This is a genomic window from Citrobacter sp. RHBSTW-00524 (genome assembly GCF_013747755.1).
Classification (GTDB): Bacteria; Pseudomonadota; Gammaproteobacteria; order Enterobacterales; family Enterobacteriaceae; genus Citrobacter; species Citrobacter braakii.
This window is the reverse complement of the sequence record NZ_CP056421.1, coordinates 4,600,554-5,251,041: the sequence shown is the minus strand read 5'-3', so window position 1 is coordinate 5,251,041 and position 650,488 is coordinate 4,600,554. Positions and strand designations below refer to the sequence as shown.

Here is a 650,488-nt window from a genome sequence, read left to right as displayed (position 1 = left end):
GGCGGACTCCACTCGAACAAAAGTCGATAAATGACAAAGGCTGAAACATTCATGATTGTTGACGCACATCGACAAGACCCTATGCAAAGGGTGACGTGCGAATTGCTATCTGCAATTTTTACCCGATCAGGATCCATTGAAACGATCAGGACCGCGGATCATAGCGTAAACTGAGAAAGAGATCTTCTGTTTCTCACAGATTCTTCCCGATTTATCCACAGGATGATCCAGAATCGGCTAAGTGTAAACGATCCTGGAGAAGTGCTGCAGGTTTTAGCGCGCATATTGAAAAAATTAATGAGTAAAGATGCTTTACTGCTTAAACGATCTAATAAAGATCCCGAGCGATCCTTGCGCTTTATCCGCCAGCCCGTATAATTCTTACCCCCAGCGAGTAACGGTCGCCTTACGGCGTCAACGCTGCCTGTTTTATACGCGAAACCATGCGGAAAAAAGCGGGAAATAAGGAAAGAGAATTGACTCCGGAGTGTACAATTATTACAATCCGGCCTCTTTAATCACCCACACTGTGGCGTAAGTCGTTCGAAATTCGTTCGGGTATACGCAAAAGTCAGTGAATTTATTCAAGTTTAGGTAGAAATCGCCATGAAACGCACTTTTCAACCGTCTGTACTGAAGCGCAACCGTTCTCACGGCTTCCGTGCTCGTATGGCTAATAAAAATGGTCGTCAGGTTCTGGCACGTCGTCGTGCTAAAGGCCGTTCTCGTCTGACCGTTTCTAAGTAATAAAAGCTAGCCCCTGAGTGGTTAAGCTCGCATTTCCCAGGGAGTTACGTTTGTTAACTCCCACTCATTTCACATTCGTCTTCCAGCAGCCACAACGGGCTGGCACGCCGCAAATCACCATCCTCGGCCGCCTGAATTCGCTGGGGCATCCCCGTATCGGTCTTACCGTCGCCAAGAAAAACGTTAAACGCGCGCATGAACGCAATCGGATTAAACGTCTGACACGTGAAAGCTTTCGTTTACGTCAGCACGAACTTCCAGCAATGGATTTCGTGGTGGTGGCGAAAAAAGGGGTTGCTGACCTCGATAACCGTGCTCTCTCGGAAGCGTTGGAAAAATTATGGCGTCGCCATTGTCGCCTGGCTCGCGGGTCCTGATAGCCCTTATTCGGGTCTATCAACGCCTGATCAGTCCGCTGCTTGGGCCGCATTGCCGTTTCACTCCAACCTGTTCGAGCTACGGAATTGAGGCATTGCGCAGGTTTGGAGTGATAAAAGGCAGTTGGTTGACGGTGAAACGCGTATTAAAATGCCACCCTTTACACCCTGGTGGTGACGATCCCGTCCCGCCCGGACCATTTGATACCAGAGAACACTAACGATGGATTCGCAACGCAATCTTTTAGTCATCGCTTTGCTGTTCGTGTCTTTCATGATCTGGCAAGCCTGGGAGCAGGATAAAAACCCGCAACCTCAGGCCCAACAGACCACGCAGACAACGACCACCGCAGCGGGTAGCGCCGCAGACCAGGGCGTACCGGCCAGTGGCCAGGGGAAACTGATTACGGTTAAAACTGACGTGCTTGATCTGACCATCAACACCCGTGGTGGTGATGTGGAACAGGCTTCACTGCCAGCTTACCCGAAAGAACTCGGTTCTACCGAACCGTTCCAGTTACTGGAAACCACGCCACAGTTCATCTACCAGGCACAGAGTGGCCTGACAGGTCGTGACGGCCCGGATAACCCGGCTAACGGCCCGCGTCCGCTGTACAACGTCGAAAAAGACGCGTTTGTACTGGCTGACGGTCAGAACGAACTGCAGATCCCGATGACCTATACTGACGCAGCGGGTAACACATTCACTAAAACGTTTGTACTCAAGCGCGGTGAATATGCTGTCAACGTTAACTACAGCGTGCAGAACGCCGGCGAAAAACCGCTGGAAGTCTCCACCTTTGGTCAGCTGAAGCAATCCATCAATCTGCCATCTCATCGCGACACTGGTAGCAGCAACTTTGCGCTGCACACCTTCCGTGGCGCGGCGTACTCCACGCCGGATGAGAAGTATGAGAAATACAAATTCGACACCATTGCTGAAAACGAAAACCTGAACGTCAATGCTAAAGACGGCTGGGTCGCAATGCTGCAACAGTATTTCGCAACGGCATGGGTTCCGCGTAACGACGGCACCAACAACTTCTATACCGCTAACCTGGGTAACGGCATTGCCGCTATCGGCTATAAATCACAGCCGGTACTGGTTCAGCCTGGCCAGACTGGCGCGATGACCAGCACCCTGTGGGTCGGCCCGGAAATTCAGGATAAAATGGCGGCAGTTGCACCGCACCTGGATCTGACCGTGGATTACGGCTGGTTGTGGTTCATCTCTCAGCCGCTGTTCAAACTGCTGAAGTGGATCCATAGCTTCCTGGGTAACTGGGGCTTCTCCATCATCGTTATCACCTTTATCGTTCGTGGCATCATGTACCCGCTGACCAAAGCGCAGTACACCTCCATGGCGAAGATGCGTATGCTGCAGCCGAAGATTCAGGCTATGCGTGAGCGTCTGGGCGATGACAAACAGCGTCAGAGCCAGGAAATGATGGCCCTGTACAAAGCTGAGAAGGTTAACCCGCTGGGCGGCTGCTTCCCGCTGATCATCCAGATGCCAATCTTCCTGGCGTTGTACTACATGCTGATGGGCTCCATTGAACTGCGTCATGCGCCGTTCGCTCTGTGGATCCATGACCTGTCTGCACAGGACCCGTACTACATCCTGCCGATCCTGATGGGCGTGACGATGTTCTTCATTCAGAAGATGTCTCCGACCACCGTGACCGACCCGATGCAGCAGAAGATCATGACCTTTATGCCGGTCATCTTCACCGTGTTCTTCCTGTGGTTCCCGTCAGGTCTGGTGCTGTACTATATCGTCAGCAACCTGGTAACCATTATTCAGCAGCAGCTGATTTACCGTGGTCTGGAGAAACGTGGCCTGCATAGCCGCGAGAAGAAAAACTCCTGATACTAGTCGCAGGGGCGTTGGCTGAATTTGCTTGCCGCCTTCCTGCACTTGAATTATTTCGAGTATTCACGGTAAAGTTAATGCCAGAGAAGGCGGTCATTAGACCGCCTTTTTTACATTTACAAGAGAGCTATCATGAACCATAACGACACCATCGTCGCTCAGGCCACCCCACCGGGACGTGGTGGCGTGGGTATCCTGCGCATCTCCGGCCTGAAGGCGCGCGAGGTTGCAGAAACCGTACTGGGGAAACTACCAAAACCGCGCTATGCCGACTATCTGCCGTTTAAAGACGCGGATGGCAGCACGCTGGATCAAGGAATTGCCCTGTGGTTCCCCGGTCCGAACTCCTTTACCGGTGAAGATGTTTTAGAGCTTCAGGGCCACGGCGGTCCGGTGATTCTCGATCTGCTGCTTAAACGTATTCTGATCATTCCCGGGCTGCGCATTGCCAGACCGGGTGAATTCTCCGAGCGTGCGTTTCTCAATGATAAGCTTGATCTGGCCCAGGCAGAGGCAATTGCCGACCTGATCGATGCCAGCTCAGAGCAAGCCGCTCGCTCGGCGCTGAACTCGTTGCAGGGCGCATTTTCTGCACGGGTAAATCATCTTGTGGAAGCGCTCACTCACCTGCGCATCTACGTGGAAGCGGCGATCGACTTTCCGGATGAAGAAATCGACTTCCTGTCTGATGGCAAGATTGAAGCGCAGCTCAACAACGTTATCAGCGATCTCGATGCTGTTCGTGCCGAAGCGCGTCAGGGCAGCCTGCTGCGCGAAGGGATGAAGGTGGTCATTGCCGGTCGCCCAAATGCCGGAAAATCAAGCCTACTGAACGCGCTGGCAGGTCGTGAGGCGGCCATTGTGACCGACATTGCGGGTACGACTCGCGACGTACTGCGTGAGCATATTCATATCGACGGTATGCCGCTGCACATCATCGACACTGCCGGTCTGCGCGATGCCAGCGATGAAGTTGAACGCATTGGTATCGAACGCGCGTGGCAGGAAATTGAACAGGCCGACCGCGTTCTGTTTATGGTTGATGGCACCACCACCGACGCCGTGGACCCGGCTGACATCTGGCCAGACTTTATTGCCCGTCTGCCAGCCAAACTGCCGATTACCGTGGTGCGTAACAAAGCGGATATTACCGGTGAGACGCTGGGTCTTAGCGAAGTAAATGGCCACTCACTGGTTCGCCTATCCGCGCGTACCGGTGAAGGCGTTGACGTGCTGCGTAACCATCTCAAACAGAGCATGGGCTTTGAAACCAATATGGAAGGCGGCTTCCTGGCGCGCCGTCGTCACCTGCAGGCGCTGGCAGAAGCGGCGGAGCATCTCGAGCAGGGTAAAGCCCAACTGCTCGGAGCATGGGCCGGAGAATTGCTGGCAGAGGAACTACGTCTGGCGCAGCAGAACCTCAGTGAGATCACCGGGGAATTTACCTCCGACGATCTGCTGGGAAGGATTTTCTCCAGCTTCTGTATTGGCAAATAACGTTCTGTTGCCCGGTGGTGCGATGCCTACCGGGCCTACAGTACCCGTAAGTCGGATAAAGCAAAGCGGCTATCCGGCTACAAGTAATTTCCCATATGGAAATCACTGTTGTCCAAATGGCAACTCGTGCAGTTGACTCTCTGCCCGTATGCTTAGCGCCACATTCCTCATGAGGTCGCTATGACACGCTTTCTAATCTGCAGTTTCGCCCTGGTGTTACTCTATCCCGCGGGTATTGATATGTATCTGGTGGGGCTGCCCCGTATTGCTGCCGATTTACAGGCCAGCGAGGCGCAACTGCATATCGCGTTTTCGGTTTATCTGGCGGGAATGGCGACGGCGATGCTGTTTGCCGGGAAAATTGCCGACCAGTCAGGACGCAAACCCGTCGCTATTGTCGGCGCCCTCATCTTTATTTTCGCCTCTGCGCTGTGTTCATTCGCCGAAAGCGGTACGCCGTTTCTCACAGGCCGCTTTATTCAGGGCGTAGGCGCAGGCTGCTGCTATGTGGTGGCTTTCGCCATCCTGCGCGATACGCTCGATGATCGCCGCCGGGCGAAGGTACTGTCGCTGTTGAACGGTATCACCTGTATCGTGCCGGTACTGGCACCGGTGATGGGGCATCTGATTATGCTCAAATACCCGTGGCAGAGCCTGTTCTACACGATGATCGGTATGGGGGTGGCCGTTTGCCTGCTGTCAGTGTTTATCCTGCGAGAATCGCGCCCAGCGACGCTCCCGGCATCTGCAGAGAAGAACCACCTATCTGAATCGCTGGTGAACCGTTTTTTCTTAAGCCGCCTGGCCATCACCACTCTCAGCGTGTCGGTGATCCTGACCTTCGTGAATACTTCGCCGGTGCTGTTGATGGAAGTAATGGGCTTTGACCGTGGTGAGTACGCCACCACGATGGCCATGACCGCAGGCATCAGTATGGCGGTCTCGTTCTCTACGCCATTCGCCCTGAGCGTGTTTAAACCTCGCGTTCTGATGCTGACCTCACAAGTGCTGTTTCTGTCTGCCGGCGTGGTGTTAACCCTTGCCAGTACGCACATGGTGACGCTGTTTGGGCTGACCTTAATCTGTGCCGGGTTCTCGGTCGGCTTCGGTGTCGCGATGAGCCAGGCGCTGGGACCTTTCTCGCTGCGTGCGGGCGTTGCCAGCTCGGCGTTAGGTATTGCGCAGGTTTGCGGTTCCTCGCTGTGGATATGGCTGGCGGCGGTGCTCGGTCTTGATGCGCTGAATATGCTGATCGGGATTCTGATTGGCTGTAGCATAGTGAGTATCATGCTGATTATCACAGTTGCACCTAACCGGTCCACGCCAACTCATGAAGAAATCCCTCAGCAGTCTCGATCTTAATTTATTGCTCTGCCTGCAGCTGTTGATGCAGGAACGCAGTGTTACCAAAACTGCCAAACGGATGAACGTCACGCCGTCGGCGGTCAGCAAGTCGCTGTCGAAACTGCGGGCCTGGTTTGACGATCCACTGTTTGTAAACACCCCGCTGGGGCTAACGCCCACACCGCTGATGGTCAGCATGGAACAGAATCTGGCAGAGTGGATGCAGATGAGCAACCAGTTGCTGGATAAGCCACACCATGAAGCGCCGCGCGGGCTGAAGTTTGATCTGGTGGCCGAAACGCCGCTGGTGATGATCATGTTTAACGCGCTCTCCCGACAGATCTATCAGCGTTATCCCCAGGCGACGATCAAAATACGCAACTGGGACTATGATTCGCTGGATGCAATTATTCGCGGCGAGGTGGATATCGGCTTTACTGGCCGGGAAAGCCATCCGCGTTCGCGTGAACTGTTGAGTTTGCTGCCGTTGTCGATCGACCATGAAGTGCTGTTTTCCGATCTCCCCTGCGTCTGGCTACGTGAAGATCATCCGGCATTGCAGGAAGAGTGGAATCTGGACACATTTCTGCGCTATCCGCACATCAGCATTAGCTGGGAGCAAAGCGATACCTGGGCGCTGGATGAAGTCCTGCAAGAGATGGGGCGCGCGCGCAATATTGCGTTATGTCTGCCCGGTTTTGAGCAGTCGCTGTTTATGGCCGCCCAGCCGGATCACGCGCTAATAGCCACAGCTCCGGTTTATTGCCAGCGTTATAACCAACTCCACCAGCTTCCGCTCGTGGCGCGTCCTATGCCTTTTGATGCCGCGCAGCTGGAAAAAATGCGCGTACCGTTCACCCTTCTTTGGCACAAACGTAACAGTCATAATCCTAAGATCGTCTGGTTGAAAGACACCATCAAGGCGCTTTATCGCGATATGTCCTGACGTTGCACCGCCACTTTGTTGCTAAATCGACTATTCTGGCAACAGAAATGTAAATATCGCGTAATGTATTCTATTTCAGCTTACTTTTTGAGCAGCAAAGCCTGCCTGGATGTCGCGTAAATGTTACTCTGGTAATTATCACGGACCATTAATCACGGAGCGAAAAATGGCGACACATTTTGCCAGAGGGATTCTTACGGAGGGACACCTGGTTTCAGCTCGCCTCCCTTCTCCATGTCATATCGAAGCAAGAGATCTCCCCGCTCATCGCCGAACACGTTTCCTGGCTTCCCGCAGTTTACTCGCTGAACTGATGTTTATGCTTTACGGCACCAGTACGCTGCCCGAGATTGTTACTCAGGCCAAAGGTAAGCCCATTTTTCGCGATAAGAACCTGCCGGGATTTTCGATTTCTTATGCCGGGAATATCGTTGGCGTTGCGCTAACAACTGAAGGAACGTGCGGGCTGGATATGGAACTGCAGCGAGCTACCCGCAGCTTTCACCATCCGCATTCAACGGAAACATGGCGCTTCTCCAGCAACGAAAATCTGTGGATCAATAACCAAAACGACCCCAACGAAGCACGCGCGCAGCTCATTACGTTGCGCCAGAGCGTACTCAAACTCACCGGTGATGTAAGCAATGATGATCCGCACGAACTCCAGCTTTTACCCGGCGCAGGACGTCTGAAATGTGCCCATGTTGCGCAGGTTGAAGCCATTTGCGATGCGGAAGATGTTCTGGTGTGGTCGGTTGCAGTTACGCCAACCATTGAAAAACTCAAGGTTTGGGAGTTTGATGGTAAACAGGACTGGAAAAGTTTGCCTGATATCCAGACCCGCGCCAATGAGCCTACGGGTCGTCTGATCCGGTTCTCTCAATTATGCGCAGCGAAGAGCCATACGCTTTGATTTAACCTTTATGATGAAACAGGAGTCACCATGTCAGAAACATTGAATGTTGTTACGTTACTGGGAAGTCTACGCAAAGGTTCGTTTAATGGAATGGTTGCCCGTACGCTGCCCAAGATTGCTCCAGCAGGAATGGAAGTCAACGCGTTGCCATCAATTGGTGATATCCCACTGTACGATGCCGACCTCCAGCAGGAAGAAGGTTTTCCGGCAAGCGTAGAAGCGCTGGCAGAGCAAATCAGGAAGGCTGACGGTGTCGTCATCGTGACACCGGAATATAACTATTCCGTGCCTGGCGGACTGAAGAACGCCATCGACTGGCTGTCCCGCCTGCCGGATCAGCCATTATCGGGTAAGCCGGTGCTGATCCAGACCAGCTCCATGGGCGCCATTGGCGGCGCGCGCTGCCAGTATCATCTGCGTCAGATCCTGGTGTTCCTCGACGCCATGGTAATGAATAAGCCGGAATTTATGGGCGGCGTGATTCAGAACAAAGTGGACCCGCAGACAGGTGAAGTGATCGACCAAAGTACGCTGGACCATCTAACCGGCCAGCTGACCGCATTTGGCGACTACATCCAGCGTGTGAAAGCCTAAAAGAAAAAGCCCGCTGGCTGCAATGCCTGGCGGGCCGCATCCGGTTATCAAATTTGCCTGATGGCGCTGCGCTTATCAGGTCTACACGCCTCGCGCAGCACCGTCTCAGCAGCAATTAATGCGCGTCGATAAACACAATCTTCAACACAAACAGCAGTGCGACAACGATGACGCACGGGCTGAGATCGCGGAAACGTCCGGTACCGATTTTCATCACACAGTAGGAAATAAAGCCCAGCGCGATACCTTCGGTAATCGAGAAACTAAACGGCATCATCACGGCGGTAATAAACGCCGGAACGGCTTCAGTCAGGTCATCCCACTTCACGCGTGACAGGCTTGATGTCATCAGGACGCCAACGTAAATCAGCGCACCAGCGGCCGCATATCCCGGTACCATTCCCGCCAGCGGCGACAGGAAGATAACCAGCAGGAACAACAGGCCAACAACTACCGCGGTCAGGCCAGTACGTCCACCGACAGAAACCCCGGAAGAAGACTCGATATACGCGGTAACGGAAGAAGTACCGATAAACGCACCAGCAACCGATGACACGCTATCCACATACAGCGCCTGCTTCATACGCGGAAACTTACCCTTCGCATCCGCCAGACCGGCTTTATCCGTGACGCCAATTAGCGTACCGGAGGAGTCGAACAGGTTGACCAGCATGAACGAGAAAATTACGCCCGCAAGACCAATGTTAAACGAACCAGCCAGATCAACATGCCCGATAACGGACATTACGCTCGGCGGCGCGGATACGATCCCGTTGTAATGGACATCGCCCAGCATCCAACCCAGCAGCGTGGTCACAATGATAGAGATCAGTACCGCCGCATGGATGTTACGTGAAGCCAGAATCGCGATGATAAAGAAACCCAGAATACCGAGCAGTACGCTGTGGGACGTCAGGTTGCCAATAGACACCAGGGTGTCTTGGTTGGCGACGATAACACCAGCGTTTTTCAGCCCCATCATGCCGATGAACAGACCAATACCGCTGGTGATCCCCACGCGCAAGCTAACCGGGATGTTGGCAATCATCCAGTAACGTACGCGGAAAATCGTCAGTAGCAGCAGACCTACCGCGCCCCAGAAGATTGCGCCCATACCGATCTGCCATGACAGGCCCATCGCGCCAACGACCACGAAGGCGAAGAACGCATTCAGACCCATAGCAGGCGCAAGTGCGACCGGCAGGTTGGCAAACAGGCCCATCAGGATGCTACCAAATGCAGCAATCAGGCAGGTGGTCACAAAGACGGCGCTGGTATCCATGCCAGCCACGCCAAGAATTTGCGGGTTAACAAAAACGATATACACCATCGTCAGGAAGGTGGTTAAACCGGCGATCACTTCGGTCCGTGCCGTCGTGCCATGTTCGCGCAGTTTGAACACGCGTTCCAGCATCCCCTGGCCAGAAGCCTGGGTTGTGTGTTGTTGACTCATTATCAATTTCCGAACAAGGAGGGAAAATTCGTCGCTATCCTATACCAAAATGCGACAATAGGGTTGGGTTATGAGCAACTTTTTTCATTGATTTTGCTTATACGGCAACGATTGCGTCGCCCAATAATGCATTACGAAAACGTTAAACTTGTTAAAACGGAAATGACATGTCCCAGATAGAAGCCGTATTTTTTGACTGTGACGGTACCCTTGTCGACAGTGAAGTGATTTGTTCTCGCGCGTATGTCAGCATGTTCCAGGCGTTCGGCATTACGCTCGATCTTGAAGAAACTTTTAAACGCTTCAAGGGGGTAAAGCTGTACGAGATCATCGACATTATCAACGAAGAGCACGGTGTCGAACTGGCAAAAGCCGAATTAGAACCGGTTTACCGCGCAGAGGTCGCACGTCTGTTCGATACGGAACTGGAGGTGATTGCCGGAGCCAATGCGCTGCTGGACAGCATGACCGTCCCTATGTGCGTGGTATCTAACGGTCCGGTCAGCAAAATGCAGCACTCGCTGGGTAAGCTGGGTATGTTGCACCATTTCCCTGATTTACTGTTCAGCGGCTACGATATTCAACGCTGGAAACCCGATCCGGCCCTGATGTTCCATGCGGCGAAAGCGATGGACGTTAACGTTGAGAACTGCATTCTGGTTGATGACTCCAGCGCAGGTGCGCAGGCGGGGATTGCTGCAGGGATGGAAGTGTTTTACTTCTGCGCCGATCCGCATAACAAACCAATCGATCATCCAAAAGTGACGACGTTTACCGATCTGGCGCAGTTGCCAGCGTTATGGAAGGCGCGGGGTTGGAATATTACGCGATAACTGAAAGGCCGGATGGCGCTAACGCTGATCCGGCCTGCATGTCTCGTAGAGCGGGTAAGCGTTAGCGCCACCCGCCACAAATATCACTCTTTCGGATCTTTGCCCGCCAGCAGCTTATCCAGCTCATCACCGCCCACGTGACGGAAGTCTTGTCCCTTCACGAAGTAGAAGATGTATTCGCAGATATTCTGGCAACGGTCACCGATACGCTCGATGGAGCGCGCGCAGAACAGCGCGGTCAGCACGCTTGGAATGGTACGCGGATCTTCCATCATGTAGGTCATCAGCTGACGCACGATACCTTCATACTCCTGGTCGACTTTCTTATCTTCGCGATAAATACGTACCGCTTCGTCAAGATCCATACGCGCAAACGCATCCAGCACGTCATGCAGCATTTGTACGGTGTGGCGACCCAGTGATTCCAGGCTTACCAGCAGCGGCTGATGCTGTTGAGAAAATTTCTCCAGCGCGGTGCGGCAAATTTTATCCGCAACGTCGCCAATACGTTCCAGCTCAGCGATCGTTTTGATAATCGCCATCACCAGACGCAAGTCACTGGCGGTCGGCTGACGCTTGGCAATGATACGCACGCAGGCCTCGTCGATCGCCACTTCCATCATATTGACGTTCTTATCGCCCTCAATGACGCGCTTCGCCAGCTCACTGTCCTGATTGTGCATGGCGGTAATCGCATCAGAAAGCTGCTGCTCGACCATGCCGCCCATGGTCATCACCTGGGTACGGATGCTTTCCAGCTCTGCATTGAACTGGCCGGAAATGTGTTTATTAAGGTTAAGATTATCCACAACAAGCTCCTGAATCAGCCGTAACGACCGGTGATGTAGTCTTCAGTTTGTTTCTTCGCGGGCTTGGTGAACAGATCGTCCGTGTTACTGAACTCAATCAACTCGCCCAGGTACATAAATGCCGTGTGATCGGAACAACGCGCAGCCTGCTGCATGTTGTGGGTAACGATAACGACGGTGTAATCCTCTTTCAACTCAGTGATCAGCTCTTCGATACGCCCGGTAGAAATAGGGTCGAGCGCTGAACACGGCTCATCAAGCAGAAGCACTTCCGGGCGAATGGCGATCCCACGCGCAATACACAGACGCTGCTGCTGACCACCGGAGAGAGAGTACCCGCTCTGGTGTAATTTATCTTTGGTTTCGTTCCACAGCGCGGCCTTGGTCAATGCCCACTGCACACGCTCGTCCATATCCGCACGAGAGAGTTTCTCAAACAGACGCACGCCAAAAGCGATGTTGTCGTAGATGGACATCGGGAACGGCGTCGGCTTCTGGAATACCATGCCCACTTTGGCACGCAGCAGAGCGATATCCTGAGTGTTGGTGAGAATATTGTCGCCATCCAGCAGGATTTCGCCTTCCGCACGCTGTTCCGGGTACAGTTCAAACATTTTATTGAACGTACGCAGCAACGTCGATTTACCACAGCCTGACGGCCCGATAAACGCCGTTACCTGGTTTTTGGCAATATCCAGGTTGATGTTCTTCAGGGCATGGAACTTGCCATAGTAGAAGTTCAAATCACGAACCTGAATCTTACCCGGGGCAGTATCAACCATACTCATTTCTATCTTTTCCTCATCATGCCTGATGGCGCGCAGCTTTCAGGCCTACAAATGTCTTCAATCGTAGGCCGGATAAGGCGTTTACGCCGCCATCCGGCACTTCGTCTTAACCGTGTTTCTTCTTCGCGAAAATGACGCGCGCCAGAATGTTCAGCAGCAGTACGCACAGGGTAATAATCAGTACCCCGGCCCAGGCCAGTTGCTGCCACTCAGCAAACGGGCTCATCGCAAACTTAAAGATAGTGACCGGCAGGTTGGCGATAGGCTGCATCATGTCAGTGCTCCAGAACTGATTGGAGAGCGACGTAAACAGCAGCGGAGCCGTTTCACCTGCGATACGTGCAATAGCCAGTAAAACGCCTGTAATGATGCCTGAGACAGAGGCCTTCAGGGTGATCGCAGAAATCATCTTCCATTTCGGCGTACCCAGCGCATAGGCGGCTTCACGCAGGCTATCCGGTACCAGCTTGAGCATGTTCTCCGTGGTACGAATAACAATGGGCACCTGCAGCAGCGCCAGCGCGATAACGCCCGCCCAGCCGGAGAAGTGCTCCATTTTTGCTACCACGATGGTGTAAACGAACAGACCGACCACGATTGATGGCGCAGAAAGCAGGATGTCGTTGATAAAGCGGATCACCTCAGCCAGCCAGGACTTACGTCCGTACTCTGCCAGGTAGATGCCCGCCATAATACCAAGCGGTGTACCAAACACGGTCGCCCACAGAATTAACAGTCCGCTACCGGCCAGGGCATTCGCCAGACCACCACCAGCCGTATTCGGCGGAGGTGTCATTTCGGTGAACAGCGCCAGTGACATACCGTCAATACCGCGGGTGATCGTGGACATCAGGATCCAGATAAGCCAGAACAGACCGAATGCCATGGTCGCCATAGAGAGCGTCAGCGCGATGCGGTTCTTCAGACGACGACGCGCCTGCATTTTACGGCGGGATTCCGCAAGCGCAGCGGTGTTTTGCATTTCAAGCGTAGCCATTAGCGTGCCCCCTCGTTCTTCGCAAGGCGCATGATCATGAACTTAGACGCCGCCAGCACGATGAAGGTAATCACAAACAGAATCAGGCCCAGTTCCATCAACGCGGCAACGTGCAGTCCTGATTCCGCTTCGGCAAATTCATTCGCCAGCGCAGAAGTAATACTGTTGCCCGGCATGTACAGCGAGGCACTATCGAGCTGGTAGGTGTTACCGATGATGAACGTCACCGCCATGGTTTCACCCAGCGCGCGGCCCAGACCGAGCATCACGCCGCCGATCACGCCGTTTTTGGTGAACGGCAGGACGATGCGCCAGATAACTTCCCAGGTAGTACAACCGATGCCGTAGGCTGACTCTTTCATCAGCACCGGCGTTTGTTCGAACACATCGCGCATAACCGCCGCAATGTACGGGATGATCATGATGGCGAGGATCACGCCAGCGGCCAGAATACCGATACCAAATGCCGGACCCGCAAACAGCGCGCCAACAAACGGAATGTTGGAAAGGATGTTCCCGACCGGCTCCTGGAAGTAAGTCGCAAACAGCGGGGCAAAGATAAACAGGCCCCACATGCCGTACACGATACTCGGAATTGCCGCCAGCAATTCAATAGCGATACCCAGCGGGCGACGCAGCCAGCCAGGAGCAAGTTCAGTCAGGAATAAGGCTATGCCAAAACTCACCGGAACGGCGATCAGCAGTGCGATAAGCGAGGTGACCAGCGTACCGTAAATCGGTACTAATGCACCGTAGATATCGTTTGGCGCATCCCATTCTTTAGTCCACAGAAAGGAGAAGCCAAATTTCTGAATGCTTGGCCAGGAGGAGATAACCAGAGAGACAATAATGCCACCCAACATCAATAGCACAATCAGCGCAGCCAGTTTTACCAGCGCGCTGAATATCATGTCACCTTTTTTACCCGGTGGGTTCAAAGCAGGCTTGGTTGCAGCCATAAATCACTCTTTAAGTTTGGGCCAGGAAGCACGCATTTTATCGTGCTTCCCGGCTAACGTAATGCCATACCCTAAATAATTCGAGTTGCAGCAAGGCGGCAAGCTTGTGAATACCCAGTCACATAGATTCACTATGTGACTGGGGTGAACAAGCACAGCCAACACAACTGCGGCTCGAAGTATGACGGGTATTTAGTACAGCGCTTTACCGTTGCTGTCCTTCACGTTGGTCTTCCATGCAGCACGAATCTGCTCAACCACGCTGTCCGGCAGGCTGGCGTAATCCAGGTCATTAGCCTGTTTGCCGCCATTTTTGTACGCCCAATCGAAGAACTTCAGCACTTCAGCGCCCTGCTCAGGTTTCTTCTGCTCTTTATGCACCAGGATGAAGGTGGTGGAAGTGATCGGCCACGCATCGTCACCTTTCTGGTTAGTCAGATCCTGAGCGAAGGTTTTGCTCCAGTCAGCGCCTTTTGCAGCGTTGGCAAAGTTTTCTTCGGTCGGACTTACCGGTTTGCCATCAGCAGAGACCAGCTTGGTGTACGCCAGGTTGTTCTGCTTAGCGTAAGCGTACTCAACGTAGCCGATAGAACCCGGCAGACGCTGTACGAACGCAGCGATACCGTCGTTACCTTTACCGCCCAGACCGGTCGGCCAGTTAACTGTAGAGCCGGAACCAATTTTAGATTTCCACTCTTCGTTCACTTTCGCCAGGTAGCTGGTGAAAACGAAGGAAGTACCGGAACCGTCAGCACGACGCACAACGGCGATATTCTGAGAAGGCAGCTTCAGACCCGGGTTCAGTTTGGTGATGGCTTCATCATCCCACTTCTTAATTTTACCGAGGTAGATGTCGCCCAGCGTTTTACCGTCCAGCACCAGTTCGCCGGATTTCAGGCCAGGGATGTTCACCGCCAGCACCACACCACCGATAACAGTCGGGAACTGGAACAGGCCTTCTTGCGCCAGTTTCTCGTCAGACAACGGTGCGTCAGAGGCGCCGAAATCAACGGTATTGGCCGTAATTTGTTTTACACCACCGGAGGAGCCGATACCCTGGTAGTTTACTTTGCTACCGGTCTCTTTCTGATAGGTATCTGCCCATTTGGCATACACTGGCGCAGGGAAGGTTGCACCTGCACCTGTCAGGCTCGCTGCTGCAAACGCAGAAAACGCGCTCATGGATAAGGTCGCGGCGACAACAGTTGCGACAGTGGTACGCATAACTTTCATAATGTCTCCTGCACGGTTTTCGTAAATCGTTGTTTGAGTTGCTACTGTGAGCAAAATAGGACAAACAGGTGACAGTTAAATGTACGAAATATGACAGTTTTATGACAATGAAAAACTCGGGAAGTTTTTTATCTAAAAATACATTTAAAACAGAATGTTAATCACCATCATGACAATAACATTTCGCTGAAATTTTCTTTTTATGGCACTGAAAACAGTAGTTGAAGATGACGGTTTGTCACATAAAGCAGGCGGGATAATTGATTAAAAACAGAACAAGCTAAAAAAATGCCCCGCTTGCAGCAGGGCATTTTCAGTTCAGTTAAGTGCGGATTACTCTACGGTAACCGACTTTGCCAGGTTACGCGGCTGGTCCACGTCGGTGCCTTTAATCAGCGCCACGTGATACGCCAGCAGTTGCAACGGAACGGTGTAGAAGATCGGTGCAATCACCTCTTCCACATGCGGCATCTCAATGATGTGCATGTTTTCGCTGCTGGTAAAGCCAGCATCCTGGTCCGCAAAGACATACAACTGACCGCCACGAGCGCGAACTTCTTCAATGTTGGATTTCAGTTTTTCCAACAGTTCGTTGTTCGGCGCAACTACGATAACCGGCATATCGGCATCAATCAGCGCCAGCGGACCGTGTTTCAGTTCGCCTGCAGCATATGCTTCAGCGTGAATATAAGAGATCTCTTTCAGCTTCAGCGCGCCTTCCAGCGCAATCGGGTACTGATCGCCACGCCCCAGGAACAGCGCATGGTGTTTGTCTGAGAAACCTTCCGCCAGAGCGGCAATGCGTTTGTCCTGAGACAGCATCTGCTCAATACGGCTCGGCAGTGCCTGCAGACCGTGAACGATCTCCTGCTCAATAGACGCATCCAGGCCTTTCAGACGAGACAGTTTCGCCACCAGCATCAGCAGAACGGTCAGTTGGGTAGTAAATGCTTTCGTGGAGGCCACACCGATTTCGGTACCGGCATTGGTCATCATCGCCAGGTCGGATTCGCGCACCAGAGAAGATCCCGGTACGTTACAAATAGCCAGCGAGCCCAGATAGCCCAGCTCTTTAGATAAGCGCAGACCCGCCAGGGTATCCGCCGTTTCACCGGACTGGGAAAGGGTAATCATCAGACTGTTACGACGCACGGCGGATTTGCGATAGCGGAACTCGGAAGCGATTTCGACATCACAAGGAATACTAGCCAGCGATTCAAACCAGTAGCGGGACACCATACCGGAGTTGTAGGACGTACCGCAGGCGATAATCTGGATATGCTCAACCTGAGACAGCAACTCGTTGGCACGTGAACCCAGCTCGCTTAAATCCACTTCACCGTGACTAATGCGCCCGGTCAGCGTATTTTTAATTGCGTTCGGCTGTTCGTAGATCTCTTTCTGCATGTAGTGGCGATAAATACCTTTTTCGCCCGCGTCATACTGCAGATTCGATTCGATATCCTGACGCTTCACTTGTGCGCCAGACTTGTCGAAAATAGAGACAGAACGACGGGTCACTTCTGCGATGTCACCTTCTTCCAGGAAGATAAAGCGACGGGTTACCGGCAGCAACGCCAGCTGATCGGAAGCGATAAAGTTTTCCCCCATCCCCAGACCAATCACCAGCGGGCTACCTGAACGGGCCGCCAGCAGAGTTTCCGGGTTACGGGTATCCATGATCACCGTGCCATAGGCACCGCGCAACTGTGGAATAGTACGCAGTACGGCTTCACGCAGCGTACCACCCTGTTCCAGTTCCCAATGCACCAGGTGAGCAATCACTTCGGTGTCGGTTTCAGAAACAAAGGTGTAACCACGGGTTTTCAGTAGTTCACGCAGAGGTTCATGGTTTTCAATGATGCCGTTATGCACAACAACAATGTGTTCAGAAACATGGGGATGCGCGTTCACTTCTGAAGGTTCACCGTGTGTCGCCCAACGGGTATGAGCGATACCTGTACCACCATGCAGCGGATGTTCTTCCGCAGCAGCAGTCAGCATCTGCACTTTACCCAGACGACGCAGACGGGTCATGTTGCCTTCAGCATCGACAACGGCCAGACCAGCAGAGTCATAACCACGATATTCCAGACGACGTAAACCTTCGAGAAGGATTTCAGCTACATCACGCTGCGCGATAGCGCCAACAATTCCACACATATTTTTTGATTCCGAATTTAGGCATTTGCCTGTCGTTGTCGCTGACCTGTATTTGCCCTTTCCGGGCGCCCCGAGCCTTGTAGAGAGTGGGGTTATTTTTATGGTACTGCTTGTTGAGCGGAGGATTATGTTATCCCCTCATCTCTTGTCTGCCTGATGGCGCTTACGCTTATCAGGCCTACAGAACGTCACCGCACGTAGGCCGCCATCCGGCAAAAATCACTTACTTCTTCTTCACCGGACGCTGCCAGCCCTGTTTATGGACCTGAGGTACACGGCTTAATACCAGTTCGTTATCGGCGACATTACGCGTTACGGTAGTGCCAGCAGCGATGGTGGCACCTTTACCCACGGTGACAGGCGCCACCAACTGAGTATCAGAACCCACAAACACATCATCACCAATAATGGTTTTAAACTTATTGGCACCATCGTAGTTGCAGGTAATCGTACCCGCGCCGATATTCACATTATCGCCAATTTCCGCATCGCCCAGATAGGTCAGATGACCAGCTTTAGAACCTTTACCCAGACGCGCTTTTTTCATTTCGACGAAGTTACCCACGTGCGCGCCTTCCTGCAGCTCAGCACCCGGGCGCAGACGCGCGAATGGACCGATGGTGCAAGCGGCTTCCATATGGGCATCTTCCACCACACTGTATGGGCTAAGCTCACAACCTTCACCAATCACGCTGTTTTTGATGATACAGCCAGCACCAATCTTGACGCGATCCCCAACGGTTACGTTACCTTCAATGATAACGTTAGTATCAATTTCAACATCGCGCCCGTGAATAAGCGTACCGCGAAGATCAAAACGTGCAGGATCGCGCAGCATCACGCCCGCCAGCAGCAGTTTCTCTGCTTGCTCGGACTGATAAACACGCTCCAGACGGGATAACTGAAGACGGTTATTCACCCCTTCCGTTTCGCTAATACGTGCTGGATGTACCGCAGCAATTTCGCGTCCTTCCTGATACGCCATCGCAATGATATCGGTGATGTAGTATTCACCCTGCGCATTATTATTGGTGAGTTTGGACAGCCAGCGCTTCATATCAGCGCCATTGGCAATCAGAATACCGGTGTTGATTTCCTGGATTTGGCGCTGCTCGTCAGTTGCATCTTTATGCTCGACGATACCGGTGACGTTACCGTTCTCACGCGTAATACGCCCATAGCCGGATGGATCATCCAGTTTTACCGTTAACAGGCCGATGCCGCCCTGCGGTTTAGCATCACGCAGGCTACGTAAGGTATCGGTAGAGATCAGCGGCACATCGCCATAGAGCATTAAAATGTCTTCGTCATCACCAAAGAATGGCGCTGCCTGCTGCATTGCATGGCCGGTCCCCAACTGCTCTGCCTGCAGAATCCAGTTTAGATTGCCATCTTTCAGCGTCTGCTTAAGCAAATCACCACCGTGCCCGTAGACCAGATGTACGTGAGTCGCACCTAATTCATTAGCGGCATCAATGACATGCTGAACCATCGGCTTTCCTGCGAGGGTATGCAGCACTTTAGGGAGATCGGAATACATACGCGTGCCTTTGCCTGCGGCAAGGATCACGACGCTCATAGCATTATTCAACATACACGTCCTGACTGTAATTTGAGAACGAATTTATACCGTTTCACATTGAAAATACTACATTTTTTTCATCGTGAAATGGACCGAAGATAAAACGTTCAATCGGGGAAATTTCCCCTCTGATAACTCTCTATTTTCGTCTATTTCGGCGTCTTTTGTCTCCCAAAAACCAGGAGGCTGCTCTTATTAAAGCCTAGGTTAATGTTTTTGCTATTTTTTTACTGCATGAATAAAGAGTTACAAAAGAAAAGTATAATTTTATTAATGTGATTCAGCGAGAAGCAGAAAAAACAGACAGGGAAAATAGAGTTTTAAAAGGGAAGAGGACAAACGATAAAGCGGAGGAGTGGGATTTAATAACAGCTGGCGCGTGCTGATAACCGTATAAAGCATCGCGCCACAGAGCAGGTCGGGAAGACTAAACTTCCATGCTGCTGAAAAGGGCGATGATTTTATTAATCAGTTTCATGTTGGTATCCTGTTTTTATCTGAGTTAATTATGTGACACACATCACACAAAAAAGAGTCTACGCCTCATTTTTTAACCGATCAATATTTTTGTGACACAAATCACAAAATAATAAAACAGCTTTTTAGTTCCACTTTCACTGAAACAAAACCATAAAAAAAAGCCAGCCTGGCAACCAGACTGGCTTTTGTGCTTTTCAAGCCGGTGTTACATCGCTTTTTTGGTCAACTCGATAACGCGCAGTTTCGCGATCGCTTTGGCCAGTTCCGCAGATGCCTGAGCGTAATCCACGTCACCATGAGAGCTCTTAATGTGCTCTTCAGCCTTACGCTTCGCTTCCAGGGCTCTCGCTTCATCGAGATCCTGTCCGCGAATCGCGGTATCAGCCAGAACGGTCACGCTGCCAGGCTGCACTTCGAGAATGCCGCCAGACAGATAGATAAACTCTTCATGACCGAACTGTTTAACGATGCGGATCATACCAGGCTTAATGGCGGTGAGCAGCGGTGCGTGACCCGGGAAAATACCCAGTTCACCTTCACTACCCGTTACCTGGATTTTTTCGACCAGACCAGAGAACATTTGCTGCTCTGCGCTGACGACGTCCAGGTGGTAAGTCATTGCCATATCACCCTCCGATTAAGGCGTTAAAGTTTTTTGGCTTTTTCCACGGCTTCGTCGATAGAACCAACCATGTAGAACGCCTGCTCTGGCAGGTGATCGTATTCGCCTTCCATGATGCCTTTAAAGCCACGGATGGTGTCTTTCAGGGATACGTATTTACCTGGAGAACCGGTGAATACTTCCGCAACGAAGAACGGCTGGGACAGGAAGCGCTGAATTTTACGTGCGCGTGCTACCACCAGCTTGTCTTCTTCAGACAGTTCATCCATACCCAGGATGGCGATGATGTCTTTCAGTTCCTGATAACGCTGCAGCAGAGACTGTACGCCACGCGCGGTGTCGTAGTGTTCCTGACCAACAACCAGCGGATCCAGCTGACGGCTGGTGGAGTCCAGCGGGTCAACTGCCGGGTAGATACCCAGAGAGGCGATCTGACGGCTCAGTACCACGGTTGCATCTAAGTGAGCAAAGGTGGTTGCTGGGGATGGGTCAGTCAAGTCATCCGCAGGTACGTATACCGCCTGAACGGAGGTGATAGAACCGGTTTTGGTAGAGGTGATACGTTCCTGAAGAACACCCATCTCTTCCGCCAGGGTCGGCTGGTAGCCTACCGCTGATGGCATACGACCCAGCAGTGCGGATACTTCTGTACCGGCCAGGGTGTAACGATAGATGTTATCAACGAACAGCAGAACGTCACGACCTTCGTCACGGAACTTCTCTGCCATGGTCAGACCGGTCAGAGCAACGCGCAGACGGTTTCCCGGCGGCTCGTTCATCTGGCCATATACCAAGGATACTTTGTCCAGAACGTTGGAGTCAGTCATTTCGTGGTAGAAGTCGTTACCCTCACGAGTACGTTCACCCACGCCCGCAAACACGGAGTAACCGGAGTGTTCGATCGCGATGTTACGGATCAGCTCCATCATGTTTACGGTTTTACCTACACCCGCACCACCGAACAGACCAACTTTACCGCCCTTAGCGAACGGACACATCAGGTCGATAACTTTGATGCCGGTTTCCAGCAGTTCCTGAGAGCTGGACAGCTCTTCATAGGAAGGTGCCGCGCGGTGGATAGCCCAACGCTCTTCTTCACCGATATCGCCTTTCATGTCGATCGGGTGACCCAGGACGTTCATGATACGACCCAGAGTTGCTTTACCTACCGGGACTTCGATCGGGTGCTCGAGATCTTTGACTTCCAGACCACGACGCAGACCGTCGGAAGAACCCATGGCGATGGTACGTACGATACCGCCGCCGAGCTGCTGCTGAACTTCCAGCACCAGGCTCTCTTTACCATTCATAACCTCAAGAGCATCGTACACGCGCGGTACGGCATCCTGAGGGAATTCGACGTCAACCACGGCGCCGATTACCTGGACAATTTTTCCAGTAGCCATCTTGAATCCTCTACGAATTAACCTGGTTATACCGCGGATGCACCACCGACGATTTCGGTGAGTTCCTGAGTAATGCTGGCCTGACGAGCTTTGTTGTATACCAACTGCAGCTCTTTAATCAGGCTGCCGCCATTGTCGGTCGCGGCTTTCATCGCCACCATACGTGCGGCCTGCTCGCTGGCCAGGTTTTCTACCACGCCCTGATAAACCTGAGACTCGACATAACGACGCAGCAGGGTATCCAGCAGCGCTTTCGGGTCTGGCTCATACAGGTAATCCCAAGATTTACGCTTCAATTCATCATCATCTGATGCCGGCAGAGGCAGCAGTTGGGTGATGGTTGGCGTCTGAGACATGGTGTTAATAAATTTGTTGCTGACAACGTACAGTCTGTCCAGACGACCTTCATCGTAGGCCTGCAGCATCACTTTAACCGGACCGATCAGTTCGGACAGGGAAGGGTTATCCCCCATACCGGTTACCTGAGCAATCACATTACCGCCAACGGAGTTAAAGAAAGACACGCCCTTAGAGCCGATCATTGCGATATCGCACTGAACGCCTTTATCGGACCATGCTTTCATATCCGCCAGCAGCTTTTTGAACAGGTTAATGTTCAAGCCACCGCACAGACCACGGTCGGTCGACACCACCAGGTAGCCCACGCGCTTAACGTCGCGTTCTTCCAGGTAAGGGTGCTTATATTCCAGATTACCATTCGCAAGGTGACCAATCACTTTGCGCATGGTCTCTGCATAAGGACGGCTGGCCGCCATGCGATCCTGCGATTTACGCATTTTGGAAGCGGCGACCATCTCCATCGCTTTAGTGATCTTCTGCGTGTTCTGGACGCTTGCGATCTTACTACGTATCTCTTTTGCGCCGGCCATGAGCTTCTCCTCAATGCCTTGCGGTCCGCCCTAAAGCAGACCGCCAGACGTTACCAGGACTGGGTTGCCTTGAAGGAATCGAGGATAGCTTTCAGCTTGCCTTCGATTTCATCGTTATAGCCACCGGACTGGTTGATCTCTTGCATCAGCGGAGCGTGGTCACGGTCAACGTAAGCCAGCAGAGCGGCTTCGAAGCTACCGATTTTCGCCAGCTCCACATCTTCGAGGTAACCGCGTTCAGCCGCAAACAGCACCACACCCTGCTGTGCTACAGACATTGGGGCATACTGTTTCTGCTTCAGCAGTTCAGTTACTTTCTGACCGTGGCTCAGCTGCTTACGAGTAGCTTCATCCAGGTCGGAAGCGAACTGAGAAAACGCTGCCAGTTCACGATACTGCGCCAGTGCGGTACGAATACCACCGGACAGTTTCTTGATGATCTTGGTCTGCGCTGCACCACCTACACGAGATACGGAGATACCCGGGTTAACTGCCGGACGAATACCGGAGTTGAACAGGTTGGTTTCCAGGAAGATCTGACCATCTGTAATGGAAATTACGTTGGTCGGAACGAACGCAGAAACGTCACCCGCCTGGGTTTCGATAATCGGCAGAGCGGTCAGGGAGCCGGTTTTACCTTTAACTTCACCATTGGTGAACTTCTCAACGTATTCCGCGTTTACGCGGGATGCGCGCTCCAGCAGACGGGAGTGGAGGTAAAATACGTCGCCCGGGAATGCTTCACGTCCTGGTGGACGACGGAGCAGCAGGGAAACCTGACGGTAAGCAACAGCCTGTTTAGACAGGTCATCGTAAACGATCAGCGCGTCTTCACCGCGGTCACGGAAGTATTCGCCCATTGCGCAACCGGCATATGGCGCCAGGTATTGCAGAGCAGCAGATTCAGACGCGGTCGCCACAACAACGATGGTGTTGGACAGTGCGCCGTGTTCTTCCAGTTTACGAACCACGTTAGAAATGGTGGACGCTTTCTGGCCGATAGCCACGTACACACATTTGATACCGGAATCACGCTGGTTGATGATGGCGTCGATTGCCATCGCGGTTTTACCTGTCTGACGGTCACCGATGATCAGCTCACGCTGGCCACGACCGATTGGGATCATGGCATCAACAGATTTATAACCTGTCTGTACTGGCTGGTCGACGGACTGACGTTCGATTACGCCTGGTGCGATAACTTCGATTGGTGAGAAGCCATCGTTATCAACCGGACCTTTACCGTCAATTGGGGAACCCAGAGTGTTCACCACACGACCCAGCAGGCCACGGCCAACCGGAACTTCCAGAATACGACCCGTACACTTAACCTTCATGCCTTCGGCGAGGTCAGCGTATGGACCCATCACAACGGCACCTACGGAGTCGCGCTCCAGGTTCAGTGCGATAGCGTAACGGTTACCCGGCAGGGAAATCATCTCACCCTGCATACAATCGGCCAGGCCGTGAATGCGGATAACACCGTCACTTACAGAAACAATAGTACCTTCGTTGTGAGCTTCGCTCACAACATTGAACTGAGCAATGCGCTGCTTGATCAGTTCGCTGATTTCGGTGGAATTCAGTTGCATGCTCCAGTCCCCTTAAGACTGCAAGACGTCTGCAAGGCGCTCAAGACGGCCGCGTACGCTGCCATCAATGACCATATCACCCGCTCGGATGATTACGCCTGCCATTACAGACTTATCGATTTTGCAATTCAGCTTAACTTTGCGTGACAGACGTTTTTCCATCGCTGCACTAATCTTCGTAAGCTGTTCATCACTCAGTGCATTGGCAGAAGTGACTTCTACCTCAGAGATAGCCTCACTGGCTGCACGCAGATGAATAAACTGCTCAAGAACATCCGGGAGCGCATTCAGACGGTTATTTTCAGCCATTACCCTAATCAGGTTTTGGCCGCTTTCGTCCAGCTGCTCACCGCACACGGCGATAAACGACTCAGCGAGCGTTTCCGGCGCCAGCGCGCCAGAGAGAAGCTCTGCCATTTGTTCGTTTTTCGTCACCTCAGCGGCAAACGTCAGCATATCCTGCCAACGGTCAACGCTTTGGTGCTCAACGGCAAAGTCAAAAGCTGCTTTGGCGTAGGGGCGAGCTACCGTAATAAATTCAGACATCAGCCCCTCCCTCCTTACAGTTCAGCGACAAGTTTGTCCACGATGTCGCTATTAGCAGCTTCATCCACGGAACGTTCGATGATCTTCTCGGCGCCAGCAACAGCCAGGATAGCAACTTGCTTACGCAGCTCTTCGCGAGCACGTTTACGCTCGGCGTCAATTTCCGCCTGCGCCTGTGCCACGATTTTAGTACGTTCCTGCTCTGCTTCAGTTTTAGCTTCGTCCAGGATCTGAGCACGGCGTTTGTTCGCCTGCTCGATGATTACCTGAGCTTCCGCCTTCGCTTTTTTCAGCTGGTCGGTCGCGCTGGCCTTTGCAAGGTCAAGATCCTTATGTGCTCGTTCTGCAGAAGCAAGGCCGTCAGCAATTTCTTTTTGACGTTTTTCGATGGCAGCCATTAAAGGCGGCCATACGTACTTCATGCAGAACAGAACGAACAGGACAAACGCGATGGCCTGGCCGAGGATTGTTGCGTTAAGATTCACAGCACAATGCCTCTATCTAGTTAACGTTCTGATATTGCTCTTAATTCAAGCAACGCTTACTACGCGACAGCAAACATCACGTACAGACCCAGACCTACAGCGATCATTGGGATTGCATCCACCAGACCCATAACGATAAAGAACTGAGTACGCAGCAGAGGAATCAGATCCGGTTGACGCGCTGCGCCTTCCAGGAATTTACCCCCGAGGATGCCGATACCGATCGCAGCACCGATTGCCGCCAGACCCATCATCACAGCGGCAGCAATGTACAGCAGATCCATATTCAGGTTTTCCATGACAGTCTCCAGTTTGTTTCAGTTAAAACGTAGTAGTGTTGGTAAATTAATGCTCTTCAGATGCCATCGACAGATAGACAATCGTCAGAACCATAAATATGAAGGCTTGCAGCGTGATGATCAGTATGTGGAAAATGGCCCATGGCACATTCAGGATCCACTGTGACCACCACGGCAACAGACCAGCAATCAGAATGAAAATCAGCTCACCGGCATACATGTTGCCGAACAGTCGCAGACCAAGAGAAATTGGTTTGGACAGCAGGCTTACCCCTTCAAGGATTAAGTTGACAGGGATGAACGCCCAGTGATTGAACGGCTGCAGCGTCAACTCTTTCGCGAAGCCGCCGATGCCTTTCATTTTGATGCTGTAGAACAGAATGAGGATAAATACGCCCAGAGCCATCGACAGGGTGATGTTCACGTCAGCAGACGGAACCACACGCAGAGCCGGCAGGCCAAAGATATGCTCACCGATGTACGGCAGCAGGTCGATAGGCAGTAAATCCATCAAGTTCATCAGGAATACCCAGACGAAAATCGTCAGGGCCAGCGGAGCAATCAGCTTGCTTTTGCCATGGTACATGTCTTTCACGCTACCATGCACAAAGCCGATTACCAGCTCAATCGCGGTCTGAAATTTACCTGGTACGCCGCTGGTCGCCTTTTTAGCTACGCTACGGAACATAAGCAGGAACAACAGACCCAGAACCACCGAGAAGAAAATGGAGTCAATATTGAGCGTCCAGAAGGTGGCTGGGGGGTTGTGCGGATCCACCAGCGAGAATGTACGTAGGTCCAACTGAAGGTTATTCAGATGGTGTCCTATGTAATCCTGCGGCGTCATATTTTCTGAAGCCATGATGCCTTTACCCTTTGTTGTTAATTACAGCCGGCGCCAGTATCTGAACCACCAGCACCAAAACCCACGTAACGATCAGCGGCATGAATACCGCTTTCAAAACAGCCAACGCCACCACCAGCAAAACCAGCATAGCTAACACCTTGAAGGCTTCGCCGAAGGCGAACGTCCAGGCTACTCGGCCTTTAGCTGGTGTATGCGCCTGGTGACGCCAGGCAAATATCATAAACAACACATTAGGCAGTAACACTGCCAATCCACCGCACAATGCGGAGATGCCCCAGAAAGGGTCTTTGAGGCTAAACAGCAATCCACTTGCTATTACCGCCAGAAACTGTGTGAGCAAAAGCTTACGAGCAACGTTTCGACTCAAGAGCGACATAGACATCACGTTTTTACTCCTGCTCCCTTCGAGGTATGCCGCGTGTCGTATAAAACGTTCTTTATGGCTTAGAGTCAAGCATCAAAAAGCGGTCAAATTATACGGTGCGCCTTCGTGATTTCAAACAATAAGTAGCTAAAAAGTGAATAAATGTTTAAATATTTTTCGCTACCCCACATTTATCACTTTTAAGCAAACTGTGAACGATCATGCAAAACTGCAAATGCCGCGTAAATACTGGCGGCAAAGCGTGCACCAGATCACATATTGAACATATTCACCTTCGCATAATTTATTTACGTGGCAAATGATGCCTTTTCATCTTTTTGATATTTAAGCGTAAAAATAGCCACTATTTCAAAAACAACAGCTAACAACAAAAAAACCACACATTGACATTTATAATAAAAAATTAACACAACGGGTGGTTCTTACGTTCTATTTTTAGCAGACTGATATTTTCACAGCTGACTTGTTTCGCTTTTAACAAAAAACGGTACGTTATAGTTATGATGCAAAACCGTAAGGCGCTAGTGAATTGTAACGACATTTAACCACACTATTCCCTATGACTTTTAACACCTGAATAGCCGTTTTTTTTCTATTTTTTTTGATAAAAATTAAATTTTGTTTGGCTTAATAACCACCAGATGACGTTCACCATCCAGTTGCGGAACGCGTAATTTTTCGACCAACTCGACGCTGAATTCTGCAGGCAACGAAGCAATTTCGTCTTCTGGCAACTGCCCTTTTAGCGCATAAAAACGCCCATCCAGGCCAGGCAAATGATGGCACCAACTCACCATATCAGTAAGTGACGCGAACGCACGGCTAATGACCCCATCGAACGGCGGCTCTGAAGGGAATTCTTCAACGCGACTTTGCACAGGAGTGATGTTAGTAAGCGCAAGCTCATGCTGCACCTGACGCAAGAAACGGACGCGTTTTCCCAGACTATCCAGCAGTGTGAAATGCGCTTCTGGGCGCACGATAGAGAGAGGAATACCCGGCAGGCCCGGTCCCGTACCCACGTCAATAAAACGCTCCCCCTTCAGATACGGCGCGACGACAATACTGTCCAGAATATGGCGCACCAGCATTTCGTTGGGATCCCGTACCGACGTCAAGTTGTACGCTTTGTTCCATTTGTGCAGCATATCGACATACGCAATCAGCTGATTTTTCTGGTGATCGGTAAGAGAAATACCAGCATCAGCCAGCAGACGAGAGAGTTTGTTGAGCACGGTCGTTACCTGTTCATAATCAATTTCCCGATGCGCTATAGCTTATCGGGACTACAAATTTGTAGGGCGGGCAGGCGAAGCGCCCGCCGCCAAAATAGTGTTATCAAGCGCTGCGGCGCAGCATACCTTGTTTCTTCAGCCATACCAGCAGAATGGAAATGGCGGCAGGCGTTACGCCAGAAATACGCGATGCCTGGCCGATCGATACCGGTTTGTGATCGTTCAGCTTGGCGATAACTTCATTCGACAAGCCTGAGACCTGACGATAATCCAGCGTTGCAGGCAACAGGGTGTTCTCATTACGCTGTTGTCTTTCGATTTCTTCCTGCTGACGGGCGATATACCCTTCGTATTTAACCTGAATCTCAACCTGTTCCGCGGCCTGAGCATCGTCGAGCGCTGGTGCGAACGCAGATAAAGAGGTCAACTGAGCATAGGTCATATCCGGGCGGCGCAGGAGATCTTCACCGCTGGCTTCACGTGACAAAGGCGTAGCCAGGTGAGCATTCACTTCTGCTGCAGATTCCGCTAACGGATTTACCCAGGTTGATTTAAGACGCTGACGTTCCTGTTCGATACGCTCCAGCTTCTCGTTGAAACGAGCCCAGCGCTCGTCGTCCACCAGACCCAGTTCACGACCAATTTCGGTCAGACGCAGGTCGGCGTTATCTTCGCGCAGCATCAAACGGTATTCTGCGCGTGAGGTGAACATACGGTACGGTTCTTTGGTGCCAAGCGTACACAGATCGTCCACCAGTACACCAAGATAAGCCTGATCGCGACGCGGTGCCCAGCCGTCTTTCTCAGCAGACAAACGTGCGGCGTTCAGACCCGCCAACATCCCTTGCGCGGCAGCTTCTTCGTAACCGGTAGTACCGTTAATCTGGCCCGCAAAGAACAGACCCTGGATGAATTTGCTTTCCAGAGTGGGTTTCAGGTCGCGCGGATCGAAGAAATCATACTCAATCGCGTAGCCAGGACGGACGATTCTGGCATTTTCCATTCCCTGCATGGAGCGGACAATTTGCATCTGCACATCGAACGGCAAGCTGGTGGAGATACCATTCGGATAAATTTCGTTAGACGTCAGTCCTTCCGGTTCGAGGAAGATCTGATGCTGATTACGATCGGCAAAGCGCATCACTTTGTCTTCGATCGACGGGCAGTAGCGCGGACCGATACCTTCGATCACGCCTGCGTACATCGGGCTACGATCGAGGTTATTGCGGATCACGTCATGGGTTCTCTCATTGGTATGCGTGATGTAACACGGCATCTGACGCGGATGTTGAGAAGCATCGCCCAGGAATGAGAAGACCGGCATCGGGTTATCGCTGTTTTGCTGGCCGAGCACGCTGAAATCAATAGTGCGTGCATCGATACGCGGCGGCGTACCGGTTTTCAGGCGGCTGACGCGCAAAGGCAGTTCACGCAGACGGCGTGACAGCGGGATAGACGGCGGATCGCCAGCACGGCCGCCGCTGTAGTTGTCCAGACCAATATGAATTTTGCCGTCAAGAAAAGTCCCTACGGTTAATACAACCGCTTTGGCACGGAACTTCAGTCCCATTTGGGTCACTGCACCCACAACACGATCGTTTTCAACAATCAGATCTTCAACCGCCTGTTGGAAGATCATCAGATTGGGTTGATTCTCGAGTGCGGTGCGTACAGCCTGGCGATAGAGCACACGGTCGGCCTGAGCTCGGGTAGCACGAACGGCTGGCCCTTTGCTGGCGTTTAGTATCCTAAACTGGATACCTGCATGGTCGATCGCTTTTGCCATCAACCCACCAAGCGCATCCACTTCTTTTACCAGGTGTCCCTTCCCAATACCGCCGATCGCCGGGTTGCAGCTCATCTGTCCCAGAGTGTCGATATTGTGTGTCAAAAGCAGAGTCTGTTGACCCATTCGCGCCGCGGCCATTGCGGCCTCGGTGCCTGCATGACCCCCGCCAATGATGATGACGTCAAAAGGATCCTGATAAAACATGGTAATTGCCTCGCATAACGCGGTGTGAAAGTGGATTGAAGCCCGGGCCGTGGATTCTACTCAACTTTAGTCGATCGAGAAAGCCCTGGGATCCTGGGTATTAAAAAGAAGATCTTTTTATTTAGAGATCTGTTTTATTGTGATCTCTTATTAGGATCGCAACTTTCTGTGGATAAGGGCGATCCTTTGAATAAGATCAACAGGTTGTTGAGGATCATTAGCTGTGAATGATCGGTGATCCTGGCCCGTATAAGCTGGGAGCAGAATGAAGGGTTATACACAACTCAAAAACTGAACAACGGTTGTTCTTGGGATAACTACCGGTTGATCCAAGCTTTTAACCAGAGTTATCCACATAAAAAAGTACGATCTTTACAAATCTCTGAGCAATGGATGCCAGGATCCCAGCCAAATTTCAGCCGGATCTTCCGGAATTTCATGTTCCAGTACGTTGATCCTGAGCGTTTCGCCGATCTGTTTTGCCCCGCAGGCTTTCAGTTCGGCTTCCAGCTTGTCGATTGCGCCGCAAAAGGTGTCATATTCACGACTGCCGATCCCGATTGCACCAAAGTGCACTTGTGAAAGGTCCGGTTTTTGCTCGCATAAGGCATCATATAAAGGCTGCAGGTTGTCAGGAATGTCTCCCGCACCGTGCGTGGAGCTAATAATCAGCCAGATCCCATCAGTCGGGACCTCTTCAAGCATTGGCCCATGCAGTATTTCGTTGGAAAAACCCGCGTCGTCCAGTTTTTCAGCCAGATGCTCTGCTACATATTCCGCACTGCCAAGCGTGCTGCCGCTGATAAGAGTGATTTCTGCCATGATCGCCCACCTTTATAAAGAGGGCGTATTGTACGCTGTGAGCGAGCTGGGATCTACCTGTGGAAAAATAGGGGATTAAAAAAAAGCGATCATGGCTTGATGGTACGCATGATCGGGTTTTGCAGGACGATCAGGGTCTCCGTGGACTGAATTTCGTCAATTGTTTGGATCTTGTTGATAAGTACCTGCTGTAACGCGTCGATCGACTTGCACATCACCTTTATAAAGATGCTGTAGTGCCCGGTGGTGTAATACGCTTCGGTCACCTCATCGAGGCTTTCCAGTCTGGCCAACGCTGACGGATAGTCTTTCGCACTTTTCAGGATGATGCCGATAAAGCAGCCGACGTCATAGCCCAACTGTTTGGGACTAACATCAATCCGTGCGCCGGTAATAATCCCGGCCTGCTTCATCTTCTCTACGCGAACGTGAATTGTCCCCGGGCTAACGCCGAACTGTTTGGCTAATTCGGCATAGGCCGTTCGGGCATTTTCCATCAGGGCGTCAAGAATGCCGCGGTCCAGATTGTCGATCTGATAATTTTCCATAGGTTTTTCTTATGTAGATTAATGATTCCCTCTATTTTAGACGTTAATTTTAACGAATCAAAATCGAAGACGGCTTTTTGTTTGTTGATTATTGAATATTACCTACATTCTGTTGCTTAATCATAGGCAACAGGACACAGGAGTACACATAATGAAAACCGCTTACATTGCCAAACAACGTCAAATTAGCTTCGTAAAATCTCATTTTTCTCGTCAGCTGGAAGAGCGTTTAGGTCTGATCGAAGTTCAGGCTCCGATCCTCAGTCGCGTAGGAGATGGCACGCAAGATAACTTGTCGGGCTGTGAAAAAGCGGTGCAGGTGAAGGTTAAAGCATTGCCAGACGCTCAATTCGAAGTGGTTCATTCACTGGCGAAGTGGAAGCGTCAAACATTAGGACAACACGACTTTAGCGCAGGCGAAGGGCTGTACACGCATATGAAGGCCCTGCGTCCTGATGAAGATCGCCTTTCCCCGCTGCACTCAGTGTATGTTGACCAGTGGGACTGGGAGCGCGTGATGGGCGACGGCGAGCGTCAATTCTCCACTCTGAAAAGCACGGTAGAGGCTATCTGGGCGGGAATTAAGGCTACCGAAGCTGCGGTGAGCAAAGAGTTTGGTCTGGCACCGTTCCTGCCAGAGCAGATCCACTTTGTTCATAGCCAGGAACTGTTATCTCGTTATCCGGGTCTTGACGCAAAAGGTCGTGAACGTGCGATCGCTAAAGAGCTGGGCGCGGTATTCCTGGTGGGGATCGGCGGCAAGCTCAGCGACGGTCACCGCCATGATGTACGTGCGCCGGATTATGATGACTGGAGTTGAGCGTCCGAGCTGGGTCACGCCGGTCTGAACGGTGATATTCTGGTCTGGAACCCGGTACTGGAAGATGCGTTTGAGCTGTCTTCTATGGGGATCCGTGTGGATGCTGACGCTCTGAAACATCAGCTGTCTCTGACCGGAGATGAAGATCGTCTGAGTCTGGAATGGCACCAGGCGCTGCTGCGCGGTGAAATGCCACAGACGATTGGTGGAGGAATTGGGCAGTCGCGTCTGACCATGCTGTTGCTGCAATTACCACACATTGGTCAGGTTCAGTGTGGCGTATGGCCGGCACAGGTACGTGAAAGCGTCGCCTCTCTGTTGTAAGAATTAACGCCGCCAGCGTCTGAGCAGGCGGCTTCGCATCCCGGTATCAAAGCGCCAGATATGATCGAAAATGCGCATGATGCCGGGTTTACCATGTGCTGACATCGCCACCGCGTGAAAACGGTGCTGGTGCACCCGCTGTAATTCCCCCACTTTGCTGACAACCTCATCGGGCAATCGCTGAGCGATAAAATCTGAGATCACCACCGCATCAGCATCAAACCATTCCCGACCCTGCATGCGCTCAGTAATGGCGCGAAAACAGCTGGCAATATCGGTACCGCCGCGAAAGCGCTGACTTAAAAAACGGATCGCCTGTTCGATGCCCTCCGGGCCGGATAGCTCATAGCGCACTACTTCTGTTGAAAACAGCATGATGAAACAACGTCGGTTATCGGCAAGGGCGACGCGCATTAGCGCCAGGCAAAAGGCTTTCGCACACTGCTCATTAAACCCACCCATCGATCCCGAAGTATCAACGCAGACGATAAAAGGTCCGCGCGGTTGCTCGTCAAAATCCTGATGCACCACGGGGCGTTCCGTGACTTTCTCACGCCATGCTTCGCCGTGCAGGCGATAGGTCAACAGCTGCTTTTCCACCAGTCGTCGGTAGAACTCGTATTCCAGTTCGGTAATGCCCAGAGTAGCCAGTTCCGGCGGCAGCAGGCGCAGGATATCGTCGCTTTGCTGGATGCCATCTACTTGCTCCGGGACGGTTGCCGGTTCGCGCACCAGGGTGCGGAAGGTTTCCATTGGCGCATCTTTACGCGGTACGGATTTCGCTTCTCTGGAACGGCCTAACTGCTCAGCCAGACGCTGGAGTTCAGGTTGTTGCGTCAGGAATTCGCCATATTTCACCATCAACTGATAATCACCGCGCTTGATTTGACCTGCGCTCATATCCCACAACCGGCCTGCGGCGTTGTCATTTTCTGCCAGTACGGGTTCCAGTTGCCCGCTAAGGGTCATCCGTTCCTGTACTTCACTGAGCAAATGCTCGCGCTCTTCTTCCAGCAGTTGCTGATTCAGCGTTGTGGTTTGCACCACCAGGCTCAGGCGCCAGCGCTGGAGAAAAAGCGTATGTAGGGCAGGCGTAAACGCGCTGTTGTCATTGACCAACTGCTGCGCTTGTCCGGCCCATGGCGAATGGAGGTGGTGCAATAGCGACAATATTTGCGGTAGCTGGACGATAAACTGCGCATGAGAGAGGAGCTGGCTTTGTTGATAGCATATAACCTCTTCCGCTAACTCCGGCGGTACATGGGTATCTTTGAGGCGGCTACGCAAAGATTCACGCCAGCGGGGAATATCGTCAGTGATCGCTTTTTTAAGGCGAGGGAATTTGTTAAAAAATACCACCATCTTTGGAGAAGCCAGCAGTGCGACGATCATCTCTTCGATCATCGCTTCTTCACTGACTGCCAGCATGATGTTGAGCGTATCAAGGGTCAGCATTGTTGCGCCTGGCGGATTTGCGCCCCGACATCCTGCAGGCTGGCCTCAATGCGGCCTAACCAGTCGCTATGAATAAACAGACATTTTTGCTGCTCGCTAAATGCGCTGTGCTGCTGATGCCACTCGTTATCGAGCGCTTCAAGCTCCTGTTTTATTTCAGCGGGCATACTCTCTTGTGATGTACCGGGCAATGCCAGGCGAGAGCCTTGTAAGCTGACGTCGCGTACAACCAGGTGCTGCGCGCTATCCACTTCCATGTTCAGCGTCTGGGCAAAACCGATGCCGTTTAATTTTCCGCGGATCTCACCGCCTTTGGTTAACCACAGTTCCAGCGCGCTACGTTCGAAAGCAATATGGATTACTTCCATATCATGCAGCTTTAAGGGCTTTTGCAGTAGTAATGTCACGACGGAAGACGTGGCCTCCGGCGGTAAATCATAATGAGGACGACGGCTGAACATGCCGCCCTGACGGATCACGGTGAATGCTGTTTTATCGCTTTGCTGCTGCTGGAGCTGAATGCGGCGCTGTACAATACTGGCCAGACGGGTCAGCATGGCTTGCTGTTGCCATGCGTGTCCGGTCATCAATACTTCCAGCTGCTGCTGCATTAGATTCAGGCTTTGTGCGTCGTACCACAGGCAATCTTTCAGCAGGATCAGGTCGATGGGAACTACCGCATCACGTCCGCTAAAGAAGGCGCTGGCCTGGAGCAAGCGAATGGCTTTTTTCCAGCGACGATCGGACACGTAGGGGGCATTCGGTAGCGTGTCCAACTGCTGGCGCAGCATGAAAATAAGCTCAAACACGCGATCGGGAAGCGTGATGGCGCCAATGTTCTTTTGCCACTGGTAATACTCTTCATCCGTTACCTGTAACGATGCCGGGACCGGATTGTCGCTTTCATCCTGCTGACTTAACAGCATCGAGCGGAAGTTGGCCTTGTCCTGGACTTTATCCAGCCACAGACGAATCAGCATACGGTCGTACAGCGCTTCCAGGCTGCTGTCTGTTTCAGGCAGTTCGTTGGAGGCTGCCACCAGCAGGCGCATCGGGATTTTCTCTTCATGCGCGCCGTTGCGGAAGTGGCGTTCGTTGATGGCGGTCAGCAGGGTGTTAAGAATCGCCGGTCCCGCCTTCCAGATTTCATCGAGAAAGACGATTTCAGCTTCAGGGAGATAGCCTGCCGTTAAGCGTTCATAGCGACCTTCGTCTTTTAACGCCTGAATGGACAGCGGGCCGAAAACCTCTTCCGGCGTAGAGAAGCGCGTCATCAGATATTCGAAGGCGCGAGCATTTTGAAAGGCAAATTTCAGTCTGCGGGCAATTAAGCTTTTCGCGATCCCGGGAGGACCTAATAAGAAAACGCTCTCGCCGCTAAGTGCAGCCAGCAGACACAGACGAATGGCGTGGCTACGTTCATAAAGTCCCTTTTCCAGCGCATTGCTCAGACGGGAAATTCTTTCCGCTAATAAATGTGGGTGAGCCATAATGAAGTGGCGTCCTTTCGCCAAATGTACTGCATAAACAGCGAGTATAGATGCTTCACACCAGTGCAGTAATAGACTGAAGGTGCGCTTATTTTTCTTTGAGCCAGATTAATCTGGTCTCATTTAGGGGTACGATTTTGCGATTAATCGTGCATACTGTGCGCCTTTTTGTGGGCCAAGGGACGACGCACACATTTCTTATATATACACCAAATCAATCAAGCTGCACCAAGGCGGCAATGGAGTTTTCTTCTGGGATGGGGGGAATAACGAATGCAGCCCACGCGGAGGTGGCTTGAAAGATGATGTGTATAAACGAAAGACGAGTCTATGAGCACTGATAATAAACAATCATTGTCTGCGATTACCCTTGCGGCCATTGGGGTTGTCTACGGTGATATTGGTACCAGCCCACTTTATACGCTTCGTGAATGTTTGTCCGGCCAGTTTGGTTTTGGCGTTGAACGTGATGCCGTATTTGGCTTTCTCTCGCTGATTTTCTGGCTGCTGATCTTTGTTGTCTCCATTAAATACCTGACGTTTGTCATGCGCGCGGATAACGCCGGAGAAGGCGGGATCCTGACGCTGATGTCATTGGCCGGGCGTAATACTTCAGCACGAACAACCTCCATGCTGGTGATTATGGGGTTGATTGGCGGCAGCTTCTTCTATGGAGAAGTGGTGATAACGCCTGCTATCTCGGTGATGTCGGCGATTGAAGGTCTGGAGATCATTGCTCCGCAACTGGATACCTGGATTGTTCCGCTCTCGATAATCGTACTGACCCTGCTGTTTTTGATTCAAAAACACGGTACCGGCATGGTCGGTAAGCTGTTTGCGCCGATTATGCTGTTGTGGTTCCTGACGCTGGCGGTGTTAGGCGTGCGCAGTATTATTGGCAATCCGGAAGTGCTGCAGGCGCTCAATCCATATTGGGCGGTGCATTTCTTCCTCGAATTCAAAACGTTGTCCTTTATTGCGCTGGGTGCGGTGGTGTTGTCGATTACCGGTGTTGAAGCGCTGTATGCGGATATGGGCCACTTCGGTAAGTTGCCGATTCGCCTGGCATGGTTCTCCGTGGTATTGCCTTCGCTGGTACTGAACTATTTTGGTCAGGGGGCGTTGCTGTTAAAGCATCCTGAAGCGATTAAAAACCCGTTCTTCCTGCTGGCACCGGACTGGGCGTTGATACCGCTCCTGATCCTCGCCGCGCTGGCAACGGTTATCGCTTCACAGGCGGTTATCTCCGGCGTCTTCTCACTGACGCGTCAGGCCGTGCGTCTGGGGTATTTATCGCCGATGCGTATCATCCATACCTCGGAAATGGAGTCGGGCCAGATCTACATTCCTTTCGTTAACTGGATGCTCTATTTTGCAGTGGTTATTGTGATTGTGAGCTTTGAACACTCCAGCAATCTGGCTGCGGCGTACGGGATTGCGGTGACGGGGACAATGGTGCTGACCTCAATTCTGTCGACCACCGTGGCGCGCAAAAACTGGCACTGGAATAAATACTTCGTCTTCCTGATCCTGGTGGCGTTCTTGTGCGTCGATGTTCCGCTGTTCTCCGCGAACCTCGATAAACTGATTTCCGGCGGTTGGCTGCCTCTGACGCTGGGTCTGGTGATGTTCACCATCATGACCACCTGGAAAAGCGAGCGTTTCCGTCTGCTGCGTCGCATGCATGAGCACGGCAACTCTCTGGAGGCGATGATTGCCTCTCTGGAGAAATCACCACCGGTACGCGTGCCGGGAACGGCGGTGTACATGTCTCGTGCATTGAACGTCATCCCGTTTGCGCTACTGCATAACCTCAAACATAACAAGGTTCTGCATGAACGCGTTATTCTGCTGACGCTGCGCACGGAAGATGCGCCATATGTTCACAATGTGCGTAGGGTGCAGATTGAGCAGTTATCGCCCACCTTCTGGCGCGTGGTGGCCAGCTACGGTTGGCGCGAAACGCCGAACGTTGAAGAAGTGTTCCATCGCTGCGGTCTGGAAGGCTTAAGCTGTCGGATGATGGAAACCTCGTTCTTCATGTCGCACGAGTCGTTGATTGTTGGCAAACGACCATGGTATCTGCGTCTGCGCGGTAAGCTGTATCTGCTACTACAACGCAATGCGCTGCGCGCCCCGGACCAGTTTGAAATCCCACCGAACCGGGTTATTGAGCTCGGTACTCAGGTCGAGATTTAATCTCATCGACGCCCTCTTTCATCGCGAAAGGGGGCGTTTTGTTTTGTCCCTCCCAGTTTTCATTTCATCGAATGATAATCCTTGCGAAACGTTTCGATGGCGATCACATTTTCGTAACTTCGCGGTGGTTTTATCTCCACTCTTCGCTCTACACTTATCTTCAGCGAAACGTTTCGCTAGTGGGGAAAGAAAATGAAGAAAGGCACGGTACTCAACTCTGAAATTTCATCGGTGATCTCCCGTCTGGGGCATACCGATACGCTGGTGGTGTGTGATGCAGGTTTACCCATCCCGAATAGCACAACGCGTATCGATATGGCATTAACCCAGGGCGTACCTTCTTTTATGCAGGTACTGGATGTGGTGACACGTGAAATGCAGGTCGAGGCGGCCATTCTCGCGACGGAAATTAAACAACATAATCCGCAACTCCACGAAACGTTGCTCAGCCACATTGAGCAACTGCAACAACACCAGGGAAACACCATAGAAATTCGTTACACCACGCATGAACAATTCAAAAAACAAACCGCAGACAGTCAGGCGGTAATTCGCAGCGGAGAGTGTTCTCCGTATGCGAATATCATTCTCTGTGCTGGCGTCACGTTCTGAGGCCATCATGAACGCATTACTGCAACTCAAAGGGATCGATAAAGCGTTCCCGGGCGTAAAAGCGCTATCCGGCGCCGCGCTGAATGTCTACCCAGGCCGCGTAATGGCGCTGGTGGGCGAAAACGGCGCGGGCAAATCCACCATGATGAAAGTGCTGACCGGGATCTATACCCGTGATGCCGGTTCTTTATTGTGGTTGGGAAAAGAGACCACCTTTAACGGCCCTAAATCCTCCCAGGAAGCCGGAATCGGTATCATCCACCAGGAGCTGAATTTGATCCCGCAACTCACTATCGCCGAGAACATTTTTCTTGGCCGTGAGTTCGTTAATCGCTTTGGCAAAATTGACTGGAAGAAGATGTACGCCGAAGCCGATCTGCTGCTTGCCAAACTGAATCTGCGCTTTAAAAGCGACAGACTGGTCGGTGAACTGTCGATTGGCGATCAGCAGATGGTTGAAATTGCCAAAGTGCTGAGCTTTGAATCGAAGGTCATCATTATGGATGAACCGACGGATGCGCTCACCGATACCGAAACCGAATCCCTGTTCCGCGTCATTCGCGAACTGAAATCTCAGGGACGCGGCATTGTCTATATTTCTCACCGCATGAAAGAGATCTTCGAGATTTGTGACGACGTGACCGTTTTTCGCGACGGGCAGTTTATTGCCGAGCGTGAAGTCGCCTCGCTGACCGAAGACTCGCTGATTGAAATGATGGTGGGACGTAAGCTGGAAGATCAATACCCGCGCCTGGAAAAAGCGCCGGGTGATATTCGCCTGAAGGTCGATAACCTGTGCGGCCCTGGCGTAAACGATGTTTCATTCACGCTACGTAAAGGCGAGATCCTTGGCGTATCGGGGCTGATGGGTGCCGGACGTACCGAGCTGATGAAAGTGTTGTACGGCGCATTGCCGCGCACCAGCGGTTACGTCACGCTTGATGGCCATGAAGTGGTCACCCGTTCGCCGCAGGATGGGTTGGCTAACGGCATCGTCTATATTTCTGAAGACCGTAAACGCGATGGTTTAGTGCTGGGCATGTCGGTGAAAGAGAACATGTCACTAACCGCGCTGCGTTATTTCAGTCGCGCTGGTGGAAGCCTTAAACATAAAGACGAGCAGCAGGCGGTAGGTGATTTTATTCGTCTGTTCAATGTTAAAACGCCATCGATGGAACAGGCTATCGGCCTGCTTTCTGGCGGTAATCAGCAGAAAGTGGCGATTGCGCGCGGTCTGATGACCCGACCAAAAGTCCTGATCCTCGATGAACCAACGCGCGGCGTTGACGTTGGGGCTAAGAAAGAAATCTATCAGCTTATCAACCAGTTTAAGGCCGATGGGCTGAGCATCATTCTGGTCTCCTCTGAGATGCCAGAAGTATTGGGCATGAGCGATCGAATTATCGTTATGCATGAAGGGCATCTCGGCGGTGAGTTCACTCGCGAGCAGGCCACTCAGGAAGTATTAATGGCTGCCGCTGTGGGCAAGCTTAATCGCGTGAATCAGGAGTAAAAAAGATGACTACCCAGGCTGTTTCTGGTCGCCGTTATTTCACTAAAGCATGGCTTCTGGAGCAAAAGTCGCTTATCGCTCTGTTAGTGCTGATCGCGATTGTTTCCACCATGAGCCCTAACTTTTTTACCGTTAATAACCTGTTCAACATCCTCCAGCAAACGTCGGTGAACGCCATCATGGCCGTTGGCATGACGCTGGTTATCCTGACGTCGGGGATCGATCTGTCTGTCGGTTCTTTGCTGGCGCTTACCGGTGCGGTTGCGGCTTCCATTGTAGGGATTGAAGTCAATGCGCTGGTGGCTGTCGCTGCGGCCCTGGCGCTCGGTGCTGCTATTGGCGCGGTAACCGGGGTGATTGTCGCGAAAGGCCGGGTACAGGCGTTTATCGCGACCCTGGTGATGATGCTGCTGCTGCGTGGTGTGACCATGGTATACACCAACGGCAGTCCGGTTAATACCGGGTTTACTGACAATGCCGATCTGTTTGGCTGGTTTGGTATTGGTCGTCCGTTAGGCGTCCCTACGCCTGTGTGGATTATGGGGATTGTCTTCCTCGCGGCGTGGTACATGCTGCACCACACTCGTCTGGGTCGTTATATCTATGCGCTGGGCGGTAACGAAGCGGCAACGCGCCTGTCCGGTATCAGCGTAAGTAAAATCAAAATTATCGTTTATTCCCTGTGTGGTCTGCTGGCATCGCTGGCGGGCATCATTGAAGTAGCGCGCCTCTCCTCTGCGCAACCGACGGCAGGTACTGGCTATGAGCTGGATGCTATCGCCGCGGTGGTGTTAGGTGGTACCAGCCTGGCGGGCGGTAAAGGACGTATTGTTGGGACGCTGATCGGCGCATTGATTCTTGGTTTCCTCAATAATGGTTTGAATTTGTTAGGTGTATCCTCCTATTACCAGATGATCGTCAAAGCGGTGGTGATTTTGCTGGCGGTACTGGTAGACAACAAAAAGCAGTAACAACGATTACAGGACATCTTAAATATGAACATGAAAAAACTGGCTACCCTGGTTTCTGCTGTTGCGCTGAGCGCCACCGTGAGCGCGAATGCGATGGCGAAAGATACCATTGCGCTGGTGGTCTCCACCCTCAACAACCCGTTCTTTGTTTCTTTGAAGGATGGGGCGCAAAAAGAGGCCGATAAGCTGGGCTACAACCTGGTGATTCTGGACTCACAGAACAACCCGGCGAAAGAGCTGGCTAACGTTCAGGATTTAACGGTTCGTGGAACTAAAATTCTGCTGATTAACCCGACGGACTCCGATGCTGTTGGTAACGCTGTGAAGATGGCTAACCAGGCGAAAATTCCGGTTATCACCCTTGACCGCGTTGCGTCCAAAGGCGAAGTAGTAAGCCATATTGCATCTGATAACGTGCTGGGCGGTAAGATTGCGGGCGATTACATCGCGAAGAAAGCGGGTGAAGGCGCGAAAGTTATCGAACTGCAGGGTATTGCCGGTACTTCAGCGGCGCGTGAGCGTGGCGAAGGTTTCCAGCAGGCTGTTGCGGCACACAAATTTAACGTACTGGCCAGCCAGCCGGCCGACTTCGACCGCACCAAAGGTCTGAACGTCATGCAGAACCTGCTTACCGCGCATCCTGACGTGCAGGCCGTATTTGCCCAGAACGATGAAATGGCGTTGGGTGCGCTGCGCGCACTGCAAACTGCGGGTAAATCTGATGTGATGGTGGTTGGATTTGACGGTACTCCAGATGGCGAAAAAGCAGTAAATGATGGCAAACTGGCTGCGACCATTGCTCAGCTGCCGGATCAGATCGGCGCGAAAGGCGTTGAGACTGCGGATAAAGTCCTGAAAGGCGAGAAGGTTCAGGCTAAATATCCGGTTGACCTGAAGCTGGTCATCAAGCAGTAATACCGATTCAGGTCGCTCGCGGCCTGATGGAGACATAAAGACGCCATCCCCGTATCGGGTTTTGGGGATGAAAGCGTAAAAAGAAAAGCAGGGCACGCGCCACCCTAATCCGGTGGCGCACTTTGACTTGGAACACCAAATATGAAAACCGCAGGCAACCTCGTTGTTCTTGGCAGTATCAATGCCGATCACATCCTCAACCTTAACTCTTTCCCGACACCTGGTGAAACCGTAACCGGTAACCATTATCAGGTCGCATTTGGTGGTAAAGGCGCGAATCAGGCTGTTGCTGCGGGGCGTAGTGGCGCGAATATCGCATTTATTGCCTGTACGGGTGATGATGATATTGGCGAAAGTGTTCGTAAACAGTTAGCCAAAGATAATATCGATATTGCGCCGATTAGCGTAATTTCGGGGGAATCGACCGGTGTGGCTTTGATTTTTGTGAATGGTGAAGGTGAGAACGTCATCGGCATTCATGCTGGTGCGAACGCGGCACTTTCGCCTGCGCTGGTGGAAGCTCAGCATGAGCGTATTGCCCAGGCGTCTGCCTTACTGATGCAGTTAGAGTCACCGATCGAAAGCGTACTGGCTGCGGCAAAGATTGCACATCAAAATAAGACCACGGTAGCCCTTAACCCGGCCCCGGCACGTGAACTTTCTGACGAACTGCTGGCGCTGGTGGATATTATTACCCCGAATGAAACCGAGGCTGAAAAGCTCACGGGGATCCGGGTTGAAAACGATGAAGACGCGGCCAAAGCTGCGCAGGCATTGCACGCGAAGGGGATCCATACTGTACTGATTACCTTAGGCAGTCGCGGGGTGTGGGCCAGCGTAAATGGTGAAGGTCAGCGTGTGCCTGGGTTTAAAGTGGACGCTGTTGATACCATCGCCGCTGGGGATACCTTTAACGGCGCGTTAATTACAGCGTTACTGGAAGAGACTCCGCTGCCTGAAGCTATCCGATTTGCACATGCCGCTGCGGCGATTGCGGTCACCCGTAAGGGCGCACAGCCTTCCGTTCCATGGCGCGAAGAAATAGAAGCGTTTTTAAGTCAACAGAGGTAACGCTTGGCTACAATGAAGGACGTCGCCCGCCTGGCGGGGGTTTCCACGTCGACGGTTTCTCACGTCATTAATAAAGATCGCTTTGTCAGTGAGTCTGTCACTGACAAAGTTGAAGCGGCGATTAAAGAGCTTAACTACGCGCCCTCAGCGCTGGCGCGTAGTCTCAAGTTAAACCAGACCCACACTATTGGCATGTTAATCACTGCCAGTACCAACCCCTTTTATTCTGAGCTGGTGCGCGGCGTTGAACGTAGTTGTTTTGAACGCGGCTACAGCCTGGTGCTGTGCAACACTGAAGGTGATGAACAGCGCATGAACCGTAATCTGGAAACGTTAATGCAAAAACGGGTGGACGGCTTGCTGCTGCTCTGCACGGAAACACATCAACCTTCCAGGGAGATCATGCAACGCTATCCTTCTATACCGACCGTCATGATGGACTGGTCGCCTTTTGATGGTGAAAGCGATCTGATCCAGGATAACTCCCTGTTGGGCGGGGATTTAGCCACTCAACATCTTATCGAAAAAGGTTTTACGCGCATTGCCTGCATCACCGGGCCGCTGGATAAAACCCCGGCGCGTTTACGTCTGGAAGGATATCGGGCGGCAATGAAGCGGGCGGGGCTGCCGGTCCCGGAAGGTTACGAGATTACCGGTGACTTTGAGTTCGGCGGCGGCTTTGAAGCTATGCAAACGTTGCTGTCGCATAAACAGCGACCGCAGGCCGTTTTTACCGGCAATGATGCCATGGCGGTTGGCGCGTATCAGGCTCTGTACCAATCGGGATTGCGCATTCCGCAGGATATGGCGGTGGTGGGTTATGATGATATCGAGCTGGCGCGCTATATGACGCCGCCGCTGACGACCATCCATCAACCAAAAGATGAACTGGGCGAACTGGCCATCGATGTATTAATCCACCGGATGGCGCAGCCCGCATTACAGCAACAGCGCCTGCAACTTACTCCTGTTTTGATGGAGCGGGGGTCGGTTTAGGATTATGTCGCTCTTTAATCAGGTTACGTCCATCTTTTGCTTTTAGCAGCATGAACATCAGCGCAGACACTACCGTGATAGCGCCCATCGTCATAAAGGTGTAGTGGAACTGTTCGACCGTATTGGTTCCTTCCATACCTTCATAGATACGCAGAACGGCAGCGCTGATGGCGACCCCTAAACTGATTGATAACTGCTGAGTAACGGCCAGCACACTGTTGCCGCTGCTGGCGTTTTCATCGGTCAGGTCCGCCAGAGTGATGGTATTCATGGAGGTAAACTGGGTGGACATCGCCATACCCAAAATGAACAACGGCAGGATCAACATCCAGACCGGCATGGCGGGAGATTGCAATGCGAACTGCGCAATCATCAGGCCGATAAATACCGTAACACCCACCAGTGTGGTTCTGTAGCCGAGCCGGCGCAGCACCTGCGTCACCATTGATTTTGCCAGTATTGATCCCAGCGCCGTTGGCGCCATCATGCAACCGGCTATCAGCGCCGGGTATCCAAAGCCTACCTGCAACATCAGCGGCATTAAGAAGGGCACGCACCCTGTACCCAGACGAGTGGCAAGGTTTCCGACGATCCCGACGGAAAAAGTTCGGGTCTTAAATATAGGAAGCGATATTAGCGGCGTTGGGTGACGACGCGCGTGGCGAATGTAGGCGAGCAGTAACAGAATGCTGGCAAGAATAATGCTGAGCGCTATCCAGGTCTCGACAAGCTTCTCACCGAACAGCTCTACCCCGCTGGAAAACAACACCAGGCTCAAACCAAACAGAAAGAAACCGGTCATATCAAAACCGCGGCGCGGCGTGGTGAAGTTCGGCATATATTTACGGGCATAGAAGATACCGGCAACCCCAATTGGAATATTAATCAGGAAGATCCAGTGCCAACTGGCCCACGTGACCAGTACACCGCCCAATACTGGACCTAAAATCGGCCCCACAAGTCCAGGCATGGTTACGAAGTTAAGCACGGGAAGCAGTTCGCTGCGGGGGTAAGCACGTAATAATGCCAGACGGGCAACGGGCATCATCATGGCGCCGCCAATGCCCTGAATGACGCGGAAAATCACCAGTTCGCTTAGGGAGCTGGACAGCGCACAGGCCAGCGAACCCAGCGTAAACAGGCTCACAGCTATCATAAAGACGCGCCGGGTACCGAACCTGTCTGCCAGCCATCCACTCACCGGGATCAGCATCGCGACCGTCAGGGTGTAACTGATAATGGCTGACTGCATGGCGAGCGGAGAGCGGTTAAGGCTGTGTGCTATTGCGGGTAAGGCGGTATTGAGGATCGTGGCGTCTAGTGCCTGCATAAAAAAGGCCATGGCTGCTATCCACGGTAGCCCGGCCATACTGCGTGATTTCTTTTCTGACATATTATTTATCCGGTAGCACGTTCGGTGCTATCAGCAATGCCTGACAGGCAGCGAAGGCGCGATCGCCATCGCTCTCATCTATTGCGTCGACAATGGCCTGGTGTAAATCCAGCTTGACCACGTCGTTATAGGTAATAGAGGTAAAGTAGGTCTGGTAAACGGAATGGAAGAGTGACGCGAAGGAGATAAGGAACGGGTTCGCACTCATTTCATAGATGTGTTCATGCCAGGCGATATCAACCTCAATCCAACGCTCGCGTCTGAAGTTTCTTTTCAGCTCGACCATTTCTTCCATCAGCGTGTTGAGATGCGCTTTCTGTTCTGCCGTACCTATAGTCGCCGCCAGTAAACACGCCTGAGGCTCCAGGCTGATACGCATCACCAGAAAATGTTTAATGACCTGAGAGAAATTATCTTCTGTCATCCACCAGGTGAGCAGCTCCTGGTCGAGGAAGTTCCAGTTTGCCTGCGGCATGACGCGTGTACCAATACGCGGGCGCGGTAATACCATACCTTTTGCCGTTAACGTCTTTACCGCTTCTCTTACCGCGGTACGACTTACGCCAAACTGATCGCCCAGCTCTATTTCGCCAGGCAATATAGCGCCCGGTGCGTATTCACCTTTTAATATTCGCTGAGCCAGCTTTTCGGCCAGAACGTAGGACAGGTTTTTCTGTGCGGCTAGCTGTTGGGCATTTAACGGCATGAATGGTTTTCCTTACTTTATTTCCTATTCATTAGTATGCCACCTGGAAGTGTTATTGCGGCTGCAAAAACGGCAATTTGCTTATTTTATGGCATGTTAATGGTGGTTTTGCTGAAAAAACACGCACTCGGAAAGTTATTTTAAATTTCCCCTTGTCAGCCTGAAATAACTCCCTATAATGCGCCTCCACTGACACGGAACAACGGATTACAAACCGCCGGGTCAGCGGAGAAAAGCGAAAATAAACGCTTGACTCTGTAGCGGGATGGCGTAATATGCACACCCCGCGCCGCTGAGAAAAAGCGAAGCGGCACTGCTCTTTAACAATTTATCAGACAATCTGTGTGGGCACTCGAAGATACGGATTCTTAACGTCGCAAGACGAAAAATGAATACCAAGTCTCTGAGTGAACACGTAATTCATTACGAAGTTTAATTCACGAGCATCAAACTTAAATTGAAGAGTTTGATCATGGCTCAGATTGAACGCTGGCGGCAGGCCTAACACATGCAAGTCGAACGGTAGCACAGAGGAGCTTGCTCCTTGGGTGACGAGTGGCGGACGGGTGAGTAATGTCTGGGAAACTGCCCGATGGAGGGGGATAACTACTGGAAACGGTAGCTAATACCGCATAACGTCGCAAGACCAAAGAGGGGGACCTTCGGGCCTCTTGCCATCGGATGTGCCCAGATGGGATTAGCTAGTAGGTGGGGTAACGGCTCACCTAGGCGACGATCCCTAGCTGGTCTGAGAGGATGACCAGCCACACTGGAACTGAGACACGGTCCAGACTCCTACGGGAGGCAGCAGTGGGGAATATTGCACAATGGGCGCAAGCCTGATGCAGCCATGCCGCGTGTATGAAGAAGGCCTTCGGGTTGTAAAGTACTTTCAGCGAGGAGGAAGGTGTTGTGGTTAATAACCGCAGCAATTGACGTTACTCGCAGAAGAAGCACCGGCTAACTCCGTGCCAGCAGCCGCGGTAATACGGAGGGTGCAAGCGTTAATCGGAATTACTGGGCGTAAAGCGCACGCAGGCGGTCTGTCAAGTCGGATGTGAAATCCCCGGGCTCAACCTGGGAACTGCATCCGAAACTGGCAGGCTAGAGTCTTGTAGAGGGGGGTAGAATTCCAGGTGTAGCGGTGAAATGCGTAGAGATCTGGAGGAATACCGGTGGCGAAGGCGGCCCCCTGGACAAAGACTGACGCTCAGGTGCGAAAGCGTGGGGAGCAAACAGGATTAGATACCCTGGTAGTCCACGCCGTAAACGATGTCGACTTGGAGGTTGTGCCCTTGAGGCGTGGCTTCCGGAGCTAACGCGTTAAGTCGACCGCCTGGGGAGTACGGCCGCAAGGTTAAAACTCAAATGAATTGACGGGGGCCCGCACAAGCGGTGGAGCATGTGGTTTAATTCGATGCAACGCGAAGAACCTTACCTACTCTTGACATCCAGAGAACTTAGCAGAGATGCTTTGGTGCCTTCGGGAACTCTGAGACAGGTGCTGCATGGCTGTCGTCAGCTCGTGTTGTGAAATGTTGGGTTAAGTCCCGCAACGAGCGCAACCCTTATCCTTTGTTGCCAGCGGTTCGGCCGGGAACTCAAAGGAGACTGCCAGTGATAAACTGGAGGAAGGTGGGGATGACGTCAAGTCATCATGGCCCTTACGAGTAGGGCTACACACGTGCTACAATGGCATATACAAAGAGAAGCGACCTCGCGAGAGCAAGCGGACCTCATAAAGTATGTCGTAGTCCGGATTGGAGTCTGCAACTCGACTCCATGAAGTCGGAATCGCTAGTAATCGTGGATCAGAATGCCACGGTGAATACGTTCCCGGGCCTTGTACACACCGCCCGTCACACCATGGGAGTGGGTTGCAAAAGAAGTAGGTAGCTTAACCTTCGGGAGGGCGCTTACCACTTTGTGATTCATGACTGGGGTGAAGTCGTAACAAGGTAACCGTAGGGGAACCTGCGGTTGGATCACCTCCTTACCTTAAAGAACCGACCTTTGTAGTGCTCACACAGATTGTCTGATGAAAAGTAAATAGCAAGGCGTCTTGCGATTGAGACTTCAGTGTCCCCTTCGTCTAGAGGCCCAGGACACCGCCCTTTCACGGCGGTAACAGGGGTTCGAATCCCCTAGGGGACGCCACTTGCTGGTATGTGTGAGTGAAAGTCGCCGACCGAAGTATCTCAAAACAGACTTTCGAGTCTCGTTTGAGATATTTGCTCTTTAAAAATCTGGATCAAGCTGAAAATTGAAACGACACACTGTTTCATTTCTCCGTAAACAAGAAATGAAAAGCGGTGTGTCCGAGTCTCTCAAATTTTCGCAACACTGAAATGTTTTACGAAACATCTTCGGGTTGTGAGGTTAAGCGACTAAGCGTACACGGTGGATGCCCTGGCAGTCAGAGGCGATGAAGGACGTGCTAATCTGCGATAAGCGTCGGTAAGGTGATATGAACCGTTATAACCGGCGATTTCCGAATGGGGAAACCCAGTGTGATTCGTCACACTATCATTACGTGAATACATAGCGTAATGAAGCGAACCGGGGGAACTGAAACATCTAAGTACCCCGAGGAAAAGAAATCAACCGAGATTCCCCCAGTAGCGGCGAGCGAACGGGGAGCAGCCCAGAGTCTGAATCAGCATGTGTGGTAGTGGAACGGTCTGGAAAGTCCGACGGTACAGGGTGATAGTCCCGTACACAAAAGTGCATGTGTTGTGAACTCGAAGAGTAGGGCGGGACACGTGGTATCCTGTCTGAATATGGGGGGACCATCCTCCAAGGCTAAATACTCCTGACTGACCGATAGTGAACCAGTACCGTGAGGGAAAGGCGAAAAGAACCCCGGCGAGGGGAGTGAAAAAGAACCTGAAACCGTGTACGTACAAGCAGTGGGAGCCTCTTTATGGGGTGACTGCGTACCTTTTGTATAATGGGTCAGCGACTTATATTCTGTAGCAAGGTTAACCGAATAGGGGAGCCGAAGGGAAACCGAGTCTTAACTGGGCGTTAAGTTGCAGGGTATAGACCCGAAACCCGGTGATCTAGCCATGGGCAGGTTGAAGGTTGGGTAACACTAACTGGAGGACCGAACCGACTAATGTTGAAAAATTAGCGGATGACTTGTGGCTGGGGGTGAAAGGCCAATCAAACCGGGAGATAGCTGGTTCTCCCCGAAAGCTATTTAGGTAGCGCCTCGTGAACTCATCTTCGGGGGTAGAGCACTGTTTCGGCTAGGGGGTCATCCCGACTTACCAACCCGATGCAAACTGCGAATACCGAAGAATGTTATCACGGGAGACACACGGCGGGTGCTAACGTCCGTCGTGAAGAGGGAAACAACCCAGACCGCCAGCTAAGGTCCCAAAGTCATGGTTAAGTGGGAAACGATGTGGGAAGGCACAGACAGCCAGGATGTTGGCTTAGAAGCAGCCATCATTTAAAGAAAGCGTAATAGCTCACTGGTCGAGTCGGCCTGCGCGGAAGATGTAACGGGGCTAAACCATGCACCGAAGCTGCGGCAGCGACACTATGTGTTGTTGGGTAGGGGAGCGTTCTGTAAGCCGTTGAAGGTGTGCTGTGAGGCATGCTGGAGGTATCAGAAGTGCGAATGCTGACATAAGTAACGATAATGCGGGTGAAAAACCCGCACGCCGGAAGACCAAGGGTTCCTGTCCAACGTTAATCGGGGCAGGGTGAGTCGACCCCTAAGGCGAGGCCGAAAGGCGTAGTCGATGGGAAACAGGTTAATATTCCTGTACTTGGTGTTACTGCGAAGGGGGGACGGAGAAGGCTATGTTAGCCGGGCGACGGTTGTCCCGGTTTAAGCATGTAGGCGGAGATTCCAGGTAAATCCGGAGTCTTGCTAACGCTGAGGTGTGATGACGAGGCACTACGGTGCTGAAGTAACAAATGCCCTGCTTCCAGGAAAAGCCTCTAAGCATCAGGTAACACGAAATCGTACCCCAAACCGACACAGGTGGTCAGGTAGAGAATACCAAGGCGCTTGAGAGAACTCGGGTGAAGGAACTAGGCAAAATGGTGCCGTAACTTCGGGAGAAGGCACGCTGATATGTAGGTGAAGTGATTTACTCATGGAGCTGAAATCAGTCGAAGATACCAGCTGGCTGCAACTGTTTATTAAAAACACAGCACTGTGCAAACACGAAAGTGGACGTATACGGTGTGACGCCTGCCCGGTGCCGGAAGGTTAATTGATGGGGTTATCCGTAAGGAGAAGCTCTTGATCGAAGCCCCGGTAAACGGCGGCCGTAACTATAACGGTCCTAAGGTAGCGAAATTCCTTGTCGGGTAAGTTCCGACCTGCACGAATGGCGTAATGATGGCCAGGCTGTCTCCACCCGAGACTCAGTGAAATTGAACTCGCTGTGAAGATGCAGTGTACCCGCGGCAAGACGGAAAGACCCCGTGAACCTTTACTATAGCTTGACACTGAACACTGGTCCTTGATGTGTAGGATAGGTGGGAGGCTTTGAAGTGTGGACGCCAGTCTGCATGGAGCCAACCTTGAAATACCACCCTTTAATGGCTGGTGTTCTAACGTAGACCCGTGATCCGGGTTGCGGACAGTGTCTGGTGGGTAGTTTGACTGGGGCGGTCTCCTCCTAAAGAGTAACGGAGGAGCACGAAGGTTAGCTAATCCTGGTCGGACATCAGGAGGTTAGTGCAAAGGCATAAGCTAGCTTGACTGCGAGAGTGACGGCTCGAGCAGGTGCGAAAGCAGGTCTTAGTGATCCGGTGGTTCTGAATGGAAGGGCCATCGCTCAACGGATAAAAGGTACTCCGGGGATAACAGGCTGATACCGCCCAAGAGTTCATATCGACGGCGGTGTTTGGCACCTCGATGTCGGCTCATCACATCCTGGGGCTGAAGTAGGTCCCAAGGGTATGGCTGTTCGCCATTTAAAGTGGTACGCGAGCTGGGTTTAGAACGTCGTGAGACAGTTCGGTCCCTATCTGCCGTGGGCGCTGGAGAATTGAGGGGGGCTGCTCCTAGTACGAGAGGACCGGAGTGGACGCATCACTGGTGTTCGGGTTGTCATGCCAATGGCATTGCCCGGTAGCTAAATGCGGAAGAGATAAGTGCTGAAAGCATCTAAGCACGAAACTTGCCCCGAGATGAGTTCTCCCTGACCCTTTAAGGGTCCTGAAGGAACGTTGAAGACGACGACGTTGATAGGTCGGGTGTGTAAGCGTAGCGATACGTTGAGCTAACCGATACTAATGAACCGTGAGGCTTAACCTTACAACGCCGAAGGTGTTTTGGCGAAAGAGACATCGAAATTCAGCTTGATTACAGATTACATCGACAGACCTGAGAGGTGTGTTGATAAACAGAATTTGTCTGGCGGCTGTAGCGCGGTGGTCCCACCTGACCCCATGCCGAACTCAGAAGTGAAACGCCGTAGCGCCGATGGTAGTGTGGGGTCTCCCCATGCGAGAGTAGGGAACTGCCAGGCATCAAATTGCAGTAAACCGGGATGAATAATCCGGGTAGTGACAAAGAAATTCGGTGGAGCGGTAGTTCAGTTGGTTAGAATACCTGCCTGTCACGCAGGGGGTCGCGGGTTCGAGTCCCGTCCGTTCCGCCACTTATTAGAAAATTAAGCCTGCTACCAAGCAGGCTTAATGATAAGAAAATTTAGGGGCGTAGCTCAGTTGGTAGAGCACCGGTCTCCAAAACCGGGTGTCGCGAGTTCGAGTCTCTCCGCCCCTGCCAGAAATAATCCTTAGCATTTTTGCTAAGGATTTTTTTTATCTGCAATTTGAATTGTGCCTTCCTGCTGTTTTACTCCCGGCATCCTTGCCTATATTTTCTTTAATTTTCCAGAATATTCGTTCTTAGCAGATCGCAAATTAGTCCATTTTTATCGCTGTTTTGCAGCCAAACTGCATATAAAGGACGTGAAAGCGTTGTACTGTCGGTAACCGTATGGAGATCGCTTTTGGTTTTGGCCCAGTTGACGGGAAGCCAGCTAAAGCCCTTAATCACTGAAAGTTGCTGCCTGGCCAATTCTGCCGAACTGGTGGTGAGTACCGGCACTTCATCTCCCGCTATTAGTCCCGCTTCGTGTTGTTGAAAATCGGGTCCCCATTCCAGGCGTAAATAATTCAGCTCATCTTTGGTTTGCGAAGGAGAACTGCAATAGAGCGCCAGTGTGAAATATCCCAACAGTTGGCTGCTAAATTCGTCCATTTTGGGTGTTTCGGTAGTAATCAGTAGATCAAGCTGTCGTTCATGAAGCTGTTTTACTAACGATTGGCGTTGAGCGATCCTCGCTTCAAACTGCAGGCTGGATTGTGGCTCCTGAGATTGATACAAACGCTTCAACCAGTCATTAAGCATGCACTCCCAGAGAGATGCGCTGGCACCGATAGAAAACTCGTTATGCCGCGAGGTATTCGCGACTTCCTTACGTGCTGCCTGCCACGTATTCATCAACGTTTCGGCGTAAGGCAATAATTTTTCACCTGCAGCGGTTAAACGGATATTGTTTCTGTGTCGGGTGAACAGGTTTACACCCAATTGATTTTCCAGTTGTCTGATCCGGAAACTAACCGCTGATTGGGTCAGGTAGAGCGCTTCAGCAGCCCTGCCAAAGTGGCGTGTCCGGCTAACTTCCAGGAAAGTTTTTAACAATTCCGTATCCACAACTCGCTCCATAAAATTATTTGTCGTTATGATTTAAATCTTTTGTTTGACGCTCTGTCAAGCGTAACTAATACTCCGCGCCATAAATAGCTCGGCCAAAGAATTAGGAGCGTGCAGGATGGCGGAAAGCTTTACGACGACTAATCGATATTTCGATAATAAATATTATCCCCGCGGATTCTCCCGTCATGGTGATTTCACCATTAAAGAAGCACAACTGCTTGAGCGTCACGGTTATGCTTTCAACGAGCTGGATCTGGGCAAGCGTGAGCCGGTAACTGAAGAAGAAAAACTGTTTGTTGCGGTATGCCGTGGTGAACGTGAGCCGGTTACCGAAGCTGAACGTGTGTGGTCTAAATACATGACGCGTATTAAGCGTCCAAAACGCTTCCACACCTTATCGGGTGGGAAACCTCAGGTGGAAGGCGCAGAAGACTACACCGAATCTGATGATTAATAAAAAAAGGGCGAAAGCCCTTTTTTTATGTCAGTAGTTTCTGCAGATGAATGAGTAACCTGTCTATCGCTCGGTACCCAACGGCCTCCTGTAAATGCTGGCGAGAGATGTGATCACATTGTTCGATATCCGCAATCGTTCGAGCGACCTTAATCAGGCGTAGCCAGGCGCGGATAGACAATCCGAGATGCGCGAGCGTTTCTTCAAGCCACTGTGCATCGTCGCTACGCAGTAGGCAGTATTTATGGATATCCTGACTGTCCAGATGTGCGTTTAACTTATTTTGCCGCTGATACTGACGCTCTCGCGCTGCCATAACACGTTGCTTCACCGTTGCGCTATTTTCCCCTTTCATCGCGCTCTGGCTGAGTATACCGGGCGGCGGTAAGGGAATTTCGAGGGAGAGGTCGAAGCGGTCAAGAAATGGACCTGACAATCGATTTAGGTAGCGCAGCGTCTGTTCTGGGGTACAGCGGTTATGGTTCCCCTGATAATGGCCCGTCGGGCTTGGATTCATCGCAGCTATGAGTTGAAAGCGTGCGGGATAGGTTATTTTTGCTCTGGTGCGAGATAGATGGATCTGCCCGGACTCGATGGGTTCGCGCAGTGCATCCAGCGTGCGCCGCTCAAACTCGGGTAGTTCATCCAGAAACAGTATGCCGTTGTGCGCTAAAGAGATCTCTCCTGGCGCAGGAATAGAGCCTCCACCGACCATGGCGGTTAATGAAGCACTGTGATGTGGCGAGCGAAAAGGGCGTTGCTTCCACTGTTTTTGTATCGTGTCGGAATGGATCAGACTGAGTATCGCGGCACTTTCCAGCGCTTCATCGTTGCTAAGTGGAGGGAGCAGCCCTCTGAGTCGACTGGCTAGCATAGTCTTTCCCGTACCCGGCGGGCCGATGAGCAAGAGATTGTGGCCGCCTGCTGCGGTAAGCTCCAGCCCGCGTTTACCCTGTTCCTGGCCGATAACATCGCTCAGATCATCAGCTAATGCGTTAGGCGTAAAATCTGCGGATGATGGCCTGTCTAAATCATGCTTACCTTCGAGAAATGCGCATACGGTCTGCAGGTGATCGGCGATCAGGCACCCTTCGCCGTGTATCAGTCCAACTTCAGCGGCATTCTCTTTTGCGACAATAATTCGCCTGCCTGCACGAATGGCCTCGGTTGCGCTTGATATCGCGCCGGGAACGCCGCGTAGCGCGCCTGTAAGCGCTAATTCACCTACCAGCTCGTAGGTGTCGAGATTGTGGGGTGTAAGCTGCTCAGAAGCGGCCAGAAGCGCAACAGCGATAGGTAAATCATATCGCCCCCCTTCTTTCGGGAGATCGGCCGGAGCGAGGTTTATAGTTATCTTCTTTGCCGGGAATTCATAACCGCTATTAATAATCGCACTGCGTACCCGATCGCGAGCCTCTTTCACCGTCGTTTCGGGCAGCCCCACCATGGTTAAACCAGGCAGGCCGTTGCTGATATGTACCTCGATGGTAATGGCTGGCGCATTCACGCCTAGCGCGGCGCGTGTGTGAACAATCGATAGTGACATAATTCCTCCTGATAAAAGTATTATGTCGCAATACATCGCGGCAAGATTTCATATAATTGCGGTTTTTAGATGCTGATTCCCGTATTTTTGCGCAACGTATAACTGCTTGCATTAAGCCTGGAATGACGCCCGCAAATGCTTTTGAATGGTGTTTGTATTGGGGATCGGGTTACCGAGGATCGCCTGAAGCGTGAAATATTTTCATTTTTGATTTTTTTGTATAAAAAACAACGGTATTTATCTAAACCGTTAACGACGTCAGAAAAACGAATAAAAAAATATCTTGTGTCATTTGCAAATTCTATGGTAACTCTTTAGGTATTCCTTCGAACAAGATGCAAGAAAATACAAAAATGACAGCCCTTCTACGAGTGATTAGCCTGGTCGTGATTAGCGTGGTGGTGATTATTATCCCACCGTGCGGGGCTGCACTTGGACGAGGAAAGGCTTAGAAAACAAGCCTTAACGAACTAAGACCCCCGCACCGAAAGGTCCGGGGGTTTTTTTTGACCTTAAAAACATACACGAGGAGCAGAAAGTGAACGGTAGCATAAAATTCTGTTTCTCTAGATTTACGGCGGGGATGTAACTATGAATGGGGCACAGTGGGTGGTACATGCGTTGCGTGCACAAGGGGTTCAAACCGTCTTTGGTTATCCTGGTGGCGCAATTATGCCGGTTTACGATGCGTTGTATGACGGCGGCGTAGAGCACCTGTTGTGCCGACACGAGCAGGGTGCGGCAATGGCGGCGATTGGCTATGCCCGTGCGACCGGTAAAACCGGCGTTTGTATCGCTACCTCCGGCCCTGGCGCAACCAACCTGATCACGGGCCTTGCCGATGCGCTGTTAGATTCTGTTCCAGTGGTGGCGATCACCGGTCAGGTGGCATCACCTTTCATCGGAACGGATGCGTTCCAGGAAGTGGACGTGCTGGGGATGTCTCTGTCCTGCACCAAACACAGCTTCCTGGTACAGTCACTCGAAGAGTTGCCGCGTATCATGGCTGAGGCTTTCGCCGTGGCGAATTCCGGTCGTCCGGGTCCGGTTCTGGTTGATATCCCGAAAGACATCCAATTAGCCAGCGGTACGCTGGAGCCATATTTTACGACCGTCGAAAACGTAGAGACGTTTCCGCACGCTGACGTTGAGCAGGCACGTAATATGCTGGCGCAGGCACAAAAACCCATCCTGTACGTAGGTGGTGGCGTAGGTATGGCGCAGGCGGTCCCGGCCCTGCGTGAATTTATCGCGGTAACCCAAATGCCGGTCGCCTGCACGCTGAAAGGTCTGGGCGCAGTAGATGCTGACTACCCGTACTATTTGGGCATGTTGGGAATGCACGGTACTAAAGCCGCGAATTTCGCGGTGCAAGAGTGCGATTTACTGATTGCGGTTGGCGCACGTTTTGATGACCGGGTGACTGGCAAGCTGAATACCTTTGCACCGAACGCCAGCGTAATCCACATGGATATCGACCCAGCGGAAATGAACAAACTGCGCCAGGCACACGTGGCGCTGCAGGGGGATTTAAATTCTCTTCTGCCAGCATTACAGCAATTGATGAAGATTGACGAATGGCGTCAGCACAGCGCTGAACTGCGCGCAGAACATACCTGGCGCTACGACCATCCGGGGGAAGCTATCTATGCGCCACTGTTGTTAAAGCAGTTATCCGATCGCAAACCTGCGGATAGCGTAGTGACAACGGATGTTGGCCAGCATCAGATGTGGTCGGCACAGCATATGACCTACACTCGCCCTGAAAACTTCATCACGTCGAGCGGTCTGGGGACGATGGGCTTTGGCCTGCCAGCAGCGGTTGGCGCGCAGGTTGCTCGCCCGAATGATACGGTAATCTGTATCTCCGGTGACGGTTCCTTCATGATGAATGTACAGGAATTGGGCACCGTAAAACGCAAGCAGTTGCCGCTGAAGATAGTTTTACTCGACAACCAGCGGTTAGGCATGGTGCGACAATGGCAGCAGCTGTTTTTCCAGGAACGTTATAGCGAAACCACCCTTACCGATAACCCCGATTTCCTCATGTTGGCCAGAGCCTTCGGCATTCCTGGTCAACACATCACCCGTAAAGACCAGGTTGAAGCGGCACTCGACACCATGCTGAATAGCGAGGGGCCATACTTGCTTCATGTCTCAATCGACGAACTTGAGAATGTCTGGCCTCTGGTGCCACCTGGCGCCAGTAACTCAGAAATGCTGGAGAAATTATCATGATGCAACATCAGGTCGCTGTTGAGGCTCGTTTCAATCCGGAAACGTTAGAACGTGTTTTACGCGTGGTACGCCATCGTGGTTTTCAGGTGTGCTCCATGAATATGGAAGCCGCCAGCGATGCGCAGAATATAAATATCGAATTGACCGTTGCCAGCCCCCGGTCGGTCGACTTACTGTTTAGTCAGTTAAGTAAACTGGTAGATGTTGCACATGTTGCTATCTGCCAGAGCACAACCACATCACAACAAATCCGCGCCTGAGCGCAAAAGGAAGAAAAATGACGACGAAAAAAGCTGATTACATTTGGTCTAATGGCGAGATGATTCGTTGGGAAGACGCGAAGGTCCACGTGATGTCCCACGCGCTGCACTACGGTACTTCTGTATTTGAAGGGATCCGTTGCTACGATTCTCACAAAGGGCCGGTAGTGTTCCGTCATCGCGAACATATGCAGCGTCTGCGTGATTCAGCCAAGATCTATCGTTTTCCCGTTTCTCAGAGCGTTGATGAGCTGATGGAGGCTTGCCGTGAGGTGATTCGTAAAAACAACCTGACCAGCGCCTATATCCGTCCGCTGGTGTTTGTTGGTGACGTAGGGATGGGCGTTAACCCGCCTGCGGGATACACCACTGATGTGATAATCGCCGCGTTCCCATGGGGGGCTTACCTCGGTGCTGAAGCGCTGGAGCAGGGGATCGACGCGATGGTTTCTTCCTGGAACCGCGTTGCGCCGAACACGATTCCTACCGCTGCTAAAGCAGGTGGTAACTATCTGTCTTCGCTGCTGGTGGGTAGTGAAGCGCGTCGTCATGGCTACCAGGAAGGCATTGCGCTGGATGTGAATGGCTACATCTCCGAAGGCGCGGGCGAAAACCTGTTTGAAGTAAAAGACGGCATTCTGTTTACCCCGCCATTTACCTCTTCCGCGCTGCCGGGTATCACCCGTGACGCGATCATTAAGCTGGCGAAAGATCTCGATATCGAAGTGCGTGAGCAGGTGCTGTCTCGTGAATCGCTGTACCTGGCCGACGAAGTGTTCATGTCCGGTACCGCGGCCGAAATCACCCCAGTACGCAGCGTCGATGGTATTCAGGTGGGCGAAGGCCGCTGCGGTCCGGTCACCAAACGCATCCAGCAGGCCTTCTTTGGCCTCTTCACCGGTGAAACGGAAGATAAATACGGCTGGTTGGATTCAGTAAACCAATAACAAAATTAATATTTCCCCAAAATAGTTCACGTTGCAGGAAGACGGCAACGCAGCGAGTCCCCTAGAGCTTACTTTAGTAGGTGGCTGGGGGGAGCGAGGCTGCCAACGCACCTGCGGCGTGAAATATGCAGGGGAAAGACAGACGGGAGTTAATCAAGCATGCCTAAGTATCGTTCTGCTACCACCACCCACGGCCGCAATATGGCGGGTGCCCGCGCACTGTGGCGCGCCACCGGGATGACCGATGATGACTTCGGTAAACCGATTATCGCTGTGGTGAACTCCTTTACCCAGTTTGTGCCGGGCCACGTCCACCTGCGCGATCTCGGTAAGCTGGTTGCCGAACAAATCGAAGCCTCAGGCGGCGTGGCGAAAGAGTTCAACACCATTGCCGTGGATGATGGTATCGCCATGGGTCATGGCGGCATGCTTTATTCACTGCCGTCGCGTGAGCTGATCGCCGATTCAGTGGAATATATGGTTAACGCCCACTGCGCCGATGCGATGGTCTGCATCTCTAACTGCGATAAAATCACCCCCGGGATGTTAATGGCCTCTCTGCGGCTGAATATTCCGGTGATCTTTGTTTCCGGCGGCCCAATGGAAGCCGGGAAAACCAAGCTCTCTGACCAAATCATCAAGCTTGATCTGGTTGATGCGATGATTCAGGGCGCAGACCCGAAAGTCTCCGACTCGCAGAGCGAGCAGGTTGAACGTTCGGCCTGTCCGACCTGCGGCTCGTGCTCCGGGATGTTCACCGCCAACTCGATGAACTGTCTGACCGAAGCGCTGGGTCTGTCGCAGCCGGGTAACGGTTCGCTGTTGGCGACTCATGCCGACCGTAAAGAGCTGTTCCTCAACGCAGGTAAACGCATAGTCGAGTTGACCAAACGCTACTACGAGCAGGATGACGCTTCAGCCCTGCCGCGCAACATTGCCAGCAAGGCGGCGTTTGAGAACGCCATGACGCTGGATATCGCGATGGGCGGCTCCACCAACACCGTTCTGCACCTGCTGGCGGCCGCGCAGGAAGCGGAAATCGACTTCACCATGAGTGATATTGATAAGTTGTCCCGCAAAGTCCCGCAGCTGTGTAAAGTTGCGCCGAGTACGCAGAAATACCATATGGAAGACGTGCACCGCGCGGGCGGCGTACTGGGCATTTTAGGCGAGCTGGATCGCGCCGGTCTACTGAACCGCGACGTGAAAAACGTGCTGGGACTGACTCTGCCTCAAACGCTCGATAGTTATGACGTTATGCTGACCAAAGACGACGCGGTGAAAAAAATGTTCCGCGCAGGTCCGGCTGGCATCCGTACCACCCAGGCGTTCTCGCAGGATTGTCGTTGGGACACCCTGGATGATGACCGCGCAGAAGGTTGCATTCGCTCGTTGGAACATGCTTACAGCAAAGACGGCGGCCTGGCAGTCCTGTACGGTAACTTCGCGGAAAACGGCTGTATCGTAAAAACTGCTGGTGTGGATGACAGCATCCTGAAATTCACCGGCCCGGCAAAAGTGTATGAAAGCCAAGACGATGCGGTTGAAGCTATCCTCGGCGGTAAAGTGGTTGCCGGCGACGTGGTGGTGATTCGCTACGAAGGGCCGAAGGGCGGGCCAGGCATGCAGGAAATGCTCTACCCAACCACCTTCCTGAAATCGATGGGTCTCGGTAAGGCCTGCGCGCTGATTACCGACGGTCGTTTCTCTGGCGGTACTTCGGGGCTTTCCATTGGTCACGTTTCTCCTGAAGCGGCCAGCGGCGGTAATATCGCAATTATCGAAGATGGCGACATGATTGCTATCGATATCCCGAATCGTGGCATTCAACTGCAACTGAGCGATGCGGAAATCGCTGCGCGCCGTGAAGCGCAAGAAGCTCGTGGTGACAAAGCCTGGACGCCAAAAGATCGTCAGCGTCAGGTCTCCTTTGCGCTGCGCGCTTACGCCAGCCTGGCAACCAGCGCCGACAAAGGTGCGGTGCGCGATAAGTCGAAACTAGGGGGATAATGACCATGGCGGATTCTCAACCCCTCTCCGGCGCTCCAGAAGGCGCCGAGTATCTCAGAGCAGTGCTGCGTGCGCCGGTATACGAAGCGGCGCAGGTCACACCGCTACAAAAAATGGAAAAACTCTCTTCGCGCCTCGATAACGTGATTCTGGTGAAGCGCGAAGACCGTCAACCCGTTCACAGCTTCAAGCTGCGCGGTGCTTATGCCATGATGGCCGGTCTGACCGAAGAGCAAAAAGCGCATGGCGTAATCACCGCATCGGCGGGTAATCATGCTCAGGGGGTAGCTTTCTCTTCTGCGCGATTAGGCGTGAAGGCGCTGATTGTCATGCCTACGGCTACCGCCGATATCAAAGTCGATGCCGTTCGCGGTTTCGGTGGTGAAGTACTGCTACACGGCGCGAATTTTGATGAAGCCAAAGCCAAAGCGATTGAGCTGTCGCAGCAGCAGGGTTTTACCTGGGTTCCTCCGTTCGACCATCCGATGGTGATTGCCGGGCAGGGCACGCTGGCACTGGAGTTATTGCAGCAGGATGCCCACCTTGATCGTGTATTCGTGCCGGTGGGCGGTGGCGGATTAGCGGCAGGCGTGGCGGTGCTGATCAAACAGCTGATGCCGCAGATCAAAGTGATTGCCGTTGAAGCTGAAGACTCAGCCTGCCTGAAAGCGGCGCTGGATGCCGGTCAACCGGTCGATCTTCCGCGTGTTGGCCTCTTTGCTGAAGGCGTGGCGGTGAAACGTATCGGCGACGAAACCTTCCGTTTGTGCCAGGAGTATCTCGACGACATCATCACTGTCGATAGCGACGCTATCTGCGCGGCAATGAAAGATCTGTTCGAGGATGTGCGCGCGGTGGCGGAACCATCCGGTGCGCTGGCGCTGGCGGGGATGAAAAAGTACATTGCCCAGCACAACATTCGTGGCGAACGTCTGGCGCATATCCTTTCCGGCGCTAACGTTAACTTCCATGGCCTACGTTATGTTTCCGAACGTTGCGAGCTGGGCGAACAGCGCGAAGCGTTGCTGGCCGTAACTATTCCGGAAGAAAAGGGCAGCTTCCTGAAGTTTTGCCAGCTGTTGGGAGGACGCTCGGTTACCGAGTTTAACTACCGATTTGCTGATGCGAAAGACGCCTGTATTTTTGTTGGCGTCCGTCTGAGCCGTGGGCTGGAAGAGCGTAAGGAAATCCTCCAGTTGCTTAATGAGGGCGGCTACAGCGTAGTGGATTTGTCCGACGACGAAATGGCGAAGCTGCACGTGCGCTACATGGTCGGTGGGCGCCCGTCGAAACCCTTGCAGGAGCGGCTGTACAGCTTCGAATTCCCGGAATCTCCGGGGGCGTTGCTCAAATTCCTGCATACCCTGGGGACGCACTGGAATATTTCATTGTTCCACTATCGTAGCCACGGAACCGATTATGGTCGCGTACTGGCGGCGTTTGAGTTGGGTGAGCACGAGCCTGATTTCGAAACGCGACTGAACGAACTGGGTTATGACTGTCACGATGAAACGCATAACCCGGCGTTCAGGTTCTTCCTGGCGGGTTAGCGGCAGCCATTAAAAAAGGGTTCATGTAAAAACATGAACCCTTTTTGCAACTGTATCAGCAGATTACAGCGTGATGACTTCGAATTCGACTTCGGTGTTTACATCCGCATCGTAATCCACTTCGTCGAGACCAAAACCGAACAGATTCAGGAATTCCTGCTTATATCCTGCATAGTCCGTTTTTTGCGCCAGGTTTTCGGTGGTGATCAGCGGCCACAGATCGCGGCATGCCTGCTGAATGTCTTCACGCAGTTCCCAGTCATCCATACGGATACGCTGGTTGTCATCAAGCGCCACTTTATCGCCGTACAGGCTGGTGGTCATCAGACGGTTGATCTGCTCGATGCAGCCTTCATGAATGCCCTGTTCTTTCATCAGCTTGAAGACCATGGAGATGTACAGCGGCATCACCGGAATCGCAGAAGAGGCCTGCGTGATAACGGATTTCAGTACAGCAACGTTAGCGGAACCGTTCAGCGGAGCCAGTTGATTACGCAGCGCGCCTGCCGCGCGGTCGAGATCTTCTTTTGCTTTGCCCAGCGCGCCGTGCCAGTAGATTGGCCAGGTCAGGTCAGTACCGATGTAGGAGTAGGCAACGGTTTTCACGCCGTCAGCCAGCACGCCTGCTTCGCTCAGCGCGCCCATCCACAGTTCCCAGTCTTCGCCGCCCATAACGGTGACGGTGTTCTGAACTTCTTCTTCGGTTGCCGGCTCAATGCTGGCGGTTATGATCTGATCTTTGTTGGTATCGATCGCTTTAGAGGTATAAACCTCACCGATTGGCTTCAGCGCAGAACGGACGATTTCACCGGTTTTCGGCATTTTACGTACCGGAGATGCCAGTGAGTAAACCACCAGGTCAATCTGACCCAGGTCTTCTTTGATCAGTTTGATAACTTCGTCGCGACACTCGTCGGAGAACGCGTCGCCGTTGATGCTTTTGGAATACAGACCTTCGCGTTTTGCGGCCTCATCGAAGGCTGCAGAGTTATACCAGCCCGCGGAACCTGGCTTGGTTTCCGTGCCTGGTTTTTCGAAAAATACGCCGATAGTGGCGGCTCCGCTGCCAAACGCGGCGGAAATTCTGGAAGCAAGGCCGTAACCGGTGGAAGCACCGATGACCAGCACGCGGGAAGGGCCGTTAGCGATTTTCCCGTTTTTCTTCACATAATCGATCTGTTTTTCCACATTGACTTTGCAGCCAGTCGGATGGGTCGTTGTACAGATGAATCCACGAATTTTTGGTTTGATTATCATAATGATGGCTAATTAAGTTTGTATTTTCGCTGTCAAGTGCGCAATGACACCGTCTGTTCTGGCTTGCTAAACGTGATGGTTAACAAGCCCCCCACATCTATTATGGCACGGGACATTATACAGAAAAGGAGCGCCAATACTGAATCTACCACTGATTTTAGGCCTGACGCTGGTGCTACTCGGCGGATTTGCGCTCCAGAACAATCTTCCAGAACGCGTCGATCAGCGGCTCATGCAGCCGTTTTTTCGGCGCGCAAACGCCCAGCTCGAACGGTGTTTTTTCGTCGCTGCGTTCTAAAATCATCACGCGATTACGTACCGGCTCCGGGCTGTTTTCCAGCACCACTTCCGGCAGCAACGCCACGCCGCAGCCCAGCGCCACCATCGAGACCATCGCTTCGTGCCCCCCGACCGTGGCGTAAATCGATGGGTTGCTGATTTTGTGACGGCGGAACCACAGTTCGATGCGGCGGCGTACCGGCCCCTGGTCGGCCATGATAAACGGCACCGTCGACCAGTCCGGCTTATCGACCGAAACTTGGTTTCGCACCGGGCAAGGCAATGCTGGTGCGATCAACACTACCGTTAAATTCTCCAGCATCGAGAATGCTACTGCGCCGGGCAGCGTCTCCGGCTTACCTGCTATTGCCAGATCGGCCTCTCCGGTGACCACTTTGTCCATTGCGTCAGCGGCATCGCCGGTGGTGAGCTTAATTTCAACCGAGGGGTGCTCGGCGCGAAAGCGGTCGAGAATTGGCGGCAGGTGGCTGTAGGCGGCGGTAACCGAGCAGAAGATATGCAGCTCGCCCGACAACGACGGTCCCTGCTGATCGAGGGTGTGGCGCAATTGTTGATACTGCAACAGCGTCTGCTGGGCAAATACTCGCAGCTCTTCGCCTGCTTCGGTCAGCGTGACCGTACGGTTATCGCGCACAAACAGCGCCTGGCCGAGATCTTCTTCCAGCCGTTGGATCTGGCGTGAGAGTGTGGAGGGGCTGACGTGCATCGCCCGCGCACTGCGGCCAAAGTGGCGGCTTTCCGCCAGATGCAGGAACATTTTCAGATCGCGTAAATCCACGGACGAGCCTCCGATTTTCTACGTTGCAGATATTGCAATGTGATGTTGTGAATATATCAATTTCCGCAATAAATTTCCTGTTGTAATGTGGGTTCATTCTCGCTGAAACGCGAACCGAACAATAAGACAGTACAACATCACGAGGTATCACCATGGCTAACTACTTTAATACACTGAACCTGCGTCAGCAGCTGGCGCAGCTGGGCAAATGTCGCTTTATGGGTCGCGACGAATTCGCCGATGGCGCAAGCTACCTTCAGGGTAAAAAAGTGGTCATCGTCGGGTGCGGTGCTCAGGGGCTTAACCAAGGCCTGAACATGCGCGACTCCGGTCTGGATATCTCCTACGCCCTGCGTAAAGAAGCGATTGCTGAGAAGCGCGCTTCCTGGCGCAAAGCGACCGAAAATGGCTTCAAAGTAGGTACCTACGAAGAGCTGATCCCGCAGGCAGATCTGGTGGTTAACCTGACCCCGGACAAACAGCACTCCGACGTTGTACGTTCCGTACAGCCGCTGATGAAAGACGGCGCGGCGCTGGGCTACTCCCACGGTTTCAACATCGTCGAAGTGGGCGAGCAGATCCGTAAAGATATCACTGTGGTGATGGTTGCGCCGAAGTGTCCGGGTACCGAAGTGCGTGAAGAGTACAAACGTGGTTTTGGTGTTCCAACCCTGATCGCCGTTCACCCGGAAAACGATCCGAAAGGCGAAGGCATGGCGATTGCCAAAGCATGGGCTGCGGCCACTGGCGGTCACCGTGCAGGCGTGCTGGAATCGTCCTTCGTTGCGGAAGTGAAATCTGACCTGATGGGCGAGCAGACAATCCTGTGCGGTATGCTGCAGGCTGGCTCTCTGCTGTGCTTCGACAAGCTGGTGGAAGAGGGTACTGACCCGGCTTACGCCGAAAAACTGATTCAGTTCGGCTGGGAAACCATCACCGAAGCGCTGAAGCAGGGCGGTATCACCCTGATGATGGATCGTCTGTCTAACCCAGCGAAACTGCGTGCTTATGCGCTGTCCGAACAGCTGAAAGAGATCATGGCGCCGCTGTTCCAGAAACACATGGATGACATCATCTCCGGCGAATTCTCTTCAGGCATGATGGCTGACTGGGCCAACGACGATAAGAAACTGCTGACCTGGCGTGAAGAGACCGGCAAAACCGCGTTCGAAACCGCGCCGCAGTTTGAAGGTAAAATTGGCGAGCAGGAGTACTTCGATAAAGGCGTGCTGATGATCGCGATGGTGAAGGCTGGCGTTGAGCTGGCGTTTGAAACCATGGTGGATTCCGGCATCATCGAAGAGTCTGCTTACTACGAATCACTGCACGAACTGCCGCTGATCGCGAACACCATCGCCCGTAAGCGTCTGTACGAAATGAACGTAGTCATTTCCGATACCGCAGAATACGGTAACTACCTGTTCTCTTACGCGTGTGTACCGCTGCTGAAAGAGTTCATGACCACCCTGCAAACCGGAGATCTGGGCAAAGCCATTGCCGAAGGTGCGGTAGACAACGCGCAGCTGCGCGACGTGAACGATGCTATTCGTGGCCATGCTATCGAGAAAGTTGGCCAGAAACTGCGTGGCTATATGACTGATATGAAACGTATTGCTGTAGCTGGCTAAGAGGCTGCCATTCGGCAAAAAAAGCCCGGTGTTTGAACACACCGGGCTTTCTATTAGTTACGGTACAGCACTTTAATGATGTGGTAACCGAACTGAGTGTGCAGTGGGCCGGTTGGCTCCAGCACCGGGCAGGAGAACACCACTTTATCAAACGCCGGAACCATCTGGCCCTGACGGAATTCGCCTAAATCGCCGCCGCGTTTGCCCGACGGGCAGATAGAGTGTTTCTTCGCCAGTTTACCAAAATCGGCGCCATTTTTGATTTGTTCCAGAAGATCGAGAGCCAGTTTCTCTTCTTTAACAAGGATATGCACTGCTGATGCTGTTTTTGCCATGGTATGTGCTCTGAGTTGAGTGATAAATCAGGGCGCAATAGTAGCATGTAATCCATGGTCTTCGACGATGGGCTATGACCGATCCCCCTGGCGTCACTTTCTGCTACAATCCACATCCCCGTGTTTACAGATTGAGCAATCCTCTATGCGTTTGAACCCCGGACAACAACAAGCCGTCGAATTCGTCACCGGACCTTGCCTGGTGCTGGCGGGAGCGGGTTCCGGTAAGACGCGTGTTATCACTAACAAAATCGCACATCTGATCCGTGAATGTGGCTATCAGGCACGACATATTGCGGCAGTAACCTTTACCAATAAGGCTGCGCGCGAGATGAAAGAGCGTGTGGCGCAAACGTTGGGTCGTAAAGAAGCGCGCGGGTTGATGATCTCTACTTTCCACACTCTGGGACTGGATGTCATTAAGCGTGAATACGCCGCGCTAGGGATGAAGTCGAACTTCTCGTTATTTGATGATACTGACCAGGTGGCCCTGCTTAAGGAATTGACCGAAGGGCTAATTGAAGACGATAAACTTATCCTTCAACAGTTGATTTCAACGATCTCTAACTGGAAAAACGATCTGATGACCCCAGCGCAGGCGGCAGCCAGTGCAAAGGGTGAACGCGATCGTATTTTTGCCCACTGCTATGGTCTGTATGACGCGCATATGAAGGCGTGTAACGTCCTCGATTTTGACGATCTGATCCTGCTCCCCACGCTGCTGTTGCAGCGCAATGAAGAAGTACGTGAGCGTTGGCAAAACCGAATCCGCTACCTGCTGGTGGATGAATATCAGGATACCAACACCAGCCAGTACGAGTTGGTGAAGTTGCTGGTGGGGAAACGCGCGCGCTTTACCGTCGTGGGTGATGACGATCAGTCGATCTACTCCTGGCGCGGTGCACGTCCGCAGAACCTGGTACTGTTAAGCAAAGATTTTCCGGCGCTGCAGGTGGTGAAGCTGGAGCAAAACTATCGTTCATCAGGGCGTATCCTGAAGGCGGCGAACATCCTTATTGCTAACAACCCACACGTCTTTGAAAAACGGCTCTTTTCTGAGCTGGGCTACGGCGCTGAGCTGAAGGTTTTGAGTGCGAATAATGAAGAGCACGAAGCGGAACGCGTGACCGGGGAACTGATTGCCCATCACTTTGTGAACAAGACGCAGTATAAAGACTACGCCATCCTGTACCGCGGTAATCATCAGTCGCGAGTGTTCGAAAAGTTTCTGATGCAGAACCGCATCCCATACAAAATTTCCGGCGGGACGTCGTTCTTCTCGCGTCCGGAGATTAAAGATCTGCTGGCCTATCTGCGCGTGCTCAGCAACCCGGATGATGACAGTGCATTTTTGCGCATCGTAAATACGCCAAAGCGTGAAATCGGTCCGGCCACGCTGCAAAAGCTGGGGGAATGGGCGATGACGCGTAATAAAAGCCTGTTTACCGCTAGCTTTGATATGGGACTTAGCCAGACGCTAACCGGGCGCGGATATGATTCTCTGACCCGCTTTACGCACTGGCTGGGTGAAATTCAACGTCTGGCGGAGCGCGAGCCGGTTGCCGCCGTACGCGATCTGATCCACGGCATTGATTACGAATCCTGGCTGTATGAAACCTCGCCGAGCCCGAAAGCGGCCGAAATGCGTATGAAAAACGTCAACACGCTGTTCAGCTGGATGACGGAGATGCTGGAAGGTAGTGAGCTGGAAGAGCCAATGACCCTGACTCAGGTCGTTACCCGCTTTACCCTGCGCGACATGATGGAGCGCGGAGAGAGCGAAGAAGAGTTGGATCAGGTGCAGTTGATGACGCTGCATGCTTCAAAAGGACTGGAGTTCCCGTACGTATTTATGGTGGGAATGGAAGAAGGATTTTTGCCGCACCAGAGCAGCATCGATGAAGATAACATCGACGAAGAGCGTCGTCTGGCTTACGTCGGAATTACACGTGCGCAGAAAGAACTTATCTTCACGTTGTGTAAAGAGCGCCGTCAGTACGGTGAACTGGTACGACCTGAACCGAGCCGTTTCCTGTTGGAACTACCACAAGATGACGTTATCTGGGAACAGGAGCGTAAAGTGGTGAGTGCCGAGGAGCGGATGCAAAAAGGGCAGGCCAGCATTGCTAACATTCGGGCAATGATGGCGAAAGCCAAAGAGAAATAGGTATTTTGTAGGCCGGATAAGCGTAAGCGCTATCCGGCAGCCAGCATCTAATGCACTTCCAGCGGCCAGTGGACATAGCTTTGCCACTGTATTTCCTGATCGATTAACTCTGTACCTAATGGATGATGTTCCAGCCAGCCTTCCGGTAGCGTTAACGTCAGATTCTCATCCTGAGCTTGCAGGGTGATATGTGGCACTAAATCGTCGCGACGGCGAGCGGCGAAGATGATCGCCAGGCGTAGCAAACGGCAAAGGTGCTCTGCGATGCGTGGTGGCACAGCGTTTTGCTGGTGGAGTGAAGAGAGATCGACCGGATTAGTTTGGTTGAGCAACAGCGTGGCTAACAGTTTCTTCTGCGCGGGAGTAAAGCCCGGGAGATCGAGATTACGTACCAGCCAGGCGGCATGCAGTGGCGCCTGCTTATACTCTACGCTCAGTCCTATTTCATGCAACTGACAGGCACTTTGCAGCAGTTCACGACTAATGGCTTCAAGATGCCACTCATCTTTCACCTGTTCGAGTAAATGTACAGCCAATTGCGTGACACGATTCGCCTGATCGGTGTCGACCATAAATCGACGCTGAATATTACGCAGCGTACGGCTGCGAATGTCCTGATCAACCGGCAAGTGCAGCATGCCGTAGACCAGACCTTCGCGTAGTGCGCCGCCGGCCAGAGTCATGCATTGAATATTCAGTTCGGTGAAAATGGCGATCAGAATGGCCAGTCCGCTGGGAAAAACCAGTGCGCGTTCCAGCGTTAACCCTTCTATTTCCAGCTCTTCCAGACGACCACAATGAATGGCGCGCTGTTTAAGCTGCTGAAGCTTGGCCAACGTAATGCGCTCATCCATGCCTTGCGCCATCATTATTTCCTGTAACGCCTGGACGGTACCAGAGGCACCAACGCAAACTTTCCAGCCATGAAAACGCAGTTTGTCGGCGACCGGGCGCAGAACTTCGCGAGCCGCTTTCTCTGCTTCGTCAAAGTTTTCCTGTGCCAGATTACGATTGGTGAAATATCTTTCGAGCCAGGTGACGCAGCCCATTGACAGGCTGAACAGAGAGGTGGTTTGCGCGCCGGAGCCGGTAACCAGTTCAGTGCTGGCTCCGCCAATATCAACGACCAGACGCTGATCGGCGCCGCCGGTGGTGTGGGCAACACCTTGATAAATCAGCCGCGCTTCTTCTTCGCCGCTGATGACCTGGACAGGACAGCCGAGGATCTCTTGCGCTTTGGCGATAAACTCATCGGCGTTTACCGCGATGCGTAATGTTGCCGTGGCGACCACGCGGATTTGTGGCTGAGGGATATCCTGCAGGCGTTCAGCAAACAGGCGCAGACATTGCCAGCCGCGCTCCATAGCTTCAGCGGAAAGAACGTTGTCGCTGTTGAGGCCAGCGGCCAGACGCACCTTGCGTTTAATACGCGTGAGCGTCTGAATGCTTCCCGCCACCTCGCGTACAACCAGCATATGAAAACTATTCGAGCCTAAATCAATTGCGGCGTACAGCGAAGTGGTTGTGAGCATATCTTACGTTAACCTGAACGACGACGATTACGCGGAGCACCACCGGTACGGCGTGGGCCATTGCCTGTGCGCGGACGCGTTAAGCGTAACGGCTTCGGCAGATCGGTCATCAGCGCATCCGGGTTGTACTTGCTTACCGGGATCGAGTGACCGATATAGGTCTCGATTGCTGGTAAATTCAGCGCGTATTCTTCACAGGCCAGGCTGATAGAGTGACCGCTTGCTCCGGCGCGACCGGTACGACCGATACGGTGAACGTAATCTTCACAGTCATCCGGCAGGTCATAGTTAAATACGTGCGTTACGGCTGGGATATGCAGACCACGCGCGGCGACATCCGTCGCAACGAGAATGTCGAGATCGCCACGGGTGAACTCATCAAGGATACGCAGACGTTTTTTCTGCGCCACGTCACCGGTCAACAGACCGACGCGATGACCGTCAGCGGCAAGACTACCCCAGATATCTTCACAACGATGCTTGGTGTTAGCAAAGACGATGGCGCGATCTGGCCACTCTTCTTCAATCAGCGTTTGCAGTAAACGCATTTTCTCTTCGTTGGAAGGATAGAAGAGCTCTTCTTTAATACGGTGACCTGTCTTTTGTTCCGGTTCGACTTCAACGTACTCGGCGTTATTCATCTGTTCGAACGCCAGTTCGCGAACGCGGTAAGAGAGGGTTGCAGAAAACAGCATGTTCAGACGTTGGGTGGTTGGCGGCATACGACGGAACAGCCAACGGATATCTTTGATAAAACCCAGATCGTACATACGATCGGCTTCATCCAGCACCACGACCTGAATCGCGCCCAGGTTAATGTGGTTCTGTTTTGCATAGTCGATGAGACGACCGGTCGTGCCGATAAGAATATCGACGCCGCTTTCCAGCACTTTCAGCTGTTTGTCATAACCGTCGCCGCCATAAGCCAGGCCTAATTTCAAACCGGTGGTCTGTGCCAGCGGCTCGGCGTCAGCGTGGATCTGCACGGCTAACTCACGCGTTGGTGCCATAATTAACGCACGCGGTTGGTTCACCTTGCGATCGGCAATCGCGGGATGAGAGAGAAGATAATGAAACGTTGACGTCAGGAACGCCATCGTTTTTCCGGTACCGGTTTGCGCCTGCCCTGCAACATCACGACCTGCCAGCGTTAGCGGCAGCGCGAGGGCCTGAATGGGCGTGCAGTTATGAAAGCCTTTATTTTCAAGGGCTTCTATCACCTTTTGGTGCAGGGCGAAGTCGGAAAACTTCTGTTCTGTTAAATGTGTTTTGCTCATAGTGTGGTAGAATATCAGCTTACTATTGCTTTACGAAAGCGTATCCGGTGAAATAAAGTCAACCTTTAGTTGGTTAATGCTACATCAACACGTCGTTGATTAAGAGTACACCAACGCACCAGGCTTATTCCTGTGGAGTTAATATGAGCGATAAAATTATTCACCTGACTGACGACAGTTTTGACACGGATGTACTCAAAGCGGACGGAGCTATCCTCGTTGATTTCTGGGCAGAGTGGTGCGGTCCGTGCAAAATGATCGCTCCAATTCTGGATGAAATCGCTGACGAATATCAGGGCAAATTGACGGTTGCTAAACTGAACATTGACCAAAACCCAGGCACCGCGCCGAAGTATGGTATCCGTGGCATCCCGACCCTGCTGCTGTTTAAAAACGGCGAAGTTGCGGCGACTAAAGTCGGCGCACTATCCAAAGGTCAGTTGAAAGAATTCCTCGACGCTAATTTAGCGTAAGGAAGTCTCATGATCGGGCGACCATACTTCGAAATGATTCGGATGACTGGACGCCCGACTTGAGTCGTGCTAAGTTAGTGTTGACTTCGTATTAAACATACCTTATTAAGTTTGAATCTAGTTATATCCAATACTTCCCGTTGTTTCTCGCGCGAGAAGTGGACAGATTCCTGGCTTGTCACTCAATCCGTCTTGTCGTTTCAGTTCTGCGTACTTTCCTGTGACCAGACAGCGAACAGACATGAGTTGATGGCCGTAAACAGGCATGGATGACCCTGCCATACCATTCACAACATTAAGTTCGAGATTTACCCCAAGTTTAAGAACTCACACCATTATGAATCTTACCGAATTAAAGAATACGCCGGTTTCTGAGCTGATCACTCTCGGCGAAAATATGGGCCTTGAAAACCTGGCTCGTATGCGCAAGCAGGACATTATTTTTGCCATCCTGAAGCAGCACGCAAAGAGTGGCGAAGATATCTTTGGTGACGGTGTGCTGGAGATATTGCAGGATGGATTTGGTTTCCTCCGCTCTGCAGACAGCTCCTACCTCGCCGGTCCTGATGACATCTACGTTTCTCCCAGCCAAATCCGCCGTTTCAACCTCCGCACTGGTGATACCATCTCTGGTAAGATTCGCCCGCCGAAAGAAGGTGAACGCTACTTTGCGCTGTTGAAAGTTAACGAAGTTAACTACGACAAACCAGAAAACGCCCGTAACAAAATCCTCTTTGAGAACTTAACACCGCTGCACGCAAACTCTCGTCTGCGTATGGAACGTGGTAACGGTTCTACTGAAGACTTAACGGCGCGTGTACTGGATCTGGCATCACCGATCGGTCGTGGCCAACGTGGTCTGATTGTTGCTCCGCCGAAAGCAGGTAAAACCATGCTGCTGCAGAACATCGCGCAGAGCATTGCTTACAACCATCCGGACTGCGTGCTGATGGTGCTGCTGATTGACGAACGTCCGGAAGAAGTTACCGAGATGCAGCGTCTGGTGAAAGGTGAAGTGGTTGCGTCTACCTTTGACGAACCAGCCTCCCGCCACGTTCAGGTTGCGGAAATGGTTATCGAGAAGGCGAAACGTCTGGTTGAACACAAGAAAGACGTTATCATTCTGCTCGATTCCATCACCCGTCTGGCGCGTGCTTACAACACCGTGGTTCCGGCTTCCGGTAAAGTTCTGACCGGTGGTGTTGATGCCAACGCCTTGCATCGTCCGAAGCGTTTCTTCGGTGCGGCGCGTAACGTGGAAGAGGGCGGTAGCCTGACCATCATCGCGACTGCGCTGATCGATACCGGCTCTAAAATGGATGAAGTTATCTACGAAGAGTTTAAAGGTACCGGCAACATGGAACTGCATCTCTCTCGTAAGATTGCTGAAAAACGCGTCTTCCCGGCTATCGACTACAACCGTTCCGGTACCCGTAAAGAAGAGCTGCTCACCACCCAGGAAGAGCTGCAGAAAATGTGGATCCTGCGCAAAATCATCCATCCGATGGGTGAGATTGATGCCATGGAATTCCTCATTAACAAGCTGGCGATGACCAAGACTAACGACGACTTCTTCGATATGATGAAGCGTTCGTAATTCAGGTCTCATCCGAAAACGCCACGTTTTTACGTGGCGTTTTGCTTTTGTGGCTGTAATCTTAACGACACAATAACGATAATACGGTATGACATACCGCATGGCGAAGAAGGGTTGAAATTCGTATTTTGTGGTTGCTAATCATATAGAACCACCTGATATTGAGTCGGGTTTCTCTTCTGAATAATTGGCTGGGTGGTTATACTTCGTGTATTGATATTCTCTGAGAGCATGTATAGTGAATTTATTGACAGCAAGTACTGATCTCATCAGTATTTTTTTATTCACAACGCTGTTTCTTTTCTTTGCCCGCAAGGTCGCGAAAAAGATTGGATTGGTGGATAAACCCAACTTCCGCAAACGTCATCAGGGACTGATTCCGCTGGTTGGAGGGATTTCGGTTTACGCAGGCATTTGCTTTACGTTTCTTATCGCCGATTACTATATCCCGCATGCTACTCTCTACCTGGGTTGTGCTGGTGTACTGGTGTTTATCGGTGCCCTGGACGATCGTTTTGATATCAGTGTAAAAATCCGCGCAACCATCCAGGCCCTTATCGGCATCATTATGATGACGGTGGGTAAACTCTATCTGCTAAGCCTTGGCTATATTTTCGGCCCTTGGGAGATGGTGCTCGGTCCTTTTGGATATTTCCTTACCCTGTTTGCCGTCTGGGCGGCAATAAACGCCTTCAATATGGTGGATGGGATTGATGGTCTGTTGGGTGGATTATCTAGCGTGTCATTCGCCGCTATGGGGCTTATCCTGTGGTTCGACGGGCAAACAAGCCTGGCCATCTGGTGTTTTGCCATGATCGCCGCCATTCTGCCTTACATCCTGCTGAATCTGGGTATTCTCGGACGCCGCTATAAAGTTTTTATGGGGGATGCGGGCAGTACGCTGATTGGCTTTACGGTGATTTGGATCCTGCTGGAGACTACCCAGGGGCCAACGCATCCTATCAGCCCGGTCACCGCTTTGTGGATTATTGCCATTCCGTTAATGGATATGGTGGCAATTATGTATCGTCGCTTACGTAAGGGCATGAGCCCTTTCTCCCCGGATCGCCAACATATTCACCATTTAATCATGCGCGCCGGATTTACCTCCCGACAGGCTTTTGTCCTGATTACCCTGGCTGCAGCTATTCTGGCATCTATTGGCGTGCTGGCTGAATATTCTCGCATTGTCCCGGAGTGGGTGATGTTGGTGTTTTTTTTACTGGCGTTTGTCTTGTACGACATCTGTATTAAACGGGCCTGGAAGGTAGCGAGATTTATCAAACGTTTGAAGCGCAAGTTGCGTAGAAACCGTGAAAGTAAACCAGACTTAACCAAATAAATTGAGGGTACGATGAGACAACCATTACCGGGGGAAGATGCCGTGAGCGCTGAAAATGAACTGGATATCCGTGGGTTGTTTCGTACCTTGTGGTCAGGGAAGGTGTGGATCGTCGGTATGGCTCTCGCCTTCGCGATAGCGGCCCTCGCCTATACGTTTTTTGCGCGTCAGGAGTGGAGTGCCACGGCGATTACTGACAGGCCAACGGTCAATATGTTGGGTGGCTTTTACTCTCAACAACAGTTTTTACGCAACCTGGATATTAAGGCCAGTCTCGCGTCCACGGACCAACCGTCAGTAATGGATGAGGCCTATAAAGAATTCATTATGCAGCTTGCCTCCTGGGATACACGCCGAGAATTCTGGCAGCAGACTGATTACTATAAGCAGCGTATGGTCGGTAATAGCAAAGCCGATGCGGCGATGCTGGATGAACTGATCAATAACATTCAGTTTTTGCCTGGCGATACGCTGCGTAATACCAATGACAGCGTGAAGCTGATTGCCGAGACGGCTCCTGATGCCAACAATTTGCTGCGCCAGTACGTCGCGTTTGCCAGCCAACGCGCGGCACGTCATCTGAACGATGAGTTAAAAGGCGCATGGGCCGCACGCACTGTGCAGATGAAAGCGCAGGTCAAACGTCAGGAAGAAGTGGCAAAATCCATTTTCTCTCGCCGCGTCCACAGCATTGAACAAGCGCTTAAGATTGCCGAACAGCATAATATTTCGCGTACTTCCACTGATGTTCCAGCTGATGAATTGCCGGATTCAGAATTGTTCTTACTCGGACGCCCTATGTTGCAGGCGCGACTTGAGAATCTGCAGTCAATTGGTCCGGATTTCGATCTGGACTATTTCCAGAACAGGGCAATGCTGAACACCCTGAACGTTGGACCAACTTTAGATCCGCGTTTTCAGACCTATCGTTATTTGAGAACGCCGGAAGAGCCGGTAAAACGTGACAGCCCTCGTCGCGCCTTCCTGATGATTATGTGGGGTATCGTTGGGGCTCTGATCGGTGCTGGTGTCGCGTTAACCCGTCGCCATACGATTTAGCAATGCCGTTGCAGTGAGGGGCTGGGCTCTCACTGCCAATCCGAAGAGAATCGATGTGAAAGTACTGACTGTATTTGGTACGCGACCGGAGGCCATTAAGATGGCTCCTCTGGTTCATGCGCTGGAAAAAGATCCTGATTTTGAGGCGAAAGTTTGCGTTACGGCGCAGCATCGGGAGATGCTCGATCAGGTGTTGAATCTTTTTTCCATTGTACCTGACTACGATCTCAATATTATGCAGCCAGGTCAGGGACTAACAGAAATAACCTGCCGCATCCTGGAAGGGTTAAAGCCTATTTTGGCTGAATTCAAACCCGATGTGGTGTTGGTTCATGGTGATACCACAACCACGATTTCTACCAGTCTGGCCGCGTTCTATCAGCGCATCCCGGTGGGGCATGTAGAGGCAGGTTTACGTACAGGCGATCTCTATTCACCATGGCCGGAAGAGGCTAATCGTACGCTGACCGGGCGTCTGGCAATGTATCATTTTGCCCCAACAGAAAATTCGCGCCAAAATCTGTTACGAGAAGCTATCCCTGATGATCGTATTTTCGTCACGGGTAATACGGTTATTGACGCGTTGATCTGGGTTCGTGATCGCGTACTGGCGAGCGATGCATTGCGTGCTGAACTGGCAGAACGTTATCCTTTCCTGAGCTCTGATAAAAAGATGATACTGGTGACCGGTCATCGTCGGGAAAGCTTCGGTCGCGGTTTTGAGCAAATCTGTCACGCCCTGGCGGAAATAGCCGCGTCTAACCAAAATGTGCAGATTGTCTATCCGGTACACCTGAACCCTAACGTCAGTGAGCCGGTCAATCGCATCCTGGGTCACGTTGAAAACGTGGTGTTGATTGAACCGCAGGACTACCTGCCATTCGTATGGCTGATGAATCACGCCTGGCTGATCCTTACTGATTCCGGCGGGATTCAGGAAGAAGCGCCGTCTCTGGGGAAACCTGTGCTGGTAATGCGTGAAACAACGGAGCGCCCGGAAGCTATTACCGCAGGGACTGTACGCCTGGTAGGTACAGACCCACTGCGGATTGTTGAAGAAGTCACGCGTTTGCTGCATGACGACAATGAATATCAGATCATGAGCCGCGCCCATAATCCGTATGGAGACGGGCTGGCATGTGACCGCATTTTAGATGCATTAAAAAATAATCGGATATCGCTATGAGTTTTACGACCATTTCTGTCATTGGGCTGGGTTATATCGGACTGCCAACGGCGGCTGCCTTTGCTTCCCGTCAAAAACACGTAATTGGCGTAGATATAAATCAACATGCGGTGGATACCATTAATCGCGGTGAAATTCACATCGTTGAGCCCGATCTGGGTGCGGTGGTGAAAACGGCGGTCGAAAATGGGTTTTTACGTGCGAGCGCGACACCCGTAGATGCTGATGCGTATCTGATTGCGGTGCCTACCCCGTTCAAGGGAGATCATGAACCCGATATGGTCTACGTAGAAGCCGCGGCGAAATCTATTGCGCCAGTTTTGAAAAAAGGCGCATTGGTGATTCTGGAATCCACTTCACCTGTCGGGGCAACTGAACAGATGGCCGCATGGCTTGCAGAAATGCGGGCTGACCTGACTTTCCCGCAGCAGGTCGGTGAACAGGCGGACGTTAACATTGCTTATTGCCCAGAGCGCGTACTGCCTGGTCAGGTAATGGTCGAACTGATTAAAAACGATCGGGTGATTGGAGGAATGACCTCCGTCTGTTCCGCGCGCGCCAGCGAGCTGTACAACATCTTTCTCGAAGGCGAATGTGTGGTAACCAACGCCCGCACCGCAGAAATGTGTAAGCTGACGGAAAATAGCTTTCGCGATGTCAATATCGCCTTCGCCAATGAACTGTCGCTGATTTGCGCCGATCAGGGGATCAACGTCTGGGAACTGATTCGGCTGGCAAACCGCCATCCACGCGTGAATATTTTGCAGCCCGGCCCTGGCGTAGGTGGACACTGTATCGCGGTCGATCCGTGGTTTATCGTGGCGCAGAACCCGCAGCAGGCGAAATTGATCCGCATCGCGCGCGAGGTAAATGATGGTAAACCGCATTGGGTGGTCGATCGGGTGAAGGCTGCCGTAGCCGACTGTCTGGCGGATACCAACAAACGGGCTAGCGAAGTAAAAATTGCCTGTTTTGGTCTGGCATTCAAACCCAATATTGACGATTTGCGTGAAAGCCCGGCGATGGGAATTGCGCAGAATATTGCGCAATGGCACAAAGGCGAAATGCTGGTGGTGGAACCGAACATCCATCAACTGCCGAAAAAACTGGATGGTATTTGCCAACTGGCGACGCTGGACGATGCTCTGGCACGTGCTGATGTGTTGGTCATGTTGGTTGACCATAATGAATTTAAAGGCATCAAAGGCGATGCGGTTCAACAGCAGTACATCGTTGATACCAAAGGGGTCTGGCGCTAATGAAACGAATTCTGGTTACCGGTGGAGCGGGATTTATCGGCTCGGCGGTTGTGCGACATATCATTCATGATACCGAGGATGCGGTGGTTGTGGTCGATAAGCTGACCTACGCCGGAAACCTGATGTCGCTGGAGCCGGTTGCGCAGAATTCCCGTTTTGCCTTTGAGAAAGTGGATATTTGCGATCGGGCATCGCTCGACAGGGTGTTTCAACAATATCAGCCGGACTGCGTGATGCATCTGGCTGCAGAAAGCCATGTCGATCGTTCAATTGATGGTCCGGCCGCCTTTATCGAAACCAACATTGTGGGAACCTACACGCTGTTGGAAGCAGCGCGCGCTTACTGGAGTACATTAGCCAGTGAGGAAAAATTGGCGTTTCGTTTCCACCATATCTCGACTGACGAGGTGTATGGCGATCTCCATTCCACAGATGATTTCTTCACCGAAACCACGCCGTATGCGCCGAGCAGCCCTTATTCCGCGTCGAAAGCCAGCAGCGATCATCTGGTTCGCGCCTGGCTGCGTACCTACGGTCTGCCAACGCTGATTACCAACTGTTCCAATAACTATGGTCCGTACCATTTCCCGGAAAAACTGATTCCGCTGATGATCCTCAACGCACTGGCGGGCAAACCGTTGCCGGTATATGGCAATGGTCAACAGATCCGTGACTGGTTGTATGTAGAAGATCACGCCAGGGCGCTCTATTGCGTGGCGACGACGGGCACGGTTGGGGAAACCTATAATATTGGTGGCCATAACGAGCGTAAAAACCTGGATGTTGTCGAAACGGTTTGCAGCCTGTTGGAAGAGCTGGCTCCGCATAAACCGCAGGGCATCGCACAGTACCGCGACTTGATCGCTTTTGTGGACGATCGCCCAGGCCATGATTTGCGTTACGCCATTGACGCTTCAAAAATTGCGTGTGAACTCGGGTGGATGCCGCAGGAAACGTTTGAAAGTGGAATGCGCAAAACCGTGCAGTGGTATCTGGATAATCAGGCATGGTGGAAACCCGTGCAGGATGGCAGTTACCAGGGCGAACGTTTAGGTCTGAAGGGCTAACAGCCTGGTTTTGCGGAGGAGACAACGCATGAAAGGTATCATTCTGGCGGGTGGCTCAGGTACTCGCCTGTATCCCATTACGCGGGGCGTATCGAAGCAACTATTGCCCATTTACGATAAGCCGATGATTTACTACCCGCTATCGGTACTGATGCTGGCGGGAATTCGCGAAATCCTGATTATCACCACTCCGGAAGATAAAGGCTATTTCCAGCGTTTGCTGGGCGATGGATCTGAGTTCGGCATTGAACTGCACTATGCTGAGCAACCGAGCCCGGATGGATTAGCGCAGGCTTTTATTATCGGTGAAACGTTTCTTAACGGTGAACCATCGTGCCTGGTGTTAGGGGACAACATCTTCTTTGGTCAAGGATTCAGTCCAAAACTGCGTCATGTGGCCGCCAGAACGCAAGGTGCGACGGTGTTTGGCTATCAGGTCATGGACCCTGAACGTTTTGGTGTTGTTGAGTTTGATGACAATTTTCGCGCAGTCTCTCTGGAAGAGAAGCCGAAAGCGCCGAAATCTAATTGGGCGGTGACAGGGCTCTATTTTTATGACAGCAAAGTGGTGGAATACGCGAAACGCGTGAAACCTTCTGAGCGTGGGGAGCTGGAGATTACGTCTATCAACCAGATGTATCTTGATGACGGACATCTGACGGTTGAATTGCTTGGGCGTGGCTTTGCCTGGCTGGATACCGGTACGCATGACAGTTTGATCGAAGCGAGCACTTTTGTGCAGACGGTGGAGAAACGCCAGGGCTTTAAAATAGCCTGTCTGGAAGAAATCGCCTGGCGTAACGGTTGGCTGGATGACGAAGGCGTGAAGCGTGCCGCCAGTTCACTGGCCAAAACGGGTTATGGTCAATACCTGCTGGAGCTGCTCCGTGCTCGTCCGCGCCAGTATTGAGCCGCTTAGCTGGGAAAATACGTTCTTTGGCGTGAATAGCGCCATTGTCCGTTTTGACCAACGCGCGCCGGTTCTAACTGCGGATGCGTTGCTGCCCTGGTCGCGTGTACAAGCAAAAATACTTGCCGCAAATAGCCATGAATTAGATGCTCTGCAGCATTTGGGTTTCTCACTGGTAGAAGGTGAAGTCGATTTTGTACTGCCGGTAACGTGTGCCAGCGGCGACCCCGGTGCGCAGGTCGCGCAACCTACGGATATCCCGGTATTACGCCATCTGGCAGGACAGGCATTTGCGCAAAGCCGTTTTCGCGCCCCGTGGTATGCCGAAGATGCCAGCGCGCGTTTCTACGCACAGTGGATTGAAAACGCGGTGCTGGGGACGTTTGATCATCAATGCCTCATTTTTCGTAAACCGACTGGTGAGATTCGTGGCTATGTCTCGCTGCGTGAACTGAATGCGACCGAGGCGAGAATTGGCCTGCTGGCCGGGCGTGGTGCGGGTGCAGAACTGATGCAGGCCGCGCTTTGTTGGGCACAGGCCCGCGGTAAAACAACATTGCGCGTGGCGACCCAAATGGGTAACACCGCCGCGCTTAAACGTTATATACACAGTGGTGCGAATGTGGAAAGCACCGCGTATTGGTTATACAGGTGACACGATGATTACATTTAATGCACCGCCGGTGGTGGGAACTGAACTCGATTACATGCAGTCTGCGATGAATAGCGGCAAACTGTGTGGTGACGGTGGCTTTACCCGTCGCTGTCAGCAGTGGCTGGAGCAGCATTTTGGCAGCGAGAAAGTGCTGCTGACGCCTTCCTGCACCGCATCGCTTGAGATGGCGGCATTGTTGCTGGACATCCAGCCTGGCGATGAAGTCATTATGCCGAGCTACACGTTTGTCTCTACGGCCAATGCCTTCGTGTTGCGCGGCGCGAAAATCGTCTTTGTTGATATCCGCCCGGATACCATGAACATTGACGAAACGCTGATTGAAGCGGCGATCACCGATAAAACCCGCGCTATTGTGCCGGTACATTACGCGGGCGTGGCCTGCGAAATGGATACCATCATGGGGCTGGCCACTAAACATAACCTGTATGTGGTGGAAGATGCTGCCCAGGGCGTCATGTCGACCTACAAGGGGCGTGCGCTTGGTACGATTGGTCACATCGGCTGCTTTAGCTTCCATGAGACCAAAAACTATACCGCAGGCGGGGAAGGTGGAGCGACGCTGATTAATGATAAAAAATTAGTCGAGCGTGCAGAAATCATCCGTGAAAAAGGGACTAACCGTAGTCAGTTTTTCCGCGGCCAGGTAGACAAGTATACCTGGCGTGATATCGGTTCCAGCTATTTGATGTCCGATCTGCAGGCGGCTTATCTGTGGGCGCAGTTGGAAGCGGCTGATCGTATTAACCAGCAGCGTCTGGCTCTGTGGCAAAAGTATTACGATGCTCTGGAACCGCTGGCGCGTGCCGGGCGTATTGAGCTGCCTTCGATACCGGAGGGTTGCGTACAGAATGCCCATATGTTTTACATCAAACTGCGCGATATCGACGATCGCACGGCGTTGATTAACTTCCTGAAAGAAGCTGAAATTATGGCGGTGTTCCACTATATCCCGCTGCATGATTGCCCGGCTGGCGATAAATTCGGCATGTTTGCCGGTGTTGATCGTTACACCACCAAAGAGAGCGAACGCCTGCTGCGTTTACCGCTGTTCTACAATCTGTCGCCGGTGAACCAGCGAACAGTCATTACGACCTTACTCAACTACTTCGCCTGATATGTCGCTTGCAAAAGCGTCCTTATGGACGGCGGCCAGTACGCTGGTAAAAATTGGTGCAGGTTTGCTGGTTGTGAAGTTGCTGGCGGTGTCGTTTGGACCGGCAGGCGTGGGGCTGGCGGGTAACTTCCGCCAGATGGTCACTGTGCTTGGCGTGTTGGCGGGGGCCGGCATTTTCAATGGCGTCACGAAATACGTTGCGCAGCATCATGACGATCCGGCCCGGCTCCGTAAGGTGGTCGGTACCTCTTCCGCGATGGTGCTGGGATTCTCTACGCTGATGGCGGTGATTTTTTTGCTGGCGGCCGCACCTATCAGTCAGGGATTATTTGGTCATACTCATTATCAGGGGCTGGTTCGACTGGTTGCGCTGGTGCAGATGGGCATTGCCTGGGCGAACCTGCTGCTGGCGCTGATGAAGGGCTTCCGCGATGCGGCGGGTAACGCGCTGTCGTTGATTGTGGGGAGCCTGGTGGGCGTAGCGGCTTATTATGGCTGTTATCGCCTGGGAGGGTATGAAGGCGCCTTGCTGGGCCTGGCGCTGGTACCTGCGCTGGTCGTTATCCCTGCCGCTATAATGCTGATTAAGCGTGGGACTATCCCCCTGCATTACCTGAAACCTTCATGGGATAACGGTCTGGCAGGGCAGTTAAGCAAGTTTACGCTGATGGCGCTGATTACCTCCGTAACGCTGCCAGTGGCATACGTGATGATGCGAAACCTGTTGGCGGCGCAGTACAGCTGGGATGATGTGGGGATCTGGCAGGGGGTGAGCAGTATCTCCGATGCTTATCTGCAATTCATCACCGCCTCATTCAGCGTTTACTTGCTGCCGACGTTGTCGCGTTTGACTGAAAAGCGCGACATTACACGCGAAGTGATCAAGTCGTTGAAATTCGTGCTGCTGGCGGTTGCTGCCGCAAGCTTTACCGTCTGGCTACTGCGCGATTTTGCTATCTGGCTGCTTTTCTCCGCTAAATTCACCGCCATGCGCGACCTGTTCGCCTGGCAACTGGTCGGTGATGTGCTGAAAGTCGGCGCCTATGTTTTCGGTTATCTGGTGATCGCGAAAGCGTCGCTGCGGTTTTATATCTTGGCAGAAATTAGCCAGTTCATGTTATTGACGGCGTTTGCCCATTGGCTGATCCCTGCACATGGTGCGCTGGGCGCGGCACAGGCTTACATGGCAACGTACATTGTCTATTTCTCTCTTTGTTGTGGCGTGTTTTTACTCTGGCGTAGGCGGGTATGACTGTACTGATTCACGTTCTGGGATCGGATATCCCTCACCATAACCAAACCGTGCTGCGGTTTTTCAACGACTCGCTGGCCGCGACGAGCGAGCACGCGCGCACGTTTATGGTTGCAGGTCAGGATGCCGGATTCAGTGAGAACTGCCCGGCGTTATCGCTAAGCTTCTATGGTGGGAAAAAGGCGCTGGCTGAAGCTGTTATCGCGAAAGCAAAAGCGGATCGCCAACAGCGTTTTTTCTTCCACGGTCAGTTCAACACCAGCCTGTGGTTAGCGCTGCTGAGCGGGGGAATTAAACCGGAGCAGTTTTACTGGCATATCTGGGGCGCGGATTTATATGAAGTCTCCAGTGGACTGAAATTTCGCCTGTTTTACCCCATTCGCCGTATGGCGCAGAACCGCGTGGGCTGCGTATTTGCCACGCGGGGTGATTTGAGCTATTTCGCCGAACAGCATCCGCGCGTGCGTGGCGAGTTGCTCTATTTCCCAACGCGGATGGATCCCTCGCTCAATAATATGAGCAACGCGTGTCAGCGCAGCGGCAAGATGACGGTGCTGGTTGGCAACTCTGGCGATCGCAGCAATGAGCATATTGCCGCGCTACGCGCCGTCCATCAGCAGTTCGGCGACACGGTGAATGTGATTGTACCGATGGGGTACCCCGCCAATAATGCGGCTTATATCGACGAGGTTCGTCAGGCCGGCCTGGCATTGTTTAGCGCTGAGAATCTGCAAATTTTAAGTGAAAAGCTGGAATTTGATGCCTATCTGACATTATTACGTCAGTGTGATTTGGGTTACTTTATTTTTGCCCGTCAGCAGGGGATCGGTACCCTGTGTTTACTGATTCAGGCCGGTATCCCGTGCGTGCTCAACCGTGAAAATCCCTTCTGGCAGGATATGGTGGAACAGAATCTCCCGGTGTTATTTACCACTGATGAGATTAATGAAGGCGTCGTACGCGAAGCGCAGCGCCAGTTGGCATCGGTAGATAAAAATACAATCACCTTCTTTAGCCCGAATTATCTGCAGCCGTGGCACAACGCGCTGCGTATTGCTTCAGGAGAAACCGTATGAGCCTGATGCAATTTAGCGGTCTGCTGGTGGTATGGCTGCTCTCCACCTTGTTTATCGCCACGCTGACCTGGTTTGAATTCCGCCGCGTGCGTTTTAACTTCAATGTTTTCTTCTCACTGCTGTTTTTGCTGACGTTCTTCTTCGGGTTCCCGTTGACCAGCATACTGGTGTTCCGTTTTGATGTGGCAGTGGCTCCGCCGGAGATCCTGCTGCAGGCCTTGCTGTCAGCCGCCTGTTTCTATGCCGTCTACTACGTGACGTATAAAACACGCCTTCGCAAGCGAGTCGAGGATAAGCCACGCAGGCCGCTATTTACCATCAATCGCGTTGAAGCGCATTTGACCTGGGTTATCCTGATGGCGATTGCATTGGTGAGCGTGGGCGTCTTCTTTATGCACAACGGATTCCTGCTGTTCAGACTGCAATCCTACAGCCAAATCTTTTCCAGTGAAGTCTCTGGCGTCGCTCTGAAGCGTTTCTTCTACTTCTTCATTCCGGCAATGCTGGTGGTCTATTTCCTGCGTCAGGACAGCAAAGCGTGGTTATTCTTCCTGGTGAGTACCGTCGCGTTTGGTTTGCTGACCTATATGATTGTTGGCGGGACGCGCGCCAATATCATCATTGCGTTTGCCATCTTCTTGTTTATCGGCATCATTCGCGGCTGGATTTCGCTGTGGATGCTGGCCGCCGCGGGCGTGCTGGGTATCGTCGGGATGTTCTGGCTGGCGCTGAAGCGTTATGGGATGAACGTTAGCGGCGACGAGGCGTTTTATACTTTCCTGTACCTCACGCGGGACACCTTCTCGCCGTGGGAGAATCTGGCGCTGTTGCTGCAAAATTACCACAATATTGAGTTTCAGGGGCTGGCGCCGATTGTCCGTGACTTCTACGTCTTTATCCCTTCCTGGCTTTGGCCTGGGCGGCCGAGTATTGTCCTCAACTCAGCGAACTACTTTACCTGGGAAGTGTTGAACAACCACTCAGGTCTGGCGATTTCGCCGACGTTAATTGGTTCACTGGTGGTGATGGGCGGGACGCTGTTTATCCCGTTAGGCGCGATTGTCGTTGGACTCATCATCAAGTGGTTTGACTGGCTGTATGAGTTAGGCAACCGCGAAACCAATCGCTACAAGGCGGCGATTCTGCACAGTTTCTGTTTTGGCGCTATTTTCAATATGATCGTGTTGGCACGTGAAGGGCTGGATTCGTTTGTCTCGCGAGTGGTCTTTTTCCTCGTGATTTTCGGCATGTGTCTGCTGGTGGCAAAACTGCTGTTTTGGCTATTCGATAGTGCGGGACTCATCCATAAACGAATCAAATCGCTGCCCCGGACACAGATTGAAGGATCGTAATGACAGATAACACAACTGCGCCACTCTACTCGCTGCGCGGGCTACAATTGATTGGCTGGCGCGATATGCAGCATGCGCTAAATTACCTGTTTGCCGAGGGGCATCTCAGGCCTGGAACGCTGGTGGCAATCAACGCCGAGAAGATGCTGACGGCAGAAGATAACCCTGAAGTGCGGGATCTGATCAACGCCGCTGAGTTCAAATATGCGGATGGGATTAGCGTGGTGCGCTCAGTGCGCAAAAAATTCCCGCAGGCGCAGGTTTCACGCGTGGCAGGGGCTGATCTTTGGGAAGCACTTATGGCGCGAGCCGGGCAGGAAGGAACGCCTGTCTTCCTGATTGGTGGCAAGCCTGAAGTTCTGGCGCAAACGGAAGCCAAACTGCGTGCCCAGTGGCGCGTGAACATTGTAGGCAGTCAGGACGGTTATTTTACCCCGGACCAGCGGCAGGCGTTGTTTGAACGTATCCACGCCAGCGGTGCGCAGATTGTGACGGTGGCGATGGGCTCGCCGAAACAAGAGATCTTTATGCGTGACTGCCGGAAGATTCACCCTGAAGCGCTGTATATGGGCGTGGGTGGTACCTACGACGTCTTTACCGGTCACGTTAAGCGTGCGCCGCGAATCTGGCAGAGTCTGGGGCTGGAGTGGCTGTATCGCTTATTGTCGCAGCCAAGCCGTATCACTCGTCAACTTCGCTTATTACGCTATCTCCGCTGGCACTATACCGGCAACCTCTGACGCCCTCCCTCCTTTGATAAGTAGCGTGGTCTGCTAATTACGCTACTTATTCACAACATAATCGCTGCTTTCTCGCACAATCTATTTATTTTTTGAATGCTTTAATTGCCATTTAAGCGATTTTAGGAAACCATTCGCAACAATCATTGCAGTGCCGTGGTGTTTTTGACGCCAACCGTTAAGCGGTCGGTGCCGTATGGCCTGTTATGGCATAACAAGATGTACCCATAACGAGAACCGGTAATACCGGACAGTATGCAAACACAACAAGAGGATTTATGGCCGAGAACAAACCTGAGCTACAGCGTGGGCTGGAGGCTCGTCACATCGAATTAATTGCCCTTGGGGGGACAATTGGCGTCGGGCTATTTATGGGGGCCGCCAGTACCCTGAAATGGGCGGGACCTTCGGTTCTGCTGGCATACATCGTCGCCGGGCTGTTCGTCTTTTTCATTATGCGTTCTATGGGGGAGATGTTATTCCTCGAGCCGGTTGCCGGTTCATTTGCTGTTTACGCCCATCGTTACATGAGCCCCTTCTTTGGTTATCTCACCGCCTGGTCATACTGGTTTATGTGGATGGCGGTGGGGATATCAGAGATTACCGCCATCGGGGTGTACGTCCAGTTCTGGTTCCCGGAAATGGCACAATGGATACCCGCACTGATTGCTGTCGGACTGGTTGCGTTGGCAAATCTCGCCGCGGTTCGCCTGTATGGTGAAATTGAGTTCTGGTTTGCCATGATTAAAGTGACCACCATCATTGTGATGATCGTCATTGGATTAGGGGTGATTTTCTTCGGTTTTGGCAATGGCGGTCAGGCGATCGGCTTTGGCAACCTGACTGAGCATGGCGGCTTCTTTGCTGGTGGTTGGAAGGGCTTCCTGACGGCATTGTGTATTGTCGTGGCTTCTTACCAGGGTGTGGAGCTGATCGGCATTACTGCGGGTGAAGCGAAGAATCCGCAGGTCACGCTGCGTAGTGCAGTAGGGAAAGTGCTGTGGCGTATTCTGATTTTCTACGTCGGTGCGATTTTTGTTATCGTCACTATTTTCCCGTGGAATGAGATTGGCAGTAACGGTAGCCCGTTTGTTTTGACCTTTGCCAAGATTGGTATTACCGCCGCGGCAGGGATTATTAACTTTGTGGTCCTGACGGCGGCGCTGTCGGGCTGTAACAGTGGGATGTACAGTTGTGGGCGTATGCTTTACGCGCTGGCAAAGAATCGCCAGTTACCTGCCGCCGTTGGAAAAGTTTCTCGCCAGGGCGTGCCGGTTGCCGGCGTGGCTATTTCTATCGCGATCCTGCTGGTTGGTTCGTGCCTGAACTACATCATTCCCAACCCGCAGCGTGTGTTCGTTTATGTCTATAGCGCCAGCGTGCTGCCGGGGATGGTGCCGTGGTTTGTGATCCTGATAAGCCAGATACGTTTCCGTCAGGCGCATAAAGCGGCGATCGCCAGTCATCCTTTCCGCTCGATTCTGTTCCCGTGGGCGAACTATTTGACGATGGCGTTCCTGATTTGCGTATTAATCGGCATGTACTTTAATGAAGATACCCGAATGTCGCTGTTTGTTGGCATTATCTTCTTACTGGCCGTGACGCTCATTTATAAGGTTTTTGGCCTGAATCGTCATGGCACAGCCCAAAAATTGCAGGAATAAGCGACAAAACGCACAAACCATGACCAAACGATAATTTATTTTAAAAAAGCACTAGACAGCAGACCGAGACCTCCGTAATATCCAGCCCCGCAACGGCGCTAAGCGCCCGTAGCTCAGCTGGATAGAGCGCTGCCCTCCGGAGGCAGAGGTCTCAGGTTCGAATCCTGTCGGGCGCACCATTTAGCAAGGTGCCGGAGCTGCGGTGGTTTTAATACCGCGTAAAAGATTTGCAGTGGTGGCTATAGCTCAGTTGGTAGAGCCCTGGATTGTGATTCCAGTTGTCGTGGGTTCGAATCCCATTAGCCACCCCATTAATTTAAAGTTGTGAAATGCGAAGGTGGCGGAATTGGTAGACGCGCTAGCTTCAGGTGTTAGTGTCCTTAGGATGTGGGGGTTCGAGTCCCCCCCCTCGCACCACGACTTAAAGAATTGAACTAAAAATTCAAAAAGCAGTAAAACGGCGAGTAGCGCAGCTTGGTAGCGCAACTGGTTTGGGACCAGTGGGTCGGAGGTTCGAATCCTCTCTCGCCGACCAATTTTGAACCCCGCTTCGGCGGGGTTTTTTGTTTTCTGATTTTCCCTTCTCAGCCTTTATTTCCCCGAATTTCCTGATGTCTTAAAAAGTCCGGTTCCATTGTTTTTGCAGTGCAATCGTGGCATGCCTTGTGCAATAATACACGGGTAGATGCTCATTCCATCTCTTATGTTCGCCATCTGGCCTCATAAACTCAGGAATGATGCAGAGCCGTTTACGGTGCTTATCGTCCACAGACAGATGTCGCTCTGGCCTCATCAAACACCATGGACATAACGTTGAGTGAAGCACCCATTTATGTTGTCATACAGACCTGTTTAGCGCCTGCTCCAAAAGAGCGGGCGTTTTTTTATGCATATACACCTCATCCTTCAAGTCGCCTCGAAGCATCTCGAATGATTTGGTGTATATGAAATAACGGTAGGCCCGGTAAGCGAAGCGTCACCGGGCAAGAGGGAATTACTGCGGGGGATTGTTGTTCTGCAGCGTCAACATCAGGCCATCACGACGCATGGTGGCGGCTTCTTCCGGCTGATGCAGTCTGTCCAGCGCGTCAGCAAGCCAGGCGTAGTCATAGGCATCTGGACGCTGTTTGAGAGCGGCACGGAAGGCGAACGTGGCTTCCTGCCATTCGCCGTGCTTCATTAGCGACTGGCCCAGCGTGCTCCACAGTAATGGGCGATCGCCGACGGCTTTAATCTGCTGGCGCAACACTTTTTCTATCTGTTCCGGGTTGTTGGTTTTCAGACGCGGGATCGGCAGCACCAGGCGGTCGTCATACTGGCGTTTAAGACCATCAATGATGACCTGCTGCGCCGTATCGTGATCGTCACACTCAATCAGATGTTCAGCCATTGCTACCTGCAGGGCAACTTGGTGACGGGTTTTACGGTTCTGGTTTTTCCACCATGCACGTAGCCCCTCGCTGCCCTGATCGGCGCGAACCTGATCCATCAGACCAACCCATGCCTGCTGTTCCAGCATCGCGCGGTGCTCGTCATCACCCACGTGCGCTTTTGCCATGGATGGAATGATATCCAGTAACGAACTCCATGCACCGGTACGAATGTAGGCCTGTTCAGCCAGACGCAGCACTTCCGGATGACGTGGCGTCACTTCCAGCAGTTTATCTACGCTGTGGCGTGCGGCGTGATTTTCATTACGTGCCAGCTGCAGGCGAACGCGAGTGATTTCTACCGGGATCGTATCATTTCCGGCCAGTTCGGCAGCACGCTCAAGGTGTTGGTTGGCACGAGCTTCGTCACCGCGCTGTTGAGCAGCTTCTGCCGCCAGCAGGTAATTCACTACCGGCTGTTCTGCATGATCGGCGTTTTTCGACATCAGCTTTTCAACCTGCTGATAATCGCCTTCTGCCAGCTTGAGCAGCGCCTGCTCGGTCTGCTTACGGGCGCGACGACGCTTCCGACCGACAAACCATCCGCGGGTATGCGCGCCAGTGCGGAAAATTCGGCGCAGCAGCCATTCAATCGCAAACAGGACGACCATTGCGACGATCAGAATGATCACCAGACCCGTCACGCTGGTTTCGATATTGTAATTATCCGTCTGGATCAGTACGTAGCCCTGATGACCGGCAATCATTGGACCGACAACGATCCCGGCGATCAACAGCACAAAGAGCAATAATACTTTTAGCATCATTATTCTCCTTGCGGCGCAGTTGCCGGAGTTTCAGCTGAAGGCGCAGGAGTTGCTGCAACCGGCGCTGTGGCAGGCTGTGCCAGTAAATTACGTACGCGGGTCTGCATGAGCTTGTCGAGAAGCGCCTGGCTCTGCAGCGTTTCCGGTACGTCCATGCTGATGCTTTGTTGGCTCAGTTGGTCTACCTCTTCAAGGAAAGCTTTGGTGGCTGCATCGTCGGTGTCGTAGTAGGCGCGCACCCAGGTGGAGACGTTTTCCAGCGCCTGGCGATATGTTTCCTCCTGATGACGCGGCACGGCCTGGGCGGCCACTAACAGGCGAGAACGGATATTTTCACGTAAGTAAACGTCCTGGTTCGGTGCCAGCAGCGGGACGGCGGTTTCATCACGACGGCGAACGGTGATAAAGCTGTCCATAAAGTTCTGCCAGCTTTTTTGCAGATTGACGCGCCATTCGCTGATCGAGCTGGAAAGCTCGCTGCTGTCGGAATCCATCGGCGAATCGTCGGTGTCGTTGTCGGCCAGACGCAGGTTATCAATCTGGTTAGAGAGCTGATTCACTTTCAGGATAATGCCGTCATAGTCGACCTGAGTCACCGCAGAGAGGCTCGCGATATCGTCGGTAATCGCGCGACGGGCGGTAATCAGGCTTGGGTCATTCATATCCGCCAGGCTGGCGTCAGCGCTTTTCAGCAGCGCCGCGGCGGTAGTAACGTCCTGATCGCTCCATAATTTGCGACCGGCCAGTTTCACCAGAAAATCAGCCTGCGCCAGCAGCCATGTCCCGGCATCGCTGCCGGAGATAGTGGCGACTTTTTGCTGGACTTCGTCAAGCTGTTTGACCAGCGCGGCCTGCTGGCGAGCGGCTTCATCCAGCTGCGTTGCCTGCTGCTTAATAATGCCTTCCAGCTCAGCTTTTTGGCTTTCTTGCGCTTTTTGCAACGCCGTAAGCTGGTTCGCCAGCGCATCGCTGGTTGCTGTCTGCGTTGTTGCCTGCTGTTTCCCCCAACCGTACAGCCCAACGCCTGCAGCCAGCGCAATAGCAATCGCCACTGCGCTCAGAATCAGCGCCGTGCTGTTCTTACTCTTTTTTTCAGTATTGACTGGCTGTGACGTGGTTTCCACGGCCTCCCTGGTCTCTTCAACCACGGCGGAGGATTTTTCTTGTTCCGTCATTATGGCATCCCATTATGAGAGTTATTGTAATGCGCGTAGTAGCGCATCGTTGTCGGCGTTATCAGCGACCTTAATATCTTGCCAGCCCAGTTCCCGGGCGAGGTGCGCCAGACGCTCACTGACGACCAGCAGCCGACAGCGTAGTAACCAGTGCTCACGATACCACTGCGGAATGAGCGACCAGAGCTGTTGTAGCATCTCTCCGCTGGTGACAACCACCGTGGTCACACCACGAGATTGCCAGCGCATCGCTTCTTCTGCACCATCGTAATATTTTGCACTGCGTTGATAACATTCACAAAAATCGACATCAGCTCCGCGTGCTGTCAGGGTTTCACCTATCAGCTCACGGCCACCATTGCCGCGTAATATCAGCGCGCGTTTTCCCGCAATATTTTGTAATTCAGGTAATTGTAGCAAGACTTCGCTAATTTCCCGATCCAGAGGGTAGTGAATATTGAAACCGCTAACGGTATGCAGCGCCAGCGCCGTTGTGCGACCAATGGCAAAATAACGCGGAAGGGAGGGCCAGCTTTTCCCTTGTTGCTGAAGTTCGGCATCTGCAAAGGTGACGGCGTGTTGCGAGAGGGCGAAGACCAGATCGTTTTCCGTCAGCGCCGACAGTCGGGAAGCAAGCGTTGCCAGCTCCCGACCGGGCGAAAACTCGATGAGCGGAAAGCTCCAGGCCACCTGCCCCAGTGTGCGCAGACGGCTCACTAACTCTTCCCCTGCGGGAGACGGGCGGGTGACCAGAATACTCATGCGGGGGCTTCTCCGTTGTAAACTTCAGCCAGAATGGTGCGCGCACCGTTCTCCAGCAGCTCTTCAGCCAGAGAGATGCCCATCTGTTCAGCTTCCTGCGCGGCGCCGCGACGTTCTCCGCATACCATCTGCGAACCGTCAGGCGCGCCGACCAGCGCCCGCAGCCAAATCTCACCGTTAATGAGTTCTGCATAACTGCCGATAGGGACCTGACATCCCCCTTCCAGGCGGGTATTCATGGCGCGTTCGGCTTTGACGCGCAGCGCCGTCTCTTCATGGTTGAGCGGCGCTAACAGCGCCTGAGTGCGCATATCATCCAGTCGACATTCTATGCCAACTGCGCCTTGCCCGACAGCGGGTAGGGAGACTTCCGGCGGCAGAGCGGTGCGGACTCGCGACTCAAGACCTAAACGTTTTAATCCGGCGACCGCCAGAATAATGGCGTCATAATCGCCGTTATCCAGTTTGCTCAGACGCGTACCTACGTTACCGCGCAGCGAACGGATGACGAGATCCGGGCGACGCTTTGCCAACTGGCACTGGCGACGCAAACTGGATGTCCCGACGATACTGCCTGCCGGGAGTTCATCCAGCGTGTTGTACTTATTTGAGACGAAAGCATCACGCGGATCCTCTCGCTCGCAAATGGTGACCAGTCCAAGACCGTCAGGGAACTCAACCGGCACATCCTTCATGGAATGCACGGCGATATCGGCGCGTTTTTCCAGCAGCGCGACTTCCAGCTCTTTAACAAACAACCCTTTCCCCCCGACTTTCGCCAGCGGGGTATCAAGGATCACATCGCCACGGGTTACCATCGGAACCAGTTCCACGATCAGACCGGGGTGGTTTGCCATTAAGGCGTCTTTGACATAATGTGCCTGCCAGAGCGCAAGGGGGCTTTGGCGTGTGGCAATTCTCAAAACATTGTCTAACATGCTTGTTACCGTCATTATCAATCATTGACCATCCTAACATCCTTATCAAAGGGATGTCAGCGTTACGCTCAAACGTGAGTGAGAGGAAAAGGCGCTGCATCATCACTGGCAGTGAATAATGACGAGAAACCTCCCGACCGTATGAAGGAACTTACACGTAACGAACGGTGCTACACTTGTATGTAGCGCATCTTTCTTTACGGTCAATGAGCAAGGTGTTAAATTGATCACGTTTTAGACCATTTTTTCGGCTGTACAGCATAAAAAAATATGGGCGAAAAAACAGGTAACGGTTATTTTTGACATACGGTTTATCCGAATTGATGACGATTATTGTGAGCGCTTGTGCCGCAGCAATCGACAACATGACGGATAGCAACATCAGGCGATACGTCTTGTACCTCTATATTGAGACTCTGAAACAGAGACTGGATGCCATAAATCAACTGCGTGTGGATCGCGCGCTTGCTGCCATGGGACCTGCCTTCCAGCAGGTATACAGTCTGCTGCCGACATTATTGCACTACCACCATCCGCTGATGCCGGGTTACCTTGATGGTAACGTTCCCAAAGGCATATGCCTTTACACGCCTGATGAAACCCAACGCCACTACCTGAACGAACTGGAACTGTACCGCGGTATGTCACCGCAGGATCCTCCCAAGGGCGAACTGCCTATCACCGGCGTTTACTCAATGGGCAGCACCTCTTCGGTAGGGCAAAGCTGTTCCTCTGACCTTGATATTTGGGTCTGCCATCAATCCTGGCTGGATAGCGAAGAGCGCCAGCTGCTGCAGCGTAAATGTAGCCTGCTGGAAAGCTGGGCCGCCTCGCTGGGCGTGGAAGTCAGCTTCTTCCTGATTGATGAAAACCGTTTCCGCCACAATGAAAGCGGCAGTTTGGGTGGTGAAGACTGTGGCTCGACGCAGCATATCCTGTTGCTTGATGAATTCTATCGCACCGCTGTGCGTCTCGCGGGTAAACGTATTCTGTGGAATATGGTGCCGGGCGACGAAGAAGAGCATTACGACGATTACGTCATGACGCTTTACGCACAGGGGGTGTTAACGCCAAACGAATGGCTGGATCTCGGCGGACTCAGTTCGCTCTCCGCCGAAGAGTACTTTGGCGCCAGCCTCTGGCAGCTGTACAAGAGTATCGACTCCCCGTACAAAGCGGTATTGAAAACGCTGCTGCTGGAAGCTTATTCCTGGGAATACCCCAATCCACGCCTGTTGGCGAAAGATATCAAACAGCGCCTGCACGATGGCGAGATCGTCTCTTTTGGTCTCGACCCTTACTGCATGATGCTGGAGCGCGTTACCGAGTACCTCACGGCGATCGAAGACCCGACTCGTCTGGATTTAGTGCGTCGATGTTTCTACTTAAAAGTGTGTGAGAAACTGAGCCGCGAGCGCGCCTGCGTGGGCTGGCGTCGTGAAGTATTAAGTCAGTTAGTGAAAGAGTGGGGCTGGGATGACGCCCGTCTGACCATGCTGGATAACCGCGCTAACTGGAAGATTGACCAGGTACGCGAAGCGCATAACGAACTGCTCGATGCGATGATGCAGAGCTATCGTAACCTGATCCGTTTTGCCCGCCGAAATAACCTCAGCGTGAGCGCCAGCCCGCAGGATATCGGCGTGCTGACCCGTAAGCTGTATGCCGCGTTTGAAGCATTACCAGGTAAAGTAACGCTGGTGAACCCGCAGATATCTCCGGATCTCTCGGAACCGAATCTGACCTTTATCCATGTGCCGCCGGGCCGTGCCAACCGTTCGGGTTGGTATCTCTATAACCGCGCGCCTAACATGGACTCGATCATCAGCCATCAGCCGCTGGAATATAACCGCTACCTCAATAAACTGGTGGCGTGGGCCTGGTTCAACGGCCTGCTGACCTCGCGTACGCATTTATTTATTAAGGGCAACGGCATTGTTGATTTGCCGAAGCTGCAAGAAATGGTCGCCGACGTGTCGCACCACTTCCCGCTGCGACTGCCAGCGCCAACGCCGAAAGCGCTCTATAGCCCGTGCGAGATTCGCCACCTGGCGATTATCGTTAACCTTGAATATGACCCGACGGCAGCATTTCGCAATCAGGTGGTACATTTTGATTTCCGTAAGCTGGACGTCTTCAGCTTTGGTGAAGAACAAAATTGCCTGGTGGGTAGCGTCGACCTGCTGTACCGCAACTCGTGGAATGAAGTGCGTACGCTGCACTTCAACGGTGAGCAGGCGATGATTGAAGCGTTAAAAACGATTCTGGGCAAAATGCACCAGGATGCCGCGCCGCCGGATAGCGTCGAGGTTTTCTGCTATAGCCAGCATCTGCGCGGTTTAATTCGCACCCGCGTGCAGCAACTGGTGTCTGAGTGCATCGAGTTGCGCCTCTCCAGCACCCGTCAGGAAACCGGACGCTTCAAAGCGCTGCGCGTTTCTGGTCAGACGTGGGGTCTGTTCTTCGAGCGCCTGAACGTCTCGGTACAGAAGCTGGAAAACGCGATTGAATTTTATGGCGCGATTTCACATAACAAACTGCACGGGCTTTCCGTTCAGGTTGAGACCAATCATGTGAAACTCCCGTCAGTGGTTGACGGTTTTGCCAGCGAAGGGATCATTCAGTTCTTTTTCGAAGAAACGGGTGATGAGCAGGGCTTTAATATCTACATTCTGGATGAGAGTAATCGGGCTGAGGTGTATCACCACTGCGAAGGTAGCAAAGAGGAGCTGGTACGCGATGTCAGCCGTTTCTACTCGTCGTCGCACGATCGCTTTACCTACGGCTCCAGCTTCATCAACTTTAACCTGCCGCAGTTCTATCAGATTGTGAAAACCGATGGGCGCGCGCAGGTGATCCCGTTCCGTACCCAGCCGATTAGCGCCGTGCCGCCCGTCAGTCAGGAAAACGACACTCCGCTGTTGCAGCAGTATTTCTCGTGAGCATGATGCCGGATAAGCGAAGCGTATCCGGCAATAAAACTTAACGGAAGCTCACCTCTTCACCCGCCTGCTGTGTCGCCGCCTGTTCTAGCAGATCCCAGAACGTTTCGCCGCTACGATCGCAGATCCACTCGTCGTCTTTCAGGTCAAAGTGGTAGCCGCCCTGTTTGGTCGCCAGCCACACCTGATGCAGCGGCTCCTGACGGTTAATAATAATTTTGCTGCCGTTTTCGAAGCTGATGGTCAGCACGCCGCCGTTGATCTCACAATCGATATCGCTGTCGCCGTCCCAGTCGTCCAGACGCTCTTCAATGGTCATCCACAGGGTGTCAGCAAGGCGATGAAATTCACTGTCGTTCATTTTCTTATCCTGTTTTTCGTGATGACGGCAGTATAACCTGAAACAAAACGCGTTGCAGATTACAGGCTAACTCTTGCTTTTACGCCTTCTCCTGCGATGATAGAAAATAGAAAGCATGAACTTTACAGGCAATCGATAATGAAAAACGTGTTAAAGCCACTCGCTGTCATTTTTACTCTGTTCAGCCTGACGGGCTGTGGGCTAAAAGGCCCGCTCTATTTCCCGCCAGCAGATAAAACCGCGCCGCCTCCGACCAAGAGCGTTCAGCCGCAATCACAATCCACCACGCCAGAGAAAAACGATCGTGGGATTAGTGACGGGCCTTCTCAGGTGAATTACTGACGGCAGGAATAGATGTATATTTCTGTACCCGCGTGAACGGAGTGAATGATGCAATTCTCTAAAATGCATGGCCTTGGCAACGATTTTATGGTCGTCGACGCGGTAACGCAGAATGTCTTTTTCTCACCAGAGCTGATCCGCCGCTTGTCCGACAGGCATCTCGGCGTTGGATTTGATCAACTGCTGGTGGTTGAACCTCCGTATGATCCGGAGCTGGATTTCCACTACCGTATTTTTAATGCCGACGGTAGTGAAGTGTCACAGTGTGGCAATGGCGCCCGCTGTTTTGCCCGCTTTGTTCGCCTGAAAGGGCTGACCAATAAGCGTGATATTCGCGTCAGTACCGCTAATGGTCGTATGGTATTAACCGTAACCGACGACGAGCTGGTACGGGTGAATATGGGTGAACCCAATTTTGAACCCGCGCAGGTTCCGTTTCGCGCCAACAAAGCAGAGAAGACCTATATTATGCGCGTGTCTGAACAGACAGTATTGTGCGGCGTGGTTTCAATGGGGAACCCGCACTGCGTAATTCAGGTTGATGATGTTGATACGGCCACGGTAGAAACGTTGGGGCCGGTTCTGGAAAGTCACGAACGCTTTCCTGAACGCGCCAATATCGGATTTATGCAGGTGGTAAAGCGCGAGCATATCCGGCTGCGCGTCTATGAGCGCGGCGCGGGTGAAACGCAGGCCTGCGGCAGCGGTGCGTGCGCCGCTGTTGCGGTTGGTATCCAGCAGGGCCTGCTGGCAGAAGAAGTGAGGGTGGAATTACCGGGCGGTCGACTTGATATCGCCTGGAAAGGTCCGGGTCATCCGCTGTATATGACTGGCCCGGCGGCACATGTCTACGACGGATTTATTCACTTATGAAGCAACCAGGGGAAGAACTACAGGAAACGCTCATGGAGCTGGACGACCGGGCGGTCGTCGATTACCTGCAACGTAATCCTGAGTTTTTTATCCGTAATGCCCAGGCTGTTGAAGCGATGCGTGTTCCGCACCCGGTGCGGGGCACGGTCTCTTTAGTGGAATGGCATATGGCGCGGGCACGTAATCATATTAACGTGCTGGAAGAGAATATGGCGTTGTTGATGGAACAAGCCAACGCCAATGAAAGCCTGTTCTATCGTCTGTTAAATCTGCAAGCCCGGCTAGTATCGGCCAGCAGTCTTGACGACATGCTGATGCGATTTCATCGCTGGGCGCGTGAGTTAGGGCTGGCTGGGGCGACGGTTCGTCTGTTCCCGGATCGCTGGCGACTTGGTGCGCCATCAAAATTCACTCATCTGGCATTAAGCCGTCAGGCTTTTGAACCGCTGCGTATTCAGCGTCTGGGCCAGTCACTACACTATCTTGGACCGCTCAATGGCCCGGAACTTCTGGTCATGATGCCCGAGGCGAAAGCGATAGGCTCGGTGGCGATGTCGATGTTGGGGCAAGATGGATCCCTGGGCGTGATGCTGTTCAGCAGTCGCGACGTTAATCATTACCAGCAGGGGCAAGGTACGCAATTACTGCAGGAAATCTCGCTGATGTTGCCGGAGCTGCTGGAGCGCTGGATTGAACGCGTATGACCGATTCACCCCTTTCTCAGGATGTGGCGCGCTTTTTACGCTATCTGGGCGTTGAGCGCCAGCTTAGCCCGATCACATTGCTGAATTATCAGCGTCAGCTTGATGCCATCATTGCGTTAGCCGGAGAGACCGGTCTGCAAAGCTGGCAACAATGTGACGCTTCGATGGTACGCAGTTTTGCCGTGCGCAGCCGTCGTAAAGGGCTGGGGCCGGCGAGCCTGGCGCTGCGTCTCTCCGCATTGCGCAGTTTCTTTGACTGGCTGGTTAATCAGGGCGAGCTGAAAGCCAATCCCGCAAAAAGTGTTTCCGCGCCGAAAGCACCGCGTCATCTACCTAAAAATATCGATGTCGACGACGTTAATCGTCTGCTGGATATCGACCTCAACGATCCCCTCGCCGTGCGCGATCGGGCAATGTTAGAAGTGATGTACGGCGCAGGGCTGCGTTTGTCTGAACTGGTTGGGCTGGATATTAAACATCTCGATCTCGACACCGGCGAAGTATGGGTGATGGGGAAGGGCAGTAAAGAACGTCGCCTGCCAATTGGCCGCAATGCAGTGGCGTGGATTGAGCACTGGCTGGACCTGCGGGGGCTATTTGGCAGCGATGACGATGCGTTATTCCTGTCAAAACTGGGCAAACGCATTTCTGCGCGTAATGTGCAAAAACGCTTTGCGGAATGGGGGATCAAACAGGGGCTGAACAGCCACGTACATCCCCACAAATTGCGCCACTCTTTTGCGACGCATATGCTGGAGTCGAGCGGCGATCTGCGCGGGGTACAGGAGTTATTGGGGCATGCTAATCTCTCCACTACCCAAATCTATACCCATCTTGATTTTCAACACCTGGCTTCAGTGTACGATGCGGCGCATCCGCGCGCCAAACGGGGGAAATAATGCGTTTTTACCGGCCTTTGGGGCGCATTTCTGCGCTCACCTTTGACCTTGATGACACCCTTTACGATAACCGTCCCGTTATCACACGCACCGAGCAGGAAGCGCTCGCGTTTGTACAGAATTACCATCCGGCGTTGAATTCGCTGCAAAATAGCGACCTACAGCGCTTACGTCAGGCCGTTCGCGACGCTGAGCCGGAAATCTACCACGACGTTACCCAATGGCGTCACCGCGCCGTAGAGCGCGCTATGCTGGAGGCGGGATTGTCAGAAGCAGAAGCCAGAATGGGGGCAAATGCGGCGATGATGAATTTCGCCAAATGGCGTAGCCGCATTGACGTCCCGCAGGCGACGCATGACACGCTGAAGGCGCTGGCCCGCAAATGGCCGCTGGTGGCGATCACCAACGGTAACGCACAGCCAGAACTGTTCGGCCTGGGAGATTACTTTGAGTTTGTGCTGCGCGCCGGTCCCGACGGGCGATCAAAACCGTTCAGCGACATGTACGCGCTGGCGGCAGATAAACTGAAAATGCCTGTGGCTGAGATTCTGCATGTGGGCGATGACCTGACGACAGACGTGGCGGGGGCCATCCGTTGCGGTATGCAGGCCTGCTGGATCAAACCGGAAAATGCCGACCTGATGCAAACCGCAGACAGCCGTTTGCTGCCGCATATCGAAATTTCACAGTTGGCATCTCTGACCTCGCTGATATAATCACCAGCAGAACTCTGTATATATACCCAGCTTTTTGGCGGATGGCGCTACGCTTATCCGCCTTACCTACTTTTACGCGGCGGTGCCAATGGACGTTTCTTACCTGCTCGACAGCCTTAATGATAAACAGCGTGAAGCGGTGGCCGCGCCACGCAGCAACATGCTGGTTTTGGCCGGCGCGGGGAGTGGTAAAACTCGCGTGCTGGTGCACCGTATCGCCTGGTTACTGACGGTAGAGAACAACTCGCCATACTCCATTATGGCGGTGACCTTTACCAACAAAGCAGCGGCGGAAATGCGCCACCGTATTGGCCAGATCATGGGAACCAGCCAGGGCGGTATGTGGGTGGGTACATTCCACGGTCTGGCGCACCGTCTGCTGCGCGCGCACCATATGGATGCGAACCTGCCGCAGGATTTCCAGATCCTCGACAGCGAAGACCAATTGCGTTTGCTCAAGCGTTTGATCAAGGCGATGAATCTTGATGAGAAGCAGTGGCCGCCGCGTCAGGCGATGTGGTTTATCAATAGCCAGAAAGACGAAGGACTGCGCCCGCACCATCTGCAGAGCTATGGCAACCCGGTTGAGCAAACCTGGCAAAAGGTGTATCAGGCCTATCAGGAAGCGTGTGACCGCGCGGGGCTGGTGGATTTTGCCGAGCTGTTGCTGCGCGCCCATGAACTGTGGCTCAACAAGCCGCATATCCTGCAGCACTACCGCGAACGCTTTACCAATATTCTGGTGGACGAATTCCAGGATACCAACAACATTCAGTACGCCTGGATCCGCCTGCTGGCGGGCGATACCGGCAAAGTGATGATCGTTGGCGATGATGACCAGTCGATCTACGGCTGGCGCGGGGCGCAGGTGGAAAACATCCAGCGCTTCCTCACGGATTTCCCGGGCGCAGAAACCATTCGCCTGGAGCAGAACTACCGCTCGACCAACAACATCCTCAGCGCGGCCAACGCCCTGATTGAAAACAACAACGGGCGTTTGGGTAAAAAGCTGTGGACCGATGGCATCGACGGCGAACCAATCTCACTGTACTGCGCGTTCAACGAACTCGATGAAGCGCGTTTTGTGGTCAATCGTATCAAAACCTGGCAGGACAACGGCGGTGCGCTGGAACAGTGCGCCATTCTGTATCGCAGCAACGCCCAGTCGCGCGTGCTGGAAGAGGCGTTGTTACAAGCCAGCATGCCGTACCGTATCTATGGTGGGATGCGCTTCTTTGAACGCCAGGAAATCAAAGATGCGCTCTCCTACCTGCGCCTTATCGCTAACCGTAATGACGACGCTGCATTCGAACGTGTGGTGAATACGCCAACCCGCGGGATTGGCGATCGTACATTAGATGTCGTGCGTCAGACCTCCCGTGACCGCCAGCTTACGTTGTGGCAGGCCTGTCGTGAGCTGTTGCAGGAAAAAGCCCTCGCGGGTCGTGCCGCCAGCGCCTTACAGCGTTTTATGGAGCTGATCGATGCGCTGGCGCAGGAGACCGCCGATATGCCGCTGCACGTGCAGACTGACCGGGTGATTAAAGACTCCGGCCTGCGCATGATGTACGAACAGGAAAAAGGCGAGAAGGGTCAGACGCGTATCGAAAACTTAGACGAACTGGTGACGGCAACGCGCCAGTTCAGCTACAACGAAGAAGACGAAGACTTAATGCCGCTACAGGCGTTCCTGTCTCACGCCGCGCTGGAAGCAGGCGAAGGGCAGGCGGATACCTGGCAGGATGCGGTACAACTGATGACGCTGCACTCGGCGAAAGGTCTGGAGTTCCCCCAGGTATTTATCGTGGGTATGGAAGAAGGCATGTTCCCCAGCCAGATGTCGCTGGACGAAGGTGGGCGCCTCGAAGAAGAGCGCCGCCTGGCTTACGTAGGCGTGACCCGCGCGATGCAAAAGCTGACGCTGACCTACGCCGAAACGCGTCGTCTGTACGGCAAAGAGGTTTACCACCGTCCGTCGCGCTTTATCGGCGAACTGCCGGAAGCGTGCGTTGAAGAGGTTCGCCTGCGCGCCACGGTTAGCCGCCCGGTGAGCCATCAGCGGATGGGCACGCCAATGGCGGAAAATGATACCGGCTACAAGCTCGGCCAGCGCGTGCGCCACGCTAAGTTTGGTGAGGGCACCATCGTCAATCTGGAAGGAAGCGGTGAGCACAGTCGTTTGCAGGTCGCGTTCCAGGGGCAAGGGATCAAATGGCTGGTGGCGGCCTACGCCAGACTGGAAACGGTTTGATCAGTTTGGTTTTGCCGGATGGCGACGCTGGCGCGTCTTATCCGGCCTACAGACCGGGTAACATTTTGATTTCCAGGCCGGACAAGGCGAAGCCGCCATCCCGCTATCTGTCGGTTAATATTCTGAAATCATAGATAAATAATTCCCCTCTGCTAACCTTTTTGTATAAGGGGAAATTATTACTTTTTCGCCATCTGTTGCGTGTTGACGTCAAAATTTTGCTGGCGTAACATGCGCGCACGATTACGCTAAGAGGACATTCGCCTTGGACACACCCAGTAGATACTGGCTCATTATCCTGTCATCCAGGATCAACTCCTAAGGCTATCTCTTTTTGCTGATAGCCTTCGCGGTTGTCAGCGACCTTCTGTTTTTTCCCGTCGCGCTGAGTCAGGCTGTTTAATGGTCTGAAACCCAATTTGTTTCTGTGTGCCCTCCGAACTGTCCGATAATTTTTTGCATTGGGAGTCCCGGTCATGCTGAGCGCATTTCAACTGGAAAACAATCGTTTAACTCGCCTTGAGGCAGACGAAATCGAGCACCTGGCCAGTTCGGTTTGGGTCGATTTAGTCGAGCCGGATGACGAAGAACGAAACCGTGTGCAAAAGGACTTGGGCCAGAATCTGGCTACGCGCCCTGAACTGGAAGACATCGAAGCATCTGCGCGTTTTTTTGAAGACGAAGACGGTTTGCACATTCACTCCTTCTTCTTCTATGAAGATGCCGACGATCACGCGGGTAACTCAACCGTCGCATTTACCATTCGCGAAGGTCGCCTGTTTACTCTGCGCGAGCGCGAGCTGCCGGCATTCCGCCTGTACCGCATGCGTGCGCGTAATCAGGCGATGGTGGATGGCAATGCCTACGAGCTGCTGCTCGACCTGTTTGAAACTAAAATTGAACAGTTGGCGGATGAGATCGAAAACATCTACAGCGACCTGGAAAAACTCAGCCGTGTGATCATGGAAGGGCGTCAGGGTGATGAATATGACGAAGCGCTTTCGACGCTGGCGGAACTGGAAGATATTGGCTGGAAGGTCCGCCTGTGTCTGATGGATACCCAGCGCGCACTGAACTTCCTGGTGCGTAAAGCGCGTTTGCCGGGGAGTCAGCTGGAACAGGCGCGTGAGATTCTGCGCGATATCGAATCCCTGCTGCCGCACAACGAATCACTGTTCCAGAAGGTTAACTTCCTGATGCAGGCGGCGATGGGCTTTATCAATATCGAGCAGAACCGCATCATCAAGATCTTCTCGGTGGTCTCTGTGGTGTTCCTGCCGCCGACGCTGGTGGCTTCCAGCTACGGGATGAACTTTGAGTTCATGCCGGAACTGCACTGGAGCTTCGGTTACCCAGGGGCGATTGTCTTTATGATGCTCGCGGGTCTGGCGCCGTATCTGTACTTTAAGCGCAAGAACTGGTTGTAATGGCTGTGCCGGATGGCGGTTACGCCTTATCCGGCACTTCTTCAGCTCCGACGTACCCGTCGTTGCGTATAAATCGCATCCATCACGAAAACTGCCAGCGCCACCCAGATAAACGCAAACGTGACCATTTTATCCGCTCCCGGAACTTCACCGTAGAAAGTGACGGCCAGCAGGAACATTAGCGTGGGTCCGATATACTGGAAGAAACCCAGCGTGGACAGACGCAGGCGGGTCGCCGCGCCGGTAAAGCACAGCAGCGGAATGGTGGTCACGACACCTGCAGCAATCAGCAGCAGATTGAGTGACATGGGGTTTTGACCCATATGGCTGGTTGGGCTGTCCGCGATGCCAAACAGATAGATAGCCGCAACAGGTAAAAGCCACAGGGTTTCGATCAGCATGCCGGTTTGTGCTTCGACGGCAATCTTCTTGCGTACCAGACCATAGAAAGCAAAGCTGAACGCCAGGCCCAACGCGATGATTGGCAGCGATCCGAAGGTCCACAGCTGTACCAGTACGCCGCAGGCGGCTAACAGTACCGCCAGCCACTGCATGCGACGAAAGCGCTCGCCGAGGAAAAGCATTCCCAGCACAATATTCACCAGCGGGTTAATAAAATAGCCCAGGCTGGCTTCCAGCATATGATGATTATTGACCGCCCAAATGAACAGCAGCCAGTTTCCACCGATGAGCACTGCAGAGAGCGCCAGCAGGAAGATCTTCTTTGGCGTTTGTAGCAGCGTTTTGATGCCCGACCACTGGCGGCTGATGCTCATCAGTACCACCATAAAGAAAAATGACCAGATGACGCGGTGCGTCAGGATCTCATCCGCCGGGACATAGTAAATCAGCTTGAAGTAGGCAGGAGCGATACCCCAAATAAAATAAGCAGCAAGAGCGAGTAACACGCCCTGCCGCGTTTGTTTAGCATCCATCGGGAAAACTCATTTCAGAAATGTAACAGCAGTTTACCTTTTTTTGGGCACTTACCCCACCATATAAGTAGCGGTTGCGCTGGCAATATAAAGCTGTTCTTCGTTATGCAGTTCCACGCGCGCAACGGCGACTTTATTCCCCGCCCGCAGCAGGCTGCTGGTAGCGGTAAAGCGATTTCCTCTCCCCGGGCGCAGGTAATCAACGCGCAAATCGATTGTTCCCATGCGCGACATTCGCTGACGCAGTTCGTCCTCGCTGATCGTCTCATGGCGGGTCAGCGTACTGCCAACGCACACCAGCCCGGCGGCAACGTCCAGCGCCGACGCGATCACGCCGCCATGCAGAATGCTTTGCGCCCAGTTGCCGACCATCATCGGTTGATTATTAAAGGCTAATTGAGCAAATTCTTTCTCATAGCGTTCAAGCTCCAGACCCAGCGCCCGGTTAAACGGCATATGATAGACAAACATTTCACCCACTAACTTCAGCGCTTCCTCAGCAGTAAGTACGGCAGACATACGATCCCTACATCTCAATGGTTAATGAAATGTTGATATTATGCTTATTATTTGTTGTTTTCTACTTTAGGACGGGATAACTAACGAGGAACTCGCTAAGTATGTAGAATACTTGCCAGATAATTATACAATTCATCAATATTTTGGTTCAGGAGAACATTACCGATGCGGGCGATTCTGGGATGGTTACTACCAGCAGTCATGCTGCCGTTGACCGCGTATGCGCAGGAAGCGACAGTGAAAGAGATTCATGATGCACCGGCGGTTCGCGGCAGTATTATCGCCAACATGCTGCAGGAGCATGACAACCCTTTCACGCTTTATCCTTATGAGACCAACTATCTCATCTACACCAATACCAGCGACATGAACAAAGAGGCGATCAGCAGCTATAGCTGGTCCGAAAATGCGCGCAAAGATGAGGTTAAGTTTCAGCTAAGCCTGGCGTTTCCGCTCTGGCGCGGAATATTAGGCCCGAACTCGGTACTCGGCGGTTCCTATACCCAGAAGTCCTGGTGGCAGCTTTCGAACAGTGAAGAGTCTGCGCCGTTTCGCGAAACCAACTATGAACCGCAATTGTTCCTCGGTTTCGCCACCGACTATCGCTTTGCCGGTTGGACGCTCCGCGATGTCGAAATGGGCTATAACCATGACTCCAATGGTCGATCCGACCCCACCTCACGTAGCTGGAACCGCCTTTACACCCGGCTGATGGCTGAAAACGGTAACTGGCTGGTGGAAGTTAAGCCGTGGTACGTTATCGGCAGCACTGACGATAACCCTGATATCACCAAATATATGGGCTACTATCAGTTGAAAATGGGTTATCACCTGGGTGACGCGGTGATCAGTGTGAAAGGCCAGTACAACTGGAATACCGGCTATGGCGGCGCAGAGCTGGGGGCCAGTTATCCCATTACCAAGCATGTGCGTCTTTATACCCAGGTCTACAGCGGCTACGGCGAATCACTGATTGACTACAACTTCAATCAGACCCGTGTTGGCGTGGGTGTAATGCTTAACGATATCTTCTGACAGGTATTGAGAGTATTTTAATCATTGCAGTTTCTCTCTCAGGCGCTGAAAATAGCGCCTGTTTTTATTTCAGGCTAATGGGGTTAATGTGGCGCAGGCGGAAGTGTTGAATCTGGAAATGGGCGCTAAACAGGTTTTGCAGGAAACCTTTGGCTACCAACAGTTTCGCCCTGGTCAGGAAGAAATCATTGATACCGTGATCGCTGGTCGCGACTGCCTGGTCGTTATGCCGACCGGTGGCGGAAAATCCCTGTGCTATCAAATTCCCGCATTATTGCTTAACGGCCTCACCGTTGTTGTTTCTCCGCTGATTTCTCTGATGAAAGATCAGGTCGATCAACTGCTTGCCAACGGCGTGGCGGCCGCGTGTCTGAACTCCACCCAAAGTCGTGAGCAGCAGCTTGAGGTGATGGCAGGCTGTCGTAGCGGGCAGATTCGCTTACTGTACATTGCGCCCGAACGCCTGATGCTGGATAACTTCCTTGAAAATCTGGCGCACTGGAACCCGGTGCTGCTGGCGGTTGATGAAGCGCACTGTATTTCGCAGTGGGGGCATGATTTCCGCCCGGAATACGCCGCGCTGGGGCAGTTGCGTCAGCGTTTCCCAACTCTGCCGTTTGTCGCGCTGACCGCGACCGCGGACGAGACAACCCGGCTGGATATTGTGCGTCTGCTGGGGCTCAACGACCCGTTAATTCAGATCAGCAGCTTTGATCGCCCGAATATTCGCTACATGTTGATGGAGAAGTTTAAGCCGCTCGATCAACTGATGCGCTACGTGCAAGAGCAGCGCGGTAAGTCCGGTATTATCTACTGTAACAGTCGCGCTAAAGTAGAAGACACCGCCGCGCGTCTGCAAAGCCGAGGCATTAGCGCCGGGGCTTATCATGCCGGGCTGGAAAACGCTGTACGTGCAGAAGTGCAGGAGAAATTCCAGCGTGATGACCTGCAAATCGTCGTAGCGACCGTGGCGTTTGGCATGGGAATCAACAAACCCAACGTACGCTTCGTGGTGCATTTCGATATTCCGCGCAACATCGAGTCCTATTATCAGGAAACCGGCCGCGCCGGGCGTGACGGCCTGCCTGCGGAAGCAATGCTGTTTTACGATCCGGCTGATATGGCATGGCTGCGCCGTTGCCTCGAAGAGAAACCCGCCGGGCAACTGCTGGATATCGAACGGCATAAGCTCAATGCGATGGGGGCGTTTGCCGAGGCGCAAACCTGTCGTCGTCTGGTGCTGTTGAACTATTTTGGCGAGGGGCGTCAGGAGCCGTGTGGTAACTGCGACATCTGTCTCGACCCGCCAAAACAGTACGACGGACTCATGGATGCGCGCAAAGCGCTGTCGACTATCTACCGTGTTAATCAACGCTTTGGTATGGGTTATGTCGTGGAGGTTCTGCGCGGAGCGAATAACCAGCGAATTCGCGAGCTGGCCCATGACAAGCTGCCTGTCTATGGCATTGGTCGTGAGCAAAGCCACGAACATTGGGTAAGCGTTATCCGCCAGCTTATTCATCTTGGGCTGGTGACGCAGAATATTGCTCATCACTCCGCGTTACAGCTAACCGAAGCCGCGCGTCCGGTACTGCGTGGTGATGTTGCGCTACAGCTTGCGGTACCGCGAATTGTGGCGCTGAAACCGCGAGCGATGCAGAAATCCTTCGGTGGCAATTACGATCGCAAACTGTTCGCCAAATTGCGGAAGCTGCGTAAAGCCATTGCTGATGAAGAGAATATCCCGCCGTATGTGGTGTTCAACGACGCCACGCTGATTGAAATGGCTGAGCAGATGCCGGTTTCACCGAGCGAAATGCTGAGCGTTAATGGCGTGGGGATGCGTAAACTTGAGCGTTTTGGCAAAGAGTTTATGGCGCTTATTCGCGCGCACGTTGATGGTGACGACGAAGAGTAGTCAGCCAGGCAAAAAAGTGCCAGGATGGTGACTCACTGAACTATTTCCCCCGCGAGTCATTTTTATGTTAACGCTATTTTTCACCGTTGCGTTGGTGCATATCGTTGCGCTGATGAGCCCTGGTCCCGACTTTTTCTTTGTTTCTCAAACAGCGGTTAGCCGTTCGCGCAAAGAAGCTATGATGGGCGTGCTGGGTATTACCTGTGGCGTCATGGTCTGGGCTGGCGTAGCGCTGCTCGGCCTACATCTGATTATCGAAAAAATGGCCTGGCTGCACACCATTATTATGGTGGGCGGGGGGCTGTATCTGTGCTGGATGGGTTATCAGATGCTACGTGGTGCATTTAAAAAACAGGATGTTGCGACTCCCACTCCGCAAGTTGAGCTGGCGCAGAGCGGACGCAGCTTTTTGAAGGGGCTGCTGACCAACCTGGCGAACCCTAAAGCCATTATCTATTTTGGCTCCGTGTTTTCATTGTTCGTTGGCGATAACGTGGGAACGGGCGCACGCTGGGGGATCTTTGCCTTGATCATCGTGGAAACGTTGGCGTGGTTTACCGTAGTCGCCAGCCTGTTTGCACTGCCGAAAATGCGTCGTGGCTATCAGCGTCTGGCGAAGTGGATTGATGGTTTTGCCGGTGCGCTGTTTGCGGGCTTCGGTATCCACCTGATTATTTCGCGTTAAGTTCCTTCCGGGCCGGATAAGCGCAAGCGCCTCCGGCGCCTTCATCAGGCATGCCGTGCCGAGGCTAACAAGGCGCCTATCAGCATAAACAGCGAGCCAAACACTTTGTTTAACGCTTTCATTTGCTTTGGCCCTTTAATCCAGCCAGCAATGCGCGTGGCCAGCGTCGCGTAACCGATCATCACAATGATATCGACCACGATGGTCGTGACGCCAAGCACCACATACTGCATTAACTGCGGTTCCTGTGGCAGGATAAACTGCGGGAACAGGGCGGCAAGGAAAACAATGCTCTTGGGGTTGGTCAGATTAACAAAGACTGCGCGTTTGAACAGGCGGCTGCGCGATTGCGTATTCGCCATGGTGTTCAGATCGATAGCACCCGCCGCCCGCCATTGCTGAATACCCAGCCAAATCAGATAGGCCGCCCCCGCCCATTTCAGCACCTCAAATGCGATCACCGAACGTGAAAATAGCGTTCCCAGTCCTACACCAACCAGAACGATATGAATGCCAAGCCCGGTCTGTAAACCAGCGATCGACGCGCTGGCGCCGCGATAACCGTGACTGATGGCGGTGGTCATGGTGTTGATTGCGCCAGAGCCTGGAGACAAGCTCAAAATAATAGAGGTCAACAGGTAGGCGAACCACCATTCAAAGGTCATGAGAAACTCCCGGATTGTCTATTTTTATGCCACAATACGCTACTGCCGTTAGGTTGTGTCAGCGACGGCGAAAAAAACGATTTTACTTGGTCAGCGAGGCTGGATACCCGATGTTTCAGCAGCAAAAAGACTGGGAAACAAGAGAAAACGCGTTTGCTGCTTTTTCCATGGGGCCACTGACAGATTTCTGGCGTCAGCGGGAAGAAGCGGAATTTACGGGCGTGGATGATATCCCCGTCCATTTTGTGCGTTTTCACGCAGAAAAAAACGATCGCGTCATCGTCGTCTGTCCTGGACGCATTGAAAGCTACGTGAAATACGCTGAACTGGCGTATGACCTGTTTCATTCTGGTTTTGACGTCCTCATTATCGATCACCGTGGCCAGGGGCGTTCTGGGCGTATGCTTTCGGACCCGCATCGCGGTCATGTCGATAACTTTAATGACTATGTCGACGATTTAACCGCCTTCTGGCAGCAGGAAGTGCTACCCGGTCCGTGGAGAAAGCGCTATATACTGGCGCATTCAATGGGCGGAGCGATAGCCACGTTATTCTTGCAGCGCCACCCGAATCAGTGTGATGCCATCGCGCTTTGCGCGCCGATGTTTGGTATTGTGATGCGCTTTCCCGACTGGATGGTACGCCACATTCTGGACTGGGCTGAAGGGCATCCGCGGATCCGCGAAGGTTATGCGATGGGGACCGGGCGCTGGCGGGCGCTGCCATTCGGTATGAATGCGTTAACCCATAGTCGACAGCGCTATCGGCGCAATCTACGCTTCTATGCGGATGAGCCGCGGCTGCGCGTTGGCGGCCCCACCTACCACTGGGTACGTGAAGGTATTCTGGCAGGCGAACAGGTTCTGGCTGGAGCAGGAGACGACGCGACGCCGACGCTGCTGATTCAGGCCGAAGAAGAGCGTGTGGTAGATAACCGCATGCACGATCGTTTTTGTGAACTCCGCGCCGCAGCGGGCCATCCCGTAGAAGGGGGGCAGCCGCTGGTCATCAAAGGCGCGTACCATGAGATCCTTTTTGAAAAGGACGCAATGCGCTCAGTCGCGCTTAACGCTATTGTCGAATTTTTCGACAAGCATAACTCATCCAGCGGAACCCGCTTTGCCTAGAGGTTGAATTTTCTTATGTATCAGGTTGTTGCGTCTGATTTAGACGGTACGCTGCTTTCTCCCGACCATACTCTGTCCCCTTATGCCAAAGAGACGCTGAAGTTATTGACCGCTCGTGGCGTTAACTTCGTGTTTGCGACTGGCCGTCATCATGTTGATGTGGGGCAAATTCGCGATAACCTCGGCATTAAAACCTACATGATCACGTCCAACGGCGCGCGGGTGCATGATTCTGACGGGAATCTGGTGTTTTCGCATAACCTGGATCGCGACATTGCCAGCGACCTGTTTGGCGTAGTGAATGCAAACCCGGACATCGTGACCAACGTTTATCGTGATGATGAGTGGTTTATGAACCGCCATCGCCCGGACGAAATGCGCTTCTTCAAAGAAGCAGTGTTTAACTATTCACTGTTTGAACCTGCGCTACTGGAGCCGGAAGGCGTGAGTAAGGTGTTTTTCACCACTGATTCTCACGAAAGGCTGCTGCCGCTGGAGCAGGCGATTAACGCCCGCTGGGGCGACCGCGTCAACGTCAGTTTCTCTACGCTTACCTGCCTGGAAGTCATGGCTGGCGGCGTATCGAAAGGCCATGCGCTGGAAGCGGTGGCGAAAGCTATGGGCTATAGCCTGAAAGATTGTATCGCTTTTGGCGACGGGATGAACGACGCGGAAATGCTCTCCATGGCGGGCAAAGGCTGCATTATGGGCAATGCTCACCAGCGCCTGAAGGATCTGCATCCGGAACTGGAAGTCATTGGTCTTAATGCCGACGATGCCGTGCCGCATTATCTGCGTGAGCTGTTTTTGCAGTAATGTTTTTGTTCGTTAGTTGACCAGATGTCAACTTAAAACTTCGCTACAATGGGCGTACCTTTTGTTAAGAGACATCCATTGTGGCGTTACTCATCATTACCACAATTCTGTGGGCCTTTTCCTTTAGCCTGTTTGGCGAGTACCTTGCCGGTCATGTCGATAGCTATTTTGCGGTGCTGGTGCGCGTTGGGCTGGCGGCGCTGGTGTTCCTGCCATTTTTACGTACCCGTGGGCATAGCGTAAAAACCATCGCGCTGTATATGCTGGTGGGCGCCATGCAGCTTGGCATTATGTATATGCTGAGTTTTCACGCCTATCTGTACCTGACGGTTTCAGAACTGCTGCTCTTTACCGTGCTGACGCCGCTCTACATTACGCTGATTTATGACCTGATGAGCGGACGTCGTCTGCGCTGGAGCTACGCCTTCAGTGCGTTGCTGGCGGTGATTGGTGCGGGGATCATTCGTTACGATCAGGTGACCAGCCACTTCTGGACCGGCCTGCTGCTGGTGCAGTTGTCCAATATCAGCTTTGCCATTGGCATGGTGGGCTACAAGCGTCTGATGGAAACGCGGCCAATGCCGCAGCACAACGCCTTTGCCTGGTTTTACATGGGGGCCTTTATGGTGGCGGTCGTGGCCTGGTTCATGCTGGGGAATGCGCAGAAAATGCCTGCAACCACGCTACAGTGGGGAATTCTGGTCTTTCTTGGCGTGGCAGCGTCCGGCATTGGTTACTTTATGTGGAACTACGGCGCGACCCAGGTGGATGCGGGGACGCTGGGCATCATGAACAATATGCATGTGCCGGCCGGGCTGCTGGTTAACCTGGCTATCTGGCATCAACAGCCTCACTGGCCAAGCTTCATCATTGGTGCGGCTGTGATAGTGGCTTCACTGTGGGTACATCGAAAGTGGGTCGTTCCGCACTCCGTACAAACGGCAGGTGATCGCAGGCGTGATTCCGCGCTGAGCGAATAAACGCTTCCGTGACCGGCTGTCGCTGCTCGCCATCGCGCACGGCGGCGTATAGCCGGCTCCACAATCCATCGCCCAGGGTTTTGGTCACCACCAGACCCTGGCGTTCAAAACTCTCCACCACCCAGTGCGGTAAAGCTGCAATACCCATTCTGGCTGCAACCATCTGAATCAGCAGCAGGGTGTTATCCACGCTCTTCAGCGACGGACTAACGCCCGCAGGCTGCAAGAAATGCCGCCAGACATCCAGTCGACTCCGTTGCACCGGGTAAATAAGCAGCGTCTCACTGGCTAAATCCTCCGGCGTGATCTGCGTCTTGCTGGCCAGCGGATGGTCCGGCGCCAGTACCAGGCGGACTTCAAAATCGAACATCGGCGAGTAGTGCAGTCCGCTACGCGGCAGAATGTCGGATGTCAGCACTAGATCCAGCTCATCCTGTTGTAGCGCTGGTTGCGGATCGAACGTCACGCCGGATTTAAAGTCCATCTCCACCTGCGGCCAGTTGGCACGAAAATTCTCCAGCGCGGGCGTCAGCCATTGAATACAGCTATGGCATTCAATAGCGATCCGCAGCCGGGTTTGCTGCGGTTCGTTGCAGGCCTGCAGCGCACGACCAATTTGCGGCAACACCTGATTTGCTAACTGCAGCAAAATTTCGCCTTGAGGCGTAAAGCGCAGAGGCTGGCTTTTACGGATAAAAAGTCGAAAGCCAAGGCGCTGTTCCAGATCGCTGAATTGGTGAGAGAGGGCGGATTGGGTCTGATGCAACGTCGCCGCTGCGGCCGCCAGCGAACCACTATTCCGCAACGCCTGGAGCGTTTTCAGGTGTTTAATCTCGATCATGAAAGTCCTTCACTTCGGCATGAACAAATTGCGCTTGAGGAATATACAGTAACTGTCAATTATGGATGTGTAAACATCTGGATGGCTAAAATCCTTCGTCTTTTAAATTTATGGTGCGTTGGCTGTGTTTTTCCACCCCGGTCACTTACTTCAGTAAGCTCCTGGGATGAATAAACTTGCCACCTTCCCTAAATTAAAAATCAATAGGATTTACATATAATTAGAGGAAGAAAAATGACAATACTTAATCACACCCTCGGTTTCCCTCGCGTTGGCCTGCGTCGCGAGCTGAAAAAAGCGCAAGAAAGCTACTGGGCGGGAAATTCTTCCCGTGAAGATTTGCTAACCGTTGGCCGCGAGCTGCGTGCCCGTCACTGGGATCAGCAGAAGCAGGCGGGCGTTGACCTGCTGCCAGTGGGCGATTTTGCCTGGTACGATCACGTGCTGACCACCAGCCTGCTGCTCGGCAACGTTCCGGCTCGTCATCAAAATAAAGACGGCTCGGTCGATATCGATACCTTATTCCGCATTGGCCGTGGCCGCGCACCAACCGGGGAGCCCGCGGCGGCGGCAGAAATGACCAAATGGTTTAACACCAACTATCACTACATGGTGCCAGAGTTCACTAAAGGTCAGCAGTTCAAACTGACCTGGACCCAACTGCTGGATGAAGTGGATGAAGCGTTGGCGCTCGGTCACAAGGTGAAACCTGTGCTGCTGGGACCGGTAACTTACCTGTGGCTGGGGAAAGTGAAGGGCGAACAGTTTGACCGCCTGAGCCTGTTGAACGATATTCTGCCGGTTTACCAGCAGGTGCTGGCTGAGCTGGCGAAACGCGGTATTGATTGGGTGCAGATTGATGAACCGGCTCTGGTGCTGGAGCTGCCTCAGGTTTGGCTGAACGCCTTCAAACCGGCGTATGACGCGCTGACGGGTCAGGTGAAGCTGCTGCTGACCACCTACTTCGAAGGCGTAACGCCAAACCTGGATACCATTACCGCGCTGCCGGTGCAGGGGCTGCACGTTGACTTCGTGCACGGTAAAGATGATGTGGCCGAGCTGCACAAGCGTCTGCCTGCCGACTGGTTGCTGTCAGCGGGGCTGGTGAACGGTCGCAACGTCTGGCGTGCCGATCTCAGCGAAAAATACGCGCAAATTAAAGATATCGTCGGGAAACGTGACCTGTGGGTAGCTTCTTCCTGCTCCTTGCTGCACAGCCCAATCGATCTCAGCGTGGAAACCCGCCTTGATGCAGAAGTGAAGAGCTGGTTTGCCTTCGCCCTACAAAAATGCGGCGAGCTGGCGCTGCTGCGTGATGCGTTGAACAGCGGTGATACGGCGGCAATTGTGGCGTGGAGCGCACCGATCCAGGCTCGTCGTCACTCTACCCGCGTACACAACACCGCAGTGGAAAAACGTCTGGCGGCGATCACCGCCCAGGACAGCCAACGTGCCAACGCTTACCCGGTACGCGCCGAAGCGCAGCGTGCCCGCTTTAATCTGCCGGCATGGCCGACCACCACTATCGGCTCATTCCCGCAAACCACGGAAATTCGCGGCCTGCGTCTGGACTTCAAAAAGGGCAACCTGGATGCAAGTAACTACCGCACCGGTATCGCGGAACATATCAAACAGGCGATCGTTGAACAGGAACGTCTGGGGCTCGACGTGCTGGTGCACGGTGAAGCCGAACGTAACGACATGGTGGAATATTTTGGCGAGCACCTGGACGGATTCGTCTTTACCCAGAATGGTTGGGTGCAGAGCTACGGCTCTCGCTGCGTGAAGCCGCCGGTGGTTATTGGCGATGTCAGCCGCCCGGAAGCGATTACCGTGGAGTGGGCGAAGTATGCCCAGTCGCTGACCGACAAACCGGTAAAAGGCATGTTGACCGGTCCGGTGACCATTCTCTGCTGGTCATTCCCGCGTGAAGACGTGACGCGTGAAACCATCGCTAAGCAGATTGCGCTGGCGCTGCGTGATGAGGTAGCGGATCTGGAAGCGGCGGGTATTGGCATCATCCAGATTGACGAACCGGCACTGCGCGAAGGTCTGCCACTGCGCCGCAGCGACTGGGCGGCGTATCTGGAGTGGGGCGTGGAAGCCTTCCGCATTAACGCGGCGGTGGCGAAGGATGAAACCCAGATCCACACCCACATGTGTTACTGCGAGTTCAACGACATCATGGACTCCATTGCGGCGCTGGACGCGGACGTGATCACCATTGAGACTTCACGCTCTGATATGGAGCTGCTGGAATCGTTTGAAGAGTTCGACTATCCGAACGAAATCGGGCCGGGCGTATACGATATTCACTCGCCGAACGTCCCGAGCGTGGAGTGGATTGAAGCCCTGCTGAAGAAAGCCGAGCAGCGTATTCCGGCCGAGCGTCTGTGGGTCAACCCGGACTGCGGCCTGAAAACGCGCGGTTGGCCGGAAACCCGCGCCGCGCTGGCGAACATGGTCAAAGCTGCGCAGAACCTGCGTCAGGCGTAATTCAGAGCCGGTGGCCGGGAAGCGCAAGCGCTTACCCGGCTTACAGGAAATAGCAAGAGTTGTAGGCCCGGTAAGGTGTAGTCGCCGCCGGGCAATTAACGTTTATTTCTTCCCGCCGTATTGTGTGAACCACTCCAGCATTCTCAGCCAGCCATCTTTTGCGGACTCTTCGTGATAGCTCGGACGATAATCGGCGTTAAACGCATGTCCGGCATCGGGATAGACCACGATTTCCGCTTTTGCATTGGCGGCGCGCAGCGCCTGACGCATTGTTTCAACGGTATCTTGCGGAATACTGGTGTCCTGGCCGCCATAAAGTCCCAGAACGGGGGCGTTAAGATCGGTTGCGATATCAACAGGATGTTTCGGCGAGTTGAGAGTTTTATCGCCCACCAGTTTGCCATACCACGCTACCGCCGCTTTTAACTGCGGATTATGAGCTGCATACAGCCAGGTGATGCGTCCACCCCAGCAAAATCCGGTGATCATCAACTGGTGGGCATCTCCTCCGTTACGAGAAGCCCAACTGGCGACGTGATCCAGATCGGCCAATACCTGAGAGTCAGGCACTTTGGCGACAAGGCTGCTGAGCAACGTGGGGATATCGGCAAAGTCATTGGGATCGCCTTCACGAAAATAGAGCTCTGGTGCGATAGCCAGATACCCTTCCAGAGCCAGACGGCGGCAAACGTCACGAATGTGTTCATGAATGCCAAAAATCTCCTGCACGACAATGACCACAGGCAGCGGGCCATCGGACTGTTTTGGTCGTGCGTGATACGCTGGCATATCATCGCCTTGTGAAGGTATGGACGTTACACCGGCGATAATGGCGTTATCCGGAGTGTGAACCGTGGTAGACGTCGGTGGAGATACAGCAGGTGCAAAGCCAGATTGTCGTGTTGTCATGGTATTCTCCGTACCCTTAAATATTCAGCCAAAAAGCGCATTGTTAACTATAGACACATGCAACGAACCACATTGCCTTAAACGGTCTATCTTTTGTGCAGGGCTTCCTTACATCGCATCATTTATGTGATTCAAGTCACTATTTTATGGTAATGGAATGCAATTGATTTACATCATAGTGATGACTGTCACGAAAATATGTTCATGCCTTCGGTAAAGTGTGTTTTTGCTTCTTCTGACAAAACCGATTCACAGAGGAGTTTTTATGTCTAAGTCTGATGTTTTTCATCTCGGCCTCACTAAGAACGATTTACAAGGGGCTCAGCTCGCTATCGTCCCTGGCGACCCGGAGCGTGTGGAAAAGATCGCCGCGCTGATGGATAAGCCGGTTAAGCTGGCATCTCATCGCGAGTTCACTACCTGGCGTGCTGAGCTGGATGGTAAAGCCGTGATCGTGTGCTCTACCGGTATCGGCGGTCCGTCAACCTCTATTGCCGTAGAAGAACTGGCACAGCTGGGCATTCGTACCTTCCTGCGTATCGGTACGACTGGCGCCATCCAGCCACATATCAATGTAGGTGATGTACTGGTCACCACAGCATCTGTCCGTCTGGACGGTGCAAGCCTGCACTTCGCGCCAATGGAATTCCCGGCTGTCGCGGACTTCGAGTGCACCACCGCGCTGGTGGAAGCGGCGAAATCTATCGGCGCCACCACCCACGTAGGCGTTACCGCGTCTTCTGATACCTTCTATCCGGGCCAGGAGCGTTATGACACCTTCTCTGGTCGCGTAGTGAGCCGTTTCAAAGGCTCAATGGAAGAGTGGCAGTCTATGGGCGTCATGAACTACGAAATGGAATCTGCTACGCTGCTCACCATGTGCGCAAGCCAGGGTCTGCGTGCCGGTATGGTCGCGGGTGTTATTGTGAACCGTACTCAGCAAGAGATCCCTAATGCGGAAACGATGAAACAAACAGAAAGCCACGCGGTGAAAATCGTGGTGGAAGCTGCGCGTCGTTTACTGTAATTCTCCCGTCTATTCAAAAAGGCCGACGCGTTCGGCCTTTTTATTTTGCGTAGTGCCTCGCAGGAAATTCCTTTTAAACTGGACGTTTATACAGCACAATTCTATTTTGTGCGGGTAAGTCGTTGCTGTAAGGGGGCGTTGTGGATATTTCAATTATGATGAGTGCCGTGCTGGCGTTAGCCGCAGGGCTGCTGGTGGGGTGGCTAGCAACAAAAGCGCACGCCGATCGGATCCGTGCTGACCTCATCGAAGAACGACGCGAACTGGATATTGCGCTAAGCGCCACCCGCCAGCAGCTCTCACAGGAAGCCCACTGGCGCGATGAGTGCGAACTACTCAATAACGAATTGCGCAGTCTGCACAGCATCAATACCTCTCTGGAAGCCGATCTTCGTGAAGTCACTACCCGACTGGAAGCGACGCAGCAGCATGCGGAAGATAAAATCCGCCAGATGATCAACAGCGAACAGCGTCTAAGCGAACAGTTTGAAAATCTGGCGAACCGTATTTTCGAGCACAGCAACCGTCGTGTAGATGAGCAAAATCGCCAAAGCCTGAACAGTCTGCTTACACCGCTTCGCGAACAACTGGACGGTTTTCGACGCCAGGTTCAGGATAGCTTTGGTAAAGAGGCGCAAGAACGCCATACTCTGGCGCACGAAATTCGTAATCTGCAGCAACTGAACGCGCAGATGGCGCAGGAAGCGGTAAACCTGACGCGGGCATTAAAAGGCGATAACAAAACGCAGGGCAACTGGGGCGAGGTCGTACTCACGCGGGTGCTTGAGGCTTCCGGTCTGCGCGAAGGCTATGAATACGAAACCCAGGTCAGCATTGAGAACGACGCCCGTTCGCGGATGCAGCCAGATGTCATCGTCCGGTTACCGCAGGGCAAAGATGTGGTGATCGACGCGAAAATGACGCTGGTCGCCTATGAACGCTATTTTAATGCTGAAGATGAATACACCCGCGAGAGCGCGTTGCAGGAGCACATCGCCTCGGTACGAAACCATATCCGTCTGCTGGGGCGCAAAGACTATCAGCAGCTTCCTGGGCTGCGCACACTTGACTATGTGCTGATGTTTATCCCCGTTGAGCCTGCTTTTTTACTGGCGCTCGATAGACAGCCCGAACTGATTACTGAAGCACTTAAAAATAACATTATGCTGGTTAGCCCTACCACGTTGTTGGTGGCATTGCGCACGATTGCCAACTTGTGGCGCTACGAGCATCAGAGTCGTAATGCGCAACAGATTGCCGATCGGGCCAGCAAACTTTATGACAAGATGCGGTTGTTTGTGGATGATATGTCGGCAATTGGCCAAAGCCTGGATAAAGCTCAGGATAACTACCGACAGGCGATGAAAAAACTCTCTTCAGGCCGTGGAAACGTCCTGTCACAGGCAGAAGCGTTTCGCAGTTTAGGCGTGGAAATTAAGCGCGAGATTAATCCTGAACTGGCTGAAGAAGCCACTACGCAGGATGAAGAGTACCGCTTGCGTTCGGTCCCTGAGACGCAGCAGGATGAAGCTTACCCTGATGATGAAGCGGTAAACCAGCAATCAAACTAGTCCGTTTGGGGTAGTTGAACCGGGCAGAAGGGTAGGGCAAATTGGCCCAATCTGTTACACTTCTTGAACATTTTTTGGATGAGCAGGCACTGAGATGGTGGATAATTCACAAGAAACGACGCACTTTGGCTTTCAGACCGTCGCTAAAGAGCAGAAAGCTGACATGGTGGCCCACGTTTTTCATTCTGTGGCGTCTAAATATGACGTTATGAATGACTTAATGTCATTTGGCATTCATCGTTTGTGGAAGCGCTTCACCATTGACTGCAGTGGCGTGCGCCGCGGGCAAACCGTTCTCGATTTGGCGGGCGGTACGGGCGATCTGACGGCGAAATTCTCTCGCATGGTTGGCGAAACTGGCAAAGTTGTGCTGGCGGATATCAACGACTCAATGCTCAAAATGGGTCGCGAAAAGCTGCGTAATATCGGCGTCGTGGGTAACGTTGAGTACGTTCAGGCGAATGCGGAAGCATTACCTTTCCCAGACAACACGTTTGACTGCATCACCATCTCTTTCGGTCTGCGCAACGTAACGGATAAAGACAAAGCATTACGATCTATGTATCGCGTGTTGAAGCCGGGCGGACGTCTACTGGTGCTGGAGTTCTCCAAGCCGATTATCGAACCGCTGAGCAAAGCCTACGACGCATACTCTTTCCACGTTTTGCCGCGCATTGGTTCTATGGTGGCAAGCGATGCAGACAGTTATCGCTATTTGGCGGAGTCCATCCGCATGCATCCCGATCAGGACACCTTAAAAGCAATGATGCAAGATGCCGGGTTCGAAAGCGTTGATTACTACAACCTGACGGCAGGTGTCGTTGCGCTGCATCGTGGTTACAAGTTCTGACAGGAGATTGGGGATGCCTTTAAAACCCTTAGTGACCGCCGGCGTTGAAAATTTGCTTAACACCTTTCTGTATCGTTCTCCTGCGCTCAAGTCAGCCAGAACGCGTTTACAGGGCAAAGTGCTGCGTGTTGAGCTCAAAGGATTTTCAACACCGTTAGTGCTGGTGTTTAGTGAGCGCCAGGTCGATGTGCTGGGGGCATGGGAAGGCGAAGCCGATTGCACCGTAATCACACATGCCAGCGTGTTACCGAAATTACGCGACCGGCAGCAACTCACCACGCTTATCCGCAGTGGTGAGCTGGAGGTTCAGGGCGATATCCAGGTGGTACAGAATTTTGTCGCGTTGGCCGATCTGGCGGAGTTTGATCCCGCAGAACTGTTAGCACCCTATACCGGCGATATCGTTGCGGAAGGGGTCAGCAAAGTTTTGCGTGGTGGAGCGAAGTTCCTGTGCCACAACATTCAACGCCAGCAGCGCTATGTTGCCGAAGCGATCACCGAAGAGTGGCGTATGGCTCCAGGTCCGCTTGAGGTTGCATGGTTTGCAGAAGAAACGGCAGCCGTTGAGCGTGCGGTCGAATCTCTGGCCAAACGGCTGGAAAAACTGGAGGCCAAATGACGCCAGGTGAAGTACGGCGCCTTTATTTCATCATTCGCACTTTTTTAAGCTACGGTCTTGATGAACTCATCCCCAAAATGCGTATCACGCTGCCACTCCGGCTGTGGCGTTACACGCTGTTCTGGATGCCCAACCGACATAAAGACAAACCGCTGGGAGAACGGCTGAGACTGGCTTTACAGGAGCTCGGCCCGGTGTGGATTAAGTTCGGGCAAATGCTCTCTACCCGCCGTGATCTTTTCCCGCCACACATCGCCGATCAGCTAGCGTTATTGCAGGATCGGGTAGCCCCATTCGATGGGCAAAGAGCGAAAGAACAAATCGAAGAGGCGATGGGTGGGCTGCCCGTCGAGGAATGGTTTGATGATTTTGAGATCACACCGCTGGCATCCGCGTCTATTGCTCAGGTTCACACCGCGCGACTGAAATCGAATGGGAAAGAGGTGGTGATCAAAGTTATCCGCCCGGACATACTGCCGGTAATTAAAGCGGATTTGAAACTGATCTACCGCCTTGCTCGCTGGGTACCTCGCCTGATGCCAGACGGCCGCCGCCTGCGACCAACAGAAGTGGTCCGTGAATATGAAAAAACGTTGATTGATGAGCTGAATCTGCTGCGCGAGTCGGCGAACGCGATTCAGCTGCGACGTAATTTTGAAGACAGCCCAATGCTGTACATCCCGGAAGTGTACTCTGACTATTGCAGTCAGAACATGATGGTGATGGAGCGCATTTACGGTATTCCCGTTTCAGATGTCACCTCGCTTGAGAAGAACGGCACCAATATGAAGCTGCTGGCTGAACGCGGTGTTCAGGTCTTCTTTACTCAGGTATTCCGCGACAGCTTTTTCCATGCGGATATGCACCCTGGGAACATTTTCGTGAGTTATGAGCATCCCGAAAACCCGAAATACATTGGTATTGATTGTGGGATTGTGGGTTCTTTAAACAAAGAAGATAAGCGTTATCTGGCTGAAAACTTCATCGCGTTTTTTAACCGCGACTACCGCAAAGTTGCTGAACTGCATGTGGATTCTGGCTGGGTTCCGCCGGATACCAACGTAGAAGAGTTTGAATTTGCCATTCGTACCGTGTGCGAGCCGATTTTCGAAAAACCGCTGGCGGAGATTTCCTTTGGTCATGTGCTGTTAAATCTGTTCAACACAGCGCGCCGATTCAATATGGAAGTTCAGCCTCAACTGGTATTGCTACAGAAGACGCTGCTGTACGTTGAAGGTGTCGGACGTCAGCTCTATCCGCAGTTAGATTTGTGGAAAACGGCCAAGCCTTTCCTCGAATCCTGGATCAAAGATCAGGTCGGTATTCCGGCGCTTGTTAGAGCATTTAAAGAAAAAGCACCGTTCTGGGTCGAAAAAATGCCAGAAATACCTGAACTGGTGTATGACAGTTTGCGCCAGGGCAAATATTTACAGCACAGTGTTGATAAGATTGCCCGCGAGCTTCACGCGAATCATGTACGTCAGGGACAATCCCGTTATTTATTGGGCATTGGTGCAACATTGTTGCTCAGTGGAACATTCCTGCTGGTAAGCCGTCCTGAGTGGGGGCTTATGCCGGGCTGGTTAATGGCCGGCGGCGTCTTAGCCTGGTTGATCGGCTGGCGCAAAATGCGCTGAATTTTTCATCGCCCTAGGCAGGTCGTGTAACGTATACTACGGCCTTATTAATTCATCATCTATGACAGAGGAACATGTATGGGTGGTATCAGTATTTGGCAGTTGTTGATCATTGCCGTCATCGTTGTACTGCTATTTGGCACCAAGAAACTCGGCTCCATCGGTTCCGATCTTGGCGCGTCGATTAAAGGCTTCAAAAAAGCAATGGGTGATGATGAGCCAAAGCAAGATAAAACCAGCCAGGACGCTGATTTTACTGCTAAATCCATTACCGATAAGCAGGGCGAAGTGAAAAAAGAAGACGCCAAAAGCCAAGATAAAGAGCAGGTATAATCCGTGTTTGATATCGGTTTTAGCGAACTGTTATTGGTGTTCGTGATCGGCCTCATCGTCCTGGGGCCGCAACGTTTACCTGTAGCGGTAAAAACGGTTGCTGGCTGGGTTCGTGCTTTGCGTTCCCTGGCAACTACTGTTCAGAATGAACTGACCCAGGAGCTTAAGCTTCAGGAGTTTCAGGACAGCCTGAAGAAAGTAGAGAAAGCGAGCCTGACAAATCTGACCCCGGAGTTGAAAGCCTCAATGGATGAGCTGCGTGAAGCGGCAGAGTCGATGAAGCGTTCTTACAGTGTGCACGATCCTGAGAAAGAGAGCGATGAAGCGCACACTATCCATAATCCGGTGGTGAAAGAAGCTGAAGCGCAGCGAGAAGGGGTCACCCCTGCTGCCGCTGAAAACCAGGCCAGTTCGCCGGAGCAAAAACCGGAATCCACGGGTGCTAAAACGCCAGAGCCAACGGAAAACACTTCCGCTACGTTAATGGATGCAGAAAAGAAAGCTGTCGCACCTGTTGCCGAATCCTCCCCCTCGTCGAGTGATAAACCGTAAACATGGCTGTAGAAGATACCCAACCGCTCATCACGCATCTTATTGAGCTGCGTAAGCGACTCCTGAACTGCATCATTGCGGTAATCGTGATCTTTTTGGCGTTGGTTTACTTTGCCAACGACATTTACCATATGGTCGCGGCGCCGTTGATTAAACAGATGCCGCAGGGTGCAACGATGATCGCCACCGATGTGGCTTCGCCGTTCTTTACCCCAATCAAGTTGACCTTCATGGTATCGCTGATCCTGTCAGCGCCAGTGATCCTCTACCAGGTGTGGGCATTTATTGCGCCAGCGTTGTATAAACATGAACGCCGTCTGGTTGTTCCGCTGCTGGTCTCCAGTTCGTTGTTGTTCTACATCGGCATGGCATTCGCCTATTTTGTTGTCTTCCCGTTAGCGTTTGGTTTTCTGGCCAACACGGCTCCGCAAGGCGTGCAGGTATCAACGGACATTGCCAGCTATCTCAGCTTTGTAATGGCGCTATTTATGGCTTTCGGTGTCTCTTTTGAGGTGCCTGTCGCCATCGTGCTGCTATGCTGGATGGGCATTACGACGCCAGATGATTTACGCAAAAAGCGTCCTTATGTTGTGGTGGGTGCCTTTGTCGTCGGGATGCTACTGACTCCGCCAGATGTCTTCTCGCAAACGTTGTTGGCGATACCGATGTACTGCCTGTTCGAGGTGGGTGTTTTCTTCTCTCGTTTCTATGTCGGTAAGCGACGTACGAGAGATGAGGACAACGAGGCTGAAGAAGCAAAAGAAGCCGAAGCCACCGAGAAAACTGAAGAATAAATTCAACCGCCCGTCAGGGCGGTTGTCATATGGGAGGAAGCATGTTTGATATTGGCGTTAATTTAACCAGTTCACAATTTGCGAAAGACCGGGATGAGGTCGTGGCGCGCGCCTTTGCTGCGGGCGTAAACGGTATGCTTCTGACCGGAACAAACCTTCACGAAAGCCAGCAGGCGTTAAAGCTGGCGCAGCATTATCCGCAGTGCTGGTCCACGGCTGGCGTGCACCCGCATGACAGCAGCCAATGGCAATCCTCAACGGAAGACGAGATCATCGCGCTGGCAAACCAATCGAAGGTAGTCGCTATTGGTGAGTGCGGTCTGGATTTCAATCGCAATTTCTCCACGCCGCAGGAGCAGGAACGTGCTTTTGAAGCGCAACTGCGCATTGCTGCTGAACTGCAGATGCCGATTTTCATGCATTGTCGGGATGCGCATGAGCGTTTTCTGACGTTGCTGGAGCCGTGGCTGGACAGCCTCCCAGGCGCGGTGCTGCACTGTTTCACCGGTTCGCGCCAGGAGATGCAGGACTGCGTGGACCGAGGGCTTTATATCGGTATCACCGGGTGGGTCTGTGATGAACGCCGGGGGATGGAACTGCGGGAGCTGCTGCCGTTTATTCCGGTGGAAAGACTGCTGATAGAAACCGATGCACCTTATCTACTCCCTCGCGACTTAACGCCTAAACCGACGTCACGTCGCAATGAACCGGCGCACCTGCCGCATATTCTTGAGCGAATTGCTCACTGGCGTGGGGAAGATCTTCAATGGCTGTCAGCAACCATTGATGCCAACGTCAGAACGCTGTTCGAAGTGACCTTCTAAACGGCTTATATCTTTCGAAAACCGGTATTTTTCACGCTCTGCTTAATCTCTTTATTCAAGAGGTTAAGCAGCAGCATGGAACGCGCTTCGCCATCCGGTTCGGTGAAGATCGCTTTCAGTCCCTCAAACGCCCCTTCAGTAATAATCACGCTGTCCCCTGGCTGAGGGGTTTGCGGGTCAACAATACCTTCAGGCTTGTAGATAGAAAGCTGGTGAATAACGGGGGATGGGACGGTCGCAGGCGTCGCTCCAAAACGAACGAAATGGCTGACACCACGTGTGGCGTTGATCGTGGTGGTGTGGATCACTTCCGGGTCGAACTCGACAAACATGTAATTAGGGAATAGTGGTTCACTGACTGTGGTACGTTTACCACGCACCATTTTTTCCAGGGTGATCATAGGCGTCAGGCAGTTCACCGCCTGTCTTTCCAGGTGTTCCTGGGCTCGCTGAAGTTGCCCACGTTTGCAGTACAGTAAATACCAGGATTGCATAATAACTCTTATCCGCTTGTTCTGAGCGCTAGCATAGCAAAAGCCATGAGTTAAGTTAATTATACCCACCTCAAAGCAGGCTGAAACCCAACGGGTATATACTCCCAGGGCTTATATGTATCGCCAGAGTTCACGCTAATTTAACAAAAATACAGCATCACAATGATGAACGCCGTATAATGAAGCGCTTACGAAGAGGCCACAATGGACGCCATGAAATATCACGATTTACGCGACTTCCTGACGCTGCTTGAACAGCAGGGCGAGCTCAAACGCATTTCGCTTGAGGTGGATCCCCACCTGGAAATTACTGAAATTGCCGATCGCACTCTGCGTGCTGGCGGGCCTGCGTTACTGTTTGAGAATCCTAAAGGCTATTCCATGCCGGTGCTGTGTAACCTGTTCGGCACACCGAAGCGTGTTGCGATGGGGATGGGGCAGGAAGATGTCTCGGCACTACGGGAAGTCGGTAAACTGTTGGCGTTTTTGAAAGAGCCGGAGCCACCGAAAGGATTCCGCGATCTGTTTGATAAGCTGCCGCAGTTTAAGCAGGTGCTGAACATGCCGACTAAGCGGTTGCGCGGTGCGCCTTGTCAGCAAAAAATCTACTCCGGTGATGACGTCGATTTAAACCGTATTCCGATTATGACCTGTTGGCCGGAAGATGCCGCACCGCTGATTACCTGGGGGCTAACCGTAACGCGTGGCCCACATAAAGAGCGGCAGAATCTGGGTATTTATCGCCAGCAGCTGATTGGCAAAAACAAGCTCATTATGCGCTGGCTGTCCCACCGCGGCGGCGCACTCGATTACCAGGAGTGGTGTGCGGCGCATCCTGGCGAACGCTTCCCGGTTTCGGTGGCGTTGGGGGCAGATCCTGCGACCATTCTGGGGGCCGTGACGCCCGTCCCTGATACATTATCCGAGTACGCATTTGCCGGGCTGTTACGTGGCACCAAGACCGAAGTGGTCAAATGTATTTCCAACGATCTGGAAGTGCCCGCCAGTGCTGAAATCGTGCTGGAAGGGTATATCGAACCGGGTGAGCTGGCCCCGGAAGGACCGTATGGCGATCATACGGGCTACTACAACGAAGTAGATAGCTTTCCGGTCTTTACCGTCACGCACATTACCCAGCGTGAAGAGGCGATTTATCACTCTACTTATACCGGACGTCCGCCTGATGAGCCCGCGGTACTTGGCGTGGCGCTGAACGAAGTTTTCGTTCCTATTCTGCAAAAGCAGTTCCCGGAAATCGTCGATTTTTACCTGCCTCCGGAAGGCTGTTCATATCGTCTGGCCGTGGTGACGATGAAAAAACAGTACGCTGGTCATGCCAAACGCGTCATGATGGGTGTTTGGTCGTTTTTGCGCCAGTTTATGTACACCAAATTTGTTATTGTCTGCGATGATGATGTCAATGCACGCGACTGGAATGATGTGATTTGGGCAATTACTACCCGTATGGACCCGGCTCGGGATACGGTACTGGTAGAGAATACGCCAATTGATTACCTGGACTTTGCCTCGCCGGTTTCCGGCCTGGGTTCAAAAATGGGGCTGGATGCCACAAATAAATGGCCGGGCGAAACCCAACGCGAATGGGGACGCCCGATTAAAAAAGATCCTGAAGTAACTGCGCGTATTGACGCAATTTGGGATGAACTGGCCATCTTTAATGACGGCAAAAGCGCCTGAGGCGCGATCGTTTTGCCTATTGATCCGACAGAGAGAGCGCATGACAACCTTAAGCTGTAAAGTGACCTCGGTAGAAGCTATCACTGATACCGTATATCGCGTTCGTTTAGTGCCAGACGCGGCGTTTTCCTTTCGTGCTGGCCAGTATTTAATGGTCGTGATGGACGAAAGGGATAAGCGTCCGTTCTCCATGGCATCCACGCCGGACGAGCAAGGATTCATTGAGCTGCACGTTGGCGCCTCTGAGCTAAATCTTTATGCCATGGCTGTGATGGACCGCATTCTGAAAGACCGGGAAATCAAGGTCGACATTCCGCATGGCGAAGCCTGGCTGCGTGATGAAGACGAGCGCCCGCTGATCCTGATTGCCGGTGGTACAGGGTTCTCTTACGTGCGTTCCATTCTGCTTACTGCGCTGGCGCGTAATCCAAACCGCGATATCACCATTTACTGGGGGGGGCGTGAAGAGAAGCATCTCTATGATCTCTCCGAACTGGAAGCGTTGTCTGTTAATCACCCGAATCTGCGCGTTGAGCCAGTGGTGGAACAGCCAGAAGACGGCTGGCGTGGTCGTACGGGAACCGTGTTAACGGCGGTATTGCAGGATTACGGTACCCTGGCGGAGCACGATATCTACATTGCCGGTCGTTTTGAAATGGCCAAAATCGCGCGCGATCTGTTCTGTAATGAACGCAGTGCGCGTGAAGATCGCCTGTTTGGCGACGCTTTCGCGTTCATTTAAGCGCTGTGCGCCGGAGCCCTTCCGGCGCATCCATCAATCATCTGTCTTCCAACTAGCAGGGCGCAGGCCCGGCGTCATTGCCTCTCTTTCTCATCATAATTATTTTTTAGTAAACATAATATGTCCGTCACTCAAACATAAATTGAGTTTTTGTGACAGCTCTCCATGTGTTTAGTAAACAAAATAGGCAAGCTAAACCGCATCACATTGTGAGATGCAAATGAGGAAAAACCATGAGGCTCGGACTGGATATCGGCGGGACTAAAATCGAAGCGGTGGTGATTGATAACGCGGGTGAAATTGTTTACCACGAACGATGTGCGACACCAAAGCAGCGTTACGGTGATTTTTTCCAGGCCGTGACGGAGATGATAGCCAGGGCTATGCAGGCCATTAATCAGCCTTTATCGGTTGGCGTCGGGGTGCCAGGTGCGGTGGATAGCGAAGGTTTGATTAAGAATTCCAACATTCTGGTGCTGAATCAGCAGGCCTTTGCGCAAGATCTCGAGCGTGCATTAGGAATGCCAGTGCCCGTTACCAATGATGCCAACTGCTTTACCCTGTCAGAAGCGATGGACGGTAGTGGGCGTGGGCATAGCGTGGTATTTGGCGTGATCCTCGGTACCGGATGCGGCGGTGGTCTGTGCATCGAGAACCGGTTGATCTCCGGCCCTAACGCCTGTGCCGGAGAGTGGGGGCATAATGCCTTGCCGCGCTACCACGGATCTCGGGACGGGGCTGAAGTGACATGCTATTGCGGACAGTTGAACTGTATTGAGAGCTTTATTTCCGGTAGTGGCCTGGAGCGTCAGTATATGAATCACACCGCGCAACATATGGGGGTGCCACAAATTATGCAACGGGTAGCATCGGGTGATGCAGACGCCTGTTTGTTGTGGGAACGCTATTGCGATCAACTGGCTCGCGCGCTGGCGAGTGTGGTGAATATGCTCGATCCCGATGTTATCGTGCTGGGGGGCGGGGTATCCAATATCGATTTACTGTACTCAGGCTTACAGGCGCGAGTGGCGCAGTACGTGTTTGGTAAACAGTGTCGCACACCGATCGTTCAGGCCCGCCACGGCGACAGCAGCGGCGTACGCGGCGCAGCCTGGCTGGGGGCGCAACAAGCCACAGTAAATCCATGAGAGTGAAATGACGAAACCTGTACGTATCAGAGACATTGCCGATGCTTGTGGCGTCTCGGTTGGCGCTGTTTCCCGCGCGCTAAAAGGGCAACCGGGGCTGCGGGAAGAGACCCGACAGCGCATTATTTCAGTGGCGCAGCAACAGGGTTATGATTTTTCTCGCCTGCGCGCAGACAAAATCAAACGTGTCCTGTTTTTACTGCATCGCCAGCACAATATCAGCCGGGCTTTACCGTTTTACTCTCAACTGCTGCTGGGGATAGAAGATCTGTGTCGCGAAAAGGGGGTTGCGCTAAGCTTTCTCTCTATAGGTCCAGGCGATGCAGTGAGTGAGCAGGTGATGCTGCACCAGCCTGATGCGCTGATCTGCGCGGGATTTTTTGAACCTGAGTTGCTTGGGCTGCTACAACAGATGAAATTGCCGCTGGTGCTGGTTGATCTCTGGGCGCCAGGACTGCCTTGCGTGAATCCTGACAATACCCTGGGCGGCTATCTGGCCACGCAACATCTGATTGCGCAAGGCCGCAGCCGCATTGCTTTTCTTGCCAGTACGCTCGCGCACTACAGCATCCGTCAGCGTGAAAAGGGCTACCGTCAGGCATTGTATGAAGCCCGTTTGCTAATGCCGCCAGAGTATGACGTCGTTGCGCCGCCGCTGCTGGATACCGAGCAATCTCTGGTGGATGCGGTTAATGAGCTACTCAGACTGCCAGAGCCGCCCGATGCCATTTTTGCCTATAACGACGCGGCAGCGATGGTTGTTCAGCAGGTGTGTGCTCAGCAGGGTATACGTATCCCGGAAGATCTTGCGCTGGTGGGATTTGATGATATCGATGCTGCGGCCTGGTCACATCCGCCGCTGACTACCGTTGCGGTTGATAAAAAACAGCTGGGGCGTGAAGCGCTGCGTTTACTGCTGGAAGAAAATCAGGAAGAGAATCTGCTGCTGCCGGTGCAGTTAGTGGTGCGTGGTAGTTCAGGGAAATAAAAAACCCGCCCCTGACAGGCGGGAAGAACGGCAACTAAACCTTTCCCCGTCATAATTCACACTGCCTCTTTGTGGGCTGCCTGCGCTCACCCCGGTCACATAGTTATCTATGCTCCCGGGGATTAGCGCGAATTATTTGGGAATTTATCTTTGATTAAACTCGCTCAAATACCGTTGCGATACCCTGACCTAACCCGATACACATCGTCGCCAGACCAAACTGCACGTCTTTGCGTTCCATCAGGTTGAGCAGGGTGGTGCTGATACGCGCCCCAGAACAGCCCAGCGGGTGACCCAAGGCGATCGCCCCGCCGTTGAGGTTGATCTTCTCATCGATCTGCTCCATCAGCCCCAGATCTTTAATACACGGCAGGATCTGAGCGGCAAAGGCTTCGTTCATCTCAAACAAGCCGATGTCGCTGGTGGAGAGCCCCGCTTTTTTCAGCGCCAGCTTTGAGGCCGGAACCGGGCCGTAACCCATGATTGACGGATCGCAGCCGACAACAGCCATCGAACGAATACGGGCACGCGGCGTCAGACCCAGTTGACGGGCGCGGCTTTCGCTCATTACCAGCATCGCCGCTGCGCCGTCGGAGAGCGCAGAAGAGGTACCGGCAGTCACCGTTCCGTTCACCGGATCGAACGCCGGGCGCAGGGTGGAGAGCGCTTCAACGGTCGTTTCCGGACGGATAACCTCATCGTAGTTAAACTGCTTCAGCACGCCGTCGGCATCATGACCGCCGGTCGGGATGATTTCGTTTTTAAAAGCGCCAGACTGTGTTGCAGCCCAGGCGCGAGCGTGTGAACGTGCGGCGAAAGCGTCCTGCATTTCACGGCTGATGCCGTGCATGCGGGAGAGCATTTCCGCGGTCAGGCCCATCATCCCTGCGGCTTTCGCCACGTTGCGGCTCATACCCGGGTGGAAATCAACGCCGTGGCTCATTGGCACATGGCCCATATGCTCAACGCCGCCAATCAGGCACGCCTGAGCATCACCAGTCATGATCATGCGTGCCGCATCGTGCAGCGCCTGCATGGACGAACCGCACAGGCGATTGACCGTGACGGCCGGAACGGAGTGCGGAACTTCCGCTAGCAGCGCGGCATTACGGGCGATATTGAAACCCTGCTCCAGCGTTTGTTGCACACAGCCCCAGTAAATGTCATCAAGCGCGGTTGGCTCCAGCGCCGGATTACGCGCCAGCAGGCTACGCATTAAATGTGCAGAGAGATCTTCTGCCCGCACGTTCCGAAACGCGCCCCCTTTCGAACGGCCCATCGGGGTACGGATCGCATCAACAATTACAACCTGTTCCATTGTGACTCCTTAAGCCGTTTTCAGGCTGCCAACCGGGCGGGCTGGCTCAACCTGGGGATAATACGGTTCGTTATGGCGCGCTTTATCACGCAGACCGACCGGAACTTCATACAGCGGACCAAGGTGCTGATACTGCTGAGCCATATCGAGATACTTCGCGCTGCCGAGCGTATCCAGCCAGCGGAACGCACCGCCATGGAACGGAGGGAAGCCCAGACCGTATACCAGCGCCATATCGGCTTCTGCCGGGCTGGCGATAATGCCTTCTTCCAGGCAACGCACTACTTCGTTGACCATAGGGATCATCATGCGGGCGATAATCTCTTCATCGCTGAAGTCGCGTTTCGGCTGGCTGACCTCTGCCAGCAGATCGTCAACGGTGGCATCTTCTTCTTTCTTCGGCTTGCCCTTGTTGTCTTCTTTATAACGCCAGAATCCGAGACCGTTTTTCTGCCCGAAACGGTTAGCATCAAACAGGGCGTCTATCGCATCGCGATAATCTTTCTGCATACGCTGAGGGAAGCCTGCGGACATCACCGCCTGCGCGTGGTGCGCGGTATCAATACCTACCACGTCCAGCAGATAAGCCGGGCCCATCGGCCAACCAAACTGTTTTTCCATCACTTTGTCGACTTTGCGGAAATCCGCCCCGTCGCGCAGTAGCTGACTGAAACCGGCAAAATAGGGGAACAGCACGCGGTTAACGAAGAAACCAGGGCAGTCATTAACCACAATCGGCGTTTTGCCCATCTGGCTTGCCCAGGCGACAACCTTAGCGATGGTTTCATCCGAGCTTTTCTCGCCGCGAATGATCTCAACCAGCGGCATACGGTGCACCGGGTTAAAGAAGTGCATCCCACAGAAGTTTTCCGGACGCTTAAGCGCGCTGACCAGTTCGTTGATTGGGATGGTGGAAGTATTCGAAGCCAGTACGGTGTCCGGGCGAACCTGATCTTCGGTTTCCGCCAGTACCGCTTTTTTCACTTTTGGGTTTTCTACGACCGCTTCAACTACCACGTCCACGCGTTCGAAACCGCTATAGTCGAGGGTGGGATGAATGGTGGAAATAACGCCCGCCATTTTCAGACCGTCAATTTTGCCGCGCTCAAGCTGTTTGTTCAGTAGCTTGGCCGCTTCGGTCATGCCCAGCGTTAATGATTTGTCGTTGATATCTTTCATGACAACCGGCACGCCTTTCCAGGCCGACTGGTAAGCGATGCCGCCGCCCATAATGCCTGCGCCCAGCACTGCCGCTTGCTTTGGCGCTTCAACATTTTTGGTGAGCTTTTTGGCTTTGGCTTTCACGAACTGATCGTTAAGGAAAATTCCAACCAGTGCGCGGGCTTCATTGGTGTGCGCCAGTGGAACAAAGCTTTTATTTTCCAGATTCAGCGCTTCTTCACGACCAAAACGGGCCGCTGCTTCAATGGTTTTTACCGCGGTAATCGGTGCGGGATAATGCTTACCTGCCGTCTGCGCCACCATACCTTTGGCGATGGTAAAGCTCATTGCCGCTTCAATTTTGCTGAGTTTCAACGGCTCCAGCTTCGGCTGACGTTTGGCTTTCCAGTCGAGGTCGCCGTTAATCGCCTGACGTAATACCGCGATCGCGCCATCAAGCAGTTTGTCTTGCTTCACTACGCCATCGACCAGACCGATTTTTAGCGCCTGCTCAGCACCCACATCTTTACCCGCAGCAATAATTTCCAGCGCGCTGTCCGCACCCAGCATACGTGGCATACGCACGGAGCCGCCAAAGCCTGGCATAATGCCCAGCTTGGTTTCCGGCAGGCCGATGCGCAGGTCCGGCGTAGCCAGACGATAATCGGTCGCCAGGACACACTCACAGCCGCCGCCCAGCGCATAGCCGTTAACTGCTGAGAGAGTCGGAACAGGCAGATCTTCCAGGCGATTAAAGACGCTGTTGGCAAAATGCAGCCACTGGCTCAGTTGCTCTTCAGGCACGAGGAACAGTGAAAGGAATTCGGTGATGTCGGCACCAACAATAAAGGCTGCTTTGTTAGAACGCAGCAGCAGCCCTTTTAAATTCGGTTGTTTTTCCAGCACGTCAAGCGCATGGCCCAGGCTGGCAACGGTGGCCGTGTCGAGTTTATTGACTGAACCTGGGGCATCGAACACCAGTTCGGCGATGCCATCTTCCAGCCAGTCGAGGTACAGGGTGTCGCCTTTGTAAAGCATGTCAGTCTCCTGAATCCGCAAGGTGATCTGGTCATACCAGATGAATCGAAGTGTGTGTTTTATGTTAATAAAATGCAAATGAATGATTAAAGAAATGACGATTTGATCACGCTCGGCAGAAATCACGCACTCACAAAACGATGTGCTAAGATGCGGACACTTGAGGTCAAAAAAACAGAAGGATAGAAAATGGAATCACTGGCCGCACTCTATAAAAATCATATCGTTACCCTACAAGAACGGACGCGCGACGCGCTGGAGCGCTTCAAGCTGGATGCGTTACTTATTCACTCAGGAGAACTTGTTAACGTCTTTCTCGACGATCATCCCTACCCGTTTAAGGTCAATCCGCAATTCAAAGCCTGGGTGCCTGTAACGCAGGTTCCTAACTGCTGGTTGCTGGTGGATGGCGTGAATAAGCCGAAACTGTGGTTCTACCTGCCGGTCGATTACTGGCACAACGTTGAGCCGCTGCCGACCTCCTTCTGGACGGAAGAAATTGAGATCATCGCGCTGCCAAAAGCTGATGGTATCGGTAGCCAACTGCCTGCTGCTCGCGGCAATATCGGTTACATTGGTCCGGTTCCGGAACGCGCGCTGCAGCTGGACATCGCGGCCAGCAATATCAACCCGAAAGGGGTTATCGACTACTTACATTATTATCGTGCTTACAAAACAGATTACGAACTGGCCTGTATGCGCGAAGCACAGAAAATGGCGGTGAATGGACACCGTGCCGCGGAAGAAGCGTTCCGTTCCGGGATGAGCGAGTTTGACATCAACCTCGCTTACCTGACTGCTACCGGTCATCGCGACACCGACGTACCGTACAGCAACATCGTGGCGCTTAACGAACATGCTTCGGTTCTGCATTACACCAGGCTGGATCATCAGGCTCCGTCTGAAATCCGCAGTTTCCTGCTGGACGCCGGTGCGGAGTACAACGGCTACGCAGCAGACCTGACGCGTACGTGGTCGGCGAAAAGCGACAACGACTATGCGCATCTGGTGAAGGATGTGAATGACGAGCAACTGGCGCTGATTGCCACTATGAAAGCGGGCACCAGCTACGTGGATTATCACATTCAATTCCATCAGCGCATCGCGAAGCTGCTGCGTAAGCATCAAATCATCACCGATATGAGTGAAGAGGCGATGGTGGAAAACGATCTTACCGGGCCGTTTATGCCGCATGGCATTGGTCACCCGCTGGGCCTGCAGGTACACGATGTCGCTGGCTTTATGCAAGATGACAGCGGTACGCATCTGGCCGCGCCGTCGAAGTATCCTTACCTGCGTTGCACCCGCGTTCTGCAACCGGGCATGGTCCTGACCATCGAACCGGGCATCTACTTCATTGAATCGCTGCTGGCGCCGTGGCGTGAAGGGCAGTTCAGCAAACACTTCAACTGGCAGAAAATTGAAGCCCTGAAACCGTTCGGCGGTATTCGAATTGAAGATAACGTGGTGGTCCACGAGAACAATATCGAAAACATGACACGGGATTTAAAACTGGCGTAATGGACAGTTGGTTAATCCCTGCGGCGCCGGTTTGCGTCGTTGAAGAGATCAAAAAAAGCCGCTTCATTACGCTGCTCGCCCATACGGACGGCGTAGAAGCGGCGAAAGCGTTTGTTGAGTCAGTCAAAATGGAACACCCGGACGCCCGCCACCATTGTGTGGCGTGGGTGGCGGGCGCGCCCAATGACTCGCAGCAGCTGGGATTTTCAGACGATGGCGAACCGGCTGGTACGGCAGGCAAACCGATGCTCGCGCAGCTGATGGGGAGTGGCATCGGTGAGATTACCGCGGTGGTGGTGCGCTACTACGGCGGTATCCTTCTGGGTACGGGTGGGCTAGTGAAAGCCTACGGTGGCGGCGTGAATCAGGCGTTGCGTCAGTTAACGACGCAGCGCAAGACGCCATTAACCGAATATACTTTGCAGTGTGAGTACGGTCAGCTGGCAGGCATTGAAGCTTTGCTGGGGCAGTTTGACGGTAAAGTTGTTGCCAGTGATTACCAGGCTTTTGTTCGGCTCAGGGTGGCGCTTCCTTATGCCAAAGTGGATGAATTTTCGGCAAAGCTGGCGGATTTTAGTCGTGGTTCATTGCAATTGTTAGCGATTGAAGAATAATCCCCACCTCATTTTAAAGAACTAAGGAAGCGGCAGAGATGCATTTTCGCGCCATCACCCGAATCGTTGGACTACTGGTCATCTTATTCTCGGGGACAATGATTATCCCCGGACTGGTAGCGCTCATCTACCGCGATGGGGCAGGGCGTGCGTTTACCCAAACTTTCTTCGTTGCTCTGGCGATCGGCTCCATGCTGTGGTGGCCAAACCGTAAAGAGAAGGGCGAGCTGAAATCGCGCGAAGGGTTTCTGATTGTCGTTTTGTTCTGGACCGTGCTGGGTAGCGTGGGTGCGCTACCGTTCATCTTTGCGGAAAGCCCTAACCTCACGATAACCGACGCTTTTTTTGAATCCTTCTCCGGATTAACCACCACGGGGGCGACAACGCTGGTGGGGCTGGATTCATTGCCACACGCTATCCTCTTTTATCGACAGATGCTGCAATGGTTCGGCGGGATGGGGATCATCGTGCTGGCGGTGGCTATTCTGCCTATTCTTGGCGTCGGTGGGATGCAGCTCTACCGGGCAGAAATGCCGGGCCCGCTGAAAGATAACAAAATGCGTCCGCGCATTGCCGAAACGGCGAAAACGCTGTGGCTTATCTATGTATTACTGACGGTGGCGTGTGCGCTGGCGCTATGGTTTGCCGGGATGCCCGCGTTTGACGCTATTGGGCACAGCTTTGCTACGATAGCCATCGGCGGCTTTTCCACACACGATGCCAGCGTGGGGTATTTCGACAGTCCCACGATTAACACCATTATTGCTATCTTCTTGCTGATCTCCGGTTGTAACTATGGTCTGCACTTCTCTTTACTCAGCGGTCGCAGCCTGAAGGTCTACTGGCGCGATCCAGAATTCCGCATGTTCATTGGGGTGCAGCTGACGCTGGTGGCTGTCTGTACGCTGGTGCTGTGGATACACAATACCTACGGTTCGGCACTCACGACCATCAACCAGGCTTTTTTTCAGGTGGTATCGATGGCGACGACCGCCGGATTTACTACGGACAGTATTGCCCGCTGGCCGCTGTTCCTGCCGGTGCTGTTGCTATGTTCTGCTTTTATTGGCGGCTGTGCCGGGTCGACGGGCGGTGGCTTGAAGGTGATTCGAATCCTGTTGCTGTTTAAGCAGGGTAACCGCGAATTGAAACGACTGGTCCACCCGAATGCGGTTTACAGTATCAAGCTGGGTAACCGTGCTTTGCCGGAGCGAATCCTTGAAGCTGTTTGGGGATTCTTCTCTGCCTATGCGCTGGTCTTTATTATCAGTATGCTGGCGATTATTGCGACCGGTGTTGATGACTTCTCCGCGTTTGCCTCTGTTGTGGCGACGCTGAATAACCTGGGGCCAGGGCTGGGGGTTGTTGCCGACAACTTTGCCAGTATGAACCCCGTGGCGAAGTGGATCCTGATTGCCAATATGCTGTTTGGTCGTCTGGAGGTCTTTACCCTGCTGGTACTCTTTACCCCTACTTTCTGGCGTGAATAATGGAGTAACACGTGAAAACACTGATTCTTTTTTCTTCCCGGGACGGACAAACGCGTGAAATCGCCGAGTATCTGGCTTCTGAACTCAAAGAGCTGGGCGTTTGGGCGGATGTCGTTAATTTGCATCGTACCGCGGAGCCTGACTGGCAAAATTATGACAGCGTGGTGATTGGCGCCTCGATTCGCTATGGTCATTACCATGCAGCTTTTCAGGAGTTTGTGAAAAAGCATGCCACACGGCTGAACGCGATGCCGAGTGCCTTCTACTCCGTAAACCTGGTTGCCCGTAAACCGGAGAAACGCACGCCGCAAACTAACAGTTATGCGCGTAAGTTCCTGATGAGTTCGCCGTGGCGGCCTGATCGCAGTGCGGTTATTGCTGGCGCTTTGCTGTATCCACGCTATCGCTGGTATGACCGCGTTATGATCCAACTGATAATGAAGATGTCAGGCGGTGAAACAGATACCAATAAAGAAGTGGTGTATACCGATTGGGAACAGGTCGCGGATTTCGCGCGGGAAATCGCCCAATTAACCCACAAAACGTTGTCAAAATAAGCACAAAGAATAAAAAATACGCACTCGGAAGATTATTTTAAATTTCCCCTTGTCAGCCTGAAATAACTCCCTATAATGCGCCTCCACTGACACGGAACAACGGATTACACGCCGCCGGGTCAGCGGAGAAAAGCAAAAATAAATGCTTGACTCTGAATGAGGAAAACGTAATATACGGGACCTCGCGACAGAGCGCTAAAGCGCGTCGCAACTGCTCTTTAACAATTTATCAGACAATCTGTGTGGGCACTCGAAGATACGGATTCTTAACGTCGCAAGACGAAAAATGAATACCAAGTCTCTGAGTGAACACGTAATTCATTACGAAGTTTAATTCACGAGCATCAAACTTAAATTGAAGAGTTTGATCATGGCTCAGATTGAACGCTGGCGGCAGGCCTAACACATGCAAGTCGAACGGTAGCACAGAGGAGCTTGCTCCTTGGGTGACGAGTGGCGGACGGGTGAGTAATGTCTGGGAAACTGCCCGATGGAGGGGGATAACTACTGGAAACGGTAGCTAATACCGCATAACGTCGCAAGACCAAAGAGGGGGACCTTCGGGCCTCTTGCCATCGGATGTGCCCAGATGGGATTAGCTAGTAGGTGGGGTAACGGCTCACCTAGGCGACGATCCCTAGCTGGTCTGAGAGGATGACCAGCCACACTGGAACTGAGACACGGTCCAGACTCCTACGGGAGGCAGCAGTGGGGAATATTGCACAATGGGCGCAAGCCTGATGCAGCCATGCCGCGTGTATGAAGAAGGCCTTCGGGTTGTAAAGTACTTTCAGCGAGGAGGAAGGTGTTGTGGTTAATAACCGCAGCAATTGACGTTACTCGCAGAAGAAGCACCGGCTAACTCCGTGCCAGCAGCCGCGGTAATACGGAGGGTGCAAGCGTTAATCGGAATTACTGGGCGTAAAGCGCACGCAGGCGGTCTGTCAAGTCGGATGTGAAATCCCCGGGCTCAACCTGGGAACTGCATCCGAAACTGGCAGGCTAGAGTCTTGTAGAGGGGGGTAGAATTCCAGGTGTAGCGGTGAAATGCGTAGAGATCTGGAGGAATACCGGTGGCGAAGGCGGCCCCCTGGACAAAGACTGACGCTCAGGTGCGAAAGCGTGGGGAGCAAACAGGATTAGATACCCTGGTAGTCCACGCCGTAAACGATGTCGACTTGGAGGTTGTGCCCTTGAGGCGTGGCTTCCGGAGCTAACGCGTTAAGTCGACCGCCTGGGGAGTACGGCCGCAAGGTTAAAACTCAAATGAATTGACGGGGGCCCGCACAAGCGGTGGAGCATGTGGTTTAATTCGATGCAACGCGAAGAACCTTACCTACTCTTGACATCCAGAGAACTTAGCAGAGATGCTTTGGTGCCTTCGGGAACTCTGAGACAGGTGCTGCATGGCTGTCGTCAGCTCGTGTTGTGAAATGTTGGGTTAAGTCCCGCAACGAGCGCAACCCTTATCCTTTGTTGCCAGCGGTCCGGCCGGGAACTCAAAGGAGACTGCCAGTGATAAACTGGAGGAAGGTGGGGATGACGTCAAGTCATCATGGCCCTTACGAGTAGGGCTACACACGTGCTACAATGGCATATACAAAGAGAAGCGACCTCGCGAGAGCAAGCGGACCTCATAAAGTATGTCGTAGTCCGGATTGGAGTCTGCAACTCGACTCCATGAAGTCGGAATCGCTAGTAATCGTGGATCAGAATGCCACGGTGAATACGTTCCCGGGCCTTGTACACACCGCCCGTCACACCATGGGAGTGGGTTGCAAAAGAAGTAGGTAGCTTAACCTTCGGGAGGGCGCTTACCACTTTGTGATTCATGACTGGGGTGAAGTCGTAACAAGGTAACCGTAGGGGAACCTGCGGTTGGATCACCTCCTTACCTTAAAGAACCGACCTTTGTAGTGCTCACACAGATTGTCTGATGAAAATTAGCAGTAAGAAAATCTCTGCAGGCTTGTAGCTCAGGTGGTTAGAGCGCACCCCTGATAAGGGTGAGGTCGGTGGTTCAAGTCCACTCAGGCCTACCAAATTCGCCTCCGTGCTGTGTTACGGCGATGCTCGCATACTTCAGTATGCTTCGCACCACCGCGCCTTGCCCGGAAACGAATTAGGGTACAGAGATTAGCATTTACGATGGGGTTATAGCTCAGCTGGGAGAGCGCCTGCCTTGCACGCAGGAGGTCTGCGGTTCGATCCCGCATAGCTCCACCATCCTTTACTGCAAAAAAACAAGAAAACTTCAGAGTGTACCTGAAAAGGTTCACTGCGAAGTTTTGCTCTTTAAAAATCTGGATCAAGCTGAAAATTGAAACGACACACTGTTTCATTTCTCCGTAAACAAGAAATGAAAAGCGGTGTGTCCGAGTCTCTCAAATTTTCGCAACACTGAAGTGTTTTACGAAACATCTTCGGGTTGTGAGGTTAAGCGACTAAGCGTACACGGTGGATGCCCTGGCAGTCAGAGGCGATGAAGGACGTGCTAATCTGCGATAAGCGTCGGTAAGGTGATATGAACCGTTATAACCGGCGATTTCCGAATGGGGAAACCCAGTGTGATTCGTCACACTATCATTACGTGAATACATAGCGTAATGAAGCGAACCGGGGGAACTGAAACATCTAAGTACCCCGAGGAAAAGAAATCAACCGAGATTCCCCCAGTAGCGGCGAGCGAACGGGGAGCAGCCCAGAGTCTGAATCAGCATGTGTGGTAGTGGAACGGTCTGGAAAGTCCGACGGTACAGGGTGATAGTCCCGTACACAAAAGTGCATGTGTTGTGAACTCGAAGAGTAGGGCGGGACACGTGGTATCCTGTCTGAATATGGGGGGACCATCCTCCAAGGCTAAATACTCCTGACTGACCGATAGTGAACCAGTACCGTGAGGGAAAGGCGAAAAGAACCCCGGCGAGGGGAGTGAAAAAGAACCTGAAACCGTGTACGTACAAGCAGTGGGAGCCTCTTTATGGGGTGACTGCGTACCTTTTGTATAATGGGTCAGCGACTTATATTCTGTAGCAAGGTTAACCGAATAGGGGAGCCGAAGGGAAACCGAGTCTTAACTGGGCGTTAAGTTGCAGGGTATAGACCCGAAACCCGGTGATCTAGCCATGGGCAGGTTGAAGGTTGGGTAACACTAACTGGAGGACCGAACCGACTAATGTTGAAAAATTAGCGGATGACTTGTGGCTGGGGGTGAAAGGCCAATCAAACCGGGAGATAGCTGGTTCTCCCCGAAAGCTATTTAGGTAGCGCCTCGTGAACTCATCTTCGGGGGTAGAGCACTGTTTCGGCTAGGGGGTCATCCCGACTTACCAACCCGATGCAAACTGCGAATACCGAAGAATGTTATCACGGGAGACACACGGCGGGTGCTAACGTCCGTCGTGAAGAGGGAAACAACCCAGACCGCCAGCTAAGGTCCCAAAGTCATGGTTAAGTGGGAAACGATGTGGGAAGGCACAGACAGCCAGGATGTTGGCTTAGAAGCAGCCATCATTTAAAGAAAGCGTAATAGCTCACTGGTCGAGTCGGCCTGCGCGGAAGATGTAACGGGGCTAAACCATGCACCGAAGCTGCGGCAGCGACACTATGTGTTGTTGGGTAGGGGAGCGTTCTGTAAGCCGTTGAAGGTGTGCTGTGAGGCATGCTGGAGGTATCAGAAGTGCGAATGCTGACATAAGTAACGATAATGCGGGTGAAAAACCCGCACGCCGGAAGACCAAGGGTTCCTGTCCAACGTTAATCGGGGCAGGGTGAGTCGACCCCTAAGGCGAGGCCGAAAGGCGTAGTCGATGGGAAACAGGTTAATATTCCTGTACTTGGTGTTACTGCGAAGGGGGGACGGAGAAGGCTATGTTAGCCGGGCGACGGTTGTCCCGGTTTAAGCATGTAGGCGGAGATTCCAGGTAAATCCGGAGTCTTGCTAACGCTGAGGTGTGATGACGAGGCACTACGGTGCTGAAGTAACAAATGCCCTGCTTCCAGGAAAAGCCTCTAAGCATCAGGTAACACGAAATCGTACCCCAAACCGACACAGGTGGTCAGGTAGAGAATACCAAGGCGCTTGAGAGAACTCGGGTGAAGGAACTAGGCAAAATGGTGCCGTAACTTCGGGAGAAGGCACGCTGATATGTAGGTGAAGTGATTTACTCATGGAGCTGAAATCAGTCGAAGATACCAGCTGGCTGCAACTGTTTATTAAAAACACAGCACTGTGCAAACACGAAAGTGGACGTATACGGTGTGACGCCTGCCCGGTGCCGGAAGGTTAATTGATGGGGTTATCCGTAAGGAGAAGCTCTTGATCGAAGCCCCGGTAAACGGCGGCCGTAACTATAACGGTCCTAAGGTAGCGAAATTCCTTGTCGGGTAAGTTCCGACCTGCACGAATGGCGTAATGATGGCCAGGCTGTCTCCACCCGAGACTCAGTGAAATTGAACTCGCTGTGAAGATGCAGTGTACCCGCGGCAAGACGGAAAGACCCCGTGAACCTTTACTATAGCTTGACACTGAACACTGGTCCTTGATGTGTAGGATAGGTGGGAGGCTTTGAAGTGTGGACGCCAGTCTGCATGGAGCCAACCTTGAAATACCACCCTTTAATGGCTGGTGTTCTAACGTAGACCCGTGATCCGGGTTGCGGACAGTGTCTGGTGGGTAGTTTGACTGGGGCGGTCTCCTCCTAAAGAGTAACGGAGGAGCACGAAGGTTAGCTAATCCTGGTCGGACATCAGGAGGTTAGTGCAAAGGCATAAGCTAGCTTGACTGCGAGAGTGACGGCTCGAGCAGGTGCGAAAGCAGGTCTTAGTGATCCGGTGGTTCTGAATGGAAGGGCCATCGCTCAACGGATAAAAGGTACTCCGGGGATAACAGGCTGATACCGCCCAAGAGTTCATATCGACGGCGGTGTTTGGCACCTCGATGTCGGCTCATCACATCCTGGGGCTGAAGTAGGTCCCAAGGGTATGGCTGTTCGCCATTTAAAGTGGTACGCGAGCTGGGTTTAGAACGTCGTGAGACAGTTCGGTCCCTATCTGCCGTGGGCGCTGGAGAATTGAGGGGGGCTGCTCCTAGTACGAGAGGACCGGAGTGGACGCATCACTGGTGTTCGGGTTGTCATGCCAATGGCATTGCCCGGTAGCTAAATGCGGAAGAGATAAGTGCTGAAAGCATCTAAGCACGAAACTTGCCCCGAGATGAGTTCTCCCTGACCCTTTAAGGGTCCTGAAGGAACGTTGAAGACGACGACGTTGATAGGTCGGGTGTGTAAGCGTAGCGATACGTTGAGCTAACCGATACTAATGAACCGTGAGGCTTAACCTTACAACGCCGAAGGTGTTTTGGCGAAAGAGACATCGAAATTCAGCTTGATTACAGATTACATCGACAGACCTGAGAGGTGTGTTGATAAACAGAATTTGTCTGGCGGCTGTAGCGCGGTGGTCCCACCTGACCCCATGCCGAACTCAGAAGTGAAACGCCGTAGCGCCGATGGTAGTGTGGGGTCTCCCCATGCGAGAGTAGGGAACTGCCAGGCATCAAATAAGTGAAGAAGCCCATCCTGCCGGATGGGCTTTTTTGCGTCTGCAGGGAGTGAAAACTGCCGGAGGTGGCCTCCCGCCTTATCCGGCCTACAAAGGCGTATCACGACACAGCAGCTATCTTCTTATCCATTGCGTAACAAAATCGGCAACTTGCTGTATATCGTTGATATCTAACAATGGAACATCCACCGCAAGCGGAATATCACTGGCAACCGCGATAACATAGTTGTCTAACGCCAGGTCCTCTGGACTGTGCCCGCAACCGTCGCGAAAAAGAACGATCTTAGCAACAGGTTCATGCTTAAAGCCCTCAACCAACACCATATCCAGTGTAGAATCATCCATCCTGCTTACCAGGTACGCTAAATCCAGTTCGGGCTCTTCAGGGGTCTCTACCATTAATGCCCAGCGCTGCTGGCTGGCGACCAGGGTTTGTGCTGCACCGGCTTTGCGTAGCTCATAGCTATCTTTGCCGGGCTTATCAACATCCATATTGTGATGAGTATGCTTAATCAATCCGGGACGAATGCCTCTGGCACGTAGCTCCGGGATCAATTTTTTAAGCAGCGTAGTTTTTCCCGTTCCGCTCCATGCTGCTATAGCGAGTAATGGGATCATGATTTATCCTGCCATTTTGCAAGTTCTTCAGGGGTGTTCACGTTCACGAACGCATCTTTATGATCGCTGAAATCGACAGCATGACCGCCAGCCTGGCGCATAAAGACCATGACGCGTCTTTCACCGGACTGAAGATAATCCTGTAGCAAGGGTTGCATGGTGCGGTGCATTAGCGCAATGGTCGGATGATCTCTTTCGCCATCATGCACCCAGACAACCGGTGCAGCTTTGCGCTGCTCCTTCAAACGTTTGACCAGATCGTGAGGAATATAGGGCATATCGCACGGGCAGAACAGAAACCACTCCCCCGCTTGCTGCAGGAATACCGATAGCATCCCGGCCAGTGGGCCAGGGAAATCGGCCAATGAATCAGGGATAACTTTCAGGCCGCTTTGTTGGTAAATATCCCGGTGGCGATTGGCATTAACCACCACGGTTTCGACCTGTAAAGCGAGGGTATCGGCCACATGCCGCCAAAGAGGTTTACCATCCAGCTCAAGCAGACCTTTATCGGTTCCGCCCATCCGTCTGGCCTTACCGCCTGCCAGCACAACCCCTGTTATTGCACTATCCAGAATCACTGATATCGCCTCTTTTAATGTGGGATTGACCCTGCTAACGTATCTGTATTGAGCCTAAGGAGCACAACCATGAAATGTAAACGTCTGAATGAAGTTATTGAACTCCTCCAGCCGGCCTGGCAGAAGGAACCCGATCTTAACCTGATGCAATTTTTACAGAAACTGGCGCAAGAGTCAGGTTTTGACGGCGAACTGGCGGATTTAACTGATGACATTCTGATCTATCACCTGAAAATGCGTGACTCGGCGAAAGACGCCGTCATCCCAGGTATTCAGAAAGATTATGAAGAAGATTTTAAAACCGCACTACTCCGCGCACGTGGCGTAATTAAAGAGTAAAAGCTTGTAATCGCCACCACCGAAAGCGCTGCGAAATGATATCCTGAATCATTCGTAGTATTTTCCGGATGATGGGATGAACGACAACGCTTTTAATTTCCAGACGCTACACCCGGATACCATCATGGATGCACTGTTTGAGCAGGGGATCCGGGTGGACTCCGGGCTTACCCCGCTTAACAGCTATGAAAACCGTGTCTATCAATTCCAGGACGAAGACCGTCGACGCTTTGTCGTTAAGTTTTATCGCCCTGAACGTTGGTCTGTCGAGCAGATCCAGGAAGAGCACCAGTTTGCTCTGGAACTGGTAAGCGATGAAGTCCCGGTAGCTGCACCGCTGGTACTAAGCGGCCAAACGCTGTTAAGCCATCAGGGTTTCCATTATGCGATCTTCCCCAGCGTCGGCGGGCGGCAGTTTGAGGCCGACAATATCGATCAGATGGAGGCGGTGGGGCGCTATCTGGGGCGTATGCATCAGACCGGATGCAAGCATACTTTTGCCTTTCGCCCGACGATTGGCCTTGAAGAATACCTGACTGAGCCGCGTAAGCTTTTTGAACACGCACAGTTGATCCCATCAGGGCAAAAAGCGGCTTTTCTGAAGGCAACGGATGCGCTTATCGCGGTCGTTACCGAACGCTGGCATGCACGTTTTACCACGTTACGTCTGCACGGTGATTGTCATGCCGGTAATATTCTGTGGCGCGATGGTCCGATGTTTGTCGATTTAGATGATGCCCGCAATGGCCCGGCTGTTCAGGATTTATGGATGCTCCTCAATGGTGATAAAGCTGAACAACGCATGCAGCTTGAAACCATTATCGAGGCTTATGAAGAGTTTAGTGAGTTCGACACCTCTGAAATCGGACTGATAGAACCTTTACGCGCTATGCGTTTAGTTTATTATCTTGCCTGGCTAATTCGACGTTGGGCTGACCCTGCGTTTCCAAAAAACTTCCCGTGGTTAACCGGGGAAGATTACTGGCATCGTCAGACCGCGACCTTTATTGAGCAGGCAAAAATTCTGCAAGAGCCCCCCTTACAATTAACGCCAATGTATTAATCGGAGAAATTTGAACATGAAAAAATTATGGCTGGCGCTGGCTGGTATGGTTTTAGCTTTTAGCGCATCTGCAGCGCAGTTCCAGGATGGCAAACAATACATCACTCTGGAAAAGCCTGTTGCGGGTGAACCGCAAGTGTTGGAGTTCTTCTCCTTCTACTGCCCGCACTGCTATCAGTTTGAAGAAGTTCTTCACGTATCTGATAACGTGAAGAAAAAACTGCCGGAAGGCACCAAGATGACTAAGTACCACGTCGAGTTTCTGGGGCCGTTGGGCAAAGATCTGACGCAAGCTTGGGCCGTTGCTATGGCGCTGGGCGTTGAAGATCAAGTAACCGTTCCGTTGTTTGAAGGTGTTCAGAAAACCCAGACCGTTCAGTCTGTAGCTGATATCCGTAAAGTGTTTGTCGACGCGGGTATTAAGGGTGAAGACTATGATGCGGCATGGAACAGCTTCGTGGTGAAATCACTCGTGGCGCAGCAGGAAAAAGCGGCGGCTGATTTACAGCTGCAGGGCGTTCCGGCAATGTTCGTGAATGGCAAATATCAGGTAAATCCGCAGGGCATGGATACCAGCAGCATGGATATCTTTGTACAACAGTATGCGGATACCGTGAAGTATCTGGTTGGTCAGAAGTAAAAGCAAAAGCCGGTCACTTGTGCTGACCGGCTTTTTTATTTGAGGCTTTAATCGCGTCCAGCTGCGCATCTTTCTCACTCCACAGCGTATTAAGCCATAGCTGAAACCGACGCTTGAATCCCTTATCGTTCACGTAATCACCGTGCAACTCTTCATGAATTGGCTCGAGATTCACCCGCACGACAATACGCGTTAGCTTACCGCTCAGCATATCGTAGAACGGTCGGCTGCTATTTTCCGGATAGCACAACGTGACGTTCAACATTTTATCGAACTGTGACCCCAGTACGTTCAATGCCATCGCAATACCGGCCGCCTTTGGAGGGAGCAAGTTTTGATAAGGAGAGCGGGTTTGCTCACATTTCTCTTTGGTAAAACGTGAACCTTCGACAAAATTCACAATAGTTGTCGGGTGTACGCGAAACTTCTCGCAGGAACGACGCGTTGTTTCGACATCTTTACCGCGCCGTTCTGGATGACGGAGCAGGTAGCCTCGCGAATAGCGTTTCATAAACGGCATATCCAGCGCCCAGCAGGCCAGGCCAATAAAGGGCACCCAGGCCAGTTGTTGCTTGAGGAAATATTTATTCATGGGGATGTGCTTACGGAACAGAACGCAAAGCACAACGATGTCAGCCCAGCTGTAATGGTTACAAATGAGCAGATACCAGTTTTTCTTGCTAAGACCTTCCAGTCCCTCGACATCCCACTTCAGTCGCGGATTGAGGTGTAGCAGTAGCGCCAGACCTTCACACCAGCAGTACATCATGAAATTACAGAAGACAGAAACCTTGCGCCAGACAACGGGAACGGGCAAAAGGAGTTTTACAACTCCGGCAAGGATGATCGGCACAGAACAAAAAATCGTGACCAATATGGTCAATACGATACTCAGCAACAGCGTTATCGCAGCGAGTATTCTCGTCATAATTAAATTATTCAAAAGGTTAGCCATAGATAGTGCGCTAAAGAGGCGCAAGGGGCTGATTTTATCAGAAAACGAACCAAATGATGGATCTTCCCTGAATAGAAAAAAAGGGAATATCTATCCACATCAGAATATAAGCTGTATAAATGGAATAAAATGCTACGTATTTATTTAAGCGTCTGAAATATATGTATAAATAAAATGATGTGTTAATTTTATTGCTATATTTAAAGAGCTGAAAATTATTTATTCACAAAGTTATCCACAGTCTTCTTTGCGAGCAAAGCAGAAGATCTACAAAAGTTTTTCGACAAATGCGGCGAAAAACTCATGTTTTCATCCTGTCTGTGGCATCCTTTACCCATAATCTGATAAACAGGCACGGACATTATGGTTCAGATCCCAGAAAACCCACTTATCCTTGTAGATGGCTCCTCTTACCTGTATCGCGCATACCATGCGTTCCCGCCGCTGACTAACAGTGCAGGAGAACCTACTGGCGCGATGTATGGTGTCCTCAACATGCTGCGTAGCTTGATTCTGCAATATCAGCCGACCCATGCTGCGGTGGTATTCGACGCTAAGGGTAAAACCTTCCGTGATGAGTTATTCGAACACTACAAGTCACACCGCCCACCCATGCCGGACGATCTGCGTGCGCAGATTGAGCCTCTGCATGCGATGGTAAAAGCGATGGGGTTGCCACTGCTGGCCGTTTCGGGCGTGGAAGCAGACGATGTGATCGGTACGCTGGCGCGGGAAGCAGAGAAGGCGGGTCGTCCGGTGTTGATTAGTACCGGTGATAAAGATATGGCTCAGTTGGTGACACCGAATATCACCCTGATCAACACCATGACCAATACGATCCTCGGCCCGGATGAAGTGGTGAATAAATATGGTGTTCCACCAGAACTGATCATCGATTTCCTGGCGCTGATGGGGGATTCCTCAGATAACATCCCAGGCGTTCCTGGCGTAGGTGAAAAAACCGCGCAGGCTCTGCTGCAGGGGCTGGGGGGGCTGGATACCCTCTATGCTGAATCAGACAAAATCGCGGGGCTGACTTTCCGTGGTGCGAAAACTATGGCGGGCAAACTTGAGCAGAATAAAGAGGTAGCGTACCTCTCTTATCAATTAGCTACCATCAAAACGGATGTTGAACTGGAGTTGACCTGCGAGCAGTTGGAAGTACGTCAGCCGGCAGCGGATGAACTACTTGGCCTGTTTAAACAGTATGAATTCAAGCGTTGGGTTACTGACGTTGAAGCGGGTAAATGGCTACAGGCGAAAGGAACGAAGCCGGCGGCAAAACCACAGGAAACTATCGCTGTCGATGAAACGCCTGAGGGGCCGGCCACGGTTCTCTCGTATGATAACTATGTGACAATTCTGGATGAAGCGACGCTGGAAGAGTGGATTGCGAAGCTGAAAAAAGCGCCTGTCTTTGCCTTCGATACTGAAACTGACAGCCTGGACAACATCTCTGCGAATCTGGTTGGCCTGTCTTTTGCCATTGAACCGGGTGTGGCTGCATATGTTCCTGTTGCCCACGATTACCTGGACGCCCCCGATCAGATCGCTCGCGACCGCGCGCTGGCATTGCTGAAGCCGCTGCTGGAAGATGAGAACGCGCATAAAGTCGGGCAAAACCTGAAGTACGATCGCGGTATCCTGGCGAACTATGGCATTGAACTGCGTGGCATCACCTATGACACCATGCTCGAATCCTACATTCTTAACAGCGTCGCTGGCCGACACGATATGGACAGCCTGTCGGACCGCTGGCTGAAACATAAAACCATCACCTTTGAAGAGATCGCCGGAAAGGGCAAAAACCAGCTGACCTTTAACCAGATAGCGCTGGAAGAAGCCGGACGTTACGCTGCGGAAGACGCCGACGTTACGCTACAGCTCCATCTCAAAATGTGGCCAGAATTGCAGCAGCATAAAGGACCGCTGAACGTCTTTGAAAATATCGATATGCCGCTGGTTCCTGTTTTGTCTCGCGTTGAGCGCAACGGTGTAAAAATCGATCCGGCTGTTCTGCACAAACATTCAGAAGAGCTGACGCTGCGTTTGAACGAGCTGGAGCAAAAAGCGCACGAGATCGCCGGAGAAGCGTTTAACCTCTCTTCCACCAAGCAACTGCAAACTATCCTGTTTGAAAAGCAGGGTATTAAGCCGCTGAAGAAAACCCCTGGCGGCGCGCCATCAACGTCGGAAGAGGTACTGGAAGAGCTCGCGCTCGATTACCCATTGCCGAAAGTGATCCTGGAATATCGCGGCTTAGCAAAACTGAAGTCGACCTATACGGATAAGCTTCCGTTGATGATTAACAAGAAAACCGGGCGCGTTCACACCTCCTATCACCAGGCGGTGACCGCTACCGGGCGCTTGTCATCCACGGATCCAAACCTGCAGAACATCCCGGTACGTAATGACGAAGGTCGTCGTATTCGTCAGGCGTTTATTGCGCCAGAAGACTACGTGATTGTCTCCGCAGACTACTCACAGATTGAGCTGCGTATCATGGCGCATCTCTCGCGTGATAAAGGTCTGCTTACCGCATTTGCCGAAGGGAAAGATATTCACCGCGCAACGGCGGCGGAAGTCTTTGGCTTACCGCTGGATTCCGTGACTGGTGAACAACGCCGCAGCGCGAAAGCCATCAACTTCGGTTTGATCTACGGGATGAGTGCCTTTGGTTTGGCGCGCCAGTTGAATATTCCGCGTAAAGAAGCACAGAAGTACATGGACCTCTACTTCGAACGCTACCCTGGCGTGCTGGAATATATGGAACGCACCCGTGCACAGGCAAAAGAGCAAGGTTATGTCGAAACGCTGGAAGGGCGTCGTCTCTATTTACCGGATATTAAATCCAGTAATGGCGCTCGTCGCGCTGGTGCAGAGCGCGCGGCAATTAACGCCCCGATGCAGGGTACTGCCGCAGACATTATCAAACGAGCCATGATTGCGGTGGACGGATGGCTGCAAACCGAGCAACCACGTGTGCGCATGATCATGCAGGTACACGATGAACTGGTGTTTGAAGTGCATAAAGATGACCTCGAAAGCGTCTCTAAAAAGATCCATCAACTGATGGAAAACGAGACCCAGATTGATGTGCCGTTGCTGGTGGAAGTCGGTAGTGGCGAAAACTGGGATCAGGCGCACTAAGGGTTTACTGAATAACGCCCCTTTTTCGTAACTAAGCAACATAAGATAGAACTTTTTGTGATGTCCATTAGAATTCCCTATGTAAGGAATGAAAAAAAATTACAAAAAGTGCTTTCTGAGCTGCTCAAAAAAGAGTAAAGTTATTCACGTAGGGTACAGAGGTAAGATGTTCTATCTTTCAGACCTTTTACTTCACGTAATCGGATTTGGCTGAATATTTTAGCCGCCCCAGTCAGTAATGACTGGGGCGTTTTTTATTGTGCGAAAGAAAAGTTTCGTACAGGCTGTAGGCCGGATAAGACGCGCAGCGGCGCTATCCGGCATATCGGTGGGTTATTCCCCGTCCTGCATCTCTTCAATCGGCGCCAGTTCACTAAACCAGCTATCCAGCTTCTGCCGAAGTTTGTCCACGCCCAGTTTTTTCAGTGATGAAAATGCTTCTACCTGTACATCACCGTTAAATGCCAGTACGGCTTCACGTACCATATTCAACTGGGCTTTGCGCGCACCGCTGGCCAGCTTGTCTGCTTTAGTCAGCAGTACCAGAACCTGAACGTTGCTCTCAACCGCCCACAGGATCATCTGCTGGTCGAGGTCTTTTAGCGGGTGACGAATATCCATCAGTACCACCAGACCTTGCAGGCTCTGACGTTTTTCCAGATATTCAGCCAGCGCGCGCTGCCATTTGCGCTTCATCTCTTCCGGAACTTCGGCATAACCGTATCCTGGCAAATCGACCAGGCGTTTGCCGTCAACGACTTCAAACAAGTTGATGAGCTGAGTACGACCCGGCGTTTTAGATGTACGCGCCAGACTCTTTTGATTCGTCAGGGTATTTAGCGCACTGGATTTGCCTGCGTTGGAACGGCCAGCAAAAGCCACTTCGATACCGGTATCGGAAGGTAAGTGGCGAATATCAGGCGCACTCATCACAAAGTGCGTCTGTTGATAATTCAAGTTAGTCAAAGCAGTCCTCTCCATCAATCAGGGCTTTGCAGCGATTATACCTGAACCCCAGCAAAAGGCTGGTTTTTCGACGCGTAGGCTATGTAAGTAAAAACCTCGCACTTTGTGAGACATTGCCGATAGTTTCTATACGAGATGACAGAGTAAAAAATGACGTAACTAAAATAAATCATATAGTTAAGATAAGGCACTATTCTTAAAGTCCGAAATTGTTACCCAGGTTACTTGTACGTTTAAACCAAAGCGGTAAAGTAGCGCCCATAGCGAGGAAGCTGACAGGATAGTCGACTCAGGATGAGGGTCAGGAGCGCCAGGAGGCGAAGACACAGGATTGTCAGGGAGACAAACGTCTGGAGACGTTAGTAAAAGGAAATGGAAACAACACGGAATGTTTCAGGCTAAGGGAAAAACAGGGTGTGTTGATAGCCAACAGGGATTGTAGAGCCCGTAAGGGTTGAGAGTCAGGAAAAAAGGCGACAGATTACTCTGTCGCCTTTTTTCTTTATTTCTGCTAGATTCCGGCGCAATTATATACTGAATAAAACAGCCAAAGACGAATCATGATGAAACCAACTTCTACACCACGCGGTAAAGGTCCTGCAAAAGCGCGTCGTAAAACACGCGAAGAAATTAATCAGGAAGCTCGCGACCGTAAGCGCCAGAAAAAACACCGTGGTCATGCGGCGGGTAGCCGTGCGTCAGGTAGCGAAGGCGCATCTGGTGGCGGAAACCAAAATAAGCAAAAAGATCCTCGTATTGGCAGCAAAAACCCCATTCCATTGGGCGTGACCGAAAAAGTCACCAAACAGCACAAACCGAAGAGTGAGAAACCTATGCTTTCACCACAGGCTGAGTTGGATTTACTGGAAACGGATGAGCGCCTGGATGCGCTGCTGGAGCGTCTTGAAGCAGGAGAAACCCTGAGTGCGGAAGATCAGACCTGGGTTGATGCCAAGCTGGACCGCATCGATGAGCTGATGCAAAAGCTGGGTCTTTCTTACGATGACGAGGAAGAAGAGGAAGAGGAAGAAAAGCAGGAAGACATGATGCGTCTGCTGAAAGGCGGCAACTAACGGTTTTACACCGTGGGTCTTCCCGTCCTGCTTATAACCCTTCCGGTTATATGTTATCTGGTGTGGTTATTCGTTAAACTACAGCGGTTGTCGCGGCGACAGAAGTGGCTGCGCAACCGGCTTATCACCCGCACTGGGGTTAAGCCGGTACGCCGTACCCGCCAGAGACGCCATCGGAAGGAGTGAGCATGTCAGAGCAGTTAATAGACTGGGACCTGGCCCTGATCCAGAAATATAACTATTCCGGGCCACGATATACCTCGTACCCGACCGCGCTGGAGTTTTCTGAAGACTACGGCACAGAAGCATTTCTAAAGGCCGTGGCGCGTTATCCTGAGCGTCCGCTCTCGCTGTACGTTCACATCCCGTTCTGCCACAAACTGTGCTACTTCTGTGGCTGCAACAAGATTGTGACTCGCCAGCAGCATAAAGCAGATCAATATCTCGATGCCCTGGAACAAGAAATTATCCATCGCGCACCGCTGTTCGCCGGACGCCATGTCAGCCAGCTGCACTGGGGCGGCGGCACGCCAACGTATCTGAATAAAGCGCAAATCAGCCGTTTGATGTCACTGCTGCGTGGCAATTTCAACTTTAACGACGATGCCGAAATCTCGATCGAAGTGGATCCGCGTGAAATCGAGCTGGATGTCCTTGATCATTTACGCGCTGAAGGTTTTAACCGTTTGAGCATGGGAGTGCAGGACTTCAACAAAGAAGTTCAGCGCCTGGTGAACCGTGAGCAGGATGAAGAGTTTATCTTTAAGCTGCTGAATCATGCGCGGGAGATTGGCTTTACCTCAACGAATATCGATCTGATTTATGGCCTGCCAAAACAGACGCCAGAGAGCTTCGCCTTTACCCTGAAACGCGTGGCTGAGCTGAATCCAGACCGTCTGAGCGTCTTTAACTACGCGCACCTGCCGACGCTGTTTGCTGCCCAGCGCAAGATTAAAGATGCCGACCTGCCCAGCGCGCAGCAGAAGCTGGATATCCTGCAGGAGACCATCTCTTCACTGACCGAAACTGGCTATCAGTTCATTGGCATGGATCACTTTGCCCGCCCGGATGACGAACTGGCCATTGCTCAACGCGAGGGCGTTTTGCATCGCAATTTCCAGGGCTATACCACCCAGGGGGATACCGATCTGCTGGGGATGGGCGTATCGGCCATCAGTATGATTGGCGACAACTACGCGCAGAATCAGAAAGAGCTGAAGCACTATTACCAGCAGGTAGACGAGCAGGGGAATGCGCTGTGGCGCGGAATTGCCCTGACCCGCGACGACTGCATTCGTCGGGATGTTATTAAGCTCCTGATCTGCAATTTCCGCCTCGACTATGCCGCCGTGGAACAACAATGGGATCTGAACTTCGCTGACTATTTTGCCGAAGACCTGAAACTGCTGGCACCGCTGGCGAAAGATGGGCTGGTGGATGTGGATGAGAAGGGGATTCAGGTTACGCCGAAGGGGCGTCTGCTGATTCGTAATATTTGCATGTGCTTCGATGCATATCTGCGCCAGAAAGCGCGTTTGCAGCAGTTCTCGCGCGTTATTTAGCCGGGTTGCCCGGTGGCGCTTCGCTTACCGGGCCTACGAAATCTCAATACGTAGGTCGGGTAAGCGAAGCGCCACCCGACAAACCCGCTAGCTGAACAGCCCAACCAGCGCCGCACACAACACGGCGGCAACCGCAGTTTGTGGCGTATGGCTTTCAACCGCACCGCTCGATAGCAGATTTATCATTGATTCCAGCATGATGACTTCCCCCCGTTTGCCGGGCACGATCATACTTAACTCATCGGAACAGTAAAGCGCAAAATAGCAGCAATTTGCGCTCAATTATCAATCTTTACACAGTGACCGATCGTCACTCCATTCCGAGTTCTTTTAACTTACGCGTCAAGGTATTACGGCCCCAACCGAGCAGCCGTGCGGCTTCCTGTTTGTGCCCCTGGGTATGACGTAGCGCGGTGGTCAGCAGCGTGCGCTCCATCTCCGGTTGAGCCTCTGAAAGCAGGTTTTGATGACCGGAACGTAATGCCCGATCCGCCCACTGTGCCAACAGGGTTGCCCAGCTGTCTGGCTGCATATGGGACGGTGCGTCAGGCACGGTGGTTTCAAACAGTTCGGTCGGTAAGTCCTGAATGAGTACTTCCTGTCCGGCGGCCATTACGGTTAACCAGCGACAGGTATTCTCAAGCTGACGCACGTTTCCCGGCCATGACAGACGGGTGAGCGCCGCCTCTGTTTCAGTGTGTAATTGCTTGGCTTCTACTCCCAGTTCGCGGGCGGCCTCCTGCAGGAAATGACGCGCCAGGCGTGGGATATCTTCCCGACGTTCGCGCAGTGGCGGCAGATGTACCCGGATGACGTTCAGGCGATGGAATAAGTCCTCACGGAATTTGCCTTCCTGCACCCGCAGTTCCAGGTTCTGGTGCGTGGCGGCGATAATACGTACGTCCACCTTCACAGGCGCATAACCGCCAACGCGGTAAAACTGTCCATCGGCTAATACGCGCAATAAACGTGTCTGCACGTCCAGCGGCATATCGCCAATTTCATCGAGGAACAGCGTGCCGCCGTCTGCCTGTTCAAAGCGCCCCTGACGAATCGTATTCGCCCCGGTAAACGCCCCTTTTTCATGGCCAAACAGCTCAGACTCGATCAAATCTTTCGGAATAGCAGCCATGTTCAGCGCGATAAACGGTGCTTTGACGCGCGGACTATGACGGTGCAACGCATGGGCGACCAGCTCTTTACCGGTCCCGGACTCTCCGTTAATCAATACGCTGATTGAAGAACGGGACAGGCGACCAATAATGCGAAAGACGTCTTGCATTGCCGGTGCTTCGCCGATGATGTCGGTTGTTGGGCCGTTGATTTGAATATTACGCGGCTGCTGCTGTTCCTGATAATGGCTGATGGCGCGTTCGACCAGCGCCACGGCTTCATCAATATCAAAAGGTTTGGGCAGATAATCAAACGCCCCTTGCTGGTAGGCGCTGACGGCAGCATCCAGATCGGAGTGTGCGGTCATTATGATGACCGGAAGCATCGGATGCCGCTGTTTGATCTGTTTTAACAGCGTCAGGCCGTCCATGCCCGGCATACGGATATCCGACAGCAGTACGTCCGGCGTTTTGCTGGCCAGCGCGTCCAGTACCTCTTTACCACTCTCAAATGTAGTGCAGCTTAGTCCTGCCCCTGCGAGCGCACGTTCAAGCACCCAACGGATGGAACTATCGTCATCAACTACCCAGACTATTCCTCGTTGCATAAACGTCACCTTTATTTCCTGATAGGCAGGTAAACCGAGAACTCGGTATGACCCGGCCAACTGGTAAATTCAATTTTGCCGGAATGTTGATCAATCAAATTACGGGCGATGGATAATCCAAGGCCGGTACCGCCTTCGCGACCGCTGACCATTGGGTAGAACAGCGTGTCCTGCAAATGCGAGGGAATTCCCGGGCCGTTATCCTCAACATCAATCCGCGCCGCCAGACGATAACGCATACCGTGCAGCGTGAGCTGAAACGCGGTGCGGGTACGCAGAATAATCTCGCCGCCTTCCGGTCCCAGCGCCTGCAAAGCATTGCGCACGATGTTCAGCAAAACCTGCTCGATCTGGTCTGGGTCGTGCAGTAATTCAGGCAGACTCGGGTCGTAATCACGAATCAGCGTGACGTTTTCCGGCAGCTCCATCGAGACCAGCGCCACCACGCGCTCCGCCACTTTGTGAATACTTTCTGTGACGTGCATTCCCGGCTGTTGTGGTCCCAGCAGACGGTCGACCAGATTACGCAGGCGGTCGGCCTGCTCAATAATGACTTTGGTATATTCGGTCAGCGCCGGGTCCGGAAGCGCTTTACTGAGCAGTTGCGCCGCGCCGCGTAATCCACCCAGCGGGTTTTTAATTTCGTGCGCCAGGCCGCGCACCAGATCGCGGGCAGCGATCTGCTGGGCGTGCTGGAGCTGTTCCTGGCTCAGACGGCGCTGGTTATCCATTGGCGCCATCTCCAGCAGGATAAGGCCATCAGGCAGCCTCTGAGCGGTCACAGAGAGGATATGTGAGTGGCTATCTATCACCAGCGTCACTTCGTTATCCGTAAAGCCCTGGCCTGCTTCCAGGCTCTCTCGCATCAGCCCGATGTTTAAGGAGAAATAACTCAACAGATCGGGAAGTGGGGTACCAAACAGTTTGCGGGAGCTTTGGGCGAGCAACTGTTGTGCCGCTGGGTTGGCGTAATGTACCGCCAGCTCATCGTCGACGAGTAAGATGCTGTTGATTAAAGAATTGAGGATCTGCCCAGCATCGGGCAGCGTGCCGGTTGCCATTCAGCAGTCTCCTGAAAAGTGTTGCACCAATTTAGTGCATTATAGCTTTTTACATCAAAAAAGCGCGAGGAAGCAGGTTGTTAGTGGAGAAAAAAGCCCATCCTGGGATGGGCTAAAAGTTCCACGGCAACTTAAAGACTCTATATTTTTCTTGCTACAGCCGCGTGGGTCGCAACAAGAAATCTACGGAGTATTGGTACTAATTAAACGCTGTAGTACAGCTCAAACTCTACCGGGTGCGGAGTCATGCGCACGCGGTCATCTTCTTCGCGACGCAGCGTAATGTACGCATCGATCGCTTCATTGGTGAACACGCCGCCTGCAGTCAGGAACTCACGGTCCAGATCCAGTTCTTTCAGTGCTTCTTCCAGAGAACCAGCAACCTGTGGGATCTCTTTCGCTTCTTCCGGCGGCAGGTCGTACAGGTTTTTGTCCATGGCTTCGCCTGGGTGGATCTTGTTCTTAATACCGTCAAGACCCGCCATCAGCAGTGCTGCGAAGCACAGGTACGGGTTAGCAGCCGGGTCCGGGAAACGCACTTCGATACGACGCGCTTTCGGAGAAGCCACTACCGGAATACGGATCGAAGCAGAACGGTTACGGGCAGAGTAAGCCAGCATTACCGGCGCTTCGTAGCCTGGGACCAGACGCTTGTAAGAGTTGGTGGTTGGGTTAGCCAGGGCGTTGATCGCTTTAGCGTGTTTGATTACGCCGCCGATGTAGAACAGCGCCTGCTCAGACAGACCCGCATATTTGTCGCCAGAGAACAGGTTTACGCCGTTCTTGGACAGAGACATGTGGCAGTGCATACCGGAACCGTTATCGCCAAACATAGGTTTTGGCATAAAGGTCGCGGTTTTACCGAAACGGTGAGCGACGTTGTGAACCACATATTTGTAGATCTGAATTTCGTCCGCTTTTTTGGTCATGGTGTTAAAGCGGGTCGCGATTTCGTTCTGACCTGCGGTCGCCACTTCGTGGTGATGCGCTTCAACAACCAGGCCCATTTCTTCCATGATCAGACACATGGTAGAACGGATGTCCTGAGAAGAATCTACCGGAGGAACCGGGAAGTAACCGCCTTTCACGCCAGGACGGTGACCTTTGTTACCACCTTCGTATTTGGTGGAGGAGTTCCATGCGCCTTCGATATCATCGATAGCCACGTGGGAACCGGAAATGGACGCGCCGAAACGGATGTCGTCAAACAGGAAGAACTCTGGCTCAGGCCCGAACAGAACGGTGTCTGCAATGCCGGTAGAACGCAGATACTCTTCAGCGCGTTTAGCGATGGAGCGCGGGTCGCGGTCGTAGCCCTGCAGCGTACCTGGTTCCAGGATATCGCAACGGATGATCAGGGTGGACTCTTCATAGAACGGGTCGATAAGTGCAGTAGACGCATCTGGCATCAGAACCATGTCTGATTCGTTAATGCCTTTCCAGCCACCGATTGAGGAGCCGTCAAACATTTTGCCTTCTTCAAAGAATTCGGCATTTACCTGATGAGCAGGAATAGTGACGTGCTGTTCTTTACCTTTGGTATCAGTGAAGCGTAAATCAACAAACTTCACTTCGTGTTCGTTCAGCATCGTCAAAACGTGTTCAGCGGACATACTTACTCTCCCGGATTGGTCATGGTCGTCGTGGTAACGAAGTCTTCAATTCTGCAAAAAATTGGCCGTGTCGCCGTAAAAAATATAAAGCGAAATCTGTGCCAACTTTTAAATTGCCCCTAAAAGGCGTTATCATGCGCACTATCGTGCAAAGGGGCTGCACCATGAAGGTTGTATTGCACCATTATAGTGCTTTAATGTGAACATTAAGCACCATATTGGTGCAAAGCATGTCAGATTACCCCTTTTAACGCTCCGTGAATGTGATCACAAAGAAACTCTGCAATACTTGTTTGCGGAGGATGTTTGTGATCCTGTTTTGTACTGCGATTAATCCGTGTACAATAACGCGCTATTTCTAAAATGCCTGAGGCAAAGTTGTGATCGAAAATTTGCGTAACATCGCCATCATCGCGCACGTAGACCATGGTAAAACGACCCTGGTAGACAAGCTGCTCCAACAATCCGGTACGTTCGATGCACGTGCTGAAACCCAAGAGCGCGTGATGGACTCCAACGATTTGGAGAAAGAGCGTGGGATTACCATCCTCGCTAAAAACACCGCTATCAAATGGAATGACTACCGTATCAACATCGTTGATACCCCAGGGCACGCCGACTTCGGTGGTGAAGTTGAACGTGTAATGTCCATGGTCGACTCCGTGCTGCTGGTGGTGGATGCAATGGATGGTCCGATGCCGCAGACGCGCTTCGTGACCAAAAAAGCCTTTGCCCATGGCCTGAAGCCAATTGTTGTTATCAACAAAGTTGACCGCCCTGGCGCGCGTCCTGACTGGGTTGTTGATCAGGTATTTGACCTGTTCGTTAACCTCGACGCTACCGACGAGCAGCTGGACTTCCCGATCGTTTACGCTTCCGCGCTGAACGGTATCGCAGGTCTGGATCACGAAGATATGGCTGAAGACATGACTCCGCTGTATCAGACCATCGTTGATCGTGTTCCGGCTCCAAGCGTAGACCTTGATGGCCCGCTGCAGATGCAAATCTCTCAGCTGGACTACAACAACTACGTTGGCGTAATCGGCATCGGCCGTATCAAACGCGGTAAAGTTAAACCGAACCAGCAGATCACTATCATTGATAGCGAAGGCAAAACCCGTAACGGTAAAGTCGGTAAAGTTCTGACCCATCTGGGTCTGGAACGTATCGAGAGTGATATTGCCGAAGCGGGCGATATCATCGCGATCACCGGTCTGGGCGAACTGAACATCTCCGACACCATCTGCGACCCGCAGAACGTCGAAGCGCTGCCGGCTCTGTCCGTTGATGAACCGACCGTAACCATGTTCTTCTGCGTAAACACCTCCCCGTTCTGTGGTAAAGAAGGTAAATATGTTACCTCTCGTCAGATCCTTGACCGCCTGAACAAAGAGCTGGTGCACAACGTTGCGCTGCGCGTCGAAGAAACCGAAGATGCGGATGCGTTCCGTGTATCCGGTCGTGGTGAGCTTCACCTGTCTGTTCTGATCGAGAACATGCGTCGTGAAGGTTTCGAAATGGCGGTTTCCCGTCCGAAAGTAATCTTCCGCGAAATCGACGGCCGTAAACAAGAGCCGTTCGAAAACGTAACGCTGGACGTAGAAGAGCAGCATCAGGGTTCTGTCATGCAGGCTCTGGGTGAGCGTAAAGGCGACCTGAAAAACATGAATCCAGATGGCAAAGGCCGCGTACGTCTTGACTACGTGATCCCAAGCCGTGGTCTGATCGGCTTCCGTTCAGAATTCATGACCATGACCTCCGGTACCGGTCTGCTGTACTCCACCTTCAGCCACTACGACGATGTTCGTGCGGGTGATGTGGGTCAGCGTCAGAACGGCGTACTGATCTCCAATGGCCAGGGTAAAGCAGTTGCGTTCGCACTGTTCAGCCTGCAGGACCGCGGTAAGCTGTTCCTGGGTCACGGTGCTGAAGTTTACGAAGGCCAGATCATCGGTATTCACAGCCGCTCTAACGACCTGACTGTAAACTGCCTGACCGGTAAGAAACTGACCAACATGCGTGCGTCCGGTACTGACGAAGCAACGGTTCTGGTTCCGCCGGTTAAGATGACTCTGGAGCAGGCTCTGGAATTCATCGATGACGACGAACTGGTAGAAGTTACCCCAACCTCTATCCGTATCCGTAAGCGTCACCTGACTGAAAACGACCGTCGCCGTGCAATGCGTGGCGCGAAAGAAGAGTAATTAACGCTCTTTCTCAGGTAAGCATAAAAAAGCCGCTGATTTCAGCGGCTTTTTTTATCTAAAAGATCAGGTTGTTTCCTGCTCTGCAATGACTAGCTCAATATTTTCTAAATCAAGCAATTGCTTGAATGAATTTGGTGGTTGGGAATCGGTAAAAAATGCCCGAATTTTGCGCATATTACCGATGGATACAGCGGCTGAGGCGGTAAACTTAGTATGATCAGCAACTAACAGCGTATTACGTGCATGCTTAATCATCGTTTTGGCGACAAGCGCTTCGTTAACGTCAAATTCCAATAGTGTGCCGTCTTCCTCAATGGCACCAATGCTGGTAATTAAATAGTCGGCTCTGAATCCTTCAATAAAGTTCACTGCTCCTGGACCAACAATACCGCCATTATGAGCACGTAACGTTCCACCGGGCACCATGACCTCAAGATCTTGATTCTTATATAAGATCTGCGCAACACGAAGACTGTTAGTAATTATGCGTAGGTCTCGGCGGTTCAGCAAAGCTCGTGCGACGGCTTCTACCGTAGTACCAATGGTAATAAAAACCGTGCAGCGTTCAGGAAGATAATCAGCAACAGCCTCCGCTATCGCTTCTTTTTCCTGAATGAGGGACAACTCTCGCTGTTCGAAGGCGGTATTCATGATGCTGGATACACGTCCGGCTCCACCATGGTGTCGGGTGATCAGACCCTGTTCACTCAACTTACGAATATCTCGGCGCACGGTTTGTGTGGAAACATCCAGCAATTGTGCGAGCTCTTCAATATTCATATAGCCGCGTTCTGAAATGTAATGAACAAGTTGATCGTGACGCGGATTACCGGTGACTTCAATGATGCTCATGAATACTCCTGGACCTCTTCCCCGTAATTGTCGGCTATTTTACGCATAAAGTGACAAAAATGATTCGGTTTGCGCACGATTAGGAATTCCGGCTCGTCCGCCTGCCTGAGTGCATTTCATCGCCGCCACAGCACTTGCGAAACGGATAGCTTGATCAGTAGACATTTTCTCTGCGAGAGCTGCCGCCATAGCACCGTGGAAAACATCGCCTGCCCCAGTTGTATCCACAACATTGACAGAAAATGCAGTTTGTTGGCACGTTTGCCCATTTTCAATCCATAGTGATCCTTCACTACCAAGCGTAACGTACACTTTACCATTGGTATGCTTAGAGGCCAGTTTAAGTGCCAGTTGTGCATCATTCTGCCCGGTCATTCTCTTCAGACCTGGGGTTGAAAAAACTGCATGGTCGGCAAGTGCTACCAATGGGGTTATGTCTTGTGGAGTCATATCGGCATCCAGCAGTGTTGGGACACCTGCGGCACGTGCCAGCTCGAAGGATTTCAACGTCCCTTCATGCCAACGTACATCGGCCAGAACGATGTCATATCGAGAAAAATCAATCGACTCCAACCACTGAGCATCTGTACCAAGATCTGGGCTTGGATAGTTCACGATGATGCGTTCTCCGTGCTGATCGACCAATATTGCGGACTGAGATGAACGGGAATTCGGGTATTGCCGACAAAACTCGGTATTAACCCCCCAGACCTGAAGTTCGTTAAGCAAAGTATTCCCGCAACTGTCATCGCCTACGCGACCTATAAAATCAACGTCAATACCGAGCCGGGCAATGGCGACAGCCGCTGTTGCGGCTGGGCCGCCACCTGTTTCAAGGTATTGATTAGATTGATATTTACCCCCGCCATTGGGCAGGTCGTTTAAAGAATAAATACGGTCCTGAACGGTGATTCCAATACAAGCAATTCTGGTCATATTTGTTTATTCCTGTGTGATCTTGTCTCTTTTGTTCATTTTAATGACATAAATGATCAAATTAGTGACATGTGTCTTGTTTTTAGTCATAAATTACAAATATGCTCAAAAACAGACGAAAACGAATTTTTAATTGTAATTATTTTGTCAACCTGAGACAGGAGAGCATTCATGACAACCGTTGCATTTTTGGGCTTGGGCCAGATGGGCAGCCCAATGGCTAATAATCTATTGCAAAAGGGACATGCTTTGCGTGTGTTCGACGTAAACCAACAGGCAGTCAATGAATTAGTACAAAAAGGTGCGACTGCTGCTCAAACCCCTGCGGAAGCCGCTAAAGATGCTGAATTCATTATCACTATGCTGCCAAATGGCGACATCGTTCGGCAAGTTCTGCTGGGTAAAGATGGCGTCAGCGAAGGCCTGTCCCCCAATGCATTGGTTATTGACATGTCCACGATTCATCCATTGCAGACCGATGCATTGATTCATGAGATGAAAGAGAAAGGCATCAGCATGATGGATGCCCCCGTGGGCAGAACGTCAGTTAACGCGATTGACGGCACGCTGCTGATTCTTGCTGGTGGAACGCCTGAACAGGTTGAACGCGCTCGCCCTGTGCTGATGTGTATGGGAAATGAACTGGTGGAAGCTGGCGGTCCCGGTATGGGGATCCGTGTAAAGCTCATCAATAACTATATGAGTATTGCGCTGAACGCCTTGTCAGCGGAAGCCGCTGTACTTTGCGAATCATTGGGTTTGAGCCTTGATGTGGCCATTAAGGTCATGAGCGGTACTGCCGCAGGTAAGGGGCACTTTACGACAACCTGGCCTGGCAAGGTACTTAAAGGAGATCTTTCTCCGGCATTCATGGTGGACCTCGCGTTGAAAGACCTGCGTATTGCCGTCGATGTCGCTAGTCAGACCGGTGCGCCGCTCAATATGGGCATTGCAGCAGAAACCTATTACACCCGTGCCAGCGAGAACGGTCGAGGCCGTCAGGACTGGAGTGCGTTGTTATCTCAGGTTCGTCAGCAGGCTGGCCGACCAGATTCACTATAAATTTTAAACAGTTACAGGAGTTATTATGTCTTCCCACAATACCCCATACACTCTGAAAGATATTTCTCGCCCTGGCGGTGGATTTGCCATGCTGGCCGTTGATCAGCGTGAAGCAATGCGCCTGATGTTTGCAGCGTCTGGATATCCTAAACCGGTTGCCGACAGCGTATTGACTGATTTTAAAGTTGCAGCAACACAAATTCTGTCTCCCTACGCTTCAGCGGTTCTGGCAGATAAACAATTTTGTCTCGATCAGATTGTCTCTCAAGGTGCAGTCGCTGATTCATGTGGACTGATTGTGGCGGCTGACCATTTTGTTCCGGGTAATGGTATTCCAGTTGATAGTGTCGAAATTGATAGAGCGATTGATCCGCATAAAGCCCGCGAAATGGGTGCGAAAGCCATGAAGTTGTTGGTGCTGTGGCGTGAAGATGAACCTGCAGAAGAACGTTTGGCTATGGTGGCTGAGTTTGTTCAACGCTGCCGTAGCGCAGGGTTGGTCAGCATCATTGAGCCGGTTGTCCGACCTCCTCGTCGTGGTTGGGAATTTGACCGGGAAAGCGCCATCGTTGCCGCAGCGGCTGAACTCGGCTGCACCGATGCTGACCTCTATAAAGCTGAAATGCCATTAGGCGGCAAAGGTGATGAACAGACCCTACTTGCTGCGTGTCAAAAGTTGCATGAACAAATGAAAATGCCGTGGGTCATTCTCTCTTCTGGTGTTGATGCGGATATTTTTGGCCGCGCGGTCCGTATCGCCATGAAGGGGGGAGCTTCCGGATTCCTGGCAGGGCGTGCCGTTTGGGCATCGGTTGTTGGTGCTCAAGATCCGCAAACAATGTTGCGTGATGTGTCGGTTCCACGCTTACAACGCCTGGCAGAAATCGTCGATGAAGGGATTTCTCAGCGTTAATCACCCATTTTAACGAATCTGGAGAAGAACCATGGATAAGATTACCCAAGTTCTATTTTCTGATATTGGGAAGGTGACCACCCAATATGTTGAGCTGCCGCACCAGGAACTTAAACCGCAAGAAGTCCGCATTGCTCCGGTGTTTTACGGAATATGTGGCTCTGATCTGCATGTACTGAAGGGAGGGCACCCATTTGCAAAACCTCCGGTTGTGCCTGGACATGAAATTGCGGCACGCGTAACTGAAGTGGGCAGTGAAGTAACGAATGTTAAGCTGGGCGATCATGTCGTAGTCGACCCAATAATGGCCTGCATGGAGTGCCGTGCTTGTAAAGCGGGCCGCTTTAATCTGTGTGAGCCGCCACAGGTTGCTGGCTTTCGGGCGCCGGGTTTTGCCCGCTCGCAGCACATTGTACCTGCACGAAACTGCCATGTTGCACCTGCTTCGTTACCACTAAAAGCACTGGCTTTCGCTGAGCCCGCAGCCTGCGCACGTCATTGCGTGAGCCGTATGCCGAAAGCGTCATTGGAAAGTGTACTAGTGATTGGTGCAGGGACAATTGGCTTATCCATCGTTCAAGCATTGCGCATCATGGGCGCGGGAAAGATCACCGTCATCGAACCTGATGCCGCTAAGCGCGCGTTGTCGTTAAAGCTAGGTGCCACGGAAGTCTGGGCTCCGGGGGAATTGGATGCACAGGTCCGTTTTACGGGGGCAATTGATGTTGTTGCTGCCCAGACCACGCTGAATGATGCATTTACCCACGTTTATGCTGGCGGAACGGTAGTGTGCATGGGGGTACCGAGTGGCCCACGTGAAATTCCTCTTCCGATGATGCAGCGCTTCGAACGCGATTTGTTGAATTCCGGCATGTATATCCCAGAAGACTTCGATGCCGTGATTGAATGGCTTGCGGATGGGCGGTTTGACACGAGCGAACTGGTGACCGATCTCTTCCCTGTCGAAGATGCGGATAAGGCGTTTGAACGTGCGCAGCAAAATGACTCTATAAAAGTCATGCTGCAATTTGCTGAGGTTTGATGCTGTAACCCTCTGTCTGGCGCTGCTTAAGGGTAGCGCCATCCTACAACAATGAAAAAGGATGCTGCGATGAGTCACATCACCAGTCCTACACCTTACTCGATCGGTCGTCCCCAGGACGTGATTGATATTGTTAATAAACATTCAGCAGTAAACACCAGTGTCGGCGTCATTTTTATCGCTCTTGGCGGCATTCTAATTGATGCCTATCAGGCGGCGATGGTGGGGTTTGGTAATAAATATATTGCATTGCAATTTGGTATTTCGCCGGGGCTAGCGGCGACGGTTAACGCCTCTGTTTTAGTTGCCGCTCTGATTGGTGGATTGCTGGCGAACCGTGTGATTAACCGCTTTGGTCAAAAGCGTGCATTTATCATCGGAATGGGCCTGTGCACAATAGGTGCCGCAGCTGTCGCGATAGCCCCGAACATCTGGTGGGTGCTGGTGTGTCGCGTAATCATGGGATTTGGCTTGGGTATTGATTTCCCGCTGGCAACAAATGCGGTGGCAGAACTACGCGGCTCAACATCTAAGAAAACCGGTTCATCGGTTAATCTCTGGCAAATGGCCTGGTATGTATCAACTACGGTCGTCTATCTTGTGCTGCTTCCACTGCTGTTGTCGGGTATCGCAGAAGAGCAATTATGGCGCTATGGTATTTTCATTGGTGCTATTTTTGCCATCATTATCATGATCCTACGCTATTTCTTCATTGGCGAATCCGCAATGTGGGCCGCACGAGTCGGACGTTATGATAAAGCCTGCGATATTCTGGCTAAACGCTATGGTGTTCATGCTCGCGTTGCTGCCAAGTCAAAAAGCGATGATATTTCTTCTGAAAAAACAGAAAGTAAGTTTCATGGCGGGTATGGGATTTTATTTAACTCACGTTATCGCAAACGTACCATTCTCGGCTGCGTTGTGGCGACGATGCAAGCCTGGCAATACAACGCCGTGGGCGTTTATTTACCGCTGACTTTGGCGGGAATACTGAGCGGTGGATTAACCGGGGCACTTAGCGGTTCTGCGGTAGTGAATGCCCTGTGTGGCATTACAGGTGGATTGATTGGTTCACTTATCCTCCAGCGTTTGGGAACTCGCCTTCAGTCGATGTATGGTTTCGCCGTCGTAACGGTTGCATTACTGGCTTTAGGTGCATTAGCAACCACCAACCCATGGCTTTCTTTAGGTTTGTTGGGCGCGATCATTTTCTTCCATTCAGCGGGCCCGGGCGGCCTGGGAATGACCATTGCCACACTTTCTTATCCGCCATCTATTCGCCCGACAGGCGTAGGATTTGCTCGTGCAATTATGCGTACTGGGGCGATTGCCGGACTTATTTTCTGGCCAATGTTGTGGGGTGCATTAAAGACAGAAGCGTTCTATTGGCTGGCAATTGTTCCTTTTCTCGGCTTCTTGACATGCGTGTTGATTAAGTGGGAACCACTTGGTGCAAACGTTGACGCTGAAGACGCTGAGGTACTGGCTGAGCTGGATAAATAACAAGCAAGCGCGTCGCAACATGTCGACGCGCTTTTTCGTATATCCGCCGCTTTTTTAGTGATTTTATTGCGCAGATTTCTCGCCGACCCGGAGAGGAAAATTATGGCTGAAATAGAACATGTACCAGGGAAAGAGCTATCCGGCAAAGCCATGAGACGCGTTGTCATGGGCAGTTTCGCTGGCGCGTTGATGGAATGGTACGATTTTTTTATTTTCGGAACGGCAGCAGGGCTAGTCTTTGCTCCCCTGTTTTTCCCTGATAGCGATCCTTTTATTGGTTTAATCGCCGCATTCGCGACCTTTGGTGTGGGTTTTCTATCACGTCCGCTAGGGGGCATTGTTTTTGGCCATTTTGGCGATAAAGTCGGTCGCAAAATAACGTTGATTTGGACGTTAGCGATAGTTGGTTCCTCAACGTTTTTAATCGGCTTCATACCAACATACAAGGACATTGGTATCTGGGCCCCGATTATATTGATGGTTCTTCGTCTGGTGCAGGGGTTCGGTCTGGGTGGGGAATATGGCGGGGCTGCATTGATGACTATTGAATCTGCGCCTGAGGCGAAGCGCGGGTTTTTAGGTTCGCTCCCACAAACGGCAGCCTCGGTTGGGATTATGCTGGCGACAGGGGTGTTTGCATTATGCAATCACTTCCTGACCCAGGAAGAGTTTCTGGCCTGGGGATGGCGTATCCCTTTTTGGCTCTCTGCCATCATGTTAATTGTTGGGATGTTCATACGATTACATACTGAAGAAACACTGGATTTTAAAAAACAAAAAACGGCTGTCTCACAGGAACAATCAGCACCACCGTTGATTGAACTTTTCCGTAAGCATCCACGTAACATTCTGTTGGCGCTAGGGGCCAGGCTGGCGGAGAGCGTTTCGTCGAACATCATTAATGCCTTTGGTATTGTCTATATTTCCAGCCAGTTGGCATTATCAAGGGATATTCCACTCAACGGCATGCTAATCGCCTCAGCAATTGGCATTGTATGTTGTCCATTAATTGGTTGGATCTCTGACCGCGTTGGGCAACGGAAGATGTATTTATTTGGCGCTGGTTTTTGCATCCTTTTTGCATTCCCATTCTTCCTGCTGCTGGATACGAAAAGCACACTTATCATCTGGTGCTGCATGATTCTTGGCTATAACCTGGGGCCAACGATGATGTTTGCAGTACAGCCCACCTTATTTACTCGTATGTTCGGAACACGAGTGCGTTATACGGGTCTTTCATTTGCCTATCAGTTCTCCGCAATTCTGGGTGGGTTAAGCCCGCTAATTGCCTCCAGCTTGTTGGCGCTGGGAGGCGGGAAACCGTGGTATGTAGCACTGTTTCTGTTTGTTATCTCAATACTTTCATTCATTTGCGTCTGGCTTATTGAGCCACATTCAGACAATAAAAATGACGCTAATAACATTTAACTTCTTACCGAAATATCAGAGAGCAATAACATGAACAATGAATTGAATACTGAGCATTATCAAGCATTACAGCGTGCTTTTGATGCCGCCTGGCCGGGACCGATCGGTCAACCTATTTTGCTGGAAAAAGGACATTTACGTCTGCAAGTTTTTCCGCGTGATGGTGCCAGAATCACCTCGCTACAGGCATTTGGTTTTGAAGTGTTACGTCAATGGGAGCCACAGCGTAAAGCATTTCAGTATGGCTGCTTTCCTATGGTTCCTTGGGCAGGCCGCCTTGGCGATGCAACGTTGACAGTGGGGGAGAAACAGTACGTATTACCTGCTAACAAACCGCCTCATGCTCTACATGGTATGGCCTGTTATTCATCATGGGAAATTGTCGAACATAAAGCGGATACCTTGAAACTGCGCATGACACTGGGCGCTCCATGGCCATGGCAAGGAGAGGTCCTGCAAACGCTGACCATTGAAGACGATGCGCTAATTCTACGCTTAGAAATTCATACTTTGTCTGAAACATTCCCTGCATCAGCTGGATGGCACCCTTGGTTTGCAAAACGACTCGACCAGCAGAATGAACAAGAACAATTACAGGTACTTTTTGATGCTGATTGGCAGGAAGAGGCTGGAAACAATGAGCTACCAACCGGTAAAAAAATCCCTCCACAATCAGGTCCGTGGGATGACTGCTTTGGTTTTAATAACGGTCTCAATGTCAGATTACAGTGGCCTGGTAAGCTGAGTATGACAATGACATCGAGTGCGCAAAGTCTGGTTGTCTTTGATAAACAGCCCGATGCAACTTGTGCCAATCCGCTTACTCAGGCGCCAAATGCGATAAATAGGACACCGCAGTTTGTCAGTGCAGGTCTTCCGTTGGTGATTGAGTCACGCTGGCAATTTGCACAGGAATTCTGATGGCTTAGCCAATAATCCCAACAGGGACGCATAGTCAAACCTCTCCTTTCCCGCTACAGTTATTCATCCACGGCGAATAAGGAGAAGGGCATGCTCTATATCTTTGATTTAGGTAATGTGATTGTCGATATCGACTTCAACCGCGTGTTGGGCACATGGAGCGATCTGAGCCGTGTACCGCTGGCCTCGCTGAAGCAAAGTTTCACCATGGGGGAGGCTTTTCACCAGCATGAGCGAGGTGAAATAACGGATGAAGCCTTTGCCGAGGCGCTATGTCATGACATGGCGCTGCCGCTAAGTTACGAGCAGTTCTCTCACGGCTGGCAGGCCGTTTTTGTGGCATTGCGCCCTGAAGTCATCGACATCATGCATAAGCTGCGTGAGCAGGGGCATCGGGTGGTCGTCTTGTCGAATACTAACCGTCTGCACACAACATTTTGGCCGGATGAATATCCTGAAATTCGTCAGGCTGCTGACCATATTTATCTTTCCCAGGATCTGGGCATGCGAAAACCGGAAGCGCGGATTTACCAGCATGTCCTGCAGTCTGAAGGTTTTTCTGCGGACGATGCGGTCTTTTTTGACGACAACGCCGATAATATTGAAGGAGCTAACCGGTTAGGGATTACCAGTATCCAGGTCGTCGATAAAACGACCATTCCTGACTATTTCGCGAAGTTGTTATGTTAAAAAATGTTCAGCAACAAGCCAGGCACCATACGCGTCCTGTACGGGCCTGGCTGAAGCTACTATGGCAGCGGATTGATGAGGACAACATGACGACGCTGGCAGGGAATCTTGCCTACGTTTCACTGCTCTCATTAGTGCCGCTTATTGCCGTTGTGTTTGCTCTTTTCGCCGCATTTCCGATGTTTTCCGACGTCAGTGCCCAGCTACGTCATTTTATTTTCGCAAACTTTATCCCGGCGACGGGAGACGTCATCCAGCGTTATATCGAACAGTTTGTCGCCAACTCGAACAAAATGACGGCCGTTGGGGCATGTGGGCTGATTGTCACGGCGTTATTGCTGATGTATGCCATTGATAATGCTCTGAATACTATCTGGCGCAGTAAGCGCACTCGTCCCAAAGTTTACTCTTTCGCCGTCTACTGGATGATTTTAACGCTGGGGCCGCTGCTGGCGGGGGCTAGTCTGGCGATCAGCTCTTATTTGTTGTCATTGCGCTGGGCCAGCGATCTCAACTCGGTGATTGATGACGTCTTGCGTATTTTCCCTCTGGTGCTTTCCTGGCTCTCGTTCTGGCTGCTTTACAGCATTGTGCCAACTACGCGTGTGCCCAATCGTGATGCTGTTATTGGCGCCTTTGTGGCCGCCGTGTTGTTCGAGGCCGGAAAGAAAGGATTTGCACTCTACATCACGATGTTCCCGTCGTATCAGCTCATTTACGGTGTCCTGGCGGTGATCCCCATTTTATTTGTCTGGGTATACTGGACGTGGTGTATCGTCTTGCTTGGCGCGGAAATAACTGTCACTCTCGGGGAATACCGCAAACTTAAACAAGCCGCAGAACAAGAAGAAGCAGATCAACCATGATTGCACTAATTCAGCGCGTAACCCGTGCCAGCGTCACCGTGGAGGGCGAGGTGACGGGTGAAATTGGCCCAGGACTTTTGGTCTTGTTAGGTGTCGAAAGGGATGATGACGAACAGAAAGCGAACCGTCTGTGCGAGCGCGTACTCGGCTATCGAATCTTTAGCGATGCCGAAGGAAAAATGAACCTCAACGTGCAGCAATCAGGTGGCAGTGTGCTGGTGGTTTCACAGTTCACGCTGGCGGCAGATACCGAACGTGGTATGCGCCCAGGGTTTTCGAAAGGCGCTTCGCCCGAGCGGGCAGAAGCGCTGTATGAATACTTTGTTGAGCGTTGCCGCCAACAGGAAATGAATACGCAAACCGGTCGATTCGCTGCGGATATGCAGGTTTCACTGGTTAATGATGGCCCCGTGACGTTCTGGTTACAAGTATGAACCAGCTACCGGTGTGGCCGCGGGCAACAAGAGAGAATACGACTATGTATCACCTTCGAGTACCGCAAACAGAAGAAGAGTTGGAGCGTTACTACCAGTTTCGCTGGGAGATGTTGCGTAAACCGTTGCACCAGCCCAAAGGCTCCGAACGGGATGCCTGGGACGCGATGGCGCATCACCAGATGGTGGTGGACGAAGAGGGAAATCTGGTCGCGGTCGGGCGTCTGTATATCAATGCGGATAACGAAGCCTCAATACGCTTTATGGCCGTTGACCCCTCTGTGCAGGAGAAAGGGTTGGGCACGCTGATGGCGATGACCCTGGAGTCTGTGGCGCGTCAGGAAGGGGTAAAACGCGTAACCTGTAGCGCCCGTGAAGATGCGGTCGAATTTTTCGCCAAACTGGGGTTTGTGAGTCAGGGCGAAATTACCACGCCGCAAACCACGCCGGTGCGCCATTTTTTGATGATTAAACCCATCGCAACGCTGGACGACATTCTCCATCGCGGGGACTGGTGCGGACAGCTACAGCAAGCCTGGTACGAACATATTCCATTGAGTGAGAAAATGGGCGTGCGCATTCAGCAGTACACCGGGCAGAAATTTATTACGACGATGCCAGAGACTGGCAATCAGAACCCGCACCATACGCTGTTTGCCGGAAGCCTGTTTTCACTGGCGACGTTAACGGGCTGGGGGCTTATCTGGCTGATGCTGCGCGAGCGCCATCTGGGGGGGACGATAATCCTCGCCGACGCGCATATCCGATACAGCAGGCCAATTACCGGGAAACCTACCGCTATTGCCGATCTGGGCTCGCTGAGCGGTGACCTGGACCGTCTGGCAAGAGGCCGCAAGGCGCGCGTTCAGATGCAGGTCGGGGTGTTTGGCGATGACACGCCGGGCGTCGTGTTTGAAGGTACCTACATTGTGCTACCCGCGAAACCGTTTGGCGCATATGAAGAGGGCGGGAATGAGGAAGAGTAGGTCAGAGGGGATCCTCTTTACTCGATGAATGCGTCTGCCGGAAGGTTAAAGCGTTCTGCGAGCATTTTAATATGACTTACAGTCAGTGCTCTGCGACCATTCAAGATGTTGCTGACATTGGATTTTGAACCAAGTTCGTTGGCAAGATCTGCTGCTTTGAGACCATATTGATCCATGAGCGTACGCAGTAACGTAACGCCATGAGGAGTATGTTCCAGTTGTTGGTTGAGGGCACTGAACTCAGGCGCATGTTTTTCGTAGTCGCGGATCCGAGCTGAAAGCAGCTCAAACAACGGGTTTTCCAGGTCGTCACGATCAACCAGAAACTCCACCAAAGCGAGTGCTTTTCGGTACTCTGTCTCATTTTGTTCTTTGCCTAACAGGGGGATTTTTTTCACTGCATCGGTAAAGGTATCGATCATCAATTTTACACTGGCTGTGTCTATCTGATGGCTTTCATGCGTTCTCATTCTTTGTGACCCCGATAGTATGTGGTTAGTCTGTCATACTCGGCATGGTGAACGATATGCTTCACAAATACCTTTTGCAGTTTGAAATCAATATAGGCAATAAGTCTCAAGCAGTTACCTGAAACATTAATCACCCACCATTTATTTCTGTATTTAAAATTATCCAGTGAAGGTATGTACTGCTTCATCTCTTCAGGAGTGTGGAACATTTTTTTCTCTAAAATATTCAGCAAATCAACGAGTGCTGCCATGTGGTTTGGAAAACGGAGTATTGCCTCGTTGAAAGGTTTTCGGCTGATAACATGCATGGTGTAGTTCCATTACAAGGTTTTCAACCTGAAAACAAAATAACGCAAGGCAATTAAGTTTTCAAGATGAAAACAAAAGATTAATCAAGCATGTCTTCCTGCTATAGGATTAACGACGCGCCAGGCCACATCTCGCATAACATTTCGTGCCGCCTGGCTCACTCCTGCCAACTGGAAAAATCCGTGGATAACGCCAAGATAGCGTTGGCAGGTGCACTCCACGCCCTGCTCCTGGAACCGTTGATACAGGGCCTCGCCCTCATCGCGCAGTGGGTCGAATTCGGCTGTAATGATGTGCGTGGGCGGCAGACCGTTGAAGTCTTCACGCCAGACAGGGCTGGCTTCAGGATGCCGCAGGTCGGTTTGCGGCAAATACATCTCGTAGCCCGAAAGCAACGTGTCACGCGTGATAATGTAATCCTGCCCATTTCGGTCGTAGCTCTCAAACCTGGCGGTCGCGTCCAGCATCGGGTAAATCAGCATTAGCTGCGCAGGTTGCCATTGATTGGCAGCTTTCAGGCGCAGTGCAGTGATCAGCGCCAGATGCCCGCCCGCACTGTCGCCAGCAAGCGTAATCCTGCCGCGATCGACACCCAGTTTCTGGGCATACTTCCAGATAATATTGGCTCCCGTTTCAGCGTCGTTATGTGCAGCCGGGAAAGTATGCTCTGGTGCAAGGCGATACTGCACCGCAATGACCCGACAGCCGCTGTACCAGGCGAGCTGCCTTAGCTGGTTATCATGCGTCGCGAATCCACCACTAACAAAGCAGCCACCGTGATAATAGATAACGCAGGGTAGATTTTCCGTGGCGTCCCGCGGCGAAACAACGCGAAATGTCATTGCATCGAGTTCAATATCTTCAACCTGTACGCGGGTTTCAGTTTCTCCTGCCAGTACCGTGCTGGCAATGTAGCCTGCTCTCCGTTCATCAATATTTTGCTCGCGCGAAGAAGGGCGTCCCGCTGCGATAAATGCCTCAACCAGCTGTGCAATCCCGCTTTCCAGTGCCATTTATTATTTTCCTTATCTGTATGGATATACAGTTTTATAACCTGGATAACCACGAATGAAAATGGGAAAAGTGGCGGGGTATACGATTCTGGAAAGCGGCTCGCAGATTAAATACCGTCATTGGTTTCTGCGGTTTGAATTCTGTATTGTGAGGAAAATGCGCTATACGCCATTGACGTATAGATGATTTTTATTAGTATAGTCCAATGGCGTACTAAAAATGCTATTCATAGAAACGGAAATCTTCACTGAAGACGTCAAAAAATTACTGGATGATGATGAATACCGTAGATTACAGATATTCCTTGCGATTCAGCCCGATTGTGGCGATCTAATACAAGAAACGGGGGGCCTGAGAAAGGTTCGCTGGAGAGCGCGAGGGAAAGGAAAACGTGGTGGTGTGAGGATTATCTATTTTCATCAAATCAGGGAATCACAAATTCGATTGTTGCTGATTTATCAGAAAGGGATTAAGGATGATCTGACTCCGCAAGAAAAAGTACTGCTGCGTATGTTGAATGAGAGGTGGTAAATGGATAAGGCACTATTTGAGCGACTAACTCAAAGTATGGTTCAGATGAATGAGATCGCTGAAGGAACACGGCAACCTTCCCGTACCTTTCATATTGATGCCATGAAAATAAAGGAAATCCGCCTGTCTTCAGGATTATCACAGACTCGTTTCGCAGATTTGATATCGGTAAGCGTGGATACGTTGCGCAATTGGGAGCAGGGGCGTCGTTCACCGACTGGTCCAGCAAAAGCGTTGTTACGTGCTATTGCCAATGATCCAAAACATGTCATTCAGGCGCTAAGATAATCCCCGGCAGTCTGGGTCACTTGCCGGGGGAAGATCTTAAAACTTACTCCCCTTCACCCGGGAACAGGAACGGGTTGATGGAGCTGCGGGCAAAGCCCTCTTGCTCCATGTGTGCGTCCAGCATCAGTGAAGCGAGATCGTCGGCTACGGCCTCGACTTTCGGGTCTTTTTCCTGATAGAGAATCTTCAGGTATGTCCCGCAATCGCCGCAGCTTTCAGCTTTAATTGCCGCCTGTTCGTTATCCAGCGACCAGTAGTTCAAATCACGGCTCTGCTCGCAGTTGCTGCACTTCACGCGCACCACGTGCCACTCGGTTTCGCACAGGTTGCAGTGCAAATAGCGCAGCCCCTGAGTGGTACCGATTTGCACCATGCTGGAGACCGGCATTGAACCACACACCGGGCAGTACTGACGCTGTTCGCCGTATTCCGCACGGGCTTTGCCGGGGATCAGGCTCGCCATCTGCGCCCAGTAGAGCGACAGGGCAGCCCAAATGAACGGTGCTTTGTCGCTGCTGACGGAGGCGAAATCGGAGGCAAACAGCGCGCTGGCCATCAGTTCCAGCTCCTGCTCCGAGGCTTTTTCAAGATTCTCGATTACGGCCAGCGCAGGGCCGCTCATTTCCGGCTTCAGCTCAGCAATTAGCGATTGCAGCAGTTTTTGCCAGTGCTTGTCGCGTGGCAGAACGTGGATATCCAGTGGCGGTTTGCCCTGATCGTTCGCTTCTTTGATGCGAGCGGTCAGATCCATCTGCAGCGGATGGTCGTACAACACCACTTCCTGCGCGTGAGCGATCAGCGCGGCAAAACGCAGGTAATCACCCAGCGGGTTGTTCTCGGCCAGCTCGCGCAGACGTTCAGCGCGGCGGTTATACAAATTTTTGAGTCTGGGGAATAATAACGGCGGAATCATATCCGCCGTGCGTTTCTCGCTCTTCTCCAGCTCATCTTGCGGGATTATGCGAATACTCATTCAGATGACTTTTCCTGTTTCTGGCGGACTTCACGGTACCAGCGCGGGTGATGTTTCTTCGCCCATGAGCTGGTAACCCATCCTTCCACCATCGCGGTAATGGTGCCTTTCACCCAAAGGGCGGCGTAAATGTGCACCATGATAACCACAATTAACGCTACTGCGGCAAATGAATGCAGCATTAACGCGAATCGGATCACCGGGATTGAGAAAGCAGGCGCAAAATACGGACGCCAGATGACCACTCCGCTCACCAGCAACAGGACCAGGAAGATAATCGCCGCCCAGAATACGCATTTCTGGCCGAAGTTATAACGTCCCGTGTCACCTACTTCCTCGTTGACGACAATCTTACGAATATTCTTCGCCCAAAAGATATCATCCCGATTGATTAGATTGTGGTGCCAGTAACGGAAAAACATGATGATAAACGAGGCAAACATGATCACGCCGACAAACGGGTGCACAATTCGCGCCAGTTGCGGCGTGCCCATGATGTGCATCAGCCAGTTAAAAGACGGGAAGAGAAAACCCATCCCGCTCACTGCTGCCAGAATGAAGCAGAAGGCGGTGATCCAGTGGTTGATGCGTTCCGGCGCCGTGTAGCGCACGATGGTGTCACGTCGTTTCATTTGCGCACCTCGTCTTTTTCTTCATGCAGATTGTCTTCTTCCTCTTCCGCACGGTTCGGGCCTACGCCGACGTAGTGGAAGATACTGGCCGCAAATGTCGCTGCAAAGCCGACGGCTGCGAGAGGTTTCCAGATGCCTTTCCAGAACTTCACGGTGGCGCTGATTTCCGGGTTCTCCGGCAGACCGTGGTACAGATTCGGCTTGTCCGCATGGTGCAATACGTACATCACGTGCGTACCGCCAACGCCTGCCGGATCGTACAGACCCGCGTTTTCGTAACCACGCGTTTTCAGCTCCGCCACGCGCTCACCGGCCAGCGTTTTCATCGACTCTTTGGTGCCGAAATGAATAGCGCCGGTTGGACACGTTTTCACGCAGGCTGGTTCTTGTCCGACCACTACACGGTCAACGCACAGCGTACATTTGTAAACGCGGTTGTCTTCCGGGTTGAGGCGCGGCACGTCGAACGGGCAGCCCGCGATACAGTAGCCACAGCCGATGCACTGCTCGGACTGGAAGTCGACGATACCGTTGGCATACTGAATGATTGCTCCTTCGGCCGGACACGCCTTCAGGCAGCCCGGATCGGCGCAGTGCATACAGCCATCCTTGCGGATTAGCCACTCCAGTTTGTCGTTTTGTTCCACTTCCGAGAAGCGCATTACCGTCCAGGATTTAGCGGTCAAATCAGCCGGGTTGTCGTACACCCCAACGTTGTTGCCCACTTCATCACGGATGTCGTTCCATTCTGAACACGCCACCTGACACGCTTTACAGCCGATACAGGTGGTGACGTCGATAAGCTTCGCCACCTCTTCCTGATGGTCCCGCGCCTGAGGCGCGGGGGTGAAACCGTTAGTGGCGGAACGACGAATGATGTCTTGCGATTGATAAGCCATAGGTCGTCTCCGTTACACCTTTTCCACGTTCACGAGGAAGGACTTAAATTCCGGCGTCTGCGTGTTCGCATCACCGACGAATGGCGTTAACGTGTTAGCGATAAAGCCTTTTTTCGCCACACCTTCGTAGCCCCAGTGAATCGGGATTCCGATAGTGTCGATATCCTGACCGTTGGCCTTCAACGTGCGAATACGTTTAGTCACCACCGCTTTGGCTTTAATGTAGCCACGGTTAGAGGAGACTTTGACGGTATCGCCATGAGAGATACCGAGCTTATTCGCCAGCTTCTCGCCAATTTCCACAAACTGCTCCGGCTGGGCGATAGCGTTAAGCAGCGCATGCTTAGTCCAGTAGTGGAAGTGCTCGGTCAGACGGTAGGTCGTACCGACGTACGGGAACTTATCCGCTTTACCCAGTGCTTCCGCGTCACCTTTAAAGATACGTGCGGCAGGGTTAGAGATAACGTTCGGGTGCAGCGGGTTAGTCCCCAGCGGCGTTTCAAACGGCTCGTAGTGTTCCGGGAACGGACCTTCTGCCATCTTATCGATAGCAAACAGGCGTCCCATCCCTTCCGGCTGCATGATGAACGGCCCAACGTTGCTGCCCGGCGCGGCGGCACTGTAGTCTGGAATATCCATCCCGCTCCATTTCGCCCCGTCCCATTTCAGGATCTGACGTTTTGGATCCCACGGATTCCCCTGCGGGTCTGCGGAGGCGCGGTTATACAGAATGCGGCGGTTGAGCGGCCACGCCCATGCCCAGCCCAGCGTATTGCCAAGGCCTGACGGATCGGCGTTATCGCGACGTGCCATCTGGTTGCCTTCCGGCGTCCAGCTACCGGCAAAAATCCAGCAGCCGCTGGAGGTGGTACCGTCGTCACGCAGTTGGGCGAACGAGCTAAGCTGTTGGCCTTTCTTGACGATAACGGCACCGGTGGCCGGGTCGATAATGTCGGCCAGGGCTTTACCGTTGCTCTCCATCGCCACTTCTTCCGAAGCCGGTTCGTGTGGTGTGGAGTAGTTCCAGGTCATGCTCAGCACCTGTTCCGGGTTCGCGCCACCCTGTTCGGCATACATCTTGCGCAGACGCAGGAAGATACCGGCGAGGATTTCACCATCGGTAACGGCAATCCCTGGGGCATCCGCACCTTTCCAGTGCCACTGCAGCCAGCGACCGGAGTTGACGATAGAACCGTTCTCTTCGGCGAAGCAGGTGGACGGCAGACGGAAGACTTCGGTCTGGATTTTCGACGGGTCAACATCGTTCGACTCACCGTGGTTCTGCCAGAAGGTGGAGGTCTCTGTGTTGAGCGGGTCGATGGTGACCAGGAACTTCAGTTTGGACAGTGAAGCCACTACCTTGTTTTTATTCGGGAATGATGCGACCGGGTTAAAGCCCTGGCAGATATAGCCATTCACTTTGCCCTGGTTCATCATCTCGAAGTACTGCAGGACGTCGTACCCTTTATCCCACTTCGGCAGCCAGTCGAAGCCCCAGCTGTTTTCCGCTGTCGCTTTATCGCCAAAGAACGCTTTCATCATCGAAACGAAGAATTTCGGGTAGTTGCCCCAGTAGTTCACCTGGCCTTCCAGCAACGGTTTTGGCGTGTTGGCGGCAAGGTAAGTTTGCAGGTCAGTTTGTTTCTCGCTTGGCAGCGTCATGTAGCCCGGCAGGCTTTGTGACAGCAGACCTAAGTCGGTCAGACCCTGAATGTTAGAGTGTCCGCGCAGGGCGTTAACGCCGCCGCCTGCCATCCCCATATTGCCCAGCAGCAACTGGATCATCGCCATGGTGCGGATGTTCTGCGCACCAACGGAGTGTTGCGTCCAGCCCAGTGCGTACAGGAACGACGCGGTTTTATCTGGGCGGCTTGTTTCTGCGATGTACTCACAGACCTTCAGGAAGTCGGCCTTTGGCGTACCGCAGATATTTTCTACGACGTCCGGCGTGTAGCGGGAGACGTGCTGTTTCAGCAGGTTCCATACGCAGCGCGGGTGTTGCAGGGTGACATCGCGTTTGGCGAAGCCTTTTTCATCCAGTTCGTAGTTCCAACTGGTTTTGTCATACTTGCGTTTGTCCGCGTCGTAGCCGGTAAACAGGCCATCTTCGAAACCGTAATCCTCACGCACGATCAGGCTGGCGTTGGTATAGGCTTCAGTGTATTCGCGGTTGAATTTTTCGTTGTTCAGCAGGTACAGCAAAACGCCTGACAGGAAAGCAATGTCAGTACCGGAACGAATCGGAGCATAGAAATCAGCCACCGCCGCGGTTCGCGTAAAGCGCGGATCGATAACAATCAGTTTCGCGCCGTTGTGAATTTTGGCTTCCATCGCCCAGCGGAACCCGACCGGGTGAGCTTCAGCGGCGTTACCGCCCATCACCACAACGAGGTTGGCGTTTTTAATGTCGACCCAGTGGTTGGTCATCGCACCGCGACCAAATGTTGGAGCAAGACTTGCTACCGTTGGTCCGTGTCAGACGCGTGCCTGGTTGTCGACCGCGAGCATACCAAGCGCGCGGGAGAATTTTTGTGTTAAATAGCCGGTTTCGTTACTGGAAGCGGAAGCACACAGCATCCCGGTGGAAAGCCAGCGGTTAACGGTTACGCCTTCGGCGTTTTGTGCAACGTAGTTAGCGTCGCGGTCTTCTTTCATCAGCTTAGCGATGCGGTCAAATGCCTCATCCCAGCTAATCTGTTGCCACTTATCAGAGCCAGGTGCGCGGTATTCCGGGAATTTAAGGCGGCTTTCAGAGTGGATGAAGTCCACAAGTCCTGCCCCTTTCGGGCACAGTGCGCCACGGTTCACCGGGTGATCCGGGTCCCCTTCGATATGGAAGATGGATGCTTTGGCGTTTTTTGCTCCGTCACCGAGACTGTACATTAACAGTCCACAGCCAACGGAACAGTAAGTGCAGGTGTTACGGGTTTCGCGGGTGCGCAGCAATTTATATTGCCGTGTTTCCGCTAGCGCTACGCCGGGTGCAAAGCCCAGTGCCGCTGCCGTGGTGCCTGCCATACCGCCAGCGCAGATCTTAAAGAACTGCCTTCTGCTGACCTGCATGGTTCGCTCCTTGTTTCGACATTGTCACGTTCCCTTCGTTTTCCTATAACGCGAACGCGAGGGAAGTGGTTGTTATTTTTCTTTGCGGACGGGACCGCAAAGGTCCAGAATTGGGTGAATTTCCCTCCGTCCAGGAGGGGTTTGTAAAGAATACCACAATGTTGGTATGCGTGTTCCAATACGGTTAAAAGAAAGTGAATAAGATTATTCAAGAAAACATCAAGAATGTGACATCTCCGACAGGATCTCGTCAGTTGACCCTCTGGAAGCGCGAGGACTTGCAACATCCTCAGCCAGATGAGGTAGCTGAAGAAGTGCCTGTGGCACTGGTATACAACGGGATTTCACACGTGGTGATGATGGCATCCCCGAAAGATCTTGAGCACTTCGCGATGGGTTTTTCACTTTCTGAAGGCATTATTGAGTCCTCGCAAGATATTTACGGGATGGACGTGGTGCCTTCCTGCAACGGATTAGAAGTGCAGGTTGAGCTGTCCAGCCGGCGCTTTATGGGGCTGAAAGAGCATCGTCGCGCGCTGGCCGGTCGGACTGGCTGCGGTGTTTGTGGCGTGGAGCAACTTAATGATATTGGCAAACCGGTCCAGCCGCTGCCGTTTACCCAGACATTCAATCTGGCGCATCTCGATAACGCCTTAAGGCATCTCCCTGATTTCCAGCCTGTTGGGCAACTGACAGGCTGCACGCACGCGGCTGCCTGGGTACAGCCGTCAGGTCATCTGGCGGGCGGGCATGAAGATGTTGGACGTCATGTTGCGCTGGATAAACTGCTGGGACGACGTGCGATCGAAGGGGAAACCTGGCAGCAGGGCGCGGTATTAGTCTCCAGCCGCGCCAGCTACGAGATGGTGCAGAAGTCGGCAATGTGCGGCGTGGAAATCCTGTTTGCTGTTTCTGCGGCGACAACGCTCGCTGTTGAAGTTGCCGAACGCTGTAACCTGACGCTGGTGGGTTTTTGCAAACCGGGCCGGGCGACGATTTATACACATCCCGAGCGTCTGATAACTGAGTAACCAGTATTCAATTAATTTGAATAAGACTGGCAAATCCTTCCGCTTTTAGTTGTGCGATGAGATGGCTATTATTTATCACATCAAGGCACGGTGCCTTAATCAAACAACTAAGTTAAAGGGTTTATATCATGAAAAGCATCAAAACTTTTGTCGCAGTTATCGCTCTGGCTACTTCTTTCGGTTCTTTCGCTGCTCAGACAGTTACCGCAACTGGTTCTACACTGGAAAGCGCTGAAGCAAAAATTGCCGCTCAGGCTGAACGTGCAGGTGCCAGCGATTATAAAATCACTCAGGCATACACCGGCAACCGCGTGCACATGACCGCTGAACTGCTGAAATAAAATACCTCAGTACTGTCGAAAGAGCGCCCTTGAGGCGCTTTTTTCATTTCCGGTATTCACTGCCTGAGCAATCCGATAAACGCGTTATAGTCTTTCAATCCCGCAATAGTTTCTGCCGGATGGCTGCTCAGCACGCTGGATAAATAACTGAAGATTTTTAGCTCATGCCGCGCCTCGGCGGCGGCACAGGCGATTAGGACATGGCTGACCGGTTCGTTATTCACCAGAATAGGGTGTGCGAGGGTAATAAAGAAACCACGAAAGCGGCGCTCCTGTTCGCTCCAGCAATGAGGAATCGCCAGGCGATTCACGATCAGGTTTTCACCTTCATGCTCCCGGGCGCAAATGCGCAGCGCTTCGTCCTCGGTGATATGGCTCTGTGCCACAAGCTGGCCGCAGATCCGGCCGATGATACTCTGCCAGCTTTCGGCCTTCATATTGGCGTAATGGAAGCTGCCCGGCTGTAAAAAGAAACGTTCGGGCTGCTGGCGGATAAAGGCCGTCGCGAGGAAGTGTTTAATCTGCTCGGTACCCGCAGAGGTGATGATATTCTTGATGGTTAAGGTATTTTTTATAGATTCATCAAGTAAATAGTGACTATTGTTGATGATTAACAGTGGGGTGATTTCTTCACTGATGGCGCTGACTTCACTCGTATTTCGCGCAATGATCACCCGACAATTCAGAACATCTCGCTCAATAGCCTGTTGGTTGATGGTGGCGATAGCATTCTGGTCGGATAACAAAATGACCGGCTGGCGCTCGTTTTGATGGCGTTCCAGTGCGCAGGCGAAGTAAAGCCCTATGAGGTCGCTATCGAACAATGGGATATCCAGTTTTTCACGCAACAGGGCAATAAAACGCAGACTCAAATCGAAGGCGGCAGGCCAGGTCGACTTCAGGTTGTGCATACTGCTCTGGCGATGTTCCGGTACCCAAACCGGGGCAGAGACGCATCTCAGCAGGTGGCCGGTAATATTATCAACCAGTTGGGTATCGATAACGTGCAACGCAGCGATGCCGGGAACGCTTTTTAATAACAAGGTCACCGCATCGGCAGAGATTGTCATTGCCTGCCGTTGTCTGATTTCCAGAAGGCCGATCAGTGTTCTGAAGGCGTTCTCGCCCAGGTAGACTCCTCCTTGTTCCACCGCGTTTTTCAGTGATACATACCGACACTCCGGCCATGACCCGGAGAGCTGGTTACGCAGGGCATAGACGGCCAGCACCAGACTTGCCAGGTACTCTCCCGAGATGAGCGGGAATTCATTAAGTTTTTCACATGCTGCATTGAGCCTGTCGATGTTGTCTCGGGTAATACCCGGCAGTGGAATTAAGAGGGGATCTTTTTTAAGCAGATTCGCCAACAGGATAATGCGCTTTTCTTCCGGTTCATCAATGAAATGACCGACGCCCGGGCGGCTGGCAAGACAAAAGGCCCGCTCATAGCGCTGCTTCAACCGTGGGAGACGATCGGCCACCCAGGTTTCAGGTAAATTGAGCGCCGAAGCCAGCTGTACACGCGGTGTAAAGGTATTGAGCAGAAGAAAGGCCAGCAACCGGTCATCATTATCATGGCGTTGCAGAAGCTGAAAATAACCGCGTCTGTCGACAATTTCCAACTGATAGCCCGCACTGCCACCGGGCTGAATGCGGGCCTTACCGCTGAGGGTAAAATTGAGGTAGTCAATATCGCGCAGGATGGTTCTGCCTGAAACGCCAGTTTGCCGCGCCAGGTCGCCCAGCAAACACGGCTGCTGTTCAAGAAGATCCACCAATTTTAACTGGCGTTCCGAAAGCATTAACTCTCCCGGCGAAAGTCAGTAAGCGCGCGGACCTTTTCGGTCGACAGCGAGGTGAGCAGTTCGCGCACCAGCCTAAACAGCGCGTCGTAATCCGATGCAGAAATCATGCCGCTGTTGGCGTGGAGATAGCGCGTCGGCAGGCATAGCGCCGCCACCGGACGACCGCCGCCCATAACGTTATAGCGTCCACCGTCCGTCGCCCCGGTTTTCATGGTGCAAAACTGCAATGACGCACCGCTGTTTTCTGCACACGCTTTTAATGTGGCAACCAACTGCTGATTAGGGAAATAGCGCTTATCGAACAGCATCAACCCTGGGCCCTCGCCAAGCTTGAGTGGGTATTTAATGCTGTCGATTCCGGGCACATCGCCCGCAACCGCAGTATCCAGCACGATAACCACATCGGGCTTGATATGCTCCGCTGAGGTTTGCGCCCCGCGTAGACCCACTTCTTCTTCCACGCTGCCCACGCCGTACAGGGTAATTTCAGGGTTATTCACGGTTTGTAAAAGCTCGGCCATCAGGGCGCAGCCGACGCGATTATCCAGCGCTTTGCCGACGATCTTATCTTCGCCCCAGCGAGCGAAATTGGCTTCCGGGCTAACGAAATCACCGATCGCAATTCCGCGGTTTTCTACTTCTTCGCGGCTGTTGGCACCAATATCGATGAACATTTCGTCAAATGTCAGAGGTTGCTGTTTCTGCTTTTCCGTTAAGGCGTGCGGTGCTACGGAGCCGATTATGCCAGGGATTTTAACGCCCTTGCGGGTACGGATGGCGACCCGGTGGTTCAGCATCGACTGGCTCCACCAACCGCCAATGGTGGTGAAGCGCAAAAAGCCGCTTTCGTCGATATGCGTGACCATAAAGCCCACTTCATCCATGTGACCGACGATGGCAACCTTCGGCCCACGGTTGCCCTTGCGTGCGACAAAGCTGCCGAGGCCGTCAAAAGTGATTTCATCGACGCTGGAATCCAGCGCATTAATGAGAAGAGTGCGAACTTCCTGCTCATCACCGCTGACGGCGCTGGCTTCGCATAACTGCTGAAGTAACTCAATGTTCATGGGCAAGCTCCTGCTGTGCGGCTTTACGTTTCAGCCACAATCCTTTCAGGATGATAATTAACGAAATGTTCAGCGCCAGACCGATAGCCAGCACCAGGTAAAATGCCCCCACCGGAGACATCAGGCCAATCAGCGGATCAAAGATACCTAAACCCGGCGCGAGACGTTTGATTCCAAAGGCGATGACCAGCATGCCGGTAATACCACCGGAGAGTGTATTGGCGGTAATCATCGGCAGCGGCGCGGCCAGCGCATAGGGGATTGCCGGTTCGGTGGCGACGGTGGCACCCACCACAATCGCACTGCTGGCGGCGGCCTTCTCCTGCTGGGTAAACAGTTTCGGCGCTAAATAGGTAGCGATACCTGCCGCGACGGGCGGCATCAGCGCCACCACGCCGACGATGGCGTACCAGTCATAGATATGTTTTTCCAGCAGTGAGAAGCAGAAGAACCAGGCCGTTTTATTGATTGGCCCGCCCATATCAAATGCCAGCATTGCGCCAACGAGGAAGGCTGCGCCCATTTTCATTGATGGCGGAATGGTGTTCAGGAAGTGCAGCAGCCCCCCCATGATGTCGGACATCACCGGGCCGATGACGTAATAAGTCAGTACGCCAAACACCAGCAAAGTGACAAACGGGATCAGCATGGAGCCGAGCAGCGGCTGCAACGCTTTGCCGAGCCGAACCTTGCGAAACCAAAGCACAAAGTAGCCAATTGCCAGCCCGAGTACGACCGCGCCGAGAAACCCCGCGCCGGACTGGGTGCCGAGAAGACCTTTATCGTTCGCCAGGTAACACACCAGAAACGCCGGGGCAAAAGCGGGCTTATCGGCAATCGACCACGCGATGTATGCACCCATAATGGGGATCATAAAGGTGAAGCCCAGATAGCCGATGGATTCAACAACCCAGGTGAACGACGGCGCACCTTTCGACATATCGGCATAGGGCAAACCGAACTGCACCAGCATATTAGCGATGGCGACCAGAATTCCGCCGCCAATAACAAACGGCAGCGCGGCGGAAACGCCAGCCATCAGGTGGCTCATCACGCTACCGTGCTGGACCTCCTGTTTTCCCAGCTTCACGCTGCTATCAGTGGCAAAAAGTTGTGAGTGAGTCGGTAACTGCGTAAAAATCAGGTCGATATTTTTCAGCGCCTGGGAAATGGCTATTTCATAGACTTTTTTCCCGGCGAAACGCGCCCGGTCTTCACCGCTCAGGCCGCGACCTGTAGCCAGAATAACGTAATCGGCAGCGGCAATTTCTTCACTGGTCAGTCGGTTTTCGACGCCGCTTGAGCCCTGGGTTTCGACTTTAATCGTATGGCCGAGCGAGCGCGCTTTTTGCTCCAGCGCTTCTGCCACCATATAAGTGTGGGCGATACCCGCCGGACAGTTGGTAATCGCCACTAAACGCAAGGATGACTCCATAGCCGCTTCCTTATGAGGTTAAGGTCTGATTGAGCAGGGCGAGCACCTGGTTGGTGTCGCCTTGCTTCAGTTGGTTGATGAAATCTTGATGGATAATTTTGCGGCACAGGGTGCCGATAATTTTGACCTGATCGTCCTCGCCCGTTTGTGGCACGCCGAGGCAGATCCAGCAGTTAACGTCCTCGCCGTCGCTGGCTTTCCAGTCCACTTTTTCTGATTTGCGCGCGAACAAGACGAAGGGGCGTGTGATACAGACGCTTTTACCGTGTGGGACGGCAATGCCCGAACCAAAGCCGGTGGAATGCAGCTTTTCGCGTATCAGCAGCGTTTGCAGGAAGGCGCTGCGGTCAGAGACGTAGCCATTTTGAAGCGCCATATTCGCCAGTTGCTTGAGGATGGCATAAACGCTATTCCCCTGAATATTCAGGTCAATGCAGTTAGCTGTAAGGGCTGTCATGATGGGACTCCGTTAAAAACTGTTTGATTTGATTTTAACGGTGAGATGGTGAAGAGATGAGCAGCAATATGTCAGCGGGAAGTGACAATTTGAGGCAGAGTTAGCGCCTGGTTTTGTGGGGTAAAACACATAACGCTACAGGTGATTACCCTGATGAATATTTCGCCAGGGTAATTATATTCTTAGTGTATGCCCACCATTCGTAACAGCGCGGTTACCACTGCGGCGGCAACGATCACCACGATCAGCGGCATCTTACGCCAGGCGAGAAATACCGCAAAAGCCACGCCGAGTACGCGCGCCATTCCGGCAAAGTGTTCGCCCTCGTAAAAGGTGGTCGCCAGCGCAACGGAGAACAGTAATACCGTTGCGGCGTCGGAAAGCAGCGCCTGCGAGCGTTCTGAGAACGCTAAACGGCTTCCAAGCTTGGCTCCCCCTAAACGCATTAAATATGTTCCCAGAGATAACATGGCGATACCGACGATAAACAGCGTCATGTTGCCCATTATTTTTTCCTCGTCAGTAAGCCAAAGAGTGAGAGCAAAACCGGTAAACCGACCGGCGCAAAGGGAATGGCGGCAAGCGACAACGTGGCACCGCTACAGGCACGAATCAGCGTAGTGCGGTTTTTGAATGCCGGGACGACCAGAGCCAGCAGAATGGCAGGGAAGACGGCATCCAGACCGATGGTTTCCGGGGCAGGGAGCAGTTTGCCGACGCCTGCGCCGATCAGGGTGCCAACAGGCCAGAAAATTGCGACGCCCAGACCGCACAGCCAGTAGGCGGCTTTACGTTGCTCAGGCGTTTTTTGCGACAGGCCAAAGACCACGCTTTCGTCGTTCATAATATGACAGCCGAGGAAACTGGCAGCCCGGGTGCCTACCAGATCGCGCACGGTGACGCCGAACGGCACATGTCGGGCGTTAACCAGTAAACCGGCAGCCGCAGCCGCCAGTGGATTACCACCGCTGGCGATAATGCCGATAAACATAAACTCGGACGCGCCCGCCAGCACAGTAATAGAGAGTACAAACGGTACCCACAGCGGGAAGCCGTAGGCCATCGCCAGCGAGCCGTATGACATGCCGACTACACCGACGGCCAGACAGACTAAAAATATTGCTTTTATCGTGTCGCCTTTGAGACTGGAAAAATAATGTTTCATACCGTTTTAGCCATATCGAACGAGTTTCCATTATAATGAACGCGACCAATTGGCTTTACAAGTCGAACAATTCGTTCGATATAAAAAACATGGAGTCGTGAATGACCCAGCCCATCAGTATGATCGCGAAAAGTCTGGTGCGTGAACGTCAGCGCACTGGTTTGTCGCTGGCGGAGATTGCCCGTCGCGCGGGGATTGCAAAATCGACACTCTCGCAATTGGAAGCGGGCAATGGAAATCCTAGCCTGGAAACGCTCTGGTCGCTGTGTGTGGCGTTAGATATTCCCTTTGCGCGCTTGCTGGAACCGCAGGAGCAAAAAACGCAGGTGATTCGCCGCGGCGAAGGGACAAAAGTCGTGGCTGAGCAGGCCCACTATCAGGCCATTTTACTGGCCGCCTGCCCACCGGGTGCGCGGCGGGATATCTATCTGCTGCTGACGCAGCCGGGCGCGGATCGTATTTCACAACCGCATCCACCGGGATCGGTTGAACATATTATCGTAACGCAGGGTAAGGCGATGGTGGGATTGACGGAAGCGCCGGAGGAGTTAGGTGAGGGCGATTATATTTGTTACCCCGCCGATCAAGCGCATATCTTTAAAGCACTGGAGCCTGACACTCAGGCGATTCTGGTTTCTGAGCAGAGTTAATTGAACGCTTATTAAATAAAGGCGCGGCGATTGTCGTTCGCGCCTTTATTATTTTTAATTATATTTTATTGTTATTCATATAAAATTGTTTTTATTATTTTTCGTTAATTTCAGCACTATTGTTATATCCCTCACATTCTTAATTATATCTACGTTACACATAATAAAATCAGTATGATAATAAATATTAACCTGCACTGGTGCCACGTTTTAATGTTCTGAATTTATTTCAGTCTTCGGTATCGTATTACCTATAAAAATATTTTTTGGATTTGCATGTTGCGCGTCTTCCGGTCGGAAGACGTTGGACGATCTTTATTTCAAGGAAAGCAAATAATGAAGAAATCGACGTTAGCTTTAGCAATAGGTCTATTATTAGTGGCAAATAATGGCTTTGCTAAAACGCAAAAAATGACTCTGGAACAGCGGCTCGAACAGCTGGAGGCTCGGCTGGAAGCTGCGGAAAACCGCGCGGCAAAAGCGGAAAATCAGGTGCAGCAATTGCAGGTACAGCAGGCTGCGGAGATCCAGGAAATTAAAGTTGCTCAGGGAAATACGCCAGTCAACGGCACTACGCCCGCGCAAGAGACCAAAAAGAACGCCACCACCCCTAACCTGGTGCTCTCCGGCTATGGCGATCTGAAAATCTACGGCGACGTGGAATTCAACATGGATGCGGAAAGCAACAAAGGCGTGCTGGCGGCAACCAATTCGAATGTGGGCGACCCAACCAATGAACGCTGGGATCTGAACGGACGTATCCTGCTGGGCTTTGACGGTATGCGTAAGCTGGATAACGGCTATTTCGCCGGTTTTTCAGCGCAACCGCTGGCTGACATGACGGGTTCGGTCAATCTTGATGACGCCGCTTTCTTCTTCGGTCAGGAAAATGACTGGAAAGTAAAAGTCGGTCGTTTCGAAGCTTACGATATGTTCCCGCTGAATCAGGATACCTTTGTTGAGCATTCAGGGCATACCGCCAACGATTTGTATGATGACGGTAGCGGCTACATTTACATGATGAAAGAAGGTCGTGGCCGTTCTGATTCCGGCGGCAGCTTCCTGATGAGCAAACAGCTCGATAACTGGTATTTCGAGTTAAATACCCTGCTGGAAGATGGTACCTCGCTTTATCAGGATAGCCGCTATCATGGTCGTGAAATGTCGCAGGAGAAAAACGTGGCTTATCTGCGCCCGGTCGTCGCCTGGACACCGGTGGATGCGCTGACGATTTCTGCGGCCATGGAATCGAACGTTATCAATAACGCCTATGGATATACCGATGCTCAGGGCAACTTTGTCGATCAGTCCGATCGTACCGGTTACGGTATGACGATGACCTGGAACGGTCTGAAAGCCGATCCGGAAAATGGCCTGGTGTTTAACCTGAATACCGCTTATCTCGATGCGGATAACGAAAAAGATTTTACGGCGGCGGCCAACGTTCTGTGGAAGCGCTTTGAACTGGGCTATATCTATGCTCATAACAAGATCGACGAATTTAACGGTCTGATCGATCACGATGATAATGACTGGTTCTACAATGAGGGCACTTACGATATTCATACCATTCATGCGTCTTATTTAATTCCGAACGTGATGGATATGCAGAACTTTAATATTTATCTCGGCGCTTATTATTCGATGATTAACAGCGATAACAGCAATCCGGAGAATTATACCGACGACGACGACCGTTACGGTGCGCGTCTCCGTTTCAAATACTTCTTCTGATTTTCCGTTCTCAGGCGCCTGGATTCAGGCGCTTTTTTCTTAGAGCCTGGTCATCAGGCTTTTATTTCCCCACCCAGTTATTTTTGATTTTGAACTTGTCGGCGCGGTTGTAGCTACACGAGTAGTTAAATGCCGTCCCGTCTTCCAGTTTGGTGACGCCCGGAGACTTTCAGCATCGGTATGCCTGAGCAGGTGCCGGGTTGTGGGGAAAAGGCGTGGATGACAAAACGAACGCAATGCTGCTGACGGGAGAAAAAGGTTTCCTCCCCCGTCAGGGGAGGAAACAGAGAGGTTAAGGCAGATAAAACACTTCTTTTAGCTCAGCGCTGACCGGACTGTTGTCCGGGTTTGCCGGCATTACATCACGCATATGCTTCCACCAACGCTGGCAAACATCGGTGCTGGCAACGGCGTTCCAGCGATCTTCTGACTCAATCTCGACGGTGGCGAACAGCAGGTTGCGTTCCTGGTCGAGATAAATCGCGTAGTGATGGGCACCGTGCTCTTTCAGCACCGCTTCCAGTTCTGGCCAGATGGGATTGTGCCGACGTTGATACTCAACGTGCGCGTCGGCATTCACCTGCATCACAAAGGCCTTGCGGATCATAACGCCTCCAGATACAGCTCGCGGACCTCATCGCGGCTGGCAGTGCGCGGGTTACACGGCGCGCATGGATCGGCCAACGCTTTATCCAGCCAGCCTTCAATATCCTCTTTCGTCACGCCAAGGGAACTAAAACCAGCCGGGATACCTACACGCTTGCTCAGGGCACGAATCGCGGTGATGGCCTCCATGCTTGCCGCTTCGTCGCTCATCCCGCGGGTGTCCACTCCCATCGCCTGCGCCACTCGGGCAAAACGCGCCACGGCGTTAGGGCGGTTAAAGTTTTCGATAATCGGCAGCAGAATGGCATTGCAGACGCCGTGCGGCAGATTGTGGGTCGCGCCTGGCTGGTGTGCCAGCGCATGCACCAGACCCAGACCTGCGCTGTTGAATGCCATACCCGCCAGATACTGACCAAACGCCATTTGCTCACGGGCCTCGAGGTTATGACCATCGTCGACCGCTTTCGGTAGCCACAGGTTGATCAGGCGAATTGCTTCCAGGGCGTTGGCGTCGGTGAGCGGATGCGCGCCAACGGAAACATAGGCTTCCACCGCGTGAGTCAGGGCGTCCATGCCGGTTGCGGCGGTAACGGAGGCTGGGATTTCCAGCATCACGCTGGCGTCATCCACGGCGATATCCGGGATGATGTTCGGGTCGATGATCACTTCTTTGACCTTGCGGGCAGAGTCGATAATGACCGCGTTGCTGGTCATCTCTGCTGCTGTACCAGCAGTGGTATTGATGGCAACCAGCGGCACGCCCGCATTTTTCACTTTGCCCACGCCGGAGTAAGCGATAGAAGGGCCAGGGTTGGCGGTCAGGATCTTCACCGCTTTGGCGGTATCGATCGGGCTGCCTCCGCCGAAGGCGATAATATAGTCACATTCTGCCCCCTGATATGCCGTAAAACCTTTCTGTACCAGCTCTTCTGTCGGATTCGGGAACACCTCATCAAACAGGTGGTAAGACATTTGATGTTCATCCAGTGCGGCAAAGAGGCTATCCAGCAGGCCCAGCTTCACCAGTTGACCATCGGTGACGATCAGCGCTTTGCCCCATTGTTTATTCGCCACGAGATTCACCATATCGGCAATCGCGCCGGCGCCATGCAGGCTAATTTTTGGCAGTGCCAACATAAAGCTCATCACTATTCTCCTTAAAAAAAATCCCTGGTGCCCGATGGCATTACGCTTATCGGGCCGACGGTGAAACGTGCATCGTCATGTAGGCCGGATAAAGCGAAGCCGCATCCGGCGTTGAGTTGGCAGGTATCAGTACAGCTCTACGGCGCTTGCCAGCGGAGTCACGCCAAAGCGTTTAGCCAGTGCTACCAGCTCTTCACGCGTGATGGTCTGCTTCATACCTCCCATCGAATAGATTTTGACTAAAACTTCGGCGGATTTTTCTGCGGTATCTATCAAGCCAAATGCTTCGTCGAGGGAGGGGCCGCTGCCAAACACGCCGTGGAACGGCCACAGTACCAGCGAGTGTTTCTGCATTTCCTCGGCGGTTGCCTGGCCGATTTCATCCGTACCCGGCACCATCCACGGCAGAATGCCGACGCCATCCGGGAACACCACCAGACACTCGGTGCTGCCTTCCCACAGTTTGCGGGTAATCAGCGGGGTATTGTTTTCCAGCACGTAGGTCAGGGCGATCAGGTTGGTAGCATGGCAGTGCATGATCACGCGGTCTTTGCCGTTCGTCGCTTTAATACGCTCGCAATGGGAGAGGAAGTGAGCCGGCAACTCAGAGGTTGGCACCGCTTCGTGGGTCAGGCCCCAAAGGATGTGGTAGCCCGCGCCGTCGCTGTCTACTTTCACCACGCCCAAATTTGCCGCGGGATCGAGCTGAACGTTACGGAAAAATTTACCGGAACCGGTGACGATAAACGGCGTGTTAGCCAGCAAAGGCATTGGCTGACTTAGCGCGATATAGCGCGGTTTTTCGTGGAAATCGGCGCTAAATGGCGCAATATCAGCCTCATCCAGACGCAGCGTCAGATTGCCGCCGTTACGTTCGTCCCAGCCTTTCAGCCACGCGTCGGAAGTGGCTTTGATCATCCCCTGGACGAACCAGGAATTAGTCATGTTTTGCATATTCGGTGATCCTGTTGATTGCCCGATCGTTATCGGGTCTTACGTAAGCCGGATAAGTGAAGATCCATCCGGCTTCGTGTTTCATTCATTGCCGGATAGCGACGTGGGCGTCTTATCCGGCCTGTAAGCCTGGTGTCACGGTTAGCTACGTTTGCTCAAAATCTCTTTCTCATAGGCGCGCACGCTGTCCAGCCACTGGCTTCCTGCTGGCGTGTCGTGACGCTGGCAATACATCTCCCAGACGGCCTGCCACGGCAGCGATTTTTGCTCTTCCAGCAGGGCCAGACGAGCGGTGTAGTCGCCGCTGGCTTCAAGCTGACGCAGTTGCTCGGTCGGTTCTAACAGCGCGCGCAGCAGGGCTTTTTTCATATTGCGGGTGCCGATAACCCACGCGGCGATGCGGTTAATAGAGGCGTCGAAGAAGTCGAGGCCGATGTGTACGCGGTCGAACAGGTTGTGGCGGACGATCTCGCTGGCAATCGCCTGCGTTTCATCATCCAGCAGCACCACGTGATCGCTGTCCCAGCGCACCGGACGGCTGACGTGCAGCAGCAGACGCGGTACGTACAGCATGGCGGCGGAGATTTTGTCGGAAATCACTTCAGTCGGATGGAAGTGACCCGCATCCAGGCACAGCGCGGTTTGACGGCTGGTGGCGTAACCCATATAGAACTCGTTGGAGCCCACGGTGTAGCTTTCGGCGCCGATGCCAAACAGCTTGCTCTCGACGGCGTCGATATGGTGCGCCGGGTCGAGTTTTTCGCTGATCACTTCATCCAGTGCTTCAAGCAGACGTTGGCGCGGCGCTAACCGGTCAACGGTGATGTCTTTCATGCCATCCGGGATCCAGATATTCATCACCGACGGCGTACCCAACTGCTCGCCAAAATACGCTGAGACGCGACGGCTGGCTTTGCAGTGGTCAATCCAAAACTGGCGAATGGTGTCATCGGCGTGGGCCAGCGTGAAGCCGTCGGCGCTCAGCGGGTGAGAGAAGCAGGAGGGGTTGAAATCCAGCCCTAACTGGTTTGCTTTCGCCCACTCGACCCAGTTTTTAAAATGTTCAGGTTTGATTTGGTCGCGGGCAACCGGCGTATCGGACTCCAGATAGATCGCGTGCAAATTCAGACGTTTTGGACCTGGGATCAGGCTCAGCGCCTGCTCCAGATCGGCGCGCAGTTCGGTGGCGTTACGCGCTTTGCCCGGATAGTTGCCGGTGGCCTGAATACCGCCTGTGAGCGAGCCTTCCGGATTCTCGAAACCGGCGACATCATCGCCCTGCCAGCAGTGCATGGAGACCGGCAGACGATCGAGCTGGCGTAAGGCCGCCTCGACATCAATGCCTACCGCGGCGAAACGCAGTTTTGCCAGTTCCCAGGCTTGTTCAAGTTGAGTGGTCATGCGCAAAGCTCCTTTGTCTGTCGTAGTGATGGAAACTGCGCCTGGTAGCGGGCAATTTCACTTTCAGGATTTGGAATGAAGGTGGTCAGGTCGTAGTTGGCACGCACCACCTGACGGAAATCATCGACGTTGTTAAGCTCGTCCAGCGTCATCAACTGGATGCCAATATTGCCGAGCGTGGAGGCCTCAATCGGCCCGGACATCACGCGAATACCGCAGGCATCCGCGCATAGCTGGTTCAGTAGGGCGTTCTGGCAGCCGCCGCCAACGATGTGCAGTTGGCTAAATGCTGCACCACGCAGTTGTGCCAGCTCTTGCAGAATGTCAGCGTATAGCAATGCCAGGCTGTCGAAGATACAGCGCGCCAGTTCGGCGTTTTGCTGGGGAACGGGTTGACCCGATTCACGGCAGGCCGCCTGAATTTCCGCGCTCATATCGTCGGGGTTGATAAAGCGATCGTCGTTCGGGTTTATCAGGAATTGGCAGGCCGGCAGCGCTTGCGTTTGGGCAATAAGCGTTGGCAGGTCGGTAATCTGGCGCTCTTTTAAAACGCGCTGGAGCAGCCACAGTCCCATGATGTTTTTCAGGACGCGGTAGCGCCCTTCCGCGCCCCCTTCGTTGGTGATGTTCGCCGCCAGCGCCGCATCGTTGGTATACGGCGTTCTGCTCTCAAAGCCCATCAGCGACCAGGTACCGGAAGAGAGATACGCACTATTTTTATCGGCCAGCGGTGAAGCGATGACCGCGCTGGCGGTGTCGTGACTGGCGACGGCCACAACCGGAATTTGGTTTTTCTGCGGGCAAATCCAGTGACCAATGACGTTCCCCGGATGCGTCGGGCGACCAAACCAGGCTTTGTCTGCCCCGGTCCACGCCAGCAGCGTGTCATCCCAGTCGTCGGTGTTGATATTGACTAACTGGGTGGTGGTGGCGTTGGTGTATTCCCAGTTCAATTTGCCGGTCAGGCGAAAGCTGAAGTAGTCGGGGATCAGCAGAGCATGTGCCACCTGCGCAAGCAGTTCTGGCTGCTGTTCAACCAGCGCACGTAGCTGATACAAGGTGTTAAACGGCAGAAACTGAATGCCGCTACGGCGGTAGATTTCACCTTTACCTGGCTGCGCCATCGCCTGTGACATAATGCCGGTCGTGCGGCTGTCACGGTAAGAGACCGGCAGACCAACACGTTGGCCGGCGTTATCGATCAATACGTAATCCACGCCCCAGGTATCAATGCCAATGCTGTCTATCCGAATGCCTTCATCACAGACTTTTTTCAGGCCAAGGCGAATGTCGTTTTCCAGGCTGTCGATGTCCCAGGTGTCAAAACCGTCCGTTTTTTGCAGACAGTTAACGAAGCGGTGGATTTCACGCAGCGTCAGGGTGCGGTGTTTACTGTCGTAACGTGCGAGCATTACGCGCCCACTGGATGCGCCGAGATCGACAGCGACACAATGGCGAAAAGTCATGGCGAGGTCCTTCTGAGTTTTATTGCACTCAGTCTAAGAACCCCGAATAAAGCGTACCTTCTTGACAGTGACAGCCCCAATTAGCGGCTGGCAACATGGCAAAGGTGAACGTGATGTTGTTCACAGTTTCCACTAATAGCGCGGATTTTGGCGGATGTGACGCCTTCCGCATTTCCCGATCTTTCCCGCCATTTCTTGAAGAATTAACCGTGTTTACGCACTTTGGCGTCAAAAAATTAAGGTGAGGGTAGGAACCCTTAATTACTATTCAGCCATATTCGTTAATCAGGGGGAGCCGTCATGACCGTACTGCATTGCGTGGATTTTTTTCCGACAGGTAAAGCGCCTGTGGCTATTGAACCGCGGCTTCCTCAGCCCGCGTTTCCTGAACATCATCATGATTTTCATGAAATTGTGGTGGTCGAACATGGAACGGGGATCCATGTGTTCAACGGACAGCCTTACACCATCAGCGGCGGTACGGTGTGTTTCGTCCGCGATCATGACAGGCATTTATATGAACATACTGACAATCTGTGTCTGACCAATGTGTTGTATCGCTCTCCGGATGCGTTTCAATTTCTGGCCGGGCTGAATCAGCTTTTGCCTCAGGAACAAAATGGGCAGTATCCCTCCCACTGGCGCGTAAACCAGGGCGTACTGCAGCAGGTTCGTCACCTGGTGGGGCAGATGGAGACGCTCGGCGAGGAGATGGATACGCCCACGGCGGCAAATCGCGAGATCCTGTTTATGCAGTTGCTGGTACTGCTGCGTAAAAGCAGCCTGATGGAAGCGGCGACCGATAACGATGCGCGGCTTAACCTTTTGATGGCATGGCTGGAGGATAACTTTGCCGAAGAGGTGTGTTGGGAGGCGCTGGCCGAGAAGTTTTCGCTCTCTTTACGCACTCTGCATCGCCAGCTTAAACAGCAAACAGGATTGACGCCGCAGCGCTACCTTAACCGTCTGCGACTGATTAAAGCCCGACATCTGCTCCGCCACAGTGATGACAGCGTGACTGATATCGCTTATCTCTGCGGTTTCGGTGACAGTAACCACTTTTCGACGCTTTTTCGCCGTGAGTTCGAGTGGTCGCCACGCGATATTCGTCAGGGGCGTGACCTTATAGCGGGAAGCAGCCTTCAGTAACGCGAAAGCTATCAACGTTTTTTACCGTCCGTTTGCTGATAATCATACCCTTTCATGCCGGATAAGCGCAGCGCTTCCGGCAAGCGTACAGGTTGAGGTGATATGATGGCGAATCATCTGGTTCTTTTGAAATCAGACTTTTTTGCGCATGAGCAGCAGGCTGTCGCCGTGGCCGATCGTTATCCGCAGGATGTCTTTGCTGAGCATACCCACGAGTTTTGCGAGCTGGTTCTGGTTTGGCGCGGCAATGGACTGCATGTCCTTAACGATCGTCCGTACCGGATAACCCGTGGCGATCTGTTTTACATTCGCGCCGAAGATAAACACTCCTACACCTCCGTTAACGACCTTGTGTTGCAAAATATCATCTACTGCCCGGAGCGGTTAACGCTGAATGTTGACTGGCAAGGGGCGATCCCCGGATTTGACGGTACGCCAAGGCAGCCGCACTGGCGACTCGGCAGCGTTGGCATGACCCAGGCCAGACAGGTGATAAGCCAGCTTGAGCATGAAAGTAATCAGCGCGATGCGCAGGCCTTTACCATGGCTGAGCTGCTGTTTGGTCAACTGGTAACTCACCTTAAACGTCATCGTTATGCCACGGATACGCTCCCGGCGACGTCAAGTGAAACGCTGCTGGATAAACTGATCACCGCGTTAGCCGGTAGCCATGAGCATGCGTTCGAACTGGATACATTTTGCGAGCGTGAACGGTGCAGCGAACGCGTTTTGCGCCAGCAGTTTCGCAGCCAGACCGGGATGACGATCAACCAGTATCAGCGCCAGGTGCGGGTGTGCCATGCACAGTATCTGCTCAAGCATAGTCGGTTGATGATTAGTGAGATTTCCATGCGCTGCGGCTTTGAGGATAGTAACTACTTTTCGGTGGTATTCACGCGCGAAACCGGGATGACGCCGAGCCAGTGGCGTCATCTCAGTACCCAACATGATTAGCTGGCCATTCCCAGACCAACAATGTTTGCCGCGACAATGATCACTACGCAGCCAAGACTTAGCACGCTGACCGGACGGCGACCCGCGTTTTTCCACTCTTTCAATACCAGTCCGACAATTCCGCCGCACAGAACATAGAAGCTCATGTGCAGCATCCAGCTTACATAGTCATACTGTGCCGGAATACGAGCGTGGCCCCAGGCGTAGAAGAAGAATTGCAGATACCACATCAAGCCACCAAGTGCGGAGAGCAGCACGTTGGTGATAATTAGCTGTTTGGCTAACGAGAAGTCAGCTTTTATCGACAAGTTTTTCACTTTTGCCAGACGAATGAAGCAGAAACCCAGGTTGACTAGCGCGCCACCGCCCATGATAACCACATAGCTTGGCAGGGCGACATACAGCGGATCAACGCCCAACGCGGCGGCGGCATCGTGCATTGGTTTAGCAGCGTTCATCGCAAATGACATCCCGGCAGAGAAAATGCCGCACATGACCGCCAGAACCAGCCCTTTTTTCAGATTGAACTCTTCCGCTTTGATGCCCATTTTGCGTTCTTTTAACTGACCCGCACGGGTAACAATGCCCACGCCAATCAGCGCGACCAGCACGCCAAGCAGCGTCATGCGTCCGCCAGAGGTGTTGATCAGTACATCAAAGTTGCCGTTAATAATCGGGGTCATCAGCGTGCCGACAATCAGCGTAATACCAATCGCAATGCCGATGCCCATCGACATACCGAGATAGCGCATGGTCAGGCCATAGTTGATATTACCAATCCCCCACATCGCACCGAACAGAAACACCGGCGCCAGCGTGGAGAGGCTAAAGGAGCTGAAGTAGGCCCAGAAATCGGGAAGTAACATGGCGCTGATGGTCCATGGGAGGATAAGCCAGGAGACGATCCCGCCAACCGACCACATCGTTTCCCATGACCAATGTTTGACTTGCTTGAACGGGGCATAGAAACAGGCGGCACTGGCTGCGCCTATCAAATGCCAAAAGATACCCATCGTAATCGCGTTACTCATGACTTAATCCTCGTTATTTTTTATCGTCGGTAATTACCCCTCCGACCAAACGAGTTTAAAAATTATGCAGGTAGTTAACCTTTTAACGATTGCCGCCATTTGGCGCATGTTGGCAATCATCACGTTAAGTGGGTGATTCGGCTCACATCTTTAGCAATGGACTTGAGTCATCAAAACCTTGTAAAAAGTACGGCATTGATAATCATTTTCAATATCATTTAATTAACTATAATGACCCAACTGCTTACGCGGCGTTAACACTGGCCGCCCGACAATACTGGAGATGATTATGAGTTATACACTGCCATCCCTGCCGTACGCTTATGATGCCCTTGAACCGCACTTTGATAAGCAGACGATGGAAATCCACCATACCAAACACCACCAGGCTTACGTAAACAACGCGAACGCTGCGCTGGAAAGCTTGCCTGAATTCGCGAGCCTGCCTGTTGAAGAGCTGATCACCAAACTGGATCAACTGCCAGCAGACAAGAAAACCGTACTGCGTAACAACGCGGGCGGCCACGCTAACCACAGCCTGTTCTGGAAAGGTCTGAAAACCGGTACTACGCTGCAGGGCGACCTGAAAGCGGCTATCGAACGTGACTTCGGCTCCGTGGACAACTTCAAAGCTGAATTTGAAAAAGCTGCGGCAACCCGTTTTGGTTCCGGCTGGGCGTGGCTGGTTCTGAAAGGTGACAAACTGGCTGTTGTTTCCACTGCTAACCAGGATTCCCCGCTGATGGGTGAAGCTATCTCTGGCGCCTCCGGCTTCCCGATCGTGGGCCTGGACGTTTGGGAACACGCTTACTACCTGAAATTCCAGAACCGTCGCCCGGACTACATCAAAGAGTTCTGGAACGTGGTGAACTGGGACGAAGCTGCCGCGCGTTTCGCAGCGAAAAAATAAGTTCTACGCTTTAACAAGCCCCTGCAAGCGATGCTTGTGGGGGTTTTTTTGTGATCAAAATCAATATAAAAACAATGATCCACTTAAATTGAAACAAGGTTTTATTATGCGAGTGGGATCACTTTTATAGTCTCTATGAATGTCTATCTTCGTTTCATCAAGACGGGCGCATCTCATAAGCAAGATGCAATCGCCCATAAAAATTGCCCCATTTTTATGTCTACAGGTGATGGAAATGCAGATCAAACGAACGATAGAGAAAATCCCAGGCGGCATGATGCTGGTGCCGCTTTTTTTGGGCGCGTTGTGTCACACCTTTTCCCCCGGCGCCGGGAAATACTTCGGCTCCTTTACCAACGGTATGATCACCGGTACGGTGCCTATTCTGGCGGTCTGGTTCTTTTGTATGGGGGCGTCGATCAAGCTAAGCGCTACCGGTACCGTACTGCGTAAATCAGGCACGCTGGTCATAACCAAGATTCTGGTAGCGTGGGTGGTCGCGGCGATTGCTTCACGTATTCTGCCGGAACATGGTGTAGAAGTTGGTTTCTTCGCCGGGTTGTCTACGCTGGCGCTGGTGGCCGCCATGGATATGACCAACGGCGGGCTGTATGCCTCGATTATGCAGCAGTACGGCACCAAAGAAGAGGCCGGGGCGTTTGTCCTGATGTCGCTGGAGTCTGGCCCGCTGATGACTATGGTGATTCTGGGAACCGCCGGGATCGCTTCGTTTGAACCGCACGTGTTTGTCGGGGCCGTATTACCGTTCCTGATTGGCTTTGCGCTGGGGAATCTGGACCCTGAGCTGCGGGAATTCTTCAGCAAAGCGGTGCAGACGTTGATTCCTTTCTTTGCCTTCGCGCTTGGTAACACCATTGATTTGAGCGTGATTGCGCAGACCGGTGTACTGGGTATTTTGCTGGGCGTGGCGGTAATTATCATTACCGGTATTCCATTGATTATCGCCGATAAACTGATTGGCGGCGGCGATGGCACAGCGGGGATTGCGGCCTCCAGCTCAGCTGGTGCGGCGGTCGCTACGCCAGTGCTGATTGCTGAAATGGTTCCGGCATTTAAACCGATGGCGCCGGCAGCAACTTCCCTTGTCGCCACGTCGGTGATTGTGACCTCCATTCTGGTGCCGATTATCACTTCCATCTGGTCGAAAAGAGTTAAAGCCAGGGCGGCGGAAATTGATATTCGTAGCGCCGTGAAGTAAGCCTCTTTTGCCGGATGGTCTGTTCCATCCGGCTTAACGATTTACGCTTTGACGACAAATACCTCATCGATGGTCCGACACTCACCCTCGTTCAACTCTCCGCCGGCATTTCGTGATACGCCGGTGCAATAGCCAAACTTACGCGATACCACGGTTTTGATGGTGGTGACGAAATCTTCGCCGATGGCGTAGATGGACATGTAGGTGCCAATCTGGTCCTGAATGTCGCGAAGTGCTGTCAGGTCGCCCTGTTTAAATGCTTCCCGTGCGCTGACAAACAGTTCAGGCATGACGTTGTTTAATCCTGAAATCACCCCCGCGCCGCCTGCCAGCAGGTTAGGAATGTAGTATTCGTCATAGCCGGACAACACGGCAAAATCCTCCCGTACGGCGCGGGTGGTCTGGATCATACTGCGAGTATGGGACTGGCAGTCGACGGTATCTTTAATGCCTGCGAAGTTGGGGAACTCGGCGGCGAGGGTGGCAACCAGTTCAGGCGTTAAATCGCAGCCAGTGCGCGCCGGAAAGTTATAGGCAAACCATTTACCGCTGAGCTTCTGCCCCAACTGACGGAAGTAGCTCAGCAGCTGTTTTGCCGTTTGCCCGTAGTAGTAAGGCGGCAGGATCATCACGGCATCGTAATCGGCGCGATACGCTTCCTGCGCCATCAACAGCACATCATTCTGGCAGGTGGATGAGACGTTGGCGACCATCTTTAGCGAGCTCATGGCGCGGGCCTCGCGGATCAGTAGCAGCTTTTCTTCGAGCGTAAAGGAGGCAAATTCCCCGATGCTACCCATCAGCAAAATCACGTCGATTTTGGCCTCGGTAAGGCGTTTGAGATGCTGGCTCAGACCGTTAAGATCGATCTTGCCGTCATTATCCATTGGCGTAATGGAAGGACACCAGACGCCAGCAAATTGCGATTGACCAGTCACGTTGTTGACTCCTTATTTGAAATGATGTTTCAAAACCAGATTACATTGATAGCATGTGTCCCTAAGTTTCATGTGAACCGTGCTCTCATTTTGAGCGACTGGGGTAAAATAAATGTGGTGTAATGGGGGAAATTTATCGGGAGAGGGAACAGATGCGATATCCGGTCGATGTTTTTACAGGCAAGGTTCGGGACTACACGGGAAGCCGTCCCAGCGCGATTGCTAAGGTCCAGGTTGACGGCGAGCTGACGCTGACCGAACTGGGGCTGACGGGTGATGAACAGGCGGAAACGAAAATTCACGGTGGGCCGGATCGCGCGCTGTGCCACTATCCGCGTGAACACTATCAGCACTGGAGACAAGAGTTTCCGGAGCAGGCAGAGCGCTTTGTCGCGCCCGCGTTTGGCGAGAATCTCTCTACTCAGGGGCTAACGGAAGAGAATGTATTCATTGGCGACATTTTCCAGTGGGGAGATGCGCTGATTCAGGTCACGCAGCCGCGCTCGCCGTGCTTTAAGCTGAATTTCCATTTTGGCATCAGCGATATGGCTAGCCAGATGCAGGATGCAGGCAAGACGGGCTGGTTGTGCAGCGTCATCGCTCCAGGCCAGGTGTCGGCGGACGCGCCGTTGATCCTGGCTTCACGCGTCAGCGACGTCAGCGTGCGGGAGGCGATTGCCATTGCCTGGCATATGCCGTTTGATGACTCACAATATCACCGTTTACTCTCGGCTGCCGGGTTATCGAAAAGCTGGACCCGAACGATGCAAAAGCGTCGTTTAAGCGGCAAGATCGAAGACAATTCCCGCCGTTTGTGGGGAAAATAAAGCCATTCTGACCATGCAATTAAATCAGGTGGTAACACCTGATTTGCCTTTCTCGTGGTTCTTATCTCTGCATACTAAGGCGGGTAAAAAAACCTGCCCGTCACGCCATGTTTTCAGTCCATTCTTGATACCTGGCCCACAAAAAGAAACTCTGCGTTGAAAAAAAACTTGAGTATTTCCTGCACTCAAATATCTTAGCTTTAAATTGGTTTAAACCAGATGAGCAAAATGAAAAAGAAAAACAATGTTGATGTGCTTAGAGAGCGCTTTGAAAGCTGGTTAAACGAGAATAATTTGCCAGCGGGCTCTAAATTGCCTTCGGAGAGAGAGTTATGTGAGTTGCTGGATGCGAAGCGCATGACCTTACGTCAGGTTCTGATTGAGCTTGAGATCGATGCGCGTATCTTCCGAAAGAACCGCAGTGGTTGGTTTATTTCATCGAAGCGATTTATTTATAATCCCAAATCACTTTCCAGCTTTAATGCTGAAGCCTGTGCTCAGGGGCGCAAGCCTTTTTGGGGTTATTTAACCAAAGAAACGATTGCGACGGTTCCGCACCATGTTGATGATGTTTTTCTCTCCTCCGGTGATCGCTATTTAGTTACCGGTTGGTGTGGTCTTGATTCGCATAAAGTGTTTTACCATGAGTCCTATATTGATGCTGATGTTGCGCCAGGATTCATTAATAAATTGGGCAATCAGTCTTTTGCCAGCGTCTGGGAAGATGCGTTTGGTCATGCTTTAAATATCAAAGAAATGATTTTTAAACCGGTCAATATGCCAGAAGTGGCCTGCAAAGAGTTGGGCGTTGCGCCTAATACTTATGGAATTTTAGTAGAAAAACATCGGGCTACCCGAGATAAAAAAGTGGTTCAGGTTGATTTTGAATACTGGCGACTTGAATCTGTGGAACTTGTTATTCGTGATGAATGAGAAAAATAATGGGAAAATGCAACCAAGAACTTCTCGCTGAACGTGCGAGAAATATACCACTGTACCTACATGCTTATGCCTTTCATCTGAATATGCGCTATGAGAGAGTCCTTCCGGGCGATCTTCTGGATATTGCGCATCAGCAACAATTAAAGGGAGTGAAAATACATGTTGAGGATGGTGAGTCCCAATCACTGCAGAAACTAAACGATCGGCAGTTGCACGATTTTAAAGAAAAGGCCAAAAAATATAACCTCGATGTACATATTGAAACGAGCGCATCGGACAAGGCGACATTGACGGATGCGATCCGTATTGCTGTGGCAACTGGCGCAACTTCAGTACGTTTCTACCCGCGCTATGAAGGACATCTCAACGATGTCATGGCAAAGATTGCCAATGATATTGCGTGGTTGTCTCAGTATGACGATTGCGGACTAAGCTTTACTATCGAACAGCATGAAGATCTGCAAGGCCATGAACTGGTGACGCTGGTTAATAATAGTGGAATGAAGAATCTCTCTATTCTGTTTGATTTTGGCAACATGATTAATGCCAATGAGCAGCCGCTTTCTGCGTTAGAGGTCATGTCCCCTCTAATCACTCAGGTGCATATCAAAGACGCAAAAATTATTAAAGAAGGTAAAGGCTGGGGGCATGAGGCTTGTCGTTCAGGATACGGTGACTTACCAATGGAAGAGATGCTTAAGGCATTATTACTTTTAGGTGAGGATAAACCGCAAGTAAATGCTTTTGGTCTGGAAGAGGAAGTTGAATATTATGCTCCGGCATTTCGTTTTGATGATGAAGGTGATAATCCCTGGATCCCATGGCGCGATGCAAGCTATACGCCGCTGCCCGACAGTAACATGATTGATGCGCGACTGGCGCAGGAAAAAGAACATGCTCTTGCTCAAATAAAGTATATCCGTGATTTATGCGACAAGTTTACAAGTAATAAATAAACTTCTTTAAATATTATTAAATGCGAAAAGGGTTATGAAAATAACTCTCTTAATTTATTAACTGCATGATTTAATTTAAATATTTCTCTCAACAAGCAATGAGGGTTTAATTATGTTCATGAACAAATGGGCAAGGCTCTGTTTTTTAATTTTAGGCGGCGGCACAATATTCAAACTTTCAAGTATGAAAGACGTTTTCTATGTGCCAATGCAAAGTGACTGGGGTTTAACCAATACGCAAATTGGTTTAAGTTTTACTGTTTATACGATTGTTCAGACAACCGGGCTTTTTCTGTCGCTCTATATCGCAGACCGTTATTCCAAGAAAATATTATTACCATTTGGTCTGATCGGCGTTGGGCTATGCGGTTTATATTTGGCGACGCTACCGTCATTTACCGGTTATCTTATTTGCTTTGCCGCAATGGCGTTCTTTGCCGATGTGGTTTATTGGCCGGTGTTATTGAAAGCTGTGCGTCTGCTAGGTACGCAAGAAGAACAAGGGCGTATGTTTGGCTTTTTAGAAGCCGGACGTGGCGTGGTGGATGTTATCGTCGCTTCTGGCGCTCTGTTTGTTTTCGTCCAGTTTGGTGAAGGTAAAGCGGGGATGCAGGCTGGACTGCTGTTTTATACGCTAATTACGCTGGCTGCGGGCGTTCTCACTTACTTTATTGTCGATGATGACAAAGTGAAAGGCGGCGAGAAAACCAGTGCCAACATGGAAGTCTTAAAGGGTATCAAACATGTGTTGTCCTGCCCTAACGTCTGGCTGGCTTCTTTAGGGATTTTCTTCGTTTACGCCGCGTACTGTGGCCTGACTTACTTCATCCCATTCTTAAAAGATATCTACATGCTGCCGGTAGCGCTCGTCGGCGCGTACGGCATCATCAACCAGTATGCATTGAAAATGGTGGGAGGGCCGATTGGTGGGCTGCTGGCGGATAAGGTTGCTAAATCACCTACGGTTTACCTGAAGTGGACGTTTCTGATCTCTGCTGCTGCTATGGTTGTTTTTATGCTGTTGCCACATCAAACGATGAATGTGTATATCGGTATGGCGGCGACGCTTGGATTTGGGGCGATTATTTTCTCACAGCGCGCCATTTTCTTTGCACCAATGGATGAGATTGGTACCCCGCGTGAATATGCCGGTTCGGCGATGGCATTTGGCTGTATCATCGGTTATATGCCCGCCATGTTTGCGTATACGTTATACGGTTATTTACTGGATACCAATAGCGGCATCACGGGCTATAACTATGTCTTTAGCGTGATGATTGCGTTCAGCTTAATGGGCTTTATCTGTTCGACCATTCTGGTGAAGCGGATTAAAAAGCAAAAGCTAGCGGCTGCGACTGTGGCAGCATAATGTGAGAACTTCCCCGGTACGACGTTACCGGGGAAGCCTGTTAAGCGCGTTTATACAGCGGCAACCAAATTACCAGCCGTAAACCACCCAGCGGGCTGTCTTCGGCTTTCACCCAGCCACGATGCTGTTGGATTGCGGTTTCAACAATCGCCAGACCCAGACCTGTTCCGCCAGACTCGCGATCGCGCGCCTCATCGGTACGATAGAACGGACGGAAAATCTGTTCTCGGTCTTCAGGGCTAACGCCCGGGCCATCGTCGTCGACGGTGATGGTAATCCCATCGATATCCACCGCGAAGCCAACTTCAATCTGCGTGTGTGAATAACGCAGGGCGTTGCGCACAATGTTTTCCAGCGCGCTTTCCAACGCATTTGGGTTGCCGTACAGCGGCCACGGGCCCGGCGGGAAATTCACCGTGAGTGATTTACCCATCTGCTCGGCTTCAAAGGCGGCGTTATCCAGCACTTCGCCCCACAGCTGATTGGCTTTCACCGTTTCACTGACCAGCGCGTTTTTCTGCTGATTGCGTGACATCACCAGCAGGTCGTTGATCATGCTGTCCAGCCGATGCGCTTCTGTTTCAATACGCTCCAGCTCTTTGCTTTCACCGCTACGACGGCGCAGCAGCGCGGTGCCCAACTGCAGACGCGTCAACGGCGTTCTCAACTCGTGAGAGATGTCCGACAGCAGGCGTTGCTGCGAGGTCATCATTCGCTCCAGCGCCGTCACCATCTGGTTAAAGCTGGCGCCTGCCGCCAGAAATTCCTGCGGACCGGCTTCCAGTTCCGGATGCTGACGCAGGTTGCCCTGGGCCACTTCATCCGCCGCGTTTTTCAACTTACGCGCCGGTTTCGCCAGACTCCAGGCAAGCCAGAGCAGTAGCGGAGAGCTGACTAACATGGTGACAATCAGCAACAACAGCGGTCGGTCGAACAACAGATTGATAAAGTCAGATTGTGAGCTGCTGGCAGGTCGAATGAGATACAGCTGGTAGTTATCTTCGCCGTCTCTGACGGAGAAAGGCCCGACCATCTCAACGCGACCGTATTTTTTCTTTTGCGGATGGTCGGCGTTATCGGCCTGACCAATAAAGTTACGAATGATCTGCATTTCGTTGCGTTCTGCGCCGATCACGCGTCCTTCCGTCGTAACAAGCAATAACCGCTGTCCTGGCGGCGCCCACTTGTCTATCGCCCGAAACAAGCGACGCCACCACATCAAATCGTTGGGTGGATCGTTCGCCAGTTCAGCTTCAACGTGTTGCTCAATCATCAACCCCTGGCGCTGCTCGCTGTCCAGTAGCTCGGTCATCTGGCGTGAATCAAGCTTGGGTAACATCAGTACCAACATCAACACCAGTGCCAGCGTCAACCAGAAGATGGCAAAGATGCGTGCGGTTAAGCTCCCTATCATGAAGCGGAGACCATCAGGTAGCCGCGACCGCGCAGGGTTTTAAACCACGGGTGTCCGTCTTTACGTTCTGGCAGCTTACGACGCAGGTTCGAGATATGCATGTCGATCGCGCGATCGAAAGGTGTCAGGCGTTTGCCCAGCACTTCCTGGCTCAGGTGTTCACGCGAAACCACCTGACCGAGATGCTGTGCCAGCAAATAGAGCAGGGTGAATTCGGTGCCGGTTAACTCCAGGGTTTGCCCGTCAAAGCTGGCTTCCTGGCGACCCGGATTAAGGCTTAACGCATCCACTTCCAGAGTGGGCGAACCGTTGTCGCTGTTCTGCTGCTGTTCGCTCCAGTGTGAGCGACGCAAAATAGCGCGGATGCGCGCGACCAGTTCACGGTCGTTAAACGGTTTAGGTAAATAGTCGTCCGCGCCCAGCTCAAGGCCAAGTACGCGATCCAATTCGCTGCCGCGAGCGGTCAGCATGATTACGGGTGTCTGGTGTGTCTGACGAAGTGCTTTCAGCGTATCAATGCCATTTTTCTTCGGCATCATGACGTCGAGCAAAAGTAAATCGATGCTGTCATCCAGAAGCTCAAGCGCCTGTTCCCCATCATAGGCAACCAGCACATCGAAACCTTCCATTTCGAGCAACTCCTTTAACAGGGAAGTCAGCTCTCGGTCATCATCAACTAACAGGATTTTATTCATTGTTTACGTACCTCCGAGGCAGAAATTACGTCATCAGGCGTCGCTAATCTATGACTTTACGTTGTTTTACACCCCCTGACGCATGTTTGCAGCCCGAATCGTAAACTGTCTCTCGTTGAATCGCGACAGAAAAGATTTTGGGAGCAAGTGATGGGCAAAGTTACCGCTGCCGTCATGGCCTCAACGCTGGCACTGAGTACTTTAAGCCATGCAGCTGAAGTCGTCACAGGCGATCACTGGCACCTGGGTGAAGGCTCCGCGCAACGCAGCGTTCAGAGCCACATGTTCGACGGTATCAGTTTAACCGAACATCAACGTCAACAGATGCGAGATTTAATGCAGCAGGCAAGACACGAACAGCCTCCTGTTAATGTTAGCGAAATGGAGACAATGCATCGCCTTGTCACCGCAGAGAAATTTGATGAACGCGCTGTGCGCGCTCAGGCAGAAAGAATGGCGCAAGAACAGGTTGCCCGCCAGGTTGAAATAGCCAAGGTTCGCAACCAGATGTATCGCCTGTTAACGCCCGAGCAGCAAGCGGTTTTAAATGAGAGACATGAACAACGAATGGAGCAACTGCGCGACGTAGCGCACTGGAAAAAAAGCTCATCGTTGAATTTATTGAGTAGTAGCAACTCACGTTCCCAGTAGTAACCCTGTTTTCCTTGCCATAGACACCATCCCTGTCTTCCCCCACATGATGTGGGGGTTTTTTTTGCCCAAAATTTGTCACTCGGTTATTGCCTGACTGTTTTACTTCATCCGTTATACTAGCGGCATATCCTGGCAGGAGTGTTTATGAATCAAACCTATGGGCGGCTGGTTAGCCGGGCGGCAATCGCGGCGACCGTGATGGCATCGCTGTTACTTTTGATCAAAATTTTTGCGTGGTGGTACACCGGATCGGTCAGTATTCTGGCAGCGCTGGTGGATTCTTTGGTGGACATCGCCGCGTCGTTAACCAACCTGTTGGTGGTGCGCTATTCTTTGCAACCGGCCGATGATGAACATACGTTCGGACACGGAAAAGCGGAATCGCTGGCGGCGCTGGCGCAAAGCATGTTTATTTCCGGTTCGGCGCTGTTTTTATTCCTGACCGGGATTCAGCATCTCATCCAACCCACGCCAATGAAAGATCCTGGCGTCGGGGTGGTTGTCACCATCATTGCGTTAGTGTGTACAATCATTCTGGTCTCGTTTCAGCGCTGGGTGGTGAAACGCACGCAAAGTCAGGCCGTTAGGGCGGATATGCTTCATTATCAGTCTGATGTTATGATGAACGGTGCAATTCTCGTGGCGCTTGGGCTGGCATGGTACGGCTGGCATCGCGCAGATGCCTTGTTTGCGCTCGGGATTGGCATCTATATTTTATATAGTGCATTACGCATGGGTTATGAGGCAGTACAGTCTTTGCTGGATCGCGCTTTACCCGATGAAGAACGTCAGGAAATTATTGATATTGTGACGTCATGGCCTGGAGTCAGCGGCGCTCACGATCTTCGCACGCGGCAGTCAGGGCCGACCCGCTTTATTCAGATTCATTTGGAAATGGAAGATAATCTGCCGCTCGTTCAGGCGCATTTAGTGGCTGAACAGGTAGAGCAGGCAATTTTACGGCGTTTCCCGGGATCGGATGTCATCATTCATCAGGATCCCTGTTCGGTCGTACCCAAGGAAGGCAAGATGTTTGAGGTTTTATAATTCGTTGTAAAAAAAGTGAACCGGGCCAGCATTTTGTGTATAAATTACCACCATTTGGCCTGACCTGAATCAATTCAGCAGGAAGTGATTGTTATACTATCTGCATATTGGTTGGATCGTTTCGATATGCGGAATCGACTTCCGGCAGCAGATTTCATTTTGCATTCCAAAGTTCAGAGGTAGTCATGATTAAGAAAATCGGTGTGTTGACAAGCGGCGGTGATGCGCCGGGCATGAACGCAGCAATCCGTGGTGTTGTACGTGCAGCGTTGACGGAAGGGCTGGAAGTCATGGGGATCCATGATGGCTACCTGGGTTTGTATGAAGACCGTATGGTTCAACTTGACCGCTACAGCGTGTCCGACATGATCAACCGTGGCGGTACATTCCTCGGTTCTGCCCGCTTCCCGGAATTCCGCGACGAAAACGTGCGTGCCGTGGCTATCGAAAACCTGAAAAAGCGTGGCATTGACGCGCTGGTTGTTATCGGTGGTGACGGTTCTTACATGGGGGCAAAACGCCTGACTGAAATGGGCTTCCCATGCATCGGTCTGCCAGGCACTATCGACAACGATATCAAAGGCACCGACTACACCATCGGTTATTTCACCGCTCTGGGTACCGTAGTCGAAGCGATTGACCGTCTGCGTGATACCTCTTCTTCTCACCAGCGTATTTCCATCGTTGAAGTGATGGGCCGCTACTGTGGCGATCTGACTCTGGCGGCTGCCATTGCTGGCGGCTGTGAGTTTGTGGTGGTTCCGGAAGTGGAATTCAGCCGTGACGATCTGGTTGCTGAAATCAAAGCAGGCATCGCGAAAGGTAAAAAACACGCAATTGTGGCGATCACTGAGCACATGTGTGACGTTGACGAACTGGCGCATTACATCGAGAAAGAAACGGGTCGTGAAACGCGCTCAACCGTACTGGGTCACATCCAGCGTGGTGGTTCTCCGGTGCCTTACGACCGTATCCTGGCGTCCCGTATGGGCGCATATGCCATTGAACTGCTGTTGGCAGGTCACGGCGGTCGCTGTGTAGGTATTCAGAACGAGCAACTGGTTCACCACGACATCATCGACGCGATTGAAAACATGAAGCGTCCGTTCAAAGGTGACTGGCTGGACTGCGCGAAAAAACTGTACTGATTGTTTTTTCCGCGCCTGATGGCGCTAAGCGCATCAGGCCTACAGGTTGTAAAGACTTGTAGGCCTGATGAGCCGCTAACCACCATTCGGCACAATTCCCCGCATTTATTCCCCCAAGTTATAGCAAATCTTTTTTTATTCTTTAATGTTTGGATACCTTTCTGGCACGCTTTGCTCATCACAACACCACATAAGAGAGCTGGGCGATGAACAAATGGGGCGTAGGGTTAACATTATTGCTGGCATCGACCAGCGTTCTGGCAAAGGATATTCAGTTACTTAACGTATCGTACGATCCAACGCGTGAACTGTACGAGCAGTACAATAAGGCCTTCAGCGCGCACTGGAAGCAGGAAAAGGGCGACAACGTCGTGATCCGCCAGTCGCACGGCGGTTCGGGTAAACAAGCGACCTCCGTCATTAACGGCATTGAAGCCGATGTCGTGACGCTGGCGCTGGCTTACGATGTGGATGCCATTGCTGAACGTGGTCGTATCGATAAAAACTGGATTAAGCGTCTGCCGGATAACTCCGCGCCATACACCTCCACCATCGTTTTCCTGGTCCGCAAAGGCAACCCCAAACAAATTCATGACTGGAACGATCTGATCAAACCAGGCGTGTCGGTCATTACACCAAACCCGAAAAGCTCAGGTGGCGCACGCTGGAACTATCTGGCGGCATGGGGCTACGCCTTGCACCACAACAACAACGATCAGGCCAAGGCACAAGACTTCGTGAAGGCCCTGTATAAGAATGTTGAAGTGCTGGACTCCGGTGCGCGTGGCTCAACCAATACCTTCGTTGAACGCGGTATCGGTGATGTGCTGATCGCCTGGGAAAACGAAGCCCTGCTGGCGACAAACGAGCTGGGCAAAGACAAATTCGAGATAGTGACGCCGAGTGAATCTATCCTCGCGGAACCAACCGTTTCTGTGGTCGATAAAGTCGTGGAAAAGAAAGACACCAAAACGGTGGCGGAAGCCTACCTGAAATATCTCTACTCTCCGGAAGGTCAGGAAATTGCAGCGAAAAACTACTATCGTCCGCGTGATGCAGACGTTGCGAAGAAATACGAAAATGCATTTCCGAAGCTGAAACTGTTCACCATCGACGAAGAGTTTGGCGGCTGGACGAAAGCGCAGAAAGAGCACTTCTCTAACGGTGGTACGTTTGACCAGATCAGCAAGCGCTAAATAAGTCTGTGATTTACCGACCCGGTGGCATAACGCGACCGGGTTTTTTATTTGTCATGGTTTTGCGTTACTCTTGCCCTTCAATGAGATACAGGGAACGCGTAATGAAAAAAGCAGGCTATCTTTTACTGGCGGTGATTGTAGTCGCCGCTGCTGCAGGTATCGGGTACTGGAAATTCACCGGTAACCCGGACGCATTACGCCAGATCGTTCTTCAGCAATGCCTGCCGCACCAGTTGCAGCAGCAGGATCCCGCGCCGTGCGCCGAAGTGAAGCCGGATGCCGGATATGTGGTGTTCAAAGATCGTAACGGCCCACTGCAATACCTGTTGATGCCGACCTGGCGTATCAACGGAACGGAAAGCCCGTTGCTGCTGAAATCAGGGACGCCGAACTTTTTCTGGCTGGCCTGGCAGGCGCGCAGCTTTATGAGCCAAAAATACGGTCAGGAAATCCCTGACAAAGCGGTATCGCTGACCATTAACTCGCGTAGCGGGCGTACGCAAAATCATCTGCATATTCATATCTCCTGCCTGCGAACCGATGTCAGAAAACAGCTGGATGACAATCTGGCGAAAATCAGCACTCGTTGGCTGCCATTACCGGGTGGGCTGCGCGGTCATGAATATCTGGCGCGTCGCGTCACGGAAAATGAACTGGCGCAACGCAGCCCGTTTATGATGCTGGCAGAAGAGGTGCCGGATGCGCGTGAGCACATGGGCAGCTATGCGCTGGCGATGGTGCGTCAGAGCGATGAGTCCTTTGTCCTGCTGGCGACCCAGCGCAATCTGTTATCGCTCAATCTCGCCTCCGCTGAGGAAATTCAGGATCATCAATGTGATATTCTGCGTTAACCCCACCTAATCTGGCATTTACTCCGCATGTCTGTCCCCGTATTCTTGTTGAAAAAAACAACAGGAGACAGGCATGTCGCTCTGGCTTACACACCCTCTGTTTATCCCCTCTCTGGTGGTTGGCATTACTATCCTGCTCTGGGCGACGTCGCTACTGCCGGAGTTTATAACGGCGCTGCTGTTCTTTGCCGTGGCAATGGTTGCCAAAATCGCACCTGCGGATGTGATCTTTGGCGGATTTGCGTCTTCGGCATTCTGGCTGGTCTTTAGTGGTTTTGTGCTGGGTATCGCGATTCGCAAAACGGGGCTGGCGGACAGGGCGGCGAGAGCGCTGTCATCGCGATTGACCGATTCCTGGCCGTTAATGGTGGCGAGCGTGGTGCTGCTCAGTTACGCGCTGGCGTTTGTGATGCCGTCCAATATGGGGCGTATTGCGCTGCTGATGCCGATTGTTGCTGCAATGGCGAAGCGTGCCGGAATTAACGAGGGTACGCGCGCCTGGTATGGTCTGGCGCTGGCCGTCGGGTTTGGGACGTTCCAGCTTTCCGCGACGATTTTACCCGCTAACGTGCCAAATCTGGTAATGAGCGGCGCGGCGGAAGGCTCTTACGGCATCCACCTCAATTATCTTCCCTATTTGCTGCTGCATACGCCGGTTCTGGGCTGGCTTAAAGGCGCGGTGCTCATCATGCTTATCTGCTGGCTGTTCCCTGGCAAGCCCCACGCACCGCGCGATCTCACGCCAGCGGAACCAATGAGCCGGGATGAAACACGTCTGGCCTGGATGTTAGCAGTGGTGCTGCTGCTGTGGGTAAGTGAAAGCTGGCACGGTATAGGGCCTGCGTGGACCGGGTTGGCGGCAGCGGTTATCACGCTGCTACCACGGGTTGGTTTTATCAATGGCGACGAGTTTTCCTCCGGGGTAAATATCAGGACCTGCATTTACGTGGCGGGGATTCTGGGGTTGGCAATTACCGTTACCCAGACCGGCATTGGCAATGCAGTGGGCGAGGCGCTGTTACAGGTGATGCCGCTGGATGAGGAAAAACCATTTACCAGCTTTCTCGCGCTGACCGGCATTACCACCGCACTCAATTTTATTATGACGGCGAACGGCGTTCCGGCGCTGTATACCACTCTGGCGCAAAGTTTTGCCGATGCGACTGGGTTCCCGCTGCTGTCGGTAATTATGATTCAGGTATTGGGGTATTCCACACCGCTACTGCCGTATCAGGCTTCGCCGATTGTGGTGGCGATGGCGCTTGGGAAAGTGCCTGCGAGGGCGGGGATGCTGCTGTGTATCGCGCTGGCGACGGCAACATATCTGCTTCTTCTGCCGCTGGATTATCTGTGGTTTAGCGTGTTGGGTAAGTTGTAAAAAAAAGCCCGGTAGCGCTAACGCTTACCGGGCCTACAGTCTTGGAGGACGGGTCAGCGAAGCGCTACCCGCCTCAACAGCATTACGCCTGTTTAGCCGCTTCTGCTGCTTTAACGATGACCGCGAAGGCATCTGCTTTCAGAGAAGCACCGCCAACCAGCGCGCCATCGATATCCGGCTGAGCGAACAGTTCTGCTGCGTTAGCTGCGTTTACGGAACCGCCGTACTGGATGATAACTTGTTCAGCGATTTTCGCGTCAGCTTTAGCAATGTGGTCACGAATGAATTTGTGAACAGCCTGAGCCTGAGCAGGAGTTGCAGATTTACCGGTACCGATAGCCCATACTGGTTCGTAAGCGATAACGACGCCTTCGAATGCTGCCGCGCCCTGAGTTTTCAGAACGGCGTCGATCTGACGTGCACAGACTTCTTCAGTTTTGCCCGCTTCGTTTTCTGCTTCGGTTTCACCGATGCACAGAACCGGAGTCAGACCTTGTTCTTTCAGCACGGCGAATTTTTTAGCGATCAGCTCGTCAGACTCTTTGTGGTAAGTACGACGCTCAGAGTGACCGATAATGATGTACTGCGCGCCGATATCTTTCAGCATTTCAGCACTTGTTTCACCGGTAAATGCGCCAGACAGGTTCAGGTCAACGTTCTGCGCGCCCAGGATAATGTGGCTACCGGCAGCGGCGTGTTTCGCCAGGTCGATATACATTTCCGGCGGAGCAATTGCTACTGCACAGCCAGCAACGCCAGCCAGTTCTTTACGCAGATTAGCAACCAGTTCGTTTACCATGTGGCGGCTGCCGTTCAGTTTCCAGTTACCCATCACTAAAGGATGTCGCATTTCATTTCTCCACGCTTGTCAGCGAATTAAGGAATATGGCCGCCCGTCAGGGCAGCATGGTCTGTGAAACAGTATAGAGATTCGTCTGCGGAAAGGCTTTGCTTTTTGTCATCAATTCGCCTTCTCAAGACTTTCTGATAGTGCCAGCTTAATCGGTTCAACAGCGAAGGTCAGCCCTTTTTCACCGTTATCTGCCACAACATAGCGAATGGCGCCTTCTGTTTCGGCGTAATAGTGTTTACCTTTGCCGGCAGCGAGCAGTTTTTGCAGCTTTTTCTGGCTCTGCTCTTTCGTCAGTAGCGGCGCGACGGTACGAATGACGGCGGTCATGTATTCCAGCGCTTTCGCTTTGGCCGCCTTTTGTTCTGGTCCCTGAATCGGCAACCAGGTTATCTGCATACTTTTGATTTTTAGCGTGCCGCGCTCAAGGGCGGAGGACGCATACAGGTTTTCATTGATTTTACTGGCCGCGCGGGTGAGGTTTGCCCGATCGCGGCTGCTGTCGATGGCGCGGAACTCATTCAGGATAAGCTTCGGATTCTGCGTATTAAAGTTTTCGCGAAACTGGCTAATCGACAGGTCAAAGGTCGGCGCACCCGCCAGTAAATAGGGGGCCGTGGTTGCCGTCGATGGCTCTTCCGCCCGTGCCGCAACGCTCGCGGTGAAGGCTGAAAACAATAATAAAAACAGTGTAAATCCTTGCTTCATCAATCGTACCTTTCGTTATGACTGCTCACGATTAAAACGGTAACTGTCGGGCTTGTCAAAAGGGTAAACTGTTCTGGAAGGTAATAATAAAGGAACTTACATGACCATACAGCAGTGGTTATTCTCATTTAAAGGGCGCATCGGGCGCCGTGATTTCTGGATTTGGATAGGTCTGTGGATCGTCGGAATGCTGGTTCTGTTCTCGCTGGCGAGCAAGCAATTACTCGATATTCAGACTGCGGCATTTTGTCTGGTTTGTCTGCTATGGCCGACGGCGGCAGTGACGGTAAAACGCCTGCACGATCGGGGACGTTCTGGAGCGTGGGCGCTGCTGATGATTTTGGCGTGGATGCTGCTGGCCGGAAATTGGACGATGTTACCCGGCGTCTGGCAATGGGCGGTTGGTCGCTTTGTTCCGACGCTCATTCTGGTCGGTATGCTCATCGATCTGGGCGCGTTCGTTGGCACCCAGGACGAAAATAAATATGGTAAGGATACGCAGGACGTAAAGTACAAAGCCGAGCGCCAGTAGTTGTCGACCGGAGAAGCGCAAGCGCCTCCCGGCAACCCTCACCAGTAGTGCTCAGCAGTCATATGGCCCGGTCGACGGCGCAGGTGTTTGGTCATCTGCCGGGTCTCTTTCAGCAGTTGCTGCGTGTCGCGTACCATTTGTGGATTTCCGCACAACATCACATGGCTGGTTTCTTTATCCATTGGCAGCCCTACCGCCTTTTCCAGTTCACCGCTTTCAATCAGCGCCGGTACACGCCCGGTCAGCGAATCTACGGCTGTCTCACGGCTAACAACCGTCTGGATGCGTAATTTACCTTCGTAGCGCTTTTCCAGCGCCTGCATCAATGGCAGGTAGCTCAAATCGGCGGCATAGCGTGCGGCGTGGACTAGCACCAGATTTTTAAAGCGACCCAGATCTTTGCCTAGTTGCAGAATCGACAAATACGGGCCGATAGCCGTGCCGGTTGCCAGCATCCATAGCGTTTCGCAATCAGGGACTTCATCCAGCACGAAGAATCCAGCGGCCTCACTCACCACCTGAACTTCATCGCCAGGCTTTAGCGCCGCCAGTTGAGGGCTGAGTTTGCCGTCGGGAACCGTCACCAGATAAAATTCTAAGTCGGGGTTATCGGGCGCATTCACGTAGGAATAGGCGCGCTGGACGCGCTCACCGTCGATCTCAAGGCCAAGCTTGGTGAACTGACCTGCAGTGAAAGGAAGAACCGGAGCTCGCACGGTCAAACTAAACAGGGCATCGGTCCAGTTCTGCACCTTTGTGACTTTGCCTGTTACCCAATCTGCCATGGTTTTCTCCTGTCTGCTTTGATTGCCTTATCTTCGTTCGTTGGACGAAAGATTTCCAGCCCGGATGGGCTGGAAGGCTCTATTGATCAAATCAATTACAGGATGTGCGCCTGCACATCGGGATCTTTGCGATCGAGGTAGTGAATCGACTGAATGCGGCGGATCGTGCGTGATTTGCCGCGGATCAACAGCGTTTCGGTGGTTGCGATATTGCCTTTACGGCTAATCCCTTCCAGCAGATCGCCTTTGGTGATGCCGGTAGCGGAGAAAATGACGTTGTCGCTGCGCGCCATTTCATCCAGACGCAGCGCTTTGCCCGCTTCAATGCCCATCGCGGTGCAGCGGGCCAGTTCCTGTTCGCCAATACAACGGTTCTCTTCGCTGTCGCCTTTGACGTCATGGCGCGCCAGCAGGCGGCCCTGCATGTCGCCGTCCAGCGCGCGGATGACGGCCGCGGAAACCACGCCTTCCGGAGCGCCGCCAATACCGTACAACACGTCAACTTCGCTGTCTGGCATACAGGTCAGAATCGAGGCCGCAACGTCGCCGTCAGGAATGGCGAAGACGCGCACGCCCAGTTTCGCCATCTCTGCAATAACCTCGTCATGGCGTGGTTTTGCCAGGATGGTGACGGTCAGGTCACTCAGTGGTTTGTTCAGCGCGGCTGCAATGTTTCGCAGGTTGGTTTCCAGCGACAGGTTCAGGTCGATGGACCCTTTTGCGCCAGGGCCGACAATCAGCTTTTCCATGTACATGTCTGGCGCGTTCAGGAAACAGCCTTTATCGCCTACAGCCAGCACCGCCAGCGCATTCGCCTGGCCCATTGCCGTCATACGCGTGCCTTCGATAGGATCGACGGCGATGTCGACCGCATCACCGTGGCCGGTTCCGACTTTCTCGCCGATAAACAGCATCGGCGCTTCATCAATCTCACCCTCGCCAATCACGATGGTGCCGTCGATGTTGACCTGGTTGAGCATAATACGCATGGCGTTCACCGCCGCGCCATCAGCGGTATTTTTATCGCCGCGGCCCAGCCATTTATAGCCAGCCAGCGCGGCCGCTTCGGTCACGCGTGAAAATTCAATGGCAAGTTCTCGTCTCATTGCAAACTCGTAGCTGAAAGGAATGGCGCGAAGTGTAGCACAGGGGAGGGGACTAGATTATTGATGTGTGTGCGGGGTTGCCCCCGCACGAAGATATTGCCGGACAAGGTAAAGTCGCCATCCGGCAATGACGAATTACTCGTCGTGATCTTCCCACGCCATGGCGCGTTTGACCGCTTTTTTCCAGCCGCTGTAACGGAAATTACGCTCGGTGGTTTCGATGCCAGGGCGGAATTCACGCTCGATGACCGCTTTCTCCTGCAGTTCATCCAGATTCTGCCAGAAACCTACTGCCAGACCGGCAAGGTACGCAGCACCCAATGCGGTGACTTCGCGGACTTCCGGGCGCTCAACGCGCGTGCCGAGAATATCGGACTGGAACTGCATCAGGAAGTTGTTGGCGACCGCACCGCCATCGACGCGCAGGGCGTGCAGGCGAATACCGGAGTCAGCCTGCATCGCTTCCAGTACGTCACGGGTCTGGTAAGCGATAGACTCAAGCGTTGCGCGGATGATGTGGTTGGAGTTTACGCCACGAGTCAGGCCGAAGATGGCTCCGCGTGCATACGGGTCCCAGTACGGTGCGCCAAGGCCTGTGAATGCCGGAACGACGTACACGCCGTTGGTATCTTTCACTTTGGTGGCGAAATATTCAGAGTCGAATGCATCGCTGATGAGTTTCATTTCATCGCGCAGCCACTGGATGGATGCGCCAGCCATAAATACCGCACCTTCCAGCGCGTAGTTCACTTCCCCGGTCGGTCCACAGGCGATGGTGGTCAGTAGTCCATTTTCGGACTTAACGGCTTTCTCGCCAGTGTTCATCAGCATGAAGCAGCCGGTACCGTAAGTGTTTTTCGCCATCCCTTCCTTCACGCACAGCTGGCCAAACAGAGCGGCCTGCTGGTCACCGGCAATACCGGAGATAGGAATACGAATGCCGCCTTTACCACCGATGTTGGTCTGGCCGTACACTTCAGAAGAACGACGCACTTCTGGCAGCATTGCACGCGGAATATCCAGCGCATCCAGCATCGTGTCATCCCAGTCCAGGGAGTGGATGTTGAACAGCATGGTACGAGAGGCGTTGGTGTAATCCGTTACGTGTACGCGTCCCTGCGTCATTTTCCAGATAAGCCAGGTGTCTACCGTACCGAACAGCAGTTCGCCGCGACGAGCGCGCTCACGTGAGCCTTCCACGTGGTCGAGGATCCACTTCACTTTAGTGCCGGAAAAGTACGGGTCAATTACCAGACCCGTGTTATTACGGATGTACTCTTCCATTCCGTCGCGCTTGAGCTTTTCGCAGATATCCGCGGTACGACGACACTGCCACACAATTGCGTTATAGATAGGTTTACCGGTCTCACGCTCCCAGACGATGGTGGTTTCACGCTGGTTGGTAATACCGATCGCTGCAATTTCATCGGAACTGATATCGGCTTTCGCCAGAACTTCTACCAGCGTGGAGCTTTGGGTCGCCCAAATTTCCATTGGGTCATGTTCTACCCAACCTGCTTTCGGGTAGATTTGCTCGAATTCGCGCTGTGAAACGCTAACGATATTCGCATCGTGGTCCATTACGACCGCGCGGGAGCTGGTGGTGCCCTGGTCGAGCGCAACGATATATTTTTTTTCAGTCATGATTATTTGTCCCGTAGTCACATTACTGCGAAGCTTTTTGTTGAGTGTTGGTCGCAACGTCTTTCTCTTCAATCGCGCAGACATCGCACGGTAAATGGCGACCAATCAGTTTGCGATATGCCCATGCGCCTAAAATCGCGCCGGTAATCGGGCCAAACACCGGGACCAGGAAGTAAGGGATATCACGACCACCCGTGAAGGCAATCTCACCCCATCCGGCCATCCAGGCGAAGAGTTTCGGTCCGAAGTCACGTGCCGGGTTCATCGCAAAACCTGTTAGCGGACCCATGGAAGCACCAATAACGGCGATCAACAAGCCGATCAGCAGTGGTGCCAGCGGACCACGAGGTACACCGTTACCATCGTCGGTCAGAGCCAGAATCAGCCCCATTAGAATAGCGGTAATGACCATTTCAACCGCGAAGGCCTGCACAAAATTGATATGCGGGTTCGGATAGGTCGAGAAAGTACCTGCCAGACCCAGGCTCTCGGTACTGCCGCGCACGATATGGTTAGTTTGTTCGAAATCGATGAAAAGATTGTAATAAAGCCCGTAAACCAGTGCCGCTGCGCAAAAGGCGCCGGCAATTTGCGAAATAATAAAAGGAGCAACTTTGCGTTTATCAAAACAGGCGAACAGCCAGAGTGCGATGGTTACCGCTGGATTCAGGTGTGCACCAGAAACGCCTGCAGTCAGATAGATAGCCATCGCTACCCCCAGACCCCAGATGATACTGATTTCCCACTGACCAAAAGTAGCCCCAGCAACTTTGAGTGCAGCGACACATCCCACACCGAAGAAAATCAACAACCCGGTACCGAGGAATTCAGCAATGCACTGGCCTTTTAAGGTTGATGTTTGACTCATAATCGGATCCTGAAGAGAGTTTAATGTTTATTGTATGCGAGAAGGTCACTGACATCCCCGGAGCCGGTAGGCACACTGTTAATTTATCGTTAACGCTCAAAAACGAGAAATATCGAAATTGAAATGTGTGTACTCCATCAACAAAATGAGCGTTATCGCGCCATTTCGCGGTATTTGTTATACAAAAATAGTGTGAGCTGAATCATTTCAATGATCAATTCGTTAACACTTAAGAGTTATGATAGTAATGTCACCAGGAGAAAGACGAAAAGTGTTGCAAACCGCAATCTGCGCGGGATGCCGCTGGACAGGGATGACGCGGCTTCATACAATCGGTGTTAAGTAGAGTGCGCTCGTTTTTATTAAGGCGTCGCCGGTTATCGGGACGAGGATTTTTATCCATCAACGCCTTGCAATTCAGGAGAGGTATGACGATGTCATTAGAAGTGTTTGAGAAACTGGAAGCAAAAGTACAGCAGGCGATTGATACCATCACGCTGTTGCAGATGGAAATCGAAGAGCTGAAAGAAAAGAACAACTCACTGTCGCAGGAAGTTCAGTCTGCACAGCAGCAGCGTGAAGAGCTGGAGCGTGAGAACAACAACCTGAAAGAACAGCAGAACGGCTGGCAGGATCGTCTGCATGCCCTGTTGGGGCGTATGGAAGAAGTCTAATTCTGATTTCTTTAAAAAGGCATCCATAATGGATGCCTTTTTACTATGTAGACTTTAGGATATCGTAATTCTCAAATTTCAAAGAATACGATATGACAAAAAGAAACGATATTATTGATAATTCGGATCGATTTATCACCAGAGATATTAGATATGGTCTTATCTATACAGATAATCTAGGGTGGATTGATCTAGGCCACGCTAATCCGGCAGGCGCTGAAAAATTATGGTTTGAAATGACAAGACCTCGTGGTGGTGATAGTGAATTTTACGAAGTAAATTACCATCAAAGCATGTCTAAAAGCATTCACGGTCTAAATATTAATACTGGTATATATCGTAGATTCATGGTGCGACGAGGATTGCAGGAGCGAATTCTGCAAGGTATTGCTTTGTCTATATTCTTGAGTACGTCACATCGTTTCGAACCCTTACAGGATTTTTGGCCTTACACTTATTTATGGATGTAATTAAACCTGTTGCGAATCCAAATTATGTTCGGGAACTCCGTATATGACGTTTCGACGATTAGGTGTTATTATTGCATTTATGCTTTTCTTTGCGCTGCTTTATTGTTATTTAATGGTGAGTGTCTTTACAAAAAAATGCTATACGCAGCATGATTTATTAATTTATCAGTTATTAACGCCGAAATTGATTAAACAGGTTCCAAGGGTATCCAGCGACTGGTTTTTTGTAAGCCATACATATGAGGGTAGCCATCTTCAACGCAGTGAAATAGTTTTTACGGGGATACCTAAGAATGATATTCACAGAGCAGAAGAAAAATTAAACGCATACGTTGAATCTTATCCTGCAAGTCGCGAGATGATGAGTGTCGTTGTTGAAGCAAGAGCTGGGAATTATGATGTTAGGGTCATTCACTACAAATCGGATGAATGAAGAAAATAAAAGGCCATCAAACTTGCTGATGGCCTTTTTCACTTACTCGATATCGAGCGGGTCTTCGGAGAGGATTATCCCGGTGTTGTCGGCGTAAAGGTGGTCGCCGGAGAAGAATGTCACGCCGCCAAAGTTGACGCGCACATCGCTTTCCCCAATCCCCTCTCCTGAAGCACCTACCGGAATTGCGGCAATCGCCTGAATGCCGATATCCAGTTCTTCCAGATCGTCTACCTGGCGGACTGAGCCGTAGATGACCAGACCTTCCCATTCATTCTGTACGGCCAGTCGTGCCAGTTCGGCATCGACCAGCGCACGACGGACAGAACCGCCACCATCGACCAGCAGAATGCGACCACGGCCATTTTGTTCGAGCAGATCGTACAGCAACCCGTTGTCCTCGAAACATTTTACCGTGATGATTTGTCCGCCAAACGACGACCGTCCTCCAAAGTTAGAGAACAGCGGTTCCACGACGTTGACATCTTCCTGATAGATGTCACAAAGCTCGGATGTATCGTATTTCATAGGCTTAACGTTCAGTTGCTGCGAGAATTTTTAGTATATCGCGCTATGTGTACTGTTGGCAAAATCATCAATTGTTAATTGATATTTGTCAGTTAAAGAGACCACTGACTTAAGAAAATTCCAACGACAAACAGCAAGTTAGTTAATAGCGCCGCTTTTACGGTGCGTTCCAGCATCGGACGCATTGCCGCAGGATCCATTTCGCGCATCACGTAACGCGCCTGTTTGAAAAGCAGCGGAGCGGCAAGGATAAACAGCCATCCCCACAGACTTTGTAGCGAAAACAGGTTAAACAGCGCCAGGCAGACCAGCGTACCCATCAGCAGGCAGGCATGGTAGCGGCGGGCATTGACGGCACCTAAACGTACTACCAGCGTGTTCTTGCCGTTCTCTCTGTCGCTGTTGATATCGCGCAGGTTGTTGACGTTGAGCACGGCAGTTGCCAGCAGGCCACAGGCGGTGGCAGGCAGAATCAGCGCCGGAATCAGCGTATGCGCCTGCAGATACCAGCTTCCCATCACGCTAAGCCAGCCAAAGAATACCAGCACGGAAATATCGCCCAGACCGATATATCCGTAAGGGCGATTACCCACGGTGTAGGTGATCGCCGCGATAATCGACAGGCCCCCAAGTACCAGGAAACCGACAAAATCCGCCAGCGTGTGGCAGGCCACAGCAACCAGGGCCAGACCTGACAGACAAATCAACACCACGGTGACGATCAGTGCACGCTTCATCTGCTGTTGGGTGATAACCCCTTTTTGCATACCGCGCAGCGGTCCAATGCGGTCGGGCTTGTCGCTGCCTTTGACCGCATCGCCATAGTCGTTAGCGAGGTTGGACAGAATTTGCAGCAGTCCTGCCGTAATCAATGCCAACAGAGCAACCAGCGGATCGAAGTATCCTTGCCACCATGCTAATGCCGTACCGACGATGATCGCCGCGAAGGCGAGCGGTAAGGTCTTAGGTCGTAAACTTTCCAGCCAGGCTTGTGAGCGGCTAATTTTTTGTTGTTCAGTCATATTTAGCGCCAATAAAAATGGGGCTTTATCAGCCCCATCAACAGTGATGAAAATGCATTGAACGCGATTATAGGATAAAACGGCTCAGATCTTCATCTGCGACCAGCGCATCCAGATGTTTGCTCACATATTCGGCATCAATTGTGATGCTTTGGCCGTTTAAATCGCTCGCATCATAGGAAATATCTTCCATCAGACGCTCGAGAACGGTATGCAGACGACGTGCACCGATGTTTTCGGTGGTTTCATTGACCTGCCAGGCCGCTTCGGCAATGCGTTTAATGCCCGATTCGGTGAAGTTGATGTCCACACCTTCGGTCGCCATCAGCGCTTTGTACTGGACGGTGATGGAGGCATTAGGTTCGGTAAGGATACGCTCAAAATCGCTGGTGGTCAGCGCCTGCAGCTCGACACGAATCGGCAGACGACCCTGCAGTTCCGGGATCAGGTCAGACGGTTTCGCTACCTGGAATGCGCCAGAGGCGATAAACAGAATGTGGTCTGTTTTCACCATACCGTGTTTAGTGGAGACCGTGCAGCCTTCAACCAGCGGCAGCAGGTCGCGCTGTACGCCTTCACGGGACACGTCCGGGCCGGAGGATTCGCCGCGCTTACAGATTTTGTCGATTTCGTCGATAAACACGATTCCGTGTTGCTCAACGGCGTCGATAGCTTCCTGTTTCAGCTCTTCCGGATTCACCAGTTTGGCCGCTTCTTCTTCAATCAGCAGCTTCATCGCGTCTTTGATTTTCAGCTTACGCGGTTTTTGCTTCTGACCGCCCAGGTTCTGGAACATGGACTGTAGCTGGCTGGTCATCTCTTCCATTCCCGGAGGCGCCATGATTTCAACGCCCATCGGTGCGGCCGCGAGATCGATTTCGATCTCTTTATCATCCAGCTGGCCTTCACGCAGTTTTTTACGGAACGCCTGACGCGCTGCAGAAGGTTCCTGCGGCTGCTCTGACTGTCCCCAGTTATTTTTAGCCGGTGGGATCAGCACGTCGAGAATGCGCTCTTCCGCCATCTCTTCGGCACGGAAGCGGTTTTTCTCGATGGCCTGAACGCGGACCATTTTGATGGCAGCATCGGTCAGATCGCGGATGATAGAGTCAACTTCTTTACCAACATAGCCGACTTCGGTGAATTTTGTTGCTTCAACTTTGATGAACGGCGCGTTGGCCAGTTTTGCCAGACGACGGGCGATTTCGGTTTTACCGACGCCGGTTGGGCCAATCATCAGAATGTTTTTCGGCGTAACTTCATGGCGCAGCTCTTCGTTGAGCTGCATGCGGCGCCAGCGGTTACGCAGGGCAATCGCCACGGAACGCTTAGCGTTATCCTGGCCGATGATGTGTTTGTTCAGTTCGCTGACAATTTCGCGTGGGGTCATTTCAGACATGGGGGATCCTTACGCTTTGGAGTTCAATTCTTCGATGGTATGGAAGTGGTTGGTATAAATGCAGATATCCCCTGCAATATCCAACGCTTTCTCAGCAATCTCGCGTGCGCCAAGCTCGGTGTTTTCCAGCAGAGCGCGTGCAGCAGCCTGGGCGTAGGGACCGCCGGAGCCGATGGCAATCAGATCGTTTTCTGGCTGGATGACGTCGCCGTTACCGGTGATGATGAGTGATGCAGTTTCATCCGCAACGGCCAGCAGCGCTTCGAGTTTGCGCAGCATACGGTCGGTACGCCAGTCTTTTGCCAGTTCAACGGCAGCTTTCACCAGGTGACCCTGGTGCATTTCCAGCTTGCGTTCAAACAGTTCAAACAGCGTGAATGCATCCGCAGTACCGCCCGCAAAGCCCGCGATGACTTTGTCGTTGTACAGACGGCGGACTTTCTTCACGTTGCCTTTCATTACGGTGTTACCCAGTGTGGCCTGACCATCACCGGCGATTACCACATGGCCGTTACGGCGTACGCTTACTATTGTTGTCACGAGCAGACCCCTTGGTTACAAATGCAAAACACAGGCCCCGCGCAGTATGCGGGGCGTAATGCAAGTATAGATGGGGGGGATTTTGGGGGTTTCAACCCCCAGTGGCGAGTCGAATGCAGTTTGTGTGACCAGCAACTTTCAGGCGGCTGATGGTGTTGTCGGCATTCTCTTTGCCTTTGACCGGACCAATGACCACGCGATTCCAGCCGTTATTGGTGGTAATACGTGAGTTGAAGCCTTCAAAAGCCAACTGCGCGCGCACGGTTTCTGCCTGCTCAGCGCCTTTAAATGAGCCGCACTGTACCATCCAGCGGCGTTCATCTTTTTTCTCCGCCGTCTGTTTTGGCGGCTGCGTTTCATTTGTTATCGGCGCGGGCGGCTGCGTTTTCGGCTGAGCGGCGGTGGTATGCGCAGGTGTTTGCAGTAGATCCTGATACGGCTGTTGTGCCGCCGGTTTTGGCTGCGCCTTCGGCTGCTGTACCGGTGCGGCTTGCGCAGTACGCGTTTGCTGCTGCTGGTTCGGCTGTTCCGTTACCCGTTGGCGCGGCTGTTGAGCCTGCTGTTGGGTGTTATTCCACTGTTGCTGTTGCACCTGACGCTGACGCTGCAGCGTTTGCTGGCGTTGTTCAGCAGTTTGTTCGTTCCACGGTACTTCGTTGAGCTGCGTTGGCTGTTGGCGCATATCGGCCTGCATTTGCGCCAACAACTGGCGCTGCTCATTGGTAAGCTGATCGGCGTTCAGTACCTCGCCGCCTGCAGACGGTTCGGTAGGCGCACGTACGCCAGGCTGACGGCTTTCCAGCTCTTTGATGTATCGCCAGCGCTCTTCCGGTTTTGGCGGGATGCCATTACCGGTGACTTTCTGGTTTTGCAGCGTTTCGGACTCTTCTTTCTTGTGATGCGTAATGAAGTACAGACCACCGATAAAGGTCACGAGTACGGCTGCAGCAATAGCAACCATAGCGGGCGATACCGCAGGCGTATTGCGTTGTTTTTTCCGTGATGTGCTCTTCTTGCGCCGCGAAGGTGCCGGTTGGCCGCGACGTACATAATCTCGTTGTGCCACTATCGTTTCGCTGTATTTATTCGTTCGTCAGCCCGCCATGTTACTTAAGCGGCGGGCCTTTGACCAGACAGGGGAGTCCGAAAGCACTTTACTTTACGTCAGTGCCCGGGTAGTGCCCCGAATAATAAGCTCGCAGTCCAGTAAACGTGAGCCACTGCTGACGTTCTGACCTTGTAGTTGATCGAGCAGTAACAGCATAGCTTCACGTCCGATATCGAAACGCGGCTGTGCGACGGTTGTCAGGGGTGGATCACAAAATTCCGTGAGCGAAATATTATCAAAGCCAATGATGGATAAATCGTCAGGTACCTTCAGACCCTGACGTTTGGCGTAAGAGAGTGCCCCCAGCGCCATGACATCGCTGTGGCAAAAGACCGCAGTAGGTGGCTGTGGAAGCTCAAGGAGTTGCTTAAGCGCATTGGCTCCCGCTTCATAGGTAAAGTCACCACGCGCGATGAAATGCGGATCGACCGTAATTCCACTGCGGCGCAATGCCTGAACGTAACCTTGCAGACGGTAATGGCACAGCGGCATATCCTCTGGTCCGGCGATACAGCCAATGCGTTTATGCCCCAGTTCCAGCAGATAGTTCATCGCGTTGAAGGCGGCGGTGAGATTATCAATGTGCACGGTGGGGAGTTCCAGCTCTGGCGCGAACTCGTTGGACATGACCATCGGCGGCAAGTTGCGCTGCTCTTCCACGCTGGCATCAAACGGCAGGCGCGAGCTGAGCAGCACCATGCCATCGATCTGCTTGGTGATAATGAGGTTGAGGAAGGTCTTTTCCTGCTGATTCTGGTGGGCGCAGTCGCCGATAAGCACCAGATATCCCTGCTCAGCGGCGGTCACTTCTATGCCGCGAATCACTTCGCTAAAAAACGGATCGCAGATATCCGGCACAATCACCAGAATGGTACGTGATTCATTACGCTTAACGTTGCGTCCCATTGATTGGGGTAAATATCCCACTTCCAGCGCAGCCTGTTCAACCTTGTTACGGGTTGACTGCGAGACTTTGTCCGGGTTCATTAATGCGCGGGATACGGTTGCCGTTGAGACTTTCGCCTTCAGAGCAACATCTTTCATCGTAGCGGCGGCAACCTGCTTATTCGGTTTCACTCTTTCTCCTCGCCAGAGAGCTGCTGGCACAGACTCGTCCTTGAATAGCCTTCATCTGAAACATTTTTATCAGATAGTTAATGGAAGCGGTTACAGAATTTTCATAAAAAGTGTGATGGATCTTTAATTTTACGATCCGCCTCGCATCGTGAGGGATTATCCCTCGATGGGATCGACATCCAGCACCCATTTAACCTTACGTGCATCGGGTAACGTATTGATCAGCGCCAGCGTACCGCTGACGATATGCTGCAGGCGAATTCGCGACGGATGTTGCAACAAAATTTGCCAGCGATAGCGACCGCCGCGCTTGGGGGCCAGGGCGGGAACCGGGCCGAGCACCCACAGTTTGTCATCGGCAAGCGGACTGGCCTGGATCAGATTTCGCAACTGTTGTAAGAACATTGGCGCATGCTGGTTGTTATGATCTTCTGCCCGCACGATCACATGGCTGGTCCACGGTGGAAGCTGGAGCGTTTGTCGCTCGGCCAGCGCCTGCTCGGCAAACGCGTCATAACCTTTGTACAGCAAAGTTTGCAGCAGCGGATGCTCAGGATGGTGCGTTTGTAGCACCACTTCGCCCTGTTTCCCGGCGCGTCCTGCTCGCCCGGAGACCTGCGTGTAAAGCTGGGCGAAGCGTTCTGCCGACCGGAAATCTGCAGAGAACAGCGCGCCGTCAACGTCCAGAAGCGCCACCAGGGTGACGTCCGGGAAGTGGTGGCCTTTGGCCAGCATTTGCGTGCCGATCAGAATTCGTGCGCCGCCGCGATGTACTTCCGCCAGATGCTGCTCCAGCGACCCTTTACGGCTGGTGGTGTCGCGATCGATGCGTGAGATTGGCACGCCGGGGAAAAAAGGGGCCAGAGCCTGCTCAAGCTGTTCGGTGCCGAGTCCAACCGGAACCATATGCGTTGAGCCGCAGGAAGGGCACTGACGTGGTATTGGGCGCTGGCTGTCGCAGTGGTGGCAGCGTAAATGGTGCTGTGCCTGATGCAGCGTGTAGTAGTGATCGCAGCGCGGACATTCGGCAATCCAGCCGCAGTCATGGCACAGCAGCGCAGGAGCAAAGCCCCGGCGGTTCAAAAACAGAATCACCTGGTTATCCGCCTGCAGGTGCTGACGCATACGGGTGATAAGCGCAGGGGCGAGTCCGGCCTGCACCTGCTGACCTTTGAGATCCAGCACGTGCTGAGTGGCGGGGCGCGCATTTCCGGCGCGTCGCGTCAGGCGCAGCATGCGATATTTTTTCTGTCGCACGTTGCACAGCGTTTCCAGAGCCGGAGTGGCTGAGCCGAGAATAATCGGGATCTGCTCGCTGTGGGCGCGATAAACCGCGAGATCGCGCGCATGATAGCGCCAGCCTTCCTGCTGTTTATAAGAGCTGTCGTGCTCTTCGTCGATGACAATCACGCCGAGATTTTTAAACGGTGTAAACAGCGACGAGCGCGTGCCGATAACAATCGCCGCTTCGCCATTTTTTGCTTTCAGCCAGGCCGAAAGACGTTCGCTGTCGTTCAAACCGGAGTGCAGGACTTCGACCGGCGCATTGAAGCGTTCGCGAAAACGGGCAATAGTTTGCGGCGTCAGGCCAATCTCCGGCACCATCACCAGCGCCTGCTTGCCCTGGGCCAGGACATTTTCCAGTACGCTTAGATAGACCTCTGTTTTGCCTGAGCCCGTCACGCCCGCTAATAGCCAGGCGCTAAAACTGTCCGCGGCGCTGTGAATCGCCCCGACGGCGGTGGCTTGCTCGGTGTTCAGTCGAAGACGCTCACCGGAAACCGCGTAGTGGGTACGCCAGTCGCTAAAACCAGGCGTTTCACTCGCCAGATCGCACAGCCCTTTTTTCCGCAGCGCTTGTAATGCGGCGTCATTAAATTCGAGTTCAGCCACCTGGTCGCGCCAGATTTTTCCCTGGCGTAGCGCAGCCAGCGCCTGCTGTTGCTTGGGAGAGCGCTTCAGGCTGTTGAGATCAATAACCTGGCCTTCTTCAGTGGCAAACCAGTACCATATAGGCGCGTTTCTCGCCGGGCGTCCCTGGCGCAGCAGAATCGGCAGGGCGTGAAACAGTACGTCGCCGATAGGATGGTGATAATAGTCAGCCGCCCACAACAGCAGACGCCAGACGGAGGTCGAATAAACCGGCTCGCTGTCCAGCACTTCGAGAACGGCTTTCAATTCGCTTAGCGGCAGTTCGCTGTGCTCGCTGACGGATAGAACGATGCCCACGCGCTCCTGTTGCTTGCCAAAGGGCACGCGTACACGACACCCGGCTTTGGCGCTCATGCCTTCCGGCAGCAGGTAGTCAAAGGTGCGAGGTAGCGGAACGGGTAAGGCAACGTGCGCAACGGGCATTGAATCATCCTGACTTGAAATCTGGCGGGTTAGTATACACATTAGTGAAGGGTAGAATGCGGATCAGTTTGCATGAGCAGGTTAATTTCTGTATGATTCGCCGCCTTTGATGCAAATTGATTGCGTCAAACAATGACCATTACCCGAGAGTTTCAGGCTGTTGATGCAGCGTGAAAGGTGACGGGGAATAATTAACATCGCGTGGTGTCTGGCGTTAGGGCTGGAAGAGCGACGCGGCCTTAAACCGAGGTTTTCCCATGAAAAAAGATATTCACCCGAAATACGAAGAAATTACTGCAAACTGCTCTTGCGGTAACGTCATGAAAATCCGCTCTACCGTCGGTCACGATCTGAACCTGGACGTGTGCGGTCAGTGCCACCCGTTCTATACTGGCAAGCAGCGTGATGTTGCTACCGGTGGCCGTGTTGATCGCTTCAACAAGCGTTTCAGCATCCCAGGCAGCAAGTAAGTTTCAGCTGTCAGAAAAAAGCGCCTTATGGCGCTTTTTTTGTATCTGCGCCTGCAGACTGAAATTCGTATTGATGTATTGAATAATGTCTTTTATTTAATAAATAAAACAGCGTTTTTATTTTTACGATAAAATGTTTCAACTGGTGATCTGCGTCCTTTTTATCTTCTTGTTTTTGCCACTTATGCCAATCTTTGGCAAAATACCAAAGGTTTCTTCCTTCTTTCTAAAATACACTTTCGTGGAAATATAAAATTATTCTTATTCCTTCATCGTTTCTTCATTTATGGACGGAGCGAGATGGGCAATTTCCTAGATTTAGTGTGAAGAGGGATGGTCATGAAATTTAAATCCGCGTTATTACTGATTTCATTATTCTCTGCGGCCGCGCAAGCGGGTTATGTTGATTATCGACATGAATATTATGATGATGGTCGTAATTACGACCGTGTTTATATGTCGCATCGTTTTGCTACGGGTTTTGGTGTCGCAGTCGAGGCCATTTCACGTTCCGAAAATACGCAATCTAATGATGCGTGGAATAATATGGAAAGTAATGGCAACGAGTATACGGCGAGCTACCAGTTCACCTGGAAAGACCTTGTCTGGCAGCCGGGTATTGCGATCGAAACGGGCGATAACATCGCGATTTATAAGCCTTATATTCGCGTGCAGTATAACATCAATGACCATTGGTGGACCGCGTTCCGCTATCGCCAGGAGTACATGCGCAGAAACACTGACGGCAAGGATGACCGCATGGTCTATCGTCCGGAAGCATGGCTCGGTTATAACATCAATGACTGGATGTTTGAGCTAAATGGCATTTATAAAATTGCCGATAGCGAAGATTTATATAACAACCGAAAAGACGATTACGAATATAACTTCCGTGTGGCGTATAAAATAGGCTCATGGGTTCCATTTGTTGAGGTAGGTAACGTTTCCTCGGGGTATAACACCACAACCACAGACGATCGTCAGACCCGCTATCGCGTTGGTCTCGGTTATAACTTCTGACCGTTAATACACTTCGTATCGAATTATTACGCTGAGCATCGGTATACGCATAGTTTGCGTGAATAATGTGTCTAAGGAGTTAACATCATGTCTAATGATGGAACAATGATCGGAAGCAATCAAAATATTGCTGTCAGGCCTTTCGGATTAAGAGATAAATTCGGTTATTTATGTGGTGACCTCGGAACCTGTTTTATTCTTGGGCTGGTAAATAGTTTTTTAATGATTTATTACACCAACGTACTCGGTATTTCCGGTGTTATTGTTGGTTCACTCTATTTTGTGACCAAACTCTTTGATGCGTTTGTCGACGTTGGCGTAGGGCGCTTATGTGATACCTCTAAACTGACGGTACATGGGCGATTTAACCCCTGGGTGCGCCGCATGAAGTACCCGTTTTGCATCATTGCGGTCGTTCTGTTCCTGCCGTTTGTGCATGATTTTTCTTATACGGCGAAAATTATCTACATCTGCTGTTCCTATTTTATTTACGGTTCGCTGTTATCGACAGTGAGTATTCCGTATGGCGCCATGTCTGCGGCGATTAGCTCGAATCCGGAAGATCGCGTATCGCTGTCAACCTGGCGCAGCGTTGGGTCCGCCATCGGCGGCGGGACAACCGGCTTTTTTATTCCGATCCTGATGTACACCACTCTGGTGGACGGAAGCCAGGTGATCTCTGGACAGCATTTCTTCTGGATTGCCATTGGTTGTTCTGTGCTGGGGTTTATCTTTTTAACGTTGACCTGTCAGTTAACGACGGAACGCGTGCGGGTGGAAAGAAAAGAGAGCATGCCGGTTTCTGTGCTGCTGAAGGGGCTGATACGCAATAAAGCGCTGATTGTTTTAGTGGTTGTGGATCTGCTGATTGTGATTAATCAGGGGTTGTCTGGTACCAACATGACTTACCTGTTTAATGACTATTTCCATAACAAAGAGGCCATGTCCGTTGCATTGCTATTCACCTTTGGCTCTCTGGTTTTGCTGGCACCCTCGGCATCCTGGCTCACGAAGCGCTTTGGTAAGAAAGAAGCCAGCGTAGGCGCGCTGCTCTTTGCGGTAGCCATGTATGTGATTATGTACTTCACTCACATTACCGACGCGAAGGTTTATTTGGTTTTCCTGTTCCTGGCGACGCTGGGTGCCGGGTTATTCAACCTGATGATTTGGGCGTTTATGACCGATGTGTGTGATTATCACCAGTATGTCACCGGCGATCGTGAAGATGGGACCGTCTATGGCGTGAACTTCTTCGCCCGCAAGGTTGGCCAGGCGTGCGCTGGGGCTATTGGCGGCTTTATGCTGGCCATCATTGGTTATCAATCTTCGTCAACGGGCGGCGCTGTGCAAACCAGCATTGTGCAGGAAAACATCTATACGATGGCAAATCTGTTACCGGCTTTATGCCTGTTTTTGGCAGCGGTCATTCTGATTTATTTCTATCCATTGAACCGTAAAGAGACGCTCAAAATGGAAGAAACATTGAATAAGATTAATGGTATCAGTAAGTAACGTAGTGAGAAGCGGCGGGAGTAATCCCGCCTTTTCTCATCTGTCTTGAAAAATCAGTATTCCCACGTTTCCGGGTTGATACCCAGTTCACGCATGATTACCTTTGCTTCTTCCGGGATTTCATCGCTGCGCTCTTTACGCAGGTCGTCATCGTTGGGTAATGGTTGCCCGGTAAAAGCATGCAGAAACGCTTCACACAGCAGTTCGCTGTTGGTGGCGTGACGCAGGTTGTTAACCTGACGACGCGTGCGTTCATCGGTAAGGATTTTTAACACCTTCAGAGGAATGGAAACCGTAATTTTTTTGACTTGCTCACTCTTCTTACCGTGCTCAGCGTATGGGCTGATATATTCGCCGCTCCATTCAGCCATGAGATACCTAATCCTCTTTGTCATTAATATTGAGGCCAGAACCTGAGCCCGGACCATAATTGCGCGTAGTTTATCGTAGTGGCGTGGCCCTGACACGAAGTAAGCCGACGCAGATGTACGCTAATGCATATAATTTTAACGGCTATTTCCGGTTTGCTCAATCTATACGCAAAGAAGTTTAGATGTCCAGATGTATTGACGGCTATCGTAACTATGATTACTCTGGTGTCTGACTTTTCACCGACTCAGCCAGGATCTCCTCAATATGACGCGTAAACAGGCCACCATCGCAGTGCGTAGCGGGTTAAATGACGACGAACAATACGGTTGCGTTGTCCCGCCGATCCACCTCTCCAGCACCTATAACTTTACCGGTTTTAATGAGCCTCGCGCCCATGACTATTCGCGCCGTGGTAACCCAACGCGTGATGTCGTTCAGCGTGCGCTGGCGGAACTGGAAGGTGGGGCGGGGGCAGTACTGACCAATACCGGCATGTCGGCGATTCATCTGGTGACCACGGTATTCCTCAAGCCTGGCGATCTGCTGGTCGCACCGCACGACTGCTACGGCGGGAGTTATCGTCTGTTTGACAGCCTGGCAAAGCGTGGCTGTTATCGCGTACTGTTTGTCGATCAAGGAGATGAGCAGGCGTTGCAGGCGGCACTGGCGGAAAAACCGAAGCTGGTGCTGGTAGAAAGCCCAAGCAACCCGCTGTTGCGCGTGGTGGATATCGCGAAAATCTGCCAGCTGGCGCGCGAGGCTGGTGCGGTCAGCGTGGTGGACAACACTTTTTTAAGCCCGGCACTGCAAAATCCACTGGCATTAGGCGCCGATCTGGTGTTGCATTCATGCACGAAATATTTAAACGGTCACTCCGACGTAGTGGCTGGTGTGGTGATAGCAAAAGAGCCGGAAACGGTCACTGAACTGGCATGGTGGGCGAATAATATTGGTGTGACCGGCGGCGCGTTTGATAGTTATCTGCTGTTGCGCGGCCTGCGTACTCTGTCACCTCGTATGGAGGTGGCGCAACGTAATGCTCAGGCGATTGTGGATTATCTGCAAACTCAGCCGCTGGTGAAAAAATTGTATCACCCGTCATTGCCGGATAATCAGGGTCATGAGATTGCCGCGCGTCAGCAAAAAGGGTTTGGCGCGATGTTGAGTTTTGAGCTGGATGGCGATGAGCAAACGCTGCGTCGCTTCCTCGGCGGGTTGTCATTGTTTACGCTGGCGGAATCGTTAGGGGGCGTTGAAAGTCTGATCTCCCATGCCGCAACCATGACACACGCGGGAATGGCGCCAGAAGCGCGTGCTGCTGCCGGAATTTCGGAAACGCTGTTGCGTATCTCCACCGGTATTGAAGATGGCGAAGATTTAATTGCCGACCTGGAAAATGGCTTCCGGGCTGCAAACAAGGGGTAAACATGAGTGTGATTGCGCAGGCAGGGACGAAGGGTCGTCAACTGCACAAATTTGGTGGTAGTAGTCTGGCTGATGTGAAATGTTATCTGCGTGTCGCAGGCATTATGGCGGAGTACTCGCAGCCTGATGACATGATGGTTGTTTCAGCCGCAGGCAGTACCACTAACCAGTTGATCAGCTGGCTAAAATTAAGCCAGACCGATCGTCTGTCTGCGCATCAGGTTCAACAGGCGTTACGTCGCTATCAGAGTGAGCTTATCAGCGGTTTGTTGCCTCCTGAGGTGGCGGATGGGCTGATCGGCGCGTTTATTCACGATCTGGAGCGTCTGGCTGGGTTACTCGACAGCGGCGTGAATGATGCCGTCTATGCTGAAGTCGTCGGGCATGGCGAGGTGTGGTCGGCGCGTTTGATGTCTGCCGTCCTTAACCAACAGGGGCTGGAGTCAGCCTGGCTGGATGCGCGCGATTTTTTACGTGCCGAGCGCGGCGCTCAGCCGCAGGTGGATGAAGGTCTTTCTTACCCATTGCTGCAACAACTGCTGGCGCAGCATCCGGGCAAACGCCTGGTCGTTACCGGTTTCATTAGCCGCAGCAACGCCGGTGAGACGGTACTGCTGGGGCGTAACGGCTCCGACTACTCGGCGACGCAGGTTGGCGCGTTGGCGGGGGTTTCCCGCGTAACCATCTGGAGCGATGTCGCCGGGGTTTACAGCGCGGATCCGCGTAAAGTAAAAGATGCCTGTCTGCTGCCGCTGCTGCGTCTGGATGAAGCCAGCGAGCTGGCGCGTCTGGCGGCTCCGGTTCTGCATGCCCGCACCCTCCAACCAGTTTCCGGCAGCGATATCGATCTCCAGTTGCGTTGTAGCTATACGCCGGAGCAGGGATCGACGCGTATTGAACGCGTGCTGGCTTCCGGTACCGGGGCACGTATTGTGACCAGCCATGATGACGTTTGCCTGATTGAGTTTCAGGTTCCCACTGGCCAGGACTTTAAACTGGCCTATAAAGAGATTGATCAGATTTTAAAACGCACCCAGGTGCGTCCGCTGGCAGTGGGTGTGCATCCTGACCGCCAACTGCTGCAATTTTGCTATACCTCCGAAGTCGCTGATGGCGCACTGAAAATTCTGGATGAAGCTGGCCTGCCGGGCGAGCTGCGTCTGCGCCAGGGGCTGGCGCTGGTGGCGATGGTTGGGGCGGGCGTCACCCGTAACCCGCTGCACTGCCATCGCTTTTGGCAACAGCTGAAAGGTCAGCCGGTCGAATTCACCTGGCAGTCGGAAGAGGGCATTAGCCTGGTCGCCGTCTTGCGTACCGGGCCAACGGAGAGCCTGATTCAGGGTCTGCACCAGTCAATCTTCCGCGCGGAAAAACGCATTGGTCTGGTGCTGTTCGGCAAAGGTAACATTGGGTCGCGCTGGCTGGAGCTGTTTGCCCGCGAGCAGAGCACGCTCTCGGCGCGTACCGGATTAGAGTTCGTGCTGGCAGGAGTGGTTGATAGTCGTCGTAGCCTGCTGAATTACGAAGGGCTGGATGCCAGTCGCGCATTGGCCTTCTTCGATGACGAGGCGGTAGAACAGGATGAAGAGTCATTGTTCCTGTGGATGCGCGCTCACCCGTATGATGATTTAGTGGTGCTGGACGTCACTGCCAGCGAGCAGTTGGCGGAGCAGTATCTGGATTTCGCCAGTCATGGCTTCCACGTTATCAGTGCCAACAAGCTGGCGGGGGCGAGCAGCAGTAATAATTACCGCCAGATTCATGACGCCTTTGAAAAAACCGGTCGCCACTGGCTGTATAACGCCACCGTCGGCGCAGGCTTGCCGATCAACCATACCGTGCGCGATCTGATTGATAGCGGAGATACTATTCTGTCGATCAGTGGGATCTTCTCCGGCACGTTGTCGTGGTTGTTCCTGCAATTTGATGGCACGGTCCCGTTCACCGATCTGGTGGATCAGGCGTGGCAGCAGGGTCTGACTGAACCTGATCCGCGCGTGGATCTTTCCGGCAAAGATGTGATGCGCAAGCTGGTGATTCTGGCGCGTGAAGCGGGTTACGACATCGAACCGGACCAGGTACGCGTAGAATCTCTGGTGCCTGCGCACTGTGAAGCAGGTTCTATTGACCATTTCTTTGAAAATGGCGATGAGCTGAACGAGCAGATGGTGCAACGCCTGGAAGCGGCACGTGAAATGGGATTGGTGCTACGCTATGTGGCGCGTTTTGACGCTAACGGTAAGGCACGCGTTGGCGTTGAAGCGGTACGCCCTGAGCACCCGCTGGCGGCGCTGCTGCCGTGCGATAACGTCTTCGCCATTGAAAGCCGTTGGTATCGTGATAACCCGCTGGTCATTCGCGGACCGGGGGCGGGCCGCGATGTGACCGCCGGGGCGATTCAGTCTGATATCAACCGCCTAGCGCAACTGCTGTAGTTTTTGTTGCCGGATAACATGTGTAAACATCGCCCTCAATGAGGGCGTTGTATTTATCTGCCAGCGATCTTATCGCCTGAAACACCGAATGGGCAGAGTAACGGGTACTTTGCTCAAATTCCGTCTGTTGCCGCAACCAGGCGAGAAAACGATGGCTTGCCGCCAGGGTTATTGACGCGCTTTCTTCAACCCGCCCCTGCGTTAACAAACACACCATTTTACGCATATCGCCTCGTTGCCAGATTTGCCACTGATTTCGCCACCATCCCTGATACGTTTTACCCAGCAATTGCCAGGGCAGCGTGCGCTTATCGTTATTCATTTCTTCATCAATAAACCACAGCGAGGCGCGATGATGGCGAAACTGTTCCGCCCATGCGGTAATCGCTGCGCCGCGCAGGAAGCATTCGTGGGCAATAATATGGGTTTTTACCTCTGGCCACAGATGGCTCAGCAGGCGGAAATGCCCATGGGCAGTAATGACCGGGCGTAAAATCGCGCCGCTGGCGTTCCGTTTAAGTATGGCGCTGCCGTACTGGATTTCATCAAACTGGCTGCGGCGTAAAAACTGGGTTTCCCGCTGACTCACTCGCTCAATGATATCGTCGTGAATGACTGTTGGCTCAGCACTGCCACGCCAGCGGTAAAGCAATGATATGCCGGCAGTGTGCGGCGTGAAGTTGCTGGAAATATGCAGAACATTGCCGCGAATAGCGTCAAAAGAGAGTAATACATAGAGTTGCTGGCCTGCACTAACGCCCTGAAAAGGGACGAGCAAGGGAATCGTCGCTATTTGTTCTGGCAAAACGATGCCGGTGGGAGGCGCCTGCTTTGGTGTCCACACTTTTTTGCAGTTTCGGCACTGGACGCGCTGGCTGCCCTGGGGATTATGCCCATAGCGGATGATTTCTCGTTGGTAGCAACATGGGCAAAACTGACCACGATTAGCGGCAAAATCCGCTAAATATGCCGACAACCAGCAACGGAACTGTTCCTCATCAAACAGCGGTGGAAGGCTGCCGCATGCCCGACAATGCAGTGCGGCATAACCCAGCCGATATTCTGGCCAGCTGTAATCAGCTGAACTCGCCAGCCCCAGATTTTTGCAGCCAAAGGATTTGCAGCAATTGATAGTGAACAGTGACGTCATCCTGTTACCAACGATTTTTAATGGTCGTTGATTTTGGCCTGCAACTATCACTGATGGATGTGAGTTTTCTCACATAAAAAAACCTTTCAGAACGTAACGTAGCGAATCTTTATATGACTGAAAGGGATTGGTTATGAAGCTAAAAATGCTTGCTGTCGGTGTTCTGGTATCTTTACCGCTCTGGGCGAGTGCCAAAGATGTCACGATTATTTATACCAACGATCTCCATGCCCATGTCGAACCTTATAAAGTGCCATGGATTGCCAATGGCACACGAGATATTGGCGGTTGGGCCAATATCTCGGCGATGGTGAAGCAGGAGAAAGCGAAAAATAGCGCCACCTGGTTTTTGGATGCTGGCGACTATTTCACCGGGCCATATATCAGCAGCCTGACCAAGGGGAAGGCGATTATCGATATCATGAACACCATGAGTTTTGACGCTGTCACCATGGGTAATCATGAATTCGATCACGGTTGGGACAATACGCTGCTGCAACTGAGCCAGGCAAAGTTTCCGATCGTGCAGGGCAACATCTTTTACCAAAACAGCAGCAAAATGTTCTGGGATAAGCCTTACACCATTATTGAAAAAGATGGCGTAAAGATAGGCGTGATTGGCCTGCACGGCGTGTTTGCTTTTGATGATACGGTTTCCGCTGCGACACGTGTCGGGATCGAGGCGCGGGATGAAGTGAAGTGGTTGCAACGCTATATCGATGAGCTGAAAGGCAAAGTCGATCTCACCGTGGCGCTGATCCATGAAGGCACGCCAGCGCGTCAGTCCAGTCTGGGGGGCACCGATGTACGCCGTGCGCTGGATAAAGACATCCAGACCGCAGGCCAGGTGCAGGGGCTGGACATCCTGATCACCGGTCATGCGCATGTGGGCACGCCGGAGCCGATTAAAGTAGGTAACACCCTGATTCTGTCTACCGACAGCGGCGGCATTGATGTGGGTAAACTGGTGCTGGATTACCAGCAAAAACCGCATCAATTTACCGTGAAGAACTTCGAGCTGAAAACCATTTTTGCTGATGAGTGGCAGCCAGACCCGCAGACGAAACAGGTCATTGATGGCTGGAATAAAAAGCTCGATAAAGTGGTGCAGCAGACGGTTGCCAACGCGCCGGTTGAGCTGACGCGTGCTTACGGTGAATCTTCTTCGCTGGGAAATCTGGCGGCAGATGCGTTGCTGGTTGCGGCGGGTAAAGATACCCAGTTAGCGCTCACTAACTCGGGCGGCATTCGGAATGAAATCCCTGCTGGAGTCATCACCATGGGCGCAGTCATTAGCACCTTCCCGTTCCCGAATGAGCTGGCAACCATGGATCTCACCGGGAAGCAGTTACGTAGCCTGATGGAGCACGGCGCGGGTTTAAGCAACGGTGTATTGCAGGTGTCCAAAGGACTGGAGATGAAGTATGACAGCAGTAAACCGGTTGGTCTGCGGGTTAGCGTATTGACGTTAAACGGCAAACCCATTGAGGATGCCACGGTTTATCACATTGCCACCAATAGCTTCCTGGCGGACGGCGGTGATGGTTTCACGACATTTACTGAAGGTAAAGCGCGTAACACATCCGGCGGTTACTATGTCTCTAATGCGGTCGTGGATTATTTCAAAGCGGGAAATACGCTGACGGATGAACAACTCAAAGGCATGCGTGTGGAAGATGTGAAACCGTAGTGGGGTCAGGCCAGCAGATATTCCGCTGGCCTTTGTTTTAACCTCTGTGGGAGGCAAACACCTCTTTTGCAGCGAACAGGCCGTTTAGTGCTGCCGGGAATCCCGCATAAACAGCCATCTGCATCATCACTTCAATAATCTCTTCCTGCGTTAAGCCAACGTGCAGCGCGGCGGCGATGTGTACCTTAAGCTGTGGTGCGGCGTTACCCATGGCGGTGAGCGCCGCGACGGTGGCAATTTCTCTACTGCGTAAATCCAGCCCCGGCCTTGAATAGATGTCGCCAAAAGGAAATTCAATCAGGTATTGGGCGAAGTCTGGCGCAATATCCTGCAGACTTTCGACTACCGCATCTCCGCCTTTTCCATCAACCTGTTGCAGCATTCTCTGACCGGTTAAATAGCGTTCTGAATCCATGATAATCACCTCGTGAGTTAGTGTACGGCATGAGGATAGAGCGCGTAGAATGATTGGGGTAATACCGTTTCCGTGATACCTTTTCGGTATGACAACATCGCCTTTGCACTCTCTGGATATCCGCCTTCTACGCTATTTTTCCGTGGTAGCGGAAGAGAACAACATGAGTCGAGCGGCGCAGCGTTTATTTATGTCGCAGCCGCTGCTGAGTCGCCACATTCGCCAGCTTGAAGAGCGCCTGGGGGTGACGCTTTTTGTCCGTCATACCCGTGGACTTACGCTGACGGAGGACGGCCAGCGCGTCCTTGAAATCGTGCGCCCGCTATTGGCGTTAGAGGATAAAACCTGGACGGCGTTGAGTCAGATAGCGAAGACGGGAGAACAAACTCTGCGCTTAGGGCTAAGTACGGCGTTTGAGCAGGGCGTTTTTGCGGCGTTTGAGTCGCAGCTTGCTACGCGTGTACAGAAGCTACATATTGTCCGTCATGGTTCGCCTGAACTGGCGCGTCAGGTGCGTCGGGGAAAACTGGATGCAGCGCTGGTGGCGCTACCGCTTGAGAATTTGGGTCTTAGCGTCACGCCGCTCGGCTGGCAAGAATCGATGATTGCCGCCTTACCCACGCTCTGGCCCGAGGCGGCTCTGCCTTCGCTCTCGTTAACGTCGCTGAACCACCGACCGCTGTTCTGGTTCAAACGTGAACGTAACCCTGCTTTTTTTGATTACACTCGACACATTTTTCGTCGTGCCGGTTACTCTCCTGCTCTTATTGAGGAGCCGATGGAACATGACGTGCTGCTGGCACGGATCGCGCAGGGTGACGGTCTGAGCCTGGTTCCGGCCTCCTTTTCCGCTATCCAGCGTCAGGGCGTGATCTTCCTTCCGCTTACTGATACAGAATTGCGGCTTAGCATGGGGTTAGCGACACTGCCTGAGAACGTAATAAAAGTAGAGTGGCTACAGACGGTCGTGACGCAATCCCTCACCATTTCAAGCTGATGTGAATTTTTTTCACGTTGGCTGAGTATTCCTCACCTTTAACGATGATTTTTGTGTTGACGCCAGCATGCTTTTCCGTCATTTTTACATCTAGACGTCTAAACGTATAGCAGTTCACAACACAACATATAACGACAAAAGATTGATGAGGTAAGGTATGAGCTTTTTTCACGCCAACCAGCGGGAAGCCCTGAATCAGAGCCTGGCAGAAGTGCAGGGTCAGATTAACGTTTCGTTTGAATTTTTCCCGCCGCGCACCAGTGAAATGGAGCAAACCCTGTGGAACTCCATCGATCGCCTGAGCAGCCTGAAGCCGAAGTTTGTTTCAGTTACTTACGGTGCAAACTCTGGTGAGCGCGACCGTACGCATAGCATTATTAAAGGCATTAAGGATCGCACAGGTCTTGAAGCGGTCCCGCACCTGACATGTATTGATGCGACCCGCGATGAGCTGCGTACCATTGCTCAGGACTACTGGCATAACGGTATTCGTCATATTGTTGCCCTGCGCGGCGACCTGCCGCCGGGAAGCGGTAAACCGGATATGTATGCTTCCGACCTGGTGACTCTGCTGAAAGACGTTGCGGACTTCGATATCTCCGTTGCGGCTTACCCGGAAGTGCACCCGGAAGCGAAAAGCGCTCAGGCCGATTTGCTGAACCTGAAGCGTAAGGTTGATGCCGGTGCAAACCGCGCGATCACCCAGTTTTTCTTCGATGTAGAAAGCTATCTGCGCTTTCGCGATCGCTGCGTGTCTGCGGGAATCGATGTGGAAATTATTCCGGGCATCCTGCCGGTATCTAACTTTAAGCAGGCGAAAAAATTTGCTGACATGACCAACGTCCGCATTCCTGCGTGGATGTCGACCATGTTTGATGGTCTTGATGATGACGCGGAAACCCGCAAGCTGGTGGGCGCAAATATCGCCATGGATATGGTGAAAATTCTCAGTCGCGAAGGGGTGAAGGATTTTCACTTCTATACCCTCAACCGTGCCGAGATGAGCTACGCTATTTGTCACACACTGGGTGTAAGACCTAACTAAACAGATGCCCCAGCCCTCTACGGAGGGCTTTTTGTTGATCATTTTGATCTACATCTCTGTAACTTAAAATATAAAAGGAATTAGCTATCGAATCTGTGGGTTATTTCGACTATATCTTATCTCTGGTGGTGTATATCGTAGTCAGAACACTGTAAAGGGAGCATATAGATGAGCATGTCCGACGATAGCCAAAACGCATCAACTGCCGGTAAGTGTCCTTTTCATCAAGGCGGTCACGATCAGAGCGCGGGAGCAGGAACGAATAACCGCGACTGGTGGCCAAATCAACTCCGCGTTGATCTTTTAAACCAACATTCCAACCGTTCGAACCCGCTGGGTGAGGACTTCGACTACCGCAAAGAGTTTAGTAAACTCGACTATTCTGCCCTGAAAGGGGATCTCAGAGCCCTTCTGTCCGAATCTCAACCGTGGTGGCCCGCTGACTGGGGAACCTATGCCGGATTGTTTATCCGCATGGCATGGCACGGCGCGGGAACCTATCGCTCTATCGATGGACGCGGTGGAGCGGGTCGCGGACAGCAGCGTTTTGCACCACTGAACTCCTGGCCGGACAACGTCAGCCTTGATAAAGCGCGTCGTCTGCTGTGGCCAATCAAGCAGAAATATGGTCAGAAAATTTCCTGGGCCGACCTGTTTATCCTCGCGGGTAACGTGGCGCTGGAAAACTCAGGTTTCCGTACCTTTGGCTTTGGTGCCGGTCGTGAAGATGTCTGGGAACCGGATCTCGACGTAAACTGGGGTGATGAAAAAGCCTGGCTGACTCACCGTCACCCGGAAGAGCTGGCAAAAGCGCCGCTGGGCGCCACCGAAATGGGCCTTATTTATGTGAACCCGGAAGGGCCGGACCATAGCGGCGAACCGCTTTCTGCGGCAGCGGCTATTCGCGCGACCTTCGGTAACATGGGGATGAACGACGAAGAAACCGTGGCGCTGATTGGCGGCGGTCATACGTTGGGCAAAACCCACGGCGCAGCAGCGGCATCGCACGTTGGCGCCGATCCAGAATCCGCACCGATTGAAGCGCAGGGCCTGGGTTGGGCCAGCAGCTACGGTAGTGGCGCGGGCGCGGATGCAATTACTTCTGGTCTGGAAGTGGTGTGGACGCAGACGCCTACCCAATGGAGCAACTATTTCTTCGAGAACCTGTTCAAATATGAGTGGGTGCAGACTCGCAGTCCGGCAGGCGCGATTCAGTTTGAAGCGGTTGACGCGCCAGAAATTATTCCCGATCCGTTTGATCCGTCGAAAAAACGCAAGCCGACGATGCTGGTTACCGACCTGACGCTGCGTTTCGATCCTGAGTTCGAGAAGATCTCTCGCCGTTTCCTGAACGATCCGCAAGCGTTCAACGAAGCGTTTGCCCGTGCGTGGTTTAAACTGACGCACCGCGATATGGGGCCAAAATCGCGTTACATTGGACCGGAAGTGCCAAAAGAAGATCTGATTTGGCAAGACCCGCTGCCGCATGCGTTCTTCAACCCAAGCGAAGAAGATATCCTGAAGCTGAAGGCGACCATCGCTGCTTCCGGACTGTCCGTGGGCGAACTGGTATCGGTAGCGTGGGCTTCGGCATCGACTTTCCGTGGCGGGGATAAACGTGGCGGCGCTAACGGTGCGCGTCTGGCGCTGGACCCACAACGCGGCTGGGATGTGAATGCCACTGCGGCACGCGTTCTGCCTGTGCTGGAAGGTATTTATAAGTCTGCTCATACTGCCTCGTTGGCCGATATTATCGTGCTGGCCGGTGTTGTCGGTATCGAGCAGGCGGCTAGCGCTGCGGGTGTCAGCATCAAGGTACCTTTTGCGCCGGGTCGTGTGGATGCGCGTCAGGATCAAACGGATATTGAGATGTTTGAACTGCTTGAGCCGATTGCCGATGGTTTCCGTAACTACCGCGCTCGTCCTGACGTGTCGACCACCGAGTCGCTGCTGATCGACAAAGCCCAGCAGTTGACGCTAACCGCACCGGAAATGACCGTGCTGGTGGGCGGTATGCGCGTACTGGGCACCAACTTTGATGGTAGCCAGCACGGCGTCTTTACCGATCGCCCTGGCGTACTCAGCACTGACTTCTTCGTCAATCTGCTGGATATGCGTCATGAGTGGAAGGCGGTTGATGAGTCACAAGAGCTGTTTGAAGGTCGTGACCGTTCGAGCGGCGAAGTAAAATACACCGCAACTCGCGCCGATCTGGTGTTTGGTTCTAACTCTGTACTGCGCGCAGTGGCTGAAGTTTATGCCTGCAGCGATGCTCACGAGAAGTTCGTGAGAGATTTCGTTGCCGCATGGGTGAAAGTGATGAACCTGGATCGTTTCGATCTGCTGTAACAGACCATGCCGGATGTCGCTTGTGCGGGTCCGGCATAGTATGAACAAAAAAATCCCCGCAATTGCGGGGATTTTTATTGGTCGGTTATTCCCACTCTTGCAGGTAACGTTGACCGTACTGGTCAGCCACCAGCAGGGCGGCATACACCTGGTCCGGCGTTGCGCCGCCAGGCATGTTGTGGATGGTTTCGCCTTCGGCACAGGCAGCTTCAGCCACAATGCGCATTTTCGCCGGAATATCCTGTTTGATGTCCAGTTGCGCCAGGGTAATCGGCAGGCCAACGGAATGACACAGCGCCGCAACGGTTTCAATTTCATCGACCGGCGCGTTTTCCAGGACCAGTTGCGTCAGCGTGCCGAAAGCTACTTTCTCGCCGTGGTAATAGTGATGCGCATCCGGGATTGCCGTCAGACCGTTATGGATGGCGTGCGCCGCCGCCAGACCGCCGCTTTCAAAACCGACGCCGCTCAGATAGGTGTTGGCTTCAATAACGCGCTCCAGCGCAGGCGTTACCACGTGCTGCTCGGCAGCCAGCATCGCTTTTTCACCTTCTTCTATCAGCGTATTAAAGCACAGCTCAGCCAGCGCCAGCGCCGCCTGAGTGCACTGACCGCCCGCCATGGTGGTTGCGCCGCTGCGTGAACAGGCGCGCGCTTCGAACCAGGTCGCCAACGCATCGCCGATGCCCGCGGCTAACAGACGCGCCGGTGCGCCCGCGACAATTTTGGTATCAACAATGACCCTGTCCGGGTTATTGGGCAGCAGCAAATAGCGATCGAATTCACCGGCATCGGTGTAAATAACGGACAGCGCGCTGCACGGTGCATCGGTAGAGGCGATGGTTGGCGCAATGGCGACAGGCACGCCCATAAAGTGCGCCAGCGCTTTGGCAGTATCCAGCGTTTTACCGCCGCCAATACCAAGTACTGCGCCACATTGCGCTTTTTCTGCCACGCCGCGCAGACGGTCGATTTCGTTTTGTGAACACTCGCCGCCAAACGGTGCAATCTCCAGCGCCAGTCCGGCATCCTGGAAGCTTTTTTCCAGTGCGCCCTGGGCAAAGCCTAAGACAAACTTGTCCCCAACGACCAGCCAGCGCTCTGCCAGTGGTTTGAGGTAGTTGCCAAGACGGGTAATAACATCGGCACCCTGGATGTACTTACCAGGTGATTGAATAATGCGATCCATACTTTATTTCCCTCACAGGTTGATGTGACCAAATGTATTGTTCCAGTCATGTTCAAACTTCTCTATTGCTGACTCTACCGCAGGGGTATTGAGCATTTGTTGCGCTACGTCTAATGGCAGGGTGATTGCTTCGCATCCTGCCAGTAAGCAATCCAGCGCCTGACGAGGGGTTTTAAAGCTGGCTGCCAGTACCATGCTGTTGGGCGCATGCAGTTCCAGTAACGTTTGCAGTTCTTGTACCGTGCGAATTCCGTCGCCGCCCTGCGCGTCAATACGGTTAACGTAAGGCGCGATATATTTCGCCCCCGCCAGCGCTGCCAGCAGCCCCTGAGAGGCACTATACACGGCGGTTCCCAGCGTGGTGATACCCTCTTTTTTCAGCATCTTGATTGCGGCCAGACCTTCGGATGTCACCGGGATTTTTACCACCAGACCGGGTACCGCGTTGCTTAGACGTTTGGCTTCCTCCACCATGCCTTGTGCGTTGCGGCTCATGGTTTGGGCAAACAGAATGCCCTCTTCGCCAATGGCGTTTTGCAGGCGCGGCAGCACATCCCAGATGGATTCTTTGTTTGCTGCCACAATGCTTGGGTTGGTGGTGACACCCGCGATTGGGAAGATGCGTGCCAGACGTTCGACTTCCGCGACGTTGGCGGTATCAAGGTAAAGTTCCATACAAAAACACCCTCTTTAAAGTTCAAGTTCATGTTGCAGCAGGCTGGCGATAGCGTCGGCAGAGGCGGCGTTAACCAGCGCGTTACGGAATTCTTCATGCATAATGCGCCGTGCCAGACGCGAGAAAATACGCATATGCTGGTCGCCCGCGGCGTGTTTGTTGAGCGTCAGCATAATAATGAACTGCGCATCATCATCACCCCAACGTACCGGCGCTTGCAGGCGCGCTACGCTGATAGTGGACTGCTCAATATGTTCTGATTTGCTGTGTGGAATGGCGAAGCTAAAACCTAATCCGGTAGAGAAGACCGCTTCGCGCGCCCACAGATCGGCTTCCAGTTTACGCGGATAGCGGCAACGACCTGCCAGCAGGAGGTTGTCGGTCATCCCTTTGATGACCTCCTCTTTACTACGCCAGTCGCTATCCAGCGTGATGCACTCGGCGGTAACCAGAGGGGTATCCTGTTGGGTCATGCGGAACTGGGCCAGCAGATGTTCGACCTCCAGCGACGTTCGACACGCCATTGCTTGATTCAGCAACTGACGGCAGGCGCGGCTGTCAAGTTGCGCCATCCGCGCTTTGGCGGCGGGAATGGAGGGAGCGCTCATGCTGATCTCGTCCAGACCCAGTCCCACAAGCAGCGGTAGCACTGAACCTTTAGCGCCAAGTTCGCCGCACAGGCCAATCCATTTCCCCTGCCGATGTACCGCCTGTACGGCGTAATCCAGTGCGCGCAAGAAGGCTGGATTCAGGCTGTTGTAATGGCGGGTAACTTTGGCGTTGTCGCGGTCGACCGCCAGCAGATATTGCGTCAGGTCATTACTGCCAATACTAAAGAAATCAATTTCTTCGCAGCATTGATCGATGATGAACATCACCGACGGAACCTCCAGCATGATACCGAGCGGGATCTTCTCATCAAACGGGATGTGTTCAGTACGCAGTTGCTGTTTGGCTTCGGCCAGCTTCTCTTTGACCCACAGGATCTCTTCCATAGAGGAGATCATTGGGATCATGATTTTCAGGCTACCGTGCGCTGATGCGCGCAGGATCGATCGCAGTTGTGTGGTAAACAAAGCGGCGTATTCTTCATAGATACGCACCGCGCGATAACCGAGGAACGGGTTGGCTTCGGCAGGAATATTCAGGTAATCAACGGGTTTATCACCACCGATATCCATGGTGCGCACAATGATGCTGCGTCCCTGCGCGGGCTCCAGCGCCTGGCAGAAAATGTTGTATAGCTCGTTCTCATCCGGGGCGCAGGTACGGTCCATATACAGCATTTCCGTGCGGAACAGGCCAACCGCTTCCGCACCGTTGCCAAAGGCTGCTTGCGCTTCCACGGAATGGGCGATGTTGGCGGCGACTTCCATGCGGATGCAATCACCCGTGCGCGCCTCCTGGGTCAGCCAGATACGTTGTTGTTCTCGAATGGCATCCTGGATACGGGCTTCCTGCTGGTAGTAACGTACGACGGATTCATCAGGGGCAACAATGACCGCTCCTGCGTTACCATCGATATAAACCGTTTGCTGCAGCCATGGCATTAAGGATTCAATATCCACGCCAACCAGCGTAGGAATGTTGAATGACCGGGCGAGAATCACCGTGTGTGAAGTGGTACCGCCGCTTTTTAACAGCAAGCCTTTCAGCAATGTTTTGTCCAGTTCGAGGAACTGGCTCGGTGTGAGCTCATCCGCCATACAGACCGTAGGCTGGGTGAGTTTTCCCGGCGCCGGGAAACGCTGCTCTCCATAAATTTGCTGCAGAAGCTGGAAGCAGACATCGCGCACATCCAGCGCGCGTTCCTGTAAATAACGGCTGCTGGAGCGGGCAAATTCATCACAAAAATGTCCGGCACTTTCGACAATCGCCTGGGCGCAGCTTAACCCGCGAGATACTCCAGCGAGCAGGTGCTGACGCAGTGAGAGGTCGCTTGCCAGCGAGCGGTGTGCTTCCAGAATCGCACTGGTTGCACCGTCGCTGTCGAGTAACCGAAACGCTATATTCTTCATCAGCAGCGTTAAGCCGTTATCCAGTGTCGCCTGCTCGGTTTCAATATCTTTAGCGGACGGGAGATTGTTAAGTGCGTTGAGATCCAGCGAAGAGAGCAGACTCAGAACGCCTTCCGCACTGCCGCTACAGACGGTGCGAGCGCGAAAAAGCTGTGGGTTTAGATTGGTGAGGGATGCAGGAAGTGGCTCCAGCTCGTTGCTTTTGGCTTCCGCTAGCGGTGCATCGCAGTGTGGAAATTCATTACGTAACCATTGGGTTAAATGCTGGTGGGCTGCCTGTTCATCTGCACCGGAAATCAGCAACTGGCAGCTATCACCTGCCAGAGTATCGGTGCCAATCAGCGCCAATGCGCTCTTGGCGTTACCCCTACGTTCGGTACGCAGGTTGTGCCACTCAATGTGCGAAGTAAAGGTGTTGCACTGCGTTTCTATGTGACTTGCCGGGCGCGCATGTACGCCATTGGGCAGCTCACAGGTAAATTCCACAATCAGGGCCATAGCCTCATCTCCCATAACGATTTCTCGCTACAGGATAAAAGGGCAACGCCTGAGCCTGCCATCTGACAAATCTGCCAAAAACTGGATAAATGTAATGTAACCATCAAAGTGAGATATCCCTCACAAGTCAGCATGTCCTCTATAAATTCCGAGAAACTACAAGTTATGAGGCGGATCGCATTTTTGCGCTGACATTACAAAAGTCCAGCAAATGGCCTTTTTATCCACTGTTTGCGCCGCATCGGATTGCCTATTGTTTTCCGCAACAAGTTTATGGATATGGGCTTTAGCAGCCTGGGAGCGACTTATGAAAGAGTTGGTACAAATCCTGAAAAATACCCGTCAGCACCTGATGACGGGTGTTTCGCATATGATCCCCTTCGTAGTCGCGGGTGGAATTTTGCTGGCGGTCTCCGTCATGTTGTATGGCAAGGGCGCGGTACCGGATGCGGCGACCGATCCTAATCTCAAGAAACTGTTTGATATTGGCGTCGCAGGGCTGACGTTGATGGTGCCATTCCTTGCCGCTTACATTGGTTATTCCATTGCTGAACGTTCTGCTCTCGCCCCTTGTGCGATTGGCGCATGGGTGGGAAACAGCTTCGGCGCAGGTTTTTTCGGCGCGCTAATTGCCGGGATTATTGGCGGTATCGTCGTCCATTATCTGAAGAAGATCCCCGTACATAAGGTGTTGCGATCGGTAATGCCTATCTTCGTTATTCCTATTGTCGGCACCTTTATCACCGCAGGCATCATGATGTGGGGCCTGGGAGAACCCGTTGGCGCGTTAACCACTAGCCTGACCGAGTGGCTGCAGGGTATGCAGCAGGGCAGCATCGTGCTGCTGGCGGTAATTATGGGACTGATGTTGGCCTTCGATATGGGTGGGCCGATTAACAAAGTTGCCTACGCCTTCATGCTGATTTGCGTAGCGCAGGGTGTTTATACCGTGGTGGCAATCGCCGCGGTAGGGATCTGCGTGCCGCCGCTGGGCTTAGGTTTGGCGACGCTGATTGGTCGTAAGAATTTCTCTTCTGAAGAACGTGAAGCCGGTAAAGCCGCGCTGGTGATGGGCTGCGTTGGCGTAACGGAAGGCGCAATTCCTTTTGCTGCCGCCGATCCGCTGCGCGTTATCCCATCCATTATGGTGGGTTCGGCCTGCGGCACGGTAACCGCCGCGCTGTTTGGTGCGCAGTGTTATGCCGGCTGGGGCGGGCTGATTGTTCTGCCGGTCGTTGAAGGAAAATTGGGTTATATCGCGGCGGTTGCCGTGGGGGCTGTAGTGACCGCTGTGTGCGTTAACGTACTGAAAAGTCTGGCGCGGAAAAAAGTGTCTCAGGTCGACCAGAAAGAAGACGACCTGGATTTAGATTTTGAAATGAATTAAGTGAGGAATGAGTCATGACCAAGATTATCGCAGTAACTGCATGTCCTTCTGGCGTTGCCCACACCTATATGGCCGCCGAAGCGCTGGAAAGCGCCGCTAAAGCCAAGGGGTGGGAAGTAAAGGTTGAGACTCAGGGGTCGATCGGTCTGGAAAACGAACTGACCGCGGCGGATGTGGCAGAAGCCGACATGGTGATTCTGACCAAAGACATTGGTATTAAGTTTGAAGAGCGTTTTGCGGGCAAAACTATCGTTCGTGTCAACATCAGCGATGCAGTGAAACGTGCCGACGCCATCATGAACAAGATTGGCGCACACCTTGCGCAAACCGCATAACGGTTTGTTTGCCGGAGGGGGGGCGACTTATCCGGCCTACTGATACGTAGGCCAGATAAGCACAGCGCCATCTGGCATCAGTTTTTCTACAGGAGTTCCTCATGACTAACCGTATCCAACGTTTAAAAAACGCTCTGTTTCAGAATAACCGCGAAATTTCGCTTGAGCGTGCGCTGCTATATACCGCCAGCCACCAGCAGACGGAGGGTGAGCCGGTTATTCTGCGGCGGGCGAAAGCCACCGCATATATTCTTGAGCACGTTGAAATATCGATTCGTGATGAGGAACTGATAGCCGGGAACCGTACCGTTAAACCGCGGGCGGGCATAATGTCGCCGGAAATGGATCCTTACTGGCTGCTCAACGAGCTGGAGCAGTTTCCAACCCGTCCGCAGGACCGTTTTGACATCAGCGAAGAGGATAAACATCTTTATCGCGATGTGCTGTATCCGTACTGGGAAAAGCGGTCGATGAAAGATTTCATCAACAGTCAGATGACCGATGAGGTAAAAGCCGCTGTCCGTACGCAGATTTTTAGCGTTAACCAGACGGATAAAGGTCAGGGGCATATCATTATTGATTATCCACGCCTGTTGAATCTCGGGCTTGGCGAACTGGTAGCGCAGATGCGGGCGCATTGTCTGCAGCAGCCGGATAACCACTTTTATCAGGCTGCGCTGCTGCTGCTTGAGGCTTCGCAAAGCCACATTCTGCGTTACGCCCTGCTGGCAGAACAAATGGCGGAAAACTGCCCGGATGCGCAGCGACGTCAGGAATTGCTGACGATTGCAGAAAACTCCCGCCATAACGCCCAGCATAAGCCACAAACCTTCTGGCAAGCATGTCAGCTGTTCTGGTACATGAACATTATTTTGCAATATGAGTCCAACGCCAGTTCGCTCTCACTCGGACGCTTCGACCAGTATATGCTGCCGTTTTATCAAACCTCGCTGACGCAGGGGGAAGATCCTGCACTCTTAAAAGAAATCCTCGAATCGCTATGGGTGAAATGCAATGACATTGTACTGCTGCGATCCACCAGCAGCGCGCGCTATTTCGCTGGCTTCCCAACGGGTTACACCGCACTGCTTGGGGGATTAACGGAGAATGGTCGTAGTGCGGTAAACGTACTGTCGTTTCTCTGTCTTGATGCTTATCAGAGCGTACAACTGCCGCAACCAAATCTCGGTGTGCGCACGAACGCGTTGATCGATACGCCGTTCCTGATGAAAACGGCACAGACCATTCGCCTCGGGACCGGCATCCCGCAAATCTTTAATGATGAAGTGGTGGTGCCCGCATTTCTTAACCGTGGCGTCTCGCTGGAAGATGCGCGAGATTACGCGGTAGTCGGCTGTGTCGAGCTGTCTATTCCAGGCAGAACATACGGTTTGCACGACATCGCCATGTTTAATCTGCTGAAAGTAATGGAAATCTGCCTGCATGAGAACGAAGGCAATCGCGCGCTGACGTACGAAGACCTGTTGAAGCATATTCGTGCCAAAATCAGCCACTACATTACGTTGATGGTCGAAGGCAGTAATATCTGCGATATCGGTCATCGCGACTGGGCGCCGGTGCCGCTGCTCTCCTCGTTTATTAGCGATTGCCTGGATAAAGGGTGTGATATTACCGACGGCGGCGCGCGTTATAACTTCTCAGGCGTACAGGGAATCGGCATTGCGAACCTGAGCGATTCGCTGCATGCGCTCAATGGACTGGTATTTGAACAACAGCGCTTAACTTTTGACGAACTTTTGTCGGTGCTAAAAGACAACTTTGCTACCCCGGAAGGCGAGAAAATTCGCGCCAGGCTGATTAACCGCTTCGAAAAATACGGCAACGATATTGATGATGTAGATAACATCAGCGCCGAACTGCTGCGTCATTACTGCAAAGAGGTAGAGAAATACCAGAATCCACGCGGCGGGCAATTTACGCCGGGTTCATATACTGTCTCTGCGCACGTGCCGCTGGGTTCGGTCGTCGGAGCGACACCGGATGGTCGCTTCGCCGGGGAACAGTTGGCGGACGGGGGGCTGTCGCCGATGCTGGGGCAGGATATGCAAGGGCCGACGGCGGTATTGAAATCGGTCAGCAAGCTGGATAACACGTTGCTTTCCAATGGGACTTTGCTGAACGTGAAGTTTACGCCAGCCACACTGGAAGGTGAGGCTGGTTTACGCAAGCTGGCGGATTTTCTGCGGGCATTTACCCAGCTCAAGCTCCAGCACATCCAGTTTAACGTGGTGAATGCCGACACATTGCGAGAAGCGCAGCTGCGCCCACAAGATTTCGCCGGGCTGGTGGTGCGCGTGGCGGGTTACAGCGCCTTCTTTGTCGAGCTGTCGAAGGAGATCCAGGATGACATCATTCGCCGCACCGCGCATCAGCTGTGAGGTTATTGACCCACGTGGCGAGGACGTCGCGCGTATATTTAATATTCAGCGTTACTCACTGAATGATGGACAAGGTATTCGTACGGTAGTCTTTTTTAAAGGTTGTCCGCATACCTGCCCGTGGTGCGCCAACCCTGAATCTCTCTCCCCACGTATTGAAACAGTACGGCGGGAGAGTAAATGCCTGCACTGTACACCCTGCCTACGTGATGCTGATGAGTGTCCCTCCGGTGCGTTTGAACGTATCGGTCGTGATATCTCGCTGGACGAGCTGGAACGTGAAGTGATGAAAGATGATATTTTCTTTCGCACCTCTGGCGGGGGGGTGACGCTTTCCGGTGGTGAAGTGCTGATGCAAGCGCCCTTTGCCGTACGATTCCTGCAACGTCTACGGCGCTGGGATGTTCGCTGCGCGATTGAAACGGCTGGCGATGCGCCAGCCAGTCGTTTGTTATCGCTGGCAAGAGAGTGCGATGAGGTGCTGTTTGACCTCAAAATTATGGATGTCCATCTGGCGCGTGAGACCATTAATATGAACCTGCCGCGCGTGCTGGCGAATTTACGACTAATGGTCGCTGAAGGGGTTAATGTCATTCCTCGCCTGCCGCTGATTCCGGGCTTTACGATGAATGTAGAGAACACGCAGCAGGCGTTGACGCTGTTGTCATCATTAGGCATAAAGCAGGTACACCTGCTACCGTTTCATCAATATGGCGAACCGAAATACAACCTGCTCGGATTACCCTGGTCGATGAAAGAAGTGCCCGTCCCGTCGGCGCAAGAGATAGGTTTTATACGTAAGATGGCAGAATGCGCCGGATTTCAGGTAACAGTAGGAGGATAGTATGGCCATCGCACCTGTACGATATCTGGTTGCTGTCACCGCGTGCGTAAGCGGCGTGGCCCATACTTATATGGCTGCTGAACGGCTGGAGAAACTCTGCCAGCAGGAGAAATGGAGCATCAAGATTGAAACTCAGGGCGCGTTGGGTACCGAAAATCGCCTGACGGAAGAGGATATTAACCGTGCTGATGCGGTGTTGCTCATTACCGATATTGAACTGGCAGGAGCAGAGCGATTTACGCAGAGCCGATACGTCCAGTCGGGCATTAGCGCATTTCTGCGTGAGCCGCAGCGGGTGATGAGCGCCGTGCGAAAGCTGCTTTCTGCACCACAGCACACACATCTTACTTTGGATTAGCTTTTATCTCCGTCAGCTGGCTGTGGTATTGCCGACGATATTCTGACGGCGAACGTTCGGTATTTTTGCGAAACAGGCGGCAGAAATAGTTGCTGTCAACAAACCCACAGGTGTGCGCCACTTCTTTGATCTTCAGCTCATAACCCTTCAGCAGCGTTTTCGCGTGTTCCAGTCGCGTGTGATTCAGGTATTCGTTAAACCCGATAGCGCCCGTTTTTTGAAACAGGTGGGAGAGGTAATTGGGTGAGATGTAAAACGCCTGCGCGACGGATTCTCGGGTGAGCGGCGAAGCGTAGCGTTCATCAATATAGTCGCGAATGGCTTCGAAAAGCGCCTGACTGCGTGATGCGGTCTGGATCTGGCTGCCCAGCAGATCGCGGCAGTGGCTCAGTAAGCTCGCAACGATTAGCCTGGCGGTTTGTTGCTCCTGCGGTTGCATCTGCATTTCATTGAGCGTTTGCAGCAGGAAAGAGCCAGTTCGTGGCCCACGCCGCGCGACGTGCTGGCGGGTAAGATTTTGATACTGCTTGCCGTCCCACTGGACGATGCTGAAACCCAGTTGCTGTTTGCCGAACAGAATGCTGAGCGTGGTGACCGGTGTGAGCCACTGCGGAAAGTTCCAGCTGCCAGCCGGAACGAATAGCACATCGCAAGGCAGTAACGTCGCGGATGCGCCAGCAACTCCGTTATCGGTGAACTCACCTTCCAGCACAATTTCCAGCCGGGGAAAATCGACCTGATACGCCAGCTCCGGCGTTGAGCTACTGGTGCTGGCAAAATAAACCTGACGCAGCGGCGTGGGGCCGTTAATCAGGCGGGAGATAAGATGGCTGACGTCGTGATACATGTTAATCCCTTGCAGGCAGCAGACAGGGGAAACAGTAACCGCCATCATAAAAAAAGGCCACTCTTTAAGAGTGGCCGATACGAGTATTACTGATTACCTATTTGATCGCCGTACGGCAGGCTATCGTAATCAATCAGGGCATTCTTTTTGTACGGATTGCCAATCCAGCGGGTCGTCTCTTTGAACTGCGGGCTGGTAATGGACCGGGTCGGATCGAAACCGTCGTAGGTGAATCCCGCTAAATCAGACCAGGTGTGGATAAGCTCTGAGCTGCTATATTTACGATTCACATCCTGTGAGAAGTCACGCGGGTGTGCAGCCTGCCATTTTTCAGAGGTCCACAGCAGGAACGGTACCGTATACATATGGCGCGTCGGGTTGTCTTCATTACGACCCTGCGTTTTATGCGGTGGCGTATCGTATACCTCCTCCCCGTGATCGGAGAAGTAGAGCAGGAAGCCGTTCGGATCTGTCGCTTTATAGTCTTTGATCAGACTGGCAATGATATGGTCATTGTAGACATTCGCGCTGTCGTAATCGTTGTATGCTTCCAGTTCATCATTATCCAGGCCGGGGGGAACATTGTCGACATTGTTATCGAATTTACCCTGACCATCCGGATAGCGGTATTTGTACTTAATATGCGTACCCAGCAGATGCACGATGATGAACTTTTTCGGTGCCGGGTCGGCCAGTACTTCTTTAAATGGCGCCAGCACGTTGCTGTCATATTCGCGCGCACTTTGCGTACGCTGCTGATTCATATAGAACTGCTTATCCGTCTGCTTAGAGAACACGGTCAGCATGGTGTTGCGAGCCGTCATCGTCTGCTGATTGGTGATCCAGAAGGTTTTATAACCTGCCTGTTTCATCATATTCATCAGAGACGGTTGAGTCAGGTACAGGTCCGGATTCTTCTCGTTGGCGAAGGTCAGCGCCTGTTGCAGGATTTCAATGGTGTACGGACGTGAGGTCACGACATTATTGAATACGGTGAAGTTAGGATCGGATTTATGCAATGCATCCAGTTCTGGCGTCGTTTCGCGCGGGTAACCATACAGGCTCATGCGACCACGCTGCGTTGACTCGCCAATGACCAGCACCAGCGTACGTGGGGCATCGCCGGAGTTATCTTTGAAGTTAGCCAGCGGCGGCAGGGCATTGTTCTCATTCAGCAGGCTATTGAGTGAGGTCAACTGCTGACGGTACTGATAATACCCGGAGATGAATTGCCACGGTGCGGCAGGCTCCATACGTGAGGCGAGACCATCCAACGTTTTTTCAAACGGCTTGTGTTTGATGAAAGTGTTAACGGCTATCGGATGCAGAATCAAACCGTACAACAACGCAAACGACACCAGATAGCGCCAGGGCGATGGAATATGAACAGGGCGCAGACGCGTCCACAGCAGAATAGCGATAGCTGTATAGGCCAGGGCGATAAGAACAATTTTTAGGCTGAAATACTGGCTGAGATATTCGCTGGCTTCGTTCGCATTGGTTTCAAACATCACGTACAGAACGCTTTGCGAGAACTCTTGTCCGTAGATGACGTAATAGCTCAGAGCAGCCAGCGAGGCTGCCCATAGCACCACGCCAATGACGGCAGCAATAATACGGATACGGTTTGGAAATAAAAATACCGGGATCAACCACAGCGAACTGAATAGCAAGGAGTCGCGTAAACCTGTAGAACCGCTGTAGCCGCTAAAATAGATAACGCCCTGCAGTAATGAGGAAAAAAACCAAAAATAGAGGAGCGCCCAACCCAGGGCTTTCCAGCTAAATTTAGGTTTAGACTGGAGTTGTAAGGATTGCATAATGTGAGCCTGTCTTTAATCGTAGCGCCAAGAGTAGCGACTTAATATTAAGAGGAACTTAAGCATCAAGATCTTAGGATCGTGTTTTGCTGTTGATATATTCACAATGTGAATATATTCAGGCGGGAATATATTGAAAAAGAAGCGGTTATGACAGCAGTTTTTGTTGTCGCCTTCGTACAATAGCACGAAGGCGACGAGGGGGGACGTTAGCCTGTATTACGCATGCCGGCTGCGACACCAGCGATTGTCACCATCAGCGCTTGTTCAACGCGCGGATCCGGTGCATTGCCTTGCTCTTCCGCCAGGCGTGAGCGGTGTAACAGCTCAGCCTGTAAGACATTCAGCGGGTCAGTATAAATATTTCTTAACTGAATGGACTCGGCAATCCACGGCAGGTCGGCCATCAAATGTGAGTCGTTGGCAATCGCCAGCACGACATCGATATCGGCTTCCAGGCGCTGACGCAGCTCTTCACCCAGCGGCCACAGCTCTTTTTTGACCAGGCGCTGATCGTAGTATTCTGCCAGCCACAGATCTGCTTTGGCGAAAACCATTTCCAGCATGCCAAGACGTGTGGAGAAGAATGGCCAGTCGCGGCACATTGCTTCGAGTTCGCTTTGCTTACCGTCTTCAACCACTTTTTGCAGTGCGGTGCCTGCACCCAGCCACGCCGGGAGCATCAGGCGGTTCTGCGTCCAGGCAAAAATCCACGGAATGGCGCGCAGAGACTCTACCCCGCCGGTTGGGCGACGTTTTGCCGGACGTGAGCCGAGCGGTAATTTACCCAGTTCCTGCTCTGGCGTTGCGGAGCGGAAGTAAGGGACGAAGTCTTTGTTTTCACGTACATATCCACGATAGAGCTCACAGGAAATATCGGAAAGCTCATCCATGATATGACGCCAGTTATCTTTCGGCTCTGGCGGCGGTAACAGGTTGGCTTCAAGAATTGCTGCGGTATACAGCGACAGGCTGCTGATGGTCACTTCCGGCAGGCCGTACTTAAAGCGGATCATCTCCCCTTGTTCTGTCACGCGCAGACCGCCTTTCAGGCTGCCGGGTGGTTGAGAGAGCAGCGCCGCATGCGCAGGCGCGCCACCGCGACCAATGGAGCCACCGCGACCATGGAACAGCGTCAGTTCGATACCGGCTTTTTCGCAGGTTTTGATCAACGCGTCCTGCGCCTGATATTGCGCCCAAGAGGCCGCCATCACGCCCGCATCTTTTGCGGAGTCAGAGTAGCCAATCATGACCATCTGTTTGCCCTGAATAAAGCCACGGTACCAGTCAATGTTCAGGAGCTGAGACATGACGTCATCGGCGTTGTTGAGGTCGTCCAGCGTTTCAAACAGCGGGGCAACCGGCATAGCAAAACCGATACCGGCTTCTTTCAGTAGCAGATGTACGGCCAGTACATCCGATGGCGTTTTCGCCATTGAGATAACATAGGCGGCAATGGAGCCATACGGGGCTTCGGCAATGACCCGGCAGGTGTCGAGCACTTCGCGGGTGTCGTTGCTCGGCTCCCAGTTACGTGGGAGCAGCGGACGCTTGGAGTTCAGCTCGCGGATCAGGAAAGCCTGTTTATCCGCTTCCGACCAGTTTTCGTAGTCGCCAATGCCCAGATAACGGGTCAGTTCGCCAAGGGCTTCAGTGTGACGGGTGCTTTCCTGACGAATATCAATACGTACCAGCGGTACGCCGAAACATTTCACGCGGCGTAGGGTGTCGAGCAGTTCGCCATTGGCGATAATGCCCATGCCACAGGCCTGCAGAGACTGATAGCACGCATATAGCGGGTCCCAGAGTTGTTCGTTTTGGGTGAGAAGTCCCGCAGGTTTCGGTAATTTCTCGCCTTTCAGACGGGCTTCCAGCCAGGCCTGGGTTGCCATCAGACGTGAACGCAGGGTTTTCATCAGATAACGGTAAGGTTCTGCTGCGCCTTCTTCGCCCACCAGCGCCAACAGTTCCGGTGTAGCATCCACCATCGACAGCTCAGAAATCAGAAACTGAATGTCTTTCAGGAACAGATCGGTCGCTTTCCAGCGGCTGAGTAGCAGCACGTGACGGGTGATATCCGCCGTTACGTTCGGGTTGCCATCGCGGTCGCCGCCCATCCAGGAGGTAAAGCGAACCGGGACAAAATCAACGGGCAGCTTATAGCCCAGATGCTCTTCCAGTTGTTCGTTCAGCTCGCGCAGATAATTTGGTACGCCTTCCCACAGGCTATTTTCAACCACCGCGAAGCCCCATTTGGCTTCATCAACCGGGCTTGGGCGCAGCTTGCGGATTTCATCCGTATGCCAGGACTGGGCAATCAACTGGCGCAGACGGCGCATCAACTGATGGCGCTCGTAATCGACGAGGTCTTTGTTATCAAGTTGCTTGAGACAGGCGTTCACTTCACCCATTTTATGGATCAGCGTACGGCGGGTGATCTCGGTCGGGTGGGCAGTGAGAACCAGCTCCAGGGAGAGAGATTCGACGGCTTTTTTGATGGTGGCTTCATCGAGGTTGGGCTGCTCTTTCAGTTTACGCAGAGTGCGAGCAATCACTTCCGGGTTGCTGGCTGCTTCGCCTTTTGGCGAAATGCTGTGGTACTGCTCGGCGGTGTTGGCCAGGTTCAGAAACTGGCTAAACGCGCGGGCAACCGGCAGCAGCTCGTCGTTAGACAGGTTTTGCAGCGTAGTGAGCAGCTCCTGGCGATTGACTTCATTGCCGGCGCGGGATGATTTGGACAACTTACGGATTGTTTCTACGCGGTCAAGAATGTTCTCTCCCAGCGCATCCTTGATGGTCTCCCCCAGCACTTTGCCGAGCATACTGACATTACTACGCAACGCGGAATATTGTTCGTTCATATTAACCCAGACACCCCATCTTTAATTTATGCGCCCTGTATCTTTCGCGCGACATCGGCGTTGGCTGCGCTTGCCCATCTGGTCACTTACTTATGTAAGCTCCTTGTATGAGCTCGCTTGCCGCCTTGCTGTGACACGAAATCTCTCGGACTTTGTATGTTAGCCGTCTTTTATAAAGCCACGTAAAAGTCGTGACGTCAATTGCTGCGAAATCGGTTCAGCAAACGAAAAAATGACGGGAATTTACGTTGTTTAATTCACATCGAATCAAATAAGCTTTGCTTATGGAAATGTTAATAAATTACCTCGCTTACCACTAAAGGGTTAGCGAGGCGATAAGCGGTTAATGCCAGCAGAAATGATGCACAACCTGGGTGATCAATTCGCGGGTTGGCTTAATAAAACGAGTTTCCAGATACTCATCCGGCTGATGCGCCTGATTAATGGAGCCAGGCCCTAACACCAGCGTCGGGCAAAGCGTCTGGATAAACGGCGCTTCGGTACAGTAGTTCACCACCTCAGTCTGTGCGCCCAGCAGTTTCTCAACCACTTGTACCAGTTGATGATCCGGTGGGCACTCATAGCCTGGAATTGGCGGATGCAGCTCCGACACCGTCAGGCGACCCGGCCAGCGCTCGCTGACCGGGGCCAGCGCGTCGTTAAGTAAGCCATTGAGATCGTTAAGCGTCATGCCGGGCAGTGGGCGAATATCCATATGCAGCTCGCAGCAGGCGCAGATTCGGTTAGCGGCGTCACCGCCGTGGATGTGACCCAAATTTAACGTCGGATACGGGACGGTAAAAGCATCATGGTGATAGCGCTCTTTCAGATCATCGCGCAGATTCATGATATGGCCGATGGCATCATGCATCAGTTCAATGGCATTCACGCCACGAGCCGGATCGCTCGAGTGACCCGATTGTCCCAAAATGCGAATCGCATTAGAGATATGACCTTTGTGCGCGCGGACCGGTTGTAGAGAAGTGGGTTCGCCAATGATCGCGCAGTCCGGGCGTAAAGCGGTGGTTTCAGAGAAATAACGCGCTCCCGCCATGCTGGTCTCTTCATCGGCAGTGGCCAGAATGTACAGGGGCTTTTTCAGTTGAGTGACGTCGACGTCACGCAGCGCGTCGAGGATAAAGGCGAAGAAGCCTTTCATATCCGCCGTACCCAGACCGTAGAGCTTATTGTCATGCTCGGTCAGGGTGAACGGATCGCGCGTCCAGCGTCCGTCGTCAAAGGGGACGGTATCGGTATGGCCCGCCAACAACAGACCACCGGCTCCCTGTCCAATGCTTGCCAGCATATTGAATTTATTGCGCGTGTCGGGAACCGGCTGGACCTCCACATTAAAGCCCAAATCTTTGAACCAGCCCGCCAGTAGAGTGATTAAACCTGCATTACTTTGGTCGAGCGCTTCTTCGGTGGCGCTAATCGATGGCATGGCAATCAGAGCGCGGTATATCTCGATAAATGGCGGTAAATTGTTTTTCATTGTTGACACACCTCGGGTCATGATAGTATCAATATTCATGCAGTATTTGTGAATAAAAATACATTAACGTTGAGCGTAATAAAACCCACCAAGTGTAAGGTGAGGTGATAAAGGCTTATATCTGGCAACAGAATCTAAGAAGGTGAGCAGCCCCGATGTTGAATACGCTGATTGTGGGCGCCAGTGGCTATGCCGGCGCAGAGCTTGTGACCTATGTAAATCGCCATCCTGATATGACCATAACCGCTTTGACCGTCTCAGCGCAAAGCAATGATGCAGGAAAATTAATCTCCGATTTGCATCCGCAGTTGAAAGGCATTGTCGATTTACCGTTACAGCCAATGTCAGATATCAGCGAGTTTAGCGCAGGGGTGGACGTTGTGTTCCTCGCAACGGCACATGAGGTGAGCCATGACCTGGCCCCGCAGTTTTTGCAGGCCGGATGCGTGGTGTTTGACCTCTCGGGCGCGTTTCGCGTAAACGACGGCGCGTTCTATGAAAAATATTACGGCTTTACCCATCAGCATCCCGACCTGCTGGAGCAGGCGGTTTATGGACTGGCGGAGTGGAGCGCAGACCAACTGAAAGACGCGAATCTGATTGCCGTGCCGGGTTGCTACCCGACGGCGGCACAGCTGTCGCTGAAACCACTGATTGATGCCGGGCTGCTGGATCTCAGCCAGTGGCCGGTAATTAACGCCACCAGCGGCGTGAGCGGCGCGGGACGTAAGGCGGCTATTTCCAACAGCTTTTGTGAGGTGAGCCTGCAGCCGTATGGCGTGTTTACCCATCGCCATCAGCCGGAAATCGCTACTCACCTTGGTGCGGAGGTGATCTTCACCCCGCATCTGGGCAACTTCCCGCGCGGAATTCTGGAAACCATCACCTGCCGTTTGCAAGCGGACGTAACCCATGCGCAAGTGGCTCAAACGTTGCAACAGGCGTATGGCGATAAGCCACTGGTGCGTCTGTATGACAAAGGCGTTCCGGCTCTGAAGAACGTGGTTGGCTTACCGTTCTGTGATATCGGGTTTGCCGTACAGGGTGAGCACCTGATCGTGGTGGCAACTGAAGACAACTTATTGAAAGGCGCGGCGGCACAGGCGATGCAGTGCGCAAATATTCGTTTTGGCTTTGCTGAAACGCAGTCTCTTATTTAAGGGTGTAACGATGAATCCATTAATTATCAAGCTGGGCGGCGTTTTACTGGATAGCGAAGAGGCGCTGGAGCGTCTGTTTACCGCACTGGTGAATTATCGTGAGTCACATCAGCGACCGCTGGTCATTGTGCACGGTGGCGGCTGCGTGGTTGACGATCTGATGAAGCAGCTGAACCTGCCGGTGAAAAAGAAAAATGGTCTGCGCGTCACGCCAGCCGATCAAATTGACATTATTACCGGCGCCCTGGCGGGAACAGCGAATAAAACCTTACTGGCCTGGGCGAAAAAGCATCACATCGCATCCGTGGGTCTGTATCTTGGTGATGGCGATAGCGTAAAAGTGACGCCGCTCGATAAAGCGCTGGGTCATGTTGGACTGGCGCAGCCGGGTTCGCCTAAGCTGATTAACACACTGCTGGAAGGCGGTTTTCTGCCGGTAGTTAGCTCCATTGGCGTTACTGAAGACGGACTGCTGATGAACGTTAATGCCGATCAGGCGGCAACGGCGCTGGCGGCAACGCTGGGTGCGGATCTGATCCTGCTCTCTGACGTAAGCGGTATTCTGGATGGTAAAGGCCAGCGTATTGCCGAAATGACCGCCGCGAAAGCGGAACAACTGATTGAACAAGGTATTATTACTGACGGCATGATCGTGAAGGTCAATGCGGCGCTGGATGCCGCGCGCACGCTGGGTCGTCCTGTGGATATTGCCTCCTGGCGTCATGCCGAGCAACTTCCGGCGCTGTTTAACGGCATGCCAATTGGCACGCGGATTTTAGCGTAAACTATTTTGTACCCGATGGCGGTTATGCCTTATCGGGCCTACGTGAACCGAACCTGTACGCCGGATAAGCTAATCGCCATCCGGCGTTGAAATTCAAGATATTAAGGAAGCAAGTTATGGCACTTTGGGGTGGGCGTTTTACACAGGCAGCAGATCAGCGGTTCAAACAGTTCAACGACTCGTTGCGTTTTGACTACCGCCTGGCAGAACAGGATATTGTCGGCTCTGTGGCCTGGTCTAAAGCGCTGGTAACGGTCGGCGTACTGACTGCCGATGAACAGCTGCAATTGGAAGATGCGCTGAACACTCTGCTGGAAGAGGTTCGCGTTAATCCGCAGCAGATCCTGCAAAGCGATGCCGAAGATATTCATAGCTGGGTGGAAGGTAAGCTGATTGATAAAGTCGGCCAGCTTGGTAAAAAACTGCATACCGGACGTAGCCGTAATGACCAGGTCGCGACCGATCTTAAACTGTGGTGTAAAGACACGGTTATTGAATTACTGTCGGCCAACCGTCAGCTGCAAAGTGCGCTGGTGGTGACGGCAGAGAATAACCAGGACGCCGTCATGCCGGGTTACACCCACCTGCAACGTGCGCAGCCGGTGACGTTTGCTCATTGGTGTCTGGCCTATGTCGAAATGTTGGCGCGTGACGAGAGCCGTCTGCAGGATTCGCTCAAGCGCCTGGACGTCAGTCCACTGGGCTGCGGCGCGCTGGCGGGTACGGCGTATGAAATCGATCGCGAGCAGCTGGCCGGTTGGCTGGGCTTTGCCTCGGCGACGCGTAACAGTCTGGACAGTGTTTCTGACCGTGACCACGTGTTGGAGTTACTCTCCAACGCTTCTATCGGCATGGTGCACCTGTCGCGTTTTGCTGAAGACCTGATTTTCTTTAATACCGGCGAAGCGGGCTTTGTCGAGCTGTCCGATCGTGTAACTTCGGGTTCATCTCTGATGCCGCAGAAGAAAAACCCGGATGCGCTGGAGCTGATCCGTGGCAAATGCGGTCGCGTGCAGGGTGCGCTGACCGGCATGATGATGACCTTAAAAGGTCTCCCGTTGGCATACAATAAAGATATGCAGGAAGACAAAGAAGGGCTGTTCGATGCGCTCGACACCTGGCTGGACTGTCTGCATATGGCTGCGCTGGTGCTGGATGGCATTCAGGTGAAACGTCCGCGTTGTCAGGAAGCAGCGCAGCAGGGTTATGCTAACGCCACCGAGTTGGCGGATTATCTGGTAGCAAAAGGCGTCCCGTTCCGCGAAGCACACCATATTGTGGGTGAGACGGTGGTCGAGGCGATTCGTCAGGGCAAACCGCTGGAAGCGCTGTCGCTTGCTGACTTACAAAAGTTCAGCCAGGTGATTGGCGATGACGTTTATCCGATCCTCTCGTTGCAATCGTGCCTGGATAAACGTGCGGCGAAAGGCGGCGTGTCGCCACAGCAGGTGGCGCAGGCGATCGACTACGCGAAGGCGCGTCTGATTTAACGTCGGTAATAAAAGAGGCCATCCCGAAGGATGGCCTTGTTATGTTTCTATCCTGGATAGCAGTTTACGGACGATAAATCTCAAATTCCTGGGCGACGTTATTGTCGGTGCAGGTACTTAAGGTGACATAACCGTCGTTACCCACCGTCATACAACGTTGCGTGCCTTCCTTCTGTGAGACGAACTTGTTGTTTTGCCAGGTCCATGTCTGATTTTTGTTGGTATCAGTCGGGGTATGGCAGGTGTAAGAAATAATATTTCTGCCTTCAACATTATAACCGTTTTGAATATCCAGGCAGCTCTGGCTATTGCCAATTACCAGACGTTCACGGGCATCAAATTTAAAGGTCTGGTTGTTGGAGCCGGAGCAAGCATAGGTGAACAAACGATCGCCATTCCGGATTTGACCGTTTTTGACATCCAGGCAGAGGTTGTTTTTCCGTGATTTATAAACACCGGTGACGACCTCTTTTTCATCTGCGTGAGTAAACGGCGCAAATACCTGGCTGTATGCGTACATCGGTGCCTGCTGTGCGGTCATACCGCTGTGCTCCGGGCTGACCTGCTTCGCCACGCCCGGCTGATCGCGTGCCATTGACCACGCGCCAATCATGCCGAGGTTGCGTTTTTTCGCGTCGTCCATCACCAGTTTCGCATCGGACAGATAGAACACTTCGCCCTGTACATCGTTGTAACCGATCATCGGGGTGGTGCCCATCATGGCGTTGATCTCTTTGTCAGATTTCTCTGGCCAGATTTTTTTCAACTGGGTGAACATGTTGTCGATGGCGGACGTGGCGCATTTACCGTGGATGTTCTGCCCTTCGGTACCGTCTGACTGGCAGATGGCATTACCGTAGTCCATGGTCATTACGTTAATACCAGCCAGCTCAACGCCGACATGGCGCGCATTTTCCAGCACATACAGACCTTCAGCCGTCAGACCGGTCGGCAGAATTGGCAGGGTGTACCAGATCCCGACTTTGCGACCTTCCTCTTTCCACTGAGCCTGAACCTCTTTTACTGCCTGGTTGCGGCGATCGATGGAATCCTGATCGGCCACCCATGTGCCTTCGATGTCAAAATCCAGCACGTTCAGGTTCAGGTTATCAACAATGTCGTAGTAGAGTTTTTGCAGATCTTTCACATTCTTACAGGCAGCCGCCAGCGGGGAGTTATTCGCTCCGCCAATGGAAACCATCACATCGCCACCGGCTTCACGCAGCGCTTTTATTTTGCTGTACTGTGAGTAATCCTGCAGATTATAGGCCGTACCCCAGGTTGGGATGCACTGCTCGCCGCTTTTCGCGACGACAAACGCCATGGTAAAGTGGGTAATGTTTTGCTCTTTCGCCAGTTTCGCCAGATCCGGAATGCTGTTCAGGCTAAAGTCGACGTATGGCGCATAAACGTGGGCAGGCCATGGATTCTTCGGCGTCCCTACGCGCTCTTTGGTGCCAGTCCAGTTGGTATAAATCGCCCATGGGTTTTTATCATACGGCATAACGCCTTTGACTTTCGTCTGAGCGACATAAGGTATCCCTTTGTGCACCGCCAGTTTGCCAGGTTCGTAAAGCGCAATGGAGTTGATCTGTGGGGCATTATTAAATTGTTCCTGGGTGAATTCGACCGTTGGACCTAATGGTTTCCACGGACGGCCATTGGTGCCGGTCGGGTTCTGGTTACCTGCAATAGAAGGGTTATCGCCAACGGTATAGTACAGTGCTTCATAAGACTGTCCGTCAACTTTGACCTCATCCCCTTTGTTGTAAACCTGGCTGGAACGCCAGTCGGGTACTGGCGTATAGAGTTTCCACGGGTTGTCGGCACCTGGGGTAAAGGAATAAGCCGGAATGGGCCTGGACGCTTCATATGTCACATCCTTATAAGCGACAATATCATCTTTGGCATAATCTTTTTCTGCGCTGAATGCGTCGTGGGCAACAGGCGTGGCGCTCCCGGATTCACAAGTGGTTGGGTTGCCATATTGATCGATTTCCGCTTTTGTGGCATCGCGCACATAACTCCACGGATTATCCCAGTTTTCAGCTGACGCGCCCTGTGGGCAATTATCGGCATTTACATACCAGCGGTTACTATAAACTTTACTGTCAAAAATAACTTCAATGGTGTTTCCACCTGCCTGACCGCTCCAGGCTTCCAGAGCGAATGCGTTTGCGGCGCACGACATCAGGCCTGCCGCGAGAAAATATCGCGAAATAGTATTGAGTTTCATAAAAGATTCCATTCGATAAATATTAGAAAAATATGGGTGAATATACTCTAAATAATTAGAGTGGCGAAGAAACGAGTGTTCTTGCGATTTGCCATATATTGAATATCGCGCGGTTATTATTTATGAACCTGATAGGGCGTCAAATATATAAATGATACAAAATGTTTTTGAATATTTTAATTTAATATGGTTTTAATTTAAATAATCTGATGGGAATATGTAATTTATATTTTGTATATATTTTTTTGAATGTATTCGCGCCGGGCGCAAAAAAAATGCGGACTCAAGGTCCGCAAAAGTTCACGTTGGCTTTAGTTATTTCGAGTATGAGAGAAACTCTCAAAACGGACAGTAGCTTCAAGGGTTAAAGGGGTACCGTTCCGTTTCTGTGGTGCATTATTAAACAGAAAGCTTGATAGGGATAATCGTTCGTTGCTATTCTACCTATCGCTACGAACTATCGTGGCGATGGAGGATGAATAATGAATATTCGTGATCTTGAATACCTGGTGGCGCTAGCCGAACATCGTCACTTCCGACGAGCGGCAGACTCCTGTCACGTTAGTCAGCCAACGCTGAGCGGACAGATCCGCAAGCTGGAAGATGAGCTTGGCGTCATGCTGCTGGAGCGTACGAGTCGCAAAGTGCTGTTCACTCAGGCAGGTTTACTGCTGGTGGATCAGGCGCGCACCGTGCTGCGCGAGGTCAAAGTGCTCAAGGAGATGGCAAGCCAACAAGGCGAGACAATGTCTGGACCGCTGCATATTGGTTTGATCCCAACGGTGGGGCCATACCTGCTGCCGCATATTATTCCTATGTTGCACCAGACCTTCCCAAAACTGGAAATGTATCTCCACGAGGCGCAGACGCATCAACTGTTGGCGCAACTGGATAGCGGTAAGCTCGACTGCGTCATTCTGGCGCTGGTGAAAGAGAGTGAGGCGTTCATCGAAGTACCGTTATTTGATGAGCCTATGCTGCTGGCGATCTATGAAGATCACCCATGGGCAAACCGCGACTGTGTGCCGATGTCCGATCTGGCGGGTGAGAAACTGCTGATGCTAGAGGATGGCCACTGCCTGCGCGATCAGGCGATGGGCTTCTGCTTTGAAGCGGGTGCCGATGAGGATACCCATTTCCGGGCGACCAGTCTGGAAACGCTGCGTAACATGGTGGCGGCAGGCAGCGGTATTACCTTACTGCCTGCGCTGGCCGTGCCGCCGGAGCGTAAGCGTGATGGCGTTGTCTATCTGCCCTGCATCAAGCCTGAACCGCGCCGTACGATTGGCCTGGTGTATCGTCCAGGTTCGCCGCTGCGCAGCCGTTATGAACAGCTGGCAGAGGCCATCCGTGGGTCAATGGATGGCCATTTCGACAGTGCGTTAAAACAGGCGGTTTAAGCCATTTAGCGCTGCTACCCGATAGGCTTCCGCCATGGTTGGGTAGTTAAAGGTGGTGTTAACGAAGTATTCGATGGTGTTACCACCACCTTTTTGCTCCATTATCGCCTGACCGATGTGAATAATTTCGGCCGCGCGTTCCCCAAAGCAGTGGATCCCCAGAATCTCTTTCGTTTCGCGATGGAACAGGATCTTCAGCGTTCCGACACTCATACCCACGATTTGCGCACGTGCCAGATGTTTAAACTGGGCGCGGCCAACCTCGTATGGAACTTTCATGGCCGTGAGCTGCTGCTCGGTTTTCCCGACGGAGCTGATTTCCGGAATGGTATAAATTCCGGTCGGGATATCTTCGATCAGATGCGCGGTAGCTTCGCCTTTTACCAATGCCTGGGCGGCAATGCGTCCCTGATCGTAGGCCGCCGATGCCAGACTCGGATAGCCGATCACATCTCCTACGGCATACACGTGCGGCAGCGCCGTCTGGTACATGCTGTTGACCTTCAACTGTCCGCGGCTGTCGGTTTTCAGCCCAATATTTTCCAGCGCCAGCGAATCGGTATTACCGGTACGGCCATTGGCGTACAACAGGCAGTCGGCTTTCAGTTTCTTACCGGATTTCAGATGCATGATGACGCCGTCATCGCAACCTTCAATCTTCTCGTACTCTTCGTTGTGGCGAATGACCACTCCGCTGTTCCAGAAGTGGTAAGAGAGCGAGTCGGACATCTCTTGATCGAGGAACGCAAGCAGACGATCGCGGGTGTTGATTAAATCGACTTTGACGTCCATTCCACGGAAGATCGACGCATATTCGCAGCCAATTACTCCCGCACCATAAATCAAAACATGGCGGGGTTCATGGTGCAGGCTCAGGATAGAGTCGCTGTCATAAACCCGGGGATGGGAAAAGTCGACATCCACCGGATGATAGGGGCGTGAACCACAGGCGATGATGAACTTATCCGCGGTCAGCGTTTCCACCGTGCCGTCGTGGCATTCAAGGGCGAGTGTGTGTTCATCAACAAAACGGGCATTTCCCTGCAAAATTTCACAGTGGTTGCGCTCGTAAAATCCTTGCCGCATACGCGTTTGCTGATTAATAACGTTATCAGCGTGGTTGAGAATATCGGCGAAAGAAGAACGAAGGAGTCGGGAGTGGTCGCTGTAAAGTGGGTTCTGATTGAATTCAATAATACGGCTGACGGCGTGGCGGAGGGCTTTCGACGGGATGGTCCCCCAGTGGGTACAGCCTCCGCCGACGTTATGATAGCGCTCAATCACCGCGACGCGCGCTCCTTGCTTAACCAGACCCATTGCAGCGCCTTCGCCGCCGGGACCGGAACCTATTACTATTGCATCGTAATCGTAGGAATGTGACATGGTCAGGCTTACCTGTTCTTATACATAAAAGCAACAGAATAGTAACATCGTTGTCGGGATAACCCAATTATCGTTGTGCTTTTTTGCGAACTCGAAGCACAAACTGCGCGTAAACAATCATTCACAAAGCCATGCCAACCGCCTAATCTCTGGTATAGTGCCAGCAAGGTATGTGGAAGGATTCAGACATCGTGATGGGCGTTAGAGCGCAACAAAAAGAAAAAACCCGGCGTTCGCTGGTAGAAGCCGCATTTAGTCAACTCAGCGCTGAGCGTAGTTTTGCCAGCCTCAGTTTACGCGAAGTCGCTCGTGAAGCGGGCATTGCGCCAACCTCGTTTTATCGCCATTTCCGCGATGTGGATGAACTCGGCCTGACGATGGTGGATGAGAGTGGTTTGATGCTGCGTCAGTTGATGCGTCAGGCGCGTCAGCGTATCGCGAAGGGCGGGAGTGTGATCCGCACCTCGGTCTCAACATTTATGGAGTTCATCGGCAACAATCCCAACGCCTTCCGTTTATTATTGCGCGAGCGTTCGGGAACCTCCGCGGCGTTTCGCGCAGCGGTCGCTCGTGAAATTCAGCACTTCATTGCGGAACTTGCGGACTATCTCGAACTCGAAAACCATATGCCTCGTGCGTTTACTGAAGCGCAGGCCGAAGCCATGGTCACCATTGTGTTCAGCGCCGGGGCAGAAGCACTGGATGTTGGCGCCGAGCAGCGTCGACAGCTGGAAGAACGGCTGGTATTGCAACTGCGCATGATCGCGAAGGGCGCATTTTATTGGTACCGCCGTGAACAAGAGAAGATGACGCATCACTCCGAGTAACGAGAAGGACGAGCAATGAAACAGTCAGGTCAAGATAAAGGTACGCTGCTGCTGGCGCTGGTTGCTGGCTTATCGATCAATGGCACATTTGCGGCGCTGTTTAGCTCCATTGTGCCATTCTCAGTATTCCCAATTATTTCGCTGGTGCTGACGGTTTATTGTCTGCATCAACGCTATCAAAACCGCACCATGCCTGTGGGGTTACCGGGCCTGGCCGCCGCCTGTTTTATTCTCGGCGTTCTGTTGTACAGCACTGTGGTGCGCGCTGAATATCCGGATATTGGCTCAAACTTCTTCCCAGCGGTTCTGTCGGTGATTCTGGTGTTCTGGATCGGCTTTAAAGTACGTAACCGTAGACAGGAAATCGTGGAGTAATATTTGTAGGCCGGGCAAGCGAAGCGCCCCCGGCCAGGACATCATTTACTTGGCGGTCAGTAATATTCCGCACTCCATATGGTGCGTATACGGGAACTGATCGAACAGAGCCAGGCGTGAAACATTGTGCGTCTGGCTTAACGTTTCCAGGTTCTTACACAATGTCTCCGGGTTACAGGAGATGTACAGAATTCGCGGGTACGCCTGCACCATTTTCTCTGTTTCGCTGTCCAGACCGCTGCGCGGTGGGTCAACGAAAATGGTTTCACACTGGTAACTCTTCAGATCGATTCCCTGCAAACGGTTGAACTCGCGAACCCCGTTCATCGCCTGAGTAAACTCTTCGGCCGCCATGCGGATAATTTGTACGTTATCAATATGGTTAGCCGCAATGTTGTATTGCGCAGCAGCCACGGACGGTTTAGCGATTTCAGTGGCCAGCACGCGGTTGAAGTTTTGTGCGAGGGCTAACGAGAAATTGCCATTGCCGCAGTACAGCTCAAGCAGGTCGCCTTTTGATCCCCTGGTGACATCAATCGCCCATTCCAGCATCTGAATATTCATGGCGGCATTCGGCTGGGTGAAGCTGTTCTCAACCTGGCGGTAGATAATCTCTTTACCCGCAACCGGCAAGCGTTCGTCAATGTAATCCTGGTCCAGCTCGATTTTGGTTTTGGTTGCCCGGCCAATCAGATGCACGTTCAGGTTTTGCGCCCGTAACGCATCCCGCAGCGCTTCAGCTTCCTGACGCCATTCATCATCCAGCTTTTTATGGTACAGCATCGATACCACCGCCTGATCGCTCAGGGTAGTGAGGTAATCAATCTGGAACAGTTTGTGGCGCAGGACGTGGTTGTTGCGAACGCCGTCGATCATTGCCGTCATCAGCGTGTTGATAAGCTCGCTGGCCGCCGGGAAACTGTCGACGCGGATACGGCTTTTGGTCTGGCTGTCGAACATGATGTGGTACAGATCATCCCCGTCATGCCACAGACGAAATTCCGCGCGCATACGGTAGTGGCTGACCGGCGAGCGAAACACTTCCGGAGCCTGTGCATAAAATGGCGTCATTAAGCTCTGCAGACGCACTACTTTTTCAGCTAACTGGGCGTCGTACTGTTCTGTCGGAAGGTGTTCGGGGGTCATGATGCGTCCTGAAAAATAAAAGTACGCGGGGATTGTAGGGATTGCTCAACAGATGTCCAGTCATTGATGATTTCCGATATTGTGATGCGCGGTCTGGACACCAGGTTGTAACAAACTGTAGCATCCGTTTTCCGGTCCTGTGAGTTAAAAGGGAATCCAGTGTGAATCTGGAGCTGACGCGCAGCGGTAAGGAAGGTAGGAGATGATCGCACCTGGTGCAGACACTGCGGCTTGCCGTGGGAAGTCATCATCTCTTTAAGTTGCCTCCAAGCCCGAAGACCTGCCGGCTAACGTCGCATCTGGTTTTCATCATCGCGTACTATCGGTGGGACCTGCGGCATCCTTCTTATATTGTGGATGCTTTACAATGATTAAAAAATCGTTGCTGTGCACGGCACTGTCCGTCACAGCATTTTCGGGTTGGGCGCAGGACACTAGCCCAGATACTCTCGTCGTCACTGCCAACCGTTTTCAGCAGCCTCGTAGCGCTGTACTTGCCCCTATCACCGTTGTTACGCGTCAGGATATCGATCGCTGGCAATCCACTTCCGTCAATGATGTGCTTCGTCGCCTGCCGGGCGTGGATATCGCCCAATACGGTGGTATGGGACAAAATTCGTCTATTTCTATTCGCGGCACCAACGCCAGCCATGTGCTGGTGTTGATTGACGGCGTGCGTCTGAACCTGGCAGGGGTTAGCGGCGCAGCCGATCTTAGCCAGTTCCCAGTCTCGTTAGTGCAACGTATCGAATACATTCGTGGGCCGCGTTCGGCGGTTTATGGTTCTGATGCGATTGGCGGTGTGGTGAATATCATTACCACGCGTGAAAAGCCGGGGACGGAACTCACTGCCGGTGTGGGGAGCAATGGGTATCAGAATTATGATGTCTCAACCCAACAACAGCTTGGCGAAAATACGCGCGTCACATTAATGGGCGATTATGCCTATACCAAAGGTTTTGATGTTGTCGCATACGGTAGCACTGGCTCTCAGGCTCAGCCTGACAAAGACGGTTTCTTAAGTAAGACGCTATATGGCGCGCTGGAACATAACTTTTCCAATACATGGAGCGGGTTTGTTCGCGGCTACGGCTATGATAACCGAACAGATTATGACGCGAATTATTATCCGGGGACACCGTTAGTGGATACCCGTCAGCTCTATAGCCAAAGCTGGGATGCCGGGCTGCGCTTTAATGGCGAGCTTATCCAGTCGCAACTGGTTTCCAGCTATAGCCATAGTAAAGATTACAACTATGATCCGGATTATGGCCGCTATGACTCCTCGGCCACACTGGATGATATGAAGCAATATAATGTTCAGTGGTCCAACAGTATGGTGCTTGGTCACGGTAACGTAGGCGCAGGTGTTGACTGGCAAAAGCAAACCACGACGCCTGGCACCGGGTATGTCACGGACGGTTACGATCAGCGTAATACGGGTCTCTACCTGACCGGGTTGCAACAACTGGGCGACTTTACCTTTGAAGGTGCGGCGCGCAGTGATGATAACTCCGAATTTGGTCGTCATGGCACATGGCAAACCAGTGCCGGATGGGAGTTTTTTGAAGGCTATCGTTTTATTGCGTCCTACGGTACATCTTACAAAGCGCCTAATCTGGGACAACTTTATGGAATGTTCGGGAATTCCAACCTAGATCCTGAAGAGAGCAAACAGTGGGAAGGGGCATTTGAAGGGCTAACGGCGGATGTGAATTGGCGTTTGTCAGGGTATCGCAACGATATTGATGACATGATCGATTACAACCCCCACACCAAAAAATACTATAACGAAGGCAAGGTACGTATTAAAGGTGTTGAGGTTACTGCGAATTTCGATACCGGGCCGTTAGTACACACTCTGAGCTACGATTACGTTGATGCACGTAATGCGATTACCGATAAACCGCTCGCTCGTCGTTCAAAGCAGCAGGTGAAGTATCAACTTGACTGGCAAGTTGATGATTTTGACTGGGGTTTAACGTATCAGTATTTAGGAACACGATACGACAAGGATTTCGTCACCAATCAGCCGGTAAAAATGGGTGGGGTTAGCCTGTGGGATCTTGGCGTGTCATATCCAATCACCTCACAGCTGACAGTTCGTGGTAAAATCGCCAACCTGTTCGATAAAGATTACGAGACAGTTTATGGCTACGCAACTGCAGGACGGGAATACACCTTGTCTGGCAGCTACACTTTCTGATCCGTGCCCCACTGTGCTGGTGTTTGATTCCGGCGTCGGTGGGTTGTCGGTCTATGACGAGATCCGGCGTCTTCTGCCGGATCTCCACTATATATACGCTTTCGACAATGTCGCCTTTCCTTATGGAGAGAAGAGCGAGGAGTTTATCGTCGAACGTGTTGTTGAGATTGTGACTGCGGTCCAGCAGCGCTATCCCCTCTCTCTTGCGGTTATCGCGTGTAATACAGCAAGTACGGTATCACTCCCTGCATTACGTGAGAAATTTGCCTTTCCGGTTGTGGGCGTGGTGCCTGCTATTAAACCGGCGGCGCGACTCACGGCGAATGGTGTGGTGGGACTGCTGGCTACGCGTGCAACGGTGAAGCGTTCATATACCCATGAGTTGATTGCACGGTTTGCTAACGAATGTCAGATAGCGATGCTGGGTTCCGCTGAACTGGTGGAACTGGCGGAAGCGAAGCTGCACGGTGAAACCGTTTCTCTGGAAGAACTGCGTCGTGTCCTGCGCCCTTGGCTGCGGATGTCGGAACCACCTGACACGGTGGTGCTCGGATGCACCCATTTCCCTCTATTACGGGAAGAACTTTTACAGGTCCTGCCTGAGGGGACGCGGCTAGTAGATTCTGGTGCCGCGATTGCGCGTCGTACGGCCTGGTTATTAGAACATGAAGCGCCAGACGCGAAATCAACTGATGAGAATGTCGCATTCTGCATGGCAATGACGGCAGAAGCCGAACAATTATTGCCCGTGCTGCAGCGTTATGGCTTTAAGACGCTCGAAAAACTGGCTGTTTAGGCTGTTTTGGTGGAAAAGTAGGCACTCGGAAGATTATTTTAAATTTCCCCTTGTCAGCCTGAAATAACTCCCTATAATGCGCCTCCACTGACACGGAACAACGGATTACACGCCGCCGGGTCAGCGGGGTTCCACTGAGGATCTCGCAGAGAAAAGCAAAAATAAATGCTTGACTCTGAATGAGGAAAACGTAATATACGGGACCTCGCGACAGAGCGCTAAAGCGCGTCGCAACTGCTCTTTAACAATTTATCAGACAATCTGTGTGGGCACTCGAAGATACGGATTCTTAACGTCGCAAGACGAAAAATGAATACCAAGTCTCTGAGTGAACACGTAATTCATTACGAAGTTTAATTCACGAGCATCAAACTTAAATTGAAGAGTTTGATCATGGCTCAGATTGAACGCTGGCGGCAGGCCTAACACATGCAAGTCGAACGGTAGCACAGAGGAGCTTGCTCCTTGGGTGACGAGTGGCGGACGGGTGAGTAATGTCTGGGAAACTGCCCGATGGAGGGGGATAACTACTGGAAACGGTAGCTAATACCGCATAACGTCGCAAGACCAAAGAGGGGGACCTTCGGGCCTCTTGCCATCGGATGTGCCCAGATGGGATTAGCTAGTAGGTGGGGTAACGGCTCACCTAGGCGACGATCCCTAGCTGGTCTGAGAGGATGACCAGCCACACTGGAACTGAGACACGGTCCAGACTCCTACGGGAGGCAGCAGTGGGGAATATTGCACAATGGGCGCAAGCCTGATGCAGCCATGCCGCGTGTATGAAGAAGGCCTTCGGGTTGTAAAGTACTTTCAGCGAGGAGGAAGGTGTTGTGGTTAATAACCGCAGCAATTGACGTTACTCGCAGAAGAAGCACCGGCTAACTCCGTGCCAGCAGCCGCGGTAATACGGAGGGTGCAAGCGTTAATCGGAATTACTGGGCGTAAAGCGCACGCAGGCGGTCTGTCAAGTCGGATGTGAAATCCCCGGGCTCAACCTGGGAACTGCATCCGAAACTGGCAGGCTAGAGTCTTGTAGAGGGGGGTAGAATTCCAGGTGTAGCGGTGAAATGCGTAGAGATCTGGAGGAATACCGGTGGCGAAGGCGGCCCCCTGGACAAAGACTGACGCTCAGGTGCGAAAGCGTGGGGAGCAAACAGGATTAGATACCCTGGTAGTCCACGCCGTAAACGATGTCGACTTGGAGGTTGTGCCCTTGAGGCGTGGCTTCCGGAGCTAACGCGTTAAGTCGACCGCCTGGGGAGTACGGCCGCAAGGTTAAAACTCAAATGAATTGACGGGGGCCCGCACAAGCGGTGGAGCATGTGGTTTAATTCGATGCAACGCGAAGAACCTTACCTACTCTTGACATCCAGAGAAGTTTGCAGAGATGCGAACGTGCCTTCGGGAACTCTGAGACAGGTGCTGCATGGCTGTCGTCAGCTCGTGTTGTGAAATGTTGGGTTAAGTCCCGCAACGAGCGCAACCCTTATCCTTTGTTGCCAGCGGTCCGGCCGGGAACTCAAAGGAGACTGCCAGTGATAAACTGGAGGAAGGTGGGGATGACGTCAAGTCATCATGGCCCTTACGAGTAGGGCTACACACGTGCTACAATGGCATATACAAAGAGAAGCGACCTCGCGAGAGCAAGCGGACCTCATAAAGTATGTCGTAGTCCGGATTGGAGTCTGCAACTCGACTCCATGAAGTCGGAATCGCTAGTAATCGTGGATCAGAATGCCACGGTGAATACGTTCCCGGGCCTTGTACACACCGCCCGTCACACCATGGGAGTGGGTTGCAAAAGAAGTAGGTAGCTTAACCTTCGGGAGGGCGCTTACCACTTTGTGATTCATGACTGGGGTGAAGTCGTAACAAGGTAACCGTAGGGGAACCTGCGGTTGGATCACCTCCTTACCTTAAAGAAACGTTCTTTGTAGTGCTCACACAGATTGTCTGATGAAAATTAGCAGTAAGAAAATCTCTGCAGGCTTGTAGCTCAGGTGGTTAGAGCGCACCCCTGATAAGGGTGAGGTCGGTGGTTCAAGTCCACTCAGGCCTACCAAATTCGCCTCCGTGCTGTGTTACGGCGATGCTCGCATACTTCAGTATGCTTCGCACCACCGCGCCTTGCCCGGAAACGAATTAGGGTACAGAGATTAGCATTTACGATGGGGTTATAGCTCAGCTGGGAGAGCGCCTGCCTTGCACGCAGGAGGTCTGCGGTTCGATCCCGCATAGCTCCACCATCCTTTACTGCAAAAAAACAAGAAAACTTCAGAGTGTACCTGAAAAGGTTCACTGCGAAGTTTTGCTCTTTAAAAATCTGGATCAAGCTGAAAATTGAAACGACACACTGTTTCATTTCTCCGTAAACAAGAAATGAAAAGCGGTGTGTCCGAGTCTCTCAAATTTTCGCAACACTGAAGTGTTTTACGAAACATCTTCGGGTTGTGAGGTTAAGCGACTAAGCGTACACGGTGGATGCCCTGGCAGTCAGAGGCGATGAAGGACGTGCTAATCTGCGATAAGCGTCGGTAAGGTGATATGAACCGTTATAACCGGCGATTTCCGAATGGGGAAACCCAGTGTGATTCGTCACACTATCATTACGTGAATACATAGCGTAATGAAGCGAACCGGGGGAACTGAAACATCTAAGTACCCCGAGGAAAAGAAATCAACCGAGATTCCCCCAGTAGCGGCGAGCGAACGGGGAGCAGCCCAGAGTCTGAATCAGCATGTGTGGTAGTGGAACGGTCTGGAAAGTCCGACGGTACAGGGTGATAGTCCCGTACACAAAAGTGCATGTGTTGTGAACTCGAAGAGTAGGGCGGGACACGTGGTATCCTGTCTGAATATGGGGGGACCATCCTCCAAGGCTAAATACTCCTGACTGACCGATAGTGAACCAGTACCGTGAGGGAAAGGCGAAAAGAACCCCGGCGAGGGGAGTGAAAAAGAACCTGAAACCGTGTACGTACAAGCAGTGGGAGCCTCTTTATGGGGTGACTGCGTACCTTTTGTATAATGGGTCAGCGACTTATATTCTGTAGCAAGGTTAACCGAATAGGGGAGCCGAAGGGAAACCGAGTCTTAACTGGGCGTTAAGTTGCAGGGTATAGACCCGAAACCCGGTGATCTAGCCATGGGCAGGTTGAAGGTTGGGTAACACTAACTGGAGGACCGAACCGACTAATGTTGAAAAATTAGCGGATGACTTGTGGCTGGGGGTGAAAGGCCAATCAAACCGGGAGATAGCTGGTTCTCCCCGAAAGCTATTTAGGTAGCGCCTCGTGAACTCATCTTCGGGGGTAGAGCACTGTTTCGGCTAGGGGGTCATCCCGACTTACCAACCCGATGCAAACTGCGAATACCGAAGAATGTTATCACGGGAGACACACGGCGGGTGCTAACGTCCGTCGTGAAGAGGGAAACAACCCAGACCGCCAGCTAAGGTCCCAAAGTCATGGTTAAGTGGGAAACGATGTGGGAAGGCACAGACAGCCAGGATGTTGGCTTAGAAGCAGCCATCATTTAAAGAAAGCGTAATAGCTCACTGGTCGAGTCGGCCTGCGCGGAAGATGTAACGGGGCTAAACCATGCACCGAAGCTGCGGCAGCGACACTATGTGTTGTTGGGTAGGGGAGCGTTCTGTAAGCCGTTGAAGGTGTGCTGTGAGGCATGCTGGAGGTATCAGAAGTGCGAATGCTGACATAAGTAACGATAATGCGGGTGAAAAACCCGCACGCCGGAAGACCAAGGGTTCCTGTCCAACGTTAATCGGGGCAGGGTGAGTCGACCCCTAAGGCGAGGCCGAAAGGCGTAGTCGATGGGAAACAGGTTAATATTCCTGTACTTGGTGTTACTGCGAAGGGGGGACGGAGAAGGCTATGTTAGCCGGGCGACGGTTGTCCCGGTTTAAGCATGTAGGCGGAGATTCCAGGTAAATCCGGAGTCTTGTTAACGCTGAGGTGTGATGACGAGGCACTACGGTGCTGAAGTAACAAATGCCCTGCTTCCAGGAAAAGCCTCTAAGCATCAGGTAACACGAAATCGTACCCCAAACCGACACAGGTGGTCAGGTAGAGAATACCAAGGCGCTTGAGAGAACTCGGGTGAAGGAACTAGGCAAAATGGTGCCGTAACTTCGGGAGAAGGCACGCTGATATGTAGGTGAAGTGATTTACTCATGGAGCTGAAATCAGTCGAAGATACCAGCTGGCTGCAACTGTTTATTAAAAACACAGCACTGTGCAAACACGAAAGTGGACGTATACGGTGTGACGCCTGCCCGGTGCCGGAAGGTTAATTGATGGGGTTATCCGTAAGGAGAAGCTCTTGATCGAAGCCCCGGTAAACGGCGGCCGTAACTATAACGGTCCTAAGGTAGCGAAATTCCTTGTCGGGTAAGTTCCGACCTGCACGAATGGCGTAATGATGGCCAGGCTGTCTCCACCCGAGACTCAGTGAAATTGAACTCGCTGTGAAGATGCAGTGTACCCGCGGCAAGACGGAAAGACCCCGTGAACCTTTACTATAGCTTGACACTGAACACTGGTCCTTGATGTGTAGGATAGGTGGGAGGCTTTGAAGTGTGGACGCCAGTCTGCATGGAGCCAACCTTGAAATACCACCCTTTAATGGCTGGTGTTCTAACGTAGACCCGTGATCCGGGTTGCGGACAGTGTCTGGTGGGTAGTTTGACTGGGGCGGTCTCCTCCTAAAGAGTAACGGAGGAGCACGAAGGTTAGCTAATCCTGGTCGGACATCAGGAGGTTAGTGCAAAGGCATAAGCTAGCTTGACTGCGAGAGTGACGGCTCGAGCAGGTGCGAAAGCAGGTCTTAGTGATCCGGTGGTTCTGAATGGAAGGGCCATCGCTCAACGGATAAAAGGTACTCCGGGGATAACAGGCTGATACCGCCCAAGAGTTCATATCGACGGCGGTGTTTGGCACCTCGATGTCGGCTCATCACATCCTGGGGCTGAAGTAGGTCCCAAGGGTATGGCTGTTCGCCATTTAAAGTGGTACGCGAGCTGGGTTTAGAACGTCGTGAGACAGTTCGGTCCCTATCTGCCGTGGGCGCTGGAGAATTGAGGGGGGCTGCTCCTAGTACGAGAGGACCGGAGTGGACGCATCACTGGTGTTCGGGTTGTCATGCCAATGGCATTGCCCGGTAGCTAAATGCGGAAGAGATAAGTGCTGAAAGCATCTAAGCACGAAACTTGCCCCGAGATGAGTTCTCCCTGACCCTTTAAGGGTCCTGAAGGAACGTTGAAGACGACGACGTTGATAGGTCGGGTGTGTAAGCGTAGCGATACGTTGAGCTAACCGATACTAATGAACCGTGAGGCTTAACCTTACAACGCCGAAGGTGTTTTGGCGAAAGAGACACGAAATTCAGCTTGATTACAGATTACATCGACAGACCTGAGAGGTGTGTTGATAGACAGAATTTGCCTGGCGGCTGTAGCGCGGTGGTCCCACCTGACCCCATGCCGAACTCAGAAGTGAAACGCCGTAGCGCCGATGGTAGTGTGGGGTCTCCCCATGCGAGAGTAGGGAACTGCCAGGCATCAAATAAGTGAAGAAGCCCATCCTGCCGGATGGGCTTTTTTGCGTCTGCAGGGAGTGAAAACTGCCGGATGCGGCGTGCCGCCTTATCCGGCCAGCGTCTGTTATTACCGGATACAGCGCCTGTAAACCTTATTCTGCCTGTGATTGCAGCCTCATCGGTTGCAAAGCAACATCCTAAGCTTCCATAACACAAGCCATCCCGCTGCATATACGGTAAACTAAGCGCGATTTTGCATCAGGAAAGCGTCTATGAATCACTCCCTTAAAGCCTGGAACACCTTCGGTATCGATCAACAAGCTAATGTGCTTGTCTGTGCTGAAAATGCGCAACAACTACTAAATGCCTGGCAATCAGCCAATGCATCACATCATCCAGTGCTAATCCTGGGCGAAGGGAGTAACGTCCTGTTTCTTGATGCCTTCCATGGAACGGTGATCGTCAACCGTATCAAGGGAATAGCGATTACAGAACAACCTGATGCGTGGCATTTGCACGTAGGCGCGGGTGAAAACTGGCATCATCTGGTAGAGCATACGCTGCAGCAAAGCATGCCCGGGCTGGAAAATCTGGCGCTGATCCCCGGCTGCGTGGGTTCATCGCCAATCCAGAATATTGGTGCCTATGGCGTAGAACTGCGGCGCGTCTGCGAATACGTGGACTGCGTAGAGCTTTCGACCGGCAAACATCTGCGCGTCAGCGCCGCAGAATGCCGATTTGGTTACCGTGACAGTATCTTCAAACATGAGTATCAGGATCGTTTTGCGATTGTAGCTGTTGGTCTGCGCTTACCTAAACAGTGGCAACCCGTTCTCACATACGGTGACCTGACGCGTCTTGATCCTGCCACGGTAACGCCTCGGCAGGTTTTTGATTCTGTTTGCCATATGCGCACCACAAAACTGCCCGATCCAAAAGTAAACGGGAATGCGGGGAGTTTCTTTAAAAACCCGGTTGTCACCGCGGACATTGCGCAGGAGCTCCTGGTGAAATTCCCTACTGCACCTCATTACCCGCAGGCTGATGGCTCTGTGAAACTGGCTGCTGGCTGGCTTATCGATCAATGTCAGCTAAAAGGCATGCGCATTGGTGGCGCAGCGGTACATCAGCAGCAGGCACTGGTGCTGATCAATGCAGGCCATGCTACGAGTCAGGATGTGGTGCAACTGGCGCATCACGTACGCCAAAAAGTCGGTGAGAAATTCAATGTCTGGCTTGAACCGGAAGTCCGGTTTATTGGCCCACTGGGTGAAGTGAATGCCGTGGAGATCGTTGCATGAAGGATAATACCGTCCCCCTGACGCTTATTTCATTATTAGCCGATGGCGAATTTCACTCTGGTGAGCAACTCGGTGAAAAGCTGGGAATGAGCCGTGCGGCAATCAATAAACATGTCCAGACGCTACGTGACTGGGGTGTTGATGTATTTACTGTCCCTGGTAAAGGATACAGCTTACCTGAACCTATCCAGCTATTAGATTCATCACTTATTTATTCTCAGCTGGATGGCGGGAATATAACGGTCCTGCCGGTTATCGACTCAACCAATCAGTACCTGATGGATCGAATTGGTCAACTCGAGTCAGGGGATGCCTGCGTCGCTGAGTATCAGCAGGCCGGTCGTGGTCGTCGTGGACGTAAATGGTTCTCTCCCTTTGGCGCCAATCTGTACCTTTCAATGTTCTGGCGACTGGAACAAGGACCGGCAGCCGCGATTGGCCTGAGCCTGGTGATTGGTATTGTCATGGCTGAGGTTTTACGCGATCTGGGCGCGGATAAAGTGCGTGTTAAATGGCCCAACGACCTCTATTTGCTCGACCGTAAACTGGCAGGGATCCTGGTTGAACTCACCGGAAAAACGGGTGATGCCGCACAGATTGTTATTGGGGTGGGTATAAACATGTCCATGCGTCGGGTTGAGGAGAATGTGGTTAATCAAGGCTGGATTAATCTGCAGGAAGCGGGTATTACCATTGACCGCAATACTCTGGCTGCCCGACTGATCCGCGAGCTGCGCGCTGCCCTGGTACTGTTTGAGCATGAGGGCCTGGCGCCGTATTTGTCCCGCTGGAGGGCGCTGGATAACTTTATCGACCGTCCCGTTAAACTCATTATTGGTGATAAAGAAATATTTGGCGTATCTCGTGGAATAGATGCGCAGGGTGCATTACTACTCGAACAAAATGGCGTGATAAAACCCTGGATGGGTGGGGAAATATCGCTTAGAAGCGCTGAATAATAAGAAGGGGAGCTATGGCTCCCCTTTATTTTTTATTTTCGTAATCTGACTTGCTCAACGGCATGATTGGCGCTTTTCGTCATGATTAAGCTGGCTCGCTCACGCGTTGGTAAAATATTTTGTTTTAAATTCAACCAGTTGATTTCTTTCCACAGCGATGTGGCCGTGTTGATTGCCTCGTCTTCCGACAATTTCGCATAGTTATGGAAATAAGAGTCTGGGTTGGTAAATGCCCCTTCGCGGAATTTCAGGAAGCGGTTGATATACCACGTCTGGAGTAATTCTTCTGGCGCATCCACATAAATAGAAAAGTCGACAAAGTCAGAAACAAATACATGATGTGGATCGTGAGGATAGTCCATCCCGCTTTGTAATACATTGAGCCCTTCGAGGATTAATATGTCGGGCTGGGCAACGGTTTTGTCGCCATCAGGGATCACATCATAAATCAGATGAGAATAGACCGGTGCCGTAACGTTGGGGACGCCAGACTTTAGATCGGAAACGAATTTAACCAGACGGTGCATATCATAGGACTGAGGAAAGCCTTTCTTCTTCATGAGCCCACGATCTTTCAACACCTGGTTAGGATGAAGAAAACCGTCGGTAGTGATCAGCTCAACCTTACGATGCTCGGGCCAGCGACTCAGCAACGCTTGCAACACACGTGCAGTCGTACTTTTGCCGACGGCGACGCTGCCAGCAATGCTAATAATATAAGGAATACGCTCGCCGTTGGTGCCTAAAAATTGCTCCAGCACAGCCTGACGCCGCAGGTTCGAACTGATGTAAAAATTTAGCAAACGCGATAATGGCAAATAAATCTCAGCAACTTCTTCCAGCGATAAGTCTTCGTTAATGCCTTTCAGACGAGCAATCTCTTCCTCGGTCAGAGTCATCGGCACGGAATCACGAAGCGCAGCCCACTGGTTGCGATCAAACTGTAGGTAAGGCGACGTTAACGCTTGCTCTTTTATACTCATACGCATGGTCTGGCTGTCATTGCTATATCAGGTCTGCGGTAAAAAACGAAATCATCCCCGGTACGCAATGGCACGCACATTTCAGTTAATTTGGACAATGGGCAGGAGGGTAACACCAGATGGGAGGGAATAATAAGAAAAAATCGTCCCCTGAAACGCAATGTGACGGCTATTCCAGATGTATAAAGATGCACTTTCTCTCTATTGATAACTGCATGCTGGAGCAAAATGCCTTCAGGGAGCGCGGCTGACGTTGGAAATTTGTTCAATTCGAAGAAGAAATAGATTATTTATCGGTCGTATAGTGCAAAATGTGAGCGATAGAACATTTTATGCAATTTTTTAGTTGCATGAGTGCGCATGTCTCCATAAAATGCGCGCTACTTGATGCCGACTTAGCTCAGTAGGTAGAGCAACTGACTTGTAATCAGTAGGTCACCAGTTCGATTCCGGTAGTCGGCACCATCAAGTCCGGTGGGGTTCCCGAGCGGCCAAAGGGAGCAGACTGTAAATCTGCCGTCACAGACTTCGAAGGTTCGAATCCTTCCCCCACCACCACTTTCTGGCAGCGTTATCGCCGCCTGAGTTGGTTAAAAAATTAATCAGCTCGAATAAAAAAGAGAGAAATCTCTTTTTTATTACAGAAAGAACTGGGTAGCCGAGTTTCAGGATGCGGGCATCGTATAATGGCTATTACCTCAGCCTTCCAAGCTGATGATGCGGGTTCGATTCCCGCTGCCCGCTCCAGACGTGCTGATATGGCTCAGTTGGTAGAGCGCACCCTTGGTAAGGGTGAGGTCCCCAGTTCGACTCTGGGTATCAGCACCACTTCACTTCTCCTTCCCGTTTCTCTCTGTTTACTTTTAAAAGCATTCAACAGCTCAGGCATATGGCCTGGTTGATGTGGTGATATCACCGATTTATCCGTGTCTTAGAGGGACAATCGATGTCTAAAGAAAAATTTGAACGTACAAAACCGCACGTTAACGTCGGTACTATCGGCCACGTTGACCATGGTAAAACAACGCTGACCGCTGCAATCACTACCGTACTGGCTAAAACCTACGGCGGTGCTGCTCGTGCATTCGACCAGATCGATAACGCGCCGGAAGAAAAAGCTCGTGGTATCACCATCAACACTTCTCACGTTGAATATGACACCCCGACTCGCCACTACGCACACGTAGACTGCCCGGGCCACGCCGACTATGTTAAAAACATGATCACCGGTGCTGCGCAGATGGACGGCGCGATCCTGGTTGTTGCTGCGACTGACGGCCCGATGCCGCAGACTCGTGAGCACATCCTGCTGGGTCGTCAGGTAGGCGTTCCGTACATCATCGTGTTCCTGAACAAATGCGACATGGTTGATGACGAAGAGCTGCTGGAACTGGTAGAAATGGAAGTTCGTGAACTTCTGTCTCAGTACGATTTCCCGGGCGACGACACTCCGATCGTTCGTGGTTCTGCTCTGAAAGCGCTGGAAGGCGAAGCAGAGTGGGAAGCGAAAATCATCGAACTGGCTGGCTTCCTGGATTCTTACATCCCGGAACCAGAGCGTGCTATTGACAAGCCGTTCCTGCTGCCTATCGAAGACGTATTCTCCATCTCCGGTCGTGGTACCGTTGTTACCGGTCGTGTAGAGCGCGGTATCATCAAAGTTGGTGAAGAAGTTGAAATCGTTGGTATCAAAGAGACTGCTAAGTCTACCTGTACTGGCGTTGAAATGTTCCGCAAACTGCTGGACGAAGGCCGTGCTGGTGAGAACGTTGGTGTTCTGCTGCGTGGTATCAAACGTGAAGAAATCGAACGTGGTCAGGTACTGGCTAAGCCGGGCTCTATCAAGCCGCACACCAAGTTCGAATCTGAAGTGTACATTCTGTCCAAAGACGAAGGCGGCCGTCATACTCCGTTCTTCAAAGGCTACCGTCCGCAGTTCTACTTCCGTACTACTGACGTGACTGGTACCATCGAACTGCCGGAAGGCGTTGAGATGGTAATGCCGGGCGACAACATCAAAATGGTTGTTACCCTGATCCACCCAATCGCGATGGACGACGGTCTGCGTTTCGCAATCCGTGAAGGTGGCCGTACTGTTGGTGCGGGCGTTGTTGCCAAAGTAATGAGCTAATTGCCGAATAACATTTGACGCAATGCGCAATAAAAGGGCATCATTTGATGCCCTTTTTGCACGCTTTCACACCAGAACCTGGCTCATCAGTGATTTTATTTGTCATAATCATTGCTGAGACAGGCTCTGAAGAGGGCGTTTAGTCCGAAACGCACCAGAGCATTTCGGTTTGGATCGCCTCGCTTACGCGGGGTGAAAATGTTTGTAGAATACTTCTGACAGGTTGGTTTATGAGTGCGAATACCGAAGCTCAAGGAAGCGGGCGCGGCCTGGAAGCGATGAAGTGGGTTGTTGTCGCTGTATTGCTGCTTGTAGCTATCGTTGGCAACTACCTCTATCGTGACATGATGCTGCCGCTGCGTGCGCTGGCCGTAGTGATTCTGATTGCCGCAGCGGGTGGTGTCGCGCTGTTGACAACAAAAGGTAAAGCGACCGTTGCTTTTGCCCGTGAAGCGAGAACCGAAGTCCGTAAGGTCATTTGGCCAACTCGCCAGGAAACATTGCACACCACATTAATTGTGGCTGCGGTTACCGCAGTAATGTCACTGATCCTGTGGGGACTGGATGGTATTCTGGTTCGCCTGGTATCCTTTATCACTGGCCTGAGGTTCTAAGATGTCTGAAGCCCCTAAAAAGCGCTGGTACGTCGTTCAGGCGTTTTCCGGTTTTGAAGGCCGCGTAGCTACATCGCTGCGCGAATATATCAAGTTACAAAATATGGAAGAGCTGTTTGGCGAAGTCATGGTGCCGACCGAAGAAGTGGTCGAAATCCGTGGCGGTCAGCGTCGCAAGAGCGAACGTAAATTCTTCCCGGGCTATGTATTGGTCCAGATGGTGATGAATGACGCAAGCTGGCACCTGGTGCGCAGCGTGCCGCGTGTGATGGGCTTTATCGGCGGTACATCTGACCGTCCGGCGCCGATCAGCGACAAAGAAGTTGATGCGATCATGAACCGTCTGCAGCAGGTTGGCGACAAGCCGCGTCCGAAAACGATGTTTGAGCCAGGTGAAATGGTTCGCGTTAGCGACGGTCCGTTCGCTGACTTTAACGGCGTGGTTGAAGAAGTGGACTACGAGAAGTCTCGTCTGAAAGTTTCCGTATCTATCTTCGGTCGTGCGACTCCAGTTGAACTGGACTTCGCTCAGGTTGAAAAAGCCTAACACCCCGATCAAAAAAGCGACGATTTAATCGTTGCACAAGGCGCGAGATTGGAATACAATTTCGCGCCTTTTGTTTTTATGGATCCTATCCGTAAAACGAATTTAATCACGGGGAGCCTCCTTGAGGCGTTATAACCCAACTAGAGGAATTTAGAATGGCTAAGAAAGTCCAAGCCTATGTCAAGCTGCAGGTTGCAGCTGGTATGGCTAACCCGAGTCCGCCGGTAGGTCCTGCACTGGGTCAACAAGGCGTGAACATCATGGAATTCTGCAAAGCGTTCAACGCTAAAACTGATTCCATGGAAAAAGGTCTGCCAATCCCGGTTGTTATCACCGTTTACGCTGACCGTTCTTTCACTTTCGTTACCAAAACGCCTCCGGCAGCAGTTCTGCTGAAGAAAGCGGCTGGTATCAAGTCTGGTTCCGGCAAGCCGAACAAAGACAAAGTGGGTAAAATTTCCCGCGCTCAGCTGCAGGAAATCGCGCAGACCAAAGCTGCCGACATGACTGGTTCCGACATTGAAGCGATGACTCGCTCCATTGAAGGTACTGCACGTTCCATGGGCCTGGTAGTGGAGGACTAAGAAATGGCTAAACTGACCAAGCGCATGTCCGTGATCCGTGACAAAGTTGATGCTACTAAGCAGTATGACATCAACGAAGCTATCGCTCTGCTGAAAGAGCTGGCCACTGCTAAATTCGTAGAAAGCGTGGACGTTGCTGTTAACCTCGGCATCGATGCTCGTAAATCTGACCAGAACGTACGTGGTGCAACTGTACTGCCGCACGGTACTGGCCGTTCCGTTCGCGTAGCCGTATTTACCCAAGGTGCAAACGCTGAAGCTGCTAAAGCTGCAGGCGCTGAGCTGGTAGGTATGGAAGATCTGGCTGAACAGATCAAGAAAGGCGAAATGAACTTTGACGTTGTTATTGCTTCCCCGGATGCAATGCGCGTTGTTGGCCAGCTGGGTCAGGTTCTGGGTCCGCGCGGCCTGATGCCAAACCCGAAAGTTGGTACTGTAACTCCTAACGTTGCTGAAGCTGTTAAGAATGCTAAAGCTGGTCAGGTTCGTTACCGTAACGACAAAAACGGCATCATCCACACCACCATCGGTAAAGTGGATTTTGACGCTGACAAACTGAAAGAAAACCTGGAAGCTCTGCTGGTTGCGCTGAAAAAAGCAAAACCGACTCAGGCAAAAGGCGTGTACATCAAGAAAGTTAGCATCTCCACCACCATGGGTGCTGGCGTTGCCGTTGATCAGTCCGGTCTGACTGCGACTGTGGCGAACTAATATTCGCCTTTACGTGGGCGGTGATTTTGTCTACAATCTTACCCCCACGTATTCTGCTAATTGCAGACGTATATCTGAGATATTCAGGCTGTGGCAAGGCAGTCAACGCCACTACAGATTGAATAGCGACAGATAGAAAAGATTTGTTCGTTGGAGCCTGGCCTAATCCAGGCCTCCGTCGAAGACCGCAGGTGTTTCGTAAGAAACTTAATGCCCTGCGTAGACGGTGACAGAACGCTAAGATTATTTCTGATACTCTGGCTTGTTTCTGCTCACCGTATTTAGACGCTCTCTCCGTTGGGGGGAGTGAAGTGAGTTCCGGAACATGAGTTCCGGCAAACATCCAGGAGCAAAGCTAATGGCTTTAAATCTTCAAGACAAACAAGCGATTGTTGCTGAAGTCAGCGAAGTAGCCAAAGGCGCGCTGTCTGCAGTAGTTGCGGATTCCCGTGGCGTAACTGTAGATAAAATGACTGAACTGCGTAAAGCAGGTCGTGAAGCTGGCGTATACATGCGTGTTGTTCGTAACACCCTGCTGCGCCGCGTCGTTGAAGGTACTCAGTTCGAGTGCCTGAAAGACACGTTTGTTGGTCCGACCCTGATTGCATACTCTATGGAACACCCGGGCGCTGCTGCTCGTCTGTTCAAAGAGTTCGCGAAAGCGAATGCAAAATTTGAGGTCAAAGCCGCAGCCTTTGAAGGTGAGTTGATTACGGCATCGAATATCGATCGCCTGGCAACTCTGCCGACCTACGAAGAAGCAATTGCACGCCTGATGGCAACCATGAAAGAAGCTTCGGCTGGCAAACTGGTTCGTACTCTGGCTGCTGTACGCGATGCGAAAGAAGCTGCTTAATCGCAGTTATCTTTGTAAAGCATCTGCTTACGTATAAACTTATTCTGATTTTCAGGAACAATTTAAATGTCTATCACTAAAGATCAAATCATTGAAGCAGTATCCGCTATGTCCGTAATGGACGTTGTAGAACTGATTTCTGCAATGGAAGAAAAATTCGGTGTTTCTGCTGCTGCTGCTGTAGCTGTAGCTGCTGGCCCGGCTGAAGCTGCTGAAGAAAAAACTGAATTCGACGTAATTCTGAAAGCTGCAGGCGCTAACAAAGTTGCTGTTATCAAAGCAGTACGTGGCGCAACTGGCCTGGGTCTGAAAGAAGCTAAAGACCTGGTAGAATCTGCACCGGCTGCGCTGAAAGAAGGCGTGAGCAAAGACGACGCAGAAGCACTGAAAAAATCTCTGGAAGAAGCTGGCGCTGAAGTTGAAGTTAAATAAGCCAACTTTTCTGGTTGCAGCCTAAGAAATTAGGCTGATGGCTGGTGACTTTTTAGTCACCAGCCTTTTTGCGCTGTAAGGCGCCAGTAGCATTTCACACTGTTTGACTACTGCTGTGCCTTTCAATGCTTGTTTCTATCGACGTCTTAATATACTGCGACAGAACGTCAGTTCTGTGTAAATCGCAATGAAATGGTTTAAGCGTGATAGCAACAGGCATTGCGGAAAGTATTCGATTTTCCGGTCAACAAAATAGTGTTGCACAAACTGTCCCTTCGTCGGACAGATGGGTCGACTTGTCAGCGAGCTGAGGAACCCTAATGGTTTACTCCTATACCGAGAAAAAACGTATTCGTAAGGATTTTGGTAAACGTCCGCAAGTGTTGGACATACCTTATCTCCTTTCTATCCAGCTTGACTCGTTTCAGAAGTTCATCGAGCAAGATCCTGAAGGGCAGTATGGTCTGGAAGCAGCTTTCCGTTCCGTTTTCCCGATTCAGAGCTACAGCGGTAATTCCGAGTTGCAATACGTCAGCTACCGCCTTGGCGAACCGGTGTTTGACGTTCAGGAATGTCAGATCCGTGGCGTGACCTATTCCGCACCGCTGCGCGTAAAACTGCGCCTGGTGATCTACGAGCGCGAAGCGCCGGAAGGCACCGTAAAAGACATTAAAGAACAAGAAGTCTACATGGGCGAAATTCCGCTCATGACAGATAACGGTACCTTTGTTATCAACGGTACTGAGCGTGTTATCGTTTCTCAGCTGCACCGTAGTCCTGGCGTCTTCTTTGACTCCGACAAAGGTAAAACCCACTCTTCGGGTAAAGTGCTGTATAACGCGCGTATCATCCCTTACCGTGGTTCCTGGCTGGACTTCGAATTCGATCCGAAGGACAACCTGTTCGTACGTATTGACCGTCGCCGTAAACTGCCTGCGACCATTATTCTGCGTGCACTGAACTACACCACTGAGCAGATCCTTGACCTGTTCTTTGAGAAAGTTGTTTTCGAAATTCGTGACAACAAGCTGCAGATGGAACTGGTGCCGGAACGCCTGCGTGGTGAAACCGCCTCCTTTGACATCGAAGCTAACGGCAAAGTCTACGTCGAAAAAGGCCGTCGCATCACTGCGCGCCACATTCGCCAGCTGGAAAAAGACGATATCAAACATATCGAAGTTCCGGTTGAATACATTGCTGGTAAAGTTGCGGCTAAAGACTACGTTGACGAATCTACTGGCGAGCTGATCTGCGCAGCTAACATGGAGCTGAGTCTGGATCTGCTGGCTAAGCTGAGCCAGTCTGGCCACAAGCGTATCGAAACGCTGTTCACCAACGATCTGGACCACGGTCCGTACATTTCTGAAACTGTACGTGTCGACCCAACCAACGATCGTCTGAGCGCGCTGGTAGAAATCTACCGCATGATGCGCCCTGGTGAGCCGCCGACGCGTGAAGCTGCTGAAAGCCTGTTCGAGAACCTGTTCTTCTCCGAAGACCGCTATGACCTGTCTGCGGTTGGTCGTATGAAGTTCAACCGTTCTCTGCTGCGCGACGAAATCGAAGGTTCCGGTATCCTGAGCAAAGATGACATCATCGAAGTGATGAAGAAGCTCATCGATATCCGTAACGGTAAAGGCGAAGTCGATGATATCGACCACCTCGGTAACCGTCGTATCCGTTCCGTAGGCGAAATGGCGGAAAACCAGTTCCGCGTTGGCCTGGTACGTGTTGAGCGTGCGGTGAAAGAGCGTCTGTCTCTGGGCGATCTGGATACCCTGATGCCTCAGGATATGATCAACGCTAAGCCAATTTCTGCAGCAGTGAAAGAGTTCTTTGGTTCCAGCCAACTGTCTCAGTTTATGGACCAGAACAACCCGCTGTCTGAGATTACGCACAAACGTCGTATCTCTGCACTCGGCCCAGGCGGTTTGACCCGTGAACGCGCAGGCTTCGAAGTTCGAGACGTACACCCGACTCACTACGGTCGCGTATGTCCAATCGAAACGCCTGAAGGTCCGAACATCGGTCTGATCAACTCCTTGTCTGTGTACGCACAGACTAACGAATACGGCTTCCTCGAGACTCCGTACCGTAAAGTGACCGACGGTGTTGTAACTGACGAAATTCATTACCTGTCTGCTATCGAAGAAGGCAACTACGTTATCGCTCAGGCGAACTCCAACCTGGATGACGAAGGCCACTTTGTAGAAGATCTGGTTACCTGCCGTAGCAAAGGCGAATCCAGCTTGTTCAGCCGTGACCAGGTTGACTACATGGACGTATCCACCCAGCAGGTGGTATCCGTCGGTGCGTCCCTGATCCCGTTCCTGGAACACGATGACGCCAACCGTGCATTGATGGGTGCGAACATGCAACGTCAGGCGGTTCCGACTCTGCGCGCTGATAAGCCGCTGGTTGGTACCGGTATGGAACGTGCTGTTGCCGTCGACTCCGGTGTTACCGCGGTTGCTAAACGTGGCGGTACTGTCCAGTACGTGGATGCTTCCCGTATCGTTATCAAAGTTAACGAAGACGAGATGTACCCGGGCGAAGCAGGTATCGACATTTATAACCTGACCAAATACACCCGTTCTAACCAGAACACCTGTATCAACCAGATGCCTTGCGTATCTCTGGGCGAGCCGGTTGAACGTGGTGATGTGCTGGCAGACGGTCCGTCCACCGACCTCGGTGAACTGGCGCTCGGTCAGAACATGCGCGTGGCATTCATGCCATGGAATGGTTACAACTTCGAAGACTCCATCCTCGTATCTGAGCGTGTTGTCCAGGAAGACCGTTTCACCACCATCCACATTCAGGAACTGGCATGTGTGTCCCGTGACACCAAGCTGGGGCCGGAAGAGATCACCGCTGACATCCCGAACGTGGGTGAAGCTGCGCTCTCCAAACTGGATGAATCCGGTATCGTTTATATCGGCGCGGAAGTAACCGGTGGCGACATTCTGGTTGGTAAGGTAACGCCGAAAGGTGAAACCCAGCTGACGCCAGAAGAGAAGCTGCTGCGTGCGATCTTCGGTGAGAAAGCGTCTGACGTTAAAGACTCTTCTCTGCGCGTGCCAAACGGTGTTTCCGGTACGATTATCGACGTTCAGGTCTTTACTCGCGATGGCGTAGAAAAAGACAAACGTGCGCTGGAAATCGAAGAGATGCAGCTGAAGCAGGCGAAAAAAGACCTGTCTGAAGAACTGCAGATCCTCGAAGCTGGCCTGTTCAGCCGTATCTACGCTGTGCTGGTTTCCGGTGGTGTTGAAGCTGAAAAACTCGACAAACTGCCGCGCGATCGCTGGTTAGAACTCGGCCTGACCGACGAAGAGAAACAAAATCAGCTGGAACAACTGGCTGAGCAGTACGACGAACTGAAACACGAGTTCGAGAAAAAACTTGAAGCGAAACGCCGTAAAATCACTCAGGGCGACGATCTGGCACCGGGCGTGCTGAAGATTGTTAAGGTTTATCTGGCGGTTAAACGTCGGATCCAGCCTGGTGATAAGATGGCAGGTCGTCACGGTAACAAGGGTGTAATCTCTAAGATCAACCCGATCGAAGATATGCCACACGATGCTAACGGTACGCCGGTAGATATCGTGCTGAACCCGCTGGGCGTACCATCGCGTATGAACATCGGTCAGATCCTTGAAACCCACCTGGGTATGGCTGCGAAAGGTATCGGCGATAAGATCAACGCCATGCTGAAACAGCAGCAGGAAGTCGCGAAACTGCGCGAATTCATCCAGCGTGCTTACGATCTGGGTTCAGATGTTCGTCAGAAAGTTGACCTGAATACCTTCAGCGATGAAGAAGTTCTGCGTCTGGCTGAAAACCTGAAAAAAGGTATGCCGATCGCAACGCCGGTGTTCGACGGTGCGAAAGAGTCTGAAATCAAGGAACTGTTACAGCTGGGTGGCCTGCCGACTTCCGGTCAGATCACACTGTTCGACGGTCGTACCGGTGAGCAGTTCGAGCGCCAGGTTACCGTTGGCTACATGTACATGCTGAAACTGAACCACCTGGTTGATGACAAGATGCATGCGCGTTCTACCGGTTCTTACAGCCTGGTTACTCAGCAGCCGCTGGGTGGTAAGGCTCAGTTCGGTGGTCAGCGCTTCGGGGAGATGGAAGTGTGGGCGCTTGAAGCATACGGCGCGGCATACACCCTGCAGGAAATGCTCACCGTTAAGTCTGATGACGTGAACGGTCGTACTAAGATGTATAAAAACATCGTGGACGGCAACCATCAGATGGAACCAGGCATGCCGGAATCCTTCAACGTACTGTTGAAAGAGATTCGTTCGCTGGGTATCAACATCGAGCTGGAAGACGAGTAACTCTCGATCAAACAGGTCACTGGTGCTGGCGTAACAGCCAGCGCCAGATTGTGCTAACTCCGACGGGAGCAAATCCGTGAAAGATTTATTAAAGTTTCTGAAAGCGCAGACTAAAACCGAAGAGTTTGATGCGATCAAAATTGCTCTGGCCTCGCCAGACATGATCCGTTCATGGTCTTTCGGTGAAGTTAAGAAGCCGGAAACCATCAACTACCGTACGTTCAAACCTGAACGTGACGGCCTTTTCTGCGCCCGTATCTTTGGGCCGGTAAAAGACTATGAGTGCCTGTGCGGTAAGTACAAGCGCCTGAAACACCGCGGTGTGATCTGTGAGAAGTGCGGCGTTGAAGTGACCCAAACTAAAGTACGCCGTGAGCGTATGGGCCACATCGAGCTGGCGTCTCCGACCGCTCACATCTGGTTCCTGAAATCTCTGCCGTCCCGTATCGGTCTGCTGCTCGATATGCCGCTGCGCGATATCGAACGCGTACTGTACTTCGAATCTTATGTGGTTATCGAAGGCGGTATGACTAACTTGGAACGTCAACAGATCCTGACTGAAGAGCAGTATCTGGACGCGCTGGAAGAGTTCGGTGACGAATTCGACGCGAAGATGGGTGCGGAAGCAATCCAGGCCCTGCTGAAGAGCATGGATCTGGAGCAAGAGTGCGAAACTCTGCGCGAAGAGCTGAACGAAACCAACTCCGAAACCAAGCGTAAGAAGCTGACCAAACGTATCAAACTGCTGGAAGCATTCGTACAGTCTGGCAACAAGCCAGAGTGGATGATCCTGACTGTTCTGCCGGTTCTGCCGCCAGATCTGCGTCCGCTGGTTCCGCTGGATGGTGGTCGTTTCGCAACATCGGATCTGAACGATCTGTACCGTCGCGTGATCAACCGTAACAACCGTCTGAAACGTCTGCTGGATCTGGCTGCGCCGGACATCATCGTACGTAACGAAAAACGTATGCTGCAGGAAGCGGTTGACGCCCTGCTGGATAACGGTCGCCGCGGTCGTGCGATCACCGGTTCTAACAAACGTCCTCTGAAATCTTTGGCCGATATGATCAAAGGTAAACAGGGTCGTTTCCGTCAGAACCTGCTCGGTAAGCGTGTTGACTACTCCGGTCGTTCTGTAATCACCGTAGGTCCATACCTGCGTCTGCATCAGTGCGGTCTGCCGAAGAAAATGGCACTGGAACTGTTCAAACCGTTCATTTACGGCAAGCTGGAACTGCGTGGCCTGGCCACCACCATCAAAGCCGCTAAGAAAATGGTTGAGCGTGAAGAAGCTGTCGTTTGGGATATCCTGGACGAAGTTATCCGCGAACACCCGGTATTGCTGAACCGTGCACCAACCCTGCACCGTCTGGGTATCCAGGCATTTGAACCGGTACTGATCGAAGGTAAAGCTATCCAGCTGCACCCGCTGGTTTGTGCGGCATATAACGCCGACTTCGATGGTGACCAGATGGCTGTTCACGTACCGCTGACGCTGGAAGCCCAGCTCGAAGCGCGTGCGCTGATGATGTCTACCAACAACATCCTGTCTCCGGCGAACGGCGAACCTATCATCGTTCCGTCTCAGGACGTTGTATTGGGTCTGTACTACATGACCCGTGACTGTGTTAACGCCAAAGGCGAAGGCATGGTGCTGACTGGCCCGAAAGAAGCTGAGCGTATCTATCGCGCAGGTCTGGCCTCTCTGCATGCGCGCGTTAAAGTGCGTATCACTGAATACGAAAAAGATGAAAACGGCGAATTCGTTGCGCACACCAGCCTGAAAGACACGACCGTTGGTCGCGCCATTCTGTGGATGATCGTACCGAAAGGTCTGCCTTTCTCCATCGTCAACCAGGCGCTGGGCAAGAAAGCAATCTCCAAAATGCTGAACACCTGTTACCGCATTCTGGGCCTGAAGCCGACCGTTATCTTCGCTGACCAGACAATGTACACCGGCTTTGCTTATGCAGCGCGTTCAGGTGCATCTGTTGGTATTGATGACATGGTCATCCCAGAGAAGAAACACGAGATCATCTCTGAAGCGGAAGCTGAAGTTGCTGAGATCCAGGAGCAGTTCCAGTCTGGTCTGGTAACCGCGGGCGAACGCTATAACAAAGTTATCGATATCTGGGCTGCGGCGAACGATCGTGTATCCAAAGCGATGATGGATAACCTGCAAACCGAAACCGTGATTAACCGTGACGGCGTAGAAGAGCAGCAGGTTTCCTTCAACAGCATCTACATGATGGCCGACTCCGGTGCGCGTGGTTCTGCAGCACAGATTCGTCAGCTGGCTGGTATGCGTGGTCTGATGGCTAAGCCAGATGGCTCCATCATCGAAACGCCAATCACCGCGAACTTCCGTGAAGGTCTGAACGTACTCCAGTACTTCATCTCTACTCACGGTGCTCGTAAAGGTCTGGCGGATACCGCACTGAAAACAGCGAACTCCGGTTATCTGACCCGTCGTCTGGTTGACGTCGCGCAGGACTTGGTTGTTACTGAAGACGATTGCGGCACGCTGGAAGGCATCACCATGACCCCGGTTATCGAGGGTGGTGACGTTAAAGAACCGCTGCGCGATCGCGTTCTGGGTCGTGTGACTGCTGAAGATGTTCTGAAGCCGGGTACGGCGGATATTCTGGTTCCACGCAACACGCTGCTGCACGAACAGTGGTGTGACCTGCTGGAAGAGAACTCCGTTGACTCCGTTAAAGTCCGTTCCGTTGTATCCTGTGACACCGACTTTGGTGTATGTGCGCACTGCTACGGTCGTGACCTGGCGCGTGGCCACATCATCAATAAAGGTGAAGCAATCGGCGTTATCGCGGCACAGTCCATCGGTGAACCGGGTACACAGCTGACGATGCGTACGTTCCACATCGGTGGTGCGGCATCTCGTGCGGCTGCTGAATCCAGCATCCAGGTGAAAAATAAAGGTAGCATCCGTCTAAGCAATGCGAAGTCGGTTGTTAACTCCAGCGGTAAACTGGTTATCACCTCACGTAACACCGAACTGAAACTGATCGACGAATTCGGCCGTACCAAAGAAAGCTATAAAGTGCCTTACGGCTCCGTTATGGCGAAAGGTGATGGCGAACAGGTTGCTGGCGGCGAAACCGTAGCGAACTGGGATCCGCACACCATGCCGGTTATCACCGAAGTGAGTGGTTTCGTCCGCTTCACTGACATGATCGACGGCCAGACCATTACTCGTCAGACCGACGAGCTGACCGGTCTGTCTTCTCTGGTGGTTCTGGATTCTGCAGAACGTACTGCGGGTGGTAAAGACCTGCGTCCGGCACTGAAAATTGTTGATGCTCAGGGCAACGACGTTCTGATCCCAGGCACCGATATGCCTGCTCAGTACTTCCTGCCGGGTAAAGCGATTGTTCAGCTGGAAGATGGCGTACAGATCAGTTCTGGTGACACCCTGGCGCGTGTTCCGCAGGAATCCGGCGGTACCAAGGATATTACCGGTGGTCTGCCGCGCGTTGCGGACCTGTTCGAAGCACGTCGTCCGAAAGAGCCGGCAATCCTGGCTGAAATCAGCGGCATCATTTCCTTCGGTAAAGAAACCAAAGGTAAACGTCGTCTGGTTATCACCCCGGTAGACGGTAGCGAGCCGTACGAAGAGATGATTCCGAAATGGCGTCAGCTCAACGTGTTCGAAGGTGAACGTGTAGAACGTGGTGACGTTGTTTCCGACGGTCCGGAAGCGCCGCACGACATCCTGCGTCTGCGTGGTGTGCATGCTGTAACCCGTTATATCGTTAACGAAGTTCAGGACGTATACCGTCTGCAGGGCGTTAAGATTAACGATAAGCACATCGAAGTTATCGTTCGTCAGATGCTGCGTAAAGCCACCATCGAAAGCGCTGGTAGCTCCGACTTCCTGGAAGGCGAGCAGGTTGAATACTCCCGCGTCAAGATTGCTAACCGCGATCTGGAAGCGAACGGCAAAGTGGGTGCAACATTCTCCCGCGATCTGCTGGGTATCACCAAAGCGTCTCTGGCAACCGAGTCCTTCATCTCTGCAGCATCGTTCCAGGAAACCACGCGTGTCCTGACCGAAGCCGCTGTTGCAGGTAAACGTGATGAACTGCGCGGTCTGAAAGAGAACGTTATCGTGGGTCGTCTGATCCCGGCGGGTACCGGTTATGCGTACCACCAGGATCGTATGCGCCGCCGCGCAGCGGGCGAACTGCCAGCTGCTCCGCAGGTGACTGCTGAAGATGCGTCTGCCAGCCTGGCAGAACTGCTGAACGCAGGCCTGGGCGGTTCTGACAACGATTAATCGTTGCTGACGCTAATAAAAAACCCGCTTCGGCGGGTTTTTTTATGTCGATGGATTTAAGATGTATTATGTTGGCCGGATAAGGCAGCAGCTGCCATCCTGCATGATGACGCCAGGCTTATGAGGCCTACGGCTTACGCCATCCGATCAGTTTACTGGCGGTAAGCGTCGATACAGTTCAATCATATCGCCTGCCAGATCCTGAATCACCATGGCATTCATCAGGTGGTCCTGCGAATGGACGGTGATGAGATTAACCGGTAGTTTGCCAGTGCCTTCGTCAATTCCGATCAGCTGGGTTTGGATTTTATGCGCTTGTTTAACATACTCGCGTGATTCCATCATCGCGTGTTCTGCCCCGGCGAAATCACCTTTACGCGCCAGTTGCAACGCCGTCAGGGCTTGACTGCGCGCAGCTCCGGCGTTTACCAATAATTCCATGATGATCGTTTCTAACTCTTCCATGCCATCACTCCAGTAGTTTCAGCGCTTTGTCCAGTACCGCATCGCCTTTCATCATGCCGTAATCCATCATATCGATAACGGCGACTTTTTTTCCTAGCGGGTCGGCGAGCGCCTGCAGCTTGGCCTGTTCATACTTAACCTGTGGGCCGAGCAATACGATATCCGCAGTGGCGATATTCTCTTCAAACTCAGCCACTGGGACCGCTTTGATAGTGACGTCGACTCCTTTTTTCTGGGCGGCATCTTTCATCTTTTGCACCAGCATGCTGGTGGACATTCCGGCGGCACAACATAAAACGATGTTTTTCATAAGCAGTCTCGATCAACATGTGTGGGTTGATAATTATCGCGAGCCAGCCGCAGCAACAACTGCTTTGCAACGATTGTGTGCAAAGCATCACAAAGAAAGTCACTTTTTCTGAAACCGGTTACAAAAAGAGGCTCAACCCTACGATCTGGCCCTGATTTGGCTATTGTTGACCCATTTATCATATGCAGGAATATATAATCACTGTTAATAAAGACATGTTATAAAAAACAGTATTGACAGCGTTTTTTAAACCCGTATGTTAATACTTAACAGCGGAGAAATTGTAGTTTGCTGTTAACGTAGTAAGTGTTAGTAGAGCTTGATTGGGGGTTGCGATAAAGGCCACGAAGTATTTTTGTATGGGATAGTCGATGCTGAAAACGCTATTTATTCACCTCGACAATGCTTTCAGGCCACGTAGTTGATATATCTAATCGCAAATAGTTAGTAAAACGCGACGATGTAACGCCATGATTTAATAGTAAATGTTTGCGGTTTCTGTTTTCTGGTTATCGCAAGGGAAATAAGGCAACGCATCAAAGAGTATATGTCGCGAGGGGAAGTGTACTTGTTTAGGTCACCAGCCTTGAGTTCTATTATCAAGCGGGTGGAATGTGTTTAACGGTAAATAGAGGACGGTTTTAGTTAGTATCAATATCCAATATTATCTGTAGTAAACGTGTACATTTTAAAGTAGTACCATCAGCAGTATTAAATCGTTAAGTTTATTAATGTTAAATTTGAAGTGTGTAGTAACTTAAAGCCCTGACTGCAATGGTCAGGGCTTTTGTTCATTTTAGATCAAGTTGTTACCTGAAATGCTCAACCGCGATGGTGTAACATTTCGGCGCTAATCGATTATTAAATAAATTAATGCTTGCTTATTGATTAGAAGTAAGTCTACTATAGCGACATCGGTTTGATACACAGACCTTATGAAAGCAGTTTTAGTAAAGCAGTTCTCAGTTCAAGCGTTATCCTCAGATACTCTTCTTCATGAGCCTCCTCCCTAAGTGCCCCATAAGTTAATTTCTGCAAAACAGGCCATCTTCGCTGCTTAAGCGGCTCAAAATATGAAAGGAAGTATCTATGTCTAACAAAATGACTGGTTTAGTAAAATGGTTTAACTCTGAGAAAGGCTTCGGCTTTATCACTCCTCAGGACGGTAGCAAGGACGTGTTTGTGCATTTCTCTGCTATCCAGAGTAACGATTTTAAAACATTAGACGAAGGTCAAAAAGTGGAGTTCTCTGTGGAGAATGGCGCTAAAGGCCCGTCTGCTGTTAACGTTGTCGCGCTGTAATCGCCGATAATTTCACTAATGCTTACGATAGCGATGAAGGCCAGAGCCTGAGCAGTTAAGTGACAGTGAAGAAAAACCCGCGAAAGCGGGTTTTTTCGTTTTATGCGATTGCTCCGGACTTACGGCATCTGCGAAGCGCGTCCCAGATAGCTGTCCCAGTCCTTCCACACGGGCTGTAACCCTTGCGCCATTAGTGCTTCAGCAACGGCTTCTGGGCGACGGGCGTCGTGTGGGGAGAACTGTTCCAGTTCAGGATGGTTATCGGCATAACCGCCGGGCTGTGTTTTTGAGAAGGCGCTGACGTTGTTGATCGCCAGCGGGATCACATGATCACGGAACCATGGCGATTCGCGGGTGGAGAGCGACAGCTCAATTTCTGGCGCCAGTAAACGAAACGCGCAAATGGTTTGGACCAACTGTCGCTCGTCCATGATCGATGCGGGTTCAACGCCACCGGTGCATGGGCGCAGGCGAGGGAAGGAGATGGAGTAGCGGCTCTGCCAGTAATGCTGCTGCATCCACAGCAGATGTTCAGCTACCATATAGCAATCGACCCGCCAGCTGTCGGACAAACCAATCAACGCGCCAAGACCGATTTTGTCGATCCCTGCGCGGCCCAGCCTGTCCGGCGTTTCCAGTCGCCAGAAGAAATCCTGCTTTTTCCCCTTCAGATGGTGGCGAGCGTAAATCGCCTCATGATAGCTCTCCTGATACACCATCACGCCATCCAGTCCCAGCGTCTTCAGCTCCGCATATTCAGCCTCTGACAGCGGCTGAACTTCCATCTGCAATGAGGCAAACTGGCGGCGAATGGTGGGCAAATGGCGACGAAAGTAATCCATTCCGACTTTTGCCTGATGTTCACCGGTGACCAACAACAGATGCTCAAAACCCAGCTCACGGATAGCGGTACACTCTCGTTTTATCTCATCTTCGTCCAGCGTTTTGCGTTTGATACGGTTGCTCATGGAAAAGCCGCAGTAGGTGCAGTCGTTGGCGCAAAGATTCGAGAGATACAGCGGAACATAAAAGCTGACCGTGTTGCCGAAGCGCTGCCGGGTCAGGCGCTGCGCTCGCTGTGCCAACGGCTCCAGAAAGTCGGCGGCGGCAGGGGAGAGCAACGCCATCAGATCGTCGCGACTAAGCTGTGAAGCGTTGAGGGCGTGCTCCACGTCAGCGGCGGTTTTACCGTTGATACGCAGGCGGATGTCATCCCAGTCAAGCTGGCGCCAGCGGTCGCTGAACGTTTTCATACGAAGGCCTCCAGGAATCCGGTTAACGGGCTGGTGGCGCTTGCCTGCGAACTTTTGCTTCCTGGTACCGCCTGGCGCGCCAGAAGGCCCGCTTCAACCGCCAGACGGAAGGCGGTAGCCATCGTGACCGGGCAGTCGGCCACGGCGATTGCCGTGTTGACCAGCACTGCGTCGGCACCCATTTCCAGCGCCTGTGTGGCGTGGCTGGGGACGCCAATACCCGCATCAACCACCACCGGTACGGTTGCCTGTTGGATAATAATCTCCAGCATCGCTTTCGTTTCCAGTCCCTGATTAGAACCGATGGGCGCGCCGAGCGGCATTACCGCCGCGCAGCCGACCTCTTCCAGCCGCTTACACAGCACCGGATCCGCGCCGCAGTAGGGCAGCACCACAAAGCCCAGTTTCACCAATGCTTCCGCAGCTTTTAACGTTTCAATCGGATCCGGCAATAGCCAGCGGGCGTCCGGGTGAATTTCTAATTTTAGCCAGTTTGTGCCCAGCGCTTCACGTGCCAGTTGGGCGGCGAAAATAGCCTCTTCCGCGGTTTTCGCCCCGGAGGTGTTAGGCAGTAGCGTCACCCCCGCCTCGATAAGTGGGGCCAGAATGGCATCGTTGTGCTGGCGCAAATCCACGCGCTTCATCGCCAGCGTCACCAGTTGGCTGCCGGAGGCGCGAATCGCCTCGACCATCAGCTGCGACGAAGCAAATTTTCCGGTGCCGGTGAACAGATGTGAATCAAACGTTTTGTCGGCAATACGTAACATATCAACCCCCTGCAATAACCTGAAAAAGCAGGATCTGGTCGCCTTCCTGCACGATTTGCTGCTCCCACTGCTCGCGCGGCAGGATCTGCTGATTGAGCGCCAGCGCCGCTCCCGGTTTAAGTTGATTTAGCGCAGTGAGCAGCCCGCTGACGGTTTGTCCCTCGGCGCACTGCATCGGCTCATCATTGAACTGAATCTGCATGTTGTCCTCCGCATACCGGGCAGCCGCTGGCACGACGCAGCGCGAGGCTGCGCCACTGGCTGGTTTTACCGTCGAACAGGCGTAGCTCCCCACTGGGAGTTTCAATGCCACTGAGTAATTTAATCGCCTCCAGCGCCTGCAAGGTGCCCATCACGCCCACAACCGGGCCGACGATGCCGGCGGTGCGGCAGTTGCGTTCCGGCTCTACATCATCCGGCCACAGGCAACGGTAACAGCCTTGTTCCCACGGTGGCGTCAGTACCATTAGCTGGCCGCCAAAGCCCACAGCGCTGGCGGTGATGAGCGGAGTGTTGAGCATCACGCAGGCGGCGTTAATTTCCTGGCGCGTCGCCATGTTGTCGGTACAGTCGAGCACCACGTCGGCACGCGCTACCGCATGCCGGAGCGCCTCACCGGTCAGCCGCTGCTCAAGGACGACCAGCTCGCTGTCTGGATTAAGGCGTGCCAGATGTCGCTTTGCCGCCTGTGCTTTCGGCCGGGCGATATCATCGGTGGTGAACAATATTTGCCGTTGCAGGTTGCTCAGATGAACGTCATCATCGTCCGCCAACGTCAGCGTGCCGACGCCCGCTCCCGCCAGATACAGTGCCGCAGGCGAGCCGAGCCCACCTAAACCGACGATCAACACATGGCTATCGAGCAGCTTTTGTTGGCCCTCAATGGCAATGTCGCCGAGCAGGATCTGGCGGCTGTAGCGCATAAAATCGCGGTCATTCATCGCCGGCTCCCGCAATGTCCAATAGCTGCGCCGTGGCTGCTTGCCAGTCTGCGGCGTGGGTTATGGCGCTGACCACGGCAATGCTGCCAACGCCGGTCGCCAGCACCGCTGGGGCGCGCTCAAGGCTGATGCCGCCGATAGCGACAGTGGGGTAATCCGCCAGTCGTTTACTATGGCTTGCCAGCTGCGTGAGACCCTGCGGGGCCGACGGCATCTGCTTGGTTTGCGTCGGGAAGACATGACCCAGCGCGATATAGGAAGGCTTAGCAGCCAGCGCTACGTCTATCTCCATATCATCGTGAGTGGAAACACCCAGGCGTAGCCCCGCCGCCTGAATCGCCTTCAGGTCGGTGGTTTCGAGGTCTTCCTGGCCCAAATGCACGCCGTACGCGTTGTGCTTAATTGCCAGACTCCAGTAATCGTTGATAAACAGGCGAGCATCATAGCGACGCCCCAGCTCTATGGCGGCAATGACGTCGGCTTCGACCTCTTCATCACGTTTATCTTTAATGCGCAGTTGGATCGTGCGCACACCTGCCTGCAGCAAGCGTTCAATCCATTCAACGCTGTCTACCACCGGGTACAGCCCGAGGCGGAACGGCACGGTCGGGAAATCAGGCTGGTACATCACGCCTCCTCTTTTTTGAGGTAGATTTCGCCGCCTTTGGCGCGGAAGTTCTCCGACATATCCGCCATTCCGATTTCAATGGTTTGTGCGGCGGCGTAGTCGCGGACCTCCTGGCTGATTTTCATCGAGCAGAACTTCGGCCCGCACATGGAGCAGAAGTGGGCAACCTTGCCGGACTCCTGTGGCAGGGTTTCATCGTGATAGGCGCGGGCGGTGAATGGGTCGAGTGCGAGGTTAAACTGGTCTTCCCAGCGGAATTCGAAGCGCGCTTTCGACATGGCGTTATCGCGGATCTGCGCTCCCGGATGGCCTTTGGCTAAATCAGCGGCGTGGGCGGCAATCTTGTAGGTAATCAGCCCTTGCTTCACGTCTTCTTTGTTCGGCAGGCCAAGGTGCTCTTTTGGCGTGACGTAGCACAGCATCGCACAGCCAAACCAACCGATCATCGCCGCACCAATGCCGGAGGTGAAGTGGTCATAGCCCGGCGCGATATCTGTCGTCAACGGCCCTAAGGTGTAGAACGGCGCTTCATGGCAGTGCTCCAGCTCTTCGGTCATATTGCGCTGGATCATATGCATCGGCACATGACCCGGGCCTTCAATCATCACCTGCACGTCGTATTCCCAGGCGATTTTGGTCAGTTCGCCCAGCGTATGCAGCTCGGAGAACTGCGCCTCGTCGTTGGCATCCTGAATCGAGCCTGGACGCAGGCCGTCGCCGAGAGAGAGCGAAACGTCATAGGCGGCACAGATTTCGCAAATCTCGCGGAAATGTTCAAACAGGAAGTTCTCTTTGTGATGAGAGAGACACCATTTCGCCATGATCGAACCGCCGCGCGAGACAATACCTGTCAGGCGTTTGGCGGTCATCGGCACGTAGCGCAGCAGTACGCCCGCGTGAATGGTGAAGTAGTCGACGCCCTGTTCGGCTTGTTCGAGCAGCGTGTCGCGGAAGGCTTCCCAGGTGAGATCTTCGGCGATCCCGTTAACCTTCTCCAGCGCTTGGTAGATCGGCACGGTACCGATCGGCACCGGGCTGTTACGCAGGATCCACTCGCGGGTTTCGTGAATATAGCGGCCGGTAGAGAGGTCCATCACCGTATCTGCGCCCCAGCGGGTTGACCACACCAGCTTCTCCACCTCTTCTTCAATGGAGGAGGTTACCGCCGAGTTACCGATGTTGGCGTTCACCTTCACCAGGAAGTTGCGGCCGATGATCATCGGCTCGGATTCCGGGTGGTTGATGTTGGCAGGAATAATCGCGCGGCCCGCAGCGACTTCATCACGCACGAATTCCGGGGTGATGTTTTCCGGCAGGCGAGCGCCAAAGTTCATCCCTGGATGCTGATGGCGCAGCACTTCACTACGAATGCGCTCGCGGCCCATGTTTTCACGGATGGCGATAAATTCCATCTCCGGGGTAACCATCCCCTGACGGGCATAGTGCAACTGGGTAACGCGCTTGCCGGCTTTGGCGCGTTTTGGCGTCAGCAGGCCGCTGAAACGCAGCTCGTCCAGGCCATCGTCGGCCAGACGTTGTTTGGTATAAGCGGAGCTACGGTCGTCTAATTCTTCGCTATCATTACGCGCCGCAATCCACGGCTGGCGCAGTTTCGCCAGACCCTGCTGAACGTTAATCGTCACATCAGGATCGCCGTACGGCCCGGAGGTGTCGTACACCGGCACGGCTTCGTTCTCTTCAAACTGCGGGTTGTCTTTCGTACCACCAATCAGCGTAGGACTTAGCTGGATTTCGCGCATCGGGATGCGAATATCCGCCTGCGAACCGGTGATGTAGATACGTTTTGAGTTAGGAAAGGCGGTACCTTCCAGCGTGTCGATAAAGTGTTGGGCTTGGGCGCGCTGTTCGCGGCGTGATGGTTTAGTAGTGGCAGACATAGCTCATTCCAAATAAAAGTAAGGATATGGCTTGTCAGACGACGGATGAAGCAAGAGAGACGAACGCCAAAGGGCGATACGGTTGTAGATTGACTCTTGTTCCCTTCGCAGGTTTTAACCTGATCAGGTTCCGCGGATCCCGAATTAACGGTCTCAGCCTTTTCCACTCATGCTGCTGTGGAAAATAAGCACTCCGACAAGAAGTAACCTCAAAAAGAGGTAATGAATGTAAATTACGCGTTAATGTCGCAAATCTCAAGCAGGACGTTTGATCATGCCACTCTCGTGCATCGCATCAAAAACCAGCATGATCAGCTTATCTTCCAACACGAACCGGGCTTCTAGCGCCTCGCCGATATCCGATAAGGCCTGTTGAAATTCAAGGAAGTTATCGTGATCAATGGCGGTCTCCAGACTGGAATCATAGTAGTCCATGATCAGTTGCGTATTGGCTTCCAGGAGCGGCCAAATTTTTGTGGCTTTTAAAAGCTGCCCGTTCCCTTCCAATTTATGGAGAATACGTTCATAAATACTGAAGTGTCCGGTGGAAAGGTAATCGACCAGGCTCTGGCAAAAATCATCCAGCGCCTTTTCATTGAGCCGCATGTACGATTCTTTGCCTGGCTTAATGCCAACCAGATTGTAGTAAGCCACGAGCAGGTGCTTACGTACATGTAGCCAGCGATCAACCAGTTTGTTACTTCCTCCGACGTGCTCCGTCAGGCTTTCCAGCTGGTTTAGCATGATTGACTCCGCAAGATGGTGTTTAGGAACGGCTCACCCGTAAATGTAAAAATAATGTAAACAACATGCCTGTGAAGCAAAGGTTGCGCAAGAGATATGGATCGTATAATTGAAAAATTAGATAGCGGCTGGTGGATTGTCAGTCATGAGCAAAAGTTATGGTTGCCTCATGGCGAACTGCCTTACGGCGACGCAGCAAGTTTTGATCTGACTGGGCAGCGTGCACTTCCTATAGGCGAATGGGAAGGGGAGACGGTCTGGCTGGTGCAGCAGCAGCGTCGGCACGATATGGGGTCTGTGCGCCAGGTCATTGACCAGGATGTTGGCCTGTTTCAACTGGCCGGACGCGGTGTACAACTGGCCGAGTTCTACCGCTCACATAAATTCTGCGGTTACTGCGGTCATCCCATGCACCCGAGTAAAACGGAATGGGCGATGCTGTGTAGCCACTGTCGAGAACGCTACTACCCGCAAATTGCCCCCTGCATTATCGTCGCTATTCGCCGTGACGACGCTATCCTGCTTGCCCAACATGTTCGCCATCGTAACGGCGTGCATACCGTGCTGGCGGGTTTTGTCGAAGTGGGCGAGACCCTCGAGCAGGCGGTGGCGCGCGAAGTCATGGAAGAGAGCGGCATTAAGGTGAAAAACCTGCGCTACGTCACTTCTCAGTCGTGGCCGTTCCCACAGTCTTTGATGACCGCATTTATGGCAGAGTATGATAGCGGCGAAATTGTTATTGACCCGAAAGAACTGCTGGAAGCGAACTGGTATCGCTACGACGATTTACCGCTCCTGCCCCCGCCGGGCACCGTCGCGCGTCGATTGATTGAAGATACTGTCGCCCTCTGTCGGGCAGAGTATGAGTGACACACATGTTACACTGGCGTGAAATAGCTCAAGGAATGGAAAAATGACCGAACTGAAGAACGATCGTTATCTGCGTGCGCTGCTGCGCCAGCCCGTTGATGTCACTCCGGTATGGATGATGCGCCAGGCGGGCCGCTATCTACCGGAATATAAAGCCACGCGCGCTGAAGCGGGCGATTTTATGGCGCTGTGCAAAAATGCCGAGCTGGCCTGCGAAGTCACGCTGCAGCCGCTGCGTCGCTATAAGCTTGATGCGGCGATCCTCTTTTCGGATATCCTGACGATTCCCGATGCGATGGGACTTGGGCTGTATTTTGAAGCCGGAGAGGGCCCACGCTTTACCTCACCGATCGTCAGCAAAGCTGACGTCGACAAACTGCCGATCCCGGACCCGGAAGAGGGACTGGGTTATGTGATGAATGCGGTGCGCACTATCCGCCGTGAACTGAAAGGCGAAGTGCCGCTGATCGGCTTCTCCGGTAGCCCGTGGACACTGGCGACCTATATGGTCGAAGGCGGCAGTAGTAAGGCCTTCACCGTGATTAAAAAGATGATGTACGCCGATCCAAAGGCGCTGCATCTGCTGCTTGATAAGCTGGCGAAGAGCGTCACTCTGTACCTGAACGCGCAGATCAAAGCGGGCGCGCAGTCGGTAATGATTTTCGACACCTGGGGCGGTGTGCTGACCGGTCGCGACTATCAGCAGTTCTCCCTGTACTACATGCACAAAATCGTCGACGGCCTGATGCGCGAGAACGAAGGTCGTCGCGTACCGGTGACGCTGTTCACTAAAGGCGGTGGTCAGTGGCTGGAAGCGATGGCGGAAACCGGCTGTGATGCGTTAGGTCTGGACTGGACCACTGACATTGCCGATGCGCGTCGTCGTGTAGGTCATAAAGTGGCACTGCAGGGCAATATGGATCCGTCCATGCTGTATGCGCCGCCAGCCCGCATCGAAGAAGAGGTGGCGACGATTCTGGCCGGTTTTGGTCAGGGTGAAGGCCATGTCTTTAACCTGGGCCACGGCATTCATCAGGATGTCCCACCAGAGCATGCGGGTGTCTTTGTGGAGGCGGTACATCGGTTGTCTGAACAGTACCACCGCTAAGGAGTCATTATGGATCTTGCGTCATTACGCGCGCAGCAGCTTGAACTGGCCTCTTCAGTGATCCGCGAGGATCGCCTGAGGAACGATCCGCCGGATCTGATCGGCGGGGCGGATGTTGGGTTCGAGCAGGGGGGCGAAGTGACGCGAGCCGCGGTGGTCTTACTGAAGTACCCCTCGCTGGAACTGGTTGAATACACGGTGGCGCGAATCGCCACCACCATGCCCTACATTCCTGGCTTTCTCTCCTTTCGCGAAACACCTGCGCTGATGGCTGCCTGGCAGCAGCTTTCGCACAAGCCTGATCTGCTGTTCGTTGACGGTCACGGGATCTCTCACCCTCGCCGTCTGGGCGTGGCCAGCCATTTTGGCCTGCTGGTGGATGTCCCGACGATTGGCGTGGCGAAAAAACGGTTGTGCGGCAAGTTTGAGCCGCTCGCCGCCGAACCCGGAGCGTTAGCGCCGTTGTTGGATAAAGGCGAACAGCTGGCATGGGTTTGGCGCAGCAAAGCACGCTGTAACCCGCTGTTTATCTCTACGGGTCATCGCGTGAGCCAGGACAGCGCGTTAGCGTGGGTACAACGCTGTATGAACGGCTATCGTCTGCCGGAACCAACACGCTGGGCAGATGCGGTGGCATCCGAACGCCCTGCTTTTACGCGGCTTGCAGCAAAAACGCCCCATATCGGGTAAACTGCCGCTAATTTCCGTATTTGAGAACTCATCATGTTACAAAATCCGATTCACCTGCGTCTGGAGAAGCTGGAAAGCTGGCAGCACGTCACGTTTATGGCCTGTCTGTGCGAACGCATGTACCCCAACTACGCCATGTTCTGTAAGCAAACCGAATTTGGCGATGGACAAATTTACCGCCGAATTCTGGATTTGATTTGGGAAGCGCTGACGGTTAAAGACGCGAAAATCAATTTCGATAGCCAGTTGGAAAAATTTGAAGAGGCTATTCCTTCAGCAGACGATTACGATTTGTACGGCGTTTATCCGGCGATTGATGCCTGTGTGGCATTAAGCGAACTGATGCATTCGCGTCTTAGCGGTGAAACGCTGGAACATGCAATTGAGGTTAGTAAGGCTTCGATTACGACGGTTGCGATGCTGGAAATGACCCAGGCTGGTCGCGAAATGACCGATGAAGAGCTCAAAGAGAACCCGGCCGTTGAGCAAGAATGGGATATTCAGTGGGAAATTTTCCGACTTTTAGCCGACTGTGAAGAACGCGATATTGAGCTGATAAAAGGGCTTCGTGCAGACCTGCGCGAGGCTGGCGAGAGCAATATTGGTATAAATTTTCAGCAATGACACCATAAAACGTGATTTAACGCCTGATTTGTCGTGCCTGAAGGCTTCCCATCCGCCCCCGGTCTGGTCTACATTTGGGGGGCGAAAAAAAGTGGCTATCGGTGCGTGTATGCAGGAGAGTGCTTTTCTGGCATTTCCGTCGCACTCGATGCTTAGCAAGCGATAAACACATTGTAAGGATAACTTATGAACAAGACTCAACTGATTGATGTAATTGCAGACAAAGCAGAACTGTCTAAAACACAGGCTAAAGCTGCTCTGGAATCCACTCTGGCTGCTATTACTGAGTCTCTGAAAGAAGGCGATGCTGTACAACTGGTTGGTTTCGGTACCTTCAAAGTGAACCACCGTGCTGAGCGCACTGGCCGCAACCCGCAGACCGGTAAAGAAATCAAAATTGCCGCAGCTAACGTACCGGCATTTGTTTCTGGTAAAGCACTGAAAGACGCGGTTAAGTAATTCGCGTGGCAGTGAACAGTTTTATCGAAGGGGCGGTTTCGCCCCTTTTGTCTATCTGGCGTCATTCGCTTTGGCTTTCAGGTGTGCTGTTACTGTCTGCCTGTAGTCGCCACTCTGAGCTTCCTCCGTTCACGGCCAGCGGCTATGTTGGCGATCAGGGGGCGGTACGCATTTGGCGTAAAGATTCCAGCGACGATGTTCACTTGCTCTCGGTATTTAGTCCGTGGCGTAAAGGCGATACCACCACCAGTGAATACCGCTGGCAGGGTGATTCGCTCTCGCTGATAGAACTCAACACTTACAGTAAACCACCGGAACATGTCCGTATACGCTTCGATGACCGGGGCGAACTGAGTTTCATGCAGCGTGAAGTCGATGGGCAAAAGCAGCAGCTTTCCAGCGATCAAATTGCGCTTTACCGCTATCGTGCCGATCAAATCCGCCAGACCAGCGATGCGTTGCGTCAGGGACGGGTGATATTGCGTCAGGGACGCTGGCATGCGAATAACACAGTCACGACCTGTGAAGGTGAAACACTGAAGCCCGATCTGGAATCGTGGGCGATAAACCACATTGAGCGCCGCCAGAGCCATTCATCTGTAGAAGTGAGTGTGGCATGGCTGGAAGCGCCCGAAGGGTCGCAGCTACTGCTGGTCGCTAATGAAGATTTTTGTCACTGGCAGCCTACTGCCAAAACCTTCTGAAAACCTGATGCCAGGACATCGGGCCAGATAAGGTGAGGCCGCCATCCGGCAAAAACCGTTTACCAGTGGCCCATTCCCATATGGCCGCCGCGATGGTTGCCGCCACCGCCACCGCCGCACCCGCCGTAGCCCATTCCCGCTCCGCGAGGTACGCCTGCCTGGGCCATTGCGACATCGCGTTTAACGCGCTGCTCATCCAGTGACTGATTCAAAGCCTCCATCTCCTTTGCCACGGCATTAATTTTTGCTGTGTCTGGCGAGCTGGCTGTTAGCAACGCGTTGTACTCATAACGTTTAGAGGTCAGCTGTTGGCGCAAGGCGTTGGTCTGCGAGTAGTAATCATCATATATTTTCTGCGCGGTAGCCTGCTGCTCAGTGGTCATTGGCGTACCGCCTCGTTGCTGCATTCCATCACCATATCCCCAGTGATTCTGCGCCAGCGCCGGGGTAGAGCCGAACGCGATAAGAGAGAGTGCAATCAGCGCCAGTTTGTTGTTCCGTTTCATGGGTCGTTCTCCTGTTGGTTAGATTACATTTCCTTTTGCATCTTCCGTGCCAAAGCGGCAATCCCGGTTCCGCGGGCGTTGTACTCGTGGTCTTTACAGGGCGACGAGTAAAAATGACTCGCCAGAACGCGCCGGCGGGTCATTTTTACCCGCTACTTTCAGCGGTTTGTGTCTGAGGGCAGGGTTATCACGGAGAAAAAATGGCATGATTTCTGCTGTATACCTGCAACGATGAAAGGAACAGGTGGGATAAAGGGAGAGCGTATGCGTCTTTATAAGGACACGGCGGCCAAGTGGTTGAGCCGACTCTTGCTGGCGGCAATCCTGATTTTGGTCGGTTGGTTTTCGATTATGACCATTCGGGACTATGGGCGGGAAAGCGGTGCCGCGCGGCAAACGCTACTGGAAAAAGGCAGCGTGCTCATCCGCGCTCTGGAGTCTGGTACGCGCGTAGGTATGGGGATGCGCATGCATCATGCTCAACAGCAGACGCTGCTGGAGGAAATGGCCGTACAACCAGGCGTGCTATGGTTTGCCGTCGTTGACGATCATGGCGTCATTATTACTCATAGCAATTCCGCGATGGTCGGTAAAACGCTCTATTCACCGGATGTCCTGCGGCAACTAAGCCCCGGGGAACAAGAAAGCTGGCGGAATATTGACATGCCTACGGGGGACGGTGAAAAAACACCGGTCCTGGAAATTTATCGTCAGTTTCAGCCGATGTATGGTCCAGGACGTCATGGCATGGCGCGCTGTGCCAGCAATGACGGACAGCTTATCCCCCCCGCACAAACCATATTTATCGCTTTTGATGCCAGCGATCTGGCTGCGACTCAGGCAAGAGAGTGGCGTAACACCCTGATCGTCCTGTCTGCGCTGGCGGCCGTGCTGCTGGCCACTGTGCTGACGTTCTTCTGGTATCAACGCTATCAGCGCTCGTACAAAGAACTGCAGGATGCGATGAAGCGTAAAGAAAAACTGATGGCGCTCGGACATCTGGCGGCCGGGGTCGCGCATGAGATTCGAAACCCGCTTTCATCGATCAAAGGTTTAGCGAAGTATTTTGCCGAACGAACTCCGGCTGGTGGCGAGTCGCATGAGCTGGCGCAGGTGATGGCGAAAGAGGCGGACCGTTTAAATCGGGTGGTGAGCGAGCTGCTGGAGCTGGTGAAACCTGCGCATCTGACGCTGCAACAGGTGGATCTCAATGAGGTCATCACCCACTCATTAAACCTGGTGAGTCAGGATGCGGCAAGCCGGGAAATCCAGCTACGTTTTTCGGCCAGTTCCACGCTGCCCGCTATTCAGGCCGATCCCGACCGACTGACTCAGGTTCTGTTGAATCTGTATCTGAACGCCATTCATGCGATTGGTCGTCAGGGCACGATTACGGTTGAAGCGAGTGAAAGCAGCGGCGATCGCGTTAAAATCATGGTTATTGATAGCGGGAAAGGGATTGCAGCGGAACAGCTGGAGGCCATTTTTACGCCTTACTTCACGACTAAAGCGGATGGAACCGGCCTTGGGCTGGCGGTAGTGCAGAACATAATTGAACAGCACGGTGGTACCATTCATGTGGCAAGCGTTGAGGGCAAAGGCGCAACCTTTACCCTCTGGCTGCCGACCAACGCGAAACAACAGGATTAACAAGGATGACGCGCGGAAAAATCAATATTCTGGTGGTAGATGACGATATCAGCCATTGCACCATTTTACAGGCGCTGCTGCGCGGCTGGGGTTATGAGGTCGCGCTGGCCTATAGCGGGCAAGCGGCACTGGAACAGGTGCGTGAACGCGTATTTGATTTAGTGCTGTGCGATGTGCGTATGGCGGAGATGGACGGCATCGCAACGCTGAAAGAGATTAAAGCGCTGAATTCGGCGATTCCGGTATTGATCATGACGGCGTTCTCCAGCGTGGAGACCGCCGTTGAGGCGCTGAAAACCGGGGCGCTGGACTACTTAATCAAACCGCTGGATTTTGATCGCCTGCAGGAGACGCTGGAAAAGGCGCTGGCGCATACGCGGGAAACGGGCGCTGAACTGCCGTCAGGGTCGGCTGCGCAGTTTGGCATGATTGGCAGCAGTCCGGCGATGCGGCAGTTGATCAATGAAATCGCGATGGTTGCGCCCTCGGATGCAACGGTGCTCATTCACGGAGACTCCGGTACGGGGAAAGAGCTGGTGGCCCGGGCGCTGCATGCCAGCAGTACCCGCTGTGATAAACCGCTGGTGACGCTGAACTGTGCGTCGCTTAATGAGTCGCTGCTGGAGTCCGAACTTTTTGGTCACGAGAAAGGCGCGTTTACTGGCGCGGATAAGCGGCGGGAAGGGCGCTTTGTGGAAGCCGAAGGCGGCACGTTATTTCTTGATGAAATTGGCGATATCTCACCGCTAATGCAGGTGCGTCTGCTGCGGGCTATCCAGGAGCGGGAAGTGCAACGGGTTGGCAGCAACCAGACTATTGCGGTTGATGTCCGGCTGATCGCCGCCACACATCGCGATCTGGCGGAGGAAGTGAACGCCGGGCGCTTTCGTCAGGATCTCTACTATCGCCTGAACGTCATCACTATTGAAATGCCTGCGCTGTGCCAGCGCCGGGAAGATATTCCGCTGCTGGCCGAACATTTTCTCCAGCGTTTTGCCACACGTAACCGAAAAGCGGTGAAGGGCTTTACTCCGCAGGCGATGGATCTGCTGATCCACTATGACTGGCCGGGTAATATCCGTGAGCTGGAAAATGCGATTGAGCGTTCGGTGGTGCTGCTAACGGGGGAATATATTTCCGAACGCGAGCTGCCGATGGCGATTGCCGCGACACCGATAAAAACGGAATACAGTGGCGAGATCCAACCGCTGGTGGATGTCGAAAAAGAAGTGATTCTGGCGGCGCTGGAAAAAACGGGCGGCAATAAAACCGAAGCCGCCCGTCAGTTAGGTATTACGCGCAAAACGCTGCTGGCTAAGCTCAGCCGTTAGTTTTGCTCACGTTCGATGGCGCGCCAGCCGATGTCGTTACGGCTGAAGCTGCCGTCCCAACGGATGTCGGTCATCAGGGCGTAGGCACGCTGCTGCGCCTCGGCAACGGTGTTGCCCAGCGCGGTGGCGCACAGGACGCGACCGCCGTTGGTCAGCACGCGATCGTCAGCAGACAGTTTGGTGCCCGCGTGGAACACTTTACCGTCAGCGACTTCTTCCAGCGGCAGGCCGTGGATCTCATCGCCAGTATTGTAGTTGCCCGGATAACCGCCCGCGGCAATCACTACGCCCAAAGAGGCGCGTTCGTCCCACTCAGACGTTTTCTCATCCAGCTTGCCGTCACAGGCGGCAAGGCACAGCTCCACCAGATCCGATTTCATACGCAGCATAATCGGCTGGGTTTCCGGATCGCCGAAGCGGCAGTTGAACTCGATAACCTTCGGGTTGCCCTGTTTGTCGATCATCAGACCCGCGTACAGGAAACCGGTGTAAGTGTTCCCTTCCGCCGCCATGCCTTTTACGGTTGGCCAGATGATGCGTTCCATGGTGCGCTGATGAACGTCGTCAGTCACCACCGGTGCAGGTGAGTAAGCGCCCATACCGCCGGTATTCGGACCGGTATCGCCGTTGCCCACGCGTTTGTGGTCCTGGCTGGTGGCCATTGGCAGCACGTGCTCGCCGTCAACCATCACGATAAAGCTCGCTTCTTCACCGTCGAGGAACTCTTCGATAACGATACGGTGGCCCGCATCGCCAAAAGCGTTACCTGCCAGCATGTCATGAACGGCGGCTTCGGCTTCCTCCAGCGTCATCGCGACGATAACGCCTTTACCGGCGGCCAGGCCGTCGGCCTTGATAACGATCGGCGCGCCTTTCTCACGCAGATAGGCCAGCGCAGGCTCAATCTCGGTGAAGTTCTGATACTCCGCCGTTGGAATGTTATGACGGGCAAGGAAATCTTTGGTGAAGGCTTTGGAGCCTTCCAACTGCGCTGCACCTTCGGTTGGGCCGAAGATTTTCAGACCGGCGGCGCGAAACGCATCGACCACGCCAATTACCAGAGGCGCTTCTGGGCCAACGATGGTCAGATCGATCTTCTCATTCTGGGCAAAGCTCAGCAGCGCCGGAATATCGGTCACGCCGATTGCCACGTTTTGCAGCGCAGGTTCCAGCGCGGTGCCCGCGTTGCCTGGTGCAACAAATACCGTTTCGACTTTTGGCGACTGCGCCGCTTTCCAGGCCAGCGCGTGTTCGCGCCCGCCGTTGCCAATCACTAATACTTTCATCGTCTGCTCCGTGGATTAATGGCGGAAGTGGCGCATGTCGGTGAACACCATCGCTATGCCGTGCTCGTCGGCGGCAGCAATGACTTCATCATCACGGATAGAACCGCCCGGCTGGATCACGCAGGTCACACCAGCGGCGGCGGCGGCATCAATCCCATCGCGGAACGGGAAGAAGGCGTCGGATGCCATAGAGGAACCTTGAACTTCCAGACCTTCGTCGGCGGCTTTAATTCCGGCGATTTTTGCGGAATATACGCGGCTCATCTGGCCTGCTCCTATGCCGATAGTCATGTTCTCTTTGGCGTAAACAATGGCGTTGGATTTTACAAATTTAGCTACTTTCCAGCAGAACAGCGCATCGCGCAGTTCCTGTTCGGTCGGCTGACGTTTGGAAACTACGCGCAGTTCACCTTCGCTCACCATACCCAGGTCACGATCCTGAACCAGCAGACCGCCGTTAACGCGTTTGAAGTCCAGGCCCGGCACACGTTGTGCCCACTGACCGCAGGTCAGCACGCGGACGTTCTGTTTGGCGGCGGTGATTTTCAGTGCGTCTTCGGTTGCGGATGGCGCGATGATCACTTCCACGAACTGACGGGAAATGATGGCTTGAGCAGTTTCGGCATCCAGTTCGCGGTTGAAGGCGATGATGCCGCCGAACGCGGAGGTCGGGTCGGTTTTATAGGCGCGGTCGTAAGCATCGAGAATAGAGGTACTGACAGCCACGCCGCACGGGTTAGCGTGTTTGACGATCACACAGGCTGGCTCGTTGAATTCTTTTACGCACTCCAGCGCCGCATCGGTATCGGCGATGTTGTTGTAGGAAAGTGCTTTGCCCTGTACCTGCTGCGCGGTGGCAACGGACGCTTCTTTAACATTCTCTTCTATATAGAAGGCAGCCTGTTGGTGGCTGTTCTCGCCGTAGCGCATATCCTGCTTCTTAATGAAGTTCAGGTTCAGTGTACGTGGAAAGCGACCGGCGGCTTCTTTGCTTTCGCCGTGGTAGGCCGGAACCATGCTACCGAAGTAGTTGGCGATCATGCTGTCGTAAGCGGCGGTGTGTTCGAAGGCTTTAATCGCGAGATCGAAACGTGTGTCGAGGGTCAGAGAACCGTCGTTGGCATCCATCTCTTTAATAATGGCGGCGTAGTCGCTGCTCTTCACAACGATAGCCACATCTTTATGGTTCTTGGCAGCGGAACGCACCATCGTCGGGCCGCCGATATCAATGTTTTCTACCGCATCTTCCAGCGAGCAGCCTTCACGGGCAACGGTCTCGGCGAACGGGTACAGGTTAACAACCACCATGTCGATAGGTGCGATGCCGTGCTGTTCCATAATCCCGTCGTCCTGACCGCGACGACCAAGAATGCCGCCGTGGACTTTCGGATGCAGGGTCTTTACGCGTCCATCCATCATTTCCGGGAAGCCGGTGTAATCGGAAACTTCGGTTACTGGCAGACCTTTCTCAGCTAACAGGCGCGCAGTGCCACCTGTAGACAGCAGCTCCACACCGCGTGCGGAAAGTGCCTGAGCGAATTCGATGATACCGGCCTTGTCAGAAACACTGAGCAGAGCGCGGCGGACTGGACGACGTTGTTGCATGGTAAATCCCCTGGATTTGACTATTACAGAGAGCGTTAGGTGAATTCTTGGCTAAAAACTCAGCTAACGCCCCTTACGGGGCATCCTTGTTGTGCGGGGGCATTGTAACGAAAACGTTTGCGCAACGCTCGCGAATTTTTAATTTTCGATTTTGACCTCTTCTTTTTCCGTTGAAGGATGCTCATATAAACAGAGAAGTGCACAAACGATCGCGTGGTTTGTGGATAACTCTGTGTGTAAATGGGTATAAGGCGGGGTTTTGCTGTGGAATGCAGCGGTCAGTCATTTTTCTGCAATTTAAGGGTTGCGGGCCGCAGGAAACTCCCTATAATGCGCCTCCATCGACACGGCGGATGTGAATCACTTCACACAAACAGCCGGTTCGGTTGAAGAGAAAAACCTGAAAATGAGGGTTGACTCTGAAAGAGGATAGCGTAATATACGCCACCTCGCGACAGAGCGCTAAAGCGCGTCGCACCTGCTCTTTAACAATTTATCAGACAATCTGTGTGGGCACTCGAAGATACGGATTCTTAACGTCGCAAGACGAAAAATGAATACCAAGTCTCTGAGTGAACACGTAATTCATTACGAAGTTTAATTCACGAGCATCAAACTTAAATTGAAGAGTTTGATCATGGCTCAGATTGAACGCTGGCGGCAGGCCTAACACATGCAAGTCGAACGGTAGCACAGAGGAGCTTGCTCCTTGGGTGACGAGTGGCGGACGGGTGAGTAATGTCTGGGAAACTGCCCGATGGAGGGGGATAACTACTGGAAACGGTAGCTAATACCGCATAACGTCGCAAGACCAAAGAGGGGGACCTTCGGGCCTCTTGCCATCGGATGTGCCCAGATGGGATTAGCTAGTAGGTGGGGTAACGGCTCACCTAGGCGACGATCCCTAGCTGGTCTGAGAGGATGACCAGCCACACTGGAACTGAGACACGGTCCAGACTCCTACGGGAGGCAGCAGTGGGGAATATTGCACAATGGGCGCAAGCCTGATGCAGCCATGCCGCGTGTATGAAGAAGGCCTTCGGGTTGTAAAGTACTTTCAGCGAGGAGGAAGGTGTTGTGGTTAATAACCGCAGCAATTGACGTTACTCGCAGAAGAAGCACCGGCTAACTCCGTGCCAGCAGCCGCGGTAATACGGAGGGTGCAAGCGTTAATCGGAATTACTGGGCGTAAAGCGCACGCAGGCGGTCTGTCAAGTCGGATGTGAAATCCCCGGGCTCAACCTGGGAACTGCATCCGAAACTGGCAGGCTAGAGTCTTGTAGAGGGGGGTAGAATTCCAGGTGTAGCGGTGAAATGCGTAGAGATCTGGAGGAATACCGGTGGCGAAGGCGGCCCCCTGGACAAAGACTGACGCTCAGGTGCGAAAGCGTGGGGAGCAAACAGGATTAGATACCCTGGTAGTCCACGCCGTAAACGATGTCGACTTGGAGGTTGTGCCCTTGAGGCGTGGCTTCCGGAGCTAACGCGTTAAGTCGACCGCCTGGGGAGTACGGCCGCAAGGTTAAAACTCAAATGAATTGACGGGGGCCCGCACAAGCGGTGGAGCATGTGGTTTAATTCGATGCAACGCGAAGAACCTTACCTACTCTTGACATCCAGAGAAGTTTGCAGAGATGCGAACGTGCCTTCGGGAACTCTGAGACAGGTGCTGCATGGCTGTCGTCAGCTCGTGTTGTGAAATGTTGGGTTAAGTCCCGCAACGAGCGCAACCCTTATCCTTTGTTGCCAGCGGTCCGGCCGGGAACTCAAAGGAGACTGCCAGTGATAAACTGGAGGAAGGTGGGGATGACGTCAAGTCATCATGGCCCTTACGAGTAGGGCTACACACGTGCTACAATGGCATATACAAAGAGAAGCGACCTCGCGAGAGCAAGCGGACCTCATAAAGTATGTCGTAGTCCGGATTGGAGTCTGCAACTCGACTCCATGAAGTCGGAATCGCTAGTAATCGTGGATCAGAATGCCACGGTGAATACGTTCCCGGGCCTTGTACACACCGCCCGTCACACCATGGGAGTGGGTTGCAAAAGAAGTAGGTAGCTTAACCTTCGGGAGGGCGCTTACCACTTTGTGATTCATGACTGGGGTGAAGTCGTAACAAGGTAACCGTAGGGGAACCTGCGGTTGGATCACCTCCTTACCTTAAAGAACCGACCTTTGTAGTGCTCACACAGATTGTCTGATGAATGATGAACTTCTGAATGTACTTTCGAGTGCATTAAGAAATTTTGCTCTTTAAAAATCTGGATCAAGCTGAAAATTGAAACGACACACTGTTTCATTTCTCCGTAAACAAGAAATGAAAAGCGGTGTGTCCGAGTCTCTCAAATTTTCGCAATACTGAAATGTTTTACGAAACATCTTCGGGTTGTGAGGTTAAGCGACTAAGCGTACACGGTGGATGCCCTGGCAGTCAGAGGCGATGAAGGACGTGCTAATCTGCGATAAGCGTCGGTAAGGTGATATGAACCGTTATAACCGGCGATTTCCGAATGGGGAAACCCAGTGTGATTCGTCACACTATCATTACGTGAATACATAGCGTAATGAAGCGAACCGGGGGAACTGAAACATCTAAGTACCCCGAGGAAAAGAAATCAACCGAGATTCCCCCAGTAGCGGCGAGCGAACGGGGAGCAGCCCAGAGTCTGAATCAGCATGTGTGGTAGTGGAACGGTCTGGAAAGTCCGACGGTACAGGGTGATAGTCCCGTACACAAAAGTGCATGTGTTGTGAACTCGAAGAGTAGGGCGGGACACGTGGTATCCTGTCTGAATATGGGGGGACCATCCTCCAAGGCTAAATACTCCTGACTGACCGATAGTGAACCAGTACCGTGAGGGAAAGGCGAAAAGAACCCCGGCGAGGGGAGTGAAAAAGAACCTGAAACCGTGTACGTACAAGCAGTGGGAGCCTCTTTATGGGGTGACTGCGTACCTTTTGTATAATGGGTCAGCGACTTATATTCTGTAGCAAGGTTAACCGAATAGGGGAGCCGAAGGGAAACCGAGTCTTAACTGGGCGTTAAGTTGCAGGGTATAGACCCGAAACCCGGTGATCTAGCCATGGGCAGGTTGAAGGTTGGGTAACACTAACTGGAGGACCGAACCGACTAATGTTGAAAAATTAGCGGATGACTTGTGGCTGGGGGTGAAAGGCCAATCAAACCGGGAGATAGCTGGTTCTCCCCGAAAGCTATTTAGGTAGCGCCTCGTGAACTCATCTTCGGGGGTAGAGCACTGTTTCGGCTAGGGGGTCATCCCGACTTACCAACCCGATGCAAACTGCGAATACCGAAGAATGTTATCACGGGAGACACACGGCGGGTGCTAACGTCCGTCGTGAAGAGGGAAACAACCCAGACCGCCAGCTAAGGTCCCAAAGTCATGGTTAAGTGGGAAACGATGTGGGAAGGCACAGACAGCCAGGATGTTGGCTTAGAAGCAGCCATCATTTAAAGAAAGCGTAATAGCTCACTGGTCGAGTCGGCCTGCGCGGAAGATGTAACGGGGCTAAACCATGCACCGAAGCTGCGGCAGCGACACTATGTGTTGTTGGGTAGGGGAGCGTTCTGTAAGCCGTTGAAGGTGTGCTGTGAGGCATGCTGGAGGTATCAGAAGTGCGAATGCTGACATAAGTAACGATAATGCGGGTGAAAAACCCGCACGCCGGAAGACCAAGGGTTCCTGTCCAACGTTAATCGGGGCAGGGTGAGTCGACCCCTAAGGCGAGGCCGAAAGGCGTAGTCGATGGGAAACAGGTTAATATTCCTGTACTTGGTGTTACTGCGAAGGGGGGACGGAGAAGGCTATGTTAGCCGGGCGACGGTTGTCCCGGTTTAAGCATGTAGGCGGAGATTCCAGGTAAATCCGGAGTCTTGTTAACGCTGAGGTGTGATGACGAGGCACTACGGTGCTGAAGTAACAAATGCCCTGCTTCCAGGAAAAGCCTCTAAGCATCAGGTAACACGAAATCGTACCCCAAACCGACACAGGTGGTCAGGTAGAGAATACCAAGGCGCTTGAGAGAACTCGGGTGAAGGAACTAGGCAAAATGGTGCCGTAACTTCGGGAGAAGGCACGCTGATATGTAGGTGAAGTGATTTACTCATGGAGCTGAAATCAGTCGAAGATACCAGCTGGCTGCAACTGTTTATTAAAAACACAGCACTGTGCAAACACGAAAGTGGACGTATACGGTGTGACGCCTGCCCGGTGCCGGAAGGTTAATTGATGGGGTTATCCGTAAGGAGAAGCTCTTGATCGAAGCCCCGGTAAACGGCGGCCGTAACTATAACGGTCCTAAGGTAGCGAAATTCCTTGTCGGGTAAGTTCCGACCTGCACGAATGGCGTAATGATGGCCAGGCTGTCTCCACCCGAGACTCAGTGAAATTGAACTCGCTGTGAAGATGCAGTGTACCCGCGGCAAGACGGAAAGACCCCGTGAACCTTTACTATAGCTTGACACTGAACACTGGTCCTTGATGTGTAGGATAGGTGGGAGGCTTTGAAGTGTGGACGCCAGTCTGCATGGAGCCAACCTTGAAATACCACCCTTTAATGGCTGGTGTTCTAACGTAGACCCGTGATCCGGGTTGCGGACAGTGTCTGGTGGGTAGTTTGACTGGGGCGGTCTCCTCCTAAAGAGTAACGGAGGAGCACGAAGGTTAGCTAATCCTGGTCGGACATCAGGAGGTTAGTGCAAAGGCATAAGCTAGCTTGACTGCGAGAGTGACGGCTCGAGCAGGTGCGAAAGCAGGTCTTAGTGATCCGGTGGTTCTGAATGGAAGGGCCATCGCTCAACGGATAAAAGGTACTCCGGGGATAACAGGCTGATACCGCCCAAGAGTTCATATCGACGGCGGTGTTTGGCACCTCGATGTCGGCTCATCACATCCTGGGGCTGAAGTAGGTCCCAAGGGTATGGCTGTTCGCCATTTAAAGTGGTACGCGAGCTGGGTTTAGAACGTCGTGAGACAGTTCGGTCCCTATCTGCCGTGGGCGCTGGAGAATTGAGGGGGGCTGCTCCTAGTACGAGAGGACCGGAGTGGACGCATCACTGGTGTTCGGGTTGTCATGCCAATGGCATTGCCCGGTAGCTAAATGCGGAAGAGATAAGTGCTGAAAGCATCTAAGCACGAAACTTGCCCCGAGATGAGTTCTCCCTGACCCTTTAAGGGTCCTGAAGGAACGTTGAAGACGACGACGTTGATAGGTCGGGTGTGTAAGCGTAGCGATACGTTGAGCTAACCGATACTAATGAACCGTGAGGCTTAACCTTACAACGCCGAAGGTGTTTTGGCGAAAGAGACATCGAAATTCAGCTTGATTACAGATTACATCGACAGACCTGAGAAGTGTGTTGATAGACAGAATTTGCCTGGCGGCTGTAGCGCGGTGGTCCCACCTGACCCCATGCCGAACTCAGAAGTGAAACGCCGTAGCGCCGATGGTAGTGTGGGGTCTCCCCATGCGAGAGTAGGGAACTGCCAGGCATCAAATAAGTGAAGAAGCCCATCCTGCCGGATGGGCTTTTTTGCGTCTGCAGGGAGTGAGAACTGCCGGATGCAGCGTACCATTTTATCCAGCCCATCATGTTGTAACCGGTGTTCAGGCCTGAGAAGCGCAGCACACCAGGCTCTCCCGGCAGCACATTGCCTGTTGCGCGAACGACGAATAGCATTCTCCTTTTTTCTTTACTGCACTAATCTACAGCAAGGAGCCGTGAAACTTTCTCAACTTGAGGATGCAGGCTCGACATTCGCATGATTCCTGGGTATCTTCAGCTATCTGGATGTCTAAACGTTTAAACGTATGTAGTGAGGTTATCAGGTTATGCCAATTCGCGTGCAGGACGAGCTACCCGCCGTCAATTTCTTGCGTGAGGAAAACGTCTTTGTGATGACGTCATCTCGCGCTTCTGGTCAGGAAATTCGTCCACTGAAGGTGCTCATCCTCAACCTGATGCCCAAGAAGATTGAAACGGAAAACCAGTTCCTGCGTTTACTGTCTAACTCCCCGCTGCAGGTAGATGTTCAGCTATTGCGCATTGATGCCCGCGAGTCACGCAACACCCCTACGGAGCATCTGAATAACTTTTACTGTAATTTCGAGGATATCTGCGATCAGAACTTTGATGGACTGATCGTGACCGGCGCGCCGTTGGGTCTGGTTGAATTTAATGACGTGGCTTACTGGCCGCAGATTAAACAAGTGCTTGAATGGGCGAAAGATCATGTTACATCGACGCTCTTTGTCTGTTGGGCGGTGCAAGCCGCATTGAATATCCTGTACGGAATTCCCAAGCAAACCCGTACGGATAAACTCTCAGGCGTCTATGAGCACCATATTCTTCATCCTCATGCGCTGCTGACGCGTGGATTTGATGATGCGTTCCTGGCCCCGCATTCGCGCTATGCCGATTTTCCTGCTGCCCTTATCAGGGACTACACCGATCTCGAGATTTTTGCCGAAACAGAAGAGGGAGATGCCTACCTGTTTGCCAGCAAAGATAAACGTATCGCCTTCGTAACGGGCCATCCTGAGTATGACGCCCATACACTCGGCAGTGAATATTTTCGTGACGTCGAAGCGGGCTTAACGCCGGAAGTGCCCTATAACTACTTCCCAAAAGATGACCCGCAAAATAAACCGCGGGCAACCTGGCGTAGCCACGGCAATCTGTTGTTTACCAACTGGCTCAACTATTACGTTTACCAGATCACGCCATATGATCTGCGTCACATGAATCCAACGCTGGATTAATCTTCTGTAACAGACGATCCTTAAGCGTTTCAGCATGTTGAATCAGGCACCTTCGGGTGCCTTTTTTATTTCCGAAACGCACCTCACTGTGTAATTAAATTTTATTTATATTGTTATCAATAGGTTAATTGATAATTAAATTAAAAATGGAAATTGTTTTTGATTTTGAAATTTAAATGAGTAGTCTTAGTTGTGCTGAACGAAAACCGCACAACGATCCTTCGTTCGCATTGGGGATGTGTTTGGATCAATGACGAGGAACTACGCAATGAATCAACAGGCAACGACAACCGATGAACTGATCTTCACCAGGCCGCGTGGCGAACAGGAACAGCAGATTCTGACCGCTGAGGCGGTGGAGTTTCTGACCGAGCTGGTGACAAGATTTACGCCAAAGCGGAATAAACTTCTGGCTGCACGTATCCAGCAGCAGCAGGATATTGATGACGGTAAGTTGCCTGACTTTATTTCGGAAACAGCTTCCATTCGAGAAGGTAACTGGAAAATTCGCGGTATTCCTGATGATTTACTGGATCGCCGTGTAGAGATTACCGGACCGGTTGAGCGCAAGATGGTTATCAACGCGCTGAACGCGAACGTCAAAGTCTTTATGGCTGATTTTGAAGATTCGCTGGCTCCTGAGTGGAGCAAAGTTATCGACGGGCAGATCAACTTGCGCGATGCAGTCAATGGCACCATTAGCTACACCAACGAAGCCGGTAAAATTTATCAACTCAAACCCAATCCGGCCCTGTTAGTGTGCCGCGTTCGCGGTCTGCACCTGCCGGAAAAACACGTCACCTGGCGTGGCGAATCGATCCCGGGCAGCCTGTTCGACTTTGCCCTCTATTTCTTCCACAACTACAAAACGTTGCTGGCAAAAGTCAGTGGCCCTTATTTCTATCTACCCAAAACGCAGGCCTGGCAAGAAGCGGCATGGTGGAGTGAAGTGTTCAGCTATGCAGAGGATCGCTTTAATCTGCCGCGCGGCACAATTAAAGCGACCCTGCTGATTGAAACGCTGCCAGCCGTTTTCCAGATGGACGAAATTCTGCACGCGCTGCGTGACCACATTGTGGGCCTGAACTGCGGTCGCTGGGACTACATTTTCAGCTATATCAAAACCCTGAAGAACCACCCGGATCGCGTGTTGCCGGACCGTCAGGTGGTGACGATGGATAAGCCATTCCTCAGTGCGTATTCGCGTCTGCTGATTAAAACCTGTCATAAACGCGGCGCGTTCGCGATGGGCGGCATGGCCGCGTTCATTCCCAGCAAAGATGCGGAACGTAACAACCAGGTTCTGACCAAGGTAAAAGCGGACAAAGCGCTGGAAGCCAATAACGGTCATGACGGCACATGGATTGCGCATCCAGGACTGGCAGATACCGCAATGGCGGTGTTCAACGACGTACTCGGTGAAAACAAAAATCAGCTGTTCGTGACCCGTGAAGAAGATGCGCCGATTACGGCAGAACAATTGCTGGCACCCTGTGAAGGTGAGCGTACTGAAGAAGGCATGCGTGCCAACATTCGTGTCGCGGTGCAGTACATCGAAGCGTGGATCTCCGGTAATGGCTGCGTACCGATTTATGGTCTGATGGAAGATGCGGCCACCGCCGAAATCTCTCGTACTTCCATCTGGCAGTGGATCCACCACCAGAAAACGCTCAGCAACGGCAAACCGGTTACCAAACCGTTGTTCCGCCAGATGCTGGCCGAAGAGATGTTGGTGATTCAGGACGAACTGGGGGAACACCGCTACAGCAGCGGGCGTTTTGACGATGCCGCGCGCCTGATGGAGCAAATCACCACTTCCGACGAGTTAATTGACTTCCTGACGTTACCGGGCTACCGCCTGTTGGCCTAATTTACCCACAATTTATCCTAATGGAGCATCTGCACATGAAAACCCGTACTCAACAAATCGAAGAATTACAGAAAGAATGGACTCAACCGCGCTGGGAAGGCATCACCCGCCCCTATAGCGCGGAGGAAGTGGTGAAATTACGTGGCTCGGTCAACCCGGAATGCACGCTGGCGCAGCTTGGCGCGGCGAAAATGTGGGGTCTGCTACACGGCGAATCGAAGAAAGGTTATATCAACAGCCTCGGTGCGCTGACTGGTGGTCAGGCGCTGCAGCAAGCGAAAGCTGGTATTGAAGCGGTCTACCTTTCAGGCTGGCAGGTGGCGGCAGATGCCAACCTGGCGTCCAGCATGTATCCGGATCAATCGTTGTATCCAGCGAACTCCGTTCCGGCGGTGGTGGACAGGATCAACAACACATTCCGTCGTGCCGATCAGATCCAATGGTCAACTGGTATTGAGCCGAACGATCCGCGCTATGTGGATTACTTCCTGCCGATCGTTGCCGATGCGGAAGCGGGTTTTGGCGGGGTACTGAACGCGTTTGAACTGATGAAATCGATGATTGAGGCTGGTGCAGCGGCCGTTCACTTCGAAGATCAGCTCGCATCGGTAAAAAAATGTGGTCACATGGGCGGCAAAGTCCTGGTGCCGACTCAGGAAGCTATCCAGAAACTGGTGGCAGCCCGTCTGGCTGCAGACGTTATGTGCGTTCCGACGCTGGTGATTGCGCGTACCGATGCTGACGCAGCCGATCTGATTACGTCTGATTGCGACCCATACGATAGCGAGTTCATCACTGGCGAGCGTACCAGCGAAGGGTTCTACCGTACGCATGCGGGCATTGAGCAGGCGATCAGCCGTGGTCTGGCTTACGCACCGTATGCGGATCTGGTGTGGTGTGAAACCTCCACGCCGGACCTCGAACTGGCGAAGCGCTTTGCCGATGCTATTCATGCGAAATTCCCAGGCAAACTGCTGGCCTACAACTGTTCGCCATCGTTTAACTGGCAGAAAAACCTGGATGACAAAACCATTGCCAGCTTCCAGCAACAGCTGTCCGATATGGGTTACAAATACCAGTTCATTACGCTGGCGGGTATTCACAGCATGTGGTTCAACATGTTCGACCTCGCGCATTCCTATGCGCAGGGTGAGGGCATGCGCCACTACGTTGAGAAGGTTCAGCAGCCGGAATTTGCGGCGGCTAAAGATGGTTACACCTTCGTGTCCCATCAGCAGGAAGTAGGGACAGGCTACTTCGACAAAGTAACCACCATCATTCAGGGCGGCACTTCTTCAGTGACCGCGCTGACCGGCTCGACTGAAGAATCGCAGTTTTGATCAATGCCCGGTGGCGCTGCGCTTACCGGGCCTACGAAGGGATGTAGGCCGGATAAGCGAATGCGCCATCCGGCATGACATTGTGCCGGATGGGAGAAATTGATGACGCGTGGCCTGGAATTACTGATTGCTCAGACGATTTTGCAAGGTTTCGACGCCCAGTACGGGCGTTTTCTGGAAGTGACATCCGGCGCGCAGCAGCGTTTTGAACATGCCGACTGGCACGCGGTTCAGCAGGCGATGAAAAGCCGTATCCACCTTTACGATCATCATGTGGGTCTGGTGGTGGAGCAACTGCGCTGCATTACTGATGGCAAAAGTACCGACGCGGATTTTTTACTTCGCGTGAAAGAGCATTACACCCGGCTATTGCCAGATTACCCACGCTTCGAGATTGCGGAGAGTTTCTTTAACTCCGTCTATTGCCGGTTATTTGACCACCGCTCGCTGACTCCCGAGCGACTGTTTATTTTCAGCTCTCAGCCAGAGCGCCGTTTTCGCACGATCCCACGCCCGTTGGCGAAAGACTTTTTTCCCGATACCGGCTGGGAGTGGCTGCTTACGCGCGTCCTCAGCGATCTGCCCTTGCGTCTGCCGTGGCAGAACAGACATCGGGATATCCACTACATCATCGAACACCTGACCGAAACGCTGGGGGCGGATGTGTTGCAGCGCAGTCATTTGCAGGTGGCGAACGAACTGTTTTATCGCAACAAGGCCGCCTGGCTGGTCGGGAAGTTGATTACCCCTTCCGGGACGCTGCCGTTTTTACTGCCAATTCACCGTACTGACGAGGGTGAACTGTTTGTCGATACCTGCCTGACCACGACGGCGGAAGCCAGTATCGTGTTTGGCTTCGCCCGCTCGTATTTTATGGTTTACGCCCCGCTGCCCGCCGCGTTAGTGGAGTGGCTGCGCGAGATCCTGCCCGGTAAAACCACCGCTGAATTGTATATGGCGATCGGCTGTCAGAAACACGCGAAGACCGAAAGTTACCGCGAATATCTGCTCTATCTTGCCCATTGCGATGAGCAATTTATCGAAGCGCCGGGGATCCGCGGCATGGTGATGCTGGTATTTACCCTGCCAGGCTTCGACCGCGTCTTTAAAGTCATCAAAGACAAATTTGCTCCGCAAAAAGAGATGTCGGCCGCCCACGTCCGCGCCTGTTATCAACTGGTCAAGGAGCACGATCGTGTCGGGCGGATGGCTGACACCCAGGAGTTCGAGAACTTTGTGCTGGATAAACGGCAAATCGATCCGTCGCTGATGGCGCTGTTGCTACAGGAAGCCCCGGAAAAAATTACCGATCTCGGCGAGCAGATTGTCATTCGCCATTTGTATATCGAACGACGGATGGTGCCGCTGAATATCTGGCTGGAGCAGGTCGAAGGCCAGCAACTGCGCGATGCAATTGAAGAGTACGGCAATGCCATTCGTCAGCTGGCCGCCGCCAATATTTTCCCCGGCGATATGCTGTTTAAGAACTTCGGCGTGACTCGCCACGGGCGCGTGGTGTTCTACGACTACGATGAAATTTGCTACATGACGGAGGTGAATTTCCGTCATATCCCGCCGCCGCGTTACCCGGAAGATGAGATGAGCGCTGAACCGTGGTATAGCGTATCGCCGGGGGATGTCTTCCCGGAAGAGTTTCGTCACTGGCTATGCGCTGACCCGCGTATCGGGCCGCTATTTGAAGAGATGCATGCTGACCTGTTCAGTGCCGACTACTGGCGAGGTCTGCAAACGCGGATCCGTGAAGGACACGTGGAAGATGTTTACGCCTACCGGCGCAAACAGCGGTTTTGCATCAGATTTGCGGCTTGATGTCCGGCAACCCTTTCTTAACGAAATCCGCCGTATGCCAGCGTGACTTCTTTCGCCGCTTTGATCGCCATGGCGCCAAACTCGGTCACTCGATCGTCGGTAATGCGCGAAATGGGTCCGGAGATGGAAATAGCGGCAAACGGCTCGCGGTGTTCATCATAAATGCACGACGCCACGCAGCGCAGACCCAGCGCATGCTCCTCATCATCAAAGGAGTAGCCGCGCTTGCGCGTTTGGGCTAAATCCTCTTTCAGATGCACCGGCGACACCAGCGTGGCGTGGGTATATGCGTGCAGCCCTTTACGGTGCAGCAGGCCAGTCACCTGTTCTTCACTCAGTTGGGATAAAAACGCCTTACCCGCACCGGAGGCGTGCATCGGCAGTTTGCCGCCGATAGGCGCGGACATGCGCATCAGTTGGGTACACTGCACCTGGTCGATAATAATGGCCTGATGGTCGCTTTGATCTAACACGGCAAGGTTTACCGTCTCACCGGAGTCTTCCATCAGCTTGCGCAGGATCGGGTGGACAATCGCCAGCAAATTACGGCTTTGCAAAAAGCTGCTGCCGACGATAAACGCATGCGCACCCACGGCCCAGTGGCCTAATTCACCCACCTGACGGACAAATCCTTGCTGCTGCATGGTGGTCAACAAACGGTGAGTCGTGGAGTTTGGCAAGCCGGCCTGCTGTGCCAGCTCGGTTAGCGCCACGCTGCCGTTGGATTCTGCAATCCACTCCAGTAGCTTCAGGCCGCGAGTCAGAGACTGAACCTGCCCGGTTGCAGGCGTAGTAGCAGCGGCGGGTTTTCTACCGCGTTTCGCGGGGATTGTGGCAACCATGGCGGACTCCTTTTCTGTATCGTGGAAATCATTTTCGTTTTATTCAATTATAATGCAAGAATTCCTGTACTGATCGGATGAGTGAAGCTGAACATGTCTCATGTTGGCCGTTGTTCTCTTTTCCACCTCTCAGGTTTGTGCCAGTATGGTCTGTTGAGTTTTTTTCGGTCTGGTTGAGCGTTGTCGGGAGCGAGTGTGAGCAGCAAAGTTGAACAATTACGTCAGCAGTTAAATGAACGTATTCTGGTGCTGGACGGCGGTATGGGCACCATGATCCAGGGATATCGTCTGAGCGAAGAGGATTTCCGCGGCGAACGCTTTGCCGACTGGCCGTGCGATCTGAAAGGCAACAACGACCTGTTGGTGCTCAGCAAACCTGATGTGATCGCCGCCATCCATAACGCCTATTTTGAGGCGGGCGCGGATATCATCGAAACCAACACCTTTAACTCCACGACTATCGCCATGGCGGATTACCAGATGGAATCCCTGTCGGCGGAAATCAACTTTGCGGCAGCCAAACTGGCGCGCGCGGCGGCAGACGAATGGACGGCACGCACACCGGAAAAACCGCGCTATGTCGCGGGCGTGCTTGGCCCAACCAACCGTACGGCGTCTATCTCGCCTGACGTCAACGACCCGGCTTACCGCAATATTACCTTTGATCAGCTGGTGGCCGCCTACCGTGAATCCACCAAAGCGCTGGTGGAAGGTGGCAGCGACCTGATCCTGATTGAAACCGTCTTCGATACCCTGAACGCCAAAGCCGCTATTTTCGCGGTTAAAACCGAATTTGAAGCGCTGGGCGTTGAGTTGCCGATTATGCTCTCCGGCACCATCACCGATGCTTCCGGGCGTACGCTCTCCGGTCAGACAACCGAAGCGTTCTATAACTCACTGCGCCACGCCGATGCGCTGACCTTCGGTCTGAACTGCGCCTTAGGTCCGGACGAATTGCGCCAGTACGTGCAGGAGCTGTCGCGCATTGCCGAATGCTACGTTACCGCGCACCCGAACGCCGGGTTGCCGAACGCCTTTGGCGAATACGATCTCGATGCCGACACCATGGCGGCGCAAATACGCGAGTGGGCGCAAGCGGGCTTCCTCAACGTGGTCGGCGGCTGCTGCGGCACCACGCCGGAACACATCGCCGCGATGAGCCGCGCAGTGGAAGGCTTGCCGCCGCGCCGCTTGCCGGAAATCCCGGTAGCCTGCCGTCTGTCTGGCCTTGAACCGTTGAATATTGGCGACGATAGCCTGTTTGTGAACGTCGGCGAGCGTACCAACGTCACCGGTTCGGCGAAATTTAAGCGACTGATCAAAGAAGAGAAATACAACGAAGCGCTGGATGTCGCCCGTCAGCAGGTGGAAAGCGGCGCACAGATTATCGATATCAACATGGATGAGGGGATGCTCGACGCCGAAGCGGCGATGGTGCGTTTTCTCAACCTTATCGCCGGTGAGCCGGATATCGCCCGCGTGCCGATTATGATCGACTCCTCGAAATGGGACGTCATCGAAAAAGGGCTGAAGTGCATTCAGGGTAAAGGCATCGTTAACTCCATCTCGATGAAAGAGGGGGTTGAGACCTTTATCCACCACGCGAAGTTGCTGCGACGCTACGGTGCCGCAGTGGTGGTGATGGCCTTTGACGAGCAGGGGCAGGCCGACACCCGCGCGCGTAAAATTGAGATTTGCCGGCGGGCGTACAACATTCTTACCGAAGAGGTAGGCTTCCCGCCGGAAGACATCATCTTCGACCCGAACATCTTTGCGGTCGCGACCGGGATTGATGAGCACAACAACTACGCCCAGGACTTTATCGGCGCCTGTGAGGACATCAAACGCGAACTACCGCACGCGCTGATCTCCGGCGGCGTCTCCAACGTGTCGTTCTCCTTCCGTGGTAACGACCCGGTTCGTGAAGCCATTCACGCGGTATTCCTTTACTACGCCATTCGCAACGGCATGGACATGGGGATCGTCAACGCCGGACAACTGGCGATTTACGACGACCTGCCCGCCGAGCTGCGCGATGCGGTTGAAGATGTGATCCTCAACCGTCGTGACGATGGCACCGAGCGTCTGCTGGAGCTGGCTGAGAAATACCGCGGTAGCAAAACTGATGACACTGCCAATGCCCAGATGGCGGAATGGCGCAGTTGGGACGTGAAAAAGCGCCTCGAATATTCGCTGGTGAAAGGCATTACCGAATTTATTGAGCAGGATACTGAAGAAGCTCGCCAGCAGGCCGCGCGTCCGATCGAGGTGATTGAAGGGCCGCTGATGGACGGGATGAACGTGGTTGGCGATCTGTTTGGCGAGGGCAAAATGTTCCTGCCGCAGGTGGTGAAATCCGCCCGCGTGATGAAGCAGGCGGTGGCCTACCTCGAACCGTACATTGAGGCCAGCAAAGAGAAAGGCTCCAGCAACGGCAAGATGGTCATTGCTACCGTGAAAGGCGATGTGCACGATATCGGCAAAAACATCGTTGGTGTGGTGCTGCAATGTAACAACTACGAAATCGTCGATCTTGGCGTGATGGTGCCAGCGGAGAAAATCCTCAGAACGGCACGTGAAGTGAATGCCGATCTGATTGGTCTTTCCGGGCTGATTACCCCGTCGCTGGACGAAATGGTCAACGTGGCGAAAGAGATGGAGCGTCAGGGGTTCACTATTCCGTTGCTGATTGGCGGCGCGACCACCTCAAAAGCGCACACGGCGGTGAAAATCGAGCAGAACTACAGTGGTCCAACGGTTTATGTGCAGAACGCCTCGCGTACCGTTGGCGTAGTCGCCGCACTCCTCTCTGACACTCAGCGCGATGACTTTGTCGCCCGTACGCGTAAAGAGTACGAAACCGTGCGTATCCAGCATGCGCGTAAGAAACCGCGGACCCCACCAGTAACGTTACAGGCTGCCCGCGACAACGATCTGGCCTTCGATTGGGAAAACTACACGCCGCCGGTGGCGCACCGCCTCGGCGTACAGAGCGTTGAAGCCAGCATCGAAACGCTGCGCAACTACATCGACTGGACGCCGTTCTTTATGACCTGGTCGCTGGCCGGGAAATACCCGCGCATCCTCGAAGATGAGGTGGTGGGAGAAGAGGCGAAACGTCTGTTCAAAGACGCCAATGACATGCTGGATAAACTCAGCGCTGAGAAGACCCTGAATCCGCGCGGCGTGGTGGGCTTGTTCCCGGCTAACCGCGTGGGGGACGACATCGAGATTTACCGTGACGAGACGCGTACGCACGTCATCAACGTCAGTCATCACCTGCGCCAGCAGACGGAAAAAGTCGGTTTCGCCAACTACTGCCTGTCTGACTTTGTTGCGCCGAAACTGAGCGGCAAAGCGGATTACATCGGTGCTTTCGCAGTTACCGGCGGTCTGGAGGAAGATGCACTGGCGGACGCCTTCGAAGCCCAGCATGACGACTACAACAAGATCATGGTGAAAGCGATCGCCGACCGCCTGGCGGAAGCGTTCGCTGAATATCTGCACGAGCGCGTGCGTAAAGTCTACTGGGGCTATGCGGCGAATGAGAACCTCAGCAACGAGGAGCTGATCCGCGAAAACTACCAGGGAATTCGCCCGGCGCCGGGCTATCCGGCGTGTCCGGAACACACCGAAAAGGCCACCATCTGGGAACTGCTGGATGTAGAAGCGCACACCGGGATGAAGCTCACCGAATCCTTCGCGATGTGGCCAGGTGCGTCGGTTTCCGGCTGGTATTTCAGTCATCCAGACAGCAAGTACTACGCCGTGGCGCAAATCCAGCGCGATCAGGTTGAAGATTACGCCTTCCGTAAAGGCATGAGCGTGGCGGAAGTCGAACGTTGGTTAGCGCCTAATCTGGGCTATGACGCTGACTGATTCACAAAACTGTCATCTTTATTTACAACAAACAGGGCGCTCAATGAGTGCCCTGTCTCTTTATTACGTTTAAACCCTTATACTGAAAGAACGTTCATCGGTACTGCTTGCCGGATGGCACATTTTTGTCGGCCTGATAAGCGTAGCGCCATCAGGCGGTATGTCATTGCTATGAACCTCAGGAACATATAACGATAAGGAGAACCTGATTCCGTGCTAACTCTGTTACACCTGCTTTCTGCTGTCTCTATGCTGGTTTGGGGTACGCATATTGTGCGTACCGGCGTGATGCGTGTCTTCGGCGCCCGCTTGCGTACCGTTCTCAGCCGTAGCGTTGAAAAGAAGCCGCTCGCCTTTTGTGCGGGTATCGGCGTGACGGCGCTGGTGCAAAGCAGCAACGCCACCACCATGCTGGTGACCTCGTTTGTCGCTCAGGACCTCGTCGCGCTCACCCCTGCGCTGGTTATTGTACTCGGCGCCGACGTCGGGACCGCGCTGATGGCGCGTATCCTGACCTTCGATCTCTCCTGGCTGTCGCCACTGCTGATTTTTATCGGCGTGATCTTCTTTCTCGGACGTAAGCAGTCCCGTGTGGGGCAACTGGGGCGGGTTGGTATTGGACTGGGGTTGATTTTACTGGCGCTGGAACTGATTGTGCAGGCGGTAACACCGATCACCCAGGCTAACGGCGTACAGGTTATTTTCGCCTCGCTCACCGGCGATATCATGCTGGATGCGCTGATTGGCGCCATGTTCGCGATTATCAGTTACTCCAGCCTTGCGGCGGTGCTGCTAACGGCAACGCTGACCGCGGCAGGCATTATCTCGTTCCCGGTGGCGTTGTGTCTGGTGATTGGCGCCAACCTCGGCTCTGGCCTGCTGGCGATGCTTAATAACAGCGCCGCTAGCGCCGCCGCCCGCCGTGTGGCGCTCGGTAGCCTGCTGTTTAAGCTGGTGGGAAGCCTGATTATCCTGCCGTTTGTTCATCCGTTGGCTAATCTGATGGATGAACTGCCGCTGCCGAAATCTGAACTGGTTATTTACTTCCATGTCTTCTACAACCTGGTGCGCTGCGTGGCGATGGTGCCGTTCGCAGAACCGATGGCGCGTTTTTGTAAGCGCATCATCCGCGATGAGCCGGAGCTGGATGCGCATCTGAAGCCCAAGCATCTGGACGTCAGTGCGCTGGATACGCCGACGCTGGCCCTGGCCAATGCCGCTCGTGAAGCTCTGCGCATCGGCGACGCGATGGAGCAGATGATGGACGGGCTGAAGAAGGTGATGCACGGCGAGCCGCGTGAAGAGAAAGAGCTGCGCAGGATGGCGGACGACATTAACGTGCTATACACGGCAATCAAGCTCTATCTGGCGCGGATGCCAAAGGATGAACTGGCGGAAGAGGAATCACGCCGTTGGGCGGAGATTATCGAAATGTCGCTTAACCTCGAGCAGGCTTCCGATATTGTCGAACGTATGGGCAGTGAGATAGCGGATAAGTCGCTGGCTGCTCGTCGCGCATTCTCCGTGGAAGGATTGAAAGAGCTGGATGCGCTCTTCGATCAGCTGCTCAGCAATCTGCAGCTGGCGATGTCGGTGTTCTTCTCAGGTGACGTGACCAGCGCCCGTCGTCTGCGCCGTAGCAAGCACCGTTTCCGTATTCTCAACCGTCGGTATTCGCATGCGCACGTTGACCGTCTGCATCAGCAGAACGTGCAGAGCATCGAGACCAGCTCCTTGCACCTGGCGCTGCTGGGCGATATGCAGCGTCTGAACTCGCTGTTTTGTTCCGTGGCCTATAGCGTGCTGGAACAGCCGGATGAGGACGATGAGCGCGACGATTATTGAGTGAGGTGGACCGGGTGGCCGGATAAGGCATTTATGCCGTTATCCGGCAACGTCGGTTAGAAGCAGTGACCTGCTTCGAGGGCAACCGCGTCTTCACCCGCTTTAAAGACGTAAGTGGTGTTCGGACCGCCAAGAACCGCCTGGCCGTTACTCACCTTAATCCAGTTTCCTTCCGGCAAACCAATTACCGTCAGCTCTGGTGCCACAACCAGCAGCTCGCGAATACGCTGTTCACGCGTTTCGCCTTTGTGGCCTTCCGGAAGCGCATTGGTGAAATGTGGGTTAATCTGCAGCGGGAACAGACCCAGGGCATCAAAACCTTTTGGATCGACAATCGGCATGTCGTTGGTGGTGCGGATGGTCTGGCAGGCGAGGTTAGAACCTGCGCTCCAGCCGATGTACAGCGCACCGCGTTTGACGACATCCACTATCGGCGCCAGCAGTCCGCGCTCGCGGCTCTCTTTCAGTAACTGGAAGGTGTTACCCCCGCCGACAATCACCAGTTCTGCGTTTTCAATGGCAGCGATCGGATCGGCAACGGTATGAATGCCAGTAACGTTGACGCCCATTGGCGCAAAGATGGCTGCCGTTTTCGCCGTGTATTCATCCCAGGTTTGCGTCACGCCAGCGAACGGAATAAACACCGCCGTACGGCGACCATTCAGCTGCTCAGCAATCAGCGGTAGCGCATGTTCCATCCAGCCTTTGCCCGGCAGCGTCGAGTTACTCAATAAAAGCAGTTCCATCATTTCTCCATGTAATCAGAAAATTACAAACCGCGCTAATGCTACCACTATCAGCGTAACGCCTTACTGATATGGCTCACGATGTTGGAAGGGGGGAAAGCCGAACGGGTTAACCACAACCTCCTGTTGGAAAAGCCCGTTCAGACTTAACAACGATCAATCTATTGAAACAGCGTCCTTTTGCGTAGTGGCAAACGCCAGGCCTTCGTCCTCCCAGCCCTTAATACCACCAATCATTATTTTCACCGGTCGACCTAGCTGCGCCAACTTCAGCGCCGCGCGATCGGCCCCGTTACAGTGTGGGCCAGCGCAATAGACGACAAACAGTGTGTCCTGTGGCCATTTTTTCAAGGATTCCGTATTTATCAGTCGATGGGGAAGATGAATCGCGCCAGGGATATGACAACGGGAAAAACTCTCTGCACTCCCCACTACATGTAAAAGCACAAAATCTTTGTCGTCAGCAGCAATCGCGGAATGAACGTCAGAACAATCCGTCTCCATATTCAGACGTTGCTGGAAATGGGCGATAGCTTGTGCAGATGAAGCGGCTGGAATATCAGTTACGGTACTCATATTGTTGTTTTCTCTTGTGGTGAAATCAGCTGTTGTGTTACCTCTTATCTCATCAAAAAATTAACCTTGAAACACCCTCTGACCATGACAGATTCCGCCAGGATCATGACAACATCTTCTCGCCCGTTGGTCGTTGCACTCGCTTATGACGGGCTATGTACTTTCGAGTTTGGCGTCGCAGTGGAAGTTTTTGGGCTTCCGCGACCTGAACTGGGAGAGGGCTGGTATCGTTTTGCCGTGGCTTCGGTTGATCAAGGTGAATTAAGGGCAACTGGCGGGGTTCGTATCGTGGTGGACGGTGGGTATGAATTGCTGCAAGAAGCAGACACTATTGTCATTCCTGGCTGGCGTGACGTGAGCTCACCGGTCCCGGAAGCATTATGCGATGCGCTTCGTGAAGCACATCAACGCGGTTGTCGAATCATCTCTATCTGTTCTGGTGTATTTGTTCTGGCTGCGGCAGGTTTGCTGGATGACCGTAAGGCGACGACGCACTGGCGTTACGTCAGTGAACTCCAGCGACGCTTTCCCGCCATCAACGTTGTGGAAGATGTCCTGTATGTCGGTGACCACGACGTGCTCACTTCGGCAGGTAGTGCGGCAGGGATTGATTTATGTTTGCATGTGGTGCGCACTGATTTTGGACTTGAGGTTGCCAATAACGTGGCCCGTCGCCTGGTGCTGCAGCCCCACAGGGATGGCAGCCAGACTCAGCAGCAACTGCGTCCTGTTGCCCGCAGTCGGGAAAGCCAGCGTTTTGGTCTTTTGCTTGACTGGTTACATAACAATATCGCGCAGAAGCATACCCTTGACGCTCTGGCCAGCCAGGTCGGTATGAGTCCCCGAACGTTGATGCGGCGATTTCAGGAGTCAACGGGGCTTACTCCCGCACGTTGGCTGATGAATGAACGGCTAAACCGTGCGCAGCAGGCGCTCAATACATCCCATATCAGTATTGAGCAGATCGCGCAGCAAACCGGGTTCGGCAGCGCAAACTCTTTGCGTTACCACTTTCAAAAACGATTTGGTATCAGCCCGCAGGCATTACGTAATCAGATGCGATAGCACATTTTCACACTCTGCTTTTTTATCCCCCGCAAGGTAGGGTATATTTCGCTGTCAAAGGAGAAATTATGCTGCCCGACTCATCCATCCGATTAAATAAATACATCAGTGAAAGCGGAATCTGCTCGCGCCGCGAGGCGGATCGCTTTATCGAACAAGGGAATGTCTTCCTGAATGGTAAACGCGCCACCATTGGCGATCAGGTGATGCCTGGCGACGTCGTAAAAGTGAATGGTCGGTTGATTGAGCCGCGTGAAGCGGAAGATCTGGTTTTTATCGCGCTGAACAAGCCGGTAGGGATTGTCAGCACCACTGAAGACAGCGAACGCGACAACATTGTTGATTTTGTTAACCACAGCAAGCGCGTGTTCCCAATCGGTCGTCTGGACAAAGATTCCCAGGGACTTATCTTTCTGACCAACCACGGCGACCTGGTGAATAAAATCCTGCGTGCCGGTAACGATCACGAAAAAGAGTATCTGGTGACGGTAGATAAGCCGGTCACTGATGACTTTATCCGTGGGATGAGTGCCGGTGTGCCAATCCTTGGCACCGTTACCAAGAAATGTAAGGTCAAGAAAGAAGCGCCGTTTGTGTTTCGCATCACGCTGATTCAGGGGCTGAACCGCCAGATCCGTCGTATGTGCGAGCACTTTGGCTATGAAGTTACTAAGCTTGAGCGTACACGTATCATGAACGTTGGTCTGTCCGGCCTGCCGCTGGGTGAATGGCGCGACCTGACGGATGACGAACTGATCGACCTGTTCAAGCTGATTGAGAACTCGTCCTCAGAAGCCAAACCGAAGGCGAAAGCGAAGCCAAAAACCGCAGGCATTAAGCGCCCGGTGGTGAAAATCGAAAAATCGGCAGAGAAAGAGAAATCGCGCCCGGCGGCAAACGGGAAGCGTTTTACCTCGCCGGGGCGTAAGAAGAAAGGGCGTTAACGTCTGCCGCGCGTTGGCGTATTCGCTGACCAGGAAAATGATGCTTCCGCATCCGGTTTATAAGCCTGCTTTTTCTTCAACTGGCGGGCTTTTTTAGCTTCTGCTTCGCGCAAGGCCATCAGTTTATCGATGTACTCTTTCTTGATGCTGTTGGTCTCAGCGTTGGTTAGCAGCCGACCATGCGCAATGCGCGCGCGGTCGAGCAGCGTTTTCAGTTCACGCTGTTCGCGCTCGGTCATCTCTTTTTGGGTAATGCGGGGGAGTGCCATAAGGGTGCCCTCTGTTAGCCGATATCCGCAGTGTACGGCAAAGTGCAGAGGCTGGGTAGGCCGGATAAGGTGTTAGCCGCTATCCGGCCTGCCGCCGCCAATTAGCGGCGTTCTTTTTCTTCAATCGGTTTACCGGACCAGTAACCTGCCAGCAGCGAACCGGAAAGGTTATGCCAGACCGAGAACAACGCGCCGGGCAGGGCCGCAAGCGGGCCAAAGTAGATTTTGCCCAGCGCAGCGGCAAGCCCTGAATTCTGCATGCCCACTTCAATAGCCAACGTACGACAGGTTGACTCGTCGAAACCAAACAGTTTTCCGCCCCAGTAGCCGCCGAGCAAGCCTATGGTGTTATGCAGGATCACGGCGATAATCACCACAAAGCCGACAGACGCAATGTGCGAGGCGGAACCCGCCACGACGGCGCTGATGATCGCCAGGATGCACACCATAGAAAACGCCGGCAGATACGGTTCCACGGCTTTTACGACGCGTGGGAACAGATGGTGAATGACCAGTCCCAAAGCAATCGGAATGACCACGATCTGCAGAATACTCAGCAGCATACCCATCACATCCACCTGGATATGCGCGTCGACATACAGCCGTGTCAGCAGCGGCGTGGCGACAACGCCGACCAGCGTTGAAACCGATGAAATAGTCACGGAGAGCGCCACATCACCTTTTGCCAGATAGATCATGACGTTCGATGCCGTTCCGCTGGCGACGCTACCGACCAGCACCATCCCTGCCGACAGTTCCGGCGGCATATTAAATGCCAGCGCCAAAATCCATGCGGCGAGCGGCATCACCAGATAGTGCAGGAAAATACCCGCCGCGACAGGTGCGGGGCGTGAGAGTACGCGTTTAAAGTCGTCCACCTTCAGGTGAACGCCCATGCCGAACATGATCAGCATCAGCAACGACGGCACGAATGGCCCGACAGGCGTAAAGGTGGAGGGCGTGTAATACGCAATAACAGAGAGCAGCAGCGCCCATAACGGGAACAGCCGCGTGAGAGTAGCGAGCATGTTATCTTCCTTGCGATTGAAATGTGTTGTGTTGTTATAAAAAAGCCGGGTTCGAGCCCGGCTATAGTTATTGTTTATCGCGTGATGAAATATTATTCAAACAAATTATGGTGCAGCTTCTGTACCACCTGTTCGGCTTCGCTACCGGGCACCAGGAAGCACAGGTTATGGCTGGACGCGCCGTAGCAAATCATGCGGATGTTGAACGGCTCCAGTACACCAAACACCTCTTTACCCACGCCGCAGGCTTTGGACAGGTCGTTGCCAATCAACGCCACCAACGCCAGGCCTTCTTCGACTTCAACCCGGCACAGGGCAGACAGTTCCATCAGCAGAGATTGCGTTAACAGCGTATCGCCGGTGGAGGTTGAACCGGTGGTATCCAGCGTCAGCGCTACGCTGACTTCAGATGTGGTAATTAAATCTACCGAGATATTGTGGCGTGCAAGGATGCCGAACACTTCTGCTAAAAAGCCGCGAGAGTGCAGCATATTCAGGCTATGCAGCGTCAGCAGCGTCTGCTTACGGCGTAGCGCCAGCGCACGGAACAGCGGTGGATTCGCGGTTTTATTGCAGACCAGCGTACCGCCTGCTTTTGGATCCTTGCTGGAGCCAACAAATACCGGGATATCGCTACGTACGGCCGGCAACAGGGTTGCCGGGTGCAGCACTTTCGCGCCAAAGGTCGCCATTTCTGCGGCCTCTTCAAAGGCGATTTCATCAATACGCTGCGCTGCAGGAACAACGCGCGGATCGGTAGTGTAAATGCCTGGAACATCGGTCCAGATATCGACGCGCGTTGCGTGCAGCGCTTCGGCCAGCAGGGCGGCTGTATAATCGCTACCGCCGCGCCCCAACGTGGTGGTGCGGCCTTTGCCTTCGCTGCCGATAAAACCCTGAGTGATTACCAGACCTTCGCTCAGACGCGGGGCCAACTGAAGCGTTGCCAGTTCAGCCAGCGCCGCGACGTCGGGTTCTGCGCGACCAAAACGATCGTTGGTGCGCATCACTTTACGCACGTCAAACCACTGCGCTTGCACGCTGCGTTCACGCAGGATTTCGACGAACAACAGGGTAGACATCAGTTCACCGTGGCTGACCAGTTCGTCGGTCAGGGCGGTTGAGGTCGCCAGTGACGCCGCTTCTGCCAGCGTGGTGATGTTTTCCAGCAGACGTTCAATCTCTTCACGAATTACGTTCGGATAACGCAGGCGTTCCAGAATATTGAACTGAATTTGACGAATGGCGTCGAGTTTTTCGAAGCGCTCGGTTGGCTCCAGCCCTTCAGCCAGTGCGACCAGCAGGTTGGTAATTCCAGCGGAAGCGGAAAGTACCACTACACGGACGTTAGCATCAGAAAGTACCACATCAGCGCTGCGATTCATGGCATCAAAATCCGCCACGCTGGTACCGCCAAACTTGGAGACAACTACATCAGTCATAACTACCTCGTGTCAGGGAATGAATAGAGCGACCATGGCACATAAGGCAGAACGAAAACCGGTGCAGGCGCAAATGCAAATACCGTATTTATAAATAAAATGTGTAGCTTGCACTGTCAACGCTGGGATTATGCGGATTTTTCATGCTGCGTTTCCGTTCAGTAACAGCGCTTATAACATCTATACTTTTTACCCTGGTTCGATGGATACAAGGGCGATGGCATTAAAACAATCACACTTTTCTGTGACTGGCGTTACAATCGATCTCAGTCACAATTCTCAAAATCAGAAGAGTATTGCTAATGAAAAACATCAATCCAACGCAGACCTCAGCCTGGCAGGCACTACAAAAACACTTTGAAGAGATGAAAGACGTTACTATCGCGGATCTGTTCGCGAAAGATAGCGATCGTTTCGCTAAATTTTCCGCGACGTTTGACGATCTGATGCTGGTGGATTTCTCCAAAAACCGCATCACTGAAGAGACGCTGGCTAAACTGCAGGATCTGGCGAAAGAGACCGATTTGGCAGGCGCCATCAAGTCCATGTTCTCCGGTGAGAAAATTAACCGCACTGAAGACCGTGCCGTGCTGCACGTGGCGCTGCGCAACCGTAGCAACACTCCAATCATCGTTGACGGCAAAGATGTGATGCCGGAAGTGAATGCGGTGCTGGAGAAGATGAAATCCTTCTCTGAAGCGATTATCTCCGGAAGCTGGAAAGGCTATACCGGTAAAGCCATTACTGATGTCGTGAACATCGGTATCGGCGGTTCCGACCTCGGCCCGTTCATGGTGACCGAAGCGCTGCGCCCGTACAAAAATCACCTGAACATGCACTTTGTGTCTAACGTCGATGGTACGCACATTGCCGAAGTGCTGAAGAAAGTGAATCCGGAGACTACGCTGTTCCTGGTCGCTTCCAAAACCTTCACCACTCAGGAAACCATGACTAACGCCCACAGCGCGCGCGACTGGTTCCTGGCGACCGCTGGCGACAACAAGCACGTTGCCAAACACTTCGCAGCGCTCTCCACTAACGGTAAAGCGGTTGGCGAGTTCGGTATTGATACCGCCAATATGTTCGAGTTCTGGGACTGGGTTGGCGGTCGTTACTCCCTGTGGTCTGCAATCGGTCTGTCCATCATCCTTTCTGTGGGCTTCGACAACTTTGTTGAGCTGCTTTCTGGCGCGCACGCCATGGACAAACACTTCTCCACCACTCCGGCGGAGAAAAACCTGCCGGTGCTGCTGGCGCTGATCGGTATCTGGTACAACAATTTCTTCGGTGCTGAAACCGAAGCGATTCTGCCGTACGACCAGTATATGCACCGTTTCGCGGCCTACTTCCAGCAGGGCAATATGGAATCCAACGGTAAATACGTTGACCGTAACGGCAATGCGGTGGATTACCAGACAGGCCCAATCATCTGGGGTGAGCCGGGTACTAACGGTCAGCATGCGTTCTACCAGCTGATTCATCAGGGTACCAAAATGGTTCCGTGCGATTTCATCGCTCCGGCAATCACCCACAACCCGCTGTCGGATCACCATCCGAAACTGCTGTCTAACTTCTTCGCTCAGACCGAAGCGCTGGCTTTTGGTAAATCTCGTGAAGTGGTTGAGCAGGAATACCGCGACCAGGGTAAAGATCCGGCAACGCTTGACCACGTTGTGCCGTTCAAAGTGTTCGAAGGTAACCGTCCAACTAACTCCATCCTGCTGCGCGAAATCACACCGTTCAGCTTGGGTGCGCTGATTGCACTGTACGAGCACAAAATCTTCACTCAGGGCGCGATCCTGAATATCTTCACCTTTGACCAGTGGGGCGTTGAGCTGGGCAAACAGCTGGCGAATCGCATTCTGCCAGAGCTGAATGATGATAAAGAAATCACCAGCCATGATTGCTCAACTAACGGTTTGATTAACCGTTATAAGTCCTGGCGTTAATCTGTTTCTTCCTTCGAGCCGCAGCGCTGTTGGCTGCGTTCGTTAACCCCGGTCGCATAACTATCTATGCTCCCGGGGATTAACGATCTTGCCGTCTTGTTGCAATTCGAATGAATTTGCAGATTACTTATAAAAAAAGCCGATATTAATATCGGCTTTTTTTATAATCTGGCTCCCGAATATCTACGTTTTTGCTTTACACCTTTATTGAGCTTAATCCTAAAATAATTCATTCAACGTTATCGTGTTTCTGGTTTTTTCAGAATTACCGGATGTTGTGTTTTTGTTTTTATATTTTAACTTTTTGATTGTATTGATTTAATTATCTGTCGTTAATCATTTTATTTCTTGCTATCTAATTATCCTAAATTCCCGCCTGGCGTAATTTGCACACTTTGGCTTGTGTATACTCGAACTCGCCCGAAATTCTTTTGGGTAAATCTCCATTCATACAATGAAGGGAATTTGTGATGAAAAAAGTTCTGTATGGCCTTTGGGCTATATCTGCGCTTGCGGCGACTTCTGTCTATGCTGCCCCCGTTCAGGTGGGTGATGCTGCAGGGTCGGCTGCCGCGTCGGTTTCGGCAGGAAGTTCCTCCGCAACCAGCGTGAGCACCGTAAGTTCTGCGGTGGGGGTTGCCCTTGCGGCAACCGGTGGCGGCGATGGTTCTAACACCGGAACCACAACCACCACAACCACCAGTACCCAGTAATACCGGTACGTTTAATTCTAACCACACTTCGGTGTGGTTATTTTGCCGCTGCGGAGAAATGTCGTGAAGCGACCAGCGCTGATAATGGTTTGCCTGTTATTACAGGCGTGCTCAGCCACCACCGAAGGGCTGGGTCATTCGCTATGGGATAGCGTGTTTGGTACTCCCGGCGTACAGATGACGGACGATGAAATCAAAAACATGCCCTACGCCAGCCAGTACATGCAGCTCAACGGCGGCCCACAACTGTTTGTGGTACTCGCGTTCGCGGAAAACGGACAGCAGAAATGGGTGACTCAGGATCGGGCCATTCTCGTCACGCAGTCTGGGCGCATGGTGAAAACGCATCTCGGCGGGGATAACCTGATCGAGGTGAATAATCTGGCGGCAGATCCGCTCATCAAACCAAACCAGATAGTCGATGGGGCAACGTGGACCCGCACGATGGGCTGGACCGAACATCAGCAGGTGCGCTATGCCACCGCCCACTCGGTTTTCGAATGGGATAGCACTGACACCATTAAGGTTGGTAGCGAAGATACGCCAGTACGGATCCTTGACGAAGAAGTCACCACCGATCAAACGCGCTGGCATAACCGCTACTGGATCGACAGCGAAGGGCAGATTCGCCAATCGGAACAGTATCTTGGCGCACGTTACTTCCCGGTGAAAATCACGCTGATTAAGGCGGCAAAATCATGATGAAACGAGCCGTTGTGGCGCTGCTATTGAGCCTGAGCGCAGCGTCAGTTTTTGCTGCGGGTAGCGTTAAGGTCTTTACCTCCGCCAGCGAAGAGCCAAAAACGTTGACCGGGGCCGAACATCTGCTCGACCTGGTTGGGCAGCCGCGGTTGAGTAATAGCTGGTGGCCAGGAGCGGTTATCAGCGAAGAGCGGACAACGATGGAGGCAGAGCGTCAGCAGCAGGCATTACTGGCTCGTCTGGCGATGCTCAGCGCTGAAGAAAGCGGTGACGATGCCACGGCTATCAACGCATTACGCCAACAAATTCAGGCGCTGAAGGTGACCGGCAGACAGAAGATTAATCTCGATCCGGATGTTGTGCGCGTCAGTGAGCGAGGCAACCCGCCGTTGCAGGGCAATTACACGCTGTGGGTCGGACCGCAGCCAACGGATATAACGCTGTTTGGCCTGCTAAGTCATCCGGGTAAACAACCGTTTATACCCGGGCGCGATATCGCCAGCTATCTCGATGGGCAACGTCGGCTCAGCGGCGCAGATCGTAGCTACGCCTGGGTCATCTATCCCGACGGACGCACGCAAAAAGTCCCGGTCGCCTACTGGAACAAACGTCACGTTGAGCCGATGCCCGGCAGCATCATTTTTGTCGGGCTCTCTGATGCTGTCTGGCGCAGCACCCCGGATGAAATCAATGCCGACATTCTTCGCACCCTGACTCAGCGGATACCCGAATAATGAGAAAAACTTATCTGCTCAGCTTACTGGCGCTGGGCGTAAGCGTTGCCTGCCATGGTGAAACCTGGCCCGCGCCCATTGGACCTTCCCAGTCGGATTTTGGCGGCGTGGGACTGCTGCAAACCCCAACCGCACGCATGGCGCGTGAAGGCGAAATGAGCCTTAACTACCGCGATAACGATCAATACCGTTACTACTCTGCGTCGGTACAACTCTTCCCCTGGCTGGAAACCACCCTGCGCTATACCGATGTGCGTACCAAAAAATACAGCGGCGTGGAGTCGTTTTCTGGCGATCAGACTTATAAAGATAAGGCTTTTGATCTCAAACTTCGCCTGTGGGAAGAGAGCTACTGGATGCCGCAGGTGGCGGTTGGCGCGCGGGATATCGGCGGAACCGGCCTGTTTGATGCGGAGTATGTGGTGGCGAACAAAGCCTGGGGCCCGTTTGATTTCTCTCTCGGCCTTGGCTGGGGATATCTCGGGACCAGCGGCAACGTTAGCAATCCGTTTTGCTCATACAGTGATAAATTTTGCCATCGCGATAACAGCTACAAGCAGGCCGGTTCTATTGACGGTAGCCAGATGTTCCACGGCCCGGCGTCGCTGTTTGGCGGCGTAGAGTATCAGACTCCCTGGCAGCCGCTGCGCCTGAAACTGGAGTATGAAGGTAATAATTACCAGCAGGATTTTGCCGGCAAGTTGGAGCAGAAGAGCAAGTTTAACGTCGGCGCTATTTATCGCGTCACCGATTGGGCCGACGTTAACCTCAGCTATGAGCGCGGGAACACCTTGATGTTTGGGGTCACGCTGCGGACTAACTTTAACGATCTGCGACCAAACTATAACGACAATACCCGCCCGAAATATCAACCACAGCCGCAGGATGCCATCCTGCAACATTCGGTGGTGGCGAATCAGTTAACGCTGCTGAAATATAACGCCGGGCTGGCGGATCCTAAAATTCAGGTGCAGGGCGATACGCTGTATGTGACGGGTGAACAGGTGAAATACCGTGATTCGCGCGAAGGGATCGAGCGTGCTAACCGGATCGTGATGAACGATCTTCCCGATGGGATCCGCACGATCCGCATTACGGAAAATCGCCTTAACTTGCCGCAGGTGACGACCGAAACGGAGGTTTCCAGCCTCAAGCGCCATCTGGAAGGCGAGCCGTTGGGCCATGAAACTCAACTGACACAAAAACGCGTCGAGCCCGTGGTACCGAAAACGACCGAGCAGGGCTGGTATATTGATAAGTCGCGCTTCAATTTCCACATCGATCCGGTGCTAAATCAGTCGGTGGGCGGCCCGGAAAACTTCTATATGTATCAGTTGGGCGTGATGGGAACGGCGGATTTGTGGGTTACCGATCATCTGCTGACCACCGGGAGTTTGTTCGCCAACCTCGCCAATAACTATGACAAGTTTAACTACACCAACCCGCCGCAGGATTCGCATTTACCACGCGTGCGTACCCATGTGCGTGAGTATGTGCAAAACGATGTCTACGTGAATAACCTGCAGGCCAACTACTTCCAGTCACTCGGAAATGGGTTCTACGGACAGGTTTACGGGGGCTATCTGGAAACTATGTACGGCGGAGCGGGGGCAGAAGTGCTGTATCGCCCGCTGGACAGCAACTGGGCGTTTGGTGTTGACGCCAACTACGTGAAACAGCGTGACTGGCGCAGCGCGCAGGACATGATGAAGTTCACCGACTACAGCGTGAAGACCGGGCATTTGACGGCTTACTGGAATCCTTCGTTCGCCCAGGATGTACTGGTGAAAGCCAGCGTGGGGCAGTATCTGGCGGGGGATAAGGGCGGAACGCTGGAAGTGGCGAAACGCTTTGACAGCGGCGTAGTGGTGGGGGGCTATGCGACCATCACCGACGCCTCGCCGGATGAGTACGGAGAGGGTGATTTTACCAAAGGGGTGTACGTTTCTGTGCCGCTGGATCTGTTCTCGTCAGGCCCAACCCGCAGTCGTGCGGCGATTGGCTGGACGCCGTTAACACGCGATGGCGGCCAGCAGCTTGGACGTAAGTTTGGTCTGTACGACATGACCAGCGACAGGAGTGAAAACTTCCGCTGATAGATGGCCGGATGGGACCTGCGCTTATCCGGCTCTATAAACGACGTAATAATTTTGCCGGATTTCCCGCATACACGCCTTTCTCGGTGATCGATTTGGTCACCACGCTCCCCGCGCCGACGACCACGCCATCACAGATAGTGACCGCCAGAATGGTCGCTCCGCTGCCGATCGAGACATCGTCGCCAATCGTAATACGTCCCCAACTGTTGCGGTCGGCATTGGGTTTTCCTTCGCGAAACATATCGTTGGCGAACATCACGCCGTGACCGATAAAACAGCGAGCGCCGAGGGTGACATATTCGCAGATGAAGGTGTGCGACTGAATTTTGCTGTCTGCGCCAATCTGCGTATTACCCTGGATTTCAACAAATGGTCCGACAAAAACGTTGTCCCCTAATGTGCAGTCGTAGAGATTTGCGGGTTCATAGATCACCACGTTCTCACCGCAGGTAACGTTGCGAACAGCGGATTGTCTGAGCTGCATAATTCATCCTGTGAAATGTGTCGTGACATACATCATTCCCTGCTGACCTTTCTTGCACAAAATATAAACAAAAAATGTAGATCTCTGTCACATTTTTGCGTTATACAGGAACCTTGCCACTGAGTAAGAGGTGCTGTTATGACGTCGCTATCTCGTCCGCGCGTGGAGTTTATCTCCACTATTTTACAGACCGTGTTGAATCTGGGGTTGCTGAGTCTGGGCCTGATCCTGGTCGTATTCCTCGGGAAAGAAACGCTGCATCTGGCGGATGTGCTGTTCGCGCCGGAACAAACCAGCAAGTATGAACTGGTGGAAGGGCTGGTGGTTTACTTTCTCTACTTTGAATTTATCGCGCTGATTGTGAAGTACTTTCAGTCAGGTTTTCACTTTCCGCTGCGCTACTTTGTCTATATCGGGATCACTGCGATTGTGCGGCTGATCATTGTCGATCATAAAGCGCCGATGGATGTGCTGATCTATTCTGCGGCGATCCTGCTGCTGGTGATCACCCTGTGGCTGTGTAATTCCAAACGGCTGAAGCGAGAGTAAAAGACAACACGCCGCAATTGGGCTGCGGCGTGTTTTGGGTAAAAATTACTGCGCAGAGGCCGGCTGGGTTTTCTCCGCCGCGGGTTCCCACAGTTCTTCAAATTTATCCACCGTCATGATCGCCAATACGGTAAAGCTAAGGTTGATAACGCCTGCGCCAAACTAATTCTGTTTAATTTTCGAATTTCAGGCGAAAAATTGATTTGCAGTGATGGGGAGCACGAAAGGAAATAATCGTAAGCGTAATGCAAAATAACATAAAAAAGGGCGCTCCGTAGAGCGCCGAATAACAGTCACAGGTTGGGATAACATAAGTTGAGGGTTGCAGTGGCATTGCCCGTTGCCGGGCAGTTACTTCGGTAAAACTTAACCTTTCACACCACCCGCCGTCAGTCCGTTGACCAGCCAGCGCTGTGCCAGCAGGAACACCAGAGTGATCGGAATGGCTGAAAGTACAGCTGCGGCGGCAAAGTCGCCCCACAAATAGTTCTGTGGATTGAGGTACTGCTGCATACCTACCGCAAGGGTATAGCTGTTCACATCACGCAGCAGCAGTGATGCGACCGGTACTTCGGTAATCGCGGCAATGAAAGACAGAATAAACACGACCGCCAGAATCGGAACGGAAAGCGGCAGCAACACCAGGCGGAATGCCTGCCATGGCGTTGCGCCATCCAGCGCGGCCGCTTCTTCCAGCGAACCGTCGATGGTTTCGAAATAGCCCTTAATCGTCCACACATGCAGCGCAATACCGCCAAGATAGGCGAAGATCACGCCACCGTGAGTGTTCAGACCAATAAACGGAATGTACTGGCCCAGGCGGTCAAACAAAGCATACAACGCGACCAGAGACAGCACCGCCGGGAACATCTGGAATATCAGCATCCCTTTCAGCAGGGTTGCTTTGCCCGGGAAGCGCATACGGGCAAAGGCGTAAGCGCAGGTGGTGGAAAGCGTCACGATACCGATCGCGGTAATGGTGGCTACTTTCACCGAGTTCCACAGCCATAACAGCACCGGGAACGGCGGCGGTGTCACGCGGCCATCCGCATGCTCAACGCTAAAGCCCAACGCCAGTTTCCAGTGTTCCCAGGAGATGTTTTCCGGGATCAGGCTACCGGTGGCAAAGTTACCTTCACGCAGCGAGATAGCGATAACCATCAGCAGCGGGAACATGATCGCTGCAATGAAAATCAGCAGCAGCAAGTGCGTTGTTAAGAGACGCAGTTTCTGAGATTTGGGTTGTACCATAGCCATGTTCGTTGTCTCCCTTAATCAAACTTCATACGCGTGGCTTTCAGGTTCACGATGGCCAGCGCACCGACCAGCAGGAAGATCAGCGTGGCAATCGCCGCCGCCAGACCGAAGTCCTGACCACCGCCGCCTTCGAAGGCGATACGGTAGGTGTAGCTCACGAGCAGGTCGGTATAGCCTGCTGGCGTGGTGGTACCAAGACGGTCTGGACCACCGTTGGTCAACAGTTGAATCAGCACGAAGTTGTTAAAGTTAAAGGCGAAGCTGGCGATCATCAGCGGCGTCAGCGGCTTAATCAGCAGTGGCAACGTAATCTTAAAGAAGTTCTGGAACGGACCTGCACCATCCATCGCCGACGCTTCATACAGGTCGTCAGGGATCGCTTTAAGCAGACCCATGCACAGGATCATCATGTACGGGTAACCAAGCCAGGTGTTGACGATAATAATCATCGAACGCGCGGTGGTTGGGTCGCTGAACCAGGCCGGTTTGATGCCAAACAGTGCGCTCAGCATCATGTTGATTTCACCGAAGCTCTGGTTGAACAGTCCTTTGAAAATCAGAATCGAAATAAACGACGGTACGGCATACGGCAGAATCAGCAGGACACGGTAAATCGCTTTGCCTTTGAGAGACTCCCACTGTACGAGACAGGCCAGTACCATCCCCACGGCCACGGTGAGGATCACGGTCAGAACGGAGAAGACCACCGTCCAGACAAAGATGGCGAAGAACGGTTTCTGAATGCCTTCGTCGGTAAATACGCGGGCGAAGTTGTCCCATCCGATGGCAACGGTATAGCCTGGGCTGAGTTTTTCGTTACCCCAGCTACCGTCAGCGTTAATTGCCTGATAATAACCAATATCGTTGTTGGCGCGGTATTTTACGCCGCTTTGGCTGTTGGTGAGCGTGCCGTCATCAGCGAGCGTATAGAGTGGCTGCGTGCCGGAAAACTGGCGCAGTGAACTCATAATCACTTTGCTTTCATCTGGCAGGATGGCGGTGAGTTGGGTTAACGCCTGGCGATTTTGCGTGATGATACGCAGCGTCGCACGTTCGCCCTCTGGCAGCGCCTCGGCTTCTTTCAACTGCAGTTTCTGTTCGCCGCCAAATTTAAAGGCGTCGGAGAGATAATTCTTGCCAGTTTCACCGTCGGTGAGGGCCAGTTGCCACTCCGTACCCGCCGGATACAGGCCGAAGTTGTAGGTTTTCCCCGCCTGATAAGAACGGTCCATCAGGACTTCCTGAGCACGTTCAAAGGTCAGTTGGTTGGTGCTGCTGTAGTTGGTAAAGGCAATTGCGATAGTACAAATTAGCGGAAACAGGACAAACAGCCCCATCCCTGCAACGCCTGGGTAAACATAGCGCCAGGCGTAGGCTTTACGGTTAGCAAAAATATACAGGCCAGCAGAGCTTAAAATCAGCGTCATGATGGCAAACAGGTACTCCCCCTGAGCATACATCAAAACAACAAGGTAACCGACCAGCAGCCCAAGCAGACCCATCACTGACCATTTCAGCCGGTCGCTTTGCCACCAGTGTTTCTTTTTAATGACATCCATGGGGATCAATCCTCTTTACGCTTTATCCTTCGCACTACCTCTTTGTTGGCTGCGGAAGCTCACCCCAGTCACTTACTTATGTAAGCTCCTGGGGATTTGCCTCCTTGCCGCCTCGATGTAGCGCGAATGATTTCGCGTAACAACGTATTCAATAAACCTGATTCCCTAAGAAATAAGGGAAACCGTATTACTTGGTGATACGACCTTGTGCATCTTTCAGCGCGGCATCGACGGTCTGACGGCCGCTGGCAGCGTTGATCACTGCGGTACGAACGGCATACCAGAATGCGGACATCTGCGGGATGTTCGGCATGATCTCGCCTTTCTGGGCGTTATCCATGGTGGCCGCGATACGCGGGTCTTTTGCTAACTGATCCTGGAAGGATTTCAGCGCAACCGCGCCCAGCGGTTTGTCCTTATTCACTTCATCCAGACCCTGATCGGTCAGCAGGTAGTTTTCGAGGAACTCTTTTGCCAGTTCTTTGTTCGGGCTGGCAGCGTTGATACCTGCGCTCAGAACGCCCACGAACGGTTTGGACGGTTTACCCTTGAAGGTTGGCAGCAGGGCAACGCCGTAATTCACCTTGCTCTTATCGATGTTGGACCACGCCCACGGACCGTTGATGGTCATCGCGGTGTCACCTTTGTTAAAGGCCGCTTCGGCGATGGAGTAATCGGTATCCGCGTTCATGTGTTTGTTCTTGATCAGATCAACCAGGAAGGTCAGACCCGCTTTTGCGCCCGCGTTGTCCACGCCCACGTCTTTCACGTCGTACTTGCCGTTTTCAAACTTGAACGCGTAACCGCCGTCGGCGGCAATCAGCGGCCAGGTGAAGTACGGTTCTTGCAGGTTGAACATCAGCGCGGATTTCCCTTTCGCCTTCAGTTCTTTATCCAGCGCAGGAATTTCTTCCCAGGTTTTTGGCGGGTTCGGAACGAGGTCTTTGTTGTAAATCAGCGACAGCGCTTCAACCGCGATCGGGTAGGCAATCAGTTTGCCGTTATAGCGTACGGCATCCCAGGTGAACGGATAGAGTTTGTCCTGGAACGCTTTATCTGGGGTGATTTCAGCCAGCAGGCCAGACTGAGCATAGCCGCCAAAACGGTCATGTGCCCAGAAGATGATGTCCGGGCCATCGCCAGTCGCGGCAACCTGTGGGAACTTCTCTTCCAGTTTGTCCGGGTGCTCAATGGTGACTTTGATACCGGTGTCTTTCTCGAATTTTTTGCCCACTTCAGCGAGGCCGTTATAGCCTTTGTCGCCGTTAATCCAGATAACCAGCTTACCTTCTTCAATCTTGGCGAGAGCCGAGGCGGAAAACATCATCGTCGTTAATGCAGACAATGCGAGGATGCGTGCGCCAGTTTTGATTTTCATAGTTCCCATCCTGTTTGGTGATTTTGCAGAGGTGGCTTAACGGTTACTAGTTTCTTTATACGACAACCTCTTTCCATCCTCCTTACCCCTACGCCCCACCCGCTCTTTATGTGATCTGTGTTACATAAATGTGAGTATTGCGTACTGGCGCACATAAAAACCCACTGATTTTTGCAGGCTGCATCACGAAATTCCTCCGCGGCGTGCGGCCCGGGTCTCAGACGCTGTTCTCTCATCCTCCCGCCTCCTCCCCCATAAAAAAGCCGGGGGTGGAGGATTCACGCAGTCAAGGGATCACGCATAGTCAGCCCATCATGAATGTTGCTGTCGATGACAGGTTGTAACGAAGGGAGAAGGGCATGGCGAGCGTACAGCTGCGAAATGTAACGAAAGCCTGGGGTGACGTGGTGGTATCGAAAGATATCAATCTCGACATTCACGAAGGGGAATTCGTGGTGTTTGTCGGACCGTCAGGCTGCGGTAAGTCGACCTTGCTGCGTATGATCGCCGGACTTGAAACCATCACCAGTGGCGACCTGTTTATCGGGGAGACCCGGATGAACGACATTCCCCCCGCCGAACGCGGCGTGGGCATGGTCTTTCAGTCCTACGCGTTGTATCCCCATTTATCCGTCGCAGAAAACATGTCGTTTGGCCTCAAACTGGCTGGCGCAAAAAAAGAGGTGATGAATCAGCGCGTGAATCAGGTCGCGGAAGTTCTGCAACTGGCGCACCTGCTGGAGCGTAAACCGAAAGCGCTTTCCGGCGGACAACGTCAGCGTGTGGCGATTGGCCGAACGCTGGTTGCCGAGCCGCGCGTATTCCTGCTGGATGAACCGCTGTCGAACCTCGACGCCGCTCTGCGTGTGCAAATGCGTATTGAAATCTCCCGCCTGCATAAACGTCTGGGCCGCACGATGATTTACGTCACCCACGATCAGGTCGAAGCGATGACGCTGGCCGACAAAATTGTGGTGCTGGATGCCGGTCGCGTAGCGCAGGTCGGCAAACCGCTGGAGCTATACCACTATCCGGCTGACCGCTTTGTGGCGGGCTTTATTGGTTCGCCGAAGATGAACTTCCTGCCGGTGAAAGTCACAGGGACGGCCATCGATCAGGTGCAGGTTGAACTACCCAACCGCCAGCAAATATGGCTACCGGTGGACAGCCATGCGGTACAGGTTGGTGCCAACATGTCTTTAGGTATCCGCCCGGAACATCTGCTGCCCAGCGATATCGCCGATGTCACCCTCGAAGGTGAAGTGCAGGTGGTCGAGCAGCTTGGTCACGAAACTCAAATTCATATCCAGATCCCCGCCATCCGTCAAAACCTGGTTTACCGCCAGAACGACGTGGTGTTGGTAGAAGAGGGTGCCACATTCGCTATCGGCCTGCCGCCAGAGCGTTGCCATCTGTTCCGTGAGGATGGCACTGCATGTCGTCGGTTGCATCAAGAGCCGGGCGTTTAAGGTCCCCATAAAAAACGAAACGCAAAGCCATTCGAAGCTACATCGAGGCGGCAAGTAAATGAATCCCCGGGAGTGTACAAAGAGTACGCGACTGGGGTGAAAGAACGCAGCCAACAAAGAGGCAGCCCGAAGGGGGACGCGTTTAAAGAAAAGCAATGATCTCAGGAGATAGAACGATGATTACTCTGCGCAAACTCCCTCTGGCGGTTGCTGTAGCAGCAGGCATTATGTCTGTTCAGGCAATGGCTGTAGATTTCCACGGTTACGCTCGTTCCGGTATTGGCTGGACAGGGAGTGGCGGTGAACAACAGTGTTTCCAGGCAACCGGTGCACAAAGTAAATACCGTCTCGGTAACGAATGTGAAACCTATGCGGAAATCAAATTAGGTCAGGAAGTGTGGAAAGAAGGCGATAAGAGCTTCTACTTCGACACCAACGTTGCTTACTCCGTCGCACAGCAGAATGACTGGGAAGGCACAGACCCGGCATTCCGTGAAGCAAACGTGCAGGGTAAAAACCTGATCGAATGGCTGCCAGGCTCCACTATCTGGGCCGGTAAGCGCTTCTACCAGCGTCATGACGTACACATGATCGACTTCTACTACTGGGATATTTCAGGTCCTGGCGCCGGTATTGAAAACATCGATCTGGGCTTCGGTAAACTGTCTTTGGCAGCGAGCCGTTCACAGGAAGCGGGTGGTTCATACGCTTTCAGCAGCCAGAATATCTATGATCGTACCAAAGACACCGCGAACGATGTATTTGACGTTCGTTTAGCGCAGTTGGCAACTAACCCGGATGGGATGTTGGAACTGGGCGTTGACTATGGTCGCGCGAATACCACCGATGATTACAGGCTGGCGGACGGCGCATCTAAAGATGGTTGGATGTTCACCGCTGAACATACCCAGAGCATGCTGAAGGGCTACAACAAGTTTGTCGTTCAGTACGCCACAGATTCCATGACCACCCAGGGCAAAGGCCTGAACCAGGGGTCTTATGGTTCTTCCACTACGACCATTGAAGATCCCGTTACTGGCGTTAAAACCAACTATGCCAACAATGTTGTGAATAACAACGGTAGCCTGTTCCGCGTGCTGGACCACGGTGCAATCTCCCTGGGCGACAAGTGGGACCTGATGTACGTCGGTATGTATCAGAACCTCGACATGGATAACGACCTGGGGACCGAATGGTACACCGTCGGTATTCGCCCGATGTATAAATGGACGCCAATCATGAGCACCCTGCTGGAAGTCGGTTACGACAACGTCAAATCTCAGCAGACCAGCGATCGCAACAGCCAGTACAAAATCACCCTGGCCCAACAATGGCAGGCGGGTGACAGCATCTGGTCTCGTCCGGCAATCCGCGTCTTCGCAACCTATGCAAAATGGGATGAAGAGTGGGGTTACATCAAAAATGGTAACGACGTAACCAAATTCGCAGCGGCAACGAACTCTGGCCTCAGCACAACCAGCCGTGGCGACAGCGATGAGTGGTCCTTCGGTGCCCAGATGGAAATCTGGTGGTAATTCAGCACTAACCTGACGTAAAGACCGAAAGAGGGGCGCAAGCCCCTCTTGATTACGGTTTAGCGCGCTATTGCCTGGCCACCGCTGAACCCATGCTATCTGAGGTGATAACAATGAAAATGAAGAAAAGTCTCGTTGCCCTTTGTTTATCTGCAGGGTTATTTGCCAGCGCTCCTGGCATCAGCCTAGCCGATGTGAATATTGTTCCGCAGAACACCACCGCGGCCCCATCTATTCCCACTGCGGCGCTGCAGCAGTTAACCTGGACGCCTGTTGATCAATCCAAAACCCAGTCTTCGCCGCTTGCGACAGCGGGTCAGCGTCTGGATGTCGCCGGTATTACTGGCCCGGTCGCTGCGTATAGCGTCCCGGCGAATATTGGCGAGCTCACCCTGACGCTGTCCAGTGAAGTGAATAAACAAACCAGCGTATTTGCGCCAAACGTATTAATTCTTGACCAAAACATGACGCCATCTGCGTTCTTCCCCAGCAGCTATTTTACCTACCAGGAGCCCGGCGTGATGAGTGCCGATCGTCTGGAAGGGGTAATGCGTCTGACGCCAGCGCTGGGTCAGCAAAAACTCTATGTTTTGGTCTTTACCACTGATAAAGATCTCCAGCAGACCACAACCCTGCTTGACCCGGCAAAAGCCTATGCCAAGGGCGTAGGTAACGCTATTCCGGATATTCCAGACCCGATCGCCCGTCATACCACCGACGGTTTACTGAAACTGAAAGTCAAAACCAGCTCCTCCTCCAGTGTTCTGGTCGGGCCGCTGTTTGGCTCATCCGGCCCTGGTCCTGTCACGGTGGGCAATACCGCCGCGCCTGCGGTGACCTATGCGGCTCCGGCAGCAGCCGTTGCTGCTCCAGCGCCACAACCGGTGAAGAAAAGTGAGCCGATGCTGAACGACACGGAAAGTTATTTTAACCAGGGCATTAAGGATGCCGTTGCGAAAGGCGATGTCGATAAAGCGCTGAAGCTGCTTGATGAAGCTGAGCGTCTGGGATCCAAATCTGCCCGATCCACCTTTATCAGCAGTGTAAAAGGCAAGGGGTAAACATCGCCCCGCATTGTTGATTTTGCAACAACTGGTGCGTCTCCTGGCGCACCTTTTTTTATCCTTCGGTGCTAATTGTTACACTTATGTTGCTCTGGCGATCACTTAATTGTGTTTGCTCACCCCGTAATGCATTTTCTGCGATACAATGCCTTCAAGTTATAAATCGGAGAGTAAGGCATGCCACACCCTGCGTTAACGCAACTGCGTGCGCTGCGTTATTTTGATGCGATCCCGGCGCTGGACGCCCAACTGCTCGACTGGTTGTTACTGGAAGATTCCATGACTAAACGTTTTGAGCAGCAGGGAAAACAGGTCACCGTAACGTTGATTCGCGAAGCATTCGTTGGGCAAAATGAGGTGCCTGAAGAGCTGCCGCTGCTGCCTAAAGAGTCCCGTTATTGGTTACGTGAGATCCTGTTATGCGCGGATGGTGAACCCTGGCTTGCCGGGCGGACCGTGGTGCCTGAATCAACCTTGTGCGGCCCTGAGCTGGCCTTACAAAATCTGGGAAAAACCCCGCTCGGACGTTACCTGTTTACATCATCGACATTGACCCGAGATTTTATTGAGATTGGCCGCGATGCAGCGCTGTGGGGGCGCCGTTCCCGCCTGCGGCTGAGCGGTAAGCCGCTGATGCTTACCGAGCTTTTTCTACCTGCATCGCCGTTGTACTGAGAGGAAGATAAAGATGGAGTGGAGTCTGACGCAGAATAAGCTGCTGGCATTTCACCGCTTGATGCGTACGGATAAGCCAATCGGTGCCTTACTGCTGCTCTGGCCTACGCTGTGGGCATTGTGGGTGGCAACCCCAGGCATGCCGCAATTGTGGATCCTGGCGGTTTTTGTCGCTGGCGTTTGGTTAATGCGCGCCGCCGGCTGCGTGGTGAATGATTATGCCGACAGGAAATTTGACGGACACGTTAAACGCACCGCAAATCGCCCGTTGCCGAGCGGGGCCGTCACTGAAAAAGAGGCCCGAACGCTGTTCGTCGTATTGGTACTGCTGGCCTTCCTGCTGGTTTTGACGCTCAACACGATGACCATTTTGTTGTCCGTTGCGGCGTTAGCGCTGGCGTGGGTTTACCCGTTCATGAAGCGCTATACGCACCTGCCGCAGGTGGTGCTGGGGGCGGCGTTTGGCTGGTCGATCCCGATGGCGTTCGCCGCCGTGAGCGAGTCCGTACCGCTGAGCTGCTGGCTGATGTTCCTCGCCAATATTCTCTGGGCGGTGGCCTACGACACGCAGTATGCGATGGTTGACCGCGATGATGACCTGAAGATCGGCATTAAATCGACCGCGATTCTGTTCGGTCAAAACGACAAGCTGATCATTGGTATCCTGCAGGTGGGCGTACTGGTGCTGATGGCGCTGGTGGGTTGGCTAAACGGGCTGGGACTGGGTTATTACTGGTCTCTGCTGGTGGCTGGCGCGCTGTTTGTATATCAGCAGAAACTGATCGTCAATCGCGAGCGTGATGCCTGTTTTAAAGCGTTTATGAACAATAACTACGTCGGTCTGGTGCTGTTCTTAGGGCTGGCGATGAGCTACTGGCAGCCTTAATTGCTTGTACTCATCATCATTTATGCTGCAAAAGCAGCGAAGAAGAGCCAACGTTGTAAAGAGATCTTGGCTCTTCTTTGCTTCTAATGATACCTTTCTCGTGATAGCGATCTTTTACTCACTATAAAACGTCATTTTTTTGTCAATCAGCTTTACAGAGCTGAAATTTATTATTCATTAAATTTATATATTATTTAAATGTTTTATGATTATACATATTATTAATTTATTTAATTTTGATAAATAAATCAATAATCCGTTTTTTCAATGAGTTTGCATGTGATGAAAAACGGTGTTTATCACTATACTTTAAGAATTTGCTTATGTTTCCATTTGTTTCATTTTGTGTGTGTATGTATGTAGGTTGACTGAATTCTTTATTAAATTTATCTAATTTAATAAAGTAAATCCTTAATGGTAAGTTTTTATCTGTAATAAGGACTAGAGAGAAATATTACACTCAAATAGTTTTATTCATTCTTATCTAAGAATCACCTCTAATGATATTAAATTATCAGTTGGAGGGTGACTAGGTATTATTATTGTAAAGGATTATATAAAATGTTCAAAAAAACACTATTAGCTGTAATCGCTGCTTCTGCTTTTTCTGGCGCTGTTTTCAATGCCTCTGCTGCTGACCAGGGCCACGGGAAAATTACGTTCCAGGGCATCGTTATTACCGCGCCTTGCTCTATCGTTCCAGGCGATGAAGATCAGACAATTAATCTGGGCCAGGTCGCTGATAAAGTCCTGAATGGCGATAGCAAATCAAGACCGGTTGACGTCAATATCCGTCTGCAAGATTGTATTCTGACGACGGGGGGCACAACTATCGATAAAGTAAAAGTGACTTTCTCATCTGCTAATGCGGATAGCAGCACTAACCTGCTGAAAAACACTGAAGACGGTCTCTACGGCTCAGCGACAGGCGTGGGCGTTCGTCTCCTGACCCAGAGTGGTGCAAACGTAGTAATGGGCACTGAACAGCTCGTGAATCTGGTTGCGGACAACTCTAATCAGGTTCTGACTTTCAAAGCCCGTATGGAAGCTGTGGCAACGCCGGGTGCTGTAACCCCGGGTAACGTTAAATCCGACGTCAATTACGTTCTGGCTTACAACTAATCGCTTCGCGATTGATTATTCTGTAGTCAAAGTCGGTGAGGGAATCACCGACTTTTCAATGTTTTATTAAAAGAAACGAATTTTATGGAAAATAAAAAAAAGGTCGCTTTAAGCAAATTATTTGTTTTAATAAAACAGTCTCTGTACCCGGTGATCATCACTGCGGCAACACTTACACCTGCCTGGGCGGTTCAGTTCAATACTGGTATGCTCGATCTTGAAGATAAAGAAAATATTGACCTCAGCCAATTTGAAAAAAAAGGATTTATTCCGGCGGGGCAATATATTGCCAATGTTGATATCAATAAAAGACGCTTCCCGAATACATGGTCATTTGAGTGGATCAAAGCCGATAACGAAAGTGGTTCGCTTCTTTGTCTGACCAATGAAGACTTAACAGCGTTTGGTTTCGCGGATGAATTCATCCAGCAGTTGCACCCCATCAACCCACAGGGGTGTTTAGATGTCGTCAACAAACCTGAACTTGTCGTCAGGCTGGACAAAGCCGATATGGTCGTCACCCTTATTGCGCCCCAGGCGTGGATGAAATATCAGGCCAAAAACTGGACGCCACCGGAGTTTTGGGATGATGGTATTGCCGGACTCATACTGGATTACAACGTGTATGCCAGTCAGTATGATCCTGATGAGGGTGATAAGAGCCAGAGTCTCAGCTCCTATGGCACGCTGGGTTTTAACCTTGGCGCATGGCGTTTGCGCTCGGATTATCAGTACGACAAATCGTACGTAGATGGCCATTCAACCAGCAGCAATAGCGGAATGGATCGTACCTATCTGTTTCGTCCCATTCCCTCTATTGCCTCGAAACTGACTCTGGGTCAGTACGATCTGAATTCAGATTTATACGATACGTTCCATTTTACCGGTGCGTCGCTGGAAAGTGACGACAATATGCTGCCGCCTGACTTGCAGGGATACGCGCCGCAAATTACCGGTATTGCGCAGACTAACGCTAAAATTACCGTCACCCAGAACGGACGAATGGTTTACCAAACGACGGTTTCCCCTGGGCCGTTTAATATCACGGATATCGGTGATACTTTCCAGGGGCAGCTTGATGTGACCGTGGAAGAAGAGGATGGACGCAAAAATACCTTCCAGGTCGGCGCATCTTCAATCCCTTTCCTGACCCGTAAAGGTCAGGTACGTTACAAAGCTTCAACCGGTAAACCTACCTCTGTGGGTCATACCGATGTAAATAACCCCATGTTCTGGACCGGCGAATTTTCCTGGGGATGGGCGGGGAATACCTCACTTTATGGCGGGGCGTTACTGACAGCTGACGACTACCAGGCCGCCACCGCAGGTATGGGTTTTAACCTGAACAGCTTTGGCTCTCTCTCATTTGATGTGACGCGGGCGCAGGCAAATTTGCGCACCGGGAATAAGCAGGATGACGAGAAACAGCGTGGCTATAGCTACCGTATGAACTATGCCAAACGGTTTGAATCGACTGGCAGTCAAGTGACGTTTGCAGGCTATCGTTTCTCCGACAAAGAATACGTTACCATGAGTGAATACCTCACGGCACGAAGCGGTGACAACTCGAATTACAACGAGAAAGAGAGCTATGTCCTTTCTTTTAACCAGTATATTGATGCGTTAGCGGTTAATACCTATCTCAACCTGTCACGAAATACGTATTGGGATGAGTCTGCCAGCACTAACTATACGCTGTCTGTTAGCCGAAATTTTGATATTGGCAGCTTCAGGGGGATCTCCTCCTCAATGTCGATCGGTCGTTCGGAATGGGATGGCACAGAACAAACGCAATATTATCTGACGTTCTCAGTTCCGCTGGAGCAAAACAAAAGACTTTCCTGGAGTATGCAGAAAAATGGTAGCGGCGGTATGTCCCATACGGCTTCTTACTATGACTCTTCCGACCTCAACAATTCATGGAACATTTCGGCAGCGGGCGACGAAAGTGATTTCCGCAAGGCAGAGCCTACCCTCCGTGCGGGCTACCAGCACTACTCGCCTTATGGACGTTTAAACGTAAACGGCAGCGTTCAGCCCAACGCTTATAACTCCATTATGGCGGGCTGGAACGGATCGTTCACTTCTACGCGTCATGGAATGGCGCTTCATGATAACAGCAACGGCAATAATGCCCGCATGATGGTCGACAGCGATGGTATTAGCGGTGTTCCGTTAAGTGATAAACGCACTGTGACCAACATGATGGGTATTGCTGTTACCAACTCGGTCAGTAATTACATGACTTCCTCTGTTCGTGTGGACAGCGATAAATTACCGGATGGCGTAGATATCAATAATTCAGTCATTAGCACGACGCTCACCGAAGGGGCAATTGGCTATGCGAAGCTGAATGCAACAAAAGGTAATCAGATATTCGGTGTTATCAGACAGGAAGATGGCCGCTATCCACCGCTGGGTGTGACCATCGTGGATATTACCAGCGGTAAAGATGTCGGTCTGGTTGCTGATGAGGGTTATGCCTATCTCAGTGGGCTTCAGGAAGACAGTAAATTACGTCTTCAGTGGGGAGATAATACCTGTGAAATCACGCCTCCAGACGAAAGTAATACTAGCGGTCAGGTACTAATTTTACCGTGTAAAAAAGTAAATTAATTCAGGATGAATAAAATGAAACCCACATACATTGTTAAAGGACTAATCGGTTTATTAAGCGTTTGCTCTGTTGCAAATGCCGCGGTCTCTCCGGACAGAACGCGCATTATCTTTAATGAGACGGATAAAAGCGTCTCTATCAGATTAACCAACCAGAGCAAAGCCTTGCCTTATTTGGCTCAGTCGTGGGTTGAAGATAAAGACAGTAAAAAAACGCGGCAGTTTATCTCACCTTTGCCGCCTCTGCTGCGTATTGAAGCCAATGAACAAAGCCAGGTGCGTCTGATGGGGCAACCCGCGTTGAAGCAACTCCCGGCAGACAGAGAATCCCTCTTTTACTACAACATACGAGAAATTCCGCCGCGTACAGAACAACAAAACGTCATGCAAATGGCCATGCAGAGTCGGCTGAAATTATTCTGGCGTCCCAAAGCTATCGTTCTGAAAGAGGGTCAGGCGGTACCCATGGAAAAGGTGGACGTCTCGCGCACGGTATCGGGAATTACCGTTAAAAATGGTACGCCTTACCACATGACCATCGGTTATATCGGTGTTGATGGTAAAACGCTTTTGCCGGGAACAAAGAGTTTTATGGTTAGTCCTTTTGATCAGGCCACTTCAGAGATCAAAAATCTGCCCGCTAAATTCCAGATTGGTTATATCGGTGACTATGGCGGTTTAAACATGTTTAGCGTGAACTGTACAGCGGTGCAACCTGTTTGTCATAGCGAACCCGTGCAGAGGGGGAAATAATGAAAACGATGATTAAGCTGTTTTGTGCATTGCTTTTCCTTGCCTCATCATCATCATGGGCGGTTGATTGCTATCAGGGGCAACGTGGCGGAAATACAAGCGCCACGGTTCGTTTGAATCCATTTAAAGTGCCTTCAAATGCAATACCGGGTAGTAAAATATGGGAAAGTTCGGACATCAACGTCACCGTGTATTGCGATAATTCGGTGGGGTGGACGGAGAATGATCCGACGGAAGAACTGTTCGCTTGGGTTAAATTATCAGCGAAAAATGACATGTCCGCCTTAGAGAGTGACTATTTTATCGTTGGCGTAAACTATAACGGTCAGGATTACGATGGGGTTGATGTACCAGTTCCCACCAATGCTTGTTTGGATAAAATCGGGCTCGATAACGGTTATATTGAGTATCATTTTCCGTCTGCGTGTCCTGGTGGTGGGTTTGACCCAGTGCAAAATACCACTTTTAACGCTCGCTTTCGTTTGTATGTGAAGTTAAAAGCCTTTCCTGCTGACCCTGATGCTGTCTATAACTTCGGCGCTATTAATGTGTTGCAGTTTGATGGTGATGGCGGTGCGAATTTACAGTCCAATGCGAAAAACTTTAATTTCAATATCACTGGGTTGGATAACATTGAGTTCCTGGACTGTAATGTCGATATCAAAGTTTTCCCGGAAAGCCAAATCGTCGATTTCGGGGCATTTACAATGGATGATTCTACTGTGGTCGAAAGGCCATTTTCGGTTTCAACGATCAGGGATGCGACTGCAGAATGCTCAGAAAAGTTTGATGTTACCCTAAGTTTCAATACTGACGATCTCTATGGCACGAGCCACGCGGATATGAAGAATGGTTTATTAATGCAAATAAGGGATGAAACTGAAGGAGAAGACCTTGAGTTGAATCGCTATTATCCCTTTGCGACTTACAATCCAGGTGATGCAAGTACGGTGACCCATAACTATAAAGCGAAGCTAACGAAAAATCCGCAGAGAGAGGTTGAATTCGGTCCTTTCAGCAAGGATTTGATCCTCAAGCTCAACTATGAGTAGCCAGAGCTAAAAAAGCGGGCCACATTATGTGGCCCGCTTTTTGTTTAGATGCTCGTTATACTTCAAACCATATCTGCCGCAGAATATTTATTCGTCCTGAGCTGCGCTTTCAATGGTCAGACGCACATCTGACGTGACCAGTTCGGCCAACATCTGATAGATCTTCATCGTCTCTTCCGGTTCGGCATCTCCGGTATCGCTGATGAATCCCTCGTCACGCAGCGTCAGCACCAGAGAGCTGAACACGGCTTTATCGAAGAATTCCGGCGCGTTAATGCCGTGCAGTACGGAGAGGCGTTGCGCCACGGTGCGGCTCTCTTTCTCCAGCGTGCCACGGTTGATAGACGGGTTCGCGCTCAGCAGCCAGAAGGTAATGGCGTAGCGTTGCAACGTCTCGCGAGCACCCGCCGCCAACAGCTGTAGCGTACGGGAGCGGGCCGGATTGATATGCAGTTCGTCATCGTTCAGGGCGATCAGTCCCTGGCGCTGCATTTCGCTGGCCAGTTCGTCAATCACTCCGGCGAGTTCATCACGCTCCCAACGTAAGAACAGCTCTGCTTTCAGCATCGGGTACAGCGCATCAATATGCTGCTGTAGCGCGGCGCGTGAAATACGACGATGCTGAGTCACAATGGCTGCCATTAACGAAGGCAGAACCAGCATATGCGCAATGTTGTTGCGGTAATACGTCATCAATACCGCCTGCTCGCGCGGCAGAATGATGATGTCACCGATGGTGTCTTTCTCGACCTCAAACTTATTCATCTGTAAGGCATGGTCGATCAATTCACTGGCGCTCTGCGCAGGAACCGTAGCATCCGCCGCGTACGGCACGTTGCGCAGCAGACTCAGATAGCAGTCGAGCTGTTCAGTCAGTTGCTCACGGGTCAGAGAGCGCTGGCGGGAGGCCAACAGCGCGGTACAGCACAGGTTCATGGCATTGGCCGCGCCTGCATTGTTAATGCGTACCATCAGATCGGCGGCAATGTTATTCACCGTCGGCGTCAGCCAGGCTGGGCGGATGGACTCGATAGGATCGATCGATTCACGCCACTCCGGTACATGCTGGTTGAGGTAAGTCATCAATGGCATCGGTTCGCCAAAGTTGACATACCCCTGACCCAGATTACGCAGCTTGCTCAAGCCACGCAGCATTTGCGGCAGACTCTCTTTCTCTTTCGTCGCGCCACGCAGCTCTTTCGCGTACGTGCCTACTTCCATTACGTGCTCGTAGCCGATGTAGATGGGTACGAGGGTAATCGGACGCGTACCGCCGCGCAGCATCGCCTGAATGGTCATCGACAGCGTGCCGGTTTTCGGGTCGAGCAGACGCCCGGTACGTGAACGGCCTCCTTCGACAAAGTATTCAACCGAGTAGCCGCGGCTGAACAACTCGCCCAGGTATTCGCGGAAAACGGTGGAATAGAGCTTGTTGCCCTTGAAGGTACGACGAATAAAGAACGCGCCCAGACGACGGAAAATCGGACCTGCTGGCCAGAAGTTCAGGTTGATACCGGCAGCGATGTGCGGCGGAACCAGCCCCTGGTGGTACAGAACGTACGACAGCAGCATATAGTCCATATGGCTGCGGTGGCACGGAACATAGACGATTTCGTGCCCATCGTGCGCCAACTGACGTACACGCTCCGCATTGTGAACGTTAATCCCCTGATACAGACGGTTCCAGGTAAAGCCCAGAATACGGTCTGTCAGACGAATCATCTCGTATGAGAAGTTAGCGGCAATCTCTTCCATCAGCGCAATGGCATTTTGCTGCGCTTTTTCATGGGAGATTTTTTTACTGCGCGCTTCATCTTCTACCGCGCGAGCGATAGCTTTTGAGGCCAGCAGCTTATTAAACAGGTCCTGGCGGGCAGGGAGGCGCGGGCCGACTGCGGCCAGACGCTGACGAGCAAAGTGCATGCGCGCCACGCGAGCCAGTTTCTGAGCGATGATTTTATCCGTACCGTGTTCGTCCGCCATGCGACGCAGGGAGACCGACGGGGAGAAGCGGACAAAACTGTCGCGACCCAGCCAGGACACAGCAAAGAATTTCTGTACGCCGTTCAGCATGCGCAGCGGCGGATTGACCTCGCCTTTTTCACGCCCAGGCGCACGGCCAAACATCACCGAAACCGGCACCATTTGCACATCCAGGTCTGGATTGCTGCGATGCAAGTCGAGATAGTTATGGAACAGCTTAATGGACTCTTCTTTCGGCGTGTAATAGGTGAACACGCGCGGGCCACCGTGAATAAACACGTAGCGCGGCAGCAGAGTTCCGTCTATCTCCAGCGGTTCCAGGGGATCCGGGAGATCGTGCACCAGACATTGGGCACGCAGCGTCAGCAAGTCTGCTTTTGAATTGTACGGTAGGACGTACATAATGGGACGCGAAGTATCGAGCCCCAATTCCGGGGCAGGTTCTGCCGGAATAGACTTGCTTTTTACCAGGACGCTTAATGGTAAATTCAGTAATTTGTAGTAAATTCGTGGCCAGCCGGACATAAACGATGTAAAGCCTCTGGTTAATAATGCAAATGCGCTGCAAGGATATCAGAAAGTTTAGTGAATTTCTGGTGTATCCGGTCATACTTCGCGCTGCTTTGCCACACCCTGAAACAAACGGGGTAACGTTACAATGACATTGACGCTAATAATGTAAAAAGGTTCTTTTTGATGGCCAATAATACCACTGGATTCACCCGAATTATCAAAGCTGCAGGCTATTCCTGGAAAGGTTTTCGCGCCGCATGGATCAATGAGGCGGCATTCCGCCAGGAAAGCGTTGCCGTGCTGTTGGGCGTAGCCATCGCCTGCTGGCTGGACGTTGACGCCATTACCCGCGTGCTGTTGATTGGTTCCGTGATGCTGGTGATGATCGTTGAAATCCTCAACAGTGCGATTGAGGCGGTGGTTGACCGTATTGGCTCTGAGTATCACGAACTTTCCGGTCGGGCGAAAGATATGGGCTCGGCGGCGGTATTGCTGTCTATTTTTGTCGCTCTGATCACCTGGGGCATCCTGTTGTGGTCGCATTTGCGATAAAGATTCCACAACTGCATAAATCTCCTGTTTTTTGTGCAGTTTGCGGTTCCAAAATCACCTTTAGCTGTATATACTCACAGCATAACTGTATATACACCCAGGGGGCGGAATGAAAGCGTTAACGGCCAGGCAGCAAGAGGTGTTTGATCTCATTAGGGATCACATCAGCCAGACAGGTATGCCACCGACGCGTGCGGAGATCGCGCAGCGTTTGGGGTTCCGTTCCCCAAACGCCGCTGAAGAACACCTGAAAGCGCTTGCGCGTAAAGGCGTCCTTGAAATTGTATCCGGCGCATCGCGCGGTATTCGACTACTGCAGGAAGAAGAAGAAGGGTTACCGCTTGTCGGACGCGTAGCGGCAGGCGAGCCACTGCTGGCGCAGCAGCACATCGAAGGCCATTATCAGGTCGATCCTTCACTGTTCAAACCGAACGCCGATTTTCTGCTGCGCGTTAGCGGTATGTCGATGAAAGACATCGGTATTATGGACGGTGATTTACTGGCTGTGCATAAAACTCAGGATGTGCGTAACGGTCAGGTCGTTGTTGCCCGTATCGACGACGAAGTCACCGTCAAGCGCCTGAAAAAGCAGGGCAACAAGGTTGAACTCCTGCCTGAAAACAGCGAATTTAAACCTATTGTTGTCGACCTGCGCGAGCAAAACTTCACTATTGAAGGGTTGGCGGTAGGCGTCATTCGTAACGGTGAATGGCTGTAATTTTCTGTTGATTCCCTGTAGGCCGGATAAGACGTTTACGTCGCTTTCCGGCAACTTGCCCGGTAGCGCTACGCTTACCGGGCCTACACAGCATCTTTTTTCAGTACATCTAACTTCTTCTCAGGCTCTCCTGTATGCCTTTCTTTACCTCTTCTGATAAAGCACTCTGGCACCTCGCCTTACCGATGATCTTCTCCAATATCACCGTTCCCCTGTTGGGACTGGTGGATACCGCGGTGATTGGTCATCTGGATAGTCCGGTCTATCTTGGCGGCGTTGCTGTTGGCGCCACGGCGACCAGCTTTCTCTTTATGCTGCTGCTTTTTTTGCGCATGAGTACCACCGGCCTTACCGCGCAGGCATTTGGCGCGAAAAATCCGCAGGCGCTGGCGCGCGCGTTGGTGCAGCCGCTATTGCTGGCGCTGGGCGCGGGGCTGCTTATCGCACTGTTTCGTACGCCGATTATCGATCTGGCTCTGCATATTGTCGGCGGAAGTGAGGCGGTACTGGAGCAGGCCCGACGCTTCCTGGAAATCCGCTGGTTAAGCGCACCTGCGTCGCTGGCGAATCTGGTGCTGCTCGGCTGGTTGCTTGGCGTTCAGTATGCGCGCGCGCCAGTTATCCTGTTGATTGTCGGCAATATTCTCAACATTGTGCTCGATTTATGGCTGGTAATGGGCCTGCATATGAACGTGCAGGGAGCGGCGTTAGCGACGGTGATTGCCGAATATGCCACGCTGCTGATTGGCCTGATGATGGTACGCAAAGTCCTGCATATGCGTGGAATTTCGCTGGCAATGTTGAAGCTAGCGTGGCGTGGCAACTTCCGTCGTTTGCTGGCGCTCAACCGCGATATCATGCTGCGTTCTCTGTTGCTACAGCTCTGCTTTGGGGCCATTACGGTTCTTGGCGCGCGTTTGGGAGGCGACATCATCGCGGTTAACGCCGTTCTGATGACTCTGCTGACGTTTACCGCCTACGCGCTGGATGGATTTGCCTATGCTGTGGAAGCGCATTCGGGTCAGGCCTATGGGGCGAGGGATGGCAGCCAGTTGCTTGATGTCTGGCGGGCGGCCTGTCGACAGTCCGGTATTGTGGCTATTCTGTTTTCGCTGGTTTATGCCCTGTTTGGCGAGCAGATTGTTGCGCTGCTGACCTCGCTGCCGCAAATCCAACTGTTGGCCGATCGCTATCTTTTTTGGCAGGTGGTTTTGCCGCTGGTGGGGGTATGGTGTTATCTGCTCGACGGTATGTTTATTGGAGCGACACGGGCTGCAGAAATGCGCAACAGTATGGCCGTTGCCGCAGCAGGATTCGCATTAACGCTACTGGCTTTACCGTTGCTGGGAAATCATGGTTTGTGGCTGGCGTTAACCGTTTTTCTCGCGCTGCGTGGGCTTTCCCTGGCCTTTATCTGGCGGCGTCACTGGCGTAATGGAACCTGGTTTGCCTGAGCGGATGGTTAAAAATTCCGAATAGTAAATAAAACCCAGAATCCCTGACTACACTTATTCTCACGTCCAGCAAAAACAGCATGTGTCTGGACATGGCACTCTCGCTATTCACAACCTAACGATGAGGACTTGATGATGAATAAAGACGAAGTCGGCGGTAACTGGAAGCAGTTTAAAGGTAAAGTGAAAGAGCAATGGGGCAAACTGACCGATGATGATATGACGGTCATTGAAGGTAAACGTGACCAACTGGTCGGTAAAGTCCAGGAGCGTTACGGTTACGCGAAAGATCAGGCGGAGAAAGAAGTGACCGATTGGGAAAAACGTAATGATTACCGCTGGTAATTAACCCTTCCCTCCTGAGAGTACAAGGATGTACGCTCTCCCACCCGCTTAACGCCCAACTTTTTTCTTCACCTGAATCGTATGGTCATGCTGGCATTCGCCAGGGTGACGACATGACTCAACCTCCACACAGGCCGGGCACAGTCCATGGGCTTCAATAACGTTATGTCGCAGGGCAAAGCCCATTTTTGCTGCCAGCGTATGCATGATGTCTTCCACGCCTTCCGCGCACTCTTCTTTTACCACACCACAGCGATCGCAAATGAACATTGCGGAACTGTGAGTTGGCTGATCGAACAGATGGCAAAGCACATAGCTGTTGGTGGATTCCACCTTGTGCACAAACCCTTGTTCTAGCAGAAAATCGAGCGCACGATACACGGTCGGCGGCTTGGCCTGCGGCTCGGTTTCTCGCAACAGGTCAAGTAGGTCGTAAGCGCTGATTGCGCCTTCCTGCAGGCTCATCAGGCGCAGCACTTCGAGGCGTTGTGGCGTAAGACGTACGTTGCGTTGCGCACAGAGTTTTTCAGCTTGAGTCAATAACTCCTGCGTGGTGGTTTTGTCCATTTGGCGCCTCGATTTGCGTGCAAGGTTAATCCCTTACTTTAACATGTTCTGTTTAAAACACCGAGATCCACCACGGTGTGCTATACCTGACCCATCGCAATACTGGAAAATAATCATGAAAAGACCCGATTGTATTCGTCACTGGCGTGAAGTTGAGGGGGCTGATGACTCCACCTATCCCGACAGCGATGAGCTGTTTTCCATAGGTGCGCCGCTTGCCCGCAAGCTGGGGTTAGGGCGACTCGGCATTCATCATGAGCGCCTGCCGCCGGGCCGACGCACCTCGTATCCGCACGCTGAAAGCGATGAGGAAGAGTTTATCTATGTGCTGGAAGGATATCCTGAGGCCTGGATTAACGGTTATTTATGGAAGCTGGAACCGGGCGACAGCGTCGGTTTCCCGGCGGGCACCGGCGTGTGTCACACCTTTATCAATAACACCAGTGAAGAGGTACGTCTGCTGGTCGTGGGTGAGGCAAACAAAAAATACAATCGTATTTATTATCCGCTTAATCCGGTTTATGCCGCCACGCGTGAGGACCGTTGGGTCGACCATCCGCCGCAGTTTTTTGGATCTCACGACGGAAAACCGGGGCGTAAATAGCGCTTGTCGGGGAGCAGGGAGGGGGAACCGCGAGGATGTGGCTCACTATCGTAACGGTCTATGCTATAGTAGCGCCCCTTTTTTAACCGGATGCTTGAATATTCGCCATGCTGCCTGAATCTCAGTCTACCGCTTTTCCCGCTCATCGTTTTTCTATCGCGCCGATGCTCGACTGGACGGACAGACATTGCCGCTACTTTTTGCGCTTACTGTCCCGCCAGACGCTGCTCTATACGGAGATGGTAACCACCGGCGCGATCATTCATGGTAAAGGCGATTATCTGGCGTATAGCGAAGAAGAGCATCCGATCGCTTTGCAACTGGGCGGGAGCGATCCGGCTGCGCTGGCGCAGTGCGCAAAGCTTGCTGAACAACGGGGCTATGACGAAATTAACCTCAACGTGGGTTGCCCTTCCGATCGTGTACAGAATGGAATGTTTGGTGCCTGTCTGATGGGGAATGCGCAACTGGTCGCTGATTGCGTCAAAGCGATGCGCGATGTGGTATCGATTCCGGTAACGGTGAAAACCCGTATCGGTATTGATGACCAGGACAGCTACGAATTCCTGTGCGATTTCATCAACACGGTCTCCGGTAATGGTGAATGTGAGATGTTTATCATCCACGCCCGTAAGGCCTGGCTGTCTGGGCTAAGCCCGAAAGAAAACCGCGAAATCCCACCGCTGGATTATGACCGTGTTTATCAGCTAAAGCGCGATTTTCCGCATCTGACAATGTCGATCAACGGTGGCATAAAATCGCTGGAAGAAGCGAAAATCCATCTGCAACATATGGATGGCGTGATGGTGGGGCGCGAAGCTTATCAAAACCCAGGCATTCTGGCGTCCGTTGACCGCGAGATTTTTGCTGTCACCAGCGAAGATGCCGATCCGGTCGCCGTAGTGCGTGCGATGTATCCGTATATTGAGCGTGAACTGAGTAAAGGAACCTATTTGGGGCATGTCACGCGCCATATGCTGGGACTGTTTCAGGGGATTCCAGGGGCACGGCAGTGGCGTCGCTATCTGAGCGAAAATGCGCATAAAGCCGGGGCAGATATTGAGGTTCTGGAACATGCGCTGAAGCTGGTGGCAGACAAACGTTAAGTTTTCGCCAAAAGTTAGTGAATTTCACCACGCCCTGCGCTTCGTCGCGGGGCGTTTGCTTTATAAATCAATATATTAATTTTGGCATGTTTCTTGTAAAGCTGTGGAGAGTATTTCATTTCGGGAGAGAGCCATGCTGGAACTACTTTTTGTGATTGGATTTTTTATCATGCTGATGGTCACCGGCGTATCTTTGCTGGGAGTGCTGGCCGCATTGGTGGTAGCCACTGTGGTGATGTTTTTGGGCGGACTATTTGCGTTGATGATTAAACTGTTGCCCTGGCTGTTATTGGCCGTTGCCGTGGTGTGGGTTATCAAGGCGATAAAAGCGCCAAAAGTCCCACAGTATCAGCGCAATAACCGCCGATTTTACTAAGGTATTGAGCGGTGTGTCACAACCTGCAACATTGCCTTTAGAAGCAAATAGGAATTGATTATCAAATCTGTCACTATTGCCAGGTTAACGAATTCATCGAGCTGTACCCTACATACAGCCGAACTAAAAAAAGAAAGGGCTTCCTACGGGAAGCCCTAATTCTTTCTTCCCCCTTCATAATTCAAACCGCAGGTTTGTTGGCGGCTTGAATTATTTAACGGAAATGAGGGCGTTACGGGATCAGCAAACTCGACCCCTGTGTGGCCCGGCTTTCCAGCACTTCATGAGCACGCTGCGCGTCGTGCAGTGCGAACGTCTGGCCCGGTGCGACATCCACTTTGATCACTCCGCTGGCAATCAGCGAGAAAAGCTCATTGCTGGCTTCGGTTAATTCATGGTGGTTGGTGATGTAACCCTGGAGTGAAGGGCGAGTCACGTACAGCGAACCTTTCTGATTCAGAATGCCTAAGTTAACGCCAGTCACCGGTCCGGAAGCATTACCAAAGCTGACCATGAGCCCCCGGCGCTGCAGGCAATCCAGTGAGGCTTCCCAGGTATCTTTCCCCACCGAGTCATACACCACCCGCACTTTTTTACCGCCAGTGATCTCTTTTACACGTTCTACAATGCTCTCTTCACGATAGTTAATGACCTGCCATGCGCCGGCCTGCAGCGCAATTTGCGCTTTTTGCGCATTACCGACAGTGCCAATCAGCTTCGCACCCAATGCTTTTGCCCACTGGCAGGCAATCATACCGACGCCGCCTGCTGCCGCATGGAACAAAAATGGTTCATCGGGCTGAATTTCATAGGTCTTACGCAACAGATAAAAAACGGTGAGCCCTTTAAGAAATGAGGCTGCAGCTTGTTCAAACGAGATAGCGTTGGGCAAAATAGCGGTTTTATCAGCCGGGACGTTATGCACTGAGCTGTAGGCGCCCAGGGGAGACTGAGCGTAAACCACGCGATCGCCGGCTTTAATGTGCGTCACTTTGCTACCGACTTTACTGACCACGCCTGCGGCTTCGGTACCCAGACCGCTGGGCAGAGAAGGCGGCGGATAAAGACCACTGCGGATATAGGTGTCGATATAGTTGATCCCAATCGCTTTGTTCTCGACCTGGATTTCATTTTCCGCCGGGTCTACGGGCGTAAACTCCACTGCCTTGAGTACATCAGGGCCACCATGCTTGTGAAATTCAATACGTGTTGCCATGCTTCCTCCAAAAGAAATGTGGTAATCTTTCGACCCAATCATTATCTCGGTAACTCCATTCACTATGGCAGGAAATAAACCCTTCAACAAACAACAGACTGATGCTCGTGAGCGCGATCCCCAGGTCGCCGGGCTGAAAGTACCGCCGCACTCGATTGAAGCGGAACAGTCGGTGTTGGGCGGTTTAATGCTGGATAACGAACGCTGGGACGATGTGGCCGAGCGTGTGGTGGCGGAAGATTTTTATACCCGACCGCACCGGCACATCTTCACCGAAATGCATCGCCTGCAGGAGATGGGAAAACCCATCGATCTGATCACGCTTGCAGAATCGCTGGAAGTTCAGGGGCAACTGGACAGCGTCGGCGGTTTTGCTTACCTGGCTGAGTTATCTAAAAATACGCCAAGTGCAGCGAACATTAGTGCCTATGCGGATATTGTCCGCGAACGTGCCGTTGTTCGTGACATGATTTCGGTGGCGAACGAGATCGCGGAAGCTGGGTTTGATCCGCAAGGCCGTTCCAGTGAAGATCTGCTGGACCTCGCGGAATCCCGCGTCTTTAAAATTGCTGAAAGTCGCGCCAATAAAGACGAAGGTCCGAAAAATATTACCGATGTGCTCGACGCTACCGTCGCGCGTATCGAACAACTGTTCCAGCAACCACACGATGGTGTCACCGGGGTCAACACCGGTTATGACGACCTCAATAAAAAGACTGCTGGTTTGCAGCCGTCAGACTTAATTATCGTCGCCGCGCGTCCGTCGATGGGTAAAACGACATTTGCAATGAACCTCGTCGAAAATGCGGCGATGCTGCAAGATAAGCCGGTTCTTATCTTTAGTCTTGAAATGCCCTCAGAACAGATCATGATGCGTTCCCTGGCCTCACTCTCACGTGTAGACCAAACCAAAATCCGTACCGGTCAACTGGATGATGAAGACTGGGCGCGAATTTCCGGAACAATGGGTATTTTGCTGGAGAAACGAAACATCTATATTGATGACTCCTCCGGCCTGACGCCAACGGAAGTGCGCTCGCGTGCCCGTCGTATCGCCCGCGAACACGGTGGTATCGGACTTATCATGATCGACTACCTGCAGCTGATGCGCGTGCCGTCGCTCTCCGACAACCGTACGCTGGAAATTGCTGAAATTTCCCGCTCGCTGAAAGCGTTAGCGAAAGAACTGCATGTGCCAGTGGTGGCGCTGTCGCAGCTTAACCGCTCTCTGGAACAACGCGCCGATAAGCGTCCGGTCAACTCGGATCTGCGTGAGTCCGGCTCCATCGAGCAGGATGCCGACTTAATCATGTTTATCTATCGTGATGAGGTTTATCACGAAAACAGCGACCTGAAAGGCATCGCCGAGATCATTATCGGTAAACAGCGTAACGGCCCGATCGGTACGGTGCGCCTGACGTTTAACGGTCAGTGGTCGCGCTTCGATAACTATGCTGGCCCGCAGTACGACGACGAATAACAACACTGAATCAGGTTACTCAAGCAAATACTTATCAAGGAATACAAATGCAAGCGGCAACTGTAGTCATTAACCGCCGCGCTCTGCGACACAACCTGCAACGTCTGCGTGAACTGGCTCCAGCCAGTAAACTGGTTGCGGTCGTGAAAGCGAACGCTTACGGCCATGGTCTGTTAGAGACCGCGCGAACGCTCCCCGATGCGGACGCTTTTGGTGTCGCTCGTCTTGAAGAAGCCCTGCGGTTGCGAGCGGGAGGGATCACGCAGCCCATCCTGCTGCTGGAAGGATTTTTTGATGCTTCCGATCTGCCGACTATCTCCGCGCAGCGTCTGCATACTGCCGTCCACAACCAAGAGCAGCTTGAAGCTCTGGAAGCCGCGGTACTGGCTGAACCGGTCACCGTCTGGATGAAGCTCGACACGGGAATGCACCGCCTGGGCGTGCGTCCGGAGCAGGCCGAGGCGTTTTATCAGCGCTTGACGCAATGCGAAAACGTGCGCCAGCCGGTCAATATCGTCAGCCACTTTGCGCGCGCGGACGAGCCTGAGTGCGGCGCGACCGAAAAGCAGCTCGATATCTTCAATAGCTTTTGCGCAGGTAAACCGGGTCAGCGTTCGATCGCCGCGTCGGGAGGTATTCTGCTGTGGCCGCAGTCTCACTTCGACTGGGCGCGTCCGGGGCTGATTCTGTATGGCGTATCGCCGTTGGAAAACCACTCTATCGGTGCCGATTTTGGCTGCCAGCCGGTGATGTCGCTCACTTCCAGCCTGATTGCGGTGCGTGAACACAAAGCGGGCGAGCCGGTTGGCTATGGTGGAACCTGGCTGAGCGAGCGCGACACGCGTCTGGGCGTGGTGGCGATGGGCTATGGCGATGGTTATCCGCGCGCTGCGCCGTCTGGGACACCGGTACTGGTCAATGGCCGTGAAGTGCCGATCGTCGGTCGCGTCGCGATGGATATGATTTGTGTCGATTTAGGTCCCGAGGCGCAGGATAAAGCCGGCGATTCGGTTATCCTGTGGGGTGAAGGTCTGCCCGTTGAACGCATTGCTGAAATGACGAAAGTAAGTGCTTACGAACTTATCACGCGCCTGACCTCAAGGGTGGCAATGAAGTATATCGATTAAGTTCATGATGTGCCGGATAAGGCGGTTACGCCGCCATCCGGCAATATTCCTCTCAACATCCTCTCGATCTTCTCCCGCTTCCGGTTTATTGTGTTCTTAACCCCTGCCTGTAAACCTGGAGAACCACACGTGTTTCAAAAAGTTGACGCCTACGCCGGCGACCCGATTTTATCGCTCATGGAGCGTTTCAAAGAAGATTCACGTAGCGACAAAGTGAACCTCAGCATCGGTCTGTACTACAACGAAGACGGCATTATTCCTCAGCTTAAAGCGGTGGCAGAAGCGGAAGCCCGACTGAATGCCAAACCGCATGGCGCTTCGCTGTATCTGCCGATGGAAGGCCTGAACACTTATCGCCATACTATTGCGCCGCTGTTGTTTGGCGCAGATCATCCGGTTCTCCAGCAGCAGCGCGTCGCAACGATTCAGACGCTGGGCGGCTCCGGTGCGCTAAAGGTTGGCGCAGACTTCCTGAAACGCTATTTCCCTGATTCTGGCGTGTGGGTCAGCGATCCGACCTGGGAAAACCACATCGCGATTTTTGAAGGTGCTGGATTCGAAGTAAGTACTTACCCCTGGTATGACGACACCACCAATGGCGTGCGTGTCAACGACCTGCTGGCCACGCTGAACACCTTACCGGCGCGCAGCATCGTACTGTTGCATCCATGCTGCCATAACCCGACGGGTGCGGATTTAACCCCCGCGCAGTGGGATGGTGTCATTGAGATCCTGAAAGCTCGCGATCTGATCCCGTTCCTGGATATTGCTTACCAGGGTTTCGGCGGTGGAATGGAAGACGATGCCTATGCGATCCGCGCCATTGCCAGCGCCGGATTGCCTGCACTGGTCAGCAATTCATTCTCGAAGATTTTCTCTTTGTACGGCGAGCGTGTCGGCGGACTTTCAGTGGTCTGTGAAGACGCTGATGCCGCCAGCCGCGTTCTGGGGCAGCTAAAAGCGACGGTGCGTCGTAACTATTCCAGCCCGCCAAACTTTGGTGCGCAGGTTGTGGCCGCAGTGTTGGGTGATGACGCGCTGAAAGCCAGCTGGCTGGCGGAAGTCGAAGAGATGCGTACCCGTATTCTGGCGATGCGCCAGGCGCTGGTTAACGTATTGAATGCGGAGATCCCTGGTCGTAACTTTGATTACCTGCTGCAACAGCGCGGGATGTTCAGCTATACCGGACTCAGCGCTGCTCAGGTCGATCGCCTGCGCGATGAGTTCGGTGTGTACCTGATAGCCAGCGGTCGTATGTGCGTGGCCGGGTTGAATCACGGTAACGTGCAGCGGGTGGCGAAGGCATTTGCCGCCGTCATGTAACCGGGTTTTTAGGCCTGATAAGCGTCGCGCCATCAGGCATTGTATTGCCGGATAGCGGTGTAATCACCTTATCCGGCCTACTTTCTTTCACCGTGCTATTGGTCTGTTTTCCAATGTGATCATGCTCTTTTTCCAGGACAAAACCAGAGAAAATCCTTCCTTTCCCTCCCCCTAAGGGGTAAGGTCAGATAGTTTTTTGACCAGTTGTTAATAAAAAAATGATAACTAACTGACTACTTAGGGAAAAATATGCGCAAATTTACGTTGGCACTGAGTGCTGTTTGTTTATTGTTCACGCTAAATCAGCCGGCCCAGGCGTTAGTTTCCTCTCCCTCTCAGCTTAATCCAGGCACCAACGTTGCAAAACTCGCTGAGCAGGCACCCATTCACTGGGTCTCCGTGGCACAAATTGAAAACAGCCTGACCGGACGCCCGCCGATGGCCGTCGGGTTTGATATCGATGACACCGTCCTCTTTTCCAGCCCAGGCTTCTGGCGCGGAAAAAAAACGTATTCTCCGGACAGTGAGGATTACCTGAAAAATCCGGCCTTCTGGGAAAAAATGAACAATGGCTGGGACGAATTCAGCATTCCGAAAGAAGTGGCGCGTCAGTTGATTGATATGCACGTGCGTCGCGGCGACAGCATCTTTTTCGTAACCGGGCGTAGCCAGACGAAGACCGAAACGGTGTCGAAAACGCTGTCCGATAACTTTCACATCCCGGCCGGCAATATGAACCCGGTCATTTTTGCCGGTGATAAGCCGGGCCAGAATACGAAAACGCAGTGGCTGCAGGATAAAAATATCCGTATGTTCTACGGCGACTCTGATAATGACATTACCGCCGCCCGAGACGTGGGTATTCGCGGCATTCGTATTTTACGCGCTTCTAACTCCACTTATAAACCGTTGCCACAGGCCGGCGCGTTTGGTGAAGAGGTGATCGTCAACTCGGAGTATTGAGGACGTTGCTTGCGGTTGTTGTTTTTTTAAACAAATTTGCGTTACCTGCTTTTACCTTTTGCGGACTTGCTGCACACTGAATAAAAGATGTTCTCATTAGGCAATATGCTGGTAAGGGGAATTAAGATGACGAATTCGGAGTTGCTGCAATACTGCATGGCAAAAATGGGCGCCGAGCAGAGCGTACACAGTGACTGGAAGGCCACACAAATCAAAGTCGAAGATGTGCTTTTTGCCATGGTAAAAGAGGTGGAAGAACGCCCGGCGGTGTCACTGAAAACCAGCCCGGAACTGGCAGAGTTGTTACGTCAGCAGCATAGCGATGTACGGCCAAGCCGGCATCTCAATAAGGCGCACTGGAGTACGGTGTATCTGGACGGCTCGCTGCCGGATTCGCAAATCTACTACCTGGTAGACGCCTCTTATCAGCAGGCCGTAAACACGCTGCCGGAAGATAAACGCCGGATACTGGCGCAGTCCTGATCTTTTTTCCGCAATGAGGCGCCAGCGCCTTATCCGGCCTACAAGCAATTATGCATATTTTGTAGGCCTGATAAGCGTAGCGCCATCGGCATGATTACAACAGTGGTTTGAGGAAACGGGCCGTGTGTGAGGCTTCACACTCAGCGACTGTTTCTGGTGTGCCTGAAACCAGAATTTCCCCGCCGCCGCTGCCGCCTTCCGGACCGAGATCGACAATCCAGTCAGCGGTTTTTATCACGTCCAGATTGTGCTCAATCACTACGATGGTGTTGCCCTGATCCCGGAGTTGATGCAGCACGTCCAGCAGTTGCTGAATATCCGCAAAATGCAGACCGGTGGTCGGTTCATCGAGAATATACAGCGTTTGACCGGTACCGCGTTTGGACAGTTCACGCGCCAGCTTCACGCGCTGCGCTTCACCGCCCGAGAGCGTGGTGGCGGACTGACCCAGTCGGATGTACGTCAGACCCACGTCCATCAGCGTTTGCAGCTTACGCGCCAGCGCCGGAACGGCATCGAAGAACTCACGCGCCTCTTCAATCGTCATATCCAGCACTTCGTGGATAGTCTTGCCCTTGTACTTAATCTCCAGTGTTTCGCGGTTATAGCGTTTGCCTTTACACTGATCGCACGGCACGTAGATATCCGGTAAGAAGTGCATTTCGACTTTGATCACGCCGTCGCCCTGACAAGCTTCACAGCGTCCGCCGCGGACGTTAAAGCTGAAACGACCCGGAGTATAACCGCGCGCACGCGACTCCGGCACGCCGGCAAACAGTTCGCGCACTGGCGTAAACACGCCGGTGTAGGTTGCCGGGTTAGAGCGCGGCGTACGGCCAATCGGGCTTTGGTCAATGTCGATCACTTTGTCGAAATGTTCCAGGCCCTGAACATCACGATATGGCGCGGGTTCAGCCAGCGTGGCGCCGTTCAGCGCCGTCTGCGCAATCGGGAACAGCGTGTCGTTAATTAGCGTCGATTTACCCGAACCGGAAACACCGGTAATGCAGGTAAATAAACCAACCGGCAGCGTCAGCGTGACATCTTTCAGGTTGTTACCGCGCGCGCCGGTCAGCTTCAATACTTTTTCCGGGTCTGCCGCCACGCGCTGTTTCGGCACTTCAATCTTGCGCTTACCGCTCATGTACTGGCCGGTCAGCGACTCAGGCACGGCCATGATATCTTTTAGCGTACCTTCGGCAACCACCTGGCCGCCGTGAACACCCGCGCCGGGGCCGATGTCGATAACGTGGTCAGCGGCGCGAATCGCATCTTCATCGTGCTCAACCACAATGACGGTATTGCCCAGATTACGCAGGTGGATAAGCGTACCCAACAGACGCTCGTTATCGCGCTGATGCAGACCGATAGACGGTTCATCCAGCACGTACATTACGCCGACCAGACCTGCGCCGATCTGGCTTGCCAGACGAATACGCTGGGCTTCGCCGCCGGAGAGCGTTTCTGCTGAACGCGACAGCGTCAGATAGTTGAGGCCGACGTTGACCAGGAACTTCAGACGATCGCCAATCTCTTTGAGAATTTTCTCTGCAATCTTCGCTCGCTGACCCGCAAGCTTCAGGTTGTTGAAGAAATCCATGGCGTGACCGATGCTCATGTCGGAAATCGCGGGCAGCGGCGTATTTTCGACAAATACGTGGCGGGCTTCCCGGCGTAAACGCGTCCCCTCACAGCTGGCGCACGGTCGGTTGCTAATGAACTTGGCTAATTCTTCACGTACCGCGCTGGATTCCGTCTCTTTATAACGGCGCTCCATATTGTGCAATACGCCTTCGAACGGATGGCGGCGTACGGACGTATCGCCGCGATCGTTCATGTATTTAAATTCGATATTCTCTTTACCGGAACCGTACAGCACCACTTTATGCACGGCAGGGTTCAGGCTGGCCCATGGGGCTTCAACGTCGAATTTATAGTGTTCCGCCAGTGACTTAAGCATCTGGAAGTAATAGAAGTTACGGCGATCCCAGCCGCGGATGGCACCACCGGCCAGCGACAGTTCCGGATTTTGGATCACCCGGTCAGGATCGAAATACTGCTGCACGCCGAGACCGTCACAGGTCGGGCATGCACCCGCTGGGTTATTGAACGAGAACAGACGTGGTTCCAGCTCCCGCATGCTGTAGCCGCAGATCGGGCAGGCGAAGTTGGCGGAGAACAGCAACTCTTCCGCTTTCGGATCGTCCATATCGGCGACCACCGCCGTACCACCGGACAGTTCCAGCGCGGTTTCAAAGGATTCTGCCAGTCGCTGGGTGAGATCGTCGCGGACTTTAAAGCGGTCAATCACCACTTCAATAGTGTGTTTCTTTTGCAGTTCAAGCTTGGGCGGATCGGAAAGGTCGCACACTTCACCGTCGATACGGGCGCGGATATAGCCCTGGCCTGCCAGGTTTTCCAGCGTTTTAGTATGCTCGCCTTTACGCTCTTTAATCACCGGCGCCAGCAGCATCAGACGTTTGCCTTCCGGCTGCGACAGAACGTTGTCCACCATCTGGCTAACGGTCTGGGCCGCCAAGGGAACGTCGTGATCCGGGCAGCGCGGTTCGCCAACGCGGGCAAACAGCAGACGCAGATAGTCGTGAATTTCGGTAATCGTACCTACCGTGGATCGCGGGTTGTGGGATGTCGATTTTTGTTCAATTGAGATGGCGGGAGACAGCCCCTCAATGTGGTCGACATCCGGCTTTTCCATCAGCGACAGAAACTGACGCGCGTACGCGGAAAGGGATTCAACGTAACGACGCTGCCCTTCGGCATACAAGGTGTCGAAAGCGAGCGAAGATTTGCCTGAGCCCGAAAGCCCGGTGACGACAATCAGCTTGTCGCGCGGGATGACGAGGTTGATGTTTTTGAGATTATGGGTGCGGGCGCCCCGAACTTCGATCTTATCCATTCATCTTTCCCGGATTAAACGCTTTTTTGCCTGGCTGCATGGTGCTACCGGCGATCACAAACGGTTAATTATGACACAACCTGACCTGAATGGATATACAGTATTGGAATGCAAAACGCAGATGCCTGTGCAACAATGTCTGTCTGGGGTTGTTTACTGGAATCGATCTCGCAACGTAGTAAAAGCGCTATTGGAAATGCTACAATCCCGCGCTTACACTTATTCAGTAACGTTTTTCAGGAGACACGATCATGGCCAGCAGAGGCGTAAACAAGGTGATTCTCGTCGGTAATCTGGGCCAGGACCCGGAAGTACGCTATATGCCGAATGGTGGCGCAGTTGCCAACATTACGCTGGCTACTTCCGAATCCTGGCGTGATAAAGCGACCGGCGAAATGAAAGAGCAGACTGAATGGCACCGTGTGGTGCTGTTCGGCAAACTGGCGGAAGTTGCCAGCGAATATCTGCGTAAAGGTTCCCAGGTCTATATCGAAGGTCAGCTGCGTACCCGCAAATGGACCGATCAATCCGGCGTAGAAAAGTACACCACTGAAGTTGTGGTTAACGTTGGCGGCACCATGCAAATGCTGGGCGGTCGTCAGGGTGGTGGTGCTCCGGCAGGTGGCGGCCAGCAGCAGGGTGGTTGGGGTCAGCCTCAGCAGCCGCAAGGTGGCAATCAGTTCAGCGGCGGCGCGCAGTCTCGCCCGCAGCAGCAGTCGGCTCCGGCAGCGCCGTCTAATGAGCCGCCGATGGATTTCGACGACGATATTCCGTTCTAATCCTTCTGCTTTTCGCTGAAAATTATGGCTACCTCAGAACTGGGGTAGCCATATGCAATTCTGTTATCAGTTCAACACCATCGGCCAGTCTGGCGGTGTATGGCTCATCACTTCAACCATTACGGTTTCAATGTTCTTCCAGATTGCGGACATATCCACCAAGGTTATGCCGAGTAATCCGGTCGCAAACCAGCAGGCAAAAACCAGCCCTAAACCGCTGCTAATGACGGCCAGGCCAATATAATCTGATTTACGAAAACGGATATTGAGCGTACTGGCTAAAAACATCAGCACTGCACTGAGTAATTGCCACCGCAGAAGAACCACGCCAGTTGTTATCGTTGCCATGAAAAACGTCCTCAGAAAGTCTGGATGCCCAGGACAGCGCGGGGGTGTTCACCGAGGGTGTAGTACTCTGGCTATCGACGGGCAATAACATGAATGAAACATCGTTTCTGTTACATGATTTTTGTGAACTATATCACATATGCTCGTTTGTTCACCAGTGTTGGGCGTATTTTTTGCAGGATGATAACCATGTTAAATATGTGGTTATATTTAAGGAAGCAATGATACTAAATAATCAATCTTAAAGATGTATTTTTGTTGCCTGTTTTATTTATCCTAAATTCATCGTTAAAAAAATCTAATGAATTTCTTAAATAAAGCCAGGATAGTGCTTATAAAAAATTACTCCTTGAGGATAATAACGTTATGAAATAAGCATAACTTTAAGTTTGCCTTACGGAAAAATAATATCATCATCAACTATTATCAGACTTTTACATAGAGAAGTCTGTTGCTAATACTGATAGATTCATGCAACTTAATCAGTCGGTGTTTATAGCATCTTGCCTTAATGGGTTCTGGCATATACGAAACAGGGAAACAGGGCTGACATGAATCACAGTGCGCGACGCAAGATACTGAAGTTCCTCGGAACATTCATGGTGGTATTGCTCCCCGTGGTGCTGGCGTTATGGTTTGCTCAAATCCGGGCAATGTCCGAAACCCGTAATCAACTTCGCTCTTTTGCGCAACTGGTGTTAAATAAAACTGAATTGGTGATCCAACAAGCCGATTTAGCGCGAGATATGGCCCTGTTGTATCAAGGTAAGATGTGTACCCCGGCACATCAGAAAAATATGCTAGATATTATTCGTGGTCGTTTATATATCAGCGAGCTAATTTATGCGCAGGGCGATCATTTTTTGTGCTCTACGTCGATGGCGCCGCCAGTCGCCTATATTATGCCGACCGCCGACTATAAACGTACGCCGGACATCTCCATCTATTACTATCGCGATACCCCCTTTTTCGCTGGCTACAGAATGACGTATATGCAACGTGGAAACTACGTTGTCGTCATCAACCCATTATCTTACAGCGAAGTTATGTCAGATGACCCGGACCTGTCCTGGGGCGTGTATGACACGGTAACGGGTACTTTTTTCTCTGCCAGCGAAGGGGCGCCTATTGCGCAGTTATTGCCGTTGGTGCACGGTGAAGCCTCAACCTTCCAGTTGGACGATCGCTTCTACACCAAAGTGCATTCAGAAAAACGCCCGATTGCGATTATTGTGTCGACCTCGGATAAACGCATACATTCGATTTTCTATCATGAGGCTGCGTTAACGATTCCTTTCGGGATTATCTGCAGCATCCTGATGCTGTTAATGTGGTGGCGCACGCGTCAGGAATACTTATCTCCCCGCCGCTTGTTAAAACGCGCAATCAAAAAACGTCAACTGTGTCTGCACTACCAGCCGATCATTGATATCGAAAACGGCCAGTGCGTAGGGGCTGAGGCTCTGCTGCGCTGGCCGGGCTGTGATGGTGAAGTAATGAGCCCAACCGAGTTTATTCCGCTGGCTGAAAAAGAGGGAATGATTGAGCGGATCACGGATTACGTGATTGAAGAGGTATTCAACGATTTAGGATATTTTCTTTCGGCGCATCCTCAGCTTTATATCTCGATAAACCTCTCTGCTTCTGACTTTCATTCATCCCGACTTATTGCCCTGATTACCGACAAAAACCGTGAGTACTCTGTGGCGGCCCAGCAAATTAAAGTCGAGGTGACCGAGCGCGGGTTTATTGATGTAGATAAAATGACCGCGGTAATCCAGGCGTTTCGTCAGGCGGGTTATGAAGTGGCGTTTGATGATTTTGGGACGGGATATTCCAATCTACACAATTTATCCGCGTTGAATATCGATATCCTGAAGATCGACAAATCATTTATTAGTACGTTGTCCACCAACAGCACCAGTCACCTGATTGCCGAACATATCATCGAAATGGCGCAAAGCTTACACCTGAAGATGATTGCGGAAGGGGTAGAGACGGTTGAGCAAATCGAGTGGCTGCGCGAACGTGGCGTACAGTATTGTCAGGGCTGGTATTTTGCGAAGGCGCTGCCGCCACAGGAGTTCATGCACTGGATACAACGGTCGCCCGCCATACTGACGCAGAGCGGGCAATAATCTTACAGGCGGTGGCGGTAATCGCTGGGGGTACGATCAAACTCGCGGCGAAACACGCGTGAGAAGGTTTGTTGTGATACATAACCAAGATCCATCGCGATATCGAAAATAGGTCGCTCGGTCGTCCGCAGTTCAACAGCAGCCAGCAGGAGTCGACGCTGGCGGATATAGTCACCCAACGTCTGGCGCATCACCGTGCGGAACATTCTCTGTAAATACCACTTCGAGTAACCTGATTTTTTCGCCACCGCCTCAATGTTCAGCGGCTGATCGATATGGTCGTCAATCCATTCAATAAGGGTCTGAATAATCTGCTGATGGGACATAGGGCTGCCTCTTTTTCAGTATTCGATTCGTCGTTTTGTCTGTGGGCGAGTATAATTCCTCAAGTTAACTTGAGGTAAAGCGATTTATGGAAAAGAAATTACCCCGAATAAAAGCGCTGCTCACGCCAGGTGAAGTTGCAAAGCGTAGCGGCGTGGCGGTATCAACCCTGCATTTCTATGAAAGCAAAGGGTTAATCAGCAGTATGCGCAACAGCGGCAATCAGCGCCGATACAGACGTGATGTGTTGCGTTATGTGGCGATTATCAAGATTGCTCAACGCATCGGGATCCCGTTGGCAACGATCGGTGACGCGCTCGGCGTATTACCTGAAGGACATTCGCTCAGTGCTAAAGAGTGGAAGCAGCTCTCTTCGCAATGGCGTGAAGAGCTGGATCGACGCATTCATACTTTAGTGGCGCTACGCGATGAACTGGATGGGTGTATTGGTTGCGGTTGTTTGTCGCGCAGCGATTGCCCGTTGCGTAACCCAGGCGATCAGCTTGGCGAGAAGGGGACCGGGGCGCGTCTGCTGGAAGATGATTGATGTGAAATATCTGATGGATTGACGGATACAAAACTAAAGCGCCACAGAGGGCGCTTTAGTTTGGTTCCGGTCTTTGTCTTTCACTCTATCCCGCTGGTTCACGGGAGGGTTTCCCCCGACATCAACACCCCTCAGTCGAGCACATTAGGTGAGGTTCCGGTCTGTGTTGATAATGTAATTGTAAGCCACCTCTCTCCATTTACCAGTGAAATGGTGATTTTTTAGCCAAAAAATTTTCCGCATCTTCACCGGTTTTCTTGCGCAAGTTTGCGTGAAAAAGGCACACCGATGTTGTAATAACTCCGCAAATTTTGTTGCGAGACTGCGCATTGACGATAACGTTTGCGCATCGACTGATTATTTATTGCGCGTTATAAGAAGAAATGAGTAAAAAGCGGCAAAGTTCAGTTGAAAACCAGCGTATGATCGCTGGATAATCGTTTGCTTTTTTTTACCACCCGTTTTTTATGCGCGAAGCTAAACGTTTGCTTTTTTGCGACACCCCTATTGACGCAAACCTGGCACATGGAGAAAACGTTTAGCAGGCAGTGGATTGTCCAGCACGCATAATGACGAAAAAATAAACTCTCAGGGGATGTTTTCTATGTCTACGCCTTCAGCGCGTACCGGCGGTTCACTCGACGCCTGGTTTAAAATTTCGCTCCGCGGCAGTACCGTTCGTCAGGAAGTCGTTGCCGGATTAACGACGTTCCTGGCCATGGTCTACTCCGTTATCGTGGTTCCGGGGATGCTGGGTAAAGCCGGATTCCCGCCTGCCGCTGTATTTGTGGCAACCTGTCTGGTCGCGGGCGTCGGTTCTATTGTGATGGGCCTGTGGGCAAACCTGCCGCTGGCGATTGGCTGCGCCATTTCTTTGACGGCGTTTACCGCGTTCAGCCTGGTACTGGGACAACATATCAGCGTGCCTGTTGCGCTGGGTGCGGTGTTCCTGATGGGTGTCCTGTTTACCATCATTTCCGCGACCGGTATTCGTAGCTGGATCCTGCGCAATCTACCGCAGGGTGTTGCGCACGGTACGGGGATTGGAATCGGCCTGTTCCTGCTGCTGATTGCGGCAAACGGCGTGGGTCTGGTTATTAAAAACCCGCTGGACGGCCTGCCGGTTGCGCTGGGCGATTTCGATACCTTCCCGGTGATTATGTCGCTGGTAGGTCTGGCGGTGATTATTGGCCTCGAAAAACTGAAAGTACCTGGCGGTATCCTGCTGACTATTATCGGTATTTCCGTAGTGGGTTTGATTTTCGACCCGGCCGTACATTTCTCCGGTATTTTTGCCATGCCGTCTCTGAGCGACGAAAACGGCAACTCGCTGATCGGTAGCCTGGATATTATGGGCGCACTAAACCCGATCGTACTGCCGAGCGTGCTGGCGCTGGTCATGACCGCTGTCTTCGATGCGACCGGAACCATCCGTGCGGTAGCCGGACAGGCGAATCTGCTGGATAAAGACGGACAGATTATTGACGGCGGCAAAGCGCTGACCACCGACTCCCTGAGCAGCGTGTTCTCTGGCCTGGTGGGCGCTGCACCGGCGGCGGTTTATATTGAATCCGCAGCGGGTACGGCGGCAGGCGGCAAAACCGGCCTGACGGCGATCACCGTTGGCGTACTATTCCTGCTGATCCTGTTCCTCTCTCCGCTCTCTTATCTTGTACCAGTATATGCAACGGCACCTGCGCTGATGTATGTGGGCCTGCTGATGTTGAGCAACGTAGCGAAAATCGACTTTGCTGACTTTGTCGACGCTATGGCGGGGCTGGTAACGGCCGTATTTATCGTGCTGACCTGTAACATCGTGACCGGCATTATGATTGGCTTTGCTACCCTGGTGATTGGCCGTATCGTCTCTGGCGAATGGCGCAAACTGAACATCGGCACAGTGGTCATCGCCATCGCGCTGGTGGCCTTCTACGCTGGTGGTTGGGCTATCTAATCCTCATTTGATGAAGATTCTGAAAACGGGTGGCTTTGGCCGCCCGTTTTTATTTTCACAACACTCTCGTTGTCTTTTGCGTTACTCTCAAGTAGATAGAATTGAGGCACGACGCCTCTCATCACTGATCATAAGAAACATCGCAAACAGGGAACGCATGGAAATCTTTTTCACCATACTCATCATGACCCTTGTGGTCTCGCTGTCGGGGGTTTTTACTCGCGTATTGCCATTCCAACTCCCTTTACCCCTTATGCAGATCGCCATCGGCGCCTTGCTGGCGTGGCCGACGTTTGGTTTGCATGTGGAATTCGATCCTGAGCTTTTTCTGGTTCTGTTCATCCCGCCGCTGCTTTTCGCCGATGGCTGGAAGACGCCAACCCGTGAGTTTCTGGAGCACGGGCGAGAGATCTTCGGCCTTGCGCTGGCGCTGGTTCTGGTCACGGTGGTCGGGATTGGCTTTATGATTTACTGGCTGGTGCCGGGGATCCCTCTCATCCCGGCCTTTGCGCTGGCCGCTGTCCTGTCGCCAACCGATGCCGTGGCCCTTTCCGGCATAGTGGGGGAGGGACGCATACCGAAGAAAATCATGGGTATACTGCAGGGCGAAGCGTTGATGAACGACGCCTCCGGTCTGGTATCACTGAAATTTGCCGTCGCCGTGGCGATGGGCACGATGGTGTTTACGGTTGGTGGCGCAACGCTTGAATTCTTCAAGGTAGCAATTGGCGGTATCCTGGCCGGTTTTGTCGTCAGTTGGCTGTACGGGCGCTCCCTGCGTTTTCTCAGCCGCTGGGGTGGTGATGAACCGGCAACGCAAATCGTTCTGCTGTTCCTGCTGCCGTTTGCGTCTTACCTGATTGCGGAACACATCGGTGTTTCCGGCATCCTCGCGGCGGTCGCAGCCGGGATGACCATCACCCGTTCCGGGGTAATGCGCCGGGCGCCGCTGGCGATGCGTTTACGTGCTAACAGCACCTGGGCGATGCTGGAGTTTGTGTTTAACGGCATGGTTTTCTTGCTGTTAGGACTGCAGTTGCCGGGGATTCTGGAGTCTTCTTTGGCGGCGGCAGAAGCCGATCCGAATGTAGAAATCTGGATGCTGTTTACCGATATCGTGCTGATTTACGTGGCGCTGATGCTGGTACGTTTTGGCTGGCTGTGGACGATGAAGAAGTTTAGCCTGCGCTTCCTGAAGAAAAAGCCGATGGAGTTTGGTTCCTGGACGACGCGTGAAATCATGATCGCCTCCTTTGCGGGCGTGCGTGGGGCCATTACTCTCGCCGGTGTGCTCTCTATTCCGTTGCTGTTACCGGATGGTAGCGGCTTCCCGGCGCGATATGAGCTGATCTTCCTTGCCGCGGGCGTGATTCTGTTCTCGCTGTTTGTTGGCGTGGTGATGCTGCCGCTTCTGCTGCAACACCTGGAAGTGGCAGACCACTCGCAGCAGCAGAAAGAGGAACGAATTGCCCGCGCTGCCACGGCGGAAGTGGCGATTGTCGCCATCCAGAAAATGGAGGAGCGTCTGGCCGCAGACACCGAAGAGAACATCGACAATCAGTTGCTCACCGAGGTAAGTTCACGCGTCATCGGTAACCTGCGTCGACGCGCCGACGGACGCAACGACGTAGAAAGCTCGATGCAGGAAGAAAACCTCGAGCGGCGTTTCCGTCTGGCGGCCCTGCGTTCCGAGCGCGCGGAACTTTATCACCTGCGCGCCACGCGGGAAATCAGCAATGAGACGCTGCAAAAACTGCTGCACGATCTGGATTTGCTGGAAGCGCTGTTGATCGAGAACGAATAAACGGTTGTGCCTGATGGCGCTACGCTTATCAGGCCTACGGAATCCAATTGTAGGTCTGATAAGCGTTAAGCCGCATCCGGCATGTTACGACTCTTGCGTTAGCCAGAACCCTTCACAGCATTTGAGCCACGCCTGGGCGCTGTGCGACAGATACACCCCTTCGCGCCAAATCATGCCCAACTGCCAGCGTAAATCACTCTCCAAAGGGATCCAGCGCAGCGTCTGCTTATCCAATCGCTGGCAAATCGGCTCCGGTAAAATGGCGATCCCGACTCCGGCTTGCACCATCGCCGCCAGAAAATCCCACTGCCCACTGCGTACCGCGATGCGGGGTTTGACGTTGTGCTGGTTAAATAGCTCAAGCAACTGACGGCTCAACGCGAAATCTTCGTTATAGATAAGCAGGGGATGCTCCGCTAACGCCTCGGGGGAAATGGATTCACACGTTGTCCACTGACCGGAGCGGGGGACCAGCACACAGAGCGGATGGCTAAAAAGCGGTAAGGTCGCCAGGCCGCTCTCTTCTTCAACCGGCAGCGCGGTCATCGCGACATCCAGATCGCCATTCATCACCGCCTGCTGGACGGTTAAGCCTCCAAATTCAGACACCTTCAGTTCAACGCCGGGATAGCGCTGGCGAAACAGGCTGATAGGCCCGGCCATCAACATACCGACCATGGGGGGGATGCCGAGGCGCAGCACTCCCTTGTTGAGGTGATTAATGTCGCTGAGTTCTGCTTCGAGCTGGCGAAACTCGGCGAGGATCGCCAGGCCGCGTTCGAAAACAACCTGTCCGGTGTCGGTTAACAGCAGTCGCCGACCGTCGCGGATTAACAGCGTGCAGTTAAGCTCGTCTTCAAGGTTCTTCAACATCTTGCTGATGGTGGGCTGGGTGACAAAAAGCTTCTCCGCTGCGCGGGTAAAGCTCTGCTGACGAACCACCTCAACAAAATAGCGCAGCGTTCTGATATCCATGATTATTCCTTAAGACTATGCCTGCAATGAGTTTAATTCATTTCAGTCCTGGACGGGGGCTCTCTATACTGGCGCTCTCTATTTTTTAAGGACATACCCTCATGGCTGTGGCGATAAGCCGCGTGACGCCTGCCGTTATTCATCGACTCCAGATCCCCGTTCAGGTTCTGTTGTACGCAGGTCTATTTGTATTTGCTCAATATCTTGTCTCCTGGCTGCATCTGCCGCTTCCTGCCAACCTGGTTGGGATGGTGCTGATGTTGGCGCTGATTGTCTGCCGGGTTATCCCGTTGAACTGGATTCGCGCAGGCGCTCGCTGGTTACTGGCTGAAATGTTGCTGTTTTTTGTTCCGCCGGTGGTGGCTGTCGTCAACTATACGCAGCTGTTGTTGGTCGATGGTTGGCGCATATTTGCCGTCATTGCGCTAAGTACGTTGATGGTGCTTGGCGCAACGGCATGGGTCGTGGATAGAGTGTATCGCTATGAAATGAGCAGGCTAAACCGTGAGTAATTTCCAGCTAAGCGTGCTGTGTCTGGTGATTACGCTGGGCATCTATTTTGCCAACAAGCGCCTGTATCGCCGTTTTCGTAAATTACCGCTGATGCCGTTAGTGTTCACTCCGGCGCTGCTGGTCCTGATGCTGGTCTTTGGGCATATCTCCTGGCAAAACTATATTGGTGAATCGCACTGGCTACTGTGGCTGTTAGGCCCTGCGACCATCGCCTTTGCCGTTCCGGTCTATGACAACCTTGCCGTGATTAAGCGGCACTGGATGTCACTGACGGCGGGCGTGGTGACGGCAACGCTGGTGGCCGTTACCAGTTCCGTGTGGCTGGCGCGTCTGTTTATGTTGCCTGATGAAATCCAGCGTAGTCTGGCGGTGCGCTCCGTCACCACGCCGTTTGCGCTGGCGGCAGCAGAGCCGTTGGGCGGGCAGCCAGACCTGGTGGCATTGTTCGTGGTAGTGACCGGTGTATTCGGTATGGCGGTTGGCGATGTGCTGTTTTTACGGCTTTCTATTCGGGAAGGGATGGCGAAAGGCGCAGGATTTGGCGCAGCCTCGCATGGTGCGGGCACGGCGCGCTCTTATGAGCTCGGCCAGCAGGAGGGCGTGGTCGCCAGCCTGGTGATGATGCTTTCCGGCGTGGTGATGGTGCTGGTTGCGCCGCTGGTCGCGATGGTGATGTTCTGAAAAAATGCCCCGGTCGTTCAGACCGGGGAAGAGGAGGTGTGGTTAGTGCGCGCGACCTTGTTCTACGCCGTACCCGGTCTGGGAACGGATGAACTGAGCACGGAACTGCTCGCGTTCGCGATTACCTTCTTCTGAGTTATCGGTAGCAGAGAAGAACCAGATCCCGAGGAACGCTACGCTGATGGAGAACAGCGCCGGATATTCATACGGGAAAATGGCTTTTTCGTGACCAAGGATCTGGACCCAAATCGTCGGGCCAAGCACCATCAGCACCACCGCCGTCAGCAGACCTAACCAGCCGCCCAACATCGCGCCACGCGTGGTCAGTCTTGACCAGTACATGGAGAGCAGAATGATCGGGAAGTTGCAGCTGGCTGCGATAGCAAACGCCAGACCTACCATGAAGGCGATATTCTGGTTCTCAAACAGCACGCCGAGCAGGATGGCAATCACCCCCAGCACCAGTACGGTGATTTTCGACACCTTCAGTTCTTCACGTTCGGTTGCGCCTTTACGGAACACGTTGGCATACAGGTCGTGAGAAACGGCCGATGCGCCCGCCAGCGTCAGGCCTGCAACCACCGCCAGGATGGTGGCAAACGCCACGGCTGAGATGAAGCCCAGGAACAGGTTACCGCCCACCGCATTCGCCAGGTGAACCGCCGCCATGTTGTTACCGCCGATCAGCGCGCCAGCAGCGTCTTTATACGCCGGATTAGCGCCCACCAGCATGATCGCGCCAAAGCCGATGATAAAGGTCAGGATGTAGAAATAACCCATAAAACCGGTGGCATAGAACACGCTCTTACGCGCTTCGCGGGCATCGCTGACCGTGAAGAAGCGCATCAGGATGTGCGGCAAGCCTGCCGTACCAAACATCAGGCCGAGACCTAACGATAGGGCGGAGATCGGATCTTTTACCAGTCCGCCCGGGCTCATAATGGCTGAACCTTTCGGGTGTACCGCCATTGCTTCGGTGAACAGGTTGTTGAAGCTAAAGCCGACGTGCTTCATCACCATAAAGGCCATAAAGCTGGCACCGAACAGCAGCAGAACGGCTTTGATGATCTGTACCCAGGTGGTCGCCAGCATGCCGCCAAACAGGACGTACATCATCATCAGCACGCCAACCAGTACGACGGCGATGTGATAGTTCAGACCAAACAGCAGCTCAATCAGCTTACCTGCGCCGACCATCTGGGCGATCAGATACAGCGCTACCACCACCAGAGAACCACAGGCCGACAGAATACGGATTGGTCCTTGCTTCAGACGATAAGAAGCAACATCTGCAAAGGTGTAACGACCCAGGTTACGCAGACGCTCAGCAATCAGGAACAGGATAATTGGCCAGCCGACCAGGAAGCCGAGTGAATAGATCAGCCCGTCATAACCGGAGGTAAACACCAGCGCGGAAATCCCGAGAAACGATGCCGCCGACATATAGTCGCCCGCAATCGCCAGCCCGTTCTGGAAACCAGTGATGTTACCGCCGGCGGTGTAGTAGTCATTACGCGAACGTACGCGCTTAGACGCCCAGTAAGTAATACCGAGCGTAAAGATGACGAAAATCAGGAACATGACAATCGCCTGCCAGTTGGTTGGCTGGCGTTGGACTGCACCGCTAATAGCATCCGCCGCGTTTGCGGCGAAGGGCAGCGTGGCGGCAAGCGCCGTCAGGACTCTCTTCATGATGCTTTAACCTCGTGCAGAACCGCATTGTTCAGGCGGTCGAATTCACCGTTTGCCCGCCAGATATAGATCCCGGTCAGGATGAAGGAGATGAGGATCACACCGACCCCAATCGGAATACCCCGGGTGACGCTGGTTCCCGCGTGTAGCGGCGTACCCAGCCAGCCAGGCGCAAAGGCAATCAGTAAAATAAAGCTGATGTAAACTGCCAGCATGATGATGGACAGAATGGTGGCAAACCGTTGCCTTTTTTCAACTAACTCCCTGAAACGCGCACTGTCTTCTATCCGCTGATAAATAGAGTCATTCATCACAGAGTTCTCCAGAGGCCCCCTTCGTCTTTCACGTTGCAAGTGTGTTGGCCGCACTCGCCCACCTCAGTCACATAGTGAACTATGCTCCTGGGGATGCGCTCGCTTGCCGCCTTCCTGCAACGCGAAATCCTTTGGGGTGGGTTATTATATTTTCCCTCCCGGTCAGGGGAGGGGTAGGGGTAGGATTTGTAGGCCCGATAAGCCGCGCACCATCGGGCATTTCACGGTTATGGTTATGATGGCATCGCGATGGCCTGCTTCTCTTCGAGCAGTTTCTCTACCACGCCAGGATCGGCGAGGGTCGAGGTATCGCCCAGATTGCTGGTATCGCCCGCCGCGATTTTACGCAGAATACGGCGCATGATTTTGCCGGAGCGGGTTTTCGGCAGTGAGTCGGTCCAGTGCAGCACGTCTGGCGTTGCCAGCGGACCAATTTCTTTACGTACCCAGTTGCGCACCTCGGCGTACAGCTCAGGTGACGGCTCTTCGCCGTGATTCAGCGTGACGTAGGCGTAGATCGCCTGGCCTTTAATATTATGCGGAATACCCACCACCGCGGCCTCGGCAATCTTCGGATGTGACACCAGCGCCGATTCGATTTCTGCCGTTCCCAGACGGTGGCCAGAGACGTTCAGCACATCGTCCACACGACCGGTGATCCAGTAATAGCCATCTTCGTCACGACGCGCGCCGTCGCCGCTGAAGTACATATTCTTGAAGGTAGAAAAGTAGGTCTGCTCAAAGCGTTCGTGATCGCCAAACAGCGTTCTCGCCTGGCCCGGCCACGAGTCGGTGATCACCAGGTTGCCTTCGGTCGCGCCTTCCAGCGGATTACCCTCGTTATCGACAATCGCAGGCTGTACGCCAAAGAACGGACGGGTTGCGGAACCCGCTTTCAGCTCGGTGGCGCCCGGCAGCGGGGTGATCATGAATCCACCGGTTTCGGTCTGCCACCAGGTATCGACGACCGGGCATTTTTCGTTGCCGATCTTCTTCCAGTACCACTCCCATGCTTCCGGGTTAATCGGCTCGCCAACGGAACCCAGGATACGCAGCGAGGAGCGGTCAGTGCCTTCAATCGCTTTATCACCTTCTGCCATCAGGGCGCGGATGGCGGTCGGCGCGGTATACAGAATATTGACCTGGTGCTTGTCCACAACCTGCGACATACGCGCCGGGGTTGGCCAGTTTGGCACGCCTTCGAACATCAGCGTGGTTGCGCCGCAGGCCAGCGGACCATACAGCAGGTAGCTGTGCCCGGTTACCCAACCCACGTCAGCAGTACACCAATAGATATCGCCCTGATGGTAGTCAAACACGTACTTAAAGGTGGTTGCGGCATAGACCAGATATCCGCCGGTGGTATGCAGCACGCCTTTTGGCTTGCCGGTTGAACCGGAGGTATAGAGGATAAACAGCGGATCTTCCGCGTTCATTTCTTCCGGCTGATGTTCCGGGCTGGCTTTCTCGATAAGATCGGACCACCACAGGTCACGGCCTTCCTGCCATTCCGTTTTTCCACCGGTACGTTTGAGGACGACCACATGTTCTACGGTTTTCACGTTCGGGTTTTTCAGCGCATCATCGACGTTCTTTTTCAGCGGGATGGCGCGGCCGGCGCGCACGCCTTCGTCGGCGGTGATCACCAGACGTGAATTGGAGTCGATGATACGTCCGGCGACCGCCTCTGGTGAAAAACCACCGAAGATGACCGAATGCACCGCGCCAATGCGGGCGCAAGCCAGCATAGCAACCGCCGCTTCCGGCACCATCGGCATATAAATGGCCACTACGTCGCCTTTTTTAATGCCTAAATCCAGTAGCGTATTGGCGAAACGGCAAACATCGCGATGCAGTTCGCGATAAGTAATGTTTTTGCTTTGGGTGGCGTCATCGCCTTCCCAGATGATGGCGGTGCGATCGCCATTTGCCTGTAAATGACGGTCAAGGCAGTTTGCGGCCAGGTTCAGGGTGCCGTCTTCGTACCATTTAATCGACACGTTGCCCGGTGCGAAGGAGGTGTTCTTCACCTGGCTGTACGGCTTGATCCAATCAAGTATCTTTCCCTGCTCGCCCCAAAATGTGTCGGGTTCGTTAACGGATTGCAGGTATTTCTCTTCGTACTGCTCCGGGTTTATCAGGCAACGATCCGCAATGTTTGCGGGAATAGCGTGTTTATGTATTTGGCTCATGGCTTTTGTTCTCCTTGTAGGATGTTAATAATATGTCTCATAAACGTTAAATGTAGGGGCTTTGAGAGTTTTGTTTAGTATTTGCGCGGCAGATCACGCAATAAACGAATTGTGCAAATTAGCGGCAAACTTAATTTTGAAGGGAACTAGCAAAAATTGATTAAATCTCGCGATAACATGTAGTTATCTAAAGGATTATTGAAAAGGTGATCTATCTCTGAATTAGACAAAAGAGTGAGGAGTTAGAGGGGGTTTATAACTCTAAAGTGGTATTTTACATACACTTACAATTGATTAAAGACAACATTTTCAGTGTGGTTTCTTGTTACAAATAGGGTGGAGCAATGTCATGACAGTATTCGTGTGGTTGCTGTTATGGAAAACAATAAAAGAACCGCCATTGCAGATAATGGCGTCATCTGGATGAGACCCCTATGGCAAGGATAAAATCACGCGTACGCCGTTTCTTCAGCCTGTTATTACCTTTATTATTTATTTCTGCTGTTCACGCTGAACAAACTCCTGTACCCGCAAAAACCGTCACCGTTGAAGCGAAGAATGAAACCTTCGCTCCTCAGCATCCCGATCAATATCTCTCCTGGAAAGCCACGTCTGAGCAATCAGCCCGTGAAGATGCGCTGGCAGAAGATCCGCGTCTGGTGATCCTGTGGGCGGGATATCCATTCTCGCGCGATTACAACAAACCGCGTGGACACGCCTATGCCGTGACCGATGTACGTGAAACCTTACGTACCGGCGCACCAAAAACGGCTGAAGACGGCCCGCTGCCGATGGCCTGCTGGAGCTGTAAAAGCCCGGACGTAGCGCGTCTGATCCAGAAAGATGGTGAAGATGGCTACTTCCACGGTAAATGGGCGCGCGGCGGTCCGGAAATTGTTAACAACCTCGGCTGTGCAGATTGCCATAACACTGCGTCACCAGACTTCGCCAAAGGCAAGCCAGAGCTGACGCTGTCGCGTCCTTATGCAGAACGCGCAATGGAAGCAATCGGCAAACCGTTTGAGAAAGCCGGTCGCTTTGATCAGCAGTCCATGGTCTGCGGTCAGTGTCACGTGGAATACTACTTCGACGGTAAAAACAAAGCCGTTAAGTTCCCGTGGGACGAGGGCATGAAAGTCGAGAACATGGAGAAATACTACGACACCATCGCCTTCTCTGACTGGACCAACTCCCTGTCGAAAACGCCGATGCTGAAAGCGCAGCACCCGGAATATGAAACCTGGAGCGCGGGCATTCACGGCAAGAACAACGTGACCTGTATCGACTGTCACATGCCGAAAGTGCAAAACGCGGAAGGCAAGATCTACACCGACCATAAGATTGGTAACCCGTTCGATAACTTTGCTCAGACCTGTGCGAACTGCCACACCCAGGATAAAGCGTCTCTGCAAAAAGTGGTCGCCGAGCGTAAACAGGCTATTCATGACCTGAAAATCAAGGTGGAAGATCAGCTGGTTCATGCGCACTTCGAAGCGAAAGCCGCATGGGATGCGGGTGCGACTGAAGCGGAAATGAAGCCGATTCTGGAAGATATCCGTCACGCACAATGGCGCTGGGACCTGTCTATCGCCTCACACGGTATTCACATGCACGCTCCGGAAGAGGGTCTGCGGATGCTGGGTAGCGCCATGGATAAAGCCGCCGATGCGCGTACCAAACTGGTCCGTCTGCTGGCGACTAAAGGCATCACCCATGAAATCCCGTTACCGGATATCTCTACCAAAGAGAAAGCCCAGGCGGCGATTGGTCTGAACATGCAGCAAATCAATGCTGAGAAGCAGGACTTCATCAAAACGGTGATTCCGCAGTGGGAAGATCAGGCGCGTAAAAACGGTCTGTTAAGCCAATAACCCCATTTCGCCCCGTCAGGGGCGGATAACTCAACGGAGTGAATATGAGCGTATTACGTTCGTTATTAACTGCTGGGGTGCTGGCGTCAGGCTTGTTCTGGAGCCTGAGTGGAATCACTGCCACGCCAACGCCGCAGGAGTCGGATCAACGCTGGACGGTTACCCAACAGCGTAATCCGGATGCCGCCTGTCTGGATTGTCACAAGCCAGATACCGAAGGCATGCATGGTAAGCATGCAGAAGTCATCAACCCGAATAACAAACTGCCGGTCACCTGCACCAACTGTCACGGCCAGCCGTCACCGAACCACCGTGAAGGGGTGAAGGATGTGATGCGCTTTAATGAGCCGATGTACAACGTTGAACAGCAGAACAGCGTCTGTATGTCCTGCCACTTGCCTGAGCAGCTACAAAAAGCGTTCTGGCCACACGATGTTCACGTAACCAAAGTGGCGTGTGCCAGCTGTCACTCACTGCATCCGAAGCAAGACACGATGCAGACGCTAAGTGATAAAGGACGGATCAAGATTTGCGTCGATTGCCACAGCGATCAGCGTAACAATCCGAACTTTAACCCGGCGTCGGTTCCGTTGCTTAAGGAGCATCCATGAGTTGCTCTCGTCGCCAGTTTATCACCCGCGTCGGCGCGCTGGTGGCAGTGAGCGGGACGGCGGGACGCGTTGTGGCGAAGACGCTGAACATCAACGGCGTACGTTACGGTATGGTACATGATGAGTCACTATGCATCGGCTGTACGGCCTGCATGGATGCTTGTCGGGAAGTAAACAACGTGCCGGAAGGGGTATCGCGTCTGACGATTATTCGCAGCGAGCCGCAGGGGACGTTTCCTGATGTGAAGTATCGCTTCTTCCGTCATTCGTGCCAGCATTGCGACCATGCCCCCTGCGTTGACGTCTGCCCGACGGGGGCATCGTATCGCGATGCCGCCAGCGGTATTGTGGATGTGAACCCGGACCTTTGCGTTGGCTGCCAGTACTGTATCGCCGCGTGTCCTTATCGCGTGCGCTTTATCCATCCGGTTAGCAAAACGGCGGATAAATGCGATTTCTGTCGGAAAACCAATCTGAAAGCGGGCAAGCAGCCCGCCTGCGTTGAGTCGTGTCCGACGAAGGCGCTGACGTTTGGTAATCTGGACGATCCCAACAGCGATATCTCCCGCTTGTTGCTGCAGAAAACCACCTACCGTTACAAGCTGGCGTTGGGCACAAAACCGAAGGTCTACCGCGTTCCCTTTAAATTTGGGGAGGTGAGCCAATGACATCCGCTTCTGCATTTCATTTTGAATCACTGGTGTGGGACTGGCCCATTGCCATCTATCTGTTCCTGATTGGCATCTCCGCCGGACTGGTCACGCTGGCGATTCTGCTGCGTCGTTTCCATCCGGAGGCGGGCGGTTCTGACAGCACGCTGCTACGCACTACGCTGGTGTTAGGGCCGGGGGCGATTATCTTCGGTCTGCTGATTCTGGTGTTCCACCTGACGCGTCCATGGACCTTCTGGAAACTGATGTTCCACTACAGCTTCACTTCGGTGATGTCGATGGGGGTCATGTTGTTCCAGTTGTACATGGTGGTGCTGGTGCTGTGGCTGGCAAAAATCTTTGAAAAAGAGGTGATTGCTCTGCAACAGCGCTGGCTGCCGCGATTAGGGATCGTACAGAAAATGCTGACGTTGATTGCGCCGTTTCATCGCGCGCTGGAGACGTTAATGCTGGTGCTGGCGGTCCTGCTCGGGGCGTACACCGGCTTTCTGCTGTCGGCGCTGAAATCCTACCCGTTCCTGAATAACCCGATCCTGCCGGTGCTGTTTCTGTTCTCCGGGATCTCCTCCGGCGCGGCGGTGGCGCTGATCGCCATGGCGTTACGTCATCGTAGCAATCCGCACAGTACCGAAGCGCACTTTGTGCATCGCATGGAAGTCCCGGTGGTATGGCTGGAGATCTTCCTGCTGGCGGCGTTTTTCGTCGGTCTGGCGCTGGGCGATGACGGCAAAATGCGCGCGCTGGCGGCGGCACTGGGCGGTGGATTCTGGACCTGGTGGTTCTGGCTGGGCGTGGCCGGGCTTGGGCTGATACTGCCGATGCTGCTAAAACCTTGGGCCAACCGCAGTTCGACGTTTCATGGCGTGCTGGCAGTGTGCGGCGCCAGCCTGACCGGCGTACTGCTGCTGCGCTTTTTTATTCTCTATGCGGGTCAGCTAACCGTTGCGTAAGGTGATATCTGGACGTTCTCCTTCCTGAAGCCGGTTTTCTGGCACTGTTGTTAAGCCTCGGGGTCAACGTGTTGACCCCGCTTGCCGTGTTGGTGGGTGTCCGCCAGCGCTGGCAAGGCGTAATGCGCCTGGCAAGCGTGGGCATGTGGACGCAATTTTCGCTGCTGCTGCTGGCCTTTGCCATTCTGATATTCTGCTTTCTGACCAGCGATTTTTCGGTGGTCTACGTTGCTCAGCATAGCTACAGCCTGCTGCCGTGGGGATTAAAACTGGCGGCGGTGTGGGGCGGGCATGAAGGATCGCTGCTGCTGTGGGTGCTGTTTCTTTCCGGCTGGAGCGCGCTGTTCGCCTTGCGCTATCGGCGTGATTCCGACCTGCTGTTTCCGTTAACGCTCAGCGTCCTCGCACTGATAACGGCCCTGCTGCTGCTGTTTGTGGTGGTATGGTCCGATCCGTTCGTGCGTATCTTCCCGCCAGCCATTGAAGGGCGCGATCTTAACCCGATGCTGCAACATCTCGGGTTAATCCTCCATCCGCCGCTGCTGTACCTGGGTTACGGTGGCTTGATGGTGGCGGCAGGCGTGGCGCTGGCCTCGCTGCTGCGCGGTGACTTTAATGCGCAGAGCGCCGGGGTGTGCTGGCGCTGGGCGCTGCCTGGCTGGTGTGCGCTGACGCTGGGGATTATCCTCGGCTCCTGGTGGGCTTACTGCGAGTTGGGCTGGGGGGGCTGGTGGTTCTGGGACCCGGTAGAAAATGCCTCCTTATTACCCTGGCTTTCCGCCAGTGCGCTGCTGCATAGTCTGTTCATCACGCGCCAACGTGGGATCTTCCGCCACTGGTCGCTGCTGCTGGCGATCGTCACGCTGATTTTATCGCTGCTGGGGACGCTGATTGTGCGTTCCGGCATTCTCGTTTCCGTGCACGCTTTTGCGCTGGATAACGTCCGCGCCACGCCGCTGTTCGCGCTGTTTACCGTATTGAGCCTGGCATCACTCGGGCTGTACGCCTGGCGGGGACAGCAAGTCCGCCAGAATGCGCGTTTTGGCGGCTGGTCGCGCGAGATGCTGATTCTGGTCGCGCTATTACTTTTTTGCGCGGTGCTGCTGATTGTGCTGATTGGTACCCTTTACCCGATGATTTACGGGTTGTTCGGCTGGGGGCGGCTCTCCGTGGGCGCACCGTACTTTAACCGTGCTACGCTGCCCTTTGGCCTGCTGATGCTGCTGGTTATCGTGCTGGCGACGATCAGAAGCCGCAAAGTGCCTGTGCGTTGCCAGCTTCCGGCACTGCTGGCGCATGCCGGGGTGCTGGTGTTTGCGGCTGGGATCGTCTTTTCCAGCGGTAGTCGTCAGGAGATAAGCCTGAATCTCAGCCCCGGGCAGCAGGTGGAACTGGCGGGCTATATTTTTCGTTTTGAGCGTCTCGACCTGGAAGCAAAAGGTAACTACACCAGTGAAAAAGCGCAGATCACGCTGTGGCAAAATGAGAAACGCATTGGCAGCCTGCAGCCTGAAAGACGCTTCTATGCCGCGCGCCGTCAACAGATGATGGAGCCGGGGATCCGCTGGAATCTGATGCATGACTGGTATGCGGTAATCGGCGAAAAAACCGGACCGGACCGTTATGCCATGCGCTTGTACGTGCAGACCGGCGTGCGCTGGATTTGGGGCGGGGGACTGTTAATGGTCTGTGGTGCGCTGCTGAGCGGATGGCGAGGGAGAAAGCGCGATGCATAAACTAATCAACGCGTTGCCGGATGGCGGCGAACGGGGTGTGAAAACGGTAGGTCGGATAAGCGCAGCGCCATCCGGCAGAACATGTTTACTCTTAGCTATCATTTTGTTTTTCATCGCCTTCGCGACACATGCCCAGGTTGTGGACACATGGACTTTTGCCAACCCGCAACAACAGGAAAAAGCGTTGTCTATTGCCAGTCAACTGCGCTGTCCACAGTGTCAAAACCAAAACTTGCTGGAATCCAATGCGCCGGTAGCGGTCAGTATGCGCCACCAGGTTTATAGCATGGTGGCGGAAGGGAAAAGTGAAGCCGAGATAACGACGTGGATGACCGATCGCTACGGTGATTTTGTGCGCTACAACCCGCCGTTGAATGAGCAAACGCTGCTGCTGTGGGCGTTGCCGTGCCTGTTGTTATTGCTGGTGGGCGTGGTGGTCTGGCGGGTGAGACGGCGCCAGCGCGTAGAGGAGGATGTGCAATGAGCCAGTCCACCCATTCCCCTGCGCCGTTACGCCCACTCCCCGTGAAGTGGCTGACCGCTGCGACGGTGCTGATGGTTGTGGCCTGCATCGGAGGTTACCTGTTGACGCCAAAATGGCAGGCGGTGCGTCAGGAACAGACGCGGTTGGCGGACCCATTACATGCGTTCGCCGATGAAAATATTCAGGAAAAACAGCTGCTTTTGCTGCAATCTCAAATTCGTGCTAATCCACAGGACGGTGTGAAATGGGCACAACTCGGTGAGTACTATCTTTGGCAAAACGCGTATCATAATGCGCTGTTGGCCTACGAGCAGGCGCTGCATGTAGGGGGTGAAAATGCTGAGATCTATTCAGCGCTGGCAACGGTATTGTATTACCAGGCCGGGCAGCATATGACACCGCCCACTCGCGAGATGATTGATAAGGCTCTGGCGCTGGACCCGACAGAGGTCACTGCGCTGATGCTGTTAGCCTCAGATGCGTTTATGCAGGCAGACTACGCCCAGGCCATTTCAGTGTGGCAAAAAGTTATGGATTTAAACTCGCCGAGGGTGAACCGGGCACAGCTCATTGACTCTATTAATATGGCGAAGTTGTTGCAGAATCGGCAAAAATAAATTTGTTTCTTTTGTGATTTGTATCATTTGGCCTGTTTAAAAAACAGGCGAACGAACAAATGAGCAAAAAAAACTCACGCCATGACTTCTTCATTTTTGAACATATTAAAATTCTTTTATAACAAAAAGTTATTCATCAATACCCCGATAAAATTGCATTTTTATGCATAAATTCAGCTGAAGGCTCTGTTCCTGGAGGGTTGCGCGAGACAGTACGCAAATGATAATGATAATAAGCGTTAAAAAACTCCATAAACGAACGCAACACAATTCATACCCTTTCAGTATGTACTATTACCACACACCGCATGTGGAATAGCGCTCCATCGAGGAAGTCCGTTGTTATGAAAAATTTGAAAGTCAGCCTGGCATGGCAGATTCTGATCGCTATGGTGCTGGGCATTCTGCTGGGGAGTTACCTGCATTACCATAGTGAAAGCCGTGAATGGCTGGTTGTAAACCTGCTGTCACCGGCGGGCGATATCTTTATCCATCTGATCAAAATGATTGTGGTGCCCATTGTTATCTCTACGCTGGTTGTCGGTATCGCCGGGGTCGGTGATGCAAAACAGCTGGGCCGTATTGGCGCCAAAACTATTATCTATTTCGAAGTAATCACCACCGTGGCGATTATCCTGGGTATCACGCTGGCGAATGTGTTCCAGCCAGGTACCGGGGTGGATATGTCGCAACTGGCGACCGTGGATATTTCGAAATATCAAAGCACGACCGCAGAAGTACAGAGCCACGCGCATGGCCTGATGGGGACAATTTTGTCACTGGTGCCAACCAACATCGTCGCATCGATGGCAAAAGGCGATATGCTGCCGATTATCTTCTTCTCGGTGCTGTTCGGTTTAGGTCTGTCTTCCCTGCCGGCAACTCACCGCGAGCCGTTGGTTACCGTATTTCGCTCTATTTCCGAAACCATGTTTAAAGTCACTCACATGGTTATGCGCTACGCGCCAGTCGGCGTTTTCGCGCTGATTGCCGTTACCGTCGCGAACTTCGGTTTTGCCTCCTTGTGGCCGCTGGCGAAGCTGGTGCTGTTGGTGCATTTCGCCATTCTGTTCTTCGCGCTGGTGGTGCTGGGGATCGTGGCGCGCATCTGCGGTTTGAGCATCTGGATCCTGATCCGCATTCTGAAAGACGAGCTGATTCTGGCCTACTCTACCGCCAGCTCCGAGAGCGTGCTGCCGCGCATTATTGAGAAGATGGAAGCCTATGGCGCGCCCGCTTCAATCACCAGCTTTGTGGTGCCGACCGGCTACTCATTCAACCTTGATGGTTCAACTCTGTACCAGAGTATCGCCGCTATCTTTATCGCGCAGCTGTACGGTATCGACCTGTCGCTGTGGCAGGAAATCGTGCTGGTGCTGACGCTGATGGTGACCTCGAAAGGGATTGCGGGTGTGCCGGGCGTATCATTCGTGGTGCTGCTGGCTACGCTGGGCAGCGTGGGGATCCCACTGGAAGGCCTGGCGTTTATCGCCGGTGTTGACCGTATCCTCGACATGGCGCGTACCGCGCTGAACGTGGTGGGTAATGCGCTGGCGGTACTGGTTATCGCCAAGTGGGAACACAAATTTGACCGCAAGAAAGCGCTGGCCTATGAGCGCGACGTGCTGGGTAGATTTGATAAGACCGCTAATCAGTAATTCATGACAGCTTGCCGGATAAGCGTAGCGCCATCCGGCAATGCAAATCATTACCCGTTTGTTAACTTATCAAACTCTTCGCAGCCGGTATCGAATCCTTCCATACAGCTCAGATTCAGCCAGTGCAGCGCCTTCTGTTTATTCTTCACGATAAAACCCTGTTCACCGTTTAAGAACATCATCCCTGCCCAGTATTCGGAATAACCGGTGCGGGAAATGGCTGAGCTTCGTTTGAAATACCACGTCGCTTTCTCATCGTCAGCGGGAATGCCCACGCCGTTGGCGTAAATCAGGCCGAGCAGCATTTGTGCGTCGACGGCGGAGTCATTTTCCAGGTCTTCGGAGGCGTTTTGCAGCAAGGTAATGGCTTTAGGGTAATCGGTACGTCCAGCCTGGGTGTTGACCAGAATCCGCGCCAGGGTAAGTTCTCCCGCTTTACTGCCTGCTTTGGCTGCTTTTTCCGCCAGCGTTTTAGCCTGGGGGTAATCCAGACTGACCGGATTTGTAATTTTGATTTGCGCCAGTAGCGCGCAGGCGTCGGCATCGCCGTTGTCGGCGGCTTTTTGCGCCCAATACTCGGCTTTGCTCAAATCGCCCGAACTGAACCAGGTATCGGCAAGAAAGTACTGTGCGCGACGATCCCCTGCCTCAGCGGCCTGTAAGTACTGGCTTCCTGGCTCAGTATCACTGGCATGGGCAAAGAATGTCATAAAGAACATCAATGCAATGAGTTGTTTCATTTTGAGTTTTATTTAGGGTACGGAATGAACAGTATAAAGAGATCGTATGGATAAAAAAACAGCCTCCGGGCGGAGGCTGTTGCAGAACAGTTACGTAAACGGACTAACCCATCGCGCTTTCGCGCAGGCTGGCTTTCAGCTTGGTGTACTCATCAATGACATACTGCTCGGCAGCGCGCTGATCGGCAATGCGTTCAACGTTAACGGCACAGTACTTGTACTCCGGCGTTTTGGTAATCGGGCTTAAGTTCTCGGTTACCAGCTCATTACATGCGCCAATCCACCACTGGTAGGTCATGTAAATCGCGCCTTTGTTTGGACGATCGCTGACTGCTGCACGGGTAATGACCCGGCCTTTACGCGAGTTAACCCACACCAGCTCTTCATCCTGGATGCCCAGGCGTGCTGCGTCGGCGGTGTTGATCTGGGCATAGCCCGGTTCATCCGCCAGCGCGGCCAGCGCCGCACAGTTACCGGTCATCGAACGGCAAGAGTAGTGGCCGACTTCACGCACCGTAGACAGCACCATCGGGTACTCCTCAGTGAGTTTGTCGATTGGCGCTACCCAGTCGCAGGTAAAGAACTGCGCCAGACCGTTCGGGGTATCGAACTTCTCTTTGAAGAGATAAGACGTACCCTGGTCGGCTTCTGAGGTGTCGCGGCAAGGCCACTGGATATAACCCAGTTCGCCCATTTTCTCGTAAGTGGCACCGTAGAAATCCGGGCACAGATGACGCAACTCATCCCAGATTTCCTGGGTGTTGTTGTAGTGCATCGGGTAGCCCATACGGGTGGCGATTTCACTGATAATCTGCCAGTCCGTTTTCAGATCCCACTTCGGCTCAACGGCTTTAAAGAAGCGCTGGAAGCCACGGTCAGCCGCGGAGAAGACGCCTTCATGCTCGCCCCATGACGTAGACGGTAAAATAACGTCTGCGGCAGCGGCAGTTTTGGTCATGAAGATATCCTGCACGATGACCAGTTCCAGATCCTCAAAGCCTTTGCGCACTGCGGAGAGTTCAGCGTCGGTCTGTAATGGATCTTCACCCATAATGTATGCCGCGCGGACTTCGCCATGCGCCGCACGGTGCGGCAGTTCACTGATGCGATAGCCGGTATGTGCAGGCAGACTTTCCACGCCCCAGGCTTTAGCGAACTTCTCGCGGTTAGCCGGATCTTTCACATACTGATAGCCCGGATAAGTATCCGGTAGCGCGCCCATGTCGCATGCGCCCTGAACGTTGTTCTGGCCACGAACCGGGTTAACGCCCACGCTTGGCTTACCGAGGTTGCCGGTCAGCATTGCGAGGCTGGTCAGTGAACGCACGGTTTCCACACCCTGATAGAACTGGGTAACACCCATGCCCCACAGGATGGCCGCGCTTTTTGCCGTGGCGTACATACGAGCAGCCTGACGAATATCCTGTGCGCTAACGCCAGTGACATCTTCGACGGACTCCGGCGTGTAGCCTTCGACAATCTTGCTGTACTCTTCGAATCCTTCTGTACGGGAGGCGACGAACGCCTGGTCGTACAGTTTTTCTTCGATGATGACATGACCCATGGCGTTGAGCAGCGCGATGTTCGAGCCGTTTTTCAACGCGATGTGCATATCGGCAATACGCGCGGTTTCAATTTTGCGCGGATCGCAGACGATAATTTTCGCCCCGTTACGTTTAGCGTTAATCACGTGATTCGCCACGATCGGGTGGGAATCCGCCGGGTTGTACCCGAAGATGAACACTAAATCTGTGTTATCAATTTCATTGATAGCATTACTCATTGCGCCGTTACCGACCGATTGGTGCAGACCTGCAACCGAAGGGCCGTGTCAGACGCGAGCGCAGCAGTCAACGTTATTGGTACCAATAACGGCGCGCGCGAATTTTTGCATTACATAGTTGGTTTCGTTACCCGTACCGCGAGATGAACCGGTCGTCTGAATAGCGTCCGGGCCATACTTCGCTTTGATGGCGCTCAGACGAGTGGCGACGTAATCAAGCGCTTCATCCCAGGAAACGGATTCCAGTTTGCCGCCACGCTGGCGACGGATCATTGGGGTTTTCAGACGAGGGGTCAGGATCTGGGTATCATTGATAAAATCCCAGCCATAGTAGCCCTTCAGACACAAGGTACCCTGGTTGGTTTTCCCCTGCGCCGCTTCAGCCCGGACGATTTTGCCGTTATCGACCACCAGGTTGATTTTGCAACCTGATGCGCAATATGGGCAAACCGTGACGACTTTTTTCATCGGTCTCGCTCCAGTTAATCAAATCACGCATACGCGCTTGTCGCTTGAGTTATGCATCTTTTATGCCATGTTTTTATCAGGGGCATTAGTCGATATTACGGGCGAATTTTGCGCAAAACCCTGACGAAAAACAGGCTGTCGTCATATTTGACGTGACGAATCTCCAATACGTGACGGCCCGGCAGTGTGACCGAGGTTATGTTTCCCACACATCCTTGTGCCTTATCGCTGTCACTCTGTGCAGAATCAATCACACTCATTTAAGTTGGCCAGAAATGGGGAAAAACAATGAAGCCAGCCATACTGGTTGTGGATGATGACATCGCTGTCTGCACGCTTTTACAGGATGTGCTGAGCGAACACGTCTTTGCAGTGACCGCATGTCACACCGGGCAGGAGGCGCTGCGCTGCATTGAGACTCAGCCGGAAATCGCTCTGGTATTGCTGGACATGATGTTGCCTGATATTAACGGTCTGATGGTGCTGCAGCAGGTGCAAAAGATGAGACCCGGATTACCGGTGGTGATGCTGACCGGGCTTGGCAGCGAGTCGGATGTGGTTGTCGGGTTGGAAATGGGCGCTGACGACTACATCGGTAAACCGTTCAATGCGCGGGTGCTGGTGGCGCGGGTAAAGGCGGTACTCAGACGCGTCGGCGTGTTAACGGCAGAAAGCGGCAGCCCGCAAACCACGGGACTTTCTTTTAACGGTTGGCATCTCGATACCGCCGGTTGCCAGTTACATAATCCTCAGCAACTGAAGGTGGAGTTGACGCAGGGGGAATACAGCCTGCTGCTGGCGCTGGCCCAAAACGCCCGCCGGGTACTTAGCAGAGAACAGCTGCTGGAACTGACGCGCAGCGACAGCGTTGAGGTATTTGACCGCACCATTGACGTGCTAATCATGCGGTTACGGCGAAAAATAGAGAACAACCCGCATCAGCCGATGCTGATCAAAACCCTGCGCGGGCTGGGCTATGTGTTTGCCGCCGACGTTCAGCATCATGATAAGGCGGCGTAAACGTCTTATCCGGCTTACAAGGACGCTATATCGGCTTTTAACTCTGCCAACGTTTTCGCGCCGTCTATCGCGTTGGCGCACAGCAAACTGGCCCGTGCGCAGGCGTGTGCCAGCCTGACGCTGTCCGTCAGCGACCAGCGTTCATGACAGCCATACAAAAATCCGGCGCAAAACGCATCTCCCGCCCCGACGCTGCCAACGATCTCCTCCGGCGCCAGATACTGTGACGGGATCCAGACGCCCGGCAGATCCGGCGCTTCACCCCAGGCGCCTTCCGGACAGTGGATAACCACCCGCTGGCGAACGCCCGCATTCAGCAGTTCGCGCGCAGCGGTGGCGATGTGCGCAATATGCAGCTCCCCGTTGGGCAGGCGGATCTCCAGCCCGCTGAATTCCCCGGCTTCCAGCTCGTTAATTACCAGATAGTCGAGATGGCGCAGGGCTGGCATCACTAACGGCTGATAGCGCGGGTCGCCCTTGCGTGAAACCAGATCCAGTGATGTTTCAAAGCCGTTGTCGCGCATTTGCGCCAGCAGCCGTGCGCTACGCGTGCCGTACTCCTCATCCGGCATGTCCAGACTGTCGAGCAGCAGCAGATAGCCAAGATGGAAGATTTTCATCGAGGTATCCAGTTGCTCAAAAGCGGGCAGATCCAGCAGCCGGTTGGCGCCGGGCGAGTGGAAAAAGGTGCGCTGACCGCTGGGATCGGTCATCACCTGTGACATCGACGTGGGGGCGAAAGTCGTGCGCTGCACATGTTGGCGATTAACATGATACTGCTCCAGCATCGCCATGATGTAGTCGCCGTCGCTATCCTGACCGATTAACCCCACTGCCTGCAGCGGCAGTCCGGTGTGCATTTTCGCCAGCGTCAGCAGTACGTTCAGCGGCGCACCGCCCGTCGCGCGTTCGCTACGGATGATTTCCGCCAGCCAGCCGCGTTCCGGCCACTGCACAATTTGATGCACATGATCGACCAGCATGTTGCCTGCGGCGATAACGCCTTTGCGTTCCATCAGACCCGTCCCGCGCTGCCAAAAATACGCATCTGTTCTGAAACGGTATCGGTAATGGCCTCTTCAATGGCGAGCAGCAGTTCGGCAAATTCGTCGTACAGGGGCTGACGATTCGCTATTCTTGTCTCTACTGCCGACAGCGCCGCCTGCGACATGCCGGTATAGAAGTTGATTTTGTGAATGCCGAGTTCAATTGCGCGCTTGAAATCGTCGTTGCTGATGCCGGAACCGCCGTGCAGTACCAGCGGGATCGCCGCCTGCTGGCGAAGGGCGTCCAGACGCGGAAAGTCGAGCACCGGTTCGCCTTTATATTTGCCGTGTGCATTACCAATGGCGACCGCCAGCGCGTCAATCCCGGTTCTGTCGACGAAATCACGCGCCATCATCGGGTCGGTAAATAGCGACTCGTCGGCATGACCATACAACGCGCCGCCCTCATCGCCTCCCACCGCGCCCAGTTCGGCTTCCACCGATACGCCGACGGCGTGACACATCTTCACCACTTCGCGAGTTTGACGAATATTTTCTTCATACTCCAGCGTGGAGCCATCAAACATCACTGAACTGAAACCTAAGCGCAGTGCCCGAACCACCGACTCAAAGTGCAGGCCGTGGTCAAGGTTCAGCACTACCGGAATGTCATGCCGCGCGGCTTCGAACTTGACCGCTTCGACCAGAGAATCCAACGAGATATATTTAAAATGCACCTCGGCGATGTTGATGATAAACGGCGAACGTTCCTGCTTTGCTGCGGCAAACAGCGCGCGCAGGAAGTGTGAGTCCAGAACGTTAAACGCCCCTAAGGCATAGCGGTGCTCGCGGGCATGGGCAAGGCCATCGGCGAGAGATATCAACGGCATAATGCGCTCCTTGGTTAGCGGAACAGGCGATACTCATTACACAGTACCAGCTGCGCCGGTTCGTCTTCTTCAATGTCGTTATAGCGGGCGATCGGTTGCAGAAAGTGGTTATCGTGGTCGTCGTCATTAACAGAAGAAACCTCGCCGACCAGCACGTCGCCAAAACCTTCTTCCGCCCAGAAGCTGTGATACAGGCCCGGCGGCAGGCAGATGCTTTCACCCGGCGTCAGGCGCAATTGACTGCCTGCCGCATGGGTTTGCCGACAGCCGTCAATCACCACGCTCACGTCGCTGTCCTCCGTTTGTTCTCGGATCCCCGCATTCCACAGTTCCACAATTAAATTACCGCCGCCGCGATTGATAATGTCTTCGCGTTTGCGCCAGTGAAAATGCATCGGCGTGACCTGTGCATCGCGAACATGCATGATTTTCTCGGCGTAGCATTTCTCGTAAGGCATTCCTTTCGGCGAGCCATTACGCAGGGTAAACAGCGTTAACCCTTGCGCGGCGAAATTGTTGCCGCCAAACGCGGTGACATCCCAACCGAGCTTAAGGTCGAAAACTTCGCTCCAGGCGGCGGGATCAAGCTTGCGCCATTGGGTCGGCGGGAAACTGGCGAAAGGGGGGAGATGCACGTCGTGCAGAGAGAAAAACTGGCGCGTGTGGCCAAGGATTTCGTTTATTGCTGAGCGTTTCATCGGCAGAATCCTCCTTAATATCATGCCGGATGGCGCTGCGCTTATCCGGTCTACAAAATCATACCGATCTTGTAGGTCGGATAAGGCATTTTTGCCGCCATCCGGCGTTGTTGTGGCGGGTTATTTCACCGTCCAACCCTTATAGCTGCCGACGTTGTTTTTATCGATCATCGTCACCGGGATCAGTACGGGCTCTTTCGGGGCGGGTTTCCCCTGCAATATGTCATAGCCGATTTCGACCGCTTTGGCAGCCATCACCTGCGGATCTTGTGCAGGCGTCGCCACAAATAGTGAGTTTTCCCGCTTCAACGCTTCTTCAGCGTCTGGCGATCCGTCTACGCCGACAATAAAGAATTCGCTACGTTGTGCCTGTTTTGCCGCCAGATCGGCACCGATCGCCGTAGGATCGTTAATGGCGAATACGCCGTCGATCTTCGGATTCGCCGCCAGCAGCGCGGTCATGATCTCCAGTCCGCCTTCGCGACTGCCTTTGGCGTTTTGGTTATACGACAGCACCTTGATATCCGGGTGGCGTTTAAACTCGGTCTGGCAGCCTTCCACGCGGTTCTGGACGGCGGAAACCGGCGGCCCGTTGATAATGACGACGTTGCCTTTCCCTTTCAGACGGTCGGTAATGTATTTACAGGCCATTTCACCCGCCTGGGTGTTATCGGAGGTAATGGTCGCATCAGCGCCTTCCGCCGCTACGTCAACGGCAACCACCACAATCCCTGCGTCTTTCGCGCGTTTTACCGCTGGGCCGATGCCTTTGGAGTCGGCGGCGTTAAGAATAATCATGTCGACCTTGGCGGCAATAAAGTTGTCGATTTGCGACACCTGTTGTCCCAGATCGTAGCCGCTGGAAACCAGCGTCACTTTAACGCTATCACCCGCCAGTTTGCGTGCTTCCAGCTCCGCGCCTTTGGTGATCTGCACGAAGAACGGGTTGGCCAGATCGCCCACCGTAACGCCGATCGATTTCAGTTCTTTTGCCTGCACAAACGGAGCTGCAGCAAGCAGTGCGCCAGCACAGAGCGCGGTGACTAAGGGCTTCAATCTCATGCTGTATTCCTCGAAGTAAGATGTTGTTGTTATGCACTTTGATGGTGTCGGGTACGGTATTTGTCGATCAGTACCGCTATGATGATCACCGCCCCTTTGATCACCAGTTGCCAGAAATAGGAGACGCCCATCAGCGTCATGCCATTATTGAGCGTGGCGATAATCAACGCCCCTACCAGCGTGCCGGTGATGGTACCGATCCCCCCAACAAAGCTGGTACCGCCGAGGATCACCGCCGCGATGGCGTCCAGTTCGTAACCCATGCCTAAGTTGCCGTTGGCGCTGTATAGCCGCGAGGCGCTCATCACCCCGCCAAGACCTGAGAGCACACCGCTCATGCCGTAGACGAACAGCAGCACCAGCCACACTTTGATACCGGTTAAACGAGCGGCCTGCATATTGCCGCCGACCGCATAAATATGAACGCCGAGTGTGGTGCGCCTAAGAATGAACCAGCACATCACCACCACCGCCAGCGCAATGACCACTAGCCACGGAACCGGACCAAGATAGTTGTTACCGATCCACTCAAAGCTGATATTGGAATTGATCACCGTCGTGCCGTCGGCCAGCAGGTAGGCTGCGCCGCGCAGCGCCGTATACGTTCCAAGCGTGACGATAAACGGTGGCAGTCCGGCAAAAGCAACCAGCGCGCCGTTAAACAACCCCAGCACCAGACCGAGCATCAGCGCCGCCGGAATCGACAGCATGGCAAATTCAGGGATCAGCGAAACGACCATAGCCGCGACGGCGGTGGTGCCGAGAATCGAGCCAACCGAGAGGTCGATCCCGCCGGTCAAAATAATGAAGGTCATGCCAGCCGCCAGCACGATGTTGATCGACGCCTGGCGGGTAATATTCAGCAGGTTGCTTTCGGTAAAAAAGTTTGGCGCGATAAAGCCAAACACCGCCACTATCAGGATGAGAATCGGCAAGATGCCGACCGTTTGCATCAGATCGCTCATCAGCAATTTTTTCGCGGAGGCGGATTTCGCCACCTGCTGGGGAGTGGTTGGATTATTCATGGGACACCGCCTGGTGATGGGAGTCGTTCACGCCGGTTGCCAGCGTCATAATATTTTCTTGGGTAATACTTTGCCCGTTCAGCTCACCGGCAATGCTGCCTTCCCGCATGACGTACACGCGATCGCTCATACCGACAACTTCCGGCAATTCGCTGGAGATCATCAGGATCGCCACGCCTTTGCGCGCCATGTCGTTCATGATCCGGTAGATCTCGCTTTTGGCGCCAACGTCCACGCCGCGCGTGGGTTCATCAAGGATCAAAATGCGTGGGCCGATCGCGACCCAGCGAGAAATCAGCAGCTTTTGCTGATTACCGCCGGACAGCCCGCCCGCGCGAACCTGGGCGTGCGGAACGCGGATGTTGAGCAATTGGATGGCGTCATCGGAAATAGCCTGCGCCTTTTTGCGATCGAGCATGCCCCAGTTGGCGTCACGTTCCAGCGTCGCCATGGTGATGTTCTCTGCTGCCGCCAGCTCTAAAAACAATCCCTGCTCTTTGCGGTTTTCCGTCAGAAAGCCAATGCCGTGGTCAATCGCCTCGCGAGGGGAGTGGATCACCACCGGTTCACCGTCTACTTCAATCATGCCGCCGATGGCTTTACGCACGCCAAAAATCAGTTGAGCCAGTTCAGAACGCCCGGCGCCGACTAACCCGGCAAGGCCGACGATCTCCCCGGAGCGCACCAGCAAACTGCACGGCTGGACTTTATGGCCGTCGGTCAGGTGGTGGACGTTGAGGCGCGCTTTACCTAAGGGAATATCGCGCTCTTTGTTGAACAAATCGCTTAACGGTCGGCCCACCATCATGCGCACCAGCTCAGAGGCGTTGAGTTTGTCGCGGGTCAGGCTGCCTACATATTGCCCGTCGCGCAGGACGCTGACGCGGTCCGAGAGTTCATACACCTCCGCCATGCGGTGGCTAATGTAGATAATCGCCATCCCCTCATCGCGCAGGCGCATGATCAGTTCAAACAAGCGGTGGGTTTCACGTGAGGAGAGGGCGGCAGTGGGTTCATCCATCACCAGAATGCGGCTGTTACGGTGCAGGGCGCGGGCGATTTCCACCTGCTGCTGTTCGGCGATGGTCAACGTCATCACGCGATCGCTGGCCTTAAACTGGGCGCCGAGTCGGTCGATGACTTTCTGCGACTGCATCACCATCTCTTTACGCTGGACCAGACCGCCGCGCGACAGCTCGCTGCCAAGAAAGATATTTTCCGCCACCGTCAGGTTCGGCGCGAGCTGCATCTCCTGGTAAATCAGCGTGATGCCTGCGCTGAGCGCGTCCTTTGGCCCGCGAATGTGAAACGGCTGACCGTCGATCAGGATCTCACCGCTGGTGGCCGTATACGCGCCCGCAAGGATCTTCATCAGGGTGCTTTTCCCCGCGCCGTTCTCACCCATCAGGGCATGAATCTCACCCGGCCAGACCGTTAAATCGACCCCTTTCAGCGCGTAAAATTTACCAAACGCTTTGGCAATGTTGCGCATCTCCAGAACCGGTGTCCTGCTCATAGCGGATCTCCTGTGGGGTGGCCGATATCAGCAGTCCATCACAGGAATGTAAATGCAAAATGTCAGAAGCCGTTCATATTTGTCATATTGCGATTTTTCTTCACGGAGCGTGATATGCCGCAACCAGGACGTCACTTTTTCGCCAGTGCGCGCGGACGATTGCTGTTCTTCAATCTGCTGGTGGTGACGGTCACGCTGATGGTAAGCGGTGTGGCGGTGCTGGGGTTTCAGCATGCCAGTCAAATCCAGGAACAGGTGCAGCAGCAAACCGTTGACGACATGACCGGCAGCATGAACCTGGCCCGGGATACGGCGAACGTGGCGACGGCGGCGGTGCGGCTGTCGCAGGTGGTCGGCGCGCTGGAATACAAAGGTGAAGCGGAGCGGCTGCAGGAGACGCAACGGGCGCTGAAGCATTCGCTGGAACAGTTGGCCACCGCGCCGTTGGCGCAGCAGGAGCCGGCGCTGGTCGAGCGTATTATTCAGCGCAGCCAGGAGCTACAAAGCAGCGTGGAAGGTATGCTGCAGCGCGGGCAACGGCGACATCTGGAACGTAACGCCCTGCTCAGTTCGCTGTATCAGAATCAAAGTTATTTACGTCATCTGCAAAAGCTGACCGGCGCGCAGGATGACGTGCTGCTGGGGCAGATAGACCGCTTAATTGTTGCCGCCATTGAAACACCCACGCCGCGTTCGGTGGTGAAACAACTGGACGGCGTGATGCCCGCGCTGCCTGTGCAAAATAGCAATCAGCTGATTACCAACATCCTCACCGACTTCAACCAGGAGTTGCATAAGCTGGAGCCGCTCTCTTCTGCGCTTGAGCAGAGCGATTTGGCGATCAACTGGTATATGTTTCATATCAAAGCGCTGGTGGCGATCCTCAACAGCGATATCAACCGGTATGCTTCGCAGGTGGCGCTGATCTCCGAACAGCGGGTGGCGCAAAGCCATCAGGAACTGCAATCCGGCGCGTTGTTTATTTTGGTGTTTGCGCTGTTGGCGGTGGTGATCACCGGTTTTGCCGGCTGGTATATCTACCGTAACCTCGGTTCTAACCTGACGGCCATTTCGCGGGCGATGACCCGGCTGGCGCACGGTGAATCGGACGTTAGCGTCCCGGCCCTACAGCGGCGCGATGAGCTGGGCGAGCTGGCCCGCGCCTTTAGCGTCTTCGCCCGTAATACGGCATCGCTGGAGCACACCACCCGACTGCTAAAAGAAAAAACCAGCCAGATGGAAATCGACCGCACCGAGCGCCAGGGGCTGGAGGAAGCGCTGTTGCACAGTCAGAAACTGAAGGCGGTAGGGCAACTGACAGGCGGATTAGCGCACGATTTCAATAACCTGCTGGCGGTCATTATTGGCAGCCTGGATCTGGTGAACCCAGACTCTCCCGATGCGCCACGGGTCAATCGGGCGCTAAAAGCCGCCGAGCGCGGGGCGCTCCTTACCCAGCGGCTGCTGGCCTTTTCGCGCAAACAGTCGTTGCATCCCCATGCGGTGGAGCTGAAAACGCTGCTGGAAAATTTGGGCGAACTGATGCGCCACTCTCTTCCGGCTACGTTGACGCTGGAGATTGAAGCCCAGTCTCCCGCCTGGCCCGCGTGGATTGATGTCAGCCAACTGGAGAACGCCATTATTAATCTGGTGATGAATGCCCGTGACGCCATGGACGGGCAGGCGGGCACGATTAAAATCCGTACCTGGAATCAGCGGGTCACGCGCAGCGATGGGCGTAAGCAGGATATGGTGATGCTGGAAGTTGCCGACCAGGGAAGCGGGATGTCGCAGGAGGTGAAAGCTCAGGTCTTCGAGCCGTTTTTCACCACCAAACAGACCGGCAGCGGCAGTGGGCTGGGGCTGTCTATGGTCTACGGTTTTGTGCGCCAGTCCGGTGGCCGCGTGGAGATTGAAAGCGCTCCTGGGCAGGGAACGACGGTCAGATTGCAGCTTCCTCGCGCGGTTGTGCCGGTGCAGACACCGGTGGAGACAATCGCACAGCACACCCCGACTCGCGGTGAAAAACTGGTGCTGGTTCTCGAAGATGAAGCCGATGTGCGCCAGACGTTATGTGAGCAATTACACCTGCTGGGCTACCTGACGTTAGAGGCCGCCAACGGCGAACAGGCTATGCATATGCTGGCGGCTTCATCCGAGATTGATATTTTTATCAGCGACTTAATGCTGCCCGGCGGTTTAAGCGGTGTGGATGTGGTTAATCATGCGCTGGCACATTATCCACAACTGAACATCCTGCTGATTAGCGGCCAGGATTTACGTCCGGCGCATAACCCGGCGCTGCCGGATGTGGCGTTATTGCGTAAGCCCTTCACTCGGGGAGAACTGGCGCAGGCGCTGCGGCATTCGCGTAATTGAGATTCCTCCGCTACCCGCGCAAATACGCTTTGATTACCGTGGGGCGAGTTTCTTGATGAGGCTGGTTTTATGCAACGTTCCGCGACATTCTTACTTTTCACTCTGCTGATGATGACCACCGTATCGGCGCAGGCCGATATTATCGATGACGCCATCGGCAATATTCAGCAGGCGATTAACGATGCCTACAAACCGGACAGCGGGCGGGATTATGACGACTCTCGTGATGAAAGCTGGCAGCGACAGATGAGTGACGATCGTCGCAGACAGTATGATAATCGCCGCCGCCAGTTTGAAGACCGCCGCCGCCAACTGGATGACCGCCAGCGCCAGCTCGATCAGGAACGGCGTCAGTTAGAAGACGAAGAGCGCAGAATGGAAGAAGATTACGATCGTTAGCGCAATCTTTCGCTGGCAAGGTTATAGAGGGCAGAGACCTGTTAACAAGCCTTTAAGTGCGATGTAAACCTACCTCAGCACAATCTCCATTCCGTCATACCCGGCTTCAAGCCCTGTCGGTAGCGGATTCTCCATCATCCACAAATCAAACTGATGACTGATATGCGTCAGGATCACCCGTGGGCAGCGGATAACCTCGTTCAAGGCGATAACGGTATTTACATCGCTGTGATTGCGCGGCGGCTCGGCGCGCGGGGCGTGGCTGCAGTCGATGATAATCACCTGAGGCTGGTTATTGTGGAGAAACTTCAGCGTCTTGTCGGGAAGTCCGGCGGTATCGGAGAGCCACGCCACGCGGCTGTGCGCGGTCTCCAGCAGATAGCCAAACGTCAGCTTTGAATGGTTGAGCGGGAGTGGCGTCACCTGCAACCCTTGCAGGTTAAACACCACGAATGGCGCGACGGTATGGCTAAAATCGAGGATGCCAGGGTGCTTAAACAGATCGTCGCATCCCTGTTCATCTGGCGGACCGTACACCGGGATAGTCGCCCCCACGCCCCAGCGCAGCGGAAACAGCCCCTGCACGTGATCCATATGGTAGTGGGTGAGCAGAAACTGCTGGAAGCTGCCTGCTGGCCAGTCGTCCATCAGATGCGGGATCCCCGCGTCCAGCAGCGTCACCGCATTGTTAAATTTGACCACCCCGCTACAAGGGCGTCGACGGTATTGCGCCTGTAAGCGTGCTCGTTGGCAGGCCGCACAGTCACAGCCAAATGCCGGCACCAGTTGCGCGCCGCCGGTTCCCGTCAGCGTAATGGTCAGACTCATGGCTCCCCCCTACAACGGTTTGGTGAAGCGAAAATGGCTCATGGTATAGCCTTCGCGCTGGTAAAAGCGGTGCGCGTCAAGGCGTTGGGTACTTGTCGAAAGCTCGGTTATTTCTGCGCCCGCTTCGCGCGCGGTGGCTTCAGCCCAGGCCAGTAACTGACTACCCACTTTTAGTCCTCGTGCCTGTGGCATCACCACCAGTTCCTGGATCTCGCCAATCCAGTTGGCGTGGTGCAGATGAAACTGCAGGTGCAGACCGATCAAGCCGACGACCTGTCCGTCGAGCAGCGCCAGCTGGTAGTGCATATTGGGATCTTGCAGATTTGCGGCGTAGCCGGCGCTAAAGGCCTGCAGGTCGAATTGGCCCTGTTTCAACTCACAGATAAGCGCGTAAACCGCATCGGTATCGTATAGCGTGGCGCGGCGTAATTCACAGACAGACATGTTTCTTCTCCTTGCGTCCCATCAGTGTGAGCAGTGTATCGACAGACTGTAGCAAACTTCCATCATTGTTCAGGACGTGGCAGTCATACGGCGTGTAGCGTGCCGCACGTTCAAGGCGGGCAGCGATTTCCGTTTCGCTCTCCCGCCCACGTGCCTGCAGGCGCTGGCGTAGAATGGCCGGGGAAACCTGTAAGCAAATGGGAAGTAAAGAAGCGCCGTAACGGGCCTGCGCCTGGGGCAGATGCGCGCGCGAGCCATTGACCACCACATCAAAACCGGCGTGCAGCCAGAGGTCAATCTCTACGCCGACGCCGTAATAGAAGCCGTTGGCATGCCAGCTCAGCGCCAGCAGGTTCTGCCCGGCGCGGGTAAAAAACTCTGGTTCGCTGAGGGCAATATGGTTTTCATTCCCGGCGTTGGCGGCGCGGGTGATGTAACGGTGCGCCACCAGCAGTTGCGCAGGTTCCTGCTGGCGAAGTTCTGCCAGTAGACTGTCCTTACCGGAGCCGGACGGCCCCATCAGCCAGATCAGTTTCCCCATAGTCAGAATACCCTTTTGCCCTGACGCCAGACGTGGTCGATATGGATGTGATCGCCTTTGCGATGCGCCAGCACCAGATCCGCGCGTTTACCTTCGGCTACAACGCCACGATCGTCGAGATTTAATGCCCGCGCCGGATTGCGGGTCACCAGACGAATGGCCTGCGGCAGCGTAAAGCGGTTGGCGTCATCGTCTGCCACGCGAAATGCCGCATCGAGCAGGCTGGCGGGGTAGTAGTCGGAGGAGAGAATATCCAGCAGCCCCAGCTCAGCCAGCTTATGCGCCGCAACGTTGCCGGAGTGAGAACCGCCGCGCACGATGTTGGGCGCGCCCATCAGCACGTTCATGCCATGCTGGCGCGAGGCCTCTGCGGCGGCAAAGGTAGTAGGAAATTCGGCGATCACGCTGCCAAGTTGATGCGATTCCAGCACATGATCGCAGGTGGCATCGTCATGGCTCGCCAGCGCTATCTGGCGCTCACGACACATCTGAGCAATCGCCGTGCGGTTGGGTTGCGACCAACGTGCAGCCAGAGCTAACTGTTCTTCTTCGTAGCGGGCCATTTGCTCGTCGGTAAGTGAATACTTGCCCTGATAGTACTCGCGGTACTTCTCGCGATTGGCAAACTGACGCTGGCCGGGGGAGTGGTCCATCAGCGATACCAGCGTCACCGGCTCACGACTGACCAGTTTTTCAAACAGCGGTAGGGTGGTGTGATGCGGCAGCTCGCAGCGCAAATGCAGGCGGTGCTCGGCGCGATTGACCCCGCGCTTTTGCGTCTCTTCCACCGCGTTGATCATCTTCTCCAGATTTTCCAGACGGTCACCGCCGTCGCGCACATCGCCAATCGCCACCGCGTCCAGCACGGTGGTAATGCCGCTGGCGACCATCAGCGCGTCGTGGCTGCTCATCGCCGAGTGGGCGGGCCAGTCTACCTTCGGGCGCGGGGTGAAAAACTTGTCGAGATTGTCGGTATGCAGCTCGATAAGCCCTGGCAGCAGCCAGCCGCCTTCTCCGTCCATCGCTTGGGCCAGTTGGCTCTGACTTTCGGCAAAGGCGCGGATCGTTCCGCCCTCAATTTCCAGCGATCCTTGCACCACTTCATCTTCCAGCACCAGCTTTACATTATTGATAATCATGCTGTTGTTCCCATCAGGTGCAGGCGATCCGCGACGCGGTCGCGCACGGTTTGATCGTGAAAAATGCCGACAATTGCCGCGCCGCGGGCTTTCGCTTCTTCAATCAATGCGACGACGGCGGCGCTGTTTTTGGCGTCCAGCGAGGCGGTGGGCTCATCGAGGAGTAGAATCGGGTAATCGACGATAAACCCTCGGGCGATATTGACGCGCTGCTGTTCGCCCCCGGAAAACGTCGACGGCGCCAGATGCCACAGCCGCTCCGGTACGTTCAGGCGGGTAAGCAGGTTAGCCGCTTTGGCTGCGCACTCCTCGCGCGACACGCCGAGATCCAGCAGCGGCTGCATCACCACATCCAGCGCAGAAATCCTTGGGATCACGCGCAAGAACTGGCTGACCCAGCCGATGGTTGAACGGCGAACTTCCAGCACTTTACGCGCCGGAGCCTGCACCAGATCGACCCATTCGCCGCTGTGGCGGATGTGGATGTGTCCTTCATCCGGCAGGTAGTTGGCGTACAGCGAACGCAGCAACGTGGATTTGCCGCTGCCAGAGTGACCGTGCAGCACCACGCATTCGCCGTTTTTAACTTCCAGCGTGGCGTCTTGCAGCACCGGCAGACGCACGCCGTTTTGCTGATGCAGTACAAAGGTTTTACTGACGTTTTCAACGCGGATCGCGTTCATTTTTAGCCTCTTTAAGCATTTTTGCGTTCGATTGCCTGATGGCGCTTCGCTTATCAGGCCTACAACCGATGCCGATCCGTAGGCCGGTCGCGAAGCGCCACCCGGCAAGACAAAATCAGTTTTGCAAAACAGACGACACCAGCAACTGGGTATACGGATGATGCGGGTCGTCGAGTACGCGGTCGGTTAACCCACTTTCCACCACCTGACCCTGCTTCATCACCAGCAAACGGTCGGCCAGCAGGCGCGCTACGCCCAGATCGTGGGTGACAATAACCACTGCCAGATCCAGTTCCACCACCAGGCCGCGCAGCAGGTCCAGCAGTTTGGCCTGTACGGAAACGTCCAGACCGCCGGTGGGCTCGTCCATAAACACCAGTTTGGGATGGGTGACGAGGTTGCGGGCGATCTGCAGTCGCTGCTGCATGCCGCCGGAAAAGGTGGTTGGCAGGTCGTCGATACGCGAGGCCGGGATCTCCACTTCCTCCAGCCAACGCTGCGCGGTTGCACGAATGTCGCCGTAGTGGCGCGCCCCGGTGGCCATCAGGCGTTCGCCGATATTGCCGCCAGCGGAGACCTGACGGCGCAGGCCATCCAGCGGATGCTGATGCACCACGCCCCATTCGGTGCGCAGCAGACGGCGACGGTCGGCCTCGTTCATGCCGTACAGCGAATGGTTCTGATACAAAATCTCACCGCTCTGCGGCGTTAGTCGTGAAGAGATCGATTTCAGCAGCGTGGTTTTGCCGGAACCGGACTCGCCGACGATACCCAGCACTTCGCCAGGCCACAGGTCAAAAGAGACATCGCTGAAGCCCTTGCCCGGCGCGTAGAGATGGGTCAGGTTGTTGACTGAAAGCAGCGGTTGCGTCATTTGCTGAGGGCCTCACTCTGTTGGCGGCAGTAGTCGGTGTCGGAGCAGACAAACATGCGTTTGCCGGTGTCATCGAGCACCACTTCATCGAGATAGCTGTGGGTTGAGCCACAGATGGCGCAAGGCTCATCCCAGCTCTGCACGGTAAACGGGTGATCGTCGAAATCGAGGCTTTCCACGCGGGTGTAAGGTGGAACGGCATAGATGCGTTTTTCGCGGCCTGCGCCAAACAGTTGCAGGGCCGGCATCATGTCCATCTTCGGATTGTCGAATTTTGGAATTGGCGACGGGTCCATGACGTAGCGGTCGTTAACCTTCACCGGATAGGCGTAAGTGGTGGCGATATGGCCGAAGCGGGCGATATCTTCATACAGTTTCACCTGCATGATGCCGTACTCTTCCAGCGCGTGCATGGTGCGGGTTTCCGTTTCGCGCGGCTCGATAAAGCGCAGCGGCTCGGGGATCGGGACCTGGAAGATAATGATCTGGTCTTCCACCAGCGGCGTTTCCGGGATGCGGTGGCGGGTCTGGATCAGCGTCGCGTCTTTCGTGCGCTCGGTGGTGTTCACCCCGGTCACGCGTTTAAAGAAGTTGCGAATCGACACGGCGTTAGTGGTGTCATCCGCGCCCTGGTCAATTACCTTCAGCACGTCCGGCTCGCCAATCACGCTGGCGGTGAGCTGAATGCCGCCGGTTCCCCAACCGTAGGGCATCGGCATTTCACGTCCGCCAAACGGCACCTGGTAACCGGGGATCGCCACCGCTTTCAGAATCGCGCGACGGATCATGCGTTTGGTCTGCTCATCAAGATACGCAAAGTTGTAGCCGGAGAGGTTAGTGGTCACGGGTGGCCTCCTGTTGCAGGCGTTTGAGCAGTTCCAGCTCGGCCTGGAAATCGACGTAATGGGGAAGTTTGAGGTGCGAAACAAAACCCGCCGCCTCGACGTTATCCGCATGCGCCAGCACGAACTCTTCGTCCTGCGCCGGTCCCGTGACCGATTCATCGTATTCGGCTGCCTGTAGGGCGCGGTCCACCAGCGCCATCGCCATCGCTTTACGTTCGCTCATGCCGAACACCAGCCCGTAGCCGCGGGTAAAATGGGGGGATTCGTTTTCTGGCGCGACAAAACCGTTGACCATTTCACATTCGGTCATCAGCAGTTCACCGACGTTCACCGCAAATCCCAGCTCTTCCGGTACGGTTTCCAGTGCCACATAGCCGCTGCGAATTTCGGCGGCAAACGGGTGATTGCGCCCGTAGCCGCGTTGGGTGGAGTAGGCCAGCGCCAGCAGATATCCCTCATCGCCGCGCATCAATTGTTGCAGGCGTGAAGCGCGTGAACAGGGGTAAACCGGTGGCGTGCGGGTAATGTCGTCGGGCGTGGCACCATCATCCTCTTCACGCTTTGCCAGTCCCTGGTTGGCCAGCAGGGAAAAGACGTGCGGAGAGGCGTCCTGCGCGTCGTCTGCGCTGCGCAGGGGTGGCGTTTCGCCATTGGCCAGCAGGGTAAAATCCAGCAGGCGATGGGTGTAGTCATAAGTGGGACCTAACAACTGCCCGCCGGGAATATCCTTGTAGACCGCAGAGATTCGGCGCTCAAGGCGCATTTCTGCACTGTTAACCGGTTCGCTGACCGCCACCTTTGCCAGCGTAGTGCGGTAGGCGCGGAGCAAAAAGATGGCTTCGACGTTATCGCCGCTGGCCTGCTTCAGCGCCAGCGCGGCCAGTTCTCGGTCGGCGATGCCGCCTTCGGTCATCACCCGGTCGACGGCCAGGTTCATCTGTTGTTCGATTTGCGCCACGCTCAGTTCAGCAATGGTCTCATCGCCCCGGCGTCGGTTTTCCTGCAGGGCGTGGGCGTTGGCTATCGCCTTTTCGCCCCCTTTGACGGCGACGTACATCAGCACACCTCCACATGGGTAGTTCGCGGAATAGCCAGCAGGCGTTCGCCGCAGGTGAGGATCAGGTCGACCCCCAGCGGGAACGGATGCGGGCGTTCGGTGAGTTCGTGAATCAGGCATTCCGGTAGCTGTGGCGCGATCATGCGCTCTTCAGCGATACCGGCGCCGGTCAGACGCAGCATGCGTCCACCGCTTAAGCCAGAGACCTGCACAATCAGCGTGGCGCTGGTTTCTGGCGCGACGGCGGAACCAGCGGAGAGGGCGTTAAGCTGTTCGCTGCTGATGCGTTCGTCGGCGACGGCAAAGGCCGCCAACTGCGGCTGATCCACCAGCGGCGCGTTGGTGTGAAAACGCAGATTCTGCCGGGCGATATCGTTATCCATCGACGGCGCAAGCCATACCGGCGTGTCGCCATCGACCAGGGTCAGTAGCACGCTGGTGGTTGCCAGGCCCAGTGGCTGCCAGCCGTGTTTCAGTTGATGCAGGGCGACGATCACGCCCGGCTCACTCATGGCCTTCAGCAGGCGACGAAAGCTCTGCTGAGCATCCTGAACGGGTAAATTAAAAGCGGTTTGTAAGGTCATGCGTTATCTCCGCGTACCAGCGTGAAGAAGTCGACCCGGCTGGCGTTGATTTCGGCACGGCGTGCGCTAATCAGCGCATCGCGTTCCGCTTCCAGCGGGGCAATTAAGGTTTCCATTAGGCTCTGGAAATGCGTTTGTTCCTGCAGCAGTGCGTCAATGACCGCACACTGCTCGGCGTGTTGTTTGTTGCGGCCCAGCAGGTAGCTGTAGCCCAGCGTGCCGCTCTTCAGGCGTACCACTGCGCGGGTAAGCGTGGTATCACCGGCAAAGAAGCGGTTGCCGGTGCCGCCCATGCGAGCCTGGAGCTGCATCAGTCCGCTTTCCGGTGCGCGGATAAGTTCATAGTCTGGCGTCAGTTTGAGCGCGTGGATGCGGGCGTTCAGGGCATCGGCATTGCTGTAAGCCAGCGCGCGCATCCAGCGCTGGCGGGTCGCGGTATCGAAATGCATTCAGTGCTCCATAGTGAATTCGATCATGTCGGCGCGGGTCAGGCTGACGGAGTATTCCGCCGCGTGTTCTTCGCCTTCACGGTGGTTCAGGGTGCGCACGCACAGCAGCGGCGCCATATTGGGGATTTCCAGCACTTTGCTCTCTTTAGCCTGTGCGCGGCGGGCGCTGATGCGCGTTTGTGTGCGCAGGAGCGTCAGACCGGACTGTTCGCGCAGGTAGTCGTGCAGTGAGCCGTTGTTAAAGCCCTGCAGCAGCGGCCATAGCGTGAGGTCGGAAAAATAGTGGTCGATCTGGCACAGTGCGATACCGTTTACCCGGCGCAGGGTGCGCAGATGAATCACGTTATCGCCCTCGTTAATGCTGAGCGCATCGGCAATGTGGCTGGAGGCCGGGCGCAGAACCGCCAGCAGTTTTTCGCTGGTGGGGTGGCTGCCCTGGTCCAGCAGGTTCTGGCTAAAGCGCGCCTGGGCATTAAGCGGGTAATCGAATGGGCGCATCAGCACCAGTACGCCGACGCCCTGGCGACGCTGGACCCAACCACGCTCAACCAACTGGTCAATAGCGCGGCGCAGGGTGTGGCGGTTTACCTCGTAGCGCGCGGCAAGCTGATGCTCGGCGGGCAGATAGTCACCGCAGCGATAATGATGACGAAGCTCCTGCTCAAGTCTCGCGGCAATTTCCTGATAACGCGTTGGATAACTGGTCGGATGTGTAGACAAGTGCATAGCAATCAATGCCTCGCTAATCAGATAAAGTGCTTACGCAAACGCTGGGAAAGGAAATCCAGCAGGCTGACGGTGACGATGATTAACACCATCAGGGCGCAGGTTTGCTGGAACTGAAAGCCGCGAATCGCCTCCCATAAAGTCACGCCAATACCGCCCGCCCCCACCATTCCGACCACCGTGGCCGAGCGGACGTTGGATTCAAAGCGATATAGCGAGTAGGAGATAAGCAGCGGCATGACCTGTGGCAGAACGCCGTACAGAATCTCTTCAATTTTGTTGGCCCCAGTGGCGCGAATGCCTTCTACTGGACCAGGCTCAATGGCTTCTACCGCTTCCGAAAGCAGCTTGGAGAGCACCCCGGTGGTGTGGATAAACAGTGCCATTACCCCGGCGAACGGACCTAAACCCACGGCGACCACGAACAGCATGGCGAAGACCATTTCATTGATGGCGCGGCAGGCGTCCATCAGGCGACGCATCGGCTGGTAAATCCACCACGGTACGAGGTTATCGGCGCACATCAGGCCAAAGGGAATCGACAGCACAACGGCGAGGGCGGTACCCCAGACGGCAATTTGCAGGGTGACGGCCATTTCACCGAGATAGTCCTGCCACTGACTGAAGTCTGGCGGAAAGAAGTCGGCGGCGAAGGTCGCCATATTGCCGGAATCCTGGATCAGCGTGAGCGGAGCCATTTCGGCACCTTTCCACGAGACCACCAGCACGGCGAGAAGAATGGCCCAGCTCAGCAGTGAGAACCAGCTACGTTTGGGCGGGGCGACGGTGATGGTTTGCATGTTTAGCTCCGTGCGTAGGTTTATCGCCGGATGGCAGCTCTTGCGCCTTATCCGGCCTACAGAACATCGTCTGCCCGGTAAGCGAAACGCCACCGGGCATCAGGTTTACTGCACCGCTTTAGTCACGCTGGTCATGGCGCCCAGGGCGGCGGTCAAACGGTCAAGGTCGTCGAGCTGCGCTTTCAGCGCCGAGGTTTTGCTGGTTTTCTCTTCCTCGTTCAACCCTTTGTTGCCCTTCACGCCCTGCATCTCTTTAAACAGCGCCAGTTGGCGAATCGGTACCAGTTGCAGGTCGCTGGAGGCACGGAACGGTGCCCATCCCAGGCGTTCCAGTACGGTTTTCTGTTCCGGCGTTTTGCCGTAATTCATAAAGAAGTCGTACACCTTGTCCTTGGTGGTTTCGGAGAGGTTTTTGCGCCAGACGATCGGATCGCCCGGGATCAGCGGTGACTTCCAGATAACCTTCAGCTCTTTCAGTTTTTCCGGCGCGGAGGTTTTCAGCTTGTCGAGGTTTTCGGTGTTGTTGGTGGCGACATCGACCTGTTTGTTGGCGACGGCCAGCGCGTTGGTTTCGTGTCCGGCGTTAACGGTGCGTTTGAAGTCGCTGGCGGAGATGTTGTTTTTGGCGAAGACGTAGTAACCGGGGACGAGGAAGCCTGACGTTTAGTTGGGATCGCCGTTGCCGAATGTCAGATCCTTACGTTTGGCGATCAGATCGTTCAGGTTGTTGATCGGACTGTCTTTGTTAACGATCAACACGCTCCAGTATCCCGGGGAGCCGTCGGCAGCCACGGTTTGGGCAAACACTTGTCCGTTAGCGCGATCCACCGCTTCCATTGCCGAGAGGTTGCCGTACCAGGCGATATCAACTTTGTTAAAACGCATTCCCTGAATGATCCCGGCGTAGTCCGGGGCGAAGAAGGCGTTCACTTTCACGCCCAACGATTTTTCCATGTCCTTTAGGAACGGTTCCCACTGTGGCTTCAGGTTTTGCTGTGATTCGGTCGAAATAATGCCAAAGTTCAGCGCTTTTTCTTGCTCTTCGGCCTGCGCCGGGCTGAACAAGGTGCTGATGCTGAACATGCTGGTAAAGGCCAGCGCGGCAACGGTCTTATAGCTCATGTTGTTTCCTTAATTAGTCTTTGTTCCAGGCTATTTCACTTGCCAGCCTGGCTGCGCCAATAACGCCTGGTTTTTTAGAACTATGCAGCCTGCGCGTTCTGTTCGACGCGGTTCATGCTGCGGTAGAGATGGTCAAAACGATCGTTATCAAAATGCTGGCTGCTGCCATCAAAGAAGACGTTGCCCTGACGAAGCGCGACAATGCGTTCGCAGTAGCGCAGGGCGTAATCCACCTGATGCAGCGTGACGACCACGGTGATGCCGTCGGTCTGGTTAATGTCGCGTAGGGTGTCCATCACGATGCGTGCGGATTCCGGGTCCAGCGAGGCTATCGGCTCGTCGGCAAGGATCACTTTGGCTTGCTGCATCAGCGCGCGGGCAATCGCCACGCGCTGCTGTTGCCCGCCCGAAAGCGTGGAAACGCGCTGGTATGCAAAGTGCTCCATGCCAACGCGGGTCAGCGCCTGTAATGCACGCTGTTTCTGTTCCTGGCTAAACCAGCTAAAACAGGTGCGCCAAAACGGCGTGCTGCCGAGTGCGCCAATAAGGACGTTTTCCAGTACCGTCAGGCGGTTAACCAGATTGAACTGCTGGAAGATGTAGCCGGTGTGGGCGCGGCTTTTGCGGATATCGCGCGCCAGGCGGCCTTCATGTTGAACGGTGCGACCCAGCAGTTCGACGTGGCTACCCGGGGATTTATCACCGACGATCAAACCGCTTAAATGACGTAAAAGGGTGGATTTGCCGGAGCCAGACGGCCCAAGCAGAGCCACCATCTCACCGGAACAGATGTTCAGATCAACCGCATTGAGCGCCTGATGTTGATTGAAGGACTTGGAGAGTTTTTCGACGCGAATAATCGTTTGCATGATGCGGCCTCCCTTAAAAAAGTGGCCCCATCGTGGCGGATCAATGTGACGTTTTCGTTAAGGGATGGTTACTTGGTGATGAAGAGTTGAGCGATTTTTGATGACAGTACGGGAGGGCTGGCCTCCCGTTGGATTACTCTGTAGGTTGCTGCTGTTTGACGACGTTGATCATCCACGGCACGCCATACCGATCGCTCACTTTACCGAAACCATGAGCCCAGAAGGTTTCCTGCCAGTCCATTTCGATTTTTCCGTTTGCTGCCAGGTTATCAAACCAGCGTTTGCCTTCGTCGACGTTTTGCGTGTCGAGTACCAGCGTAAAGCCAGAGTAGTGGGCATTTCCGTCGGGGGCGCTATCGCTCATCATGATGTCGCTGCCCGCAACGCGCAGGTTGGCGTGGGCAATGGCGGTATCGGGGAATTTCATGCCTGAAGGGCAACCCTCTTCGCTGTTCTGCGCCGGTTTGGGCATTTCACCGAAGTTGATTTTGTAGAGTAGCTCAGCGCCTAATGTTTTTTGGTAGTAGGCGATAGCATCAGCGCAGTTGCCTGCGAAGGAGATATAGGGACTTAACGGCATAATCTTTACCTCAGGTAAAAGAAACCAGTTAAGTGTAGTTATCGTCTGCAAAAATAAGCCAGGCGGGAAGTATGAGCTTCCCGCCTGGCAGATGAGCTGGCGTCGGCCTGATTGACGTAGCGCCATCAGGCCATTTGCATCAGTTCTTTTTCACAAACTCAGATTTCAGCTTCATTGGGCCAAAGCCATCGATTTTGCAATCGATGTTGTGGTCGCCTTCAACCAGACGGATGTTCTTCACTTTGGTCCCGATCTTCAACATGGAAGAGCTACCTTTTACCTTCAGGTCTTTCACTACGGTAACGCTGTCGCCGTCAGCCAGCAGGTTGCCGTTGGCATCTTTAACGATCAGTTCGTCGCTGTCCTGAGCCGGTTCAGCATCGTTCCATTCGTGAGCGCATTCCGGGCAGATGAACATGCCGTTATCTTCGTAAGTGTATTCGGAGTTGCATTGTGGGCAGTGTGGTAATGACATGTGGATTTCCTCAAAAGTCAGCAGGGGCAAATGCGCCCAAAAATGGCAGATTGCCGAAAAAGGCCGCAATTATACATAAAATCCCTGCTTTTGTCGGGACTACTGCGTGATTATGCAAAATGATCTGCTGTAAAGACCCTTTGCTTTTACCTCAATGAAAGTATGGCGGAATATTTTTTAAGGGAAATTGCTACGCTTAGGTATTTAAGATAAGGTGAGGCGAAATATCTGATATTCATAGGTAACGTTGCTTACGGATGCCTAAGCCATTGTGATTGAATATCATTGACCCCCTTAATTTTAGTAGGGGGATTACGCGGGTATTTTTTAAAACTGAACTACGCTGTTTATCTTTCTTACTTATTACATAAGTGAGAGGCATCCGGCCAGCGGTTATACACCAAATTTATTTTAATAATATCAGTTGGTTGTTTTGATTTTAATTATTTCTACACGTAATTATAAAAGCCAAAAAATCTATAAATAAAACGATTGGGCTAAATAAAAGTAATGCCATTTGCGTTAAGGAAGAATTTTCCATGCACACACAGACAATATATGAATTAAGTCAGGAAGCGGAACGCTTGCTGATGCTCTCGCTTGAACATCTCAGGCAATTGCAAAAATTGCCTATGACGTCGTTGGATGATGTCGCGCTAAAACAAGGAGAGCATAGCAGACAGGTGGTTCAGCCCCTGCATTTCAGCGCGCGTGGCATGGATGTCCAGCAGGCAACGCTCAATAATGAACTGCGTAAGATTACGCGTCTGGAAATGGTGCTGGCGATTGTCGGTACCATGAAAGCGGGAAAATCGACGACGATTAACGCGATTGTGGGGACCGAAGTTTTACCTAATCGTAATCGTCCCATGACGGCGCTACCAACGTTAATTCGCCATACGCCGGGGCAGAAAGAGCCGGTGTTGCATTTTTCACATGTCACGCCTATCGATGCCTTAATGAAGGTTTTACAGCAGCGCGTACGCGATTGCGATCGCCAGCGTCTTACGCAGACTCTGGAAATTGATAAGGATATGAATGTTCTGCTGCAGCATATTGAAAACGGCGTGGCATTTGAGCGGTATTATCTTGGCGCACAGCCTATTTTCCATTGCCTTAAAAGTCTGAATGACTTGGTGCGTTTGTCAAAAGCACTGGAAGTGGATTTTCCTTTTGCCGCCTATGCCGCGATTGAGCATATTCCGGTTATCGAGGTCGAATTTGTCCATTTGGCCGGTCAGGCGAGCTATCCTGGGCAATTAACCCTGCTGGATACGCCGGGGCCGAATGAGGCCGGGCAACCGCATCTACAAAAGATGCTGAATGAACAGCTGGCGCGGGCTTCTGCGGTACTGGTGGTGATGGATTACACCCAACTGAAATCGATTTCCGATGAAGAAGTGCGCCACGCTGTCATGGCGGTCGGCAAGTCAGTGCCGCTGTATGCGCTGGTGAACAAATTCGATCAGAAAGACCGCAACAGTGACGATGAAGAGCAGGTGCGGGCATTAATTTCCGGCACGCTGATGCAAGGTGGGATTGCCCCGGAGCGAATCTATCCGGTTTCTTCGATGTGGGGGTATCTGGCGAACAGGGCGCGTCATGAGCTGATGGCTCGCGGGCGGCTGCCGGATCACCAGGTGCAACGTTGGGTACAGGATTTTGCCGAAGCGGCGCTTGGCCGACGCTGGTGCACCAACGATCTTGAGGATACGGAGCACATCCGCCATGCAGCCGATCTGTTGTGGGAGGATTCACTGTTTGAGCAGCCGATCCAGAAAGTGATTCATGCCGCTTACGCCAATGCTTCGCTGTATGCGCTACGCTCAGCGTCGCATAAGTTATTGAACTATGCGCAAAGCGCGCACGAATATCTGGAGTTTCGCGCCCATGGGTTAACGGTTGCCTATGAAAAACTGCGGCTGAACATCACGCATATTGAAGAGGATATGCAGCAGTTAGAAGTGAGTCAGGGGCGGGTGAGTGATGAAGTCAGTCATGAGGTCGAGCTGGCGCTGGAGGCTGCCGCGGCCTATCTCAATGAGCAACAGACTGAGATTCTGTGCGGCATCAACACGTTCTTTATCAAAGAAAATGTCCTGATGATGTCACAACATGGCCAGGGGGCTGGCGTTTCCTCGGCAGAAATGGCCGGAGAAATGCTGGTGTTGCACGATGAAGGGCAGGCGAAAATCGTGCTGGATAAAATGCGCTCGTCCTGTGAAGTTGTCTTGCTGGCAGCGCAGGAAAGCATCAGTCGGGATTTAGCTCTGCGCTTTGAACAGCTTGAGTCGACGCTGTCCCGGGCGCTAAATGACGCCATGCGCCCCATTGAGCAGCGGGTGAAAGAGGAGCTGAACCACGCTGGTTTTCGTGCGCGGATCCGTTTTCCGGCGTTTCATGCGGCGATGTTTAATTTCAACACCCGCCAGTTGTTCAACGAGGCCATTGAGCAGGATATTCCGGCGGAAAATGCGCCGTCAACTGGCGGTGTGGTGCGTGATACCTTCTCTCGCTGGTTGAATCAGCCCAACTGGGGATGGAATGAGTACGTCGAAACAAAAACGCGTTATCTCATTGATATGGGCGCACTGCATAAGAACCTTGTGCACTATGTCACCCAGTTTTGCCAACAAATTCGTAAAGCTTTAGCTGCGCAGGTCGATATTTCCGTTACGGCAGGTATGGCCACGTTTTTTGCTGATTTTTCACTGTGTTTGACGCAATTACAGGCGAGCCTGCGTGAGAGTTTGACCCTGCGCCAGCAAAATGAATCTGCGGTGAATGCCTTGAACGAACAACTGCAGCATCGCATTACGACTGCGGCATGGCTTTATGAAGATTCGCGCTTGCTGCGCGACGATATCAATACCCTTTTTGCAACCGAGCACACATGACTAACGTGTTACTGGAAGGCCCCGGGCGGACGCTGGAGTGTGTCTACCCGAAGTTTATGGTCGATCTGGTTCAGGGAGATGAAACCAAACGTTCCGGCGGTTTTCTGCAGCAGCAGCAGCGGCTGCGTGCGCGCCTGACGCAGGAGGTGCTATCCCAGACGCAACTGCGAGCATGGGTGTTGGCAGGCGTGTCCAGCGAGCATCTGGTGATGCGTCTAAAACTGGTGGAAAAACTGGCGGGCATGATCGATCCGGGCCATCTGGCGCTGGTACGGATCGCCGAAGGGTTGATGTTTTTACAACAAACCGAACATCCGCGTGGACTCTCCACGCCCGGTCTTCTGCAGCAGATAAATTCACTCGCTGACTGGTTTACCCAGCGCGGCGCTTATAAAGAGAAGGCGGTGACGCAACGCGGCCTGACGGTGCAAGCGGGCGAACATAGCGAGCAAATTTTTACCCGCTGGCGGGCTGGCGCGTATGACGGCTGGTCGTTACCTGGGCGCTGTTTTGTGGCGTTAGAGGAGCTGCGCTGGGGAGCCTTTGGTGACGCCTGCCGGTTAGCAAATGCCGATGTGGTGTCAATGCTAAAAGACAACCTGCGAACGATGGCTGCTCAGGCGCTGGCAGACAGCGTGAATGCGGCCCCCGCCACGCGTCATTACTATCATCATTGGCTCAGCACGCCGGTTGTTGGCGGCTCGGGTGAGCACAACGATATGTTGAGCTGGCTCGGGGACTGGTGCGATGCGCAGCGTCATCCGGTGAGCTGGTCGGTGACGCAGCGTTGGCAAAATGTGGCGTTGGGCATGCCGAGATTGTGTTCGGCGAAGCGGCTGGTTGATGCGATGGTTGAGGAGATTTTTGCACCGTCCCCGCTCATCAATTGAGCAGGAACGGTGAGTGGGATAAAGGCAGGTTTAGTGGTGCAGGGAGTCTGCCGGGGTAGCCGCCGTCTCATTGACGACCGGGTTTTTATTAAAACGTTTGGCATACAGCGCGGTGATAATCGGCACCAGAATCGCGGTGACTATCACGCTGGCGGCAACCAGCGCCGTAGCGGATGCGGCAACCGGTTCAAATGCCGGGTTAATCTGGGCGATAATCACCGGGTTTGCCACTGCAGCGCCTGCCGCAGAAGAGGCTGCTACGCCTGCCGTACCGTTCCCGCCACCAATAACGCGGTCAGCAATAATCAGCGGAATACCGGTGATGACGATAACCGCGACGCCCAGCAGGATGCCCAGCAGACCCGTATCAACGATGACGCTCAGGTTAATCGTGTTGCCCAGCGCGAAGCCGAAGAACGGGATCAGCACCGGCGTGGCTTTGCTGAAGAAGGAACGCAGATCGTGATCCAGGTTACCCAACGCAAAACCAATCAGGAACGGTAATACCGCGCCGACAAAATGGTGTGGTTCGAAGGAAGCCAGACCCGCGGAGCCGAGGATCACCATGGTCATTAACGGACCGGATTCCAGAGACATCAACACAAATGCGCCAGACTCTTCTTTGGTTCCGTACTGGTTCATCAGGCTGGCGTACAAACCGCCGTTGGTCATGTCCATCGCTGAAACAATTGCCAGTACCGAAAGACCGGCAAAGAACCCGGTTTGAATACCGGTATCAGGAATAAATGAAGCAGCAATCATTGCCACTACCCATGCCACGGCTATTTTAGTTAATACCAGTGTGCCGGATTTGCGTAATACCGTGCCGGTTGCCCGTAAATCAATAGATGCACCGATACAAAAAAACCACACTGCCAGAATCGGCACCGTTCCGCTGATCATTCCTTTGGTAAACGAACCGAAATACGCGCCGGTATCCGGAGCTAACGTATTTAACACTGCGCCTAATAACAGAGGAATCAACATCATTCCGCCAGGGATGCGTTCAATCGTGGCTTTAATTTTCATAAGCGTCCTCATCTCTTGTCGCAGGTAATACACGCGCAAGGAAATAAAAATTAATAAATTCAAGTGTTTATTGGTGTTTCTTAACAAAGAAAACAGCTATCTCTTTGTTTTATAAAATCTAACGCGGCATACGTTGAGCGTGTTGCTGCTCCCAGGGATATTGCGTCTGGAATTAGTTTGCATTCATGGGAACATTGATTCAATCAAAATAAAACGATGTTTTAGTTATCTTCATCACATATTCCGAGCAAAAGTTCCTGAGTGCTCTGATTATTAAAAAAGCTGTGATCTTTTTGTGAAGAGATTAGGTGGGTTTTTGGCTAGCAGAATAATAGTGACTGTTGTGATTGTTGGTGCAACAAAGCGATTTATTCTTGTATTTAATTGCCAGAAAATCGCAAGCATTACATGTAAAAAAGTTGACTAAGAATGACCTGATTTACGCATGTTGACGAAATGGAAATCTATATGTGAAGTTGATCACAAATTTAAACACTGTTAGGGTAAAGAGGTCATTAACCGCCCAATCAGGCGTCAACAGGTTCGGTTGTACTGCTCGTTTCTCGTCAGTGTAAGTAAACCTGCTACGCTTGTTACAGGGAATGCGTCTGTGCATTCCCCGCTCGGTGATGACCTTGACGCAGGGGCGTTGAGGGACTCGATCTGTAGCGTGACAGGGCTAAGTCTATGAGGACGAGTATGCTAAAAAGGAAAAAAATAAAACCAATTACGCTGCGCGACGTTACCATCATTGATGACGGTAAACTGCGAAAAGCCATTACCGCGGCGTCGTTAGGTAATGCGATGGAGTGGTTTGATTTTGGTGTTTATGGGTTTGTTGCTTACGCATTAGGTAAAGTGTTCTTCCCGGGGGCTGACCCCAGCGTACAGATGGTTGCTGCACTTGCCACCTTCTCTGTTCCCTTTCTGATTCGACCGCTTGGCGGATTGTTCTTCGGTATGCTTGGCGATAAATACGGTCGTCAGAAGATCCTCGCTATCACCATTGTGATTATGTCGATAAGTACCTTCTGTATCGGTCTTATTCCCTCGTATGCCTCGATTGGTATCTGGGCGCCGATTCTGCTGTTGCTGTGTAAAATGGCGCAGGGGTTCTCGGTCGGCGGAGAGTATACCGGGGCGTCGATTTTTGTCGCAGAGTACTCGCCAGACCGTAAGCGCGGATTTATGGGCAGCTGGCTGGACTTCGGCTCGATTGCCGGGTTTGTGCTGGGTGCGGGCGTGGTAGTCCTGATCTCAACTATTGTCGGCGAAGAAAACTTCCTTGAGTGGGGCTGGCGTATTCCGTTCTTCCTGGCGCTACCGTTAGGGCTTATTGGTCTGTACCTGCGTCATGCACTGGAAGAGACTCCTGCGTTCCAGCAGCACGTGGATAAACTGGAGCAGGGCGATCGTCAGGGACTGCAGGACGGTCCGAAGGTGTCGTTTAAAGAGATTGCGACCAGGCACTGGCGCAGCCTGCTGGCATGTATTGGTCTGGTGATTGCCACCAACGTCACCTACTACATGCTGCTCACCTATATGCCGAGCTACCTGTCGCATAACCTGCATTACTCTGAAGACCACGGCGTGCTGATTATTATCGCCATCATGATTGGTATGCTGTTTGTGCAACCGGTGATGGGTCTGCTCAGCGACCGCTTCGGGCGCCGTCCGTTTGTGATTATGGGTAGTATTGCGCTGTTTGTGCTGGCTATTCCGGCATTTATTCTGATTAACAGTAACGTCATCGGCCTGATTTTCGCCGGGTTGCTGATGCTGGCGGTGATCCTCAACTGCTTTACCGGGGTGATGGCGTCAACGTTACCAGCGATGTTCCCGACGCATATTCGCTACAGTGCCCTGGCCGCAGCGTTTAATATCTCGGTATTGGTCGCCGGTCTGACACCGACGTTGGCCGCATGGCTGGTGGAAAGCTCGCAGAATCTGATGATGCCTGCTTATTATCTGATGGTGATTGCGGTGATAGGTTTAATTACCGGCGTGACCATGAAAGAGACGGCTAATCAGCCGCTGAAGGGGGCTACGCCTGCCGCTTCGGATATTCATGAAGCGAAAGAGCTCCTCGGCGAGCACTACGATAATATTGAGCATAAAATCGAAGATATCGATCAGGAAATTGCTGAGCTGCAGCTTAAGCGTACGCGCCTGGTGCAGCAGCATCCGCGGATTGATGAGTAATCATGTGATTTATCATATCCACTTAAGGTTGGCTTAATCTGTGTCAGGCAAACTCTCCTCCAGAGTATCGGAGGAGAGTGTCATGAAAAACCGCATTTATGAAAGTTTGACCACCGTGTGCAGCGTGCTGATCGTCAGCAGCTTTTTGTACGTTTGGGTGAGTTCTTACTGACCTTTCGCTAATTCCACCCAAGCGCGAGTGCCGGTGGTTCCCTGACGATTTTGCAAATAGAAATGCCCGTGATGTAATTGGGTGATACGACTGACAATGCTCAGCCCCAGCCCAATCCCGCCAAAACGGCTGTCCATACGCACAAACGCTTTACTCAGCTCCCCGCATTTACTCTCATCAATGCCTGGGCCTTCATCTTCGACGGCGATAACGGCATCATGCTCTGTATTCAGGCTAATCGTAATATGGGTGCCTTCCGGGCTGTAACGATGCGCGTTCTCCACCAGATTTCGCAGCAGCATTCGTAATAGCGTCGCATCGCCACGTACGACAACGTCCGCCGTGCTTTGCGGTAGGAGCAGCGTCTGCTGACGCTGGTCCAGCATGGTGCTGAGTTCATCGTAGGAGGGCAAAATCACGTCCTCCAGCAGTTTGACGTGCTGGTAGCTCCCGGCCGAGAACGACTGTCCAACGCGGGCGAGTTGCAGCAGTTGCGACACGCTGTCCATCATTTGGTCAAGGCGGGCGATTAACGGTGAAACGTCGACCTTATGGGTTTTGGACAGTAATTCCAGATGCAGGCGAACGCCTGACAGTGGGGTGCGCAGTTCGTGGGCGACATCGGCGGTAAATAAGCGTTCGTTTTCAATGGTGCTCGTCAGCCGCGTCACCAGCTCGTTGAGCGCTGAGACGACCGCCTGGATCTCAACGGTTGAACTGTGAACTTCAATCGGAGCAAGGTTATCGGCTGCCCGCGTTTCTAACTCTTTTTGCAGATCCGCCAGCGGGCGAGTAATACGCCGCACTGCCTGGTAGCAAATCAGCAGCGTCAGGCTGACCATAAAGATACCGGGGACGATCAGGCTGGCGATGGCCTCGCGGATTTCATGCAGGATGTGGCGATCGTTGTTACGATTTTCGCGTAACGCCTGTTCGAATAGCTGTATTTGTTCGGTGCTTTCGTGCCACAACCAGAAGGTGCTAATCAACTGGAAGACCAGCAGAATAAGACCGATGGTCAGCATCAGGCGATGACGCAGCGGGAGCGGTTTTTTTAGATATTGCAGTAGCTTCACTTAGCTTTCCTCAGTGGCAACCAGCATATAGCCAAATCCCCTGACTGTGCGGATACGTGATTTACCCACTTTGTCCCGCAGGTTGTGAATGTGTACTTCCAGCGTATTGGTCGACGGTTCGTTATCCCAGCTGTAGATGTCGTTATACAGGATCTCCCGGTGTACCGGGCTGCCCGCTTTAAGCATCAGGCGCGACAGGAGTGCGTATTCTTTCGGCGTTAAGATAACCTCTTGTCCATCCATCCACACCTGGCGACGACCGATATTCAGCGTCAGGTTACTGACAATGAGTTCACTTTCACCCTGATTGTTATGACGACGCAGCAGCGCCCGGATGCGGGCATGCAGTTCTTCCAGTGCGAACGGTTTGACCAGATAGTCATCGGCGCCAACGTCCAGCCCGCTGACCCGGTCTTTCACCGTATCGCGGGCGGTGAGGATAAGCACCGGCACGGTGTATTTTTTCTGTCTGATGCGGTTCAGGAAGTGCAGGCCGTCTTCATCCGGTAAGCCCAGGTCCAGAACCACCAGACTGTAATGGCCGGTCTCCAGACACTGCTCCGCGGCACGGGCCGTTGATACGCCGTCGCAGGCATAGCCTTCTGTTTGCGCGGCGAGTATCAGTCCCTGTAATAACAACGTATCGTCTTCAACAATCAGAATTTTCATTCGTTTAGCCTCCCCGGCAGGGTTGCAGAATATCATCTGCCGCCTGATATTTCTGTGTTTGCACGCCTGTTAATCCCAGCAGGGTTGAGAAGAGATTATCCTGTGAGAAATCCTCTGAGCTTGCCCGTTTTTGCAAACATGTCTGAGAGACTTGATAGCGTTGCTGATAATCTTCTGAGAGCCACAGCAGCATCGGCACATGTTTTTGCGTATCTGGCGCAATCGAATATGGCAGGCCGTGTAAATAGATGCCATTTTCCCCTAAGGATTCACCGTGATCGGAAAGGTAGACCAGGCTGGTGGTGAAATTATCTTGATGCTCTTTCAGTATATTGATTGCTTTATCAACAATATAGTCGACGTAAAGAATGGTGTTGTCATAGGTATTGACCAACTGTTGCTGTGAACAAGTCTGGATTTCGTTGGTGTCACAGGTTGGCGTAAATTTCTTGAACTGCGCAGGATAGCGGTTGTAATAGGTCGGACCGTGGCTGCCGATGGTGTGCAGCACAATCACGCCGTCGCCTTGCAGGTTATTAATGTACTCTTCCAGCCCGTGGAACAGCACGTCATCGTAGCATTCCCCGTCAATACACTGCCCTGGCAGGTTCAGCTTAGTCATATTCTGGTGCGGTACCCGGTCGCATGCCCCTTTGCAGCCGCCGTCGTTATCGTTCCACAGAACGTTAATTCCCGCCCGCTGAATAATGTCGAGCACGCCTTCCTGATGCTGCGCCAGTTCTTCATCGTAGTGCGCGCGTGGCATTCCCGAGAACATGCAGGGGACAGATACTGCCGTTGCCGTTCCGCAGGATGTGGTGCGGGGGAAATAGACCACATCATCTTTTTCCAGCAACGGGTTGGTCTGGCGCGAATAGCCTGACAGCGAGAAGTTATCGCCGCGTGAGGTCTCGCCGAGCACCACAATCGTCAGGTTCTTACGCTTTTCTTTCACCATCAACGGATTGCGATGGGCGTCTTCGCCAATGCGCACCAGCGGCAGGTGGGCCAGCCTCTGGTGTGAATACCAGGAAGAGGTCGCCACAATGCTGTTGGATGGGCTGAGGGATTTCACCAGTTCTTTATTGTTGCGAAACAGTGAGGCGTAATCTTTGTAGAAGAACGCGGCGACCAGCACGATCAGCAGCGCGGAGATCAGAATATTCGCGCCACGGAACAGTACGCTGCGCATGGCCGGGGCGATCGGTTTGATTCTTACCCAGCAGGCAATGAGCGCGGCGAGAATGCCGCTTACTCCGAGCGTGATGAGCATTTGCGGCGTCAGCAAAGCAAAGGTTTCGGCGGGTGTGGTGTCCATCATATTGGCGATCATCGAGCGGTCAATGATGATGCCGTAGGTCATGATGAAATATTGGGCCGATGCGCCAACCAGAATGAAAACGCAGGCCACCAGGCGATTAAGCCACAGGAATGAGGCCAGCGTCAGCACAATGTTCATGACGCTGAAAGCGACGACCGGCATCGACAAAAACACCAGCAGGTTGCGCACGGAATCCAGGGGCAGTTCTTGCAGCACTTGTTTATAGAACGCAATGTTCAGGAAAGTCGCAAGATAAAATGAGATCAGGAGAAGCCAGCTGATTAGCCCAAGAGTGGGTCTTTTAAACAGGAGCTTTAACATTAAGGGGGTTCCATCGACTAAGTGGTACAAATCCTCTCAAAGTAAAATTAAGCCAACCTTAAGTTCTTAATGTTGATTTCAGGAATCGCGGGGGGCGGCGTTGGCCCGATGGCCTTACACCATCGGGCAACGACGACTGTTTGTGTTAGTTATTGTTTACCGGAGCATCCAATGGATATGGGTTTTTATGGATCCGATTGTAGTTCAGTGCATACAGCGCGGTGATGATCATCAGTGTGACGAATGACCACATCACCTCTTTGGCACCGGAACCGACAACCGCCCAAATGCAGTAAACAAAAGCGATAAAGGTCACCAGTAAGTACATCGGACGCGCTTTACCAAAGTGACCATGGCCGAGCAGCAGCAGCGCGGCGCAGGTGTACAGATACGGCACCAGCGTGAAGATAACGGAGACCGAAGAGACCAGACCAAACTCTTTCGCAGCGTTTGGCGACATGCTGCTGAACTGGAAGATGGTCATCAGAACGCCGACGATAATTAACCCGGCTACCGGCGTACCGGCTTTGTTAACGCGGGCAAAAATCGGTGGGAACAGGCCGTCATCGGCTGCCGCTTTGGCGGTTTGCCCGGCAAGCAGCGTCCAGCCGCCCAAGGAACCAAGGCACCCGGCCGCGGCACAGAAGGAGACAATCGCCCCAGCGGTGTCACCCAGCGCCATGCGTGCGGCATCACCGAACGGGGAGGCTGAAACACGCAGCGCCGCGTTAGGGATCATACCCATAATCGCCGTGGTGGAGAGCACATAGCAAACGGCGGCAATCAGCACGCCGCCCATGGTGGCGATAGGCACGTTACGTTTGGGATTTTTAACCACACCTGCCGCGACGGAGGCGCTTTCCACGCCGATAAATGACCACAAGGTTACGTTCAGAGTGCTTTGAATCGCACCGAAGGTGTTCATGCCGCTGACGTTCCATGCCGCCATATAGGTTTCACCCCGGAACCAGAACCAGCCGAAGACGGCAATACCGACAATTGGCACCAGCGCCAGTACCGTTGCGACGGCCTGTACACGGGTGATCATTTTTGGTCCGACAATGTTCAGCAATACGAAGATCCACAGTACCACGACGCAGGTCAACGTCAGGACCAGCGGATCTTTTAAGATGGGGAAGAAGTAGCTCAGGTAACCGACGCCAATAACCACCATGGCGATGTTACCAATCCAGCAAGCCAGCCAGTACAGGACGTTGGTCTGGTAGCCCAAAAAAGGACCGAAACAGCGGCGGGCATAAGCGTAAGAACCACCGGGACTGGAGTCTAAGGACGACATTTTCGCGTACACCATCGACAGCGCCAAAGCACCGATAATAGTGACCAACCATCCGTAGATTGCAATCCCGCCAGTTGACGCAAGGTTTGCGGGTAGCAGGAATACACCGGAACCCATAATATTCCCCGACACCATAAGGGTGACGGGGATTAAGCCCACTTTGTGAGCATCAGCATCCGTCGACATATTTAGTAACTCCTGATAAGGATAAATGACGTCTTATCATACCTCTTCAGAAGACTATTTTATGATGGCGGACTGGGGGTATCGCTAATGCTGATATTATTATGGCTTATCGCTAACTGATTAAAAATCAGGCAGCGGATGGCTCCCTATGTTGACTGACATAATGCAGAGGCGTCATCCCATAGAACTCTTTGAATACGGAAATAAAGTACGAGGTACTGTTATATCCGCACAGTTGAGAGACCTGGGAAATGTTTTTGCCATCCATCAATAATTGATTAACGGCATAACGCATGCGACACGTGGTAATTATTTGGCTGTAACTTGTATTTTCACTTTTGAGCTTTTTCTTTAACAAACTGGGGCTCAGGCATAAGCAACTGGCAACCATGCTTAAATTCCAGTCTTTATGTATATCGCTCTCAATAATGTGATAAACGCTGTCGCTGATACGACTGCGTAGTATATGCATGAGCAGAGAAATAAACTTTTTGCTGCCGAGAAAGCGTGATAACACCGTGAACAGTAGCGAGCGCGTGCGCACACTTTCACCTTCGTCCATTGTGTCCATTACGCTATATTGGGCAGCCACCCGGAAGACATCCGGCGTCAGACAGACGGCGGTCATCACTGGGTTGGCACTGCGTTGCCAGAGTGGGATCTGTGAAAGGTCTTTATTTAAAAAACGTAGATAGTCTTTAATGATATCACGGCTGATATGTACGACCAGTGCGTTATTAAGTGATGAGAAATCGATAATATTATTATCGCATGCTACCAGCGCCATATGATTAGCTTTTAAGCTGATGGCTTCTTTACCGTTAATCCTTAACCAAACATCCTTCTCCGTTAATACAACAACACAAGCTGCTCTGCTGCAAACCCTCATACCCAAACTCCAGGAATATGAACATAAAACACCGTAGCTCACCATCAGATGAACCATATCGGCTAAATTGAAATTGTATGATGAATCCAGGACCGCATTAAAATAACGTGTCTGAAATTAATTACAATGTTTGGTGGGATTTTTCTTATGTACACTTTTTTTTACGCAAGTGGAAACGTGATATTTGCGTATAAAAAAAGCGCGGGGTGGTCCCGCGCAAAAAGGTATGACAATGTTATTGTTTTGCAGCAATACTCAGGAATTACTCAAGCATGACATGTCTACCTTAAAAATCGGACTATCTATAAAGTGACATTATGCTTTCACGCACATGACGTGATATACACCGTCAATAATTTCCGTTCCTTCGGTTTCATGTTCAAATCCAGGGAAGTGGTGGTCCCAGGACTGCAACGAACGTAGATAACTAATCTGCGGGCTATTGGCGTCGCCAAAGTTTTCCCCGGACAGCAGCATTGGAATTCCCGGTGGGTAAGGAATCACGGAATTCGCAGCTATACGACCCGGCAGATTTTCAATGGCCACCATCTCAACGTTATCGCTGACTATCGCGTTATAGGCTTCACGCGGGGTGATTTCAGCAACGGGCAGGCCGGAGTAGGCCGCGTTGAGTCGGCTGCCAGGGTTATTCTCTTTCAGCCAGGCAAACATGGTGTCGCCCAGATCGTGAATGCCCATGTTGGCGTAAGTGTCAGGATGTTCCTCAACCAGTTCTGGCATCACCTGCGCCAGCGGTGTATTGGCATCGTAATGGTGTTTGAATGAGCACAGGGTATTGATCAGCGTGCCCCATTTCCCACGGGTAATCCCCATTGAGAACAGGAACATAATCTGGAAATCGGTGGTACGGGTCGGCACGATACCGTGGCGGCCAAGCCAGGCGGTGACCAGCGCTGCCGGTACGCCGCTCTCTTCCAGTTCGCCATCATCGCCCATCCCCGGCGCCAGAATACTGACTTTGATTGGGTCCAGCATGCTCCAGTTATCCGGCAGGTCTTTAAACCCGTGCCAGGATTCACCCGGACGCATCACCCAGCAGTTCTGGTCAGTGGTCAGGAGTTGGGTTGGCGCATCGGCAAAGTCATAGGTTTTGCCGGTTTGCGGGTCAGTTACCACTTCTTTGTTCCACGGTTTGAAGAACCAGTCGCCTTCGGCGGAAAATTCTTTGTACAAACGCGCCATAGCCTGACGGAAATCGACCGCTTCGTCGATCACTTCCTGGGTGAGCGACAGACCGCTGTTGCCGTCCATCATGGAGACCGCCACGTCGTTTGATGCGCAGATGGCATACAGCGGAGAGGTGGTGGCGTGCATCATGTACGCCTGGTTAAAGCGGGAGAAGTTCACGGCCCCACGACCTTCACGGACGTGAATGTAAGACGCCTGAGAGAGCGCGTTCAGCAGTTTGTGGGTCGAGTGGGTCGCAAAAACGGTAGGACCGTTATGATCGCCCGGCGCGCCACGCATAGCGTAGTGATCGGCATAAATTGGGTTAAAGCGAGCATAGCCGTACCAGGCCTCATCGAAGTGGATGCGATCGCTGGTTTGCGCGAGCAGGTCCTGGGCCTCTTTGGCGTTGTAGCAAACACCGTCATAAGTACAGTTGGTCACAACGCTGTAAGACGGTTTTTGCCCGGCCTTGCCCTTGGTCAGCGGGCTTTCGCTGATTTTTTTCTGCAATGTTTCAGGTTGCATTTCTTGCGGGTAGATAGGGCCGATAATGCCGTACCGGTTGCGACTTGGCACCATGTACACCGGTTTTGCGCCGGTGAGGATCAACCCCTGCTCGATAGATTTGTGGCAGTTACGATCCAGCACCACGACGTCGTTTTCGGTCATACAAGCCTGCATGATGGTGCGGTTAGAGCCGGAAGTCCCGACCACTACGGACCAGGAGCGGTCAGCGCCAAACACGCGGGCGGCATATTTTTCGCTCTCGCCAAATGCGCCGGTATGATCCAGCAGTGAGCCGAGCGATGCGCGTTCAATACCCATGTCGCTACGGAATAAGTTTTCACCGTAGTAATCATGGTAAAAACGACCCGCCGGCGTTTTGGTAAATCCGACACCGCCCTGGTGACCAGGCGCCGCCCAGGAGTATTCATGGATGTCGCCGTACTTCATCAGCGCGCTGAACAGTGGCGGCAGAAGCTGCTGGCGGTAACGGGTCATCGCCGCAACGGCACGTCCGGCAATAAAGTCTGCGGTATCTTCCATAATCCAGGCGAATTCATCGACAAGCTCCAGCAGGTCGCGATCCAGCGATGCGGTGGCTTTTTCGCGATCGCCCAGCAGGAAAACGGGAACGTTTTGCTGGCGCTCGTGGAGCTTGCCGATCAATTGCCTGACGTTCAGGTGCTCGTCTTGTTGTTCCATTTGATAGCTGAACATCAGGCAATCAATGGCTTCATTAGCGGCGAGGATTGCGTAACCATCGTCGAATGAGGTGGACTTAATGACGGTAACATTTTGGCGGCTTAATGCGTCAGCCAGACGTTCGACAGCGCTACCGACCCAGGTGTCCTGATGCAGAAACTCACTTTCAACAATTAATACTTTCATCATCTTTTACCCGGTTGTGGAAAGGTTGCAATTTATGGATTGCAGACACACCGTATGAATGTGACGCAGGCAAGTATTATCCTGACAAAATGGGCTGTAAAGCGGGTGATAAATAGTCTGATTTGTGTTTAATTTGTTTTTAAACAAATGGTTATGTTTGCTTATTGGCGATTTTTCACCGCTGTTTATCGACAGGGGGAATATTTTTTTGGCTGATACTGATATCGGCGAACGATAGGGATCGTAGGCTGGGGTAACGCCGGTGGTTTCTGGCTGCTCAGCCAGCCATTGTTTGCCGGCGCTGCTGGCTCAGTTTGCGGTACTGCTGCGGCGACATGCCGACAAACTTGCTGAAGGTGTCATAAAAACGGCTGCTGGATCGGAATCCGGCGGTCAATGCGACGTCAAGAATGGTTTTATCGGTATCGCTAAGCAATGCGCGGACGTGATTGATCCGCATTGCGGTGATGTACTGCTTCATGGTGAGTTGCATCACGCGCTGGAAAATCCCCATCGCGTAGTTAGCGTTGAGCTTCACGTGTTCCGCGACGTCGTTGATAGTGAGCACCTGATCGTAGTTATCGGCAATAAAACTCAGCATCTGGCTTACGTAAAACTGGGCGTGCCGCGAAACGCTGTTTTTGTGCGTCCGTGAAGTTTTATTGACCAGGATTGGCTGCCAGCCGGAAAGGCTAAACCGCTTGAGCATCAGACCAATTTCATCAATGGCGAGCTGGCGAATTTGCTCGTTCGGGTTGCTCAGCTCCTGTTGCCAGCGCTGAACTTCAAAGGTGCTTAGCTGCTGCGATGCCAGCGATTTGATGACCATGCCATGGGTAACGTGGTTGATCAGTTCGCGATCCAGCGGCCAGGAAAGGAAAAGGTGCATCGGTAAATTGAAGATAGCCATGCTTTGGCAACGGCCCGGACGCGTGAGCTGATGCGGCGTACAGGCCCAGAAAAGCGTAATGTGTCCCTGTTTTATCTGCACCACTTCGTTGTTGATGAGGTACTCAACGTCGCCATCAAACGGCACATTAATCTCCACCTGCCCATGCCAGTGGCTGGCAGGCATAGCATGCGGTGAGCGCAGCTCAATATCCATCCGTTGATATTCTGAGTACAGCGACAATGGGCTGCGGGTTTGCTCTTCATCGCTGCTGCACATGTGCGGATCGGGGGGAAGAGGCGATGTCGGTAATGTACTCATGGTTGCTCCATTTCCTGAATTATCAGAATCATGTCATTTGCTGCGCATTAAGGCTGAGAATCAGGACACAAATCGGACCGATATCATTGAGCATAGTGAGATTTTGGGGCCGCATACTCTGCTTTTTGTGCAATTTTGTCCCATAAACTCAGATCCAGTATGGGACAAAGAGGCGATCTGAGTTTATGGGAATGCTCGCCAGGGAAGTCGGAAGTTTTCATCTATGCGCTGTGCCACCATGATTGTGTTCACTAATGTTCTGGAGAGTCATGATGTCTGCACCCAAAATTACCTTTATCGGCGCCGGTTCCACGATTTTCGTCAAAAATATCCTCGGGGACGTCTTTCATCGCGATGCGCTGAAATCTGCGCATATCGCCTTGATGGACGTCAATCCTACTCGGCTGGAAGAGTCACACATTGTGGTGCGTAAGTTGATGGACTCAGCGGGCGCGTCCGGGCGTATCACCTGCTATACCGATCAAAAAGCGGCATTGCAGGATGCTGATTTTGTGGTGGTCGCTTTCCAGATTGGTGGCTATGAACCTTGTACCGTTACCGATTTTGCGGTGTGTAAACGTCATGGTCTGGAGCAGACGATTGCCGATACGCTGGGGCCAGGCGGCATTATGCGCGCGCTGCGCACTATCCCGCATTTATGGCAGATTTGTGAGGATATGACCGAAGTCTGCCCGCAGGCCACCATGCTTAACTACGTTAACCCGATGGCGATGAACACCTGGGCAATGTATGCGCGCTATCCGCATATTAAGCAGGTTGGATTGTGTCACTCGGTGCAAGGGACAGCGGAGGAGCTGGCCCGCGATTTGAACATCGACCCGGCCTCTTTGCGCTATCGCTGCGCCGGGATCAACCATATGGCGTTTTATCTGGAACTTGAGCGTAAAACGGCTGACGGTGCTTATGTGAATCTCTATCCGGAGCTGCTGGCGGCCTATGAATCTGGTCAGGCGCCGAAACCGAATCTTCACGGTAATACCCGTTGTCAGAACATTGTGCGTTATGAAATGTTCAAAAAGCTGGGCTATTTCGTCACTGAGTCGTCGGAGCATTTCGCGGAATATACGCCGTGGTTTATCAAACCAGGGCGTGAGGATCTGATTGAGCGCTATAAGGTTCCACTGGATGAGTATCCAAAACGCTGTGTGGAACAGCTGGCGAACTGGAACAAAGAGCTGGAAGAGTACAAAACGGCGGCGCGGATCGAGATTAAACCGTCACGTGAATATGCCAGCACTATCATGAACGCTATCTGGACCGGTGAACCGAGCGTGGTGTATGGCAACGTTCGCAATGACCATCTGATCGATAACCTGCCGCAAGGCTGTTGCGTGGAGGTGGCTTGCCTGGTCGATGCGAATGGTATCCAGCCAACGAAGGTGGGTACTCTCCCGTCACATTTAGCGGCCATGATGCAAACCAATATCAATGTTCAGACCCTGCTAACGGAAGCCATTCTGACGGAAAATCGCGATCGCGTTTATCACGCGGCGATGATGGATCCGCATACCGCCGCGGTATTGGGGATTGAGGAGATTTATGCGCTGGTGGACGACCTGATCGCGTCTCATGGCGACTGGCTGCCGGCCTGGTTACACCGTTAACACACCATTACGCCGGGCAGAGCATCCGGCGTTTAACCTCTGACGTTTCCTCTAACAGAAGGCGGGCGCTGGTAACGGCGACCCGATACCCTATGAGCATCTCTCTGAAAACAAAACTCAGTTACGGATTTGGAGCGTTTGGTAAGGATTTCGCCATCGGTATTGTGTACATGTACCTGATGTATTACTACACCGACGTGGTGGGATTATCGGTGGGGCTGGTCGGAACGTTGTTCCTGGCGGCAAGGGTCTGGGATGCGGTAAACGATCCCATCATGGGCTGGATTGTGAACGCCACCCGGTCGCGGTGGGGAAAATTTAAACCCTGGATCTTACTCGGTACGCTGGCGAACTCATTGGTGCTGTTTTTGCTTTTTAGCGCACATTTGTTTGAGGGCACTGCGCAAGTCGTATTTGTCTGCGTGACGTATATATTATGGGGAATGACCTACACCATTATGGATATTCCATTCTGGTCGCTGGTGCCAACTATTACGCTGGATAAACGCGAGCGTGAACAACTGGTGCCGTTCCCTCGTTTCTTCGCAAGCCTGGCTGGGTTTGTCACCGCGGGGGTAACGCTACCCTTTGTGAGCTATGTTGGCGGGGCCGATCGCGGCTTTGGTTTCCAGATGTTTACGCTGGTGCTGATTGCATTCTTTATCGTTTCTACCGTTGTTACGCTGCGTAATGTGCATGAGGTTTATTCGTCAGATAGTGAGGCAACGGCGGACAGCAGTCGTCTTGGGCTGAAAGCGATCGTTGGGCTCATCTATAAAAACGACCAGTTATCCTGCCTGCTAGGCATGGCGCTGGCTTACAATATTGCCGCCAATATCATTGCTGGCTTTGCCATTTACTATTTTACTTATGTGATTGGCGATGCAAGCCTCTTCCCGTACTACATGTCTTACGCAGGAGCGGCAAACCTGCTGACGCTGATTTTCTTTCCTCGATTGGTAAAAGCGTTGTCACGACGGATCCTGTGGGCTGGGGCATCCGTGCTGCCGGTGCTCAGCTGTATCGTTTTGCTGGTGATGGCGTTAGCCGGTTTTCATAACATCTTACTCATTGTTATTGCTGGTATTTTACTGAATATTGGTTCAGCGCTTTTCTGGGTGTTGCAGGTCATTATGGTGGCGGATACCGTTGATTACGGCGAATACAAACTGAATGTACGTTGTGAAAGTATCGCTTATTCAGTGCAGACGATGGTGGTAAAAGGAGGGTCTGCATTTGCCGCTTTCTTTATCGCAGTGATACTTGGGGTGATTAATTACGCGCCGAATGTCGCGCAGTCTGCAGAAACCATTGTTGGTATGCAATTCATTATGATCGCGCTACCTGCACTCTTTTTTGTGGTGACCTTAGTCCTTTACTTCCGCTTTTACCGACTGAACGGCGACACGCTGCGCAGGGTCCAGATTCATTTGTTGGATAAGTACCGTAAGGTGCCGCAGCAGCATGAACAACCGGATATCCCGGCTATTGCGATAGTCACCCCAGGTGATGTGAAGGCGTAGCTATGGAATGGCATTCGTGGATTGGGTATTTGGCGGCTAGCCTGACGACGCTCTCATTCTTACCGCAAGCGATTAAGGTCATTACCACCCGCAACACGCAGGGTATCTCCGGTTTAATGTATGTAATGTTTGTGTGTGGGCTGGTGTTGTGGCTGATTTATGGATTATTGATTGAAGATACTGCCGTCAGCATGGCGAACTTTCTGACACTCCTGTTCGCCTTGCCGATTCTGGTTATGAAGTCTCGCAATGGGTAGGGCAGATTGCCGGATAAGCGTCAGCGCTATCCGGCAGTTTTTAACTGTCTGTTGTGCCAGCCCGCCAACACGAGCACCGTGGTTAGCGCACCGAGCAGGGCGCAGAACATATCCGACTGGGTATCCCACGGGTCGCCCTGCGTCCCGAGAAAATCATCCGCTCCCTGACCCATCGCCAGCGCCGCCCACCATTCGATCAGCTCATACATCGCGCTAATCGCCAGCGCCACGCAGCAGACCAAAAATGCCAGCATTTTGCGGCCACGAACTATATTACCGCGCACTAAAATCTCTCTTGCCGTCAGGGCGGGCACCAGACCCTGGAAGAAGTGACCCAGCTTGTCATAGGGGTTACGACTGAGATCCAGCCACTCCTGAACCTGAAAACCGACAGGGACTTTAGCGTAGGTATACATACCGCCGACCATCAGAATGATGGCGTGCAAGAAAATGAGCGTGTAGAGCAAGGGCGTCAGCGGGTAGCGCTTCACGGTCGCCAGCAACAGTGGGACGACAATAATGACCGGCGTAACTTCCATCAGCCAGGTGATTTTCTCCGTGGCTGAGATACCGGTGTAGATAAGTATTAGCGCCAGAAGCAGCGCGCCAGAGTGCAAGATTGTGGAGTTCAGTGTGCGGAGCATGGCGAATTCACAAGTAATGGAAAAGGTTACTATTCCCTGTGAGCGGCAAAAATTCAACGCCAGTAAATGGGGGGATAAAGTTGGCCCGGGGGGATCACTGGACTGACGCCAAAAATCTGTTGTCAGTCCAGTGCCGGGCCGAATGGGTTACTTCGCGCAGTTAGCGCATTGTTTGCTGACGATTTGCTGGAAGAAATCGTTGCCTTTGTCATCGACCAGAATGAAAGCCGGGAAATCTTCGACTTCGATTTTCCAGATAGCTTCCATACCCAGCTCCGGGTATTCCACGCATTCCAGATGTTTAATACTCTGCTGCGCAAGTACCGCTGCCGGGCCACCAATGCTGCCTAAATAGAAGCCACCGTGTTTGTGGCAGGCGTCTGTCACCTGCTGGCTACGGTTACCTTTTGCCAGCATGATCATGCTGCCGCCGTGAGACTGTAGCAGGTCAACATAGGAGTCCATACGACCCGCAGTGGTTGGCCCTAAAGAGCCGGACGGATAACCCGCAGGTGTTTTGGCCGGGCCCGCGTAGTAGATAGGGTGATCTTTCACGTACTGCGGCAGACCTTCGCCGGACTCAATACGTTCTTTTAGCTTCGCGTGGGCAATATCGCGACCGACAATGATGGTGCCGCTCAGCGACAGACGGGTAGAAACCGGATACTGAGAGAGCTGAGCGAGGATCTCTTTCATTGGGCGGTTAAGGTCAACTTTAACCACTTCACCTTCGCCTGCCTGGCGCAGCGACTCCGGAATGTACTGGGCTGGGTTATGTTCCAGTTTTTCGATCCAGATCCCTTCGCGGTTAATCTTGGCCTTGATGTTACGGTCTGCGGAGCAAGACACACCCATACCAACCGGGCAGGATGCGCCGTGGCGAGGCAGGCGGATCACGCGGATATCGTGCGCGAAGTATTTCCCGCCAAACTGGGCGCCGAGGCCGAGTTTCTGCGCTTCTTCCAGTAGTTCCTGTTCCAGTTGCAGATCGCGGAACGCCTGGCCGTGCGCATTACCTTCAGTCGGCAGTGCGTCATAGTAGTGTGTGCTGGCCAGCTTCACCGTTTTCAGGGTGCTTTCCGCTGACGTGCCGCCAATGACGAATGCAATGTGGTACGGCGGGCATGCTGCGGTACCCAGCGTGCGCATTTTCTCAACCAGGAAGTTTTTCAGTTTGCCGGGCGTGAGCAGCGCTTTGGTTTCCTGATACAGATAGGTTTTGTTCGCTGAACCGCCGCCTTTGGCCACGCACAGGAATTTGTATTCGTCACCATCCACGCTGTACAGGTCGATTTGTGCGGGTAGGTTGGTGCCGGTATTCACTTCTTTGTACATATCCAGCGCCGCGTTTTGCGAGTAGCGCAGGTTATCTTCAATATAGGTATTAAATACGCCCTTGGAGAGTGCCGCTTCGTCGCCGCCACCGGTCCAGACGCGCTGACCTTTTTTACCCATGATAATTGCCGTACCGGTGTCCTGGCAGGTTGGCAATACGCCTTTAGCCGCGATTTCGGAGTTTCTCAGGAACTGCAGCGCTACGTATTTATCGTTTTCGCTGGCTTCGGGATCATGGAGAATTGAGGCGACTTGCTGTTGGTGTTCAGGGCGGAGCATGAAGGAGGCATCGTGGAAGGCTTGTTGGGCCAGTAGCGTAAGTGCTTCAGGGGCTACTTTCAGGATTGTTTCGCCTTCAAACTCGCCGACGCTGACGTGATCGGAGGTCAGCAGGTAGTACTCAGTTTTGTCTTCCCCCAGTGGGAAAGCCGCCTGATAAGTGAATTCAACTTTTGACATTTGCTTCCAGCCTTTTCATTTTTCTCAGGAATTTTAAAATTCTCTGTGTCTTGACGGTGGCGTGCCGTTCCAAAGCGGACGGCACGCGCACTGTAATTACAGGAAACCGTACATTGCAGCGAAGATCCAACCAAAGACACAGGATACGCTCACGCCGATCAACCCAGGTAGAATGAAGCTGTGGTTGATAACGAAACGGCCAATGTGGGTGGTGCCGGAACGGTCAAACTGAATAGCCGCCAGATCGCTCGGGTAAGTCGGCAGAATGTAGTAACCGTAACATGCCGGAGCGGAAGCAACGATGTACGCTGGATCAACCCCAATTGCCAGTGCGACCGGAACAATCGCCGCCAGCGCCGCAGCCTGGGAGTTTACAAATTTGGAAACCAACAGCAGAACAATTGCATAGGCCCACGGATACTCTTTCACCATATTGCCCAGCACACCTTCGATTTCCGTCATGTGCGCGCCGAACATTGTTTCGGCCATCCAGGCAATACCGTACACCGCCACAATCGCGATCATACCGGAACGGAAGACTTCGTTTTTAGATATTGAAGCGGGATTGGTCTTCGTCAGGATAATAATCAGCGCACCGGTCAGCAGCATGAACATCTGGATAACCAGTACCATTGACAGCGGTTTGCCGCTGAAGGTAGGGCGCAGCTCAGAGAACGCGCCGAGCACGGCAACAACGGCGATAGCGGCAAGGAAGATCCACATGGCCAGCCAGTTGCTTTTCGGCAGCTTTTTGTCTAACAGTGTGGCGGTATCGCCATAAACGTAGTTGTGGTTTTCAGGAACGGAAATAAACTTCTGGAACTCTTCATCTTTATCCAGATCTTTACCGCGGAACCAACTGAAGATACCGATCGCCAGGATACCCAACAGGGTAGACGGGATAGTGATGCTGAGCAGGTCGAGGAATTCAAGATGCTTGCCTTCAAACGTTACGTTACCCAGCATTGCGACCAGTGATACAACGGCCACGGACACCGGGCTGGCGATAATCCCCATCTGCGCACCGATAGAACTCGCCGCCATCGGACGTTCCGGGCGAATATTGTTCTTAATGGCAACGTCATAAATGATTGGCAGGATGGTGTAGACCACGTGGCCTGTACCGCAGAGAATCGTCAGGGTGCAGGTAACGAACGGGGCGACGATGGAAACGTATTTTGGGTTACGGCGCAGCAGCTTTTCAGCGATTTGCAGCATAACGTCAAGGCCGCCGGAGGCTTGCAAGGTTGCCGATGCGGCCACCACGGCAATAATAACCAGCATTACATCTACAGGTGGTTTACCCGGCTGGAGATGGAAAACGAAAACCAGAATGACCAGGCCGATACCGCCTAATAAACCCAGCGCGATACCGCCCTTTCTGGCACCATAAAACAAACATATTAATATTATAAGAAGTTGTATACTAAATAACATTTTATTTACCCTCGCGAAAAAACCAGTCAATTTTTTGAAAAATGGATCTGTGCCACATTCTTTTTTGCCGGAATAGGCATCAAAAAATGGTCAGTATTCGATATGTCCGTATTTGCGATTAATGTTCAAATGTCTTGCTAGAATGTTTTTTTAACGTTATGGCGATATTTAGCTTTTTTCTGTGGCTTTGATCAGAGGAGAGAATCCTCAGGCGATGGGAAGCAGAGCTGGACATGGAGAGCTGCGGTTGACGCTGTAATTTATCTGTTTTGCGTTTTCCGCTATTTCGTGAACCACCGACAGAATGGGTGAGTAGGTTATTTGTGTGATCACGCTCACGCCATTTCATAATGTGATGAGGTTGGCGTGCGGATACTTTTATTTGCTCACAAAAATGTACGGTGTCCATGGTACGTAGCATGGTCTCCATTGCTACCAATCTAGATTTTGTATGTCTGGTTAATTTCAGACTAATCCTTTATGGGTAAAAATACACACTCTGCGAGATAGATAATACTTAATTAACTTTTGTTAGCGATTTTGAAATTAAAAACAGTGTGACGTTAATCAATATTAAAATAATACATTTAACATGCTGGATACAAATATATTTGATCTAACGCAAATTTATAATTCTGCAGCATGATTCAGAAAAGAAGGGATTTTTCATTATTTTAATAATTGTTACTTTCAAATAACAAATAATCCCAAATTGTTTTTATTGGCAATATTGTTTTAGTAATGAGTAATGTTCAGCCTGAACGCGGTAACGATAGACCGGTCTACCGGTTACGCCATAATGGATGCTGGTAAATAGGATGTGACAATTGACGAGCCAGATAAGATATTTACGGCAAGAAACGCGCGAGATATTGACCTCGTTGGCCAGTTCATCGGTGGAGAATTCCTGATCCTGATGCTCATCAATCCACTGGCACAGCGTGCGTAACGTTTGTGGCGTTAATCCTTTAGGTAAGCGCCGCGCTTCCTGTTCATTGGAGGAGCTGCCGTGAATCAACTGGTCAAGCTCAGACTGTTCATAGTACTGATGCTTTTCCATCTCGGTTTTCTTTTGTAGCCAGCCGGTCAGCGCCTCTTCAAAACGGGACGCCTGGAACGGTTTGATCAGGTAGTCAACGACACCATAGTGGAGAGAGTCTTTGATGGTGGTCGCGTCAGCGGCGGAAGAGATGACAATGACATCACACTTGCAACCTTCGCTGTGCAATACAGGCAACAGATCCAGACCGTTTTCTTTTTGCATATAAATATCAAGCAAAATCAAATCGATATGATTACCGCTATGAAAGATTATCTCTTTTGCTTTCTCCAGCGTGGAGGCTGTGCCGCAGCAATGAAAACCGGAGAGTTGCGCGACATAACGGCGGTTTAATTCCGCTACCATTGCATCGTCATCGACAATTAAGACATTGATCATCTGCTGGCCCTCTCACCATTCCACGGTAACTGTACAAAAAATTGGGTGAAGATCCCAGGTTCAGACTCGACGGAAATATTGCCGCCAACGTTTTCAACCTGTTGTTTAACAAGCGCTAAACCAACGCCCCGTTCGGTTCCTTTTGACGAAACGCCTTTCTCAAAGATGTGCTCAATGTGTTCGGGAGCAATCCCCGGACCATCGTCATTCACTTCGCAATGCAACCAGCCGTGTCGATAATGCAAGGATACGCTGATCTCGCCACCAGGTTCTTGACCTAGCGCCTCCAGGGCGTTTTCAATCAAATTCCCCAGAACGGTAATCAGCACAGCCACCTGATCTTCGTTGCTGTTTTCCGGTAACTGACTTTCATTGCTGATCACCAGGCTATGGCCTAAATCAGATGTGCGATTAATCTTACTGAGTAAAAATCCTGCGATCACCGGGGATTTTATTTTTCCTAACAGTGAGCCAATCTCTTCCTGATAACTGTTCGCGGTCTTCAGGATGTAATTTTCAAGCTGCTTATAACTTTTCAGATGCAATAATCCCAGAATCACGTGCAATTTATTCATGAATTCGTGGGATCGTTCACGAAGTGCGTCGGCATAGTTGACCATGCCGTCCAGTCGTTGCATTAATTTTCGGACTTCAGTCTTATCTCTGAATGTTGAAATGGCCCCGATGATTTTACCGTTGCTGAGTACCGGAACCGTGTTAATTAAGAGTAGCCGATCCTTCACCATGATCTCTTCATCGCGACGCGGCGTTCCGTCATGCAGTACCTGTGAAAAATCGACCACTTTTGACCATGCGTGGCTGAGCGTGGAGAGCTGGGCATCGTCTTGCGATTTGTGGTAATCCAGCAACTCTTGTGCCGCCTGGTTTATCAGCGTCACTTCACCGCACTCGTCAACGGCAATGACGCCTTCCTTTATAGAGTGCAGCATCGCCTGGCGTTGTTCGAACAGATTGGAGATTTCATAAGGCTCCAGACCAAACAGAATACGCTTGAGGACTTTGACAAATACCCATGTGCCGAGCAGCCCAACCAGCACGCCAAATAAGATGGACCAAAAGATGCTGCCACGACTGTTATTGATCTGCTCAGTCACCCTGCTTAGCTCAAGGCCGATCGACACGACGCCTATCTGCCGGTGATGCTCGTCATAAATAGGGGTAAATACGCGCAGGGCTTGCGCCAGAAATCCGCGATTAATGGCGACATTCTCTTTCCCTTGCAGGGCCAGCAAAATGTCATCGCCTTTAAACGGCTGACCGATTCGCTGCGCTTCGGGATGGGAGTAACGAATGCTTTGCATATCGGTGACGACGATGAACAAAAAATCGTTGCTCTTATTCACCGCCTGGGCAATCGCCTGAATACCGCTTTCCTCGGGCTTTTTCATTAACCCCTGGCGGATCTCCGGGGAGTTTGCCAGCGTTCGTGCGACCGCAAGCGCTTTACCTGCTAATGCATCGCGCGTCATGTTGCTGATTTGCGAGAAATAAATCAGATGAACGACAAGCAGCACGGAGAAGAGTACCGCACTGACCATGAGGATCACGGTAGTGCCGAGCTTCATCGGGCGTTTGCGTATAGCAGTACGTTGCGGAGAGTGTCTCATCACGGTCCTGGAATCACGGTTTGTATGGGTATTATCGCCTGATGGGATGCGTAATTCAAAGGTGGTAGGGATGATGGGGCATGGCCTGCCTGGGCTTTTCTTCTATATATAATGTAGAGCGAGTCTCTTTTTATATAGAGATTTCCTTATCTGCTTTCACTTCTTTCAGGGAGGCTGACCACTATTTTGCTTACGATTGTGGATAACTCTGTGTGTAAATGGGTATAAGGCGGGGTTTTGCTGTGGAATGCAGCGGTCAGTCATTTTTCTGCAATTTAAGGGTTGCGGGCCGCAGGAAACTCCCTATAATGCGCCTCCATCGACACGGCGGATGTGAATCACTTCACACAAACAGCCGGTTCGGTTGAAGAGAAAAACCTGAAAATGAGGGTTGACTCTGAAAGAGGAAAGCGTAATATACGCCACCTCGCGACAGAGCGCTAAAGCGCGTCGCAACTGCTCTTTAACAATTTATCAGACAATCTGTGTGGGCACTCGAAGATACGGATTCTTAACGTCGCAAGACGAAAAATGAATACCAAGTCTCTGAGTGAACACGTAATTCATTACGAAGTTTAATTCACGAGCATCAAACTTAAATTGAAGAGTTTGATCATGGCTCAGATTGAACGCTGGCGGCAGGCCTAACACATGCAAGTCGAACGGTAGCACAGAGGAGCTTGCTCCTTGGGTGACGAGTGGCGGACGGGTGAGTAATGTCTGGGAAACTGCCCGATGGAGGGGGATAACTACTGGAAACGGTAGCTAATACCGCATAACGTCGCAAGACCAAAGAGGGGGACCTTCGGGCCTCTTGCCATCGGATGTGCCCAGATGGGATTAGCTAGTAGGTGGGGTAACGGCTCACCTAGGCGACGATCCCTAGCTGGTCTGAGAGGATGACCAGCCACACTGGAACTGAGACACGGTCCAGACTCCTACGGGAGGCAGCAGTGGGGAATATTGCACAATGGGCGCAAGCCTGATGCAGCCATGCCGCGTGTATGAAGAAGGCCTTCGGGTTGTAAAGTACTTTCAGCGAGGAGGAAGGTGTTGTGGTTAATAACCGCAGCAATTGACGTTACTCGCAGAAGAAGCACCGGCTAACTCCGTGCCAGCAGCCGCGGTAATACGGAGGGTGCAAGCGTTAATCGGAATTACTGGGCGTAAAGCGCACGCAGGCGGTCTGTCAAGTCGGATGTGAAATCCCCGGGCTCAACCTGGGAACTGCATCCGAAACTGGCAGGCTAGAGTCTTGTAGAGGGGGGTAGAATTCCAGGTGTAGCGGTGAAATGCGTAGAGATCTGGAGGAATACCGGTGGCGAAGGCGGCCCCCTGGACAAAGACTGACGCTCAGGTGCGAAAGCGTGGGGAGCAAACAGGATTAGATACCCTGGTAGTCCACGCCGTAAACGATGTCGACTTGGAGGTTGTGCCCTTGAGGCGTGGCTTCCGGAGCTAACGCGTTAAGTCGACCGCCTGGGGAGTACGGCCGCAAGGTTAAAACTCAAATGAATTGACGGGGGCCCGCACAAGCGGTGGAGCATGTGGTTTAATTCGATGCAACGCGAAGAACCTTACCTACTCTTGACATCCAGAGAACTTAGCAGAGATGCTTTGGTGCCTTCGGGAACTCTGAGACAGGTGCTGCATGGCTGTCGTCAGCTCGTGTTGTGAAATGTTGGGTTAAGTCCCGCAACGAGCGCAACCCTTATCCTTTGTTGCCAGCGGTTCGGCCGGGAACTCAAAGGAGACTGCCAGTGATAAACTGGAGGAAGGTGGGGATGACGTCAAGTCATCATGGCCCTTACGAGTAGGGCTACACACGTGCTACAATGGCATATACAAAGAGAAGCGACCTCGCGAGAGCAAGCGGACCTCATAAAGTATGTCGTAGTCCGGATTGGAGTCTGCAACTCGACTCCATGAAGTCGGAATCGCTAGTAATCGTGGATCAGAATGCCACGGTGAATACGTTCCCGGGCCTTGTACACACCGCCCGTCACACCATGGGAGTGGGTTGCAAAAGAAGTAGGTAGCTTAACCTTCGGGAGGGCGCTTACCACTTTGTGATTCATGACTGGGGTGAAGTCGTAACAAGGTAACCGTAGGGGAACCTGCGGTTGGATCACCTCCTTACCTTAAAGAAACGTTCTTTGTAGTGCTCACACAGATTGTCTGATGAAAAGTAAATAGCAAGGCGTCTTGCGATTGAGACTTCAGTGTCCCCTTCGTCTAGAGGCCCAGGACACCGCCCTTTCACGGCGGTAACAGGGGTTCGAATCCCCTAGGGGACGCCACTTGCTGGTATGTGTGAGTGAAAGTCGCCGACCGAAGTATCTCAAAACAGACTTTCGAGTCTCGTTTGAGATATTTGCTCTTTAAAAATCTGGATCAAGCTGAAAATTGAAACGACACACTGTTTCATTTCTCCGTAAACAAGAAATGAAAAGCGGTGTGTCCGAGTCTCTCAAATTTTCGCAACACTGAAGTGTTTTACGAAACATCTTCGGGTTGTGAGGTTAAGCGACTAAGCGTACACGGTGGATGCCCTGGCAGTCAGAGGCGATGAAGGACGTGCTAATCTGCGATAAGCGTCGGTAAGGTGATATGAACCGTTATAACCGGCGATTTCCGAATGGGGAAACCCAGTGTGATTCGTCACACTATCATTACGTGAATACATAGCGTAATGAAGCGAACCGGGGGAACTGAAACATCTAAGTACCCCGAGGAAAAGAAATCAACCGAGATTCCCCCAGTAGCGGCGAGCGAACGGGGAGCAGCCCAGAGTCTGAATCAGCATGTGTGGTAGTGGAACGGTCTGGAAAGTCCGACGGTACAGGGTGATAGTCCCGTACACAAAAGTGCATGTGTTGTGAACTCGAAGAGTAGGGCGGGACACGTGGTATCCTGTCTGAATATGGGGGGACCATCCTCCAAGGCTAAATACTCCTGACTGACCGATAGTGAACCAGTACCGTGAGGGAAAGGCGAAAAGAACCCCGGCGAGGGGAGTGAAAAAGAACCTGAAACCGTGTACGTACAAGCAGTGGGAGCCTCTTTATGGGGTGACTGCGTACCTTTTGTATAATGGGTCAGCGACTTATATTCTGTAGCAAGGTTAACCGAATAGGGGAGCCGAAGGGAAACCGAGTCTTAACTGGGCGTTAAGTTGCAGGGTATAGACCCGAAACCCGGTGATCTAGCCATGGGCAGGTTGAAGGTTGGGTAACACTAACTGGAGGACCGAACCGACTAATGTTGAAAAATTAGCGGATGACTTGTGGCTGGGGGTGAAAGGCCAATCAAACCGGGAGATAGCTGGTTCTCCCCGAAAGCTATTTAGGTAGCGCCTCGTGAACTCATCTTCGGGGGTAGAGCACTGTTTCGGCTAGGGGGTCATCCCGACTTACCAACCCGATGCAAACTGCGAATACCGAAGAATGTTATCACGGGAGACACACGGCGGGTGCTAACGTCCGTCGTGAAGAGGGAAACAACCCAGACCGCCAGCTAAGGTCCCAAAGTCATGGTTAAGTGGGAAACGATGTGGGAAGGCACAGACAGCCAGGATGTTGGCTTAGAAGCAGCCATCATTTAAAGAAAGCGTAATAGCTCACTGGTCGAGTCGGCCTGCGCGGAAGATGTAACGGGGCTAAACCATGCACCGAAGCTGCGGCAGCGACACTATGTGTTGTTGGGTAGGGGAGCGTTCTGTAAGCCGTTGAAGGTGTGCTGTGAGGCATGCTGGAGGTATCAGAAGTGCGAATGCTGACATAAGTAACGATAATGCGGGTGAAAAACCCGCACGCCGGAAGACCAAGGGTTCCTGTCCAACGTTAATCGGGGCAGGGTGAGTCGACCCCTAAGGCGAGGCCGAAAGGCGTAGTCGATGGGAAACAGGTTAATATTCCTGTACTTGGTGTTACTGCGAAGGGGGGACGGAGAAGGCTATGTTAGCCGGGCGACGGTTGTCCCGGTTTAAGCATGTAGGCGGAGATTCCAGGTAAATCCGGAGTCTTGTTAACGCTGAGGTGTGATGACGAGGCACTACGGTGCTGAAGTAACAAATGCCCTGCTTCCAGGAAAAGCCTCTAAGCATCAGGTAACACGAAATCGTACCCCAAACCGACACAGGTGGTCAGGTAGAGAATACCAAGGCGCTTGAGAGAACTCGGGTGAAGGAACTAGGCAAAATGGTGCCGTAACTTCGGGAGAAGGCACGCTGATATGTAGGTGAAGTGATTTACTCATGGAGCTGAAATCAGTCGAAGATACCAGCTGGCTGCAACTGTTTATTAAAAACACAGCACTGTGCAAACACGAAAGTGGACGTATACGGTGTGACGCCTGCCCGGTGCCGGAAGGTTAATTGATGGGGTTATCCGTAAGGAGAAGCTCTTGATCGAAGCCCCGGTAAACGGCGGCCGTAACTATAACGGTCCTAAGGTAGCGAAATTCCTTGTCGGGTAAGTTCCGACCTGCACGAATGGCGTAATGATGGCCAGGCTGTCTCCACCCGAGACTCAGTGAAATTGAACTCGCTGTGAAGATGCAGTGTACCCGCGGCAAGACGGAAAGACCCCGTGAACCTTTACTATAGCTTGACACTGAACACTGGTCCTTGATGTGTAGGATAGGTGGGAGGCTTTGAAGTGTGGACGCCAGTCTGCATGGAGCCAACCTTGAAATACCACCCTTTAATGGCTGGTGTTCTAACGTAGACCCGTGATCCGGGTTGCGGACAGTGTCTGGTGGGTAGTTTGACTGGGGCGGTCTCCTCCTAAAGAGTAACGGAGGAGCACGAAGGTTAGCTAATCCTGGTCGGACATCAGGAGGTTAGTGCAAAGGCATAAGCTAGCTTGACTGCGAGAGTGACGGCTCGAGCAGGTGCGAAAGCAGGTCTTAGTGATCCGGTGGTTCTGAATGGAAGGGCCATCGCTCAACGGATAAAAGGTACTCCGGGGATAACAGGCTGATACCGCCCAAGAGTTCATATCGACGGCGGTGTTTGGCACCTCGATGTCGGCTCATCACATCCTGGGGCTGAAGTAGGTCCCAAGGGTATGGCTGTTCGCCATTTAAAGTGGTACGCGAGCTGGGTTTAGAACGTCGTGAGACAGTTCGGTCCCTATCTGCCGTGGGCGCTGGAGAATTGAGGGGGGCTGCTCCTAGTACGAGAGGACCGGAGTGGACGCATCACTGGTGTTCGGGTTGTCATGCCAATGGCATTGCCCGGTAGCTAAATGCGGAAGAGATAAGTGCTGAAAGCATCTAAGCACGAAACTTGCCCCGAGATGAGTTCTCCCTGACCCTTTAAGGGTCCTGAAGGAACGTTGAAGACGACGACGTTGATAGGTCGGGTGTGTAAGCGTAGCGATACGTTGAGCTAACCGATACTAATGAACCGTGAGGCTTAACCTTACAACGCCGAAGGTGTTTTGGCGAAATAGACATCGAAATTCAGCTTGATTACAGATTACATCGACAGACCTGAGAAGTGTGTTGATAGACAGAATTTGCCTGGCGGCTGTAGCGCGGTGGTCCCACCTGACCCCATGCCGAACTCAGAAGTGAAACGCCGTAGCGCCGATGGTAGTGTGGGGTCTCCCCATGCGAGAGTAGGGAACTGCCAGGCATCAAATTTAGTGTGCTGATATGGCTCAGTTGGTAGAGCGCACCCTTGGTAAGGGTGAGGTCCCCAGTTCGACTCTGGGTATCAGCACCAGTTTTTCGGTTAAAGTTTGGCACTTAGAAAAGAATTTGTCTGGCGGCTGTAGCGCGGTGGTCCCACCTGACCCCATGCCGAACTCAGAAGTGAAACGCCGTAGCGCCGATGGTAGTGTGGGGTCTCCCCATGCGAGAGTAGGGAACTGCCAGACATCAAATAAAAACAAAAGGCCTAGTCGAAAGACTGGGCCTTTTGTTTTATCTGTTAAACGCCGGGTTGTATCCGGCGCATGGCTTTAATGGATAACCTGCGACAAAAACGCACGAGTGCGTTCAGATTTGGGGTGAGCAAAAAACTCATCCGGTGCTGCCTGTTCAACAATCTCGCCAAGATCCATAAAGATCACCCGGTCGGCCACTGTGCGGGCAAAGCCCATTTCATGGGTAACACACAGCATGGTCATGCCTGATTGTGCCAGACCTATCATGGTATCAAGCACTTCTTTTACCATTTCAGGATCCAACGCTGATGTGGGTTCATCGAATAACATAATTTTAGGTTTCATGCACAGCGAGCGTGCAATGGCCACGCGCTGTTGCTGCCCACCAGAGATTTGCCCAGGATATTTATGCGCATGTTCAGCAATGCGAACTCGCTCAAGGTAGTGCATTGCCAGAGCTTCAGCCTCTTTTTTTGGCATCTTTTGCACCCAGATCGGTGCCAGCGTGCAGTTTTGCAGGACCGTCAAATGAGGAAAGAGATTAAAGTGCTGAAAGACCATGCCAACTTCTTGTCTGATGCGCTCAATATTGCGGATATCTTCATTGAGTTCGATCCCATCCACCACAATACGTCCTTGCTGATGCTCTTCCAGGTGGTTGATACAGCGGATAGTTGTCGATTTACCCGAACCGGAAGGTCCGCATAATACGATGCGTTCTCCCTGCTTTACCTTCAGGTTGATGTTTTTCAGGACGTGAAACTGTCCGTACCATTTGTTGACGTTTTCCAGCGTAATCATCGCGTCGGTAGACGGCATTAATAATTGGCTCATAAATTCCTCAGTGCGGTGTACGCCCGGTGTTAAAACGTTTTTCCAGATGTTGGCTGTAACGCGACATGCTAAAACAGAAGATCCAGTAAATCAGTGCAGCGAAAACATATCCTTCCGTCGACATACCCAACCATGCAGGGTCCACAGTTGCCTGCTGCACGCTACTGAAGAGATCAAACAGGCCGATGATGATGACCAGACTGGTATCCTTAAACAGGGCGATAATCGTGTTAACCAGACCCGGAATAACCAGCTTGAGGGCTTGCGGAAGAATGACCAGCCCTTGCGTTTTCCAGTACCCTAACGCCAGTGATTCAGCGGCTTCATACTGACCTTTTGGTAGGGCCTGTAACCCTCCGCGAACCACTTCTGCGACATACGCCGACTGGAAAAGAATCACGCCGACCAGCGCCCGGATAAGTTTGTCGATACTGGTCCCTTCGGACATAAACAGAGGAAGCATGACCGAGGACATAAAAAGGACGGTAATCAACGGCACACCGCGCCAGAACTCAATGAAAATGACGGATAAAATCCGCACGACTGGCATATGAGACCGACGTCCAAGCGCCAGTAAAATACCCCACGGAAGCGCGCCCGCAATCCCCACGGATGCAATGATAAGCGTCAGTGTTAATCCGCCCCACTGTCGGGTTTCTACGCGCTCAAGTCCGAAAAAACCACCGTACATCAACCACCAGACCACCACGGGATAAACGACGGCCCAGACGGCGATATAGCGGCCACGGTGAGGAATAGATTTCCAGAACATAGGGACGATAGAGGCCAGGCCAATGATCAGGGCCAGATTTACGCGCCAGCGCTGATCGTGGGGATAAAGTCCATACATGAATTGCCCAAAGCGTTCATGAATGAACACCCAGCAAGCCCCTGCTTTGGTGCAGTCTGCGCGGGTTGAACCGACCCAGTTGGCCTGAAAGAATACCCAGTTCAGCAGTGGCGGAAGAAATGACCAAATCAGCCAAATGCACAGCAGCGTGAGCAGGCTATTTGACCAACTGGAGAACAGGTTTTTACGCACCCAGAGTAGACTGCGGCTTGCCGGGTTACTGTTCTGACGCGAGGGGTGAGACAGCAGTGCTTTTGTCATCATGGCTCCTTAGCGCTCAATCAGTGCAATACGGCGGTTATAAATATTCATCAGCAGAGAAATGCTCAGGCTGATGATCAGGTACACCGACATCGTGATAGCAATGGTTTCAATGGCTTGCCCTGTTTGATTGAGTACCGTGCCGGCAAACAGTGAAACCATATCCGGATAGCCAATGGCGGCCGCAAGTGAGGAGTTTTTGACGATATTCAGATACTGGCTGGTTAATGGGGGAATGATGACGCGCAGCGCCTGTGGGATGATCACCTGGCGCAGTGTCACCGGATTTGGTAGACCCAACGAGCGTGCTGCTTCATGTTGGCCATAAGGAACGGCCTGGATTCCCGCTCGAATAATTTCTGCAATAAACGCCGAGGTATACACTGAAAGCGCCAGCGTCAGGGCAGCCAGTTCGGGAATAAGCACCATACCGCCACGGAAGTTAAAACCGCGAAGGGCGGGGATATCCCAGTGAAGCGCTGCGCCAAACAGCCACTGTGAGATCATCGGTAAAAGCACGATCAGCGCCAGAGCCGTGGGCCAGGTCCGGCGTAGCTGACCGGTTTTAGTCTGGTGAATTCTGTTGTAGCGAAATAGCCCGATAGTGACGACGATAGTGATAATTACAGCGCCGCAAAAGGCAAAAAATCCTTCTCCTATTTGCGGTGCCGGAATATAGAGCCCCCGGTTACTCAGAAACATCAAGTCCAGCGCGTTAACGGCCTGACGTGGGCCGGGCAGGTTACGTAATACGGCGAAATACCAAAAGAAGATCTGCAGCAGCGGCGGTATATTGCGGAACGTTTCGATGTAGATCGTCGAGAGCTTTCGTAATAACCAGTTATCTGACAGGCGTGCCAGTCCGAGAAAGAAACCGAGAATTGATGCGAAAACAATGCACAGTGCAGAAACCAATAGCGTATTGAGCAGGCCAACGATAAAGACACGGCCATATGTATCGCCTTGCTCGTAATCGATCAGATGCTGGACAATACCAAATCCGGCGCTGCGATCGAGAAAAGAAAATCCCGAGGTAATACCGCTATTGTTCAGGTTATTTATCGTATTATGAATGAGATAGACCGCAATACTGACGACCACAATGACGGCAAGTATTTGAAATAACCAGGCGCGGACCGCAGGGTTAGAAAAGGATAACGATCCTTTTACGATTGAGCGGCGATGGAACATAAGAAAACCTCGGTAACTATGACTCTGGACTGAGCGCCGCAGTCGCGGCGCCCGTTACATCACTACGTATTAGCGCACCGGTGGCGCATATTGAATGCCACCGTTATTCCAGAGGTTGTTCTGTCCACGTTTGATCTTCAGTGGGCTTTCCGATCCCACGTTACGCTCAAAGATCTCCGAGTAGTTACCTACCTGCTTGATAATGTTGTAAGCCCATTTGTTATCAAGCTTCAGATCCTTGCCATAATCCCCTTCTTTGCCTAACAGGTGTGCCATATCCGGCGTTGCAGGATTAGCCGCTTTTTCATCGACGTTTTTCGAGTTAACGCCCATTTCTTCCGCATTCAGCATGGCGAACAGCGTCCAGCGAACAATGGAGAACCACTCATCGTCTCCACGACGTACAACAGGTCCCAGCGGTTCTTTAGAAATAACTTCTGGCAGGACAATCCACTCCGCGGGATTACTCAGCTTGATTCGCAGGGCGTACAACTGAGACTGGTCGGAAGCCAGCGTGTCGCAGCGCCCAGATTCCAGAGCTTTAGCTGATTCATCCGAGCGGTCAAAGGTGACAGGGGTGTACTTCATGTTGTTGGCTTTAAAGTAGTCAGCCACGTTCAGTTCGGTATCTGTTCCTGCCTGGATACAAACCGTTGCGCCATCCAGCTCTTTAGCACTCTTAAGACCCGCTTTATTGTGGGTAAGAAAACCAATGCCGTCGTAATACGTTACGCCAGTGAAAGACATTCCCATTCCTGCGTCACGAGAGGAGGTCCAGGTGGTATTACGAGAGAGCATGTCGACTTCACCTGATTGTAGTGCGGTAAAGCGTTCCTTGGCGGTGAGCGGGGTATATTTTACTTTGCTATCATCGCCAAATACGGCGGAGGCAACGCCACGACATACGTCGACATCAATACCTGAGAACTTACCGCTTGCATCGGCATAAGAAAAGCCAGGCAACCCGTCACTGATCCCACACTGCACAAAACCTTTTTTCTTTACAGCATCAAGAGTTGCGCCGGCATGTGCCTGATTTGCAACCGCAAGCAACACGCCGGCCGCTGCCAGGCTGGCTATTATCATCTTTTTCATAGAGCATCCTGTGTGGAGGAATTATTGTTATGGAAACGTTCTGAAAACGTCTTTTACCTGTCTGTGGCTATGGCCATACTCTTTTAAGCAAAGGTAGTGCCAGGTTTTTGCGCACGATTATTCGACGCAATATCCAGAGTGTAGACAGGAAAAAATAAATGCAGCGCCCTGAAGTGGTGCAAAATTGAAACGTAAGCCACATTTCGGCGCAAAAAATTTAAAAATCAAACCGGACGCGTGGTAACGATTTCGTACGTTAATATTGATGACGTGAGAATAATGAAAAGAAAGCGCGCTGTTACGAAGAACTGAAAAAATGCTAATTTCAAATCGTGGATATGTGAGGCAAATCTATAATAATTTTATTATACGTTGAGTGCTATATACCAACGTTTTGTCTTATATGAAGATTTAATTCTTATTGCAAAAAGCGCGGTACCCACCGCGCTTTTAAGAAGATTTATTTGGTCAAGGCGACTATCCCAAGCGTCAGCCCGGCAACGGCTGCTGCGCCACCGGCGATGGCACCGGCTGTTTCCCAGTTATCCTGCGTGGTGCCTTTCATACAGGTATTGGTATGAACCAGGCGCCCCTGATCGTCGTATACAGGTACGCAAGGAGAATCGTGTGCACAGCCGGCCAGGAATGCGGTAAGCAATGCAACGGATATTAATCTTTTCATGGTGTTACCTCAAAAATAAGCGTTTCGCTAATTGAGCAAAGACAAACGCTAAGCCATCTGCGAACTCGGCGATTATTTTACCACTTCTTAAAAAAATACTGACATGAGGAATAATCTCAATTCATGTGGATTGTAAAAATAATGGATAAAAAGAAAGGTGATTCGCGATTTTTTCAGGAAGGGTTTATTAGAAACAAATGGCTATCTTATTAATAAATAAAGAAGGGCATCTTAGGTAAAAAAGGCGTCCGAAGACGCCTTTATTTTACAAATTAAACATTTCGCCGACTAAAACGCCGTCTGACGACAACGAAGAAGACGGGGACGAAGAAGATTGCCAACAATGTCGCGGTCAGCATGCCTCCCATTACGCCTGTACCAACCGCATTCTGCGCCCCGCTACCTGCTCCGTGGCTGATAACCAGAGGCATAACCCCCAGAATAAACGCCAGAGATGTCATCAGGATTGGACGAAGACGCATGCGTGACGCCTCCAGTGTGGCTTCAATCAACCCTTTACCTTCTTTATCCATCAGGTCTTTGGCAAACTCCACGATAAGGATAGCGTTTTTGGCGGAAAGACCGATGGTAGTCAGCAGACCTACCTGGAAGTAAACGTCGTTATTCAGACCGCGTATGGACGCCGCCAGAAGTGCACCGACCACGCCGAGCGGTACAACCAACATGACTGAAAATGGAATAGACCAGCTCTCATACAATGCGGCGAGACACAGGAAGACGACGATTAACGAAATAGCGTATAACGCAGGTGCCTGATTGCCGGAGAGCCGTTCCTGATATGACATTCCCGTCCAGTCATAGCCGATACCGGTTGGCAGCTGTGCTGCCAGGTTTTCCATGAGCGCCATGGCTTCACCGGTGCTTCGACCCGGCGCGGCCTCTCCCAGTATTTCCATTGATGGCATACCGTTGTAACGCTCCAGGCGGGGTGAACCATAAATCCAATGCGACGAACTGAACGCAGAGAATGGCACCATTTCACCATTCCCACTACGTACGTAGAGATTGTTGATGTCGTTGGGTAACATACGGAACGGCGCGTCAGCCTGAACGTATACCTTTTTCACTCGGCCATGATCGATAAAATCGTTCACATAGGTGCCGCCAAGGGCCGTGGAAATCGTTTGGTTTATATCCGACAGACTTACGCCTAACGCCTGGGCTTTTTCCTGATCAATATCCAGCTTAAATTGCGGGGTATCTTCCAGACCGTTAGGGCGCACGCGCACCAGCAAATCTGGATGTTCTCTCACCATACCCAGCAACTGGTTCCGGGCTTTCGTCAGTTCTGTATGACCGAGGTTAGCCTGATCAATTAACTGAAAATCAAAGCCGGTCGCGGTACCCAGTTCAAGAATGGCAGGCATGTTGAACGGGAACACCAGTCCATCTTTAATCTGGCTGAACGCCCTGGTCGCACGTTCGACGATAGCCGTCACGCCGTTTTCATCGCCCGAACGCTCTTCCCATGGTTTGAGGCTAATAAAGACGATACCGGAGTTCTGTCCCTGGCCGCTAAAGCTGAAGCCATTAACGGTGAACACCGATTTTACGTTCGCTTTTTCCTGGTTCAGGTAGTAATTCTGAATCTGATCCAGCACCTGCTGTGTGCGCGTCTGTGTCGCACCGGCAGGAAGTTGCACCATTGTCATAAAGACCCCCTGATCCTCTTCGGGCAAGAAGGAGGTAGGGAGGCGTAAAAACAGAACAGCCATTCCGCCGACGATAAGAACATATAGCAACAAGTAGCGTCCGGTTTTGCGCAGAATACCGCTGATACTATTGCTGTAATGCCCGACGCTTTTATCGAACAGGGCGTTAAACCATCCGAAAAAACCGCCTTTCTTTTCAACATGTCCGGCGGAAACGGGTTTTAGCAGCGTTGCACAAAGCGCTGGCGTAAGAATGAGGGCGACCAGAACAGAAAGCGCCATCGCTGAAACAATGGTCAGAGAGAACTGGCGGTAAATGGCGCCGGTCGAGCCGCCAAAGAACGCCATGGGGATAAATACCGCCGAGAGCACCATCGCGATCCCGACCAGTGCGCCCTGGATCTGGACCATGGATTTCTGCGTCGCCTCTTTGGGCGGCAGTTTCTCTTCCGCCATGACGCGTTCGACGTTTTCTACTACCACGATGGCGTCATCGACCAGCAGGCCGATGGCCAGCACCATTCCGAACATCGTTAGCGTGTTGATGGAGAATCCGAATGCGGCGAGGATCGCGAATGTTCCCAACAGCACGACAGGCACTGCGATAGTTGGAATCAGCGTGGCGCGCAGATTTTGCAGGAACAGGTACATCACCAGGAAGACGAGGATGATGGCTTCAAACAGCGTTTTCACCACCTCGTTAATCGAGATTTTTACAAATGGTGTAGTGTCATAGGGGTAAACCACTTGCAAACCTTGCGGGAAGAAAGGTTGTAACTCAGCCAGCTTTGCTTTGACGCCTGCGGCAGTATCCAGCGCGTTTGCACCGGTCGCCAGCTTAATGCCCAGGCCTGTTGCAGGCTGACCATTAATTTTTGTCACCATGTTATAGTTTTCGCCGCCGAGTTCGATGCGGGCTACATCTCTGAGGTGAACCATTGAGCCATCCTGGCCCACCTTCAGCGTTATGCGGCCAAACTCTTCCGGCGTTTTCAGGCGTGTCTGAGCAATAATGGAGGCATTAAGTTGTTGACCCTGGACGGATGGCGCGCCTCCCAGTTGGCCTGCGGCAATCTGATTGTTTTGCGTTCTCAGTTGATTGATAACGTCCAGCGGAGTCAACTGATATTTGTTCATTGCGTTGCTGTCGAGCCAGATGCGCATTGCGTACTGTGCACCAAACATCTGGACATCGCCGACACCGGCTGTTCGGCTTATTGCGTCTTTAACGTTAGACGCCACATAGTCGGAAATATCATCCTGCGTCAGATTGTTATTATCGGAGACAAAACCCGCCACCATCAGGAAACCGCTGCTGGATTTCTCGACGCTGATCCCCTGCTGCTGTACTTCCTGAGGCAGTAAGGGCATCGCTAACTGTAATTTGTTTTGCACCTGGACCTGTGCGATATCCGGGTCAGTACCCGACTCGAAAGTCAGAGTAATGGTGACACTCCCGGAGGAATCGCTGGTGGAGGACATATACATCAGGTTATCGATACCGTTCATATTCTGTTCGATAACCTGCGTAACCGTGTCTTGTACCGTCTGCGCATCCGCACCTGGGTAGGTGGCAGAAATAGCGACCGCAGGAGGTGCAATGGTCGGATACTGTGCAACGGGCAGTTGCATGATTGCCAGAGCCCCTGCCATCATCAGAATGATGGCCAGAACCCAGGCAAAAATAGGGCGATTGATAAAAAAGTTAGCCATGTCCGGTTACCTTATTGCGCAGTTTTTGCGGCTGGAGTTTCGGTATCGGTGGTTGCTTTAACCTTTACGCCGGGACGCGCTTTCTGCAATCCGCTGACGATAACCTTATCGCCAGGCTGTAAGCCCTCGCTGATTAACCACTTATCACCTATCGCCTGAGTAGCAACGACGGTGCGAGCCTCGACCTGACTCTTGTCATTGACAACCATCACCGTTGCATCGCCGCGTGGCGTACGCGTTACCCCTTGTTGGGGAACGAGAATGGCATTCGGCTGGACGCCTTCATCAATACGAGCACGCACAAACATGCCCGGCAGCAGCGTGTGCTGTGGGTTAGGGAATACGGCCCTGAGGGTGATGGATCCGGTACTTTCATCAACGGTGACATCAGAGAACTGCAACGCACCTTTCAGCGGGTACGACTGACCATTTTCCATCACCAGTTCGACGGTACTGCTGGCGCTGTCTTTATGCAGGCTCCCTTGCTCAACGGACTGTTTAAGGCGCATAAAGTCATTACTGGACTGTGTTACGTCGACGTAAATAGGATCAAGTTGTTGCACGGTAGCAAGTTCAGTTGCCTGGCCATTCGTGACTAATGCGCCTTCGGTGACGTTAGATTTACCGATACGTCCGCTAATGGGCGATGTCACTTTGGTGTAGGCCAGGTTGATACGAGCGCTTTCGACCGCCGCTTTTGCCGCGATAACGGAGGCATCGGCCTGGCGAGCATCAGCAATGGCCTGATCGTACTCTTGCTGGCTGATGTACTTAGTGCCAACCAGCGGGACATAACGTTTTACCGTTAAATGTGCGATAGCTGCTGCCGCTTCACTCTTTGCCAGTTCGCCTTTGGCGCTGTCGTAGTCAGCCTGGTAAGTCGCGGGATCGATCTGATAAAGCGACTGACCGGCTTCAACATCGCTTCCCTCGGTGAAATTCCGTTTAAGTACAATTCCGCTGACCTGAGGACGGACTTCAGCAATACGAAATGCTGTTGTGCGCCCTGGTAATTCGGTCGTCACGGCTAAAGGCGCCTTTTCGACGACATGGACAGTCACCTGCGGCTCTGCGGGGTGAGCTTGTGTTTCTCCCTGATCGTTACAACCGGCGAGTAATACAGCGGACATGATGATGAATGAGGGCAGGAGTGAAAACCTGGCATTTTTCGTCATTTCTATTCCTTAAAAAACCGAACGCTCGTTATTAACCGGGTAACGCAGAGGCGATAACGCGCACAAGTAAAAATAATGGTTGGCTATCCTACAAATTATTAGCTTGCGATGTAAGCAATACTTATTTATGGGCGCGATACACGGCACGTAAAAACAAAAAAGGATTAATCTTCGGTTGTTTCATTATGGTTTTAATAGTAATGCAATGATGCGCATAAACACATATTGAAATAAGTATTTGGTTGGTGAATATATTGGTGGTTGTTATTTGTTTTGTTTATTCGTGTGCAATATCCATAATTAACTGTTTTAGAACTCGTCTAAATAAACGCTAAGTGATACATTTGTTCCGTTTAGCAAATATTACATAAGAAAGTTAATCATTCTCTACCTTACCTCAGACAGTCGAAACCATGGCCAGAAAAACGAAAGCTGATGCCCTCAAAACACGACAGCACCTGATAGAAACAGCGATTATGCAGTTTGCCGTGCGTGGTGTTAGCAATACGACGTTAAACGACATTGCGGATGCCGCCAGCGTGACGCGGGGGGCGCTCTATTGGCATTTTGAAAATAAGACGCAATTGTTCAATGCGCTATGGTTACAACAACCTTCATTACGCGATCTTATTCAGGATAAGCTTATTGGTCGTTGGGGGGATAATCCTTTACAGCGACTGCGTGAAAAGTTTGTAGTGGGATTGCAATATATTGCACAGAATCCTCGCCAGCAGGCATTAATGCAAATTTTATATCATAAATGTGAATTTCATAACGATATGATATCAGAACAGACCATTCGCGATAAAATAGGTCTCAGTCATCAAAGCATTCGTGATTCACTGCAAAAGTGCGTGGATGAAAATCTGATTGCTACCAGTCTGGATTTAGATGTCATCATCATTATTCTGCACGGTAGCTTTAGCGGGATAATAAAAAACTGGTTAATGAATCCAGTGAGTTATGATTTGTATGGGCAAGCGCCAGTATTAGTTGATAACGTATTAAAAATGTTAAGCCCAGACGGCTGTGTAATGCAATTAATGCAGAGTGAAAATCAGCCAGGGTAGTTTTAGCCGCCAGGGCCTGACGGCTGTCGACGTATTTTTCGTCGTGCTATTCGAGGTCGACGCAGTTGACCAGCTTGAGGGGGTTTACAGAATTCATATTCCGGCACTTATCGTGCTCCGTTGTCATCAGCTCTATCCACTGAATGAGCAGCGCATCAAAGAGAAAAACGAAGACCGCAAAAACAACCAGCCACCAATACTTGCGAATCATTACCAAACCCTGTGTATTCATGCCCAAGCGTGCAGGGAATATACACGAAATCTGCAAGCTGAAAAGCAGACTTACAATGCCTTTACTTTGCTGAAAGATCGCCGCTCTTTGCTGTTAATCGACTCTTTTTAGACAGATTTTTTGTCTTCCGCTTTTTCACCTTTGCAAGTTCATTCTCTGAAAAATGCGAACCAATGCTCATTCTTCTGAGCCCCATTTTTACGTACTCGGCATTGATTTCAATCCCGACAAACTTGCGACCTAATTCCACGGCAGTGGCACCGGTAGTGAAGCTACCGGCAAACGGATCCAGCACGCTGTCATTTGGACTGGAGGAAGCCAGAATGATGCGTTCAAGGAGGGCTTTGGGTTTTTGAGTCGGGTGATTTTCGTATTCGTCCATCAGATAACGAACGCGTGGAAACTCCCAGACATTGCCTGGTACTTTTTTCTGGTTGTAAGGTTGGGGCGGGTTCTTTCTGTAGTCTATCAGTGCACGTTTAGCGCCCGTTTTGGCTTCAACCAAAATATCATCACGATTAAACGTGTAGTTTTTCTGATCTTTTACCATCATCAGAAGCGGTTCATACATCGAACCAAAGTGATTTTTGGCCTGCACCCCGGAGCTATCGTATGACCACACGATACGGCTCTTGATGGTAAAGAGCTGGCGGCATTTGAGATCGATGTACGGCATGTTCTCCGTACTGTTCATGATGTACATGGTGCCGTGTGGTTTGAGAATGCGATGGCACTCGTCAATGCACTCAAACAGCCATGCCAAAAATGCCTCTTCGTCCCAGGATTCCACCATCCCGTCAAAGTCTTTACCGATGTTATAAGGTGGGTCGGCGAAAATGAGATCGACGCTTTCTGACGACAGCTTTTTCAGTTCGGTCAGAGCATCACCCAGGATTATCTTTTTAGATTCATCGCCAAAATAGACAGGTTCACATCTTGCGTTCATCGCCAAAGCCTCCCGTGTGACGTTAATAAAAAAGGCGCTTCCCCATGCCGAGTAGCGCCTTTTAAAACAAACATTTCGCTGATTAGTATCAGTTCATGCCGTATTTTTTCAGTTTTTTACGCAGCGTACCACGGTTGATGCCCATCATCAGGGCAGCACGGGTCTGGTTACCGCGGGTGTATTGCATCACCATGTCCAACAGGGGCTGTTCTACTTCAGCCAGTACCAGCTCATAGAGATCGTTAACATCCTGACCATTCAATTGAGCAAAATAGTTCTTCAGTGCCTGTTTAACCGAGTCACGCAGGGGCTTTTGAGTTACCTGATCCTGAGAGTTAACGGTAGAAACGGTCAGTACGTCAGAATTTACGCGTTGTTCGAACATAGTTCTGTCAGCTCTTTATTTCTGTTTACGCAAAATTTTCGAAGTATGCCTCCAACGCCGCCAGCTGTTCGCTGGAATCTTCAATGGCGTTGAATGTGCGCCGAAACTGGTCATCCGGAGCGTGTTCCTGGAGATACCAGGATACGTGTTTACGCGCAATTCGGTACCCTTTTGCCTGACCATAAAAGTCGTGCAGTTCCCGAACGTGCGCACAAAGCAAGCGCTTCACCTCTGCCAGAGGCAGCGGGGGCAGCAGCTCCCCAGTGTCCAGATAATGCTGGATTTCCCGAAAGATCCAGGGTCTTCCCTGAGCTGCACGTCCTATCATCAGGGCATCCGCCCCCGTATAGTCGAGTACAGCTCTGGCTTTATGCGGGTCAGTAATGTCGCCATTCGCGATAATCGGAATGGAAACTTTCTGCTTAACTGCCCGAATACTGTCGTACTCAGCATCTCCATTGAACAAACAGGCGCGGGTGCGTCCATGAATGGTCAGAGCCTGAATGCCACAGTCTTCAGCCAGTTGGGCAATCTCTACGCAGTTACGGTGTTCCGGAGCCCAGCCGGTGCGAATCTTGAGTGTGACAGGAACGTCCACTGCATTGACGACCTCGGTTAGTATTGATTTCACTAGATCCGGGTACTGCAAGAGGGCTGAACCTGCGAGCTTGCGATTCACTTTTTTAGCCGGACACCCCATATTGATATCAATAATCTGGGCGCCGCTTTCCACGTTAATACGTGCGGCATCGGCCATCTCAACAGGGTCGCTACCGGCAATTTGCACCGTGCGAATTCCTGGCTCATCAACGTGCACCATCCGTAAACGAGACTTGTCACTTTCCCAAACCTGCGGGTTAGAAGACATCATCTCGGATACCGTCAATCCTGCTCCCATCTCATAGCACAGCGTCCTGAATGGTCTGTCAGTGATGCCAGCCATAGGTGCTGCGATCAGGCGATTTCTGAGCTGGTATTGTCCGATGCGCATGAGTTAAGAAATGACCATACTGTGACTGCAAGGCGGCGTATATTACGCATTTTTCGCACGAGATGAAAGGCCAAACTTTGACCAATCCACTGAGGTGGATCAATGAATTGCCGTAAATATGAACGCATGAAAATATTTAATCATATAAATCATTGCATTATAAAGATGTGTCGATTTTATATACACATATAATTTTGCGTAACTTCTCATTTTTTCTTCAGCGGCAGAAGGTGCTGGCAAGATATTCTGCTGAATTAATCAGCAAATTGTCTCGCCATTGTGTGATCTCTACCTCATTTTAGTACAGGATCTCGATATCTCCTGAATGGCTGTCGATGATCTTGCGTTCATTTACTGGCTGCGGTGGACGATTGTTCGCAGGCCCAACAATGTAGTGAAATTTATCCAGTTGTTCGGCGGAAAGGGCAACCGGCGTTTTCAGGACAGTCCAGCTGACGCCTTCAGTACAGGGAGGTGTAGTTAGCGAACCGCTATAGCGCCAGTAGGTTTTATTGTCGGATAAAAGTTGGTTGATATCGACTGGCGAGAAGATGGGCATACTGTTGTCCTCCATGGTTGGAAATGACTCCCACAGATTTTGAATCGCCTGGTTAGGTTCGCCGACGTCAAACATGACCGCCACGATAGTGATGTCTCCGTGTTGGTTTTTGTGGACTAACTGCAACTCCAGCGGATAGGTTTTACCGTTGAAGGTATGTTCGCTCGGGGCGTGAAAATCTAACTGTTTTAGATAATAAATCTTTCCATCAACTTCAATGGAGTTTGAGGTATAGCTACTCATTGTTGCCTGCAGAGTATGGTTAATGCTCTGAAATCTTGTCGGACCATCAACATATTGCATGTTGAGTGAAGGAAGTCCAAGTTTACGAGTTTTGGCGGTCTGGATATCAATGGGTGATTGATTTATTCCGGTCTGGCACGTTGCATACTCTTTGCTGATTTCTCCCCACTGTGCGGGACCAGATTCTCTGCTATAACCCCATGGCGCGGCCAGCGCGGTCAGTGGCATCAGGCATGCTGTCAGTAAAGTTGTGATAAATAGGTTGAAGCGCATACGTTTACTCAACGAAAATCAATATAAATATTAACAAAATCAATAAATTATTATATCGCTGGAGAACGTCTCAGTATGCTGGTCAATTGTCTGAAAATGGCGTGGTCAGGCAACCACGCCGGAAGGGATTATTTTTTCTGACCGGTAATGCGGCACCACTCTTCTTTCTCGACAACCGGATCGAGCGTAAAGAGTTCGGCATAGGCCTCACAGACGCTTTCCGCCTGGCTGGCAAGAATGCCAGAAAGCCCCAGTAAACCGCCCTCAACGGGCAGTACGCTGATTAACGGTGCCAGTTCACGTAATGGGCCTGCGAGGATGTTTGCGACCACCACGTCGGCTTTCATCGCCTCTGGCTGGTCTTTCGGCAGATAAAGCTCCAGACGCTCAGAAACGCCATTACGCTGGGCGTTATCACGGCTGGCCTGAATTGCTTGCGGATCAATGTCTACGCCGATGGCTTTTGCGGCACCCAGCTTCAGTGCCGCAATGGCAAGAATGCCGGAGCCGCAGCCGAAGTCGATAACCGTTTTGCCGTTAAGATCGAGACCGTCCAGCCATTGCAGGCATAGGGAGGTGGTGGGGTGAGTGCCGGTACCAAACGCCAGACCTGGGTCCAGCATCACGTTGACGGCATTCTCATCCGGGACATCGCGCCAGCTTGGGCAAATCCACAAACGTTCACCAAAGCGCATCGGGTGGAAGTTATCCATCCATTCGCGTTCCCAGTCTTTGTCTTCGAGCTGTTCGATTTTATGCGCGAAGCCTGCACCCAGCAGCGGATGCTGCTCCAGGATGGCAACCACTTCTTTCATGTCGGTTTCTGCATCGAACAAGCCGATAACGTCGGTATCTCCCCACAGGCGAGTCTCGCCCGGCAGAGGCTCAAATACCGGCGTATCATGCGTGTCCTGGAAAGTAATGGAAACGGAGCCCGCTTCCATCAGCGCATCGCTCAACTCTTCAGCGTTGGCACCGGTCGTGTTCAGTTTCAGTTGGATCCATGGCATGGCAAAACTCTTTTATTTATCAGTAGTCAATATGGCGGCTTGCGGGACGGCAGAACCGAAACGGTTGCCGATCAGGAAAGCCAGCAAGCTTATCAGTAACGAGGGCACAATCGGGTGGAAACCCAGGTACTGAATGTTAAATGTAGCGAGTACGGCATAAAGAACGCCGCCGATAATCATCGCGCTCAAAGCGCCCGCCGCGTTTGCCCGTTCCCAGTACAATCCCAGCACCAGCGGCCACAGGAAGACAGCTTCCAGCCCGCCAAATGCCAGCAGGTTAAGCCAGATAATCATCTCTGGCGGTTTCCAGGCGGCCAGTAGCAGTAACGCGCCGAGCAACAGGGTAATTACTGCCGACATGCGCTTCAGCCGGGTTTCGTTTTTCAGCTGTTCCGGACGCAGGTTCAGGTACAGATCCTTAATGATCGTAGCGGAACTTTGCAGCAATTGGGCATTGATCGTCGACATGATCGCGGCCATGGGGGCCGCGAGGAAGATCCCAGCAGCTACCGGCGGCAACACTTTGACCATTAGCGTAGGGATAACCAGATCCGGCACTGTCAGATCAGGGATCACCGCACGCCCCAACGCACCCGCCAGATGCATACCAAACATCAGGATCGCCACTACGATGGTGCCGATGATAATGCCGCGGTGTACAGCTTTGCTGTCTTTATAAGAGATGCAGCGTACTGCTGTATGCGGCAGCCCAATTACGCCAAAGCACACCAGTACCCAGAATGAGGTCATGAACGTGGGTGACAGAATGTCATCCGCGCCTTGCGGTGAGACCAGTTTAGGGTCGATAGTTTGCAGGGTTACCACCGCATTGCTGAGGCCACCGGCAGCATGAATGACGCCGACCAGCAGAACAATAGTACCAATCAGCATCACCATACCCTGCATGGTGTCGTTCAGTACACTGGCGCGAAAACCGCCGAACGCCGTATACAATGCGATACTGACGCCAAAAATAAGCAGACCGGTCTCGTAAGGTATACCCGCAGCGGTTTCAAGCAAACGTGCGCCGCCAATAAACTGTACGGTCATTGCACCGACAAACGCGACCAGCAGGCTAAGGCTTGCCAGCCACACAAGCAGGCGACTCTGGTAGCGGGCAAACAGCATATCGTTGAGGGTAACGGCATTATAACGGCGCGCCAGAATCGCGAATTTCTTACCAAGAATCCCCAGAGAAAGCCAAACGGCGGGCAACTGGATCATCGCGAGCAGCACCCATCCCAGCCCGTATTTGTAAGCGGCGCCAGGACCGCCAATAAACGAACTGGCGCTAATGTAGGTTGCCGTTAGCGTCATGGCTAATACGACCCCGCCCATCGAGCGGCTGCCGAGGAAATATTCATTCAGGAAAGTGCCGGTCGATCTCTTACGCATGGCGTAAACGGAAAGACCGAAGACCACCAACAGATAGGCGACCAGCGGCAAAATAACTTCAAGCTGCATCGTCATCCTCCAACGGAATGTCGCGATAGATAAACTTCACCATCGCCCAGCACAGCACGATGAAAACCAGCGGCGTTAGCAGGCAGGCCATTTCGAACCAGTGTGGTAAGCCGGTAAAACCGAGCGTGGAATCTGGTAAGTAAGCGGCCACTAACCATGTGGCAAGATATAAAAGGGTCAGCCACAGCGCCCAGCGCGCCTCTTTATGGGCCTGAACAAAACGAGCGTCCATTTTTTGTCCCTTGTGGATAAAGAAAGCGGGGATTGTACCTTATGGCACGTGCGGGAGGGGAGAAAAACAAAAGGCCGGAATTTCCGGCCTTTTCAGTTAACGCACGCTTACTTTTCCTGAAGTCCGAGTTTTTTCTCCAGATAGTGGATATTGGTTCCACCGTGCTGGAAATGCTCGTCATTCATGATGCGGATCTGCAGATCAACGTTGGTTTTGATACCGTCGATGATCAGTTCCTGCAACGCGTTTTTCATACGGGCGATTGCTACGTCGCGGTTTTCGCCATAGCAGATCAGCTTACCGATCATTGAGTCATAGTACGGAGGTACGGTGTAGCCTGCGTAAATATGAGACTCCCAGCGCACACCAAAGCCACCCGGTGCGTGGAAACGCGTGATTTTACCCGGGCTTGGCAGGAAGGTGTTCGGGTCTTCGGCGTTGATACGGCATTCTACCGCATGGCCTTTAACCACAACTTCATCCTGCTTGATGGACAGCGGTTGTCCCGCAGCGATGCGCAGCTGCTCTTTGATCAGGTCAACGCCGGTGATCATTTCGGTTACCGGGTGTTCAACCTGAATACGAGTGTTCATTTCAATGAAGTAGAACTCGCCGTTTTCGAACAGGAACTCGAAAGTACCTGCCCCGCGATAGCCGATATCAACGCACGCTTTGGCGCAACGCTCGCCGATGTAGCGACGCAGTTCCGGAGTAATGCCCGGTGCTGGTGCTTCTTCGACGACTTTCTGGTGACGACGCTGCATGGAGCAGTCACGTTCTGCCAGATAAATCGCGTTACCCTGACCGTCCGCCAGCACCTGAATTTCGATGTGGCGTGGGTTTTCCAGGTACTTCTCCATGTAAACCATGTCGTTGTTGAAAGCCGCTTTCGCTTCCGCTTTGGTCATGGAGATGGATTGTGCCAGTTCGGCATCGCTGCGCACGACGCGCATACCGCGACCGCCGCCGCCGCCGGAGGCTTTGATAATAACGGGATAACCGATGCGCTTCGCATGAGCGCGGTTAGCGTCCATATCGTCGCCCAGCGGGCCGTCAGAGCCTGGGACTGTCGGTACGCCAGCTTTCTTCATCGCGGTAATTGCGGACACTTTATCGCCCATCAGGCGGATGGTGTCGGCTTTCGGGCCGATGAAGATAAAGCCGGAACGTTCTACCTGTTCAGCAAAGTTGGCATTCTCAGAGAGGAAGCCATAGCCCGGGTGAATTGCCACTGCGCCGGTGATTTCAGCAGCGCTAATAATAGCCGGGATGTTCAGATAGCTTTTTACGGACGGAGCCGGGCCAATACAGACCGTCTCATCCGCCAGCAATACGTGTTTTAAATCGCGATCCGCGCTTGAATGCACAGCGACAGTCTTGATGCCCAGCTCTTTACAGGCACGCAGAATACGCAGGGCGATCTCACCGCGGTTGGCGATAACAATTTTATCCAACATGTTCGCCTCGTTATTCGATGACGACCAGCGGCTCGTCAAATTCTACCGGTTGACCGCTTTCTACCAGAATCGCTTTCACTACGCCGGATTTGTCGGCTTCGATCTGGTTCATCATTTTCATGGCTTCAACGATGCACAGGGTATCGCCCGCATTCACTTTCTGGCCGATTTCGATGAACGCTTTCGCATCTGGGCTCGGGGTGCGGTAGAACGTACCAACCATTGGGGAGCGTACGATGTGACCACTGATTTCCGCTGCTGCCGGAGCTTCCATACTTGGAGAGGCAGTTTGTGCGACAGCGTTAGACAAAGCTGGCTGCTGCATCACTGGTGCAGCATAAGCCTGTTGCATCATTGGAAAACTTGCAGCTGGCGCCGCACGGCTGATGCGTACAGACTCTTCGCCTTCAGAAATTTCCAGTTCGGAGATGCCTGATTCTTCAACCAGCTCGATCAGTTTTTTAATCTTACGAATATCCATGAGTGGGTTCCGTACTCTTTGTTTAGTGAGATTGTGACAAGCGTTTTACCGCCGTCTGTATAGCATTTTTATAACAGTGAGTGACAAGATGCCACGCATCTCAGGCATTGCACTGGGTGCGGTTGCCATTAAGTGAGATTGCCAGACTTGTTAGTCATTGTGCGGCTATCTTCTGCCATTTTCGGGTAAAAGACAAAATATACCTTCAACATGCGAATGTCACCCTTTCAGCGCTCTAAAAACGCTACCGGGGATAGCAAAGTTGCACATTATAACTATTTCGTAGCAATTGGCAGCTAAATACTGGTCTTATCAGGGAAGATAATCAACCGTTAACATGTAAAGAAAATCGGATCGTCCACATTTTGTAACGCACTGCACATAACGTGAAACTACCGCCACCACTGGCGAAACTTCTTGTAACGGCAGGCTAACAACACCACAGCGAGTGCTGCATAAATAATCGGTTGAGGGGAGATAATTTTTACCGACCACAGATAATGTATGGGTGCCAGGATCGCCACAAGATAGACGAAGTTGTGCAAATACTGCCAATTTTTGCCCAGTTTTCGCTGAGCCGACTGGGTGGAGGTTAACGTGAGGGCGAATAATATGCCCCAACTGGCAATGCCCAGCATCAAATAAGGTCGCGTGATTAATTCCCGTCCTAACAGCGCCAGATTATGAATGCCCAGTTCCAGGAGTGCGTAGCTGGTTAAATGCAACGTTGCCCAGGCGAAACACCATAGCCCTAACAGGCGCCGTGTGCGTATCAATAATGGCTGTTTAGCGTAGCGCGCGAGGGGAGAGACCAGCAAGGTCGCCAGCAAGAATTTCAGAGCTGTCCTACCGGTAAAGTGCTGGATATCTTTGACCGGGTCTGCGCTCAGACCACCGTGATTCACCGCCCAAAATAGCCAGACAAACGGTAAAAAGCCGGCAAGGTGCAGGCAAACTTTCAGCCCGGTAATGTGCTTTGCAGTCAGGCGCACTCAAAAATTCTCCTGCAGGTTAAGACCACGGTACAGCGAAGCGACCTCGTCGGCGTAACCGTTAAACAGCAGCGTGGGTTGGCGCTGAACGTCCAGAATACCGCCTGCGCCAATAAAACGCTCAGTGGCCTGGGACCAGCGCGGGTGATCGACATGCGGATTCACGTTGGCATAAAATCCATATTCATTGGGGGCGGCCAGATTCCAGGTTGTCGGGGGGCGTTCGCGGGTTAGTTTAATACTCACGATCGACTTAATGCCTTTAAATCCGTATTTCCACGGCACAATTAAGCGAATGGGCGCGCCATTTTGTGGGGGAAGAGCTTTTCCATAAACCCCCACGGTAAGCAGAGTGAGTGGATGCATAGCTTCATCCAGACGCAGTCCTTCAATATAGGGATACTTGAGCCCGCCGCCAATAAAGCGATCTTTTTGTCCGGGCATTTCATCCGGTGCGTAGATCGTTTCGAAGGCGACATATTTTGCGTTGCTGGTGGGTTCAACCTGCGCCAGCAGTTTATGTAACGGAAAACCAATCCACGGCACGACCATTGACCAGGCTTCCACACAGCGCATCCGGTAAATCCGTTCTTCCAGTGGGAAACGGGCGGTCAGCGCATCGTGATCGAGGGTGAGTGGCTTTGCCACCTCACCACTGATTTTTAACGTCCACGGATCGGTTTTCAGACTGCCAGCATTGGCTGCCGGATCCGCTTTATCGAGACCGAACTCATAGAAGTTGTTGTAGCCAGAAACTTTATCCGCTGGCGTTAAAGGAAGCGAATTTTGCCAGGCGGCGGGTTTACTGAAATCAAGCGGCTTACCCGCGGGCGCGGGCGGGCGGTCATTCCCCTTAAACCAGCTAAGAAGGTCAGCCTGCGCAGAGAGGGGGAAAGACAACGCGGCGGCGCTGATTCCTAATGCTTTCAGTACCTGGCGGCGTTGCATAAAAAAAGCCGACTCGTCAGTGACGTCGGCTTCTGTAAATGGACGTAATTTCTTCATAACAGACTCCCGGCTTACGCGTCATAACTGACAGGGGACGCGTAGTTAATATGGCAGGGAGTCTGTAGATATGCCGCGAAATTTCGTTAATTAAGTGTAAATTTCTGCGCCAGAGCTTGTTACTTCACCTTCACCAGCGTACGACCTTGCACCTGGTTATTGATGATGGCATCGGCAAACTTCGGCGCATCCGCCAGCGTAATCTCCGTGGCGGCCTGAGCATAGAAAGAGTCCGGTAGATCCTTAACCAGACGCGCCCAGGCTTCTGCCCGGCGTGCCGGCGGGGTCATCACCGAGTCCACCCCTTGCAAACGAACGTTACGCAGAATAAATGGCATCACCGTCGTCGGCAGAGCGAAACCGCCAGCCAGACCGCAGGCGGCAACGCAGCCACCGTAGTTCATCTGTGCCAGGACTTTTGCCAGAACTTTGTCGCCAACGGTATCAACCGCACCAGCCCACAGCTGTTTTTCCAACGGGCGAGATTCAGCAAATTCATCGCGGCTAAGGATACGGTTAGCGCCCAGGCTCTTCAGGTAGTCGTGAGTGCTTTCGCGACCCGAAACCGCCGCAACCTGATAACCCAGCTTATGCAGTAACGCCACGGCCGTGCTACCCACGCCGCCGCTGGCACCGGTGACGACAATCTCACCGTCTTGCGGGCGAATACCTGCATCTTCAAGCGCCATGACGCACAGCATGGCGGTAAAGCCAGCGGTACCGATGACCATGGCTTTACGTCCGTCCAGCCCTTGTGGCAGTGCAACCAGCCAGTCGCCTTTCACGCGTGCGCGTTCGGCCAGTCCACCCCAATGATTTTCACCCACGCCCCAGCCGGTCAGTAAAACTTCCTGACCTGCATGAAAACGGGGATCTTCGCTTGCGCGCACGGTACCGGCGAAATCGATACCAGGAATCATCGGAAAAATGCGAATGATTTTACCCTTGCCGGTGATAGCCAGGGCGTCTTTATAGTTCAGGCTTGACCAGTGGACATCCACCGTCACATCGCCTTCCGGTAGCTGGTTTTCGTCGAGGGGTTGAACGGATGCGAGGGTTTTTCCGTCCTGCTGTTCTAAGATCAAAGCCTGCATAACCTGTCCTCAATTCGTATAGTGGATTGGAAAATTATTAATGAAGACTATACTCGCTAATCAAAACATGATGCCGATTCCGCGCAATAAATTGCCAGATATACCTAATTTGGTAGTATGCCCACACTGTTTGTATAAATGGACGGATTTTGCGTTCAGTTTTGCATTTTCGCGCCGCTTTATCACTTTCATGCCTGTTTCATAACTGTCGGAGTTAACACAAGGATGCGATTAACGACGAAATTTTCAGCTTTTGTGACGCTGCTTACAGGGTTAACGATCTTCGTAACTCTGATCGGTTGCTCGCTGAGTTTCTATAACGCGATTCAATATAAGTTCACCACCCGTGTTCAGGCGGTGGCGACAGCGATTGATACGCACCTTGTCTCCCGCGATGTCGTTGCGCTAACCCCGCAAATCGATGAACTGATGGTTTCGGTTGATATCGTGCGCGTCGAACTGCTACAGGGCGAACACGTGGTGTATGACCACTCCCGAACCAGTAGCTACCGCCCGGCGGGGACGAACAATCTGTATCGTGATGTCACCGTCCCGTTGGTCAAACACCCGGGCATGTCGCTGCGTCTGGTTTATCAGGATCCAATGGGCAACTATTTCCATTCGCTGATGACTACCGCGCCACTCACGTTGGCGATTGCTTTCATTATACTGATGCTCTTTTTGTCTGTGCGCTGGCTTCAGCGTCAGCTTTCAGGTCAAGAGTTGCTGGAGATTCGTTCAACGCGCATTCTTAACGGCGAACGTGGACCGAACGTGCGGGGGACGGTCTATGAATGGCCTGCGCGTACCAGTAGCGCGCTCGATATGCTGCTGACCGAAATTCAAAGTGCCCGCGAGCAACGTAGCCGACTGGATACGCTGATTCGTTCCTATGTGGCGCAGGATACAAAAACCGGGCTAAGCAACCGCCTGTTCTTTGATAACCAACTGGCAACGCTGCTGGAAGATCAGGAAAAAGTGGGATCGCATGGCGTCGTGATGATGGTACGCCTGCCGGACTTTACGCTGCTGCGCGATAGCTGGGGAATTACCCTTGCGGAAGAACAAATTTCAACGCTAATCAATTTGTTGTCGACTTTTATGACGCGCTATCCGGGCGCGTTGCTGGCGCGCTACCACCGTAGCGATTTTGCCATCCTGTTGCCACACCGCACGCTGAAAGAGGCGGAAAGTATTGCCGGGCAATTATTAAAAGCGGTAGATGCGCTTCCGGCTAATAAAATGATCGACCGTGCCGATATGGTTCATATTGGCATTTGTGTTTGCCGCAGCGGTCAGTCGACGGAACAAGTGATGGATCACGCCGAAGCCGCCACGCGGAACTCGGTATTGCAGGGTGGGAACAGTTGGTCGGTCTATGATGACTCACTACCGGAAAAAGGTCGGGGTAACGTACGCTGGCGAACGCTGATCGAACAGATGCTCAGCCGGGGTGGACCAAGAATTTATCAAAAGCCTGCGGTAACCCGTGAAGGACGGGTGCACCACCGGGAGCTGATGTGCCGTATTTTTGATGGCAGCGAAGAGGTTATTTCGGCGGAATATATGCCGATGGTCCTGCAGTTTGGCCTGGCTGAAGAATATGACCGTCTGCAAATCAGCCGTCTGATCTTACTGTTGGGCTACTGGCCGCAGGAAAACCTGGCGATGCAGACAACGGTTGAATCGCTAATTCGCCCACGTTTTCAGCGCTGGCTACGTGATACGCTGATGCAGTGCGAAAAATCATTACGCAAACGCATAATTATTGAACTTGCTGAGGCAGATGTCTGTCAACATATCAGCCGGTTACAGCCCGTCATCAGATTGATGAATGCGCTGGGTGTGCGAATTGCCGTTACGCAGGCGGGTTTAACGCTGGTGAGCTCCAGTTGGATCAAAGAGCTTAACGTTGAGTTATTGAAGCTGCATCCAAGCCTGGTGAGGAATATTGATAAGCGAACCGAAAACCAGCTCCTGGTGCAAAGCCTGGTGGAGGCTTGTTCTGGAACACCAACGCAGGTTTACGCCACGGGCGTTCGTTCGCGTAGCGAGTGGCATACGCTGACGGAACGCGGAGTTGCGGGTGGGCAAGGGGATTTTTTTGCCGCATCACAGCCACTTGACACTAACGTGAAAAAATATTCGCAAAGATACTCGGTTTAACCTGCCGTTTAATTCGTTTTCACGTAGAATAACGCGCGCTGTGCCTTCTGGGGGTGTGCTTGTCTGCTCGCCAGGTTGTAACAGCAAACATGCAGGTGAATGACCTTTGACAGGTTGCAAACAAAAGCGAGGAGTGCTGCTGATTTATTCAGCCCTGATGGACTCAGGCCGATTTTGTAACAAAGGAAACGAACTGCACTAATTTTCACCGTAGCAGATGATTTTTGCGCCTTGTCGCTGCTGCGTGTGGTTGGTAAAGTAAGCGGATTTTGTTTTCCGCCCCAGCTTTCAGGATTATCCCTTAGTATGTTGAAAAAATTTCGTGGCATGTTTTCCAATGACCTGTCCATTGACCTGGGTACCGCGAATACCCTTATTTATGTAAAAGGACAAGGCATCGTATTGAATGAGCCTTCTGTTGTGGCCATTCGTCAGGATCGTGCCGGCTCGCCAAAAAGCGTAGCCGCAGTGGGCCATGACGCGAAGCAGATGCTGGGTCGTACACCGGGCAATATCGCTGCCATTCGCCCAATGAAAGACGGCGTTATCGCTGACTTCTTCGTGACTGAAAAAATGCTCCAGCACTTTATCAAACAAGTGCACAGCAATAGCTTCATGCGCCCAAGCCCGCGCGTACTGGTATGTGTACCGGTTGGAGCAACTCAGGTTGAACGCCGCGCGATCCGTGAATCCGCTCAGGGCGCAGGCGCCCGTGAAGTATTCCTGATCGAAGAGCCGATGGCGGCTGCGATCGGGGCGGGTCTGCCAGTTTCTGAAGCAACCGGTTCTATGGTTGTGGATATCGGTGGTGGTACAACTGAAGTTGCCGTTATCTCCCTGAACGGCGTGGTTTATTCCTCTTCTGTACGTATTGGCGGTGACCGCTTCGACGAAGCCATCATTAATTATGTTCGTCGTAACTACGGTTCTCTGATCGGTGAAGCCACCGCAGAACGTATTAAACACGAAATCGGTTCCGCTTATCCGGGCGACGAAGTGCGCGAGATCGAAGTTCGCGGCCGTAACCTGGCAGAAGGTGTTCCACGCGGCTTTACCCTGAACTCCAACGAGATTCTGGAAGCCCTGCAGGAACCGCTGACCGGTATCGTGAGCGCGGTGATGGTTGCACTGGAACAGTGTCCGCCAGAACTGGCGTCTGACATCTCCGAACGCGGCATGGTACTGACCGGTGGCGGTGCTCTGCTGCGTAACCTTGACCGTCTGTTAATGGAAGAAACCGGTATTCCAGTTGTTGTTGCTGAAGATCCGCTGACCTGCGTGGCGCGCGGTGGCGGCAAGGCGCTGGAAATGATCGATATGCACGGCGGCGACCTGTTCAGCGAAGAGTAATCGGATGCAGGTAGGGTAGCCCGCGGGTTGCCCTTCCGCTCTGATACGAGAATACGCATAGACTATGAAGCCAATTTTTAGCCGTGGCCCGTCGCTACAGATTCGCCTTATTCTGGCGGTGCTGGTGGCGCTCGGCGTTATTATTGCCGACAGCCGCCTGGGTACGTTTAGTCAAATCCGAACGTACATGGATACCGCCGTCAGTCCTTTCTACTTTATCTCAAATGGTCCTCGTGAATTACTCGACGGCGTTTCGCAAACGCTGGCTTCGCGTGACCAACTCGAACTTGAAAATCGGGCGTTGCGTCAGGAACTGCTGCTGAAAAACAGCGAGCTGCTGATGCTGGGGCAATATAAACAGGAGAACGCGCGTTTGCGTGAGCTGCTGGGATCGCCGCTGCGTCAGGACGAACAAAAGATGGTGACGCAGGTCATCTCGACGGTTAATGACCCTTACAGCGATCAGGTGGTGATCGACAAAGGGAGCGTTAACGGGGTCTACGAAGGTCAGCCGGTTATTAGCGACAAAGGCGTTGTGGGTCAGGTCGTAGCGGTGGCTAAACTGACCAGCCGCGTGCTGCTGATTTGCGATGCGACGCATGCTCTGCCCATTCAGGTACTGCGTAACGATATCCGCGTGATCGCTGCCGGTAACGGCTGCACCGACGATCTTCAGCTCGAACACCTGCCGGCCAACACCGACATTCGCGTTGGCGATGTGCTGGTTACCTCGGGTCTGGGGGGACGTTTCCCTGAAGGCTATCCGGTTGGTGTTGTTTCTTCCGTTAAGCTGGACACTCAGCGCGCTTATACCGTGATTCAGGCACGCCCGACCGCAGGTCTGCAGCGTCTGCGTTATCTGCTGCTGTTGTGGGGCGCCGATCGTAACGGCGCAAATCCGATGACGCCAGAGGAAGTGCACCGCGTTGCCAATGAACGTCTGATGCAAATGATGCCGCAAGTTCTGCCTGCACCAGATGCCATGGGGCCGCCTGCGCCAGTGCCAGCTCCCGCAACAGGCGTGACTCCAGCGCCTGCGGGTACCACGCCGCCACAACCTGCTCCGCGTAAGCCGGGAGGACAGTAAGTGGCAAGCTATCGTAGCCAGGGACGTTGGGTGATTTGGCTCTCGTTCCTTATTGCACTGTTGCTGCAAGTCATGCCCTGGCCGGACGATATTCTGGTTTTCCGGCCAAACTGGGTACTGCTCATCTTGTTGTACTGGATCCTGGCGCTGCCGCATCGCGTAAATGTGGGTACGGGGTTTGTGGTGGGTGCCATACTGGATCTCATCAGCGGCTCCACGCTTGGCGTGCGCGCATTGTCGATGAGTATCATTGCTTATCTGGTCGCGCTGAAATTCCAGCTATTCCGTAACCTCGCGCTCTGGCAACAGGCGCTGGTGGTCATGTTGTTATCACTGGTCGTGGATATTATTGTTTTCTGGGCCGAGTTTTTAGTGATCAATGTCTCTTTCAGACCCGAAGTGTTCTGGAGTAGTGTAGTGAATGGTGTGCTTTGGCCATGGCTATTCTTACTGATGCGTAAAGTCCGTCAGCAGTTTGCGGTGCAATAAGGTTGATATGAATACTCTGTATCTTGCTTCTGGTTCTCCACGTCGTCAGGAACTGCTCGCTCAGCTTGGTGTTACCTTTGAACGGCTGGTGCCTGGGATTGAAGAACAGCGACACCCGCAGGAGAGCGCGCAGCAGTATGTTTCGCGTCTGGCACGCGAAAAAGCGCAGGCTGGCGTGGCGCTGGCGCAGCGCGATTTGCCGGTATTGGGTGCGGATACCATTGTTATCCTTAATGGCGAAGTGCTGGAAAAACCACACGACGCCGCCCATGCCGCAGTAATGCTGCGCAAACTGTCGGGCAAAACGCATCAGGTCATGACCGCCGTGGCATTGGCCGACCGCCGGCACAGTCTGGACTGTCTGGTGGTGACGGAAGTGACGTTCAGAGCACTAACCGATGAGGACATCGCGGGCTATGTTGCCAGCGGTGAACCAATGGATAAAGCAGGTGCATACGGTATTCAAGGGTTGGGTGGCTGTTTTGTCAGGAAGATCAATGGCAGCTATCACGCCGTAGTCGGCTTACCGCTGGTAGAAACGTATGAGTTGCTGACCAATTTTAACGCACTGCGTGAGAAAAGGGATAAACATGACGGCTGAATTATTGGTAAACGTAACGCCATCGGAAACTCGGGTGGCTTACATTGATGGCGGTATTCTGCAGGAAATTCATATTGAACGTGAGGCGCGACGCGGAATCGTAGGCAATATCTACAAAGGTCGTGTAAGTCGTGTACTTCCGGGTATGCAGGCGGCTTTTGTAGATATTGGACTGGATAAAGCCGCATTTCTTCACGCTTCAGACATCATGCCGCACACCGAATGCGTGGCGGGTGAAGAACAAAAACAGTTCACCGTGCGCGACATTTCTGAACTGGTGCGCCAGGGCCAGGATCTGATGGTGCAGGTGGTAAAAGATCCGTTGGGTACTAAGGGCGCACGCCTGACGACGGACATCACGCTTCCTTCCCGTTACCTCGTCTTTATGCCAGGTGCTTCGCACGTTGGCGTTTCCCAACGTATCGAAAGCGAAACCGAACGCGAACGCCTGAAAAAAGTGGTGGCGGATTACTGCGATGAACAGGGCGGATTCATTATTCGCACAGCGGCGGAAGGCGTCTGCGAGGAGGATCTGGCCTCGGATGCTGCCTACTTGAAGCGCGTCTGGACTAAAGTCATGGAGCGTAAAAAGCGCCCGCAAACGCGCTACCAGATGTACGGCGAACTGGCGCTGGCGCAGCGCGTGTTGCGTGATTTTGCCGATGCCCAGCTTGACCGGATCCGCGTTGACTCTCGTCTAACCTATGAAGCGTTGCTGGAGTTCACAGCGGAATATATCCCCGAGATGACCAGCAAGCTGGAACATTACAGCGGGCGCCAGCCCATTTTTGATCTCTTTGACGTTGAGAATGAAATCCAGCGCGCGCTGGAACGCAAGGTTGAACTGAAATCTGGCGGCTATCTGATCATCGATCAAACTGAAGCAATGACCACCGTCGATATCAATACCGGAGCGTTTGTTGGGCATCGTAATCTCGACGACACTATCTTTAATACTAATATTGAAGCAACGCAGGCCATTGCTCGCCAGCTGCGTCTGCGTAACCTCGGCGGCATTATCATTATCGATTTTATCGACATGAATAATGAAGATCACCGTCGACGGGTGCTGCACTCTCTGGAACAGGCGCTGAGCAAGGATCGCGTAAAAACCAGCATCAACGGTTTTTCACAGCTGGGCCTGGTGGAGATGACGCGCAAACGCACGCGTGAAAGCGTGGAGCATGTGTTGTGCAACGAGTGTCCGACCTGTCATGGGCGCGGTACGGTGAAAACCGTGGAAACTGTATGCTATGAAATCATGCGCGAAATCGTGCGGGTACACCATGCATATGACTCCGATCGTTTCCTGGTTTATGCATCTCCGGCAGTGGCTGAAACCCTGAAGGGTGAAGAGTCACATGCGTTGGCGGAAGTGGAAATCTTTGTCGGCAAACAGGTTAAAGTACAAGTCGAACCGCTGTATAACCAGGAGCAGTTCGACGTTGTCATGATGTAATCTGGCCTGGTAAACGCCCAATGGCGATACCTTGCAGGCCGGAGAAGGCGTTCACGCCGCCATCCGGCAAGACGGTTTTGTGAGTCACATTTTTTGGTAGACAAGGAGAGGCGCGTGAGGCGATTGCCGGGGATATTACTGCTCACTGGAGCCGCATTCGTTGTCATCGCAGCGCTGCTGGTCAGTGGGCTGCGCCTTGCGCTGCCTCATCTTGATAGCTGGCGTCCGGCCATCCTTGGCAAGATTGAATCCGCTACCGGTCTGCCCGTCTCCGCCAGCCAACTTTCCGCTAGCTGGCAAAATTTCGGTCCTACTCTTGAAGCGCGCGATATCCATGCGCAGCTTAAAGATGGCGGTGAATTTTCGGTAAAGCGGGTCACATTAGCGCTGGATGTCTGGCAAAGCTTGCTGCACATGCGCTGGCAGTTTCGCGATCTCACCTTCTGGCAGTTGCAACTGCGTACCAATACCCCCATCCAGCGCAGCGAAAGCGGTGATGGAATTGAAGCCGGCCACCTGAGCGATCTCTTCCTGCGTCAGTTTGATCATTTCGATCTACGCGACAGCCAGATTAGCTTTTTAACCCTCTCAGGCCAGCGTGCAGAACTGGCGATCCCGCAGCTTACCTGGCTTAACGGTAAAAACCGACATCGCGCTGAAGGGCAGGTCAGTCTCTCCAGTCTGACCGGGCAGCACGGTGTTATGCAGGTTCGAATGGATCTGCGTGATGACAACGGGCTGTTGAATAACGGTCGGGTCTGGTTGCAGGCCGACGATATTGACGTCAAGCCGTGGCTGGGTAAATGGATGCAGGATAATGTCGCGTTGCAAACCGCGCGTTTTAGCCTGGAAGCATGGATGACGATCAGAAAAGGTGTCGTTTCCGGCGGCGATGTCTGGCTGAAAAAAGGTGGGGCAAGTTGGCTGGGAGAGAGTCGTACGCACACGCTCTCCGTCGATAACCTGACGGCGCACATCAGCCGCGAGCAGTCGGGCTGGCAATTCTCCATTCCCGATACCCGTATCACGATGGATGATAAACCCTGGCCAAGCGGGGCGTTAACGCTGGCCTGGATCCCTGAACAGGAAGTCGGCGGCGAGAATAACAAACGCAGCGACGAGCTACGCATCCGCGCCAGCAATCTGGAGCTGGCCGGGTTAGAAGGGCTGCGTCCGATGGCGGCCAAGTTATCGCCTGCGCTGGGTGATATCTGGCGGGCCACGCAGCCGAGCGGCAAAATAGATGTGCTGGCGCTGGATATCCCGTTACAGGCAACAGAAAAAACTCGCTTCCAGTCCTCGTGGACCAATCTGGCCTGGAAACAGTGGAAGCTGCTGCCAGGGGCAGAACATTTCTCCGGTACGCTCGCGGGCAGCGTTGAAAACGGGGCGCTCACTGCTTCCATGAAGCAAGCTAAAATGCCGTATGAAACCGTCTTTCGCGCACCGCTGGAAATAGAGGATGGCGTAGCGACGCTAAGCTGGCTGAAGAATGATAAAGGTTTCCAGTTAGATGGGCGCAATATTGATGTTAAAGCGAAAGCGGTACGCGCACGCGGTGGTTTTCGCTATCTGCAGCCCGCCAATGATGAGCCATGGTTGGGCATTCTGGCAGGTATCAGCACCGACGATGGCTCTCAGGCCTGGCGTTACTTCCCGGAAAACCTGATGGGCAAAGAGCTTGTTGATTACCTCAGCGGCGCTATTCAGGGCGGCGAAGCGGATAACGCCACGTTGGTGTATGGCGGCGACCCGCATCTGTTCCCGTATCTACACAATGAAGGGCAGTTCCAGGTACTGGTGCCGCTTCGCAATGCGAAGTTTGCTTTCCAGCCCGACTGGCCCGCGCTGACTGACCTTAATATTGAACTGAACTTCATTAACGACGGTCTGTGGATGAAGACCGATAGCGTTAATCTGGGCGGTGTGAAGGCCAGTAATCTGACGGCTAACATCCCCGACTATGCCAAAGAAAAACTGCTGATTGATGCCGACATCAACGGGCCGGGCAAGGCGGTCGGACCTTATTTTGATGAGACGCCATTGAAGGATTCACTCGGCGCTACGCTTGAGCAACTGCAGATTGACGGCGATGTGAATGCTCGCTTACATCTTGATATTCCGCTAGACGGCTCGCTGGTTACCGCCAAAGGTGACGTCAACCTGCGTAATAACAGCCTGTTTATTAAACCGCTCGACAGCACGCTGAAGAATTTGAATGGTAAATTCAGCTTTATCAACGGCGATCTGAAGAGTGAGCCGATGACCGCGAACTGGTTTAATCAGCCGCTGAACGTCGACTTTTCCACGACCGAAGGGGCGAAAGCCTATCAGGTAGCCGTGAATCTGCAAGGTGACTGGCAGCCAAGCCGCATGGGGATTTTACCGACGCAGGTCAACGACGCGTTGAATGGTAGCATAGCGTGGAATGGCAAGGTAGGAATCGATCTTCCGTATCATGCCGGGCCGACCTACAACGTTGAGTTAAAGGGCGACCTCAAGAATGTAAGTAGTCACTTACCTTCTCCGCTGAATAAGACGGCCGGTGAGGCGTTGCCGGTGAACGTTAAGGCCAACGGCAATCTGCGCAGCTTTGATCTGACCGGCAACGCTGGCAGTAAAAATCATTTTAATAGCCGCTGGCTGCTGAATCAGAAACTGACGCTTGACCGCGCAATCTGGGCGTCGGAAAGCCGCACCGTGCCAGCGTTACCCGATCAACAAGGCATAGAGCTTAATCTTCCCCCTATGGATGGCGCGCAATGGCTGGCGTTATTCCAGAAAGGCGCTGTGGATAACGTGGGCAGCAACGCTAACTTCCCGCAGCGCATCACGGTGCGTACGCCATCGTTATCCCTGGGCGGTCAACAGTGGAATAATTTGAGTATCGTTTCTGAGCCTGCGAGCAATGGCTCCACCGTGCAGGCGCAGGGCCGTGAAATTAACGCCACGCTGGCTATGCGCAATAATGCGCCGTGGCTGGCCAATATTAAGTATCTTTATTACAACCCAAGCGCGGCAAAACCGTCACAAAATAGTACGCCAGCCTCGCCGTTCTCAGCCATCGACAACGTCAGCTTCCGTGGCTGGCCGGACCTTCAGCTGCGCTGTGCCGAGTGCTGGATGTGGGGACAGAAATACGGGCGCATTGACGCCGATGTAGCGATTAAAGGCGACACGCTGACCTTGAGTAACGGTCTGTTGGATACGGGTTTTGCCAGACTGACCACCGACGGCGTGTGGGTGAATGCGCCGGGCAAGGAGCGAACGTCGCTGAAGGGTAAACTGAGCGGCAATAAAATTGACTCCGCAGCCGGTTTCTTTGGCGTATCAACGCCGATTCGCAATTCTTCATTCAACGTGGAGTATGATCTGCATTGGCGTAATCCGCCGTGGGATCCTGATGTAGCCTCGCTGAATGGTATTTTGCGTACCCGGCTGGGCAAAGGCGAACTTACCGAACTCAGTACCGGACATGCGGGGCAACTGTTACGTCTGCTAAGCTTCGATGCGTTACTGCGTAAACTGCGCTTTGATTTTAGCGACACCTTCAGCGAAGGCTTCTATTTCGACTCGATTCGCAGCACGGCGTGGATCAAAGATGGCGTGATGCATACCGACGACACGCTGGTGGACGGTCTGGAAGCCGACATTGCGATGAAAGGTTCAGTGAACCTGGTACGCCGGGATCTGGACATGGAAGCCATCGTCGCACCAGAAATTTCTGCCACCGTAGGGGTTGCCGCCGCGTTTGCCGTCAACCCGATTGTTGGTGCGGCGGTGTTTGCCGCCAGTAAGGTGCTGGGGCCGCTGTGGAGCAAAGTCTCGATTCTGCGCTATCGCATCACCGGTCCGGTCGATAAGCCGCAAATTAACGAAGTTCTGCGTCAGCCGCGCAAAGAAAGCCAGCAATGATTTGACGGGGGCGAGTAATTGCCCCAATCTCAGTACATAGTATTGCCGGATGGCGCAGCGCTTATCCGGCCTACAGCAGCCTAACAACGTAGGCCGGATAAGGCGTTTTTTCCGCTATCCGGCAGAATTAAATGAGTAATCAAAACGATGAGTCTGAACCTGGTAAGTGAACAATTGCTAGCGGCAAATGGCCTGAAACATCAGGATCTGTTTGCCATCCTGGGCCAACTGGCCGAACGCCGTCTTGATTACGGCGATCTCTATTTTCAGTCGAGCTATCACGAATCCTGGGTTTTAGAAGACCGCATCATTAAAGATGGTTCTTACAATATCGATCAGGGCGTTGGCGTGCGCGCCATCAGCGGCGAGAAAACAGGGTTTGCCTATGCAGACCAGATTAGCCTGTTGGCGCTGGAACAAAGCGCTCATGCCGCGCGTACTATCGTGCGTGACAACGGTGACGGCAAAGTAAAAACGCTGGGGGCCGTGGAGCATCAGGCGCTTTACACCTCGGTTGATCCGTTGCAGAGCATGAGCCGTGAAGAAAAACTCGATATCCTGCGCCGCGTAGACAACGTGGCCCGTGCCACCGACAAACGCGTCCAGGAAGTGACCGCCAGCCTGACCGGTGTTTATGAACTGATCCTGGTGGCCGCGACTGATGGTACGCTGGCCGCTGACGTCCGCCCGCTGGTACGTTTGTCCGTAAGCGTACAGGTCGAAGAGGATGGTAAGCGTGAGCGCGGCGCCAGCGGTGGCGGCGGTCGTTTTGGCTATGACTATTTCCTTGGCGACCTCGATGGTGAAGTCCGTGCCGACGCGTGGGCGAAAGAGGCCGTACGCATGGCGTTAGTCAATCTGTCCGCGGTAGCAGCGCCTGCTGGTACGCTGCCGGTGGTACTCGGCGCTGGCTGGCCTGGCGTTCTGCTGCATGAAGCGGTCGGTCATGGTCTGGAAGGTGATTTTAACCGCCGTGGCACCTCGGTATTCAGCGGTCACATGGGTGAGCTGGTGGCATCAGAACTGTGTACCGTTGTGGATGATGGCACAATGGCGGACCGTCGTGGTTCCGTGGCTATCGATGACGAAGGGACACCGGGTCAGTACAACGTGCTGATCGAAAACGGCATTCTGAAAGGCTACATGCAGGACAAACTGAATGCGCGCCTGATGGGCGTAGCGCCAACGGGTAACGGTCGCCGTGAATCTTACGCGCACTTGCCGATGCCGCGTATGACCAACACCTATATGCTGCCGGGGAAATCCACGCCGCAGGAAATCATCGAATCCGTTGAATACGGTATTTATGCGCCTAACTTTGGCGGCGGTCAGGTAGATATCACCTCCGGGAAATTTGTATTCTCGACGTCCGAAGCGTACCTGATTGAAAACGGTAAAGTGACCAAACCGGTGAAAGGCGCAACGCTGATTGGCTCCGGTATCGAAGCGATGCAGCAGATTTCGATGGTGGGTAACGACCTGAAACTGGATAACGGGGTTGGAGTTTGCGGTAAAGAAGGACAGAGCTTGCCGGTGGGCGTGGGCCAGCCGACGCTGAAGGTGGATAACTTGACCGTAGGTGGCACCGCGTAACGACCCGGTCGCCGGATAGCGCTCAGCGTATCCGGCCTGGAATGTGTGCTGGCACTGAATGTAGGCCCGGTAAGCAAAGCGCTACCGGGCTTTTTTATTTCTCTTTTCCCCGGCCGTACATCCCCTGAAACAACTGCGCCACATCGACAAAATAATCCGTCAGATAATTAATCACCACCTGGACCTTGAGCGGTAGTTTGTCTTTTTCGGTATACAGCGCATAGACCGGACGTGGATCCGACTGGTAGCGGGGCAGCAGGATCTCCACTTCGCCACGATTGATCTCATTGATCACCCACATCAGCGGCACATAGGCAATACCCGCGCCTGCGGCCAGCCAGCGCACCAGCGTCATCGGATCGTTAGTCACGAAGCGCCCTTCTGGGATCAGGCGGGTAGAGATCCCCTCCGGAGCGATAAGTTCGAATTCATTATCCGGGCGCACGCTGTATTCCAGCCACGAGTGGTTACTGAGATCGGCGGGTTTTTCCGGCACGCCAAACTGCGCGAGATAGCTTTTAGCGGCGCAGACCACCATCGGCATGGTTCCCAGGCGACGTGAAAACAGGCTGGAGTCCTGCAACGCGCCGACGCGAATAACCACGTCCAGACCGTCGGCGATTAAATCCGGTGCCGGGATGCCTGTTACCAGATTTACCGTCAATCCTGGATACTCTTTCAGCATCGTTGCGGTCAACCCGGCGAGGACATTTTGTGCCATGGTTGAAGAACAGCCAATGCGCAAGGTGCCGATGGGCGTGTTGTTAAAGGCATAAAGCTGTTCGTGAACATCCTGTGCTTCGTGCAGCATCCGGCGGCAACCCTGATAATAAATTTTACCGGCTTCGGTTAGCCCAATGCTGCGTGTGCTGCGGTTTAGCAGCTTGACCTGTAGCTCATCTTCCAGTTTAGAGACCGTCTGGCTTATCGATGAAACGCTCATTTGTAGCTGTCTTGCGGCGGCGGTGAAGGAGCCCAGTTCGACAACTTTGGCAAACACCGACATACGTTTTAATCGTTCCATTGTTCACTCTGACTTAAAAGTGATTTAGATCACATAATATAGATAACAGCATAACAGTTACGTTAATATATTATTATTCAAATAACAGCTATGTCGCTCTCGCCTGGCTCATCCTTGCCCTTCTCTGCGGTGACATACGCTAGAAAATCTATCACCTGCACTCTCTTAAGCTACCAAGGTCAACATGAGTCTGTTTCCCGTTATCGTGGTGTTTGGTCTGTCCTTCCCACCGATTTTTTTCGAATTACTTTTGTCACTGGCGATTTTCTGGCTGGTGCGCCGGGTACTGGTTCCAACTGGCATCTATGATTTTGTCTGGCACCCGGCTCTGTTTAACACCGCGCTGTATTGCTGCCTGTTCTATTTAATAACGCGCCTGTTCGTTTGAGGTTGAAGTGAAAACACTAACAAGAAAACTCTCCCGTACGGCCACGACTCTCGTACTGGTCATTCTGGCCTTCATCGCCATTTTCCGCGCATGGGTGTTCTACACCGAGTCGCCGTGGACGCGTGATGCGCGCTTCAGCGCCGACGTTGTGGCAATAGCCCCGGATGTCGCCGGGCTTATCACTAACGTTAACGTTCATGATAATCAACTGGTGAAGAAAGACCAGGTCCTGTTTACCATCGATCAGCCGCGCTATAAAAAAGCGCTCGAAGAAGCGGAAGCAGACGTCGCCTACTATCAGGTGTTATCACAGGAAAAACGCCAGGAGGCCAGCCGTCGTAATCGGCTGGGCGTGCAGGCTATGTCTCGTGAAGAGATCGACCAGTCAAACAATGTCCTGCAAACCGTATTACACCAGCTTGCGAAGGCGCAGGCGACCCGCGACCTGGCGAAATTAGATCTGGAACGTACCGTCATTCGCGCGCCAGCAGATGGCTGGGTGACTAACCTGAACGTCTACAGCGGCGAATTTATTACTCGCGGCTCTACGGCGGTGGCGTTGGTCAAACAGCATTCTTTTTATGTGCTGGCCTATATGGAAGAAACCAAGCTGGAAGGCGTCCGCCCTGGGTATCGCGCAGAGATCACCCCGCTGGGCAGTAATCATGTGCTGAAGGGCACCGTTGATAGCGTGGCGGCTGGCGTAACGAATGCCAGCAGCACGCGGGACGCAAAGGGTATGGCGACCATTGATTCCAATCTTGAATGGGTGCGTCTGGCGCAGCGTGTACCGGTGCGAATTCGTCTTGATGAGCAGCAGGGAACCCTGTGGCCTGCGGGGACTACGGCTACCGTCGTCATTACCGGCAAGCAGGATCGCGATGCAAGCCGGGAATCCTTCTTCCGTAAAATGGCGCATCGCCTGCGCGAGTTTGGCTAATCGTGATGGGCATTTTCTCTATTGCCAACCAGCATATCCGCTTTGCGGTAAAACTGGCGTGCGCGATTGTACTGGCGCTGTTCGTTGGCTTTCACTTCCAACTTGAGACCCCGCGCTGGGCGGTGCTGACCGCCGCCATTGTGGCGGCTGGCCCGGCCTTTGCCGCTGGCGGAGAGCCCTATTCTGGTGCTATACGCTATCGCGGCATGCTGCGTATTGTCGGGACATTTATCGGCTGTATTGCTGCACTGATCATTATCATCAGCATGATCCGCGCCCCGTTATTGATGATCCTGGTGTGTTGTATCTGGGCCGGTTTTTGTACCTGGATCTCGTCGCTTGTGAAGATCGAAAACTCCTATGCCTGGGGACTTTCGGGCTATACGGCGCTGATCATCGTCATTACCATCCAGGCTGAACCGCTGCTGACGCCGCAATTTGCGCTCGAACGCTGTAGTGAAATAGTGATGGGGATTGTCTGTGCTATTGTGGCCGATCTGCTCTTTTCGCCCCGTTCGGTGAAACAGGAGATTGATGTCGAACTGGACAGCCTGCTGGTGGCGCAGTATCAGCTTATGCAGCTGTGCATTAAGCATGGTGACAGTGAAGAAGTGGACAAAGCCTGGGGCGATTTAGTCCGGCGTACGGCGGCACTGGAAGGCATGCGAAGTAACCTGAATATGGAGTCCTCACGCTGGGGGCGGGCTAACCGCAGGCTCAAAGCATTGAACACGCTGTCACTCACGCTCATCACGCAGTCCTGCGAAACCTATCTTATTCAGAACACTCGACCCGAACTGATCACTGATACCTTCCGCGAGTTGTTCAATATGCCGGTTGAAACGGTGCAGGATGTGCATAAACAGTTGAAGCGGATGCGGCGGGTGATTGCCTGGACCGGTGAACGCGAAACGCCGATTACGATATATAGTTGGGCTGGCGCCGCGACGCGTTACCTGTTGCTCAAACGCGGTGTACTGAGTAATACCAAAATTAGCGCCACGGAAGAAGAGATCCTGCAAGGTGAGCCAGTGGTGAAGGTGGAGTCTGCCGAGCGCCATCATGCGATGGTCAACTTCTGGCGCACCACGCTTTCTTGTGTGCTGGGAACTTTATTCTGGCTGTGGACCGGATGGACCTCCGGCAGCGGCGCAATGGTGATGATTGCGGTTGTCACTTCGCTGGCAATGCGTTTGCCCAACCCGCGCATGGTGGCGATTGACTTTATTTACGGTACGTTGGCGGCGTTACCGCTCGGGGCGCTCTATTTCCTGGTGATTATCCCCAATACGCAACAAAGCATGTTGTTACTGTGCCTGAGCCTGGCGGTGCTGGGGTTCTTTCTGGGTATAGAGGTACAGAAACGACGGCTGGGATCAATGGGGGCGCTGGCCAGCACTATTAATATCATCGTGCTGGATAACCCGATGACCTTCCACTTTAGCCAGTTCCTTGACAGTGCGCTGGGGCAAATTGTTGGCTGCGTGCTGGCATTTATCGTCATTCTGTTGGTGCGCGATAACTCTCGTGACAGAACGGGTCGCGTGTTGCTCAACCAGTTTGTCTCGGCAGCGGTTTCAGCGATGACCACCAACGTGGTACGTCGTAAAGAAAACCACCTCCCGGCGCTTTATCAGCAGCTGTTTTTGCTGATGAACAAATTTCCCGGCGACCTGGCGAAGTTTCGCCTGGCGCTGACGATGATCATTGCACATCAGCGCCTGCGCGATGCGCCGATACCGGTAAACGAGGATCTATCCGCGTTCCATCGCCAGCTTCGTCGCACTGCGGATCACGTGATTTCCGCAGGAAACGACGACAAGCGCCGACGCTACTTTAGCCAGCTGCTGGAAGAGCTTGAGATCTATCAGGAGAAATTAATCATCTGGCAAGCGCCACCGCAGGTGACCGAGCCGGTAAAACGACTTAGCGGGATGCTGCACAAATACCAGCATGCGCTGACCAGTAATTAAGAGTTGGAAACCGACGCTAAAAGCGTCGGTTTTTTTATGGCTATACTTACCTGAAAATGCAGGAGGTTCCTGCATATTGATGGTCTGTAGAGTGACTGGCGTCGGGATGGTGGCTATAGATGAACATCTATACATTTGATTTTGACGAGATAGAAGACCAGGGGGATTTCTACCGTGAGTTTACGCGCGCGTTCGGTCTCGCCCGGGAAAAGGTGGTTGATTTAGATTCTCTGTGGGAGGTGGTTATCGGGGACGTTTTACCGCTGCCGCTGGAGATTGAATTTGTTCATTTGCCGGACAAGCTACGCAGGCGATACGGCGCGCTGATTTTACTGTTCGATGAAGCGGAAGAAGAGCTGGAAGGACAGCTGCGCTTTAACGTTCGTCACTCAATGTAAGGCATAAAAAAGCCCCCGGCAGGCGGGGGCAAGTCGTCGGACTAGACGACGAGGGTTTATTTGTAGAGTTCTGCAGTCGCGTGCCAGTGAGCGCCTTCACGGAGTTCGGTGACGCGATAGCTGCTGGCACCCGCTTTTTCAGCTTTAGCGGCGATAGCCTGACGCATGTCCATTGGTGAGCTACCGATCTGAGATACGGAGATGCTGCCCATGGATTGCAGGTTCTGTGCTTCTTGTGAGTTCACCTGAGTTACTGCGGCGCTTGCACCGAAAGAGAGAACAGAAAGAAGGCTTAAGGTTGCAATAGTTGTTTTGATTTTCATGATATTTACCTCGTCGAATTCTTTTATTGGGGTCTGCGTTTCGTGACCCTCATCACAAAATCAAGTATACACTAATCACTCGATAAATTAATACCACGCTAATTGTTTCCATGCGGATTAAGTGTTAAGAAAAATATTTTTTATAACCAAACAGAATTAAAAATAGGGTTTTAAACATCAGTTTTATAATAAATTCAATTAAATCATTGAGATATGAATTTTTGCAAAATGTGCGTTTTTAACTCTTCATATTCGCTATGTGAATGACTTTTGACGGTTAAACGCACCATTTGTTAAATCAATGGCAGTGGATAATAGAGGAAGGAGGGTGGAAACAGAGGTTTTTCCCCCGCCGCGAGGCGACGGGGTGGAAGTATTACAGCTCTTGTTCGAACAGTTCCAGAATGGCTTCGTACAAATCTTTTACCGTAAAACCCTTAGCTGGGGTGGTGAAGATGGTATCGTCACCGGCAATTGTACCCAGAATCCCTTCCGCTTTACCTAATGAGTCCAGCAGACGTGCAATCAACTGAGCAGCGCCAGGGCTGGTATGAATAACCACAACTGCATCGTTGTAATCGATATCCAATACCAGATTTTTCAGTGGACTGGATGTTGTAGGTACCCCTAACTCTGCCGGCAGGCAGTACACCATTTCCATTTTCGCATTGCGGGTACGCACGGCGCCGAACTTGGTCAGCATGCGAGAAACCTTGGACTGATTGATATTATCAAAGCCCTGATCCTGCAACGCGAGGACGATTTCGCCCTGAGAGCTGAACTTTTCTTCTTTAAGCAGCGCTTTAAACGCCTTTACTAATTCTTCTTGTTTTGCCGAGCTTCGCATAAGTCACCCGTAATATGGCGGTAGAAACAACATTATTGTGCATACAGATGAATTTTTATGCAAACAGTCTGCCTTGTTCAAGGCTGAAATAATGTTATGAAAGAGCGGAATTTTATCAAATTTCGTTATCAAGAAACATGCCTGTGTCACGGCTCGCAAATAAGGTTAAAAGTAAATTAAATGTTATCAAATTGATGTTGTTTTGAGAGGTGGGTAGGGTATATTGTCAGCACCTGTTGGAAAGTTGCTCTACTGTGCGGGTGGTTTTGAATTACGTAACTTAGGTTTTATTTTACGTAAGTTAAATGCATAAAAGCCAAATTTGCGTGACTACGCATTCTTGACGCGTGGTTGTTGTATTCGTTGGATTTGTGAATTAAGGTCGCCGCCGCGGAGCAATAGACACTTTGCTTATCAATATAATAAGGAGTTTAGGATGAAAGTTGCAGTCCTCGGCGCTGCTGGTGGTATCGGTCAGGCGCTAGCATTACTGTTAAAAACCCAACTGCCTTCAGGTTCAGAACTCTCCCTGTACGACATCGCTCCAGTAACGCCTGGCGTGGCCGTTGATTTGAGCCATATCCCTACTGCTGTGAAAATCAAAGGCTTCAGCGGCGAAGACGCTACCCCTGCACTGGAAGGTGCTGATGTGGTACTGATCTCTGCGGGTGTCGCACGTAAACCGGGTATGGATCGTTCCGACCTGTTCAACGTTAACGCCGGTATCGTGAAGAACCTGGTGCAGCAGGTTGCTAAAACCTGCCCGAAGGCATGTATCGGAATTATCACCAACCCGGTGAACACGACCGTTGCTATCGCTGCAGAAGTGCTGAAAAAAGCAGGCGTATACGATAAGAACAAACTGTTTGGCGTGACCACGCTGGACATCATCCGCTCCAACACCTTTGTTGCGGAACTGAAAGGCAAGCAGCCTGGTGACGTTGAAGTCCCGGTTATTGGCGGCCACTCTGGCGTGACCATTCTCCCGCTGCTGTCACAAATCCCTGGCGTGAGCTTCACTGAGCAAGAAGCGGCTGACCTGACCAAACGTATCCAGAATGCAGGTACTGAAGTTGTGGAAGCTAAAGCCGGTGGCGGATCTGCAACCCTGTCTATGGGTCAGGCTGCAGCACGTTTCGGCCTGTCACTGGTTCGCGCGCTGAGCGGCGAAAAAGGCGTGGTTGAATGTGCTTACGTTGAAGGCGACGGCCAGTATGCTCGCTTCTTCTCTCAGCCGCTGCTGTTGGGTAAAAACGGCGTAGAAGAACGCCAGTCTATCGGCAAGCTGAGCGCATTTGAGCAGAGCTCGCTGGAAGGTATGCTGGATACGCTGAAGAAAGATATCACCCTGGGTGAAGAGTTCGTTAAATAACGCCTTTATGTAGGCCGGATGGCGGTGTTTAACGCTTTATCCGTCCTACAAATATCGCGAATTTGACGCATAAAAAAACCGGAGCTATCTCCGGTTTTTTTACATCATTTCGCTTGTGATTTAGTTTGTAGCCGGGTATTCCTGAATCGTTACCTGCAGCGTCAACTGCTTGTCATCACGCATCACGACAACAGAGATAACCGAACCTGGGCGAATCTCTGCCACCTGGTCCATGGTTTCCAGCGCAGATACTGCCGGTTTGTTATTGACCGAAATAATCAGATCGTTAACCTGAATTCCAGCCTGTGCTGCCGGACCGTCTGGGGCCACTTCGTTAACCACTATCCCCTGAATTTGATCCATCCCGCCGCCCTGGGCGTGCAGTGGCGCAATTTCGCGACCGCTGATGCCGATGTAGCCACGAATCACGCGCCCGTCACGAATCAGCTTATCCATGATTTTGGTTGCCAACTGAAACGGAATAGCAAAGCCGATCCCTTCCGGGGTTTCGCCATCGTTGCTCTTATCAAATGACAGCGTGTTAATACCCATTAACTCGCCCAGCGAGTTGACCAACGCGCCGCCGGAGTTGCCGTGGTTGATGGAGGCATCCGTTTGCAGGAAGTTTTGCCGTCCAGTCGGGTTCAGGCCAATACGACCGGTGGCGCTGATAATCCCCTGAGTGATGGTTTGCCCAAGGTTGTACGGGTTACCAATAGCGAGGACGACATCGCCGATGTGCGGCACGCGTTTGTTATTAATTGGAATTGTCGGCAGTCCGCCAGTCGCGTTGATTTTCAGCACCGCAAGATCGGTTAACGTATCAGAACCCACTAGCAGCGCTTCGAATACACGCCCATCCTGCAACGCGACGATGATTTGGTCGGCATCATTAATGACGTGCTTATTGGTAATGATATAGCCGCGCTGATCCATGATAACGCCTGAGCCGAGTGTGCGGATCTCAAGCTGGTTATGCGCTGTGCTGTTCATACTACGGTTATAAACGTTAACGACGGCAGGCGCTGCACGGCGAACCGCCGGGTTATAGCTGGCGGGCGTTTCATCTGCACTGTCGAACTGTGGCGCGGTAAGCGTATTTATTTTTCGCAGAGAGGGCATCGCGGCCAGCAGAATAGCGCCGACGATTAAACCAATCGCGACCGAACGTAAAAGCTTCACAAACATGATGGCGGCGTCATTAATAAAGGGAACGGCAGCAGCATATCACGAGTTTACCGGACATCACACGGGGGGCTGATGTCCGGTTGCATGCGTTAACGCAGGAGCAGGTAAATACTCTCGTTACCACGAACTACCTGCAGAGCGATGATCGACGGTTTCGTTTCCAGCACTTTACGCATTTCGGCGATCGAGTTTACACGATCGCGGTTAACGCCAATGATAACGTCATCTTTATGCAGACCGGCCTGCGCGGCTGGGCTACTTTTTTCAACGTTATCAATTTTGATGCCTTTGGTGCCGTCTTTAAGCTGACCGTCACTGAGCGTAGCCCCTTGCAACGCAGGAGCAATCATCTCCGCGCTGGCGGACGATGATGTACTGGTATCCAGGGTTACTTCAACCTCCAGCGGTTTACCGTTACGCAGCAGGCCCAGTTTGACTTTAGTCCCTGGTTCGGTTGTCGCTATGCGTGAACGCAGTTCGGCGAAGCTGTTGAGCGGTTTGCCGTTGAGGCTGGTAATGACGTCACCAGACTTCACACCTGCTTTTGCGGAGCCAGAGTTAGGCAGAACCTCGCTGACAAACGCGCCGCGCTGCACGTCCAGTTTGAACGCTTTGGCGATATCGGCGGTCATTTCGGTGCCTTTAATTCCCAGCAGACCACGTTTGATTTCACCAAACTGCATCAGTTGCTGCGCCAGCGTGCGTGCCATATTGCTCGGGATCGCAAAACCAATACCGATGCTACCGCCGCCGGGGGCCAGAATCGCGGTGTTAATGCCAATCAGCTCACCATTGAGGTTTAGCAACGCGCCGCCGGAGTTACCCCGGTTGATGGAGGCATCGGTCTGAATAAAGTTTTCCAGACCTTCCAGGTTCAACCCGCTGCGACCCAAAGCCGATACGATGCCGGAGGTGGCCGTTTGCCCCAAACCAAACGGGTTACCCACGGCCACCGCGAAATCACCGACGCGGAGTTTGTCGGAGTCGGCAATGGCAATTTGCGTCAGGTTGCTGGGGTGTTGAATTTGCAGCAGAGCGATATCGCTCTGGTCGTCGCTGCCGATAAGCTTAGCGTCGAACTCACGGCCATCGTTAAGCTGGACGCTGATTTTTTGCGCCTGATTGATGACGTGATTATTGGTCAGGACGTAGCCTTTGGCGGCATCAATGATGACCCCGGAACCCAGCCCTTCAAAAGGTTGTGCAGGTTGATCGGGAAGTTCATCACCAAAAAACTTTTTGAACTCTTCCGGGACTTTCTGCCCCTGAGCGGCGGTGCCTTCGACCCTTACGCTCACCACGGCAGGTAACACTTTCTCCAGCATCGGGGCGAGGCTGGGGAGCGCAGCCTGACCGGGAACCTGGCCGGGAATCGACGCTGCGGCTGGGAATGGTGCCGAGAGAGTTAACCCGACACTTAACGCTAATGCACTCAACAGCTGGGTGTGTTTTTTCATGGATCCTGCTCTCGTACCTTGAGTAAACGGAAGATGATTCAAAACAGTTTGATGTTATTGAATTTTCGGTTTGGTCACAATGAGGCTAACGACTAAATAATAGCTGGGACAGGAAGAGAAGCGGAGGGCGCAATTGCTGCGCCCAATAAATTTCTTAACGATGTGCAGTTAGTCGCGCTTTGCGCCACTACGCAGCAGGCCAGATGCGCCTTCAGAATAGTCACGCGGCATCTGAACCGGCGCCTGATCGTTACCCGCTTCGGATTCTGCCAGACGATTACGGAACGGATTATTTTCCGGTGACATACCCGGCAGCAGGTTGCTGGAGCTTTTCGCCATATGCTGGTAGATCTGACGATAATCGTCCGCCATGTTATCCAGCAGTTCAGCGCTGCGGGCAAAGTGGCTCACCAGCTCTTCGCGGTACTCTTCCAGCTCAGCTTTATTTTTTTCCAGTTCGTACTGCAATGCCTGCTGTTGGCGTAATTTACGATTACCAAAACGCATGGCTACAGCACCAATAATGATACCGACGACTAACCCAATTAGCGCATATTCCCAGGTCATGAACATCTCCCGTTGTCTTGTGTTTCCGTAGGGTGTTGGCTTTAGGCTCCATGCCTGCGCCTGATTATGCCACTATAACCGCTAATCCCGTAGAAGTGGAATCCCGTGTTTATATCACGTAATGTAGAACGGCCTTTTTTTCGTCAACCGTGAGCGACGGCACATCGATTCTCAAGGAATAACAATAACATCATGCAAAGCCTTTCCCCGACATTGCGTTACCAGCAAGCCCTCAAAGACGGCAGTCATCAGCCCGACAACGTACAACAAGAAGCAGTGAATCGACTGGAAACAATTTTCCAGGCGCTTTCGACGCCAGCACGTCCTGCGCCGCAGGAGAGCGGACTGATGGCGCGTTTTGGCAAATTGCTGGGAAAACGTGAGTCATCGACCAATGCGCCGGTGCGTGGTCTGTATATGTGGGGCGGAGTCGGGCGCGGAAAAACGTGGCTGATGGATCTGTTCTACCATAGCCTGCCGGGCGGGCGTAAACAGCGTTTGCACTTTCACCGTTTTATGCTGCGCGTCCATGAAGAGCTTACGGCCCTGCAGGGGCAGAGCGATCCGCTGGAAATCATTGCCGACCGCTTTAAGGCCGAAACGGACGTGCTGTGCTTTGACGAATTTTTTGTTTCTGACATCACCGACGCCATGCTGCTCGGCGGCCTGATGAAGGCGCTGTTTGCCCGTGGTATTACGCTGGTGGCAACCTCCAATATTCCGCCTGATGAGCTGTATCGCAACGGTTTGCAACGCACGCGCTTTCTTCCTGCCATTGATGCCATCAAACAGCATTGTGACATCATGAATGTCGATGCTGGCGTCGATTATCGTCTGCGCACCTTAACGCAGGCGCATTTGTGGTTGTCGCCACTGAATGAGGAAACCCGCCAGCAGATGGACAAGCTCTGGCTGGCATTAGCGGGAACGAAAAGTGAACATGCGCCGACGTTGGAGATCAATCATCGTCCGATGCAGACGCTGGCCGTCGAAAACCAAACGCTGGCGGTGTCGTTCACCACGCTCTGTGTCGATGCACGTAGTCAGCATGACTACATTGCGCTATCGCGTTTGTTTCATACGGTGCTGTTGTCTGATGTGCCGGTCATGACGACTCTGATGGAGAGCGAAGCGCGGCGTTTTATCGCACTGGTGGATGAGTTCTACGAACGCCACGTTAAGCTGGTGGTCAGTGCGGCCTCACCTCTTTATGAAATCTATCAGGGCGAGCGTCTGAAGTTTGAATTTCAGCGTTGTTTGTCGCGTTTGCAGGAGATGCAAAGCGAAGAGTATCTGAAGCGGGAACATTTAGCCGGTTAAACCTGCTGCAAATCACATAAAGGGGTCGATCTTTGACCCTGACTTCTCTATAATCTTGCGACCCCACGTTACGAGAGAGTTTTTTTCCCAAAACTTTCTATGCGCCGGCATAGGCTATTCGAAGGGGTAGGTTTGCTGGACAATGTCGTGTGAACCTCAACTGACAAAACGTTTGGGTGTTCACCAACGTGTAACTTATTTATTTGGGTAAGCTTTTAATGAAAACTTTTACAGCTAAACCAGAAACCGTAAAACGCGACTGGTATGTTGTTGACGCGACCGGTAAAACTCTGGGCCGTCTGGCTTCCGAACTGGCTCTGCGCCTGCGCGGTAAGCACAAAGCGGAATATACTCCGCACGTAGATACCGGTGATTACATCATCGTTCTGAACGCTGACAAAGTTGCTGTAACTGGCAACAAGCGTACTGACAAAGTGTACTATCACCACACCGGTCACATCGGCGGTATCAAACAAGCGACCTTTGAAGAGATGATTGCTCGCCGTCCTGAGCGTGTGCTTGAAATCGCGGTTAAAGGCATGCTGCCAAAAGGCCCGCTGGGTCGTGCTATGTTCCGTAAACTGAAAGTTTACGCTGGCAACGAGCACAACCACGCGGCACAGCAACCGCAAGTTCTTGACATCTAATCGGGATTATAGGCAATGGCTGAAAATCAATACTACGGCACTGGTCGCCGCAAAAGTTCCGCAGCTCGCGTTTTCATCAAACCGGGCAGTGGTAAAATCGTAATCAACCAACGTTCTCTGGAACAGTACTTCGGTCGTGAAACTGCCCGCATGGTAGTTCGTCAGCCGCTGGAACTGGTCGACATGGTTGAGAAACTGGATCTGTACATCACTGTTAAAGGTGGTGGTATCTCTGGTCAGGCTGGTGCGATCCGTCACGGTATCACCCGCGCTCTGATGGAGTACGACGAATCCCTGCGTGGCGAACTGCGTAAAGCTGGCTTCGTTACCCGTGATGCTCGTCAGGTTGAACGTAAGAAAGTCGGTCTGCGTAAAGCACGTCGTCGTCCTCAGTTCTCCAAACGTTAATTGTACTCTGCTTCGGCAGACAACAATTTGCGAAAAAACCCGCTTCGGCGGGTTTTTTTATCGTTACTGCTCTCCGTATAACCACGGTAATCCGCTGATTGCCACCTCTTTTTCCCCATTTCAAGAATCGACTCACCACAAAGGTCACAAAATCTGGTAAACTATCATCCAATTTTCTGCCCAAATGTCCGGTATCGTTCATTTTTTGTTTGTATTTTGAACAGTAATGGCTTTCCCGAATATGGGTGACATCACTTCTGGCTGGCCACTTAGTGGCTGGTAGCAGTAAAAATTCTGAATATACCTGGAGGTTTTCATGGCTGTCGCTGCCAACAAACGTTCGGTAATGACGCTGTTTTCTGGTCCTACTGACATCTATAGCCATCAGGTCCGCATTGTGCTGGCTGAGAAAGGTGTTAGTTTCGAGATTGAGCATGTGGAGAAGGACAATCCACCGCAGGATCTGATCGACCTCAACCCGAATCAGAGCGTACCGACACTGGTGGATCGTGAGCTGACCCTGTGGGAATCTCGCATCATTATGGAATACCTGGATGAGCGCTTCCCGCATCCGCCGCTGATGCCGGTTTACCCGGTTGCGCGTGGTGAAAGCCGCCTGTACATGCAGCGTATTGAAAAAGACTGGTACACGCTGATGAACGTCATCGTGAACGGTTCTGCTTCTGAAGCCGAAGTCGCGCGTAAGCGTCTGCGCGAAGAACTGCTGGCAATTGCACCAGTATTTGGCCAGAAACCTTACTTCCTGAGCGATGAGTTCAGCCTGGTAGACTGCTACCTGGCGCCGCTGCTGTGGCGTTTACCGCAGTTGGGCATTGAATTCAACGGTGCAGGTTCGAAAGAACTGAAAGGGTACATGACTCGCGTCTTTGAACGTGATTCTTTCCTGGCTTCTCTGACTGAGCCTGAACGTGAAATGCGTCTGGGCCGGGGTTAACCTGTATGGATTTGCCACAGCTAACACCACGCCGTCCGTATCTGCTGCGCGCATTCTATGAGTGGTTGTTAGACAACCAGCTTACGCCGCACCTGGTGGTGGATGTGACGCTTCAGGACGTGCAGGTTCCTATGGAATATGCGCGTGATGGGCAAATTGTTCTGAATATCGCACCGCGTGCGGTGGGTAACCTGGAACTGGCTAACGATGAAGTGCGCTTTAACGCGCGCTTCGGTGGTGTGCCGCGTCAGGTTTCTGTACCGCTGGCGGCAGTTCTGGCAATTTATGCTCGTGAAAATGGCGCCGGTACTATGTTCGAGCCGGAAGCCGCCTACGACGAAGATGTCGCCAGCTTAAATGATGACGACAACGACGCACCTGGTTTTGAGAGTGAAACGGTCATGTCGGTCATTGATGGCGATAAGCCTGACAATGGCGACGACAACGATCCGGATGACACTCCGCCGCCGCCTCGCGGTGGGCGTCCAGCGCTACGCGTAGTGAAATAAAAAACAGGCCCTTTGGGGCCTGTTCTGTTTTCTGCCTTCGGGATCAGTAAAACAACGTGATGGTGACTATCATATTGACCACAAATCCCACCGCCATCGGGATGGCCGTACGTTTTACCACCTCAAAGGGCGATACGCCCGCAATACCTGATGTCACCACAATGACCGCTGTAATGGGGGATACCGCCCGGGCCAGCGTAGTAGCAAAATGCATCGGCATAATCATCACTACCGCAGGAATATGTAGTCCGGCTGCTATATCTGGAATCAGGCTGGCAAAAGACATAAACGGCGCGTTACCTGACCCCATGACAATCGCACAGGCGGCAATGACCACGGCCATGATGATCATCACGCCGATACCGCCAAGGCCGGAATGCTCTGCACCTTTTATTACGGCGTCGACAGTCCCGATAGTCGTCAACCCTTTCGCAAAGATCTCACCGGCGACCACCAGCGTGACAACGTTGGCAAACTGGGTTCCCATGCCGTCAAAGAAGGCCTGCACATCATCCATCGTTTCACGCAGATTATGTTTATGCAGGAACTCGACAAACATCGTCAGCGTCATGCTCATCAGCATGACCACCACCAGATTCAGCTCTGTTTTCATTAACCCCATATGTGCCAGGGCAAGCGAGCCCAACATCAGAAGCAGCGGCATGACGGGTAGAATGGCGTAATAGAGAGGTGGCACGTTTTCCAGCGTCTTTTGTTCAGCGAATCCGTTGCGTTCCGGGAATGCTTTTTTATCAAACTGCCGCTGAACGAAAAAATGTGCAATAGCGACGGCGACGATAACGCACGATGCGACGGGTAACTGATAGTGAAAGAAGTAGGTAGCGATTTTCATGCCCGCCACCTGCGCGGCAAAAATAGAGTTGGTTTCCAGAATGCCCCATTCAATTGACATTGAAGTGGCAATGACCGCCACCGCGGATAAACGGCTCACGCCAAGACTGACCAGCGTCGGGAACAGCGTCACCATCAGCAGCATGCCTAACCCGGAAGCGCTGGTGATGAACTGCGCCATGATCTGACCAATCACATAGGTGGCGGCAAGAACAACATAGGGTGAGCGGATTAGCTTAAGCGGACGGCTTAACAGGCTAACCATCGCTCTGCTGGCCCCCATCCTGTCCATATAACGGGCATAACCACCTACCGCCATGATTGATAACCCTAGTCCGGCCGCCCGATTGGAAAGCATACGCAGAATTTCGTTGTAAATATCGACCAGTAGATAGCCGCTGCTCTTGTCGTTAGCGACCAGCGCGCCGTAGCCTAGCCAGACGCCGCAGATCATCAGGAAGATCCCCGCGGCTGCCAGCACTACCTGCGGTTTGTAGTTTTTGAGGATCAGGTAACCCATCGTTAATAAAACGATGACAGAGATAATGATGCCGAACATTGTTTCACTCCATGCCAGAGAAGAAGATAAATCCGGTAATAACGCTGTTGTCCAAACGGATGTTATATTTTTTCGGGCGATTTTTATGGAGTGAATATCTTATTTTTAATTCGATGTTTAAATTATTTATCGTTATAAAATAGATGGTTATGATAATTTATCACGTTCATGTTCATAAATTTCACGAAGCGAATATGATTGTTTTCAATTAAAGATAAGCTGAATGTTTTAGCGTAACAAAATATCCGGATGGGTTAGACCGCCAATAAGCCCGACAGTCTGATTGACCATCATTTCACCCTGCTTTCGATCCTGTGTTAGGATAAACCCGCTGTTATTTGTCACCACGACTTAGCTGAATGGGCCCTATGAACGCATTTGATTCGCAAGCTGAAGACTCTCCATCCACCATTGGCCGTAGCTTACGCAACCGCCCGCTGGCGCGTAAAAAGCTGTCTGAAATGGTTGAAGAAGAACTGGAGCAGATGATTCGTCGTCGGGAATTTGGCGAGGGCGAACAGTTGCCGTCTGAGCGGGAGCTGATGGCCTTCTTTAACGTGGGCCGTCCTTCTGTACGAGAAGCGCTGGCAGCGTTAAAACGCAAAGGTCTGGTGCAAATCAACAATGGCGAGCGCGCCCGCGTTTCGCGTCCTTCAGCTGATACCATTATCAGCGAGCTGTCCGGTATGGCGAAAGATTTCCTCGCGCATCCCGGCGGCATTGCCCACTTCGAACAGCTGCGACTGTTCTTTGAATCCAGCCTGGTACGATACGCCGCAGAACATGCGACGGATGAGCAAATCGACAGACTGGCGAAAGCACTGGAGATCAACAGCCAGTCGCTCGATGACAATACGCTGTTCATTCGCTCGGACGTTGATTTTCATCGCATACTGGCGGAGATCCCGGGCAATCCCATCTTTATGGCTATCCATGTTGCGCTGTTAGACTGGCTAATTGCCGCCCGTCCGACCGTGGCCGACCAAGAGTTGTATGAGCACAATAACGTGAGTTATCAGCAGCATATCGCTATTGTGGACGCGATTCGTCAGCGCGACCCTGAGGAAGCTGACCGCGCACTGCAAGAACATCTCAACAGCGTTTCCGCTACCTGGCACGCCTTCAGCAAAAGTAAAAAATTGCGTAAGTAATCGCGATCCTGACGATCGTTTAGTGAGGCAGATCGCACTATAAGCGTTCTGTATTGTATTGCTGCTTATTTGATCTGGTATAACAGGTATAAAGGTATGCAGTCAGATAACACTAATCATCATCAGAGGTAGCTATGGCAAGAGATTTAAAAGGCGTAATGCCAGCGTTGTTAACCCCATTCGATAGCCAACAGCGACTGGACATTGAGAGCCTGCGCCGCCTGGTGCGTTTCAACATTGGGCAAGGGATCGACGGGCTCTATGTCGGTGGGTCTACGGGTGAGGCATTTGTCCAAAACCGCGCTGAGAGAGAGCAGGTACTGGAAATTGTTGCCGAAGAAGCGAAAGGTAAGGTGACGCTGATCGCTCACGTTGGCACAGTGAGTACCGAAGAGAGCCAACAGCTGGCGAGTGCCGCGCATCGCTACGGCTTTGATGCGGTTTCAGCCGTCACACCGTTTTACTATCCGTTCAGTTTTGAAGAGCACTGCGATCACTACCGCGCAATTATTGATTCCGCTGATGGCTTGCCGATGGTGGTCTATAACATCCCGGCGCTGAGCGGCGTAAAACTGACGCTGGATCAAATCAACACGCTGGTGACGTTGCCGGGCGTTGGCGCGCTGAAGCAAACCTCAGGCGATCTCTATCAGATGGAACAGATCCGCCGCACTCACCCCGATCTGGTGCTTTATAACGGTTATGACGAGATCTTCGCTTCTGGTCTGTTGGCGGGCGCAGATGGCGGTATCGGTAGCACTTACAACATTATGGGATGGCGTTATCAGGGAATTGTGAAAGCGCTCAAAGAAGGCGACATCCGGACGGCGAAAAAGCTGCAAACCGAGTGCAATAAGGTTATCGATCTGCTCATTAAGGTTGGCGTGTTCCGCGGCCTGAAGACGGTATTGCACTATATGGACGTGGTTTCTGTTCCGCTGTGCCGTAAACCATTTGCCCCGGTAGATGAACAATATCTGCCGGAACTGAAAGCGCTGGCCCAGCAATTAATGCTGGAACGCGACTGATCGGACGCCGGATAGCACAATGCTTATCCGGCCTGCAAAAACAAGACTCGTAGGCCGGATAAGGCGAATCCGCCATCCGGCACCACAACGAAAATAAAGATCGTCGGGAGAGTAAAATGAGTACTTCTACCCAGAGCATCCCGTGGTATCGCCATCTCAATCGGGCGCAATGGCGGGCATTTTCCGCCGCCTGGCTGGGATATTTGCTTGATGGTTTTGATTTTGTATTAATCGCCCTTGTGCTGACGGAAGTACAAGGCGAATTCGGACTGACGACGGTGCAGGCGGCCAGTCTGATCTCGGCCGCTTTTATCTCCCGCTGGTTTGGCGGGTTAATGCTGGGCGCGATGGGCGACCGTTATGGACGCCGTCTGGCGATGGTCACCAGTATCATTCTGTTCTCTGTGGGGACGCTGGCCTGCGGCTTCGCGCCGGGCTACACCACCATGTTTATCGCCCGCCTGGTTATCGGTATGGGGATGGCTGGTGAGTACGGCTCCAGCGCAACTTATGTTATTGAAAGCTGGCCCAGGCACCTGCGAAACAAAGCCAGCGGCTTCCTGATTTCCGGCTTCTCTGTAGGCGCAGTGATCGCCGCGCAGGTCTACAGCCTGGTGGTCCCGGTCTGGGGATGGCGCGCGCTGTTCTTCATCGGCATTTTGCCGATTATCTTCGCCCTCTGGCTGCGTAAAAATATTCCGGAAGCGGAAGACTGGAAAGAGAAACACGAAGGCAAAGCGCCGGTACGCACGATGGTGGACATTCTCTACCGGGGCGAACATCGGGTTATTAATATTGTGATGACTCTCGCCGCCGCAACCGCGCTGTGGTTCTGCTTTGCAGGCAACCTGCAAAATGCGGCTATCGTGGCGGTCCTTGGCCTGATATGCGCGTTTATCTTCATTAGTTTTATGGTGCAAAGCAGCGGGAAACGCTGGCCGACGGGCGTCATGCTGATGGTGGTTGTGCTGTTTGCCTTCCTTTACTCATGGCCGATTCAGGCGCTGCTGCCAACCTATCTGAAAACTGAACTGCTGTATGACCCTTCCACTGTCGCCAGGGTGCTCTTCTTTAGCGGCTTTGGCGCGGCGGTCGGTTGTTGCGTCGGTGGTTTTCTTGGCGACTGGCTGGGCACGCGTAAGGCCTATGTCTGCAGTCTGCTGGCTTCGCAGTTGCTGATTATTCCAGTGTTTGCGATTGGCGGCTCAAACGTCTGGGTACTGGGTTTACTGCTGTTTTTCCAGCAAATGCTCGGTCAGGGGATCTCCGGGATCTTACCAAAACTGATTGGCGGCTATTTCGATACCGACCAGCGTGCGGCGGGTCTGGGCTTCACCTACAACGTGGGTGCACTGGGCGGGGCGCTGGCACCGATCATCGGTGCGCTGATTGCCCAACGACTGGATCTGGGCACCGCATTGGGATCGCTCTCTTTCGGCCTGACATTTGTGGTGATCCTGCTGATTGGTCTCGATATGCCGTCTCGCGTACAGCGCTGGCTGCGGCCTGAAGCATTGCGTACGCATGATGCCATTGATGGCAAACCGTTTAGCGGGGCCGTGCCGTTCGGCGGTGACAAAAGCACCATGGTGAAATCCAAAAGTTAATCCGTTTGCCCGGTCCTGCGCCGGGCAATAGTCATAAGGGAATAAGCATGTCGTTACTTGAACAACTGGATATCAAGATTGCCGCGAACGGCGGGCTGATTGTCTCCTGCCAGCCTGTTCCTGACAGCCCGTTAGATAAACCGGAAATTGTTGCGGCGATGGCGCTGGCCGCAGAACAGGCTGGCGCGGTGGCGTTACGCATTGAAGGGGTGGAAAACCTGAAAGCGACCAGGGCGGTAGTTTCGGTGCCGATTATCGGCATTCTCAAACGTGACCTTGATGACTCTCCGGTTCGCATCACCGCATATCTGGAGGATGTTGATGCGTTAGCGCAGGCAGGCGCTGACATCATCGCCATCGACGGTACCGATCGCGTACGTCCGGTACCTGTAGAAACCTTACTGGCACGTATTCATCATCACCAACGCCTTGCGATGGCTGACTGTTCGTCCATGGCGGATGGCATGGCCTGCCAGAAACTCGGTGCCGAAATCATTGGCACTACCCTTTCTGGTTATACCACGCCAGAAACGCCCGAAGAGCCGGATCTGGCTCTGGTGAAGTCTTTAAGTGACGCGGGTTGTCGGGTGATTGCTGAAGGACGTTACAACACGCCAGCGCAGGCCGCTGAGGCGATGCGTCATGGCGCTTGGGCGGTGACAGTCGGCTCAGCCATTACCCGGCTGGAGCACATTTGCCAGTGGTACAACACAGCGCTTAAAAAGGCGGTGCTATGACCACGCTGTCGATTGATATTGGCGGCACCAAACTGGCTGTCGCACTGGTAGACAGCAGCCTGCAAATTCAAGAGCGTCATGAATTGCCGACGCCCGCCAGCAAAACACCGGATGCTCTGCGTGCCGCGTTACAAGCACTGGTTGCACCGCTACAGGGGCAGGCAACGCGGGTGGCGATCGCCTCAACGGGGATTATTCGCGACGGTTCTCTACTGGCGCTGAACCCGCACAACCTCGGCGGGCTGCTGCATTTTCCTCTGGTGCAAACGCTAAAAGATCTCACCGCTTTGCCGACGCTGGCAGTCAATGACGCGCAGGCCGCGGCGTGGGCTGAGTATCATGCGCTTGGCGGCGAGTACCGCGATATGGTGTTTATCACCGTCTCCACCGGCGTAGGCGGCGGGGTGGTAAATGATGGGAAGCTGCTGACCGGGATTGGCGGTCTGGCCGGGCACCTGGGACATACGCTGGCTGATCCGCATGGGCCGGTGTGCGGTTGCGGGCGTGTGGGTTGTGTCGAGGCGATCGCTTCCGGTCGTGGGATCGCGGCGGCTGCCGAAGGTACGCTTGCTGGATGCGACGCCAAAACCATTTTTAGCCGCGCCGGGCAGGGTGATGAGCAGGCCAGTCGGTTGATCCATCGTTCGGCACGTACTTTGGCAAGGCTTGTCGCCGATGTGAAGGCCACGATCGATTGCCAGATTGTGGTGATTGGCGGCAGCGTGGGGCTGGCAGAAGGGTATCTGGCGCTGGTGGAAAACTATCTGGCACAAGAGCCTTCGGCTTACCACGTAGAATTACGGGCGGCGCATTACCGTCATGACGCTGGATTACTGGGGGCCGCGCTGTTGGCCCAGGGAGATTGATTATGATGTCAGATGAGTTGCGTTCATTGCCTTCTGCCGGATTACATCCGGTCTTGCAGCAGGCGTTAACGCTGGCTGTTGCGGCGAATCCGCAGGAGAAAACGCCAGGGCGCTACGAGTTGCAGGGCGATAATATTTTTATGAATGTTATGCAATTTGCAACGCAGAGCCCGGAGCAAAAGAAAGCGGAACTGCACAGGGAGTACATTGATATTCAGGTGCTGTTATCTGGTGAAGAACGCATTCTGTTCGGGATGACTGATTCTGCTCGTCAGTGCGAAGAGATGCACGTTGAGGATGATTATCAGCTGTGTAGCCAGATTGCCGATGAGCAGGCGATGGTACTGAAGCCGGGAAGATTTGTGATTTTTATGCCGGGCGAGCCGCATAAGCCGGGCTGCGTGGTACAGGCTCCGATGGACATCAAAAAGGTGGTGATCAAGGTGCGCGCCAGTTTATTACACACCTGACGATGAGAGCGACGGTGTCGGATGGCAAGGCTTGCGCCATCCGACACCGGATATTACAACCTAGCGCTTAAACGTCACCGCTTCCGGCTGCGTCAGATGCAGCGTCGTTTGGCTCGGCACAGTCTCGGCAATGATTCGCCCGTGACGAATGGAATAACGTGCAGGCGTCTGGCGACGAACCGCGTCAAATCCATTCTCTGCCGGTAAAATCACCAGGTTCGCGGAATTCCCTACGCTCAGACCGTAGTCCTGCAGGTGCAGGGTTTTCGCGCTGTGGGTGGTGATCAGATTCAGGCCATCGTTAATTTGTCCGTATCCCATCAGCTGGCACACATGTAACCCCATGTGCAGTACCTGCAGCATATTCGCGGTGCCTAGCGGATACCACGGATCGAAGACGTCATCATGGCCGAAGCAGACGTTGATCTCTGCCTCCAGCATCTCTTTGACGCGTGTAACGCCGCGGCGTTTAGGATACGTGTCAAAGCGCCCTTGCAGGTGAATATTCACCAGTGGATTCGCGACAAAGTTAATGCCGGACATTTTCAACAGGCGGAAAAGACGGGAAGCATACGCGCCGTTATAGGAGTGCATTGCCGTAGTATGGCTGGCGGTCACGCGCTCGCCCATATTGTCGCGATGGGCCAGCGCCGCGACGGTTTCAACAAAGCGTGATTGCTCATCGTCAATTTCGTCACAGTGCACGTCGATAAGTCTGTCGTATTTTTGCGCGAGGGCGAAAATTTTGTGCAACGACTCCACGCCATATTCACGCGTAAATTCAAAGTGGGGGATAGCGCCAATGACGTCGGCACCCAAACGCACGGCTTCCTCTAATAACGCTTCACCGTTGGGATAAGAAAGAATGCCCTCTTGCGGGAACGCGACAATCTGCAGCTCTACCCACGGAGCGACTTCTTGCTTCACCTCCAGCATGGCTTTCAGCGCGGTCAGCGTTGGGTCGGAAACATCAACGTGAGTGCGGACATACTGGATGCCGTTGGCCATCTGCCACTTAAGAGTCTGCATGGCGCGCGCTTTGACGTCATCGTGAGTGAGCATTGCCTTACGTTCGGCCCAGCGCTCAATGCCTTCAAATAACGTACCTGACTGGTTCCAGCTCGGCTCCCCCGCGGTTTGCGTGGTATCCAGGTGGATATGTGGCTCTACGAACGGTGGGATTGCCAGGCCACCTTCGGCATCAAGCACTTCCCCCTGCGGCAACGTAGCTGCGTCCTGAGCCTCAATTCGGCTGAAGCGTCCGTTTTCAACCGTGAGCTGCCACAATCCTTCGCGTCCCTGTAAACGCGCCTGACGAATGGTGATGTTATTATTCTGCATGGCTGACCTCTGGTGATTTAGCAAGGCTGCGATTGAAAAGTGGGTTCAGCAGGATATAGCTGAATACGCCGCCGAGTACGGCGTTGACGGGCACGATACCGGGAATATAGTGACCGGCGGCAATGCCCAGTGCAACGGACAGGATAGCTATCCAGTTTACGGAAATAAATTGTGCTTTGCTGAAGTCGGCATATCGGCGATGGTTCAGCAGATAGTCGGCGATAATCACTCCACCAATTGGAGGAATCGCTGCCGACAAAAATGTCAGCCAACCGACAAAGTTATTGTAAAGCCACAGTGCGCACAGTGTGCCGATAATACCGTTAGCCACCGACAGCGAACGGCTGGAAAGGCCGGTAATATTGGCAAATCCCAAACCTGAAGCGTAGAGCGCATTGTCGTTGGTGGTCCAGATATTCAGGCCGAGCACCACAATCGCGGGCAGCAGCAGGCCCTGAGCAATCATTACGTCAGAGATGTCCGCCTGTCCAACAGCGGCGGCACCCGCAGCGCCGAAGATAAACATCAACGAGTTGCCAAGGAAAAATGCCACCATGGCAATCAGTACCGCACCTTTGGCGTTGCGGCCAAAGCGGACAAAGTCGGCGGTTAACGTGCCTGCGCTGATAAATGAGCCGACCACCAGCGCCAGTGCGGTGGAGAAATTCAGCGGTGTCTGCGGCACTATCGCTTTTAAATGGTCTAAACCGCCGACATCGCTCACCGCCAGCCAGACGGAGTAGCTGCCAAGAACGACGATGGCAGGTACGGCGATGATAGATAAAACGGTCAGCGCCGAGATGCCAAAAAAGATAGTCAGGGTCATCAACAGACCGGAAACCGCAATCAGAATATTGACGTCAATCCCCGTCGCTTTGCCAACCGGGATAGCAAACATGGCCACACCAACGCCAAACCAGCCTACCTGTGTACCGCCTAAGAGCAGTGAGGGAAGCCATGAACCTTTCAAACCAAATGAGTAACGTGCCAGAAGGTGGGTTGAGAGCCCTGTTTTTGCGCCGATAAAACCGAGAAATGCAGTGTAAATACCGAGGAGAAGATTACCGAAGAGAACTGCAAGGAAGAAATCATTATAGGAAAGACCGGTACCGAGTGTGCCACCGGTCCACATACTGGCGGAAAAAAATGTGAGTCCCAACATGACAAACGTTAGTGGAATCACGCCCTTCCGCGCCGCCAGAGGGACGGGGCTCTGGCTATAATTGTTGTCCTGCGACACAACGCCTCCATGAATTTTGCCCAAAAAATCCGCCGCATAATATACAGTTCTCAGAATAAAGCAAACGTTTCCGTATGTTTTTTTAGTTCTCTTTCACGGTGTTGATAGAGGGGAGGGGGCAGGGGTATTGCGAGGAATCTGGCATCTCATCAGCGTTCGAAGATGAGATGCCAGAGGACGCTTACTTACACTTCCAGGTAGTTCAGGATACCGTCTGCCGCTTTACGACCTTCGGCAATCGCGGTGACTACAAGATCCGAACCACGCACGATGTCGCCACCAGCGAAGATTTTTGGGTTGCTGGTCTGGAAGGCGTTATCGCTGCGTTCCGGAGCAATAATACGGCCCTGAGAATCCAGCTCGACGCTGTGCTCTTTCAGCCACTCCATACTGTGCGGGCGGAAGCCAAACGCCAGTACCACCGCATCAGCCGGAACAACGTGCTCGGAACCGGCGACGATCTCCGCGCGGCGACGCCCCTTCGCATCCGGTTCGCCCATTTCGGTGCGCGCCATTTTCACGCCGCACACTTTACCGTTGGCATTCACTTCCACGCCTAAAGGCTGGACGTTGAACTGGAACTCGACCCCTTCTTCACGCGCGTTTTTCACCTCGCGTTTGGAACCCGGCATGTTCTCTTCGTCGCGGCGATAGGCGCAGATTACGTGTGCCGCGTTCTGGCGAACCGAGGTCCGCACGCAGTCCATCGCGGTATCGCCACCGCCGAGAACAACGACGCGTTTGCCTTCCATGCTGATGTACGGCTCGTCACTGCTTTCGCCAAATCCCATCAACTGTTTGGTATTGGCGATCAGGAACGGCAGAGCATCAAATACGCCGGAAGCGTCTTCGTTTTCCAGCCCACCGCGCATCGACTGATAGGTACCTACGCCAAGGAACACGGCATCGTAATCCTTCAGCAGATCGTTAAGCTGCACGTCGCGGCCCACTTCCACGTTTAGTTTGAACTCAATGCCCATACCAGTGAAGATTTCACGGCGACGGGTCATGACCTCTTTCTCCAGCTTGAATGCCGGGATCCCGAAGGTCAGCAGACCGCCGATTTCCGGGTGGCGGTCAAATACCACCGCCTTCACGCCGTTGCGGGTCAGCACATCAGCACAGGCCAGGCCCGCCGGACCTGCACCGATGATCGCCACGCGCTTGTCCGTCTGGCGAACGCCAGTCATATCCGGACGCCAGCCCATCTCGAACGCTTTATCGTTGATATAGCGCTCGATGTTGCCGATAGTCACCGCACCGAACTCATCGTTTAGCGTGCAGGATCCTTCACAAAGACGATCCTGCGGGCACACTCGGCCACAGACTTCTGGCAGAGTGTTAGTCTGGTGCGACAGTTCTGCCGCTTCAAAAATACGTCCCTCATTCGCCAGCTTAAGCCAGTTCGGGATGTAGTTATGTACCGGGCACTTCCACTCGCAGTACGGGTTGCCGCAGGAAAGACAGCGATCTGCCTGTGCTTTGGCCTGGCCTTCGGAAAACGGCTCGTAGATCTCGATAAATTCGATCTTACGGATCTTCAGCGGTTTCTTCGGTGGATCAACGCGCTGCAGGTCGATAAATTGGTATACGTTCTGACTCATTGCTGCTACCCCTTACTGCGCCTGCACACGCAGCTCTGCTGCGCTACGACTACGGTGACCCAACAGTGCTTTCACATCACTGGATTTCGGTTTTACCAGCGCGAATTTCGCCGAGAATGCTGGCCAGTTCGCCAGGATCTCTTCGCCGTGTGAAGAACCGGTATGTTGTACGTGCTCGGTAATCAGACCTCGCAGGTGTTCCTCATGAATAGCCAGCGAGTCCACGCTCAGTACTTCTACCAGTTCCGGGTTCACGCGTTTGCGGAATTCACCGTCTTCGTCGAGCACGTAGGCGAATCCGCCGGTCATGCCCGCACCGAAGTTGACGCCGGTTTTGCCGAGAATACACACGATGCCGCCGGTCATATATTCACAGCCGTTGTCGCCAATACCTTCAACCACGGTAATAGCGCCGGAGTTACGCACCGCAAAACGCTCACCCGCACGACCCGCAGCAAACAGGCGGCCACCGGTAGCACCATACAGGCAGGTGTTACCAATGATGCTCGCCTCATGGCTACGGAAAGCAGAGCCAACCGGAGGACGCACTGCCAGCAGGCCGCCCGCCATGCCTTTACCGACATAGTCGTTGGCATCGCCTGTCAGATACAGCTCCACGCCGCCCGCGTTCCACACGCCGAAGCTCTGGCCTGCGGTACCGCTGAAGTGCGCTTTAATCGGGTCAGATGCCAGCCCCTGATCGCCATGCGTCTGAGCGATATAGCCCGACAGCGATGCGCCGACGGAACGGTCGGTGTTGCGGATATCGAACCAGAAGGTTTTGCTCTGGCGCTCGTCAACAAACGGTTTCGCCTGCTGCAACAGCTGGGCGTTCAGCACGCCGTTATCAAACGGCGGATTGTTTTCAGTGCAATGCAGTGCTTTACCTGGATGCGGTTCAGCGGTTTCCAGCAGACGAGACAGCTCCAGTTTCTGCTGCTTGGCGGTAAACCCTTCCAGCTCTTTGAGCAGGTCGGTACGACCAATCAGATCCACCAGACGTTTCACGCCCAGTTGCGCCATCAGCTCGCGGGTTTCGCGGGCGATAAATTCAAAGTAGTTAGTCACTTTGAACGGCAGACCGTGATAGTGGTTCTTACGCAGTTTGTCATCCTGAGTTGCCACGCCGGTTGCGCAGTTGTTCAGATGGCAAATACGCAGGTATTTACAGCCCAGCGCGACCATGGGGCCGGTGCCGAAACCGAAGCTTTCTGCACCCAAAATTGCCGCTTTAATGATATCGACGCCGGTTTTCAGACCGCCATCGACCTGCAGACGGATCTTGTGACGCAGACCGTTAGCCACCAGCGCCTGCTGGGTTTCCACCAGACCGAGTTCCCACGGGCAGCCCGCATATTTCACTGAGGAGAGCGGACTTGCCCCGGTACCGCCGTCGTAACCGGCAATCGTAATCAGGTCCGCGTAGGCTTTCGCCACGCCGGTCGCAATAGTGCCGACGCCCGGTTCGGAAACCAGCTTCACCGAGATCATCGCTTTCGGGTTGACCTGTTTCAGGTCGAAAATCAGCTGCGCTAAGTCCTCGATAGAGTAGATATCGTGGTGCGGCGGCGGGGAGATCAGCGTCACGCCCGGCACCGAATAACGCAGTTTGGCGATGTACGGGGTGACTTTATCACCCGGTAACTGACCGCCTTCGCCCGGCTTCGCGCCTTGAGCGACTTTAATCTGAATGACATCAGCATTGACCAGGTACGCTGGGGTTACGCCAAAGCGACCGGAAGCCACCTGCTTAATGCGCGACACCTTGTTAGTGCCGTAGCGCGCCGGATCTTCGCCGCCTTCACCGGAGTTCGAGTTACCGCCGATGCTGTTCATGGCTTCGGCCAGCGCCTCGTGTGCTTCCGGGCTTAATGCCCCGATAGACATCGCTGCGGTATCAAAGCGTTTAAACAGTTCGGTTGCGGGTTCTACTTCGCTAATGCTTACGGCTTCATCGCCAGGTGTAATCGCCAGCAGATCGCGCAGCGTGGCCGCCGGACGCTCATTGACCAGCTTTGCATATTCCTGATAGTCGCTGTACTCGCCGCTTTGTACTGCCTGTTGCAGCGTGCGCACCACGTCCGGGTTGTAGGCGTGGTATTCGCCGCCGTGAACGTACTTCAGCAAACCGCCCTGGCTGATAGGCTTACGCGCCAGCCAGGCATGTTTGGAGAGGTTCAGCAGATCCTGCTGGAAGTCGGTAAAACCCGCGCCGCTGATGCGACTGACCACGCCTTGGAAGCATAAAGCCACAACATCATCGTGCAGACCAACGGCTTCAAACAGCTTCGAGCAGCGGTAAGAGGCGATGGTCGAGATGCCCATTTTGGACATGATTTTGTACAGACCCTTGTTGATGCCGTTACGGTAGTTCAGCATCACGGTCCGGTAATCTTTGGCAATCGCTTGAGTGTCGATCAGACGTCCCAGCGTTTCATACGCCAGATACGGATAAATGGCCGTCGCGCCAAAACCGAGCAGAACGGCAAAATGGTGCGGGTCACGGGCGCTGGCGGTTTCAACGATGATGTTGGCATCGCAACGCAGGCTTTGTTCTACCAGACGTGTTTGTACTGCGCCAACGGCCATCGGTGCCGGAACCGGCAAGCGGTTTTTTGCGATATTACGGTCAGAGAGCACCAGCAGCACCGTGCCGTTACGCACCATCTGTTCAGCCTTATCGCACAATGCTTTGACGGTCTCTTCGAGCGTGGTTTCAGTCACGTCGAAGGTGATATCCAGTCGGTCAGCGCGATAATGCTCCTCTTTCATGGTGGTGAGCTGGGTGAAATCGGAGTACAGCAGGATCGGCGACTTAAAGCTCAGACGGTGCGCCTGACCTTCGGCTTCGCAGAAGACGTTCATCTCACGACCGATGCTGGTGGCCAGCGACATGACGTGCGCTTCACGCAGCGGGTCGATCGGCGGGTTGGTGACTTGGGCAAACTGCTGGCGGAAGTAGTCATAAATGATGCGCGGCTGGCTGGAGAGCACGGCAAACGGGGTATCATCACCCATTGAACCGACCGCTTCCTGACCATTTTCACCGAGCACGCGGATAACGGAATCCAGCTCTTCAGCGCTGTAGTTAAACTGTTTCTGGTAGCTGGCGAGGGTGTCATCGTCCAGTTCACGGCTGCCGACCTGATCGTCAGCCAGGTCTTCGAAAGGCACCAGACGGCGGACGTTCTTCTCCATCCACTCTTTGTACGGGTGGCGGCTTTTCAGATCGTCATCGGTTTCAGCCGAATGCAGAATGCGCCCGCTGCGGGTATCGATAACCATCAGCTCCCCTGGGCCGACGCGACCTTTCTCAACCACTTCATCCGGCTGATAATCCCAGATCCCGACTTCAGAAGCGCAGGTAATCAGCTTGTCTTTGGTGATGACGTAGCGCGCCGGACGCAGGCCGTTGCGGTCAAGGTTACAGGCGGCAAAGCGACCGTCGGACATAACGATACCCGCCGGACCATCCCACGGCTCCATGTGCATGGAGTTAAAGTCGAAGAACGCGCGCAGCTCCGGGTCCATATCCGGGTTATTCTGCCAGGCCGGCGGCACCAGTAGACGCATGGCGCGGATGATATCCATCCCACCAGCCAGCAGCAGTTCCAGCATGTTATCCATTGAGCTGGAGTCGGAGCCGGTTTCGTTAACGAACGGTGCGGCGTCGTGCAGATCAGGGATCAGCGGCGTCTGGAATTTATAGGTACGAGCGCGCGCCCACTGGCGGTTGCCGGTGATGGTGTTGATTTCACCATTGTGCGCCAGGTAGCGAAACGGTTGCGCCAGCGGCCAGCGTGGTACGGTGTTGGTGGAGAAGCGCTGGTGGAACAGGCAGATGGCCGATTCCAGACGCAGGTCCGCCAGGTCCAGGTAAAAGCGCGGCAGATCCGCCGGCATACACAGACCTTTATAGATATTGACCAGGTTCGACAAGCTACAGACGTAGAAGTCTTTATCTTCCTGGAGGCGTTTTTCGATACGACGGCGCGCGATGAACAGGCGACGCTCCATATCACGCGGACGCCAGCCCGCAGGGGCATTAACAAAAATTTGCTCGATACGAGGCAGGGAGGAGAGCGCAATTTCACCGAGAACACCTTCGTTAGTCGGCACGTCGCGCCAGCCGACAATCGACAGGGTCTCCTGCTGTAATTCTTCTTCTACAATGCGACGAGAAGCCGCTGCCAGCTCAGCGTCTTTATTTAAAAAGATCATGCCGACGGCGTAGTTTTTGGCTAAACGCCAGCCGCGCTCTTGCGCTACGATGCGGAAAAAGCGGTCAGGTTTTTGTAACAGCAGGCCGCAACCATCGCCGGTTTTTCCATCGGCAAGAATTGCGCCACGGTGCTGCATGCGGGCCAGTGCGTGTATGGCGGTACGCACTACCTTGTGGCTAGGTTCGCCTTCTATGTGGGCGATCAGGCCGAAACCACAGTTATCCCTCTCAAGGGATTTATCGTACAACATATCAGTGAACCTCCCCAGGCTCTGCGGGATTCCCATCTGGACCGTTGCGCACGGGCACACCAAGAGCATGGCGACGGGGTTTGCGTGTCATACGCTTACCTCGCATTCGCCCTCTTTATCCTTTTCGCACAGGTCAAACAAGTTTGAGGACTTGCTTCAGAGGGAATCTCAATTACTGCATAAATATGATGAGCAGACTGCTCATCCAGAAAGCTTCCAGCGGATTTCCAAGTTATCGGGAATCCACACACAGGTCAAATGGCAATCTTATTTATGCAAAAATGTGCTATTGGGCAATTAACTTTATGAAAATATTGAAATAAAAGGGTTTTATACATTGATATAACCTGAGGAGGATGCCCTGGGAAGTGTGATCTGTCTCACTGTAAGAGAGGCCGGATATCTCTCGTCCTCCCTTTGTTTATCGATATACTTGGCATTTTATGCTGGTTTTTAGAGTTTTGGCGTCTTAAAGATACTGTTTTTACGCTGAGAGTATAAGAAGATAAAAAAAACAGCTGGATATAAGGAAAAGTAATTATATTTTGAGTGAATGAAATTTCGATTATTTTGATTTGTTATGCAATAAATAAAGGCTCGCCAGGGCGATTGATCCAGGTCATCGCCGACTGGGGCAAAAAATGGCAGGCTTTGGCCTCTTTTCAAGGCGCGGTCTACCAGATTATGCAGTTACAGAAATTAGTCAATATGTTTGGTGGGGATCTTTCTCGCCGTTATGGGCAAAAGGTTCATAAACTCACGCTGCACGGCGGCTTTAGCTGTCCAAACCGTGATGGCACCATCGGACGCGGCGGATGTACTTTCTGTAATGTCGCCTCGTTTGCCGATGAAGCACAGCAGCACCATTCAATTGCCGAGCAGCTTGAGCATCAGGCGCAGTTGGTCAATCGCGCCAGACGCTATCTGGCCTATTTCCAGGCTTATACCAGCACCTTTGCGGAAGTACAGGTGCTGCGTTCGATGTATCAACAGGCGGTCAGCCAGGCCAACATCGTCGGGTTATGCGTTGGGACGCGCCCCGACTGCGTGCCGGATGCGGTACTCGATCTGCTTTGTGAGTATAAAGACCTCGGCTATGAGGTATGGCTGGAGCTCGGTCTGCAAACCGCGCATGACAAAACTCTGCACCGGATTAACCGCGGCCATGATTTTGCCTGCTATCAGAACACCACGCGGCTGGCGCGCGAGCGCGGGCTGAAAGTGTGCTCACACCTGATTGTTGGTCTGCCGGGAGAAGGACAGGCAGACTGTCTGCAAACCATGGAACGAGTGGTGGAGACGGGCGTTGACGGTATTAAGCTGCATCCGCTGCATATTGTGAAAGGCAGTACGATGGCAAAGGCCTGGGAAGCCGGACGGCTGAACGGAATTGAACTGGACGACTACACGGTTACCGCCGGGGAGATGATCCGCCATACGCCGCCAGAGGTGATTTATCATCGAATCTCTGCCAGCGCGCGTCGCCCAATGCTGTTGGCTCCGCTATGGTGTGAAAACCGCTGGACCGGGATGGTCGAACTGGATCGCTATCTCAATGCTCATGGTGTTCAAGGCTCTGCGCTTGGCACTCCGTGGATTCAGCCTGGGAGCTAACCATCCGGCAATCTGCGCCTGCTTGCCTGATGACGCTACGCTTATCAGGCCCACGTTGAATCTCTCCTCGGTCATTTCACCGATAACCTCCGCATTTCTTGCACAATCTTCAACGTCACGCTGAGAATTGAGTATTATTGTGCCAAGTTGTCGTGAAGGAACCCTCTATGAAGCAAATCCGTATGCTGGCGCAATATTACGTCGACCTGATGATGAAATTGGGTCTGGTGCGCTTTTCGCTGTTATTGGCGCTGGCGCTGGTCGTGTTGGCGATTGTGGTGCAGATGGCTGTCACCATGGTGCTGCATGGCCAGGTAGAAAGCATTGATGTTATCCGCTCTATCTTTTTTGGTCTGTTAATTACCCCCTGGGCCGTCTATTTTCTGTCAGTGGTGGTGGAGCAACTGGAAGAGTCCCGGCAACGCTTGTCACGACTGGTACAAAAGCTGGAAGAGATGCGCGAGCGCGATCTCAAGCTCAATGTGCAGTTGAAAGATAATATTGCCCAGCTTAATCAGGAAATTGTTGAGCGCGAAAAAGCCGAAGCGGAGCGCCAGGATACGTTCGAGCAGTTGAAGGTTGAAATCAAAGAGCGCGAAGAAGCGCAGATTCAGCTTGAGCAGCAGTCTTCCTTTTTACGCTCTTTCCTTGATGCCTCGCCGGATCTGGTTTTTTATCGTAATGAAGATAAAGAATTTTCCGGCTGTAACCGTGCCATGGAACTGCTGACCGGCAAGAGCGAAAAGCAGTTGGTGAATTTAAAACCGGCTGATGTTTACTCCCCTGAGGCGGCAGAAAAGGTCATTGAAACCGACGAGAAGGTGTTCCGTCATAACGTCTCGCTCACCTACGAACAGTGGCTGGACTATCCGGACGGGCGCAAAGCCTGCTTTGAAATTCGCAAAGTGCCTTACTATGACCGCGTAGGTAAGCGGCATGGTCTGATGGGTTTTGGGCGCGATATTACCGAGCGTAAGCGTTATCAGGACGCGTTAGAGCGTGCCAGCCGCGATAAGACCACCTTCATTTCTACCATCAGCCACGAACTGCGCACTCCGCTTAACGGCATTGTCGGCTTAAGCCGGATCCTGCTGGATACGGATCTGACCGCTGAGCAGGAAAAATACCTGAAAACAATCCACGTCTCTGCCGTGACGCTGGGGAATATTTTCAACGATATTATCGACATGGATAAGATGGAGCGACGTAAAGTTCAGCTCGATAACCAGCCGATCGATTTCACCAGCTTTATGGCGGATCTGGAAAACCTCTCTGGCCTGCAGGCGCAGCAAAAAGGGCTGCGTTTTGTGCTTGAGCCGACGTTACCACTACCGCATAAGGTCATTACCGACGGCACGCGTTTGCGCCAGATTCTGTGGAATCTGATCAGCAACGCCGTGAAGTTTACCCAGCAGGGGCAGGTAACCGTGCGGGCGCGCTATGACCAGGGGAATATACTGCATTTCGAGGTTGAAGATTCCGGGATCGGTATTCCGCAGGATGAGCAAGATAAAATCTTCGCCATGTATTATCAGGTGAAGGACAGCAATGGCGGCAAACCGGCAACGGGAACCGGGATTGGACTGGCCGTATCGAAGCGTCTGGCGAAAAATATGGGCGGTGATATTACGGTCTCCAGCCAGGCTGGCAAAGGCTCCATCTTTACGCTGACCGTGCATGCGCCTGCGGTAGCGGAAGAGATTGAGGACGCCTTTGAAGACGACGACATGCCGCTGCCAGCCCTGAATGTGCTGCTGGTGGAAGATATCGAACTGAACGTTATTGTCGCGCGTTCAGTGCTGGAAAAACTGGGCAACAGCGTGGATGTCGCCATGACCGGGAAAGCCGCGCTGGAAATGTTCACGCCGGGCGAATATGACTTGGTGCTGCTGGATATTCAGCTACCGGATATGACCGGTCTGGATATCTCGCGCGAGCTGACGCAAAAATACGCCCGTGAGGACCTGCCGCCGCTGGTTGCGCTTACCGCCAACGTTCTGAAAGATAAAAAAGAGTATCTGGACGCGGGAATGGACGATGTGCTGAGTAAGCCGCTGTCGGTTCCGGCGTTAACCGCCATGATCAAAAAATACTGGGATACCCGAAACAAAGAGGAGAGCACTGTGACATCTGAAGAGAGCAGTAAATCGCAAGCGCTGTTAGATATTCCTATGTTGGAACAATACCTCGAGCTGGTGGGACCGAAGTTAATAACCGACGGGCTGGCGGTGTTTGAGAAGATGATGCCGGGATATTTGAGCGTGCTGGAGTCCAATCTGACCGCACGGGATAAAAAAGGCGTTGTTGAGGAAGGCCATAAAATTAAAGGCGCGGCAGGTTCCGTGGGGCTGCGCCACCTGCAACAGTTAGGTCAGCAAATCCAGTCGCCAGACCTTCCAGCCTGGGAAGATAATGTTGCTGAATGGATTGAAGAGATGAAGCAGGAGTGGCAGCACGACGTGGCGGTATTGAAGGCCTGGGTGGCGAGCGTGGAAAAAAAATGACCCCGGCTTGACCGGGGTGCGCGAATACTGCGCCAACACCAGGGAAATCGTGGCTGCGCCGTAAATTATTATCATTGTTTACAAGGGCGCAGCCCTAATTTTCAGGCCGCACGCAGTTAAGATAGCAAATCTTAAATAATTTGTTACATGAATCAGTTAAATGTGTGAAGCGTAGCATTTAAATCATAATAACTAATATGTTTCAGCCAGTTGAGAAAGGAGTATCACGATGAAAAAAGTGGGTGTAGTGCTCAGCGGATGCGGCGTGTATGACGGCGCAGAGATCCATGAAACTGTTCTCACGCTTCTGGCGATTGCCCGCAACGGTGCTCAGGCCGTCTGTTTCGCACCGGATAAACAACAAGCGGATGTGATTAATCATCTGACCGGTGAGCCGATGCAGGAAACGCGTAATGTGCTGATTGAAGCCGCCCGTATAACACGCGGTGATATTCGCCCACTTGCTCAGGCAGTCTCAACGGAACTGGATGCGTTGATTGTGCCAGGCGGGTTTGGCGCGGCCAAAAATCTGAGCAATTTTGCCAGCCAGGGAAGTGAGTGCTGGGTTGATAGCGACTTAGCTGCGCTGGCGGTGGCTATGCATCAGGCGGGTAAGCCGCTGGGATTTATGTGCATTGCGCCTGCCATGTTACCTAAAATTTTTGACTTTCCGCTGCGTCTGACCATCGGTACTGATATTGATACGGCAGAGGTGCTGGAAGTGATGGGCGCTGAGCATGTGCCTTGTCCGGTTGATGACATTGTCGTTGATGAAGACAACAAAATCGTCACTACTCCCGCCTATATGCTGGCGCAGGACATCGCTCAGGCCGCGAGTGGTATCGATAAACTGGTATCACGTGTGCTGGTGCTGGCTGAATGAGAAAAGGAGTTACCGCCTTTCTGCGACGTATCTTTCTGCGGGCGGTCGTTGTCCTCGCCGTATTCTGGGGCGGGGGCATCGCACTTTTCAGCGTGATGCCAGTCCCTTTCTCTGCCGTGATGGTCGAGCGGCAACTGAGCGCATGGCTGTCCGGTGATTTCGGTTATGTGGCGCACTCAGACTGGGTGAGCATGGATGAGATCTCACCGTGGATGGGACTGGCGGTGATCGCCGCGGAGGACCAGAAGTTTCCCGAGCACTGGGGATTCGATGTTTCCGCCATAGAGAAAGCGCTGGCGCACAACGAACGTAATGAAAACCGTATTCGCGGGGCGTCGACGTTATCGCAACAGACGGCAAAAAACCTCTTTCTGTGGGATGGACGTAGCTGGGTGCGTAAAGGTCTCGAAGCCGGGCTAACGCTGGGTATGGAAACCGTCTGGAGCAAGAAGCGTATTCTGACCGTTTACCTGAATATTGCTGAGTTTGGTGATGGGGTTTTCGGCGTGGAGGCAGCGGCGCAGCGCTATTTCCATAAGCCAGCCAGTCGGCTGAGTCTGTCTGAAGCGGCCTTGCTGGCTGCGGTATTACCCAATCCTTTGCGTTTTAAAGCGAATGCGCCTTCTGGTTATGTACGTAGCCGTCAGGCGTGGATTATGCGCCAAATGCGCCAGCTAGGCGGTGAGTCGTTTATGCGGGAAAATAAGCTGTATTAATGGGTTTATTGCCGGATACGGATCCGGCCTACGGGAGAGTGACGTTGCCGTGTAGGCCTGATGAGCGCAGCACTTCAGGTACTCGACTAATCTTCATCAAATCCTGAATTAAACAGGGCAATCACCGCTGCCAGGGCTTCCACTTCCTGTGGACCCGTGGCTTCAACTTCTATCTGACGCCCTTTGGCGGAATCCAGCATCAGCAGAGCGATAACACTGTTTGCCTCGGCTTCCGTTCCTTCATCATTACGCAGCAAAACTTCTGCTTCAAAACCCTGCATCAATTCAAACAGTTTCATGGCTGGGCGAGCATGCATACCCAGCTTATTCGTGATTTCAACGGTTTGCTTCACGGTCATGATTTACGTTTTTCCAGCGTACGATGGCGTGACTGTACGTTTTTACCGCGTGAGCGGAAGTAGTCTGCCAGCTGCTCTGCAATATACACCGAACGGTGTTTCCCGCCGGTACAGCCGATAGCTACGGTGAGGTAGCTGCGGTTGTTGGTCTCCAGCATGGGTAACCATAGCTCAAGATAGCTGCGAGTCTGGTAGATAAAATTGTGTACTTCTGTGTGCCTATCAAGGAAGGCGGCGACGGGGCGGTCAAGACCGGTCATCGGGCGCAGCTTCGGATCCCAGTGCGGGTTAGGCAGGAAACGCACGTCAAAGACGTAATCCGCATCAATTGGGATACCGTGTTTGAAACCAAAGGATTCGAATACCATCGTCAATTCGCGTTCACGCTTGCCCAGCAGGCGGGTACGCAACATTTCCGCCAGTTCGTGCACGGACATTTCGGAGGTATCCACGATCAGGTCAGCACGAGAGCGCAGAGGCTCCAGCAAATCGCTTTCCTTATCGATAGCGCTCTCCAGAGATAAGTTCTTGCTGGAAAGAGGATGCAGGCGACGCGTGTCGCTGTAGCGGCGAATCAGGGTGTTACGATCGGCGTCAAGGAACAGCAACTGTGGTGAGAAGCCTTCAGGCAGATTGTTCATTGCCTGCTCGAAAATCTCTGGGGACTCAGGCATGTTGCGCACATCAATGCTGACGGCCGCAGAAATCTGGCGATCGGCCAGAGTACGAGCCAGATCGGGCAACAGCACTACGGGAAGGTTATCCACGCAGTAAAAACCCATATCTTCCAGCGCTCGCAGGGCGACAGATTTTCCTGACCCCGAACGACCGCTGACGATCATCAGTACCATGTACTGTTTCTCCTCACAACGACAAAAAAGGATGCCATTGGGTTGTTATGCTTCATCCAGTCCACCTTCGGTGTCCGTGATGATTTGATACAACTCCTGGTCACTCTGGGCTGCGCGCAGGCGGCGGCAGATGGTTTTATCGGCCAGACGTTTGGCGACCAGCGACAACGTATGCAAATGCGTCTTGGTTTGGTCTGCCGGAACCAGCAGGGCGAAAAGCAGATCGACGGGTTGATTATCAATGGCGTCGAAAGCAATTGGCGTTTCAAGTTGCACAAACACGCCAACTGCGCGCATCGTGTCTTCTTCCAGCTTTCCGTGCGGGATAGCAATTCCATTACCGATGCCGGTACTGCCCATTTTTTCACGCGTCAGAATGGCTTCAAATACCACCTGAGAGGGCAAGCTGAGCTGTTTTGCCGCCAGTTCGCTGATGATTTCCAGCGCGCGTTTCTTGCTTTGGCAGTGAACGCCAGCGCGTGTACATTCCTGGTTAAGAACATTGCTCAGTTGTAGAGTCGTATCGTTATTTGTCATAATTTCACCTAAGCGCTAACTGTACAAATGGCCCGTTGTGCTACACAACAGGCCGTCCTGCACCCGCTAACTGCCCGGACAAGTTAGTGCTGTTTCAGTTTATCTTTATGTTTTGTTAACTGCCGAGCCAGTTTATCAATTAAACCGTCAATGGCGGCGTACATATCCTGACCTTCCGCGCTGGCATGAATTTCGCCACCGTTCACATGCAGTGTTGCATCCGAGATATGTGTCACCTTCTCCACTTTCAACACAATATAGACCTGATTAATCCGGTCGAAATATTGTTCTAGCTTGGCGAATTTTGTATTAACAAAATCGCGTAAGGCTTCAGTGATTTCGACGTTGTTTCCAGTGATGTTGAGCTGCATAGTGTCTTCCTTATCGGTTGGGTCAGACCAGCTGTTTGCGCTGGTTCGACGGCGGAATGGATAAAGACTCTCGGTACTTCGCAACAGTGCGGCGTGCCACCATGATACCCTGTTCTGACAGCATAGAGGTTAACTTGCTGTCACTCAGCGGTTTCGCGGGGTTTTCCGCAGCAATTAATTTCTTCACCAGTGCACGTATAGCTGTGGATGAGGCTTCGCCTCCGCCTTCAGTGTTAACGTGACTGGAAAAGAAATACTTCAATTCAAAAATGCCGCGCGGACTGTGCAGATACTTTTGCGTGGTCACTCGGGAAATGGTCGATTCGTGCATCTCGACGGCCTGGGCGATATCCGCCAGCACCATCGGTTTCATAAACTCTTCGCCTTGATCAAAGAAGGCTTGCTGCTGTTCAACGATACAGCGACTGACGCGCAGCAGCGTATCATTGCGACTTTCCAGGCTTTTAATCAGCCACTTTGCATCCTGCAGATTGCTACGAATAAACTGGCTGTCAGCATCGTTGCGCGCGCTGTTGCACATGGCGGCGTAGTGCTGGTTAATCTGCAACCGTGGAATGCTGTCGCCGTTGAGTTCGACCACCCAGCGATCGTTATGCTTACGCACCAGTACATCCGGAATAACGTATTCTGGCTCCCCGGTCTGGATAGACTGCCCAGGTCTGGGGTCCAGGGACTGAATAAGATTGACGGCTTCTTTCAGCACATCTTCTTTCAGCCGGGTTACGCGCATCAGCGTGCGGAAGTCATGGTTGGCTAACAGATCGAGGTGATCGCTGATGATCAGGCGCGCTTCTTCCAGCCACGGCGTGGCTTTATCAAACTGTGAAAGTTGGATCAATAAGCAGTCGCGGAGATCTTTGGCCGCCACGCCCACGGGATCAAAACGCTGAATGCGTTTAAGCACGGCTTCGATTTCGTCCATGCCGACGTCGTCATCGCCCATGCTTTCGAGAATATCGTCCAGGGTTACGGTGAGATAACCGGTTTCGTCTACCGCATCAACAATGGATGTCGCAATCGCCCGATCGGTATCCGAGAACGGGGTCAGCTCCACTTGCCACATCAGGTAATCCTGCAGTGATTGCGTGGTCTCCCCCTGATACACAGGCAGTTCGTCGTCGATGTAATCCCCGCTGGTGCCAGAAGGCGTACCGGCGGTGTAAATTTCATCCCAACTGGCGTCAAGCGGCAGCTCCTCTGGCATCTCTTTTTGTTCGAGAGCATCTGCGGTGTCGAGGGATTCGCTGTCCTGTTTTTCCTGGGTATCAATTTCGTCGTGAAGATCGGTTTGCTCGAGCAGTGGGTTACTTTCCAGCGCTTGCTGAAGTTCTTGCTGAAGTTCCAGCGTGGACAGCTGCAACAGACGGATAGCCTGTTGTAGCTGAGGCGTCATCGCCAGTTGTTGGCTAAGCCTGAGTTGCAAACCTTGCTTCATGTTCAGAGTTGTTCTCTCCTGCGGTGACGTGAAGTCTTCTACCCTATCAGAGTCTGAAGTCTTCCCCAAGGTATACGCGTTTAACGTGCTCATCCTGCAGTATTTCTGTTGGCGTGCCATGCGCGATCAGGTGGCCCTGACTCACGATGTAGGCGCGCTCACACACTGCCAGCGTTTCGCGAACGTTATGGTCGGTAATCAGCACCCCAAGCCCGCTGTCGCGCAGGTGTTCGATGATCCGTTTGATATCAATAACGGAAATCGGGTCAACACCGGCAAACGGTTCATCCAGCAGGATAAATTTCGGATTCGCGGCCAGTGCGCGGGCGATCTCCACGCGGCGTCGTTCACCACCGGAGAGCGACTGTCCCATGCTGTCACGCAGGTGTTCGATGTGGAACTCTTCCATCAGCTCGTTGGCGCGATCTTCCCGCTGCTCGCTGGTAAGATCGTCACGAATTTGCAGCACCGCCATCAGGTTATCAAACACGCTCAGGCGACGGAAAATAGACGCTTCCTGCGGCAAGTAGCCGATGCCGCGACGCGCGCGCGCATGCAGAGGCAGCAGGCTGATGTCTTCGTCATCAATGATAATGTTGCCCGCATCACGTGGGACAATGCCGACCACCATGTAAAAGGTCGTTGTCTTGCCCGCACCGTTAGGACCGAGCAGACCGACGATCTCCCCGGAGTTGACGGTCAGACTGACATCTTCCACCACACGGCGGCCCTTATAGGCTTTTGCAAGGTTCTTTGCAGTTAATGTTGCCATAACGAATCAGTTACCTTTTTTCTCTGCCGGAGCCTTGTTTTTGTCCTGCAACTGCGACGGTACCAGAACGGTGGTGACGCGTTTGCCTTTATCGCTGAAGGCCTGCATTTTCTGCTCTTTCACCAGATAGGTGATCTTATCGCCCGTGATGTTGCTATCGAGCTGTTCCAGGTAAGCCTTACCGGTGAGAACGACGAAGTCTTTCGCCAGTTCATAATGCATGTGTGAGGCGTGGCCTTTAACCGGTTTACCGTTGTCCTGCATCTGGTAAAAGGTTGCTGGATTACCGTAGCCATCAATGACTTCTTTACCGTCTTCACCGCCAGGGCGGGTTACGACGACTTTATCGGCGTTAATTTTGATGGTGCCCTGAGTCACAATCACATTGCCAGTAAAGGTCACCACGTTGCCTTGCATATCAAGAGACTGCTGGTCCGACTCAATGTGAATCGGCTGCTCGGTATCGCCGGTGACGGCGAATGCCGGGATGCTGGCGGCCAGAAGTGAGCTGGCAAGCACAAGATTAAGGCTGAGTTTGTTTGTTTTGGATTTCATATGAGGTTCTAACCTTTTCAATCAGCTCGGCGTTCTTGCTGCGTAAGTTGCCGCGCATCTTCAGTCCGCTGGAGTTAAATGTTGTGCCATATAACGTGACGAGATCATCGGAAGTGACGTCTTGTGTCACCAGGTTAATCTGTGCGTTATCGGTCGTCATTCTGCGTAGTTGAGAGTCGGGCACCAGGGCGTTGACCTCAACATGGCCGTACAGATATAGCATCCGATCGTTGGTCAATTTGGCTTTATCAGCCTTGATCGTCCATGTCGGTACTTTATCCTTATCAAATGTGGTTAATACCGGTTGAGTAAACCACGAAACCGCTTGTTCCGAATAATATTCAACGTTTTGCGCGATCAAGTGATAGCTCAGTGCGCCTTCGGGACTATACACAACGGTATCAGTATGTTCGCTCTTATAGGTTGGCTCGTTGTTATTTACGACGACCTCAGCGGTGTCGTCTTTGTCTGCCAGATTAATACCAATCATCACAAGGACAGCCAGCGACAGTAGAATGATAACCCAACGTCTGGTTTTGCTCATATCGATTGCCCTTTGGCCTCGTCCAGTTTGCCCTGCGCCAGGAGTAATAAATCGCAGACTTCACGTACCGCGCCGCGTCCCCCATCGATGCGGGTGACATAATCGGCCCGCGGGATCAGCAAAGGATGAGCATCCGCCACCGCCACGCTTAATCCCACTTGTGCCATCACCGGCCAGTCGATCAGATCATCGCCAACGTACGCAACATTTTCAGGAGCGATCGCCAGTTTGCTAAGGAGATCGTTAAAGGCGACCAGTTTGTCTGACTGCCCCTGATACAAATGCGTGATCCCCAATGTGGCACAGCGATCTTCTACAAGTTTAGCCTTTCGTCCGGTAATAATGGCAACCTCGATACCGGAAGTGAGCGCACAGCGAATTCCGTAACCATCGCGGACGTTAAAAGCCTTCAGCTCTTCACCGTTGTTGCCCATATAAATCAGACCATCAGACAGCACGCCATCCACATCCAGGATCAGCAAACGGATGTTCTCTGCCCGGGTGATAACGTCTGTGCTGACGGGTCCATAACAGGTCGCAAGCGACGCACCTGCTTTACTCATTTTCTTTATCCTTGAGTTTCTTACACTACACCTGCACGCAGCAGATCATGCATATGTAACACACCAAGTAACCGGTCGCCATCAGCAACCATTACCGAGGTGATATGGCGGGACTGCATTAAGTTCAGGGCATCGACGGCAAGAATGCCCGGACGCACGCGAATGCCGCCAGGGGTCATCACATCGGCAATGCCTAACTGGCGAACATCAACGCCCATATCGAAGACGCGACGTAAATCGCCATCGGTGAAAATACCGTCAATCTTCATGTCATCATCGCAAATGACGGTCATGCCGAGATTTTTACGCGTGATCTCAAGTAAGGCGTCACGCAGGCTGGCGCTTTTAGTCACATGCGGGATCTCATCGCCCGTATGCATAATATCGTTAACGCGCAGTAAAAGCTTACGGCCTAGTGCGCCACCGGGATGAGATAACGCAAAATCTTCCGCGGTAAAGCCACGCGCTTTTAATAATGCCACGGCTAGCGCATCGCCCATCACCAGCGTTGCGGTCGTGCTGCTGGTCGGCGCCAGGCCTAACGGGCAAGCTTCCTTGGGCACTTTAACACACAGATGCACATCTGCCGCACGCGCCATGCTGCTTTCCGGACGACCGGTCATGCAGATAAGCGGTACATGAAGACGTTTTAACACCGGGATTAACGCCGCTATCTCATTGGATTCACCGGAGTTAGAGATGGCGATGACTACATCCTGCGGCGAGACCATGCCCAGATCGCCATGTGCGGCTTCGCCTGGATGCACGAAAAATGAGGGGGTGCCGGTGCTGGCAAATGTGGCTGCCATTTTCCGCCCGATATGTCCGGATTTCCCCATCCCCATCACCACAACTTTGCCCGGGCAGCTGAATATTTTCTCGCAGGCGAGAGTAAAATTTTGGTTGATGTACTGATCAAGCTCCGCCAGGCCTTCACGTTCAATTGCCAGGACTTCCTTGCCTGCTTGCTGAAAGTCAAAACCCGGTTGCAACTCTAAGTGCGACATAATGCGTTTCCAGTTATCCAACGAGAAGTGGCGATAACCAATACAGCATCGCCAGCCATATGATAAAACCGCCGGTCAGCAGCGCACCCGCGCCGCGACCAATCTGGCGCGGACGTCGCCAGCAGAGTAGTGCAAAAATTACGCTCACCAGCAGCATGACGCTATAGTCACGGGTGAAGGCCATCGGATTGACTTCACCCGGCGTAATCAGCGCCGGCAGTCCGAGGACGATAACAATATTAAAAATGTTCGCGCCGATGATGTTGCCGACGGCAATATCGTTTTCGCCTTTACGCAGACCCGCAATTGCCGTTGCCAGCTCCGGCAGGCTGGTACCAATGGCGACAACCGTCAGCCCGATGGTGAGTTCGCTCATGGCGAAGTAGTTCGCCAGTACGGTTGCGTTATCTACCACCATACGCGTTGCCATTGGCATAATAATTAGCGCAATACCCAACCACAAAAACGCGACCGGTAACCCGCCTTCGCGCGGCAGTTCCGCGATCTGCTCGCGGGTCAGGCTGTCGTTACCTTGTCGCTCAGCCAAACGGGCGATTTTAACAATGAATAACAGCCATAGCACGGCCAGAAGCAGAAGAAAGAAACCATCGCTGCGACTCAATTGCCCGTCATACAGGACCGATGCGGCTAAGATGCTTACCAGCAACATTAGCGGTAATTCACGACGCAGAACATCAGAATGCACGGTAAAAGGATGAATCAGCGCCGACAGGCCTAAAATAAGCAGTATGTTGGTAATGTTAGAGCCGATGGCGGTACCGACGGCTAAATCAAGCTGCCCGTTCATCGATGCGGCAACGGAGACAATTATCTCGGGTAACGATGTACCAATGCTGACCACGGTCATCCCGATGATAATGGGGGGAATACCGAAGTTTCGACATAAAATGGATGCGGCAAATACCAGTCGGTCGGCACCGTAGACCACCAGAAGTAAACCAATTATTAACAGCGCCGTCGCTAAAAGCATCTAAAGTCCTTTCTTCAGGTATACTCGCCGGTCCACTTGAAGGATTTCTGGAAGCCGTCACGAATTCTTAATTTTGACTTTATGCGGCTAAAAAGTAAAACAAATGCCAGCTTTCGCTAACCAGGACAGGTAATAATCTGTAAATATGTTGGGTTCAGGGCTAAATTGAGCGCCAAACTCTTCGATCAACGAGGCAATAGTAAAGGATGAATCAATGGGTCAGTCTGTGGCGAATCTAATCGATATGCGCGATGTCAGCTTTTCCCGAGGCGACCGCTGCATCTTTGATAATATTTCCCTGACGGTGCCGCGTGGTAAGGTGACGGCGATCATGGGGCCATCAGGCATCGGCAAAACGACGCTGTTGCGTCTGATCGGCGGACAAATCTCCCCCGATAAGGGCGAGATCCTGTTTGACGGCGAAAATGTCCCGGCCATGTCCCGTTCGCGTTTATTTACCGTGCGTAAGCGCATGAGCATGCTATTCCAGTCTGGTGCGCTGTTTACTGATATGAATGTGTTTGACAACGTTGCATACCCGTTGCGCGAGCATACAACACTGCCTGCGCCGCTGCTGAAAAGCACGGTAATGATGAAGCTCGAGGCCGTTGGCCTGCGGGGCGCGGCAAAATTAATGCCTTCTGAATTATCCGGTGGGATGGCGCGTCGTGCCGCGTTAGCACGTGCTATCGCGCTGGAGCCAGACCTTATTATGTTTGATGAGCCGTTCGTCGGCCAGGATCCCATCACCATGGGCGTGCTGGTGAAGCTGATTTCTGAACTGAACAGCGCGCTGGGCGTCACCTGCGTGGTGGTTTCCCATGATGTGCCAGAAGTGCTGAGTATTGCGGATTACGCCTATATTATGGCGGACAAAAAAATAGTGGCCTACGGTAGTGCTCAGGCGCTGCAAGAAAATGCCGATCCGCGTGTGCGTCAGTTCCTCGATGGCATTGCCGATGGACCGGTTCCGTTCCGTTACCCGGCGGGCGACTACCACATCGATTTACTCAAAACAGGGAGTTAAGCCACCCATGTTGTTAAATACGCTGGCATCACTCGGACATCGGGGAATAAAAACCCTCAGGACGTTCGGGCGAGCCGGATTAATGTTGTTCAATGCAGTTGTCGGCAAGCCGGAGTTTCGCAAACATGCGCCGCTGCTGATACGCCAGCTCTATAATGTCGGTGTCTTATCGATGCTGATCATTATTGTTTCTGGCGTGTTCATCGGCATGGTGCTGGGGTTGCAGGGATACCTGGTGCTGACGACCTACAGTGCGGAAACCAGCCTCGGTATGCTGGTGGCGCTGTCATTGCTACGTGAGCTGGGGCCGGTGGTTGCGGCGCTATTGTTTGCCGGGCGGGCCGGATCGGCCTTAACCGCAGAGATTGGCCTGATGCGGGCGACCGAGCAGCTTTCCAGCCTGGAAATGATGGCCGTCGATCCACTGCGCCGAGTGATCTCCCCACGTTTTTGGGCCGGTGTCATTTCATTGCCGCTGCTGACGATTATATTTGTCGCGGTGGGGATCTGGGGTGGGTCGTTGGTTGGCGTAAGCTGGAAAGGTATTGATGCAGGCTTTTTCTGGTCGGCTATGCAAAATGCCGTCGACTGGCGTCTGGATCTGGTCAACTGTCTGATTAAGAGCGTGGTGTTTGCCATTACGGTCACCTGGATTGCATTGTTCAATGGTTATGATGCTATCCCGACCTCTGCCGGGATTAGCCGGGCAACGACACGCACCGTAGTGCACGCCTCTCTTGCCGTTCTGGGGCTGGATTTTGTGCTGACCGCACTGATGTTTGGGAATTGAGTTCATGCAAACGAAAAAAAATGAAATTTGGGTCGGGTTATTCCTGCTGGTTGCGCTGCTGGCCGCGCTGTTTGTCTGCCTGAAGGCGGCGAACGTCACCTCAATGCGTACTGAACCGACTTATACGATTTATGCGACCTTTGACAATATCGGCGGCCTGAGAGAGCGCTCTCCGGTGCGGATTGGCGGGGTCGTGGTAGGACGCGTATCGGACATCTCGTTAGATCAGAAAACGTACCTGCCGCGCGTGACGCTGGAAATTGAATCGCGTTTTAACCATATTCCTGACACCAGTTCTCTGAGCATCCGTACTTCCGGTCTGTTGGGCGAACAGTATCTGGCATTGAACGTAGGTTTTGAAGATCCTGAGCTGGGAACGTCTATCCTCAAAGATGGCGGTACGATTCAGGACACGAAATCTGCGATGGTGCTGGAAGATATGATTGGTCAGTTCCTTTACAACAGCAACAGTAAAGGTGATGACAATAAGAATTCTGGCGATGCGCCAGCCGCAACTGAAGGCAATAATGAAGCCACTACGCCTGCGGGCGCAACGAAATAATCTCAGGAGAATCGACGTATGTTTAAACGATTGATGATGGTGGCTATGCTGGTGATTGCTCCACTTAGCGCGGCAACCGCAGCGGACCAGACGAACCCGTACAAACTGATGGATGAGGCGGCGCAGAAGACGTTTGACCGTCTGAAGAACGAGCAACCTAAAATCCGTTCCAACCCGGATTACCTGCGTCAGGTGGTCGATCAGGAACTGCTGCCTTACGTGCAGGTTAAGTATGCAGGCGCACTGGTACTGGGCCGCTACTACAAAGATGCGACACCGGCTCAGCGTGACGCCTATTTTGCCGCATTCCGTGAATATCTGAAGCAGGCTTACGGTCAGGCGCTGGCGATGTACCACGGCCAGACCTATCAGATTGCCCCTGAGCAGCCGCTGGGTGATGCGACCATCGTGCCTATCCGCGTAACCATCATCGATCCAAACGGTCGTCCTCCGGTACGTCTGGATTTCCAGTGGCGTAAAAATTCCCAGACGGGTAACTGGCAGGCGTATGACATGATTGCTGAAGGCGTAAGTATGATCACCACCAAACAGAATGAGTGGAGCGACCTGCTGCGTACGAAAGGTATTGATGGCCTGACGGCACAGCTGAAATCTATTTCTCAGCAGAAAATCACGCTGGAAGAGAAAAAATAATGACGCAGTCACTCACCTGGATGCGTGAAGGCGACAAGCTGGTGCTGGTGGGAGAGCTGGATCAGGACGTGTTAAACCCATTATGGGATGCGCGAGTTGAGGCGATGAAAGGGGTATCCTGCATCGACCTGAACCAGATTTCCCGGGTGGATACCGGTGGTCTGGCATTACTGCTGCACCTGATTAATGAGGGCAAGCAGCAGGGGAACAGCGTTTCGCTCGCTGGCGTGAACGATAAAGTGTACACGCTGGCGCAGCTTTACAATTTGCCTGACGACGTTCTTCCGCGTTAATTTTTGTAAGCCGGATAAGGTCTTGTGCCGCCATCCGGCAACTCCTCTGCGGGGGATCTGCCACTAAAGCCTTGTCTGATTTATCAGCGGGGCTTTTTGCTTATTTATGACAGCGCCACTTTGCTCTAAGATGTTGGGCTGTTTTCACTATCTGACGAATGAAGAGCCCATGGAAAATAATGAAATTCAGAGCGTGCTGATGAATGCACTCTCCCTCCAGGAAGTCCACGTTTCTGGCGACGGCAGTCACTTTCAGGTTATTGCCGTGGGTGAGATGTTTGAAGGCATGAGCCGGGTCAAGAAACAGCAATCGGTCTATGGCCCGTTGATGGAGTACATTGCGGACAACCGCATTCATGCCGTGTCGATTAAGGCGTTTACTCCAGCGGAATGGGCGCGCGATCGCAAACTTAACGGTTTTTGAGCTACGGGTGATATGCCGGTAGCGAAGATAAATTCTTAACAGAGAACAGAATAATGGATAAATTTCGTGTTCAGGGGCCAACCAAGCTCCAGGGCGAAGTCACAATTTCAGGCGCTAAAAACGCCGCGCTGCCGATCCTGTTTGCGGCGCTGCTGGCTGAAGAACCTGTAGAGATCCAGAACGTCCCGAAACTGAAGGATGTTGACACCTCAATGAAGCTGCTGAGCCAGTTGGGGGCGAAAGTTGAGCGTAATGGTTCTGTGCACATTGATGCGCGTGACGTGAACGTCTTCTGTGCGCCGTACGATCTGGTCAAAACCATGCGTGCATCCATCTGGGCGCTTGGGCCACTGGTTGCCCGCTTTGGCCAGGGCCAGGTTTCACTGCCGGGCGGCTGCACCATCGGCGCGCGTCCGGTTGACCTGCATATTACTGGTCTGGAGCAGTTAGGCGCGACTATTAAGCTTGAAGAAGGCTATGTGAAAGCGTCCGTTGATGGCCGCCTGAAAGGCGCGCATATCGTCATGGACAAAGTGAGCGTCGGCGCGACGGTCACTATCATGTGCGCAGCAACGCTTGCCGAAGGCACTACCATCATCGAAAACGCCGCGCGTGAGCCGGAGATCGTGGATACCGCGAACTTCCTGATTGCGCTGGGCGCAAAAATCACAGGCCAGGGTACCGATCGTATTACCATCGAAGGCGTTGAGCGCCTCGGCGGCGGTGTGTATCGCGTTCTGCCTGACCGCATCGAAACCGGTACTTTCCTGGTCGCAGCGGCAATTTCTCGCGGCAAAATTATCTGCCGCAATGCACAACCTGACACGCTGGATGCCGTTCTGGCGAAGCTGCGTGATGCGGGAGCGGATATCGAAGTCGGTGACGACTGGATCAGCCTGGACATGCACGGTAAACGTCCGAAAGCGGTCAATGTGCGCACGGCGCCGCACCCGGCGTTCCCTACCGATATGCAGGCCCAGTTCACGTTGCTGAACCTGGTGGCAGAAGGTACGGGCTTCATCACGGAAACCGTGTTTGAGAACCGCTTTATGCACGTGCCTGAGCTGAGCCGTATGGGCGCTCACGCAGAAATTGAAAGCAATACCGTGATTTGCCACGGCGTGGAAACGCTCTCCGGCGCACAGGTTATGGCGACCGATCTGCGCGCATCTGCAAGCCTCGTGCTGGCAGGGTGTATTGCTGAAGGTACGACGGTAGTCGATCGTATTTATCACATCGATCGCGGCTATGAGCGCATCGAAGATAAACTGCGCGCGCTGGGCGCAAACATTGAGCGCGTGAAAGGCGAGTAATCGTCTACGTCTCTTGTAACCCCCAGTTCTGTGAACCGGGGGTTACTACTCATCAGTGTTCATTCAGGATTCTGTTTCTCTTTGCGTCCCCTCATCATCCGCGTTCTGTCGATAAACTCATGTGTTTTTGCATCGTGATAGCGTGACGGCCAAATCACCCACGGGTCGGTTCCCAACGATCGGGCGATAATCAACTCACCTTTTGGCCATGGGCGTGTTAACGCATTGGCCAGCGTTGATGAGCTTAATCCATTTTTACGTGATTCAGCGGCCATTGAGGTCCCTTTCTTGCGCAGTCCGGCGATGATATCGGCCGGATGCCAGTCAATCAGCTTGTTTTCCATAAACTCATCTCTCCTTTGGTTATCGACTTATGGTTCCACGATCGGTTGTGGAGACACTATAACGCCCGGAGAAAGAATGTTCTAAAATGTTCATGTAAAGTGTGAGTATATTCAGAATATGCCAAATTTATGCGAAGGTTGCTGGAGAGGGGGACGTGTTTATTGGAATTTATAAAAGCATCCCGTGCAGGGCACGGGATGATGAAAGATGCCGCAGGGTATTAACGGTCGCGCTGTACGGCGATATGCGCCAGACCAATCAGCGCTTCTCTCCACGGCGTATCAGGCAGTACCTGCAGCGCAGCGATGGCCTTATCAGCCTCTTCTTCTGCACGTTGGCGAGTCCACTCCAGGGAACCACAGGCGTTCATCGCTTCCAGAACAGGCTCCAGAAGGTGACGGCCATTACCCTGCTCAATAGCCTGGCGGATCATTTGTGCTTGTTCAGGGGTGCCGTGGCGCATGGCATGCAGCAGCGGCAGCGTTGGTTTGCCCTCGTTGAGGTCATCACCGACGTTTTTACCCAGTTGCTCGCCATCCGCGTTGTAATCCAGCAAATCGTCAATTAACTGGAAAGCAGTACCGAGATAACGGCCATAATCCTGCAACCCTTTCTCTTGTTCTTCGCTGCAACCAGCCAGAATGCCAGAGCATTGGGCAGCCGCTTCAAACAAACGCGCAGTCTTACTGTAGATAACGCGCATATAGTTTTCTTCAGTGATGTCCGGGTCGTTGACGTTCATCAACTGCAAGACTTCACCTTCGGCGATGACGTTGACCGCTTTCGACATGACTTCCAGCACTTTCAGCGAACCGAGGCTGGTCATCATCTGAAAAGCGCGGGTATAGATAAAATCGCCGACCAGCACGCTGGCCGCATTGCCAAACGCCGCATTCGCCGTGGCTTTTCCGCGGCGCATGTCGGACTCATCCACAACATCGTCGTGCAACAGGGTCGCGGTGTGGATAAACTCGATGAGGGCTGCAATCGTAACGTGCGCATTTTCCTGGTAGCCAACTGCACGCGCAGCGAGTACGGCGATCATTGGGCGAATGCGTTTTCCGCCGCCGCTAACGATGTAGTACCCCAGTTGATTGATCAGCTGCACGTCGGAATTGAGCTGTTCAAGGATTGTCGCATTGACCCCCGCCATATCTTGCGCGGTTAACTCATTGATTTTTTCTAAATTCATCGCAAAAGCCGGGCTTCTCGCCCCGATTACCTCACTGTATCGGAAGGTAACGTCGGGTTTAGGGTTATAAATATATGCTGATTGTACTGAAAAAACGCCATAGATAAACGTTACCGTACGTGTTGTGTTTTTTTTCTTCATGTATTGACGTAGCACTTGTCAAAGGCTCGCGTTTTGCGTAATATTCGCGCCCTATTGTGAATATTTATAGCGCACTCTGAATCATCAAAAAGGTGTGCGCGGAAGCGGAGTTTTTTATGTACGCGGTTTTCCAAAGTGGTGGTAAACAACACCGAGTAAGCGAAGGTCAGACCGTTCGCCTGGAAAAGCTGGACATCGCAACTGGCGAATCTGTTGAATTCGCAGAAGTTCTGATGATCGCAAACGGTGAAGAAGTCAAAATCGGCGTTCCTTTCGTTGATGGCGGCGTTATCAAAGCTGAAGTTGTTGCTCACGGTCGTGGCGAGAAAGTTAAAATTGTTAAGTTTCGTCGTCGTAAACACTACCGTAAGCAGCAGGGCCATCGTCAGTGGTTCACTGATGTAAAAATCACTGGCATCAGCGCTTAAGTTAAGGGGAGCAGATTAAATGGCACATAAAAAGGCTGGCGGCTCGACTCGTAACGGTCGCGATTCAGAAGCTAAACGTCTGGGCGTAAAACGCTTCGGCGGTGAAACAGTTCTGGCTGGTAGCATCATCGTTCGTCAACGTGGTACTAAATTCCACGCTGGTTCCAACGTTGGTTGCGGCAAAGACCACACTCTGTTTGCTAAAGCAGACGGTAAAGTGAAATTTGAAGTGAAAGGCCCGAAAAACCGTAAATTCATCAGCATCGTTGCTGAATAAGTTTTTCGCGTCCCGGTAACGGATAAAAGCCCCGCAACACGTTGCGGGGCTTTTTACATTCGACGGCCGGTAAATACGCTCGTCGCGCCGTGATAACCCGGAAACGAGCCCTTGCAGGGAATACGGCATGAAGCAGCAGGCAGGTATTGGTATTCTGTTAGCACTCACAACGGCAGTATGTTGGGGCGCTTTGCCAATAGCGATGAAGCAAGTGCTGGAGGTGATGGAGCCTCCTACCGTGGTGTTCTACCGTTTTTTAATGGCAAGCATTGGCCTTGGCGCTATTCTTGCGGTTAAAAAAAAGCTCCCTCCGTTGCGTATTTTTCGCAAAGCGCGTTGGTTGATACTGTTGGCTATCGCTACCGGTGGGTTGTTCGGTAACTTCATTCTGTTTAGTTCATCCTTGCAATATTTGAGCCCAACGGCTTCGCAGGTTATCGGTCAGCTGTCACCGGTTGGTATGATGATTGCCAGCGTCTTTATCCTGAAAGAAAAGATGCGCGGTACGCAGGTGATTGGCGCCATTATGCTTCTGAGCGGCCTGGTTCTGTTTTTTAATACCAGTCTGATCGAAATTTTTACCCGTCTCACCGATTACACCTGGGGCGTTATCTTTGGTGTTGGTGCGGCGATGGTCTGGGTGAGCTATGGGGTCGCGCAAAAGGTGTTATTGCGCCGCCTGGCATCACCGCAGATCCTGTTTTTACTGTACACTTTATGTACGATTGCGTTGTTGCCGTTGGCTAAACCCGGTGTCATCACGCAGCTCAGTGACTGGCAGCTGGCATGCCTTGTATTCTGCGGCCTGAATACGCTGGTAGGATACGGTGCTCTCGCGGAAGCGATGGCGCGTTGGCAGGCGGCACAGGTGAGCGCCATTATTACGCTCACTCCGCTGTTTACGTTGTTATTTTCAGATTTATTATCACTGGCCTGGCCCGATTTCTTCGCCAGACCGATGCTAAACCTATTAGGTTATCTCGGTGCGTTTATCGTGGTTGCGGGCGCGATGTATTCCGCCATTGGTCATCGAATTTGGGGCGGTTTACGTAAGCATGAAACGGTGGTTTCGCAGCCCCGCTCAGGCGAATGATTTACGGAGAGTAAAATGAAGTTTGTTGATGAAGCATCGATTCTGGTCGTTGCAGGTGATGGCGGTAATGGTTGCGTCAGCTTCCGCCGCGAAAAGTACATCCCAAAAGGCGGTCCGGACGGTGGAGACGGTGGTGATGGTGGTGACGTTTGGCTGGAAGCCGACGAAAACCTGAACACGCTGATCGATTACCGTTTTGAAAAATCATTCCGCGCGGAACGTGGACAGAATGGCGCGAGCCGTGATTGCACCGGCAAGCGTGGTAAAGATGTCACGATTAAAGTGCCTGTAGGTACGCGTGTAATCGATCAGGGCACGGGCGAAACCATGGGCGACATGACCAAACACGGTCAGCGTCTGATGGTCGCTAAAGGCGGCTGGCACGGTCTGGGCAACACCCGTTTCAAATCCTCAGTCAACCGTACTCCGCGTCAGAAAACGATGGGTACACCGGGCGATAAACGCGATCTGATGCTGGAGCTGATGCTGCTGGCGGACGTGGGGATGCTGGGCATGCCAAACGCCGGTAAATCGACGTTTATCCGTGCGGTGTCCGCGGCGAAGCCGAAAGTCGCTGACTATCCGTTCACCACTCTGGTTCCGAGCCTGGGTGTGGTACGTATGGACAACGAAAAGAGCTTCGTGGTTGCCGACATTCCGGGTCTGATTGAAGGCGCGGCTGAAGGCGCAGGCTTGGGTATCCGCTTCCTGAAACACCTGGAACGCTGCCGCGTACTGCTACACCTCATTGATATCGATCCGATTGACGGTTCCGATCCGGTTGAAAATGCCCGTATCATTATTGGCGAGCTTGAGAAATACAGCCAGGATCTGGCGTCTAAACCGCGTTGGTTAGTGTTCAACAAAATTGATTTGCTGGACAAGGCTGAAGCGGAAGAGAAAGCGAAAGCGATCGCCGAAGCGTTAGGCTGGGAAGGTAAATATTACCTGATCTCCGCCGCCAGCCAGTTGGGCGTGAAGGATCTCTGCTGGGATGTGATGACCTTTATCATCGAGAACCCGATTGTTCAGGCTGAAGAAGCGAAACAGCCAGAGAAAGTCGAGTTCATGTGGGATGATTATCACCGCCAGCAACTCGCTGAAGTCGAAGACGAAGCAGAAGATGACTGGGATGACGATTGGGACGAAGACGACGAAGAAGGCGTTGAGTTCATCTACAAGCGTTAATCACATTAAAAACCCCGGCCATGTTGCCGGGGTTTTGTTTCCAGGTTTCAGAAGGCCGGATTAGGTGCGTTAGCGCTGCCATCCGGCAAACATACTCAGTTATTCTGATAAATATCCTTGTATAACCGGCTCTCGAAGCGGACCAGTGGAATACGGCGATTACGCTGATCAGCTGGCTCTACCGCATAACCAGACAGATACTGCACAAATGCCATGCGCTGACCGCTTGCCGTGGTGATGAAGCCTGCCAGGTTATAGACCCCCTGCAGTGAGCCTGTCTTCGCCGATACTTTGCCATCTACGCCAGCCTGATGCAGACCCGCACGGTATTGCAAAGAGCCGTCATGGCCTGCCAGCGGTAGCATGGTGATAAAGTTCAGCTCGTTATCGTGCTGAGCGATATATTGCAGCACCTGCATCATGGTCGCTGGGGCAATCAGGTTATGGCGCGAGAGACCAGAACCGTCGGCAATAATGGTGTTGCCGATATCAATACCCGCTTGCTGACGCAGAATCTGGCGTACGGCATCAGAACCTGCTCTCCAGGTGCCAGGCACGTTAAATCGTGCATGGCCAATCATACGGAAAACGGTATCGGCAATCATGTTGTCCGATTTTTTCAGCATAATCTTAAGCAGGTCGTGCAGCGGCGCCGACTGCTTACTGGCTACCACGGTCCCCGGCTCGTTGACCAGCGTCTGGCGCAGCAGAGTCCCGCTGTAAGTGATACCGGCTTGTTTTAGCTCATCTTTGATAATCGCCCCAGCATAGCTGGCACCGTCCTGAATAGCGAATGCCAGCGGCAGCGGATCGGCTCGTTGGGGCAGGCATCCGGTCAACGTAAAGCGGTTGAGATCGCCTGGAACCACGTCCAGTTCACAATATTGCGCTTCGGCAGAGCCACGAGCGAGAGTACGCACCTGACTGAACATGGTGACCGGGTAGTAAGATGCCACGCGGATAAAGGCGAGATCGTTAGGTTTTTGCGCGCTATAGAGTGAAACCGAGAAACAGTTACGATCGACAATGGCTGCCGCGGGCGGTGCGCTAAAACACTGCGTCATGTCGTTCCAGGGCCAGCCCGGCGCTTTATCATGGCTGGCGAAAATGGAGGTGTCGATCAAGACATTTCCGGCAATTTGCGTCACGCCTGATTTTTTCAGGGTTGCCACCATATTGCGAATATCCTGACGTTTTAGCGTCGGATCGGCACCAAATCGCGCCACTAAGTCACCTTTCAAAACGCCGCCTTCCACGCTGCCTTTAGTCTCAAGCGTGGTGGTAAAACGAAAGTCAGGCCCGAGCTGAATCAATGCCGCCAGCGCGGTGATCACTTTCTGTGTACTGGTCGGCAGCGCCATCTGCTGGCTATGGTAATCAATAGCAGGAGCAGGTGCGCCAACCTTCTGTACCATAAGGGCGAGGTTGGCCCCGGCAGGGAGCTGATTGATATACTCGTCGACGTTCGCAGCCTGAACGCTGAACGCTATACTGGCAGTCAATCCAATGGTAAATCTGGAAAATCGCATAATCTCGCGCTAACAACCTGGAAACAGGCCGTCATACTACGGCGCAACGCCCCAAAAAGTAAACGATGACCCATAGGGAACTCCAGGGTAAAATGATCATCAAATAGAGAATTGTAGCTGACCTGGGACCCTGAGCCCCGGGTCGGTATTTTTTTGCTTCTGACTCTGGCATGGCGTATGCCAGAGTGGGCTTAGCAGCCGGGGTGAGAGCAGCCGCCCCCTACAGGAATGTTCAAGAGGTATAACAAATGCAAGCTATCCCAATGACCTTACGTGGTGCTGAAAAACTGCGCGAAGAACTGGATTTTCTGAAATCGGTGCGCCGTCCTGAAATCATTGCCGCTATCGCAGATGCGCGCGAGCATGGCGACCTGAAAGAAAATGCAGAGTATCACGCGGCGCGCGAACAGCAGGGTTTCTGCGAAGGGCGCATTAAAGATATCGAAGCTAAACTGTCCAACGCGCAGGTTATCGACGTCACAAAAATGCCGAACAATGGTCGTGTAGTTTTCGGCGCAACGGTTACCGTGCTGAATCTCGATAACGACGAAGAGCAGACCTGGCGTATTGTCGGCGATGATGAAGCCGATTTTAAACAGAACCTGATTTCGGTGAACTCGCCTATTGCTCGTGGCCTGATCGGTAAAGAGCAGGATGACGTGGTGGTTATTAAAACGCCGGGCGGTGAAGTTGAATATGAAGTAACGAAGGTAGAATACCTGTAATTCGCATCTTGGTTAAGATGTTGATACATTGTAAAGAAAGGAAAAAGGCCGCTTAGCGGCCTTTTATCAACGAAGAGAGCGTGGCATTTTGCTCTCCTGCTAGCGGAAAATCCCGCGTTTTACACAAACTTCGTGTGCAACTTTGGGATATTCTTAGCGTGGCAGCGAGATTTTACGTTCTTTAGTCGGGCGATACAGTACCAGCGTTTTACCGATGACCTGTACATTGCAGGCGCCGGTTTCGCGTACGATAGCTTCCACGATCAAGGTTTTAGTATCGCGATCTTCCGAGGCGATTTTCACCTTGATAAGTTCATGGTGCTCTAACGCTTGTTCAATCTCGGCCAGTACCCCTTCGGTCAAACCATTGTTGCCAAGCATAACTACAGGCTTGAGCGGATGTGCCAGACCTTTCAGGTGCTGTTTTTGTTTAGTACTCAGATTCATCGTATATTTTTGCTTACGTTGGGATTGAAAACGGGTCATTCTACCGCCATCTCCCATATATCGCCAAATAGCTGTGTAGAAATTTACACCATTGGTTACGATGAACTGCCCTTTGGGAATGTGAAATGACAGGTAAAAAGCGTTCTGCCAGCTCGAGTCGCTGGCTTCAGGAACACTTTAGCGATAAATATGTTCAGCAGGCGCAGAAAAAGGGGTTACGTTCCCGTGCCTGGTTTAAACTTGATGAAATACAGCAAAGTGACAAAATTTTTAAACCGGGGATGACGATTGTTGATCTCGGTGCTGCACCCGGTGGCTGGTCGCAATATGCGGTTACGCAGATCGGCAACACTGGCCGCATTATCGCTTGCGATCTTTTACCTATGGATCCAATCGTTGGTGTGGACTTCCTTCAGGGCGACTTTCGTGATGAATTAGTCCTGAAAGCGTTACTTGAACGCGTAGGTGACAGTAAAGTACAAGTTGTCATGTCTGATATGGCGCCAAATATGTGTGGAACACCGGCGGTGGATATTCCCCGGGCCATGTATCTGGTAGAGCTGGCGCTTGGAATGGCTCGTGATGTATTAGCGCCAGGTGGTAGTTTTGTAGTGAAGGTGTTCCAGGGCGAAGGCTTCGATGAGTATCTAAGAGAGATTCGCTCCCTGTTTACGAAGGTCAAAGTTCGTAAGCCGGACTCTTCTCGCGCCCGTTCGCGTGAAGTGTATATTGTAGCGACCGGGCGTAAACCATAACCGGTAGATTTCAAACGAAAGTTTGAAAGAAACTGGATATAGAGTATCCTGACGCTGTTTTTAACACAGTTGTAATATGAGGTTAATCCCTTGAGTGACATGGCGAAAAACCTAATTCTCTGGCTGGTCATTGCCGTTGTGCTGATGTCAGTATTCCAGAGCTTTGGGCCCAGCGAGTCTAATGGCCGTAAGGTTGATTACTCTACCTTCCTGCAAGAGGTCAATCAGGACCAGGTTCGTGAAGCGAAGATCAACGGACGTGAGATTAACGTTACCAAGAAAGATAGTAACCGTTACACGACCTACATTCCGGTTAACGATCCGAAGCTGCTTGATAACCTGCTGACCAAAAACGTCAAGGTTGTTGGTGAACCGCCTGAAGAGCCGAGCCTGCTGGCTTCTATCTTCATTTCCTGGTTCCCAATGCTGCTGCTGATTGGTGTCTGGATCTTCTTCATGCGTCAAATGCAGGGCGGTGGTGGCAAAGGTGCCATGTCGTTCGGTAAGAGCAAAGCGCGCATGCTGACGGAAGATCAGATCAAAACGACTTTTGCGGACGTTGCTGGTTGCGACGAAGCAAAAGAAGAAGTTGCTGAGCTGGTTGAGTATCTGCGCGAACCGAGCCGTTTCCAGAAGCTGGGCGGTAAAATCCCGAAAGGCGTCCTGATGGTCGGTCCTCCGGGTACGGGTAAAACCCTGCTGGCGAAAGCTATCGCAGGTGAAGCGAAGGTTCCTTTCTTCACCATTTCCGGTTCTGATTTCGTGGAAATGTTCGTGGGTGTCGGTGCATCTCGTGTGCGTGACATGTTCGAACAAGCCAAGAAAGCGGCACCGTGCATCATCTTCATCGATGAAATCGACGCCGTAGGCCGCCAGCGTGGTGCAGGTCTGGGCGGTGGTCATGATGAACGTGAGCAGACACTGAACCAGATGCTGGTTGAGATGGACGGCTTCGAAGGTAACGAAGGCATTATCGTTATCGCGGCAACTAACCGTCCGGACGTTCTTGACCCTGCGCTGCTGCGTCCAGGCCGTTTCGACCGTCAGGTTGTGGTTGGTCTGCCGGATGTCCGCGGTCGTGAACAGATCCTGAAAGTGCATATGCGTCGCGTACCGCTGTCTCCGGATATCGATGCGGCAATCATTGCACGTGGTACGCCTGGCTTCTCCGGTGCAGATCTCGCGAACCTGGTCAACGAAGCGGCACTGTTTGCAGCTCGTGGCAACAAGCGTGTTGTATCGATGGTTGAATTCGAGAAAGCGAAAGACAAAATCATGATGGGTGCGGAACGTCGCTCCATGGTGATGACGGAAGCGCAGAAAGAATCTACCGCGTATCACGAAGCAGGCCACGCGATTATCGGTCGCCTGGTACCGGAACACGATCCGGTGCACAAAGTGACGATTATCCCGCGCGGTCGTGCGCTGGGTGTGACCTTCTTCCTGCCTGAAGGCGACGCTATCAGCGCCAGCCGTCAGAAACTGGAAAGTCAGATCTCCACGCTGTACGGCGGTCGTCTGGCCGAAGAGATCATCTACGGTGTTGAACATGTTTCTACCGGTGCGTCGAACGACATTAAAGTCGCGACTAACCTGGCGCGTAACATGGTTACTCAGTGGGGCTTCTCCGAGAAACTCGGTCCGTTGCTGTACGCTGAAGAAGAAGGCGAAGTGTTCCTGGGACGTTCTGTGGCGAAAGCTAAACATATGTCCGATGAAACGGCTCGTATTATCGATCAGGAAGTTAAACTTCTGATTGAGCGTAACTATGACCGTGCGCGTCGTCTGCTGAACGAAAACATGGACATTCTGCACTCGATGAAAGATGCGCTCATGAAATATGAGACCATCGATGCGCCGCAGATTGATGATCTGATGGCTCGCCGCGAGGTACGTCCGCCAGCGGGTTGGGAAGAACCGGGTTCTTCTAACAACAACTCTGGCAGCACCGGCAAGCCGAGTGCGCCGCGTCCGGTTGATGAACCGCGTGCGCCGGACTCTGGCACCATGTCAGAGCAACTGGGCGACAAATAAGTTATCGTTGATGATGACCGTGTTCTAATTTAAAACCCTGGGGCTTGCCCCGGGGTTTTTCTTATTTGTATATTCAAGATGTTATCAGGGATAAAACTATGAAACTCTTTGCTCAGGGGTCTTCACTGGATCTCAGCCATCCACACGTCATGGGGATTTTGAACGTCACGCCAGATTCCTTTTCCGATGGTGGTGCGCACAACTCTCTGGTTGAGGCGGTAAAACACGCAAACCTGATGATTAACGCCGGGGCGACTATCATTGATGTGGGTGGTGAATCCACGCGTCCAGGCGCGGCAGATGTGAGCGTGGAAGAAGAGTTGCAGCGAGTGATCCCGGTGGTGGAGGCGATTGCTCAACGTTTTGAAGTGTGGATTTCGGTCGATACTTCAAAAGCAGAAGTGATTCGCGAGTGCGCCAGAGTCGGCGCACATATCATTAATGACATTCGCTCACTCTCGGAGCCTGGGGCGCTGGAAGCCGCAGCAGAAACCGGATTACCGGTTTGTCTGATGCATATGCAGGGTCAGCCGAAAACCATGCAGGAAGCACCAAAGTACGAGGATGTTTTTGCTGATGTAAATCGTTACTTTGTTGAACAAATAGCACGCTGCGAGCGGGCTGGAATCACAAAAGATAAATTGTTGCTCGACCCCGGGTTCGGATTCGGTAAAAATCTCACTCACAACTACACATTACTGGCACGTTTGGCTGAGTTTCATCATTTTAATCTGCCATTGCTGGTTGGGATGTCACGAAAATCAATGGTTGGCCAGTTGCTGAATGTGGGGCCATCCGAACGCCTGAGCGGTAGCCTTGCGTGTGCGGTCATTGCCGCAATGCAAGGGGCGCATATCATTCGTGTCCATGACGTCAAAGAAACCGTAGAAGCGATGCGTGTGGTGGAAGCCACATTGTCTGCAAAGGAAAATAAACGCTATGAGTAATCGTAAATATTTTGGCACCGATGGGATCCGTGGTCGCGTAGGCGACGCCCCAATTACCCCTGACTTTGTACTCAAACTGGGTTGGGCTGCAGGAAAAGTGCTGGCACGTCATGGTTCACGTAAAATTATTATCGGCAAAGATACGCGTATTTCTGGCTATATGCTGGAGTCCGCACTGGAAGCGGGTCTGGCTGCCGCCGGACTGTCGGCTTCTTTCACAGGCCCAATGCCAACACCTGCCGTTGCATATCTGACGCGCGCCTTCCGTGCTGAAGCCGGGATTGTTATCTCCGCTTCGCACAACCCGTACTATGACAACGGAATTAAATTCTTCTCCATCGATGGGACCAAACTGCCGGATGCGGTTGAAGAAGCTATCGAAGCCGAAATGGAAAAAGCGATCACCTGCGTGGACTCGGCTGACCTGGGTAAAGCTACCCGTATCGTTGATGCTGCTGGTCGTTATATCGAGTTTTGCAAAGGCACCTTCCCGAATGAATTGAGTCTGAGTGAGCTTAAAATTGTGGTGGATTGCGCTAATGGTGCGACGTACCACATTGCGCCAAATGTACTGCGTGAGCTGGGCGCAAACGTGATTGCTATTGGCTGTGAGCCAAACGGTGTGAATATCAATGAAGAAGTCGGCGCTACCGACGTCCGTGCCCTGCAGGCGCGCGTGATGGTGGAAAAAGCCGATCTGGGTATTGCGCTGGATGGTGACGGCGACCGCGTCATTATGGTTGACCACGAAGGCAATAAGGTCGATGGCGATCAGATCATGTACATCATTGCCCGTGAAGCCCTGCGTCAGGGGCAACTGCGCGGTGGTGCGGTAGGCACGCTGATGAGCAATATGGGCCTCGAGCTGGCGCTGAAACAGTTGGGTATTCCATTTGCCCGTGCGAAAGTCGGCGACCGCTACGTACTGGAAAAAATGCAGGAAAAAGGCTGGCGTATCGGTGCTGAAAACTCAGGCCATGTGATCCTGCTGGACAAAACCACCACCGGTGACGGTATCGTGGCGGGCCTGCAGGTACTGGCGGCGATGGTGCGCAACCATATGAGTTTGCACGATCTGTGCAGCGGCATGAAAATGTTCCCGCAACTGCTGGTTAACGTACGTTACACCGCAGGTAGCGGCGATCCGCTGGAACATGAAAACGTGAAAGCGGTGATGGCTGAAGTTGAAGCTGCACTGGGCAATCGCGGACGTGTTCTGCTGCGTAAGTCAGGTACAGAACCGTTAATTCGCGTGATGGTTGAAGGTGAAGATGAAGCGCAGGTGACTGAATTCGCTCACCGTATTGCCGATGCCGTCAAAGCGGTGTAATCACTAAAGACAGTGAAAACCGGAGTCTGGGACTCCGGTTTTTTTTTACTGTACGGGAAGCGACTGTTTATGTCGGCGCTGCCAGAAGTAACCACCGATCATTAATATTACAAGGACTGCCAGCCACGGCAGAACCGCCAGCAAATGCCCAGACCGGGCAAAGGTCAGCGCAATCATCAGTAACCAACCGCCCAGCATCGGAATCGCGGTGCGCTTAACAATATCCACAGGCGAGACGCCTGCAATTCCCGCGATAGCAATGATGACGCCGGCAATGGGGGATAACGTACGACCAATACCCGCCGATATCTGGATAGGCAACATCATGACTGCGATGTCGCTACCGATATGACGGCTGATGTCCGGTACCATCGGGGCGAAGGAGAAAAACGCCGCATTTCCGGAGCCCATTAGCGCTGAAATTGCAAAGGTGATAAGGGTCATCAGCAGGATAATAGAGGCGGCGCTGAGGCCAAATTCACCGGAAAGCGACAGCAGCGCATCGACGGCGCCAATGGCTTTCAGTCCGGCTGAAAAGACTTCACCGGCGATAATCAGCGTGACGACGGTAGCAAAAACGCTGCCCATGCTGTCAAAGACTTTTTGTACGCCTGCCATCACCTCGCGTGCCTTACGATGACGGCAATACTCACAAACCAGGGTAATGGCGAGGCTTATCAGTACGGCGGTATCCAGCGTAATTTTGAGCGAACTGAATACTAAATCACTGCACACCAGCATCAACACCAGAGGTAGCATGGGCAGAAAAAGCCAGGCGATCGGTGCTTCAGTTTCATCGGTCGACGTTAATGTCTGCATCTGCTGAGCCACACCGTCACTGCTTTCCCGATGGTCGAAAAAGCGTTGCACAACAATATGTAATAGGGCGATGAACAGAATAACGGGAACGACGATCGGCAACTGATCCTGCACGAAATAGTTCACCACCTCGATGCCTGCGGTTTTGGCGGCGAGAACCGAGTTGCCGGAACCTGGACCAAATTCAACCGCACAGGTACTGGCGATAACGGCGGCAACGGCAGCGCGGCTACAGCCAAGACGGGTCAGCAGCGGGTAGAGCGTCGCCATCAACAGCAGACCCAGCCCGGTGGCGCTGCTGATAAACAGCGACAGGAATTGACCCAGCAACAGCGCCAGTCCCAACAGCAGATACGGTGAGTTCAGGCGTTGCAAAGGGCGAGACGTCACCCGAACCAACACCTGGCTTGCGCCAATGGCCGACATATATGTAGCGAAACCACCAATCAGCATAATTTGCAGCCCAAGGCCGCCGAGGCGCACGCTCAAGGTATCGCGAATAAACTCAAAGGCATCAAAGGGGCCGAATCCGGTGCTTTTTTTCACCAGGCCACTGAGCGTGGTCATCCCGCTAAAATGCGCGATAAGCAGCAGCACAATCCCGGTCAACAGCAACACTGACTGGGGGTGATATTTTTTGAGGATCAGACGTCCGGCAAAAATGATGGCAATTAGCGCCAGTAATAATGACATTCTTGCCCCCTTACTCGAAGTTGCCAGTAACCAGGCACTCGCCATCCCGCAGCAACGGCTTACCCGCAGCGAACAGATGGGCCAGCGAGAGGTCATCATTGAGTACACAGATATCAGCACGTTCCCCGGCGCAGAGCACGCCGCCGGAAATACCCAACGAGCGCGCAACGTTTGCCGTCAACATCGCGATCGCTTGTGGCACAGGGATCCCCACATCAATCAAGCGAGGAAGAAGATTAAGGTTACCTGCGACCGGTGCCGCGCTTAAGCCTTCCACAATACCCTGGGCGTTAAAGCGCGGAACGCTGCCATTACCATCAGAGCTGATCGTGATGCGATCGGCTGGAACCTGGGCTTCCAGAGCGTGGAGGATTGCCTGCTCCTGAGGCATAAAGCGACTACCGCCAGACGTAACGTCGATATGGCCGCCACGATGAGCGAACGCAATCGCCTGTTCGAACAAGGGCGCTGTTCTCGCAACATGGGTCGGTGAAATGTGGTGAATCGGAATGCCTGCATCACACAGCTCAATAAGCTGTGACATCCCTTCCGGCAGATTCCCCAGATGTACATGCAGTAACCCTTTTTTGCCTGCCAGCAGGGAAGCCACGCGGATATCGCTTACTATTCTCAGCAATTCCTGGAAAGAGGGGTAAGAACCACGGTGATCGGCGAGGGCGATTTTGACGCCAAGTATCGCTGGAATAAAGGTCATGTCATCGCGGATGGATCGCGTAATGGTTGGGCTGGGTACCGCGTAGGCTCCCGTATGCATAAATGCGCGTAATCCCTCAAGGTTGAGAGACTGCATTTTGGCGTAGAGGTCTTTGGGCGAACGAGAAATGGCATCGGTACCTAACACGCCGACAACCGTGGTAATACCTGCCTGAATCAGATCGCGTAGCTTGACGGCTGGCGTTCGGCTGGCAAATCCAGCCTCGCCACCGCCACCGGTAAGATGGACATGTTGATCGATTATGCCTGGGATAACCCATTTGCCATGACAATCGACGACCTCGTCGACGCCATCAAACAGGGAAAGATCTTTTTCTACCGCCACAATTCGGTCGGCATGAATGAGCAGGGAGCAGAGGCCTAAATCCTCGGGAGAAAAAACACGGGCATTGGTCAATAAAGTAAACATATCGGTCCTGTCAAACGTCGTGGGTGAGAGTCGGCAGGTGAAAAGGAATATTGTTGTTATGATGCCCACCATAAAGCCATTACTATAACTATGACTATTACCGATTTGGTATTGGAGGATGCGGTTATGGCATGGTGGAGAGTTCAACGTGGATTGTAAGTGGCTGGAAGATTTTCTGGCATTGAGTCAGCATGGAAACTACTCTCAGGCCGCGGCGCAGCGGCATATTACTCAACCCGCACTCAGTCGGCGTATAAAGGCGCTGGAAGAGGTGTTAGGGGTGCCGTTGTTTGACCGGACCACGACCCCCGTTACGCTGACACGCTATGGTGAACGCTTTGAACCCTATGCCCGGCACGTCCTCAGTACACTAACAGAGGCGCGCCACGAGCTATCGGCGATGACGCCAGCAACGGACAATACGCTGGTGATGGTTAGCCTGCATACGCTGTCGGTGAATATCCTGCCGGATATGATCAACTATCTGCGACAGAGCGAACCGCAGTTAAATTTTACGGTTAATGCCAGTATTCAGGGGATAGACAACCACTTTAACGCCTTGATAGATCGGCAAATCGATCTGCTGGTGACCTACGATTTACCGTCTTCGCAGCCGGGGCTGGAGATTGCCGGAGGGTTAAAACGTTCACTATGGCGGTATGAGCGATTTATACCGGTTATTTCTGCGCAGTTGGCTAATGCGCTTAACGATCCGCATGCGCCGATCCCATGGCTATGCTATAGCGACTACACCTTTGTCAGACGCATTATTGAGCCAGCTGAACAACGTGTCCGCCCACGTCTGAAAAAAGTGTTTGAGAGTGGTTTAAGCGAAACGATACGAGAAATGGTGCTGCGGCATATGGGAATGGCATGGTTACCCGAATCGATGGTGGCGGAAGAGTTGGTGAACCAGCAAATTATTCACTGCTGGCCAGAAAACGCTGACCTGATTTGTGAAATCCCCGTTGTGGTATGGGCGAATCTTGAGGATCAACGCGCCGTCATGCAGAGATGCTGGGAGAAGTTGCTGCGTTTTTGATTGATATGGCGATTTTTTCCGCAGTTGATACAATGCCAACAAATTGCCCTTGCGAAGGTTATTCGCTTTGGTTAGTATTCACACCCGCTTCAGTGGGAAACAGTAAACATTCCCGCTTTAATGGTCGAAGCATTGTACGCGGCAACTCCGCAAGGAACAGGTTGATTATGCACGAAGCTCTTTTAGTAGTTTTCCTTATTGTGGCAATTGGCCTGGTAGGCTTGATCATGCTGCAGCAAGGCAAAGGCGCTGATATGGGAGCCTCTTTTGGCGCAGGCGCTTCTGGTACTCTGTTTGGTTCAAGTGGTTCTGGTAACTTCATGACCCGCATGACAGCTGTATTGGGAACCTTGTTCTTCATCATCAGTCTGGTGCTGGGTAACATGAACAGCAATAAGACCAATAAAGGAAGTGAGTGGGAAAATCTGAGTGCACCGGCGAAAACCGAGCAAACTCAGCCAGCTGCTCCGGCTCAGCCGACCAGCGATATCCCACGCTAAGTATTCTGTACCGAGGTGGTGGAATTGGTAGACACGCTACCTTGAGGTGGTAGTGCCCTAACGGGCTTGTGGGTTCGAGTCCCATCCTCGGTACCAAATTCCAAAAAAAAGACGCTGCAAAGCGTCTTTTTTTTCGTCTGTCATTTGTGGTAGTTCTGTAGGTAGGATAAGACATTTAGGACGCCATCCGACTATTACAATACCTGATGATGCCAGGCTTATCAGGCCTCAGGGTAACAGAACATCCCTATTTTCTGCGCATAAAAAAGGCCGCTTTCGCGGCCTGAAGATGATGAATATTTACTTCGCCTTGTTTTCCAGATTCTCAACCTGCGGCAGGCCGGTTGTGGAAGAGGCGGTCAGCAGACCAGACTGCGCATAACCGAACAGCTTCTCGCGGGTATCAGTGATATCCAGATTACGCATGGTCAACTGACCGATACGATCATCCGGAGAGAATACTGAGTCGCCTTTTTCCATCGTCAGACGTTCTGGTTTGTAAGTCAGATTGTCAGACACGGTGTTGAGGATTGAGTAATCATTACCGCGACGCAGTTCCAGCGTCACTTCACCCGTAATCTGGCTGGCAACCCAACGCTGTAGACCGTCACGCAGCATCAGCGCCTGAGAGTCAAACCAGCGGCCCTGATACAACAGACGACCAAGCTGGCGACCGTGCGCGTGATACTGCTCGATGGTGTCTTCGTTGTGAATCCCGGTCAGCAGACGCTCATAGGCGATGTGCAGCAATGCCATCCCCGGAGCTTCGTAGATGCCCCGGCTTTTCGCTTCAATGATACGGTTTTCAATCTGATCGCTCATACCCAGACCGTGACGGCCGCCGATGCGGTTGGCTTCCAGCATCATCTCAACTTCGTCGCTGAAGGTTTTACCGTTCAGCGCTACCGGATGACCCTGCTCAAAACGCACGGTGACTTCTTCTGCCGGGATCTTCACGCTCTCATCCCAGAATTTCACGCCCATAATCGGGTTGACGATTTTGACGCTGGAGTTCAGAAATTCGAGGTCTTTTGCTTCGTGGGTCGCCCCGAGCATATTGGAGTCCGTGGAGTACGCTTTCTCAACGGACATCTTGTAGTCAAAACCACAGGCAATCATAAATTCGGACATCTCATGGCGACCGCCGAGTTCATCGATAAAATCGGTATCCAGCCATGGTTTGTAAATCTGCAGTTCGGCATTGGTCAGCAGACCGTAACGATAGAAGCGTTCAATATCGTTACCTTTATAGGTGCTACCGTCACCCCAGATATTTACGCCATCTTCTTTCATGGCCGCAACCAGCATGGTGCCGGTGACAGCACGGCCCAGCGGAGTGGTATTGAAATAGGTCAGTCCGCCGGTGGTGTTGTGGAATGCACCGCACTGAATCGCAGCGATCCCTTCGGCAACCAGCTGCTTACGGCAATCTACCAGGCGAGCATTCTCAGCACCATATTCCATTGCACGGCGAGGAATGGCGTCATAGTCATCCTCATCCGGCTGGCCCAAATTCGCAGTATATGCATATGGGACAGCCCCTTTTTGTCGCATCCACAGCAGTGCTGCACTGGTGTCCAGGCCGCCGGAAAAAGCGATACCAATACGTTGACCTACCGGGAGATGCTTGAGAATCGTCGTCATAAAATAAAACCCTGCTTGATAGACTGGTGAAGAGGTCGGTTTATTATACTAATTGCATTTTTATGCAAAATAAATGAGTTTTCATTTAATCATCTTTTCTGGATGACAGGAAGAGTTTAGTGATAATTTCGTTAAATAACGGCGCGGGTGACACATTTATCTGGTCGAATATTCGCTGGGCAGCATTCATTGATTTGCATAGTCGTAACAAGGTTGACATACCACATAGTGAATCAATATACTGTGCGCAGATTTTACGTCCCGTCCTCGGTACCAAATCCCAGCAGTATTTGCATTTTTTACCCAAAACGAGTAAAATTTGCCACGTTTCAGGCGCGGGGTGGAGCAGCCTGGTAGCTCGTCGGGCTCATAACCCGAAGGTCGTCGGTTCAAATCCGGCCCCCGCAACCACTTTCCCTTAGAGTTCTTTTTCAAATATACTGTGAAGACTTAGGCCTTCGTAGCTGGATTTGAAAAAAATTCTTTCGGAAGGTTTTCCGAACCGCAGGTGCGGTTATAGGGTTCAGTTATATAAAGCCCCGATTTATCGGGGTTTTTTGTTATCTGACTACAGAATAACTGGGCTTTAGGCCCTTTTTTTATGTCTTGGGGGTGGGCTTGTCCACATTAGAGCAAAAATTAACAGAGATGATTACAGCGCCAGTTGAAGCCCTGGGCTACGAGTTGGTCGGCATCGAATTTATTCGTGGTCGCACATCCACACTGCGCATCTATATTGATAGTGAAGATGGCATCAATGTTGATGATTGTGCTGATGTGAGCCATCAGGTAAGCGCCGTGATGGATGTCGAAGACCCAATCACCGTTGCCTACAACCTGGAAGTCTCCTCTCCGGGTCTCGACCGTCCTCTGTTCACAGCTGAACACTACGTGCGTTTCCTGGGTGAAGAAGTGACGCTGGTTCTTCGTATGGCGGTACAAAACCGTCGTAAATGGCAGGGCGTTATCAAAGCGGTGGATGGTGAGATGATCACGGTCACAGTCGAAGGTAAAGATGAAGTGTTCGCGCTGAGTAATATCCAGAAGGCGAACCTGGTTCCCCACTTTTAACAGTCTGGATTGAGGTGAAAAGCCCGCGATGAACAAAGAAATTTTGGCTGTTGTTGAAGCCGTATCCAACGAAAAAGCGCTGCCACGCGAGAAAATTTTTGAAGCGCTGGAAAGTGCGCTGGCTACAGCAACAAAGAAAAAATATGAGCAAGAGATCGACGTTCGCGTAGAAATCGATCGTAAAAGCGGTGATTTCGATACCTTCCGTCGTTGGGTAATCGTAGAAGAAGTTACTCAGCCGACCAAAGAAATTACGCTGGAAGCGGCACGCTTCGAAGACGAAAGTCTGAACGTGGGCGAATATGTTGAAGATCAGATTGAATCTGTCACCTTTGACCGTATCACCACCCAGACCGCGAAACAGGTTATCGTACAGAAAGTACGTGAAGCCGAACGCGCAATGGTTGTCGATCAGTTCCGCGAACACGAAGGCGAAATCGTCACCGGTGTGGTGAAGAAAGTTAACCGCGACAACATTTCTCTGGATCTGGGCAGCAATGCTGAAGCTGTGATCCTGCGTGAAGACATGCTGCCGCGTGAAAACTTCCGCCCAGGTGACCGTATTCGTGGCGTTCTTTACTCTGTACGCCCGGAAGCGCGCGGTGCCCAGCTGTTCGTAACCCGTTCCAAACCGGAAATGCTGATAGAGCTGTTCCGCATTGAAGTGCCGGAAATTGGCGAAGAAGTGATCGAAATTAAAGCGGCTGCTCGCGATCCGGGCTCACGTGCGAAAATCGCCGTTAAGACCAACGACAAGCGTATTGATCCGGTCGGCGCCTGTGTGGGTATGCGCGGTGCGCGCGTTCAGGCGGTTTCTACCGAACTGGGCGGCGAGCGTATCGATATCGTCCTGTGGGATGATAACCCGGCGCAGTTCGTGATTAACGCAATGGCGCCAGCAGACGTCGCTTCTATCGTGGTGGATGAAGACAAACACACCATGGATATCGCGGTTGAAGCCGGTAACCTGGCTCAGGCGATTGGACGTAATGGTCAGAACGTCCGCCTGGCTTCACAACTGAGCGGTTGGGAACTCAACGTGATGACCGTTGATGACCTGCAGGCGAAGCATCAGGCTGAAGCACATGCAGCCATTGATACCTTCACCAAATATCTCGATATCGATGAAGATTTCGCGACAGTTCTGGTAGAAGAAGGTTTTGCGACGCTGGAAGAACTGGCCTACGTGCCAATGAAAGAGCTGCTGGAAATTGACGGCCTGGATGAACAGACCGTTGAAGCGCTGCGCGAGCGTGCTAAAAACGCACTGACCACTCTGGCACTGGCCCAGGAAGAAAGTCTCGGTGATAACAAACCGGCTGACGATCTGCTGAATCTGGAAGGATTGGATCGTGAGATGGCCTTCAAACTGGCTGCCCGTGGTGTTTGTACGCTGGAAGATCTCGCTGAACAGGGCATTGATGATCTGGCTGATATCGAAGGGTTGACCGACGAAAAAGCCGGTGAGCTGATTATGGCTGCCCGTAATATTTGCTGGTTCGGCGACGAAGCGTAATAAACTGTAGCAGGAAGGAACAGTATGACAGATGTAACCGTAAAAACGCTGGCTGCAGAGATACAGACCTCCGTGGATCGCCTGGTACAGCAATTTGCTGATGCAGGTATCCCGAAGTCTGCTGACGACTCTGTGTCCGCACAAGAGAAACAAACCTTACTGGCGCATCTGAACCGTGAAAACGGCTCAGCGCCCGATAAGTTGACATTGCAGCGTAAAACGCGCAGTACTCTCAATATTCCAGGTACCGGTGGAAAAAGCAAATCGGTACAAATCGAAGTCCGCAAGACACGCACCTTTGTGAAACGCGATCCGCAAGAGGCTGAACGCCTTGCCGCGGAAGAGCAGGCGCAGCGTGAAGCGGAAGAGCAAGCCCGTCGTGAGGCAGAAGAAGCTGCCAAACGCGAGGCGCAACAAAAAGCCGAACGTGAGGCCGCAGAACAAGCTAAGCGTGAAGCCGCTGATAAAGCGAAACGTGAAGCTGCGGAAAAAGACAAAGTGAGCAATCAACAGACCGACGATATGACTAAAACCGCCCAGGCCGAAAAAGCCCGCCGTGAAAATGAAGCCGCAGAACTGAAGCGTAAAGCGGAAGAAGAAGCACGTCGCAAGCTTGAAGAAGAAGCGCGCCGCGTAGCGGAAGAAGCTCGCCGTATGGCGGAAGAAAACGAGAAGAATGGTGTGAATAACGCTGAACCTGTTGAAGATACCAGCGATTATCACGTCACCACCTCTCAGCATGCTCGCCAGGCAGAAGACGAGAACGATCGTGAAGTAGAAGGCGGTCGTGGTCGTACTCGCAGCACGAAAGCAGCGCGTCCGGCGAAGAAAGGTAACAAACACGCTGAATCTAAAGCTGACCGTGAAGAAGCGCGTGCAGCGGTTCGCGGCGGTAAAGGCGGTAAGCAGCGTAAAGGTTCCGCTCTGCAGCAGGGCTTCCAGAAGCCGGCTCAGGCCGTTAACCGTGACGTTGTGATCGGCGAAACCATCACCGTTGGCGATCTGGCGAACAAGATGGCAGTCAAAGGTTCCCAGGTCATCAAAGCGATGATGAAGCTGGGCGCAATGGCGACCATTAACCAGGTCATCGACCAGGAAACCGCACAGCTGGTTGCCGAAGAGATGGGCCACAAAGTTATCCTGCGTCGTGAAAACGAGCTGGAAGAAGCAGTAATGAGCGACCGTGACACCGGCGCTGCGGCAGAGCCGCGCGCACCGGTAGTGACCATCATGGGTCACGTTGACCACGGTAAAACCTCTCTGCTGGACTACATTCGCTCCACGAAAGTTGCCTCTGGCGAAGCGGGCGGCATTACTCAGCACATCGGTGCGTACCATGTTGAAACTGACAACGGTATGATCACCTTCCTGGATACCCCGGGTCACGCCGCGTTTACCTCCATGCGTGCTCGTGGTGCTCAGGCAACGGATATCGTTGTTCTGGTTGTTGCAGCAGATGACGGCGTGATGCCGCAGACTATCGAAGCTATCCAGCACGCGAAAGCGGCAGGTGTGCCGGTAGTGGTTGCAGTCAACAAAATCGATAAACCAGAAGCGGATCCAGATCGCGTTAAAAACGAACTGTCCCAGTACGGCATCATGCCGGAAGATTGGGGCGGCGAGAGCCAGTTCGTCCACGTTTCTGCGAAAGCGGGTACCGGTATTGACGAACTGCTGGATGCTATCCTGCTGCAGGCCGAAGTACTGGAACTGAAAGCTGTGCGTAAAGGTATGGCTAGCGGTGCGGTTATCGAATCCTTCCTGGATAAAGGTCGTGGTCCGGTTGCTACCGTGCTGGTACGTGAAGGTACGCTGAACAAAGGCGACATCGTACTGTGTGGTTTCGAATACGGCCGCGTTCGTGCGATGCGTAACGAACTGGGTCAGGAAGTACTGGAAGCGGGTCCATCCATTCCGGTGGAAATCCTGGGTCTGTCCGGTGTTCCGGCTGCGGGTGACGAAGTTACCGTTGTTCGTGACGAGAAGAAAGCCCGTGAAGTTGCACTGTACCGTCAGGGCAAATTCCGTGAAGTTAAACTGGCTCGTCAGCAGAAATCTAAACTGGAGAACATGTTCGCTAACATGACCGAAGGCGAAGTTCACGAAGTGAACATCGTTCTGAAGGCCGATGTTCAGGGTTCTGTAGAAGCGATTTCCGACTCTTTACTGAAACTGTCTACCGACGAAGTAAAAGTGAAGATTATCGGTTCTGGCGTAGGTGGTATCACCGAAACCGACGCGACCCTGGCTGCGGCATCCAACGCGATTCTGGTTGGCTTCAACGTCCGTGCTGATGCCTCTGCACGTAAAGTTATCGAATCAGAAAGCCTGGATCTGCGTTACTACTCCGTCATCTATCATCTGATCGACGAAGTGAAAGCAGCGATGAGCGGCATGCTGTCTCCGGAACTGAAACAGCAGATCATTGGTCTGGCTGAAGTTCGTGATGTGTTCAAATCACCGAAATTCGGCGCTATCGCAGGCTGTATGGTTACCGAAGGCACGATTAAACGTCACAACCCAATCCGCGTACTGCGCGACAACGTGGTTATCTATGAAGGCGAGCTGGAATCCCTGCGCCGCTTCAAAGATGACGTCAACGAAGTCCGTAATGGCATGGAATGTGGTATCGGCGTTAAGAACTACAACGACGTTCGCGTTGGCGATATGATCGAAGTGTTCGAGATTATCGAGATCAAACGTACCATCGCATAATCTTTGTCGTCTTTTGGGCCGCAACTGCGTTGGCTGCGCTCGCTCACCCCGGTCACATAGTTATCTATGCTCCCGGGGATTTACGAGTTTGCCGCCTTGCTGCAACCCAAAATCCTTAGAAGATGATTAAGTGTAGGCTGGGGAAGCGAAGCGCCACCCGGCAAGAAATTTAAAAAGGGGCTTATGGCCCCTTTTTTGTCTTTATTCTGGAGAATTTATTATGGCGAAAGAATTTGGTCGCCCACAGCGTGTCGCGCAGGAGATGCAGAAAGAAATCGCACTCATCCTGCAACGCGAAATCAAAGACCCGCGTGTTGGTATGATGACCACCGTATCGGGTGTTGAGATGTCTCGAGACCTGGCATACGCTAAAGTGTTCGTGACTTTCCTCAACGATCAGGACGAAGCTGCCGTGAAAAACGGCATTAAGGCACTGCAGGAAGCCTCTGGTTTTATCCGCTCTTTGCTGGGTAAAGCAATGCGTCTGCGTATCGTGCCTGAGCTGACCTTCTTCTACGACAATTCGTTAGTTGAAGGAATGCGCATGTCCAACCTGGTGACCAGCGTGGTGAAACATGACGATGAGCGTCGTGTGAACCCAGCGGACGACAGCAAGGAGGACTGATGAGTCGTCCTCGTCGTCGTGGTCGCGACATTCACGGTGTTCTGCTGCTGGATAAGCCGCAGGGCATGTCCAGCAATGACGTACTGCAAAAAGTAAAGCGCATCTATAATGCCAACCGCGCGGGACATACCGGCGCGCTGGATCCGCTGGCGACAGGCATGCTGCCTATCTGCCTCGGTGAAGCGACTAAGTTTTCCCAGTATTTGCTGGATTCTGACAAACGCTATCGTGTGGTTGCCCGTCTGGGCCAGCGTACCGACACCTCCGATGCCGATGGGCAAATCGTGCAGGAGCGTCCGGTAACCTTCAGCGCAGAGCAGCTTGCCAGCGCGCTGGAGACTTTCCGCGGCGATATCGAGCAGATTCCGTCAATGTATTCGGCGCTGAAGTACCAGGGTAAAAAGCTGTACGAATATGCGCGTCAGGGCATTGAAGTGCCGCGTGAAGCGCGCCCGATTACCGTCTATGAGCTGCGGTTTATTCGCCACGAAGGTAACGAGCTGGAGCTGGAAGTTCACTGCTCCAAAGGCACTTATATTCGCACCATCGTTGACGATCTCGGTGAGAAGCTCGGATGCGGCGCGCACGTAACGTATCTGCGTCGTCTGACGGTCAGCAAGTATCCGGTGGATCGTATGGTTACGCTGGAACATCTGCATGAGCTGGTTGAACAGGCCGAACAGCAGAACATTCCGGCGGCGCAGTTGCTGGATCCTTTGCTGATGCCAATGGACAGTCCTGCATCGGACTACCCTGTTGTTAATTTGCCTTTAACATCGTCGGTTTACTTTAAAAATGGTAACCCGGTACGGACGTCAGGTGTGCCGCTGGAAGGGTTGGTGCGCGTGACGGAAGGCGATGACGGCAAGTTTATCGGCATGGGGGAGATGGACGATGAAGGTCGTGTCGCCCCTCGTCGCCTGGTGGTTGAGTATCCTGCATAGCGCTCTCTGTCTTGCGATAAAAGGGCGCTGCGAGTAGAATACTGCCGCTTAACGTCGCGTAAATTGTTTAACAATCTGCGTGGCGTGTACACAAAATCATTCGAGCTGCATCAAGGCGGCAGGTCTGAGGATCCTCAGGAGCTTACTCAGGTAAGTGACCGAGGTGAGCGGACACAGCCAGCGCAGGGTCAGTTTGAAGAAGGCGTGTATACACTGGGATAGCTGAATTAGAGATCGGCATCCTTTCATTCTTAACACTTTGGAGTTTTAAAATGTCTCTAAGTACTGAAGCTACCGCTAAAATCGTTTCTGAGTTTGGTCGTGATGCAAACGACACCGGTTCTACCGATGTTCAGGTTGCTCTGTTGACTGCACAGATTAACCACCTGCAGGGCCACTTTGCAGAGCACAAAAAAGATCACCACAGCCGTCGTGGTCTGCTGCGCATGGTTTCTCAGCGTCGTAAACTGCTCGACTACCTGAAACGTAAAGATGTTGCACGTTACACCGCGCTGATCGAGCGTCTGGGTCTGCGTCGCTAATTCTTTCGAGTTTCAGAAAGAGGGGGCCTTCATGGCCCCTTTTTTCCAGCAGATGGCAGCAATTCGCTGGAAACTAATGTATTGTTGCTATGAATGATCTTCCGTTGCAGAGGTTCGCGCGGCTAATGAGAGGCTTTACTCATGCTTATGGGTTAGGGTTGTCATTAGTCGCGAGGATGCGCAGAAGATCGGGTATTAACGATGGCGCAAAAATGTGCCGTCAAAAAATAGAGAAAGGATATTAATTTGCTTAATCCGATCGTTCGTAAATTCCAGTACGGTCAGCATACCGTTACGCTGGAAACCGGCATGATGGCGCGTCAGGCGACTGCCGCTGTTATGGTTAGCATGGATGACACTGCGGTATTCGTTACCGTTGTTGGCCAGAAAAAAGCGAAACCAGGCCAGGACTTTTTCCCACTGACCGTTAACTATCAGGAGCGTACCTACGCTGCTGGCCGTATCCCGGGTAGCTTCTTCCGTCGTGAAGGCCGTCCGAGTGAAGGCGAAACTCTGATCGCGCGTCTGATTGACCGCCCGGTTCGCCCGCTGTTCCCGGAAGGCTTCGTTAACGAAGTTCAGGTTATCGCGACCGTTGTTTCCGTTAACCCGCAGGTTAACCCGGATATCGTGGCAATGATTGGTGCATCTGCTGCGCTGACTCTGTCTGGCATCCCATTCAACGGCCCGATCGGTGCTGCACGTGTTGGTTACATCAATGACCAGTACGTACTGAACCCGACTCAGGATGAACTGAAAGAAAGCAAGCTGGACCTGGTTGTTGCTGGTACTGAAGCTGCCGTACTGATGGTTGAATCCGAAGCTGAACTGCTGAGCGAAGACCAGATGCTGGGCGCTGTAGTATTCGGCCACGAACAGCAGCAGGTTGTTATTCAGGCTATCAACGAGCTGGCGAAAGAAGCTGGCAAACCGCGTTGGGACTGGCAGCCAGAAGCCGTCAACGAAGCGCTGAACGCACGCGTTGCCGCACTGGCAGAAGCTCGTCTGAGCGATGCTTACCGTATCACCGACAAACAAGAGCGTTACGCTCAGGTTGACGTGATCAAATCTGAAACCATCGCGACTCTGGTGGCTGAAGACGAAACCCTGGACGCTAACGAACTGGGTGAAATCCTGCACGCTATCGAGAAAAATGTTGTTCGTAGCCGCGTACTGGCAGGCGAGCCGCGCATCGATGGCCGTGAAAAAGATATGATCCGTGGTCTGGACGTGCGTACTGGCGTTCTGCCGCGTACCCACGGTTCCGCACTGTTCACCCGTGGTGAAACTCAGGCGCTGGTTACTGCGACCCTGGGCACCACTCGTGATGCGCAGAACCTTGACGAGCTGATGGGCGAGCGTACTGACAACTTCCTGTTCCACTACAACTTCCCTCCGTACTGCGTAGGTGAAACCGGTATGGTCGGTTCTCCGAAGCGTCGTGAGATTGGTCACGGTCGTCTGGCGAAGCGTGGCGTACTGGCAGTGATGCCGGAACTGGATAAATTCCCGTACACCGTACGTGTGGTTTCTGAAATCACCGAATCTAACGGTTCTTCTTCCATGGCTTCCGTATGTGGTGCTTCTCTGGCGCTGATGGACGCAGGCGTGCCGATCAAAGCTGCCGTTGCGGGTATCGCGATGGGTCTGGTGAAAGAAGGCGACAACTTTGTTGTTCTGTCTGACATCCTGGGCGACGAAGACCACCTGGGCGATATGGACTTCAAAGTGGCGGGTTCCCGCGACGGTATCTCTGCACTGCAGATGGATATCAAAATTGAAGGTATCACCAAAGAGATCATGCAGGTTGCTCTGAACCAGGCTAAAGGTGCGCGTCTGCACATCCTGGGTGTGATGGAACAAGCGATCAATGCACCGCGTGGTGACATTTCTCAGTTCGCTCCGCGTATCCACACCATCAAGATCAGCCCGGACAAGATCAAAGACGTTATCGGTAAAGGCGGTTCTGTTATCCGTGCTCTGACCGAAGAAACCGGCACCACCATTGAAATTGAAGATGATGGTACTGTGAAGATTGCTGCGACCGACGGCGAGAAAGCGAAATATGCTATCCGTCGTATCGAAGAGATCACCGCAGAGATCGAAGTAGGCCGTATCTACAATGGTAAAGTGACCCGTATCGTTGACTTTGGCGCATTCGTTGCCATTGGTGGCGGTAAAGAAGGTCTGGTACACATCTCTCAGATCGCTGACAAACGCGTTGAGAAAGTGACCGATTACCTGCAGATGGGCCAGGAAGTACCGGTCAAAGTTCTGGAAGTTGATCGCCAGGGCCGTGTACGTCTGAGCATTAAAGAAGCAACTGAGCAGTCTCAGCCTGCAGGCGAACCGGAAGCTCCGGCAAGCCAGGGCGAGTAAGGTTGCCATTGCCCTCCGTGAAAGTGGAGGGCTTTTAACCCGGCAGGACGCCTTGTTAGCAACCGGGGAACCTGGACGTTCATTCAATCGTTGTCTTCGGGAGTGGGAAATGAAGCCTTTTTTGCGCTGGTGTTTCGTTGCGACAGCACTCACGCTGGCTGGATGCAGTAATTCCGCCTGGCGTAAGAGTGAAGTCCTCGCAGTACCATTGCAACCGACTTTGCAGCAGGAAGTGATTCTGGCACGTATGGAACAAATTCTTGCCAGTCGGGCTTTAACCGATGACGAACGCGCACAGCTTTTATATGAGCGCGGAGTGTTGTATGATAGTCTCGGTCTGAGGGCTCTGGCGCGAAATGATTTTTCACAAGCGCTGGCAATCCGACCAGATATGCCTGAAGTATTCAATTACTTAGGTATATATTTAACGCAGGCAGGCAATTTTGATGCTGCCTATGAAGCGTTTGATTCTGTACTTGAGCTTGATCCAACTTACAACTACGCGCACTTAAATCGCGGTATCGCATTGTATTACGGCGGTCGCGACAAGTTAGCGCAAGATGATCTGCTAGCGTTTTATCAAGACGATCCCAATGATCCTTTCCGTAGTCTGTGGCTTTATCTCGCCGAGCAGAAGCTCGATGAGAAGCAGGCTAAAGAAGCGTTAAAGCAACGCTTTGAGAAATCGGATAAAGAGCAATGGGGATGGAACATTGTCGAGTTCTACCTGGGCAACATTAGCGAAGCAACGCTGATGGAACGCCTAAAGGCGGACGCAACGGATAACACCTCGCTCGCTGAGCATCTCAGTGAAACCAACTTCTATTTAGGTAAGTACTACCTAAGTCTGGGGGATTTGGACAACGCTACGGCATTGTTCAAACTGGCGGTGGCTAACAACGTTCATAACTTTGTTGAGCACCGATACGCATTGTTGGAATTATCGCTCCTGGGCCAGGACCAAGATGACCTGGCAGAATCGGACCAGCAATAGCTGACGTACACATCAGCCCGTAATCTTTTTTGATTGCCATCACCTTCACGGGTGAGGGCGTTGTTGTTCGTTAATACACCTACTTTGAGCCGGTTCACACTTTTCAATGAAAATTGCAGATCAATTTCATGATGAGTTATGTAGACTGGCCGCCATTAATTTTGAGGCACACGTACTACATGGCTGAATTCGAAACCACTTTTGCAGATCTGGGCCTGAAGGCTCCTATCCTTGAAGCCCTTACCGATCTGGGTTACGAAAAACCATCTCCAATCCAGGCAGAGTGCATTCCGCATCTGCTGGGCGGCCGCGATGTTCTGGGTATGGCCCAGACGGGTAGCGGCAAAACTGCAGCGTTCTCTTTACCGCTGCTCAACAATCTTGATCCTGAGCTGAAGGCACCTCAGATTCTGGTGCTGGCACCGACCCGCGAACTGGCGGTTCAGGTTGCAGAAGCCATGACGGATTTTTCTAAACACATGCGCGGCGTGAACGTGGTTGCCCTGTACGGCGGCCAGCGTTATGACGTGCAATTACGTGCCCTGCGTCAGGGACCACAGATCGTTGTCGGTACGCCGGGCCGTCTGCTGGATCACCTGAAGCGCGGTACTCTGGACCTCTCCAAACTGAGCGGTCTGGTACTGGACGAAGCTGATGAAATGCTGCGTATGGGCTTCATCGAAGACGTTGAAACCATCATGGCGCAGATCCCGGAAGGTCATCAGACCGCTCTGTTCTCCGCGACTATGCCGGAAGCGATTCGTCGTATTACCCGCCGCTTTATGAAAGAGCCGCAGGAAGTACGCATTCAGTCCAGCGTAACTACCCGTCCTGACATCAGCCAGAGCTACTGGACCGTCTGGGGCATGCGTAAAAATGAAGCGCTGGTTCGTTTCCTGGAAGCAGAAGACTTTGATGCGGCGATTATCTTCGTTCGTACCAAAAATGCGACCCTGGAAGTGGCTGAAGCGCTGGAGCGTAGCGGTTATAGCAGCGCTGCACTGAACGGCGACATGAACCAGTCCCTGCGTGAGCAGACTCTGGAGCGTCTGAAAGATGGCCGTCTGGATATTCTGATTGCTACCGACGTTGCGGCCCGTGGCCTGGATGTTGAGCGTATCAGCCTGGTTGTTAACTACGACATCCCGATGGATTCCGAATCTTACGTTCACCGTATCGGCCGTACCGGTCGTGCGGGCCGTGCGGGTCGCGCGCTGCTGTTCGTTGAGAACCGTGAGCGTCGTCTGCTGCGTAACATCGAACGCACCATGAAGCTGACTATTCCGGAAGTAGAACTGCCGAACGCAGACCTGCTGGGCAAACGCCGTCTGGAAAAATTCGCCGCTAAAGTACAGCAGCAGCTGGAAAGCAGCGATCTGGATCAGTACCGTGCTCTGCTGGCGAAAATGCAGCCGGAAGAAGAACTGGATATCGAAACGCTGGCAGCCGCACTGCTGAAAATGGCTCAGGGCGAACGTCCGCTGATCCTGCCGCCAGATGCGCCGATGCGTCCGAAACGCGAATTCCGCGACCGTGACGATCGTGGTCCGCGTGACCGCAACGATCGTGGCCCGCGTGGTGACCGTAATGAGCGTGGTGGTGAAGACCGTCCGCGTCGTGAACGTCGTGACGTTGGCGATATGCAGCTGTACCGCATTGAAGTGGGCCGTGATGACGGTGTTGAAGTCCGTCATATCGTTGGTGCGATTGCTAACGAAGGCGATATCAGCAGCCGTTACATCGGTAACATCAAGCTGTTTGCTTCCCACTCAACCATCGAGCTGCCGAAAGGTATGCCGGGCGACGTGCTGCAGCACTTTACCCGTACTCGCATCCTGAACAAGCCGATGAACATGCAGCTGGTTGGCGATGCAGTTCCGCACACCGGTGGTGAGCGTCGTGGCGGTGGCCGTTTCAGCGGTGAGCGTCGTGAAGGCGGTCGTGGCGAAGGTCGTGGTTTCAGCGGCGAGCGTCGTGAAGGCGGTCGTAGCGAAGGTCGTCGTTTCAGCGGCGAACGTCGTGAAGGCAACCGCGGTCCGCGTCGTGAAGATTCTTCTGCTCCGCGTCGTGATGATTCCGCTGGTCGTCGTCGTTTCGGTGGTGATGCGTAATCCATGCGAAATTACGGTTTAATACCGTAAAGTAAAATATACAGCCCCGATCTCAACAATCGGGGCTTTTTTTATTTCATTTGTACTCGTGTACTGGTACAGTGCAGCACATTGAAATGTAGTCACAATATAAATGACTGGAGAGATGGCTAAATGGCAACACTAACCACCACCCAAACGTCACCTTCGCTGCTTGGCGGCGTGGTGATCATCGGCGGCACCATTATTGGCGCGGGGATGTTTTCTCTGCCAGTGGTCATGTCCGGGGCGTGGTTCTTCTGGTCAATGGCGGCGCTGATCTTCACCTGGTTTTGTATGCTGCACTCCGGGCTGATGATCCTTGAAGCTAACCTCAATTACCGCATTGGTTCCAGCTTTGACACCATCACGAAAGATCTGCTGGGCAAAGGCTGGAACGTTGTGAACGGCATCTCGATTGCTTTCGTTCTCTATATCCTTACCTATGCGTATATCTCGGCGAGCGGTTCGATCCTGCATCACACCTTCTCGGAGATGTCGCTGAACGTTCCGGCGCGTGCGGCAGGTCTTGGTTTTGCGCTGCTGGTGGCGTTCGTGGTGTGGTTAAGCACCAAAGCGGTTAGCCGCATGACGGCGATTGTGCTGGGCGCGAAGGTGATTACTTTTTTCCTGACCTTCGGCAGTCTGCTGGGGCATGTTACGCCCACTACGCTGTTTAACGTGGCGCAGAGCAACGCTTCGTATACGCCGTACCTGCTGATGACGTTACCGTTCTGCCTGGCCTCATTCGGCTATCACGGCAACGTCCCGAGCCTGATGAAGTACTACGGCAAAGATCCGAAGACCATCGTTAAGTGCCTGGTGTACGGCACGCTGCTGGCGCTGGTGCTGTATACCGTATGGTTGCTGGGGACGATGGGTAACATCCCGCGTCCGGAATTTATCGGTATTGCGCAGCAGGGCGGTAACATTGATGTGCTGGTACAGGCGCTGAGCGGCGTGCTGAACAGCCGCAGTCTGGATCTGCTGCTGGTGGTGTTCTCCAACTTTGCGGTGGCGAGTTCATTCCTCGGGGTCACGCTCGGTCTGTTTGACTATTTGGCGGATCTGTTTGGCTTTGATGACTCGGCAATGGGACGTTTTAAAACGGCATTGCTGACGTTTGTCCCGCCGATTGTCGGTGGCCTGCTGTGGCCGAACGGTTTCCTGTACGCCATTGGCTATGCAGGGCTTGCCGCGACCATCTGGGCCGCCATTGTTCCGGCGCTGCTGGCCCGTAAATCCCGCGAGCGTTTCGGCAGCCCGAAATTCCGTGTCTGGGGCGGCAAGCCGATGATTGCGCTGATCCTGGTATTCGGTATCGGCAACGCGGTTATCCATATTCTGTCGAGCGTGAATTTGTTGCCTGTGTACCAGTAACCTTTTAGTGCCGGATGGCGGTTGCGCCTTATCCGGCCTATACGGTCTCGTAAGCCCGGTAAGCGAAGCGCCACCGGGCAAAACAACGATTACCCCACCAACTCTTCTTTCACCTGCATCGCCAGGTCAAACGAATGTAGCCGTGTCTGATGATCAAAAATCTGGCCGTTAACCATAATTTCATCGGCCTGGGTTTCACGCAAAATGGCGTCGAGACCGTGTCGCACTTTCGCCTTATCACCAACCAGCGACATGCTCAGAGCCTGTTGTACGCCGTACTGCTCGGAAGCGGACCACAGCTGATGCATATTCTCTACCGGTGGCGGTAGCTGGCCGGTTTCGCCACGACGTAGTTTCACAAACGCCTGCTGCATTGAGGTGAAAAGAAATTCGGCATCGCGATTGCTGTCGGCGGCAATGATGTTGATGCACACCATCGCATACGGCTTTGCCAGCCGCGCTGAGGGCTTGAACTGGGTGCGATACAGATGCAGCGCCTGATGCAACATATCCGGAGCAAAGTGCGAGGCGAAGGCAAATGGCAGGCCGAGCTGGGCTGCCAGCTGTGCGCTGTACAGGCTGGAGCCTAATAACCAGACCGGGATCTGCTCGCCGTAGCCGGGAACCGGGCGTACATGAGGATTTGGATCGCGGGCGTCGAACCAGTCCACCAGTTCAGCTACGTCGCGCGGGAAGTTATCGATATCACCACTCATATGGCGGCGCAACGCGCGCATGGTCGGTTGGTCGCTACCCGGCGCGCGGCCAAGCCCGAGATCGATTCGTCCCGGATACAGCGTATTCAGGGTACCGAACTGCTCGGCGATCACCAGCGGCGAATGGTTGGGCAGCATAACGCCGCCAGAACCAAGATGCAGCGTGGTGGTATTGGCCGCCAGATAGCCAATCAGCACAGAGGTCGCCGCGCTGGCGATGCCGGTCATGTTGTGATGTTCTGCCAGCCAGTAGCGGTGGTAGCCGCGCTTTTCGGCCAGTCGAGCGAGATCAAGCGAGTGTGTGAAGGCCTCTTTTGCCGAAGATCCTTCAGGGATCGGCGCCAGATCCAGCACCGAGAACGGAATAGTTTTGTCAGTCATAACGGCTCACTTTGTTACCGGTTAATCTTTTAATACTGCATTAAAGATTAGCGAATGTTGTTAACAAAGTGAGCTATTAATCACGGCTGTAGTTCAAGACCTGCCAGCCGTTTCCAGTAGCCGTTGCAGTCGCTGTGGGCAGCAAGCGGTAATGGGGCAGTGCCATTTTCATTGGCGCGGAAGGCATCGAGCATGGCGAACGTGTCGCTGCCTGAAGGGGACAGACGCACAATATCAACCAGGCCTTGCATGGACGTCAGCTCGTTACCCAGGTTATAGACATAGCCGCTCATGGTCTGGATGCCGTTGAGGACAAAGACCTGCTGATTCTCCTGCGACAGCACATCGCGCCCATTCGGGTATTTGATGCAGCAGGTTTCACACTCGTCTTTTGGACGGTCTTCAGAGCGTGCGGTAAAGCAGCGGGCAGAGTACGCCAGCGGCAGATGCCCGTAGCTCAGTACCTCTACTTCAAACTGATTGCGAATACCCAGCTCTTCACACTGGTTGAGCAGATTGACCAGCCAGTCACGGGACAGTTCTACCGGCATACACCAGCGCACCATGCCCTGCCTGAGCAGCAAACGCAGGGTTACCGCGTTGTAGCAGTTGAGCGCATGCCCGGCGACAAACGGCAGCTTACGCTCGGCGCACATGTTTACCACGCCGAGATCGCTGGCTTCCAGCAGGAAGTCGCCGTTTTCGACATAGCGCTTCAGCTCTCCCAGCTCAGAGGGGGCCTGCACCAGCGCCAGCGTTGACAGCACCACCTGTTTACCGCTGCCAGCGAGCGATTTCGCCATATCGATCCAGTCGCCTACTTTGGTAGCGCGGCGTTTACTGCACACCGCTTCGCCAAGGTAGATAACGTCGGCCTGGCTGGTGGCGGCCTGCTGATAAAAATCTTCCAGCGTTTCTTTCGACCAGTACCACAGCACCGGCCCTAAGGAATATTTCATTGCTTCTCTCACTGCCATTTACGGTGATACGCGCCAAGCGTGGTCTGCGTGCCTTCGGACATTGAACCGAGCGTTTCCATCCACGCGGCCTGTGGGGCGTAGTTTTGCGGGTCGGCCATACAGCGGTCGATCGCCTGGCGCCACACTTTCGCCACCTGGCTGACGTAGGCCGGGCTACGCTGACGCCCTTCGATTTTCACCGAGGCAATATTGGCCGCCAGCAGTTCTGGCAGCAGCTCCAGCGTATTCAGGCTGGTGGGTTCTTCCAGCGCATGATAGCGCTCGCCATCAACCAGATAGCGGCCTTTACACAGCGTCGGATAACCGGCGTTTTCTCCGTCCTGATAACGGTCGATCAGCACTTCATTAAGACGGGATTCCAGCCCTTGTTGGGTCTGCTGCCAGCGAACAAAACGGGCAGGGGAGCAAGCGCCAACCGTATTAGGAGACTCGCCCGTCAGATAGGATGAAAGATAGCAGCGGCCTTCCGCCATAATGCACAGACTGCCAAAGGCGAACACTTCCAGGGGAACTGGCGTGACGCGAGCGAGCTGCTTCACCTGGTGAATAGACAGTACGCGCGGCAGTACCACGCGGGCGACATCAAAGTTGCGATGATAGAAATTAATCGCCTCTTCATTGGTTGCAGATGCCTGAACAGAGACATGACGCTCAATATGCGGGTAGCGCTCTGCGGCATACTCAAGCATGGCGAGGTCGGCGAGGATCAGCGCATCCGCACCCAGCTGCGCCGCCATATCTACGGCACGTTGCCAGCGCGCGTAACCATCCGGATGCGCAAAGGTGTTAATCGCGATGTGCAGCTTACGGCGGTGCTGATGGACAAAACTCACCGCTTCCTGCAATTTTTTCTCGGTAAAATTAAGGCCGGCGAAATGACGGGCGTTGGTATCATCTTTCAGCCCGATGTAGACCGCATCAGCGCCGTTCTCGATGGCCGCCTTAAGCGCCGGGAGGTTTCCGGCAGGGCAGAGCAGCTCCATAATTTATCCTGAACGTTGCGCCGTAAAGGGCGCAGAAATGTTAACGAAGAGGGATTTTAGTTAACCTTGCTGAGACAATTTTTGATTTGAGGCAGTTAAAGTCGTATTGGTGATACCAATAAGAGGTAACAATTTCGTAGCGAATTGTTGATTTATGCCGCTATGTCGTTTATTTGATATGGCAAAATAGCAGGATAATTGAAACAGGGAGTAAAGCTCGTGTTGGATAAACTGCGTTCACGCTTAGTACATTTTGGTCCTTCTCTGATGAGTGTACCGGTTAAACTGACGCCCTTTGCGCTGAAGCGCCAGGTTCTGGAGCAGGTCCTGAGCTGGCAGTTTAGTCAGGCGCTGGCCGATGGGGAGCTGGAGTTTCTCGACGGTCGCTGGCTGAGCATTCATGTGCGTGACATTGGCCTTAAATGGTATACCTCTGTTGAGAACGATAAACTTATCGTCAGCCAGAATGCAGAGGCGGATGTGAGTTTTAGCGCGGATGCCAGCGATCTCCTGATGATCGCGGCGCGTAAGCAGGATCCGGATACGCTGTTCTTCCAGCGTCGCCTGGTGATTGAAGGTGATACAGAATTAGGGCTGTATGTTAAAAATCTGATGGACGCCATCGAACTGGATCAGATGCCTAAAGCGTTGCGCGTCATGCTGATGCAGTTGGCGGATTTTGTTGAGGCGGGAATGAAAACGTCGCCAGAAACCAAACAGACTTCGGTAGGTGAGCCATGCTGATTCGAGTTGAAATTCCCATTGATGCCCCAGGTATTGATGCATTGCTGCGTCGTTCATTTGAGAGCGATGCGGAAGCGAAATTAGTGCACGACCTGCGTGAAGACGGTTTCATAACGCTGGGTCTGGTTGCTACCGATGACGAAGGTCAGGTAGTGGGTTACGTCGCGTTCAGCCCTGTCGATGTCCAGGGCGAAGACCTGCAATGGGTCGGCATGGCGCCGCTCGCGGTGGATGAAAACTACCGTGGACAGGGCCTGGCGCGTCAGCTGGTCTATGAAGGACTCGATTCCCTGAACGAGTTTGGTTACGCCGCGGTGGTTACGCTGGGCGATCCGGCGCTGTACAGCCGCTTTGGTTTTGAGCTGGCTGCCCATCATGACCTGCGTTGCCGCTGGCCGGGCACCGAAAGCGCGTTCCAGGTTCATCGCCTGGCGGAAGATGCGCTGGAGGGTGTGACGGGCCTTGTGGAATACCACGACTACTTCAATCGTTTTTAAGCGCCGGGGGTTTGCAGGCTGCTCAGTAGTGCCTCAAGCCCTTCGCCTTCAACAAGGCGCTCTTTCTGCCGCTTTGTAAGCTGTTTGACGCGATATTCTAAGCGCAGGGCCAGCGAACGGTCGCCGACCTGAGCCGCAAATGCCAACGTGAGTTCTCCCTTTCCGCGCAGCGCCTTCGCGCCTTTCCCACTTTGATGCTGCTTATAGCGGCGCTGCACATCGGTGGTTATTCCGGTGTATAAGGCGTTGTCCGCAGTACGGATCAGGTACAGATACCAGGGTGTCATTGTCACCATCGACGTGATAATTTTCAGGCCTACAGTATAAAAGAGAACAGAAATGGAAACACTGACTGCGGTGACCCGCTGGCTGGCAAAGCAGCACGTCGTGACCTGGTGTGTACATCATGACGGTGAATTATGGTGCGCCAATGCGTTTTACCTGTTTGATGCGCAGAAGATGGTGTTCTATGTGCTGACCGAAGAAAAAACGCGCCATGCGCAGATGTCCGGGCCGCGCGCGCCGATTGCCGGCACGGTAAATGGTCAGCCCAAAACGGTCGCCCTGATTCGTGGCGTACAGTTTAAAGGGGAAATCCGGCGTCTTGAAGGGCAGGAGAGTGAAGCCGCGCGTAACGCCTACAACCGCCGTTTCCCGGTCGCCAGAATGCTGCCTGCGCCCGTGTGGGAGATTCGACTGGATGAAGTCAAATTCACGGACAACACGCTGGGCTTTGGCAAAAAAATGCACTGGCAACGTGATCTATAGTTAATAGAGTGATTAAAGAGTCAGGGGAAGATTAGCGATGAGTCAGGTATTAATAACAGGCGCAACGGGGCTGGTAGGCGGAAATTTGCTGCGTATGCTGCTCAATGAACCCCGGGTCAATGCCATCACGGCACCGACGCGTCGACCGCTGGCTGATACGGCTGGCGTCTATAATCCCTATGATCCGCAGCTAACCGATGCGCTGGCGCAGGTCACCGATCCGGTAGATATTGTCTTTTGTTGTCTGGGAACCACTCGGCGAGAAGCGGGTAGTAAAGAAGCGTTTATCCATGCTGACTATACGCTGGTGGTGGACACGGCCCTGACGGGGCGTCGGTTGGGCGCTCAGCATATGCTGGTGGTCAGTTCGATGGGTGCCAATGCCAATTCACCGTTTTTTTATAACCGGGTGAAAGGGGAAATGGAGCAGGCGCTGATCGCGCAAAATTGGCCGCGGCTGACGATTGTTCGGCCTTCAATGTTACTCGGAGAACGGGATAAACAGCGGGCGAATGAGAGGTTTTTAGCGCCGTTATTTCGGCTGCTGCCGGGGAACTGGAAGTCGATTGAGGCGCGTGATGTAGCCCGGGCTATGCTGGCGGAGGCACTGGCGCCTGGACATGAAGGCGTTTCGATCCTGACCTCTTCCGAACTGCGCGAAAGAGCCAAATAAAATGCCGGAGAGGACGCTCTGGCGTCCCCATCCGGCATTTGTAGCAGTCTTACTTAATAAACGTAAAAGCCGTCGTGACGCGTTTCACGCCGCTTACCCGGCTGGCGATGTCTGCCGCAGCCTTCGCTTCACGTTCAGTTACCAGACCCAACAGGAACACTTCCCCGTTTTCGGTGGTGACTTTTACGTTAGAGGATTTCACCTGATCGCTGGTCAGCAACTGGGAACGTACTTTAGTGGTTATCCAGGTATCGTTAGACGCATCGCCCAGGCCGATTGGCTGACCCTGACGGATCTCGTTAAAGACCTCAGTGGTACCTTCTACGCCCATCGCAATCTGTTTTGCCCGCGCAGACAGTTCGCTATTTGGCGACTGACCGACCAGCAGCACTTTACCCTGATACGCGCTCACGTTGATACGCGCCTCTTTCTTGATTTGGGCATCTTTCGACAACGCGGTATTGACGCGTAATTCCAGGGTTCCGTCATCTACCTGGGTGCCTACACTGCGAGGATCCGTCGCGGCTTTGGTGCCGACAGCAGCAGTTCCGACAACGGCGGCAGCGACACAGCCTTGCAGTAGCAGGGCAGCGATAATCACAGCAAGCGGCGAAAATGCCTTCATGTGTACTCCTTAATCATCCTGGTGAGGGAAAAGCGTGTTATCGATGAGATCGCAAAGGCAGTTGACCGTCAGCATATGCATTTCCTGAACGCGGGCGCTGTGGTGTGAAGGGATACGGATTTCAACATCCTGCGGCCCCAGTAACCCGGCCAGCTCCCCTCCGTCATACCCGGTCAGTGCGACAATTGTCATGTCGCGTGTCACGGCAGCTTCAACGGCTTTTACGATATCGCGGCTATTACCACGCGTAGAGATTGCCAGCAGAACATCACCTGCATGTCCCAGCGCACGGACTTGTTTTGCATAAACTTCATCGTGCAGGCGATCGTTGGCAATCGCAGTTAAGACCACATTATCAGTATTTAGTGCAATCGCAGGTAAACTTGGGCGCTCTGTTTCAAAACGATTGATCATGCTGGCAGCAAAATGCTGTGCGTTGGCAGCGGACGTCCCATTACCACAACAGAGAATTTTGTTGCCATTGAGCAGGGACTGAACCAGCGTCATGGCTGCACGGGAGATCGCATCCGGAAGTGCTTCAGCCGCAGCTATCTGAGTTTGAATGCTTTCTGTAAAGCAGACTTTAATTCTATCTAACACGCTAATCCTTAAGAACCAGGCTCTGAATCTTCAACTATGAGCGGTCGTTGAACGCGTCCTTAAACCACTCAACATCATTTCCGGTGAAGGCTAACACATCGAACCGGCAATCCACAGTATCAAAACTTCCATTGTGGCGCGCAAGCCACAAGCGGGCAGTCTGTAATAATTTGTGTTGTTTGCTCCGGGTCACACTCGCCGCTGCACCGCCAAACTGGGCTGAGCGCCGATAGCGAACCTCAACAAATACGGTGGTGTTGCCTTCACGCATTATCAGGTCGATTTCGCCGCCACGCTCATGCACGTTGGCGGCGATAAAATGCAGTCCCTTGCTCTGCAGCCAGTCACGCGCGGTGGATTCCCACGCGTCACCGGTCTGTTTACTCGTTAACTGGCGGGGACGACTTGTCCTTGCTGGTATTTGAGCCATGATAACTTCCTGTTAATCACACAATCCTGCGTTGCGGTTAAGGCTCCGGTGTTGCCGTTAATTTCGAAACCCTGCACCTGACGCATTTGCGAGAAGTGGTTGGCAAGCGACCAGGCATCGACGCCCATCGCGTACATACGTGCCAGCGAGTAGTCGTTACGAACCGCGCCCAGCGCCTGCTGCATGAGAGGGGCGTTAGCGCCTGCCAGCATCGGAATTTCGCTGTACTGCAAGCCTTCCATCTCCAGACGGAAATCCGGGCCGGCAGTTCCCTGCGCGCTACGGGAGCTGGCGTACAGCGTGGCACCGCTCTGGCTACCGTTGCGCATGGCGATCATCGGCTTTATAAATGCAATTTCTTCCGGCGTAGCCAGAATATATACGGCATCAACACGACCGCTGCCGCCGGTGATTTGCGCATCGGTAGGTGCTGCCGGGATGGTCAGACCGCCAATCGTCACGCCAGGCTGCGCGGGTACAGAAGAGGCCACCGGGCTGCCCGTCAGGGAAATCCCCGAGCCGCCGTTGACGCCCATTTTCAGCTCAGCGGTGGAGCCGAACTTCTGCTGCAGCACCACGCCGCCACCCAGTTTTTGCCACTCCTGTGCAAAGGCGTTGGCAACGCGATCGCCTAACGAACTCCGCGGGATCAACAACAGCGGCGTCTGTTTTCCTTGATCGCGAATGTGGCGTGCTGCGTCGCGCGCTTCATCTTCTGGCGACAGAGCGAAGTAGCAGACGTTCGGCAGGTTTTTCACCGACTCCGGCTGATTAAGCGCCAGGACGTTTAATGGCGTGTTGCTTTTCATCAGCTCTTCAACATTGTTCTTCAACAGTGGGCCAACCACGATGCTGGCGCCATCCTGCTGAACCTGAGTCAGGATCTGATTCAGCGGCAGTGATGACGTGTCGTAGATTTTCAGCTCCGCGGACGGATTCGCTGGTGCGCTGGCGGTTGTTGGCTGCGCAGGCGCTGTTGGTTGTGGAGCTGTAGCTTCTGGCTGTGCTGGCGTCTCGTTGGTCAGATCGCTTACTGACGCCTGAGCCGGACTGGCAACACCGTCAGTCGTTTGCGGCTGTTCCGTGGTCGTCGCAGCCGCTGTATCCGCAGCAGGCGCGGTAACAGCAGGGGCCGCTACGGGTTGAGTACCCATATTTTTCGCAGCTTCAAAGCCTTGCTGAATAGTACGGCCAAATACAGCGGCCTGACCGTTCAGCGGCAGCAGCAGAGCAATTTTGCTGGTGGAAGCGGGTTTAAAGCTCTGCACGTTAACCAACTGCGTTGGCAACAGTTTTGCACCCGGGTTTTGTGGATAACGTTTCTGCCAGTCAGCAATACCGGCTTTCATCATGTCTGGATCGTTACGGTTATCGAACCAGACGCGCTGGAGATCTAACCAGCCTTGCAGCACGTTTTCATCCGCATTGATGACCAGCGTCTGCGCTTGCTCCTGGGTCATGGATGACAGCGCCTGCCAGGTGGCATCCATGTTTTTCTGCTTAGCGTTCGCGGCCAGCAGCGGTTCCTGGGCGATCAGGGCGCGCAGTAAAGTCAGCGATGGACGGCCCTGGTTGACGTCGATTTGCGCCTGCCAGTATCTCGACTGCTGGTTTTGATCTAAATCGGCGGGGGTTAGCTTATCCAGCAGGGCCTGTGCGCCAGCGACATCTTTCTGCGCGAGCTTAATTTCGACAGCCAGCAGTGACTGCTCACGACGCTGGGTATCGCTTAGCTTCTGTGGTAGCTGGTTGAACAGCTCGAAAGCCTGCTGGCTCTTGCCTTCTTTCAGCAGTGCACGAATGGCGAGTAATTGCCAGTTGGTCTTGCTATCATCTGAGCTTTGCTGCATTTGTTGCAGATAAAAGCCGGAATCAGCCTGCGCAGTGCCCTGCATATGGGCTGCACTCTGGTCTGGCGCCTGGGTGGCACAGCCTGCGAAAATCAGTGCAGCCAGAATGACTGGTAGCGCGCGTGCGGCTTTCAAACGAGAAAATGTTGAGGGTACCATACTGTATCCAGTGATATTTTTTTACTCAATGCTCAATATTAAATCGGCAATACGGACGACACAATGAAACAACACGAATCGGCGGATAATTCTCAAGGCCAACTCTTTATTGTACCTACTCCTATAGGAAATTTGGCTGATATTACCCAACGAGCGCTCGAAGTTTTACAAGCCGTTGATTTGATTGCCGCTGAAGACACTCGTCATACAGGACTTTTGTTACAACACTTCGCGATTAACGCGCGTTTGTTCGCTTTACATGATCACAACGAGCAGCAAAAGGCCGAAACGCTGGTGGCGAAGCTTAAAGAAGGGCAAAACATTGCGCTGGTTTCCGATGCCGGAACGCCGCTGATTAACGATCCTGGCTACCATCTGGTACGGACCTGTCGCGAAGCAGGGATCCGCGTTGTTCCCCTGCCAGGCCCTTGCGCGGCGATTGCTGCCCTGAGCGCTGCAGGTCTGCCTTCAGACCGCTTTTGCTATGAAGGTTTTCTGCCTGCCAAATCGAAAGGGCGTCGTGATGCGATGAAAGCCATTGAGGCTGAACCGCGTACGCTTATTTTTTATGAATCCACCCACCGTTTGCTGGATAGCCTGGAAGACATGGTTGCCGTCTGGGGCGAATCCCGCTACGTGGTGTTGGCGCGTGAGTTGACCAAAACCTGGGAAACCATTCACGGTGCGCCGGTTGGCGAACTGCTGGCGTGGGTCAAGGAAGATGAAAACCGTCGTAAAGGCGAAATGGTGCTGATTGTCGAAGGACACAAAGCGCAAGAAGACGACCTTCCGGCTGATGCGCTGCGTACGTTGGCCTTATTGCAGGCAGAGCTGCCGCTGAAAAAGGCCGCCGCACTGGCCGCTGAGATCCACGGCGTGAAGAAGAATGCGCTGTATAAGTACGCGCTGGAACAGCAGGGGGAGTAAGAAGGCCTGGATTAATCACCGGCTTGTCGGAAGAAATGTCGGAAGAAATGTCGGAAGAAATGTCGGAAGAAATGTCGGAAGAAATGTCGGAAGAAATTGCTGAAAGCGTTGCAGTTAAAAGGCAAACTGCAACGCGTTGCTGCGTCAGGGGGATGTGGCGGTTGCTGTAAATTTTATTTATCAGGATATTGTGAGCCGTCAATCAGGCAACTGACATTGCGGTGCAACCATAAAAATGAAGCAGGAATAGTAGTAGTAACGGAGGCGGCTAGGTATTTTTCTACCGCATCGTGCTTCCCTTCACCTGCTATCAGCAACAAAATCTCTTTTGCATTCAGGATGTCTTTCAATCCCAGCGTAATGCCGTGAGTCACACGACTACCAGCTGTTTTTAACATGTCATGATGGCGCGTTTTCTCCTCAAGTACGCTGATATGGCAAAACGGCTCCAGGAGCTCTGTGGGTTCATTCAATCCCAAATGGCCATTTTTGCCTATTCCGAGCAGACATAAATCGAGGCCGCCTCGGCTGGCAATAATCTCTGTGATGCGCTCGCATTCCTGCTCGTTAACATTTTCAGATTGAAAACCAACCAACTGTTCAGCTCGTAAACCCAGCGGTTGAGCGATGTGTTGTTGCAGGAAAGATTCACACGTTGCAGGAGAGTTCAACGGAATACCGACCCACTCATCCAATTTCACGAAAACCACTCGATTAAAATCGATATTACGTTGGTTAATTTTCTCGACAAAGTAGCGATATGTGAGAAGGGGGGTGCCTCCTGTTGCCAGACAGATGGTTGCATCAGGTTTATTCTGTATCAGCGTAATTAACTGTTCGCTGGCGCGATCGCTCAATACGTCATAATTGTCGCAATACTGAATATATTGCATTTTTCGAGTCCTTTTGAAGTAGGGTGTTGCAGGCTGCTTCACCCTTATTTCGTTTAAAGTATGCCGAGTGCTGAAGAGATAATTGACAGTACAAACGTCACGCCGATTAACAGTACTGGATGTGCTTTTTTCACCCGCAACAGGTAGTACATCAGTAACGTGTAGCCCATCGGTAAAATATTCGGGAATACTTTATCGAAAAAATCCTGCTGTAATGCCACGCTGTGGGTACTGTCGATTGCAAAAGAAGTTACAACGTTAATGTGCACATAGGATGCGATAAGCCCGCCAATAACTGTGATCCCGAGGATCGTTGCTGAGCGGGCGATCATCTGCGAATTTTCTCGTACTTTGTCGATAGCTTTAACACCTACCGAGTAACCGACATGCGTCCAGCCGACGCGCAAGAAAAAGATCATCAAATAAACGGCGAAAAACAAAATTGGTCCCAGTATGTTTCCCTGGCTGGCGAAAGATGAACAGATCCCCGCCATAATAGGCAGTAAGGTGAACCAGAAAATGGCATCGCCGATCCCGGCGATAGGTCCAAATAGCGCCACTTTCAAGCCTTTAATTGTGTCGCGGTTTTCCCTCTTTTCTTCCATTGAGATCAATAATCCCATTAGAAAACCGACCAGATTAGGATGGGTATTGATAAATTCTAAATGGTCTTTCATCGCCGCGCTTAGACCGGCTTTATCATCCTTATAAATTTTTTTTAGTACCGGGAGCATAGCCCAGGTAAAACCACCTGCCTGCATCCTTTCATAGTTAAAGCTGGCCTGAAGAAATGACGAGCGAAAGCCAAGGCGAGTAATGTCTTTTTTACTGATTTCAGATCCCATTGCTATAGTCCTCTTCTTCATTGTTTTTATTAGTGGCAAGTTGAGCCTGCTGTTTGGCTTTCGCATTGAAAAATTCATATACGGCGAAGCCTGCGCCCAATACGGCGACGGGCAGTAGGTTGTTAACCTGGATGTAGCAGACGAAGAGGAAGCCAGCAATCAGGTAAGGTATGTACTGTGCTTTGAACATCACGCGGAGCAACAAACCAAAACCAACAGCAGGCAAAATGCCCCCCGCCACTTCAAATCCATGTGTTAACCAGGCGGGCATGGCTTTTACCAGTGACTGCATAGCGCCCTGTGCCAGATACGTACACAGGAAGGCGATGATGGCGTATGAAGAAGCAACAATCAGTGTTGTCAGCCAGTTCAGACGCGTAAATGCGCTTGTGTTTGCTTCTCTCGCACAGTTATCGGCTTTTGCCATAAACAGAGAGAATGCTGAGTAAAAGAACAATATTACGTATTGCATTAGAAGGCTGAAGGGCAAACCAAGACCGATGGCTGTTTTGGCATCCACGCCGGTAGACCATGCGATAACAGTGGTCATTAAACCGGCCATTATTGGATTGGGTGGCTGTACGCCGCCCGCTGGCGTCAGGCCAGCAAAAGCCAACTCGGTCAAACCACCTGTTATTAGGCCAATATGAATATCACCCAGAATAGCGCCGGTTAAAGTACATACAATAATCGGTCTGAATAAAAACAAGGCTTCCAGCCAAAAGTCGATTCCAAGAAAGAAAACTAATGCAGCCAGGGATATACCCTGAATAAGGGTTATTTCATGCATATATATCACCTCAAGAAAATAAATCCTTTTATTATGAAAAAGTTGTTTAGCCTTTTAATCAGGAATCTGTTCTTTTTGATCTCCAGGGACATCCTGAATAAAAATATGAACACCCTGTTTTTTTATAAAATGCAGGTCATCAAGATCTTGTTCATTAACGTAAACTTTGCTGCTTATCTGTTTTTTGCCTTCAGAGAAATGCATGTTACCCACATTGACATCGTTCAGTTGAATACCTCCTTCGAGCAATCTTCTTACTGTTTGTGGCGTCCGACAAATAAGAAAAATTTTCTGATGTGGTGCGGCCTTACCGATAACGTTTATGGTTTTATCTATGGAAAAAAAGCGGATGCCAAAACCGTAAGTTTCAGCAGTGATGCTCATTAATTTCTGCTGAATCTCATCTTGAGCAACGTCATCATCAATAACGACCAACAAGTTAGCACCAATTGTGGATGTCCATGTGACGCCAACCTGTCCATGTACTAATCGGTTATCAATGCGGGTTAACAGAATTTTTGGACCACTCATATTTTAATCCTCACCATAAAAAGATTGAATTACATTGATTATTGAAATATATTATTATTGCAGTATCAAGTTTATGAATTTATTCAGCGTAATTTAAATGCTATATATCTCTATTATTCGAATAATGAGTGCTAACAGACATTATGCAGATAGCACTCAAGAATAAAAAAGAAATATAACGATGGTCACGATAATTCGCGGACAGCCATCAATTTGTTTGCTGAGCCGCATACATTAATTTTGCTACGCACCACTTCTTTCATCGCATCCATACCGACCCGCATATAATAACGGGGATCATTACCTTGTGGATTTTCCGCAAACCACGCTTTGACTGCATCGGCAAAAGCAATCTTCAGCTCGGTAGCAACGTTAACTTTGCACACACCAAGTTCGATCGTGCGGCGGACGTATTCGTCAGGGACATCGCTTGCGCCATGTAGTACCAGTGGAACGTCGACTACTTCACGAATTTCACCCAGCCGTTGGAAATCGATTTTAGGCGTTTTGGTGTAGAGGCCGTGAGCCGTACCAATGGCGACTGCAAGGCTGTCTACGCCGGTACGCTCAACAAACTGTTTGGCTTCTTGTGGATCGGTGAGGAAGGCGCTTTCGGCATCCACGCTCATGTCATCTTCAACACCGCCGAGGCGACCTAACTCTGCTTCGACGCTGCAATCTTTGGCATGGCAAAAATCTACGACGGATTTAACCAGTTTCACGTTTTCTTCAAACGGGAAATGGCTGCCGTCGATCATTGCGCTGCGTACTCCTGCATTTACTTTGCGGCGAATATCGTCCAGAGACTCATGATGATCGAGATGTAACGCCAGCGGCATGTCGTAGCTGGTGGAATAAGCGCTGCACAGTGCATAGATCTCTTCCAGTGCAATATGCTTAAAGGTACCTGGGGTTCCGGCGAGGATCACCGGCGATCGCATTTCATTGCATACTTCAAGGATCGCCTGGATCGTCTCGGCGTTATGAATGTTGAAGGCGGGTACGGCGTAGCCTTTTTTTTGTGCATCCAGCAGGAGGTATTTTGTGGAAATAATGCTCATATAACGATCCTTTTAGGCGTTCCAGGGATGAATAACAACGCCCTGTACAACGCGGTTCACAGTGCCGCTGGCAGAAGGCGTATCCGGTGTATTGCCGATGTTAATGGATTGCGTCAAAGCAAAGACCTGGGCGTAGATCAGGAAGCAGAACGCTAATTCCATATCAATGAAAGAGCGTGCTGGCGGCAGCAGAATATGTGGGCCAGCTTCAATTACTTCATGGGTTTGTGCGGCAATTGCGACAACTCGTAGCGCCTGACGATCGCGGCGTAACTCTGCCAACAGATCGAGATCGTACTGACGTGTATAGGGGTGGCTGGAAACAAAAACCACTACCAGCGTTTCGTTATCAACCAGCGACTTTGGACCGTGACGAAAGCCGGTCGGGGAGTCATAAAATGCAGCCAGTTTACCCGCAGTCAGTTCCAGAACTTTCAGTGCCGATTCACGCGCAACTCCCTGTAATCCACCGCTACCAAGGTAGACGATCCGTTTCCACGGATCATTGCCGAACACACCGTCGCTGAAATCGCCCAGTGAAGTCAGGATCGCCTGGCACCGATCGGCTACGTCGCGGAAGGTCTGACTATTGATTTTCTCTGGGGCGAATACTGCCAGGCAACTGGCCATCATGGTGGTAATGCTGCTGGTCATGGCAAAACCACGGTCATGTGTCTCTGCGGGCATTAACAGAGCAAAGGCATTGTCGCTTGCGACTGCGTTTTGATACAGGCAACCAGCTTCGTTACAGGTGATTGGCAGGTGATAACACTCAGATACAAACTGATTAGCCAGTTCTACTGCAGCAACGCTTTCTGGGCTGTTACCTGAGCGAGCGAAAGAAACTAGCAGCAGTGGATGTGCGGGATTCAGATAATCCATCGGATTGGTGACCAGGTCAGTGGTCGGAACGGCAGTGATGTTTTTTCCGGTGTAGCTTGCCAGCCACGGGGCGATGATGTCGCCAATGAATGCTGAGGTCCCGGCCCCGGTTAGTACGATCCGCAGATCGTTTTTGCGCAACAATGGCGCAAGAAAGCTATCAATGGCGGATCGAATATTGTCGATATTGGTGAGAGAACGGATCCAACTGGCAGGTTGTTGACGGATCTCTTCTTCGGTCCAGGTGCCCGTTACCGCAGTAACAGGGGTATAGGTTTCTGGCATAACTTAAGTCCTTAGTCTTGTAAAATCCACATAAGACGCTGGCGAAAATATCGCTATCTTTCGTTTCGTTTCATTTGCTCATATAATCTATTAATTAAAATCTATAGAAAAGAAATCGAAAGGTCAATAAGATGAAATGAAATAAAACGAAAATTGTGATCGTGAGAGCGAGGGATGTAATTATCTTATTGATCTATAAAGATAAGAGTTGTTGTAAGGTGGTTGAGTATTTCCTTAAGCGAAAGGAAAAGAAAGGCCTTGCGATCAAAGATCGCAGGCCAACACAAGACAAAATGAAAGGTCAAAGGGGGAGAGCCTGACCCTGAATCCAGATCTGTTGTAAATGCAGCCCGCTATTAAGCGCGATCGCGTCGGCACGTTTACCCACTGCTAACGATCCCAGTTGGCGATCGATTCCCAACAGACGTGCAGGGTGGAGAGAGGCCATATGAATTGCCTCTTCTGCCGTTATCCCGGTGAACTCGATCATATTTCGTACGGCTGCATCAACCGAGAGCGTGCTGCCAGCCAGGCCACCGGACGTGGTACGCACAATTCCGCTGCGCATTTCCACTTGCTCACCGCAGAGCGAATAGCGCCCGTCAGGCATTCCTGCTGCCTGCATGGCATCTGTGATCAGCACCAGTCTCTCTTTCGCGCAACAGCAGCACAGCTTCATGGCCGCCGGGTGGACATGGTGTCCGTCAGCGATAAGCTCCAGCCAGGCGCGAGGGTCGGTTAACCCTGCGCCAACCATACCGGGCTCCCGGTGATGTAAGCCAGTCATACCGTTATAGCAGTGAACCAATCCATCAGCACCTGCATCAAAGGCCGCGCGGGTTTGTTCCCAGTTGGCTGCGCTGTGGCCCAGCATCACTCGGACGTTGCGCCGCTTCAGATATTCGATAGCCTGCAATGCGCCAGTTTTTTCTGGTGCCAGCGCAACGACGCGCAATGTGTGCTGGGAAACCGTAATCAGTTCATCCAGTTCACTGAGCTCCAGTTCCCTGAAAAGCTCAGGCGGGTGCGCCCCTTTGTTCTGCGGCGTAAAATATGGGCCTTCAAGATAACTGCCCAGCACCTGTGCGCCAGGCCCGCCGGAATGGTAGCGACGGGCAATACGCTCCAGCGCACTGTGAATATCCGGTAGTGGAGCGGTGACGGTAGTGGGTAGCCAGTTGGCTACCCCTTCACGCGCTTTGTGCATCGCCAGTTTGTCGAGCGTATCCGGTGCCTCATCCATCACATCGACGCCTGCACCACCATGTACGTGGGTATCAATGTAAGCTGGACAAAGCAGTTCAGCGTCGCGCTTCATAACTCCGGATGGGATTGGCTCTATTGCTGCAATGATACCGTCTTCAATATATAACTGATGATCATCCAGCCATCCTTGTTCGGTTAGTAGACGCCTGGCGCGCAATCGCTTTGTCATATCCCTTCCTCAACGGGTTTTTCCTCGCGACAGCGTCCCAGCTCGTCCACCAGACTGGTTAAACCCCTGTGTCCGCACTCCAACGCCTGCACACGAAACGCTTCGCTGCTCAGGCCGTCGCGCTCCAGCACCATCTCCAGTAGCAGTTGTAGATTGGTACCGGTGATCACTTCAGTACCTTGCCTTTGCATGGCCAGCGTAGAAGCTACGCGAAATGGCGTCCCGCCCAACAGGTCTGTTAGAAACACGATGTCTTGCTGAGCATCCAGTTCACTCACTGCCTGTTCAAGTTGCGAGGTGAGTAAGGCTGTGGTTGAGGTTTCCGGAAAGTCGATGGCGATGAACTGAGTCTGTTCACCCAAAATCTGTTTCATCGCTTTTTCCATTCCGCTGGCAAACCCGCCATGGCCCGTCAAAATAATACCTAACATCTACAACCCCTTATATTTACAGGAAGTGACAGAACTTACCTACGACGCCAAGCACCACGGTAATGGCGATAAGACGAAGAGGACTCCAGCCACGACGGACCAGCCAGAACATAGTTAATGTGTAGACCAGCGGTAAAAATGCTGGCATCAATTTGTCTATAACGTCTGTTTGCAGTTTCACAACCGCGTCGCCAGCAGTAATTTCCAGCGTAGTGCTCAGGCGAACATAGGTCGCTACCAGCGCGCCGATCACCGTCATCCCAACGATGGATGCAGCATGTCCAACCTTTTTGGTGTTAGCTTTTATTAGCGGGATGGCAGCAACGCCCATTCGATAAGCATAGTGTGCTAGCCCAAAGCGCAGACCAAGATGAACCACGTTAAACATAACAATAAAGACAACTGCGCCAAGAATAGAACCTTGCAGCGCCAGACTGGCCCCGATACCACCGCAAATAGGCAATAACGTTAACCAGAACATGGCATCACCGATACCGCCAAGTGGAGCACCTACGGCAATCTTGGTGCTTTGAATACTGTTTACATCCTGCTTGGAGCGTTCCATCGCAAGGATAATCCCGATAACAAACGTGACCAGGAACGGGTGCGTGTTGAAGAAGCCCATATGGCCTTTCATCGAACGCGCCAGATCGCGCTTGTTGGTATGGATCTTTTTCAGTGCAGGTAACAGGCCGTACAACCATCCTGATGCCTGCATACGTTCGTAGTTAAAAGAGGCTTGTAATAACATTGAACGCCAGGCAACACGGTTGATATCTTTTTTCGTCAGCTCGGCACCGATATTCTGGTCTTCGTAGACGTTTTCATTGATGCCGGACAGCAGCGTTTCTTCGGTTTCGGAAACGTTCGGCAGAGCCGTTTGATTAGATGCCATCTTCGAATTCCTCTTTTTGTGCTGCGGGAGCTGTAGGTTCAGGTGATTTACGCAGAAAATCGATCAGCGCCATTGCCAGTGCTGCTGCTGCGATCGCCAGAACAGGGAGTTTGAGCCAGGCTGCGGCTACAAAACCCAGGATGAAGTAGGGGATATAGACGTTTTTCATCATGATTTTCAGCAGTACGGCGAAGCCGATAGCTGGCATGATGCCGCCTGCCACGCCGAGGCCGTCAATCAGACGAGTCGGCAGAACATCTATAGCGGTTTTGGCATGTTCCGCACCAAAGTAAATCGGCAGGAACGCGCATAAAAAATAGAAGGTCCCCAGCGCCAGCAACGCCAAATAGTTGACCCGCTCAATTCCTGCGGTATCGGCATTTGCTGCCATGCGATCGCACCGAGCCATCACCCCTGACATCACAGAGAACAGGAAGGTAATCCCCATCTGTACCGCTACGGCGAACGGTACCGCCACTCCTACGGCAACTTCGGGTTTTACTCCTGTCGTTATGGCAAACGTGGTTCCCACGATAGTGCCGATAATCACGTTTGGCGGCTGAGCCCCAGCCAGCGGGGCCAGGCCCATCCACACCAGTTCCAGCGTACCACCTGTCAAAATACCGGTATGCAGATCGCCCAGAATCAGGCCGACCAGCGGCCCGAGAACAACCGGGCGGTGCATGTGCGTTAACCCGTTGAACATATCCAGGCCTGCAATAAAGGCGAGAATACCCAACGCAAAAGCCTGCAACAGACTAATTTCCATTGTGAATACCTCAGAGAAGTTTATAGAGGTCCTGGGCGGCTTCTGTTGGAACGCCCTGAACGAAGCACTCCACCCCAGCGGCTTTTAGCCCGTTGAACGCCGTAATATCGGCAGCGTCTACAGAAACCGTTTTGGCGATTTGTTGCTTGCCGTTGGCATAGTGCATATTGCCAACGTTGATACGGTTAACAGGAACACCGCCTTCAACCAGACGGAAGAAATCCGCAGGCGATTTGCAAACCAGCAGAATTTTCTGGCGATTGGCGGCACGGTGAATATTGTCGATCACTTTTTGTAGTGACCAGAAGCGTACGGCGATCCCTTCTGCCAGTACCATTTCCATCAGGTTTTGCTGTACTGGGTCTTCAGCCACTTCATCGTTAGCGACCAGCACCAGATTTGCCCCCGCAAATCCGACCCATTGCACACCAACCTGACCGTGAATCAGACGTTCATCAATGCGACTTAATACAATGTTTGGCATGGTATTTTTCTCTTTTTTGTTATTCGTTACGATCTGGAGCACCCAGGCAGGCGCAGTGATATTGCTGCAGTATGTCCTGAATATGGTTAATGATGAGTTCTCGCGGTGTGGCGCTGAGATCTCCCCCGCGCACTTTTACGTACTGCAAGGGTAAATACTGGCTAATTAGCGGCAGTGGAATGGGGTCATCCGCCAGATTACGCACCAGACGTTCGAATGCTTCATCAATCTGGTTGTCCGGCCAGTAGTAACGAACCCGATCGGAGTAGCTATAACCGCGGGCCAAACGGCGCGCGTTGCCATCGCCGTGATAGTGGCTCTGCCAGTATTCTGGTCGATCAAGCATCACGCTTTCCAGCACATGTCGCAGGCCTGAACTGGCTTTTGCTGGCAGCAATTCTTCTTCAATAGCGGCTAACGAAAACAGTGCTTCACGTAGGGCGAAGGTCAGCGCGGGTCCCACTTTCAGAATGGCGAAGTGATCTATCACCAGTTGGCGCAAGGACTGTGGCGTTTGGTAATCGGTAGAATGCGCTTCAAAAACCAGCGTGTCGTAGTCTTCCACCATTTTGCTGAGTGCCACGGCTTTCTGCGGTTGATAATCAATGATGTGTGTGTGGTCGAATTCAACGCCAGGTTGTACCACCAGGGCGATAATACGCGGCCAGATACCTTCCAGCCCGCGCTTTTCAAAGGCGTGATAATGGGCCTGTAACGTTGCACGTGCGGCATCCGGCGTTGTTACCGCCAGTTCGGTTAACGCTTCGTGAGCGCCACCAGGTACCGGAACTTCTGTGCCGATCACATAGACCAGGTCAGACTCACCAAAATGTGCCATACAGGTTTCTTCGGCTACTTTTGCCAGGCGTGCGGCGCGCTCGGCGACGATTTCATCAGTCAGGGGAACCGGGTCGTTAGTACACGACATGCTGCAATCGAGGTGGATCTTTTTAAAGCCTGCGGCGACATAACTCTTGATCAGATCGACAGCGTTGCCCATTGCCTCTTCTGCTGGCAGATTTTGCCAACGGTTTGGCCCAAGATGGTCCCCGCCGAAAATCAGCATATCCTGAGAAAAATTAAGCGAGTCGGCTAAACGGCAGACAAAACTGCGAAAATCGGCTGGAGTCATCCCCGTATAGCCGCCAAACTGGTCAACCTGATTAGAGGTTGCTTCGATCAACAGCGGTGTATGATTGGCATGGGCGTAGCGTATTGCGGCTTCCAGTACGATTGGATGTGCGGAACAAACGGCATAAATCCCGTTTGCCTTCCCCCATTTATGCTGCTCGACCATTTTAGTTAGATGTTTCACTTTCCTCTCCAGGTCAGATAACTGCGACATCATTCTTTCGTTTTGTTTCATTTAATACTGCATCATGGTGGTATAAAAATAAAACGAAAGATAATGGTTTTCCGATCTGTTTCACAAAAGAAACGCAATGAAAGGTTTCAGCGTAAGTCTGTCTGGCTCTTACCCGTTTACGGGGCTTGCATTCACGTAAAAGAAAGGCGTTAATAGACAAAACGAAATAAAACGAAAGATTCAACTAAAGGATTTCATATGAGTAACACCGAGTCCTCTGCAGACAAGCGCGTTATCGGCACTAGCGAAAGACGTGAGCAGATCATCCAGCGATTACGGCAGCAGGGAAGCGTTCAGGTTAACGATCTTTCTTTATTTTTTGGCGTCTCCACGGTCACTATTCGTAACGACCTCGCCTTTCTGGAAAAACAGGGGATTGCGGTACGCGCCTATGGTGGAGCACTGATTTGCGAAAGCAATGCGCTTGTTGTGGAGCCTTCTGTTGAAGATAAGAGCTCACTCAATACGGCGGTAAAACGCAGTATTGCCAGAGCCGCCGCGGAGTTGATCAAACCGGGGCACCGCGTGATTCTCGACTCCGGTACCACGACGTATGAAATTGCCCGCCTGATGCGCCAGCAAACCAACGTCATTGCTATGACTAACGGTATGAATGTCGCCAATGCGTTACTGGAAGCCGAAGGGGTTGAGCTGCTGATGACCGGCGGCCATTTGCGTCGTCAGTCGCAATCATTTTATGGCGATCAGGCAGAGCAATCGCTACAAAATTATCACTTCGACATGCTGTTTCTTGGCGTTGATGCCATCGATTTAGAGCGTGGTGTTAGCACACACAACGAAGATGAAGCGCGTCTCAACCGTCGGATGTGTGAAGTGGCTGAGCGTATCATTGTCGTTACTGACTCGACGAAGTTTAACCGCTCCAGCCTGCATAAGATCATTGATACCCAGCGGATTGATATGATTATTGTTGATGAAGGTATTCCAGAGGATAGTCTGGAAGGTTTACGTAAACATGGGATTGAGGTTGTTCTGGTGAGTATCTGATAAAAAAGTCGGGAAGTTTGCGAACTCCCCGACCTGTAATCGAATTTAGCTTTCAGGAATCAGGTCACTGGCGCCGGGTTAAACACCGCCAGTTGGTTATGCAGTCCCCATTGATCCGAGAAGGTTTTCTTACGCCCGCTGGCGACGTCGAGAATAAACTCGAACAGTTTCAGACCCACGTCTTCAATGGTTTCTTCCCCGGTGGCGATGGTGCCTGCGTTGATGTCCATCAGGTCAAACCAACGGTTGGCCAGCTCGGTACGGGTCGCCATTTTTATCACCGGCACGGCCATCAGGCCGTACGGCGTACCGCGACCGGTGGTGAACACCTGCACGGTGATCCCGGAAGCGACCTGCTGCGTACCGCAGACAAAATCACTGGCGGGTGTAGCCGCGTAAATCAGGCCACGTTTGGTTGGGCGTTGACCCGGCGACAAGACTTCGACAATCGCGCTCTTGCCAGACTTGGCAATAGAACCCAGCGCTTTTTCCACCACGTTTGCCAGACCGCCTTTCTTGTTGCCTGGAGAAGGGTTGGCGCTGCGATCCGTTTTGCCCATATCAAGGTAGTTATCGTACCAGGCCATCTCTTCAAGCAGGCGTTTACCTACTTCTTCGTTAATCGCACGTGGGGTCAGAAGATGGATGGCATCGCGCACTTCGGTAACCTCAGAGAACATTACAGTGGCGCCGCAGCGTACTAACAGGTCGGAGGCATAACCGACCGCCGGGTTGGCCGTCACGCCGGAAAACGCATCGCTGCCGCCGCACTGCATGCCGACCACCAGTTCTGACGCCGGGCAGGTTTCACGCTGGCGTTGATTGAGTTTTGCCAGATGGCGTTCGGCCACCTGCAAAATATCGGCAACCATCGATTGAAAGCCAACGTGTTTTTCATCCTGCAGGCTGACGATGCTGGCGCTGTCGACCGGAATACTTTTCACATCGTGCGTGCCTTCCAGCAGGCGCTCTGGCTGCAGTTTTTCGCAGCCGAGGCCAATGACCATCACTTCACCGCCAAAGTTCGGGTTTAGCGCAATATTGTGAATGGTACGAATCGGCACGATGGCGGCTGGGGCATTAATCGCCACGCCGCAGCCGTACAGGTGATTGAGTCCGACCACGCCGTCAACGTTCGGGTATTTGGGCAGCAGATCGCGCTCAATGATTTTCACCACATAATCCACCACGCCCGCCACGCAGTGCACACTGGTGGAAATACCGAGCAGATTCTTGGTGCCGACACTACCGTCTGCATTGCGATAACCTTCGAAGGTGTAACCCTCAAGAGGCGGCAGCGGCTCTGGCACTTTGGTTGCCAGCGGCAGCGTCTCCAGCGGCGGGGCCTTGGGTAGCTCAACCATTGATTCATCAATCCAACTGCCGCGTGGGATATCGCGAACGGCATAGCCTATCACTTCGCCATAACGCACAATTTCGCCGCGAACAGGAATATCCAAGAGCGCCACTTTATGTCCCTGGGGAATATGTTCAATGAGTTCCAGTCCGTCTGGAAAACGCGTCCCAGCTTTCAGACCATTGTCATTGACAATTATCGCCACATTATCTGTTTCGTGAACTTTAATATAAAACGCCGTTGGCGATTCTTGTCTGATTTCGATGTCGGCCATTGTCCAGTATTCTCCAACAAGGTGGTGATAATAGTGTGGATATTTATATTTTGAATCTAATTATAAGTAATAAAGATTCGGTATCGTGAAATAAGAATGTCAGGAGTTTATCGCCAAGAATGTGATGATGATCACTTAAACTCAGCAAGGCCGCCCCACCAGGGGTAGCAATACGTAAATGTGTGCATTAGCGCCCATGCATGTGTGCATATGCCCAAAACATTATTTTAATAACGCATGTTTAATGAGCGCTTGCACAATGATTAACGTTGCGCTGCTGATTATACTAAATCACGGTTTCATAGCGTCTGATAAATTATTATGCATTCTTATTATCAGTAATTTATCACCAGGAATATCTACCCAATAATAATAAAAATTTAATGTACCCGAGGTAATTAGAATGATTCTGGATACAGTTGTCGAGAAAAAGAAAGGCACGCACACCCGTTACTTAATATTGCTGATAATATTTATCGTTACAGCCGTTAACTATGCGGACCGTGCAACGCTGTCAATTGCCGGCACGGAAGTGGCGAAAGAGTTACAGCTCAGTGCCATCTCAATGGGGTACATTTTCTCCGCTTTCGGCTGGGCTTACCTGTTAATGCAAATCCCCGGCGGCTGGCTGCTGGATAAGTTCGGTTCAAAGAAAGTCTATACCTACAGCCTGTTCTTCTGGTCGCTGTTTACCTTCCTGCAGGGCTTTGTCGACATGTTCCCGCTGGCCTGGGCGGGTATTTCAATGTTCATCATGCGCTTTATGCTGGGCTTCTCGGAAGCGCCGTCCTTCCCGGCGAATGCCCGTATCGTGGCGGCCTGGTTCCCGACGAAAGAGCGCGGTACGGCGTCCGCAATTTTTAACTCCGCACAGTATTTCTCTCTGGCGCTGTTTTCACCGCTGCTGGGCTGGCTGACCTTCGCCTGGGGCTGGGAACACGTCTTTACCGTGATGGGCGTGATTGGTTTTGTGCTCACCGGACTGTGGGTAAAGTTTATTCATAACCCAACCGATCACCCGCGTATGTCGCAAGAAGAGCTGAAGTTTATCTCTGAAAACGGCGCGGTCGTGGATATGGACCATAAAAAGCCGGGTGATGTGAAGTCAGGCGGTCCTAAATTGCATTATATCAAGCAGTTGCTCACTAACCGTATGATGCTCGGCGTGTTCTTCGGACAGTATTTTATCAACACAATTACCTGGTTTTTCCTCACCTGGTTCCCGATTTACCTGGTACAGGAAAAAGGCATGTCGATCCTGAAAGTGGGCCTGGTGGCTTCGATTCCTGCGCTGTGCGGATTTGCCGGTGGCGTACTCGGCGGCGTGTTCTCTGATTATCTGATTAAACGTGGCCTCAGCATCACTCTGGCACGTAAGCTGCCGATTGTGCTCGGAATGCTGCTCGCCTCGACCATTATTCTGTGTAACTACACCGATAACACCACCCTGGTGGTGGCGCTGATGGCGCTGGCGTTCTTCGGTAAAGGCTTCGGGGCGCTGGGATGGCCGGTGATTTCCGATACTGCGCCGAAAGAGATTGTCGGTCTGTGCGGTGGGGTATTTAACGTATTTGGCAATGTGGCTTCCATCGTCACCCCGCTGGTGATTGGGTATCTGGTGAGCGAGCTGCACTCATTTAATGCTGCGCTGATGTTTGTAGGGTGCTCGGCGCTGATGGCAATGGTTTGCTACCTGTTTATTGTCGGTGACATTAAACGTATGGAATTGCAGAAATAAACAAAGGTGTAAGCGATGAATAACACGATTTTTCCGAATAAGTTTAAAGCGGCTCTCGCGGCGCAACAGATTCAGATTGGCTGCTGGTCTGCATTAGCCAGCCCAATCAGTACCGAAGTTTTAGGCCTGGCGGGTTTTGACTGGCTGGTGCTGGACGGCGAACACGCGCCGAACGACATATCGACGTTTATCCCGCAATTGATGGCGCTGAAAGGCAGCGCCAGCGCGCCGGTAGTGCGTGTACCGACCAACGAGCCGGTAATTATCAAACGCCTGCTGGATATCGGATTTTACAACTTCCTGATCCCGTTCGTGGAGACGGAGGAAGAGGCGGTGAACGCCGTGGCGTCGACCCGCTATCCGCCGGAAGGTATTCGCGGTGTGTCCGTATCCCATCGCGCCAATATGTTTGGCACCGTACCGGACTATTTTGCGCAGTCGAATAAGAACATCACCATCATCGTGCAGATCGAAAGTCAGCAGGGCGTTGATAACGTTGACGCAATCGCGGCGACAGAAGGCGTCGACGGGGTCTTCGTCGGCCCAAGCGATCTGGCTGCGGCGTTAGGCCACCTCGGCAATGCGTCACACCCTGATGTGCAGAAAGCTATCCAGCACATTTTTGCCCGCGCGAAAGCACACGGCAAACCAAGCGGCATTCTGGCCCCGGTAGAGGCGGATGCGCGTCGTTATCTGGAGTGGGGCGCGACGTTTGTTGCCGTTGGCAGCGATCTTGGCGTGTTCCGTTCAGCCACGCAAAAATTGGCTGATTCTTTTAAGAAATAACCACCCTCGACAGTAGAGAGAGATAAAGACATGACAATGAAAGTTGGTTTTATTGGCCTCGGTATTATGGGTAAACCAATGAGTAAAAACCTCCTCAAGGCAGGTTACTCGCTGGTGGTTGCTGACCGTAACCCGGAATCCATTGCGGAAGTAATTGCCGCAGGCGCAGAAACCGCCGCTACGGCGAAAGATATTGCCGAGCAGTGCGATGTGATCATCACCATGCTGCCGAATTCTCCGCATGTGAAAGAAGTGGCGCTGGGTGAGGGCGGCATTATTGAAGGGGCGAAACCGGGGACAGTGCTGATCGACATGAGCTCCATCGCGCCGTTAGCCAGCCGTGAAATCAGCGACGCACTGAAAGCGAAAGGCGTGGATATGCTGGATGCGCCGGTAAGCGGCGGCGAACCGAAAGCCATCGACGGTACTCTGTCAGTGATGGTTGGCGGTGATAAAGCGATTTTTGACAAATATTACGACCTGATGATGGCGATGGCAGGTTCCGTGGTACATACCGGTGATATCGGCGCAGGTAACGTCACCAAGCTGGCGAATCAGGTGATTGTGGCGCTGAACATTGCGGCGATGTCGGAAGCGCTGACGCTGGCGACCAAAGCGGGCGTAAACCCGGATCTGGTGTATCAGGCGATCCGTGGTGGGCTGGCGGGAAGCACCGTACTGGATGCGAAAGCGCCGATGGTTATGGACAGAAACTTTAAGCCGGGTTTCCGTATCGACCTGCATATTAAAGATCTGGCGAACGCGCTGGATACCTCTCATGGCGTTGGCGCTCAGTTACCGCTGACTGCTGCAGTCATGGAGATGATGCAGGCGCTACGCGCAGATGGGCTGGGCACCGCCGATCATAGCGCACTCGCATGCTACTACGAAAAACTGGCGAAAGTGGAAGTCACTCGCTAACAAGAAGGGCGCGGATGCGCGCCCTGTATTTCTTGCCTTGCGCGGCACTGTCAGGCTACATAACTATGAAAATCGTAATTGCCCCAGACTCTTATAAAGAAAGCCTTTCTGCCACCGAGGTAGCTCAGGCAATAGAAAAAGGATTTCGGGAAATTTTCCCCGATGCGCAATATGTTTCTGTCCCGGTTGCCGATGGCGGTGAAGGAACGGTCGAAGCCATGATTGCCGCTACGCAGGGGAGTGAACATTCAGCGTGGGTGACAGGGCCGCTGGGCGAAAAAGTGAATGCCTGCTGGGGCATGTCTGGAGATGGTAAAACCGCGTTTATCGAAATGGCGGCAGCCAGCGGTCTGGCGTTAGTTCCTCCTGAAAAGCGTAACCCGTTAGTCACCACGTCGCGCGGCACCGGGGAGTTGATTTTGCAGGCGCTGGATAGCGGTGCGCAGAGCATCATTATTGGTATTGGCGGCAGTGCGACCAACGACGGCGGCGCGGGTATGGTGCAGGCGCTGGGGGCGAAACTCTGCGACGCCAACGGGACAGAGATTGGCAACGGTGGTGGAAGCCTGGAGAGTCTGAACACCATCGATATAACGGGCCTGGATCCGCGCTTAAAAACCTGCTCAATTCGCGTGGCCTGCGATGTGACCAATCCACTCACCGGCGATACTGGCGCTTCGCGCATTTTTGGCCCGCAGAAAGGGGCGACGGAAGAACGCATTATCGAACTGGACCGCAATCTGTCTCACTATGCCGACATCATTAAAAAATCGCTGCGGGTTGATGTGAAAGACGTTCCTGGCTCTGGTGCGGCAGGCGGAATGGGCGCCGCGTTAATGGCTTTTTTAGGTGCGGAGTTGCGCAGTGGTATTGAGATTGTGACCCAGGCGCTCAATCTGGAAGAGCATATTCATGACTGTACGCTGGTGGTGACCGGAGAAGGGCGGATTGACAGCCAGAGCATTCACGGCAAAGTGCCAGTGGGTGTGGCGAATGTCGCGAAGAAGTACCACAAGCCGGTAATTGGTATTGGCGGCAGCCTGACGCGCGATGTGGAGGTGGTGCATCAATATGGTATCGATGCGGTGTTTAGCGTATTAACCACCATCAGCACGCTGGAAGAGGCCTTTCGTGGGGCATTTGATAATATTTATCGCGCTTCAAGAAACATCGCCGCCACGTTGGCGATAGGAATGCGCAGTGCGGGGTGACAATGCCCCGCAAACCCTCTATACTGCGCGCCGAAGCTGACCAGACAGTCGCCGCTTCGTCGTCGTCCTCTTCGGGGGAGACGGGCGGAGGGGAGGAAAGTCCGGGCTCCATAGGGCAGGGTGCCAGGTAACGCCTGGGGGGGAAACCCACGACCAGTGCAACAGAGAGCAAACCGCCGATGGCCCACGCAAGTGGGATCAGGTAAGGGTGAAAGGGTGCGGTAAGAGCGCACCGCGCGGCTGGTAACAGTCCGTGGCACGGTAAACTCCACCCGGAGCAAGGCCAAATAGGGGTTCACAAGGTACGGCCCGTACTGAACCCGGGTAGGCTGCTTGAGCCAGTGAGCGATTGCTGGCCTAGATGAATGACTGTCCACGACAGAACCCGGCTTATCGGTCAGCTTCACCTCTTTATAAAACCCCGCTTCGGCGGGGTTTTTGCTTTGTAGGCAGACTGTCCACGACGCTATACTCAAAAGAACGCGGCTTATCGGTCAGCTTCACCTCTTTATAAAACCCCGCTTCGGCGGGGTTTTTGCTTTGTAGGCAGACTGTCCACGACGCTATGCTCAAAAGAACGCGGCTTATCGGTCAACTTCACTCTTTATAAAAACCCCGCTTCGGCGAGGTTTTTTGCTTTATAGACCGGATAAGACGTTTACACTGCCATCCGGCAGACGTTTTTCCTGTCGTGTTGTAGTTGGTTCACCACGAATCTGGCCTTTATTTCCCATTCATTTCATCGTTATTTGACCTTTATTTACGCGCTAAACTTCTTTTATCTAAGGGAATGTCTCGCGGGATATTTCATTTTTTGTGATGACTAGCACAAAACGCTGCGCGATACGTTTTTATCGAGAATAATCGAACGCAATCGATCGCCATCACAAAATTAGTGGCTGATAAATCGTACAAAACCACTGTTAATGCAATGTTGCATTTGATGGTTCTTTGTATGTTTTGGTTTAAATATTAATAAATGCAATGTTTCTTTACAAACAAATAAGGCTAAAAAACGTGATGCATAACGTTATTTGACCACTATAAACGATAAAATATAATTATATTTGATAAGTTGCTTATTAAATTTAAGCACTGTTTTGCCTGGTAATTACTCTGTAATTGATTGAAATATAGCCTTTCGTGGTTTTAAGAAATAGCAGGAGAAATGGTGTTGTTATAGCCATAAAAAATCGTTATCCCCCCATCTTTTTTTGATTAAAGTCAGGATAAAGTGAGATCGATATTTCATATCTATATGATTATTAAGTGATTTCAATTTAAATAATAGTCTTACAAAATGTAAGTCAAGGGGATTTGTGAGTGGTAGCACATATCCTCGTTCGCTTAATTTGGTACACTTCCTGCCGTCAACAAAGTAATTAGCGCAGGTCGATATGAATACTATTACACTCCCTAAAACACAGCACTTAGTGGTCTTTCAGGAAGTCATTAGAAGCGGTTCTATCGGCTCAGCTGCAAAAGAATTAGGTTTAACTCAACCGGCTGTCAGCAAAATCATTAATGATGTAGAAGCTTATTTCGGTATTGAGTTAGTCGTACGCAAAAATACTGGTGTGACATTAACTCAGGCAGGTCAGGTTATGCTCTCATGGTCTGAATCTATTACCCGTGAAATGAAGAACATGGTTGATGAGATGAACAGCATGACGAGCAATGCGGTCGTTGATGTGTCGTTTGGCTTTCCTTCACTGATTGCCTTCACCATCATGTCCGGCATGATTAAAAAATTCAAAGAAGTGTTCCCGAAAGCGCAGGTTTCCATGTATGAAGCTCAGCTCTCCTCGTTCTTACCTGCGATTCGTGACGGGCGTCTGGATTTCGCGATCGGTACGCTGAGTGATGAGATGAAACTGCACGATCTGCATGTTGAACCGCTCTTTGAGTCAGACTTCATCCTGGTTGCCAGCAAGTCCCGAACATGCACCGGCATCACCTCGCTGAGCGCGTTGAAAAACGAACAGTGGGTGTTGCCACAAACGAATATGGGGTACTACAGTGAACTTCTAACCACGTTACAAAATAATGGCATCAGCAGTGAAAACATCGTTAAAACAGACTCCGTCGTTACGATTTATAATCTTGTTCTCAATGCTGATTTCTTAACAGTAATTCCCTGCGATATGACCACACCATTTGGCTCAAACCAGTTTATTACTATCCCGGTAGAAGAAACCTTACCCGTCGCGCGTTATGCCGCCGTATGGTCGAAAAATTATCGAATTAAAAAAGCAGCATCTATTTTGGTGGAATTAGCCAAAGAGTATTCATCATATAATTGTCGGAGACGAAGGCAATTAATTGAAATTGATTAAAGATTGAATTTGTTTTAACACGAAATCAACGCCATCTGTCTATTTCTGACAATGGTCACGGCTATCTATTTACTTTAATACCCTAGTAAGAGGTTCTAATGCACATTACATACGATCTCCCAGTTGCAATTGAAGATATCCTCGAAGCGAAAAAAAGACTGGCGGGGAAAATTTATAAAACGGGAATGCCTCGCTCTAACTATTTTAGTGAACGTTGCAAAGGGGAAATTTTCCTCAAGTTTGAAAATATGCAGCGTACCGGTTCATTTAAAATCCGTGGTGCGTTTAACAAGCTCAGTTCATTAACCGAAGCTGAAAGATGTAAGGGCGTGGTGGCTTGCTCTGCAGGTAACCATGCGCAAGGGGTTTCTCTCTCCTGCGCCATGCTCGGAATCGACGGCAAAGTGGTCATGCCGAAAGGCGCGCCGAAGTCTAAAGTTGCTGCAACCTGCGATTATTCCGCAGAGGTTGTGCTGCACGGCGACAACTTCAACGACACCATCGCTAAGGTTAGCGAGATTGTGGAAACTGAAGGCCGTATCTTTATTCCGCCATATGATGACCCGAAAGTGATTGCTGGTCAGGGCACTATTGGTCTGGAAATTCTGGAAGACCTGTACGATGTCGATAACGTGATTGTGCCAATTGGCGGTGGCGGACTGATTGCTGGTATTGCGGTGGCAATTAAATCTATTAACCCGACTATTAAAATTATTGGCGTACAGTCTGAGAATGTTCATGGCATGGCGGCTTCTTTCCACGCTGGAGAAATAACCACGCACCGAACGACCGGCACCCTGGCGGATGGTTGTGACGTTTCCCGCCCGGGTACTTTAACGTATGAAATTGTTCGTGAGTTGGTGGATGACATTGTCCTGGTCAGCGAAGATGAAATTCGCAACAGCATGGTGGCATTAATTCAGCGAAATAAAGTTGTGACTGAAGGTGCCGGCGCGCTGGCTTGCGCAGCATTATTAAGCGGGAAATTAGATAGCTATATCCAGAACAGAAAAACAGTCAGCATTATTTCTGGCGGTAATATCGACCTTTCTCGTGTATCTCAAATTACTGGTTTAGTTGACGCTTAATATACTTCGTTGAGGATAGGATATGAGTACTACTGATAGCATTGTATCCAGCCAGACAAAACAGTCGTCCTGGCGCAAATCGGACACCACCTGGACACTGGGTTTATTTGGTACAGCCATCGGCGCCGGGGTGCTGTTCTTCCCTATCCGCGCAGGTTTTGGCGGACTGATCCCCATTCTGATAATGCTGGTGTTAGCATACCCCATCGCCTTCTATTGCCACCGTGCGCTGGCACGCCTGTGTCTTTCCGGTTCTAACCCTTCCGGTAACATCACAGAAACGGTTGAAGAGCACTTTGGTAAAACAGGCGGCGTGGTTATCACGTTCCTCTACTTCTTTGCGATTTGTCCGCTGCTGTGGATTTATGGCGTCACCATTACCAACACCTTTATGACCTTTTGGGAAAACCAGTTGCAGATGCCAGCGTTAAACCGTGGCTTCGTGGCACTGTTCCTGCTGCTGCTGATGGCATTCGTCATCTGGTTTGGTAAGGATCTGATGGTTAAAGTGATGAGCTACCTGGTATGGCCGTTTATTGCCAGCCTGGTGCTGATCTCTCTGTCTCTGATTCCTTACTGGAACTCTGCGGTTATCGATCAGGTTGATCTCAGCAATATCGCTCTGACTGGCCATGACGGCATCCTGGTTACCGTGTGGCTGGGTATTTCCATCATGGTGTTCTCTTTCAACTTCTCACCTATCGTTTCTTCCTTCGTGGTCTCTAAACGTGAAGAGTATGAGAAAGATTACGGTCGCGAATTTACCGAACAGAAATGTTCAAAAATCATCTCTCGCGCCAGTATGCTGATGGTTGCCGTGGTGATGTTCTTTGCCTTTAGCTGCCTGTTCACGCTCTCTCCGGCAAACATGGCGGATGCGAAAGCGCAGAACATTCCAGTACTGTCTTACCTGGCGAACCACTTCGCTTCACTGTCCGGTTCGAAGTCCACCTTCGCGACCGTTCTGGAGTACGGCGCTTCAATCATCGCACTGGTTGCTATCTTCAAATCTTTCTTCGGCCACTACCTGGGCACGCTGGAAGGTCTGAACGGTCTGGTGCTGAAGTTTGGTTACAAAGGCGATAAAACTAAGGTTTCCGCTGGCAAACTTAATACCATCAGCATGATCTTCATCATGGGCTCCACCTGGGTTGTGGCTTACGCCAACCCGAACATCCTGGACCTGATTGAAGCAATGGGCGCGCCGATTATTGCCTCTCTGCTCTGCCTGCTGCCGATGTATGCCATCCGTAAAGCGCCGTCACTGGCGAAATACCGTGGCCGTCTGGATAACGTGTTTGTTACCGTGATTGGTCTGCTGACTATCCTGAACATTGTCTACAAACTGTTTTAATCCTTAAGCTCAGGATGAGCGGAGTAGTGAAATGAATGAGTTTCCGGTAGTACTGGTTATTAACTGTGGTTCGTCTTCCATTAAATTCTCAGTGCTGGATGCAGCGAACTGTGAAGTTTTAATGGCGGGAATCGCGGACGGTATTAACTCTGAAAATGCGTTCATAGCAATTAATGGAGGAGAGCCAGCTAAGCTGGCTCACCACAGCTACGAAGACGCATTAAAAGCAATCGCCGTTGAACTGGAAAAACGTAATTTAATGGACAGCGTGGCCTTAATTGGCCACCGCATTGCCCACGGTGGAAATATCTTTACCGAATCAGCAATTATTACTGACGACGTTATCGATAATATTCGCCGGGTATCGCCTTTAGCACCGTTACATAATTATGCGAACCTCAGTGGGATTGAATCCGCACAGCACCTTTTCCCAGGCGTGCAGCAGGTTGCGGTATTTGATACCAGCTTCCACCAGACGATGGCCCCTGAGGCCTATCTTTACGGTCTACCGTGGAAATATTTTGAGGAGTTAGGCGTTCGTCGTTATGGCTTCCACGGCACGTCGCACCGCTATGTATCTCAGCGAGCGCATGAGCTTCTTGAGCTGCAGAGTGATGACTCCGGTCTGGTTGTGGCTCACCTGGGGAACGGCGCGTCAATCTGCGCGGTGCGTAACGGGCAGAGCGTTGATACCTCAATGGGCATGACGCCGTTGGAAGGGTTGATGATGGGCACACGCAGCGGTGACGTCGATTTCGGCGCCATGGCGTGGATTGCCAGCGAAACCAACCAGACGCTGAGCGACCTTGAGCGCGTTGTGAATAAAGAGTCCGGTTTACTGGGTATTTCCGGTTTGTCCTCTGACTTACGTACGTTAGAAAAAGCCTGGCACGAGGGACATGAGCGTGCGCAGTTGGCGATTAAAACGTTTGTGCATCGTATCGCGCGCCATATCGCCGGACATGCCGCTTCGCTGCATCGTCTTGATGGGATTATTTTCACCGGTGGAATAGGAGAGAACTCGGTATTAATTCGTCGTCTGGTTATCGAGCATCTCGCCGTTTTAGGGGTGAATATCGACAGCGAGATGAATAGCCTGCCAAATTCCCATGGCGAAAGAATTATCTCTAATAAAGATGCTCGTGTTATTTGTGCGGTTATTCCCACAAATGAAGAGAAAATGATTGCGCGTGATGCCATTGCGTTAGGCAAAATTAATATACCAGTAGAATTTGCATAATTAATTTTCAGCAGAGAGATTATTTTTCATGAAGGTAAATATCGATACCAGCGATATGCTGTATGCCGAAGCCTGGAATGGCTTTAAAGGTACGGACTGGAAAGAAGAAATTAATGTCCGTGATTTTATTCAGCACAACTATACGCCTTATGAAGGGGATGAATCTTTCCTCGCCGAAGCAACGCCAGCGACCACTGCATTGTGGGAAAAAGTTATGGCGGGCATCCGTATTGAAAACTCGACGCACGCGCCGGTTGATTTCGATACCAATATTGCCACCACGATAACCGCACATGATGCGGGTTATATTGAACAAGAACTGGAAAAAATCGTCGGTCTGCAAACGGATAAGCCGCTCAAGCGCGCTCTGCATCCGTTTGGCGGCATCAACATGATCAAAAGCTCTTTTGATGCTTATGGTCGTGAGATGGATGCTGATTTTGAATACCAGTTTACTGAACTGCGTAAAACCCATAACCAGGGCGTATTCGACGCCTACTCTCCGGATATGCTGCGCTGCCGTAAATCCGGCGTGCTGACCGGTCTGCCGGACGGCTATGGCCGTGGTCGTATCATCGGCGACTATCGCCGAGTCGCGCTGTACGGTATCCGCTACCTGGTACGCGAGCGTGAACTGCAGTTTGCCGATCTCCAGTCGAACCTGGAGTGGGGCCAGAATCTTGAAGCCACGATTCGCCTGCGCGAAGAACTGTCTGAGCACCGTCGCGCCCTGCTGCAGATGCAGGAAATGGCAGCGAAGTACGGCTGCGATATCTCCCGCCCGGCGCGTAATGCGCAGGAAGCGGTGCAGTGGGTTTACTTTGCTTACCTGGCTGCGGTGAAATCTCAGAACGGCGGCGCAATGTCGTTGGGCCGTACCGCATCGTTCCTCGACATCTACATTGAGCGCGATTTCAAAGCGGGAATTTTAAACGAGCAGCAGGCGCAGGAGCTGATCGACCACTTCATTATGAAGATCCGTATGGTGCGCTTCCTGCGAACGCCGGAATTCGACACCCTGTTCTCAGGCGACCCTATCTGGGCGACTGAAGTTATCGGCGGCATGGGGCTGGATGGCCGCACGCTGGTGACGAAAAACTCGTTCCGCTACCTGCATACGCTGCACACCATGGGACCGGCGCCTGAGCCGAACCTGACGGTGCTGTGGTCTGAAGCACTGCCGATTGCCTTCAAAAAGTACGCCGCCCAGGTGTCTATCATCACCTCGTCTTTGCAGTATGAAAACGACGATTTGATGCGTGCCGACTTTGACAGCGATGACTATGCCATTGCCTGCTGCGTAAGCCCGATGGTTATCGGCAAACAAATGCAGTTCTTCGGTGCGCGTGCCAACCTCGCCAAAACGTTGCTGTACGCAATCAACGGCGGCGTGGATGAGAAGCTGAAAATTCAGGTTGGGCCGAAAACGGCACCGCTGATGGATGACGTGCTGGATTACGATACGGTGATGGAGAGCCTGGACCACTTTATGGACTGGCTGGCCGTGCAGTACATCAGCGCGCTGAACATCATCCACTATATGCACGACAAGTACAGCTATGAAGCTTCGCTGATGGCGCTGCACGATCGTGATGTCTATCGCACGATGGCTTGTGGTATGGCGGGTCTGTCCGTGGCGGCGGATTCTCTGTCGGCTATCAAATACGCCCGCGTGAAACCGATTCGTGATGAAAACGGTCTGGCTGTCGATTTCGAAATCGAAGGCGACTATCCGCAATACGGCAACAACGACGAGCGAGTAGACAGCATTGCCTGCGACCTGGTCGAACGCTTCATGAAGAAAATTAAGGTGTTGCCAACCTACCGTAACGCAGTGCCGACGCAGTCCATCCTGACCATCACCTCCAACGTGGTGTACGGACAGAAAACCGGTAACACACCGGACGGACGTCGCGCAGGTACGCCGTTTGCGCCAGGGGCTAATCCGATGCACGGCCGCGATCGTAAAGGCGCGGTTGCGTCGTTAACCTCGGTGGCCAAACTGCCGTTTACCTATGCCAAAGACGGTATCTCGTACACCTTCTCCATTGTGCCGGCTGCACTGGGCAAAGAAGATGGGGTGCGTAAAACCAACCTGGTTGGTCTGCTGGACGGTTACTTCCACCATGAAGCGCATGTGGAAGGGGGGCAGCATCTGAACGTTAACGTTATGAACCGTGAAATGTTGATGGATGCCATTGAGCACCCGGAAAACTATCCGAACCTGACGATCCGCGTGTCTGGCTATGCGGTGCGCTTCAACGCGTTGACCCGTGAACAGCAGCAGGATGTTATTTCACGTACTTTCACCCAGGCGCTCTGACGCCGGAGGGATTATGAGAAAAGTTATTGCAACCGAATGTGCGCCAGGGGCGATTGGGCCTTACGTACAGGGCGTGGACCTGGGCAGCATGGTGTTGACGTCAGGTCAAATCCCGGTGTGTCCACAGACCGGTGAAGTGGCAGAAAACGTGGCCGATCAGGCACGTCAAAGCCTGGAAAACGTGAAAGCGATCGTCGAGTCCGCAGGTTTGAAAGTGAGCGATATCGTGAAGACTACCGTTTTCGTATCCGACCTGAACGACTTCGCCACCATTAACCAGGTGTACCAGCAGTTCTTTGATGAGCATCAGGCTATCTACCCCACGCGCAGTTGCGTACAGGTCGCCCGCTTACCAAAGGATGTGAAGCTGGAGATTGAAGCCATCGCCGTACGTGGCGACACGCTGTAATCCCTTGCGGGGCGATCTCAGGATCGCCCCAATCCTTAATGAGTGTGAAACCTGGTCTTCACTGAACGGCAATCCGAGGGTGTGGATATGATTAGCGCATTCGATATTTTCAAGATTGGCATTGGACCTTCCAGCTCCCATACCGTGGGGCCAATGAACGCAGGTAAAAGCTTTATCGATCTGTTGGTCAGCAGCGGAGAACTCCCCAGAACCACGCATATTGTGGTCGATCTTTACGGATCGCTTTCCCTGACCGGGAAAGGTCATGCGACAGATGTCGCGATCATGATGGGGCTGGCCGGTAACAGTCCGCAAAACGTTAATATAGACTCAATCGCTGGTTTTACTCAGGAAGTGGCCCGTACCGGACGTTTGCCGGTTGCTGAGGGCGCGCATGTTGTCGATTTCTCTCCAGATGAAAATATTCTTTTTCATACCGAAACCCTGCCACGCCATGAAAATGGCATGCGTATCACCGCGTGGAACGGCACCGAGAGGCTATTAAGCAAAACCTATTACTCCGTCGGCGGTGGTTTTATCATTGAAGAGGAGCAATTTGGGCAGGTGCATGATGTTGAAGCACACGTGCCCTACAATTTTCATTCCGCCAGCGAACTGCTGAAACTGTGCGAGCGCAATGGGCTGTCTGTTTCCGGCTTGATGATGCAAAACGAGCTGGCGATGCGCAGCAAAGAGGAAATCGATGCTGGCTTTGCCGCCATTTGGGACGTCATGCACGCCGGGATTGAGCGCGGCATGAACACCGAAGGCGTCCTGCCGGGGCCGCTTAACGTTCCGCGTCGCGCCGTGGCATTACGCCGGTTGCTGGTTTCCAGCGATAATCTGTCCAGCGACCCGATGAACGTTATTGACTGGATCAACATGTTCGCGCTGGCCGTGAGCGAAGAAAACGCCGCCGGGTGCCGGGTTGTGACGGCGCCGACCAACGGTGCATGTGGGATTATTCCCGCCGTATTGGCCTATTACGACAAGTTCCGCCGTCCGGTGAATGCGAACTCCATTGCCCGCTATTTGCTGGCCGCGGGGGCGATAGGCGCGCTGTATAAGATGAACGCCTCTATTTCTGGTGCTGAGGTGGGCTGCCAGGGTGAGATTGGCGTAGCCTGTTCAATGGCGGCTGCCGGTCTGACGGAACTGCTGGGCGGTAGCCCGTCGCAGGTCTGCATTGCAGCGGAAATCGCCATGGAGCATAACCTGGGGCTGACCTGCGATCCGGTAGCCGGACAGGTGCAAATACCGTGCATTGAACGTAATGCGATCAACGCAGTAAAAGCCGTCAACGCCGCGCGCATGGCGCTACGTCGAACGTCAGAACCACGCGTTTCGCTCGATAAAGTGATCGAGACCATGTATGAAACGGGTAAAGATATGAACGACAAATACCGTGAAACCTCACGCGGTGGGCTGGCAATTAAAGTGGTTTGTACCTGAGGTGAAAAGCCGTGCCTGGTAAGCGCAGCGCTATCCAGCAATAAATTAATCAATATGGCATGATAAAAAAAGGTGCACGTTAGTGCGCCTTTTTTGTTGTGATCTGCTTCAAATATAGAAATTCAATTCTTTATAGGGAAATAAAAGAGAAAATATTTCTTAACTTTTAGAAATTACAGGGGTTTGTTTGTGAAGTTTTTCTCTGATCCTGCGCGTATGATTTCCTCATTACTCCAATAGCTCACCTGCACCGTAGTACTGCGTATCGCATTGAGGCAGTACGAAAAAAATATAAAAACCTCTACCTACATATTGAGCGGAAAATTATGGAAACGGCAACGAATGACAGCGTAATACTCGACGCATCTGCTCCGGCACGTCGGGCGGGAATGACCGAAAGTGAATGGCGCGAAGCCATTAAATTCGACAGCATGGACACCGGCTGGGTCATTATGAGTATCGGTATGGCAATTGGTGCGGGGATTGTTTTTCTTCCCGTCCAGGTGGGTTTGATGGGGCTGTGGGTGTTTTTGCTCTCCTCTATCATCGGTTACCCAGCCATGTATCTGTTCCAGCGTCTGTTTATTAATACGCTGGCTGAGTCCCCAGAGTGTAAAGACTACCCGAGCGTAATCAGCGGCTATCTGGGTAAGAACTGGGGCATCCTGTTAGGTGCGTTGTATTTTGTGATGCTGGTTATCTGGATGTTCGTCTATTCCACCGCCATCACCAACGATAGCGCCTCCTACCTGCATACTTTTGGTGTTACTGAAGGGTTACTGTCCGACAGCCCGTTCTATGGCCTGGTGCTGATTTGCATCCTGGTGGCTATCTCGTCCCGCGGGGAAAAACTGCTGTTTAAAATCTCCACCGGTATGGTACTGACCAAGCTGCTGGTGGTGGCGGCGCTTGGCGTGTCGATGGTTGGGATGTGGCATTTATATAACGTAGGTTCACTGCCGCCGATGGCGCTGCTGATCAAAAACGCGATTATCACGCTGCCGTTTACCCTGACCTCGATTCTGTTTATTCAGACCTTAAGCCCGATGGTTATCTCCTATCGTTCTCGCAATAAATCCATTGAAGTGGCACGCCATAAAGCCCTGCGAGCCATGAATATTGCGTTCGGTATTCTGTTTGTGACCGTCTTTTTCTACGCCGTTTCCTTCACGCTGGCGATGGGCCATGACGAAGCGGTTAAAGCTTATGAGCAGAACATTTCCGCTCTGGCGATTGCCGCGCAGTTTATCAGCGGCGCGGGTGCTGGCTGGGTGAAAATCGTCAGCGTTATTCTGAACATCTTTGCCGTAATGACCGCTTTCTTCGGCGTTTACTTAGGGTTCCGTGAAGCCACTCAAGGGATCGTGATGAACGTGCTGCGCCGCAAAATGCCAGCCGAGAAAATCAATGAGACCCTGGTTCAGCGCGGCATTATGGTTTTCGCTATCCTGCTGGCGTGGGGAGCCATTGTGCTCAATGCACCGGTACTGAGCTTCACTTCTATTTGTAGCCCTATCTTCGGCATGGTGGGATGTCTGATCCCGGCCTGGTTGGTCTACAAAGTTCCTGCACTGCACAAATACAAAGGCGCTTCCCTGTATCTGATTATTGTCACGGGCCTGCTGCTGTGCGTTTCTCCGTTCCTGGCATTTTCCTGAGATATCTGAGCAAAGGTTGTTGTTATGTTTGAGACTACATTGAATCCATTATGGGATAGTTTTATCCGCGCGGTGCAGGAAGAAGTTAAGCCTGCGCTGGGCTGCACGGAACCTATCTCTCTGGCTCTGGCGGCAGCGGTCGCCTCCTCTGAGCTGGACGGCGCGGTTGAACGCATTGATGCGTGGGTCTCACCGAACCTGATGAAAAACGGCATGGGCGTTACCGTGCCGGGTACCGGAATGGTTGGGCTGCCTGTCGCGGCGGCACTGGGTGCGCTGGGGGGAAATGCCCACGCCGGTTTAGAGGTACTGAAAGACGCCTCGCCTCAAGCGATTGCCGATGCGAAAGCGATGCTTACCGCCGGGAAGGTCGCGGTGATGCTGCAGGAGCCATGCGAGGACATTCTCTTCTCCCGTGCGAAGGTTTATAGCACTGAAGGATGGGCGTGCGTGACGATTGTTGGTGGTCATACCAACATTGTGCACATTGAGACCAATAAGGGCGTGGTGTTCACGACAGAACAGAACGCTCAGGAAGAGGAGCAGGAGTCACCGCTGGCGGTATTGTCCCACACGTCGCTGGAAGAGATTCTGGCGTTCGTGAACGCGGTACCGTTTGAGTCAATCCGCTTTATTCTCGATGCGGCGAAACTGAACGGTGCGCTGTCCCAGGAAGGGCTGCGCGGTAACTGGGGCTTGCACATCGGAACCACGCTTGAGAAGCAGTGCGCGCGTGGCCTGCTGGCGAACGATCTCTCCACCTCTATTCTGATCCGCACCAGTGCGGCATCGGATGCGCGAATGGGCGGGGCGACGCTTCCGGCAATGAGCAACTCGGGCTCCGGTAATCAGGGGATTACCGCGACCGTTCCGGTAATGGTGGTGGCTGAGCACTTTGGTGCGGATGAAGAGAAACTGGCGCGTGCGCTGATGTTGTCTCACCTGAGCGCTATCTACATCCATCATCAGCTTCCGCGTTTGTCTGCACTGTGTGCGGCAACCACGGCGGCGATGGGCGCCGCGGCGGGGATGGCGTGGATTGTTGATGGTCGCTACAACACTATCGCGATGGCAATCAGCAGCATGATTGGCGACGTGAGCGGAATGATTTGCGATGGCGCCTCAAACAGCTGCGCGATGAAAGTTTCAACCAGCGCATCTGCGGCGTGGAAAGCGGTGCTGATGGCGCTGGATGATACCGCTGTGACCGGCAATGAAGGGATTGTGGCACACAACGTGGAGCAATCGATCATGAACCTGTGTGCGCTGGCGTGTCGCTCGATGCAGGAAACCGACAAGCAGATCATTGAGATCATGGCCAGTAAGGCACATTAATCTGCAGGCCGGGTAAGGCGGAATCGCCCCCGGCATAACTCTAAGCCGCCTTTTCAGGCGGCTTCTTCGTCTTCCAGCCGTAGCTCGGCATCCGCCACAATCGCTTCCAGCTCTGTCAGCATTTCTTCATAGCCGAAGGTCACAGTATCCTGTTTTTTCGGCTCAACCTGCGGCTGGCGTTTTTTTGATGATTTCTTGCTCAATAGTCGTACTCCATTGTTTTCCCTGACTATACGGGCAAATCTATCAGCAAAGCGCGCAGCGCGGTATCGGCGACTAGCGTTATGTTAGTTTCATCACGAATAAATGCGCCATCGCCGCAGGTGAGCGCTTCCTTTTCGGCGCCAGATGTCACCGCATGGAATCTGCCGTGGATCGACTGTAAGTAAGCCCGCGGCCCATGTAACTGAAAACTCAGCGATTCACCTTGTTGCAGTTCAACGTGGTGCACCCATACCTGTTGACGCAGATGCAGGCTGCCTTGTTCACCATCCGGCGAGGCGAGCAACTGATGCTTACCGGCATTCAGCGTGGCTTTCTGTACGCAGGCGTTTTCGCGCTGCGGGCAGGCATCCAGCCAGAGCTGCATTCGGGTTAACGGTTTATCTTTGCTGATATTGTGTTCGCTGTAGCTAATTCCCGGCTGTGTGGCGAGCAGTAAAACTTCTCCTGCCTTGGCCTGGATATGGTTACCTTCACTGTCGCGATACTCCGCTTCCCCTTCGAGGATCAGATTGACGATATCCACCTTCGGATAAGTACGTGGCTGGAAAGAGGCTCCCGGTGCCAGAACTTCCTGGTTCAGAACACGCAGCGAGGCATAACCCAGTAGTTTAGGATCAAAATAGTGTCCAAAGGAGAAGGTATAACGGGCCTGCAGCCAGCCGTAGTCTGCTTGCCCGCATTGTTTGGCTGTACGGGTAGTAATCATAGTTCTTGACCTCTCTTTACTTCCTTTTATGTTAAATGGCTAGACGCTGCATTGTTAGCCAGATATTCTGCCCGGTATGTTCAAATTTCCTGAATGAGAACGAGATGGCCAAAGAAAGGGCTTTAACGCTTGAGGCGTTACGCGTCATGGACGCAATAGACCGGCGTGGCAGCTTTGCCGCCGCAGCGGACGAACTGGGGCGCGTTCCTTCCGCGCTCAGCTATACCATGCAGAAGCTGGAGGAAGAGCTGGACGTCGTGCTGTTCGACCGTTCAGGTCATCGCACAAAATTCACCAACGTCGGGCGTATGCTGCTGGAACGTGGGCGTGTACTGTTGGAAGCTGCGGATAAGCTGACTACCGATGCCGAAGCGCTGGCTCGCGGTTGGGAAACGCATCTGACCATCGTGACCGAAGCGCTGGTGCCGACGGCGGCGTTTTTCCCGCTGATCGACAGACTTGCCGGGAAGGCCAATACCCAGCTTTCCGTTATTACCGAAGTTCTGGCCGGGGCGTGGGAGCGTCTGGAGCAGGGGCGGGCGGATATCGTGATTGCGCCGGATATGCATTTTCGCTCATCTTCGGAAATCAACTCGCGCAAGCTGTACTCGCTGATGAACGTATATGTGGCGGCCCCGGATCATCCAATTCATCAGGAGCCGGAACCGTTATCGGAAGTCACCCGCGTGAAGTACCGTGGAATCGCGGTGGCGGACACGGCCCGCGAACGCCCGGTGCTGACGGTTCAACTGCTGGATAAACAGCCGCGTCTGACGGTGAGTTCGATAGAAGATAAACGCCAGGCGCTGTTGGCCGGCCTTGGCGTGGCGACGATGCCATATCCGCTAGTGGAAGAGGACATTGCTGCGGGTCGGTTGCGTGTGGTTAGCCCGGAATCGACAAGCGAAATTGATATTATTATGGCCTGGCGTCGAGACAGCATGGGCGAAGCGAAATCCTGGTGTTTGCGGGAAATTCCCAAGCTGTTTGCGGGTAAATAGCAGGGCTGTTACGCCGGATGCGGTGCAAATGCACCTTATCCGGCCGACAAGATGGTGTATTACATCAGGACAGTTGTTTCGGGTCAGCGCCGAAGCGGTTGCTCCCCTGAGTCCCGTTTTGACAGTTGAAAATGATGATTACCAACCAGCCTACGATCGGGATCAGCAGCACCAGTAGCCACCAGGCCGAGCGGTCGGTGTCATGTAAACGCCGGAACTGCACCGCCCACCACGGGATAAAGACCAGAACCCCATAAATCGTCGTTAATATGCCTTCCCCTCCGGCGCGTTCCCAGCCAAGCATTCTGTCCAGAATGCCCAGCACGAACGTAAAGATGATGTTGACCAGCACAAACATCCAGTATTCTTTACGACGCGCGCGGCCCCCAAAACCAAAGTAGTTCTTTAATACGTTTAAATACCAATCCATTTTTGCCTCGTTCTGTATTCAATTACTTGTTTTTAAAGCAATCAAATTAAGAATAGCCGTGAATGGAATACTGGTAAATATTTGCAGTATTAATTATTTGGCCCCCAAAGGGGACCCGTGTAAATCAGGCAAAACGGTCATCACGCCCGTGGGGTTCGTTGAGGTCCTGCCACGGTCCGACAGAAATAATGCCGGTCGGGTTAATGGTTTTGTGGCTACGGAAGTAGTGATTGCGGATGTGATCGAAATTAACGGTCTCCGCAATGCCTGGCATCTGGTAGATATCGCGCAGGAAACCGTACAGGTTCAGATAGTCGCTAATCCGGTGTTTGTCGCACTTGAAGTGCGTCACATACACAGGATCAAAGCGCACCAGCGTGGTCCACAGGCGAATATCGGCCTCTGTTAACTGGTCCCCGGTCAGGTAGCGATGTTGCCCAAGGATCTGCTCCAGTCGCGCCAGAGATTGAAAGACTTTTTCTACGGCGTCGTCGTAGGCTTCCTGACTGGTGGCAAATCCGGCTTTATACACGCCGTTATTGACGTTGTCATAAATCCAGCCGTTGAGCTCGTCGATTTTAGTTTGCAGAGCGGGTGGATAGTAATCCCCGGCTTTCGCGCCCAGCGCATCAAACGCAGTGTTAAACATACGGATGATATCTGCAGATTCGTTGCTGACAATGGTGTGGTTCTTTTTGTCCCACAGCACCGGAACGGTCACCCGACCGCTGTAGTGCCGATCGGCGTGTAAATAGAGTTGATAAAGAAATTCGTGCTGATACAGGGTATCGCCGGTTGCCGCCGGGAAGTTATCGTCAAAGGTCCAGCCGTTTTCCAGCATCAGCGGATGCACAACGGAAACGGAAATAAACGGTTCCAGCCCTTTGAGTTTACGCAAGATCAGCGTGCGATGCGCCCACGGACAGGCCAGAGAAACGTAGAGATGATAGCGGTCTTTTTCGGCGGCGAAACCCCCTTCGCCCGTTGGACCCGGTGCGCCATCCGCGGTGAGCCAGTTACGGAAAGCTGATGCAGAGCGTTGAAATTTTCCCCCGGTTGATTTGGTGTCATACCAGGTGTCATGCCATACGCCGTCAATGAGTTGTCCCATGTTTTCGCCTCCTCAGATAGCAAAAGCGAGGAGATGTCTCCTCGCTTTTTGATGCGTTTAGTATAGCTCGCTTACCATTTTTTATTCAGTACACGGTCGATGCTGAATGCGCCCGGACCGGTGATAGCCAGCAGCAGGAAGCCGCCTGCGATGGTCAGGTTTTTCATAAACATCAGAGAGTTCACACCTTCCGCAAAGTTGCTGTGGAAGAGGAACGCCGTCAGCAGCGTGAAGCCCGCGGTGAACAGCGCGGTAGTGCGGGTCAGGAAACCAAACAGGATGGCCAGACCGCCGCCAAACTCAAGCAGGATAACCAGCGGTAACATAAATCCTGGGACGCCCATGGCTTCCATGTACTGTTGGGTACCCGCATATCCGGTGATTTTTCCCCAACCTGCGGTAATAAACAGGATTGGCATCAGAATGCGCGCTACCAGTACACCAACATCTTCTAATTTCTTCATCATACTCTCCAGGAAACCACTCAGGCGGCTTATTGTGTTTTTTTGTGCAACGACATCGCAGAGTGCGTCGTTGCTGTCGATGGAGAGAATCATAAACGCGGCTAATGACAATTGTTAGCAAGGAAAACTGTCAGAAATTTTCAAAAAATTTGAGGTTAGGGGAAGGAAAGGTGATCAGCCGCGCAGTTGCTGTTGTCTGATGGTCGATTTAACCAGACGCCAGATGCTCCACACGCTAAAGCCGCGTTTAGCCCAGCGTACCAGCAGATTCGGGTTACGAATGGTGCGAACCGCCATAATACTGCTTCCGACCAACACCCAGCCACGCAGGTTCAGCAGCGTCTTCCAGCCACGATCGTAAACTTCGGTGGCTTCAAGCCAGTCGCGGCGAGTGGCAGACAGATCCAGCCTTTGCTGCTGGATCTGTCCAAGCAGTTGCGCCTTACGTTGTTGACGTTCGACTTTACTGCTCATTATGCATCATCCTCCAGGGCCTGCCTGTCGTTAGCGAGTTCATTGCGCGTATGGCGTAGCAGCGTTGTTTTACGCGCTTTACTCAGCGTCCATAGCCCGCCGATAAGCGCTAAAAGCAACAGCACAACGGTGGTGGCAATCATGGCGTTAAGGCGATACTGCGGGTCTATGGCCCAAATGATAAGCACCATCAGGCTCATCAGACCAAACGCCGCGAACAGCATGGTCAGCCCAAGCATCAGCAGGATCTGGATGAGATTGGCTTTTTCCTCTTCCAGCTCAACGACGGCCAGCCGCAGCCGCGTCTCTACGATCTCAACGAGAATCGTCAGGATCCGCTGTCCAATACCCAGTACGCCTTTGCCTGGACCTTGTGCGTGTTGAGAGTCTGCCATTATTAACGGCGCGACAGCAGTACACCAAGCACCACACCGACTGCTGCGCCAATGCCGACGCCTGTCCATGGGTTTTCGCGTACGTAGTTATCGGCTTTTGCCGCGGCCTCACGGGTCTGTTTGGCAATCACATCGCTGGTTTCGCTCAGACGATGGCGGCTCTCGCGTAACGCATGTTCGGCTTTACTGCGAATTTTACTCATCTCTTCCTTCGACTTATCGCCAGAGGAGCTAAGTACTTCTTCAAGCGTATCCGCAAGAGATTTCAGCTCAGCGCGCAGGTTTTCCGTAGCATTATCTTTCGACATAGTTTTCTCCAGTTGAGTGGCTAGTTACCGTACTTAGTAATCGCGTGTCTCGAGTTCTTTCAGCTCTTGCTGAGCTTCAGCAAGCTTATGTTCGCGCTTGGCTATCTTATCCGCATCGCCTTTTTGCTTCGCCTCGGCCAAATCACGTTGACGCTCGGCTATCTCATTTTTCTGCTCGGCGATTTTTTTCTGATGGTCGGCGCGCAGTTTGCTGTCAGTACAATTTGCCCGAACTTCGCTCAGCGCTTTGTTCAGACCATTGATGCGGTTTTGATTGTTGTGCTTTTCGGCATAGCTTATCTCCCGCTGAATATCCTGTTCTTTTTCCTGACAGAGGGTGGAGGCGTAACTGCCGGCACTGAGAGCGAAAAGACTAATTGCTAAAGCGATGCGGTATTTCATTCTTGAACCTTCCATTGTGATTCGACCTTGTGGCTTTGGCCGATGCTCCAGAATAATAAAGCAATGGGTCATAAACCCAGTTTATTAATCATAGGCGCTAAATGATGAAATCACCAAAGTGAGTGATCTAATTCAGATTCCTGGAGATTAACCAAAACGGTGCGGGGTATCACGTAAGCGGGATAACCACTGTACCGCCTGATTATCATCATCCTGCTGAGCAATAACGAAACCGTGCGGTAACGTTCGGTCCAGCACGACCTTTGCGGCTGCGCTTTGCGCGCTGGAATCAAAGGTGATCAGCAGCGCGTCATTTTGCGGAGTAATGCTTTTAAAGCGAATGCCGTTGGCGTCCAGGTGATGCCAGATAGAGAAGCCATCAGGCATGGTGGCTCCCTGGTTTACAGCACGAATGGCAAGCGTTGACTCCTGCTGGCGGATGACCGACCAGGTCAGGAGCAGCGCGCCGATAAACAGCATAAAAGTAGTCGTCCAGGCCAGTCGTCGGAGTGTTATGCATGATTTCAGCATAATTTACCCTCGGTTCCCGTATTTCTTTTTCCAAAGCACAACCAGGGAACCTGCCAGACCAAACACCAGTAACACTACGGGAAGCAGCATCAGACAAGACATCAGCTGATCTTCATATTTGAGAAACACTGGCGTTTTGCCCAGCAGATAGCCAAGCGTTGTGAGAATCAGAACCCAAAGCAGTCCGCTCATCCAGTTAAAGAACTGAAAGCGCGCATTGTTCAGACCGGACAATCCTGCGATGGTCGGCAGTAATGTTCTGACAAACGCGATAAAGCGACCGACCAGCAGGGCAGACAAGCCATGCTTATGGAACAGATGATGTGCGCGCTGATGGTAGTGCGCGGGTAGATGAGACAGCCAGTTTTGAACGGTGCGGGTATTTCCCAGCCATCTCCCCTGGATATAGCTGAGCCAGCAACCCAGGCTGGCCGCGGTGGTGAGCAGCAGTACCGTTTGCGGAAAACCCATCGCGCCTTTAGCGATAAGTACGCCGACCAGTACCAGTAGACTGTCGCCAGGTAAAAAGGCTGCTGGCAGCAGTCCATTTTCCAGAAACAAAATGGTAAACAGTACGAAATAGAGCATGCCAATCATGGAGGGATTGGCCAGCGTTTCAAAATCCTGAGCCCATAAAGCATTCAGTAATTGAGTCAGTAGTTCCATTCAATATTCCTGGAGAATCGGTTGTCGTCATGCCGGTATTCTGGAGTTTGTAACGCCGCAATTTTATTGATGTTTTTTACATGGATCGCGGTCTGACACAAATTCACGGCCTGAACTATTCCCTGTAAAGTTGTGAAGTAAGCAAGCTCTCAAACACAAAAATTCAAATAACAACTAATTGTAACAAAGGTCAACGTAGTCCGTTATAGAAATTACGGGTGTTGCACTGTGATTTTGCTTATCGCAATGGAGGGAGGCGAGAGGATTTACACAGGCTGACACTTTATACCTAATGCTTACCAAGCGTCAGAAACAGGCGCTTTGTCGCGCCTGCATCGTTAAGATTGTTTATTTTGCGCCGTTAGCTGCCGTATCGAGATGAATGACGGGATTATCGGTAAAAAGATAACGGTCTGCGTTGAATTCAAAATCATCGCTGGTTTCGTTAAACAGCATCTGCTTTGTGTTCTCAAGATGCTGCCACATCGCCAGTTTGGCGGCGTGTGGATCTTTGCGAATCAGCGCCCGCAGGATCTGGTCATGGTCGTCGCACCAGTTATCTATCGTGCGCAGGTCGATGTGGTCGTGCAGCTTCTTCCAGTAGGGGTTGTGAATACGCTGAGTCCACATTTTTTCAACAATCGCGGCCAGGGCAGAGTTCTGTGTTGCCAGCGCGACCTGCACATGGAACAGGAGATCCCACTCGGAGTCACGAAAGCTTTTTTCGTTACGCGACTTCTCCTGAATTTCCATCAGTTTCATGATGTCCTGTTTGGTCACCTGGGTGGCGGCAAACTCGGCAATGTTGCTTTCTATGAGCTGGCGAGCCTGGAGCAGCTCAAACGGACCGTAGCTGGCGAATTCCAGACTTTCATCTGGCGCGACATAGTGTTTGGGTTGGTTTGAAATGACGTGGATCCCCGATCCTTTACGCACTTCAACGTAGCCCTCAACCTCGAGCATGATAATCGCTTCACGAACCACGGTGCGGCTGACATTTTTTTCATCGGCGATAAAGCGCTCGGCGGGGAGTTTGTCACCCACCAGGTAGACACCCTGCTCAATGCGTTCTTTCAGATCAGCGGCAAGTTGTTGGTACAAACGTCGTGGTTCGGTGATTTCCATATGCGCTCCAGGCATGATACGGCAGACTCTATTTGTTATACCACTTTTGCGATTACGGCTCCACTCGCGGCGATAAAAAAGCCGCCAGATGACTGGCGGCTTAGCATTACATAACCTTGTTAAATCGTGTCTGGTTAACTTTGCGCAGCGGGATCGCCAGTTTGCGAAGCTGACTCTACCTCGCTGGCCGATTTGTTCTGCAATACCGTCCAGATGACTAACGCGCCGAGCAGGTCGAATACCGCCAGTACGGCGAACAGCGGGCTGAAGCCGATGGTGTCAGCCAGCGCGCCAACGACCAGCGCAAACAGCGTACTTGCAAGCCATGCGGACATACCGGTCAGACCGTTCGCGGTTGCCACTTCATTACGACCAAATACGTCAGAAGAGAGCGTGATCAGCGCACCGGACAGCGCCTGGTGAGCAAAGCCGCCAACGCACAGCAGGGCGATAGCAATGTACGGGCTGGTGAACAGACCGATCATCCCTGGGCCAATCATCAGCAATGCGCCCATGGTGACGACCATTTTACGGGAAACGATCAGGTTAACGCCGAACCAGCGCTGGAACAGCGGCGGTAAGTAACCCCCTACGATACAACCCAGGTCAGCAAACAGCATCGGCATCCAGGCAAACATCGCAATCTCTTTCAGGTTAAAGCCGTAGACTTTAAACATGAACAGCGGGATCCAGGCGTTGAAGGTACCCCAGGCCGGCTCTGCCAGGAAACGCGGCAGCGCGATGCCCCAGAACTGGCGGTTACGCAGGATCTGACCGAGAGACATTTTCTTGGCGGTGCTGTTTTTATGCTGTGATTCCTGACCATTCAGAATGTAATCACGTTCTTCATCAGACAGTTTTTTCTGGTCGCGTGGGTGTTTGTAAAATACCAACCAGCACATGGCCCAGATGAAGCTCAGGGCACCAGAAATAATGAATGCCATCTGCCAGCTGTGCATGACGATAGCCCAGACGACCAGCGGCGGAGCAATCATCGCGCCGATAGAGGAACCGACGTTAAAGTAACCCACGGCGATTGAACGTTCTTTTGCCGGGAACCATTCAGAACTGGCTTTCAGACCCGCAGGGATCATCGCAGCTTCAGCGGCACCGACTGCGCCTCGCGCCAGCGCCAGTCCACCCCAGCTACCAGCCAGTGCGGTCGCGCCACAGAAGACGGCCCACAGAACGGCGAACATCGCGTAACCAATTTTTGTGCCGAGCACATCGAGCACATAGCCGGCAACGGGTTGCATTACGGTGTAAGCAGCAGAATACGCTGCGATGATATAGGAATACTGTTGGGTGGAGATGTGTAACTCTTCCATCAGAGTTGGCGCAGCTGCCGCCACAGTGTTACGTGTCAGATAACCCAGCACGGTGCCAAGCGTCACCAGTGCGATCATGTACCAACGTAACCCTTTAATTTTACGCATGTAAAACCTCATCGTTTTGTTATGTCCGCGAACGAGCGGTCATCTTCCAGTTCAGGGAGGAGGATGTTCTTTTACGAGGGGGTAACCGAAAAAAAGCCGGTACTCCCCGAACTCTGCCATGTCAATATTTGTGCTAATTCGGTTTCCGTACCGGTTAATCCGATGGTGATACATCGGTAATTTGCATTCCGTCGGCTTATGTATCGCGACGGCAAAAAGATAACTTGTCATACAGCTTTAAAAGGTGAGTGCCATCACAAAAGTGTGAATCTTCGTGTGGTCATTATTTCGATTCAGCAAAGCCAGTGCTGGTGCGGCTTGGCGCGAGGTTTACCTCTTTGAGAGTAATTTTTTTGTCGCCATTTGTTGATCTAACTCACGAAAATATCTTCAGTGTATGGAAATTGGTGTGATAACTTTGTCAACATCAAAACATAAGCAATCTGACGCACTCGCTGAGAGGAAGACGATAATGACCCCGTTTATGACTGAAGATTTCCTGTTGGACACCGAATTTGCCCGCCGTCTGTATCATGATTACGCCAAAGACCAGCCAATTTTCGACTACCACTGCCATTTGCCACCGCAACAAATCGCGGAAAACTACCGTTTTAATAACCTGTATGACATCTGGCTGAAGGGTGACCACTACAAGTGGCGTGCGATGCGTACTAACGGCGTCGCTGAGCGCCTGTGTACCGGCGATGCCTCCGATCGCGAGAAGTTTGACGCCTGGGCCGCCACTGTTCCGCACACAATCGGTAACCCGCTGTACCATTGGACCCACCTCGAATTACGTCGCCCGTTTGGTATTACAGGTAAGCTGCTGTCTCCGGCAACGGCTGACGAAATCTGGAACCAGTGCAATGAACTGCTGGCGCAGGACAAATTCTCCGCACGCGGCATCATGCAGCAGATGAACGTGAAAATGGTCGGTACCACCGATGACCCGATCGACTCTCTGGAGCATCACGCGGCCGTTGCTAAAGACGCAAGCTTTGATGTGAAAGTGCTGCCGAGCTGGCGTCCGGATAAAGCCTTTAACATTGAGCTGGCGACCTTTAATGACTATATGGCGAAGCTCGGTGAGGTGTCTGACACGGATATCCGCCGCTTCAGCGACCTGCAAGCTGCGCTGACCAAACGTCTGGATCACTTTGCGGCTCACGGCTGTAAAGTCTCTGACCACGCGCTGGACGTGGTGCTGTTTGCTGAATCTAACGAATCTGAACTGGATAGCATTCTGGCACGCCGCCTGGCGGGTGAAACGCTGAGCGAGCATGAAGTTGCCCAGTTTAAAACCGCGGTGCTGGTGTTCCTCGGTGCGGAATACGCGCGTCGTGAATGGGTACAGCAGTACCACATCGGCGCGCTGCGTAATAACAACCTGCGTCAGTTCAAACTGTTGGGCGCAGATGTCGGCTTCGACTCCATCAACGATCGCCCGATGGCCGAAGAGCTGTCCAAACTGCTGAGCAAGCAGAACGAACAGAACCTGCTGCCGAAAACCATTCTCTACTGCCTGAACCCGCGCGATAACGAAGTGCTGGGCACCATGATCGGCAACTTCCAGGGCGAAGGTATGCCGGGCAAGATGCAGTTCGGTTCCGGCTGGTGGTTCAACGATCAGAAAGACGGTATGGAACGTCAGATGACGCAACTGGCCCAGCTCGGTCTGCTGAGCCGTTTCGTCGGCATGCTGACCGATAGCCGTAGCTTCCTGTCATACACGCGCCATGAATACTTCCGTCGCATCCTGTGCCAGATGATTGGCCGTTGGGTTGCTGCAGGTGAAGCGCCGGCAGATATCCAGCTGTTGGGTGAAATGGTCAGAAATATTTGCTTCAACAATGCGCGTGATTATTTCGCCATTGAACTGAACTAAGGCCTGGGTGAAGGTATGCAATACATCAAGATCCATACGCTGGATAACGTCGCGGTAGCGCTCGCTGATTTGGCTGAAGGAACCGAAGTCACCGTTGATGGGCAAGCGGTAATCCTGCGCCAAGCGGTTTCTCGTGGCCATAAATTCGCTTTATGCGATATTGCGCAAGGCGAAAACGTCATTAAATACGGTTTGCCAATCGGTCATACGTTGGTGGACGTGGCGGCGGGTGAGCATATTCATGCTCACAACACGCGCACGAATCTGAGCGACCTGGACACGTATAGCTACCACCCTGATTTTCAGGCAGAGCTTGTTCAACCCGCCGATCGCGATGTACAGATCTACCGTCGCGCCAACGGCGAGGTCGGCGTGCGCAACGAACTGTGGATCCTGCCGACGGTCGGCTGCGTCAACGCTATGGCGCGTCAGATGCAGAACCGCTTTCTGAAAGAGACCAACGACGCCGAGGGTATCGACGGCGTGCATCTTTTCAGTCACACCTACGGCTGTTCACAGCTGGGTGATGACCACATCAACACCCGTACCATGCTGCAAAATATGGTGCGCCACCCGAATGCGGGTGCGGTGCTGGTGGTCGGCCTGGGCTGTGAAAACAACCAGGTTGATGCCTTCCGCGAAACTTTAGGCGAGTACGATCCTGAGCGTGTTCACTTTATGGTCTGCCAACATCAGGAAGACGAAGTGGAAGCGGGGATTGAACATCTCCATCAGTTGTACAACGTGATGCGTAACGATAAGCGTGAGCCGGGTAAGCTGGGCGAGCTGAAGTTTGGTCTGGAATGCGGCGGCTCTGACGGCCTGTCCGGTATTACCGCCAACCCGATGCTGGGGCGTTTTTCCGACTACGTGATTGCCAACGGCGGCACCACCGTGCTGACTGAAGTACCGGAAATGTTCGGTGCCGAGCAGCTGCTGATGGACCACTGCCGTGACGAAGAAACCTTCGGCAAGCTGGTGACCATGGTCAATGACTTTAAGCAGTACTTCATTGCTCACGACCAGCCGATTTACGAGAATCCATCGCCGGGCAACAAAGCGGGCGGGATCACCACGCTGGAAGATAAATCTCTGGGCTGCACGCAAAAAGCGGGCTCCAGCCAGGTGGTGGACGTACTGCGCTACGGCGAACGCCTGAAGACACACGGCCTGAACTTACTGAGCGCGCCCGGTAACGATGCGGTTGCTACCAGTGCCCTCGCGGGCGCGGGCTGTCATATGGTGCTGTTCAGCACCGGCCGCGGTACGCCGTACGGCGGTTTTGTGCCGACGGTGAAAATTGCGACCAACAGCGAGCTGGCGGCCAAGAAAAAACACTGGATCGATTTTGACGCCGGACAGCTGATCCATGGTAAAGCGATGCCTCAGCTACTGAGCGAGTTTGTCGATACGATCGTTGAGTTCGCCAATGGCAAGCAAACCTGCAACGAGCGCAACGATTTCCGGGAACTGGCTATCTTTAAAAGCGGCGTAACATTGTAATTACCCTTCATCTTTCGCGTGACAGCCGCGTTGGCTGCGTCCATTCACCCCGGTCACTTACTCCAGTAAGCTCCCGGGGATGTCTGAACTTACCGCCTTGCGGTAGCACGAAATCTATTGGGTAATCGAAATGGAGTGGATTTTAAAAACGGCGTTTCATAATATGGAGCGCCGTTTGTTTTTGCGTTTCCTCACAAGGATCTCCCATGACCGCGTATTGGCTGGCCCAGGGCGTAGGTGTCATCGCCTTTTTGATCGGCATTACCACCTTTTTCAATCGAGATGAGCGCCGGTTCCGGCTGCAACTCGCCGTCTACAGCGCCACCATTGGCGTGCATTTTTTTCTGATGGGCGCCTGGCCTGCGGGAATGAGTGCAGAGCTAAACACCATCCGCACACTCGTCTCGATGCATACCCGCAAACTATGGGTAATGACCGTTTTTATTATCCTCACCCTGGTTCTCGGGCTGGCGAAATTACAGCATGCGATGGAGCTGTTGCCGATTATTGGCACGCTGGCCAGCACTTGGGCGCTGTTTCGCTGCCAGGGGCTGACCGTGCGCTGCGTAATGTGGTGCGCAACCGCCTGTTGGGTTATCCATAATTTCTGGTTGGGATCGATTGGTGGGACGATGATCGAAGGTAGTTTTCTGGTGATGAACGGCCTGAACATTATTCGCTTCCGGCGGATGCAAAAACGCGGAATTGATCCATTCAAAATTGAAAAAAGCGTACAAGAAGAGAACCCCTCCGTCCGGTGACAGAGGGGCAGAGATTAGCCGCGCAGGGCGTTATTTGCCAGACGTTCGTCTTCAGCCTGGCAGGCCGCAGCGGTAAACAGGACGTCTGTAGAAGAGTTCAGCGCCGTTTCACAGGAATCCTGCAATACGCCGATGATAAAGCCAACGGCAACGACCTGCATGGCGATGTCATTCGGGATACCGAACATATTACATGCCAGTGGGATCAGCAGCAGAGACCCCCCCGCCACGCCCGATGCGCCGCAGGCGCACAGCGAAGCAACCACGCTCAGTAACAGCGCCGTCGGTAAATCGACCGGAATACCCAACGTATTTACCGCCGCCAGCGTCAACACGGTAATGGTGATCGCCGCGCCAGCCATATTGATGGTAGCTCCCAGCGGGATAGACACCGAATAGGTATCACGATCCAGGTTCAGCTTCTCACACAGCGCCATATTCACCGGAATGTTTGCCGCGGAGCTGCGGGTAAAGAAGGCGTACACGCCGCTTTCACGCAGACAGGCCAGCACTAACGGATATGGGTTGCGGCGAATTTTCCAGAATACCAGCAGCGGGTTGACCACCAACGCTACCAGCAGCATACAGCCTACCAGCACGGTCAGCAGATGTGCGTAGCCCCAAAGCGTGGCGAAACCGGTGGTTGCCAGCGTGGAGGAGACCAGGCCGAAGATACCGATCGGCGCGAAACGAATCACCAGCTTCACCATAAAGGTGACTGCGTTGGACATATCGTTGACCAGATTTTTGGTCGTTTCATTACCGTGACGCAGCGCAAAGCCCAGACCGACGGCCCAAACCAGGATGCCGATGTAGTTGGCGTTAAGCAGTGCATCAATTGGGTTAGAAACCATGCTCATTAGCAGGCCACGCATCACTTCAATAATGCCGGACGGCGGTACGATATCGCTGGCGCTGCTGGAAAGATGCAGTGTCGATGGGAAGGCGAAGCTGAAGACAACGGCCGCTAACGCTGCGGAAAATGTTCCGAGCAGGTAGAGGAACAGGATTGGGCGGATATTGGTTTTTTGCCCGTGCTGGTGGTTGGCGATAGAAGCCATTACCAGCATCAGAACCAGAATTGGCGCGACGGCTTTTAACGCGCCGACGAACAGAGTACCCAGTAAACCAACGGCTTCTGCCGCAGGTTTTGACACCAGTGCCAGTAAAATCCCCAGAACCAAACCGATCAAAATTTGTTTAACCAGGCTCCCTTGCGCCAAGCGCGAGAATAGCCCCGATGAACGTTGCGTAGTCATGTAGTAATCCTTTCATTGTGTTGTTGCCCTGCCTTTGTGCGTTCTGTAGACGCATCTTTCAGGATGAGGCAAATGTTTGCATGGCTGAGTATAAGGAAAGAACAGGGTTCTGGAAGCGAAATATCCTGGATTTCGCGTTGAGATCATATTTTATAACTTTGAGTTAACATTATTTTGACATGATAAACAAAAAGCCCGACGCACGCAGTGTGCTGTCGGGCTTTTCAGCTAGCAGATGAAACTTACTGTATTTGCTGCTTTTTATCGTGCTGGTGGTTGACCCAGGCGTTCACAATCAGCGTCACAAACAGAATGCCAAATACCACGCCTAACGAGATAGCGATCGGGATATGGTAGAAATCGACGATCAGCATCTTAATACCGATAAACACCAGAATGACCGACAAACCGTACTTCAGCATGGAGAAACGCTCCGCCACGCCCGCCAGCAGGAAGTACATTGCGCGCAGACCCAAAATAGCAAACAGGTTTGAGGTCAGCACGATGAACGGGTCGGTAGTGACGGCAAAGATAGCCGGAATACTGTCGACGGCAAAAATGACGTCGCTCAGCTCAACCAGAATCAACACCAGCATCAGCGGCGTAACAAACAGCAGGCCGTTTTTACGCACGAAGAATTTTTCATCTTCGATGGTATCGGTCATGCGCAAATGACCGCGCAGCCAGCGTACTAACGGTCTGTCGCCAATACCGGAAGCATCTTCTTTCGCCAGCGCCATCTTCACGCCGGTAAACAGCAGGAATGCACCGAACACGTACAACAGCCACTCAAATTGGGTGATAAGCCAACTGCCGGCGAAGATCATGATCGTACGCAGAACAATGGCTCCCAGCACGCCATACACCAGTACCCGACGCTGCAACGCAGGCGGTACGGAGAAGTAGCTGAACAGCATCAACCAGACAAAGACGTTATCTACTGCCAGCGATTTTTCGATCAAATAGCCGGTAAGGAACGCCAGCGCCTGTGGGTCGGCAACGGCGCGGCCCTGGGTTTGTGCCAGGTACCACCAGAAGACGGCGTTAAACAGTAACGACAGCGTTACCCAAACGATTGACCAGGCCGCAGCCTGCTTCATCGACATCGTATGCGCGCCACGACGACCCTGCAACAGCAGGTCGATGGCCAGCATAATTACCACCACGACAGCGAAGCCACCCCATAACAACGGTGTGCCGACAGTATTCATTGTATTTCCCCATGCATAAAAAAAACGGCCAACGCCGAATGACGTTAGCCGCTGCTTTTTATGCATAGACCTTGCCATTCGGCAAGGTCTCACTTACAACAACAAAGGAATACGATGGCGTATTCCTTTGTTATCGCCCGGCGACCGGATGTGGTTTTTCACACATCGTAATGACGATCAACCGACAACGAAGTTACTCCCCTTTGCGGGTTACAAAATATTACAGGCCATGCATTCAGTCAATGACCTGCAACATTCGTTTTACATACCTTTACGCAGTCAGCGATGTTACCGCTTCATCTGCCGGGAAAATCACGCCGGTCTGGCGGCGAATCTCTGTTTGCAGTTTGGCGGTGATACGGCTGACGGCCAGTGCGGGGTGATCCACTTCGCCGGATTCAACCAAATGAGCAAAAGCCTCTGCCTCATACAGCATAGTATTGATGTGCTGAGGCGTCGTCAGATCCTGGGTTTTCCCCCCGCGAGGAACGAAGCACACTTTCTGACACTCGGAGATATGCTCGATCACCAGCGATCCCTGCTCACCCTGAATTTCACTGGCTAACACCGAGTCGCTTACTTTTGAGTGCTGGAGTGTGACGCTGAAATCACCGTAATTCATCACCACCACGCCGTGGGCATCTACGCCGCTTTCCAGCAGACTGGCGCTGGCCTGAACGCTTTGCGGCTCACCCCACAGCGCAACCGCTGAGGCCAGGCAGTAAAAACCGATATCCATAATCGAGCCATTTGAGAACGCCGGATTAAACGTGTTCGGATTTTCACCGTCCAGATAGCGCTGGTAACGCGAGGAGTACTGGCAGTAATTAATAAACGCTTTCCTGATTCTTCCGACTTTGGGTAGAGATTGCTGCAACAGCAGGAAGTTAGGCAAGCTGGCGGTCTTAAACGCTTCAAACAACACGACCTGATTTTCGCGCGCGCAGGCGATAGCGGCTTCGGCTTGCACCAGGTTTGAGGCCAGCGGCTTTTCGCAAATAACATGCTTTTTGTGCCGCAAAAACAGCTCGGTCTGCGGGAAGTGCAGGGAGTTTGGACTGGCGATGTAGACGGCGTCGATCGCCTCGCTTTGCGCCATCGCTTCCAGTGAGGTAAACAGATGCTCGACGGGGTAATCATTGGCGAAGGTCTGCGCCTGCTCGAGGCTACGGGAATAGACCGCGGTTAACTTATATTTGCCGGTTTCATGGGCGGCATCGACAAACTGGCGGGTGATCCAGTTTGTGCCAATTACTGCGAAACGTATCATAATGGCCTTCAGGCTGCGAAAAGGGATCCTTTCGTCAATTTAGCATGCTCTGAAGACAAAGCCAGTGCGCGACTACGCAGTTTGCTTTAACGATTGTTGCGTTAACCACAGGCGGGTATCGAACTCCAGTTGATGATACTGAGGCTCCATATGACAGCACAGCTGGTAAAACGCTTTGTCGTGCTCTTTTTCTTTCAGATGTGCCAGTTCATGAACGACGATCATGCGTAAAAAAGGTTCAGGGGCATTGCGAAACACGGTGGCAACGCGGATCTCCGCTTTGGCTTTTAGCTTACCGCCCTGCACGCGAGATACGGCGGTATGCAGCCCCAGCGCATTCTTCAGAACGTGTATCTTGCTGTCATACATGACTTTATTCAGCGGCGGGGCATTACGCAGGAACTGATTTTTCAGATCCTGAGTATATTGCCAGAGCGCTTTGTCGGTCGCGAAATCATGCGTCCCCGGATAGCGCTTCTCCAGCACTGCGCCCAGACGCTGTTCAGCAATCAGCGTTCTCACCTGAGAAAGCAAATGTTCCGGGTAGCCCTGGAGATAAGTTAGTTGGTTCATCTTTGCCCATGCCAATCATAAAAAGTGTATACTCACGCACCCTTTTCAGGGATACGCCGAAATTTTACCATTCAGGAGGGCCGATGAGCCACATAGACAACGGTTTCCGTTCGCTGTCACTTAAACGTTTCCCGGAAACGGATGACGTTAACCCGCTGCTGGCGTGGGAAGCGGCAGATGAATATCTGCTGCAACAGCTGGACGATACCGAGATTAGCGGCCCGGTGCTAATCCTGAATGATACCTTTGGCGCGCTGGGCTGTGCGCTGGCGCAACATTCGCCGTACAGCATTGGCGACTCCTATCTCAGCGAGCTTGCCACACGCGAGAACCTGCGTCATAACGATATTGCCGAGTCGAGCGTCAAATTCCTCGACAGTACGGCTGACTACCCGCAGGCGCCGGGCGTGGTGCTGATTAAGCTGCCAAAAACCATGGCGCTGCTGGAGCAGCAACTGCGCGCGCTGCGCGAAGTGGTGACGCCGCAAACGCGCATCATCGCGGGCGCGAAGGCGCGTGATGTGCATACCTCGACGCTGGAGCTGTTTGAAAAAGTGTTGGGTCCGACCACCACCACGCTGGCGTGGAAAAAAGCCCGTTTAATCAACTGTACGTTCAGCAAACCTGAGCTGGCCGCTGCCTCGCAAACGCTAAGCTGGAAGCTGGAAGGTACCGAATGGACTATCCATAACCACGCCAACGTCTTCTCCCGTACCGGACTGGATATCGGCGCGCGCTTTTTTATCGAGCATCTGCCGGAAAACCTCGAAGGGGAGATTGTTGACCTCGGCTGTGGTAACGGCGTCATCGGTATGACGCTGCTGGCGAAGAACCCGGAAGCCAGCGTGGTATTTGTTGATGAATCGCCGATGGCGGTGGCTTCAAGCCGCTTGAACGTGGAAAGTAACATGCCTGAAGCGCTGGATCGCTGTGAGTTTATGATCAACAACGCGCTGTCGGGCGTCGAACCGTTCCGCTTTAACGCCGTGCTGTGTAACCCACCGTTCCACCAGAAGCACGCGCTGACGGATAACATTGCCTGGGAGATGTTCCACCACGCTCGCCGCTGCCTGAAAATCAATGGTGAGCTGTACATTGTGGCTAACCGTCACCTTGACTACTTCCACAAGCTGAAAAAGATTTTCGGCAACTGCGTGACCATCGCCACCAATAATAAATTCGTGGTGCTAAAAGCGGTCAAAACCGGTCGCCGCCGCTAATCGTGTGTGCCGGATGGCGGCGTGACCGCCTTATCCGGCCTACGAAATACATACTGTTAAATTTCCAGCGCCAGCATCGTCCCTTGGGCAATAGCGCGTCGGGCATCCAGCTCCATCGCCACATCGCAGCCGCCGATCAGATGCACCGTTTTACCTGCTGCGTGGAGTGGATCAACCAGTTCACGGCGCGGCTCTTGTCCGGCGCAAATCACCACGTTATCCACGTTAAAGATCAACGGTTCGCCGTTCAACACGACGTGTAACCCATCATCATCAATTTTCTGATAGCTAACTGCCGGGATCATTTTCACGCCGCGTGAGAGCAGGGTGGCGCGATGGATCCAGCCTGTCGTTTTCCCTAAACCTTGTCCCGGTTTGCTGGCTTTGCGCTGCAACATCACTATCTGGCGCGGGCTGCGGGATAAGTGCGGGCCTTCCAGGCGTAAGCCGCCAGGCTGTTGCAGGCTGGTGTCGATCCCCCATTCCACGCAGAATTCCGCAATGTTTTGGCTGGTGGGCTCACCGGGCTGGCTCAAATACATGGCGGTATCAAAACCTATCCCGCCGCAGCCAACGATCGCCACGCGTTTGCCCACCGGCGTTTTATCGCGCAGGACGTCGAGATAGCTCAGCACTTTAGGATGCGCGATCCCCTCGATCGGTGGCATACGTGGCTCGATCCCGCTGGCGAGGATCACTTCGTCGAAGGGGTACAGATCGCGTGCGCTGACAAAGTGATTCAGCTTCAGCGACACGCCAGTCACATCGATCATCCGGCGGTAGTAGCGCAGGGTTTCATAAAATTCTTCTTTGCCGGGGATCTGCTTAGCGATATTAAACTGCCCGCCAATCTCGCTATGCGCGTCAAACAACGTCACGTGATGACCGCGTGCGGCGGCATTTATGGCGAAGGCGAGGCCTGCAGGACCTGCTCCGACAACCGCCAGATTTTTCGGCACAGTGGCGGCAACGATCGGCATTTTGGTCTCATGGCAGGCGCGCGGATTCACCAGGCAAGAGGTGACTTTGCCGACGAAGATCTGATCCAGGCAGGCCTGGTTACAGCCGATACAGGTATTGATCTCATCCGCTCGTCCGGTTTGCGCTTTTGACAGCAGTTCGGCATCGGCGAGGAACGGACGGGCCATCGACACCATATCGGCATCGCCACGGGCCAGAATGTCATCGGCGACTTGAGGATCGTTAATGCGGTTGGTGGTGACCAGTGGGATCGTCACATGCCCTTTCAGCTTACGTGTCACCCAACTAAACGCACCGCGCGGCACCGGGGTGGCAATAGTGGGAATACGCGCCTCATGCCAGCCAATACCGGTGTTAATAATGGTCGCCCCTGCGGCTTCTATCGCCTGCGCCAGTTGGACGGTTTCGTCGAAGGTTCCGCCGTTTTCCACCAGATCGAGCATCGACAGGCGGAAGATAATAATAAAGTCATTACCGGCACGCTGGCGTACCGCGCGCACCACTTCCACGGCAAAACGCATGCGGTTGGCATACTCGCCGCCCCATTCGTCATTGCGCTGATTGGTGCGCAGAGTCAGGAATTCGTTGATGAGATAGCCTTCCGAGCCCATCACTTCGACGCCATCATAGCCTGCTTCCCGCGCCAGTTGAGCGCAGTGGGCAAAATCTTCAATCAACTGCAGCACCTCATCGTGCGTCAGCTCATGCGGCGTAAAGCGGTTGATTGGCGCCTGAATGGCAGAAGGTGCCACCAGATGAGGCTGGTAGCTGTAACGCCCGGTATGCAGGATTTGCAGGGCGATTTTGCCGCCTTCGTCATGCACGGCGTCGGTAATGACGCGATGATGTGCAAGCTGGCTGGTGTCGTTCAGCATCGCGCCGCCTTCCATCCCCACGCCGGAAAGCGCAGGCGCAATACCTCCGCTCACAATTAACGCTACGCCGTGACGGGCGCGTTCGGCGTAGAACGCGGCCAGCCGTTCTGCACCGTCGGGATACTCCTCCAGCCCGGTATGCATTGAACCCATCAGCACGCGGTTTTTAAGCGTGGTGAAGCCTAAATCGAGCGGGGCGAACAGCGACGGATAGCTCATAAAGGTGTCCAGTATGTAAAATTATTGTTATGTGGTCGGATGAGTTAATAATTTAGCCGTCGCCGCGTAAAAGGGAAAAGGGGAATGCCGTGATTGTGATGGGATTCAAAAAATGCCCCTGCGGACGCAAGGGCAAGTGGGTCAGAACGCCAGTCGTTTACCCAGACCGTCAAAGAGGTGCAGGTGCGACTCTTGTAAGGTGAGCGTAAGCGGTGTATCCGGCATGAAGCTAAGCTGTTGAAAAGACTTCAGGCACACGGGGTGGCCGGCCAGATCCAACCACACCAGCGTGGAGTCGCCCTGTAATTCACACAGCCGGGTACGACCTTGCAATGTGAAATCCCCGGTCTGCTGGTACTGCATATGCTCCGGGCGGATGGCGACAAACAGTTTGTCCCCGTCGCTAACGCCTACGGGCTGACGGGTGAGGCGGAAGACGAGGTTATCGGCGATATGCAGTGCGCCTTCACGCCATACCGCTGGCAGAACATTGATTTTCGGCGTGCCGATAAACTCAGCGACGAACAGGTTTGCCGGGGTGTTATACAGCTCCAGCGGCGTGCCCACCTGCTCAATTTTTCCCTTGTAAAGCACCACGATGCGATCGGCCAGCGTCATCGCCTCCACCTGATCGTGCGTTACATAGATCATGGTGTTTTTCAGGGTGTTATGCAGTTGCTGGATCTCCTGGCGCATCCCGACCCGCAACGCGGCATCCAGGTTAGACAGCGGTTCATCAAACAGAAACAGTTCCGGTTGCTGGACAATAGAACGCCCGATCGCCACACGTTGGCGCTGCCCGCCGGACAGATTCTGCGGCAGCCTGTCCAGCATTTCTTCCAGCTTCAGCATGCTGGCGGCGTGAGCGACCCGCTTATCAATCTCGGCGGCGGGCGTATTGATATTACGTAAACCGAATGACAGATTTTCCCTGACGGTCATATGCGGGTAGAGGGCGTAGGACTGAAACACCATCGACAGGTTGCGTTTGCCCGCCGCAAGCCTGGTGACCTCTTTTCCCCCCATCACCAGTTTACCGCCGTCGGGGATTTCCAGTCCGGCGATGATCCGCAGCAGCGTGGATTTCCCGCATCCGGAAGGGCCAACCAGCACAATGAACTCCCCGGAGGCGATCTCCAGCGACAGATTTTCAATGATGGTGTTCTTGCCCCAGGCTTTATGAATATTACTCAGGCTTAGCGCGGTCATAACCTCTCCTTGTCAGAATCCCAGGCTGCAATCAGCGTTAAAAGTTCATCGGTTTTGCGCGCCAGCAGTGCCGTATCCGCGCGGGTTTCCACGTTCAGGCGCAGCAGCGGCTCGGTGTTGGAGGCGCGTAAGTTGAAGCGCCAGTCAACGAAGTCGATGCTCAACCCATCGCAATCGTCACGCAGGCCGCCGGCTTGCAGATAGTGAGCGGCGATGGATTGCATGACAGATTGCGGATCGGCCACCGTCAGATTGATTTCGCCGGAAACCGGAAAGCGCACCTGGGCGTGTTCGATATACGCCGACAGCGGACGGCTGTCGCTGCCGATAATTTGCAGCAGCAATACCAGTGGGATCATCCCGCTGTCGCAATAGCCAAAATCGCGGAAGTAGTGGTGGCCGCTCATTTCTCCGCCGTAGACCGCGTCCTCTTCGCGCATCCGCGCTTTGATAAAGGCATGCCCGGTTTTGCTGATGACCGGGATTCCGCCGCAGCGAGTTACAACGTCCAGCGTATTCCACGTCAGGCGCGGGTCCAGAATGATGTGACTGCCTGCGGAGCGTTGCAGGAAGTGCTCGGCGAACAGGCCAACCAGGTAGTAGCTCTCAATAAAGCGGCCACACTCATCAAAGAAGAAGCAGCGATCGAAATCGCCATCCCAGGCGATGCCGAAATCAGCCTGATTTTCGATAACCGCCTGCTGGGTGATGAGGCGGTTTTCCGTCAGCATCGGATTCGGCACGCCTGCCGGGAAATGACCGTCCGGCTGATGGTGCAGGCGAATAAACTCAATCTGAACACCCGCACGGGCTAGTCCGTCGGCGATCGCGTCAAGCGCAGGCCCGACGGTGCCATGTCCGGCGTTGGTCACAATACGTAGCGGGCGAGTCGGCGGATGCTGAAAGAAGCGCAGCAGGCAGGCAATCCAGGCGGGGCGATTATCATAAGGGATGAGGCTGCCACGATGGACAATCGGAGCAAAGTCATTGCGCTCCGCCAGCGCTTTTATCTCCAGCAGGCCGTTGTCGTTACTGATCGGACGCGCCTCTTCGCGCACCAGTTTCATACCATTGTACTGCGCCGGATTATGGCTCGCGGTTATCTGAATGCCGCCGTCGGCACGCAGTTCCCGGGTGGCGAAATAGATCTCTTCGGTGCCTGACAGACCAAGGTCGATAACATCCACGCCGCTGGAAATTAGCCCGTCGGTCACGGCGGATTTTAACGATTCCGAGCTAAGGCGAATGTCGGCGCCGATCACTACCCGGCGCGGATGGCGCCAGGCGGCGTAAGCGCGACCGATGCGAAAGGCGATATCCGGCGTCAGGTTGACGCCAACCTCACCGCGAATGTCGTAGGCTTTAAAACAGGTTAGTTCATCCATAATCTACTCTTCTGTAATTAATGAGTCAGGCTGACTCCCGAATGATGAGCTGGTAAGGCAATTCATAGTGGGTCACCGGTCCTCTGGTGAGCAGCAATTTGACGGCCATTTCCCCTTTCTTTTCCGCGTCTTGCGCGATGGTGGTCAGGCGTATTCCCGCCACCTCAACGGCGAGATTATCGAAACCGGTAACGGCAACCCGCTGCGGAACCGCCAGCTGCTGCCGTTGGCAGTAGTGGATCGCGCCGACGGCGAAGCGATCGGAAAGGCAGATAAGCGCAGTGATCTCCGGATGGGTTTCCAGTAACGCTTTGGCCGCCTGTTCGCCGTGTTCTTCATCGTGTCGGGTTTGATACAGCCAGCACGTATCAAGGGCGAAGCCGCGCTGCTGGAAAACCTCCCGGCAGGCATTCACGCGGGAGAGCATCAGCAGGTTGTCGCCGGTGACGGGGGCGGTCAGATCGCACATTCCCTGCGCCGAGGGCTGTGACGGAAAGGCGATGATGCCGAAATGTCGATGACCTTTATCGGCCAGATAGCGGGCAATATCGCGCATGGCGCAGGCGTTATCGATGGAGACGCTGCTGTGGTCGGGAAACTGAAAATCGAGCGTGACCACCGGACGCCCATGAGCCAGCGCGTGCTGGATCATGGCCGCATTGTTATGCGTGGCGTTGAGAATATAGCCATCAACCAGGGTGTTGAGCGGCGTCTGTTGCCGCTTACGCAAAGGGATCAAGACCAGATTGACGTTTTGTTCTTCACACTGGACGGCGATCCCCCGCATCAGTGCAATGTCGTGGGGATCGATAAACACGTAACTCATAGAGTCGTTGAATATCACGCCGATGGTGTCAGATTTACCGGTACGCAGCGCGCGCGCCAGCTTGTCCGGTCCCTGAAAGCCAAGCTCGCTGGCATATTGCAAAATTCGCTGGCGCAGCTCCGGAGATAATTTTTCGGTGATGCTGCCAACTTACTGATTTAGTGTATGATGGTGTTTTTGAGGTGCTCCAGTGGCTTCTGTTTCTATCAGTTGTCCCTCCTGCTCAGCTACTGAAGGCGTAGTGCGTAACGGTAAAAGTACTGCCGGACATCAGCGCTATCTCTGCTCTCACTGCCGTAAAACATGGCAGCTACAGTTCACTTACACCGCCTCTCAGCCCGGTACACACCAGAAAATCATTGATATGGCCATGAATGGCGTCGGATGCCGCGCCAGTGCACGAATTATGGGCATTGGCCTCAACACGATTTTACGACACTTAAAAAACTCAGGCCGCAGTCGGTAAACTCACGTATACAACCGGGCAGTGACGTCATTGTTTGCGCGGAAATGGACGAACAGTGGGGTTACGTCGGCGCTAAATCCCGCCAGCGCTGGTTGTTTTACGCGTATGACAGGATACGGAGGACGGTTGTGGCGCACGTATTCGGTGAACGCACGTTGGCCACGCTGGAGCGTCTTCTTGGCCTGCTGTCGGCCTTTGAGGTCGTGGTATGGATGACGGATGGCTGGCCGCTTTATGAATCACGCCTGAAGGGAGAACTGCACGTTATCAGCAAGCGATATACGCAGCGCATTGAGCGGCATAACCTGAATCTGAGGCAGCATCTGGCAAGGCTGGGCAGGAAGTCACTGTCGTTCTCAAAATCGGTGGAGCTGCATGACAAAGTCATCGGGCATTATCTGAACATAAAACACTATCAATAAGTTGGAGTCATTACCGAAGTTTAAGCAAAGTTGGGCGATTACCCTGCCGATGATGAACGCGCAAATCGTGATGGTGATGGTGCTGGCGATTACCGTGGCGTTCAGCATCTTTACCGAGCCGTATCTTATCACCGGCGGCGGGCCGCTCAACAGCACCACCAGTCCGATGGTGGTAATGTATGAAGTGGCGTTCCAGAAAATGAAGCCAACCTGGGCGGCGACCATGTCGATTATCGTTGCGGCATGCAGTTTCCTCGCCATTTGGGTCTTCCGCAAAGTATTCGAAAAACATATCGAGATTGTGTGAATGAAGAAACTGACTCCCTTAACGCTGCTCATTCACGCCGTGATGTTTTTGCTGGCGCTCACCTGGCTGTATCCTTTTATCTGGATGGTGATCTCTTCGTTGAAACCGACGGCGCAAATCTACACGACCGGGCTGTTTTCCGGTCATCTGACGCTGGAGAATTACGCTTTTCTGTTCGATAACAGCAACCGGGCGGACAAACCTTTTTTGCGCACCCTGGTTAACTCGCTGTTCGTGTCGCTCACCATTACCGTTTGCGTCACGCTGACCTCAATGCTGGTGGGATATGCCGTCGCGAAAACCGAGTTTCGCGGCAAAAATGCGTTTCGCAACCTGTTGATTGTGCAGATGGTTTTCCCGGTCTTTATGTTCATCATTCCACAGTTTGTCCTGATGCGTGAACTGGGGCTGATCAACAGCTACGGGGCGATGATCCTGCCGTATGCGATGAGCGCCTGGGGCATTTTTATGGTTTCGCAGAGCTTTAAAGGCACGCCGAATGATTACCTGTATGCCGCAAGGCTCGATCACGCCAGCCTGTGGGGGATCTTGCGGCATGTGATGATGCCGCTGAATAAATCCATTCTGGCGATTGTCGCACTGTTCACCTTTTCCAGCTCATGGGACAACTTCCTCTGGCCGCTGATCGTGATGCGCGAAGTGGACAAAATGCCGTTTTCGGTGCTGCTCGCCACCTTCAGCAAATCCTATGGCATCTACCTGGGACCGGTGCTGGCGGGGTCGGTGGTGCAGATGCTGCCAATCGTTGTCCTGTTTATTCTGTTCAGAAAATACTTCCTCGAAGGCATGTCGTTATCACTGAAATAAGGAACGTGACGGTGAAAAAGCAACCGTGGTGGCAGGCGTGTACCTGTTATCAAATTTATCTGCCTTCGTTTTGCGACGGCAATAACGACGGGCTGGGCGATTTTCCGGGCCTGATTTCCCGGCTGGATTATTTGCAGGCGCTGGGCATCGGCGCGGTGTGGATCACGCCGTTTTATCCCTCTCCGCTGGTGGATAACGGCTACGATATCAGCGATTACTGCGCCGTTGACGCCCGTTTCGGCACTCTCGACGATTTCCGCCGGGTGGTTGACGGCTGCCACGCCAGAGGCATTCGGGTGATTATCGATCTGGTGGTCAATCACGTCTCCTCGGAACATCCCTGGTTTTGCGATGCGTGGAATAATCCGGGCAGCCGCTATCGTGATTATTTCCTTTTTCGCCGCCAGCCGAATAACTGGCGTTCTTTCTTTTCCGGCAGCGCGTGGACCGCTGAGCCAGACACCGGCGAGTTTTATTACCATAAATTCGCGCCCGGCCAGGTGGATCTCAACTGGGCCAACCCCGCGGTGGAACAGGAAATTTACCGGGTGGTGGATTTCTGGATTACGCAGGGGGTGGACGGCTTTCGCTTTGACGTCATCAACTTTCTTACTACCGATGGCATTGGGCCTGATAACCCGGAAGAGAACGGCGAGCAGCGCCATGAATTTGACGTTAATCAGCCGCGACTCCCGGAGACGCTGCAACGGCTGTGTGCCTATGTTCGGGCGCAGGGTGACTATTTCCTGATTGGCGAAATCGGCAGCGAGGACCCTGACGTGCTCAGCCGCTATCAAAGTCCGCAACTGATGGACGTGGTGTTTAATTTTAATATCGGCAGCCAGAAAACCTTTGATGTTTCCCGTCTTTTCAGCCAGTTAAAAACTACGCTGGCTGCGCAGTCGGGTTTACCGACGCTGTTTTTCTCCAGCCATGATATGTCGCGGATGATCAGCCGCTTTGGCGAAAACGAGCGCGATACCGGGCGGGCGCTGGCGGTGCTGGCGCTCCAGCTAACGGTGAGCGGCGTGCCGTTTATCTTCCAGGGCGAAGAGCTGGGGGTGACCGACTACCGTCCGCAAACGGCAGAGCAGCTTTTTGATATACAGGGAAAAACCCATTACTGCACCGCCCTTGCCGCAGGCAGCAGCCCACAGCAGGCGCTGGCGCTGGCTATTGAACATTCGCGGGATGGTTCGCGCGCGCCGCTGCCCTGGCGCGACGCCCCCTTTGGCGGATTTTCCTCCGTCGCGCCGTGGATGCCCGTCGGCGGCGATATCGCCCTGATTAACGCGGAGCGCCAGCAGCAGGATGAAACATCGTTCTGGCATCAGTACCGGCTGCTTATCGCTCTGCGCCGCCGCGTTGCGGCGCTGCATCAGGGACAGCAGGACTCGCTTGACCTCACTGACGAATGCGTCTGGTTTACCCGTTCGACGGCGGCGGAGCAGGTCTGGGTCGCCATCAACTTTGGTGCGCCCGTTCGCAATCCGTGGCAGGAGATTGAGGCTGAAGTGCTGTACGGGGAGGACGCGCAATGGATTGGCAAGAATCAATGTTTGATCAAAAGGAGAGTACATGGACAGGCACAGTAAAAACCCGTTGATTACCCCGGCGGACGTGACGCCTTCACTGCCCGGCAGGAAGGTCGATTGTGTTTTCAATGCTGGCGTAACGGAGTGTGACGGGGAGATCGTTTTGCTGCTGCGGGTGGCGGAAAGCGTGATCAATTCCGACCCGCAGCAGCGTGTCGTACCGCTGTTGGAAAAAACCGATGCGGGCTGGGTACAGGCCACCGCAAGTTTCGATCGTCGCGATGAACGCTATGATTTCAGCGATCCGCGGGTGATCGTGCTGAAAAGCGATCCGGCGCGGGTGTGGCTGACCTCCATGTCGCATCTGCGTCTGGCGCGCAGTCGCGACGGGGGGAACTTCCGGATTGACAGCCAGCCGTTTATCATCGCCGATACGCAATATGAAGAGTTCGGCTGCGAAGATGCGCGGATCACCCGCATCGATGATACCGCGTACATCAACTACTCGGCGGTGTCGTCGCTGGGGATTTCTACCGCGCTGGCGGTGACCAAAGATTTTGTCACGGTGGAGAAAAAAGGGTTGATCCTCTGCCCGGACAACCGCGACGTCTGCTTTTTCCCGGAAAAGATCGCCGGTAAATATCACGCCCTGACCCGTCCGGCCCCGTGCCACTTCGGTCATCCGGAAATCTGGATCTGCGAGTCGCCGGATATGCTGCACTGGGGCAACCATCGCCACCTGCTGGGACGGTCCGGCGATGCCTGGGACTGCCGTAAATCAGGCGGCGGCGCACCGGTATTAAAAACCGATCGCGGCTGGCTGGAGATCTACCACGGTGTGGATGCCGATCAGCGCTACTGCCTCGGCGCGCTGCTGCTGGATCTCAACGATCCGACCCATATTCTGGCGAAATCACCGGTGCCGCTGCTGGAGCCAGATGCGCCCTACGAGCGCGAAGGCTTCTTCGGCAACGTGGTGTTCACCTGTGGGGCGCTGATCCGCGATGAGACGCTGCACGTCTGGTACGGCGCCGCCGATGAGTGTGTGGCGCTGGCGACAATGCCGCTAGACAAACTGTGGCGGCATCTGGGGGTTAAATAAATGCCGCAGAGTGTCCTGGGCTGGTAAACCCGCTTCTGGCTGGGGGGGCGATTCACACGTTGCGGCCGCTGGTGGACGAATCTTTGCTACAAATAATGAAAGTACACAACAGAAGAGCAGGGCAATAAATGCCCTGCAAGTCTGTATATTTAATGTCACATTGTATTTCAGGTGCGCAAGAAAACAGATTGCGCTTATCGTTATTAATATTTTAATTAATATCTGACGCGGGGGCCGCCTCAATAGCTTTTTCTTCTTTGGTTAGCCCTTTGATGTATTTACTGTATTTCCACCAGGCAAAAC

568 protein-coding genes, 19 tRNA genes, 16 rRNA genes, 1 other RNA gene, 7 pseudogenes and 2 riboswitches (1 of these 613 running past the window's edge) are annotated in these 650,488 nt (G+C 52.7%); of the genes and pseudogenes, 344 read left to right on the top strand and 267 right to left on the bottom strand.

Annotated elements, in window-relative coordinates:
- The first annotated feature begins 606 nt into the window (after positions 1-606).
- From rpmH to HV229_RS25090, 9 genes are all read left to right on the top strand, one after another.
- Positions 607-747 (top strand): 50S ribosomal protein L34, encoded by a 141-nt coding sequence (gene rpmH, locus HV229_RS25130; RefSeq protein ID WP_003023858.1) that lies wholly within the window; start codon positions 607-609, stop codon positions 745-747.
- Between the two features lie 17 nt (positions 748-764).
- Positions 765-1,124 (top strand): ribonuclease P protein component, encoded by a 360-nt coding sequence (gene rnpA / locus HV229_RS25125; protein WP_003844432.1) that lies wholly within the window; start codon positions 765-767, stop codon positions 1,122-1,124.
- Complete coding sequence (gene yidD, locus HV229_RS25120) at positions 1,088-1,345, top strand: membrane protein insertion efficiency factor YidD (protein WP_003023846.1); 258 nt, start codon at positions 1,088-1,090, stop codon at positions 1,343-1,345. Before rnpA ends, yidD begins: the two co-directional genes overlap by 37 nt.
- A gap of 2 nt (positions 1,346-1,347) precedes the next feature.
- The gene (gene yidC / locus HV229_RS25115; protein ID WP_003023844.1) at positions 1,348-2,994 is read left to right on the top strand and encodes a membrane protein insertase YidC; all 1,647 of its coding nucleotides are present in this window, start codon (positions 1,348-1,350) and stop codon (positions 2,992-2,994) included.
- 135 nt (positions 2,995-3,129) lie between these two features.
- Complete coding sequence (gene mnmE / locus HV229_RS25110; RefSeq protein ID WP_016157817.1) at positions 3,130-4,494, top strand: tRNA uridine-5-carboxymethylaminomethyl(34) synthesis GTPase MnmE; 1,365 nt, start codon at positions 3,130-3,132, stop codon at positions 4,492-4,494.
- Positions 4,495-4,674: 180 nt separating this feature from the next.
- Positions 4,675-5,856 (top strand): MFS transporter, encoded by a 1,182-nt coding sequence (locus HV229_RS25105; RefSeq protein ID WP_019078000.1) that lies wholly within the window; start codon positions 4,675-4,677, stop codon positions 5,854-5,856.
- Positions 5,825-6,784 (top strand): HTH-type transcriptional regulator YidZ, encoded by a 960-nt coding sequence (gene yidZ, locus HV229_RS25100; protein ID WP_016155073.1) that lies wholly within the window; start codon positions 5,825-5,827, stop codon positions 6,782-6,784. The genes HV229_RS25105 and yidZ overlap by 32 nt, the downstream gene beginning before the upstream one ends.
- Before the next feature lie 166 nt (positions 6,785-6,950).
- The gene (locus HV229_RS25095) at positions 6,951-7,697 is read left to right on the top strand and encodes a 4'-phosphopantetheinyl transferase superfamily protein (protein WP_016155074.1); all 747 of its coding nucleotides are present in this window, start codon (positions 6,951-6,953) and stop codon (positions 7,695-7,697) included.
- 30 nt (positions 7,698-7,727) lie between these two features.
- Entirely contained in the window at positions 7,728-8,294 is a 567-nt protein-coding gene (locus tag HV229_RS25090; protein WP_003827046.1) for an NADPH-dependent FMN reductase, read from the top strand.
- 115 nt (positions 8,295-8,409) lie between these two features.
- Here HV229_RS25090 and adeP read toward each other — a convergent pair whose 3' ends face one another.
- Entirely contained in the window at positions 8,410-9,747 is a 1,338-nt protein-coding gene (gene adeP / locus HV229_RS25085; RefSeq protein ID WP_016155075.1) for an adenine permease AdeP, read from the bottom strand.
- Positions 9,748-9,914: 167 nt separating this feature from the next.
- On the opposite strand from adeP, the gene yieH reads away from it, so the two are divergent.
- Positions 9,915-10,580 carry a 6-phosphogluconate phosphatase gene (yieH, locus tag HV229_RS25080; protein ID WP_047358455.1) on the top strand — a complete coding sequence of 222 codons (666 nt, stop codon included), beginning with the start codon at positions 9,915-9,917 and terminating at the stop codon, positions 10,578-10,580.
- 83 nt (positions 10,581-10,663) lie between these two features.
- On the opposite strand, the gene phoU is transcribed toward yieH, so the two are convergent.
- From phoU to asnC, 20 genes are all read right to left on the bottom strand, one after another.
- Positions 10,664-11,389 carry a phosphate signaling complex protein PhoU gene (phoU, locus tag HV229_RS25075; RefSeq protein WP_003023824.1) on the bottom strand — a complete coding sequence of 242 codons (726 nt, stop codon included), beginning with the start codon at positions 11,387-11,389 and terminating at the stop codon, positions 10,664-10,666.
- 14 nt (positions 11,390-11,403) lie between these two features.
- Positions 11,404-12,177 (bottom strand): phosphate ABC transporter ATP-binding protein PstB, encoded by a 774-nt coding sequence (gene pstB, locus HV229_RS25070; protein ID WP_003023821.1) that lies wholly within the window; start codon positions 12,175-12,177, stop codon positions 11,404-11,406.
- A gap of 106 nt (positions 12,178-12,283) precedes the next feature.
- Positions 12,284-13,174 carry a phosphate ABC transporter permease PstA gene (gene pstA / locus HV229_RS25065; protein WP_016155077.1) on the bottom strand — a complete coding sequence of 297 codons (891 nt, stop codon included), beginning with the start codon at positions 13,172-13,174 and terminating at the stop codon, positions 12,284-12,286.
- Entirely contained in the window at positions 13,174-14,133 is a 960-nt protein-coding gene (pstC, locus tag HV229_RS25060) for a phosphate ABC transporter permease PstC (RefSeq protein ID WP_016155078.1), read from the bottom strand. The genes pstA and pstC overlap by 1 nt, the downstream gene beginning before the upstream one ends.
- 192 nt (positions 14,134-14,325) lie before the next feature.
- Positions 14,326-15,366, bottom strand: coding sequence for a phosphate ABC transporter substrate-binding protein PstS (pstS, locus tag HV229_RS25055; protein ID WP_016157820.1), 1,041 nt, complete (start codon positions 15,364-15,366; stop codon positions 14,326-14,328).
- Positions 15,367-15,699: 333 nt separating this feature from the next.
- Positions 15,700-17,529: a glutamine--fructose-6-phosphate transaminase (isomerizing) gene (glmS, locus tag HV229_RS25050; protein WP_181546618.1), complete on the bottom strand. Its 1,830-nt coding sequence runs from the start codon at positions 17,527-17,529 to the stop codon at positions 15,700-15,702.
- 223 nt (positions 17,530-17,752) lie between these two features.
- Positions 17,753-19,123, bottom strand: a complete 1,371-nt coding sequence (gene glmU, locus HV229_RS25045) for a bifunctional UDP-N-acetylglucosamine diphosphorylase/glucosamine-1-phosphate N-acetyltransferase GlmU (protein ID WP_181546616.1) — start codon at positions 19,121-19,123, stop codon at positions 17,753-17,755.
- A gap of 673 nt (positions 19,124-19,796) precedes the next feature.
- The gene (locus HV229_RS25040) at positions 19,797-20,216 is read right to left on the bottom strand and encodes a F0F1 ATP synthase subunit epsilon (RefSeq protein WP_003023809.1); all 420 of its coding nucleotides are present in this window, start codon (positions 20,214-20,216) and stop codon (positions 19,797-19,799) included.
- Between the two features lie 20 nt (positions 20,217-20,236).
- Entirely contained in the window at positions 20,237-21,619 is a 1,383-nt protein-coding gene (gene atpD / locus HV229_RS25035; RefSeq protein WP_003023806.1) for a F0F1 ATP synthase subunit beta, read from the bottom strand.
- Between the two features lie 26 nt (positions 21,620-21,645).
- Positions 21,646-22,509: a F0F1 ATP synthase subunit gamma gene (gene atpG, locus HV229_RS25030; RefSeq protein ID WP_016155083.1), complete on the bottom strand. Its 864-nt coding sequence runs from the start codon at positions 22,507-22,509 to the stop codon at positions 21,646-21,648.
- Between the two features lie 50 nt (positions 22,510-22,559).
- Positions 22,560-24,101, bottom strand: coding sequence for a F0F1 ATP synthase subunit alpha (gene atpA / locus HV229_RS25025; protein ID WP_003023802.1), 1,542 nt, complete (start codon positions 24,099-24,101; stop codon positions 22,560-22,562).
- A 12-nt stretch (positions 24,102-24,113) separates the two neighbouring features.
- Positions 24,114-24,647, bottom strand: coding sequence for a F0F1 ATP synthase subunit delta (gene atpH / locus HV229_RS25020; protein ID WP_006687767.1), 534 nt, complete (start codon positions 24,645-24,647; stop codon positions 24,114-24,116).
- 14 nt (positions 24,648-24,661) lie between these two features.
- Complete coding sequence (atpF, locus tag HV229_RS25015) at positions 24,662-25,132, bottom strand: F0F1 ATP synthase subunit B (protein WP_003827022.1); 471 nt, start codon at positions 25,130-25,132, stop codon at positions 24,662-24,664.
- A 59-nt stretch (positions 25,133-25,191) separates the two neighbouring features.
- Entirely contained in the window at positions 25,192-25,431 is a 240-nt protein-coding gene (gene atpE, locus HV229_RS25010; protein ID WP_003023794.1) for a F0F1 ATP synthase subunit C, read from the bottom strand.
- Between the two features lie 46 nt (positions 25,432-25,477).
- Positions 25,478-26,293 (bottom strand): F0F1 ATP synthase subunit A, encoded by an 816-nt coding sequence (atpB, locus tag HV229_RS25005; RefSeq protein WP_003023792.1) that lies wholly within the window; start codon positions 26,291-26,293, stop codon positions 25,478-25,480.
- Positions 26,294-26,300: 7 nt separating this feature from the next.
- Positions 26,301-26,681: a F0F1 ATP synthase subunit I gene (gene atpI, locus HV229_RS25000; protein WP_003023790.1), complete on the bottom strand. Its 381-nt coding sequence runs from the start codon at positions 26,679-26,681 to the stop codon at positions 26,301-26,303.
- A gap of 614 nt (positions 26,682-27,295) precedes the next feature.
- Complete coding sequence (gene rsmG / locus HV229_RS24995; protein ID WP_169330480.1) at positions 27,296-27,919, bottom strand: 16S rRNA (guanine(527)-N(7))-methyltransferase RsmG; 624 nt, start codon at positions 27,917-27,919, stop codon at positions 27,296-27,298.
- A gap of 103 nt (positions 27,920-28,022) precedes the next feature.
- Complete coding sequence (gene mnmG, locus HV229_RS24990; RefSeq protein WP_016155085.1) at positions 28,023-29,912, bottom strand: tRNA uridine-5-carboxymethylaminomethyl(34) synthesis enzyme MnmG; 1,890 nt, start codon at positions 29,910-29,912, stop codon at positions 28,023-28,025.
- Positions 29,913-30,284: 372 nt separating this feature from the next.
- On the bottom strand, positions 30,285-30,734 hold the full coding sequence (gene mioC, locus HV229_RS24985) for an FMN-binding protein MioC (RefSeq protein WP_181546614.1): 450 nt from the start codon (positions 30,732-30,734) through the stop codon (positions 30,285-30,287).
- A gap of 89 nt (positions 30,735-30,823) precedes the next feature.
- Entirely contained in the window at positions 30,824-31,282 is a 459-nt protein-coding gene (gene asnC / locus HV229_RS24980; protein ID WP_003023780.1) for a transcriptional regulator AsnC, read from the bottom strand.
- 151 nt (positions 31,283-31,433) lie between these two features.
- On the opposite strand from asnC, the pseudogene asnA reads away from it, so the two are divergent.
- Positions 31,434-32,426 (top strand): annotated as a pseudogene (gene asnA, locus HV229_RS24975) (aspartate--ammonia ligase).
- 3 nt (positions 32,427-32,429) lie between these two features.
- Here asnA and viaA read toward each other — a convergent pair.
- Positions 32,430-33,881 carry an ATPase RavA stimulator ViaA gene (gene viaA, locus HV229_RS24970; RefSeq protein ID WP_016155088.1) on the bottom strand — a complete coding sequence of 484 codons (1,452 nt, stop codon included), beginning with the start codon at positions 33,879-33,881 and terminating at the stop codon, positions 32,430-32,432.
- Positions 33,875-35,371, bottom strand: coding sequence for an ATPase RavA (gene ravA / locus HV229_RS24965; protein ID WP_181546612.1), 1,497 nt, complete (start codon positions 35,369-35,371; stop codon positions 33,875-33,877). The genes viaA and ravA overlap by 7 nt, the downstream gene beginning before the upstream one ends.
- A 330-nt stretch (positions 35,372-35,701) precedes the next feature.
- On the opposite strand from ravA, the gene kup reads away from it, so the two are divergent.
- The 7 genes from kup (at position 35,702) to rbsR (ending at position 43,648) form a co-directional block, all read left to right on the top strand.
- Positions 35,702-37,570, top strand: a complete 1,869-nt coding sequence (gene kup, locus HV229_RS24960; RefSeq protein WP_003023768.1) for a low affinity potassium transporter Kup — start codon at positions 35,702-35,704, stop codon at positions 37,568-37,570.
- Positions 37,571-37,762: 192 nt separating this feature from the next.
- On the top strand, positions 37,763-38,182 hold the full coding sequence (gene rbsD / locus HV229_RS24955; protein ID WP_016155090.1) for a D-ribose pyranase: 420 nt from the start codon (positions 37,763-37,765) through the stop codon (positions 38,180-38,182).
- Positions 38,183-38,189: 7 nt separating this feature from the next.
- Positions 38,190-39,695, top strand: a complete 1,506-nt coding sequence (rbsA, locus tag HV229_RS24950) for a ribose ABC transporter ATP-binding protein RbsA (protein ID WP_003023764.1) — start codon at positions 38,190-38,192, stop codon at positions 39,693-39,695.
- A 5-nt stretch (positions 39,696-39,700) separates the two neighbouring features.
- Positions 39,701-40,666 carry a ribose ABC transporter permease gene (gene rbsC, locus HV229_RS24945; RefSeq protein WP_003023762.1) on the top strand — a complete coding sequence of 322 codons (966 nt, stop codon included), beginning with the start codon at positions 39,701-39,703 and terminating at the stop codon, positions 40,664-40,666.
- Between the two features lie 24 nt (positions 40,667-40,690).
- Positions 40,691-41,581 carry a ribose ABC transporter substrate-binding protein RbsB gene (gene rbsB / locus HV229_RS24940; RefSeq protein ID WP_003023760.1) on the top strand — a complete coding sequence of 297 codons (891 nt, stop codon included), beginning with the start codon at positions 40,691-40,693 and terminating at the stop codon, positions 41,579-41,581.
- Positions 41,582-41,722: 141 nt separating this feature from the next.
- Positions 41,723-42,652 carry a ribokinase gene (gene rbsK, locus HV229_RS24935; RefSeq protein ID WP_016157826.1) on the top strand — a complete coding sequence of 310 codons (930 nt, stop codon included), beginning with the start codon at positions 41,723-41,725 and terminating at the stop codon, positions 42,650-42,652.
- Positions 42,653-42,655: 3 nt separating this feature from the next.
- Positions 42,656-43,648 carry a ribose operon transcriptional repressor RbsR gene (rbsR, locus tag HV229_RS24930; protein ID WP_016155093.1) on the top strand — a complete coding sequence of 331 codons (993 nt, stop codon included), beginning with the start codon at positions 42,656-42,658 and terminating at the stop codon, positions 43,646-43,648.
- Here rbsR and mdtD read toward each other — a convergent pair.
- Together mdtD and HV229_RS24920 are read right to left on the bottom strand one after the other, a co-directional pair.
- Complete coding sequence (gene mdtD / locus HV229_RS24925; RefSeq protein ID WP_181546610.1) at positions 43,614-45,041, bottom strand: multidrug transporter subunit MdtD; 1,428 nt, start codon at positions 45,039-45,041, stop codon at positions 43,614-43,616. The genes rbsR and mdtD overlap by 35 nt on opposite strands.
- Position 45,042: 1 nt before the next feature.
- Positions 45,043-45,747, bottom strand: coding sequence for a FadR/GntR family transcriptional regulator (locus HV229_RS24920; protein ID WP_016157828.1), 705 nt, complete (start codon positions 45,745-45,747; stop codon positions 45,043-45,045).
- Positions 45,748-46,201: 454 nt separating this feature from the next.
- Here HV229_RS24920 and HV229_RS24915 point away from each other — a divergent pair.
- From HV229_RS24915 to HV229_RS24890, 6 genes are all read left to right on the top strand, one after another.
- Positions 46,202-47,743, top strand: a 16S ribosomal RNA gene (locus tag HV229_RS24915).
- Positions 47,744-47,828: 85 nt separating this feature from the next.
- Positions 47,829-47,904 (top strand) — tRNA-Glu (locus HV229_RS24910).
- A 220-nt stretch (positions 47,905-48,124) separates the two neighbouring features.
- Positions 48,125-51,031: ribosomal RNA gene (locus HV229_RS24905) — 23S ribosomal RNA — on the top strand.
- Between the two features lie 98 nt (positions 51,032-51,129).
- A 5S ribosomal RNA gene (rrf, locus tag HV229_RS24900) occupies positions 51,130-51,245 on the top strand.
- The 16S, 23S and 5S rRNA genes sit together here with 3 tRNA genes alongside, the layout of an rRNA operon.
- Positions 51,246-51,300: 55 nt before the next feature.
- Positions 51,301-51,377 (top strand) — tRNA-Asp (locus HV229_RS24895).
- A 52-nt stretch (positions 51,378-51,429) separates the two neighbouring features.
- Positions 51,430-51,505 (top strand) — tRNA-Trp (locus HV229_RS24890).
- Between the two features lie 99 nt (positions 51,506-51,604).
- Here the strand turns inward: HV229_RS24890 and hdfR are convergent.
- Complete coding sequence (gene hdfR / locus HV229_RS24885) at positions 51,605-52,450, bottom strand: HTH-type transcriptional regulator HdfR (RefSeq protein ID WP_094761725.1); 846 nt, start codon at positions 52,448-52,450, stop codon at positions 51,605-51,607.
- 106 nt (positions 52,451-52,556) lie between these two features.
- Here hdfR and maoP point away from each other — a divergent pair, with 106 nt between their 5' ends.
- A complete protein-coding gene (maoP, locus tag HV229_RS24880; protein ID WP_003018025.1) occupies positions 52,557-52,895 on the top strand; it encodes a macrodomain Ori organization protein MaoP in 339 nt (112 codons plus the stop codon).
- Positions 52,896-52,920: 25 nt separating this feature from the next.
- Here maoP and HV229_RS24875 read toward each other — a convergent pair whose 3' ends face one another.
- A complete protein-coding gene (locus HV229_RS24875) occupies positions 52,921-54,441 on the bottom strand; it encodes a YifB family Mg chelatase-like AAA ATPase (RefSeq protein WP_046274875.1) in 1,521 nt (506 codons plus the stop codon).
- A gap of 353 nt (positions 54,442-54,794) precedes the next feature.
- Here HV229_RS24875 and ilvL point away from each other — a divergent pair, with 353 nt between their 5' ends.
- From ilvL to ilvA, 6 genes are all read left to right on the top strand, one after another.
- Complete coding sequence (gene ilvL / locus HV229_RS24870; protein ID WP_001311244.1) at positions 54,795-54,893, top strand: ilv operon leader peptide; 99 nt, start codon at positions 54,795-54,797, stop codon at positions 54,891-54,893.
- A gap of 139 nt (positions 54,894-55,032) precedes the next feature.
- The gene (gene ilvG / locus HV229_RS24865; protein WP_047499578.1) at positions 55,033-56,679 is read left to right on the top strand and encodes an acetolactate synthase 2 catalytic subunit; all 1,647 of its coding nucleotides are present in this window, start codon (positions 55,033-55,035) and stop codon (positions 56,677-56,679) included.
- Positions 56,676-56,939: an acetolactate synthase 2 small subunit gene (gene ilvM / locus HV229_RS24860; protein WP_003018017.1), complete on the top strand. Its 264-nt coding sequence runs from the start codon at positions 56,676-56,678 to the stop codon at positions 56,937-56,939. The genes ilvG and ilvM overlap by 4 nt, the downstream gene beginning before the upstream one ends.
- Positions 56,940-56,956: 17 nt before the next feature.
- The gene (locus tag HV229_RS24855; RefSeq protein WP_003829030.1) at positions 56,957-57,886 is read left to right on the top strand and encodes a branched-chain amino acid transaminase; all 930 of its coding nucleotides are present in this window, start codon (positions 56,957-56,959) and stop codon (positions 57,884-57,886) included.
- A 159-nt stretch (positions 57,887-58,045) separates the two neighbouring features.
- Positions 58,046-59,896, top strand: a complete 1,851-nt coding sequence (gene ilvD, locus HV229_RS24850) for a dihydroxy-acid dehydratase (RefSeq protein WP_016157832.1) — start codon at positions 58,046-58,048, stop codon at positions 59,894-59,896.
- Between the two features lie 5 nt (positions 59,897-59,901).
- Positions 59,902-61,446: a threonine ammonia-lyase, biosynthetic gene (gene ilvA / locus HV229_RS24845; protein ID WP_016157833.1), complete on the top strand. Its 1,545-nt coding sequence runs from the start codon at positions 59,902-59,904 to the stop codon at positions 61,444-61,446.
- 63 nt (positions 61,447-61,509) lie between these two features.
- Here the strand turns inward: ilvA and fabV are convergent, their stop codons facing one another.
- A complete protein-coding gene (gene fabV / locus HV229_RS24840) occupies positions 61,510-62,703 on the bottom strand; it encodes an enoyl-ACP reductase FabV (RefSeq protein ID WP_016155101.1) in 1,194 nt (397 codons plus the stop codon).
- A 175-nt stretch (positions 62,704-62,878) separates the two neighbouring features.
- Positions 62,879-63,781 (bottom strand): HTH-type transcriptional activator IlvY, encoded by a 903-nt coding sequence (gene ilvY, locus HV229_RS24835; protein ID WP_016155102.1) that lies wholly within the window; start codon positions 63,779-63,781, stop codon positions 62,879-62,881.
- A 152-nt stretch (positions 63,782-63,933) separates the two neighbouring features.
- On the opposite strand from ilvY, the gene ilvC reads away from it, so the two are divergent.
- Entirely contained in the window at positions 63,934-65,409 is a 1,476-nt protein-coding gene (gene ilvC / locus HV229_RS24830; protein WP_016157835.1) for a ketol-acid reductoisomerase, read from the top strand.
- Between the two features lie 53 nt (positions 65,410-65,462).
- Here ilvC and ppiC read toward each other — a convergent pair whose 3' ends face one another.
- A complete protein-coding gene (gene ppiC, locus HV229_RS24825; RefSeq protein ID WP_016155104.1) occupies positions 65,463-65,744 on the bottom strand; it encodes a peptidylprolyl isomerase PpiC in 282 nt (93 codons plus the stop codon).
- A gap of 145 nt (positions 65,745-65,889) precedes the next feature.
- Between ppiC and rep the strand changes: the two genes are divergently transcribed.
- Positions 65,890-67,911 carry a DNA helicase Rep gene (gene rep, locus HV229_RS24820; protein WP_016157836.1) on the top strand — a complete coding sequence of 674 codons (2,022 nt, stop codon included), beginning with the start codon at positions 65,890-65,892 and terminating at the stop codon, positions 67,909-67,911.
- Between the two features lie 47 nt (positions 67,912-67,958).
- Here the strand turns inward: rep and gppA are convergent, their stop codons facing one another.
- Both gppA and rhlB read right to left on the bottom strand, forming a co-directional pair.
- On the bottom strand, positions 67,959-69,443 hold the full coding sequence (gppA, locus tag HV229_RS24815; protein ID WP_016157837.1) for a guanosine-5'-triphosphate,3'-diphosphate diphosphatase: 1,485 nt from the start codon (positions 69,441-69,443) through the stop codon (positions 67,959-67,961).
- A gap of 8 nt (positions 69,444-69,451) precedes the next feature.
- Positions 69,452-70,720 (bottom strand): ATP-dependent RNA helicase RhlB, encoded by a 1,269-nt coding sequence (gene rhlB, locus HV229_RS24810; RefSeq protein WP_149691802.1) that lies wholly within the window; start codon positions 70,718-70,720, stop codon positions 69,452-69,454.
- A gap of 143 nt (positions 70,721-70,863) precedes the next feature.
- On the opposite strand from rhlB, the gene trxA reads away from it, so the two are divergent.
- The 20 genes from trxA (at position 70,864) to HV229_RS24710 (ending at position 88,022) form a co-directional block, all read left to right on the top strand.
- The gene (gene trxA / locus HV229_RS24805; protein WP_001280776.1) at positions 70,864-71,193 is read left to right on the top strand and encodes a thioredoxin TrxA; all 330 of its coding nucleotides are present in this window, start codon (positions 70,864-70,866) and stop codon (positions 71,191-71,193) included.
- Positions 71,194-71,323: 130 nt separating this feature from the next.
- Entirely contained in the window at positions 71,324-71,443 is a 120-nt protein-coding gene (locus HV229_RS24800) for a rho operon leader peptide (RefSeq protein WP_049259789.1), read from the top strand.
- Positions 71,444-71,530: 87 nt separating this feature from the next.
- A complete protein-coding gene (gene rho / locus HV229_RS24795; RefSeq protein ID WP_002437993.1) occupies positions 71,531-72,790 on the top strand; it encodes a transcription termination factor Rho in 1,260 nt (419 codons plus the stop codon).
- Between the two features lie 238 nt (positions 72,791-73,028).
- Entirely contained in the window at positions 73,029-74,132 is a 1,104-nt protein-coding gene (gene wecA, locus HV229_RS24790; protein WP_053389656.1) for a UDP-N-acetylglucosamine--undecaprenyl-phosphate N-acetylglucosaminephosphotransferase, read from the top strand.
- Positions 74,133-74,144: 12 nt separating this feature from the next.
- On the top strand, positions 74,145-75,191 hold the full coding sequence (gene wzzE / locus HV229_RS24785; protein ID WP_151223084.1) for an ECA polysaccharide chain length modulation protein: 1,047 nt from the start codon (positions 74,145-74,147) through the stop codon (positions 75,189-75,191).
- A gap of 55 nt (positions 75,192-75,246) precedes the next feature.
- Complete coding sequence (gene wecB / locus HV229_RS24780) at positions 75,247-76,377, top strand: UDP-N-acetylglucosamine 2-epimerase (non-hydrolyzing) (RefSeq protein ID WP_181546608.1); 1,131 nt, start codon at positions 75,247-75,249, stop codon at positions 76,375-76,377.
- Entirely contained in the window at positions 76,374-77,636 is a 1,263-nt protein-coding gene (wecC, locus tag HV229_RS24775; protein WP_181546606.1) for a UDP-N-acetyl-D-mannosamine dehydrogenase, read from the top strand. Before wecB ends, wecC begins: the two co-directional genes overlap by 4 nt.
- The gene (gene rffG / locus HV229_RS24770) at positions 77,636-78,703 is read left to right on the top strand and encodes a dTDP-glucose 4,6-dehydratase (RefSeq protein ID WP_115191181.1); all 1,068 of its coding nucleotides are present in this window, start codon (positions 77,636-77,638) and stop codon (positions 78,701-78,703) included. Before wecC ends, rffG begins: the two co-directional genes overlap by 1 nt.
- Positions 78,704-78,731: 28 nt before the next feature.
- Positions 78,732-79,613 (top strand): glucose-1-phosphate thymidylyltransferase RfbA, encoded by an 882-nt coding sequence (rfbA, locus tag HV229_RS24765; protein ID WP_016155112.1) that lies wholly within the window; start codon positions 78,732-78,734, stop codon positions 79,611-79,613.
- The gene (rffC, locus tag HV229_RS24760; RefSeq protein WP_047358754.1) at positions 79,591-80,268 is read left to right on the top strand and encodes a dTDP-4-amino-4,6-dideoxy-D-galactose acyltransferase; all 678 of its coding nucleotides are present in this window, start codon (positions 79,591-79,593) and stop codon (positions 80,266-80,268) included. The genes rfbA and rffC overlap by 23 nt, the downstream gene beginning before the upstream one ends.
- A gap of 4 nt (positions 80,269-80,272) precedes the next feature.
- Positions 80,273-81,403 carry a dTDP-4-amino-4,6-dideoxygalactose transaminase gene (gene rffA, locus HV229_RS24755; RefSeq protein ID WP_181546604.1) on the top strand — a complete coding sequence of 377 codons (1,131 nt, stop codon included), beginning with the start codon at positions 80,273-80,275 and terminating at the stop codon, positions 81,401-81,403.
- A 1-nt stretch (position 81,404) separates the two neighbouring features.
- On the top strand, positions 81,405-82,655 hold the full coding sequence (gene wzxE, locus HV229_RS24750) for a lipid III flippase WzxE (RefSeq protein ID WP_181546602.1): 1,251 nt from the start codon (positions 81,405-81,407) through the stop codon (positions 82,653-82,655).
- Positions 82,652-83,731, top strand: a complete 1,080-nt coding sequence (locus tag HV229_RS24745; protein WP_181546600.1) for a TDP-N-acetylfucosamine:lipid II N-acetylfucosaminyltransferase — start codon at positions 82,652-82,654, stop codon at positions 83,729-83,731. Before wzxE ends, HV229_RS24745 begins: the two co-directional genes overlap by 4 nt.
- The gene (gene wzyE, locus HV229_RS24740) at positions 83,728-85,083 is read left to right on the top strand and encodes an ECA oligosaccharide polymerase (protein WP_181546598.1); all 1,356 of its coding nucleotides are present in this window, start codon (positions 83,728-83,730) and stop codon (positions 85,081-85,083) included. Before HV229_RS24745 ends, wzyE begins: the two co-directional genes overlap by 4 nt.
- Positions 85,083-85,823 (top strand): lipopolysaccharide N-acetylmannosaminouronosyltransferase, encoded by a 741-nt coding sequence (wecG, locus tag HV229_RS24735; protein ID WP_065554886.1) that lies wholly within the window; start codon positions 85,083-85,085, stop codon positions 85,821-85,823. The genes wzyE and wecG overlap by 1 nt, the downstream gene beginning before the upstream one ends.
- A 278-nt stretch (positions 85,824-86,101) precedes the next feature.
- Entirely contained in the window at positions 86,102-87,487 is a 1,386-nt protein-coding gene (locus tag HV229_RS24730; RefSeq protein ID WP_016155119.1) for an amino acid permease, read from the top strand.
- Between the two features lie 102 nt (positions 87,488-87,589).
- Positions 87,590-87,666, top strand: a tRNA-Arg gene (locus HV229_RS24725).
- Between the two features lie 56 nt (positions 87,667-87,722).
- Positions 87,723-87,798 (top strand) — tRNA-His (locus HV229_RS24720).
- Positions 87,799-87,818: 20 nt separating this feature from the next.
- Positions 87,819-87,904: transfer RNA gene (locus tag HV229_RS24715), tRNA-Leu, on the top strand.
- A gap of 41 nt (positions 87,905-87,945) precedes the next feature.
- Positions 87,946-88,022, top strand: a tRNA-Pro gene (locus tag HV229_RS24710).
- A 459-nt stretch (positions 88,023-88,481) separates the two neighbouring features.
- Here the strand turns inward: HV229_RS24710 and hemY are convergent.
- Genes hemY through hemC form a run of 4 tightly spaced genes read right to left on the bottom strand, consistent with a single transcriptional unit; the run spans position 88,482 to position 92,559 of the window.
- A complete protein-coding gene (hemY, locus tag HV229_RS24705; protein ID WP_016155120.1) occupies positions 88,482-89,681 on the bottom strand; it encodes a protoheme IX biogenesis protein HemY in 1,200 nt (399 codons plus the stop codon).
- 2 nt (positions 89,682-89,683) lie between these two features.
- A complete protein-coding gene (gene hemX, locus HV229_RS24700; protein WP_080860387.1) occupies positions 89,684-90,859 on the bottom strand; it encodes a uroporphyrinogen-III C-methyltransferase in 1,176 nt (391 codons plus the stop codon).
- 21 nt (positions 90,860-90,880) lie between these two features.
- Positions 90,881-91,621 (bottom strand): uroporphyrinogen-III synthase, encoded by a 741-nt coding sequence (gene hemD / locus HV229_RS24695; protein WP_016155122.1) that lies wholly within the window; start codon positions 91,619-91,621, stop codon positions 90,881-90,883.
- Positions 91,618-92,559, bottom strand: a complete 942-nt coding sequence (hemC, locus tag HV229_RS24690; RefSeq protein ID WP_016157846.1) for a hydroxymethylbilane synthase — start codon at positions 92,557-92,559, stop codon at positions 91,618-91,620. Before hemC ends, hemD begins: the two co-directional genes overlap by 4 nt.
- Positions 92,560-92,954: 395 nt before the next feature.
- On the opposite strand from hemC, the gene cyaA reads away from it, so the two are divergent.
- A complete protein-coding gene (gene cyaA, locus HV229_RS24685) occupies positions 92,955-95,501 on the top strand; it encodes a class I adenylate cyclase (protein ID WP_019078435.1) in 2,547 nt (848 codons plus the stop codon).
- Positions 95,502-95,541: 40 nt separating this feature from the next.
- Here cyaA and cyaY read toward each other — a convergent pair whose 3' ends face one another.
- Entirely contained in the window at positions 95,542-95,862 is a 321-nt protein-coding gene (cyaY, locus tag HV229_RS24680) for an iron donor protein CyaY (protein ID WP_080860388.1), read from the bottom strand.
- A 138-nt stretch (positions 95,863-96,000) separates the two neighbouring features.
- On the opposite strand from cyaY, the gene HV229_RS24675 reads away from it, so the two are divergent.
- The 8 genes from HV229_RS24675 (at position 96,001) to corA (ending at position 103,074) form a co-directional block, all read left to right on the top strand.
- Positions 96,001-96,204, top strand: a complete 204-nt coding sequence (locus HV229_RS24675) for a lipoprotein (protein WP_003017937.1) — start codon at positions 96,001-96,003, stop codon at positions 96,202-96,204.
- A gap of 48 nt (positions 96,205-96,252) precedes the next feature.
- A complete protein-coding gene (dapF, locus tag HV229_RS24670) occupies positions 96,253-97,077 on the top strand; it encodes a diaminopimelate epimerase (protein ID WP_080860390.1) in 825 nt (274 codons plus the stop codon).
- Positions 97,074-97,781, top strand: coding sequence for a DUF484 domain-containing protein (locus tag HV229_RS24665; RefSeq protein WP_047358746.1), 708 nt, complete (start codon positions 97,074-97,076; stop codon positions 97,779-97,781). Before dapF ends, HV229_RS24665 begins: the two co-directional genes overlap by 4 nt.
- Positions 97,778-98,680: a tyrosine recombinase XerC gene (gene xerC / locus HV229_RS24660; protein WP_046274891.1), complete on the top strand. Its 903-nt coding sequence runs from the start codon at positions 97,778-97,780 to the stop codon at positions 98,678-98,680. Before HV229_RS24665 ends, xerC begins: the two co-directional genes overlap by 4 nt.
- Positions 98,680-99,396: a 5-amino-6-(5-phospho-D-ribitylamino)uracil phosphatase YigB gene (gene yigB / locus HV229_RS24655; RefSeq protein ID WP_016155129.1), complete on the top strand. Its 717-nt coding sequence runs from the start codon at positions 98,680-98,682 to the stop codon at positions 99,394-99,396. The genes xerC and yigB overlap by 1 nt, the downstream gene beginning before the upstream one ends.
- An 88-nt stretch (positions 99,397-99,484) precedes the next feature.
- The gene (uvrD, locus tag HV229_RS24650) at positions 99,485-101,647 is read left to right on the top strand and encodes a DNA helicase II (RefSeq protein ID WP_016155130.1); all 2,163 of its coding nucleotides are present in this window, start codon (positions 99,485-99,487) and stop codon (positions 101,645-101,647) included.
- A 265-nt stretch (positions 101,648-101,912) separates the two neighbouring features.
- Positions 101,913-101,969, top strand: coding sequence for a YsgD/CorL family protein (gene ysgD, locus HV229_RS26170; RefSeq protein ID WP_212723238.1), 57 nt, complete (start codon positions 101,913-101,915; stop codon positions 101,967-101,969).
- Positions 101,970-102,123: 154 nt separating this feature from the next.
- Positions 102,124-103,074, top strand: coding sequence for a magnesium/cobalt transporter CorA (corA, locus tag HV229_RS24645; protein WP_003017920.1), 951 nt, complete (start codon positions 102,124-102,126; stop codon positions 103,072-103,074).
- Positions 103,075-103,115: 41 nt separating this feature from the next.
- Here the strand turns inward: corA and rarD are convergent, their stop codons facing one another.
- Both rarD and yigI read right to left on the bottom strand, forming a co-directional pair.
- On the bottom strand, positions 103,116-104,009 hold the full coding sequence (rarD, locus tag HV229_RS24640) for an EamA family transporter RarD (protein ID WP_016155131.1): 894 nt from the start codon (positions 104,007-104,009) through the stop codon (positions 103,116-103,118).
- A 51-nt stretch (positions 104,010-104,060) separates the two neighbouring features.
- Positions 104,061-104,528, bottom strand: a complete 468-nt coding sequence (yigI, locus tag HV229_RS24635) for an acyl-CoA thioesterase YigI (protein WP_003017917.1) — start codon at positions 104,526-104,528, stop codon at positions 104,061-104,063.
- A 165-nt stretch (positions 104,529-104,693) separates the two neighbouring features.
- Between yigI and pldA the strand changes: the two genes are divergently transcribed.
- The 3 genes from pldA (at position 104,694) to rhtC (ending at position 108,166) form a co-directional block, all read left to right on the top strand.
- Entirely contained in the window at positions 104,694-105,563 is an 870-nt protein-coding gene (pldA, locus tag HV229_RS24630; protein ID WP_016157849.1) for a phospholipase A, read from the top strand.
- A gap of 88 nt (positions 105,564-105,651) precedes the next feature.
- Positions 105,652-107,481, top strand: a complete 1,830-nt coding sequence (gene recQ, locus HV229_RS24625; protein ID WP_019078429.1) for an ATP-dependent DNA helicase RecQ — start codon at positions 105,652-105,654, stop codon at positions 107,479-107,481.
- A 64-nt stretch (positions 107,482-107,545) separates the two neighbouring features.
- Complete coding sequence (gene rhtC, locus HV229_RS24620) at positions 107,546-108,166, top strand: threonine export protein RhtC (RefSeq protein WP_016155134.1); 621 nt, start codon at positions 107,546-107,548, stop codon at positions 108,164-108,166.
- A 44-nt stretch (positions 108,167-108,210) separates the two neighbouring features.
- Here the strand turns inward: rhtC and rhtB are convergent, their stop codons facing one another.
- Positions 108,211-108,831: a homoserine/homoserine lactone efflux protein gene (gene rhtB, locus HV229_RS24615; protein ID WP_003828938.1), complete on the bottom strand. Its 621-nt coding sequence runs from the start codon at positions 108,829-108,831 to the stop codon at positions 108,211-108,213.
- A gap of 110 nt (positions 108,832-108,941) precedes the next feature.
- Between rhtB and pldB the strand changes: the two genes are divergently transcribed.
- From pldB to HV229_RS24600, 3 genes are all read left to right on the top strand, one after another.
- The gene (gene pldB, locus HV229_RS24610; RefSeq protein ID WP_003017911.1) at positions 108,942-109,958 is read left to right on the top strand and encodes a lysophospholipase L2; all 1,017 of its coding nucleotides are present in this window, start codon (positions 108,942-108,944) and stop codon (positions 109,956-109,958) included.
- Between the two features lie 15 nt (positions 109,959-109,973).
- Positions 109,974-110,774 carry a sugar/pyridoxal phosphate phosphatase YigL gene (gene yigL / locus HV229_RS24605; RefSeq protein ID WP_008787091.1) on the top strand — a complete coding sequence of 267 codons (801 nt, stop codon included), beginning with the start codon at positions 109,974-109,976 and terminating at the stop codon, positions 110,772-110,774.
- Positions 110,775-110,854: 80 nt separating this feature from the next.
- Entirely contained in the window at positions 110,855-111,754 is a 900-nt protein-coding gene (locus tag HV229_RS24600) for a carboxylate/amino acid/amine transporter (protein WP_016157852.1), read from the top strand.
- Here the strand turns inward: HV229_RS24600 and metR are convergent.
- Positions 111,642-112,595, bottom strand: coding sequence for an HTH-type transcriptional regulator MetR (metR, locus tag HV229_RS24595; RefSeq protein WP_003017908.1), 954 nt, complete (start codon positions 112,593-112,595; stop codon positions 111,642-111,644). The genes HV229_RS24600 and metR overlap by 113 nt on opposite strands.
- 234 nt (positions 112,596-112,829) lie before the next feature.
- Here metR and metE point away from each other — a divergent pair, with 234 nt between their 5' ends.
- Positions 112,830-115,091, top strand: coding sequence for a 5-methyltetrahydropteroyltriglutamate--homocysteine S-methyltransferase (gene metE, locus HV229_RS24590; RefSeq protein WP_181546596.1), 2,262 nt, complete (start codon positions 112,830-112,832; stop codon positions 115,089-115,091).
- A gap of 102 nt (positions 115,092-115,193) precedes the next feature.
- Here metE and HV229_RS24585 read toward each other — a convergent pair whose 3' ends face one another.
- Positions 115,194-116,000 (bottom strand): dienelactone hydrolase family protein, encoded by an 807-nt coding sequence (locus tag HV229_RS24585; RefSeq protein WP_016155137.1) that lies wholly within the window; start codon positions 115,998-116,000, stop codon positions 115,194-115,196.
- A gap of 265 nt (positions 116,001-116,265) precedes the next feature.
- On the opposite strand from HV229_RS24585, the gene udp reads away from it, so the two are divergent.
- From udp to tatD, 9 genes are all read left to right on the top strand, one after another.
- Positions 116,266-117,027, top strand: a complete 762-nt coding sequence (gene udp / locus HV229_RS24580) for a uridine phosphorylase (protein WP_006686084.1) — start codon at positions 116,266-116,268, stop codon at positions 117,025-117,027.
- Positions 117,028-117,167: 140 nt separating this feature from the next.
- Positions 117,168-118,598 carry a DNA recombination protein RmuC gene (gene rmuC, locus HV229_RS24575; RefSeq protein WP_181546594.1) on the top strand — a complete coding sequence of 477 codons (1,431 nt, stop codon included), beginning with the start codon at positions 117,168-117,170 and terminating at the stop codon, positions 118,596-118,598.
- A 94-nt stretch (positions 118,599-118,692) separates the two neighbouring features.
- Complete coding sequence (ubiE, locus tag HV229_RS24570; protein WP_003017897.1) at positions 118,693-119,448, top strand: bifunctional demethylmenaquinone methyltransferase/2-methoxy-6-polyprenyl-1,4-benzoquinol methylase UbiE; 756 nt, start codon at positions 118,693-118,695, stop codon at positions 119,446-119,448.
- A 13-nt stretch (positions 119,449-119,461) separates the two neighbouring features.
- A complete protein-coding gene (gene ubiJ, locus HV229_RS24565; RefSeq protein WP_016155139.1) occupies positions 119,462-120,067 on the top strand; it encodes a ubiquinone biosynthesis protein UbiJ in 606 nt (201 codons plus the stop codon).
- Complete coding sequence (gene ubiB / locus HV229_RS24560) at positions 120,064-121,704, top strand: ubiquinone biosynthesis regulatory protein kinase UbiB (RefSeq protein WP_016155140.1); 1,641 nt, start codon at positions 120,064-120,066, stop codon at positions 121,702-121,704. Before ubiJ ends, ubiB begins: the two co-directional genes overlap by 4 nt.
- Positions 121,705-121,782: 78 nt before the next feature.
- Positions 121,783-122,037 carry a Sec-independent protein translocase subunit TatA gene (gene tatA, locus HV229_RS24555; protein WP_003017888.1) on the top strand — a complete coding sequence of 85 codons (255 nt, stop codon included), beginning with the start codon at positions 121,783-121,785 and terminating at the stop codon, positions 122,035-122,037.
- Between the two features lie 3 nt (positions 122,038-122,040).
- Positions 122,041-122,589, top strand: a complete 549-nt coding sequence (gene tatB, locus HV229_RS24550; RefSeq protein WP_016155141.1) for a Sec-independent protein translocase protein TatB — start codon at positions 122,041-122,043, stop codon at positions 122,587-122,589.
- Positions 122,590-122,591: 2 nt separating this feature from the next.
- Positions 122,592-123,383: a Sec-independent protein translocase subunit TatC gene (tatC, locus tag HV229_RS24545; RefSeq protein WP_016155142.1), complete on the top strand. Its 792-nt coding sequence runs from the start codon at positions 122,592-122,594 to the stop codon at positions 123,381-123,383.
- 41 nt (positions 123,384-123,424) lie between these two features.
- Positions 123,425-124,207: a 3'-5' ssDNA/RNA exonuclease TatD gene (gene tatD / locus HV229_RS24540; RefSeq protein ID WP_181546592.1), complete on the top strand. Its 783-nt coding sequence runs from the start codon at positions 123,425-123,427 to the stop codon at positions 124,205-124,207.
- Positions 124,208-124,212: 5 nt separating this feature from the next.
- Here tatD and rfaH read toward each other — a convergent pair whose 3' ends face one another.
- Positions 124,213-124,701, bottom strand: a complete 489-nt coding sequence (gene rfaH, locus HV229_RS24535) for a transcription/translation regulatory transformer protein RfaH (RefSeq protein ID WP_047358740.1) — start codon at positions 124,699-124,701, stop codon at positions 124,213-124,215.
- Between the two features lie 204 nt (positions 124,702-124,905).
- Here rfaH and ubiD point away from each other — a divergent pair, with 204 nt between their 5' ends.
- The 4 genes from ubiD to HV229_RS24515 all read left to right on the top strand — a co-directional run bounded on the left by ubiD (position 124,906) and on the right by HV229_RS24515 (position 129,277).
- Positions 124,906-126,399, top strand: coding sequence for a 4-hydroxy-3-polyprenylbenzoate decarboxylase (gene ubiD / locus HV229_RS24530; RefSeq protein WP_016155145.1), 1,494 nt, complete (start codon positions 124,906-124,908; stop codon positions 126,397-126,399).
- 40 nt (positions 126,400-126,439) lie between these two features.
- The gene (gene fre, locus HV229_RS24525; RefSeq protein ID WP_003828903.1) at positions 126,440-127,141 is read left to right on the top strand and encodes an NAD(P)H-flavin reductase; all 702 of its coding nucleotides are present in this window, start codon (positions 126,440-126,442) and stop codon (positions 127,139-127,141) included.
- Positions 127,142-127,374: 233 nt separating this feature from the next.
- On the top strand, positions 127,375-128,289 hold the full coding sequence (locus HV229_RS24520) for an ROK family protein (RefSeq protein ID WP_181546590.1): 915 nt from the start codon (positions 127,375-127,377) through the stop codon (positions 128,287-128,289).
- A 7-nt stretch (positions 128,290-128,296) separates the two neighbouring features.
- Positions 128,297-129,277 carry a LacI family DNA-binding transcriptional regulator gene (locus HV229_RS24515; RefSeq protein ID WP_019078421.1) on the top strand — a complete coding sequence of 327 codons (981 nt, stop codon included), beginning with the start codon at positions 128,297-128,299 and terminating at the stop codon, positions 129,275-129,277.
- 154 nt (positions 129,278-129,431) lie between these two features.
- Here the strand turns inward: HV229_RS24515 and fadA are convergent, their stop codons facing one another.
- Both fadA and fadB read right to left on the bottom strand, forming a co-directional pair.
- Positions 129,432-130,595 carry an acetyl-CoA C-acyltransferase FadA gene (gene fadA, locus HV229_RS24510; RefSeq protein WP_016155148.1) on the bottom strand — a complete coding sequence of 388 codons (1,164 nt, stop codon included), beginning with the start codon at positions 130,593-130,595 and terminating at the stop codon, positions 129,432-129,434.
- Positions 130,596-130,604: 9 nt separating this feature from the next.
- A complete protein-coding gene (gene fadB / locus HV229_RS24505) occupies positions 130,605-132,794 on the bottom strand; it encodes a fatty acid oxidation complex subunit alpha FadB (RefSeq protein WP_181546588.1) in 2,190 nt (729 codons plus the stop codon).
- A gap of 189 nt (positions 132,795-132,983) precedes the next feature.
- Here fadB and pepQ point away from each other — a divergent pair, with 189 nt between their 5' ends.
- The 9 genes from pepQ (at position 132,984) to rrf (HV229_RS24460) (ending at position 142,531) form a co-directional block, all read left to right on the top strand.
- Complete coding sequence (pepQ, locus tag HV229_RS24500) at positions 132,984-134,315, top strand: Xaa-Pro dipeptidase (protein WP_016155150.1); 1,332 nt, start codon at positions 132,984-132,986, stop codon at positions 134,313-134,315.
- Positions 134,315-134,929, top strand: coding sequence for an IMPACT family protein (locus HV229_RS24495; protein ID WP_115191171.1), 615 nt, complete (start codon positions 134,315-134,317; stop codon positions 134,927-134,929). Before pepQ ends, HV229_RS24495 begins: the two co-directional genes overlap by 1 nt.
- A 38-nt stretch (positions 134,930-134,967) precedes the next feature.
- Positions 134,968-136,419, top strand: coding sequence for a Trk system potassium transporter TrkH (gene trkH / locus HV229_RS24490; RefSeq protein ID WP_003017848.1), 1,452 nt, complete (start codon positions 134,968-134,970; stop codon positions 136,417-136,419).
- 11 nt (positions 136,420-136,430) lie between these two features.
- Positions 136,431-136,976, top strand: a complete 546-nt coding sequence (hemG, locus tag HV229_RS24485; RefSeq protein ID WP_016155152.1) for a menaquinone-dependent protoporphyrinogen IX dehydrogenase — start codon at positions 136,431-136,433, stop codon at positions 136,974-136,976.
- 352 nt (positions 136,977-137,328) lie between these two features.
- Positions 137,329-138,870, top strand: a 16S ribosomal RNA gene (locus tag HV229_RS24480).
- 71 nt (positions 138,871-138,941) lie between these two features.
- A tRNA-Ile gene (locus HV229_RS24475) sits at positions 138,942-139,018 on the top strand.
- 108 nt (positions 139,019-139,126) lie between these two features.
- A tRNA-Ala gene (locus HV229_RS24470) sits at positions 139,127-139,202 on the top strand.
- A 208-nt stretch (positions 139,203-139,410) separates the two neighbouring features.
- Positions 139,411-142,317 (top strand): 23S ribosomal RNA (locus tag HV229_RS24465).
- Positions 142,318-142,415: 98 nt separating this feature from the next.
- Positions 142,416-142,531: ribosomal RNA gene (gene rrf, locus HV229_RS24460) — 5S ribosomal RNA — on the top strand.
- Between the two features lie 121 nt (positions 142,532-142,652).
- On the opposite strand, the gene mobB is transcribed toward rrf (HV229_RS24460), so the two are convergent.
- A complete protein-coding gene (gene mobB / locus HV229_RS24455) occupies positions 142,653-143,156 on the bottom strand; it encodes a molybdopterin-guanine dinucleotide biosynthesis protein MobB (protein ID WP_181546586.1) in 504 nt (167 codons plus the stop codon).
- Positions 143,153-143,737, bottom strand: coding sequence for a molybdenum cofactor guanylyltransferase MobA (gene mobA / locus HV229_RS24450; RefSeq protein WP_016157861.1), 585 nt, complete (start codon positions 143,735-143,737; stop codon positions 143,153-143,155). The genes mobB and mobA overlap by 4 nt, the downstream gene beginning before the upstream one ends.
- 69 nt (positions 143,738-143,806) lie before the next feature.
- On the opposite strand from mobA, the gene HV229_RS24445 reads away from it, so the two are divergent.
- The 3 genes from HV229_RS24445 to dsbA all read left to right on the top strand — a co-directional run bounded on the left by HV229_RS24445 (position 143,807) and on the right by dsbA (position 145,779).
- Positions 143,807-144,076, top strand: coding sequence for a YihD family protein (locus tag HV229_RS24445; protein WP_003028616.1), 270 nt, complete (start codon positions 143,807-143,809; stop codon positions 144,074-144,076).
- A 76-nt stretch (positions 144,077-144,152) separates the two neighbouring features.
- Positions 144,153-145,139: a serine/threonine protein kinase gene (locus HV229_RS24440; protein WP_181546584.1), complete on the top strand. Its 987-nt coding sequence runs from the start codon at positions 144,153-144,155 to the stop codon at positions 145,137-145,139.
- Between the two features lie 16 nt (positions 145,140-145,155).
- Positions 145,156-145,779, top strand: a complete 624-nt coding sequence (gene dsbA, locus HV229_RS24435) for a thiol:disulfide interchange protein DsbA (protein WP_016155156.1) — start codon at positions 145,156-145,158, stop codon at positions 145,777-145,779.
- 13 nt (positions 145,780-145,792) lie between these two features.
- Here the strand turns inward: dsbA and HV229_RS24430 are convergent, their stop codons facing one another.
- Positions 145,793-146,653, bottom strand: a complete 861-nt coding sequence (locus tag HV229_RS24430; RefSeq protein ID WP_249417803.1) for an acyltransferase — start codon at positions 146,651-146,653, stop codon at positions 145,793-145,795.
- On the opposite strand from HV229_RS24430, the gene HV229_RS26410 reads away from it, so the two are divergent.
- Entirely contained in the window at positions 146,547-146,882 is a 336-nt protein-coding gene (locus HV229_RS26410) for a hypothetical protein (protein WP_249417805.1), read from the top strand. The two genes, HV229_RS24430 and HV229_RS26410, sit on opposite strands and share 107 nt — an antisense overlap.
- 215 nt (positions 146,883-147,097) lie before the next feature.
- Positions 147,098-149,884 carry a DNA polymerase I gene (polA, locus tag HV229_RS24425; protein WP_181546580.1) on the top strand — a complete coding sequence of 929 codons (2,787 nt, stop codon included), beginning with the start codon at positions 147,098-147,100 and terminating at the stop codon, positions 149,882-149,884.
- Between the two features lie 333 nt (positions 149,885-150,217).
- Here polA and yihA read toward each other — a convergent pair whose 3' ends face one another.
- Complete coding sequence (gene yihA, locus HV229_RS24420; RefSeq protein WP_005121851.1) at positions 150,218-150,850, bottom strand: ribosome biogenesis GTP-binding protein YihA/YsxC; 633 nt, start codon at positions 150,848-150,850, stop codon at positions 150,218-150,220.
- A gap of 209 nt (positions 150,851-151,059) precedes the next feature.
- Between yihA and HV229_RS24415 the strand changes: the two are divergent.
- The 3 genes and pseudogenes from HV229_RS24415 to hemN all read left to right on the top strand — a co-directional run bounded on the left by HV229_RS24415 (position 151,060) and on the right by hemN (position 153,485).
- Positions 151,060-151,308 (top strand): annotated as a pseudogene (locus tag HV229_RS24415) (hypothetical protein).
- A 105-nt stretch (positions 151,309-151,413) separates the two neighbouring features.
- Positions 151,414-151,923, top strand: coding sequence for a Der GTPase-activating protein YihI (gene yihI / locus HV229_RS24410; protein ID WP_019077947.1), 510 nt, complete (start codon positions 151,414-151,416; stop codon positions 151,921-151,923).
- A 188-nt stretch (positions 151,924-152,111) separates the two neighbouring features.
- Positions 152,112-153,485: an oxygen-independent coproporphyrinogen III oxidase gene (gene hemN, locus HV229_RS24405; RefSeq protein ID WP_049282322.1), complete on the top strand. Its 1,374-nt coding sequence runs from the start codon at positions 152,112-152,114 to the stop codon at positions 153,483-153,485.
- An 87-nt stretch (positions 153,486-153,572) separates the two neighbouring features.
- On the opposite strand, the gene HV229_RS24400 is transcribed toward hemN, so the two are convergent.
- The 4 genes from HV229_RS24400 to glnA all read right to left on the bottom strand — a co-directional run bounded on the left by HV229_RS24400 (position 153,573) and on the right by glnA (position 157,879).
- Positions 153,573-153,683 (bottom strand): YshB family small membrane protein, encoded by a 111-nt coding sequence (locus HV229_RS24400; RefSeq protein ID WP_003028631.1) that lies wholly within the window; start codon positions 153,681-153,683, stop codon positions 153,573-153,575.
- A gap of 112 nt (positions 153,684-153,795) precedes the next feature.
- Positions 153,796-155,205 (bottom strand): nitrogen regulation protein NR(I), encoded by a 1,410-nt coding sequence (glnG, locus tag HV229_RS24395; RefSeq protein WP_047357802.1) that lies wholly within the window; start codon positions 155,203-155,205, stop codon positions 153,796-153,798.
- Positions 155,206-155,216: 11 nt separating this feature from the next.
- Positions 155,217-156,266 carry a nitrogen regulation protein NR(II) gene (gene glnL / locus HV229_RS24390; RefSeq protein WP_016155163.1) on the bottom strand — a complete coding sequence of 350 codons (1,050 nt, stop codon included), beginning with the start codon at positions 156,264-156,266 and terminating at the stop codon, positions 155,217-155,219.
- 203 nt (positions 156,267-156,469) lie between these two features.
- A complete protein-coding gene (gene glnA, locus HV229_RS24385; RefSeq protein WP_003028638.1) occupies positions 156,470-157,879 on the bottom strand; it encodes a glutamate--ammonia ligase in 1,410 nt (469 codons plus the stop codon).
- A gap of 380 nt (positions 157,880-158,259) precedes the next feature.
- Here glnA and typA point away from each other — a divergent pair, with 380 nt between their 5' ends.
- Positions 158,260-160,083, top strand: coding sequence for a ribosome-dependent GTPase TypA (typA, locus tag HV229_RS24380; protein WP_008786988.1), 1,824 nt, complete (start codon positions 158,260-158,262; stop codon positions 160,081-160,083).
- A gap of 66 nt (positions 160,084-160,149) precedes the next feature.
- On the opposite strand, the gene HV229_RS24375 is transcribed toward typA, so the two are convergent.
- The gene (locus tag HV229_RS24375) at positions 160,150-160,938 is read right to left on the bottom strand and encodes a DeoR/GlpR family DNA-binding transcription regulator (RefSeq protein WP_016157865.1); all 789 of its coding nucleotides are present in this window, start codon (positions 160,936-160,938) and stop codon (positions 160,150-160,152) included.
- 39 nt (positions 160,939-160,977) lie between these two features.
- Complete coding sequence (locus tag HV229_RS24370; RefSeq protein ID WP_016157866.1) at positions 160,978-161,874, bottom strand: sugar kinase; 897 nt, start codon at positions 161,872-161,874, stop codon at positions 160,978-160,980.
- A 171-nt stretch (positions 161,875-162,045) separates the two neighbouring features.
- Between HV229_RS24370 and yihU the strand changes: the two genes are divergently transcribed.
- From yihU to fabY, 10 genes are all read left to right on the top strand, one after another.
- Positions 162,046-162,936, top strand: coding sequence for a sulfolactaldehyde 3-reductase (yihU, locus tag HV229_RS24365; protein ID WP_131347300.1), 891 nt, complete (start codon positions 162,046-162,048; stop codon positions 162,934-162,936).
- Between the two features lie 25 nt (positions 162,937-162,961).
- Positions 162,962-163,849 (top strand): aldolase, encoded by an 888-nt coding sequence (locus HV229_RS24360; protein ID WP_016157868.1) that lies wholly within the window; start codon positions 162,962-162,964, stop codon positions 163,847-163,849.
- Between the two features lie 31 nt (positions 163,850-163,880).
- Positions 163,881-164,891: an alcohol dehydrogenase catalytic domain-containing protein gene (locus tag HV229_RS24355; RefSeq protein WP_016157869.1), complete on the top strand. Its 1,011-nt coding sequence runs from the start codon at positions 163,881-163,883 to the stop codon at positions 164,889-164,891.
- A 69-nt stretch (positions 164,892-164,960) separates the two neighbouring features.
- On the top strand, positions 164,961-166,394 hold the full coding sequence (locus tag HV229_RS24350; RefSeq protein ID WP_016157870.1) for an MFS transporter: 1,434 nt from the start codon (positions 164,961-164,963) through the stop codon (positions 166,392-166,394).
- Between the two features lie 102 nt (positions 166,395-166,496).
- Complete coding sequence (locus HV229_RS24345) at positions 166,497-167,822, top strand: MFS transporter (RefSeq protein ID WP_016157871.1); 1,326 nt, start codon at positions 166,497-166,499, stop codon at positions 167,820-167,822.
- Positions 167,823-167,852: 30 nt separating this feature from the next.
- Complete coding sequence (locus HV229_RS24340) at positions 167,853-168,743, top strand: aldose 1-epimerase (protein WP_181546578.1); 891 nt, start codon at positions 167,853-167,855, stop codon at positions 168,741-168,743.
- 90 nt (positions 168,744-168,833) lie between these two features.
- Positions 168,834-169,433, top strand: a complete 600-nt coding sequence (gene yihX, locus HV229_RS24335; protein WP_016157873.1) for a glucose-1-phosphatase — start codon at positions 168,834-168,836, stop codon at positions 169,431-169,433.
- Positions 169,427-170,299 (top strand): virulence factor BrkB family protein, encoded by an 873-nt coding sequence (locus HV229_RS24330; RefSeq protein ID WP_019077938.1) that lies wholly within the window; start codon positions 169,427-169,429, stop codon positions 170,297-170,299. Before yihX ends, HV229_RS24330 begins: the two co-directional genes overlap by 7 nt.
- On the top strand, positions 170,296-170,733 hold the full coding sequence (dtd, locus tag HV229_RS24325) for a D-aminoacyl-tRNA deacylase (protein ID WP_016157874.1): 438 nt from the start codon (positions 170,296-170,298) through the stop codon (positions 170,731-170,733). The genes HV229_RS24330 and dtd overlap by 4 nt, the downstream gene beginning before the upstream one ends.
- A 44-nt stretch (positions 170,734-170,777) precedes the next feature.
- The gene (gene fabY / locus HV229_RS24320) at positions 170,778-171,719 is read left to right on the top strand and encodes a fatty acid biosynthesis protein FabY (RefSeq protein ID WP_003825286.1); all 942 of its coding nucleotides are present in this window, start codon (positions 170,778-170,780) and stop codon (positions 171,717-171,719) included.
- Positions 171,720-171,736: 17 nt separating this feature from the next.
- Here the strand turns inward: fabY and HV229_RS24315 are convergent, their stop codons facing one another.
- The 3 genes from HV229_RS24315 to HV229_RS24305 form a co-directional block, all read right to left on the bottom strand.
- Positions 171,737-172,189 carry a helix-turn-helix domain-containing protein gene (locus HV229_RS24315; RefSeq protein ID WP_104651900.1) on the bottom strand — a complete coding sequence of 151 codons (453 nt, stop codon included), beginning with the start codon at positions 172,187-172,189 and terminating at the stop codon, positions 171,737-171,739.
- On the bottom strand, positions 172,186-172,497 hold the full coding sequence (locus HV229_RS24310; RefSeq protein ID WP_019077936.1) for a type II toxin-antitoxin system HigB family toxin: 312 nt from the start codon (positions 172,495-172,497) through the stop codon (positions 172,186-172,188). Before HV229_RS24310 ends, HV229_RS24315 begins: the two co-directional genes overlap by 4 nt.
- A gap of 84 nt (positions 172,498-172,581) precedes the next feature.
- The gene (locus HV229_RS24305; RefSeq protein ID WP_181546576.1) at positions 172,582-173,511 is read right to left on the bottom strand and encodes an alpha/beta hydrolase; all 930 of its coding nucleotides are present in this window, start codon (positions 173,509-173,511) and stop codon (positions 172,582-172,584) included.
- A 220-nt stretch (positions 173,512-173,731) separates the two neighbouring features.
- On the opposite strand from HV229_RS24305, the gene HV229_RS24300 reads away from it, so the two are divergent.
- Positions 173,732-174,043: a type II toxin-antitoxin system RelE/ParE family toxin gene (locus tag HV229_RS24300; protein ID WP_131347312.1), complete on the top strand. Its 312-nt coding sequence runs from the start codon at positions 173,732-173,734 to the stop codon at positions 174,041-174,043.
- Entirely contained in the window at positions 174,044-174,331 is a 288-nt protein-coding gene (locus HV229_RS24295) for a helix-turn-helix domain-containing protein (protein ID WP_131347314.1), read from the top strand.
- A gap of 43 nt (positions 174,332-174,374) precedes the next feature.
- On the opposite strand, the gene fdhE is transcribed toward HV229_RS24295, so the two are convergent.
- From fdhE to fdnG, 4 genes are read right to left on the bottom strand one after another with little or no spacing between them, the layout of a single operon-like run.
- Positions 174,375-175,304 (bottom strand): formate dehydrogenase accessory protein FdhE, encoded by a 930-nt coding sequence (gene fdhE / locus HV229_RS24290; RefSeq protein WP_003028685.1) that lies wholly within the window; start codon positions 175,302-175,304, stop codon positions 174,375-174,377.
- Positions 175,301-175,936, bottom strand: a complete 636-nt coding sequence (fdoI, locus tag HV229_RS24285) for a formate dehydrogenase cytochrome b556 subunit (protein ID WP_003028686.1) — start codon at positions 175,934-175,936, stop codon at positions 175,301-175,303. The genes fdhE and fdoI overlap by 4 nt, the downstream gene beginning before the upstream one ends.
- On the bottom strand, positions 175,933-176,835 hold the full coding sequence (gene fdoH, locus HV229_RS24280; protein WP_003028691.1) for a formate dehydrogenase O subunit beta: 903 nt from the start codon (positions 176,833-176,835) through the stop codon (positions 175,933-175,935). The genes fdoI and fdoH overlap by 4 nt, the downstream gene beginning before the upstream one ends.
- A gap of 12 nt (positions 176,836-176,847) precedes the next feature.
- Positions 176,848-179,898 carry a formate dehydrogenase-N subunit alpha gene (fdnG, locus tag HV229_RS24275; protein ID WP_088583081.1) on the bottom strand — a complete coding sequence of 1,017 codons (3,051 nt, stop codon included), beginning with the start codon at positions 179,896-179,898 and terminating at the stop codon, positions 176,848-176,850.
- Between the two features lie 194 nt (positions 179,899-180,092).
- Between fdnG and fdhD the strand changes: the two genes are divergently transcribed.
- Both fdhD and HV229_RS24265 read left to right on the top strand, forming a co-directional pair.
- Positions 180,093-180,929, top strand: a complete 837-nt coding sequence (gene fdhD / locus HV229_RS24270; RefSeq protein ID WP_181546574.1) for a formate dehydrogenase accessory sulfurtransferase FdhD — start codon at positions 180,093-180,095, stop codon at positions 180,927-180,929.
- Between the two features lie 128 nt (positions 180,930-181,057).
- Positions 181,058-181,270, top strand: coding sequence for a DUF1471 domain-containing protein (locus tag HV229_RS24265; protein ID WP_003825262.1), 213 nt, complete (start codon positions 181,058-181,060; stop codon positions 181,268-181,270).
- 56 nt (positions 181,271-181,326) lie between these two features.
- Here the strand turns inward: HV229_RS24265 and HV229_RS24260 are convergent, their stop codons facing one another.
- The 6 genes from HV229_RS24260 to HV229_RS24235 form a co-directional block, all read right to left on the bottom strand.
- Positions 181,327-183,072 (bottom strand): putative frv operon regulatory protein, encoded by a 1,746-nt coding sequence (locus tag HV229_RS24260; RefSeq protein WP_181546571.1) that lies wholly within the window; start codon positions 183,070-183,072, stop codon positions 181,327-181,329.
- A complete protein-coding gene (locus tag HV229_RS24255; protein WP_181546569.1) occupies positions 183,072-184,142 on the bottom strand; it encodes an aminopeptidase in 1,071 nt (356 codons plus the stop codon). The genes HV229_RS24260 and HV229_RS24255 overlap by 1 nt, the downstream gene beginning before the upstream one ends.
- The gene (locus HV229_RS24250) at positions 184,132-185,577 is read right to left on the bottom strand and encodes a PTS fructose-like transporter subunit IIBC (RefSeq protein WP_094169172.1); all 1,446 of its coding nucleotides are present in this window, start codon (positions 185,575-185,577) and stop codon (positions 184,132-184,134) included. The genes HV229_RS24255 and HV229_RS24250 overlap by 11 nt, the downstream gene beginning before the upstream one ends.
- 10 nt (positions 185,578-185,587) lie before the next feature.
- Positions 185,588-186,034: a PTS fructose transporter subunit IIA gene (locus tag HV229_RS24245; RefSeq protein ID WP_047357774.1), complete on the bottom strand. Its 447-nt coding sequence runs from the start codon at positions 186,032-186,034 to the stop codon at positions 185,588-185,590.
- Positions 186,035-186,216: 182 nt separating this feature from the next.
- Positions 186,217-186,540 carry an AzlD domain-containing protein gene (locus tag HV229_RS24240; protein ID WP_016155190.1) on the bottom strand — a complete coding sequence of 108 codons (324 nt, stop codon included), beginning with the start codon at positions 186,538-186,540 and terminating at the stop codon, positions 186,217-186,219.
- Entirely contained in the window at positions 186,540-187,199 is a 660-nt protein-coding gene (locus HV229_RS24235) for an AzlC family ABC transporter permease (RefSeq protein WP_016155191.1), read from the bottom strand. The genes HV229_RS24240 and HV229_RS24235 overlap by 1 nt, the downstream gene beginning before the upstream one ends.
- A 101-nt stretch (positions 187,200-187,300) precedes the next feature.
- Between HV229_RS24235 and HV229_RS24230 the strand changes: the two genes are divergently transcribed.
- Together HV229_RS24230 and HV229_RS24225 are read left to right on the top strand one after the other, a co-directional pair.
- Positions 187,301-187,849 (top strand): XRE family transcriptional regulator, encoded by a 549-nt coding sequence (locus tag HV229_RS24230; RefSeq protein WP_016155192.1) that lies wholly within the window; start codon positions 187,301-187,303, stop codon positions 187,847-187,849.
- Positions 187,850-188,185: 336 nt separating this feature from the next.
- Positions 188,186-189,583, top strand: coding sequence for a carbohydrate porin (locus tag HV229_RS24225; RefSeq protein WP_016155193.1), 1,398 nt, complete (start codon positions 188,186-188,188; stop codon positions 189,581-189,583).
- A gap of 292 nt (positions 189,584-189,875) precedes the next feature.
- Here the strand turns inward: HV229_RS24225 and rhaM are convergent, their stop codons facing one another.
- The 5 genes from rhaM to rhaB form a co-directional block, all read right to left on the bottom strand.
- On the bottom strand, positions 189,876-190,190 hold the full coding sequence (rhaM, locus tag HV229_RS24220; protein ID WP_049269664.1) for an L-rhamnose mutarotase: 315 nt from the start codon (positions 190,188-190,190) through the stop codon (positions 189,876-189,878).
- Positions 190,187-191,335, bottom strand: coding sequence for a lactaldehyde reductase (fucO, locus tag HV229_RS24215; protein ID WP_181546567.1), 1,149 nt, complete (start codon positions 191,333-191,335; stop codon positions 190,187-190,189). The genes rhaM and fucO overlap by 4 nt, the downstream gene beginning before the upstream one ends.
- A gap of 126 nt (positions 191,336-191,461) precedes the next feature.
- Complete coding sequence (rhaD, locus tag HV229_RS24210; RefSeq protein WP_016155197.1) at positions 191,462-192,289, bottom strand: rhamnulose-1-phosphate aldolase; 828 nt, start codon at positions 192,287-192,289, stop codon at positions 191,462-191,464.
- 141 nt (positions 192,290-192,430) lie between these two features.
- Positions 192,431-193,690, bottom strand: coding sequence for an L-rhamnose isomerase (rhaA, locus tag HV229_RS24205; protein ID WP_019077926.1), 1,260 nt, complete (start codon positions 193,688-193,690; stop codon positions 192,431-192,433).
- Positions 193,687-195,156: a rhamnulokinase gene (gene rhaB, locus HV229_RS24200; RefSeq protein ID WP_016155199.1), complete on the bottom strand. Its 1,470-nt coding sequence runs from the start codon at positions 195,154-195,156 to the stop codon at positions 193,687-193,689. The genes rhaA and rhaB overlap by 4 nt, the downstream gene beginning before the upstream one ends.
- Before the next feature lie 300 nt (positions 195,157-195,456).
- On the opposite strand from rhaB, the gene rhaS reads away from it, so the two are divergent.
- Complete coding sequence (rhaS, locus tag HV229_RS24195) at positions 195,457-196,305, top strand: HTH-type transcriptional activator RhaS (protein WP_016157890.1); 849 nt, start codon at positions 195,457-195,459, stop codon at positions 196,303-196,305.
- A 105-nt stretch (positions 196,306-196,410) separates the two neighbouring features.
- On the top strand, positions 196,411-197,259 hold the full coding sequence (gene rhaR, locus HV229_RS24190) for an HTH-type transcriptional activator RhaR (protein ID WP_016155201.1): 849 nt from the start codon (positions 196,411-196,413) through the stop codon (positions 197,257-197,259).
- Here rhaR and rhaT read toward each other — a convergent pair.
- Positions 197,256-198,290, bottom strand: a complete 1,035-nt coding sequence (gene rhaT, locus HV229_RS24185; RefSeq protein WP_046276208.1) for an L-rhamnose/proton symporter RhaT — start codon at positions 198,288-198,290, stop codon at positions 197,256-197,258. The two genes, rhaR and rhaT, sit on opposite strands and share 4 nt — an antisense overlap.
- A 289-nt stretch (positions 198,291-198,579) precedes the next feature.
- Here rhaT and sodA point away from each other — a divergent pair, with 289 nt between their 5' ends.
- Together sodA and kdgT (HV229_RS24175) are read left to right on the top strand one after the other, a co-directional pair.
- Positions 198,580-199,200, top strand: coding sequence for a superoxide dismutase [Mn] (gene sodA, locus HV229_RS24180; protein ID WP_016155203.1), 621 nt, complete (start codon positions 198,580-198,582; stop codon positions 199,198-199,200).
- 235 nt (positions 199,201-199,435) lie between these two features.
- Positions 199,436-200,419, top strand: a complete 984-nt coding sequence (kdgT, locus tag HV229_RS24175) for a 2-keto-3-deoxygluconate transporter (protein WP_016155204.1) — start codon at positions 199,436-199,438, stop codon at positions 200,417-200,419.
- A 41-nt stretch (positions 200,420-200,460) separates the two neighbouring features.
- On the opposite strand, the gene HV229_RS24170 is transcribed toward kdgT (HV229_RS24175), so the two are convergent.
- Positions 200,461-201,357 (bottom strand): dihydrodipicolinate synthase family protein, encoded by an 897-nt coding sequence (locus HV229_RS24170; protein ID WP_016155205.1) that lies wholly within the window; start codon positions 201,355-201,357, stop codon positions 200,461-200,463.
- A 152-nt stretch (positions 201,358-201,509) separates the two neighbouring features.
- On the opposite strand from HV229_RS24170, the gene yiiM reads away from it, so the two are divergent.
- From yiiM to HV229_RS24150, 4 genes are all read left to right on the top strand, one after another.
- Positions 201,510-202,184 (top strand): 6-hydroxyaminopurine reductase, encoded by a 675-nt coding sequence (yiiM, locus tag HV229_RS24165; RefSeq protein ID WP_046276211.1) that lies wholly within the window; start codon positions 201,510-201,512, stop codon positions 202,182-202,184.
- Between the two features lie 228 nt (positions 202,185-202,412).
- On the top strand, positions 202,413-203,117 hold the full coding sequence (locus tag HV229_RS24160) for a GntR family transcriptional regulator (protein ID WP_019077919.1): 705 nt from the start codon (positions 202,413-202,415) through the stop codon (positions 203,115-203,117).
- Positions 203,118-203,125: 8 nt separating this feature from the next.
- Positions 203,126-204,082: a TIM barrel protein gene (locus HV229_RS24155; protein WP_016155208.1), complete on the top strand. Its 957-nt coding sequence runs from the start codon at positions 203,126-203,128 to the stop codon at positions 204,080-204,082.
- A 118-nt stretch (positions 204,083-204,200) separates the two neighbouring features.
- Positions 204,201-205,451, top strand: coding sequence for an MFS transporter (locus tag HV229_RS24150; RefSeq protein ID WP_029139693.1), 1,251 nt, complete (start codon positions 204,201-204,203; stop codon positions 205,449-205,451).
- A gap of 40 nt (positions 205,452-205,491) precedes the next feature.
- Here HV229_RS24150 and cpxA read toward each other — a convergent pair whose 3' ends face one another.
- Positions 205,492-206,865, bottom strand: coding sequence for an envelope stress sensor histidine kinase CpxA (gene cpxA / locus HV229_RS24145; protein ID WP_016155210.1), 1,374 nt, complete (start codon positions 206,863-206,865; stop codon positions 205,492-205,494).
- Entirely contained in the window at positions 206,862-207,560 is a 699-nt protein-coding gene (cpxR, locus tag HV229_RS24140; RefSeq protein ID WP_006686193.1) for an envelope stress response regulator transcription factor CpxR, read from the bottom strand. The genes cpxA and cpxR overlap by 4 nt, the downstream gene beginning before the upstream one ends.
- 150 nt (positions 207,561-207,710) lie before the next feature.
- Between cpxR and cpxP the strand changes: the two genes are divergently transcribed.
- The 6 genes from cpxP (at position 207,711) to HV229_RS24110 (ending at position 213,837) form a co-directional block, all read left to right on the top strand.
- Positions 207,711-208,211 (top strand): cell-envelope stress modulator CpxP, encoded by a 501-nt coding sequence (gene cpxP, locus HV229_RS24135; RefSeq protein WP_016155211.1) that lies wholly within the window; start codon positions 207,711-207,713, stop codon positions 208,209-208,211.
- 147 nt (positions 208,212-208,358) lie between these two features.
- Positions 208,359-209,261 carry a CDF family cation-efflux transporter FieF gene (gene fieF, locus HV229_RS24130; RefSeq protein ID WP_181546565.1) on the top strand — a complete coding sequence of 301 codons (903 nt, stop codon included), beginning with the start codon at positions 208,359-208,361 and terminating at the stop codon, positions 209,259-209,261.
- Positions 209,262-209,446: 185 nt separating this feature from the next.
- Positions 209,447-210,409 carry a 6-phosphofructokinase gene (gene pfkA / locus HV229_RS24125; protein WP_003028778.1) on the top strand — a complete coding sequence of 321 codons (963 nt, stop codon included), beginning with the start codon at positions 209,447-209,449 and terminating at the stop codon, positions 210,407-210,409.
- A 206-nt stretch (positions 210,410-210,615) separates the two neighbouring features.
- Entirely contained in the window at positions 210,616-211,605 is a 990-nt protein-coding gene (sbp, locus tag HV229_RS24120; protein WP_047497565.1) for a sulfate/thiosulfate ABC transporter substrate-binding protein Sbp, read from the top strand.
- Between the two features lie 104 nt (positions 211,606-211,709).
- On the top strand, positions 211,710-212,459 hold the full coding sequence (locus tag HV229_RS24115; RefSeq protein ID WP_016155248.1) for a CDP-diacylglycerol diphosphatase: 750 nt from the start codon (positions 211,710-211,712) through the stop codon (positions 212,457-212,459).
- A gap of 73 nt (positions 212,460-212,532) precedes the next feature.
- A complete protein-coding gene (locus tag HV229_RS24110) occupies positions 212,533-213,837 on the top strand; it encodes an SLC13 family permease (RefSeq protein ID WP_181546563.1) in 1,305 nt (434 codons plus the stop codon).
- Between the two features lie 82 nt (positions 213,838-213,919).
- Here HV229_RS24110 and tpiA read toward each other — a convergent pair whose 3' ends face one another.
- Both tpiA and HV229_RS24100 read right to left on the bottom strand, forming a co-directional pair.
- A complete protein-coding gene (gene tpiA / locus HV229_RS24105) occupies positions 213,920-214,687 on the bottom strand; it encodes a triose-phosphate isomerase (RefSeq protein WP_003028783.1) in 768 nt (255 codons plus the stop codon).
- Between the two features lie 111 nt (positions 214,688-214,798).
- A complete protein-coding gene (locus tag HV229_RS24100; RefSeq protein ID WP_016155250.1) occupies positions 214,799-215,395 on the bottom strand; it encodes a YiiQ family protein in 597 nt (198 codons plus the stop codon).
- Between the two features lie 100 nt (positions 215,396-215,495).
- On the opposite strand from HV229_RS24100, the gene HV229_RS24095 reads away from it, so the two are divergent.
- On the top strand, positions 215,496-215,927 hold the full coding sequence (locus HV229_RS24095; protein WP_016155251.1) for a DUF805 domain-containing protein: 432 nt from the start codon (positions 215,496-215,498) through the stop codon (positions 215,925-215,927).
- 38 nt (positions 215,928-215,965) lie between these two features.
- Here HV229_RS24095 and fpr read toward each other — a convergent pair whose 3' ends face one another.
- The 4 genes from fpr to HV229_RS24075 all read right to left on the bottom strand — a co-directional run bounded on the left by fpr (position 215,966) and on the right by HV229_RS24075 (position 220,330).
- Positions 215,966-216,712: a ferredoxin--NADP(+) reductase gene (fpr, locus tag HV229_RS24090; protein WP_016157907.1), complete on the bottom strand. Its 747-nt coding sequence runs from the start codon at positions 216,710-216,712 to the stop codon at positions 215,966-215,968.
- A gap of 95 nt (positions 216,713-216,807) precedes the next feature.
- Positions 216,808-217,818, bottom strand: a complete 1,011-nt coding sequence (glpX, locus tag HV229_RS24085; RefSeq protein WP_103928813.1) for a class II fructose-bisphosphatase — start codon at positions 217,816-217,818, stop codon at positions 216,808-216,810.
- A 135-nt stretch (positions 217,819-217,953) separates the two neighbouring features.
- Entirely contained in the window at positions 217,954-219,462 is a 1,509-nt protein-coding gene (gene glpK, locus HV229_RS24080) for a glycerol kinase GlpK (RefSeq protein ID WP_016155254.1), read from the bottom strand.
- A 22-nt stretch (positions 219,463-219,484) separates the two neighbouring features.
- A complete protein-coding gene (locus tag HV229_RS24075; protein WP_016155255.1) occupies positions 219,485-220,330 on the bottom strand; it encodes an MIP/aquaporin family protein in 846 nt (281 codons plus the stop codon).
- A 428-nt stretch (positions 220,331-220,758) separates the two neighbouring features.
- On the opposite strand from HV229_RS24075, the gene zapB reads away from it, so the two are divergent.
- The 3 genes from zapB (at position 220,759) to HV229_RS24060 (ending at position 221,907) form a co-directional block, all read left to right on the top strand.
- Positions 220,759-221,004, top strand: coding sequence for a septal ring assembly protein ZapB (gene zapB, locus HV229_RS24070; RefSeq protein WP_019077914.1), 246 nt, complete (start codon positions 220,759-220,761; stop codon positions 221,002-221,004).
- Positions 221,005-221,096: 92 nt separating this feature from the next.
- On the top strand, positions 221,097-221,474 hold the full coding sequence (locus tag HV229_RS24065; protein ID WP_249417779.1) for a hypothetical protein: 378 nt from the start codon (positions 221,097-221,099) through the stop codon (positions 221,472-221,474).
- 43 nt (positions 221,475-221,517) lie between these two features.
- A complete protein-coding gene (locus tag HV229_RS24060; protein WP_181546561.1) occupies positions 221,518-221,907 on the top strand; it encodes a hypothetical protein in 390 nt (129 codons plus the stop codon).
- A gap of 42 nt (positions 221,908-221,949) precedes the next feature.
- Here HV229_RS24060 and rraA read toward each other — a convergent pair whose 3' ends face one another.
- From rraA to priA, 7 genes are all read right to left on the bottom strand, one after another.
- Entirely contained in the window at positions 221,950-222,435 is a 486-nt protein-coding gene (gene rraA / locus HV229_RS24055) for a ribonuclease E activity regulator RraA (RefSeq protein ID WP_008787034.1), read from the bottom strand.
- A gap of 92 nt (positions 222,436-222,527) precedes the next feature.
- Positions 222,528-223,457, bottom strand: coding sequence for a 1,4-dihydroxy-2-naphthoate polyprenyltransferase (gene menA, locus HV229_RS24050; RefSeq protein WP_016157915.1), 930 nt, complete (start codon positions 223,455-223,457; stop codon positions 222,528-222,530).
- Between the two features lie 67 nt (positions 223,458-223,524).
- Complete coding sequence (gene hslU, locus HV229_RS24045) at positions 223,525-224,856, bottom strand: HslU--HslV peptidase ATPase subunit (RefSeq protein ID WP_003028803.1); 1,332 nt, start codon at positions 224,854-224,856, stop codon at positions 223,525-223,527.
- A gap of 9 nt (positions 224,857-224,865) precedes the next feature.
- Positions 224,866-225,396 (bottom strand): ATP-dependent protease subunit HslV, encoded by a 531-nt coding sequence (hslV, locus tag HV229_RS24040; protein WP_003028805.1) that lies wholly within the window; start codon positions 225,394-225,396, stop codon positions 224,866-224,868.
- A 91-nt stretch (positions 225,397-225,487) separates the two neighbouring features.
- The gene (gene ftsN, locus HV229_RS24035) at positions 225,488-226,462 is read right to left on the bottom strand and encodes a cell division protein FtsN (RefSeq protein WP_181546559.1); all 975 of its coding nucleotides are present in this window, start codon (positions 226,460-226,462) and stop codon (positions 225,488-225,490) included.
- Between the two features lie 93 nt (positions 226,463-226,555).
- On the bottom strand, positions 226,556-227,581 hold the full coding sequence (cytR, locus tag HV229_RS24030; RefSeq protein ID WP_016157916.1) for a DNA-binding transcriptional regulator CytR: 1,026 nt from the start codon (positions 227,579-227,581) through the stop codon (positions 226,556-226,558).
- Between the two features lie 156 nt (positions 227,582-227,737).
- Complete coding sequence (gene priA / locus HV229_RS24025) at positions 227,738-229,936, bottom strand: primosomal protein N' (RefSeq protein WP_095715362.1); 2,199 nt, start codon at positions 229,934-229,936, stop codon at positions 227,738-227,740.
- A gap of 257 nt (positions 229,937-230,193) precedes the next feature.
- On the opposite strand from priA, the gene rpmE reads away from it, so the two are divergent.
- The 3 genes from rpmE to HV229_RS24010 all read left to right on the top strand — a co-directional run bounded on the left by rpmE (position 230,194) and on the right by HV229_RS24010 (position 232,938).
- Positions 230,194-230,406 (top strand): 50S ribosomal protein L31, encoded by a 213-nt coding sequence (gene rpmE / locus HV229_RS24020; RefSeq protein WP_008787040.1) that lies wholly within the window; start codon positions 230,194-230,196, stop codon positions 230,404-230,406.
- Positions 230,407-230,745: 339 nt separating this feature from the next.
- Positions 230,746-231,426, top strand: coding sequence for an oligogalacturonate-specific porin KdgM family protein (locus HV229_RS24015; RefSeq protein ID WP_016157918.1), 681 nt, complete (start codon positions 230,746-230,748; stop codon positions 231,424-231,426).
- An 87-nt stretch (positions 231,427-231,513) separates the two neighbouring features.
- Positions 231,514-232,938 carry a glycoside-pentoside-hexuronide (GPH):cation symporter gene (locus HV229_RS24010; protein WP_016155266.1) on the top strand — a complete coding sequence of 475 codons (1,425 nt, stop codon included), beginning with the start codon at positions 231,514-231,516 and terminating at the stop codon, positions 232,936-232,938.
- A 53-nt stretch (positions 232,939-232,991) separates the two neighbouring features.
- Here the strand turns inward: HV229_RS24010 and metJ are convergent, their stop codons facing one another.
- The gene (gene metJ / locus HV229_RS24005; RefSeq protein ID WP_003825168.1) at positions 232,992-233,309 is read right to left on the bottom strand and encodes a met regulon transcriptional regulator MetJ; all 318 of its coding nucleotides are present in this window, start codon (positions 233,307-233,309) and stop codon (positions 232,992-232,994) included.
- Positions 233,310-233,574: 265 nt separating this feature from the next.
- On the opposite strand from metJ, the gene metB reads away from it, so the two are divergent.
- Positions 233,575-234,735, top strand: a complete 1,161-nt coding sequence (metB, locus tag HV229_RS24000) for a cystathionine gamma-synthase (RefSeq protein WP_047415571.1) — start codon at positions 233,575-233,577, stop codon at positions 234,733-234,735.
- Between the two features lie 2 nt (positions 234,736-234,737).
- Complete coding sequence (gene metL, locus HV229_RS23995; protein ID WP_016155268.1) at positions 234,738-237,170, top strand: bifunctional aspartate kinase/homoserine dehydrogenase II; 2,433 nt, start codon at positions 234,738-234,740, stop codon at positions 237,168-237,170.
- Here the strand turns inward: metL and HV229_RS23990 are convergent.
- Positions 237,145-238,320, bottom strand: coding sequence for a cytoplasmic protein (locus tag HV229_RS23990; RefSeq protein ID WP_181546557.1), 1,176 nt, complete (start codon positions 238,318-238,320; stop codon positions 237,145-237,147). The genes metL and HV229_RS23990 overlap by 26 nt on opposite strands.
- 133 nt (positions 238,321-238,453) lie before the next feature.
- Between HV229_RS23990 and HV229_RS23985 the strand changes: the two genes are divergently transcribed.
- Positions 238,454-240,010: a bifunctional UDP-sugar hydrolase/5'-nucleotidase gene (locus tag HV229_RS23985; RefSeq protein WP_181546555.1), complete on the top strand. Its 1,557-nt coding sequence runs from the start codon at positions 238,454-238,456 to the stop codon at positions 240,008-240,010.
- Positions 240,011-240,047: 37 nt separating this feature from the next.
- On the opposite strand, the gene HV229_RS23980 is transcribed toward HV229_RS23985, so the two are convergent.
- On the bottom strand, positions 240,048-240,425 hold the full coding sequence (locus HV229_RS23980; protein WP_016157923.1) for a carboxymuconolactone decarboxylase family protein: 378 nt from the start codon (positions 240,423-240,425) through the stop codon (positions 240,048-240,050).
- Positions 240,426-240,513: 88 nt separating this feature from the next.
- Between HV229_RS23980 and HV229_RS23975 the strand changes: the two genes are divergently transcribed.
- The 3 genes from HV229_RS23975 to katG all read left to right on the top strand — a co-directional run bounded on the left by HV229_RS23975 (position 240,514) and on the right by katG (position 244,816).
- Positions 240,514-241,422 carry a LysR family transcriptional regulator gene (locus HV229_RS23975; RefSeq protein ID WP_181546553.1) on the top strand — a complete coding sequence of 303 codons (909 nt, stop codon included), beginning with the start codon at positions 240,514-240,516 and terminating at the stop codon, positions 241,420-241,422.
- Between the two features lie 157 nt (positions 241,423-241,579).
- Entirely contained in the window at positions 241,580-242,467 is an 888-nt protein-coding gene (metF, locus tag HV229_RS23970; RefSeq protein ID WP_016155273.1) for a methylenetetrahydrofolate reductase, read from the top strand.
- A 168-nt stretch (positions 242,468-242,635) separates the two neighbouring features.
- Positions 242,636-244,816, top strand: a complete 2,181-nt coding sequence (gene katG, locus HV229_RS23965) for a catalase/peroxidase HPI (RefSeq protein WP_016155274.1) — start codon at positions 242,636-242,638, stop codon at positions 244,814-244,816.
- Between the two features lie 85 nt (positions 244,817-244,901).
- Here katG and HV229_RS23960 read toward each other — a convergent pair whose 3' ends face one another.
- The 3 genes from HV229_RS23960 to ptsP are packed head-to-tail and all read right to left on the bottom strand — an operon-like array spanning position 244,902 to position 249,197.
- A complete protein-coding gene (locus tag HV229_RS23960; RefSeq protein WP_016155275.1) occupies positions 244,902-246,005 on the bottom strand; it encodes a glycerol dehydrogenase in 1,104 nt (367 codons plus the stop codon).
- A 12-nt stretch (positions 246,006-246,017) separates the two neighbouring features.
- Complete coding sequence (fsa, locus tag HV229_RS23955) at positions 246,018-246,680, bottom strand: fructose-6-phosphate aldolase (protein ID WP_016157926.1); 663 nt, start codon at positions 246,678-246,680, stop codon at positions 246,018-246,020.
- 15 nt (positions 246,681-246,695) lie between these two features.
- Positions 246,696-249,197 carry a phosphoenolpyruvate--protein phosphotransferase gene (gene ptsP, locus HV229_RS23950; protein ID WP_181547752.1) on the bottom strand — a complete coding sequence of 834 codons (2,502 nt, stop codon included), beginning with the start codon at positions 249,195-249,197 and terminating at the stop codon, positions 246,696-246,698.
- A 307-nt stretch (positions 249,198-249,504) separates the two neighbouring features.
- On the opposite strand from ptsP, the gene HV229_RS23945 reads away from it, so the two are divergent.
- The 5 genes from HV229_RS23945 (at position 249,505) to HV229_RS23925 (ending at position 254,520) form a co-directional block, all read left to right on the top strand.
- Entirely contained in the window at positions 249,505-250,584 is a 1,080-nt protein-coding gene (locus tag HV229_RS23945) for a PTS fructose transporter subunit EIIC (RefSeq protein WP_003825153.1), read from the top strand.
- A gap of 14 nt (positions 250,585-250,598) precedes the next feature.
- The gene (locus HV229_RS23940; protein ID WP_016155279.1) at positions 250,599-250,919 is read left to right on the top strand and encodes a PTS fructose-like transporter subunit IIB; all 321 of its coding nucleotides are present in this window, start codon (positions 250,599-250,601) and stop codon (positions 250,917-250,919) included.
- A gap of 101 nt (positions 250,920-251,020) precedes the next feature.
- A complete protein-coding gene (locus HV229_RS23935; protein ID WP_181546551.1) occupies positions 251,021-253,318 on the top strand; it encodes a formate C-acetyltransferase in 2,298 nt (765 codons plus the stop codon).
- Positions 253,284-254,162 carry a [formate-C-acetyltransferase]-activating enzyme gene (locus HV229_RS23930; RefSeq protein WP_046276410.1) on the top strand — a complete coding sequence of 293 codons (879 nt, stop codon included), beginning with the start codon at positions 253,284-253,286 and terminating at the stop codon, positions 254,160-254,162. Before HV229_RS23935 ends, HV229_RS23930 begins: the two co-directional genes overlap by 35 nt.
- A 1-nt stretch (position 254,163) precedes the next feature.
- Positions 254,164-254,520 carry a PTS fructose-like transporter subunit IIB gene (locus HV229_RS23925; RefSeq protein ID WP_016155282.1) on the top strand — a complete coding sequence of 119 codons (357 nt, stop codon included), beginning with the start codon at positions 254,164-254,166 and terminating at the stop codon, positions 254,518-254,520.
- Here HV229_RS23925 and HV229_RS23920 read toward each other — a convergent pair.
- From HV229_RS23920 to argE, 4 genes are all read right to left on the bottom strand, one after another.
- The gene (locus tag HV229_RS23920) at positions 254,507-255,367 is read right to left on the bottom strand and encodes an AraC family transcriptional regulator (protein ID WP_181547751.1); all 861 of its coding nucleotides are present in this window, start codon (positions 255,365-255,367) and stop codon (positions 254,507-254,509) included. The genes HV229_RS23925 and HV229_RS23920 overlap by 14 nt on opposite strands.
- 86 nt (positions 255,368-255,453) lie before the next feature.
- On the bottom strand, positions 255,454-257,187 hold the full coding sequence (locus HV229_RS23915; protein ID WP_181546549.1) for a phosphoethanolamine transferase CptA: 1,734 nt from the start codon (positions 257,185-257,187) through the stop codon (positions 255,454-255,456).
- A 209-nt stretch (positions 257,188-257,396) separates the two neighbouring features.
- Positions 257,397-260,048: a phosphoenolpyruvate carboxylase gene (gene ppc, locus HV229_RS23910; protein ID WP_016157932.1), complete on the bottom strand. Its 2,652-nt coding sequence runs from the start codon at positions 260,046-260,048 to the stop codon at positions 257,397-257,399.
- Between the two features lie 343 nt (positions 260,049-260,391).
- Positions 260,392-261,543, bottom strand: coding sequence for an acetylornithine deacetylase (argE, locus tag HV229_RS23905; protein ID WP_016155286.1), 1,152 nt, complete (start codon positions 261,541-261,543; stop codon positions 260,392-260,394).
- 155 nt (positions 261,544-261,698) lie between these two features.
- Here argE and argC point away from each other — a divergent pair, with 155 nt between their 5' ends.
- From argC to argH, 3 genes are all read left to right on the top strand, one after another.
- Positions 261,699-262,703: an N-acetyl-gamma-glutamyl-phosphate reductase gene (gene argC / locus HV229_RS23900; RefSeq protein WP_153689832.1), complete on the top strand. Its 1,005-nt coding sequence runs from the start codon at positions 261,699-261,701 to the stop codon at positions 262,701-262,703.
- Between the two features lie 10 nt (positions 262,704-262,713).
- Positions 262,714-263,487 carry an acetylglutamate kinase gene (argB, locus tag HV229_RS23895; RefSeq protein WP_016155288.1) on the top strand — a complete coding sequence of 258 codons (774 nt, stop codon included), beginning with the start codon at positions 262,714-262,716 and terminating at the stop codon, positions 263,485-263,487.
- Positions 263,488-263,603: 116 nt separating this feature from the next.
- The gene (gene argH / locus HV229_RS23890; protein ID WP_181546547.1) at positions 263,604-264,977 is read left to right on the top strand and encodes an argininosuccinate lyase; all 1,374 of its coding nucleotides are present in this window, start codon (positions 263,604-263,606) and stop codon (positions 264,975-264,977) included.
- 64 nt (positions 264,978-265,041) lie between these two features.
- Here the strand turns inward: argH and HV229_RS23885 are convergent, their stop codons facing one another.
- Positions 265,042-267,213 carry a ricin-type beta-trefoil lectin domain protein gene (locus HV229_RS23885; RefSeq protein ID WP_181546545.1) on the bottom strand — a complete coding sequence of 724 codons (2,172 nt, stop codon included), beginning with the start codon at positions 267,211-267,213 and terminating at the stop codon, positions 265,042-265,044.
- A 482-nt stretch (positions 267,214-267,695) separates the two neighbouring features.
- Here HV229_RS23885 and oxyR point away from each other — a divergent pair, with 482 nt between their 5' ends.
- Positions 267,696-268,613: a DNA-binding transcriptional regulator OxyR gene (oxyR, locus tag HV229_RS23880; protein WP_003028858.1), complete on the top strand. Its 918-nt coding sequence runs from the start codon at positions 267,696-267,698 to the stop codon at positions 268,611-268,613.
- Here oxyR and sthA read toward each other — a convergent pair.
- On the bottom strand, positions 268,596-269,996 hold the full coding sequence (sthA, locus tag HV229_RS23875; protein WP_016155291.1) for a Si-specific NAD(P)(+) transhydrogenase: 1,401 nt from the start codon (positions 269,994-269,996) through the stop codon (positions 268,596-268,598). The two genes, oxyR and sthA, sit on opposite strands and share 18 nt — an antisense overlap.
- Positions 269,997-270,187: 191 nt before the next feature.
- Here sthA and fabR point away from each other — a divergent pair, with 191 nt between their 5' ends.
- Together fabR and HV229_RS23865 are read left to right on the top strand one after the other, a co-directional pair.
- Complete coding sequence (gene fabR / locus HV229_RS23870) at positions 270,188-270,823, top strand: HTH-type transcriptional repressor FabR (protein ID WP_003028862.1); 636 nt, start codon at positions 270,188-270,190, stop codon at positions 270,821-270,823.
- A gap of 15 nt (positions 270,824-270,838) precedes the next feature.
- Positions 270,839-271,198, top strand: a complete 360-nt coding sequence (locus HV229_RS23865; protein WP_016155292.1) for a YijD family membrane protein — start codon at positions 270,839-270,841, stop codon at positions 271,196-271,198.
- 45 nt (positions 271,199-271,243) lie between these two features.
- Here the strand turns inward: HV229_RS23865 and trmA are convergent, their stop codons facing one another.
- On the bottom strand, positions 271,244-272,344 hold the full coding sequence (gene trmA / locus HV229_RS23860) for a tRNA (uridine(54)-C5)-methyltransferase TrmA (RefSeq protein WP_181546543.1): 1,101 nt from the start codon (positions 272,342-272,344) through the stop codon (positions 271,244-271,246).
- A 115-nt stretch (positions 272,345-272,459) separates the two neighbouring features.
- Positions 272,460-272,647, top strand: a riboswitch (cobalamin riboswitch).
- Between the two features lie 64 nt (positions 272,648-272,711).
- Here trmA and btuB point away from each other — a divergent pair.
- From btuB to birA, 9 genes are all read left to right on the top strand, one after another.
- On the top strand, positions 272,712-274,550 hold the full coding sequence (gene btuB / locus HV229_RS23855) for a TonB-dependent vitamin B12 receptor BtuB (protein ID WP_181546541.1): 1,839 nt from the start codon (positions 272,712-272,714) through the stop codon (positions 274,548-274,550).
- Positions 274,495-275,346 (top strand): glutamate racemase, encoded by an 852-nt coding sequence (gene murI / locus HV229_RS23850; protein WP_181546539.1) that lies wholly within the window; start codon positions 274,495-274,497, stop codon positions 275,344-275,346. The genes btuB and murI overlap by 56 nt, the downstream gene beginning before the upstream one ends.
- A 375-nt stretch (positions 275,347-275,721) precedes the next feature.
- Positions 275,722-277,263: ribosomal RNA gene (locus HV229_RS23845) — 16S ribosomal RNA — on the top strand.
- A gap of 71 nt (positions 277,264-277,334) precedes the next feature.
- Positions 277,335-277,411 (top strand) — tRNA-Ile (locus HV229_RS23840).
- 108 nt (positions 277,412-277,519) lie between these two features.
- Positions 277,520-277,595, top strand: a tRNA-Ala gene (locus tag HV229_RS23835).
- A 208-nt stretch (positions 277,596-277,803) separates the two neighbouring features.
- Positions 277,804-280,710 (top strand): 23S ribosomal RNA (locus HV229_RS23830).
- Positions 280,711-280,807: 97 nt separating this feature from the next.
- Positions 280,808-280,923 (top strand): 5S ribosomal RNA (gene rrf, locus HV229_RS23825).
- Positions 280,924-281,174: 251 nt separating this feature from the next.
- Entirely contained in the window at positions 281,175-282,203 is a 1,029-nt protein-coding gene (murB, locus tag HV229_RS23820; RefSeq protein WP_047359268.1) for a UDP-N-acetylmuramate dehydrogenase, read from the top strand.
- The gene (gene birA, locus HV229_RS23815; RefSeq protein ID WP_137367367.1) at positions 282,200-283,162 is read left to right on the top strand and encodes a bifunctional biotin--[acetyl-CoA-carboxylase] ligase/biotin operon repressor BirA; all 963 of its coding nucleotides are present in this window, start codon (positions 282,200-282,202) and stop codon (positions 283,160-283,162) included. The genes murB and birA overlap by 4 nt, the downstream gene beginning before the upstream one ends.
- Before the next feature lie 32 nt (positions 283,163-283,194).
- Here birA and coaA read toward each other — a convergent pair whose 3' ends face one another.
- Together coaA and HV229_RS26400 are read right to left on the bottom strand one after the other, a co-directional pair.
- Positions 283,195-284,145, bottom strand: a complete 951-nt coding sequence (coaA, locus tag HV229_RS23810; protein WP_003031107.1) for a type I pantothenate kinase — start codon at positions 284,143-284,145, stop codon at positions 283,195-283,197.
- Positions 284,146-284,446: 301 nt separating this feature from the next.
- A pseudogene (locus HV229_RS26400) lies at positions 284,447-284,515 on the bottom strand (hypothetical protein); the annotation flags it as partial.
- A 19-nt stretch (positions 284,516-284,534) separates the two neighbouring features.
- On the opposite strand from HV229_RS26400, the gene HV229_RS23805 reads away from it, so the two are divergent.
- The 13 genes from HV229_RS23805 to rpoC all read left to right on the top strand — a co-directional run bounded on the left by HV229_RS23805 (position 284,535) and on the right by rpoC (position 298,669).
- Positions 284,535-284,610 (top strand) — tRNA-Thr (locus HV229_RS23805).
- Between the two features lie 8 nt (positions 284,611-284,618).
- Positions 284,619-284,703 (top strand) — tRNA-Tyr (locus tag HV229_RS23800).
- Positions 284,704-284,817: 114 nt separating this feature from the next.
- Positions 284,818-284,892 (top strand) — tRNA-Gly (locus tag HV229_RS23795).
- Between the two features lie 5 nt (positions 284,893-284,897).
- Positions 284,898-284,973: transfer RNA gene (locus tag HV229_RS23790), tRNA-Thr, on the top strand.
- A 118-nt stretch (positions 284,974-285,091) separates the two neighbouring features.
- Positions 285,092-286,276 carry an elongation factor Tu gene (gene tuf / locus HV229_RS23785; RefSeq protein ID WP_003031109.1) on the top strand — a complete coding sequence of 395 codons (1,185 nt, stop codon included), beginning with the start codon at positions 285,092-285,094 and terminating at the stop codon, positions 286,274-286,276.
- Between the two features lie 230 nt (positions 286,277-286,506).
- Positions 286,507-286,890 (top strand): preprotein translocase subunit SecE, encoded by a 384-nt coding sequence (secE, locus tag HV229_RS23780; protein WP_003033128.1) that lies wholly within the window; start codon positions 286,507-286,509, stop codon positions 286,888-286,890.
- A gap of 1 nt (position 286,891) precedes the next feature.
- A complete protein-coding gene (gene nusG, locus HV229_RS23775) occupies positions 286,892-287,437 on the top strand; it encodes a transcription termination/antitermination protein NusG (protein ID WP_003033125.1) in 546 nt (181 codons plus the stop codon).
- Between the two features lie 155 nt (positions 287,438-287,592).
- Positions 287,593-288,021, top strand: a complete 429-nt coding sequence (gene rplK, locus HV229_RS23770; protein WP_003033122.1) for a 50S ribosomal protein L11 — start codon at positions 287,593-287,595, stop codon at positions 288,019-288,021.
- A gap of 3 nt (positions 288,022-288,024) precedes the next feature.
- A complete protein-coding gene (gene rplA, locus HV229_RS23765) occupies positions 288,025-288,732 on the top strand; it encodes a 50S ribosomal protein L1 (RefSeq protein ID WP_016155300.1) in 708 nt (235 codons plus the stop codon).
- Positions 288,733-289,090: 358 nt separating this feature from the next.
- Complete coding sequence (rplJ, locus tag HV229_RS23760; RefSeq protein ID WP_005132895.1) at positions 289,091-289,588, top strand: 50S ribosomal protein L10; 498 nt, start codon at positions 289,091-289,093, stop codon at positions 289,586-289,588.
- A gap of 66 nt (positions 289,589-289,654) precedes the next feature.
- Positions 289,655-290,020, top strand: coding sequence for a 50S ribosomal protein L7/L12 (gene rplL, locus HV229_RS23755; protein ID WP_000028882.1), 366 nt, complete (start codon positions 289,655-289,657; stop codon positions 290,018-290,020).
- 320 nt (positions 290,021-290,340) lie between these two features.
- Positions 290,341-294,369: a DNA-directed RNA polymerase subunit beta gene (rpoB, locus tag HV229_RS23750; protein WP_003033111.1), complete on the top strand. Its 4,029-nt coding sequence runs from the start codon at positions 290,341-290,343 to the stop codon at positions 294,367-294,369.
- A 76-nt stretch (positions 294,370-294,445) separates the two neighbouring features.
- On the top strand, positions 294,446-298,669 hold the full coding sequence (rpoC, locus tag HV229_RS23745; protein WP_016155301.1) for a DNA-directed RNA polymerase subunit beta': 4,224 nt from the start codon (positions 294,446-294,448) through the stop codon (positions 298,667-298,669).
- Positions 298,670-298,816: 147 nt separating this feature from the next.
- On the opposite strand, the gene HV229_RS23740 is transcribed toward rpoC, so the two are convergent.
- Together HV229_RS23740 and HV229_RS23735 are read right to left on the bottom strand one after the other, a co-directional pair.
- The gene (locus tag HV229_RS23740) at positions 298,817-299,134 is read right to left on the bottom strand and encodes a PTS lactose/cellobiose transporter subunit IIA (protein WP_016155302.1); all 318 of its coding nucleotides are present in this window, start codon (positions 299,132-299,134) and stop codon (positions 298,817-298,819) included.
- Positions 299,135-299,138: 4 nt separating this feature from the next.
- A complete protein-coding gene (locus HV229_RS23735; RefSeq protein ID WP_016155303.1) occupies positions 299,139-299,444 on the bottom strand; it encodes a PTS sugar transporter subunit IIB in 306 nt (101 codons plus the stop codon).
- Between the two features lie 1,089 nt (positions 299,445-300,533).
- Between HV229_RS23735 and HV229_RS23730 the strand changes: the two genes are divergently transcribed.
- Positions 300,534-300,746, top strand: a complete 213-nt coding sequence (locus tag HV229_RS23730) for an RNA chaperone/antiterminator CspA (protein ID WP_016155304.1) — start codon at positions 300,534-300,536, stop codon at positions 300,744-300,746.
- Between the two features lie 119 nt (positions 300,747-300,865).
- On the opposite strand, the gene thiH is transcribed toward HV229_RS23730, so the two are convergent.
- From thiH to HV229_RS23695, 7 genes are all read right to left on the bottom strand, one after another.
- The gene (gene thiH / locus HV229_RS23725) at positions 300,866-301,999 is read right to left on the bottom strand and encodes a 2-iminoacetate synthase ThiH (RefSeq protein ID WP_016157943.1); all 1,134 of its coding nucleotides are present in this window, start codon (positions 301,997-301,999) and stop codon (positions 300,866-300,868) included.
- Positions 301,996-302,766, bottom strand: coding sequence for a thiazole synthase (gene thiG, locus HV229_RS23720; RefSeq protein WP_169330446.1), 771 nt, complete (start codon positions 302,764-302,766; stop codon positions 301,996-301,998). Before thiG ends, thiH begins: the two co-directional genes overlap by 4 nt.
- A gap of 1 nt (position 302,767) precedes the next feature.
- Positions 302,768-302,968 (bottom strand): sulfur carrier protein ThiS, encoded by a 201-nt coding sequence (gene thiS / locus HV229_RS23715; protein ID WP_016155307.1) that lies wholly within the window; start codon positions 302,966-302,968, stop codon positions 302,768-302,770.
- Positions 302,949-303,707 (bottom strand): HesA/MoeB/ThiF family protein, encoded by a 759-nt coding sequence (locus HV229_RS23710; protein ID WP_103928819.1) that lies wholly within the window; start codon positions 303,705-303,707, stop codon positions 302,949-302,951. Before HV229_RS23710 ends, thiS begins: the two co-directional genes overlap by 20 nt.
- Positions 303,700-304,335: a thiamine phosphate synthase gene (gene thiE / locus HV229_RS23705; protein ID WP_016157945.1), complete on the bottom strand. Its 636-nt coding sequence runs from the start codon at positions 304,333-304,335 to the stop codon at positions 303,700-303,702. Before thiE ends, HV229_RS23710 begins: the two co-directional genes overlap by 8 nt.
- Positions 304,335-306,233 carry a phosphomethylpyrimidine synthase ThiC gene (thiC, locus tag HV229_RS23700; protein WP_103284368.1) on the bottom strand — a complete coding sequence of 633 codons (1,899 nt, stop codon included), beginning with the start codon at positions 306,231-306,233 and terminating at the stop codon, positions 304,335-304,337. The genes thiE and thiC overlap by 1 nt, the downstream gene beginning before the upstream one ends.
- Before the next feature lie 83 nt (positions 306,234-306,316).
- Positions 306,317-306,439: riboswitch (TPP riboswitch) on the bottom strand.
- 49 nt (positions 306,440-306,488) lie between these two features.
- Positions 306,489-306,977 (bottom strand): Rsd/AlgQ family anti-sigma factor, encoded by a 489-nt coding sequence (locus HV229_RS23695; RefSeq protein WP_016155311.1) that lies wholly within the window; start codon positions 306,975-306,977, stop codon positions 306,489-306,491.
- Between the two features lie 96 nt (positions 306,978-307,073).
- On the opposite strand from HV229_RS23695, the gene nudC reads away from it, so the two are divergent.
- The 6 genes from nudC (at position 307,074) to HV229_RS23665 (ending at position 311,432) form a co-directional block, all read left to right on the top strand.
- Complete coding sequence (gene nudC / locus HV229_RS23690; protein WP_181546536.1) at positions 307,074-307,847, top strand: NAD(+) diphosphatase; 774 nt, start codon at positions 307,074-307,076, stop codon at positions 307,845-307,847.
- Positions 307,848-307,890: 43 nt separating this feature from the next.
- Complete coding sequence (gene hemE, locus HV229_RS23685) at positions 307,891-308,955, top strand: uroporphyrinogen decarboxylase (protein WP_181546534.1); 1,065 nt, start codon at positions 307,891-307,893, stop codon at positions 308,953-308,955.
- Between the two features lie 9 nt (positions 308,956-308,964).
- Complete coding sequence (nfi, locus tag HV229_RS23680; protein WP_181546533.1) at positions 308,965-309,645, top strand: deoxyribonuclease V; 681 nt, start codon at positions 308,965-308,967, stop codon at positions 309,643-309,645.
- 33 nt (positions 309,646-309,678) lie between these two features.
- Positions 309,679-310,269, top strand: coding sequence for a YjaG family protein (locus HV229_RS23675; protein WP_003842015.1), 591 nt, complete (start codon positions 309,679-309,681; stop codon positions 310,267-310,269).
- A 186-nt stretch (positions 310,270-310,455) separates the two neighbouring features.
- Positions 310,456-310,728: a nucleoid-associated protein HU-alpha gene (hupA, locus tag HV229_RS23670; RefSeq protein ID WP_001044509.1), complete on the top strand. Its 273-nt coding sequence runs from the start codon at positions 310,456-310,458 to the stop codon at positions 310,726-310,728.
- An 11-nt stretch (positions 310,729-310,739) separates the two neighbouring features.
- Entirely contained in the window at positions 310,740-311,432 is a 693-nt protein-coding gene (locus HV229_RS23665; protein WP_047359007.1) for a DUF1481 domain-containing protein, read from the top strand.
- A 59-nt stretch (positions 311,433-311,491) separates the two neighbouring features.
- Here the strand turns inward: HV229_RS23665 and zraP are convergent, their stop codons facing one another.
- Positions 311,492-311,938 (bottom strand): zinc resistance sensor/chaperone ZraP, encoded by a 447-nt coding sequence (gene zraP / locus HV229_RS23660; RefSeq protein ID WP_181546531.1) that lies wholly within the window; start codon positions 311,936-311,938, stop codon positions 311,492-311,494.
- A 264-nt stretch (positions 311,939-312,202) separates the two neighbouring features.
- Here zraP and zraS point away from each other — a divergent pair, with 264 nt between their 5' ends.
- Both zraS and zraR read left to right on the top strand, forming a co-directional pair.
- Entirely contained in the window at positions 312,203-313,588 is a 1,386-nt protein-coding gene (zraS, locus tag HV229_RS23655) for a two-component system sensor histidine kinase ZraS (protein ID WP_094762153.1), read from the top strand.
- 5 nt (positions 313,589-313,593) lie between these two features.
- Positions 313,594-314,919: a sigma-54-dependent response regulator transcription factor ZraR gene (gene zraR / locus HV229_RS23650; protein WP_181546528.1), complete on the top strand. Its 1,326-nt coding sequence runs from the start codon at positions 313,594-313,596 to the stop codon at positions 314,917-314,919.
- Here zraR and purD read toward each other — a convergent pair.
- Both purD and purH read right to left on the bottom strand, forming a co-directional pair.
- Entirely contained in the window at positions 314,916-316,205 is a 1,290-nt protein-coding gene (gene purD, locus HV229_RS23645) for a phosphoribosylamine--glycine ligase (protein WP_016157951.1), read from the bottom strand. The two genes, zraR and purD, sit on opposite strands and share 4 nt — an antisense overlap.
- A gap of 15 nt (positions 316,206-316,220) precedes the next feature.
- Complete coding sequence (gene purH / locus HV229_RS23640; protein ID WP_016155320.1) at positions 316,221-317,810, bottom strand: bifunctional phosphoribosylaminoimidazolecarboxamide formyltransferase/IMP cyclohydrolase; 1,590 nt, start codon at positions 317,808-317,810, stop codon at positions 316,221-316,223.
- A 619-nt stretch (positions 317,811-318,429) separates the two neighbouring features.
- Between purH and HV229_RS23635 the strand changes: the two genes are divergently transcribed.
- The 7 genes from HV229_RS23635 (at position 318,430) to aceK (ending at position 329,636) form a co-directional block, all read left to right on the top strand.
- Positions 318,430-319,971 (top strand): 16S ribosomal RNA (locus HV229_RS23635).
- A gap of 234 nt (positions 319,972-320,205) precedes the next feature.
- Positions 320,206-323,112 (top strand): 23S ribosomal RNA (locus tag HV229_RS23630).
- A gap of 98 nt (positions 323,113-323,210) precedes the next feature.
- Positions 323,211-323,326 (top strand): 5S ribosomal RNA (gene rrf / locus HV229_RS23625).
- Between the two features lie 340 nt (positions 323,327-323,666).
- On the top strand, positions 323,667-324,596 hold the full coding sequence (gene metA / locus HV229_RS23620) for a homoserine O-succinyltransferase (RefSeq protein ID WP_016155321.1): 930 nt from the start codon (positions 323,667-323,669) through the stop codon (positions 324,594-324,596).
- 268 nt (positions 324,597-324,864) lie between these two features.
- Entirely contained in the window at positions 324,865-326,466 is a 1,602-nt protein-coding gene (gene aceB, locus HV229_RS23615; protein WP_181546526.1) for a malate synthase A, read from the top strand.
- Between the two features lie 35 nt (positions 326,467-326,501).
- On the top strand, positions 326,502-327,806 hold the full coding sequence (gene aceA, locus HV229_RS23610) for an isocitrate lyase (RefSeq protein ID WP_181546524.1): 1,305 nt from the start codon (positions 326,502-326,504) through the stop codon (positions 327,804-327,806).
- Between the two features lie 102 nt (positions 327,807-327,908).
- The gene (aceK, locus tag HV229_RS23605; protein ID WP_016155427.1) at positions 327,909-329,636 is read left to right on the top strand and encodes a bifunctional isocitrate dehydrogenase kinase/phosphatase; all 1,728 of its coding nucleotides are present in this window, start codon (positions 327,909-327,911) and stop codon (positions 329,634-329,636) included.
- Positions 329,637-329,653: 17 nt separating this feature from the next.
- Here aceK and iclR read toward each other — a convergent pair whose 3' ends face one another.
- Complete coding sequence (gene iclR / locus HV229_RS23600; RefSeq protein ID WP_047357748.1) at positions 329,654-330,478, bottom strand: glyoxylate bypass operon transcriptional repressor IclR; 825 nt, start codon at positions 330,476-330,478, stop codon at positions 329,654-329,656.
- A gap of 195 nt (positions 330,479-330,673) precedes the next feature.
- Here iclR and metH point away from each other — a divergent pair, with 195 nt between their 5' ends.
- Together metH and HV229_RS23590 are read left to right on the top strand one after the other, a co-directional pair.
- On the top strand, positions 330,674-334,357 hold the full coding sequence (gene metH / locus HV229_RS23595; protein ID WP_181546522.1) for a methionine synthase: 3,684 nt from the start codon (positions 330,674-330,676) through the stop codon (positions 334,355-334,357).
- A 213-nt stretch (positions 334,358-334,570) separates the two neighbouring features.
- The gene (locus HV229_RS23590; protein WP_181546519.1) at positions 334,571-336,202 is read left to right on the top strand and encodes a Na/Pi cotransporter family protein; all 1,632 of its coding nucleotides are present in this window, start codon (positions 334,571-334,573) and stop codon (positions 336,200-336,202) included.
- A gap of 56 nt (positions 336,203-336,258) precedes the next feature.
- Here HV229_RS23590 and pepE read toward each other — a convergent pair whose 3' ends face one another.
- Both pepE and HV229_RS23580 read right to left on the bottom strand, forming a co-directional pair.
- Positions 336,259-336,948 carry a dipeptidase PepE gene (pepE, locus tag HV229_RS23585; RefSeq protein ID WP_016155430.1) on the bottom strand — a complete coding sequence of 230 codons (690 nt, stop codon included), beginning with the start codon at positions 336,946-336,948 and terminating at the stop codon, positions 336,259-336,261.
- Between the two features lie 156 nt (positions 336,949-337,104).
- Positions 337,105-337,524 carry a rhodanese-like domain-containing protein gene (locus HV229_RS23580; RefSeq protein WP_047357746.1) on the bottom strand — a complete coding sequence of 140 codons (420 nt, stop codon included), beginning with the start codon at positions 337,522-337,524 and terminating at the stop codon, positions 337,105-337,107.
- 84 nt (positions 337,525-337,608) lie between these two features.
- On the opposite strand from HV229_RS23580, the gene ftrA reads away from it, so the two are divergent.
- Both ftrA and rluF read left to right on the top strand, forming a co-directional pair.
- Positions 337,609-338,589, top strand: a complete 981-nt coding sequence (ftrA, locus tag HV229_RS23575; RefSeq protein WP_142418262.1) for a transcriptional regulator FtrA — start codon at positions 337,609-337,611, stop codon at positions 338,587-338,589.
- A 68-nt stretch (positions 338,590-338,657) separates the two neighbouring features.
- On the top strand, positions 338,658-339,533 hold the full coding sequence (gene rluF / locus HV229_RS23570) for a 23S rRNA pseudouridine(2604) synthase RluF (RefSeq protein WP_016155331.1): 876 nt from the start codon (positions 338,658-338,660) through the stop codon (positions 339,531-339,533).
- Here the strand turns inward: rluF and HV229_RS23565 are convergent.
- The 3 genes from HV229_RS23565 to lysC all read right to left on the bottom strand — a co-directional run bounded on the left by HV229_RS23565 (position 339,530) and on the right by lysC (position 342,272).
- Positions 339,530-339,802, bottom strand: coding sequence for a DUF3811 domain-containing protein (locus HV229_RS23565; RefSeq protein ID WP_003826541.1), 273 nt, complete (start codon positions 339,800-339,802; stop codon positions 339,530-339,532). The genes rluF and HV229_RS23565 overlap by 4 nt on opposite strands.
- A 101-nt stretch (positions 339,803-339,903) precedes the next feature.
- On the bottom strand, positions 339,904-340,830 hold the full coding sequence (gene panS / locus HV229_RS23560; RefSeq protein ID WP_019077880.1) for a ketopantoate/pantoate/pantothenate transporter PanS: 927 nt from the start codon (positions 340,828-340,830) through the stop codon (positions 339,904-339,906).
- A 92-nt stretch (positions 340,831-340,922) separates the two neighbouring features.
- Positions 340,923-342,272 carry a lysine-sensitive aspartokinase 3 gene (lysC, locus tag HV229_RS23555; protein WP_080860367.1) on the bottom strand — a complete coding sequence of 450 codons (1,350 nt, stop codon included), beginning with the start codon at positions 342,270-342,272 and terminating at the stop codon, positions 340,923-340,925.
- A 302-nt stretch (positions 342,273-342,574) separates the two neighbouring features.
- Between lysC and pgi the strand changes: the two genes are divergently transcribed.
- From pgi to HV229_RS23530, 5 genes are all read left to right on the top strand, one after another.
- Positions 342,575-344,221, top strand: coding sequence for a glucose-6-phosphate isomerase (gene pgi, locus HV229_RS23550; protein WP_016155434.1), 1,647 nt, complete (start codon positions 342,575-342,577; stop codon positions 344,219-344,221).
- 470 nt (positions 344,222-344,691) lie between these two features.
- On the top strand, positions 344,692-344,934 hold the full coding sequence (gene yjbE, locus HV229_RS23545; RefSeq protein ID WP_181546517.1) for an exopolysaccharide production protein YjbE: 243 nt from the start codon (positions 344,692-344,694) through the stop codon (positions 344,932-344,934).
- Positions 344,935-344,997: 63 nt separating this feature from the next.
- On the top strand, positions 344,998-345,636 hold the full coding sequence (locus HV229_RS23540) for a YjbF family lipoprotein (protein WP_181546515.1): 639 nt from the start codon (positions 344,998-345,000) through the stop codon (positions 345,634-345,636).
- Complete coding sequence (locus tag HV229_RS23535) at positions 345,633-346,370, top strand: capsule biosynthesis GfcC family protein (RefSeq protein ID WP_181546513.1); 738 nt, start codon at positions 345,633-345,635, stop codon at positions 346,368-346,370. The genes HV229_RS23540 and HV229_RS23535 overlap by 4 nt, the downstream gene beginning before the upstream one ends.
- On the top strand, positions 346,370-348,466 hold the full coding sequence (locus tag HV229_RS23530) for a YjbH domain-containing protein (protein WP_181546511.1): 2,097 nt from the start codon (positions 346,370-346,372) through the stop codon (positions 348,464-348,466). The genes HV229_RS23535 and HV229_RS23530 overlap by 1 nt, the downstream gene beginning before the upstream one ends.
- A 34-nt stretch (positions 348,467-348,500) precedes the next feature.
- Here the strand turns inward: HV229_RS23530 and HV229_RS23525 are convergent, their stop codons facing one another.
- Complete coding sequence (locus HV229_RS23525; protein ID WP_161784581.1) at positions 348,501-348,956, bottom strand: acyltransferase; 456 nt, start codon at positions 348,954-348,956, stop codon at positions 348,501-348,503.
- Between the two features lie 135 nt (positions 348,957-349,091).
- Here HV229_RS23525 and psiE point away from each other — a divergent pair, with 135 nt between their 5' ends.
- Entirely contained in the window at positions 349,092-349,502 is a 411-nt protein-coding gene (gene psiE / locus HV229_RS23520) for a phosphate-starvation-inducible protein PsiE (protein WP_003031674.1), read from the top strand.
- A gap of 366 nt (positions 349,503-349,868) precedes the next feature.
- Here psiE and malG read toward each other — a convergent pair whose 3' ends face one another.
- The 3 genes from malG to malE all read right to left on the bottom strand — a co-directional run bounded on the left by malG (position 349,869) and on the right by malE (position 353,696).
- Positions 349,869-350,759: a maltose ABC transporter permease MalG gene (malG, locus tag HV229_RS23515; protein ID WP_016155340.1), complete on the bottom strand. Its 891-nt coding sequence runs from the start codon at positions 350,757-350,759 to the stop codon at positions 349,869-349,871.
- 14 nt (positions 350,760-350,773) lie between these two features.
- Positions 350,774-352,318 (bottom strand): maltose ABC transporter permease MalF, encoded by a 1,545-nt coding sequence (gene malF, locus HV229_RS23510; protein ID WP_047357738.1) that lies wholly within the window; start codon positions 352,316-352,318, stop codon positions 350,774-350,776.
- Positions 352,319-352,505: 187 nt separating this feature from the next.
- Positions 352,506-353,696: a maltose/maltodextrin ABC transporter substrate-binding protein MalE gene (gene malE, locus HV229_RS23505; protein ID WP_016155342.1), complete on the bottom strand. Its 1,191-nt coding sequence runs from the start codon at positions 353,694-353,696 to the stop codon at positions 352,506-352,508.
- Between the two features lie 359 nt (positions 353,697-354,055).
- On the opposite strand from malE, the gene malK reads away from it, so the two are divergent.
- The 9 genes from malK (at position 354,056) to HV229_RS23460 (ending at position 364,868) form a co-directional block, all read left to right on the top strand.
- Positions 354,056-355,165: a maltose/maltodextrin ABC transporter ATP-binding protein MalK gene (gene malK / locus HV229_RS23500; RefSeq protein ID WP_016155343.1), complete on the top strand. Its 1,110-nt coding sequence runs from the start codon at positions 354,056-354,058 to the stop codon at positions 355,163-355,165.
- A 176-nt stretch (positions 355,166-355,341) separates the two neighbouring features.
- Entirely contained in the window at positions 355,342-356,700 is a 1,359-nt protein-coding gene (locus tag HV229_RS23495; RefSeq protein ID WP_047499541.1) for a maltoporin, read from the top strand.
- Positions 356,701-356,813: 113 nt separating this feature from the next.
- Positions 356,814-357,761: a maltose operon protein MalM gene (gene malM / locus HV229_RS23490; protein ID WP_016155345.1), complete on the top strand. Its 948-nt coding sequence runs from the start codon at positions 356,814-356,816 to the stop codon at positions 357,759-357,761.
- A 180-nt stretch (positions 357,762-357,941) separates the two neighbouring features.
- Positions 357,942-358,439, top strand: a complete 498-nt coding sequence (gene ubiC, locus HV229_RS23485) for a chorismate lyase (RefSeq protein ID WP_016155346.1) — start codon at positions 357,942-357,944, stop codon at positions 358,437-358,439.
- 13 nt (positions 358,440-358,452) lie between these two features.
- On the top strand, positions 358,453-359,325 hold the full coding sequence (gene ubiA / locus HV229_RS23480) for a 4-hydroxybenzoate octaprenyltransferase (protein WP_053389642.1): 873 nt from the start codon (positions 358,453-358,455) through the stop codon (positions 359,323-359,325).
- A 561-nt stretch (positions 359,326-359,886) separates the two neighbouring features.
- Positions 359,887-360,447 (top strand): fimbrial-like protein, encoded by a 561-nt coding sequence (locus HV229_RS23475; RefSeq protein ID WP_181546509.1) that lies wholly within the window; start codon positions 359,887-359,889, stop codon positions 360,445-360,447.
- A 207-nt stretch (positions 360,448-360,654) separates the two neighbouring features.
- The gene (locus HV229_RS23470; protein ID WP_223949843.1) at positions 360,655-363,063 is read left to right on the top strand and encodes a fimbria/pilus outer membrane usher protein; all 2,409 of its coding nucleotides are present in this window, start codon (positions 360,655-360,657) and stop codon (positions 363,061-363,063) included.
- A 15-nt stretch (positions 363,064-363,078) separates the two neighbouring features.
- A complete protein-coding gene (locus tag HV229_RS23465; RefSeq protein WP_047357733.1) occupies positions 363,079-363,816 on the top strand; it encodes a molecular chaperone in 738 nt (245 codons plus the stop codon).
- The gene (locus HV229_RS23460) at positions 363,816-364,868 is read left to right on the top strand and encodes a pilus assembly protein (protein ID WP_181546507.1); all 1,053 of its coding nucleotides are present in this window, start codon (positions 363,816-363,818) and stop codon (positions 364,866-364,868) included. Before HV229_RS23465 ends, HV229_RS23460 begins: the two co-directional genes overlap by 1 nt.
- 87 nt (positions 364,869-364,955) lie before the next feature.
- Here HV229_RS23460 and plsB read toward each other — a convergent pair whose 3' ends face one another.
- Positions 364,956-367,376, bottom strand: a complete 2,421-nt coding sequence (plsB, locus tag HV229_RS23455) for a glycerol-3-phosphate 1-O-acyltransferase PlsB (protein WP_046275043.1) — start codon at positions 367,374-367,376, stop codon at positions 364,956-364,958.
- Between the two features lie 171 nt (positions 367,377-367,547).
- Here plsB and HV229_RS23450 point away from each other — a divergent pair, with 171 nt between their 5' ends.
- From HV229_RS23450 to HV229_RS23435, 4 genes are all read left to right on the top strand, one after another.
- Positions 367,548-367,916, top strand: coding sequence for a diacylglycerol kinase (locus tag HV229_RS23450; protein ID WP_003826594.1), 369 nt, complete (start codon positions 367,548-367,550; stop codon positions 367,914-367,916).
- A gap of 109 nt (positions 367,917-368,025) precedes the next feature.
- Positions 368,026-368,634, top strand: coding sequence for a transcriptional repressor LexA (gene lexA, locus HV229_RS23445; protein ID WP_003826596.1), 609 nt, complete (start codon positions 368,026-368,028; stop codon positions 368,632-368,634).
- A gap of 134 nt (positions 368,635-368,768) precedes the next feature.
- Entirely contained in the window at positions 368,769-370,088 is a 1,320-nt protein-coding gene (gene dinF / locus HV229_RS23440) for an MATE family efflux transporter DinF (RefSeq protein WP_049041229.1), read from the top strand.
- Between the two features lie 135 nt (positions 370,089-370,223).
- Complete coding sequence (locus tag HV229_RS23435) at positions 370,224-370,433, top strand: CsbD family protein (protein WP_019077869.1); 210 nt, start codon at positions 370,224-370,226, stop codon at positions 370,431-370,433.
- A gap of 48 nt (positions 370,434-370,481) precedes the next feature.
- Here the strand turns inward: HV229_RS23435 and zur are convergent, their stop codons facing one another.
- Positions 370,482-371,000, bottom strand: coding sequence for a zinc uptake transcriptional repressor Zur (zur, locus tag HV229_RS23430; RefSeq protein ID WP_046275041.1), 519 nt, complete (start codon positions 370,998-371,000; stop codon positions 370,482-370,484).
- Between the two features lie 115 nt (positions 371,001-371,115).
- Here zur and HV229_RS23425 point away from each other — a divergent pair, with 115 nt between their 5' ends.
- From HV229_RS23425 to pspG, 3 genes are all read left to right on the top strand, one after another.
- Entirely contained in the window at positions 371,116-371,604 is a 489-nt protein-coding gene (locus HV229_RS23425) for a cupin domain-containing protein (protein ID WP_016155350.1), read from the top strand.
- A 107-nt stretch (positions 371,605-371,711) separates the two neighbouring features.
- Positions 371,712-372,710, top strand: a complete 999-nt coding sequence (gene dusA / locus HV229_RS23420) for a tRNA dihydrouridine(20/20a) synthase DusA (protein WP_181546505.1) — start codon at positions 371,712-371,714, stop codon at positions 372,708-372,710.
- A gap of 133 nt (positions 372,711-372,843) precedes the next feature.
- On the top strand, positions 372,844-373,086 hold the full coding sequence (gene pspG, locus HV229_RS23415) for an envelope stress response protein PspG (protein ID WP_016155352.1): 243 nt from the start codon (positions 372,844-372,846) through the stop codon (positions 373,084-373,086).
- Between the two features lie 232 nt (positions 373,087-373,318).
- Here the strand turns inward: pspG and HV229_RS23410 are convergent, their stop codons facing one another.
- Positions 373,319-374,302, bottom strand: coding sequence for a quinone oxidoreductase (locus HV229_RS23410; protein WP_016155445.1), 984 nt, complete (start codon positions 374,300-374,302; stop codon positions 373,319-373,321).
- Between the two features lie 64 nt (positions 374,303-374,366).
- Here HV229_RS23410 and dnaB point away from each other — a divergent pair, with 64 nt between their 5' ends.
- The 5 genes from dnaB to HV229_RS23385 all read left to right on the top strand — a co-directional run bounded on the left by dnaB (position 374,367) and on the right by HV229_RS23385 (position 379,678).
- The gene (gene dnaB / locus HV229_RS23405) at positions 374,367-375,782 is read left to right on the top strand and encodes a replicative DNA helicase (RefSeq protein WP_003826610.1); all 1,416 of its coding nucleotides are present in this window, start codon (positions 374,367-374,369) and stop codon (positions 375,780-375,782) included.
- Positions 375,783-375,829: 47 nt separating this feature from the next.
- Positions 375,830-376,909 carry an alanine racemase gene (gene alr / locus HV229_RS23400; protein WP_016155354.1) on the top strand — a complete coding sequence of 360 codons (1,080 nt, stop codon included), beginning with the start codon at positions 375,830-375,832 and terminating at the stop codon, positions 376,907-376,909.
- 129 nt (positions 376,910-377,038) lie between these two features.
- Entirely contained in the window at positions 377,039-378,232 is a 1,194-nt protein-coding gene (gene tyrB / locus HV229_RS23395; protein WP_047357730.1) for an aromatic amino acid transaminase, read from the top strand.
- A 249-nt stretch (positions 378,233-378,481) separates the two neighbouring features.
- Entirely contained in the window at positions 378,482-379,195 is a 714-nt protein-coding gene (gene aphA, locus HV229_RS23390; RefSeq protein WP_003826615.1) for an acid phosphatase AphA, read from the top strand.
- Between the two features lie 126 nt (positions 379,196-379,321).
- On the top strand, positions 379,322-379,678 hold the full coding sequence (locus HV229_RS23385; RefSeq protein WP_016155357.1) for an MmcQ/YjbR family DNA-binding protein: 357 nt from the start codon (positions 379,322-379,324) through the stop codon (positions 379,676-379,678).
- Positions 379,679-379,772: 94 nt separating this feature from the next.
- Here the strand turns inward: HV229_RS23385 and uvrA are convergent, their stop codons facing one another.
- Complete coding sequence (uvrA, locus tag HV229_RS23380) at positions 379,773-382,595, bottom strand: excinuclease ABC subunit UvrA (RefSeq protein WP_016155358.1); 2,823 nt, start codon at positions 382,593-382,595, stop codon at positions 379,773-379,775.
- A 251-nt stretch (positions 382,596-382,846) separates the two neighbouring features.
- On the opposite strand from uvrA, the gene ssb1 reads away from it, so the two are divergent.
- Positions 382,847-383,374: a single-stranded DNA-binding protein SSB1 gene (ssb1, locus tag HV229_RS23375; RefSeq protein ID WP_016155359.1), complete on the top strand. Its 528-nt coding sequence runs from the start codon at positions 382,847-382,849 to the stop codon at positions 383,372-383,374.
- Between the two features lie 66 nt (positions 383,375-383,440).
- Here ssb1 and HV229_RS23370 read toward each other — a convergent pair whose 3' ends face one another.
- Complete coding sequence (locus HV229_RS23370; protein WP_016155360.1) at positions 383,441-383,722, bottom strand: YjcB family protein; 282 nt, start codon at positions 383,720-383,722, stop codon at positions 383,441-383,443.
- A gap of 551 nt (positions 383,723-384,273) precedes the next feature.
- Here HV229_RS23370 and HV229_RS23365 point away from each other — a divergent pair.
- Positions 384,274-385,860: an EAL domain-containing protein gene (locus HV229_RS23365; RefSeq protein WP_016155448.1), complete on the top strand. Its 1,587-nt coding sequence runs from the start codon at positions 384,274-384,276 to the stop codon at positions 385,858-385,860.
- A 2-nt stretch (positions 385,861-385,862) separates the two neighbouring features.
- Here HV229_RS23365 and soxS read toward each other — a convergent pair whose 3' ends face one another.
- Entirely contained in the window at positions 385,863-386,186 is a 324-nt protein-coding gene (soxS, locus tag HV229_RS23360) for a superoxide response transcriptional regulator SoxS (RefSeq protein ID WP_016155362.1), read from the bottom strand.
- An 86-nt stretch (positions 386,187-386,272) separates the two neighbouring features.
- Here soxS and soxR point away from each other — a divergent pair, with 86 nt between their 5' ends.
- From soxR to HV229_RS23345, 3 genes are all read left to right on the top strand, one after another.
- Positions 386,273-386,731, top strand: a complete 459-nt coding sequence (soxR, locus tag HV229_RS23355) for a redox-sensitive transcriptional activator SoxR (RefSeq protein ID WP_016155363.1) — start codon at positions 386,273-386,275, stop codon at positions 386,729-386,731.
- Between the two features lie 604 nt (positions 386,732-387,335).
- A complete protein-coding gene (gene ghxP / locus HV229_RS23350) occupies positions 387,336-388,685 on the top strand; it encodes a guanine/hypoxanthine transporter GhxP (RefSeq protein WP_016155449.1) in 1,350 nt (449 codons plus the stop codon).
- Between the two features lie 157 nt (positions 388,686-388,842).
- A complete protein-coding gene (locus HV229_RS23345; RefSeq protein WP_016155450.1) occupies positions 388,843-390,489 on the top strand; it encodes a Na+/H+ antiporter in 1,647 nt (548 codons plus the stop codon).
- An 84-nt stretch (positions 390,490-390,573) separates the two neighbouring features.
- Here HV229_RS23345 and HV229_RS23340 read toward each other — a convergent pair whose 3' ends face one another.
- Positions 390,574-391,464 carry a LysR family transcriptional regulator gene (locus HV229_RS23340; RefSeq protein WP_016155366.1) on the bottom strand — a complete coding sequence of 297 codons (891 nt, stop codon included), beginning with the start codon at positions 391,462-391,464 and terminating at the stop codon, positions 390,574-390,576.
- Positions 391,465-391,565: 101 nt separating this feature from the next.
- On the opposite strand from HV229_RS23340, the gene HV229_RS23335 reads away from it, so the two are divergent.
- Positions 391,566-391,976 (top strand): CidA/LrgA family protein, encoded by a 411-nt coding sequence (locus tag HV229_RS23335; protein WP_181546503.1) that lies wholly within the window; start codon positions 391,566-391,568, stop codon positions 391,974-391,976.
- Positions 391,969-392,658: an LrgB family protein gene (locus tag HV229_RS23330; RefSeq protein WP_016155368.1), complete on the top strand. Its 690-nt coding sequence runs from the start codon at positions 391,969-391,971 to the stop codon at positions 392,656-392,658. The genes HV229_RS23335 and HV229_RS23330 overlap by 8 nt, the downstream gene beginning before the upstream one ends.
- Positions 392,659-392,700: 42 nt before the next feature.
- Here the strand turns inward: HV229_RS23330 and actP are convergent, their stop codons facing one another.
- The 3 genes from actP to acs form a co-directional block, all read right to left on the bottom strand.
- The gene (actP, locus tag HV229_RS23325; RefSeq protein ID WP_016155369.1) at positions 392,701-394,350 is read right to left on the bottom strand and encodes a cation/acetate symporter ActP; all 1,650 of its coding nucleotides are present in this window, start codon (positions 394,348-394,350) and stop codon (positions 392,701-392,703) included.
- On the bottom strand, positions 394,347-394,661 hold the full coding sequence (locus HV229_RS23320) for a DUF485 domain-containing protein (protein ID WP_016155370.1): 315 nt from the start codon (positions 394,659-394,661) through the stop codon (positions 394,347-394,349). Before HV229_RS23320 ends, actP begins: the two co-directional genes overlap by 4 nt.
- A gap of 236 nt (positions 394,662-394,897) precedes the next feature.
- A complete protein-coding gene (acs, locus tag HV229_RS23315; RefSeq protein ID WP_181546501.1) occupies positions 394,898-396,856 on the bottom strand; it encodes an acetate--CoA ligase in 1,959 nt (652 codons plus the stop codon).
- 434 nt (positions 396,857-397,290) lie between these two features.
- On the opposite strand from acs, the gene nrfA reads away from it, so the two are divergent.
- The 7 genes and pseudogenes from nrfA (at position 397,291) to gltP (ending at position 405,454) form a co-directional block, all read left to right on the top strand.
- Positions 397,291-398,727, top strand: a complete 1,437-nt coding sequence (nrfA, locus tag HV229_RS23310; RefSeq protein WP_016155372.1) for an ammonia-forming nitrite reductase cytochrome c552 subunit — start codon at positions 397,291-397,293, stop codon at positions 398,725-398,727.
- Between the two features lie 44 nt (positions 398,728-398,771).
- Entirely contained in the window at positions 398,772-399,338 is a 567-nt protein-coding gene (nrfB, locus tag HV229_RS23305) for a cytochrome c nitrite reductase pentaheme subunit (RefSeq protein ID WP_005132587.1), read from the top strand.
- Positions 399,335-400,006: a cytochrome c nitrite reductase Fe-S protein gene (gene nrfC, locus HV229_RS23300; protein WP_016155373.1), complete on the top strand. Its 672-nt coding sequence runs from the start codon at positions 399,335-399,337 to the stop codon at positions 400,004-400,006. The genes nrfB and nrfC overlap by 4 nt, the downstream gene beginning before the upstream one ends.
- Complete coding sequence (gene nrfD / locus HV229_RS23295) at positions 400,003-400,959, top strand: cytochrome c nitrite reductase subunit NrfD (protein ID WP_016155452.1); 957 nt, start codon at positions 400,003-400,005, stop codon at positions 400,957-400,959. Before nrfC ends, nrfD begins: the two co-directional genes overlap by 4 nt.
- Before the next feature lie 8 nt (positions 400,960-400,967).
- Positions 400,968-403,179: pseudogene (gene nrfF, locus HV229_RS23290) on the top strand (heme lyase NrfEFG subunit NrfF).
- Entirely contained in the window at positions 403,176-403,796 is a 621-nt protein-coding gene (nrfG, locus tag HV229_RS23280; protein WP_049040256.1) for a heme lyase NrfEFG subunit NrfG, read from the top strand. The pseudogene nrfF and the gene nrfG overlap by 4 nt, the downstream one beginning before the upstream one ends.
- 344 nt (positions 403,797-404,140) lie before the next feature.
- Positions 404,141-405,454 (top strand): glutamate/aspartate:proton symporter GltP, encoded by a 1,314-nt coding sequence (gene gltP / locus HV229_RS23275; RefSeq protein WP_155574809.1) that lies wholly within the window; start codon positions 404,141-404,143, stop codon positions 405,452-405,454.
- Positions 405,455-405,504: 50 nt separating this feature from the next.
- On the opposite strand, the gene yjcO is transcribed toward gltP, so the two are convergent.
- Together yjcO and fdhF are read right to left on the bottom strand one after the other, a co-directional pair.
- On the bottom strand, positions 405,505-406,194 hold the full coding sequence (gene yjcO / locus HV229_RS23270; RefSeq protein ID WP_016155379.1) for a Sel1 family TPR-like repeat protein YjcO: 690 nt from the start codon (positions 406,192-406,194) through the stop codon (positions 405,505-405,507).
- A 103-nt stretch (positions 406,195-406,297) separates the two neighbouring features.
- A complete protein-coding gene (gene fdhF, locus HV229_RS23265) occupies positions 406,298-408,445 on the bottom strand; it encodes a formate dehydrogenase subunit alpha (RefSeq protein WP_082201324.1) in 2,148 nt (715 codons plus the stop codon).
- Positions 408,446-408,733: 288 nt separating this feature from the next.
- Here fdhF and HV229_RS23260 point away from each other — a divergent pair, with 288 nt between their 5' ends.
- Entirely contained in the window at positions 408,734-409,465 is a 732-nt protein-coding gene (locus HV229_RS23260) for a response regulator transcription factor (RefSeq protein WP_019077857.1), read from the top strand.
- A 14-nt stretch (positions 409,466-409,479) separates the two neighbouring features.
- Here the strand turns inward: HV229_RS23260 and HV229_RS23255 are convergent, their stop codons facing one another.
- The 6 genes from HV229_RS23255 to HV229_RS23230 form a co-directional block, all read right to left on the bottom strand.
- Positions 409,480-410,484 (bottom strand): carbohydrate kinase family protein, encoded by a 1,005-nt coding sequence (locus tag HV229_RS23255; RefSeq protein ID WP_181547749.1) that lies wholly within the window; start codon positions 410,482-410,484, stop codon positions 409,480-409,482.
- Positions 410,481-411,341 carry a ketose 1,6-bisphosphate aldolase gene (locus tag HV229_RS23250; RefSeq protein ID WP_016155383.1) on the bottom strand — a complete coding sequence of 287 codons (861 nt, stop codon included), beginning with the start codon at positions 411,339-411,341 and terminating at the stop codon, positions 410,481-410,483. Before HV229_RS23250 ends, HV229_RS23255 begins: the two co-directional genes overlap by 4 nt.
- Positions 411,342-411,355: 14 nt before the next feature.
- The gene (locus HV229_RS23245; RefSeq protein ID WP_016155384.1) at positions 411,356-412,039 is read right to left on the bottom strand and encodes a D-lyxose/D-mannose family sugar isomerase; all 684 of its coding nucleotides are present in this window, start codon (positions 412,037-412,039) and stop codon (positions 411,356-411,358) included.
- 120 nt (positions 412,040-412,159) lie between these two features.
- Entirely contained in the window at positions 412,160-413,101 is a 942-nt protein-coding gene (locus tag HV229_RS23240) for an ABC transporter substrate-binding protein (protein ID WP_019077849.1), read from the bottom strand.
- Between the two features lie 29 nt (positions 413,102-413,130).
- The gene (locus HV229_RS23235) at positions 413,131-414,126 is read right to left on the bottom strand and encodes a hypothetical protein (RefSeq protein ID WP_016155386.1); all 996 of its coding nucleotides are present in this window, start codon (positions 414,124-414,126) and stop codon (positions 413,131-413,133) included.
- A complete protein-coding gene (locus HV229_RS23230; RefSeq protein ID WP_016155468.1) occupies positions 414,119-415,642 on the bottom strand; it encodes a sugar ABC transporter ATP-binding protein in 1,524 nt (507 codons plus the stop codon). Before HV229_RS23230 ends, HV229_RS23235 begins: the two co-directional genes overlap by 8 nt.
- A 114-nt stretch (positions 415,643-415,756) precedes the next feature.
- Between HV229_RS23230 and HV229_RS23225 the strand changes: the two genes are divergently transcribed.
- Together HV229_RS23225 and yjdP are read left to right on the top strand one after the other, a co-directional pair.
- Entirely contained in the window at positions 415,757-418,021 is a 2,265-nt protein-coding gene (locus HV229_RS23225) for a hybrid sensor histidine kinase/response regulator (RefSeq protein WP_181546499.1), read from the top strand.
- Positions 418,022-418,090: 69 nt separating this feature from the next.
- Positions 418,091-418,420 (top strand): DDRRRQL repeat protein YjdP, encoded by a 330-nt coding sequence (gene yjdP, locus HV229_RS23220; protein ID WP_016155470.1) that lies wholly within the window; start codon positions 418,091-418,093, stop codon positions 418,418-418,420.
- Between the two features lie 69 nt (positions 418,421-418,489).
- Here the strand turns inward: yjdP and phnP are convergent, their stop codons facing one another.
- From phnP to HV229_RS23140, 16 genes and pseudogenes are all read right to left on the bottom strand, one after another.
- Positions 418,490-419,248 carry a phosphonate metabolism protein PhnP gene (phnP, locus tag HV229_RS23215; RefSeq protein WP_016155390.1) on the bottom strand — a complete coding sequence of 253 codons (759 nt, stop codon included), beginning with the start codon at positions 419,246-419,248 and terminating at the stop codon, positions 418,490-418,492.
- 9 nt (positions 419,249-419,257) lie between these two features.
- Complete coding sequence (gene phnO / locus HV229_RS23210; RefSeq protein ID WP_046274567.1) at positions 419,258-419,692, bottom strand: aminoalkylphosphonate N-acetyltransferase; 435 nt, start codon at positions 419,690-419,692, stop codon at positions 419,258-419,260.
- Positions 419,679-420,233: a ribose 1,5-bisphosphokinase gene (phnN, locus tag HV229_RS23205; protein WP_016155392.1), complete on the bottom strand. Its 555-nt coding sequence runs from the start codon at positions 420,231-420,233 to the stop codon at positions 419,679-419,681. The genes phnO and phnN overlap by 14 nt, the downstream gene beginning before the upstream one ends.
- A gap of 2 nt (positions 420,234-420,235) precedes the next feature.
- Complete coding sequence (gene phnM, locus HV229_RS23200) at positions 420,236-421,372, bottom strand: alpha-D-ribose 1-methylphosphonate 5-triphosphate diphosphatase (RefSeq protein ID WP_016155393.1); 1,137 nt, start codon at positions 421,370-421,372, stop codon at positions 420,236-420,238.
- A complete protein-coding gene (gene phnL, locus HV229_RS23195) occupies positions 421,369-422,055 on the bottom strand; it encodes a phosphonate C-P lyase system protein PhnL (protein WP_047499592.1) in 687 nt (228 codons plus the stop codon). Before phnL ends, phnM begins: the two co-directional genes overlap by 4 nt.
- A gap of 115 nt (positions 422,056-422,170) precedes the next feature.
- Entirely contained in the window at positions 422,171-422,929 is a 759-nt protein-coding gene (phnK, locus tag HV229_RS23190) for a phosphonate C-P lyase system protein PhnK (protein WP_181546497.1), read from the bottom strand.
- Positions 422,926-423,717: an alpha-D-ribose 1-methylphosphonate 5-phosphate C-P-lyase PhnJ gene (gene phnJ, locus HV229_RS23185; protein WP_233628854.1), complete on the bottom strand. Its 792-nt coding sequence runs from the start codon at positions 423,715-423,717 to the stop codon at positions 422,926-422,928. Before phnJ ends, phnK begins: the two co-directional genes overlap by 4 nt.
- A 46-nt stretch (positions 423,718-423,763) precedes the next feature.
- A complete protein-coding gene (locus HV229_RS23180) occupies positions 423,764-424,831 on the bottom strand; it encodes a carbon-phosphorus lyase complex subunit PhnI (protein ID WP_065554800.1) in 1,068 nt (355 codons plus the stop codon).
- The gene (phnH, locus tag HV229_RS23175) at positions 424,831-425,415 is read right to left on the bottom strand and encodes a phosphonate C-P lyase system protein PhnH (RefSeq protein WP_003031824.1); all 585 of its coding nucleotides are present in this window, start codon (positions 425,413-425,415) and stop codon (positions 424,831-424,833) included. Before phnH ends, HV229_RS23180 begins: the two co-directional genes overlap by 1 nt.
- Positions 425,412-425,864 (bottom strand): phosphonate C-P lyase system protein PhnG, encoded by a 453-nt coding sequence (gene phnG, locus HV229_RS23170; protein WP_095715476.1) that lies wholly within the window; start codon positions 425,862-425,864, stop codon positions 425,412-425,414. The genes phnH and phnG overlap by 4 nt, the downstream gene beginning before the upstream one ends.
- A complete protein-coding gene (gene phnF, locus HV229_RS23165; protein ID WP_016155477.1) occupies positions 425,865-426,590 on the bottom strand; it encodes a phosphonate metabolism transcriptional regulator PhnF in 726 nt (241 codons plus the stop codon).
- Positions 426,591-426,610: 20 nt separating this feature from the next.
- On the bottom strand, positions 426,611-427,390 hold the full coding sequence (phnE, locus tag HV229_RS23160) for a phosphonate ABC transporter, permease protein PhnE (protein ID WP_016155398.1): 780 nt from the start codon (positions 427,388-427,390) through the stop codon (positions 426,611-426,613).
- Between the two features lie 105 nt (positions 427,391-427,495).
- Positions 427,496-428,512 (bottom strand): annotated as a pseudogene (gene phnD / locus HV229_RS23155) (phosphonate ABC transporter substrate-binding protein).
- 80 nt (positions 428,513-428,592) lie between these two features.
- Positions 428,593-429,381: a phosphonate ABC transporter ATP-binding protein gene (gene phnC / locus HV229_RS23150; protein WP_181546495.1), complete on the bottom strand. Its 789-nt coding sequence runs from the start codon at positions 429,379-429,381 to the stop codon at positions 428,593-428,595.
- Between the two features lie 133 nt (positions 429,382-429,514).
- Positions 429,515-429,961, bottom strand: a complete 447-nt coding sequence (gene yjdN / locus HV229_RS23145; RefSeq protein WP_016155401.1) for a VOC family metalloprotein YjdN — start codon at positions 429,959-429,961, stop codon at positions 429,515-429,517.
- A 139-nt stretch (positions 429,962-430,100) separates the two neighbouring features.
- Positions 430,101-430,436, bottom strand: a complete 336-nt coding sequence (locus HV229_RS23140) for a zinc ribbon domain-containing protein YjdM (RefSeq protein ID WP_003031835.1) — start codon at positions 430,434-430,436, stop codon at positions 430,101-430,103.
- A gap of 539 nt (positions 430,437-430,975) precedes the next feature.
- Here HV229_RS23140 and crfC point away from each other — a divergent pair.
- Together crfC and HV229_RS23130 are read left to right on the top strand one after the other, a co-directional pair.
- On the top strand, positions 430,976-433,333 hold the full coding sequence (crfC, locus tag HV229_RS23135) for a clamp-binding protein CrfC (RefSeq protein WP_181546493.1): 2,358 nt from the start codon (positions 430,976-430,978) through the stop codon (positions 433,331-433,333).
- Positions 433,330-434,223, top strand: a complete 894-nt coding sequence (locus tag HV229_RS23130) for a diguanylate cyclase regulator RdcB family protein (protein ID WP_016155403.1) — start codon at positions 433,330-433,332, stop codon at positions 434,221-434,223. Before crfC ends, HV229_RS23130 begins: the two co-directional genes overlap by 4 nt.
- Before the next feature lie 30 nt (positions 434,224-434,253).
- Here the strand turns inward: HV229_RS23130 and kdgT (HV229_RS23125) are convergent, their stop codons facing one another.
- Positions 434,254-435,252 (bottom strand): 2-keto-3-deoxygluconate transporter, encoded by a 999-nt coding sequence (kdgT, locus tag HV229_RS23125; RefSeq protein ID WP_016155482.1) that lies wholly within the window; start codon positions 435,250-435,252, stop codon positions 434,254-434,256.
- A gap of 699 nt (positions 435,253-435,951) precedes the next feature.
- On the opposite strand from kdgT (HV229_RS23125), the gene proP reads away from it, so the two are divergent.
- Both proP and pmrR read left to right on the top strand, forming a co-directional pair.
- Entirely contained in the window at positions 435,952-437,454 is a 1,503-nt protein-coding gene (proP, locus tag HV229_RS23120) for a glycine betaine/L-proline transporter ProP (protein WP_016155405.1), read from the top strand.
- Between the two features lie 82 nt (positions 437,455-437,536).
- On the top strand, positions 437,537-437,626 hold the full coding sequence (pmrR, locus tag HV229_RS23115; RefSeq protein WP_016155406.1) for an LpxT activity modulator PmrR: 90 nt from the start codon (positions 437,537-437,539) through the stop codon (positions 437,624-437,626).
- On the opposite strand, the gene pmrB is transcribed toward pmrR, so the two are convergent.
- From pmrB to melR, 7 genes are all read right to left on the bottom strand, one after another.
- Positions 437,620-438,702 carry a two-component system sensor histidine kinase PmrB gene (gene pmrB / locus HV229_RS23110; RefSeq protein ID WP_016155407.1) on the bottom strand — a complete coding sequence of 361 codons (1,083 nt, stop codon included), beginning with the start codon at positions 438,700-438,702 and terminating at the stop codon, positions 437,620-437,622. The genes pmrR and pmrB overlap by 7 nt on opposite strands.
- Positions 438,703-439,371: a two-component system response regulator PmrA gene (gene pmrA, locus HV229_RS23105; protein WP_016155408.1), complete on the bottom strand. Its 669-nt coding sequence runs from the start codon at positions 439,369-439,371 to the stop codon at positions 438,703-438,705.
- A 4-nt stretch (positions 439,372-439,375) separates the two neighbouring features.
- Positions 439,376-441,013 carry a phosphoethanolamine transferase EptA gene (eptA, locus tag HV229_RS23100; RefSeq protein WP_181546491.1) on the bottom strand — a complete coding sequence of 546 codons (1,638 nt, stop codon included), beginning with the start codon at positions 441,011-441,013 and terminating at the stop codon, positions 439,376-439,378.
- 145 nt (positions 441,014-441,158) lie between these two features.
- On the bottom strand, positions 441,159-442,496 hold the full coding sequence (gene adiC / locus HV229_RS23095; protein WP_016155410.1) for an arginine/agmatine antiporter: 1,338 nt from the start codon (positions 442,494-442,496) through the stop codon (positions 441,159-441,161).
- Between the two features lie 127 nt (positions 442,497-442,623).
- Positions 442,624-443,385 (bottom strand): AraC family transcriptional regulator, encoded by a 762-nt coding sequence (locus HV229_RS23090; protein ID WP_016155411.1) that lies wholly within the window; start codon positions 443,383-443,385, stop codon positions 442,624-442,626.
- A 315-nt stretch (positions 443,386-443,700) separates the two neighbouring features.
- Complete coding sequence (gene adiA, locus HV229_RS23085; protein ID WP_181547748.1) at positions 443,701-445,968, bottom strand: arginine decarboxylase; 2,268 nt, start codon at positions 445,966-445,968, stop codon at positions 443,701-443,703.
- 277 nt (positions 445,969-446,245) lie between these two features.
- Positions 446,246-447,178, bottom strand: a complete 933-nt coding sequence (melR, locus tag HV229_RS23080) for a transcriptional regulator MelR (protein ID WP_047499581.1) — start codon at positions 447,176-447,178, stop codon at positions 446,246-446,248.
- 269 nt (positions 447,179-447,447) lie between these two features.
- Here melR and melA point away from each other — a divergent pair, with 269 nt between their 5' ends.
- The 3 genes from melA to HV229_RS23065 all read left to right on the top strand — a co-directional run bounded on the left by melA (position 447,448) and on the right by HV229_RS23065 (position 450,583).
- Positions 447,448-448,803, top strand: coding sequence for an alpha-galactosidase (gene melA / locus HV229_RS23075; protein ID WP_049259806.1), 1,356 nt, complete (start codon positions 447,448-447,450; stop codon positions 448,801-448,803).
- Positions 448,804-448,895: 92 nt separating this feature from the next.
- Positions 448,896-450,326 carry a melibiose:sodium transporter MelB gene (gene melB / locus HV229_RS23070; protein WP_049282259.1) on the top strand — a complete coding sequence of 477 codons (1,431 nt, stop codon included), beginning with the start codon at positions 448,896-448,898 and terminating at the stop codon, positions 450,324-450,326.
- Positions 450,327-450,328: 2 nt separating this feature from the next.
- Entirely contained in the window at positions 450,329-450,583 is a 255-nt protein-coding gene (locus HV229_RS23065) for a SemiSWEET transporter (RefSeq protein WP_181546489.1), read from the top strand.
- 26 nt (positions 450,584-450,609) lie between these two features.
- On the opposite strand, the gene HV229_RS23060 is transcribed toward HV229_RS23065, so the two are convergent.
- The 6 genes from HV229_RS23060 to HV229_RS23035 form a co-directional block, all read right to left on the bottom strand.
- A complete protein-coding gene (locus HV229_RS23060; RefSeq protein WP_019077832.1) occupies positions 450,610-451,227 on the bottom strand; it encodes a DUF2238 domain-containing protein in 618 nt (205 codons plus the stop codon).
- 147 nt (positions 451,228-451,374) lie between these two features.
- Entirely contained in the window at positions 451,375-453,021 is a 1,647-nt protein-coding gene (gene fumA / locus HV229_RS23055) for a class I fumarate hydratase FumA (protein ID WP_016155418.1), read from the bottom strand.
- 96 nt (positions 453,022-453,117) lie between these two features.
- Positions 453,118-454,458 (bottom strand): anaerobic C4-dicarboxylate transporter DcuB, encoded by a 1,341-nt coding sequence (gene dcuB / locus HV229_RS23050; RefSeq protein WP_003031873.1) that lies wholly within the window; start codon positions 454,456-454,458, stop codon positions 453,118-453,120.
- A gap of 118 nt (positions 454,459-454,576) precedes the next feature.
- Positions 454,577-454,879 (bottom strand): hypothetical protein, encoded by a 303-nt coding sequence (locus HV229_RS23045; RefSeq protein ID WP_131341598.1) that lies wholly within the window; start codon positions 454,877-454,879, stop codon positions 454,577-454,579.
- Positions 454,880-455,176: 297 nt separating this feature from the next.
- Positions 455,177-455,896, bottom strand: coding sequence for a two-component system response regulator DcuR (gene dcuR, locus HV229_RS23040; RefSeq protein WP_016155419.1), 720 nt, complete (start codon positions 455,894-455,896; stop codon positions 455,177-455,179).
- The gene (locus tag HV229_RS23035) at positions 455,893-457,524 is read right to left on the bottom strand and encodes a sensor histidine kinase (RefSeq protein ID WP_181546487.1); all 1,632 of its coding nucleotides are present in this window, start codon (positions 457,522-457,524) and stop codon (positions 455,893-455,895) included. Before HV229_RS23035 ends, dcuR begins: the two co-directional genes overlap by 4 nt.
- A 597-nt stretch (positions 457,525-458,121) precedes the next feature.
- Between HV229_RS23035 and HV229_RS23030 the strand changes: the two genes are divergently transcribed.
- The 6 genes from HV229_RS23030 to rrf (HV229_RS23005) all read left to right on the top strand — a co-directional run bounded on the left by HV229_RS23030 (position 458,122) and on the right by rrf (HV229_RS23005) (position 463,409).
- Positions 458,122-459,663: ribosomal RNA gene (locus HV229_RS23030) — 16S ribosomal RNA — on the top strand.
- A gap of 85 nt (positions 459,664-459,748) precedes the next feature.
- A tRNA-Glu gene (locus tag HV229_RS23025) sits at positions 459,749-459,824 on the top strand.
- 220 nt (positions 459,825-460,044) lie between these two features.
- Positions 460,045-462,951, top strand: a 23S ribosomal RNA gene (locus tag HV229_RS23020).
- 98 nt (positions 462,952-463,049) lie between these two features.
- Positions 463,050-463,165, top strand: a 5S ribosomal RNA gene (gene rrf, locus HV229_RS23015).
- Between the two features lie 14 nt (positions 463,166-463,179).
- Positions 463,180-463,255, top strand: a tRNA-Thr gene (locus HV229_RS23010).
- Between the two features lie 38 nt (positions 463,256-463,293).
- Positions 463,294-463,409 (top strand): 5S ribosomal RNA (gene rrf, locus HV229_RS23005).
- An 84-nt stretch (positions 463,410-463,493) separates the two neighbouring features.
- Here the strand turns inward: rrf (HV229_RS23005) and HV229_RS23000 are convergent.
- The 7 genes from HV229_RS23000 to HV229_RS22970 all read right to left on the bottom strand — a co-directional run bounded on the left by HV229_RS23000 (position 463,494) and on the right by HV229_RS22970 (position 472,892).
- Positions 463,494-464,252 carry an amino acid ABC transporter ATP-binding protein gene (locus HV229_RS23000; protein WP_181546485.1) on the bottom strand — a complete coding sequence of 253 codons (759 nt, stop codon included), beginning with the start codon at positions 464,250-464,252 and terminating at the stop codon, positions 463,494-463,496.
- 7 nt (positions 464,253-464,259) lie between these two features.
- Positions 464,260-465,363 (bottom strand): amino acid ABC transporter permease, encoded by a 1,104-nt coding sequence (locus HV229_RS22995; protein ID WP_016154731.1) that lies wholly within the window; start codon positions 465,361-465,363, stop codon positions 464,260-464,262.
- Between the two features lie 9 nt (positions 465,364-465,372).
- Complete coding sequence (locus HV229_RS22990) at positions 465,373-466,554, bottom strand: amino acid ABC transporter permease (protein WP_181546483.1); 1,182 nt, start codon at positions 466,552-466,554, stop codon at positions 465,373-465,375.
- 69 nt (positions 466,555-466,623) lie between these two features.
- On the bottom strand, positions 466,624-467,649 hold the full coding sequence (locus HV229_RS22985; RefSeq protein ID WP_003025295.1) for an amino acid ABC transporter substrate-binding protein: 1,026 nt from the start codon (positions 467,647-467,649) through the stop codon (positions 466,624-466,626).
- Between the two features lie 460 nt (positions 467,650-468,109).
- Positions 468,110-468,331, bottom strand: coding sequence for a lipoprotein (locus tag HV229_RS22980; RefSeq protein WP_003025292.1), 222 nt, complete (start codon positions 468,329-468,331; stop codon positions 468,110-468,112).
- A gap of 272 nt (positions 468,332-468,603) precedes the next feature.
- Complete coding sequence (locus HV229_RS22975; RefSeq protein WP_016157598.1) at positions 468,604-471,717, bottom strand: efflux RND transporter permease subunit; 3,114 nt, start codon at positions 471,715-471,717, stop codon at positions 468,604-468,606.
- Between the two features lie 11 nt (positions 471,718-471,728).
- Entirely contained in the window at positions 471,729-472,892 is a 1,164-nt protein-coding gene (locus HV229_RS22970) for an efflux RND transporter periplasmic adaptor subunit (RefSeq protein WP_047499795.1), read from the bottom strand.
- Positions 472,893-473,305: 413 nt separating this feature from the next.
- Between HV229_RS22970 and envR the strand changes: the two genes are divergently transcribed.
- Positions 473,306-473,962 (top strand): acrEF/envCD operon transcriptional regulator, encoded by a 657-nt coding sequence (envR, locus tag HV229_RS22965; protein WP_047359095.1) that lies wholly within the window; start codon positions 473,306-473,308, stop codon positions 473,960-473,962.
- A gap of 46 nt (positions 473,963-474,008) precedes the next feature.
- Here envR and HV229_RS22960 read toward each other — a convergent pair whose 3' ends face one another.
- From HV229_RS22960 to HV229_RS22900, 13 genes are all read right to left on the bottom strand, one after another.
- A complete protein-coding gene (locus HV229_RS22960) occupies positions 474,009-474,173 on the bottom strand; it encodes a DUF2556 family protein (RefSeq protein ID WP_003025279.1) in 165 nt (54 codons plus the stop codon).
- Between the two features lie 82 nt (positions 474,174-474,255).
- Positions 474,256-475,140 (bottom strand): adenine-specific DNA-methyltransferase, encoded by an 885-nt coding sequence (gene yhdJ, locus HV229_RS22955; RefSeq protein ID WP_181547746.1) that lies wholly within the window; start codon positions 475,138-475,140, stop codon positions 474,256-474,258.
- 88 nt (positions 475,141-475,228) lie between these two features.
- The gene (fis, locus tag HV229_RS22950) at positions 475,229-475,525 is read right to left on the bottom strand and encodes a DNA-binding transcriptional regulator Fis (protein ID WP_000462905.1); all 297 of its coding nucleotides are present in this window, start codon (positions 475,523-475,525) and stop codon (positions 475,229-475,231) included.
- Between the two features lie 25 nt (positions 475,526-475,550).
- The gene (gene dusB / locus HV229_RS22945; RefSeq protein ID WP_003025224.1) at positions 475,551-476,516 is read right to left on the bottom strand and encodes a tRNA dihydrouridine synthase DusB; all 966 of its coding nucleotides are present in this window, start codon (positions 476,514-476,516) and stop codon (positions 475,551-475,553) included.
- Positions 476,517-476,814: 298 nt separating this feature from the next.
- Positions 476,815-477,591 (bottom strand): carbonic anhydrase family protein, encoded by a 777-nt coding sequence (locus tag HV229_RS22940; RefSeq protein ID WP_181546481.1) that lies wholly within the window; start codon positions 477,589-477,591, stop codon positions 476,815-476,817.
- Between the two features lie 128 nt (positions 477,592-477,719).
- Complete coding sequence (gene prmA / locus HV229_RS22935; RefSeq protein WP_046275075.1) at positions 477,720-478,601, bottom strand: 50S ribosomal protein L11 methyltransferase; 882 nt, start codon at positions 478,599-478,601, stop codon at positions 477,720-477,722.
- Positions 478,602-478,613: 12 nt separating this feature from the next.
- A complete protein-coding gene (panF, locus tag HV229_RS22930) occupies positions 478,614-480,065 on the bottom strand; it encodes a sodium/pantothenate symporter (protein WP_016154722.1) in 1,452 nt (483 codons plus the stop codon).
- Complete coding sequence (locus HV229_RS22925; protein ID WP_016154721.1) at positions 480,055-480,297, bottom strand: YhdT family protein; 243 nt, start codon at positions 480,295-480,297, stop codon at positions 480,055-480,057. The genes panF and HV229_RS22925 overlap by 11 nt, the downstream gene beginning before the upstream one ends.
- 107 nt (positions 480,298-480,404) lie before the next feature.
- On the bottom strand, positions 480,405-481,754 hold the full coding sequence (gene accC, locus HV229_RS22920; protein ID WP_003828838.1) for an acetyl-CoA carboxylase biotin carboxylase subunit: 1,350 nt from the start codon (positions 481,752-481,754) through the stop codon (positions 480,405-480,407).
- 10 nt (positions 481,755-481,764) lie between these two features.
- Entirely contained in the window at positions 481,765-482,235 is a 471-nt protein-coding gene (gene accB, locus HV229_RS22915) for an acetyl-CoA carboxylase biotin carboxyl carrier protein (protein ID WP_003025210.1), read from the bottom strand.
- Between the two features lie 392 nt (positions 482,236-482,627).
- Positions 482,628-483,227: a protein-methionine-sulfoxide reductase heme-binding subunit MsrQ gene (gene msrQ, locus HV229_RS22910; protein ID WP_016157592.1), complete on the bottom strand. Its 600-nt coding sequence runs from the start codon at positions 483,225-483,227 to the stop codon at positions 482,628-482,630.
- On the bottom strand, positions 483,228-484,232 hold the full coding sequence (gene msrP / locus HV229_RS22905) for a protein-methionine-sulfoxide reductase catalytic subunit MsrP (RefSeq protein ID WP_046275076.1): 1,005 nt from the start codon (positions 484,230-484,232) through the stop codon (positions 483,228-483,230).
- Positions 484,233-484,351: 119 nt separating this feature from the next.
- A complete protein-coding gene (locus HV229_RS22900; RefSeq protein ID WP_181546478.1) occupies positions 484,352-485,326 on the bottom strand; it encodes an MDR family oxidoreductase in 975 nt (324 codons plus the stop codon).
- 225 nt (positions 485,327-485,551) lie between these two features.
- Between HV229_RS22900 and csrD the strand changes: the two genes are divergently transcribed.
- The 8 genes from csrD (at position 485,552) to tldD (ending at position 497,986) form a co-directional block, all read left to right on the top strand.
- The gene (csrD, locus tag HV229_RS22895) at positions 485,552-487,492 is read left to right on the top strand and encodes an RNase E specificity factor CsrD (RefSeq protein WP_181546476.1); all 1,941 of its coding nucleotides are present in this window, start codon (positions 485,552-485,554) and stop codon (positions 487,490-487,492) included.
- A gap of 306 nt (positions 487,493-487,798) precedes the next feature.
- The gene (gene mreB / locus HV229_RS22890; RefSeq protein WP_000913396.1) at positions 487,799-488,842 is read left to right on the top strand and encodes a rod shape-determining protein MreB; all 1,044 of its coding nucleotides are present in this window, start codon (positions 487,799-487,801) and stop codon (positions 488,840-488,842) included.
- Between the two features lie 64 nt (positions 488,843-488,906).
- Positions 488,907-489,929, top strand: coding sequence for a rod shape-determining protein MreC (gene mreC / locus HV229_RS22885; RefSeq protein ID WP_016154716.1), 1,023 nt, complete (start codon positions 488,907-488,909; stop codon positions 489,927-489,929).
- Positions 489,930-490,418 (top strand): rod shape-determining protein MreD, encoded by a 489-nt coding sequence (gene mreD, locus HV229_RS22880; RefSeq protein ID WP_003025196.1) that lies wholly within the window; start codon positions 489,930-489,932, stop codon positions 490,416-490,418. It begins immediately after the preceding gene.
- Between the two features lie 7 nt (positions 490,419-490,425).
- Positions 490,426-491,019, top strand: coding sequence for a nucleoside triphosphate pyrophosphatase (locus tag HV229_RS22875; protein ID WP_016157589.1), 594 nt, complete (start codon positions 490,426-490,428; stop codon positions 491,017-491,019).
- On the top strand, positions 491,009-492,478 hold the full coding sequence (rng, locus tag HV229_RS22870; RefSeq protein WP_003828822.1) for a ribonuclease G: 1,470 nt from the start codon (positions 491,009-491,011) through the stop codon (positions 492,476-492,478). Before HV229_RS22875 ends, rng begins: the two co-directional genes overlap by 11 nt.
- 114 nt (positions 492,479-492,592) lie before the next feature.
- Positions 492,593-496,393: an AsmA2 domain-containing protein YhdP gene (gene yhdP, locus HV229_RS22865; RefSeq protein WP_181546474.1), complete on the top strand. Its 3,801-nt coding sequence runs from the start codon at positions 492,593-492,595 to the stop codon at positions 496,391-496,393.
- Positions 496,394-496,540: 147 nt separating this feature from the next.
- Entirely contained in the window at positions 496,541-497,986 is a 1,446-nt protein-coding gene (gene tldD, locus HV229_RS22860) for a metalloprotease TldD (RefSeq protein WP_019077799.1), read from the top strand.
- A 94-nt stretch (positions 497,987-498,080) separates the two neighbouring features.
- Here the strand turns inward: tldD and aaeR are convergent, their stop codons facing one another.
- Positions 498,081-499,010 (bottom strand): HTH-type transcriptional activator AaeR, encoded by a 930-nt coding sequence (aaeR, locus tag HV229_RS22855; RefSeq protein WP_016157586.1) that lies wholly within the window; start codon positions 499,008-499,010, stop codon positions 498,081-498,083.
- Positions 499,011-499,194: 184 nt separating this feature from the next.
- Here aaeR and aaeX point away from each other — a divergent pair, with 184 nt between their 5' ends.
- From aaeX to HV229_RS22835, 4 genes are all read left to right on the top strand, one after another.
- Complete coding sequence (gene aaeX, locus HV229_RS22850) at positions 499,195-499,398, top strand: p-hydroxybenzoic acid efflux pump operon protein AaeX (RefSeq protein ID WP_003025177.1); 204 nt, start codon at positions 499,195-499,197, stop codon at positions 499,396-499,398.
- A 7-nt stretch (positions 499,399-499,405) separates the two neighbouring features.
- Positions 499,406-500,338 carry a p-hydroxybenzoic acid efflux pump subunit AaeA gene (gene aaeA / locus HV229_RS22845; protein ID WP_016154711.1) on the top strand — a complete coding sequence of 311 codons (933 nt, stop codon included), beginning with the start codon at positions 499,406-499,408 and terminating at the stop codon, positions 500,336-500,338.
- Between the two features lie 5 nt (positions 500,339-500,343).
- Positions 500,344-502,311, top strand: a complete 1,968-nt coding sequence (aaeB, locus tag HV229_RS22840; protein WP_016154710.1) for a p-hydroxybenzoic acid efflux pump subunit AaeB — start codon at positions 500,344-500,346, stop codon at positions 502,309-502,311.
- Positions 502,312-502,430: 119 nt separating this feature from the next.
- On the top strand, positions 502,431-502,709 hold the full coding sequence (locus HV229_RS22835) for a barnase inhibitor (protein ID WP_016154709.1): 279 nt from the start codon (positions 502,431-502,433) through the stop codon (positions 502,707-502,709).
- A gap of 56 nt (positions 502,710-502,765) precedes the next feature.
- Here HV229_RS22835 and yhcN read toward each other — a convergent pair whose 3' ends face one another.
- Positions 502,766-503,032, bottom strand: a complete 267-nt coding sequence (yhcN, locus tag HV229_RS22830) for a peroxide/acid stress response protein YhcN (protein ID WP_003025165.1) — start codon at positions 503,030-503,032, stop codon at positions 502,766-502,768.
- Between the two features lie 376 nt (positions 503,033-503,408).
- Positions 503,409-503,879, bottom strand: coding sequence for a transcriptional regulator ArgR (gene argR / locus HV229_RS22825; protein WP_003025162.1), 471 nt, complete (start codon positions 503,877-503,879; stop codon positions 503,409-503,411).
- A gap of 436 nt (positions 503,880-504,315) precedes the next feature.
- Here argR and mdh point away from each other — a divergent pair, with 436 nt between their 5' ends.
- The gene (gene mdh, locus HV229_RS22820) at positions 504,316-505,251 is read left to right on the top strand and encodes a malate dehydrogenase (RefSeq protein ID WP_008785953.1); all 936 of its coding nucleotides are present in this window, start codon (positions 504,316-504,318) and stop codon (positions 505,249-505,251) included.
- 120 nt (positions 505,252-505,371) lie between these two features.
- Here the strand turns inward: mdh and degS are convergent, their stop codons facing one another.
- From degS to zapG, 3 genes are all read right to left on the bottom strand, one after another.
- Positions 505,372-506,439: an outer membrane-stress sensor serine endopeptidase DegS gene (degS, locus tag HV229_RS22815; protein WP_003025154.1), complete on the bottom strand. Its 1,068-nt coding sequence runs from the start codon at positions 506,437-506,439 to the stop codon at positions 505,372-505,374.
- Positions 506,440-506,528: 89 nt separating this feature from the next.
- A complete protein-coding gene (gene degQ / locus HV229_RS22810) occupies positions 506,529-507,896 on the bottom strand; it encodes a serine endoprotease DegQ (RefSeq protein WP_016154708.1) in 1,368 nt (455 codons plus the stop codon).
- A gap of 168 nt (positions 507,897-508,064) precedes the next feature.
- On the bottom strand, positions 508,065-508,463 hold the full coding sequence (gene zapG / locus HV229_RS22805; protein ID WP_003025147.1) for a Z-ring associated protein ZapG: 399 nt from the start codon (positions 508,461-508,463) through the stop codon (positions 508,065-508,067).
- A gap of 192 nt (positions 508,464-508,655) precedes the next feature.
- On the opposite strand from zapG, the gene zapE reads away from it, so the two are divergent.
- From zapE to sspB, 5 genes are all read left to right on the top strand, one after another.
- Positions 508,656-509,783, top strand: a complete 1,128-nt coding sequence (zapE, locus tag HV229_RS22800; RefSeq protein WP_181546472.1) for a cell division protein ZapE — start codon at positions 508,656-508,658, stop codon at positions 509,781-509,783.
- Between the two features lie 218 nt (positions 509,784-510,001).
- Positions 510,002-510,430, top strand: coding sequence for a 50S ribosomal protein L13 (rplM, locus tag HV229_RS22795; protein ID WP_003025141.1), 429 nt, complete (start codon positions 510,002-510,004; stop codon positions 510,428-510,430).
- 15 nt (positions 510,431-510,445) lie between these two features.
- Positions 510,446-510,838: a 30S ribosomal protein S9 gene (rpsI, locus tag HV229_RS22790; protein WP_003025138.1), complete on the top strand. Its 393-nt coding sequence runs from the start codon at positions 510,446-510,448 to the stop codon at positions 510,836-510,838.
- A 316-nt stretch (positions 510,839-511,154) separates the two neighbouring features.
- Positions 511,155-511,793 carry a stringent starvation protein SspA gene (gene sspA / locus HV229_RS22785; RefSeq protein WP_003025132.1) on the top strand — a complete coding sequence of 213 codons (639 nt, stop codon included), beginning with the start codon at positions 511,155-511,157 and terminating at the stop codon, positions 511,791-511,793.
- 5 nt (positions 511,794-511,798) lie between these two features.
- Positions 511,799-512,302 carry a ClpXP protease specificity-enhancing factor gene (gene sspB / locus HV229_RS22780; RefSeq protein WP_016154706.1) on the top strand — a complete coding sequence of 168 codons (504 nt, stop codon included), beginning with the start codon at positions 511,799-511,801 and terminating at the stop codon, positions 512,300-512,302.
- A gap of 43 nt (positions 512,303-512,345) precedes the next feature.
- On the opposite strand, the gene dcuC (HV229_RS22775) is transcribed toward sspB, so the two are convergent.
- Positions 512,346-513,713 (bottom strand): anaerobic C4-dicarboxylate transporter DcuC, encoded by a 1,368-nt coding sequence (gene dcuC, locus HV229_RS22775; protein WP_153647187.1) that lies wholly within the window; start codon positions 513,711-513,713, stop codon positions 512,346-512,348.
- 359 nt (positions 513,714-514,072) lie between these two features.
- Here dcuC (HV229_RS22775) and nanR point away from each other — a divergent pair, with 359 nt between their 5' ends.
- From nanR to nanQ, 6 genes are all read left to right on the top strand, one after another.
- Positions 514,073-514,864 carry a transcriptional regulator NanR gene (gene nanR, locus HV229_RS22770; RefSeq protein ID WP_016154704.1) on the top strand — a complete coding sequence of 264 codons (792 nt, stop codon included), beginning with the start codon at positions 514,073-514,075 and terminating at the stop codon, positions 514,862-514,864.
- Between the two features lie 134 nt (positions 514,865-514,998).
- Positions 514,999-515,892 carry an N-acetylneuraminate lyase gene (gene nanA, locus HV229_RS22765; protein WP_181546469.1) on the top strand — a complete coding sequence of 298 codons (894 nt, stop codon included), beginning with the start codon at positions 514,999-515,001 and terminating at the stop codon, positions 515,890-515,892.
- Between the two features lie 116 nt (positions 515,893-516,008).
- Entirely contained in the window at positions 516,009-517,499 is a 1,491-nt protein-coding gene (gene nanT, locus HV229_RS22760) for a sialic acid transporter NanT (protein ID WP_016154702.1), read from the top strand.
- 47 nt (positions 517,500-517,546) lie between these two features.
- A complete protein-coding gene (locus HV229_RS22755) occupies positions 517,547-518,236 on the top strand; it encodes an N-acetylmannosamine-6-phosphate 2-epimerase (RefSeq protein WP_019077794.1) in 690 nt (229 codons plus the stop codon).
- Positions 518,233-519,102, top strand: a complete 870-nt coding sequence (gene nanK, locus HV229_RS22750; protein ID WP_181546467.1) for an N-acetylmannosamine kinase — start codon at positions 518,233-518,235, stop codon at positions 519,100-519,102. Before HV229_RS22755 ends, nanK begins: the two co-directional genes overlap by 4 nt.
- 2 nt (positions 519,103-519,104) lie before the next feature.
- Entirely contained in the window at positions 519,105-519,572 is a 468-nt protein-coding gene (nanQ, locus tag HV229_RS22745) for an N-acetylneuraminate anomerase (protein WP_016154699.1), read from the top strand.
- A gap of 60 nt (positions 519,573-519,632) precedes the next feature.
- Here the strand turns inward: nanQ and HV229_RS22740 are convergent, their stop codons facing one another.
- From HV229_RS22740 to gltB, 4 genes are all read right to left on the bottom strand, one after another.
- Positions 519,633-520,913 carry a cytosine deaminase gene (locus HV229_RS22740; protein WP_016157577.1) on the bottom strand — a complete coding sequence of 427 codons (1,281 nt, stop codon included), beginning with the start codon at positions 520,911-520,913 and terminating at the stop codon, positions 519,633-519,635.
- The gene (gene codB / locus HV229_RS22735; RefSeq protein WP_181546465.1) at positions 520,903-522,153 is read right to left on the bottom strand and encodes a cytosine permease; all 1,251 of its coding nucleotides are present in this window, start codon (positions 522,151-522,153) and stop codon (positions 520,903-520,905) included. Before codB ends, HV229_RS22740 begins: the two co-directional genes overlap by 11 nt.
- 185 nt (positions 522,154-522,338) lie before the next feature.
- Positions 522,339-523,757, bottom strand: a complete 1,419-nt coding sequence (locus HV229_RS22730) for a glutamate synthase small subunit (RefSeq protein WP_016154696.1) — start codon at positions 523,755-523,757, stop codon at positions 522,339-522,341.
- Between the two features lie 12 nt (positions 523,758-523,769).
- Positions 523,770-528,230, bottom strand: coding sequence for a glutamate synthase large subunit (gltB, locus tag HV229_RS22725; RefSeq protein WP_049040924.1), 4,461 nt, complete (start codon positions 528,228-528,230; stop codon positions 523,770-523,772).
- 684 nt (positions 528,231-528,914) lie between these two features.
- Here gltB and HV229_RS22720 point away from each other — a divergent pair.
- The 4 genes from HV229_RS22720 (at position 528,915) to mtgA (ending at position 533,947) form a co-directional block, all read left to right on the top strand.
- Positions 528,915-529,844 carry a TIGR01212 family radical SAM protein gene (locus HV229_RS22720; RefSeq protein WP_049040958.1) on the top strand — a complete coding sequence of 310 codons (930 nt, stop codon included), beginning with the start codon at positions 528,915-528,917 and terminating at the stop codon, positions 529,842-529,844.
- 167 nt (positions 529,845-530,011) lie between these two features.
- Entirely contained in the window at positions 530,012-532,348 is a 2,337-nt protein-coding gene (gene arcB / locus HV229_RS22715; RefSeq protein ID WP_016154693.1) for an aerobic respiration two-component sensor histidine kinase ArcB, read from the top strand.
- A gap of 229 nt (positions 532,349-532,577) precedes the next feature.
- A complete protein-coding gene (elbB, locus tag HV229_RS22710; RefSeq protein WP_080859551.1) occupies positions 532,578-533,231 on the top strand; it encodes an isoprenoid biosynthesis glyoxalase ElbB in 654 nt (217 codons plus the stop codon).
- Positions 533,228-533,947 carry a monofunctional biosynthetic peptidoglycan transglycosylase gene (mtgA, locus tag HV229_RS22705; protein WP_016157575.1) on the top strand — a complete coding sequence of 240 codons (720 nt, stop codon included), beginning with the start codon at positions 533,228-533,230 and terminating at the stop codon, positions 533,945-533,947. Before elbB ends, mtgA begins: the two co-directional genes overlap by 4 nt.
- Before the next feature lie 86 nt (positions 533,948-534,033).
- Here mtgA and npr read toward each other — a convergent pair whose 3' ends face one another.
- From npr to HV229_RS22650, 11 genes are all read right to left on the bottom strand, one after another.
- Positions 534,034-534,306: a PTS phosphocarrier protein NPr gene (gene npr, locus HV229_RS22700; protein WP_003828770.1), complete on the bottom strand. Its 273-nt coding sequence runs from the start codon at positions 534,304-534,306 to the stop codon at positions 534,034-534,036.
- On the bottom strand, positions 534,303-535,157 hold the full coding sequence (gene rapZ / locus HV229_RS22695) for an RNase adapter RapZ (protein WP_003025085.1): 855 nt from the start codon (positions 535,155-535,157) through the stop codon (positions 534,303-534,305). The genes npr and rapZ overlap by 4 nt, the downstream gene beginning before the upstream one ends.
- A 45-nt stretch (positions 535,158-535,202) precedes the next feature.
- The gene (ptsN, locus tag HV229_RS22690) at positions 535,203-535,694 is read right to left on the bottom strand and encodes a PTS IIA-like nitrogen regulatory protein PtsN (protein ID WP_016154690.1); all 492 of its coding nucleotides are present in this window, start codon (positions 535,692-535,694) and stop codon (positions 535,203-535,205) included.
- An 83-nt stretch (positions 535,695-535,777) separates the two neighbouring features.
- Entirely contained in the window at positions 535,778-536,065 is a 288-nt protein-coding gene (hpf, locus tag HV229_RS22685; protein ID WP_003025078.1) for a ribosome hibernation promoting factor, read from the bottom strand.
- Between the two features lie 22 nt (positions 536,066-536,087).
- Positions 536,088-537,521, bottom strand: coding sequence for an RNA polymerase factor sigma-54 (gene rpoN / locus HV229_RS22680; protein ID WP_016154689.1), 1,434 nt, complete (start codon positions 537,519-537,521; stop codon positions 536,088-536,090).
- Positions 537,522-537,567: 46 nt separating this feature from the next.
- Positions 537,568-538,293 carry an LPS export ABC transporter ATP-binding protein gene (gene lptB / locus HV229_RS22675; RefSeq protein WP_003025073.1) on the bottom strand — a complete coding sequence of 242 codons (726 nt, stop codon included), beginning with the start codon at positions 538,291-538,293 and terminating at the stop codon, positions 537,568-537,570.
- A gap of 6 nt (positions 538,294-538,299) precedes the next feature.
- Positions 538,300-538,848 carry a lipopolysaccharide ABC transporter substrate-binding protein LptA gene (gene lptA / locus HV229_RS22670; RefSeq protein ID WP_047358523.1) on the bottom strand — a complete coding sequence of 183 codons (549 nt, stop codon included), beginning with the start codon at positions 538,846-538,848 and terminating at the stop codon, positions 538,300-538,302.
- Positions 538,817-539,392, bottom strand: coding sequence for an LPS export ABC transporter periplasmic protein LptC (lptC, locus tag HV229_RS22665; RefSeq protein ID WP_047358522.1), 576 nt, complete (start codon positions 539,390-539,392; stop codon positions 538,817-538,819). The genes lptA and lptC overlap by 32 nt, the downstream gene beginning before the upstream one ends.
- Positions 539,389-539,955, bottom strand: coding sequence for a 3-deoxy-manno-octulosonate-8-phosphatase KdsC (gene kdsC, locus HV229_RS22660; protein ID WP_046276014.1), 567 nt, complete (start codon positions 539,953-539,955; stop codon positions 539,389-539,391). Before kdsC ends, lptC begins: the two co-directional genes overlap by 4 nt.
- Positions 539,956-539,975: 20 nt before the next feature.
- A complete protein-coding gene (kdsD, locus tag HV229_RS22655) occupies positions 539,976-540,962 on the bottom strand; it encodes an arabinose-5-phosphate isomerase KdsD (protein ID WP_016154685.1) in 987 nt (328 codons plus the stop codon).
- Between the two features lie 13 nt (positions 540,963-540,975).
- Positions 540,976-541,953 carry a calcium/sodium antiporter gene (locus HV229_RS22650; protein ID WP_016154684.1) on the bottom strand — a complete coding sequence of 326 codons (978 nt, stop codon included), beginning with the start codon at positions 541,951-541,953 and terminating at the stop codon, positions 540,976-540,978.
- A gap of 214 nt (positions 541,954-542,167) precedes the next feature.
- Between HV229_RS22650 and mlaF the strand changes: the two genes are divergently transcribed.
- From mlaF to murA, 7 genes are all read left to right on the top strand, one after another.
- Complete coding sequence (gene mlaF, locus HV229_RS22645) at positions 542,168-542,980, top strand: phospholipid ABC transporter ATP-binding protein MlaF (RefSeq protein ID WP_016154683.1); 813 nt, start codon at positions 542,168-542,170, stop codon at positions 542,978-542,980.
- A 7-nt stretch (positions 542,981-542,987) separates the two neighbouring features.
- Positions 542,988-543,770: a lipid asymmetry maintenance ABC transporter permease subunit MlaE gene (mlaE, locus tag HV229_RS22640; protein WP_181546463.1), complete on the top strand. Its 783-nt coding sequence runs from the start codon at positions 542,988-542,990 to the stop codon at positions 543,768-543,770.
- A 4-nt stretch (positions 543,771-543,774) separates the two neighbouring features.
- On the top strand, positions 543,775-544,332 hold the full coding sequence (mlaD, locus tag HV229_RS22635) for an outer membrane lipid asymmetry maintenance protein MlaD (protein WP_016154682.1): 558 nt from the start codon (positions 543,775-543,777) through the stop codon (positions 544,330-544,332).
- An 18-nt stretch (positions 544,333-544,350) separates the two neighbouring features.
- A complete protein-coding gene (gene mlaC / locus HV229_RS22630; protein WP_016154681.1) occupies positions 544,351-544,986 on the top strand; it encodes a phospholipid-binding protein MlaC in 636 nt (211 codons plus the stop codon).
- Entirely contained in the window at positions 544,986-545,279 is a 294-nt protein-coding gene (mlaB, locus tag HV229_RS22625) for a lipid asymmetry maintenance protein MlaB (RefSeq protein WP_016154680.1), read from the top strand. Before mlaC ends, mlaB begins: the two co-directional genes overlap by 1 nt.
- Before the next feature lie 169 nt (positions 545,280-545,448).
- Positions 545,449-545,703 carry a BolA family iron metabolism protein IbaG gene (gene ibaG, locus HV229_RS22620; protein WP_003025040.1) on the top strand — a complete coding sequence of 85 codons (255 nt, stop codon included), beginning with the start codon at positions 545,449-545,451 and terminating at the stop codon, positions 545,701-545,703.
- A 53-nt stretch (positions 545,704-545,756) separates the two neighbouring features.
- Positions 545,757-547,016, top strand: a complete 1,260-nt coding sequence (murA, locus tag HV229_RS22615; protein WP_003839949.1) for a UDP-N-acetylglucosamine 1-carboxyvinyltransferase — start codon at positions 545,757-545,759, stop codon at positions 547,014-547,016.
- 59 nt (positions 547,017-547,075) lie between these two features.
- Here murA and sfsB read toward each other — a convergent pair whose 3' ends face one another.
- Together sfsB and ispB are read right to left on the bottom strand one after the other, a co-directional pair.
- Positions 547,076-547,360 (bottom strand): DNA-binding transcriptional regulator SfsB, encoded by a 285-nt coding sequence (gene sfsB, locus HV229_RS22610; protein WP_016154679.1) that lies wholly within the window; start codon positions 547,358-547,360, stop codon positions 547,076-547,078.
- Between the two features lie 221 nt (positions 547,361-547,581).
- Positions 547,582-548,553 carry an octaprenyl diphosphate synthase gene (gene ispB, locus HV229_RS22605; protein WP_019077785.1) on the bottom strand — a complete coding sequence of 324 codons (972 nt, stop codon included), beginning with the start codon at positions 548,551-548,553 and terminating at the stop codon, positions 547,582-547,584.
- Between the two features lie 257 nt (positions 548,554-548,810).
- On the opposite strand from ispB, the gene rplU reads away from it, so the two are divergent.
- The 4 genes from rplU (at position 548,811) to cgtA (ending at position 551,680) form a co-directional block, all read left to right on the top strand.
- On the top strand, positions 548,811-549,122 hold the full coding sequence (gene rplU / locus HV229_RS22600) for a 50S ribosomal protein L21 (protein ID WP_003025032.1): 312 nt from the start codon (positions 548,811-548,813) through the stop codon (positions 549,120-549,122).
- A gap of 19 nt (positions 549,123-549,141) precedes the next feature.
- On the top strand, positions 549,142-549,399 hold the full coding sequence (rpmA, locus tag HV229_RS22595; RefSeq protein ID WP_003025030.1) for a 50S ribosomal protein L27: 258 nt from the start codon (positions 549,142-549,144) through the stop codon (positions 549,397-549,399).
- 127 nt (positions 549,400-549,526) lie between these two features.
- Entirely contained in the window at positions 549,527-550,492 is a 966-nt protein-coding gene (locus HV229_RS22590) for a DMT family transporter (RefSeq protein WP_016154677.1), read from the top strand.
- A 15-nt stretch (positions 550,493-550,507) separates the two neighbouring features.
- Positions 550,508-551,680: an Obg family GTPase CgtA gene (gene cgtA, locus HV229_RS22585; RefSeq protein ID WP_016154676.1), complete on the top strand. Its 1,173-nt coding sequence runs from the start codon at positions 550,508-550,510 to the stop codon at positions 551,678-551,680.
- A 95-nt stretch (positions 551,681-551,775) separates the two neighbouring features.
- On the opposite strand, the gene dacB is transcribed toward cgtA, so the two are convergent.
- A complete protein-coding gene (gene dacB, locus HV229_RS22580) occupies positions 551,776-553,209 on the bottom strand; it encodes a serine-type D-Ala-D-Ala carboxypeptidase (RefSeq protein WP_181546461.1) in 1,434 nt (477 codons plus the stop codon).
- Positions 553,210-553,457: 248 nt separating this feature from the next.
- On the opposite strand from dacB, the gene greA reads away from it, so the two are divergent.
- On the top strand, positions 553,458-553,934 hold the full coding sequence (greA, locus tag HV229_RS22575) for a transcription elongation factor GreA (RefSeq protein WP_016154674.1): 477 nt from the start codon (positions 553,458-553,460) through the stop codon (positions 553,932-553,934).
- Between the two features lie 153 nt (positions 553,935-554,087).
- On the opposite strand, the gene yhbY is transcribed toward greA, so the two are convergent.
- Positions 554,088-554,381, bottom strand: a complete 294-nt coding sequence (gene yhbY, locus HV229_RS22570) for a ribosome assembly RNA-binding protein YhbY (RefSeq protein ID WP_003025016.1) — start codon at positions 554,379-554,381, stop codon at positions 554,088-554,090.
- Between the two features lie 125 nt (positions 554,382-554,506).
- On the opposite strand from yhbY, the gene rlmE reads away from it, so the two are divergent.
- The 4 genes from rlmE to glmM all read left to right on the top strand — a co-directional run bounded on the left by rlmE (position 554,507) and on the right by glmM (position 559,447).
- Complete coding sequence (rlmE, locus tag HV229_RS22565) at positions 554,507-555,136, top strand: 23S rRNA (uridine(2552)-2'-O)-methyltransferase RlmE (protein WP_003025015.1); 630 nt, start codon at positions 554,507-554,509, stop codon at positions 555,134-555,136.
- Positions 555,137-555,235: 99 nt separating this feature from the next.
- Entirely contained in the window at positions 555,236-557,170 is a 1,935-nt protein-coding gene (gene ftsH, locus HV229_RS22560; RefSeq protein ID WP_019077783.1) for an ATP-dependent zinc metalloprotease FtsH, read from the top strand.
- Positions 557,171-557,268: 98 nt separating this feature from the next.
- Positions 557,269-558,117 carry a dihydropteroate synthase gene (gene folP / locus HV229_RS22555; protein ID WP_016154672.1) on the top strand — a complete coding sequence of 283 codons (849 nt, stop codon included), beginning with the start codon at positions 557,269-557,271 and terminating at the stop codon, positions 558,115-558,117.
- Positions 558,110-559,447: a phosphoglucosamine mutase gene (gene glmM, locus HV229_RS22550; protein WP_181546459.1), complete on the top strand. Its 1,338-nt coding sequence runs from the start codon at positions 558,110-558,112 to the stop codon at positions 559,445-559,447. Before folP ends, glmM begins: the two co-directional genes overlap by 8 nt.
- Before the next feature lie 45 nt (positions 559,448-559,492).
- On the opposite strand, the gene dcuC (HV229_RS22545) is transcribed toward glmM, so the two are convergent.
- Positions 559,493-560,959 carry a C4-dicarboxylate transporter DcuC gene (dcuC, locus tag HV229_RS22545; protein WP_131405384.1) on the bottom strand — a complete coding sequence of 489 codons (1,467 nt, stop codon included), beginning with the start codon at positions 560,957-560,959 and terminating at the stop codon, positions 559,493-559,495.
- 10 nt (positions 560,960-560,969) lie between these two features.
- Positions 560,970-562,103 (bottom strand): beta-aspartyl-peptidase, encoded by a 1,134-nt coding sequence (gene iadA / locus HV229_RS22540; protein WP_065554774.1) that lies wholly within the window; start codon positions 562,101-562,103, stop codon positions 560,970-560,972.
- 148 nt (positions 562,104-562,251) lie between these two features.
- Between iadA and HV229_RS22535 the strand changes: the two genes are divergently transcribed.
- The 3 genes from HV229_RS22535 (at position 562,252) to HV229_RS22525 (ending at position 563,741) form a co-directional block, all read left to right on the top strand.
- Entirely contained in the window at positions 562,252-563,145 is an 894-nt protein-coding gene (locus HV229_RS22535; protein WP_181546457.1) for a LysR family transcriptional regulator, read from the top strand.
- Between the two features lie 167 nt (positions 563,146-563,312).
- Positions 563,313-563,645 carry a preprotein translocase subunit SecG gene (gene secG, locus HV229_RS22530; RefSeq protein WP_003025000.1) on the top strand — a complete coding sequence of 111 codons (333 nt, stop codon included), beginning with the start codon at positions 563,313-563,315 and terminating at the stop codon, positions 563,643-563,645.
- A gap of 9 nt (positions 563,646-563,654) precedes the next feature.
- Positions 563,655-563,741 (top strand) — tRNA-Leu (locus HV229_RS22525).
- A gap of 204 nt (positions 563,742-563,945) precedes the next feature.
- On the opposite strand, the gene argG is transcribed toward HV229_RS22525, so the two are convergent.
- On the bottom strand, positions 563,946-565,289 hold the full coding sequence (gene argG, locus HV229_RS22520) for an argininosuccinate synthase (protein ID WP_181546455.1): 1,344 nt from the start codon (positions 565,287-565,289) through the stop codon (positions 563,946-563,948).
- A 334-nt stretch (positions 565,290-565,623) separates the two neighbouring features.
- On the opposite strand from argG, the gene HV229_RS22515 reads away from it, so the two are divergent.
- From HV229_RS22515 to mtr, 12 genes are all read left to right on the top strand, one after another.
- Positions 565,624-565,700: transfer RNA gene (locus HV229_RS22515), tRNA-Met, on the top strand.
- Positions 565,701-565,907: 207 nt separating this feature from the next.
- Positions 565,908-566,360, top strand: a complete 453-nt coding sequence (gene rimP / locus HV229_RS22510) for a ribosome maturation factor RimP (RefSeq protein WP_003024996.1) — start codon at positions 565,908-565,910, stop codon at positions 566,358-566,360.
- A gap of 28 nt (positions 566,361-566,388) precedes the next feature.
- Positions 566,389-567,876, top strand: a complete 1,488-nt coding sequence (gene nusA, locus HV229_RS22505) for a transcription termination factor NusA (RefSeq protein ID WP_003024992.1) — start codon at positions 566,389-566,391, stop codon at positions 567,874-567,876.
- A gap of 24 nt (positions 567,877-567,900) precedes the next feature.
- Complete coding sequence (gene infB / locus HV229_RS22500) at positions 567,901-570,591, top strand: translation initiation factor IF-2 (RefSeq protein ID WP_016154667.1); 2,691 nt, start codon at positions 567,901-567,903, stop codon at positions 570,589-570,591.
- A 220-nt stretch (positions 570,592-570,811) separates the two neighbouring features.
- Positions 570,812-571,216, top strand: coding sequence for a 30S ribosome-binding factor RbfA (gene rbfA / locus HV229_RS22495; RefSeq protein ID WP_003024988.1), 405 nt, complete (start codon positions 570,812-570,814; stop codon positions 571,214-571,216).
- On the top strand, positions 571,216-572,160 hold the full coding sequence (gene truB, locus HV229_RS22490; RefSeq protein WP_181546453.1) for a tRNA pseudouridine(55) synthase TruB: 945 nt from the start codon (positions 571,216-571,218) through the stop codon (positions 572,158-572,160). The genes rbfA and truB overlap by 1 nt, the downstream gene beginning before the upstream one ends.
- Positions 572,161-572,432: 272 nt before the next feature.
- The gene (gene rpsO, locus HV229_RS22485) at positions 572,433-572,702 is read left to right on the top strand and encodes a 30S ribosomal protein S15 (protein ID WP_000059465.1); all 270 of its coding nucleotides are present in this window, start codon (positions 572,433-572,435) and stop codon (positions 572,700-572,702) included.
- A 246-nt stretch (positions 572,703-572,948) separates the two neighbouring features.
- Positions 572,949-575,081, top strand: a complete 2,133-nt coding sequence (pnp, locus tag HV229_RS22480; RefSeq protein ID WP_008785911.1) for a polyribonucleotide nucleotidyltransferase — start codon at positions 572,949-572,951, stop codon at positions 575,079-575,081.
- Positions 575,082-575,190: 109 nt separating this feature from the next.
- On the top strand, positions 575,191-576,075 hold the full coding sequence (gene nlpI / locus HV229_RS22475) for a lipoprotein NlpI (RefSeq protein WP_003024982.1): 885 nt from the start codon (positions 575,191-575,193) through the stop codon (positions 576,073-576,075).
- 106 nt (positions 576,076-576,181) lie between these two features.
- Positions 576,182-576,262, top strand: coding sequence for a protein YrbN (gene yrbN, locus HV229_RS22470; RefSeq protein ID WP_010723222.1), 81 nt, complete (start codon positions 576,182-576,184; stop codon positions 576,260-576,262).
- On the top strand, positions 576,255-578,186 hold the full coding sequence (locus HV229_RS22465) for a DEAD/DEAH family ATP-dependent RNA helicase (protein WP_181546450.1): 1,932 nt from the start codon (positions 576,255-576,257) through the stop codon (positions 578,184-578,186). The genes yrbN and HV229_RS22465 overlap by 8 nt, the downstream gene beginning before the upstream one ends.
- A 153-nt stretch (positions 578,187-578,339) precedes the next feature.
- Positions 578,340-579,584 (top strand): tryptophan permease, encoded by a 1,245-nt coding sequence (gene mtr, locus HV229_RS22460; RefSeq protein WP_016154664.1) that lies wholly within the window; start codon positions 578,340-578,342, stop codon positions 579,582-579,584.
- Positions 579,585-579,673: 89 nt separating this feature from the next.
- On the opposite strand, the gene HV229_RS22455 is transcribed toward mtr, so the two are convergent.
- From HV229_RS22455 to HV229_RS22445, 3 genes are all read right to left on the bottom strand, one after another.
- Positions 579,674-580,681, bottom strand: coding sequence for a luciferase-like monooxygenase (locus HV229_RS22455; protein ID WP_181546448.1), 1,008 nt, complete (start codon positions 580,679-580,681; stop codon positions 579,674-579,676).
- Positions 580,682-580,761: 80 nt separating this feature from the next.
- Positions 580,762-581,640 carry a U32 family peptidase gene (locus HV229_RS22450; protein ID WP_181546446.1) on the bottom strand — a complete coding sequence of 293 codons (879 nt, stop codon included), beginning with the start codon at positions 581,638-581,640 and terminating at the stop codon, positions 580,762-580,764.
- Positions 581,641-581,648: 8 nt separating this feature from the next.
- Positions 581,649-582,644 (bottom strand): peptidase U32 family protein, encoded by a 996-nt coding sequence (locus tag HV229_RS22445; RefSeq protein ID WP_016154661.1) that lies wholly within the window; start codon positions 582,642-582,644, stop codon positions 581,649-581,651.
- 219 nt (positions 582,645-582,863) lie between these two features.
- Between HV229_RS22445 and HV229_RS22440 the strand changes: the two genes are divergently transcribed.
- Together HV229_RS22440 and HV229_RS22435 are read left to right on the top strand one after the other, a co-directional pair.
- A complete protein-coding gene (locus HV229_RS22440; protein WP_016154660.1) occupies positions 582,864-583,388 on the top strand; it encodes an SCP2 domain-containing protein in 525 nt (174 codons plus the stop codon).
- Complete coding sequence (locus HV229_RS22435; RefSeq protein WP_016154659.1) at positions 583,382-583,885, top strand: N-acetyltransferase; 504 nt, start codon at positions 583,382-583,384, stop codon at positions 583,883-583,885. The genes HV229_RS22440 and HV229_RS22435 overlap by 7 nt, the downstream gene beginning before the upstream one ends.
- Here the strand turns inward: HV229_RS22435 and HV229_RS22430 are convergent.
- A pseudogene (locus tag HV229_RS22430) lies at positions 583,872-584,181 on the bottom strand (GIY-YIG nuclease family protein). The gene HV229_RS22435 and the pseudogene HV229_RS22430 overlap by 14 nt on opposite strands.
- A gap of 43 nt (positions 584,182-584,224) precedes the next feature.
- Between HV229_RS22430 and HV229_RS22425 the strand changes: the two are divergent.
- Both HV229_RS22425 and HV229_RS22420 read left to right on the top strand, forming a co-directional pair.
- Positions 584,225-584,653, top strand: coding sequence for a YhbP family protein (locus HV229_RS22425; RefSeq protein ID WP_016157562.1), 429 nt, complete (start codon positions 584,225-584,227; stop codon positions 584,651-584,653).
- Between the two features lie 37 nt (positions 584,654-584,690).
- On the top strand, positions 584,691-585,326 hold the full coding sequence (locus HV229_RS22420) for an NAD(P)H-binding protein (protein WP_016154656.1): 636 nt from the start codon (positions 584,691-584,693) through the stop codon (positions 585,324-585,326).
- A gap of 49 nt (positions 585,327-585,375) precedes the next feature.
- Here the strand turns inward: HV229_RS22420 and dolP are convergent, their stop codons facing one another.
- The 4 genes from dolP to HV229_RS22400 are packed head-to-tail and all read right to left on the bottom strand — an operon-like array spanning position 585,376 to position 588,990.
- A complete protein-coding gene (dolP, locus tag HV229_RS22415) occupies positions 585,376-585,951 on the bottom strand; it encodes a division/outer membrane stress-associated lipid-binding lipoprotein (RefSeq protein WP_003024954.1) in 576 nt (191 codons plus the stop codon).
- A gap of 9 nt (positions 585,952-585,960) precedes the next feature.
- Positions 585,961-586,551: a DnaA initiator-associating protein DiaA gene (gene diaA, locus HV229_RS22410; protein ID WP_003024948.1), complete on the bottom strand. Its 591-nt coding sequence runs from the start codon at positions 586,549-586,551 to the stop codon at positions 585,961-585,963.
- A 34-nt stretch (positions 586,552-586,585) separates the two neighbouring features.
- A complete protein-coding gene (locus HV229_RS22405; protein ID WP_019077774.1) occupies positions 586,586-586,981 on the bottom strand; it encodes a YraN family protein in 396 nt (131 codons plus the stop codon).
- A complete protein-coding gene (locus HV229_RS22400) occupies positions 586,939-588,990 on the bottom strand; it encodes a penicillin-binding protein activator (protein ID WP_181546444.1) in 2,052 nt (683 codons plus the stop codon). The genes HV229_RS22405 and HV229_RS22400 overlap by 43 nt, the downstream gene beginning before the upstream one ends.
- 63 nt (positions 588,991-589,053) lie before the next feature.
- Here HV229_RS22400 and rsmI point away from each other — a divergent pair, with 63 nt between their 5' ends.
- Positions 589,054-589,917: a 16S rRNA (cytidine(1402)-2'-O)-methyltransferase gene (rsmI, locus tag HV229_RS22395; RefSeq protein WP_016154652.1), complete on the top strand. Its 864-nt coding sequence runs from the start codon at positions 589,054-589,056 to the stop codon at positions 589,915-589,917.
- Between the two features lie 23 nt (positions 589,918-589,940).
- Positions 589,941-590,087, top strand: coding sequence for a hypothetical protein (locus tag HV229_RS22390; RefSeq protein WP_181546442.1), 147 nt, complete (start codon positions 589,941-589,943; stop codon positions 590,085-590,087).
- 3 nt (positions 590,088-590,090) lie between these two features.
- Here the strand turns inward: HV229_RS22390 and HV229_RS22385 are convergent, their stop codons facing one another.
- The 12 genes from HV229_RS22385 to kbaZ form a co-directional block, all read right to left on the bottom strand.
- Positions 590,091-590,810: a galactosamine-6-phosphate isomerase gene (locus HV229_RS22385; RefSeq protein WP_016157559.1), complete on the bottom strand. Its 720-nt coding sequence runs from the start codon at positions 590,808-590,810 to the stop codon at positions 590,091-590,093.
- A gap of 53 nt (positions 590,811-590,863) precedes the next feature.
- Positions 590,864-591,655, bottom strand: coding sequence for a PTS galactosamine transporter subunit IID (agaD, locus tag HV229_RS22380; RefSeq protein ID WP_016157558.1), 792 nt, complete (start codon positions 591,653-591,655; stop codon positions 590,864-590,866).
- Positions 591,645-592,445, bottom strand: coding sequence for a PTS galactosamine transporter subunit IIC (agaC, locus tag HV229_RS22375; protein WP_016157557.1), 801 nt, complete (start codon positions 592,443-592,445; stop codon positions 591,645-591,647). The genes agaD and agaC overlap by 11 nt, the downstream gene beginning before the upstream one ends.
- A 54-nt stretch (positions 592,446-592,499) precedes the next feature.
- Entirely contained in the window at positions 592,500-592,976 is a 477-nt protein-coding gene (gene agaB, locus HV229_RS22370) for a PTS galactosamine transporter subunit IIB (RefSeq protein ID WP_016157556.1), read from the bottom strand.
- Between the two features lie 185 nt (positions 592,977-593,161).
- Positions 593,162-594,037 carry a tagatose-bisphosphate aldolase subunit KbaY gene (gene kbaY, locus HV229_RS22365; RefSeq protein ID WP_016157555.1) on the bottom strand — a complete coding sequence of 292 codons (876 nt, stop codon included), beginning with the start codon at positions 594,035-594,037 and terminating at the stop codon, positions 593,162-593,164.
- Between the two features lie 12 nt (positions 594,038-594,049).
- On the bottom strand, positions 594,050-595,204 hold the full coding sequence (locus HV229_RS22360) for an AgaS family sugar isomerase (RefSeq protein ID WP_181546440.1): 1,155 nt from the start codon (positions 595,202-595,204) through the stop codon (positions 594,050-594,052).
- Between the two features lie 301 nt (positions 595,205-595,505).
- A complete protein-coding gene (gene nagA / locus HV229_RS22355; protein WP_181546438.1) occupies positions 595,506-596,639 on the bottom strand; it encodes an N-acetylglucosamine-6-phosphate deacetylase in 1,134 nt (377 codons plus the stop codon).
- Positions 596,636-597,070: a PTS galactosamine/N-acetylgalactosamine transporter subunit IIA gene (gene agaF, locus HV229_RS22350; RefSeq protein WP_065554769.1), complete on the bottom strand. Its 435-nt coding sequence runs from the start codon at positions 597,068-597,070 to the stop codon at positions 596,636-596,638. Before agaF ends, nagA begins: the two co-directional genes overlap by 4 nt.
- A 16-nt stretch (positions 597,071-597,086) precedes the next feature.
- Positions 597,087-597,965, bottom strand: coding sequence for a PTS N-acetylgalactosamine transporter subunit IID (gene agaE, locus HV229_RS22345; protein ID WP_181546435.1), 879 nt, complete (start codon positions 597,963-597,965; stop codon positions 597,087-597,089).
- Complete coding sequence (agaW, locus tag HV229_RS22340; RefSeq protein WP_003839998.1) at positions 597,955-598,734, bottom strand: PTS N-acetylgalactosamine transporter subunit IIC; 780 nt, start codon at positions 598,732-598,734, stop codon at positions 597,955-597,957. The genes agaE and agaW overlap by 11 nt, the downstream gene beginning before the upstream one ends.
- Positions 598,735-598,744: 10 nt before the next feature.
- Positions 598,745-599,218 carry a PTS N-acetylgalactosamine transporter subunit IIB gene (agaV, locus tag HV229_RS22335; protein WP_181546433.1) on the bottom strand — a complete coding sequence of 158 codons (474 nt, stop codon included), beginning with the start codon at positions 599,216-599,218 and terminating at the stop codon, positions 598,745-598,747.
- Positions 599,219-599,237: 19 nt separating this feature from the next.
- Positions 599,238-600,515: a tagatose-bisphosphate aldolase subunit KbaZ gene (gene kbaZ, locus HV229_RS22330; RefSeq protein ID WP_242672438.1), complete on the bottom strand. Its 1,278-nt coding sequence runs from the start codon at positions 600,513-600,515 to the stop codon at positions 599,238-599,240.
- 267 nt (positions 600,516-600,782) lie between these two features.
- On the opposite strand from kbaZ, the gene HV229_RS22325 reads away from it, so the two are divergent.
- Positions 600,783-601,592, top strand: a complete 810-nt coding sequence (locus HV229_RS22325) for a DeoR family transcriptional regulator (protein ID WP_016157548.1) — start codon at positions 600,783-600,785, stop codon at positions 601,590-601,592.
- Positions 601,593-601,651: 59 nt separating this feature from the next.
- Here the strand turns inward: HV229_RS22325 and garD are convergent, their stop codons facing one another.
- The gene (gene garD / locus HV229_RS22320) at positions 601,652-603,223 is read right to left on the bottom strand and encodes a galactarate dehydratase (RefSeq protein WP_016154637.1); all 1,572 of its coding nucleotides are present in this window, start codon (positions 603,221-603,223) and stop codon (positions 601,652-601,654) included.
- A gap of 403 nt (positions 603,224-603,626) precedes the next feature.
- Between garD and garP the strand changes: the two genes are divergently transcribed.
- The 14 genes from garP (at position 603,627) to HV229_RS22250 (ending at position 621,074) form a co-directional block, all read left to right on the top strand.
- Complete coding sequence (gene garP, locus HV229_RS22315) at positions 603,627-604,961, top strand: galactarate/glucarate/glycerate transporter GarP (RefSeq protein ID WP_065554768.1); 1,335 nt, start codon at positions 603,627-603,629, stop codon at positions 604,959-604,961.
- 15 nt (positions 604,962-604,976) lie between these two features.
- On the top strand, positions 604,977-605,747 hold the full coding sequence (gene garL, locus HV229_RS22310; protein ID WP_005131731.1) for a 2-dehydro-3-deoxyglucarate aldolase: 771 nt from the start codon (positions 604,977-604,979) through the stop codon (positions 605,745-605,747).
- Positions 605,748-605,777: 30 nt separating this feature from the next.
- The gene (gene garR, locus HV229_RS22305) at positions 605,778-606,668 is read left to right on the top strand and encodes a 2-hydroxy-3-oxopropionate reductase (RefSeq protein ID WP_181546431.1); all 891 of its coding nucleotides are present in this window, start codon (positions 605,778-605,780) and stop codon (positions 606,666-606,668) included.
- A 65-nt stretch (positions 606,669-606,733) separates the two neighbouring features.
- Positions 606,734-607,879 carry a glycerate 2-kinase gene (gene garK / locus HV229_RS22300; protein WP_047358544.1) on the top strand — a complete coding sequence of 382 codons (1,146 nt, stop codon included), beginning with the start codon at positions 606,734-606,736 and terminating at the stop codon, positions 607,877-607,879.
- A gap of 32 nt (positions 607,880-607,911) precedes the next feature.
- Positions 607,912-608,288, top strand: an RNA gene (gene rnpB, locus HV229_RS22295) — RNase P RNA component class A.
- A 988-nt stretch (positions 608,289-609,276) separates the two neighbouring features.
- Positions 609,277-610,215 (top strand): transcriptional regulator TdcA, encoded by a 939-nt coding sequence (tdcA, locus tag HV229_RS22290; protein WP_003828596.1) that lies wholly within the window; start codon positions 609,277-609,279, stop codon positions 610,213-610,215.
- 98 nt (positions 610,216-610,313) lie between these two features.
- Positions 610,314-611,303: a bifunctional threonine ammonia-lyase/L-serine ammonia-lyase TdcB gene (gene tdcB, locus HV229_RS22285; RefSeq protein ID WP_003828594.1), complete on the top strand. Its 990-nt coding sequence runs from the start codon at positions 610,314-610,316 to the stop codon at positions 611,301-611,303.
- 22 nt (positions 611,304-611,325) lie between these two features.
- On the top strand, positions 611,326-612,657 hold the full coding sequence (tdcC, locus tag HV229_RS22280; protein WP_016154633.1) for a threonine/serine transporter TdcC: 1,332 nt from the start codon (positions 611,326-611,328) through the stop codon (positions 612,655-612,657).
- Between the two features lie 31 nt (positions 612,658-612,688).
- Entirely contained in the window at positions 612,689-613,897 is a 1,209-nt protein-coding gene (gene tdcD, locus HV229_RS22275; RefSeq protein ID WP_016154632.1) for a propionate kinase, read from the top strand.
- A 28-nt stretch (positions 613,898-613,925) separates the two neighbouring features.
- On the top strand, positions 613,926-616,220 hold the full coding sequence (pflB, locus tag HV229_RS22270) for a formate C-acetyltransferase (RefSeq protein ID WP_016154631.1): 2,295 nt from the start codon (positions 613,926-613,928) through the stop codon (positions 616,218-616,220).
- A 13-nt stretch (positions 616,221-616,233) separates the two neighbouring features.
- Positions 616,234-616,629, top strand: a complete 396-nt coding sequence (locus HV229_RS22265) for an enamine/imine deaminase (RefSeq protein WP_016157544.1) — start codon at positions 616,234-616,236, stop codon at positions 616,627-616,629.
- 87 nt (positions 616,630-616,716) lie between these two features.
- Entirely contained in the window at positions 616,717-618,081 is a 1,365-nt protein-coding gene (gene tdcG, locus HV229_RS22260; protein WP_047413964.1) for an L-serine ammonia-lyase, read from the top strand.
- A gap of 326 nt (positions 618,082-618,407) precedes the next feature.
- Positions 618,408-619,739 carry an amino acid permease gene (locus tag HV229_RS22255; protein ID WP_047414102.1) on the top strand — a complete coding sequence of 444 codons (1,332 nt, stop codon included), beginning with the start codon at positions 618,408-618,410 and terminating at the stop codon, positions 619,737-619,739.
- Between the two features lie 24 nt (positions 619,740-619,763).
- Positions 619,764-621,074 carry a serine dehydratase subunit alpha family protein gene (locus HV229_RS22250; RefSeq protein WP_181546429.1) on the top strand — a complete coding sequence of 437 codons (1,311 nt, stop codon included), beginning with the start codon at positions 619,764-619,766 and terminating at the stop codon, positions 621,072-621,074.
- 53 nt (positions 621,075-621,127) lie between these two features.
- Here HV229_RS22250 and HV229_RS22245 read toward each other — a convergent pair whose 3' ends face one another.
- Together HV229_RS22245 and HV229_RS22240 are read right to left on the bottom strand one after the other, a co-directional pair.
- Complete coding sequence (locus HV229_RS22245; RefSeq protein WP_016157540.1) at positions 621,128-621,277, bottom strand: hypothetical protein; 150 nt, start codon at positions 621,275-621,277, stop codon at positions 621,128-621,130.
- 26 nt (positions 621,278-621,303) lie between these two features.
- The gene (locus tag HV229_RS22240) at positions 621,304-622,005 is read right to left on the bottom strand and encodes a pirin family protein (protein WP_103284269.1); all 702 of its coding nucleotides are present in this window, start codon (positions 622,003-622,005) and stop codon (positions 621,304-621,306) included.
- Positions 622,006-622,109: 104 nt separating this feature from the next.
- Between HV229_RS22240 and yhaJ the strand changes: the two genes are divergently transcribed.
- On the top strand, positions 622,110-623,006 hold the full coding sequence (gene yhaJ, locus HV229_RS22235) for a DNA-binding transcriptional regulator YhaJ (RefSeq protein ID WP_016154624.1): 897 nt from the start codon (positions 622,110-622,112) through the stop codon (positions 623,004-623,006).
- Between the two features lie 64 nt (positions 623,007-623,070).
- Here yhaJ and HV229_RS22230 read toward each other — a convergent pair whose 3' ends face one another.
- The 11 genes from HV229_RS22230 to HV229_RS22180 form a co-directional block, all read right to left on the bottom strand.
- Positions 623,071-623,436, bottom strand: coding sequence for a DUF805 domain-containing protein (locus HV229_RS22230; protein ID WP_016154623.1), 366 nt, complete (start codon positions 623,434-623,436; stop codon positions 623,071-623,073).
- A 124-nt stretch (positions 623,437-623,560) separates the two neighbouring features.
- Entirely contained in the window at positions 623,561-624,547 is a 987-nt protein-coding gene (gene yqjG, locus HV229_RS22225) for a glutathionyl-hydroquinone reductase YqjG (RefSeq protein WP_181546424.1), read from the bottom strand.
- A gap of 71 nt (positions 624,548-624,618) precedes the next feature.
- Positions 624,619-625,011, bottom strand: coding sequence for a DoxX family protein (locus tag HV229_RS22220; protein ID WP_003024847.1), 393 nt, complete (start codon positions 625,009-625,011; stop codon positions 624,619-624,621).
- 174 nt (positions 625,012-625,185) lie between these two features.
- Positions 625,186-625,485, bottom strand: coding sequence for a YqjK-like family protein (locus HV229_RS22215; protein WP_003024845.1), 300 nt, complete (start codon positions 625,483-625,485; stop codon positions 625,186-625,188).
- A complete protein-coding gene (locus tag HV229_RS22210) occupies positions 625,485-625,880 on the bottom strand; it encodes a phage holin family protein (RefSeq protein ID WP_016157537.1) in 396 nt (131 codons plus the stop codon). Before HV229_RS22210 ends, HV229_RS22215 begins: the two co-directional genes overlap by 1 nt.
- A 2-nt stretch (positions 625,881-625,882) precedes the next feature.
- Positions 625,883-626,188 (bottom strand): YqjD family protein, encoded by a 306-nt coding sequence (locus HV229_RS22205; RefSeq protein WP_003024832.1) that lies wholly within the window; start codon positions 626,186-626,188, stop codon positions 625,883-625,885.
- A gap of 33 nt (positions 626,189-626,221) precedes the next feature.
- Complete coding sequence (locus tag HV229_RS22200) at positions 626,222-626,590, bottom strand: DUF1090 domain-containing protein (protein ID WP_016154619.1); 369 nt, start codon at positions 626,588-626,590, stop codon at positions 626,222-626,224.
- 147 nt (positions 626,591-626,737) lie between these two features.
- Positions 626,738-627,106: an EnvZ/OmpR regulon moderator MzrA gene (gene mzrA / locus HV229_RS22195; RefSeq protein ID WP_029139667.1), complete on the bottom strand. Its 369-nt coding sequence runs from the start codon at positions 627,104-627,106 to the stop codon at positions 626,738-626,740.
- A gap of 18 nt (positions 627,107-627,124) precedes the next feature.
- On the bottom strand, positions 627,125-627,787 hold the full coding sequence (gene yqjA / locus HV229_RS22190) for a DedA family general envelope maintenance protein YqjA (RefSeq protein WP_003024820.1): 663 nt from the start codon (positions 627,785-627,787) through the stop codon (positions 627,125-627,127).
- A gap of 348 nt (positions 627,788-628,135) precedes the next feature.
- Positions 628,136-628,912, bottom strand: a complete 777-nt coding sequence (gene exuR, locus HV229_RS22185; RefSeq protein WP_047499647.1) for a transcriptional regulator ExuR — start codon at positions 628,910-628,912, stop codon at positions 628,136-628,138.
- 134 nt (positions 628,913-629,046) lie between these two features.
- Positions 629,047-630,348: an MFS transporter gene (locus tag HV229_RS22180; RefSeq protein WP_016154616.1), complete on the bottom strand. Its 1,302-nt coding sequence runs from the start codon at positions 630,346-630,348 to the stop codon at positions 629,047-629,049.
- A gap of 472 nt (positions 630,349-630,820) precedes the next feature.
- On the opposite strand from HV229_RS22180, the gene uxaC reads away from it, so the two are divergent.
- The 3 genes from uxaC (at position 630,821) to HV229_RS22165 (ending at position 634,497) form a co-directional block, all read left to right on the top strand.
- Positions 630,821-632,233, top strand: coding sequence for a glucuronate isomerase (uxaC, locus tag HV229_RS22175; protein ID WP_103284268.1), 1,413 nt, complete (start codon positions 630,821-630,823; stop codon positions 632,231-632,233).
- A gap of 15 nt (positions 632,234-632,248) precedes the next feature.
- Complete coding sequence (locus HV229_RS22170; RefSeq protein WP_016157534.1) at positions 632,249-633,736, top strand: altronate dehydratase family protein; 1,488 nt, start codon at positions 632,249-632,251, stop codon at positions 633,734-633,736.
- Positions 633,737-633,942: 206 nt separating this feature from the next.
- A complete protein-coding gene (locus HV229_RS22165; RefSeq protein WP_016154613.1) occupies positions 633,943-634,497 on the top strand; it encodes a YgjV family protein in 555 nt (184 codons plus the stop codon).
- Between the two features lie 14 nt (positions 634,498-634,511).
- Here HV229_RS22165 and sstT read toward each other — a convergent pair whose 3' ends face one another.
- From sstT to HV229_RS22145, 4 genes are all read right to left on the bottom strand, one after another.
- Positions 634,512-635,756: a serine/threonine transporter SstT gene (gene sstT / locus HV229_RS22160; RefSeq protein ID WP_016154612.1), complete on the bottom strand. Its 1,245-nt coding sequence runs from the start codon at positions 635,754-635,756 to the stop codon at positions 634,512-634,514.
- A gap of 242 nt (positions 635,757-635,998) precedes the next feature.
- Positions 635,999-636,967 (bottom strand): TerC family protein, encoded by a 969-nt coding sequence (locus HV229_RS22155; RefSeq protein ID WP_016154611.1) that lies wholly within the window; start codon positions 636,965-636,967, stop codon positions 635,999-636,001.
- Between the two features lie 271 nt (positions 636,968-637,238).
- Positions 637,239-638,237 (bottom strand): Gfo/Idh/MocA family oxidoreductase, encoded by a 999-nt coding sequence (locus HV229_RS22150; protein WP_155553861.1) that lies wholly within the window; start codon positions 638,235-638,237, stop codon positions 637,239-637,241.
- A 72-nt stretch (positions 638,238-638,309) separates the two neighbouring features.
- Complete coding sequence (locus tag HV229_RS22145; protein WP_016154609.1) at positions 638,310-638,810, bottom strand: M48 family metallopeptidase; 501 nt, start codon at positions 638,808-638,810, stop codon at positions 638,310-638,312.
- An 83-nt stretch (positions 638,811-638,893) separates the two neighbouring features.
- Here HV229_RS22145 and rlmG point away from each other — a divergent pair, with 83 nt between their 5' ends.
- Positions 638,894-640,030 carry a 23S rRNA (guanine(1835)-N(2))-methyltransferase RlmG gene (rlmG, locus tag HV229_RS22140; RefSeq protein ID WP_016157532.1) on the top strand — a complete coding sequence of 379 codons (1,137 nt, stop codon included), beginning with the start codon at positions 638,894-638,896 and terminating at the stop codon, positions 640,028-640,030.
- Positions 640,031-640,086: 56 nt separating this feature from the next.
- On the opposite strand, the gene HV229_RS22135 is transcribed toward rlmG, so the two are convergent.
- From HV229_RS22135 to HV229_RS22120, 4 genes are all read right to left on the bottom strand, one after another.
- The gene (locus HV229_RS22135; protein ID WP_115190138.1) at positions 640,087-642,105 is read right to left on the bottom strand and encodes an NADPH-dependent 2,4-dienoyl-CoA reductase; all 2,019 of its coding nucleotides are present in this window, start codon (positions 642,103-642,105) and stop codon (positions 640,087-640,089) included.
- Positions 642,106-642,246: 141 nt separating this feature from the next.
- Positions 642,247-643,314 carry a sn-glycerol-3-phosphate ABC transporter ATP-binding protein UgpC gene (ugpC, locus tag HV229_RS22130; RefSeq protein WP_181546422.1) on the bottom strand — a complete coding sequence of 356 codons (1,068 nt, stop codon included), beginning with the start codon at positions 643,312-643,314 and terminating at the stop codon, positions 642,247-642,249.
- On the bottom strand, positions 643,311-644,699 hold the full coding sequence (locus tag HV229_RS22125; RefSeq protein ID WP_181546420.1) for a phosphomannomutase CpsG: 1,389 nt from the start codon (positions 644,697-644,699) through the stop codon (positions 643,311-643,313). Before HV229_RS22125 ends, ugpC begins: the two co-directional genes overlap by 4 nt.
- 25 nt (positions 644,700-644,724) lie before the next feature.
- Positions 644,725-645,627, bottom strand: a complete 903-nt coding sequence (locus tag HV229_RS22120; RefSeq protein ID WP_249417777.1) for a LacI family DNA-binding transcriptional regulator — start codon at positions 645,625-645,627, stop codon at positions 644,725-644,727.
- Between the two features lie 88 nt (positions 645,628-645,715).
- On the opposite strand from HV229_RS22120, the gene HV229_RS22115 reads away from it, so the two are divergent.
- The 5 genes and pseudogenes from HV229_RS22115 to HV229_RS22095 all read left to right on the top strand — a co-directional run bounded on the left by HV229_RS22115 (position 645,716) and on the right by HV229_RS22095 (position 650,185).
- Positions 645,716-646,413 (top strand): IS1 family transposase gene (locus HV229_RS22115; protein WP_249417763.1). Its coding sequence is split into 2 segments (ribosomal slippage): positions 645,716-645,965 and positions 645,965-646,413, totalling 699 coding nucleotides; the frame shifts between segments, so codons are not numbered across the junction.
- Positions 646,414-646,435: 22 nt separating this feature from the next.
- Positions 646,436-646,720: pseudogene (locus HV229_RS22110) on the top strand (sugar ABC transporter permease); the annotation flags it as partial.
- Positions 646,721-647,548, top strand: a complete 828-nt coding sequence (locus HV229_RS22105; protein ID WP_016154601.1) for a carbohydrate ABC transporter permease — start codon at positions 646,721-646,723, stop codon at positions 647,546-647,548.
- A gap of 11 nt (positions 647,549-647,559) precedes the next feature.
- Positions 647,560-649,143 (top strand): alpha-glucosidase, encoded by a 1,584-nt coding sequence (locus HV229_RS22100; RefSeq protein WP_181546419.1) that lies wholly within the window; start codon positions 647,560-647,562, stop codon positions 649,141-649,143.
- Positions 649,127-650,185, top strand: a complete 1,059-nt coding sequence (locus HV229_RS22095) for a glycoside hydrolase family 130 protein (RefSeq protein WP_181546417.1) — start codon at positions 649,127-649,129, stop codon at positions 650,183-650,185. The genes HV229_RS22100 and HV229_RS22095 overlap by 17 nt, the downstream gene beginning before the upstream one ends.
- A gap of 211 nt (positions 650,186-650,396) precedes the next feature.
- Here HV229_RS22095 and HV229_RS22090 read toward each other — a convergent pair whose 3' ends face one another.
- Positions 650,397-650,488 carry the 3' portion of an amino acid permease gene (locus HV229_RS22090; protein ID WP_181546415.1) on the bottom strand. The gene runs 1,342 nt beyond the window's last position, so 92 of the gene's 1,434 nt are visible here — the last part of the coding sequence; the start codon falls outside the window, past its right edge; its stop codon occupies positions 650,397-650,399.

Bases quoted from the DNA above. Each gene is read 5' to 3' on its own strand.
- rffG (WP_115191181.1), top strand. From the start codon at position 77,636: ATGAAACGAATTCTGGTTACCGGTGGAGCGGGATTTATCGGCTCGGCG.
- corA (WP_003017920.1), top strand. From the start codon at position 102,124: ATGCTGAGCGCATTTCAACTGGAAAACAATCGTTTAACTCGCCTTGAG.
- HV229_RS23435 (WP_019077869.1), top strand. From the start codon at position 370,224: ATGAATAAAGACGAAGTCGGCGGTAACTGGAAGCAGTTTAAAGGTAAA.
- mtr (WP_016154664.1), top strand. From the start codon at position 578,340: ATGGCAACACTAACCACCACCCAAACGTCACCTTCGCTGCTTGGCGGC.
- tdcD (WP_016154632.1), top strand. From the start codon at position 612,689: ATGAATGAGTTTCCGGTAGTACTGGTTATTAACTGTGGTTCGTCTTCC.
- HV229_RS22995 (WP_016154731.1), bottom strand. From the start codon at position 465,363: ATGACAAAAGCACTGCTGTCTCACCCCTCGCGTCAGAACAGTAACCCG.
- HV229_RS22730 (WP_016154696.1), bottom strand. From the start codon at position 523,757: ATGAGTCAGAACGTATACCAATTTATCGACCTGCAGCGCGTTGATCCA.
- atpD (WP_003023806.1), bottom strand. From the start codon at position 21,619: ATGGCTACTGGAAAAATTGTCCAGGTAATCGGCGCCGTGGTTGACGTC.
- zraR (WP_181546528.1), top strand. From the start codon at position 313,594: ATGACGCGCGGAAAAATCAATATTCTGGTGGTAGATGACGATATCAGC.
- soxR (WP_016155363.1), top strand. From the start codon at position 386,273: ATGGAAAAGAAATTACCCCGAATAAAAGCGCTGCTCACGCCAGGTGAA.
- phnC (WP_181546495.1), bottom strand. From the start codon at position 429,381: ATGCAAACGATTATTCGCGTCGAAAAACTCTCCAAGTCCTTCAATCAA.
- rpoB (WP_003033111.1), top strand. From the start codon at position 290,341: ATGGTTTACTCCTATACCGAGAAAAAACGTATTCGTAAGGATTTTGGT.
- HV229_RS23530 (WP_181546511.1), top strand. From the start codon at position 346,370: ATGAGAAAAACTTATCTGCTCAGCTTACTGGCGCTGGGCGTAAGCGTT.
- fabV (WP_016155101.1), bottom strand. From the start codon at position 62,703: ATGATAATCAAACCAAAAATTCGTGGATTCATCTGTACAACGACCCAT.
- dapF (WP_080860390.1), top strand. From the start codon at position 96,253: ATGCAATTCTCTAAAATGCATGGCCTTGGCAACGATTTTATGGTCGTC.
- ptsP (WP_181547752.1), bottom strand. From the start codon at position 249,197: ATGGCCCTGATTGTGGAATTTACCTGTGAGCTGCCCAATGGCGTACAT.
- rluF (WP_016155331.1), top strand. From the start codon at position 338,658: ATGCTGCCCGACTCATCCATCCGATTAAATAAATACATCAGTGAAAGC.
- HV229_RS22145 (WP_016154609.1), bottom strand. From the start codon at position 638,810: ATGAACCAACTAACTTATCTCCAGGGCTACCCGGAACATTTGCTTTCT.
- aceB (WP_181546526.1), top strand. From the start codon at position 324,865: ATGAATCAACAGGCAACGACAACCGATGAACTGATCTTCACCAGGCCG.
- HV229_RS23060 (WP_019077832.1), bottom strand. From the start codon at position 451,227: ATGCTCCGCACACTGAACTCCACAATCTTGCACTCTGGCGCGCTGCTT.
- mlaE (WP_181546463.1), top strand. From the start codon at position 542,988: ATGTTGTTAAATACGCTGGCATCACTCGGACATCGGGGAATAAAAACC.
- oxyR (WP_003028858.1), top strand. From the start codon at position 267,696: ATGAATATTCGTGATCTTGAATACCTGGTGGCGCTAGCCGAACATCGT.
- metJ (WP_003825168.1), bottom strand. From the start codon at position 233,309: ATGGCTGAATGGAGCGGCGAATATATCAGCCCATACGCTGAGCACGGT.
- rng (WP_003828822.1), top strand. From the start codon at position 491,009: ATGACGGCTGAATTATTGGTAAACGTAACGCCATCGGAAACTCGGGTG.
- ftsH (WP_019077783.1), top strand. From the start codon at position 555,236: ATGGCGAAAAACCTAATTCTCTGGCTGGTCATTGCCGTTGTGCTGATG.
- nanT (WP_016154702.1), top strand. From the start codon at position 516,009: ATGAGTACTTCTACCCAGAGCATCCCGTGGTATCGCCATCTCAATCGG.
- HV229_RS23470 (WP_223949843.1), top strand. From the start codon at position 360,655: ATGCTCGATCTTGAAGATAAAGAAAATATTGACCTCAGCCAATTTGAA.
- fpr (WP_016157907.1), bottom strand. From the start codon at position 216,712: ATGGCAGATTGGGTAACAGGCAAAGTCACAAAGGTGCAGAACTGGACC.
- garL (WP_005131731.1), top strand. From the start codon at position 604,977: ATGAATAACACGATTTTTCCGAATAAGTTTAAAGCGGCTCTCGCGGCG.
- HV229_RS24305 (WP_181546576.1), bottom strand. From the start codon at position 173,511: ATGGCACTGGAAAGCGGGATTGCACAGCTGGTTGAGGCATTTATCGCA.
- yihU (WP_131347300.1), top strand. From the start codon at position 162,046: ATGACAACCGTTGCATTTTTGGGCTTGGGCCAGATGGGCAGCCCAATG.
- pldB (WP_003017911.1), top strand. From the start codon at position 108,942: ATGTTTCAGCAGCAAAAAGACTGGGAAACAAGAGAAAACGCGTTTGCT.
- rho (WP_002437993.1), top strand. From the start codon at position 71,531: ATGAATCTTACCGAATTAAAGAATACGCCGGTTTCTGAGCTGATCACT.
- tldD (WP_019077799.1), top strand. From the start codon at position 496,541: ATGAGTCTGAACCTGGTAAGTGAACAATTGCTAGCGGCAAATGGCCTG.
- phnP (WP_016155390.1), bottom strand. From the start codon at position 419,248: ATGAGTCTGACCATTACGCTGACGGGAACCGGCGGCGCGCAACTGGTG.
- trmA (WP_181546543.1), bottom strand. From the start codon at position 272,344: ATGACCCCCGAACACCTTCCGACAGAACAGTACGACGCCCAGTTAGCT.
- HV229_RS23035 (WP_181546487.1), bottom strand. From the start codon at position 457,524: ATGAGACACTCTCCGCAACGTACTGCTATACGCAAACGCCCGATGAAG.
- HV229_RS24110 (WP_181546563.1), top strand. From the start codon at position 212,533: ATGTCGCTCTGGCTTACACACCCTCTGTTTATCCCCTCTCTGGTGGTT.
- HV229_RS23925 (WP_016155282.1), top strand. From the start codon at position 254,164: ATGGCCATCGCACCTGTACGATATCTGGTTGCTGTCACCGCGTGCGTA.
- coaA (WP_003031107.1), bottom strand. From the start codon at position 284,145: ATGAGTATAAAAGAGCAAGCGTTAACGTCGCCTTACCTACAGTTTGAT.
- HV229_RS24440 (WP_181546584.1), top strand. From the start codon at position 144,153: ATGAACGACAACGCTTTTAATTTCCAGACGCTACACCCGGATACCATC.
- agaE (WP_181546435.1), bottom strand. From the start codon at position 597,965: ATGGCATCTAATCAAACGGCTCTGCCGAACGTTTCCGAAACCGAAGAA.
- HV229_RS25095 (WP_016155074.1), top strand. From the start codon at position 6,951: ATGGCGACACATTTTGCCAGAGGGATTCTTACGGAGGGACACCTGGTT.
- HV229_RS22135 (WP_115190138.1), bottom strand. From the start codon at position 642,105: ATGAGCTATCCGTCGCTGTTCGCCCCGCTCGATTTAGGCTTCACCACG.
- HV229_RS24730 (WP_016155119.1), top strand. From the start codon at position 86,102: ATGGCCGAGAACAAACCTGAGCTACAGCGTGGGCTGGAGGCTCGTCAC.
- yjbE (WP_181546517.1), top strand. From the start codon at position 344,692: ATGAAAAAAGTTCTGTATGGCCTTTGGGCTATATCTGCGCTTGCGGCG.
- HV229_RS22740 (WP_016157577.1), bottom strand. From the start codon at position 520,913: ATGCAGAATAATAACATCACCATTCGTCAGGCGCGTTTACAGGGACGC.
- xerC (WP_046274891.1), top strand. From the start codon at position 97,778: ATGACCGATTCACCCCTTTCTCAGGATGTGGCGCGCTTTTTACGCTAT.
- HV229_RS23410 (WP_016155445.1), bottom strand. From the start codon at position 374,302: ATGGCAACACGTATTGAATTTCACAAGCATGGTGGCCCTGATGTACTC.
- fsa (WP_016157926.1), bottom strand. From the start codon at position 246,680: ATGGAACTTTACCTTGATACCGCCAACGTCGCGGAAGTCGAACGTCTG.
- HV229_RS24250 (WP_094169172.1), bottom strand. From the start codon at position 185,577: ATGGAGTCATCCTTGCGTTTAGTGGCGATTACCAACTGTCCGGCGGGT.
- mioC (WP_181546614.1), bottom strand. From the start codon at position 30,734: ATGGCAGAAATCACTCTTATCAGCGGCAGCACGCTTGGCAGTGCGGAA.
- HV229_RS24310 (WP_019077936.1), bottom strand. From the start codon at position 172,497: ATGCATGTTATCAGCCGAAAACCTTTCAACGAGGCAATACTCCGTTTT.
- fucO (WP_181546567.1), bottom strand. From the start codon at position 191,335: ATGAGCTTTATGTTGGCACTGCCAAAAATTAGCCTGCATGGCGCCGGC.
- gppA (WP_016157837.1), bottom strand. From the start codon at position 69,443: ATGCTCACAACCACTTCGCTGTACGCCGCAATTGATTTAGGCTCGAAT.
- rhaB (WP_016155199.1), bottom strand. From the start codon at position 195,156: ATGACTTTTCGCCATTGTGTCGCTGTCGATCTCGGCGCATCCAGTGGG.
- pfkA (WP_003028778.1), top strand. From the start codon at position 209,447: ATGATTAAGAAAATCGGTGTGTTGACAAGCGGCGGTGATGCGCCGGGC.
- HV229_RS24240 (WP_016155190.1), bottom strand. From the start codon at position 186,540: ATGGGCAACATGACGCTGTTTATCGTCGGTATCGCCATGTTATCTCTG.
- HV229_RS22420 (WP_016154656.1), top strand. From the start codon at position 584,691: ATGAGTCAGGTATTAATAACAGGCGCAACGGGGCTGGTAGGCGGAAAT.
- HV229_RS24095 (WP_016155251.1), top strand. From the start codon at position 215,496: ATGACCATACAGCAGTGGTTATTCTCATTTAAAGGGCGCATCGGGCGC.
- HV229_RS23230 (WP_016155468.1), bottom strand. From the start codon at position 415,642: ATGAGCAGGACACCGGTTCTGGAGATGCGCAACATTGCCAAAGCGTTT.
- aceK (WP_016155427.1), top strand. From the start codon at position 327,909: ATGACGCGTGGCCTGGAATTACTGATTGCTCAGACGATTTTGCAAGGT.
- glnL (WP_016155163.1), bottom strand. From the start codon at position 156,266: ATGGCAACCGGCACGCTGCCCGATGCTGGGCAGATCCTCAATTCTTTA.
- agaB (WP_016157556.1), bottom strand. From the start codon at position 592,976: ATGAGTGGTCCAAAAATTCTGTTAACCCGCATTGATAACCGATTAGTA.
- ubiJ (WP_016155139.1), top strand. From the start codon at position 119,462: ATGCCTTTAAAACCCTTAGTGACCGCCGGCGTTGAAAATTTGCTTAAC.
- ppiC (WP_016155104.1), bottom strand. From the start codon at position 65,744: ATGGCAAAAACAGCATCAGCAGTGCATATCCTTGTTAAAGAAGAGAAA.
- hemY (WP_016155120.1), bottom strand. From the start codon at position 89,681: ATGCTAAAAGTATTATTGCTCTTTGTGCTGTTGATCGCCGGGATCGTT.
- HV229_RS23180 (WP_065554800.1), bottom strand. From the start codon at position 424,831: ATGTACGTCGCCGTCAAAGGGGGCGAAAAGGCGATAGCCAACGCCCAC.
- thiH (WP_016157943.1), bottom strand. From the start codon at position 301,999: ATGAAAACGTTCAGCGACCGCTGGCGCCAGCTTGACTGGGATGACATC.
- hdfR (WP_094761725.1), bottom strand. From the start codon at position 52,450: ATGGAGCGAGTTGTGGATACGGAATTGTTAAAAACTTTCCTGGAAGTT.
- rbsB (WP_003023760.1), top strand. From the start codon at position 40,691: ATGAACATGAAAAAACTGGCTACCCTGGTTTCTGCTGTTGCGCTGAGC.
- phnK (WP_181546497.1), bottom strand. From the start codon at position 422,929: ATGACGCAACCGCTGCTTTCAGTCAACAACCTGACCCATCTCTACGCG.
- rbsC (WP_003023762.1), top strand. From the start codon at position 39,701: ATGACTACCCAGGCTGTTTCTGGTCGCCGTTATTTCACTAAAGCATGG.
- rraA (WP_008787034.1), bottom strand. From the start codon at position 222,435: ATGAAATACGATACATCCGAGCTTTGTGACATCTATCAGGAAGATGTC.
- envR (WP_047359095.1), top strand. From the start codon at position 473,306: ATGGCCAGAAAAACGAAAGCTGATGCCCTCAAAACACGACAGCACCTG.
- HV229_RS22095 (WP_181546417.1), top strand. From the start codon at position 649,127: ATGGACAGGCACAGTAAAAACCCGTTGATTACCCCGGCGGACGTGACG.
- HV229_RS22250 (WP_181546429.1), top strand. From the start codon at position 619,764: ATGTTTGAGACTACATTGAATCCATTATGGGATAGTTTTATCCGCGCG.
- dtd (WP_016157874.1), top strand. From the start codon at position 170,296: ATGATTGCACTAATTCAGCGCGTAACCCGTGCCAGCGTCACCGTGGAG.
- HV229_RS22405 (WP_019077774.1), bottom strand. From the start codon at position 586,981: ATGGCTCAAATACCAGCAAGGACAAGTCGTCCCCGCCAGTTAACGAGT.
- HV229_RS23340 (WP_016155366.1), bottom strand. From the start codon at position 391,464: ATGGATATCAGAACGCTGCGCTATTTTGTTGAGGTGGTTCGTCAGCAG.
- pepE (WP_016155430.1), bottom strand. From the start codon at position 336,948: ATGGAACTGCTTTTATTGAGTAACTCGACGCTGCCGGGCAAAGGCTGG.
- pldA (WP_016157849.1), top strand. From the start codon at position 104,694: ATGCGGGCGATTCTGGGATGGTTACTACCAGCAGTCATGCTGCCGTTG.
- HV229_RS25105 (WP_019078000.1), top strand. From the start codon at position 4,675: ATGACACGCTTTCTAATCTGCAGTTTCGCCCTGGTGTTACTCTATCCC.
- adeP (WP_016155075.1), bottom strand. From the start codon at position 9,747: ATGAGTCAACAACACACAACCCAGGCTTCTGGCCAGGGGATGCTGGAA.
- msrP (WP_046275076.1), bottom strand. From the start codon at position 484,232: ATGAAGAAATTACGTCCATTTACAGAAGCCGACGTCACTGACGAGTCG.
- metR (WP_003017908.1), bottom strand. From the start codon at position 112,595: ATGATCGAGATTAAACACCTGAAAACGCTCCAGGCGTTGCGGAATAGT.
- cpxA (WP_016155210.1), bottom strand. From the start codon at position 206,865: ATGATAGGGAGCTTAACCGCACGCATCTTTGCCATCTTCTGGTTGACG.
- HV229_RS23045 (WP_131341598.1), bottom strand. From the start codon at position 454,879: ATGCTACGTACCATGGACACCGTACATTTTTGTGAGCAAATAAAAGTA.
- HV229_RS22210 (WP_016157537.1), bottom strand. From the start codon at position 625,880: ATGGCAGACTCTCAACACGCACAAGGTCCAGGCAAAGGCGTACTGGGT.
- rhaS (WP_016157890.1), top strand. From the start codon at position 195,457: ATGACCGTACTGCATTGCGTGGATTTTTTTCCGACAGGTAAAGCGCCT.
- yidD (WP_003023846.1), top strand. From the start codon at position 1,088: ATGGCGTCGCCATTGTCGCCTGGCTCGCGGGTCCTGATAGCCCTTATT.
- acs (WP_181546501.1), bottom strand. From the start codon at position 396,856: ATGAGCCAAATACATAAACACGCTATTCCCGCAAACATTGCGGATCGT.
- kdgT (WP_016155204.1), top strand. From the start codon at position 199,436: ATGCAGATCAAACGAACGATAGAGAAAATCCCAGGCGGCATGATGCTG.
- ppc (WP_016157932.1), bottom strand. From the start codon at position 260,048: ATGAACGAACAATATTCCGCGTTGCGTAGTAATGTCAGTATGCTCGGC.
- HV229_RS23935 (WP_181546551.1), top strand. From the start codon at position 251,021: ATGACTAACCGTATCCAACGTTTAAAAAACGCTCTGTTTCAGAATAAC.
- yigL (WP_008787091.1), top strand. From the start codon at position 109,974: ATGTATCAGGTTGTTGCGTCTGATTTAGACGGTACGCTGCTTTCTCCC.
- hpf (WP_003025078.1), bottom strand. From the start codon at position 536,065: ATGCAGCTCAACATCACTGGAAACAACGTCGAAATCACTGAAGCCTTA.
- HV229_RS22180 (WP_016154616.1), bottom strand. From the start codon at position 630,348: ATGCGTAAAATTAAAGGGTTACGTTGGTACATGATCGCACTGGTGACG.
- rplA (WP_016155300.1), top strand. From the start codon at position 288,025: ATGGCTAAACTGACCAAGCGCATGTCCGTGATCCGTGACAAAGTTGAT.
- pflB (WP_016154631.1), top strand. From the start codon at position 613,926: ATGAAGGTAAATATCGATACCAGCGATATGCTGTATGCCGAAGCCTGG.
- kdsD (WP_016154685.1), bottom strand. From the start codon at position 540,962: ATGTCGCACTTAGAGTTGCAACCGGGTTTTGACTTTCAGCAAGCAGGC.
- HV229_RS23980 (WP_016157923.1), bottom strand. From the start codon at position 240,425: ATGGATTCAGAACGCTATTTAACCGGTCAGAGAATGCTGCAACAGGTT.
- yihI (WP_019077947.1), top strand. From the start codon at position 151,414: ATGAAACCAACTTCTACACCACGCGGTAAAGGTCCTGCAAAAGCGCGT.
- HV229_RS22755 (WP_019077794.1), top strand. From the start codon at position 517,547: ATGTCGTTACTTGAACAACTGGATATCAAGATTGCCGCGAACGGCGGG.
- phnO (WP_046274567.1), bottom strand. From the start codon at position 419,692: ATGTCTGTCTGTGAATTACGCCGCGCCACGCTATACGATACCGATGCG.
- rhaD (WP_016155197.1), bottom strand. From the start codon at position 192,289: ATGCAAAACATGACTAATTCCTGGTTCGTCCAGGGGATGATCAAAGCC.
- rplK (WP_003033122.1), top strand. From the start codon at position 287,593: ATGGCTAAGAAAGTCCAAGCCTATGTCAAGCTGCAGGTTGCAGCTGGT.
- HV229_RS23000 (WP_181546485.1), bottom strand. From the start codon at position 464,252: ATGAGCCAATTATTAATGCCGTCTACCGACGCGATGATTACGCTGGAA.
- HV229_RS24225 (WP_016155193.1), top strand. From the start codon at position 188,186: ATGAAGAAATCGACGTTAGCTTTAGCAATAGGTCTATTATTAGTGGCA.
- atpA (WP_003023802.1), bottom strand. From the start codon at position 24,101: ATGCAACTGAATTCCACCGAAATCAGCGAACTGATCAAGCAGCGCATT.
- fieF (WP_181546565.1), top strand. From the start codon at position 208,359: ATGAATCAAACCTATGGGCGGCTGGTTAGCCGGGCGGCAATCGCGGCG.
- uvrA (WP_016155358.1), bottom strand. From the start codon at position 382,595: ATGGATAAGATCGAAGTTCGGGGCGCCCGCACCCATAATCTCAAAAAC.
- dsbA (WP_016155156.1), top strand. From the start codon at position 145,156: ATGAAAAAATTATGGCTGGCGCTGGCTGGTATGGTTTTAGCTTTTAGC.
- hslU (WP_003028803.1), bottom strand. From the start codon at position 224,856: ATGTCTGAAATGACCCCACGCGAAATTGTCAGCGAACTGAACAAACAC.
- HV229_RS23535 (WP_181546513.1), top strand. From the start codon at position 345,633: ATGATGAAACGAGCCGTTGTGGCGCTGCTATTGAGCCTGAGCGCAGCG.
- kup (WP_003023768.1), top strand. From the start codon at position 35,702: ATGAGCACTGATAATAAACAATCATTGTCTGCGATTACCCTTGCGGCC.
- HV229_RS24295 (WP_131347314.1), top strand. From the start codon at position 174,044: ATGGATAAGGCACTATTTGAGCGACTAACTCAAAGTATGGTTCAGATG.
- HV229_RS22385 (WP_016157559.1), bottom strand. From the start codon at position 590,810: ATGCAATATATTCAGTATTGCGACAATTATGACGTATTGAGCGATCGC.
- csrD (WP_181546476.1), top strand. From the start codon at position 485,552: ATGCGATTAACGACGAAATTTTCAGCTTTTGTGACGCTGCTTACAGGG.
- HV229_RS22425 (WP_016157562.1), top strand. From the start codon at position 584,225: ATGGAAACACTGACTGCGGTGACCCGCTGGCTGGCAAAGCAGCACGTC.
- HV229_RS22985 (WP_003025295.1), bottom strand. From the start codon at position 467,649: ATGAAAAAGATGATAATAGCCAGCCTGGCAGCGGCCGGCGTGTTGCTT.
- thiS (WP_016155307.1), bottom strand. From the start codon at position 302,968: ATGCAGATTCAGTTCAATGATGAGCCGATGCAGTGCGCCGAGGGACAA.
- yjdN (WP_016155401.1), bottom strand. From the start codon at position 429,961: ATGCCGTTAAGTCCCTATATCTCCTTCGCAGGCAACTGCGCTGATGCT.
- sthA (WP_016155291.1), bottom strand. From the start codon at position 269,996: ATGTCACATTCCTACGATTACGATGCAATAGTAATAGGTTCCGGTCCC.
- agaV (WP_181546433.1), bottom strand. From the start codon at position 599,218: ATGCCAAACATTGTATTAAGTCGCATTGATGAACGTCTGATTCACGGT.
- tdcG (WP_047413964.1), top strand. From the start codon at position 616,717: ATGATTAGCGCATTCGATATTTTCAAGATTGGCATTGGACCTTCCAGC.
- psiE (WP_003031674.1), top strand. From the start codon at position 349,092: ATGACGTCGCTATCTCGTCCGCGCGTGGAGTTTATCTCCACTATTTTA.
- aaeR (WP_016157586.1), bottom strand. From the start codon at position 499,010: ATGGAACGATTAAAACGTATGTCGGTGTTTGCCAAAGTTGTCGAACTG.
- HV229_RS23915 (WP_181546549.1), bottom strand. From the start codon at position 257,187: ATGCAATCCTTACAACTCCAGTCTAAACCTAAATTTAGCTGGAAAGCC.
- yhcN (WP_003025165.1), bottom strand. From the start codon at position 503,032: ATGAAAATCAAAACAACTATTGCAACCTTAAGCCTTCTTTCTGTTCTC.
- ilvG (WP_047499578.1), top strand. From the start codon at position 55,033: ATGAATGGGGCACAGTGGGTGGTACATGCGTTGCGTGCACAAGGGGTT.
- nlpI (WP_003024982.1), top strand. From the start codon at position 575,191: ATGAAGCCTTTTTTGCGCTGGTGTTTCGTTGCGACAGCACTCACGCTG.
- rlmG (WP_016157532.1), top strand. From the start codon at position 638,894: ATGAGCCACATAGACAACGGTTTCCGTTCGCTGTCACTTAAACGTTTC.
- dcuR (WP_016155419.1), bottom strand. From the start codon at position 455,896: ATGATCAATGTCTTAATTGTCGATGACGATGCAATGGTAGCGGAATTA.
- crfC (WP_181546493.1), top strand. From the start codon at position 430,976: ATGCACACACAGACAATATATGAATTAAGTCAGGAAGCGGAACGCTTG.
- dnaB (WP_003826610.1), top strand. From the start codon at position 374,367: ATGGCAGGAAATAAACCCTTCAACAAACAACAGACTGATGCTCGTGAG.
- ssb1 (WP_016155359.1), top strand. From the start codon at position 382,847: ATGGCCAGCAGAGGCGTAAACAAGGTGATTCTCGTCGGTAATCTGGGC.
- HV229_RS23865 (WP_016155292.1), top strand. From the start codon at position 270,839: ATGAAACAGTCAGGTCAAGATAAAGGTACGCTGCTGCTGGCGCTGGTT.
- glmS (WP_181546618.1), bottom strand. From the start codon at position 17,529: ATGTGTGGAATTGTTGGCGCTATCGCGCAGCGTGATGTAGCTGAAATC.
- thiE (WP_016157945.1), bottom strand. From the start codon at position 304,335: ATGTACCAGCCTGATTTCCCGACCGTGCCGTTCCGCCTCGGGCTGTAC.
- ubiA (WP_053389642.1), top strand. From the start codon at position 358,453: ATGGAGTGGAGTCTGACGCAGAATAAGCTGCTGGCATTTCACCGCTTG.
- nrfA (WP_016155372.1), top strand. From the start codon at position 397,291: ATGGCAAGGATAAAATCACGCGTACGCCGTTTCTTCAGCCTGTTATTA.
- agaW (WP_003839998.1), bottom strand. From the start codon at position 598,734: ATGGAAATTAGTCTGTTGCAGGCTTTTGCGTTGGGTATTCTCGCCTTT.
- wzxE (WP_181546602.1), top strand. From the start codon at position 81,405: ATGTCGCTTGCAAAAGCGTCCTTATGGACGGCGGCCAGTACGCTGGTA.
- dusB (WP_003025224.1), bottom strand. From the start codon at position 476,516: ATGCGCATCGGACAATACCAGCTCAGAAATCGCCTGATCGCAGCACCT.
- rlmE (WP_003025015.1), top strand. From the start codon at position 554,507: ATGACAGGTAAAAAGCGTTCTGCCAGCTCGAGTCGCTGGCTTCAGGAA.
- HV229_RS23245 (WP_016155384.1), bottom strand. From the start codon at position 412,039: ATGAAACGCTCAGCAATAAACGAAATCCTTGGCCACACGCGCCAGTTT.
- fdhE (WP_003028685.1), bottom strand. From the start codon at position 175,304: ATGAGTATTCGCATAATCCCGCAAGATGAGCTGGAGAAGAGCGAGAAA.
- HV229_RS22325 (WP_016157548.1), top strand. From the start codon at position 600,783: ATGAGTAACACCGAGTCCTCTGCAGACAAGCGCGTTATCGGCACTAGC.
- HV229_RS22165 (WP_016154613.1), top strand. From the start codon at position 633,943: ATGACCGCGTATTGGCTGGCCCAGGGCGTAGGTGTCATCGCCTTTTTG.
- asnC (WP_003023780.1), bottom strand. From the start codon at position 31,282: ATGGAAAATTATCAGATCGACAATCTGGACCGCGGCATTCTTGACGCC.
- accC (WP_003828838.1), bottom strand. From the start codon at position 481,754: ATGTTGGATAAAATTGTTATCGCCAACCGCGGTGAGATCGCCCTGCGT.
- yihX (WP_016157873.1), top strand. From the start codon at position 168,834: ATGCTCTATATCTTTGATTTAGGTAATGTGATTGTCGATATCGACTTC.
- HV229_RS22650 (WP_016154684.1), bottom strand. From the start codon at position 541,953: ATGCTTTTAGCGACGGCGCTGTTAATAATTGGTTTACTTCTGGTGGTC.
- rplL (WP_000028882.1), top strand. From the start codon at position 289,655: ATGTCTATCACTAAAGATCAAATCATTGAAGCAGTATCCGCTATGTCC.
- yhdJ (WP_181547746.1), bottom strand. From the start codon at position 475,140: ATGAACGCAAGATGTGAACCTGTCTATTTTGGCGATGAATCTAAAAAG.
- accB (WP_003025210.1), bottom strand. From the start codon at position 482,235: ATGGATATTCGTAAGATTAAAAAACTGATCGAGCTGGTTGAAGAATCA.
- HV229_RS23320 (WP_016155370.1), bottom strand. From the start codon at position 394,661: ATGAATGACTCTATTTATCAGCGGATAGAAGACAGTGCGCGTTTCAGG.
- HV229_RS24345 (WP_016157871.1), top strand. From the start codon at position 166,497: ATGGCTGAAATAGAACATGTACCAGGGAAAGAGCTATCCGGCAAAGCC.
- HV229_RS24010 (WP_016155266.1), top strand. From the start codon at position 231,514: ATGTCTAATGATGGAACAATGATCGGAAGCAATCAAAATATTGCTGTC.
- HV229_RS22170 (WP_016157534.1), top strand. From the start codon at position 632,249: ATGCAATACATCAAGATCCATACGCTGGATAACGTCGCGGTAGCGCTC.
- argE (WP_016155286.1), bottom strand. From the start codon at position 261,543: ATGAAAAACAATTTACCGCCATTTATCGAGATATACCGCGCTCTGATT.
- HV229_RS23730 (WP_016155304.1), top strand. From the start codon at position 300,534: ATGTCTAACAAAATGACTGGTTTAGTAAAATGGTTTAACTCTGAGAAA.
- ibaG (WP_003025040.1), top strand. From the start codon at position 545,449: ATGGAAAATAATGAAATTCAGAGCGTGCTGATGAATGCACTCTCCCTC.
- kbaZ (WP_242672438.1), bottom strand. From the start codon at position 600,515: ATGGTCGAGCAGCATAAATGGGGGAAGGCAAACGGGATTTATGCCGTT.
- wecC (WP_181546606.1), top strand. From the start codon at position 76,374: ATGAGTTTTACGACCATTTCTGTCATTGGGCTGGGTTATATCGGACTG.
- HV229_RS24855 (WP_003829030.1), top strand. From the start codon at position 56,957: ATGACGACGAAAAAAGCTGATTACATTTGGTCTAATGGCGAGATGATT.
- HV229_RS22465 (WP_181546450.1), top strand. From the start codon at position 576,255: ATGGCTGAATTCGAAACCACTTTTGCAGATCTGGGCCTGAAGGCTCCT.
- malE (WP_016155342.1), bottom strand. From the start codon at position 353,696: ATGAAAATCAAAACTGGCGCACGCATCCTCGCATTGTCTGCATTAACG.
- pstC (WP_016155078.1), bottom strand. From the start codon at position 14,133: ATGGCTGCAACCAAGCCTGCTTTGAACCCACCGGGTAAAAAAGGTGAC.
- HV229_RS24315 (WP_104651900.1), bottom strand. From the start codon at position 172,189: ATGAGAACGCATGAAAGCCATCAGATAGACACAGCCAGTGTAAAATTG.
- ghxP (WP_016155449.1), top strand. From the start codon at position 387,336: ATGTCTACGCCTTCAGCGCGTACCGGCGGTTCACTCGACGCCTGGTTT.
- dcuC (WP_153647187.1), bottom strand. From the start codon at position 513,713: ATGTTCGGCATCATTATCTCTGTCATCGTTTTATTAACGATGGGTTAC.
- phnE (WP_016155398.1), bottom strand. From the start codon at position 427,390: ATGCAAACCATCACCGTCGCCCCGCCCAAACGTAGCTGGTTCTCACTG.
- argC (WP_153689832.1), top strand. From the start codon at position 261,699: ATGTTGAATACGCTGATTGTGGGCGCCAGTGGCTATGCCGGCGCAGAG.
- yigB (WP_016155129.1), top strand. From the start codon at position 98,680: ATGCGTTTTTACCGGCCTTTGGGGCGCATTTCTGCGCTCACCTTTGAC.
- pstA (WP_016155077.1), bottom strand. From the start codon at position 13,174: ATGGCTACGCTTGAAATGCAAAACACCGCTGCGCTTGCGGAATCCCGC.
- HV229_RS26410 (WP_249417805.1), top strand. From the start codon at position 146,547: ATGAAATTACAGAAGACAGAAACCTTGCGCCAGACAACGGGAACGGGC.
- tatD (WP_181546592.1), top strand. From the start codon at position 123,425: ATGTTTGATATTGGCGTTAATTTAACCAGTTCACAATTTGCGAAAGAC.
- iclR (WP_047357748.1), bottom strand. From the start codon at position 330,478: ATGGTTGCCACAATCCCCGCGAAACGCGGTAGAAAACCCGCCGCTGCT.
- HV229_RS22400 (WP_181546444.1), bottom strand. From the start codon at position 588,990: ATGGTACCCTCAACATTTTCTCGTTTGAAAGCCGCACGCGCGCTACCA.
- zapB (WP_019077914.1), top strand. From the start codon at position 220,759: ATGACGATGTCATTAGAAGTGTTTGAGAAACTGGAAGCAAAAGTACAG.
- priA (WP_095715362.1), bottom strand. From the start codon at position 229,936: ATGCCCGTTGCGCACGTTGCCTTACCCGTTCCGCTACCTCGCACCTTT.
- HV229_RS22240 (WP_103284269.1), bottom strand. From the start codon at position 622,005: ATGATTACTACCCGTACAGCCAAACAATGCGGGCAAGCAGACTACGGC.
- HV229_RS23370 (WP_016155360.1), bottom strand. From the start codon at position 383,722: ATGGCAACGATAACAACTGGCGTGGTTCTTCTGCGGTGGCAATTACTC.
- garK (WP_047358544.1), top strand. From the start codon at position 606,734: ATGAAAATCGTAATTGCCCCAGACTCTTATAAAGAAAGCCTTTCTGCC.
- yhaJ (WP_016154624.1), top strand. From the start codon at position 622,110: ATGGCCAAAGAAAGGGCTTTAACGCTTGAGGCGTTACGCGTCATGGAC.
- metL (WP_016155268.1), top strand. From the start codon at position 234,738: ATGAGTGTGATTGCGCAGGCAGGGACGAAGGGTCGTCAACTGCACAAA.
- wecG (WP_065554886.1), top strand. From the start codon at position 85,083: ATGACAGATAACACAACTGCGCCACTCTACTCGCTGCGCGGGCTACAA.
- HV229_RS23225 (WP_181546499.1), top strand. From the start codon at position 415,757: ATGCCGCAACCAGGACGTCACTTTTTCGCCAGTGCGCGCGGACGATTG.
- yigI (WP_003017917.1), bottom strand. From the start codon at position 104,528: ATGTCTGCCGTACTTACTGCTGAGGAAGCGCTGAAGTTAGTGGGTGAA.
- HV229_RS22720 (WP_049040958.1), top strand. From the start codon at position 528,915: ATGCAGTTACAGAAATTAGTCAATATGTTTGGTGGGGATCTTTCTCGC.
- metA (WP_016155321.1), top strand. From the start codon at position 323,667: ATGCCAATTCGCGTGCAGGACGAGCTACCCGCCGTCAATTTCTTGCGT.
- HV229_RS22230 (WP_016154623.1), bottom strand. From the start codon at position 623,436: ATGGATTGGTATTTAAACGTATTAAAGAACTACTTTGGTTTTGGGGGC.
- glpK (WP_016155254.1), bottom strand. From the start codon at position 219,462: ATGACTGAAAAAAAATATATCGTTGCGCTCGACCAGGGCACCACCAGC.
- ispB (WP_019077785.1), bottom strand. From the start codon at position 548,553: ATGAATTTAGAAAAAATCAATGAGTTAACCGCGCAAGATATGGCGGGG.
- fdoI (WP_003028686.1), bottom strand. From the start codon at position 175,936: ATGAAACGACGTGACACCATCGTGCGCTACACGGCGCCGGAACGCATC.
- alr (WP_016155354.1), top strand. From the start codon at position 375,830: ATGCAAGCGGCAACTGTAGTCATTAACCGCCGCGCTCTGCGACACAAC.
- tdcB (WP_003828594.1), top strand. From the start codon at position 610,314: ATGCACATTACATACGATCTCCCAGTTGCAATTGAAGATATCCTCGAA.
- HV229_RS23675 (WP_003842015.1), top strand. From the start codon at position 309,679: ATGTTACAAAATCCGATTCACCTGCGTCTGGAGAAGCTGGAAAGCTGG.
- HV229_RS22940 (WP_181546481.1), bottom strand. From the start codon at position 477,591: ATGCGCTTCAACCTATTTATCACAACTTTACTGACAGCATGCCTGATG.
- HV229_RS23385 (WP_016155357.1), top strand. From the start codon at position 379,322: ATGACGAATTCGGAGTTGCTGCAATACTGCATGGCAAAAATGGGCGCC.
- yrbN (WP_010723222.1), top strand. From the start codon at position 576,182: ATGAAAATTGCAGATCAATTTCATGATGAGTTATGTAGACTGGCCGCC.
- HV229_RS24515 (WP_019078421.1), top strand. From the start codon at position 128,297: ATGACGAAACCTGTACGTATCAGAGACATTGCCGATGCTTGTGGCGTC.
- nrfG (WP_049040256.1), top strand. From the start codon at position 403,176: ATGAGCCAGTCCACCCATTCCCCTGCGCCGTTACGCCCACTCCCCGTG.
- HV229_RS22975 (WP_016157598.1), bottom strand. From the start codon at position 471,717: ATGGCTAACTTTTTTATCAATCGCCCTATTTTTGCCTGGGTTCTGGCC.
- HV229_RS22455 (WP_181546448.1), bottom strand. From the start codon at position 580,681: ATGACTGACAAAACTATTCCGTTCTCGGTGCTGGATCTGGCGCCGATC.
- agaF (WP_065554769.1), bottom strand. From the start codon at position 597,070: ATGTTAGGTATTATTTTGACGGGCCATGGCGGGTTTGCCAGCGGAATG.
- mnmG (WP_016155085.1), bottom strand. From the start codon at position 29,912: ATGTTTTATCAGGATCCTTTTGACGTCATCATCATTGGCGGGGGTCAT.
- ubiD (WP_016155145.1), top strand. From the start codon at position 124,906: ATGGACGCCATGAAATATCACGATTTACGCGACTTCCTGACGCTGCTT.
- HV229_RS23465 (WP_047357733.1), top strand. From the start codon at position 363,079: ATGAAACCCACATACATTGTTAAAGGACTAATCGGTTTATTAAGCGTT.
- mreC (WP_016154716.1), top strand. From the start codon at position 488,907: ATGAAGCCAATTTTTAGCCGTGGCCCGTCGCTACAGATTCGCCTTATT.
- rpsO (WP_000059465.1), top strand. From the start codon at position 572,433: ATGTCTCTAAGTACTGAAGCTACCGCTAAAATCGTTTCTGAGTTTGGT.
- mlaF (WP_016154683.1), top strand. From the start codon at position 542,168: ATGGGTCAGTCTGTGGCGAATCTAATCGATATGCGCGATGTCAGCTTT.
- phnL (WP_047499592.1), bottom strand. From the start codon at position 422,055: ATGAACGCGATCCGCGTTGAAAACGTCAGTAAAACCTTTGTACTGCAT.
- truB (WP_181546453.1), top strand. From the start codon at position 571,216: ATGAGTCGTCCTCGTCGTCGTGGTCGCGACATTCACGGTGTTCTGCTG.
- HV229_RS24920 (WP_016157828.1), bottom strand. From the start codon at position 45,747: ATGCCGTTAAATGCCCAACAGCTAGCCGCACAGAAAAACCTGTCCTAC.
- nanR (WP_016154704.1), top strand. From the start codon at position 514,073: ATGGGCCCTATGAACGCATTTGATTCGCAAGCTGAAGACTCTCCATCC.
- eptA (WP_181546491.1), bottom strand. From the start codon at position 441,013: ATGTTAAAGCTCCTGTTTAAAAGACCCACTCTTGGGCTAATCAGCTGG.
- tatC (WP_016155142.1), top strand. From the start codon at position 122,592: ATGGCTGTAGAAGATACCCAACCGCTCATCACGCATCTTATTGAGCTG.
- HV229_RS24585 (WP_016155137.1), bottom strand. From the start codon at position 116,000: ATGACAACACGACAATCTGGCTTTGCACCTGCTGTATCTCCACCGACG.
- zraS (WP_094762153.1), top strand. From the start codon at position 312,203: ATGCGTCTTTATAAGGACACGGCGGCCAAGTGGTTGAGCCGACTCTTG.
- maoP (WP_003018025.1), top strand. From the start codon at position 52,557: ATGGCGGAAAGCTTTACGACGACTAATCGATATTTCGATAATAAATAT.
- metB (WP_047415571.1), top strand. From the start codon at position 233,575: ATGACGCGTAAACAGGCCACCATCGCAGTGCGTAGCGGGTTAAATGAC.
- HV229_RS23740 (WP_016155302.1), bottom strand. From the start codon at position 299,134: ATGGAAGAGTTAGAAACGATCATCATGGAATTATTGGTAAACGCCGGA.
- rfaH (WP_047358740.1), bottom strand. From the start codon at position 124,701: ATGCAATCCTGGTATTTACTGTACTGCAAACGTGGGCAACTTCAGCGA.
- HV229_RS23940 (WP_016155279.1), top strand. From the start codon at position 250,599: ATGACCAAGATTATCGCAGTAACTGCATGTCCTTCTGGCGTTGCCCAC.
- rhaA (WP_019077926.1), bottom strand. From the start codon at position 193,690: ATGACCACTCAACTTGAACAAGCCTGGGAACTGGCAAAACTGCGTTTC.
- HV229_RS22990 (WP_181546483.1), bottom strand. From the start codon at position 466,554: ATGTTCCATCGCCGCTCAATCGTAAAAGGATCGTTATCCTTTTCTAAC.
- wzzE (WP_151223084.1), top strand. From the start codon at position 74,145: ATGAGACAACCATTACCGGGGGAAGATGCCGTGAGCGCTGAAAATGAA.
- HV229_RS24015 (WP_016157918.1), top strand. From the start codon at position 230,746: ATGAAATTTAAATCCGCGTTATTACTGATTTCATTATTCTCTGCGGCC.
- phnF (WP_016155477.1), bottom strand. From the start codon at position 426,590: ATGCACTTGTCTACACATCCGACCAGTTATCCAACGCGTTATCAGGAA.
- ravA (WP_181546612.1), bottom strand. From the start codon at position 35,371: ATGGCTCACCCACATTTATTAGCGGAAAGAATTTCCCGTCTGAGCAAT.
- HV229_RS24115 (WP_016155248.1), top strand. From the start codon at position 211,710: ATGAAAAAAGCAGGCTATCTTTTACTGGCGGTGATTGTAGTCGCCGCT.
- zapE (WP_181546472.1), top strand. From the start codon at position 508,656: ATGCAAAGCCTTTCCCCGACATTGCGTTACCAGCAAGCCCTCAAAGAC.
- ubiC (WP_016155346.1), top strand. From the start codon at position 357,942: ATGCCACACCCTGCGTTAACGCAACTGCGTGCGCTGCGTTATTTTGAT.
- phnM (WP_016155393.1), bottom strand. From the start codon at position 421,372: ATGATTATCAATAATGTAAAGCTGGTGCTGGAAGATGAAGTGGTGCAA.
- ilvM (WP_003018017.1), top strand. From the start codon at position 56,676: ATGATGCAACATCAGGTCGCTGTTGAGGCTCGTTTCAATCCGGAAACG.
- actP (WP_016155369.1), bottom strand. From the start codon at position 394,350: ATGAAGAGAGTCCTGACGGCGCTTGCCGCCACGCTGCCCTTCGCCGCA.
- dolP (WP_003024954.1), bottom strand. From the start codon at position 585,951: ATGAAGGCATTTTCGCCGCTTGCTGTGATTATCGCTGCCCTGCTACTG.
- melA (WP_049259806.1), top strand. From the start codon at position 447,448: ATGATGTCTGCACCCAAAATTACCTTTATCGGCGCCGGTTCCACGATT.
- mlaC (WP_016154681.1), top strand. From the start codon at position 544,351: ATGTTTAAACGATTGATGATGGTGGCTATGCTGGTGATTGCTCCACTT.
- glmM (WP_181546459.1), top strand. From the start codon at position 558,110: ATGAGTAATCGTAAATATTTTGGCACCGATGGGATCCGTGGTCGCGTA.
- argG (WP_181546455.1), bottom strand. From the start codon at position 565,289: ATGACGACGATTCTCAAGCATCTCCCGGTAGGTCAACGTATTGGTATC.
- rbsA (WP_003023764.1), top strand. From the start codon at position 38,190: ATGAACGCATTACTGCAACTCAAAGGGATCGATAAAGCGTTCCCGGGC.
- phnJ (WP_233628854.1), bottom strand. From the start codon at position 423,717: ATGATCCGTCGCGCGATTCTGAAAGCGGTGGCGATCCCCGGTTACCAG.
- agaC (WP_016157557.1), bottom strand. From the start codon at position 592,445: ATGCATGAAATAACCCTTATTCAGGGTATATCCCTGGCTGCATTAGTT.
- HV229_RS24235 (WP_016155191.1), bottom strand. From the start codon at position 187,199: ATGAAACATTATTTTTCCAGTCTCAAAGGCGACACGATAAAAGCAATA.
- HV229_RS22200 (WP_016154619.1), bottom strand. From the start codon at position 626,590: ATGAAATACCGCATCGCTTTAGCAATTAGTCTTTTCGCTCTCAGTGCC.
- HV229_RS23960 (WP_016155275.1), bottom strand. From the start codon at position 246,005: ATGGATCGCATTATTCAATCACCTGGTAAGTACATCCAGGGTGCCGAT.
- argR (WP_003025162.1), bottom strand. From the start codon at position 503,879: ATGCGAAGCTCGGCAAAACAAGAAGAATTAGTAAAGGCGTTTAAAGCG.
- HV229_RS24445 (WP_003028616.1), top strand. From the start codon at position 143,807: ATGAAATGTAAACGTCTGAATGAAGTTATTGAACTCCTCCAGCCGGCC.
- hemN (WP_049282322.1), top strand. From the start codon at position 152,112: ATGTCAGAGCAGTTAATAGACTGGGACCTGGCCCTGATCCAGAAATAT.
- mreB (WP_000913396.1), top strand. From the start codon at position 487,799: ATGTTGAAAAAATTTCGTGGCATGTTTTCCAATGACCTGTCCATTGAC.
- gltB (WP_049040924.1), bottom strand. From the start codon at position 528,230: ATGTTGTACGATAAATCCCTTGAGAGGGATAACTGTGGTTTCGGCCTG.
- HV229_RS22900 (WP_181546478.1), bottom strand. From the start codon at position 485,326: ATGCAGGCTTTGATCTTAGAACAGCAGGACGGAAAAACCCTCGCATCC.
- HV229_RS22220 (WP_003024847.1), bottom strand. From the start codon at position 625,011: ATGAAGAAATTAGAAGATGTTGGTGTACTGGTAGCGCGCATTCTGATG.
- rplU (WP_003025032.1), top strand. From the start codon at position 548,811: ATGTACGCGGTTTTCCAAAGTGGTGGTAAACAACACCGAGTAAGCGAA.
- rsmI (WP_016154652.1), top strand. From the start codon at position 589,054: ATGAAACAACACGAATCGGCGGATAATTCTCAAGGCCAACTCTTTATT.
- ubiE (WP_003017897.1), top strand. From the start codon at position 118,693: ATGGTGGATAATTCACAAGAAACGACGCACTTTGGCTTTCAGACCGTC.
- rpmH (WP_003023858.1), top strand. From the start codon at position 607: ATGAAACGCACTTTTCAACCGTCTGTACTGAAGCGCAACCGTTCTCAC.
- HV229_RS23235 (WP_016155386.1), bottom strand. From the start codon at position 414,126: ATGAATAATCCAACCACTCCCCAGCAGGTGGCGAAATCCGCCTCCGCG.
- yiiM (WP_046276211.1), top strand. From the start codon at position 201,510: ATGCGATATCCGGTCGATGTTTTTACAGGCAAGGTTCGGGACTACACG.
- dusA (WP_181546505.1), top strand. From the start codon at position 371,712: ATGCTGCCTGAATCTCAGTCTACCGCTTTTCCCGCTCATCGTTTTTCT.
- hemD (WP_016155122.1), bottom strand. From the start codon at position 91,621: ATGAGTATTCTGGTCACCCGCCCGTCTCCCGCAGGGGAAGAGTTAGTG.
- aaeX (WP_003025177.1), top strand. From the start codon at position 499,195: ATGAGTCTGTTTCCCGTTATCGTGGTGTTTGGTCTGTCCTTCCCACCG.
- HV229_RS24665 (WP_047358746.1), top strand. From the start codon at position 97,074: ATGAAGCAACCAGGGGAAGAACTACAGGAAACGCTCATGGAGCTGGAC.
- atpI (WP_003023790.1), bottom strand. From the start codon at position 26,681: ATGTCTATGTCGCTCTTGAGTCGAAACGTTGCTCGTAAGCTTTTGCTC.
- ptsN (WP_016154690.1), bottom strand. From the start codon at position 535,694: ATGACAAATAACGATACGACTCTACAACTGAGCAATGTTCTTAACCAG.
- kdsC (WP_046276014.1), bottom strand. From the start codon at position 539,955: ATGAGTAAAGCAGGTGCGTCGCTTGCGACCTGTTATGGACCCGTCAGC.
- aceA (WP_181546524.1), top strand. From the start codon at position 326,502: ATGAAAACCCGTACTCAACAAATCGAAGAATTACAGAAAGAATGGACT.
- glnA (WP_003028638.1), bottom strand. From the start codon at position 157,879: ATGTCCGCTGAACACGTTTTGACGATGCTGAACGAACACGAAGTGAAG.
- ilvD (WP_016157832.1), top strand. From the start codon at position 58,046: ATGCCTAAGTATCGTTCTGCTACCACCACCCACGGCCGCAATATGGCG.
- mobB (WP_181546586.1), bottom strand. From the start codon at position 143,156: ATGATCCCATTACTCGCTATAGCAGCATGGAGCGGAACGGGAAAAACT.
- HV229_RS24265 (WP_003825262.1), top strand. From the start codon at position 181,058: ATGAAAAGCATCAAAACTTTTGTCGCAGTTATCGCTCTGGCTACTTCT.
- tdcC (WP_016154633.1), top strand. From the start codon at position 611,326: ATGAGTACTACTGATAGCATTGTATCCAGCCAGACAAAACAGTCGTCC.
- yieH (WP_047358455.1), top strand. From the start codon at position 9,915: ATGTCCCAGATAGAAGCCGTATTTTTTGACTGTGACGGTACCCTTGTC.
- HV229_RS23565 (WP_003826541.1), bottom strand. From the start codon at position 339,802: ATGGCACTCCCCCGCATTACCCAAAAAGAGATGACCGAGCGCGAACAG.
- pepQ (WP_016155150.1), top strand. From the start codon at position 132,984: ATGGAATCACTGGCCGCACTCTATAAAAATCATATCGTTACCCTACAA.
- rbsK (WP_016157826.1), top strand. From the start codon at position 41,723: ATGAAAACCGCAGGCAACCTCGTTGTTCTTGGCAGTATCAATGCCGAT.
- murI (WP_181546539.1), top strand. From the start codon at position 274,495: ATGGCTACGCAACTGCAGGACGGGAATACACCTTGTCTGGCAGCTACA.
- HV229_RS24160 (WP_019077919.1), top strand. From the start codon at position 202,413: ATGAAAAAGAAAAACAATGTTGATGTGCTTAGAGAGCGCTTTGAAAGC.
- fdoH (WP_003028691.1), bottom strand. From the start codon at position 176,835: ATGGCTTATCAATCGCAAGACATCATTCGTCGTTCCGCCACTAACGGT.
- yqjA (WP_003024820.1), bottom strand. From the start codon at position 627,787: ATGGAACTACTGACTCAATTACTGAATGCTTTATGGGCTCAGGATTTT.
- aaeB (WP_016154710.1), top strand. From the start codon at position 500,344: ATGGGCATTTTCTCTATTGCCAACCAGCATATCCGCTTTGCGGTAAAA.
- cpxR (WP_006686193.1), bottom strand. From the start codon at position 207,560: ATGAATAAAATCCTGTTAGTTGATGATGACCGAGAGCTGACTTCCCTG.
- HV229_RS25090 (WP_003827046.1), top strand. From the start codon at position 7,728: ATGTCAGAAACATTGAATGTTGTTACGTTACTGGGAAGTCTACGCAAA.
- degQ (WP_016154708.1), bottom strand. From the start codon at position 507,896: ATGAAAAAACACACCCAGCTGTTGAGTGCATTAGCGTTAAGTGTCGGG.
- yjcO (WP_016155379.1), bottom strand. From the start codon at position 406,194: ATGAAACAACTCATTGCATTGATGTTCTTTATGACATTCTTTGCCCAT.
- zraP (WP_181546531.1), bottom strand. From the start codon at position 311,938: ATGAAACGGAACAACAAACTGGCGCTGATTGCACTCTCTCTTATCGCG.
- argH (WP_181546547.1), top strand. From the start codon at position 263,604: ATGGCACTTTGGGGTGGGCGTTTTACACAGGCAGCAGATCAGCGGTTC.
- rarD (WP_016155131.1), bottom strand. From the start codon at position 104,009: ATGGATGCTAAACAAACGCGGCAGGGCGTGTTACTCGCTCTTGCTGCT.
- trkH (WP_003017848.1), top strand. From the start codon at position 134,968: ATGCATTTTCGCGCCATCACCCGAATCGTTGGACTACTGGTCATCTTA.
- rhtB (WP_003828938.1), bottom strand. From the start codon at position 108,831: ATGACCTTTGAATGGTGGTTCGCCTACCTGTTGACCTCTATTATTTTG.
- cyaY (WP_080860388.1), bottom strand. From the start codon at position 95,862: ATGAACGACAGTGAATTTCATCGCCTTGCTGACACCCTGTGGATGACC.
- HV229_RS22445 (WP_016154661.1), bottom strand. From the start codon at position 582,644: ATGGAGCTGCTCTGCCCTGCCGGAAACCTCCCGGCGCTTAAGGCGGCC.
- mlaD (WP_016154682.1), top strand. From the start codon at position 543,775: ATGCAAACGAAAAAAAATGAAATTTGGGTCGGGTTATTCCTGCTGGTT.
- rbfA (WP_003024988.1), top strand. From the start codon at position 570,812: ATGGCGAAAGAATTTGGTCGCCCACAGCGTGTCGCGCAGGAGATGCAG.
- nudC (WP_181546536.1), top strand. From the start codon at position 307,074: ATGGATCGTATAATTGAAAAATTAGATAGCGGCTGGTGGATTGTCAGT.
- agaD (WP_016157558.1), bottom strand. From the start codon at position 591,655: ATGGGATCTGAAATCAGTAAAAAAGACATTACTCGCCTTGGCTTTCGC.
- HV229_RS24370 (WP_016157866.1), bottom strand. From the start codon at position 161,874: ATGACCAGAATTGCTTGTATTGGAATCACCGTTCAGGACCGTATTTAT.
- HV229_RS23990 (WP_181546557.1), bottom strand. From the start codon at position 238,320: ATGACGTCACTGTTCACTATCAATTGCTGCAAATCCTTTGGCTGCAAA.
- atpG (WP_016155083.1), bottom strand. From the start codon at position 22,509: ATGGCCGGCGCAAAAGAGATACGTAGTAAGATCGCAAGCGTCCAGAAC.
- iadA (WP_065554774.1), bottom strand. From the start codon at position 562,103: ATGTTTACTTTATTGACCAATGCCCGTGTTTTTTCTCCCGAGGATTTA.
- lptA (WP_047358523.1), bottom strand. From the start codon at position 538,848: ATGAAATCCAAAACAAACAAACTCAGCCTTAATCTTGTGCTTGCCAGC.
- HV229_RS22205 (WP_003024832.1), bottom strand. From the start codon at position 626,188: ATGTCGAAAGATAATGCTACGGAAAACCTGCGCGCTGAGCTGAAATCT.
- rplJ (WP_005132895.1), top strand. From the start codon at position 289,091: ATGGCTTTAAATCTTCAAGACAAACAAGCGATTGTTGCTGAAGTCAGC.
- katG (WP_016155274.1), top strand. From the start codon at position 242,636: ATGAGCATGTCCGACGATAGCCAAAACGCATCAACTGCCGGTAAGTGT.
- fre (WP_003828903.1), top strand. From the start codon at position 126,440: ATGACAACCTTAAGCTGTAAAGTGACCTCGGTAGAAGCTATCACTGAT.
- HV229_RS24340 (WP_181546578.1), top strand. From the start codon at position 167,853: ATGAACAATGAATTGAATACTGAGCATTATCAAGCATTACAGCGTGCT.
- HV229_RS22265 (WP_016157544.1), top strand. From the start codon at position 616,234: ATGAGAAAAGTTATTGCAACCGAATGTGCGCCAGGGGCGATTGGGCCT.
- ubiB (WP_016155140.1), top strand. From the start codon at position 120,064: ATGACGCCAGGTGAAGTACGGCGCCTTTATTTCATCATTCGCACTTTT.
- hemC (WP_016157846.1), bottom strand. From the start codon at position 92,559: ATGTTAGACAATGTTTTGAGAATTGCCACACGCCAAAGCCCCCTTGCG.
- mlaB (WP_016154680.1), top strand. From the start codon at position 544,986: ATGACGCAGTCACTCACCTGGATGCGTGAAGGCGACAAGCTGGTGCTG.
- pstB (WP_003023821.1), bottom strand. From the start codon at position 12,177: ATGAGTATGGTTGATACTGCCCCGGGTAAGATTCAGGTTCGTGATTTG.
- HV229_RS24675 (WP_003017937.1), top strand. From the start codon at position 96,001: ATGAAAAACGTGTTAAAGCCACTCGCTGTCATTTTTACTCTGTTCAGC.
- nrfC (WP_016155373.1), top strand. From the start codon at position 399,335: ATGAGTTGCTCTCGTCGCCAGTTTATCACCCGCGTCGGCGCGCTGGTG.
- HV229_RS24300 (WP_131347312.1), top strand. From the start codon at position 173,732: ATGCTATTCATAGAAACGGAAATCTTCACTGAAGACGTCAAAAAATTA.
- yjdP (WP_016155470.1), top strand. From the start codon at position 418,091: ATGCAACGTTCCGCGACATTCTTACTTTTCACTCTGCTGATGATGACC.
- yhbY (WP_003025016.1), bottom strand. From the start codon at position 554,381: ATGAATCTGAGTACTAAACAAAAACAGCACCTGAAAGGTCTGGCACAT.
- glpX (WP_103928813.1), bottom strand. From the start codon at position 217,818: ATGAGACGAGAACTTGCCATTGAATTTTCACGCGTGACCGAAGCGGCC.
- HV229_RS23335 (WP_181546503.1), top strand. From the start codon at position 391,566: ATGGCTGTGGCGATAAGCCGCGTGACGCCTGCCGTTATTCATCGACTC.
- HV229_RS23930 (WP_046276410.1), top strand. From the start codon at position 253,284: ATGACATCATTCGCCGCACCGCGCATCAGCTGTGAGGTTATTGACCCA.
- HV229_RS23580 (WP_047357746.1), bottom strand. From the start codon at position 337,524: ATGAGTACCGTAACTGATATTCCAGCCGCTTCATCTGCACAAGCTATC.
- pspG (WP_016155352.1), top strand. From the start codon at position 372,844: ATGCTGGAACTACTTTTTGTGATTGGATTTTTTATCATGCTGATGGTC.
- sfsB (WP_016154679.1), bottom strand. From the start codon at position 547,360: ATGGAAAACAAGCTGATTGACTGGCATCCGGCCGATATCATCGCCGGA.
- tdcA (WP_003828596.1), top strand. From the start codon at position 609,277: ATGAATACTATTACACTCCCTAAAACACAGCACTTAGTGGTCTTTCAG.
- HV229_RS23735 (WP_016155303.1), bottom strand. From the start codon at position 299,444: ATGAAAAACATCGTTTTATGTTGTGCCGCCGGAATGTCCACCAGCATG.
- malK (WP_016155343.1), top strand. From the start codon at position 354,056: ATGGCGAGCGTACAGCTGCGAAATGTAACGAAAGCCTGGGGTGACGTG.
- fumA (WP_016155418.1), bottom strand. From the start codon at position 453,021: ATGTCAAAAGTTGAATTCACTTATCAGGCGGCTTTCCCACTGGGGGAA.
- HV229_RS23885 (WP_181546545.1), bottom strand. From the start codon at position 267,213: ATGAAACTCAATACTATTTCGCGATATTTTCTCGCGGCAGGCCTGATG.
- mdtD (WP_181546610.1), bottom strand. From the start codon at position 45,041: ATGTCAGAAAAGAAATCACGCAGTATGGCCGGGCTACCGTGGATAGCA.
- HV229_RS24060 (WP_181546561.1), top strand. From the start codon at position 221,518: ATGACGTTTCGACGATTAGGTGTTATTATTGCATTTATGCTTTTCTTT.
- fadA (WP_016155148.1), bottom strand. From the start codon at position 130,595: ATGGAACAGGTTGTAATTGTTGATGCGATCCGTACCCCGATGGGCCGT.
- atpE (WP_003023794.1), bottom strand. From the start codon at position 25,431: ATGGAAAACCTGAATATGGATCTGCTGTACATTGCTGCCGCTGTGATG.
- pmrA (WP_016155408.1), bottom strand. From the start codon at position 439,371: ATGAAAATTCTGATTGTTGAAGACGATACGTTGTTATTACAGGGACTG.
- pstS (WP_016157820.1), bottom strand. From the start codon at position 15,366: ATGAAAGTTATGCGTACCACTGTCGCAACTGTTGTCGCCGCGACCTTA.
- phnG (WP_095715476.1), bottom strand. From the start codon at position 425,864: ATGCATTTCGATACCGCGACCCGCCAGCGCTGGATGCGCGCGCTGGCT.
- HV229_RS22925 (WP_016154721.1), bottom strand. From the start codon at position 480,297: ATGGACGCTCGTTTTGTTCAGGCCCATAAAGAGGCGCGCTGGGCGCTG.
- sspA (WP_003025132.1), top strand. From the start codon at position 511,155: ATGGCTGTCGCTGCCAACAAACGTTCGGTAATGACGCTGTTTTCTGGT.
- trxA (WP_001280776.1), top strand. From the start codon at position 70,864: ATGAGCGATAAAATTATTCACCTGACTGACGACAGTTTTGACACGGAT.
- nanQ (WP_016154699.1), top strand. From the start codon at position 519,105: ATGATGTCAGATGAGTTGCGTTCATTGCCTTCTGCCGGATTACATCCG.
- atpB (WP_003023792.1), bottom strand. From the start codon at position 26,293: ATGGCTTCAGAAAATATGACGCCGCAGGATTACATAGGACACCATCTG.
- dcuC (WP_131405384.1), bottom strand. From the start codon at position 560,959: ATGTCATTATTACTGGCGCTAATTGCCATCATTTTTGCCGGACGTCTG.
- secE (WP_003033128.1), top strand. From the start codon at position 286,507: ATGAGTGCGAATACCGAAGCTCAAGGAAGCGGGCGCGGCCTGGAAGCG.
- pgi (WP_016155434.1), top strand. From the start codon at position 342,575: ATGAAAAACATCAATCCAACGCAGACCTCAGCCTGGCAGGCACTACAA.
- melR (WP_047499581.1), bottom strand. From the start codon at position 447,178: ATGAGTACATTACCGACATCGCCTCTTCCCCCCGATCCGCACATGTGC.
- prmA (WP_046275075.1), bottom strand. From the start codon at position 478,601: ATGCCATGGATCCAACTGAAACTGAACACGACCGGTGCCAACGCTGAA.
- rpoN (WP_016154689.1), bottom strand. From the start codon at position 537,521: ATGAAGCAAGGTTTGCAACTCAGGCTTAGCCAACAACTGGCGATGACG.
- lysC (WP_080860367.1), bottom strand. From the start codon at position 342,272: ATGACTGATGTAGTTGTCTCCAAGTTTGGCGGTACCAGCGTGGCGGAT.
- HV229_RS22215 (WP_003024845.1), bottom strand. From the start codon at position 625,485: ATGAGCAGTAAAGTCGAACGTCAACAACGTAAGGCGCAACTGCTTGGA.
- HV229_RS24255 (WP_181546569.1), bottom strand. From the start codon at position 184,142: ATGAACATTGAGTTACTTCAGCAGTTATGCGAAGCCAGCGCCGTCAGC.
- nusA (WP_003024992.1), top strand. From the start codon at position 566,389: ATGAACAAAGAAATTTTGGCTGTTGTTGAAGCCGTATCCAACGAAAAA.
- HV229_RS24360 (WP_016157868.1), top strand. From the start codon at position 162,962: ATGTCTTCCCACAATACCCCATACACTCTGAAAGATATTTCTCGCCCT.
- HV229_RS22125 (WP_181546420.1), bottom strand. From the start codon at position 644,699: ATGGATGAACTAACCTGTTTTAAAGCCTACGACATTCGCGGTGAGGTT.
- malG (WP_016155340.1), bottom strand. From the start codon at position 350,759: ATGGCTATGGTACAACCCAAATCTCAGAAACTGCGTCTCTTAACAACG.
- mdh (WP_008785953.1), top strand. From the start codon at position 504,316: ATGAAAGTTGCAGTCCTCGGCGCTGCTGGTGGTATCGGTCAGGCGCTA.
- HV229_RS22255 (WP_047414102.1), top strand. From the start codon at position 618,408: ATGGAAACGGCAACGAATGACAGCGTAATACTCGACGCATCTGCTCCG.
- rhlB (WP_149691802.1), bottom strand. From the start codon at position 70,720: ATGAGCAAAACACATTTAACAGAACAGAAGTTTTCCGACTTCGCCCTG.
- phnN (WP_016155392.1), bottom strand. From the start codon at position 420,233: ATGGGGAAACTGATCTGGCTGATGGGGCCGTCCGGCTCCGGTAAGGAC.
- HV229_RS23130 (WP_016155403.1), top strand. From the start codon at position 433,330: ATGACTAACGTGTTACTGGAAGGCCCCGGGCGGACGCTGGAGTGTGTC.
- birA (WP_137367367.1), top strand. From the start codon at position 282,200: ATGAAGGATAATACCGTCCCCCTGACGCTTATTTCATTATTAGCCGAT.
- HV229_RS23065 (WP_181546489.1), top strand. From the start codon at position 450,329: ATGGAATGGCATTCGTGGATTGGGTATTTGGCGGCTAGCCTGACGACG.
- HV229_RS24150 (WP_029139693.1), top strand. From the start codon at position 204,201: ATGAACAAATGGGCAAGGCTCTGTTTTTTAATTTTAGGCGGCGGCACA.
- greA (WP_016154674.1), top strand. From the start codon at position 553,458: ATGCAAGCTATCCCAATGACCTTACGTGGTGCTGAAAAACTGCGCGAA.
- soxS (WP_016155362.1), bottom strand. From the start codon at position 386,186: ATGTCCCATCAGCAGATTATTCAGACCCTTATTGAATGGATTGACGAC.
- rplM (WP_003025141.1), top strand. From the start codon at position 510,002: ATGAAAACTTTTACAGCTAAACCAGAAACCGTAAAACGCGACTGGTAT.
- HV229_RS23140 (WP_003031835.1), bottom strand. From the start codon at position 430,436: ATGTCATTACCACACTGCCCACAATGCAACTCCGAATACACTTACGAA.
- yidC (WP_003023844.1), top strand. From the start codon at position 1,348: ATGGATTCGCAACGCAATCTTTTAGTCATCGCTTTGCTGTTCGTGTCT.
- HV229_RS23425 (WP_016155350.1), top strand. From the start codon at position 371,116: ATGAAAAGACCCGATTGTATTCGTCACTGGCGTGAAGTTGAGGGGGCT.
- cpxP (WP_016155211.1), top strand. From the start codon at position 207,711: ATGGGCAAAGTTACCGCTGCCGTCATGGCCTCAACGCTGGCACTGAGT.
- metF (WP_016155273.1), top strand. From the start codon at position 241,580: ATGAGCTTTTTTCACGCCAACCAGCGGGAAGCCCTGAATCAGAGCCTG.
- dcuB (WP_003031873.1), bottom strand. From the start codon at position 454,458: ATGTTATTTAGTATACAACTTCTTATAATATTAATATGTTTGTTTTAT.
- dacB (WP_181546461.1), bottom strand. From the start codon at position 553,209: ATGCGATTTTCCAGATTTACCATTGGATTGACTGCCAGTATAGCGTTC.
- menA (WP_016157915.1), bottom strand. From the start codon at position 223,457: ATGACTGAACAACAAAAAATTAGCCGCTCACAAGCCTGGCTGGAAAGT.
- HV229_RS22450 (WP_181546446.1), bottom strand. From the start codon at position 581,640: ATGAAATATTCCTTAGGGCCGGTGCTGTGGTACTGGTCGAAAGAAACG.
- HV229_RS24375 (WP_016157865.1), bottom strand. From the start codon at position 160,938: ATGAGCATCATTGAAGTCACCGGTAATCCGCGTCACGATCAACTTGTT.
- rapZ (WP_003025085.1), bottom strand. From the start codon at position 535,157: ATGGTACTGATGATCGTCAGCGGTCGTTCGGGGTCAGGAAAATCTGTC.
- kbaY (WP_016157555.1), bottom strand. From the start codon at position 594,037: ATGAGCATTATTTCCACAAAATACCTCCTGCTGGATGCACAAAAAAAA.
- zapG (WP_003025147.1), bottom strand. From the start codon at position 508,463: ATGACCTGGGAATATGCGCTAATTGGGTTAGTCGTCGGTATCATTATT.
- nanA (WP_181546469.1), top strand. From the start codon at position 514,999: ATGGCAAGAGATTTAAAAGGCGTAATGCCAGCGTTGTTAACCCCATTC.
- tatA (WP_003017888.1), top strand. From the start codon at position 121,783: ATGGGTGGTATCAGTATTTGGCAGTTGTTGATCATTGCCGTCATCGTT.
- HV229_RS22360 (WP_181546440.1), bottom strand. From the start codon at position 595,204: ATGCCAGAAACCTATACCCCTGTTACTGCGGTAACGGGCACCTGGACC.
- pmrR (WP_016155406.1), top strand. From the start codon at position 437,537: ATGAAAAACCGCATTTATGAAAGTTTGACCACCGTGTGCAGCGTGCTG.
- HV229_RS24350 (WP_016157870.1), top strand. From the start codon at position 164,961: ATGAGTCACATCACCAGTCCTACACCTTACTCGATCGGTCGTCCCCAG.
- HV229_RS23920 (WP_181547751.1), bottom strand. From the start codon at position 255,367: ATGTATCACGACGTCAGCCATCTTATCTCCCGCCTGATTAACGGCCCC.
- hupA (WP_001044509.1), top strand. From the start codon at position 310,456: ATGAACAAGACTCAACTGATTGATGTAATTGCAGACAAAGCAGAACTG.
- infB (WP_016154667.1), top strand. From the start codon at position 567,901: ATGACAGATGTAACCGTAAAAACGCTGGCTGCAGAGATACAGACCTCC.
- ilvC (WP_016157835.1), top strand. From the start codon at position 63,934: ATGGCTAACTACTTTAATACACTGAACCTGCGTCAGCAGCTGGCGCAG.
- adiC (WP_016155410.1), bottom strand. From the start codon at position 442,496: ATGTCGACGGATGCTGATGCTCACAAAGTGGGCTTAATCCCCGTCACC.
- arcB (WP_016154693.1), top strand. From the start codon at position 530,012: ATGAAGCAAATCCGTATGCTGGCGCAATATTACGTCGACCTGATGATG.
- HV229_RS23710 (WP_103928819.1), bottom strand. From the start codon at position 303,707: ATGAATGACCGCGATTTTATGCGCTACAGCCGCCAGATCCTGCTCGGC.
- udp (WP_006686084.1), top strand. From the start codon at position 116,266: ATGTCTAAGTCTGATGTTTTTCATCTCGGCCTCACTAAGAACGATTTA.
- secG (WP_003025000.1), top strand. From the start codon at position 563,313: ATGCACGAAGCTCTTTTAGTAGTTTTCCTTATTGTGGCAATTGGCCTG.
- hemE (WP_181546534.1), top strand. From the start codon at position 307,891: ATGACCGAACTGAAGAACGATCGTTATCTGCGTGCGCTGCTGCGCCAG.
- argB (WP_016155288.1), top strand. From the start codon at position 262,714: ATGAATCCATTAATTATCAAGCTGGGCGGCGTTTTACTGGATAGCGAA.
- HV229_RS24155 (WP_016155208.1), top strand. From the start codon at position 203,126: ATGGGAAAATGCAACCAAGAACTTCTCGCTGAACGTGCGAGAAATATA.
- rpsI (WP_003025138.1), top strand. From the start codon at position 510,446: ATGGCTGAAAATCAATACTACGGCACTGGTCGCCGCAAAAGTTCCGCA.
- nanK (WP_181546467.1), top strand. From the start codon at position 518,233: ATGACCACGCTGTCGATTGATATTGGCGGCACCAAACTGGCTGTCGCA.
- HV229_RS23240 (WP_019077849.1), bottom strand. From the start codon at position 413,101: ATGAGATTGAAGCCCTTAGTCACCGCGCTCTGTGCTGGCGCACTGCTT.
- polA (WP_181546580.1), top strand. From the start codon at position 147,098: ATGGTTCAGATCCCAGAAAACCCACTTATCCTTGTAGATGGCTCCTCT.
- nrfB (WP_005132587.1), top strand. From the start codon at position 398,772: ATGAGCGTATTACGTTCGTTATTAACTGCTGGGGTGCTGGCGTCAGGC.
- thiG (WP_169330446.1), bottom strand. From the start codon at position 302,766: ATGTTACGTATTGCCGACAAAACGTTTGATTCACATCTGTTCACCGGC.
- ftrA (WP_142418262.1), top strand. From the start codon at position 337,609: ATGACAGATTCCGCCAGGATCATGACAACATCTTCTCGCCCGTTGGTC.
- nusG (WP_003033125.1), top strand. From the start codon at position 286,892: ATGTCTGAAGCCCCTAAAAAGCGCTGGTACGTCGTTCAGGCGTTTTCC.
- viaA (WP_016155088.1), bottom strand. From the start codon at position 33,881: ATGCTGACCCTTGATACGCTCAACATCATGCTGGCAGTCAGTGAAGAA.
- rhaR (WP_016155201.1), top strand. From the start codon at position 196,411: ATGGCGAATCATCTGGTTCTTTTGAAATCAGACTTTTTTGCGCATGAG.
- sodA (WP_016155203.1), top strand. From the start codon at position 198,580: ATGAGTTATACACTGCCATCCCTGCCGTACGCTTATGATGCCCTTGAA.
- HV229_RS22435 (WP_016154659.1), top strand. From the start codon at position 583,382: ATGCTGATTCGAGTTGAAATTCCCATTGATGCCCCAGGTATTGATGCA.
- nrfD (WP_016155452.1), top strand. From the start codon at position 400,003: ATGACATCCGCTTCTGCATTTCATTTTGAATCACTGGTGTGGGACTGG.
- degS (WP_003025154.1), bottom strand. From the start codon at position 506,439: ATGTTTGTGAAGCTTTTACGTTCGGTCGCGATTGGTTTAATCGTCGGC.
- mtgA (WP_016157575.1), top strand. From the start codon at position 533,228: ATGAGAAAAGGAGTTACCGCCTTTCTGCGACGTATCTTTCTGCGGGCG.
- HV229_RS23260 (WP_019077857.1), top strand. From the start codon at position 408,734: ATGAAGCCAGCCATACTGGTTGTGGATGATGACATCGCTGTCTGCACG.
- fabY (WP_003825286.1), top strand. From the start codon at position 170,778: ATGTATCACCTTCGAGTACCGCAAACAGAAGAAGAGTTGGAGCGTTAC.
- garD (WP_016154637.1), bottom strand. From the start codon at position 603,223: ATGGCCGACATCGAAATCAGACAAGAATCGCCAACGGCGTTTTATATT.
- panF (WP_016154722.1), bottom strand. From the start codon at position 480,065: ATGCAGCTTGAAGTTATTTTGCCGCTGGTCGCCTATCTGTTGGTGGTC.
- HV229_RS22980 (WP_003025292.1), bottom strand. From the start codon at position 468,331: ATGAAAAGATTAATATCCGTTGCATTGCTTACCGCATTCCTGGCCGGC.
- purH (WP_016155320.1), bottom strand. From the start codon at position 317,810: ATGCAACAACGTCGTCCAGTCCGCCGCGCTCTGCTCAGTGTTTCTGAC.
- HV229_RS23450 (WP_003826594.1), top strand. From the start codon at position 367,548: ATGGCCAATAATACCACTGGATTCACCCGAATTATCAAAGCTGCAGGC.
- rbsD (WP_016155090.1), top strand. From the start codon at position 37,763: ATGAAGAAAGGCACGGTACTCAACTCTGAAATTTCATCGGTGATCTCC.
- tpiA (WP_003028783.1), bottom strand. From the start codon at position 214,687: ATGCGACATCCTTTAGTGATGGGTAACTGGAAACTGAACGGCAGCCGC.
- sspB (WP_016154706.1), top strand. From the start codon at position 511,799: ATGGATTTGCCACAGCTAACACCACGCCGTCCGTATCTGCTGCGCGCA.
- ilvA (WP_016157833.1), top strand. From the start codon at position 59,902: ATGGCGGATTCTCAACCCCTCTCCGGCGCTCCAGAAGGCGCCGAGTAT.
- btuB (WP_181546541.1), top strand. From the start codon at position 272,712: ATGATTAAAAAATCGTTGCTGTGCACGGCACTGTCCGTCACAGCATTT.
- nagA (WP_181546438.1), bottom strand. From the start codon at position 596,639: ATGACAAAGCGATTGCGCGCCAGGCGTCTACTAACCGAACAAGGATGG.
- glnG (WP_047357802.1), bottom strand. From the start codon at position 155,205: ATGCAACGAGGAATAGTCTGGGTAGTTGATGACGATAGTTCCATCCGT.
- murB (WP_047359268.1), top strand. From the start codon at position 281,175: ATGAATCACTCCCTTAAAGCCTGGAACACCTTCGGTATCGATCAACAA.
- elbB (WP_080859551.1), top strand. From the start codon at position 532,578: ATGAAAAAAGTGGGTGTAGTGCTCAGCGGATGCGGCGTGTATGACGGC.
- phnH (WP_003031824.1), bottom strand. From the start codon at position 425,415: ATGACCTTACAAACCGCTTTTAATTTACCCGTTCAGGATGCTCAGCAG.
- malF (WP_047357738.1), bottom strand. From the start codon at position 352,318: ATGGATGTCATTAAAAAGAAACACTGGTGGCAAAGCGACCGGCTGAAA.
- exuR (WP_047499647.1), bottom strand. From the start codon at position 628,912: ATGGAAATCACCGAACCACGACGTTTGTACCAACAACTTGCCGCTGAT.
- hemX (WP_080860387.1), bottom strand. From the start codon at position 90,859: ATGACGGAACAAGAAAAATCCTCCGCCGTGGTTGAAGAGACCAGGGAG.
- rpmE (WP_008787040.1), top strand. From the start codon at position 230,194: ATGAAAAAAGATATTCACCCGAAATACGAAGAAATTACTGCAAACTGC.
- HV229_RS23695 (WP_016155311.1), bottom strand. From the start codon at position 306,977: ATGCTAAACCAGCTGGAAAGCCTGACGGAGCACGTCGGAGGAAGTAAC.
- HV229_RS23250 (WP_016155383.1), bottom strand. From the start codon at position 411,341: ATGCCGTTGATATCTCTCGCCGATGGCCTTGCCCATGCCCGCGAGCAC.
- HV229_RS22960 (WP_003025279.1), bottom strand. From the start codon at position 474,173: ATGATTCGCAAGTATTGGTGGCTGGTTGTTTTTGCGGTCTTCGTTTTT.
- HV229_RS25040 (WP_003023809.1), bottom strand. From the start codon at position 20,216: ATGGCAATGACTTACCACCTGGACGTCGTCAGCGCAGAGCAGCAAATG.
- ugpC (WP_181546422.1), bottom strand. From the start codon at position 643,314: ATGACCGCGCTAAGCCTGAGTAATATTCATAAAGCCTGGGGCAAGAAC.
- HV229_RS22155 (WP_016154611.1), bottom strand. From the start codon at position 636,967: ATGAATACTGTCGGCACACCGTTGTTATGGGGTGGCTTCGCTGTCGTG.
- HV229_RS24245 (WP_047357774.1), bottom strand. From the start codon at position 186,034: ATGACAGCCCTTACAGCTAACTGCATTGACCTGAATATTCAGGGGAAT.
- HV229_RS23985 (WP_181546555.1), top strand. From the start codon at position 238,454: ATGAAGCTAAAAATGCTTGCTGTCGGTGTTCTGGTATCTTTACCGCTC.
- rffA (WP_181546604.1), top strand. From the start codon at position 80,273: ATGATTACATTTAATGCACCGCCGGTGGTGGGAACTGAACTCGATTAC.
- HV229_RS23345 (WP_016155450.1), top strand. From the start codon at position 388,843: ATGGAAATCTTTTTCACCATACTCATCATGACCCTTGTGGTCTCGCTG.
- malM (WP_016155345.1), top strand. From the start codon at position 356,814: ATGAAAATGAAGAAAAGTCTCGTTGCCCTTTGTTTATCTGCAGGGTTA.
- purD (WP_016157951.1), bottom strand. From the start codon at position 316,205: ATGAAAGTATTAGTGATTGGCAACGGCGGGCGCGAACACGCGCTGGCC.
- HV229_RS24230 (WP_016155192.1), top strand. From the start codon at position 187,301: ATGACCCAGCCCATCAGTATGATCGCGAAAAGTCTGGTGCGTGAACGT.
- wzyE (WP_181546598.1), top strand. From the start codon at position 83,728: ATGAGCCTGATGCAATTTAGCGGTCTGCTGGTGGTATGGCTGCTCTCC.
- yqjG (WP_181546424.1), bottom strand. From the start codon at position 624,547: ATGGGACAACTCATTGACGGCGTATGGCATGACACCTGGTATGACACC.
- folP (WP_016154672.1), top strand. From the start codon at position 557,269: ATGAAACTCTTTGCTCAGGGGTCTTCACTGGATCTCAGCCATCCACAC.
- dinF (WP_049041229.1), top strand. From the start codon at position 368,769: ATGCCTTTCTTTACCTCTTCTGATAAAGCACTCTGGCACCTCGCCTTA.
- garP (WP_065554768.1), top strand. From the start codon at position 603,627: ATGATTCTGGATACAGTTGTCGAGAAAAAGAAAGGCACGCACACCCGT.
- HV229_RS22835 (WP_016154709.1), top strand. From the start codon at position 502,431: ATGAACATCTATACATTTGATTTTGACGAGATAGAAGACCAGGGGGAT.
- HV229_RS24075 (WP_016155255.1), bottom strand. From the start codon at position 220,330: ATGAGTCAAACATCAACCTTAAAAGGCCAGTGCATTGCTGAATTCCTC.
- uxaC (WP_103284268.1), top strand. From the start codon at position 630,821: ATGACCCCGTTTATGACTGAAGATTTCCTGTTGGACACCGAATTTGCC.
- uvrD (WP_016155130.1), top strand. From the start codon at position 99,485: ATGGACGTTTCTTACCTGCTCGACAGCCTTAATGATAAACAGCGTGAA.
- kdgT (WP_016155482.1), bottom strand. From the start codon at position 435,252: ATGAAAATTAAAGCCACGATTGAACGCATCCCTGGCGGAATGATGTTG.
- adiA (WP_181547748.1), bottom strand. From the start codon at position 445,968: ATGAAAGTATTAATTGTTGAAAGTGAGTTTCTGCATCAGGACACCTGG.
- rhaM (WP_049269664.1), bottom strand. From the start codon at position 190,190: ATGATCCGCAAGGCCTTTGTGATGCAGGTGAATGCCGACGCGCACGTT.
- glmU (WP_181546616.1), bottom strand. From the start codon at position 19,123: ATGTTGAATAATGCTATGAGCGTCGTGATCCTTGCCGCAGGCAAAGGC.
- ilvL (WP_001311244.1), top strand. From the start codon at position 54,795: ATGACAGCCCTTCTACGAGTGATTAGCCTGGTCGTGATTAGCGTGGTG.
- metE (WP_181546596.1), top strand. From the start codon at position 112,830: ATGACAATACTTAATCACACCCTCGGTTTCCCTCGCGTTGGCCTGCGT.
- HV229_RS24520 (WP_181546590.1), top strand. From the start codon at position 127,375: ATGAGGCTCGGACTGGATATCGGCGGGACTAAAATCGAAGCGGTGGTG.
- murA (WP_003839949.1), top strand. From the start codon at position 545,757: ATGGATAAATTTCGTGTTCAGGGGCCAACCAAGCTCCAGGGCGAAGTC.
- HV229_RS23975 (WP_181546553.1), top strand. From the start codon at position 240,514: ATGACAACATCGCCTTTGCACTCTCTGGATATCCGCCTTCTACGCTAT.
- rep (WP_016157836.1), top strand. From the start codon at position 65,890: ATGCGTTTGAACCCCGGACAACAACAAGCCGTCGAATTCGTCACCGGA.
- HV229_RS23945 (WP_003825153.1), top strand. From the start codon at position 249,505: ATGAAAGAGTTGGTACAAATCCTGAAAAATACCCGTCAGCACCTGATG.
- fadB (WP_181546588.1), bottom strand. From the start codon at position 132,794: ATGCTTTACAAAGGCGACACCCTGTACCTCGACTGGCTGGAAGATGGC.
- rpmA (WP_003025030.1), top strand. From the start codon at position 549,142: ATGGCACATAAAAAGGCTGGCGGCTCGACTCGTAACGGTCGCGATTCA.
- HV229_RS23090 (WP_016155411.1), bottom strand. From the start codon at position 443,385: ATGAGGGTTTGCAGCAGAGCAGCTTGTGTTGTTGTATTAACGGAGAAG.
- HV229_RS22875 (WP_016157589.1), top strand. From the start codon at position 490,426: ATGAATACTCTGTATCTTGCTTCTGGTTCTCCACGTCGTCAGGAACTG.
- HV229_RS22105 (WP_016154601.1), top strand. From the start codon at position 646,721: ATGAAGAAACTGACTCCCTTAACGCTGCTCATTCACGCCGTGATGTTT.
- HV229_RS24260 (WP_181546571.1), bottom strand. From the start codon at position 183,072: ATGCTTTCGGAACGCCAGTTAAAATTGGTGGATCTTCTTGAACAGCAG.
- yidZ (WP_016155073.1), top strand. From the start codon at position 5,825: ATGAAGAAATCCCTCAGCAGTCTCGATCTTAATTTATTGCTCTGCCTG.
- rfbA (WP_016155112.1), top strand. From the start codon at position 78,732: ATGAAAGGTATCATTCTGGCGGGTGGCTCAGGTACTCGCCTGTATCCC.
- lexA (WP_003826596.1), top strand. From the start codon at position 368,026: ATGAAAGCGTTAACGGCCAGGCAGCAAGAGGTGTTTGATCTCATTAGG.
- atpH (WP_006687767.1), bottom strand. From the start codon at position 24,647: ATGTCTGAATTTATTACGGTAGCTCGCCCCTACGCCAAAGCAGCTTTT.
- rhtC (WP_016155134.1), top strand. From the start codon at position 107,546: ATGTTAACGCTATTTTTCACCGTTGCGTTGGTGCATATCGTTGCGCTG.
- lptC (WP_047358522.1), bottom strand. From the start codon at position 539,392: ATGAGCAAAACCAGACGTTGGGTTATCATTCTACTGTCGCTGGCTGTC.
- HV229_RS23460 (WP_181546507.1), top strand. From the start codon at position 363,816: ATGAAAACGATGATTAAGCTGTTTTGTGCATTGCTTTTCCTTGCCTCA.
- sbp (WP_047497565.1), top strand. From the start codon at position 210,616: ATGAACAAATGGGGCGTAGGGTTAACATTATTGCTGGCATCGACCAGC.
- HV229_RS23365 (WP_016155448.1), top strand. From the start codon at position 384,274: ATGAATCACAGTGCGCGACGCAAGATACTGAAGTTCCTCGGAACATTC.
- HV229_RS24100 (WP_016155250.1), bottom strand. From the start codon at position 215,395: ATGAAGCAAGGATTTACACTGTTTTTATTATTGTTTTCAGCCTTCACC.
- HV229_RS24355 (WP_016157869.1), top strand. From the start codon at position 163,881: ATGGATAAGATTACCCAAGTTCTATTTTCTGATATTGGGAAGGTGACC.
- garR (WP_181546431.1), top strand. From the start codon at position 605,778: ATGACAATGAAAGTTGGTTTTATTGGCCTCGGTATTATGGGTAAACCA.
- plsB (WP_046275043.1), bottom strand. From the start codon at position 367,376: ATGTCCGGCTGGCCACGAATTTACTACAAATTACTGAATTTACCATTA.
- HV229_RS24330 (WP_019077938.1), top strand. From the start codon at position 169,427: ATGTTAAAAAATGTTCAGCAACAAGCCAGGCACCATACGCGTCCTGTA.
- melB (WP_049282259.1), top strand. From the start codon at position 448,896: ATGAGCATCTCTCTGAAAACAAAACTCAGTTACGGATTTGGAGCGTTT.
- sstT (WP_016154612.1), bottom strand. From the start codon at position 635,756: ATGACTACGCAACGTTCATCGGGGCTATTCTCGCGCTTGGCGCAAGGG.
- HV229_RS22150 (WP_155553861.1), bottom strand. From the start codon at position 638,237: ATGATACGTTTCGCAGTAATTGGCACAAACTGGATCACCCGCCAGTTT.
- rhaT (WP_046276208.1), bottom strand. From the start codon at position 198,290: ATGAGTAACGCGATTACGATGGGTATCTTTTGGCATTTGATAGGCGCA.
- HV229_RS24065 (WP_249417779.1), top strand. From the start codon at position 221,097: ATGACAAAAAGAAACGATATTATTGATAATTCGGATCGATTTATCACC.
- gltP (WP_155574809.1), top strand. From the start codon at position 404,141: ATGAAAAATTTGAAAGTCAGCCTGGCATGGCAGATTCTGATCGCTATG.
- HV229_RS24495 (WP_115191171.1), top strand. From the start codon at position 134,315: ATGGACAGTTGGTTAATCCCTGCGGCGCCGGTTTGCGTCGTTGAAGAG.
- tuf (WP_003031109.1), top strand. From the start codon at position 285,092: ATGTCTAAAGAAAAATTTGAACGTACAAAACCGCACGTTAACGTCGGT.
- npr (WP_003828770.1), bottom strand. From the start codon at position 534,306: ATGACCGTGAAGCAAACCGTTGAAATCACGAATAAGCTGGGTATGCAT.
- HV229_RS23495 (WP_047499541.1), top strand. From the start codon at position 355,342: ATGATTACTCTGCGCAAACTCCCTCTGGCGGTTGCTGTAGCAGCAGGC.
- cgtA (WP_016154676.1), top strand. From the start codon at position 550,508: ATGAAGTTTGTTGATGAAGCATCGATTCTGGTCGTTGCAGGTGATGGC.
- lptB (WP_003025073.1), bottom strand. From the start codon at position 538,293: ATGGCAACATTAACTGCAAAGAACCTTGCAAAAGCCTATAAGGGCCGC.
- mnmE (WP_016157817.1), top strand. From the start codon at position 3,130: ATGAACCATAACGACACCATCGTCGCTCAGGCCACCCCACCGGGACGT.
- proP (WP_016155405.1), top strand. From the start codon at position 435,952: ATGCTAAAAAGGAAAAAAATAAAACCAATTACGCTGCGCGACGTTACC.
- fis (WP_000462905.1), bottom strand. From the start codon at position 475,525: ATGTTCGAACAACGCGTAAATTCTGACGTACTGACCGTTTCTACCGTT.
- aphA (WP_003826615.1), top strand. From the start codon at position 378,482: ATGCGCAAATTTACGTTGGCACTGAGTGCTGTTTGTTTATTGTTCACG.
- HV229_RS22970 (WP_047499795.1), bottom strand. From the start codon at position 472,892: ATGACGAAAAATGCCAGGTTTTCACTCCTGCCCTCATTCATCATCATG.
- nfi (WP_181546533.1), top strand. From the start codon at position 308,965: ATGGATCTTGCGTCATTACGCGCGCAGCAGCTTGAACTGGCCTCTTCA.
- HV229_RS23475 (WP_181546509.1), top strand. From the start codon at position 359,887: ATGTTCAAAAAAACACTATTAGCTGTAATCGCTGCTTCTGCTTTTTCT.
- HV229_RS22590 (WP_016154677.1), top strand. From the start codon at position 549,527: ATGAAGCAGCAGGCAGGTATTGGTATTCTGTTAGCACTCACAACGGCA.
- HV229_RS24400 (WP_003028631.1), bottom strand. From the start codon at position 153,683: ATGCTGGAATCAATGATAAATCTGCTATCGAGCGGTGCGGTTGAAAGC.
- thiC (WP_103284368.1), bottom strand. From the start codon at position 306,233: ATGTCTGCCACTACTAAACCATCACGCCGCGAACAGCGCGCCCAAGCC.
- zur (WP_046275041.1), bottom strand. From the start codon at position 371,000: ATGGACAAAACCACCACGCAGGAGTTATTGACTCAAGCTGAAAAACTC.
- HV229_RS24875 (WP_046274875.1), bottom strand. From the start codon at position 54,441: ATGTCACTATCGATTGTTCACACACGCGCCGCGCTAGGCGTGAATGCG.
- HV229_RS24745 (WP_181546600.1), top strand. From the start codon at position 82,652: ATGACTGTACTGATTCACGTTCTGGGATCGGATATCCCTCACCATAAC.
- panS (WP_019077880.1), bottom strand. From the start codon at position 340,830: ATGCTCGCTACTCTCACGCGGCTGTTCCCGTTATGGGCGCTGCTGCTC.